This is a genomic window from Pseudomonas sp. B19125 (assembly GCF_044218855.1).
GTDB classification, from domain to species: Bacteria; Pseudomonadota; Gammaproteobacteria; order Pseudomonadales; family Pseudomonadaceae; genus Aquipseudomonas; species Aquipseudomonas edaphica.
Genome location: NZ_CP162589.1, coordinates 353,873 through 1,265,503 on the forward strand (window position 1 = coordinate 353,873; position 911,631 = coordinate 1,265,503).

General features: G+C 59.9%; 837 protein-coding genes, 7 tRNA genes, 3 rRNA genes, 1 other RNA gene, 3 pseudogenes and 1 riboswitch (2 of these 852 only partly in view). Of the genes and pseudogenes, 464 read left to right on the plus strand and 387 right to left on the minus strand.

Features of this window, described 5'->3' with window-relative positions:
* A protein-coding gene (locus AB4P96_RS01495) for a hypothetical protein (RefSeq protein WP_017137896.1) crosses the window boundary here: on the minus strand, positions 1-177 show its 5' end (the start). It extends 408 nt beyond the left edge of the window; only the first 177 of its 585 coding nucleotides appear in the window; it begins with the start codon at positions 175-177; its stop codon lies beyond the left edge, outside the window.
* On the minus strand, positions 143-907 hold the full coding sequence (locus AB4P96_RS01500) for an SURF1 family protein (RefSeq protein WP_017137897.1): 765 nt from the start codon (positions 905-907) through the stop codon (positions 143-145). The genes AB4P96_RS01495 and AB4P96_RS01500 overlap by 35 nt, the downstream gene beginning before the upstream one ends.
* 43 nt (positions 908-950) lie before the next feature.
* Here AB4P96_RS01500 and AB4P96_RS01505 point away from each other — a divergent pair, with 43 nt between their 5' ends.
* Positions 951-1,154, plus strand: a complete 204-nt coding sequence (locus tag AB4P96_RS01505) for a twin transmembrane helix small protein (RefSeq protein WP_016969525.1) — start codon at positions 951-953, stop codon at positions 1,152-1,154.
* Between the two features lie 6 nt (positions 1,155-1,160).
* Here the strand turns inward: AB4P96_RS01505 and AB4P96_RS01510 are convergent, their stop codons facing one another.
* The 4 genes from AB4P96_RS01510 to coxB form a co-directional block, all read right to left on the minus strand.
* Positions 1,161-2,048 carry a cytochrome c oxidase subunit 3 gene (locus AB4P96_RS01510; protein ID WP_017137899.1) on the minus strand — a complete coding sequence of 296 codons (888 nt, stop codon included), beginning with the start codon at positions 2,046-2,048 and terminating at the stop codon, positions 1,161-1,163.
* Between the two features lie 35 nt (positions 2,049-2,083).
* Positions 2,084-2,635, minus strand: a complete 552-nt coding sequence (locus AB4P96_RS01515; RefSeq protein WP_170040734.1) for a cytochrome c oxidase assembly protein — start codon at positions 2,633-2,635, stop codon at positions 2,084-2,086.
* Positions 2,636-2,779: 144 nt separating this feature from the next.
* Positions 2,780-4,363 (minus strand): cytochrome c oxidase subunit I, encoded by a 1,584-nt coding sequence (gene ctaD, locus AB4P96_RS01520; protein ID WP_395600444.1) that lies wholly within the window; start codon positions 4,361-4,363, stop codon positions 2,780-2,782.
* Positions 4,364-4,421: 58 nt separating this feature from the next.
* On the minus strand, positions 4,422-5,549 hold the full coding sequence (gene coxB / locus AB4P96_RS01525) for a cytochrome c oxidase subunit II (protein ID WP_017137902.1): 1,128 nt from the start codon (positions 5,547-5,549) through the stop codon (positions 4,422-4,424).
* 369 nt (positions 5,550-5,918) lie between these two features.
* On the opposite strand from coxB, the gene AB4P96_RS01530 reads away from it, so the two are divergent.
* A complete protein-coding gene (locus AB4P96_RS01530; RefSeq protein ID WP_017137903.1) occupies positions 5,919-6,566 on the plus strand; it encodes a hypothetical protein in 648 nt (215 codons plus the stop codon).
* A 129-nt stretch (positions 6,567-6,695) separates the two neighbouring features.
* Here AB4P96_RS01530 and AB4P96_RS01535 read toward each other — a convergent pair whose 3' ends face one another.
* The 6 genes from AB4P96_RS01535 to AB4P96_RS01560 all read right to left on the minus strand — a co-directional run bounded on the left by AB4P96_RS01535 (position 6,696) and on the right by AB4P96_RS01560 (position 14,272).
* Entirely contained in the window at positions 6,696-8,237 is a 1,542-nt protein-coding gene (locus AB4P96_RS01535; protein WP_099550168.1) for a SulP family inorganic anion transporter, read from the minus strand.
* 85 nt (positions 8,238-8,322) lie between these two features.
* Positions 8,323-9,054, minus strand: a complete 732-nt coding sequence (locus AB4P96_RS01540; protein WP_017137905.1) for a carbonic anhydrase — start codon at positions 9,052-9,054, stop codon at positions 8,323-8,325.
* A gap of 227 nt (positions 9,055-9,281) precedes the next feature.
* The gene (locus AB4P96_RS01545; protein WP_099550169.1) at positions 9,282-10,340 is read right to left on the minus strand and encodes a PA0069 family radical SAM protein; all 1,059 of its coding nucleotides are present in this window, start codon (positions 10,338-10,340) and stop codon (positions 9,282-9,284) included.
* A gap of 81 nt (positions 10,341-10,421) precedes the next feature.
* On the minus strand, positions 10,422-11,720 hold the full coding sequence (locus tag AB4P96_RS01550) for a cytochrome c (RefSeq protein WP_026013769.1): 1,299 nt from the start codon (positions 11,718-11,720) through the stop codon (positions 10,422-10,424).
* Between the two features lie 12 nt (positions 11,721-11,732).
* Entirely contained in the window at positions 11,733-13,517 is a 1,785-nt protein-coding gene (locus AB4P96_RS01555; protein WP_017137909.1) for a GMC family oxidoreductase, read from the minus strand.
* Positions 13,518-13,519: 2 nt separating this feature from the next.
* Positions 13,520-14,272, minus strand: coding sequence for a gluconate 2-dehydrogenase subunit 3 family protein (locus AB4P96_RS01560; protein WP_017137910.1), 753 nt, complete (start codon positions 14,270-14,272; stop codon positions 13,520-13,522).
* Positions 14,273-14,546: 274 nt separating this feature from the next.
* Here AB4P96_RS01560 and AB4P96_RS01565 point away from each other — a divergent pair, with 274 nt between their 5' ends.
* A complete protein-coding gene (locus AB4P96_RS01565; RefSeq protein WP_395600445.1) occupies positions 14,547-15,203 on the plus strand; it encodes a dual specificity protein phosphatase family protein in 657 nt (218 codons plus the stop codon).
* A gap of 146 nt (positions 15,204-15,349) precedes the next feature.
* Here the strand turns inward: AB4P96_RS01565 and AB4P96_RS01570 are convergent, their stop codons facing one another.
* Together AB4P96_RS01570 and prlC are read right to left on the minus strand one after the other, a co-directional pair.
* Positions 15,350-15,625, minus strand: a complete 276-nt coding sequence (locus tag AB4P96_RS01570; RefSeq protein ID WP_017137912.1) for a YheV family putative zinc ribbon protein — start codon at positions 15,623-15,625, stop codon at positions 15,350-15,352.
* Positions 15,622-17,673, minus strand: coding sequence for an oligopeptidase A (gene prlC / locus AB4P96_RS01575; protein WP_017137913.1), 2,052 nt, complete (start codon positions 17,671-17,673; stop codon positions 15,622-15,624). The genes AB4P96_RS01570 and prlC overlap by 4 nt, the downstream gene beginning before the upstream one ends.
* A 101-nt stretch (positions 17,674-17,774) precedes the next feature.
* Here prlC and AB4P96_RS01580 point away from each other — a divergent pair, with 101 nt between their 5' ends.
* Positions 17,775-18,317: a gamma carbonic anhydrase family protein gene (locus tag AB4P96_RS01580; protein ID WP_017137914.1), complete on the plus strand. Its 543-nt coding sequence runs from the start codon at positions 17,775-17,777 to the stop codon at positions 18,315-18,317.
* Positions 18,314-18,973, plus strand: coding sequence for an HAD family hydrolase (locus tag AB4P96_RS01585; RefSeq protein ID WP_395600446.1), 660 nt, complete (start codon positions 18,314-18,316; stop codon positions 18,971-18,973). The genes AB4P96_RS01580 and AB4P96_RS01585 overlap by 4 nt, the downstream gene beginning before the upstream one ends.
* A gap of 319 nt (positions 18,974-19,292) precedes the next feature.
* Here AB4P96_RS01585 and AB4P96_RS01590 read toward each other — a convergent pair whose 3' ends face one another.
* Positions 19,293-20,336, minus strand: a complete 1,044-nt coding sequence (locus AB4P96_RS01590; protein WP_395600447.1) for an aminopeptidase — start codon at positions 20,334-20,336, stop codon at positions 19,293-19,295.
* A 143-nt stretch (positions 20,337-20,479) separates the two neighbouring features.
* On the opposite strand from AB4P96_RS01590, the gene AB4P96_RS01595 reads away from it, so the two are divergent.
* Positions 20,480-20,902 (plus strand): hypothetical protein, encoded by a 423-nt coding sequence (locus AB4P96_RS01595; protein WP_017137917.1) that lies wholly within the window; start codon positions 20,480-20,482, stop codon positions 20,900-20,902.
* Here AB4P96_RS01595 and AB4P96_RS01600 read toward each other — a convergent pair whose 3' ends face one another.
* Both AB4P96_RS01600 and AB4P96_RS01605 read right to left on the minus strand, forming a co-directional pair.
* Complete coding sequence (locus AB4P96_RS01600; protein WP_017137918.1) at positions 20,903-21,142, minus strand: DUF1161 domain-containing protein; 240 nt, start codon at positions 21,140-21,142, stop codon at positions 20,903-20,905.
* A gap of 526 nt (positions 21,143-21,668) precedes the next feature.
* Positions 21,669-22,097 carry an OsmC family protein gene (locus AB4P96_RS01605; RefSeq protein ID WP_017137919.1) on the minus strand — a complete coding sequence of 143 codons (429 nt, stop codon included), beginning with the start codon at positions 22,095-22,097 and terminating at the stop codon, positions 21,669-21,671.
* A gap of 216 nt (positions 22,098-22,313) precedes the next feature.
* Here AB4P96_RS01605 and AB4P96_RS01610 point away from each other — a divergent pair, with 216 nt between their 5' ends.
* Positions 22,314-23,315 carry an LLM class flavin-dependent oxidoreductase gene (locus tag AB4P96_RS01610; protein ID WP_395600448.1) on the plus strand — a complete coding sequence of 334 codons (1,002 nt, stop codon included), beginning with the start codon at positions 22,314-22,316 and terminating at the stop codon, positions 23,313-23,315.
* Between the two features lie 149 nt (positions 23,316-23,464).
* Here the strand turns inward: AB4P96_RS01610 and AB4P96_RS01615 are convergent, their stop codons facing one another.
* Both AB4P96_RS01615 and AB4P96_RS01620 read right to left on the minus strand, forming a co-directional pair.
* On the minus strand, positions 23,465-23,689 hold the full coding sequence (locus AB4P96_RS01615) for a DUF1161 domain-containing protein (protein ID WP_017137921.1): 225 nt from the start codon (positions 23,687-23,689) through the stop codon (positions 23,465-23,467).
* A gap of 115 nt (positions 23,690-23,804) precedes the next feature.
* Positions 23,805-24,020, minus strand: a complete 216-nt coding sequence (locus AB4P96_RS01620; protein WP_016969657.1) for a dodecin — start codon at positions 24,018-24,020, stop codon at positions 23,805-23,807.
* A 155-nt stretch (positions 24,021-24,175) separates the two neighbouring features.
* Here AB4P96_RS01620 and AB4P96_RS01625 point away from each other — a divergent pair, with 155 nt between their 5' ends.
* On the plus strand, positions 24,176-24,502 hold the full coding sequence (locus AB4P96_RS01625; protein WP_003187304.1) for a YqjD family protein: 327 nt from the start codon (positions 24,176-24,178) through the stop codon (positions 24,500-24,502).
* On the opposite strand, the gene AB4P96_RS01630 is transcribed toward AB4P96_RS01625, so the two are convergent.
* Positions 24,499-25,395, minus strand: coding sequence for a LysR family transcriptional regulator (locus AB4P96_RS01630; RefSeq protein WP_099550179.1), 897 nt, complete (start codon positions 25,393-25,395; stop codon positions 24,499-24,501). The genes AB4P96_RS01625 and AB4P96_RS01630 overlap by 4 nt on opposite strands.
* A 109-nt stretch (positions 25,396-25,504) precedes the next feature.
* Between AB4P96_RS01630 and trpB the strand changes: the two genes are divergently transcribed.
* From trpB to AB4P96_RS01645, 3 genes are all read left to right on the plus strand, one after another.
* Complete coding sequence (gene trpB / locus AB4P96_RS01635) at positions 25,505-26,746, plus strand: tryptophan synthase subunit beta (RefSeq protein WP_058420548.1); 1,242 nt, start codon at positions 25,505-25,507, stop codon at positions 26,744-26,746.
* Positions 26,746-27,555 (plus strand): tryptophan synthase subunit alpha, encoded by an 810-nt coding sequence (gene trpA, locus AB4P96_RS01640; RefSeq protein WP_017137924.1) that lies wholly within the window; start codon positions 26,746-26,748, stop codon positions 27,553-27,555. The genes trpB and trpA overlap by 1 nt, the downstream gene beginning before the upstream one ends.
* A gap of 138 nt (positions 27,556-27,693) precedes the next feature.
* Positions 27,694-28,137 carry an anti-virulence regulator CigR family protein gene (locus AB4P96_RS01645; RefSeq protein ID WP_017137925.1) on the plus strand — a complete coding sequence of 148 codons (444 nt, stop codon included), beginning with the start codon at positions 27,694-27,696 and terminating at the stop codon, positions 28,135-28,137.
* Positions 28,138-28,349: 212 nt separating this feature from the next.
* Here the strand turns inward: AB4P96_RS01645 and AB4P96_RS01650 are convergent, their stop codons facing one another.
* The 6 genes from AB4P96_RS01650 to AB4P96_RS01675 all read right to left on the minus strand — a co-directional run bounded on the left by AB4P96_RS01650 (position 28,350) and on the right by AB4P96_RS01675 (position 34,062).
* Positions 28,350-29,654: an MFS transporter gene (locus AB4P96_RS01650; protein ID WP_170040612.1), complete on the minus strand. Its 1,305-nt coding sequence runs from the start codon at positions 29,652-29,654 to the stop codon at positions 28,350-28,352.
* Between the two features lie 159 nt (positions 29,655-29,813).
* Positions 29,814-30,962, minus strand: coding sequence for a galactonate dehydratase (dgoD, locus tag AB4P96_RS01655; RefSeq protein WP_395600449.1), 1,149 nt, complete (start codon positions 30,960-30,962; stop codon positions 29,814-29,816).
* 48 nt (positions 30,963-31,010) lie between these two features.
* Complete coding sequence (locus AB4P96_RS01660) at positions 31,011-31,631, minus strand: 2-dehydro-3-deoxy-6-phosphogalactonate aldolase (protein WP_099550182.1); 621 nt, start codon at positions 31,629-31,631, stop codon at positions 31,011-31,013.
* Between the two features lies 1 nt (position 31,632).
* A complete protein-coding gene (locus AB4P96_RS01665; protein ID WP_395600450.1) occupies positions 31,633-32,592 on the minus strand; it encodes a 2-dehydro-3-deoxygalactonokinase in 960 nt (319 codons plus the stop codon).
* Between the two features lie 162 nt (positions 32,593-32,754).
* Positions 32,755-33,081, minus strand: coding sequence for a DOPA 4,5-dioxygenase family protein (locus tag AB4P96_RS01670; RefSeq protein WP_099550184.1), 327 nt, complete (start codon positions 33,079-33,081; stop codon positions 32,755-32,757).
* 30 nt (positions 33,082-33,111) lie between these two features.
* On the minus strand, positions 33,112-34,062 hold the full coding sequence (locus AB4P96_RS01675) for a choline sulfate utilization transcriptional regulator (protein WP_395600451.1): 951 nt from the start codon (positions 34,060-34,062) through the stop codon (positions 33,112-33,114).
* A 103-nt stretch (positions 34,063-34,165) separates the two neighbouring features.
* Here AB4P96_RS01675 and betC point away from each other — a divergent pair, with 103 nt between their 5' ends.
* The 3 genes from betC (at position 34,166) to AB4P96_RS01690 (ending at position 38,337) form a co-directional block, all read left to right on the plus strand.
* Positions 34,166-35,680 carry a choline-sulfatase gene (betC, locus tag AB4P96_RS01680; protein ID WP_099550185.1) on the plus strand — a complete coding sequence of 505 codons (1,515 nt, stop codon included), beginning with the start codon at positions 34,166-34,168 and terminating at the stop codon, positions 35,678-35,680.
* Positions 35,681-35,698: 18 nt separating this feature from the next.
* Positions 35,699-36,613, plus strand: coding sequence for a choline ABC transporter substrate-binding protein (gene choX, locus AB4P96_RS01685; RefSeq protein ID WP_017137933.1), 915 nt, complete (start codon positions 35,699-35,701; stop codon positions 36,611-36,613).
* A gap of 155 nt (positions 36,614-36,768) precedes the next feature.
* Entirely contained in the window at positions 36,769-38,337 is a 1,569-nt protein-coding gene (locus AB4P96_RS01690) for a SulP family inorganic anion transporter (RefSeq protein WP_395600452.1), read from the plus strand.
* A gap of 126 nt (positions 38,338-38,463) precedes the next feature.
* Here the strand turns inward: AB4P96_RS01690 and aroE are convergent, their stop codons facing one another.
* Positions 38,464-39,288 carry a shikimate dehydrogenase gene (gene aroE / locus AB4P96_RS01695; protein WP_236445639.1) on the minus strand — a complete coding sequence of 275 codons (825 nt, stop codon included), beginning with the start codon at positions 39,286-39,288 and terminating at the stop codon, positions 38,464-38,466.
* Positions 39,288-40,220 carry an oxygen-dependent coproporphyrinogen oxidase gene (gene hemF / locus AB4P96_RS01700; RefSeq protein WP_017135151.1) on the minus strand — a complete coding sequence of 311 codons (933 nt, stop codon included), beginning with the start codon at positions 40,218-40,220 and terminating at the stop codon, positions 39,288-39,290. Before hemF ends, aroE begins: the two co-directional genes overlap by 1 nt.
* A 159-nt stretch (positions 40,221-40,379) precedes the next feature.
* Here hemF and AB4P96_RS01705 point away from each other — a divergent pair, with 159 nt between their 5' ends.
* Complete coding sequence (locus AB4P96_RS01705; protein ID WP_017135150.1) at positions 40,380-41,357, plus strand: NADPH:quinone reductase; 978 nt, start codon at positions 40,380-40,382, stop codon at positions 41,355-41,357.
* Positions 41,358-41,471: 114 nt separating this feature from the next.
* Here AB4P96_RS01705 and AB4P96_RS01710 read toward each other — a convergent pair whose 3' ends face one another.
* The 3 genes from AB4P96_RS01710 to AB4P96_RS01720 all read right to left on the minus strand — a co-directional run bounded on the left by AB4P96_RS01710 (position 41,472) and on the right by AB4P96_RS01720 (position 44,022).
* Positions 41,472-42,029, minus strand: a complete 558-nt coding sequence (locus AB4P96_RS01710; RefSeq protein WP_017135149.1) for an L-threonylcarbamoyladenylate synthase — start codon at positions 42,027-42,029, stop codon at positions 41,472-41,474.
* A 58-nt stretch (positions 42,030-42,087) separates the two neighbouring features.
* A complete protein-coding gene (gene dprA / locus AB4P96_RS01715) occupies positions 42,088-43,191 on the minus strand; it encodes a DNA-processing protein DprA (protein WP_017135148.1) in 1,104 nt (367 codons plus the stop codon).
* Positions 43,192-43,254: 63 nt separating this feature from the next.
* Positions 43,255-44,022 (minus strand): peptidoglycan-binding protein, encoded by a 768-nt coding sequence (locus AB4P96_RS01720; protein WP_138448948.1) that lies wholly within the window; start codon positions 44,020-44,022, stop codon positions 43,255-43,257.
* A gap of 135 nt (positions 44,023-44,157) precedes the next feature.
* Here AB4P96_RS01720 and def point away from each other — a divergent pair, with 135 nt between their 5' ends.
* From def to AB4P96_RS01745, 5 genes are all read left to right on the plus strand, one after another.
* A complete protein-coding gene (gene def / locus AB4P96_RS01725; protein ID WP_017135146.1) occupies positions 44,158-44,664 on the plus strand; it encodes a peptide deformylase in 507 nt (168 codons plus the stop codon).
* Positions 44,665-44,733: 69 nt separating this feature from the next.
* Positions 44,734-45,687: a methionyl-tRNA formyltransferase gene (gene fmt / locus AB4P96_RS01730; protein ID WP_395600453.1), complete on the plus strand. Its 954-nt coding sequence runs from the start codon at positions 44,734-44,736 to the stop codon at positions 45,685-45,687.
* Positions 45,684-46,994 (plus strand): 16S rRNA (cytosine(967)-C(5))-methyltransferase RsmB, encoded by a 1,311-nt coding sequence (rsmB, locus tag AB4P96_RS01735; RefSeq protein ID WP_395600454.1) that lies wholly within the window; start codon positions 45,684-45,686, stop codon positions 46,992-46,994. Before fmt ends, rsmB begins: the two co-directional genes overlap by 4 nt.
* Positions 46,995-47,015: 21 nt before the next feature.
* The gene (gene trkA / locus AB4P96_RS01740; protein ID WP_017135143.1) at positions 47,016-48,389 is read left to right on the plus strand and encodes a Trk system potassium transporter TrkA; all 1,374 of its coding nucleotides are present in this window, start codon (positions 47,016-47,018) and stop codon (positions 48,387-48,389) included.
* A 141-nt stretch (positions 48,390-48,530) separates the two neighbouring features.
* Positions 48,531-48,842 carry a lipopolysaccharide assembly protein LapB gene (locus tag AB4P96_RS01745; protein WP_065932011.1) on the plus strand — a complete coding sequence of 104 codons (312 nt, stop codon included), beginning with the start codon at positions 48,531-48,533 and terminating at the stop codon, positions 48,840-48,842.
* A 197-nt stretch (positions 48,843-49,039) separates the two neighbouring features.
* On the opposite strand, the gene AB4P96_RS01750 is transcribed toward AB4P96_RS01745, so the two are convergent.
* Both AB4P96_RS01750 and AB4P96_RS01755 read right to left on the minus strand, forming a co-directional pair.
* Positions 49,040-49,927 carry a lysophospholipid acyltransferase gene (locus AB4P96_RS01750; RefSeq protein WP_017135141.1) on the minus strand — a complete coding sequence of 296 codons (888 nt, stop codon included), beginning with the start codon at positions 49,925-49,927 and terminating at the stop codon, positions 49,040-49,042.
* A gap of 40 nt (positions 49,928-49,967) precedes the next feature.
* Complete coding sequence (locus tag AB4P96_RS01755; RefSeq protein ID WP_017135140.1) at positions 49,968-50,525, minus strand: DNA-3-methyladenine glycosylase I; 558 nt, start codon at positions 50,523-50,525, stop codon at positions 49,968-49,970.
* An 81-nt stretch (positions 50,526-50,606) separates the two neighbouring features.
* On the opposite strand from AB4P96_RS01755, the gene glyQ reads away from it, so the two are divergent.
* The 4 genes from glyQ to AB4P96_RS01775 all read left to right on the plus strand — a co-directional run bounded on the left by glyQ (position 50,607) and on the right by AB4P96_RS01775 (position 55,003).
* Positions 50,607-51,560, plus strand: coding sequence for a glycine--tRNA ligase subunit alpha (gene glyQ, locus AB4P96_RS01760; protein WP_003187265.1), 954 nt, complete (start codon positions 50,607-50,609; stop codon positions 51,558-51,560).
* Positions 51,557-53,611 (plus strand): glycine--tRNA ligase subunit beta, encoded by a 2,055-nt coding sequence (gene glyS / locus AB4P96_RS01765; protein ID WP_176992448.1) that lies wholly within the window; start codon positions 51,557-51,559, stop codon positions 53,609-53,611. The genes glyQ and glyS overlap by 4 nt, the downstream gene beginning before the upstream one ends.
* A 2-nt stretch (positions 53,612-53,613) precedes the next feature.
* A complete protein-coding gene (gene gmhB / locus AB4P96_RS01770; protein WP_017135138.1) occupies positions 53,614-54,150 on the plus strand; it encodes a D-glycero-beta-D-manno-heptose 1,7-bisphosphate 7-phosphatase in 537 nt (178 codons plus the stop codon).
* A gap of 82 nt (positions 54,151-54,232) precedes the next feature.
* Entirely contained in the window at positions 54,233-55,003 is a 771-nt protein-coding gene (locus AB4P96_RS01775; RefSeq protein WP_017135137.1) for a 1-acyl-sn-glycerol-3-phosphate acyltransferase, read from the plus strand.
* 181 nt (positions 55,004-55,184) lie between these two features.
* Here the strand turns inward: AB4P96_RS01775 and AB4P96_RS01780 are convergent, their stop codons facing one another.
* Positions 55,185-57,464, minus strand: a complete 2,280-nt coding sequence (locus AB4P96_RS01780; protein ID WP_395600455.1) for a CHASE2 domain-containing protein — start codon at positions 57,462-57,464, stop codon at positions 55,185-55,187.
* Between the two features lie 3 nt (positions 57,465-57,467).
* A complete protein-coding gene (locus AB4P96_RS01785; RefSeq protein WP_170040599.1) occupies positions 57,468-58,397 on the minus strand; it encodes a FecR domain-containing protein in 930 nt (309 codons plus the stop codon).
* 293 nt (positions 58,398-58,690) lie between these two features.
* Here AB4P96_RS01785 and AB4P96_RS01790 point away from each other — a divergent pair, with 293 nt between their 5' ends.
* Entirely contained in the window at positions 58,691-59,410 is a 720-nt protein-coding gene (locus AB4P96_RS01790) for a response regulator transcription factor (RefSeq protein WP_017135134.1), read from the plus strand.
* 980 nt (positions 59,411-60,390) lie between these two features.
* Here AB4P96_RS01790 and AB4P96_RS01795 read toward each other — a convergent pair.
* Both AB4P96_RS01795 and AB4P96_RS01800 read right to left on the minus strand, forming a co-directional pair.
* Complete coding sequence (locus tag AB4P96_RS01795; RefSeq protein ID WP_395600456.1) at positions 60,391-61,107, minus strand: hypothetical protein; 717 nt, start codon at positions 61,105-61,107, stop codon at positions 60,391-60,393.
* Complete coding sequence (locus tag AB4P96_RS01800; RefSeq protein ID WP_169987917.1) at positions 61,098-63,071, minus strand: patatin-like phospholipase family protein; 1,974 nt, start codon at positions 63,069-63,071, stop codon at positions 61,098-61,100. Before AB4P96_RS01800 ends, AB4P96_RS01795 begins: the two co-directional genes overlap by 10 nt.
* A 340-nt stretch (positions 63,072-63,411) precedes the next feature.
* On the opposite strand from AB4P96_RS01800, the gene AB4P96_RS01805 reads away from it, so the two are divergent.
* The gene (locus AB4P96_RS01805; RefSeq protein WP_395600966.1) at positions 63,412-64,038 is read left to right on the plus strand and encodes a DNA adenine methylase; all 627 of its coding nucleotides are present in this window, start codon (positions 63,412-63,414) and stop codon (positions 64,036-64,038) included.
* The gene (locus AB4P96_RS01810; protein ID WP_047296914.1) at positions 64,038-64,871 is read left to right on the plus strand and encodes an 8-oxoguanine DNA glycosylase; all 834 of its coding nucleotides are present in this window, start codon (positions 64,038-64,040) and stop codon (positions 64,869-64,871) included. Before AB4P96_RS01805 ends, AB4P96_RS01810 begins: the two co-directional genes overlap by 1 nt.
* Here AB4P96_RS01810 and AB4P96_RS01815 read toward each other — a convergent pair.
* The 12 genes from AB4P96_RS01815 to dnaA all read right to left on the minus strand — a co-directional run bounded on the left by AB4P96_RS01815 (position 64,806) and on the right by dnaA (position 78,690).
* Positions 64,806-65,549: a nitroreductase family protein gene (locus AB4P96_RS01815; RefSeq protein WP_395600457.1), complete on the minus strand. Its 744-nt coding sequence runs from the start codon at positions 65,547-65,549 to the stop codon at positions 64,806-64,808. The two genes, AB4P96_RS01810 and AB4P96_RS01815, sit on opposite strands and share 66 nt — an antisense overlap.
* A complete protein-coding gene (locus tag AB4P96_RS01820; RefSeq protein ID WP_169987911.1) occupies positions 65,464-66,069 on the minus strand; it encodes a 7-cyano-7-deazaguanine synthase in 606 nt (201 codons plus the stop codon). Before AB4P96_RS01820 ends, AB4P96_RS01815 begins: the two co-directional genes overlap by 86 nt.
* The gene (locus tag AB4P96_RS01825) at positions 66,066-67,277 is read right to left on the minus strand and encodes a PfkB family carbohydrate kinase (RefSeq protein WP_169987909.1); all 1,212 of its coding nucleotides are present in this window, start codon (positions 67,275-67,277) and stop codon (positions 66,066-66,068) included. The genes AB4P96_RS01820 and AB4P96_RS01825 overlap by 4 nt, the downstream gene beginning before the upstream one ends.
* 20 nt (positions 67,278-67,297) lie before the next feature.
* A complete protein-coding gene (locus AB4P96_RS01830) occupies positions 67,298-67,618 on the minus strand; it encodes a hypothetical protein (RefSeq protein WP_395600458.1) in 321 nt (106 codons plus the stop codon).
* Positions 67,619-67,935: 317 nt separating this feature from the next.
* A complete protein-coding gene (locus AB4P96_RS01835) occupies positions 67,936-69,300 on the minus strand; it encodes an RES family NAD+ phosphorylase (protein ID WP_395600459.1) in 1,365 nt (454 codons plus the stop codon).
* Between the two features lie 11 nt (positions 69,301-69,311).
* Entirely contained in the window at positions 69,312-69,632 is a 321-nt protein-coding gene (locus tag AB4P96_RS01840; RefSeq protein ID WP_395600460.1) for a hypothetical protein, read from the minus strand.
* Entirely contained in the window at positions 69,619-70,422 is an 804-nt protein-coding gene (gene istB, locus AB4P96_RS01845) for an IS21-like element ISPsy20 family helper ATPase IstB (RefSeq protein WP_395600461.1), read from the minus strand. Before istB ends, AB4P96_RS01840 begins: the two co-directional genes overlap by 14 nt.
* Positions 70,415-71,914, minus strand: coding sequence for an IS21 family transposase (gene istA / locus AB4P96_RS01850; protein WP_395600967.1), 1,500 nt, complete (start codon positions 71,912-71,914; stop codon positions 70,415-70,417). Before istA ends, istB begins: the two co-directional genes overlap by 8 nt.
* A gap of 567 nt (positions 71,915-72,481) precedes the next feature.
* Positions 72,482-74,899: a DNA topoisomerase (ATP-hydrolyzing) subunit B gene (gyrB, locus tag AB4P96_RS01855; RefSeq protein ID WP_017135133.1), complete on the minus strand. Its 2,418-nt coding sequence runs from the start codon at positions 74,897-74,899 to the stop codon at positions 72,482-72,484.
* A gap of 4 nt (positions 74,900-74,903) precedes the next feature.
* Positions 74,904-76,007 (minus strand): DNA replication/repair protein RecF, encoded by a 1,104-nt coding sequence (gene recF, locus AB4P96_RS01860; RefSeq protein WP_017135132.1) that lies wholly within the window; start codon positions 76,005-76,007, stop codon positions 74,904-74,906.
* A 20-nt stretch (positions 76,008-76,027) separates the two neighbouring features.
* Positions 76,028-77,131, minus strand: a complete 1,104-nt coding sequence (gene dnaN / locus AB4P96_RS01865; RefSeq protein WP_017135131.1) for a DNA polymerase III subunit beta — start codon at positions 77,129-77,131, stop codon at positions 76,028-76,030.
* Positions 77,132-77,169: 38 nt separating this feature from the next.
* Positions 77,170-78,690 (minus strand): chromosomal replication initiator protein DnaA, encoded by a 1,521-nt coding sequence (gene dnaA, locus AB4P96_RS01870; protein ID WP_017135130.1) that lies wholly within the window; start codon positions 78,688-78,690, stop codon positions 77,170-77,172.
* Between the two features lie 586 nt (positions 78,691-79,276).
* Here dnaA and rpmH point away from each other — a divergent pair.
* From rpmH to AB4P96_RS01985, 23 genes are all read left to right on the plus strand, one after another.
* On the plus strand, positions 79,277-79,411 hold the full coding sequence (gene rpmH / locus AB4P96_RS01875; RefSeq protein ID WP_003213577.1) for a 50S ribosomal protein L34: 135 nt from the start codon (positions 79,277-79,279) through the stop codon (positions 79,409-79,411).
* 16 nt (positions 79,412-79,427) lie between these two features.
* Positions 79,428-79,832: a ribonuclease P protein component gene (rnpA, locus tag AB4P96_RS01880; protein WP_026013533.1), complete on the plus strand. Its 405-nt coding sequence runs from the start codon at positions 79,428-79,430 to the stop codon at positions 79,830-79,832.
* On the plus strand, positions 79,825-80,070 hold the full coding sequence (gene yidD, locus AB4P96_RS01885; RefSeq protein WP_073636650.1) for a membrane protein insertion efficiency factor YidD: 246 nt from the start codon (positions 79,825-79,827) through the stop codon (positions 80,068-80,070). Before rnpA ends, yidD begins: the two co-directional genes overlap by 8 nt.
* Positions 80,071-80,072: 2 nt before the next feature.
* Complete coding sequence (gene yidC, locus AB4P96_RS01890) at positions 80,073-81,755, plus strand: membrane protein insertase YidC (protein WP_017135128.1); 1,683 nt, start codon at positions 80,073-80,075, stop codon at positions 81,753-81,755.
* Positions 81,756-81,834: 79 nt separating this feature from the next.
* On the plus strand, positions 81,835-83,205 hold the full coding sequence (gene mnmE / locus AB4P96_RS01895) for a tRNA uridine-5-carboxymethylaminomethyl(34) synthesis GTPase MnmE (RefSeq protein WP_099550200.1): 1,371 nt from the start codon (positions 81,835-81,837) through the stop codon (positions 83,203-83,205).
* 553 nt (positions 83,206-83,758) lie between these two features.
* Positions 83,759-85,651 carry a tRNA uridine-5-carboxymethylaminomethyl(34) synthesis enzyme MnmG gene (gene mnmG / locus AB4P96_RS01900; RefSeq protein ID WP_099550201.1) on the plus strand — a complete coding sequence of 631 codons (1,893 nt, stop codon included), beginning with the start codon at positions 83,759-83,761 and terminating at the stop codon, positions 85,649-85,651.
* Positions 85,648-86,292 (plus strand): 16S rRNA (guanine(527)-N(7))-methyltransferase RsmG, encoded by a 645-nt coding sequence (gene rsmG / locus AB4P96_RS01905; RefSeq protein WP_017135125.1) that lies wholly within the window; start codon positions 85,648-85,650, stop codon positions 86,290-86,292. Before mnmG ends, rsmG begins: the two co-directional genes overlap by 4 nt.
* Before the next feature lie 18 nt (positions 86,293-86,310).
* Complete coding sequence (locus tag AB4P96_RS01910) at positions 86,311-87,108, plus strand: ParA family protein (RefSeq protein WP_016978715.1); 798 nt, start codon at positions 86,311-86,313, stop codon at positions 87,106-87,108.
* Between the two features lie 9 nt (positions 87,109-87,117).
* Complete coding sequence (locus AB4P96_RS01915) at positions 87,118-87,990, plus strand: ParB/RepB/Spo0J family partition protein (protein ID WP_017135124.1); 873 nt, start codon at positions 87,118-87,120, stop codon at positions 87,988-87,990.
* A gap of 148 nt (positions 87,991-88,138) precedes the next feature.
* A complete protein-coding gene (locus AB4P96_RS01920; protein WP_010565865.1) occupies positions 88,139-88,546 on the plus strand; it encodes a F0F1 ATP synthase subunit I in 408 nt (135 codons plus the stop codon).
* 16 nt (positions 88,547-88,562) lie between these two features.
* Positions 88,563-89,432: a F0F1 ATP synthase subunit A gene (atpB, locus tag AB4P96_RS01925; protein ID WP_017135123.1), complete on the plus strand. Its 870-nt coding sequence runs from the start codon at positions 88,563-88,565 to the stop codon at positions 89,430-89,432.
* A gap of 133 nt (positions 89,433-89,565) precedes the next feature.
* The gene (gene atpE, locus AB4P96_RS01930) at positions 89,566-89,823 is read left to right on the plus strand and encodes a F0F1 ATP synthase subunit C (RefSeq protein WP_002555987.1); all 258 of its coding nucleotides are present in this window, start codon (positions 89,566-89,568) and stop codon (positions 89,821-89,823) included.
* A 56-nt stretch (positions 89,824-89,879) separates the two neighbouring features.
* Complete coding sequence (locus tag AB4P96_RS01935; RefSeq protein WP_017135122.1) at positions 89,880-90,350, plus strand: F0F1 ATP synthase subunit B; 471 nt, start codon at positions 89,880-89,882, stop codon at positions 90,348-90,350.
* A gap of 12 nt (positions 90,351-90,362) precedes the next feature.
* Positions 90,363-90,899: a F0F1 ATP synthase subunit delta gene (locus tag AB4P96_RS01940; RefSeq protein ID WP_017135121.1), complete on the plus strand. Its 537-nt coding sequence runs from the start codon at positions 90,363-90,365 to the stop codon at positions 90,897-90,899.
* 21 nt (positions 90,900-90,920) lie between these two features.
* Positions 90,921-92,465, plus strand: a complete 1,545-nt coding sequence (gene atpA / locus AB4P96_RS01945) for a F0F1 ATP synthase subunit alpha (protein ID WP_017135120.1) — start codon at positions 90,921-90,923, stop codon at positions 92,463-92,465.
* 50 nt (positions 92,466-92,515) lie between these two features.
* Positions 92,516-93,376 (plus strand): F0F1 ATP synthase subunit gamma, encoded by an 861-nt coding sequence (atpG, locus tag AB4P96_RS01950; RefSeq protein ID WP_010207685.1) that lies wholly within the window; start codon positions 92,516-92,518, stop codon positions 93,374-93,376.
* 27 nt (positions 93,377-93,403) lie between these two features.
* Positions 93,404-94,780 (plus strand): F0F1 ATP synthase subunit beta, encoded by a 1,377-nt coding sequence (gene atpD / locus AB4P96_RS01955; RefSeq protein ID WP_017135118.1) that lies wholly within the window; start codon positions 93,404-93,406, stop codon positions 94,778-94,780.
* A gap of 44 nt (positions 94,781-94,824) precedes the next feature.
* Complete coding sequence (locus AB4P96_RS01960) at positions 94,825-95,241, plus strand: F0F1 ATP synthase subunit epsilon (RefSeq protein WP_017135117.1); 417 nt, start codon at positions 94,825-94,827, stop codon at positions 95,239-95,241.
* 123 nt (positions 95,242-95,364) lie between these two features.
* Positions 95,365-96,732 carry a bifunctional UDP-N-acetylglucosamine diphosphorylase/glucosamine-1-phosphate N-acetyltransferase GlmU gene (gene glmU, locus AB4P96_RS01965; protein ID WP_170040598.1) on the plus strand — a complete coding sequence of 456 codons (1,368 nt, stop codon included), beginning with the start codon at positions 95,365-95,367 and terminating at the stop codon, positions 96,730-96,732.
* 241 nt (positions 96,733-96,973) lie between these two features.
* Entirely contained in the window at positions 96,974-97,741 is a 768-nt protein-coding gene (locus AB4P96_RS01970; protein WP_099550203.1) for a DeoR/GlpR family DNA-binding transcription regulator, read from the plus strand.
* 10 nt (positions 97,742-97,751) lie between these two features.
* Positions 97,752-99,584: a glutamine--fructose-6-phosphate transaminase (isomerizing) gene (gene glmS, locus AB4P96_RS01975; RefSeq protein ID WP_099550204.1), complete on the plus strand. Its 1,833-nt coding sequence runs from the start codon at positions 97,752-97,754 to the stop codon at positions 99,582-99,584.
* 80 nt (positions 99,585-99,664) lie between these two features.
* A complete protein-coding gene (locus AB4P96_RS01980) occupies positions 99,665-100,030 on the plus strand; it encodes a hypothetical protein (RefSeq protein WP_170036620.1) in 366 nt (121 codons plus the stop codon).
* Positions 100,031-100,138: 108 nt separating this feature from the next.
* Positions 100,139-101,128: a hypothetical protein gene (locus AB4P96_RS01985; RefSeq protein ID WP_177034732.1), complete on the plus strand. Its 990-nt coding sequence runs from the start codon at positions 100,139-100,141 to the stop codon at positions 101,126-101,128.
* On the opposite strand, the gene pbpC is transcribed toward AB4P96_RS01985, so the two are convergent.
* The 8 genes from pbpC to AB4P96_RS02025 form a co-directional block, all read right to left on the minus strand.
* Positions 101,125-103,434, minus strand: a complete 2,310-nt coding sequence (gene pbpC / locus AB4P96_RS01990) for a penicillin-binding protein 1C (RefSeq protein ID WP_169987878.1) — start codon at positions 103,432-103,434, stop codon at positions 101,125-101,127. The genes AB4P96_RS01985 and pbpC overlap by 4 nt on opposite strands.
* Positions 103,415-109,231 (minus strand): MG2 domain-containing protein, encoded by a 5,817-nt coding sequence (locus AB4P96_RS01995; protein WP_176992472.1) that lies wholly within the window; start codon positions 109,229-109,231, stop codon positions 103,415-103,417. Before AB4P96_RS01995 ends, pbpC begins: the two co-directional genes overlap by 20 nt.
* 309 nt (positions 109,232-109,540) lie before the next feature.
* Entirely contained in the window at positions 109,541-110,473 is a 933-nt protein-coding gene (locus tag AB4P96_RS02000; protein WP_017135107.1) for a phosphatidate cytidylyltransferase, read from the minus strand.
* Position 110,474: 1 nt separating this feature from the next.
* Complete coding sequence (locus AB4P96_RS02005) at positions 110,475-111,095, minus strand: 1-acyl-sn-glycerol-3-phosphate acyltransferase (RefSeq protein WP_017135106.1); 621 nt, start codon at positions 111,093-111,095, stop codon at positions 110,475-110,477.
* A 9-nt stretch (positions 111,096-111,104) separates the two neighbouring features.
* Complete coding sequence (locus AB4P96_RS02010) at positions 111,105-111,548, minus strand: hypothetical protein (protein WP_176992473.1); 444 nt, start codon at positions 111,546-111,548, stop codon at positions 111,105-111,107.
* Complete coding sequence (locus AB4P96_RS02015; protein ID WP_236460341.1) at positions 111,538-112,836, minus strand: phosphatase PAP2/dual specificity phosphatase family protein; 1,299 nt, start codon at positions 112,834-112,836, stop codon at positions 111,538-111,540. Before AB4P96_RS02015 ends, AB4P96_RS02010 begins: the two co-directional genes overlap by 11 nt.
* A gap of 2 nt (positions 112,837-112,838) precedes the next feature.
* On the minus strand, positions 112,839-114,593 hold the full coding sequence (locus AB4P96_RS02020) for a bifunctional alpha/beta hydrolase/class I SAM-dependent methyltransferase (protein ID WP_236460340.1): 1,755 nt from the start codon (positions 114,591-114,593) through the stop codon (positions 112,839-112,841).
* An 11-nt stretch (positions 114,594-114,604) separates the two neighbouring features.
* On the minus strand, positions 114,605-115,228 hold the full coding sequence (locus AB4P96_RS02025; protein ID WP_236460339.1) for a CDP-alcohol phosphatidyltransferase family protein: 624 nt from the start codon (positions 115,226-115,228) through the stop codon (positions 114,605-114,607).
* A gap of 532 nt (positions 115,229-115,760) precedes the next feature.
* On the opposite strand from AB4P96_RS02025, the gene hflK (AB4P96_RS02030) reads away from it, so the two are divergent.
* From hflK (AB4P96_RS02030) to cfaB, 8 genes are all read left to right on the plus strand, one after another.
* Positions 115,761-117,686, plus strand: a complete 1,926-nt coding sequence (gene hflK / locus AB4P96_RS02030) for a protease modulator HflK (protein ID WP_138450388.1) — start codon at positions 115,761-115,763, stop codon at positions 117,684-117,686.
* A 9-nt stretch (positions 117,687-117,695) separates the two neighbouring features.
* On the plus strand, positions 117,696-118,691 hold the full coding sequence (gene hflC, locus AB4P96_RS02035) for a protease modulator HflC (RefSeq protein WP_170037021.1): 996 nt from the start codon (positions 117,696-117,698) through the stop codon (positions 118,689-118,691).
* Positions 118,688-119,722: a protease modulator HflK gene (hflK, locus tag AB4P96_RS02040; protein WP_138450390.1), complete on the plus strand. Its 1,035-nt coding sequence runs from the start codon at positions 118,688-118,690 to the stop codon at positions 119,720-119,722. The genes hflC and hflK (AB4P96_RS02040) overlap by 4 nt, the downstream gene beginning before the upstream one ends.
* Positions 119,719-121,605, plus strand: a complete 1,887-nt coding sequence (locus AB4P96_RS02045; protein ID WP_058421072.1) for a cation-translocating P-type ATPase — start codon at positions 119,719-119,721, stop codon at positions 121,603-121,605. The genes hflK (AB4P96_RS02040) and AB4P96_RS02045 overlap by 4 nt, the downstream gene beginning before the upstream one ends.
* Before the next feature lie 117 nt (positions 121,606-121,722).
* The gene (locus AB4P96_RS02050) at positions 121,723-121,977 is read left to right on the plus strand and encodes a membrane protein (protein ID WP_017135097.1); all 255 of its coding nucleotides are present in this window, start codon (positions 121,723-121,725) and stop codon (positions 121,975-121,977) included.
* Positions 121,978-122,043: 66 nt separating this feature from the next.
* Complete coding sequence (locus AB4P96_RS02055) at positions 122,044-122,889, plus strand: DUF692 domain-containing protein (protein WP_017135096.1); 846 nt, start codon at positions 122,044-122,046, stop codon at positions 122,887-122,889.
* Entirely contained in the window at positions 122,880-123,668 is a 789-nt protein-coding gene (locus AB4P96_RS02060; RefSeq protein WP_099550217.1) for a DNA-binding domain-containing protein, read from the plus strand. The genes AB4P96_RS02055 and AB4P96_RS02060 overlap by 10 nt, the downstream gene beginning before the upstream one ends.
* A gap of 87 nt (positions 123,669-123,755) precedes the next feature.
* Entirely contained in the window at positions 123,756-124,940 is a 1,185-nt protein-coding gene (gene cfaB / locus AB4P96_RS02065) for a C17 cyclopropane fatty acid synthase CfaB (RefSeq protein WP_017135094.1), read from the plus strand.
* A 131-nt stretch (positions 124,941-125,071) separates the two neighbouring features.
* Here cfaB and cls read toward each other — a convergent pair whose 3' ends face one another.
* Positions 125,072-126,511, minus strand: coding sequence for a cardiolipin synthase (gene cls, locus AB4P96_RS02070; RefSeq protein ID WP_395600462.1), 1,440 nt, complete (start codon positions 126,509-126,511; stop codon positions 125,072-125,074).
* Between the two features lie 130 nt (positions 126,512-126,641).
* On the opposite strand from cls, the gene AB4P96_RS02075 reads away from it, so the two are divergent.
* On the plus strand, positions 126,642-127,163 hold the full coding sequence (locus AB4P96_RS02075) for a DUF3617 domain-containing protein (protein ID WP_017135754.1): 522 nt from the start codon (positions 126,642-126,644) through the stop codon (positions 127,161-127,163).
* Positions 127,164-127,394: 231 nt separating this feature from the next.
* On the opposite strand, the gene AB4P96_RS02080 is transcribed toward AB4P96_RS02075, so the two are convergent.
* Genes AB4P96_RS02080 through folE2 form a run of 7 tightly spaced genes read right to left on the minus strand, consistent with a single transcriptional unit; the run spans position 127,395 to position 133,020 of the window.
* On the minus strand, positions 127,395-128,732 hold the full coding sequence (locus AB4P96_RS02080) for a dihydroorotase (protein WP_395600463.1): 1,338 nt from the start codon (positions 128,730-128,732) through the stop codon (positions 127,395-127,397).
* Positions 128,733-128,735: 3 nt separating this feature from the next.
* Positions 128,736-129,296, minus strand: coding sequence for a DapH/DapD/GlmU-related protein (locus AB4P96_RS02085; RefSeq protein WP_017135756.1), 561 nt, complete (start codon positions 129,294-129,296; stop codon positions 128,736-128,738).
* Complete coding sequence (hisI, locus tag AB4P96_RS02090; protein ID WP_395600464.1) at positions 129,293-129,706, minus strand: phosphoribosyl-AMP cyclohydrolase; 414 nt, start codon at positions 129,704-129,706, stop codon at positions 129,293-129,295. Before hisI ends, AB4P96_RS02085 begins: the two co-directional genes overlap by 4 nt.
* Positions 129,703-130,581 (minus strand): metal ABC transporter substrate-binding protein, encoded by an 879-nt coding sequence (locus tag AB4P96_RS02095; RefSeq protein ID WP_056860918.1) that lies wholly within the window; start codon positions 130,579-130,581, stop codon positions 129,703-129,705. The genes hisI and AB4P96_RS02095 overlap by 4 nt, the downstream gene beginning before the upstream one ends.
* Before the next feature lie 11 nt (positions 130,582-130,592).
* The gene (locus AB4P96_RS02100) at positions 130,593-131,459 is read right to left on the minus strand and encodes a metal ABC transporter permease (protein WP_395600465.1); all 867 of its coding nucleotides are present in this window, start codon (positions 131,457-131,459) and stop codon (positions 130,593-130,595) included.
* Positions 131,459-132,127, minus strand: a complete 669-nt coding sequence (locus AB4P96_RS02105) for an ATP-binding cassette domain-containing protein (RefSeq protein ID WP_017135760.1) — start codon at positions 132,125-132,127, stop codon at positions 131,459-131,461. Before AB4P96_RS02105 ends, AB4P96_RS02100 begins: the two co-directional genes overlap by 1 nt.
* Positions 132,124-133,020 (minus strand): GTP cyclohydrolase FolE2, encoded by an 897-nt coding sequence (gene folE2 / locus AB4P96_RS02110; protein WP_395600466.1) that lies wholly within the window; start codon positions 133,018-133,020, stop codon positions 132,124-132,126. Before folE2 ends, AB4P96_RS02105 begins: the two co-directional genes overlap by 4 nt.
* Positions 133,021-133,148: 128 nt before the next feature.
* On the opposite strand from folE2, the gene AB4P96_RS02115 reads away from it, so the two are divergent.
* Complete coding sequence (locus AB4P96_RS02115) at positions 133,149-134,360, plus strand: N-acetylmuramoyl-L-alanine amidase (RefSeq protein WP_395600467.1); 1,212 nt, start codon at positions 133,149-133,151, stop codon at positions 134,358-134,360.
* Here the strand turns inward: AB4P96_RS02115 and AB4P96_RS02120 are convergent.
* Complete coding sequence (locus AB4P96_RS02120; RefSeq protein ID WP_170036646.1) at positions 134,357-134,725, minus strand: glutamine synthetase; 369 nt, start codon at positions 134,723-134,725, stop codon at positions 134,357-134,359. The two genes, AB4P96_RS02115 and AB4P96_RS02120, sit on opposite strands and share 4 nt — an antisense overlap.
* Before the next feature lie 126 nt (positions 134,726-134,851).
* On the opposite strand from AB4P96_RS02120, the gene dksA reads away from it, so the two are divergent.
* The 4 genes from dksA to AB4P96_RS02140 are packed head-to-tail and all read left to right on the plus strand — an operon-like array spanning position 134,852 to position 138,138.
* Positions 134,852-135,256: an RNA polymerase-binding protein DksA gene (gene dksA / locus AB4P96_RS02125; RefSeq protein WP_169987863.1), complete on the plus strand. Its 405-nt coding sequence runs from the start codon at positions 134,852-134,854 to the stop codon at positions 135,254-135,256.
* A 27-nt stretch (positions 135,257-135,283) separates the two neighbouring features.
* Positions 135,284-136,489, plus strand: a complete 1,206-nt coding sequence (zigA, locus tag AB4P96_RS02130; protein WP_017135764.1) for a zinc metallochaperone GTPase ZigA — start codon at positions 135,284-135,286, stop codon at positions 136,487-136,489.
* A complete protein-coding gene (locus AB4P96_RS02135) occupies positions 136,489-137,133 on the plus strand; it encodes a DUF1826 domain-containing protein (RefSeq protein WP_186617236.1) in 645 nt (214 codons plus the stop codon). The genes zigA and AB4P96_RS02135 overlap by 1 nt, the downstream gene beginning before the upstream one ends.
* A gap of 42 nt (positions 137,134-137,175) precedes the next feature.
* Positions 137,176-138,138, plus strand: a complete 963-nt coding sequence (locus tag AB4P96_RS02140) for a CobW family GTP-binding protein (RefSeq protein ID WP_395600468.1) — start codon at positions 137,176-137,178, stop codon at positions 138,136-138,138.
* Here the strand turns inward: AB4P96_RS02140 and AB4P96_RS02145 are convergent.
* Entirely contained in the window at positions 138,132-138,527 is a 396-nt protein-coding gene (locus AB4P96_RS02145) for a DUF3301 domain-containing protein (RefSeq protein ID WP_017135767.1), read from the minus strand. The two genes, AB4P96_RS02140 and AB4P96_RS02145, sit on opposite strands and share 7 nt — an antisense overlap.
* 117 nt (positions 138,528-138,644) lie before the next feature.
* On the opposite strand from AB4P96_RS02145, the gene pdxY reads away from it, so the two are divergent.
* Positions 138,645-139,517, plus strand: a complete 873-nt coding sequence (pdxY, locus tag AB4P96_RS02150; protein ID WP_058421087.1) for a pyridoxal kinase PdxY — start codon at positions 138,645-138,647, stop codon at positions 139,515-139,517.
* Between the two features lie 366 nt (positions 139,518-139,883).
* On the opposite strand, the gene AB4P96_RS02155 is transcribed toward pdxY, so the two are convergent.
* Positions 139,884-140,369 carry an acyl-CoA thioesterase gene (locus AB4P96_RS02155; protein WP_017135769.1) on the minus strand — a complete coding sequence of 162 codons (486 nt, stop codon included), beginning with the start codon at positions 140,367-140,369 and terminating at the stop codon, positions 139,884-139,886.
* A 292-nt stretch (positions 140,370-140,661) separates the two neighbouring features.
* On the opposite strand from AB4P96_RS02155, the gene AB4P96_RS02160 reads away from it, so the two are divergent.
* Positions 140,662-142,425, plus strand: a complete 1,764-nt coding sequence (locus tag AB4P96_RS02160; RefSeq protein WP_236445598.1) for a cation:proton antiporter — start codon at positions 140,662-140,664, stop codon at positions 142,423-142,425.
* 144 nt (positions 142,426-142,569) lie between these two features.
* Here the strand turns inward: AB4P96_RS02160 and AB4P96_RS02165 are convergent, their stop codons facing one another.
* The 3 genes from AB4P96_RS02165 to uvrD form a co-directional block, all read right to left on the minus strand.
* Entirely contained in the window at positions 142,570-142,977 is a 408-nt protein-coding gene (locus AB4P96_RS02165) for an SMI1/KNR4 family protein (protein WP_017135771.1), read from the minus strand.
* Between the two features lie 135 nt (positions 142,978-143,112).
* A complete protein-coding gene (locus tag AB4P96_RS02170) occupies positions 143,113-143,985 on the minus strand; it encodes a Tim44 domain-containing protein (RefSeq protein WP_056860905.1) in 873 nt (290 codons plus the stop codon).
* Between the two features lie 341 nt (positions 143,986-144,326).
* On the minus strand, positions 144,327-146,510 hold the full coding sequence (gene uvrD / locus AB4P96_RS02175; RefSeq protein ID WP_017135773.1) for a DNA helicase II: 2,184 nt from the start codon (positions 146,508-146,510) through the stop codon (positions 144,327-144,329).
* A 279-nt stretch (positions 146,511-146,789) separates the two neighbouring features.
* Here uvrD and AB4P96_RS02180 point away from each other — a divergent pair, with 279 nt between their 5' ends.
* From AB4P96_RS02180 to AB4P96_RS02190, 3 genes are all read left to right on the plus strand, one after another.
* Positions 146,790-149,663: an EAL domain-containing protein gene (locus AB4P96_RS02180; protein ID WP_395600469.1), complete on the plus strand. Its 2,874-nt coding sequence runs from the start codon at positions 146,790-146,792 to the stop codon at positions 149,661-149,663.
* Positions 149,664-149,825: 162 nt separating this feature from the next.
* A complete protein-coding gene (gene hexR / locus AB4P96_RS02185; protein WP_003177007.1) occupies positions 149,826-150,692 on the plus strand; it encodes a transcriptional regulator HexR in 867 nt (288 codons plus the stop codon).
* Positions 150,693-150,915: 223 nt separating this feature from the next.
* The gene (locus AB4P96_RS02190; RefSeq protein ID WP_017135775.1) at positions 150,916-151,110 is read left to right on the plus strand and encodes a PA3496 family putative envelope integrity protein; all 195 of its coding nucleotides are present in this window, start codon (positions 150,916-150,918) and stop codon (positions 151,108-151,110) included.
* Here AB4P96_RS02190 and AB4P96_RS02195 read toward each other — a convergent pair.
* Positions 151,040-152,014, minus strand: coding sequence for a LysR family transcriptional regulator (locus AB4P96_RS02195; protein ID WP_017135776.1), 975 nt, complete (start codon positions 152,012-152,014; stop codon positions 151,040-151,042). The two genes, AB4P96_RS02190 and AB4P96_RS02195, sit on opposite strands and share 71 nt — an antisense overlap.
* Before the next feature lie 196 nt (positions 152,015-152,210).
* Here AB4P96_RS02195 and AB4P96_RS02200 point away from each other — a divergent pair, with 196 nt between their 5' ends.
* On the plus strand, positions 152,211-153,626 hold the full coding sequence (locus AB4P96_RS02200; protein ID WP_003213442.1) for an acetyl-CoA carboxylase biotin carboxylase subunit: 1,416 nt from the start codon (positions 152,211-152,213) through the stop codon (positions 153,624-153,626).
* A gap of 11 nt (positions 153,627-153,637) precedes the next feature.
* Positions 153,638-155,446 (plus strand): sodium-extruding oxaloacetate decarboxylase subunit alpha, encoded by a 1,809-nt coding sequence (oadA, locus tag AB4P96_RS02205; RefSeq protein WP_017135777.1) that lies wholly within the window; start codon positions 153,638-153,640, stop codon positions 155,444-155,446.
* Between the two features lie 82 nt (positions 155,447-155,528).
* Here oadA and AB4P96_RS02210 read toward each other — a convergent pair whose 3' ends face one another.
* The 3 genes from AB4P96_RS02210 to AB4P96_RS02220 all read right to left on the minus strand — a co-directional run bounded on the left by AB4P96_RS02210 (position 155,529) and on the right by AB4P96_RS02220 (position 158,616).
* Positions 155,529-156,800, minus strand: coding sequence for an autotransporter domain-containing protein (locus AB4P96_RS02210; protein ID WP_017135778.1), 1,272 nt, complete (start codon positions 156,798-156,800; stop codon positions 155,529-155,531).
* Between the two features lie 167 nt (positions 156,801-156,967).
* Positions 156,968-157,798, minus strand: coding sequence for an amino acid ABC transporter permease (locus tag AB4P96_RS02215; RefSeq protein ID WP_395600470.1), 831 nt, complete (start codon positions 157,796-157,798; stop codon positions 156,968-156,970).
* The gene (locus AB4P96_RS02220; RefSeq protein WP_099550230.1) at positions 157,795-158,616 is read right to left on the minus strand and encodes an ABC transporter substrate-binding protein; all 822 of its coding nucleotides are present in this window, start codon (positions 158,614-158,616) and stop codon (positions 157,795-157,797) included. Before AB4P96_RS02220 ends, AB4P96_RS02215 begins: the two co-directional genes overlap by 4 nt.
* A gap of 112 nt (positions 158,617-158,728) precedes the next feature.
* Between AB4P96_RS02220 and AB4P96_RS02225 the strand changes: the two genes are divergently transcribed.
* The gene (locus AB4P96_RS02225; protein ID WP_017135781.1) at positions 158,729-159,628 is read left to right on the plus strand and encodes a homocysteine S-methyltransferase family protein; all 900 of its coding nucleotides are present in this window, start codon (positions 158,729-158,731) and stop codon (positions 159,626-159,628) included.
* Positions 159,629-159,631: 3 nt separating this feature from the next.
* Here the strand turns inward: AB4P96_RS02225 and AB4P96_RS02230 are convergent, their stop codons facing one another.
* Genes AB4P96_RS02230 through AB4P96_RS02240 form a run of 3 tightly spaced genes read right to left on the minus strand, consistent with a single transcriptional unit; the run spans position 159,632 to position 161,404 of the window.
* Positions 159,632-160,312, minus strand: coding sequence for a GNAT family N-acetyltransferase (locus tag AB4P96_RS02230; protein WP_017135782.1), 681 nt, complete (start codon positions 160,310-160,312; stop codon positions 159,632-159,634).
* A gap of 10 nt (positions 160,313-160,322) precedes the next feature.
* Positions 160,323-160,769 (minus strand): GNAT family N-acetyltransferase, encoded by a 447-nt coding sequence (locus tag AB4P96_RS02235; RefSeq protein ID WP_176992483.1) that lies wholly within the window; start codon positions 160,767-160,769, stop codon positions 160,323-160,325.
* Positions 160,766-161,404, minus strand: coding sequence for an FMN-binding negative transcriptional regulator (locus AB4P96_RS02240; protein WP_395600471.1), 639 nt, complete (start codon positions 161,402-161,404; stop codon positions 160,766-160,768). The genes AB4P96_RS02235 and AB4P96_RS02240 overlap by 4 nt, the downstream gene beginning before the upstream one ends.
* Positions 161,405-161,491: 87 nt before the next feature.
* On the opposite strand from AB4P96_RS02240, the gene AB4P96_RS02245 reads away from it, so the two are divergent.
* Positions 161,492-163,030, plus strand: coding sequence for a PLP-dependent aminotransferase family protein (locus AB4P96_RS02245; protein WP_138449558.1), 1,539 nt, complete (start codon positions 161,492-161,494; stop codon positions 163,028-163,030).
* Positions 163,031-163,036: 6 nt separating this feature from the next.
* Here the strand turns inward: AB4P96_RS02245 and AB4P96_RS02250 are convergent, their stop codons facing one another.
* The 7 genes from AB4P96_RS02250 to aspA all read right to left on the minus strand — a co-directional run bounded on the left by AB4P96_RS02250 (position 163,037) and on the right by aspA (position 175,636).
* A complete protein-coding gene (locus tag AB4P96_RS02250; RefSeq protein ID WP_395600472.1) occupies positions 163,037-167,659 on the minus strand; it encodes a dermonecrotic toxin domain-containing protein in 4,623 nt (1,540 codons plus the stop codon).
* A 371-nt stretch (positions 167,660-168,030) separates the two neighbouring features.
* On the minus strand, positions 168,031-169,122 hold the full coding sequence (locus tag AB4P96_RS02255) for a polyamine ABC transporter substrate-binding protein (protein ID WP_099550236.1): 1,092 nt from the start codon (positions 169,120-169,122) through the stop codon (positions 168,031-168,033).
* A complete protein-coding gene (locus tag AB4P96_RS02260; protein WP_395600473.1) occupies positions 169,119-170,153 on the minus strand; it encodes a histone deacetylase family protein in 1,035 nt (344 codons plus the stop codon). Before AB4P96_RS02260 ends, AB4P96_RS02255 begins: the two co-directional genes overlap by 4 nt.
* 132 nt (positions 170,154-170,285) lie before the next feature.
* On the minus strand, positions 170,286-171,272 hold the full coding sequence (locus AB4P96_RS02265) for an AraC family transcriptional regulator (RefSeq protein ID WP_138450578.1): 987 nt from the start codon (positions 171,270-171,272) through the stop codon (positions 170,286-170,288).
* Between the two features lie 50 nt (positions 171,273-171,322).
* Positions 171,323-172,300: an asparaginase gene (locus AB4P96_RS02270; protein ID WP_138450576.1), complete on the minus strand. Its 978-nt coding sequence runs from the start codon at positions 172,298-172,300 to the stop codon at positions 171,323-171,325.
* A gap of 76 nt (positions 172,301-172,376) precedes the next feature.
* On the minus strand, positions 172,377-173,819 hold the full coding sequence (locus tag AB4P96_RS02275) for a sodium:alanine symporter family protein (protein ID WP_138450575.1): 1,443 nt from the start codon (positions 173,817-173,819) through the stop codon (positions 172,377-172,379).
* A 392-nt stretch (positions 173,820-174,211) separates the two neighbouring features.
* Entirely contained in the window at positions 174,212-175,636 is a 1,425-nt protein-coding gene (aspA, locus tag AB4P96_RS02280) for an aspartate ammonia-lyase (RefSeq protein ID WP_138450573.1), read from the minus strand.
* 182 nt (positions 175,637-175,818) lie between these two features.
* Between aspA and AB4P96_RS02285 the strand changes: the two genes are divergently transcribed.
* The 5 genes from AB4P96_RS02285 (at position 175,819) to AB4P96_RS02305 (ending at position 179,633) form a co-directional block, all read left to right on the plus strand.
* A complete protein-coding gene (locus AB4P96_RS02285) occupies positions 175,819-176,727 on the plus strand; it encodes a LysR substrate-binding domain-containing protein (RefSeq protein WP_043048142.1) in 909 nt (302 codons plus the stop codon).
* A gap of 350 nt (positions 176,728-177,077) precedes the next feature.
* The gene (purE, locus tag AB4P96_RS02290; protein WP_003195648.1) at positions 177,078-177,569 is read left to right on the plus strand and encodes a 5-(carboxyamino)imidazole ribonucleotide mutase; all 492 of its coding nucleotides are present in this window, start codon (positions 177,078-177,080) and stop codon (positions 177,567-177,569) included.
* 12 nt (positions 177,570-177,581) lie between these two features.
* On the plus strand, positions 177,582-178,667 hold the full coding sequence (locus AB4P96_RS02295; protein WP_017135794.1) for a 5-(carboxyamino)imidazole ribonucleotide synthase: 1,086 nt from the start codon (positions 177,582-177,584) through the stop codon (positions 178,665-178,667).
* Between the two features lie 105 nt (positions 178,668-178,772).
* A complete protein-coding gene (locus AB4P96_RS02300; protein WP_058424295.1) occupies positions 178,773-179,018 on the plus strand; it encodes a GlsB/YeaQ/YmgE family stress response membrane protein in 246 nt (81 codons plus the stop codon).
* 78 nt (positions 179,019-179,096) lie between these two features.
* Positions 179,097-179,633: a DUF3299 domain-containing protein gene (locus tag AB4P96_RS02305; RefSeq protein ID WP_017135795.1), complete on the plus strand. Its 537-nt coding sequence runs from the start codon at positions 179,097-179,099 to the stop codon at positions 179,631-179,633.
* Between the two features lie 92 nt (positions 179,634-179,725).
* Here AB4P96_RS02305 and AB4P96_RS02310 read toward each other — a convergent pair whose 3' ends face one another.
* Together AB4P96_RS02310 and AB4P96_RS02315 are read right to left on the minus strand one after the other, a co-directional pair.
* Entirely contained in the window at positions 179,726-180,625 is a 900-nt protein-coding gene (locus AB4P96_RS02310; protein ID WP_170036670.1) for a D-hexose-6-phosphate mutarotase, read from the minus strand.
* Between the two features lie 58 nt (positions 180,626-180,683).
* Positions 180,684-181,088, minus strand: a complete 405-nt coding sequence (locus AB4P96_RS02315) for an acyl-CoA thioesterase (RefSeq protein ID WP_003176975.1) — start codon at positions 181,086-181,088, stop codon at positions 180,684-180,686.
* 458 nt (positions 181,089-181,546) lie between these two features.
* Here AB4P96_RS02315 and AB4P96_RS02320 point away from each other — a divergent pair, with 458 nt between their 5' ends.
* Entirely contained in the window at positions 181,547-182,836 is a 1,290-nt protein-coding gene (locus AB4P96_RS02320; protein ID WP_017135797.1) for an MFS transporter, read from the plus strand.
* A gap of 46 nt (positions 182,837-182,882) precedes the next feature.
* Here AB4P96_RS02320 and AB4P96_RS02325 read toward each other — a convergent pair whose 3' ends face one another.
* Entirely contained in the window at positions 182,883-184,052 is a 1,170-nt protein-coding gene (locus AB4P96_RS02325) for an IS4 family transposase (protein ID WP_099549335.1), read from the minus strand.
* A 414-nt stretch (positions 184,053-184,466) separates the two neighbouring features.
* Between AB4P96_RS02325 and AB4P96_RS02330 the strand changes: the two genes are divergently transcribed.
* The 7 genes from AB4P96_RS02330 to AB4P96_RS02360 all read left to right on the plus strand — a co-directional run bounded on the left by AB4P96_RS02330 (position 184,467) and on the right by AB4P96_RS02360 (position 193,470).
* Positions 184,467-185,453, plus strand: a complete 987-nt coding sequence (locus AB4P96_RS02330; protein ID WP_017135798.1) for a phosphate ABC transporter substrate-binding protein PstS — start codon at positions 184,467-184,469, stop codon at positions 185,451-185,453.
* 521 nt (positions 185,454-185,974) lie between these two features.
* Positions 185,975-188,008 (plus strand): ABC transporter permease subunit, encoded by a 2,034-nt coding sequence (locus AB4P96_RS02335; protein WP_236445649.1) that lies wholly within the window; start codon positions 185,975-185,977, stop codon positions 188,006-188,008.
* Between the two features lie 15 nt (positions 188,009-188,023).
* Complete coding sequence (gene pstA / locus AB4P96_RS02340; protein WP_017135800.1) at positions 188,024-189,694, plus strand: phosphate ABC transporter permease PstA; 1,671 nt, start codon at positions 188,024-188,026, stop codon at positions 189,692-189,694.
* A 210-nt stretch (positions 189,695-189,904) separates the two neighbouring features.
* On the plus strand, positions 189,905-190,738 hold the full coding sequence (gene pstB / locus AB4P96_RS02345) for a phosphate ABC transporter ATP-binding protein PstB (RefSeq protein ID WP_017135801.1): 834 nt from the start codon (positions 189,905-189,907) through the stop codon (positions 190,736-190,738).
* A gap of 111 nt (positions 190,739-190,849) precedes the next feature.
* Positions 190,850-191,611 carry a phosphate signaling complex protein PhoU gene (gene phoU / locus AB4P96_RS02350; RefSeq protein ID WP_395600474.1) on the plus strand — a complete coding sequence of 254 codons (762 nt, stop codon included), beginning with the start codon at positions 190,850-190,852 and terminating at the stop codon, positions 191,609-191,611.
* A gap of 168 nt (positions 191,612-191,779) precedes the next feature.
* Complete coding sequence (locus AB4P96_RS02355; RefSeq protein ID WP_017135802.1) at positions 191,780-192,676, plus strand: response regulator; 897 nt, start codon at positions 191,780-191,782, stop codon at positions 192,674-192,676.
* A gap of 122 nt (positions 192,677-192,798) precedes the next feature.
* Positions 192,799-193,470, plus strand: coding sequence for a peptidoglycan DD-metalloendopeptidase family protein (locus tag AB4P96_RS02360; RefSeq protein ID WP_017135803.1), 672 nt, complete (start codon positions 192,799-192,801; stop codon positions 193,468-193,470).
* A gap of 4 nt (positions 193,471-193,474) precedes the next feature.
* Here the strand turns inward: AB4P96_RS02360 and AB4P96_RS02365 are convergent, their stop codons facing one another.
* The 3 genes from AB4P96_RS02365 to phoB all read right to left on the minus strand — a co-directional run bounded on the left by AB4P96_RS02365 (position 193,475) and on the right by phoB (position 197,142).
* Positions 193,475-194,815 (minus strand): hemolysin family protein, encoded by a 1,341-nt coding sequence (locus AB4P96_RS02365; RefSeq protein WP_017135804.1) that lies wholly within the window; start codon positions 194,813-194,815, stop codon positions 193,475-193,477.
* Positions 194,816-195,084: 269 nt separating this feature from the next.
* On the minus strand, positions 195,085-196,371 hold the full coding sequence (phoR, locus tag AB4P96_RS02370) for a phosphate regulon sensor histidine kinase PhoR (protein WP_178111008.1): 1,287 nt from the start codon (positions 196,369-196,371) through the stop codon (positions 195,085-195,087).
* An 81-nt stretch (positions 196,372-196,452) separates the two neighbouring features.
* Complete coding sequence (phoB, locus tag AB4P96_RS02375) at positions 196,453-197,142, minus strand: phosphate regulon transcriptional regulator PhoB (protein WP_003195617.1); 690 nt, start codon at positions 197,140-197,142, stop codon at positions 196,453-196,455.
* Between the two features lie 154 nt (positions 197,143-197,296).
* On the opposite strand from phoB, the gene AB4P96_RS02380 reads away from it, so the two are divergent.
* A complete protein-coding gene (locus AB4P96_RS02380; RefSeq protein WP_017135806.1) occupies positions 197,297-197,674 on the plus strand; it encodes a hypothetical protein in 378 nt (125 codons plus the stop codon).
* A 101-nt stretch (positions 197,675-197,775) separates the two neighbouring features.
* Here AB4P96_RS02380 and ubiA read toward each other — a convergent pair whose 3' ends face one another.
* Positions 197,776-198,666: a 4-hydroxybenzoate octaprenyltransferase gene (gene ubiA / locus AB4P96_RS02385; RefSeq protein WP_017135807.1), complete on the minus strand. Its 891-nt coding sequence runs from the start codon at positions 198,664-198,666 to the stop codon at positions 197,776-197,778.
* Positions 198,666-199,229 (minus strand): chorismate lyase, encoded by a 564-nt coding sequence (locus AB4P96_RS02390; RefSeq protein WP_017135808.1) that lies wholly within the window; start codon positions 199,227-199,229, stop codon positions 198,666-198,668. Before AB4P96_RS02390 ends, ubiA begins: the two co-directional genes overlap by 1 nt.
* Positions 199,230-199,424: 195 nt before the next feature.
* Here AB4P96_RS02390 and AB4P96_RS02395 point away from each other — a divergent pair, with 195 nt between their 5' ends.
* The 4 genes from AB4P96_RS02395 to AB4P96_RS02410 all read left to right on the plus strand — a co-directional run bounded on the left by AB4P96_RS02395 (position 199,425) and on the right by AB4P96_RS02410 (position 202,486).
* A complete protein-coding gene (locus AB4P96_RS02395; RefSeq protein ID WP_003213373.1) occupies positions 199,425-199,592 on the plus strand; it encodes a rubredoxin in 168 nt (55 codons plus the stop codon).
* A 36-nt stretch (positions 199,593-199,628) separates the two neighbouring features.
* On the plus strand, positions 199,629-200,777 hold the full coding sequence (locus AB4P96_RS02400; RefSeq protein WP_017135809.1) for an NAD(P)/FAD-dependent oxidoreductase: 1,149 nt from the start codon (positions 199,629-199,631) through the stop codon (positions 200,775-200,777).
* 191 nt (positions 200,778-200,968) lie between these two features.
* The gene (locus AB4P96_RS02405; RefSeq protein WP_003213368.1) at positions 200,969-201,244 is read left to right on the plus strand and encodes an HU family DNA-binding protein; all 276 of its coding nucleotides are present in this window, start codon (positions 200,969-200,971) and stop codon (positions 201,242-201,244) included.
* A gap of 780 nt (positions 201,245-202,024) precedes the next feature.
* On the plus strand, positions 202,025-202,486 hold the full coding sequence (locus tag AB4P96_RS02410; protein ID WP_395600475.1) for a type III secretion effector protein: 462 nt from the start codon (positions 202,025-202,027) through the stop codon (positions 202,484-202,486).
* Between the two features lie 157 nt (positions 202,487-202,643).
* Here AB4P96_RS02410 and AB4P96_RS02415 read toward each other — a convergent pair.
* The 17 genes and pseudogenes from AB4P96_RS02415 to tssA all read right to left on the minus strand — a co-directional run.
* Positions 202,644-203,730: pseudogene (locus AB4P96_RS02415) on the minus strand (type IV secretion protein Rhs); the annotation flags it as partial.
* A 16-nt stretch (positions 203,731-203,746) separates the two neighbouring features.
* A complete protein-coding gene (locus AB4P96_RS02420; RefSeq protein WP_017134641.1) occupies positions 203,747-204,316 on the minus strand; it encodes an Imm26 family immunity protein in 570 nt (189 codons plus the stop codon).
* 13 nt (positions 204,317-204,329) lie between these two features.
* On the minus strand, positions 204,330-208,718 hold the full coding sequence (locus AB4P96_RS02425; protein ID WP_395600476.1) for an RHS repeat-associated core domain-containing protein: 4,389 nt from the start codon (positions 208,716-208,718) through the stop codon (positions 204,330-204,332).
* A 5-nt stretch (positions 208,719-208,723) separates the two neighbouring features.
* Positions 208,724-209,734, minus strand: a complete 1,011-nt coding sequence (locus AB4P96_RS02430; RefSeq protein ID WP_395600477.1) for a hypothetical protein — start codon at positions 209,732-209,734, stop codon at positions 208,724-208,726.
* A gap of 7 nt (positions 209,735-209,741) precedes the next feature.
* Positions 209,742-209,969, minus strand: a complete 228-nt coding sequence (locus tag AB4P96_RS02435; protein ID WP_017135812.1) for a hypothetical protein — start codon at positions 209,967-209,969, stop codon at positions 209,742-209,744.
* Between the two features lie 159 nt (positions 209,970-210,128).
* Positions 210,129-210,794 carry a hypothetical protein gene (locus AB4P96_RS02440; RefSeq protein WP_169988100.1) on the minus strand — a complete coding sequence of 222 codons (666 nt, stop codon included), beginning with the start codon at positions 210,792-210,794 and terminating at the stop codon, positions 210,129-210,131.
* Positions 210,791-215,122: an RHS repeat-associated core domain-containing protein gene (locus AB4P96_RS02445; RefSeq protein WP_395600478.1), complete on the minus strand. Its 4,332-nt coding sequence runs from the start codon at positions 215,120-215,122 to the stop codon at positions 210,791-210,793. The genes AB4P96_RS02440 and AB4P96_RS02445 overlap by 4 nt, the downstream gene beginning before the upstream one ends.
* A 12-nt stretch (positions 215,123-215,134) precedes the next feature.
* Positions 215,135-215,569 carry a DcrB-related protein gene (locus AB4P96_RS02450; RefSeq protein ID WP_017135816.1) on the minus strand — a complete coding sequence of 145 codons (435 nt, stop codon included), beginning with the start codon at positions 215,567-215,569 and terminating at the stop codon, positions 215,135-215,137.
* Positions 215,570-215,584: 15 nt separating this feature from the next.
* A complete protein-coding gene (locus tag AB4P96_RS02455) occupies positions 215,585-217,525 on the minus strand; it encodes a type VI secretion system Vgr family protein (RefSeq protein ID WP_177034711.1) in 1,941 nt (646 codons plus the stop codon).
* A 187-nt stretch (positions 217,526-217,712) separates the two neighbouring features.
* Positions 217,713-220,367: a type VI secretion system ATPase TssH gene (gene tssH / locus AB4P96_RS02460; protein ID WP_017135818.1), complete on the minus strand. Its 2,655-nt coding sequence runs from the start codon at positions 220,365-220,367 to the stop codon at positions 217,713-217,715.
* Positions 220,360-221,403, minus strand: coding sequence for a type VI secretion system baseplate subunit TssG (gene tssG, locus AB4P96_RS02465; protein WP_017135819.1), 1,044 nt, complete (start codon positions 221,401-221,403; stop codon positions 220,360-220,362). The genes tssH and tssG overlap by 8 nt, the downstream gene beginning before the upstream one ends.
* A complete protein-coding gene (gene tssF, locus AB4P96_RS02470) occupies positions 221,367-223,226 on the minus strand; it encodes a type VI secretion system baseplate subunit TssF (RefSeq protein ID WP_099550248.1) in 1,860 nt (619 codons plus the stop codon). The genes tssG and tssF overlap by 37 nt, the downstream gene beginning before the upstream one ends.
* Entirely contained in the window at positions 223,223-223,738 is a 516-nt protein-coding gene (gene tssE, locus AB4P96_RS02475; RefSeq protein ID WP_026013585.1) for a type VI secretion system baseplate subunit TssE, read from the minus strand. Before tssE ends, tssF begins: the two co-directional genes overlap by 4 nt.
* 78 nt (positions 223,739-223,816) lie before the next feature.
* Complete coding sequence (locus AB4P96_RS02480; RefSeq protein WP_005792512.1) at positions 223,817-224,305, minus strand: type VI secretion system tube protein Hcp; 489 nt, start codon at positions 224,303-224,305, stop codon at positions 223,817-223,819.
* A 172-nt stretch (positions 224,306-224,477) separates the two neighbouring features.
* Positions 224,478-225,974 (minus strand): type VI secretion system contractile sheath large subunit, encoded by a 1,497-nt coding sequence (gene tssC / locus AB4P96_RS02485; protein WP_395600479.1) that lies wholly within the window; start codon positions 225,972-225,974, stop codon positions 224,478-224,480.
* Positions 225,975-225,976: 2 nt separating this feature from the next.
* On the minus strand, positions 225,977-226,483 hold the full coding sequence (gene tssB / locus AB4P96_RS02490; RefSeq protein ID WP_017135823.1) for a type VI secretion system contractile sheath small subunit: 507 nt from the start codon (positions 226,481-226,483) through the stop codon (positions 225,977-225,979).
* A gap of 54 nt (positions 226,484-226,537) precedes the next feature.
* Positions 226,538-227,557 carry a type VI secretion system protein TssA gene (gene tssA / locus AB4P96_RS02495; RefSeq protein ID WP_177034709.1) on the minus strand — a complete coding sequence of 340 codons (1,020 nt, stop codon included), beginning with the start codon at positions 227,555-227,557 and terminating at the stop codon, positions 226,538-226,540.
* A gap of 393 nt (positions 227,558-227,950) precedes the next feature.
* On the opposite strand from tssA, the gene tagH reads away from it, so the two are divergent.
* The 13 genes from tagH to AB4P96_RS02560 all read left to right on the plus strand — a co-directional run bounded on the left by tagH (position 227,951) and on the right by AB4P96_RS02560 (position 245,437).
* On the plus strand, positions 227,951-229,273 hold the full coding sequence (gene tagH, locus AB4P96_RS02500; protein ID WP_236460709.1) for a type VI secretion system-associated FHA domain protein TagH: 1,323 nt from the start codon (positions 227,951-227,953) through the stop codon (positions 229,271-229,273).
* Positions 229,274-229,329: 56 nt separating this feature from the next.
* Entirely contained in the window at positions 229,330-229,839 is a 510-nt protein-coding gene (gene tssJ / locus AB4P96_RS02505; RefSeq protein ID WP_099550251.1) for a type VI secretion system lipoprotein TssJ, read from the plus strand.
* A 16-nt stretch (positions 229,840-229,855) separates the two neighbouring features.
* Positions 229,856-231,190 carry a type VI secretion system baseplate subunit TssK gene (gene tssK / locus AB4P96_RS02510; RefSeq protein ID WP_017135827.1) on the plus strand — a complete coding sequence of 445 codons (1,335 nt, stop codon included), beginning with the start codon at positions 229,856-229,858 and terminating at the stop codon, positions 231,188-231,190.
* Between the two features lie 6 nt (positions 231,191-231,196).
* Entirely contained in the window at positions 231,197-232,486 is a 1,290-nt protein-coding gene (locus AB4P96_RS02515) for a DotU family type VI secretion system protein (RefSeq protein WP_017135828.1), read from the plus strand.
* Complete coding sequence (tssM, locus tag AB4P96_RS02520; protein ID WP_236460711.1) at positions 232,483-235,983, plus strand: type VI secretion system membrane subunit TssM; 3,501 nt, start codon at positions 232,483-232,485, stop codon at positions 235,981-235,983. Before AB4P96_RS02515 ends, tssM begins: the two co-directional genes overlap by 4 nt.
* The gene (gene tagF, locus AB4P96_RS02525; RefSeq protein ID WP_017135830.1) at positions 235,980-236,633 is read left to right on the plus strand and encodes a type VI secretion system-associated protein TagF; all 654 of its coding nucleotides are present in this window, start codon (positions 235,980-235,982) and stop codon (positions 236,631-236,633) included. Before tssM ends, tagF begins: the two co-directional genes overlap by 4 nt.
* Positions 236,634-237,353 carry a PP2C family serine/threonine-protein phosphatase gene (locus tag AB4P96_RS02530; RefSeq protein ID WP_017135831.1) on the plus strand — a complete coding sequence of 240 codons (720 nt, stop codon included), beginning with the start codon at positions 236,634-236,636 and terminating at the stop codon, positions 237,351-237,353.
* Positions 237,350-240,328, plus strand: a complete 2,979-nt coding sequence (locus tag AB4P96_RS02535; RefSeq protein WP_395600480.1) for a serine/threonine-protein kinase — start codon at positions 237,350-237,352, stop codon at positions 240,326-240,328. The genes AB4P96_RS02530 and AB4P96_RS02535 overlap by 4 nt, the downstream gene beginning before the upstream one ends.
* Positions 240,328-241,032 carry an ABC transporter ATP-binding protein gene (locus tag AB4P96_RS02540; RefSeq protein ID WP_017135833.1) on the plus strand — a complete coding sequence of 235 codons (705 nt, stop codon included), beginning with the start codon at positions 240,328-240,330 and terminating at the stop codon, positions 241,030-241,032. The genes AB4P96_RS02535 and AB4P96_RS02540 overlap by 1 nt, the downstream gene beginning before the upstream one ends.
* On the plus strand, positions 241,032-242,216 hold the full coding sequence (locus AB4P96_RS02545; protein ID WP_017135834.1) for an ABC transporter permease: 1,185 nt from the start codon (positions 241,032-241,034) through the stop codon (positions 242,214-242,216). Before AB4P96_RS02540 ends, AB4P96_RS02545 begins: the two co-directional genes overlap by 1 nt.
* Positions 242,209-243,921, plus strand: coding sequence for an SUMF1/EgtB/PvdO family nonheme iron enzyme (locus AB4P96_RS02550; protein ID WP_099550256.1), 1,713 nt, complete (start codon positions 242,209-242,211; stop codon positions 243,919-243,921). The genes AB4P96_RS02545 and AB4P96_RS02550 overlap by 8 nt, the downstream gene beginning before the upstream one ends.
* Before the next feature lie 84 nt (positions 243,922-244,005).
* On the plus strand, positions 244,006-244,932 hold the full coding sequence (tagQ, locus tag AB4P96_RS02555) for a type VI secretion system-associated lipoprotein TagQ (protein ID WP_017135836.1): 927 nt from the start codon (positions 244,006-244,008) through the stop codon (positions 244,930-244,932).
* Between the two features lie 124 nt (positions 244,933-245,056).
* Positions 245,057-245,437 carry a hypothetical protein gene (locus tag AB4P96_RS02560; RefSeq protein WP_017135837.1) on the plus strand — a complete coding sequence of 127 codons (381 nt, stop codon included), beginning with the start codon at positions 245,057-245,059 and terminating at the stop codon, positions 245,435-245,437.
* A gap of 57 nt (positions 245,438-245,494) precedes the next feature.
* Here AB4P96_RS02560 and AB4P96_RS02565 read toward each other — a convergent pair whose 3' ends face one another.
* The 7 genes from AB4P96_RS02565 to exbB form a co-directional block, all read right to left on the minus strand.
* Complete coding sequence (locus AB4P96_RS02565) at positions 245,495-246,385, minus strand: hypothetical protein (protein ID WP_395600481.1); 891 nt, start codon at positions 246,383-246,385, stop codon at positions 245,495-245,497.
* A gap of 319 nt (positions 246,386-246,704) precedes the next feature.
* On the minus strand, positions 246,705-248,105 hold the full coding sequence (locus AB4P96_RS02570; RefSeq protein WP_017135839.1) for an aminoacyl-tRNA deacylase and HDOD domain-containing protein: 1,401 nt from the start codon (positions 248,103-248,105) through the stop codon (positions 246,705-246,707).
* A 77-nt stretch (positions 248,106-248,182) separates the two neighbouring features.
* Positions 248,183-250,258: an ATP-dependent DNA helicase RecG gene (recG, locus tag AB4P96_RS02575; protein WP_026013586.1), complete on the minus strand. Its 2,076-nt coding sequence runs from the start codon at positions 250,256-250,258 to the stop codon at positions 248,183-248,185.
* A gap of 8 nt (positions 250,259-250,266) precedes the next feature.
* Positions 250,267-251,187 (minus strand): hydrogen peroxide-inducible genes activator, encoded by a 921-nt coding sequence (locus AB4P96_RS02580; RefSeq protein ID WP_017135841.1) that lies wholly within the window; start codon positions 251,185-251,187, stop codon positions 250,267-250,269.
* Between the two features lie 177 nt (positions 251,188-251,364).
* The gene (locus AB4P96_RS02585) at positions 251,365-252,114 is read right to left on the minus strand and encodes an energy transducer TonB (RefSeq protein WP_017135842.1); all 750 of its coding nucleotides are present in this window, start codon (positions 252,112-252,114) and stop codon (positions 251,365-251,367) included.
* Positions 252,111-252,536: a TonB system transport protein ExbD gene (exbD, locus tag AB4P96_RS02590; RefSeq protein WP_003195519.1), complete on the minus strand. Its 426-nt coding sequence runs from the start codon at positions 252,534-252,536 to the stop codon at positions 252,111-252,113. Before exbD ends, AB4P96_RS02585 begins: the two co-directional genes overlap by 4 nt.
* A 6-nt stretch (positions 252,537-252,542) precedes the next feature.
* Positions 252,543-253,526: a tonB-system energizer ExbB gene (gene exbB / locus AB4P96_RS02595; RefSeq protein WP_017135843.1), complete on the minus strand. Its 984-nt coding sequence runs from the start codon at positions 253,524-253,526 to the stop codon at positions 252,543-252,545.
* A 189-nt stretch (positions 253,527-253,715) separates the two neighbouring features.
* Between exbB and AB4P96_RS02600 the strand changes: the two genes are divergently transcribed.
* A complete protein-coding gene (locus AB4P96_RS02600; RefSeq protein WP_017135844.1) occupies positions 253,716-254,567 on the plus strand; it encodes an SDR family oxidoreductase in 852 nt (283 codons plus the stop codon).
* Positions 254,568-254,693: 126 nt separating this feature from the next.
* Here the strand turns inward: AB4P96_RS02600 and AB4P96_RS02605 are convergent, their stop codons facing one another.
* The 6 genes from AB4P96_RS02605 to AB4P96_RS02630 form a co-directional block, all read right to left on the minus strand.
* A complete protein-coding gene (locus tag AB4P96_RS02605; protein ID WP_017135845.1) occupies positions 254,694-255,437 on the minus strand; it encodes a hypothetical protein in 744 nt (247 codons plus the stop codon).
* A gap of 56 nt (positions 255,438-255,493) precedes the next feature.
* Complete coding sequence (locus AB4P96_RS02610) at positions 255,494-255,874, minus strand: RidA family protein (RefSeq protein ID WP_003176922.1); 381 nt, start codon at positions 255,872-255,874, stop codon at positions 255,494-255,496.
* A 24-nt stretch (positions 255,875-255,898) separates the two neighbouring features.
* Positions 255,899-258,004 (minus strand): bifunctional GTP diphosphokinase/guanosine-3',5'-bis pyrophosphate 3'-pyrophosphohydrolase, encoded by a 2,106-nt coding sequence (gene spoT / locus AB4P96_RS02615; protein WP_016975931.1) that lies wholly within the window; start codon positions 258,002-258,004, stop codon positions 255,899-255,901.
* 60 nt (positions 258,005-258,064) lie between these two features.
* The gene (gene rpoZ / locus AB4P96_RS02620; RefSeq protein ID WP_003176920.1) at positions 258,065-258,328 is read right to left on the minus strand and encodes a DNA-directed RNA polymerase subunit omega; all 264 of its coding nucleotides are present in this window, start codon (positions 258,326-258,328) and stop codon (positions 258,065-258,067) included.
* 167 nt (positions 258,329-258,495) lie between these two features.
* Entirely contained in the window at positions 258,496-259,116 is a 621-nt protein-coding gene (gene gmk, locus AB4P96_RS02625; RefSeq protein WP_010168203.1) for a guanylate kinase, read from the minus strand.
* A gap of 10 nt (positions 259,117-259,126) precedes the next feature.
* A complete protein-coding gene (locus tag AB4P96_RS02630; protein ID WP_017135846.1) occupies positions 259,127-259,990 on the minus strand; it encodes a YicC/YloC family endoribonuclease in 864 nt (287 codons plus the stop codon).
* Between the two features lie 219 nt (positions 259,991-260,209).
* Between AB4P96_RS02630 and rph the strand changes: the two genes are divergently transcribed.
* A complete protein-coding gene (gene rph, locus AB4P96_RS02635; protein WP_003213280.1) occupies positions 260,210-260,932 on the plus strand; it encodes a ribonuclease PH in 723 nt (240 codons plus the stop codon).
* A gap of 22 nt (positions 260,933-260,954) precedes the next feature.
* A complete protein-coding gene (locus AB4P96_RS02640; protein WP_017135847.1) occupies positions 260,955-261,323 on the plus strand; it encodes a DUF4870 domain-containing protein in 369 nt (122 codons plus the stop codon).
* A 58-nt stretch (positions 261,324-261,381) separates the two neighbouring features.
* Here the strand turns inward: AB4P96_RS02640 and AB4P96_RS02645 are convergent, their stop codons facing one another.
* The gene (locus AB4P96_RS02645) at positions 261,382-262,161 is read right to left on the minus strand and encodes an exodeoxyribonuclease III (RefSeq protein WP_003176915.1); all 780 of its coding nucleotides are present in this window, start codon (positions 262,159-262,161) and stop codon (positions 261,382-261,384) included.
* Positions 262,162-262,243: 82 nt separating this feature from the next.
* On the opposite strand from AB4P96_RS02645, the gene pyrE reads away from it, so the two are divergent.
* Positions 262,244-262,888, plus strand: a complete 645-nt coding sequence (gene pyrE, locus AB4P96_RS02650; RefSeq protein WP_017135848.1) for an orotate phosphoribosyltransferase — start codon at positions 262,244-262,246, stop codon at positions 262,886-262,888.
* 168 nt (positions 262,889-263,056) lie between these two features.
* On the opposite strand, the gene argB is transcribed toward pyrE, so the two are convergent.
* From argB to coaBC, 4 genes and pseudogenes are all read right to left on the minus strand, one after another.
* Positions 263,057-263,962: an acetylglutamate kinase gene (gene argB, locus AB4P96_RS02655; protein ID WP_015886532.1), complete on the minus strand. Its 906-nt coding sequence runs from the start codon at positions 263,960-263,962 to the stop codon at positions 263,057-263,059.
* A 20-nt stretch (positions 263,963-263,982) separates the two neighbouring features.
* Positions 263,983-265,404 (minus strand): annotated as a pseudogene (locus AB4P96_RS02660) (phosphomannomutase/phosphoglucomutase); the annotation flags it as partial.
* 240 nt (positions 265,405-265,644) lie between these two features.
* Positions 265,645-266,100: a dUTP diphosphatase gene (gene dut / locus AB4P96_RS02665; RefSeq protein WP_099550262.1), complete on the minus strand. Its 456-nt coding sequence runs from the start codon at positions 266,098-266,100 to the stop codon at positions 265,645-265,647.
* Between the two features lie 5 nt (positions 266,101-266,105).
* Positions 266,106-267,314, minus strand: a complete 1,209-nt coding sequence (gene coaBC, locus AB4P96_RS02670; RefSeq protein ID WP_015886530.1) for a bifunctional phosphopantothenoylcysteine decarboxylase/phosphopantothenate--cysteine ligase CoaBC — start codon at positions 267,312-267,314, stop codon at positions 266,106-266,108.
* A 143-nt stretch (positions 267,315-267,457) separates the two neighbouring features.
* Between coaBC and radC the strand changes: the two genes are divergently transcribed.
* The gene (gene radC / locus AB4P96_RS02675; protein ID WP_017135851.1) at positions 267,458-268,132 is read left to right on the plus strand and encodes a DNA repair protein RadC; all 675 of its coding nucleotides are present in this window, start codon (positions 267,458-267,460) and stop codon (positions 268,130-268,132) included.
* A gap of 64 nt (positions 268,133-268,196) precedes the next feature.
* Here the strand turns inward: radC and AB4P96_RS02680 are convergent, their stop codons facing one another.
* A complete protein-coding gene (locus AB4P96_RS02680; protein ID WP_017135852.1) occupies positions 268,197-269,789 on the minus strand; it encodes an ABC transporter substrate-binding protein in 1,593 nt (530 codons plus the stop codon).
* Positions 269,790-270,247: 458 nt separating this feature from the next.
* On the opposite strand from AB4P96_RS02680, the gene rpmB reads away from it, so the two are divergent.
* Both rpmB and rpmG read left to right on the plus strand, forming a co-directional pair.
* Positions 270,248-270,481 carry a 50S ribosomal protein L28 gene (gene rpmB, locus AB4P96_RS02685; RefSeq protein WP_003176907.1) on the plus strand — a complete coding sequence of 78 codons (234 nt, stop codon included), beginning with the start codon at positions 270,248-270,250 and terminating at the stop codon, positions 270,479-270,481.
* Between the two features lie 11 nt (positions 270,482-270,492).
* Complete coding sequence (gene rpmG / locus AB4P96_RS02690; RefSeq protein WP_003176906.1) at positions 270,493-270,648, plus strand: 50S ribosomal protein L33; 156 nt, start codon at positions 270,493-270,495, stop codon at positions 270,646-270,648.
* Positions 270,649-270,719: 71 nt separating this feature from the next.
* On the opposite strand, the gene AB4P96_RS02695 is transcribed toward rpmG, so the two are convergent.
* Positions 270,720-271,082, minus strand: coding sequence for a cupin domain-containing protein (locus tag AB4P96_RS02695; protein ID WP_236460714.1), 363 nt, complete (start codon positions 271,080-271,082; stop codon positions 270,720-270,722).
* Between the two features lie 230 nt (positions 271,083-271,312).
* On the opposite strand from AB4P96_RS02695, the gene AB4P96_RS02700 reads away from it, so the two are divergent.
* Positions 271,313-272,806, plus strand: coding sequence for an aldehyde dehydrogenase (locus tag AB4P96_RS02700; RefSeq protein WP_017135854.1), 1,494 nt, complete (start codon positions 271,313-271,315; stop codon positions 272,804-272,806).
* A gap of 180 nt (positions 272,807-272,986) precedes the next feature.
* Positions 272,987-274,129: an MFS transporter gene (locus AB4P96_RS02705; RefSeq protein WP_169988070.1), complete on the plus strand. Its 1,143-nt coding sequence runs from the start codon at positions 272,987-272,989 to the stop codon at positions 274,127-274,129.
* 127 nt (positions 274,130-274,256) lie between these two features.
* On the opposite strand, the gene AB4P96_RS02710 is transcribed toward AB4P96_RS02705, so the two are convergent.
* Both AB4P96_RS02710 and AB4P96_RS02715 read right to left on the minus strand, forming a co-directional pair.
* A complete protein-coding gene (locus AB4P96_RS02710; RefSeq protein WP_395600482.1) occupies positions 274,257-275,825 on the minus strand; it encodes a phospholipase D family protein in 1,569 nt (522 codons plus the stop codon).
* A 61-nt stretch (positions 275,826-275,886) separates the two neighbouring features.
* The gene (locus tag AB4P96_RS02715; RefSeq protein WP_169988066.1) at positions 275,887-277,311 is read right to left on the minus strand and encodes a PLP-dependent aminotransferase family protein; all 1,425 of its coding nucleotides are present in this window, start codon (positions 277,309-277,311) and stop codon (positions 275,887-275,889) included.
* A gap of 166 nt (positions 277,312-277,477) precedes the next feature.
* Here AB4P96_RS02715 and AB4P96_RS02720 point away from each other — a divergent pair, with 166 nt between their 5' ends.
* Positions 277,478-277,702 (plus strand): DUF1127 domain-containing protein, encoded by a 225-nt coding sequence (locus AB4P96_RS02720; protein WP_395600483.1) that lies wholly within the window; start codon positions 277,478-277,480, stop codon positions 277,700-277,702.
* Here the strand turns inward: AB4P96_RS02720 and AB4P96_RS02725 are convergent, their stop codons facing one another.
* Positions 277,703-278,995 carry an FAD-binding oxidoreductase gene (locus tag AB4P96_RS02725; protein WP_099550266.1) on the minus strand — a complete coding sequence of 431 codons (1,293 nt, stop codon included), beginning with the start codon at positions 278,993-278,995 and terminating at the stop codon, positions 277,703-277,705.
* A gap of 115 nt (positions 278,996-279,110) precedes the next feature.
* Between AB4P96_RS02725 and AB4P96_RS02730 the strand changes: the two genes are divergently transcribed.
* Positions 279,111-279,464, plus strand: a complete 354-nt coding sequence (locus AB4P96_RS02730) for a YkgJ family cysteine cluster protein (protein ID WP_017135860.1) — start codon at positions 279,111-279,113, stop codon at positions 279,462-279,464.
* Positions 279,465-279,537: 73 nt separating this feature from the next.
* Here AB4P96_RS02730 and AB4P96_RS02735 read toward each other — a convergent pair whose 3' ends face one another.
* The gene (locus tag AB4P96_RS02735; RefSeq protein WP_003176896.1) at positions 279,538-280,026 is read right to left on the minus strand and encodes an Lrp/AsnC ligand binding domain-containing protein; all 489 of its coding nucleotides are present in this window, start codon (positions 280,024-280,026) and stop codon (positions 279,538-279,540) included.
* 156 nt (positions 280,027-280,182) lie between these two features.
* Between AB4P96_RS02735 and dadA the strand changes: the two genes are divergently transcribed.
* The 6 genes from dadA (at position 280,183) to AB4P96_RS02765 (ending at position 286,284) form a co-directional block, all read left to right on the plus strand.
* Positions 280,183-281,487 (plus strand): D-amino acid dehydrogenase, encoded by a 1,305-nt coding sequence (gene dadA, locus AB4P96_RS02740; protein WP_395600484.1) that lies wholly within the window; start codon positions 280,183-280,185, stop codon positions 281,485-281,487.
* Entirely contained in the window at positions 281,459-281,812 is a 354-nt protein-coding gene (locus AB4P96_RS02745) for a RidA family protein (RefSeq protein WP_017135862.1), read from the plus strand. The genes dadA and AB4P96_RS02745 overlap by 29 nt, the downstream gene beginning before the upstream one ends.
* 79 nt (positions 281,813-281,891) lie before the next feature.
* Positions 281,892-282,965, plus strand: coding sequence for an alanine racemase (gene alr / locus AB4P96_RS02750; RefSeq protein ID WP_176992499.1), 1,074 nt, complete (start codon positions 281,892-281,894; stop codon positions 282,963-282,965).
* Positions 282,966-283,081: 116 nt separating this feature from the next.
* Positions 283,082-283,630: a cupin domain-containing protein gene (locus AB4P96_RS02755; RefSeq protein ID WP_017135864.1), complete on the plus strand. Its 549-nt coding sequence runs from the start codon at positions 283,082-283,084 to the stop codon at positions 283,628-283,630.
* A gap of 181 nt (positions 283,631-283,811) precedes the next feature.
* Positions 283,812-284,228, plus strand: a complete 417-nt coding sequence (locus tag AB4P96_RS02760) for a cytochrome c5 family protein (RefSeq protein WP_138451010.1) — start codon at positions 283,812-283,814, stop codon at positions 284,226-284,228.
* A 133-nt stretch (positions 284,229-284,361) separates the two neighbouring features.
* Positions 284,362-286,284: an acetyl-CoA hydrolase/transferase C-terminal domain-containing protein gene (locus AB4P96_RS02765; protein ID WP_017135870.1), complete on the plus strand. Its 1,923-nt coding sequence runs from the start codon at positions 284,362-284,364 to the stop codon at positions 286,282-286,284.
* Between the two features lie 132 nt (positions 286,285-286,416).
* Here AB4P96_RS02765 and AB4P96_RS02770 read toward each other — a convergent pair whose 3' ends face one another.
* Positions 286,417-286,989: a xanthine phosphoribosyltransferase gene (locus AB4P96_RS02770; RefSeq protein ID WP_395600485.1), complete on the minus strand. Its 573-nt coding sequence runs from the start codon at positions 286,987-286,989 to the stop codon at positions 286,417-286,419.
* Positions 286,990-287,047: 58 nt separating this feature from the next.
* Positions 287,048-289,057 (minus strand): DNA helicase Rep, encoded by a 2,010-nt coding sequence (gene rep / locus AB4P96_RS02775; protein WP_017135871.1) that lies wholly within the window; start codon positions 289,055-289,057, stop codon positions 287,048-287,050.
* Positions 289,058-289,312: 255 nt separating this feature from the next.
* Between rep and AB4P96_RS02780 the strand changes: the two genes are divergently transcribed.
* On the plus strand, positions 289,313-290,977 hold the full coding sequence (locus tag AB4P96_RS02780) for a bifunctional diguanylate cyclase/phosphodiesterase (protein WP_017135872.1): 1,665 nt from the start codon (positions 289,313-289,315) through the stop codon (positions 290,975-290,977).
* 129 nt (positions 290,978-291,106) lie between these two features.
* Here AB4P96_RS02780 and AB4P96_RS02785 read toward each other — a convergent pair whose 3' ends face one another.
* A complete protein-coding gene (locus AB4P96_RS02785) occupies positions 291,107-292,510 on the minus strand; it encodes a NorM family multidrug efflux MATE transporter (protein WP_017135873.1) in 1,404 nt (467 codons plus the stop codon).
* Between the two features lie 136 nt (positions 292,511-292,646).
* Here AB4P96_RS02785 and AB4P96_RS02790 point away from each other — a divergent pair, with 136 nt between their 5' ends.
* Positions 292,647-293,567, plus strand: a complete 921-nt coding sequence (locus tag AB4P96_RS02790; protein ID WP_395600486.1) for a LysR substrate-binding domain-containing protein — start codon at positions 292,647-292,649, stop codon at positions 293,565-293,567.
* Positions 293,568-293,733: 166 nt separating this feature from the next.
* On the plus strand, positions 293,734-295,710 hold the full coding sequence (locus AB4P96_RS02795) for a methyl-accepting chemotaxis protein (protein WP_395600487.1): 1,977 nt from the start codon (positions 293,734-293,736) through the stop codon (positions 295,708-295,710).
* 3 nt (positions 295,711-295,713) lie between these two features.
* On the opposite strand, the gene AB4P96_RS02800 is transcribed toward AB4P96_RS02795, so the two are convergent.
* Positions 295,714-296,628: an ABC transporter six-transmembrane domain-containing protein gene (locus tag AB4P96_RS02800; protein WP_395600488.1), complete on the minus strand. Its 915-nt coding sequence runs from the start codon at positions 296,626-296,628 to the stop codon at positions 295,714-295,716.
* Between the two features lie 112 nt (positions 296,629-296,740).
* On the opposite strand from AB4P96_RS02800, the gene AB4P96_RS02805 reads away from it, so the two are divergent.
* On the plus strand, positions 296,741-297,319 hold the full coding sequence (locus AB4P96_RS02805; RefSeq protein WP_017135877.1) for a TetR/AcrR family transcriptional regulator: 579 nt from the start codon (positions 296,741-296,743) through the stop codon (positions 297,317-297,319).
* Positions 297,320-297,501: 182 nt separating this feature from the next.
* On the opposite strand, the gene AB4P96_RS02810 is transcribed toward AB4P96_RS02805, so the two are convergent.
* On the minus strand, positions 297,502-298,998 hold the full coding sequence (locus tag AB4P96_RS02810; protein ID WP_099550272.1) for a YifB family Mg chelatase-like AAA ATPase: 1,497 nt from the start codon (positions 298,996-298,998) through the stop codon (positions 297,502-297,504).
* Between the two features lie 197 nt (positions 298,999-299,195).
* Positions 299,196-299,459, minus strand: a complete 264-nt coding sequence (locus AB4P96_RS02815; RefSeq protein WP_058421153.1) for an accessory factor UbiK family protein — start codon at positions 299,457-299,459, stop codon at positions 299,196-299,198.
* Positions 299,460-299,880: 421 nt separating this feature from the next.
* On the opposite strand from AB4P96_RS02815, the gene glnK reads away from it, so the two are divergent.
* The 4 genes from glnK to sutA all read left to right on the plus strand — a co-directional run bounded on the left by glnK (position 299,881) and on the right by sutA (position 302,658).
* On the plus strand, positions 299,881-300,219 hold the full coding sequence (glnK, locus tag AB4P96_RS02820) for a P-II family nitrogen regulator (RefSeq protein WP_002555808.1): 339 nt from the start codon (positions 299,881-299,883) through the stop codon (positions 300,217-300,219).
* 35 nt (positions 300,220-300,254) lie between these two features.
* The gene (locus AB4P96_RS02825; protein ID WP_017135897.1) at positions 300,255-301,595 is read left to right on the plus strand and encodes an ammonium transporter; all 1,341 of its coding nucleotides are present in this window, start codon (positions 300,255-300,257) and stop codon (positions 301,593-301,595) included.
* Positions 301,596-301,804: 209 nt separating this feature from the next.
* The gene (locus tag AB4P96_RS02830; protein ID WP_099550273.1) at positions 301,805-302,230 is read left to right on the plus strand and encodes a secondary thiamine-phosphate synthase enzyme YjbQ; all 426 of its coding nucleotides are present in this window, start codon (positions 301,805-301,807) and stop codon (positions 302,228-302,230) included.
* 101 nt (positions 302,231-302,331) lie between these two features.
* Positions 302,332-302,658, plus strand: a complete 327-nt coding sequence (gene sutA / locus AB4P96_RS02835; protein WP_017135899.1) for a transcriptional regulator SutA — start codon at positions 302,332-302,334, stop codon at positions 302,656-302,658.
* Positions 302,659-302,826: 168 nt separating this feature from the next.
* Here the strand turns inward: sutA and AB4P96_RS02840 are convergent, their stop codons facing one another.
* The 6 genes from AB4P96_RS02840 to AB4P96_RS02865 are packed head-to-tail and all read right to left on the minus strand — an operon-like array spanning position 302,827 to position 307,415.
* Positions 302,827-303,528 carry an HAD family hydrolase gene (locus AB4P96_RS02840; RefSeq protein WP_017134990.1) on the minus strand — a complete coding sequence of 234 codons (702 nt, stop codon included), beginning with the start codon at positions 303,526-303,528 and terminating at the stop codon, positions 302,827-302,829.
* The gene (xerC, locus tag AB4P96_RS02845; protein WP_017134991.1) at positions 303,525-304,424 is read right to left on the minus strand and encodes a tyrosine recombinase XerC; all 900 of its coding nucleotides are present in this window, start codon (positions 304,422-304,424) and stop codon (positions 303,525-303,527) included. Before xerC ends, AB4P96_RS02840 begins: the two co-directional genes overlap by 4 nt.
* 2 nt (positions 304,425-304,426) lie before the next feature.
* Positions 304,427-305,143, minus strand: a complete 717-nt coding sequence (locus AB4P96_RS02850; RefSeq protein ID WP_017134992.1) for a DUF484 family protein — start codon at positions 305,141-305,143, stop codon at positions 304,427-304,429.
* 13 nt (positions 305,144-305,156) lie between these two features.
* Complete coding sequence (gene dapF / locus AB4P96_RS02855) at positions 305,157-305,987, minus strand: diaminopimelate epimerase (protein ID WP_017134993.1); 831 nt, start codon at positions 305,985-305,987, stop codon at positions 305,157-305,159.
* A gap of 3 nt (positions 305,988-305,990) precedes the next feature.
* Positions 305,991-307,238 carry a diaminopimelate decarboxylase gene (lysA, locus tag AB4P96_RS02860; RefSeq protein ID WP_017134994.1) on the minus strand — a complete coding sequence of 416 codons (1,248 nt, stop codon included), beginning with the start codon at positions 307,236-307,238 and terminating at the stop codon, positions 305,991-305,993.
* Positions 307,239-307,247: 9 nt separating this feature from the next.
* Positions 307,248-307,415, minus strand: coding sequence for a lipoprotein (locus AB4P96_RS02865; protein WP_017134995.1), 168 nt, complete (start codon positions 307,413-307,415; stop codon positions 307,248-307,250).
* A gap of 239 nt (positions 307,416-307,654) precedes the next feature.
* On the opposite strand from AB4P96_RS02865, the gene cyaY reads away from it, so the two are divergent.
* From cyaY to rnk, 3 genes are all read left to right on the plus strand, one after another.
* Entirely contained in the window at positions 307,655-307,987 is a 333-nt protein-coding gene (gene cyaY / locus AB4P96_RS02870; protein WP_099550435.1) for an iron donor protein CyaY, read from the plus strand.
* Positions 307,988-307,989: 2 nt separating this feature from the next.
* Positions 307,990-308,208, plus strand: a complete 219-nt coding sequence (locus AB4P96_RS02875; protein ID WP_017134997.1) for a DUF1289 domain-containing protein — start codon at positions 307,990-307,992, stop codon at positions 308,206-308,208.
* Between the two features lie 131 nt (positions 308,209-308,339).
* Entirely contained in the window at positions 308,340-308,750 is a 411-nt protein-coding gene (gene rnk / locus AB4P96_RS02880) for a nucleoside diphosphate kinase regulator (RefSeq protein WP_017134998.1), read from the plus strand.
* On the opposite strand, the gene AB4P96_RS02885 is transcribed toward rnk, so the two are convergent.
* The 3 genes from AB4P96_RS02885 to AB4P96_RS02895 form a co-directional block, all read right to left on the minus strand.
* Entirely contained in the window at positions 308,747-311,587 is a 2,841-nt protein-coding gene (locus tag AB4P96_RS02885; protein WP_395600489.1) for a class I adenylate cyclase, read from the minus strand. The genes rnk and AB4P96_RS02885 overlap by 4 nt on opposite strands.
* 171 nt (positions 311,588-311,758) lie before the next feature.
* On the minus strand, positions 311,759-312,013 hold the full coding sequence (locus tag AB4P96_RS02890) for a TIGR02647 family protein (RefSeq protein WP_010207442.1): 255 nt from the start codon (positions 312,011-312,013) through the stop codon (positions 311,759-311,761).
* A gap of 95 nt (positions 312,014-312,108) precedes the next feature.
* Positions 312,109-312,393 (minus strand): hypothetical protein, encoded by a 285-nt coding sequence (locus AB4P96_RS02895; protein ID WP_017135000.1) that lies wholly within the window; start codon positions 312,391-312,393, stop codon positions 312,109-312,111.
* 126 nt (positions 312,394-312,519) lie between these two features.
* On the opposite strand from AB4P96_RS02895, the gene AB4P96_RS02900 reads away from it, so the two are divergent.
* Complete coding sequence (locus AB4P96_RS02900; RefSeq protein WP_099550276.1) at positions 312,520-313,179, plus strand: glutathione S-transferase family protein; 660 nt, start codon at positions 312,520-312,522, stop codon at positions 313,177-313,179.
* Between the two features lie 100 nt (positions 313,180-313,279).
* Here the strand turns inward: AB4P96_RS02900 and argH are convergent, their stop codons facing one another.
* Positions 313,280-314,674 (minus strand): argininosuccinate lyase, encoded by a 1,395-nt coding sequence (gene argH, locus AB4P96_RS02905; protein ID WP_008439335.1) that lies wholly within the window; start codon positions 314,672-314,674, stop codon positions 313,280-313,282.
* 504 nt (positions 314,675-315,178) lie between these two features.
* Here argH and AB4P96_RS02910 point away from each other — a divergent pair.
* From AB4P96_RS02910 to AB4P96_RS02940, 7 genes are all read left to right on the plus strand, one after another.
* Positions 315,179-315,925, plus strand: a complete 747-nt coding sequence (locus tag AB4P96_RS02910) for a LytR/AlgR family response regulator transcription factor (protein ID WP_395600490.1) — start codon at positions 315,179-315,181, stop codon at positions 315,923-315,925.
* Positions 315,926-316,064: 139 nt separating this feature from the next.
* Complete coding sequence (hemC, locus tag AB4P96_RS02915; protein WP_017135003.1) at positions 316,065-317,006, plus strand: hydroxymethylbilane synthase; 942 nt, start codon at positions 316,065-316,067, stop codon at positions 317,004-317,006.
* On the plus strand, positions 317,003-317,752 hold the full coding sequence (locus AB4P96_RS02920) for a uroporphyrinogen-III synthase (RefSeq protein WP_138451795.1): 750 nt from the start codon (positions 317,003-317,005) through the stop codon (positions 317,750-317,752). Before hemC ends, AB4P96_RS02920 begins: the two co-directional genes overlap by 4 nt.
* Before the next feature lie 41 nt (positions 317,753-317,793).
* The gene (locus tag AB4P96_RS02925) at positions 317,794-318,909 is read left to right on the plus strand and encodes a uroporphyrinogen-III C-methyltransferase (protein ID WP_138451793.1); all 1,116 of its coding nucleotides are present in this window, start codon (positions 317,794-317,796) and stop codon (positions 318,907-318,909) included.
* Between the two features lie 5 nt (positions 318,910-318,914).
* Complete coding sequence (locus tag AB4P96_RS02930; RefSeq protein ID WP_395600491.1) at positions 318,915-320,156, plus strand: heme biosynthesis protein HemY; 1,242 nt, start codon at positions 318,915-318,917, stop codon at positions 320,154-320,156.
* 231 nt (positions 320,157-320,387) lie between these two features.
* Complete coding sequence (locus AB4P96_RS02935; RefSeq protein WP_138451789.1) at positions 320,388-320,909, plus strand: disulfide bond formation protein B; 522 nt, start codon at positions 320,388-320,390, stop codon at positions 320,907-320,909.
* 209 nt (positions 320,910-321,118) lie between these two features.
* A complete protein-coding gene (locus tag AB4P96_RS02940; protein ID WP_017135007.1) occupies positions 321,119-321,577 on the plus strand; it encodes an Rsd/AlgQ family anti-sigma factor in 459 nt (152 codons plus the stop codon).
* Positions 321,578-321,630: 53 nt separating this feature from the next.
* On the opposite strand, the gene AB4P96_RS02945 is transcribed toward AB4P96_RS02940, so the two are convergent.
* Positions 321,631-322,308, minus strand: coding sequence for an FKBP-type peptidyl-prolyl cis-trans isomerase (locus AB4P96_RS02945; protein WP_017135008.1), 678 nt, complete (start codon positions 322,306-322,308; stop codon positions 321,631-321,633).
* A gap of 192 nt (positions 322,309-322,500) precedes the next feature.
* Between AB4P96_RS02945 and AB4P96_RS02950 the strand changes: the two genes are divergently transcribed.
* The gene (locus AB4P96_RS02950; RefSeq protein ID WP_169988015.1) at positions 322,501-323,721 is read left to right on the plus strand and encodes an AlgP family protein; all 1,221 of its coding nucleotides are present in this window, start codon (positions 322,501-322,503) and stop codon (positions 323,719-323,721) included.
* Here AB4P96_RS02950 and AB4P96_RS02955 read toward each other — a convergent pair.
* A complete protein-coding gene (locus AB4P96_RS02955) occupies positions 323,718-324,179 on the minus strand; it encodes a TIGR02444 family protein (protein WP_170036742.1) in 462 nt (153 codons plus the stop codon). The genes AB4P96_RS02950 and AB4P96_RS02955 overlap by 4 nt on opposite strands.
* Positions 324,180-324,229: 50 nt before the next feature.
* Here AB4P96_RS02955 and AB4P96_RS02960 point away from each other — a divergent pair, with 50 nt between their 5' ends.
* The 3 genes from AB4P96_RS02960 to AB4P96_RS02970 all read left to right on the plus strand — a co-directional run bounded on the left by AB4P96_RS02960 (position 324,230) and on the right by AB4P96_RS02970 (position 327,433).
* Positions 324,230-326,140: an ATP-binding cassette domain-containing protein gene (locus AB4P96_RS02960; protein ID WP_395600492.1), complete on the plus strand. Its 1,911-nt coding sequence runs from the start codon at positions 324,230-324,232 to the stop codon at positions 326,138-326,140.
* Positions 326,140-326,712: a mechanosensitive ion channel domain-containing protein gene (locus AB4P96_RS02965; protein ID WP_395600493.1), complete on the plus strand. Its 573-nt coding sequence runs from the start codon at positions 326,140-326,142 to the stop codon at positions 326,710-326,712. The genes AB4P96_RS02960 and AB4P96_RS02965 overlap by 1 nt, the downstream gene beginning before the upstream one ends.
* A gap of 88 nt (positions 326,713-326,800) precedes the next feature.
* Positions 326,801-327,433, plus strand: a complete 633-nt coding sequence (locus tag AB4P96_RS02970) for a LysE family transporter (protein WP_017135232.1) — start codon at positions 326,801-326,803, stop codon at positions 327,431-327,433.
* Between the two features lie 153 nt (positions 327,434-327,586).
* Here AB4P96_RS02970 and AB4P96_RS02975 read toward each other — a convergent pair whose 3' ends face one another.
* The 4 genes from AB4P96_RS02975 to AB4P96_RS02990 are packed head-to-tail and all read right to left on the minus strand — an operon-like array spanning position 327,587 to position 330,730.
* Positions 327,587-328,327, minus strand: a complete 741-nt coding sequence (locus tag AB4P96_RS02975) for a penicillin-binding protein activator LpoB (RefSeq protein ID WP_170036744.1) — start codon at positions 328,325-328,327, stop codon at positions 327,587-327,589.
* Positions 328,328-328,330: 3 nt separating this feature from the next.
* The gene (lpoB, locus tag AB4P96_RS02980) at positions 328,331-328,918 is read right to left on the minus strand and encodes a penicillin-binding protein activator LpoB (protein ID WP_017135234.1); all 588 of its coding nucleotides are present in this window, start codon (positions 328,916-328,918) and stop codon (positions 328,331-328,333) included.
* Positions 328,919-328,953: 35 nt separating this feature from the next.
* Positions 328,954-329,325 carry a YcfL family protein gene (locus tag AB4P96_RS02985; RefSeq protein WP_017135235.1) on the minus strand — a complete coding sequence of 124 codons (372 nt, stop codon included), beginning with the start codon at positions 329,323-329,325 and terminating at the stop codon, positions 328,954-328,956.
* A gap of 10 nt (positions 329,326-329,335) precedes the next feature.
* A complete protein-coding gene (locus AB4P96_RS02990) occupies positions 329,336-330,730 on the minus strand; it encodes a COG3014 family protein (protein ID WP_395600494.1) in 1,395 nt (464 codons plus the stop codon).
* Between the two features lie 268 nt (positions 330,731-330,998).
* Here AB4P96_RS02990 and AB4P96_RS02995 point away from each other — a divergent pair, with 268 nt between their 5' ends.
* Positions 330,999-332,894, plus strand: a complete 1,896-nt coding sequence (locus AB4P96_RS02995) for an FTR1 family protein (RefSeq protein WP_395600495.1) — start codon at positions 330,999-331,001, stop codon at positions 332,892-332,894.
* Between the two features lie 2 nt (positions 332,895-332,896).
* Positions 332,897-333,352: a YaiI/YqxD family protein gene (locus tag AB4P96_RS03000; protein WP_017135238.1), complete on the plus strand. Its 456-nt coding sequence runs from the start codon at positions 332,897-332,899 to the stop codon at positions 333,350-333,352.
* Between the two features lie 187 nt (positions 333,353-333,539).
* On the opposite strand, the gene elbB is transcribed toward AB4P96_RS03000, so the two are convergent.
* Positions 333,540-334,205 (minus strand): isoprenoid biosynthesis glyoxalase ElbB, encoded by a 666-nt coding sequence (elbB, locus tag AB4P96_RS03005; protein WP_017135239.1) that lies wholly within the window; start codon positions 334,203-334,205, stop codon positions 333,540-333,542.
* Between the two features lie 116 nt (positions 334,206-334,321).
* Between elbB and AB4P96_RS03010 the strand changes: the two genes are divergently transcribed.
* Entirely contained in the window at positions 334,322-335,557 is a 1,236-nt protein-coding gene (locus AB4P96_RS03010) for a sterol desaturase family protein (RefSeq protein WP_138450993.1), read from the plus strand.
* On the opposite strand, the gene AB4P96_RS03015 is transcribed toward AB4P96_RS03010, so the two are convergent.
* On the minus strand, positions 335,538-336,173 hold the full coding sequence (locus tag AB4P96_RS03015) for a DedA family protein (RefSeq protein ID WP_026013544.1): 636 nt from the start codon (positions 336,171-336,173) through the stop codon (positions 335,538-335,540). The genes AB4P96_RS03010 and AB4P96_RS03015 overlap by 20 nt on opposite strands.
* A gap of 208 nt (positions 336,174-336,381) precedes the next feature.
* Between AB4P96_RS03015 and hemB the strand changes: the two genes are divergently transcribed.
* Positions 336,382-337,395, plus strand: a complete 1,014-nt coding sequence (gene hemB / locus AB4P96_RS03020) for a porphobilinogen synthase (RefSeq protein WP_099550285.1) — start codon at positions 336,382-336,384, stop codon at positions 337,393-337,395.
* Positions 337,396-337,413: 18 nt separating this feature from the next.
* Positions 337,414-339,636, plus strand: coding sequence for a polyphosphate kinase 1 (gene ppk1 / locus AB4P96_RS03025; RefSeq protein WP_017135242.1), 2,223 nt, complete (start codon positions 337,414-337,416; stop codon positions 339,634-339,636).
* Positions 339,637-339,818: 182 nt separating this feature from the next.
* Here ppk1 and ppx read toward each other — a convergent pair whose 3' ends face one another.
* The gene (gene ppx / locus AB4P96_RS03030) at positions 339,819-341,321 is read right to left on the minus strand and encodes an exopolyphosphatase (RefSeq protein ID WP_056860774.1); all 1,503 of its coding nucleotides are present in this window, start codon (positions 341,319-341,321) and stop codon (positions 339,819-339,821) included.
* Positions 341,322-341,798: 477 nt separating this feature from the next.
* Between ppx and AB4P96_RS03035 the strand changes: the two genes are divergently transcribed.
* The 4 genes from AB4P96_RS03035 (at position 341,799) to AB4P96_RS03050 (ending at position 346,337) form a co-directional block, all read left to right on the plus strand.
* Complete coding sequence (locus AB4P96_RS03035; RefSeq protein ID WP_017135244.1) at positions 341,799-342,455, plus strand: DUF1120 domain-containing protein; 657 nt, start codon at positions 341,799-341,801, stop codon at positions 342,453-342,455.
* A gap of 169 nt (positions 342,456-342,624) precedes the next feature.
* A complete protein-coding gene (locus AB4P96_RS03040; RefSeq protein ID WP_099550287.1) occupies positions 342,625-343,293 on the plus strand; it encodes a fimbria/pilus chaperone family protein in 669 nt (222 codons plus the stop codon).
* Between the two features lie 43 nt (positions 343,294-343,336).
* Positions 343,337-345,775, plus strand: coding sequence for a fimbria/pilus outer membrane usher protein (locus tag AB4P96_RS03045; protein WP_395600968.1), 2,439 nt, complete (start codon positions 343,337-343,339; stop codon positions 345,773-345,775).
* The gene (locus AB4P96_RS03050; protein WP_017135247.1) at positions 345,741-346,337 is read left to right on the plus strand and encodes a hypothetical protein; all 597 of its coding nucleotides are present in this window, start codon (positions 345,741-345,743) and stop codon (positions 346,335-346,337) included. The genes AB4P96_RS03045 and AB4P96_RS03050 overlap by 35 nt, the downstream gene beginning before the upstream one ends.
* Positions 346,338-346,341: 4 nt before the next feature.
* Here AB4P96_RS03050 and AB4P96_RS03055 read toward each other — a convergent pair whose 3' ends face one another.
* Genes AB4P96_RS03055 through AB4P96_RS03070 form a run of 4 tightly spaced genes read right to left on the minus strand, consistent with a single transcriptional unit; the run spans position 346,342 to position 349,181 of the window.
* Positions 346,342-347,079 (minus strand): amino acid ABC transporter ATP-binding protein, encoded by a 738-nt coding sequence (locus tag AB4P96_RS03055; protein ID WP_017135248.1) that lies wholly within the window; start codon positions 347,077-347,079, stop codon positions 346,342-346,344.
* The gene (locus tag AB4P96_RS03060; protein ID WP_017135249.1) at positions 347,066-347,716 is read right to left on the minus strand and encodes an amino acid ABC transporter permease; all 651 of its coding nucleotides are present in this window, start codon (positions 347,714-347,716) and stop codon (positions 347,066-347,068) included. Before AB4P96_RS03060 ends, AB4P96_RS03055 begins: the two co-directional genes overlap by 14 nt.
* Positions 347,713-348,381, minus strand: coding sequence for an amino acid ABC transporter permease (locus AB4P96_RS03065; protein WP_017135250.1), 669 nt, complete (start codon positions 348,379-348,381; stop codon positions 347,713-347,715). The genes AB4P96_RS03060 and AB4P96_RS03065 overlap by 4 nt, the downstream gene beginning before the upstream one ends.
* 14 nt (positions 348,382-348,395) lie before the next feature.
* Positions 348,396-349,181 (minus strand): transporter substrate-binding domain-containing protein, encoded by a 786-nt coding sequence (locus tag AB4P96_RS03070; RefSeq protein WP_017135251.1) that lies wholly within the window; start codon positions 349,179-349,181, stop codon positions 348,396-348,398.
* Positions 349,182-349,437: 256 nt separating this feature from the next.
* Between AB4P96_RS03070 and AB4P96_RS03075 the strand changes: the two genes are divergently transcribed.
* The 6 genes from AB4P96_RS03075 (at position 349,438) to AB4P96_RS03100 (ending at position 356,731) form a co-directional block, all read left to right on the plus strand.
* Positions 349,438-350,133: a FadR/GntR family transcriptional regulator gene (locus AB4P96_RS03075; RefSeq protein WP_169988007.1), complete on the plus strand. Its 696-nt coding sequence runs from the start codon at positions 349,438-349,440 to the stop codon at positions 350,131-350,133.
* A 120-nt stretch (positions 350,134-350,253) separates the two neighbouring features.
* A complete protein-coding gene (gene trxA, locus AB4P96_RS03080; RefSeq protein ID WP_003213989.1) occupies positions 350,254-350,583 on the plus strand; it encodes a thioredoxin TrxA in 330 nt (109 codons plus the stop codon).
* 235 nt (positions 350,584-350,818) lie between these two features.
* Positions 350,819-352,078, plus strand: a complete 1,260-nt coding sequence (rho, locus tag AB4P96_RS03085) for a transcription termination factor Rho (RefSeq protein WP_003176825.1) — start codon at positions 350,819-350,821, stop codon at positions 352,076-352,078.
* Positions 352,079-352,233: 155 nt separating this feature from the next.
* Positions 352,234-354,237, plus strand: a complete 2,004-nt coding sequence (locus tag AB4P96_RS03090) for an acyltransferase family protein (protein WP_017135253.1) — start codon at positions 352,234-352,236, stop codon at positions 354,235-354,237.
* Between the two features lie 59 nt (positions 354,238-354,296).
* A complete protein-coding gene (gene ubiD / locus AB4P96_RS03095; protein WP_017135254.1) occupies positions 354,297-355,763 on the plus strand; it encodes a 4-hydroxy-3-polyprenylbenzoate decarboxylase in 1,467 nt (488 codons plus the stop codon).
* On the plus strand, positions 355,763-356,731 hold the full coding sequence (locus AB4P96_RS03100; protein WP_056860765.1) for a CDP-6-deoxy-delta-3,4-glucoseen reductase: 969 nt from the start codon (positions 355,763-355,765) through the stop codon (positions 356,729-356,731). The genes ubiD and AB4P96_RS03100 overlap by 1 nt, the downstream gene beginning before the upstream one ends.
* A gap of 123 nt (positions 356,732-356,854) precedes the next feature.
* On the opposite strand, the gene AB4P96_RS03105 is transcribed toward AB4P96_RS03100, so the two are convergent.
* Complete coding sequence (locus AB4P96_RS03105; RefSeq protein WP_017135256.1) at positions 356,855-357,331, minus strand: hypothetical protein; 477 nt, start codon at positions 357,329-357,331, stop codon at positions 356,855-356,857.
* Positions 357,332-357,632: 301 nt separating this feature from the next.
* On the opposite strand from AB4P96_RS03105, the gene AB4P96_RS03110 reads away from it, so the two are divergent.
* Positions 357,633-360,014 (plus strand): TonB-dependent siderophore receptor, encoded by a 2,382-nt coding sequence (locus AB4P96_RS03110; RefSeq protein ID WP_138453202.1) that lies wholly within the window; start codon positions 357,633-357,635, stop codon positions 360,012-360,014.
* Positions 360,015-360,040: 26 nt separating this feature from the next.
* Positions 360,041-360,694, plus strand: coding sequence for a gamma-glutamylcyclotransferase (locus AB4P96_RS03115; protein WP_017135258.1), 654 nt, complete (start codon positions 360,041-360,043; stop codon positions 360,692-360,694).
* Here the strand turns inward: AB4P96_RS03115 and glpT are convergent.
* Positions 360,691-362,028 carry a glycerol-3-phosphate transporter gene (gene glpT, locus AB4P96_RS03120; protein WP_017135259.1) on the minus strand — a complete coding sequence of 446 codons (1,338 nt, stop codon included), beginning with the start codon at positions 362,026-362,028 and terminating at the stop codon, positions 360,691-360,693. The two genes, AB4P96_RS03115 and glpT, sit on opposite strands and share 4 nt — an antisense overlap.
* Positions 362,029-362,309: 281 nt before the next feature.
* Complete coding sequence (locus tag AB4P96_RS03125) at positions 362,310-363,287, minus strand: NADPH:quinone oxidoreductase family protein (protein WP_395600496.1); 978 nt, start codon at positions 363,285-363,287, stop codon at positions 362,310-362,312.
* 150 nt (positions 363,288-363,437) lie between these two features.
* On the opposite strand from AB4P96_RS03125, the gene AB4P96_RS03130 reads away from it, so the two are divergent.
* A complete protein-coding gene (locus tag AB4P96_RS03130) occupies positions 363,438-363,845 on the plus strand; it encodes a flagellar basal body-associated protein FliL (protein ID WP_017135261.1) in 408 nt (135 codons plus the stop codon).
* 97 nt (positions 363,846-363,942) lie between these two features.
* Here the strand turns inward: AB4P96_RS03130 and AB4P96_RS03135 are convergent, their stop codons facing one another.
* The 4 genes from AB4P96_RS03135 to AB4P96_RS03150 all read right to left on the minus strand — a co-directional run bounded on the left by AB4P96_RS03135 (position 363,943) and on the right by AB4P96_RS03150 (position 369,330).
* On the minus strand, positions 363,943-365,061 hold the full coding sequence (locus AB4P96_RS03135) for an ABC transporter permease (RefSeq protein ID WP_017135262.1): 1,119 nt from the start codon (positions 365,059-365,061) through the stop codon (positions 363,943-363,945).
* A complete protein-coding gene (gene rbbA, locus AB4P96_RS03140) occupies positions 365,061-367,778 on the minus strand; it encodes a ribosome-associated ATPase/putative transporter RbbA (protein WP_176992322.1) in 2,718 nt (905 codons plus the stop codon). The genes AB4P96_RS03135 and rbbA overlap by 1 nt, the downstream gene beginning before the upstream one ends.
* Positions 367,775-368,740 carry an HlyD family secretion protein gene (locus tag AB4P96_RS03145; RefSeq protein WP_395600497.1) on the minus strand — a complete coding sequence of 322 codons (966 nt, stop codon included), beginning with the start codon at positions 368,738-368,740 and terminating at the stop codon, positions 367,775-367,777. The genes rbbA and AB4P96_RS03145 overlap by 4 nt, the downstream gene beginning before the upstream one ends.
* Before the next feature lie 140 nt (positions 368,741-368,880).
* Positions 368,881-369,330: an EVE domain-containing protein gene (locus AB4P96_RS03150; protein WP_099550293.1), complete on the minus strand. Its 450-nt coding sequence runs from the start codon at positions 369,328-369,330 to the stop codon at positions 368,881-368,883.
* A gap of 194 nt (positions 369,331-369,524) precedes the next feature.
* On the opposite strand from AB4P96_RS03150, the gene AB4P96_RS03155 reads away from it, so the two are divergent.
* On the plus strand, positions 369,525-369,674 hold the full coding sequence (locus tag AB4P96_RS03155; RefSeq protein ID WP_010207387.1) for a hypothetical protein: 150 nt from the start codon (positions 369,525-369,527) through the stop codon (positions 369,672-369,674).
* A 9-nt stretch (positions 369,675-369,683) separates the two neighbouring features.
* Here the strand turns inward: AB4P96_RS03155 and AB4P96_RS03160 are convergent, their stop codons facing one another.
* From AB4P96_RS03160 to AB4P96_RS03175, 4 genes are all read right to left on the minus strand, one after another.
* Entirely contained in the window at positions 369,684-370,313 is a 630-nt protein-coding gene (locus tag AB4P96_RS03160) for a 5-formyltetrahydrofolate cyclo-ligase (protein ID WP_017135266.1), read from the minus strand.
* 58 nt (positions 370,314-370,371) lie between these two features.
* Positions 370,372-370,550, minus strand: a non-coding RNA gene (gene ssrS / locus AB4P96_RS03165) — 6S RNA.
* Positions 370,551-370,580: 30 nt separating this feature from the next.
* A complete protein-coding gene (locus AB4P96_RS03170) occupies positions 370,581-370,898 on the minus strand; it encodes a cell division protein ZapA (protein ID WP_017135267.1) in 318 nt (105 codons plus the stop codon).
* Positions 370,895-371,104: a TIGR02449 family protein gene (locus AB4P96_RS03175; protein ID WP_003177365.1), complete on the minus strand. Its 210-nt coding sequence runs from the start codon at positions 371,102-371,104 to the stop codon at positions 370,895-370,897. The genes AB4P96_RS03170 and AB4P96_RS03175 overlap by 4 nt, the downstream gene beginning before the upstream one ends.
* Positions 371,105-371,242: 138 nt before the next feature.
* Here AB4P96_RS03175 and AB4P96_RS03180 point away from each other — a divergent pair, with 138 nt between their 5' ends.
* The 9 genes from AB4P96_RS03180 to gcvH all read left to right on the plus strand — a co-directional run bounded on the left by AB4P96_RS03180 (position 371,243) and on the right by gcvH (position 380,669).
* Complete coding sequence (locus AB4P96_RS03180; RefSeq protein ID WP_017135268.1) at positions 371,243-371,800, plus strand: YecA family protein; 558 nt, start codon at positions 371,243-371,245, stop codon at positions 371,798-371,800.
* A gap of 20 nt (positions 371,801-371,820) precedes the next feature.
* Positions 371,821-373,143 (plus strand): Xaa-Pro aminopeptidase, encoded by a 1,323-nt coding sequence (gene pepP, locus AB4P96_RS03185; RefSeq protein WP_017135269.1) that lies wholly within the window; start codon positions 371,821-371,823, stop codon positions 373,141-373,143.
* Positions 373,140-374,327, plus strand: a complete 1,188-nt coding sequence (gene ubiH / locus AB4P96_RS03190) for a 2-octaprenyl-6-methoxyphenyl hydroxylase (RefSeq protein WP_138450721.1) — start codon at positions 373,140-373,142, stop codon at positions 374,325-374,327. Before pepP ends, ubiH begins: the two co-directional genes overlap by 4 nt.
* Positions 374,320-374,805, plus strand: coding sequence for a DUF4442 domain-containing protein (locus AB4P96_RS03195; protein ID WP_186618282.1), 486 nt, complete (start codon positions 374,320-374,322; stop codon positions 374,803-374,805). The genes ubiH and AB4P96_RS03195 overlap by 8 nt, the downstream gene beginning before the upstream one ends.
* A 9-nt stretch (positions 374,806-374,814) precedes the next feature.
* Positions 374,815-376,032: a 2-octaprenyl-3-methyl-6-methoxy-1,4-benzoquinol hydroxylase gene (locus AB4P96_RS03200; protein ID WP_170037053.1), complete on the plus strand. Its 1,218-nt coding sequence runs from the start codon at positions 374,815-374,817 to the stop codon at positions 376,030-376,032.
* Positions 376,033-376,192: 160 nt separating this feature from the next.
* Entirely contained in the window at positions 376,193-377,197 is a 1,005-nt protein-coding gene (locus AB4P96_RS03205; RefSeq protein ID WP_017135273.1) for an extracellular solute-binding protein, read from the plus strand.
* A gap of 180 nt (positions 377,198-377,377) precedes the next feature.
* Entirely contained in the window at positions 377,378-378,994 is a 1,617-nt protein-coding gene (locus AB4P96_RS03210; protein ID WP_177033789.1) for an iron ABC transporter permease, read from the plus strand.
* Positions 378,995-379,150: 156 nt separating this feature from the next.
* The gene (gene gcvT, locus AB4P96_RS03215; RefSeq protein WP_017135275.1) at positions 379,151-380,233 is read left to right on the plus strand and encodes a glycine cleavage system aminomethyltransferase GcvT; all 1,083 of its coding nucleotides are present in this window, start codon (positions 379,151-379,153) and stop codon (positions 380,231-380,233) included.
* A 52-nt stretch (positions 380,234-380,285) separates the two neighbouring features.
* A complete protein-coding gene (gene gcvH, locus AB4P96_RS03220) occupies positions 380,286-380,669 on the plus strand; it encodes a glycine cleavage system protein GcvH (protein WP_017135276.1) in 384 nt (127 codons plus the stop codon).
* Between the two features lie 74 nt (positions 380,670-380,743).
* Here gcvH and AB4P96_RS03225 read toward each other — a convergent pair whose 3' ends face one another.
* The 6 genes from AB4P96_RS03225 to AB4P96_RS03250 all read right to left on the minus strand — a co-directional run bounded on the left by AB4P96_RS03225 (position 380,744) and on the right by AB4P96_RS03250 (position 386,002).
* A complete protein-coding gene (locus AB4P96_RS03225) occupies positions 380,744-381,886 on the minus strand; it encodes a DegT/DnrJ/EryC1/StrS aminotransferase family protein (protein ID WP_056860748.1) in 1,143 nt (380 codons plus the stop codon).
* Positions 381,887-382,047: 161 nt separating this feature from the next.
* Complete coding sequence (locus AB4P96_RS03230) at positions 382,048-382,362, minus strand: DUF2388 domain-containing protein (RefSeq protein ID WP_017135278.1); 315 nt, start codon at positions 382,360-382,362, stop codon at positions 382,048-382,050.
* Positions 382,363-382,431: 69 nt separating this feature from the next.
* Positions 382,432-382,878 (minus strand): NfeD family protein, encoded by a 447-nt coding sequence (locus AB4P96_RS03235; RefSeq protein ID WP_017135279.1) that lies wholly within the window; start codon positions 382,876-382,878, stop codon positions 382,432-382,434.
* 10 nt (positions 382,879-382,888) lie between these two features.
* Positions 382,889-383,809 carry an SPFH domain-containing protein gene (locus tag AB4P96_RS03240; protein ID WP_017135280.1) on the minus strand — a complete coding sequence of 307 codons (921 nt, stop codon included), beginning with the start codon at positions 383,807-383,809 and terminating at the stop codon, positions 382,889-382,891.
* Between the two features lie 77 nt (positions 383,810-383,886).
* Positions 383,887-385,581 (minus strand): GspE/PulE family protein, encoded by a 1,695-nt coding sequence (locus AB4P96_RS03245; protein WP_395600498.1) that lies wholly within the window; start codon positions 385,579-385,581, stop codon positions 383,887-383,889.
* Between the two features lie 82 nt (positions 385,582-385,663).
* A complete protein-coding gene (locus AB4P96_RS03250; RefSeq protein WP_017135282.1) occupies positions 385,664-386,002 on the minus strand; it encodes a hypothetical protein in 339 nt (112 codons plus the stop codon).
* 127 nt (positions 386,003-386,129) lie between these two features.
* Here AB4P96_RS03250 and AB4P96_RS03255 point away from each other — a divergent pair, with 127 nt between their 5' ends.
* On the plus strand, positions 386,130-386,600 hold the full coding sequence (locus AB4P96_RS03255) for an Lrp/AsnC family transcriptional regulator (RefSeq protein ID WP_003195279.1): 471 nt from the start codon (positions 386,130-386,132) through the stop codon (positions 386,598-386,600).
* 310 nt (positions 386,601-386,910) lie between these two features.
* On the opposite strand, the gene AB4P96_RS03260 is transcribed toward AB4P96_RS03255, so the two are convergent.
* Positions 386,911-388,278: an inorganic triphosphatase gene (locus tag AB4P96_RS03260; RefSeq protein WP_138453563.1), complete on the minus strand. Its 1,368-nt coding sequence runs from the start codon at positions 388,276-388,278 to the stop codon at positions 386,911-386,913.
* Between the two features lie 158 nt (positions 388,279-388,436).
* Here AB4P96_RS03260 and argE point away from each other — a divergent pair, with 158 nt between their 5' ends.
* Together argE and argA are read left to right on the plus strand one after the other, a co-directional pair.
* Positions 388,437-389,585 (plus strand): acetylornithine deacetylase, encoded by a 1,149-nt coding sequence (gene argE, locus AB4P96_RS03265; RefSeq protein WP_065931829.1) that lies wholly within the window; start codon positions 388,437-388,439, stop codon positions 389,583-389,585.
* Positions 389,586-389,720: 135 nt separating this feature from the next.
* Positions 389,721-391,019: an amino-acid N-acetyltransferase gene (argA, locus tag AB4P96_RS03270; protein ID WP_395600499.1), complete on the plus strand. Its 1,299-nt coding sequence runs from the start codon at positions 389,721-389,723 to the stop codon at positions 391,017-391,019.
* Positions 391,020-391,138: 119 nt separating this feature from the next.
* Here argA and tauA read toward each other — a convergent pair whose 3' ends face one another.
* A complete protein-coding gene (gene tauA, locus AB4P96_RS03275; RefSeq protein ID WP_169987991.1) occupies positions 391,139-392,125 on the minus strand; it encodes a taurine ABC transporter substrate-binding protein in 987 nt (328 codons plus the stop codon).
* 370 nt (positions 392,126-392,495) lie between these two features.
* On the opposite strand from tauA, the gene AB4P96_RS03280 reads away from it, so the two are divergent.
* From AB4P96_RS03280 to AB4P96_RS03315, 8 genes are all read left to right on the plus strand, one after another.
* Positions 392,496-393,851, plus strand: coding sequence for an OprD family porin (locus AB4P96_RS03280; protein ID WP_017139543.1), 1,356 nt, complete (start codon positions 392,496-392,498; stop codon positions 393,849-393,851).
* A 292-nt stretch (positions 393,852-394,143) separates the two neighbouring features.
* A complete protein-coding gene (locus AB4P96_RS03285; protein WP_017139542.1) occupies positions 394,144-394,782 on the plus strand; it encodes a peroxiredoxin in 639 nt (212 codons plus the stop codon).
* 316 nt (positions 394,783-395,098) lie between these two features.
* Positions 395,099-395,692 (plus strand): NADPH-dependent FMN reductase, encoded by a 594-nt coding sequence (ssuE, locus tag AB4P96_RS03290; RefSeq protein ID WP_056860738.1) that lies wholly within the window; start codon positions 395,099-395,101, stop codon positions 395,690-395,692.
* Between the two features lie 94 nt (positions 395,693-395,786).
* On the plus strand, positions 395,787-396,755 hold the full coding sequence (locus AB4P96_RS03295; protein ID WP_138454184.1) for a sulfonate ABC transporter substrate-binding protein: 969 nt from the start codon (positions 395,787-395,789) through the stop codon (positions 396,753-396,755).
* 25 nt (positions 396,756-396,780) lie between these two features.
* Positions 396,781-397,929, plus strand: a complete 1,149-nt coding sequence (ssuD, locus tag AB4P96_RS03300; RefSeq protein ID WP_017139539.1) for an FMNH2-dependent alkanesulfonate monooxygenase — start codon at positions 396,781-396,783, stop codon at positions 397,927-397,929.
* Between the two features lie 9 nt (positions 397,930-397,938).
* Positions 397,939-398,727, plus strand: a complete 789-nt coding sequence (ssuC, locus tag AB4P96_RS03305; RefSeq protein ID WP_017139538.1) for an aliphatic sulfonate ABC transporter permease SsuC — start codon at positions 397,939-397,941, stop codon at positions 398,725-398,727.
* On the plus strand, positions 398,724-399,530 hold the full coding sequence (gene ssuB / locus AB4P96_RS03310; RefSeq protein WP_017139537.1) for an aliphatic sulfonates ABC transporter ATP-binding protein: 807 nt from the start codon (positions 398,724-398,726) through the stop codon (positions 399,528-399,530). The genes ssuC and ssuB overlap by 4 nt, the downstream gene beginning before the upstream one ends.
* Positions 399,531-399,549: 19 nt before the next feature.
* Positions 399,550-399,765: a molybdopterin-binding protein gene (locus tag AB4P96_RS03315; protein ID WP_003213899.1), complete on the plus strand. Its 216-nt coding sequence runs from the start codon at positions 399,550-399,552 to the stop codon at positions 399,763-399,765.
* 122 nt (positions 399,766-399,887) lie between these two features.
* On the opposite strand, the gene AB4P96_RS03320 is transcribed toward AB4P96_RS03315, so the two are convergent.
* Both AB4P96_RS03320 and AB4P96_RS03325 read right to left on the minus strand, forming a co-directional pair.
* Entirely contained in the window at positions 399,888-400,517 is a 630-nt protein-coding gene (locus AB4P96_RS03320; RefSeq protein ID WP_017139536.1) for a TetR/AcrR family transcriptional regulator, read from the minus strand.
* Positions 400,518-400,736: 219 nt separating this feature from the next.
* Positions 400,737-402,113, minus strand: coding sequence for a glutamine synthetase family protein (locus tag AB4P96_RS03325; RefSeq protein ID WP_003213894.1), 1,377 nt, complete (start codon positions 402,111-402,113; stop codon positions 400,737-400,739).
* A 278-nt stretch (positions 402,114-402,391) separates the two neighbouring features.
* On the opposite strand from AB4P96_RS03325, the gene AB4P96_RS03330 reads away from it, so the two are divergent.
* The 8 genes from AB4P96_RS03330 (at position 402,392) to AB4P96_RS03365 (ending at position 411,548) form a co-directional block, all read left to right on the plus strand.
* On the plus strand, positions 402,392-403,171 hold the full coding sequence (locus AB4P96_RS03330) for a gamma-glutamyl-gamma-aminobutyrate hydrolase family protein (protein ID WP_395600500.1): 780 nt from the start codon (positions 402,392-402,394) through the stop codon (positions 403,169-403,171).
* A gap of 39 nt (positions 403,172-403,210) precedes the next feature.
* Complete coding sequence (locus tag AB4P96_RS03335; protein WP_395600501.1) at positions 403,211-404,569, plus strand: glutamine synthetase family protein; 1,359 nt, start codon at positions 403,211-403,213, stop codon at positions 404,567-404,569.
* A gap of 59 nt (positions 404,570-404,628) precedes the next feature.
* Entirely contained in the window at positions 404,629-405,993 is a 1,365-nt protein-coding gene (locus tag AB4P96_RS03340) for an aspartate aminotransferase family protein (protein ID WP_099550304.1), read from the plus strand.
* A 195-nt stretch (positions 405,994-406,188) separates the two neighbouring features.
* The gene (locus AB4P96_RS03345) at positions 406,189-407,283 is read left to right on the plus strand and encodes a polyamine ABC transporter substrate-binding protein (protein ID WP_026013874.1); all 1,095 of its coding nucleotides are present in this window, start codon (positions 406,189-406,191) and stop codon (positions 407,281-407,283) included.
* Positions 407,284-407,447: 164 nt separating this feature from the next.
* Positions 407,448-408,542, plus strand: coding sequence for a polyamine ABC transporter substrate-binding protein (locus tag AB4P96_RS03350; protein ID WP_017139531.1), 1,095 nt, complete (start codon positions 407,448-407,450; stop codon positions 408,540-408,542).
* 65 nt (positions 408,543-408,607) lie between these two features.
* The gene (locus tag AB4P96_RS03355) at positions 408,608-409,750 is read left to right on the plus strand and encodes an ABC transporter ATP-binding protein (RefSeq protein WP_003195240.1); all 1,143 of its coding nucleotides are present in this window, start codon (positions 408,608-408,610) and stop codon (positions 409,748-409,750) included.
* Positions 409,747-410,667 (plus strand): ABC transporter permease subunit, encoded by a 921-nt coding sequence (locus AB4P96_RS03360; RefSeq protein ID WP_017139530.1) that lies wholly within the window; start codon positions 409,747-409,749, stop codon positions 410,665-410,667. The genes AB4P96_RS03355 and AB4P96_RS03360 overlap by 4 nt, the downstream gene beginning before the upstream one ends.
* Complete coding sequence (locus AB4P96_RS03365; protein WP_056860728.1) at positions 410,664-411,548, plus strand: ABC transporter permease subunit; 885 nt, start codon at positions 410,664-410,666, stop codon at positions 411,546-411,548. Before AB4P96_RS03360 ends, AB4P96_RS03365 begins: the two co-directional genes overlap by 4 nt.
* A 131-nt stretch (positions 411,549-411,679) precedes the next feature.
* Here the strand turns inward: AB4P96_RS03365 and AB4P96_RS03370 are convergent, their stop codons facing one another.
* Complete coding sequence (locus AB4P96_RS03370; RefSeq protein ID WP_017139529.1) at positions 411,680-412,321, minus strand: HD domain-containing protein; 642 nt, start codon at positions 412,319-412,321, stop codon at positions 411,680-411,682.
* 256 nt (positions 412,322-412,577) lie between these two features.
* Between AB4P96_RS03370 and AB4P96_RS03375 the strand changes: the two genes are divergently transcribed.
* Positions 412,578-413,543: a GlxA family transcriptional regulator gene (locus AB4P96_RS03375; protein ID WP_017139527.1), complete on the plus strand. Its 966-nt coding sequence runs from the start codon at positions 412,578-412,580 to the stop codon at positions 413,541-413,543.
* Here the strand turns inward: AB4P96_RS03375 and AB4P96_RS03380 are convergent.
* Positions 413,521-413,874, minus strand: coding sequence for a carboxymuconolactone decarboxylase family protein (locus AB4P96_RS03380; RefSeq protein WP_017139526.1), 354 nt, complete (start codon positions 413,872-413,874; stop codon positions 413,521-413,523). The genes AB4P96_RS03375 and AB4P96_RS03380 overlap by 23 nt on opposite strands.
* 99 nt (positions 413,875-413,973) lie before the next feature.
* Between AB4P96_RS03380 and AB4P96_RS03385 the strand changes: the two genes are divergently transcribed.
* Positions 413,974-414,882 (plus strand): AraC family transcriptional regulator, encoded by a 909-nt coding sequence (locus AB4P96_RS03385; RefSeq protein ID WP_236446752.1) that lies wholly within the window; start codon positions 413,974-413,976, stop codon positions 414,880-414,882.
* Positions 414,883-414,988: 106 nt separating this feature from the next.
* Here AB4P96_RS03385 and AB4P96_RS03390 read toward each other — a convergent pair whose 3' ends face one another.
* Positions 414,989-417,343 carry a penicillin acylase family protein gene (locus tag AB4P96_RS03390; protein ID WP_395600502.1) on the minus strand — a complete coding sequence of 785 codons (2,355 nt, stop codon included), beginning with the start codon at positions 417,341-417,343 and terminating at the stop codon, positions 414,989-414,991.
* 158 nt (positions 417,344-417,501) lie between these two features.
* Here AB4P96_RS03390 and AB4P96_RS03395 point away from each other — a divergent pair, with 158 nt between their 5' ends.
* Both AB4P96_RS03395 and AB4P96_RS03400 read left to right on the plus strand, forming a co-directional pair.
* Positions 417,502-418,608, plus strand: coding sequence for a GNAT family N-acetyltransferase (locus AB4P96_RS03395; RefSeq protein WP_395600503.1), 1,107 nt, complete (start codon positions 417,502-417,504; stop codon positions 418,606-418,608).
* Positions 418,605-419,483 (plus strand): hypothetical protein, encoded by an 879-nt coding sequence (locus AB4P96_RS03400; protein WP_177033804.1) that lies wholly within the window; start codon positions 418,605-418,607, stop codon positions 419,481-419,483. The genes AB4P96_RS03395 and AB4P96_RS03400 overlap by 4 nt, the downstream gene beginning before the upstream one ends.
* Here the strand turns inward: AB4P96_RS03400 and AB4P96_RS03405 are convergent.
* The 4 genes from AB4P96_RS03405 to AB4P96_RS03420 all read right to left on the minus strand — a co-directional run bounded on the left by AB4P96_RS03405 (position 419,461) and on the right by AB4P96_RS03420 (position 422,117).
* On the minus strand, positions 419,461-420,678 hold the full coding sequence (locus tag AB4P96_RS03405) for a DegT/DnrJ/EryC1/StrS family aminotransferase (protein ID WP_395600504.1): 1,218 nt from the start codon (positions 420,676-420,678) through the stop codon (positions 419,461-419,463). The two genes, AB4P96_RS03400 and AB4P96_RS03405, sit on opposite strands and share 23 nt — an antisense overlap.
* Positions 420,675-421,088 (minus strand): multidrug efflux SMR transporter, encoded by a 414-nt coding sequence (locus AB4P96_RS03410; RefSeq protein ID WP_017139520.1) that lies wholly within the window; start codon positions 421,086-421,088, stop codon positions 420,675-420,677. Before AB4P96_RS03410 ends, AB4P96_RS03405 begins: the two co-directional genes overlap by 4 nt.
* Positions 421,088-421,444, minus strand: a complete 357-nt coding sequence (locus AB4P96_RS03415) for an EamA family transporter (protein ID WP_026013873.1) — start codon at positions 421,442-421,444, stop codon at positions 421,088-421,090. The genes AB4P96_RS03410 and AB4P96_RS03415 overlap by 1 nt, the downstream gene beginning before the upstream one ends.
* Positions 421,445-421,538: 94 nt before the next feature.
* Complete coding sequence (locus tag AB4P96_RS03420; RefSeq protein WP_138449640.1) at positions 421,539-422,117, minus strand: DUF6436 domain-containing protein; 579 nt, start codon at positions 422,115-422,117, stop codon at positions 421,539-421,541.
* Positions 422,118-422,216: 99 nt separating this feature from the next.
* On the opposite strand from AB4P96_RS03420, the gene AB4P96_RS03425 reads away from it, so the two are divergent.
* Positions 422,217-423,158, plus strand: coding sequence for an alpha/beta hydrolase (locus tag AB4P96_RS03425; protein WP_138449652.1), 942 nt, complete (start codon positions 422,217-422,219; stop codon positions 423,156-423,158).
* A 133-nt stretch (positions 423,159-423,291) separates the two neighbouring features.
* Here AB4P96_RS03425 and AB4P96_RS03430 read toward each other — a convergent pair whose 3' ends face one another.
* On the minus strand, positions 423,292-424,044 hold the full coding sequence (locus AB4P96_RS03430) for a DUF2059 domain-containing protein (protein WP_017139516.1): 753 nt from the start codon (positions 424,042-424,044) through the stop codon (positions 423,292-423,294).
* A gap of 131 nt (positions 424,045-424,175) precedes the next feature.
* Here AB4P96_RS03430 and AB4P96_RS03435 point away from each other — a divergent pair, with 131 nt between their 5' ends.
* Together AB4P96_RS03435 and AB4P96_RS03440 are read left to right on the plus strand one after the other, a co-directional pair.
* Positions 424,176-424,808 (plus strand): 2OG-Fe(II) oxygenase, encoded by a 633-nt coding sequence (locus AB4P96_RS03435; protein WP_176991648.1) that lies wholly within the window; start codon positions 424,176-424,178, stop codon positions 424,806-424,808.
* A gap of 2 nt (positions 424,809-424,810) precedes the next feature.
* The gene (locus tag AB4P96_RS03440; RefSeq protein WP_017139514.1) at positions 424,811-425,293 is read left to right on the plus strand and encodes a DUF523 domain-containing protein; all 483 of its coding nucleotides are present in this window, start codon (positions 424,811-424,813) and stop codon (positions 425,291-425,293) included.
* Positions 425,294-425,340: 47 nt separating this feature from the next.
* On the opposite strand, the gene AB4P96_RS03445 is transcribed toward AB4P96_RS03440, so the two are convergent.
* Entirely contained in the window at positions 425,341-425,814 is a 474-nt protein-coding gene (locus tag AB4P96_RS03445) for a transporter substrate-binding domain-containing protein (protein ID WP_017139513.1), read from the minus strand.
* Between the two features lie 133 nt (positions 425,815-425,947).
* Between AB4P96_RS03445 and AB4P96_RS03450 the strand changes: the two genes are divergently transcribed.
* A complete protein-coding gene (locus tag AB4P96_RS03450; RefSeq protein WP_017139512.1) occupies positions 425,948-426,388 on the plus strand; it encodes a DUF4399 domain-containing protein in 441 nt (146 codons plus the stop codon).
* A 62-nt stretch (positions 426,389-426,450) separates the two neighbouring features.
* Here AB4P96_RS03450 and serA read toward each other — a convergent pair whose 3' ends face one another.
* A complete protein-coding gene (gene serA, locus AB4P96_RS03455) occupies positions 426,451-427,680 on the minus strand; it encodes a phosphoglycerate dehydrogenase (protein ID WP_017139511.1) in 1,230 nt (409 codons plus the stop codon).
* A 225-nt stretch (positions 427,681-427,905) separates the two neighbouring features.
* Here serA and AB4P96_RS03460 point away from each other — a divergent pair, with 225 nt between their 5' ends.
* The 4 genes from AB4P96_RS03460 to AB4P96_RS03475 all read left to right on the plus strand — a co-directional run bounded on the left by AB4P96_RS03460 (position 427,906) and on the right by AB4P96_RS03475 (position 432,206).
* Positions 427,906-429,300: an FAD-binding oxidoreductase gene (locus AB4P96_RS03460; RefSeq protein ID WP_065912281.1), complete on the plus strand. Its 1,395-nt coding sequence runs from the start codon at positions 427,906-427,908 to the stop codon at positions 429,298-429,300.
* Positions 429,301-429,321: 21 nt separating this feature from the next.
* Positions 429,322-429,987 (plus strand): fumarylacetoacetate hydrolase family protein, encoded by a 666-nt coding sequence (locus tag AB4P96_RS03465; protein ID WP_017139509.1) that lies wholly within the window; start codon positions 429,322-429,324, stop codon positions 429,985-429,987.
* 266 nt (positions 429,988-430,253) lie between these two features.
* Positions 430,254-431,177 (plus strand): SdiA-regulated domain-containing protein, encoded by a 924-nt coding sequence (locus AB4P96_RS03470; protein ID WP_395600505.1) that lies wholly within the window; start codon positions 430,254-430,256, stop codon positions 431,175-431,177.
* 120 nt (positions 431,178-431,297) lie between these two features.
* Positions 431,298-432,206 (plus strand): SdiA-regulated domain-containing protein, encoded by a 909-nt coding sequence (locus AB4P96_RS03475; RefSeq protein WP_017139507.1) that lies wholly within the window; start codon positions 431,298-431,300, stop codon positions 432,204-432,206.
* Here the strand turns inward: AB4P96_RS03475 and AB4P96_RS03480 are convergent, their stop codons facing one another.
* Together AB4P96_RS03480 and rpiA are read right to left on the minus strand one after the other, a co-directional pair.
* Entirely contained in the window at positions 432,207-434,153 is a 1,947-nt protein-coding gene (locus AB4P96_RS03480; protein WP_099550438.1) for an autotransporter domain-containing protein, read from the minus strand.
* 364 nt (positions 434,154-434,517) lie between these two features.
* Positions 434,518-435,189 (minus strand): ribose-5-phosphate isomerase RpiA, encoded by a 672-nt coding sequence (gene rpiA / locus AB4P96_RS03485; protein WP_005792336.1) that lies wholly within the window; start codon positions 435,187-435,189, stop codon positions 434,518-434,520.
* A gap of 137 nt (positions 435,190-435,326) precedes the next feature.
* On the opposite strand from rpiA, the gene ilvA reads away from it, so the two are divergent.
* From ilvA to AB4P96_RS03505, 4 genes are read left to right on the plus strand one after another with little or no spacing between them, the layout of a single operon-like run.
* The gene (ilvA, locus tag AB4P96_RS03490; RefSeq protein ID WP_236446429.1) at positions 435,327-436,841 is read left to right on the plus strand and encodes a threonine ammonia-lyase, biosynthetic; all 1,515 of its coding nucleotides are present in this window, start codon (positions 435,327-435,329) and stop codon (positions 436,839-436,841) included.
* Between the two features lie 40 nt (positions 436,842-436,881).
* The gene (locus AB4P96_RS03495) at positions 436,882-437,295 is read left to right on the plus strand and encodes a DUF2269 family protein (RefSeq protein WP_017139504.1); all 414 of its coding nucleotides are present in this window, start codon (positions 436,882-436,884) and stop codon (positions 437,293-437,295) included.
* 4 nt (positions 437,296-437,299) lie between these two features.
* On the plus strand, positions 437,300-438,553 hold the full coding sequence (locus tag AB4P96_RS03500) for an SDR family oxidoreductase (protein WP_395600506.1): 1,254 nt from the start codon (positions 437,300-437,302) through the stop codon (positions 438,551-438,553).
* A 24-nt stretch (positions 438,554-438,577) separates the two neighbouring features.
* Entirely contained in the window at positions 438,578-439,045 is a 468-nt protein-coding gene (locus AB4P96_RS03505) for a DUF2269 domain-containing protein (RefSeq protein ID WP_056857660.1), read from the plus strand.
* Between the two features lie 102 nt (positions 439,046-439,147).
* Here the strand turns inward: AB4P96_RS03505 and AB4P96_RS03510 are convergent, their stop codons facing one another.
* Entirely contained in the window at positions 439,148-439,804 is a 657-nt protein-coding gene (locus tag AB4P96_RS03510) for an HAD family phosphatase (protein ID WP_138452856.1), read from the minus strand.
* Between the two features lie 143 nt (positions 439,805-439,947).
* Between AB4P96_RS03510 and AB4P96_RS03515 the strand changes: the two genes are divergently transcribed.
* Entirely contained in the window at positions 439,948-440,427 is a 480-nt protein-coding gene (locus AB4P96_RS03515; RefSeq protein WP_003176750.1) for an RNA pyrophosphohydrolase, read from the plus strand.
* Positions 440,428-440,449: 22 nt separating this feature from the next.
* Complete coding sequence (ptsP, locus tag AB4P96_RS03520) at positions 440,450-442,729, plus strand: phosphoenolpyruvate--protein phosphotransferase (protein ID WP_017139499.1); 2,280 nt, start codon at positions 440,450-440,452, stop codon at positions 442,727-442,729.
* A 97-nt stretch (positions 442,730-442,826) separates the two neighbouring features.
* Here the strand turns inward: ptsP and AB4P96_RS03525 are convergent, their stop codons facing one another.
* Entirely contained in the window at positions 442,827-443,573 is a 747-nt protein-coding gene (locus AB4P96_RS03525) for an NRDE family protein (protein ID WP_017139498.1), read from the minus strand.
* Positions 443,574-443,785: 212 nt separating this feature from the next.
* Between AB4P96_RS03525 and lgt the strand changes: the two genes are divergently transcribed.
* Together lgt and AB4P96_RS03535 are read left to right on the plus strand one after the other, a co-directional pair.
* Positions 443,786-444,598: a prolipoprotein diacylglyceryl transferase gene (lgt, locus tag AB4P96_RS03530; protein ID WP_056857664.1), complete on the plus strand. Its 813-nt coding sequence runs from the start codon at positions 443,786-443,788 to the stop codon at positions 444,596-444,598.
* A 53-nt stretch (positions 444,599-444,651) separates the two neighbouring features.
* Positions 444,652-445,485, plus strand: a complete 834-nt coding sequence (locus AB4P96_RS03535) for a thymidylate synthase (protein ID WP_017139496.1) — start codon at positions 444,652-444,654, stop codon at positions 445,483-445,485.
* 120 nt (positions 445,486-445,605) lie between these two features.
* On the opposite strand, the gene cadR is transcribed toward AB4P96_RS03535, so the two are convergent.
* Complete coding sequence (gene cadR / locus AB4P96_RS03540) at positions 445,606-446,055, minus strand: Cd(II)/Pb(II)-responsive transcriptional regulator (RefSeq protein ID WP_017139495.1); 450 nt, start codon at positions 446,053-446,055, stop codon at positions 445,606-445,608.
* Between the two features lie 85 nt (positions 446,056-446,140).
* Here cadR and AB4P96_RS03545 point away from each other — a divergent pair, with 85 nt between their 5' ends.
* The 9 genes from AB4P96_RS03545 (at position 446,141) to AB4P96_RS03585 (ending at position 456,692) form a co-directional block, all read left to right on the plus strand.
* The gene (locus AB4P96_RS03545) at positions 446,141-448,447 is read left to right on the plus strand and encodes a heavy metal translocating P-type ATPase (protein WP_395600507.1); all 2,307 of its coding nucleotides are present in this window, start codon (positions 446,141-446,143) and stop codon (positions 448,445-448,447) included.
* 16 nt (positions 448,448-448,463) lie between these two features.
* Positions 448,464-449,327 (plus strand): LysR family transcriptional regulator, encoded by an 864-nt coding sequence (locus AB4P96_RS03550; RefSeq protein ID WP_017139493.1) that lies wholly within the window; start codon positions 448,464-448,466, stop codon positions 449,325-449,327.
* 224 nt (positions 449,328-449,551) lie between these two features.
* The gene (locus AB4P96_RS03555) at positions 449,552-450,616 is read left to right on the plus strand and encodes a putative 2-aminoethylphosphonate ABC transporter ATP-binding protein (RefSeq protein ID WP_017139492.1); all 1,065 of its coding nucleotides are present in this window, start codon (positions 449,552-449,554) and stop codon (positions 450,614-450,616) included.
* 1 nt (position 450,617) lies between these two features.
* Positions 450,618-452,342, plus strand: coding sequence for a putative 2-aminoethylphosphonate ABC transporter permease subunit (locus AB4P96_RS03560; RefSeq protein ID WP_170036786.1), 1,725 nt, complete (start codon positions 450,618-450,620; stop codon positions 452,340-452,342).
* A 22-nt stretch (positions 452,343-452,364) separates the two neighbouring features.
* Complete coding sequence (locus tag AB4P96_RS03565) at positions 452,365-453,381, plus strand: putative 2-aminoethylphosphonate ABC transporter substrate-binding protein (protein WP_017139490.1); 1,017 nt, start codon at positions 452,365-452,367, stop codon at positions 453,379-453,381.
* A 126-nt stretch (positions 453,382-453,507) separates the two neighbouring features.
* Positions 453,508-454,638 carry a TIGR03364 family FAD-dependent oxidoreductase gene (locus tag AB4P96_RS03570; protein ID WP_170036788.1) on the plus strand — a complete coding sequence of 377 codons (1,131 nt, stop codon included), beginning with the start codon at positions 453,508-453,510 and terminating at the stop codon, positions 454,636-454,638.
* Positions 454,635-455,195 (plus strand): phosphonate degradation HD-domain oxygenase, encoded by a 561-nt coding sequence (locus tag AB4P96_RS03575; protein ID WP_177033835.1) that lies wholly within the window; start codon positions 454,635-454,637, stop codon positions 455,193-455,195. The genes AB4P96_RS03570 and AB4P96_RS03575 overlap by 4 nt, the downstream gene beginning before the upstream one ends.
* A gap of 97 nt (positions 455,196-455,292) precedes the next feature.
* Positions 455,293-455,823, plus strand: coding sequence for a hypothetical protein (locus AB4P96_RS03580; RefSeq protein ID WP_017139487.1), 531 nt, complete (start codon positions 455,293-455,295; stop codon positions 455,821-455,823).
* Positions 455,824-456,137: 314 nt separating this feature from the next.
* Entirely contained in the window at positions 456,138-456,692 is a 555-nt protein-coding gene (locus AB4P96_RS03585) for a hypothetical protein (protein WP_099550319.1), read from the plus strand.
* Here AB4P96_RS03585 and AB4P96_RS03590 read toward each other — a convergent pair.
* Together AB4P96_RS03590 and AB4P96_RS03595 are read right to left on the minus strand one after the other, a co-directional pair.
* Positions 456,679-458,061, minus strand: coding sequence for a DUF3482 domain-containing protein (locus tag AB4P96_RS03590; protein ID WP_395600508.1), 1,383 nt, complete (start codon positions 458,059-458,061; stop codon positions 456,679-456,681). The genes AB4P96_RS03585 and AB4P96_RS03590 overlap by 14 nt on opposite strands.
* Entirely contained in the window at positions 458,054-459,433 is a 1,380-nt protein-coding gene (locus AB4P96_RS03595) for a DUF2868 domain-containing protein (RefSeq protein WP_395600509.1), read from the minus strand. The genes AB4P96_RS03590 and AB4P96_RS03595 overlap by 8 nt, the downstream gene beginning before the upstream one ends.
* A gap of 69 nt (positions 459,434-459,502) precedes the next feature.
* Here AB4P96_RS03595 and AB4P96_RS03600 point away from each other — a divergent pair, with 69 nt between their 5' ends.
* Positions 459,503-460,015: a dihydrofolate reductase gene (locus AB4P96_RS03600; RefSeq protein WP_138813438.1), complete on the plus strand. Its 513-nt coding sequence runs from the start codon at positions 459,503-459,505 to the stop codon at positions 460,013-460,015.
* Between the two features lie 95 nt (positions 460,016-460,110).
* On the opposite strand, the gene AB4P96_RS03605 is transcribed toward AB4P96_RS03600, so the two are convergent.
* Complete coding sequence (locus AB4P96_RS03605) at positions 460,111-461,502, minus strand: L-cystine transporter (RefSeq protein WP_017139481.1); 1,392 nt, start codon at positions 461,500-461,502, stop codon at positions 460,111-460,113.
* Positions 461,503-461,743: 241 nt separating this feature from the next.
* Here AB4P96_RS03605 and AB4P96_RS03610 point away from each other — a divergent pair, with 241 nt between their 5' ends.
* A complete protein-coding gene (locus tag AB4P96_RS03610; protein WP_017139480.1) occupies positions 461,744-462,802 on the plus strand; it encodes a hypothetical protein in 1,059 nt (352 codons plus the stop codon).
* Between the two features lie 176 nt (positions 462,803-462,978).
* Here the strand turns inward: AB4P96_RS03610 and ilvD are convergent, their stop codons facing one another.
* From ilvD to AB4P96_RS03625, 3 genes are all read right to left on the minus strand, one after another.
* Positions 462,979-464,820, minus strand: a complete 1,842-nt coding sequence (gene ilvD, locus AB4P96_RS03615; RefSeq protein ID WP_017139479.1) for a dihydroxy-acid dehydratase — start codon at positions 464,818-464,820, stop codon at positions 462,979-462,981.
* Between the two features lie 228 nt (positions 464,821-465,048).
* Positions 465,049-466,209: an MFS transporter gene (locus tag AB4P96_RS03620; protein WP_395600510.1), complete on the minus strand. Its 1,161-nt coding sequence runs from the start codon at positions 466,207-466,209 to the stop codon at positions 465,049-465,051.
* A 203-nt stretch (positions 466,210-466,412) separates the two neighbouring features.
* A complete protein-coding gene (locus tag AB4P96_RS03625; RefSeq protein ID WP_003213799.1) occupies positions 466,413-467,609 on the minus strand; it encodes a class I SAM-dependent rRNA methyltransferase in 1,197 nt (398 codons plus the stop codon).
* Positions 467,610-467,894: 285 nt separating this feature from the next.
* On the opposite strand from AB4P96_RS03625, the gene AB4P96_RS03630 reads away from it, so the two are divergent.
* The gene (locus tag AB4P96_RS03630; protein WP_169987622.1) at positions 467,895-468,707 is read left to right on the plus strand and encodes an HDOD domain-containing protein; all 813 of its coding nucleotides are present in this window, start codon (positions 467,895-467,897) and stop codon (positions 468,705-468,707) included.
* A gap of 21 nt (positions 468,708-468,728) precedes the next feature.
* Entirely contained in the window at positions 468,729-469,541 is an 813-nt protein-coding gene (gene mutM / locus AB4P96_RS03635) for a bifunctional DNA-formamidopyrimidine glycosylase/DNA-(apurinic or apyrimidinic site) lyase (protein WP_099550323.1), read from the plus strand.
* Between the two features lie 123 nt (positions 469,542-469,664).
* Here mutM and AB4P96_RS03640 read toward each other — a convergent pair whose 3' ends face one another.
* The 5 genes from AB4P96_RS03640 to AB4P96_RS03660 form a co-directional block, all read right to left on the minus strand.
* Positions 469,665-469,916 carry a YfhL family 4Fe-4S dicluster ferredoxin gene (locus AB4P96_RS03640; RefSeq protein WP_017139475.1) on the minus strand — a complete coding sequence of 84 codons (252 nt, stop codon included), beginning with the start codon at positions 469,914-469,916 and terminating at the stop codon, positions 469,665-469,667.
* A gap of 226 nt (positions 469,917-470,142) precedes the next feature.
* Complete coding sequence (gene coaD, locus AB4P96_RS03645) at positions 470,143-470,622, minus strand: pantetheine-phosphate adenylyltransferase (RefSeq protein WP_003176711.1); 480 nt, start codon at positions 470,620-470,622, stop codon at positions 470,143-470,145.
* A 103-nt stretch (positions 470,623-470,725) separates the two neighbouring features.
* Positions 470,726-472,321 (minus strand): GMC family oxidoreductase, encoded by a 1,596-nt coding sequence (locus tag AB4P96_RS03650; RefSeq protein WP_017139474.1) that lies wholly within the window; start codon positions 472,319-472,321, stop codon positions 470,726-470,728.
* Between the two features lie 147 nt (positions 472,322-472,468).
* Positions 472,469-473,014, minus strand: coding sequence for a twin-arginine translocation pathway signal protein (locus tag AB4P96_RS03655; protein ID WP_395600511.1), 546 nt, complete (start codon positions 473,012-473,014; stop codon positions 472,469-472,471).
* A 28-nt stretch (positions 473,015-473,042) separates the two neighbouring features.
* Complete coding sequence (locus AB4P96_RS03660; RefSeq protein WP_177033842.1) at positions 473,043-474,470, minus strand: coniferyl aldehyde dehydrogenase; 1,428 nt, start codon at positions 474,468-474,470, stop codon at positions 473,043-473,045.
* A 146-nt stretch (positions 474,471-474,616) separates the two neighbouring features.
* On the opposite strand from AB4P96_RS03660, the gene AB4P96_RS03665 reads away from it, so the two are divergent.
* Together AB4P96_RS03665 and AB4P96_RS03670 are read left to right on the plus strand one after the other, a co-directional pair.
* Entirely contained in the window at positions 474,617-475,288 is a 672-nt protein-coding gene (locus AB4P96_RS03665; RefSeq protein WP_017139471.1) for a TetR/AcrR family transcriptional regulator, read from the plus strand.
* 33 nt (positions 475,289-475,321) lie between these two features.
* Entirely contained in the window at positions 475,322-476,176 is an 855-nt protein-coding gene (locus tag AB4P96_RS03670; RefSeq protein ID WP_099550328.1) for a sulfurtransferase, read from the plus strand.
* A 92-nt stretch (positions 476,177-476,268) separates the two neighbouring features.
* Here AB4P96_RS03670 and AB4P96_RS03675 read toward each other — a convergent pair whose 3' ends face one another.
* The 4 genes from AB4P96_RS03675 to AB4P96_RS03690 form a co-directional block, all read right to left on the minus strand.
* The gene (locus AB4P96_RS03675) at positions 476,269-477,264 is read right to left on the minus strand and encodes a hydrolase (protein ID WP_099550329.1); all 996 of its coding nucleotides are present in this window, start codon (positions 477,262-477,264) and stop codon (positions 476,269-476,271) included.
* 229 nt (positions 477,265-477,493) lie between these two features.
* Positions 477,494-478,111, minus strand: coding sequence for a 16S rRNA (guanine(966)-N(2))-methyltransferase RsmD (gene rsmD, locus AB4P96_RS03680; RefSeq protein WP_056857682.1), 618 nt, complete (start codon positions 478,109-478,111; stop codon positions 477,494-477,496).
* Positions 478,111-479,601 (minus strand): M16 family metallopeptidase, encoded by a 1,491-nt coding sequence (locus AB4P96_RS03685; RefSeq protein WP_395600512.1) that lies wholly within the window; start codon positions 479,599-479,601, stop codon positions 478,111-478,113. The genes rsmD and AB4P96_RS03685 overlap by 1 nt, the downstream gene beginning before the upstream one ends.
* Positions 479,594-480,949, minus strand: a complete 1,356-nt coding sequence (locus tag AB4P96_RS03690) for a pitrilysin family protein (RefSeq protein WP_017139467.1) — start codon at positions 480,947-480,949, stop codon at positions 479,594-479,596. The genes AB4P96_RS03685 and AB4P96_RS03690 overlap by 8 nt, the downstream gene beginning before the upstream one ends.
* Before the next feature lie 338 nt (positions 480,950-481,287).
* Between AB4P96_RS03690 and ftsY the strand changes: the two genes are divergently transcribed.
* The 4 genes from ftsY (at position 481,288) to rpoH (ending at position 485,383) form a co-directional block, all read left to right on the plus strand.
* Positions 481,288-482,712 (plus strand): signal recognition particle-docking protein FtsY, encoded by a 1,425-nt coding sequence (gene ftsY, locus AB4P96_RS03695; RefSeq protein ID WP_099550331.1) that lies wholly within the window; start codon positions 481,288-481,290, stop codon positions 482,710-482,712.
* Positions 482,709-483,380, plus strand: a complete 672-nt coding sequence (gene ftsE / locus AB4P96_RS03700; protein ID WP_003213784.1) for a cell division ATP-binding protein FtsE — start codon at positions 482,709-482,711, stop codon at positions 483,378-483,380. Before ftsY ends, ftsE begins: the two co-directional genes overlap by 4 nt.
* Positions 483,377-484,399 (plus strand): permease-like cell division protein FtsX, encoded by a 1,023-nt coding sequence (ftsX, locus tag AB4P96_RS03705; protein ID WP_138813455.1) that lies wholly within the window; start codon positions 483,377-483,379, stop codon positions 484,397-484,399. The genes ftsE and ftsX overlap by 4 nt, the downstream gene beginning before the upstream one ends.
* 129 nt (positions 484,400-484,528) lie before the next feature.
* Positions 484,529-485,383, plus strand: a complete 855-nt coding sequence (gene rpoH / locus AB4P96_RS03710) for an RNA polymerase sigma factor RpoH (protein WP_017139465.1) — start codon at positions 484,529-484,531, stop codon at positions 485,381-485,383.
* Positions 485,384-485,578: 195 nt separating this feature from the next.
* On the opposite strand, the gene mtgA is transcribed toward rpoH, so the two are convergent.
* The gene (gene mtgA / locus AB4P96_RS03715; protein WP_099550332.1) at positions 485,579-486,301 is read right to left on the minus strand and encodes a monofunctional biosynthetic peptidoglycan transglycosylase; all 723 of its coding nucleotides are present in this window, start codon (positions 486,299-486,301) and stop codon (positions 485,579-485,581) included.
* 74 nt (positions 486,302-486,375) lie between these two features.
* Between mtgA and AB4P96_RS03720 the strand changes: the two genes are divergently transcribed.
* The 4 genes from AB4P96_RS03720 (at position 486,376) to trmB (ending at position 488,620) form a co-directional block, all read left to right on the plus strand.
* Positions 486,376-486,753, plus strand: coding sequence for a DUF423 domain-containing protein (locus AB4P96_RS03720; protein ID WP_056857688.1), 378 nt, complete (start codon positions 486,376-486,378; stop codon positions 486,751-486,753).
* 71 nt (positions 486,754-486,824) lie between these two features.
* Complete coding sequence (gene thiS / locus AB4P96_RS03725; RefSeq protein WP_032865944.1) at positions 486,825-487,025, plus strand: sulfur carrier protein ThiS; 201 nt, start codon at positions 486,825-486,827, stop codon at positions 487,023-487,025.
* A gap of 65 nt (positions 487,026-487,090) precedes the next feature.
* Complete coding sequence (locus AB4P96_RS03730) at positions 487,091-487,885, plus strand: thiazole synthase (RefSeq protein ID WP_017139461.1); 795 nt, start codon at positions 487,091-487,093, stop codon at positions 487,883-487,885.
* Between the two features lie 9 nt (positions 487,886-487,894).
* A complete protein-coding gene (gene trmB / locus AB4P96_RS03735; protein WP_017139460.1) occupies positions 487,895-488,620 on the plus strand; it encodes a tRNA (guanosine(46)-N7)-methyltransferase TrmB in 726 nt (241 codons plus the stop codon).
* A gap of 143 nt (positions 488,621-488,763) precedes the next feature.
* Here trmB and AB4P96_RS03740 read toward each other — a convergent pair whose 3' ends face one another.
* The 9 genes from AB4P96_RS03740 to AB4P96_RS03780 all read right to left on the minus strand — a co-directional run bounded on the left by AB4P96_RS03740 (position 488,764) and on the right by AB4P96_RS03780 (position 495,466).
* Entirely contained in the window at positions 488,764-489,087 is a 324-nt protein-coding gene (locus AB4P96_RS03740; RefSeq protein WP_017139459.1) for a DUF3392 domain-containing protein, read from the minus strand.
* Positions 489,088-489,104: 17 nt separating this feature from the next.
* Entirely contained in the window at positions 489,105-490,307 is a 1,203-nt protein-coding gene (gene hemW, locus AB4P96_RS03745) for a radical SAM family heme chaperone HemW (RefSeq protein WP_395600513.1), read from the minus strand.
* Positions 490,304-490,897 carry an RdgB/HAM1 family non-canonical purine NTP pyrophosphatase gene (gene rdgB / locus AB4P96_RS03750; RefSeq protein ID WP_017139457.1) on the minus strand — a complete coding sequence of 198 codons (594 nt, stop codon included), beginning with the start codon at positions 490,895-490,897 and terminating at the stop codon, positions 490,304-490,306. Before rdgB ends, hemW begins: the two co-directional genes overlap by 4 nt.
* On the minus strand, positions 490,894-491,331 hold the full coding sequence (locus tag AB4P96_RS03755; protein WP_017139456.1) for a DUF4426 domain-containing protein: 438 nt from the start codon (positions 491,329-491,331) through the stop codon (positions 490,894-490,896). The genes rdgB and AB4P96_RS03755 overlap by 4 nt, the downstream gene beginning before the upstream one ends.
* Positions 491,332-491,352: 21 nt before the next feature.
* Positions 491,353-491,973: a methionine biosynthesis protein MetW gene (metW, locus tag AB4P96_RS03760; RefSeq protein ID WP_016972957.1), complete on the minus strand. Its 621-nt coding sequence runs from the start codon at positions 491,971-491,973 to the stop codon at positions 491,353-491,355.
* Between the two features lie 7 nt (positions 491,974-491,980).
* The gene (locus AB4P96_RS03765) at positions 491,981-493,120 is read right to left on the minus strand and encodes a homoserine O-acetyltransferase (protein WP_170036803.1); all 1,140 of its coding nucleotides are present in this window, start codon (positions 493,118-493,120) and stop codon (positions 491,981-491,983) included.
* Between the two features lie 194 nt (positions 493,121-493,314).
* Positions 493,315-493,902, minus strand: coding sequence for a YggT family protein (locus AB4P96_RS03770; protein WP_017139454.1), 588 nt, complete (start codon positions 493,900-493,902; stop codon positions 493,315-493,317).
* A 25-nt stretch (positions 493,903-493,927) separates the two neighbouring features.
* The gene (proC, locus tag AB4P96_RS03775) at positions 493,928-494,746 is read right to left on the minus strand and encodes a pyrroline-5-carboxylate reductase (RefSeq protein ID WP_395600514.1); all 819 of its coding nucleotides are present in this window, start codon (positions 494,744-494,746) and stop codon (positions 493,928-493,930) included.
* Between the two features lie 33 nt (positions 494,747-494,779).
* Positions 494,780-495,466: a YggS family pyridoxal phosphate-dependent enzyme gene (locus tag AB4P96_RS03780; protein ID WP_169987578.1), complete on the minus strand. Its 687-nt coding sequence runs from the start codon at positions 495,464-495,466 to the stop codon at positions 494,780-494,782.
* A 57-nt stretch (positions 495,467-495,523) separates the two neighbouring features.
* On the opposite strand from AB4P96_RS03780, the gene AB4P96_RS03785 reads away from it, so the two are divergent.
* The gene (locus AB4P96_RS03785; protein WP_017139451.1) at positions 495,524-496,558 is read left to right on the plus strand and encodes a type IV pilus twitching motility protein PilT; all 1,035 of its coding nucleotides are present in this window, start codon (positions 495,524-495,526) and stop codon (positions 496,556-496,558) included.
* Positions 496,559-496,688: 130 nt separating this feature from the next.
* Here the strand turns inward: AB4P96_RS03785 and AB4P96_RS03790 are convergent, their stop codons facing one another.
* On the minus strand, positions 496,689-497,324 hold the full coding sequence (locus AB4P96_RS03790) for a C40 family peptidase (RefSeq protein ID WP_017139450.1): 636 nt from the start codon (positions 497,322-497,324) through the stop codon (positions 496,689-496,691).
* Between the two features lie 249 nt (positions 497,325-497,573).
* Here AB4P96_RS03790 and AB4P96_RS03795 point away from each other — a divergent pair, with 249 nt between their 5' ends.
* Complete coding sequence (locus tag AB4P96_RS03795; RefSeq protein WP_138454259.1) at positions 497,574-498,002, plus strand: TM2 domain-containing protein; 429 nt, start codon at positions 497,574-497,576, stop codon at positions 498,000-498,002.
* A 145-nt stretch (positions 498,003-498,147) separates the two neighbouring features.
* Here the strand turns inward: AB4P96_RS03795 and AB4P96_RS03800 are convergent, their stop codons facing one another.
* The 7 genes from AB4P96_RS03800 to gshB all read right to left on the minus strand — a co-directional run bounded on the left by AB4P96_RS03800 (position 498,148) and on the right by gshB (position 504,156).
* On the minus strand, positions 498,148-499,419 hold the full coding sequence (locus tag AB4P96_RS03800) for a dihydroorotase (protein WP_099550338.1): 1,272 nt from the start codon (positions 499,417-499,419) through the stop codon (positions 498,148-498,150).
* On the minus strand, positions 499,416-500,420 hold the full coding sequence (locus AB4P96_RS03805; protein WP_056857699.1) for an aspartate carbamoyltransferase catalytic subunit: 1,005 nt from the start codon (positions 500,418-500,420) through the stop codon (positions 499,416-499,418). Before AB4P96_RS03805 ends, AB4P96_RS03800 begins: the two co-directional genes overlap by 4 nt.
* A 24-nt stretch (positions 500,421-500,444) precedes the next feature.
* The gene (gene pyrR, locus AB4P96_RS03810; RefSeq protein WP_017139446.1) at positions 500,445-500,951 is read right to left on the minus strand and encodes a bifunctional pyr operon transcriptional regulator/uracil phosphoribosyltransferase PyrR; all 507 of its coding nucleotides are present in this window, start codon (positions 500,949-500,951) and stop codon (positions 500,445-500,447) included.
* An 82-nt stretch (positions 500,952-501,033) separates the two neighbouring features.
* Entirely contained in the window at positions 501,034-501,471 is a 438-nt protein-coding gene (ruvX, locus tag AB4P96_RS03815) for a Holliday junction resolvase RuvX (RefSeq protein WP_003195067.1), read from the minus strand.
* Positions 501,471-502,040 (minus strand): YqgE/AlgH family protein, encoded by a 570-nt coding sequence (locus AB4P96_RS03820; RefSeq protein WP_017139445.1) that lies wholly within the window; start codon positions 502,038-502,040, stop codon positions 501,471-501,473. The genes ruvX and AB4P96_RS03820 overlap by 1 nt, the downstream gene beginning before the upstream one ends.
* Before the next feature lie 179 nt (positions 502,041-502,219).
* Positions 502,220-503,125, minus strand: coding sequence for an energy transducer TonB (locus tag AB4P96_RS03825; RefSeq protein WP_200430434.1), 906 nt, complete (start codon positions 503,123-503,125; stop codon positions 502,220-502,222).
* 77 nt (positions 503,126-503,202) lie between these two features.
* Positions 503,203-504,156, minus strand: coding sequence for a glutathione synthase (gene gshB / locus AB4P96_RS03830; protein WP_099550340.1), 954 nt, complete (start codon positions 504,154-504,156; stop codon positions 503,203-503,205).
* 239 nt (positions 504,157-504,395) lie between these two features.
* Here gshB and pilG point away from each other — a divergent pair, with 239 nt between their 5' ends.
* The 20 genes from pilG (at position 504,396) to madM (ending at position 525,037) form a co-directional block, all read left to right on the plus strand.
* Positions 504,396-504,803 (plus strand): twitching motility response regulator PilG, encoded by a 408-nt coding sequence (gene pilG, locus AB4P96_RS03835; protein ID WP_010564379.1) that lies wholly within the window; start codon positions 504,396-504,398, stop codon positions 504,801-504,803.
* A gap of 46 nt (positions 504,804-504,849) precedes the next feature.
* On the plus strand, positions 504,850-505,215 hold the full coding sequence (gene pilH, locus AB4P96_RS03840) for a twitching motility response regulator PilH (protein ID WP_017139442.1): 366 nt from the start codon (positions 504,850-504,852) through the stop codon (positions 505,213-505,215).
* Positions 505,216-505,227: 12 nt separating this feature from the next.
* Positions 505,228-505,752, plus strand: a complete 525-nt coding sequence (locus AB4P96_RS03845) for a chemotaxis protein CheW (RefSeq protein ID WP_017139441.1) — start codon at positions 505,228-505,230, stop codon at positions 505,750-505,752.
* Positions 505,749-507,800: a methyl-accepting chemotaxis protein gene (locus tag AB4P96_RS03850; protein ID WP_017139440.1), complete on the plus strand. Its 2,052-nt coding sequence runs from the start codon at positions 505,749-505,751 to the stop codon at positions 507,798-507,800. Before AB4P96_RS03845 ends, AB4P96_RS03850 begins: the two co-directional genes overlap by 4 nt.
* 159 nt (positions 507,801-507,959) lie before the next feature.
* Positions 507,960-513,779 (plus strand): Hpt domain-containing protein, encoded by a 5,820-nt coding sequence (locus AB4P96_RS03855; RefSeq protein WP_395600515.1) that lies wholly within the window; start codon positions 507,960-507,962, stop codon positions 513,777-513,779.
* Positions 513,772-514,227: a chemotaxis protein CheW gene (locus tag AB4P96_RS03860; RefSeq protein WP_017139437.1), complete on the plus strand. Its 456-nt coding sequence runs from the start codon at positions 513,772-513,774 to the stop codon at positions 514,225-514,227. The genes AB4P96_RS03855 and AB4P96_RS03860 overlap by 8 nt, the downstream gene beginning before the upstream one ends.
* Before the next feature lie 814 nt (positions 514,228-515,041).
* Positions 515,042-515,671, plus strand: coding sequence for a nucleotidyltransferase domain-containing protein (locus AB4P96_RS03865; RefSeq protein ID WP_169987570.1), 630 nt, complete (start codon positions 515,042-515,044; stop codon positions 515,669-515,671).
* Positions 515,634-516,068, plus strand: a complete 435-nt coding sequence (locus AB4P96_RS03870; RefSeq protein WP_169987568.1) for a hypothetical protein — start codon at positions 515,634-515,636, stop codon at positions 516,066-516,068. The genes AB4P96_RS03865 and AB4P96_RS03870 overlap by 38 nt, the downstream gene beginning before the upstream one ends.
* A 234-nt stretch (positions 516,069-516,302) precedes the next feature.
* A complete protein-coding gene (locus tag AB4P96_RS03875; RefSeq protein ID WP_169987566.1) occupies positions 516,303-516,686 on the plus strand; it encodes a polymorphic toxin type 44 domain-containing protein in 384 nt (127 codons plus the stop codon).
* Positions 516,664-517,083 carry a hypothetical protein gene (locus tag AB4P96_RS03880; RefSeq protein WP_186617008.1) on the plus strand — a complete coding sequence of 140 codons (420 nt, stop codon included), beginning with the start codon at positions 516,664-516,666 and terminating at the stop codon, positions 517,081-517,083. Before AB4P96_RS03875 ends, AB4P96_RS03880 begins: the two co-directional genes overlap by 23 nt.
* Positions 517,084-517,408: 325 nt before the next feature.
* On the plus strand, positions 517,409-517,639 hold the full coding sequence (locus tag AB4P96_RS03885; protein WP_169987562.1) for a DUF6124 family protein: 231 nt from the start codon (positions 517,409-517,411) through the stop codon (positions 517,637-517,639).
* Positions 517,640-517,915: 276 nt separating this feature from the next.
* Positions 517,916-519,586, plus strand: coding sequence for a malonate decarboxylase subunit alpha (mdcA, locus tag AB4P96_RS03890; protein ID WP_169987560.1), 1,671 nt, complete (start codon positions 517,916-517,918; stop codon positions 519,584-519,586).
* Positions 519,587-520,420, plus strand: coding sequence for a triphosphoribosyl-dephospho-CoA synthase (locus tag AB4P96_RS03895; protein ID WP_395600516.1), 834 nt, complete (start codon positions 519,587-519,589; stop codon positions 520,418-520,420).
* Complete coding sequence (locus AB4P96_RS03900) at positions 520,420-520,719, plus strand: malonate decarboxylase subunit delta (protein ID WP_017139433.1); 300 nt, start codon at positions 520,420-520,422, stop codon at positions 520,717-520,719. Before AB4P96_RS03895 ends, AB4P96_RS03900 begins: the two co-directional genes overlap by 1 nt.
* Positions 520,712-521,554: a biotin-independent malonate decarboxylase subunit beta gene (locus AB4P96_RS03905; protein WP_017139432.1), complete on the plus strand. Its 843-nt coding sequence runs from the start codon at positions 520,712-520,714 to the stop codon at positions 521,552-521,554. Before AB4P96_RS03900 ends, AB4P96_RS03905 begins: the two co-directional genes overlap by 8 nt.
* Positions 521,551-522,321, plus strand: coding sequence for a biotin-independent malonate decarboxylase subunit gamma (gene mdcE / locus AB4P96_RS03910; RefSeq protein WP_395600517.1), 771 nt, complete (start codon positions 521,551-521,553; stop codon positions 522,319-522,321). The genes AB4P96_RS03905 and mdcE overlap by 4 nt, the downstream gene beginning before the upstream one ends.
* Positions 522,315-522,911, plus strand: a complete 597-nt coding sequence (locus AB4P96_RS03915; RefSeq protein ID WP_395600518.1) for a malonate decarboxylase holo-ACP synthase — start codon at positions 522,315-522,317, stop codon at positions 522,909-522,911. Before mdcE ends, AB4P96_RS03915 begins: the two co-directional genes overlap by 7 nt.
* Positions 522,908-523,807, plus strand: coding sequence for a malonate decarboxylase subunit epsilon (mdcH, locus tag AB4P96_RS03920; RefSeq protein ID WP_395600519.1), 900 nt, complete (start codon positions 522,908-522,910; stop codon positions 523,805-523,807). Before AB4P96_RS03915 ends, mdcH begins: the two co-directional genes overlap by 4 nt.
* 67 nt (positions 523,808-523,874) lie before the next feature.
* The gene (madL, locus tag AB4P96_RS03925) at positions 523,875-524,267 is read left to right on the plus strand and encodes a malonate transporter subunit MadL (protein ID WP_017139428.1); all 393 of its coding nucleotides are present in this window, start codon (positions 523,875-523,877) and stop codon (positions 524,265-524,267) included.
* Between the two features lie 5 nt (positions 524,268-524,272).
* Positions 524,273-525,037 (plus strand): malonate transporter subunit MadM, encoded by a 765-nt coding sequence (gene madM, locus AB4P96_RS03930; RefSeq protein WP_026013868.1) that lies wholly within the window; start codon positions 524,273-524,275, stop codon positions 525,035-525,037.
* A 137-nt stretch (positions 525,038-525,174) separates the two neighbouring features.
* Here madM and AB4P96_RS03935 read toward each other — a convergent pair whose 3' ends face one another.
* Complete coding sequence (locus AB4P96_RS03935) at positions 525,175-526,089, minus strand: LysR substrate-binding domain-containing protein (protein ID WP_017139426.1); 915 nt, start codon at positions 526,087-526,089, stop codon at positions 525,175-525,177.
* A 411-nt stretch (positions 526,090-526,500) separates the two neighbouring features.
* Between AB4P96_RS03935 and AB4P96_RS03940 the strand changes: the two genes are divergently transcribed.
* Entirely contained in the window at positions 526,501-527,118 is a 618-nt protein-coding gene (locus AB4P96_RS03940; RefSeq protein WP_017139425.1) for a hemolysin III family protein, read from the plus strand.
* 90 nt (positions 527,119-527,208) lie between these two features.
* On the opposite strand, the gene AB4P96_RS03945 is transcribed toward AB4P96_RS03940, so the two are convergent.
* Positions 527,209-528,111 carry a LysR family transcriptional regulator gene (locus AB4P96_RS03945; protein WP_395600520.1) on the minus strand — a complete coding sequence of 301 codons (903 nt, stop codon included), beginning with the start codon at positions 528,109-528,111 and terminating at the stop codon, positions 527,209-527,211.
* A 108-nt stretch (positions 528,112-528,219) separates the two neighbouring features.
* Between AB4P96_RS03945 and AB4P96_RS03950 the strand changes: the two genes are divergently transcribed.
* Complete coding sequence (locus AB4P96_RS03950; protein WP_395600521.1) at positions 528,220-529,461, plus strand: D-amino acid dehydrogenase; 1,242 nt, start codon at positions 528,220-528,222, stop codon at positions 529,459-529,461.
* A 31-nt stretch (positions 529,462-529,492) separates the two neighbouring features.
* Positions 529,493-530,395, plus strand: coding sequence for a transporter substrate-binding domain-containing protein (locus tag AB4P96_RS03955; RefSeq protein WP_395600522.1), 903 nt, complete (start codon positions 529,493-529,495; stop codon positions 530,393-530,395).
* A gap of 131 nt (positions 530,396-530,526) precedes the next feature.
* Here AB4P96_RS03955 and AB4P96_RS03960 read toward each other — a convergent pair whose 3' ends face one another.
* Positions 530,527-531,246 carry a 16S rRNA (uracil(1498)-N(3))-methyltransferase gene (locus tag AB4P96_RS03960; RefSeq protein ID WP_017139421.1) on the minus strand — a complete coding sequence of 240 codons (720 nt, stop codon included), beginning with the start codon at positions 531,244-531,246 and terminating at the stop codon, positions 530,527-530,529.
* A gap of 84 nt (positions 531,247-531,330) precedes the next feature.
* Positions 531,331-532,737, minus strand: a complete 1,407-nt coding sequence (locus AB4P96_RS03965) for an adenosylmethionine--8-amino-7-oxononanoate transaminase (protein WP_395600523.1) — start codon at positions 532,735-532,737, stop codon at positions 531,331-531,333.
* Positions 532,738-533,010: 273 nt separating this feature from the next.
* Between AB4P96_RS03965 and AB4P96_RS03970 the strand changes: the two genes are divergently transcribed.
* Together AB4P96_RS03970 and AB4P96_RS03975 are read left to right on the plus strand one after the other, a co-directional pair.
* Positions 533,011-533,562, plus strand: a complete 552-nt coding sequence (locus AB4P96_RS03970; RefSeq protein WP_099550355.1) for a cytochrome b — start codon at positions 533,011-533,013, stop codon at positions 533,560-533,562.
* A gap of 32 nt (positions 533,563-533,594) precedes the next feature.
* A complete protein-coding gene (locus tag AB4P96_RS03975; RefSeq protein ID WP_026013867.1) occupies positions 533,595-534,191 on the plus strand; it encodes a YceI family protein in 597 nt (198 codons plus the stop codon).
* A gap of 61 nt (positions 534,192-534,252) precedes the next feature.
* On the opposite strand, the gene AB4P96_RS03980 is transcribed toward AB4P96_RS03975, so the two are convergent.
* On the minus strand, positions 534,253-535,137 hold the full coding sequence (locus AB4P96_RS03980) for a LysR substrate-binding domain-containing protein (protein ID WP_017139417.1): 885 nt from the start codon (positions 535,135-535,137) through the stop codon (positions 534,253-534,255).
* A 127-nt stretch (positions 535,138-535,264) separates the two neighbouring features.
* Between AB4P96_RS03980 and AB4P96_RS03985 the strand changes: the two genes are divergently transcribed.
* Positions 535,265-535,639 carry a nuclear transport factor 2 family protein gene (locus AB4P96_RS03985; RefSeq protein ID WP_056857726.1) on the plus strand — a complete coding sequence of 125 codons (375 nt, stop codon included), beginning with the start codon at positions 535,265-535,267 and terminating at the stop codon, positions 535,637-535,639.
* A gap of 61 nt (positions 535,640-535,700) precedes the next feature.
* Here AB4P96_RS03985 and AB4P96_RS03990 read toward each other — a convergent pair whose 3' ends face one another.
* The 4 genes from AB4P96_RS03990 to ahcY all read right to left on the minus strand — a co-directional run bounded on the left by AB4P96_RS03990 (position 535,701) and on the right by ahcY (position 541,169).
* The gene (locus AB4P96_RS03990) at positions 535,701-537,593 is read right to left on the minus strand and encodes a DEAD/DEAH box helicase (protein WP_017139415.1); all 1,893 of its coding nucleotides are present in this window, start codon (positions 537,591-537,593) and stop codon (positions 535,701-535,703) included.
* 221 nt (positions 537,594-537,814) lie between these two features.
* Positions 537,815-538,606 (minus strand): ABC transporter substrate-binding protein, encoded by a 792-nt coding sequence (locus AB4P96_RS03995; protein ID WP_017139414.1) that lies wholly within the window; start codon positions 538,604-538,606, stop codon positions 537,815-537,817.
* Between the two features lie 129 nt (positions 538,607-538,735).
* Positions 538,736-539,581 (minus strand): methylenetetrahydrofolate reductase [NAD(P)H], encoded by an 846-nt coding sequence (metF, locus tag AB4P96_RS04000; protein WP_017139413.1) that lies wholly within the window; start codon positions 539,579-539,581, stop codon positions 538,736-538,738.
* A gap of 178 nt (positions 539,582-539,759) precedes the next feature.
* Positions 539,760-541,169: an adenosylhomocysteinase gene (ahcY, locus tag AB4P96_RS04005; RefSeq protein WP_017139412.1), complete on the minus strand. Its 1,410-nt coding sequence runs from the start codon at positions 541,167-541,169 to the stop codon at positions 539,760-539,762.
* A 21-nt stretch (positions 541,170-541,190) separates the two neighbouring features.
* A riboswitch (S-adenosyl-L-homocysteine riboswitch) is annotated at positions 541,191-541,296 on the minus strand.
* Between the two features lie 198 nt (positions 541,297-541,494).
* On the opposite strand from ahcY, the gene AB4P96_RS04010 reads away from it, so the two are divergent.
* The 3 genes from AB4P96_RS04010 (at position 541,495) to AB4P96_RS04020 (ending at position 544,793) form a co-directional block, all read left to right on the plus strand.
* Entirely contained in the window at positions 541,495-541,893 is a 399-nt protein-coding gene (locus AB4P96_RS04010; RefSeq protein ID WP_017139410.1) for an acyl-CoA thioesterase, read from the plus strand.
* Positions 541,894-541,979: 86 nt separating this feature from the next.
* Positions 541,980-542,864: a formate/nitrite transporter family protein gene (locus tag AB4P96_RS04015; protein WP_395600524.1), complete on the plus strand. Its 885-nt coding sequence runs from the start codon at positions 541,980-541,982 to the stop codon at positions 542,862-542,864.
* A gap of 66 nt (positions 542,865-542,930) precedes the next feature.
* Entirely contained in the window at positions 542,931-544,793 is a 1,863-nt protein-coding gene (locus tag AB4P96_RS04020; protein ID WP_395600525.1) for a DUF3857 domain-containing transglutaminase family protein, read from the plus strand.
* Between the two features lie 42 nt (positions 544,794-544,835).
* Here AB4P96_RS04020 and AB4P96_RS04025 read toward each other — a convergent pair whose 3' ends face one another.
* Complete coding sequence (locus tag AB4P96_RS04025) at positions 544,836-546,095, minus strand: sodium:proton antiporter (RefSeq protein ID WP_017139407.1); 1,260 nt, start codon at positions 546,093-546,095, stop codon at positions 544,836-544,838.
* A gap of 192 nt (positions 546,096-546,287) precedes the next feature.
* Between AB4P96_RS04025 and AB4P96_RS04030 the strand changes: the two genes are divergently transcribed.
* Positions 546,288-546,674 carry an MAPEG family protein gene (locus AB4P96_RS04030; RefSeq protein WP_017139406.1) on the plus strand — a complete coding sequence of 129 codons (387 nt, stop codon included), beginning with the start codon at positions 546,288-546,290 and terminating at the stop codon, positions 546,672-546,674.
* A 153-nt stretch (positions 546,675-546,827) separates the two neighbouring features.
* On the opposite strand, the gene AB4P96_RS04035 is transcribed toward AB4P96_RS04030, so the two are convergent.
* Positions 546,828-548,015, minus strand: a complete 1,188-nt coding sequence (locus tag AB4P96_RS04035; RefSeq protein WP_017139405.1) for a murein transglycosylase A — start codon at positions 548,013-548,015, stop codon at positions 546,828-546,830.
* Positions 548,016-548,144: 129 nt separating this feature from the next.
* On the opposite strand from AB4P96_RS04035, the gene AB4P96_RS04040 reads away from it, so the two are divergent.
* A complete protein-coding gene (locus AB4P96_RS04040; RefSeq protein WP_017139404.1) occupies positions 548,145-548,594 on the plus strand; it encodes a cytochrome c in 450 nt (149 codons plus the stop codon).
* 6 nt (positions 548,595-548,600) lie between these two features.
* Here the strand turns inward: AB4P96_RS04040 and AB4P96_RS04045 are convergent, their stop codons facing one another.
* The 5 genes from AB4P96_RS04045 to AB4P96_RS04065 all read right to left on the minus strand — a co-directional run bounded on the left by AB4P96_RS04045 (position 548,601) and on the right by AB4P96_RS04065 (position 553,592).
* On the minus strand, positions 548,601-548,996 hold the full coding sequence (locus AB4P96_RS04045; protein WP_017139403.1) for a DUF1090 domain-containing protein: 396 nt from the start codon (positions 548,994-548,996) through the stop codon (positions 548,601-548,603).
* A gap of 69 nt (positions 548,997-549,065) precedes the next feature.
* On the minus strand, positions 549,066-550,730 hold the full coding sequence (ligB, locus tag AB4P96_RS04050) for an NAD-dependent DNA ligase LigB (protein ID WP_170036843.1): 1,665 nt from the start codon (positions 550,728-550,730) through the stop codon (positions 549,066-549,068).
* Positions 550,731-550,825: 95 nt separating this feature from the next.
* Entirely contained in the window at positions 550,826-551,173 is a 348-nt protein-coding gene (locus AB4P96_RS04055; RefSeq protein ID WP_017139401.1) for a hypothetical protein, read from the minus strand.
* Positions 551,174-551,386: 213 nt separating this feature from the next.
* Positions 551,387-552,577 (minus strand): methionine adenosyltransferase, encoded by a 1,191-nt coding sequence (gene metK / locus AB4P96_RS04060; protein WP_099550362.1) that lies wholly within the window; start codon positions 552,575-552,577, stop codon positions 551,387-551,389.
* Positions 552,578-552,596: 19 nt separating this feature from the next.
* Complete coding sequence (locus AB4P96_RS04065) at positions 552,597-553,592, minus strand: metalloregulator ArsR/SmtB family transcription factor (RefSeq protein WP_017139399.1); 996 nt, start codon at positions 553,590-553,592, stop codon at positions 552,597-552,599.
* A 259-nt stretch (positions 553,593-553,851) separates the two neighbouring features.
* Here AB4P96_RS04065 and tkt point away from each other — a divergent pair, with 259 nt between their 5' ends.
* The 6 genes from tkt (at position 553,852) to fba (ending at position 560,236) form a co-directional block, all read left to right on the plus strand.
* Positions 553,852-555,849 carry a transketolase gene (gene tkt, locus AB4P96_RS04070; RefSeq protein WP_138453924.1) on the plus strand — a complete coding sequence of 666 codons (1,998 nt, stop codon included), beginning with the start codon at positions 553,852-553,854 and terminating at the stop codon, positions 555,847-555,849.
* A gap of 138 nt (positions 555,850-555,987) precedes the next feature.
* Entirely contained in the window at positions 555,988-557,043 is a 1,056-nt protein-coding gene (epd, locus tag AB4P96_RS04075; RefSeq protein ID WP_395600526.1) for an erythrose-4-phosphate dehydrogenase, read from the plus strand.
* A gap of 17 nt (positions 557,044-557,060) precedes the next feature.
* Positions 557,061-558,224 (plus strand): phosphoglycerate kinase, encoded by a 1,164-nt coding sequence (locus tag AB4P96_RS04080; RefSeq protein ID WP_099550363.1) that lies wholly within the window; start codon positions 557,061-557,063, stop codon positions 558,222-558,224.
* A gap of 29 nt (positions 558,225-558,253) precedes the next feature.
* Positions 558,254-558,481, plus strand: a complete 228-nt coding sequence (locus AB4P96_RS04085) for a hypothetical protein (protein ID WP_056857743.1) — start codon at positions 558,254-558,256, stop codon at positions 558,479-558,481.
* A gap of 62 nt (positions 558,482-558,543) precedes the next feature.
* Positions 558,544-558,879, plus strand: a complete 336-nt coding sequence (locus tag AB4P96_RS04090) for an MliC family protein (protein WP_395600527.1) — start codon at positions 558,544-558,546, stop codon at positions 558,877-558,879.
* 292 nt (positions 558,880-559,171) lie between these two features.
* Positions 559,172-560,236: a class II fructose-bisphosphate aldolase gene (fba, locus tag AB4P96_RS04095; protein WP_003177554.1), complete on the plus strand. Its 1,065-nt coding sequence runs from the start codon at positions 559,172-559,174 to the stop codon at positions 560,234-560,236.
* A 60-nt stretch (positions 560,237-560,296) separates the two neighbouring features.
* On the opposite strand, the gene AB4P96_RS04100 is transcribed toward fba, so the two are convergent.
* Complete coding sequence (locus AB4P96_RS04100) at positions 560,297-560,584, minus strand: hypothetical protein (RefSeq protein ID WP_017139393.1); 288 nt, start codon at positions 560,582-560,584, stop codon at positions 560,297-560,299.
* Between the two features lie 652 nt (positions 560,585-561,236).
* Between AB4P96_RS04100 and AB4P96_RS04105 the strand changes: the two genes are divergently transcribed.
* On the plus strand, positions 561,237-561,638 hold the full coding sequence (locus AB4P96_RS04105; protein WP_177033860.1) for a hypothetical protein: 402 nt from the start codon (positions 561,237-561,239) through the stop codon (positions 561,636-561,638).
* Between the two features lie 43 nt (positions 561,639-561,681).
* On the opposite strand, the gene AB4P96_RS04110 is transcribed toward AB4P96_RS04105, so the two are convergent.
* The gene (locus tag AB4P96_RS04110) at positions 561,682-562,347 is read right to left on the minus strand and encodes a polysaccharide lyase family 7 protein (protein ID WP_017139391.1); all 666 of its coding nucleotides are present in this window, start codon (positions 562,345-562,347) and stop codon (positions 561,682-561,684) included.
* Between the two features lie 310 nt (positions 562,348-562,657).
* Here AB4P96_RS04110 and AB4P96_RS04115 point away from each other — a divergent pair, with 310 nt between their 5' ends.
* From AB4P96_RS04115 to AB4P96_RS04125, 3 genes are read left to right on the plus strand one after another with little or no spacing between them, the layout of a single operon-like run.
* The gene (locus AB4P96_RS04115) at positions 562,658-564,763 is read left to right on the plus strand and encodes a putative bifunctional diguanylate cyclase/phosphodiesterase (RefSeq protein WP_395600528.1); all 2,106 of its coding nucleotides are present in this window, start codon (positions 562,658-562,660) and stop codon (positions 564,761-564,763) included.
* 42 nt (positions 564,764-564,805) lie between these two features.
* On the plus strand, positions 564,806-565,306 hold the full coding sequence (locus tag AB4P96_RS04120; protein WP_017139389.1) for a M48 family metallopeptidase: 501 nt from the start codon (positions 564,806-564,808) through the stop codon (positions 565,304-565,306).
* Positions 565,307-565,324: 18 nt separating this feature from the next.
* On the plus strand, positions 565,325-565,621 hold the full coding sequence (locus AB4P96_RS04125) for a helix-turn-helix domain-containing protein (RefSeq protein ID WP_017139388.1): 297 nt from the start codon (positions 565,325-565,327) through the stop codon (positions 565,619-565,621).
* Between the two features lie 103 nt (positions 565,622-565,724).
* Here the strand turns inward: AB4P96_RS04125 and AB4P96_RS04130 are convergent, their stop codons facing one another.
* Positions 565,725-566,177: a GNAT family N-acetyltransferase gene (locus AB4P96_RS04130; RefSeq protein ID WP_017139387.1), complete on the minus strand. Its 453-nt coding sequence runs from the start codon at positions 566,175-566,177 to the stop codon at positions 565,725-565,727.
* Positions 566,178-566,375: 198 nt separating this feature from the next.
* On the opposite strand from AB4P96_RS04130, the gene AB4P96_RS04135 reads away from it, so the two are divergent.
* A complete protein-coding gene (locus tag AB4P96_RS04135) occupies positions 566,376-567,113 on the plus strand; it encodes an ABC transporter substrate-binding protein (protein WP_186617030.1) in 738 nt (245 codons plus the stop codon).
* Between the two features lie 94 nt (positions 567,114-567,207).
* On the opposite strand, the gene yccS is transcribed toward AB4P96_RS04135, so the two are convergent.
* The 10 genes from yccS to betI form a co-directional block, all read right to left on the minus strand.
* Positions 567,208-569,391, minus strand: a complete 2,184-nt coding sequence (yccS, locus tag AB4P96_RS04140) for a YccS family putative transporter (RefSeq protein WP_138451593.1) — start codon at positions 569,389-569,391, stop codon at positions 567,208-567,210.
* Positions 569,392-569,623: 232 nt separating this feature from the next.
* On the minus strand, positions 569,624-570,802 hold the full coding sequence (locus AB4P96_RS04145; protein ID WP_099550370.1) for an NAD(P)/FAD-dependent oxidoreductase: 1,179 nt from the start codon (positions 570,800-570,802) through the stop codon (positions 569,624-569,626).
* Positions 570,803-570,938: 136 nt separating this feature from the next.
* Positions 570,939-572,276 carry an ATP-dependent RNA helicase DbpA gene (gene dbpA / locus AB4P96_RS04150; protein ID WP_232626477.1) on the minus strand — a complete coding sequence of 446 codons (1,338 nt, stop codon included), beginning with the start codon at positions 572,274-572,276 and terminating at the stop codon, positions 570,939-570,941.
* A gap of 130 nt (positions 572,277-572,406) precedes the next feature.
* Positions 572,407-573,834 carry a multidrug transporter subunit MdtD gene (gene mdtD / locus AB4P96_RS04155; protein ID WP_017139382.1) on the minus strand — a complete coding sequence of 476 codons (1,428 nt, stop codon included), beginning with the start codon at positions 573,832-573,834 and terminating at the stop codon, positions 572,407-572,409.
* A 35-nt stretch (positions 573,835-573,869) separates the two neighbouring features.
* Positions 573,870-574,760: an alpha/beta fold hydrolase gene (locus AB4P96_RS04160; RefSeq protein ID WP_236460532.1), complete on the minus strand. Its 891-nt coding sequence runs from the start codon at positions 574,758-574,760 to the stop codon at positions 573,870-573,872.
* Positions 574,761-575,090: 330 nt separating this feature from the next.
* Positions 575,091-576,407, minus strand: a complete 1,317-nt coding sequence (locus AB4P96_RS04165; RefSeq protein WP_395600529.1) for a TldD/PmbA family protein — start codon at positions 576,405-576,407, stop codon at positions 575,091-575,093.
* Positions 576,407-577,849, minus strand: a complete 1,443-nt coding sequence (locus tag AB4P96_RS04170) for a TldD/PmbA family protein (protein WP_017139379.1) — start codon at positions 577,847-577,849, stop codon at positions 576,407-576,409. Before AB4P96_RS04170 ends, AB4P96_RS04165 begins: the two co-directional genes overlap by 1 nt.
* A 165-nt stretch (positions 577,850-578,014) precedes the next feature.
* On the minus strand, positions 578,015-579,718 hold the full coding sequence (betA, locus tag AB4P96_RS04175) for a choline dehydrogenase (RefSeq protein WP_017139378.1): 1,704 nt from the start codon (positions 579,716-579,718) through the stop codon (positions 578,015-578,017).
* Between the two features lie 192 nt (positions 579,719-579,910).
* Positions 579,911-581,383 (minus strand): betaine-aldehyde dehydrogenase, encoded by a 1,473-nt coding sequence (gene betB / locus AB4P96_RS04180; protein ID WP_395600530.1) that lies wholly within the window; start codon positions 581,381-581,383, stop codon positions 579,911-579,913.
* 109 nt (positions 581,384-581,492) lie between these two features.
* The gene (gene betI, locus AB4P96_RS04185; RefSeq protein ID WP_010207128.1) at positions 581,493-582,086 is read right to left on the minus strand and encodes a transcriptional regulator BetI; all 594 of its coding nucleotides are present in this window, start codon (positions 582,084-582,086) and stop codon (positions 581,493-581,495) included.
* Between the two features lie 391 nt (positions 582,087-582,477).
* On the opposite strand from betI, the gene AB4P96_RS04190 reads away from it, so the two are divergent.
* Positions 582,478-584,412 carry a BCCT family transporter gene (locus AB4P96_RS04190; RefSeq protein ID WP_236447278.1) on the plus strand — a complete coding sequence of 645 codons (1,935 nt, stop codon included), beginning with the start codon at positions 582,478-582,480 and terminating at the stop codon, positions 584,410-584,412.
* Between the two features lie 168 nt (positions 584,413-584,580).
* Here the strand turns inward: AB4P96_RS04190 and choV are convergent, their stop codons facing one another.
* From choV to AB4P96_RS04205, 3 genes are all read right to left on the minus strand, one after another.
* On the minus strand, positions 584,581-585,759 hold the full coding sequence (gene choV / locus AB4P96_RS04195) for a choline ABC transporter ATP-binding protein (protein WP_017139375.1): 1,179 nt from the start codon (positions 585,757-585,759) through the stop codon (positions 584,581-584,583).
* The gene (gene choW / locus AB4P96_RS04200; protein ID WP_017139374.1) at positions 585,756-586,601 is read right to left on the minus strand and encodes a choline ABC transporter permease subunit; all 846 of its coding nucleotides are present in this window, start codon (positions 586,599-586,601) and stop codon (positions 585,756-585,758) included. The genes choV and choW overlap by 4 nt, the downstream gene beginning before the upstream one ends.
* Positions 586,602-586,667: 66 nt before the next feature.
* Positions 586,668-587,615, minus strand: a complete 948-nt coding sequence (locus tag AB4P96_RS04205) for a choline ABC transporter substrate-binding protein (protein ID WP_099550374.1) — start codon at positions 587,613-587,615, stop codon at positions 586,668-586,670.
* Positions 587,616-588,029: 414 nt separating this feature from the next.
* Here AB4P96_RS04205 and AB4P96_RS04210 point away from each other — a divergent pair, with 414 nt between their 5' ends.
* Together AB4P96_RS04210 and AB4P96_RS04215 are read left to right on the plus strand one after the other, a co-directional pair.
* Complete coding sequence (locus tag AB4P96_RS04210; RefSeq protein ID WP_099550375.1) at positions 588,030-589,406, plus strand: L-serine ammonia-lyase; 1,377 nt, start codon at positions 588,030-588,032, stop codon at positions 589,404-589,406.
* A gap of 501 nt (positions 589,407-589,907) precedes the next feature.
* Entirely contained in the window at positions 589,908-591,011 is a 1,104-nt protein-coding gene (locus AB4P96_RS04215) for a GlxA family transcriptional regulator (RefSeq protein ID WP_005792167.1), read from the plus strand.
* Between the two features lie 109 nt (positions 591,012-591,120).
* Here AB4P96_RS04215 and AB4P96_RS04220 read toward each other — a convergent pair whose 3' ends face one another.
* From AB4P96_RS04220 to AB4P96_RS04245, 6 genes are all read right to left on the minus strand, one after another.
* Positions 591,121-591,384 (minus strand): hypothetical protein, encoded by a 264-nt coding sequence (locus tag AB4P96_RS04220; protein WP_017139371.1) that lies wholly within the window; start codon positions 591,382-591,384, stop codon positions 591,121-591,123.
* Positions 591,385-591,680: 296 nt separating this feature from the next.
* The gene (locus AB4P96_RS04225) at positions 591,681-592,841 is read right to left on the minus strand and encodes a gamma-butyrobetaine dioxygenase (RefSeq protein WP_170036861.1); all 1,161 of its coding nucleotides are present in this window, start codon (positions 592,839-592,841) and stop codon (positions 591,681-591,683) included.
* 9 nt (positions 592,842-592,850) lie between these two features.
* On the minus strand, positions 592,851-593,330 hold the full coding sequence (locus tag AB4P96_RS04230) for a thioesterase family protein (RefSeq protein WP_170036870.1): 480 nt from the start codon (positions 593,328-593,330) through the stop codon (positions 592,851-592,853).
* A gap of 117 nt (positions 593,331-593,447) precedes the next feature.
* Positions 593,448-594,413, minus strand: a complete 966-nt coding sequence (locus AB4P96_RS04235) for an L-carnitine dehydrogenase (protein ID WP_099550378.1) — start codon at positions 594,411-594,413, stop codon at positions 593,448-593,450.
* A gap of 155 nt (positions 594,414-594,568) precedes the next feature.
* A complete protein-coding gene (locus AB4P96_RS04240; RefSeq protein WP_017139368.1) occupies positions 594,569-595,456 on the minus strand; it encodes a 3-keto-5-aminohexanoate cleavage protein in 888 nt (295 codons plus the stop codon).
* A 77-nt stretch (positions 595,457-595,533) separates the two neighbouring features.
* Entirely contained in the window at positions 595,534-596,478 is a 945-nt protein-coding gene (locus AB4P96_RS04245) for a choline ABC transporter substrate-binding protein (RefSeq protein ID WP_017139367.1), read from the minus strand.
* A 194-nt stretch (positions 596,479-596,672) separates the two neighbouring features.
* Between AB4P96_RS04245 and AB4P96_RS04250 the strand changes: the two genes are divergently transcribed.
* Together AB4P96_RS04250 and AB4P96_RS04255 are read left to right on the plus strand one after the other, a co-directional pair.
* Positions 596,673-597,617 (plus strand): GlxA family transcriptional regulator, encoded by a 945-nt coding sequence (locus tag AB4P96_RS04250; RefSeq protein ID WP_099550379.1) that lies wholly within the window; start codon positions 596,673-596,675, stop codon positions 597,615-597,617.
* A 68-nt stretch (positions 597,618-597,685) separates the two neighbouring features.
* Complete coding sequence (locus AB4P96_RS04255) at positions 597,686-598,876, plus strand: AAA family ATPase (protein WP_017139365.1); 1,191 nt, start codon at positions 597,686-597,688, stop codon at positions 598,874-598,876.
* Between the two features lie 113 nt (positions 598,877-598,989).
* On the opposite strand, the gene AB4P96_RS04260 is transcribed toward AB4P96_RS04255, so the two are convergent.
* Both AB4P96_RS04260 and AB4P96_RS04265 read right to left on the minus strand, forming a co-directional pair.
* Complete coding sequence (locus AB4P96_RS04260) at positions 598,990-599,406, minus strand: DUF3010 family protein (protein ID WP_017139364.1); 417 nt, start codon at positions 599,404-599,406, stop codon at positions 598,990-598,992.
* A 40-nt stretch (positions 599,407-599,446) separates the two neighbouring features.
* A complete protein-coding gene (locus AB4P96_RS04265) occupies positions 599,447-599,848 on the minus strand; it encodes a lysozyme inhibitor LprI family protein (RefSeq protein WP_017139363.1) in 402 nt (133 codons plus the stop codon).
* A 219-nt stretch (positions 599,849-600,067) separates the two neighbouring features.
* Between AB4P96_RS04265 and AB4P96_RS04270 the strand changes: the two genes are divergently transcribed.
* The 6 genes from AB4P96_RS04270 to AB4P96_RS04295 all read left to right on the plus strand — a co-directional run bounded on the left by AB4P96_RS04270 (position 600,068) and on the right by AB4P96_RS04295 (position 607,832).
* On the plus strand, positions 600,068-601,045 hold the full coding sequence (locus AB4P96_RS04270) for a dipeptidase (RefSeq protein ID WP_014720245.1): 978 nt from the start codon (positions 600,068-600,070) through the stop codon (positions 601,043-601,045).
* A gap of 67 nt (positions 601,046-601,112) precedes the next feature.
* On the plus strand, positions 601,113-601,643 hold the full coding sequence (locus tag AB4P96_RS04275) for a DUF5943 domain-containing protein (protein WP_008033249.1): 531 nt from the start codon (positions 601,113-601,115) through the stop codon (positions 601,641-601,643).
* Between the two features lie 16 nt (positions 601,644-601,659).
* The gene (gene dgcA, locus AB4P96_RS04280; RefSeq protein WP_099550382.1) at positions 601,660-603,720 is read left to right on the plus strand and encodes a dimethylglycine demethylation protein DgcA; all 2,061 of its coding nucleotides are present in this window, start codon (positions 601,660-601,662) and stop codon (positions 603,718-603,720) included.
* 167 nt (positions 603,721-603,887) lie between these two features.
* Positions 603,888-605,831: a dimethylglycine demethylation protein DgcB gene (gene dgcB / locus AB4P96_RS04285; protein ID WP_395600531.1), complete on the plus strand. Its 1,944-nt coding sequence runs from the start codon at positions 603,888-603,890 to the stop codon at positions 605,829-605,831.
* Positions 605,831-607,051 (plus strand): electron transfer flavoprotein subunit alpha/FixB family protein, encoded by a 1,221-nt coding sequence (locus tag AB4P96_RS04290; protein ID WP_395600532.1) that lies wholly within the window; start codon positions 605,831-605,833, stop codon positions 607,049-607,051. The genes dgcB and AB4P96_RS04290 overlap by 1 nt, the downstream gene beginning before the upstream one ends.
* Before the next feature lie 10 nt (positions 607,052-607,061).
* Complete coding sequence (locus AB4P96_RS04295) at positions 607,062-607,832, plus strand: electron transfer flavoprotein subunit beta (RefSeq protein WP_017139361.1); 771 nt, start codon at positions 607,062-607,064, stop codon at positions 607,830-607,832.
* Positions 607,833-608,660: 828 nt separating this feature from the next.
* Here AB4P96_RS04295 and gbcA read toward each other — a convergent pair.
* A complete protein-coding gene (gene gbcA / locus AB4P96_RS04300; protein ID WP_017139360.1) occupies positions 608,661-609,956 on the minus strand; it encodes a glycine-betaine demethylase subunit GbcA in 1,296 nt (431 codons plus the stop codon).
* A 283-nt stretch (positions 609,957-610,239) separates the two neighbouring features.
* On the opposite strand from gbcA, the gene gbcB reads away from it, so the two are divergent.
* Complete coding sequence (gene gbcB, locus AB4P96_RS04305; protein WP_017139359.1) at positions 610,240-611,340, plus strand: glycine-betaine demethylase subunit GbcB; 1,101 nt, start codon at positions 610,240-610,242, stop codon at positions 611,338-611,340.
* Positions 611,341-612,153: 813 nt separating this feature from the next.
* Here gbcB and AB4P96_RS04310 read toward each other — a convergent pair.
* The 3 genes from AB4P96_RS04310 to AB4P96_RS04320 all read right to left on the minus strand — a co-directional run bounded on the left by AB4P96_RS04310 (position 612,154) and on the right by AB4P96_RS04320 (position 614,247).
* Entirely contained in the window at positions 612,154-612,687 is a 534-nt protein-coding gene (locus AB4P96_RS04310) for a hypothetical protein (protein ID WP_026013773.1), read from the minus strand.
* 135 nt (positions 612,688-612,822) lie between these two features.
* On the minus strand, positions 612,823-613,023 hold the full coding sequence (locus tag AB4P96_RS04315; protein WP_017137985.1) for a hypothetical protein: 201 nt from the start codon (positions 613,021-613,023) through the stop codon (positions 612,823-612,825).
* Between the two features lie 183 nt (positions 613,024-613,206).
* Entirely contained in the window at positions 613,207-614,247 is a 1,041-nt protein-coding gene (locus tag AB4P96_RS04320; RefSeq protein WP_017137986.1) for a low specificity L-threonine aldolase, read from the minus strand.
* Positions 614,248-614,337: 90 nt separating this feature from the next.
* Here AB4P96_RS04320 and AB4P96_RS04325 point away from each other — a divergent pair, with 90 nt between their 5' ends.
* Positions 614,338-615,066 (plus strand): TraX family protein, encoded by a 729-nt coding sequence (locus AB4P96_RS04325; protein ID WP_169987519.1) that lies wholly within the window; start codon positions 614,338-614,340, stop codon positions 615,064-615,066.
* Here the strand turns inward: AB4P96_RS04325 and AB4P96_RS04330 are convergent.
* Entirely contained in the window at positions 615,031-616,683 is a 1,653-nt protein-coding gene (locus AB4P96_RS04330; RefSeq protein ID WP_395600533.1) for an FAD-dependent oxidoreductase, read from the minus strand. The genes AB4P96_RS04325 and AB4P96_RS04330 overlap by 36 nt on opposite strands.
* A 318-nt stretch (positions 616,684-617,001) precedes the next feature.
* Here AB4P96_RS04330 and glyA point away from each other — a divergent pair, with 318 nt between their 5' ends.
* The 7 genes from glyA to fdhA all read left to right on the plus strand — a co-directional run bounded on the left by glyA (position 617,002) and on the right by fdhA (position 625,981).
* Positions 617,002-618,255, plus strand: a complete 1,254-nt coding sequence (gene glyA, locus AB4P96_RS04335; RefSeq protein WP_099550385.1) for a serine hydroxymethyltransferase — start codon at positions 617,002-617,004, stop codon at positions 618,253-618,255.
* Between the two features lie 22 nt (positions 618,256-618,277).
* Positions 618,278-619,528: a sarcosine oxidase subunit beta gene (locus tag AB4P96_RS04340; RefSeq protein WP_010207084.1), complete on the plus strand. Its 1,251-nt coding sequence runs from the start codon at positions 618,278-618,280 to the stop codon at positions 619,526-619,528.
* Between the two features lie 15 nt (positions 619,529-619,543).
* Positions 619,544-619,846, plus strand: coding sequence for a sarcosine oxidase subunit delta (locus tag AB4P96_RS04345; RefSeq protein ID WP_395600534.1), 303 nt, complete (start codon positions 619,544-619,546; stop codon positions 619,844-619,846).
* The gene (locus AB4P96_RS04350) at positions 619,843-622,860 is read left to right on the plus strand and encodes a sarcosine oxidase subunit alpha (RefSeq protein WP_099550386.1); all 3,018 of its coding nucleotides are present in this window, start codon (positions 619,843-619,845) and stop codon (positions 622,858-622,860) included. Before AB4P96_RS04345 ends, AB4P96_RS04350 begins: the two co-directional genes overlap by 4 nt.
* Positions 622,861-622,984: 124 nt before the next feature.
* A complete protein-coding gene (locus tag AB4P96_RS04355) occupies positions 622,985-623,617 on the plus strand; it encodes a sarcosine oxidase subunit gamma (RefSeq protein WP_395600535.1) in 633 nt (210 codons plus the stop codon).
* A gap of 123 nt (positions 623,618-623,740) precedes the next feature.
* Positions 623,741-624,598, plus strand: a complete 858-nt coding sequence (gene purU, locus AB4P96_RS04360; RefSeq protein ID WP_056857793.1) for a formyltetrahydrofolate deformylase — start codon at positions 623,741-623,743, stop codon at positions 624,596-624,598.
* A gap of 183 nt (positions 624,599-624,781) precedes the next feature.
* A complete protein-coding gene (gene fdhA, locus AB4P96_RS04365) occupies positions 624,782-625,981 on the plus strand; it encodes a formaldehyde dehydrogenase, glutathione-independent (RefSeq protein ID WP_017137993.1) in 1,200 nt (399 codons plus the stop codon).
* Between the two features lie 54 nt (positions 625,982-626,035).
* Here the strand turns inward: fdhA and AB4P96_RS04370 are convergent, their stop codons facing one another.
* The 3 genes from AB4P96_RS04370 to AB4P96_RS04380 form a co-directional block, all read right to left on the minus strand.
* Positions 626,036-626,296, minus strand: coding sequence for a hypothetical protein (locus AB4P96_RS04370; protein WP_017137997.1), 261 nt, complete (start codon positions 626,294-626,296; stop codon positions 626,036-626,038).
* A 403-nt stretch (positions 626,297-626,699) separates the two neighbouring features.
* A complete protein-coding gene (locus AB4P96_RS04375) occupies positions 626,700-627,377 on the minus strand; it encodes an anti-sigma factor domain-containing protein (protein WP_017137998.1) in 678 nt (225 codons plus the stop codon).
* A complete protein-coding gene (locus AB4P96_RS04380) occupies positions 627,374-628,000 on the minus strand; it encodes a sigma-70 family RNA polymerase sigma factor (protein WP_017137999.1) in 627 nt (208 codons plus the stop codon). The genes AB4P96_RS04375 and AB4P96_RS04380 overlap by 4 nt, the downstream gene beginning before the upstream one ends.
* 151 nt (positions 628,001-628,151) lie before the next feature.
* Here AB4P96_RS04380 and AB4P96_RS04385 point away from each other — a divergent pair, with 151 nt between their 5' ends.
* Positions 628,152-628,724, plus strand: a complete 573-nt coding sequence (locus tag AB4P96_RS04385; RefSeq protein ID WP_017138000.1) for a DUF2780 domain-containing protein — start codon at positions 628,152-628,154, stop codon at positions 628,722-628,724.
* On the opposite strand, the gene AB4P96_RS04390 is transcribed toward AB4P96_RS04385, so the two are convergent.
* On the minus strand, positions 628,721-629,608 hold the full coding sequence (locus AB4P96_RS04390; protein WP_017138001.1) for an acyltransferase: 888 nt from the start codon (positions 629,606-629,608) through the stop codon (positions 628,721-628,723). The two genes, AB4P96_RS04385 and AB4P96_RS04390, sit on opposite strands and share 4 nt — an antisense overlap.
* Positions 629,609-629,804: 196 nt before the next feature.
* Between AB4P96_RS04390 and AB4P96_RS04395 the strand changes: the two genes are divergently transcribed.
* Genes AB4P96_RS04395 through creD form a run of 4 tightly spaced genes read left to right on the plus strand, consistent with a single transcriptional unit; the run spans position 629,805 to position 633,825 of the window.
* A complete protein-coding gene (locus tag AB4P96_RS04395) occupies positions 629,805-630,305 on the plus strand; it encodes an ATP-dependent zinc protease (RefSeq protein ID WP_138452293.1) in 501 nt (166 codons plus the stop codon).
* 8 nt (positions 630,306-630,313) lie between these two features.
* A complete protein-coding gene (creB, locus tag AB4P96_RS04400; RefSeq protein WP_017138003.1) occupies positions 630,314-630,982 on the plus strand; it encodes a two-component system response regulator CreB in 669 nt (222 codons plus the stop codon).
* The gene (creC, locus tag AB4P96_RS04405) at positions 630,982-632,421 is read left to right on the plus strand and encodes a two-component system sensor histidine kinase CreC (protein WP_177034678.1); all 1,440 of its coding nucleotides are present in this window, start codon (positions 630,982-630,984) and stop codon (positions 632,419-632,421) included. The genes creB and creC overlap by 1 nt, the downstream gene beginning before the upstream one ends.
* Before the next feature lie 51 nt (positions 632,422-632,472).
* Positions 632,473-633,825 (plus strand): cell envelope integrity protein CreD, encoded by a 1,353-nt coding sequence (gene creD / locus AB4P96_RS04410; RefSeq protein ID WP_236460403.1) that lies wholly within the window; start codon positions 632,473-632,475, stop codon positions 633,823-633,825.
* 237 nt (positions 633,826-634,062) lie between these two features.
* Here the strand turns inward: creD and AB4P96_RS04415 are convergent, their stop codons facing one another.
* The 8 genes from AB4P96_RS04415 to AB4P96_RS04450 all read right to left on the minus strand — a co-directional run bounded on the left by AB4P96_RS04415 (position 634,063) and on the right by AB4P96_RS04450 (position 643,077).
* Positions 634,063-634,692: a glutathione S-transferase family protein gene (locus AB4P96_RS04415; RefSeq protein ID WP_138452291.1), complete on the minus strand. Its 630-nt coding sequence runs from the start codon at positions 634,690-634,692 to the stop codon at positions 634,063-634,065.
* A gap of 155 nt (positions 634,693-634,847) precedes the next feature.
* The gene (locus tag AB4P96_RS04420; RefSeq protein ID WP_017138007.1) at positions 634,848-635,030 is read right to left on the minus strand and encodes a hypothetical protein; all 183 of its coding nucleotides are present in this window, start codon (positions 635,028-635,030) and stop codon (positions 634,848-634,850) included.
* Positions 635,027-636,130 (minus strand): PepSY domain-containing protein, encoded by a 1,104-nt coding sequence (locus tag AB4P96_RS04425; protein ID WP_017138008.1) that lies wholly within the window; start codon positions 636,128-636,130, stop codon positions 635,027-635,029. The genes AB4P96_RS04420 and AB4P96_RS04425 overlap by 4 nt, the downstream gene beginning before the upstream one ends.
* 62 nt (positions 636,131-636,192) lie before the next feature.
* Entirely contained in the window at positions 636,193-638,622 is a 2,430-nt protein-coding gene (locus tag AB4P96_RS04430) for a TonB-dependent siderophore receptor (protein WP_395600536.1), read from the minus strand.
* 206 nt (positions 638,623-638,828) lie between these two features.
* Complete coding sequence (locus tag AB4P96_RS04435; RefSeq protein ID WP_395600537.1) at positions 638,829-639,791, minus strand: FecR domain-containing protein; 963 nt, start codon at positions 639,789-639,791, stop codon at positions 638,829-638,831.
* Positions 639,788-640,306 (minus strand): RNA polymerase sigma factor, encoded by a 519-nt coding sequence (locus tag AB4P96_RS04440; RefSeq protein ID WP_017138011.1) that lies wholly within the window; start codon positions 640,304-640,306, stop codon positions 639,788-639,790. The genes AB4P96_RS04435 and AB4P96_RS04440 overlap by 4 nt, the downstream gene beginning before the upstream one ends.
* A gap of 144 nt (positions 640,307-640,450) precedes the next feature.
* Positions 640,451-641,158: a 3'-5' exonuclease gene (locus tag AB4P96_RS04445; RefSeq protein WP_176991598.1), complete on the minus strand. Its 708-nt coding sequence runs from the start codon at positions 641,156-641,158 to the stop codon at positions 640,451-640,453.
* Positions 641,155-643,077 carry a putative nucleotidyltransferase substrate binding domain-containing protein gene (locus AB4P96_RS04450; protein WP_395600538.1) on the minus strand — a complete coding sequence of 641 codons (1,923 nt, stop codon included), beginning with the start codon at positions 643,075-643,077 and terminating at the stop codon, positions 641,155-641,157. The genes AB4P96_RS04445 and AB4P96_RS04450 overlap by 4 nt, the downstream gene beginning before the upstream one ends.
* 247 nt (positions 643,078-643,324) lie before the next feature.
* On the opposite strand from AB4P96_RS04450, the gene AB4P96_RS04455 reads away from it, so the two are divergent.
* The 3 genes from AB4P96_RS04455 (at position 643,325) to AB4P96_RS04465 (ending at position 644,829) form a co-directional block, all read left to right on the plus strand.
* Positions 643,325-643,771, plus strand: a complete 447-nt coding sequence (locus tag AB4P96_RS04455) for a response regulator (protein WP_017138015.1) — start codon at positions 643,325-643,327, stop codon at positions 643,769-643,771.
* A gap of 130 nt (positions 643,772-643,901) precedes the next feature.
* The gene (locus tag AB4P96_RS04460; protein WP_395600539.1) at positions 643,902-644,282 is read left to right on the plus strand and encodes a hypothetical protein; all 381 of its coding nucleotides are present in this window, start codon (positions 643,902-643,904) and stop codon (positions 644,280-644,282) included.
* 160 nt (positions 644,283-644,442) lie between these two features.
* Positions 644,443-644,829, plus strand: a complete 387-nt coding sequence (locus AB4P96_RS04465) for a hypothetical protein (RefSeq protein ID WP_395600540.1) — start codon at positions 644,443-644,445, stop codon at positions 644,827-644,829.
* A gap of 76 nt (positions 644,830-644,905) precedes the next feature.
* On the opposite strand, the gene AB4P96_RS04470 is transcribed toward AB4P96_RS04465, so the two are convergent.
* Positions 644,906-647,077, minus strand: a complete 2,172-nt coding sequence (locus AB4P96_RS04470; RefSeq protein WP_395600541.1) for a malate synthase G — start codon at positions 647,075-647,077, stop codon at positions 644,906-644,908.
* Positions 647,078-647,456: 379 nt separating this feature from the next.
* On the opposite strand from AB4P96_RS04470, the gene AB4P96_RS04475 reads away from it, so the two are divergent.
* Positions 647,457-647,969, plus strand: a complete 513-nt coding sequence (locus AB4P96_RS04475) for a glycine cleavage system protein R (protein WP_017138018.1) — start codon at positions 647,457-647,459, stop codon at positions 647,967-647,969.
* A gap of 223 nt (positions 647,970-648,192) precedes the next feature.
* On the opposite strand, the gene rarD is transcribed toward AB4P96_RS04475, so the two are convergent.
* From rarD to AB4P96_RS04500, 5 genes are all read right to left on the minus strand, one after another.
* Complete coding sequence (rarD, locus tag AB4P96_RS04480; RefSeq protein WP_017138019.1) at positions 648,193-649,077, minus strand: EamA family transporter RarD; 885 nt, start codon at positions 649,075-649,077, stop codon at positions 648,193-648,195.
* A 178-nt stretch (positions 649,078-649,255) separates the two neighbouring features.
* Complete coding sequence (locus tag AB4P96_RS04485; protein ID WP_056857817.1) at positions 649,256-650,230, minus strand: serine/threonine protein kinase; 975 nt, start codon at positions 650,228-650,230, stop codon at positions 649,256-649,258.
* A gap of 167 nt (positions 650,231-650,397) precedes the next feature.
* Positions 650,398-652,296 (minus strand): PhoX family phosphatase, encoded by a 1,899-nt coding sequence (locus tag AB4P96_RS04490; protein ID WP_017138021.1) that lies wholly within the window; start codon positions 652,294-652,296, stop codon positions 650,398-650,400.
* Positions 652,297-652,375: 79 nt separating this feature from the next.
* Positions 652,376-653,140, minus strand: a complete 765-nt coding sequence (locus AB4P96_RS04495) for a TOBE domain-containing protein (protein ID WP_395600542.1) — start codon at positions 653,138-653,140, stop codon at positions 652,376-652,378.
* Between the two features lie 57 nt (positions 653,141-653,197).
* The gene (locus AB4P96_RS04500) at positions 653,198-653,935 is read right to left on the minus strand and encodes a ComF family protein (protein ID WP_138451640.1); all 738 of its coding nucleotides are present in this window, start codon (positions 653,933-653,935) and stop codon (positions 653,198-653,200) included.
* Positions 653,936-654,049: 114 nt separating this feature from the next.
* Between AB4P96_RS04500 and bioB the strand changes: the two genes are divergently transcribed.
* The 6 genes from bioB to AB4P96_RS04530 all read left to right on the plus strand — a co-directional run bounded on the left by bioB (position 654,050) and on the right by AB4P96_RS04530 (position 659,037).
* Positions 654,050-655,105 carry a biotin synthase BioB gene (bioB, locus tag AB4P96_RS04505; protein WP_017138024.1) on the plus strand — a complete coding sequence of 352 codons (1,056 nt, stop codon included), beginning with the start codon at positions 654,050-654,052 and terminating at the stop codon, positions 655,103-655,105.
* Positions 655,106-655,261: 156 nt separating this feature from the next.
* Positions 655,262-656,443 (plus strand): 8-amino-7-oxononanoate synthase, encoded by a 1,182-nt coding sequence (bioF, locus tag AB4P96_RS04510; protein WP_176991595.1) that lies wholly within the window; start codon positions 655,262-655,264, stop codon positions 656,441-656,443.
* Positions 656,436-657,167: an alpha/beta fold hydrolase gene (locus AB4P96_RS04515; protein WP_017138026.1), complete on the plus strand. Its 732-nt coding sequence runs from the start codon at positions 656,436-656,438 to the stop codon at positions 657,165-657,167. The genes bioF and AB4P96_RS04515 overlap by 8 nt, the downstream gene beginning before the upstream one ends.
* Complete coding sequence (bioC, locus tag AB4P96_RS04520; protein WP_138451646.1) at positions 657,160-657,972, plus strand: malonyl-ACP O-methyltransferase BioC; 813 nt, start codon at positions 657,160-657,162, stop codon at positions 657,970-657,972. The genes AB4P96_RS04515 and bioC overlap by 8 nt, the downstream gene beginning before the upstream one ends.
* Positions 657,969-658,649, plus strand: a complete 681-nt coding sequence (gene bioD / locus AB4P96_RS04525) for a dethiobiotin synthase (RefSeq protein WP_017138028.1) — start codon at positions 657,969-657,971, stop codon at positions 658,647-658,649. The genes bioC and bioD overlap by 4 nt, the downstream gene beginning before the upstream one ends.
* A gap of 106 nt (positions 658,650-658,755) precedes the next feature.
* Positions 658,756-659,037 carry a hypothetical protein gene (locus AB4P96_RS04530; RefSeq protein ID WP_017138029.1) on the plus strand — a complete coding sequence of 94 codons (282 nt, stop codon included), beginning with the start codon at positions 658,756-658,758 and terminating at the stop codon, positions 659,035-659,037.
* A gap of 156 nt (positions 659,038-659,193) precedes the next feature.
* On the opposite strand, the gene AB4P96_RS04535 is transcribed toward AB4P96_RS04530, so the two are convergent.
* On the minus strand, positions 659,194-659,334 hold the full coding sequence (locus tag AB4P96_RS04535; RefSeq protein ID WP_186617045.1) for a hypothetical protein: 141 nt from the start codon (positions 659,332-659,334) through the stop codon (positions 659,194-659,196).
* Between the two features lie 52 nt (positions 659,335-659,386).
* Between AB4P96_RS04535 and AB4P96_RS04540 the strand changes: the two genes are divergently transcribed.
* From AB4P96_RS04540 to AB4P96_RS04555, 4 genes are all read left to right on the plus strand, one after another.
* Entirely contained in the window at positions 659,387-661,192 is a 1,806-nt protein-coding gene (locus tag AB4P96_RS04540) for a phenylacyl-CoA dehydrogenase (protein WP_017138032.1), read from the plus strand.
* Positions 661,193-661,398: 206 nt separating this feature from the next.
* A complete protein-coding gene (locus tag AB4P96_RS04545; protein ID WP_170036898.1) occupies positions 661,399-662,688 on the plus strand; it encodes a diguanylate cyclase in 1,290 nt (429 codons plus the stop codon).
* 90 nt (positions 662,689-662,778) lie between these two features.
* Complete coding sequence (locus AB4P96_RS04550) at positions 662,779-664,548, plus strand: acyl-CoA dehydrogenase C-terminal domain-containing protein (RefSeq protein WP_395600543.1); 1,770 nt, start codon at positions 662,779-662,781, stop codon at positions 664,546-664,548.
* Between the two features lie 258 nt (positions 664,549-664,806).
* Complete coding sequence (locus AB4P96_RS04555) at positions 664,807-666,585, plus strand: acyl-CoA dehydrogenase C-terminal domain-containing protein (protein ID WP_176991592.1); 1,779 nt, start codon at positions 664,807-664,809, stop codon at positions 666,583-666,585.
* 226 nt (positions 666,586-666,811) lie between these two features.
* Here AB4P96_RS04555 and AB4P96_RS04560 read toward each other — a convergent pair whose 3' ends face one another.
* Positions 666,812-667,711, minus strand: coding sequence for a LysR family transcriptional regulator (locus tag AB4P96_RS04560; protein WP_395600544.1), 900 nt, complete (start codon positions 667,709-667,711; stop codon positions 666,812-666,814).
* Between the two features lie 209 nt (positions 667,712-667,920).
* On the opposite strand from AB4P96_RS04560, the gene AB4P96_RS04565 reads away from it, so the two are divergent.
* From AB4P96_RS04565 to AB4P96_RS04580, 4 genes are all read left to right on the plus strand, one after another.
* Positions 667,921-669,180, plus strand: coding sequence for an aspartate aminotransferase family protein (locus AB4P96_RS04565; RefSeq protein ID WP_017138038.1), 1,260 nt, complete (start codon positions 667,921-667,923; stop codon positions 669,178-669,180).
* A 105-nt stretch (positions 669,181-669,285) separates the two neighbouring features.
* Complete coding sequence (locus AB4P96_RS04570; protein ID WP_395600545.1) at positions 669,286-669,441, plus strand: hypothetical protein; 156 nt, start codon at positions 669,286-669,288, stop codon at positions 669,439-669,441.
* Positions 669,425-669,745 carry a DNA-binding transcriptional regulator gene (locus AB4P96_RS04575; RefSeq protein ID WP_017138039.1) on the plus strand — a complete coding sequence of 107 codons (321 nt, stop codon included), beginning with the start codon at positions 669,425-669,427 and terminating at the stop codon, positions 669,743-669,745. Before AB4P96_RS04570 ends, AB4P96_RS04575 begins: the two co-directional genes overlap by 17 nt.
* A gap of 94 nt (positions 669,746-669,839) precedes the next feature.
* A complete protein-coding gene (locus tag AB4P96_RS04580) occupies positions 669,840-669,998 on the plus strand; it encodes a YqaE/Pmp3 family membrane protein (protein ID WP_003194776.1) in 159 nt (52 codons plus the stop codon).
* A gap of 5 nt (positions 669,999-670,003) precedes the next feature.
* On the opposite strand, the gene pqqE is transcribed toward AB4P96_RS04580, so the two are convergent.
* From pqqE to AB4P96_RS04625, 9 genes are all read right to left on the minus strand, one after another.
* On the minus strand, positions 670,004-671,134 hold the full coding sequence (gene pqqE / locus AB4P96_RS04585) for a pyrroloquinoline quinone biosynthesis protein PqqE (protein ID WP_017138040.1): 1,131 nt from the start codon (positions 671,132-671,134) through the stop codon (positions 670,004-670,006).
* On the minus strand, positions 671,127-671,402 hold the full coding sequence (gene pqqD, locus AB4P96_RS04590) for a pyrroloquinoline quinone biosynthesis peptide chaperone PqqD (RefSeq protein WP_395600546.1): 276 nt from the start codon (positions 671,400-671,402) through the stop codon (positions 671,127-671,129). Before pqqD ends, pqqE begins: the two co-directional genes overlap by 8 nt.
* Positions 671,399-672,151: a pyrroloquinoline-quinone synthase PqqC gene (pqqC, locus tag AB4P96_RS04595; protein WP_395600547.1), complete on the minus strand. Its 753-nt coding sequence runs from the start codon at positions 672,149-672,151 to the stop codon at positions 671,399-671,401. Before pqqC ends, pqqD begins: the two co-directional genes overlap by 4 nt.
* Positions 672,152-672,162: 11 nt before the next feature.
* The gene (pqqB, locus tag AB4P96_RS04600; protein WP_058420504.1) at positions 672,163-673,074 is read right to left on the minus strand and encodes a pyrroloquinoline quinone biosynthesis protein PqqB; all 912 of its coding nucleotides are present in this window, start codon (positions 673,072-673,074) and stop codon (positions 672,163-672,165) included.
* A gap of 71 nt (positions 673,075-673,145) precedes the next feature.
* Entirely contained in the window at positions 673,146-673,220 is a 75-nt protein-coding gene (gene pqqA, locus AB4P96_RS04605; RefSeq protein ID WP_003194766.1) for a pyrroloquinoline quinone precursor peptide PqqA, read from the minus strand.
* Positions 673,221-673,378: 158 nt separating this feature from the next.
* Positions 673,379-675,736, minus strand: coding sequence for a pyrroloquinoline quinone biosynthesis protein PqqF (pqqF, locus tag AB4P96_RS04610; RefSeq protein ID WP_395600548.1), 2,358 nt, complete (start codon positions 675,734-675,736; stop codon positions 673,379-673,381).
* Positions 675,737-675,784: 48 nt separating this feature from the next.
* Complete coding sequence (locus AB4P96_RS04615) at positions 675,785-676,579, minus strand: carbon-nitrogen hydrolase family protein (protein ID WP_017138045.1); 795 nt, start codon at positions 676,577-676,579, stop codon at positions 675,785-675,787.
* A gap of 10 nt (positions 676,580-676,589) precedes the next feature.
* Positions 676,590-678,272, minus strand: a complete 1,683-nt coding sequence (locus AB4P96_RS04620; RefSeq protein ID WP_065929487.1) for an NAD(P)/FAD-dependent oxidoreductase — start codon at positions 678,270-678,272, stop codon at positions 676,590-676,592.
* Positions 678,273-678,439: 167 nt separating this feature from the next.
* Positions 678,440-678,886, minus strand: coding sequence for an Lrp/AsnC family transcriptional regulator (locus AB4P96_RS04625; protein WP_058420501.1), 447 nt, complete (start codon positions 678,884-678,886; stop codon positions 678,440-678,442).
* A gap of 213 nt (positions 678,887-679,099) precedes the next feature.
* On the opposite strand from AB4P96_RS04625, the pseudogene AB4P96_RS04630 reads away from it, so the two are divergent.
* Together AB4P96_RS04630 and AB4P96_RS04635 are read left to right on the plus strand one after the other, a co-directional pair.
* Positions 679,100-679,213: pseudogene (locus AB4P96_RS04630) on the plus strand (type II toxin-antitoxin system HicA family toxin); the annotation flags it as partial.
* Positions 679,214-679,259: 46 nt separating this feature from the next.
* Positions 679,260-679,661, plus strand: a complete 402-nt coding sequence (locus AB4P96_RS04635) for a type II toxin-antitoxin system HicB family antitoxin (protein WP_099550415.1) — start codon at positions 679,260-679,262, stop codon at positions 679,659-679,661.
* Between the two features lie 48 nt (positions 679,662-679,709).
* Here the strand turns inward: AB4P96_RS04635 and AB4P96_RS04640 are convergent.
* The 5 genes from AB4P96_RS04640 to rpsU all read right to left on the minus strand — a co-directional run bounded on the left by AB4P96_RS04640 (position 679,710) and on the right by rpsU (position 688,239).
* Positions 679,710-679,786 (minus strand) — tRNA-Ile (locus AB4P96_RS04640).
* A 15-nt stretch (positions 679,787-679,801) separates the two neighbouring features.
* Entirely contained in the window at positions 679,802-683,545 is a 3,744-nt protein-coding gene (locus tag AB4P96_RS04645) for an EAL domain-containing protein (RefSeq protein ID WP_395600549.1), read from the minus strand.
* Between the two features lie 137 nt (positions 683,546-683,682).
* On the minus strand, positions 683,683-685,533 hold the full coding sequence (gene rpoD / locus AB4P96_RS04650) for an RNA polymerase sigma factor RpoD (protein ID WP_017138049.1): 1,851 nt from the start codon (positions 685,531-685,533) through the stop codon (positions 683,683-683,685).
* A gap of 67 nt (positions 685,534-685,600) precedes the next feature.
* Complete coding sequence (gene dnaG, locus AB4P96_RS04655) at positions 685,601-687,571, minus strand: DNA primase (RefSeq protein ID WP_017138050.1); 1,971 nt, start codon at positions 687,569-687,571, stop codon at positions 685,601-685,603.
* A 452-nt stretch (positions 687,572-688,023) separates the two neighbouring features.
* Positions 688,024-688,239 (minus strand): 30S ribosomal protein S21, encoded by a 216-nt coding sequence (gene rpsU / locus AB4P96_RS04660; RefSeq protein ID WP_002551877.1) that lies wholly within the window; start codon positions 688,237-688,239, stop codon positions 688,024-688,026.
* A 203-nt stretch (positions 688,240-688,442) separates the two neighbouring features.
* Between rpsU and tsaD the strand changes: the two genes are divergently transcribed.
* Complete coding sequence (gene tsaD, locus AB4P96_RS04665) at positions 688,443-689,468, plus strand: tRNA (adenosine(37)-N6)-threonylcarbamoyltransferase complex transferase subunit TsaD (RefSeq protein WP_017138051.1); 1,026 nt, start codon at positions 688,443-688,445, stop codon at positions 689,466-689,468.
* A 34-nt stretch (positions 689,469-689,502) separates the two neighbouring features.
* On the opposite strand, the gene plsY is transcribed toward tsaD, so the two are convergent.
* Positions 689,503-690,072, minus strand: coding sequence for a glycerol-3-phosphate 1-O-acyltransferase PlsY (gene plsY, locus AB4P96_RS04670; RefSeq protein WP_395600550.1), 570 nt, complete (start codon positions 690,070-690,072; stop codon positions 689,503-689,505).
* A 73-nt stretch (positions 690,073-690,145) separates the two neighbouring features.
* Between plsY and folB the strand changes: the two genes are divergently transcribed.
* Positions 690,146-690,499 carry a dihydroneopterin aldolase gene (gene folB, locus AB4P96_RS04675; protein WP_017138053.1) on the plus strand — a complete coding sequence of 118 codons (354 nt, stop codon included), beginning with the start codon at positions 690,146-690,148 and terminating at the stop codon, positions 690,497-690,499.
* The gene (gene folK, locus AB4P96_RS04680) at positions 690,490-691,008 is read left to right on the plus strand and encodes a 2-amino-4-hydroxy-6-hydroxymethyldihydropteridine diphosphokinase (RefSeq protein WP_138449758.1); all 519 of its coding nucleotides are present in this window, start codon (positions 690,490-690,492) and stop codon (positions 691,006-691,008) included. Before folB ends, folK begins: the two co-directional genes overlap by 10 nt.
* A 180-nt stretch (positions 691,009-691,188) precedes the next feature.
* Here folK and AB4P96_RS04685 read toward each other — a convergent pair whose 3' ends face one another.
* The 11 genes from AB4P96_RS04685 to AB4P96_RS04735 all read right to left on the minus strand — a co-directional run bounded on the left by AB4P96_RS04685 (position 691,189) and on the right by AB4P96_RS04735 (position 705,383).
* Complete coding sequence (locus AB4P96_RS04685; RefSeq protein WP_169987485.1) at positions 691,189-692,418, minus strand: multifunctional CCA addition/repair protein; 1,230 nt, start codon at positions 692,416-692,418, stop codon at positions 691,189-691,191.
* 63 nt (positions 692,419-692,481) lie between these two features.
* Positions 692,482-694,047, minus strand: a complete 1,566-nt coding sequence (locus AB4P96_RS04690) for a SpoVR family protein (protein WP_017138056.1) — start codon at positions 694,045-694,047, stop codon at positions 692,482-692,484.
* Complete coding sequence (locus tag AB4P96_RS04695; protein ID WP_017138057.1) at positions 694,044-695,315, minus strand: YeaH/YhbH family protein; 1,272 nt, start codon at positions 695,313-695,315, stop codon at positions 694,044-694,046. Before AB4P96_RS04695 ends, AB4P96_RS04690 begins: the two co-directional genes overlap by 4 nt.
* Positions 695,316-695,428: 113 nt before the next feature.
* A complete protein-coding gene (locus AB4P96_RS04700) occupies positions 695,429-697,351 on the minus strand; it encodes a PrkA family serine protein kinase (RefSeq protein WP_026013778.1) in 1,923 nt (640 codons plus the stop codon).
* A 285-nt stretch (positions 697,352-697,636) separates the two neighbouring features.
* On the minus strand, positions 697,637-697,966 hold the full coding sequence (gene glpE, locus AB4P96_RS04705; RefSeq protein ID WP_017138059.1) for a thiosulfate sulfurtransferase GlpE: 330 nt from the start codon (positions 697,964-697,966) through the stop codon (positions 697,637-697,639).
* 9 nt (positions 697,967-697,975) lie between these two features.
* Positions 697,976-698,824 carry a symmetrical bis(5'-nucleosyl)-tetraphosphatase gene (locus AB4P96_RS04710; protein ID WP_099550419.1) on the minus strand — a complete coding sequence of 283 codons (849 nt, stop codon included), beginning with the start codon at positions 698,822-698,824 and terminating at the stop codon, positions 697,976-697,978.
* Positions 698,824-699,204, minus strand: a complete 381-nt coding sequence (gene apaG / locus AB4P96_RS04715) for a Co2+/Mg2+ efflux protein ApaG (protein WP_017138061.1) — start codon at positions 699,202-699,204, stop codon at positions 698,824-698,826. The genes AB4P96_RS04710 and apaG overlap by 1 nt, the downstream gene beginning before the upstream one ends.
* A 231-nt stretch (positions 699,205-699,435) precedes the next feature.
* A complete protein-coding gene (gene rsmA, locus AB4P96_RS04720) occupies positions 699,436-700,248 on the minus strand; it encodes a 16S rRNA (adenine(1518)-N(6)/adenine(1519)-N(6))-dimethyltransferase RsmA (RefSeq protein WP_056857851.1) in 813 nt (270 codons plus the stop codon).
* Positions 700,245-701,234 carry a 4-hydroxythreonine-4-phosphate dehydrogenase PdxA gene (pdxA, locus tag AB4P96_RS04725; RefSeq protein WP_017138063.1) on the minus strand — a complete coding sequence of 330 codons (990 nt, stop codon included), beginning with the start codon at positions 701,232-701,234 and terminating at the stop codon, positions 700,245-700,247. Before pdxA ends, rsmA begins: the two co-directional genes overlap by 4 nt.
* Positions 701,231-702,571: a peptidylprolyl isomerase gene (locus AB4P96_RS04730; protein WP_017138064.1), complete on the minus strand. Its 1,341-nt coding sequence runs from the start codon at positions 702,569-702,571 to the stop codon at positions 701,231-701,233. Before AB4P96_RS04730 ends, pdxA begins: the two co-directional genes overlap by 4 nt.
* Positions 702,546-705,383: an LPS-assembly protein LptD gene (locus tag AB4P96_RS04735; protein ID WP_017138065.1), complete on the minus strand. Its 2,838-nt coding sequence runs from the start codon at positions 705,381-705,383 to the stop codon at positions 702,546-702,548. Before AB4P96_RS04735 ends, AB4P96_RS04730 begins: the two co-directional genes overlap by 26 nt.
* A 130-nt stretch (positions 705,384-705,513) precedes the next feature.
* Here AB4P96_RS04735 and AB4P96_RS04740 point away from each other — a divergent pair, with 130 nt between their 5' ends.
* Genes AB4P96_RS04740 through AB4P96_RS04750 form a run of 3 tightly spaced genes read left to right on the plus strand, consistent with a single transcriptional unit; the run spans position 705,514 to position 707,979 of the window.
* On the plus strand, positions 705,514-706,539 hold the full coding sequence (locus AB4P96_RS04740; protein WP_099550422.1) for an aminoglycoside phosphotransferase family protein: 1,026 nt from the start codon (positions 705,514-705,516) through the stop codon (positions 706,537-706,539).
* Positions 706,536-707,210: an N-acetylmuramate alpha-1-phosphate uridylyltransferase MurU gene (gene murU / locus AB4P96_RS04745; protein WP_395600551.1), complete on the plus strand. Its 675-nt coding sequence runs from the start codon at positions 706,536-706,538 to the stop codon at positions 707,208-707,210. The genes AB4P96_RS04740 and murU overlap by 4 nt, the downstream gene beginning before the upstream one ends.
* A 1-nt stretch (position 707,211) precedes the next feature.
* Positions 707,212-707,979, plus strand: coding sequence for a TerB family tellurite resistance protein (locus tag AB4P96_RS04750; RefSeq protein WP_169987473.1), 768 nt, complete (start codon positions 707,212-707,214; stop codon positions 707,977-707,979).
* A gap of 58 nt (positions 707,980-708,037) precedes the next feature.
* On the opposite strand, the gene AB4P96_RS04755 is transcribed toward AB4P96_RS04750, so the two are convergent.
* On the minus strand, positions 708,038-709,012 hold the full coding sequence (locus AB4P96_RS04755) for an alpha/beta hydrolase family protein (RefSeq protein WP_395600552.1): 975 nt from the start codon (positions 709,010-709,012) through the stop codon (positions 708,038-708,040).
* Between the two features lie 77 nt (positions 709,013-709,089).
* On the opposite strand from AB4P96_RS04755, the gene AB4P96_RS04760 reads away from it, so the two are divergent.
* The 10 genes from AB4P96_RS04760 (at position 709,090) to trpE (ending at position 720,911) form a co-directional block, all read left to right on the plus strand.
* Positions 709,090-711,084 carry a histidine kinase gene (locus AB4P96_RS04760; protein ID WP_138452995.1) on the plus strand — a complete coding sequence of 665 codons (1,995 nt, stop codon included), beginning with the start codon at positions 709,090-709,092 and terminating at the stop codon, positions 711,082-711,084.
* 18 nt (positions 711,085-711,102) lie between these two features.
* Positions 711,103-711,732 (plus strand): response regulator transcription factor, encoded by a 630-nt coding sequence (locus AB4P96_RS04765; RefSeq protein ID WP_017138071.1) that lies wholly within the window; start codon positions 711,103-711,105, stop codon positions 711,730-711,732.
* A gap of 337 nt (positions 711,733-712,069) precedes the next feature.
* On the plus strand, positions 712,070-713,182 hold the full coding sequence (locus tag AB4P96_RS04770; protein ID WP_017138072.1) for an ABC transporter ATP-binding protein: 1,113 nt from the start codon (positions 712,070-712,072) through the stop codon (positions 713,180-713,182).
* Between the two features lie 43 nt (positions 713,183-713,225).
* Positions 713,226-714,266, plus strand: coding sequence for an ABC transporter substrate-binding protein (locus tag AB4P96_RS04775; protein WP_170040778.1), 1,041 nt, complete (start codon positions 713,226-713,228; stop codon positions 714,264-714,266).
* A 107-nt stretch (positions 714,267-714,373) separates the two neighbouring features.
* On the plus strand, positions 714,374-715,606 hold the full coding sequence (locus tag AB4P96_RS04780) for an ABC transporter permease (protein WP_017138074.1): 1,233 nt from the start codon (positions 714,374-714,376) through the stop codon (positions 715,604-715,606).
* 12 nt (positions 715,607-715,618) lie between these two features.
* Positions 715,619-716,443, plus strand: a complete 825-nt coding sequence (locus AB4P96_RS04785; protein WP_017138075.1) for an ABC transporter permease — start codon at positions 715,619-715,621, stop codon at positions 716,441-716,443.
* Between the two features lie 196 nt (positions 716,444-716,639).
* The gene (locus AB4P96_RS04790; protein ID WP_017138076.1) at positions 716,640-717,788 is read left to right on the plus strand and encodes an iron-containing alcohol dehydrogenase; all 1,149 of its coding nucleotides are present in this window, start codon (positions 716,640-716,642) and stop codon (positions 717,786-717,788) included.
* Positions 717,789-717,871: 83 nt separating this feature from the next.
* Positions 717,872-718,546 (plus strand): ribulose-phosphate 3-epimerase, encoded by a 675-nt coding sequence (gene rpe, locus AB4P96_RS04795; protein WP_017138077.1) that lies wholly within the window; start codon positions 717,872-717,874, stop codon positions 718,544-718,546.
* Complete coding sequence (locus AB4P96_RS04800; RefSeq protein WP_017138078.1) at positions 718,543-719,361, plus strand: phosphoglycolate phosphatase; 819 nt, start codon at positions 718,543-718,545, stop codon at positions 719,359-719,361. Before rpe ends, AB4P96_RS04800 begins: the two co-directional genes overlap by 4 nt.
* 68 nt (positions 719,362-719,429) lie before the next feature.
* Entirely contained in the window at positions 719,430-720,911 is a 1,482-nt protein-coding gene (trpE, locus tag AB4P96_RS04805) for an anthranilate synthase component I (RefSeq protein WP_017138079.1), read from the plus strand.
* 75 nt (positions 720,912-720,986) lie between these two features.
* On the opposite strand, the gene estP is transcribed toward trpE, so the two are convergent.
* Positions 720,987-722,909: an esterase EstP gene (estP, locus tag AB4P96_RS04810; RefSeq protein ID WP_017138080.1), complete on the minus strand. Its 1,923-nt coding sequence runs from the start codon at positions 722,907-722,909 to the stop codon at positions 720,987-720,989.
* Positions 722,910-723,332: 423 nt separating this feature from the next.
* On the opposite strand from estP, the gene AB4P96_RS04815 reads away from it, so the two are divergent.
* From AB4P96_RS04815 to AB4P96_RS04830, 4 genes are all read left to right on the plus strand, one after another.
* A complete protein-coding gene (locus AB4P96_RS04815) occupies positions 723,333-723,926 on the plus strand; it encodes an aminodeoxychorismate/anthranilate synthase component II (protein ID WP_017138081.1) in 594 nt (197 codons plus the stop codon).
* A 9-nt stretch (positions 723,927-723,935) separates the two neighbouring features.
* Positions 723,936-724,985, plus strand: coding sequence for an anthranilate phosphoribosyltransferase (gene trpD / locus AB4P96_RS04820; protein WP_017138082.1), 1,050 nt, complete (start codon positions 723,936-723,938; stop codon positions 724,983-724,985).
* A complete protein-coding gene (gene trpC / locus AB4P96_RS04825; RefSeq protein ID WP_017138083.1) occupies positions 724,982-725,818 on the plus strand; it encodes an indole-3-glycerol phosphate synthase TrpC in 837 nt (278 codons plus the stop codon). The genes trpD and trpC overlap by 4 nt, the downstream gene beginning before the upstream one ends.
* 157 nt (positions 725,819-725,975) lie before the next feature.
* A complete protein-coding gene (locus tag AB4P96_RS04830; protein ID WP_017138084.1) occupies positions 725,976-726,671 on the plus strand; it encodes a lipoate--protein ligase family protein in 696 nt (231 codons plus the stop codon).
* Here the strand turns inward: AB4P96_RS04830 and crp are convergent.
* Positions 726,668-727,312 (minus strand): cAMP-activated global transcriptional regulator CRP, encoded by a 645-nt coding sequence (gene crp, locus AB4P96_RS04835; protein WP_017138085.1) that lies wholly within the window; start codon positions 727,310-727,312, stop codon positions 726,668-726,670. The genes AB4P96_RS04830 and crp overlap by 4 nt on opposite strands.
* Before the next feature lie 247 nt (positions 727,313-727,559).
* Here crp and AB4P96_RS04840 point away from each other — a divergent pair, with 247 nt between their 5' ends.
* On the plus strand, positions 727,560-727,982 hold the full coding sequence (locus AB4P96_RS04840; RefSeq protein ID WP_017138086.1) for an OsmC family protein: 423 nt from the start codon (positions 727,560-727,562) through the stop codon (positions 727,980-727,982).
* Positions 727,983-728,042: 60 nt separating this feature from the next.
* Here the strand turns inward: AB4P96_RS04840 and coq7 are convergent, their stop codons facing one another.
* From coq7 to hemJ, 6 genes are all read right to left on the minus strand, one after another.
* The gene (coq7, locus tag AB4P96_RS04845; RefSeq protein WP_017138087.1) at positions 728,043-728,690 is read right to left on the minus strand and encodes a 2-polyprenyl-3-methyl-6-methoxy-1,4-benzoquinone monooxygenase; all 648 of its coding nucleotides are present in this window, start codon (positions 728,688-728,690) and stop codon (positions 728,043-728,045) included.
* 137 nt (positions 728,691-728,827) lie between these two features.
* Entirely contained in the window at positions 728,828-729,166 is a 339-nt protein-coding gene (locus tag AB4P96_RS04850) for a histidine triad nucleotide-binding protein (protein WP_003210943.1), read from the minus strand.
* 46 nt (positions 729,167-729,212) lie between these two features.
* Positions 729,213-730,001 carry an SDR family oxidoreductase gene (locus AB4P96_RS04855; protein WP_177034658.1) on the minus strand — a complete coding sequence of 263 codons (789 nt, stop codon included), beginning with the start codon at positions 729,999-730,001 and terminating at the stop codon, positions 729,213-729,215.
* A 64-nt stretch (positions 730,002-730,065) separates the two neighbouring features.
* Positions 730,066-731,031, minus strand: coding sequence for a DUF805 domain-containing protein (locus tag AB4P96_RS04860; protein WP_177034657.1), 966 nt, complete (start codon positions 731,029-731,031; stop codon positions 730,066-730,068).
* Between the two features lie 72 nt (positions 731,032-731,103).
* Positions 731,104-732,066 (minus strand): nitronate monooxygenase family protein, encoded by a 963-nt coding sequence (locus AB4P96_RS04865; protein WP_017138090.1) that lies wholly within the window; start codon positions 732,064-732,066, stop codon positions 731,104-731,106.
* Between the two features lie 24 nt (positions 732,067-732,090).
* A complete protein-coding gene (gene hemJ, locus AB4P96_RS04870; protein WP_017138091.1) occupies positions 732,091-732,519 on the minus strand; it encodes a protoporphyrinogen oxidase HemJ in 429 nt (142 codons plus the stop codon).
* A gap of 136 nt (positions 732,520-732,655) precedes the next feature.
* On the opposite strand from hemJ, the gene argC reads away from it, so the two are divergent.
* Both argC and erpA read left to right on the plus strand, forming a co-directional pair.
* A complete protein-coding gene (argC, locus tag AB4P96_RS04875) occupies positions 732,656-733,690 on the plus strand; it encodes an N-acetyl-gamma-glutamyl-phosphate reductase (RefSeq protein WP_017138092.1) in 1,035 nt (344 codons plus the stop codon).
* Between the two features lie 165 nt (positions 733,691-733,855).
* Positions 733,856-734,206 carry an iron-sulfur cluster insertion protein ErpA gene (gene erpA, locus AB4P96_RS04880; protein WP_003176443.1) on the plus strand — a complete coding sequence of 117 codons (351 nt, stop codon included), beginning with the start codon at positions 733,856-733,858 and terminating at the stop codon, positions 734,204-734,206.
* 78 nt (positions 734,207-734,284) lie between these two features.
* Here erpA and AB4P96_RS04885 read toward each other — a convergent pair whose 3' ends face one another.
* On the minus strand, positions 734,285-735,376 hold the full coding sequence (locus AB4P96_RS04885; RefSeq protein ID WP_395600553.1) for an anhydro-N-acetylmuramic acid kinase: 1,092 nt from the start codon (positions 735,374-735,376) through the stop codon (positions 734,285-734,287).
* 3 nt (positions 735,377-735,379) lie between these two features.
* Positions 735,380-736,792: a peptidoglycan DD-metalloendopeptidase family protein gene (locus AB4P96_RS04890; RefSeq protein WP_170040776.1), complete on the minus strand. Its 1,413-nt coding sequence runs from the start codon at positions 736,790-736,792 to the stop codon at positions 735,380-735,382.
* 209 nt (positions 736,793-737,001) lie between these two features.
* On the opposite strand from AB4P96_RS04890, the gene tyrS reads away from it, so the two are divergent.
* The 55 genes from tyrS to bfr all read left to right on the plus strand — a co-directional run bounded on the left by tyrS (position 737,002) and on the right by bfr (position 779,551).
* On the plus strand, positions 737,002-738,201 hold the full coding sequence (gene tyrS, locus AB4P96_RS04895) for a tyrosine--tRNA ligase (protein WP_395600554.1): 1,200 nt from the start codon (positions 737,002-737,004) through the stop codon (positions 738,199-738,201).
* Positions 738,202-738,697: 496 nt separating this feature from the next.
* A 16S ribosomal RNA gene (locus AB4P96_RS04900) occupies positions 738,698-740,234 on the plus strand.
* An 82-nt stretch (positions 740,235-740,316) separates the two neighbouring features.
* Positions 740,317-740,393, plus strand: a tRNA-Ile gene (locus AB4P96_RS04905).
* A gap of 30 nt (positions 740,394-740,423) precedes the next feature.
* Positions 740,424-740,499 (plus strand) — tRNA-Ala (locus AB4P96_RS04910).
* Positions 740,500-740,746: 247 nt separating this feature from the next.
* Positions 740,747-743,638: ribosomal RNA gene (locus AB4P96_RS04915) — 23S ribosomal RNA — on the plus strand.
* Between the two features lie 151 nt (positions 743,639-743,789).
* Positions 743,790-743,905: ribosomal RNA gene (gene rrf, locus AB4P96_RS04920) — 5S ribosomal RNA — on the plus strand.
* The 16S, 23S and 5S rRNA genes sit together here with 2 tRNA genes alongside, the layout of an rRNA operon.
* A 222-nt stretch (positions 743,906-744,127) precedes the next feature.
* Positions 744,128-745,087 carry a bifunctional biotin--[acetyl-CoA-carboxylase] ligase/biotin operon repressor BirA gene (gene birA / locus AB4P96_RS04925; RefSeq protein ID WP_017135958.1) on the plus strand — a complete coding sequence of 320 codons (960 nt, stop codon included), beginning with the start codon at positions 744,128-744,130 and terminating at the stop codon, positions 745,085-745,087.
* Positions 745,077-745,826, plus strand: a complete 750-nt coding sequence (locus AB4P96_RS04930; RefSeq protein WP_017135959.1) for a pantothenate kinase — start codon at positions 745,077-745,079, stop codon at positions 745,824-745,826. Before birA ends, AB4P96_RS04930 begins: the two co-directional genes overlap by 11 nt.
* Positions 745,827-745,833: 7 nt before the next feature.
* On the plus strand, positions 745,834-746,280 hold the full coding sequence (locus AB4P96_RS04935) for a hypothetical protein (RefSeq protein ID WP_017135960.1): 447 nt from the start codon (positions 745,834-745,836) through the stop codon (positions 746,278-746,280).
* A gap of 142 nt (positions 746,281-746,422) precedes the next feature.
* Positions 746,423-746,507 (plus strand) — tRNA-Tyr (locus AB4P96_RS04940).
* A gap of 24 nt (positions 746,508-746,531) precedes the next feature.
* Positions 746,532-746,605: transfer RNA gene (locus tag AB4P96_RS04945), tRNA-Gly, on the plus strand.
* A 26-nt stretch (positions 746,606-746,631) separates the two neighbouring features.
* Positions 746,632-746,707, plus strand: a tRNA-Thr gene (locus tag AB4P96_RS04950).
* A gap of 161 nt (positions 746,708-746,868) precedes the next feature.
* Positions 746,869-746,944: transfer RNA gene (locus AB4P96_RS04955), tRNA-Trp, on the plus strand.
* 45 nt (positions 746,945-746,989) lie between these two features.
* Positions 746,990-747,358 carry a preprotein translocase subunit SecE gene (gene secE / locus AB4P96_RS04960; RefSeq protein ID WP_003194658.1) on the plus strand — a complete coding sequence of 123 codons (369 nt, stop codon included), beginning with the start codon at positions 746,990-746,992 and terminating at the stop codon, positions 747,356-747,358.
* A gap of 9 nt (positions 747,359-747,367) precedes the next feature.
* Complete coding sequence (gene nusG / locus AB4P96_RS04965; protein ID WP_003176436.1) at positions 747,368-747,901, plus strand: transcription termination/antitermination protein NusG; 534 nt, start codon at positions 747,368-747,370, stop codon at positions 747,899-747,901.
* Positions 747,902-748,018: 117 nt separating this feature from the next.
* Positions 748,019-748,450 (plus strand): 50S ribosomal protein L11, encoded by a 432-nt coding sequence (gene rplK, locus AB4P96_RS04970; protein WP_003176435.1) that lies wholly within the window; start codon positions 748,019-748,021, stop codon positions 748,448-748,450.
* Positions 748,450-749,145: a 50S ribosomal protein L1 gene (gene rplA / locus AB4P96_RS04975; RefSeq protein ID WP_003232403.1), complete on the plus strand. Its 696-nt coding sequence runs from the start codon at positions 748,450-748,452 to the stop codon at positions 749,143-749,145. The genes rplK and rplA overlap by 1 nt, the downstream gene beginning before the upstream one ends.
* 199 nt (positions 749,146-749,344) lie before the next feature.
* Positions 749,345-749,845 (plus strand): 50S ribosomal protein L10, encoded by a 501-nt coding sequence (rplJ, locus tag AB4P96_RS04980; protein ID WP_003176433.1) that lies wholly within the window; start codon positions 749,345-749,347, stop codon positions 749,843-749,845.
* Between the two features lie 78 nt (positions 749,846-749,923).
* Positions 749,924-750,289: a 50S ribosomal protein L7/L12 gene (rplL, locus tag AB4P96_RS04985; protein WP_010566858.1), complete on the plus strand. Its 366-nt coding sequence runs from the start codon at positions 749,924-749,926 to the stop codon at positions 750,287-750,289.
* Between the two features lie 219 nt (positions 750,290-750,508).
* Complete coding sequence (gene rpoB / locus AB4P96_RS04990; RefSeq protein WP_017135961.1) at positions 750,509-754,582, plus strand: DNA-directed RNA polymerase subunit beta; 4,074 nt, start codon at positions 750,509-750,511, stop codon at positions 754,580-754,582.
* A 64-nt stretch (positions 754,583-754,646) separates the two neighbouring features.
* Positions 754,647-758,846: a DNA-directed RNA polymerase subunit beta' gene (gene rpoC / locus AB4P96_RS04995; RefSeq protein ID WP_017135962.1), complete on the plus strand. Its 4,200-nt coding sequence runs from the start codon at positions 754,647-754,649 to the stop codon at positions 758,844-758,846.
* 217 nt (positions 758,847-759,063) lie between these two features.
* Complete coding sequence (gene rpsL / locus AB4P96_RS05000) at positions 759,064-759,435, plus strand: 30S ribosomal protein S12 (protein WP_002555494.1); 372 nt, start codon at positions 759,064-759,066, stop codon at positions 759,433-759,435.
* Between the two features lie 118 nt (positions 759,436-759,553).
* Positions 759,554-760,024, plus strand: coding sequence for a 30S ribosomal protein S7 (rpsG, locus tag AB4P96_RS05005; protein WP_002555493.1), 471 nt, complete (start codon positions 759,554-759,556; stop codon positions 760,022-760,024).
* A gap of 30 nt (positions 760,025-760,054) precedes the next feature.
* On the plus strand, positions 760,055-762,160 hold the full coding sequence (fusA, locus tag AB4P96_RS05010; protein WP_010206921.1) for an elongation factor G: 2,106 nt from the start codon (positions 760,055-760,057) through the stop codon (positions 762,158-762,160).
* Positions 762,161-762,190: 30 nt separating this feature from the next.
* Positions 762,191-763,384, plus strand: a complete 1,194-nt coding sequence (gene tuf, locus AB4P96_RS05015) for an elongation factor Tu (RefSeq protein WP_003176426.1) — start codon at positions 762,191-762,193, stop codon at positions 763,382-763,384.
* Positions 763,385-763,543: 159 nt separating this feature from the next.
* The gene (rpsJ, locus tag AB4P96_RS05020) at positions 763,544-763,855 is read left to right on the plus strand and encodes a 30S ribosomal protein S10 (RefSeq protein WP_003186070.1); all 312 of its coding nucleotides are present in this window, start codon (positions 763,544-763,546) and stop codon (positions 763,853-763,855) included.
* Positions 763,856-763,936: 81 nt separating this feature from the next.
* Positions 763,937-764,572, plus strand: a complete 636-nt coding sequence (gene rplC, locus AB4P96_RS05025) for a 50S ribosomal protein L3 (protein WP_003194649.1) — start codon at positions 763,937-763,939, stop codon at positions 764,570-764,572.
* A gap of 12 nt (positions 764,573-764,584) precedes the next feature.
* Entirely contained in the window at positions 764,585-765,187 is a 603-nt protein-coding gene (rplD, locus tag AB4P96_RS05030; protein ID WP_017135963.1) for a 50S ribosomal protein L4, read from the plus strand.
* A complete protein-coding gene (gene rplW / locus AB4P96_RS05035) occupies positions 765,184-765,483 on the plus strand; it encodes a 50S ribosomal protein L23 (RefSeq protein WP_002555488.1) in 300 nt (99 codons plus the stop codon). The genes rplD and rplW overlap by 4 nt, the downstream gene beginning before the upstream one ends.
* Before the next feature lie 14 nt (positions 765,484-765,497).
* Positions 765,498-766,322, plus strand: coding sequence for a 50S ribosomal protein L2 (rplB, locus tag AB4P96_RS05040; protein WP_003176423.1), 825 nt, complete (start codon positions 765,498-765,500; stop codon positions 766,320-766,322).
* A gap of 16 nt (positions 766,323-766,338) precedes the next feature.
* Positions 766,339-766,614, plus strand: a complete 276-nt coding sequence (gene rpsS, locus AB4P96_RS05045) for a 30S ribosomal protein S19 (protein WP_002555486.1) — start codon at positions 766,339-766,341, stop codon at positions 766,612-766,614.
* A gap of 11 nt (positions 766,615-766,625) precedes the next feature.
* Complete coding sequence (gene rplV / locus AB4P96_RS05050) at positions 766,626-766,958, plus strand: 50S ribosomal protein L22 (RefSeq protein WP_003103908.1); 333 nt, start codon at positions 766,626-766,628, stop codon at positions 766,956-766,958.
* Between the two features lie 13 nt (positions 766,959-766,971).
* Positions 766,972-767,658, plus strand: coding sequence for a 30S ribosomal protein S3 (rpsC, locus tag AB4P96_RS05055; RefSeq protein WP_003176422.1), 687 nt, complete (start codon positions 766,972-766,974; stop codon positions 767,656-767,658).
* A 12-nt stretch (positions 767,659-767,670) separates the two neighbouring features.
* On the plus strand, positions 767,671-768,084 hold the full coding sequence (gene rplP, locus AB4P96_RS05060; RefSeq protein ID WP_003232424.1) for a 50S ribosomal protein L16: 414 nt from the start codon (positions 767,671-767,673) through the stop codon (positions 768,082-768,084).
* On the plus strand, positions 768,084-768,275 hold the full coding sequence (gene rpmC, locus AB4P96_RS05065; RefSeq protein WP_002555481.1) for a 50S ribosomal protein L29: 192 nt from the start codon (positions 768,084-768,086) through the stop codon (positions 768,273-768,275). The genes rplP and rpmC overlap by 1 nt, the downstream gene beginning before the upstream one ends.
* A 2-nt stretch (positions 768,276-768,277) precedes the next feature.
* Positions 768,278-768,544 carry a 30S ribosomal protein S17 gene (gene rpsQ, locus AB4P96_RS05070; RefSeq protein ID WP_003176419.1) on the plus strand — a complete coding sequence of 89 codons (267 nt, stop codon included), beginning with the start codon at positions 768,278-768,280 and terminating at the stop codon, positions 768,542-768,544.
* A 23-nt stretch (positions 768,545-768,567) separates the two neighbouring features.
* On the plus strand, positions 768,568-768,936 hold the full coding sequence (gene rplN, locus AB4P96_RS05075) for a 50S ribosomal protein L14 (RefSeq protein WP_002555479.1): 369 nt from the start codon (positions 768,568-768,570) through the stop codon (positions 768,934-768,936).
* An 11-nt stretch (positions 768,937-768,947) separates the two neighbouring features.
* Positions 768,948-769,262 carry a 50S ribosomal protein L24 gene (gene rplX, locus AB4P96_RS05080; RefSeq protein ID WP_003176416.1) on the plus strand — a complete coding sequence of 105 codons (315 nt, stop codon included), beginning with the start codon at positions 768,948-768,950 and terminating at the stop codon, positions 769,260-769,262.
* A gap of 20 nt (positions 769,263-769,282) precedes the next feature.
* Positions 769,283-769,822, plus strand: coding sequence for a 50S ribosomal protein L5 (gene rplE, locus AB4P96_RS05085; RefSeq protein WP_003176415.1), 540 nt, complete (start codon positions 769,283-769,285; stop codon positions 769,820-769,822).
* 13 nt (positions 769,823-769,835) lie between these two features.
* Entirely contained in the window at positions 769,836-770,141 is a 306-nt protein-coding gene (gene rpsN, locus AB4P96_RS05090; RefSeq protein ID WP_003176414.1) for a 30S ribosomal protein S14, read from the plus strand.
* A gap of 208 nt (positions 770,142-770,349) precedes the next feature.
* Entirely contained in the window at positions 770,350-770,742 is a 393-nt protein-coding gene (rpsH, locus tag AB4P96_RS05095; protein ID WP_010566853.1) for a 30S ribosomal protein S8, read from the plus strand.
* Between the two features lie 12 nt (positions 770,743-770,754).
* On the plus strand, positions 770,755-771,288 hold the full coding sequence (rplF, locus tag AB4P96_RS05100; protein ID WP_003176412.1) for a 50S ribosomal protein L6: 534 nt from the start codon (positions 770,755-770,757) through the stop codon (positions 771,286-771,288).
* Between the two features lie 10 nt (positions 771,289-771,298).
* Positions 771,299-771,649 (plus strand): 50S ribosomal protein L18, encoded by a 351-nt coding sequence (gene rplR / locus AB4P96_RS05105; RefSeq protein ID WP_017135964.1) that lies wholly within the window; start codon positions 771,299-771,301, stop codon positions 771,647-771,649.
* 3 nt (positions 771,650-771,652) lie between these two features.
* Positions 771,653-772,153 carry a 30S ribosomal protein S5 gene (gene rpsE, locus AB4P96_RS05110; protein WP_003176409.1) on the plus strand — a complete coding sequence of 167 codons (501 nt, stop codon included), beginning with the start codon at positions 771,653-771,655 and terminating at the stop codon, positions 772,151-772,153.
* 2 nt (positions 772,154-772,155) lie between these two features.
* Positions 772,156-772,332 carry a 50S ribosomal protein L30 gene (rpmD, locus tag AB4P96_RS05115; protein ID WP_003176408.1) on the plus strand — a complete coding sequence of 59 codons (177 nt, stop codon included), beginning with the start codon at positions 772,156-772,158 and terminating at the stop codon, positions 772,330-772,332.
* Positions 772,333-772,335: 3 nt separating this feature from the next.
* Positions 772,336-772,773, plus strand: a complete 438-nt coding sequence (gene rplO, locus AB4P96_RS05120; protein ID WP_003176407.1) for a 50S ribosomal protein L15 — start codon at positions 772,336-772,338, stop codon at positions 772,771-772,773.
* Positions 772,774-774,102, plus strand: coding sequence for a preprotein translocase subunit SecY (gene secY / locus AB4P96_RS05125; protein ID WP_017135965.1), 1,329 nt, complete (start codon positions 772,774-772,776; stop codon positions 774,100-774,102).
* Positions 774,103-774,130: 28 nt separating this feature from the next.
* Positions 774,131-774,247, plus strand: a complete 117-nt coding sequence (gene rpmJ, locus AB4P96_RS05130; protein WP_002555468.1) for a 50S ribosomal protein L36 — start codon at positions 774,131-774,133, stop codon at positions 774,245-774,247.
* A 129-nt stretch (positions 774,248-774,376) separates the two neighbouring features.
* Positions 774,377-774,733 (plus strand): 30S ribosomal protein S13, encoded by a 357-nt coding sequence (gene rpsM / locus AB4P96_RS05135; protein ID WP_003210063.1) that lies wholly within the window; start codon positions 774,377-774,379, stop codon positions 774,731-774,733.
* A 30-nt stretch (positions 774,734-774,763) separates the two neighbouring features.
* Positions 774,764-775,153, plus strand: coding sequence for a 30S ribosomal protein S11 (rpsK, locus tag AB4P96_RS05140; protein ID WP_002555466.1), 390 nt, complete (start codon positions 774,764-774,766; stop codon positions 775,151-775,153).
* A gap of 18 nt (positions 775,154-775,171) precedes the next feature.
* Positions 775,172-775,792 (plus strand): 30S ribosomal protein S4, encoded by a 621-nt coding sequence (gene rpsD, locus AB4P96_RS05145; protein WP_003210056.1) that lies wholly within the window; start codon positions 775,172-775,174, stop codon positions 775,790-775,792.
* 22 nt (positions 775,793-775,814) lie between these two features.
* On the plus strand, positions 775,815-776,816 hold the full coding sequence (locus AB4P96_RS05150) for a DNA-directed RNA polymerase subunit alpha (RefSeq protein WP_003176403.1): 1,002 nt from the start codon (positions 775,815-775,817) through the stop codon (positions 776,814-776,816).
* Positions 776,817-776,857: 41 nt separating this feature from the next.
* Positions 776,858-777,244: a 50S ribosomal protein L17 gene (gene rplQ / locus AB4P96_RS05155; RefSeq protein ID WP_017135967.1), complete on the plus strand. Its 387-nt coding sequence runs from the start codon at positions 776,858-776,860 to the stop codon at positions 777,242-777,244.
* A 247-nt stretch (positions 777,245-777,491) separates the two neighbouring features.
* The gene (locus AB4P96_RS05160; protein WP_395600555.1) at positions 777,492-778,931 is read left to right on the plus strand and encodes a catalase; all 1,440 of its coding nucleotides are present in this window, start codon (positions 777,492-777,494) and stop codon (positions 778,929-778,931) included.
* Positions 778,932-779,086: 155 nt separating this feature from the next.
* Positions 779,087-779,551, plus strand: a complete 465-nt coding sequence (bfr, locus tag AB4P96_RS05165; RefSeq protein ID WP_015886133.1) for a bacterioferritin — start codon at positions 779,087-779,089, stop codon at positions 779,549-779,551.
* Between the two features lie 65 nt (positions 779,552-779,616).
* Here the strand turns inward: bfr and uvrA are convergent, their stop codons facing one another.
* Positions 779,617-782,451 carry an excinuclease ABC subunit UvrA gene (gene uvrA / locus AB4P96_RS05170; RefSeq protein WP_026013597.1) on the minus strand — a complete coding sequence of 945 codons (2,835 nt, stop codon included), beginning with the start codon at positions 782,449-782,451 and terminating at the stop codon, positions 779,617-779,619.
* Between the two features lie 178 nt (positions 782,452-782,629).
* Between uvrA and AB4P96_RS05175 the strand changes: the two genes are divergently transcribed.
* Positions 782,630-784,024, plus strand: a complete 1,395-nt coding sequence (locus AB4P96_RS05175; RefSeq protein WP_395600556.1) for an MFS transporter — start codon at positions 782,630-782,632, stop codon at positions 784,022-784,024.
* Between the two features lie 9 nt (positions 784,025-784,033).
* Positions 784,034-784,561, plus strand: a complete 528-nt coding sequence (locus AB4P96_RS05180) for a single-stranded DNA-binding protein (protein ID WP_017135971.1) — start codon at positions 784,034-784,036, stop codon at positions 784,559-784,561.
* 67 nt (positions 784,562-784,628) lie between these two features.
* Here the strand turns inward: AB4P96_RS05180 and AB4P96_RS05185 are convergent, their stop codons facing one another.
* A complete protein-coding gene (locus AB4P96_RS05185; protein ID WP_395600557.1) occupies positions 784,629-785,537 on the minus strand; it encodes a LysR family transcriptional regulator in 909 nt (302 codons plus the stop codon).
* A gap of 102 nt (positions 785,538-785,639) precedes the next feature.
* On the opposite strand from AB4P96_RS05185, the gene tam reads away from it, so the two are divergent.
* On the plus strand, positions 785,640-786,401 hold the full coding sequence (tam, locus tag AB4P96_RS05190; protein ID WP_186617128.1) for a trans-aconitate 2-methyltransferase: 762 nt from the start codon (positions 785,640-785,642) through the stop codon (positions 786,399-786,401).
* 20 nt (positions 786,402-786,421) lie between these two features.
* Here tam and AB4P96_RS05195 read toward each other — a convergent pair whose 3' ends face one another.
* The gene (locus AB4P96_RS05195; protein ID WP_395600558.1) at positions 786,422-786,985 is read right to left on the minus strand and encodes a cysteine hydrolase family protein; all 564 of its coding nucleotides are present in this window, start codon (positions 786,983-786,985) and stop codon (positions 786,422-786,424) included.
* Positions 786,986-787,234: 249 nt separating this feature from the next.
* Here AB4P96_RS05195 and AB4P96_RS05200 point away from each other — a divergent pair, with 249 nt between their 5' ends.
* Positions 787,235-788,344: a DUF3182 family protein gene (locus tag AB4P96_RS05200; protein WP_395600559.1), complete on the plus strand. Its 1,110-nt coding sequence runs from the start codon at positions 787,235-787,237 to the stop codon at positions 788,342-788,344.
* Complete coding sequence (locus AB4P96_RS05205) at positions 788,334-789,089, plus strand: S9 family peptidase (RefSeq protein ID WP_017135976.1); 756 nt, start codon at positions 788,334-788,336, stop codon at positions 789,087-789,089. Before AB4P96_RS05200 ends, AB4P96_RS05205 begins: the two co-directional genes overlap by 11 nt.
* 112 nt (positions 789,090-789,201) lie before the next feature.
* Here the strand turns inward: AB4P96_RS05205 and AB4P96_RS05210 are convergent, their stop codons facing one another.
* Genes AB4P96_RS05210 through AB4P96_RS05220 form a run of 3 tightly spaced genes read right to left on the minus strand, consistent with a single transcriptional unit; the run spans position 789,202 to position 792,186 of the window.
* Positions 789,202-790,158: a lysylphosphatidylglycerol synthase domain-containing protein gene (locus tag AB4P96_RS05210; RefSeq protein WP_395600560.1), complete on the minus strand. Its 957-nt coding sequence runs from the start codon at positions 790,156-790,158 to the stop codon at positions 789,202-789,204.
* On the minus strand, positions 790,148-791,410 hold the full coding sequence (gene clsB, locus AB4P96_RS05215) for a cardiolipin synthase ClsB (RefSeq protein WP_395600561.1): 1,263 nt from the start codon (positions 791,408-791,410) through the stop codon (positions 790,148-790,150). The genes AB4P96_RS05210 and clsB overlap by 11 nt, the downstream gene beginning before the upstream one ends.
* Positions 791,407-792,186, minus strand: a complete 780-nt coding sequence (locus tag AB4P96_RS05220; protein WP_138449343.1) for an endonuclease/exonuclease/phosphatase family protein — start codon at positions 792,184-792,186, stop codon at positions 791,407-791,409. The genes clsB and AB4P96_RS05220 overlap by 4 nt, the downstream gene beginning before the upstream one ends.
* Positions 792,187-792,427: 241 nt before the next feature.
* On the opposite strand from AB4P96_RS05220, the gene AB4P96_RS05225 reads away from it, so the two are divergent.
* Positions 792,428-794,536, plus strand: a complete 2,109-nt coding sequence (locus AB4P96_RS05225) for a mechanosensitive ion channel family protein (RefSeq protein WP_236460136.1) — start codon at positions 792,428-792,430, stop codon at positions 794,534-794,536.
* A 112-nt stretch (positions 794,537-794,648) separates the two neighbouring features.
* Here AB4P96_RS05225 and AB4P96_RS05230 read toward each other — a convergent pair whose 3' ends face one another.
* Complete coding sequence (locus tag AB4P96_RS05230) at positions 794,649-798,896, minus strand: DEAD/DEAH box helicase (protein WP_395600562.1); 4,248 nt, start codon at positions 798,894-798,896, stop codon at positions 794,649-794,651.
* A gap of 167 nt (positions 798,897-799,063) precedes the next feature.
* Here AB4P96_RS05230 and AB4P96_RS05235 point away from each other — a divergent pair, with 167 nt between their 5' ends.
* Entirely contained in the window at positions 799,064-799,948 is an 885-nt protein-coding gene (locus tag AB4P96_RS05235; RefSeq protein ID WP_395600563.1) for a sugar nucleotide-binding protein, read from the plus strand.
* Between the two features lie 157 nt (positions 799,949-800,105).
* Here the strand turns inward: AB4P96_RS05235 and AB4P96_RS05240 are convergent, their stop codons facing one another.
* The 5 genes from AB4P96_RS05240 to AB4P96_RS05260 all read right to left on the minus strand — a co-directional run bounded on the left by AB4P96_RS05240 (position 800,106) and on the right by AB4P96_RS05260 (position 804,173).
* A complete protein-coding gene (locus AB4P96_RS05240) occupies positions 800,106-800,804 on the minus strand; it encodes an OmpW family protein (RefSeq protein WP_017135983.1) in 699 nt (232 codons plus the stop codon).
* Between the two features lie 95 nt (positions 800,805-800,899).
* Complete coding sequence (locus AB4P96_RS05245; protein ID WP_017135984.1) at positions 800,900-801,421, minus strand: DUF3299 domain-containing protein; 522 nt, start codon at positions 801,419-801,421, stop codon at positions 800,900-800,902.
* A gap of 11 nt (positions 801,422-801,432) precedes the next feature.
* Complete coding sequence (locus AB4P96_RS05250) at positions 801,433-802,698, minus strand: ABC transporter permease (protein WP_395600564.1); 1,266 nt, start codon at positions 802,696-802,698, stop codon at positions 801,433-801,435.
* A 1-nt stretch (position 802,699) separates the two neighbouring features.
* Positions 802,700-803,410 (minus strand): ABC transporter ATP-binding protein, encoded by a 711-nt coding sequence (locus tag AB4P96_RS05255; protein ID WP_236446717.1) that lies wholly within the window; start codon positions 803,408-803,410, stop codon positions 802,700-802,702.
* A gap of 151 nt (positions 803,411-803,561) precedes the next feature.
* Positions 803,562-804,173, minus strand: a complete 612-nt coding sequence (locus AB4P96_RS05260) for a DUF2796 domain-containing protein (protein WP_099547550.1) — start codon at positions 804,171-804,173, stop codon at positions 803,562-803,564.
* 131 nt (positions 804,174-804,304) lie between these two features.
* Here AB4P96_RS05260 and AB4P96_RS05265 point away from each other — a divergent pair, with 131 nt between their 5' ends.
* Positions 804,305-804,646 (plus strand): hypothetical protein, encoded by a 342-nt coding sequence (locus tag AB4P96_RS05265; protein ID WP_017135988.1) that lies wholly within the window; start codon positions 804,305-804,307, stop codon positions 804,644-804,646.
* Here AB4P96_RS05265 and trxA (AB4P96_RS05270) read toward each other — a convergent pair.
* The 3 genes from trxA (AB4P96_RS05270) to AB4P96_RS05280 all read right to left on the minus strand — a co-directional run bounded on the left by trxA (AB4P96_RS05270) (position 804,643) and on the right by AB4P96_RS05280 (position 806,757).
* Positions 804,643-805,515 (minus strand): thioredoxin, encoded by an 873-nt coding sequence (gene trxA, locus AB4P96_RS05270; protein WP_236446720.1) that lies wholly within the window; start codon positions 805,513-805,515, stop codon positions 804,643-804,645. The two genes, AB4P96_RS05265 and trxA (AB4P96_RS05270), sit on opposite strands and share 4 nt — an antisense overlap.
* Positions 805,516-805,648: 133 nt before the next feature.
* A complete protein-coding gene (locus tag AB4P96_RS05275; RefSeq protein WP_236460132.1) occupies positions 805,649-806,305 on the minus strand; it encodes a methyltransferase in 657 nt (218 codons plus the stop codon).
* Entirely contained in the window at positions 806,302-806,757 is a 456-nt protein-coding gene (locus AB4P96_RS05280) for a YbaY family lipoprotein (protein WP_017135991.1), read from the minus strand. Before AB4P96_RS05280 ends, AB4P96_RS05275 begins: the two co-directional genes overlap by 4 nt.
* 140 nt (positions 806,758-806,897) lie before the next feature.
* Between AB4P96_RS05280 and nrdR the strand changes: the two genes are divergently transcribed.
* The 12 genes from nrdR to AB4P96_RS05340 all read left to right on the plus strand — a co-directional run bounded on the left by nrdR (position 806,898) and on the right by AB4P96_RS05340 (position 815,597).
* A complete protein-coding gene (nrdR, locus tag AB4P96_RS05285) occupies positions 806,898-807,368 on the plus strand; it encodes a transcriptional regulator NrdR (protein ID WP_015886108.1) in 471 nt (156 codons plus the stop codon).
* Positions 807,365-808,501 (plus strand): bifunctional diaminohydroxyphosphoribosylaminopyrimidine deaminase/5-amino-6-(5-phosphoribosylamino)uracil reductase RibD, encoded by a 1,137-nt coding sequence (ribD, locus tag AB4P96_RS05290; protein ID WP_017135993.1) that lies wholly within the window; start codon positions 807,365-807,367, stop codon positions 808,499-808,501. Before nrdR ends, ribD begins: the two co-directional genes overlap by 4 nt.
* A 47-nt stretch (positions 808,502-808,548) precedes the next feature.
* Positions 808,549-809,211 carry a riboflavin synthase gene (locus tag AB4P96_RS05295; protein WP_017135994.1) on the plus strand — a complete coding sequence of 221 codons (663 nt, stop codon included), beginning with the start codon at positions 808,549-808,551 and terminating at the stop codon, positions 809,209-809,211.
* A 15-nt stretch (positions 809,212-809,226) separates the two neighbouring features.
* Positions 809,227-810,318 carry a bifunctional 3,4-dihydroxy-2-butanone-4-phosphate synthase/GTP cyclohydrolase II gene (gene ribBA / locus AB4P96_RS05300; RefSeq protein WP_017135995.1) on the plus strand — a complete coding sequence of 364 codons (1,092 nt, stop codon included), beginning with the start codon at positions 809,227-809,229 and terminating at the stop codon, positions 810,316-810,318.
* Positions 810,319-810,406: 88 nt separating this feature from the next.
* A complete protein-coding gene (gene ribE, locus AB4P96_RS05305; protein ID WP_003176356.1) occupies positions 810,407-810,883 on the plus strand; it encodes a 6,7-dimethyl-8-ribityllumazine synthase in 477 nt (158 codons plus the stop codon).
* Entirely contained in the window at positions 810,880-811,380 is a 501-nt protein-coding gene (gene nusB / locus AB4P96_RS05310) for a transcription antitermination factor NusB (protein WP_017135996.1), read from the plus strand. Before ribE ends, nusB begins: the two co-directional genes overlap by 4 nt.
* Before the next feature lie 16 nt (positions 811,381-811,396).
* On the plus strand, positions 811,397-812,362 hold the full coding sequence (gene thiL / locus AB4P96_RS05315; RefSeq protein ID WP_017135997.1) for a thiamine-phosphate kinase: 966 nt from the start codon (positions 811,397-811,399) through the stop codon (positions 812,360-812,362).
* A 55-nt stretch (positions 812,363-812,417) separates the two neighbouring features.
* The gene (locus tag AB4P96_RS05320; RefSeq protein ID WP_395600565.1) at positions 812,418-813,143 is read left to right on the plus strand and encodes a substrate-binding periplasmic protein; all 726 of its coding nucleotides are present in this window, start codon (positions 812,418-812,420) and stop codon (positions 813,141-813,143) included.
* A gap of 129 nt (positions 813,144-813,272) precedes the next feature.
* The gene (gene ribA, locus AB4P96_RS05325; protein ID WP_017135999.1) at positions 813,273-813,890 is read left to right on the plus strand and encodes a GTP cyclohydrolase II; all 618 of its coding nucleotides are present in this window, start codon (positions 813,273-813,275) and stop codon (positions 813,888-813,890) included.
* Positions 813,887-814,306, plus strand: coding sequence for a nuclear FMR1 interacting 1 family protein (locus tag AB4P96_RS05330; RefSeq protein WP_099547556.1), 420 nt, complete (start codon positions 813,887-813,889; stop codon positions 814,304-814,306). The genes ribA and AB4P96_RS05330 overlap by 4 nt, the downstream gene beginning before the upstream one ends.
* Positions 814,303-815,103 carry a cobalamin-binding protein gene (locus AB4P96_RS05335; protein ID WP_138451027.1) on the plus strand — a complete coding sequence of 267 codons (801 nt, stop codon included), beginning with the start codon at positions 814,303-814,305 and terminating at the stop codon, positions 815,101-815,103. The genes AB4P96_RS05330 and AB4P96_RS05335 overlap by 4 nt, the downstream gene beginning before the upstream one ends.
* 128 nt (positions 815,104-815,231) lie before the next feature.
* A complete protein-coding gene (locus tag AB4P96_RS05340) occupies positions 815,232-815,597 on the plus strand; it encodes a hypothetical protein (RefSeq protein ID WP_395600566.1) in 366 nt (121 codons plus the stop codon).
* A gap of 22 nt (positions 815,598-815,619) precedes the next feature.
* On the opposite strand, the gene AB4P96_RS05345 is transcribed toward AB4P96_RS05340, so the two are convergent.
* The 6 genes from AB4P96_RS05345 to AB4P96_RS05370 form a co-directional block, all read right to left on the minus strand.
* On the minus strand, positions 815,620-817,515 hold the full coding sequence (locus AB4P96_RS05345; protein WP_395600567.1) for a TonB-dependent receptor domain-containing protein: 1,896 nt from the start codon (positions 817,513-817,515) through the stop codon (positions 815,620-815,622).
* A 137-nt stretch (positions 817,516-817,652) separates the two neighbouring features.
* Positions 817,653-819,551 carry a 1-deoxy-D-xylulose-5-phosphate synthase gene (gene dxs, locus AB4P96_RS05350; RefSeq protein WP_017136004.1) on the minus strand — a complete coding sequence of 633 codons (1,899 nt, stop codon included), beginning with the start codon at positions 819,549-819,551 and terminating at the stop codon, positions 817,653-817,655.
* A gap of 110 nt (positions 819,552-819,661) precedes the next feature.
* Positions 819,662-820,549, minus strand: coding sequence for a polyprenyl synthetase family protein (locus AB4P96_RS05355; protein ID WP_170038034.1), 888 nt, complete (start codon positions 820,547-820,549; stop codon positions 819,662-819,664).
* Positions 820,546-820,788, minus strand: coding sequence for an exodeoxyribonuclease VII small subunit (locus AB4P96_RS05360; protein ID WP_003176346.1), 243 nt, complete (start codon positions 820,786-820,788; stop codon positions 820,546-820,548). Before AB4P96_RS05360 ends, AB4P96_RS05355 begins: the two co-directional genes overlap by 4 nt.
* A 150-nt stretch (positions 820,789-820,938) precedes the next feature.
* Positions 820,939-821,307: a MerR family transcriptional regulator gene (locus AB4P96_RS05365; protein ID WP_017136005.1), complete on the minus strand. Its 369-nt coding sequence runs from the start codon at positions 821,305-821,307 to the stop codon at positions 820,939-820,941.
* Positions 821,246-821,890 carry an NAD(P)H-dependent oxidoreductase gene (locus AB4P96_RS05370; RefSeq protein ID WP_026013600.1) on the minus strand — a complete coding sequence of 215 codons (645 nt, stop codon included), beginning with the start codon at positions 821,888-821,890 and terminating at the stop codon, positions 821,246-821,248. The genes AB4P96_RS05365 and AB4P96_RS05370 overlap by 62 nt, the downstream gene beginning before the upstream one ends.
* Before the next feature lie 207 nt (positions 821,891-822,097).
* Here AB4P96_RS05370 and AB4P96_RS05375 point away from each other — a divergent pair, with 207 nt between their 5' ends.
* Positions 822,098-823,129, plus strand: coding sequence for a YhcG family protein (locus AB4P96_RS05375; RefSeq protein ID WP_236460126.1), 1,032 nt, complete (start codon positions 822,098-822,100; stop codon positions 823,127-823,129).
* A 59-nt stretch (positions 823,130-823,188) separates the two neighbouring features.
* Here the strand turns inward: AB4P96_RS05375 and AB4P96_RS05380 are convergent, their stop codons facing one another.
* On the minus strand, positions 823,189-826,359 hold the full coding sequence (locus AB4P96_RS05380; protein WP_395600568.1) for a hypothetical protein: 3,171 nt from the start codon (positions 826,357-826,359) through the stop codon (positions 823,189-823,191).
* Between the two features lie 646 nt (positions 826,360-827,005).
* Here AB4P96_RS05380 and AB4P96_RS05385 point away from each other — a divergent pair.
* From AB4P96_RS05385 to AB4P96_RS05415, 7 genes are all read left to right on the plus strand, one after another.
* Positions 827,006-827,587 (plus strand): YjfI family protein, encoded by a 582-nt coding sequence (locus AB4P96_RS05385; RefSeq protein WP_032865490.1) that lies wholly within the window; start codon positions 827,006-827,008, stop codon positions 827,585-827,587.
* Between the two features lie 17 nt (positions 827,588-827,604).
* Complete coding sequence (locus AB4P96_RS05390; RefSeq protein ID WP_017136010.1) at positions 827,605-828,303, plus strand: PspA/IM30 family protein; 699 nt, start codon at positions 827,605-827,607, stop codon at positions 828,301-828,303.
* 171 nt (positions 828,304-828,474) lie between these two features.
* Positions 828,475-829,035, plus strand: a complete 561-nt coding sequence (locus AB4P96_RS05395; protein ID WP_017136011.1) for a rhomboid family intramembrane serine protease — start codon at positions 828,475-828,477, stop codon at positions 829,033-829,035.
* A gap of 172 nt (positions 829,036-829,207) precedes the next feature.
* Complete coding sequence (locus tag AB4P96_RS05400; protein WP_099547566.1) at positions 829,208-829,870, plus strand: DUF2491 family protein; 663 nt, start codon at positions 829,208-829,210, stop codon at positions 829,868-829,870.
* Positions 829,871-829,885: 15 nt separating this feature from the next.
* Complete coding sequence (locus AB4P96_RS05405; protein WP_017136013.1) at positions 829,886-830,314, plus strand: DUF350 domain-containing protein; 429 nt, start codon at positions 829,886-829,888, stop codon at positions 830,312-830,314.
* A gap of 18 nt (positions 830,315-830,332) precedes the next feature.
* Positions 830,333-831,046 carry a DUF1190 domain-containing protein gene (locus tag AB4P96_RS05410; RefSeq protein WP_017136014.1) on the plus strand — a complete coding sequence of 238 codons (714 nt, stop codon included), beginning with the start codon at positions 830,333-830,335 and terminating at the stop codon, positions 831,044-831,046.
* Positions 831,047-831,058: 12 nt separating this feature from the next.
* The gene (locus AB4P96_RS05415) at positions 831,059-832,216 is read left to right on the plus strand and encodes a glutathionylspermidine synthase family protein (protein WP_099547567.1); all 1,158 of its coding nucleotides are present in this window, start codon (positions 831,059-831,061) and stop codon (positions 832,214-832,216) included.
* A gap of 140 nt (positions 832,217-832,356) precedes the next feature.
* Here AB4P96_RS05415 and ycaC read toward each other — a convergent pair whose 3' ends face one another.
* From ycaC to AB4P96_RS05450, 7 genes are all read right to left on the minus strand, one after another.
* Entirely contained in the window at positions 832,357-832,989 is a 633-nt protein-coding gene (ycaC, locus tag AB4P96_RS05420) for an isochorismate family cysteine hydrolase YcaC (RefSeq protein WP_099547568.1), read from the minus strand.
* A 123-nt stretch (positions 832,990-833,112) separates the two neighbouring features.
* A complete protein-coding gene (locus AB4P96_RS05425) occupies positions 833,113-833,493 on the minus strand; it encodes a Zn-ribbon domain-containing OB-fold protein (RefSeq protein WP_017136017.1) in 381 nt (126 codons plus the stop codon).
* 1 nt (position 833,494) lies between these two features.
* Positions 833,495-834,673 (minus strand): thiolase domain-containing protein, encoded by a 1,179-nt coding sequence (locus tag AB4P96_RS05430; RefSeq protein ID WP_017136018.1) that lies wholly within the window; start codon positions 834,671-834,673, stop codon positions 833,495-833,497.
* Positions 834,670-836,667 carry an acetoacetate--CoA ligase gene (locus AB4P96_RS05435; protein WP_395600569.1) on the minus strand — a complete coding sequence of 666 codons (1,998 nt, stop codon included), beginning with the start codon at positions 836,665-836,667 and terminating at the stop codon, positions 834,670-834,672. The genes AB4P96_RS05430 and AB4P96_RS05435 overlap by 4 nt, the downstream gene beginning before the upstream one ends.
* Before the next feature lie 119 nt (positions 836,668-836,786).
* Positions 836,787-837,515: a TetR/AcrR family transcriptional regulator C-terminal domain-containing protein gene (locus AB4P96_RS05440; protein WP_395600570.1), complete on the minus strand. Its 729-nt coding sequence runs from the start codon at positions 837,513-837,515 to the stop codon at positions 836,787-836,789.
* Positions 837,516-837,589: 74 nt separating this feature from the next.
* Positions 837,590-838,885, minus strand: a complete 1,296-nt coding sequence (locus AB4P96_RS05445) for an aspartate aminotransferase family protein (protein ID WP_395600571.1) — start codon at positions 838,883-838,885, stop codon at positions 837,590-837,592.
* A complete protein-coding gene (locus AB4P96_RS05450) occupies positions 838,869-840,266 on the minus strand; it encodes an amino acid permease (protein WP_395600572.1) in 1,398 nt (465 codons plus the stop codon). Before AB4P96_RS05450 ends, AB4P96_RS05445 begins: the two co-directional genes overlap by 17 nt.
* 576 nt (positions 840,267-840,842) lie before the next feature.
* Between AB4P96_RS05450 and AB4P96_RS05455 the strand changes: the two genes are divergently transcribed.
* The 10 genes from AB4P96_RS05455 (at position 840,843) to AB4P96_RS05500 (ending at position 859,869) form a co-directional block, all read left to right on the plus strand.
* A complete protein-coding gene (locus tag AB4P96_RS05455) occupies positions 840,843-841,079 on the plus strand; it encodes a hypothetical protein (RefSeq protein WP_395600573.1) in 237 nt (78 codons plus the stop codon).
* A gap of 633 nt (positions 841,080-841,712) precedes the next feature.
* Entirely contained in the window at positions 841,713-842,612 is a 900-nt protein-coding gene (locus AB4P96_RS05460; protein WP_395600574.1) for a helix-turn-helix transcriptional regulator, read from the plus strand.
* Positions 842,605-847,890 (plus strand): DEAD/DEAH box helicase, encoded by a 5,286-nt coding sequence (locus tag AB4P96_RS05465; protein WP_395600575.1) that lies wholly within the window; start codon positions 842,605-842,607, stop codon positions 847,888-847,890. Before AB4P96_RS05460 ends, AB4P96_RS05465 begins: the two co-directional genes overlap by 8 nt.
* The gene (locus AB4P96_RS05470; RefSeq protein ID WP_395600576.1) at positions 847,887-850,664 is read left to right on the plus strand and encodes a helicase-related protein; all 2,778 of its coding nucleotides are present in this window, start codon (positions 847,887-847,889) and stop codon (positions 850,662-850,664) included. Before AB4P96_RS05465 ends, AB4P96_RS05470 begins: the two co-directional genes overlap by 4 nt.
* Positions 850,665-850,688: 24 nt before the next feature.
* Positions 850,689-854,648, plus strand: coding sequence for an Eco57I restriction-modification methylase domain-containing protein (locus AB4P96_RS05475; RefSeq protein WP_395600577.1), 3,960 nt, complete (start codon positions 850,689-850,691; stop codon positions 854,646-854,648).
* Positions 854,648-855,994, plus strand: a complete 1,347-nt coding sequence (locus AB4P96_RS05480) for a DUF3696 domain-containing protein (RefSeq protein ID WP_395600578.1) — start codon at positions 854,648-854,650, stop codon at positions 855,992-855,994. The genes AB4P96_RS05475 and AB4P96_RS05480 overlap by 1 nt, the downstream gene beginning before the upstream one ends.
* Positions 855,981-856,517 carry a hypothetical protein gene (locus AB4P96_RS05485; RefSeq protein WP_395600579.1) on the plus strand — a complete coding sequence of 179 codons (537 nt, stop codon included), beginning with the start codon at positions 855,981-855,983 and terminating at the stop codon, positions 856,515-856,517. The genes AB4P96_RS05480 and AB4P96_RS05485 overlap by 14 nt, the downstream gene beginning before the upstream one ends.
* Positions 856,514-857,215: an RNA ligase family protein gene (locus AB4P96_RS05490; protein WP_395600580.1), complete on the plus strand. Its 702-nt coding sequence runs from the start codon at positions 856,514-856,516 to the stop codon at positions 857,213-857,215. The genes AB4P96_RS05485 and AB4P96_RS05490 overlap by 4 nt, the downstream gene beginning before the upstream one ends.
* Positions 857,212-857,973, plus strand: a complete 762-nt coding sequence (locus AB4P96_RS05495; protein WP_395600581.1) for an HNH endonuclease — start codon at positions 857,212-857,214, stop codon at positions 857,971-857,973. Before AB4P96_RS05490 ends, AB4P96_RS05495 begins: the two co-directional genes overlap by 4 nt.
* A gap of 60 nt (positions 857,974-858,033) precedes the next feature.
* On the plus strand, positions 858,034-859,869 hold the full coding sequence (locus AB4P96_RS05500; RefSeq protein ID WP_395600582.1) for a DUF262 domain-containing protein: 1,836 nt from the start codon (positions 858,034-858,036) through the stop codon (positions 859,867-859,869).
* A 467-nt stretch (positions 859,870-860,336) separates the two neighbouring features.
* Here AB4P96_RS05500 and AB4P96_RS05505 read toward each other — a convergent pair whose 3' ends face one another.
* From AB4P96_RS05505 to AB4P96_RS05515, 3 genes are all read right to left on the minus strand, one after another.
* A complete protein-coding gene (locus tag AB4P96_RS05505; protein ID WP_395600583.1) occupies positions 860,337-860,834 on the minus strand; it encodes a JAB domain-containing protein in 498 nt (165 codons plus the stop codon).
* Positions 860,835-860,965: 131 nt separating this feature from the next.
* Positions 860,966-861,934: a DUF932 domain-containing protein gene (locus tag AB4P96_RS05510; protein ID WP_395600584.1), complete on the minus strand. Its 969-nt coding sequence runs from the start codon at positions 861,932-861,934 to the stop codon at positions 860,966-860,968.
* Between the two features lie 140 nt (positions 861,935-862,074).
* The gene (locus tag AB4P96_RS05515) at positions 862,075-862,410 is read right to left on the minus strand and encodes a hypothetical protein (protein WP_395600585.1); all 336 of its coding nucleotides are present in this window, start codon (positions 862,408-862,410) and stop codon (positions 862,075-862,077) included.
* Between the two features lie 536 nt (positions 862,411-862,946).
* Here AB4P96_RS05515 and AB4P96_RS05520 point away from each other — a divergent pair.
* Positions 862,947-863,177 carry an AlpA family transcriptional regulator gene (locus tag AB4P96_RS05520; protein WP_073452056.1) on the plus strand — a complete coding sequence of 77 codons (231 nt, stop codon included), beginning with the start codon at positions 862,947-862,949 and terminating at the stop codon, positions 863,175-863,177.
* Between the two features lie 294 nt (positions 863,178-863,471).
* Positions 863,472-864,569 carry an inovirus-type Gp2 protein gene (locus AB4P96_RS05525; protein ID WP_395600586.1) on the plus strand — a complete coding sequence of 366 codons (1,098 nt, stop codon included), beginning with the start codon at positions 863,472-863,474 and terminating at the stop codon, positions 864,567-864,569.
* Positions 864,570-864,571: 2 nt separating this feature from the next.
* Here the strand turns inward: AB4P96_RS05525 and AB4P96_RS05530 are convergent, their stop codons facing one another.
* The 11 genes from AB4P96_RS05530 to AB4P96_RS05580 all read right to left on the minus strand — a co-directional run bounded on the left by AB4P96_RS05530 (position 864,572) and on the right by AB4P96_RS05580 (position 876,503).
* Positions 864,572-865,444: a hypothetical protein gene (locus AB4P96_RS05530; RefSeq protein WP_395600587.1), complete on the minus strand. Its 873-nt coding sequence runs from the start codon at positions 865,442-865,444 to the stop codon at positions 864,572-864,574.
* A gap of 59 nt (positions 865,445-865,503) precedes the next feature.
* Entirely contained in the window at positions 865,504-866,733 is a 1,230-nt protein-coding gene (locus AB4P96_RS05535; RefSeq protein WP_395600588.1) for a tyrosine-type recombinase/integrase, read from the minus strand.
* A gap of 382 nt (positions 866,734-867,115) precedes the next feature.
* A complete protein-coding gene (locus AB4P96_RS05540) occupies positions 867,116-867,886 on the minus strand; it encodes a helix-turn-helix transcriptional regulator (RefSeq protein ID WP_395600589.1) in 771 nt (256 codons plus the stop codon).
* 213 nt (positions 867,887-868,099) lie between these two features.
* Entirely contained in the window at positions 868,100-868,627 is a 528-nt protein-coding gene (gene ppa, locus AB4P96_RS05545; RefSeq protein ID WP_003176323.1) for an inorganic diphosphatase, read from the minus strand.
* A gap of 93 nt (positions 868,628-868,720) precedes the next feature.
* Entirely contained in the window at positions 868,721-869,551 is an 831-nt protein-coding gene (locus tag AB4P96_RS05550; protein WP_395600590.1) for a zinc-dependent peptidase, read from the minus strand.
* A 6-nt stretch (positions 869,552-869,557) separates the two neighbouring features.
* Complete coding sequence (locus AB4P96_RS05555) at positions 869,558-870,211, minus strand: DedA family protein (protein WP_099547577.1); 654 nt, start codon at positions 870,209-870,211, stop codon at positions 869,558-869,560.
* Between the two features lie 313 nt (positions 870,212-870,524).
* On the minus strand, positions 870,525-870,983 hold the full coding sequence (locus AB4P96_RS05560) for an N-acetyltransferase (protein ID WP_099547578.1): 459 nt from the start codon (positions 870,981-870,983) through the stop codon (positions 870,525-870,527).
* 92 nt (positions 870,984-871,075) lie between these two features.
* Positions 871,076-871,909 (minus strand): ethanolamine ammonia-lyase subunit EutC, encoded by an 834-nt coding sequence (gene eutC / locus AB4P96_RS05565; RefSeq protein ID WP_017136028.1) that lies wholly within the window; start codon positions 871,907-871,909, stop codon positions 871,076-871,078.
* The gene (locus AB4P96_RS05570; protein WP_017136029.1) at positions 871,906-873,300 is read right to left on the minus strand and encodes an ethanolamine ammonia-lyase subunit EutB; all 1,395 of its coding nucleotides are present in this window, start codon (positions 873,298-873,300) and stop codon (positions 871,906-871,908) included. The genes eutC and AB4P96_RS05570 overlap by 4 nt, the downstream gene beginning before the upstream one ends.
* A gap of 64 nt (positions 873,301-873,364) precedes the next feature.
* Positions 873,365-874,798, minus strand: coding sequence for an ethanolamine permease (eat, locus tag AB4P96_RS05575; protein ID WP_017136030.1), 1,434 nt, complete (start codon positions 874,796-874,798; stop codon positions 873,365-873,367).
* 184 nt (positions 874,799-874,982) lie between these two features.
* On the minus strand, positions 874,983-876,503 hold the full coding sequence (locus AB4P96_RS05580; RefSeq protein ID WP_058420203.1) for an aldehyde dehydrogenase family protein: 1,521 nt from the start codon (positions 876,501-876,503) through the stop codon (positions 874,983-874,985).
* Between the two features lie 271 nt (positions 876,504-876,774).
* Between AB4P96_RS05580 and AB4P96_RS05585 the strand changes: the two genes are divergently transcribed.
* The 7 genes from AB4P96_RS05585 (at position 876,775) to AB4P96_RS05615 (ending at position 887,286) form a co-directional block, all read left to right on the plus strand.
* The gene (locus AB4P96_RS05585; RefSeq protein ID WP_017136033.1) at positions 876,775-878,685 is read left to right on the plus strand and encodes a sigma-54-dependent Fis family transcriptional regulator; all 1,911 of its coding nucleotides are present in this window, start codon (positions 876,775-876,777) and stop codon (positions 878,683-878,685) included.
* A gap of 171 nt (positions 878,686-878,856) precedes the next feature.
* Positions 878,857-882,063, plus strand: a complete 3,207-nt coding sequence (locus AB4P96_RS05590; RefSeq protein WP_395600591.1) for a hypothetical protein — start codon at positions 878,857-878,859, stop codon at positions 882,061-882,063.
* A 276-nt stretch (positions 882,064-882,339) separates the two neighbouring features.
* Positions 882,340-883,326, plus strand: a complete 987-nt coding sequence (locus AB4P96_RS05595) for a hypothetical protein (RefSeq protein ID WP_395600592.1) — start codon at positions 882,340-882,342, stop codon at positions 883,324-883,326.
* Between the two features lie 487 nt (positions 883,327-883,813).
* A complete protein-coding gene (locus tag AB4P96_RS05600) occupies positions 883,814-884,920 on the plus strand; it encodes a hypothetical protein (protein WP_395600593.1) in 1,107 nt (368 codons plus the stop codon).
* A gap of 113 nt (positions 884,921-885,033) precedes the next feature.
* On the plus strand, positions 885,034-886,383 hold the full coding sequence (mpl, locus tag AB4P96_RS05605) for a UDP-N-acetylmuramate:L-alanyl-gamma-D-glutamyl-meso-diaminopimelate ligase (protein ID WP_395600594.1): 1,350 nt from the start codon (positions 885,034-885,036) through the stop codon (positions 886,381-886,383).
* On the plus strand, positions 886,380-887,009 hold the full coding sequence (gene ubiX, locus AB4P96_RS05610; protein ID WP_017136038.1) for a flavin prenyltransferase UbiX: 630 nt from the start codon (positions 886,380-886,382) through the stop codon (positions 887,007-887,009). Before mpl ends, ubiX begins: the two co-directional genes overlap by 4 nt.
* Positions 887,002-887,286, plus strand: a complete 285-nt coding sequence (locus tag AB4P96_RS05615) for a YceK/YidQ family lipoprotein (protein ID WP_099547584.1) — start codon at positions 887,002-887,004, stop codon at positions 887,284-887,286. The genes ubiX and AB4P96_RS05615 overlap by 8 nt, the downstream gene beginning before the upstream one ends.
* Positions 887,287-887,400: 114 nt before the next feature.
* Here the strand turns inward: AB4P96_RS05615 and AB4P96_RS05620 are convergent, their stop codons facing one another.
* From AB4P96_RS05620 to AB4P96_RS05630, 3 genes are all read right to left on the minus strand, one after another.
* Positions 887,401-888,042 carry an oxidoreductase gene (locus tag AB4P96_RS05620; RefSeq protein ID WP_017136040.1) on the minus strand — a complete coding sequence of 214 codons (642 nt, stop codon included), beginning with the start codon at positions 888,040-888,042 and terminating at the stop codon, positions 887,401-887,403.
* 29 nt (positions 888,043-888,071) lie between these two features.
* Complete coding sequence (locus tag AB4P96_RS05625) at positions 888,072-889,790, minus strand: C13 family peptidase (RefSeq protein WP_017136041.1); 1,719 nt, start codon at positions 889,788-889,790, stop codon at positions 888,072-888,074.
* 105 nt (positions 889,791-889,895) lie between these two features.
* Entirely contained in the window at positions 889,896-890,351 is a 456-nt protein-coding gene (locus AB4P96_RS05630) for a MaoC family dehydratase (protein WP_099547585.1), read from the minus strand.
* 166 nt (positions 890,352-890,517) lie between these two features.
* On the opposite strand from AB4P96_RS05630, the gene AB4P96_RS05635 reads away from it, so the two are divergent.
* From AB4P96_RS05635 to AB4P96_RS05645, 3 genes are read left to right on the plus strand one after another with little or no spacing between them, the layout of a single operon-like run.
* Positions 890,518-890,871 (plus strand): CidA/LrgA family protein, encoded by a 354-nt coding sequence (locus AB4P96_RS05635; RefSeq protein ID WP_017136042.1) that lies wholly within the window; start codon positions 890,518-890,520, stop codon positions 890,869-890,871.
* Positions 890,868-891,584, plus strand: a complete 717-nt coding sequence (locus AB4P96_RS05640; RefSeq protein ID WP_017136043.1) for an LrgB family protein — start codon at positions 890,868-890,870, stop codon at positions 891,582-891,584. Before AB4P96_RS05635 ends, AB4P96_RS05640 begins: the two co-directional genes overlap by 4 nt.
* Before the next feature lie 21 nt (positions 891,585-891,605).
* Complete coding sequence (locus AB4P96_RS05645) at positions 891,606-892,199, plus strand: LON peptidase substrate-binding domain-containing protein (protein ID WP_017136044.1); 594 nt, start codon at positions 891,606-891,608, stop codon at positions 892,197-892,199.
* Here the strand turns inward: AB4P96_RS05645 and AB4P96_RS05650 are convergent.
* Positions 892,193-893,509 (minus strand): bifunctional DedA family/phosphatase PAP2 family protein, encoded by a 1,317-nt coding sequence (locus tag AB4P96_RS05650; RefSeq protein WP_395600595.1) that lies wholly within the window; start codon positions 893,507-893,509, stop codon positions 892,193-892,195. The two genes, AB4P96_RS05645 and AB4P96_RS05650, sit on opposite strands and share 7 nt — an antisense overlap.
* A gap of 94 nt (positions 893,510-893,603) precedes the next feature.
* Positions 893,604-894,287 carry a DNA-3-methyladenine glycosylase gene (locus AB4P96_RS05655; RefSeq protein WP_099547586.1) on the minus strand — a complete coding sequence of 228 codons (684 nt, stop codon included), beginning with the start codon at positions 894,285-894,287 and terminating at the stop codon, positions 893,604-893,606.
* A 173-nt stretch (positions 894,288-894,460) separates the two neighbouring features.
* Here AB4P96_RS05655 and AB4P96_RS05660 point away from each other — a divergent pair, with 173 nt between their 5' ends.
* The 13 genes from AB4P96_RS05660 to AB4P96_RS05720 all read left to right on the plus strand — a co-directional run bounded on the left by AB4P96_RS05660 (position 894,461) and on the right by AB4P96_RS05720 (position 906,913).
* Complete coding sequence (locus AB4P96_RS05660; protein ID WP_099547587.1) at positions 894,461-895,726, plus strand: glutamate-5-semialdehyde dehydrogenase; 1,266 nt, start codon at positions 894,461-894,463, stop codon at positions 895,724-895,726.
* Positions 895,726-896,370, plus strand: coding sequence for a nicotinate-nucleotide adenylyltransferase (gene nadD, locus AB4P96_RS05665; protein WP_017136048.1), 645 nt, complete (start codon positions 895,726-895,728; stop codon positions 896,368-896,370). Before AB4P96_RS05660 ends, nadD begins: the two co-directional genes overlap by 1 nt.
* Positions 896,371-896,438: 68 nt before the next feature.
* Complete coding sequence (gene rsfS, locus AB4P96_RS05670) at positions 896,439-896,933, plus strand: ribosome silencing factor (RefSeq protein ID WP_003215432.1); 495 nt, start codon at positions 896,439-896,441, stop codon at positions 896,931-896,933.
* A gap of 9 nt (positions 896,934-896,942) precedes the next feature.
* The gene (rlmH, locus tag AB4P96_RS05675; RefSeq protein WP_003176297.1) at positions 896,943-897,410 is read left to right on the plus strand and encodes a 23S rRNA (pseudouridine(1915)-N(3))-methyltransferase RlmH; all 468 of its coding nucleotides are present in this window, start codon (positions 896,943-896,945) and stop codon (positions 897,408-897,410) included.
* Positions 897,411-897,425: 15 nt separating this feature from the next.
* The gene (mrdA, locus tag AB4P96_RS05680; RefSeq protein ID WP_017136049.1) at positions 897,426-899,324 is read left to right on the plus strand and encodes a penicillin-binding protein 2; all 1,899 of its coding nucleotides are present in this window, start codon (positions 897,426-897,428) and stop codon (positions 899,322-899,324) included.
* Positions 899,325-899,355: 31 nt separating this feature from the next.
* Positions 899,356-900,459 carry a rod shape-determining protein RodA gene (rodA, locus tag AB4P96_RS05685; RefSeq protein ID WP_050547734.1) on the plus strand — a complete coding sequence of 368 codons (1,104 nt, stop codon included), beginning with the start codon at positions 899,356-899,358 and terminating at the stop codon, positions 900,457-900,459.
* 17 nt (positions 900,460-900,476) lie between these two features.
* Entirely contained in the window at positions 900,477-901,487 is a 1,011-nt protein-coding gene (mltB, locus tag AB4P96_RS05690) for a lytic murein transglycosylase B (RefSeq protein WP_177033941.1), read from the plus strand.
* Complete coding sequence (locus AB4P96_RS05695; protein WP_017136052.1) at positions 901,487-902,488, plus strand: septal ring lytic transglycosylase RlpA family protein; 1,002 nt, start codon at positions 901,487-901,489, stop codon at positions 902,486-902,488. The genes mltB and AB4P96_RS05695 overlap by 1 nt, the downstream gene beginning before the upstream one ends.
* Positions 902,489-902,661: 173 nt before the next feature.
* On the plus strand, positions 902,662-903,819 hold the full coding sequence (locus AB4P96_RS05700; RefSeq protein WP_017136053.1) for a D-alanyl-D-alanine carboxypeptidase family protein: 1,158 nt from the start codon (positions 902,662-902,664) through the stop codon (positions 903,817-903,819).
* A gap of 85 nt (positions 903,820-903,904) precedes the next feature.
* A complete protein-coding gene (locus AB4P96_RS05705; RefSeq protein WP_017136054.1) occupies positions 903,905-904,186 on the plus strand; it encodes a DUF493 domain-containing protein in 282 nt (93 codons plus the stop codon).
* Entirely contained in the window at positions 904,186-904,833 is a 648-nt protein-coding gene (gene lipB, locus AB4P96_RS05710) for a lipoyl(octanoyl) transferase LipB (protein WP_017136055.1), read from the plus strand. Before AB4P96_RS05705 ends, lipB begins: the two co-directional genes overlap by 1 nt.
* A gap of 26 nt (positions 904,834-904,859) precedes the next feature.
* Positions 904,860-905,861: a lipoyl synthase gene (gene lipA / locus AB4P96_RS05715; RefSeq protein WP_057444888.1), complete on the plus strand. Its 1,002-nt coding sequence runs from the start codon at positions 904,860-904,862 to the stop codon at positions 905,859-905,861.
* 119 nt (positions 905,862-905,980) lie between these two features.
* Positions 905,981-906,913 (plus strand): LD-carboxypeptidase, encoded by a 933-nt coding sequence (locus AB4P96_RS05720; RefSeq protein WP_017136056.1) that lies wholly within the window; start codon positions 905,981-905,983, stop codon positions 906,911-906,913.
* 95 nt (positions 906,914-907,008) lie between these two features.
* On the opposite strand, the gene AB4P96_RS05725 is transcribed toward AB4P96_RS05720, so the two are convergent.
* The 5 genes from AB4P96_RS05725 to leuS all read right to left on the minus strand — a co-directional run.
* Positions 907,009-908,334 (minus strand): lytic murein transglycosylase, encoded by a 1,326-nt coding sequence (locus AB4P96_RS05725; protein WP_099547590.1) that lies wholly within the window; start codon positions 908,332-908,334, stop codon positions 907,009-907,011.
* A gap of 61 nt (positions 908,335-908,395) precedes the next feature.
* Positions 908,396-908,560 (minus strand): alternative ribosome rescue factor ArfA, encoded by a 165-nt coding sequence (gene arfA, locus AB4P96_RS05730; protein ID WP_003176285.1) that lies wholly within the window; start codon positions 908,558-908,560, stop codon positions 908,396-908,398.
* 229 nt (positions 908,561-908,789) lie between these two features.
* Positions 908,790-909,827: a DNA polymerase III subunit delta gene (gene holA, locus AB4P96_RS05735; RefSeq protein WP_395600596.1), complete on the minus strand. Its 1,038-nt coding sequence runs from the start codon at positions 909,825-909,827 to the stop codon at positions 908,790-908,792.
* 39 nt (positions 909,828-909,866) lie between these two features.
* Positions 909,867-910,472 (minus strand): LPS assembly lipoprotein LptE, encoded by a 606-nt coding sequence (gene lptE / locus AB4P96_RS05740; RefSeq protein WP_099547591.1) that lies wholly within the window; start codon positions 910,470-910,472, stop codon positions 909,867-909,869.
* 88 nt (positions 910,473-910,560) lie between these two features.
* On the minus strand, positions 910,561-911,631 hold the final stretch of the coding sequence (gene leuS / locus AB4P96_RS05745; protein WP_017136060.1) for a leucine--tRNA ligase. Its footprint extends 1,536 nt past the window's final position; 1,071 of the gene's 2,607 nt are visible here — the last part of the coding sequence; its start codon lies off the right edge, out of view; the stop codon is at positions 910,561-910,563.

The window sequence follows — 911,631 nt, forward strand, 5'->3', positions numbered from 1 at the left end:
GCCGATCATCTCGCCGTGGTAACTGCGGCTGTCGGGCACCCAGAACTGCAACTTGTACATAAAGGTGGCCAGCGCCATTGGGCCGATCACCATCATCAGGATCAGAATCAGCTGCCAGCGGCCTTTGCGCCGGTCGGGCGCCTCAGACGTGCTGGGTGGATTCATGGCCGCTCCCATGGGGTTTCTCCTTTTTGTTATGCCATCCGAGGTAGAGGTAAAGCGCCAGCAACGCCAGTGCCATGGCGAACCACTGCACGGCGTAGCCCAAGTGTTTTTCCGGGCCCATGGCGACCACCGGCCAGGTCGTGTCGTAGGTGCCGGGGCCAGGTTCGGCGCGTAGCTCATAGGCGAAACCGCTGCGGCCCAACTCCGCCCAGAGCGCGGCGGGATGCAACGCAGTCAGCAAGCGCGGCCATTGCGTGGTGGCGGGGTCGGCGTGCAGTTGGAAGGTTTCGCCGGGCGCGATGTACACCCAGGCATCCAGATTCAGAGGTTGTTCAGGCGTGGTGAACACGGGCGGCGTGCGCCGGTCCGGCCACGGCAGCCAGCCGCGATTGAGTAGCAGCCATTCGCCGCTGGCCTGGTCGTGAAAGGGCTGCAAGAGTTCAACACCGGCCTTGCCGTCGCGCATGCGGTTGTCGAGCAGCACGCTGTGCTCAGCATCGAACTGGCCGCGCAGGCGCACCCGGCGAAAGGCCGGGTCAGCCATGCCCTCGAGCTGCACACTGCTGACCGGCTCAGCCACACGCCGTTCGGCATAGCTGTCCACCAACAGCTGTTTTTCATGCCCGCGAGCCAGTTGCCAGAACCCCAGGCCCACCATCAGCGGCAGCAGCACAAGCACCACCAGCGTGGGAGCGAGCCCTGGGCGAAAGTCTTTTATGGCGCTGGCTATACTTGTTTTCATTGCCCGCCTTTTCATTGCCCGCCCATCCGAATGGAACCTGACCATGCTCAAAGCAGCCATTGCCCTGATGCTGATCGCGACTGTCGTGAGCCTGTTCAGTGGCTTGTTCTTTCTGGTCAAGGACGAGGGCAACTCCAACCGCCTCGTCACTGCCTTGACCGTGCGTGTTGTACTGGCCGCGATCACCGTAGGCTTGATCGCCTGGGGCTTTTTCAGCGGCCAGTTGGTCTCTCATGCACCGTGGTAAAACGCCTCACAGCACATAAACGAAGAAAAACAGGCCGATCCACACCACATCCACAAAGTGCCAATACCAACTGGCCGCCTCAAAACCGAACTGGTGCTCGGCATTGAAGTGCCCCTTGAGGATGCGCATCAGCATCACGAACAGAATGATGGTGCCGATGGTCACGTGGGCGCCGTGAAAGCCGGTGAGCATGAAGAAGGTCGCGCCGTACACGCCCGAGCCAAGGGTCAGGCCCAGCTCTTTGTAAGCGTGCATGTACTCCTCGGCCTGAAAGCCCAAAAAAGCCCAACCCAGCAGCACCGTGAGCGCCAGCCAGATTTTCAGCGCGCCGCGATGGCCCTTGCGCAACGCGTGGTGGGCAATGGTGATGGTCACGCTGGAGCTGACCAGCAAGATCGTATTCACCAGCGGCAAGCCCCACGGGCTGATGGTGCCTTCGGGCGGCGGGTACATTTTCGGGTCAGGGTTGTTGAGCAACGGCCAGGCAAATTCGAAGTTCGGCCACAGCATGTGTGCGACGCCCTTGGAGCCTTCACCTGCCAGCCACGGCGCGGACATATGCCGCACATAAAACAGTGCGCCGAAGAACGCGATAAAGAACATCACCTCGGAAAAGATGAACCAGGTCATGCCCCAGCGGAACGAGCGGTCCATCTGCGGGCTGTACAAACCGGCGCGGCTTTCCTTGATCACCGCGCCGAACCAGCCGAACAGCATGTAGGCCAGCAACAGCCCGCCGACGAAAAAGATCCACGGGCCGTGGGATTCCGGGCGCGCCGCCTTGAGGTCGTTGAACCACACGGCCAGGCCGTACACCGTGATCAACATGCCAAACGTAGCAATTATTGGCCATTTGCTTTGCGCTGGTACGTAGTACGTATCATGAGACGACATGTATTCGCTCTCCTGATTGAGGGGGCAAACAGTAGCTAGCCGCCGGTATGGACGGCCACCGGCGGTTGACGCGCAGTGATGTCAAACAGCGTGTATGCCAGAGTCAAATGCTTCACATCCTTGGGCATGGCGCGATCGACGATAAAGCGCACGGGCATTTCTATGCGCTGACCTGGCTGCAGCACTTGCTGGGTGAAGCAAAAACATTCGGTCTTGTGGAAATACATCGCCGCTTCGGCCGGGGAAATACTCGGCACGGCCTGGGCGGTCATGGGTTTATCTGTGGGGTTGAAGGCCACGAACAGCATCTCGGTGACAGCGCCAGGGTTGACCACGACCTCATCGGCCTTGGAGTGGAATTCCCAGACCATGTCGATGGCATTGGTGGACATGAATTGCACGCGCACTTGGCGCGTGGGGTCCACCACCTGCTCGCCTTCGTACTGCCCGGCGGTCTTGCCGTTGATGCCGAATGCCTTGCACATCACGTCGTAGATCGGCACCAAGGCAAAGCCGAAGGCGAACATGGCCACTACCAGGATCAGCAGGCGAGTGACCAGGCGCTTGATGGGGACGGATTCAAGCATGGCGCTCACCCGCTTCTGGTTTTTCTGTGGGAGCTGGCTTGCCTGCGATGAGGCCCTGGCAGGCAATACATTCTGTGCCTGACACACCGCTATCGCAGGCAAGCCAGCTCCCACAGGAGACCGAGTCGACCTGCATCAAGGCGTTCACTTGACCTCCGGCGGCGTCGTAAACGTGTGATACGGCGCAGGCGAGGGGATGCTCCATTCCAGGCCTTCGGCGCCATCCCACGGCTTGGCCGGCGCCGGCGGGCCGCCACGGATGCACTTGATCACGATAAACAGGAAGAAGATCTGCGTGGCGCCAAACATGAACGCGCCAATCGAGGAGACCATGTTGAAGTCGGCGAACTGCAGGTTGTAGTCCGGCACCCGGCGCGGCATGCCCGCCAGGCCGACAAAGTGCATCGGGAAGAACGCCATGTTCATGCCCACAAAGGACAGCCAGAAGTGCAGCTTGCCCAGGGTTTCGTCGTACATGTGGCCGGTCCATTTCGGCAGCCAGTAGTAGGCCGAGGCGAAGATGCCGAAGATCGCCCCGGGCACCAATACGTAATGGAAGTGCGCCACCACAAAGTAGGTGTCGTGGTACTGGAAGTCCGCCGGGGCAATTGCCAGCATCAGCCCGGAGAAACCGCCAATGGTGAACAGAATCACAAAAGCCACGGCAAACAACATCGGTGTCTCGAAAGTCAGCGAGCCTTGCCACATGGTGCTCACCCAGTTGAACACCTTCACGCCCGTGGGCACCGCGATCAGCAGCGTGGCGTACATGAAGAACAGCTCGCCCACCAGCGGAATACCCACCACGAACATGTGGTGCGCCCACACGATAAACGACAGAAACGCGATGCTCGCCGTGGCGTAGACCATCGAGGTGTAGCCGAACAGCGGCTTGCGCGAGAAGGTCGGGATGATCGCGCTGACGGCGCCAAACGCCGGCAGGATCATGATGTACACCTCGGGGTGGCCGAAGAACCAGAACACATGCTGGAACAGCACCGGGTCACCGCCACCGGCCGCACTGAAAAAGCTGGTGCCGAAGTGGATGTCCATCAACATCATGGTCACGCAACCGGCCAGCACCGGCATCACCGCGATCAGCAGGAAGGCGGTAATCAGCCAGGTCCATACGAACAGCGGCATTTTCATCAAGGTCATGCCAGGCGCGCGCAGGTTGAGAATGGTGGCGACCACGTTGATCGCGCCCATGATCGAGCTGATGCCCATCAGGTGAATGGCAAAGATGAAGAACGTCACGCTTTCCGGCGCGTAGGTGGTGGAGAGTGGGGCGTAGAAGGTCCAGCCGAAATTCGGCCCGCCGCCCGGCGTGAACAGCGTCGAGACCAGCAGCAGGAACGCTGCCGGCAGCAGCCAGAAACTGAAGTTGTTCATGCGCGGCAAGGCCATGTCCGGCGCGCCGATCATCAGCGGGATCATCCAGTTGGCCAGGCCGACAAACGCCGGCATCACCGCGCCAAACACCATGATCAGGCCGTGCATGGTGGTCATCTGGTTGAAGAACGCCGGCTGCACGATTTGCAGGCCTGGCTGGAACAACTCGGCGCGGATCACCATGGCGAACGAACCGCCGAGCAGAAACATGGTGAAGGCGAACCACAGGTACATGGTGCCGATGTCTTTGTGGTTGGTGGTCAGCACCCAGCGCATCAAGCCTTTGGCGGGGCCGTGGGCATGGTCGGCATGACCATGGTCGATCACAGTGCTCATGGCCGTTCTCCTGCAAAGGAATGGGCTGTGCGGTTCAGGGCATACGCAGTTGAGGCCGTCATTTGCTTTCCGCCTGTTTCAGAGCCAGCACGTCTTTGGGCGTGACCATGTCGCCTTTGTTGTTGCCCCAGGCGTTGCGCTCGTAGGTGACCACGGCGGCGATATCGACTTCCGACAGCTGTTTGCCGAACGCCGCCATGGCGGTGCCGGGTTTGCCGAAGTACACGCGGTGCAGGTGGTCTTCTTTGGCGCCGGTGGCAATTGGCGAGCCTTTGAGCGCCGGGAACATCGGCGGCAAGCCCTGGCCTTCGGCCTGGTGACAGGCCACGCAGGTGGTGTGGTAAACCTTGTCGCCACGGGCCACCAGCTCGTCCAGCGTCCACTCTTTGGACGTCAGCTCCTTGAGCTTGGCGGCCTCTGCCTTGCGCTCGCCCAGCCAGGTGTCGTAGTCGGCCTTGGATTTGACCTCGACCACAATCGGCATGAAGCCGTGATCCTTACCGCACAGCTCGGCGCACTGGCCACGGTAGATGCCGGGCTTCTCGACCCGGGTCCAGGCCTCGTTGACGAAGCCGGGGATCGCATCGCGCTTGACCGCAAAGGCCGGCACCCACCAGGAGTGGATCACGTCGGCGGCCGTCACCAAAAAGCGCACCTTGGCGCCCACCGGCAGCACCAGCGGCTGGTCGACTTCGAGCAAGTAGTGCTCGCCCTTGGTGGCCTGGTTATGGATCTGCTCGGCGGGCGTGGCCAGGTTGCTGAAGAACTCCACGTCCTGGCCCAGGTACTTGTAGTGCCACTTCCACTGATAGCCGGTGACCTGGATATCGATATCCGACTCACTGCTGTCGTAGATATTGATCAGGGTTTTGGTCGCCGGAATGGCCATGGCCACCAGGATCAGCAAGGGCACTACGGTCCAGAGAATTTCCACGGTGGTGCTCTCGTGGAACTTGGCCGCCACCTGGCCCGTAGACCGGCGGTGCAGGATCATCGACCAGAACATCGCGCCAAACACGACGATGCCGATCACCACACAGATCCAGAAAATGGTCATGTGCAGGTCAAACACGGCGTGACTGACTTCAGTAGCCCCTGGCGCCATATTCGTTGTCCAGGCGGCGTGCGCCTGGCCGAATACTGACCACAACAGTAGGCCCATCCAAACGTGTGGATGTCGCGTCATTGCGGGTTCCCCTTTATGTTTCTTGTTATCCCGCCGGTTTGCACCTGCGGCGAAGGGAGCGGCTTCCATACTGCTTACAACCGCCAAGCCTTGCCTGCGTCATGCAGTTGGGCGTCATCAGCTAATTGCGTACAAATCCGAGTATAGACAGCCGGGGCGACCCCGCAATGTGTAGGGGCAAATGAGCAAAAACAGACGGGCGGACCCAATAAAACCGGGCGCGCAAACGTTTATCCGACGAACGATGGCATTTCGATATAACGCACACGCATAACCATGAAATAATTATGACAAATGCGTCTTAGGCGCTCGTATAAACGAGCTACCTTATCCTCTCCCTTTTCCTACGCCTGTTTCACTGGAGCCTTCATGAACACCGCCGCATTGCGCGAGCAGATTTTCCGTGCCCATCAACACGAAGCCACTACGGGCCAGCTTGCCCAGCAACTGGAAAAACAATTGCCGCACCTGCATTCGGCCATCTCCCTGGCTGACGGTGATCGCAACATTGTCATGACCCGCTTTGTCACCGCCTACATCGAACTGGTTCCGGACTTGCTCGAAGCCGCCAACGATGTGGCCCGCGAAGCCGGTATCGAAAGCCAGATCAAACCGGTGTTGAAAATCGCCGAGCATTTCTTCCTGCAGCCGCCTGCGATCCTGGCCGGCCATGAAGGCCTGGACGGCTTGCTGGATGAGGCCTACCTGGCTCACCGCTTGGTTGAAGAGGTCAACGACCTGTATATCAAGCATTTCGGCCAGCCATTGATTCCGGCGGATACCACTGTGGCTAACTTGATTGCCCATCAACTGATTGGTGAAACATTTGCCAATCAGTTGGATGAAGCCGTGCACTTGGCGGTAGATGAAATGCTCAACGAGGAGAGCTTTGCGCTGGAGTCGGTCGAGGCGTATCGCGAACAGCTGAAAAGCCCGCAAACGGAAGCGGCGTGGAAGCGCTGGCCGTGCCTGTCGCGGCAGCTGGGCGTTGAGTTATCGCTGGATCAGCCAGCCTGATTTTCCGAGTGAACATAGAACCACTGTGGGAGCCGGGCTTGCCCGCGATGGCGGAGTGTCAGTCAGCACATTAGCTGGCTGACCCACCGCCATCGCGGGCAAGCCCGGCTCCCACAATTTTTGTGGTGTTCAGACGGGCGCCGAACCTATCCCCACCGTCGTCCGCACTCGGCCTTCGAGCCTACGCTTCAACCCCCGCGCCTCGATCACCAGCGTCGAGCCCTTGGCCGCATTGGCCCGGCCCCATTCTTCCAGCAACTCCAGACACGAATGGTCGATGTAGCTCAGGTTGCTCAGCGGCACATGCAAGGTGGTCCCCGCAGGCACCGTCGACAGCACCTGAGTCAGCGCAGGCACTTTCAGGAAGGTCGCGGCACCGGTCAATCGCAGCTCCATCTCACCGTCCTGGGGCAAATCGATCAGGCTGACTTTCAATCGCGAAGCTTTAAACGCGAGCTTCAGCAACGTGAGCCCAAAGCCCACCAATACGCCGGTCAGCAGGTCGGTGAAGATGATTGCCAGTGCCGTAGCGGCGTAGGTAAACATCGGCATCCGCCCATAACGGCCCAGCGCGCGAAAGGCTTTGACGTCCACCAGCTTGATCCCGGTGTACACCAGCACGCCCGCCAAACTCGCCACCGGAATGCTTTGCAGCACGCTCGACAGCAGCAACACAAAGCCCAGCAGCCACACACCATGGAACATCGCCGACAGCCGCGTGGTAGCGCCAGCCTGCACGTTGGCCGAGCTGCGCACGATTACGCCGGTCATCGGCAAGGCGCCAACCAAACCACAGAGCATGTTGCCCACGCCTTGAGCTGACAATTCCTTGTCGAAATCGGAGCGCTGGCCGCTGTGCATCCGATCGACCGCTGCCGCAGAAAGCAGGGTTTCGGCGCTGGCAATAAACGCCACGGCGAAGGCGGCGATCAGCAGTTGCGGATCAGCCAGGTTCAGCAGGTCGCTGGGGCGCAGCCAGTCGATGGCGTCGGCGAGGTTTTCCGGCACCTCCACGCGCTTGACCTGCAACGCCAGCACCAGGCTGGTCACCGTCGCCAGGCCCACACCCAACAACGCGCCCGGTACGAAGCGCAATGTTTGCGGCCGGAATTTATCCCAGCAGTACATCACCAGCATGGTCGACAGGCCCAGCAAACCAGCCTGCCAACCAAGACCGCCGCCCAGCGTCGGGATCGCGTCGGCCATGGCCGCCGGGAAGCCCGCCAGGTTATCCAACCCCGAAGGTTTAGGCGCGCCGTCGAGCATCACATGCACCTGCGACAGCACAATCAATACGCCGATACCCGCCAGCATGCCGTACACCACCGCCGGAGCCGTGACCCGGAACCAGCAGCCCAGGCGCAAACGCCCGGCCACCAGTTGCAGGAAACCCGCCAGCAACAGAATCGGCCCGAGCATCATCATCCCGTGCTGGCGCACCAACTCGAACACCAACACCGCCAGCCCCGCCGCCGGGCCACTGACCTGCAGTGGCGAACCCGCCAGCCAACCCACTACCAGGCCACCGATTATCCCGGTGATCAGCCCCTTGGCCGGCGGCATGCCGGACGCAATCGCAATGCCCATGCACAAGGGCAGGGCGACTAGAAACACAACCACCGAGGCCAGCAGCTCCCGTGGCAATACAGCTTTCAATTGAGCAGCACGCATGATGGCTCTCCCGAGGGATTCGCCGGGCGCGGCAAAGCCTGGCTGCATCCATGGCAGCCACCGCTTGACCCGGCAGGGAAGTGTTTTAGAAGCGCGCTCTAGGCGTCGCGCAAGGAATCGGCTCGGTGCCGTTCAGCGGTCTGAATGCCGCCTGGTCCGCATCGTAAGCGCGGATTTCGCTGGTCTCGATGTTGTAGATCCAACCATGGATGAACAAATGACCATTGGCCATGCGCGAGGCCACGGAAGGGTGGGTACGCAGATGCTGCAACTGGGCGATGACGTTTTCTTCGGTCAGCACCTTCATGCTCTCGCCTTCATTGGCGCAATCGCAGTTGTCTTCGACCATGGACTTGGCGACTTCGGCGTGACGCAACCACGCGCGTACCGTCGGCATTTTTTCCAGGCTGTCGGGGTTGAGTACCGCGCGCATGGCGCCGCAATCGGAGTGCCCGCACACGATGATGTGCTGTACGCCCAGGGCGAGTACCGCGTACTCGATGGCGGTGGAAACCCCGCCGTTCATCTGGCCGTAGGGCGGCACCACGTTGCCGACATTACGCGTCACGAACAAATCGCCGGGAGAGCTTTGGGTGATCAGCTCGGGGACGATGCGCGAATCGGCGCACGTAATAAACATCGCCCGTGGGCTCTGGGCCGTGGCGAGTTTCTTGAAAAGTTCTTCCTGCTGCGGGAAGACGTCGTGATGGAAATGCAAAAAGCCGTCAACGATGTGCTTTAACGCTGCATCGGCAGACTCCGCCACCTGAGTGGCTGAAGCCGACGCAGCCAACGGCTGTTTATCCTTGTCACTCATGATTCATCCTCTTTATTAATGCAGGGGAGTGTTCAGGTCAGTTCGACGTCTGGCTATCGGAAAAGTTGAAAAACTAAACAAACCAAGGCGTCGACTCACCAGTCACTCGCTGAACAAGGTAACCGGCGAAACTTAACTCAAACTGAATGAACCGCTCTAGAACGAGGGTTTCAGTGATATCAAAACGCGACTATTTCCACAGCAATGGCGCCTTCGTTCTCTTCAGTTTACAACAATGCCATCTGCCTGCCCGGCGGGCAAAACGCCGTGCAATCCAGATTAAACCCTTCCCGTCGATTCAGCCCCAGCCGCTTGATCGCTTTGTTGAAACGCTGCGCCAACAAATCAGCAAACGGCCCCTCGCCACGCATGCGCACACCGAAGCGGCTGTCGTACACCTCACCACCGCGCACCTGGCGCACCAGGCTCATCACATGGGCCGCGCGCTGCGGGTAATGCGCCGCCAGCCACTCCTCGAACAGTGGCGCCACTTCCAAGGGCAAGCGCAACATCATGTAGGCGGCGCTCTGCGCACCGGCAGCGTGGGCTTCGGTCAGCAGGCTTTCCAGCTCGCTGTCGTTGATCATCGGGATCATTGGCGAGCACAGCACGCCCACCGGGATACCCGCCTCGCGCATCACCCGAATCGCCCGTAACCGCGCCTTGGGCGCCGCCGTGCGCGGCTCCAGGATACGCTTGAGTTCGTCGTCCAGGCTGGTGAGGCTGATCATTACCGCCACCAGCCGCTGACGCGCCAACTCGGTGAGCAGGTCGAGGTCGCGCAAGATCAGCGAACCCTTGGTGATGATGGTTACCGGGTGCCGATAGCGCAGCAGCACTTCGAGGGTTTGCCGGGTGATTGTGTAGTCGCGTTCGATAGGCTGGTACGGGTCGGTATTGGAGCCCAGGTTGATCGGTGCGCAGACATAACCTGGCTTCGACAGCTGTTGCTCCAGCACGTCGGCGGCGTTGGTCTTGGCAATCAGTTTGGTTTCGAAATCCAGCCCTGGCGACATGTCCCAATAGGCATGGCTGGGCCGCGCATAGCAGTAGATGCAGCCATGTTCGCAGCCGCGATAGGGGTTGATGGAGCGGTCGAACGGCAAATCCGGCGAGTTGTTGCGGGTGATGATGCTCTTGGCCGTTTCGATACGCACTTCGGTGCCCTGGGTCGGCGGCACTTCCTGGAACCAGCCGTCGTCTTCGGCCACGCTGACGGTCGGCGCAAAGCGGTTGTGCAGGTTAGTGGCCGTGCCCCGGCCACGGGGCGGCAGCGCAGTAGTCATGAAAACGCCTCGATACTGTTTTTATATACAGTATCGAGGCGCGAGGTTTCTGACCAGTGCCGTTTGGCGGCCAGGGCAAGATCAGTGCTTTTGCGTTACCTGCCCCAAATCGTCACCCGATGTGGTACGCATATCGCTCTTGCGCAGGTCTGCCACGTCACTGGCTTTGACTGGCGCGCCTTTATTGCCCCAGCTGCCACGGACGAAACTGACCACATCCGCGACTTCCTGGTCCGACAGGCGCCACGCGAACGCCGGCATGGTGAAAGTCGACGGCGCCGTGTGGGTGGCTGGCAAGGTGCCGCCGTTCAACACGATGTTGATCAACGAGGTGGCGTCCGCCGTCTGCAACACCGGGTTACCCGCCAGCGCCGGGAACACCCGCGTGTAGCCATGGCCGTCGGTACGGTGGCACGCCGCGCAGTTGTCGATATACACCGACGCGCCCGGCTTGCTGTCGTCACCTTTCCACAGCGCCTCGGCCACCTGCTTGTCGTACTGATGCGGCTGGTCCTTCGGGTCCACCGCCGGCAGGCTCTTGAGGTATCGCGCAATCGCGGTGAGGTCGTCCTGGGACATGTACTGCATGCTGTGCACCACCACATCACTCATGCCGCCGAACACTGCGCTGCGGTCACTGCGGCCAGTCTTGAGGAATTGCACCAGTTGCTCCTCGCTCCAACTGCCAAGGCCGTCCTTGTGGTCGCCGCGCAGGCTTTTCGCGATCCAGCCTTCCAGCGGCGCACTGCCAGACAGGAACGCGTTGCCGTCAGTAGCGCTAAGGGCTTTTTCCTGCATGGTAAGGGCACGCGGGGTGTGGCAGGCGCCACAATGGCCGAGGCCTTCAACCAGATAGGCACCGCGAGCGACCACCGGGTCGGTGGCGGCTTGCGCCTGATGCGCCTCGACCGCCGGCGCGAACATCCAGCGCCACGCCGCCAACGGCCAACGCATGCTCAAGGGCCAGGGAATATCGCTGTCCTTGTTCTCCTGGGCGACGGGCTCCACGCCCTTCATGAAATACGCATACAACGCCTGCATGTCACTGTCGCTGACACGCGCGTAGGACGGATACGGCATCGCCGGGTAAAGCGTACTACCGTTCTTGGCGACGCCATGGCGCACGGCCTTGTCGAAGTCTTCGAAGCTGTAGTCGCCCAGGCCGGTTTTGTCCGGGGTGATGTTGGTGGAATAGATCACGCCGATCGGGGTTTCCATCGGCAGCCCACCGGCGAAGGGTTTGCCACCCTTCGCGGTGTGGCAGGCCACGCAGTCACCGGCACGGGCCAGGTATTCGCCCTGCTTGACCAAATCGGTTTCGGCAGCGCTCACCGAGCAGCTGCTGAACAGGGCAAAACTGGCGATAACAAGTGCTTTCATGGTCATCGCTCCTTATGCCTGAACCAGTGGGCCGGGGTTTTTCAGGTACTGCTCGCGGATCGCCCGCGCCGACCAATAGGCCAGCGCTGCCACCAGGCCGGTCGGGTTGTAGCCCAGGCCTTGTGGGAAAGCCGATGCACCCGGAACAAACACGTTGTGTACATCCCAGCTTTGCAGGTAACGGTTCAACGCACTGGTTTTCGGGTCGGTGCCCATGATCGCGCCGCCATTGAGGTGGGTGGTCTGGTAGGACGCGGTGTTGAATTGCTCACCGACTTTTTTGCCCAGCACAGCAATGGCCTTGGGGTTCATCGCCGCGGCGACCTTACCCATTTTCTCCATCATGAAGCGGTTCATCTTGATGTCGTTTTCCTGCCAGTCGAACGTCATCCGCAGCAGCGGCAGGCCGTAGGAGTCGCGGTAAACCGGGTCCAGATCCAGGTAGTTGCTCCGGTAGGATTGATGCGCACCATGGGAGTCCATCGACACTTGGTGGGTGTAGTAGTCGGCGGTGGCACGCTTCCAGGCGCTGCCCCACGCCGGCGTGCCCGGCGGGTTGGACGTACCGGCAATCGGCCGGCTGCCAGCCTGGTTGACCCACATCGGCGAGCCGCCCACAAAGCCGTGCGGGCCGTGGTCGAAGTTGTCCGCGTTGAAGTCATCGATGGCCACGCCATTGCCGCCCGCACCGATGAAGTTGTTGGTGTGGGTGTCCTTGTCGAAGAAGGCCTTGATGGTGCCCATGTTCTGGTAGGCAAAGTTGCGGCCCACCACGCCCTCATTGGTAATCGGGTCGTAGGGTTTGCCGATGCCCGAGAGCAACATGAGGCGCACGTTGTTGAACTGGAAGGAGGCGATGATCACCAGGTCCGCCGGCTGCTCACACTCGCGGCCCTGGGCGTCGATATAGGTCACGCCGGTGGCCTTGCTCTTGGTGCTGTCGAGGTTGACCTTGAGCACATGGGAATTGGCCCGCAGCTCAAAGTTCGGCACCTGACGCAACGCCGGCAAGATGTTCACGTTCGGCGAGGCTTTGGAATACATGTAGCACACGTAGCCACTGCAGAAACCGCAGAAGTTGCACGGCCCCATCTGCGCGCCGTAGGGGTTGGTGTACGGCCCCGACGTATTGGCCGATGGCAGGTTGTAGGGTTTGTAGCCGACGTCGGTAGCCGCTTTCTGAAACAACTGCGCAGACACGGTGTTTTTCTGCGATTCCAGCGGGAACGGGTTGGAGCGATCCGGCGCATACGGGTTGCCGCCACGACCTTCACCCACCAACTGGCCTTTTACGGTCCAGGCTTGGCCGGAGGTGCCGAAGACTTTTTCGGCGTAGTCGAAAAACGGCTCCAGCTCTTCATAGCTCACGCCGAAGTCCTGGATGGTCATGTCCTTGGGGATGAAGTTCTTGCCGTAGCGCTCTTCATAGTGGCTGCGCATGCGCAACTCGATAGGGTCGACGCGAAAATGCACGCCCGACCAGTGCAGGCCCGCACCACCCACGCCATTGCCCGGCAAGAACGCACCCAACTGACGGTTGGGCAGGGCAACGTCATTCACGCTATGGCGAATGGTCACCGTCTCCTTGGAGATGTCCTGAAAGAGTTTTTTACGCACGCTGTAGGTCAGTTCGTCGATGACCTGGGGATAGTTGCCGTCCGGGTAGGTGTCCTGCATCGGGCCGCGCTCCAGCGCTACCACGTTGAGGCCAGCTTCCGTCAGTTCCTTGGCCATGATCGCGCCGGTCCAGCCGAAACCCACGATCACCGCGTCCACTTTCTTCATGATGGTCGCCACGTTTATGCCCTCTCGCCGCGAATGGAAACAGCCGGGAAGGGGTATTGCTCGTTGCGTTCAACCCAGTCCATGAAATCGGCGCGGGCGCCGGGGAAGCCGATCATGGTCCAGCCGACCATGCCTTTGTTGCCACCGTGGATCGGGTCGCAGAAGAAGCCTTCCTTGGTGTTTTGCAGTAACAGGTTGAAAAACATCTTCGCCGGCACTGCCTCGAAATGCGCGGTCATCTCGCCGCCGCCCGCTTCCATACGCCGCAGCATGTCATCCTGGGTAGCGCTGTCTTGCGCAGCAAAAGCTTTACCGTTGAACGCCTTCGACCAGGCATCCGTGGCGGCAATGCCCAGGCGATAGATGTCTTTGGGCACCAATTTGCTCTGCCAGCCCATCTCTGGCGCCGCATCGGCGTTGAACGGGCCTTGCATGAACCACAGCGCGCCAGCGGCATACGGCGTGTTCATCTGGCGGTCGATGTATTCCGGCGCGCCGGCTTCCAGGGCGCCTGGGCCTTGGGCATCCGCGGGAATCAGGCGGGCGACGGCAGCGTTGATAAACGCCCACTCTTCGGCCGTGAAGTAACTCGGCTCGTAGGCTTTGTCGCTGGCGGGCGTTTTGGCGGGAGCGGCCTGCACCGGCTCCGGTGTGGCCATCAACATCGAGCCGCCAAGGCCAGTGCTGGCAACCGTGACCACCGGGATCAAGGTCAAGGATTTGCGTAAAAAGTCACGCCGCGGGTTGTCCTGATCTTGATCAGACATAGGTGCACCTCATCATGTGGTCACGGGTTTATCCGCCGCTTCTGGGAGCAGCGTGATGGTTTACCAGGGCATTGGATCCAAAGGGATATCACACACTGGCAATCAATAGTTACAAATGATAGCAGCCTAAGCATTAAGAGAAATCGATTCAGCGCGAAAAACAGCGGATCAGATGGGCGGATTCACGATTCTTTGACGGCCACCTCACATGGCATTGACCCCTCGCAGGCGAATATTTAGCCCATCAGCCCTATCCCATTCGGTCTCTACGCGCATGTTCACGATTCGATTGCTGCCCGCCCTTGGCCTGGCGTTCATGGCATTGTTCACCACGCTGCAGGCCCACGCCGACGAGGCTACGTCTATCCGCTCTGCCGAGTGGGCACAGCCAGTGGGCAACCAATTCAACCTGCACCAGATGACACCCACGCTGTATCGCAGTGCGTTGCCGGACAGCACTGCGCTGCCTGTGCTGCAAAATTTGAAGATCGGCACGGTGATCAACTTCCTGCCGGAATCTGATGCGCCCTGGCTGAAGACGTCTGATATCAAACAGGTGCAGTTGACGTATCGCACCAACCATGTCGACGATGCCGACGTGCTGGCGGCACTCCGGACCATTCAAGAAGCCGAAACCCATGGCTCGGTGCTGATGCACTGCAAGCACGGCTCCGATCGCACTGGCCTGATGGCGGCGATGTATCGGGTGGTGATTCAGGGTTGGAGCAAAGAGGATGCGCTGAACGAGATGACGCTGGGCGGCTTTGGTTCAAGTAACGGCTTTAAAGACGGCGTTCGCTACATGATGAAGGCAGATATCGACAAGTTGCGTACAGCATTGGCCAATGGCGACTGCAGCACCAGTGCCTTTGCACTGTGCTCGGTAAAAAGCTGGATCACCACGACAGACAAGGCCGAAGGGCAACTGTAGCGCGCCTTTCTGTGGGAGCTGGCTGTGGGAGCTGGCTTGCCTGCGATAGCTTCAACGCGGTGTGAATGACACACCACGGTGCCTGCATCGCGGGCAAGCCCGACTCCCACAAAAAGCCCGCCCCAAGCAGAAGCAGGCGTCGGGTATCAGTCCTTTTTCAGCTTGGGATTAGGGAAAAACTGCACCGCCTGCACCTTCGGGTCCGCGGGCGCTTTCAACGCCGACGTATTGACCCGCGTGCCCAATTCCTTGGGCACCGAATTGCCTTGTTCATTCAGCGTGTCCGAATAGCCGCAGGCCACACATTCGCGGTGCGGCACATCGTCTTCGGTCCACATTTTCAACTTGTCCAACTCTTCGCACGCCGGGCAGACCGCCCCGGCGATAAATTGCTTCTTGGTCACCACAGGCCCATCACTCATGCTGCTGCGTCCTCACTCAGGCCGCTGTGGCGCAAGAGTGCGTCAATCGACGGTGCACGTCCGCGGAAGTCGACGAACAGCACCATCGGCGCCTGGGAGCCACCGCGCGCCAGGATCGCCTCACGGAATGCCCGACCGGTTTCGGCATTGAGCACGCCGTCTTCTTCAAACTTGGAGAAGGCGTCGGCAGACAGCACTTCGGCCCACTTGTAGCTGTAGTAACCCGCCGCGTAACCGCCAGCGAAGATGTGCGCAAAGCTGTTGGGGAAGCGGTTGTAGGCAGGCGGACGCATCACCGAGACCTCATCGCGCACGCCTTCAAGCACCTGAGCCACCGTGCGGCCATCGCCGTGGGTGGCATGCAGTTCGAAGTCGAACAGCGAGAATTCCAACTGGCGCACCATCATCAGGCCAGACTGGAAGTTCTTCGCCGCGAGCATTTTTTCCAGCAGGTCCTGGGGCAGCGGCTCGCCGCTTTCATAGTGGCCGGAGATCAGTGCCAGGCCTTCCGGCTCCCAGCACCAGTTCTCCATGAACTGGCTCGGCAGCTCCACCGCATCCCAGGCCACACCGTTGATGCCGGACACGCCCGCGTGTTCAACGCGGGTCAGCAGGTGGTGCAGGCCGTGGCCGAATTCGTGGAACAGCGTAGTCACTTCATCGTGGGTCAGCAGGGCAGGCTTGCCGCTGTCGGCCGGGGTGAAGTTGCACACCAGGTTCGCCACCGGGCTTTGCAGCACACCGTCGACAGTACGGCGGCGATCGCGCGCACCGTCCATCCAGGCACCGCCACGCTTGTTGGCGCGGGCGTACAGGTCGAAGAAGAAGCGGCCGACGTGCTGGCCGTTTTCCTTGATTTCAAACAGGCGAACATCCGGGTGCCAGGTGTCGAAGCCTTTTTGCTCGGCGATCTCGATGCCGTACAGGCGCTGCACGATGGCGAACAGGCCGCTCAGCACTTTGTCGATCGGGAAGTAGGCGCGCAGGGCTTCCTGGGACACGCTGTAACGCTGCTCACGGAGTTTTTCGCCGTAGAAACCGCTGTCCCAGCTTTGCAGGTCGGCGCAACCTTGTTCGGCGGCGTACGCCTTGAGCTGTTGCAGGTCCTGCGCGGCAAAGGGTTTGCTGCGCTTGGCCAAGTCGCGCAGGAAGCTCAGCACCTGGTCGCTGGACTCGGCCATTTTGGTCGCCAGGCTCAGCTCGGAGAACGACGCGTAGCCCAACAGTTTGGCCAGTTCCTGACGCAGGTCGAGGATCTGCTCCATCACCGGGCCATTATCGTTCTTACCGGCATTCGGGCCTTGGTCTGACGCACGGGTGCAGTAGGCCGCATAGACTTCTTCACGCAGGGCGCGGTCCTGGGCGTAGGTCATTACCGCGTAGTAGCTTGGGAATTCGAGGGTGATCAGCCAGCCATCGAGGCCTTTAGCCTGGGCGGCGGCGGCCATTTGCGCCTTGGCCGAGTCGGTCAGGCCGGCGAGGGTGGCTTCGTCGGTGACGTGCTTGGTCCACGCCTGGGTGGCGTCCAGCAATTGGTTCGAAAACTTGCTGCCCAGCTCAGACAGTTTGCTCTGCACTTCGGCGTAACGTTTTTGCTGCTCTGGCGGTAAATCGATACCCGACAGGCGGAAGTCGCGCAGTGAATGTTCCAGAATGGTTTTTTGCGCCACATCGAAACCGGCGGCTTCCGGGCTGTTGGCCAGGGCTTCGAAGGCCTGGAACAGTTCGCGGTTCTGGCCCATCTCGGTGGAATAGGCGCTCAATGCCGGCAGGCACGCCTCGTAGGCTTCGCGCAGTTCGGCGCTGTTACACACGGCGTTGAGGTGGCTGACGGGGCTCCAGGCGGCGCCCAGGCGGTCATTCAGTTCGTCCATGGCCAGAACCAGACCGGCCCACGTAGGGTTTTTACCCTGGCTTTGCAGGATGCCTTCGATGGCAACGCGGTTATCGGCGAGGATCTGTTCAATGGCCGGCTGCACGTGCTCGGCACGGATCGCCGAGAACGGCGGCAGGTCGTAGGACTGCAAAAGTGGGTTGTTCGCGCTCACGGTGGGCACCTTGGCTGAAGAAACTGATAAGACAAAGATGGGGCCATCTTAATTACAATCAACACCCACCGCAGCTATCAACCTATAAGAGAGAGGCTATCGTGACCCTTCGCACCTATCAGAACCACACGCCAACCCTGGGCGCCGGGACTTTTGTCGATATTTCGGCGGTGGTGATCGGCGATGTCGAAATCGGCACCGACAGCTCGGTTTGGCCATTGACGGTGATTCGCGGCGACATGCACCGCATCCGCATCGGTGCGCGCACCAGTGTGCAGGACGGCTGTGTGCTGCATATCACCCATGCCGGGCCGTTCAACCCGGACGGTTTCCCGCTGCTGATCGGCGATGATGTGACCATCGCCCACAAAGTCATGCTGCACGGCTGCACGGTCGGCAATCGCATTCTGATCGGCATGGGCAGCATCGTGATGGACGGCGCGGTGGTCGAAGACGATGTGATCATCGGCGCCGGCAGCCTGGTGCCGCCCGGCAAGAAACTTGAGAGTGGTTTTTTGTACGTGGGCAGCCCGGTTAAACAGATCCGCCCACTGACTGACAAAGAGCGTGCCTTCTTCACCTACAGCGCCGCGAACTACGTGAAGCTCAAAGACCTGCACCTGGCTGAAGGATTCGATCAATGACCCAGCAATACCAAACCGTGCTGTTCGACCTGGACGGCACCCTGACCGATCCGCGTGAAGGCATCACCCGCTCGATCCAGTACGCCCTCGGCAAGCTCGGTATCGACGAGCCGGACCTGACCAAGCTGGAACACTTTATCGGCCCGCCGTTGCTGCAAGCCTTTATGCAGTTCTATGACTTCGATGAGGCCAAAGCCTGGGAAGCGGTGAATTTTTATCGCGAACGCTTCAAGCTCACCGGCCTGTATGAAAACCGCGTATTCGATGGCGTGATGCCGTTGCTTGAGGAGCTGAACGGCCAGGGCCGCCAGCTGTATGTCGCCACATCCAAACCGTGGGTGTTTGCCCGTGAGATTGCCCGGCATTTTGATTTTGCCAAGCACTTCAAGGTGATCTACGGCAGCGAACTGGATGGCACGCGCACCAACAAGGTTGAGCTGATTGCGCACCTGATGAGCGAAGAGGGTTTGGACCCGGCGACTACCCTGATGATTGGTGATCGCAAGCACGACTTGATCGGGGCGCGCAGCAATGGGTTGGATTCGGCGGCGGTGGGTTATGGGTTTGGCAGTTTTGAAGAACTGAATGCTGAGGCGCCGACCTGGCATTTTGAGACGCTGGAGCAGATGCATCAGGCGTTTTTGCAGCGCGGCTGAGACCGCTATCGCAGGCAAGCCAGCTCCCACATTTGACCGTGTTCACAATTCAAACTGTGGGAGCTGGCTTGCCTGCGATGGGCATGGGTATCTACAACTTTTGAAGGCAGCCAATTTCTCCTGTGGCGAGCAGGCTTGTCCTGCGTTGGGCTGCGAAGCGGCCCCAGTAAAGGCACTGCAATTTTCCTGAAAGAACTCAGCGTCTGGGTTTGGCGCTGCTTCGCAGCCCAACGCAGGACAAGCCTGCTCGCCACAACAGCCCACCTGCCACAGACTTTGTGTTAACAGGTAGGGTAGATAGTTATGCTGCGATAAGGCCCTACCGGCCACCACCTTCCAACTGCCGCAACGCCGCCTTACGCTGCTCAACCGGCAACCCACCCAGCTTCTCCACCGCCGCAAAGAACTTCACCCAATCCCCGCCTTGCTGCGCAAACAACGCCGCAAACGCCGGCACCCACTGGTCATACAGCCCGAACGGCAATAACCGCGCATTGTTCATCGGCTGGTTGATCCACGCGTCATAACGCTTGTCACCGCCCCATTGGCTGTCGCGCATGTGCCGGTACTCACTGCGCAGGCGCTCGAACTCTGCCGCTTTGGCCTGGCGCATCACATCCGCCGCCAAGGGCTGTGCGTACAACGCCTCCAGGCGTTTGCGGGTATCGAGCACCAGTCGGATAAATTGGTCGCGCTGCTGCAACGCCGCATTGCTCAGCGGCGCCAAGCCCCGCGCCGCACGCCATTGACGGGTGCCTTCCTGCTCGACGAAGTTGGCATAGGACTCGTTGAACTCGGTGTCGTCCTTCACATAAAAGCGTTGGTGCGCCAGCTCGTGGAAGATCAGCGTGGCCAGGCGCTCATCCCCCCAATGCATCATCGAACTCATGATCGGGTCGTTGAACCAGCCCAGGGTGGAATAGGCTTCGACGCCGCCCATCGACACATCCATGCCTTGTTGCTGCAATAGCGCCGCTTCGCCGCGTGCTGCGCCCTGGCTGTAATAGCCGCGATAGGCCACGCACCCAGCGATAGGGAAGCAGTGGGTTTCAGGCGACAGCGAAAACTCCTGCGTGGCGAACACATTCCAGACCACGTAAGGCCGGCCAATGTCGGCGTACAGGCGGTAACTCTGGTTGTCAGGCAGGTGCAGGTGCTCACTGGCAAAGGTGCGGGCCTGCTGCGATTGCATCAGGTGGGCGCGCAACGCCTGTGGGCGAGCAGGGTCGGCGATGACCTCGGCAACCGGCTCCCGAGCCCGCAGCAACTGCCATTGGCCGCTGGCCAACTGGCTGTAGTAACTCACACTGGAACAGCCGCTGAGCAGCAGCACCATCAACCCTGGAAGAAAACGCCTGACCATGCACCGACCGCTCCTGGGTTATTGGCCCGCCAGACTATCCTGCCTGCACGGAATTTTTCCATGCCGTGGCGTGTTTATACTGATACAGCGTCTGTTGCCACAGGCTGCCAGGTTGAATTCTTACCCACCGTTGAGTGCCCGCCATGCGCCAGCTCTTGCTCCCCGTCACCGCCTTGTTTCTCAGCGCCTGCGCTTCGACCCCAATCCCGCCGGTCGACCCGCACCAGGCCTGGATCGATTTCGCCACGCCGACACCCGGCGCCAAACTGGTGATGGCCCAGCGCCTGGACGGCAAGAACCTCAACGACGGGCGTTTCTTCCAGGTGCCACCCGGCAGCCATGAGCTGATGGTGCGCTTTGATTTCGAAGTGAACACCGGGGCGGGCTTTGGCGGCCTGGACCAGACCCATGACCGAACCTGCTTCATGACCCTGCAATACGACAACTTCCAGGCAGGCCAGCGCTATGTGCTGGAAGGGCGCTCGCTGGCCTTTACGCCCAACATCCGGCTGTACAACGCGGCGCGTCAGCTGTTGGCGGAGGAGCGCAGCGTTAATTGCATCTGATCAGTCGCTATTCTTCTGATAGATGATGCGCTTGGTGCCGTTTTCACAGGAGCCGACGATCATGGCGCTGTCATGATTCTTGGCTTCTTCGGCGGTGATGATTTCAAGGGTGTAAGACGGAATCGCCTTGGCCTGGATCTTTACCTCGATCTCTTGCTTGAGCTCTTCACAATCTTTTGGCGCGGCCACGGCCGAAGTGGCCAATACACCGCAAATGATCGCCAAGGCAAAACGTTTCATGTGTGAAGCTCCCTGAATGCACTGCGCACGGGTGTGCGCCTAGGCTATTCGACCACATTTTGGAAACGCGAGTTCTGATTTAACGCACAACAAACTATGGGAACGGGCCTTTGTGGGAGCTGGCTTGCCTGCGATGGCAACGCCTCGATACAGCTGGATAACCGAGGTGAACCTATCGCGGGCAAGCCCGGCTCCCACACAAGCCCGCTCCCACAGGGGATCAGATCGTTCCCACGCTCTGCGTGGGAATGCCGCCTGGGACGCTCCGCGTCCCGCCCACAGCATTCAAGTTCTGCGCAGGTGTGACGCAGAGCGTCACGGGCTGCATTCCCACGCGGGAGCGGGGGAACGATCTAAACGCGAGTTCTGATTTAACGCAGAACAAAATGTGGGAGCGGGCCTGTGTGGGAGCTGGCTTGCCTGCGATGGCAACGCCTCGATACAACTGGATAACCGAGGTGAACCTATCGCGGGCAAGCCCGGCTCCCACACAAGCCCGCTCCCACAGGGGATCTTGCTGTGTCAGTTAGACCAGCGTGGCATCCAGGCTGATTTTTGCGTTCAGCACTTTCGACACTGGGCAGCCTTCCTTCGCCTTTTTGCTCAGTTCCTCGAACTGCGCCTGGCTTGCGCCGGGGATCTTGGCTTTCAAGACCAAATGCACGGCGGTAATCGCAAAACCGCCATCCACCTGGTCCAGGGTCACTTCAGCCTGGGTGTCGATGCTGTCAGCCTTAAGGCCGGCATCGCCCAGAATCATGGAAAATGCCATGGAGAAACAGCCAGCGTGGGCCGCGCCGATCAACTCTTCAGGGTTGGTGCCCTTGCCGCCTTCGAAACGGGCCTTGAAGCCATAGGGTGCTTCGCGCAGCACGCCAGTTTCCGTGGAGATGGAACCCAGGCCCGTCTTCAGATCACCTTCCCAATGCGCGGATGCTTTTTTAACAATACTCATAGCTCTCTCCTCGAACGGTGGTTTTGCGTCAGTAAGGGTTCTGAGGATAGACGGCCCGGCAAAGTTCATCTTGTCGGAGAAACCTAGCGATTTAGTAGGAAATTTCGCAGTTGCTATTGAATCTCGGGTATATGCCCTCATTGCATAGAGCATGCACATGAAGCGGCAGGTTTTGGTTCGTCTATAAGCCTGCGCACCTAATGGAGAAGCAGGCTTATGAAATCGCTGTCCGACGTGAAGTTCTCGACCCTCGACCTCGTGCCCGTGCGCGCCAACGGCAGCATCGCGCAGTCATTGCGCAACTCGCTGGACCTGGCCCAGCACGTGGAAAAGTTCGGCTACAACCGTATCTGGGTGGCTGAACACCACAATATGGACGGCATCGCCAGCTCGGCCACTTCGGTGTTGCTGGGTTATTTGGCCGGTGGCACCTCGACGATTCGCGTCGGTTCCGGCGGCGTGATGCTGCCCAACCACGCGCCGTTGGTGATTGCCGAACAGTTCGGCACCCTGGAAAGCCTGTACCCCGGCCGCATCGACCTGGGCCTGGGCCGCGCGCCTGGTTCCGACCAGATGACCGCCCGCGCCCTGCGCCGTGAACGCTCCGGCAGTGCTGACGAGTTTCCGGAAGATGTGGCCGAACTGATGGCTTTCCTTGGGCCACGCACGCCCGACCAACGGATCATCGCCGTACCCGGTACCGGCACCAACGTGCCCGTTTGGCTGCTTGGTTCGAGCCTGTTCAGCGCGCAATTGGCCGGTGAGCGCGGCTTGCCCTACGCCTTCGCCTCACATTTCGCACCCCGTTTGATGCACGAGGCGATTCGCGTATACCGCAATCACTTCAAGCCTTCAGCCGTGCTGGACAAGCCCTACGTGATGCTCGGCATTCCGCTGGTGGCCGCCGACACCGACGAGCAGGCCGACTACCTGGCCACTTCCGTGTACCAACGCATCCTGGCGCTGATGCGCGGGCAAAGCCTGGTGCAGCGCCCGCCGGTTAAAACCATGGATGGCCTGTGGCTGCCCCATGAAAAAGACGCGGTGGGCAGCTTCCTTGGCCTGGCCATGGTCGGTAGCCCAGCGAAGATCCGTGCGAAGTTGGAAGTGTTGATCGAGCAAACCGGCGCCGATGAGCTGATCTTTACCAGCGACCTGTATGAGCATGCCGACCGGATTCATTCCTACGAGCTGCTGGCGCAGGTGATGAAGGGCTGATTACCCGCAGGCGAAAAAAACGACGCACCTGTGGCTAGGGAGCTTGCTCCCGCTGGGCTGCGTAGCGGCCCCAAAAGAAAGGGAGCGCTGCGCACTCAGCGGGAGCAAGCTCCCTCGCCACAGGTGCGTCGTTTCATGTCTGCACGGGATTAACCGCGCTTGTAGACGATTTCCTTGGTGCCGCCTTCGCAGCTGCCAATCACTTTGCCATCGGCCGCCGCGCCTTTGTCGACAACATCCAGCGAATAATGCTGAACACCTTTAGCGTCGAGCTTCGCCGCGAGTTCACCTTTCAGCTCTTCACAAGGCTTGCCCGCCGCCAGGGCAGTGCCCGCAATGCTCAACAAACCTACCGCTAACAGGAACTTCTTCATCCGTTACTTTCCTTGCGCTGATCGAAAAGTGCGTGCCGACGCTTATGGCGTCGGCACCCAATGGTTGTAGCGCAGGTTATGGCAATCGGCCAGTCAGCAAGTTCAACTCACGGGATCAACTACTGGCAATTCGGAATCCCACCTTGAGCGTGACCTGGAAGTGCGCGGCCTTGCCGTCCTTGATATGGCCGCGTGTTTCGGTCACTTCGAACCACTCCAGGTGCTTGATGCTCTTGTGCGCTTCAGCGATGGCGTTGTTGATGGCATCTTCGATGCTGGTGGTCGAGGAGCCGACCAGTTCGACTTTCTTGTAGGTGTGATGATCAGACATAACGTTTCTCCTGAGGTCTCTAGTGAGCGTAGCAGTGAATCTTCGTACTGCTTCTGGCGACCAATCCCACTCGAAAGTTCAGATTTACTGCACTTTCTGAAAACCGTGGAGTCGGTATCTACACATGCCACTCAATCACTTCAGGAGAGTTCCACATGGCCAACACTTCTTTACGCAAAGCGTCGCTGGAAAGCATGGAAGCCGAGATTTCGAGCCTGCTCAAGTCCCTTGAGAGCCTCAAGGACGATGCGTCCGATGAGTCGCGCAAAACGCTGAAGGCCCTGAAAAGCAATGCCGAGAATGCCCTCAAGCATTCCCGCCACCTGATCAGCGATGCCTATGAAGAAAGCAAAGTCAAAATCCGCGAAACCAGCGCGGCAACCCGTGACTACGCACAAGAGCACCCATGGACTACCGCCGGCGTTGCCGTTGGCGCGCTGGGCCTGTTGGCGGCTTACCTGCTGTGCAAACGCGGTGACTAAACTGGCTGGCGCAACAGCTCAGCCTTGAGCCACTGCGCCAACTGACCCGCGCGCCCGTCTGCGGCGCGCTTGGGTAGCCACAACGCCAGGTGCGCCGGGGTTTCACTGAAACCCCACGGCGCCACCAGGCGACCCGCTCGCAGGTCCTCTGCCACCAGCGGTTCGGGCGCAATTGCCACACCCAAACCCGCCACCGCCGCCTCCAGCAAATAATACAAATGCTCAAAACCCTGGCCGTGCTTCAACGCGCCGGGCTCGATGTCATGTTGCTGCGCCCAGATGGGCCAGGCCTGCGGGCGCGAGGTGGTGTGTAACAAGGCTTCACCGCACAGGGCGTGGGGCGGCGCCTGGCGCAGGCGTTCGTAACCGGCGAAGCGCGGGCTCATTACCGGGCCAATGCGCTCGCTGGCCAGCTCATACACCTGCATGTCCGCTGGCCATGGCGGCTCCGCAAAAACCAGCAGGGCATCCAGGCCGGGGCGCCGTGGGTCGAGGTCGCCGTCACCCGCCGACAGGTGCAGACGCAAGTCGGGCAAGTCTGCGTTCAAGCGGCCCAGGCGCGGAATCAGCCAGCGCGCCAGCAAGCTGCCCGAGCAGCCGAGCACAAAAGGCGCATCGGCGCTGGCCTGGGTCAGTTCGGCGCAAACATCCCTTAAACGCTCGAACGCTTCGGCACTGGCATCCCTGAGCCGAACGCCTGCATCTGTGAGTTTAAGGCCGCGCCCGTCTTTGGCGAACAGGCTGACACCCAAGTGCTCTTCCAGCACCTTCAACTGGCGACTGACCGCGCCATGGGTCACATGCAGTTGCTCGGCTGCCTGACTGACGCTGTTCAAGCGGGCGGTGGCCTCAAACGCACGCAGGGCATTGAGGGGCGGTAGGTCTCGGCTCATCTGTGAGTTTTCCTGACAGGTTGTGGCGATCTTATCGGTTTTCAGCCTGGCGCGTCAGGGGTAGAGTGGCCGTCATTGCCTCTCCTCACCTTCTTTCCTGGAGCGCCCCATGACTCAGTCCCAGACCGACCTTCGCAACGGCCCCGACGCCAACGGCCTGTTTGGCGCGTTCGGCGGCCGCTACGTCGCAGAAACCCTGATGCCGTTGATCCTCGACCTGGCCCGCGAATACGAAGCGGCCAAGATCGATCCGGCCTTTAACGAAGAATTGGCCTACTTCCAACGCGACTACGTCGGGCGCCCAAGCCCGCTGTACTTCGCCGAGCGCCTGACCGAGTTCTGTGGCGGCGCCAAGATCTACCTCAAGCGTGAAGAGCTCAACCACACCGGCGCGCACAAGATTAACAACTGCATCGGCCAGATCCTGCTGGCGCGGCGCATGGGCAAAAAACGCATCATCGCCGAGACCGGCGCGGGCATGCACGGCGTGGCCACCGCCACCGTGGCGGCGCGCTTTGGCCTCGATTGCGTGATCTACATGGGCACCACCGACATCGAGCGCCAGCAGGCCAACGTGTTCCGCATGAAGCTGCTGGGCGCAGAAGTGATCCCGGTGGTCGCCGGCACCGGCACCCTTAAAGACGCGATGAACGAAGCCCTGCGTGACTGGGTGACCAACGTCGACAGCACTTTCTACCTGATCGGCACCGTGGCCGGCCCCCACCCGTACCCGGCGATGGTGCGCGATTTCCAGGCCGTGATCGGCAAGGAAACCCGCGACCAGCTGCAAGCCCAGGAAGGCCGCCTGCCGGACAGCCTGGTGGCATGCATCGGCGGTGGTTCCAACGCCATGGGCCTGTTCCACCCGTTCCTGGATGACACCAGCGTCGAAATCATCGGCGTTGAAGCCGCCGGCCACGGCATCGAAACCGGCAAGCACGCCGCCAGCCTCAACGGCGGTGTACCGGGCGTGCTGCACGGCAACCGCACCTTCCTGTTGCAGGACGACGACGGCCAGATCATCGACGCCCACTCGATTTCCGCCGGCCTCGACTACCCAGGTATCGGCCCTGAACACGCCTGGTTGCATGATATCGGCCGTGTTCAGTACACCTCGGTGACCGACGACGAAGCCCTCGAAGCCTTCCACAAATGCTGCCGCCTGGAAGGGATTATTCCTGCACTGGAAAGCGCCCATGCCCTGGCTGAAGTGTTCAAGCGCGCACCGACCTTGCCGAAAGATCACCTGATGGTGGTCAACCTGTCCGGCCGTGGCGACAAAGACATGCAGACCGTGATGCACCATATGGAACACTCTCAACAAGAGCAGTCAAAGCAGGAGAAACACTGATGAGCCGCCTGCAAACCCGTTTTGCGCAACTGAAAGAACAAAACCGCGCCGCCCTGGTGACTTTCGTCACCGCCGGCGACCCGGGTTATGACACCTCGCTGGCGATCCTCAAGGGCTTGCCCGCCGCCGGTGCCGACGTGATCGAGCTGGGCATGCCCTTCACCGACCCGATGGCCGACGGCCCGGCGATTCAACTGGCCAACATCCGTGCGTTGGAAGCCAAACAGAACCTGCTGAAAACCCTGCAGATGGTTCGCGAGTTCCGCAAAGACAACCAGGACACGCCACTGGTGCTGATGGGTTACTTCAACCCGATCCACAAATACGGCGTGCCCACGTTTATCGCTGACGCCAAAGAAGCCGGTGTCGACGGCCTGATCGTGGTCGACATGCCGCCCGAGCATAACGGCGAGCTGTGCGACCCGGCCCAGGCGGCAGGCATCGACTTTATCCGCCTGACCACGCCGACCACTGATGACGTGCGCCTGCCGACCGTGCTTAACGGCAGCTCCGGTTTTGTGTATTACGTGTCGGTGGCCGGTGTGACCGGTGCCGGTGCCGCCACCCTGGAACACGTCGAGGAAGCGGTAACGCGCCTGCGTCGGCATACCGACCTGCCGATCAGCATCGGCTTTGGTATTCGCACACCGGAACAAGCCGCCGCTATCGCACGCCTGGCAGACGGTGTGGTGGTGGGTTCGGCGCTGATCGATCACATCGCCAATGCGAAAAATGATCAGCAAGCAATTGATGGCGTATTGAGCCTCTGCGCGGCGCTGTCGGAAGGTGTCCGTAACGCCCGTACGTAAGCGGCGTGTAGCAATGGGTAAAGTTCCTGATACAGAGGAATCATCCGGGCAATCCAGTACCTAAACTGACAAGACCAAGGGATTTCGAGCCTCGTTCGAAATCCCTTTTTTGTTCGTGCAGTACTGAGGAAAGCCCCCATGAAAATGCCTAAACGCTTGATCGCAGGTCTTGGCGTGTTGATGCTCGGCGCAAGTGCCCTGGCGCAGGCCGCGCCGCCCGACCAACGCGGCGATGGCCCAGGCCGTGGCGGCCCGCAAGGCCAGTACGAGCAACGCGGCGACGACCATCGCGGCCCGCAGGATAACCGTCGTGGCCCGCCACAGGACTTCGGCCCCGTGCGCCAGGTGATCCGTGACAACCACAACGACTTCCGCCGTGGCGCGCCACCACCTCCTGGCGTGCGCCTGGTGCGGGGCCAACCGCTGCCACGCAACTACTACGGCGAACGCCTCGACAACCGCGCCTTGGCCCATCTGCCGCAATACCCAGGGTATGAATGGCGTCGTTCCGGCGGCGATATCGTGTTGATCGCCATCGGCACCAGCATCGTCTATCAAATCCTGGATGGCGCCCTCTACTAGCCCAGCAAAGCTTTTGTGGCGGGCGAGCTGTTGTGGCGAGCGGGCTTGCCCCGCGTTGGGGTGCGAAGCGCCCCCAAAACCAGACAACACGGTTTCATCAGGAAAAAACGCAGTGGCCTTATTGGGGCTGCTGCGCAGCCCAACGCGGGGCAAGCCCGCTCGCCACAACAAGCCCGCTCGCCACAGGGTTTCGGTCCACTCAAACAATGGATTTACAGCTCGATGCGCTCGACCTTGCCCACCAGCAACACATAGGAAAGCGCCCCCAGCAACGCCAGCACCGCGATATAGGTGATCGCTGGCGCAAACGAATCCCCACTGGCCAGAAAGCCAATCACTATCGGCGTGGTAATCGCCGACAAGTTACCGATGAAGTTAAACACCCCACCCGTCAGCCCCAACAACCGCGCCGGCGCCAGGGTCGACACCAATGACCAGGTGATCGATGCCAGGCCATTGCCAAAGAACGCCAGCGCCAGAAACGCAATCACCCAGGCCGTCGAGTCCACATAGTTGGCGCCGATGATCGCCGTGGAAATCAGCAACCCACCAATGATCGGCAGCTTGCGCGCAAACCCTACCGACGTACCCCGGCGAATCAGCCAATCAGAAAAAACCCCAGAACACAGCACGCCGATAAACGCAGCGAGGAATGGCAGCGAGGCCAGCAGGCCGGACTTGATGAAGTCCATGCCGCGATATTTCACCAGGTAGGTCGGGAACCACGTCAGAAAAAACCACAGCGTCGAGTTCAGGCAGAACTGACCCAGGTAGATGCCCCACAGCTTGCGCTTGCTCAGCACTGTCCCGAGGTCGACCCAACTGAACGGCGCCTTGACCGCTTTCGCCTGCATATCCACCAGGCCGCCGCCCTCGCGGATCAGCTCGATTTCTGCCGCGTTGGCGCCTTTGAAATCTTTCGGCTCGCGGTACACCGCGTACCAGATCAACGCCCACAGGATGCCGACGCCACCGGTGGCGACAAACACCATGTGCCAGCCAAACGCGTGTTGCAGCCAGGCCAGTACCGGCGTCAGGAACGCCAGCCCGACAAACTGCCCGGAGGTGTAAACGCCAATCGCGGTGGCACGCTCACGCTCGGGGAACCAAGTGGTGACCACGCGGCTGTTAATCGGATAGGCCGGTGCTTCCAGGGCGCCGACGGCCATGCGCAGCACGAACAGCGCGATAAAGCTGGCCGCAAACCCCAGCATTACCGTGGCGATAGACCACAACAGCAGGGCAGCCGTGTAGAGAATGCGCGGCGGCACGCGGTCCACCAGCCAGCCGCCGGGAATCTGCATGGCGGCGTAGGTCCAGCCGAACGCCGAAAAGATCAGCCCGACATGCACCGGGTCGATCCCCAGTTCGCTGGTGAGTGCCGGGGCGGCAATCGACAGGTTGCTGCGGTCGAGGTAGTTGATCACCACGGTGATAAACAGCAGCACCATGATGAAGAAACGCTTTCTGCTAGGCGTGACGAGAGAAGCCTGCCCGGTGAAGGATTCAGGGTGCATGGGGTTGCCTCTTCTTATGTTTATTGAGGACGGGGCGCGGTCATTGTGGGAGCTGGCTTGCCTGCGATGGCGGTGCATCAGCTAACTGATCTGGCACAGGCGGACCGCTATCGCAGGCAAGCCAGCTCCCACAGTTGATCCGGTTCCTTCAGTGAGCAATCACCACTCGGCAAAGCTGCCGTCGGCATGCCGCCAGATCGGGTTGCGCCAGCGGTGGCCGATGGCGGCGCGTTCGATCACGTATTCCTCGTTGATCTCAATGCCCAGGCCCGGCCCGTTGGGGATCTTCACGAAGCCTTTGTCATAGTCGAACACGCCTGGATCGCGCACGTAATCGAGCAGGTCATTGCTCTCGTTGTAGTGAATACCCAGGCTTTGCTCCTGAATAAACGCGTTGTAGCAAACCGCGTCCAATTGCAGGCACGCCGCCAGGGCAATCGGGCCCAGCGGGCAGTGCAGGGCCAGGGCCACGTCGTAGGCTTCGGCCATGTTGGCGATCTTGCGGGTTTCGGTGATGCCGCCCGCGTGGGACGCGTCCGGTTGAATGATGTCGACATAACCTTCGCTGAGCACACGCTTGAAGTCCCAACGGGAAAACAGCCGCTCGCCCAGGGCAATCGGCGTACTGGTCAACGGCGCCAGTTCCTTGAGCGCTTCGTAGTTTTCGCTGAGCACCGGCTCTTCGATAAACATCAGCTTGTACGGGTCCAGCTCTTTCATCAGCACCTTGGCCATGGGCTTGTGCACGCGGCCATGGAAGTCGACGCCGATGCCGACATTAGGCCCGACCGCATCGCGCACGGCGGCAACGTTGGACAATGCCAGGTCGACTTTCTCGAAGCTGTCGACGAACTGCAATTCTTCGGTGCCATTCATTTTCACGGCGGTGAAGCCACGGGCCACGGCCTCTTTGGCGGCACGGGCGGTGTCGGCGGGGCGGTCGCCGCCGATCCAGGAATACACGCGGATTTTGTCACGCACCTGGCCACCCAACAGGTCGCTGACCGACACGCCGAGCGCCTTGCCCTTGATGTCCCACAGCGCCTGGTCGATACCGGCGAGGGCACTCATGTGCACCGCGCCGCCACGGTAAAAGCCGCCGCGATAGAGCACGGTCCAGATATCTTCGATATTGCGTGGGTCTTTGCCGATCAAATAGTCGGAAAGTTCTTCAACGGCGGCGGCCACGGTGTGGGCGCGGCCCTCCACCACAGGCTCACCCCAACCGGTCACGCCCTGGTCGGTCTCGACCTTGAGGAAGCACCAGCGCGGCGGGACGATAAAGGTGGTCAGTTTGGTGATTTTCATCTTCTTATCTCTCTTATCGATGCAGCGCCAGGGGCGCAAACCTTGAGTTCAGTTAAGCGCGTTCCAGGCCGCGACATAGGCCTGGGCATTGCTCGCCACTTGGTCCACCGACATGCCCGGTTTGAACAACCCGGAACCCAGGCCAAAGCCCTTGGCGCCAGCGTCGAAGTACACCTGCATGTTGCCTGGGGTCACGCCGCCCACCGGCAGCAGTAAGGTGCCGGTCGGCAATACCGCCAGCCACGCCTTGATCACCGCCGGGCCCATTTGCTCGGCCGGGAACAGCTTCAAAACATCCGCGCCTTCGGCCAGCGCGGCGAAGGCCTCGGTCGGCGTCGCCACACCCGGCGACAGGAACAGCCCCGCCGCTTTGGCGGCACGCAATACCGTGGCATCGCTGTGGGGCATGACGATGACTTGGCCGCCGGCGGCTTTGACCTGCTCGACCTGTTCCGGGGTCAACACGGTGCCCGCGCCGATCAGGCAATCGGCGGGCAAGGTGTCGCGCAGAGTGCGGATGCTGGTGTAAGGGTCCGGCGAATTCAGTGGCACTTCGATCACGCGAAAACCGGCCTCATAGAGCACCTGGCCGACCGCCTGCGCTTCATCCGGGCGCACGCCGCGCAAGATTGCGATCAAACCGTTGTGTGCGAGTGCTTGCTTGAGCATGTCAGGCCTCCTGTACAGGTTGAGTGAGCCCAGCAGCGACGGCCAACTGCCACAGGCCGCGCGCGGTGGCTTCCTGCGCGAGGCTGACGTGGGCGAAGCCGCAGAGGGCAAGGGCGCGTTGGTAGCGGGCGCAGAGGTCGGCAGCGCCGACCAGGACGATAGGCTTGTGTTTGGCCCGCTGCGGCAAGCCGGCGAGTTCGTGGCCAATCAGCAGGCCGGACAGATAATCGGGCTGCTCGTCTGGCGCCAGTTCGCCGGTCAACCCCAGGGTACGAGCGCTGAACAAGGTCGACAGCACGCCGCGCTGGCCGTCGTTTGACAGCGCCACGTGGACGCCACGATCAAACGCCGCGACCTGGAATTTTTCGGACTGTTGCTGGGTACGCCCGAGAATGCTGTGCTTACTGAGTACCGCAAACAGCTCGCCGGTCATGAACGTGTCGAAGTGGGTGATGCAGCCTTCAACCACCTCGACCCATTTGGAATGGCTGCCCGGCAGGCCGATCAACACGTCGGCGCCCAGGCCTTGCAGCACACCCAGCACTTGAGTTTCTTCGCCACGCATCACATTGGGCAAGCCGACCCGCTCGATCACACCCGGCACAATATGCACCTGCACCCCGCGCAGGCTGCGCACAGGGTGCAAGGCCTGGCCGAGGCTGGCGACGTCGACGGGCGTTTGCCGATAGGCCGCTTCGCTCCAGCCTTGGGCGCTGCCGACCATGCCGCAGGCAATCACCGGCAGGTCGGGCTGCGCGTCGAGCCAGTCGCCGCAGGCCGCATCGAACGCCAACTCAAAGCCGTCACTGCACAGCACGCCAGCAATGACCCGGGGTTCACTGGGCAGGTGCATGATGCCGAACGCCAACGCGCGCTGTTCGAGCACACAGCCAGCCGGGCCGAGTTTGTAAGCACGAAGGGAGCTGGTCCCCCAGTCGAGCGCGATCAATTGCGCCTGCATCGCTTCACCTGAAATGAGTGGGTGCTGAAAAAGCTGATGGGCGAATATAAACCTACGGCTGGCAATATCTCAATATATAAATAACAGTCCCATATATTGGGAGAATATAATAAAAAATCCCATCGCCTTTGCTCAGGGTGATGGGATCAGGTGCAGCAGTGGTTAAAAAATAGACAGGTTCAGCTCACGCATCGCGCCCATCCAGATCGCGTAATCGGTGTGATCTTTCAGGTCATCACCGGTATCCGGGTGCAGGAACACCACCAACCCATCGCGATGCAGCGCCAGCCAGGGCAACACCACGCCGATGTATTCCGGCTCGAACGCCAGCTGGCAGCTCCAGTCCGGGTGCGGGCCGACCGGCTTTTCGTGTACACGGCCCATGCTCAGCGGGAACAGCGTGGCTGCGTCCTCGCAGAGCTTGCGCGCCTGGTCGATGGTGCTGGCGTCGAAGTAGATATGGGCGTGGTAGCCCTTGATACGTTGCATGACGAAATCCGGATCCAATATGCGCCGATCCTAGACCGCAATCGACGGCAGGGCCAGCCCGGTCAACGACTGCGCGCTGCTGGCTTGCTCGGCCACCAGCCAGTCGACAAAGCGCTCGACCAGTTGCCCCCGGCGTTTGCGCTGGGGCTGCACCACGTAATAACCGAAGCGCGAGATCACCGTGTCATTGATCGGCCGGCACAGCCAGTTCTGTTCCAGCAGGTTATCCACCAAGTGCCGCCAACCGATGGCCACGCCCTGGCCGGCAATCGCAGCCTGGATCAGCAGGGTGTAATTGTCGAAGCGCAATTGCCCAGGCGTGGGCGCCGTGGTGATGCCCAACTCACGAAACACGCCGCTCCAGTCGAACCACTGGCTGTTGTTTTCCTGGCGCAGGTGCAGCAGCGGGTAATCGTGCAGATTTTGCACCGTCAGTGGCGTGGATTGAGCCTTGAGCCACTGCGGGCTGCACACCGGAAACACTTCCTCGTTGAACAGCCACAAGCTCTCGCCCTGCTTGAAACGCCCATCGCCAAACAACACCGCCACGTCGATATCGCTGCGCAAAGTCGCGTGGTTGCGTTCGCTGGTCACCAGGCTCACATCCACCTGCGGGTTGGCCTGGTGAAAGCGATGCAGGCGCGGCATCAACCAGTAGGCGGCGAAAGCGAAGTCGGTGGCCACTTGCAGCACTTCGTGCTGGCCCTGCTGGGTGATCGTGCTGAGGCCTTGGTTGATGGCCTGCAAACCGCCTTGCACCTGTTCAAACAACAGCGCGCCCGCATCCGTCAGTTCGATGCCTCGGTAGATGCGATCGAACAGGCGGATCGCCAGTTGCTCTTCAAGGCGCTTGATCTGCTGGCTGATGGCCGGCTGCGTAGTGCCCAACTCCATCGCGGCGGCGGTAAAGCTGCGATGGCGCGCCGCGGCTTCAAAGGCACGCAGCAGGTCGAGGGACAGATCACCGAGGGCTTCATACATAAGCTGTGCTTATCCTAGACATTGCTTTCCATGGGCTTTACCCCATTTTCCATGGGCTGCATGCTCATTCGCATAAACACCGCCTATGGAATGCCGATAGATCATGAAGCGCAAGAACATTCTTTTCATCATGGCCGATCAAATGGCCGCGCCGATGCTGCCGTTCTACGGACCTTCCCCGATCAAGTTGCCGAACCTGAGCCGCCTGGCTGCACAGGGCGTGGTGTTTGACGCCGCCTACTGCAATAGCCCGCTGTGCGCGCCTTCGCGTTTCACCCTGGTCAGCGGCCAGTTGCCGAGCAAGATTGGCGCCTACGACAACGCCGCCGATTTCCCCGCCGATGTACCCACTTATGCCCACTACCTGCGCCGCCTCGGTTACCGCACGGCACTGTCGGGCAAGATGCATTTCTGCGGGCCAGATCAGTTGCACGGCTATGAAGAACGCCTGACCAGCGACATCTACCCAGCCGACTATGGCTGGGCGGTGAACTGGGATGAACCAGACGTGCGTCCCACCTGGTACCACAACATGTCGTCGGTGCTGCAAGCCGGGCCGTGCGTGCGCACCAATCAGCTGGATTTCGACGAAGAGGTGGTGTTCAAAGCCCAGCAGTATCTGTTTGACCATATCCGTGAAGACGGCAACCAGCCGTTCTGCCTCACCGTGTCGATGACGCACCCACACGACCCGTACACCATTCCCAAGCCGTTCTGGGACCTGTACGACGACAACGACATCCCAATGCCGGCAACCCCCGCGCAAGGCGATCTCGACCCGCACTCCCAGCGCCTGCTCAAGGTTTACGACCTGTGGGACAAGCCGCTGCCTGTGGACAAGATCCGCGATGCGCGCCGCGCGTATTTCGGCGCGTGCAGCTATATCGACAGCAACGTCGGCAAACTCCTGCAAACCCTGGAAGACACCGGCCTGGCCGACGACACGATCATCATCTTCTCCGGCGACCACGGCGACATGCTTGGCGAGCGTGGCCTCTGGTACAAAATGCACTGGTTTGAAATGGCCGCCCGCGTACCGCTGCTGGTGAGTGCGCCAGGCCAGTTTGCGGCGGGCCGCGTGAGCAACGCCGTATCCACCGCCGACCTGCTGCCCACCCTGGTGGAACTGGCCGGCGGCGAGTTGGACCCGCGCCTGGCGCTGGACGGCCGCTCGCTGGTCCCGCACCTGCAAGGGCAGGGCGGGCACGACGAAGTGTTTGGCGAATACATGGCCGAAGGCACCATCAGCCCACTGATGATGATTCGGCGCGGCGCCTACAAATTCATCTACAGCGAAGACGACCCTTGTCTACTGTTCGATGTACACAACGACCCGCATGAACGGAAAGACCTCAGCCAGTCACCGGAACACCGGCCACTGTTCGAGGCGTTTTTGAATGAGGCGCGGGCCAAATGGGACATCCCGGCGATCCACCAGCAGGTGCTCGCCAGCCAACGCCGTCGCCGCCTGGTGTTCGAGGCACTGACCCAAGGCAAGCTGAAGAGCTGGGATCACCAGCCACTGGTGGACGCCAGTCAGCAATACATGCGCAACCATATCGACCTCGACGACCTGGAGCGCAAGGCACGTTATCCACAACCCTGCCAAAACCAATAAATAGACAGAGGGAAGGCCATGCAAAAGTTGACCGTGGTACTGAGTATGTTGGTGCTGGGCAGCGCCAATGTGTACGCAGACGCTAGCTGCGAAACGGTAAAAATGGCCGATCCAGGCTGGAGCGATATCGCCGCCACCAATGCCATCACCGGTTTCCTGTTGAACGGCATGGGCTATAAGGCCAAGGTCGACACCCTGGCGGTGCCGATCACGTTTGGCGGGCTCAAGGATGGCCAGGTGGATGTGTTCCTGGGCAACTGGATGCCGGCGCAGCAGGGTTTCTACGACAAGTTCGTGGCCAATGGCGATGTGGTGCAACTGGCGAAAAACCTCGACGGCACCGAGTTCACCCTCGCCGTGCCGGACTATGTGTGGGACGCCGGTGTGCATGATTTTGCCGACCTGAACAAATTTGCCGACAAGTTCGACAAGAAGATCTACGGCATTGGCTCCGGCGCACCTGCGAATATTTCGCTGCAGGAGATCATCAAGAAGAACGACTTCGACCTGGGCCAGTGGAAGCTGATCGAGTCGAGCGAGCAGGCGATGCTGGCCGAAGTGTCGCGGGCGGTGAAAAAGCAGAAGTTCGTGACCTTCCTCGGCTGGACGCCGCACCCGATGAACGTGCAGTTGAAAATGCATTACCTCAAAGGCGGCGAGAAATATTTTGGTGACACCGGCAGCGTGTATACCTTGACCCGCAAGGGTTATGCCCAGGCCTGCCCGAATGTTGGGAAACTGCTGACCAACCTGAGTTTTACCCAGGAGATGGAGAACAGCATCATGGCCGAGGTGGCCAACAATAAAGTCAGCAATGCCGACGCGGCAAAAGCGTGGATCAAAGCCAACCCGGCGGTACTGGACACATGGCTGGATGGCGTAAAAACCCTCGACGGTAAAGACGCACTGTCTGCCGTAAAAGCCAAACTCTAAGGGCCGCCGCGCATCCCTGTGGGAGCTGGCTTGCCTGCGATACAGACAACTCGGTCTGCCAGACAGACCGAGGTGATGCTATCGCAGGCAAGCCAGCTCCCACAGAGACTTAGGTGTACTGATACTCTGAGCTAAACCTTTCTACCGAGTCTGCGATGCCCCGGCCCAACCGCCACACTCTCTTCCCCTTCCTTGGCTGGCTGCCGCGCCAAACCCGCGCCAGCGTCGGCCGGGACGCGATTGTCGGGCTCAGCGGCGCCGTGCTCGCCTTGCCGCAGTCCATTGCCTACGCGCTGATCGCCGGGCTCCCACCCGAATACGGCCTGTATGCCGCCATCATCCCCGTCTTGATCGCCTGCCTGTGGGGCTCCTCCTGGCACCTGATCTGCGGCCCGACGGCGGCGATTTCCATCGTCCTGTACGCCAGCGTCAGTCCGCTGGCCGTGCCTGGCTCGCAGGACTACATCACGCTGATCCTGTTGCTCACATTCCTCGCCGGTGTGTTCCAGTGGCTGCTGGGCATGCTGCGCTTTGGCGCGCTGGTGAATTTCGTCTCGCATTCGGTGGTGCTGGGTTTCACTCTGGGCGCTGCCGTGGTGATTGCCTTGGGGCAATTGCCCAACTTGCTGGGGCTGGATTTGCCCAGCCAGGCCACGGCGATCAATAGCTTGCTGGCACTGGTGGACCATGCCGGTGAATGGGACCACGCCTCACTGACGCTGGGCCTGGGCACCTTGCTGGTGGGCGCGCTGCTCAAATACCTGGTCCCGCGTTGGCCAACACTGTTGATTGCCCTGACACTGGGCAGCCTGGTGGCGTGGCTGTGGCCGGCGATGTTCGGGCATGTGGCGCGGGTGAGTTCGTTTATCGGCAAACTGCCACCGTTCAGCCCGCTGCCGATGGACCTGGATATACTTCTGCGCCTGCTGCCCAGCGCCGTGGCGGTGGGCATGCTTGGGCTGGTCACCAGCCTGTCGATTGCGCGCTCGTTGTCGGCGCGTTCACAGCAATTGCTCGACGCCAATCAGGAAGTCCGTGCGCAGGGTTTATCCAATATCGTCGGCGGCTTTTTCTCCGGGTACTTGTCGGCCGGCTCCTTCACCCGCTCCGGCCTCAGCTATGAAGCAGGTGCCTGCTCGCCGTTGGCGGGCGTGTTTTCCGCGCTCTGGGTGGCATTGTTTGCGTTATTTGGCGCGGCCTTGATCGCGCACATCCCGATCCCGAGCATGGCCGCAAGCATCCTGCTGATTTGCTGGGGCCTGGTGGATCATCGTGGCATTCGCGCGCTGTTCCGCGTCAGCCGCGCCGAGTTTGTGGTGATGAGCCTGACTGGCGTCGCGACCTTGCTGCTGGAGCTGCAAACGGCGATTTACGCGGGCGTGCTGGCATCGTTGTTTTTCTACCTCAAACGCACCTCACAGCCGCGGGTTCAGCAATGGCGCGACGGTGATGAGGATGTGTTGCGGGTAGGCGGTTCGATCTTCTTCGGCGCCAGCCATTACCTGCAAGTGCGGCTGCAAAGCCTGCAGGGCGAGCGGGTGGTGATCGAGGCGCAGCAAATTAACTTTATCGACTATTCCGGGGTGGAGATGCTGCACCAGGAGGCGCGGCGGTTGGCGGGTATGGGGCGTAGCCTGACGTTGCGCCGGGCGCGGCCGCAAGTCGTCGAGGAACTGAAAAAGCTGGAAGGGGCCGATAAATGCCCCATCCATTTTGAAGAATAAACACGGTTAAAACTGTGGGAGCTGGCTTGCCTGCGATGGCGGTGAATCAGCCAGCACATCTGTATCTGATACACCGCCATCGCAGGCAAGCCAGCTCCCACATTTTGACCGTGTTCACTTTTAGATTTATGCCGCAGCCAACTGCCGTCGCAACTCAGCCAACACCGGCGCCGACTGCGGGCGCACGCCGCGCCACAGGAAGAAGGCTTCTGCGGCCTGCTCCACCAACATGCCCAAACCATCCATCGCCACCGCCGCGCCTTGCTCAGCAGCCCAGCGACAGAACGCTGTTGGCTCCTTGGCGTACATCATGTCGTAGCAAAAGGTCTTGCCCGGTTCGATCAGGCTGCCGGCAATCGGCGGTACATCGCCTGACAGGCTGGCAGACGTGGCATTGATGATCACGTCCACCGGCTCACGCAGCCAATCGAAACCGCTGGCCGACACCGGCCCCAAATCGTCGAACAGCTCGGCAAGCAGTTCGGCTTTTTCAACGGTGCGGTTGGCGATGATCAGCGACGCAGGTTGCTCAGCCAGTAATGGCTCCAACGCCCCGCGTACGGCGCCACCGGCGCCCAGCAGCAGGATGCGTTTGCCTTGCAGGCTAAGCCCGGCGTTCACCGTGAGGTCGCGCACCAGGCCGGCGCCGTCGGTGTTGTCGCCCAGCAAGGTGCCGTCGGCAAGCTTGCTCAGGGTGTTCACAGCGCCTGCGCGCTGGGCGCGTTCGGTCAAGCTGTTGGCCAGGCGGTAGGCGTCTTCCTTGAACGGCACGGTGACGTTGGCGCCACGGCCTTGTGCAAAGAACTCACGGGCACAGCCGGTGAAATCCTCCAGCGGCGCGAGCAGGGTGCTGTAGTCCAGTTGCTCACCGGTCTGCTCGGCGAACATGCGGTGAATCAACGGCGACTTGCTGTGGCCAATGGGGTTGCCGAACACCACATAACGGTCCATCAGACAGCCGCCTTGGGCGCAGCAAGGCCCAACCAGTCGCGGTCTTGCAGGTAGTAATCAGTGAGGCGCGCTTCTTCGCTGTCGGCTTCGGCTTTCCAGTCGTAGCTCCAGCGTACTTGCGGCGGCAGCGACATCAGGATCGACTCGGTACGCCCGCCCGATTGCAGGCCGAACAGGGTGCCCCGGTCGTAGACCAGGTTGAATTCGACGTAGCGGCCACGACGGAATTCCTGGAATTGGCGCTGCTGCTCGGTGTAAGCCATGGCCTTGCGACGCTGCACGATCGGCAGGTAGGCGTCGATGTAGGCATCGCCGATGGCACGGATGAAGGCGAAGCAGGTGTCAAAGCCCCACTCGTTCAAGTCATCGAAGAACAGGCCGCCGATGCCGCGCGGTTCGTTGCGGTGCTTGATATGGAAGTAGGTGTCGCACCAGGCCTTGTAGCGCGAATACACATCCGCGCCAAACGGCGCACAGGCCTGCTCGGCCACGCGATGCCAGTGGATGCAGTCTTCTTCATTGCCGTAGTAGGGCGTGAGGTCGAAGCCGCCACCGAACCACCACACCGGCTCTTCGCCGTCTTTTTCGGCGATGAAAAAGCGCACGTTGGCGTGGGACGTCGGCACATGCGGGTTGTGCGGGTGGATCACCAGCGACACGCCGAGGGCTTCAAAGCCACGCCCAGCCAGTTCCGGGCGATGCGCGCTGGCGGACGGTGGCAGGCCGCTGCCGAAGACGTGGGAAAAGTTGACGCCGCCTTTTTCGATCACCGAACCGTTTTCGATCACACGGGTGCGACCGCCGCCGCCGGCAGGCCGGGTCCAGGCGTCTTCGATAAAGCGAGTGTCCGTCTCGAAGGTTTCCAGGGCGCTGCAAATGCGGTCTTGCAGGTCAAGCAGGTAGGCCTTTACAGCCTCGGTGCGGGTAGTCATGGCATCACCTTGAATCGGGCAAAGCTACGCGAGGCCATTGGGCGTCGGCGGCAAATGGGCGCACAGGATACCACTGCACCCGACCGCGCCGCAGTTGACGAAGATCAAGCTTAGGAGTGGGATAGGGGGCTACGCGATTCGACCTCAGGAGAAGTGCAGATGGCCAAACGTATCCAGTTCAGCGCCCATGGTGGCCCCGAAGTGCTTGAGTATGTGGACTACACCCCGGCAGAACCTGGGCCACAGCAGGTTCGTGTGCGGAACGAGGCCATCGGCCTGAACTTCATCGACACCTATTTCCGCAGTGGCCTGTATGCGCCGCCAGCCTTGCCATCGGGCCTTGGCGCAGAAGGTGCTGGCGTGGTGGATGCGGTTGGCAGCGAGGTCACGCAGTTCAAGGTCGGTGACCGCGTGGCCTACGGCAGTGGCCCACTGGGTGCGTACAGCCAACTGCATGTGTTGCCTGCCGCCAACCTGGTGCACTTGCCGGACGCTATCAGCTTCGAACAGGCGGCTGGCGCGATGCTCAAGGGCCTGACCGTGCAGTACCTGCTGCGTCAGACCTACGAGTTGAAGGGTGGCGAAACCATTCTGTTCCACGCCGCTGCCGGTGGCGTGGGCTCCCTGGCCTGCCAATGGGCCAAGGCGCTGGGCGTGAAGCTGATCGGCACCGTGAGTTCGCCGGAAAAAGCCGCACTGGCCAAATCCCTCGGCGCCTGGGAAACCATCGACTACAGCAAGGAAAACGTCGCACAGCGCGTGCTGGAATTGACCGACGGCAAAAAAGTCCCGGTGGTGTACGACGGCGTTGGCAAGGACACCTGGCTGACCTCGCTGGACAGCGTGGCGCCACGGGGTTTAGTGGTGAGTTTCGGCAATGCGTCGGGCGCGGTGGATGGCGTGAACCTGGGGATTCTGGCGGCGAAGGGCTCGTTGTATGTCACTCGGCCGACACTGGCGACTTACGCCAGCAACCCGAAAGACTTGCAGGCGATGGCCGATGATCTGTTCTCGATGATCAAGAGCGGCAAGGTGCGTATTGATATCAACCAGCGGTTTGCGCTGGCGGATGCGGCGAAGGCGCAGACGGAGTTGTCGGGGCGCAGGACGACCGGGTCGACCATTTTGCTGCCATAAGTCTCTAAGATCTTCCGCGTTTGTAAGGGCCCCATCGCGGGCAAGCCCGCTCCCTCATTTGGAATGCATTCCCCTGTGGGAGCCGGGCTTGCCCGCGATGGCCGCGCCTCGGTCTCAAGACGGCCGCACTACCTCACCCGTCGCCAAATCACGAATCAGGCTCGGGTTCTTGCGCCCACCCAGGGCACCACCCAGCACCAAATCCACTTGGCCACGGAAATACTGCTCCACACGAATCCGCGTACGCGCCGCCGGGCGGCCTTGCGGGTTGGCTGAGGTAGAGATCAACGGCCCCACCTGCGCGCATAAATCCCTAACCAACGGATGATCACTGACCCGCAGCGCCACGGTGTCATGCACACCGGTCACCCATTCCGGCAACATGCCCTGATGCGGCACCAGCCAGGTATTCGGCCCCGGCCAGGTGCTGGCCATGCGGTCGATCCAGGTGTCCGGGAAGTCTTCAAACAGAAAATCGAACTGACGGATATTGTCCGCCACCAGGATCAGCCCCTTGTCGACCGAGCGATTCTTGATCGCCAGCAGCCGGTCCACCGCGTCTTCATTCCACGGGTCGCAGCCCAGGCCCCAGACCGCTTCGGTCGGATAGGCAATCACCGCGCCTGCGCGAATTTCTCGTGCGGCTTCCAGCACACGCCACCTGTTGACCATTGCTCACTCTCCGGACTAAAGCTGTGGGCAGTTTACCGATGTTCTTTGCAAAAACTAATTACATAAGCGGGCCGCGCGCAAGCCAGCGCCCGCTTTCGCAGATCACCTGGCCCTCAAGCTCAAGCTCGGTAAGCGCCGCCAGTGTGTGGGACAACGGCCGCCCGCTGGCAATCGCCAAGGCCTCGCTGGTGAGGGGCGCCGCGTGCAACAGCGCCACCAGCGGATGGGTGACCGGCATCGGCGCCGGGCGGGACAACGCCTGCCAACCGCGCAAGCCGTCCAGGATGTGCTCGATGGACTCCACCAGCGTCGCACCGTCGCGAATCAACTGATGGCAGCCCTTGGCGCCCGGATGATGAATGGAGCCCGGAATCGCATACACCTCACGCCCTTGCTCGGCGGCAAGCTTGGCGGTGATCAGCGAACCACTGGCCATGCTGGCTTCCACCACCAGCACCCCCAGCGACAGGCCGCTGATGATCCGGTTGCGCCGTGGAAAGTTGGCGGCCTGGGGCGCGGCGTCCAGCGGAAACTCGGAAACCACCGCGCTGCCCTGGGCAATCATCGCGGCGGCGAGCTGGCGGTGGCGTTGTGGATAAAAATTTTCGAGGCCGGTGCCGAGCACGCCGATTGTCTGCCCCCCGACATCTAATGCCGCTTGGTGCGCAGCACCGTCGATGCCCAAGGCCAAGCCACTGGTGATGACAAAACCGGCGCTTGCCAGGCTGCGCGAAAAGGCGGCGGCAGTGTCCATCCCAGGGCGTGATGCACGGCGACTGCCGACCATGGCCAACTGCGGCTTTTCGAGAATGCTTGGCTCGCCGGCAACGAATAATAACGGCGGTGCATCGTCGATCTGCGCCAGTAACGCAGGGTACTCAGGCTGGTCCCACATCAGTAAATGCTGGGCCGGGCGCTCCAACCATGCGAGCGCATCACTGGCGCCATCTCGAATTTCAGGGCTGCGCCTGGCATCGGCGCTAATGGGTGGCAACCCGAGAGAACGCCAGGCACTCGCCGGGGCGCTGATGGCCTTGGAGGCAGAACCAAATGCGTCAATCAATACACGAAAACGCTTGGGGCCCAGTTCCGGCAGCCTGTGCAAGCGTAGTCGGGCTTCCAGTTCTGCAGGGGAAATTTCAGGGCTGTTTGTCGGATACATTTGATCGTCCTTGATCTGAACAAGCTGTGGATAACTCTGTTGGTAACTTATTTAGCAGGCTATTTATTGCGTTTGTCGGGCAGTCTCGAATCGATCCATGACCGCGAGTGAACGCGAGGCTCTGAGCACCAGGCCATAACTGAGTTTTTCGTAGGTGCGAAACACCAGCAGCGTGCCAGCATCTTCATCGGGGAGTTGGGCCGGGGCGCCAGAGAGGCTGTCGCGTACGCTCACGCCGGCCTTGATCACCGTGAGCAGGTGGCCTTCGGCCAGACCGTCACGGCGGCCCTTGTTCAAGGTCACGGCATCCATTACGCCGATCTGGGTGACACCCTTGGGAATATCGATAATATGCCCTTCGATGAAAGGCGCAGGCTCCCGGTTAGCCCATTCGACGGGCGGTTCGGCACGCAGCAAGCGGTCGCCTGGGCGCACTTCCTGGGTCACCCTTTGCACGGCCAGGGTGCTGAGGTCGCCCGCCAATACAAAGCGTGCGCTGCCGATGTCGTCGGCATTGATGCCCAGCAGCTCCTGGGTTTGCGGGTCGGTGTAGGTTTTACCGCGACGAAAGATCCCATAGTCCGGCTGGGCCGGGTCCAGGTCACCGCGAGCATGCACGCGCTCACCGTTGGCGCCCAGGACTCGCCCCGCGTCGGCGGCAACAATGTAAGGGGCGTTGTCCAGGTCCTGGGGTGTATCGAAAATGCGGTTGTGCAGCAAGAAGTGGCGGATGGCCTGTTGCGTCGCCTGTTCCAGGCGCGGGCCGGGCTGGGAAACCAGGGCCATGGCGAGCGGCGCCCACAACAGCAAGACGAGTAGCGATTTCCTCATGGGGTCAATCTCCTTTATTATGTGCGTTCGCGTGAAATGCCAGAGCCTTAGCGGCTTTCGAACCTTTCACACCGGCGGTCTGGGTCCATCCCAACGCCGATTTGCCTCTACCTCACATGTGCAGCAATTACGCTTATGGCTATTTTGAACATCCTCGAATTTCCCGACTCGCGCCTGCGCACGATCGCCAAACCGGTGGCCGTAGTGGACGACAAGGTTCGTCAGTTGGTCGATGACATGTTTGAAACAATGTATGAAGCCCCGGGCATCGGCCTCGCCGCGACCCAGGTCAACGTGCATCAGCGCGTCGTGGTCATGGACCTGTCGGAAGATCGCAGCGAGCCGCGGGTGTTTATCAACCCCGAGTTCGAACCGCTGACCGAAGAGATGGGCGAATACCAGGAAGGCTGCCTGTCAGTGCCGGAGTTCTACGAGAACGTCGAACGCCCGCTGCGCGTGAAGATCAAGGCCCTGGACCGTGACGGCAAGCCCTACGAACTGATCGCCGAAGGCTTGCTGGCAGTGTGCATTCAGCATGAATGCGACCACCTCAACGGCAAGCTGTTTGTTGATTACCTGTCCACGCTTAAACGCGACCGGATCAAGAAGAAGCTGGAAAAAAAGCATCGCCAGCAAGCTTGATGCCCTTCTTCCAAAGGCTTGCTGCGGCAAGCCTTTTTCTTTTGTGACTGTTTTTAACCGAGAACTCCCATGACCGAGCCACTGCGCATTGTTTTTGCCGGCACTCCCGAATTCGCTGCCGAACACCTCAAGGCGCTGCTTGCCAGCCCTTATGACATCGTGGCGGTGTACACCCAGCCGGATCGCCCGGCCGGTCGCGGGCAAAAACTGATGCCAAGCCCGGTCAAGCAGTTGGCGCTTGAGCACAACATCCCTGTGCTGCAACCGCCAACCCTGCGCAATGCCGATGCCCAGGCGGAACTGGCGGCGTTGAAGCCCGACTTGTTGGTGGTTGTGGCTTACGGTTTGATCCTGCCCCAAGCCGTGCTGGATATCCCGCGCCTGGGCTGCTTCAACAGCCACGCTTCGTTGCTGCCGCGTTGGCGCGGTGCGGCGCCGATCCAGCGCGCCGTCGAAGCCGGTGACCTTGAAAGCGGTGTGACCGTGATGCGCATGGAGGCGGGTCTGGATACCGGCCCGATGCTGCTCAAGGTTGCCACCCCAATCACGGCTGAAGACACGGGCGGCAGCCTGCACGACCGCTTGGCCGAACTTGGCCCGCCCGCCGTGATCCAGGCCATCGCTGGCCTGGCGGCCGGCACGCTGGAAGGCGAAGTACAGGACGACAGCCTCGCCACCTACGCACACAAACTGAATAAAGACGAAGCGCGTATCGACTGGAACCTCCCGGCCGTTGAGCTGGAACGCCTGGTGCGTGCCTTCAACCCGTGGCCGATCTGCCACAGCACCCTCAATGGCGAAGCGTTGAAAGTGCTGGCCGCCACCTTGGTGGATGGCAAAGGTGCTCCGGGTGAAATCATCGGCGCCAGCAAGGACGGCCTGTTGGTCGCCTGCGGTGAACAGGCGCTGTGCCTGACCCGCCTGCAATTGCCCGGCGGCAAGGCGCTTAATTTCAGCGACTTGTTCAACAGCCGTCGTGAGAAATTTGCCTTGGGCACGGTTCTCGGGGCGGTCGCTCAATGAACCCGCGTCTGGCTGCCGCCAAGGCGCTCGCTGCCGTACTCAACGGCAAGGCTTCGCTGAACAGTTCGCTGCCTACACAAATGGACAAGGTTGAAGACCGTGATCGCGGGTTCACCCAGGACCTGGCCTTTGGCACCGCCCGCTGGCAGCCGCGCTTGTCGGCCCTGGCGGCCAAGCTGCTGCAAAAACCGTTCAAGGCCGCCGACGCCGATGTAGAGGCGCTGCTGCTGGTCGGCCTTTATCAACTGCTCTACACCCGCGTGCCCGCGCATGCCGCCATCGGTGAAACCGTCGGCTGCGCCGACAAGCTGAAGAAGCCGTGGGCCAAGGCCTTGCTCAATGCCGTACTGCGTCGCGCCCAGCGTGAAAGCGAAGCGCTGCTGGCCGAACTGGAACATGACCCGGTGGTGCGCACAGCGCACCCGCGCTGGCTGCAAAAATCCCTGAAAGCCTTCTGGCCCGAGCAATGGGAAGCCATTTGCGCCGCCAACAATGCGCACCCGCCGATGATTTTGCGGGTCAACCGTCGCCACCACAGCCGTGACGCCTACCTGCAATTGCTCACCGGTGCCGGCATCAACGCCGCGCCGTGCGTGTACAGCGTCGACGGCATCGTGCTGGAAGCGGCCGCCGACGTGCGTAGCCTGCCGGGCTTTGCCGAAGGCTGGATCAGCGTGCAGGACGAAGCCGCACAATTGGCCGCCGACCTGCTCGACCTGGCCCCAGGCCAACGCGTACTGGACGCCTGCTGCGCGCCGGGCGGTAAGACGTGTCACATTCTGGAAGTCGAAAAAGACCTGGCCGGTGTAGTCGCCGTCGACCTGGAAGCCAAGCGCCTTGTGCGCGTGCGTGAAAACCTTGCACGCCTGGGCCTGAGCGCCGAGCTGATCGCCGCCGACGGCCGCGACACCGCCACGTGGTGGGACGGCAAGCCGTTCCAGCGCATCCTGCTCGACGCGCCATGTTCCGCCACTGGCGTGATCCGCCGTCACCCGGATATCAAGCTCACCCGCCAACCCGACGACATCGCCGCCCTGGCCGTGCTGCAAGGCGAACTGCTCGATGCAATGTGGCCAACGCTGGAAGTCGGCGGCATCCTGCTCTACGCCACGTGCTCCACGCTGCCGACAGAAAATACCGAGGTGATCCAAGCCTTCCTCGCCCGCACCAGTGGCGCACGGGAGCTGGACCTCGCCACGGCGGCCGGTATCAAGCAGCCCCACGGCCGCCAACTGCTCGCGCAGGAAGGCGGACACGATGGCTTCTATTACGCCAAACTGATCAAGATTGCTGCCGCGCGCGGCTAATGGGTTTAAGGGAGTGACCGGATGAAAATCATCATCCTTGGTGCAGGGCAGGTCGGCGGCACACTGGCCGAACATTTGGCCAGCGAAGCCAACGACATCACCGTGGTCGACACCGACAGCGAGCGCCTGCGCAACCTGGGCGACCGCCTGGACATCCGCACCGTACAGGGCCGTGCGTCATTCCCGACGGTGCTGCGCCAGGCCGGTGCCGACGATGCCGATATGCTGGTGGCGGTGACCAACAGTGACGAGACCAACATGGTCGCCTGCCAAGTCGCCCATACCCTGTTTCACACGCCCACCAAGATCGCCCGCGTGCGCGAAGCCGCCTACCTGACCCGCGCCGGTCTGTTCGACAACGATGCGATTCCGGTGGATGTGCTGATCAGCCCTGAACAAGTGGTGACCCACTACATCAAGCGCCTGATCGAAATTCCCGGTGCCTTGCAGGTGATCGACTTTGCCGAAGGCAAGGCGCAACTGGTGGCGGTAAAGGCTTATTACGGCGGGCCACTGGTGGGCCAGCAACTGCGCCAACTGCGCGAACACATGCCGAATGTGGAAACCCGCGTGGCGGCGATTTTCCGTCGCGACCGGCCGATCCTGCCCCAGGGCGATACGGTGATCGAAGCGGACGACGAAGTGTTTTTCATCGCTGCCAAAGCGAATATTCGCGCGGTGATGAGCGAAATGCGTCGGCTCGATGAGAGCTACAAACGCATCGTCATTGCCGGCGGCGGGCAGATCGGCGAGCGCTTGGCCGAGGCCATCGAGAGCCGCTACCAGGTCAAGATCATCGAGATGAACCCGACACGCTGCCGGCATTTGTCCGACACCCTCGACAGCACCGTGGTCCTGCAAGGCAGCGCCTCGGACCGTGACCTGCTGATGGAAGAAAACATCGCCGACGCCGATATCTTCCTGGCCCTGACCAACGACGACGAGGCCAACATCATGTCCTCGTTGCTGGCCAAGCGGCTGGGGGCGAAGAAGGTGATGACCATCATCAACAACCCGGCCTACGTCGACCTGATCCAGGGCGGCGACATCGACATCGCCATCAGCCCGCAGTTGGCCACCATCGGCACCTTGCTGGCCCACGTGCGCCGTGGCGATATCGTCAGCGTGCACTCCCTGCGCCGGGGCGCGGCAGAAGCCATCGAAGCGATTGCCCATGGTGATTCAAAGTCGAGCAAAGTGATCGGCAAGGCGATCCGCGATATCGGCCTGCCGCCGGGCACCACCATCGGCGCGATCATTCGTGACGAAGAGGTGATCATCGCCCATGACGACACGATGATCGCCACGGGTGACCATGTGATTCTGTTCCTTGTGGATAAAAAGCACATTCGCGATGTGGAGAAGCTGTTTCACGTGGGGCTGAGTTTTTTCTAGGCAGGAATATTTCATTGTGGCGAGGGAGCTTGCTCCCGCTCGAGTGCGAAGCGCTCGCAAAATGTTGGGGGACTGCTGCGCAATCCAACGGGAGCAAGCGCCCTCGCCACAACAGCCTTTTTTCGCTCAAGGTGATAATAAATGCTCGAATCCCTGGAAAAAATGCTCGCCAAGGGTGTGGATAATTCATTGCTGCGCTTTGGCTTGGGCAAGGGTTATCTGGACTTGAAGGACAACGCCAAGGCGGCCGAGCATTTGCAGAAATGCGTCGAGTTCGACCCGAAGTATTCGGCGGCGTGGAAGCTGTTGGGCAAGGCTCAGCAAGGGCAGGGTGATAACGCTGCAGCACGGTTAGCTTGGGAAAAGGGCATAGAAGCAGCCCTGGCACATGGCGACAAACAGGCTGAAAAAGAGATGACGGTGTTCCTGAAGAAACTCGATCGCCTGGCCTGAATTGATCCCTGTGGGAGCTGGCTTGCCTGCGATAGCATCACCTCGGTATGGCTGAAAAACCGAGTTGCCTGCATTTATGATCGTTCCCACGCTCTGCGTGGGAATGCAGCCCTGGGCGCTCTGCGCCTGCCCTTAAAACTGTGACGCGGAGCGTCACAGGCGGCGTTCCCACGCGGAGCGTGGGAACGATCACGTGGTCAGTACCAGCGCTCTTCACCCGGCGGGCGTTTCTTGAAGCGCTTCATGCTCCACATGTACTGGCTCGGGTAGGCGCCGACATAACGCTCCACCACCTTGCTCATCGCCGCGCAGGAGGTAGCCGTGTCGGTGCTGTACATATCTTCCGGCGCTGCTTCCAGAATCACTTTGTAACCCGAACCGTCCGGCAGCCTCAGGGCATGCAGGAACACGCCAACAGCCTTGTGGCCTGCGAGCATGTTCGGCACAAACTTGCTGGTCAGCGCCTGGGTGGCGAAAAACGGCACGAAGATGCCCGCAGATTCCGCCGGCTCCGGGTCAGCCGGAATACCCACCTGACCACCTTTGCGCACTTCCTTGATCACACTGAGGATGCCTTCCTTGGTGGACGCCGCCACGCGGTTACCCAACTGCACCCGCTGTTTTTGCAGCAACTCATCCACCGCCTTGAGCTTGGGCGGGCGGTAGAAAATGATCGGTTTGCACTGGTTGCAATAGAAGTGGTTCAACACTTCCCAGTTGCCCAGGTGGCTGGTGATACCAACCACGCCTTTGCCCGAGGCCAATGCCTCATGCAGCACTTCCAGGCCTTCGACTTCGCGCACCAGGTCGATGGAACGCTGTGCCGGCCAGATCCAGGCGCAGGCGCTTTCGGTCAGCGACTTGCCGATGTCCATCAGGCTTTGGCCCACCAGACGCTCGCGGGCGGCCGGGTCCATGTCCGGGAAGCATTTGGAGAGGTTGATCCGCACCGTGTCGCGGGAGCGGTTGGGGGTTTTCCACATGATCCAGCCAATCGCCGTGCCGACGGCCTGGACAGCGCGCCAGGGCAGCAGGGCAAACAACCGAAGAGCGCCTACCAGCAAGGCGCCTTTAAACTTTTCCACAGGTCACTCCTGATCGTGTGTGGTGCGCAAAGCGGGCATTCTAACCGGCGTTGGCCAAGTCCGCGTAACGGTCGCAGTCCTGAGTGTGGTCCATGACCATGCCCGAGGCCTGCATGAACGCGTAGCAGATGGTCGGGCCGACGAAGGTGAAACCGGCTTTTTTCAACGCTTTACTCATGGCTTCAGCCTCGGGGGTAATCGCCGGGACTTGGCTGCGATCGGTAAAGTGATTGACCTTGGGCACGCCGCCAACAAAGGACCAGAGCAACCCCACCGGATCTTCCAGCGCCAGCCAGGCGGCGGCGTTGCGGCGGGTGGCGTTGAGCTTTAGGCGGTTACGCACGATGCCTGGATCGAGCATCAGTGCTTCGATTTCAGCATCGGTCAGCCTGGCCAAACGCTGCGCATCAAAGCCGAACAAGACCTTTCGATAATGCTCGCGTTTGCGTAAAACGGTGATCCAGGACAGGCCCGCCTGGAACCCTTCGAGCAAAAGCAACTCGAACAAACCCTGCGCATCGCGCAGCGGCGTTCCCCACTCCTGATCGTGATAAGCCATGTACAGCGGATCTTCAGAACACCAAAAGCAGCGTGGCATAAGGCTCCAGGGAGTGGTGGCAGGGCCGAATCGGGTATACTCCCGCTCTTTAAATCGCAGCCCAAGTAACAGGTGAATTTCGTGAGCCAGCCTACGCCAGCCGTGCGTACCTTCCAAGACTTGATCCTCGCCCTCCAGCAATACTGGGCCGAGCAAGGTTGTGTGGTACTTCAGCCCTACGATATGGAAGTAGGCGCCGGCACTTTCCACACCGCTACATTCCTGCGGGCCATCGGCCCGGAAACCTGGAACGCCGCTTATGTGCAGCCCAGTCGTCGCCCGACTGACGGCCGCTACGGCGAAAACCCGAACCGTCTGCAGCACTACTACCAGTTCCAGGTGGTATTGAAGCCGAACCCGGATAACTTCCAGGAGCTGTACCTGGGCTCGCTGAAACATGTCGGCCTGGACCCACTGGTGCACGACATCCGTTTCGTCGAAGACAACTGGGAATCGCCAACTTTGGGCGCCTGGGGCCTGGGCTGGGAAGTCTGGCTCAATGGCATGGAAGTGACGCAGTTCACGTACTTCCAGCAAGCCGGCGGTATCGAGTGCTACCCGGTGACCGGCGAGATCACCTACGGTCTCGAGCGCCTGGCCATGTACCTGCAAGGCGTGGATTCGGTCTACGACCTGGTGTGGGCTGACGGCCCGTTCGGCAAAGTCACCTACGGCGACGTGTTCCACCAGAACGAAGTGGAGCAATCCACTTACAACTTCGAACACGCCAACGTCGACAAGCTGTTCGAACTGTTCGACTTCTATGAAAGCGAAGCCAAGCGCCTGATCGAACTCGACCAGCCGCTGCCGTTGCCGAGCTATGAAATGGTGTTGAAGGCGTCCCATACCTTCAACCTGCTGGACGCCCGCCGTGCCATCTCGGTGACCGCGCGCCAGCAATACATCCTGCGTGTACGCACCCTGGCGCGTTCCGTCGCCCAAGCCTACCTGTTGGCTCGCGCCAAGCTGGGCTTCCCGATGGCAACCCCGGACCTGCGTGATGAAGTGTTGGCTAAGCTGGAGGCTGCACAATGAGTGCTCAAGATTTCCTGGTTGAACTGGGCACCGAAGAGCTGCCACCCAAGGCACTCAACACCCTGGCCGATGCGTTCCTGGCCGGTATCGAAAAAGGCCTGCACAGCGCCGGTTTGAAGTTCGCCGCGAAAAAAGTCTACGCCGCGCCACGTCGCCTGGCGGTGTTGCTGACCGCGCTGGAAACCCAGCAGCCGGACCGCAGCATCAACCTCGACGGCCCACCGCGCCAGGCGGCTTTTGATGCTGAAGGCAATCCGACTCAAGCCGCCCTTGGTTTTGCCAAGAAGTGTGGCGTCGAGCTGAGCGAGATCGACCAGAGCGGCCCGAAACTGCGCTTCAGCCAGGTCATCACCGGCAAGCCAACGGCAAGCCTGTTGCCGACCATCGTTGAAGACTCCCTGAACGACTTGCCTATCCCCAAGCGCATGCGCTGGGGTGCTCGCAAGGAAGAGTTCGTGCGCCCAACTCAGTGGCTGGTGATGTTGCTCGGTGACCAAGTCATCGACTGCACGATCCTCGCCCAGAAGGCTGGCCGTGATTCCCGTGGTCACCGCTTCCACCATCCAGAAGCCGTGCGCATCACCTCGCCGGCCAACTACGCCGCCGACCTGCGTGCCGCTTACGTGCTGGCCGATGCCAACGAGCGTCGCGAGCTGATCAGCAAGCGCACCGAAGAGCTGGCCCGCCTGCAGGAAGGCACCGCCATCGTGCCGCCAAGCCTGCTCGACGAAGTGACCGCGCTGGTTGAATGGCCGGTGCCGCTGGTGTGCTCGTTCGAGGAGCGTTTCCTCGACGTGCCGCAAGAAGCGCTGATCACCACCATGCAGGACAACCAGAAGTATTTCTGCCTGCTGGATGTGGACGGTAAGCTGCTGCCGCGTTTTATCACCGTGGCCAACATCGAAAGCAAAGACCCGCAGCAGATCATCGCCGGTAACGAGAAAGTCGTGCGCCCGCGCCTGACTGACGCCGAGTTCTTCTTCAAGCAAGACAAGAAGCAGAAGCTAGAAGACTTCAACCTGCGCCTGCAAAACGTGGTGTTCCAGGAAAAACTCGGCAGCGTCTACGACAAGGCCGTGCGCGTTTCCAAGCTGGCCGCCTACATTGCCCCACGCATTGGCGGTGACGCTGCCTGGGCAGCCCGCGCTGGCTTGCTGTCCAAGTGCGACCTGGCCACCGAAATGGTCGGCGAGTTCCCGGAGATGCAAGGCGTTGCCGGTTACTACTACGCCCTCAACGACGGCGAGCCGGACGATGTGGCCCTGGCTCTGAACGAGCAGTACATGCCGCGCGGCGCTGGCGCTGAGCTGCCGAGCACCTTGACCGGTGCGGCCGTGGCCATCGCTGACAAGCTGGACACCCTCGTCGGTATCTTCGGTATCGGCATGTTGCCTACCGGCAGCAAAGACCCGTATGCCCTGCGCCGTGCGGCTTTGGGCGTGCTGCGTATCCTGATCGACAAAAAGCTCGACCTCGACCTGACCCAGGCCGTGGTGTTTGCAGTCGGCCAGTTTGGCGCCAAGGTCAAGCAAGCCGGGTTGGCCGAGCAAGTGCTGGAGTTTGTGTTCGACCGCCTGCGTGCGCGTTATGAAGACGAAGGCGTGGACGTGTCCGTCTACCTGTCGGTACGTGCCCTGCAACCGGGCTCGGCGTTGGACTTCGATCAGCGCGTACAGGCCGTACAAGCCTTCCGCAAGCTGCCGGAAGCCGAGGCTCTGGCCGCCGTGAACAAGCGTGTGTCGAACCTGCTGAGCAAGGCCGACAACCTCGGCAATGCCGAAGTCGACCCTGGCCTGTTTGCCGATGCCAAGGAGTTCTCGCTGAACTCGGCCATCGCCAAAGCGGAAAACGCGGTGAAGCCGCTGCTCGCCGAACGCAATTACGCCGAAGCACTGGCGCGCCTGGCCACCTTGCGTGAGCCGGTGGATGCGTTCTTTGAAGCGGTGATGATCAATGCCGAAGATGCTGGTGTGCGGAAAAACCGCTACGCCATGCTGGCACGCCTGCGCGGCTTGTTCATCAACATCGCTGACATTTCTGTACTGGGCTGACCATGTTGAAACTGCTGATTCTCGATCGGGACGGGGTGATCAATTACGACTCCGACGCTTACATCAAGTCGGTGGCGGAATGGATTCCACTGCCCGGCTCGATCGAGGCCATCGCGCAGTTGAGCAAAGCCGGCTGGACGGTGGCCATCGCCACCAACCAGTCCGGCATCGCCCGCGGTTATTACGACATCGCCACCCTGGACGCCATGCACGCGCGTTTGCGCGCGTTAGTGGCCGAGCAGGGCGGTGAGGTGGGGCTGGTGGTGTACTGCCCCCACGGGCCGGATGAGGGCTGCGAGTGCCGCAAACCCAAGCCTGGCATGTTGAAAACCATTGCAGAACATTACAAGGTGCCGTTAGCTGGGCTATGGTTCGTCGGGGACAGCCTCGGTGACCTGGAGGCGGCCAAAGCCGTCGACTCTCAGCCAGTTTTGGTTAAGACCGGGAAAGGCGAAAAGACCCAGGCGAAAAACCTGCCGGTAGGCACTCTGATTTTTGACGATCTGGCGGCGGTTGCCGCAGAACTTATTAACAACTAGCCGCCCTCGACTTCCTGAACAAGGATTGCTCGGGAGTGTGCTTTTAGCAGGCGGGCCATGTCCCGCAACGGTAAATGCTGCCATGTCGATTTTGCAGGCCATCAGAACCTTCTTCTTTTACCTGCTGCTGGGCACCAGTTCGTTTCTGTGGTGCACCCTGAGCTTTTTTATCGCGCCGTTCCTGCCGTTCAAGGCGCGTTATCGTTTTATCAACGTCTATTGGTGCCGCTGTGCGTTGTGGCTGACCAAGGTATTCCTGGGCATCCGTTTCGAGATCAAGGGCGCTGAAAACGTCCCGGACCAGCCCTGCGTGATTCTGTCGAATCACCAGAGCACGTGGGAAACGTTCTTCCTGTCCGCGTACTTCTCGCCTCTGAGCCAGGTGCTTAAGCGTGAGCTGCTGTACGTGCCGTTCTTCGGCTGGGCGATGGCCATGCTGCGGCCGATCGCCATCGACCGTGACAACCCCAAGGCGGCGCTCAAACACGTGGCCAAGAAGGGTGACGAGCTGCTCAAGGATGGTGTTTGGGTGCTGATCTTCCCGGAAGGTACGCGTGTGCCGTTTGGCACCGTGGGCAAGTTCTCACGCGGCGGTACTGCTTTGGCGGTCAACGCCCATCTGCCGGTGCTGCCGATTGCGCACAACGCCGGCAAATTCTGGCCGAAGACCGGTTGGGCCAAGCGTGAAGGCACTATCACTGTGGTCATTGGCGAGCCCATGTACGCCGAAGGTGAAGGGCCACGCGCCATTGCCGCACTCAATGACCGCGCACAGGCGTGGAATGAAGCGCAGCAACGGGCCATGGGTTCGCTGCCTCCAGAGCCGGTTGTAGTCGAGACACCTGCGATTTAGTGATCTGTGGATAACCTGTGTACGGTTTGTTGGCGAAATGGTGTTTTTTCCTCATAACAAGCTGATTTACTTACATATTTCCAAAGCTCATAAAATCGCGAAAAACGTGCATAAGTTTTTCCCGCATAAAAAAACCGGTCCTTGTGACCGGTTTTTTATGCACCGTGAAAAAGTACGTTTTTCAATCCTCGAGTAACGGCAGTTGCAGGCTGAAAGTCGAACCCTTACCCACCTCGCTTTCACATTGAATGCGACCGCCATGGCGCTCCACTACAGCTTTGACCATGGTCAACCCCAACCCCAAACCTTCACTGCCTTGGGCCGAATCGAAGCGTCGGTATTGGCTGAATAGCTCGGGCAAATCCTCTGGCGCAATACCGGGTCCTTGATCGCTGATGCGGCATTCCAGCCATCCTTGCGCGCTGCCGTGGCTCAAGGTGACGGTAGTACCGGAAGGGGAATACTTGATCGCATTCTCCAGCACGTTGAACAACGCTCGGGTCAGCAGCGATTGATCGGCGTACACCATGCCTTCATCGGCTTCGTCCAGATCATGAACCAGGTGGATGCCTTTAAGTTGGCCAATGACCGCCACTTGATCGAAAGCATCCATAACCAGCATGGCAAACAGCGTGGGCTGAAACTGGTAGCCATCGGCCTCAGCTTTGGCCAGTTGTACGAAGGATTCAGTCAGGCTCAGCGCGCGCCTGACCTGTTGCTCGATCTGAGCAAACACCGGCGACTCACCGCCATGCACATCCAGCAGCGCCAGGATCGCCGAGTGTGGCGCACGCAGGTCATGGGACAGGAAGCGCAGCATGGTTTCGCGGTGCTGCTGCGCTTCGCGCTCTTTGCTCAAGTCTGTGAGGCTCATCAGCCAGCCGAGGGCGACGTCGCCTTCAGCCGGCAGCAAAGGGGCAAGTTCAATGCGCAGGCTGCGCTGATGGATGTCGCGAAACTCAACGAGTTCCAGCGCTGAGAGAGCAGGGCGCACGCCATTGTGCAGCGGCGGATAACCCAGGTCGGCGAGTTGTTCGAGGAGGTTTTGGTTGACCAACTCATTACTGAACACCTCACGCGCAATCCGGTTGGCCAGCAGGATGCTGCCTTTGGGGTCGGTAATCAGCGTGGCCACCGGCAGGCACTCCAGACCGTCGGCCATAAACCGCCGGGTATCGCGTGTACGGCTTACCGCTTGTTCCAGGGCAAAGATCCGCGCTTGCAGCACATCTCCCTTGCTCGCGGGCGCACGACGACGCTCGGGCAGTACTTTGGGTTCGTTATCCAGCCGCGCAAGCTCCCAGCCGAAGTAGGCCAGGATCACGCTGAGGCGCCGCCAATTCCATATCAGGTAGCTGAGCAGCAAACCAATCAGGCACGCGGCCGGTGACCACCAGTGGCCCTGGCGCAGCAACACCCACGCGCCGAGCAATGCGGTGGCCATGCAGCCCAGGGTCATCCAGAGCGCGTAGCGTGGGCGATACAACAACAGGCCCAGTAACAATGCCACCCAGGCAGTCGCCATCAAGGCCGACACCGCGCCGGGTAGATCAACGATGCTGCGCCCTTGCAGCAGGCCGTTGAGCACGTTGGCCTGGATCTCAACACCCGCCGTGGTGCCGACAGTCGAGGAGAGTGGGGTGACGAAACGATCGCCCATGCCGGACGCAGTGGCGCCTACCAGAATAAGCCGACCCCGCAGCCGTTCAGGGTCGACCTCACCGCGTATAACGCTGGCGTAGGAGACCGTAGGAAAGCGGGTGTCGGCAGCGATGAACGGGATCCGAATGGCGTGCTCCCGGTGCCAGGACGGGTTAATCGGTTGCTGGGGTTCTCCTGGCATCTCAGAGGCCTGGCCGCTCAATGCATAGGCCACCCACGCCAACTGCGGCGTGGTGTCACCGGGTGGGCCTTCACGCATAAACAGGCTGCGCACTACGCCGTCACTGTCGGCTTCAACATTGATATGCCCGAGACCTTTAGCACACTTGAGCAGCGGCAACATATGCGCGTCCGGCGTGCTGTAGTTCGCCGCTTCCTCACGCAGCAACGGCAGTACCACGTTGCCGGCGTTGCACACGGCGGCTGCCAGGCGTCGGTCGTTGGCAGGCACACCGGGCTCACTGAAGATCACATCGAAGAGGATGGCCGCTGGCTGCGCGGCGCTCAGGCGGTCGATCAGGTCGGCGTGCAAACTGCGCGGCCAGGGCCAGCGGCCCAACTCTTTCAGGCTAGGATCGTCAATGGTCACCAGCACGATGCGCGGGTCTACCGGCAACGGCGCCAGGCGCCTGAGGCTGTCATACAGCGGGTTGTTCAGCGCCAGGCCCGGGCTCAACGAGAGGTAGGCCGTCATTGGCAATAACAGCAAACCTATCCACAACCACTCGCGCACCAGGCCGTGGAACAAGCGCTGGGCATGAGTGGGCTGGCGTTTCTCGGCCTTGTGCCAAAGCATCATGGGTTAACCATCGCTGGCCTGTACCTGAGTGGCGGGTGGGTAATAGAAGATGTCATAGACCCCGGTTTCTCCCTCCAGGCCCTGCGCGTCGTAGGCGGACAAACGCACGTGGTAAAACGATGCTTTGAGCCCAGTGAAGCGCATTTTCGGCTCACTGGAAAAGTTTTCCTGCTTGATGTTCATAAAGGCTGAGTCGGTCGCGACTTGGGCGCGGTAGCGCTGTGCACCGGGTAATGGCCGCAGGTACAGGCTCCAGACTGGCGACTGACCTTTTTGGCCATCCTGGCCGATTAATACAGGCGCGGGCAAAAGCGCCACGGGCTTGAGTTCACCTTGTTGTCTGATCAGCAGACCTTGGCGTGCGTCCACCTTCACTTCGGCTGCGGCGCTGCCTGCTGCACGGTTAACCGCTACCTGGCCATTCAGCACCTCCAGCACGGATTGCTCGCCGTCATTGCGCACGCGAAAGTGCGTGCCACGCACGCCCAGAACGCCGACGGGCGTCACGATCTGAAAACGGTCGTAGTCACTGGCCCGTTTGATCACATAGGTCTCGACCTGGCCCTGTTCCAGAATGACCTGGGGAATCGCCTGTTTTTGCACCAGGTGCAGACGCACCTGTGAACTGGAGGGCAGCACCACACTGGAACCATCACCCAGGCGCAGGCTGACGAAAGCCGATGTCGAAGTCTTCACGCCTTCTTGCTCATCAATGCTCATCCCTTCCAGTAGATGCTGCGCCCCGCCTTTGGCATCGAGCTTCCAGGCTTCACCCGTCAAATGCTGCACAACTGCTGGCAACGGGTGCGCACGGCACAGGAACGGCTCGTCAATATAAGCAGGGCGATAGGGCGTTGCAGCCTGAGCTGTACTGATGACCAGGGCCAGTAACGCGGGTAGGGCACAGCATAATCGATAGGCAGAACAGGTCATGGAGCTCATCACCCGAGTAGTTTCAGACGGCATCTGACCTCAGCACATACAGGTCTACGGCAGCGCATGTGTCGGCTGATCCTTTTCCTCAAGGGTAGGAGCCGGTATCTTTCGCCTGGTAGGTACGCAAGACTTTAAACGGGTTTACGGCCCTTTGATATCAGCGTACCGATAGATCCTGTGAGCATTGAGTCTGGCCATAATTATTCAGATTCAACCACAGGCATCTGTGCATTACCTACGCGATTGAACAGACCGTCGGCTGTCGTATTTTTTGTAGAAAGGACCCACCCATGCGTGTCGCAATACTGGACGACGAACCCGCTGAATTGCGTCGGGTTGAACAGACGCTGCGACAGATCCCCAGCACCGCAGAGCAACCCTGGTCCCTGCATTTCTTCGAACGCGGTGAAGACCTGCTGCGCCAACTGCGCCGCGAAACCTTTGACCTGTTGATCCTCGACTGGCAACTGCCGGACATCACAGGCATCGCATTGTTGCGCTGGACCCGCGAGCACATGGACTCACCACCCGCCGTAATCATGTTGACCAGCCGCGATGCCGAGAGCGATATCGTCACCGCACTCAACAGCGGGGCGGATGATTACGTCAGCAAGCCGTTTCGGCCAAACGAACTCAAGGCTCGGGTCAACGCCGTGCTACGCCGCCATGGGCTGCAAAAGCCAGCGACTAATGAGGTGCAGAGTTTCAACGACCTGACCTTTGATGATGCCGAACTGACGGTGACGCGCGCGGGTAAGCCGATCAATCTCACTGAGCGTGAATACCGCCTGGCCAGTTGCTTGTTCGCCAACCTGGCTCGGCCACTGTCTCGGGAATACCTGTATGAGCGGTTTTGGAGCCATGAAGAAATGGTCTCCTCACGGCCACTGGATACACATATTTATCGGCTGCGTAACAAGCTGGGGTTGACCGCAGACCGGGGCTGGCAGCTGCTGACCATCTACGGGTATGGCTATCGGTTGGAGAGTGTGGCGGCGGCCCAAGGTTAAAAACAGTGATGTTCCACGTGGAGCAATTGTAAAACGCTTAAGTTTCACCCAATAAAAAAGGCCAACGCTGAGCGTTGGCCTTTTTGTTTTAGCGGGTAGCCTGATGTAGGTTCACAAAATAGCTGATTTGAGAGGTCTAGCAAACACTGGGAGAGAATCATTTTTTCTGTTCAAGCCTGGCGGAGGAATCACAGAAAAAATGAGAAACGCCTAATGGATTCACAAAATAGATGCGCTCCCGGCCCGCCGCAATTTTTAAGGCGTGACCGTTTATTAACGAGGCTTGCACCCCTGATGAGAGGAAACGATAAACTCCGGTTTTGGAGCACGTCTGCCGGTGACGCCACAAGGTGACTGCCATGCCTCCAAGATCTAGTTTGATTCAACCAAAACCTATTAGTTACAGGATAAAGTCACCATAACCTAGAGGTCTGGCCAATTTCAAACTACCCTTCAGGTAGAGAATATCGATACTAGCTGAAGGGCTAGAGCTAGGACGCTAATCGCTAATACTCACCTTTCGTTTATTCCAAATACATAAAGGGACGAGCGGAACAGCCATCTACGTTCATTCCGATTATCCAAAGTTGACTTGGAGGTAACAGTGGAATGACTTCAAAAAACTTTTCGTATCTAGAGAGATGCTGTCCTCCGAGTCCACTGGATTAGAACATCTGTTGCCAACACCTCAGATCGCAGTAGCTATTAATTCAGACCTCAATGCAACAATAGTAGAAAATTTCTACACATGTAATCTCTGCCTAGAGGGGAATAGTTAGGGCAGTATGATGCGAAACCCATAAACCAAATTCCCGGGACAAGAAACAGAAAATATCTCCTAACTAAAATTGTAGATCAAATGAAACCGAAGATCGGAACGGCTGTGCCCTCATGCGCAGAAAAAATGGAGAACAGCCAACCTGCATTACTTTATATGAGGCAGAACCCCATGCAACTCGAGGCCGTACAGGGTTATGGCGTTAGCCGTGATCATCTCGCCTGTGCTTATCACATGGCTTAAAATTAATCGTATGTTCGTCATGAGTAATGGCTGCATGGACTCCCTTGGCTTCAACAAGCGCGGCCAAACTCATATGGTCACCATCCTTCTGCCATAGCTCACTATCTGCCCGATGATGCTTAGGCTTAAAGTGCTCAATACTCGTCCAACCGGCCTGTTTTGCCCATAAGTCTGTTATTGCGCTTCTACCCTTATACTTGGCAGAATTATTTAAACCCATGTCGCTTAGCTCGTAACTCAGTAAGGATTCGCGAATCCCGCGCAATTGTTTTTCCCAAGCGCCGGTGTTCCCTTCAGCCCCATGGAAAGCAGCTAGACGACTACGCCTCAGAGTATTCTCTGTAAGTTCATCAAACTGGGCTTTTTTTCCGCTCCTTTCCCATTGCTCGTAACCTAATTCATCTAGTTCTCTGAGAAGATTCTCGTGCCTCAAACTACGTTTGTAGGCAGTTTCTGCTTCCCGCTCATGCAGCACGCCCATGATACGCTTGTGAATGGCAAGAGACTGAGGCCGTTGCGTCCGATCCCAATCTTTTAAAGCTGATGTATGTTCATCGACGTCCATTGCCACGTAATGCATCTTAGAGGTAGTGGCCCGGATCTCACGCAATCTGTCGAGCCGTTCCTGCAACTCATCCATCCACTCATCGCTGGGCTCAAACGAATCTATATCCATGTGTTCTCCCCCTGAACGGCACGCATCAAGTCGTGCTCGTCAAAATAATCTAACACTTCAGTAAATGCATTGGTCATGAAGGAATTCAAGTAGAGCTGGACGGACGGCATATCCCCATGGATTGGGAACGTGGAATCAACAACGACCGCGCAAAGACGTTCGCGACGCCCCGGTTCAAGCTCGCCCCGGAGGCGGACCGGGAAGCAGGCAACCCACCGGACCCCAGACCAGATCCGCTCCCCTTTGTATTCATCCACCCTCACCCCACGTCGAGGTATGGGGAATAGTTGTGGCCTACGCTTTTCAAATGCCTTTTTGAAAATCCAGCAATCAGAACGGCGCGAAACAGCCCGATCAACCTCAGCCTCGTAATAACCTTGAGTGAAAACGTTGGACAACGTAGCAACGTTCCCGCCCCGCTCGGCCACAATGGCGACGCGTACCCGTGGCCTAAGTGGTTCTCTACACCATTGCCCCGCGCCTTCCTGAACAGCATTTACAAACCAACCGTGGAGATGGTTTGCGGCATCGCCTAACGCATTCCGGGTGCCGAGTTCTTTGGTGAGGCGGACAGTAACTGCAGACGACGCCGCATACACTTCAGCGCGAACATCCTCAGCTGAAGCGCCGAATGCCATCATTTTCAGCTTCGGCACCAAGGGAATCTTTAGGGTGCTGCCCGTTGCGCGTGTATGAACCATACTTGATCCATTTATCACGGTCTCCAAAGCTGCCGCTGCCCAGTGTTTCGCCCCTCGAACTTCTTCTGACTCAATGCTCAGTGCAATAGTTCCTACATCGGGATCCTGTAGGCGCTCCTCATCGAATGGCCATGCTGGTAAATTCGATACCAACCCACCGTCCAAAAACTGCCCGTCAACTGCAACAACGTGAGTTTCAGTGTGTCGATTAAACGAAAGATTCCAAGGTTTAAACACGAAAGGAAGGCATACAGAAGCAGCTACTGCGTCGCCTATCTTTACATCCGGAGTCCGCTCCTCGCAAAACAATTCCAAGCACTCATGGGCGACATTCGTCGCCACAATCTTAAGCGGAATAGTAGGGTTATTTTCAGACCTCGCCTTTTTTAAATCGCTAAAAGTAATATTGCCAGAGTTTGGATAACCATTCGCCCGTAGCTTTTCAGAAATTGCGTTATCTATCAATAGCGAGACATTCCCAACATTGTTAAGCCCAGCAAAAAAACCCGACAAGGTTTTGTATATCCAACGCCCTACAATCAAAATAAAGAAAATTAGCAAAGAAACAAATATCACCGTTGCACCCGGCATTATCTTCACCGCATACTCGACGGAAAATCCAATAGCAATAAGCAATAGAAGCGACAGGGTAGCTACATAAAGCACATCCACACTGATTTTCAGAGTGAACCACGTCCCTGTTATTAATGAGCATGAAGATCGAGTGAAAAACCTCCAATAGCGCTTCAGCCTGCCAGGCTTTTCAGCTAATGGATCGAGCTTTTTTTTAAGAACCTTACAACCAACAAGTGGATCGTGATTGGAGCGATCTGCCTTGGAACCTTTACCGAAGGTAAATACTTTGATAATGGCGCTAATTAAAATAGCTAGACCAAGCCCAATCCTCTGCCACATCCTAAGTGTTTTCCAACCATTGCCTGGGAAAATAGCGGTTGGCTGTTCAAAACCCAGCGTCTCTGCACTGTGGCTGAATAAATGCTCCCGGGTTTCAAGATTCACAAGTTCGTCGGCTTTATAGCCAGCAGCAACCAAAGCGGCAACCATAGATCCTGCAGAGGTTCCGGAAACTCCTCTAATCTTATAGTCAAATTTTTCGATGGAGCTCAGCGCTCCTACGTGGGCGATCCCTTTTGCACCGCCTCCCTGCATGGCAAGGAAAATCGGACGAGGATCCGTTAGGTCAGTTTCAATCGAAACCTCAGCACTGCCTTCAACCGGCAGTGAGTTCACATTGGAGTTCATGAATAGGGCGTGTCCATTGCTCAGATCTTATTGCGCTCAGGCTCGGCTGGGAGGCCTTCTGGTCCCGCCCATCCATGCGCGTTTTCCTGACTGACTTTAGATGGAACTTCTAGAGCAGGCCATACGAAGTAAAGTCAGAATGCCATCATAGCAGATTGACGTAGTTGGACACATAAATGGCTTAAGGCCCATCTGAATTTTATGACTCCGCCTTTAACCGAACTCCACACATGGTGGCCGTTCGGCGCTTCGCCTTGACATCATCGTCATTTCTGACGATGCTTGCGACATGAGATATCCAGGCGGAAAAGGCAAGTGCTACCAGCGCTTGATCAATCTGATGCCACCGCATCAGACATACATCGAATCCCACCTTGGTGGCGGGGCAGTCATGCGCAACAAAAAGGCTGCGCAGAGGAATATTGGCTTGGACCTCGACGCCAAAGTCATTGAGCTTTGGCGAACGAAGCTTCCAGATACCTGCGAACTCCACCAAGTCGATGCAGTTGCGTTCCTTGAAGGGTATCCGTTCGAAGGCCAGGAGTTGGTCTATGTTGATCCGCCCTACGTCCCTGAAACCCGCCGCCGAGCGAAGGTCTATCGATGCGATTACTCGGAAGAAGACCACATCCGCTTACTGCGGTGCTTGGTCGCATTACCTTGCAATGTGATGCTTTCAGGCTATGACTGTGATCTCTACAACCGCGAGCTCATCGGGTGGCGCAAGGTGAGTTTTCCAGCTAAGACCCATGTAGAGCTGCGCGAGGAGACGGTGTGGATGAACTTCGAACCTCCCAGCCGTTTGCACGACAGTCGATACATGGGCGAAACATTCCGAGACCGCCAAACCATTCAGCGTCGCCAAACCAGGCTCCGTACTCGTATCGAGAGCCTAGATCCCATTGAGCGACACGAGTTACTGCAATGGATGCAGGAACACTACGGCATTGCCGAGGAGGCCGCCTGATGCAATTAGGCGCTATTTTCATGGATCAAGCGGTCTTCAATGTCGAGCTGCCCAAAGCAGACGCCGAAGTTATTCCGGGCGTCCCGTGGGGAGCCATGGAGGCATTCCCAACTCCTGCCTACTGGGCGTACCAAGTGTACGCACGCCGTCTCACTGGCGATCGGATCAACTACAAGCTCGGGGCAACGCTGAAAGAAGAAGTTGGCGCGTGCTTGTTGGGGGGGCATGGCATCCCCGCTAGCGTCGGGCTCGCCGCCTTTCACCACGTCAAAGAACGCGGTGCCTTTGGCGACCAACCACCTTCAGAAGAAAGCCTGCTCGAGTGGCTGAAAGAGCCCCTTGTTATCGATGGTCGCCAAGTGCGGTACCGCTTCGCCACTCAAAAGGCTCGCTACCTCAGCGCGGCTCTTCAGAAGCTGTCTGCTGAACGGCCTCCGTTAGGCTCCGGCAAAGCGCTGCGCGACTGGCTGCTGGATATTCCAGGCATTGGTTACAAGACCGCATCGTGGGTTGCCCGTAACTGGCTGGATGCGGACGACGTAGCAATCCTGGACATCCACATTCTCCGTGCCGGGCTACTGGGTAGGTTCTTCGAGAGCAACTTGACCGTTGAGCGACACTATCTGGAGCTGGAAGAGCAGTTCATCCGCTTCAGTAAAGGACTTGGAGTCAGGGCATCGGAGCTCGATGCCCTGATGTGGTTGGAGATGATGTCATCGCCCGCCACGGTGCACAGCATCATGGGCATGGGGCACCACGCACCTGATTCAGGTTCTCGTAGCAGACCCAAGAAGAGCAAGGCCAACCCCAGCCAACTTTCCCTGATCGGCTAGGGTACTGGCCCAAGGCTCACCGGTGATACCCAGCGGACAGAAGTTGAGTCCCTGGGCTGTCGCAGTTAATGCCATGACCGCGAGTAGCACACCCGCGTCACGCCAAACAAGGCTGCATCCATCTTGGTATTTACCCAATGTTTTTCCGGGCTCGGCCAGAAACAGAATTCGTGTTGCCTCATCACCGCCCAGAACCCGCAGACTTAGTTCATAAAGGCCTGCAAGCTTGCCGGTCGAATGTCGGAGTTCCACCAGTTGGTGGGCCCTAGGCTCATACATCCACCATCGATCATCTTCGGGCCGCTTAACGACGATATGTATAGGGTGGATCGCTCCAGCCGAGGGGGCCGCTCGATGCTCCAGATCAAAACCTAGGTTTGACGTACCGGATCCTCGAGTTCTGCATGCATGCCAGAGGAAGGCTCCGAGCTGCAGGTCATAGACGACGCCGAACTCGCGATGCGACGCACGCGCATCCAAAACCTCGCCGAACGGCCGGTCTAACGCCTCCGAGGAAGCAGGGAGCGGGCAGACATCACCAATTTCCCACTCGAGAGGCTCATACCACTCAGGAGCCAGCCTTGGAGTTGGGTCACCCAGGTCGATCCAAGTCATACCCCACCTCTTGAAACACCTCCATGTATTTGTTGCAGCCACGGCAGTTGCCACACGCAACATGCGACTTGTGGCAGCTGTGCGCCCAGGCCAAAAGACTCGCAGGGATGCCAGACTTACGGACAAGCTCAGCAGTAGAAAGCTCAATTGCAGGAGCTTCCACCACCATGCCACCCTCCTGTAGGGATAGCAGATGGCTGATCGCCGACATGAACTCGGGCGAGCCATCCCTATGGAAGCCATCCGATTTCACGGTGCCCAACCACAAGTGCGTTACGCCGAACGAGATTGCCTTCATCGCCGCCAGTGTAACCAGCATCTGATTCCGGTACGGCCACCAATCCGAGGCTGGAGCCAGGCTGTCGGCTTGGCTGCCTGCCATATCTCCCGAGCCCAGCTGGCGGCAGTCAATCTCAATCACATGATGAGGGATTTCCAACTGTTTGCAGATCGTCCTAGAAGCCTCGATCTCGGCCTGCGCCGCAAGCTGACCGTAGTTCAGGGTGAACGCAATGTCCGGGTGCTTCCACCAGGCAATCGTCAATGAGTCCATCCCACCAGACAACAATAATCCTGTCTTCATAGCACTACCGATTCCCAGACCGTCTGATAGATCGCACTGACGTAGTCATCGGTGATGCGGCAGTCGGAGCCTTCCATCATTTTCTTGTCCTGTTCGGACTCATTTTCTGCGTAGAAAACGACAGGTTTGTTCAATGCCCGAGCGTAGCCAATCTCGTAGATTGTGCCCGAGTCAAGCCCATCACCAATCGCAAGTAGAACGTCGCAATCGCGCACCCCTTCAAGGTCCTTTTCGACCACGTCCTCAGCAGAGCCAAGACCTACGTCATGGTATGGGGAAAATACATCCAGCCCCATTGCCAGCAGGTCTCTGCGAGCCTGCCCGACCATCCACAGCTCTGCGAGGGTGAAGAATGGCCCTGCGAGGTACACCTTAGGGGCGTAGCCATCGCGATACCGAGCTGATGGCTGCAGTGGGTACGGCTTGAAGTCAGCAAGCAAAGCCTGGTCGGGGAAGCCTTGATTTTCGCAATAAAAGGCCGTCGCAACGGAGGCAACCGAGGCTGCATCGTGAGCCGAAAGGCCGTTATCCATCCATCCCAATGCGAAGTGGGCAGCGAAGGTATCTCCTGAGCCGATCTTCCATACCCGCTCAGTGCGGTATGCAGGTACCGTCGAGATTGCGCCGTTGTCATACACCAAGGCACCCAACGGCCCCATCTTGATGACAACTACCTCCGCGCTCTCCTGCTCGGCAAGCACGATTGCGAGCTCTTGTGCGGTCAACCCACTGGAAGTGGGCACCAACAGATTGGCCTCGTGGCGGTTCAAGACCAAAGCCAAGTGCTTTGCTTCAGAGCCATTGGCCCCAAAGGACTCCGTACCGTCGGCATTCTGTGGGTCAAACACCACGTACTCAGCATCAACCACTGCCGTTCCATCGATCATGCCGAATCGAAGCACCTTCTCGGCGCGAACCTGAAGCTCCAATTTAACGTGGGTGTCACGTCGAATATCTGGATTGGCGAGGCCATGGATGTACTCGAAAGTAACCCCTGCCTGCGCAGCTGTAGCCTTGAACTGGAACCCTTCTGCGGCTGCGCGAGCATCAACGACAATCTGGGTGTTGCTATCTACACAGGCATGTAATTCCACCTGTCCACCGAAACGGGCGATAGCAGTTGCAGCTCTCCCTGCCGAGCCATAAATATCGTCCCAGGCCGGGCGCATGCACCGCTCTCGGTAGACGCCTCCTACAATTGTGATCATAGAGCTCTCCTTGCTCGAAATTAAACGTGGTAAACCCGGAGGCGTACTTGACCTCCACCAAGTTGCAGCACACGTGCCTGGTACTGTTCACCCTGGCTCATGCAGCTTCGCAATTGGTTCAGATGTGGATCGACAATCCCTCCTGCCTCAGCGCCGTTCCAAAGTGCGGAGACGACTTGCTGGTTACCCGACTGCGAAAAGACAACGTCGAGGATGTCGTTGACGCTCAGCTGCCCAACCACCTGTGCTTTCGGTGAAGCTAGCTGGGTATCAAACTGAAGTGCCGCACAGGAAGTGGTGGGTGTAGATGGACCCAGATAGCTACCGCCAGAACCAGACATTCGCATCTCCTTTCGCGAGTCAAATTGAGTGCAAAGCAATATCACATCGCGAAGGCAAAAGGCCATAACATCCTCATGCTCAAGCGGCGACCGGCACAAACCAAGCATCGCCCCTTACCCGCGCTTCAGCCAGACCCCAAGACTCGTCACCATCTCGTCACAACGCATCGCTAAGCTGAATCGAATGGGCCAGCCTTCTCTGGTCTAGAGGAGGCCGACTTGTCCTCTCCGTCCATGCGAACAGATTCAACTGACTGCTCTGACAGACGATCGCGACGACTCTATGACTAGTTCGAAGCTGTTTGTCGACTGAAGCGTCAACCTTCCGCCTTCACTTCCCTCATTTCGAAAATCGGGCCTAACCGCTTGCTATTCAATTCGCTCATGAACAATCCGTAGATATGGTCGTAATGCTTGGCCTTGGTTTCAATCGCAGTGATTTTGTGGAACTGGATGGAGTCAGCCACGACAACAAGTCTAGCCGACGACCCATATAGGTTTTCCGCTGGCACGGCCTTCGGGGCAGAGCCATCTGCTGGATCAGAATTGGCCGGAGGCTCGTATAAGAGTCGACTGACTTCAGGGAAGAGAACCACGTTGGTTCCTGCCTCGCCCGTTTGGACGGAGGGGAACACCAGCCCATCCACGTACTTGCCGAAACGTAGCCGCAAGTACTCGAAAACCACCTGCGTCGACAAATAGCTCAACTCGTCATTGCGCGCCTTGGGTCGGGACATTTTCTTTACCAACGAGCCCAGGAAAACCTTCCGATGCAGTGAGTCGCGGAAGCCCTCATCCAGTAACGTAAGATCCGGGGGCTCTACTCGATCCAGCACTGTGAGGTCCAGGAGCTTCAGCTCGCCGATGGGTGTCAGGGCGGTACTGACTACGTGATCGCCGGTAATGGAGCGGATTTCGCTGAGGCAGGTCTCTCGCTCCAATGCGCAATACAGGGCGGAAATGCCATTCGGGGTCATCCGCTGGCTGCTGGCCAGGTGTTTTGGTGTAGGGCCGAATTGGCCGGCGGGATCGGCGATGATTTCCTCCGCCTGCTTTTGGTTCTGGGCGATGCGTGCGCGGTAGAGCAATTCGCCCTGGGCGATGGTCCGCATCACCTCCGGTTTGAGCTCGCCGCCGTCGGTCACCAGCAGCGAAAAGACGGAATCGAGGAACTTGTCGGCTCCTGAATTGAAATAACGGTGCTTGTAGTGGACATCATTAACGAACTTCTTCCAGCGATCCTCGTAGAAGTTCTGCTCCAACGTACCATCATCGCCGTAGAAATGCGTTTCGTCCCCCGCGTCATCAACCCTGAACTCACGTGGAACGCCATCGCACAGATCTTCAAAGTAGGGCTCTTTGCCGAGATCGAACCACTCCATGAGGACGATATCAATATCCGAAACGGCGATCTCGTCCGATCCGCACTCATACAGCAAGCCGAGTTCGTAGTGGGACAGGTCATCCTTGCCGGCTACATTCTCTGCTACACGGTCGTAGATGTAGCTGAACAGGAGACTCGGCTCCATTGTGTGCCCCAGATTGCCGCAGTACTTACAGTCAGCCTCCGTCCCGAGCGTGTCGAACAACCTCTTCAGTGGGGGCGGTGTCACGCAATCAATGCAAATCATAGGTTCTTCCCGGATCCCGCTTTTCTCGGCCATCTGCAGATGCGGCGGCATTAACGTATTGTTTACAGCAGGTCGCCAAGTACTTCCCTAGCAAGCTCAACCCTGTCCATCCTTCGATAGGGATGATCAACTGGCATTTGGATGAGGCGCTCGAACCAACGCGATTCAAAGGTGATGACGTCCTTGTAAACGTCCACAAGTGTTGGCGCTGATTGAAAACTGACCCACCCTGCCGATTGAAAAATGACCCAGGACGGATTGCTGATTTTTGCCCCAGCAATTGTGGATAAGCTTAGCAGCCGTGTTCCGGTTGACGATGCATCAAGCCCCGCCACATGTAGGCATGCGGCAGGGTATTTATGGTGCGGATCAAAACGGCTCATCGTCCTCGATACTCTCTTCATCCTTGCGCTTTCGTTCTCGTGATCTGATCTTCGTCTGGGCGGCCAATGTGCTGTGTTGCAGGCGGTAGGACTCGTTACCTGTTTCCACGATGTGGCAGTGGTGTGTCAGCCGATCCAGCAACGCTGTAGTCATCTTGGCGTCGCCAAACACACTCGACCATTCCGAGAAGCTGAGGTTGGTGGTGATGACCACGCTGGTGTGCTCGTACAGCTTGGACAGCAGGTGAAATAACAGGGCACCGCCGCTCTGACTAAAGGGTAAATACCCCAGCTCATCAAGTATCACCAGGTCTGTGCGAAGCAGTCCCTGGGCGATTCGGCCTGCCTTGCCATCGTACTTTTCACGCTCCAGCAGATTCACCAGATCCACCGTGGAAAAGAAGCGCACGCGTTTGTTGTGGGCCGTAATTCCGGATACCGCCAAGGCGCTGGCCAAGTGTGTTTTCCCGGTTCCAGGGCCGCCGATGAACACGACATTCTGCGCGGTCTCAGTGAACGCCAAGCTGGATAGATCGCTAACCAACCGGGCATCAGCGCTGGAAGCGCTGAAGTCAAAGCCGGCTAAATCACGGTGCATGGGGAGTTTTGCCATGTTCATCTGGTGGTTCACCGAGCGCACCGCGCGATCCGCCTGCTCCTGCTGGAGCAGATGTTCTAGCAGCCATTTCGATGAAGCCGTGGAGGCTGTTCCTTGAGAGACCAGTTCCTCCCAAGCACTGGCCATGCCATGCAGGCGCAATTCTTTGAGTTCTGCCATTAAGTCACGCATTGCGATTCTCCTCATCGGTCGTACGGAGCCGGTCGTAGCGCGCCGTATTGGCAACAGGCGCCACCTTGAGTTGCAGGCTGGTTTCCACGCAGGCAGGTGGTGCAGTGGAGGTCAGGCGAGCAAGGACATTGAGGATGTGATCGGCGCTCAGACTTCCCGACTCAAGCACTAGCTCCACCGCCACCAGCACCGGTTCGAGACCGGCGATAGGCACAGCAGCCAGTACCTGCATCATGATTCGATCACCGTTGGTGTGACGCCTCAGTCCCCGCTTGAGAAGCAGCAACGGCTTCGGTAGATCGGCAAATGGCGCGCCATTACGCAATGCCCCGGGCTTGCGTTCGATAAGCGGGATGTAATGCTGCCAGTCAAAACTGACCTGATCTCGATCAAAGAGGCGCTCGTGACTGGCGATCACCGTTTCATCGGCGATGACCACGATTCGCGAAGGATACAGACGGCTGCTGACCCACTGGCCGACTCGTTCACATGGCACTGAATAGCGATTTCGCGCCACGCTGATCAGGCAGGTGCTGGAGACCCGCACGGTACGTTCGACGTAGCCATCAAATGCTGTCGGCATCGGCATCATTTCAACCCGCTCCAGCTCCAAGACCTCGGCCACCGTCAGCCCGCTGTACTGCGGATGCACCAGCTCGCTCCAGAGCGCCCGGCAGCGTTGACCGAGCCAGATATTCAGCTCTTCGAAGTTGTGAAACATGCAATCTTGAGCGTCGATCCAGATGCGCCGTCGGCTGTCTTGGACGTTCTTTTCGACGATGCCTTTTTCCCAACCCGAGGCGACGTTGCAGAAGTCCGGGTCGAACAGGTAGTGGGCACACATGACAGCAAACCGGGCATTGACCGTGCGGCCTTTGCCTTTGTTAACCTTGTCGACAGCCGTTTTCATGTTGTCGTAAATGCCGCGACGCGGCACTCCGCCTAGCGCACCAAAAGAGCGGGTGTGGGCGTCGAACAACATCTCGTGGCCTTGGCTGGGATAGGCAACCAACCAGAACGCACGACTGGCGCACAGCTTCATGTGAGAGACCTGGATGCGTCGAAACAGGCCGCCGATCAGCAGACCTTCTTCGCTCCAGTCAAATTGAAAGGCCTCACCCAAGGCAAAAGTCAGCGGTACAAAAGCGCGTAAAGACTTGCCTTGCTCGCCTCGCCAAGAGCGTAAAAACGCCGTGAGCTGGCTGTAGCCGCCGTCATAACCCTCGGCCTTGATCTGTTCGAAAAGTGCTTTGGCGCTTCTGCGGTTGTGCTTTGCCCGGAACGAATCAGCTTTCAGCGCCTGTTCTAGCGTGTCGTGGAATGGGCTGAGTTTGTTGAAGATTGCGCACCGTTGGTAGGCCGGCTGAGTGGCTTCGGGCGCTCTGACCCACTTTCGGATGGTGTTCCTCGACAGCCCGGTACGCTTGGCTATCTGGTGCAGCGAGAGCTTGTCGCGGAAGTACATCCGCCGGATTTTTCCCAACATTTCCATGCTGATCACCCTGTGTTCTCCTGCTCGAAAAGTGAGCAGAAGCAGTTGAACACCTGGGTCAGTTTTCAGTCGGCAGAACAGCCTCTACTGGGTCAGTTTTCGGTCAGCGGCAACAGTTCCTCTTTTCTCTTTTAAGAATCCTCATACGCCGATACTGGCGTGTATTGCCGTAACCTCAGCAACTCAAGCTCGCCCTATCCGTACTATCGTATCGATTGAGGACGGAGCGTAATAATCAGACCAATGATGTTAAGCCAAGCTAACGTTACTGACAATTCCTTTATAGCGTTAATATTGGAAATGCCGTTATCTTATAGTTACATGTTATATGTAAAAATGTTCTATAGAACCTCTTTAAAATACACTTGCCGAATAACGGCTTAGGCAGCGTTTCTTCTTTAAGTCTTCTAATAAAAAGTCGTCGAATTTATAAAGCTGAATCGCTTATCCAAGACTTTCAATCGTGCAGACACAAAAAAGCCAACGCTTTATGAGCGCTGGCTTTTTTTTGTCGCGTGATTCAACTATTTGAGATTTTTCTCATCTATTTTGAAAACCTACACCTGATCAGAAATCCAGGTTAGACACCGCCAAGGCGTTGCTCTCGATGAAGTCACGGCGAGGCTCGACCGCATCACCCATCAGGGTGTTGAAGATCTGGTCTGCGCCAATGGCGTCTTCGATGGTCACGCGCAGCATGCGACGCTGAGCAGGATCCATGGTGGTTTCCCACAGTTGATCCGGGTTCATCTCGCCCAGACCTTTGTATCGCTGGATGGTGTGGCGCTTGGTGCTTTCAGCCATCAACCAGTCCAGGGCTTCCTTGAACTCCTTGACCGCTTTCTTACGCTCGCCACGCTGGATGTAAGCACCGTCATCCAACAGGGTGCTCAATTGCGCGCCGAGGGTAACCACGGTCTTGTAGTCGTTGCTGCCGAAGAAGTCGCGGTTGAAGGTGACGTAGTTCGACAGGCCGTGGGAGATCAGTTCAACCTCCGGCAGCCACACGTTACGTTCACGGTCTTCACGCAAGCTGGCTTTGTAAACCAGGCCAGACTTCTCGACGGTGCGCAGACGTACTTCGTACTGAGCCAGCCAATTCTGCATGTGGGCGTGATCGCCCAACTGCTCCAGGCTCACGGAAGGCAGGTAGATGAAGTGCTCGGTCAGCTCCTGAGGGTACAGGCGCGACAGACGCTTGAGGGTCTTCATTACCATGCGGAAGTCGTTAACCAAACGCTCCAGCGCCTCACCGGAAATGCCCGGGGCTTCGTCGTTCAAGTGCAGGCTGGCATCTTCCAGGGCCGACTGCGTCATGTACTCTTCCATGGCGTCGTCGTCTTTGATGTACTGCTCTTGCTTGCCCTTTTTCACTTTGTACAACGGCGGCTGAGCGATGTAGATGTAGCCACGCTCGATCAGCTCCGGCAACTGACGGAAGAAGAAGGTCAGCAGCAGGGTACGGATGTGCGAACCGTCGACGTCAGCATCGGTCATGATGATGATGTTGTGGTAACGCAGTTTGTCGATGTTGTACTCATCGCGGCCAATACCGCAGCCCAACGCCGTGATCAAGGTGCCGACTTCCTGAGAGGAAATCATCTTGTCGAAGCGGGCCTTCTCGACGTTGAGGATCTTACCCTTCAACGGCAGGATAGCCTGGGTGCGACGGTTACGACCCTGCTTGGCGGAACCGCCAGCAGAGTCACCTTCCACCAGGTACAGTTCGGAGAGGGCAGGGTCCTTCTCCTGGCAGTCAGCCAGTTTGCCCGGCAGGCCGGCGATATCCAACGCGCCTTTACGGCGGGTCATCTCACGGGCTTTACGCGCCGCTTCACGGGCACGCGCCGCGTCGATCATCTTGCCGACGACCAGCTTGGCTTCGTTCGGGTTTTCCAGCAGGAAGTCGGAGAAGTACTTGCCCATCTCCTGTTCCACTGCGGTCTTCACTTCGGAAGACACCAGCTTGTCTTTGGTCTGGGAGCTGAACTTTGGATCCGGCACTTTCACCGAGATAATCGCCGTCAGGCCTTCACGCGCATCGTCACCGGTAGTGGCCACTTTGTGCTTCTTGGCCAAGCCTTCCGCTTCGATGTAGGTGTTCAGGTTACGCGTCAGTGCGGAACGGAAACCCACCAAGTGAGTACCGCCGTCGCGCTGTGGAATGTTGTTGGTGAAGCACAACAGGTTCTCGTTGAAGCTGTCGTTCCACTGCAGGGCGATTTCAACGCCGATGCCGTCTTCACGCTGGATGTTGAAGTGGAACACCTGGTTGACCGCAGTCTTGTTGGTGTTCAGGTATTCAACGAACGCACGCAAGCCGCCTTCGTACTTGAACAACTCTTCCTTGCCGCTGCGCTCGTCCTTGAGGACGATACCCACACCGGAGTTAAGGAACGACAGTTCACGAATACGCTTGGCCAGGATGTCCCAGCTGAAGTGGATATTCTTGAAGGTTTCTGCCGAAGGCTTGAAATGGATCTGCGTACCGGTGGATTCACTGTCACCAACGATTTTCATCGGTTCTTGTGGAACACCATGCACGTAGGTCTGTTCCCAGATCTTGCCGCTACGGCGAACAGTCAGGATAAGCTCTTCGGACAGAGCGTTCACCACCGACACACCTACACCGTGCAAACCGCCGGAGACTTTATAGGAGTTGTCGTCGAACTTACCGCCGGCGTGAAGCACGGTCATGATGACCTCTGCCGCCGATACGCCTTCTTCTTTGTGCACATCGACCGGAATACCGCGACCGTTGTCGCGCACGGTGATGGACTCATCCGGGTGGATGATAATGCTGATGTCGTCGCAGTGACCGGCCAAAGCTTCGTCGATGGAGTTGTCGACCACCTCGAACACCATGTGGTGCAGACCGCTACCATCATCGGTGTCGCCGATGTACATACCGGGACGTTTGCGTACGGCATCCAAACCTTTCAGCACTTTAATGCTGGTCGAGTCGTACGTGTTTTCTTCGCTCATGCCTTCACTCCCGATGGTCGTGGGTCTGGGTGATACGGCCCTGTTCCACGTGGAACAAAGCGACTGGCGTTTCCGTCTGCCAGCCTTCCCTCAATAATTCGTGGTCTACACAGGTGATAAACACCTGGCAGCGTAAGTCTTCCAACAAGCGGCATAACGCGCGGCGGTGCTGCTCGTCGAGTTCGGACGGCAAGTCATCCACCAGATAAATACACTGACCGCGCCGGGCTTGGCTAACCAAATGCCCTTGGGCAATACGCAGTGCACACACCACCAACTTTTGCTGACCGCGGGACAAAATATCCGCGGCATTGTGTGCGCCTAATCTAAGGCGCAAGTCAGCACGTTGTGGGCCTGCCTGGGTATGGCCAATTTGCTGATCCCGCTGCAAGGACGTGGCGAGCACTGCGCTCAGCTCACGTTCTTTATCCCAACCACGGTAGTAGCTCAGCGTCAGGCCCTCGAGATCCAACAACTCACTCAAGGTCTGCTCAAAGACTGGTTTCAAGGCTTTGATATAGACGCGGCGGTATTCATCTATTTCGTCACTGGCCAGGCACAGTTCCCGGTCCCAGGCCGCTTGCGAAGCGGCGTCAAGTGTACCATGCCGCAGCCATGAGTTCCGCTGCCGCAGGGCCTTCTGCAGGCGCTGCCAAGTGGCCATGAAGCGCGGTTCCACGTGGAACACTCCCCAATCGAGGAACTGCCTGCGGATTTTCGGTGCACCTTCCAAAAGGCGAAAGCTGTCTGGGTTGATCAGCTGCAGCGGCAGGATTTCTGCCAACTGTGCAGCACTGCGAGCATTTTGCCCGTCAATGCGAATCTGGAAATCACCGCCGCGATCTCGAGATATCCCCAGGGCGCTGTGCCCACCTTCTGCCAGTTCAACCTGGCCAAACACGGTGCAAGCCAGTTGTTCGTATTGAATCACCGGCAACAAGCGAGCACTACGAAAGGAACGGGCAAGCCCAAGCAAATGGACGGCTTCCAGCACGCTGGTTTTGCCGCTGCCGTTGGCGCCGTAAAGGATATTGATGCGGGGGGAGGGGGAGAAGGTCACCGGGTGCAGATTGCGCACCGCGGTGACCGAGACGCGACTGAGGGACATCTAGCTTCTGCTGAGCATGATTACAGGCGCATCGGCATAACAACGTAAGCCGAGTCGTCGTTGTCGGATTCTTGCACCAGGGCACTGCTGTTGGAGTCCGACAGAATCAGGCGAACCTGCTCGGTGGTCATCACGCCCAGTACGTCCAGCAGGTAGCTCACGTTAAAGCCGATCTCCAGCGAGCCGCCATTGTAGTCAACGCCGACTTCTTCTTCCGCTTCTTCCTGCTCCGGGTTATTGGCCTGGATCTTCAACTGACCGTTGGCCAGTTGCAGACGAATACCACGGTACTTTTCGTTAGACAGAATCGCGGTACGGCTGAACGCTTCACGCAGCGCCTGACGATCGCCGATCACCAGCTTGTCGCCACCTTTTGGCAGCACACGCTCGTAATCCGGGAATTTGCCGTCAACCAGCTTGGACGTGAAGGTGAATTCGCCGGTGGTGGCGCGGATGTGGTGCTGACCCAGGACGATGCTGACATTGCCATCCGGCTCGGTGAGCAGACGCGCCAGTTCCAGAATACCTTTACGCGGCACGATGACCTGGTGACGGTCCGGCTGGCCGATGTCAGCACGCATCGAGCACATGGCCAGGCGGTGACCGTCGGTAGCCACTGCACGAATAACGCCTTCAGCGACCTCCAGCAACATGCCGTTGAGGTAGTAACGCACGTCCTGCTGGGCCATGGCGAAGCTGGTGCGCTCGATCAAACGGCGCAGCTTGCTTTGGTCCAGGCTGCAGGTCAGCGAACCTGGGCCTTCTTCGACGGTAGGGAAGTCATTGGCTGGCAAGGTCGACAGCGTAAAACGGCTGCGACCGGCCTTGACCACCAACTTCTGCTCATCAACCTTGATGTCGATCAGCGCATCGTTGGGCAGGCTCTTGCAGATATCCATCAGCTTACGTGCCGGCACAGTGATTTCGCCGGGCTCAGCCGGTTCTTCCAGCTGCACACGACCCACCAGTTCGACTTCCAGGTCGGTACCGGTCAAGGACAATTGCTGGCCTTCGACCACCAGCAATACGTTGGAAAGCACCGGCAAGGTCTGTCGGCGCTCGACGACGCCTGCGACCAGTTGCAGGGGTTTCAACAGGGCTTCGCGTTGAATGGTGAAATGCATGGTCTAGTCCCTTGCCTTAATAAGCTGCGCTGGTGTCATCAGGTAGTCAGTGTACGCAGCAGGTTCTTGTAGTCCTCGCGAATATCCGCGTCGGATTCCTTAAGTTCATTGATCTTGCGGCACGCGTGCAAGACCGTGGTGTGGTCGCGACCGCCAAACACATCACCGATTTCCGGCAGGCTGTGGTTGGTCAGCTCTTTGGAGAGCGCCATCGCCACCTGACGTGGACGTGCCACCGAGCGCGAACGGCGCTTGGACAGCAGGTCTGAAATCTTGATCTTGTAGTACTCAGCCACGGTGCGCTGAATGTTATCCACACTCACCAGCTTGTCTTGCAGAGCCAACAGGTCTTTCAGGGATTCGCGAATCAACTCGATGGTGATGTCGCGGCCCATAAAGTGCGAGTGTGCAATGACCCGCTTGAGCGCGCCTTCCAGCTCACGCACGTTGGAACGAATGCGTTGGGCGATAAAGAAGGCTGCATCGTGGGGCAGGTCGACTTTTGCCTGGTCGGCCTTTTTCATCAGGATCGCAACGCGGGTTTCCAGCTCCGGCGGTTCTACCGCAACGGTAAGGCCCCAGCCAAAGCGTGACTTCAAGCGTTCTTCCAGGCCTTCGATTTCCTTCGGGTAACGGTCACTGGTCAGGATGACCTGTTGGCCGCCTTCGAGCAGCGCGTTGAAGGTGTGGAAAAACTCTTCCTGGGAACGTTCCTTGCGAGCGAAAAATTGAATGTCATCGATCAGCAAAGCGTCCACAGAACGGTAGAAACGCTTGAATTCGTTGATTGCGTTGAGCTGCAAGGCCTTGACCATGTCAGCCACGAAGCGCTCCGAGTGCAGGTACACAACCTTGGCATTCGGGTTCTTCTTTAATAGATGGTTACCCACAGCATGCATCAAGTGGGTCTTACCCAAGCCAACGCCACCATAAAGGAAGAGCGGGTTGTAACCATGCTTGGGGTTATCGGCAACCTGCCAGGCGGCCGCGCGGGCCAACTGGTTGGATTTACCTTCGACGAAGTTCTCAAAGGTAAAGGTGCGGTTCAGGTAACTGGTGTGCTTGAGCGCACCTTCCACCTGCACGGTGCGCTGCTCAGCGCGAACCGGTGCTTGCTGGGAGCTGGCGCCGGCCATCGGGTCAAAGCTGTCACGCGACGGTTCTTCATTTATAGGCGCGTTTTTCTGCGACGAGGATTTCGACGGCGCCTGGGCCACGGGCGCCGGCGAGTTATTAACAGGTGCCGGTGCTGCTTGGGCTTGCGACGCAGCAGCAGCCAGCGGCGCATTCGGCGCAGCGCGAGGTGCAGAGCTGCGTTTGCTGCCTATTAATAAGGAAAGCACGGGCGCGATGCCGTTGCCGTGTTCATCGAGCAATTCGAGAACGCGGCTCAGGTATTTTTCGTTGACCCAGTCGAGAACAAAACGATTCGGCGCGTAGACACGCAACTCGTCGCCTTCGGCTTCGACCTGTAGCGGACGGATCCAGGTGTTGAATTGCTGGGCAGGCAGCTCTTCGCGCAAAAGCTCCACGCACTGCTGCCAAAGTTCCACTGACACGGATATCCCCTAAGTTGAAAGCCGGTGAGGCAAAAACAGCCGCCATTGTAGCGGCCAGACGCCCACTTATCCACATGTAGGTTGCTCACAGAGCAGCCAAAATCAACGTGTTAAGTGCAAAAAAGCCGACCAATGGTCTGTGCATAAGCTCTGTGGATAAGCGCACCTAAGCTCGTTGCACAAGTGGGGTCGAAAGTCTGTGGGTAACTGGCCTGTGGATAACAACCCATTCCACCCACAGCTTATCCGACAGCGCAGCACAGGCAGAGCACCGTTTTCCCCCGTACTTGTCATTCTCTGTACAGCAGGTGGAATATGGCCTCAAGGCAGTTATCCACAGATGATCGCCTGCCTAGCTTTTATAAGCTTTACAGAAAAGCTTTAAATAACTTCCTTCTTTATTTTTATATCTATGGCATTGCTCGTGAAAGCCCGGCCGACAGAAAAGGACCGATTACCTGTAGAAGATCTAATTGAAGGAAAAGCTGGTTGGAAATTGACCTAGAGGCTTGCTTTCTCTAGAATCGCCGGTCTCTTAAAACGGGGGCCATTCCGGCCCGTTGTGGACGAACCAGGTAACAACGCCATGAAACGTACTTTCCAACCAAGCACCATCAAACGCGCCCGTACTCACGGCTTCCGTGCTCGCATGGCTACCAAGAACGGCCGTGCTGTCCTGTCGCGTCGCCGCGCCAAAGGTCGTGCGCGTCTGGCAGTTTGATAATCCGGTACTGGTGGTGAGTCAGGACTTCAGTCGGGAAAAGCGTCTGCTAACCCCCCGGCATTTCAAGGCAGTCTTTGACTCCCCCACCGGCAAGGTTCCGGGGAAAAATCTCCTGCTCCTTGCGCGTAACAACGATCTGGATCACCCCCGTCTCGGGTTGGTGATCGGCAAGAAGAGCGTAAAGCTCTCCGTTGAGCGCAATCGCCTCAAGCGTCTGATGCGCGAATCGTTTCGCCTCCACCAGGACACTCTGGTTGGTTGGGATATTGTTATCGTCGCGCGCAAAGGCTTGGGGGATGTAGAAAACCCCGAATTGATTCAGCATTTCGGCAAGCTCTGGAAACGTTTGGCGCGTACCAACAAGCCAGCACCAGCAGTCAGCACCGAAACTGTAGGGGTAGACAGCACCAATGCGTAAACTGGCACTCGTTCCGATCCAGTTTTACCGTTATGCCATTAGTCCTCTGATGGCCGACCACTGTCGTTTCTACCCCAGTTGTTCCTGCTACGCGTTAGAGGCCATAGAAAATCATGGTCTTCTGCGCGGTGGCTGGCTGGCCTTTCGTCGTTTAGGCCGCTGTCATCCGTGGAATCCCGGTGGTTTCGACCCGGTTCCACCTATCCCTACCTCCCGTTCTTCTTCGATGGCCGAGTAATCATGGATATTAAACGCACGATCCTGATCGTCGCCCTGGCAATCGTGTCCTACGTCATGGTTCTTAAGTGGAACCAGGACTACGGCCAGGCTGCCCTGCCGACTCAGAATGTTGCTACCAATCAGGCTGCGCCGGCTATTCCGGACACCCCGCTGGGTAACAATGCGTCCGCGAGTGCCGATGTTCCCAGCGCGAATGGCGAGACAAGCGCCCCTCTAGAAACGCCAGTGGTCACCAATAAAGACCTCATCCACGTGAAAACGGATGTGCTCGACCTGGCTATCGACCCACAAGGTGGTGATATCGCGCAGTTGAAACTGCCGCTGTATCCACGTCGCCAAGACCATCCAGATGTTCCGTTCCAACTGTTCGATAACGGTGGTGAACGTACTTATCTGGCGCAAAGCGGCCTGACCGGCACTGACGGTCCTGATGCTCGTGCTACCGGTCGTCCGGTTTATTCGACCGAACAGAAGACTTATCAACTGGCTGATGGCCAGAACCAGTTGAATGTCGACCTGAAATTCAGCCTCGACGGCGTCAACTACATCAAGCGTTTCAGCTTCACCCGTGGTTTGTACGACTTGAAGGTCACTTACCTGATCGACAACGAAAGCGCCAAGCCATGGACGGGCAACCTGTTTGCCCAGCTCAAGCGTGACAACAGCGCCGATCCTTCTTCCAGCACCGCCACCGGCACTGCGACTTACCTGGGCGCCGCCCTGTGGACAAGTAGCGAGCCGTACAAAAAAGTGTCGATGAAAGATATCGACAAGGGCGCGCTGAAAGAAACCGTCCAAGGTGGCTGGGTTGCCTGGTTGCAACACTACTTCGTGACCGCATGGATCCCGAACAAGGGTGAAGCCAACCTGGTTCAAACCCGCAAAGACAGCCAAGGCAACTACATCATTGGTTTTACTGGCCCGGCGTTGACCGTCGCTCCAGGTGCCAAGGCTGAAACCAGCACTACCCTGTACGCCGGCCCGAAAAGCCAGGCTGTGCTCAAAGAGTTGTCCCCAGGTCTGGAACTGACTGTGGATTACGGCATTCTGTGGTTCATTGCCCAGCCTATTTTCTGGCTGCTGCAACATATCCACAGCATTGTGGGTAACTGGGGCTTCTCGATCATCTTCCTGACCATGCTGATCAAAGGGATTTTCTTCCCTCTGTCGGCAGCCAGCTATAAGTCGATGGCGCGCATGCGTGCCGTTGCGCCGAAACTGGCCGCTCTGAAAGAGCAACATGGTGACGACCGGCAGAAAATGTCGCAGGCCATGATGGAGCTGTACAAGAAAGAGAAGATCAACCCGCTGGGTGGTTGCTTGCCGATTCTGGTGCAGATGCCGGTATTCCTGTCGCTGTACTGGGTTCTCCTGGAAAGCGTCGAAATGCGCCAGGCACCGTTCATTCTGTGGATAACTGACCTGTCGATTAAAGACCCGTTCTTTATTCTGCCGATCATCATGGGCGCGACCATGTTTATCCAGCAGCGTCTGAACCCGACTCCGCCGGACCCGATGCAGGCCAAGGTCATGAAGATGATGCCAATCATCTTCACCTTCTTCTTCCTGTGGTTCCCAGCCGGTCTGGTGCTGTACTGGGTGGTCAACAACGTGTTGTCGATCTCTCAACAGTGGTACATCACACGTAAAATCGAAGCGGCTACCAAAAAAGCTGCGGCGTAATTTACTCTGTGGATAACCACTCAAGACGCCCCCTAGTGGGGCGTTTTGCTTTCTGTCACTTTTGTTCTGGAACCTGCTGATGAGCGCTCCTCGTGAAACCATCGCTGCTGTCGCTACCGCTCAAGGTCGCGGCGGTGTTGGTATCGTTAGAATTTCCGGGCCGCTGGCCAGCGTGGCGGCCCAGGCCATCAGCGGCCGTGAGTTGAAACCCCGATATGCCCATTACGGGCCGTTCCTGGATGCTGATGAAACGGTATTGGATGAGGGGCTGGCGCTGTATTTCCCCGGCCCTAACTCGTTCACCGGCGAAGATGTGCTGGAACTGCAGGGCCATGGTGGCCCGGTAGTGCTGGATATGTTGCTGCAGCGTTGCCTGCAATTGGGCTGCCGTCTGGCGCGCCCAGGCGAATTCAGCGAGCGGGCATTCCTTAACGACAAACTGGACCTGGCCCAGGCCGAGGCGATTGCCGATTTGATCGAGGCCAGTTCTGCACAGGCGGCGCGCAATGCGTTGCGCTCACTGCAGGGCGCTTTTTCCCTGCGTGTGCATAACTTGACCGAACAGTTGATCAGTCTGCGCATCTACGTCGAGGCTGCGATTGACTTCCCAGAGGAAGAAATCGACTTCCTCGCTGATGGCCACGTCCTGGCGATGCTGGATAAAGTTCGCGACGAGTTATCCACCGTACTGCGCGAGGCCGGGCAGGGTGCTTTGCTGCGTGACGGCATGACGGTAGTGATTGCCGGGCGACCCAATGCCGGCAAGTCCAGCCTGCTCAATGCGCTGGCTGGCCGAGAAGCCGCGATCGTCACCGAAATTGCCGGCACCACCCGGGACATCTTGCGCGAACATATCCACATCGATGGTATGCCGCTGCACGTGGTCGACACCGCCGGCTTGCGCGATACCGAAGACCAGGTGGAAAAGATCGGCGTGGAACGGGCGCTCAAGGCGATCAGTGAAGCGGACCGCGTATTGCTGGTGGTGGATGCCACTGCGCCAGAGGCTGCGGATCCTTTTGCCCTGTGGCCGGAATTTCTCGAGCAACGGCCAGACCCGGCCAAAGTCACCTTGATCCGCAACAAGGCCGATTTGACTGGTGAAGCCATTGCCATGGAGACCAGCGATGATGGCCACGTGACCATCAGCCTGAGCGCAAAGTCAGCGGGCGATGGGTTGGAATTGCTGCGCGACCACCTCAAAGCCTGCATGGGCTATGAGCAGACCTCCGAAAGCAGCTTCAGCGCACGCCGCAGGCACCTGGAAGCGCTGCGCCATGCCAGCGCGGCGTTGGAGCACGGTCGGGCTCAGTTGACCTTGGCGGGGGCTGGCGAGCTGCTGGCTGAGGATTTACGCCAGGCGCAGCAGCTGTTGGGTGAGATTACCGGCGCTTTCAGCTCGGATGATCTGCTCGGAAGGATCTTTTCCAGCTTCTGCATCGGTAAATAACCCTTCGTTGTCCACAGGCAGGCCATTCGCGCCTGCCTGTTTCGCCCGCCTCAGGGCATTCAATTCCCATTTTTGACTCATTACCTAAAAGGCAGGTGGCTTTTGCGTGGGCGAGATTTGGCCATGCAAGCCATTTTCTGTGGATTAAGCCCTGTGAATAACCGCACCTGTGCCCAGTTGATAACAGGGCTTGAAACCTGAGCAAAACCCCCTCTGTGGATAACCACCCCTTTAATCCACAGGCTTAAAGCACTTATCCAAGGGCCTCATTGGCACATGACCACAGACTTTTGAATCTCTGTACACGACGTAAATAGAGGCTTGTAGAGATTTATCCACAGAAAGTAGGCTCAGTAGAAATAAACATAAAAACAAAGATCTTATAAATTTCTTCTTTTTTAATTTCTATTGTCTGTGATTCATCCACAGCTGGTTAAATTTTGTGCAAAGGGTTCTTTAGGAAGGGCTAAGTCCCTATACTTGCCGCCATAGCTCTAAAACTCTTTCAACAAACAATTCCTGATTACCTACATAAGCAGGCACGAGGTGCGTGGTGGATTTCCCTTCCCGTTTTGAAGTGATCGTCATCGGCGGCGGTCATGCCGGTACCGAGGCAGCACTGGCGTCAGCACGCATGGGCGTTAAAACCCTGTTGTTGACGCACAACGTGGAAACCCTCGGTGCCATGAGTTGCAACCCCGCCATCGGTGGGATCGGCAAAAGCCATCTGGTTAAAGAAATTGATGCCCTTGGCGGTGTCATGGCCATGGCTACCGACAAAGGTGGTATTCAATTTCGCGTGCTCAACAGCCGCAAAGGCCCGGCCGTACGTGCTACTCGGGCACAGGCAGACCGCATCCTGTACAAGGCTGCGGTACGTGAAACCCTGGAAAACCAGCCGAACCTGTGGATATTTCAACAGGCTGCCGATGACCTGATCGTCGAACAGGACGTGGTGAAGGGCGTTGTCACCCAGATGGGCCTGCGTTTCTTCGCAGAATCCGTGGTGTTGACCACCGGCACATTCCTGGGCGGACTTATCCACATCGGTATGCAGAACTATTCCGGCGGTCGCGCCGGTGATCCGCCATCGATTGCCCTGGCAAAACGCCTGCGCGAGTTACCACTGCGAGTCGGTCGCTTGAAAACAGGTACCCCGCCGCGTATCGACGGGCGTTCTGTGGATTTCTCGGTGATGACCGAACAAGCCGGTGATACGCCAATCCCGGTCATGTCGTTCATGGGTTCCAAAGAGCAGCACCCGAAACAGGTGAGCTGCTGGATTACGCACACCAACGCCCGCACCCACGAGATCATTGCCGCGAACCTCGACCGTTCGCCGATGTATTCCGGGGTGATTGAAGGCATTGGCCCGCGTTATTGCCCTTCGATCGAAGACAAGATCCATCGCTTTGCCGACAAGGAAAGCCACCAGGTCTTCATCGAGCCCGAAGGCTTGACCACCCATGAGCTGTACCCGAACGGGATTTCCACGTCCTTGCCGTTCGACGTGCAAATTCAGATCGTGCAGTCGATTCGCGGCATGGAAAACGCCCACATCGTGCGTCCGGGCTACGCCATCGAGTACGACTACTTCGACCCGCGTGATCTGAAGTACAGCCTCGAAACCAAAGTCATTGCCGGTCTGTTTTTCGCTGGCCAAATCAATGGCACCACCGGTTACGAAGAAGCCGGCGCCCAAGGTTTGCTGGCCGGGACCAACGCAGCACTGCGCGCGCAGGGCAAAGACAGCTGGTGCCCGCGTCGCGATGAAGCGTACATCGGCGTATTGGTCGATGACCTGATTACCCTGGGCACCCAGGAACCGTATCGGATGTTCACGTCCCGGGCGGAATACCGTTTGATCCTGCGCGAAGACAACGCCGACCTGCGCCTGACCGAAAAAGGTCGCGAGCTGGGCCTGGTCGATGACGCGCGTTGGGCAGCCTTCTGCAAAAAACGCGAAAGCATCACGCTCGAAGAGCAACGTCTGAAAAGTACCTGGGTTCGCCCAGGCACCGAGCAGGGCGATGCGATTGCGGAAAAATTCGGTACGCCGCTGACCCACGAATACAACCTGCTGAACCTGCTGTCCCGTCCGGAAATCGACTACGCTGGCTTGGTCGAAGTGACAGGCCAGGGCGCAGAAGACCCACAGGTTGCCGAGCAGGTCGAGATCAAGACCAAATACGCCGGTTACATTGACCGCCAGCAGGATGAGATCGCTCGCCTGCGCGCCAGTGAAGACACCAAGCTGCCTGTGGATATCGATTACACCGGGATTTCGGGGTTGTCGAAAGAAATCCAAAGCAAGCTGGGGATAACTCGGCCGGAGACTCTTGGTCAGGCTTCACGTATTCCCGGCGTCACTCCGGCAGCGATTTCGCTGTTGATGATTCATTTGAAAAAACGCGGCGCGGGCCGTCAGTTGGAGCAAAGCGCTTGAGTTCGTTGGTCACCTCGCAACACGCCGAAGAATTATCCACAGGTGCGCGCCAGTTAGGCGTGGACCTGACTGCAGCCCAGCACGAATTACTGCTCGGCTACCTGGCCCTGTTGATCAAATGGAACAAGGCTTACAACCTGACTGCGGTGCGTAACCCCGACGAAATGGTTTCGCGTCATTTGCTCGACAGTTTGAGCGTGATGCCGTTTATCGAAAACGGCCGTTGGCTTGACGTGGGCAGTGGCGGTGGGATGCCAGGCATTCCGCTGGCGATCCTGTTTCCCGAGTCGCAAGTGACGTGCCTGGACAGCAACGGCAAGAAAACCCGCTTCCTGACCCAGGTAAAACTCGAGCTCAAGCTGGAAAACCTGCAAGTTATCCACAGTCGGGTCGAAGAGTTCACACCTGAACTGCCTTTCAATGGAATTGTTTCCCGGGCATTCAGCAGCATGGAGAACTTCAGCAATTGGACTCGCCACCTGGGCGACCGCGACACCCGCTGGCTGGCAATGAAGGGCGTTCATCCAAGCGACGAGCTGTTAGCATTGCCGACAGACTTCCACCTCGATAGCGAACACGCCTTGGCCGTACCCGGTTGCCAAGGCCAACGCCATCTGCTGATACTGCGCCGCACGGCATGATTGGGAACACAAGCAAGAATGGCTAAGGTATTCGCGATAGCGAACCAGAAAGGTGGCGTGGGCAAAACCACCACCTGCATCAACCTCGCAGCATCCCTGGTCGCCACCAAGCGTCGGGTGCTGTTGATCGATCTCGATCCACAGGGCAACGCCACCATGGGTAGCGGTGTGGATAAACACGGCCTGGAAAATTCGGTCTACGACTTGCTGATCGGCGAGTGTGACCTGGCCCAGGCCATGCACTACTCCGAGCACGGTGGTTATCAACTGCTGCCGGCCAACCGCGATTTGACCGCGGCGGAAGTGGTGCTGCTCGAAATGCAGATGAAAGAAAGCCGTCTGCGCAGCGCCTTGGCGCCGATCCGCGAGAATTACGATTACATTTTGATCGACTGCCCACCGTCGCTGTCGATGCTCACGCTCAACGCATTGGTTGCCGCCGATGGGGTGATTATCCCCATGCAGTGCGAGTATTACGCACTGGAAGGCTTGAGCGACCTTGTGGATAACATCAAGCGAATCGCTGAGCTGCTGAACCCGAACCTGCAGATCGAGGGTCTGCTGCGTACGATGTTCGATCCGCGCCTGAGCCTGATGAACGATGTGTCGGCGCAGCTCAAGGAACACTTTGGTGATCAGTTGTACGACACCGTGATCCCACGCAACATCCGCCTGGCCGAAGCGCCAAGCTACGGCATGCCCGCGCTGGCGTACGACAAATCATCGCGTGGCGCCATTGCCTACCTGGCACTGGCCGGCGAGATGGTTCGCCGTCAACGCCGCAACTCACGCACCGCTGCAGCCCAGCCAACTTAAGGAATCCCCATGGCCGTCAAGAAACGAGGTCTCGGACGTGGACTGGATGCACTGTTGAGTGGTCCGACTGTCACTTCGCTTGAAGAACAAGCGGTACAGGCCGACGAGCGCGAGCTGCAACATTTGCCGCTGGACTTGATCCAGCGCGGCAAATACCAGCCACGCCGCGATATGGACCCCCAGGCGCTGGAAGAACTGGCCAACTCGATCAAGGCCCAGGGCGTGATGCAGCCGATTGTGGTGCGCCCGATCGGCGGCGGTCGGTTTGAAATCATCGCCGGCGAACGCCGCTGGCGCGCAAGCCAGCAGGCCGGAAAGGAAACCATCCCGGCGATGGTGCGCGATGTACCGGATGAAACCGCCATCGCCATGGCGTTGATCGAAAACATCCAGCGTGAAGACCTCAACCCGGTTGAAGAAGCGATCGCGTTGCAGCGTTTGCAGCAGGAATTCCAGCTGACCCAGCAACAAGTGGCCGACGCGGTGGGTAAATCCCGCGTCACGGTGTCCAACTTGCTGCGTCTGATCGCGTTGCCGGAAGTCATCAAGACCATGTTGTCCCACGGCGACCTGGAAATGGGTCATGCCCGTGCTTTGCTCGGTTTGCCGGAAAATCAACAGGTTGAAGGGGCGCGACACGTTGTCGCACGAGGGCTCACGGTGCGTCAGACTGAGGCGCTGGTTCGCCAGTGGCTGAGCGGCAAACCTGCACCGGTCGAAACCGCCAAACCTGATCCGGATATCGCACGCCTCGAGCAGCGCCTGGCCGAGCGGCTGGGCTCTGCGGTACAAATTCGCCACGGCAAGAAGGGCAAAGGGCAATTGGTTATCGGATATAACTCGCTTGACGAGCTTCAGGGCGTCCTTGCCCACATCCGCTGAAACATTTGCTTATGTAGCGCGCGATCGGAAAACACTACCCGACAGTTGAATAGGGGCTGAACCGCCCCTATACTCTGCGCGCATTTTGTCGGCACAAATTATGCCAAGTTATTGATTCTCGGCAGCCGACCATTGAGGAGCAAAAGTGATGGAAACCCGCACGCCAAACACGTTGCCGTTCCATCGCTTGGCCGTTTTCCCGGTTTTATTGGCTCAATTTGTCATTCTACTGATCGCCGCGTTGGCGCTTTGGTACTGGCATGGAGTCGTAGCCGGATATTCAGGACTCTGCGGAGGCCTGATAGCCTTGCTGCCCAATATGTATTTTGCTCACAGGGCCTTTCGGTTTTCCGGCGCCCGAGCAGCCCAGGCTATCGTCCGGTCATTTTATGCCGGCGAGGCGGGGAAACTGATTTTGACGGCAGTGCTGTTTGCACTGACCTTTGCAGGTGTGAAGCCATTGGCGCCGCTGGCTGTATTCGGCGTCTTCGTGTTGACCCAACTGGTCAGCTGGTTCGCTCCCCTGCTAATGAAAACAAGACTTTCGAAACCTTAGGGCGTTTGAGGCAACCATGGCAGAAACAACCGCTTCGGGCTATATCCAGCACCACTTGCAGAACCTGACCTTCGGTCAGCTTCCCAACGGCGGCTGGGGCTTCGCCCACACCGCAGCAGAAGCCAAAGAAATGGGTTTCTGGGCTTTCCACCTGGATACTCTGGGCTGGTCGGTCGCATTGGGTCTGATCTTCGTTCTGATTTTCCGCATGGCGGCAAAAAAGGCGACTTCCGGTCAGCCAGGTGCGTTGCAGAACTTCGTTGAAGTATTGGTCGAATTCGTCGATGGCAGCGTGAAAGACAGCTTCCATGGCCGTAGCCCGGTGATTGCACCGCTGGCACTGACCATCTTCGTCTGGGTGTTCCTGATGAACGCCGTCGACCTGATCCCGGTTGACTGGATTCCTCAGCTCGCCATGGCGATCAGCGGCGATCCGCATATTCCATTCCGTGCCGTATCGACCACTGACCCTAACGCTACCCTGGGCATGGCCTTGTCGGTATTTGCGTTGATCATTTTCTACAGCATCAAGATCAAGGGCATCGGCGGCTTCATCGGCGAACTGACCCTGCACCCGTTCGGCAGCAAGAACATTTTCGTTCAAGCCCTGCTGATCCCGGTGAACTTCCTGCTGGAATTCGTCACCCTGATCGCCAAGCCTATCTCCCTGGCTCTGCGACTGTTCGGCAACATGTATGCCGGCGAGCTGGTGTTCATTCTGATCGCTGTGATGTTCGGCAGTGGTCTGCTCTGGCTTAGCGGCCTGGGCATTGTTCTGCAGTGGGCGTGGGCTGTGTTCCACATCCTGATCATCACCCTGCAGGCCTTCATCTTCATGATGCTGACCATCGTCTACCTGTCGATGGCGCACGAAGAGAACCATTAAGACCGGTCTCGACTAGTCTGATGTCCTTCCCGGTGAAACGGGAAGGTGGCCCACCAGGGCTATGAAACGATTTGTTTTACCGCTTTAAAATCTAAAAAACCTAAACCATACGACGTAAAAGTCGGGAGGAAAGATGGAAACTGTAGTTGGTCTAACCGCTATCGCTGTTGCACTGTTGATCGGCCTGGGCGCCCTGGGTACTGCCATTGGTTTCGGCCTGCTGGGCGGCAAGTTCTTGGAAGGCGCAGCGCGTCAGCCAGAAATGGTCCCAATGCTGCAGGTTAAAATGTTCATCGTTGCCGGTCTGCTCGACGCCGTGACCATGATCGGTGTTGGTATCGCTCTGTTCTTCACCTTCGCGAACCCCTTCGTTGGTCAACTCGCCGGTTAATCACTCGTTTTTTCGAGTGATTGGTGTGTTGTGCAACGAACGAGCGAGGTATTGGCGTGAACATTAATGCAACCATTATTGGTCAGTCCTTAGCGTTCTTGATTTTTGTCGTTTTCTGCATGAAGTTCGTATGGCCTCCGGTCATCGCAGCTTTGCACGAACGTCAGAAGAAGATCGCGGATGGACTGGACGCTGCCACCCGTGCAGCTCGCGACCTGGAGTTGGCCCAAGAGAAAGCGGGCCATCAACTGCGCGATGCTAAGGCACAGGCAGCTGAAATCATTGAGCAAGCCAAGAAACGCGGTAATCAGATTGTTGAAGAGGCTGTTGAAAAAGCCCGTATCGACGCTGACCGTGTGAAGGTTCAGGCTCAGGCCGAGATCGAGCAGGAATTGAACAGTGTCAAAGATGCGCTGCGTGCCCAACTGGGTGCTCTGGCCGTCGGCGGTGCTGAGAAGATCCTGGGTGCCACAATCGATCAAAACGCGCACGCGGAGCTGGTTAACAAACTGGCTGCTGAAATCTAAGCGAGGGCGATCATGGCAGAATTGACCACGTTGGCCCGACCTTACGCTAAGGCAGCCTTCGAGCACGCCCAGGCCCACCAGCAGCTGGCCTCTTGGTCAGCCATGCTCGGCCTGGCTGCAGCAGTGTCGCAAGACGACACCATGCAGCGCGTGCTCAAGGCCCCGCGACTGACGAGCGCAGACAAGGCCGCCACTTTTATTGAAGTGTGCGGCGACAAGTTTGATGTGAAGGTACAGAACTTCATCCACGTCGTTGCCGAAAACGACCGTCTCCCGCTTTTGCCGGAGATCGCCGCTCTGTTCGACCTGTACAAGGCCGAAGAAGAGAAATCGGTAGACGTTGAAGTGACCAGTGCTTTTGCATTGAACCAAGAACAGCAAGACAAACTCGCCAAGGTTCTCAGTGCACGACTCAATCGGGAAGTGCGCCTGCAAGCTTCGGAGGACGCATCCCTGATTGGTGGTGTTGTTATCCGTGCCGGCGACCTGGTTATCGATGGCTCGATTCGCGGCAAAATCGCGAAACTTGCCGAAGCATTGAAATCTTGAGTTTGAAGGGGCAGCAGAGCAATGCAGCAACTCAATCCTTCCGAAATAAGTGAAATTATCAAGGGCCGCATCGACAAGCTCGATGTGACCTCCCAAGCCCGTAACGAAGGCACTGTCGTCAGCGTATCTGACGGCATCGTGCGGATTCACGGTCTGGCCGACGTCATGTACGGCGAGATGATCGAGTTTCCGGGCGGCGTCTACGGTATGGCCCTCAACCTGGAGCAAGACTCCGTAGGTGCCGTTGTATTGGGCGCGTACACCAGTCTGGCTGAAGGCATGAGCGCCAAGTGCACAGGCCGCATCCTGGAAGTTCCGGTTGGTAAGGAACTGCTGGGTCGCGTAGTCGACGCACTGGGTAACCCTGTTGACGGTAAAGGTCCACTGGGCAACACCGAGACCGACGCGGTCGAGAAAGTTGCTCCAGGCGTGATCTGGCGTAAGTCGGTAGACCAGCCTGTACAGACTGGCTACAAGGCTGTCGATGCCATGATCCCAGTCGGCCGTGGCCAGCGTGAGCTGATCATCGGTGACCGTCAGATCGGTAAAACCGCTCTGGCGATCGACGCGATCATCAACCAGAAAGACAGCGGCATTTTCTGCGTCTACGTAGCCATTGGTCAGAAGCAATCGACCATCGCCAACGTGGTTCGCAAGCTGGAAGAAAACGGCGCCCTGGCCAACACGATCATCGTGGCTGCCAGTGCTTCGGAATCTCCTGCGCTGCAATTCCTGGCACCGTACTCCGGTTGCACCATGGGTGAATTCTTCCGCGACCGCGGTGAAGACGCGCTGATCGTTTATGACGATCTGTCCAAGCAAGCAGTGGCTTACCGCCAGATTTCCCTGCTGCTGCGCCGTCCACCAGGCCGTGAAGCTTACCCAGGCGACGTGTTCTATCTCCACTCCCGTCTGCTGGAGCGCGCATCCCGCGTTTCGGAAGAATACGTAGAGAAGTTCACCAACGGCGCAGTGACCGGCAAAACCGGTTCCCTGACCGCACTGCCGATCATCGAAACCCAGGCTGGCGACGTTTCCGCGTTCGTTCCGACCAACGTGATTTCCATCACCGACGGTCAGATCTTCCTGGAATCGGCCATGTTCAACTCCGGGATCCGTCCTGCTGTGAACGCCGGTGTTTCGGTATCCCGTGTGGGTGGTGCCGCTCAGACCAAGATCATCAAGAAGCTCTCCGGTGGTATCCGTACCGCTCTGGCTCAGTACCGTGAACTGGCGGCATTCGCCCAGTTCGCTTCTGACCTGGACGAAGCGACCCGTAAGCAACTTGAGCATGGTCAGCGCGTTACCGAGCTGATGAAGCAGAAGCAATACGCCCCAATGTCGATCGCTGACATGGCGTTGTCGCTGTATGCCGCTGAGCGTGGGTTCCTGACTGACGTCGAAATCACCAAGGTCGGCAGCTTTGAACAAGCGCTGATTGCTTACTTCAACCGCGATCACGCCGACTTGTTGGCCAAGATCAACGTGAAGGGTGACTTCAATGACGAAATCGACGCTGGCATGAAAGCCGGTATCGAGAAGTTCAAGGCCACCCAAACCTGGTAAGCCGCAGCGGGAGCCGCAAGGCTCCCGCTTGCTAACCTGATAGGTGTTACATGGCAGGCGCAAAAGAGATTCGCAGTAAGATTGCGAGCATCAAAAGCACGCAAAAGATTACCAGCGCCATGGAAAAAGTGGCGGTCAGCAAAATGCGCAAGGCACAAATGCGCATGGCTGCTAGCCGTCCTTATGCGGAGCGTATCCGCCAGGTAATTGGGCATTTGGCTAACGCCAACCCGGAATACCGCCACCCGTTCATGATCGACCGCGAAGTTAAGCGTGTGGGTTATGTGGTAGTGAGCAGTGACCGTGGTTTGTGCGGTGGTCTGAATACCAACCTGTTCAAGGCCCTGGTCAAGGACATGGCGGTAAACCGCGAAAAGGGCGTCGAGATCGATCTGTGTGTAGTTGGTAGCAAGGGTGCGGCCTTTTTCCGCAACTTCGGCGGTAACGTCGTTGCAGCTATCAGCCACCTGGGTGAAGAGCCGTCGATCAATGATTTGATCGGCAGTGTGAAGGTGATGCTGGATGCGTACCTGGAAGGCCGGATTGACCGCCTGTCCGTGGTATCCAACAAGTTCATCAACACCATGACCCAGCAGCCAACCGTGGAGCAATTGATTCCACTGGTGGCGACTCCGGATCAGGAACTCAAGCACCACTGGGACTACCTCTACGAACCAGACGCCAAAGAGCTGCTTGACGGCTTGATGGTGCGCTACGTGGAGTCGCAGGTGTACCAGGCGGTGGTCGAGAACAACGCAGCTGAACAAGCGGCGCGGATGATCGCGATGAAAAACGCTACCGATAACGCCGGTGATCTGATCAGCGATTTGCAGCTGATCTACAACAAGGCGCGTCAGGCTGCGATCACCCAAGAGATCTCGGAAATCGTCGGCGGCGCTGCCGCGGTTTAACGGTTCAAATATTCAGAGGATCCAGCTATGAGTAGCGGACGTATCGTTCAAATCATCGGCGCCGTTATCGACGTGGAATTCCCACGCGACAGCGTACCGAGCATCTACAACGCGCTGAAAGTACAAGGCGCGGAAACCACCCTGGAAGTTCAGCAGCAGCTGGGCGACGGCGTGGTTCGTACCATTGCGATGGGTTCCACCGAAGGCTTGAAGCGCGGTCTGGACGTTGTCGACACTGGCGCTGCCATTTCCGTACCGGTCGGTAAAGCGACCCTGGGCCGGATCATGGACGTACTGGGCAACCCGATTGACGAAGCTGGCCCGATCGACACCGAAGAGCGCTGGGGCATTCACCGTCCAGCACCTTCGTTCGCCGAACAAGCTGGCGGCAACGATCTGCTCGAAACCGGTATCAAGGTTATCGACCTGGTTTGCCCGTTCGCCAAAGGCGGTAAAGTCGGTCTGTTCGGTGGTGCCGGTGTAGGCAAAACCGTAAACATGATGGAACTGATCCGTAACATCGCCATCGAGCACAGCGGTTATTCCGTGTTCGCCGGTGTGGGTGAGCGTACTCGTGAGGGTAACGACTTCTACCACGAGATGAAGGACTCCAACGTTCTGGACAAAGTGGCACTGGTTTACGGTCAGATGAACGAGCCGCCGGGTAACCGTCTGCGCGTAGCACTGACCGGCCTGACCATGGCCGAGAAGTTCCGTGACGAAGGTAACGACGTTCTGCTGTTCGTCGACAACATCTACCGTTACACCTTGGCCGGTACTGAAGTATCCGCACTGCTGGGTCGTATGCCTTCCGCAGTAGGTTACCAGCCGACCCTGGCCGAAGAGATGGGCGTTCTGCAAGAACGTATCACTTCGACCAAAGAAGGTTCGATCACCTCGATCCAAGCGGTATACGTACCTGCGGATGACTTGACTGACCCGTCGCCTGCGACCACCTTCGCCCACTTGGACGCCACCGTCGTTCTGTCCCGTGACATCGCTTCCCTGGGTATCTACCCAGCGGTCGATCCACTCGACTCGACTTCGCGCCAGCTGGACCCGAACGTGATCGGCCAGGAGCACTACGACACCGCTCGCGGCGTTCAGTACGTGCTGCAGCGTTACAAAGAACTGAAGGACATCATTGCGATCCTGGGTATGGACGAGCTGTCGGAAGCCGACAAGCAGTTGGTAAACCGTGCTCGTAAGATCCAGCGTTTCTTGTCGCAGCCGTTCTTCGTGGCTGAAGTCTTCACCGGTGCTTCGGGTAAATACGTTTCCCTGAAAGACACCATTGCTGGCTTCAAAGGCATCCTCAACGGTGACTACGACCACCTGCCAGAACAAGCGTTCTACATGGTCGGCGGCATCGAAGAAGCGATCGAGAAAGCCAAGAAACTGTAATCTCGGCGCCCGGAAACGGGCGCTCATCAGGTTGAGGCAATCAGATGGCTATGACAGTCCATTGCGATATCGTCAGCGCGGAAGGGGAAATCTTCTCCGGTCTGGTAGAAATGGTGATTGCACACGGCGATCTGGGTGATCTTGGTATCGCCATGGGTCACGCACCGTTGATCACCAGCTTGAAGCCAGGTCCGATCACTCTGACCAAGCAAGGCGGGGAACGTGAGGTGTTTTACATCTCCGGCGGTTTCCTCGAGGTTCAGCCGAACATGGTCAAGGTACTTGCCGACACCGTGCAACGTGCTGGCGACCTGGATGAAGCCTCCGCTCAGGAAGCCGTCAAGGCTGCCGAGAAGGCCCTGAACGAAAAGGGTGCGGACTTCGACTACAGCGCTGCTGCTGTACGTCTGGCCGAGGCTGCAGCCCAGCTGCGCACGCTCCAGCAGATCCGCAAGAAGTAAGCGGCCTAGCCGCAATACTTCTAGCGCGATTGATTAAAAAGGGTAGCCTCGGCTACCCTTTTTCTTTTTCAGCAAAACACTTCTCTGGTCTGAAGTCGGACCGCCCAGGATTGGTAGCCATTCATGTCTCTTGAAATCGTCATTCTCGCCGCAGGCCAGGGCACCCGCATGCGTTCGGCTCTGCCCAAGGTTCTGCATCCGGTCGCAGGCAATTCCATGCTCGGTCATGTTATCCATAGCGCCCGGCAACTGGACCCCCAGCGTATTCACGTGGTGATCGGCCACGGCGCCGACGTGGTGCGTGAACGCCTGGCCGCGGATGACCTGAATTTCGTGTTGCAGGACAAACAACTGGGCACCGGCCACGCGACTGCGCAGGCCGTACCGTTCATCAGCGGCGACACCGTACTGATCCTCTACGGCGACGTACCGCTGATCGAAGTCGAAACCCTGCAACGCCTGCTCAAGCAAGTGGTACCTGGCCAGGTGGGCCTGCTCACCGTTGAGCTGGATGACCCAACCGGCTACGGCCGCATCGTGCGCGATGCGAGCGGCAAGGTTGCGGCCATCGTCGAGCACAAAGACGCCAGCGAAGCCCAACGCGCGATAACTGAAGGCAACACCGGCATTCTCGCCGTGCCGGCCAACATGCTGGCGGACTGGATGAGCCGCTTGTCCAACAACAATGCCCAGGGCGAGTACTACCTCACCGACGTCATTGAGATGGCCGTCAGTGACGGCCTGCTGGTTGCCACCGAGCAGCCCCATGACCCGATGGAAGTGCAGGGCGCCAACGACCGCAAGCAGCTTGCCGAGCTTGAGCGCCACTACCAACTGCGTGAAGGTCGCCGCCTGATGGCCCAGGGCGTAACCCTGCGTGATCCGGCGCGTTTCGACGTGCGCGGTGAAGTCAGCGTGGGCCGCGACGTGCTGATCGACATCAACGTAATCCTCGAGGGTCGTGTGATCATCGAAGATAACGTGGTAATTGGCCCTAACTGCGTAATCAAGGACAGCACCTTGCGCAAAGGCGTGGTGGTCAAGGCCAACAGCCATCTTGAGGGTGCAGTGATGGGCGAGGGTAGTGATGCCGGTCCGTTTGCGCGCCTTCGTCCGGGCAGTGTGCTGGGTGCCCGTGCGCACGTCGGCAACTTCGTTGAACTCAAGAACGCGAAAATGGGCGACGACGCCAAGGCCGGTCACTTGGCCTACCTCGGCGATGCGGTGATCGGCGCGCGCAGCAACATCGGCGCCGGTGCGATCACCTGCAACTACGATGGCGCCAACAAGTACCAGACCACCATTGGTGAGGATGTATTTATCGGCTCCAACAACTCGCTGATTGCGCCGGTCACCATTGGGGATGGTTCAAACACTGCGGCAGGTTCGACCATCAACCAGGATGTGGATAAGTCCCAACTGGCTGTTGCCCGCGCCCGCCAGCGCAACATCGACGGCTGGAAACGCCCGGTCAAAATCAAAAAGACCTGAGTTATCCACAACCTCACCAGCTAATGCTATCTCCTGTGGGAGCTGGCTTGCCTGCGATAGCGGTCTGGCATTCACGATGAATGTTGCCTGACACTCCGCCATCGCAGGCAAGGCAGCTCCCACATTGGTTGAGTGGTGTTAGTAAAAATCAGCGTAAAAATTACAGCTTGCCGCTTGACGATCTTTCGCCAATAGGTTTTGATTGTCTTCGTTATCTTTCGAAACGAAACTTATCACTACCATGTCGAAACGAAATACACCCCAACGACGCCACAACATTCTGACCCTGCTCAATGAACAGGGCGAAGTCAGCGTGGACGAATTGGCCAAACGTTTCGAAACGTCGGAAGTGACCATCCGCAAGGACCTCGCCGCCCTCGAAAGCAATGGCCTGCTGCTGCGCCGCTACGGTGGCGCGATCACCATGCCCCAAGAGCTGGTCGGTGATGCCGCCCAGCCCATCTCGGCGTACAAGCGCGCCATCGCCCGGGCGGCCGTCATGCGCTTGCGTGAACACGCGCGCATCATCATCGACAGCGGCAGCACCACCGCCGCCATGATCCCGGAGCTCGGCCACCAGCCGGGCCTGGTGGTGATGACCAACTCCCTGCACGTGGCCCGCGCGCTGAGCGAGCTGGAACATGAGCCGGTGTTATTGATGACCGGCGGCACCTGGGACCCGCATTCGGATTCATTCCAGGGCCAGGTCGCCGAACAAGTGCTGCGTTCCTATGATTTTGATCAGTTGTTTATCGGCGCCGACGGCATCGATCTGGAACGTGGCACCACCACCTTCAACGAACTGCTGGGCCTGAGCCGTGTAATGGCCGACGTCGCCCGTGAAGTGGTGGTGATGGTCGAATCCGACAAGATCGGCCGCAAGATCCCCAACCTGGAGCTGCCCTGGAGCAGCGTCCATACCCTTATTACCGATGATCGCCTGCCGCTTGAGGCCCGCGACCAGATCCAAGCCCGCGGCATTACGCTGATATGCGCGGCAATCATCTAGGAGATACACCATGTGTGGAATTGTAGGCGCAGTCGCTGAACGCAACGTCACCGCCATCCTGCTTGAAGGCCTCAAACGTCTGGAATACCGCGGCTATGACAGCGCCGGTGTAGCCGTATTTACCAACGCCGGCAAGCTCGAGCGCATGCGCCGCCCAGGCAAAGTCAGCGAGCTGGAACAAGCTTTGCTCGGCGAGCCGCTGGTGGGTCGTCTGGGTATCGCCCACACCCGTTGGGCCACCCACGGTGCACCGTGCGAACGTAACGCTCACCCGCATTTCTCCGGCGACCTGGCCGTGGTGCACAACGGCATTATCGAAAACCACGAAGTGCTGCGCGAACAGCTCAAGGGCCTGGGCTACGAGTTCACCTCGGACACCGACACCGAAGTCATCGCCCATCTGCTCAACCACAAGCTCAAGGACCTCGGCGACCTGACTGTCGCGCTCAAAGCCACCGTCAAGGAACTGCACGGCGCCTACGGCCTGGCCGTGGTCTGCGCCAGCCAACCCGACCGCGTGGTGGCTGCGCGCAGTGGCAGCCCGTTGGTGATTGGCCTGGGCCTGGGCGAAAACTTCCTTGCCTCCGACCAACTGGCCCTGCGCCAAGTGACTGACCGCTTCATGTACCTGGAAGAAGGTGATATCGCCGATATTCGCCGTGAAAGTGTGCAGATCTGGGACGTCAACGGCGTGCCGGTCGAGCGCGAAGCTGTGCAATACCGCGACGGTGCCGAGGCCGCTGATAAAGGCGAATTCCGCCACTTCATGCTCAAGGAAATCCACGAGCAACCGTCTGTGGTGCAACGCACCCTGGAAGGCCGCCTGAGCCAGAACCAAGTGCTGGTCAACGCCTTCGGCCCACAAGCCGCCGAGCTGTTCGCCAAAGTGCGCAATGTGCAGATCGTCGCCTGCGGCACCAGCTACCACGCCGGTATGGTTGCCCGTTACTGGCTCGAAGAACTGGCCGGCATCCCGTGCCAGGTCGAAGTCGCCAGCGAGTTCCGCTACCGCAAGGTGGTGGTGCAGCCCGACACCCTGTTCGTGACCATCTCCCAGTCCGGCGAAACGGCTGACACCCTGGCCGCGCTGCGTAATGCCAAAGAACTCGGCTTCCTTGGCAGCCTGGCAATCTGCAACGTCAGCATCAGCTCGCTGGTGCGCGAGTCCGACCTGACCCTGTTGACCCAGGCCGGTCGCGAAATCGGCGTGGCGTCCACCAAAGCCTTTACCACCCAACTCGTTGGCCTGTTGCTGCTGACCCTGTCCCTGGGCCAGGTGCGCGGCACCCTCGCCGAAGGCGTCGAAGCCACATTGGTTGAAGAACTGCGCCGCCTGCCGGCCCGTCTGGGCGAAGCCCTGGCCATGGACAGCACCGTGGAAAAAGTCGCCGAACTGTTCGCCGACAAAAACCACACCCTGTTCCTCGGCCGTGGCGCGCAATACCCGGTAGCGATGGAAGGCTCACTCAAGCTCAAGGAAATCTCGTACATCCACGCCGAAGCCTACCCGGCCGGCGAACTCAAACACGGCCCCTTGGCCCTGGTGGATGACGACATGCCGGTGGTCACCGTCGCGCCGAACAACGAACTGCTGGAAAAGCTCAAATCCAACCTGCAGGAAGTACGCGCGCGTGGCGGCCAGTTGATCGTGTTTGCCGACGAAAAGGCTGGCATGACCAATGGCGAAGGCACCCACGTGATCAACATGCCGCACATCCACGACACCCTGTCGCCGATCCTCTACACCATCCCGTTGCAGCTGCTGTCGTATTACGTTGCTGTGCTCAAGGGCACTGACGTTGACCAGCCGCGTAACCTGGCGAAGTCGGTGACGGTGGAGTAAGCGCTGCTGGCGTATCGGAAGGGGCTATTTCAATAGCCCCTTTTTACATGCTGGAGCCGCCAACTCAAGGACGCCCGTTTATGCAAAGCCTCTCTACAATCGTACACGCACGCTTGCACAATCGCCGATTTGCGGTGGCGAACAACGCGCAAGGACTGTCCGGTGTCGGTACGGTATTTCATTACCTGGTCGAAGATGGCGTTATTTCGAGTACTTACGAAGGCGGTCGGATTCGTTTGGGAGCGCAGGTCGGACAGGTGACAGGTCACAACACCTTTGAGCTGCTTTTTCACTGTGTGACAGTGGACGAGCAACTACTTGCCGGGTGGTCGAGAGGTACAGTGGGTGTCGACGCGTCAGGGCGCACAACCTTGAGCTTTGTTTGGGGCTGGTTGTCGGGCGCGACAGGTGGCGGCGAGTCGAATTACACCGAGTTGACTGCATGAGGTAGCCCGCCGAGAACCCCCATGCTCCCTGCCTCATTGATGTGCATTAGCGGCCACCTTATCCCTAGAATGCAGCCTTATGGATAGCCAGACAGGGGTGTCATCACTATGAACAGAGGTTTCTACCGTGCGGACAAACGCTTGCCGCTCAGCCTTTCGTACTCGCTGAGACCTGGTCTGGTAAAAGTCTGTGGCACTGTGATGCTCAAAGAGTCGCGCTTATCCCCAGTGGATGGCTTGCCCTGTGCCGGGTATTCACTGCAGATCCAGGAGAGCTACCGCGACAGCGGCGAAAGGGATGCATGGCGGACAGTATTTACTGACGCACAATGCAATGACTTTGCGCTCAAGGATGCCCACGGCACTGTGGATATCATCGCCGAAGGCATTGAGTTGTTTTCAGGCCAAGTGCCACAGCTAGGGGACTATCGTTACACCGCAGGACCGGGCCGCCAACAAGGAGAAATCTTGCTCAGCGAAAGCCTGGAGGTCATGGTTATCGGTACTGCAATACAGCGTAACGGTAAAACGGTGATCGTCCGGGGTGAGGAGGCCGATACGGTATTTGGTGTGGAGCGGCTGCGCACTGTGAACAACTATCGTCTCGCTGTGCCAGCGTGGCGCGCCTTGGGGTTATGCAGTGCGTTGGTGGTGTTGTTCAGTATGGCGCTACTGCTTATAGATCCGGCGCAATGGATGCAGTGGCAGTTGCCCAGCCGCGATACGTTCCAGCAAATGGCTGGATTGGGGCCATTCCATGAATGGGTGGCTTTGTTGTATCAGCGCCAAGGTTTATCGCTGCCGTTGTTGGCTGCCTTCGGTTGGATGGGCATAGTATTCGTGCTGATGTGTGTTGCACGGGTGTTTCTTTATCGAGATATCCACAAGCGGGTTCAGCCCATACTTATCGCCTGGGGAGTGGTTGGCGTGATCGGTGGCGGCCTGGTGACGTGGGCATTGGTGGCGCTCGAGTTCGATCCATTCAAGATTTTTTTGATCTGGCTGAGCGTGATCATCGTCGCACTGGCCTTTTCTATTACCCAACAGCGGGCTTTGCAGGCGTTGGTGGCGAGCGTTTTCAAAACCGAGTTGACCTAAGGTACAAACTCTACTCGTAACCCGCGGCTCGCACTGCGGCCCTGATCATCACTGACCCGCAGCCGGTATTCGCCCGACTTGCCCGGCCGCCAGTTCAAGGTGGTTTGCGGCGGGCCTTGGCCGATCAGGGTCTGGTCGGCAAACCAGTACAGCGTGGTCGCATCACTGGCCGCGTTGGCATTGAGCGGAATGCTTTCCTGCGGCTGGGACAGGCGCAACTGGTAGCTCACTTGGGTCAGCGGCGAGCGAATTTGCGGCGCTTCGCTTTGGTCGCTGATGCGGTTGGGCTGGCAATTTTTCATCACGTTCGGCGGCGTGCGCCGGGGCAGGCCGGCGGCGCGGTACAGGCGCTGCACGTCGCTGGGCCAGAATTCGAAGACTTCTTCGCGGGTGTATTGCGGGTCGAACGGCGGGCACGCGGCCTTGCCGGTGCGGGTATCGATCAGTACCGGGCGGTGCAGGTTGGACACGCGAATTGGCGACACGCCGGGGATGTACCAGGTCTTGCGGGTTTGCGGGCACCAGCGGTTGGGCAACTCGCCGGAGGCCGCACACACGTCGATGCGCACCAGCCCGGCGGGCGGCTTGTCGGGCTTGATAACCACGTTGGGCAAGGCCAGCGGCAGGGCGTCGGCGATACGGAAGAACAGCGGCGCGGCGGTTTTGGCGCCGATAAACGTCGGGTTCGGCCGCCCATCAAAATTACCCACCCACACCACCAGCACATACGGCCCCACCAGGCCTGCGCTCCAGGCATCATGAAAGCCCCACGACGTGCCGGTTTTCCAGGCCGTGCGCCAGTGGCGGCCGGGCAGACCATCCGGGCGTGGGTTGCGGCGCAGCATGTCGCGCACCATAAAGGCTGCTTGGGGCGTGAGCAGTTGCGCGCCGGTGGTTTGCGGTTGTTCCTGCAAATAGCGCAAAGGCCGCAGATGCCCGTCACCTGCCAGCATCACATACAGGCGCGCCAGTTCCTCCGGCGTCATCTCGCCGCCGCCCAAGGCCAGGGCCAAACCGTAGTGGCTTTCCCCACGCAAGCCTTTGATACCGGCGCGTTGCAGCAAGCCATACAGCGAGGGCGACTGCACCTGGCTGGCGAGCCACACCGCCGGAATATTGCGACTACGGATCAACGCATCCCGCGCCGTCAGTGGCCCGACAAAACTGCCGTCGAAATTTTCCGGCTGGAAGTAGCCGAAGTTACTGGGTAAATCCTTGAGGATGCTCATGGGGTGGATAACCCCCTGATCCAGCGCCAACCCATACAGAAACGGCTTGAGCGTCGACCCCGGCGAGCGCCGCGACAACACGCCGTTGACCTGCCCGTGGATGCCTGTGGATAAGTAATCCGCCGAACCTACCAGCGCCTTGACGCTCTGGTCGCGGCTGTCCACAAGGATGGCCGTGGCGTTTTCCACACCGGTACTGCGCCGCTCGGCAATAAAGCCTGTGATCAAGCGTTCGAGCAGTTGCTGCAAAGGCAGGTTGAGGGTTGAGTTGAGTTCGTTGCCGGGTTGCGACGCCAGCAGCTGTTCGCTCAAGTGCGGTGCTAGAAACGGTATCTGCTGACGGTTGCGCGCCTCCAGAGGCAAGTCGAGCAAACTGTCGTTACGCGGGTCCTGTGGATAAGTTTCGCGCCAGTCGGCCATCAAGCGCAGCCGCGCATGTTGCAGCGACGGCCCGAAGCGCGCGCGTCGCCCTGGTTGCTGTGGGATCACCGCCAGCGCCAAGGCTTCGGACAACGACAACTGCGCCGCCGACTTGCCAAAGTAAATCCGGCTGGCCGCTTCGGCGCCCTCGATATTGCCACCCATGGGCGCCAGGTTCAGGTAAGCCTCAAGGATATCGTGCTTGCTGTAGCGCGCTTCCAGCCACAGCGCCAGGGCCATCTGCTGCAATTTGCCCGGCACTTGGCGGGTGTTGAGGTCCCACAGCCGCCGCGCCAGCTGCATGCTCAAGGTCGAGCCGCCCTGGCGCTGGCCGCCGCTGTAGGTGGCCATGGCCGCGCGCAGCAACGCCGGGGGGTTGATGCCCGGGTGCCAATAGAAATTGCGGTCTTCCTTTAGCAGCAAGGCCTCGACCAGTGACGGCGACATGCGCTCCAGCGGCAGCCACAGGCGATATTGCCCGTCCTGCGCCAAGGTCATGCGCAGCAACGCGCCGTCATCGGCCAACACCACGCGGGACGAGGTGACGGCCTGTTCCAGCGGGGCATGGGGCCACCATCGCAGCCCCGCCAGCGTGCCTGTAAAGAGTACCGCCGCTGCAAGCAGCGGCGTCAGGCGTTTAAGGCTTGGTAATTTCAAGCTGGCCTACTTTGCCGCGCCCTTGCAGGGTGGTTTCGTACATGCCTTCGGCGTAGGCCGGTGGCGTATTGAACGTCCCTGCGTTGGTGGCGCGCACGCGGTACACGAAAGTGCCTACATCACGCAGCGCGGTGCCGTACAACACCACCCGATCATCGCGCACGTCCACGTAGTCCGGCTGCCAGTTGCTCAGCTCGGTTTCGCCGATCGGCGCCTGCCAGGTATCGGCTTCGTCACCGTCTGCGGTTTCCACGTACTCGGAATCGTCGCCTTCACTTTCACTTTCTTCGTTGCTGGCGGCCGCTTCCGGCTCCGGCGGCAAGTTATACACAGGCTCGACGCCACCGGGCAGCAGATCGACCACGGCCACTTGCTGCACTTGGTCGCGGTCGGTGGCGCGCAGGCGCAGGCGCACCAGGAACTCGTCGCCCACCGCGACTTTGCTCACTGGCTCGCCTTTGAGGTCGAGGTATTCGTGGATGATCTCCAGGCCATTGTTGATGGGCTTGAGCTTGGCGCCCTTGTCGAAACCGGCTTCGCTGAGCATGTAGAAGGCGGCCGGTCCGTCGGTTTTTTCCATCACCAGCTTCTGCGTTTTACCCGGCACGGCGGCGCGCGGTGGCTGGCCGGCCATCTCCAGCAATTGCTGTTGCTTGTCGCCCAGCCAGGCGGTCGCCTTGAGGGTCATGTCGCTCTGGGCGCGCTGGCCATAATTGTCCAGGGCGCGCAGCAGCAGGGCGGCCGACAGCGAGTTGTAACGCTGTTCGTTCAGGCGCTTGCCGAGTTTATCCAGCAGCGCCGTCGGTACATCGTCAAGCAACTCGGGGAAGTGGCGCGCCAGCAGGTGCAAGTGCTCGGCGTCGTGTACCAGCGGGTCGTAATACAGGCCGTCGCTGTCCCACTTATCCACCAGCGAACGCCACGGGATTTTGCGGAACAGGGTATCGGCCTGACGATCCTGCTTGAGCAGCTTGTAACTGGCCGCCAGGTAAGCGGCGCCCAAGTCGTTCTGCCAGGTGTCTTTGAAGTAGCTCTCGTAACGCTCGCGAATGTCGCTCAAGGCGCCGCTCACCAGAATTCCCTGACGGCTCAAGAGGTAACTGGCGTAGGCACGGTTGCGCAATTCCGACAGACCTTCGCTTGGGCCATTGGCCAAGTCGGTCAGGTAGGCGTTGGAGCGCGCCAGCAGGTCTTCCGGCACCGGCAGCCCGCGTTCCTTGGCTTCGATCAGGAAGTCGGTGGCGTACAGGCTGGCATACGGCGCCACGTCCGGGTTGGCGGCCCACAAACCAAAGCCACCGGCCGAGTTCTGGCGCTGGCGCAGCATGCGCACCGCGCCGCTGAAGGCTTGTTCGGCTTCTGGTGCGGTACCGCCCCAGATCAACGCCGGCATGGCCTTGGACACCAATTGCTCGGTGCAGGCGTAGCCATAGTCATCCAGGTAATGCTTGAGGCCGTTGGCCCATACCAGCGGCGAGGCAGCCACACCCAGTTGCACATCGCGCAATTGGCTGAACAGCTCACGCGTCGGTTTCAGCTCTTTGCTGGCGCTGTCGAACCGGCCCAGGCTCAAGGCCACGCGATGCTCGCTCAGTGGGCGGATCGACGTGGTTTCTGCGACCTGGATACGTTTGCCGTTCGGCAGTACCGCGACAAAACGCAGGTCCGCGGAGCCGAGGGTTTCACCGACCTTGATCTTGAACTCGGCAGTGCCTTCCTTGCGCGGTTGCAGCGACAGGGTACTGCCTTTGTCGCCCTGCACGTTTAGTCCGTCGCTGGTCTGCACTTCAAACTTCACGTCCGCTGCCGCGTCGAGGTTACTGAACACCCCGGCGCTCACATTGAACACGTCCCCTGGCGCCACAAAGGCCGGCACGTTCGGCGTGATCACAATCGGCCCGCGCACTTCGGTATTGGCCTCGCTGACGCCCACGCTGTCACTGTCCACTGCCACCGCAAACAGGTGCAGCTTGCCGTTGAAGCTGTCCGGCACCTGGTAATGCAGCACGGTTTCACCGGCCGGCAGGTCAACCAACCCGGACCACCAGGCCACGGGCGGCTGGTGTTTACGCTTGAACGGGTTGAGGTGGTTGGCCAGCGCGCCTTCGGTGTCACCACCGGGCGCTGCGCCACTGAGCAGGCGGCTGAATTCCGGCAGGATCAGGTCAAGGATCTGACTGGTGCCAACCTCCAATGCGCGTTTCTGGAAGAAGAAGCCCAACGGGTCGGGCGTCTGGTAACGCGCCACTTGCAGGATGCCTTCGTCCACCGCGTAAACCACCGCGCGGCCTGGGCGGTCGGCAGTTACCTTGATATCCAGGGTCTGCCCCGGCTCGATCTTCTCCGGGCCTTCAACCTTGAGCGCCATGCGCCGTGCATCCAGGTTGATGCTGAACGGCACCACGCCGTAGGACAGCGGGCTCATATAGACCTCAGGCGAACCCATGTCGCGCACAAACTGCACGTTGACGTAGGCATTGCCCTCAAGCCCGGCAGGCACGCGGATATGTTGCACGCTGTTGGTGCTGTCGGCCTTGAACCACTGTTGGGTGTAAACCTTGTCACGCTCGATGGTGATCAAGCCGGCACCGGTGTAAGGCGCGCGGATGCTGATCGCTATCTCATCACCGGTGGCATAGCTGCGTTTATCCAGGCGCAGTTGCAGCTCGGCGTTGCGCTCCAGCGAGCGCGAGGTGTTGCCGCGCCCGGCCACGCTGTAGTCGATCTGGTTGAGCAGGCGGCCATTGGCGTCTTTGACCTGCAGGGTGAAATCACCCGGCGTGCCGGTGTTCAGGGTCTGCTTGGCGCCGTCCTTGGTCATCGTCAGCGGTGAGGCCGGCTGGCTGATGTTCTTGATGCGCGACTCGTATTTGTAGGTGCCGTTGGACTGTTTCACCAGTACCGATACGTAACGGTGTTCGACCACTTCACTGGTCAGGCCATCCACTGCCATCGGCGTGAGGTCCGGCGCGACGGCCAGCCATTGCACCTGACGCGGGGCGTCCTTGGCGACGTACGACAGCGAGTCCTGACTTTTCACACCGACCAGATAAGGCGCGGACGACACCAGCAGCGCACTTTGCGCCGCCACGTTGCGGCCACCTTCGGCCTCGAACACCTGGGTCATCACCTGCAGGCGATAGGTGCTGCTGGCAAAGCGTTGCAGGTTGAGGTCGAGTACGGCCTGGCCGTTGTCGTCGACGGTGGTTTCAGCCAGGTCTTCGGTGCTGGCTTCTTCCAGGGCGTCGTTGAGGCGGAAGCGGTAATCGGGGTAACGGTCAAAGGCCGCGAGCGTCGGGCTCAGGGACATCTTCGCCGTGACGCGTCGGCCGGCTGCCGGCGCGCCGAACAAGTGCATCGCGGTGACTTTGGCCACCACCTGGTCCGGTGGAATCCAGCCCAACACCGGCGTGTCGTGCAGGCTCAGGCTGACCTTCATGCGGTCCGGCTCGAAGTCGCGGACCTTGAAGCTGACACTGCCCAGGTCGGTGCGGGTATTTTTCTGGCCAATCAGTTGCAACGTCGCGGTGTACTCACCGGCGGGAGCGACTTCACTGCTGGGGAAATCAAAGGTTTCAAAGCCGCTGGTGGACAGTTTGAGCGGCTGGCGAATCACTTCCAGGCCGCGCGGGTCGGTGATTTGCAGTTCAACCGGCAGGCCTTGCAAGGCACCTTTCCAGTCGCCGCTGCGCACGATCATGCCCAGGTGCGCGGTCTCGCCCGGGCGGTACAGGCCACGGTCGGTGAACATATACGCGCTGAGGCGATTAATCGCGCCGTCTTCTTCCAAACCGCCTACATCGAAGCGTGAAAAGTCCAACTGCTGGGACTGACGGGCAATCGGCAGGAACGACTGGTCATTGCCGCGCGTGACTACATACATCAGCGGCGTTTTCTCACGGCGCAGTTCATCCAGCTTGGCGAAATGCGCGTGGCCTTCGGCATCAGTGCGGCCGCTGGCGACCGGCAGACCGTTGCGACCCATGATATCGACTTGTGCATCGGCGACCGGCGAGCCGTTGCCGATGGACTGCACAAACACATCGTGGCTGCCGTCGCTGGAGCGCTTGGCGATGATGCCAAGGTCGGTAACCACGATAAAACGCAGGTCGCTGGTGCTGTTGCGTTCGTACTCGAACGTGCGCTCGGCCGGGTCATCCTGCGGGCTCAGCTTGAGCACGAAAATACCGCGACGGCCGCCATTGGCAGTGAGGTAGTGGCTGAGGTCGACGTTGTCGTAGACGGTTTTCGCCGGGTCATTGGACGACAACGCAATATCCAGCGACTGACGCTCAACCATGCGGTCGAAGTATTCATTGCCGAAATTCGGCCGGGCGAAGCTGCCGCTGCTTTGGTCGACCAAATGCTGCAACTGGTTGGGCAGCAGGCGGGCGATTTCCACATGGGCACCGGGCACGCCACGGGCCATGAAACCCAGGCGTTTTTCGCCGTTGAGGCTCAGCAGCGCGCCGTCCGACAGGAACTGCAAGGTGCGTGGGTACGCCGGCATGCTGATCAGCGAAGCGGTAGGGTTTTTCGCCAGATAACCGCCAATGGCTTCCAGGTTGGCGGGCACGCGTACATACAGCGCGCGGCCGGCCGGAGCCTTGAACTTGAACGCATGCAGGGTGTTCAGCGGCTCGACGCTGGGCACGTGGGTCAGGCTGACCTTGGTGCTGCGCGCCAGCATCGCGTCGTCGATGTCGTTGCTGGTGTAAGGGCGCGTGTCGTCTTCAGCCTTGGCCGGCAGCAGCCAGGCCTGGACCTTACCGGCGATGGTGTCATCGGCCACGGCGCTGGAGCTGCTGAACATCAACACCGGTTCCGGTTCGCCGCGCTCGTTGTCGACAAAGCTGACTTCGGCACCGGTAAACGTCAGGCGATAACGGCCGGGCACGGTGACTTCCGCCACCAGTGGCGCGTTGCTGGCATTGCCGCCGTCACGGGCTTTGATGCCTTCATCGAGCTTGGCGCTGACCGGCGTGCTTTCCAGTGGCGTGGCCAGGGCGGCGGAGCGCACGTAAGCATTGAGCTTGAGGTCGTCGAAGGTGATTTCCGGGCGGTTGGGCAGCTGGGCGTCGCGGTAGGCCAGGCCTTTGCCGAGGGTTACCGAGACGCGCTTGCGCAGGTTGTCTTCATCCACCGGGTGGGAAAAGTGGAAGGTCGCCACCAGCTGTTTCAGTGTGGGGTTGGACGGGTCTTGGTACAGCTCGTTTTGCGCCAGGGTGGCGCGGAACGGTTGGGTGGAGAACTGGCTGCTGTATTGGCTGAGCAGCACGCCGTCAGCCAGCAGCTGTTTCTTGGCCAGGTCGAGCGTGTAATGGGCATCCACAGGCCAGTCTTTTTCCGGCACGAACAATAACGTGCGGTCGTCAGACCAACGCCAGGCACCGGCTACAGCGGGTTTAAGGGTAATGCCTTCAGTGACCGGCTTGCCAATGGCCGCCAGCGGAGCCACGGACTCGGCAAAGCGCACCTGCAAGTTATCCACAACCGGAGGCTGCTGGGTGTAATCGGTCAGGTTCGGCTTATGCAGCGAATAACCCACGGTGTGGGGCTGCGGCAAATTCGAATACCAGTGCCAGCCGTAGAAACCAGCAGCGGCCAGCAGCACCAGGCCCAAGACCCCGGCACCCGCCTGGCGCGGATAGGCGCGGGCTTTACTGCCCAGGTTCCCCACGCCACGGCCCGTGGCTCGCAGCCAGGCGGGCGGCTGCCATTGGCCAAAGATGGCACTCACCACAGTCAGTAAAGCACCGAGAATTCGGCGGCTGATCGCTTTCAACGAATCGAACATGGTGAGCATCCCTGGCAAAGTGCGGCCTATCTTACACGCGTCTTTGATACAAAAGATGACGTGAAGTGGTCAGCGTGCTCAGGTGTGTTGCACAAAGGTGAGGCGTACCGCAAAACCGATCGAAAGGTTGGCCGCGAAGCAAGGTTTCGGATTGAGCGGGGGCCTCCCAATACACCACAAAACCCTGTGGGAGCTGGCTTGCCTGCGATGGCGGTGGCACACCAAAAAGTGATGCTGGCTGACACTCCGCTATCGCAGGCAAGCCAGCTCCCACAATTGATCTGTGTTGGGCTTAAGAGAGCGTGTTCCTCAGGTCCACCAGTAGCGCACAAGGTGGAAGAAAATCGGCGCGGCAAAGCACACCGAATCCAGGCGGTCCAGCATCCCGCCGTGGCCTTCGATCATGTGCCCCCAATCCTTCACGCCCCGGTCGCGCTTGATCGCCGACATCACGATGCCGCCGGCGAAGCCCAGCAGGTTGATCAGCAGCGCGATCAGGAATGACTGCCACGGGTTGAACGGCGTGGTCCACCACAGCGCCGCGCCGATCAGGGACGACAGCAGAATCCCGCCGACAAAGCCTTCCACGGTTTTGGACGGCGACAGGTTGGGCGCGATCTTGTGTTTGCCGAACAGCTTGCCGCACACGTACTGCAGCACGTCCGACAGCTGCACCACGATCACCAGGTAAGCGATCAGCAACAGGTTGCGGCCTTCGTAGCCGGGAATGTCGAGCGTCAGCAGGGCGGGCACGAACGACACGCAGAACACCGCGATCATCAGGCCCCATTGCACCTTCGACGCACGCTCCAGAAAGTGCGTGCTGTCGCCGCCCAGTGAGGCGAGGATCGGCAGCAGCAGGAACACGTACACGGGGATAAAGATCGAGAACAGCCCGTACCAGTCGGCGTAGATCAGCAGGTATTGCAGCGGCAGCGCCAGATAGAACGCCGCCACCAGCGCTGGGTAATCGCTGCGGCGGGTGGGCGTGAGGGTGAGAAATTCGCGCAGGGCGTAGAACGACACCGCGTAGAACAGCAGGATCACCGCGCCGGTGCCGAGCCAGAAGGCGATACCGATCACCACCACCATCACCCACCAGGCATTGATGCGGGCGTTAAGGTTGTCGACCACCGCATTCGGTGTGCCACGGGTGCGCAGTTTGAGGATCAGGCCGATCAGCGAGGCGAGCACCAGGATCGCGCCGATTCCGCCGAACAGCATCAGGGTTTGGCTATCCATGTCAGACATGCTCCGGGGCGAGGGCAAGCAGGGCGTCGCGGGTGCGGGCGAGGAAGGCGGTTTTGTCTTCACCGTCTTCCAGTTGCAGCGGCGCGCCGAAGCTGGTGGTGCACAGCAAAGGCAGCGGCAGTACGCGGCCCTTGGGCATGACCCGGTTGAGGTTGGCGATCCACACCGGAATCAATTCGGCCTGTGGGTAACTTTTGGCCAGGTGATACAGGCCACTTTTGAACGGCAGCAAACCGTCCTCCAGGTTGCGCGTACCTTCGGGAAAGATGATCAAGGAATCGCCGCCTTCCAGCGCGGCCAGCATCGGCTGCAAGGGGTTATCCACAGGGTCTTTGCGCTCACGGTCGATCAACACGCCGTTGAACACGCGGTTGATGATGTAGCGGCGCAGTGCGCTTTGGTTCCAGTAATCACTGCCGGCCACCGGGCGCGTGAATTTGCGCAGGTTTTGCGGCAACGACGCCCATAACAAGACGAAATCACCGTGGCTGCTGTGGTTGGCGAAGTAGATGCGCTGCACCGGCACTGGTGCGCAGCCCAGCCACAGGCTGCGGGCGCCGGTGACGGTGCGGGCCATCGAGGTAATCAGGGTGGCGACCACGGGTTCGAACATGGGGATTCCTTATCCGGCGAAAGGTAGCCAAGGGCTGGCGAGGATGACGGCCAGGGTCAGCAGCGCTTGCGCGCCCAGCAACCAGGCTTGTTTACGCAGCAGTTTGAGCGCGCCGCGACGGCGTTCGATCCAGGGCCGGCCGGCGCGTTTGGGCGATTGCAGGCCGAGGGTCTGCAAGGCTTGGTCGAGATCGGCCGTGCGCTCGGTGTCGCGGGCCAGCAGGGCGAACAGGTCGGCGTCGAAGGCCACGCGCAAGGCCCAGTACTTTTGCAGCAAGCCAAGAATAATCATCCACAGGCTGAGCAGCAGGCACAGGGTCGAAACGCTGGCCAACAGCAACTGTGCGAGGCCAAATAACACGCCAGCCACGGTCAGGCCTGTGGATAACTGATCCAGCGAACGGCCACGGCGCAGCAGGCTGGCAACGACCTGAAGTTCCATATCAGCGGGCATGGGGCAAACCCTCCAACGCTTTACGGTGAGCAGGATGCAGGACCACTTCGGCCCGTGCTGTACGAATAATAGCCAGTGCCTCGTCGACCGTTGCGGCGCGTCCGCTGTGCAGCAGCCACGCGGCGGCGGCGGTGGCGCTGCGTGAGTAGCCGAGGGCGCAGCACACCAGCAACGGGCCGTTTGAACGCAGGCGTTCAATGGCTTCGGCGGCTTGCTGGCACTCGGCGGGAGACGGGGCAATCAGGTCCAGCACGGGCACGCATTCATAGGCGCGGCCCTGTGGATTAATCGGCAATTCGGCGCACAGATCGACGATAGCCTTGAAGGAACCTTGCTCGCCGTTGGCAGGAATTCGACCAAGCCAGACGTTATCCACAATTTGGTCAGGCTGTGGATGTTTACGTGTCCACAGCCTGGAATTTATCCACGCAGCCGCTAAATAGGGTGCATACAGCCAGCGCGCGGCAGGAGTGAGCCGGCCGTCTTTGCGCTTCTGGAAGCCCGACGCGCCGAGTACAAAGTAGTTCGCCTTGATCAAACCCAAGGAAACCGCTGGCCAAAGCAGCCACAACCACCCGCCGCGCAGCACCAAGGCCAGGATTACCAGCACTAAAGCGCCGAGGCCGTAGCGCATGCCCAGTCGCCATCGTTTTGTGTCCCGCGTCAGCCGTGCATTCAACAGCGGGCTTGGATGTTCCACCGGCCACAGCCACACACACAACCAACCGGCCAGGGCGCCTGTGGGTAAGTCGATAAAGTGATGTTGATAAGTGGTCAGCACTGAAATACCTATCAACGCAAACCAGCCATGCACCAGCCAACGCCAAAACCCTTGGGTGTGGCGCTGATACATGACCCACAAAATCACCAGCAGCGCGATATGCAGCGACGGCGCCTGGTTAAAGGGTTTGTCGAACCCGGCCAGCACTGCAAACAGCCAGCCGAATACGCCATCCAGCTCCGGCCGTTCAAAGGTGAAACGCAGCGGCCAGATCAAAAAGCAGCTCACGGCAATGACCTGCGCACTGAGCAGGCGCAACGCGTGTTGTTTCAGCTCATGGCGAGTATTGGGCAGTAGCAGTGAAAACCCGTACAGCAGGTCAATGGACCAGTAGGGCACGATGGTCCACGCCCAGAACGGCATATGGGTTTCCCAGCCGAACACCAGCGTGCCCACATCGCTGCGCTGGCTGGTGACCCAGGTGGCAAAGCCGTAGGTGCTGAAAAACAGCGGCGCCAACAGCAATAGCCACAGGACTGCGGGTTTCAATAAACCGGGTTCGCGCATGCTCAGATCTTCTGTGCCAGGGACACGGTGAAAATGCCCCACTCATCCACACGCTGGGTGATTTTGCGAAAGCCCGCCGCCTCGACCAATTGATCCATCTCTGCCTGGCTGCGACGGCGCATTACCCAGGCCTGGCCCTGGCGATGGCTGGTCAACGCGCGGGCGATCAGTTCCAGTTGCGGGTGCCACGGCTGGCCGGTGTAGACCAGGTACCCGCCGGGCTCCACCGCTTCGGCAAGACCGGCCAGCGAACCGCCGACCATGCCGTTATCGGCAAACAGCTCATACAGGCCGGACACCACTGCCAGGGTCGGCTTGGGCGTCAGTGCCGCCAAGTCTGCTCTATCAAATGCATCGCCTTTCACGAACTGCGCGATGTCCCCCAGACCTTTTTCACGAATCAGCGCGCCGCCGTCACGCACGTTGATGTCGCTGTAGTCGCGCAGCAGGATCGATTCCGGCAGCGGCGAAACGCCTTGCAAGGCTTCAAGAATGTAGCGCCCGTGGCCGGCGGCGATATCGACGATGCGCACCTCGCGATGTTCATCGCGCAACCTGGCCATGGCCAGCCGTAGCAGTTCCTCGACGTTCAGCTTGCGCTGGCGAATGCCGCGCCAGCCGATGGAGTTGAGGTAGTTGGTGTCGATCATCCGCCCCAAGCCGCCCTTGCCGGTGGGCGTGTTGCGGTACACGTAGTCCAGGGTGCTGCCGGAGTCGAAGCCGGTGTCGAAACCCAGTTTCACCCCGTCCGACAGGTTCTTGCCCAGGCCCATGCTGGCGCGGGTGATGCGCCAGTACAGGTCGCGCAGGGAATTACGCGGCAGCGGCGCGGCGAGGGCTTCTGATTCGGCGCACGTGGCGCCGAGTTTGTCGGCGTCGAGCAGGGCCGCGCGGTCCAGCGGATGGGCGAAGTTCTGCAGGATAAAACGCCGAGCGCTGCTTACGGCCGTGGCGCGGTCGCGCTCGCCGAGGGTGTCGTGGAAAAAACCGGGCAGGATGTGCAGCTCTTTTTTCAGGCTGCCAAGCCGGTCGAAAAATTGCTGCTGGGGTTTGCGGTGCACCACGAAGTCGGAGCCGGAGATGAGCAATTGCGTCGGCACCTGGATCGCCTGGGCATCGGCGACTACCCGGTCGGCGGCTTCGTACAAACCGAGCAGCACATTCACCGAAATCGCTTTGGTGATCAGCGGGTCGCTGTCGTAGGACGCGACGCGCTCAGGGTCATGGCTGAGGAACTTGGCCTTGACGTAGCTGTTGACGAAAAAGTTGCCGCGAAACTTGCGCATCAACGCCAGCCCAGGCCGGGCAAAGGGCACGTACAGCTTGACCTTGAACGCCGGGGAGGCGAGCACCAGTGCGCGGATTTTTGGCGCGTAGTCGTGTACCCAAGTGGCCGCGATCACCGCGCCGACGCTTTGGGCGATAACGGCGAAGTTTTGTTCTTCTATGCCGTAAGTGGCGCCGATGTGTTCGCAGAAGGTCTGCACGTCGCGGGCGCTGGTGGCGAAGCTTGGGCTGTCACCGCGGGCGCCCGGCGATTGGCCGTGGCCACGGGCGTCCCAGGCAAAGAAATCGAATTGCGGCAGGTCGAGTTCATCGACCAGGTGGGCAATACGGCCCGAATGCTCATGGCCGCGATGGAACAGCAGGATCGCCTTGCGCGGCTCGTCGCCCGCAGGCGCAGTGGCCGGCCAGTGCCGATAAAAAAGCTCGACGTCATCATGGGTACTGAAGGTGTGCTCTTGCTGTTCGCGCATCGCAAAAATCCTTATGCAATCGGAGAGGTTTCTTGTTGTTCTTTGAGGCCCTGACGCACCCGGTTGACCAAGGTGTAGGCGAGCAGGGCAGCGACCAGCCACATCACCGCATCGACCCAGCCCGCGCCGAGCCAGCCCAACGCCACGCCAGTGGCGAGCACACCGAGCACGAACGCACGATCACTTTTGCCCATCGGCCCGTCATAGCGCCGTGAGACACCCACCATCGGCCCCAGTACACCGGCGTATTCGCTGAACACGGCGAGCAACGCCACCAGCAGCACCGGCGCCAGGCTCACGCCCGGAATCAGCGCAAAGGGCAGGATCAAGGCGCTGTCGGCGATCACGTCACACAGTTCATTGAGGTAGGCGCCCAGGCGTGATTGCTGGCCGAATTCGCGCGCGAGCATGCCGTCGATGGCATTGAGGGCCATGCGCAGGATCATCCACAGCGGGATCAGCGCAAACAGCCAGAGGTGTTGGGCAAAGCTGGCGATCAGCAGGCCGACCAGCAAGGAAACAACGCCGGCCAGCACGGTAATCTGGTTGGCGGTGGTGCCATTGTCGTAGAGACGCTGCACAAGAGGGCGCAGCAGGTTCTGAAAACGCGGTTTTAGCTGGTAGATCGAAATCATGACGCTTCCTTGTCCATGGGCCCGCGAAAAACTGTTTTGGAGTGTGCCGATTAATCTGTGCCTGCACCAGTGATGGCTTGTGTTTCTGGGGGTTTAATCACTTTCCAGAGAGCACCACAGAATAAATGTGGGAGCTGGCTTGCCTGCGATGGGCATAGGTATCTACACAGCCGGTTGACACGAAATCTGTGGCAGGTGAGCCGTTGTGGCGAGCAGGCTTGTCCTGCGTTGGGCTGCGAAGCGGCCCCAAACCCAGACACTGAGTACTTTCAGGAAAATTGCAGTGCCTTCACTGGGGCTGCTTCGCAGCCCAACGCAGGACAAGCCTGCTCGTCACAGGAGAAAGTGGCGGCCTTCAAAAGTTGTGTAGATATCTATGCTGCGATGGCGGTGTATCAGGCCAACCATCAAAAACTGGCAGACCGCTATCTCGGGCAAGCCCGCTCCCATAGGGGATTTGCGCTGTTTTCGGACAAAAATTTCACGCTGCGTGTTATATCGTAACCAATTGTGTGTAGCGGACGTTAAGTGGATGCAAGTGGATCTGGAAGCTGACGGCGCTTCGGTTGAAGGCCTTCCGCGTTTTCAACAAGGGTTGTTCCATGCCCGCAGATTGCGCCAGGCGGGCATCAGCCTGACCGCCCTGGCCTTGGCCGGTTGGGTGCTGGCGCTGTTCGTGGCACTGTTTGCGCCGCTGTCGATCTGGCCGGTGGTGCTGATCAATTGCGCGTCGGCCTTGCTGGTGCTGGTGGCCGGGTTGCAGTCGGCGTGGTGGGTGGCGGATTGGCGCGCCCAGGCGCTGGAAACGCCCACGGCTGAACTGATCGAAGCTCCCGACGAAGAGGTTGGCGCGCTTGCACGGGCGATCAATCGGTTTGGCAGCGGTGTGCTGGCACAGATTGGCGCGCCAGTGGTGTGGCTGTGCGGCTGGTCGTTGCTGGCGCTGATCAGCATCATCGAATTCTGGAACCTGGCCTTGCCCGCCGCGGCGGTGGGGCAATCGGCGAGCATCGGCGCGGCGGTGGCCCTGGCGTTGGCCTTTGGCTTGCTGGTGTTCGAGCGCCGCTTGGCCCAGGAAACCGCCGCGCAATGGCCGGAAGCGTCACAGCTGGCGCAGTTGAGCCGCGTGGCGATTATCAGCCTGGTGGTCAGTGCGATCTGCCTGCTGTTTGCCGGTGCCGAATCCGTGTGGCCGCTGCGTCTGGCTGTGTTGACGGGGCTGTTGCCCGCGCTGGTGGCGCTGGAGTTTCTGCTAAGGGGCGTGCTGTCACTGTTCAGCCCGCGCCAGCCGCGCCTCGAACCGCGCTTGATGGCGCAAAGCTTTATCGCGGGCCTGCTGCGTTGGCCACCACAACCTTTGCTGGCGTTGCAGCACGAATTGCACAACCGCTTTGGCATCGATCTGCGTCAGATCTGGGCGTTTACCTACATGCGTCGGGCGTTTTTGCCGGTGCTGCTGGTGGTGCTGGCGGTAGGCTGGGCGCTGACCGGCGTGCACGAAGTGCCCCTGCAAGGCCGTGGGATTTATGAGCGCTTCGGCAAACCCGTGCAGGTTTTCGGGCCTGGCTTGCATGCCGGGTTGCCTTGGCCATTGGGGCGCGTGCTGAGCGTGGAAAACGGCGTGGTGCATGAACTGGCGACCAGCGTCAGCGAGGCCGCCGCACCGGAGTTGGCCTCGGCGGAAGGCCCGGCGCCGCTCATCGCCAATCGTTTGTGGGACGCCAGCCATGTGAATGACAAGTCCCAAGTGATCGCCAGCAGCAGCGGCGACAAGCAGAGCTTCCAGATCGTCAATATGGATGTGCGTTTCGTCTACCGCATCGGCCTGACGGACAAGGCCGCGCTGGCCGCCACCTATAACAGCGCGGATATACCGACGCTGATTCGCAGCACCGCCAGCCGCATCCTTGTGCATGACTTTGCTTCGCGTACCCTCGACGAATTGCTCGGTGAGCAACGCACCAGCCTCGCCGATGAAGTGGGTCGCGCCGTGCAGGCAGACCTGCAAAAGCTCGACAGCGGCGTGGAGATTTTGGCCACGGTCGTAGAAGCGATTCACCCACCAGCCGGTGCTGCCAACGCTTATCACGGTGTGCAGGCGGCACAAATTGGCGCCCAGGCGCTGATCTCCCGCGAACGCGGGGCTGCCAGCGAGCAAACCAACCAGGCGTTGTTGCAAGCCAGCACTGCTCGCGATCAGGCGGTGGCCACTGCCCGTGAAGTAAACGCGGGCGCCCAGGCGGCCGACCTGCGTTTTACCGCCGAACAAAAAGCCTACGCCACTGCGGGTCGTGCCTTTGTGCTGGAACAGTACCTGGGCCAACTCAGCCAAGGCCTGGCCCACGCCAAGCTGCTTATTCTGGATCACCGCCTGGGCGCCGATGGCGCGCCGACGATCGATCTGCGTTCTTTTACTTTGCCGGCCGACCCGATGGCGCCGCGTAAAGCCGTTCAATAAGGAGTCTGTCTGTTGAGCGCTCATTCTCACGATCACGGTCATCACCATCATCATGGCCACCACCATCACCATCATGGCGACGAACAGGCTGCTGGCCCATTCCCATGGCGGCGCATGGCCTGGGCGGTATTGCTGGTGTTGTTTGCCGTTGCTGCGGCGAGCCTGGTGCAGGTGCGCTCCGGTGAAGCCACGGTGATTACCCGCTTCGGCAACCCGGCGCGGGTACTGCTGGAGCCGGGCCTGGGCTGGCGCTGGCCGGCGCCGTTCGAAGCGGCGATCCCGGTGGACTTGCGCCTGCGCACCACCTCCAGCGGTTTGCAGGATGTGGGCACCCGCGATGGCCTGCGCATCATCGTGCAGGCCTACGTGGCGTGGCAGGTGCAAGGCGATGCCGACAATGTGCAGCGCTTTATGCGTGCGGTGCAGAACCAGCCTGATGAAGCGGCGCGGCAGATTCGCACCTTCGTCGGCTCGGCGCTGGAAACCACCGCTGCCAGCTTCGACCTGTCCAGCCTGATCAACACCGACGCCAGCCAGGTGCGCATTGCTGATTTTGAAGCACAGCTGCGCCAACAGATTGATCAACAATTGCTCACTACCTATGGCGTGCGCGTGGCGCAAGTGGGTGTCGAGCGCCTGACGTTGCCTTCCGTCACCCTGACCGCCACCGTCGACCGCATGCGTGCCGAGCGCGAAACCATCGCCACTGAACGCACCGCCGTGGGCAAGCGTGAAGCGGCGCAGATTCGCTCCGCTGCCGAGCGTGATGCGCGCATCGTGCAGGCCGATGCCACGGTGAAGGCCGCTGATATCGAAGCCCAGTCGCGGGTTGAGGCAGCGCAGATTTACGGGCGTGCCTATGCAGGCAACCCGCAGCTGTACAACCTGCTGCGTTCGCTCGATACCTTGGGCACGGTGGTCACGCCGGGCACCAAGATCATCCTGCGCACCGATGCTGCGCCGTTCCGTGCACTGGTAGACGGGCCTAAGGACGTTCAGCCATGACCGAGCGTGACGGCCCGGACAGCCCGTGGATCCAGGCCGGGCGTCTGACCTTCCTGGCGTTGTACGCGGTGACGGTATTGGCGGCGTTGGCCTGGGCGTTTTCGAATGTGCGCCAGATCGACCCGCAGAACCGCGCCGTGGTGTTGCACTTCGGCGCGCTTGACCGCATCCAGAACGCCGGGCTTTTGCTTGCGTGGCCGCAGCCCTTCGAGCAAGTGGTGCTGTTGCCGGCGGCGGACCGTGTGATCGAGCGGCGAGTGGAGAACTTGTTGCGCTCCGAGGCGGCGATCCAGGCCGACCGCGTGGCCAGTTTTGCCACGCCCTTGAGTGACGCGCTGGCCGGTTCCGGTTATTTGCTGACGGGCGATGCCGGCGTGGTGCAGTTGGATGTGCGGGTGTTTTATAAGGTCACCGAGCCTTACGCGTTTGTGTTGCAGGGCGAGCACGTGCTGCCGGCCCTGGATCGGCTGGTGACGCGCAGCGCGGTGGCCCTGACCGCCGCGCGCGACCTGGACACGATTCTGGTGGCGCGCCCTGAACTGATCGGCACCGACAACGGTGCCGCCGAGCGCCGTGAGCGGCTGCGCGGTGATCTGGTGCAAGGCATCAATAAACGCCTGGCGCAGCTGGCTTCGACGGGGTTGGGCTTGGGCATCGAAGTCACTCGCGTCGACGTGCAATCAAGTCTGCCAGGCCCGGCCGTCAATGCTTTTAACGCCGTGCTGACGGCCAGCCAGCAGGCCGACAAAGCCGTGGCCAATGCGCGCACCGAAGCGGAAAAGCTCACCCAGACCGCCAACCAGGAAGCCGATCGGCTGGTGCAGGTTGCCCACGCCCAGGCCAGTGAACGCTTGGCCAACGCCCAGGCGCAAACCGCGACCGTCGCCAGCCTGGCTCAAGTCAAAGACCCTGGCTTGTTGCTGCGTCTTTATCGCGAGCGCTTGCCGAAGATTCTGGGCCAGGCAGGTTCTGTGACCACCGTCGACCCTAAAGACGACTCCCGCTTGATCATTCAGGGAGCCGAGCAATGAGCGCACCCATGTTGACCTCCGCCGAGCAGCGCAGCGCTGCCCGGCAATTGACCCTGGCCATGCTGGCTCTGGGTTTACTTGTGCTCGGCCTGGTCTGGCGCTGGCTCGCGCCGGACCAGACCGGTGTCAGCCAATTACTCCTCGGCGTGGCGTCCTTGCTGGTGGCCGTGCCGGTGATGCGCTCGGCCTGGTACAGCCTGCGTTACCCCAGCCTGCATGGCATCACCGACCAATTGATCGCCCTGGCGATGCTCGGTGCCTGGGCCACCGGTGATCTGCTGACCGCCGCGTTGTTGCCGATCATCATGATCTTCGGCCATGTGCTGGAAGAGCGCAGCGTGATCGGCTCTCAGGAAGCGATTCACGCCCTGGGCAAACTGACCCGCAGCCATGCGCGGTTGGTGCAGGCCGATGGCAGCATTATTGAAGTGGATAACGGCACGCTGAACACCGGCGACATTGTCGAAGTGCGCGCCGGTGATCGCGTGCCCGCCGACGGCGTGGTGCTGTCGGGCCAGGCGAGCCTGGACACGGCGCCTATCACCGGTGAGTCGGTGCCGCTGGAAGCGAGCGTCGGTGTGCAGGTGTTTGGCGGTGCGATCAACCTGGATGGGTTGCTGCGCTTGCAGGTGACCCGCACCGGCGATGAATCGACCTTGGGCAAGGTCATCGCCCTGATGCAAAACGCTGAACGCTCCAAGCCACCGATCACGCGGCTGCTGGAGCGTTACGCCGGCAGCTATATGGTGCTGGTATTGCTGCTGGCGGCGGTGACCTGGTTTGTCACCAATGACGCTCAGGCAATGTTGGCGGTGTTGGTGGCGGCGTGCCCGTGTGCCCTGGTGTTGTCGGCGCCGGCCACAGCGATTGCCGGGATTGCGGTGGCGGCGCGCCATGGGATTTTGATTCGCAGCTCGGCGTTTCTGGAGGAGTTGGCGGACCTGACCTCGTTGGTGGTCGACAAGACCGGCACGCTCACCTTCGGCACGCTGCGTTTGCAGTCCATTGAAACCACAGCGCCGGATCGGCAGGTGTTGTTGAATCTCGCCGCCAGCCTGGGTTCGGCCAGCAGTCACCCGGTCAGCCGTGCGCTAGCCGGTTTGGCCACGCAAGAGCAAATGCTGGTGCTGACGGATATTCACGAACGCCAGGGGCTTGGCGTCGTGGCGCAAACCGGGCAGGGCGAGGCGGCGCTGGGGCGACCGGAGTTGTTCGAGCAGTTGGGTATTGTCACGACGACAGTCCCGAACCATGACGGCCCGATTGCCGGGCTGGCCTTGAACGGGCAGTTCCTGGCCTGGCTGTTGCTGGCGGACAGCGTCAAGCCGGAAGCACGCCAAGCGCTGCAAGAGCTGCGCGACCTCGGCCTGGGCCGCCAACTGCTGCTGACCGGCGACCGCCAGAGCGTGGCCGACAGCCTGGCGCTCGACGTAGGTATCAGCGACGTCGAAGCGCAGGCTTTGCCGGAGGACAAGCTCAACCGCGTGCTGGGGGAAATTGGCAGCGGTTTCCGGCCGATGGTCGTCGGTGATGGCATTAACGATTCCCTGGCGCTCAAGGCGGGTGTGGTCGGTGTCGCCATGGGCGCCGGCGGGGCGGACATCGCCCTGGCATCGGCGGACGTGGTGTTGATCGGCAGCGATCTGCGTCGCCTTGGCACCTGTGTGCGCTTGAGCCGCCAGTGCCGACATACGTTGCAGGTCAACGTGATCATCGGCCTGGGCTGGACGCTGGCCATCGTGGTGTTTGCTGCTTTTGGCTGGCTGGGCGCAGCAGGCGCAATGATCGCGGCGGTGTTGCATAACCTCAGCACCCTGCTGGTATTGGGTAATGCCGGGCGTTTGCTACGCTTCCAGGAGCCGCTTTTGAAGCTGGATGAATAATTTTCAGAAATATTTGCACACAGCTGTAACGCCAGTGATGGACCTCACTCTAGTGGTATGTCGAGACTGAACAATCCGTTCAGACCGATTCCACTACCGATCATGAGGAATACAAAAATGAACTTTAAATCCGCTGCTGCTGGTGCCGCCCTCGCAATGGCCGCCGCTACCATGTTTGCTGGTGTTGTCACTCAGGCTCAAGCCGCTGACACCGCTGTGCACTGCTACGGCATCAACGCTTGCAAAGGCCAGAACGATTGCAAAACCAAGGACCACGCTTGCAAAGGTCAAGGTTCGTGCAAAGGTCAGGGCTTCAAGGCTATGGCCAGTGCAGACGCTTGCACCAAGGCTGGTGGCAAAGTCGGCGAATAACCGGCAACGGGTGCAACCGCAGCGGACGCCCCCCGCCGCTGCGGGCACTTTGCCCAGGAGTGTGTGATGTCCGCTTCCCTTACAAGTCTGGGTTACGGCCTGGGTTTACGCAGTGAGTACTACCAGCAGATCCTTGAACAGTCGCCGGCCGTGGATTGGTTCGAAGTGATCTCCGAGAATTATCTGGTCCAGGGTGGTAAAGCCTTGTACTACCTGGACGCGATAGCCGAGCGTTATCCCCTGGTGATGCACGGTGTGTCCCTGTCCATCGGTGGGCCGCATGCCCTCGATAGCGATTACCTGAAACAAATCAAACAACTTGCCGAGCGCATTCAGCCCGCGTGGATCTCCGATCACCTGTGCTGGAGCCGCGGCAGTGCCCATCAGTTGCACGATTTGCTGCCGCTGCCTTACACCGAAGAAAGCCTTTACCACGTGGCTGCCCGCGTGCGCCAAGTGCAGGATGTGTTGCAGCGCCCATTGGTACTGGAAAACGTCTCCAGCTATGTGCGCTCCAAGGCCGATGAATTTACCGAGTGGGAATTCCTCAATGCCCTGGCCCATCTGACCGGGTGCCAGCTGCTGCTGGACGTGAACAACGTGTATGTCAGCTCGCGCAACCACGGGTTTGATGCCTGGACCTTTATCCGTAGTTTGCCGCCCGAGAGTATCCGCCAGCTGCATTTGGCCGGGCATATGGACTACGGCGACTATGTGGTCGATACCCATGACCATCCAGTGTGCGACCCGGTTTGGGCGCTTTATCAGCAGACGCTTGAGCATCTGGGGCCGGTGTCGACCTTGCTGGAACGCGATGACCATTTCCCACCGTTCGAAGAACTGCTCACCGAGTTGAGCAAGGCCCGTGAACTGGGCGCGACCGCCTTGGCCCGGAGGTCGTTATGCGCTTGACCGATTGGCAGTTGGCTTTTGAGCAGCACTTGTTATCTGAAGACTCAGCCGCCAACAGTGGCTTCGCCGCGACCTTGCTGGGTGGGCCGACCCTGGATGTGGACACGGGCCTGGCGATTTATCACAACGCCTACCTGTCGCGCTTGCAGGAAGTACTGCGCCATGACTTCGGTGCCATTTGGTATTGGCTCGGCGATGATGAGTTCGCATTACTGACAGAAGCCTATTTGCGCCGATATCCCTCCGCCCATTACAGCCTGCGTTGGCTGGGGGAGCGGTTCCCGGCGTTTATCGTTGAGCACCTGGTGGCTGAGCAGAGCGCGCCGCTGGCTGAGCTGGCGCGGTTGGAATGGGCGTTTACCCTGGCGTTTGATGCCCCGCAGGGTGAGCCGCTGGCCCTTGCTGATATGGCGCAATTGGCGCCTGAAGACTGGCCTGGGTTGCAGGTGAACCTGGCACCTTCGGTGCAGCAGATGCTGTGTCACTTCAATACCGTGGCAATCTGGCGGGCGAGCAAGGATGAGTCGGACTTTCCCGACAGCCACGCGTTGGAGCTGGCGCAGATTTGCCTGGTATGGCGCCACCAGAACGTATGCCATTACCGCAGCCTGGAGCCAGCGGAAGCCAGTGCCTTGGCGGGAATGGTGACCACCGGCTGGAATTTTTCAGAACTGTGCGAAGCGCTGGTAGTCACTTATGCAGAGGGTGCGCCACTGCAGGCGGTGACATGGCTGAAACAGTGGATTCAGGACGGTTTGCTCGAGCGCCGAGCCCCATAGAAGAAGGCTATTAAATCGATAGCCTCCTACTTTGTCTTCTGATGGTCTACCCTCATTCCAGACGTCTGAAACAAGGGGGGACTACTCATGCTCGCGCAACTTCCACCGGCCTTACAGAATCTTCAGCTACCGCTGCGTCTTCGACTCTGGGACGGCCATGAATTCAACTTGGGCCCCGAGCCCAGTGTGACCATCGTGGTGAAGGACCCCACGGTCGTGTCCAAGCTGACTCATCCAACGCTCGATGCTTTGGGCGAAGCCTTCGTCGAGGGCAAGTTGGAACTGGAAGGCTCCATCTCCGAGGTTATCCGGGTATGTGACGAGTTGAGTCACGCCCTGATCGACGACGACGAGGGGAGTCATCCGGTGCGCTCGATCCACGACAAGGCTACAGACGCAGCGGCTATTTCCTACCATTACGACCTGTCCAACGAGTTCTACCAGCTATGGCTGGACCAGGACATGGCGTATTCCTGCGGGTATTTCGAAACCGGCAGCGAATCCATCGACCAGGCCCAACAAGATAAATTTCGCCATCTGTGCCGCAAGTTGCGGCTGCAGCCGGGTGAGTATTTGCTCGATGTAGGCTGTGGCTGGGGCGGCCTGGCGCGGTTTGCGGCGCGCGAGTTCGGAGTAAAAGTGTTTGGCATTACCTTGAGCAAGGAGCAACTGGCGCTGGCTCGGGAACGGGTTAAGGCTGAAGGGCTGGAAGATCAGGTGGACCTGCAACTGCTCGACTATCGCGACCTGCCGCAAGACGGCCGCTTCGACAAAGTAGTGAGCGTGGGCATGTTCGAGCACGTCGGCCACGCCAACCTGGCGGAGTATTGCAAGACGCTGTTTGGCGCGGTACGCGAAGGCGGCCTGGTGATGAACCACGGCATCACCGCCAAGCACACCGACGGTCGACCTGTGGGGCGTGGCGCCGGGGAGTTTATCGAGCGTTACGTATTCCCCAACGGCGAGCTGCCGCACCTGGCGATGATGACTGCCGAAATCAGCGAAGTCGGGCTGGAGGTGGTCGACGTCGAAAGCCTGCGCCTGCACTACGCGCGCACCCTGGACCACTGGAGCGAGCGCCTGGAAGACAACCTCGAAGCGGCGGCGAAGATGGTGCCGGAGCAGGCATTGCGGATCTGGCGGCTGTACCTGGCCGGTTGCGCGTATGCGTTTGCGCGGGGCTGGATCAATTTGCATCAGATATTGGCGGTGAAGCCTCACGCCGATGGCAGCCATGAACTGCCGTGGACGCGGGAAGATATTTACCGCTGATTCAGACGCACTGAAGATCTAAAACTGTGGGAGCTGGCTTGCCTGCGATGGCGGTGTATCAGGACTGGATAGTTGCCTGACACACCGCCATCGCAGGCAAGCCAGCTCCCACAGTTGTATGGTGTTGTTGCTTAGAGGATGGGTGAAATAAGCCGCGCCACGCGCATGCCCAGCTGTTGCAGGCGCCGAGTCTCGCGGCTTTCTTCCTGGCTGACTTCATGGGCCAAGGCGAAGTCGTCCAGCAACATGTGTTCCACCTCGCTGGCAAACGCCTCGTCCACCGTCAGCAACATCACTTCAAAATTCAGCCGGAACGAACGGTTGTCCATGTTCGCACTGCCGATGGCGCTGATTTCGCGGTCCACCAACACGACTTTTTGATGCAGAAAGCCTGGCTTGTAGCGGAACACCCGCACGCCAGCGCGTACCGCTTCGATCGCATAAAGGCTGGACGCGGCGTAGACGATGCGATGGTCGGGGCGCGATGGCAGTAACAGGCGCACGTCGACTCCGCGCAGCACGGCCAGGCGCAAGGCCGAGAACACTGCTTCATCGGGGATGAAATACGGGCTGGTGATCCACACGCGCTCGGTGGCCGCATGAATGGCTTCGACAAAAAACAGCGAACACGTTTCATACGGATCAGCCGGGCCGCTGGCGAGTAATTGGCAGAGCACGCCGTCTTCGGGGTAAGTGTCCGGCAAAATCAGCGGTGGCAATTCGCGCGCCGCCCAGAACCAGTCTTCGGCAAACGACTCCTGCAGGCACGCCACCACTGGGCCGGTGACCTGCACATGGGTGTCGCGCCACGGTGCCAGCGGCGGCTTTTTGCCCAGGTATTCATCGCCGACGTTGTGCCCGCCGACAAAGCCGGTAATGCCGTCCACCACCACGATTTTGCGATGGTTGCGAAAGTTGACCTGGAAACGGTTGAGCCAGCCGCTGCGGGTGGCGAACGCTTTGACTTTGACCCCAGCGTCGCGCAGCGATTGCACATAACGGTGGGGCAGGGCGTGGCTGCCGATGCGGTCGTAGAGCACGTGAATGTCTACACCTTCGGCAGCTTTTTCCTTCAGCAGTGCATGCAGCTGTCTGCCAAGCTCGTCGTCATGAATGATGAAAAACTGGAACAGCACCGCAGTTTTGGCATTGCGAATGGCGTCGAAAATCGCGCTGAAAGTGGCCTCACCATTGATCAGCAAACGCACTTCATTATTGGCCAGGCACGGCATGCGTCCCAGTTTGGGCATGGCGCGCAAGGAACCGTAGGCGCTGGAGTTGCGCGCGGCCAGGGCTTCATCGACCCAGGGGCGCCAGTTCAGCTCGGTGATGGCGGTGTGCATTTCCTGGTTGGCCTGCCGACGTGCCTGGATGTACGCGTCGAAGGTGCTGCGGCCGAAGATCAGGTATGGGATCAGCGTCAGGTAAGGCATGAACATCAGCGACAAGGCCCAGGCGATCGAGCCTTGGGCGGTCCTGACCGTCAGTACCGCGTGGATCGCGGCCAGCGTCCCGAGAAAGTGCAGCGTGGCAATGAAGTAGGCGAGCAGGTGCGGGCCAAAAAAATCCATGAACGACATCACTCCAGGCAATCGAGTGCCTAACAGACCATGTTCCACGGCGAATGTCGCTATTTTATTTGCCGTGCAACACTGGCGGCTTTGCGGCGTCTAACGCCCACAATTACCCAGGAGTTACCCGATGAATGCTCGTCTGCTTGGTTTGGCCATGGTTGTTGGATTGACGCTGCCCGTGGCGGCTCAGGCGCAGATGCTGGCGCCGGGCTTGTGGGAATTGACCACCAGCAATATGAAAGTCGATAACCAGGATTTGCCGGACCTGTCGCTGATCCTCGGTCAGCTCAAGCAACAGATGACCCCGGAGCAGCGTGCGATGCTGGAAAAACAGGGCATCACCATGGCCGGTAAAGGCGTGCAGGTATGCCTGACGCCTGCCCAGGTCGCCTCTGATTCTATCCCGCTGACCGACCCGCAATCGGGCTGCAAACAGGAAGTGACCGACAAGACCGGCAACCAATGGAAATTCCGTTTCAGTTGCCCGAAAGCCCAGGGCACTGGCGTTGCAACCTTCCAAAGCCAACAGGAATTCACTACCAAGGTAAACGGTACTTTCAATGCCACCGGCGTCCAGCAGAAGGGCAGTCTGGACACCCACGCCCAGTGGCTGGGCAACGATTGCGGTACGGTAAAACCCCGCGCTTAAGCTGTGGGAGTTGGCTTGATCGCAGCACAGGTGCACAACTATTGAAGGTTGCCACCTTCTCTGTGGCGAGGGAGCTCGCTCCCGCTGGGCCGCGAAGAGGCCCCTGCTCTTTGCTTTAAAAGCATGGGACTGCTGCGCAGTCCAACGGGAGCAAGCTCCCTCGCCACAGGTTACTTTTTACCCTTCAGCCTTCTTGACTGAATGGTATTAGGGCAAGCCCGCTGGCGTCGGTCAGCGCAGAAAATGCAAGGGCAAGCCCTGGCAGCTGTCGACCACCTGGCCGTTGTGCCACGCCAGGTGGCCAGACACCAGCGTGGTGCTCACGCTGTGGCGAAAGCTGCGTTCGGCGAAGGGTGTCCAGCCACAGCGGGCGAGGATCGGCTGGCTGCTCACCGGTTTGCCTTCGGGCTCGGGTTTGATCAGCACCAGGTCGGCCCAATAGCCTTCACGCAAGTAACCACGGTCCGGGATGGCGAATAAATCGGCCACCCGGTGACTGGTTTTTGCCACCAGCGTGGCCAGAGGCAAATGCCCGTCGATGACCAATTCCAATAACGCCGGCAACGCGTGCTGCACCAGCGGCAACCCGGACGGCGCTTCACGATAGCCCAACTGTTTTTGCGCCCAGGTATGCGGTGCATGGTCGGTGCCGATCACATCCAGACGATCACTCAACAAGGCCAGGCGCAACGCGTCGCGGTCGGCGCGGCTCTTGATCGCCGGGTTGCATTTAATCTGGTGGCCGAGGCGATGGTAGTCGCGGTCATCGAACAGCAGGTGGTGCAGGCAGACTTCGGCAGTGATGCGCTTTTCGGCCAAGGGTTTGTCTTCGAACAATGCCAGTTCGCGGGCACTGGTCAGGTGCAGCACATGCAGGCGCGTGCCATGGCGCTTGGCCAATTCCACGGCAAAAGACGACGAGCGATAACAGGCTTCGGCATCGCGGATCAGCGGGTGGGCGACGGCTGGAATCTGCTCGCCGAAACGCTCGCGCAGGCGTTGCTCATTGGCCAGGATGCTCGGCGTGTGTTCGCAGTGGGCGAGCAGGATGGTCGGCACTTGCGCAAACAGCCGCTCCAGAATCCGTGGGTCGTCCACCAGCATATTGCCGGTGGAGGCGCCCATGAACACTTTGACCCCGGCCACTTCACGCGGGTCGAGGGCGGCGACGACGTCGAGGTTGTCGTTGCTCACGCCAAAGTGAAAGCCGTAGTTGGCGACCGAATGCAGCGCAGCGCGACGCTTTTTATCGGCCAGTGCTTCCAGATTCAGCGTGGCCGGGTTGGTGTTGGGCATATCCATGAAGCTGGTGATGCCACCGGCCACTGCCGCGCGGGATTCGCTGTAGAAACTGCCTTTGTCCGGCGCGCCAGGTTCGCGAAAGTGTACCTGGTCGTCGATCATGCCCGGCAGCAGCCATTGGCCTTGGGCGTCGATTTCCACTGGCTCGTTGTAGCCTTCAAGGCTGCCGGCAATCTTCTCGATGCGGCCATTGGCGACCAGCACATCGGCGTCGAATTCCTGGCCTTCATTGACGAGGCGGGCGTTGCGGATCAGCAGGCGGCTCATGGTTCAGAACTCGTTTTGCAGGGCTTTGTAACCACGTACCAGGTCGACGTTGGTACGCGCGACGTCTTCGGAAAACTCCGAGGCGCTGACGCTCACCGGCGGGAATTGCGACAAGTCGGTATTGGGGCCGATGCGGGTGGTGGAGGGCACGTAGAAGGCGGCGGGCAAGTCGCGCCCATCGACCACCGAGTTGTGGCGTACCACACAGCCATCGCCGACGGCGCAGTTGAACAGCACGCTGTTGAAGCCGATGAAAACGCGGTCGCCCACGGTGCACGGGCCGTGGACGATGGAGCGATGCGCAATAGACGTAAACTCGCCAATCGTCACCGCCGCACCGGATTTGGAGTGGATCACCACGCCGTCCTGGATATTGGAATTGGCGCCGATGGTGATCGGGTCCATGTCGCCGGTGGCGTCGACTTCGTCGGCGCGGATCACGGCGTAGGGGCCGACGAACACGTTCTCGCCGATGATGACCTTGCCGCAGATGATCGCGGTCTTGTCGACGTAGGCCGACTCGGCAATCACCGGTAGGTCGCCGGAGGGGTTTTTGCGGATCATGCAACAGGCTCCGTAATAATGTGAACGTGGTCGCCCACAATGGCGTTGTAGAAACAGGTCGGCCGCCCGGTGTGGCAGGCCGGGCCTTGCTGGTCGACGATCAGCAGCACGGCGTCGCCATCACAATCCAGGCGCGCCTCAATCAACTGTTGCCAGTGGCCGGAGCTTTCGCCTTTGCGCCACAGTCGCTGGCGCGAGCGTGACCAGTAGCAGACGTGCCCGCTGGCCAGGGTTTCGGTGAGCGCCTGGCGATTCATCCAGGCCAGCATCAGCACATCGCCGCTGCCGTGTTGCTGGGCGATGGCTGCGATCAGGCCATCGCTGTTCCACGGCAGGGCGTCGAGCACGGGTTCGAGTGGAAAGCGGCTGCCAAGGGCAGCCTCTTCCAGGTCGAGCATGCTCAGGGTCATGGCTTGCTCAGGGCGGCGCACAGGGTGTTGAGGTTGTACTCGAACAGCCCGGTGAAGGTGCTGGCCGGGCCTTCGGCGGCGAGGGCGTCGGAGTACAGCGTGCCGCCGATTTGCGCGCCGCTTTCGTCAGCGATCTGCTTGAGCAGGCGCGAGTCCTTGATGTTTTCCATGAACACGGCTTTGACCTTGTCCTTGCGGATCTGGGTGATCAGCGCAGCGACTTCGGCGGCCGAAGGTTCGCGTTCGGTCGACAGACCTTGTGGTGCCAGGAACTGAATGCCATAGGCCTGGCCCAGGTAACCAAAGGCGTCATGGGAGGTGACGATGCGACGGTTGCCGGCGGGCAGCGCGCCGAACTTGGTCTTGGCTTCGGCCAGCAAGCGGTAGATTTCTTTCAGGTAGGTCTGGCTGTTATGCAGGTAGTCGGCCTTGTTGGCCGGGTCGGCTGCCACCAGTGCCTTGGTGATGTTGTTCACATAGATTTCGGCGTTGGCCAGGTTGTGCCAGGCGTGCGGGTCCGGAATGGTTTCGCCGTCTTCTTCCATGGTGTGGGAAATCACGCCTTTGCTGGCGGTGACCACAGTAGCTTTGGTTTCGGTACTGGTGACCAGGCGGTCCAGCCAGGGTTCGAAGCCCAGGCCGTTCTTGATGATGACCTTGGCCTTGAGCAAGGCTTTGGCATCGTCCGGCGTCGGCTCATAGGTGTGGGCGTCGGAGTCGGGGCCGACCATGTTGCTGATCTGGATGTGATCGCCACCGATCTGGTGGGTGATGTCATCGAGAATGCTGAAGCTGGTGACTACTTGGAGTTTGTCGGCGGCCTGGGCCATTGACAAGGGCAGCAGAAGACTGAACAGCACGAGTAAAGCGCGCATCGGGAAACACCTCATTGGGATGTAAGAGAGGGCGGGCGGCGCAGCAAGCCGTGCACCGGGCCGAAAACCACGGACAGCAAATACCCGCCGCCAGCCACCATCACGATGGCCGGGCCGCTGGGCAGTGAGTAGTAGAACGACAGCAGCAAACCAAACCACACCGACAGGCATCCCAGCACTGCCGATACCGCAATCAACACCGGCAGGCGCCGGCTCCAGAAGCGTGAAGCAATCGCCGGCAACATCATCAACCCCACCACCATCAACGCGCCGATGGCCTGGAAGCCGATCACCAGATTCAGCACCACCAGGGTCAGGAATAACCCGTGGGCGAGTGGGCCGAGGCGGCTGACGGTTTGCAGGAACAGCGGGTCAAGGGTGTCCAGCAGCAGCGGTTTGTAGATCAGCCCCATGGCAATCAGGCTGAAACCCGAGACCCAGAGCATGCCGGTGAGGGTGTTTTCATCCACCGCCAGGGCGGAGCCAAATAGCAGGTGCAAGAGGTCCAGGCGCTTGCCGGCGATGCCCAGGATCAGCACACCCGCGGCGAGCGAAATGGGGTAGATGGCCGCGAGGCTGGCATCTTCACGCAGGCCGGTGCGGCGGGTGATCCACGCCGACAAGCCGGCCATGCTCAGCCCAGCGCCGAGGCCACCGATGGTCAGCGCCGGCAGGCTGATGCCGGCGAACCAGAAGCCCAGTGCGGCACCGGGCAGGATGCCGTGGGCGACGGCGTCACCGATCAGGCTCATGCGCCGCAGAATCAAAAACACGCCCAGCGGCGCGGTGCTGCAGGCAAGCACCAGCCCGCCGATAAGGGCGCGGCGCATGAAAACGAAATCTTGAAAGGGCATCCACAGGTGGGCGGCGAAGTGCATCAGGCCACCTGCATGTGAGGTTGCGGGCGGATCAGTTCTTTACTGGGGCCGAACACGCAGCCAGAGCTTTTGATTTGCACTACTTGCTGAGTGTGGTGGCGCACGGAGGCGAGGTCGTGACACACGATCACCACCGTGCGGCCTTCATCGTGCCAGGCGTGCACATGGTTCCAGCACAGCGCCTGGCCTTCTTCGTCGAGGGCGGCGTGAGGTTCATCGAGTAGCAACACCGGTGCTTGAGCCAGGCTCATGCGCGCCAGCAGCGCGCGTTGCAGTTCGCCGCCAGACAACGCCATCAACGGTCGATGTTCCAGGCCGGTGAGGCACCAATCTTCCAGCACGGCTTGCAGACGCTGGCTGCGTTGTTCCGGGGTGAGTTTAGTGCCCCAGAAACCGGCGGCGACCAACTCTTGCAGGCTGATTGGAAACTGCCGGTCCAGGTGTTGCTGCTGCGGCAGGAACGACAAGCCGCCACGGCGTGGAACATCCACGCTGACGTTGCCCGCCAACGGCTTTTGCAGCCCAGCGATGACTTTGAGCAGGCTGCTCTTGCCCGTGCCGTTGGCGCCAATGATGCCGGTGAGGCTGCCTTTTTCCAGGCGCAGATCCAGCGCAGGGGTGAGTGGTTGCCCGGGGGCGCCCCAGCGCAAAGCGTTGCAGGTGATCATGCAGAGTCTCTCGTCCAGCGGCTTTCAGCCACGGCATCGTGCGCGTGCAGGCTTTCGGCGTGGATCACTTTCAGGTGGAAGGCTTTGACAGCATCCGAGCGTTTCAAGGCGAGGTTCAGGCGGCGGGCGGCGTCTTCGCAGAACATCAGGTTCTGCCCATTGGCCAAGGCGAAGGCTTGTTCGTCCGCCCGTTTTACAGCGGTTTGCACGGCGGTGCCGAGGGCGGATTCGACGGTGTCGATCAGGTCTGTGAGCGGCAGCGTGTTCTGGCTGGCGTCCAGTTGGATCGACAGTTGGGCGCTGCTGCGCTGGCTGTGGGGCGTGGCCACGATGCCGTTGGTGCTGCCGAGCCAGGTCAATACGTCTTCGTGCTGCACCGGTTTGTTGGCGAAGTCCTGAAGAAATTGCTGCTGAATCAACTGCCTGGCGAGCGCAGCTGAGCAAGGGCAGGTTGAGGAATAAGTAACGTCAATTTTTAGTTCCACGTGGAACATCTGGTTTTCCAGACACGCTTCGATGCACACCGGGTAGCCTTTCCAACCGGCCAGCGGGCTGACCAGCGCCGGGCGTTTGAGTAACAAATCCGTGTGAATGCGCAAGTAGGCGTTCTTAGATAATCCTTCATGACTCTCGAGAAAGCGCTGCAGTACATTACGCAGAAGTGCAGGTGTAAGAAGCTGCTGGTCGAGCATTTCCAAGGCCAGGTACAGGCGCGACATATGAATGCCACGGGCCTCGCCATCGTCCAGGCTTACGCCTGCATCGGCGGTGGCAGTCAGGCGTTGGCCGTCGATGAGGATTGGCAGGGCGATGCCGCACATGCCCACCCAGTCGAGTGGCAAGGCTTGCCGTGAAGCCTGCGCGGCGATATCCGGCAGAGTCAGCGCATTCATGAGCAGGTCCATCGTTGGCAATAAAAAGACATGTTATATTATAACGATTAAGTCGACGATGATTTTTCTGCTCCAGTCTTTCTTCAGTCATGTCGAGCAGGGACGCTCCTTTATTTGCGGTGTTTTTCATGCACAGACGTCAGCTTCTCAATCTGCTGCTGGTCAGCCCTCTGTTCACCTTTCCATTGGGGGCGTTCGCCACACAGATTCGTAATGCGCGCTTGTGGCGCTCCGACGACAAACTGCGGCTGGTGTTCGACCTCAGCGGCCCGGTGCAATACAAGACCTTCTCACTGACGTCGCCGGAGCGCGTGATCATCGACCTGAGCGGCGCCGGGCTCAGTGGTGATTTTTCGCAGTTGGCGCTGAAGGACAGTGGGATTACTTCGATTCGTTCGGGGCATTTCGGCAAGAGCGATACGCGCATCGTGCTGGACCTGGCCTCGCCGATGCAGCTCAACAGCTTTTTATTGCCGCCACAGGATGGTCAAGGCCATCGGTTGGTGCTCGATCTGACCAGCGCTACCCACGCGCCGCGCCAGATTGCTGCGCAGCCGGCGCCGCTGGTGGCTCCAGTAGATAAAGCGCACCCCAAGCGCGACATCATCGTGGTGGTCGACCCTGGCCACGGCGGCAAAGACCCTGGCGCCATCGGCTCCAAGGGCCAGCGCGAAAAGGATGTGGTGCTGTCCATTGCCCAACTGCTGGCCAAACGCTTGAAGCGCGAGAAGGGCTTTGACGTGAAGCTGGTGCGCAACGACGACTTCTTCGTGCCGCTGCGCAAGCGCGTGGACATCGCTCGTCAGCACAAGGCCGATATGTTTATCTCGGTGCATGCCGACGCCGCGCCGCGCCTCACCGCCTCCGGGGCTTCGGTGTATGCGTTGTCCGAAGGCGGTGCCACCTCCGCCACCGCGCGCTTCATGGCGCAGCGCGAAAACGGCGCCGACCTGTTGGGCGCCACGACATTGCTCAACCTCAAGGACAAGGATCCGATGCTCGCCGGGGTAATTCTCGATATGTCGATGAACGCCACCATCGCCTCCAGCCTGCAACTGGGCAGCTCGGTGTTGGGCAGCCTGCAAAGCATCACCACGTTGCACCAGAAGCGCGTGGAGCAAGCCGGGTTTGCGGTGCTCAAATCACCTGACGTGCCGTCGATCCTGGTGGAAACCGGGTTTATCTCCAACACTCGGGACGCCCAGCGGCTGGTGACGGCGCGTCATCAACAAGCCGTGGCGGATGGCCTGTTCGACGGCCTGAAAAAATACTTCGAGAAGAACCCGCCGATGAACAGCTACATGGCCTGGGTTCAGGAACAGAAGAGCGGCCAGGTCTAACAGCCGGCTATACGGCTGCACGTGAACTTGGCGCTGGCGCCACCCGAACTGGAAAACCGGTTGATGGTGGTCCAGCCCACGCGGCGCGTGTAGCCGACCCACGCCTCACCATCGGACGCCAACCCGGTAAAGAATGTCAGCTGCCCATAGCGGCTACTGGTTTGTGCCCAATAGCGTTTGCCGATCACTTCAAAACCGCGCAAATACGTGGTGCTGCCAACCGTCGCCACGCTGTAGGCATTGCCCAGCGGGTCTACGCAGGCCAGCAAATTAGCGCTGCGCGTGCAGCTCGCCAGCAGGCTCGGCGTTTGCGCGCAGGCAGATCCTGCCACGCCCAATAACAGGGCATACACCAGGTATTTCATAGTGCCTCTCGGGCAAGAAAGTGTTCCAGCATTGCGCCCTTCGTCGTGGTGAGCAAGCGGGGATTGGCTTATTTGTGTTGTTATACTATAACATTAAAAAACAGCCTGACCCGTGAACCGCTTCCCATGACTGAACAAGAGCTCCTGGCCCAACTGCCCGCCGATTACATGAATGACGCTCAGCAAGGCTTCTTCCGAGCGCTGCTGCTGACGCAGCGCTACGAACTGCAGGCGCGTATCGAGGCTGAATTCCTGGTGCTGCGCGAGCAGGAAACCAACAGCGACCTGGCCGATATCGGCAGCGCCGAAGAGCAGCGCCAGTGGCAGCTGCGCCTGCTGGAGCGTGAAAAAAAGCTCTTGGACAAGATCGACGATGCCCTCGAACTGCTGGCCCGCGGCGAATACGGCTGGTGTCGCGAAACCGGCGAGCCCATCGGCCTGCAACGCCTGCTGCTGCGCCCCACTGCCACCCTGTCTATCGAAGCCAAAGAACGTGAAGAGCTGCGCGAACGCCATAAACGGGCGATTTGACCGGCCAACCCTGATGAGGATTACCTGATGACTAATCGCCTTCCCGTTACCGTGCTGTCCGGCTTTCTCGGCGCTGGTAAAAGCACGCTGCTCAACTACGTTCTGCGCAACCGCGAAAACCTGCGGGTGGCGGTGATCGTCAACGACATGAGTGAAATCAATATCGACGGCAGTGAGGTTCAGCGCGACGTCACGCTGAATCGCTCCGAAGAAAAACTGGTGGAGATGAGCAACGGCTGCATCTGCTGCACCTTGCGTGAAGACTTGCTGGAAGAAGTCACAAAGCTCGCCAAAGAAGGGCGCTTCGATTACCTGTTGATCGAGTCCACCGGCATTTCCGAGCCGCTGCCCGTGGCCGAAACCTTCACGTTCCGTGATGAAAACGAGCAAAGCCTGGCCGATATCGCACGCCTGGACACCATGGTCACCGTGGTCGACGGCATGAATTTCCTGCTCGATTACCAAGCTGCCGAAAGCCTCGCTTCCCGGGGTGAAACCCTGGGCGAAGACGACGAGCGCTCCATCACCGATTTGCTCATCGAGCAGATCGAATTCGCCGACGTGATCCTGATCAGCAAGATCGACCTGATCAGTAGCCGCGAACGCGAGGAGTTGATGGCAATCCTTGAGCGCCTCAATGCCCAGGCGGAAATCATCCCGATGGTGATGGGCGAAGTGCCGCTGAACAAGATCCTCAACACCGGCCGGTTCGACTTCGAACGCGCAGCGCAAGCGCCGGGCTGGTTGCAGGAGCTACGCGGTGAACATGTGCCGGAAACCGAAGAATATGGCATCGCCTCCACCGCTTACCGCGCGCGTCGCCCGTTTCATCCGCAGCGTTTCTTCGACTTTATCGATCGCCCGTGGGTGAACGGCAAACTGCTGCGCTCCAAGGGCTTTTTCTGGCTGGCGAGCAAGCATCAGGATGCCGGCAGTTGGTCCCAGGCCGGTGGCTTGATGCGCCATGGTTTTGCCGGGCGCTGGTGGCGTTTTGTGCCGAAAAGCCAGTGGCCGCAAGACGAAGAAAGCGTAGCGGCGATCATGGGCAACTGGCAATTGAGTACCGGCGACTGCCGCCAGGAACTGGTGTTTATCGGGCAAAACATCGACTTCGCGCAGATGCGCGCCGAGCTGGACGCGTGCTTGCTTAACGATGAAGAAATGGCCCAGGGCGTCGAAGGCTGGCGCCAGTTGGCCGACCCCTTTGGCCCTTGGTATGAGCAGGTAGCCTGATGCTGGCCCCGGTAATTCCCTTACGCCCGGTGATCCGGCAGACCCGGGGTGAAACGCCGCTGGCGCTGTCGGACATCCTCGAAAATGACGTCAACCTGGCGCTGTGGCAGCGCCAGTTGCCCCTGCATATCGCCGAATTTGGTGCCTTGCTGGTGGCGCTCAATGAGCCGTTGGCGGACTCCTTGGTGATTGATCTCGACAATGACGAGGCTGTGCCCAATTTGCAGGGTTTAGCCTCCAGTTGCCGTGATCTTGAAGGTTACGAAGGCTTTATCGCCGATGTGTCCTGGCTGGTCAGCGCGTTTGCTTGCCTGCTCGGTGCCAAGAGGATTGGCGTGCGTTTGCGGCTGTTGGACAAGGCCATGTGCCCGCGTTTTCACGTCGACCATGTGCCGGTTCGACTGATCACCACCTACGCCGGCATCGGCAGCCAGTGGCTGCGCGAAGGCGTGATGGACCGGCGTAAACTCAGCCAGCCCGACGCGGAACCTACCGAGCGTATCGAGCAGGTCCACTGCGGTGAAGTGGCTTTGCTCAAGGGCACAAAATGGCACGGCAACGAGAACCATGGCTTGATCCATCGCTCACCCGCGCTCAAGGCCGACGAGCGCCGGTTGATCCTGACGCTGGATTGGCTCGCATAACCGCGTAGGATCAAGCGCTCTACCCGGCCTGAATGAAGCCCCATGCTGCAGAACATTCCTACCCACGTGATTGCCGGGCCTTTGGGCGCCGGCAAGACCAGCCTGATCAAACACCTGTTGGCCCAACGCCCGGCCAACGAGCGCTGGGCCGTGTTGATCAATGAGTTCGGGCAAATCGGCCTGGACGCTGCCTTGCTTACACAGGACGACGACGGCATTGCGCTGGGCGAAGTCGCTGGTGGCTGTTTGTGCTGTGTGAATGGTGCACCGTTCCAGGTAGGGCTTGGCCGCCTGTTGCGTAAGGCCAAGCCGGATCGGCTGTTTATCGAGCCCTCGGGCCTGGGGCATCCGGCGCAGTTGCTCAAGCAGTTGCGCGAGGCGCCATGGCAGGGCGTGCTCGCGGTTCAGCCGTGTGTGTTGGTATTGGATGCCCAAGCCTTGGCAGCGGGCAAAGCTTTGCCGCAAGCGCAGCAGGAAGCGCTGGCCAGCGCCGGTTTGTTGGTATTGAACAAAGATGAATCGTTGGATGCCTCACAGCGCCAGGCCATAGAACAGCAACTGCCTGCTTGCCCGATTTACTGGACACGCCAGGCGCAGTTGCCGCTCAAGCAATTGCCCGGCCTGGATGCACAGGCTGGCGCAGCTGTGGATAACTTCGAGGTGCCCAAAGGTGTGGTACAGATGCCCGCCGTCTGGGTTGATCCTGCGTTGCCCATTTGCCTGAGTCAGGCCCAGGAAGGTGGCTGGAGTATCGGTTGGCGCTGGCATCCGAGCCAGTCGTTCGACATTGCGCGCCTGCACAGCTGGCTTTCTGGCCTTGAATGGCGCCGCGCCAAGCTGGTTATCCACAGCGGCGCTACCTGGGTGTCGGCTAATGCTGTGGATAATAGTCCACTCACCTGGCAGCCCAGCGAGTGGCGCCGCGATTCACGTATTGAATTGATCTTCAGCCAGCCACAGGACGTGGCTGGGCTACAGAGCACGCTGGCCGCGTGCCGTCAGTGACGGGTCTTGCTGGCGTGGTCCTGGCGCCATTGGCTCAGCTCGATGACTTCGGCGCTGGGCTGCGGTGTCTTGATCTCGAACGGGTAGGGCGCCAATTCGATCTGCGCGCTGTGGGCGCCAAACTGAGTGATAGTCCCGGGGTGACGGGCTTCGCCGGTCACGGTGAACTCAAAGTTGTAAATGCGTGCCAGACGCCGTCGACCATTGGCATCTTTCACAAAACCGATGCGTTTTAACGCCACTGCGCCGTCGAGCAGTTCGATATCCAGTTTGGCGCAATGCTGCTTGACCCGCTCCAGCGCCCGTTCGCGCAGGCCGTGGTTGTGCCACACCCAGGCGGCACCGGTCGCCAACAGCATCAACACGAAGATATTTCCCAGGGTCAGCATGCGATGAACTCCAACAAAGTGAGAGCAGCTTAACTGTGTCTCTGGTCTGTCGTACAGGCTGGTTTTAGTCGCATACTGCGCGGCCAGAATTCAAACGGCTTTACGGAAATCTCCCGCATGAAACGCACACCTCATCTGCTTGCGATCCAGTCTCATGTGGTCTTTGGCCACGCCGGAAACAGCGCCGCCGTGTTCCCCATGCAGCGGGTCGGGGTGAACGTCTGGCCGCTGAACACGGTGCAGTTCTCCAATCACACTCAGTATGGCCAGTGGGCGGGCGAAGTGCTGGCGCCGCAGCAAATTCCGGCGTTGGTAGAAGGCATTGCCGCGATTGGCGAGTTGGGCAACTGCGATGCGGTGCTGTCCGGCTACTTGGGCAGTGCCGACCAGGGCCGAGCGATTCTTACCGGCGTGGCCCGTATCAAGGCCATCAACCCCAAGGCCCTGTACCTGTGCGACCCAGTCATGGGCCATCCGGAAAAAGGCTGCATCGTGCCCCAGGAAGTCAGCGATTTCCTGCTGGACGAGGCGGCGGCCATGGCGGATTTCCTGTGCCCCAACCAGCTGGAGCTGGACAGCTTTGCCGGGCGCAAGCCGCAATCGCTGTTCGATTGCCTGGCCATGGCCAAGGCACTGCTGGCCCGTGGGCCGAAGGCGGTATTGGTCAAACACTTGGATTATCCGGGCAAGCTGCCGGAGGGTTTCGAGATGCTGCTGGTTACCGCTGAAGGCAGCTGGCACTTGCGCCGGCCGTTGCTGGCGTTCCCGCGTCAGCCGGTGGGGGTAGGCGACCTGACGTCGGGGTTGTTCCTGGCGCGGGTGCTGTTGGGTGACAGCCTGTTGGCGGCCTTCGAATTCACCGCCGCAGCGGTGCATGAAGTGCTGCTGGAAACCCAGGCCTGCGCCAGTTACGAGCTGGAGCTGGTACGGGCTCAGGATCGTATCGCGCATCCTCGCGTACGCTTCGAAGCAACACCCATCGGCCTGTAAGCACACAAAATCCAATGTGGGAGCTGGCTTGCCTGCGATAGCGGTGTGTCAGGCGACAAAGATGTCGACTGTCAGGCCCTCATCGCAGCATAGGTATCTACACAACCGGTTAACACGAAGTCTGTGGCAGGTGGGCTGTTGTGGCGAGCAGGCTTGTCCTGCGTTGGGCTGCGAAGCGGCCCCAGTACAGGCACGGCAATTTTGCTGAAAGTACTCAGCGTCTGTTTTTGGGGCTGCTTCGCAGCCCAACGCAGGACAAGCCTGCTCGCCACAGGAGAAATAGGCTGCTTTTAAAAGTTGTGTAGATACCTATGCTCATCGCAGGCAAGCCAGCTCCCACATTCGATTGGGTTTACAGCTCGAAATTTACGGCCCGTCTGCCTTGATTTCCCGATAACGCTTCTCCAGCTCCTGACGAATCTGCCGACGCTGCTGCGCCTGCACAAAGCGGCGCTTGTCTTCGCTGTTCTGTGGCTGCAGCGGCGGTACGGCGGCGGGTTTGCGCTGGTCGTCCACGGCCACCATGGTGAAGAAGCAGCTGTTGGTATGGCGCACCGAGCGCTCGCGGATGTTTTCGGTCACCACCTTGATGCCCACTTCCATCGATGTGTTGCCGGTGTAGTTGACCGAGGCCAGGAAGGTCACCAGCTCGCCGACATGGATCGGCTCGCGAAAAATCACCTGGTCGACCGACAGCGTGACCACATAACGGCCCGCGTAACGGCTCGCGCAAGCGTAGGCCACTTCGTCGAGGTATTTGAGCAGGGTGCCGCCGTGCACATTGCCTGAGAAGTTGGCCATGTCAGGGGTCATCAATACCGTCATCGACAGCTGGGCGTTTCCGGGTTCCATAGCACACTCACGGGTTGTAGGCATTGGTTGGGGGACACCTCTACGGGTGCTGGAATCTTTACAGCGCTCTCCCTAACGGGACGCCAGTGGGCGGCTTGCCGTCACGCGAACGCCGATCTGTTTCCATATATTGCACCGGCTTTCTGCCGGAAGTCGTGGTGTTAACCTTCAAAAGCCCATCCCAGGGCATTTCTTACGATCAAGGCAGACTTTTCCTTCCGCGCTTAGCGATTGTTCAAGGGCGCGTGTGGAAGTGGGAAAAGCGCCAGTACCCCTCAAGGAGCCCCTCGCCATGCACGCCATCAGCTTTATCCAGGACTTGGCCGTGATCATGCTGGTGGCAGGGGTTGTCACCATCCTGTTTCACCGCCTCAAGCAGCCGGTGGTGCTGGGGTATATCGTCGCCGGGTTCATCATCGGCCCTCACACGCCGCCGTTCGGCCTGATCCACGACGAAGACACCATCAAGACCCTGGCTGAGCTGGGGGTGATCTTCCTGATGTTCTGCCTGGGCCTGGAGTTCAGCCTGCGCAAGTTGTTCAAGGTCGGCGCCACGGCGTTTATCGCGGCCTTCCTGGAAATCATCCTGATGATCTGGATCGGCTACGAGATCGGCCGCTGGTTCGACTGGAACACCATGGACTCGCTGTTCCTCGGCGCGATCCTGGCGATTTCCTCGACCACCATCATCGTCAAGGCGCTCAATGACCTGAAGATGAAGAACCAGCGTTTTGCCCAACTGATTTTTGGCGTGCTGATCGTCGAGGACATCCTGGGCATCGGCATCATCGCCTTGCTGTCGAGCATCGCCGTCAGCGGCACGGTGAGTTCCGGTGAGGTGTTCTCTACGGTTGGCAAGCTGTCGCTGTTCATGATCGTGGCGTTGGTCATCGGCATTTTGCTGGTGCCGCGCCTGTTGGCCTATGTGGCCAAGTTTGAAAGTAACGAGATGCTGCTGATCACCGTGTTGGGCCTGTGTTTCGGCTTTTGCCTGCTGGTGGTCAAACTCGAATACAGCATGGTGCTGGGCGCGTTCCTGATCGGCGCGATCATGGCCGAATCTCGCCAGTTGATTAAAATTGAACGCCTGATCGAACCGGTTCGCGACATGTTCAGCGCGATCTTCTTTGTCGCCATCGGCTTGATGATCGACCCGCAGATCCTGCTGCAGTACGCCTGGCCCATCGCGGTGATTACCGTGGCGGTGGTGCTGGGCAAGATGCTGTCATGCGGCCTGGGGGCGTTTATTGCCGGCAATGATGGCCGTACCTCACTGCGTGTAGGTATGGGGCTGTCACAGATTGGCGAGTTTTCCTTCATCATCGCCGCGCTGGGGATGACCTTGCAGGTGACCAGTGACTTCCTCTATCCAGTGGCGGTGGCGGTTTCGGCGATCACCACGCTGCTCACGCCGTACTTGATTCGCGGCGCTGACCCATTGTCGTTGAAGATTGCCGCGGTAATGCCCAAGCGCATGAGCCGGGTGTTCGGCCTGTATGGCGAATGGTTGCGCAGTATTCAGCCTCAAGGTGAGGGCGCGATGCTGGCGTCGATGATTCGCAAGATCATCCTGCAAGTGGGCGTGAACCTGGCATTGGTGATCGCGATCTTCTTTGCCGGCAGCTTCTTCGCGGCGCGCATTGGCGGGTACCTGGAAGGCTGGATCAGTGATCCGAGCTGGCAGAAGGCATTGATCTGGGGTGGGGCGTTGCTGCTGTCGCTGCCGTTTCTGATTGCGGCGTACCGCAAGCTCAAGGCGCTGTCGATGTTGCTGGCGGAGATGAGTGTGAAACCGGAGATGGCCGGGCGGCATACCCAGCGTGTGCGACGGGTGATCGCGGAGGTGATCCCGATCCTGTCGCTGTTGGTGATCTTCCTGCTATTGGCAGCCTTGTCGGCGAGTATTTTGCCGACCAACAAGTTGCTGGTGCTGATTGCCGTGGTCACGGCGGCGGTGGCGGCGGTGCTCTGGCGGTGGTTCATCCGCGTGCATACGCGGATGCAGGTCGCCTTGCTGGAGACCCTGGATAACCACAAAGATACGCCAGAGCACTGATGTCATTGTGGCGAGGGAGCTTGCTCCCGCTGGGGTGCGCAGCAGCCCTAAAACAGTCACCTCGCCACACCTGGAAAAACGCGTTGCCCTGGTTGGGGCTGCTTCGCAGCCCAGCGGGAGCAAGCTCCCTCGCCACAAAAAGCGTCAGCTTTCCAGCCAGACGTCCCGCGCCCAGTGCCAAACCGATTCCCAGGTTTCTTCGGTGACCAGTTCTTCTTCGCCGGACCACAGCACCACGGTGCCGTCCTCTTCGACGCAGTAGTAGTCATCGCCGTCCTGGCAGATCGGGATCATGCTGCGGTCAACACCGGCGTCCCAGGCGTTGGCGGCAACGTCCGGCAGGTAGGTGTGGGACTGCGGGTCGGTGACGGTCACCGGTTCCAGGCTGCCGTACACCACGTCGCTGACGGTCAGCAGGAATTCACGGAATACAAACGGGATGTCGATGAACAGTTGTTCTTCGATTTCCACAATCTGGTCTTCGTCAGGCAGCTCCAGAGGAACCGGGACCGGTTCGTTGGCTTCACGCAATTGTTCGATGATTTCTTCCACGGCCGGGATCCTCTTGCTAGTTGGCGCGGTTAATAGGGCGTTTTATACAGTAGCTCGCTATAAGTGCAACCGCGAAATAGAAAACCCCGGAACATGTCCGGGGTTTTTATTACCAAGTGCTCAAGCGTAGGGTTATCAGCCGTTCTGGCGGATACCTGCGACCAGCCAAGGCTGGTTCTCGCCTTGCGGGCGTTCCATGTTCCAGCTTTCGCTGAACACTTCACCCTGGTCGAAACGCGAGGTCTTCGACACACCGCTGAAGGTCAGGGTGGCGATGGTCTTGTCGGCGCGATCATCCACACCGTCCAGCTGCACGCGCAGGTCGTCGATGTAAGTCGACTGGAACGCATCACCGATTTCGGCGCGTTCGCGCTTGAGGAACTCCAGCAGTTGCGGGGTCACGAACTCGGCGATCTTGTCCATTTCGTTGGCGTCCCAGTGCTGCTGCAGGGACTGGAAGTGGCTGCGGGCCGCTTCGACGAAACGTTCTTCGTTGAACCAGGCCGGTGCATTGATCACCGGGCGGGCGGCGGCAGGCGCAGCCGAACCACCGAAGATCGAACCCATGGCTGGTTTTTGCTCGAACACTTCACGCTGCATCGGCGCGCCGGCTGGCGCCAGGTGCTCCTGCTGCTTGCGTCGACGGGCGGCGATAAAGCGGAAGATCACAAACGCGATGACCGCCAGGATCAGGATGTCGAAGATCTGCATGCCCTGGAAGCCGCCGCCCATGAACATGGAAGCGAGCAGGCCACCGGCGGCGATACCGGCCAGAGGGCCTAACCAGCGCGAAGCACCGCCGGCCTTGGCAGCAGCGCCAGCGGCACCGGCTGCACCAGCGGTCGCAGCTGCGCCGCCCATGCCACCGGCGGAAGGAGCCATTTGGCTGGTCTGGTGAGTCGGAGCCGAGCCCATGCTTTTGCCGCCACCGAAGCGCTTGGCGTTGGCGTCGAGGCTCATCGTCAGGCCGATGCACAACGCCATGGCGATGCTAAGAAAACGTTTCATAAAGGGAATTCCCATTTGTGGATTGCACGCGCGCCATGTTGCACAGGTGTCGTGACAGTGGCTAGCGACATAATGTTTCGGGCTTTTGCGTAAGACCGATTCAGAATGGCCCGTAGGACTTATCTCAGATATTGGCCCGCGCTTGGTAAAAACAAGGGCGGGCCATCAACCTTCATGTAACGCGAAGTTTCATCATATTGGCTTATGTGGCGAGGGAGCTTGCTCCCGCTGGGCTGCGAAGCAGCCCCTGACTGGCAAACGCAGCCTGATAGATTGGCACGGCGCAAAATGGGAGCGCTTCGTGTTCCAGCGGGAGCAAGCTCCCTCGCCACAAGCGATTGTCAGACGGCTTCGAGCTTTGCATAGCCCATCATCAGCCACTTGCTGCCTTCGGCGAAGTTCACCTGTACCCGCGCCTGGGCGCCGGCACCCTCGAAGTTAAGGATCACACCCTCACCGAAGATCGCATGCTTGACCTGCTGGCCAAGGCTGAACGGGGTTTCTGGTATTTCGGAACCGGCGAACATGCTGCTGGAGTTCTGCTGCTGGCCGCCGCCGAACGGTCGGCTGACGCTGTTGGACAAGCGCACTTCCTGGATCAGGCCTTTCGGCACTTCACGTACGAAGCGCGACACCTTGTTGTAGGTCTCGCTGCCGTACAGGCGTCGGGTCTCGGCGTAGGTCATCACCAGGTTCTGCATGGCGCGGGTGATGCCCACGTAGGCCAGGCGGCGTTCTTCCTCAAGACGGCCGGGCTCTTCCAGGCTCATCTTGTGTGGGAACAGGCCTTCTTCCATGCCTACCAGGAACACATACGGAAATTCCAGGCCCTTGGCGCTGTGCAAGGTCATCAGCTGGATGCTGTCTTCATGCTCATCGGCCTGGGTATCACCGGCTTCCAGCGACGCATGGCCGAGGAAGGCGGCGAGCGGCGTCAGCTCTTCGTCTTCCTCGGTGTTTTCGAATGCGCGGGCCGCGCTGACCAGTTCCTCAAGGTTTTCTACCCGGGCCTGGCCTTTTTCGCCTTTTTCCGCTTCGTGATAGGCGATCAGGCCGGACTGCTCGATCACGGTCTGGGTCATCAAGTGCAACGGCATTTCCGCGCATTTGGCCGCCAGGTTCTCGATCAGCTCGACAAACACGCCCAATGCCCCGGCGGCGCGGCCGGTCAGGCCCTTGTTGGCGATCAGCAAGCGCATGGATTCCCACATCGACACATCGGCGTGGCGGGCGTGGTCGCGAATCGCTTCAACGGTTTTCTCACCGATGCCACGCGCCGGGATGTTGATCACCCGCTCCAGCGCCGCATCGTTGCCACGGCCTTCCAGCAAGCGCAGGTAGGCCATGGCGTTTTTGATTTCGGCCCGTTCAAAGAAACGCTGGCCACCATAGATGCGGTACGGAATGCGCTCGCGCAGCAAGGCTTCTTCCAGCACCCGCGATTGGGCGTTGGAACGGTACAAAATCGCGATATCGCTGCGCGCCAGGCCGGTTTTCAACGCGCTTTCGATGGTTTCCACCACGTAGCGCGCTTCGTCGTGTTCATTGAACGCGGCGTACAGGTTGATCGCTTCGCCTTCGCCGCCGTCGGTCCACAACTCTTTGCCCATGCGCCCGGTGTTGTTGGCGATCAAGGCGTTGGCGGCCTTGAGGATGCCGGCGGTGGAGCGGTAATTCTGTTCCAGGCGGATGGTGATCGCGTCCGGGAAGTCGTCGGAATACTGGTAGATGTTCTCGATTTTTGCGCCGCGCCAGCCGTAGATCGACTGGTCGTCGTCGCCCACCACCATCAGGCTGTCGCCGCCCTTGGCCAGCAGGCGCAACCAGGCGTACTGCACGGCGTTGGTGTCCTGGAACTCGTCCACCAGAATGTGTCGGAAGCGTTTCTGGTAATGGGCCAGCAAGCCTGGGTTGTCGCGCCACAGGTCGAGGGCGCGCAGCAGCAGCTCGGAGAAGTCGATCACACCGGCGCGCACGCAGGCGGCCTCGTAGGCTTCATAAATGCTGCGCATGGTGGCCAGGAACAAATCGCCGCTGGCCTGGATATGTTGCGGGCGCAGGCCTTCGTCTTTCTGACCGTTGATAAACCATTGCGCCTGGCGCGCCGGCCAGCGTTGCTCGTCCAGGCCCAGCTCGCGGATCACCCGCTTGACCAGGCGTTGCTGGTCGTCGCTGTCGAGAATCTGAAAGGTCTGGCTCAACCCGGCTTCCTGCCAGTGCGCCCGCAACAGGCGGTGCGCCAAGCCGTGGAACGTGCCCACCCACATGCCGGCCGGGCTGATGCCCATCAACTGCTCGATGCGGTGGCGCATCTCGGCAGCGGCCTTGTTGGTGAAGGTCACCGACAGGATGGAATGCGGGGACGCGTTTTCGACCTGGATCAACCAGGCGATACGGTGCACCAGCACTCGGGTTTTACCGGAGCCAGCACCGGCCAGGACCAACTGACGGCCAACGGGGGCTGCAACAGCCTGGCGTTGGGCATCGTTGAGGGAGTTCAGCAAAAGGGAGAGATCATCGCGCATCGGCGCATTCTAGGGTGCTGCGGGGAGTCGGGCAAATCCCAATGCCGGGTGGTCGATGCAAAACTTTCCGGGCGATCCTGGCCGCGCAAACATTCTGCTGACGGTGATGACCGGTAAGTCATGGCCCACAGCCCGCGCAGGGTCTAGCTCAAGCGCTTTGGCCACGAAGGTTGTGTGTAAAAACCGTGTGGTTTTTATGACTTGGAGCAGTTTGGCCCAAGCGCTTGCTTGTGTATGCTCCGTCCACGTTTCGGGCTCACCATTATAAGAATACTGCCTATGACCCTCAGTCCCGACCTGTTTGGCCCCTCGGTGGCGCCCGCGCAGGTCATTCGTAAACATTACGCAACCGAGATAGCGGTCGAACGCACTCGCCTGTTGTATCAAGGCTCATTGCTGCCGACGTTACTGATGCTGGTCAACGGCCTGGTCTGCGCCTGGTTGCTGTGGAACCCCAAGCAATACCTGTTGGACAGCATCTGGCTGGTCTGGCTGCTCGCCCTGGTAGCCCTGCGCGTCATCCAGGTGGCGGCCTTTGATTCGGCGATGCCCAGTCGCCAGGCCCAGCCGATCTGGCGGCGCATGTTCATGCTCGGCTCGGCGGTCAGTGGGCTGACCCTGGCCACCGCCGCCATTGCCCTGGTGCCGGCCAATAGCTTTATGCAGCAGGCCTGGGTATTCGGCCTGATTGGCGCCGCGACGTTGTCAGCCAGCGTGGCCTATGCCGTGAGCTTGCCGGCGTTCCTGTCCTTTGCGGTGCCGTGCCTGGTGCCGCCCATCGTCTATCTGTTTTGGAACGGCGCCTCGCAGCAGCAAGGCTGGGGCGTGCTCGGCCTGATCTTGCTGGCGTCCCTGAGCCTGGTGGCGTGGCAGGTCAACCGCCTGATCCAGCGCGGTTTGTTGCGGCGCTTCCAGAACCAGGCGCTGATCGAGCATCTTCAGCAAGCGCAGCAACGCAGCGAGCAGTTGAATCAGGAACTGGTGCGCGAAGTCGGCCAACGTCGCCAGGCCGAACAGGAATTACGCGACGCGCAGATCGGCCTGCAAGACCGCGTGACGCAACGCAGCCAGGAACTGGACGCCGCCAGCCTGGCCCTGAATAAAAGTGAAGCGCGCCTGGCCATGGCCCTGCAAGCCAGTGAGTTGGGCCTGTGGGACTGGAACCTGCAAACCGACGAGGTGCATCACACCCAGCTCAAAGAGTTGTTTGGCCTGGAGCCGGAGTACGTCACGGCGATGCTCAGCCACCTCAAGCCGCGCCTGCACCCCGAAGACCTGCCGCTGCTCAAGCGTGCGTTGGTGGAGCACCTCAAAGGGCGCAGCGAGGATTACCAGGTGGAATACCGCGTGCGCCATGGCGACGGCCATTGGGTGTGGATCGAAGACCGTGGCCGCGCCGTGGAGCGCACGCCCGGCGGCCGCGTCACGCGCATGCTCGGCACGCGCCGCGACATCAGCGCCGACAAGGCACTGGAGGAACAGCAACGCCTGGCCTCGACGGTGTTCGAAGCGGCCAGCGAAGGCATCGTGATTCTTGACCCTGAGTACGTGCTGATCGCCGTCAACCAGGCCTTCAGTCGCGTCACCGGCTTTGAAATCGACGACATGATCGGCCGCAATGTCGTCGAACTGCCCAGCAGCCGTGACGCCCGCCGTCACTTCCCGGTGATCCGCCAGGCACTGCTCAGCCATGGCACCTGGCAGGGCGAGTTGGTGGAAACGCGCAAGAACGGCGAGCTGTACCCGCAGTGGCTGCAATTGAATGTGGTGCGCGATGCTCGGGGAAAAGTCAGCCATATTGTGGGCTTCTTCGCCGATTTGTCCGCGCGGCGTGAATCCGAGGAGCGCATGCGCTACCTCACTCACTATGACGAGCTGACGGGCCTGGCCAACCGTTCGCTGTTTCGCGAACGCCTGCGTGAGGCCCATGCGCGGGTGCGGCAAGGCGGGCGCAGCCTGGCGCTGCTGCATATCAACCTGGACCGCTTCAAGCTGCTCAACGACAGCCTCGGCCATGAAGTCGCCGACCAATTGTTGCAGAAAATGGCCCGCCGTCTGATCAATGCCTTGCCTGAAGCTGACACCATCGCACGCCTGTCCGGTGATGAGTTTGCCGTGCTGTTCGATGCCTACGGCAGCCTGTCGAGCCTGGCACGGGTGGCCACGCGGCTGCTCGCCAAATTGCGGGTGCCGGTGACGGTGGAGGGGCATGAGCTGGTGGTCAGTGCCTCCATGGGCGTCAGCTTGCTGCCGGATAATGCGCGGGAAATTTCTGCGCTGGTCAGCCAATCCAACATGGCCATGCAGCACGCCAAGCATTTGGGCGGCAATAATTTCCAGTTCTACACCGACAGCCTGCAAGCCAGCACGCTGGAGCGTTTGCAGCTGGAAAACCACCTGCGCAAGGCCATCGACGAGCGCCAGCTCACGGTGTTCTACCAACCGAAACTGTGCCTGGCCACGGGCAAGCTGAACGCCGCCGAGGCGCTGGTGCGCTGGGAGCACCCGCAGTGGGGCATGGTGCCGCCGGGGGACTTTATTGGTCTGGCCGAAGAAACCGGCTTGATCGTGCCGCTGGGCGAATTCGTGCTGCGCCAGGCGTGCTGGCAGGCGTGCGAATGGCAGCGCCAGGGGCTGGCGCCGATTCGCGTGTCGGTGAACCTTTCCGTGCATCAGTTGCGCCAGGGCAAGTTGGTCAGCCTGGTGCGCCAGGTGCTGGAAGAAACCGGCCTGGACCCGCAATACCTGGAGCTGGAGCTGACCGAAAGCCAGCTACTCGACAGCGTTGAGCACATCATCGCCACCTTCCAGCAATTGCGCGATTTGGGCGTGAAGTTGGCCATCGATGACTTCGGCACCGGGTATTCGTCCCTCAGCTACCTCAAGCGCATCCCCGTGGATTACGTGAAGATCGACCAGACTTTTATCCGGGGGCTTGGTCAGGGCCGGGAAGATGCGGCCATCACTCGCGCAATCATCGCCATGGCCCACGGGCTGGCGCTCAAGGTGGTGGCCGAAGGTGTGGAAGACCAGCAGCAGCTGGATTTCCTGCGCGGCGAACGCTGCGATGAAGTGCAGGGTTACTTGATCAGTCGGCCGATGGCTGCTGAAGGGTTGGCAGATTTATTACGAAAAAATGCAGACTTTCCTTAAAGACCGCCACGCCGCCCCTGTGGCTACAAGGCGGCTGCCCGCTGATTCAAAGGGCATCAGGGCGATTTAGTGATGCATCGGGCGGGCAAAACGGTAATTCTTGTAGTATAACTACAAGCTTGCTACATCCCTGGCGTCTGCCAATAACAAGAGTCCTGCCCTTTGAACCTGTTGCAACATATCGCCCAGTCGCGCCACCTGTTACGCAAATCGGAACTCAAGGTTGCCGATCACGTGCTGCTTGACCCTGCGGCCGTGATGCACAGTTCCATGGCCGACCTGGCCCACAGCGTGGGCATCAGTGAGCCGACCATCGTGCGCTTTTGCCGTGCCATCGGTTGTTCCGGGTTCCAGGATTTGAAACTCAAGCTGGCGCAAAGCCTGGCGGCCGGTGCGAGCTTCGGGCAGTTTGCGATTCATGAAGACGACTCCGTCGCCGACTACAGCCTGAAAATCTTCGACACCACCTTGCACACGCTGATGGAAGTGCGTGAGAAGCTCGATCCGGTTGAGCTGCAAAAGGCCGTGACCGCCATGTCCCAAGCCCAGCGCGTGGAGTTTTATGGCTTTGGTGCTTCGGGAGCCGTCGCCGCTGATGCCCAGCACAAATTCTTCCGCCTGCTGCTCACTGCTGCGGCCTACAGTGACCCGCACATGCAGGCAATGTCGGCGGTGACCTTGAAGCCGACCGACGTGGCCATCTGCATTTCCCAGTCCGGGCGCTCCAAAGACCTGCTGATCACCGCCAACCTGGTGCGTGAAAGCGGCGCTTCGTTGATCACCCTGTGCCCGAGCCAGACGCCGTTGGCAGAGCTGTCCACGGTCAACCTGGCGATCGACGTGCACGAAGACACTGAAATCTACACGCCGCTGACCTCGCGTATTGCGCATCTGGTGGTGATCGACGTGTTGGCGATGGGCGTGGCCATGGCGCGCGGGCCGAGCCTGGTCAACCACCTCAAGAGCGTGAAGCGCAGCTTGCGCAGCCTGCGGTTGTCGCCAAAGTCCGTCAAAGCCCTCGACGACTGATTCGAGGTCGCCCTCGGTCAAATGTGGGAGCTGGCTTGCCTGCGATGGCTGTGTATCAGTCGCCGGATATGTCGGCTGACCCACCGCTATCGCAGGCAAGCCAGCTCCCACCTTGGTTTTGCGCTTATTTCAGAAGATTCATCGTCCTGTAACCCTCGCGCCGCCAAACCGTCATCCCTTGCGCCCATTCTGTACTCCCCGTACTCGCATTGGGAGACTCGAAATGGCCCGGCACTACGAAGACAGCAGCACCGTCAAAACCCGTCGTCAGCAAGAAGACCAGCGCCGCATGGCGTTCCGTCGCGCAATCGAAGACCGCTGTGAGGAGCGCCAACTGCTCCAGAGCATCAGTGACTACCCGGAACTCCACTGGCAGGCACCCGCGGCTGCCCAGCGAAACGCTCAGCCAGCGCGCTGATCTGTACGCGTTCGCTGCGGATAAAGCCCAGGAACGCATGGGCCACCGGTGACAGGCGCTTGGCCTTGGCTTGCACCAGGCACCAACTGCGGTACAGCGGCAGTTCTTCTACCGGCAGCTCCTTGAGCCCGCCGGTGGCCAGCTCCAGGTTGACTGCGTGGCGCGTCAGCAACGCCACGCCCAACCCTGCATTCACGCACTCGCGCTGCGCCTCGGCCGAGGCCACTTCCACTGTTTGGGTGAAGTGCACGCGTTTTTCCTTGAAGTACTCCTCGCAGGCCAGTCGCGTGCCGGAACCTGGTTCGCGGATGAGCAGCGTGTAGGGTTCCAGGTCTTGAAGGCGCAGCGGCCCTTGCAGGCTTAACGGGTGATCGAGCGGCGCCACGGCGACAATCGGGTTGTTCAGGAACGGCAGGAATTCCAGGCCCATGTCCTGGGGCACCATGGACATGATCACCAGGTCGTCGCGGTTGTCCGACAGCCTGCGAATCACCTGGGCGCGGTTGACCACCGTGAGGTGCAACTGCACCTCCGGGTGCTGGCGTTTAAAGGCCGCGAACAGGTGCGGCACGAAGTACTTGGCGCTGGATTCCACCGCCAGTTTCAGTTGGCCTTGCAGCGAGCCCTGCATGTCCGACAGCTGCATATCGAGGTTTTCCAGGCGCCCGAAAATATCCCGGCTGGCGCGCTGCAAGGCTTCGGCGGCTTCAGTCATGTAGAGCTTTTTGCCGACGTAATCGAACAGCGGCTGGCCGATCAGCTCTTCAAGCTGGCGAATTTGCAGGCTGACGGCGGGTTGCGTGAGAGACATTTCCTCGGCCGCGCGGCTGTAGGAGCGCAAATCACACACTTCATTGAAGATCTGTAATTGACGCAATGTCATACGCATCAATGACTTACGCATTATTTAAATCCTCTCGCCCAAGGCCGTCCGGCCAACTATAAGTCTTTACTTATACACAACCCAATAATTATTGATTTTTGTTAATCCTCCGTTGCGCCTAGTGTGTGTCTCGCGACTGTCATGAAACATTTGGTCACGCGCCGACCCGGATCCAACGGGTCGTAGAACGCAGCAATCGGCTCAAGGGAATTTCCAAGTGATAAAAAAGATCCTGATCGCCAACCGTGGTGAAATTGCCGTACGAATCGTGCGTGCCTGCGCCGAGATGGGCATTCGCTCGGTCGCGGTTTACTCGGACGCCGACCGCCACGCGTTGCACGTTAAACGTGCCGACGAAGCCCACAGCATTGGTGCCGAGCCGCTGGCCGGTTACCTGAACCCGCGTAAGCTGGTGAACCTGGCCGTGGAAACCGGTTGTGACGCCTTGCACCCAGGCTACGGGTTCCTGTCGGAAAACGCCGAGCTGGCAGACATTTGCGCCGAACGCGGGATCAAGTTCATCGGCCCGTCGGCCGAAGTGATCCGCCGCATGGGCGACAAGACCGAAGCGCGCCGCAGCATGATCAAGGCCGGTGTGCCGGTCACGCCGGGCACCGAAGGCAACGTGGCTGATATCGCCGAAGCCCTCACCGAAGGCGACCGCATTGGTTACCCGGTGATGCTCAAGGCCACCTCCGGTGGTGGCGGTCGCGGCATCCGTCGCTGCAACAGTCGTGAAGAACTGGAACAAGCCTTCCCACGCGTGATCTCCGAAGCCACCAAGGCCTTCGGTTCGGCGGAAGTGTTCCTGGAAAAATGCATCGTCAATCCCAAGCATATCGAGGCGCAGATTCTCGGTGACAGCTTTGGCAACGTGGTGCATCTGTTCGAGCGCGATTGCTCGATCCAGCGTCGCAACCAGAAGCTCATTGAAATCGCCCCAAGCCCGCAGTTGACGCCTGAACAGCGCGCCTACATCGGTGACCTGTCGGTGCGCGCGGCCAAGGCCGTGGGTTACGAGAACGCCGGCACCGTGGAGTTCCTGCTCGCCGAGGGCGAGGTGTACTTCATGGAAATGAACACCCGCGTGCAGGTGGAACACACCATCACCGAAGAAATCACCGGCATCGATATTGTGCGTGAACAGATCCGCATCGCCTCGGGCCTGCCGCTGTCGGTGAAACAGGAAGACATTCAGCACCGTGGTTTCGCGTTGCAGTTCCGCATCAACGCCGAAGACCCCAAGAACAACTTCCTGCCAAGTTTCGGCAAGATCACCCGTTACTACGCGCCCGGCGGTCCCGGCGTGCGCACCGACACGGCGATCTACACCGGCTACACCATCCCGCCGTTCTACGACTCCATGTGCCTGAAACTGGTGGTGTGGGCGTTGACTTGGGAAGAAGCCATGGACCGCGGCCTGCGTGCCCTGGACGACATGCGCCTGCAAGGCGTGAAGACCACCGCCGCCTACTACCAGGAAATCCTGCGCAACCCGGAATTCCGCAGCGGCCAGTTCAACACCAGTTTCGTGGAAAGCCACCCTGAGCTGACCAACTACTCGATCAAGCGCAAACCCGAAGAGCTGGCCCTGGCCATCGCCGCCGCCATCGCCGCCCACGCAGGCCTGTGAGGAATACAACAATGTCCAAGAAAATATTCGTAACCGACACCATCCTGCGCGACGCACACCAATCGTTGCTGGCGACCCGCATGCGCACCGACGATATGCTGCCGATCTGCGACAAGCTCGATAAAGTCGGCTACTGGTCCCTGGAAGTCTGGGGTGGCGCGACCTTCGACGCTTGCGTGCGCTTTTTGAAAGAAGACCCGTGGGAGCGCCTGCGCAAACTGCGCGCCGCGTTGCCTAACACACGCCTGCAAATGCTGCTGCGTGGCCAGAACCTGCTGGGCTACCGCCACTACAGCGACGACGTGGTCAAGGCCTTCGTCGCCAAGGCTGCAGTGAATGGCATCGACGTGTTCCGCATTTTCGACGCCATGAACGACGTGCGTAACCTGCGTGTGGCTATCGAAGCGGTCAAAGCTGCCGGCAAGCATGCCCAGGGCACCATCGCCTACACCACCAGCCCGGTGCACACCATTGACGCTTTTGTGGCCCAAGCCAAGCAAATGGAAGCCATGGGTTGCGACTCGGTAGCGATCAAGGACATGGCCGGGCTGCTGACTCCGTACGCCACCGGCGAACTGGTCAAGGCATTGAAAGCCGAGCAAAGCCTGCCGATCTTTATCCACTCGCATGACACCGCCGGCCTGGCTGCTATGTGCCAACTGAAGGCGATCGAAAACGGTGCCGACCATATCGACACCGCCATTTCCAGTTTCGCTTGGGGCACCAGCCACCCGGGCACCGAGTCGATGGTCGCCGCCCTTAAAGGCAGCGAATTCGACACTGGCCTGAGCCTGGAACTGCTGCAGGAAATTGGCCTGTACTTCTACGCCGTGCGCAAGAAGTACCACCAGTTCGAAAGCGAATTCACTGCCGTCGACACCCGCGTGCAAGTCAACCAGGTGCCGGGCGGGATGATTTCCAACCTGGCCAACCAGTTGAAAGAGCAGGGCGCACTCAACCGCATGAGCGAAGTGCTGGCCGAAATCCCGCGTGTGCGTGAAGACCTTGGCTTCCCGCCGCTGGTCACGCCGACCTCGCAGATCGTCGGCACCCAGGCGTTCTTCAACGTGCTGGCCGGCGAGCGCTACAAAACCATCACCAACGAAGTGAAGCTCTACCTGCAAGGCGGCTACGGCAAGGCGCCGGGCACCGTGAACGAGAAGCTGCGTCGCCAGGCCATTGGCAGCGAAGAGGTGATCGATCATCGCCCAGCCGACCTGCTCAAGCCGGAGATGACCAAGTTGCGCGGCGAAATCGGCGCATTGGCCAAGTCCGAAGAAGACGTGCTGACCTACGCCATGTTCCCGGATATCGGCCGCAAGTTCCTCGAAGAGCGCGACGCCGGCACCCTGGCGCCTGAAGTGCTGTTGCCGATCCCTGAAGCCGGCGGCGTGGCGCGTGCCGGTGGTGAAGGCGTGCCGACCGAGTTCGTCATCGACGTGCACGGCGAAAGCTACCGCGTGGATATCACCGGTGTTGGCGTGAAAGCCGAGGGCAAACGGCACTTCTACCTGTCCATCGACGGCATGCCCGAAGAAGTGGTGTTCGAACCGCTCAATGAGTTTGTCAGCAGTGGCGGCAGCAAGCGCAAGCACGCGACCGAGCCGGGCCATGTCAGCACGGCGATGCCGGGAAACATCGTCGACGTATTGGTCAAGGAAGGCGACGTGGTCAAAGCGGGCCAGGCCGTGCTGATTACCGAAGCCATGAAGATGGAAACCGAAGTGCAGGCAGCGATTGCCGGCAAGGTAACTGCCGTTCACGTGGCCAAGGGCGACCGGGTCAACCCTGGCGAAATCCTGATTGAAATCGAAGGCTGACCCAGCCTTCGACACTACCGCTTAATCCTCGGGGGGGCAGGTGCTCCCCTTTTTTTTGCCTGAAATTTACCGATCGGCGCGGTTAAAAACTCATCTTCCACTCCCCCGTCAGGCCCTGGCTGCGGCTGTGGGTACCGGCATGGGCGCTGTAGGTCAGGCCCACGCTGTGTTCGGTGGACAAGGCGAGGTCCAGGCCAGCTTGCATATCGAGGCTATTGCGGTCCAACGAGGTACCGGTGATGGTGAAACTGTCGATGATTCCCGGTGCGGCGCGAGTGGATTGGCGCACTTGGCTGTCGACTTCGCCGTAAAGATGCTTCCAACTGGTACTCACGTGGGGTGTGAGGCTCATCCGATTGTCGAACCGGTACACCGTGGCCAGCCGCAGGCCAAAGGTGCTGTTCAGGTTTTGCTGGGTTTGTGAGCCGACGTTCAGCGCGGTCACGCCGCCCTTTTCTTTAAAGCTGTCACGGTGGTAGCGCTGATAGCCCAAGCCTGCGAAGGGCTCTACCTGTACGTCGGCACTGCCCAATTGGTAGCCCAGCTCGGAAAACACTGTTTGGCTTTGAGCGTTGTAGTTGCCCTGGAGTTGCTCCTTGAAACCGAGCAAGTTGACGTCACGTTTGTTCTTGCCCGCGTGATCACTGTAGAACGCCCCCATGCGCAGGGCCAATGGGCCGTCCTGGCGCACGGCATAGCCGCCAAGGTGCAAGCTGTCGAGTTCGCCTTTGAAACGTTGAGCTTGAAGCTCGCTGGTGGACTTGGCGCCCATAACACCGACTCGCCACGCGTCACCCACGGCCCAATCGGCGCCCAGCATCAGGCCTTTGGTGCCCTGTTTGAGCCCGTCGCTGCCGCCTTGTTTGTCGAGCTTGCCGCCGTTGCCCAGGCCTTGCACCCACAAATGGCCATCGCCATGACTGGGCAGCGTGCGCAGGGTTGCGAGCAATGAGTCGCTGATGTGCGCGGTGGCGTTTTGGGTCGCGCCAGCCAAGTTGGCATTTTGGCTGCCTGCCAGTTGCTCGAATGCGGCACCCAGGCCGCCTGGTTGTTGGGACAGTGCGTCAGCGGCTTTTTGCAGGCCTTTGATTTCTTCCGAGGTCAGGTCGCCGGCTTGCAGTGCACGTTGCAAAGCCGGTTTAAGCACTGCAGCCAGTTGCTGGCCGTTGTGAGTCGTCGCCTGGTCGAAGTAGCTGTCGATGGGCACGATTGGAGCCGGTGGCTGGTATTGCCAACGGTCATTGGAAAGATCCAGCTCGAATTGAAAAGGTGCAGCTGCGAAGGCAAACGGAGTACTGGCTACGCCAACAGCCAGGCTGATAGCGCGTGCAAGGTTTAGGACGGAGAAGGGCATGAAGTCATAGCCTCTGGTGAATGAGGCCGGGAATTTAGCGAGATGGCGGGGCGATAACTGTCAGGCTATCGACCCCTGATTTGCGGGAGTTGTCTCTACTGCGGTGCGATTAAAGCCGCATTTGCCTTAGGCTCGTCAGCGCGTGGTTGAGGCTGTTGCCCTAGGCATCACCCCCGCTGCACATAGCCTTTGCCGTAGTGACGCTCCAGGCGCGCCTGGATCAGTTCCAGCCCGAGGGACATCACCCAGTAAATGATCGCGGCGGTCGTGAGCATTTCGATGTATCGATAGCTTGATCGCCCGTACGACTGCGCCAGGAACATGACTTCCCACACGCCCATTACCGAGACCAGGGACGAGTCTTTGAGCATGGAGATGAACTGATTGGTGGCGGGCGGCACGATGGTGCGCATGGCCTGGGGCAGGGTGACGTGCCAGAAGATCGCGCTGTCACGCATGCCCAGGGCCAGGGCGGCTTCTCGTTGGCCGTGGGGAACACCGAGGATGCCGGCGCGGAAGATTTCGCTCAGGTAGGCGCCGTAATTCAGTGAGAGCGCGATGATCCCGGCGACGATGGCGCCTGGTACCAGGCCCAGTTGGGGCAGGCCCAGATAAATCAGCAGGATCTGGATCAACAACGGCGTGCCGCGAAAGAACGAGGCGTAAAAACTCGCAATGCCAAAGGCCACGGCGCTTTTCGACAGGCGCCCCAGCGCGGTGATAAAACCCAGCACCGACGACGCGACTATCGAGCAAAGGCACAGAAACAGCGTCAGCGCTGCGCCTTGCAAAAACCCGTTCGGCGCCAAGTGCACGCCGACCAGGTTGGGCAGTTTGTCGAGGATGATCGAGAACTTCAGGTCAAAGCTCAGGAAGAAGCTGGCGAACAGGCAAAACAGCGCCGCCCACGTCAGGTACAACCGCGTACGAAAGCCAAAGAGTCGCTGTAGCCGCGATGCGTTCACCGGCGGCTTGGGAGGTGTCGGGAAGGCGGTCATTTGCTGATATCGGCGCCGATCCATTTTTGCGACAGCTTGCTCAAGGTGCCGTCCTGTTTCAACTGCGCGAACACTTCACGCACCTTGGCATCCCACTGCGGGTCACCTTTCTCGATGGCCACCGAATTGGGCTCGGCATACAGCGACTCACCGGCGAGCTTGAAGCGCTTGTCCTGATTCAGGCGCGGTTGGGCAGTGACCAGGTTGGTGAGGATCGCATCCAGGCGCACACCGGCGCCCAGGCCCAGGTCCTGGAAGGCGACGTTATCGGTGTCGTACGGGGCGATCTGCACATCCTCGAACGGGTACTGAAGTTGCGTATCTTCGGCGCCTTCGATCACCAGGTTCTTGTTCAGGTAGCTTTCATAGCTGGACGCGCTGGTGAGGCCGACTTTCTTGCCGCTGAGGTCTTTGGCGCCATGGATGCGCTCATCCTTGGCATTCACAACGATCACCGCAGGCGAGGCGTAGTACTCCACCGGGAAATCAAACACCTCGGCGCGGGCTTTGCTCGGGGTCATGGAGCAGATGCAAATATCGTAGCGGCCGCTCCAGCGACCTGCGGCAATCACGTCCCAGGACGGCGTTTCCAGACGCAGCTTCACGCCTAACTTCTGCGCGACTGCCTTGGCCACGTCGACGTCAAACCCATCGAGTTGGTTCTGCTCGTTGAGAAACGAGAACGGCGGGTAGCTTTCCATCAGCACGCCCACCAGTTCTTTCTTTTGCTCAACCCGGTCCAGGGTTGCACCGCCAAAGGCTTGGGTAGAGGCAGCCAGCATCGTCAGGCCCAGGGCCAGCAGCGGTTTAAGTTTCACAATCGACACCTGAATAAAAAAGGGTTGTTATTAACCAGACGGTACGCATTAAATAGTTATAAGAACGACTCTCATAGTGAGTTATTTTCATAAGCTTATGAGTAAAAAGCATATGGGCACAGTAAGCGCAGTAATTCTCGATGGTGGCATGGGCCGTGAACTGCAACGCCGGGGCGCGCCGTTTCGGCAGCCGGAGTGGTCGGCATTGGCGTTGAGCGAAGCGCCGCAGGCGGTAGAGGCGGTGCACACGGCTTATATCCAGAGCGGTGCCAACGTCATCACCACCAACAGCTACGCGGTTGTGCCGTTTCATATTGGCGAAGCGCGGTTTGCTGCCGAAGGCCAGGCGCTTGCGGCGTTGGCCGGTGAATTGGCGCGACGTGCGGTACAGGCTTCAAGCCAGACGGTGCGTGTGGCAGGCTCATTGCCGCCGCTGTTCGGCTCCTACCGGCCCGATTTGTTCGAGGCCGGCCGAGTCAGCGAACTGCTGACGCCACTGGTGAATGGCCTGGCGCCCCATGTCGACCTATGGCTGGCGGAAACCCAGAGTTCAATCGTTGAGGCACGGGCAATCCACGCCGGCCTGCCGCAGGACGGAAAACCGTTCTGGCTGTCGTTTACCTTGAAGGATGAAGACACCGATGAGGTGCCACGCCTGCGTTCTGGCGAACCGGTGGCAGACGCGGCTGAAGCGGCCGCGCAACTCGGTGTGGCGGTGCTGCTGTTCAATTGCAGCCAGCCGGAGGTGATTGGCGCAGCCATTGATACCGCGCGCCAAACGTTTGAGCGCCTGGGGGTGAGCATTCAGATCGGCGCCTACGCTAACGCCTTCCCGCCGCAGCCCAAGGAGGCCACCGCGAACGATGGCCTCGACCCCCTGCGTGACGATCTCGACCCACCCGGCTACTTGCACTGGGCCGCTGATTGGCAGGCACGCGGTGCCAGCCATTTAGGCGGTTGCTGCGGGATTGGGCCGGAGCACATTGCCGTGCTCGCCCAGAAGCTGGCCTGAGGCTTAAATCGCCTGGCGGCGACACTCCGCCAGGCCTTTGAGCTGACCAGAACCGGCCTGGTTCGCTTCGGACAACCACTCTTCAAAGCCTGCGCCCACGGTGGGCCATTCCGAATCCAGAATCGAATACCACGCGGTATCGCGATTCTGCCCCTTCACCACCATATGCTGGCGGAACACCCCTTCAAAGCTGAAGCCCAGTCGTTCGGCCGCGTATTTTGAGCGGGCGTTGCCGTTGTTGCACTTCCACTCCAGTCGACGGTAGCCCTGCTCGAACGCGTATTTGGCCAACAAGTACACCGCCTCGGTGCTTTTGGGCGAGCGTTGCATCGGCGCGCCGAAGGTGACGTGGCCGATTTCGATACGGCCCTGGGCCGGGACGATGGACATCAGGCTGAGGATGCCTTGCACATCGCCGCTGACGCGGTCGATCACGCTGAAAAAGTACGGGTCGCTGTTGGTTGCATGGTTGTTGAGCCATGCATCGAACGCGGCGCGCTCCGGGAAGGGGCCGTAAGGCAAATAGTCCCAGAGTTTCGGGTCGGCACCCGGGCCTTCGAGGGCGCGGAACAGACCGTCGGCATGCCGCGCCGGGTCGAGTTTTTCCAGACGGATAAAACGCCCTTCAAGCAGTTGAACCGTGGGCGCCGGGACGCCTTTCCAGTCGGCGGGTGAGATAGGCATGCTGCGCTCCTTAAAGACCTTTGCGAAATTGAATGAAACCCGGGCGTTCGGCGATGCGTTCGTACAGCGCAATCGCGGTGGCGTTGGTCTCGTGGGTCAACCAGTGCACCTTGGCACAGTTGTCGGCCTTGGCGGTGGCGTAGACAAACTCGATCAACTTACGGCCCACGCCACTGCCGCGCTGGGCTGGGTCCACCAGCAGATCCTGCAGGTAGCAGGAATTCTCGATGCTCCAGTTGGAGCGATGGTAGATAAAGTTGACCATGCCCACCGCCTTGCCGTCCTGCCAGGCGAGCGCCGAATGGGTCGGCTCGTTGGCATCGATCAGGCGTTGCCAGGTGCTTTGGCTGACGGCGTCCGGCAGTTCGGTTTCGTAGAACTTCAAATACGCCTGCCACAGCGGTAGCCACGCGACGTGGTCGGCGGCTGTTACTTGGCGGATGTCGATCTGACTCATTCTGAAACTCCTTGGGGAATAAAGCGCGCGAGGGTCTGGTCGCGCACATCAAGGCTGGCAGCCAGGCCTTCGCGCACGCCGGCAATATCGGCTGTGCTGCGGTTCTGGCTGAGTTTGCGCTTGCCGATCAGGCGCTCGACGGGCAGGGCGAAGCCGACGATGGCCTTGAGCATGCCGTCAATGTAGTCGGCCGGGGCGTCGCTGACTTTCCATGGCTGGGCGCGGCTGCCTTCGTGGCGATCGGTGAGGTCGGTGACCACCGCGAGCAGACGCTCGGCGTCGGCAAATACCTCAGCCTTGCCGTAGGCATGCACGGCGATGTAATTCCAGGTGGGCACCACTTTGCCGTGCTCGGCCTTGGCCGGGTAAAACGCCGGGCTGACATAAGCGTCGGCACCGGCAAAAATCACCAAGGCTTCGCTGCCATTTTGCAGGTCACGCCATTGCGGGTTGGCCTTGGCCAAGTGCCCGTAGAGCGTGCCATTCGGGCCTTCGTCGGGGTTGAGCAGCAGCGGCAAATGGCTGGCCTGCAGGCCTTGCTCACCAAAGGTCACCAACTGCGCCAGGCGGGTGTGCTGGATCAGTTGCTGCAGTTCAGGCAAATCATTGAGGGCAAAGGCGCGCGGTGTGTACATGGAAATTTTCCTTGGCGAATGCCTGCATCCTAGGCAGGCTAATGGTTCGTTGTAAGAGCCATCTGGCACCAATTTCATAGGTCCAATATGTCGCCCATCGCGCCGCCGCTGTCGTTCAACCCCGCAGGTATCGAGTTGGATCGCCGTCAGGGGCTGACGCGCCAACTCTATGAGGCCCTGCGCCAGCGCGTGCTGGACGGGCGACTGGTCAGCGGCACGCGATTACCCGCCAGCCGTGATTTGGCGGCGGCATTGTCGATTTCCCGAAACAGCGTGGTGCGCGCCTACGATCAGCTGTACGCAGAAGGGTTTATCGAAAGCCGGGTGGGTGACGGCACCTATGTGGCCCAACTGCCCACGGCAAAAAAACTATCCACAAAAGTATCCACAGGGTTTTCAACAGGGTTATCCCCAGCCTTATCCACAAAATGGGCGGATTTGCCGGAAGATCTGGACAATGAAGTTATCCACAGGGCGGGCCTGGCACGGGTAAAAAACAACCACCTGGCTCACCCTCCGGCTGGACCGCCTCGGGCATTTCGAGTGGGTGTGCCGGCCTTCGACCTGTTCCCGTTTGATATATGGGCCAAGCTGAATGGGGCGTTCTGGCGCAAGCCGAACCTGGAACTGCTGTGCTATGGCGACCCGGCCGGTGACGATCGTTTGCGCGGTCTGATCGCTGCCTATTTGCGCAGTTCACGTGGCATGCAATGCACGGCTGAGCAAATTGTGATCACCAGTGGCGCACAGCAAGCGATTAGCCTTTGTGCACAGTTGCTGGTGGAGCCTGGGGACGGCGTGGCGGTGGAAAACCCCGGTTATCGCGCCGCCGGCCATGCGTTCGCCTTGGCGGGCGCTCGATTGCATGGCGTACCAGTAGACAGCGAGGGCCTGGATTGCCAGGTGCTCAACGCTCTGCATGATTGCCGTGTGGCCTATGTCACACCTTCCCATCAGTATCCGTTGGGCGTGGTGATGAGCCTGGCCCGGCGTCTGGAGTTGCTGGCCTGGGCCGAGCGTACGGGCGGCTGGATCGTCGAGGATGATTATGACGGAGAGTACCGCTACAGCGGTGCGCCGCTGTCGCCCTTGGCGGCGCTGGATCGCAGTGGCCGCGTGTTATACGTCGGCACCTTCGGCAAGGTGGCGTTCCCGGCATTGCGCCTGGGCTACCTGGTTTTACCACCGGCCCTTGTGCAAGCGTTTACCCGGCGCCGCGCTGTGGACATGCGCCACTCCGAAGTCAGTACTCAGGCGGTGATGGCTGAGTTTATGGCGGCAGGGCATTTCCAGCGCCACATTCGCCGGATGCGCCGCGCTGCGCTGAGCCGGCGCAATGCTTTGTTGGCCGGTTGGCCGGACGGGTTGCCTGGCGTCGGGGCCTTGCCCAGCGTTGCGGCCGGGCTGCATCTGACAGTGCGAGTGGACAGCCTTGCCCGCGAGCAGACGTTGCTCGCTCAGGCCCATGCGGCCAATGTTGAGATCAATGGTTTGAGTAGCTATTGGCTGGCGTGCACAAGCCCACCACCGGACCAGCGCGCAGGCCTGGTGATGGGGTTCGCCGCTGTACCCGAGGCGGCCATCGCACAGGCGCTGGCACGTTTGCGCCAGGCGTGGCAGGCATAAAGACCATCAGCTGTTGAAGAACAGCGACTTGGCCAATTGATCACCGATGCTGCTGCGGTGGATTTCTATCATTTCCCAGTCACTGGGGCCGGTGCGTTGGCGAGAGCCACCAAGGCGCTGTTGTTCACGGGTTTTCAGGTGGCCCTTCTCGAATTTCTCAAGGGCGGCGCCTTTCGTTGCATAGTGAAAGTGCGCGTACCACAGCACAGTGTTGGTCTCTTTATCGCGTACTTCGTACTCGTCCAGATAGCCCTTAGGCGGCCCTTTGACGGCGCGGCGGCTGAAGGTTTTGCCGATCTTTATCAGCCCTTGGCTATGCAGCCACTCCACCCGCGCCGCAGTTGGCGGTTGCTGTTTGAGCATGTCTATGTAGGTTTTTCTACCCAGGCGATAAAGCCGCTGTGCTGCCTCGTTGAGGTTGCGCTTGGTCGAAGCGGCGGAAGTATGACCGCTCTCGGTGAGATTGCGCCGAGTCAGCGCTTGCTCGATATCGTTTGACGCGTCCTCCAGTTGTTTGCCGTAGGCGTCGAACATATCTTGGATGTCCTGGGGCGAATGCCAGGGTTTACGCGAAAAATCCCGGTACTTGTGGGTTTCAGCTCGCTCGCTGTCCAATAGCGTTTGCCCGGTGTTGATGCTGGTATCCAGGTCTACAGTGGCAGGCGCTGGCGCTGGCGGGCTGACCTTTTGCCGCTTGACCCAGACGCCTGGGGTTTTTTCATGAAACGTAGCGAGTACCTTGCCCGTCACGGACGCCCTGACATCGACCAGCGTGCTATCGGCCTCTTGGGGCTGGGCTATTAAAGTGCCGTCGTAGCGTGTCTTGATGACTTTGCGCCGTGGCGCGGGCGGGGCTTTTGAACTGCCGGGCTTGGGTTCCAGGGCTTTTTTCTCGCGCAGCAGTTGCGCCAGGTCGTGAATAGCCCGCTGGCTGAATTCGCCAATCTGCTGGCGAAAGCTTTCCAGGCGGGGTTTCAGCAGAAACTGCGGGTGCTCGGCATGCATGTCCAGCAGGCGTTGGTCTGCGCTGGAAAATTGCTCAACCAGGCTGTTGAGCACATCAATGCGTTCATCCAGCGTACCGCTGTCCCGTTTCATGATTTCATTGAAACTCTCGACGTTCAGTTCGGCTGTATCGACGCTCTGGTCCACCTGCTCTCGCAGCGTGGCAGGGATCTGGCTTTGCGCTTCATCGATACACAAGTAGCGACCCAAGCTGATTTCCAGAGATTTGAGCTCAGCGAGGGTGAGCAGTGGCAACTCGCTCAGGGTTTTTTGAATGACCGTTGCGCCGTCATCTCCCAGCACTTTGAGATCGCTGAAACGGTTGTTGATGAACTCCAGGCGCTTGATGATTGCCAGGTTCAAGGTGGACAGGGTTTGTGCGCTTCGCGCCTGGTTTTTATAGTCAATGTCTACTTCGGGGTCGAGGATCAGGGACGAAGCCTTCAAGGCCTCTTTATAGCCCACCAATTGTTGTTCCACGACTACCTGAGTCAGTTGTATTTGCTGTTTCAGGTATTCACTCATGTTGCTCTGATAGGTGGGCACGGCCTCGATGATGCTCAAGGACTTCAACTGACTGATCGCTTCATCGTACGCCGCCAGTCGGTTGTCGACGTTGCCTATGAACGCTGTACGCAGCAGGTCCGTGGAAGGGCCGGGGGCGGCGTCCAGTGCAGGCTTTGCCTTAAGCACGTCCAATTGTTTGCTGGTGGCGACCGCGTCGAAGGCGTTGAGCTGGGTCATGAGTGTTGCCACGCGCTCAGGCTGATCGACCTTGACCGCTCGCCGACGGTGTCGAAGACCTCCACCGCGCAGTCGCAAACGGACATCAACAAACCACTGGCCCGCCAGGTTGCCGATCAACGGCGGGCCCGTACGCAACGGTGCCTTCGGGTCAATGATGATGACACTGTCGTTGTCATCCACCCTTACCTCGAACCAACGCTCACCAACCGGTGCATACCACTTGTCTGCAAGTGGATACAGGTTCAAGTGGCGCCCGGGCGTTTTGTTTTGTTCGCCAAGTTTATCGGGTTTGGCGACGTTGAAGCCGTCAAGTGTCTTGGCCAGGCCCAAGCGGCTATGGCTCAGGGCCCCCAGGATGTGTACGGCGTCTTGATGCTTGGCGGGCAGTTGGCTGTCGGGAATATTTGCTTGTTGCACAGCAGTATATTTTTTCTCGGTGACGGGTGGTTTATCGGCAGTTTCGATCGTTGTTGACTCGGATTCAGTTTCGATCTTCGGCGCCTCGAACTGTTCCAGCGGGCGCGGATGGCGCAGGGCGATGTGCAGGGTCAGAGCCATGCCCAGGTTGAGGAATACATCGACTAACGCTGTCCACGAAGCTTGTTGATCCCCCTTGTTCACAGCCTCCTCGGTGGCTTGCAGGTCGTCCATGATTTGCCAGACCCAGGCGGCAATTCCGACGGTACGGCCCATGAACGGCAGGGCAGCGTTGAAGATTTGCCAGCCAGTGTGTCGAAACGTCGCCCAGCGTTTCTGCACATTGGACACCGACTGACGGTCCGCCAATTCGACCATGGCGGTGGCGTTGGCCTTGAACAGCATTGCCAGGGCGTCATTGCCCACTTCTTCATCGGTCAGGGTCACGGGGCCGCTCATGTACAGCACGGTAAGGGGTTCGACCAGGGCTCGCACCACCGTCCAGGGCGAGGGCAAGGTGTCCGGGAACACATATTGGGCGTAGTTGAAGCTTTGCGCTTGCGGCAGCCAGGCCAGCACCGATTCGCGCAAGGGGCGGTCATGCTTGATGGCGTACAGCAGGTTTTGCCGTGACGGGAATTGCATCAGCATCGGTTCCAGCAACGGGCGATAAAGCAGGCATGGACCGGCGCTGGCGTTCCTTGGACCGATCACGAACATATTGGCGACCACGTCGCGCTCATGGCCGGGGCGCAGGGTGGGCACGAAGGCCAGGGCGCGGATAACAATGGGCTGCCCGTCTACATGCCGGTCGTATTCATCGGCGTGCATCACGGCGGCAACGTAGCGGTAGCCGAGTTCATCAATTGCGCCCTGTTGGCGGATTTTCATTTGCAGGGCCAACAGCGGCAGTTGCAGGCGCAGGTGGTTGATGTAGAGCTGCTGGCGGTGACTGGATTGCGCCGGGTCATCGAGCAGTTTCTGTTTGATCAGCACGGGATAGTGCTTGCCGATATCAACGTCTTCGATCAGGTCTTTCAAATAGCTGAAGGTCAGCCAACTGGGGACGCCATCGTCATTGCCGTTGTAGTGCACCGTGGTGTTGCCGGTGGGCAGGCCGGTGAGGTTGTCCAACGCCAGATCGATCAGGCTGCGACGGGTGATGTCCACGCTGCCCGGCACGACGAGCGTGCCCCACACCACCGGGCTTTCGATCACCACCTCGATTTTGTCCAGGTTCAGGCTCGCACCGTCTTTATGCGAGTGGATGCGGCTTTGCAGTTGTGTGCGGGCATAGTCGCGAATGGGGGCAATGCCGTCCCGGAATGTTTCGCCGTGATAATGGGTATGCAGTTGGGCCAGGTCGATCATGTAGCGGCTATAGGCGGCGGTGTCCGAGTCCGATGCCGAAGCGAGCCAGTCGGGCAGTTGATGATGAACGTCTCGGATACTCGAGAGTTGGTGATCGCTCATCTCTTCGATGCTGGGCACAATGCGGGCGACGGTGGCCGGGCTTGCCTGCTCCTCTGCCGGCTCCTCGACAAAGGCCTGGCCGTAACTGCCGATGGCGCGGATTTGTAGTTCGATCAGAGTACAGGCCAGTGTGTCGAAAAAGTTGCCATCGGGTTCATACAAGCGCCATTGCAACGTGGTATCGCGCTTTGGCGCACTCAACCGGGCGGGCAGCGAGGCGCCGAATGTTTCAAGTGACTCAAAGGTTTCGTAACCGCTTACCAGCGAGTGCGTCAGGATCAATGGGCGTTTGTCATGCTCGCCAACCAACACGGCGATGTCCATGAAACTGACGTGGGTGGACTCGCCGTCCCGGAGTAGATCGACATCAACCAGGTAGGCGTGACTCTTGTAGCGATCATTCAACGAGCGTCTGTCCCGGTCGGGTTTCTGGAACACTCCACGGGCCATGGCCGCTTGGTGCTCATCCAGGCCTTGCTCTTCGGTGACGTTCCACACTTTCCTCAGCGAGTTGGAAAACGTCTGCCAGCGTGGTCCGCTGCTACCGTTGGAGGCGTTCCAGAAGTTAAGTTGCTGTTCCTGAAACGCGATGAACAGAAAGTCGGATAACTCATTGATCAAGCGCGCGATGGCATCGATCTTCACCTCAAGGTGCACAGGCGCCGCCGCGTACGGCTGCAAAGTGAGGAAGTGCTCGCCATCGATGTAAGTTACCCGCTCGCGGGACAGCGCTTGATGAGCCAGCACTGAGGTCAGGGATTGGAGAACGGCTGGCGCCGGCTCGACAGTGCTGCCCACGACATTCCAGCGAGGGCTGATCACCATGGCCAGGTCGGGGTCGATATTGAGGGTGGGGTAGAGTTCTTTGAGTGCCGCGCGCAACGTGGTGGCGGCGACCTCGTGGGTGGTGGGCCCGGTGGTTAACTGGGTGAGCAGTTCATAGGTGCTGGGTGGGCGATGATTGTTGTTAAGTAGATCGTTGGGCATGTGTTGCTCCGCTGCAATCGCTAGCCTGGACGGGCGTTGAGGATGTGCAAGGTAGCGATGGCCGTTGCCGGGAGGACGGTAGATAAATAGCGGTGGCGCCGCTAAATCAGATCAGACGCGTTCGCCCGTGAAGGGCCGGTAGAGAGCTGGGTGAGCAGCGCTATCCGTGCATCCGGACGCGGTGTGTTGGTGGGCGTGGTGCTTGAAGCGGAGGCGTTCATGATGAGGCTTCCCTGTCTGGCCGTTTGGTGGAACTAGCCTGAGGTAAAGGCCAGGCGTTCCATGCCAGGGCGCGGCCACACAGAGAGGCGGTGCTTAGATAGGCCCACCTTCACGAGCGCATTTGAAGGCGCCCGTCAAACCAAGGTGCTTCAGGTGCCGGATTTGATTTTGGTCCAGGCCCTTGTTCTGGCGCGTTCGGCTTTGCTGTCCAGAGGTTTAAGGGTGTAGAGCGTGGCCATGGCGGTGTCGGTCGGATACAAGTTGGGATTGTGGCGAATGGCAGGGTCGACGCTCTCGGTAGCGTCCTTGTTCGGATTGGGATAGCCGACAAAGTCACTGATGGGCGCGATCACTGTGGGTTGCAGCAGGTAGTTGATGAAGGTGTAGGCGTCGTCCGGATTTTTAGCGCCTTTGGGGATGGCGAGCATGTCGAACCAGATCGGCGCGCCCTCCTTGGGTAGACGCATGTCCACGGTCACGCCATTTTTGGCTTCTTTGGCACGGTTGGCGGCCTGGGAGAAACTGCCTGAATAACCCACCGCCACACAAATATCACCGTTGGCGATATCGGCCATGTACTTGGAGGAGTGAAAGTAGGTGATGTAGGGGCGGATCTTCATCAGCAGCGCTTCGGCCTTGTCGTAGTCCTTGGGATTGCTGCTGTTGGGGTCCAGGCCCAGGTGCTGCAAGGCCAGTGGCAGGATCTCGGAGGGCGAGTCCAACAGCGCCACACCACATTGCTTGAGCTTGCTGATGTTCTCTTCCTTGAAGATCAGATCCCAACTGTCTACCGGCGCATTGTCGCCCAGGGCGGCCTTGACCTTGGCCGGGTTGAAGCCAATGAGGATGGTGCCGTACATGTAAGGCACGGCGAATTTATTGCCGGGGTCGTTGGCTTCGATCAGCTTCATCAGCTTGGGGTCGAGGTGGTTCCAGTTTGGTAGCTTGCTGCGGTCCAGCGGCTGGAACACGCCGGCTTCGATCTGCTTGGCCAGGAACACGTTGGACGGTACCACCACGTCATAGCCGGAATTGCCGGTGAGCAATTTGGCTTCCAGCGCTTCGTTGGTGTCGAAGATGTCGTAGACCAATTTGATCTTGGGGTTCTGCGCCTTGAAGTCTTCCAGGGCTTTGGGCGTGATGTAGTCGAACCAGTTGTAGACCTTGAGGGTTTTCTCTTCGGCGTGGGCCGCGCCACCGATGACGGCGGCGCAGAGGACGAGTGACTTGAGCCTGTTCATTGGGCTGCTCCTTCAAAACCTTCGAGGACGTTGACGGCGTTGATGCCGATTTCTTCCACTGCGTAGCCGCCTTCCATCACAAACAGCGTGGGCTTGCCCAGCCGGGCGATGCGCGCGCCCATGACCAGGTAGTCCGGGCTGTCGAGCTTGAACTGCGAGATAGGGTCGTCCTTGAACGTGTCCACGCCCAGGGACACGACGATGATGTCGGCGCCGTAGCGCTCGATCTGGGCGCAGGCTTCTTCCAGTGCGGCACTCCAGGCTGCCCAACCGGAACCGGCCGGCAGTGGATAGTTGAAGTTGAAGCCTTCGCCTTCACCTTCGCCCAGCTCGTCGGCATAGCCCAGGAAGAACGGAAACTCTGCTTCCGGATGGCCATGAATCGAGGTGAACAACACGTCGCTGCGTGCGTAAAAAATCGACTGGGTGCCGTTGCCGTGGTGGTAATCCACATCCAGGATCGCGACGCGTTTGTGGCCTTGGTCGAGGAAGGCCTGGGCGGCAATGGCGGCGTTGTTGAGGTAGCAATAACCGCCCATCAAGTCGCCCGCAGCATGATGCCCAGGTGGGCGGCACAGGGCGAAGGCACTGTGGGCGCCGCTCTGGATTGCTCGTTGCGCCGTGAGGGCCACTTGCGCCGCGCTGTAGGCCGCTTGCCAGGTGCCGGCGGTAATCGGCGCGCCGCCGTCGAAACTGTAATAGCCCAACTGGCCATGCAGGCTTGTGGGGATCACCCGGCGCAGCGTGCGCGCGGGCCAGGTGTAGGGCAGCAAGTCGCCCTCCTGGCCGTACTCGGTCCAGCGCTGCCAGGCGCCTTGGAAGAAGTCGAGGTAGTCGTGGCTGTGGATACGCTGCAGCGGTGCCAGGCCGAAATCCTGCGGCGCGTGTACCGGGCCCAGTTCGCGGTCTTTGACCCGTTGCAACACGTGGTCGGCGCGCGAGGGCATTTCAAAGCAGGGCATCAGTTGCCCGTCCATCAATTCACAGCGGCCATGGTGCAGGTGGTGATCGTCCGAGTAGATCGTCAGCATTTGTTGTTCTCCGCAGGCTGTATCGGTGGAGCCAGTCTTGCGGCGGGCGTGCTTTAAGAGAACGGCAGGAGCGGCCAAAAGGGGATAATTATGGCCAAATTATCTGTCCTGAATTCGCCCCTCAATGAAGCATCATGCGCGAAATTGGCTCGGCGCCACGCCACTCCAACGCACAAAGGCATGCCTGAAACTTGCCGTTTCGCTGAAGCCCAGTGCCTCGGCAATCCGGTAAATCGGCCAGTGGTCCTCAGCCAGCAGTTGCTTGGCGCGCTCGAAACGCAGCTCGTCCAGCAGCTCCTGGTAGCTGCAGCCCAGGTCATGCAGATGCCGGCGCAGGGTGCGTGCCGAACAGTTCATCTGCTCGGCCAAGCCCTCCAGGCCCGGCGCGGCGTTGAGCTGTGCGGCGAGCAGCTGGCGAATTCTGCCGAGCCAGGCCTGGCGCCCGGTGAACTCCAGGTTTTGTTTGCGGCAACGCTCGGCCATCGCCTGGTGAGTAATGGCGTCGGCCAGGGGCAGCGGCTGGTCCAGCCAGTGTTTGTCGAAGGCAAAGGCATTGGCGGTGGCCTGAAATTGCAGCGTGCAGGGGAAGCGCTCGGCGTAGCGCATGCGATAGTCGGGGGCATCATGTTCAAAGCGCGCAGCCAGTAAGGGCAGAGGCTGGCCGAGCAGGTCGTCGCAGATCACTTTCAATGACGCCAGGCACAGCTCGACGTTGAACATTTCCAGGCTGGGGTTTTCCCGATAGTCGCCGGCGGTGAACCAGATTCGCTCACCGTCCTCTTCAAGGCTCAACTCGAACAGTGTTCCCAGCAGCGCCGGATACCGCAGGGCCAAGCGTAATGCGTCACCAAAGGTGGCACTGGTGAGCAGGGCGTAACCGAGCATGCCGTAGGCCGACACATGCATTTGTGCGCCCAGCTCCAGGCCGACATCGCGGCGCAGGGCCACGGCATTGGCGCACACGCGCATTTCCTGATTGGTGGTGATGCGCGTGTCGGCCCGGCTCAAGTCCGCCGCACAGATGCCGCTGCCGGCCAGCAGCGCCTCGTGCGGCAAGCCTTTGAAGGTGTTAAGCACCAGCGAAACAGCATTGAGGGTGGTGAGGTGGGAATGCAGCATGGAAACTTCCAGCCAGGGGATGGCTGGAAGTGGAGCAAGTTACATGCCGGTCAGCTCAGTTCGCCGCACAGGTCCAGTTCCACCAGGCGGCGCACTTCACTGGCCTCAAGCCCGGCGCCGAGCAGGGCATTGAGCTTGCCGAACGCCGCTTCACGGGTCATGCCGCCACCGGACAGCACGCCCACGCCGCGCAGGCGGCTGCCGGCTTCGTACACGTCCAGTTCCACGCCGCCTTCATGGCATTGAGTGATTGCCACGACGGTTACACCCAGTTCCTGCGCACGCTTGAGGCTGGCGAGAAAATCAGGGTTATCGCTCGGCCCGGTGCCGCTGCCGAAGCATTCCAGCACCAGCGCCTGGATGCCGCTGTCGATCAACGCGTTCAGTTGCGCGGCAGCGATGCCCGGCACCAGCGGCAACACGCCGACATTGGCCAAGGCTTTGGGCTGGCGGTAATGCAGGGCGGCCGGGATCATGTCGGCCTGGGCGACGCCGCCATTGCGCTGCAGGGCCGCAAACGGGTGGCGACCGAAGCTGCGGATTTTCGCGCAACGGGTCGGTGCCATCAGCGCGCCGTGGAAGTACAGCTGCACGCCCGGCGCCAGGCCTTCGCCCAAGGCTGTCAAGGCGCCGCTCACGTTTTCCCAGGCATCGCTGTCGGGCACGCCGGCCGGCAGCATGGAGCCGGTGAAGACTACCGGCGCCGGCAGGCCCAGCAGTTGAAAACTCATGGCTGCCGCGCTGTAGGCCAGGGTGTCGGTGCCGTGCAGGATCAGCACCGCATCGCAGCCTGCGTCCACGGCCTCGACCACGGCGCTGCGCAGATGCTGCCAGTAAGTGGGCGTCATGTTGGCGCTGTCGATCAGCGGCGACATCTCTTGAAAGCGCCAGATGGGCACTGCTGCATCGGTGAGCTGTTCGCGCATGCGCGCCTCAAAACCCGACGCAGGCGCCAGGCCGTTGGCGCTGGCCTGCATGCCAATGGTGCCGCCGGTGTAGAGCACCATCACGTTGTTAGCTGGTTGCATGAAAAATCTCCTGAACGAAAAACGCCGCCGGGCCCAGAGCATGCCCAAGGCCGGGCGGCGTGTCATCTAGCGGTGATTAACGTTGCGCTTGAGCGCTCAGTTCAGCCGAGGTGACTTCTGCCTTTGCCGGGTTGGCCGGCCAGGCCTTGCGGTCCAGGTCCAGGTCAGGGAACTGGCTGGAGTCGAACACCGGCGTCTTGATGCCTGCGGCACGCTGGTTGTCGTAGTCATTGAGGATGCGCATGGCAATCTTGAACAGGAACGCCAGGGCGAACAGGTTGACGAACGCCAGCAGGGTCATGGTGATGTCGGCGAAGGCGAACACGGTGCTCAGGTTCTCGATCGAACCCCAGAAAATCAGCACCAGCACCAGCGCACGGTAGCCCATCAGCACCTTGCGGTTGTTACCCACCAGGAAGCGCAGGTTGCTCTCGCCGAGGTAGTAGTTGTACATGATCGAGGTGAACACGAACAACGCCAGGGCCACCGAGATGAACATGCGGCCCCAGTCACCGACCACCGCCGCCAGGGAGTTCTGGGTCAGGGCAATGCCGTCGCCTTCAAAACCTGGGGTGTAGAAACCGGAGAGCAGGATCAGCAACGCGGTGCAGGTACAGATCACGAAGGTGTCGAGGAACACGCTGAACGCCTGCACCACGCCTTGGGCGATCGGGTGTTCTACCGAGGCCACTGCCGCCACGTTAGGCGCACTGCCCAGACCGGCTTCGTTGGCGAACACGCCGCGCTTCACACCCATGATGATCGCGCTGCCCACCAGGCCACCGAAGGCTTGGTCGAGGCCGAAAGCGCTTTTGACGATGGTCGCGAGCATGGCCGGCACGTGGTCGAATTGCAGCACGATCACGTACAGGGTCACAGCGATGTAGACCAGGGTCTTGACCGGCACCAGCAGGTCGGCAATCGAAGCGATGCGCTTGATCCCGCCGATAAACACCAGGCCCAGCAATACCGCCAGCGCCAGGCCGGTGTAGGTGGTGTCCAGGCCAAAGGCGTTGTTCAGCGAGTGAGTCACGGCGTGGGCTTGCAGGCCGTTGAAGGCGAAACCGAAAGTCACCAGCAACAGGAACGCCATGACCATACCCAGCCAGCGCTTCTGCAAGCCGTGCTGGATGTAATACGCCGGGCCGCCACGGTAGGTGCCCTCGGCATCGGTGCGCTTGTACAACTGGCCGAGGGAGCACTCGATAAAGCTCGAGGACATGCCCACCAGCGCGGTGACCCACATCCAGAACACGGCACCCGGGCCACCCAGGGTCACGGCAATGCCGACACCGGCGATGTTACCGGCACCCACGCGGCCGGCCAGGCTGAGCATCAGCGCCTGGAAGGAACTGAGCTGGCCGGCGCTGCTCTTCAGGCTGTCTTTGAACACCGAGAACATGTGGAAAAAGTGACGCAACTGTACGAAACGCGAGCGGATCGTGAAATAACCGCCGAGCCCGACAATGAGCACGATCAGTACTTTCCCTGAGAGGAAGTCGTTGATGACTTCGAGCATGGAGTGTTCCTCGCTGATTTTTCTAATGGCAAACGCAGGACGGTCCGACGCGTCGCTCAGCACCAGGCAGTGCACGACGCTTCGCCCCAATCCTTTTGCGGGTGTTGTTATTCATGCGCTTTCGCGATGTCTGCGGGCCTCGTTACCGACGGCCGCAGACGCGAAGAGGGGCGGCACTATACCTAGGCGAGCGTGATCCGTCTGCACGGGGCGATTAAAGGTTTCAGCCAGGCGGTTGCAGGCAAGGAGGGTTTGCAGGGCGATATTGGATTTTTTATGGGCGTCATTTCACAACCTTGGGGCAAAAAAAAGGGCCTGAAGAACGAGCCTTCAGGCCCTCAAAAGGTGAGAGGTGTCTAGTCCCTCAACCTGGTGAGCGGTGCATCAAACGCTTAGGCCTTCAGCGGGACCAAACGTGGAGCAATCATGTTTTCGGGGCGCAGGATGTCGTCGAGCATGGCGTCGTCGAGCAAGCCTTCTTCGCGCACCAGTTCCAGCACGCCGCGGCCGCTTTCGAGGGCGATACGCGCAATGCGGGTGGCGTTTTCATAGCCGATGTACGGGTTCAGCGCGGTGACCAGACCGATGGAGTGTTCCACCAGTTCGCGGCAACGGGCTTCGTTGGCGGTGATGCCGACGATGCAGTGTTCGCGCAGCATGTCCATGGCGCGTTGCAGCAGGCGGATCGAGTCGAAGATCTTGAAAGCGATCAGCGGCTCCATCACGTTCAACTGCAGTTGGCCGCCTTCGGCTGCCATGGTCAGGGCCAGGTCGTTACCGATAACCTGGAACGCAACCTGGTTCACGGCTTCCGGGATCACCGGGTTAACCTTGCCGGGCATGATCGAGCTGCCTGGCTGGCGTGCCGGCAGGTTGATCTCGTTGATGCCGGTGCGTGGGCCGCTGGACAGCAGACGCAGGTCATTGCAGATCTTCGACAGCTTCACCGCAGTACGCTTGAGCATGCCGGAGAACAGCACGAAAGCGCCCATGTCGGAGGTGGCTTCGATCAGGTCGGCAGCCGGAACCAGCGGCTGGCCGCTGATCAGCGCCAGGCGTTGTACGGCCAGGGCCTGGTAACGCGGGTCGGCGTTGATGCCGGTGCCGATGGCGGTGCCGCCCAGGTTCACTTCGGTCAGTAGCTCTGGCGCCAGTGTTTTCAGGCGAGCCAGGTCTTCACCCAGGGTGGTGGCGAAGGCGCGGAATTCCTGGCCGAGGGTCATCGGCACGGCATCTTGCAATTGGGTACGGCCCATTTTCAGCACGTGGCCGAACTCGATGCCTTTGGCGGCGAACGCCTGGATCAGGCTGTCGAGGCTGGCCAGCAGCGCGTCATGGCCCAGCAGCAGACCCAGGCGGATCGCGGTTGGGTAGGCGTCGTTGGTCGACTGCGCCATGTTCACGTCGTTGTTGGGGTGCAGGTACTGGTACTCGCCCTTGTTGTGGCCCATGGCCTCCAACGCGATGTTGGCGATGACTTCGTTGGCATTCATGTTGGTCGAAGTGCCAGCGCCGCCTTGAATCATGTCCACCACGAACTCTTCGTGGAAATCGCCGCGGATCAGACGGGCACAGGCTTCGCTGATGGCAGCGTGCTTGGCTTCGCTGAGCTGGCCCAACTCGCGGTTGGCGTCAGCGGCTGCTTGCTTGACCATTGCCAGGCCGACCACCAATTTCGGGTAATGCGAAATCGGAACGCCCGAGAGGCGGAAGTTGTTCACCGCTCGCAGGGTCTGGATGCCGTAATACGCTTGAGCCGGTACTTCGAGTACGCCAAGCAGGTCTTTTTCTGTGCGGAATGATGCAGCGGAGGACATGACGGAAATCATCTCGATATGGACCCGGAACAGGCCGGAACGCTGCGAATGCTAGGCTTGTAGAAGTTTTTGGGCCAATGCTGTTCAGCACTGGCCTATGCACAAACGGCATAATGTTGATGTGACCCGGTTATCATGGCGGGCGTGTGTGCCAAAATGGTGCGTGTCCGTGGGAGGAAGCGATGAACCTTGAGAGCAAATGGCTGGAAGACTTCAGCGCCCTGGCGGCAACCCGCAGCTTTTCCCAGGCAGCGGAGCGGCGCTTTGTCACCCAGCCAGCGTTCAGCCGGCGTATCCGTAGCCTTGAAGCCGCGTTGGGCCTGACGTTGGTCAACCGTTCGCGCACGCCCGTCGAGCTGACGGCGGCGGGGCAGCTGTTCCTGGTCACCGCGCGCACGGTGGTCGAACAGCTCGGTGAAGTGCTGCGCCATTTGCATCACCTGGAAGGTGGGCAGGGCGAAGTCATGCAAGTGGCGGCCGCGCACTCCCTGGCATTGGGCTTCTTCCCGCGCTGGATCGCGCAACTGCGTAACGAGGGCCTTAACATCGCGACCCGACTGGTCGCCACCAACGTTGGCGATGCAGTGCACGCCCTGCGCGAAGGCGGCTGCGACTTGATGCTGGCGTTCTACGACCCGGATGCGGCCATGCAGATGGACGCGGAAATCTTCCCGTCGCTGCACCTGGGCAACACCGAGATGCTCCCGGTGTGCGCCGCCGACGCCGACGGCAAACCGCTGTTCGACCTGGAGGGTGAGGGCAGCGTGCCGTTGCTGGCCTACAGTGCCGGCGCCTTTCTCGGGCGCTCGGTAAATTTGCTGCTGCGCCAGCGCGCCCTGCGTTTCACCACCATTTACGAAACTGCCATGGCAGACAGTCTCAAGAGCATGGCCCTTGAAGGCTTGGGTATCGCCTGGGTGCCGCAGTTGAGCGTGCGTGCCGAACTGGCACGTGGCGAACTGGTGGTGTGCGGCGGCCCGCAATGGCATGTGCCGCTGGAGATTCGTCTGTATCGCTGCGCGTTGGTGCGCAAGGCGAACGTGCGGCTGCTGTGGCGCAAGTTGGAAGGCGGGGCTGCACAAAGCACCTGAGCGCAATGCAGATCAACTGTGGGAGCTGGCTTGCCTGCGATGCAGGCGCCTCGGTACATCAGCCATAAGTGAGGTGATGCTATCGCAGGCAAGCCAGCTCCCACATTGACCCTTTTTCTCAGGGGAAATTTGCGCCGGTTTCGCTGACTCGGAAGTCAATAAAACCGCCGCTTTGCGCCGTAAGACAGATGGTCATTCCAGGGGCTGTTTATCTGGATTATTACGGTATACTGCGCGGCCTTCGGCCGGTCCAACCGGCCTTAATTCGTACACCAAGCCACGCCGGATTTCCCGCGTGGCTTGTTGTTTTTTGACGCGCCTGCGGGCGCCCAGAGAGAAGAGGCACGACGATGAGTGCATTGGTTGGCGTGATCATGGGCTCCAAGTCCGATTGGTCCACCCTTAGCCACACCGCCGATATGCTGGAAAAACTCGGCATTCCGTATGAAGTGAAAGTGGTCTCTGCCCACCGCACCCCGGATTTGCTGTTCCAGTATGCCGATGAAGCAGAATCCCGTGGCATCGAGGTGATCATCGCCGGTGCCGGCGGTGCGGCGCACCTGCCAGGCATGTGTGCGGCCAAGACCCACCTGCCGGTGCTCGGTGTGCCGGTGCAGTCGTCGATGCTCTCGGGCGTGGATTCGCTGTTGTCCATCGTGCAGATGCCGGCCGGTATTCCGGTGGCTACATTGGCAATCGGCAAGGCCGGCGCGATCAACGCTGCGTTGCTGTCCGCCAGCATCCTGGGCGCCAAGCACCCGCAGTTCCATGCGGTGCTGAAAAAATTCCGTGCTGAGCAGACAGACAGCGTGCTGGACAATCCAGACCCACGTATCGCCTGAAGGTATTGATTGATGAAAATCGGTGTAATCGGTGGCGGCCAACTGGGTCGCATGCTGGCCTTGGCGGGCACCCCGCTGGGGATGAACTTCGCTTTCCTGGACCCGGCGCCGGACGCCTGTGCCGCTGCCCTGGGTGAACACCTGCGCGCTGACTACAGCGACCCGGACCATCTGCGCCAACTGGCCGATGAAGTCGACCTGGTGACCTTCGAATTCGAAAGCGTCCCGGCCGAAACCGTGGCCTTCCTGTCGCAGTTCGTGCCGGTGTACCCGAGCGCCGAAGCCTTGCGCATCGCGCGTGACCGCTGGTTCGAGAAGAGCATGTTCAAGGACCTGGGTATCCCGACCCCCGCCTTCGCCGATATCCAGTCCCAGGCGGACCTTGACGCCGCCGTTGCCAGCATCGGCCTGCCAGCCGTGCTCAAGACCCGCACCCTGGGTTATGACGGCAAGGGCCAGAAAGTCCTGCGCACTGCTGCCGATGTGGTCGGCACTTTTGCCGAACTGGGCAGTGTTGCCTGCCTGCTGGAAGGCTTTGTGCCGTTCACCGGTGAAGTTTCTCTGATCGCTGTGCGCGCCCGTGACGGCGAGACCCGCTTCTACCCGTTGGTGCACAACACTCACGACAGCGGCATTCTCAAGCTGTCCGTAGCCAGCACCGACCACCCGCTGCAGGCCCTGGCCGAAGACTATTCCAGCCGCGTGCTCAAGCAGCTGGATTACGTCGGCGTGATGGCGTTCGAGTTCTTTGAAGTCGACGGCGGCCTCAAGGCCAACGAAATCGCCCCGCGCGTGCACAACTCCGGGCACTGGACCACCGAAGGTGCCGAGTGCAGCCAGTTCGAAAACCACCTGCGGGCGGTGGCGGGCTTGCCGCTGGGTTCCACAGCGAAGGTCGGCGAGAGCGCCATGCTCAACTTTATCGGCGCAGTCCCGCCGGTAGAAAAAGTCATCGCCATTGATGACTGCCACCTGCATCACTACGGCAAGGCTTTCAAGGCCGGGCGTAAAGTTGGCCACGCCAACCTGCGTTGCAAGGACCGTGCGACCCTTGAGGCGCAGATCCTCAAGGTCGAAGCATTGATCGCCGAGCAATAACCTTGAGGGCGGCGGGAACCATTGGTTATCGTCGCCTCTCTGATTGCAGGACGCTAAAGTCTGACTAGGCTTTTGTGTAGTTCACATCATTCAGAGGGAAATGCCATGGGTATCATCGGAACCATCTTTATCGGCTTGATCGTCGGCCTGCTGGCTCGTTTCCTCAAGCCTGGCGACGACAGCATGGGCTGGATCATGACCATCCTGCTGGGTATCGCAGGTTCCCTGGTCGCCACCTACGGTGGTCAGGCCCTGGGCATCTACCAGGCGGGTCAAGGCGCGGGCTTCCTCGGCGCGCTGATCGGCGCCATCGTGCTGTTGGTGATCTACGGCCTGCTGAAAAAGAAATGATCTAAGCGACAAAGCCCTCTGCGCTGCGCAGGCGCAGAGGGCTAGAATGCTCGGCATCTGAACTTGCCGAGCTTTTTCATGCGCCGTCTTTTATTCACACTCCTCCTGTTGGGCTCAGGCCTGGCGCACGCCGGTGAACTGCCGGAAACCGATTGGCTCGACTTGATGCCGCTTTCAGACCAGAAAGCCCTCGAGGCCATGCCCGAGATCGACCACAACTCCCCCGAAGCCCAAGGCACCTTCACCGACAAAGGTGGCTTGAAGCAGAGCAAAGGCTTGCCGGCGGTAATGTACTCGACCAAGACCGTGGCCGCCATGAACGGCAAGAACATCCGCATCGGTGGCTACCCGGTACCGTTGGAAACCGACGCGAAGGGCCGCAGCACCCTGTTTTTCCTGGTGCCGTACCCAGGCGCCTGCATCCACGTGCCGCCACCGCCGCCTAATCAGTTGGTGCTGGTGCGTTATCCCAAGGGGCTGAAGCTGGATGATATCTACACGCCGCTGTGGGTGACGGGCACGTTGAAGGTGGAGAAGGTCAACAATGACCTGGCAGATGCGGCGTATGCGCTGGATGCGGGGAAGGTCAGGGTAGTGAAAGAGTCCGATCTCTAGATCATGACGCAGAACCCAATGTGGGAGCGGGCTTGTGTGGGAGCAGGCAAGCCAGCTCCCACACAAGCGTGCTCACACATGTTGATTGGTTTTTACAGGGCGATACTGTTGATGCTCACGCCCAAAGTATGGCTTTGACCCGGCGCCAAGCTCACCACATCATCCAGCACATTCGCCGTTTCGATGCACAGCATGCCCTGCCAGCCATCATCGGCCATGTCGTCAAACGCCTTGGCGCGTTCGGTCCATGGGTTCCAGATCACGGTCGAGCTCGAACCCTGGCTGGTGAGCTGAATGCGGCGCTGCCAATCCTTATCGACAATATCCAACTGCGCCGGAGTATCCAGGTAGATACGATCAGTCTCGGCACTGAAGTGCAGCAGGCCGGACTGCTTCTTCTCGGCCCAGCCATCGGCGGTGTCGATATACGCCAGCCCATCCAGCCCTTCGACCTGCACCTTGCGTACGTCACTCACGGCGAAGTAAGTGTGCAGCGCCTGGCTGAGGGTCACGGTGTCGGTGCCACGGTTGTGACTGGTCAGGCGAATATGCAGTTGATCGTCCAACAGCAGGCTCAGTGTCAGGTCGACCTGATGCGGCCAGCCGGGGAAGCCGCCCTCGGGAACCGGCAGCACCAAATCCACCCGTAGCGCCTGGCCTTCGAGTTCGCTCGCAGCCAACTCCCACTGTGCCGTGCGCACAAAACCATGGGCACCGGCCGGTTGCTCGCTCTGGCGCATTGCCTTGACGCTCTGCGGGTTGCGGTCAAACACGCCAAACCATGGCCAGCATACCGGCACGCCGGTACGGATGCCTTTGCCTTGCTTGAACACCGCCGCAGGGTTTGGCCATATCAGCGGCTGCTCGCCCTTGCGCTGGTAACTGAAGATGTGCGCGCCCTGTTGGGCCACCATCAATTCAGCGCCGTTGTGGCGAATGCGCCAGCAGTCCAGTTCGTCGATTTTTACGCTTTCAACGTGGGGCACAGGCATACGAAGCACTCTTTAATGGCAGGCAATGGGGCAATTGACCGTCAAAACCCGACGAGGTTTAACGCGCGCGCGACGGTACCGAGCGCGTGCGGCCGCTGCCATCGATGGCGACGAACACGAACACCGCCTCGGTAACTTTGCGCCATTCACTGGACAGCGGGTCGTCGCTCCACACTTCGACCATCATCTGGATCGAGCTACGGCCAATTTCCAGGGCTTGGGTATAGAAGGACAATTGCGCACCGACGGCGACCGGCACCAGAAAGGCCATGCGATCAATGGCCACGGTAGCCACGCGGCCGCCGGCGACCTTGCTGGCCATTGCCGTGCCTGCCAGGTCCATCTGCGCGACCAGCCAGCCGCCAAAAATATCGCCAAAACCATTGGTTTCACGTGGCAATGCGGTGATTTGCAGGGCGAGATCGCCTTGCGGGATAGGATCTTCTTGTTCGAGTTCGATCATGCCAAGGGTGCCTCTGACCCGTAACGCTTCATGGGTGTTTCAAGTGGATAGCCGTCTTCGGGAAAAACGTTTCAGCACCAACATACACCGCTCGATACGTTTCTCGTAAGGCGCACTAAAGGGAAACTCTGCCAAAACGGCTGGGTGGCACCCAACGACGTTTTGGCACAGCAGCCCCTCAAGACAGCGGGTTTGGCGCTTGCAAGGGCCGAGTATATCGAGACGCTGGCGCCGCGACGACCTCCCGGCGCTCATTTGGTCGGCAAATCGCGGCTGTTATGCGGCTTTTTCGCGCAACTGTGTTTCTGATTGCAGGGAAAGCGCACGAATGGGGAATATTTCGCCCATTTGAACTGTGATTCGGTAGACGCTGTGCTTTTTCAAACGATTTGCTATCTTGCCAAACCTGCCGCAAGTCCCGGGCTTGCTGTTCTGATTACTATAAGAGAAGCCTTGCCATGTCCTCCGTGCCCGCAAGCAGCGCGCAACCTTCGCGCCCGCTGACCCGCAACGACTACAAAACCCTTTCGCTGTCTGCCTTGGGCGGGGCGCTGGAATTCTACGACTTCATCATCTTCGTGTTTTTCGCTACCGTGGTCGGGAAGCTGTTTTTCCCCGTCGACATGCCCGAATGGCTGCGCATGATGCAGACCTTCGGCATCTTCGCCGCCGGTTACCTGGCACGCCCGCTGGGCGGCATCATCATGGCGCACTTCGGTGACCTGCTGGGCCGCAAGAAAATGTTCACCCTGAGCATCTTCATGATGGCCGTGCCGACCCTGATCATGGGCCTGCTGCCGACCTACGCACAGATCGGCCTGTGGGCGCCGCTGCTGTTGCTGCTGATGCGCGTCATCCAGGGCGCCGCCATTGGCGGCGAAGTACCTGGCGCCTGGGTGTTTGTCTCCGAACACGTGCCGCCGCGCCACATCGGCTATGCCTGCGGCACCCTGACCAGCGGCCTCACCGCCGGTATCCTGCTGGGTTCGCTGGTGGCTACCGCCATCAACACCCTCTATACCCCGGAGCAGGTCTCGGATTACGCGTGGCGTATCCCGTTCCTGCTGGGGGGGGTGTTCGGCCTGCTGTCGGTGTACTTGCGCCGTTGGCTGCACGAAACACCGATCTTCGCTGAGATGCAGCAGCGCAAAACCCTGGCTGCCGAGTTGCCATTGCGCGCGGTATTGCGTGACCACCGTGGCGCCATCGTGCTGTCGATGCTGTTGACGTGGTTGCTGTCGGCGGGTGTGGTTGTGGTCATCCTGATGACCCCGACCGTGCTGCAAACCGTCTACCACTTCAGCCCGACGGTTGCGCTGCAAGCCAACAGCCTGGCGATCGTTACGCTGAGCCTGGGCTGCATTGCGTCCGGCGCGCTGGCTGACCGTTTTGGTGCCGGTCGCGTTTTGGTCACCGGTTGCGCGTTGCTGCTGGCCACTTCCTGGACGCTGTATCACAGCCTGATGGCCCACCCGGACTGGTTGTTCCCGCTGTACGCGTTGACCGGCCTGTTTGTGGGCACCATCGGTGTAGTGCCTTACGTGATGGTGAAAGCATTCCCGCCAGTGGTGCGTTTCAGCGGTTTGTCGTTCTCCTATAACGTGGCCTACGCCGTATTTGGTGGTTTGACGCCACTGGCGGTATCGCTGCTGATGAAGGAAAGCCCGATGGGGCCTGCTTACTACGTGGCTGTCCTGTGTGTAATGGGGATGGCGGTGGGCGGCTACCTGTGGAAGCGCGGGCGCTGAATGATCGTTCCCACGCTCTGCGTCACTAGTGTCCGGTAAACATGTTTCATAGCTGAAGGCTGCCTTGGGCAGCCTTCAGCTTTTCTCGCTCCTGCCTTCGTCGATCCCTCAATTCTGGCGTCGCGGGCCGTTCGTGCAGGACATGAGATATGCGAACCGTCAGCTCAAACAACGAACCGGTAAATTCTGAGCGACGATGGTAAAGGTGCAATAACAAGTAGCTGATCAAGGCACTGTAAATCTGCAGACGCACGGCGTTTTCAGAGAATGCGTAGAAGCGTTTGAGTTTCAGATGTTGCTTGACCCACTTGAAAAACAGCTCGATCTTCCAGCGATCTTTATACAATCCCGCGATTTCTTCGGCTGATCTTACGAAGTCATTGGTCACCAGGATTAACGGCGTGGCATGTCCCTCGCGTTCTACCACCACGCGTCTTGCCGGCGTTTCTCGGTAGTCATTAAGACGCTTGCCGCCTAGATGCTTTTTTCCGAACAGGATGACTTCGTCGGTCATGACGGGGCTTTGCTCGGCTGCGATCGAGTGCTTGTGCAGCACTTTGATATTGGCGTTTTTTTTCAGGCGGGTGACGAAAAAGGCTCCTTTGGTCTGCAACTGGTGCCACCAGTTGTAATCGCAATATCCCTTGTCAAAGACATACGTCATGCCGACCTGAATCGGCATTTCCAGCGCATCGCTCAGGTCGTTGACGTTGGCAGGAGTGATGTTGACGTACACCGGGGCCAACTGCGCCAAATCTAGTCCGACATGTACTTTCAGGCCCTGCGTGATGCGGGTTTTCGTGGAGGCTGTCCAGTCATCAAAGTGAGGTCCGCGCAAAGTGATTGACGTGGAATCAAGCAGGCTAATCATGGCACCGACTTCTTTGCGCTGTTGGCGGCTGATGCCGCTCAACAGCAATTGGCAAAGATCCTGGAATGGCCGGTAGTTTCGCTTGTTCAAAGCATCTGACAGGGTCGATCGGGCGACGGGCCCCGCTTTAAGATGGTAACTATGCGGACTTAGCGTTTCGGAAAAAGTGGCCAAGGACCGCAGGCTTAAGGCTTGGGTTATATGGCCGCTGACCAGTGTCACCAGCAATTGCCAGCTCGTGCAGCGTTTGACGTAGCGATCAGCCTGGTGCTTTTCGGTGGATTGCCGAAAGAACTGGCGCGGGATCGCACTGAGTAGGTGGGCTAAACGGGTACTGGTAAACATGGGTCAAAATCGAGTCTGAAAAATCCGATTATGACTGACAGTCGCGAACAACAAGGGGGAGCAAGCTCCCCCTTTGGTTTTTACCGGACACTAGTGACGCTCTGCGTGGGAATGCCGGCCTGGACGCTCTGCGTCCGCTTTTGAAGGTCGTGACGCAGAGCGTCACTGGATGCGTTCCCACGCAGAGCGTGGGAACGATCAATGCCAGCAACGATTACAGAGTGTTTCCGAAACATTGCTCCAGCCGCCTAAACCTCCTCGCAAGCCCCGGATTTATTGCACTTCCCCCTTCCTGTCAGGTTTTTCATAAATACTGGCCTTTCATCTAATTGTCATATTCCAGACATAGAGTGTTCACACGGCCTACCGATACTTGGCCCCGATCCAACTATCCCTATCTGCTAGGAGCAAGGCATGAAACTGAAACGTTTGATGGCGGCAATGACTTTTGTCGCTGCTGGCGTTGCGACCGCCAACGCGGTGGCCGCTGGTGTTGATCCGGCAATCCCGGCTTACGTTAAGACCACTGGTGTGTCGGGCAACTTGTCCAGCGTCGGTTCCGATACCTTGGCTAACCTGATGACCCTGTGGGCCGAGGGTTACAAAAAGGAATACCCGAACGTCAACATCCAGATTCAGGCTGCCGGCTCCGCCACTGCACCTCCTGCGCTGACTGAAGGCACCTCCAACCTGGGCCCGATGAGCCGCAAGATGAAGGACACCGAACTGGCGGCCTTCGAGCAGAAGTACGGCTACAAGCCAACCGCTATCCCGGTTGCCGTGGATGCCCTGGCTGTGTTTGTGCACAAGGACAACCCGATCCAGCACCTGACCATGGAACAAGTCGACGCGATCTTCTCCTCGACTCGTCTGTGCGGCGCTAAAGCCGATGTTAAAACCTGGGGCGACCTGGGTGTGACCGGCGACCTGGCCAACAAGCCGGTTCAGTTGTTTGGTCGTAACTCGGTATCCGGCACCTACGGCTACTTCAAAGAAGAAGCCCTGTGCAAAGGCGACTACAAGCCAAACGTGAACGAACAACCAGGCTCGGCTTCGGTCGTGCAGTCGATCAGCTCCTCGCTGAACGGCATCGGTTACTCGGGCATCGGCTACAAAACTGCTAGCGTGAAGACCGTGGCCCTGGCCAAGAAAGGCAGCACTGACTTCATCGAAGACAGCGAAGAAAACGCCCTGAACGGTAAATACCCGCTGTCGCGTTTCCTCTACGTGTACGTCAACAAAGCCCCGAACAAGCCTCTGGCCCCGCTGGAAGCTGAGTTCGTGAAACTGGTTCTGTCCAAACAGGGCCAGGAAGTAGTAGTGAAAGACGGTTACATCCCACTGCCAGCCAAAGTTGCCGCCAAGGCACTGGCTGACCTGGGCCTGAAAGAAGGCAACTAAGCCTGCAATACCGGTGTAGCAGCGGGCCCTGTGGAAGCGGGCTTGCTGTGGCGAGGGAGCTTGCTCCCGTTCGACTGCGTAGCAGTCGCAAGCCTTGGGGGCGCTTCGCCCCCCAGCGCAAGCAAGCTTGCTCGCCACAGTAACCCCTTACTCTTCAAGCCCGTCTACACCTCTAATTCTTTAATCCGCTGCCAGCCCTGCTACGCGGCGGATTTCTTGCGTCACTGCATTGTCATCTTTCTGTCATACAGGATCGCTAGGGTGTGCGCATGAATGATCTGGCCAATTCCACCATGACGACGACTTCTCCCCCCAAGCGTATTGATTTCAATACGCCTGAGCTGCAACGCAAGCGCCGCATTCGCGCGCTCAAAGATCGCCTGACCCGTTGGTATGTGTTGATCGGCGGCCTCGCCGTGCTCGGCGCAATTACCCTGATCTTCTTCTTCCTGGCTTATGTCGTTGCACCTTTGTTCCAAGGTGCTTCGCTGACCAAGGAAGACGCGCTGACACCCGCCTGGATGCAGGACGCCGGCAAGCCGTTGATGATCTCCCTCGAAGAACAGAACCAAGTTGCCATGCGGGTTTCCGACAAGGGCCAGGCGCTGTTCTTTGATGTGAGCACCGGTGCCGAGCTCAAACGTGTCGACCTGCCTTTGCCTGCTGGCGCCACTGTGGTCTCGATCGGCAAAGACCAGCCAGGCAGCCCGTTGGTGATCCTCGGTTTGTCCAATGGCCAGTCCCTGGTGTTCCGCCACACTTATAAAGTGTCGTACCCGGACGGCAAAAAGACCATTACGCCGGCCATTGAATACCCCTACGGCGAAACGCCCATCGTCCTCGACGAGCAGGGCCGCCCGCTGGAGCACGTCGCCCTCAACGCCACTGACTCGTCGCTGGTGGTTGCAGGTTCCGCGGGTTCGTACTTGAACGTACTGAGCCTGAGCCGCGAAGAAAACATGATGACCGGTGAAGTCACCAGCGAGCAGAAGCGTATCGAGCTGCCGCAAATGACCGAACCGGTGAAGGCAATCTTCATCGACCCACGCCAGCAGTGGTTGTATGTGATCAACGGTCGTGCGCTCGCCGATGTGTTCAGCCTGCGCGACAAGAGCCTCAACGGTCGTTACAAACTGCTGGAAGACGGCAACGCCGAAATCACTGCCAGCACCCAGCTGGTGGGCGGTATCTCGCTGATCGTCGGTAACTCCAAGGGCGGCCTGGCCCAATGGTTCATGGCCCGTGACCCGGACGGCGAGCAACGCCTGAAGCAGATCCGCACCTTCCAGATGGGCACCGCGCCAATCGTTGAAATCACCGCCGAGGAGCGTCGCAAAGGCTTCACCGCCCTGGACGCATCCGGCAAGTTCGGCGTGTTCCACAGTACCGCGCACCGCACGCTGCTGGTCGATCCGGTGGTGGATGGTCAAGGCCTGTTCGGCATGTCGCCACGCGCCAACCGCGTGATCGTCGAAGCCGGCGGCAAGCTGCAACCGCTGCTGCTCGACAACCCGCACCCGGAAGTGTCCTGGAGCGCGCTGTGGAGCAAGGTCTGGTACGAAAACTACGACGAGCCTAAATACGTCTGGCAATCGACCGCCGCCAACACCGACTTCGAACCCAAAATGAGTTTGGCCCCGCTGACCTTCGGTACCCTGAAGGCTGCGTTCTACGCCATGTTGCTGGCGGCGCCACTGGCAGTTGCCGCGGCAATCTACACCGCTTACTTCATGGCCCCGAGCCTGCGCCGCAAGGTCAAGCCGGTGATCGAACTGATGGAAGCGATGCCGACGGTGATCCTCGGCTTCTTCGCCGGCCTGTTCCTGGCGCCTTATGTGGAAGGGCACTTGCCGGGGATTTTCAGCCTGCTGATGTTGCTGCCGATTGGCATCCTGGTCGCCGGGTTTGTCTTCAGCCGCCTGCCTGAATCGCTGCGCCTGCGCGTTCCGGATGGTTGGGAAAGTGCGATCCTGATTCCGGTGATCCTGTTTGTGGGCTGGCTCTCGCTGTACATGAGCCCATACCTGGAGACCTGGTTCTTTGGCGGCGACATGCGCATGTGGATCTCCCACGACCTGGGCATCACCTACGACCAGCGCAACGCCCTGGTCGTCGGTCTGGCCATGGGTTTTGCGGTGATCCCGAACATCTACTCCATCGCCGAAGACGCCGTGTTCAGCGTGCCACGCGGCCTCACCCTGGGCTCATTGGCCCTGGGCGCCACGCCATGGCAGACCATGACCCGCGTGGTGATCCTGACCGCGAGCCCGGGCATCTTCTCCGCACTGATGATCGGCATGGGCCGCGCAGTGGGTGAAACCATGATCGTGCTGATGGCCACCGGCAACACCCCGGTGATGGAGATGAACCTGTTCGAAGGCCTGCGCACATTGGCGGCCAACGTTGCGGTGGAGATGCCTGAGTCGGAAGTCGGTGGCAGTCACTACCGCGTGCTGTTCCTCTCGGCGCTGGTGCTGCTGCTGTTCACCTTCATCATGAACACCCTCGCCGAGCTGATCCGTCAGCGTCTGCGCAAGAAATACTCGTCGCTTTAAGAAAGGTAGAAGTCTGTGAAACAGAACTCCCTGAATGGATGGTTCAAGAGCGGCGCCCCCGGCGTCTGGATCAGCGGTGGCGCGGTGTCCATCGCGGTCATCATGACCATTGGTTTGCTGGCCGTGATTGCCGTGCGTGGTCTGGGCCACTTCTGGCCGGCCGACCTGATCCAGGCCAACTACAGCGTGCCTGGCCAGGAAAACCATATCGTCATCGGCGAAGTGGTGCAGAAGGAAGAAGTGCCGCGCGAGCGCCTGAAAAGCGCGGGCCTGCCGGTGCCGGACCAAGGCCCGGAATTCATGACCCGCGAGCTGATCAAGGTCGGTAACCGCGACTTGAATGGCAACGACTTCACCTGGATCGTCGGCGAGTGGTTGAAAGACCAGACCACCCCGAAGAACCTGATGGCCATCGAGCGTCGTGAGTGGGGCAACTTCTACGGCACCCTGGTCAACGTCAAGCAAGATGGCAAGGTGATCGCCGAAGGCGAAGCCGCATGGCCGGAGCTGCAAGCCCGCGTCGATCGCGTGAACAAGTTGGCGGCCCAGCTCAAGAGCCTTGAGAAAACCGACATCGGCGCGATCAACGCTGGCCTGGAACGCATCCGCCTGCACGGGCGCAAGCTGGAGCTGGAAGGCAAGCTCGACGCTGCCGCCCAGGCCGACATGGACTCCGGCCGCGCCGAGCTGAATGCCCGTTACCAGGACATCGAAGCGCGCCTGGCCGACCTGCACACCCAGTTCAACCGCGACAGCCTGACGGCCCGCGACGGCAACGGCAAAGAAATCGAAATCGGCATCGGCAAAGTGGTGCACGCCTACCAGCCGAACGCCATGGGCACCCTGACCAAGGTGGGTTTCTACTTCAGCAAGGTCTGGGAATTCTTGAGCGACGACCCACGGGAAGCCAACACCGAAGGCGGGATCTTCCCGGCCATCTTCGGCACCGTGATGATGACCCTGATCATGGCGATGATCGTGACCCCGTTCGGCGTGCTGGCGGCGGTGTACCTGCGTGAATACGCCAAACAGAACACCCTGACCCGCATTATCCGTATCGCGGTGAACAACCTGGCCGGCGTACCGGCCATCGTTTACGGCGTGTTCGGCCTGGGCTTCTTTGTGTATGTACTGGGTGGCTCGGTCGACCGTTTGTTCTTCGCTGAAGCTCTGCCGGCGCCGACCTTCGGTACGCCTGGCCTGCTGTGGGCTTCGCTGACCCTGGCGCTGCTGGCGGTGCCGGTGGTGATCGTGGCCACCGAAGAAGGCCTGGCGCGGATTCCTCGTACCGTGCGTGAGGGTTCCCTGGCACTCGGCGCAACCAAGGCGGAAACGCTGTGGAAGATTGTGCTGCCGATGGCCAGCCCGGCGATGATGACCGGCATGATCCTCGCCGTGGCCCGTGCCGCCGGTGAAGTGGCGCCGCTGATGCTGGTGGGTGTGGTGAAACTGGCACCGTCGCTGCCGCTGGATGGCAACTACCCGTACCTGCACCTTGACCAGAAGATCATGCACCTGGGCTTCCATATTTATGACGTTGGCTTCCAGAGCCCCAACGTCGAAGCCGCACGACCGCTGGTATACGCCACCGCCTTGCTGCTGGTGCTGGTGATCGCCACGCTCAACCTGTCGGCGGTGTGGATTCGTAACCACCTGCGCGAAAAATACAAGGCGCTGGACAGCTAAAGCGATCCCCTGTGGGGCCGGCTTGTGTGGGAGCTGGCTTGCCTGCGATAGCATCATCGCGGTGTGGCTGACACACCGCGGTGCCTGCATCGCGGGCAAGCCCAGCTCCCACACAAGCCAGCTCCTCAAGGGTCCAGAGACAGACACAGATTTTTGAGTAAACCGCCCCGGCGGTTCAACCAAACGAATTGGTAGCACAGGGAGCATCCCATGCAACATGAAACCCATACCCACGGCATCAACATGTCGGCCCTGGGTCGCGACAAGCAGAGCCTGAGCCTGGCCCAGGAAACCGTGGCCATCGAAGTTCCGGGCCTGAGCCTGTACTACGGTGAAAAGCAGGCGCTGTTCGACGTCAGCATGAACATCCCCAAGCAGCGCGTGACCGCCTTTATCGGCCCGTCCGGCTGCGGCAAGTCCACGCTGCTGCGCACCTTCAACCGCATGAACGACCTGGTTGACGGTTGCCGCGTAGAAGGCGCGATCAACCTGTACGGCACTAACATCTACCGCAAGGGCGAAGACGTGGCCGAGCTGCGCCGCCGCGTGGGCATGGTGTTCCAGAAGCCGAACCCGTTCCCCAAGACCATCTACGAAAACGTGGTGTATGGCCTGCGCATCCAGGGCATCAACAAAAAACGCATCCTCGACGAAGCCGTTGAGTGGGCCTTGAAAGGCGCGGCGCTGTGGGACGAGGTTAAAGACCGCCTGCACGACTCGGCACTCGGCCTGTCCGGCGGCCAGCAGCAGCGTCTGGTGATCGCCCGCACCATCGCCGTGGAGCCGGAAGTGTTGCTGCTCGACGAACCCTGCTCGGCACTCGACCCGATCTCGACGCTGAAAGTCGAAGAGCTTATCTACGAACTCAAGTCCAAGTTCACCATCGTCATCGTGACCCACAACATGCAACAGGCGGCGCGGGTTTCCGACTACACCGCGTTCATGTACATGGGCAAGCTGGTGGAGTTCGGCGACACCGACACCTTGTTCACCAACCCGGCGAAGAAGCAGACCGAAGACTACATCACCGGTCGTTACGGCTAGCCCCAGCTGCAAGCCGCAAGTTTCAAGCGGCAAGTGGAAGCAGTTTGATCAACGACACACATCAGCTTGCAGCTTGTAGCTTGCGGCTTACAGCTTTTGCGGAGCAAACCCATGATTAGCAAAGAAGGCCTTACCCACCACATCTCCGCGCAGTTCAACGCCGAGCTTGAGGAGGTGCGCAGCCACCTCCTGGCGATGGGCGGGCTGGTGGAGAAGCAAGTCAACGATGCCGTTACTGCGTTGATCGAGGCCGACTCTGGCCTGGCCCAGCAAGTGCGCGAGATTGATGACCAGATCAATCAGATGGAACGCAATATCGATGAAGAATGCCTGCGCATTCTGGCCCGTCGCCAACCGGCGGCCTCCGACCTGCGTTTGATCATCAGCATCTCCAAGTCGGTAATCGATTTGGAGCGCATCGGCGACGAAGCCACCAAAATCGCCCGCCGCGCTATCCAGCTGTGCGAAGAAGGCGAGGCGCCACGCGGTTACGTGGAAGTGCGCCACATCGGTGACCAAGTGCGCAATATGGTGCGCGATGCGCTGGACGCGTTCGCCCGCTTCGACGCCGAATTGGCGTTGTCGGTGGCGCAATACGACAAGACCATCGACCGCGAATACAAGACCGCACTGCGCGAGCTGGCCACCTACATGATGGAAGACCCGCGCTCTATCTCGCGGGTCTTGAACATCATCTGGGTATTGCGTTCCCTGGAACGGATCGGCGACCACGCGCGCAATATCTCGGAATTGGTGATTTACCTGGTGCGCGGCACCGACGTGCGGCACATGGGCCTCAAGCGCATGAAAGCCGAAGTTGAAGGCACGGTCGATCAAATCCCTAATGTTCCGGGCGAAACTGACGATAAGTAAGGTTGCCCGAGACATTAACGCCCGGCCTTTGGTCGGGCGTTTTCGTTTGTGGCATCTGAATTTATTTGCGCAGCAGGAGCAATAAGTCCTTCTGTGACCAGCGAGTTTTGGCAAAATGCCATCAGTCAGGCGTTTTGCATGCCGAAGTTTTAATAGGATGAAGGGTCGATGAGTAAAGTCAGTGTATTGGTGGTGGACGACGCCTCGTTTATCCGCGATTTGGTGAAGAAGTGCCTGCGCAACTACTTCCCAGGCATCAAGATTGAAGACGCGGTAAACGGCAAAAAGGCGCAATCCATCCTGATGCGTGAGACCTTCGACCTGGTGCTGTGCGACTGGGAAATGCCTGAGATGTCTGGTCTTGAGCTGTTGACCTGGTGCCGTGAACAAGCCCATCTCAAAGCCATGCCGTTCGTGATGGTGACCAGCCGTGGCGACAAGGAAAACGTTGTGCAGGCGATCCAGGCCGGGGTTTCCGGTTACGTCAGTAAGCCGTTCACCAACGAGCAACTGCTGAACAAGGTCAAGCAGGCTTTGCACAAGATCGGCCGTCTCGACGCCCTTATCGCCAGCGCGCCGACCAAGATGAACTCGGCCTTCGGCAACGACTCTCTCAATGCCTTGACCGGCGGCAAGCCCGAGGCGGCCAAACCGGCGCCGATAGCTGCGCCGAGCAAAGGCCTGCTCAACAGCCAACCGGTGCAAGCGCCTGCTGCCTCGCCTGCCGGCGGTCGCGGCCAGGGCCAACTGCGGTTGTCCAGCGGCAACCAGCAATGTGTGATCAAGGCGCTGAGCATCAAGGAAGCGCTGCTGGTGGTCCGTCGCGGTGAAGTGCTGCCCCAGGTGCTGGAAAGCGCCGTGCTCGACCTTGAGCAAGGCGAAAACGCCGAAGTTGCGCGCCTCAACGGCTACCTGCACGCCATCGTCGCCTATGAGCCACGGCCTGACAGCGACTGGCTGCAACTGACCTTCCGGTTTATTGACCAGGATGCGCAGAAGCTCGACTACATCTCCCGCCTGATCGCGCGCGGTACGGCGCAGAAGCATTTTGTGCCGGGTGCGTGAGCTACAGAGCAACACTTAACCAGTGTGGGGCTTGCCCGCTCCACAGTTGATCTTCTGTGCTTCACGCAGTGTTGTCATCAACCCTTGTTAGCCTGCCGAACAGTCATCCCGGCAGGTACGTCATGTTCATTCGCCTAGTCCTGTTCTGTGGGCTGGCCACGGTTTGCACTTCGACCCTGGCCATGACCCTCTACAAAACCACCGATGCCAATGGCGTGGTGTCTTTCAGCGACCGGCAAACGCCGGGCGCCCAGGCATTTATGATGCAGGAGCGCCGGGTGGAACGGACCAAACGGCCGGTGCTGGATATGCCCACATCAAGTTATCCACAGCAAGCCTATCGCTATCCTTTGCCTTGGCGTGGTGGGCCGTTTCGCTTGACCCAAGGCCCTAACGGCAGCTTCAGCCACACCGACGCCAAGAGCCGCTACGCCATGGACATCGCCATGCCCGAAGGCACACCAATCATTGCGGCGCGTAGCGGGATGGTGGTGAAGACCGAAAATAACCAGGCCGGGCGCGGTAATGACGCGTCCGGGAATTTCGTGCGCATACGCCACGATGACGGCACCGAGGGCGTGTATTTGCACCTCAAGCAAGGTTCGGTCAGCGTAAGGGCAGGGCAGCGTGTGGTGGTGGGAAGCCCACTGGCGTTGTCGGGCAATACCGGCAACAGCAGCGGGCCGCATCTGCATTTTGTGGTGCAGAAGGCTTCCGAGGCCGGGCTGGTTTCGATTCCGTATGAGTTCAACCAGCCGCTTGGCAAATTGCCCAACTTTGCGTTGGGCAATTGAGGCGTCAATCCAGCAGCAACACCTTGGCCAGGACGATCTTCGGCCCTTTCATCTTCTTGATGATGATGCGCAAGCCTTCAACTTCCAGCACTTCTTCCTCTTCCGGCACGCGTTTCAACGTGTCGTAGATCAAGCCGGCCAGGGTTTCGGCTTCGATGTGGTCCAGGTCCACGCCCAGCAGGCGCTCCACCTTGAACAGCGGCGTGTCGCCACGCACCAGCAGTTTGCCTGGCTGGTAGGCGAGGATGCCGCGCTCGGCCTTGCGGTGTTCGTCCTGGATATCGCCGACCAGCACTTCCAGCACGTCTTCCATGGTCAGGTAGCCGATGACTTTGCCGTCGGCTTCTTCCACCAGGGCAAAGTGCGCGCCGCCTTTGCGGAACTGCTCCAGCAGCTGTGAAAGCGGCATGTGCCGCGAGACACGCTCCAGCGGGCGGGTCAGCTCGGCCAGGTTGAACGACTCGGGGATGTGGTCCAGGGCAGCCAGTTCCAGCAGCAGGTCCTTGATGTGCAGCAAGCCGACAAACTCGTTGCGATCAGCGTCATACACCGGGTAACGGCTGAATTTGTGGCGGCGGAACAACGCGAGGATTTCCTTGAGCGGGGCGTTGAAGTCCAGGGTCACCAGGTCTTCGCGGGAGTTGGCCCAGTCCACCACTTCCAGCTCGCCCATTTCCACGGCCGAAGCCAGTACGCGCATGCCTTGGTCGCTTGGATCCTGGCCACGGCTGGAGTGCAGGATCAGCTTGAGTTCTTCGCGGCTGTAATGGTGCTCATGGTGCGGGCCGGGCTCGCCTTGGCCGGCGATACGCAAGATGGCGTTGGCGCTGGCGTTGAGCAGGTAGATCGCCGGGTACATGGCCCAGTAGAACAGGTACAGCGGCACCGCCGTCCACAGCGACAGCAGCTCGGGTTTGCGAATTGCCCAGGACTTGGGGGCCAATTCACCGACCACGATGTGCAGGTAGGAAATCACGAAGAAGGCGGCAAAAAACGACACGCCTTTGATCACTTCAGGCGATTGCACGCCGATGGCGCCCAGCAATGGCTCGAGGATGTGCGCAAAGGCCGGCTCACCGACCCAGCCCAGGCCCAGGGAGGCGAGGGTAATACCCAATTGGCAGGCCGACAGATAGGCGTCGAGCTGACTGTGGACGGTGCGCAGGATCTGCCCGCGCCAGCCGTTCTTGTGGGCGATGGCCTCGACCCGGGTGGCGCGCAGTTTGACCATGGCAAATTCCGCCGCAACGAAGAAACCGTTGAGCAGTACCAGGATCAGTGCAAAAAGAATCATGCCGAAATCGGCGAAGAGTGTAGCGAGGGTGATACCAGGGGAAGGGTCCATGATGGGGTTTTGCAGGTTCCGTGTGTTCAATAAGGGGTGACAGACAGGCCTGAAAGGCAGGCGCAAGTCGGCCAATGTAGCGGCTGACGGGGCGCTTGCCTAGTGCCCGCTGCCGGGCGGAGCCTGGAAAGCCTTCTGCCAAACCATGCAAATCCAATGTAGGAGCTGGCTTGCCTGCGATAGCGGCCTGCCAGTTGAGTTGATTTCAGCTGACCCACCGCCATCGCAGGCAAGCCAGCTCCCACACTTAGATTTACGTTGTTTTCGGGTTATTCATCTGTGCCGATCACCCGCGAGCGGGTCATCTGCGCCGGTGGGAAATGGCAGGTAAAGGTGCTGCCATGCCCCAGCACGCTGCTGATCTCCAACCGTGCGCGGTGGCGCAACAGCACGTGTTTGACGATCGCCAGGCCCAGCCCGGTGCCGCCGGTGTTGGAGTTGCGGCTGGAATCGACGCGGTAGAAGCGTTCGGTCAGGCGCGGCAGGTGCTTGGCGTCGATACCGATGCCGGAGTCCTGCACGCTCAAGTGCGCGCCGTGCTCGTCGCTCCACCAGCGGATGCGGATATTGCCCTTGTCCTGGGTGTACTTCACGGCGTTGAACACCAGGTTGGAAAACGCGCTGCGCAACTCACCTTCGCTGCCTTTGAGCAATACCTGCGGGTCGGCCTCCAGGGTGATCTGTTGCCCGCGCTCGCCGGAAAGCGCCTGGGCGTCATTCTTGATGGTCTGCAGCAGGCTTTGCACCGCCACCGGATGGTTGTCCGACGGGTAATCGGTGGCTTCCAGCTTGGCCAGCAACAGCAGGTCATTGAGCAGGGTTTGCATGCGTGAGCCCTGCTGCTGCATCTGCTGCAGGGCACGGCTCCAGCGCGGGTTGATCTCGTCGACGTTGTCCAGCAGCGTCTCCAGGTAGCCGCAGATCACCGTCAACGGTGTGCGCAGTTCGTGGGAGACGTTGGCGACGAAGTCTTTGCGCATCTGTTCCAACTGGTGAATGCGCGTTACGTCGCGCACCAGCATCAGGTGCTCGTTGTTGCCATAACGCGTCAGGTACAGCTGGATGCGCACGCGGTCATTGGTAGGCGAGGGGATTTCCAGCGCTTCTTCGTAGTTCTCCTGTTCGAAGTACTCCTTGAAGCGCGGGTGGCGCACCAGGTTGGTCACCGGCTGACCGCTGTCCTGGGGCGTCTTGAGGCCCAGCAAGGTCTCGGCAGCGCGGTTCCACCACTCCAGGTTGCCGTCGCTGTCGAGCATGATCACCGCGTCTTTGAGCGCAGCGGTAGACTCCTGCACCCGGTCGATCACCGCCTGCAGGCGCCCGCGAACCCTTTGGTCGCGGCGTTGCAGGTGGTAGATGCTGTCGAACACTTCGCCCCACAGGCCGTAGCCGTCGGGTGGTGCTTCGTCGGGTTTGTGCTGGCGCAGCCATTCATGCAGGCGCAGCAATTGTTTGAGGGTCCAGCCCAGGTACAGGCCGATACCAACGGCCAGGCTCCAACCGTAATAACCGCTGATCAAACCCACCACCAAGCAACCGGTGATCAACAGAAGCATGTGGCGAATCAGGGTGCCATGCCAGTTCTGGTTCACTTAAACATGCGTCCTTGTCAGCTGTTAAGGAAAGGAAGGGCCGGCTCAACCTTTGGTGGAAAAGCGATAGCCGGTGCCGCGCACGGTTTGTACCAGATTCTCGTAGGCATCGCCCAAGGCTTTGCGCAGGCGGCGGATATGCACGTCAACCGTGCGCTCCTCCACATACACATTGCCGCCCCACACCTGGTCCAGCAATTGCCCACGGGTATAGGCGCGCTCCTGGTGGGTCATGAAAAATTGCAGCAGGCGGTATTCGGTCGGCCCCATCTCGGCCGGCTTGCCGTCGATGGTCACGCGGTGGCTGATCGGGTCCAGGATCAGCCCGTCGACTTCGATCGGCGCTTCGCCATCGGTAGGGCCGGCACGGCGCAGTACGGCCTTCAGGCGCGCTACCAGCTCACGTGGGGAAAACGGCTTGGTGATGTAGTCATCAGCGCCGACTTCCAGGCCCTGGATCTTGTTGTCCTCTTCACCCTTGGCGGTGAGCATGATGATCGGGATATCCCCGGTCAGCTCGTCACGCTTGAGGCGACGGGCCAGTTCGATGCCGGAGGTGCCGGGCAGCATCCAGTCCAGCAGGATCAGGTCCGGCTTGCGGTCGACGATAATGGCATGGGCCTGCTGGGAGTTCTCCGCCTCCAGGCAGTCATAGCCGGCCATTTCCAACGCAACGGCGATCATCTCGCGAATGGGCGCTTCGTCGTCAACGATCAGAATGCTCCTGCCAACCATGCTCAAAATCCTCTTGTCATTTAACTGTCTTGCGCCGCATTAGATAACGGAATTATTGCAGTCGTGTGACAGTAATTTAGACGATCGGGCAATTCACGGCACTCTGGACTACCCTTTGGGTCCGAATCCTGACAACCACAAAAGGAAGGTTCCGATGACTTACAGCACTGTTTCATGGAAAGCCCTGTTGGTATCGGCGGCGTTGACGCTGCCGGGCCTGGCGTTTGCGGCGGAGCCGGCGATGACTCACGACGGAATGTTGGTGGATCACAAGGGGCTGACCCTCTACACCTTTGACAAGGATGCCGACGGCAAGTCGGTGTGCAAAGACCAGTGTGCGACCAACTGGCCGCCGCTGAAGGCTGAGTCTACTGACAAGTCGATGGGTGATTGGACAGTCATTACCCGCGACGACCAGACCAGTCAGTGGGCTTACAAAGGCAAGCCTGTCTACACCTACAAGGATGACAAGAAGGCGGGTGACAAGACCGGTGATGGCAAGGGCGGGGCGTGGCACGTAATCAAGCCCTGACCACGCAGTGCGGCTGAAACCATCGCGGGCAAGCCCGCTCCCACAGGGGAATGCGTTCCAAATGTGGGAGCGGGCTTGCCCGCGATGGCGTCAGCACTGACTTACCGAAACCCGTAATCCGCCACAATCCCGACAAAAATCGCCAACCCCGCCCAGTGGTTATGCAAAAACGCCTTGAAGCATTTCATCCGATCCTTGTCCCGGGTGTACCAGAATTCCCAGGCAAAACAGCCCGCCGCCGCCAGCAACCCCAGATGGAACCAGCCACCCAGCTCGAACCGCTGCCCCGCCAATAGCAGGCACACCAGCGATAAACCTTGCAGGGTCAGAATGATCACGCGGTCCGCATCGCCGAACAGAATGGCGGTGGATTTCACCCCGATCTTCAAGTCGTCATCGCGGTCGGTCATCGCGTAATACGTGTCGTAGCCCACCGTCCACAGCAAGTTGGCGATGTACAGCAGCCACGCCGTGGCCGGCAAATGCCCGGTCTCGGCAGTGAATGCCATCGGCATGCCCCATGAAAACGCCGCGCCCAGCACCACTTGTGGGTAATAGGTGTAGCGCTTCATGAACGGGTAGCTCGCCGCCAGCGCCAGGCCGCCCAAGGACAGCAGGATGGTGGTCGCGTTGGTCAGCAGCACCAGCAGAAAACTGATGCCCATCAGCACCGCAAAAAACACCAAGGCCTCTTTGGAACTGATCTTGCCGCTCACCAGCGGCCGTTGCTCGGTGCGTTTCACATGGCCGTCGACCTTGCGGTCGGCCCAGTCATTGATCACGCAGCCGCCGGCGCGGGTCAGCACCACGCCCAGCACGAAAATCACGATATTGAGCAACGACGGCGAGCCCTTGCCCGCAATCCACAGCGCCCAAAGCGTCGGCCACAACAGCAGGTAAATGCCGATGGGTTTGTCCATGCGGGTCAGCTGAATGAAATCCCACGCCCTGGGGTTCAGGCGGTTCAAGGACTTGAGCAGACGTTGATACATCAGCAGTTCTCCGGATGGTCATGCAGCGCCTGCCAGAAGCTGGGCAGGAAAATTTCCGCGACCAGCACGCTCAACGGCCCGCGATCAAAGCGCGAGCGGCGCGCCCACAGGCCATCGGCCTGGTCGGCGCTCGGCAGCCATTGCCGTGGGTAATGGCATACCTCGATCGCCTGGCGAGTGAAGGCCTGATCGCAGAACAGCAACTCGCCCAGCGAACGGCTGCCCAATTCGTCCATGTGCAAGCCATCGCCCTGCAAGGCACTGCGCGCCGCCACGCTGCGGGCAAACACCCATGGTTGGCCATGCCCGCGCAAATACACTTCGCGTACCCAGCCGACCGTGGCCGGGGCCATACCCAACGCCGCACATTCATCCTCGCGCAGTGGCTGCCAGCCTTCGAACAGTGGCGTCACGCTGAAGCCGTCGTTGGAAAGCCACGTAAGCCGGCGCGTCAGCGAGCCTTCGTCGAACAGCCAGTTGAGGGTCAATGGCGCGGGCATTGGGCTCAGAAGGCTCTGGGTCAGCCATTGGCAAGCATCGGGACAGGCGATTGAGTGCGGCACGGTGAGTCAGTTTTGGCAGTAAAAGAGGCGGCGAGCTTACCATGGCGTCCTGAACTTTTGCCGGGCTGAACCGGCCGTTTGCGCCGAACATGCTTGCATCTGCCGGCCTCGATCAGTACAAAACGCCCTGAGCCGCACGGCAACGTTGGTCTATCGACCGTCGGCCAAGATGCCTGGACCCTGAGGAAGCAAGTAATGAAGAAGTGGCAATGTGTAGTCTGCGGCCTGATCTATGACGAAAAAGACGGCTGGCCGGATGACGGTATCGCACCGGGCACCCTGTGGCAGGACGTCCCGGAAGACTGGCTGTGCCCGGACTGCGGCGTGGGCAAAATGGATTTCGAAATGATCGAAATCGGCTAAACATCGGTTTAAGAAACGTACTACAAGGAGAAAGGAATGAACGCACCTGTCGTGATCATCGGCACAGGGCTGGCCGGTTACAACGTGGCCCGGGAATTTCGCAAGCTCGACAGCGAGACCCCGTTGCTGCTGATCACCGCGGATGACGGGCGCTCCTACTCCAAGCCCATGCTCTCCACCGGCTTTGGCAAGAACAAGGAAGCCGATGGCCTGAGCATGGCTGAGCCGGGCGCCATGGCCGAGCAACTCAAGGCCGAAGTGCGCACCCACACGCGCATCAGCGGCATCGACCCGGGCCACAAACGCCTGTGGATCGGCGAGGAAGCGGTAGCCTACCGCGACCTGATCCTGGCTTGGGGCGCAGAAGCCGTGCGCGTGCCGGTAGAAGGCGATGCGGCGGAACTGATTTTCCCGATCAATGACCTTGAAGATTACGCACGCTTCCGTGCCGCTGCTGCCGGTAAGCGCCGTGTGCTGCTGCTGGGCGCGGGCCTGATCGGCTGTGAATTCGCCAACGACCTGATACTTGGCGGCTATGAAATTGATCTGGTCGCACCCTGCGAGCAAGTCATGCCGACTCTGCTGCACCCAGCAGCGGCTGGCGCTGTGCAAGCCGGGCTGGAAGGCCTCGGCGCGCGGTTCCACTTGGGCCCGGTGCTCAACCGCTTGCAGCGCACGGCGGATGGCCTGGAAGCGCACCTGTCGGATGGTGAAGTGATCCACTGCGACCTGGTGGTCTCGGCCATCGGCCTGCGTCCGCGCGTGGACCTGGCTGCTGCCGCCGGCCTGCAGATCAACCGTGGAATCATGGTGGACCGCCACCTCAAGACCTCCCACGCCAACATCTACGCCCTGGGCGACTGCGCCGAGGTCGATGGCCTCAACCTGCTGTACGTGATGCCATTGATGAGCTGCGCCCGCGCCCTGGCCCAAACCCTTGCCGGCAACGCCACCGCCGTCAGCTATGGGCCGATGCCGATCACCGTCAAAACCCCGATCTGCCCTCTGGTGGTATCGCCGCCGCCACGCGGCACCGAAGGCGTGTGGAGCGTCGAAGGGCAGGGCGCCGACATCAAGGCCTTGTGCCGCGACGCCAGCGGCCGCCTGCTGGGTTATGCGCTGACCGGCAGCGCCGTCATGGAAAAACTTGCCCTTAACAAAGAACTTCCGCCATTGCTGGCGTAAATGCCGGTCGTTCTGTCGGAATCAGCACCTTCTTACCCCCAGAAAGGTCGCCGCGAGACTGGCGGAGCGTGCGAGGGCATGCCATCCTCACTCCCGTCTGCCGCAGAGTAGAGCCTGCGGCGCCTTGGGCGCTGCTCCACCAGAGAGCAGCACGGACATAACAACAAAAAACCGTCAAAGAGGCTTCACTTATGCGTAAACCAGAACTCGCAGCCGCTATTGCAGAAAAAGCAGACCTGACCAAAGAGCAGGCCAACCGCGTCCTCAACGCCGTTCTCGAAGAAATCACCGGCGCCCTGCACCGCAAGGACAGCGTCACCCTGGTGGGCTTCGGCACCTTCCTGCAACGCCACCGCGGCGCCCGCACCGGCAAAAACCCGCAAACCGGTGAGCCAGTGAAAATCAAGGCGAGCAATACCGTTGCATTCAAGCCGGGCAAGTCGCTCAAAGACAGCGTCAACCCGTAATAGCAGGACCGTCTGAAGGGAGGCGGGTTGGTAAGAAAATGGGCACGCCGACTGGGTTGGGTGCCCATTTTTGTTGGGCGTCGTTAAAGCGGGTGATGGCACCGGCACTTCAATGGCTCTAAAGGTGGGGGGCAAAGCAACGGGTCGTCTCGATGTTTTTTATAACTATTTAAATGTTCAGATTCAGCACAGCAGTCACGCGTACGGAGTTAGGCTGCTATTTGAGTTGGAACGGTTTTGCTTTATGCAACCACGTATAGGCTGAGGTTGCAGGGAGCCCTCCTTAAGTCGATAACTTACTTGGAGAAAAAAATGAAACTATCCAATCAAGCCTATGTTCCCCTCCTTCCGCCCCTGACTAACGTCGATGTGGCACAACCAAAACTACCGGTGCCACCAGGACTACTCGATCAGTCCTCCCAACCGACTAAACCGGGCGCGCATACATTAGATCCAAATGCTTACCCTGAAGGTACCGCTGAGGAGCATAGTAATAGAACGATCAGGGGTTTTAGGTTTCGCCCCAGAATACCTGCAACAAGGCCACTCAAACCGCCAAAACCGCTAACGCCACCTAAACCACCTAGGCCCGTACCCTCGGCGAGTAGGCCAAGCAGTGTCGCGAGTGCTGCCAATACCGCCAGGGCTGTTGGCGCTTTGCAGTTCCCTCCCATTGCCTCCTCACTGGCCACTCAGGCGCGAAACTCGTTCGTTGAGGCGGGTGTAAGTACCCTGATCAACCTTCCACTCAGCGTTGCCCAGCATGTAACGTCGAAAGCCATGACGGATAGAATTGACGCGCAATCGAAAATGCCCGGCGCAGAGAAAAAGAACGTAGACGGAACAAAGAGTACTGTAGATCCGTCCGCGACAGATCAACAAAAAATAGAAGCACGCCTGGAAGGTGCTGAAATAAAAACAGAGTTATTGGCCAACACCATTCTGTCCATCAACGAAGGGGCAGACGCTAACGCGGTAGGTAAAGACCCCGCGGCGTCAACCGACATCAATGCGCGATTGACCGGCCTTGAGAAGAGGATGGACACAATAGAGGGGCAGATGGAAGGCATCGCTGAACGATACGGACTTGTCTACTGCCCCTATTCCGAACCTAAATCTTCGCAAGCACCGACAGATAAGTCTCGTGTAGAGACTATTGAGCAGCGCTACAAGTATATGAATACAATGGTTAAAAAATTGAAAGCTGCCAAGGAAATCGATAAAGAGGATGATGCGGAATAAGATTTTTTAAGAAAGGGAGGAGGGGACAGATTTATTTAATTTTGCTGAGTTTAATAAAGTTGTCTCCTTTTCCGTTGTTGTTGCAGGGTAGGTGTTAGCGGAAAAGGGGACACATTTATTTAAGAGCTAGAGTGAGATGGGAAATAAATCTGTCCCCATTTTTCCCCTCAACCAACCGACTTTCCGCGTCATACGCAAACCGCTGCACCCCTCGCTTGGCGCTGCGCTTCTCGACCATTCGCCCAAACGCGTCGTAGCGATAACGCTTGTCCTGAAACGTCAGCAGCTTGTTATGCACCACCAACCCGGCGCCTGCGTGCGGGCTATCCAGCAGGTTGGCGGCGGCGTCATAGGCAAAGGTTTCGCGCTGCCCATGCAGGCTGTCCTGGCTGGCGATGATGCGGCCGGTGGCGTCGTAGTGCAGCAGTTGGCGATGTTGTGCGGCGGGTTGCTGGTCGAGTTTGCCGATCAGGTTGTCGGCGGGGTCATATTCGAACTGTTTTTGCGCTGTCGCCGGCATCAACGATGGCTGAGCCGCAAGACGCCGTTGGCGTGAGCGCAGGCGGCCGCTGCGGTCGTATTCGCTGCGGGTGCTGAGCTGGCCCTGGGTGCGCAGCACTTCGCGGTGCAGGCGGTCGCGCTCGAAATCGCTGATGACCTGGCCGTTGAGGTTGATCTGGTGCAGGTGGCCGAGTTCGTCGTAGTGATGTTGCAGGTTGCCACCGGCACTCTGTTCGGCAAGTAACTGGCCGAGGGCGTCGTAGGCGAAACCCAGCGCCTGGGCGTTGCCTTGCAGATCAGGTCACAGCCGTGAGCTGATCTACCGCATCGTAGCTGTAGTCGGTGCGGCCATCGTCGGTGGTTTTGGCGACCAGTCGGCCGACCGCATCACGCTCCAGCCGATGAACGATGGGCGCGGGTGGCGTCTCGGGCACCACCGCCAGTCCATTGCCATAAGGTGCAGGATGAGCAGTCACCGCGGTGATGTTGTCGAGCAAGTCATAGTTGTAGCGTTTGGCGCTGCCGTCGAAGTCTTGCTGCTCGGTCAGCCGATCCCCGGCGTCCCATGCGAACCGATAGCTCTCACCGTTCTCATTGACCAGCGCTTGCAGCCGCCCGTAGCTGTCGTAACCAAATTGCACCTGCCGCCCATGGGCATCGGTGCGCTGGCGTACCTGGCCACGCCGGTTGTGTTGGTAGAGCGTGGTGTGCCCGGCGGGGTCGGTATAGCCATAAAACCTGCCCTCTTTTCTCCCGTTTTTATTGGGCGGCGAATAATGCTTGTGCGCTGAGTGCGGCCTTATTTACTCGTTCTGAGGCGATGGTGCTATCAATGCGCAAGTCGGGGGGTAACTTCTCATAGTCCATCGGCTCAGCATCAGAGATCGCTCCACGTAAGTGTGCGATCACCCTGAAAATAATGTGATGCATGCGCCAGCAGATGGATGGCTCAATGTTGTTCAGCTGTTGCTCTGTAGCGGGCTTGCTGACACCGCCTACCCAGATTTCTGACTCGAACGCGAATTGAATTTCGTCATATCCAGAGGACTCTTTTTTGTAGTCCGGATCACTGAAAAGGATCTTCCATCGAGGAATTTCCGAGAAAAGCATGCTGCAGAAAATCGGTCGGAACAGACGTGTGGAGGTGTCTACCTCGCTCAATGACACGGGTATTTGCGTATAAAATTTCGCAAAAACCTCGATCAGATGCCCCAGCGCAGGGGGAATGAGCTCGATATAGCGGGCAATAACAAACCCAGTCTCATCTGAAGAATTGAGGGCCGGGATATAAAAAAGATCGCCCGGTTTAGGTGACTTCAGGGTTTTCATGCAATGGCCTCATTTATGTACAGGATTTGACTTTGCTTGGTTTGAGGCCCAGCGCCTTCGCCGCAACTTTATAGTTTTTATAGTGAGATTTTCCACGCGCATCAGTGCGGCCTTTATTAATGGGTTCAATGACGTTGCCTGGGAATTTGCCCTTCGTTTTATATTTCTCGCGATACGCTTGTTCATAGCCCTTGGCTTGAGTGTAAGTCATCTTGCCATCCTGGCCCTTCAACACTCTAAGCTCCCCTTTTCCGAGACGTGTGGACCTGTCGTGCTGTTTTTCACGTGCGGCGGGAAGTTGCTCTGTGTGACCAATGTAATACGGTGTTTTGGCATTGGGGGCGTAGAGTCCGTATACATAAAAACCAGGTTTGTTCAGCGGTGTTTGAACCCAGCCTAGTGGATCGCTCCAAGTAAAGGGATTTGCGCCGTACAAGTAGAGATTCAGGCCACCTTGCAACCCAATCGGATCCGGCGTCGTAAACCGTCCCATATCCGGATCATAAAACCTGAACGTATTAAAATGCAGCCCCGTCTCCCGGTCCAGATACTGCCCCTGAAACCTGAGGTTCTGCTCCTCAATGTAATAAGGCTCACGCACCTCTTCCAGCGTGTTGCCCCACACCCGATAAGTCGCCTGCCAGAGCATGTGGCCATCCATCTCTGTCAGCTGCTCCGGCAACCCATTCAGGTCGTTATGGTAGTAACGAATCTTCTGCAACGGCCCGGCACCGTCAACGCGAGCCAAGGGTTGGTAGCCTTCATCTTCATAGACGTACAGGCTTGTTTGACTGTGCTTATGCTCCTGCAATAACCGCAAGCCGTCCCAGGTAAACCGCGTTTCCCCCAGTGGATATCCATCACCGCCATGCTCGGTTTTTTCTATCCGACGGCCTAGCGGGTCATACACCATCCTGACCACGCTACCATCGTCATTACGCACCTCAACCAACCGGCTCTCAGCGTCATACGCAAACCGCTGCACCCCTCGCTTGGCGCTGCGCTTTTCAATCATCCGCCCAAACGCATCGTAGCGATAACGCTTGTCCTGATACGTCAGCAGCTTGTTATGCACCACCAACCCGGCACCCGCTTGCGGGCCATCCAGCAGGTTGGCGGCGGCGTCGTAGGCGAAGGTTTCGCGCTGCCCGTGCAGGCTGTCCTGGCTGGCGATGATGCGGCCGGTGGCGTCGTAGTGCAGCAGTTGGCGATGTTGCGCCGCGGGTTGTTGGTCGAGTTTGCCGATCAGGTTGTCGGCGGGGTCGTATTCGAACTGCTTTTGCGCCGCTGCGGGCATCAGCGTTGGCTGGCTGTTCAGGCGGCGCTGACGTGAGCGCAGGCGGCCGCTGCGGTCGTATTCGCTGCGGGTGCTGAGCTGGCCTTGGGTGCGCAGCACTTCGCGGTGCAGGCGGTCTCGCTCGAAATCGCTGATGACCTGGCCGTCGAGGTTGATCTGGTGCAGGTGGCCGCTGCCGTAGTACAGGCGGTTGAGCCAGCGGCCGTCCGGCAACTGGGTCTGGATCAGGTTGCCGAGTTCGTCGTAGTGGTGTTGCAGGTTGCCACCGTCACTCTGTTCGGCAAGCAACTGGCCGACAGCGTCGTAGGCGAAACCCAAGGCTTGGGAATTGCCTTGCAGATCAGTGAAGGTCACAGCCGTGAGCTGATCTACCGCATCGTAGCGGTAGTCGGTGCGGCCATCGTCGGTGGTTTTGGCGACCAGTCGGCCGACCGCATCACGCTCCAGCCGATGAACGATGGGCGCGGGTGGCGTCTCGGGCACCACCGCCAGTCCATTGCCATAAGGTGCAGGATGAGCAGTCACCGTCGTGATGTTGTCGAGCAAGTCGTAGTCGTAGCGTTTGGCGCTGCCGTCGAGGTCTTGCTGCTCGGTCAGCCGATCCCCGGCGTCCCACGCAAACCGATAGCTTTCACCGTTCTCATTGACCAGCGCTTGCAACCGCCCGTAGCTGTCATACCCAAACTGCACCTGCCGCCCATGGGCATCGGTGCGTTGGCGTACCTGGCCTCGCCGGTTGTGTTGGTAGAGCGTGGTGTGCCCGGCGGGGTCGGTGTAGCCCACCAACTGCCCGCTGGCGTCGCGCTGATACTGCTCGGTGCGCCCATCCGGTAATTGGCTGCTGAGCAAACGCCCCTGGGCGTCGTAGCTGAACTGCGTGCGTTCACCCAAGGCATCAGTGATGACCTGCAAATAGCCACGGTTGTCGTAGCTGAAACGCGTCGGGTAGCCCGAGCAGTCGATATGCTCGACCAACTGCCCAAACGGATTCCAGCGCAGTTGTTTGCTTTTGCCAGTGGCATCAATGATTTCTACTGGCTGGCCGTGGGCGTCATAGCGGTAACGGGTGATATAACCCAGCGGATCGGTCTCGGCGATGCAGTTACCGCGAGGGTCGTAGCGATACTGCCAGCTGTTGTCGGCAGCGTCGGTTTCCACCAGCGGCAAAGCCCAATGCTCCAGCCACAAGGTCGAATCACTACGGCCCAACGGGTCGGTTTCGCCGATTACGTTGCCGCTCTCGTCGTAGCTGTACTCATAGCGCCCACCCAGCGGATCAGTCGCGCTGAGCAACTGACGTTCGTCGTTCCATTCGAAAAGCCAAGTCTGGCCGAGGTTGTCGCTGTATTGAATGATCTGATGCTGAGTGTTCCAGTACCGCGTACTTACTCGCTGCAGGCCGTCGGTGATGCGCGTAATACCCGCCTGCAGGTCATAGTCGAACTGGTAAGCATCGCCCTCATCGGTCCAATGCCGAACCACGCGCCATTCCAGGCCTTCGATCAACGCCCACTCATAGAAACAGCGCAATCCGGTGGGTAATTGATGCTCCACCATTCGGCGCCCGGCATCGTAGGCAAAACGCCGCTGCACTTGATCGGTTGCATCACGCACTTGCGCCAGATTGCCCGCCGCGTCGTAGCCGTAGCTCACCAGCACTTCGCGACGTTGATCCGGGTACAGGCGTTCGATGCGGCTCAAATGGCCCTGATCACGGATCAGCTCAACCTGAACCAGATCGAACGTATCGCGCAGGCGCACCAAACGTCCGGCTTCGTCATAGTCGATATAGATACGGTTGTCGTTACGATCACCCAGTTGGCTCAGACGCAGTTGCGACGGGTTTGCTGGCGCAGCTTCGAACAAGCGGTACATGCCGTCGTCGCTTTCGATCAGCAATTGCCCATTAAGGTGTCGCCGCACCGCAAGCCCTTCGCCCGGGCTGAACACTGCGCCGCCCAACGGAATGGCGCCCATGTCGATGGGCCGCCCCTGCTCGTCGGTATACACGAGCGTTTCGCCGCCCTCGGGATGCGGCTGAATGTCGACGCATACTTCGTAGGGCACGCTCCAACCGGCGCCAAACAGGCTGCCCGGGCGTTCATCGCGGCTGTTGTAGAAGCGCTGCCAGTCAATCGGCAGGATACCCGGCAGCACAAAATCCAGGTCGTCGACATCACCCAGTACCTTCGCGCCCGTCGCGGCATGCACCGGATTCGACGAGCCCATCGCGGCGTTGGCCGCAGCGCCCATCGCGCTGCTGATGGCCATCGAAGTGGCGCCGCTGACCAACATGCACGGCAACTTGCTGAAGAACTTGCCCTTGCCACCCTTTAGCATCAACAACGCCGTAACCGCCAACCCGACGCCAGGCGTCTTGCCGCTGCGAATCTCACGCACCACCACCGAACCGCCACCAATGGTCACGTTGGAGGAAATCAGCCCGGACGACACCACCGTCGCATCGCAGGTACTGCGATCACCACTGCGCACGGCGGGTTGGCCGTTGACCGTGACTTTTTCCGACCCCTCGGCCAGAAACTGCGGCGGCATGGGCGGGTGCTTCATACACACCACCAGGTCCAACGGCTTGGGCACAGCGCCCGGTGCAGGTGTGGCAACGGTAGGGCGCCACATCTGCGAAAAGAAACCTGCGGCCATGTCCAGATAACTGGCTTCGGGTTCCGGTTCGGGCGCTTCCAGCTCAGTACCGGCCGGTGTGACATGGGAACTGATCGCCCCGGCGGCACGGGCGGCAGGCATATTATTGGTCAGGGTATTGGTCGAGCCGGTGAGAATGTTCGCCTGCACCGTGGGCGGAAACAGGGCGTTACTGAAGGCATCGCATATCTTGGTCAGCCCTTTGTCCGCGCCACTTTTGCTCATGGCTAGGCCAACAATCGTGCCCACCACCGCACCCAGCAGGAAACAGCCGAGGCCACCGGTGACCACGGTAATGCCTGTGGCAGCAACAACGGCCGCCGTCGCCACCGCCGTGATCGCGATATTGGCCGCCACCTCCAGCACACCGCCGAGGATGTCTGCCATCATCGAAGTGTGGGAGAGCGCATCGCCCATCCGGGCTGCCCATAACGCGTCAGACATATAGGTTAAAGACTGTACAAAATATTGTAGAAGGAGGTTTGCTTATCGTTTATCAGTGACAGATCGTGGCCTGTTGGAATCTTTTCAAATTGCACTTTAGTAACGGCCATTCGACGCTTGATCACGGCTTCCAGCAGTTTGCCGAATAGCGCATCATCATCGACGAATTTTTTTAGCTTCAGAATCTCTCGTGGGCGGGTTCGCAGGATATAAAAAGCATAATTCATCAAAATAATACTGGAAACGAAAAGGTTTTCGGTTGATTGAAGTGGGTTGACGGTATCGACCAAGGCTTCAAAAGCCTGCTGCCTGTGGTGGGTATAGGTATACAGGAACACGTCGGGATACATGAGCTCGCTGTAACGATCATTAAAATTCAAGCGATAATTTTTATTGTCCGGCGTAACCAATAGTTTAACGATGTTTGCCTGGAACGCTTTCAAGGTGCTCAGCAGTGCATGTTCTTTTCTGGTGTCTGCTTTAATCGTCTTGTATATCACGTTAATCAGGTCCAGCAGTGCTATAGATCCAAAAGCCTCGGTCACCATCAGCAGCTGGTTATCCTTGATACTGAACCTGCGATACACCTCGTCATCAATGCTCAATTCAAAAAGCAGGAACGTGAGCATGTGGTTCCTGAACGCCGCGTCCTCATCGATAGGGCTATTTTTTAGACTGATCAGTTGGATCAGATAGAAGAAAATAAAATAGTCTTTATTAGTGCGTTGACGATTGTCGATGTCCAACAAATGACCAAAGCGAGACAGGACGAGTAGAAGGGCATAGCAGTCCGCCTCCGTAAATCCCTGTTTCGACATGGCTTTTTCAAAAGCGCTCGCGGAAAAGAGATCGTGCCAGCGGCTCACATAAAGCGTTGTTCCATTGCTTTTCTTGGCGGCAGCGGAGAGTAATAAAGGTTCGTCTTCCTGATAAAAAATAACGCCCAGTGACTGAGGAACTGGCCGGATGTTCAGGAAACTTTCAAGCTTGTATGAAATGAGATTGAAGATATCCATTTTGTCGTTATCCGCAGGTCTTCCACTTTCCGTTCGCCCCTTTTTTCTCGACGCGAAAAGAGGTGATGGTTTTGTTGAATTTGTCGAGTATCCGAAAACCTACACCTTTTGCCTTGGGCTCATTGGTCTTGGAGAGTACGCCATCTTTGAGGCCCGTCTCTTTATAGTCAACGGTAGAAATGTCCTTATGGTCGTTGAGCATGCTCACCCCTTCGTTATTGACGGTCGCTACCACGCGGTACTCTTCACGGCGAAAAAGGGGATGAATTATGATGCTTGAACGAGCCGGAAATAATCTGTCCCCATACTTTTTATTGGGCGAATATCGGTGTGTGCTGACGCTTTAATGCTTGATCGAACTCTGAGTTAAACATGATGTTGCGGACTACGTGCGTCATAGCTTATCGAGGCTGGCAGCGGTGGTGGTGTAAAACGGCATGCCTGACTTGTCGATGACTTTTATTCTTCCGTTTTCTTCCTTGATATCCTTTAGGTAAGGAAGGAAGACCACTTCATCGGGAGCTGTTCGCAAGATCTCTTTGTCGAGCACACAGGTGTTGCTCTTCAAAACTTTAAAACTCAATAGGAAAAAATCGATTGTCAGGCGGCATTCAAGTACGCAGGTACACGCAGGGTTTTTTATTTTTTTACTCTTGAAAACCCACTCGTTTTTAAAGTGGTTACGGCGAAACTCATCAAGGGTGTCTTTGAATAGGGCGACAGGAAGCGCTATGTGCTTTATCGCTTTTGCCAACCCATTCAACAGCAGGCTTATAAAAAACTCATTGAGTTCGTCGGACGTTACGCAGTTTTTATAGGCGACCTCGTCCATAGTCACCGGCACAATGAGTGCGCTGCTGGAGTTCACGTAGACCTCCTGCGTAGTTTGCCTGGTTCCGACAAAACAAATTTTTTTGAAGCCCACCGCCTCGAATTTTTGGGCGCTCAAATGGCGTTCCAGGAAATTGCAGACAGACCGGCTTTGATCGCGGAACGGATGAATGATCTCGTCGCTGTATTCGGTCAAGTCCGGGTACAGATACACTTCTTTTAAAATCATGGCCTTGAATGCCTCGCTGGGTCTAATTCCTGCCTGCGGCGGTTCGCATTTCGTTGCTCCCAACGCTCGATTTTCCACCGAGCGCCGGGGCCAGCCGGCACCTTTTTGATTACTCTGGACTCATACCGTCCCGTATTACCCGGTTCTGCGTTCCAGTCTCTAACCTGTTTTTCGGCTCGCGCCGATTTTCCATTTTTCTTTATTCTGCCGCCACTCACACCGGTCTTCGCAACTTTTCCGGTGCGCGTGTCTACGACTTCATAGCCGTGTTGTGCCTTGCGGCTTTTTCTCGAGTTGCCGTGGCATGACCAGCCCCAAGGATCTATCCACCCTAAAGGGTTGGGAGCGTATTGGTAAAGGTTGATTCCCCCCAATAGCTCGATGGGGTCTGGTGTGGTGAATCGCCCAATATCCGGATCATAGAAACGAAAGGTATTGAAGTGCAGGCCTGTCTCGCGATCCAAATATTGGCCCTGGAATCGCAGATTCTGCTCTTCGATGTAGTGAGGCTCACGAACCTCTTCAATGGTATTGCCCCAAACCCGATAACGAGCATGCCAGACGATATTACCCGTGGCATCCGATAGTTGTTCGGGCAGTCCGTTCTGATCATTGTGGTAATACCGAATTTTCTGTTGGGCACCCACACCATCCACACGTGAAAGCGGCTCATGGCTGTCTGTTCCATAGAGGTACAGGCTGTTCAGACTGTTCTTTTGCTCTTGAAGCAGCCGCAATCCGTCCCAGATGAAATAGGTCTCGCCTAGTGGAAACCCTCGGATGTCATGTTCAGTTTTTAGTGTCCTTCGACCGAGGGGGTCGTAGCACATTTTGACGACAGTTTCTTGAACTCCGTTGATGTTGTGAACTTCAATCAAACGATGCTCTGCATCATAAAAGAAGCGTTGCACTCGATGACTACCGGTACGCTTCTCTACCATTCGACCGAAGGCATCGTAGCGATATCGTTTGTCCTGATAGGTCAGTAGTTTGTTATGTACCACCAGCCCTGCACCGGGCTGGGGACCGTCCAGCAAGTTGGCGGCAGCGTCGTAGGCAAACGTTTCGCTCAGCCCCTGAAGGTTGTCTTGGTTGGCGACAATACGTCCCGTCGCATCGTAGTGGAGCAATTGTTGACGACTGGCAACCGGCGTACGGTCAATGCGGGTGATCAGATTGTCGTTGGCGTCGTAATTGAACTGCTTCTGTATTCTGGGCGGTAGCAGTGTTGGCTGGTCGGCATTGCGCAGTATGCGCGAACGCAGGCGCCCACCACGGTCATACTCGCTCCGCGTAGTAATGTGTCCCTGAGTACGCAGAACCTCACGATGCAGCCGGTCCCGCTCGAAATCACTGATCAACTGACCATCGAGGTTCAGTTGGTGCAGATGACCACTTCCGTAGTAGAGACGGTTGATATGGCGCCCATCGGGCAATTGCGTTTGTATCAGGTTACCCAGTTCGTCGTAGTGATGACGCAGGCTGCCTGCTGAGCTTTGTTCTTCCAGCAATTGGCCGACAGCATCGTAAGTAAATGACAGGCTTTGCTCGCAGCCTCGGGTATCTGTGAATGTGGCAACGGTAAGTTGGTTGACGCTGTCGTAGGTGTAGTCGGTTCGACCATCGGCCGTTACTTTTCCGATCAATCGGCCAGCGGCGTCCCGTTCCAAATGATGAGTGATGGGATCTATTGGTGTATCGGGTACAAGTGCCAGTCCAGAACCATAGGGGGCGGGTATATGGGACTCGAGAATGGCATTGCCTAATCCGTCGTAGGCATAGCGTCGGGCGCTGCCATCCAGGTCTTGTTGCTCGACGATTCGGTCGACCGCATCCCAGATAAATCGATACTGTTCACCATTTTCATTGGTCAGTGCCTGGAGACGACCATAGGCATCATAGTTAAATTGAACGTGGCGTCCGTGGGCGTCGATGCGTTGGCGAACTTGCCCACGTCCATCGTATTGATAGGCGGTGGTGTGGCCGGCCGCATCGATGTGTTGGGTGAGCTGGCCACTTGTGTCACGCAGGTATTCTTCAACGCGACCATCTGGCAGCTGATAATGCAGCAGACGCCCGCGAGCGTCATGCAGGTAAGTCGTGCGCTCGCCGAGCGCATCGGTGATGGTCTGTAAATAACCGCGATGGTCGTAGTTGAACTTTGTTGAGTAACCTGAGCAGTCGATATGCTCTGACAGCTGCCCGTATTTATTCCAACGCAAGGTGTTGCTTTTACCTGCGGGGTCGACAATCTCTACGATCTGGCCACCAGCGTTATAACGGTAGCGAGTGACGAGACCCAGCGGGTCTGTTTCGCGGACACAATTGCCGCTGGCGTTATATTCGTATTGCCAACTGCTGCCGGCACTATCGGTTTCAACCAGTGGAAGAGACCAATGTTCCAGCCATAAAACGGATTCAATACGGCCCAAGGGGTCACTGGATGTACTGAGGTTACCGCTCTCATCGTAGCTGTACTCATAGCGCCCACCCAGAGGATCAGTCGCGCTGAGCAACTGACGTTCGTCATTCCACTCGAACAGCCAGGTCTGGCCAAGGTTGTCGCTGTACTGAATGATCTGATGCTGAGTGTTCCAGTACCGCGTACTCACGCGCTGCAGGCCGTCGGTGATGCGCGTGAGGCCAGCCTGCAGGTCATAGTCGAACTGGTAAGCGTCGCCCTCATCGGTCCAATGCCGAACCACGCGCCATTCCAGGCCTTCGATCAACGCCCACTCATAGAAACAGCGCAATCCGGTGGGTAATTGATGCTCCACCATTCGGCGCCCGGCATCGTAGGCAAAACGCCGCTGCACTTGATCGGTTGCATCACGCACTTGCGCGAGATTGCCTGCCGCGTCGTAGCCATAGCTCACCAGCACTTCGCGACGTTGTTCCGGGTACAGGCGTTCAATGCGGTTCACATGGCCCTGATCACGGATCAGCTCAACCTGCACCAGATCGAACGTATCGCGCAGACGCACCAGGCGCCCCGCTTCGTCATAGTCGATATAGATACGGTTGTCGTTACGATCACCCAGTTGGCTCAGACGCAGTTGCGACGGGTTTGCTGGCGCAGCTTCGAACAAGCGGTACATGCCGTCGTCGCTTTCGATCAGCAATTGCCCATTGAGGTGTCGCCGCACCGCAAGCCCTTCGCCCGGGCTGAACACTGCGCCGCCCAACGGAATGGCGCCCATGTCGATGGGCCGCCCCTGCTCGTCGGTATACACGAGCGTTTCGCCGCCCTCGGGATGCGGCTGAATGTCGACGCATACTTCGTAGGGCACGCTCCAACCGACGCCAAACAGGCTGCCCTGGCGTTCATCACGGCTGTTGTAGAAGCGCTGCCAGTCGATAGGCAGAATGCCGGGCAGCACAAAATCCAGGTCGTCGACACCGCCCAGTACCTTCGCGCCCGTCGCGGCATGCACCGGGTTCGACGAGCCCATCGCGGCGTTGGCCGCAGCGTCCATCGCGCTGCTGATGGCCATCGACGTCGCGCCGCTGACCAACATGCATGGCAACTTGCTGAAGAACTTGCCCTTGCCACCCTTGAGCATCAACAGCGCTGTAACCGCCAACCCGACGCCAGGCGTCTTGCCGCTGCGAATCTCACGCACCACCACCGAACCGCCACCAATGGTCACGTTGGAGGAAATCAGCCCGGACGACACCACCGTCGCATCGCAGGTACTGCGATCACCACTGCGCACGGCGGGTTGGCCGTTGATCGTGACCTTATCCGAGCCTTCGGCCAGAAACTGCGGCGGCATGGGCGGGTGCTTCATGCACACCACCAGGTCCAGCGGCTTGGGCACGGCACCCGGCGCAGGTGTGGCGACGGTAGGGCGCCACATCTGCGAAAAGAAACCTGCGGCCATGTCCAGATAACTGGCTTCGGGTTCCGGTTCGGGCGCTTCCAGCTCGGTACCGGCCGGTGTGACATGGGAACTGATCGCCCCGGCCGCACGAGCCGCAGGCATGTTATTGGTCAGGGTGTCGGTGGAACCGGTGAGAATGTTCGCCTGCACCGTGGGCGGAAACAGGGCGTTACTGAAGGCATCGCATATCTTGGTCAGCCCTTTGTCCGCGCCACTTTTGCTCATGGCCAGGCCAACAATCGTGCCCACCACCGCACCCAGCAGGAAGCAGCCGAGGCCACCGGTGACCACGGTAATGCCGGTGGCCGCAACCACGGCCGCCGTCGCCACCGCCGTGATCGCGATATTGGCCGCCACTTCCAGCACACCGCCGAGGATGTCCGCCATCATCGAGGTGTGGGAAAGCGCATCGCCCATCCGGGCTGCCCATAACGCGTCAGACATGCAGGCGGCTCATCAAGAAATAGCGTCGAACGACAACGAGTTTTTGATCAATGCCCAGTGCGCAGCCTCGGCATCGCCTAGCTTTTCGGCCTTCACATAACTCAAGGCGAGCATCTTGCGCGTACCCGGCAACACCAGCGCCAGCTGATACTGGAACACCTTGTCATTGCCCTTGTTGAACTGGCTGCGCAACTCGATACCTTCCACCTCTTGAGCGGCGCCCAGGCTCACGGTAACGCTGGGTTGGCAGCGCAAATCCTGCACCTGTTTTTCCAGGCGCTTGAGTTGGTCGTCGAAGTTGCTGTGCAACGTTTCGCCTTCGGCCAGCAAGCTGCGGCTGACGATCAAAGAAGTGCCCAGCTCGGGAAACTTGAGAATATTGATCGTCGCGTCCTGCAACTCTGCGGCCGGCAGCTGGAACTGAAATTCGTTGATTCGGTACGTCATGGCAAACAGGTCTCGTCAGGAGCTTTTAGGCGTGGGGAACGCGGCTTTGATATTGGCGTCGATGCTGGCTTTGACGCCTTGGCCATCGGGCGTGGCGCCAGCGCCGCCGCCGTTGTTGAGGTGCAGAAGGCCACCGGTATTAAACTCGGCATCGCCGCTGGCATAGAAGCTGATGTTCACACCCGTGAGGTTGATCTGGCCGCTGGCATTCAACTCCAGAATGCTTTCGCCGCAGACCAGCCGCAGGTTCTCGCCCACTTCAATCACGTAGCTCTGGCTGATGCTGTCGGTCTTCCTTTGGCCCACCGAGAGAATGTCCTCCTGCTTGACGATGCGCAGGCGGTTATTACCAATCATCACCGTCTCGTTATGCCCAATGCTCTTGTTGCGGTCATGCCCCACCGAGTGGCTTTCATCCACCTCCACCACGATGTCCTGATTGCGCTCGGCGTGGATATACAGCTGCTCCAGCCCCTTCTTGTCCTCCATACGGATTTCATTGAAGTTGGCCGGCGTGCCGCCTTTGCTGGAGCGGCTTTTCATGCCGCTCTGGGTGGCGTTTTCCGGCAGGTCGTAAGGCACGGTCTGTTCGGCGTTGTAGACACGGCCGGTGATGATCGGGCGGTCCGGGTCGCCTTCCAGAAAGCTCACGATCACTTCCTGGCCGATCCGTGGGATTTGCATCGAACCCCAGTTCTTGCCGGCCCAGGACTGCGACACACGAATCCAGCACGAGCTGTTTTCGTTGGATTGGTCGTGACGGTCCCAGTAGAAGTGCACCTTCACGCGGCCGTACTGGTCGGTCCAGATTTCCTCGCCCTTGGGGCCGACCACCAGCGCAGTCTGCGGGCCTTTGACGATGGGCCGATAGGTGCTGGCCAGCGGTCGGAAGCTTTGTTGGGCGTCAATACAGGTGAGGCTGCTTTCGAACTGCGCCGACCCCGAGCCGCCGCCGCTTTCCAGGCTTTCCTGGACGATGGCATAGCGGCAACCGACGATCAGGTACTCGCGGTTCTGGTCCTGGCGGCTGAAACCGGTGAGGCTGAACAAATGGCCTGAGCCCAAGCCCCGCGCATTACCGTTGAACTCGATCTGCTCATGCAGGGTTTGCAGGGCTTCGATGCGGGTACGCGCATAGTGTTCGCCGTCGGCGCTTTGCACGTAGGTGCCTGGGTAGTCGTACAGCGGGTAGTCGCCGGCGGTGTGCGGGCGCGGCATGGCCGAGCGCACGTCGATGCTGGCGCTGGGGCGCTGGAAGTCGTAGTCGTTAAGCTCCAGCGACCCAGGCTGCACTTCCTGCGCCAGGTGCCAGTTGTGCATATGGTCGCGTTCGCGCTGCTGCTCGTCCTTGGGGTAGTACGGGATCGACGCATAGCCCGGCACCGTGGTGTGGGCGCCATAAGCATCGGCCAACACCAGCACATGACGGTCCTGTTCATGGCGGAAGAAGTAGTAGATACCTTCCTGTTCCATCAAGCGGCTGACGAAATCGAAGCTGGTCTCGCGGTACTGCACGCAGTATTCCCACTCGCGATAAGGGCGGCTCAGCGCGTCTTCGAAGTCGGAGAAGCCCAGGTCGCGGAACACTTGCTTGATGATCTGCGGGATGCTCAGGTTCTGGAAAATCCGGCAGTCCGAGGTGCGGCTGAGCAGCCAGAACCACGGGCGCAGGGTCACCTGATAACTGGCGAACTGGCCTTGGTCGATATTCTGGCTGCAACGCGCAACGATGCCGTGGAAGTGCCGCTCGCCACCGTCCGCCAGCTGCACGCCAACGCTCATCGGCTTGCCCAGCAACTGGTTAAGGTCGATGTTGGCGTCCAGAGAGGTCAGTCGCAGCTCATAGTTGAACAACCTGCCCAGCTCTTCGCCGCCGCCCATTTCATTGAGCAGCAGCACATCCGGCCCGAGCGGGCTGGTGATCTTGGCCAGGCGTGAGGCTTGGTTGAATAGCATCGGTAGTCCCGTAAATACCTAAATAACTGAAGAAACCGAATCCAACTGTGGGAGCTGGCTTGTGTGGGAGCCGGGCTTGCCCGCGATGCAGGCACCTCGGTGTGGCAGGCGCACTGAGGTGATGCTATCGCAGGCAAGCCAGCTCCCACACAAGCCCACTCCCACAGTTGAATTGCGTTTCGTCAGGTCAATCGCTGAAGTCGTAGTGCAATTCATTATCCCGGCTGCTGATACGCACACCCGCCAGTGCCTTGCCTTCGAGCATGCGCGTAAGAAACTCACGGCTCATGTCCGGCAGCAGGCTGTTGGTGAGAATGGTGTCGATCATGCGCCCGCCACTTTCGGTTTCGGTGCAGCGCGAGACGATCAAATCGACCACAGCGTCGTCGTAATCGAAGGCGACTTTGTGGGTGTTCTCCACGCGCTTTTTGATGCGGCCCAGTTGCAGGCGGGTAATCGCCTTGAGCATTTCGTCGCTCAGCGGGTAATACGGAATCGTCACCAAACGGCCCAGCAGTGCCGGCGGGAAAATCTCCAGCAGCGGTTGGCGCAGGGCCTTGGCGATTTCTTCCGGCTCGGGGATGTTCGCCGGGTCTTTGCACACCTGGGAAATCAGTTCAGTGCCGGCGTTGGTGGTCAGCAGGATCAGGGTGTTCTTGAAGTCGATCACCCGGCCTTCGCCGTCCTCCATCACGCCCTTGTCGAACACCTGGAAGAAGATCTCGTGCACGTCCGGGTGGGCTTTTTCCACCTCATCCAGCAGCACCACGCTGTAGGGTTTGCGCCGCACCGCTTCGGTCAGCACGCCGCCTTCGCCGTAGCCGATATAACCCGGTGGCGCGCCCTTGAGTGTGGACACGGTGTGGGCTTCCTGGAACTCGCTCATGTTGATGGTGATGACGTTCTGCTCACCGCCGTACATGGCTTCGGCCAGGGCCAGGGCGGTTTCGGTCTTGCCCACACCCGAGGTGCCGGCGAGCATGAACACGCCAATCGGCTTGCTTGGGTTATCGAGCCCGGCGCGGGAGGTCTGGATGCGCTTGGCGATCATCTGCAAGGCATGGTCCTGGCCGATGATGCGTTTCTTCAGGTGCTGGTCGAGGTTGAGCACTGTCTCCAACTCGTTGCGCGCCATGCGGCCCACCGGGATGCCGGTCCAGTCGGCGACCACCGAGGCCACGGCCTGGTAATCCACGGTCGGCAAGATCAGCGGGGTTTCGCCTTGCAGCGCAGTGAGGCGTTGTTGCAGGTCGAGCAGTTGGGCGCGCAACTCATCGTTGCCGCTGTCTACCACGCCAGCTTTTTCGCGCAAGGTCGCGCGAGTTGCCAATAGCTCATCAACCAGGGTTTTTTCTTCGGCCCAGCGGCTTTCCAGAGTCGCCAGGCGCTCACGTTCGGCGCTCAGCAAGGTTTCGCTATTGGTTTGACGCGCACCAATGGCGATACCGATGGCATGCTCGCGGGCGATGATTTGCAGCTCGGTTTCCAGCGCTTCGATGCGACGGCGGCTGTCGTCCACTTCGGCTGGTACGGCGTGCAAGCTGATGGCGACGCGTGCGCAGGCAGTGTCCAGCAAGCTGACGGACTTGTCTGGCAACTGACGTGCGGGGATGTAGCGGTGGGACAACTTCACCGAGGCTTCCAGGGCTTCATCAAGGATCTGCACCTGATGGTGTTTCTCCATGGTCGAGGCCACGCCGCGCATCATCAGCAGCGCTTTGTCTTCCGACGGCTCGGCCACCTGTACCACCTGGAAGCGGCGGGTCAGCGCGGGGTCTTTCTCGATGTGTTTTTTGTACTCGGCCCAGGTCGTGGCGGCCACGGTACGCAAGGTGCCACGGGCCAGCGCAGGCTTGAGCAGGTTGGCGGCGTCGCCAGTTCCGGCGGCGCCACCGGCACCTACCAGGGTGTGGGCTTCGTCGATAAACAGAATGATCGGCTTGGGCGAAGCCTGCACGTCTTCGATGACCTGGCGCAGGCGCTGTTCGAACTCGCCCTTCATGCTGGCACCGGCTTGCAGCAGGCCCACATCGAGGCTGCGCAGTTCCACATCCTTGAGCGCAGGCGGCACGTCACCGGCGACGATGCGCAGGGCGAACCCTTCGACTACAGCGGTCTTGCCCACGCCGGCTTCGCCAGTGAGGATCGGATTGTTCTGACGTCGACGCATCAGAATGTCCACCAGTTGGCGGATCTCTTCATCACGCCCCACGATCGGGTCGAGTTTGCCACTGCGCGCTTGTTCGGTCAGGTCGACGGTGAAGCGCTTGAGCGCTTCCTGCTTGCCCATCGCACTCGGCGCCATGGCACCGCTGGCTTCGCCAGGCACGCCGGCGTTGAAGCCATCGCTGGCGCTCAACGCATTCTCCGGTGAGTCGCCGACGTATTCGTCAAAACGCTCGCTCAAGGCTTCGGGTTTGATCTTGTCGAACTCGGCGGACAAGCCCAGCAGCGCATGGCGCAGGCTCGGTGTCTTCAGGATACCCAGCACCAGGTAGCCGGTACGCACCTGGCTTTCGCCGAACATCAGGCTGCCGTAGACCCAGCCGCGCTCTACGGCTTCTTCCACATGCGACGACAAGTCGGTGATCGACGTCGAACCACGCGGCAGGCGGTCCAGCGCTTCGGTCAGGTCACGGGCCAGGCGCGCCGGCTCCACGTTGAACTGGCGGATGATGCGGTGCAGGTCCGAGTCCTGCAGTTGCAACAACTGGTGAAACCAGTGGGCCAGTTCCACATACGGGTTGCCCCGCAGTTTGCAGAACACGGTGGCGGCTTCGATGGCCTTGTAGGCCACGCTGTTGAGTTTGCCGAACAGTGCGGCGCGACTGATTTCACCCATGCTCTGGATTCCTTGAGGTAGTGGCGTGATCGGCGTAATGCCGGGCCAGGATTAGGTCGTTGGCGTCATGCTCGGGTTGGCCGAGCCAGGTGTTGAAGCCCAGGCGGAATTGGCCATTAAGTTGCAGCTTTGGGACTTCGGGTTGTTGCAAAACCAGGTTCAAGTCCCAGTCCAGCTCATGGCCCAGGTACTCGGCCACCCACGCCACCAGCTCGTTGAACGGCTGGCTGCCGGGCAGCATGCCCATGTAATCGTCCAGCTTGAGCGGGCCGAGGCGGATGCGGAATTTATGCTGGCGATCCCACACATGGCTGCCCAGGCAAAAGTCCACGCCCAACTGGTTGGCGCTGACACTCACGCGGCTGCGCTCTGGCAGTTCCAGCCACTGGCCGACGTATTCTTCAATCTCTACCGGCAGGCCGAAGTACTCGCTGAGAATGGCCTTCAAGCCGTCCGGGTAGCGGGTTTGCGCCGACAGGTGACCGCTGTAGTGCAGCTTCGCGGTATCCGGAATCAACCCCTGGTTGAGCAGGCTCGGCATGCCTCGACCACACAGCGCTGCGAGGCGCGCGGACCAGTAGTCATCATCCGGGCGGTCGTGGCTGACGGTCGGTCGCGCCTCGGCCCAGGCCCGGTAAAACAGGCTGAGTAGGCGATGGTGGAACACATCCAAAAACTGTTTGCTGGTGCTGTCGGCGTTGTTGCGCTGGCGTTCGCGCACGTACTCGGTGATATGCAGCGGCAACGGGCCGTTGGGGCCGCCGAGGCCGAAAAAGAATTGCTCCAGCCGCGCTGGTTTGCCATCGCCGCCAGGGTCGACCGAGGCCAATGTGGCCGGTGCGAAGGTGCAGTCCGCCTGCTGCCCCAGGCGCAGCGGGTCATCGGCCAGGCGCAGGGAATGGCCCAGGCGCGGCAGCGCTGGCGATTCGCACTCGATACGTCGCAGCGCCTGGAAGAAATCGTATTCCCAGGGCTCCTGATGCATCGCATCCAGTGTGTTCACAGGGTCGGACGTCGACCGGGCTTGGCTTTCCATCGCATGATCTCGCCGCGTTCGGTGGTACGGATCACCGTCTCGGTAAAGCTGTTGATCGACACATAACGTGCCAGGAAGCGTTCCAGCACCGCACCGAGCAGAAACACGCCGGTGCCGCGAAACGCGTTTTCATCGAATTCCAGGGTGATTTCCAGACCGCGCCCAAACACGATCGGGCCGGGCATCGGCAGGCGCCGGGTCACCGCTTTGCTGCTGACCTCACGTAAACCTTCGATCTGTAATTGCAGCGCCGCGTCGTTGCTGTCGCCATACAAGCGCAACAGTTCGCGCAAGGCGCCGGCGCCCTGGCCCTGCTCGCTCAGCGACAGGTAGTTGAGCGACAGCTGGCTGATCAGGCGCCAGGCCTTGGCGTCATGGGCATGGCTGGCACGCGGACGACTCGGCCCGGCCACGCAGCGCACCGACAACACCGGCGCGCTGTCGGCCAAGGTGAAGTCGGTCTTGCCGTTGCCCACGCTCATGAACAGCGGCAAATCGCGGTTGGTACACAGCGCGGTCACGCCGAGCTGGCGCAAATCATGGCGGTACGGCGCTTGCTGGCTGTCGACCAGGCTGACAAAGGTTTCGCTGCCCACATAGGTAGAGCGCGGGCCGTTACGGCGTTGGTCGCTGGACAACACGCGAGGTTCACGGCGCAGGGTGTAGTACGCCTGGTCGCGGCCATAACGCGATGGATCACGCACCGCATAGAACGGCAGGAACGGCTGCTCCGGCCCAGTGCCATGGCCGGTGATGCCGCTCAACGAGTGAATTTCGAAATCCATCGGCCGCGTGCGATCGGCGATGACATGGTGTTCGTTGACACGGTCCGACAGGTGAATGCGGTCCACGCGTTTGGGAAACAAGTTGATCGCCGGCGTGCAGAACGGCATGAACTGCGCCGCGCCGACGCTGCCTTCCAGGCTCGGCTCGTGACGGTCGAACAGCACGATCAGCTCCAACTCCTGGCCGTCGCAGCGTTTCACCGCACGGCTCAGCTGCGCGAATTCAACGAACAGGAAGCGGTGGGGCAGGGCGAAGTATTCCTGCAGTAGCCGATAACCCTGAAACGCGCGCGCCACCACCGGCATGGCCGCATCGGCATCGTCAAAACCACGGGAGCGCAGCGCGTCTTGCGGCAGGCGCTCGACCCAATCACCACCGGGTTTGCGAGCAAACACGGCGCAGGCGTTGCCGAGTAACTGTTCGTAGAGCCGAAACGGCTGCTCATCGGCACCGCTGAGGTACAGCGGCAGGTTATCGAGGTCGAGGCTGTTGAAGGGTAATTCGGCGCCGGTGCGCAGAGTCAGGCGCAGGCCGGCTTTGGCTTTGGGCTCGCTGGCGGCCAGGCGTCCCAGCACAGCGGCGGGGTTGCCGAAGTACTCAGCATTACTGACTTGCAACGGCCACAGCGTCACCGGGTGCGCGGTGCGGTACTCGCAGCAGGTCTGGGTTTCGCGGCCCAAGGCGGCGCGCAACACTGTGTCGCGCGGCAATAGGAAACCACTGGCCAGCGAGCCTTCGTCGGGGTCGGTCTGCATTTGCACCACGGTCATCGACGGCGTGGGCGCGAGGTAGTGCGGGTAGGCGATTTCCAGCAGGTTATGGGTGAAGGTCGGGTACTCGGCGTCGAGCTTGAGCTGCACCCGGGCAGTCAGGTAGGCAAAGCCTTCGAGCAAGCGTTCGACGTACGGGTCGGCGCAGTCCATGCCGGACAACGTCAGCCGACTGGCGATCTTCGGGTATTCCTTGGCGAACTCGGCGGCGCTTTCGCGCACGTGGTGCAGTTCCTGGTTGTACAGCTCCAGCAGGCGCGGGTTCATGGGCGCCTCCGCTGGTCGGCATTGACCACACGCACATGCCCGGATTCCAGATCGAGGTCGGTTTGCAGCAGCAGGCGCAACGGCACCGGCTGCGCCCACAGGTCGCCTTCAATCTCGAAACTCAGCGCGTTGTGGTTCATCTCGCCATGGCCCACGCGGGCTTTGACGCGCAGCGTGTGGCGCAAAATACGTGGTTCAAAAGTGGCAATCGCCTGGTAGATCAGGGCTTCCAGGGCTTTGATATCCACACTGGAAACGCTGTTGCCCGCCAGCGCAGGCAGGCCGTAATTGACCACCGATGTGCCAGCCGGGGTGTGCAACGTGGCATCGGCGTCGAGGAGCGACGTGGTGTTAAGCAACCACGCCAGGTCACGCAGCACCGAGGCTTTTAATTGGGTCAGGGACAGCACGCGTTTGTCGGCGCTTTCCTTGAGGTTGGTTGGGTCATCGTCGGTCAGCCGGTCCAGCAGGGACGGTTGCAGACGGTCGCGGGAAGCGATTTCAGTTACCACCAAAGCAGCTCCACGGACGGGCTAAGAGAGGGACAAGGTGCCAGGGGCCGCAGCGAGGTGCTGCGGCCGCCAGGGCTATCAGCGCTTGGTGTTGGAACGGATGTTCCAGCCAAACTTGATCGCGCCGCCGTCTTTGGTGCCGTCGGCTTTCTGCGGCTGGTAGTCGACCATCACCTGGGCGAAGTTCAGGGTGACGTTTTCGGTCAGGCGATCATCGGTGCCCGAGCCGCCGGTGCTCAGGGACGTGACCAGCACTTCTTCCAGGTTGATCACCATGTACTCGACCTGGCTTTCGCCGCCAGCCTTGCGCACGGTCAGCTTGACCTTGTCGATGTGCTTACCGCTGGCGCAGTGCATCATCAGGTTGGGCGAAGCCTTGTCGACGTACTTGGTCAGCGACAGGTCCTGGATATTCACCTTGCCCGCGCCGCCACCGCCGCCCACATGCATGTTGCCGGACTGGGCCATGCCCCAGCTCCAGTTCAGCACGTCGATTTCGTCCTTGTGGGCCTTGTCCATGGACTCGCCCTTGATGTCGCCGATCTTGATGAAAATATCAACAGCCATGTTTTCTCCCTGTGTGGCACGGGCCACTGAATTTGGTGATGCCCAAAGGGGCAATGCTGTTCTGTGGGAGCTGGCTTGCCTGCGATTGCATCACCGCGGTCTGACTGACAAACCGAGGTGCCTGCATCGCGGGCAAGCCCGGCTCCCACAGAAGAGCCGGTTCAACCGTTAGTTATGCGCTTTTTGCCGAAGGCAGTTTCGATACCAGGCGCAACGACACGGTCAGCCCTTCGAGCTGGTAGTGCGGGCGCAGGTAGAACTTGGAGTTGTAGTAACCCGGGTTGCCTTCGACGTCTTCCACGATCACCTCGGCGGCGGCCAACGGGTGCTGGGCCTTGGTGGTTTCGGTGGAGTGCGCAGGGTCGCCGTCGACGTAGTTGAGGATCCAGTCCTGCAACCAACGCTGCATCTCGTCCTTCTCTTTGAAGGAACCGATCTTGTCGCGCACGATGCACTTCAAGTAGTGGGCGAAGCGGCAGGTGGCGAACAGGTACGGCAGGCGCGCGGCCAGGTTGGCGTTGGCGGTGGCGTCCGGGTCGTCGTATTCGGCCGGTTTCTGCAACGACTGGGCGCCGATGAACGCGGCGAAGTCGGTGTTTTTCTTGTGCAGCAGCGGCATGAAACCGTTCTTCGCCAGCTCCGCTTCACGGCGGTCGCTGATGGCGATTTCGGTCGGGCACTTCATGTCCACGCCACCGTCATCGGTAGGGAACGTATGGGCCGGGAGGTTTTCCACTTCACCGCCGGATTCCACGCCACGGATGCGCGAGCACCAGCCGTAGTGTTTGAACGAGCGGTTGATGTTCACCGCCATCGCGTAGGCGGCGTTGGCCCAGGTGTACTTGGAGCTGTCGGCGCCGTCGGTGTTTTCTTCGAAGGCGAAGGCTTCCACCGGGTCGGTCTTGGCGCCATACGGCAGGCGCGCCAGGAAGCGCGGCATGGTCAGGCCGATGTAGCGCGAGTCTTCCGATTCACGCAGCGAGCGCCAGCCAGCGTATTCCGGGGTGGTGAAAATCTTGGTCAGGTCGCGCGGGTTCGACAGTTCCTGCCACGAACCCATGCCCATCACGGTGGTCGAAGCAGCGGCAATGAATGGCGCGTGCATGGCGGCGCAGACCTTCGACAACTCACCCAGCAGCTCGACGTCCGGTGGAGACTGGTCGAAGTAGTAATCGCCCACCAGGCAACCGTACGGTTCGCCGCCGAACTGGCCGTATTCTTCTTCGTACATCTTCTTGAAGATCGGGCTCTGGTCCCACGCCGTGCCCTTGAATTTCTTCAGGGTCTTGTGCAGTTCAGGTTTGGCGATATTGAGCACGCGAATCTTCAGTTGCTCGTCGCTCTCGGTGTTGTTGACCAGGTAGTGCAGGCCACGCCAGGCGCTTTCCAGCTGCTGGAAATCCGGGTGGTGGATGATCTGGTTGACCTGGGCGGTGAGCTTGGCGTCGATGGCGGCGATGATCGATTCGATCGACTTGATCGCGTCATTGGAGACCAGGTCCGTCTGCGCCAGGGCTTGTTCGGCCAGGGTGCGCACAGCGGTTTCCACGGCTTCGCGGGCACGCTCGGTCTTGGGTTTGAATTCTTGCAGCAGCAGGTTGGCGAACTCGCTGGCTTCTTCGGTAGCACCCAGGATCTGGCTGCCTTCGCGGGCGGTATTGTCGGTCATGATTACTGGTCCCCTGCTGGCTTAGGCGCGCTGGCAAGTGCCTGAAGCAGTGCCGGGTCCTTGATCGCCTTCATGATGATTTCTTCAGCGCCGGTCTTGCCGTCCATGTAGGTCAGCAGGTTGGCCAACTGGGTGCGGGCTTCGAGCAGTTGCTTGAGCGAATCGACTTTGCGGGCCACGGCGGCCGGGCTGAAGTCGTCCATGCTTTCGAAGGTGATGTCCAGGCTCAGGTTGCCTTCGCCGGTCAGCTCATTCGGTACGTGGAACGCTACGCGTGGCTGCATGGCCTTGAGGCGCGAGTCGAAGTTGTCGACGTCTACCTCAAGGAACTTGCGATCAGCCACAGGCGCCAGCGGCTCGGCAGGCTTGCCGGCGAGGTCGGCCATCACGCCCATCACGAAGGGCAACTGGACCTTTTTCTCGGCGCCGTAAAGCTCGACGTCGTACTCGATCTGCACTCGAGGCGCACGGTTGCGCGCGATGAATTTCTGAGAACTTTGCTTCGCCACGTTGCTGCTCCTGGTCGCTTGAGCGACGGTGTTGTTACTGCACAGTCCGGCGGCTTATTCGCTTTCCGGGCCGCGCAGGTTTTCAAATTGGGACATGCCGTCGGGGATCAGGTTGCGCACGATGGCCGCAAAGTCGGCGTGCACCAGATGCTTCGCCCGGTTCAACAGCACCGGCAGCGGGCTCGAAGGCTCGTGCCGGGTGTAGTACGCAAGGATCTTGTCGAGGCTGCGCAGCACGTCATCGCGGGTGGCGATGTCGCCCGTTGGGCGCGGTGCTGCGGGGGCAGCGGCGAAATCGACCGAGGGGGCATTGTCTTCACTGACAGCCTCGGGTTCGCTGCTGCCTGCAGGGTCGGGTACGGCTTGATTGAGGATCTGCAGCGCCTGCTTGAGCGGTTGCTTCAGCAGGCTCAGGTCTACGCCCTGGGCCGAGCCGACCTGGTCGCTGACCTGTTGTTCGATGGCCTCGCAGGCGGCACGCGCGGCACTCAAGGCGTCGCGCGTGGCTTGCAGTTGTTCGGAGTCACTGTCGAGGAACGCGGCGTTGAGTTGCTGGGCGCCGAGTTGCTCATCCGGGAAGTTCGACAGGCCGCTGGCGTTGAGCGCCGCGCGCAGGCTCACTGGCCCAAACGTGCGCGAGCGCGTGAGGATGCTCTCGCGCAGCAAGCGTATGGTCGCGTCGCTGGTCAAGCCGGACAGGGCGTTGATGCGCACGGTGGGGTCGTTATCGTCGTCGGCATCCAGGCGCGGGTACAGGTCGGCCCAGTATTCGCGCAGCAGCGCGTTGATCAACGTAAGGACTTCGGCAAGCCCGGCCACACCCTGGAGGGCGAGGGAGCTTTGCAACAGGAAATGGGTGATGCGCAGGTCTTTGCTGCGTTGCAACAAATCGAGGCTTTGCTGCTGGATGCTACGCCACTGCGGGGGTTCGGCGGGCAGGATCGAGTCGCCCATGCTGCGCTCGGGTTGGCCCTTGGCGTCACGTTCCAATTGAAGGAATTGCGCGTCATATTCCATGTCTTCACCACAGGGCGAAGTCGCGGAAACGGCGGCGAGCAGCAACGGCACATCCACTTGATTCGATCTCCTTATCAGCCCGTTAGACGGCGGGCAATGCATGCATAAGTTACGCAATGAACTTTGCATGTTTTCTTGGTCATATACTCAGTGCGCCACTATTGCGCCATCACTTATGTTCAAGAAGTTGTGCATTTTTGGTGTAGTAGTTACGCGTTGTCAAGGTAAGCTACTCGCCCTCTGTGACAGATGTGCGGTGTTTAACACACTGCGCGACTGACGGGTCTGACGGCGGCCCAGGACAGGGTTTTTGTCACAGAAGCCGGTTAAGATCAGCAATCATGCTGACAAAAGCAGATTTTACGGTCGTTTGCACGACTTGGCAGGGCGCTTGCGGGAGGCGCCCTCCCTTGGAATAGGCCGCGCGCGATGTATCAGCAAGGAGGCAAGATGTCGCTGTGTTTGACTATCACTAGTTATCACAAGATTACCCCTGGGCAATGCCCTGAAAAGTCCATGGATCAGGGCGTGATGGCTATTGGCCGCAATTCCGACAATGACTGGGTACTGCCTGACCCAGAGCGGTTAGTCTCCTCGCAACATTGCGTTATTCAATACAAAGATGGCCGTTACTACCTAACCGATAACAGTACGAACGGAGTGGAGCTGGTTAACGCCGGCATCCGAATGCGTAGAGGGAACAGCGAGCCGTTGCAAGATGGCGAGTTGATCCGCATCGGCGATTACGAGATCCAGGCACGTATCGACTTCAATGTGCAGGCGCTTGATAGCCAGCCGTTCAGCGGCGATTCGCCGAACAGTTTTGAAGCGCTGATGGGCGCGGTGGCGAACAAGCCTGCACCTTCACCTGTGATCGCGCCGCAGTTCCAGGGCGCCTCGTCGATGGACACGCTGCCGGACCTGTTCGACTTCCTCACTCCGACCACCGTGCCGCCGCCAACCGTGGCGGACCACGTACCCAGCGAGCAGCACGATTTTCGTCCGCCAACGCCGGTCGCGGTGCCTGTGGTCGAGCAACCCGTGGTGTCGGGCTCGGTTATTCCTGAAGACTGGGATTTGTTCGGCGACACGCCCGCGCCCGTTGTTGCAGCGCCACAGCCGGTTGCACCACCTGAACCGCCAGCAGCGCCGGTCGTCCAGCCAACCACCCCGGCCATCACCCAACAGCCCGACTTGCTGCAAGCCTTCCTGCGCGGCGCCGGGCTGGACCAATTGCGCCTCGACAAGGCTCAAGCCGAAGCACAAATGGAAAGCATCGGCCGCAGTTACCGCCTGATGGTCGAAGGCCTGATCGACGTGTTGCGTGCCCGCGCGAGCCTCAAGGGCGAGTTCCGCATGCAGCAGACGATGATCCAGCCGGCTGAAAACAATCCGTTGAAATTTGCGCCGAATGCTGACGAAGCCTTGCTGCTGCTGCTTCGTCATGGCAACCAAGCGTTTATGGCGCCGGACGTCGCCGTGCGCGAGAGTTTCGACGACCTGCGCGCTCACCAACTGGCGGTAATGGCCGGTGTGGAAGCGGCGATCAAACACCTGCTCACGCGTTTTGAACCGGCACAGCTGGAAGAGCGCATGGGCAAGCCCGCCGGGCTGTCGAGCCTGTTCAACGGCTCTCGCCAGGCGCAGTACTGGCAGCAGTTTACCGAGCTCTACAGCAATATTTCCCGTGAGGCCCAGGAAGATTTCCAGGACCTGTTCGGTCGCGAATTCAGCCGAGCATACGAAGAACACAGCGCACGACAGCGACGCTAAAACGCGCCGCAATAATGGATAAAACGGATAGCTAAGTACGTCATTGAGGACGCAGGATGATTCCCAGGTTTTTACTCGCAGCCGCCACCGCGCTGTTGCTGACGGCGTGTGCCAAGGACGCGGTCAAACCCGAGGTTGCCGCTGAAGCCGAAGCGGGCACTGCCGCCGTCGAGCTGCACTTTCACGCCATTGCCGGGCTAAACCCCGGCGCCAACGGCCAGGCTGCTCCGGTGCGGGTGCGCATTTTCGAACTGAAAAACGCCGCCACCTTCAGTCGCTCCGACTACTTCGCCTTGGCCGATCGCGCGCAATCCACCCTTGGCCTGGACCTGCTGGACCAGGATGAAGTGATGATCCAACCCGGCCAGCAACTGAGCATCCAGCGCGACCTTGACCCTTCCACACGCCAGATCGGCTTGTTGGTGGGCTATCGCGAGCTGGACCGCGCGCAATGGCGCACGGTGCTCACGGTTCCGGCGCGCCAATACACCGAATATCAGATCAGCCTCGATGTGCGCGCCGTACGCGCCGACGTCGTGGTTCCCCCATCCAGCCCTGCCCAATAAAACCCTCGGAGCCCCCATGTCCTGGAACAATCGCGTGGTCTGGTCGGAAGGCATGTTCATCGGAACGCAGCACTTCCAGCAGCATGACCGTTACCTGGAAAACCTCATCGACGCGCGCAGCCGACCGTTGTCCGCCGGTGCCTGGGGCTTTTCCGAGTTGCTTATTGATCAGGGCCTGCTGGCCCAGGGCAAGCTGGCGATCGTGTCGGCGCGTGGCCTGTTGCCCGACGGCACGCCGTTCAATATTCCCCAGGATGATCTGGCGCCGAGCCCGCTGAATATCGACGACAACCTGCGCGACGGCCTGGTGTACCTGGCCTTGCCGCTCAAGCGCGCCGGTGCGCGAGACACGGTGGATGAAGGCGAAGCGCTGGAAGCGGCACGGTACGTCAGCCAGGTGCGCGAAGTGCGCGACGATAACGCGCCGTTTGAAAACCGCGCGCCAGTGGCTGTGGGTTCCCGAGCGCTGCGCCTGTTGACCGCGCAGGATGGCATCAGTGACTACGCCGCCATCGGCCTGGTGCGCATCAAGGAAAAGCGTGCCGACCGTGCATTGGTGCTCGACGACACGTATATCCCACCGGTTTTGGACGTGGCCGCGAGCAAACCACTCACCGCCTTTCGCAGTGAACTGCTCGGCCTGCTGCACCAGCGCGGCGAAGCCCTGGCGGGCCGCGTGGTCGCCTCGGGTGCGGGTGGCGCTTCGGAAATTGCCGACTTCATGCTGCTGCAATTGGTCAACCGCGCGCAGCCACTGATCCAGCATTTGAGCCAGTTAAGCCCGCTGCACCCTGAGCGGTTTTTCAGCGAGCTGGTGAGCTTGGCCGGTGAGTTTTCGACCTTCTCAACCTCGGGTCGCCGCCCTCAGGAATACCCGCAATACCAGCACGATGACCTGATCCTGAGTTTCGCCCCGGTGATGGCGGCCCTGCGTGAAGCGCTGTCGATGCTGATCGACAGCAAAGCCACGCCGATCCCTATTGTGGAAAAAGCCTATGGCATCCACGTGGCCATGCTCGCCGACAAAACCCTGCTCGACAGCGCCAGTTTCATCCTCGTGGTACGCGCCGACGTGCCCGGCGAAACCCTGCGCGCGCGCTTCGGCCAGCAGAGCAAAGTCGGCTCCGTGGAGCACATCCGCGACATGGTCAACCTGCAATTGCCAGGCATCGGCCTGCTGCCGTTGCCGGTTGCGCCCCGCCAGATCCCGTACCACGCAGGCAGCACCTATTACGAGCTGGACCGTGGCAGCGAGCACTGGCAGCAACTGAACAACTCCGGCGGCTTTGCCTTCCATATCGCCGGGCAGTTCCCGGGCTTGAACCTGGCCTTCTGGGCGATCCGAGGATAATTGGCGATGCATCCCAATGATGATGACCGCACCCAGTTCATGCCTCGCCCAGGTGGTCGTGCACCGGAACCTGCACGTGCCGAACCGGCGCCTTTGTCGATGCCGGCCGCGCCGATCCTCACCGGCAAAAGCCAGGGCCTGAACCCGTTGGAAAGCGCCGCCGGGCCGCTGTTGGCGCTGTTGACGCGCCTGCGCAACACCATCGCCCATCCGGCGCCGGCCAGTTTGCGTGCGCAGTTGCTGGCCTACCTGCGCCAGTTCGAAGAGCGCGCCGAAGCCGCCGGTGTGGCGCGCAACGAAGTGCTGCTGGCGCGTTACGCGCTGTGTACGGCGCTCGATGAAGCCGTGCTCAGCACGCCGTGGGGCAGTGCCAGTGACTGGGGCAAGCAGAGCTTGTTGATCACCGTGCACAATGAAGCCTGGGGCGGCGAAAAAGTCTTCCAGTTGCTCGACCATTGCCTGCAAAGCCCGCGTGAGCGCCTGTACCTGCTGGAGCTGCTGTACCTGTGCATGTGCCTGGGTTTTGAAGGCCGCTACCGCGTGATGAATGACGGTCGCAGCCAGCTGGAAGCCTTGCGTGAACGCACCGCCGCAGCGATTCGCAGTGCGCGTGGTGAGCACGAACGCGAACTCTCGCCGCATTGGCGCGGCGTGACGGTGGCACGTGATCGCCTCGCGCAATTCATGCCGCCGTGGATCGCTGTGGCCATCGGCCTGGCGCTGCTGCTGGCGTTGCTGTTTGGCTTGCGCATGAAACTGGCGTCGGATGCGGAGCCGGTATTCAAGAATATCCATGCCCTGGGCGAGATTCCGGTGCAGGCCATCGACCGCCCGGTGGCGCAGCCCAAGGTCATCGAGCGGCCGCGTCTGGCCGGCTTCCTGGTGGAAGACATCAAGGCGGGCCGCGTGGCCGTGGAAGACAAGGTCGACCGCTCCGTGGTGACGATTCGCGGCGATGAACTGTTCGCGTCTGCCAGCTCCAGCATCCGCGATGACTTCGAGCCACTGATGCTGCGCATCGCTGACGCCATCCGCAAGGTCAAGGGCCAGGTCCGCGTGACCGGGCACAGCGATAACCGCCCGATTGCCACGCTGCGCTTCCCGTCCAACTGGGCATTGTCCGAAGCGCGGGCCAAGTCGGTGCTGGACATCCTGGCGGCCAAGACCGGCCAGGCGGATCGCTTCAGCGCTGAAGGCCGCAGCGACACCGAGCCGGTGGCGACCAACGCCACCGCCGAAGGCCGTGCCCGCAATCGTCGGGTTGAAATCACCGTATTGGCGGAGGGCGTCGAGTGAAGGCGTTTTTCAGTTTCATGATTCGCTGGGTGATCCCCGTGCTGGGCCTGATTGCCCTGAGCCTGATCATCTGGTTTGTGGGGCCGTTGCTCGATGTGCTGGTGCCGGAAGGGCGGCGCTGGATGTTGATTATCTTGGTGTTTGCGCTGTGGATCGCCTACCGCGTAGTGCGCATTATCCAGGCGCGCCGCCAGGCCGCCGAAGTGATGCGCAGCCTCGCCGCAGAAACCCCGGCCGACCCCAACAGTGTCGCCACGGCCGAAGAGTTGTCGACCTTGCGCCAGCGCATGGACGAAGCCCTGGCATTGCTGAAAAAGGCCAAGCTCGGCGGTGATGAGCGCCGCAATCTCTATGAGCTGCCGTGGTACGTGATCATCGGGCCGCCGGGTTCGGGCAAGACCACCGCGCTGGTCAATTCCGGCCTGCACTTTCCACTCGCTGCGCAGTTGGGCGCCGGTGCTGTGCGCGGCGTTGGCGGTACGCGCAATTGTGATTGGTGGTTTACCGACCAGGCCGTTTTGCTCGATACCGCTGGCCGCTACACCACCCAGGACAGCAACTCCACAGTGGATAAAGCCGCGTGGCTGGGCTTTCTCGATCTGTTGAAAAAGCAGCGTTCACGTCGGCCCATTGATGGCGCGTTTATCGCCATCAGCCTCTCGGATCTGCTGCTCGGTACGGAGGCCGAACGCGCCGCCCATGCGGCGGCGATTCGCCTGCGGATCCAGGAGCTGTACACCCAATTGGGCGTGCGTTTCCCGATCTACCTGATGCTGACCAAGCTCGACCTGGTGCCGGGTTTCATGGAGTTCTTCGACAACCTGAGCAAGGAAGACCGCGCCCAGGTGTGGGGCATGACCTTCGCCCTGGACGACGGCAAAAACAGCGACAGCCCGCTGGCCCATCTGCAAAGCGAGTTTGCGGGTCTTGAGCAGCGCCTGAATGAACGGCTGGTGGAGCGCCTGCAACAGGAGCGTGACCCGGCGCGGCGTGACCTGATCTACGGCTTTCCGCAGCAGTTCGGCGCGTTGAAAGATTGCCTGCAAAGTTTCCTCGAAGGCGTGTTCAAACCCAACGCCTTCGAAGAGCGCGTGTTGCTGCGCGGAGTCTATTTCACCAGCGGCACTCAGGAAGGCAGCCCGATTGATCGCTTGATCGGCGCCATGGCCCAGAGCATGAATCTGGACCGCCAGCACCTGGCACGACAGAGCGGCACCGGGCGCAGTTATTTCATCGAAAAGTTGTTCACCGCCGTGGCTTTTGCCGAGCGTGGGTTGGTGGGCGTGAACCCGAAAGTCGAGCGCCGCCGCAAGTGGATTGCACGCGGTGTGCTGGCCGCTACCATCGCCCTTGTGGTGGTGGTCAGTGGCCTCTGGTGGGTGAGTTATCGTGCCAACCAGGCGTATATCGCCCAGGTTGACCAGAAGGTTGCGCCGCTGGGCCAGACCGTACAAAACCTCAGCCCGGCGCAGCGTGAAGTGCTGGCAGTGTTGCCGCTGCTCAACGCGGTGAAGAACCTCGCGGGCGATTCGCCGAGCTGGTCCGAAGGCCTGGGCCTGTATCAGGGCGATATGCTCGAAGCCGAATCTGCCAGTGTCTATCGCAAGCTCTTGATCGCCGTGTTCGCGCCGCGACTAGTGACGCGCATCGAAGAGCAACTGCATGGCGGCGGCAATTCCGACTTCCTCTACGAGGGCCTCAAGGCCTACCTGATGCTCGCCGATAACGAGCACTACGACCCGGACTTCATCAAGGCCTGGGTCGCCCTGGATTGGGACCGCAACCTGCCGCGTGACCTGCCGGCCGATCAGCGCCAGGCGTTGACCGGGCACTTGCAGGCGCTGTTCGACCGTCACCCGCCGAATGCGCGGCTGGACCCACGCCTGATCGATGACCTGCGTCGCCAACTGCAACAGCTGCCGGTGGCGCAACGCGTGTACGACCGGGTCAAGCGCCAGAAGCTGCCCGAGGGCATCCCCGACTTTCGCCTCAACGAAGCCGCCGGCCGTGATGCTGCGTTGGTGTTCAGCCGTAAAAGCGGCAAGCCATTGGGCGAACCGTTGAGTGGGTTCTTCACTGCCAAAGGCTATCGCCAGGCGTTCCTGCTCAGCAGCCTGAACCAGACTGGCACGCTCGCGGAAGAACAATGGGTGTTGGGCCGTGAGCAAGCCGATCAGCAGAACGTGGTGAGCCTGGCCGCCGACGTGCGCCGCCTGTACTTCCAGGACTACCAGCGCCAATGGGACGCCTTGCTCGCGGACATCGACTTTGTGCCGATCACCAGCGTGGCCCAGGCGGCCGATGTGCTGCGGGTGATTTCCGGCCCCACTTCGCCGCTTAAAAAGCTGCTGGTAGCCGTGGCCAAAGAGACCGACCTGCAAGCTGAAGAACGCCAATTGGCCGCCAAAGGCGTGCCGGTGGAAGGCGGTGTCGACAAGCTCAAGGAACGCCTCGGCAGCCTGCTCGGCCAGGAGCAACCAAGCGCTAATGCACCGCAAGCGGCGGACGATCCGGTGACCGCGCACTTTGCCGAACTCAATAGCATCGTCAGCAAAAACGAAGGCGAACCGGCGGCCATCGACGGCCTGTTGGCGGACATGAACGCGCTGTATGTGCAAGTCAGCGCCATGGTCGGCGCCAGTGGCGACGCCTTGCTTGGCGAGGCCAAGAACCAGGCGGCCGCTGCGGCCACGCGGGTCAGCTTGAATGCCGAGCGCCAGCCGCCGCTGGTGCAGGGCATGGTCAAGTCGGTGGTCAACTCCACCACCAACAGCATGATGGGCGGGGTGCGTAACCAGCTGAATGCGGCGTGGGTGAGTGAAGTGGTCAACGTGTATCGCCAGTCTCTGGCGGGGCGTTATCCGATGTCGCCGGGCAGCGCGCGGGACGCCACGCTCGATGACTTCGGCCAGTTCTTCGGCGTGGGCGGGGTGATGGATAACTATTTCCGCAAATACCTGCAGCCTTACGTGGATACGTCCGCACAGACCTGGCGCTGGCAGCCGGGCGCGGCGCAGAAGCTTGGGATCGCGCCGGGCGTGCTGCAAACCTTCCAGCGTGCGGCGGCTATTCGTGACGCGTTCTTTAGATCGGGGGGCACCCAGCCGATCGTGCGTTTCGAGCTCAAGCCGGTGTCGATGGACCCGACCATCACCCAGTTCCTGCTCGACCTCGACGGCCAGCAACTGAGCTACGACCACGGCCCAAGCCGGCCGGTAGCGATGCAATGGCCGAACCCCGGCAGTATCGGCGTGGTGCGTATTTCGATCACGCCGCCGTCGGCCAGTGGCCGTTCCGGCGTGACCCTGGACGGCCCATGGGCATGGTTCCGTCTGCTGGAGCAATCGGACCTGAGCGCCGGCAATTCGCCGGACCGCTTCAACCTGCGTTTGCGGGTTGATGGCGCGAGCATCGCCTACGAGTTGCGCGCCAACAGCGCCTTCAACCCGTTCAAGAGCCGCGTACTCAGTGGCTTCAGCCTGCCGGAGCGGCTATGAACACGCTGGGCTTCTACGGCAAGTTGGCCAGCCGCGGTGACTTTGTCAGCCGCGCCTTGCCCCAGAGTTTTATCGGCCCGTGGGACAGCTGGCTGGCCGCAGGTTTGCTCGCCAGCCAGAGCAGCCTGGGTGGCGATTGGCTAAACGTCTATCTGGTCAGCCCGTTGTGGCGTTTTGTGCTGGCGCCGGGCGTGTGCGGGCCGGACGCGGCGGCAGGCGTGGTGATGCCGAGCATTGATCGGGTCGGGCGCTATTTCCCGTTGGCCGTGGTGGCGTTGCTTGATCACGACACTAACCCGGCGTCATTGGTGGGTGGCCCGGACACCTGGTTTGAGCAGGCTGAAGAGCTGTTGCTCAGCACCCTGGATACTGGCGCCACGTTTGAAGGCTTTAACGATGGCGTTGACAGCCTGGGCATCCCGGCCAGTGAACCGCGCGCGGTAGACAGTCGCTTCGCGGGCCTGCAGCGGGTCGCCGCCACCGTGCCCCACAGCCGCATGACCGCACTGGCCGAGCAGGCTTGTGAGGGTGCCAGCCTGTGGTGGGGCCGTGGCTCACAACGTATTTCCCCAGGTTTATTGCGGTGCCAGGGTTTGCCGGCTGCCGGCGATTTTGCGCAGTTTTTGCTCGGACAAGAAGGTGTGGTGTAGATGGGGGCGACGTTTAAATCCGCGAGCAAAAGCCATGTGGGCATGGTGCGCCAGGTCAATGAAGACGCGTGCCTGGACCTGCCGGAAAACCGCCTGTGGGTGGTAGCCGATGGCATGGGCGGGCATGCGGCCGGCGATTACGTCAGCAGCTTGATCGTCGACAGCCTGCGCAACGTGCCGGTGGGGCGTTCTCTCGATGAATACTCGGCGGCCTTGCGCAATGACCTGATCCGCATCAACGCCACGGTGCGTGAAGAAACCGCCAACCGTGGCGTGAGCATGATGGGCAGCACCGTGGTGGTGCTCGCCGCACGTGGCCTGCGTGGCGTGTGTTTATGGGCCGGCGACAGTCGCCTGTACCGCCTGCGCGAAGGGCAGTTGGACAGCATTTCCCGCGATCACAGCTACGTGCAGGACCTGCAAGACAGCGGCCTGCTCAGCGAAGCCGACGCTCGCGTGCATCCTCGCGCCAATATCGTCACCCGCGCCGTGGGCGTGGAGGCGCAGTTGGAAGTGGCGGTGACTGACCTGCTGATTTCCCCCGGCGACAGCTACCTGCTGTGCAGCGATGGCCTGAACAAGACCGTCGAAGACCATGAAATACGTGAAGTGCTGAGCCACGACGCGCCGGACGAAATCGTGCGCAGCCTGGTGCACCTGGGGCTCAACCGTGGCGCGCCGGACAATATCACTGCCATTGTCGTGAAGGTCTCGCCATGAACATTGTGATCCCTGGCTACGACATCGAAGGCGAGATCGGCGAAGGCGCCATGGCCAGCGTGTACCTGGCGACCCAGCGCTCGCTGGAGCGCAAGGTGGCCTTGAAGGTGATGGCGGCGGCGCTGGCGGCCGACCCGAGCTTCTGCGAGCGCTTCCTGCGCGAGGGCAAGACCCTGGCGCGCCTGTCGCATCCGCACACGGTGACCATCCATGACATCGGCAATGTCGGTGAGCTGTACTACATGGCCATGGAATACCTGCCCAACGGCACGCTGAAGGAGCGTATCGCCGCCGGCCTGACGCCGGAGCAGGGCGTGACGCTGATTCGCCAAATCGCTTCGGCGTTGGGCTATGCGCATGCACAGGGTTTGGTACACCGCGACGTCAAACCAGCGAACATTCTGTTTCGCGCTGACGGTACCGCCGTGCTGTCGGACTTCGGCATCGCCAAGTCCCTGGACGATCGCACCCAGTTCACCCAAGCCGGTTTTGCCGTGGGCACGCCGAGCTATATGAGCCCGGAGCAGGCGCGTGGCCAGGAAATTGATGGCCGCGCCGACCTGTATGCGTTGGGCGTGGTGCTCTACGAAATTCTCGTCGGCAAGCTGCCGTACAGCGGCACCGATGCGCTGTCCACTGCGCTGGCGCATCTGACCGAGCCGCTGCCGGAACTGCCGGTGCACCACGGGCGTTATCAGGAGGTGCTGCGCAAGCTGTTGGCCAAAGACCCGGCCGAGCGTTTTCCGGATGCGGCGGCGTTGCTGCGCGCGCTCGACCAACTGCCCGCAGATTCGCCAGAAGCCACGCTGGTGCGGCCGTTACCGATTCCGCTGAGTTTTGACTTGGCCGGAATGACGCCAGTGTCCATCGAGATTCCGACCGACAAACCCCAGCCGCAACCGGTGCGTCAACCGGTGGTAACTCCCACGCAACACCGCGCCGTGTCCGAGCAGCGCCGTGGTCCGGTGCTGGCCCTGGCCGCTGTCGCTGTGGCGGTTGCACTGGCCATTGGTGGCGCCAGTTACTGGTGGCTGAGCGGCAGCGATGAACCTGCCAAACCGCCTGTCGCCGTGGTGCCCAAGACCACGCCACCGCCGGAGGTAAAGCCGGTGGTGGCCGAGGCGGATGGCGGCCAGCGGCCGTTGCTGATGGCCGGTAAAAAGACCTTGTTCCAGCGCGTGCTCAGCAAGCCGGGCGCCAAGCTGTCCCATGATGCCGGTGGTGCAGCAGACGAAGCCCTGCCGGCGTTTTCGGTGCTCTATGTTTACCAGCGCAAAGACATCGACGGCAGCCCGTGGGTGCGTGTCGGCGCCGCAACCGATGGGCGCAGCGATGGTTGGTTGCCCGCCGCTCAAGTCAGCGACTGGAAGCAAAGCCTGGTGCTTAAGTTTACCGAGCGCTCGGGCCGGGCGCCGGTGATGTTCCTGCGCCAATCGGCGGAGGTGGAAAAGCTGTTGGCTGATCCCGCCGCCGCCAAAAACGTGTTGGCCAAGGCGCAGAAGAACCGCGAAGACAATCAACAGGTGCTGGCGCTTGAGCCGACAGCCAGTGCTGTGCCGCAAAACCAGTTTTACCTGCTGCCGATTTTTGATTCCAAAGAGAGCTTCGACGAAAACGGCCAGCCGGTGCAGTTGCTCAATGTGGCGTCCATCGACCCGGGCAGCGCGGCGGCCAAGCCGGCCACCAAAGCAATCGCCGCAGACGCTTTCCGCACGGCCGTGGTGTTGGTGGTCGACACGACGGTTTCGATGCAGCCTTACATCGACCAGGTTCGCGATGTGGTGCATGAGTTGCAAACTCGCATTGCCGAGCGCGGTGAGCTTGATAGCGTGAGCTTCGGGCTGGTGGGCTTTCGTAACAGCATCAAGAAAACCCCTGGTTTGGAATACGTCGCCAAGACGCTCATCAGCCTTGATCAGGGCCGCGACCCGCAGCGCTTCCTCGATATGGCGCGCCAGGTCAAAGCGTCCACGGTGTCCAGTCACTCGTTCAATGAGGACGCGTTTGCCGGGGTGATGCAGGCGGTCGATGGCATGGATTGGTCTGGCTACGGCGGGCGCATCATTTTGCTGGTCACCGATGCCGGCGCGCTGCGCAAGAACGACCCGTTCGCCGCCACCCAGATGAACGAAGCCGAAGTGCGCCAGGCGGCACTCGGCAAGCAGATCAAGATTTACGCCCTGCACCTGCGCACCGATGCCGGCAAGAAAACCCACGCCGGTGCCGAAACCCAGTACCGCGTGCTGACCGCAGACGCCAACCCGCAGATCGGCGACCTTTACACGTCGGTGCCCGGGGGTGATGTACACAAGCTGGGCGAGCGGGTTGATGAGATTGGCACAGTGTTCGCCAACCTGGTGCACCAGGTACGCAGCGACACACCGCAACCGGTGCCGCTGCTGAGTAGCGCGCCGAGCCTGGCGGACAAATCCGCAGCAGTCGGCTACGCCATGCACATGGACTTCCTCGGCCGTAAAACCGCCAGCCAGGCGCCGCAACTGGTCAGCGCCTGGACCGCCGATCGTGACCTGACCAACCCGGCGCTGCCGGCGTTCCAGGTGTGCGTGATGCTCACAAAATTGCAGCTAAACGACCTGCAGCAATCGCTGAAACTGATCGTGGATGCCGCGCGTAAAACCCAGACCTCGCCCAAGGATTTCTTCCAGGAAATTGCCAGCGCTTCAGCCTATATGAGCCGTGACCCGCAGGCCCTGCGCAAGGGCGGCAACCTGGCTGACGGTGGCCTGCTCGGTGAATACCTGGAAGGCCTGCCGTACCGCAGCAAGTCGCTGAACATGACCCAGGACTTGTGGTTGTCGCTGAGTGTGGCCGAGCAGGAAGACTTTATCGACGAGCTGGATTCGAAAATCCGCCTCTACGAAACCTTTCACAATGATGTGGCCAACTGGGTCCGTTTCGGCGATGCCGAGCCGGGCGATGCGTTGTACCGCGTACCGTTGTCGACGCTGCCGTAATGCTGAACTTGAGCGCGGTGCACAAAAGCCGGGGCACGGGAAACCAGCGTTACAGCCTGGTGATTCCGGCCTTGCAGCTGCGTGCCGGTGAGCAGTTGGCGATTATCGGGCCCAGTGGCTGCGGCAAAAGCACTTTGCTGGATTTGCTCGCGCTGGTGTTGGCGCCGGATCAGGCGGGCCGGTTTGAATTTGACAACACCGATATCGGCGGGCTATGGCGTGCCGATCAGCAATCTACCCTGGCTGCGCTGCGCAGCCAGCACTTGGGTTACGTGCTGCAAACCGGCGGCCTGCTGGGTTTTCTCGATGTGCGAGGCAATATCGCCTTGTCGCGGCAATTGCTGGGTTTGAAGGATGACGGCAGCGTGGCGCGCCTGGCTGAACAGCTGGAGATCAGTGACCAGTTGGCGAAGAAACCGGCGGACCTGTCGGTGGGCCAACGCCAGCGCGTGAGTTGCGCCCGTGCCCTGGCCCATGCGCCGCAATTGGTGCTCGCGGATGAGCCGACCGCGTCGCTGGACCCACTGAATGCCGAGCGCGTGATGCAGGCGTTGCTGGCCCAGGCCCGCGAACACCGTGCCGCCTGCGTGATCGCCACCCATGACGAACCCCTGGCCCGCGCCAGCGGCTTGCAGGTACGGCGCATCGGTTGCCGCCGCGACCCTGATGGCGGCGTCACGGCCACGCTCGGGGAGGTGTGCTGATGCGCATCGGCTTGGTGGCCTCGCTGGCCTGGCAGGATTACCGCAATGACGCCTGGCTGTCGGCCTGTTCGGTGCTGGCGCTGGTGGCGGTGATCGCGCCGCTGCTGGTGTTATTTGGCCTGAAATTTGGACTGGTTGGCAGTTTGACCGAACGCTTGGAGACCGATCCGGCCACCCGTGAAATTATCCCATTGGGCGGTGGTCGATTCAGCAGCGAATTTATCCAGCAGCTAGGTCGGCGCAGCGATGTGGCCTTTGCCGTGCCGCGTACCCGACAAATTGCGGCGACCGCGCAGGTGGGCACGCTGGCGTTGGAAATGCTGCCGACGGCGGCGGGTGACCCGTTGCTCAGTGGTTTGCCAATGCCCAAGGGCCTGGACCAGATCGTGCTGAGCCACACCGCAGCCGAAAAGCTTGCGGCGCGGCCTGGGGATTGGCTGGAAACCCGCTTTGCGCGGCAAGTGGCGGGGCGTGTCGAAGCCCGCAACGCGCGCCTGCAGGTGCTGGCGGTGTTGCCGTTGGAAGCCTTCGCCCGTGACGGCTTGTTTGCTGATTTGGGCTTGCTGGAAGCGGCGGAAGATTACCGCGATGGCCGTGCCGTGCCGGTGTTGGGCTGGGACGGGGATGAGGTCGGGTTGAACGAGCAGCGTGTGTACCCGGCGTTTCGTCTTTACGCACGCAACCTTACTGATGTGGAGCCGCTGCGGGTGTATTTCGCCGGGCAGAATCTGTTGGTGTCGACCCAGGCACAGACCATCGCCCAGGTGCAGTCGTTGAGCCGCAACCTGTCGTTGGTGTTCTGGATTATTGCCGGGCTGGCCTTGGTCGGGGCGTTTGCAGCGATCTTCGCCGGGGCGCTGGCGGCTGTCGCGCGCAAGCGGCGGGAATTGTCGGTGTTGCGCCTGTTGGGGTTTTCCACCGGCGCACTGTTGTTGTTTGTGGTGTTGCAGGCGCTCTACAGCGCGGGGTTTGCCGCCGTGCTAAGCGCCGGGCTGTATGGCCTGGCCGAGGCTGCTTTGAATAAACTATTTGTGCAAGGGGCGGGCGAATATGCCAGTCACCTGCTGGCGCGTCACTACGTCCTGGCCCTGGTTGCAATCCTCGGCGTCAGCGCCGTGGCGGCGGCCTGTGGCGGTTGGCGAGTGGCGCGGATCCAGGCTTCTGAAGGAATCAGAGATGTATAAGTTACTGGGCGCCTGTGTGGCGCTGAGCCTGGCCTCGTTGGCCTGGGCCGATGAAGCGAGTGACAAACTGGATAACCCCAAGCCGTTGCCGGATGACGTGAGCCTGCCGCTGCCCTGCGAAGGCAATATGGTGTTCCGCTACGCCTACGTGCTGGCCCAAGGCACGCTGGATGACCGCGAGATCAGCCTCGGTTACCCCTTTGCCGAAGGCGAGGCGGGTTATCAGCAATCGTTTATTTCCGGCTACCGCCGCGACTTTATCAACGGCCAGTTCACGCTCAAGGATTTGCCAAAGGACTGGAACAAAGTCATCGCGCCGTTGATGCCGAAAACCGACGCCAAAACTCCGCTCAAGCCGATGCTGTATTTCATCGGCAAGTACGAAGTGACTGCCCGCCAGTATGCGCAGGTGATGTCCCAGGCGCAGTCGCTGGCCAGCGGCGAACCGGCTCCAGCCTGTGATGCGCCGACCGGCATGGCCGCACGTTTGCCCAAGGTAAAACTATCGCGTTTCGAAGCTGAACGTTTCTCGGCGGTGTACAGCGCCTGGCTGATGAAATACCACCGTGAGCTGCTGCCGGTGAGCGGCCGCGGTTCTTCGGCCGACGACGGCGGCCTGGGTTTTGTGCGCCTGCCCACCGAAGTGGAATGGGAATACGCCGCACGCGGTGGCCAGGCGGTGAGCCGTCAGGAACTGGAAGGGCGACTGTTCCCGCGCCGCGTCGACGGCAGCGAGAGCGACGGCCCGCTGGGTGATTACGCGGTGTTCAACCAGGTTGCCGGCGGCACCGGTCAGGCTGCGCGCTTGATGCCCATCGGCACCAAACTGCCCAACCCGATCGGCCTGTTTGACGTGATCGGCAACGCAGCGGAAATGGTCCAGGAATCGTTCCAGCTGGTGCATGCCGGGCGCCGCCAGGGCACCTACGGGGGCTTTGTGGTCAAGGGCGGCAACTACCTGGAAGGCGAGGGCACGCTGTTTACCGGCATGCGCCGTGAGTACCCGTTGTTCGCTGCCGATGGCACTGAGCAAAGCAACGAAACCACCGGTTTTCGCGTGGCGATCGGTGCACTGTCGGCGCCGCGTTCGCGCTACAAGGAGCTGTTCGACCAGTGGCAGAAAGAAGGCCGCCTGGCGTCGCTGACTGACGCCATCGATGACGCCCAGGACCCGACCAAGCGCCTGGACAGCATCATTGCCGCCAGTGTCGACCCCAAGCTGCAAGCCGAACTCGGCCTGGTCAACGAAGAGCTGAAACGCAACGTTTCATTGATCGCCCAGCAGCGCGAAGAAGCCGCGGGCAACCTGATCCAGTCGGCCGCGTTGGTGGCCGAGACCATCAGCAATTACAACATCCGCCTGGCCAACTTGCAGAAGAGCCGCCAACAGGCCAAAGACAATAAGGATGAGGCCAGCGCGCAGCTGTTCGACATGGCCATCACCAATGGCCGCAGCGCCCTCGACGGCGCGGTGGCGATTTACATCGACAACCTGGCCACCGGCACGCGCTACACCGATGCGGTGATCCAGGCCCAGTTTCAAAGGATCAAGGAAGAGTTGGATCGCAAGCCAGTGCTCGGCAAGAGCCTGGTGACGCGCGCGACACTGTTCGTTCGCCATGTCGGCAACTACCGCAAGCAACAGCGGGCCGACCCGGCAACGATCTTGAAGGAATTGCTCGCAGCGAGCGGTCAGCGGTCTTGACCGCTGGTTGTATGGCGAGCTTGGAAAGGACTCAGGCGGCGGTGGGCCGTGCTGGGCAAGTCAAACTTAAAAGAGAACACACCTATGCTTTTTTCCCGTAAGGCGGTTTCCAAGCGTCACCTGCTGCTGATCGCAGCCGGTTTCAGCACCGTGTTGACAGGTTGCGCCACGTCGCCGGCTTCCAAGGTCGCGTCGAGCACCAAGGTCGAGTACTACCCCAACTGCTACGAGCCGGTGCAGCACTTGCGTGCAACCGATTCGAACATGACCAAGTCGGTCGTCACCGGTGCGGCGCTTGGCGCAGCCGGCGGTGCATTGCTGGGCGCGTTGACCGGCGACTCCGACAAGCGTGGCCGTAATGCCGCCATCGGTGCAGCGGGCGGCGCCCTGGCGGGTGGCGCAGCGGGTTACTACACCGAGCGTCAGAAGCAGATCACCGATGACAACCAGCGCATCGCGTCCTACTCCACCGACTTCAATAAAAGCGCGTCCGACATCGACCGCAGCACGGCCTACGCCAAGGCGTCCCAGCAGTGCTATCAGAGCGCATTCACCAAGCTGGTGGCCGACCGCAAGGCCAAGACCGTTAACGACACTGAAGGCCGCAAGCGCCTGGCGGAAATCGTGGCTGGCTTGAAAGAGTCCAATGACCTGATCGTTGCAGTGAACGGCAAGGCCAGCGAAGACTTGAACAACTACACCCAGGCTTACGAGCAAGACCTGAAACAAGTGGGTGTGCAGCGTGCTGACGTAGTGACCGTGGCCCAGGCCGACACGACGCCGCAGGTGGTGCCGGCGAAGAAAGGCAAGACGCCTGCCAAAGTCGCCAAAAAACCGGTGCTGCCAACCGTGCCGAAAGAAGCGGTGACCACCGAGAAGAGTATTCAGACCGTGCAAACCAAGCAGGCTGAAAGCAAGCAGGTCGCCAGCGCTGGCAAGGCGCAGATCGAAGGCACCTGCCGCGATCCGAACCTGGCCGACTGGGCGCCAGTGCCGTGCCCTAACGTTTAAGCAACATGTTGCTATAAGCGTTAAACGCCTGCCGATCTCCTGCTAAAGCGCGAGATCGGTGGCGTTCTGCCGGTAAATCGTTACACTGCTGCGGCCACTTAATAAATACACTGAGGCTGTGTGCATGAAATTTCGTCTTCTGCTGTGGGTGCTGGGCCTGATGATGGGCAAAGCCAGCCGCACCAATCCTGCCTTTCAGCAACAGCTGGGTGATAAAGACCTGGCGTTCCAGTTGCAGACCCTCGACGGCAAGGTTGCCCGTCACTTCATCGTCAAAGACCAGCGCATCACCAGCCGCTCAGGTGTTCACCCGGCGCCAGCCTTTGCTATCGCCTTTAAAGATGCCGCCTACGGCTTCGCCACGATGCAGGCGAAGAACAAGCAACTGGCGTTCATGACGGGGATTCAGGACAAGTCGATCCAGATCAAGGGCAACCCGGCGTTGGTGATCTGGTTCCAGGGGCTGACCAAGTATTTGAAGCCGCGTAAAAAAACAGCTGGTTAGCTTTCTGGAGTCCTCGGGGCACTGAAAACCCCGAGGAGAGCGCCTGTAAGTAGGTCGTTAGTCCTCTTGGTTCACACGTATACGACGGTCTTTGGCTGGGTCGAATCTGCCTGAAAACCGTATGTCTCCATCGGTCACATGTTGCCGGCTCTTATATTCGTTTGTTTCGGTATTTCCGGCACTTTCATGAATGTCGACTTCGCTATCAAATTGCCGGTAAAGTTTTATAGAGGTGAATTGGGCCTTGGTCTGGATATACGTGTTGTCAGAGCGGCCAATAATAGTGTCGCTTGTACCTTCGGCGGAGATCGCCGTTCGAGATGAATCGCTGGGTGTACCACCCCTTATAGTGTTTTTTCCCGCGCCACCATTAATGAAGTTACTGCCTGTGCCTCCTGCCAAGGTATCATCGCCGTTTTCACCGTATAATTCTCCGCCGCCATAGGCTAGTTCACCGGTATCATTGCCGTCGCCCAGATATACTTGAGCGTAGCCGCCACCCGTGCTCACGGTGTCTTTGCCTGGGCCAGTGTGAATGGTTACACTGGTCTTGACGTCAGGGGCTATCTTTACACTGTCATCGCCACCGCCGCTGTCTATGAACAGTTTGCCTTGATTGCCCTCGGGGTTAGAGGCGTCGATGTCCAGCTTGACGGCGTGCCCATTGATAATGGCGACGACGCGATCATTAATAACTTTTATATCGATTTTATCATCCGCATGTCCCGTATAAATTCTTACTTCGGAGGCGGGGTGATAAGTGCGGCCATTGACGTTTTGTGGTGCGCCTGGGTCAGGCGTCGTTACAACCAGTACGGTCCCATATTGGTCTCTGCGAGGTGTAAGACTGCCGTTGATGTTTACAGAGGGTTCGGTAGCTGTAGGTGAAGGGTAGGCGCTTATTGGGTTGTTAGTTATAAAGTTGCTAACGGTGGATGAAATAGACATAGGCAGAATCCAGAGTTTTAATGGTAAGAAAACTTACCGACATGCTCTATGTGGATTAGTTGGGCGGGACAGTTCCGTATCAGATGTTACTTTATATTTGTAAGTTGTTAGAGTGCCATGATTTCGTTGGGTAGGTATGTCACTTTCGCCTTCGCCGCTCAAAAGGCGAGGAGTAATTAACTGGCATTATGATGCGATTCAGGATCAGACCATCCAGATCAGGGCAACCCGCTCCCACATTCGACCGCGTTCTACAGTTGGAACGCAGTTAAGTGTGAGAGCTGGTTTGCCTGCGAAAGCTATGTAGCAGGCGACAGACTTATGCCTGGCTGAACTGGGACGCGAGTTCGCGTAGCAGCACCTCGGCATCCAGTACCTTGCCGACCACTTCCTCAGCCTTTTCCCGGCTCAAGCCCAAACGTTCGATCAGGGCGTCGGGTATCGCCTCATCCGGCCCGGAACCAATTCCACGACTGCGCAGCAAACGTACCGCCAAGCACACCAGGTTGGGATATTCAGCATATTGCCCGTCATAGGTCGGGTCGTGCTGAAAGCGCAGGGCGGTGGACAGTTCGTCCGGCATGTCCCAGTAGCGCATCAGCCAGGCGCCGATTTGCTCGCGGCTGATGCCCAGCAGGTGCTGCTCGACATAGCTGTGGCACAGGTGCGGGTTGACCTCCAGGTGGCGACAGATCAGCGAGAAGTGCGGCGGGAACACATGGGCCAGCAGCAAGTAACCGAAGTTATGCAGCAGGCCGGCCAGGTAGGTCAGGCCAGCTTCCGGGCGCTGGGCGCGGGGCATGGCGCGGGTCAGGCCTTCGATCACAGCAGCGGTATAGATCGACTGGTGCCAGTACGGCGTGGACTGGTGCGGGTGGTCCTTGGGCAGGCTCAGGGTTTTGCCCAGGGCCAGGCCCAGCGCCAGGTTGATCACCAGGTCAAAGCCCAGCACGCGCACGATGGCGTCCTCCACTGAGCGAATCTTGCCCGGCGAGGCGTAGTACGGCGACGCTGCCCAGCTCACCACTTGGGCGGCGAGGGCTGGGTCGGTTTCGACGACGCTGGTGATGTCATCGATGGTGGCGTTGGGGTCGACGCGCAGCTTGATGATTTTCTGCGCGGTGTCGGCCAGCGGCGGAATCTCGATGGTCGCTTCCAGACGCTGCTGGATTCGGCGGGCGGTGAACGCCTGCATCGCCTGGGTGATTTCCTCGCGGTCATCGTTCGGGCGATCGAGGTTGGGGCGGATGTTGCTCAGCGGTTCGCCGAAGTGCCCGGCGCTGGCCTTGGTGAGCATGGTCTTGAAATCGATGCTGGCGATTTCCAGCAGCAGCCCGGCTTCGCCGGAATGCACCAACAGGCTGGGTTCGCTGAGCAGGCTGCCTTCATACAGGCACGGCGAACTGGTCAGTACCGGCAGGCCGGGCAACAGGCTCAAGTCGTGCTTGGCCAGCATGCGCTCGATGCGGTCCGGCGACACGGCCGTGAGGCGGCGGCCGGTGAGTTCAGCCAGGCGGTTGAGGTCGAGTAACTGGCTTTGCGGGAACAGCACCATGAGTGCGCCCACGGCATCTTCCAGCAGTACTGCCTGGACTTTTTGTGCGGGATTCAGGCCGGCGTGTTCGGTCACTTCCGTGTAGGGGATGGCGAGTTTTGCGAGCAGAGCCCGAATGACCGGCGGGGCGGTCAGTGGGGCTGTGGCGAGGGCAACTTCTGACATGGCCTGATCCAATTTCGTACAGTCACCGAAGTATAACCAGCTTGATACAACTGTTGGTTGGATAAGTGAGTCAGGCGTCACACTTGGCCGTATTGCTGCCCATGCCTGAGCCAGCGATCGAGCAAGGGGCTGACATGTTCCGGCCAACGCTCCAGCAGCGCTTGCGCCGCATCACGCACAGCGGGCAGCAAGTCGGCATCGCGCATCAGGTCGGCGACCTTGAATTGCAGCAGGCCGGTCTGGCGAGTACCAAGCATTTCGCCGGGCCCGCGCAGTTCGAGGTCTTTTTCGGCGATGACAAAACCGTCGTTGGTCTCGCGCATGATGCCCAGGCGCTGACGGCCGATCTGAGACAGCGGCGGGTGGTACAGCAGCACGCAGTGGCTGGCGGCGCTGCCCCGGCCGACACGGCCGCGCAGTTGGTGCAGTTGGGCCAGGCCCAGGCGCTCGGGGTTTTCGATGATCATCAAACTGGCGTTGGGCACGTCCACGCCGACTTCAATCACCGTGGTGGCTACCAGCAGTTGCAGGTTGCCAGCTTTGAACTCGGCCATCACCGCGGCTTTTTCCACAGGCTTCATGCGCCCGTGGATCAGCCCGACCTTCAGCTCGCCCAGGGCACTGGTGAGGTCCTCAAACGTGGTCTCGGCGGCCTGGCAGGTCAGCTCTTCGGATTCTTCGATCAGCGTGCACACCCAATACGCCTGACGGCCTTCGGCGCAGGCGCCGCGCACGCGTTCGATGACCTCGACGCGGCGCGTGTCGGTGACCAGCACGGTATTGACCGGCGTGCGGCCGGGCGGCAGCTCATCGAGGATCGACGTGTCGAGGTCGGCGTAGGCGCTCATCGCCAAGGTGCGCGGGATTGGTGTGGCGGTCATGATCAACTGGTGCGGGTTCATGCGCCCGCCCACGCCTTTCTGGCGCAAGGCCAGGCGCTGTTGCACACCGAAGCGGTGCTGTTCGTCGATGATCACCAAGGCGAGGTTCTTGAACTGCACTTCGTCCTGGAACAATGCGTGAGTGCCCACCACCATCGGTGCGCCACCGGCAATCTGCTCCAGCGCCGCTGCGCGGGTCTTGCCCTTGAGCTTGCCGGCCAGCCACGCCACTTCCAGGCCCAGCGGTTCGAGCCAGCGCTTGAAGGTGATGAAGTGCTGTTCGGCGAGAATTTCGGTGGGCGCCATCAGCGCCACTTGGTAACCGGCTTCCAACGCCTGCAAGGCGGCGAGGGCGGCCACCACGGTTTTACCTGCGCCCACATCGCCCTGGATCAGCCGCAGCATAGGTTCGTGCTGGCTGAGGTCGTAGGCGATTTCATTGCCCACGCGTTGCTGGGCCCCCGTTGGCGCAAAGCCGAGGTTGGCCAGGTATTGCGCAGGTAGTCGCGTGGCCTTGGGCATCGCCGGCGCGCGCAGGGAGCGCATACTTTCGCGCAGGCGCTGCTGGGACAGTTGGTGCGTCAGCAGCTCTTCAAAGGCCAGGCGATGCTGGGCCCAGTGATGGCCCAGTGCGAGTTCGTCGACGTCGGCGTCGGCGGGTGGGTTATGCAGGTAGCGAATCGCATCGTCCAACGGCGCCAGTTGGTAGTCGCGCGCCAGCTCCAGAGGCAACCAGTCGGGCAAGCTTTTGGGGCCGAGCATCGTCAGCGTTTGCATGCACAGCTGGCGCAGGCGTTGTTGGGTCAGGCCTTCGGTCAGCGGGTAGATCGGCGTGAGTGTGGTATCGACCGGAGGCGGCTCGTCGCCGGTGATTGCGCGGTACTCCGGGTGGTAGATTTCCAGGCCGGATGCGCCGGGGCGGGCTTCGCCGTAGCAACGCACGCGGGTGCCACGCTTGAGGCCTTCCTTTTGCGCGTTGCTGAAATGGTAGAAACGCAGGCTCAGGCCGCCGGTGCCGTCCTGCAGGCGCACGACCAAACTGCGGCGCTTGCCCATCACCACATCGGCGCCGCTGACGGTGCCTTCGACCACAGCATCCTGCCCAGGGCGCAAGTGGCCGATGGGCACCACACGCGTGCGGTCCTGGTAGCGCAGGGGCAGGTGGAACAGCACGTCCTGGAGGTTCTCCAGGCCGACCTTGGCCAGCTTTTCGGCCATGGCGTCACCGACACCTTTGAGTGCGGTGACCGACACCTGCGACAGCTCTGTCATACCGTTAATCAGCTCGCAGCATTCGGCTTGGCCACCGAGCACAGACGGACCGAGTCGGCCAGGATCTCAATGGCTTTCGGGCGCGGGAAGCTCGCGCGCCAGGCAATCGCCACAGTACGGAATGGCACCGGCGGCGTGAGTGGGCGCACTTCGATCACGCCGGGGGCGTAGTGATGGCTGTCCACTGCCGACAGCGGCAGGATCGAAATACCCAGGCCGGAAGCGACCATATGGCGAATGGTTTCCAGGGAACTGGATTCCACGGTGGTATGTTTGGCGCCGTCGTTGCCCTTGGTCAGGGTCGGGCAGGCTTCCAGTACCTGATCGCGGAAGCAGTGACCTTCGCCCAGCAGCAGCAAGCTCTTGTCGTTGAGCAGGCCGGCGTCGATGGTGTCCTTTTGCGTCCACGGGTGGGAGGCCGGCATCAACACGTAGAACGGTTCGTCGTAGAGCGGCAGGGTCAGCACGTCTGCTTCGTTGAACGGCAGGGCGATGATGATCGCGTCCAACTCGCCATTGCGCAGTTTGTCGCGCAGTACATGGGTGAAGTTTTCTTCGATATACAGCGGCATCTGCGGCGCAACGCGGTGCAGTTGCGGAATCAGGTGCGGGAACAGGTACGGGCCGACGGTGTAGATGGCGCCGACTTTGAGCGGTGCAGTCAGCTGGTTCTTGCCGGCCTGGGCCAGCTCGCGGATGCTTTGGGCTTGCTCCAGTACCTTTTGGGCCTGGGCGACGATGCCTTCGCCCACCGGCGTGAGGCGCACGGCGCTCTTGCTGCGCTCAAAAATCAGCACACCGAGTTCGTCTTCAAGCTTCTTCACACCCACCGACAGCGTCGGTTGGCTGACATGGCAACGCTCGGCCGCGTGGCCGAAGTGCTGCTCTTGGGCGAGGGTCACGATGTAGCGTAATTCTGTAAGAGTCATAGCGGGCGTCCATGAGGTTGCGGGCCAAGCATACCGGCTGCAATCGATAGACGCACGTTATCAGAACTTTGATGGGGATTGAGCGGGGAATGTTGAGGATTTTGCTGAAGTGGTGAAACCAAATGTGGGAGCTGGCTTGTGTGGGAGCTCCCACACCAGCCGGCTCCCGTTTGCCGCTTACCGGCGGCGCTTCTCAATGTTGTAAACAAATGGCGCGACGATTTCGACGCTGCCGCCTTTCAACATATCGGCCGGTGGTTTGGGCAGTGGCTGGGCTCGACGGATCATGTCCAGGGTCGCACGGTCCAGATCGGCGTTGCCGGAGCGGCCCACCAACTCATAGGACAGCACGTTGCCTTCGGCATCGACCACAAAGCGCAGGCGGTTCAAGCCTTCCTTGCCTCGCTGTTGGGCACCTGGCGGATACTTCTTGTACTTCTGCAAGTGCGCCAGCAGGGCGCCTTCCCAGGACGCTTTGGCTGCGACCTGTTGTGGCGACGGGCCCGGAACCGGCTGGGCAGACTTTTCAGCTGGCGCATTGTTTTGTGGCGATTCGCTCGGCGGTTCTTCGGAAGGTTTTTCCTTGGGCGGCTCGGGCTTCTTTTCCACCGGCTTGGGCGGCTGCGGCTTCGGTTTTGGCTTGACCGGCTTGGGCACCTGGATCGTTGGTTTAGGTGCCTCAGCCAGTTTTGGCAGGGGCAGCTCTTCCACGGGGGCAGGCGGCTGCGGCGGTGTGACAACCTTGGGTGGAGCCGGCGGCGGCGGTGCAGGCATCGGCGCGAGGTCGATGACCATCGCCGCCGGTGGCAGTGTTACCGGATGCGGCGCGGACCACTGGAGCGCGATGATAATCGCGACGGCATGCACGCCCAGCACGACGGCGAGGCTGGTGCCATAACGCGTCAGTTTGTGGCGCGTCGTGATCATTTCTTGGCTGCCGTCTCAAGTCCGACCAGGCCTACCTTGAGGTAGCCGGCTGCCCGCAGGGCATCCATCACACTCATCAGGTCGCCGTAGTCCACGCCTTTGTCGGCCTGGAAGAAGATCGTCGTGTCTTTCTTGCCTTGGGTCTTGGCGTCGAGCACCGGGCCCAGGGTTTCAGCTTTGACTTCTTCTTCGCCCAGGAACAGGCGTTGGTCCGCCTTGACGCTGAGGAAAATCGGCTTCTCCGGCCGCGGCGCAGGCTTGGCACTGGACGCGGGCAGGTCGACCTTGATATCCACGGTCGCCAGCGGCGCAGCCACCATGAAGATGATCAGCAGCACGAGCATTACGTCGATAAACGGCGTGACGTTGATCTCGTGGTTCTCGACGAGTTCGTCGTCGCCTTGATTCAAATGCAGGCCCATGGCCGATTACCCCACTTTCACCATGTGCGGTTGCGAGCTGCGCTCGGTAGGCAGGTGATCGAGGTCGCGGCTGACCAGCAGCAGGACTTCTGCCGACGCGTCCGATACCTGGGCCTTGTAGCCGGCAATCGAACGGGCGAAGACGTTGTAGATCACCACCGCAGGGATTGCTGCAACCAGGCCCAGCGCGGTTGCCAGCAGGGCTTCGGCGATGCCGGGGGCGACGACGGCGAGGTTGGTGGTCTGGGTTTTGGCGATGCCGATGAAGCTGTTCATGATGCCCCACACGGTGCCGAACAGGCCGACAAACGGTGCGGTGGAACCGATGGTGGCCAGCACGCCGGTGCCGCTGCTCATGTTACGGCCGCATGCTGCAACCAGGCGTTCGAGACGGAAGCTGACGCGTTCCTTGATGCCTTCTTTTTCGCGGGTATTGACCGACAGACGCATTTCTTCCAGAGCGTCGTGTACCAGCAGGTTGGCCAGGGTGCCCTTCTTGGTCGCGCTCTCGCTGGCTTCCTTGAGGGTGGTGGCTTTTTTCAGGTGGACGATCTCAGCGCGCAGACGGCGCTTGGCGCCCAGCAGCTCGAAGCCCTTGGCGATCCAGATGGTCCAGGTGATGATCGAGGCGATGGCCAGGCCGATCATCACGGCTTTTACCACGACGTCAGCGTTCTGGTACATGCCCCACGGCGACAGGTCATGGGCCATGCCCAGGCTGTTGTCTTCTTCCAACACTACACCGGTTTCGTCGGCAGGTGCGACGTCGCCTGCAGCCTGGGCCGGGTCGGTGGCCACCGGTGCGGCAACAGGAGCAGCTGGCGTAGCGCCGGTGTGCTCGGCAGCAGCCGGTGCGGCTGGGGCGGTGGCATCAGCGAAGGCAGCGGTCGGTGCCAGCAGTACGCTGAACAGCAGCGCAGCAATCGCACGCCAGGCGCGGGATGGGCTGTGAAGCTTGGTTGGCGAAGCGGGGTTTGTATTACGTGTCATGCTGGCCGGACCTGAGAGGAAAAATTGAGTGATCGTCCTGCCAGACCCTTGAGGGTCGAGGACAAATGGGCCGTTATTATTGCAAGTAATTCTTGTTAACAGAAGTAATACAGTAACTTTATTTGTGCTTTTTCTGGCCGCTCGTCATCTGCGAGGGCTAATCTAGACCTTTAAGAACGGAGTTTTATGATGTCTGCGCCTTCTGTTGTGATTGCCGGTTGCGGCGATGTGGGGAGCCGGCTGGCTAGCCAATTGCTCGGCGCGAATTGGGAGGTTCATGGCCTGCGCCGTGATGTTTCAAAGCTCCCCGATGGCGTGATCGGCATTGCCGGCGACCTGTTCAAAAAGGATTGCCCTGAGACCTGGCCGATCGGCGCAGTGGATTACCTGGTGTATTGCGCGGCCGCCACCGACCACGATGAGGCCGGGTATCGCGCGGCATACGTGCAAGGGTTGCAGCATGTGTTGGAGTGGCTGAGTGACTACGGCCAGGCGCCCAGGCACCTGCTGTTTGTTTCCAGCAGCAGCGTGTATGGCCAGCAGAATGGTGAGTGGGTCGACGAAACATCTGATACCAGGGCGACGGGCTATTCCGGCCAGGTCATGCTGGAGGCCGAGCAGGTCGCGCTCAACAGTGGGATCCCGGCGAGTATCGTGCGCTTGACCGGGATTTACGGCCCGGGCCGCGAATGGCTGCTGACCCAGGTACGCCAGGGCTATCGCGTGGCAATCGATCCGCCGTTGTATGGCAACCGGATTCACGCGGATGATGCGGCAGGTTTGCTGGCCTTTTTGCTGCGTCATGTAGAGCAGGGCGGCTCGCTGGAAAAAATCTACATCGGGGTCGACGATGCCCCAGCGCCATTGGCGGAGGTGGTGGGCTGGTTGCGCGAGTACCTGGGCGTGACGGAGTGGGCGGATGACGCCAGTGTAAGGCGTGCCGGCAGCAAACAATGCAGCAACGCCCGGGCTAAGGCGTTGGGCTGGGTGCCGACCTACCCGACTTATCGCGAAGGGTATGCGGCGATTCTCAAGGGCTGAAACGCAGTCAAAAAATGTGGGAGCTGGCTTGCCTGCGATAGCGAAGTATCAGTCGACCTCTATCTCGACTGAGCCACCGTCATCGCAGGCAAGCCAGCTCCCACATTTGCTTCAGGGTGATGCTGGTTATTTCTTCTCAAGCAGCCATTGGCGCGGGCCGGGCGTGAACTGCGGCACCTCGTCGGCCAGCGCGGTGTTGATCGCTTGGAATATCGCCAACTGCTTGCCTTTGCGCGTGAAGATCCAGGGGTTGCCCTGGCCGTTCAATTGCAGCCAGATGCTGTCGTAGCCGCCGCTCATAGAGGCGCAGTCGCCCGCCAGACACAGCGAGTAGCGGTCGACGCCTGGCAGGCCGGCGACCTTTCCGTCGGCCTGGAACTGCACTGTGGAACCGTCGCCGTTGCCGTCGGTAATCTTCCAGTCGCCGCCCATATAGGCTGCATACAGTGCCCGTTCGAAGTTGGCGCCCAGTGGCGCACCTTCCGGGGCGGGATCCTTGGCACGGGCGAACAGTTGCTCGGGCTCGTTATCGTTGGCCACTTGCAGCAGTTGTTTGCCTTTGCGCTTGAGTTCGGTGGCGGAGCTGCCGTAGAACTCGACGTTCCAGGCGCCGGATTTATCCCCGAGCAACTTGCCTTCGGCGACTTCAAAGCCGTTGTAGTAGCGCGCCTGCAAAGCCTTGGTATTGACCTCCCATTCGAGGTTCGGGCCAAAACTCTGCAGCGCTTCGCGCAAAGGGCCGCCCTTGGCTGCCGCGTTGATGGCGGCCTGGTTGATCCAGGTGCCACTCACATCCAGGTCGGCGGGGTTGCTGGCGCAGCCGCCGAGCAACAGGGCGAGCAACGAAGTGGCTACAAGCGCTTTGCGCATCATGAAATCCTTCTGAAACGAAGTCGGCGCAGCCTGTTGAGGCTGCGCCGGGTGTTTTACTCGATGACCAGAATCGCGTCCATCTCAACCTGTGCGCCCTTTGGCAGCGCAGCAACGCCGATGGCAGCGCGGGCTGGGTACGGCTGTTCGAAGTATTTGCCCATGATCTCGTTGACCTTGGCGAAGTGGCTCAGGTCGGTGAGGAAGATGTTCAGCTTGACGATGTCCTTGAACGAACCGCCGGCGGCTTCGGCTACGGATTTCAGGTTTTCGAAGACTTGTACGGTTTGTGCTTCGAAGCCTTCAACCAGTTCCATGGTCTTTGGGTCCAGCGGAATCTGGCCGGACATGTAGACGGTGTTGCCCGCCTTGATCGCCTGGGAGTAAGTGCCGATGGCGGCCGGGGCTTTGTCGCTGGTGATAACAGTCTTGGTCATGAGTTGCTCCTTGTAAGAGAGGGGCTATGCACGCATACGGGTGATACGGATCACTCCGGTCAGGGCGCGCAGTTTCTTGATCACGCGGGCCAGGTGCACGCGGTCGTGCACGCTGACCACCAGCTGGACCACGCTGATGCGCCCATCGCGTTCATCCATGCTGATTTTTTCGATATTGCCGTCGGCCGCGTTGACGCTGCTGGCAAGCAGTGCGATCAGGCCGCGCTGATGCTCCAGCTCCACACGCAGCTCGACGTTGAATTCGCCGGTGACATCCTTGGCCCAAGAGAGCTGGATGCATTTCTCCGGGTTGTGGCGGATTTCGGTGATATTGCGGCAGTTGTCCAGGTGCACCACCATGCCTTTGCCCGCCGACAGGTGGCCGACAATCGGGTCGCCCGGGATCGGCGTACAGCATTTTGCGTAGCTGAGCACCAAGCCTTCGGTGCCGCGAATCGCCAGCGGACCTTCCGGGCTTGGCAATTGTTCGCCTTCGCCGAGCAGGCGGCGAGCGACTACATAGGCCATGCGGTTACCCAGGCCGATATCTTCCAGCAGGTCTTCGATGGTTTCCTGGCGATACTCGTGGAGCATCGCTTGTACGCGCTCTGTCGGAATTTTGTCCAGGGCACTGTCGAAACCGTTGAGGACCTTGTTCAACAGGCGTTCGCCGAGGCTGATGGATTCGGAGCGGCGTTGCAACTTCAGGGCGTGGCGGATGTGTGTCCGCGCTTTACCGGTGACCACGAAGTTGAGCCAGGCCGGGTTCGGGCGCGCGCCGGGAGCACTGACGATCTCGACCGTGGAGCCGCTTTGCAGCGGTTCGGACAGCGGCGCGAGGCGACGGTTGATCCGGCAGGCAATGCAGCTGTTACCGACGTCGGTGTGCACCGCGTAGGCAAAGTCGACCGCCGTGGAGCCTTTGGGCAGCTCCATGATTCGGCCTTTGGGCGTGAACACGTAGACCTCGTCCGGGAACAGGTCGATCTTCACGCTTTCGATGAATTCCAGGGAGTTGCCGGCACGTTGCTGCATTTCCAGCACGCCTTTGACCCACTGGCGAGCACGGGCGTGGGTGCCTTTTGGCTGTTCGTCACCGCTGGACTTGTACAGCCAGTGGGCGGCGATGCCATTGTTGGCCATCTCTTCCATTTCCCGCGTGCGGATCTGGATTTCGATCGGCACCCCGTGCATACCGAACAGCGTGGTATGCAGCGACTGATAGCCGTTGGCCTTGGGAATGGCGATGTAGTCCTTGAAGCGCCCCGGCAGGGGTTTGTACAAATTATGTACAGCACCCAGCACGCGGTAGCAGGTGTCTACCTTGTCGACGATGATCCGGAACGCGTACACGTCCATGATCTCGTTAAAGGCCCGGCGCTTGCCGCGCATCTTCTTGTAGATGCCGTAGATGTGCTTCTGCCGGCCGCTGACTTCGCCTTCAATCTCGTCGATCGCCAGGCAGTGGCTCAGCGACTCTTCGATCTTGTTGACGATTTCCTTGCGGTTGCCCCGTGCGCGCTTGACCGCCTGGTAGATGCGCGCCGAGCGCATCGGGTGCATGGCCTTGAAGCCGAGGTCTTCGAATTCGATACGAATGGCATGCATGCCCAGCCGATTGGCAATGGGCGCGTAGATTTCCAGGGTTTCCTTGGCGATGCGCCGGCGTTTTTCGCCGGACAGCACTTCCAGCGTGCGCATGTTGTGCAGCCGGTCGGCCAGCTTGACCAGAATCACACGGATATCCCGCGCCATGGCCATGGCCATTTTCTGGAAGTTTTCTGCCTGGGCTTCGGCCTTGGTCTCGAAGTTCATCTGGGTCAGTTTGCTGACCCCGTCGACCAGTTCGGCCACGGTTTCACCAAATTGCGCGCTGAGCGCTTCCTTGGCGATGCCGGTGTCTTCGATCACGTCATGCAGCATAGCGGCCATCAGGCTCTGATGGTCCATGTGCATGTCGGCAAGAATATTTGCCACCGCAAGAGGATGGGTGACATACGCCTCGCCGCTTCGGCGGCGCTGGCCGTCGTGGGCTTGTTCGGCGTAGAAATACGCTCGGCGGACCAGGTTGACCTGGTCTGGGCCGAGGTAGGCCGATAAGCGATCGGCGAGGGCGTCTATGCTCGGCAAAGTATGAACTCCTGCCGTTGGCTGTGACCCCGCGCCGTGCTACGTCGACCAGGCATAGGCTTAGACGGCCTCGTTGGACTCGTCCTCGAACGCTGCAAACAGCGGTTCGTCTTCAACGATTTCAGCGTTGGCGATGAACTCGTAGCTCATAAGGCCTTCAGCGATTTCACGCAGGGCTACAACGGTAGGCTTGTCGTTTTCCCACTGGACCAGGGGCTCTTTGCCGCCGGTGGCCAGTTGACGGGCACGCTTGGTAGAGAGCATGACCAGCTCAAAGCGGTTATCCACGTGTTCTAGGCAGTCTTCAACGGTTACGCGGGCCATGGTATTCCTCGGAGCGAATGCAAGATGCGCGCTGCCCGGTTGGGCGAGCGGACTAAACAGTTTAAAAAATCACCAGCGTTTAGGGAAGCGCTGATTTTCCCCGCGCCCTCGCAAAACCGCTACAAGTGCCAATGTAAAGCCCTTGCAGCGGTTTTGGGAAGCGCCAATCAACCAAGCAGTTCAGCGAGTAATTTGCCAAAACGCTGCTGTTGGCGCTTTTGCTGGAGCTGATTGGTGCGAAAAATCGCCTTCAAGTCATCCAGTGCGTGGGCAAAATCGTCATTAATGATCAGGTAGTCGTAGTCGACGTAGTGGCTCATTTCGCTGACGGCTTCGCGCATGCGGCCTTCGATGATTTCGTCGCTGTCCTGGCCGCGGTTGGTCAGGCGCTGGTGCAACGCTTCCAAAGACGGCGGCAGGATGAAGATGGAACGCGCCTTGGGCATCAGTTGGCGCACTTGTTCGGCGCCCTGCCAGTCGATCTCCAGGATCAGGTCGTGGCCTTCGTCCAGCGTCTGCTGCAGGTGGCTTTGCGAGGTGCCATAGAGGTTGCCGAACACTTCCGCGCGCTCCAGAAAGTCGCCGTGTTCGATCATCTTGACGAACTCGGTGCGCTCGACGAAGTGATAGTGCACGCCGTTCACTTCACCTGGGCGCATGGCGCGGGTGGTGTGCGAGACCGAAATGCGGATTTGCTCGTCGGCGTCGGTCAAGGCTTTGACCAGGCTGCTCTTGCCCGCGCCCGATGGCGCAGAAATGATGTAAAGGGTGCCGGTGCTGTGGGTCATGGAAGTTGCCTTACTCAATATTCTGTACTTGTTCGCGCATCTGCTCGATCAACACTTTGAGGTTGACCGCAGCCGTGGTGCTGCGCGGATCAAACGCCTTGGAACCCAGTGTATTGGCTTCGCGGTTGAGTTCCTGCATCAGGAAGTCCAGGCGCCGACCGGCGGCACCCGCTGATTTGAGTACGCGGCGCACTTCGAGGATGTGGGTGCTCAGGCGGTCGAGTTCTTCGGCTACGTCGCTCTTTTGCGCCAGCAGCACCATTTCCTGCTCCAGGCGCACCGGGTCGAGGTCGGCCTTCATGTCGGTGAAGCGGTCCAGAACCTTCTGGCGCTGGGTGGCGAGCATCTGCGGCACCAGCTCACGCAGGGTGACCACGTCTTCTTCGATCGAAGTCAGGCGCTCATTGATCAGGCGGGCCAGTTCGGCGCCTTCGCGCTCGCGGCCGGCCTTGAGTTCCTTCAAGCCCTGGGTGAACAGGGCGAGGGCTTCGGCATTGAGGGCTTGCGGGTCGGTGGCGTCGGCCACCAGTACGCCGGGCCAGGCCAGCACTTCCAACGGGTTCAGCGCGGCCGGTTGCTTGATCAGGCTGGCGATGGTTTCGGCGGCGGCTACCAGTTGCGCGGCGCGATCGCGGTCGACCTGCAGCGGCTTGCCGGTGGTTTCTTCGGTAAAACGCAGGGTGCATTCCAGCTTGCCCCGCGAGATACCCTGGCGCAACGCTTCACGCACGGCGCCTTCGAGGTCGCGGAAGGATTCCGGCAGGCGCAGGTGCGGCTCCAGGTAGCGGCTGTTGACCGAGCGCAGTTCCCAGCTCAGGGTGCCCTGGGCGCCGGCTTTTTCGACGCGGGCGAAGGCGGTCATGCTGTGCACCATGGAAGTACCTCGCGATGCAGACCCGCAAATGCGGGCTGATGGGTAAATTTTGAAGCCGACAGGCTGCGAAGGCGCAGGATTGTAGCGCAGTGGGGCGAGCGCGCCCAAACAATGGGCGCCGACCAGGCCATTCGTAACCGAATTTTTTAGAAGTGCCCCGAAACGGTTCGCGGCTCTATAATGCTCGGCAGTTTTTCGTCCTTCGTACAGGTATCCCCTATGAAACGTCCAAGTGGTCGCGCTGCCGATCAGCTCCGCTCGATCCGCATTACCCGCAACTACACCAAACACGCCGAGGGATCTGTACTGGTCGAGTTTGGCGATACCAAAGTGATCTGCACCGTCAGCGTCGAAAACGGCGTGCCGCGCTTCCTTAAAGGCCAAGGTCAGGGTTGGTTGACTGCCGAGTACGGCATGCTGCCGCGCGCTACCGGCGAGCGTAACCAGCGTGAAGCCAGCCGTGGCAAGCAAGGCGGCCGCACCCTGGAAATCCAGCGCCTTATCGGCCGCTCGCTGCGCGCAGCCCTGGACATGTCCAAGCTGGGCGACGTGACCCTGTACGTCGACTGCGACGTGATCCAGGCTGACGGTGGCACCCGCACCGCCTCCATCACTGGCGCCATGGTGGCCCTGGTAGATGCGCTTAAAGTGATCAAGAAGCGCGGCGGCCTCAAAGGCGGCGACCCGCTCAAGCAGATGATCGCCGCTGTTTCGGTTGGCATGTATCAGGGCGAGCCTGTGCTGGACCTGGACTACCTGGAAGATTCGGCCGCCGAGACCGACCTGAACGTAGTGATGACCAGCACCGGTGGTTTCATCGAAGTGCAGGGCACCGCCGAAGGCGCGCCATTCCAGCCAGCCGACCTGAACGCCATGCTCGCCCTGGCCCAGAAAGGCATGACCGAAATCTTCGAACTGCAGAACGCCGCACTGGCCGACTGAGCCTGCCTCAAGGAGAAGCGCCATGAATGACAGCCAAATGCCCGTACCTACGCCTTCCTACGAAGTGCGCCAGGGAGCCATGTTGTGTCATCTCGCGGCGTTTCTGGGGTTTGTGTTCCCTTTCGGCAGTGTCGTGGGGCCGCTGATCCTGTGGCAGATGAAGAAGGAAGTGGACCCGTTCATTGATGATCAGGGCAAGGAAGCCCTGAACTTCCAGATCACCGTAGCCATCGCCTGGATGGCGTGCATTGTGCTGGCCTTCGCGGTGATCGGGTTTTTCCTGATGTTTGCCCTGGCAATCGCCACGGTGGTGCTGACGATCATCGGTAGCATCAAGGCCAACAAGGGGATTGCCTATCGCTACCCCTTGACCTGGCGAGTGGTCAAATAATGAGCAGGCACAAAAAAACCGACAGCGATGTCGGTTTTTTTGTGCCCGGAAAAAGACCTTAGATGGTCAGCGTCCAGTCGTAGTCCACGATCAGCGGCGCGTGCTGCGAAAAACGCGGCTGACGCGGCAGACGTGCGCTGCGAACGAACCGGCGCAGACCTGGGGTCAGCAACTGGTAGTCAAAACGCCAGCCCAGGTTGAGCATCTCAGCCTGTTCGTTATCCGGCCACCAGCTGTACTGGTCGCCTTCACGGCTGACTTCGCGCAGGGCATCCACATAGCCCATGTTGCCGACAATCTCGTCCATCCAGGCCCGTTCCGGCGCCAGGAAACCCGGTGATTGCTGGCTGTCACGCCAGTTCTTGATATCCAGCTTCTGTTGCGCCACGTACAGCGAGCCACAGTAAATGTACTCGCGACGTTTGCGTCGCTGTTTATCCAGATAACGGGCGAAATCGTCCATTAGCTTGAACTTCTGGTTCAAGTCTTCATCGCCGTTCTGCCCCGAAGGGAGCAGCAAGGTCGCGATGCTGACCTTGTCGAAATCGGCTTGCAGGTAGCGCCCGTAGCGGTCGGCTGTCTCGAAGCCGAGGCCGCTGATGACCGCCTTGGGTTGCAACCGTGAGTACAGAGCCACGCCACCTTGGGCAGGGACTTCGGCATCACAGGCATAAAGGAAGTAGCCATCCAGTTGGAAGGCTGGGTCGTCCAGTTCAAAGGCGGAGGCGCGGGTGTCCTGCAGGCAGATGACGTCGGCATTCTGTGCTTGCAGCCAACTGAGCAAACCACGCTCGACTGCAGCCTGAATACCATTGACGTTCACACTGATGATCCGCATAAATGGCCCCAAAAATCGCGTGCGTGTATGATACACGCCGTCTACCTAATTAGCTAAATCCGTGGTATCTGAGGCTTTTTTCATGCAGGCGTATCAACGCGATTTCATTCGTTTTGCCATCGATCGCGGCGTTTTACGCTTCGGTGAGTTCACTTTGAAGTCCGGGCGCACCAGCCCTTACTTCTTCAATGCAGGCCTGTTCAACTCGGGTTCGGCCCTGGCTCAGCTGGGTCGTTTCTATGCGGCAGCCATCGTCGATAGCGGTATTTCCTTCGACGTGTTGTTCGGGCCAGCTTACAAGGGCATCCCTCTGGCGGCCGCTACGGCCGTGGCCCTGGCTGAACATCATGAGCTGGATTTGCCATGGTGCTTCAACCGCAAAGAGGCCAAGGCTCATGGCGAAGGCGGCAGCCTGGTCGGTGCGCCACTCAAGGGCGACGTGCTGATCATCGACGATGTGATCACCGCCGGCACCGCCATCCGTGAAGTGATGCAGATCATCGCGTCCCAGGAAGGTGCCAAGGCCGCCGGCGTGCTGATCGCGCTGAACCGCCAGGAGCGCGGCAACGGTGAGTTGTCGGCAATCCAGGAAGTGGAGCGTGATTTCGGTATTCCGGTGGTGAGCATTGTTTCGTTGAACCAGGTGCTGCAATACCTGGAAGATGACGCGCAGCTCAAGCAGCATTTGCCTGCAGTGCGTGCGTACCGTGAGCAGTTCGGCGTCTGACACCGAACCCCTGTGGGAGCGGGCTTGCCCGCGATAGCGGTATGTCAGGCGGTGCAGTTCTTGAATGTGCCGCCGTCATCGCAGGCAAGCCAGCTCCCACATTGGAACTGTGAAAACAAAAAAGGCCCCGCTCAATTTGATTGAGCGGGGCCTTTTGGTTTTTGGCGTTTAAGGCCGCTTGCGGTTACTGATCAGCGTACCCACACCCGTATCGGTGAAGATTTCCAGCAGGATCGCATTCGGCACGCGGCCATCCAGGATCAGCGAACTGCCCACGCCGCCTTGCACGGCTTCCAGCGCGCAACGGATCTTCGGCAGCATGCCGCCGTAGATGGTGCCATCGGCAATCAGCTCGTCCACTTGTTGAGTGGTCAAACCGGTCAATACCTTGCCTTCCTTGTCCATCAGCCCGGCGATGTTGGTCAGCAGCATCAGCTTCTCGGCTTTCAGTGCTTCAGCCACTTTACCGGCGACCAGATCGGCGTTGATGTTGTAGGACTCACCGTTGGCGCCCACGCCGATGGGCGCGATCACCGGGATGAAGTCGCCCTTGACCAGCAGGTTCAACAAGTCGGTGTTGATGCCGATCACTTCGCCGACCTGGCCGATGTCGATGATTTCCGGCTGGGTCATTTCCGGCGTCTGGCGGGTCACCGTCAGCTTTTTCGCGCGGATCAGTTCCGCGTCCTTGCCGGTCAGGCCGATGGCACTGCCGCCATGGCGGTTGATCAGGTTAACGATGTCCTTGTTGACCTGGCCGCCAAGGACCATCTCCACCACGTCCATGGTTTGCGCGTCCGTGACGCGCATGCCATCGATGAAGTGACTCTCGATCGACAAGCGCTTGAGCAGGTCACCGATTTGCGGGCCGCCACCATGGACGACCACCGGGTTGATCCCCACGGCTTTCATCAACACGATGTCGCGGGCAAAACCGGTTTTCAGCTCGTCGCTTTCCATGGCATTGCCGCCGTACTTGATCACCAGCGTCTTGCCGACGTAGCGTCGAATGTAAGGCAACGCTTCGGACAGGACCTTGGCAGTGTTGGCAGCGGCTTCGCGTTCGAGGGTCATTCAGGGCTCCGGTAAAAAAATCAGAACGGTAATTGGAGATCAGGGGCAACACGTTTCAACTGGGCGTGGAACACGTCCTTGATGCGCTGCAACTCAGCCTCGGTATCCGCCTCGAAACGCAGGACCAGCACCGGTGTGGTGTTGGACGCGCGAACCAGGCCCCAGCCTTTGGCGTAATCGACTCGCACACCATCAATGGTGGTCAGGTTGGCGCCTTCGCCCCATTGCGCATCGTGCAGTGCGTCAATGATGCTGAATTTGCTCTCCTCGGTCACATGTATATTGATCTCTGGCGTAGAAATATCGTTCGGGAAGGTCTGAAACAGCTCTTGCGCCGTGGATTTTTCCTTGCTGAGGATCTCCAGCAGACGGGCGGCGCTGTAAATGCCGTCGTCAAACCCGAACCAGCGCTCTTTGAAGAACACGTGGCCGCTCATTTCACCGGCCAACAGCGCGCCGGTTTCCTTCATTTTCTTTTTGATCAACGAGTGACCGGTCTTCCACATTAGCGGGCGCCCGCCATATTCCTTGATCAACGGCGTGAGGCGGCGGGTGCACTTCACGTCGAAGATGATTTCGGCGTTGGCGTTGCGCGCCACCACGTCACGGGCAAACAGCATCAGCAGGCGGTCGGCGAACACGTTTTCGCCGGTGTTGGTCACCACGCCAACACGGTCGCCGTCACCGTCGAACGCCAGGCCCACGTCGGCGCCGGTTTCCTTGACCTTGGCGATCAAGTCCACCAGGTTTTCCGGCTTGCCTGGGTCCGGGTGATGGTTGGGGAAGTTGCCGTCGACGTCGCAGAACAGCGGGATCACTTCACAGTTGAGGGCTTCAAGCAGTTGCGGAGCGATCACGCCAGCCGCGCCGTTGCCGCAGTCCACCACCACTTTCAGGCGGCGGGCCAATTTGACGTCGCCGGTGATCTGGTCAGAGTAGCGTTGCAGAATGTCGACTTTGGTGACACTGCCTTTGCCGCTGGTCAGGTCGTTGGTCTTGAGGCGGTCGTGCAGGGCCTGGATCTGTTCGTTGGCCAGGGTGTCACCGGCGATGACGATCTTGAAGCCGTTGTAGTCCGAGGGATTATGGCTGCCGGTGAGCATCACCCCGGACTTACCGGCCAGTACGTTGGCCGCGTAGTACAGCGCTGGTGTCGGCACCAGGCCGACGTCGCTGACGTGGCAACCGCTGTCAGCGAGGCCCTGGATCAGTTGTTCCACCAGCTCCGGGCCGGACAAGCGGCCATCACGGCCTACCGAGACATTAGGTTCGCCCTGGGCCAGGCTCTGGGCTCCGATGGCGCGGCCGATCCAGTAGGCGGTTTCGGCGGTCAGGGTCTTGGGCACCACGCCACGAATGTCGTAGGCGCGGAAGATGCTGTCGGGGAATGTCGGGGCTACTCGGGCTGCGGTACTCATCGCGGGGGTGAACTCCATCTGAAGGGGGCAAGGCTGGCCTTAAAGTGGCTGACCGGCAGGCTCAAACTGAAGGGTATGACGGTGTTTTCGGCAGAGAGTTCGTGGTGCAAAAATGCCATCGGCGTGCCGAGGCACTTTGGGAAAACGCGTAATGCATTGATTTCATTGTGGAAATTTCGCTGAATAAATCCGCACATTCTTCATCCTGAATAGCCATGCGGTGGCGTCTTGCCGGACAACTGCATCCGGCAAGGTTCAGCTTAGTCAGTGGCTGCCGGAATGCCCAAAACCACCTGCGCCGCGCTGAGTTTCGTCGAACTCCTGCACCAGTTCGAAGTGTGCCTGTACCACCGGTACCAGCACCAACTGGGCGATGCGCTCGCCGACAGCGATGTTGAACGCGGTGTTGCCACGGTTCCAGCACGACACCATCAATTCGCCCTGATAGTCCGAATCGATCAGGCCTACGAGGTTGCCCAGCACGATGCCATGTTTGTGGCCCAGGCCGGAGCGCGGCAGGATCAATGCCGCCAGGCCTGGGTCGCCGACGTAGATCGACAGGCCGGTAGGAATCAGGATTGTCTGGCCTGGCTCAAGGACGGTGTCTTCCTTGAGCATGGCGCGCAGGTCCAGGCCGGCGGAGCCCGGAGTGGCATAGGCCGGCAGAGGAAATTCGTTGCCGATGCGGGGGTCGAGGATCTTGGCTTGCAAAGCGTGCATGTAAATTAAACCTGGTTCAGCCGTTGGGCGATAAATGAGATCAGTTGGCGGGCAATCTTGCCCTTGCTGGTCTGGGCGAAAAGGGTGGCGTGCAGCTCGCGGTCGATCACGCTGCAGGCGTTTTCCTCGCTGTTGAAGCCGATGCTCGGGTTGGCGACATCATTGGCAACGATCAGGTCGAGGTTTTTGTCTTTCAATTTGCGTGCGGCGTAGTCCAGCAAGTGCTCGGTTTCGGCGGCGAAACCGACACTGAACGGGCGGTCCGGGCGCGTGGCGATGGTGGCCAGGATGTCCGGGTTGCGCACCATTTGCAGGAGCAGGCCGTCGCCGCTTGTAGGGTCTTTCTTAAGCTTTTGCGGGGCGACAACTTCCGGGCGGTAGTCTGCAACCGCTGCCGAGGCGATAAACAGGTCGCAGGGAATGGCCGCTTCACAGGCCGCCAGCATGTCCCGGGCGCTGACTACGTCGATTCGCGTAACGCGATCAGGGGTTGGCAAGTGCACCGGGCCGGTGATCAGGGTGACGCGTGCGCCTGCCTCGACCGCGGCTTCCGCCAAGGCAAAGCCCATTTTTCCTGAGCTATGGTTGGTGATGTAACGCACCGGGTCGATGTTTTCCTGGGTCGGGCCGGCGGTAATCAGCACATGTTTGCCCGTGAGAGCCAGGTGCTGAAAGCACTCGGCGGCACACAGCGCGAGGTCAGTAGCCTCAAGCATGCGGCCCATGCCCACGTCGCCACAGGCTTGGCTGCCGGAAGCCGGGCCAAACACTTTAAGGCCGCGGCTTTGCAGGAGCTGGGTGTTGGCCTGGGTGGCCGGGTCGCGCCACATGGCCTGGTTCATGGCCGGTGCGATGGCGACGGTGGCGTCGGTGGCCAGTACCAGAGTGGTCAGCAGGTCATCGGCGATGCCTTGGGCCAGGCGGGCGATCAGGTCGGCGGTGGCCGGGGCGATCAACACCAGGTCGGCCCATTTTGCCAGCTCGATGTGGCCCATGGCAGCTTCGGCCGCCGGGTCCAAAAGGTCCAGGTGAACCGGGTGCCCAGACAAGGCCTGCATGGTCAGCGGGGTGATGAACTCACTGCCACCACGGGTCATGACCACGCGCACTTCGGCGCCCTGGTCCAGGAGCCTGCGAACCAGTTCTGCGCTCTTGTAGGCGGCAATGCCGCCGCCGACGCCGAGAACGATGCGTTTCCGATACAGACGCTGCATTGGTTTGCCTTTCCAGTTCAGTGATGCCAGTTCAGTGACGCCTGCGATGCCCCCTCCCCAGGGGAAATCACATGCAAAAAAGAGGGCTTAAGATAACACAGCGACCGCCAGGCAACAGCGGCGCACGTGCAGAGGGAGGCGGGATGAGTATTCGCGATTGGCCTGTGGCGGAACGCCCACGGGAGAAGCTTTTGGAATGGGGCGCGGCGAGTCTGTCGGATGCCGAGTTGTTGGCGATCTTCCTGCGTACCGGGGTTTCCGGCAGAAGCGCAGTCGACCTGGCGCGCCATCTATTGGCGCAATTCGGTGGCCTGCGCCCGTTGTTGGAGGCCAGCCAGACGCTGTTCAGCCAGCACTTGGGGCTGGGGCCGGCGAAATTTGCCCAGTTGCAGGCGGTGCTGGAAATGTCTCGGCGGCATATGGCCGAACGCTTGCGTGCCGACTCGGTGCTGGAAAGCCCGCTGGCCGTACGTGAGTACCTCAAGGCCTTGCTGCGCCACGAGCCCCACGAAATATTCGGCTGCCTGTTTCTTGACTCAAAGCACCGGGTGCTGGGCTTTGAGGCGCTATTTGAGGGCACCATCGACGCGGCCATCGTTTATCCGCGACAAGTGGTCAAGCGCGCGCTCGCTTACAACGCGGCGGCTCTTATCCTGTGCCACAACCATCCGTCCGGGAGCGTCGAGCCAAGTGCGGCTGATCGAAAATTAACCAAAATATTGCAAAAGGCCTTGGAGTCGGTAGATGTGCGGGTGCTCGACCACATCATCGTGGGCGATGGCGACCCGCTGTCGATGGCGGAATACGGCTGGTTGTAGGATGGGAGCAGCTGCAAGGTTGAAGCTGCAAGCCACAAGCGGCTTGCAGCTTGCAGCTTGCAGCTTAGGGCTTGACGCTGACCTTGGAGAAATCCTGGCGCCCAAACGGGCTCACCTGGTAGCCGTCAACATTCTTGCGCGTCAGGGCGAATGCGGTGGGGTGTGCCAATGGCAGCCACAATGCCTGCTGCTGAATCTGAGCCTGGGCCTGTTGGTACAACTTGCTGCGCACGCCTTGTTCACTGGTGGTCTTGCCGGCGCTGATCAGCTTGTCCAGGGCCGGGTCGCAGTAGCGGGCGAAGTTGGTGCCGGATTTTACCGCTGCGCACGAGAACTGCGGGGTGAGGAAGTTATCCGGGTCGCCGTTGTCGCCGGCCCAGCCCATGAACAGCAGGTCATGTTCGCCGGCTTTGGCGCGGCGGATCAGTTCGCCCCATTCGATTACGCGAATCTCGGCCTGGATGCCGACTTTGGCCAGGTCCGCTTGCAGCAACTGGGCACCGAGGTTGGGGTTGGGGTTCAGCAGGCTGCCAGTGGGGCGAGTCCAGATTGTGGTCTTGAAGCCGTTCTTGAGTCCGGCGCGCTCCAGCAGCGTCTTGGCCTTGGCGATGTTCTGTGGATAACCTGGCAAGTCCTTGGCGTAACTCCAGGTATTGGGTGGGTAAATGCCATTGGCTGCTTCGGCGGTGCCTTCAAATACGGCCTTGAGGTAGCTGTCTTTGTCGAAGGCCAGGTTGATTGCCTGGCGCACTTCGGGCTTGTCCAGCGGCGGGTGCTGGCTGTTGATCGCGACGAATGCGGTCATGAAGGCCGGGGTTTTTTCTACTTTGAGTGCAGGATCTTTCTCGGCTTCACTCACATCCAGTGGCTTGGGCGACAGGGCGATCTGGCATTCATCGCGATGCAGCTTTTGCAGGCGCACGTTGGCATCCGGGGTGATGGCGAAGATCAAGTTATCCACAGCCGGTTTGCCGGCAAAGTAATCCGGGTTGGCTTTATAGCGGACCACGGCATCCTTCTGGAACCGTACAAACACGAACGGGCCGGTGCCGATTGGCTGGCTGTTGAGTTTTTCAGGCGTGCCGGCCTTGAGCAGTTTGTCGGCGTATTCGGCCGGGTAGATCGAGGCAAAACCCATGCTCAAGGCGGCGAGGAAGGTGGAGTCGGCGTGATCCAGGGTGAAGCGCACGGTTAATGGGTCGAGAGCATCGATCTTCTTGACCAATGCGGGTAGTTGCAGCGACTGCGCATGGGGGAAGCCGCTCTGGGCGATCTTGTGCCATGGGTTGGCCGGGTCGAGCATGCGTTCAAAGCTGAAGCGTACGTCTTCGGCAGTCAGGGTGCGGCTTGGATTGAAGTACTCGGTGCGGTGGAACTTCACGTTCGGGTGCAGTTTGAAGGTGTAGGTCAGACCATCGGGCGACACTTGCCAGCTGTCCGCCAGGCTCGGCACCAGCTTGCCGGCCGTGGCGTCGTAGTCCACCAGGCGGTTCATCAGCACGTCGGCCGAGGCGTTGGTGGTGGTCAGCGAGTTGTACTGCACCACATCGAACCCTTCGGGGCTGGCCTCGGTGCAAACGCTCAGATTGGTGGCGGCAGAGGCCAGCGGCGCGATAAATAGAGGGGCGAGCAATAGCGGTAGGGCAGCGAGGCGCATATTCGGTTTCCTTTGCAGATCGAAGGCCCATCTGCGAGTGCAGTCTGGAAAAAGCCTACCGTAGTGGTCTGATTGATAAATGACTAGCCCATTTTTGCCTGTGCTTTTGGCGCAAATGCTGTTTTGATGGCGCCTCAGCGCGTTTCGCCTTGTACTTTTGTGTGCGGGCGAGCGCGGTAAATCATTCTGTGCGACGAGTGGTCGGCTGTTACAGCGGCCCCTCCTGGCAACGGTTCGGGCGTCTATTGCCAAGATTTACGCCGGTAAAAACACACGGGCTGTTGTTGCATTGGGGTCTTTCTGGTATAAAGCAGCGCTCTTTTCTAGGGGCCCGGTTCCTTCACTGTAGGTGTAGCCGGTAAGACCCTTAAAGAAACGCGGCGCCTGGCGCCAAATGACTGAGAGATTAAGCGGCCAACCCATGCCGGGTTGGGCATGTGGTTTTAGAGGGCTGAGGCATGTCGAGAGTCTGTCAAGTTACCGGTAAGGGTCCGGTGACTGGGAATAACATTTCCCACGCAAATAACAAAACCCGTCGTCGTTTCCTGCCGAACCTGCAGCATCACCGCTTCTGGGTTGAAGAAGAGAAACGTTTTGTTCGCCTGCGTGTATCTGCCAAAGGCATGCGTATCATCGACAAGCGTGGCATCACTGTCGTGCTGGCCGAAATCCGCGCCGCTGGCAAGATTTAAGGAGCTTTATCATGCGTGAATTGATTCGAATGATCTCTAGCGCCGGTACTGGTCACTTCTACACTACCGACAAGAACAAGCGTACTACCCCGGACAAGCTCGAAAAGAAAATGTTCGACCCGCGCGTTCGCAAGCACGTGATCTACAAAGAAGGCAAAATCAAGTAATTGATTTTCTTCCTTGTGAAAAAAAGCCCGTCTCTCACGAGACGGGCTTTTTTTTGCCTGAAATGTGCTGATCAGGCTTTCTGCTCGAACACCACGTAGATCTTGCGGCACGGCTCCAGCACTTCCCAGGTGCCGCTGAACCCGGCAGGAATCACGAAACGGTCGCCGGCACGCAAGGTCTTGGCATTGCCGTCGGCATCACGCAGTACCGAAACCCCCTGCACAATCTCGCAATACTCATGCTCGCTGTAATTGACCTTCCACTGCCCGACTTCACCTTCCCACACGCCGGCGTTCATCTGGCCGCACGGGCTGTTGTAGTGGTTATAAATGGTCTGCTCGGGGTCGCCCTTGAGGATTTTTTCGGCGGCCGGGCGGTAGCGGTCCGGGGTGGTGCTGGCTTGGCTGAAGTCGACGATATCCTGGATGCTCATGTGCGTGTCCCGTCTGGCCTGCGGTTGGAGAGCCCAAAGTCTATGTTTATTAAAATGAACATCGCAAGGGCGTTTACCGCCGTTATGTCAAATATATTGAAACACCCCCAGCCGCTGGTTTAGGGTGGCAGCTGCCTTGAGCCGAACAGCAGGCTGGCCGGGCAAGAATTCTTTGAGGCTGCCGGGGGACATCACCTGGCCCTTGTATTCAATAAGAGGAGGACACTCGCATGACCACCCTGACCCGTGCCGATTGGGAACAACGCGCCAAGGATCTGAAGATCGAAGGCCGCGCCTACATCAATGGTGAGTACACCGCTGCTGTTTCCGGTGACACGTTCGAATGCATCAGCCCGGTCGATGGCCGTCTGCTGGCTACCGTTGCCAGCTGCGACGCCGCCGACGCCCAGCGCGCTGTCGAGAACGCCCGCGCTACGTTCAATTCCGGTGTCTGGTCTCGCCTGGCGCCGGCCAAACGCAAAGCCGTCATGATCCGTTTCGCCGCGCTGCTCAACGCCAATGCCGAAGAACTGGCGCTGCTCGAAACCCTGGACATGGGCAAGCCGATCACCGACTCCCTGGGAATTGATGTGCCTGGCGCCGCCAACGCCCTTAGCTGGAGCGGCGAGGCGATCGACAAGATCTACGACGAAGTCGCCGCCACCCCGCACAACCAGTTGGGTCTGGTGACCCGCGAGCCGGTCGGCGTAGTGGGCGCCATCGTGCCGTGGAACTTCCCGCTGATGATGGCCTGCTGGAAACTCGGCCCTGCGCTGTCCACCGGTAACTCGGTGATCCTCAAGCCGTCCGAAAAATCCCCACTGACTGCCATCCGCATCGCGGCCCTGGCGGTTGAGGCCGGCATCCCTAAAGGCGTGTTGAACGTGCTGCCGGGCTACGGCCACACCGTCGGCAACGCGCTGGCGCTGCACATGGACGTCGACACCCTGGTGTTTACCGGTTCCACGAAAATCGCCAAGCAACTGTTGATCCGCTCCGGCGAGTCGAACATGAAGCGTGTATGGCTGGAAGCGGGCGGCAAGAGCCCGAATATCGTGTTTGCTGATGCGCCGGACCTGCAAGCCGCCGCCGAATCTGCCGCGGGCGCCATCGCCTTCAACCAGGGCGAGGTCTGCACCGCCGGCTCGCGCCTGCTGGTCGAGCGCTCCATCAAAGACAAATTCCTGCCGCTGGTGATCGAGGCTCTCAAGGGCTGGAAGCCAGGTAACCCGCTGGACCCGGCGACCAACGTCGGTGCCCTGGTGGACACCCAGCAGATGAATAACGTGCTGTCGTACATCGAAGCTGGCCATGCCGACGGCGCCAAGCTGGTGGCGGGCGGCAAGCGCACCCTGCAAGAAACTGGTGGCACCTATGTGGAGCCGACGATTTTCGACGGCGTGACCAACGCCATGAAGATCGCCCAGGAAGAAATCTTCGGCCCAGTGCTGTCGGTTATCACATTCGACAGCGCCGAAGAGGCGGTCGCTATTGCCAACGACACCATTTATGGCCTGGCCGCAGCCGTGTGGACCGCTGATATCTCCAAGGCACACCTGACTGCCAAGGCCTTGCGCGCCGGTAGCGTGTGGGTCAACCAATACGACGGCGGCGACATGACCGCACCCTTTGGTGGTTTCAAACAGTCGGGTAACGGTCGCGACAAGTCGCTGCACGCGTTCGACAAGTACACCGAGCTGAAATCGACCTGGATCAAGCTGTAAGCAACACCGCAGGTCAAATGTGGGAGCCGGTTTGTGTGGGAGCTGGCTTGCCTGCGATAGCATCACCAAGGTGTGGCTGACATACCGAGGTGCCTGCATCGCGGGCAAGCCCGGCTCCCACATAAGCCCGCTCCCACGCTGTTTTGTGTGATCTTGATAATTATCCACAGGAGCGTGGAAATGCGTTGGGCGACTTATTTCGCCGTGCTGGCCTCTGTCCTCAGCGTCGGCCTGGCCCTGGGCGTCAGCATGCCGCTGGTGTCCCTGCGTCTCGAAGGCTGGGGTTATGGCAGCTTCGCCATTGGCGTGATGGCCGCCATGCCGGCTTTTGGCGTACTGCTCGGCGCGAAGGTCTCCAGCCGGCTGGCCTCGTGGCTGGGCACCGCCAACCTGATGCGGCTGTGCCTGTGGGCCGGTGCCATCTCCATCGGCTTGCTGGCAATACTACCCAGCTACCCGGTGTGGCTGGTGCTGCGGCTGATGATCGGGGTGATCCTGACCATTGTGTTTATCCTGGGTGAAAGCTGGATCAACCAGTTGGTGGTCGAGCAATGGCGTGGCCGCCTGGTGGCGCTGTACGGTTGCAGCTATGCCTTGAGCCAATTGTCGGGCCCGTTGCTGCTGGGCGTACTCGGCACTGACCATGACTATGGCTTCTGGGTGGGCGTTGGCTTGTTGGTGGTCGCGCCGCTGTTGCTGCTAGGGCGTTCCGGTGCCCCAACCGCCGAGTCCTTCAGCGTGACGTTCAGTGACCTGTGGCGTTTCTGCCTGACGCTGCCGGCAATTGCCTGGGCGGTCGCCTTGTTCGCCGCGTTCGAGGCGATGATTCTGACGCTGCTGCCGGTGTATTGCCTGCAGCAGGGTTTCACCGCCGAGATTGCCTTGGCCATGGTCAGCACCGTGGTGGTCGGTGATGCGCTGTTGCAATTGCCCATTGGCGCTTTGGCCGATTACTTGCCGCGGCGCACCTTGTTCTTGAGCTGCGCGGTGTTGTTGCTGGCCTCAAGCCTGGCGATTCCTTTGCTATTGCATACGCAGTTGATCTGGCCGGTGTGGGTGATCTTTGGCGCGAGTGCCGGTGGGTTGTTCACCTTGTCGCTGATCCTGATCGGCGAGCGTTATCGCGACGATGCGCTGGTGCGTGCCAATGCTCACGTAGCGCAGCTGTGGGGCATCGGTTGCCTGATCGGGCCTCTGGTGGCGGGCGCGGGCAGCCAATGGGTCAGCGGGCATGCGCTGCCGTTGCTGATGGCGGCCGGGGCGCTGGGGCTGGTGGTGTTGCTACTGCGCCAGGGCGCATTCGGCGCCGCACAGCCTGCCTAAGCATTTGAAATGCAATCAACTGTGGGAGCTGGCTTGCCTGCGATAGCGGTGTGTCAGCTTGCCCAAATGGCGCCTGATACTCCGCTATCGCGGGCAAGCCCGGCTCCCACAGTTGACCCTGTTGTTCTTACAGCATGCGCTCCAGGCCAACACTGGTGGCGAACCACGCATTAAACCTGCGCCACCAACTGCCCGGCTCCCGTGTCAGTGTGTGCAATTGGCCGTTATCCTCGGTCACCCACACCACCTGGCCATTCTGCAATTTCGCCTCATAGCTCAACGCTGGCGCCATGCCTTGCAGCGCCAGGTTGCGCACGTGTTCCGCCAGTTCGGGGCTGTCTACCAGCACCCCGACTTCGGTGTTCCACAGCACCGAGCGCGGGTCGAAGTTGAACGAGCCGATAAACGACTTTTGCCGATCAAAGATCATCGCCTTGCTGTGCAGGCTGGAGTCCGAGCCGTGGAAGGCGCCTCGGCGAAACAGGTGTGGGCCACTGCCACCGCCCGCATCGCCCGGTTGGCGGCGCAGCTCGTAGAGTTTCACGCCGTGTTCCAGCAACGCCTTGCGATAGGGCGCGTAGCCGCCGTGTACGGCAGGCACGTCGGTGGCTTCGAGGGAGTTGGTCAGCAGGCTGACTGACACGCCCGCATCGGCGCGCCCGGTCAGGTACACCAGCCCGGGTTGCCCCGGCACGAAATACGCCGAAATCATCATCAGCTCATGGCTGACGCCTTCCAGCTCCGGCGCCAGCTGAGTGGTTAGCAGTAAGCGTGGATCGGGGTCAGCCTTGGCCAGCACCTTGCTCGGCGCATCCCACAACGCCTGGTTCCAGGCCCAGATCAGCTCGCGGCGCCAGATGTCCATGCGCGGTTGTGTCTGGTAAGTGCGCAAGCGGTTATAGAGGGCGTGGTTCTGCTGGCGCGACTCAGCCAACGAGTCTTGCAGGCGTGTGCGTGCGGCGTTCAGGTCACCCTTGGACGGGGTGCTTGAGACGAAGTCGTCAATGGGCTTGCTCAGCGCGCTGTTCCAGTACTGATCAAAGCTGTGCCCGAGCTGCTCGGCCACCGGGCCGACGCTGAGCATGTCGATATCGGTGAAGTTGAGATTGGGCTCGGCATCGAAATACTCGTCGCCCAGGTTGCGCCCGCCGACAATGGCCACGCTGTTATCCGCCAGCCACAGCTTGTTGTGCATGCGCCGGTGTTGCAGCGACAGGTTGAACAGCCGGCCCATCGCCCGTGTCACGCCGGTGCTGCGGCCCAGGTGCAGCGGGTTGAACAGGCGAATCTGGATCTGCGGGTGGGCGGCGAGGGTGGCGATAACCTGATCGAGGCCGTCGCTGGTGGTGTCGTCCAGCAAGATACGGATGCGCACACCACGGTCGGCGGCCTTGAGCAGTTCATCCACGAGCATGCGCGTGCTGATGCCGTCGTGCACGATGTAGTACTGCAGGTCGAGGCTGCTCTGAGCATTGCGGATCAGTTCGGCACGGGCCATGAAGGCTTCGCTGCTGTTGGGCAACAGGCGAAAGCCCGAACGACCTTGGTACGGCGCCGCCTGGGCCTGGATCGAGCGCCCGAACGAGGATTGCGCCGCAGGCAGGGCGTCGCTGGGGATGCGCGGTGCATCGACCGTGGCGCAGCCACTCAGCGTCAGGGCGCCCAGCAGCAAAAACGGTAAAAGCCGTCGAATCATCAAAGGCACTGCTTCCAGGTCAGGGCGGTTGTGGGATATGACGGCAGATTGCGGGGAAAGGTCAGTCGGTCACCTCGGCAAGCATCTTCATCGCGGCGGCCCCGACCTTGCGCACTGCCTCTTCGATCTGCGGCGTTGGCTTGGCAGCGTAGTTCATGCGCAGGCAATTACGGTATTTGCCGGAGGCGGAAAAGATGCTGCCCACCGCCACCTGTACGCCTTGTTCCATCAGCACACGGTTAAGCTTCAAGGTATCAAAGCCTTCCGGCAGCTCGATCCATAGCATGAAGCTGCCTTGGGGCCGACTGGCACGGGTGCCGGCCGGAAAATAGCGGCTGACCCAATCGAGCATCAAGTCGCGATTGCGCTGGTATTGGGTGCGCATCCGCCGCAAATGCGGCTCGAAGTGACCGTTTTTGAGGAACTCTGCGATGGCGATCTGCGGTTGCGTCGCTGTGGAACCGGTGCTGATGTATTTCATGTGCAACACCCGCTCAAGATAGCGCCCTGGCGCTACCCAGCCGATGCGCAGGCCGGGCGCCAGGGTTTTCGAGAACGAGCTGCACAGCAGCACACGGCCATCTTCGTCGAAAGATTTGATCGTGCGCGGACGCGGGTAGCTGTAGGCCAATTCGCCGTACACATCGTCTTCAATAATCGCCACGTCAAAGCGCTGGGCCAGGGTTAGCAGTGCGCGTTTGCGTGCCTCGGGCATGATGTAACCCAGCGGGTTATTGCAGTTGGGGGTCAGCTGGATGACCTTGATCGGCCACTGTTCCAGTGCCAGCTCCAGTGCTTCGAGGCTGATGCCGGTGATGGGGTCGGTGGGGATTTCCAGGGCCTTCATGCCCAGACCTTTGAGGGTTTGCATCGCGCCGTGAAAGCTTGGCGAGTCTACCGCAACAATATCGCCAGGCTCGCAAATCGCGTGGATGCTGGCGGACAGCGCTTCATGGCAGCCGGTGGTGATCACGATATCTTCGGCGGTCAACTGGCAGCCGGAATCCAGAGACAGTCGAGCGATCTGCTCACGCAATTCCATACAGCCAAGGATATTGTCGTAATACAGCCCCGGCAGGTCCTGGCGGCGGCTCACGCGGGCCAGGCTGCGCAGCAGGGGCTTCATGGTCGGCGACAATACATCGGGCATGCCACGGCCCATCTGTATGACGTCTTTGCGCGGCACGGCGCGAATCAGCTCCAGCACCTGGTCCCACTGCGAGATTTCCACCGGACGCTGTGCCGGACGGCCGATTTCCGGCAGCGCCGGCAACTCGCGTCCGACCGGCACAAAGTAGCCCGACTTGGGCTTTGGCATTGCCAGGCCGTTGTCTTCGAGCAAGCGATAGGCTTGTTGCACGGTGCTCAGGCTCACCCCGTGTTCCACACTCAAGGCCCGCACGGACGGCAAACGATCGCCGGGGCGATAGAAGCCCTGCTCGATGCGCGTGCCCAGTAATTCGGCGAGGTTGACGTAGAGGGTCATGGTGATCGCTCCGAGGGGACCAGTACAGATAGGCGCAAAATACAGGATTCAGCCCTTCATGGGCAGTATCTGTATGGATTTAATAAAGATTGGTTGAATCTGTAATGGTTTTGCCCGTGCGCCCATCCTAGTCACTCATGGCAACAGGCAAATGAGGGGCAACACGATGAACGGCATGAGCGATGTGCGGCTGATGTTACACAGTCAGCAATTGCAGGCAGGGCAGGAGCGGGCGAAGGTGCCTCGCGATATCAGCCGCTGGAGTCTGTTCTGGCACCGCCGCTACACGCGCAAAGCCTTGCTGCACCTGACCGGTGAGCAACTGCTTGACGTCGGGTTGACTGCCGAACAGGCGCGCCAGGAAGGCATGAAGCCGTTCTGGCGCGACTGATCAGAGCAGCTCTTTGAAGCGGTGCCAGAGCATCCCCAGCGCCAACAGCGGCGAGCGCAGATGTTTGCCGCCGGGGAAGGTGATGTGCGGCACCTGGGCGAACAAATCGAAACGGCCCTGCTGCTGGCCGCTGATTGCCTCGGCGAGCAGCTTGCCGGCCAGGTGCGTGGCGTTGAGGCCATGGCCGGCGTAGGCCTGGGCGTAATACACGTTTGGCTGGTCGGCCAGCCGGCCAATCTGCGGCAGGCGGTTGGCGCCGATGCCGATCATGCCGCCCCATTGGTAGTCGATCTTCACGTCCGCCAGTTGCGGGAACACCTTGAGCATTTTGGGGCGCATATAGGCGCCGATGTCCTGCGGGTCGCGGCCGGAATAGTGGCAGGCTCCGCCGAACAGCAGGCGGCGGTCGGCGGACAGGCGGAAGTAATCCACGGTCACGCGTTGATCGCACACCGCCATGTTCTGCGGCAGCAGGCTGGCGGCCTGGGCTTCGTTCAAGGGTTCGGTGGCGATGATGTAGCTGCCGGCGGGCAGCACCTTACCGCTCAATTGCGGGTTCAGGCCGTTGAGGTAGGCGTTGCAGGCCAGCACCAGGGTGTTGGCGCGCACGTTGCCATTGGCAGTGTGCACGTTGACCTCGGGGCCGTAGTCGATGCGCGTCACTTCGGACTGCTCAAACAGCTTCACGCCCAGCTGCTGCGCGGCGGCGGCTTCGCCGAGGGCCAGGTTCAGCGGGTGCAAATGGCCGGAACCCATGTCGATCATGCCGCCTACATAGCGCTCGGAGCCGATCACGCTGCTCATCTCGTTGGCTTGCAGCAGACGTACTTCATGGCGATAACCGAGGTTGCGCAGTTCTTCGGCGTCTTCGGCCAGGCCGATCAGATCGCGGGGTTTGTTGGCGAGGTCGCAGTAACCCCAGGTCAGGTCGCAGGGGATCTGATAGCGCTCGACTCGCTCGCGCACGATCTCCACGGCTTCCAGGCCCATCAGCTTCATCTGGCGCACGCCGTCGCTGCCGATCACGTTGCTGAACTGGTCCAGGCCGTGGCCGACACCGCGAATCAGCTGGCCGCCGTTGCGGCCGCTGGCGCCCCAGCCGAGCTTGCGCGCTTCCAGCAGCACCACGCTAAAGCCGCGTTCGGCCAGCTCAAGCGCTGTGTTTAGGCCGGAATAGCCGCCGCCAATCACGCACACATCGGCGCGCACTTCGCCCATCAACGCCGGGTAGTCGGGCTGTGAAACGCTGCTGGCGGCGTAGTAGGAAGCGGTGTGCCGGGCGCTGGCGGTCATGGGGAGCATCCCTGTTTGGAAAATTTGACGCAGGATACAGCGGTCGGACGAAGCTGTCTGCGCAGCACGTTTTGCGTCAGAATCCACGCCTATTCGCCGTTCGGTAAGTGTTTCGATGAGTTGCAACAGCCAGAAAATCAGCGCGCTGCGCAGGCAGATACCTTCGTTCGAGTGCGTCCCCGGCTGCCACGACTGCTGTGGGCCGGTGACCACCTCACCCGAGGAAATGTCGCGCCTGCCACGCAAGACTGCCGCCGAGCAGGAGGCGGCCATGGACGAGCTGAACTGCGTGCACCTGGGGCCGAACGGCTGCACCGTGTATGACGAGCGGCCGCTGATCTGCCGGTTGTTTGGCACTACCAAGACGTTGCCGTGCCCGAATGGGCGGCGGCCGGTGGAATTGATTCACCCTAGGGTTGAGAAGCAAATTCACGAGTACATGGCGAGTACCCGGCAAGTACTGGTCTGACGGATGTACTGGATCAAAAAAATGTGGGAGCAGGCAAGCCAGCTCCCACATTTGACCGAATTGTGTCATTTGGTCAGTCGGGGATCGGCAGATTGAGGCTCTCTTTCACCTCTTCCATCACGATATAGCTCTTGGACTCGCGCACATGCGGCAGCTTGAGCAAGATATCGCCGAGCAATTTGCGGTACGAGGCCATCTCGGAGATTCGCGCTTTCACCAGGTAGTCGAAGTCGCCTGACACCAAGTGGCACTCCAGCACATGGGGCAGCTTCAGCACGGCGCGGCGGAATTCCTCAAAGGTGTCGCCCGACTTGTAATCCAGGCTGATCTCGACAAATACCAGCAAACTCCCCTTCAAATGCTGCGGGTTGAGCCGCGCGTTGTAGCCCATGATGATCCCTTCGCGCTCCAGGCGGCGGACCCGCTCGGTGCACGGCGTGGTCGACAGCCCGACCTTTTCCCCCAGCTCCGTGAACGAAATACGCCCATCGGTTTGCAGGATACGCAGGATATTGCGATCGATCTTGTCCAGCTCCCGCTTGGTCTGGGTGTTGGTACGCATAGGGGATACGCCTCTGTGAAAAGGGTTTTTGCCGAGAATTGTCGCCAAATATAGGCATTTATATAGTGAAATGCACTGGTCATTGTTTTTTACACTGCGCCCATCATTGCTCGAATAACACACGTCAGCGGCTAAGCCCGTGATGAGGATATAAAAATGCGCGTTCTGGTCTTGGGTAGCGGCGTCATTGGGGTGACCAGTGCCTACTATTTGGCGCGGGCCGGCTTTGAAGTGGTTGTGGTCGACCGTCAGCCCGCCGCTGCCATGGAAACCAGTTTCGCCAACGCAGGCCAGGTGTCGCCGGGTTATGCCTCGCCCTGGGCCGCGCCAGGCGTGCCGCTCAAGGCCATCAAGTGGTTGCTGCAACGCCACGCGCCACTGGCGATCAAAGCCACCGCCGATATCGATCAGTACCTCTGGATGGCGCAGATGCTGCGCAACTGCACCCAGAGCCGTTATGCGGTGAACAAAGAGCGCATGGTGCGCCTGTCCGAATACAGCCGTGACTGCCTTGACGAACTTCGCGCCGAAACCGGCATTGCCTACGAAGGCCGCAGCCTTGGTACTACGCAGTTGTTCCGCACCCAGGCGCAATTGGATGGCGCAGCCAAAGACATCGCCGTATTGAAAGAATCCGGCGTGCCGTTCGAATTGCTCGACCGCGCCGGCATTGCCCGCGTAGAGCCAGCCCTGGCCAGCGTCACCGATATCCTCGCCGGCGCCCTGCGCCTGCCCAACGACCAGACCGGCGACTGCCAGATGTTCACCACGCGTCTGGTGGACATGTGCAAGCAATTGGGCGTGGAATTCCGTTTCGAACAGGACATCCAGCGCCTTGATTACGCCGGTGATCGCGTTAATGGCGTGTGGATCGATGGCAAGCTGGAAACCGCCGACCGTTACGTACTGGCCCTGGGCAGTTACTCGCCCAAGTTGCTCAAGCCGCTGGGGATCAAGGCGCCGGTGTACCCGCTCAAGGGTTACTCGCTGACCGTGCCGATCACCAACCCGGCGATGGCGCCGACTTCGACCATTCTTGATGAAACCTACAAGGTCGCGATCACCCGTTTCGACAACCGCATCCGCGTCGGCGGCATGGCTGAAATAGCCGGTTTTGACCTGTCGCTGAACTCTCGTCGACGTGAAACCCTGGAGATGATCGTCAACGACCTTTATCCTCAGGGCGGCGATTTGACCGAAGCCACTTTCTGGACCGGCCTGCGCCCGACCACACCCGACGGCACGCCGATTGTCGGTGCCACCCCGTTCAAGAACCTGTTCCTGAACACCGGCCACGGCACCCTTGGCTGGACCATGGCGTGCGGCTCTGGCCGTTTGCTGGCTGACCTGATGGCGAAAAAAACGCCGCAGATCAGCGCCGAAGGTCTCGATATTTCCCGTTACGGCAGCAACCACCAGGAGTCCGCAAAACATGTCAATCCAGCGCCAGCTCACCAATGAGCGCATGAGCCAGATCGTTGTTCACAGCGGTACCGTGTATCTGGCAGGGCAGGTCGGCGACGACATGAATGCCGGGATTGAACAGCAGACCCGCGAAACCCTGGCCAATATCGAACGTTTGCTGGACCTGGCCGGCACCGACAAAACCAAGTTGCTGTCGGTGACGATCTACCTCAAAGACATCGATGCCGATTTCGCCGGCATGAACGCGGTGTGGGACAAGTGGCTGCCTAAAGGCGTGGCCCCGGCCCGTGCCACGGTTGAGGCCAAACTGTGCGAACCGGAAATTCTGGTAGAGCTGTCCGTGGTGGCTGCGCTGCCTTAAACGTAGCTTTTTCCCCCGGCGCCGTGGCTGATAGTCGGCGCCGGTTTTTCTTCACTTTACCGCCTAGAAGCCTGCCGCCATGCGTCCTGCCCGTGCCCTGATCGACCTCCAAGCCCTGCGCCATAACTACCAACTGGCCCGTGAAGTCACGGGAGCCAAAGCCCTCGCCGTGGTCAAGGCGGATGCCTATGGCCATGGTGCCGTACGTGTGGCCCAGGCGCTGGAAGCCGAGGCGGATGGGTTTGCGGTGGCGTGCATCGAGGAGGCATTGGAGCTGCGGGCTGCCGGGATTCGTGCGCCGGTATTGCTGCTGGAAGGTTTTTTCGAAGCTGACGAACTGCCGCTGATCATCGAACATGATTTTTGGTGCGTGGTGCATTCGTTGTGGCAGTTGGAAGCCATCGAACAAGCCCGGCTGAGCAAACCGCTGACCATTTGGCTCAAGCTCGATTCGGGCATGCACCGCGTAGGCCTGCACCCCAAGGATTACCACGAGGCGTACCAGCGCCTGCTGGCCAGCGGCAAAGTGGCCAGGATCGTACTGATGAGCCACTTCGCCCGCGCCGATGAACTCGATTGCGTGCGCAGTGACGAGCAAGTGGCGGTGTTTGAAGCGGCGCGCCAAGGGTTGTCGGCCGAGGTCAGCCTGCGTAATTCGCCGTCGGTGATGGGCTGGCCGAATATGTCCAGCGACTGGGTGCGCCCAGGCATCATGCTCTACGGTGCCACGCCGTTTGGTGAGGACCAGGCCATCGCTGCGCGTTTGCAGCCGGTGATGACCCTGGAATCGAAAGTCATCTGCGTGCGTGAATTGCCGGCCGGTGAGCCGATCGGTTACGGCGCCAAGTTCATCACGCCAAAACCGATGCGCGTCGGCGTGGTTGCCATGGGCTATGCCGACGGCTACCCGCGCCATGCACCGACCGGCACGCCAGTGCTGGTGGCAGGCCAGCGCAGCCAGTTGCTGGGCCGAGTGTCCATGGACATGCTCTGCGTTGACCTCACCGACGTGCCCCAGGCCGGGCTCGGTTCCACCGTGGAGCTGTGGGGCAAAAATATCCTTGCCAGTGACGTGGCGGCGGCTGCCGAGACCATCCCCTACCAGATTTTCTGCAACCTGCGCCGCGTACCAAGGCTCTATTGCGGGGCTTAAGCAGCGCCTACGAGCAGAGCCCACCGGGATTTAGGTCCAAGTGTTGTAAATACTGAACGCTGTCGCCATGATAACGCTCAACTACAACAAAGCCTGAATCCTAGGAGGCTCCTGCATTGGACGTCGGCGAACGACTGCAATCCATCCGTAAACTCAAAGGTCTTTCCCAGCGTGAGCTCGCCAAGCGCGCGGGTGTCACCAACAGCACCATTTCGATGATCGAAAAAAACAGTGTCAGCCCCTCGATCAGTTCCTTGCGCAAGGTGCTGGGCGGCATCCCCATGTCCATGGTCGAGTTCTTTTCCGAAGAGATCCTCCAGGAAAAACCGACGCAGATCGTCTATAAAGCCAATGAGCTGATCGACATCTCGGACGGCGCCGTCACCATGAAACTCGTCGGGCGCGCGCACCCCAGCCGGGCGATTGCGTTTCTTAACGAGATCTACCCGCCGGGCGCCGATACGGGCGAAGAAATGCTCACCCACGAAGGCGAAGAAACCGGGATCCTGGTGGAAGGTCGCCTGGAGTTGGTGGTCGGTCTTGAAACTTTTGTGCTCGAAGCCGGCGATAGCTACTACTTTGAAAGCACCAAGCCGCATCGTTTTCGCAACCCGTTCGACGTGCCGGCGCGGCTAATCAGCGCAGCCACACCTGCGAACTTTTGACAGAAGAGGCGTGCTGCCAGCGTTGCAGACACACCCGTTGCTGTAACCGTGAGGCCGAATCTCCCTTTATTTAATAGGGTTGTTTCGGCATCACGGGCTAACCGTTATACTTTCGCCGCCTGCGAAACCGTGGCCGCAGGCGTGAATAGCCACCATTGAGGGTGAACGCGTGAACCTAATTATGAAAATGCTGGCTGCACCAGCAACCGTACTGGCCCTATGGGCTGTCAGCGCTCAAGCTGCGACCAATGATGAAATTGCCAAGCGCCTGGAGCCTGTCGGCCAGGTGTGTGTCCAGGGCCAGGAATGCAAAGGGATGGAAGTTGCCGTGGCTGCGGGCGGCGGCGGCGGCGCGAAGACGCCGGATGAAGTGATTGCCAAGCACTGCAATGCGTGCCACGGCACGGGTTTGCTGGGCGCACCGAAGATCGGTGACAGCGCGGCCTGGAAAGACCGCGCCGACCACCAGGGCGGCCTCGACGGCCTGCTGGCCAAGGCGATCACCGGCTTGAACGCCATGCCGCCAAAAGGCACATGCGCCGATTGCTCGGATGCTGAGCTGAAAGGCGCAATCGAGAAGATGTCGGGGCTGAAATAAACCGATCTTCGCCAAAAAGCCGCTGACCAGCGGCTTTTTTGTGCCTGCGATTTGTACTTCAACGCTGTTCATTGCAGCAAAGACCCGGCAAGCTCGGTCCAACCCCTAATCACGGAATGTTCAGGAGGGTCGGATGGTGCAGTTGTGTTCAATCGAGCAAGCAGTTGACGACGTACTGGCACGCTTGCCGGCGCATATCCACATGGGCATGCCGCTCGGTCTGGGCAAGCCCAACCTGTTCGTCAATGCGCTGTACCGGCGTATCGCCAAGCTGCCGGAGCGCGAGCTGACGATCTATACCGCACTGGCCCTGGGCCGCCCGACCATGGGTGACGGCTTGCAGAAGCGCTTTCTCGAACCCTTTATCGAGCGGGTATTCGGCGACTATCCCGAGCTGGATTTCCTGGCGGATTTGCACAAGGACAGCCTGCCAAAGAACATCCGTGTGCAGCAGTTCTTCATGCAGCCCGGCAGCCTGCTGCATAGCGCGTCGGCGCAGCAGGACTACGTCAGCAGCAACTACAGCCACGCTGCCCGCGATATCAACGCCGCCGGCTTGAACCTGGTGGCGCAATTGGTCGCCAGCAGCGCCGAACACCCCGACCGGCTGAGCTTGAGCTGCAACCCCGATATCACCCTCGACCTGCTGCCGATGATCGCCAAGCGCCGCGAAGCAGGCGAAACCATCCTCGTCGTCGGCCAGGTTCACAGCGATTTGCCCTATATGCCCGGCGATGCCGAACTGGGTATGGACGCCTTCGATTACCTGATCGACGAGAAGGACAGCACCACGTTGTTCTCCACACCGAATATGCCGGTCGGCTTTCAAGACCACTTTATCGGCTTGCATGCCAGCACCCTGGTGCGCGATGGCGGCACGTTGCAGATTGGCATTGGCTCTATGGGCGATGCGCTGACCGCCGCCTTACTGGCGCGCCAGGCCGATAACGAAGCCTACCGGTTGTTGCTGACGGATCTGGATGTTTACCAGTGGGCGCCTTTGATCAGCCGCGAAGGCGGTGTCGAGCCCTTTGCGCGTGGCCTTTATGGATGCAGCGAAATGTTCGTCAACGGCCTGCTGGTGCTGGCCGATGCCGGGATTATTCGGCGCAAGGTCTACCCGGATGTGACGACCCAGCAGCAGGCCAACGCCGGCACCCTGGATGACGCCGCGCAGCCCGACGGTGTTTCCATTCACGGCGGTTTCTTCCTCGGGCCGCGCAGCTTTTACCAGCGTTTGCAGGAAATGACTCACGCCAAACGTCTCGAATTCAACATGACCGCCATCAGCTACATCAACGAGCTGTACGGGCAGGAAGCACTCAAGCGTCTGCAACGCCTGGATGCGCGCTTTATCAACAGCGCGATCATGGTGACGCTGCTCGGTGCGGGCGTGGCCGACCAGCTCGAAGACGGTCGCGTACTCAGCGGCGTGGGCGGGCAGTACAACTTTGTTGCGCAAGGCCATGCGCTGGAGGGCGCGCGTTCAATCCTGATTCTGCGCAGCTGGCGCGAGTCGGCGGGTGAGGTCAGTTCCAATATAGTCTGGGAGTACGGGCACTGCACCATCCCACGGCACCTGCGGGATATCGTCATTACCGAATACGGCATTGCCGACTTGCGCGGTCAGACGGATGCCAAGGTGATCGAGGCCTTGCTCAAGGTCACCGACTCGCGCTTCCAGAACGACCTGATCGAACAGGCGCAAAAGGCTGGCAAGCTGGCCAAGGACTTCGAACTGGACCCACGTTTTACTGAGAATACGCCGGAGCGGCTCAAGGGCATTCAGGCGCGGCATCGCCGGTTGTTTCCGGAATATCCGTTGGGCACTGATTTTACCGATGAGGAACGGGACCTGTTGCGCGCCCTTAACTGGCTCAAGAGCAAATTCAAGCTGACGGAGATTCTGGAATTGGGCCGGGCGGCACTGGATGCACCGGAGCCGGAGGCGTTTCCCGAGCATTTGAAGCGCATGCGGCTGGATCAGCCGGAGGGGTTGAAAGAGGATCTGTATCAGCGCTTGCTGCTTGCTGGCCTCCAAGCCACCGCGCACTGACAGGCACCAAAAATCAAATGTGGGAGCTGGCTTGCCTGCGATAACGGAGTGTCAGTCGACAGAGTTGTCGACTGTCAGGCCCTCATCGCAGGCAAGCCAGCTCCCACATTTTTAATCGAGTTCAGGCAGTGATTACTCGATGAAGGTGACGACGCCACCGGCCAGCGACTTCACCCGCGCCAGCGACTCAACCCGATAACCCTGCGCGTCCAGCTCCCCACGGCCACCCTGGAACGACTTCTCAATCACAATCCCCAAGCCTGCAACGGTCGCGCCGGCTTGCTTGATGATCGAGATCAGCGCCTGGGACGCTTTGCCGTTGGCCAAAAAGTCGTCGATCACCAGCACGCGGTCGCTGCTGGTCAGGTGACGTGGGGAAATCGCCACGGTGCTTTCGACCTTCTTGGTGAAGGAATACACAGTGGCCGACAGCAGGTTTTCAGTCAGGGTCAGAGACTGTTGCTTGCGGGCGAAGATCACCGGTACGCCGAGGTTCAGGCCGGTCATGATCGCCGGGGCGATGCCCGAGGCTTCGATGGTGACGATCTTGGTGATGCCCGAGTCCTTGAACAGCGCGGCGAATTCGTCGCCGATCAACTTCATCAGCGCCGGGTCGATCTGGTGGTTCAAAAAGGCGTCAACCTTGAGGACCTGATCGGAAAGCACGATGCCTTCTTCGCGAATTTTCTTGTGCAGTGCTTCCACGGAAAGCTTCCTCTAATGGCGCGGTTTGCGCCGAAAGTAGATTAAAAAGTAGTCGATTCTAGCGCTTTAACATCGCGCGTATGTCCGCCAAGGCGGTGTTGCCGCGAACGGCCTTCACCTCGGTCGGGGTGTCGTCATTGCCTTCCCAGGCCAGATCGTCCGGCGGCAGTTCATCCAGGAACCGGCTGGGGGCACAATCGATGATCTCGCCGTATTGCTTGCGCTTGGCGGCGAAGGTGAAGGCCAGTGTCTGACGTGCGCGGGTAATGCCCACGTAGGCCAGGCGCCGTTCCTCTTCGATGGTGTCGGCTTCAATGCTGGAACGGTGCGGAAGGATTTCCTCTTCCATGCCCATGATGAACACGTAAGGGAATTCCAAGCCCTTGGACGCGTGCAGGGTCATCATCTGCACGCCTTCGGCGCCGTCTTCTTCTTCCTGTTGGCGCTCAAGCATGTCGCGCAACACCAGCTTGCCGATGGCGTCTTCGACGGTCATCTCGCCTTCTTCGTCCTTCTCCAGCGTGTTTTTCAACGCCTCGATCAGGAACCAGACGTTGCCCATGCGGTAATCCGCAGCCTTGTCGCTGGAACTGTTGGTGCGCAGCCAGTTTTCATAGTCGATGTCCATGACCATGCTGCGCAGGGCGCTGATCGGGTCTTCGCCGGCGCACTGCTCGCGTACCTTGTCCATGAAGCGTTTGAAGCGCGACAGGCGATCGGTGAAGCGCGTGTCCAGGTGCTCGCCCAGGCCGATTTCGTCGGTGGCGGCGTACATCGAGATTTTGCGTTCGGTGGCGTAGTTGCCGAGCTTTTCCAGGGTCGTCGAACCGATTTCCCGACGCGGCACGTTGATCACGCGCAGGAAGGCGTTGTCGTCATCCGGGTTCACGATCAGCCGGAAGTAGGCCATCAGGTCTTTTACTTCCTGGCGTCCGAAAAAGCTGTTGCCGCCCGACAGGCGATACGGCACCTGGTGGTGCTGCAACTTCAGCTCGATCAGCTTGGCCTGGTAGTTGCCGCGATACAGGATCGCGAAATCGCTGTAGGGCCGGTCGGTACGCAAGTGCAGGCTGAGGATTTCCACGGCCACGCGCTCGGCTTCGGCGTCTTCATTGCGGCAGCGGATCACGCGGATCTCGTCGCCATGGCCCATCTCACTCCACAGTTGTTTTTCAAACTCGTGGGGGTTGTTGGAGATCAGCACGTTGGCGCAGCGCAGGATACGGCTGGTGGAGCGGTAGTTCTGCTCCAGCATCACCACTTTCAGGGACGGGTAGTCGTCCTTGAGCAACATCAGGTTTTCCGGGCGCGCGCCACGCCAGGCGTAGATCGACTGGTCGTCGTCGCCTACCACGGTGAACTGGTTGCGCGTGCCGATGAGCATTTTCACCAGCAGGTATTGGCTGGCGTTGGTGTCCTGGTATTCGTCCACCAGCAGGTAGCGGACCTTGTTCTGCCATTTTTCGAGGATGTCGGCGTGTTCCTCGAACAGCTTTACCGGCAGCAGGATCAGGTCGTCGAAGTCCACCGCGTTGAACGCCTTGAGCGTGCGCTGGTAGTGGGTGTAGACGATGGCGGCGGTCTGCTCCTTGGGGTTGCGCGCGTTTTCCAGGGCCTGGGGCGGCAGGATCAGGTCGTTTTTCCAGGCGCCGATCATGTTCTTGATCTCATCCACGCCGTCGTCGCCTGCGTATTCCTTCTGCATGATGTCAGTCATCAGCGACTTCACATCGGTCTCGTCGAAGATCGAGAAGCCCGGCTTGTAGCCCAGCCGCACGTGCTCCTTGCGGATGATGTTCAAGCCCAGGTTGTGGAACGTGCACACCGTAAGGCCACGGCCTTCGCCGCCCTTGAGCAGCGTGCCGACACGCTCCTTCATTTCGCGCGCGGCCTTGTTGGTAAAGGTCATGGCGACGATGTACTGGGCACGGATGCCGCAGTTCTGGATCAGGTGCGCGATCTTGCGGGTGATCACGCTGGTCTTGCCGGAGCCAGCACCGGCGAGCACCAATAGAGGGCCGCCGACGTAGTTCACGGCTTCTTGCTGCCGGGGATTGAGTCGGGACATACAGAAATCAGGGAGTCGTTGTTCAAAAGGGCGGGCATTTTAACAGGCTGGCAAGATTCTGCTGCTTTAGAACGACGGTGTGACGTACCACTCGATCTAAATTTGCCGGTTTTGATACTTTGCCGCAGGATGTGACGGGTAACTGCAGCGAATGTATACCGTTAGCGTATTTGATAACCCTTATCATTGGTGATTATCAGGCCGCGCGTCATAATGCCCGCCGCCAAAAAATTTTGCAGAGTCTAGGGAGCTAGCTTGTCTACGCCTGTCGAACCCTTGCGTTTGCTGCTACTGGCCGATGAGCCAGCGTGGGCAGCGTTGTTGCGCGAGTGCCTGGCGCCGATGGGCGATGGGGCTGTGCTGGTCAGCGCGCCCAACTGGGACTCGGTGAGTCGTCTGTTCGATGACGACCACAGTGCCGTGTTATTGACCACGCCCAGCCTGCAACCCGGCCCAGGCCGTTGCAGCCTGCCGTGCATATTGCTGCTGGAGCAGGAACCGCTGGTTTCACCGCTGGGTGTGAGCGATTGGCTGGTCTTTGGTGCATTGGATACCGATACCTTGCGCCGCTGCCTGCGCCACGTGCGTGAGCGCGGCGTGCTGGAAAACACCCTGCAGCGCCTGGCCGAACAGGACCCGCTGACCGGTATCGCCAACCGCCAGGGTTTCCAGACCTTGCTGGCGGCGCGCCTGGCTGAAAACGAAGGCCGTGGCCTGGCCCTCGGCCATCTGGACCTCGACAATTTTCGTCACGCCAACGACGCCTTGGGCCATCAGGCCGGCGATCGTTTGATCCTGCAAGTGGTCTCGCGGCTCAAGAGCCAACTCGAAGCCGGTGACCAACTGGCGCGCCTGGGCAGCGACGAATTCGCCCTGCTGATCGACACCCGCCGTGCGCCCCAGCGCGCCGAGTGGATGGCCGAGCGCATTACCGAAGCCATGGCCGAGCCGTATTGGGTGGATGGCGAAAGCCTGCTGATCGGCTGCAGCCTGGGCGTGGCACATGCCCGTGCCCGCGCCGGGGCCGACCCGCTGATGTGGCACGCGCACATCGCCATGCAGCAGGCCAAGAGTACCCAGGGCTGTACCTTTCACATCTTCAACGAACGCATCAACCGCAACGCCCGCAGCCTGGCCGACCTGGAAAGTGAGCTGCGCCGTGCTCTGCGCCGCGACGAACTGGAGCTGCATTACCAGCCGCGCCTGGATTTGGACGACGGGCATATCGTCGGCCTGGAAGCGCTGGTGCGCTGGCGCCACGGCGAGCGTGGCCTGTTGCCACCCAGCGAATTCGTGCCCTTGGCCGAACAGAGTGGCCTGATTGTGCCATTGGGTTACTGGGTGATCTCGCGGGCCTTGCGCGATATGCAAGACCTGCGCGAACGCGGCCTGCCGCCGCTGCATATGGCGGTCAACCTGTCGTTTCGCCAATTCCAGGACAGCCAGTTGCTTTCGACGTTGAGCCGGCTGATCGCCGAGCGTGGCGTTGAAGCGCAGTGGCTGGAGTTCGAGCTGACCGAGACCGCCGTGATGCGCCGCAGTGACTTGGTCAAGCAGACCATGGACGCCCTTGGCCGTTTGGGTGTGCGGTTTTCCCTGGATGATTTCGGCACCGGTTTTTCCTCATTCGTGCACCTCAACAGCCTGCCAATTGCCTTGCTGAAGATCGACAAGAGCTTCGTCGGCGGCATGGAAGAGCGCGAAGAAAACCGCAAGCTGGTGCATGCCATGATCAACCTGGCCCACAACCTCAACCTGGAAGTGGTGGCCGAAGGGGTGGAAACCCCTGAACAGCTGGCGTTGTTGCGGCTGTTTGGGTGTGATCAGGCCCAGGGTTACCTGATCAGCAAGCCGTTGCCGTTGCCGGAGCTGGTGGAGTATTTGACGTTCGGCAAGAGCCAGCAGGCGCTGCTGGGCTGAAGGTTGTAAACCCAATCAAAAATGTGGGAGCTGGCTTGCCTGCGATGGCGGTGGGCCAGCCAGCCAATTTGGCATCTGACACACCGCCATCGCAGGCAAGCCAGCTCCCACATTGACCGAGTACATTCTCTAGTCTGGTTGCATCGCCGGGAATTGCGTGCGCACTTCAGGCTCCTGCCGAATCATCCGCTTCATCTTCGCCTCAAACGCCCACGTCAGGCTGACGGCCGCACACGCCAGCCCAAGCGCCAAACCCCACCACACGCCCGTTGGGCCCCAGCCCAGGGTGAACGCCATCAACCAAGCAGACGGCGCGCCGATCAGCCAATAGCAACCCAAACCCACCAGGAAGGTGGTCTTGGCGTCCTTCAGCCCGCGAATACAGCCCATGGCAATGGTTTGCACGCCGTCGAACAACTCAAACCACGCCGCCACGGCCAACAGGCTGACCGCCAGCACGATGACGTCGTGGAAGGCTGGGTCGTTATGGTCCAGAAACAGCCCGATAAGCGCATCGGAAAACAGCCACAGCACAACGGCAAATCCCAACATCACCAACGCGCCAAAACCGATGCCGACCCGCCCGGCCATGCGCGCCTGCAGCAATTGCCCGGCGCCGTAATGCTGACCGATGCGCATGGTGATCGCGTAGGACATCCCCGCCGGCACCATGAACGCCACCGAAACGATTTGCAGGGCAATCTGATGCGCTGCCAATTGCGTACTGCCCATGGTGCCCATGCACAACGCCGCGAAGGCAAACAAACCGACCTCCACCGCATAGGTGCCGCCAATCGGCAGGCCCAGGCGCCACAGCTCACGCAGATACTGAGTGTTAAGGCGCAGCAGGCCCGCGCCGAGCGGGTAGGCTGCGTAAGCCCGGTTACTGCGGATGTACCACATCAGCGCCAGGGCCATGCTGTTGGCGACGATCGCTGTTACCAGGCCGATGCCCATCAGGCCGAGCTTCGGCAGACCGAACATGCCTTCGATCAAGGCATGGTTGAGCAAGTAGTTGAGTACCGTGCCGCCCAGGCTGATCACCATCACCGGCGTTGCCTTGCCGATGGCGCTGGTGAAACCGCGCAAGGCCATGAAGCTCAGGTAGCCGGGCAGGGCGAACGGCAGGATGGTCAAGAATTGCCCAGCCGCCTGCACGTTGGTTTCGGTCTGGCCGAACATCAGCAGCACGGGCTTGAGATTCCACAACAGCAAGCCGGCCACCAACGCCATCAACCACGCCAACCAAAGACCTGCTTGGGTCAGGCGAGTGGCGCCTTCGATGTCACCGGCGCCATGACGGATGGCGACCAGCGTGCCGACGGCGGCAATCACACCGATGCAGAAGATCGCCACGAACGAATAGCTCGCCGCGCCCAAGCCGCCACCGGCCAGGGCTTCGGGGCTCAGGCGGGCCATCATCAGCGTGTCGGTCAGCACCATCAGCATGTGCGCCAACTGTGAGGCAATCAACGGCCCCGACAGCCGCAGAATGGCCCAGAGTTCAGTACGCACCGGATGTTGCATGATCATCACACTCAAAAAGTCAGAGGGTTGGGAAAGGGCTGATTCTCGGCGCTCCCGAGGCATTACACAAAAGGATAAAAGCGATCATTCGCATGATTAAAACTCATGGTAGGGTTGGGTATTGATCTGAGGGGGTTCTTCTATGGCACGCCGTCTACCGCCGCTGTATGCCTTGCGCGCCTTTGAAGCCGCCTCCCGGCACAACTCTTTTACCCGTGCGGCGGATGAGCTTTCCATCACGCAAAGTGCTGTCAGCCGGCATATCCGCACGCTCGAAGAGCACTTCGCCTGCCGCCTGTTCCAGCGCAGTGGCCGCAACCTGCAGCTCACCGAAGCGGCGCGCCTGCTGTTGCCCGGCGTGCGCGAAGGCTTCGCGGCGCTGGAACGCGCCTGCCACACCCTGAACGCCGAAGACGACATCCTGCGCATGAAGGCGCCATCGACCCTGACCATGCGCTGGTTGCTGGCGCGGCTCAGTCGCTTTCGCGCCTTGCAGCCTGGCAATGAAGTGCAACTGACCAGTGCATGGATGAGCGTGGATGAAGTGGACTTCAACCAGGAACCCTTCGACTGCGCTGTATTACTGAGCTACGGGCACTTTCCGGCGGATTGGGAGGCCTGCTACCTGTTCCCCGAACTGCTGATCCCGGTGGGCGCGCCCAATCTGCTCAATGACGGCCCCTGGGACGTCGCTCGCCTGGCAAGCGCCGAGCTGCTGCACCCCACGCCCGACCGCCGTGACTGGCGCAATTGGCTGGAGCGCATGGGGTTGTCGTCCCAGGTGTCGCTCAAGGGTGGGCAGGTGTTCGATACCTTGGAGTTAGGCATGATCGCCGCCGCGCGGGGTTACGGCGTGTCCATGGGCGATTTGCTGATGGTGGCCGAAGACGTGGCCCAGGGCCGCTTGAGCCTGCCGTGGCCGACGGCGGTAGCCAGTGGGGAAAATTACTACCTGGTGTGGCCGAAAACCCGCCCCGGTGGCGAGCGTTTGCGGCGCTTGGCTGAGTTTCTTCAAGGCGAAGTCAATGCCATGGAATTGCCCCAGGTTGAACGCCTTGCCTAGCCTTATGTGCAATCGTTTGCGCGATACCCCTGTGAATCGCTCAAGTATTGCCCGCGCTTGCCGAATAAGGTGTGTTGGAACCCCCATTTTCCAGCGTTTCCCACACGATAATTTGCCGAGCTGCGCTAAGAGATCAGGATGATCCTGGCCTCGGCCAGGAGCTGTCATGTCTCAACCTCGCGCTCGGATCGCCTCCCAGTTAGGCCTCGCCTTGGCCGTTATTTTGGCGGTCGTCATCAGCGGCAGTACTGTTTTTGCCCTGCGTTCCTTGGATTCGGCCAACCTCGACACCCGCGAGGAACACCTGGCCAGCGAGGCACGCTTGCTGGCCGATCAACTCAACACCTTCCACAGCACCTTGCGCGAGAGCACTCAGCGATTGAGCGGGCTGTTTGAAAAGCGCTTTGGCGCCGGCTTGAGTGTGCGCCCGGACCAGCAAGTCGCCGTGGCCGGTGTGCAGACCCCGAGTCTGTTGTTGGGCGATGAGGTGTTGAACAACAACTTCGCTGAGGTGGACGAGTTCAAGCAGATGTCCGGCGGGGTGGCCACGGTGTTTGTGCGCAGTGGCGAAGACTTCATTCGCATCAGTACCTCCCTGACCAAACAAGATGGCAATCGCGCCATCGGGACTGTGCTGGATCACCAGCATCCGGCCTACCAGCGCCTGTTGGCCGGGCAGAATTACATCGGGCGGGCGGTGTTGTTCGATCGCGCCTACATGACCCAGTACAGCCCCGTGCGCGATGCCGCCGGCAAGGTGATCGCCGTGTTGTTTATCGGCTTTGATTACACCGATGAGCAAAAGGCCCAGTTCGACAACCTCAAGCGCTTCCGTATCGGCCAGACTGGCTCGCTTGCCTTGCTGGACGAACAGAAGCACTGGCTGGTGCCACCGGCGGGTGTGCAGGCGTTGGATCAGGCGGTCCCGGTGATACTTGATCTGGCCAAGAACCCAGGCAAAGGCCGCTTCTGGAGCGACAAGGACGAAGATTTCTACAGTGTCGCGGTGCCGTTCGAAGGCGGCCCGTGGTCGGTGGTGGCGAGCATGCCGAAGTCCGAAATACGTGCAGTCACCTGGGCGGTGGGTATTCGACTGGTGATCGGCAGCGTACTGGCGATGTTGCTGGCAGTAGGCGCGGCGGTGTGGTTGCTGCGCAGCAAGTTGCAGCCTTTGAGCGACTTGGTGCGCCAGGCCGAAGCCTTGGGCGCTGGCGATTTGAGCGCACGCTTGAATGTGTCCAGCCATGATGAAATCGGCCAGTTGGCGAGCAGCTTCAACCAGATGGGCGAAGCACTCTCGACCATGGTCTCGCACATCCGTAAAGCGGCCGAAGAGGTCAACAGCCGGGCTCAGGCGTTGTCCGGCCTGTCGGGTGGGGCTTATGAGGGCATGGAGCAGCAGTCCGGCGAAATCACCAGCATGGCTGGCGCAGTGGAAGAGTTCAGCGCCACCTCGCTGAACATTGCCGACAACATGGGCAATACCGAGCGACTGGCCCAGGAAAACGCCCAGCAAACGCGTATTGGCCGCACCTCAATGCAAGAGGCGTCGTCGTCGCTGGAGCATATCGCCACCGCCCTCAACAGCACGGCCACGGTGATCAACACCTTGGGCCAGCGCTCCCAGGAAATTGGCGGAATCGTCGGGGTGATCACCTCGATTGCCGAGCAAACCAACCTGCTGGCGCTCAACGCCGCCATCGAGGCGGCGCGGGCCGGTGAACAAGGCCGGGGCTTTGCGGTGGTTGCCGACGAAGTGCGCAACCTGGCCTCGCGAACGCGCCAGGCCACCGACGAAATCTCGGTGATGATCCAAAGCATCCAGCAGGAAACCGGCAACGCCATCAGCACCATGGAGCACGGCAACGTGTTGATGCAGGAAGGCCTGTCGCGCAACGCCGACGTCGCTTCGGCCCTGGCGCGCATCGACGAGCAAAGCCGTTCGGCAGGCCAGCAATTTGCTGCCATTACCACCGCGACCCAGGAGCAGAGCAGCACGGCCAACGTGCTGAGCAGCAACTTGCAAAGCATCGCATTGGCCAACAGCGAACAGCGCGAAGTGGTGTCGAACCTGGCCATTACCGCCAAGGAACTGGAAACCCTGGCGGCCGGCCTGCGGCATGAGGTCGACCGTTTTCGTTAAGGCTTAATGCTCGCCCAGGCCTGGGTCCACGCGCTTGCCGATATCCTTGAGGCGCGCCAGTTGGTCGACCATCCCCGGTGCCTCGTCCATGCTGGTGACGAAGGTCCACAGGTAGGTCATGACCGCGTAGATGTGGCCGGCCTTGACCGCCGGCGACAAAGCCAACTGGCTGATCGCGACCACAAACAGCAGGGCTGCCAGCGTGCCGAGAAACAGGTACGCGGCGGCCTCGCGGTCAGACAGCCAGATGCGCAGGCGTGACAGCACGTGGTAGTGGCGACGCAAGGTCGGTGCGCCGACTTTTTCGACTAACCCGATTTCTTTTTCCAGGCGATCATTCAGGCGCTCATGCAGCGCCTGGTTGCGTTGGGCAAAGCGTGGCAGCAGCGTCACGCACAGCAGCAGGGCGGCCAGGCACGCCAGGCCGACCCACGGCTCAATCACGATCAGCATCACCGCCGCGCCAATAATCGAGACCAGCGCCGTGGCGATAATCGGCACGTGTTTTTCAAAGAAGTCGACGAATTCGCGCGCAAGTACCACCCGCGCGGCGGATTTTGAGGTGCTGTGGTTCTGCTGGCGTTGGTTGAGAATCACCGGCACCGCAAGGTCGGCGTAGATCCGCGTAAAAGTGCGCGTATCCAGCGCCCGTCGCGCCGCGCCGACCACCCAGAACGCCATCACCACCAACGCATAGAACAATGCGCTGGTGGCATCGCCACGGATAATCGAGTCCACCGCAAACCCGGCAAACAGCGGGTAGGCCAGCAGCAGAGCATTTTCCAGCGCCACCAGTGACAGTGTGCAGAACAGCTTGCCGGGGTAGGCCTTGGCGATTGCCTTGAGCGTTTGGCCGGCGGATTGCTGGCCGATTTTCTTGCTTTCTTCAATCAGGATTTGCGGGGTCACGGATGACATGGGTGCACCAAAGGAGTGATAGCCGCTATTATTGAGCGACTGCTCAAGTATCCTTGAGCGATCGCTCAAAAAGCAAGCGCCGCTTATCTACCGGCGCCCAAAGGAATTGCCCATGTCGCGTATCGACCGTAAAGACCAGATCATCGCCGCTGCCCTGGAGCTGTTTCGCAGCAAGGGTTTTGCCGATGTGTCCACCCGCGACCTGGCCGAGCATGCCGGCTTGTCGCGCAGCCACGTCTATCACTACTTCAGCGACTGGAACGAACTGCGTCGCGAAGCCTTTGTGCGCTTTGCCAATGAGCAATTGGATGAAGTGCGCGAGCCGTTGGCGGATGCGCCGCCGCTTGAGGCGCTGGTGGGTTTTTTAGGTGATTGCCTGCCGAGCACCGCTGATGCCGGCTGGGCGTTGTGGCTGGATGCCTGGGACGAAGCCATGCACGACCCGCAAATGGCCCAGGCGTATCTGGTGATCAACGCGCAGTGGCAAGGCATGCTGGCCGAGGTGATTGAGCGAGGCGTGGCTGAGGGTGTATTTCGCTGCGACTCGCCGCAACGCGCGGCCCGGCAAATTTTCGCATTGGCGATGGGGTATGCCGATGACCTGATGCTCAAGCCGTCTGTGGAATCGGCCGAGGCGGTGCTGGATGAGGTCATGGAAGTGGCGCAGCTGCTGTTGGGTTTCTCCGCATAAGGGCTCGGTATTTACACCATTTCACTGTGGCGAGCGGGCTTGCCCCGCGTTGGGCTGCGCAGCGGCCCCGGCTCTACCGGTTGAATCGTATTGGCCGGATCAGGAGCGCTTCGCACTCCAACGCGGGGCAAGCCCGCTCGCCACAAAAGCCCACATGCCACAGAATTTGCGTTCATTAAGCGCTAGCCGACTGCCGCAGGCCGGTACTGCAAGGCCTCCTGCAAATGATGCCGGGCAATGTTTTCAACCCGCTCAAGGTCCGCCAGGGTGCGCGCTACCTTGAGCAGCCGGTGGGCTGCGCGCAGGGACAAGGTCAGTCGCTCGCAGGCGCCTTCCAGCCAGCCTTCATCGGCTTTTGCCAGTGTGCAGTGCTCGCGTAACCCCGGCAGATTCAGAAAGGCATTGGCGCAGCCCTGGCGCTTTTGCTGGCGTTCTCGAGCCTCTGCCACCTGCGCCGAAGCCGTCGCCGTATTATCGCCAGTGTGTTGGGTCGGGTTCAGCGCAGTGGTCTCCCGTGCCACGGTCAGGTGCAAGTCGATCCGGTCCAGCAACGGCCCTGAGAGCTTGTTGCGATAACGCTGAATCTGCTCCGGCGTACACCGACAGCGCCCGCTGGGTTCGCCCAAATAGCCGCAAGGGCAGGGGTTCATGGCGGCCACCAATTGAAAACGTGCCGGAAAACTCACCCGGTCGCGGGCGCGGGAGATCACGATATGCCCGGATTCGAGCGGCTCGCGCAGCACTTCCAGCACCTTGCGATCAAACTCCGGCAGCTCATCCAGAAACAGCACGCCATGATGGGCCAGGGTAATTTCCCCCGGCTGCGGTTTTGACCCGCCGCCCACCAGCGCCGGCCCCGACGCTGAATGGTGCGGTTGACGAAACGGACGGTGCGGCCAATGGCTCAACGGCGCCAGGCTGACCACTGACTGAATGGCCGCCACTTCAAGGGCTTCCTGCTCACTCAAGGGCGGCAGCAAACCAGGCAGGCGGCTGGCGAGCAAGGTCTTGCCGGTGCCGGGTGGTCCGCTGAACAGCAGGTTGTGCGCGCCCGCCGCCGCAATCAGTAGTGCGCGCTTGGCGGCAAGCTGGCCTTGCACCTCACTCAGGTCCGGGTAGGGCTTGTTCAAGTACAGCAAGCCGTCGGATTTATACGGCTCAATCGGCACAACCCCATTCAGGTGCGCCACCACTTGCAGCAGGTGGTCCACTGCAATCACCTTCAACCCCGACGCCAGGCACGCCTCCTCGGCATTTGCCCGCGGCACTATCACGGTGCGCCCGGCCTTGCGTGCGGCCAGCGCGGCCGGCAGCACACCTTTGACCGCCCGCACCTCACCGGACAGGGCCAATTCCCCCAGGCATTCCACGTCATCGAGCATCAATGCCGGCACCTGCACGCTGGCGGCCAGGATGCCCAAGGCAATCGCCAGATCAAAACGCCCGCCATCCTTGGGCAGGTCGGCGGGCGCCAGGTTGAGGGTGATACGGCGGGCCGGGTATTGCAGCGCACAGTTGAGGATGGCGCTGCGCACGCGGTCCTTGCTTTCCTTGACGGCGGTTTCCGGCAGGCCCACCAAGGTAAGCGATGGAAGACCATTGGCCATATGCACTTCGACGGTAACGGCGGGGGCTTCTACGCCAATTTGGGCACGGCTGTGGACGATGGCGAGGGACATGCTCGTTCCTTGAGTGGGAGGCCGCTTCCTGCGGGTTTTTCAAGGGTAGACGAGGTGAGATGCTTTCGAGGGCGGGAGGTTTTACTGAACGTATCCAAAGAGCGACGCAGAACACCGTGGGAGCTGGCTTGCCTGCGATAGCGCCAGTGAATTCAACACCGCTATCGCAGGCAAGCCAGCTCCCACAGGGGCCGGGTTTATTCAGCAGCGGGTGGCGTCAACCGCGCTTCCAGCTCCGCTACCTTCGCTTCCAGACTCTCCAGCCGCGCACGCGTGCGGGCCAGTACGACCATCTGGCTGTCAAATTCTTCCCGGCTCACCAGGTCAAGCTTGCTGAAGCCGCTTTGCAGCAGCGCCTTGAACTGGCTTTCGATTTCGTTGCGGGGCAGCGGGGTTTCGCCGCTGAACAGGCGAGAGGCGTGGCCGCTCAGGGCGTCGAGGAGGTCTTTGGGCGCGAGCATGGGAAATATTCCGGAAAACTGTTGGCCGGCAGTGTATCACGCAGCGTCTATAGTCCTTTCACGGCCGCGAGCGCACGCTTTTCGCGCAGAGGGCTGGGCGGCTACGCACTGTTTTTGTGCGCATTGCAGCCGCCAATACGCCCCGCAGGTGGGCATAAGTGGGCAAAGGACTGATTTCAGTGGTTTTTACGGAGCTGGCAAGGTTTCTGCTTAGACGATCATGACCCATGCACTGATGCAGTCGCTGTGACGAATGCAGTGCGCCGACGGATCAGGGGTACAGGTTTCGTCACCAGTGGTTCGCTGGCGTCGCAACGGCAAATGCCGAGGCGACGACGCGTTACAAAGCCAGGCACTGCGCTTAGACTTGAGACGGGTTTGTTTTCCTGGGGCAAGTCCACCAATTCGGGAGAGAGTTTTCATGAAGCTAGTCACTGCCATCATCAAGCCGTTCAAGTTGGACGATGTACGCGAGTCACTGTCCGAGATCGGCGTGCAGGGCATTACCGTTACTGAGGTCAAAGGCTTCGGTCGGCAGAAGGGTCACACCGAGCTGTATCGCGGCGCGGAATACGTGGTCGATTTCCTGCCAAAGGTGAAGATTGATGTCGCCATTGACGACAAGGATCTTGACCGGGTTATCGAGGCGATAACCAAGGCGGCCAACACCGGCAAGATCGGTGACGGCAAGATCTTCGTGGTCAATCTGGAACAGGCTATTCGCATCCGTACCGGCGAAACCGATACCGACGCAATCTAAGCCGCCAAACCCCCAACGCCCCAGGAGAAAACAATATGACTCTGCGTAAATTCGCAGGGCTAGGAGCCCTGTTGTCCCTCGTAATGCCGGCCCTGGCATTGGCGGCGGACCCAGCCCCTGCTCCAGTCCTCAATTCCGGCGACACGGCGTGGATGCTCACATCCACCGCGCTGGTACTGTTCATGACCATTCCGGGCCTGGCGCTGTTCTACGGCGGCATGGTGCGCTCCAAAAACATTCTTTCCGTGATGATGCAGTGCTTCGCCATCACCGGCCTGATCACCATCCTGTGGTTCGTTTACGGCTACAGCATGGCGTTCGACACCACCGGTATGGAAGCAGGCGTCGTCAACCTCAACTCGTTCGTGGGCGGCCTGTCCAAACTGTTCCTGTCGGGTGTAACCCCGGCGAGCATCACCGGCCCTGCGGCGCTGTTCCCTGAGGCGGTGTTTGTCACCTTCCAGATGACCTTTGCCATCATTACCCCTGCGCTGATCGTCGGTGCATTCGCCGAGCGTATGAAGTTCTCCGCGATGCTGATCTTCATGGGCGTCTGGTTCACCCTGGTCTATGCGCCGATTGCCCACATGGTGTGGGGCGGTCCGGGCTCGTTGCTGGGCGACTGGGGCGTGCTGGACTTCGCCGGCGGCACCGTGGTGCACATCAACGCCGGTGTGGCCGGCCTGGTGGCGTGCCTGGTACTTGGCAAGCGTAAAGGCTTCCCGACCACCCCGATGGCACCGCATAACCTGGGTTACACCCTGGTCGGCGCGGCCATGCTGTGGGTCGGCTGGTTCGGCTTCAACGCAGGCTCTGCTGCGGCGGCCAACGGTACTGCCGGTATGGCGATGCTGGTCACTCAGATCGCTACCGCTGCTGCGGCACTGGGCTGGATGTTCGCCGAGTGGGTCACCCACGGTAAGCCAAGCGCACTGGGCATTGCCTCGGGCGTAGTCGCCGGCCTGGTTGCAATCACTCCGGCTGCCGGCACTGTTGGCCCGATGGGCGCTCTGGTCATCGGCCTGGCAGCGGGCGTGGTGTGCTTCTTCTGCGCCACCACCCTGAAACGCAAACTGGGCTACGACGACTCCCTGGACGCCTTCGGTGTGCACGGTATCGGCGGTATCCTCGGCGCGATCCTCACCGGCGTGTTCGCAGCGCCTTCGCTGGGCGGCTTCAACGCGGCCACTACTGACATCGCGGCGCAAGTCTGGATCCAGTGCAAAGGCGTGGGCTTCACCGTGATCTACACGGCCATCGTGACTTTCATCATCCTCAAGGTGCTGGACATGGTGATGGGCCTGCGGGTGACCGACGAAGAAGAGGCGGTGGGCCTCGATCTGGCGCAACACAACGAACGCGGCTACAACTTGTAAGTACGCGAAAAAAAGATGCCCGGCTTGCCGGGCATTTTTTTGTCTGGTGTTTGTCTGTGGCTAAAGGCGGATGGGTTTTTTGCCGAGTTTGTGATGGGATCCACACGGCACTTTTGAGGATGCGAAAGTCTTACATGCATGTAGGCGTATTCGACACTTTGTTTTTTCCCAGACCGCGCTAGAATGCGCGCCGATGGGCGGAGAACTGTATGTGGCAACAGACCCTGATTACCCTGCGGGCCAAGCCCCGGGGCTTTCACCTGGTAACGGATGAGTTGCTTGCCGGCATGCCTGAGTTAAAGGCTTGCCGAGTAGGCCTGTTGCATTTGTGGCTGCAGCACACCTCGGCCTCGTTGACCATCAACGAGAATGCCGACCCGGCGGTTCGCCGTGACTTCGAGCGTTTTTTCAACTCGCTGGTGCCGCAAGGGCGTGCAGGGTTCGAACACAACGACGAAGGTCCGGATGATCTGCCGGCGCACTTCAAGGCCAGTCTGCTGGGCTGCCAGTTGAGTTTGCCGGTCAAGGCCGGCCGCTTGGCAATAGGGACTTGGCAAGGTGTTTATCTGGGCGAGCACCGTGATCATGGCGGTGCTCGTAAAGTCCTCGCCACCTTGCACGGTGATGGGGCATAAGCCACTGGTTATCCAGTGGATGTGATTTTTTTCCGGCGACCTCGACAGAGGGTGAAGCTGGGCTATAACTAATCTGCTTTTCGCAAGTCATGAGGTAGAACATGAGCGACGATGATCTGGAAAACGACGACCTTGAAGTAGGCGACGACGACGAGGCTGAAGAAGGTCTTGAAGCGGCAGCTGAAGACGTTGCTGACGACGACGGTGGCGATGATGCACCCGCCCCGGCAGCCAAAGGCAAAGCCAAGGCCGCTGTCTCGGTAGACGAACTGCCGAGCGTTGAAGCCAAGAACAAAGAGCGCGATGCGCTGGCCCGTGCGATGGAAGAATTCCTCGCTAAAGGCGGCAAAGTGCAGGAAGTCGAGGCCAACGTGGTGGCAGACCCACCGAAGAAGCCGGATAACAAGTACGGCAGCCGACCTATCTGAGGTCAGCAGACTGCTTGTAAGAAAAAGCCCGCCGTCGCTGCGGGCTTTTTCATGCCTGAAACAAATTCTTAAAATTCATTGCATAGCCCTGTGGGAGCTGGCTTGCCTGCGATAGCGGTGGGTCAGACAGACCGCTATCGCAGGCAAGCCAGCTCCCACTTTGAATCTTCAGCGTGACTGCCAGCTGCGCAGCAGCCCCGGCAACTCTGTCAGGCTACGAATCTCTGCATCCGGCTGCTTATCCGCTTCCCACGCCTTGCCCGTCGGGTTGAACCACACCGCGCGAAGCCCGGCCTGCTGCGCACCGGCGATGTCATCGCCAGGGTGATCGCCAATATGCACGGCCTGATTTGCATCCACGCCACCGCGCTGCAAGGCTTCCTGAAACAGCCGCGCATCCGGCTTGGCGATGCCGATATCCTCGGCGCGCAGGGCAAAGTGGAAGTAATCCGCCAGCCCCACGCGTTGCACATCGGCATTGCCGTTGGTGATCACGCCCAGCAGGAAGTGCTGGCGCAACGCCTTTAGCATGGGCTCCGCTTCCGGGAACGGAGTGAGCTGGTGACGGGCGTGAATAAACGCCTCGTAGCACACATCCGCCATCTGCGTGGCCTCAGGCTGTGGGTAACCCGCCTCTTCAAACGCGTGCATCAGGACCTTATGACGCAGGATGCTGATGCGATATTTAAGCTCTGGATGGCGCTCCAACACCTGCTGGCGAAGGCTGGCGAAATGTTCCAGAGGCAAGTCGCCAACCTTGGAGGCGTTAAGTGCCAGCCATTCGCGCATCGACGCCTCGGCGTTGATGATGACGGGTACGTTGTCCCAGAGCGTGTCGTCCAGGTCGAAGGTGATCAGCTTGATACTCATGAGTCGCCGCCCTTGATGCGTTTGGCCCGTGGATGGGCGCTGTCGTATACCGTTGCCAGGTGCTGGAAGTCGAGGTGGGTATAGATCTGCGTGGTCTTGATATCGGAGTGGCCGAGCAGCTCCTGCACGGCCCGCAGGTCCTGGGACGACTCCAGCATATGGCTGGCAAAAGAATGTCGCAGCATGTGAGGGTGCAGGTTTTGCCCCAGTTCGCGCTCGCCGGCCGCCTTGACCCGCACCTGAATCGCCCGTGGCCCCAGGCGTCGGCCTTGCTGGCTGACAAACACCGCATCGTCGGCCGGGTTGGTCAACAGGCGCAGCGGCAACCACAGCTGCAAGGCTTCGCGGGCCTTCCTGCCCACCGGCAGCACACGGGTCTTGCTGCCCTTGCCGAGCACTTGTACCAGGCCGTCCGCCAGGTCCAACTGATCCAGGTTCAGGCCGGTCAGCTCCGACAGACGCAGGCCCGAGGAATAAAACAGCTCAAGAATCGCCTGGTCACGATGGGCCAGGAAGTCATCCTCAACGGCGCCGTCCAGCAGTTGCAGGGCGCGGTCGGTGTCGAGGGTCTTGGGCAGGCGCCGTTCGCCCTTGGGCGGCGACAGGCCATTGGCCGGGTCGTGGTCGCACAGGCCTTCACGGTTGAGGTAGTGATAGAGGCCGCGTACCGCTGAGAGCAGGCGCGACAGGCTGCGCGAAGACTGGCCCGCCTGGTGCAGGCGCGCGATCAGGCTGCGCAGGCTCTGGATATCCAGCGCCTTCCAGCTGGTGATCTGTTGTTTTTCGCAGTACGCCAGGACCTTGTTCAGGTCCCGTCGATAGGCTTCCAGGGTGTGAGGCGACACCTGGCGCTCGTTGCGCAGGTGAGCGCAATAAGCGTCCAGTTGCCGTTCCATGGCTAGCGCACCGCGCGCAGGGTGGTGGTGTGGCGGGGCAAGACGCGACCCAGCACTTCGGCGATGTAGGTCAAGAACAGCGTGCCCACCGAGCTTTTGTAGTGCGCAGGGTCACGGCTGGCAATCGCCAGCACGCCGTGCAAGCCCTGATGGCTGAGGGCGACCACGGCGGTGGAACCGATCTGCTTGCGCTGTTCGGCGCCAAACAGGAAATCCAGCTCGTGTTCACGCAAGGTGCCGCTGATGGTCTTGCCTTCCGAGAGCAGGCCGCCGATTGCGGTTTGCGCGTCGCTGCCGCTGACCCAGCGGCCCACCGGCATCGGGTTGTCGCTGAACAAAATCAGGCTGACAAACGGCACCTGAAAGTCTTGGCGCAGGCTGTCTTCCACGGCGATGACCGTTTCTTCCAGGCTGTTGGCGTCCATCAGGGTCAGTATCAGGCGGCGGGTCTTGTCGAACAAGCGGTCGTTGTCGCGGGCCACATCCATCAGGTGTGAAAGCCGATGGCGCATTTCGATATTGCGCTCGCGCAGGATCTTCATCTGCCGCTCCACCAGCGACACGGTATCGCCACGCTGGTGGGGGATGCGCAGGGCGGGCAGCAGTTCATCGTGTTCGACGAAGAAGTCCGGATTAGCCTCAAGGTACGCCGCGACAGCAGCGGCCTCCAGACTTTCGCTTGGGGTTGCTTGGGCGGGTACTTGAGGCTTATCGGTCATTAGCTTGGCTCACTCATAGACGGACCTGTCCTTCGTATACACGCGAGGCCGGCCCGGTCATCATCACCGGGTGGCCAGGCCCTGCCCACTCGATGGACAAACGCCCACCCGGCAGGTCGATCAATAGGGGCGAATCCATCCACCCCTGGCTGATCGCGGCGACGGCGGCGGCGCAAGCACCGGTGCCGCACGCCTGGGTTTCGCCGGCGCCGCGTTCCCATACACGCAGTTGCGCACGGGTACGGTCGATCACCTGCAAAAAGCCCACATTGACCCGTGCCGGAAAGCGCGGGTGATGCTCGATCTTCGGCCCCAGCTCATGCACCGGGGCGTTGTTGATGTCGTTGACCCGCAGTACGGCATGGGGGTTGCCCATGGAGACGGCAGCGATGTCGACGATTTTGCCTTCTACATCCAGCGCGTAACTGGCGGCCTGCTCGGTGGCCTGAAACGGAATATCCGCTGGCACCAGGCGTGGCGCGCCCATGTTGACGCTGATCTGGCCGTCGCTGCGAATGTCCAGCTCGATCACGCCGCTTTTGGTCTCGACACGAATCTGGCGCTTGGCAGTCAGGCGTTTGTCCAGCACAAAGCGCGCAAAGCAGCGCGCACCGTTGCCGCACTGTTCCACTTCGGAGCCGTCGGAGTTGAAGATCCGGTAACGGAAATCCACCTCCGGGTTGCTCGGCGCCTCGACGATCAGCAACTGGTCGAAACCGATGCCGGTGTGCCGGTCGCCCCACTGTTTGGCGTGCTTGGGCAGGATGTGCGCGTGCTGGCTGACCAGGTCCAGGACCATGAAATCATTACCCAGCCCGTGCATCTTGGTAAAACGCAGCAGCATGGCTTACTCCGGCAGCAGGCTTTCGCCAGCAAACAACTCGGCTACCGTCTCGCGGCGACGCACTTCAAACGCTTGATCACCGTCCACCAGCACCTCGGCGGCACGGCCGCGGGTGTTGTAGTTGGAACTCATGACAAACCCGTAGGCACCGGCCGAATGCACGGCCAGCAGGTCGCCTTCCTCCAGCGCAAGCTGACGATCCTTGGCCAGGAAGTCGCCGGTTTCGCAGATCGGGCCGACGATATCGTAGGCGCGGCCTTCGCCCTCGCGCGGGGTTACGGCAGTGACGTCCATCCACGCCTGGTACAGCGCCGGGCGAATCAGGTCGTTCATTGCTGCATCGACAATGGCGAAATCCTTGTGCTCGGTGTGCTTGAGGTACTCGACCTGGGTCAGCAGCACGCTGGCGTTGGCAACGATGTAACGGCCCGGCTCGAACATCAGGGTCAGGCCGAGGCCTTCGGTGCGCTCACGCACAGCCTTGATGTAATCGGCGATCAGCGGCGGCTCTTCATCGCGATAACGCACACCCACGCCACCACCGAGGTCGATGTGTTGCAGGTAGATGCCGCACTCGCCAAGGCGATCGGTCAGCGCCAGCAGGCGATCAAGGGCGTCCAGGAACGGCGGCAGGGTGGTCAGTTGCGAGCCGATATGGCAGTCGACACCCAGCACTTCCAGGTTCGGCAGCTGTGCGGCACGGATGTACACGTCCTCGGCGTCGGCAATGGCGATGCCGAACTTGTTCTCTTTGAGACCGGTGGAGATATACGGGTGCGTGCCGGCATCGACGTCCGGGTTGACGCGCAGGGAGATCGGCGCGCGAACGCCCATCTCGGCGGCGACCACTTGCAGGCGCTCCAGCTCGTCGGTGGATTCGACGTTGAAGCAATGCACGCCCACTTCGAGAGCGCGGCGCATGTCTTCGCGGCTTTTGCCGACACCCGAGAAGACGATCTTGTCAGCCTTGCCGCCGGCAGCCAGAACACGTTCCAGCTCGCCACGGGAAACGATGTCAAAACCAGCGCCAAGACGCGCCAGGACATTCAGTACACCCAGGTTGGAGTTGGCCTTGACCGCGTAGCACACCCTGTGTGGAACGCCTTCCAGTGGGTCGGTGAACGAGCGGTATTGGGCTTCGATGTGCGCACGCGAGTACACATAGGTCGGGGTGCCAAACTGCTCGGCAATCGCGGACAGCGCCACGCCTTCCGCGAACAGCTCGCCGTCCCGGTAGTTAAAAGCGTCCATGATGTTCCCTTAGTAAGTGTCGTGCTTATGCGCTTTCGCAGCTTTCTGCGACGACTGTGCCTGGTCGTTCGGGTCTTTGCTGTCATCGGGCAGGTACAGCGGGCCTTTTTGACCACAGGCACTAACGAGGCAAGCGACCGCGACGAGCGCAGCAAGGGAAGAGATCAGGCGCTTCATGGCGAAATCCTTGAATATGCATTAATTGCGCCCGAGTATACCGACCACCCGGCAGCTTGCCTATGCGCCGTAATACCCGTCCGGCGGGGGTTTGCCGAGCATGTCGCGATTCGGCCTACGCTAAATGAGGATATTTCACGCGGCTGCGGGTAATGAAATCGGTATCCTTTGCAATCATCATGGCGCGTCCGTATCGTGCGCCGCTTGAGCGTGACCAGACACTTTTCGAGGTTCCCACAATGAGTTTGACCGAAGCCCGTTTTCACGACCTGGTGGATTCGACCCAGCAGGCGCTGGAAGATATTTTCGACGACAGCGGCCTGGATGTGGACCTGGAGAACTCGGCTGGCGTGCTGACCGTTAAGTTTGAAAACGGCACCCAACTGATCTTCAGCCGTCAGGAGCCGCTGCGTCAGCTATGGCTGGCGGCGCGTTCGGGTGGTTTTCACTTCGACTACAACGAAGAAGACAAAAACTGGCAGTGCGATACCAGCGATGAGCTGTTAAGCGAAATGCTCGCACGCCTGGTCCAGGAACAAGCCGGCGCTGAGCTGGACTTCGACGAGATCTGATCGTGACCCAGCCTGCACCTGTACGCCCACCCAAGCCGCTGTTCAGCAATGTCAGCCCGGCAGTGCCGTCACCTTGTATCAGTTTGTGTCGCCTGGACGAGCAAAAAGTCTGCCTCGGCTGCCACCGGCACGTGGAAGACATCCGTGAATGGCGCTCCGCCGACGATGCCCGGCGCCGGGTGATCTGCGCCGAGGCCGAACAGCGCAGGGCGCGCGCCTGAGGCCGTCTTGTTTATTTGTGACGCTGTGGTAGTGTCCGGGTACGCCTCAACTCATCGAGGCCCGTGAGAACCCCGCCTTTTCCTGGCGGGGTTTTGCTTTTTTGTGCAGAAAAAAGGAGTCTGCCTGAATCATGACCGCACCTTCCATCATTCTTACCCGTCTTGACGTGCAGCGTCTGGAGCAATTGATCGACCGCTTGGGCGACGACTCTCCCGGCGCCGAAGCGTTGCAAGCCGAACTCGACCGCGCCGAAGACGTGGTTGGCCACGATGAAGTGCCTGCGGGTGTCGTGACCATGAACTCCAGCGTGCATTGCCGTGAGCAAGGCAGCGGCAAGGACTACCACCTGACCCTGGTGTACCCGAAGCACGCGAACGCCGATGAAGGCAAAATTTCGATCATGGCTCCGGTAGGCAGCGCCTTGCTTGGCCTGCAAGTGGGCCAGCACATCGACTGGCCGGCGCCGGGCGGCAAAACCCTCAAGCTTGAATTGCTCAGCGTCGAAGGCCAGCCCAAAGATGGCGGCGCCTTCCCTCTCTAAATCTGGCTCAGCGCCGCATTCAGCGACAACTCCAGCTCGGCCTTGTAACGCAGATACAAGTTGCTCGGGCTTTGCACATCACCGAGCAGGCCGGACAGGTCCAGGTCGGTGATGTAGCAGCGGTAAAGCTCGGTCTCCCGGCGTTGCCCGACGATTTCCTGGGCGACCACGGCAAACAGTTGGTCGCCGAACTCCAACTCCGAAAACTCCCGTTGATTGCAATACAGCGTGATGCCGACCTGGCCGGGTGCGGCCTTGCCGATAATCGCCTGCACGTCATAAAACGGCTTGTTGGCCGGGTTTTGCGGCACCGGCCGAGGCTCGATGCCGCGGGCGCGGTGGCTGCCTGACGGCAACAGTTGGTAATACAAAATCTGCACTTCACCCAGCGGCTGTTGCGTGTCCAGCGGTGCCAGCGCTTCGCGGCGATAGATGATCGATTGCAGGAAGCGCTGCAGCGGCGCCAGCAGGCTTTGCTCATCATGAAACGGCAAGCGTTGCTGCCACAGCGCATTGAACTCATCCAGCACATACAGCTCGGCGAAGCCTTCATTGGCCCGGTAGAACACCTGCACACAATCAGCCACGCCCATGGGCAGCAGCAGGGCCAGGTCGTGGTCTTCCAGCGCCATGGCATCCAGGTGCAGCGGGCTGTAGCTGGCCAGTTCTTCGCTGAGGTAGGCGATCAGCGCATCCTGGGTCAGCAGTGGCACGTGAGTGGCCTGGCCCGGCGTCAGTTCCATCACGTGATAGTGCTGCTGCACCTGCAGGAGGTAGCGGTGATTGGACTGGCTCAGCAGCAGGTTCTGTACGGTATCGAAGATTTCTTCTACTCGCTGGGCAATGAATTGCGCACGGTTGTGGCAGAAGCAGCGCACCCGCAGGCGTGGCAGGTGGTTCGGCGGCAGTTGGTTGAGGTAGTCGCGCAGGCAGTCGAGCAGTGCATGGGGGCCGTCGTAGCGGCTGACCAATACCTCGTTCCAACTGTTGAGCGTGACCTGATCCAGGGTCAGCACCAGGTTGTCGCGCACACCGGCGTAACTCAGGGAGTCAGTGCGCTCGGTGGTCATCAGGATATTCAAGTCGCGGTGATGCTTGAGCGGGTCGACGCCGACGTTGATCAGCAACAGCACCTCTTCCGGCACCGCCGAGCGCAACAGGCGGTCTTCATCAACGCTGGCCAGGGGCAGGGCGATGGTCTGTTGCAGGCAGCCCAGCAGGTTGAACAGCTCGAATTCCGTCATGTCGCTGACGCCTGGGTGCAAGGCCAGGCGCGTGCTGCTGTCGATCACGCCGTTGCGATGGCACCAGGTGAGCATTTCCAACAGGTCGCGGCTGCGCTTGATCGGCGCGAAGTGCTCCCATTCCAGCGCCGTGAGGTTGCCGTTGTACAAGCCCCAGTGGTGCTGGCCGGGCTCTTTGCGGTTGGGCGATTGCACCAGGGTCAGGGTGTCTTCGGCCAGGTCCGGGGCGATGCCGGGGTTGATGAACTCGACCTTGCCGGCTTTACGCTCAAACGCGGCATACAGGCGCCGACCCAGCACATTGAGGTCGCGCTTGTTGATCAGGCTGACGGTCTGCTCGGTGCGGGCGAATTGGGTGAGAAAGCGGTAGCTGTAATTGAGTTCGCTGACCAATGCGCGGCGCTCGGAAGCCACCTGGCGCACTTTCCACTGGCTGCGGCTGTCCAGCAAGGCCAGTTGGCGCTGGTCCCAACCCCATTCATGGGCCAGGCGTTCCAGCAACAGCCGCTGCCAGCTGGTGCTGCGTTGGCCGGCGCTGAGCTTGCGATTGACCTTCAGGTACAGCGCGCGGCGTACCAGCTCCAGGCGATCGGGTTCATTGCGCGCCCTGAGGTATTCCTCGATGCGGCGGTAGACCACGATGTACGGGTCCAGCTCATCCAGGTCCATCTGGTTGGCAAACACCGCACGTTTGAAGCGCAGGCTCAGGCAGTGCACGTTCGGGTGTTCGCTGGCGTACACCTCGGTCAGCAGCAGCTTGAGCACCGATTTGTAAGGCGACTCGATGCCCTTGAACAGTTGCCACAACCCCGCGCCGATGAATTCGCCCGGCGGGATGTGCGCCAGGTGGCCGAGGTCGAGGGTTTCATCGGCGCGGATAAAACGTTTGGAGATCAGCGCGTGGGTGAACTCGGCGTAGCGGGTTTCTTCATAGACCGGCACCAGCCACCAGATGGGCGTGCGCCCGGCGAGCCAGATGGCGGTGCGGTAGAACTCATCCAGCAACAGGTAATGCTGGGTGGTGCCGCAATCGTCAGAGCTCAGTTGCGTATCGCGCTCGCCTGAAACAAAGCGCGTCGGCTCGATCAGAAAGAAATGCGCCTCGGCGCCCATGGTCAGTGCCCAGGCTTCCAGCAACTGGCACTTTTTGCGCAGCTCGGCCAGTTCGTTCTCGCCAAGGTCCGCAGCGTGGCAGACCCACACGTCCATGTCGCTCTGGTCCGCCTGGGCCAGGGTGCCGAGGCTGCCCATCAGGAACAGGCCATGGATCGGCCGCGGCGGGTTGCCATGGCGCGGCTTATAGGAGAACGAGCGGGTCAGGCGCTGGGCTTCGGTGAGGGCCTGGGCGTCGGGTTCGAAATTCGACAAGCCTGCCGGCGTGCTGCTCGAGACGTAGCCGGGCAACAGCGGGTGGTTGACGTGGAAAAACAACGGCAGCAGGGTCAGCACGCTTTGTTGGCGCGGCGTCAGCCCTTCGACGGCGCGCGCCATGCGGCCTGCATTGAGGGCCATGAAGCGCGCACGCAACTGGGCCAGCACCTTGCGGTCGATGCCTTCGTCCAGGTCGGGGCGGATTTCATGGGTGCGGGTCATTTCTGGGTCGTTGGCTCGCAGAGCCCGACGTGGGCGGCCGTGTAGGAGTTTACAGCCAGAAGCGTAGGAGGTTTAGATGATATGTGGCTTTTTGGCGTCAGAATTTTGTGCGGTCCACAGCAACGCCCTCGGAATCCGCCGCAGGCGGACCCCATGGGCGACAGTAAGGTGTCAGGCAGCTTCTTTGGTAGTGGCGGTAGTCAGGATAGTCAGCAGGGTTTGCGCTTGCTCGGCAGCGTCGCGGCCGAGGCTGGTCAGGTAGCCCCCATCCGGCTGGTCGATCAGGCCTTTGGCATGAAGGCGTTTGGCAGCGGCGATGGCAGTAGGCGCGGCGGTCTGGTGGACTTTCAGACCTTCCTTGGTGCTGTCCAAGGGGAAGAGTACAAGGATTTCCAGTTCGGCAACCAACTCAGGGGTATACGACATAAGGACTCCAGACTTTCTAAAATTTATTAGAGGCTAGCAGGCCATAAGGTGAACGCACTTTGCCGAACTGTCCAGCGTGTTGCTGCGTGCCCGGATTATTCCTTTTCCGGCGGCAACTCAGGCAGCGCCCGCAGGGCTGTTTCGTACCATTCGGTATTGAATGCGCGATCCTCGTCCAGCATCGCGTCGATCTCGAAAGCCAGCACGTGAGCCATGAGATTCAGGATCTCTTCACGCTCATAACCCACCAGGGTCAGTTTGTTGAACGTAGCCTTGGCGGCAGGCGGGTTGTCGCTTTCGATTTGATTTTCGATCGCTTCGATCAGTGTATTTTCGGTGAACTCTTCTTCGTCGCTGTCGATATCGGTCGGCTCGCTCATGGCAGGCTCCTCAAGGAAAGGGCGCCAGTCTACCGCCATTCAGGCAACTGATGCTGCTGGTCAGGCGGCCTGCATGGATCTATAACTCCTGCAGCCAACCCCACACCCGGCCTGGAGGCATTCGCAATGCTCAAGCTTTACGGATTTTCGGTCAGCAACTACTACAACATGGTCAAACTGGCGCTGCTGGAGAAAGGCCTGCCGTTCGAAGAAGTGCCGTTTTACGCAGGCCAAACCCCTGAAGCCCTGGCCGTCAGCCCGCGTGGCAAGGTGCCGGTGCTGGGCGTCAAGCAAGGCTTTATCAACGAAACCAGCGTGATCCTCGAGTACATCGAGCAAACCCAGGAAGGCCCGTCATTGCTACCCGCCGACCCGTATCAGCGCGCCCAGGTGCTGGCGTTGTGCCGGGAGATCGAGCTGTATATCGAGTTGCCCGCCCGCGCGTGTTTTGCCGAGGCGTTCTTTGGTATGCCGGTGCCGGATGCGATCAAGGACAAAACCAAGGCTGAGTTGTTGCTGGGGGTTGGTTCTTTGGGCCGGCACGGCAAGTTCGCGCCGTATGTGGCGGGTGAGAGCTTCACGATTGCCGATCTGTATTTCATGTACAGCGTGAACCTCGCCTGCGCGGTGGGCGAGAAGCTGTTTGGCCTGGATTTGCTGGCGCAGTTGCCGAAGGCCAAGGCCTTGCTGGAGCGCTTGCATGAGATGCCCAACGCCAAGAGGGTGGCGGCGGACAGGGAGGCAGCGATGCCGGCGTTTATGGCGATGATTGCGGCCAAGAAGTAGATATTTGGCGGCAGGGATGACGCTATCGCAGGCAAGCCAGCTCCCACATTTTGAATTGTGAACCCATTCAAGTGTGGGAGCTGGCTTGCCTGCGATGCTTTTAGCGGCTGGCGAGCAGTGCCTGGCCGCGCACAACGGCTGCCTTGACCTGCGCCGGCGCAGTGCCGCCCACGTGGTTACGGGCATTCACCGAGCCTTCAAGGGTCAGCACGGCGAACACGTCCTGCTCGATCTGGTCGCTGAACTGGCGCAGTTCTTCCAGGCTCATTTCCGCCAGGTCCTTGCCGGTGTCCACGCCGTACTTCACAGCATGACCGACGATTTCGTGGCAGTCACGAAATGGCAGGCCACGGCGCACCAGGTAGTCCGCCAGGTCGGTGGCAGTGGAGAAACCGCGCAATGCCGCTTCACGCATGATCGCGTGCTTGGGCTTGATCGCCGGGATCATGTCTGCAAACGCACGCAACGAATCGCGCAGGGTGTCGGCAGCGTCGAACAGCGGCTCTTTGTCTTCCTGATTGTCCTTGTTGTAGGCCAGAGGTTGGCCTTTCATCAAGGTCAGCAGGCCCATCAGCGCGCCGAACACACGGCCGCTCTTGCCGCGCACCAACTCCGGTACATCGGGGTTTTTCTTTTGCGGCATGATCGAGCTGCCGGTGCAAAAGCGGTCCGGCAGGTCGATGAACTGGAATTGCGCACTGGTCCACAGCACCAGCTCTTCGGAGAAGCGCGACAGGTGCATCATCGCAATGCTGGCGGCGGCGCAGAATTCGATGGCGAAGTCGCGGTCCGACACGCCGTCCAGGGAGTTGCCGCCCACGGCGTCGAAACCCAACAGCTGCGCGGTGTATTCGCGGTCGATCGGGTAAGTGGTGCCGGCCAATGCCGCGCTGCCCAACGGCATGCGGTTGGCGCGCTTGCGGCAGTCCACCAGGCGCTCGTAGTCGCGGCTGAGCATTTCGAACCAGGCCAGCAAGTGGTGGCCGAAGGTCACAGGCTGCGCGGTTTGCAAGTGGGTGAAACCGGGCATGATGGTGCCGGACTCACGCTCGGCCTGCTCCAGCAGACCTTTTTGCAGGCGGGTGATTTCGGCCAGGATCAGGTCGATCTCGTCACGCAACCACAGGCGGATATCGGTGGCCACCTGGTCGTTACGGCTGCGACCGGTGTGCAGTTTCTTGCCGGTCACACCGATGCGGTCGGTGAGGCGCGCCTCGATATTCATGTGCACGTCTTCCAGGTCGACGCGCCAGTCGAACGTGCCGGCTTCGATCTCACCGCGGATGGTGGTCAGGCCGTCGATGATGCTGTCGCGCTCGGCGTCGGTCAGCACGCCGACCTTGGCCAGCATCGTGGCGTGGGCGATCGAGCCCATGATGTCGTGGCGGTACAGGCGCTGGTCGAAGGTGACGGAGGCGGTGAAGCGCGCGACGAAGGCGTCGACGGGTTCACTGAAGCGGCCGCCCCAGGACTGGTTGGTCTTGTCGGTGCTCATGGATTCGCTCGTGATCTGCTTAAAAAGAGGCGTGGAGGTGTGCCGCCGATAATAACAGGGTTGCCCGTTGAGGCGATGCTACGGGTGATCGGCATTTTTATTTGCGCCAAGGATGGCTAAGTGCCTTGCCGCCGAACGCATCCGGGACGAGACTGGGGGCAGGCGTTAATTGAAACGATATTTGACGATTGAGCAATATCGTCTCAGCGAGCGTCTACAGTTGCACTGATAGAGCGTGAATGCACCAAAGTCGGGTGATGCGGTCATAGCCCAGACTATCCATTAAAAAAGGGGGGTATTCGGATTGTGTATCAGCAAACCCTACGACGATGCCCAAAGGCAGCAGGTCTTGGGCGCAATTGAACAGGTCCGGGTAAATTTGGGTGCCGCTGCCGGGGCACTTTTTGCCGCTCGCGCTAGTCTTAGCGTGGATCGCTGTGACGCAAGTCACCGCACCTGTCTACGCTATCCTTGTGCGAGACTCACGCAGGAATCCAGCGCAATATGAATGTCCTGATCGTTGATGACGAACCCCAAGCCCGCGAGCGACTGAGCCGTTTGGTCAGTGAACTCGAGGGTTATACAGTCCTTGAACCGAGCGCCACCAACGGCGAAGAGGCGTTGACGCTGATCGACAGCCTCAAGCCGGACGTGGTGTTGCTCGCTATCCGCTTGCCGGGCCTTGATGGCCTGCAAGTCGCCGCCCGTTTGAGTGAGCGAGAATCGCCACCTGCCGTGGTGCTGTGTGCCGCTCAAGAAGAGTTTTCCACCGAGACCCTGGAAGCCAGCGGTGTCAGCTTCATCGTCAAGCCGGTGGCGAGTGAAGCATTGCTCAAGGCCCTTAAGAAGGCCGAGCGACCAAACCGCGTGCAACTCGCTGCGCTGACCCAGCCGGCCGCCCAAAGTGGCAATGGGCCGCGCAGCCATATCAGCGCGCGGACCCGCAAGGGCATCGAGCTGATCCCGTTGGACCAGGTGGTCTACTTTATTGCCGATCACAAGTACGTGACCCTGCGTCACGAGACCGGCGAAGTGTTGCTCGACGAGCCGCTCAAGGCCCTTGAAGATGAGTTTGGCGACCGCTTCGTGCGCATCCACCGCAACGCACTGGTGGCGCGCGAGCGAATAGAACGCTTGCAGCGCACGCCTTTGGGGCACTTTCAGTTGTTCCTTAAAGGGCTTAACGGTGATGCCTTGATCGTCAGCCGACGTCATGTCGCCGGCGTGCGCAAGATGATGCAGCAGCTTTAGCCCAAGGGCTGTAGCGAGGCCTGCATTCCGATATCCCGGTGCGACGTGGCCAGGGAGGCCCCGCACTTGCTGATTCAAATCAAAGCGTGTTTGCCTGAGCTGTTATTATCTGCCGTATCTATTCAGTACGGATTGATCCATGTCCTCTCGCGAAATCCGCATCGCCACTCGTAAAAGCGCCCTGGCCTTGTGGCAGGCCGAATACGTCAAAGCACGCCTTGAACAGGCTCATCCCGGCCTCAAAGTATCCCTGGTGCCCATGGTGAGTCGCGGCGACAAGCTGCTTGACTCACCCCTGTCGAAGATCGGCGGCAAGGGCTTGTTCGTCAAGGAACTGGAAACCGCGCTGCTCGAAAACCAAGCCGACATCGCCGTGCATTCGATGAAAGACGTGCCCATGGACTTCCCCGAAGGCTTGGGCCTTTTTTGCATCTGCGAGCGTGAAGACCCGCGTGATGCCTTCGTCTCCAATACCTACGTGTCCCTGGATGACCTGCCGTTGGGCAGCGTCGTCGGCACCTCCAGCCTGCGTCGTCAGGCGCAATTGCTGACCCGTCGCCCGGACCTGCAGATTCGTTTTTTGCGCGGCAACGTCAACACCCGATTGGCCAAGTTGGACGCCGGCGAATATGACGCGATCATCCTTGCGGCTGCCGGCTTGATCCGCCTGGGCTTCGAAGACCGCATCACCTCAGCCATCAGCGTCGAAGACAGCTTGCCAGCCGGCGGGCAGGGCGCAGTCGGCATTGAATGCCGCACCGCCGACAGCGAAATCCATGCCTTGCTCAAACCCCTCGACCACCACGACACCGAAGTGCGTGTCACTGCTGAACGTGCCCTCAACAAGCACCTCAACGGTGGCTGCCAAGTGCCGATTGCCTGCTACGCGGTGCTTGAAGGTGAAAACCTCTGGCTGCGTGGCTTGGTCGGTGATCCGGACGGCGGCACGTTGCTCACCGCCCAGGTGCGTGGGCCACAACGTGACGCGACCGCCTTGGGTATCCAGGTCGCAGAAGAGTTGCTGGGCAAGGGCGCCGGCGCCATTCTGCAAAAAGTCTACGGCGAGGCCGGCCCGCAGTGACCGATTGGCGCGTGCTGCTGACGCGGCCCGCTGAAGAGTCGGCGGCCGTGGCTGCGTTGTTGGCCCAAGCTGGTATTTTCAGCAGCAGCCTGCCGTTGCTGGATACCGAAGCTTTGCCCGCCACGCCCGAGCAACGGGCTGTTTTTGCTGACCTGGGCCGCTATAGCGCGGTGATTGTGGTGAGCAAACCGGCTGCACGCCTGGCTGTGCAGCAATTGCAGCAGCCCTGGCCATCGTTGCCGTGGTTCAGTGTGGGCGCTGCCACTGCGCAGGTACTGGCCGATCACGGTCTCAACGTTCACTATCCGCAAACCGGCGACGACAGCGAGGCCTTGCTTCAATTGCCGGCCTTGCGCGAAGCTGCCGCGCAGCCCGGTGCCCGGGTGTTGATCCTGCGTGGCGAGGGCGGCCGGGAGTTGCTGGCTGAGCGTTTGCGTGAGCAAGGTGCTAGTGTCGATTATCTGGAGTTGTATCGTCGTTTCCTCCCGGCTTACCCCGCCGGGGCGCTGATGCAACGCATCCAGTTGGAACGCTTGAACGGCCTGGTGGTCAGCAGTGGGCAGGGTTTTTTACACCTGCAAGCCCTGGCCGGCCCCGATTGGCCGAAGGTGGCTCAGCTACCGTTGTTCGTGCCCAGCCCTCGCGTGTCTGAAATGGCGCGGGCCGCTGGTGCAGAAAAAGTTGTGGATTGTCGCGGCGCGAGTGCCGCGGCTTTGTTAGTGGCGTTGCGCAGCGCTGCCTCATAAGGCATGCGGCGCCCACTCTCTGATACGCAAAGGACGGATACGTGAGCGAAACAACCTTGCCTAAAGATGACACCCAACCCGCACTTGATGCGCCGGTTGAGTCGCAGGTCGCCGCGCCACGCCGTGGCAATGGCCTGGCGGTTGTGGCCCTGTTGCTCGGTGCCGCAGGCGTCGCCGCCGGTGGCTGGGGGATCTGGCAGGTCCGTGCCCTGCAAGCCAGCAGCCAGCAGCAGCTGGGCCAGGTACAGACCCTTGATGATCAATCCCAATCCCTCAAGCAAAGCCAGCAACAGCTGGCGGCGCGCCTGGCACAGTTGCCTGGGGCGGACGAGCTTGAGGAGCGCCGCCGCCTGGTCGCCCAATTGCAGGGTGACCAGCAGCGTCTGAGCCAACGCCTTGAAACCGTGCTGGGCGCCAGTCGCCAGGACTGGCGCCTGGCTGAAGCCGAACACCTGATCCGCCTGGCCAGCTTGCGCCTCTCTGCCTTGCAGGACATCAACAGCGCCCAGTCACTGGTCCAGGGTGCTGACGAAATTCTGCGCGAACAGAGTGACCCAGGCGCCTACGCCGCCCGCGAGCAGTTGGCCAAGAGCCTTGCCGCGCTACGCAGTACCGAGCAACCCGACCGTACCGGTTTGTACCTGCAACTGGCGGCACTGCGCGATCAGGTCGTAGCGCTTGCGGCTATCGCACCGGAGTATCAGCTCACTGAACCTGCATCCGAAGGGCGCTCGACCACCGATACGGAAAATCGCCTGAGCCAGTGGTGGGAGCAGATCTCTCGTTACTTCCGAATCGACTTCAACCCCGATGACAACATTCGCCCGTTGCTCGCCGGCCAAGGCCTGAATCAGGTGCGCCTGGCGCTGAGCCTGGCGCTGGAGCAAGCCCAGTGGGCCGCACTTAACGGCGAAACGGCGGTGTACAGCCGCTCGCTGGGTGAAGCGCGCAGCGTGCTGCAGGACAACTTCAATCAGGACAACCCGCAGAGCAAGGCGATGCTGGCGCGCATTGCCGAGCTCGAGCCCAAGGCGGTTTCGGTGGTGACGCCGGACCTGGCCAGCAGCCTGGCCGCAGTGCAGGCCTATCTTGAGCGCCGTCATCTGTCTGCCGATGAAGCCAAGGCGTCGGCGGGCACGCCGGCGACCCAGGAGTAGAGCCGATGAAGCGTTTTTATGTGATCCTGGTGTTGGCGGTTGCGATCGCTCTGGCACTGGGCGTGGGTATTTCGAAACACACCGGCTACGTGCTGATTACCTATCCCCATCTGCTGCATTACGAATCGAGCCTGTGGGCCACGCTGGTGGCGGTGTTTGCCGTCTTTCTGGTGATCTACCTGCTGCGTGTGCTGCTCAGCTTGTTCACCACCTCCGGTGGCGTAGTCAACCCATGGTCGCGGCGTAACCGCAGCCGTCGTGTGCAGATAGCCATCGAGCAAGGCCAGATGGACCTCGCCGAGGGCCGCTGGGCCAGCGCCGAACGTCACCTGCATCGCGCTGCTGAAGCCGAGCGTCAGCCGTTGTTGTACTACCTCGGCGCCGCACGTGCTGCCAACGAACTGGGCCGGTATGCGGAGTCCGACGGTTTGCTGGAGCGTGCCTTGGAACGCCAGCCACAGGCGGAACTGGCTGTGGCCCTGAGCCATGCGCAACTGCAGATGGACCGTGGCGACACTGAAGGTGCGCTGGTGACGTTGCAAGCGATGTACGAGCGTCACCCACATAACGCGCAGGTCTTGCGCCAATTGCAGCGTCTGCATCAGCAGCGGGGCGATTGGCCGTCGGTGATTCGCTTGTTACCCGAACTGCGAAAGGACAAGGTACTTCCCGCTCCCGAGCTGGCTGAGCTTGAGCGCCGTGCCTGGGGTGAAAACCTTGGGCTGGCGGTCGAGCGTGAACAGCAGGGCGAAGCCGGGTTGCAGTCTTTGGAGAGAGCGTGGGAGCAACTGACCTCCGCCCAGCGCCAGGAACCGCAACTGGTGTTGGCTTACGCTGAGCAACTGCGTCGGCTGGGTGCTGACACCAAGGCCGAAGAAGTGCTGCGTGGCGCAATCAAGCGCGGCTATGACAGCCATCTGATCCGGCTTTACGGTTTGTTGCGTGGCAGTGACCCGGGCCGTCAGCTGAAATTTGCCGAAGGCTGGCTCAAAGACCATCCGGGGGATGCCAGCCTGTTGTTGACACTGGGTCGCCTGTGTCTGCAAAACAGTCTGTGGGGCAAAGCACGCGACTATCTGGAAAGCAGCCTGCAAGTGCAGCGTAATCCCGAAGCCTGTGCTGAGCTGGCGCGCTTGCTGGCCCAACTGGGCGACACCGAGCGCAGCAACCAGTTGTTCCAGGAAGGTCTGGGGCTTCTGGACAGCCGCTTGCTGGCATCACCGCTGCCGGTGCCTGCGCGAGTGTAGGAATGAAGGTCAAGGTTGGCCGGACCTTTCTGAGGGCCAACCTTTCTTTATCGCGTAAAACCCGGGCGCTAAAGCTCTACGTAGCAAATTCCTACCGCCAACTGCTTGAAGTCATCCAGGTTCTGACGGCATATCCCCAGGCTGTTGCGGAATTGTCTGCTCTGGCGCGTATTGAAAGGAGTCAGGCCTTTACTCTACCGTAAGGGTCTATCTCCTGCGGTACGGATGACAATGTCTTTGGCCCCTTCACGCTCTCTGTTTCTCCTGGCGTTCTTGGCTGGTGCGCTGACGTTGGGTGCGTCTTTTTATCTTGAGTTCGGCGCGCTCTTGCGTCCTTGCTTCCTGTGTCAGGTGCAGCGCATCTTTTTGGCCGCATTCACTCTGATTAACCTGGCTGCGGCGATTCATAACCCAAAACGTTCAGGGGTCTACCTATACGGGTTGGCCAGCATGGGCTGCGCAATGCTCGGGGCCATCACTGCGGTACGCCAGGTGCTGCTACAAAATGCCGCGCCGGAGCAGGCCAATGATTGCTGGCCCAGCCTTCACTACATGATTGAAAACCTGTCGTTATGGCAAGCACTGCAACTGACTGTAAAAGGCACCGTGGACTGCGTAGAGCTCAACTGGACACTGTTTGACCTGAGCCTGCCCGAATGGAGCCTGTTGTTCTTTTTGGCGATGCTGGTGCTCGGCATCATGCAGTTTTCACGATTGTTGCCGGGCCGTCGCTTGCACCCTGCGAGGTATTGAAAATTCGCCGTAATGTGTAGGACGGGATTAAACACTTGTATGAACTTTCTCTCCTGCGTACCTTGAAGCCATAGTCATGCGGGCATAATCTGGCCCGCACGCGTTATAGAAACCGTTTGTGACATGCGGCCTTGTCCGGCTCCCGCCTCAATGTTTGAGGTGTTGCGCGGGCACAGGCGGCAGCGCCCCTATAGGGAAGAGAGATCACCATGCTGGAAAGTTGTCAGAATGCTCAGGAACGCTGGGGTGGAGTGCACAAGCTGATCGACAGCTGGTTGAAGGCACGTCACGAACTGGTTCGAGCCTTTGATGCTCTTGGCGCCAAGCCCGAGGCACTGGCTGAGAATCGCAAACCGTTGCAAGAGTTCTGCGGCGTGCTGATGGATTACGTATCTACGGGCCACTTTGGTGTCTACGATCAACTGACCAAGGAGGCTAAAGCCTTTGGCGATGATCGAGGGTTGGAGCTGGCTGATACTATCTATCCGCGCTTGGAGGCTATCACTGAGAAGCTCGTTGCCTTTAACGACCTGTGTGATGCGGGCAAGTGTGTCATTGAGAAATTCAAAGAGCTGGGTGGGTTGCTGCATGAGCGCTTCGAGTTGGAAGACTGCCTGATCGAAGTGCTGCACAACGCTCACAAAGAAGAGTCGGCCGCCCAGGCTTGACCCTCAGAGTGAGATAAAAAAACGGTGCGCATGGCGCACCGTTTTTTATTGGGTCAGTGGCGAGTGCCGAGCAATTCGATCTCGAACACCAGTGGCGTATACGGCGGGATCAACTCACCCGCACCGTCGGCGCCATAGGCCTGGGCGGAGGGAATTACCAAGCGCCATTTCGCGCCTACCGGCATCTGCTGCAGCGCGCTGCTCCAACCACTGATCACACTGTCCAGGCGAAACCATTGGGGCTGAGTGCTCTTGTCGAAGACTGTCCCATCGGGCAGCCGTCCTACGTAATTTACGTGCACCTCATCACTGGCCAGCGGTTTGCTGCCGTTGCCGGGTGCCAGCTCGGTTAGCAGGATGCCATCTGCCAGTTCACGCACGCCGCTGACGGATTTTTCCTTGGCTAAAAACTGCTGTTCGGCAGCGAGGGCTTTTTCGCTTTGTGGAACCTCGGCGTCGGCAGCGTTTTGTGCTTCGTGTTGCGCAAGGATCTGTTCGATGCGTGCATCGTCCAGCGCCAATGGCTTGCCCTGATAGGCTTGCTTGAGGCCATCGAGCAGGGCTTGGATCTGCAGGTCGGGAACCTGCTGGCGCAAGCGCTCGCCGAGGCTTGCGCCCAAACTGTAGGCAAGGTCGTGTGGGTCTGGGGCGGTGGTTTTGGACGGCGATTGCTCGCCTGCATTGGCCACGCCAATCGCCAAGCCAAGCACTAAAAAAAGATAACGCGACATGCTGTTTCTCCCGCCGAAAGTGCGACGGATTATGCCAGTGTGAGTGGGCAAAAAGTGCCGCAGTTTTTTGTTATATCGATAAGAATTTACTCACGGTGCAACGCAAGGCAAACGATACTGTCAACATGCCCTAGCGGCGGTAAGAGCAGAGGGCTAGTATGAGCCGCACCCACGTCAGCCAGGAGGTAAACCATGTCGGCCAAACAGAAGCCTGTTAATACCCCGTTGCATTTACTCCAACAACTTTCGGGCAGCTTGCTCGAACATCTGGAAAGCGCATGTTCCCAAGCGTTGGCCGATGCAGAAAAACTGCTCGCCAAACTGGAAAAACAACGCGGTAAAGCGCAAGAAAAGCTGCACAAATCCCGCACCAAACTGCAAGACGCCGCGACTGCCGGCAAAGCCAAGGCACAAGCCAAAGCCAAAGACGCGGTCAAAGAACTTGAGGACCTGCTGGACGCTCTCAAGGATCGCCAAGCTGAAACCCGCACTTACATTTCCCAACTCAAAAAAGATGCTCAGGAAAGCCTGAAACTGGCCCAGGGCGTTGGTCGAGTGAAAGAAGCTGTGGCTAAAGTATTGGGCGCCCGCACACCGGCAAAAGCTGCCGCGTCGAAAGCTCCAGCCAAGGCTGCGGCCAAGCCAGCTGCAAAAACTGCTGCTGCAAAACCAGCGGCCAAGCCAGCTGCTAAAACTGCTGCTGCAAAACCAGCGGCCAAGCCAGTTGCTAAAACCGCTGCTGCAAAACCAGCGGCCAAGCCAGCTGCTAAAACCGCTGCTGCAAAACCAGCGGCCAAGCCAGCTGCTAAAACTGCTGCTGCAAAACCAGCGGCCAAGCCAGTTGCTAAAACCGCTGCTGCAAAACCAGCGGCCAAGCCAGCAGCTAAAACCGCTGCTGCAAAGCCAGCGGCCAAGCCAGCAGCTAAAACCGTTGCTGCAAAGCCAGCGGCCAAGCCAGCAGCTAAAACCGCTGCTGCAAAGCCAGCGGCCAAGCCAGCAGCTAAAACCGCTGCTGCAAAACCAGCGGCCAAGCCAGCAGCTAAAACCGCTGCTGCAAAGCCAGCGGCCAAGCCAGCAGCTAAAACCGCTGCTGCAAAACCAGCGGCCAAGCCAGCTGCTAAAACTGCTGCTGCGAAACCAGCCGCCAAGCCAGTGGCTAAACCCGCTGCTGCAAAACCAGCCGCTAAGCCAGCTGCCAAACCTGCTGCCGCGAAACCGGCCGTTAAGCCAGCTGCCAAACCTGCTGCCGCTAAGCCAGCTGCAAAGCCAGCCGTTGCCAAGCCTGCTCCGGCCAAGCCAGCAACTCCGGCAGCCGCGCCTGCTACCCCGGCAGCGTCCAGCGCTCCAACCGCATCGGCCAGCAGCACCCCTGCACCGGTAGCGCCAAGCACCACCCCAACCAGCGCTTCCTAAGTGCGGGTGGCCACGACGCGCAGCTGCTGCAGCGCGTCGTGGTCAAGGTTGGCGGCTTCGGTCGCCAAGCCTTCCAGCCATTTCGGTTGCCTCACTTCCCCAGTCGGCCATGCCTGCGCCAACGCTTCCAGGCGCGCTAACAATTCCCGTTCGGCCTCCAGCTCCAGAGCTTTGACTCGCTCGCGTAACGCCGCAAGCGGCAAATCCTGTTGCGCCAGGGATCGCCATTGCATGCGCATCTGTCGTAACGGTTTGACCACCGTTTTTTGCCAAGGGCGTGCTAGCTGCTGCAGTGCCTGAATACGCGCAGGCTCAAGTGCAACGCCACGCTGCTCCAGCCAGGCGCCACACAGCAACAGGCACACATCCGCGCCGTGTTCCTGCAAGCGCAGGCAGGCGGCTTCGCACCCTGGGCGGGCGTAAATCGATAGGGCAAAGCTCCACAGGTCAGCGCACATATTCACACCCAAGCCAGCGGCCAACGAAGCTGGTAGACTCCGCCGCCATTATGATCCGACTTCAAAGCCTAACATTACAGCGTGGCCCGCAACGTCTTCTTGAAGACGCCGAGCTGACCCTGCACGCCGGTCACAAAGCCGGCCTGATCGGTGCCAACGGCGCCGGCAAATCCACGTTGTTCGCCCTGTTGCTGGGTGACCTGACCCCGGATTCCGGGGACTGCTTGCTGCCGGCCGACTGGCGCATCGCCCATATGCGTCAGGAGATCGACACCCTCGACCGCATTGCGATCGACTACGTGCTCGATGGCGACCTGCGCCTGCGGCAGGTGCAACACGACCTGGCCGAGGCCGAGAAAGCCCAGGACGGCGCCGCTCAGGCCCGCCTGCACTCGGAGCTGGACAGTGCCGACGGTTACACCGCCGATGCCCGTGCCCGCAAGATGCTGGCCGGCCTTGGGTTTACCAACGAACAGATGGATCGCCCGGTCGCCGACTTCTCGGGTGGCTGGCGCATGCGCCTGAACCTGGCCCAGGCGCTGATGTGCCCCTCGGACTTGTTGCTGCTCGACGAACCGACCAACCACTTGGACCTCGATGCGATCCTGTGGCTGGAAGACTTCCTCAAGAACTATCAGGGCACGTTGTTGCTGATTTCCCACGACCGGGACTTCCTCGACGCCGTGGTCGACAACATTGCCCACGTCGAACAGAAGAAAATCACGCTGTACCGAGGCGGCTACACCGCGTTCGAACGCGCGCGCGCCGAGCGTCTGGCCCAGCAGCAACAGGCCTTCGAAAAGCAGCAGGCGCAACGTGCGCACATGGAAAGCTACATCGCCCGGTTCAAGGCCCAGGCCACCAAGGCCCGCCAGGCCCAGAGCCGGATCAAGGCGCTGGAGCGCATGGAAGAGCTGTCGGCGGCCCATGTCGATTCGCCGTTCGACTTTGTATTCCGTGAGTCGGTGAAAATCTCCAGCCCCTTGCTGGATCTTTCGGATGCACGCCTGGGTTATGGCGACAAAACCATCCTGGAGAAGGTCAAGCTGCAGCTCACACCGGGTGCGCGTATCGGCTTGCTCGGCCCTAACGGCGCGGGCAAATCGACGCTGATCAAGAACCTGTCCGGCGAGCTTGAGCCTTTGGCCGGCCGCCTGACCCGTGGCGAGAACACGGTGGTGGGTTACTTCGCCCAGCATCAGCTGGATTCCCTGGATTCCAAGGCGAGCCCGTTACTGCACTTGCAGCGTCTGGCGCCGACCGAGCGCGAGCAAACGTTGCGCGACTTCCTCGGCGGCTTCGACTTCCGTGGCGCACGCATCGATGAGCCGGTGCTGAATTTCTCGGGTGGCGAAAAAGCCCGTCTGGCCCTGGCGTTGATTGCCTGGGACAGGCCGAACCTGCTGCTGCTCGACGAACCGACCAACCACCTGGACCTGGAAATGCGCCTGGCGCTGACCATGGCCCTGCAGGAATTCAGTGGCGCGGTGCTGGTGGTGTCTCACGATCGCCACTTGCTCAAGAGCACTACCGACAACTTCCTGCTGGTGGCTGACGGCAAGGTCGAAGAGTTCGACGGCGACCTGGACGACTATGCGCGCTGGCTGACCGATTACCGCCTGCGCAACGCGCCGGTGAGTAATACGCCGGTGAACCCTGACAAGACCGACAAGAAGGCCCAGCGCCAGGCCGCCGCTGCCCTGCGCCAGCAGTTGGCGCCGCACAAGCGCGAAGCTGACAAGCTGGAAGCCGAACTGGGCAAGGTGCATGAGCGCCTGGCCAAAATCGAAACCAGCCTGGGCGACAGCGCCGTCTACGAGGCGGCGCGCAAGGACGAGCTGCGCGACCTGCTGGCCGAACAGGCCAAGCTCAAGGTGCGCGAAGGGCAGTTGGAGGAAACCTGGATGGAAGCCCTCGAAGTGCTCGAAACCTTGCAAGCGGAGCTGGAGGCGCTGTCCTGATGGAAGCGTTGCAGTTGCCGCTGCCGGCACAATGGATCGCGCCGATCTGGGTCGGCGTGCAGATACTGCTGATCCTGCTGGCGGGTTATTTCGCCCAGCGCTTCGTGGCCAAGGGCTTGAATCGACTGGGTGAACGCTACCCGTTGCCACCGCAGTTGCTGATGCCACTGCGTGGTGGACTGCGCTGGCTGATCATGGGCAGTGCGCTGATTTTTGTGCTGGAGCGCCTGGGCGTTTCCGCCACCGTGTTGTGGACGGCGTTGTCGGGGTTTGTCGCAGTCGCGGCCGTGGCGTTTTTTGCCATGTGGTCGGTACTGTCCAACCTGCTGTGTGCGATTTTAATCTTCACTGTCGGGCCGTTTCGCCTCGGTGATATCGTCGAGCTGGTGGATACCGTCGACAAGCCGGGTGTAAAAGGCCGGGTGGTGGCGATTAACTTGCTCTACACCACATTGATCGAAGTGGAGGAGGCTGGCACTGACAGTGCGATGGTACAGGTGCCAAATAGTCTGTTCTTCCAGCGCTCGGTGCGACGTTGGCCAGGTACCCATACGTTTTCGGGTGACCGTTGACACTCAATGCGGGTAAAAATCTGTAGCCAGCCTTCACTCGGCGGAGTTAGCTTTAGGCACAACCGCTAATTCTTCTCCGAGGTGTGTAATGGCACTCGACACATGGCTTGCCTTTTTCCTGGCCAGTTGGATCATCTCTCTTTCCCCCGGCGCTGGTGCCATCGCTTCGATGTCCAGCGGCCTGCAATACGGTTTCCTGCGCGGCTACTGGAACGCCATTGGCCTGCAACTGGGCCTGGCGATGCAGATCGCCGTGGTGGCGGGCGGCCTGGGTGCCATTCTTGCGGCCTCTTCGACCGCGTTTTATGCGATCAAATGGTTTGGTGTGGCGTACCTGGTGTACCTGGCCATCAAACAGTGGCGCGCCTTGCCGATGGACATGAGCGAGGATGCGACGATACGCCCGATCGGCAAGCCAATGGCGATGATGTTCCGTGGTTTCCTGGTCAACGCCAGTAACCCCAAGGCCCTGGTGTTCATGCTGGCGGTTCTGCCGCAGTTCGTGAACCCGCAGGCGCCGCTGCTGGTCCAGTACCTGATCTTGGGCGCAACCATGATCAGCGTCGATATGATCGTAATGGCGGGTTACACGGGGCTTGCGTCGAAAGTCTTGCGGCTGCTGCGCACACCCAAGCAGCAAAAACGCATGAACCGCACGTTTGCAGGCTTGTTTGTGGGAGCTGCGGGGTTTCTCGCCAGCTTGCATCGCGCAACGGCTTGATTGACGAAAACCGGCTAAAAATGTGGGAGCTGACTTGTCGAGTCGTCGCACCGCTGCGATAGCATCACCGAGGTGTAACTGACGCACCGCAGTGTCTGCATCGCAGGCAAGCCAGCTCCCACATTAGTTATGTGTTGGCTTTGAAACGCGTGCTCAGCGCAGAATCTTCGGCGCTTCGTCCCTTGGCAGGTTATTGCGCAATGCAGGCTTGCCCGGGTCTGCGTAGCCACCTCCCAGCTGTTCCGCCAGTTGGCGCGCCACATCCTCACCCAAGGCTTTCGACACTTCCCGCACCACACGCGGCCGGTTCAGGCTCACACGCACGTCACGGTTGTTCACCAGCTTGGTGTCCTGGCCTTCACCCATGGCGGTAAATGCCGAGGTGATCTCGAAGGTGCGGGTATTGATCAGGCTGAAATCGGCCACCAACGTCAGGCCCAGCACTGCTGAGTAGCTGTTGGTGTGGTCCAGGGCGTTGATGTCCTGGGTGAAGTCGATGTCTGACAGCGTACCGAACAGCACATAGTCCGCGCCCTTGAAGTTACCGGCCTTGATGCGTTTGATCACATCATAGACGTCACCCTTGGCGTCGGCGGTGTAGGGCGTGCCCTGAACCAGCTGAAACTGGTGTGACTTGAGTATCTCGCCCTTGATATCACCGCTGAATTTACGCAACTCAGTCTGTTCGATGTAGCTGGTGCGGCTCTCGTACTCGCTGTAGGTCGAGGCACCGCTGGCGTTGTACGCGCTGGCCTGGAAGTTGTTGCTGGCCGACACCGCGTGGATGTACTCCTCGACGCGCGCCTCATACGCCAGGTCGGTGACCGCGATCTTCGGGGCGGCCGAGGCGCCAAAGGCGCACAGCAGGCTGATCATGCCGATCCATGCACGCATTGCTTAGCGCTCCGTGGTCTTGCGGATTTCTTTCTCGTCCATCCATTCGGCCAGGCCGCTTTCAACGTCGATCAGTTGCAGGCTGAACTTGTAGAACACGTCCTTGTAGTCCGAGCTGCGCTTGACGATGGAGCTGATGGAACCTTCCAGGCGGTACTTGGCGGCGACCATGTTGCCGGTCTTGCTCACCGTGGATTTCTTGTACAGGCCGCTCTGGTTTTGCAGCTTGAGCTGGTCGACCTGGCTTTGCATGTCGGTGTTATCGCTGGCGAAACGCGCGGTGCCGGTTTTCATCAGCTGGGTCTTGATCGACGTGGTGATCTCGCGGGTATCGATGTACTCGCTGGTCTTGTTCTTCACGTCATAGACCTGTACCACCGGGCGGCCTTGCAGGATGCCGGACTGGGCCAGGGAGCGGGTCATGCTCTCGGCGATCATCTGCAGGTCGGTGGAGCCGAACTCGTTGGTCACCAGTTCCACGGCCTTGGAGTCGCCGTAGCTGATGTTCTTGCCGCCGAGTACCGGCGAGGTGTTGGAGCAACCGCTGGCCAGAAGGGCAACGAGGGCGAGAATCGAGAAGCGTGCAAACATGGGGAAATCTCTCTGAATACGGTTAGCGCAGCGGCTCAAGGGGTTTTCACTTCGAGACGGAAGTCAGCGGCCTGGGGCAGGTTGGCGATGGCCGGCAGGAACGTTGCCTGGTTGGCGTACAGGTTCAGCACTTTCCAGGTTTCTTCATCACCCACCGGGAAACCATCGGCACCCAGCCAGGCGAAGCGGTAATACATCATCTGGTTGCTGCTGGTGATGTTGCTCAACTGCACCTTGGCGGTCAGGAAGCCATTTTCGCGGGCCACGCGAATGGCGCCGACGGCGATGCCCTTGAACTTGCCCATCACCACGATTTTGCTGGCGGCGCTGCCGGGTTCCGGTGGCGGCGCAGTGGCGCAGCCGGCGAGCAGGACCAGCGCCAGGGCGCCGAGGATGAAATGACGCATAGCGTGCTCCTTAAGGTTGTTTGAGGGCGATAGCCTGGGCGGAAGTGCTCGGCACCACATGGGCTGCAAGGCCACCGGCGAACACCTGGTTGCCGACCACGCGCAGGGTGATGACCTGATAGCGCTGGTCGGCCTTGACCGTCACCCGCGTGCCGCCCAGTGCGTTGGGCAAGCTGACTTGGTGCTCGCCGTGCTTGAGGCGCAGGCGTGTCACTTGGGTCATGTCCGGCAGGGTGCGCCAGGTGCGGGTGTCGGCGCCTTCGGTCACGGCCGAGGCGATGCCCAGCACCAGCCCCGCCATGGGGTTGGTCTTGTTCAGGTTGTTTTGTGTCACGCCACGGCTGACCGCACGCACAGTGGTGCGCAGGATGATCCCCGGCATGTCGTCACGCAGGGCGCGGCGGGACATGGCGGTGGTGCTGTTGAGCGCGGTGAGGTTCTGCTGTTTTCCGTCGACGCCGATCTGGCCGAAGGCCTGGGTGGAAGTGTCGGCCTTGATCACCGGGAACGACAGCGGGGTGATCACCAAGTGGCCGTCAATCGGAATCGGCAGCGGCAGGCGGATCGAGTCACGCGCCGGTGCCAGGCCACTCTGTACCACGATGAGTACATCGGTCTCGTCGGCGCCGACCTTGGACTTGTCCAGGTCCAACAACGCCTGTTCCAGCAGCGGTGTGTTGGGGCGCAACTCGGCAGCCTTGCGATAGCCCGGTGCAGCCAGGTCTTTTTCACCCAGGGCTTCGTAGACAAAGCCTGCCAGGTAATGGCTGAACGCACTCTGGTAACTGTTCTTCAGGCCGACCACTTCCGGCGCGTCCAGCGCTTCCACCGGGTAGCCGCGCAGGTCTTTGATCTGGGTAGTGACGCCCTGGCGCTCGGCTTCGCTTTCGCGCTTTAAGTATTCCTTGTCTCGCAGGTCGGCGATTACGGCTTCACGCTCGTGGGTCTTCTTGATCTCGGTGCGGGCGCCGTCGAAATCATTCAGGGCCAGCAGGTTCAGGGCCATCTGGGTGGTCAGCATGACTTTTTCGTAGTCATAACCTTCGTAGCGACGCACCTTGTCGTTGACCAGGAAGCTGCCGAACTGGGCGAGGTACTTTTCGCTGTCGAACTTGACCGATTCTTCCCATTTGAACACTTGCAGGTCGGCGCTGCGCCAGGCGGTCTGGCTGCCGGTGAGGTCGCCTTTGGCGCGCAACAACTCGCCCTTTTCAAAGAAGTAGAGCAGGTCCTTGTCTTCGCCGGTGTTGTTTTTTTCCAGCAGGGTCAGGGCGCCGTCGACGTTACCGGTGGCCAACTGCTGGTTGGTGGCTTGCAGCTCGGTGTCGTAGCTGCGAAACATTGAACAACCGGAGAGCAAGGTAACCGCCGCCAGTGTGAGCGGGGTTAAGGCGCGAAATGCCATGCAAACTTCTTCCCTGAGAGTGATCGGCTGATGTGCAAATTCCTCATAAAAACGAGGAAATAAATTCCCTTTTGCAATAACAGGGCGCGGCATTATAGGCGTCATTGCTGGCAAAACAATGGCTTTTTGCCGCTGCAAGTCGCGCTGAGATGCCATTGCTTGTCTCTTGATTGCACGGGGCTCACAGGCGCCAAATCACGAACGCCTTGAGTCAAACGCTTTAAAATTCAACAATGTGTTACTTCGTATTTCCCTTTGAGATTCATTCATGATTGCCCCCATCCGTTTTCTCGCCTGGTTGCTGCTGCCAGCCTTGATGTCGTGCAGCTTCAACCTGCTGGCCGCGACTGCCGAGGGCGCCCCACAAGCCCTGCATTTGTTGGACTACATTGGCGCTGACTACCCTCCGACGGTGGAGGCGGGCAAGGTTATCGATGAATCCGAATATCGCGAACAAGTAGAGTTTCTCGGGGTGTTGCAGGGCCTGGTGGCCGAGCTGCCGCAAAGGCCGGAGCGCGCCGAGTTGGTCAAGGGCGTCGACGAATTGTCAGCGGCTGTATCCGCTCACCAGGACGGCGCGACCGTCGCCCGCCAAGCCCGTCAGCTGGGCGCCAAGTTGGCGGTGGCCTATGAAGTCAGCCAGGCGCCGGCTATCACGCCAGACCCTGCGCGGGGTGCGCCGCTGTACGCCCAGCACTGCTCGGTGTGCCACGGTACTGCCGGTGCGGGTGATGGCCCGGCGTCCACGGGCATGACGCCGCCGCCAGCGAACCTGCGCGATGCGGTACGTCTGGACCGCCTGAGTCTCTACGCGATTTACAACACGTTGGGCCTGGGTGTTGAAGGCACCGACATGCCGTCCTTCGCCGACCAACTGGATGACCGTCAGCGCTGGGACCTGGCCACCTACATTGCAGGCTTCACCGCCGACCCGGCTGCCGCCAAAAGCGAACAGCCTTTCAACCTTGCCGACCTCGCTCGCCAAACCCCCAACGAGGTGCTGGCAGCCAGTGGCCCAGCCGCTGCCGCGACGTTCCGCGCCCAGCGTGCGCAGCCGCCACAGGTTAAGCGTGGCCCGGCGCAGTTGCTCGACTACACCGCGACCACGTTGGACAAGAGCCTCGCCGCGTTCCGCAACGGCGATCACGAACAGGCCTATGACCTTTCGGTCGCAGCGTACCTGGAAGGCTTTGAGCTGGTAGAAAGCTCCCTGGATAACGTCGACGCCAACGTGCGTAAAGACACCGAGAAAGCCTTGATGGCCTACCGGCAGTCGTTGCAGGACGGCCTGCCGGTCGAGCAGGTGCAACAGCGCCTGGACGTGGCCAAAGGCAAACTCACCGAATCCGCCGGATTGTTGGGCAGTGATGGCCTGAGCTGGTCGCTGAGCTACATCTCTGGTTTGCTGATTCTGCTGCGCGAAGGCCTTGAGGCGATCCTGGTACTGGCGGCGATCCTGGCGTTCCTGCGTAACACCGGCCAGCAATCGGCGGTGCGCAGTGTCAACGTCGGCTGGGGTTTGGCGCTGCTGGCTGGCTTGGCGACCTGGGCACTGGCGGCATATGTGATCGACGTGAGCGGCGCCCAGCGCGAATTGCTCGAAGGCTGCACGGCGTTGTTCGCCAGTGTGATGGTGTTGTGGCTGGGCGTATGGATGCATGACCGACGCCACGCGGCGGCCTGGCAGGATTACATCAAGAGCAGCCTGGTCGGCGGAGGGGGGCGTTTCGGTTTTGCGATGCTGGCGTTTTTCTCGGTCTATCGCGAGCTGTTCGAGGTGATCCTGTTCTACGAAACCCTGTGGCTGCAGGCGGGTCCTGCCGGACACAACGCGGTACTGGCGGGCGGCGCCACGGCGCTGGTGCTACTGGTAGGGTTGGCGTGGGTGATCCTGCGCGGCTCGGCGAAACTGCCGCTGGCGTTGTTCTTCGGTATCAACGCGGCGCTGCTGTGCGCGCTGTCGGTGGTGTTCGCCGGGCACGGCGTCAAGGCCTTGCAGGAAGCGGGCATCTTCGGCACACGGCCGGTGGCGTTCTTTGATTTCGACTGGCTGGGCATTCACGCCGATGCGTACTCGTTGAGTGCGCAGGCTGTGGCGATCCTGGCGATTGTGGTGCTGTACGGCCGCAGTCGCCTGGCCGAGAAGCGTCGAGTGGTGGCATAAGCATGCGGGTGTGGATCGATGCAGACGCCTGCCCGCGAGCAGCCAAGGACCAAGTGGTGAAGTTCGCGCTCAAGCGCCAGTTCGAAGTGGTGCTGGTGGCGGGTCAGAGCCAGATCAAGCCGAGCTTTGCCTGTGTGAAGCTGATCGTGGTGCCCAGCGGCCCGGACGCGGCGGATGACTATCTGGTGGAGCACGCCGTGCCCGGTGAGTTGGTGATCTGCAGCGACGTGCCGTTGGCCGACCGCCTGGTGAAGAAGGGCGTCACAGCCCTCGACCCCCGCGGCAAGGAGTTCAGCCCGGCGAACATGAGTGAACGGCTGGCGGTGCGCAACCTGTTCACCGACCTGCGTGAGCAGGGCCAGATGGGCGGCGGCCCACCGCCCCATGGTGAAAAGGACAAGCAGGCGTTTGCCAATGCGCTGGACCGTATCCTCACCCGATTAATGCGCCAGGCCTGACCTTGCAGTGAGTGGGTTTGTTGTAGCAGTTGGGCTTGTTGTGGCGAGCAGGCTTGCCCTGCGTTGGGCTGCGCAGCAGCCCCAGACCCCACAACCTCGCACAGCCTGACACACCGCGCTGCCTGAATTGGGGCGGCTTCGCCACCCAGCGCAGGGCAAGCCTGCTCGCCACCCCATTTATCGCGGGTTAATCATTCTCGTGGGTCAGTTCCAGCACGCGATCCACCAACTTGTTGATGCCTGACGCCACCTCGCTGATGCGCTTGCCGAGCATGTAGGCCGGCGTGGTCACCAGCTTGCGGGCCTTGTCCTCGACGATATCCTCGACAGCGCACTCCTGATGAGTGGCGCCCATCTTGTCCAGGGCCGCCGCCGTGTCGGGGCAGTTGCCGATGGTGCAGGTCACGCCGGGGCCGTAGATTTTTGCGGCCAGGGCTGGCGAGATGCAGATCAGTCCCACAGGCTTGCCGGCTTCGGCAAAGGCTTCGGCCAGCTCCAGCACTTGCGGGTTGACGCTGCAACCGGCGCCCTCCACGGCAAAGTTCGAGAGATTCTTCGCTGCGCCAAACCCGCCAGGCACGATCAGTGCGTCGAACTCGTCGGCGTTGGCTTCACGAATGTCTTTCACCTCACCTCGAGCGATGCGCGCCGACTCCACCAGCACATTGCGCGACTCGGGCATCTCTTCACCGGTAAGGTGGTTGATCACGTGCAGCTGCGCAATGTCTGGCGCAAAACATTGGACCTGAGCGCCGCGCTGATCCAGGCGCAGCAGCGTGATCACACTTTCATGAATCTCTGCGCCGTCGTACACGCCGCAGCCGGAAAGGATCACTGCAATCTTTTTGCTCATGGGCATCTCTCCTGTTTTTGTGGCGTTAAATGTCTACTAATTTGTCACCTGTTGCCAATGGGATCTCCTGCGGCTACACCTAATCTTGATGTAACAAAAATACATCGGACTAGCCCATGGACTTCGTGCCTTACGCGGTACCGTTTTTTATTGCCTTGATCGTGGTCGAGCTGCTGGCCGATCGCTGGCGCGGTGAACGCAATTATCGGGTGGCGGACGCTATCAACAGCCTCAGCACTGGTGTGCTGTCCACCACCACCGGGTTGTTGACCAAAGGTGTGGGCCTGCTGACCTACGCGTTTGCCCTCAAGCACCTGGCGCTGATTGAGCTGCCTGCCCAAAGCGTGTGGACCTGGGTGTTCGCCTTTGTGTTTTACGACTTCTGTTACTACTGGCTGCACCGCTGCGGCCATGAGCGCAACATCCTCTGGGCTGCGCACTCGGTGCATCACCAGAGCGAGGACTACAACCTCACCACCGCGTTGCGCCAGACCAGTACCGGCTTCCTGCTGAGCTGGATCTTCTACTTGCCCCTGGCCGTCGTGGGCGTGCCGCTGGTGGTGTTTATCAGCGTGGCCTCGCTCAATCTCCTGTATCAATTCTGGGTACACACCCGTCACGTGCCCAAGCTCGGCTGGTTCGAGTGGTTTTTCGTCACGCCGTCCAATCATCGTGCCCACCATGCGCAAAACGCTCTCTACATGGATCGCAACTACGGCGGGGTGTTCATTATTTGGGACCGCCTGTTCGGCAGCTTCCAGGAAGAAGACGATAACGAGCCGGTGATCTTCGGCGTGACCACGCCGTTGGCCAGTTGGAACCCGCTATGGGCCAACCTGCAGTTTTATGCACAGTTGTGGAGTGATGCGCGGCGCACTGAGAGCTGGTGGGACAAGCTGCGTATCTGGTTCATGCGCACCGGCTGGCGCCCGGCGGACGTGAAAGCCAAGTACCCGATGGCCAAGCCCGATTTGAGCCAGTTCCGCAAATTCGAGGTGCCGCTGGACGCGCGCCAGCAGGTTTATATCGCCCTGCAATTTGCAGCGTATGTAGGGTTTGGCAGTTACCTGATGAATTTCGGCGAGGGGCTGCCCACGGCGGCGCTGGTGCTGGGCTGGAGTGCGATGGCGCTGGGGCTGTTCACCTTGGGCGTGGCCCTGGAGAGTCGGCCGTGGGCGCTGAAAGCCGAGCTGGTGCGCCTGGGACTGAATGTGCCGTTGGTGTGGCTGGCGCCGCTGGTCGGCTTGTGGCCGGCCAGCAGCCTGGGCTGGCTGGGCCTGGTGAGTTACAGCTTGCTCAGTGCGATCGGCCTCTACTGTTGCAGAAGCAGGCTTACTCGACTGGCGTCTTAGGCGGTTGCTCCGGCGCCTGCTCGGCAGCCAGCCGGGCCTTGGCCTCAGCACAGGCTTCGCGGGCGATACGCGCGTTCTTGAAGCGCCGGCGCAGCCACAGGCCAAAGCCCAGCAATAGCAACGCGCCCAGCACCCACAGCTCGTATTTCTTGACGCTGCCGAGCATGCCTTCCAGCACCGCGCCGAAGTGGTAGGCCGCCGCGCCCAAGGCCGCGGCCCAGATGGCGGCGCCGATGCCGTTGAGAATCAAGTAGCGGGCCGGCGGGTAGCCCGACAGGCCAATCGCCACCGGCATCACGGTGCGCAACCCATAAACGAAGCGGAAGCTCAGCACCCAGATATCCGGGTGCTTGCGGATATGTTCCAGGGCCTTGTCGCCCATCAATTGCCAACGCGGCTTGCGCGCCAGCAGCTTGCGCCCGTGTTTGCGCCCCAGGAAATACCACAGCTGGTCGCCGGCATAGCTGCCAAAAAAGGCAACGACCACTACCAGGTTGATATCCATGTAGCCACGGAACGCCAGGAAGCCTGCGAGAACCAAAATGGTTTCGCCTTCAAAGAAGGTGCCCAGGAAGAGCGCAAAGTAGCCGAAGTCATGCAGAAATTGTTGAAGCATGGTCTGGGGTGCTGGCGAAATGAACGCGCAGCCTACGCCTTCGTGAACATTCATGAAAGTATCGAGATGTGTCACGAAGTGAACAATTCCTACATAAACGACGAATGCGACTACAGGTCGCATCGATAAGCACAACTGTCATTCCTTCGTCATAATGGCCGCTTATAACTGCAACGCTCGCCCGTAAACGCGGGCTCAGGAGTCTGTCGTGAGCTTTACCCCTGCCAATCGCCTGTTCCCCGCCACCCGTCTGCGACGCAATCGCCGTGATGATTTTTCTCGCCGCCTTGTACGTGAAAATGTACTGACGCCGAATGATCTGATCCTGCCGGTGTTTGTGCTGGACGGCGAAAATCGTCGGGAGGCTGTGGCGTCGATGCCGGGCGTGGAGCGCTTGACCATTGATTTGCTGCTTGAAGAGGCAGCCGGTTGGGTTGAACTGGGGATTCCGGCATTGGCGCTGTTCCCGGTGACACCGGCCGAGCTCAAGTCCCTCGACGCCGCCGAAGCCTGGAACCCGGAAGGCATCGCCCAGCGCGCCACCCGGGCTTTGCGTGAGCGTTTCCCGGAACTGGGTGTAATCACCGACGTGGCGCTGGACCCGTTCACCACCCACGGCCAGGATGGCATTCTCGACGAAGACGGCTATGTTCAGAACGACATCACCGTCGATGCGCTGGTCAAGCAGGCCTTGTCCCATGCCGCAGCAGGCGCCCAGGTGGTGGCACCGTCGGACATGATGGACGGCCGCATCCAGGCGATCCGCGAAGCCCTGGAACTGGCCGGCCACGTCAATGTGCGCATCATGGCCTACTCGGCCAAGTACGCCAGCGCCTATTACGGCCCGTTCCGCGATGCGGTGGGTTCGGCGTTGAACCTGGGCAAGGCCAACAAGGCCTCGTACCAGATGGACCCGGCCAACAGCCATGAAGCGCTGCACGAAGTGGCGGCCGACCTGGCCGAAGGCGCCGACATGGTGATGGTCAAGCCCGGGATGCCTTACCTGGACATCCTTTATCGGGTCAAAGAGGAATTCAAGGTGCCGACCTTTGTCTATCAGGTCAGCGGTGAATACGCCATGCACATGGCCGCGATCCAGAATGGTTGGTTGAGTGAAGGGGTGATCCTCGAATCCCTGACTGCCTTTAAACGTGCGGGTGCTGATGGCATTCTGACCTACTTCGCCGCCCGCGCTGCCCAATTGCTTAGAGAGCAACAATAGCCCTCACAGGAACACTCGATGAATACCGAAGGACTCTCCGAAGTTGCTGTAAAAGACGCTCACCCGGTGGTTGAACAAATCGCCGAAACCCCACCGGAGCTGGAGCCGGCTGCGCCTGCTGTGGTGGCTGAAGCGCCCGCGCCGGCCCCGGTGGCAGCGGTGACCAACCTGGATGACAGCAGCCTGTACATCCACCGTGAGCTGTCACAACTGCAATTCAACATCCGCGTGCTGGAGCAGGCGCTGGATGAGTCCTACCCACTGCTGGAGCGGCTTAAATTCCTGCTGATCTTCTCCAGCAACCTGGACGAGTTCTTCGAAATCCGCGTTGCCGGCCTCAAAAAGCAAATCACCTTTGCCCGCGAACAAGCCGGTGCCGACGGCCTGCAGCCGCATCAGGCCCTGGCGCGCATCAGTGAGCTGGTGCACGGCCATGTGGACCGCCAATACGCGATCCTCAACGACATCCTGCTGCCGGAACTGGAAAAACATCAGGTCCGCTTCATCCGTCGTCGTCACTGGACCACCAAGATCAAGACCTGGGTGCGTCGCTACTTCCGTGACGAGATTTCACCGATTATCACCCCGATCGGCCTCGACCCGACGCACCCGTTCCCGTTGCTGGTGAACAAGAGCCTCAACTTTATTGTCGAGCTGGAAGGCATCGATGCCTTCGGTCGCGATTCTGGCCTGGCGATCATCCCGGCGCCGCGTCTGTTGCCACGGATCATCAAGGTACCGGAAGAAGTAGGGGGCGCTGGCGATAACTATGTATTCCTCTCGTCGATGATCCACGCGCATGCCGATGACCTGTTCCAGGGTATGAAGGTCAAGGGCTGCTATCAGTTCCGCCTGACCCGTAACGCCGACCTGGCGCTGGACTCCGAAGACGTCGAAGACTTGGCCCGCGCCCTGCGCGGCGAGCTGTTCTCGCGGCGCTATGGCGACGCGGTGCGCCTGGAAGTGGCTGACACCTGCCCCAAACACCTGTCGGACTACCTGCTCAAGCAGTTCAACCTGGCCGAGTCCGAGCTGTACCAGGTCAATGGCCCGGTGAACCTGACGCGTCTGTTCAGCATCACCGGCCTGGACAGCCACCCGGAGCTGCAATACACGCCGTTCACGCCACAGATCCCGAAACTGCTGCAAAACAGCGAGAACATTTTCAGCGTGGTGAGCAAGCAGGACATTCTGCTGTTGCACCCGTTCGAGTCGTTCACGCCAGTGGTCGACCTGCTGCGCCAGGCCGCCAAGGACCCGCATGTGTTGGCTGTGCGCCAGACCCTGTACCGCTCTGGCGCCAACTCGGAAATCGTCGATGCGCTGGTAGACGCTGCGCGTAACGGCAAGGAAGTCACGGCGGTGATCGAGCTGCGTGCGCGGTTTGACGAAGAGTCCAACCTGCAACTGGCCAGCCGCCTGCAAGCGGCCGGTGCGGTGGTGATCTACGGCGTGGTCGGCTTCAAGACCCACGCCAAGATGATGCTGATCCTGCGTCGCGAAGCCGGTGAAATCGTGCGTTACGCCCACTTGGGCACTGGTAACTACCACGCCGGCAACGCCAAGCTCTACACCGACTACAGCTTGCTCACTTCTGACGACGCCTTGTGTGAAGACGTCGGCAAGTTGTTCAGCCAGTTGATCGGCATGGGCAAGACCTTGCGCATGAAGAAGCTGTTGCACGCGCCGTTCACGCTCAAGAAGGGCATGCTCGACATGATTGCCCGCGAAACCCAGTTCGCCCTCGACGGCAAGCCGGCGCACATCATTGCCAAGTTCAACTCGCTGACCGATCCGAAGATCATCCGCGCGCTGTACAAGGCCAGCCAGTCCGGGGTGCGCATCGACCTGGTGGTGCGTGGCATGTGCTGCCTGCGCCCGGGCATTGTGGGTGTGTCACATAACATCCATGTGCGCTCGATCATCGGCCGCTTCCTGGAGCACACACGGGTGTTCTACTTCCTCAACGGCGGCGAGGAGCAGATGTTCCTCTCCAGTGCCGACTGGATGGAGCGCAACCTCGACAAGCGTGTGGAGACTTGCTTCCCGGTCGAAGGCAAGAAGCTGATCATGCGGGTCAAGAAAGAGCTGGAAAGCTACCTCACCGACAACACCCACAGCTGGAGCCTGCAATCGGACGGGCGCTACGTGCGCAACACCCCGACCGGCAACCAGAACCCGCGCAGTGCGCAGGCGACGTTGCTGGAGAAGCTGGGTAGCCCGATTCTTGCGGTGAACTAAAAGCCTGCACAGACCTAATGTGGGAGCGGGCTTGCTGTGGCGAGGGAGCTTGCTGTGGCGAGGGAGCTTGCTCCCGTTGACTGCGCAGCAGTCTCCGGCTTTTTGGGGGCGCTACGCACCCCAGCGCAAGCAAGCTTGCTCGCCACAGCAAGCGCGCTCACACCTGTGTTTTGCAGCGCGCTTTAGCGCAAGTTCAGGCTGAACCCCACCCGCGTCAACCACTCCGCTTCCTGGGCAAAGTCCGCCTGGGTCAGCTGGTTTTCATCCAGCCAGCCTTTGGGGAACACCACGTCCAGGCTGTCGCCATGGGCGCGCAGGGTGACTTGGGGCATTTCCTGGGTGCCACGGATGTGGTGGAACAGGATCGCAAAGCGCAGCAGCACGCACAGGCGGATCAGCTTGATGCCTTCGTCGCCGAACTCGGCAAATTTGTCCTTGGGAATGTTGCGGCGATGGCCACGCACCAGCAGGGCGAGCATCTGTTGGTCTTCGCGGGAGAAACCGGCGAGGTCCGAGTGCTCGATCAGGTAGGCGCCGTGCTTGTGGTAATGGTAGTGGGCGATGTCCAGGCCCACTTCATGCACCTTGGCGGCCCAGCCCAGCAGTTCGCGCCAGACGCCGTCTTCCAGGTCCCAGTCCTCGGCTACCTGGTCAAAGGCGTGCAGGGCTTTGCGTTCCACCCGGGCCGCTTGTTCCAGGTCGACGTGATAACGCTCCATCAACGAGGTGAGGGTGCGCTCACGCACGTCTTCGTGGTGATGGCGGCCCAGCAGGTCATACAGCACGCCTTCGCGCAGGGCGCCGTCGCAGTGGTCCATACGTTGCAGTTCGAGGGCGTCGAAAATCGCTTCGAGAATCGCAAGGCCAGCCGGGAAGATGGTACGACGGTCGGGCTTGATGCCGTCGAAGTCGATTTTCTCGGCATCGCCCAGCTTGAACAGTTTGCGCTTGAGCCATGCCAGGCCTTCGGCGTTGACCTCACCGGTGCCATGGCCGCCGGCTTTGAGGGCCAGGCCGATGGCGCGGATGGTGCCGGACGAGCCGATGGCTTCATCCCAGGTCAAGCGGTGCAGCGCATGCTCGATGCTCATGATCTCCAGCCGCGCGGCCGTGTAGGCCTGGGCATAGCGGGCCGGGGTGATCTTGCCGTCCTTGAAATAGCGCTGGGTAAAGCTCACGCAGCCCATTTGCAGGCTCTCGCGCAGCAATGGCTCGAATCTTTGCCCGATGATGAACTCGGTACTGCCGCCGCCGATATCCGCCACCAGGCGCTTGCCGGGCGTGTCGGCCAGGGTGTGGGACACGCCCAGGTAGATAAGGCGCGCCTCTTCCCGGCCGGAGATAACTTCTACCGGGTGCCCGAGGATTTCTTCGGCGCGGCGGATGAATTCGACACGGTTGCGCGCCTCACGCAGGGCGTTGGTGCCGACAATTCGCACGGCGCCCAATGGCATGCCGTTGATCAGTTGGGCAAAACGCTTGAGGCAGTCGAGGCCGCGCTGCATGGATTCTTCATTGAGCTGGCGCTGGTCGTCGATGCCGGCAGCCAGTTGAACTTTCTCGCCGAGCCGCTCAAGGATGCGGATTTCGCCGTTCTGGGCCTTGGCCACGACCATGTGAAAGCTGTTGGAGCCCAGGTCGATGGCGGCGATCAGGGACAAATTCTTGGCTTGGGATTGCGGCATGGTTTGGGGGTCTCGGTCGATAACCCGACCATCGTGCCACGATCGACCGCTGGCGCCAACGCGTTGTGCTTCAGGAATCTTCCTGTCGGTGCGGGAGGCAATGCCTGTTGGAGATGTAGGGCGATTCTCCTTTGCTCTAGCGAATAAACTTAAGGCTAGGTACGAGGTATTAAATTTATGCCTATAAAAACTCTCGGGACTTTCCTTACAAGGGTTTTGTATTTGTTCTGCTCGGTTTTTTAGTTATGACTACTGATGCAGTTGAAAAGGGTGGTCATATTTTTGTTGTATTCGGACAGCAGTTGACGTGCTCTCCTATTCTTTTTTAGGTCACTTACAAGCGAGACTGCCCGTCGGCAATGATGCCGTGGTGTTATTTGTTTATGGCGTTTTATGTCAGGGAATGTCGTGTTTTAGAAGCGGAGCTTTTCAGCCTTTAATAAGTAACGTCTGTTAACTTCTAATGACGGGTAAAAGATGAAAAAAGTATTTGGTTTGGCCGTGGGGATTGCGTGCCTGTTTGCCAGTGTAGGCGCCTATGCAACTACCAACCCGACCGGCAACCTGATCGTCAAGGGCACCATTATTCCGGCGGCTTGCAGTATGAGCGTTAGCGCCGGCGGGGTTATCGACTATGGCACGATTCGAGCCAATCAATTGTCCCAGACGAATTTCAACCCACTTGCGGAGCGTTCCACTTCGCTGGTCGTCAATTGCGGTACTACACCTGCCAGGTTTTTCTTGTCTGTCACTGACTTGCGGGCCTCCAGTAAAGTTACTGGCATATTGGGCGCTGGCTACACCGAAGCCCAAAACTATGGTCTCGGTACGTATGGTGGCAGGCGCACCGGCGGCTATTCGGTCACCCTCAGAAACCTGACGTCCAACGGTGTGGCGCTCAACCCGATTGTACGGTCGAGCAAGGACGCAGCCTGGCAAGCCAGCGACGGTAAGGTTTCCCAGACACCTAACCAGCATTCCTGGCGTAACGGCGCTGTCAATGCGCCAGCTTCGATCTCTCAGCTAACCGGTGTTATTGCCGTCAAAGCGGTGATCAATCGCGCAAGTGATCTGAACCTTACCGGCAATATTGCGTTGGATGGTCACGCGACGCTGGTTCTGGATTACATCTAAACGTTTGAGCAACAGTCGATAGCGAGGCAGAGTCAGTCAGGGGGACTCTTATTAGTTATCGGCTGTTTTCATGTGGCTGTGCAATTACACGTACTCATTTGTTTGTGAATGTTCCAGGGAGAACTCGGTGAACGGTCTTTCAAGAATAATTGGTTTCATATCGTGTTGTATGGCTTTGTTGCTGTATGGCGTAGCCCATGCCGACGGTATGTTGCCTGAAACAACGGTTGTCATTCTTTATGAAGAGAATGGCGAAGCCACGATCAATATAAAAAACACTGATCCAACCCCTGCGTTACTGCACTCCGTCATAGAAAATGTGCCCGAGGATCTTGAAACCCTGTTGATCGTCACCCCGCCCATTGCTCGCGTGGAGCCAGGGGAAACGCAACTGGTCCGGTTTATCAGCACCCTGAAGTCGCCGCTCAAGACTCAACGCCTCAAGCGCGTGTCCTTCGAGGGGATTCCCCAGGCGCGTGAGCCAGGTGGTGCGACCATTGGTATCACCCTGCGTCAAAACTTGCCGCTGATCCTGCACCCGGCAGGTTTGCCCCGGCACCAGGCACCTTGGGAACTGCTCAAGTGGAAGCGCCGGGGTGATCGCTTGAGCGTGCATAACGACAGTGCCTATGTGGTGCGCATGGGATTGGAAGTGCAGCTTAATCCGCTGAAACAAACCGGCTTGCTGCCCCGCACTTATATCCTGCCGGGTGAGGTGTTGACGCTCAATACCCAAGGGCCTGTGGCCGAGGTGTCCTCGGTGGTGCTGCAGCCGGCCACGACCTTTGGGTTTGCTGTCGATGACTACCAGGCAGATGTTCTGGGTCATGGGCGCTAAGCGTTCGATGACTGGACTGACGGTTCGCCGCCCGGGGCTTTTCATGGGGTTGGCAGCCTTGTGGGGTGCTCCCGGTTTTGCTTTGGCAGTCGAGTTGGGAGAGGGCTTTGACCTGGCTGTCCTGGCCAGCTATGGCATCGACCCGAAGGTCTCCGACTACTTTCGCAGTGCGGCGCGGTTTCGTGAGGGCAGGCAGATAGTGGGGCTGCGGGTCAACGGGAATTCCCTGGGGTTGGTCGAGGCCCGTTTCGATTATCAGGGGCAGCTGTGTTTTACCCAGGGTTTGCTGGAGAAAGCTGGCCTTAAAGTGCCCTTGGCGATCGTGCAATCGGGCATCTCGGCGGATCAGGCCTGTCACGATTTCGTGGGTGAGTTCCCCGCGACCATCGTCAGGTTGCAGCCGGGCAGCGAAGAAGTGGTGCTGGTTGTGCCTACCCAGTCCTTGCGTGAGCCTGAATGGGAAGTGGGAGGTTTTTCCGAGGGCGGTGCGGCGGCGTTGTTCAACTACGATGTGCTCGGGTTTCAGACCCAGTCGCGCAGTGGCCCCAGCCGGTTCGTTTCGGCTTATACCGAGGCGGGATTCAACCTGGGTAATTGGGTGGTCCGCAGCCGGCAGTTCTATATTTCTGATAACGGCAAAGGCAGCAGCGAGCATGTGCAGGCCTACGCCCAGCGTGATATCGCGGCGTTGCAGTCAACTTTCCAGGTGGGCCAGATCTCTACCCGAAGCCCGGTGTTCGGTGGGATTCAGCTATCGGGGTTACAGCTGTTTCCTGATGGTGTCTCCCGCGCCGGCGCCGATCATGGTGTGGTGGTGGAGGGTTTGGCCCACAGCCAGGCGCGTGTCGAGGTGCGCCAGTCCGGTGCGCTGATCCATACCACGTTAGTGCCCGAGGGGCCGTTCAGCCTGACAGGCTTGCCTTTGCTCAATGGCACCAGTGACCTGGAGGTCAGCGTTATCGGCACGCGGGGCGGCACACGCAGTTTCGTGGTGCCGGCGGCTTCCTTTGGTGCGGCTATTGCCGTAACCCCAGGCTTTGACTTCGCCCTTGGCAAGGTACGTGAACAGCTGAGCGAGGGCCGCGAGGCGCCGACTGTTGTCATGGGCAGCGGCACCTGGGGGCTTGGCCGGCAGTCATCCCTGGGGTTCGGTTTATTGAGTACAGATGAGTACCAGTCGGCCGGCGGCACTATGAGCAGTGTGTTTTTCCAGCGGGTTACCGTCAGTGCTCGGCAAAACATCTCGCGCGATGGTGAGGCGGGTGTGAACGGCAGCCGCAGCGCCGTATCCCTGGGCAGCCCGTTGGTGGCGGGTGTTGAGATGAGCCTGAGTGCGACGACCCAAAGCCCAGGTTATCGCGATGTCCTCGAGGCAGGCCCGGGTTTGAAAAAAAATGATCTGCAGACCCGTTTCCAGAATCAGTACACGGTAGGGTTCAACTGGGCAGAACCGACCTTGGGGGCTTTTTCAGTCAGCTACTCACGCAGTACGCAGTTTGATGGGCAGCTTGCCGAACATGTATTTGCCTCGTGGAACAAGGGGTTCAGGCAGGTGGATGTAGCGTTGATCGCCGACTCGCAGGTGGGCGCTTCGCGGCGGCGCAAGACCGCAAGCCGTGAGCGAGAAACACGTGATGAGGTCACGCCGGAGGGGCTGTCCTTGCGCCTGCAGGTCACGGTGCCCTTTGGAGAAGATCGCCGCCTGACGTCCTACGCCAGTCGCCGCAATGGCCGTGCCGATATGGGCACGGCATTGTCCGAGCGGGTCAATGAATATGTGAACTACGAAGTGGGGGTTGAGCGGGATCTGCAGGAGCGCCAGCAAGCGGTTCGCGCGAATGTTGACGTGATGCCGCGCTACACCCGTGTGGGCCTGGGCGTGAACCGCACGCCCACGAGCACCAGCTACAGCGGGCAACTGCAGGGTGCCGTGGTGGCTCACGCGCGCGGCCTGACCTTTTCCCCCTACGCAGTGCAGGACACCTTTGGTGTGCTTTCGGTGGGCGAAGTGTCAGCGGCCAAGGTTTCGACCCCACAAGGCCCGGTGTGGACCGATTACCGTGGGCATGCGGTGATTCCCGGCTTGCCGGCCTATACCACCAGCCACCTGGAGGTGCAGACCCAGTCCTTGCCCAAGCGGGTCGATCTCAAGAACGGCACCAAAATCCTCGCCGTCGGGCGCGGATCATTCAATACCGTGGATTTCCAAGTGGTGAATGTTCGCCGGGTACTGCTTGAGGTGCACGATGAGCAAGGTACACCTCTGCCCCAGGGCTCTGCGGTGTTTGGCCCGGACAACACCTACCTGACCAATGTGGTGGGTGAGGGCCTGATCTTTTTGAACCACATGGATGACGGGCAAATCCTCAGCGTTTCGCCGCCGGGCTCTGCCCGCGCGTGCCTGCTGCATCTGAACCTTGAGTCGCAATCCACAGAGGACAAGCTCTATGAAACGGCTTCGGCGATATGTCGTGCCCAATGAATCGGCGCAATACACCCTGCGTCGACTGTGCCTGGGCGTTAGCTTGTTGTTCATGCTCGCGATAGCGGCCCCGGAGGCTTCGGCGAATGACTGCCGCCTTTCCCTCAGCCAGCCAAGGGTCGACCACGGCGTGCTCCGGCGCGCGGAGTTGTTGGGCGAGCCGCTCGCAAGCCAGCCCATCATCCTGGGCAGGCGAACGCTGCAGCTGAGTGTCGTATGTGCCGAACCAGGGGCTGTCGCCTTGCGCTTTACGGGTGTTCCGGCGGGGACGCAAGGCTATCGATTCGGCCGACAGGGCAGCTTCACCCTGGCCCTCAAGCATGCCCAGGTCGATGGTCGCGCCGTTGAACTGAGTACGTCACAGCCCACAGAAACGGCTACCAGCGGGCACTTACTGCCCGGTCACGTGCTGATAGCCAAAGCCGGTGGTTTGCCGCTGACCGGCACACGCTTTTCAGCACAAGTGCAGATCGACACGTATTTACCGCCCGATGCCTTTTCAGTGCGCCACGAGACCGTCTTCGAAGGCCAGGGGCACTTTGAATGGTTGCCCGGCGGTTAATCGATCAGCCCGGCTGCTCCACCGAGCCGATGAAATTGGCGAACTCCGGCGTCTTTGGGTTGGCGAACAAGGTCTTGGGGTCGCCCACTTCATGCACCTTGCCCTGATGCATGAACACCAGCTTGTCCCCGACTTCCCGGGCAAAGCGCATTTCGTGGGTCACCATGATCAGGGTCATGCCGTCCTTGGCCAATTGGCGCACCACACTGAGCACTTCATTGACCAGCTCCGGGTCCAGTGCCGAGGTAATTTCATCGCACAGCAGCACCTTGGGCGACATGGCCAGCGCACGGGCTATGGCGACCCGTTGCTGCTGGCCGCCGGACAGACGATCAGGGAAGGCATCAAACTTTTCCCCCAGCCCCACCCGCTCCAGCATCTGCCGGGCAAGCTGGGCGGCTTTGGCCTTGGGCACTTTCTGCACCACTTGTGGCGCGAGCATGACGTTCTCGCCCACGGTCAGGTGTGGGAACAGGTTGAACTGCTGGAACACCATCCCGACTTTCTGCCGCAGGCTGCGCAGGTCGGCGCGGGCGGCGTCGAGGTATTCGCCGTCGACCTCAATTACGCCGTCGTTGATCGATTCAAGGCCATTGAGGGTACGCAGCAAGGTCGACTTGCCCGAGCCACTGCGGCCGATGATCGCCACCACCTGGCCTTCTTCAACCGTCAGGTCGATGCCCTTGAGTACGTGGTGATCGCCGTAATATTTATGCAGGGCGGAAATTCTAAGCAGAGGCATGCAGTCTCCTTTCCAGGTAGCGCGCACTGAGGGACAAGGGGTAGCAGAGCAGGAAGTAGCCGAGCGCCACCAGGCCGTAGACCATAAAGGGCTCGAAGGTAGCGTTGGCGAGCATGCCGCCGGTTTTGGTCAGTTCGGTAAAACCGATGATCGAGGTCACGGCGGTGCCTTTGACCACCTGCACCGAAAAGCCCACGGTGGGCGCCACGGCAATGCGCAGGGCTTGCGGCAGGATCACGTAGCGCAGTTGTTCAAGCGGGTTAAGCGCCAGGCTGGCCGAGGCTTCCCATTGCCCGTGGGCAATCGACTCGACGCAGCCGCGCCAGATCTCGGCCAGGTAAGCACTGGTAAACAGGGTCAAGGCAATCGCCGCCGCCAGCCAGGGCGAGATATCCACACCCAGCAGCGCGATGCCAAAAAACACCAGGAACAGCTGCATCAACAGCGGCGTGCCCTGGAACAGTTCAATATAGGTGCGCGCGAGATTGCGCGGGAAGGCTTTGCGGCTGATGCGCATCGTCATCACCAGTAAACCGATAACGCCGCCACCGACAAACGCCACCAGCGACAGCAGCAAGGTCCATTGCAAGCCGGTGGCGAGGTTGCGCACGATGTCCCAGAAGGAGAAATCACTCATCGGCTGTTCCTCATCACGTAGCGACGGCCGATCCAGTTGAGCAACTGGCGAATCATCAGCGCCATGCACAGGTACACCAGGGTGGTCAGTGCGTAGGTTTCAAACGCGCGGAAGTTGCGTGACTGGATAAAGTTGGCGGCAAAGCTCAGCTCTTCGGTGGCGATCTGCGAACACACCGCCGAGCCGAGCATCACAATGATGATCTGGCTGCTCAGGGCCGGCCACACCTTGCCCAGTGCCGGCAACAGCACCACATGGCGAAACGCCTCGAAACGCGTCATCGCCAATGCCGCTGCGGCTTCCAGCTGCCCGCTTGGGACCGCCTGGATGCCGGCGCGAATGATCTCGGTGGAGTACGCCCCCAGGTTGATCACCATCGCCAGTACGGCGGCTTGCCACTCGGTGATTTTCAGCCCCAGGGATGGCAGGCCGAAGAAGATGAAAAACAACTGCACCAGAAACGGCGTGTTGCGGATCAACTCGACATACACCCCGAAGACCCAGGAAAACGGCTGGATCTTCCATGCCCGCACCACAGCGCCGACGGTGCCCAGGGCCACGCCGAGGATCGCGCCGATAGCCGTCAGCTCAAGGGTAAACAGCGCGCCGCGTAGCAGCAGGTCGGTATTGGCCAGCACCGGCACAAAGTCAAATTGATACGCCATGAATCAGCTCCGCATCAAAGATCGGCAGGCAGTGGCTCTTTAAGCCACTGCATCGCGTTCTTTTCCAGGCTGCCATCGGCTTTGGCCGCGACCAGGATCTGGTTGACCTTCTCCAGCAGCGCTGGCTCGTTCTTGTTAACTCCCACGTACACCGGCGAATCCTTGAGTTTCACTTTCAGCTCCAGCCCACGTTTATTACTGCGCTCGCTGATCGCCACCATCACCACGTTGCCGCTGGCGATCAGGTCGACCTGGCCGGCCAGGTAGGCGGCGATGGTTGAGTTGTTGTCTTCGAAGCGCTTGATCGTGGCTTCCTTGGGCGCGACGGCGGTCAGCTCGATGTCTTCGATGGCGCCGCGGGTCACGCTGATGGTCTTGCCCTTGAGGTCATCGGTGGTGTGGATGGCCGCATCAGGTGGCCCGAACACGGCCAGGTAGAACGGCGCGTAGGCCTTGGAGAAGTCGATGACCTTTTCGCGCTCGGCGTTCTTGCCCAGGCTGGAAATCACCAGGTCGACCTTGCCGGTAGTGAGAAACGGGATACGGTTGGTGCTGTTCACCGGGGTCAGTTCCAGCTTGACCTTGAGCTGGTCGGCCAGCAGCTTGGCGGTGTCGACGTCCAGGCCACGGGGTTTCATGTCCGGGCCAACCGAGCCGAACGGCGGGAAGTCTTGGGGCACGGCAACCTTGAGGGTGCCACGGGCGACGATATCGTCCAGACCGTTGGCATGGGCGGGCGCCTGGCTCAGCATCAGGCTGGCAAACAGGGCAGTGAGCAGGGCGCTGTAGCGCTTGGTCATGGCAACTCTCCGGGGAAGGGCGCGGGAATATTCTGTTTCGAGCCATTGCACGGCCCATGCCATCACGGCGCCAATGGCCTGGAACGCTGGTATTTGTTGAGTTCTGGTGGTCTTACTGGTCTGAACAGTGAGCGAGTTTTTCGCACCTTTTTCGAGCGCCGATAAAACCCCGCGAGCCCCTTTGGGGCGCGGCTTGCCGCCGGCTGCGAATAGCTTTACAACTAGCCGCTCCGTTGACTGCAACCTTGAGTTTTCTATGAATTCCATCGCCCAAGCCGTACCGGAAGCGGCCCTGCAGGCCATCCGCAAACTGATCAAGGAACAGGGCTTTGCAGCGGGTGACGCGTTGCCGTCCCAGCGCGACCTGGCGGTACAGTTGGGCGTGAGTCGGGCATCGTTGCGCGAGGCGTTGTCGTCTTTAAGTGCATTGGGCGTGGTGAGTGTGCAGCCGGGTAAAGGCGTGTTTGTGCAAGAGGTGCAAGAAACGCCGGGGTTCGCCTGGCCCTTCGCTGCCCAGGCCACGCCCCTGGATATCTTCCAGTTGCGCTACGCCCTGGAAGGGTTCGCCGCGGGGTTGGCGGCAGTGACGTTGACTCTCGATGAACTGGACAGCCTGCAAGACAATGTCGAGGCCATGCGCAAAGTGCTCAAGGCTGGCGACTTCGAAGCCGCTGCCCGGCTGGACTTCGAGTTCCATCAGCGGATCCTGCTGGCCAGCGGTAACCAGGCGATGGTGAGCATCCTGAGTGCCAGTGCCGAGGTGTTCCTGGAGAGCCAGAAGCTACCGTTCATCCGACCGGAACGGGCCATGGAGACTTGGCAAGAGCACCGCAAGATCCTGCGTGCCCTGGCCAGGCGCGCCAGTGCTGCGGCGCAGAAAACCATGCAGGAACACGTACGCAATGCGGCATTGCGCACGGGCATCGCCTTCGTGACTCCCGTGACGCCGTGAGTGGGCTATACCCAAACTCATGCAACGCCATAGCAAGACTCAATCAGAGGCGGCTTCCTGAACGGGGGAAGGGCGGCTATGATGGGCCACGTTTTTTTTGCTTACAATCCGGAGACATCCATGAGCAACGATCTTATCAAGCACGTCACCGACGCGACCTTTGAGGCCGAAGTACTCAAGGCTCAAGGCCCGGTACTGGTTGACTACTGGGCTGAATGGTGTGGCCCTTGCAAAATGATCGCCCCTGTTCTGGACGACATTGCGACCACTTACGAAGGCAAGCTGACCATTGCCAAGCTGAACATCGACGACAATCAGGAAACCCCGGCCAAACACGGCGTGCGTGGTATCCCGACCCTGATGCTGTTCAAGAACGGCAACGTCGAAGCCACTAAAGTGGGCGCGCTGTCGAAGTCCCAGCTGCAAGCTTTCCTCGACGCGAACATCTAAGCGTCGTCAAAAAAGCCCCGCAAAATAGCGGGGCTTTTTCGTGAAACAGGGCTAGACGCTCCGAAATTCAGGTGGTACATTCGGCCCCGCACTGGTTTCTCCACTGCCCCCTGCAAGCCGTCGCCGACGCATTCCTTTTCGATTAGTACGCGATCCTGTCGCCTTCTCTGCGGCGCGGCCTCATTAAGCCAAAAGCTTAATTTCCCCCCTCCATAAATGATTACGTCATTCCTATATGAATCTGACTGAACTCAAGCAAAAGCCGATTACCGACCTGCTCCAATTGGCCGAAGAAATGGGCATAGAAAATATGGCCCGTTCGCGCAAGCAGGACGTGATTTTCTCCCTGCTCAAAAAGCACGCGAAAAGCGGCGAGGAAATCTCCGGTGATGGCGTGCTGGAGATTCTCCAGGACGGCTTCGGCTTCCTCCGCTCTGCAGACGCTTCCTATCTCGCCGGCCCAGACGATATTTACGTCTCGCCGAGCCAGATCCGTCGCTTCAACTTGCGCACCGGTGACACCATCGTCGGCAAGATCCGTCCTCCGAAGGAAGGCGAGCGTTATTTCGCCCTGCTCAAGGTCGACACGATCAACTTCGATCGTCCTGAGAACGCGAAGAACAAGATTCTCTTCGAGAACCTGACGCCGCTGTTCCCGACCGTGCGCATGAAGATGGAAGCCGGTAACGGTTCCACCGAAGACTTGACCGGTCGTGTCATCGACCTGTGCGCCCCGATCGGCAAAGGCCAGCGCGGCCTGATCGTCGCACCGCCGAAAGCCGGTAAGACCATCATGCTGCAGAACATTGCAGCGAACATCGCGCGTAACAACCCGGAAGTTCACCTGATCGTATTGCTGATCGATGAGCGCCCGGAAGAAGTAACCGAAATGCAGCGCACCGTGCGCGGCGAAGTGGTTGCCTCGACGTTCGATGAGCCGCCAACCCGCCACGTGCAGGTTGCCGAAATGGTGATCGAGAAGGCCAAGCGCCTGGTCGAACACAAGAAGGATGTGGTGATCCTGCTCGACTCCATCACCCGTCTGGCGCGTGCCTACAACACCGTGATCCCAAGCTCCGGCAAGGTACTCACCGGTGGTGTCGATGCCCACGCCCTGGAGAAACCAAAGCGTTTCTTCGGTGCTGCGCGCAACATCGAAGAAGGCGGCTCGCTGACCATTATCGCCACCGCGCTGGTTGAAACCGGCTCGAAGATGGATGAAGTGATCTACGAAGAGTTTAAAGGTACCGGTAACATGGAACTGCCTTTGGACCGTCGTATCGCTGAAAAGCGTGTGTTCCCTGCGATCAACATCAACCGCTCCGGCACCCGCCGTGAAGAGTTGCTGACCGCCGACGACGAACTGCAGCGCATGTGGATCCTGCGCAAGCTGCTGCACCCGATGGACGAAGTAGCCGCCATCGAGTTCCTCATCGACAAGCTGAAAACCACCAAGACCAACGACGAGTTCTTCCTGTCTATGAAGCGTAAGTAATACTACGGTTCAGGTCTGAGAAAATGGTGCCCTTGAAGGGTGCCATTTTTTTTGCGCCAAACAGGGAGGTTTGTGTGCCGAGAGTGTCAGTAAAGAAACAAAAATGGCGAGTACGCCTACGCTCTCTTCAATTTGTATCAGGCTGATTACGATTTATGACCGCTCTTGCTTACCGAAGAGACATTGATGGCCTGCGCGCCATTGCTGTCCTGGCTGTGGTTTTGTTCCATTTTGGGGTTCCCGGCGTTACTGGCGGTTTTGTCGGCGTTGATGTGTTCTTCGTGATTTCAGGTTTCCTGATTACCTCGATCATCTGGCGCGAGCGTGAAGCGGGGCGTTTCAGCTTCGTCGATTTCTGGGCGCGACGGGCACGGCGTATCCTGCCGGCTTTGCTGGTCATGATGTTTACGTCATTGGTGGCTGGCTGGTTCTTAATGGCGCCCAAAGACTATTCGGAATTGGGACGCTCGATACACAACCAAGTGGTGTTCATCTCCAATCTGTTCTTCATGCGCCAGGACGGCTATTTCGACACGGCCTCCGACATGAAGCCGATGTTGCACACCTGGTCGCTGTCGGTTGAAGAGCAGTTCTACATTGCCTTCCCACTCTTGCTGGCGCTGTTGTCGAGCTGGCTGAAGCAGTGGCGCAGCGCCTTGTTTGTATTGCTGCTGGTGTCGTTTGCGGCGAGCGTGTGGGCGGTGGCCAATGAGCCGGACAAAGCCTTCTTCCTGCTGCCCATGCGTGCCTGGGAATTGTTGGCCGGGTCCATGCTGGCTGTGATGCCAGTGCGGGCAGGGCGGGCAAGTCCCCTGTTGGCGCAAGCTGTGAGTCTGTTCAGCCTGGGCCTGATTCTTGTGGCGGTATTGGGCTACAACGCCAACACCGCGTTCCCTGGGGCGGCGGCTTTGTTGCCTGTATTGGGTGTGGTGGGGTTGATTTGGGCTAACGGCCAACACCCAACCTGGGTAGGGCGCTTGCTGGGCAGTCGCGTGTTGGTGGGCATCGGGCTGATTTCCTATTCGTGGTACCTGTGGCACTGGCCGGTGCTGGTGTTTGGCAAGTACGCGAGTATTTTTGGCCTGCCCTCCTGGGCGCTGGCGGGTCTGTTCGTCTTGAGCCTGGTGCTGGGTTATGTGTCCTGGCGGTTCGTCGAGGGGCCGTTTCGTGAGCGGCGCCTGCTGGCGGGTCGTCGGTCGATTCTGATCGCGGGCGTGGTCGGGCTCGCCGGCCTGGGTCTGATCGGCAAAGGTCTGGTGTGGTCGGATGGGTTTGCATCGCGGCTGTCGCCCCAGGCACTACAGTTTGCCCAAGCGTATACCTGGAGCCCCACGCTGATTAAGTGCCTGTCGGATGACAAGAAAGACCCGAACCGCAAACTTTGCCATTTTGGCCCGCAGGCGAGTGCTGCCCGCGCATTGGTCTGGGGCGACAGCCATGCCTCGGCACTCATCCCGGCGTTGAACGACGGCTCGCGCAAGTACGACTTCGGCATCACTCAGGCCGGTTACGCCGGGTGCCTGCCGTTCGACCGCAAAGAAAACACCCCAGGCTGCCGAGCGTTCAACGAGCGTGTCACCCAGTTGTTGAGCAAGGAACAGTTCAGTGATGTGGTGCTGGTAGCCCGCTGGAGCCTTTACGTTTATGGCCAGCGCTCCGGCGACACCGGCGCTTCCCTTCATGATCCGCAAACGGGCAAGTACGACCGCGCCGTCGCTGAACGGCTGTTTGCCGAGGGTGTGAGTGCGCTGGTGCAGCAACTGCGTGCCAGCGGGCACAGGGTGTGGCTGGTCAAGGAGGTACCGCTGCAGGCTTTCAACGTGCCTTACCGGCTCAGTCGCCTGGCGATGCTGGGACGCCCGACCGACCGCGAAGGCTTGCCCCTGGCCGAGCACGTCGAGCGCCAGGCCTATATCAGCAGCGTTTTTGAGCGCATCGCCGCGGCAGACCCCGGTGTGCAACTCATGGACCCCGCGCCCAAGCTGTGCGAGACGAATGGCTGGTGCCGGGTCGAGCGCGATGGCCAGTCGCTGTATACCGATGACAACCACCTCTCGGCCGTAGGCACGCGTTATGTGGAAGGGTTCCTTGAGCCCTTCTTCCACACCATGCGTAATGAGTCCGTTGAGTCGGGTGTGAGTCGCAATGACGTGCAATAAGCTGCCAGCGCTCTTAAGAGCAGGTAGGATGTACGCCTATTTTACGGGTGGCATGGTTAATGAAATTCAAGGATCTTCGGGATTTCGTGCAGCAACTTGAGCAGCGCGGAGAGTTGAAACGTATCCAGGTGCCGGTTTCCCCGGTGCTGGAAATGACTGAGATTTGCGACCGTACCTTGCGCAACAAGGGCCCGGCGCTGCTGTTCGAAAACCCGACCGGCTTTGATATTCCGGTGCTCGGCAACCTGTTCGGCACGCCCGACCGTGTTGCGTTTGGCATGGGCGCCGAGTCGGTCAGCGAGCTGCGCGAGATCGGCAAGTTGCTGGCCTTCCTCAAGGAGCCCGAGCCACCCAAGGGCCTCAAGGACGCCTGGTCGAAGCTGCCGATCTTTCGCAAGATCATTGCCATGGCGCCCAAAGTGGTCAAGGACGCGGTGTGCCAGGAAGTGGTCATCGAAGGCGATGACGTCGACCTGGCCATGTTGCCGGTGCAGACCTGCTGGCCGGGCGATGTCGGCCCGCTGATCACCTGGGGCCTGACCGTCACCAAAGGCCCGAACAAGGATCGCCAGAACCTGGGGATCTACCGTCAGCAAGTGATCGGCCGCAACAAGGTGATCATGCGTTGGCTGAGCCACCGTGGCGGCGCGCTGGACTTCCGTGAGTGGTGCGAAAAGCACCCAGGCAAGCCGTTTCCCGTGTCCGTGGCCCTGGGCGCCGACCCGGCGACCATCCTCGGCGCCGTGACGCCGGTGCCTGACAGCCTGTCCGAATATGCCTTCGCCGGCCTGCTGCGCGGCAACCGCACCGAGCTGGTGAAGTGTCGTGGCAATGACCTGCAAGTGCCGGCCACCGCCGAAATCATCCTCGAAGGCGTGATTCATCCGGGCGAAATGGCCGATGAAGGCCCTTACGGTGACCACACCGGCTACTACAACGAAGTCGACAGCTTCCCGGTGTTCACCGTCGAGCGCATCACCCACCGCATCAAACCGATCTACCACAGCACCTACACCGGCCGGCCGCCGGATGAGCCGGCCATCCTTGGTGTGGCGCTCAACGAAGTGTTCGTGCCGATCCTGCAAAAGCAGTTCCCGGAAATTACCGACTTCTACCTGCCGCCCGAGGGCTGCTCGTACCGCATGGCCATCGTGACCATGAAGAAGTCGTACCCAGGCCATGCCAAGCGGGTAATGCTCGGTGTGTGGTCGTTTTTGCGACAGTTCATGTACACCAAGTTCGTTATCGTCACTGACGACGACATCAATGCCCGGGACTGGAACGACGTGATCTGGGCCATCACCACGCGCATGGACCCCAAGCGCGACACGGTGATGATCGATAACACGCCGATCGACTACCTCGACTTTGCTTCGCCGGTATCGGGCCTGGGCTCGAAGATGGGCCTGGATGCCACCCACAAATGGCCGGGTGAGACCACCCGCGAGTGGGGTCGGGTGATCGTCAAGGATGACGCTGTGACCGCACGTGTTGATGCGATCTGGAAAGAATTGGGAATAGATTGATGCGTGTAACCCTGCAACCTTCCGGCGCCGTACTGGAGCTGGTCCCTGGTGAGCGAATCCTTGAAGGCGCGCGTCGCCTGGGCTACGAATGCCCACAGGCGTGTCGCAATGGCGTGTGCCATGTGTGCGCCGCGCTGCTGGTGGAAGGCCGGGTGCAACAAGCCGGAGAGGTGCGCGACCATGGTGAGTTCTACACCTGCATCGCCGAGCCGTTGGAAGATTGCATTGTGTTGTGGGATGGCGTGCTGGCGCCGGGAGAGTTGCCGTTGCGCAAGTTGTCGTGCCAATTGAGTGAGTGCGTGGACGTCGGTGGCGATGTATGGCGCGTGCGCTTGCGTGCGCCGGCCGGGAAGGCGGTGCGTTACCACGCCGGGCAATACCTGATGATCGAGCGTGACAACGGCGATAAATCGGCGTTTTCCCTGGCCTCGGCGCCCCATGCCGGGCGCGAGCTGGAACTGCATGTGTTGGTTCGCGAGGACAGTGCGCGCAATTTGATCGAGCAGTTGCAGCGTAACCAGATGGCCCGTGTTGAACTGCCGTTTGGTGATACTCACTTGGCCGAACTGCCGGACGGGCCGCTGGTGTTGATCGCTGCCGGCACCGGCATGGCGCAGATGCACAGCCTGATCGAACATTGCCGCGCCTCGGGCTTCAAGCACCCTGTGCACCTGTATTGGGGCGTGCGCCGCCCGGAAGACTTCTACGAAATCGAACACTGGGAGCAATGGCAGCAACTGCCCAACCTGTTCCTGCACAAAGTGGTCAGCGACCTGTGCGGTTGGGAAGGGCGCTGCGGGCTGCTGCATGAGGCCGTGTGTGAAGACATCAGCGACCTCAAGGCGGTGCACGTTTACGCCAGTGGTTCGCCGGCGATGATCTACGGCACGCTGGACGCATTGGTCGACGCAGGTATGGATGCACACCAGATGCGCGCCGATGTGTTTGCCTACGCGCCACGCCCTTGAAGCCTTGAGCTGAACCAGTGTGGGAGCTGGCTTGCCTGCGATAGCGGTGTATCAGTTGCAGGTGTATTAGCTGACCCGCCGCTATCGCAGGCAAGCCAGCTCCCACATGGGTAGGCGGCGTTCCTAGAAACGCACGCCTGCCGTCAGCATCGCCGCATTGAACCCCAGTAACACCAACTCACTGGCCACCGGGCCGAAGTGAACCCCCACAGACGGAATGATCGCCGGTGCAACGCCATAACGGTTGAGCGGGATTTTGTCGCGGTACTTACCGCGATAGCCCTGTAGCGCGCCCGCGGTCACCTTCATATAAAACGGTGAGTCGCCAATATCGTAACGCTTGCCGGCGTAGACGTAATACGAGCGCTGGCTGAACGAGTTGCGAAACGTCGCCCCGCCATACACCAACCCCGACGCCTCGTTACGTTCCAGGTTGATCAAGTCCTGATTGTTGTTGTGCTTTGGGTCCGGCGAAAAATGCTTGGTGTAGACACTGGTCTGGGCGTACCAGAAACCTTTGTCGTCATTGGCGGCGGCCTCGGAAGCCAGAGCAGTGGTGGTTTGCAGCAAAAGCAGCAGACCGGAAAAAAGGTATTTCATGGTTCGACCTCGATAGTCGTTTGAAGAAGCGGCTAATGTGGGTCGCTAAACATCTGCAGTTTGGCGGCTTATGTTGGGCATGACCTGAACCAGCGCTGAAAACACGGCCGCCTATGCTTATGCAATTAAGGTATTTTAGATGTAGGAATAATCTCATTAAGCTATAAGGCAACGGACTACCGCCTTATCGTCAATAACCAGTAACTGACCGCTACCGCCCGCCAGCCGGACCGATCGTGTGAACTCAGAGCATTGAAGCTTTGATTTTTTGATTGCCGGGCTTGAATGGCAGGGGAGCGGTATGGGGAGTTACAAGAAACATGCGTACACAGCTATTTTGTCGGCCAATTTGCTGACTGCTGTGGGATTCAATCCGGTCTGGGCGGACGCAACAGCCGCCGATGCACCAAAACTCGACACCGTGATCGTCACCGGCACCCGTGCCCAAGAGCGCACCGCCAGTGCTTCGTTGTCGCCCATCGATGTCATTTCCGGTGACACATTGCGCAGCACCGGCTCCGATGAGCTGGGCGCGGTGTTGGCGCGTCTGATTCCTTCCATCAACTTCCCGCGCCCCAGTCTGGTGGACGGTGCCGAACTGGTACGCCCGGCGCAGTTGCGCGGTTTGTCGCCGGATCAGGTGTTGGTGCTGGTCAACGGTAAACGCCGCCACACCAGTGCTTTCGTCAACCTGGGCGGGGCCGTGGGGCGCGGTTCGGCGCCAGCGGATTTGAATGCGATCCCGCTGTCGGCGGTCGACCATATCGAAGTGCTGCGCGACGGCGCGTCGGCGCGCTATGGCTCGGACGCGATTGCCGGGGTGATCAACGTGATCCTCAAGCACGACGACCACGGCGGCTCTGTCTCGACCAAATTTGGCGAGTACAAGAAGGGTGACGGCATCCAGCGCAATGTCAGCGGTAACACCGGGTTTGCCTTGGGCCAAAACGGCTTTATCAACGTTTCGGGCGAAGGCGCCGACAACGACTACACCAACCGCGCCGGCGACGATTTCCGCCCTGGCAGCGTGGGTTCCACCACCTATGGTCAGCGCGTGTTTCGTCAGGGCGAGCCGGCCACCAATGAAGGCAAATTCCAGTTCAACTCCGAATATTCCTTCAACGATGCAGCCGAGTTCTACACCTTCGGCGGTTACAGCAAGCGTCGTGGCGAAACGGCGGCGTTCTATCGGGCGAGCAACGCGTCCAACAACATCCCGGCGCTCAACCCCAATGGCTACCTGCCTTTGATCAAGGGCAATCTTGAAGACACGTCCTTGGTGGTCGGCCTGCGCGGCTTGCTGGCCTACGATTGGCATTACGACCTGTCGGCCAACTATGGCAAGAACCAGTACGAACTGGGCACCGAAACCATCAACACCTCACTCGGCCTGGTCACTCCGCGCAAATTTAACAACGGTACCTTGAGCAACGATCAGCGCCAGGTCAGCCTGGACCTGTCCCGTGAGTTCGACGTGGGCTTTTTGCCGTACCCGGTGTCGTTGGCTTTTGGCGGCGAATACCTGCGCCAGGGTTATCAAATTGAAGCGGGCGAGCCGGCGTCCTACTACCAGACCGGCAGTTCGGGCCTGGGTGGGTTCCGTGATGCCGACGCCGGTAGCACCTCGCGGCACAACTGGGCTCAGTATCTGGACCTGGAAACCAACTTCACCGAAAAACTCAGCGCCTCAGCCGCCGTACGTCATGAGGACTACAGCGACTTCGGCTCCAACGTCAGCGGCTCGCTGTCGGCGCGTTATGACTTCACCCCGCACGTCGCCTTGCGTGGCAGCATTTCCAATGGTTTCCGTGCGCCATCCCTGGCCCAGCAGAACTTTGCCTACACCTCGTCACAGCTGATCGGCAACACCATCCAGGAAGCTGGCACCTTCCCGGCCAACAGCCAGGTCGCCCGCCTGTTGGGCGCCGAAGACCTGAAGGCCGAGAAGTCGCGCAATTACAGTCTTGGCCTGGTGCTGGAGCCGGCCGATGACCTGACCGTGACGCTCGATGTGTACCGCATCGACATCCGCGACCGCATCAGCTTGTCATCCAACCTCAATCTCAACCCGGCGACTATCGCCTACCTGCAAGCCAATGGCGTCGGCAACATCAACTACACCAGCGCCCGTTACTTCACCAACGCCACCGACACCAGCACCGACGGTGTCGACCTGGTGGCCAACTATCGCTACCCGTTCGATAACGGCATCCGCTGGAACAGCACCGTGGGCTACAACTACAACCACACCAAAGTCACCGACGTGAAGCCCAACCCGGCGATTCTGGACAGCCTGGGCGCCAACCTGGTGCGGGTAGACCGCCGTGAGCGCATTGGTTTGCTGGGCGATACCACGCCGCAGCACAAGCTCAGCCTGGGCAACGACTTCACCTACGGTCGTTGGGCGCTGCACAGCAACCTGGTGCGCTATGGGGAATTCACCAGCTACCAGGCCGACAAGGTCAACGACCAGACCTTCAAGGCCGCCTGGGTGCTGGACCTGTCGGCAGACTATAAGTTGAAGAACTGGACCTTCACGTTGGGCGGCGACAACATCACCGATAAATACCCGGAGAAGGTCAATGCCTACGCCAGCAGCGGCGGCAACCTCGCCTACAGCACTTTTTCGCCGTACGGTTACAGCGGCGCGTTTTATTACGGTAAAGTTGCTTACAACTGGTAACACGCAGGGGACCTAAGCGATCCGCCATGACCGTTATTGAAACCGATCTGTTGCAATTGGCTTACCCTCCGCGGCTCGATCTGGGGCCGCAACTGACTCACGAGCAATTAATGAGTTCGATGCAGGCCACCATGGCCAGGCATAAGGGCGGGCCGGTCTGGCTATTCGCTTATGGTTCGCTGATCTGGCGCCCCGAATGCTCGTCGACCCAGCGCATGCGCGCACGGGTTCACGGTTATCACCGGGGTTTGTACCTGTGGTCACATGAGCATCGAGGCACGCCGGAGTCGCCGGGGTTGGTGTTCGGCCTGGATCGCGGCGGTTCTTGCAGCGGGTTTGCCTACCGCTTGCCGGAAGACCAGCTTGAGGCCTCGCTTTATGCCTTGTGGCAGCGCGAGATGCCTTACCCGTCGTACCGACCGCACTGGCTCAGCTGCCGCCTGGAAGATGGCAGCCAAGTGCAGGCGCTGGGGTTTGTGTTGGAGCGGCACTTGCCCAGCTATGCTGGCAACCTGCCCGATATCGTGCTTAACCACGTATTGGAAAGCGCTTGCGGGCGTTACGGCACCACTCGCGATTATGTCGAGCAGACCGTGAACGCCCTGCGTAGCCACGCCATGCCAGATAAAAACCTGGAGGCGCGGCTCAAGCGTTGTGCCAAAGACTGCGGCGGGAATTAACGCGCCGCGCTGACGCTGTTGGTGTGCCACAGCGTCGGGATCAGGAACGCGATCGCCAACAGGCATGCGCCCACCAGCAACACAAACCCACCGTCCCAGCCGAAATGGTCCACGGTGTAGCCCATGGCTGCACTCGCTGCCACCGAACCACCCAGGTAGCCGAACAAGCCCGTGAAACCAGCAGCGGTGCCCGCGGCTTTCTTCGGCGCCAGTTCCAGCGCCTGCAGGCCGATCAGCATCACCGGGCCGTAGATCAGGAAGCCGATGGAGAACAGCGCAATCATGTCGACCATTGGGTTGCCTGGCGGGTTGAGCCAGTAAACCAGGGTCGCCACGGTGACCAACGCCATGAACACGATGCCGGTCAGTCCACGGTTGCCACGGAAGATCTTGTCCGACATCCAGCCGCACAGCAGCGTGCCTGGAATGCCCGCCCACTCGTAGAAGAAGTACGCCCACGAGGTTTTATCCACGTCGAAGTGCTTGGCTTCTTTGAGGTAGGTCGGTGCCCAGTCCAGTACGCCGTAGCGCAGCAGGTAGACGAACACGTTGGCGAAGGCGATGTACCACAGCATTTTGTTGCGCAGCACGTACTTGACGAAGATTTCCTTGGCGCTGAACTCGTCTTCGTGGCTGGCGTTGTAGCCTTCCGGGTAGTCGTTCTTGTACTGCTCGATGGGCGGCAGGCCGACCGATTGCGGGGTGTCGCGCATGGTGATGAAGGCAAATGCCGCCACGGCCAATGCCACGGTCGCCGGCACATAGAACGCTGCGTGCCAGTCGTTGAACCACGCCATACCCAGCAGGAACAGCGGGCCGATCAGGCCACCGCCGACGTTATGCGCCACGTTCCACACCGACACCACGCCGCCGCGTTCTTTCTGCGACCACCAGTGCACCATGGTGCGCCCACTCGGCGGCCAGCCCATGCCCTGGGCCCAGCCGTTGATGAACAGCAAAATGAACATCATGGTTACGCTGGACGTCGCCCAAGGTGCGAAACCGAAAATGAACATCACCCCGGCCGATATCAACAGGCCAAAGGGCAGGAAGTAGCGTGGGTTGGAGCGGTCGGACACCAGGCCCATCAAGAACTTGGACAAGCCGTAGGCAATCGCGATGGCTGACATTGCCAGGCCCAGCTCGCCACGGGTGTAACCCTCGTCGATCAGGTACGGCATGGCCAGCGAGAAGTTTTTGCGCAGCAGGTAGTAGCCCGCGTAACCGAAGAAAATACCGGCGAAGATCTGCCAGCGCAGCCGTCGATAGGTACTGTCTATTTTTTCTTCAGGCAGGGGCGCCTGGTGTGCGGCAGGACGAAAGAAAGCAAACATTCAAGAGCTCCAAATTTCTTGTTTTGACTGCGGATGCGAATGTTACAGTTTCGTTACCGAAAATAGCATCGCCTCTTATCTGCAAACACAGGAAATTGGAGCGATTGCATGTTCTCTTACGAACATGTCGCTAATAGATAAGTGTGGGTCGGTATCAGGTCTTAAGACCTAAAGAGATCAACTGTGGGAGCTGGCTTGCCTGCGATAACGGTCTATCAATTGCAGCTGTGTGAGCTGACCCGCCGCCATCGCAGGCAAGCCAGCTCCCACATGAACCGCATTCAGCGGGTCTGGACGACAACCTTTCCCACAGCCCTGCGTTGCCCCAGGTCATTGATCGCCTGCGCAGCCTGCTCAAGCGGGTAAGTCTGCGACACCAACGGCTTCAACTTGCCCTCGCCATACCAGGTGAACAACTGCTGGAAGTTCGCCGCATTGTCCTGCGGCTGGCGCTGGGCGAACGAGCCCCAGAACACCCCGACTACCGACGCACCCTTGAGCAGCGCCAGGTTTACCGGCAGTTCGGGAATGCGCCCGCTGGCAAAGCCCACCACCAGCAGGCGTCCGTTCCAGGCAATGCCACGCACGGCCTGGTCAAACAGGTCGCCGCCGACGGGGTCGTAGATCACATCGACACCATTGCCGTCGGTCAGGCGCTTGATCTCGTCTTTGAGGCTGGCTTCGCTGTAGTTGATCAGCTCGTCCGCACCAGCCGCCTTGGCTACGGCGAGTTTGTCGGCGCTGCTGGCGGCGGCAATCACCCGGGCGCCCATGGCTTTGCCGATTTCCACCGCCGCCAGGCCCACACCGCCGGAGGCGCCGAGCACCAGCAGGGTTTCGCCGGGTTGCAGGTTGGCGCGTTGCTTCAGCGCATGCATCGAGGTGCCGTAGGTCATGCTGAAGGCGGCGGCGGTGTTGAAATCCATGCTCGGCGGGATCGGCAGCACGTTATAGCCCGGCACCGCGACCTGTTCGGCAAAGCTGCCCCAGCCGGTCAGGGCCATGACCCGGTCGCCGACGTTGAGGTGGCTGACCTTTTCACCCACTTCGCTGACCACACCGGCCGCTTCGCCACCCGGCGAGAACGGGAAGGGCGGCTTGAACTGGTACTTGCCCTCGATGATCAAGGTGTCCGGGAAATTCACCCCGGCCGCGTGCACGTCCAGCAGGATTTCGTTCTTCTTGATCGCGGGGCTGGCGATCTCTTCCAGCACCAGGGTTTCGGCGGGGCCGAAGGCTTTGCACAGCACAGCTTTCATCGGACTATTCCTTTTGGCGTCGTGGCCGATAAGTGTAGGAGGGTACGCCCGTGGGTCAACGAGCATGCCTGGCCCTGATAAGTCGCCATAAGCTTGTACTCAGCCTCGCTAGCGTTATGCTACCCGGCAACCGAATTCGAGGAATGAACTGTGAAAGCGTGGATCCTGTTGATGCTCGCCCTGACCTTGCCGTTGGCAGCCCAGGCCGAAGAAGCGAAAGAAGGCGAGGCGCCGAAGGTCAGCTATATCAGCCTGACCCCACCCTTTGTGGGCAATTACGGCCTGGATGGCACGGCAAAACTGCGGGTCTACAAGGCCGACATCGCCCTGCGCGTGACCGGGCCTGAAGCGGCAGCGGCCGTCAAAGCCAACGACCCGCTGATTCGTAACCAACTGGTGGCGCTGTTTACCCAGCAGACCAACGAAGCCATGAGCACGGTCGAAGGCAAAGAAAAGCTGCGCCAGGAAGCCCTGAAGCAAACCCAGCAAGTCATGAATGACGAGACCGGCAAGCCGGTGGTGGAAGACCTGTTGTTCAACAACTTGATCATCCAGTAAGTCGCTGCGCGACTATCGCGGGCAAGCCCGCTCCCACAGGTGAATGCATTCCAGGGGTGGGAGCGGGCTTGCCCGCGATGGCGCCAGTACAGACGCTTCAGGAAGCCAGGCTTTTACGAAACCTGGCCAACGCCACCGCAAAAAACACCAACCCAATCCCCACCAACGCCAGCAAATCCGGCCACACCACACCCACGCCCGCATCACGAAACAGTATGGCCGCGCTCAAACTCACAAAGTGCGTCGACGGCGAGCCCTGCATCACCCATTGCAACCACTCGGGCATGCTGTCCAATGGCGTACTGCCGCCAGACAGAAGCAGCATCGGAATAATCACCGGAATCGCCAGCAAGCCAAACTGAGGCGTCGAACGCGCAAGGGTGGCGAGGAAGATCCCCAGTGCCGTACTCGCAAACAGGTACAGCGCCGTCACCAGCAAAAACAGGCTCAAAGACCCGGCCAGCGGCACACCGAGCAAGCCTTTGACTACCAGCTCCAGCGACAGCCACGTACACAGCACCACCACCAGCATGTTGCTCCAGATTTTTGCCAGCATGATTTCCAGCGCGGTCAGCGGCAGCACCAGCAAATGGTCGAGCGTGCCGTGCTCACGCTCGCGCAGCAGCGCTGTGCCGGTGAGCACAATGGCCAGGATGGTGATGTTATTGACGATCTGGATCACCGCCAAAAACCAGCCGCCTTCCAGGTTGGTGTTGAACAACGCCCGTGTGGTCAGCCGCGCAGGCGTCTTGCCAGCCGCGTCGGTTTGCCCGCCGTAGCTTTGTAACTCACGCTGGAAAATCCGGCCAATATAGCCTGCGCCCATAAATGCCTGGCTCATCGCTGTGGCATCGACGTTCACCTGCACACCCGGCTGGCGCCCGGCCAACAGGTCGGCCTGGAAGTTGGCTGGCACATTGATCACGAAGGTGTACTCGCCGCTGTCCATGACTTTGTCCAATTGGTCGTAGTCCAGTGGTGCAGGCGGTTGAAATTCGGGCGGCTGCAGCGCCTCGGCCATTTGCCGCGACAGCGCGCTGTGGTCCTCATCAACAAACGCCACGCTGGCGTTGTGCACACCAATGACCGAGCCAGCGGCGGGCATGTAGATCGCGACAGTGAAGGCGTAGAACAAAAACAGCAGCAACACGCTGTCGTGACGCAGGCTGGTCAATTCCTTGAAGCCCAGGCGCAGGATATGAGCGAGCTTGTGCATCAGGCCTCCTGCTTTTTGAGCATGATCAGGCTCAGCCCAGTGAACCCGACGAAAAACCCGAACAGCGCCAGGCATTGCGGCCACAACTGGCGCAGGTCCAGGGCCTTGGTGAAGGTGCCCACTGCGATATCCAGAAAGTGCCCGGCGGGGAATAACGTGCCCATCAGCGCGGCCGCGCCTTCCAGGGACGAGCGCGGTACGATCAGCCCGGAGAACTGGATGGTCGGCAGGCTGGTGATGATCATGGTGCCGAGGATCGCCGCGATCTGGGTGCGGGTGAACGCGGAAATCAGCAGACCCATGCTCGTCGTTGCGAGTACATACAACAGGCCGCCTACCGCCAGCGCCACGCCGCTGCCCTTGAATGGCACGCCGAACAGCCAGCGGTTCATCGCCACCAGCAGTGCCAGGTTCACCAGGCTAACGGCCAGATACGGCGCCTGTTTGCCCAACAGGAACTCCAGGCGCGTCAGCGGCGTGGCGTAGAAGTTGGTGATCGACCCCAGCTCCTTTTCACGCACGATGCCCAACGCGGTGAGCATTGCCGGGATAAACGCCAGGATCAGCGCCATCACGCCAGGGCCGATGGCGTTCACACTGACTACATCCTGGTTGTAGCGAAAGCGTGTTTCCAGCTTGGCGGCGGCTTGTGTGCTGCCGGGCAGGCTGCTCAGTTCGGCCAGTTGCTGGAGATTGCCTTGGTGCACCGCTTCGACGTAGTTACGGCTGGTTTCGGCGCGAAACGGCATGCCGCCATCGATCCACGCAGCCACGGTGGGTTGGCGGCCGGCGTACAGGTCGCGGCCAAAACCGGGTGGAATTTCCAGCGCCAGTTTGATTTCTGAACGTTGCAGGCGCCGGTGCAGTTCGTTGGCATCGCGGATGGGGGCTTGTTCGGCGAAGTAGCGCGAGCTGCGGAAGGCTTCCAGGTAGGCGCGACTTTGCGGAGTCTGGTCCTGGTCGTAGACGGCGAAGGCAAGGTTTTCCACGTCCAGGGAAATGCCGTAACCGAAGATCACCATCATGAACATCGCACCGAGCAGGGCGAAGGCCATGCGCACTTTGTCGCGCAACAGCTCTTTGCCTTCGCGGCTGGCCACGGCCAGCAGTCGGGCGATGCTGAAGCCGCGTTTGCTGACGGGCGGCGTGCTGCTTTCGCTGACGGTTTTGTTCGGCGCGGCAGGATCGGCTTCGCCTTGGGCCTGCTCCAGGCAGGTGACGAACGCGGCCTCCAATGTGTCGCCGTGGAATTGCTGTTGCAGTGCGTCGGGTGTGTCGCAAGCCAGCACTTTGCCCGCGTGCATCAGCGAGATGCGGTCGCAGCGCTGGGCCTCGTTCATAAAGTGGGTGGACAGAAAGATCGTCACGCCTTGCTCGCGGGACAACTCAACCAATAGCCGCCAGAAATCATCCCGCGCCGCGGGGTCTACGCCCGAGGTCGGCTCATCGAGAATCAGCACTTCGGGGCGATGCAGCACCGCCACCGCCAGTGACAAGCGCTGGCGCAGGCCCAGGGGCAACTCGCCGGAGGGTTGCTCGGCCACTTCACCGAGGTCGAAGCGCTGGATCAGCTCGTCGATACGCGGGCCGCTGTCGGCCTTGGGCAAGTCGAACAGTTGCGCATGCAGCACCAGGTTCTGGCGCACGCTGAGTTCGCCGTACAGCGAAAAGCTTTGCGACATAAAGCCCACGCGCTTGCGAGTGGCCAAATCCTTGGCATTCACCGGGTTACCCAGCAGCGTGGCGCTGCCTTCGGTGGCCGGCATCAGCCCGGTGAGGACTTTCATGGTGGTCGTCTTGCCGCAGCCGTTGGAGCCGAGGAAGCCAAATATCTCGCCGCGACCAATCGCAAAGCTGACCTTGTTCACCGCCGTAAAATCCCCAAAGCGCAGCGTCAGGTCGTGGGCTTCGATGGCGATATCAGTGTTGCCACTTTCGCGCGGCGGGATCACCAGCGGCTGGTTGTTGTGGGCGCTGTCACCCTGGAAATGAGTAAAGGCTTCATCGAGTTTGCCGCTGGGTGTAACGGCTGCCAGTTCGCGGCTCAGGCCGTCGGCGATCAGCTTGCCGCGATCGAGCATCAGGCAATGTTCGAACTGCTCGGCCTCTTCCATGTAGGCGGTGGCTACCAGCAGCGTCAGCTGTGGGCGCTCGCTGCGCACGGTGTCGACCAGCTCCCAGAAACGCCGCCGCGACAGTGGGTCGACGCCCGTGGTGGGTTCGTCGAGGATCAACAAATCAGGGTCGTGGATCAGCGCGCAGCACAGGCCGAGCTTCTGCTTCATGCCGCCGGACAATTTCCCGGCCGGGCGCTCGGCGAAGCGTGCGAGGTCGGTGGCCAGCAGCAGGTTGTGCATGCGTTGCTCGCAATCGGCTTTGGACAAACCGAACAACGTGGCGAAGAAACGGATGTTCTCGCTGATGGACAACTCAGGGTAAAGGTTGCCGCCCAGGCCTTGGGGCATAAAGGCGATGCGCGGGTACAGGCTGTTGCGATGGCGGCGATCTTCGATGGAGCCGCCGAGCACCTCAAGCTGACCTGCCTGAAGTTTTTTGACCCCGGCGATCAGCCCCAGCAAACTCGACTTGCCCGCGCCATCCGGGCCGATCAACCCGCAACGGGTGCCCGCCGGCAGACTGAAGGCAATGTCGATCAGCGCCTGTTGCTTGCCGTAACGGTGTTGGATGCCGGTGGCGTGCAGCGCCAGGCCGGTCATTGCAGGTTGGCCGGCCAGTCGATATCCGCCGTGCGCACATAACCCGCGCCAGGCATGCCCGGTTTGGCTTGTGGTACGGCGCTGGGTTGGGTCAGGCGCAGCTTGACGCGGAACACCAGTTTTTGGCGTTCGTCGCGGGTCTCAACCTCTTTTGGGGTGAATTGCGATTTGGCTGCAACAAAGCTGATTTTTGCCGGCAGCGGCTGCTGGGGCAGGGCGTCGAGCAGGATGCGTGCGTCGCTGCCAACGGTCAGGCGGCCGGTGACGGAGGCGGGCAGGTACAGGTTCATGTACTGATCATTCGGGTCAATCAGCAGTAACACTCTGCCGCCTGCGCCGAGCACTTCACCCGGTTCAGCCAGGCGCAATTGAATGATGCCGTCGATGGGCGCGCGCAGGCTGCTGTCGTCGATTTCGCTGGTGAGCTGGGCCACTTGGGCCTGCGCCGCGCCGATGGCCGCTTTCACTGCGTTGACTTGAGCCTGCGCTGCGATCACGGCCGCATTGCCGGTGTTCTGGCGTGCTTGCTGCTGGTCGATCAACTGGCTGCTGGCAAAGCCGCGCTTGTACAACTCCTGGGTGCGCTTGAGTTCCTGGTGGGCCAGCAATTGTTCGCTTTGGCGCAGTTGCACGTTGGCCTCGGCGGCGGCGAAGTTTTCCTTGGCGCGCAGCACTTCGGCTTCGGCCTGGGTGCGCTGGGCTTCAAGGGTGCGGGTGTCCATGCGTGCGAGCAATTGGCCTTTGAGCACCTTGTCGCCTTCATCTACGCGCACTTCGGCCAGGCGCCCGGGGATCTTGGCGGCGATCTGCACTTCGGTGGATTCCAGGCGGCCATTGCCCAAGCTCAGGCCTTCGGGCAGGCGGTCCTGAGTCGATCGCCAATAACCGAAGCCGCCGGCACCCAGCAACAAGGTGATGAGCGCAACGGCGAAAAGGCGCGACATAGTGTGATTCGTAGACATGACGGCATCCTGCGGCATTAGCATCCTAGTTTGACCGATACCGCCCGAAGGGTCTTGATACCGGTCAAATGAAGCGCAAGCCTAACCCGCTTGGCGTGCAGATGCATGCATCACAGGTGTGACCGCAGGGTTCTGCCTTTTCAGCGCAGGGCGAGTACCGCTGCCCATTGTTCGGCCGTCACCGGCATCACCGACAATCGGCTGCCTTTTTGCACCAGCGGCAATTCGGCGAGGGCGGTTTGTTGTTTCAGGTAGCCAAGGCCCAGCACCTTTGCAAAGGTCTCGACGTGGGCCACGTTGAGTGCAGTCCACGGGTTTTTCTCCGGCGTGGCTTTGGCATCGAAGTAGTGGCTTTCGGGTTCCAGCGCGGTCGGGTCCGGATAGGCCGCCTCGACAATTTTGCCGATACCGGCAATGCCCGGCTCAGGGCAACTGGAGTGGTAGAAGAAAAACTCATCACCAACGGCCATGGCTCGCAAAAAGTTGCGTGCCTGATAGTTGCGCACCCCGTCCCAGCGCGTTTCACCGAGCTTTTCCAGGCCTTTGATGGAGAGTTCATCGGGCTCGGATTTCATCAGCCAGTAGGCCATTTTTGGGCTCCTGAAAAAGGCATTGGATAAGTTGTCAGGCAATTCCATGACAAACCGACAGTCGGTTGGCGTCAAGGTTTGCGTGTTGGGTCACGTTACCGCAGAATGCCCGCTTTTAAGCTTGACGCAGCTGCAACGGACTACTTTGGAACGTTGTTGTCATCGTGTACGAGGTGCCTGAAGGGGGGCAATCGATGCAACGTAAACCGGATTTACTATGGATTTTGGTTATTTTGTTTGGCCTGGGCGTCGTGACCACCGGATATGCCCAGAGCTTGTGGTCGAACAAGACCGATGCACCGGTTGAACTGGCTCAGCAGCAGCCACAACCGTTCAAGCGTTAACACTGCTTTTTAAGGCGTCGCTGGTTCCAGCGACGTTTCTGCGACATACCATTTTTTATCGGTGACCGTGCCAGCCAATGGCACATCCCAGCTTGCCTGTGCCAGGCGCTCGACCTTCTGACATTCATGGGCCAGGCCCAGCAGCGTGGGTTTTCGCCAGTTTTTGCGCCGAGCCAGGTAGGCCAGGCTGCGGTCATAAAACCCACCGCCCATGCCCAGTCGCCCACCCACATCATCGAAGCCCACCAGCGGCAACAGCACCAGGTCCAGCGCCCAAACTTGGCGCTGGCGGTTGGCATTTACGTGCGGCTCAAGGATGCGAAAGCGATTGGGCAACAACTTATCTCCAGGCCGCACACGCTGGAACACCATCTTGGTGCGCGGCCAGGCACTGAGTACCGGCAGATAAGTGGCCTTGCCCCGGCGCTGGGCAGCGCGCAGCAGCAGGCGCGGATCGATTTCACCGTCCGTGGGCAGATATAAAGAGATATGTTTGGCCCGGCGAAACAGCGCGTGCTGTGCCAGTTGCCGATACAGGCCGTGGGCGGCCTTGCGCTGCTCGCTCGGCGTAAGCGCGCGGCGGGCTTTGCGCAACATGCGTCGAAGTTGCGGACGGGAAAGCGGCGCAGGTTCGGTCATGGATGTTCGGCTCATAAAACAATGCCAGTCCTGGGACTGGCATTGAGTTTGGGAATTCAGGCTCCCCGACAGAGCCGCTGTCGACTTAGCCCTTGAACCCGAAAGTTCAAGGTGGAAGATGCAGTAGGCTTTAAGGCTTTCCGTCTAGCGGACATGCACACCAGCCCAACGTGCAACTTCCAGGGTAGTGCGAATCGGCTCAGGGACATCGCCGACTGGCAAACACGCCAGGGAGTGGGGCGAGTATACCTTAAACAGACGCGTCAATCAGCCCTTGGGTGGCTCTGGCTCGGTAGAAAGTGCCAGATCCACGCGTTCGAGCAGGTCACGCACTTGCTCACGCGTCGAGCCGCTGGCCTGCACGTCAGGCCGTTCCTGCTTATGCAGCAGATCGTGGGTAATGTTCAGTGCGGCCATCACGGCGATACGGTCGGCGCCGATGACTTTGCCGCTGCTGCGGATTTCACGCATCTTGCCGTCCAGATAGCGGGCAGCACTCACCAGATTGCTGCGTTCTTCCTGGGGGCAGATGATCGAATATTCTTTGTCGAGGATCTGCACGGTAACGCTATTGCTTGAACTCATGAGTCTTGCTCCAGGGCCTTCAGGCGCGAAATCATCGATTCGACCTTACGCCGGGCGATTTCGTTTTTTTCAATGAGGTGAGCGCGTTCCTCGCGCCAGGTCTTTTCCTGAGCTAATAGGAGTCCGTTTTGACTCTTAAGTTGCTCGACCCGATCAATTAGCAGTTCGAGTCTGGCCATCAGCGCTTGCAGGTCGGTGTCTTCCATTGGGTTCCACTGGATTTGTCTGATGAATGGCAACTTCAGGATAAACGATCTGACGCCCTCGATAGTCTTGGTACGTCTGCCGGTGCTAGGATACAGCGCTTCATTCTAGACATTGCGCCGTCTGGCGCCTAGCTCACCATGCCTATTCAGAACTCCCCGTACGACGCTTTTTCCAAACTGCTGAGCTCCAGCGGTCATCCTTGCTCGCCTGCCGAACTGCACGGCGTGCTGTTGGGCCGCAGCTGCACGGGCGTTGGCTTCGATGCCGACAACTGGCTGGCCGATGTGGCCGAGCTGCTGGAAACCGAACCTACCGAGAACGTGCGTAACGCGCTGATCGGCCTGCAAGAGATGGTTAAAGGCGAGCTGACCGGTGATGACGTCACCGTCGTTCTGCTGCTGCCGACCGACGATGCACCGCTCACCGAACGCGCCGCCGCACTGGGCCAATGGTGCCAGGGCTTCCTGCACGGCTTTGGCGTGAACGCCGGCGGCCTGGAGCTGAGCACCGACGCCAAGGAAGTGTTGCAAGACCTGGCGGCCATCTCCCAGGTGCAAGATGCCCTGGAAGAATCCGAAGACGGCGAAGGCGACTATATGGAAGTGATGGAATACCTGCGTGTCGCGCCGCTGCTGTTGTTCACCGAGACCAAAAAATCCGCTGAGCCCGCCGCACCCAAGCCGTCGCTGCACTAAGTAAGGAAGCCCATCTGCCCATGATCCATATCCCGAAAGCGGAATACACCCGTCGCCGCAAGGCGCTCATGGCGCAGATGGAACCCAACAGCATCGCGATCCTGCCGGCCGCCGCCGTGGCCATCCGCAACCGTGATGTCGAGCACGTCTACCGCCAGGACAGCGACTTCCAGTACCTGAGCGGCTTCCCTGAACCTGAAGCTGTGATCGTGCTGATGCCCGGTCGCCAGCATGGCGAGTACGTGCTGTTCTGCCGCGAGCGCAACGTCGAACGCGAACTGTGGGACGGCCTGCGCGCCGGCACCGAAGGCGCCATTCGCGACTTTGGTGCTGACGATGCGTTCCCCATCACCGATATCGACGACATCCTGCCCGGCCTGATCGAAGGCCGCGACCGGGTGTATTCGGCCATGGGCAGCAACGCCGAATTCGACCGGCATCTGATGGAGTGGATCAACGTGATCCGTTCCAAGGCGCACCTGGGCGCCCAGCCGCCGAACGAATTTGTTGCCCTGGATCATCTGCTCCACGACATGCGCCTGTATAAATCGGCGGCAGAAGTGAAGGTGATGCGCGAGGCCGCGCGAATTTCCTGTGCGGCCCACGTCAAGGCGATGCAGGCCAGCCGCGCCGGGCTGTATGAGTTCAGCCTCGAAGCCGAGCTGGATTACGAGTTCCGCAAGGGCGGCGCGAAGATGCCGGCCTATGGCTCCATCGTCGCCGCCGGGCGCAACAGCTGCATCCTGCACTACCAGCAGAATGACGCGCTGCTCAAGGACGGCGATCTGGTGTTGATCGACGCCGGTTGCGAGATCGACTGCTACGCCAGCGATATCACGCGCACGTGGCCGGTCAGCGGCAAGTTTTCGCCCGAACAAAAGGCGATCTATGAAATTGTGCTGGCCTCCCAGGAAGCCGCCTTCGCCCAGATTGCACCGAACAAACATTGGAACCAGGCCCACGAGGCGACCGTGCAGGTCATCACCGCCGGGCTGGTGAAGTTGGGGCTGTTGCAAGGTAACGTCGACGAGTTGATCGCCAGCGAAGCCTACCGTGCCTTTTATATGCACCGCGCCGGCCACTGGCTGGGCATGGATGTGCACGATGTGGGCGAATACAAAGTGGGCGGTGAATGGCGTGTGCTGGAAGTGGGCATGGCCTTGACCGTGGAGCCGGGGATTTATATTTCGCCGGACAACCAGAACGTGGCAAAGAAATGGCGTGGCATTGGCGTACGCATCGAGGATGACGTGGTAGTGACCAAGCAAGGCTGTGAAATTCTGACCGGTGGTGTGCCTAAAACTGTCGCTGAGATCGAAGCGCTGATGGCGGCTGCCCGATGAACCGGGTCAACCTGGCGATTATCGGTGGTGGCCTGGTGGGCGCCAGCCTGGCGTTGGCCTTGCAGGCCGGTGCCAAGGCACGGGGTTGGAAGATCGTGCTGATCGAGCCATTTGCCCCAGGCGACACTTACCAACCGAGCTACGATGCACGTTCTTCGGCGTTGTCTTACGGTGCCCGTCAGATCTATCAGCGCCTGGGTGTGTGGCAGGACATCTCCCGCCGCGCCGAGCCGATCAAGCAGATCCACGTGTCTGACCGTGGGCGTTTCTCCACTGCGCGCTTGTCCGCCATGGAGGAGGGCGTGCCGGCCCTCGGCTATGTGGTGGAAAACGCCTGGCTCGGACAGTGCCTGTGGCAAGGCCTGGACAAAGAGGTGGTGAGTTGGCGTTGCCCGGCGGAAGTCACGCGTATGGAGCCGCTGCCCGACGGCTATCGCCTGACCCTCAACGATGAAACCGTGCTGGAATGCGACCTTGCGGTATTGGCCGACGGTGGTCGCTCCGGTTTGCGCGAGCAGTTAGGTATTGGCGTGAAAACCCGCCCGTACAACCAGAGCGCGCTGATCGCCAACATCACCCCCAGCGAAGCCCACAACGGCGAGGCCTTCGAGCGCTTTACCGATGAAGGCCCGATGGCCCTGTTGCCGTTGCCGGACAACCGCTGCGCGCTGGTATGGACGCGCATCGGCATGGACGCCCAGCGTTTGGCCAACCTCGACGAGCGCAGTTTCTTGAGCGAACTGCAGGGCGTGTTCGGCTATCGCCTGGGCACCCTCAAGCAAGTCGGCGCACGGCACCTGTACCCGCTGACGCTGGTGGAGGCCGAAGAACAAGTGCGCTCGCACCTGGCGATCCTCGGCAATGCCGCCCACAGCCTGCACCCGATTGCCGGGCAGGGGTTCAACCTGTCCCTGCGCGATGCCAATGCCTTGGCCGAAGCCTTGTTGGCCGGGCCGCAGGTGCCGGGCGACTTGGCGACCTTGCAGCGCTACCGCGAAAGCCAGCATCTGGACCAGAAGCTCACAGTGGGCTTCTCCGATCAAGTCACACGCCTGTTTGGCAGTGCCCAGCCGTTAGTGGCTTTGGGCCGCAACATGGGCCTGCTTGGCCTGGACCTGCTACCGCCGGCCAAACGCTGGTTCGCCCGTCAGGCCATGGGCTTGGGTACGCGCCCCGATGCGTAAGTGGTTGATCCAACGTTTGGGTAAAGCGCGGCTGTTGCGTTGGGTCATGACCCTTTATCCGCCTTATCTCGGGGCGGGGATAAGCGTGCAGCACATGAGCGCTGACTTTCGTCATGTCAAAGTGCGCATGGGCCTGGGCTGGTACAACCGTAATTACGTCGGCACGCAATTTGGCGGCAGCCTGTATTCGATGGTTGACCCGTTCTACATGTTGCTGTTGATGGAGAACCTGGGCCGCGACTACATCGTGTGGGACAAGGCCGCGGGCATCGACTTTGTGTCGCCGGGCAAAGGCCCGGTGTACGCCGAGTTCTCCATCGACGACGCCTTGCTGGACGAGATTCGCCGGCAAACCGAAGGTGGCGAGAAGTACCTGCCCCACCTCAAGGTCGAGATTCATGACGGCTCCGGCACCCTGGTGGCGCGGGTCGACAAAACCCTTTACGTGCGGCGCAAGCCGCCAGCAAAGCAGGCTTAAAGCATGGACATGCGCGCAGATGTGCTGATTGTCGGGGCCGGAATGGTCGGAAGCGCCCTGGCGCTCGCGTTGCAGGGCAGTGGCCTGCAGGTGCTGCTGCTCGACGGCAGCCCGCTGAGCGTCAAGCCATTTGACCGTGAGGCTGCCTTCGAGCCACGGGTGAGCGCGTTGTCGGCCGCGAGCCAGCGCATCCTTGAGCGCCTCGGCGTGTGGGACGGCATTGTGTCGCGGCGCGCCAGCCCTTATGGCGAGATGCAAGTGTGGGACGGCAGCGGCACCGGGCAGATCCACTTCTCGGCGGCCAGTGTGCACGCCGAAGTGCTTGGGCATATCGTCGAGAACCGCGTGGTTCAGGACGCGCTGCTCGACCGCCTGCATGACTGCGACCTGGGCCTGCTGGCCAACGCCCGCTTGGAACAGATGCGCCGCTCCGGCGATGACTGGCTGCTGACCCTTGCCGACGGCCGCACATTGCGTGCACCGCTGGTGGTCGCCGCCGATGGCGCCAACTCCGCCGTACGCCGCCTGACCGGCACAGCGACCCGCGAGTGGGATTACTTGCATAACGCCATTGTCACCAGCGTTCGCAGCAGCCAGCCCCACCAGCGCACGGCGTGGCAGCGCTTTACCGACACTGGCCCGCTGGCGTTTCTGCCATTGGTGCGCGAGGGGCAGGAAGACTGGTGCTCGATCGTCTGGTCCACCACACCGGCCGAATCCGAGCGCCTGATGGCGCTGGATGATGAAAATTTCTGCCGTGAGCTGGAGCGCGCCTTTGAAGGGCGGCTCGGCACGGTGCTCAGCGCCGATCCACGTGTGTGCGTGCCATTGCGCCAACGACACGCCAAACGCTACGTGGCAGAAGGCCTGGCGTTGATCGGCGACGCGGCCCACGTGATCCACCCGTTGGCGGGGCAGGGCGTAAACCTGGGTTTCCTCGATGCGGCGGTGCTGGCCGAGGTGCTGCTGGCAGCCAATGAACGCGGTGAGCGCCTGGCTGATGTGAAAGTTTTGAGCCGCTACGAACGTCGGCGCATGCCGCATAACCTTGCGCTGATGGCGGCTATGGAAGGGTTTGAGCGCCTGTTCCAGGCCGACCAGTTGCCATTACGCTGGCTGCGCAACGCCGGGCTGAAAATGGTCGACCAGATGCCCGAAGCCAAGGCCATCTTCGTCCGCCAGGCCTTGGGCCTGACCGGCGACCTCCCGGAGCTGGCCAAACCCTGAGGGCGCCTGAGTACCCTGTGGGAGCCGGGCTTGCCCGCGATGGGGCCATCGGCCCCAGCACAAATCCCAGCCATGCAACATCTCGTAACGCCTCCACCAAGCGCTACCAAATGTGAGTCCTTATCATTTGCCCTCTTTTTGCAAATGAGAGACCGCACCCATGTTGGCACCCAAGCGCCTCCTGACTGCCCTGGCACTCACCCTTATCGGCAGCACCACCGTGCAGGCAGCCGACGAAGTCGTGGTCTACTCCTCGCGCATCGACGAACTGATCAAGCCGGTGTTCGATGCCTACACCAAAAAGACCGGCGTGCAGGTGAAGTTCATCACCGACAAGGAAGCCCCGCTGATGCAGCGCATCAAGGCCGAAGGCGAGAACGCCACGGCTGACCTGTTGCTCACCGTGGACGCCGGCAACCTTTGGCAGGCTGAGCAAATGGGCATCCTGCAGCCGTTCACCTCGGCGGTGATCGACAAGAATATTCCGCTGCAATATCGCTCCTCTAACCACGCCTGGACCGGCTTGAGCCTGCGTGCACGGACCATCGCCTATTCCACCGACCGGGTAAAACCCGGTGACCTGACCACTTACGAAGCCCTGGCCGACAAGCAATGGGAAGGCCGCTTGTGCCTGCGCACGGCGAAGAAGGTCTACAACCAGTCGCTGACCGCCACCCTGATCGAAACCCATGGCGCGGCCAAAACCGAGGAAATCGTCAAAGGCTGGGTCAACAACCTGTCCACCGACGTGTTCTCCGACGACATCGCGGTGCTGGAGGCGATCAACGCCGGGCAATGCGACGTGGGGATCGTCAACACCTACTACTACGGCCGCCTGCACAAGCAGAAGCCAGACCTGGCGGTAAAACTGTTCTGGCCGAACCAGGGCGACCGTGGCGTGCACGTGAACCTGTCGGGCATTGGCCTGACTAAGCACGCGCCGCATCCGGAAGCGGCCAAGGCATTGGTCGAGTGGATGACCACGCCTGAGGCGCAGCAGATCTTTGCCGATGTGAACCAGGAGTTCCCGGCCAACCCGGCGGTGCCGCCATCAGCAGAAGTGGCGACCTGGGGAAAGTTTGTGGCTGACACCTTGCCGGTGGAAGTGGCAGGCAAGCGCCAGGCTGAGGCTATCCGCCTGATGGATCGCGCCGGCTGGAACTAACTACAATTTGCAGGCAAGCGCCGAACTAAATGTGGGAGCGGGCTTGTGTGGGAGCTGGCTTGCCTGCGATAGCATCACCCAGGTGTAACTGACACACCGAGGTGCTGCTATCGCAGGCAAGCCAGCTCCCACATTGCTTTGTGTTCACCTTGAATTTTTTACCAACCTGAGAGCTAGCCCTTGGCCCACCCCGCCCAACGCCGCTGGTACCTGCCGGTCTTCAGCGTCGCCGCCCTGGTGCTGTTGCCGCTGAGTGTGCTGTTGCTGTCCTGGCAAAGCATTGATGCGCAAATCTGGTCGCACCTGTGGGACACCCAGATGCCGCGCTTGATGGGCAATACCCTTACTTTGGTGCTGGGCGTCGGTGTGGGCGTGACCCTGCTGGGCGTGAGCCTGGCCTGGTTGACCAGCCTCTGCGAGTTTCCTGGGCGGCGCTGGCTCGATTGGGCCTTGATGCTGCCTTTTGCCATTCCCGCCTACGTACTGGCCTTTGTGTTTGTCGGCCTGCTGGATTTCGCTGGCCCGGTGCAAAGCCTGCTGCGTGAATGGTTCGGCACCGGCCTGCGGCTGCCGCGCGTGCGCTCCACCAGCGGCGTGATTATCGTGTTGGTGCTGGTGTTCTACCCCTACGTCTACCTGCTGGCGCGCACGGCGTTTCTTGCCCAGGGCAAAGGGCTGATGGAGGCGGCACGTGTGCTCGGGCAATCGCCCTGGCAAGCGTTCTGGCGCGTCGCGCTGCCCATGGCACGGCCGGCGATTGGTGCCGGCGTGGCCCTGGCCTTGATGGAAACCCTGGCGGATTTCGGCGCGGTCTCGGTGTTCAATTTCGACACCTTCACCACCGCCATCTACAAGACCTGGTACGGCTTTTTCAGTCTTTCCAGCGCTGCCCAACTGGCCAGCCTGTTGCTGCTGGTGGTGATGCTGGTGCTGTACGGCGAACGGCGAGCCCGCGGTGCCAGCCGCCCAAGCAACGAGCGGCCACGGGGCCAGGCGTTGTATCACTTGCGAGGGTTCAAGGCGGCAGCGGCCAGCACGTGGTGCGGGTTGGTGTTCGCCTGCGCCTTTGTCATCCCCATGCTGCAACTGGTCGCCTGGTTCTGGCAGCGCGGCCGCTTCGACCTGGATGAGCGCTACACCGGCCTGATCGTTCACACCCTTTACTTAGGCGGTATCGCGGCGCTGATCACGGTCAGCGTGGCGTTGATACTCGCCTTCGCCAACCGGCTGGCGCCGACACGGGCGATTCGCTCTGGTATCAGCCTGGCTAACGTCGGCTATGCCTTGCCGGGTTCGGTGCTGGCGGTGTCGATCATGTTGGCATTCAGCTACCTGGACCGAGAGCTGGTGGTACCGCTCTCGGGGTGGCTCGGCGGCGCGGGCAAACCCTTGCTGCTTGGCAGCCTGTCGGCACTGGTGCTGGCCTATCTGGTGCGCTTTCTGGCGGTGGCCTACGGGCCGTTGGAAAACAGCCTGGCGCGAATCCGCCCGTCGTTGCCGGAAGCGGCACGCAGTCTCGGGGTAAGCGGGCCACGACTGTTTTGCAAAGTGTATCTGCCGTTATTGCTGCCGGGCACGTTGAGCGCAGCGTTGCTGGTGTTCGTCGATGTGCTCAAGGAAATGCCCGCAACTTTGCTGATGCGCCCATTTGGCTGGGACACCCTGGCGGTTCGCATCTTTGAAATGACCAGTGAAGGCGAATGGGCGCGAGCCTCGTTGCCGGCGCTGACCCTCGTACTGGTGGGGTTACTGCCGGTCATCGGCTTGATCCGACGCTCTGCGCGGCAAATCGGTTAGGTGCCAGTCCTACGGCTTGCGGCTACAATGCGCGGCATTCGGTGCGCTTCGTCTTTCGGAGCGAGTCGCTGGGCGTGGCTGCAGGCCTTGTAATTCAAGGTGTTCAGCGCAAACAGCAGCTCCGCGCACCTTCGCCAAGCCCGGAAGGAGAAACCCATGGGACAGCGTACGCCTCTGTATGACCTGCATCTCGCCCTCGGCGCGAAAATGGTCGATTTTGGCGGTTGGGATATGCCTCTGCACTACGGCTCGCAAGTTGAAGAACACCATCAGGTGCGACGCGACTGCGGGGTGTTCGATGTATCTCATATGACCGTGATCGATGTCACCGGCCCTCAGGCCAAGGACTGGCTCCAGCACCTGCTGGCCAATGATGTCGATCGTTTGCATGGCTGCGGCCGTGCGCTCTACAGCGCCATGCTCAATGAGCAGGGCGGCGTGGTGGACGACATGATCGTCTACCGCACCGAAGCCGGTTACCGGTTGGTGGTCAACGCAGCCACCCGCGACCAGGATATGGCCTGGATGCAGGCGCAACTGGGCAACTATTCGGTGCAACTGCAGGAGCGGCCCGAGTTGGCCATGCTCGCCATTCAGGGTCCCCATGCCCGGCAGAAAATCGCCGAACTGGTCACCCAGTCGCGCAGCAACCTGATTCATCAACTCAAGCCCTTTGAAGGCCAGGCGGACGGTGACTGGTTTATCGCCCGTACCGGATATACCGGTGAAGACGGCCTGGAAATAGTCCTGCCTGCCGATCAGGCGCCAGGCTTTTTCAACGACCTGGTCGGCGCGGGTATTTCACCCATTGGTCTTGGCGCCCGCGATACCCTGCGCCTGGAAGCCGGCATGAACCTGTATGGTCAGGATATCCACCAGGATGTTTCGCCCTTGGCGGCTAACATGGCCTGGAGCATTGCCTGGGAACCTGCCGGTCGCAACTTCATTGGTCGCAGCGCGCTGCAGGCAGAGCTGGCGGCGGGTGTGCAGTACAAATTGGTCGGGCTGGTACTGGAGGAGCGTGGGGTTTTGCGCGCTCACCAAGTGGTTCGTATCGCCAATGTTGGCGAAGGAGAGATCACCAGTGGTAGTTTCTCTCCTACGCTGAGCAAATCCATTGCCCTGGCGCGCGTACCGACGGCCACCGCCGATCGGGCCGAAGTGGAAATCCGCGGCAAGTGGTACCCGGTTCGAGTGGTCAAGCCGACCTTCGTACGCCATGGCAAAACCTTGATCTAACTATTTCCGGCAGGCCAAAGGCCGCTGACATTTCTTCTTGAGGACACAGATTATGAGCGATATCCCAGCTGACCTGCGTTTTGCCGAAAGTCACGAATGGGCCCGTCTGGAAGCCGACGGCACTGTGACCGTCGGGATTTCCGACCATGCACAGGAAGCGTTGGGTGATGTGGTGTTTGTTGAGCTGGCGGAAGTTGGCGCCCAGTTTGAAGCTGAAGGCCAGGCTGGCGTGGTTGAGTCGGTGAAGGCTGCTTCGGATATCTACGCCCCGATTGCTGGCGAAGTGATTGCCGTCAACGAGGAACTGAGTGGCAGCCCTGAGCTGTTGAACACCGACCCTTACGGCGCCTGGATCTTCAAGCTCAAGCCAAGCAACCCGGCCGATCTGGAAAAACTGCTGGATGCTGCGGGTTACAAAGCTGCCATCGGCGAGTAAACACGACACAAATCAATGTGGGAGCAGGCAAGCCAGCTCCCACAGTTGATTGTTGCAAGCCAACGCTTTTTTGTTTAACCCGCTTTCAATACCGCTTTAACCGCCGCAACCGACCGCTCTACGTCCGCCTCTGTCATCGCCGTGAACATCGGCAACGACACGATCAAACGCCCAACACGCTCCGACACCGGGAACATGCCTTCCTTGAAACCCTGTGCCCGATACAGGCTCAGCAGGTGGATCGGCGGGTAGTGATAGCCAATGCCGACGCCATGCGCCTGCATCTGTTCCATGAAGGTGGCGCGTGCCGGCTTGCCATCCTGACGCTCCGGCAATACCAGTTGGAACAGGTGCCAGTTGCTGTTTTCGAAGTCTGCCGGTGGCAGTTGTGCGCCGTATTGCGCTTCGAAATCACTGCCGAAGCATTTGAAGTAGTGGCGCGCCAGGTTCTGGCGATGGGCAGTGATCTTCTCGATATGAGCGAACTGGCCCAGGCCGATGGCTGCGGCAATGTCGGTCATGTTGAACTTGCCGCCCAACACATCTACGTCCAGGCCATCGAAACCCGTGCGGGTAACGCCCTGCAAGCGATATTTCTCGGCCAGGCGGGCTTCTTCGGCATTGTTCAATACCAGGCAACCGCCCTCGGAAGAGGTGATGTTCTTGTTGGCCTGGAAGCTGAAGGATACAAAGTCGCCGGTTGCGCCAATGCGTTCGCCATCCCAGCTGGAACCCAGTGCCTGGGCGGCGTCTTCGACGATACGCAGGTTGTACTTGTTGGCCAGTGCATACAGCATCGGCATGTCCAGGGGCAGGCCCGCCAGGTACACCGGAATGATCGCCTTGGTACGTGGGGTGATTGCAGCTTCTACTTGGGCCAGGTCGATATTGCGGGTTACCGGGTCGATATCGGCAAATACCGGCGTGGCACCGACTTCCAGGATCACGTTGGCAGTGGCGACCCAGGAGATCGGCGTGGTGATGACTTCGTCCCCTGGGCCAATCCCGGCGATGCGCAAAGCAATTTCCATGGTGCAGGTGCCGGAGTTGAACGTCCGCACCGGCCGGCCGCCAAAGTATTCCGACAGCTGTGCTTCGAACGCCTGCACTTTTGGCCCGCTGGTGATCCAGCCCGAGCGCAGTACATCGCCGACCGCCGAGATGGTGGCTTCATCAATGGTAGGTTTGGAAAACGGCAGAAAGGGCTGTTGGCTCATAACGACGAAGGCATCCGTTTCAGATAGGCGATGAGTAATAAACGTATCAGTACCGCATGGTTGCACGGTTCGACTGAATATAGCCTGTCACACGTGAATGAATCGTCATGTTACGAGCAAAAAAATGCCGCTCCCAAAGAGCGGCATTTTTTATGGGCGCTTTACTCGGTCACAGCGTTTTTCGCGAGGATAGCGTTGGCCAATTCCATATCGGTGGCCTTGAGGCCTGGGTTGTCAGCGCGGACTTTCTGCATGGCGGCTTCCAGGTATGGACCGCGGATGCCGCCGTCGCTGGCAACAAAGCTGCCTGCGTCGTCTTGGGCGGCAACCACCAGCTTGTGGTCCTTGAAGGTCAGGTACGTCGAGCCGGTAGTAGCGCCCGATGAAATGACATTACGCCAAAAGCTGTCGGCCATGGCTGAACCGACAGGAAGGGAAAGCACAGCGAGGGTTGCGACAGCATATTTGAAACGCATGATGGGTGACTCCGACTGGGTTATCTGAACAGTTTGATTGTAGTTAGCTCAGTCGAGTTCCATCACTGACTAAACAGTTTCGACCTGTAAAACCACGCCGTCCTGACCAATGACACGTACTTGAGCGCCTATCGGGGTATCCGGGCCAGTGGCCATCCACACGCCATCACCGACTTTTATCTTGCCCCGGCCATCGACGATGGCCTGGTGCACCACAAACGTGCGGCCAACCAGCTCCGAGCCACGCATGTTCAGCCCCGGCTGGTCGCTGACCTTGGCGCTGCTGCGTTGGCGTTTCCACCAATAGACGGCGGTCAAAATCGACAGCACGGCGAACAGCAGCAGTTGCCATTCCAACCCCAGCGGCGGCACCACGAACTTGATCACGCCTACAGCGGCAGCGGCGATGCCCATCCAGAGCAGGTAACCGCCGGCGCCGAACACTTCAAGAATCAACAGCACCGTGCCCAGTGCCAGCCAATCCCAGAACGACAGATGCTGCAGGAATTCCCACATGGCAGTTGCCTCAGCCTTTCTTGTTGTCGAAGGTTGCCTTGACGATTTCGCCGATGCCACCGACGGCGCCAATTACCTGGCTGGCTTCCAGCGGCATCAGGATGACTTTGCTGTTGTTGGCCGACGCCAGTTTGCCCAAGGCATCGATGTATTTTTGCGCGACGAAGTAGTTAACCGCCTGCACGTTGCCCGACGCGATGGCCTCGGAGACCACTTGTGTGGCACGGGCTTCGGCCTCGGCCTGACGCTCACGGGCTTCGGACTCCAGGAAAGCCGCCTGGCGACTGCCCTCGGCCTCAAGGATTTGCGCCTGTTTTTTACCTTCGGCCGTCAGGATCGCCGATGCCCGCAGGCCTTCGGCTTCCAGGATCTGCGCACGCTTGATCCGCTCGGCTTTCATCTGGCCGGACATGGCGGCCATCAGGTCGGCAGGCGGGCTGATGTCCTTGATCTCGATGCGGGTGATCTTGATGCCCCACGGCGCCGTGGCTTCATCCACGGTACGCAGCAGTTTTTCGTTGATGCCGTCACGCTGGCTCAGCATGGCATCCAGCTCCATGGAGCCAAGCACGGTGCGGATGTTGGTTTGCAGCAGGTTGCGGATGGCGTGCTCGAGGTTATTGACCTCGTAGGCGGCCTGGGCGGTGTTGACCACCTGGAAGAAGCACACGGCGTCGATCTGCACGGTGGCGTTGTCGGCGGTGATCACTTCCTGCGGTGGAATATCCAGCACGCTTTCCATCACGTTTATCTTGCGACCGATGCGGTCCATGATCGGAATAATGATGTTGAGGCCGGGCTTGAGTGTGTTGGTGTAGCGGCCGAAACGCTCGACAGTCCACTGGTAGCCCTGGGGCACCACTTTAAAGCCCATGAACAGGATGGCAACGGCCAAACCCACGAAAAGAAGCAGTACGGTTCCGATCTGCATAGCGATTCCCTATCTGATGGTGTCAGTGATGCGACGTGTGGCCGATTGTAACGGCCCAGTCACGGATAAGGACGGTTTCACGGGCCAACAATCAAATCATTTGTTTCTGAATCCCCAGGCGTTACCCGTAATACCTCTGCCAGAGTGGTCAGCCCGGCGTTCACTTTGTCGATACCAGCCATGCGCAGGCTGCGCATGCCTTGCTCCCCTGAGGCTCGGCGTAGAGCCTGCACGTCGGCACCTGGGGTGATCAGCGCCTTGAGCGCCTCGCTCATCGGCATGATTTCGTAGAGCCCGGCGCGGCCTCGATAACCACTTTCGCGGCATTCTGCACAGCCGACAGCTTCATGCGCGGTGCCCGGCGCGCCCACCGCGCGTTTGCAGTGAGGGCATAAAAGCCGCACCAAACGCTGCGCCATCACCCCTATAAGGGTAGCCTTGATCAAATAATGAGCAATGCCAAGCTCCTGCAACCGGCTGATGGCGCTGGGCGCATCATTGGTGTGCAGCGTCGACAGCACCAGATGCCCGGTCAATGCGGCCTGAATCGCCATTTCTGCGGTTTCCCGGTCACGGATCTCACCGATCATGATGATGTCCGGGTCCTGGCGCAGCAGGGCGCGGACGCCGCTGGCGAAGGTCAGGTCGATGTTGTGCTGCACCTGCATCTGGTTGAAGGCCGGTTCAATCATTTCGATCGGGTCCTCTACCGTGCACAGGTTGACCTCGCGGGTTGCCAGTTGCTTGAGCGTGGCGTAGAGGGTGCTGGTCTTGCCGGAGCCGGTTGGCCCGGTGACGAGGATGATGCCGTTGGCCTGGCCGGTCATGGCGTGCCAGCGTTGTTGGTCGTCATCTGACAAACCAAGCTGGTCAAAATCTTTCAGCAGCACCTGTGGGTCGAAAATCCGCATCACCAGTTTTTCACCAAACGCTGTTGGCAAAGTCGAAAGGCGCAGTTCCACCTCTATGCCCGCCGGGCTTTTGGTCTTGACCCGGCCGTCCTGGGGTTTGCGTTTTTCCGCGACGTTCATCCGACCCAGGCTCTTGAGGCGGCTGACCACCGCCATCGTGACCTGAGGCGGAAACTGATACACATCGTGCAGCAGCCCGTCGATGCGAAAACGCACGCGGCCTTGGTCGCGACAGGGTTCGACATGGATATCACTGGCCCGCTGCCCAAAGGCGTACTGCAACAGCCAGTCGACGATAGTGACGATATGCGCGTCATTGGCATCCGGCTCCTGATCGCTGGCGCCGAGGCTGAGCAGTTCGACATTGCCGGCCACCGTCGCCTTTTGATCGGCGCCGCTGACGGATTTGGCCAAGCGATAGAACTCGCCGATGCAGCGCTCAATAGCCTTAGGGTTGGCGACCACGCGCTTGATCGAGCGCTTGAGCACCTGTGCCAACCCGGCTTCCCAGTCGCGGACATGGGGCTGGGCGCTGGCGACGGTGACGGTCTGCGCATCCACGGCCACCGCCAGGATCCCGTGGCGCTGCGCAAAGGCGTGGGACATCAATGGCACTACCGTTGCCACGTCTATCTTGAGCGGGTCGATACGCAGATAAGGCTGCCCGACCTGCGTGGCCAGCCATTGCGTCAAGGTTTCCAGGCACAGCCCGTGGGCTGCGATGCATGCCAGAGGGTGTTGTTGGGTAGCGGGCGCCGCCGCCAGTGAATGTGCCACCTCTGCGGTTATCAGCCCTTGCTCGACCAGCGTCGGCAGCAACTGATGCAGTTCCAGGCGGTGAGTGTGCAAGGCGGTAGGCATGGGCATTTCCTGGCAGGCGTCGGGTGTAAACCCAGGCTAGCCTGCCCCCGAACATCCACCTTCCCATGAGTATTGCCGGCTTTTACAGGCTGGCCGCCGTCATCGCTGCAGGCCGCAGAGAGTCAGCTCGCCACACTTCCAGCGAGCAGACGCTGATCAGGTTTCTAATCTTTTCACCGATCACCTGGGCGCGGTGCCAGCTCAAACCGTCCATGACGATATCAATGTTCAACAGGTCGTCTTCACGGCTCACATTGACCTGTTGCGGGGTCAGGAACTGCAAAGCGAAATAGTTGAGCACCCGGCACAGCACGTCCGGCTCGGCCTCGGCGACGATCTGATAATGCGCCTGGCAATGGGCGCTGTTGACAGCCCAGGCGTCGACGCGTGCGGGAGTGTGGGTGGTTTCGACGGCGTGCATGCTGACTCTCCAAATTCGACTGGAGAAATTTTTACATTCGCGGGCGGAGATTTCTTATCTAAGATGGGCCCTATCTGCGATTTATTGAATAGAACAATTCAGGATAAGCACATTCAAAGGTATTTTTATGCACAGTGAGTTGGACGCCTACGACCGCCGTATCCTGGCGCTGCTGCAAGAGGATGCTTCGCTGTCCAGTGCTCAGATCGCCGAACAGGTGGGCCTGTCCCAGTCGCCGTGCTGGCGGCGTATCCAGCGGCTCAAGGAGGAAGGGGTGATTCGCGGCCAGGTCACATTGCTGGACCGCAAGAAGATCGGCCTTAACACGCAGATTTTTGCCGAGGTCAAACTCAACGCCCACGGCCGTTCCAACTTCACCGAGTTCACCGAAGCGATTCGCGGGTTTCCGGAAGTGCTGGAGTGTTATGTGCTGATGGGTGCGGTGGATTTTCTGCTGCGCATCGTCACCTCGGACATCGAGGCGTATGAGCGGTTTTTCTTCGAGAAGCTGTCGATGGTGCCGGGGATTCAGGAGGTGAACTCGATCGTGGCTTTATCGGAGATCAAGTCCACCACCAGCCTGCCAGTCTTGCGTTGATAAGGCCTGCCTCATCGCGGCATAGGTATCTACACAACCGGTTAGTGGCCAGTGGGCTGTTGTGGCGAGCAGGCTTGTCCTGCGTTGGGCCGCGAAACAGCCCCAAACCCAGACACTGAATTCTTTCAGGAAAATTGCAGTGCCTTTACTGGGGCCGCTTCGCGGCCCAACGCAGGACAAGCCTGCTCGCCACAGGAGAAATCGGCTGCCTTCAGAAGTTGTGTAGATACCTATGCTCATCGCGGGCAAGCCCGGCTCCCACATTGGAATGCATTCCCCTGTGGGAGCGGGCTTGCCCGCGATAGCGATCTTACAGGCGCAGCAGGGTCTTCCAGGCCCGGTTCTGATACACCGCAATCGCCTGATGCATGCGCGCATCCAGCGATTCATCGGTGATCGGCTGGTTGGCCAGCAGCGCCAACTTGTTCAGTTCGCCGTACAAACGGTCCAGTTCCGGGATGTCCACCACGTTACGTGCGTGGTGCAGCCAGGCCTGGATGCGCTCGATGCGCGGCAGTTGCTCGGCCAGGTCTTCCGGTTGCTGCTGGTAGCGCGGCAGTTGCAGGGCGACGGCGTCGTCAGCCAGCAGGCGTGGCAGCCAGTTGGTGATTTGCGCGGCGCCCTGGCGGTTGCCACGCACATTGCGGTCGGTGGTCCAGGCGCGGGCCAGCAGCCAGCGCGAGGTGTTCAGCGAGAACAGGCCCCAACGCACGTCTTCAAGTTCTTCGGCAAACTGTTCCGGCGCGGCCTTGCGGATGTCTTCATCGTCGTCACCGGCCTGCACCAGTGGGCGCCAGTCTTCCAGCAACGCGTCCAGCGCACTGCGCAGTTCGCTGGTGGATTGACGCGGCGCGGCCTGGCCGAGGCTGCCGATCAGGGCGCGCAGCTCACCGAGGTTTTCGACCCAGTCCTGCAGCAGACGCCAATGACCGTTGAAACGGTATTGCTCAGCCAGACGCTGGCTGCTGCCCAACAGGTGCCACATGATTGCGGCGAAGGCGTCGTCCAACGGCATTTCGGCGTGGATCTGCGGGGCTGGCAGGCTCAGCGAGTAGCTGCTGGCGTCGTACAGGCGGTAGCCGCGCTCGGCCTTGCTGATATCGCACGGCATCAGCGCCAGGGTCGCGGCCAGTTCGGCGGCCAGTTCCAGCAGGGCAGCCGGTTCGCCTTCGCGCAGTTCCAGTTCCAGCTCGCAGATTTCTTCTTTCTGCTTGCCGACCACCACATGGCCCAGGTCCAGGGCGGCTTCGATCACCACCTTGGCCTTGCCACGGCCCCAAGCGATTTCGGCGCGCTCACGCACGAAATCGGTGGTGAAGATTGGCTTGAGGGTCTTTTTGTCCAGCTCGGCCAATTGCTCGGGCCAGCACTCGCCGTCGAGTTTCTTCACATCGAGCTTGGCTTTGGGCAGGTCCCAGTTGTATTCATTGCGTTCCGACAAGCCGGCGACGCTTTGGCCGCGGGTCTTGAGGGTCTGGATGATGTCGTCACCGTCCTTGCGCAGGCGCAGGGCGACTTTGGCCTGGGCCAGGTCGCGTTCAGGGGTGTCGAAGTACTGGTTCATCAACTCACGGCGTTCCCAGCCACTTTTGTTGCGTTTTTTCAGTAGCGGGTGCTCACGTAGCGCGGCGAGGGTTTCGCGGCTGACGCGGAGCTTGATTTCGGTTTCTTTCTGCATGGCCGGAAAATCCAGGATCGGGAGCGCAGCCGGGGAAATGTGTGGCTGCCAAGGTCGTGCAGTGTACAGGACTGAGCCCGGCAACGTGCCGCAACGGTTTATTGTGTCGTGCAGATGGTTCTATAGTGGGGCTCATCCGGGAAGTTGAGAGGCCGCGCATGCCGTTACCGTCCATGAAAGAGCAATTCGCCGCGCTGATTGCCGCGCCGTCGGTCAGTTGCACCCAAGCGTCTCTCGACCAGACCAACCGCCCGGTCATCGACCTGCTCGCCAGTTGGCTGGGCGACCTGGGTTTTGCCATCGATATCCAGCAAGTCAGCCCCGGCAAGTTCAACTTGCTCGCCAGTTTCGGCAGTGGCCCCGGCGGGCTGGTGCTGGCCGGGCATAGCGATACCGTGCCGTATGACGCCGCGCTGTGGAAGACCGATCCGCTTAAACTGACGGAAGTCGACGGCCGCTGGGTAGGCTTGGGCAGCTGCGACATGAAGGGTTTTTTTGCCCTGGCCATCGAAGCCGTGCTGCCCTTGCTGGATCAGCCGTTCAAGCAACCTTTGCTGATCCTCGCCACCTGCGATGAAGAAAGCTCGATGTCCGGTGCTCGTGCACTGGCCGAGGCCGGGCGCCCGTTGGGCCGTGCGGCGGTGATTGGTGAGCCGACGGGGCTCAAGCCGATCCGCCTGCACAAAGGCGTGATGATGGAGCGCATCGATATTCTGGGCCAAAGCGGCCATTCGTCGGACCCAAGCCTGGGTCATAGCGCCCTTGAAGCCATGCACGACGCTATTGGCGAACTGCGTGGCCTGCGCCTGGCCTGGCAGCGTGAGTACCGCAACCCGCAATTCAGCGTGCCGCAACCGACCATGAACTTTGGTTGTATTCACGGTGGCGACAACCCCAACCGCATCTGCGGCCAATGCTCGCTGGAATTCGACCTGCGGCCGTTGCCGGGCATGGACCCGCAGGTACTGCGCGCCGCCATTCGTCAGAAGCTCGAACCCTTGGCGGAGCGTCATAAAGTCAAGATCGACTACGCACCGTTGTTCCCCGAAGTGCCGCCGTTCGAGCAGGCCGAAGATGCCGAGCTGGTGCGGGTGGCGGAACGATTGACCGGTCATCGTGCGCAAGCAGTAGCGTTCGGCACCGAAGCGCCTTATCTTCAGCGCCTTGGTTGTGAAACCCTGGTGCTCGGCCCTGGCGATATCGCCTGTGCTCACCAACCGGGCGAGTACCTCGAAATGTCACGCTTGACGCCTACAGTGCGTCTATTGCGGGAACTGATCGAGCATTACTGCCTGAAACCTGCATAAATTAACCCCTGCCTATTCGTACATAGAAGGAGAGCGAGCGTGTCGCCAAGCCTGTTCCGACGATAACCATCAGCCCGCTGTGCGCTTTCACGATTCATCCTTTTTTGGCTGCTTTTTATTACAGGCCCAGGTTTTATGCCCGAATACGTCAATTGGCTTCGTCACGCTTCGCCTTACATCAACGCCCACCGCGACTGCACCTTTGTGGTCATGCTGCCCGGCGATGGCGTGGATCACCCTAACTTCGGCAATATCGTCCACGACCTGGTGCTGCTCCACAGCCTGGGTGTGCGGCTGGTGCTGGTGCACGGTTCGCGCCCGCAGATTGAAACCCGCCTTGAAGCACGCGGCCTCAACCCGGCTTACCACGAAGGTTTGCGCATCACTGATGCGGCGACCCTGGAATGTGTGATCGACGCGGTCGGGCATCTGCGCATTGCTATCGAGGCGCGGCTGTCCATGGACATGGCCTCGTCGCCGATGCAGGGCTCGCGCTTGCGCGTGGCCAGCGGCAATCTGGTAACAGCACGCCCGATCGGTGTACTCGAAGGCGTGGACTACCACCACACCGGCGAAGTGCGCCGGGTCGACCGCAAAGGCATCAATCGCCTGCTGGACGAGCGGTCCATCGTGCTGCTGTCGCCATTGGGTTATTCGCCCACCGGCGAGATCTTCAACCTGGCCTGCGAAGACGTCGCCACCCGCGCCGCCATCGACCTGGGCGCCGACAAGCTGCTGCTGTTTGGTGCCGACCTCGGTTTGCTCGATGAGCATGGTCGCCTGGTGCGTGAGTTGCGCCCGCAACAAGTGCCGGCGCACCTGCAGCGGCTGGGTAACAACTATCAGGCTGAGTTGCTGGATGCCGCCGCCGAGGCTTGCCGTGGCGGAGTAGGGCGCAGCCATATCGTCAGTTATGCCGAAGACGGCGCGTTGCTCACCGAGCTGTTCACCCGCGACGGTGGCGGCACGTTGGTGGCCCAGGAGCAATTCGAACTGGTGCGTGAAGCGGCGATTGAAGACGTCGGTGGCTTGCTCGACCTGATCAGCCCGCTGGAAGAGCAGGGCATTCTGGTGCGGCGTTCGCGTGAGGTGTTGGAGCGTGAGATCGAGCAGTTCAGCGTGGTCGAGCGCGAAGGCATGATCATCGCTTGTGCGGCGTTGTATCAGATCGCCGATTCGGATGCCGGTGAGCTGGCGTGCCTGGCAGTGAACCCGGAGTACCGTCACGGCGCACGCGGTGATGTATTGCTGGAGCGCATCGAGACCCGCGCGCGGGCGCAGGGTTTGAAGACTTTGTTTGTCCTCACCACGCGCACCGCCCACTGGTTCCGCGAGCGCGGGTTTGTGCCGAGCAGCGTGGACCGCCTGCCGTCGGCACGGGCGTCGCTTTACAACTACCAGCGTAACTCGAAGATTTTCGAAAAGGCCCTCTAGCTAAGAGCAAGGGCTGGCTTATGTGGGAGCTGGCTTGCCTGCGATGCGGGCACCTCGGTCTGTCAGGTAAACCGAGGTGATGCCATCGCAGGCAAGCCAGCTCCCACAGGGGACTGCATTTATTCTTTGATGAATTTATCGGTCACAAAGGCCGAGTAATCCGGCAGCACCGTTTCGACCTTCCCCTGTTCCTTCAAAAACTTCGCCGTCTCCCCAATCGCCTTCGCGGTGCCGCCTTTAAGCAGTGCCTCGGTCTGCTGTGCCTGGGCATCCGGGAAGGTGGTGCCGGCCAACAGTTCAGGAATATCGGCGGCATTCGCACCTGTCAATTTGGCGATTTTTTGCACAGGTTCGGAATCGACGGTCCAGCGGTCTTTATGGGCCGCATAGTCAGCAAACGAATCCAGCGTGACCTTGGCAAACTTGGCCACTACGTCAGGATGTTTTTGCGCGAAATCCTTTCGTGCCACCCAAACCTCGAACGTCGGCGCGCCCCACTGACCTACCTGGGCCGCGTCGGTCAGGGTTTTTCCGGTCTTGCGGATCTCCCCCAGCGCCGGTGACCACACGAACGCGCCATCAATATCGCCACGTTTCCACGCGGCGGCGATTTCTGCCGGTTGCAGGTTCACCACTTTGACTTTTTGAGTGTCCAGGCCCCAGTGCTTCAGCGCACCGAGCAGGCTGTAATGGGAGGTCGAGACGAACGGGGTGGCGATGGTTTTACCCACCAGGTCTGCGGGTTTGTCGATGCCACTGCCGTTGCGTACCACCAGGGCTTCAGAAGTGTTGATCTGCGCCGATACGATAAACGCCACGATCGGTAGATTACGTGACGCCGCTGCTGCAAGGGGGCTGGAACCAAGATTGCCGATTTGCACATCGCCGGAGGCAATCGCGGTGACCACTTCAGGGCCGCTGTTGAAACGGCGCCAGGCGATGTTCTCGCCGATGGCCTTTTCATAGAGGCCGTCAGCCTGGGGGACTTTGCTGGGGTCGATGCCGGTTTGATAGCCGATGGTCAAATCGGCGGCTTTGACACCAAAAGAAAGTATTAGTGACACAAAAACTGTAACAAATTGACGGGAGGATGTGCGTTTGGCCATGATGGCGTCGCCTTTTTGATCGTGGGTGACGTATGCAACAGTACGATCACACTAATCGATCTAAAAAAAGGCTGGTAAATACCCTTTAGGAATTAGCTTATGGAGCGGTTGATCTATGCTGATCGACTCACTGCCTGCTGAGGCTTATTCCTGAATCGTATGAAAAAGAATGAAACAATTCTTTTTGGGTGTATGAAAAACTCATTACCCTGCAGGGACCAAATCAACTGCGGTTAGACGAAGGTAGTAGACACACAAGGTTACGATTGACTTGGTAGTCACTATCTGGCGCTAATCGCGCATCTGTGGATCGAGGGCGTCAGACCCGAGACCAAAGAAATACAAAAATTAGAAATGAGAGGAGCGGTACATGAAGAAGTCCACCTTGGCGTTGGCTGTGACCCTGGGCGCAATCGCTCAGCAAGCAGGCGCTGCCGGTTTCATCGAAGACAGTAAGGCCACACTGGGCCTGCGTAACTTCTACATCAACACGGATAACCGTGATGGTGCTGCAGACCCGTCCAGGAACGAAGAGTGGGGCCAAGGCTTCGATCTGCGGTTCATTTCGGGCTATACCCAAGGCACGGTTCAGTTCGGCGTTGACGCAATCGGCCTGTACGGCGTGCGCCTCGATTCTGGCCGCGGCACCAGCGGTAACATCACCGGTACTTCGTCCGGCGGTACTGTGTTCCCAAGCGACGGCAATCGCGCGGTCAACGATTTCGCCAGCCTCGGTGTGACCGGTAAGGTGAAGATCTCCCAAACCGAACTGAAACTGGGTACGTTGCAGCCTAAGCTGCCAGTTATCGTGACCAACGATGGTCGTATGCTGCCGCAGACCTTCCAGGGTGGCCAGATCACTACCAACGACATCAAGGATTTGACCCTGGTTGCCGGTCAGATTGAGCATGCCAAAGGCCGTAACTCCAGCAACAACGAAGGTTTGTCGCTGGGTGGTGCCAACGGTGGCTCGAACTACACCGCAGGCAAGTTCGTCAACAAGTTCTACTATGCCGGTGGTGACTACAAGCTCACCAAAGATCTGACCGCACAGTACTACTACGGCAACCTGGAAGACTTCTACAAGCAGCACTTCCTGGGTCTGACCCATAACTGGTCGATCGGCCCGGGCGTATTGAAGTCTGACCTGCGTTATTTCAACAGTTCTGACGACGGCCTGAACGGTAATACGGCTGCCTACTACACCAGCGGTAACTACAACGGTTTCCGTGCCGGTAAGGGTAAAGTCGACAACAACCTGTACAGCGGACTTTTCCTGTACTCCGTGGCCGGCCACACCTTTGGTGGCGGTTACCAAGTCAGCAATGGCAGCAGCGACTTCCCTTGGCTGAACCAAGGTGACGGCTCGTCGGCTTACATCACTACCGACATGCAGATCCAGAAGTTCGCCCGTGCTGGCGAGCGTACCTGGCAAGCTCGTTACGCTTATGACTTCGCCAAGGTTGGCGTACCTGGCCTGACGGCTGGCGTTGTGTACCTCAAAGGTAGCAACATCGACACCATCGCGAACACTAACGCACGTACTGAAACCACTGGCCAGTCCGAGTGGGAACGCGACATCACCGTTGCCTACGTGATTCCAGAAGGCCCGCTGAAAAACCTCGGCGTGGCCTGGAAAAACGCGATGTGGCGTACCGACCTGGCGAACACCCGTTCCCAGGACGAAAACCGTCTGATCGTCAGCTACTCGCTGCCACTGTTCTAGTAGTGTGAAGCTGTTGTAAGACTGTAAACCTTGCCCGGCGCAACGCCGGGCAAGGTGTCTTGCTTTTCAAGTCGGGCTCAACCCCCGCAAGCCCTTCCTGAAACCCCTCTTTGTACAGCGTCTCAAGGCCTTCTCGAACCTTGTGATGGATGTTGATCCTCGCCCGTTCCCAAGTCCAATGAACAGATTTTTAATATTCCTTTATCGTCTAGATAAATCGATATTTATTCTTTTTAAATAATTCCTAACCCATGCACAGTGGGCTCCATAAGCACTCACCAGGAGCCACACCATGAGCCTAAGACTGGGCGACATCGCCCCCGACTTTGAACAGGATTCCAGCGCCGGCAAGATTCGTTTCCACGAATGGCTGGGCGATAGCTGGGGCGTGTTGTTTTCCCATCCCGCGGACTTCACTCCGGTGTGCACCACGGAGCTGGGCTTTACCGCCAAGCTCAAGGACGAATTCGCGCAGCGTGGCGTCAAGGCCATTGCCCTGTCGGTCGACCCGGTGGACTCGCACCACAAGTGGATCGAAGACATCAACGAAACCCAGAACACCGTCGTCAACTTCCCGATCCTGGCCGATGCCGATCGCAAGGTGTCGGACCTCTACGACCTGATCCACCCGAATGCCAGTGACACGCTCACCGTGCGTTCCTTGTTCGTGATCGACCCGAACAAGAAGATCCGCCTGACCATCACTTACCCGGCCAGCACCGGTCGTAACTTCCACGAAATCCTGCGGGTCATCGACTCGTTGCAGCTGACCGACAACCACAAGGTCGCCACGCCCGCCAACTGGCAGGACGGCGATGAAGTGGTGATTGTGCCGTCGCTCAAGGACGAGGAAGAGATCAAGCAGCGCTTTCCGAAGGGCTACCGTGCGGTGAAGCCGTACTTGCGGCTAACCCCACAGCCTAACCGTTAACGCAGAACTAAATGTGGGAGCGGGCTTGCTCGCGAAAGCGGTGTGTCATTCAAAGATGCATCAACTGAAAGTCAGCATTCGCGAGCAAGCCCGCTCCCACATTTGTCGGTATTTCCAGTCTCACATAGCAGGGGTTTTCAGGCCGTTTCGACGGCCTTTTTTTTCGCCTTGAGATTAATCGACGGCATATGCATTTATAGAATAAACAAATGAAAAAATAAGATTTAAAGATATATAAATATGCTGATAGGGTCTGTTCCATCTTGGCGACATCGCCACCCAGCGAACCGCCGACACTTGCCCAAGGAATACCTGCATGCTGGTCGTAACACTTGGAGGCAGCCCCAGCCAGCGTTCGCGCTCCGGGGTCTTGCTGGAAAAAACCCGTCAGTGGCTGCAAGACAAAGGCGTGGAAGTGGTGAGTTATCAGATACGGGACTTCCCCGCCGAAGACTTGCTGCACGCCCGCTTCGACAGCCCCAAAGTCATCGATCTGTTGCAGCAAATCGCCAATGCCGACGGCCTGGTCATCGCCACGCCGGTGTACAAGGCCTCGTTTTCCGGCGCGCTGAAAACCGTACTCGACCTGCTGCCCGAGCGCGCCCTGGCCCACAAGATCGTGTTGCCAATGGCCACCGGCGGCAGCATCGCCCACATGCTGGCGGTGGACTACGCCTTGAAGCCGGTGCTCTCGGCCCTCAAGGCCCAGGAACTGCTCCACGGCATCTTTGCCGAAGACAGCCAGATCGCTTACGCCGAAGGCAGTGCCCAGGCGCAACTGGTGCCGGTGCTTGAGCAGCGACTGCACGAGGCCCTCGAGACGCTGTATGGCGCCATGGCCCGTCGCCCCAAACCGCTGGACCCCAATGTGTTGAATGAACGTTTGTTGAGTGCTCGCTGGAGCATTTAAGCCGTACCGGATTTTGTAGTACTCACCTTACTCAGCCGCCAACGGCCAAGCAGGTGCAGCCAACCCCCTCATCGCATTATTTGGAGAGAGCGCCATGCGCACTGTCATCTTGCGTCGTGGTCTGGTCGCACTGTTTGCTGCGGCTGTGTCCTTCGGCGCCATTGTTCAAGCCCAGGCCGCCGAGACGTTGCGGATCGGTTATCAGAAGTACGGCACGCTGGTGCTGCTCAAAGCCAAGGGCTCGCTGGAAAAACGCCTGGCCGCCCAGGGCGTGCAAGTGCAATGGACCGAATTCCCCGGTGGCCCGCAGTTGCTCGAAGGCCTGAACGTCGGTGCGATCGACTTTGGTGTCACCGGCGAAACGCCGCCCGTGTTCGCCCAGGCGGCGGGTGCAGATTTGCTCTACGTCGCCTATGAGCCACCCGCGCCGACCAGTGAAGCGATCCTGGTGCCCAAGGATTCGACGATCAAATCGGTGGCCGAGCTCAAAGGCAAGAAAATCGTGCTCAACAAAGGCTCCAACGTGCATTACCTGTTGGTACGTGCCCTGGAAGATGCCGGCCTCAAATACACCGACGTGCACACCATCTTCCTGCCACCCGCCGATGCCCGCGCCGCGTTCGAGCGTGGCAGCGTCGATGCCTGGGTGATCTGGGACCCGTACCAGGCAGCCGCCGAGAAACAACTGCAAGCGCGCACCCTGCGTGACGGCACCGGCATTGCCGACAACCACCAGTTCTACCTGGCCACCAAGCCCTACGCCACGCAGCACCCGGACGTGATCAAGGCGCTGGTGGAAGAAGTGCGCGCAGTGGGCGAATGGTCCAAGGCCAACCCTCAGGAAGTAACCGAACAAGTCGCGCCACTGCTCGGCTTGCCGGCGGACATCACCCTGACCTCGGTCAAGCGCCAAGGCTACGGCGCGCTGTTCCTGACCCCGGAAGTGGTCGCCGCCCAGCAGAAAATCGCCGACACCTTCTACCAGCTCAAATTGATCCCCAAACCCTTGAGCATCAAGGACGTGATCTGGACTCCATCCGCCGCCGTCGCCACAGCGCCGTAATCCGACTTCTTCAGGAGACAACTCCATGAGCCTCAATATTTTCTGGTTCCTGCCTACCCACGGCGACGGCCATTACCTTGGCACCGCCGAAGGCGCCCGCGCCGTCGATCACGGTTATCTGCAGCAAGTGGCCCAGGCGGCTGACCGCCTGGGGTTCGGCGGGGTGCTGATTCCTACCGGCCGCTCCTGTGAAGACTCGTGGCTGGTCGCCGCCTCGCTGATCCCGGTAACCCAGCGACTGAAATTCCTTGTCGCGCTGCGCCCCGGCATCATCTCCCCGACGGTGGCGGCGCGTCAGGCCGCGACCCTGGACCGTTTGTCCGGCGGGCGGGCTTTGTTCAACCTGGTCACCGGCGGTGATCCGGAAGAGCTGGCTGGCGATGGCTTGTTCCTCAGCCACGAAGAGCGCTACCAGGCCTCGGTGGAATTCACCCGCATCTGGCGCCGTGTGCTGGAAGGCGAAACCGTGGATTACGACGGCGAACACATCAGTGTCAAAGGCGCCAAATTGCTTTACCCGCCGATCCAGCAGCCACGTCCGCCGCTGTACTTCGGTGGCTCGTCTGAAGCCGCCCAGGACCTGGCAGCCGAACAGGTGGAAATGGTGTTGACCTGGGGCGAACCACCGGCCGCCGTCGCGGAAAAGATCGAGCAGGTGCGGGCCAAGGCAGCAAAACTTGGACGCACCGTGCGCTTCGGTATTCGCCTGCATGTCATCGTGCGCGAAACCAACGATGAAGCGTGGAAAGCCGCCGACAAACTGATTTCCCATCTGGATGACGAAACCATCGCCCGCGCCCAGGCGTCCCTGGCGCGTTTCGATTCCGTTGGTCAGCAGCGCATGGCCGCCTTGCACGGCGGTAACCGCGACAACCTCGAAGTCAGCCCCAACCTGTGGGCCGGTGTCGGCCTGGTGCGTGGCGGTGCGGGCACTGCACTGGTGGGTGATGGCCCAACCGTTGCGGCGCGGGTCAAGGAATACGCGGCGCTGGGCATCGACACTTTTATCTTCTCCGGTTACCCACACCTGGAAGAGTCGTATCGGGTTGCCGAGCTGTTGTTCCCGCACCTGGATATCGAGCGTCCCGAGCTGCCAAAAAGCGCCGGTTACGTCAGCCCGTTCGGCGAAATGGTCGCCAACGACATCCTTCCCAAAGCTGCGTCGCAGAGCTGAGGCGCCATTATGGATTTTGAAAAATTAAGTCATCGTGTTGCGCCCTGGGTGCTGCCAATTTTACTGCTGGCGGTGTGGCAGCTGTCGGTGTCGGCGGGCTGGTTGTCGACGCGCATTTTGCCGGCGCCCAGTGCGGTGATTGAAGCTGGGGTCAACCTGGTACGCAGCGGCGAAATCTGGACGCACCTGGCCATCAGCGGCTGGCGTGCGGGCCTGGGCTTCGTGATCGGTGGCAGCATCGGTTTGGCCCTGGGCTTTATCACTGGCCTGTCGAAGTGGGGCGAGCGCCTGCTGGACAGCTCGGTGCAGATGATCCGCAACGTGCCGCACCTGGCGCTGATTCCGCTGGTGATTTTGTGGTTCGGCATTGACGAGACCGCGAAGATTTTCCTGGTCGCCCTCGGCACGCTGTTCCCGATTTACCTGAATACCTACCACGGCATCCGCAACGTCGACCCGGCGCTGGTGGAGATGTCGCGCAGCTACGGTTTGTCCGGTTTCAGCCTGTTCTGGCAAGTGATCCTGCCGGGCGCGTTGCCTTCGATTCTGGTGGGCGTGCGCTTCGCCCTGGGCTTTATGTGGCTGACGCTGATCGTGGCGGAAACCATCTCGGCCAGTTCCGGCATCGGTTACCTGGCGATGAACGCCCGCGAATTCCTGCAAACCGACGTGGTGGTACTGGCGATTGTGCTCTACGCCATCCTCGGCAAGCTCGCCGACCTCGCGGCGCGTGGCCTGGAACGTGTGTGGCTGCGCTGGCATCCGGCTTACCAAGTGAATAAAGGAGGTGCGGCATGACCGCTCAACAACCTCCGCGCCTGCTCAAGGGCATCCCGCTGGCGGTGCGCAAATTGCGCAAGGCCTTTGGTGCGCGGGAAGTACTCAAAGAGATTGATCTGCACATTCCGGCCGGTCAGTTCGTGGCCGTGGTCGGCCGCAGCGGCTGCGGCAAAAGTACCTTGCTGCGTCTGCTCGCAGGCCTGGATAAAGCCAGTGGCGGCGAGCTGCTGGCCGGCTCCGCGCCGTTGAGCGAGGCGATTGAAGACACGCGGTTGATGTTCCAGGAAGCGCGTTTGCTGCCGTGGAAAAAAATCATCGACAACGTGGGCCTGGGCCTTAAAGGCAACTGGCGTCCCAAGGCATTGGAAGCGTTGGAGGCAGTGGGTTTGGCCGAGCGCGCCAATGAGTGGCCGGCGGCCTTGTCCGGTGGCCAGAAGCAACGCGTGGCTTTGGCTCGCGCGTTGATTCACCAGCCGCGCCTGTTGCTGCTCGATGAGCCGTTGGGGGCGCTGGACGCCCTGACCCGCATCGAGATGCAGCAACTGATCGAAAATCTTTGGCAGAAGCACGGCTTCACCGTGTTGCTGGTCACCCATGATGTCAGCGAAGCCGTGGCGATTGCTGACCGCGTGATTCTGATTGAAGACGGCGAAATCGGCCTCGACCTGATCGTCGACCTGCCACGCCCGCGTGCCCGTGGCTCACATCGCCTGGCCGCGCTGGAAGCTGAAGTGCTTAACCGGGTGCTGTCGCTGCCAGGCTCACCGCCGGAACCTGAACCTGTTTCACCGCTGCCTACGCAATTGCGTTGGGCTCAATAACTCATAGAGGAAAACCATCATGACTATCAAAGCCATCAACGTACGTAACCAGTTCAAAGGCACCATCAAGGAAATCGTCGAAGGCGACGTGCTGTCGGAAATCGACGTGCAGACCGCGTCCGGCATCGTGACTTCGGTGATCACGACTCGCTCGGTCAAAGAGCTGGAACTGGTGATTGGCAGCGAAGTGATTGCCTTTGTGAAGTCCACCGAGGTGTCGATCGCCAAGTTGTGATCACTCCACTGATCGTTCCCACGCTCCGCGTGGTAATGCATCCCGTGACGCTCTGCGTCACCGCAATGCAGGCGGGACGCGGAGCGTCCCAGGCGGCATTCCCACGCAGAGCGTGGGAACGATCAGCGCTTGGGCAAATACGCCGGCAAATAAAGCCCCACATACGCATCAAACACCCGCATCCCTTCTTCGGCCATGCGCGGCGTAATCTGCCCATGCTGATGCACCGAGCGCGCGTACACGCGGTCGCTCAACTCCAGCGCCAACGCGAACACGTCCACGTCGGTGGGCAAGGTCGGCACTTCGAAGTGGCGGTTGAATACCTCAAGCATTAAATCCCCCAGCTCCAAATCATGCTGACGGTCCGCCTGGGTCACTTCGGCAAGCCCGTGTTGCGCCAGGATCAACTGGCGTGCAGCCGCGTCGTTGCTGTAGATGCTGAGCATGCGTTGCTCGACGATAGAGGACAGGTCGCGCCACACCTTGAGTGAATCATGCTCGATGGGGGCCTGGATCGCCGCGCGGAAAGCGGCATGGACATCGGCGGTCAATGCCTCCAGCAGCGCCGGCACGCTGGCGAAAAAGTGATACACCGACGACGGTGGGATCTGCGCCCGTTCGGCCACGCTGTAGATCGACAAGCTCGCCACGCCTTCGCTCGCCAGCAAGGTGCGGGCGGCGTCGAGGATCGCATCGATCCGGGCCTGGCTGCGGGCGCGGGGTTTGCGAGTGGCGGCGGGGCGGGTGGGCATGGAAGTCTCCTACAAGGCAGAGCGCATTGTATGAGCAGGAGGGTGTGTTGTCTGCCAGGGCCTCATCGCAGGCAAGCCAGCTCCCACACTTTGATCTGTGAACGCATTCAAGTGTGGGAGCTGGCTTGCCTGCGATGAATACAACGCGGTCTACCGGAATAAACTCAAAAAAATGCCGCAGGCCATAAAGCCTGCGGCATTTTTTAAAGCAGCAACGGCTTACACCGTATGCAGATACCAGTTGTACTCAAGGTCGGAGATGGAGTGTTCAAACTCTTCCAGCTCACTTTCCTTACAGGCGACGAAGATATCGATGTATTTAGGATCGATGTACTTGGCCATCACCTCGCTGTCGTCCAACTCACGCAATGCATCGCGCAGGTTGTTCGGCAGGCTCTGTTCGTTCTGCTCGTAGCTGTTGCCTTCCACTGGAGCGCCAGGCTCGATCTTGTTGGTAAGACCGTGGTGCACGCCCGCCAGGACCGAAGCCATCAGCAGGTACGGGTTGGCGTCGGCACCGGCCACGCGGTGTTCGATACGCACGGCATCGGACGAGCCGGTGGGTACGCGAATGGCCACAGTGCGGTTATCCAGGCCCCAGCACGGCGAGTTCGGCACGTAGAACTGTGCGCCGAAACGACGGTAGGAGTTGACGTTGGGGCACAGGAACGCCATTTGGGCGGGCAGGGTCTCGAGCACACCGCCGATCGCGTGACGCAATGCGGCGTTCTGCTCGGGATCCTCGCTGGCAAAAATATTCTTGCCGTCCTTGTCCAAAATGGAGATGTGTACGTGCAAACCGTTGCCTGCCTGGCCTGGGTAAGGCTTGGCCATGAAGGTGGTGTCCATCTCATGGTCGTAGGCGATGTTCTTGATCAGGCGCTTGAGCAGTACCGCGTAGTCGCAGGCCTTGATCGGGTCGGCGACGTGGTGCAGGTTCACTTCGAACTGCGCCGGGGCACTTTCCTTGACGATGGCGTCAGCCGGGATGCCTTGCTCTTTGGCACCTTCCAGAATGTCCTGGAGGCAGTCGACGTATTCGTCGAGGTCGTCGATCAGGTACACCTGTGTCGAGTGCGGGCGTTTGCCGGAGATCGGCGAGCGGGGCGGTTGTGGGCGGCCGTTCACGTTCTCCTGGTCGATCAGGTAGAACTCAAGCTCGAAGGCGGCGCAGATGGTCAGACCGAGGTCGTCAAATTTGCTTACAACTTGGCGGAGCACTTCGCGAGGATCGGCGAAGAAAGGTTCACCTTCAAGTTCGTGCATGGTCATCAGCAGTTGCGCGGTTGGGCGCTTTTGCCAGGGTTCATTGCACAGGGTGTCGGGGATTGGATAACAGATTCGGTCAGCATCACCGATGTCCAGACCCAGGCCGGTGCTTTCCACCGTCGAGCCGTTGATATCCAGGGCAAATAAAGAGGCAGGCAGGTTAATGCCCTTCTCGTAAACCTTGTGGAGGCTGGTGCGTTCGATGCGCTTACCGCGCACCACACCATTCATATCCGCAATTAGAAGGTCTACGTACAGAACCTCAGGATGATCCTTAAGGAACGCGTTCGCTTCGTTAAGCTGAACGGCACGCGGGGGTACCGACATGATGCAACACCTTTGTTGTTAAAAATATCAATCATTGATCTTTTCTGGTTTCAGTCAACCCGAACGGCATGCCGAAGTCAAGCGAGGCCTTTTTTGCCCTAAAAAAGCGCCTTGAGGCCTTTTTTGGGGCTTTTTGGGGCGGTTTTTTGGGTTTGAAGGGCTTGGGACTAGCAGGCTAAAGCGGGCCGTGTTGTATTTTTTACGGGGGTGTTGTGTAAAAAAATGAACAAGGCTAAGCTCGATTCAAACCCATAACAGCAATAATACCGGGGTGCTTCATGTCTCGCCTGCCGTTAATCGGCGTCACCGCCTGCTCCAAACAGGTCGGTTTGCATGCTTATCACATCAGTGGCGACAAATACGTCCGTGCAGTCGCAGTCGCTGCCAAGGGCTTGCCATTGATCATTCCATCCTTGGGTGATCTGCTCGACCCGGCCAATATTCTTGACGGCCTGGATGGCATTCTCTTTACCGGCTCCCCGTCCAATATCGAACCCTTTTACTACGATGGTCCGGCCAGCGCGCCCGGGACTGCTCATGATTCTGCACGCGACCAGACCACCCTGCCGTTGCTGCGCGCCGCGATTGCGGCCGGCGTGCCGGTGCTGGGCATCTGCCGTGGCTTTCAGGAAATGAACGTGGCGTTCGGCGGCAGCCTGCACCAGAAGGTTCATGAAGTACCGGGCATGATGGATCACCGCGAAGATGAGACCCAGCCGCTGGAAGTCCAGTACGGCCCGGCGCACGCCGTGGCGATTACCCCCAATGGGGTATTGGCAGGCCTGGGTTTGCCGCCGACGATCCAGGTCAACTCGATTCATAGCCAGGGCGTTGATCGCCTGGCGCCGGGTATGCAGGTCGAAGCGACCGCACCCGATGGGTTGATCGAAGCTTTTTCTTACACGTCGGGCAAGGCTTTTGCTTTAGGAGTGCAATGGCACCCCGAATGGCAGGTAAGCTCTAACCCGCACTACCTCGCGATCTTCCAGGCCTTTGGCTCGGCTTGTCGAAAGCGGGCGATGCAACGCGACGCGGATGCTGCGTCAACCAACGCCTGACCTTTAATGGATGTCAGGAAACACAGCCCAGAGGCATTTATGAGTAACAACCTCGACCAGCTCACCGATTGGTTGAAAGACCACAAGATCACAGAAGTCGAATGCATGATTGGCGACCTCACGGGCATCACCCGGGGCAAGATCTCGCCGACCAACAAGTTCATCGCCGAAAAAGGCATGCGCCTGCCCGAGAGCGTTCTGTTGCAGACCGTGACCGGCGACTATGTCGAAGACGACATCTATTACGAATTGCTCGACCCGGCCGACATCGACATGATCTGCCGCCCCGACCAGAACGCGGTATTCCTGGTGCCTTGGGCCATCGAGCCCACCGCCCAGGTGATCCACGACACCTACGACAAACAAGGCAACCCCATCGAGCTGTCGCCGCGCAACGTGCTCAAGAAGGTACTCAAGCTCTATTCCGACCGGGGCTGGCAGCCGATCGTGGCGCCGGAGATGGAGTTCTACCTGACCAAGCGCTGCGAAGACCCGGACTTCCCGTTGCAACCGCCGATTGGCCGTTCCGGTCGCCCGGAGACGGGCCGTCAATCCTTCTCTATAGAAGCCGCCAACGAATTCGACCCGTTGTTCGAAGACGTCTACGACTGGTGCGAACTGCAGGAGCTGGACCTCGACACGCTGATTCACGAGGACGGCACGGCGCAGATGGAAATCAACTTCCGTCACGGCGATGCTTTGTCCCTGGCCGACCAGATTCTGGTGTTCAAGCGCACCATGCGTGAAGCCGCGCTCAAGCACAACGTGGCCGCCACCTTTATGGCCAAGCCGATGACCGGCGAGCCGGGCAGCGCGATGCACTTGCACCAGAGCATCATCGACATCGCTACCGGCAAAAACGTCTTCTCTAATGAAGACGGGACCATGAGCCAGCTGTTCCTGAACCACATTGGCGGCCTGCAGAAATTCATCCCTGAATTGCTGCCGCTGTTTGCCCCCAACGTGAACTCGTTCCGCCGCTTCCTGCCCGACACCTCGGCGCCGGTTAACGTGGAGTGGGGTGAAGAGAACCGCACTGTGGGCCTGCGTGTACCGGATGCCGGCCCGCAGAACCGCCGTGTCGAAAACCGCCTGCCAGGCGCCGATGCCAACCCGTACCTGGCGATTGCCGCCAGCTTGCTGTGTGGCTACATCGGCATGGTCGAAGGCCATAACCCCAGCGCACCTGTAGTGGGTCGTGGTTACGAGCGCCGCAACCTGCGCCTGCCGTTGACCATCGAAGACGCCCTGGAGCGCATGGAAAACAACAAGACCATCGAGAAGTACCTGGGGCAGAAATTCATCACAGGCTACGTCGCGGTCAAGCGGGCCGAGCATGAAAACTTCAAGCGCGTGATCAGTTCGTGGGAGCGGGAATTCCTGCTCTTCGCCGTCTGATGCGCCGGGCGCGCGGGGCAACCCGCGCGCCCTTCACCGAAAAAGTCTAGGAGACCGGTATGTCCAGCAACAACCCGCAAACCCGTGAATGGCAAGCCTTGAGCAATGATCACCACCTGGCGCCGTTCAGCGACTTCAAGCAATTGAAAGAGAAAGGCCCACGGATCATCACCAAAGCCCACGGCGTTTACCTGTGGGACAGCGAAGGCAACAAGATCCTCGACGGCATGGCCGGCCTGTGGTGCGTGGCGATCGGTTACGGTCGCGATGAACTGGCTGACGCCGCCGCCAAGCAGATGAAAGAACTGCCGTACTACAACCTGTTCTTCCAGACCGCGCACCCGCCGGTGCTGGAGTTGGCCAAAGTCATTGCCGATGTCGCGCCTGCCGGCATGAACCACGTGTTCTTTACCGGTTCCGGCTCCGAAGGCAACGACACCATGCTGCGCATGGTCCGCCACTACTGGGCGGTCAAGGGCCAGCCGAACAAGAAAACCATCATCAGCCGCAAGAATGGCTACCACGGTTCCACCGTGGCCGGCGCGAGCCTGGGCGGCATGACCTATATGCATGAACAGGGCGACCTGCCGATTCCGGGCATCACCCACATCGCCCAGCCGTACTGGTATGGCGAAGGCGGCGACATGAGCCCGGAAGAGTTCGGGATCTGGGCTGCCAACCAGTTGGAAGAAAAGATTCTGGAGCTGGGCGTGGACAACGTCGGGGCCTTTATTGCCGAGCCGATCCAGGGTGCCGGTGGCGTGATCGTGCCGCCTGAGACCTACTGGCCGCGCATCAAGGAAATCCTCGCCAAGTACGACATCCTGTTCGTCGCCGACGAAGTGATCTGCGGTTTTGGCCGCACCGGTGAGTGGTTTGGCAGTGATTTCTACGACCTCAAGCCCCACATGATGACCATCGCCAAAGGCCTGACCTCGGGTTACATCCCCATGGGCGGCTTGATCGTGCATGACGACGTGGTTGCCGTGCTCAATGAAGGCGGCGATTTCAACCACGGCTTCACCTATTCCGGTCACCCGGTGGCCGCCGCCGTGGCCCTGGAAAACATCCGCATCATGCGTGATGAAAAAATCATTAAGCGGGTGCACGAAGAAGCGGCACCGTATTTGCAGAAACGTCTGAGGGAACTGGCTGATCACCCGCTGGTGGGTGAAGTGCGCGGTGTGGGCATGCTCGGGGCGATTGAGCTGGTGCAGGACAAGGCCACGCGCAAACGTTACGAAGGCCGTGGTGTGGGCATGATCTGCCGCACGTTCTGCTTCGAGAATGGCCTGATCATGCGCGCCGTGGGCGACACCATGATCATTTCGCCGCCGCTGGTAATCAGCAACGCGGAAATCGACGAGCTGGTGACCAAGGCTCGCCACTGCCTGGACCTGACTTTGGCGGCATTGCAGGGCTAAGTGCTAGGCTCAGAACGCAGCGGCTTTCGGGCGCTGCATTCTGAGCAGCTATAAATGAGGCTTTGGTTGAAAGCCGGCCTCGGAACTTGCCAGACTGTCGCCCTGTTTTGTTGCCCTTTAGACGGGCCGCTTAACACTGTAAGAACGTGGCCCAAAAAAGAAAAATTGGAGCATCACCAAATGAAGGCATTAGGTTTGAAGAACGCTGGCAAGACCCTCCTCGCCTTGTCCCTGTTGGGCGCAATGGCGGGCGCGGCCCAGGCAGACGATAAAGTCCTGCATGTGTACAACTGGTCCGACTACATTGCACCGGACACCATCGCCAACTTTGAAAAAGAGTCGGGCATCAAGGTGGTGTACGACGTTTTTGACAGCAACGAGACCCTCGAAGCCAAGTTGCTGGCAGGCAAGTCCGGTTACGACATCGTCGTGCCGTCGAACAACTTCCTCGCCAAGCAGATCAAGGCCGGTGTCTATCAGGAGCTGGACAAGTCCAAGCTGCCTAACTACGACAACCTGAACAAATCCCTGCTTAAAGCCGTGTCGATCAGCGACCCGGACAACAAGCACGCCTTCCCGTACATGTGGGGCTCGATCGGCATCGGCTACAACCCGGAGAAGGTCAAGGCTGCACTGGGTATCGACAAGATCGACTCGTGGGATGTGCTGCTCAAGCCTGAAAACATCGCCAAGCTGAAAAGCTGTGGTGTGAGCTTCCTTGATTCGCCAACCGAAATGCTCCCGGTGGCACTGCACTACCTGGGCCTGCCGACCGACACCCAGAAGAAAGCTGACCTCAAGCAAGCTGAAGACCTGTTCCTCAAGCTGCGTCCATCGATCGGCTACTTCCACTCGTCCAAGTACATCTCGGACCTGGCCAACGGCAACATCTGCGTAGCCGTGGGTTACTCGGGTGACATCCAGCAGGCCAAGTCCCGCGCGGCTGAAGCCGGTGGCAAGGTCAAAGTGGCCTACGACATTCCGAAAGAAGGTGCCGGCAGCTTCTTCGACATGGTCGCCATCCCTAAAGATGCCGAAAACGTCGACGCCGCCTACAAGTTCATGAACTACCTGCTCAAGCCGGAAGTCATGGCCTCGATCACCAACAGCGTGCGTTTCCCGAACGGTAACGAGAAGGCTACCGCACTGGTCGACAAAGACATCACCAGCGACCCGGGCATCTACCCGCCAGCCGATGTGCAGGCCAAGCTCTACGCCATTGCTGACTTGCCGGCTGCAACCCAGCGTGAAATGACACGCAGCTGGACCAAGATCAAATCGGGTAAATAAACGTTGAAACCTGTGGGAGCGGGCTTGCCCGCTCCTGCACAAACCCGTTCACAAAAATTAAATGACAGAAAGTTTTGCCGGATCGGTTTATCGAGGGTAAGTTGCGCGCCGGTTTTGTTGCCGGGCAACAACTTTAAGGCCCAACTATTTAAGAGGACCTCCACTTGCCAATTTCTTTATTTCGCAAAGCCATGCTGGTGGGTGCAGGTATCACGCTGGCTGTGAGCGTGCAGGCCGCACCGACGGTGCATATTTATAACTGGTCGGACTACATTGGCCCGGACACCCTGGCCAACTTTGAAAAGGCGACAGGCATCAAGCCCGTGTATGACGTGTTTGATTCCAACGAAACCCTGGAAGGCAAGTTGCTCGCCGGTCGTACCGGTTACGACGTGGTGGTGCCGTCCAACCATTTTCTCGGCAAGCAGATCAAGGCTGGCGCGTTCCAGAAGCTCGATAAGTCATTGCTGACAAACTATGCCAACCTCGACCCGGCGCTGCTGAAGCGCCTGGAAAAGAACGATCCAGGTAACCAGTATTCCGTGCCGTACCTGTGGGGTACCAACGGCATTGGCTACAACGTCGATAAAGTCAAAGAAGTGCTGGGCGTCGACCATATCGATTCCTGGGCCGTGCTGTTCGAGCCGGAGAACATGAAGAAGCTCGCCACCTGTGGCGTTTCGTTCATGGACTCGGCCGATGAAATGCTGCCGGCGGTGCTCAACTACATGGGCCTGAACCCCAACAGCACCAACCCTGAAGACTACAAGAAGGCCGAAGAGAAGCTGCTCAAAGTGCGGCCCTACGTGACCTATTTCCATTCTTCCAAATACATCTCGGACCTGGCCAACGGCAACATTTGCGTGGCAGCCGGTTTCTCCGGTGATGTGTTCCAGGCCAAGGCCCGTGCGGCCGAGGCTGGCAAAGGCGTGAACATCGCCTACACGATTCCCAAAGAAGGCGGCAATTTGTGGTTTGACGTGCTGGCGATTCCCAAGGACGCCACCAACGTCAAAGAGGCCCACGCCTTCATCAACTATTTACTGCAACCTGAGGTGATCGCTCAGGTCAGTGATCAAGTCGGTTACGCCAACCCTAACCCAGGCGCGGACAAACTGATGGAGCAATCGATACGCACTGACGCAGCGGTTTACCCACCGCAGGCGGTTCTCGACCGGACGTTCGTCAACTTCGAGCTACCCCCGAAAGTGCAACGTTTAATGACCCGTAGCTGGACCAAGGTCAAGACGGGCAAGTAAAGCTCAAACTATCCAAGGTTTTGCCCGTCTTGGGCGAACCTCAAATTTTGTTGGGAGTTTCGTAAATGGCAGTTGCCTCCGGCGCCTATAAGAAAGCCCTCGAGGGCGACCAGACACCGAAAAAGGTGTTGGTCAAAATCGACCGGGTCACGAAGAAGTTCGACGAGACGATTGCCGTGGACGATGTGTCCCTGGAAATCAAAAAAGGCGAGATCTTCGCCTTGCTCGGCGGCTCGGGTTCGGGCAAATCCACCCTGCTGCGCATGCTCGCAGGCTTCGAGCGCCCAACGGAAGGTCGCATCTACCTCGACGGTGTGGACATCACCGACATGCCGCCCTACGAGCGGCCGATCAACATGATGTTCCAGTCCTACGCCTTGTTCCCACACATGACCGTGGCGCAGAACATCGCCTTCGGCCTGCAACAGGACAAGATCCCCAAGGCTGAAGTCGACGCCCGCGTGGCCGAGATGCTCAAGCTGGTGCAGATGAGCCAGTACGCCAAGCGCAAGCCGCACCAACTGTCCGGTGGCCAGCGCCAGCGTGTGGCGTTGGCACGTTCCCTGGCCAAGCGCCCGAAACTGCTGCTGCTCGATGAGCCGATGGGCGCATTGGACAAAAAGCTGCGTTCGCAGATGCAGCTGGAACTGGTGGAAATCATCGAGCGCGTGGGCGTGACTTGCGTGATGGTGACCCACGACCAGGAAGAGGCCATGACCATGGCCGAGCGCATCGCGATCATGCACCTGGGTTGGATCGCGCAGATCGGCAGCCCGATCGACATCTACGAAACCCCAACCAGCCGCCTGGTGTGCGAGTTCATCGGCAACGTGAACATTTTCGACACCCAAGTGGTGGACGACGCCGAAGGCCACGCGGTGCTCAAGTGCCCGGACCTGGACCGCGACATCTACGTGGGCTACGGCATCGCCACCTCGGTGGAAGACAAGTCGGTGACCTACGCGATCCGCCCGGAAAAGCTGCTGGTCACCACCGAAATGCCGACCTGCGAGCACAACTGGTCCAGCGGCAAGGTGCACGACATCGCCTACCTGGGCGGCCATTCGGTGTTCTACGTGGAACTGCCAAGCGGCAAGCTGGTGCAGTCCTTTGTGGCCAACGCCGAACGCCGTGGCCAGCGCCCAACCTGGGGTGACCAGGTGTACGTGTGGTGGGAAGACGACAGCGGCGTGGTACTTCGCTCATGAACATGAAGAAGTTCAAACGCCAACTGCAACGAATAACACCCGGTGGCCGGCATGTGGTCATCGGGATCCCTTTCCTCTGGCTGTTCCTGTTTTTTGCGCTGCCGTTCTTCATCGTCCTGAAGATCAGCTTTGCCGAAGCCGACGTGGCGATCCCGCCTTACACCGAGATCTACACCTTCGTTGAGCAAAAGCTGCAATTGGTGCTCAACCTGGGCAACTACGCGATGCTCGGCGACGATGAGCTGTACATCGCCGCCTACCTCGGCTCGCTGAAGATGGCGTTTTTCAGCACGATCTTGTGCCTGTTGATCGGCTACCCGATGGCCTACGCCATTGCCAGCGCGCGCAAAGAGATGCAGACCGTGCTGGTGCTGCTGATCATGATGCCGACCTGGACCGCGATCCTGATCCGCGTGTATGCGTGGATGGGCATCCTCAGCAACAACGGGTTGCTCAACGGCTTCCTGATGTCCATCGGGCTGATCAACGAGCCGCTGCAGATCCTCAACACCAACATTGCGGTGTATATCGGCGTGGTCTATTCGTACCTGCCGTTCATGATCCTGCCGCTGTACGCCAACCTGGTTAAACACGACCAGAGCCTGCTGGAAGCCGCATCGGACCTGGGTTCGAGCACCTTCAACAGCTTCTGGAAAATCACCGTGCCGCTGTCCAAGAACGGCATCATCGCCGGTTGCATGCTGGTGTTTATCCCGGTGGTGGGCGAGTTCGTGATTCCTGAACTGCTCGGCGGCCCGGAAACCCTGATGATCGGTAAAGTGCTGTGGCAAGAATTCTTCAACAACCGTGACTGGCCGGTGGCGTCTGCCCTGGCGGTGGTGATGCTGGCGATCCTGATCGTGCCGATCATCCTGTTTAACCGCAGCCAAGCCAAAGAGATGGAGGGCAAGATATGAAGCGCTTCAGTTTCTCGAGTTTCATGCTGGTAGCGGGGTTGCTGTTTATCTACCTGCCGATGCTGATCCTGGTGATCTACTCGTTCAACGAATCCAAACTGGTGACGGTGTGGGGCGGTTGGTCGATCAAGTGGTACGTGGGCTTGCTGGACAACACCCAGTTGATGGGCTCGGTGGCACGCTCTCTGGAAATCGCCTGCTACACCGCCGTTGCGGCGGTGGCATTGGGTACGCTGGCGGCGTTCGTGCTGACCCGTATCAGCCACTTCAAGGGCCGCACGCTGTTCGGCGGCCTGGTGACTGCGCCATTGGTGATGCCCGAAGTGATCACCGGTCTGTCGCTGTTGCTGCTGTTCGTGGCGATGGCGCAGATGATCGGCTGGCCCCAGGAACGTGGCATCGTCACCATCTGGATCGCCCACACCACGTTCTGTGCGGCGTATGTGGCGGTCGTGGTGTCGGCGCGCTTGCGTGAGCTGGACCTGTCGATCGAAGAAGCGGCGATGGACTTGGGTGCACGGCCATGGAAGGTGTTCTTCCTGATCACCATCCCGATGATCGCGCCGTCCCTGGCAGCGGGCGGCATGATGTCGTTCGCGCTGTCGCTGGACGACTTGGTACTGGCCAGCTTCGTGTCGGGGCCGGGCTCGACTACGTTGCCGATGGAAGTGTTCTCGGCAGTACGTCTGGGGGTTAAACCCGAGATCAACGCCGTGGCCAGTTTGATTCTGCTGGCGGTGTCGCTGGTGACCTTCCTGGTGTGGTTCTTCAGCCGTCGGGCCGAAGAAATGCGCAAGAAGGCGATCCAACAAGCCATCGAAGAAGCGGCGGCGGACGGTTGGCAGCAACCGGACAAGCGCCGGGCGCCTGCGCCGGTCTAACTGGCGCAGCACGTAAACAATGTGGGAGCTGGCTTGCCTGCGATAGCGGTGTGTCAGTCGAAGGATGAGTCGACTGACATGGCCTTGTCGCAGGCAAGCCAGCTCCCACATTTGATTGCATTTCAAGTCAGCTATGCAGCCCATGGCGATTTGCGAATCACCTCGACAAAATTCATCGGCTTGAACCCCGGCTCCTGATCCACCAACACATCGGTCTTCACGTTGCCAAACGTGGTCTGCGGGCGATGACGCAAGCCGTCGGCAAACGCGCAGATGATGCATTCCTTGAACCCTGCGCCGCGTGGATGCGCATGCACCACGGCTTCGCGCTGCACGCTGGAAAAGGTGGCGTAGTCCATGCCCAGTACGTCCATCTCGACACCAGCGGTCACCAGCGCCACGGTCGGGCGCAAGTGCTGCGGTACACCCGGCGTGGTGTGCAGGGCGATCGACAACCAGACTTGTTCGATATCGTCATCGCTCAGCCCGTAAGGCTTGAGGAACGCGGCCGCTGCATTGGCGCCGTCCACTTCGAAACGCTCGTTGTCACTGCGATGGCCTTCGACCAGGCCCAGGTCATGGAACATCGCGCCGACGTAAAGCAGCTCCGGGTTGTAGGCCAGTTGCTTGCGCTCACCGCTCAACGCACCGAACAGAAACACCCGGCGCGAGTGGTGGTACAGCAGGTCGGACTCGACGTCGCGGATGTATTCGGTAGTGGCCTTGGCCAGGGCGCTGTCCGGGATCTGGATGCCGGCGATGGAGTTGCTCATGGTCGTTCTCCTCAACAAAGCGCCGGGGGCGGCGCCGATGAGTGAAGTCTGGTCGCGTGCCCGCGATGGGGCTATCGCTGCGAGGGTGCGATGTCGGCCAATGTGGCTCGATATCAAGCCACATGCGGTCAAATGTGGGAGCTGGCTTGCCTGCGATGCTGACGACTCGGTCTGTCAGTTAGACTGAGGGGAGGCCATCGCAGGCAAGCCAGCTCCCACAGGGGTTTATGTTCCTCCAGTAGAAGGTGTGTTGTTCATGGGCAAAACCGTCGCCATCCTGATCTTCCCCGGCGTCCAGTCACTGGACGTGACCGGCCCCATGGATGTGTTCTGCGAGGCCAACCGTTTCCTGCTGCCCGAAGACCATTATCAGCTTGAAGTGATCGGCCTGGGCCACGGTACGATGGCCGCCTCTAACGGCCTTTCATTGCAGGCCCATCGGCATTACCCCGAAGCCCTGCAAGCCTACGACTTGCTGCTGGTCGCTGGTGGCCCTCAGCTGCCCTTCGAGGATTTCGGCGCCCAGTTTGACGATTGGCTGCGCGGTGCCGCCGCCCGCGCACAGCGCTTTGGCTCGATCTGCAATGGCGCCTTCATGCTGGCGCGCGCCGGGTTGCTCGATGGCAAAACCGTCACCACGCACTGGAACGATGCCGCCGACCTGGCACGCCTGTGCCCCTCGGCCCAGGTGGATGCCGACCGTCTCTACGTGCAGGACGGTAATCTCTACACCTCGGCGGGCGTCACGGCTGGCATAGACCTGTCGCTGTACCTGCTGGCCCAGGATCACGGCCCGGAAGTTGCGCTGAGCGTGGCCAAGCGTCTGGTGGTGTTCACCCAGCGCTCGGGCGGGCAGTCGCAGTTCAGCCCGTTCCTCACGCCTCACGCCGAAAGCACTTCGGCGGTGGCGTTGGTGCAGCTTTACGTACTGGCGAACTTGACCGGGGATTTGACCATTGCCGATCTGGCCAAGGCGGCCAACATGAGTGCGCGTAATTTCTCTCGGGTGTTTGCTCGTGAGGCGCGCATAACGCCTGCCGAGTTTGTCGAGCGGGCGCGAGTGGACGCGGCGCGGGTGATGCTCGAAAGCAGCCCCGCACCGCTCAAGACTGTGGCCTATCAATGCGGTTTCCGTGACGCCCAGCACATGCGCAGTGTGTTCAACCGCCGGCTGGGCGTGACGCCGCAACAGTTCCGGCTTAACTTTGCGGCGCCGGTGTGAGCGTGTCGTAGGCTTCCAGCGCGCGCAGCGAATAGATGTACGCAGCACCGGCATTCAGCGAGATGGCGGTGGCCAGGGTGGCGGCAACTTCTTCTCGGGTCGCGCCGGCCTTGATCGCCGCGTCGGCATGCGCGGCGATACAGCCGTCGCAGCGCGTGGTGATGGCCACGGCGATGGAAATCAGCTCACGGGTCTTGGCGTCGAGTACTTGGTTTTCCTCGGCAGCCTCGCCCAGCGCCATGTAGGCTTTGACCATCTTCGGGTTGCTCTTGCCCAGCGCGCCAAAGGTTTTGTTTACGTTAGCAAGCAAGTTGGACCAGTTATTGAACATTGCGGTAACTCCTGAACGGGTTGGGTGTGAAGCCAGTCTGCGCGGTTCAGGTTTGGCGCTTTTGTTCGATCCACTCACCTTTTTGACCGATGCTCGCAAATGAACTCTATCGACACCCTGATTGCGTTGGCCAACCTGCGCGGCAGTCTGGATCTGCGCTGCCAGTTCCAGGGCGCGTGGGCCATGGACCACGGGCCTGAGCCGCTGGGCGTGGCGCCGTATCACATTGTGCTGGCGGGCACCTGCCACGCCGAGTTGTCGGGCGGCCAGCAGGTGACGCTGGAGGAGGGCGACATCCTGTTGATGCCCGGTGGCGCAACCCATTTGCTGCGCAGCCAGGGTGAGCGGATTCGGCCGGTGCAGCCCACCCTGATCGAAGGCGGTGTACTGCCGGTGTATCGCCTGGGTGGCGAACGGCCGGAAGTGGACATGCTCTGCGGCAACTTTCACTACAACCGCCAATCGTTGTTGCTTGGTGCGTTGCCGGAATTTTTGGTGGTATCGAGCCGTGAGTGGCAGGGCGATGGGCAGTTGGCCGCGTTGATTGCTTTACTGCGCAGCGAAGCGGACGGCCAGCAACTGGGCGCACGCTCGTTTATCGACGCGCTGTCGTCGGCCTTGTTCACTCTGATCCTGCGCACCTGGCTGACCCGCCAGGCGCCGGTGGCGGGCACCTTCGCTTTGCTCGCCGACAAGCGCCTGAGCAAAGCCTGGCAGGCGATGCTGGCCGAGCCCGGCCATGAGTGGACCATCGACAGCCTGGCGGCAGCCGCCACCATGTCGCGGGCCACCTTCATGCGGGCGTTTGTGAAAGTCGCGGGCGTGTCGCCGTGGGTGCTGCTGACGCAGCTGCGCATGGAGCTGGCATTCAACCTGCTGCGCCAGTCGCGCCTGAGCCTGCTGGATATCGCGGCGCAGGTGGGTTACCAGTCCCAGGCGGCGTTCAGCAAGAAGTTCAAGGAAACCTATGGCGAGGCGCCGGGGCGGATGCGGGCGAACACAGACTAACTGCGATAGCATCAACTCGGTCTGCCTGATGGACCGAGTTGATGCTATCGCAGGCAAGCCAGCTCCCACACAAGCCAGCTCCCACATTGATCGGGTTTACAGGCTGTTACCGGGCAGGCAACAGCTTCAGCGTGCCACGGGTATTCGCCGTCACCTCTTCCTCACTGAAATGCGCCTGCTCGTACCCACCCTCGATATAGGTTTCCGCCTGGTCGCCATAGTGCGAGTCAAACGGCACCCCGCTTTGCCCCACGGGGTTGATGGTCAATGCATGGGCCGGGTCGGCAAAGTCGATCAGGCGCCGGGTCGACGGGCCATAGGTCACGGGCCACGGCGCAGGGCCGATCATGGCCGATTGGTTATTCGGCACTTCGTGGGTGCCGGGCGCCGGGAATGGGCCGACGTTGAAAATCTTGTCCAGTGGCTTCTGCATGCCCAACGGATGCCCATGGGTCAGGGTATGGGCCTTGCCCCACTGCCATTGCGACGGGTCATCGCCAAAGGTGGCCTTGAGGTGCGCGAGGCTGTTGTCCCAGGCGAGTTTTACCGTGTCCGCGCGCTTGCCGTTCCACCATGGCGAGTCCGCCGAGGCGGCCAGGCGTGGCAGTGCGGCGTCGATCACCCGCGTGGTGATCAGGGTTTTGAACATCGCATCGCCCAGTTTCGGGTGGAAGGCCGCGTCGGTGAGGTTGAACAGAAACTGGTTGAACAGCGTGGCGCTGGTGGAGTCCAGCGGGTAGTCGCCTCTCCAGCTTGCAAGCTGCTCCACCAGTTTCAACTGCGCCGGGTCCTTGACCACTTCACGCAGCACCGGCAGCAGCGGCGCCAGCAGGCGTGGGCCGTAGGCGGTGGTGGTGCCCAATTGCAAGGCCTGGCTGTTGTTCACGTCCCACTTCACGCTTTTATCGCTCAACTGCGTGTTCAACTGCTGGCCGCGGTCGGCGAGGTTGTAGTAACCAGGGATTTCCATGCCGGTGGGTGAGGCCGGTTGGGCGTTGGCCGACACCACATAACCACGGGCCGGGTTTTCTTCCTGTGGGTTGGCGCTGAACGGGTAGAAGCCCAATTTGTCCGCCTGGGCGGTGCTGCCGTCGAGAATGAATGCCGGGTTAACGCCGGCCGGGCGGATCGGCAACTGCGCCGCCGCCCACCAACCGATATCGCCCTTGGCATTCGCCCACACGATATTCAGGCCCGGCGCGGACACCTTGGCAGCGGCGGCGCGCACTTTGGCCAGGGTGTCGGCGCGGTTGAGTTCGTAGAAGCCTTCGAGGATAGGGTTTTCGGTGTCGAGGAACGCCCACCACATGGCAATCGGCGTGCTGCCGGCATTCTCGCCCAGCACGTCATTGATGATCGGGCCGTGGGGCGACTGACGCAGGGTGAGCGTCACCGGCGCCTGGCCCTTGACCGCAATCTGCTGTTCGCTGCTGGTCATGTTGACCCATTGGCCGTGGTACCAGACCTGGTTGGGGTTGTCCGGGTTGACCTTTTCGGCGATCAGGTCGAGGTCATCGTTCTGGAACATGGTCAGGCTCCAGCCGAAATCCAGGTTGTGCCCCAAAAACGCCACCGGCACCAGTGCGTTGTGATAGCCGTACAGCTCAAAACCCGGCGCCGACAATTGCGCCTCGTACCACACCGACGGCACCGAGAAACGGATATGCGGGTCACCGGCCAGCAACGGTTTGCCGCTTTTGGTGCGGCTGCCGCTGATGGCCCAGGCGTTGCTGCCTTCGAACTGCGGCAAACCGTTGTCGGCCAGGGCCTTGTCGCTCAAGGCGGCGAGGGCGCCGAGGGATTTCCAGTCACTGGCGGCCAGGTTGAGGGCGCCCTTGGGTTGCCAGTCGAGGTCGAAGACTTTCAGGTAGTCGCTGCCGAGCTGGTCGCGCACGTAAGTCAGCAGCGGCTCGGTACGAAACGCGGCAGCAAAGCTGTAGGCCATATACCCGGCAACACTGATGGTGTCTTCGGCGGTAAACCGTCGTTTAGGAATGCCCAGCACGTCAAACTCCACGGGGCTGGCGTGGCTGTCCTGATATTGGTTGATGCCATCCAGGTAGGCTTGCAAGGCCTTCCAGGCTGCCGAGTCGTGGTCCATGTGTTCGACGTAACTCAAGGCGCGCTCGCGAATGCGCAGGCTGCGAAACAGCTTGTCGGTCTCCAGCACCTTCGGCCCCAGCACCTCGGCCAGCTCGCCACGGGCCAGGCGCCGCATGATTTCCATCTGGAACAGCCGGTCCTGGGCATGCACATAGCCCAGGGCGCGGTACAGGTCGGTCTCGTTCTCGGCGCGAATGTGCGGCACACCACGGTCGTCATAGCGCACCGTGACCGCGCCTTGCAGGTTGGCCAATGTCTCGGTGCCCTGGCGGGTCGGTTGCTTGCTGTACACATACCAGCCGGCGCCGGCCAAGAGGGCGGCAATCAGGATAGCGAGCACGGTCAGGCTGCGTTTCATGGACGGTCCTTGAGTCAGTCACCTTGAAGGTCAACGGAGTCTAATCGGTTTGGCGAGAACTGCGGGAATTGCTGATACGCCGCAGCGACAGCCGAGGTTCAAGTGCCGAATGTGTCGACTACGCTACTATTGCGCCGGTCATCTTTGAGCTTTTTTCCATGACTTGCGCCACGCAACCTACCCCAGACTCCAGCCGCCCCGAGGTTGCCTACGCGTGCTGCCTGGAAGCGCCCTCGTTGATCGGCCGGTTTTTGCAGCACCCGCCACAGGGCTTTGACGCCCGGCTGTCCGCCCAGGGCCTGCCGTACTTCTTCACGCCATTTGACCTGCTGACGACGGCTGAAGACGAGTTCGTGAACCGTGTGCGCGGTTGGCCCGGGTTTGGTCTTTGGAATGCGTGGCTGCGCATCGACAGCTGCTTTGTCGGCACCACGGTCAGCGAATATTCGCCATTGCCCCGCAACGTGCCACCCCAGGACCTCGCGCAGTGGCTGCAAGAAGAGTGCGCGCCGCAGCGCAAACTCACAGTCGTCAAAGATCTGCCCTGTGACTCGCCGCTGCTCAGCGATGCAGACAACCGCTACGCCCAAGCCTTGATCGAGGACTGTACCCGGCGCGGCTTTATCTGCCTCGAAGGCCAGGCGCTGGCCTATGTGCCGATCAACTTCAGCACCATCGACGAGTACCTGGCGCGTTTGTCCCACAGCCGTCGACGCAATATCCGACGCAAACTGCGCAGCCGCGAGGCGTTGCGGGTGGAAGTCCTGGACACTGGCGATGCGCGCTTCAACGATGAGGCGTGGCTTGCGCAGTTGTACGGCCTGTACAAGGCGGTGTACGACCAGAGCGAGATTCACTTTGACCTGCTGACCCCGGCGTTTTTCCGCAGCTTGTTGCAGGACGCTGCCAGCAACGGGCGGGTGTTCTGCTACTGGCACTGCGACGAACTGATCGGCTACAACCTGTGCTACGTAGAGGGCGACAAGCTGCTCGACAAGTACATCGGGCTCAACTACCCACAAGCGTTGGAATTCAACCTGTACTTCGTCAGCTGGTTTGTGAACCTGGAATACGCCGTGGCCAATGGGCTGAAATTTTATGTGGCGGGTTGGACCGACCCGCAGGTCAAGGCCAGCCTCGGCGCCGACTTTACCTTCACCCGTCATCTGGTCTGGATCCGCAACCCGCTGCTGCGCAAGCTCGGCAACCGTTTCCGCCATCACTTTGAAAGCGATGCGCAGTGGCAGCAGGAGAAATCCGAATGAGCCAGGACCGCGCGCCGCTGATCCTCGATTTCGACAGTGCCGTGAGTGATATTCCCGGCGCGATCACCTTGCCCATGCAGGCCTGGCAGGAAAAAATCCGCTTCGGTTGCCGCTGGGCGCAGTTCAAGGAGCTGGAAACCGCCCTGCACGCGCAGATGCCCAGCGATTACGGCTGTGTGTTCACCGGCAGCGGCGATTATCACCACCTCAGCCAGCTGCTGTTGAACCGCCTGCCGACGCAGCAGAAATTCCAACTGATCATTTGCGACAACCACCCTGACAACATGCGCTACCCGTTCGGCATCCATTGTGGCTCATGGGTTTACTGGGCCAGCCGTTTGCCGCAGGTCGAGCATGTGCATGTGTTGGGCATCGGTTCCCAGGATATCGGCCTGGGCCATGCCTGGGAGAATCACTGGTCGCCGCTGCTCAAGCGCAAGCTGACTTACTGGAACGTCAACGTCGACACGCGCTGGATGAACTGGATCGGCGCCGGGCGCAGCAACCGTGCGTTCGGCAACGCCGATGAGCTGATGCGTGCATTTCTCGCGCAGTTTGACCCGTCACTGCCGGTTTACCTGTCCATCGACAAAGACGTGCTGAGCCCCGAAGTGGTCAACACCAATTGGGACCAGGGCGAGTTTCTGGAGCAGCATTTGAACGATCTGATCGACGCTTGCCAGGGCCGGATCATCGGAGCGGACATCACCGGCGATGTGTCGGCTTACCACTATGAGAGCAAGTTCAAACGCTGGTTGAGTGCCTCCGATGGCCAGGAAGAACTGCCGCCGGCGCAGGTGCAGATCTGGCAAGCACAGCAGAACGAGCTGAATGGCCGGTTGGTGGCGCGTATCAATCAGGGGTGGCGACAATAGCTTTTAGCTGGGCGAATACGCTTTCGAAGTGTTCGTCCGTCAGCCAATGGCTGTTGCTGATCGACAGTGTGCGGCTGGCAAACGCCTGGGCCTGGCTAATGTCGCCGCCCGGTTGCAGCAAAGGGGCGACGGCGGGGTAGTCCGGCAAGGTGTGGATAAACAGGCGGGTCACGCCGAGCCCGGATGTCCACAGTTGCGCCATGGCGGCATCACGCGCCTGTGCAGACGGCATCAGCACCATCAAAAACGGCCAGGTGCCTTGCTGCCCCAGTCGGTCCATGATCACCGCGACGCCGGGTAAGTCATTCAAGCGCGCCGCCCGGCGTAAGGCGCGGGTACGGCCTTGTTGCAAGTAGTCAGGCAAGCGCGCCAGTGCGGCGGCACCGACCTTTTGCCGATAACCGCCGAGGCGGTGCAGCGGGATATCGTTGACCGAAAAATCATCACCCACGGCGGCCACTTCATCACCCTGTGCCAGCGCCGTGCGCAACGCCTTGCCATACACGTAGGGCAAGCCGCGCGGTTGGTAAAGCAGCGCGTAACCCCAGAGTTCGGCACTGCGTTGCAGCTCCCAGCGCAGGCTCAAGGGCAGGTCTTGCGCGCACTGGCGGTGCAATGCCTGATGCAGCACCGGGTCGCGGCTGAACAGCACGCCGCCTTCGGCCGTGGTCAGGCCTTTGCCCAGCGCCAGGCTGAAAAACCCCACATCGCCTTTGAGCCCGACGCTGCGGCCATCGTCGAGGGCGCCCAGGGCTTGGGCGGCGTCTTCGATCACCACGGCGCCGACTGACTCGGCAATACGCTTGGCGGCGTCCACATCCGCCACGCGCCCGGCCAGGTGGGTGACCACCACGGCCAGGGTGCTGTCGTCGCACAGTTGCTTGAGGTGTTGCTCGTCGAGGTCAATGCTGCCGGGCTGCAAATCACAGGGCACCACCCGTAACGGCGGGCAGTAATGCGCGGCCAATGCCACCAGCGGGCAGGTGTACGCTGGCACAATCAGCCGGGTGCGGCCGGGCATGCGCTGCTGCAAAACGCGCAAGGCGATGATCAGCGCGGCGGTGCCGGAGCAGGGCAGTGCAGGCAGTGGAATCGAAAACTGGCGGGCCAGCGACTGGGCGAGGTCGCCCGATAAACTGAGCAAATCCCGCCCGCGCAAGGGCAGGCCGGCTGTGGGCGGGATTTCTTTGTTCATGACACCAGAGGCTGCGAAGGTTCGGCCTCGACGGTTTTGCTCTCTTTGTCTTCACTGCGCGCCAGGCACAGGATGCCCGCGATGATCAGTGCGCCGCCGATGATTTTCGGCCAGGTCAGGGTGTCATCGAACAGCCAGACCGAGATCAGCGTCACGCTGATCAACTCCAGGTGCGAGGCCGCAAACGCCGGGCCTACCGGCGCGTATTTGAGCAAGGTCATCCAGGTAAAAAACGCGCCGATATAGCCGACAAAGGCGCCGTAGATCCACGGTGCGCCAAACACCCGGGCCAGCCACGCGACGTCCATGGTCAACGGTTCGGCATGCACCGAGGCAAATTTGAAACTGACCTGCGCCAAGGTGTCGAAAATGATCAGCGCGAGAAAACCCAGGATATAAAAACGTTTCATCATTCAAACCCTACGACGGTCACGCCACAGGCGATCAGCATGATGCCGATCAACCGCCATTTGCTCAGGCTTTCCTTAAACAGGAAACGCCCGGCAATCATGATCACCACGATGTTGATCGAACCCAGCATCACGCCGACCGACAACGGCACCAGCGTCAGGAACGCCAGCCACAACACGAATTCGAAGACATAGCAGATCACCCCCAGCCAGATCCACGGGCGCTTGAGCATGTGTTTCCAGTGGGCGAGGCCGTCATGCTCGGCGCTGGCCGAGGCGGCGGCTTTGAACGCCAGTTGGCCGGACGTATCGACGATAACGTTGAGCATCCAGAGGATGATGGTTAACTGGCTCATGGAGTCTCGCGTCTGCTTGCAATGTCGCTGGACGCTTACAATACAGGAGCCTGCCGGCGGGGTGACTGGAGTTTGCCGGTCGAACAGCCGGCGTTCAGTTTGACGCCTTGCTCCACTGGCAATAGCAGCCCACCGCCAGGGTGTGGGTGGCATCGACTTCGCGCCCGGCCTCCAGGGCTTTGAGGATAGGCTCGATAAAGCTGTTGCTCGAATTGCACGTCAGCCCTTCGCTGTACGGCCCGAAGTACGCGAGTTTGCCGCTGCGATCCCAAATGCCTACGGCCGGAGTCGCCGGCACTTGGTCGGCGCCGAACAGGGCATTGAGCGGTTTCATTTTGCGCAAATTGTCGGGCAGTTGGCCGTGGCTGCCGGCCTTTTGCAGGGCATAGAACTCGACGCCCTGGGGCGCGTATTGCTCGATCAGTTCGCCCAGGTGCTGCTGGTTGCCGACGTTGCAGGGGCAGGCCGGGTCCCAGAAGTGCACCAGGCGAATCGGGCCTGGGCCTGCCAGTTCGGCGGGCAGGCGCAGGGCATCACCGGAAAACACCGCGGTGTGTTCGCTGAATGCGCGCAAATAGCGGCCCTGGAACCAGTCATAAGCCGCCCACAGCACGCCGGCGCAGATGACCAACAGCAGGCCGGCAAACAAGGCGGAGCGGTAGGGTTGTCGCATTCGGAACTATCCTCGAAGGTCGCGTAGCTTGCCATGCTTGCCCTGACAGATGAATATCGCAGCTCGATATTCATCTTCACCGTCAGTCTGGAAGCCTTTATGCCTGTGAGTTTTGACCCCGATCATCTGCGCGAGAGCTTGCGGCCACTGGTGGATGCGCAACCGCTCAGCGCCGAGGCGCGGGTCTACCAGCGTTTCTATGGGCTGGACCTGGCGGCGCGCAAAGTACCCGTCGTGAGCCGTTTGGGCCGTTTTGAAGTGGATGGCTTCCAGGTGGTAGCGCAGGTGTGGTGGCCGTCTGCGCCGGTGGCGACAATGTTCATGTACCACGGCTTCTACGACCATATGGGCCTGTACCGGCATGTGGTGGACTGGGCGCTGGATCAAGGTTTTGTGGTGATCGCCTGCGACTTGCCGGGCCACGGTCTTTCCAGTGGCGAGCGCGCCAGTATTGACGATTTTGCGGTGTACCAGGACGTGGTGCAGGCGCTGTTTGCGCAGGCCCACAGCTTGCAACTGCCGCAACCGTGGCACCTGTTCGGGCAAAGCACCGGCGGCGCGGTGGTGGTGGACCATTTGCTCAACCACGGCGCCGACAGCCCGGCCCAGGGCAAGACCTTCCTGCTCTCGCCCCTGGTACGGCCGCGTGCATGGGGTTGGTCGCAGGTCAGCTATTACCTGCTGCGCCCGTTCGTCAAAGGCATTGCGCGGCGGTTCAGCGAGAACACCCACGATCCCAAGTTCAAACCCTTCCTGGAAGCTGACCCGCTACAGCCGCGCCAACTGCCGACCGCGTGGGTGGGCGCGCTGGCGCGTTGGATCAAACGCATCGAAGCTGCGCCGCAAAGCCCACGGCGGCCGGTGATCGTGCAGGGAGAGGAAGATATGACGGTGGACTGGCAGCACAACTTGCAGGTGCTGCGGGGCAAGTTCGATCAGCCGCTGGTGTTGATGTTGCCGCGTGGTCGGCATCACTTGGCCAATGAGATCCCCGAGATTCGCGAAGAGTACTTCAAATTCCTGACGGATCATCTGAAGTAACACCGTTCAAATGTGGGAGCTGGCTTGTCGGGTCGCCGCATCGCTGCGATGCAGACACCTAGCTGTATCAGGCACACCGGGTTGATGCCATCGCAGGCAAGCCAGCTCCCACACAAGCCTGTTTCCACATTACTTATTGCGCCAGGCTGGAAGTGCTTTGACCTACTGCAAGTCCGGCGCGAATCGCGGCCAGCGCCGCCTTGTAATACGCCCGACCGTCCGGCGACTCCGCAAACGTGGCGAATTCTTCCAGTTCCGGGTCGGACAAATCTCGATAGACGTACAACAGCGTGTTGTTCAAGTCATTGCCGATCTGCTGCATCAGCCGCTCACGTTGGCCGTTCAACATGCCTTGCGCCTGACCGCCGCCCAACAGGCCGGGAATCATCTGGCTCAAACTGTCGGCTGCTACGCCGGCAATCGCCAGGCTGACTTCTGCGCCGGCTTCACGGGCCGGCAGCGCCTGGGCCAGGTGGCCGATGATCAGGCTGCGGGTGGCGTCGGCTTCGATGTGCGGCAGGCCCTTGGCATTTTTTGCCAACTGGTCGCGGCGCGTGGCCAGCAATTCAGCTGCAACGATTTTGCGACCCAACGGCGACTGGAAAAACGCCAGGGCAGGTTTCGGGTCCGCCAGATTTTTGCGCAATTGCGCCTCGGCCCGCTGGTCCACGGCCTGGGCAGCGAAGCGTTTATTGCTGTTATCCACCAGCGCCTGGTACACCGCCGGCGGCAGGCTATTGCGATAGCGTTGCTGTGCGGCACTCAGGGCGTCATTAAAATGCGCACGTTGTTCGGCCCAGCCGGCGACCTTGTACAACTGGTCATGGCCGTCTGCCCAGGCGGGCAAAACGCAGAACATCAGCAAGGAAAAAAACAAACGACGCATAGGGACTCCTGTCAGTCGGCCACTATTGTCCGTGTCGGGCGTAGGATTTGTCGAGAAATCCTATCAGTCACCTGACTAAAGTGTGTTCAGACGCTCGGCGGCTCTGTCGGATTCATAGGCGTATGGATACTATGCGCGCCATGCAAATACCCCTCGATCATCCGCTGCTGCAACGCATTGTCGACGACCTGGCCGAAAAAGGTTGGTCGCAGCAGAACGGCTTCCTGCCCCAGGCTCTGACCCTGGAGTTGGCGGCTGAGTGCCGTAAACGTGCGGCTGAGGGTGAATTGGCCCCGGCGGCTGTAGGACGCGGCCCCGCGCAGGAGATACGCGAGGGTATTCGCGGCGACCATATCCAGTGGCTGGAGGAGGGCGACGCCGCTGTCTGCGAGAGCTACATGAGCGTGATGGACAGCCTGCGCCTGGCCATGAACCGCAGCCTGTTCCTGGGCCTGGAAGATTTCGAAAGCCACTTCGCGATGTACCCGCCAGGGGCGTTTTACCTCAAGCACCTGGACCGTTTTCGCGACGATGACCGGCGCATGGTCTCGGCAGTGGTCTATTTGAATGACGCCTGGTTACCTGAGCATGGCGGCCAGTTGCGCATGTACCTCAAGGGCGGCGTGGAATACGATGTGGTGCCCACCGGCGGTAGCCTGGTGGTGTTCCTGTCCGGGGAGGTGCCCCACGAAGTCCTGCCCGCCACGCGCGAACGCCTGTCCCTGACCGGCTGGTTTCGCCGACGCGGTAACGAGCCGTTTTAACCATGCAAAAGATTCTGATCAGCCGCTGCCTGCTCGGGCACAAGGTGCGCTATGACGGTGGCGCCAGCGGCCCCTTCGATCAATTGGCGGCCTGGCAGGCCGAAGGCCGGGTGGTTGCGATTTGCCCGGAAGTATCAGGCGGTTTGCCGACACCGCGTCCCTCCGCCGAGATCCCGGGCGGGCAGGGCATTGATGTGTGGGAAGGGCGTGCGCAAGTGCTGACGGCCGAGGGCGAAGACTTCAGCGCCGCCTTCCTCGACGGCGCCCGCCAGGCACTGGCGTTGGCGCAGCGGCATAACATCCGCATCGCGATTCTCAAGGCCAATAGCCCGTCCTGCGGCAATCTGCTGACCTATGACGGCACCTTCAGCGGCGTGAAGGTCAGCGGCGAAGGCGTGACGGCGGCGCTGCTCAAGCGCCATGGCGTGCGGGTGTTCAGTGAGCTGGAGTTGCCTGAGGCGGCAATTGCCCTGGCACAACTTTGAGGTTCAAGCCAGCTCCCACACAAGCCAGCTCCCACATCGACTGTGTTTCACTCAGGTGCAAACCATTTCTGCGTCAGCGCCTTCAAGCGACCATCGGCCTTCACCCGCTGTAATGCATTGTCCAGGCTGCTTTTGAATGCCGGGTTGCCCTTCTGGAATGGAATGGCCAGCTCAGGTGTTTGCTTATAGGCCTCACTGAAATCGAACCGATCCTGCAGCGCGGCAGTCATAGCGATATGGTTGATGGCCACGTCGAACTTGCCGCTTTCCACACCCGGCAGCAGGTCGGCGTCATCGACAGTGATGAACGAGGGGCGAACCTCCATTTCCTTGGCTAATTGTTCACCCAGCTCCACTTCAAAACCGGTTAGCTTGTCACCGTCCTTGAAGTTGTACGGCGGGGTGTTGGCCTCCAGGGCGATGCGCAGTTCGCCGCGATCAAACACGTCATCGATCAGTTCGGCGTGAGCCAGTGGGCTCAACAGGGGCAGTAAAAGTACAAGGCCAGGCACAAAGCGCATGGTCGCTCCTAAAGAATTTGTGCGTGCGAGGCGCCATTGAGCATCGCTTGCTATGGTGTTGAGTGCCTTGGACAGCAATTTGTCGCGAAGTTGTCATAACCCTACAGATTTCACCGTAAAACTGGAGAAGCGAATGAAAGCCCTTTTGTCCCGTGCAACCCTGGCCAGCCTCTTGCTGGGTGCTTCGATGTTGGCCACAGCCGCTGACGGTATCCCGCGCAGCGCACCACCGGAAGGCGCCAAAGTCTTTATCGTGTCGCCAAAAGACGGCGCCACCGTCGATAAAACCTTCACTGTGAAGTTCGGTATGGAAGGCCTGAAACTGGCGCCAGCGACCAGCCAGGACCCAGGCACCGGCCACCACCACCTGCTGATCGACCAGAAAGAACTGCCGGACGCCAGTGTGCCGATCCCGGCCACCGACACCGTGATCCACTACGGCAAGGCCCAGACCGAGACCGAGTTGACCCTCACCCCAGGCAAGCACACCTTGCAACTGGTCGCTGGCGACAAACTGCACATGCAGTTCAACCCGACTGTAGCCTCGAAAGTCATCACGGTTAACGTCAAGTAAGATTTGTTCAGACAAAAAAAGGGAGCCCCGAAGGCTCCCTTTTTTGTGCAGCGTTCAAAGCGTTAGAACAACACGCGGCTACGAATGGTGCCGTTGATGTGCTGCAGCTTCTCTTGCGCCAGGTCCGAGTACTCGGCGTCGACGTCGATAACCACGTAGCCAACCTTCTCGTTGGTCTGCAGGAACTGACCGGAGATGTTGATGCCGTTTTCTGCGAAGACCTTGTTGATCTCCATCATCACGCCAGGGATGTTCTGGTGGATGTGCAGCAGGCGGTGCTTGCCAGGGTGAGCCGGCAGCGCCACTTCGGGGAAGTTGACCGAAGACACCGAGGTACCGTTGTCGCTGTACTTGACCAGCTTTTCCGACACTTCCAGGCCGATGTTGGCCTGAGCTTCAGCGGTGGAGCCGCCGATGTGCGGAGTCAGGATCACGTTGTCCAGGCCACGCAGCGGGCTTTCGAAGATGTCGTCGTTAGAGCGTGGCTCTACCGGGAACACGTCGATAGCGGCGCCGATCAGGTGCTTGTCCTTGATCGCGTCGGCCAGGGCGTCCAGCTTAACCACGGTGCCGCGTGCCGCGTTGATCAGGATGCCGCCCTTCTTGATGGCGCGGATTTCCTTCTCGCCGATCATCCACTGGGTTTCAGCGGTTTCCGGTACGTGCAGGGTGACGATGTCGGACATGCCCAGCAGCTCGGTCAGGCTCGCCACTTGGGTGGCGTTGCCCAATGGCAGCTTGGTCAGGGTGTCGTAGAAGAACACCTGCATCCCCAAGCCTTCGGCCAGCACCGACAGCTGCGTGCCGATCGAGCCGTAACCGACGATACCCAGCTTTTTGCCACGGATTTCGAAGGAGTTGGCCGCGCTTTTGATCCAGCCGCCACGGTGGCAGGAAGCGTTTTTCTCAGGAATGCCGCGCAGCAGCAGGATCGCCTCGGCCAGCACCAGCTCAGCAACGGAACGGGTGTTGGAGTACGGTGCGTTAAACACCGCGATACCGCGCTCGCGCGCAGCGTTAAGGTCGACCTGGTTGGTGCCGATGCAGAAACAGCCGACAGCCACGAGTTTCTTGGCGTGGTCGAAGATCTCTTCGGTCAGCTGAGTGCGGGAGCGAATGCCGATAAAGTGCGCGTCGGCGATCTTTTCCTTTAACTGGGCTTCCGGCAGAGAACTGGTGATGTACTCAATGCTGGAGTACCCAGCGGCTTTCAGTACGTCGACAGCCGATGGGTGGACGCCTTCCAGAAGAAGGAACTTGATCTTGCTCTTATCGAGAGAAGTCTTGCTCATCTGCGTAAACCTGTATCCCGGAGAAAAATGGCAGGGAATCGAGCAGTTAGTGCCTTGAATCAGTGCACAAGAGCTGACCCGGACGGCAGGAAAGCCGTCACCGCAGAACGCCCTTGGGCTCTGTCCTGCGGGGGCGGTATGCTAGCATACGTGCCCCGCTAAACACCCATTCCTGCGACGTGAAGCGTTCTCAGGATGACCATGAATTGTTCGAGAGTTCCGTCGATGACCCATCCTGCCCTGATTGATGAGCTGAAGACCCTGGTTGAGCCTGGCAAAGTGCTGACCGATGCAGACTCCCTGGAGGCTTACGGCAAGGATTGGACCAAGCACTTCGCCCCCGCGCCGACCGCTATCGTCTTTCCCAAGACCATCGAGCAGGTCCAAGCCATCGTCCGTTGGGCCAATGAACACAAGGTGGCGCTGGTGCCATCGGGTGGTCGTACCGGTTTGTCGGCCGCTGCGGTGGCGGCCAATGGCGAAGTGGTCGTCTCATTCGACTACATGAACCAGATTCTCGACGTGAACCTCACCGACCGCACCGCCGTGTGCCAGCCGGGTGTGGTCACCAAGCAATTGCAGAACGTCGCCGAAGAAAAAGGCCTGTACTACCCGGTGGACTTCGCTTCGTCGGGTTCGAGCCAGATCGGCGGCAATATCGGCACCAATGCCGGCGGGATCAAGGTGATTCGCTACGGCATGACCCGCAACTGGGTGGCCGGCATGAAAGTGGTCACCGGCAAGGGTGACGTGCTGGAACTGAACCGCGACCTGATCAAGAACGCCACCGGCTACGACATGCGCCAGCTGTTTATCGGTGCCGAAGGGACGTTGGGCTTTGTGGTCGAAGCCACCATGCGCCTGGACCGTGCGCCGAAAAATCTCACCGCGATGGTGCTCGGTACCACCGATTTCGACTCGATCATGCCGGTATTGCACGCGTTCCAGAGCAAGCTGGACCTGACCGCCTTCGAATTTTTCTCCGACAAAGCCCTGGCCAAGGTCATGGGCCGTGGCGACGTGCCGGCTCCCTTCGAGACCGACTGCCCGTTCTACGCGCTGCTGGAATTCGAAGCCACCACCGAAGAAGTTGCCAACCACGCCCTGGAAACCTTCGAGCACTGCGTAGAGCAGGGCTGGGTGCTGGACGGCGTGATGAGCCAGAGCGAAACCCAACTGCACAACCTGTGGAAACTGCGCGAGTACATCTCCGAGACCATTTCCCACTGGACGCCGTACAAGAACGACATTTCGGTCACTGTCTCCAAAGTGCCAGCGTTCTTGAAGGAAATTGATGCGATCGTCGGCGAACACTACCCGGACTTCGAAATCGTCTGGTTCGGCCATATCGGCGACGGCAACCTGCACCTGAACATCCTCAAGCCAGAAAACCTGAGCAAGGATGAGTTCTTCGCCAAGTGCGCCACCGTGAACAAGTGGGTGTTCGAGACCGTCCAGAAGTACAACGGCTCAATCTCCGCCGAACACGGCGTGGGTATGACCAAGCGCGATTACCTGACCTACAGCCGTTCCCCGGTTGAAATCGAATACATGAAAGCAGTGAAAGCGGTGTTCGACCCGAACGGGATCATGAACCCTGGCAAGATCTTCGCTGTTTAACCGCCCTGAAGGAGTCGTTTCATGAGCTACCAGCACAAGTATGTCGACGGCACCAACATCCACTTTCCCCTGGGCAAAGTGGTGTGCATCGGGCGTAACTACGCCGAACACGCCAAGGAACTGGACAATCCGGTGCCGACCGAGCCGTTGCTGTTCATCAAGCCGGGCAGTTGCGTGGTCGCGCTGGAAGGCGGTTTCGCCATTCCGACCGAGCGCGGTTCGGTGCACTACGAAGCGGAAATTGCGGTGTTGATCGGCAAACCGTTGTCGACCAAGCCCAGCCGTGAAGAAGTGCTGGATGCCATCTCCGGCTTCGCTCCGGCCCTGGATTTGACCCTGCGCGATAAGCAAGCCGAGCTGAAAGCCAAGGGCTTGCCGTGGGAAATCGCCAAGTCTTTTGACGGCGCCGCCGTGATTGCCCCCTTTGTGGTCAGCAGCACCTTTGCCGACGTGACCGACATCGGCATTCGCCTGACCATCAACGGCGAAGTGCGCCAGGACGGCAATAGCTCGCAGATGCTCAACCCGATCGTCCCGATGATCCAGCACATGGCCGGCTGCTTCTCGCTGCAGGCGGGTGATGTGATCCTTACCGGCACTCCAGCCGGTGTAGGCCCGTTGAATGTGGGCGATGAGCTGGTGCTGGAATTGGGTGGCGGTAGCCGTTTCGAAAGCGTCGTTCGCTAAGAACCAGGCAAAACGGTCAAAAATGTGGGGGCGGGCTCGTGTGGGAGCTGGCTTGCCTGCGATAGCCTCGCCTCGATCTAAATGAAAGACCGAGTCGTCTGCATCGCAGGCAAGCCAGCTCCCACACAAATCAGTTCCCACACTGGTTTACGCGCGCTTGGTTTTGCATTTTTTTCACACGCCATCCGGATAATCCCCAGCCTCCTGCGCGCGGGCCTGTTGATCCTGTGCTATCACCTAAAGCTGACTCTGCGGAAAAGCGCTCAATGGCCGTGTCCCTGCCTACCCTCACTTCCAAGCCCCGTTCACGTTTTGCCCTGCGCTGGTATTCCTGGCTGTTTCTGGTCGGGGCCATTGTGTATGGCGTTGCCTGGGCGATGCATTGGGACGACCGTGGGGTGCTGTGGATCGCTGAGCGGTTCGAAACCCCGGCCGAACGCCAGGCCAGCGTCTGGCTGCCGGATTACCACGCGGTGATCGATGGCAAATTGCTGCCCGGCATGGAAAAGGACGAGGCTTCGGACCTGTCCTACAACCCGCAGACCAAAACCCTGTTTTCCGTGATGGGCAAAAACCCTTTCCTGGTTGAGCTGAACCTGCAAGGCGATGTGTTGCGCAAGATGCCGCTCAACGGCTGGAACAACCCGGAAGGCGTGACAGTGATGGAAAACGGCCTGATGGCCATTGTCGACGAGCGCATGCACACCTTGAGCGTGGTGAACGTCGACGCCAGCACCCAGCAACTGAACTATGCCGACTTCAAGCACTATGACCTTGGCCCGTCCAAGGACCAGAACAAGGCATTTGAAGGTGTGACCTGGGACAAGCGCAACCAGCAGATCGTGCTCGGGGAAGAGCGCCCACCGGCGTTGTTCACCTGGAAAAGCGATGGCGCCACGCTGACCGGCGATAAGCAGAAGATCGCCAGCACTGAGCTGGACATGCGTAACCTCTCGGCCCTGGCCGTCGACCCGCGCACCGGGCATTTGCTGGTGCTGTCGGCCGATTCCCATCTGCTGCTGGAGCTGGACGCGCAGGGCGAGCAAGTCAGCTTCATGACCCTGCTCGGCGGCTTCAATGGCCTCAAACACACCATCCCGCGTGCCGAAGGCGTCACCATGGACGAAGCCGGCACCTTGTACATGGTCAGCGAATCCAACCTGTTCTATCGTTTCGAGAAGCAGAAATAGCCGACGATTACGTCGGATACTTCGCTATCAGCGGCATTCGCCAGACAGTCGACTGCGTTTAAGTTTAAATTCAGACGGGCGTGATACTTATTCGCCACTTTTTGACTTTGAGCTTGCCTGATGCGTCGACTCGCCCGCCCCAAACCCGCGTTTTTTATCCTGTTGCTGCTCGCCCTGGTGATTGCCGGGGCGGTCGCGCAGAACTTTCGCTTGTTCGAGCGGGCCTGGTTCAACCTTCAACACTGGCGCCATCCTGCCGATGAACGCTCCATTGGCCTGAATGATTACCGGGTAAGCCTGGAAGCCAAGGTCATCGAAGGGCTCGACGATGATGTCTCGGCCCTCACTTACGACCCGATACGCAAAAGCCTGTTTACGGTCACCAATAAAAACGCCGAGCTGATCGAGTTGTCCCTGGACGGCAGGATCCTGCGGCGTATCCCGTTGGTGGGCTTTGGCGATGCCGAGGCGGTGGAGTTCATCAGTGACAACATTTATGTGATCAGCGATGAAGCCCAGCAGCGGCTGATCAAGGTGCACGTGAATGACGACACCCAATTTCTCGACGCCGCCGACGCGGAGCAGATGACCCTGGGCGTACACCTTGGTGGCAATAAAGGTTTCGAAGGGCTGGCCTATGACTCGGTGGGCAAGCGCCTGTTCGTGGCCAAGGAGCGCGACCCGATGCTGATTTACGAGGTGCACGGGTTTCCCCATTTCAAACCGGAAAAAACCTACTCGGTGCATGTGATCAACAACCCCAAGCGCGATGCCGGGCTGTTTGTGCGCGACCTGTCGAGCCTGCAATACGACGAGCGCAGCGGGCATTTGCTGGCGCTGTCGGATGAGTCGTTCCTGGTGTTGGAACTGGACATCGATGGTCGCCCGTTGAGCAGTCTTTCCCTGCTCAACGGGCGCCATGGCCTGAAAAAACGCGTGCCTCAGGCCGAAGGGATCGCCATGGATGACGAGGGCTCGCTGTACCTGGTCAGCGAGCCGAACCTGTTTTACGTGTTCAAGAAGCCCTGATCAAAACATCCATTGCACGCCCAGGGAGTAGCCGGTCTGGCTGCCCTCGGCGTGCCCAAGGCGGCTGTTGACCTCGGCGTAAACGCCCAGCTGCGGGGTGATCGCCAGCTGGCTGCCGATTTGCGCGCGGCCAAAGCTTTTGTCCACTGAACCCAGCTTGGCGGTGCGCGCCTGGCCATCGGCGCGGGCGGTCAATTGCAGGTCATCGAGACGGCCATCGGCCAGCTCCTTGACCCAGGCGATGTCGCCGTAAGGCATCAGGCTCAGGCCATAGGGCAGGGCGACGGCACCGCGCACGCGCCAGCCGAGGCTGGCTTCCAGGGAGTCGAAAGACTGTTCTTCGTACTCCAGCGCGGTGCGCAGGTTCTGTTTCTCGTGGAACTTGTCGATACGCGAATGGCTGTAGTCCAGGCCGGCAAACGGCCCGCTTTTGATTGCGCCGAAGTCGAAGTCATAACCGCCGAGTACGCGTGCGCCCAGGGACAGTGCGTCGGTGTTGCCGCTCAGTTGTTGATTGAGCAGCACCGGGCCGCCATTGGCTTGGATCAGCAGGTTGCGCTTGGCCTCAAAACGCGTATGGCCAATGCTCAAATCGCCCGCCAGCCAGCTTGGGCCGCCATCGTTGAGCAAGGCATAGACCGCGGCCTGCCAGGTGTCGCTGTCGAGTTTTCCGCGCTGCTGCAGCTTGTCACGACCATTGAGGTAGCTGAGGCTGGCGCCGATATTCAGGCTGGAGGTGAGCTGATAGTCGCCCAAGGCGTGTACGCCCAGGCGTCGGGCATCGCGGTTGAGCGGGCTGTCGAAGCCGCTGTCGGGGGTGTATTCGCCGTCCATGCCGATTTCGCCATCGAAGCTTCCGACCTCACGGCTGGCCGCTTGCAAGGTCAACCAACGGCGATCATGCAGGCGCACCATGGCCTGATGCTGGCGTTGCAGGTTGTCCTGCATGTTGCGCGCAACGGCGCCACCCGAGGCGGTCGAGGCCAGCAGGTCGGCGTTGGTCAGTTCCAACACCAGGCGGCTGAGCAGGCGCGAGTAATCGCGCAGGCGCTGGTCGATGCGTTCCTGGCCGAAGGCATTGGTCAGCACGGTTTTGTTGTCTTCTGCTGGGTCGTGCCAGGTGGAGCCGCCGGGGATTTTCGGGTTGTTGGTCTGGGTGTAGCCGTCCAGATCGCCCAGCTCCCAGTTGGTGGCTTCGATATACAGAATCGGGATCTTCAGCGGTTCGAACGGCTCGCCATCACTGCAGCAGCCGGTGCCCTTGGGGTATTGCGGGTCCAGGCCGGGGTTGGTGAACAACGGGATGTTCAATTCCCTGGCGATCTGGAAGGTGTGTTCGCGCAGCGATGCCAGCGCGGGGTTGGCGGTGCTGTTCTGGCCTGCGTGGGCGTACATCATGTCGCCGGTGATCAGGCTGTCGAGGTTGATCATCGCCAGCATATTCGCGCGTTGGCTGGCGCTGAGTGAATCGACAAAGGCTTTGGAGCCCCGCAGGCCTTCCTCTTCGGCGCCGAAGGCGACCACTTGCAGGCCGTTTTCCAGCTGCAAGCCGCCGAGGTTCTTCGCCACTTCGGTCAGCACGCTGGCGCCGGAGCCGTTGTCGTCCAGGCCTTGCAAGGTGGGGCGGCCAAAGTAGGTGTCGAAGTGCGCGCCAATCACCACGTATTGCGGTTTAGTGCCCGCAGCATAGGCCACCACGTTTTGCGCAGCGCGAGTGCCGTTGTTCCAGGTGAAGTTCTGTCGACTGAGGCTGTAGGCCGAACCCATCTGGCTTTGCATCCAATCTGCCGCGCCGGCGAAATTGGCCGTCCCGCGATACCGGCCGGGGTAATCGTTGATCAGCTTTTCCAGGGTGGTATTGGCGTGCTGGCCGTAATCGTAGGCCTGGGTTTGCGCCGACAGCAGGCTGCCGACCACGCTGATCGCGAGGGCGAGGGGCTTTATCACAAGGTCTTCCTTGAGGTGATTGAAGTTTTCCAGCCCAGACCCTTTGCACAATGCGCGCCTCATTCCCTGGGCGAGCGCGAAGTGGCGCATTGTTAAACGCTTGGGTCGCCTGGCTGTCATTTGTAACGGATTTGATACCAATAAAGGCGTGGGATGCCGTGACATGGCGCACGGTTTTGGGCGGGGGTGCTGCGAAAAGTAGCGGTTTTGTTACACGGATCTTCTAAACGATGAGGCCTCCTGTGGGAGCTGACTTGTGTGGGAGCCGGGCTTGCCCGCGATGCAGACGCCTCGGTCTTTAAGTCAGACCGAGGTGATGCTATTGCAGGCAAGCCAGCTCCCACATAAAGCCAGGCCGTGAGTTTTAGGCCTTGAGGGTTTTCACGCCTTCGGAAGTACCCAGCAGCAACACATCCGCCGGGCGCGCCGCGAACAGGCCATTGGTCACCACGCCAACGATCGCATTGATCTGCGTCTCCAGCTCCACCGGGTTGGTGATCTGCATGTTGAACACATCAATGATGATATTGCCGTTGTCGGTCAGCACGCCTTCGCGGTACACCGGGTCGCCGCCCAGTTTCACCAGCTCGCGGGCCACGTGGCTGCGGGCCATGGGGATAACTTCCACCGGCAGCGGGAAGGCGCCGAGCACCGGCACCAGCTTGCTGGCGTCGGCGATGCAGATAAAGGTCTTGGCCACGGCCGCAACGATCTTCTCGCGGGTCAGGGCTGCGCCGCCGCCTTTGATCAGGTTCAGGTGCTCGTCGCTTTCATCGGCGCCGTCGACGTAGAACTCCAGGTCGCTCACGGTGTTGAGCTCATACACTGGAATGCCATGGCCCTTGAGGCGCGCGGCGGTGGCTTCGGAGCTGGCTACGGCGCCGTCGAAAGCACCCTTGTGCTGGGCCAGTGCATCGATAAAGCAGTTGGCGGTGGAGCCGGTGCCGACACCGACGATGCTTTTGTCGTCGAGTTTAGGAAGGATTAAATCGACGGCGGCCTGGGCCACTGCCTGTTTGAGTTGATCCTGGGTCATGCGGGCTCCGGAACGGGCGGGGAATTATCGAGGGCGGCGAGTATAACCCAACAAAACCTCGGGATTCGTGTGGTCGCCCGGCTAAACGCTGGGTTAGACTCCTTGGCCCTGCCCAACCCGCCCAGTGATGCTTTCCGATGCTTGAACAGTACGTCAAAAAGATCCTCACCTCGCGCGTTTACGACGTTGCCGTAGAAACCCCCTTGCAGACCGCGCGCCAGCTCTCCGAGCGGCTGGGCAACAAGGTCTGGCTCAAGCGTGAAGACTTGCAGCCGGTGTTCTCGTTCAAGATTCGCGGTGCCTACAACAAGCTGACCCAACTGAGCGCCGAAGAACGCGCGCGCGGCGTGGTCACCGCTTCTGCGGGCAACCACGCCCAGGGCCTGGCCCTGGCGGCCAAGGTGCTGGGGGTGAAAGCCACCATCGTGATGCCCAAGACCACGCCGGAGATCAAGGTCGAAGGCGTGCGCTCGCGTGGCGGCAAAGTGGTGCTGCACGGTGATTCCTTCCCGGAAGCCCTGGCCTACTCGCTGAAACTGGTCGACGAAAAAGGCTACGTTTACATTCACCCTTACGATGATCCACACACCATTGCCGGGCAGGGCACCGTGGCGATGGAGATTCTGCGCCAGCACCCTGGGCCTTTGGACGCGATTTTTGTACCCGTGGGCGGCGGCGGGCTGATCGCCGGGATTGCGGCGTATGTGAAATACCTGCGCCCGGAAATCAAGATCATCGGCGTCGAGCCGGATGACTCCAACTGCCTGCAAGCCGCCATGGCCGCAGGCGAGCGCGTGGTGCTGCCAACGGTCGGCATCTTTGCTGATGGCGTGGCGGTGGCGCAGATCGGCCAGCACACCTTTGATATCTGCAAAGACTATGTAGACGAAGTGATCACCGTCAGCACCGACGAAATCTGCGCGGCCATCAAGGACATCTACGACGACACCCGCTCCATCACCGAGCCTGCGGGTGCGCTGGGCGTGGCGGGTATCAAGAAATACGTGGAAACCCGTGGCGTGACCGGGCAGACCCTGGTGGCCATCGACTCCGGCGCCAACGTCAACTTCGACCGCCTGCGCCATGTGGCCGAGCGCGCCGAGCTGGGTGAAGGCCGCGAAGCCATCATCGCCGTGACCATCCCCGAGCAACCGGGCAGCTTCAAGGCGTTCTGCGAGGCCGTGGGCAAGCGCCAGATCACCGAATTCAACTACCGCTACCACTCCGGCCGCGAGGCGCACATCTTCGTGGGGGTGCAGACTCACCCGGAAAACGACCCGCGCAGCGCGTTGATCACCAGCCTCACAAGCCAGGGTTTCCCGGTGCTGGACCTGACCGAAAACGAGCTGGCCAAGTTGCACATTCGCCATATGGTGGGTGGCCATGCAGCCAAAGTCAGCGACGAGCTGGTGTTTCGCTTCGAATTCCCCGAGCGTCCGGGCGCGCTGTTCAACTTTCTTAACAAATTAGGCGGGCGCTGGAACATCTCGATGTTCCACTATCGCAACCACGGCGCAGCCGACGGCCGTGTGGTCGCAGGCCTGCAAGTGCCGACAGACGAGCGCCACCTGGTGCCGGCCGCGTTGGCAGAAATCGGCTACCCGTATTGGGATGAAAGCGAAAACCCGGCTTACCAGCTGTTCCTCGGTTGAGCGACTACGCTGACTGGGCGGCCTTTAAGGAATCAAGACCATGGAAACGCTGACCACCCTCAAGGTTATTCACATCACCGCCACCGTGTTGCTGTTGCTCAGCGGCCTCGGGCTGGCGGTACTGGCCTGGCGCAAACGCAGCGCCGGCCCGGCGGTTACCGTGCAACGCCCGTGGGCGTTCGTGTGGTTGCTGATGGGCGTTTGCGTGGTCAGCATGCCGTTCACCGGCTGGTGGCTGGTGCATCTGCTCGGCTGGCCGCTGGGGCAAACCTGGATTTTGGGTTCCAGCATTCTCTACACCGTGGCGGCACTGGCGTGGTTCTGGCTGGTGGCGCGGCTTAATCGCCTGCGTAAGGGCGAGGGCGGTAGCCTGAATTTCACCCTGGTGCTGGCGGTGGTCAGCCTGGTGGGGTTTGTAGCGATTGCCGGGTTGATGGGCGCCAAGCCGGTTTAACCGCATGAATATTCTGCTTGTCGGCGCCACCGGCTTTGTCGGTGGCCACTTGCTGCGTGCCCTGCAGCAGGCTGGGCACAGTGTGATCGCGACGTGTCGCAAGCCTCGAAGTCAGGGCTGGCCAGGGGTGCAATGGCAGGCGCTGGATTTGGGCCGGTTGGCTGCCGACCCAGGTTGCTGGGTGTTTCCTGAGTCGGTCGATTTAGTCATCAATGCGGCGGGGTTGCTGAGCGTGGATGCGGCCGAGCTGAGCCGCGTCCAGGATCAGGGCGCCCGCGCGCTGTTTGATCTGGCCGCCCATCACGGTGTGCGAGTGTTGCAGATCTCAGCCCTCGGCGTCTCAGCGCAATCGGATGTGCCATTTCTGGCCAGCAAAGGCGCTGCTGACGACTATCTGCTGAGCCTTGGCGTATCCGCCGTGGTGCTGCGGCCTTCGCTGGTGGTGGGCGAGGGGGGCGCCAGCAGTGCCTGGTTGGCGGGGCTGTCGCCCTGGCCGCTGATTCCATTGCTGGACCTCAACGCTCAACTGCAGCCGGTGCATATCGACGACCTGGTCGGCGCGGTGTTGGCCGTGTTGCGCCAGTGGCCTGCCGAATCATTGGTACTGCCGTTGGTGGGGCCAGCACCGATGCGGCTCGCTCAAGTCATTGATCACCTGCGCGTCGCTCAAGGCTGGCGCGCAGGCCGATACCTGCAAGCGCCATTGCTGGGGTTGGGCGGCTGGCTGGGTGATCGCCTGGGCTGGCGCGCCTTGAACTCACAGAGCATTGCCCTGGCTCAGCGGGATAACGTCGCTGACCCCGAGGTGCTGGCGTCGGTCTGCGGCTACACCGCCGCGCCGTTAGCCTCACGCCTGCAAGGCTGGCCCACGGCGGCCCAAAGCAGCCAGCGCACCATTCGCCCGCTGATGCTGGCGGTATTGGTGCTGATCTGGCTGGGGACGGCGGCGGTTTGCGTTGGGCCGGGTTACGCCTGGGGCCTGCGCATCATGGCCGAGGCCGGTGTGCAGGGCACTTGGGCGACAGTGGCCGTGATCGCCGGGGCGGTGTGTGATGGCCTGTTGGGCCTGGGGTTGCTGGTTGCGCGCTGGCGCAGGTCGGCGCTGATCCTGCAATTACTGTTGATGGGCGGCTATACCGTGATTATCAGCATAGTCCTGCCCCATTACTGGTTTGATCCTTACGCGGCGGTCGCCAAAAATCTGGTACTCATGGTGGCGACCCTTTGGCTCCTCTGGACTGAACCTTCTCTGGACTGAACTTTTTTCGACCGAGCCCCGCCGATGAACGCTTACCTGCTGTTGAAAACCTTGCATATCCTGTCCTCGACCATCCTGTTTGGCCTGGGTGCGGGCTCGGCGTATTACGCGTTGCGCGCCTGGCGCAGCGGCAAGGTGGAAGTGATCGCGGTCACCTTCAAACACCTGGTGTTCGCGGATTGGGCATTTACCACGACCACGGCGGTTTTTCAGCCGTTGAGTGGCATCGGCTTGATGTACTTGGCGGGCTGGTCGATGCAGCAGAGCTGGTTGCAGTGGACGTTCGCGTTGTATGTGCTGGCGGGTGTCTGCTGGCTGCCGGTGGTGTGGCTGCAGATTCGTGTGCACAAGATGGCGGAGCAGGCGCTGCGCGATGGCACGGCGATGCCGATCAAGGCCGCGACCTATATGCGCTGGTGGTTTGGCCTGGGCTGGCCGGCGTTTCTGGCGTTTCTGGTGATTTTCTATTTGATGGTGGCCAAGCCGATGTAGGGCTTGGGACCGAGCCGGCTTCATCGCAGGCAAGCCAGCTCCCACATTTTGATCTGTGAATACATCTAAAGTGTGGGAGCTGGCTTGCCTGCGATGGCGTCATCAGCCGCGCAGGGTAATCACCGGCCAGCCACGCTTCTCGGCTTCGGCACGCAAATTCGGGTCCGGGTCCACCGCCACCGCATGCGCTACCTGCTCCAGCAACGGCAAATCATTCATCGAATCGCTATAGAAGTAGCTGTCTTCCAGGCTGTACCCGGTTTCTTCCAGCCAACGATTCAAGCGCGTCACTTTGCCTTCACGGAAGCACGGGATATCCGTGCTGCGCCCGGTATATCGGCCGTTTTCCATCTCGCATTCAGTGGCGATCAGGGTTTCAACCCCCAGCAGCTCGGCGATCGGCGCGGTCACGAAGCGGTTGGTGGCGGTGATGATCACCAGCTTGTCGCCAGCGGCGCGGTGTTTGGCCAGCAGTTCCAGGGCGAGCGGCAGCATCAGTGGGGCGATGCAGTCGCGCATGAAGTCGCGGTGCCATTCGTCCAACTGGGCCATCTCGGTGCGGCCAAGGATTTCCAGGCTGAAGTTCAGGTAGGCGGCGTTATCCAGCTTGCCGGCCAGGTAATCCTGGTAAAACTCGTCGTTACGGGCTTTGTAGGCCACCGGGTCAAGAATCCCACGCTCACAGAGGTAATCGCCCCACGCGTGATCGCTGTCACCGCCGAGAAGCGTGTTGTCCAAGTCGAATAAAGCCAGGCGCATTGCAGTTACTCGCTGAAAAGTCTGTAAAAAGGCGTCCAGAATACGGTCTTTTCACAAGAGTGCACATAAGGTAAGAAGCCTCGTTGCCGCTGGAACAACCTTTGTGGAACAATGCGGCGACATGCGTTTGCGAGGTTGTTGCCGTGATCGACCCCGATGGTTTCCGTCCTAATGTCGGGATTATTCTTACGAATGATGCCGGACAGGTGCTATGGGCTCGCCGAATCAACCAAGATGCCTGGCAGTTTCCTCAAGGCGGAATCAACCCCGACGAGACCCCTGAAGACGCCTTGTACCGTGAGTTGAATGAAGAAGTCGGCCTTGAGCGCGAAGATGTGCAAATTCTGGCCTGTACCCGTGGCTGGTTGCGCTATCGTTTGCCGCAACGCCTGGTGCGTACCCACAGCCAACCGCTGTGCATCGGCCAGAAGCAGAAATGGTTTCTTTTGCGCCTGATCTCGAACGAGCAGCGGGTGCGAATGGATTTGACCGGTAAACCGGAGTTCGATGGCTGGCGCTGGGTCAGCTATTGGTACCCGTTGGGCCAGGTGGTGACATTCAAGCGCGAGGTTTATCGTCGCGCTCTCAAAGAGCTTGCCCCGCGCCTTTTAGCGCGCGACTGACGACGGAGTTCGACCCCGAGCCATGCTCAATACGCTGCGCAAGATCGTCCAGGAAGTTAACTCCGCCAAGGATCTCAAGGCGGCGTTGGGGATTATTGTGTTGCGCGTCAAGGAAGCCATGGGCAGCCAGGTCTGCTCGGTTTACCTGCTGGACCCAGAGACCAACCGTTTTGTGCTGATGGCCACCGAGGGCTTGAACAAGCGCTCGATCGGCAAGGTCAGCATGGCGCCCAATGAAGGTCTGGTGGGCCTGGTGGGGACGCGTGAAGAACCCCTGAACCTTGAAAACGCGGCCGATCACCCGCGTTATCGCTACTTTGCCGAAACCGGCGAAGAGCGCTACGCCTCGTTCCTCGGCGCACCGATCATTCACCACCGCCGCGTTGTCGGCGTGTTGGTCATCCAGCAAAAAGAACGCCGCCAGTTCGATGAAGGCGAAGAAGCCTTCCTCGTGACCATGAGCGCGCAGCTCGCCGGGGTTATTGCCCACGCTGAGGCGACGGGTTCGATTCGTGGTCTGGGCCGTCAGGGCAAGGGCATCCAGGAAGCCAAGTTCGTCGGCGTGCCAGGTTCGCCGGGCGCTGCGGTCGGTACGGCCGTGGTCATGCTGCCGCCAGCCGACCTGGATGTGGTGCCGGACAAAACCGTCGATGACATCGACGCTGAAATCAAACTGTTCAAGACTGCCCTGGAAGGCGTGCGCGCCGACATGCGCAACCTGTCGACCAAGCTGGCCACGCAACTGCGCCCCGAAGAGCGCGCGCTGTTCGACGTGTACCAGATGATGCTCGACGACGCGTCCCTGGGTAACGAAGTCAAAACCGTGATCAAGACCGGGCAGTGGGCCCAGGGCGCGTTGCGCCAGGTGGTCACCGATCACGTCAACCGTTTCGAACTGATGGACGATGCCTACCTGCGTGAACGCGCCTCGGATGTGCGCGACCTCGGCCGCCGTCTGCTGGCCTACTTGCAGGAAGACCGCACCACCAACCTGGTCTACCCCGACAACACCATCCTGATCAGTGAAGAACTGACCGCCACCATGCTCGGCGAAGTGCCAGAGGGCAAGTTGGTGGGTTTGGTGTCGGTACTGGGTTCGGGTAACTCCCACGTCGCGATCCTGGCTCGGGCCATGGGTATTCCGACGGTAATGGGCCTGGTGGACCTGCCGTATTCCAAGGTCGACGGCATCGACATGATCGTCGACGGCCATCGTGGTGAAGTCTTTACCAACCCCAGCGAGCTGCTGCGCAAGCAATACGCCGAGGTGGTGGAAGAAGAGAAACAACTGGCGCTGGGCCTCGATTCGCTGCGCGAGCTGCCGTGCGTCACCCTCGATGGCCACCGTGTGCCGCTGCTGGTCAACACCGGCTTGCTGGCCGATGTGGCCCGAGCGCAACAGCGCGGCGCTGAAGGTGTGGGGCTGTACCGCACCGAAGTGCCGTTCATGATCAACCAACGTTTCCCGAGTGAGAAGGAGCAGCTGGCGATTTATCGCGAGCAACTGTCCGCCTTCCACCCGTTGCCGGTGACGATGCGCAGCCTGGACATCGGCGGCGACAAGTCACTGTCGTATTTCCCGATCAAGGAAGACAACCCCTTCCTTGGCTGGCGCGGTATTCGTGTAACCCTCGACCACCCTGAAATTTTCCTCGTCCAGACCCGCGCTATGCTCAAGGCCAGCGAAGGCCTGAACAACCTGCGTATCCTGCTGCCGATGATCTCCGGCACGCATGAGCTGGAAGAAGCGCTGCACCTGATCCACCGCGCCTGGGGCGAAGTACGCGACGAAGGCGCCGACGTGCCGATGCCACCGATTGGCGTGATGATCGAAATTCCGGCGGCGGTGTACCAGGCCAAAGAACTGGCGCGGCAAGTGGACTTCCTCTCGGTCGGCTCCAACGACCTGACCCAGTACCTGCTGGCCGTGGACCGCAACAACCCACGGGTGGCCGACCTCTACGATTACCTGCACCCGGCAGTGCTGCAAGCCCTGCAGCATGTGGTGCGCGACGCCCATGCCGAAGGCAAGCCGGTGAGCATCTGCGGTGAAATGGCCGGCGACCCGGCGGCAGCGGTGCTGTTGATGGCAATGGGCTTTGATAGCCTGTCGATGAACGCCACCAACTTGCCGAAGGTGAAGTGGATGTTGCGTCAGGTTGAGCTGAGCATGGCCAAGGACCTGCTGGCCGAGTTGATGACCATCGACAACCCGCAAGTTATCCACAGCTCGCTGCAACTGGCGCTGAAGAACCTGGGGCTGACGCGAATGATCAACCCGGCTTCTGCAAAAACCCTCTAGACAGCTATCGCAGGCAAGCCAGCTCCCACATTTGACTGTGTTCACAGTTCAAAATGTGGGAGCTGGCTTGCCTGCGATGACGGCAGCCCAAGCGCCATCAAATGTTCAGTTCGACCTCACCCAACCGTCCCCCCAACGGCCCAAAACTACGCTCCACCATCTGCCGCGACCCATCGGCATTCACAATCAACGCCGTACTCGCCCGCGTTCCATAACTGGGGCTGGCAATAAACACGCTGGAGAGCAGGCTTTCGGTCGCCAAGCCCACGCCGGTGTCCGGCAAGTCGGCAAATGGCGCAGTCTGCGGGTCGCTCAAGATTTCCAGCAAGGCCTGCGGCTGTGGGTGCTCCAGCAATTCACTCAACGCCGCCCTGGCCTTGAGCAATTTGGGCCAGGGCGTATTCAGGCCTGCATTCGACAGGCCATAAACCCCAGCCTCCAACCGCGTCGGCTCGGTCTCATTGGCGTTGTAATGCCACAGCTCATCCCGCGTGCCTACCAGCAGGTTAAAACCGGAGTATTCAATCGAACGGCCGTTAACATCGGCCAAATATTCGTCAATTGGCAGCGATCCACTGAGAAATCGCGCCACCAACTCCCCTCGGGACTTACGTGCAGGCGGCTGGTGCGGGTCGCGAATATTGGTCAGGGCAGCAAACCGCCCCTCGGCGTTCACCCCAAGCCAGGTGCCACCGGCTTCCTGGTCGCGACCAGCGTAGACATGTGGCGCATCCGGCCACTGAGCCAGCGGCAGGCTGGGGCGGGCGTAGAACTCATCACGGTTGGCCGCGACGATCAGCGGCTGGGCGTGGCCCGGCCGCCAGGCGAAAACAATCAGGCACATAAGGCGTTCCCTTTGTGTTTTGTTCACTCTACCCATACAGCGGATGGCTATCCATCGTATCGAAGTTGGGCCGAGCGCCTTCCATCCGTTAACATGCCGGGCAATTGGGCGTGTCTAACCTTCTTAATTTGAAATTGCGGCTGTAACGCAGGCTTAATCCCACACCGGCATGGTCCGGTGCGCCATGACTAATGATTTAACGAGGAGTCGCAATGCTGCCTTACCCGCAGATCAACCCGGTGGCCGTGGCCATCGGTCCGCTGCAAATCCATTGGTACGGGTTGATGTACCTGATCGGCATCGGCGGTGCCTGGCTGCTGGCTTCCCGGCGCCTGAACCGTTTCGACCCGACCTGGACCAAGGAGAAGCTCTCCGACATGGTGTTCTGGATGTCGATGGGCGTGATCGTCGGCGGACGCCTGGGGTATGTGCTGTTCTACGATCTTCCGGCCTATATCGCCAACCCGACGCTGATTTTCGAAGTGTGGAAGGGCGGCATGGCGTTCCACGGTGGCTTTGTCGGCGTGATGATTGCCGCATGGTGGTTCGGCCGCCGCAACGGCAAGTCGTTCTTCCAACTGATGGACTTCGTCGCACCGTTCGTGCCGATTGGCCTGGGTGCCGGGCGTATCGGTAACTTCATCAATGCCGAGTTGTGGGGCAAGCCGACCGACGTGCCGTGGGCCATGGTGTTCCCACCCTTCAGCGACCCGGCGCAACTGCCACGCCACCCGTCGCAGCTCTACCAGTTCGCTCTGGAAGGTGTGGCACTGTTCCTGATTCTTTATATCTTCTCGCGCAAGCCACGCCCAACCATGGCGGTTTCCGGCATGTTTGCGTTGTTCTACGGGATCTTCCGCTTCATCGTCGAGTTCGTCCGCGTGCCGGATGCACAGCTGGGCTACCTGGCGTGGGGCTGGTTGACCATGGGGCAGATTCTCAGCATGCCGATGATCCTGGCGGGCCTGGGCCTGCTGTGGTGGGCGTACAATCGCCCGCAAGGCATCAAGAACGCCGCGCTTTAAATTCGAATACCGAGGCTTTTGCGAGCCTCGGCTTCTTTGATACGGGTAAAAACATGAAGCAATATCTCGAACTACTGAACGACGTCGTGACCAATGGATTGACCAAGGGCGATCGCACCGGCACCGGCACCAAAGCCGTGTTTGCCCGTCAGTATCGGCATAACTTGGCCGACGGCTTCCCGCTGCTGACCACCAAGAAGCTTCATTTCAAAAGCATCGCCAACGAATTGATCTGGATGTTGAGCGGCAATACCAACATCAAGTGGCTGAACGAAAACGGCGTGAAAATCTGGGACGAATGGGCCACCGAAGACGGCGACCTCGGCCCGGTGTACGGCGAGCAGTGGACCGCCTGGCCAACCAAGGACGGTGGCACCATCAACCAGATCGACTACATGGTCGACACGTTGAAAAACAACCCCAACAGCCGTCGCATCCTGTTCCACGGCTGGAACGTCGAATACCTGCCGGACGAAACCAAGAGCCCGCAGGAAAACGCGCGCAACGGCAAGCAAGCCCTGCCGCCGTGCCACCTGCTGTACCAGGCGTTTGTGCATGACGGCCATCTGTCGATGCAGTTGTACATCCGCAGCTCCGACGTATTCCTCGGCCTGCCGTACAACACCGCCGCGCTGGCGTTGCTGACCCATATGCTGGCCCAGCAATGCGACCTGATCCCGCACGAGATCATCGTCACCACCGGCGACACCCATGCCTATAGCAACCATATGGAACAGATCCGTACGCAGCTGGCGCGCACGCCGAAGAAGCTGCCGGAACTGGTAATCAAGCGTAAGCCGGCGTCGATTTACGACTACAAGTTCGAAGATTTCGAGATTGTGGGCTACGACGCCGATCCGAGCATCAAGGCTGACGTCGCCATCTAAAGACCGCCTCGGTCAAAAATGTGGCAACTGGCTTGCCTGCGATAGCGGAGTGTCAGGCGATACAAATGCCTCTGATCCACCGCTATCGCAGGCAAGCCAGCTCCCACATCTGTATGCACCTTAATGCCCGTGGCTCCTGCCCACATGCGAAGGCTCCGCCTCGCTGGCCGCCACACTGCCGCTGACCTCCAGCCGCTGCAAAATCCCGCACTGGTCCAGATCCGGCCCACCGCCGCAGCGTTGGCGCAGGTCGAGCAATTGCGCCTGCAACGCCAACAGCCCATCGATCCGCGCTTTCACATGGTGGATATGCTCGTCGATCAACGCATTCACACTCTCGCACTGGTCCTGCGGGCTGTCGCGTAGCCCAAGCAGGCTGCGGATTTCTTCAAGCGTCATGTCCAGGCTGCGGCAGTTGCGGATAAAGATCAGCCGCTCGGTGTGCGCCTGGGTGTACACGCGATAATTGGCATCGGTGCGCGCCGGGGGCGGCAGCAGGCCTTCTTTTTCGTAATAACGGATGGTTTCCACCTGACAATCGGTCAGTTTGGCCAATTCACCGATCTTCATCGCAGCAATCTCCAAATGGGTGCTTGACCCTATAGTGGCTACAGGGTCTTTACTTGGCAACAGGCACCTTTACGGACGCGACAGAATGAGCGATTCCATCCACACCCCGAAAAAACATGATCACAAGCACGACCATGATCATGACCATAGCCACGAACATAGCCCCGAACATAGCCACGACCACGGCGCCACGCTGACCCCGGTCAAAAAGCATGAGCATGGCAGCCATGGCGATTCCTGCTGTTCCAGCAAGGTAGCGCCTGCTGTGGTTACGCTCAGCGAAGCGCCGACGGCCGGCTCGCGCCTGAGCACTTTCCGCATCGAAGCCATGGACTGCCCCACCGAACAGACGCTGATCCAGAACAAACTGGGCAAGCTTGCCGGTGTGCAGCAGCTGGAATTCAACCTGATCAACCGCATCCTCGGCGTTACCCATGACCTGCCGAGCACTGCGCCGATCATCGCGGCGATCAAATCCATCGGCATGCAGGCCGACCCTATCGAAGAGGGGACACCTGCTGCCGCGCCGCCTGCCAAGAAACATTGGTGGCCGTTGGCGGTGTCGGGCGTAGGTGCATTGGGCGCCGAAGTGTTGCATTTCACGGGCGTGGCACCGACCTGGGTAATTGCCTTGGTGGCGCTGGTATCGATCCTCAGCGGCGGCCTCACCACCTATAAAAAGGGCTGGATCGCCCTGAAAAATCTCAACCTGAACATCAACGCGCTGATGAGTATCGCGGTAACTGGTGCGATCCTGATCGGCCAGTGGCCGGAAGCGGCCATGGTGATGTTCCTGTTTACGGTGGCCGAGTTGATCGAAGCCAAGTCTCTGGACCGTGCGCGTAATGCCATCAGCGGCCTGATGCAAATGACGCCGGAACAGGCCACGGTGCAGCAGGCCGATGGTTCGTGGCTTGAACAGGAGGTAAAAAGTATTGAATTGGGCGCGATCGTGCGGGTAAAACCCGGCGAACGCATAGGCCTGGACGGTGAAGTTACTGCCGGCCAATCCACCATCGATCAGGCGCCGATCACCGGCGAAAGCCTGCCGATTGAAAAAACCGTAGGCGATAAGGTCTTCGCCGGCACCATCAACCAGGCCGGTTCCCTTGAGTACAAGGTCACCGCAGCGGCGAACAATTCGACCCTGGCGCGCATCATTCACGCGGTGGAACAGGCCCAGGGCGCACGGGCGCCGACCCAGCGCTTTGTCGACAGCTTCTCGAAGGTCTACACCCCGGCAGTCTTCCTGTTTGCCTTGGGCGTGGCGATTATCCCACCGTTGTTCATGGCCGGCGTGTGGTTCGACTGGATCTACCGCGCCCTCGTATTGCTGGTGGTCGCGTGCCCATGCGCCCTGGTGATTTCCACCCCGGTGACCATCGTCAGCGGCCTGGCGGCTGCGGCGCGCAAAGGCATCCTGATCAAGGGCGGCGTGTACCTGGAGGGTGGTTACAAGCTCGACTACCTGGCCCTCGACAAGACCGGCACCATCACCCACGGTAAACCGGTGCAAACCGATTACCTGGCGCTGTTCCCCAACGTCGAAGACAGCGCACCCGCCTTGGCGGCCAGCCTGGCCGGGCGCTCCGACCACCCGGTGTCGCTGGCCATCGCCAAGGCTGCTGTGGATAAAAACTTGCCAAGCCACGTTGTGGATAACTTCGAGGCCTTGCCAGGTCGCGGTGTGCGTGGCGACATCAACGGCGAAACCTACCACTTGGGCAACCACCGTCTGGTGGAAGACCTGGGCCTGTGCTCGCCGGCGCTGGAAGAAAAGCTGTTCGCCCTGGAAAAACAAGGCAAGTCCGTGGTGTTGCTGCTCGACAAGTCCGGCCCGCTGGCGTTGTTCGCCGTGGCTGACACGGTAAAAGACAGCAGCCGCGAAGCCATCCAGCAACTGCACGCGCTGGGCATCAAGACCCTGATGCTCACCGGCGACAACACCCACACCGCCCAGGCGATTGCGGCGCAGGTTGGCATCGATCAGGCCCAGGGCGATCTGTTGCCCACCGACAAGCTGCAAGCCATTGAAACCCTCTACGGCCAAGGCCGCCGGGTAGGCATGGTCGGCGACGGCATCAACGACGCCCCGGCCCTGGCCCGCGCCGAAATCGGCTTTGCCATGGCCGCCGCCGGCACTGACACGGCAATCGAGACTGCCGACGTGGCGCTGATGGACGATGATCTGCGCAAGATTCCGGCATTCATTCGTCTGTCGCGGCAAACGTCGAGTATCCTCAAGCAGAACATCGCCCTGGCGTTGGTGATCAAGGCGATCTTCCTGGCAGTCACCTTCCTGGGCATGGCGACCATGTGGATGGCGGTGTTCGCGGACATGGGCGTGAGCCTGCTGGTGGTATTCAACGGTCTGCGCCTGTTGCGCAAATAGAGGATGAGAGGGCGGTGTGCTGAGTGCTGAGTTAAAGGCGTTTTTTATGGTCGCCCGCCTGGGCAGCATTACCCAGGCGGCGAAAAAACTCGGCTTGAGCCAGCCCACCGTCACCACCCAGATTCGCAACCTGGAAAGCCAATACGGCGTTGAACTGTTCTACCGCGGCGGGCGGCGCCTCACCGTCAGTGACGACGGCGCGCGCCTGCTGCCGATGGTCAAGGCGCTGTTGCAGCAAGAGGCCGATATCGAGTTTTTCCTGCGCAATACTGGCCAGGTCCAGGGCGCTTTGAGGATTGCCGCCACGGCGCCGTACTACATCCTCGATCTGGTCAAAGCCTTTCGCGAACGCCTGCCCCATGTGGACGTCTCGGTGGAAATCGGCAATTCCCAACAAGTGCTCGAAGCACTGGACGATTACCGCGTCGATGTCGCGGCCTCCTCGCAACTGCTCGAAGACCCACGCCTGATCCGCCGCGTGCTGGGCACCGACCCGCTGGTACTGGCGGTGCATCGCAATCATCCCCTGGCCAAGCTTGAACATGTGCCACTGAGTGCGCTGGCCGGGCATACGCTGCTGATGCGCGAAGCCGGCTCTACCACGCGGCGGCTGACTGAAGAGATGTTGCAGGGCGCCGGCGTGAGTTACGGGCCGTTACTGGAAATCGGCAGCCGTGAGTCGATTCGCGAGGCGGTGCTGCGCAACATCGGCATCAGCATCATTGCCCGCCAGGAAGTGCCCCATGACCCACAACTGCGGGTGCTGACTATCGAGAATGCACCGCAGATTCCCGAGTATTTGTACTGCCTCAAAGAGCGCAAAGGCGCGCGGTTGCCGGCGGCGTTTCTGGGGTTGGCGCAGGAAATGTCGCCGCTCTGATCGTTCCCACGCTCCGCGTGGGAATGCCGCCCTGGACGATCCGCGTCTGCGCTTGAATGTCGTGACGCGGAGCGTCACAAGATGCATTCCCACGCAGAGCGTGGGAACGATCGCCTTACACCCAAATCCACCAATACCACTATCACTGCCTTTTGCCTTTCTGCCACAAGAGGGACGCATTGCCCGCCTAGCATGACCTTCATCAGTTTGATGAGGTGCCTTGCATGAACACAGCCCTGACCCAACCCGGTGCGCCAATGAAGGTGCGCGGTATCCAGAAACGCTTCGGCGCATTCACCGCGCTGGACAACGTGTCCCTGGAGGTCGCGGCCGGCGAGCTGGTGTGCCTGCTAGGCCCGTCCGGCTGCGGCAAAACCACCTTGCTGCGCTGTATCGCCGGCCTGGAGCGCCAGGACAGCGGTGAGCTTTACCTGGGCAACCGCGATGTTTCCTTGCTACCGCCGCAGGCGCGGGACTACGGCATTCTGTTCCAGTCTTACGCGCTGTTTCCCAACCTGACCGTCGAAGCGAACATCGGCTACGGCCTCACCGGCAGTGGTCGCGACGAAGTGCGCAAGCGCGTCGGGCAGATGCTCGAACTGGTCGGCCTGGTCGGCAGTGAAAAAAAGTACCCCGGTCAACTCTCCGGCGGCCAACAACAGCGCGTGGCCCTGGCCCGTGCCCTGGCGCCGGCGCCGTCATTGCTGTTGCTGGACGAACCCATGTCGGCCCTCGACGCCCGCGTGCGTGAGCATCTGTGTACCGAGCTGCGCCAATTGCAACGGCGCCTGGGCATCACCACGCTGATGGTCACCCACAACCAGGACGAGGCCATGCTGATGGCCGACCGTATTGCCGTGATGAACAACGGCAAGGTCGAGCAATACGCCACGCCCCAGGAAATCTACGACCGCCCGGCCACGCCGTTTGTGGCGGAATTTGTCGGCCAGGGCAACTGGCTGCCGTTCAGCCGCAGCAGTGACAGCCATGCCCAGGTCGGCGGCTTGCACATGCGGCTGGATGACAGCGCCAGCAAGGCCAAGTCCGGCCGCTTGTTCTGCCGCCCGGAAGCCATCAGCGTCAACCCGCTGGTGCATGAAGAAAACCTGTTCCCGGCCAAGGTCCGCGAGATCACTTTCCTCGGCAACCGCTGCCGCATGAGCTTTGAGCTGGAGCAATTGCCTGGCCACCCGCTGTTGGCCGAACTGGCCCCCGAAGCCATGCCGCGCCTGGGCGCGCAGGATATCTGGGTGGCTCTGCCGCCGCGCAGCCTGCAGGTGTTTGCCTGAGATGGCTGCTGATATGAGTCTGCCGATACCCGACCACGTGGCTCGCCATGTTTCCCGCGCTGAGCTTGGCGACCGCATTTTTGTGGTCGGCGGCAAACTGCTTTGGTTACTCCTGTTGGGCATTGCGGTGTTGTTGCCGTTGCTGGCGATCTTCTGGCGCGGCTTCAGCAGCGAAGCCGGGCAGGGCGGCGGGCTGGTCGCGGCGCGGGAGCTGGTAACCAGCGCCAACTTTCATTGGTTGTTGGGCAATAGCCTGAAAGTGTCCCTCAGTGTGGCGGCCATCGTCGTACCGCTGGCCTACCTGTTTGCCTACGCACTGCAACGCACGCTGATTCCCGGCAAGCCGATCTGGCGCGGCCTGTCGCTGCTGCCATTGATGGCCCCGTCGATGTTGCCGGGTATTGCGCTGGTCTATCTGTTCGGCAACCAGGGCATGTTGCGTGGTTTGCTCTCGGACAATATCTACGGCTTCTGGGGCATTGTGCTGGGTGAAGTGATCTACACCTTCCCACATGCCCTGATGATTCTGCTGTCGGCGCTGTCCCTGGCGGATGCGCGCCTGTTCGATGCCGCCTCCAGCATGGGCGCCAGCCCGGCCCGGGCGTTTCGCAGCATTACCTGGCCGGCCACGCGTCAGGCGGTATTCGCGGCGTTTTGCCTGGTGTTCACCCTGACCATCACCGACTTCGGCGTGCCCGTGGTGGTGGGTGGCGATTATCAGGTGTTGGCGCTGGAAGCCTACAAGGCGGTGGTCGGCCAGCAACAGTTCGGTCGCGGCGCCTTGATCGGCATGGTGTTGCTGCTGCCGGCGCTGTTCAGCTTTGCTGTGGACGCCTGGCTGCGCCGCCGGCATGGTGACGCCATGAGCGGCCGCGCCCAGGTGTTCCAGCCGGCGCCATCGCGCTTGAGGGATGGCTGCTACCTGGCGATTGTGTTGTTGATCTGCGCCGTGTTACTGCTGGTGTTCGGCATGGCGGTGTACTCCTCGCTGGTGAAGTTCTGGCCCTACAACCTGTCTTTGTCGCTCAATCACTACCAGTTTGAAGACACCGCCGGCGGCGGCTGGCTGGCCTATCGCAACAGCCTGACCATGGCCCTGTGCACCGCGCTGATCGGCAGTGTGCTGATCTTCACCGGCGCCTACCTGATGGAGAAGACCAAGGGCCAGAAAGGCCTGAACCTGGCGCTGCGCATGCTCAGCTTTGTGCCGATGGCCGTGCCCGGTTTGGTGCTGGGCCTGGGTTACGTGTTCTTCTTCAACCTCAACGGCAACCCGCTGCATGTGTTCTACGGCACCATGACGTTGCTGGTGGTGTGCACCATTGCGCACTACCTGACCACCGCGCAAATGACTGCAACCACCGCGCTGCGCCAGTTGGATGCCGAGTTCGAAGCTGCCGCGCTGTCCCTCAAGGCGCCGCTGTACCGCCACTATCTGCGTGTCACCGTGCCGATCTGCCTGCCCGCGCTGCTGGACATCGTGCGCTACTTGTTCGTGTCGGCGATGACCACCGTGTCCGCCGCGATCTTCCTCTACAGCCCCGACACCATCCTCGCCGCCGTCGCCGTGTTGAACATGGACGACGCCGGCAATGTGGGCGGCGCTGCGGCCATGTCGACCCTGATCCTGTTCACGTCGGCCGGCGTCTCGCTGCTGCTGGCGTGGGCCTCACGTGGCGCTTTACGCCGCTCTCAAGCCTGGCGCCAAACCGCGCCCGGCCAATAAAAGTCCCTGAAGGAGGTGCTCCATGTTCAAGCCCTTGGCCCTGGCCGCTGCTCTACTCAGCGCATTCAGCCTGAATGCCTTTGCCGCCAAAACCGAGTTGACGGTGTACACGGCCCTCGAAGCCGAGCAGTTGAAGACCTACAAACAGGCCTTCGAAAAAGCCAACCCGGATATCGATATTAAATGGGTGCGAGACTCCACCGGCATCATCACTGCCAAACTGCTGGCCGAAAAAGCCCGCCCGCAGGCGGATGTGGTGTGGGGGCTGGCTGCCTCCAGCCTGGCGATTCTCGATCAGCAAGGCATGCTGGATAGCTACGCACCCAAGGACTTGGACAAGATCGGCAAAAACTACCGTGACGCCGCCAACCCACCGGCCTGGGTCGGCATGGACGTGTGGGCTGCGACCATCTGCTTCAACACTGTCGAAGCCGAGAAACAAGGCCTGACCAAGCCGGTGAGCTGGCAAGACCTGACCAAGCCTGAGTACAAGGGCAAGATCGTGATGCCGAACCCGGCGTCGTCCGGCACCGGTTTCCTGGATGTGAGCGCCTGGCTGCAGACCTTCGGCGAGAAGCAGGGCTGGCAGTACATGGACGACCTGCACCAGAACATCGGCCAGTACGTTCACTCCGGCTCCAAGCCGTGCAAGCTGGCGGCTTCCGGGGAATTCCCGATTGGTATTTCGTTTGAGTACCCGGCCGTGCAGCTCAAACGCCAAGGCGCGCCGCTGGACATTATCTTGCCCAAAGAAGGCTTGGGCTGGGACATCGAAGCGACTGCCGTGATCAAGGGCACTGCTCACGCCGATGCGGCCAAAAAACTTGCCGACTTCTCCGCCAGCCCCGCTGCGATGGAGCTGTACAAGGACAACTTCGCCGTCCTCGCCCAGCCGGGTATCGCCAAGCCGCAGACCGAATTGCCGGCTGATTACGAGCAGCGTCTGATCAAGAACGACTTCGCCTGGGCCTCGAAAAACCGTGACAGCATCCTGACCGAATGGCGCAAGCGCTATGACGGCAAGTCGGAGAAGCAGTAACTGATCATCGTTCCCACGCTCCGCGTGGGAATGCAGCCCTGGACGCTCCGCGTCCGCTCTTGGAAGTCGTGACGCAAAGCGTCACTGGATGCATTCCCACGCAGAGCGTGGGAACGAGAGGAACACATGAGTAGCGATCTGTTAATCATCGGTGCCGGCATCCTCGGCCTGTCCCACGCCTACGCCGCCGCCAAACGCGGCCTAAAGGTCAAGGTCTTCGAGCGCAGCGCCACACCGCTGGGGGCCTCCGTGCGCAACTTCGGCCAGGCACTGGTCACCGGCCAACCCCCCGGGCCGATGCTTGATCTGGCGCAGGAAAGCCGTGATATCTGGGCGCACTGGGCACAGGTGGCCGGTATCCAGCTCAAGCGCAACGGCTCTTACCTGTTCGCCCGCACCGAAGCCGAAGAGCATCTGCTGGAAGCCTTCTGCGCCGGCCGGGCGCAAGAACACGACTACAACGTCGAGCTGTTGCAAGGCGCGGCGATGAAAGACCTGTACGGCGGCCAGTTTCGTCATCACCGTGCCGCGCTGCATGGCAAGGATGATCAGCAACTGTATTCGCGCGAAGCGATCCCGGCGCTGATCAATTACCTGGCCCAGGAATTGAAGGTGCAGTTCTATTTCTCCACGCTGGTGCGCGACGTTGAGCCTGGTCAAGTACACACTACAGCGGGCAGCTTTCGCGGTGAGCAGGTCATCGTATGCTCCGGTCATGACTACCAAACCTTGTTGGCGGAGTCGATTGCCGGGCTCAACCCCAGCATCTGTCGCCTGCAAATGCTGCGCGCCCGGCCTGCGCTCAACCTGAACCTGCAACACGCATTACTCACGGGCCTTAGTTGCGTGCACTACGGCGCGTTTGCCGACCTGCCGGAAGCTGCGCCAGTGCAGGCGCAGATCCTGCGCGAAGCGCCGCATTTGCAAGAGCACGGCATTCACTTGCTGATCAGCCCGACGCCCCATGGCGAGCTGATCATCGGCGACTCCCACGATTACGGCAGCGATGCATCACCGTTCAATGCCGAGCAAGTTGATGACTGGCTGATCGAGCTGGCGGAGCAGACGCTGGGCTGCAAAATCCAGGTGGTGGAACGCTGGCAGGGTGTGTATGGCTCACGCGGCCCGGCGCCGTTTTCATTCCTGCGTGCGGCGCCGGGCGTGAGCGCGGCGTTGATGCACTCCGGCGTAGGCATGAGCGTTGGCCCGGCGATGGCCGAGCGAAATATCACAGCATTGTGGGGAGACGCATCATGAATCCGGAACAGGCAATCGCCGAAGTCTTCGGCTTATACGAACAGCACGGCGCGGCCGATTACATCGGTGAGCCGGTGTCGCAGATCGAACATATGTCCCAGGCTGCGCAGCTCGCTATGGCCGAAGGCTTCGACGATGAGGTGGTGCTGGCGGCGTTTTTCCACGACATAGGGCATCTCTGCGGCCAGGGCGGCGAGAACATGGGCGGTTATGGCGTGGTCAGCCACGAGCGCCTGGGCGCGGATTATCTACGCCGCGCAGGTTTCAGCGAGCGCATGGCCAAGCTGGTGGAGTATCACGTGCAGGCCAAGCGCTACCTGACCTTCAGTCAGCCGGACTACTACGCGCGCTTGAGTGAAGCCAGCCGCCGTACCCTGGGTTACCAGGGCGGTGTGATGACGGCCGAAGAGGCTCGGGCTTTTGAGCAAGATCCGCTTTGCGAGGTCAGCCTGCGCCTGCGTGATTGGGATGAGCAGGCCAAGCAAATGCACGTGCCTGTACTGGACTTGGAGGTATTAAAGTTCAAGGCTCGGCGGCTACTGACGTTGCCTTCATAAGAATGGCGTGATTCCGACCGATGACACGGACGCAGCGCATGGAGTCAATGTCCACGCACTCTGTAAGGTACGCCCTCTGATTAAGGGAGCGATTTAGATGCGTTATTTGAGAGTTGCCGTGAAGGATCAAAGTGCTAATGCTTTGGCGGATACCGTGGACCTTCTGTTTTTTCAACGCACGCCAAAGCTGCCGGATGAGCTGGTGCGCCAGGCCACAGCTGTCGACTTATCTGCGGATGGCCTGGTCGATTACCAGATCACCGGTGACATCGACGGCAATGGTGTCTCGGGGGAGAGGGACAGGGCGTTACTCAAGGATTTTGCCAATGCTGTATTGAAAGTGAATTGGCTCTGCCGTCCACCCATGCCCAACCGCTCGATCAACTTTTATGTGAGCCGTTTCACCGTCGCAGGCGACCCCGCCGAAGTTCGCTTGGATCTCTATCAGAACGAAAAACCCATGATTGAAAAACAGCGGCTGAAGTTCAGCGTCACCGCGTGCGATAGCCTCGGCATGGGCGTGATGCAACTGGATGACGAAGCGCTGCCTCTTGAGCTGTTCGACACCATGGATCTAAAGGCACTGCAATCAATGGCCAATCTGTATCTGAAGTTCAACTGGCGTTAAGGGGCGACACATGTCGAGCCTTCTTACAGCGGGCATCGACTGTGTGCGCTGGTGAGCGCACGAGGCATGAATTAGCTTTTCAGGAAACCTCCATGCGCTATTCACCCTTGCGATAACACCCCGGTGATATGGAACGCCGCCTATGACTTTGATAGTGACGGGGCGTTGGAGTGGAATATTCACTTCGATATTAACCGTGACGGCGTCACCAATGACGTCGACAAGGGCTTGGTGCAAGTGCTCGCCGATACGGTTTTGAAGTTCAATTGGTTTACTGACGACGAGGGATGTCCAGTATGAAACGAGAGTCTGTGATGCGTTACTTGAAAGCCACCGCTCAGGACAGAAGCGGTAATGGCAAACCCGACATGGCGGTGTTGCAGTTTTTTCAGCGGGCCGACAACGACCCTGACGAGCTGGTGCATGAAGCCGTGGCCGTGGATATTACGGCTGACGGTGCTGCCGATATCCTGCTACCCGGCGATATCAACGCTGATGGCTATAAATCAGCGGAAGACAAAGTGTTGCTCAAGGCCTTTGTCGATACCTTTTTGAAGCAAGGCTGGTTTAACCCCGGCGATACCTGGCGGCGTTACTTGACGATGCACGTCAGTCACTGGGCGAAAGATGGTGTGCCCAATGCGATCAAGCTGAATTTTTACCAGTGCTGTTCACTACAGGGTAAACGCGCGCTGGTGTACAGCGCGGCTGGTTATGACGGCGACAGTGATGGGGTTCTGGAGTCATTTACCAACAGTGACTTGGATCGGGATGATGTTGCTGACCACCGCGACAAACTTGCGATTAAGGTCTTGTGCAACGCTTTCCTCGCATTCGACTGGCATACACAACCCATCAAGACGGCTTAACCTCAGCCTCATTGAGTTTGGTCGCCAAGACTTCGACCTGCTCTTGGCGCTCGGCTTGGCTCAGCTTGGCGTGAGGGTTGAGCGACGACCATTGCGGATGGGCGCGCGCCTTATACAGCGCATCCGGCAACTTGCCTTCACGCCAGGTTTTGTCCTGCGGCGAGTCGACCTTGATGCTGTGCATCGCCGCATGGCCACGCAGGTTCAGGGCCCTGAGCAACTGGCGTTGGCGCAGGGCGAGCAGGCGCAGCACGCTGTCGTCGACGGTCAGCTCGCGCTGGCCCTTGAGCTTGCCCAGCAGGCGGCTGCCGTAACTGCGTGCAGTTTGCAGTGCGCCACCGGCAATGGCACCGGCGAGGGCGGCGGCGCCGAGGGTGAGACCGCCGACCAGCAGGTCCACACCCGCACCGGCTGCCGCGCCTGCGGCGATCCCGCCGCCGACCCGAACGCCGAGTTGTTTGAGGGTTTCGGGGTTGAACAGGTCATCGCCCCAGCGGCCATCCAGCAAGGGCAGGTCGCTGGCCGCGGCGTCCTGTGGGCGAAAACCGAATAGCTTGAGCAACGCCTCTACGCATTTCTGTTCGCGCTGGCGCACGGCTTTGCGCAAATCTGCGATGGCTTGCTGCTCATCTTCGGTGACCACACTGCGCCGGCATGCGGCGCAGTCGATCAGCAGCTCGGCGATCAAGCGCGCAGCGCTTTGTTGACGGGCCTGGCGTTGGGCTTGCTGATCGAGGATCAGGCGTTCCAATTGCGGCCGTGAGTTTTCCAGCAGCAGTGCCAGGCTTTCATACAAGCGGCGTTCGCCATCTTCGGGCGGCGCCACGCTGTCGAAGCGCACCAACGCATGCAGGCCGAGGCGGGCCAGGGCTTCGCGCCAGTCCGGCTCGCGGTGGTCGCTGCTGCTGACGAAGTTGAGCACCGGCAGCAATGGCTTGCCGCAACTGGCCAGCACTTGCAGCTCGTCGCGGTACTTGGCCAGCACCGGTTCGCGGGCGTCGATCACGTACAAACCGGCGTCCGAGGCCAGCAGTTGCCGCAGCACTTTGGCTTCTTGTTCAAAACGCTGGCGGGCTTCGCTGCCTTCCAGGAACCGCGCCAGGCGAGCCGGGCCATCGAGGCGTTCGCCGGGTCGGTCCAGGCGTTCCAGGTAATCAAGCAACGCGATGGCATCTTCCAGGCCGGGTGTGTCGTACAGCTCCAGCAAGGCTTCGCCGTCTACCGACAAGCGCGCGCCTTCGACATGCCGCGTGGTGCTGGGGCGATGGGAGACTTCGCCAAAGCCCACATCACGGGTCAACGTGCGCAGCAGCGAAGTTTTGCCGACGTTGGTGTGGCCGACCACGGCGAGCTTCAGTGGTTTAGTCATGACCGGTCTCCAGCCAGTTCAGCGGCGCACTGTCGGCGAACGGCAGCTCCAGCTGTTGCAGCGCGGCGTGCCAGTCGCCCAAGCGCTCGGCGTCCAGCGCCTGGCCGGGTGGCGCCTGCAACAGCCATACGCGGGTGGCGGTGGCGCTGCGGGCCAGCTCGGCGATCAACGCCAGGCTGCCGCGATCCGGCGAGCGGCGCGGGTCACAGGCAATGGCCAGGCGTGCGGGCGGGAAGCGCGTGAGTTGTTCCAGCAGTTTGTTGCGCGATTCGCGGCTGTCGAGGATGCCAGCATCCTTGACGCTGCTTGGCAGCTTGGGCGGCCACGGGTGCTGATCGTCGAGTTCGATTGCCACCAGCAGGGCGCCGTCGCTTTCCAGTTCGCTGATGCCGCCAGTGACGAGGTGCAGTTGTTCGGGCGCGGCGTCGTTGACGCCCAGCCGTTCACTGCTTGGCATCAGGCGTTCGCGCAGTTGGCTGTAGCCGGGCAGGTTGAGGTCCAGGCGCAACGCAGCGCGCCCGCGTTTCCAGCGCCACAGGCACAGCAGGGCGAGGAGCAATCTGGGCAGCAGGCCGTAAACCAGCAGTACGCCTACCAGCCACGCGGCCCAGGCCTGGCGGGCGCTTTCGATATTCAGGGCCGAGTCACCGCTGGCGCGGATCATCTCCACCGTCGGCACATTAAAACCCAGCAAGGCGGGCAAGCTGCCGAGGGCTTGGGTGACGGCAACAAAGGTATCGGCGCCGAGGATGGTGGTTTCCCACACAAAACCGTAGCGCCGCGTGGCCAGCAGTGTCAGCAGAATCACCAAGGCGCTGAGCAATGCCAACAACCACAGGCTGTTGACCAGCACACCCACGGCCCAACGATTGAGTTTCTGGCGCTGCAACAACAGCAGCAAGGCTGGCGCCAATTGCGCGGCTTTGGCATCCCGGGCAAGCTTTTCGCTGAGCCATAACCACAGCCGCCCGAGGCTGGCGCTGTGTTCACCGGCAAACAGCAAGCCCAAGGCCCAGCTGATTAACAGGATCAGGTTCAAGCCGAGCAGGCTGCCCAAGGCCCAGAACACGTTCACCGGCGTCAGGCCGTTGCCCAAGGCGGCAAAGGCCAGCCCGGCGCCACTGATAACCGCGACCACCGCCAGCAGCACCAACGCCAAACGAGCGCCTTGCAGCCAGCGGGTGAGGGCGGCGGTCAGCCCATCGCGCTCGGCCAGGTGCAGGGCGCGCTGTTGGATGCGCGTCGCCAGGTCGCCACCGGCCGTGCGCGCCAGGCGGTTGGCTTCCAGGTCTTCCAAGGGGCCTGCGTGTTCTTCGCGCAGGCGCACGGTTTCGGTCAGCCAAAGTGTATGCAGCGGGTTCAGAGCAGTCACGCGCCGTCCTGTTGAGCAAGTGAGCTTGGAGCATAACCGCAGACTCGTGGCTCTGGTATTCTCGTCGGCATGAAAAAAACTCTCCCTTTAAGCCTGATCGCAGCCCTTGGTGAAAACCGGGTGATCGGCGTCGACAACAGCATGCCCTGGCATTTGCCGGGGGATTTTAAATATTTCAAGGCCACCACGCTCGGCAAGCCGATCATCATGGGGCGCAAGACCTGGGATTCCCTGGGCCGACCGTTGCCGGGGCGCTTGAACATTGTGGTCAGCCGTCAGACCGGCTTGGCGCTCGAAGGTGCGGAAGTTTTTCCGTCACTGGACGCGGCGGTTGAGCGGGCTGAAGCCTGGGCGCTGGAACAGGGCGTGGATGAGCTGATGCTGATCGGCGGTGCGCAGCTGTATGCGCAGGGGCTGGAGCAGGCGGATCGCCTGTATTTGACGCGGGTGGCGTTGAGCCCGGAAGGCGATGCATGGTTTCCGGAGTTTGATTTGAACCAGTGGAAGTTGGTGTCAAATCTGGAGAATCCAGCTGAAGGTGATAAGCCGGCGTACAACTTCGAAGTATGGGAAAAAGCTTAAAAGCATCGCAGGCAAGCCAGCTCCCACAGTTGACCGATTTCTCCTGAGGAAACCGATTCAAGTGTGGGAGCTGGCTTGCCTGCGATAGCGGTCTATCAGACCTGCGCTAATTCAGCATGCTCATCGGCATCCAGCAGCGCTTTATCCGTCTGCCCCATGATCTGGCTGGTAATCGCCCCGGCTGTCATCGAGCCATTCACGTTCAACGCCGTGCGGCCCATGTCGATCAGCGGCTCCACGGAAATCAGCAGCGCCACCAGTGACACCGGCAAGCCCATCGCCGGCAGCACGATCAGCGCGGCAAAGGTTGCACCGCCGCCCACGCCTGCCACACCGGCCGAACTCAAGGTCACAATCGCCACCAATGTTGCGATCCACAGTGGGTCCAGCGGGTTGATGCCCACGGTCGGTGCAACCATCACCGCCAGCATGGCCGGATAGAGACCGGCGCAACCGTTCTGGCCAATGGTGGCGCCAAACGAGGCGGCGAACCCGGCGATGGATTGCGGAATGCCCAGGCGACGGGTCTGCGCTTCAATGCTCAGCGGAATGGCTGCCGCACTGGAACGACTGGTGAAGGCAAACGTCAGTACCGGCCACACCTTGCGGAAGAACCGCAGCGGGTTGATCCCGGCCAGCGACAGCAATAGGCCGTGAACCACAAACATCAGCCCCAGCGCCAGGTAAGACACCACCACAAAACTGCCGAGCTTGATGATGTCTTGCAGGTTGGAGCCGGCGACAACCTTGGTCATCAGCGCCAATACGCCGTAGGGCGTCAGCTTCATCACCAGGCGCACCAGGCGCATCACCCAGGCTTGCAGGGTGTCGATGGCGTTAAGCACTTTCTGGCCTTTTTCCACGTCATCCTTGAGCAGTTGCAGCGCGGCAACCCCCAGGAATGCAGCGAAAATCACCACGCTGATGATCGACGTCGGCTTGGCGCGCGCCAGGTCGGCAAACGGGTTGGCCGGCACAAATGACAGCAGCAACTGCGGGATATTCAGGTCGGCAACCTTGCCTGCGTAATCACTCTGGATCACTTGCAGGCGTGCCATCTCCTGGGTGCCCGCCACCAGACCTTCGGCGGTCAAGCCGAACAGATTGGTCAGGCCGATACCGATCAGCGCCGCAATCGCGGTGGTGAACAGCAGCGTGCCGATGGTCAAAAAGCTGATCTTGCCCAGGGACGAGGCGTTATGCAGGCGCGCCACAGCACTGAGGATCGAGGCGAACACCAGCGGGATCACGATCATTTGCAGCAGTTGCACGTAGCCATTGCCGACCAGATCAAACCAACTGATCGAGGCCTTCAGCACCGGGTTGCCGTCGCCGTAAATGGTGTGCAACACCGTGCCGAACACCACGCCCAATACGAGGGCAAACAGCACCTTCTTGGCGAGGCTCCAGTTCGTGCGACGGGTTTGTGCCAGGCCCAGCAACAGGGCCACGAACACCAGTAAGTTGAGAATCAGGGGCAGATTCATTGAAGCTCCGTTGAGAAGGCAGCCAATCGCGTGAGCCTGCGATTGCGAACCGGGAAGCCTAACAGTTTGAAATATATTGATTTAATACCAATATGGAATGGCGACTGTCGTTTTTGGAATAAGCATTTGACGCTCAGGCACATGGCATTGACGTTATCGCGACGTCAGCGGTCGTGCTCGGGCGATAACTGTCATACAGATTTGTTAGCGTCGGTGTCTTTCACTCAGGGAGAAAACGCTTATGAAGCTCGCGCCAAAACTACTTGCCGCCGCCTTCTGCCTCGGCCTCGTCAGCCAGGCATTTGCCGCCACAGAGTTGAAACACTGGCCGGCGCCGGCCGCCGAGCAACTGAACAAGATGATCGCCGCCAACGCCAACAAGGGTAACTTCGCGGTGTTCGACATGGACAACACCAGTTACCGCTACGACCTCGAAGAGTCCTTGCTGCCCTACATGGAAAACAAGGGCCTGATCACCCGCGAGAGCATGGACCCATCGCTGAAGCTGATGCCGTTCAAGGACACCGCCGACCACAAGGAAAGCCTGTTCAGCTACTACTACCGCCTTTGCGAAGTCGACGACATGGTCTGCTACCCATGGGTTGCGCAGATTTTCTCGGGCTTCACCCTCAAGGAACTCAAGGTCCAGGTGGACGAGCTGATGGCTTCCGGCAAGCCGGTGCCGGTCACCTACTTTGAAGGCGATGTGGTGAAGAAGTCTGAGGTGCAGCCGCCAAAAGTCTTCACCGGCCAGGCCGAGCTGTACAACAAGCTGATGGAAAACGGCATCGAGGTGTATGTGATGACCGCCGCCTCCGAGGAGTTGGTACGTATGGTCGCCGCCGATCCGAAGTACGGCTACAACGTCAAACCCGAGAACGTCATCGGCGTGAGCACCTTGCTCAAGGATCGCAAGACCGGCGAACTGACCACTGCGCGTAAGCAGATCACCGCGGGCAAGTATGACGAGAAGGCCAACCTTGGCCTGGAACTGACGCCGTACTTATGGACTCCGGCGACCTGGATGGCCGGCAAGCACGCTGCGATCCTGACCTACATCGACGAGTGGAAGAAACCAGTGATCGTCGGCGGTGACACACCGACCAGCGACGGTTACATGCTGTTCCACGATGTGGACGTGGCCAAGGGTGGCATTCACTTGTGGATCAACCGCAAGGACAAATACATGACCCAGCTCAACGGCATGATGGCCAAGCACGCGGCTGCTCAGGCCAAGGAAGGCTTGCCGGTGACGGCGGACAAGAACTGGGTGATCGTCAAGCCGGACGAAATCCAGTAACGCGGTCAGTGTGGGAGCTGGCTTGCCTGCGATAGCGATCGGTCAGGCTCAGAGAGGCAAGCTGACACGCCGCCATCGCAGGCAAGCCAGCTCCCACAGTTGATCTCTGTTGTCTGGGGAGTTTTATTCAGGCAAAAAAATGCCCCGCACGTGGCGGGGCTTTTTTATGGGCGGGCTTACAGGCCGTCGAGCATCGCCTTGTTACGCACAGCACCTTTGTCGGCACTGGTGGCCAACAGGGCATATGCCTTCAGCGCGGTAGTGACTTTGCGCGGACGCTTCTCCACCGGTTTCCAGCCTTTCTTGTCCTGCTCAACCCGGCGTGCCGCCAGTTCTTCGTCGCTGATCAACAGGTTGATCGAGCGGTTCGGAATGTCGATCAGCACCTTGTCGCCGTCCTGCACCAGACCAATCGCGCCACCGGCAGCGGCTTCTGGCGAAGCGTGGCCGATCGAGAGGCCCGAGGTGCCGCCAGAGAAGCGGCCGTCGGTCAGCAAGGCGCAAGCTTTGCCCAGGCCTTTGGATTTCAGGTAAGACGTCGGGTAGAGCATCTCCTGCATGCCCGGGCCGCCTTTCGGGCCTTCGTAGCGGATGATCACGATGTCGCCTTCTTTCACTTCGTCGGCGAGGATGCCGCGCACCGAGCTGTCCTGGCTTTCGTAGATCTTGGCGCGGCCTTCGAACACGTGGATGGATTCATCCACACCGGCGGTTTTCACCACGCAGCCATCCAGGGCAATGTTGCCGTACAGCACGGCCAGGCCGCCTTCTTGCGAGTAGGCGTGCTCGACACTGCGGATGCAGCCGTTTTCACGGTCGTCATCCAGGGTTTCCCAACGGGTCGACTGGCTGAACGCGGTCTGGGTCGGGATACCCGCCGGGCCAGCCTTGAAGAAGTGATGCACCGCTTCGTCGTCAGTCTGGGTGATGTCCCACTTGGCGATGCCTTCGGCCAGGGATTTGCTGTGCACAGTCGGCAGGTCGGTGTGCAACAGGCCGCCACGGGCCAGCGAGCCAAGAATCGAGAAGATCCCGCCGGCGCGGTGCACGTCTTCCATGTGGTACTTCTGAATATTCGGCGCGACTTTGCACAGTTGCGGCACATGACGGGACAGACGGTCGATGTCGCGCAGGTCGAAGTCGATCTCGGCTTCTTGCGCTGCGGCCAGCAAGTGCAGGATGGTGTTGGTGGAACCGCCCATGGCGATGTCCAGGGTCATGGCGTTCTCGAACGCCTTGAAGTTGGCGATATTGCGCGGCAACACCGACTCATCGTTCTCGGTGTAGTAACGCTTGCACAGCTCGACGATGGTGCGGCCAGCCTGCAGGAACAGCTGTTCGCGGTCGCTGTGGGTGGCCAGGGTGGAACCGTTGCCCGGCAAGGCCAGGCCCAGGGCTTCGACCAGGCAGTTCATCGAGTTGGCGGTGAACATGCCGGAGCACGAACCGCAGGTCGGGCAGGCGCTGCGTTCGTATTCCGCGACCTTCTCGTCAGAAGCGCTGGAATCGGCGGCGATGACCATGGCGTCGACCAGGTCGAGGCCGTGGGAGGCGAGCTTGGTCTTGCCGGCTTCCATCGGGCCGCCGGAGACGAAGATCACCGGGATGTTCAGGCGCAGGGCGGCCATCAGCATGCCGGGGGTGATCTTGTCGCAGTTCGAGATGCAGACGATGGCGTCGGCGCAGTGGGCGTTGACCATGTATTCCACGGAGTCGGCAATGATCTCGCGGCTCGGCAGCGAATACAGCATGCCGTCATGGCCCATGGCGATGCCGTCATCCACGGCGATGGTGTTGAATTCCTTGGCGACGCCACCGGCGCGTTCGATCTCGCGGGCGACCAGTTGGCCCAGGTCCTTGAGGTGGACGTGGCCCGGTACGAACTGGGTAAAGGAGTTGGCAATCGCGATGATCGGCTTCTTGAAGTCGTCATCTTTCATCCCCGTGGCACGCCACAGTGCGCGCGCGCCGGCCATATTGCGGCCGTGGGTGGATGTTTTCGAGCGGTAATCTGGCATGGAGCACTCCGGGCGGCTAATCAAGTACTAAAGGGAAGTGAGCTTCTATTGACGTATGGAGCACTCAGAAAATGGCCGTGTGTCCAAACGTTGCCACTCGCGTCGCGGGATCGCCGCGTGCCTGGGCCTCGAGCTCATAAACCCGCCGGGGGATGACTGGCGATGAATAAGGCCGATTCTACACCGCTGGCGGCTGGAGGGAATGACCGTCTGTGGCGAGGGCGCTTGCTAGCGACCCACACGTGCATTCGCCACCCAACCCCACAGGCTGAAAACGATGAAGCTTACGGCGATGGTCATCAGCAAATGGTTGCCGGTCTGCGCGAGGGCGGCGCTGCTGATGGCCGCGGTAAGGAACATGATGCTGTTGCCCGCCGACGCTGCCGTGCCCGCGCTGCTGGAAAACAGCAGCATCGCCGCCGAAATCGCGGCAGGCCGCACAAGAGTGACGGCCAGGGCACTGATCAGCATCGGGATCAGCAGAGTCAGGGAGGTGATGGCCTCAACGCTGATAATCAGCGTTAACAAAATGCCGGCCACCAGCAGCAATCCCAGCCCGATATTGATTTGCCGGGACAGCGAGATGCGCTTCTGCAAGTACGATGCCGCGACGCCACCGAGCAGGTAGGCCACGCCGTACACCATCAACACCAGTGCGTATTGGTATTCGGACAGTTTCAACGCATCCATGAAAATCAGCGGTGTCACGCTGATCAAGGCGAAATAGCAGGCGAACACCAGCGCGGCGATCCACCAGTAACGCAGGAAGTCGCGGTTGCCAGCGACGGCTTTGAGCGTACCGATGATTGATACCGGCGCGCGGTGCGGGCTGGCGGCCTTGGACGGCAGGATGCAGAGCGCATGGATCAACATGCCCAGTGCCATCAGCGCAAAGCCGTAGAAGCTGCCTTGCCAGTCGAAGGTGGTTTGCAGCCAGGAGCCGATCAGCGGCGAGAGCGCCACAAACGAACCGCTAAGGGTCATGTAATACAGGCGTACGCGGGCGCGGTCCTGTTCTTCGAACAGGTCTTCGACCAGCGCATGGCCCAGTACGAAAAACCCGCAGCCCATGGCCTGCACGCAGCGAAACAGCAGGAAGGTCAGGTAGTCGGACGCGAACGCGCAACCCATCGCGCCGAGGATCGACAGCGTAATGCAGCCGATCAACACTTCCTTGCGGCCCCATTTATCCGACAGCGGGCCTGCAATCAATTGGGAAATTGAAAACACCAGCGTGAACAGACTGATCGACAGTGCGATTTCTGCGGTAGGTGTGTCGAACCTGGCAGCCAGCGCGGGAAAAGAGGGCAGCAGAATGTTAATCGGGAAGAAACTGATCAGGGAAATGCAGGTGATGAGGATGAAGCGGGAGAGGTAGGGCCCAGACATTGTTTTTGTTTTCCGGAGTAATTCCAGAAACCGATACTAGTCTGCGAAATGTGGAATTCAATCAAAACCGTTGAAGGACGGTTTGTGTCGGAAAAATGTGGGAGCGGGCTTGTCCGCGATGGCTGAGTGTCAGTCAACAAACTCGTCAACAGGTCCACCGCTATCGCAGGCAAGCCAGCTCCCACATTTGATCTGCGTGTTACTTAGCTATTAGGCAGCAACCGGCAGGTAATGCTCTTGATGTAGCGCGTTTCGGCAATCGCCGGGTGCACCGGGTGATCCGGGCCCTGGCCGCCGCGTTCGAGCATCTGGATGTTGCGGTCCAGGTGACGGGCGCTGGTCAGCAGGATGTTCTGCAGGTCGTCTTCCGGCAGGTGCATGGAGCACGATGCGCTGACCAGAATGCCGTCCTTGCTGAGCAGGCGCATGGCTTGCTCGTTCAGGCGGCGGTAGGCGCCTTCGCCGTTTTTCATGTCTTTTTTGCGTTTGATGAAGGCCGGTGGGTCGGCGACGATCACGTCGAAACGTTCTTCGCTGGCTTTCAGCTCTTTGAGGGCTTCGAACACGTCGCCTTCAATGCAGGTCATCTTCTCGGCAACACCGTTCAGTGCGGCGTTGCGCTCTACGCCGTCGAGGGCGAAGGCGGAGGCGTCGACGCAGAACACTTCACTGGCGCCGAACGCTGCAGCTTGCACGCCCCAGCCGCCGATGTAGCTGTACAGGTCGAGTACGCGTTTGCCTTTGGCGTACGGGGCCAGGCGGGCGCGGTTCATGCGGTGGTCGTAGAACCAGCCGGTTTTCTGGCCCTGGATCACCGGGGCTTCGAATTTCACGCCGTTTTCTTCCAGCGCGACCCACTCCGGCACCAGGCCGAAAACGGTTTCGACGTAGCGGTTGAGGCCTTCGGCGTCACGCGCGGCGGAGTCGTTCTTGAACAGGATGCCGCTTGGCTTGAGCACTTGGGTCAGGGCAGCGATCACGTCTTCTTTGTGCGCTTCCATGGTCGCCGAGGCGATCTGTACTACAAGGATGTCGCCGAAACGGTCGACGACCAGGCCCGGCAACAGGTCGGAATCACCGTAGACCAGGCGGTAGAACGGCTTGTCGAACAGGCGGTCACGCAGGGACAGGGCGACGTTGATGCGGTGCACCAGCAGCGATTTGTCCAGCGGCAACTTGATGTCGCGTGACAGCAGGCGGGCGCAGATCAGGTTGTTCGGGCTCATGGCCACGATGCCCAGGGTCTTGCCGCCAGCCGCTTCCAGGATAGCCTGGTCGCCTGCCTGGAAGCCGTGAAGAGGTGTGGCGGCCACATCGATTTCGTTGCTGTAGACCCACAGGTGGCCGTTGCGCAAACGACGATCGGCGTTGGCTTTGAGACGCAGGCTAGGCAGGGACATGACGTCGCTCCGGAAAAAAGAGCGGGAGTATACCCTGTTGCGCCGTTATTCATGTGGGAGCTGGCTTGCCTGCGATGCAGGCGATTCGGTGTATCTGACGTACGGTGGTGATGCAATCGCAGGCAAGCCAGCTCCCACACAAGCCCAGAGCCCACATTCAATCCGGTTTTTGAGGTGTCGGTCAGCTTCCCATAGAGGTTAGAATTCGCGCCTAGTCCAGAGTGTGTATTTATGTCCCCAGAGCTTTCCGCCGAGCAGATCCAGCAGGCCCTGCAAGGCATCAGCGTGCCGCCTCAACCGCAAATCATGGTGGATTTGCAGATGGAGCAGTACATGCCCGACCCGGACCTGGAAGTGATCGCGCGGCTGATCTCCCAGGATCCAGGCCTGTCTGGTGCGCTGCTGAAGATCGTCAACTCGCCGTATTACGGCCTGAGCAACAAGATCGCCTCGATCCAGCGCGCGGTGAACCTGCTGGGCAGCCGCTCGATCATCAACCTGATCAACGCGCAGTCGATCAAGGGCGAGATGAGCGACGACACCATCGTCACCCTCAACCGCTTCTGGGACACCGCCCAGGACGTGGCCATGACCTGCCTGACCCTGGCCAAGCGCACCGGCTCGCAAACGGTCGACGAGGCCTATGCCTTGGGCCTGTTCCACGACTGCGGCGTGCCGCTGATGCTCAAGCGCTTCCCCAATTACATGGCGGTGCTGGAGCAGGCTTACGCCAATGCCGGCCCGGATTGCCGGGTGGTCGACACCGAGAACAACGCGTTCAACACCAACCATGCCGTGGTGGGTTACTACACCGCCAAATCCTGGCGCCTGCCGGAGCATGTGACCGACGCCATCGCCAACCACCACAACGCCCTGGCGATTTTCAGCGATGAGTCGTCGCGCAACCCGCAACTTAAAAACCTGTTGGCGATCCTCAAGATGGCCGAGCACATCTGCTCGTCCCACCGCGTGCTGGGCAACCAATCGGCGGACCATGAGTGGGATGCCATCGGGCATCTGGTGCTGGATTACGTGGGCCTGTCGGACTACGACTTTGAAAGCCTGAAGCTATCGATCCGCGAACTGGGCGCGCACTGACCCTTTAATCAAGAGGTACACATGCCCGAGTTACCCGAAGTCGAAACCACCCGGCGCGGGATTGCGCCGCATTTGGAAGGCCAACGCGTCAGCCGTGTGGTAGTGCGTGAACGGCGCCTGCGCTGGCCGATCCCGGAAGACCTGGATGTGCGCCTGTCCGGGCAGCGCATCGTGCTGGTGGAGCGGCGGGCCAAGTACCTGTTGATCAATGCCGAAGTGGGCACGTTGATCAGCCATTTGGGTATGTCGGGCAATTTGCGCCTGGTGGAAGTCGGCTTGCCAGCGCTCAAGCATGAGCATGTGGACATCGAGCTGGAGTCGGGCCTGGCGCTGCGCTATACCGACCCTCGGCGTTTTGGCGCGATGCTCTGGAGCCAGGACCCGCACAACCACGAACTGTTGCTGCGCCTGGGGCCGGAGCCGTTGACCGACCTGTTTGATGGCGAGCGTCTGTTCCAGCTGTCGCGTGGCAAGTCGATAGCGGTGAAGCCGTTCATCATGGACAACGCGGTGGTGGTGGGCGTGGGCAATATCTACGCGACCGAAGCGTTGTTTGCGGCAGGGATAGATCCGCGCCGGGCTGCGGGTGGTATCTCACGCGGGCGTTATTTGAAGCTGGCGATCGAGATCAAGCGCGTGCTGGCGGCAGCTATCGAGCGTGGTGGCACCACGTTGCGGGACTTTATCGGCGGTGATGGGCAACCGGGGTATTTCCAGCAGGAGCTGTACGTCTACGGCCGGGGCGGTGAGGCGTGCAAGGTCTGCGGGAGCGAGTTGCGCAATGTGGTGCTGGGGCAGCGGGCGAGTGTGTTTTGCCCCAAGTGCCAGAGCTGAGTGTCGGGTGATGGCTGATGTCGCCATCGCAGGCAAGCCAGCTCCCACATTTGGATGTATTCACCACTCTAAATGTGGGAGCTGGCTTGCCTGCGATGAGGCCTTTACAGGCAATAAATAACTTCAGGCCTTGCCGGTAATCAACCGGTACTTGGCCATCAACTGCTCTTCCGTTTCCGGATGGGCTTCATCCAGCGGAATGCAATCCACCGGGCACACTTGCTGGCACTGAGGCTCGTCGTAGTGACCGACGCACTGGGTGCACAGGTTGGGGTCGATCACGTAGATCTCTTCGCCTTGGGAAATCGCAGCGTTCGGGCACTCGGGTTCGCAGACGTCGCAGTTGATGCAATCGTCGGTGATGATCAGGGACATGGAAACTCCTGCCAGGGCTGTCAGCCAGGGCATCTGAAAACTAATGCGTGCAATTGTGCCGCATTGGCGCCCGCAGTGCGAGCGTGTGGCAAGCCCGAATGTGGGTCGTTGCCTCTGTGGCGAGGGAGCTTGCTCCCGTTGGGGCGAGGAGCGGCCCCGCTTTGCTCGAAACCATTGGGACTGCTGCGCAGTCCAGCGGGAGCAAGCTCCCTCGCCACAAAGAGCCTTACTTCTTGAAGCGCAGGGTCAGCGCATCGGCTACGGCCGGATGCACGAACTTGGTGATATCTCCGCCCAAAGCGGCAATTTCACGCACCAACGTCGAGGAAATGAACGAGTAACGTTCCGACGGCGTAAGAAACAGGCTTTCCACGTCCGGCGCCAGTTGGCGGTTCATGTTGGCCAGCTGGAATTCGTATTCGAAGTCCGACACCGCGCGCAGGCCACGCAGGAACACATTGGCGTTCTGCTCTTTGGCAAAGTGCGCCAGCAACGTCGAAAAGCCCACCACTTCCACGTTGGGCAGGTGCTTGGTGACCTCACGCGCCAGCTCTACGCGCTGTTCCAAGGGGAACAGTGGGTTTTTCTTGGGGCTGGCGGCGACCGCGATTATCACATGGTCGAACAAGCGAGACGCACGTTCGACCAGATCGCCATGGCCTTTGGTAATCGGGTCGAAGGTACCTGGGTACAACACTCGGTTCATCGCGTCGTCCTGGCGGAGTCCGTTGGGGAACCGGATGGTATCGCAGCATTCCCGGTGGGCCAAGTCGACTTATGTAGATAGATACCGTGAATACCCGGTTTTTTCATGCTGTTTTCAGACGTTCGGCCAATGCTGTCGCCAGTTGCGCGGTCAACCCGTACACCGATAATTGTGGGTTGGCGCCAATGCTGGTGGGGAACAGCGAGCCGTCGTGGATCGACAGGTTACGCAATTGATGATGACGGCCGAGGCTGTCGGCCACCGCGTTTTTCGGGTCCTCGCCCATGGCGCAACCGCCCATCACATGGGCGCTGCCCAGCGTGGTGCGGTGCAGTTCCAGGCTCAGGCCATCGATCAGGCTGCGTGCCTCGGCCAGGGTATTCACGTAGCGTGCATCGTGATGCAGCGGCTTGACCGACTTGGCGCCCGCCGCGAACTGAATCTCGGCCATGGTATGAAACGCACGGCGCAGGCCGTCCCAGGCGTAGTCCGAGACCTGATAGTCGAGCACCGGTGTGCCGTCGCCACGTAATTCCACCGTGCCGCCGGGGCTGTCGGGGTGAAAGCCGTCGCGCAGCAGGGCGAGCATGGCGTGGGTGTGGGGCAACTGACTCATGTCCAGCGCGTTCCCGGTGCCGTAGCCGCCGAACAGCGTGCTGGCCAGGCCTGGATGCAGCGGCGGCGCCTCCAATTTGTAAGACATTTTGCCGGTGGTGCCGTCCTGCCACTGGAAGTGGTCGGAATAGATCGACTGCGGAGCGCCATAGAACGGATTGATCACCTCGTCGAACTGCCCCGCGGAGAAATTCACCAGATGCAGGAAGGTACGCTTGCCCAGCCGCGAATGCGGGTCGGGCGCGTCCGAACGCATCAACAGCGCCGGGCTGTTGATGCCACCGCCCGCGAGCACGTAATGCTTGGCCTTGACCGTGATCTTGCGCCCGGTAGGCGCCACGCAACGCTCATCCATGGCCACGCATTCAAGGCTGCTGATGGTGTCGCCGCTGTATTTCAGGTGTTCGGCGCGGGCCAGGTAGAGCAGTTCGCCGCCCTTTTCCAGGGTGGAGGGAATGGTGGTCACCAACATCGATTGCTTGGCGTTGACCGGGCACCCCATGCCGCAGTAACCCAGGTTGAAGCAGCCGCGCACGTTGCGCGGGATCACGTGCCAGCTATAGCCGAGCTTTTCGCAGCCTTTGCGGATCACATCATTGTTGGCATTCGGTGGAATGGCCCAAGGGGCGATGCCCAGGCGCTGTTCCATTTTTTCGAACCACGGCGCCATTTCTGCGCTGCTGTGGCCCTTGACTGCATATTCACTGGCCCAGTGGGCGAGGGTGGCATCGGGTGTGCGAAAGCTCGAGGTCCAGTTGATCAGCGTGGTGCCACCGACGGCACGGCCCTGCAGGATAGTAATCGCGCCGTCCTTGCTCATGCGGCCGATGCCTTCCTGGTAGAGGCTGGCGTAGGCTTCGTCTTCGAGCAGCTTGAAGTCGCTGCTGGTCTTGAGCGGGCCTTCTTCGATCAGCAGCACTTTGTAGCCCGCAGCACTGAGGATCTCGGCAGTGGTGCCGCCACCCGCGCCACTGCCGATAATGGCCACATCGGCTTCCAGGGTCAGGTCATTGCTGAGGGCGGCGCCATTGTGGGTTTTCCAGCCACGGGCCAGGCCATCGCGGAACAGATCGGGTACGGGCATAGAAGTGCACTCTTATTTTTATACGAAGTTGCATTCAGTGTGGGAGCTGGCTTGCCTGCGATGGCGGTCTGCCTGCCTTTCATTTCTGGCTGATACACCGCTATCGCAGGCGAGCCAGCTCCCACATGTTTGATTGGGTTGCCAGGGCTAGATCTTCGGTGGGCCGGGGTAGCTGCAATGCGCCCAGGATTGTGGCCGGAAGTACCAGGCCATGATCACCAGCTTGAGCAGCGAGCCCTGGCCCATGCGCAGCAGGTTCAGGTAGCTGTTCTCCCAGCGGTGCAGGAAGTTGCGGATCTGATCGCTGCTGGCGTTTTCCCAACTGCCCCAAATGCCGGTCAACGGGCCACGGGTGATGCCCATGCTCAGCACGTCGAACAGTTGCTGGGTGAGCTTGAACATCTCCGGCGACAGGTTTTGCAGGCTGTAGTCGAGTTTTTTCAGGGTGTCTTCGATGCCGGCGACCACGTCCTGGGCGCTGGCCGCGCCTTCGAGTAACACCGGGATGATTGCGCGCAAAAACGGCAGGTCGCTGCTGCGCAGCATGGCAAAGCCACTGGCCGGGGTGCTGCTGGAGCAGCCGCTGAGGCTGGCCCCCAAGCCGGCGGTGGCCAGGAATGCGCTGGCGCACAGGCCGATTTTCAGAACGCCGCGCCGTGACAGCGCGGGTGTTTCAGTCAGGCTAGGGTTCATTGTTATTGTTATCCCGAGGGTGGCGGAATCAGCGGATAAACAGCTTCTGGATCAACTTCTGGATGGCTTTGCCGTAAGGCGGGTAGATCAGTTTCGCCGCGTTCAGGCGCTGTTTGACCAGCACCCCTTTGGCCTTGCTGAACGTGAGGAAGCCTTCATGGCCGTGGTAATGGCCCATGCCCGACGGGCCGATGCCGCCAAAGGGCATATCGTCCTGGGCCACATGCAGCAGCGTGTCGTTGAGGCAAACACCGCCGGAATGGGTTTCGTGGAGCACGCGGTTCTGTTCGCCTTTGTTGTAGCCGAAGTAATACAGGGCCAGTGGGCGAGGGCGCTGGTTGATGTAGGCAAACGCTTGGTCGAGGCCGCGATAAGGCACGATCGGCAGCACCGGGCCGAAGATTTCGTCCTGCATCACCGTCATCTCGTCGCTGACATTCAGCAACAGGCTATGGGCCATACGCCGTGCCTGGCCCTGGTCATACAGCGGTATCAGGGTGGCGCCCTTGTCGGTGGCGTCTTTGACGTAGGCATTGAGCCGGGCCTGTTGCCGCTCATTGATGATGGCGGTGTAGTCCGGGTTGTCGGCCAGGGTCGGATAAAACCCGCGAACGGCGTTGCTGTAGGCCTCGACGAAACCTTCAACGCGGTCTTCCGGCACCAACACGTAATCCGGTGCCACGCAGGTTTGCCCGGCATTCAGGCATTTACCGAAGGCAATGCGCTCGGCGGCGTCTTTGAGTGGCACGTCCGCGGAAACAATGGCTGGCGACTTGCCACCGAGCTCCAGGGTAACCGGTGTCAGGTGCTCGGCCGCTGCGCGCATCACGTGTTTGCCGATGCTGGTGGCGCCGGTGAACAGCAGGTGATCGAAGCGCAATTTGGAAAATGCCATGCCCACTTCGGCCTCGCCCAGCACCACGCACACCAGGTCTTCGGGGAAGATTTTGGCCAGCAGCGCCTTCAGCAGTTCGCCCGTGGCGGGCGTGGATTCGCTGAGTTTGAGCATCACCCGGTTTCCCGCCGCCAAAGCCCCGACCAGCGGCCCAATGGCCAGGTACAACGGGTAGTTCCAGGGGACAATCACCCCGACCACACCCAGCGGCTGGTAGATGACTTTGGCTGACGCTGGTTGGAAGGCAATGCCTACCGCACGCCGGGAAGGTTTCATCCAGCCTTTGAGGTGTTTGCTGGCGTAGTGAATGCCATGCAGGCTGGGCATCAACTCGGCGAACAGGGTTTCGTCTGCGCTGCGGTGGCTGAAGTCCTGGCTGATCGCGGTGATCAGGGCCTGGCGTTCGTCGCTGAGCACGTCGCGTAAAGCCTTTAGCCACTGCTTGCGCTGTGCAGCTGGCGGCATCGGGTTGGCCGCATAGGCGCGACGTTGGGCGTCGAACAGGTCCTGGAGTTGATCCAGCGCCTGGGAATCTTGCAGGTAGGCAACGTTGGCAGACATGGCGCAGTTCCCGATTGTTATAGGTCTGCCTGGATTTTTAGAGTCATTGCTCTAAATTGTCAAATGTCATTGCAGCAACATGCGGATTTATCCTGACAAGGATAGGCCGTAAGATGCCCCATCCCGTGTTCAGAAGCTGATCCCCTATGGCACCACGAGTAAAGACCAGCGAGCGCATTGTGCAAACCAGCCTGGAGCTTTTTAACCAGCAGGGTGAGCGCAGCGTCAGTACCAACCATATCGCCGCCCATATGGAAATTTCCCCGGGCAACCTGTACTACCACTTCCCCAACAAGCAGGCGATCATCGCCGTGCTGTTTCGTGAGTACGAAGCGCTGGTGGACAGTTTCCTGCGCCCGCCACAGGGCCGCGCGGTGACTGTCGAAGACAAGCGCTTTTACCTGCAGGCCGTGCTGGCCGGCATGTGGCGCTACCGCTTCCTGCACCGAGACCTCGAACACCTGCTGGAAAGCGACCCGGAACTGGCCACCGGCTACCGGCGGTTTTCCCAGCGCTGCCTGATCCAGGGCGGGGCCATTTACCAAGGGTTTGTCGACGCTGGCATCCTCAGTATGGACCCGGTGCAAACCGAGGCACTGACCCTTAATGCCTGGATCATCCTCACCTCGTGGGTGCGGTTCCTGTGCACCACCAATGAGAACTCCGCGCACTTGAGCGCCGAAGCGATCAAGCGCGGTGTGTATCAGGTGCTGGTGCTGGAGGCGGGGTTTGTCACGCCCCAGGCGAAAGAGGCGGTGGATGCCTTGTTCAAAGAGTTTTACGTGCCGTTGAACCAGGCACTGGAAGAAGTGAAGTAGGACCTTTCCCGAATCTGTTCACAGGAGCCCGTCATGTCGCTTGCCCAACTGATCAGCCCCCAGCAATTGGCCGAACGCCAAAAGGCCGCGGGGCTGGTGATCCTGGATTGTCGTTTTGCCCTCGAAGACCCGGACTACGGGCTGTGCAGCTATGCCGAAGGGCATATCGAAGGCGCGCAATATGCCGACTTGGAGCGTCATCTCAGTGGGCCGGTGACCAAAGGCGTGACCGGCCGCCACCCGTTACCGGCGGCGGACACTTTGGTTGCGCAACTGCGGGCCTGGGGCATCCATGCCAACACCGACATCGTCCTGTACGACGACGGCCCTGGCGCCTATGCCGCCCGCGCGTGGTGGTTGCTGGCCTGGCTGGGCAAGCGTGACGGGGTGTTTATCCTGGACGGTGGTCTCAAGGCCTGGCACGCCGCCGGTTTCCCGTTGAGCCTCGATGCACCGGTGGTGGAGCCGGGAGCGTTCGCCGGTAAGCCGGACAACCGCCTGCTGCTGGACGCCGAGCATTTGCAAAAGCGCTTGGGTGAGCCGGGCCTCACCTTGATCGACGCCCGTGCAGCGGCGCGTTTTCGCGGCGAGGTAGAGCCGATTGATCCGATTGCCGGGCACATTCCCGGTGCGCAATGTGCAGCGTTCACCGAAAACCTGGGCAGTGATGGCCGCTTTCTACCGGCCGATCAGCTCAAGCAGCGCTTCGCCGCACAGTTGCAGGGCCGGTCACCGGATGAACTGGTGGCGTACTGCGGTTCGGGCGTGACGGCGTGCCACAACTTGTTTGCCTTGAGTTTGGCCGGTTACCCGTTGGGCAAGTTGTATGCGGGGTCGTGGAGTGAGTGGATTACCGACCCCACGCGGCAGATTGCAACCGGCGACTGATTGAATAGCCATGTAAACCCAATAAAACTGTGGGAACTGGTTTGTGTGGGAGCAGGCAAGCCAGCTCCCACACAAACCAGCTCCCACATTTTTTAACCGTGTTGTGTCAGTAACCACTGCGGAATACGGCGCTCCAGGTAGTAACTGGGGCGTTTCAACGTCCCATCCACAAACCCCACATGCCCACCCTTGGCCAACAACTCAAACTCGGTGCAATCCGACAGTTCACTGGCCTCGGGCAGGCTGTGAGCAAACACGAACGGGTCATCGGCGGCCTGGATAATCAGGGTTGGCGTGCGGATTTCGCCCAAGTAGTAACGGCTCGAGGCGCGACGATAATAGTCCTCGGCACTGAGGAACCCGTGCAACGGTGCGGTCACCCGGCCGTCGAAGTCCCAGAACGTGCGCATTTTCTCCAATGAGCCCAGGGCTTCCAGGGTTTTCAGCCCTTCGGCCCGGCCATCCTTCACAAAGCGGCTTTGCTTGACGCGGATATACGCCAACATCTCGCGCATGAAGTGCTTCTGGTACACCCGCGAAAAGCCCAGCCCGATACGGTCAGCGCACTGGTCCAGTCGAAACGGCACCGACACCGCCGCTGCGCCTTGCAGCCCGGACGTCTCGCCGGTTTCGCCCAGGTGCTTGAGCAGCACATTTGCGCCCAACGAATAACCCACCGCATACAGCGGCGCCAAGGGTCGTTTGGCATGCAGATGTGCAATCGCCGCCGCCAGGTCTTCACTGGCACCGGAGTGATAGCTGCGTGCCAACAGGTTTGGCTCGCCCGAGCACCCACGCCAATTCAAGGCGGCGCTGGCCCAGCCTTGAGCTGCGAGGGCTTTTTGCAGCCCGGCCACATAAGGCGAGTTGGACGAGCCGGTCAGCCCGTGCAGCACCAGCACCAATGGCGCTTGCGCGTCATGGGGCCCATGCCAGTCGAGGTCGAGAAAGTCGCCGTCGTCCAGCCACAGGCGTTCGCGTTGGCGTTCGATATGGGTGGTAGGGCGCCACAGCGGGCCCCACAGGGTTTGCAAGTGGGGGTTGCCGAGGCCGAAGGCGGGTTTGAACAGCTCAGAGGACGGGATCATTAAACTCTCGGTAGCAAGCGAGCTTACTGTGGCATGCGAGCTTGTTGTGGCGAGCAGGCTTGCCCTGCGTTGGGCTGCGAAGCGGCCCCAGTAAAGTCGCCGCATTCTATTTGTAGGATCGCGGTGCCTTTAAAAGGGGCTGCTTCGCAGCCCAACGCAGGGCAAGCCTGCTCGCCACAACCATCCTGGCCGCCACAAAAAGCCCGCTCACTACAACATTTACCTAAGGTTAAGCGGCGCTTTCAACCAACCGATGCCACAACGCGTAATACACGCGACCGGACTTCTGCTCTCGGTGCAGGCGCCAGCTGCCCGGCAGGCCGAGGGTAGACGGCGCGGTCTCGCTTTCAGTGTAGATCCACGCATCGGGTGCCAGCCACTGGCGCTCTTCCAGCAGCGCACACACCGTCGGCAACAGGTTCTGGTTGAACGGCGGGTCGAGGAACACCACGTCGTATTCGCTGGCCGCCTGGGTTTCCAGGTAGCGCAGCGCATCGGCTGTCTGCACCTGGCCGGTGGTGCAGCGCAGTGTGCCCAGGTGTTCCTTGAGGCTGGACACCGCCACATTGCTGGCATCCAGCGCCTGGCCCTGGGCGGCGCCACGGGACAGCGCTTCGAGGAACAGCGCGCCGCTGCCGGCGAACGGGTCCAGTACCTTGGCGCCGCCGATATACGGCGCGAGCCAGTTGAACAGGGTTTCACGCACGCGATCCGGCGTTGGGCGCAGGCCCACGACGTCAGGGAAACTCAGCTTGCGGCTGCCCCATTCACCGCCAATGATGCGCAGTTGGCCCACGCCGTTATGCACGTTGTGGACAGGTTTTTTCGGGCGAGATGAACTGGCCATTAATGCTCCGGAACCCCGAGCGGCTGCTCGGCGGGTTTATCAGTGTGGGGCGGTAGTGGCTTTTGCGCAATCGTCGGGCCGGCGGTCACGATGACCATCTTGTCGGCGCTCAAGTGTTTATTCATTGCAGCCTTGACCTGCTCTACGGTCAGGGCCTGGGATTGTTTCATGAAATCCTCAAGATAGCTCAGCGGCAGGTTATAGAAACCCATGGCGCCCAGCTGCCCGACGATATCGGCGTTGCTTGCGGTAGACAGCGGGAAGCTACCGGCCAGCTCACGCTTGGCGTCGTCCAGTTCCTTTTGCGTCGGGCCGGTCTTGAGGTAGTCGGCCAGCACGTCTTCAACCAGGCGCAGGGTGCCGCCGCTCATTTCGGCGCGGGTCTGCAGGTTGATCATGAACGGACCACGTACCTGCATCGGCGAGAAACCGGAGTAAACGCCGTAGGTCAGGCCGCGCTTCTCACGCACTTCGCTCATCAAGCGGGTGCCGAAACCACCACCGCCGAGGATCTGGTTGCCCAGGGACAAGGCGGCGTAGTCCGGGTCGGCGCGGTCGATGCCCAGTTGCGCGAACAGTAAATGGGTTTGCTTGGACGGGAACTCGATATGGCTCAGGCCAGCTTTCGGCTCGGTCGGCTGGGCGATCTTGGCCAGGGCCGGGCCTTTGGGCAGCGATGCGGAGACCTTGGCCGTCATGGCCTCAGCGTCGGCGCGAGTCAGATCGCCCACCACGGCAATCACCGCATTGCCCGCTGCATATGCTTTGGCGTGGAACGCCTGCAACTGCGCCAGGGTAATCGCCGGAATGCTCTCAGGCGTGCCTTCGCTCGGGTGCGCGTAAGGGTGGTCGCCGTACAACCGCTTGAACAACTCAAGGCTGGCCAGCTTGCCTGGGTTCTGTTTCTGGTACTCAAAACCGGCAAGAATCTGGTTTTTGATGCGCGCCAGGGAGTCGGCCGGGAAAGTCGGCTTGCCGATCACTTGGTCAAACAGCGTCAGGGCCGCGTCGCGCTTGTCGCTGTCGCTCAGGCTGCGCAGGGACACCAACGCCATGTCGCGATAAGCGCCGTTGCCGAAGTCGGCACCCAGGCCTTCAAAGCCGCTGGCGATCTGGCTGACATCCTTGCCCGGTATGCCTTCGTTGAGCATGGCGTTGGTCAGCAACGCAACGCCTGGGGTATTGCCGTCCTGGCTGCTGCCGGCGGCGAACAGGATGCGCATGTCGAACATTGGCAGTTCGTGGGCTTCGACGAACAGCACCTTGGCGCCCTCGGCGGTGGTCCAGGTTTGCACGTCGAGCTTGCGGTTGGTCGGCGCCTTGCCGTCCAGTTCTGCCAAAGATTGCAGTTTGTTGGCCGATTGCGCCTTGTCCAGCGCCTGGCTGGCCACCGATTCACTCGGGCGCAGGAAGTACACGGCGCTGGCGGCGATCAGGGTGACGACGACCAGGCCGGGGAAGATCAGGCGGCTGCTTTTGCGATTACTCATGAGCGGTCTCCTCGGGCAAAACATGGGCGACGCTCAAACGTTCGCGGGTGAAGTAGGTGCGCGCGGCTTTCTGGATATCTTCCGGGGTCACGCTTTGCAGGTCGGCAAGCTCGGTGTCCATGAGTTTCCAGGACAGGCCAACGGTTTCCAGCGAGCCGATGGCCGTGGCCTGGCTGGTGATGGAATCACGTTGGTAAACCACGCCGGCAATTACTTGGGCGCGGATACGCTCCAGTTCTTCGGTGGTCGGCGGCTTGGCTTTCAACTCGTCCAGCAGGCGCCACAGGCCGGCTTCGGCCTGGGCAATGGTCTTTTTCTTCTGCTGATTCGGCGTGGCGCTCAATGTGAACAGGCTGTCACCACGGGTATAGGCGTCGTAGCTGGTGGACGCGCCGGAGACCAGTTCTTCACCGCGCTCCAGCTGTTCCGAGATACGCGCGCTGTAGCCGCCATCGAGCAGGGCCGAGAGCAGGCGCAGGGCTTGCACCGAGCGCTTGTCTTCGGCAGTCGCCAGGCCCGGCACGTTGAAACCGAGGATCACGCTCGGCAGTTGGGTCTGCACGTGCAGGGTCAGTAAGCGCTCGCCAGGTTCGGCCAGTTCCAGTGGGATCTTGGCGGGTGGCACATCACGCTTGGGGATTGGGCCGAAGTAACGTTCGGCGAGTTTCTTGACCTCGTCCGGCGTCACGTCGCCGACCACCACCAGTGTGGCGTTGTTCGGCACATACCAGGACTGGTACCAGTGGCGCAGTTCTTCAACCTTCATGCGCTCAAGGTCGGCCATCCAGCCGATGGTCGGCGTGTGATAGCCGCTGGCCGGGTAGGCCATCGCCTTGAAGCGCTCGTAGGCCTTGGACATCGGGTTGTCGTCGGTGCGCAGGCGGCGTTCTTCCTTGATCACCTCGATTTCGCGGCTGAACTCATCGGCCGGCAGGCGCAGGCTGGCCATGCGGTCGGCCTCCAGTTCGAAAGCGACACCCAGGCGGTCACGCGCCAGTACCTGGTAATACGCGGTGTAGTCGTCGCTGGTGAAGGCGTTTTCTTCAGCGCCCAGGTCACGCAGGATCAGCGAGGCTTCGCCGGGACCGACTTTGGCGCTGCCCTTGAACATCATGTGTTCCAGGGCATGGGACAAACCGGTCTGGCCCGGGGTTTCGTAGCTCGAACCGACCTTGTACCAGACCTGGGAAACCACCACCGGCGCGCGATGGTCTTCGCGCACGACCACTTTAAGGCCGTTATCGAGGGTGAATTCATGGGTGGGTTGTGGGTCGGCAGCCAAGGCTGAAAGAGGCAGACAAACTGTGCTGAGCAGCAGGCCTGCGGCGCGGCGGGCTAGAGCAATCATTCGTGTTTTAACCTGTTGGGCTACCCGCTTGGTCTTAGCGTCGGCGGGCGAGGAGGTGCTAGGATACTGATCCGGTTTGGACAGGGCCACTGTGGCAGTCATCTTGTCCCGGTTTCAGTCGTAGGAATGTAGGAATTGGCGCTGGATTTCCCCGACGATCTTCTACTTTTCGCCGATTTTGTCGCTTCAGTCCTTTATTGAAACGATTTGTTGAGGCCTTTATTTACGCCTTACAAAATGTTGCGCATGAACAAGCGAGCGTTAAAGCAGTCTGTTCTGCATCGAATTTATTTACCGAGGCGCCCTGGCGCATCGCTACTTTGAGATAGCCGTCCTCCATGTTTGGTTCCAACGACGACAAGAAGAGTCCAGCTGCGGCTGGCGAGAAAAAAGGCCTGTTCGGATGGCTGCGCAAAAAGCCGCAGGAAACCGTCGTCGAACAGCCACAGGTTCAGCCTGAGCCGATTCCAGAGCCTGTATTAGAAGCCGAACCGGTCGCTGAAACCCCGGCGCCGGTGGTGTTGCCGATGGCTGAGCCCGTATTGCAGCCAGCGGCACAGGTTGAGCCAGAGCCAGAGCACAAGTCGTGGCTGGAACTGCCGGTGGCCGAAGAGCCTGTGGCGCTGGTTGAAGACGTGCAGGCTGAGCACGTGACGCCGCCGATTCCGGTCGTGGTTGAGCCGGTGGCGGTTGTGGTCGAAGCGCCGCCAGTGATCGAAACGCCTGCGCCGGTGGTTGTGGAGCCAGCGCCGGCACCTGTGGTGGTTGCCGCCCCCGCCATTATCGAGCCGCCGGTCGCCCCGGAGCCCGTTGTTGCTCCCGCTGAAACCAGCAAAACCGGCTTCTTCGCCCGCCTCAAGCAAGGCCTGAGCAAAACCAGCGCCAGTATCGGCGAAGGCATGGCCAGCCTGTTCCTGGGCAAGAAGGTTATTGATGACGAGCTGCTGGAAGACATCGAAACCCGTCTGTTGACCGCCGACGTGGGCGTCGAAGCCACTGCCGTGATCATCCAGAGCCTGACCCAGAAGGTTGCGCGCAAGCAGTTGACCGACGCCGATGCGCTCTACAAATCCCTTCAGGCCGAACTGGCTGCGATGCTCAAGCCGGTGGAAGCGCCGCTGGTGATCACGCCGAACAAGCCGTTCGTGATCCTGGTCGTCGGCGTCAACGGCGCCGGCAAAACCACCACCATCGGCAAGTTGGCCAAGAAGCTGCAGTCGGAAGGCAAAAAAGTCATGCTCGCCGCCGGTGACACCTTCCGCGCCGCTGCCGTGGAGCAGTTGCAGGTCTGGGGTGAGCGCAACAAGATCCCGGTCATCGCCCAGCACACCGGCGCCGATTCCGCCTCGGTGATTTTCGATGCCGTGCAGGCTGCCAAGGCCCGTAACATCGATGTGTTGATCGCTGATACCGCCGGTCGCCTGCACACCAAAGACAACCTGATGGAAGAGCTGAAGAAAGTGCGCCGCGTAATTGGCAAGCTCGACGCCGACGCCCCGCACGAAGTGCTGCTGGTGCTCGACGCCGGCACTGGCCAGAACGCCATCAGCCAGGCCAAACAATTCAACCAGACGGTGCAACTGACTGGCCTGGCATTGACTAAGCTCGACGGCACGGCCAAGGGTGGTGTGATCTTCGCCCTGGCCAAACAGTTCGGGTTGCCGATTCGTTATATCGGTGTCGGTGAAGGTATCGACGACCTGCGCACCTTTGAAGCCGAACCCTTTGTACAGGCACTTTTCGCCGAGCGGGAGCGTTCATGATTCGATTCGAACAGGTCGGTAAACGCTACGCCAACGGGCATGTGGGCTTGCATGAGCTGAGCTTTCGAGTGCGGCGTGGCGAGTTTCTATTTGTAACCGGCCATTCGGGCGCCGGTAAAAGTACGCTGTTGCGGCTGTTGCTGGCGATGGAACGCCCGACCACCGGCAAGCTGCTGCTGGCCGGCCAGGATCTGGCCACCATCAGCAATGCACAGATCCCGTTCCTGCGCCGCCAGATCGGCGTGGTGTTCCAGAACCACCAGTTGCTGTTCGATCGTACGGTGTTCAACAACATTGCTTTGCCGCTGCAGATTCTCGGCTTGTCCAAGGCTGAAATCGTCAAGCGTGTGGATTCGGCCCTGGAGCGCGTGGCACTGTCGGACAAGACCGACCTGTACCCGGGCGACCTGTCCACCGGCCAACAACAGCGCGTCGGCATCGCCCGCGCCATTGTCCACCGCCCGGCCTTGCTGCTGGCGGACGAACCTACCGGTAACCTCGACCCGCGTCTGGCGGCTGAGATCATGGGCGTGTTCGAAGACATCAACCGCCTGGGCACCAGCGTATTGATCGCCAGTCACGACCTGGCACTGATCGCCCGTATGCGCCACCGCATGCTGACCCTGCAACGCGGCCGCCTGATCGGCGACGGGGAGGCTGGCGTATGAGTGCGACTCGCAGCCCCAAGGTTTCCGAGCGTGTGGCGCCAAAAGCCGCCGACCCGCAACCGCCGAAGAAAAAACGCGACGAAGATGATGGCCCGGATTTCGCCACGCTGCTGCGCGCCTGGATCGAAAGCCATCGTGCCAGCTTGGTCGACAGCCTGCGCCGCCTGGGCAAGCAGCCGATCGGCAGCTTTTTCACCTGCCTGGTAATGGCCGTGGCACTGAGCCTGCCGATGGGTTTGTCGCTGCTGCTTAATAATGTAGAGCGCCTGGGCGGTTCCTGGCAGCGCGCGGCGCAGATTTCGCTGTACCTGGACCTCGACACCAGCGCCAAAGATGGCGAGAGCCTGCGCGACGACATCAAGAACCTGCCGGGTGTGGCGGATGCCGAATACATCAGCCGCGATCAGGCCCTTGAAGAGTTCCAGCAGCAGTCCGGCCTGGGTGAGGCGCTTAAAGAGCTGCCGCAGAACCCGCTGCCGGGCGTGGTGCTGGTGACGCCGAACGAAGTCGACAAGCCAGCGCTTGAGGCCCTGCGACAAAAACTCGCAGAGATGCCCAAGGTACAACAGGCACAACTTGATCTAGTCTGGGTAGAGCGTCTGGCGGCCATTCTCAAGCTGGGCGACCGCTTTGTGTTCGGTCTCACGGTGTTGTTGGTGTCTGCATTACTTTTGGTGATAGGTAATACCATTCGTCTTCATATTGAAAACCGCCGCACCGAGATAGAAGTGATTAAACTGGTCGGCGGCACAGACAGCTATGTGCGTAGGCCTTTTCTGTACATGGGCGCGCTTTATGGCTTCGGTGCCGGGATTTTGTCCTGGGGCGTTTTGGCTTTTGGCTTGAACTGGCTCAACGACGCGGTAGTAGGGCTGGCCGGTTTGTACGGCAGCGATTTTGCCCTGGCCGGCGTGCCGGTCGCCGATGGCTTGAGTCTCTTGCTTGGTGCCGTCTTGTTGGGGTATATCGGTGCCTGGATTGCGGTCGCTCGTCATTTACGTGAGCTGGCACCGAAGTAGTTAATGTCAGATTAATGTGGTTTCGTTTGTATTGACCGTATTGGTGGTTTAGGGAACTTGTCCTACGGTTCCCGGTCAATTTTCGCAGTGCTGAACTGCACGAGTTATGTGAGTCGGAGGTTTTTTCGTATGACCACTTCTTTGCAACCTGCTTATGCTCTGGTCCCGGGTGCGAACCTGGAGGCCTATGTGCACACGGTCAACAGCATTCCATTGCTGACGCCCGAGCAGGAGCGTGAACTGGCCGAGAGTCTCTACTATGAGCAGGATTTGGGGGCGGCTCGGCAGATGGTGCTCGCCCACCTGCGTTTTGTCGTACATATCGCCCGTAGCTATAGCGGCTACGGGTTGGCCCAGGCTGACCTGATCCAGGAAGGCAACGTCGGCCTGATGAAGGCTGTAAAGCGCTTCAACCCTGAGATGGGCGTGCGCCTGGTATCGTTTGCCGTGCACTGGATCAAGGCGGAAATCCACGAGTTCATCCTGCGCAACTGGCGCATCGTGAAAGTCGCGACCACCAAGGCCCAGCGCAAGCTGTTCTTCAACCTGCGCAGTCAGAAAAAACGCCTGGCGTGGCTGAACAACGAGGAAGTCCACCGCGTGGCCGAAAGCCTCGGCGTGGAGCCGCGTGAAGTGCGCGAGATGGAAAGTCGCCTGACCGGCCATGATATGGCCTTCGACCCGGCCGCTGAAGCGGACGACGACAGCGCCTTCCAATCGCCGGCCAACTACCTGGAAGACCACCGGTACGACCCGGCGCGTCAACTGGAAGACGCCGACTGGAGCGACAACTCCAACCAGAACCTGCACGAAGCGCTGGAAGTGCTGGACGACCGTAGCCGTGACATCCTCTATCAGCGCTGGCTGGCTGAAGAAAAAGCCACGCTGCACGACCTGGCACAGAAGTACAACGTGTCGGCCGAGCGGATTCGTCAGCTTGAGAAAAGCGCGATGAACAAGCTGAAGTTGTCGATCGCCGCTTAAAACGCTGCGATAAGACAAAAAAATGCCCCGATCGAAAGATTGGGGCATTTTTGTTTGCAGTCGAAAATCTCAAGCTCAACTCGGTCCACTGTGGGAGCTGGCTTGCCTGCGATGAGGCAGTATCTGCTAACACATGGGTAGTTTGACCCACCGCTATCGCAGGCAAGCCAGCTCCCACATGGGTAGTGCAGTGTGTCAATCGGACCAGGGGGCTTTGCGGGAGTTATTCAATTCCACCAAGTAACCATCCCCACCCAACTGGCTCATCTGCTGCCGAATCCATGCCGCTCGCCTTGCCACATAGGCTGTTGGATGGCTGGCACTCCACACTCGAGGGTTGGGCAAAACCGCCGCCAGATAGCTGGCCTGCTGACGGGAAAGCGCTTTGGCACTCACGCCAAAGTGATGCCGCGCGGCGGCCTCTGCGCCAAACACGCCTTCATCCCACTCCACGCTATTGAGGTACACCTCAAGAATCCGCTGCTTGGGCCACAACACTTCGATCAGTGCGGTAAACCAGGCTTCCAGGCCTTTGCGCAGATAACTGCGACCGGTCCACAAAAACAGGTTCTTTGACACTTGCTGGCTCAGAGTGCTGGCGCCGCGAATCGAACCGCCGCGCTCGTTGTGCAGCAGCGCCGCCTGGATCGCGCCGAAGTCAAAACCCCAATGCTGCGGGAAACGCTGGTCTTCACCCGCCATTACCGCCACTTTCAGTTCGTCGGATATCTCATCCCACGGCACCCAGGTGCGCTGCACATCGATCGGCTCGCCGTCGATCCAGGATTCGATCTTGCGCTCCACCATCAACGCGGTGAACGGCGGCGGCACCACACGAAACAGCAGCACCAGCAGCACACTGCCGATGGCAAACCATTTAATGACTTTAAGAAAGCGCTTGAAGAGGAGACGCAGCATAGAGATGGCTTGGCCGAACCCGTTGAGCGGGCCATTATACAGACCCTGCCCCTCGAGTCTGACTGGAGTTCCTCATGCTGCGTAGCTTTCTGATGCTGGCTGCCTTTTTCGGCTTTACCGGCGTCGCCCTGGGCGCCTTTGCCGCCCACGGCCTGAAAAACCGCCTGAGCGCCGAGTACCTGGCGATCTTCCATACGGGCGTCACCTACCAGTTGGTGCACGCCCTGGCGCTGTTCGGCGTGGCGTTGCTGGCCGCGCATATTCCTGGCCGATTGGTCAGCTGGGCGGGCATCTCCTTTACCGTCGGCATCCTGCTGTTCTCGGGCAGTCTGTATGCGCTGACCCTGACCGGCATCAGCAAGCTCGGCATCATCACGCCGTTTGGTGGTCTGGCCTTCTTGCTCGGCTGGTTCTTCCTCGGTTTGACTGCGTGGCGTCTACAGGTAGCCTGACCAAGGGACTTGGGTCAGCCACGCTGATCGGGCTAGAATGCTGGCCCCTAAAAACGATGGCGGCCCGTGGCATGCGCATTCAGTTGAACGGCGAATCCTTTGAACTGCCCGACGGTGAAACCGTTGCGGCCCTGCTGACCCGTCTGGACCTGACCGGACGCCGAGTCGCAGTGGAGCTCAACCTGGATATCGTCCCGCGTAGCCAGCATGCCGAAACCGCGCTCACCGAAGGTGATCAGGTCGAAGTGGTCCACGCCATCGGCGGCGGCTAGCCGCCCGGCGCTCAAGGGCGTCAACCCGCATTCTGCAGAACCTCACCCCAATTCGAGGATTTCCCATGAGCATCGTTCGTAGCGACAAGCCCTTCGTCCTGGCCGGTCGTACCTACCAGTCCCGCCTGCTGGTTGGCACCGGCAAGTACCGCGACATGGAAGAAACCCGTCTGGCCATCGAAGCCTCGGGTGCCGAGATCGTGACGTTTGCCGTGCGCCGCACCAACCTCGGCCAGATCGAAGGCGAACCGAACCTGCTCGAAGTGTTGTCGCCGGATCGCTACACCTTCCTGCCGAACACTGCCGGTTGCTACGATGCCATCGAAGCCGTGCGCACCTGCCGCCTGGCCCGTGAGCTGCTTGACGGCCACAACCTGGTGAAACTGGAAGTGCTGGCCGATCAGAAAACCCTGTTCCCCAACGTGATCGAAACCCTCAAGGCCGCCGAAACCCTGGTCAAGGAAGGCTTCGACGTGATGGTCTACACCAGTGATGACCCGATCATCGCTCGCCAATTGGCCGAAATCGGCTGCATCGCCGTGATGCCGCTGGCCGGCCTGATCGGTTCTGGCCTGGGCATCTGCAACCCGTACAACCTGCAAATCATCCTCGAAGAAGCCAGGATTCCGGTGCTGGTGGACGCGGGCGTGGGCACTGCCTCCGACGCTACCATCGCCATGGAGCTGGGTTGCGACGCGGTGCTGATGAACTCGGCCATCGCCCATGCCCAGCAGCCGGTCATGATGGCCCAAGCCATGCAACACGCAATCGTCGCGGGCCGCTTGGCCTACCTCGCCGGTCGCATGCCGAAAAAACTGTACGCCAGCGCCTCCTCGCCGCTGGATGGTCTGATCAAGTAAGAGCCATTGATGACTGAATCAAACGAAACGCCGAACACCGTGGAAGAAGGCGACGAGTCCAAGCACCGCCGCATCAAGAGTTTTGTGATGCGCGCCGGCCGCATGACCGAAGGCCAGCAAAAGGGCCTGGAGCAAGGTACGCCGCTGTTCGTGTTGCCATTGGCCGACGCGCCGGTGGACTACGACCAGGTGTTCGGCCGTTCGGCCCCGCGTTCCCTGGAAATCGGTTTCGGCATGGGCCACTCCCTGCTGGAAATGGCCGCGGCCGCGCCGGACCAGGACTTTATCGGGGTGGAAGTGCACCGCCCAGGTGTCGGCGCGCTGCTTAACGGCGTACTGACCCAAGGCCTGACCAACCTGCGAGTCTACGACTGCGACGCGATTGAAGTACTCAACCGCTGCATCGCCGACAACAGCCTCGACCGCCTGATGCTGTTCTTCCCGGACCCATGGCACAAATCGCGTCACCACAAACGCCGTATCGTCCAGGCTTCCTTCGCGGAGCTGGTGCGCAGCAAGCTGAAAGTGGGTGGCATTCTGCACATGGCCACAGACTGGGAGCCGTATGCCGAATACATGCTGGAAGTGATGGACGTAGCGCCTGGCTACCGCAACCTGGCCGAAGACGGCAAATGCGTGCCGCGCCCGGCCGAGCGCCCGATCACCAAGTTCGAACGCCGCGGCGAGCGACTGGGGCATGGGGTTTGGGATTTGAAGTTCGAGAAGGTTGACTGACAAGCCAATAGCCGGCTTGGAGTGCAATCAACTGTGGGAGCTGGCTTGCCTGCGATAGCATCACCTCAGTATCACAGATACACCGAGGTGCCTGCATCGCAGGCAAGCCAGCTCCCACAGTTGTTTTGTGTTGGGCTTTGGAATCAGCGGCGGTCGGCGACTACGCCAATCAACACCAGCACCACCACCAACACTGGCGCCAAACTGTAGTTATTAAACTGGCTCAGCCCCCGCACAATCCAAGGCGTGGCATACAGCAAGGCTGCGCCGCTGCCGATCATGCATACCAGCGCCATCAACGGTACGCGCAATGCTCCGGCGATGCTGCCCAAGCGGCCTTCGATCCAGCCTTTGATATCCGCGCCAAACAACACCAGCAAACAACCGACAAGGGCCAGGGAGATTTCCGACAGGTTGCTACGGCTCCAGCGGGACACGGTGGCGAGCAGGTCGAGTACCAAATCCATGTGATTTCCTTAGAGCGTCAGCTCAAAAACTTCTGCAACAGGTCATTGAGAAAGAGTTGCCCACGGTCGGTGGCCGCCAGGCGTGACGGTTCGACCTGCATTAAGCCACTTTGTTCTGCCTCCTGGCGGCCTTCGTCGAGGCTGGCCAGGTCGAGGCCGGTGCGTTCGGCGTACAGCTTGGATTCAACGCCTTCGGTGAGGCGCAAAGCGTTCATCAGGAACTCGAACGGCAGCTCCTCATTGGTCAGTTCTTTCGCCCCGGCCTGGAAACTTTTTGCCGGGTTGAGGTAGTCCTTTGGCGCCCGGGTTTTCCAGGTGCGCACGATGCGCCCGTCCGGATGGCTGAGCTTGCCGTGGGCGCCCGCGCCGATGCCGATAAAGTCGCCGAAGCTCCAGTAATTCAGGTTGTGCCGTGCCGGGCGGCCCGGTTGGGCATAGGCCGACACTTCATATTGCGCGTAACCGTGTTCGGCCAGCAGTGCCTGGCCAGCTTCCTGAATATCCCACAGCGTGTCGTCTTCCGGCAGCGCGGGCGGCTGGTTCCAAAATACGGTGTTGGGTTCCAGCGTCAGCTGATACCAGGACAAGTGCGTTGGCTTCAATGCGATGGCCTGGCGCAAGTCGCTCAGGGCATCGTCCAGTGACTGATCGGGCAAGCCGTGCATCAGGTCCAGGTTGAAGTTATCGAACCCGGCCTGGCGTGCCATGCCGGCGGCGCGCACAGCTTCATCGCCGTTATGGATGCGGCCCAGCGCCTCAAGCTTTTGCTGCTGGAAGCTCTGGATGCCGATGGACAGGCGATTGATCCCCAACTTGCGGTACGCCACGAACTTCTCTTGCTCGAAGGTGCCAGGGTTGGCTTCCAGGGTGATTTCGATGTCGTTGGCAAACGGGATACGGGCTTGCACGCCTTTGAGCAGGCGCCCCAGCGCGGCGGCGCTGAACAGGCTGGGCGTGCCGCCACCGAAGAAAATCGAGCTTAGTTCACGGCCGTAAACCGCATGCAGGTCTTGATCAAGGTCGGCCAGCAATGCGTCTACGTACTCTTCTTCCGGCAGCACTTTGCTGGCGGTGTGGGAGTTGAAGTCGCAATACGGGCATTTGCGCACGCACCACGGGATGTGGATGTACAGCGCCAGGGGCGGCAGCACCGACAAGGCCGCCCGAGGCGTTTGCGCGCCGCCGTGGATCAGCGGCTGCGCAGAGGTGTTCTGGGTCATTTCAGGCTCAGGCGTTGGCGCAGCAAATCCATTGCGCGGGCGCGGTGGCTGATCTGGTTCTTGTCGGCCGGGCTCAGTTCGGCGCTGGAGACATTGCGCTCCGGCACCCAGAACAGCGGGTCATAGCCAAAGCCATGCTCGCCACTGGCGGCATGCAGGATGCGCCCGTGCCACAGGCCTTCGCACAGAATCGGCAACGGGTCATCAGCGTGGCGAACCAGCGCCAGCACGCAGACAAACTGTGCGCCGCGCATCGCGTCCGGCACGTCCTTGAGGGCGTCCAGCAGTTTGGCGTTGTTGGCCGCGTCGCCTTTGCCATCGGCATACCGCGCCGAGTAGATCCCAGGCGCGCCGCCAAGGAAATCCACGGCCAGGCCCGAGTCATCCGCCAGCGCCGGCAGGCCGGAGATGCGTGCGGCATTGCGGGCCTTGAGGATGGCGTTTTCGACAAACGACAGGCCGGTCTCTTCCGGTTCGACCTGGCTGAACTCGCCGATCGAGCGCAGCTGCACGGAGTCGCCGAGCATGGCCTGGAGTTCTTTGAGTTTGCCGGCGTTATGGCTGGCGAGTACGAGCTGTGTCAGGTTCATTTGGTGCCCGGAAAAAGTTCTTGGACGAAGCTGAAACCGTGGGCCTTGCCACCGGTTTCAACGTTGATGGTAAACGTCCGGTATTCCTGCTGTGTGACCGAGTAGGGCGCCAGGTACGAGATGCCGCCCTTTTCAGTAATCTGCTTGAACGTCAGCACTTCGCTCTTGCCGCTCAAGTCCTTGATCGTGCCGGTCACCTGCGCGGCCACTGGCGTCACGCCCTTGATCACCGACACATTGATCAGGCCCTTCTCGTTGCTGCGCACGATACCGGCTGCCTGGGCGGTTTCCGGTTGCAGGAAACTCGAGGTGAAGGTGTTGTAGTGCACAGTGATATCGCCAAATTCTTTCTGGCGGTTACCGTCGACGGCGTCTGCTGCCACGGCGCTGGCGCCCAGGAAGGCGGTCAATAGAAAAACAGCCAAACGACTCATGATCGTGCCTCTTGATAATGATTAGACGGCAATCTTGTGGTCGGTCAGGCCAGGGCTGCTGACCCGGTAGATACCAATTTCGCCCAACAGATTAGGCCATAGCTTACTCGCCCACCCATGGCGGTGCTGTTGATCGACGGCAAGGCGGTTGATCACCTTGGCTTCACGCTCGCCGCACAGGGCTTCGAAGTCTTCAAACGTACAGAAGTGGATGTTCGGTGTGTTGTACCAGGTGTATGGCAGGAAGTCCGAGACCGGCATGCGGCCCTTGGTCGCCAGGTACCAACGGCAGCGCCAGTGGCCGAAGTTGGGGAAGGTAATGATGCACTGACGGCCCACGCGCAGCATCTCGTCGAGGATGCGGTCCGGGTAATGCACCGCTTGCAGGGCCTGGGTCATCACCACGATATCGAAACTGTTGCTGGCAAAGTTGCCCAGGCCCTTGTCCAGGTCCTGCTCGATCACGTTGATGCCCTTGGCCACGCACTGGGCGATGTTGTCCGGGTCGTTTTCCAGGCCATACCCGGTGACTTGCTTGTTGTCGCGCAGCCAGCTGAGCAGTTCGCCATCACCGCAGCCCAGGTCGAGCACGCGGCTGCCGGCGGGGATCCAGTCTTGGATGATTTCCAGGTCGGCTCTCATGGCGTTCTCACAAAGTAATGCGGTTCATGTAGTTGCTGAAAGCCTGCAGGTAGCGTGGGATCGGAATCAGGAAGGCGTCATGGCCTTGCGGAGCATCGATCTCGAGGTAGCAGACGTCTTTGCGTGCGGCCATCAAGGCGTCCACCAGTTCACGCGAACGCGCTGGCGAGAAGCGCCAATCGGTGGTGAATGACATCACGCAGAACTTGGCCGTGGCGTGCTCGAAGGTTTTCGCCAGGTCGTCGTCGTGGTTGGCGGCCGGGTCGAAGTAGTCCAGCGCCTTGGTCATCAGCAAGTAAGTGTTGGCGTCGAAGCGCCCCGAGAACTCCTCGCCCTGGTAACGCAGGTAGCTTTCGACCTGGAACTCGACACTGTGGAAGTCGTAGTTGAGCTTTTCGCTCTTGAGCCCACGGCCGAATTTTTCGCCCATGGAGTCATCGGACAGGTAGGTGATATGCCCGACCATCCGCGCCAGCATCAAGCCGCGCTTGGGGATCACACCGGCTTCCTGGAACGAACCGCCGTGGAACTCGGGGTCGGTGAGGATGGCCTGGCGTGCCACTTCGTTGAACGCGATGTTCTGCGCCGACAGTTTTGGGGCCGAGGCGATGGCCAGGCAATGGCGCACGCGATCCGGATAGGAGATGGTCCATTGCAGCGCCTGCATGCCGCCCAGGCTGCCGCCGATCACAGCGGCCCATTGGTAGATGCCCAGCAAGTCGGCAAGGCGCGCCTGGCTGTGCACCCAGTCTTCCACGGTCAGCACCGGGAAGTCGGCGCCGAACGGCTTGCCGGTTTCCGGGTTGAGGCTGCTCGGGCCGGTGGAACCATTGCAGCCGCCGAGGTTGTTCAGGCTGACCACAAAGAATTTGTTGGTGTCGATGGGCTTGCCGGGGCCGATGCAGCTGTCCCACCAGCCGGGCTTGCGCTCGTCGGCACTGTGAAAGCCAGCGGCGTGATGATGGCCGGACAGGGCGTGGCAGATCAGCACGGCGTTGCTCGCCGTGGCGTTCAACTGGCCGTAGGTTTCATAGATCAGGTCGTAGGCAGGCAGCGAACGGCCGCAGGCCAGGGCCAGCGGTTCGCTGAAGTGCGCCACTTGGGGCACGACCAGTCCAACAGAATCGGGGGGGAAGGCAGCTGGCATCGACCCTGCTCTCGTTTAAATGAGGCGTAAGTCTAAAGAGCGGTGACCCCAGCGGCAAGCAAAGGCCTGCACCAGTACGCAGATACAGATATCAGCACTGGCTTGTGTGGGAGCTGGCTTGCCTGCGATTGCATCACCAAGGTGAGACTGACACACCGAGGAGCCTGCATCGCAGGCAAGCCAGCTCCCACCTATCAGATCAGGCCGAACAGCTCTTTAGGCATGAACGCATAGTAGGCCAAGCGCGGAATCACCCAGCTTTGCAGCAGCTGGATCGCGATAAACGCGAAGATTGGCGAGATATCCAGGCCGCCCAGGTTCGGGATCAGGCGACGGAACGGTGCCAGCACCGGTTCGGTGATCTGGGCTACCAACTCAGCACCCGGGCTGCGGCTGCCGGGTGCGACCCACGACAGAATCACGCTGATGATCATCGACCAGAAAATGATCTTCAAAAACAGCGAGAAGATTCCGATCAAGCCCCATGGCAACAGCAGCACGGTGAACGCCTGGTAGCCGTTGAGCATCAGGATCACCACAAACAACAGGATTTGCAGCAGCAGTGCCAGCACCAGCGAGGACATGTCCAGGCCGAACATGCTCGGCACTACCCGGCGCAGTGGCTTGAGCAGCGGTTGGGTGGCCTTGACCACGAATTGGCACAGCGGGTTGTAGAAGTTCGCCCGCACCAGTTGCAGGATAAAACGCATCAGCACGATCAGCAGGTACAGGCTGCCCAGGGTCTGGATGATGAAAATGGCAGCGTCATTGATTCCGAGCATGTTTGATTACCTTGGTAAGGGATGACTATTTGCCCAGTTGCTCAGCCATCTCGGCTGAACGGTGTGCGGCGGCACCCAGTGCTTTTTCCACCAGGGCTTCAAAGCCCCCGGCCTGGAAGGATTCGATGGCGGCCTGCGTGGTACCGCCTGGCGAGGTCACGCGACGGCGCAACTCGGCAGCGTCTACATCACTGTCGACCGCCATGTTCGCGGCGCCCAAAGCAGTTTGCTCGGCCAGTTGTTCAGCGACTTCATGTGACAGGCCGAGTTTGACGCCGGCGGCGGTCATGGCTTCGATCAGCAGGAAGAAGTAAGCCGGGCCGCTGCCGGACACGGCGGTGACCGCGTCCAACTGCTGCTCCTGTTCCAGCCACACGGCCAGGCCCACGGCAGACAGCAGTTCCTGAGCCTGGTCGCGCTGCTCGGCAGTCACCTCGGAGGTGGCGTACAAGCCGCTGACGCCCTTGCGCAGCAGTGCCGGAGTGTTGGGCATGCAACGCACGATCGGCTGGGCACCGAGCCAGGTGTTCATGCTGGCGCAGGTGATGCCGGCGGCGATCGATACCACCAGTTGGTGCGGTTGCAGGCTCGGGCGCAGGCTTTCGCACACGGCCTTCATGGCTTGCGGTTTTACCGCCAGCACGATCACGTCGACGCCGTGGATGGCCTCGGCGTTATCGGCAAAGGTTTCGATACCGTGCTCGGCGCTGACGCGGGTGCGGGTCTCGGCGCCGGGGTCGCTGGCGCGGATCTGCGTGGTTTCCAGGCCCTTGGCCCGCAGGCCGCCGATCAGGCTGGCCGCCATGTTGCCGGCGCCGATAAAGGCTATACGCGTGTTGCTCATGACAGGTCCTTACTTAGAGGGATGTCAGCCATTTTACGGCTGGCCGTAGTCGCGGGCGCCAAACAGGGCGGTACCGATCCGCACCCAGGTGGCCCCTTGGGCGATGGCCGACTCAAGGTCGTGGCTCATGCCCATGGAAAGTGTGTCCAGCGGCAGGTTCAGGCTGGCTTGCAGGTCTTTTACCGCAGCGAAGGCTGCATCTTGTGCAGCGCGATCTTCAGTCGGCTCGGGGATCGCCATCAAACCACGCAGCTTCAAACGCGGCAGGGCGCTGATTGCAGCAGCCAGGGCCGGCAGGTCGGCGGGTGTACAGCCGGACTTGCTGGCTTCGCCACTCACGTTGACCTGAATGCAGATATTCAGCGGCGGCAGGTCAGCCGGGCGTTGTTCAGACAGGCGTTGCGCGATTTTCAGGCGGTCCACGGAATGCACCCAGGCGAAGTGCTCGGCGATCGCACGAGTCTTGTTCGATTGAATGGGGCCGATGAAGTGCCAACTCAAGGGCAGGTCGGTTAATTCAGCCTGTTTGCCCAGGGCTTCCTGCAGGTAGTTCTCGCCAAAGTCGCGCATGCCGGCGGCATAGGCTTCGCGCACGGCCTGGGCCGGTTTGGTCTTGCTCACGGCCAGCAGGTGGATGCTGCTTTCGTCACGTTGCACGGCGTGGGCCGCGGCGCGGATGCGCTGGCTAACCTGGCCAATGTTGTCTGCTATCGTCGACATTCAAGATGCACCCGTGGATATGGAGTCCGCGGCATTCTACTGGAAATGGAAAGCCCTATGGATATCACTGAACTGCTGACGGCCAGCGTGCGCCGTGGCGCCTCCGACCTGCATTTGTCGGCTGGCCTGGCGCCGATGCTGCGTGTCGATGGCGAAATCTGGCCATTGGAGGGGCCGGTGCTTTCGCCTACGCAAGTTGCGGACTTATTAAGCCCTTTGCTCAACCAGCACCAACAAAAGGATTTCGAAACATCTCTTGAAACGGATTTTGCGTTCGCACTGCCGGGCCTGGCGCGGTTCCGCGCGAATGTGTTCCGCCAGGATCGCGGAATGGGCGCGGTGTTTCGCACCATCCCGACCGAAGTGCAAAGCCTGGAGAGCCTCGGGTTAGGTGAGGTATTCCGCCGTATCGCACAGCTGCCGCGTGGCCTGGTACTGGTGACCGGGGCGACCGGCTCCGGCAAGTCGACGACCCTGGCGGCGATGATCGACCACCTCAACCAGCACCGGCGCCAGCACATCCTCACGCTGGAAGACCCGATCGAATTTATCCACAGGCCGAAAATGGCCCTGATCAACCAGCGCCAGGTACACCGCGACACTCATAGTTTTTCGGCGGCGCTGCGCTCGGCCCTGCGTGAAGACCCGGATGTGATTCTGGTGGGCGAGCTGCGTGACCTGGAAACCATCCGCCTGGCGTTGACGGCCGCAGAGACCGGGCACTTGGTATTGGGCACGCTGCACACCACCTCAGCGGCAAAGAGCGTGGATCGGCTGGTGGACGTGTTCCCGGCGGGGGAAAAAGCCATGGTGCGCGCCATGCTGTCGGAGTCGCTGCAGGCGGTGGTGTCCCAGGTGCTGGTCAAGAAGCTCGGCGGCGGCCGGGTGGCGGCGCACGAGATCATGCTGGGCACGCCAGCCATCCGTAACCTGATCCGCGAGGACAAAGTGGCGCAGATGGTCTCGGCGATTCAAACCGGCGGGGCGTTGGGGATGAAAACGCTGGATATGAGCTTGAAGGCGTTGGTCAGCGCAGGGCTGATCAGCCGGGAGGATGCGCGGGGGCTGGCGCGGGTGCCGACAGATATCTGAACGCCGATGAAATCAGTGTGGGAGCTGGCTTGCCTGCGATGACGGTGTGCCAGTCGACAGAGATGTCGCCTGGCAGTTCGCTATCGCAGGCAAGCCAGCTCCCACATTTTGTAGTGCATTCAGCCTGGGATCAGCGCTGAACAACCCGCAGGTTATTCTGCTCTTTAGGCAGAACACGCTTGGCAATCACGTAGTTCTTGTCCCAGAACGGCTTTTTCAGTGTGTCGATGCTCACCGACTTGCCACGGCGCGGTGCGTGGATAAAGCGGTCGTTGCCCAGGTAGATGGCAACGTGGTTGACCTGGCGGCTCTTGAGTTTGAAGAACAACAGGTCGCCCGGTTTTAAATCCTTGCGATCAACCTTCAAGCCGTGGCCGGCAGCCATGGCGTTGGAGGTGCGGGGCAAATCCACCGCTTTTACATCATTAAACGCATATTTCACCAAACCGCTGCAGTCGAACCCTTTACTTGGGCTGCTGCCGCCCCAACGATAAGGAGTACCGAGCACGTTAACGGCACGGCTGAGGACATTGCTGCTTTGTTTGGTGTTGACGGCCAGTTGGGTGTGGATCGCTTTACCGTGGGCCTTGCTCACTTGAGTCGGGCGGTTGACGGTCAGCTTTACCGACTTGGCAGTGCTGGGTGTGCTGTGAACTTTAGGGGTGAAACCGTTAACGTTAGGAAGACGTTGCTCACGATTGGTGGCGTGGGCGGCCAGTGGCATTAATAGGCAAATGGTTAGCCATGTCTTGAAAAATGGTCGCATTAGGCGTGGCTCTTTTAGGTTTGCGCGCAACTTTATAACAGCTTTTTGTGTCGTTCTCAGGCCGTTTGTCGACTGAACTCTGGGGTCAAACTCAGGAAAAACGCGACGAATTGCCGCTATTGTCCTACAGAAGTCAGGTGGCATAAGGCTTTGCGGGAGGGAAGATACCATTTGCCGTGCGTCGGGCGCCCGTAAAAAAGTCACAAAGAAAATGAAAAAATTTATCTATCGAGGCAAAAGAGGTACTCCATGAACACCTATCGACAGGATGTTACGCAGCAAGACACCCACAGCAAGGTGATCGGTTACCTGCTTTGGATTTTTGGTTTTACCGGGGCACATCGCTTCTATTACGGCAAACCCGTGACCGGGACGATCTGGTTTTTCACCTTCGGCCTGTTCGGTATCGGTTGGCTGATCGACTTGTTCCTGATCCCGGCCATGGACCGTGAAGCAGACCTGCGTTTTACCGCTGGCCCGATCGAATACAACGTGGCCTGGATTCTGTTGGCGTTCCTGGGTGTATTCGGTTTGCACCGCATGTACCAGGGCAAATGGATCACCGGCCTGATCTACCTGCTGACCGGCGGTTTGTTCCTGATCGGGGTGCTGTATGACTTCTGGACGTTGAATACGCAGATTTCGATCCGCAATGCCGAGCGCAGTGCTGGACGATAAAGCACTTAAGTCATGTAGAGATGCAAATGTGGGAGCTGGCTTGCCTGCGATAGCATCACCTCGGTAGGGATGAAAGACCGAGGTGTCCGCATCGCAGGCAAGCCAGCTCCCACATTGACCGTGCCTACACTAGCTGTGTGATCTATCAGGCCTGGTAAGTAATCCGCCCATCCACCAAGGTGTAGCGCACCGTCGCCGGCAGGCTATGGCCGATGAACGGGCAGTTCTCGCCCTTGGACAGCCAGTGTTCCCCGGCAACCGTGGAACTGGCCGGGTCAAACAGCACCAGATCCGCCGCCGAACCCACCGCCAACTTGCCCGCTGGAAGGCGTAGGGCCTCGGCAGGGCCAGCGCTCAGGCGGGCGAGCAGTGTCGGCAAGTCCAGCAAGCCGTCTTCCACCAGCGTCATCGCCAGTGGCAACAACAGCTCTACGCTGCTGATGCCCGGCTCTGTTGCGCCAAACGGTGCCAGCTTGGCATCCCGTTCGTGGGGCTGGTGATGGCTGGAAATCGCCGAAACCACACCCGACTTCACCGCCGCCCGCAAACCTTCACGGTCGGCCAGCGTGCGCAGCGGTGGCTGCACGTGATACAGGCTGGAGAAGTCGATCAGCGCCTCATCGGTCAAAATCAGCTGATACAACGCCACATCCGCCGTCACCGGCAGGCCACGTGCCTGGGCCTGAGCGATCAAGGCCACACCGCGTGCGCTGGTGAGCTGACTGAAGTGCGCGCGCACGCCGCTTTGTTCCACCAACAACAGGTCACGGGCCAGGGCCACGGTCTCGGCAGTTTCCGGAATGCCCGGCAGGCCGAGGAAGCTGGCCACGGCGCCTTCATGAGCCAGGCCACCTTCGGCCAGGTCGCGGTCCTGGGAGTGGAAGATCACGGTCAGATCGAACGTGGCCGCATATTCCAGCGCACGGCACAGCGTGCGGGTGCTGCGAAAACTCTCCAGGCCATTGCCGAACGCCACGCAACCGGCGTCACGCAGGGCGATCAGCTCGGCAAGTTGTTCGCCTTCCAGGCCTTTGCTCAGGGCGCCGATGGGGAACACCTTGCAATTACCGGCTTCACGGGCGCGGTCGAGGATCAACTCGGTCACCGCCGAAGTGTCCAGGATCGGCTTGGTGTGTGGCGGGCAGCACAGGCTGGTGACGCCACCGGCCGCAGCGGCACGGGTTTCGCTGGCGATGCTGCCTTTGCGGCTGTAACCCGGCTCGCGCAGGGCGACGTTCAGGTCCACCAGGCCAGGCGCGGCCACCAGGCCGTTGGCATCGATACTCTGGCTGGCGCTGAAGCCGGCGGGCGCGGCGCCAATGGCGATGAGCTTGCCGGCTTCCAGGTGAAGGTCGGTGACTTGATCCAGCCCGCTGGCTGGATCGATAACGCGAGCGCCTAGAATGCTGAGCTTCACTGGGCGTTCTCCTGCTCGAATTGACGTTGCGCGGTTTGCCCGCTCATGGCCATGGACAACACGGCCATGCGGATGGCGATGCCATAAGTCACCTGGTTGAGGATCACCGACTGCGGGCCATCGGCCACCGCCGATTCAATCTCCACGCCACGGTTGATCGGGCCTGGGTGCATCACGATGGCATCCGGCTTGGCGCCGGCCAAACGCGCGGTAGTCAGCCCGAACAGGCGGTAGAACTCGCCTTCGCTCGGCAGCAGGCCACCGGACATGCGCTCACGTTGCAGGCGCAGCATGATCACCACGTCCACATCCTTGAGGCCTTCGGTCATGTCGGTGTAGACCTTCACGCCGTATTGCTCGATGCCGATCGGCAGCAGGGTTTTCGGCGCGATCACGCGAATGTCCGGGCAGCCGAGGGTTTTCAGGGCCAGCATGTTCGAGCGCGCCACCCTCGAGTGCAGGATGTCGCCGACGATGGCCACCGAGAGGTTTTCAAAGCTGCCCTTGTGCCGACGAATAGTGAGCATGTCCAGCATGCCCTGGGTCGGGTGGGCGTGGCGGCCGTCGCCGCCGTTGATGATTGCCACCTGCGGGCACACATGTTCGGCGATGAAATGCGCGGCGCCGGAGTCGCCGTGGCGTACCACGAACATGTCGGCGGCCATGGCTTCCAGGTTGCGCAGGGTGTCGAGCAGGGTTTCGCCCTTGCTAGCCGACGAGGTGGACACGTTCAGTGTGATCACGTCGGCCGACAGCCGCTGGGCCGCCAGTTCAAAGGTGGTGCGGGTGCGCGTGGAGTTCTCGAAGAACACATTGCAGATGGTTTTGCCACGCAGCAGCGGGACTTTCTTCACCGCCCGGCCACCGACTTCGAGGAACGAGTCGGCGGTGTCGAGGATTTCGGTGAGCAGTTCGCGGGGCAAACCGTCGAGGGACAAGAAGTGTTGCAACTGGCCCTGAGCATTGAGCTGCAGCGGGCGCTTGGCATCTAGAGGCGTCATCGCGGGGACTCTGTACAAGGCGGTTTAAAGGGCAAGGTCTTGCAGTTCGAGTTCGAGCGGCGTGGGACCGGACAATTTTACCCGTTGATGGGCTTGCAGCGACAGCGTTGCACCAACCACGTCCGGGCTGATCGGCAATTCGCCGGCGTCCAGGTCCAGCAGGCATACGAGGGTCACGCTGGCCGGGCGGCCGTAGTCGAACAGCTCGTTAAGGGCGGCGCGGATGGTGCGGCCGCTCATCAGCACGTCGTCGATCAGCACCAGATGCTGGCCTTCGACCTCAAACGGCAGCGCCGAGGGCTGCACTTGCGGGTGCAGGCCATTCTGGCTGAAGTCGTCGCGGTAAAAGGACACGTCCAGGGTGCCCAGCGGCGAATCGCTGCCCAGCTCTTCCAGTAGCGCCTGGGCCACCCACACACCACCAGTGCGGATGCCGATAAAACGCGGCTCGCTGATGGCGCGGTGTTCCAAGTGGGCCTTAAGGCGAATCGCCATCTGGCTGATCAGTTCGGCGGGATTGGGCAGGCTCATGGTGGCTCCTTCAAGGGCTTGCGCGGCGTGGGCGCAGCAAGGTCCGGACTCAAACGTAAAAAGACGCGGCAAGCCGCGTCAGTCAGGATTCAAATAAAGCGGTGTTTTCATCCAGCCAGCCCTGCAGCAACAGGGCGGCGGCAATGGCGTCCACGGGGTTGTCGCGGTAGCTGCCTTTTTGCCCGCCACGGTCGCGGCGTTCACCCTTGGCTTCAAAGGTGGTCAGGCGTTCATCGTGGGTATAGAAGGGCAGGTTGTAGCGGCCATTGAGGCGGCGGGCGAATTTTTCCGCGCGCAGGCACATGTCGCTGGGGGTGCCGTCCATGTTCAACGGCAGGCCGACCACCACAGCATCGGGCTTCCACTCTTTAATGAGGGCTTCGACCTGGTTCCAGTCCGGCACGCCGTTCTGGGCTTTCAAGGTACACAGCTCGCGGGCCTGGCCGGTAATCACCTGGCCGACCGCTACGCCGATCTGTTTGGTGCCGTAGTCAAAACCGAGGATCAAGCGCAAAGCCATCAGGCGTGCCCCGCCTGGCTGGTCAGCAGGCTGAGGTTGACCCGAAGCTTGGCGGCAGCTGCTTCCAGGCGCAGCTCACTGGCGGTGTTGAACAGGATGTCGGCGTCAAACGGGCAGGTCAGCCAGGCATTGCTGGCCAGTTCGGCTTCCAGTTGCCCGGCTTCCCAACCGGCATAGCCGAGGGTGATCACGCTTTGCTCGGGGCCGACGCCGTCGGCGATGGCAAACAACACGTCCTGGGAGGTCGACAGCGACACGCCTTCAAGGTCTACCGTGGCCTGAAACTTCGGTCCGGTGGGGTGCAGCACAAAGCCACGATCGGTCTGCACCGGCCCGCCGATGTAGATCGGCACGCCCTGGCAACGCGCCGGTGGGTCGATCTCGGGGCGCAGTTGCTCAAGGATATCGGCCAGGTTCAGCTCTTGCGGGCGGTTGACCACCAACCCCATTGCACCATTGGCCGTGTGCTCGACGATGTAGGTCAAGGTCTGCGCAAAGTTCGGGTCGGCCATATGGGGCATGGCGATCAGGAATTGGTGCTTGAGGTAGGTCGGGCTGACATTTTTCATGCCCACTAGTGTGGCGTTGGAGGGGCGAACTGACAAGCTGGAGTTAGTGATCGCTCCGCGTCGCGCTCTTAAAAGTGGACGCGGAGCGTCCTGAGATGCATTCCCACGCAGAGCGTGGGAACGATCCTTATCCATCATTAAAGGATGTACTTCGTACCTGTGGCGAGGGGGAACGATCCTCAGTTGCTCGACAGCCGATCGCCCCTGGCAAACTTCCAGGTGCGGATGATTTCCAGGCGGTCGATGTCGTTCAAGTCACCGGTAAACGGCGCGAAAGGCGCAGCCAGGCGCACGATGCGCTGGGCGGCCTGGTCCAGCAGCGGCTGGCCGGACGACTCCAGCACCTGCACTTCATAAAGCGAGCCGTCGCGGTTGATCGACACCAGAAGACGCAAATTGCCGTAAATCTGCTGACGCCGCGCTTCATCCGGGTAGTTGAGGTTACCGATGCGCTCGACCTTCTTGCGCCACTCGTCCTTATACCAGGCGCCTTTGTCGCGCATGGTTGACGCGGCATTCAGGCGGTAGATGCGCGGGCGCTTGGCATACAGCTGTTGCTCATTGGCCAGTTCCGCTTCGAGGCTGGAGATCTGGTCAGAGAGCTGCGAACTGTCGAACGTCGGCGCAGGCTTCACCGGCTCAGGCGTAGGTTCGGTCTTGGCTTTCTCGCGCTGGGTCGCAGCTTTTTGCGGTTTGGGCGCAACGGTGGTCACGGCGGCCTTGGGCGCGGCCTGCTTGACCTCGGGCTTGGGGGCGGGTGGGGGCGTGACTTTATTGACCTTGTTGTCCTGGAAGGGCGCCACTTCGGTGGTCTTGGGCACGGCTTTCTTGTCGAGGGTGCCGCTGCCTTGCTGGTTGTCCTGGGCAAGAAAATCGGCCTTTTCGGGCTTCTTTTCGCTCTTGAACGTGGCGAGGGTGATTTCCAGGGTTTTGGTGATCTGCTTGGGTTCGACGTAGGTGAAGCCCAGGCCGAGCAGTAGGGCAAGGTGGATCAAGGCGGCCAGGAACAGGGTAAATCCGAGCCGATCAGCCGGGCGCACGCCGCTATGGGAGAGTTCGTAGGGCAGATCGGACGGGAGTGTCATGACAAAAAAACCAACATCGCGCGTTTCACAGGTGGCGCATGATAACGCAATGTTGGTTTATGTCCGGCTGTTCTATGTCACTTGGCTTGTAGCTTGCGCTCAATGGCCGCCATCAGCATTTCGCCGATGTTCGTGCCAAATGCATTGTCGATCTCGCGAATACAGGTCGGGCTGGTGACGTTGATTTCGGTGAGGTTCTCACCAATTACGTCTAGTCCTACAAATAGCAGGCCTTTTTCCCGCAGGGTTGGGCCAACCTGAGAGGCGATCCAACGGTCTTTGTCCGACAACGGGCGTGCTTCACCGCGACCACCGGCCGCCAGGTTGCCACGGGTCTCGCCGGCTGCCGGAATACGCGCCAGGCAGTAATCCACCGGTTCGCCGTCGATCATCAGGATGCGCTTGTCGCCATCCTTGATCGCCGGAATATAAGCCTGGCCCATGATCTGCTGGGTGCCCAGCGCGGTCAGGGTTTCCAGGATCACCGACAGGTTCGGGTCACCGGCGCGGTGACGGAAGATCGACGTGCCGCCCATGCCGTCCAGCGGTTTGAGGATCACATCACCGTGTTTGGCGGCGAATTCACGCAGCACGTCGGCGCGGCGGCTGACCACGGTCGGCGGCGTGCACTGCGGAAACAGCGTGGCGAACAGCTTTTCATTGCAGTCGCGCAGGCTCTGCGGCTTGTTGACGATCAGCACGCCGGCGCGCTCAGCCTGCTCCAGCAGATAGGTGGAGTAGACGAATTCCATGTCGAACGGCGGGTCTTTGCGCATCAGGATCACGTCCAGATCGCTCAACGGGCTGTCGATCTCGTCCGCCAGCTCAAACCACTTCTCAGGGTTGGCAAACACCTGCAGCGGGCGCATGCGCGCGCGGGCCTCGCCGTCGCCCTGGTAAAGATCGCGCTGCTCCATATAGAACAGGGTCCAGCCGCGGGCCTGGGCGGCCAGGAGCATGGCCAGCGAGCTGTCCTTTTTATAGGAAATGCTGGCGATAGGGTCCATGACAATGCCGACGCGAACGCTCATGGGGGATTTCCTCTAGCAAATTAGGGCGCATAAAAGTGGCGTCAGAGTGGCGCTGCGGCTGTTGTGGGTCAAGGAAAAACCACCTGGCCGGTTGCTCGATAGATTGCGCCCGGAGACTGTGCTAAAAAGACTGCCACGGCGCAGCAGCCCTTGAATTCCAAGGCTTGCGGCGCTCATCCTGTGCAACATCAGGCAGTACACACCGAAAACCGATTCGCTGTGGCGATGGTAGAGCAGATATGGAACAGCATTCCAACGCCTTGAGAGTGATGGTGATCGATGATTCAAAAACGATCCGCCGCACCGCCGAGACGCTGTTGAAGAACGTGGGCTGCGATGTGATCACGGCTATCGACGGTTTCGATGCCCTGGCCCGGATTGTTGATCATCACCCGCACATTATCTTTGTCGACATCATGATGCCGCGCCTGGATGGCTATCAGACCTGCGCCCTGGTGAAGAACAACCCGGCGTTCAAGTCGATCCCGGTGATCATGCTGTCTTCTAAAGACGGCCTGTTCGACAAGGCCAAGGGGCGCATCGTTGGTGTCGATCAGTTTTTGACCAAGCCTTTCAGCAAGGAAGAACTGCTGGGCGCAATCAAGGCTTACGTGCCTGGGTTTGCCGCAGTAGAACAAGCACACTGACGCCGCCTCACAAGGGCCGGCGCCGACCAATGTAGTGGGGAAAACCATGGCACGCGTTCTGATCGTCGACGATTCGCCGACTGAAATGTACAAACTCACCGGCATGCTGGAAAAGCACGGCCACGTGGTGCTCAAGGCCGAAAACGGCGCGGACGGCGTGGCCCTGGCCCGCCAGGAAAAACCCGACGCCGTGCTGATGGACATCGTGATGCCGGGCCTCAACGGCTTCCAGGCTACCCGCCAACTGTCCAAGGAGCCGGAAACCAACGGCATTCCGATCATCATCATCACCACCAAGGATCAGGAAACCGACAAAATCTGGGGCGCGCGCCAGGGTGCCAAGGATTACCTGACCAAGCCTGTGGACGAAGACACCCTGATCGCCACCTTGAACAAGGTGCTGGCCGGCTAAAGGCTCGCGATCATGACCGAGTCGCAAACCGCCTTCGAGCTGCTGCTGGACATCGACCGCCGCTGCCGCCTGCTGGCCGCCGACCTGCCGTCCCAGGAAGCTCGCCTGCAACGCTGGAGCGGGATCGGCTTTCGCCTGGGGCCACACTGGTACGTGGCGCCGATGGGCGAAGTCGCCGAAGTGCTGCATGAGCCGCGTTGCACCTTGATGCCCGGCGTCAAGCCGTGGGTCAAGGGCGTGGCCAACCTGCGTGGGCGTTTGCTGCCGGTGATGGACTTGGGCGGCTTTCTTGGCCTTGAATTGTCCAAGGCACGCAAGCAACGGCGGGTGCTGGTGGTCGAGTACAACGACCTGTTTGTCGGGCTGCTGGTAGACGAGGTGGTGGGCATGCAGCATTTCGCACAAGACGCTTTGTTGACCAGCGCCGCACCCGGCGCGCCGTTTATCCTCGGCCAGTTCGACGGCGACCCGCTGTGGCAGGTCTTCAGCCCCTTCGCTCTGGCCCAGGCCCCAGGCTTCATGGATGTTGCCGCATGACCACCGTCACCACGCCCAAACCCCAGGCCGCATCGCGCAGCCGCTCACAGATCATCGTGCTGTTTATTGCGCTGATCGTGTTCATCATGCTGTTGTTCGCCAACTTCGCGTACCTCAACACTCAGTCCACCTATGACAAGCAGTACATCGGCCACGCCGGTGAGCTGCGTGTGCTGTCCCAACGCATCGCCAAAAACGCCACCGAGGCCGCTGCCGGCAAGGCCGCCGCGTTCAAATTGCTGGGCGATGCGCGCAACGACTTTGCCCAGCGCTGGGGCTACCTGAAAAAAGGTGATACCGAAACCGGCCTGCCCGCCGCGCCCAGTGCGGTTCGTGCGGAAATGCGCGCGGTGCAGACCGACTGGGAAGCGCTGCTGAAAAACACCGACGCGATTCTCGCCAGCGAACAAACCGTGTTGTCCCTGCATCAAGTGGCCGCGACCCTCGCCGAAACCGTGCCGCAATTGCAGATGGAATCGGAAAAGGTCGTCGATATCCTGCTGCAACGTGGCGCACCGGCCAGCCAGGTAGCGTTGGCTCAACGCCAATCGCTGTTGGCCGAACGTATTCTCGGCGCGGTCAACACCGTGCTGGCGGGCGACGAAACCGCCGTGCAAGCCGCCGATGCCTTTGGCCGCGATGCCAGCCGCTTCGGTGTGGTGCTCAACGGCATGCTCAATGGCAACCCGGGCTTGCGCATTACCCAGGTCGAAGACCATGACGCGCGCGCGCGGCTGGCGGAAATTTCGGAGCTGTTCGAGTTTGTCTCCGGCTCCGTGGATGAAATCCTCGAAACCTCGCCGCAGCTGTTCCAGGTACGGGCCTCGGCGAGCAATATCTTCAACCTGTCGCAAACCCTGCTCGATGAGGCCTCGCACCTGGCCACCGGTTTTGAAAACCTCGCCAGCGGGCGAAGTTTCGACACCATTGGTGGCTACGTGCTGGGTTTGCTGGCACTGGCCTCGATCATTCTGATCGGCCTGGTGATGGTGCGCGAAACCAACCGCCAACTGCATGAAACCGCCGAGAAGAACGAGCGCAATCAGAACGCGATCATGCGCCTGCTCGATGAAATCGAAGACCTGGCCGATGGCGACCTCACCGTGACCGCCTCGGTCACCGAGGACTTCACCGGCACCATCGCCGACTCCATCAACTACTCCGTCGACCAACTGCGCGATCTGGTCGCGACCATCAACCTCACCGCCGGGCAAGTGGCCGGTGCGGTGCAGGACACCCAGGCCACCGCCATGCACCTGGCCCAGGCTTCGGAGCATCAAGCCCAGCAGATCGCCGAAGCCTCCACGGCGATCAACCAGATGGCCCAGTCCATCGATCAAGTGTCGGCCAACGCCGCCGAATCTTCGGCCGTGGCGGAGCGCTCGGTGGAAATCGCCAACAAGGGCAACGAGGTGGTGCACAACACCATCCATGGCATGGACAACATCCGCGAACAGATCCAGGACACCGCCAAGCGCATCAAACGCCTGGGCGAATCTTCCCAGGAGATTGGCGATATCGTCAGCCTGATCGACGACATTGCCGACCAGACCAACATCCTCGCCCTCAACGCCGCCATCCAGGCGAGCATGGCCGGTGACGCCGGGCGCGGTTTTGCGGTGGTGGCCGACGAAGTACAGCGGCTGGCCGAGCGCTCATCCGCCGCCACCCGGCAAATCGAAACCCTGGTGCGGGCGATTCAGGCCGACACCAACGAAGCGGTTATCTCCATGGAACAAACCACCACCGAAGTGGTGCGTGGCGCACGGCTGGCCCAGGACGCCGGGGTGGCGTTGGAAGAGATCGAAGGCGTGTCGAAAACCCTGGCGGCGTTGATTCAGAGCATCTCCAATGCGGCGCAGCAACAGACCTCATCGGCGGGGCAGATTTCGCTGACGATGAATGTGATTCAGCAGATCACCACGCAGACGTCGTCGGGTTCTACGGCCACGGCGGAGAGCATCGGCAATTTGGCAAAAATGGCCAGCCAGTTGCGCCGGTCGGTGTCGGGTTTCACCCTGCCGCCGCCTAAACAGGCCGATGATTGAAATGCTATCTGATGTGGGAGCTGGCTTGCCTGCGATAGCGGTGGGTCAGTTGCACAGGTATCACCTGACAGTCCGCCATCGCAGGCAAGCCAGCTCCCACAGGTGATCTCGATTGTTCTTGGCAACACCAGCAACTCATAAATTTTAAGCGGAGCAGTTATGGTTGATCGGCACGACTACGTGGCCCTTGAATGGGTCAAGGGCGACATTGCCGAAACCCTGAAGCAGGCCCGTTCGGCGCTGGATGCGTTTGTCGAAACCCATGACAGCGACGCCATCGCCGAGTGCCTGGCCGCCATCCACCAAGTGCATGGCGCGCTGCAAATGGTCGAGTTCTACGGTGCGGCGTTGCTCGCCGAAGAAATCGAAGAATTGACCCTGGCCCTGCAAGCCGAGCGCGTCGGCCAGCGCGATGAAAGCATCCGCCTGCTGCAACAAGCCCTCAGCCAATTGCCCTTGTATCTGGACCGCGTACACAGCGCCCGCCGCGACCTGCCGCTGGTGGTGTTGCCGCTGCTCAACGACCTGCGCAGCGCCCGCGGCGAAAGCCTGTTGTCGGAAACCAGTCTGTTCAGCCCACAGCTCTTGTCGATTGCACCGCTGCCCGACGAAGCCCTGGCCCAGCGCGCAGTGCCAGAACTGCACGAACAATTGCACCAGTGGCACAAATTGCTCCAACAAGCCTTGGCTGGCCTGCTGCGCGAAGACCATGGCCCGAGCAACCTGGAAGACATGGCGCGGGTGTTTGCGCGCCTCGAAGCGCTGTGCCAGGGCGCGCCGCTGTTGCCGTTGTGGCAAGTCACCTCGGCGCTGGTCGAAGGCATGCTCACCGGCGTGATCGCCAACAGCCCGGCGCTGCGCAGCCTGCTCAAGGCCAGCGACAAGCAACTCAAGCGCCTGCTGGCCCAGGGCATCGGCGGTATCAACCAGCCGGCGCCCGACGAACTGCTCAAGAGCCTGCTGTTTTATGTGGCCAAGGTCACTCGTCCGACGCCGCGCATGCAAAGTCTCAAGGAACGCTACGGCCTGGATGAGGCCTTGCCCGACAGTGCCGTGGTCGATGCCGAACGGGCGCGGCTGGCGGGACCGGATCGCAATGCCATGGGGTCGGTGCTTGGCGCATTGTGTGAGGAACTGGTGCGGGTCAAGGAGCGCCTCGACTTGTTCGTGCGCAGCGACCGCCAACACACCGACGACCTGGATGCGCTGCTGGCGCCATTGCGGCAGATCGCCGATACCTTGGCCGTGCTGGGTTTCGGCCAGCCGCGCAAGGTGATCATCGACCAGCTCGCCGTGGTGTTGAGCCTGGTGCAAGGTCACCGCGAACCCAACGACGCCGTACTGATGGACGTCGCCGGCGCCTTGCTCTATGTCGAGGCCACGCTGGCCGGCATGGTCGGCACCGTCGAACCGGAAAGCCGCGAAGAAAGCCGCCTGCCCACCACCGACCTGACGCAGATTCATCAACTGGTGATCCGCGAGTCCTGCCAATGCCTGCGCCAAGCCAAAGAGTTGGTGATCGACTGCATTGAAGCCGACTGGGACCGCCAACGCCTGGAATCCCTGCCGGAGCTGCTCAGCCAGGTGCGCGGCGCCTTGGCGATGATTCCACTGCCCCGCGCAGCGAGCCTTATGCGGGGTTGCACCGATTACGTCGACGAACAGTTGATGGTCAACGACGCGCCGCCGACCCAGGCGCAGTTGGCGCATTTCGCCGACGTGATCAGCAGCCTTGAGTATTACCTGGAACGCATGCTCCAGGACCCTGACGCCGCTGGCGAACGCGTGCTGGAACTGGCCACCCAAGGCTTGGCCGCGCTCGGTTACCTGCCCGCCGAAAAGCCCTGGCGTCAGGCGCTGGTTGCGCCGGATGGCGCATTGTCGGCCGACAGCACGCCGAGCCAGTCCCAGTTCGATGCCTTGGCCAGCCCGATCACGCGCCTGAATCCGCCGGCGCTGCATCGCCCCGGCAGTTTGCTGCCGCCGCCGGCCGATGAAGAACCCATCGACGATGAGCTGCGCGAAGTCTTCCTCGAAGAAACCGACGAAGTCCTCGACGTGCTACACCGCCATCTGCCCAACAGCGCCGACAAAACTGCTCAAGGCGAAATGCGCCGGGCTTTTCACACGCTCAAAGGCAGCGGCCGCATGGTCCGTGCCCTGGTGCTGGCCGAACTGGCCTGGGCGGTGGAAAACCTGCTCAATCGCGTGCTCGAGCGCAGCGTGGCCCTCAGCTCCGATGTGCAACACGTACTGGATGAAGCGGTGGCCCTGCTGCCCGAATTGATCGCCGACTTCGCCACCGACGACCAACACCAGCGCGATGAAGTCGACGCCCTGGCCGCCCGTGCCCATGCCCTGGCCAGTGGCACTGCAACAGCCACCGCCGAGCCGCACGACCCAATGCTGCTGGAGATCTTCCGCAACGAAGCCCAGAGCCACCTGGAGAGCATCAACCGCTTCCTGCAACAGGCCGCCGAGCATGTGCCGCTGCAAGTCAGCGATGAGCTGCAACGTGCCCTGCACACCCTCAAAGGCAGTGCCTACATGGCCGGTGTGCTGCCGATTGCCGAACTGGCGCGGCCGCTGGATCACCTGACCCGCGAATACAAGGCCCACCGCCTGCCGCTGGACCTGGACGAAGTGGAGCTGTTGCTGGAAGCCGAAGGCTTGTTCCAGCGCGGCCTGCACCAACTGGACAGTGACCCGCTGGTGCCAATCAAGGGCGCGCCGGACCTGATCAGCCGCACTCAAAGCCTGCTCGACCAACAACTGCAAGCCTTGCTCGACGCGCCGAACACGGGCCTGCGTATCAAACGCGACCCGCAGTTGATCGCCAACTTCCTGGCCCAAGGCATGGACATTCTGCTCGACGCCGAAAGCCTGTTGCGCCGCTGGCAGCAGCACCCCGGTGAGCGTCAGGAACTCACCGCACTGCTGGACGAGTTGACCACCTTGGGCGAGGGCGCGCATATCGCCGACCTGCACAGCATCGACGAACTCTGTGAAGCTTTGCTTGACCTGTACGGGGCGGTGGAGGAGAGCAGCCTGGCGGTCAGCGAGCGGTTTTTCCAAGAAGCCGAACAGGCCCATGACGCGCTGATCAACATGCTCGACCAGTTGGCTGCGGGGCAGGAAATCAGCCCGGCGCCGGCGCGGGTGCAGGCCCTGCGCGAATTGCTCGATGAAGCCCTCGACCCGTCGGCCACCGGTCTGATCAAAAGCGACGGCAGTCGTGCCCTCAGCATCGCTGAATTGGGCGCGGCCACGGCGCAGTTGAACCAGGACACGGCAATGGACGATGAGATCGTCGAGATTTTCCTCGAAGAAGCCGTGGACATCCTCGACAGCGCCGGCCAGTCGCTCAAACGTTGGCTGCTGGAGCCCGGCAGCGCAGCGCCGTTGTCTTCGTTGCAGCGCGACTTGCACACCCTCAAGGGTGGCGCGCGCATGGCCGAAATCGGCCCGATTGGCGACCTGGCCCATGAGCTGGAAGGCCTCTACGAAGGCCTGGTAGACCGCCGTTACAGCTACTCCACCGAGTTGTCCCAAGTGTTGATGGCCAGTCACGAGCGGCTGGCCTTGCAACTGGATCAACTGCAAGACCAGCAACCGCTGAGTGACTCCAGCGACTTGATCGCGCAACTGCGCGAGTTGCGCCACAGCAGCACGCCCGCAGCCGCGGCCACAGCACCCGAAGTGGCGACCGCCGACCCCGAGTTGCTGGAAATTTTCCTCGAAGAAGCCGCCGATATTCTCGACAGCTCCGGCAGCGCGCTGGTGCGTTGGCAGGCCGAGCCGAACAATCGCCAGGAAGTGGAAACCCTGCTGCGCGACCTGCACACCCTCAAGGGCGGTGCACGCATGGTCGAGATCGGGCCGATTGGCGATCTGGCCCATGAGCTGGAGTTTCTCTACGAAGGGCTGTCCGCTGGTTTGCTCGCGCCGTCGCCGGAACTGTTTTCGCTGCTGCAAGGTTGCCACGACCGCTTGGCGCAGATGATCGACGCGGTGGCAGACGGTTTACCGGTGGGCTCGGTGGACAAGCTGATCGAGCGGATCAAGAGCCTGGTACACCCGAGCGATGAGCCGCTGGCGCCGGTTGCACTGCCCGCCGGTAAGGCCGAAGCGGCTATGGACCCGGCTGCGGACATGGTGAAAATCTCCGCCGACTTGCTCGATGACCTGGTCAACCTGGCCGGTGAAACCTCGATTTTCCGGGGGCGCATCGAGCAGCAGGTCAACGATGCGCGCACGGCCCTCAGCGAGGTCGAAACCACTATCGAGCGCATGCGCGACCAACTGCGCCGCCTCGACAGCGAAACCCAGGGTCGTATCCTCAGCCGCCAGCAAGCCGAGGCCGAGCGCCTGGGTTATGAAGAGTTTGACCCGCTGGAAATGGACCGCCATTCGCAGTTGCAGCAACTGTCCCGTGCGCTGTCCGAGTCCGCTTCCGACCTGCTGGACCTCAAGGAAACCCTCGACCGCCGCAACCAGGATGCGCACAACCTGTTGCAGCAACAGGCGCGCATCAACACCGAGTTGCAAGAAGGCCTGATGCGCACGCGCATGGTGCCGTTTGAGCGCATGCTGCCGCGCCTCAAGCGCATCGTGCGGCAGGTGGCAGAGGAATTGGGCAAGGACGTGGAGTTCGTGGTTGGCAATGCCGAAGGCGAGATGGACCGCAACGTGCTCGAACGCATGGTCGCGCCGCTGGAACACATGCTGCGCAACGCCGTCGACCATGGCCTGGAGTCGCGCGAAGCACGTGTGCTGGCGGGCAAACCGGAAAAGGGTCGTATCACCCTGGACCTGACCCACGAAGGCGGCGATATCGTGTTCGATATGCGCGACGACGGCGCCGGCGTGCCGCTGGACGCAGTGCGGCGCAAGGCGATCAAGCGCGGCCTGCTCGACCCCCATCAAGAGATCAGCGACCGCGACGTGTTGCAGTTTATCCTGCAGCCGGGTTTTTCGACGGCGGAAAAGATCACCCAGATATCCGGACGCGGCGTGGGCATGGACGTGGTGCACGAAGAAGTGCGCCAGCTTGGCGGCTCGATGGTGATTGACTCCACGCCCGGTGCGGGCGTGCACTTTCGCATTCGCCTGCCGTTTACCGTGTCGGTTAACCGGGCGCTGATGGTGCAGTGCGCGGACGATCAATATGCGATCCCGCTCAACACCATTGAAGGCGTGGTGCGTGTGCTGCCCCACGAGTTGGCTGGGCACTATCAGCAAGACCCGCCGCGCTATGAATATGGCGGCCAGCGTTATGAGTTGTTCTACCTTGGCGACCTGCTGCATACCGTCAGCCGCCCGAAATTGCTCGGCCAATACCAGCCCGTGCCGGTGCTGCTGGTGCAATGCAACGAGCGGCGCGTGGCGGTGCATGTGGATGCCATGGCCGGTACTCGGGAGATTGTAGTGAAGGGCCTGGGGCCGCAGTTCGCGGGCGTGCAGGGGCTGTCCGGCGCGACCATCCTGGGTGATGGCCGCGTGGTGCTGATCATCGATCTGCTTGCGCACATCCGGGCACGTCAACCCGTGTCGCCGGCCCAGGCGGTTGACGCGCCGCTGATCCTCAACGACCCGCTGAAAAAACGCCCGCTGCTGGTGCTGGTGGTGGACGATTCGGTCACCGTGCGCAAAGTTACCAGCCGCCTGTTGGAGCGCAACGGCATGAACGTGCTCACCGCCAAAGACGGCATCGACGCCATCGCCGTACTCGAAGAGCACACCCCGGACCTGATGCTGCTCGACATCGAAATGCCGCGCATGGACGGCTTCGAGGTGGCGATTCAGGTGCGTAACGACCCACGGCTGATGCGGCTGCCGATCATCATGATCACCTCGCGCACCGGCCAGAAACACCGCGACCGTGCCATGGCCATCGGCGTCAACGACTACCTCGGCAAGCCGTACCAGGAGTCGGTGCTGCTGGAAAGCATCGCCTACTGGAGCAAGTCCCATGCTTGACCACCGCACCAGCCAACTCACTGGCCTGTTGTTGCCCTTGGCTGACCGCCATCTGCTGCTGCCCAATGTGGCCGTGGCCGAGCTGATCGACTTCCAGCGCGGCGAACCAGCCAGCGATGCGCCGCCGTGGTACCTGCGGCAAGTGACCTGGCGTGACCGGCAAATACCCCTGATCAGCTTTGAAGCGGTGTGCGGCGAGGCGATCTTGACCGCCGAGCGCTCGCGCATCGTGGTGCTGAATGCGCTGGGCGGGCGGCCGACGTTGAAGTTTATTGCGCTGGTGATCCAGGGCATTCCCCGCTCGTACAAGCTCGACAGCGAATTGAGCTACGTGGACGTGCCACTCTGCCCGCTGGAACTCGCGGCCGTGCAGGTGGGCGAGCACGTGGCGAAGGTGCCGGATTTGATGGGGTTGGAAGCGTTGTTGGTCGAGTCCGGCCTGGCCTGACGGCGATGATCGTTCCCACGCTCCGCGTGGGCATGCATCCCGTGACGCTGGTCTTGAGTCTTGTGCTGCCTGGCGGGACGCGGAGCGTCCCAGGCGGCATTCCCACGCGGAGCGTGGGAACGATCCAAATGGCAGAGCTGAGTCAGCTGTTGGTCGACAGAGCACTGGAACACGTCAGCCCTGCCTGAGTAGTCCCAAAAGGGGACTGCTATCTAACTAGCATCACCGAACACATGTGGGAGCTGGCTTGCCTGCGATAGCAGACTGTCAGCCGACACCTTCGTAGCTGACCCACCGCCATCGCAGGCAAGCCAGCTCCCACAGGGGCTCTGTGCGGCAGCCTGAAAGTAGCCGCAGGTCGCGGATTACTTGAGATGATCGTTCCCACGCTCCGCGTGGGCATGCATCCCGTGACGCTCCGCGTCACCCTTGCGCTGGTCTTGAGTCTTGTGCTGCCTGGCGGGACGCGGAGCGTCCCAGGCGGCATTCCCACGCAGAGCGTGGGAACGATCCAAATGGCAGAGCTGAGTCAGCTGTTGGTCGACAGAGCACTGGAACACGTCAGCCCTGCCTGAGTAGTCCCAAAAGGGGACTGCTATCTAACTAGCATCACCGAACACATGTGGGAGCTGGCTTGCCTGCGATAGCAGACTGTCAGCCGACACCTTCGTAGCTGACCCACCGCCATCGCAGGCAAGCCAGCTCCCACAGGGGCTCTGTGCGGCAGCCTGAAAGTAGCCGCAGGTCGGGGATGACTTGATCGTTCCCAAAAAGGGACCTATCGTTCCCTTTTTGGGACTCTTTGGCCGCTGCCATGCAAACCTTGCCGCTTAGCACCGCACTCTTCACCAACACCCAGCAAAAAGTGCTGGGCCTGCTGTTCGGCAAGCCTGGTCAAAGTTTCTACACCAATGAAATCGCACGCTCGGCTCAAGTGGGCAAAGGCAGCCTCACCCGCGAGCTGGAGCGTTTGCAGTTGGCGGGCATCTTGAGCATGACGCGCCAAGGCAATCAGACCCACTACCAGGCTAATCCCCAATGCCCGATTTACTCGGAGTTGTTGGCCATCGTGCGCAAGACCCTCAGTCTGGACGAACCCTTGCGCAATGCATTGGCACCGTTCGCGGAGCAGATAACCTGGGCCTTTATCTACGGCTCCATCGCCAAGGGCGAGGCGCACTCATCCAGTGACATAGATCTGATGCTGATCGGCCAAAGCCTCAACTACAGTGAAGTCATGGAACAGCTCATGCCGCTGGAAGAGCAACTGGGCCGCACCATCAACCCGACGCTTTACACCCCTGACGACTGGACCAGCAAATGGAATGCCGGGAACAGTTTTGTGCAGCGGGTCGTGCAGCAGGACAAGATCAATCTGATGGGGGGCAACCCTCAGGAGTCCATGGATGGACAGCAAGGCAAACCTGGAGAACCTGCAACGTAGCGGTGGCTTGAAGGCTGAGCCGCCGGATCGCAAAGAGTGTGATGGGCTGATGCGCTCGGCGCGAGATCGGTTGAGGGATGCAGGTAACCCGCAATTAGCCTTCGCCAGTCGTTTCGACTTGGCATACAACGCCGCCCACGCTATCTCGCTCACAGCTCTGCGCCTGCGCGGTTATCGCTCGGACAAACGCTATTTGGTTTTTCAATGCCTGATCCACACCGTCGACGCGAACAAGGTGCAGGTGAGGTTATTGGCGCTGTGTCATGAGCGCCGCAACCTGGCGGAATATGAAGGATATATGGATGAGGATGAGGCGTTGCTTGGACAGTTGATGGACGGCGCGACGATGCTGCTGGGCAAAGTGGAAGAAGTGTTGGCTATTCATCGGTGGGAATGACGCGAGTCCTCGCAGCACCGTCAATCCAATGTGGGAGCTGGCTTGACTAAAAATTGTTTTTGATGACCGTATCTTTTCGCCGTTTCGGATCTGCTAATGATGCGGATTGACCGCTCACATGTCGGAATGGGATGGAGTTGCTGTAGGTCAGTTCTGCATTTGGATTAAGCGGGTTTTCAGGCCTGAGGGGAGTGGCTAGTTTCTGAGCTCCTCACTGCCTGCAAGGATCCGCAAATGGCTGTTCCGCTAATGCCGCCGGATGTTTCAATTTTTGAAAACATGGCGATTTCTCGATGTAAACGCACCCACCTCAAACCCGGCTCGGCATTCGCCTATTCCTGGTTTTACTCCCAGGTTCGGGCAGCCGGACCTTGGAACTACAAGAAGAGAGGGAGCGAGTACGAAGCGTTTGGTAACTTCAATTACGGCGCTACGGGGACAGTGTTGGGCATTCCCGAGCACGTATTACTGCGAGCTGCCGGCGTGGCGCAAACTGTTGCAAAAACGACACTCCCGGATTTCGGTACATGGTGGGGCGGTGAGCCTTTTGGTGATGATCCACGGGACCAATATTGGATAAGAAGAGGGATTGAATATGCAATTTCCCAAGGCCACTAAACGCCTCGGACCGTTATTGCGCAATTGCCTGCTCATCGTCTGCCTTCTCTATATCGGCGCCAGTTGGATCATGTCTGCCGGAGCACCGGATCTGGATGAAGTGGTGTTGAAGCATTCCTTGGGCAACGGCACCTCCATCTACGGTGCTCGAGACGGTCAGGGTGGAGCGACGGTGGGTTTTTCCTATAGGTACTACGTCCATGAGGATTTGGGGAGTGATCAGGAAATACTCGCCGCATTGGTGTCTGCTCATCCTTTTCTGAAAACAAAAAAACCTGAAGTTCAGGTGAGTGATGAGGGAAGCGCTCTACTTCTTCATATTCAAGGAGAGGTCTACGAGTACCACAGCTTTGCACTGGAAGGCTTGGGGTCGGTTAAGGTGGTGATGGCGCTTTGATGGGCCAGCCTTCGGAATTTTCCTGCAAGATTTCGAGCTGTGCGTGAACTTGTTGTGGGTAGTCATGGCGGCTAGTCTTCGTCTCGTCATCGAAAAACGATGACACGGACGTGCAAGTCCGACGAAACTGTTTAGGCGTACAAACGCCCAGCCAACCACGGGCGTTTTTTGTGCTCGCTGCTTTATGGCGGCTGCGCGCAGGAGGTCTTCGGACCTGCTGGGTGTCCTAAACAGGCCCGGTCTTGCACACCTGCGCACGGTCGCCACCCTCATTCGCGTGCAAGCGAACGGTGGCGCTCCTTACTAACTGTTTAGGAGCTTCATCATGATCAAACCTACCCCTAATCCGCCCCTCTTCACCGTAAACCCCCACCAAAACACCGAAGCTCTACTGGCCAATGCCAGCGAAACCCTGTGCTCCCTCAACGCACTGACCTGCCACTTGGCCTTCGACCTGGACCCCGCCCAGCGCGCGAGCATGTTGGCGATTCAGCAAATGGCAGAGCTGAGTCAACTGTTGGTCGATAGAGCACTGGAACAAGTCAGCCCTGCCTAATCGGTCTCTGATTGGAACCGCTATCTAACACACACCACCGAACACATGTGGGAGCTGGCTTGCCTGCGATAGCGGACTGTCAGTCGACACCTTCACAGCTGACCCACCGCCATCGCAGGCAAGCCAGCTCCCACCTTTGATTTTCATTTGGCTTGAATCCAGCATTCACTGATGTTCCGTTACTCCAACCGTAACGATCCACCGCCGGGCTTGATTGATGCCCCCCACATTCACTCCTAAGGTACAGCCCACGACAGCAAACCCCGTGGAGCGACCATGACAACAACCATCACCCCCGATTCGCGCTGGACGCGGCGGCGCGACGAGAAGCAGCGGCGGCTCGGGCTGGTCAAGCAGTACGCAGACGGGGCGGTGTTGCCCAGTGACAAAATCGTCGAAGCGCTGGAAGCGCTGATCCTCCCCGGCGACCGGGTGGTGCTGGAGGGCAATAACCAGAAGCAAGCCGATTTTCTCTCGCGCTCACTGGCCAAGGCCGACCCGACCAAGCTCCACGATTTGCACATGATCATGCCCAGTGTCGGCCGTTCCGAGCACCTGGACCTGTTTGAAAAGGGCATCGCGCGCAAGCTGGATTTCTCTTTTGCCGGCACCCAGTCCCTGCGCATCAGCCAGTTGCTCGAAGATGGCCTGCTGGAAATCGGCGCGATCCACACCTACATCGAACTCTACGCACGGCTGGTGGTTGACCTGATCCCCAACGTGGTGCTTTCGGCCGGTTTCATGGCCGACCGCGCCGGCAATATCTACACCGGCGCCAGTACCGAAGACACTCCGGCGCTGATCGAACCCGCTGCGTTCAGCGATGGCATCGTCATCGTGCAGGTCAACCAGTTGGTCGACGACGTCACTGACTTGCCCCGCGTCGACATCCCGGCGAGCTGGGTGGATTTTGTGGTGGTGGCCGACAAGCCGTTCTACATCGAACCGCTGTTTACCCGCGACCCGCGTCATATCAAGCCGGTGCATGTGCTGATGGCGATGATGGCGATCCGTGGCATCTACGAAAAACACAATGTGCAGTCGCTCAACCACGGCATTGGTTTCAACACCGCCGCCATTGAGTTGATCCTGCCGACCTACGGCGAGTCCCTGGGCCTCAAGGGCAAAATCTGCCGCAACTGGACCCTCAACCCGCACCCAACCCTGATCCCCGCGATTGAAAGCGGCTGGGTGGAAAGCGTGCATTGCTTCGGCACCGAACTGGGCATGGAGAACTACATCGCCGCCCGCCCGGATGTGTTCTTCACCGGCCGCGACGGCTCGATGCGCTCCAACCGGATGTTCTGCCAACTGGCCGGCCAATACGCGGTGGACCTGTTTATCGGCGCCACGCTGCAAGTGGATGGCGACGGGCATTCCAGCACCGTGACCCGTGGCCGTCTTGCCGGTTTTGGTGGTGCGCCGAATATGGGCCACGACCCACGCGGCCGCCGTCACGGTACGCCGGCCTGGCTCGATATGCGCCACGACGACGCGCCGGAGGCCTTGCTGGAACGCGGCAAAAAGCTCGTGGTGCAAATGGTCGAGACCTTCCAGGAAGGCGGCAAACCCACCTTCGTCGAAACCCTCGACGCCGTGGAAGTCGCGCGCAAAAGCGGCATGCCGCTGGCGCCGATCATGATCTACGGCGACGACGTCACTCACCTGCTCACCGAAGAAGGCATCGCCTATCTGTATAAGGCGCGCTCGCTTGAGGAGCGCCAGGCGATGATCGCCGCCGTTGCAGGCGTCACCGCCATCGGCATGCGCCACAACCCCAAGGACACTGCGCGCATGCGCCGCGAAGGCTTGATCGCCTTGCCCGAAGACTTGGGGATTCGCCGCACCGACGCCACCCGCGAGCTGTTGGCAGCGAAGAGCGTGGCCGACCTGGTGGACTGGTCCGGTGGCCTGTATAACCCGCCCGCCAAGTTCAGGAGCTGGTAAATGCGCGCCCTCAAACTGCATGAACTGAGCCTCGCCGATCGCCTGGCGGATATGGCTGTGGATGCCTTGATTGATGAGGCTGACCTGTCACCCAAACCCGCATTGGTAGACCGTCGCGGCAATGGCGCCCATAGCGATTTGCACCTGGGCCTGATGCACGCCTCGGCGCTGTCGTTGTGGCCGATGTTCAAGGAAATGGCCGAAGCGGCGCTTGAGTTCGGTGAAGTGGGTTTGCCCTTGCGCGAAGCCCTCGGGCGTATCGGGCGCGAAGGTGAGCAAGCCATGCTCGACACCACCCAAGGCGTGAATACCCATCGCGGCGCGATCTGGGCCCTCGGTTTGCTCACTGCCGCAGCGGCTCTGGAGCCACGCGCCGTCACGCTCACCGCCGCCAAACTGGCCTTGCTCAACGACCGTTTCGCCCCGCAACCGCTGAGCCATGGCGCGCAAGTCGCGCAACGCTACGGCGCACGCGGTGCCCGTGAAGAAGCGCAATTGGGCTTCCCTGCCGTGGTGCAACGCGGCCTGCCGCAGTTGCACAAAAGCCGCCGGCAAAACGCCGGTGAACAGAATGCGCGCCTGGACGCCTTGCTCGCGATCATGACCGACCTGGCCGACACCTGCGTGCTCTACCGAGCCGGCACCGAAGGCCTGCGCGCCATGCAACGCGGCGCCCAGGCGGTGCTGGACGCTGGCGGTAGCGCAAGCCTCGCCGGGCGCCGCCAACTGCACGACCTTGACCAGCAACTCCTGGCCCTGAATGCCTCCCCCGGCGGCGCCGCCGACCTGTTGGCCGCCTGCCTGTTTATCGACCGCCTCGACGGAGCGTTGTGATGGAAACCTTATCCTTTGAATTCCCCGCCGGGCAGCCGCCCAAAGGCCGTGCGCTGGTGGGTTGCGTCGGCTCCGGCGACCTGGAAGTGTTGCTGGAACCGGGCACGCCCGGCACGCTGACCATTCAAGTGCAGACTTCGGTGAATGGCGCCGAGCAACGCTGGCAGCATCTGTTCGAACGGATCTTCCAGGAGCAGACGCCACCGGCTTTGAAGATTGATATTCACGACTTCGGCGCCACCCCCGGCGTGGTGCGTTTGCGCCTGGAACAGGGTTTCGAGGAGATCGGCCATGACTGATTTACTCAACAAGCACAGCTTCGTCGAACTCGGTGCGCGGCAGCGAGCCAAGGCGTTGCTGGACAGCGGCACTTACCGCGAACTGATCGACCCGTTCCAACGCGTGATGTCGCCCTGGCTCAGCCGCCAAGGCGTGGTGCCGCAAGCGGATGACGGCGTGGTGATCGCTAAAGGCAGCATCGCCGGGTTGCCGGTGGTGATTGCTGCCATTGAAGGCAATTTCCAGGGCGGCAGCCTCGGTGAAGTGGGCGGCGCAAAAATCGCCGGTGCCCTCGAACTGGCGGCTGAAGACAACCGCAACGGTGTTCCGACCCGTGCCGTGCTGCTGCTGGAAACCGGCGGCGTGCGCTTGCAGGAAGCCAACCTCGGTTTGGCTGCGATTGCCGATATCCATGCGGCGATTGTCGACCTGCGCCAGTACCAGCCGGTAGTCGGCGTGGTGGCGGGTAGTGTTGGTTGTTTTGGTGGCATGTCCATCGCCGCCGGGTTGTGCAGTTATCTGGTGGTCACCCGCGAAGCACGCCTGGGCTTGAATGGCCCACAAGTGATCGAGCAGGAAGCGGGGCTGGAAGAGTACGACTCCCGCGACCGGCCGTTTATCTGGAGCCTTACCGGCGGCGAGCAGCGTTTTAACAGCGGCCTGGCCGACCGTTATGTGGCCGACGATGTGGCGCAGATCCAACAGACCGTCAGCGCCTTGCTGCAACAGGGTTTGCCCGAGCAACAGCGTAGCCGTCAGATCGATTTCTACCTGGCGCGCCTCACTGAACTGGACGCAACGCCGCAAATAGACCCCGCGACGGTGCGCGACCTGTATCAAGGAGAACGTCCATGAGAGGCTTGCAGTGGTTCAACGCATTGAGCGTCGGCGCAACGCCTGTCGAAGGGTTGCCCGACTCATTGAAGGTTGCAGACGGCGTAGTGGGTGAACAGGCCGTGCGCTTTATTGCCGTGGTCACCGATGCGCAAAATCGTTTCCCGCGTGCGCGCAACGGCGAAGTCGGTTTACTGGAGGGCTGGGGTCTTGCCAAGGCTGTCGACGAAGCCATCGAGAAGGGCGACAAACGCCCCATCATCGCTATCGTCGATGTACCCAGCCAAGCCTACGGCCGTCGCGAAGAAGCCCTCGGCATCCATCAGGCCCTGGCCGCCGCCGCCGACAGCTATGCCCGTGCTCGCTTGGCCGGGCACCCGGTGATTGCGCTGCTGGTGGGCAAAGCCATGTCCGGTGCATTCCTTGCTCACGGTTATCAGGCTAACCGCATGATCGCCCTGCGTGACCCTGGCGTGATGGTGCACGCAATGGGCAAGGCCTCGGCGGCGCGGGTGACCTTGCGCAGTGTTGAAGAACTCGAGGCCCTGGCCGCCAGCGTGCCGCCCATGGCCTATGACATTGACAGCTATGCCAGCCTGGGTTTGCTCTGGGAAACCCTGTCGGTCAGCCAGATTGAACAGCCCACCGCGGACGACGTGACGCGGGTCAGCGATTGCCTGCTGCACGCCATTGAAGATATCCACAGCCCGGATCTGAAAGGGCGCCTCGGTGCGAGCAATCGCGCCGCCTCAAGCCACGTACGCCAACTGCTGCGGGAGCAATGGTGAACGCCCACGACTTGCTCTGGGGCATGACCCCGGCGCATCTGCCCGCTGACGCGCCGGCCTGGGTGCTGGAGGTGATCAGCGCCGGTCACCCGGTGGTGGTGCGTCGCGCCACGGTCGAGCCGGGTGACGTGGCTGTGGGTGTGCGCGGGCGCTTGCGTGAGCAGCGCTTTGCGGCGCTGATGCCCCTTGTGGCAGTGCAACGACGCGTGACGCCGCAAGATTTGCGCGGTGTGGTCTCGTCGCGGGATCTACCGGCATTGCGCGCGCTTGATCAACTGCGCCCAGTGCTGGCGCAGCAGGACTGGGGCGTCACCGGCAGCGCGGGCTTTGAGCTGGCCAGCGGCATTGAAGCACTGCATGCCCAAAGCGATCTGGATTTGATGCTGTGCACACCCGAGCCATTTGAGCGCAATGCCGCACGCAATCTGTTGGCGTTGTTGGACTCGGCCGAATGCGCTGTCGACCTGCAACTGCAAACCCCGTTTGGCGCTGTCGCCTTGCGTGAATGGGCTGGCGAATCACGCCGGGTGCTGCTTAAAACAACCCACGGCGCGCACCTGGTACTTGACCCTTGGCAGGCCGTGGCATGAGCAGCCTTCTGGTATTTCCGGGGCAGGGTGCCCAACGCGCGGGCATGCTTCAAGCGTTGCCTGCTCACGTCCTGGAAGAAGCCAGTGATGCATTGGGCGAAGACGTAAGCCAGCTCGATTCAGTCCAAGCCCTGGCCAACACTCGCGCCGTGCAACTCTGCCTGTTGATCACCGGTGTGGCCCACGCCCGCCAATTGCAACGCACGCCTGATTACGTGGCGGGCCTGTCCATCGGCGCCTACCCGGCAGCCGTCATCGCTGGTGCGCTGGAGTTTGCTGACGCGGTAAAGCTGGTGAGCCTGCGCGGCGAACTGATGCAAAACGCTTATCCACAAGGCTTTGGCATGACCGCGATCATCGGCCCGCAGTTATCCACAGTCGAAACGCTGCTGGCTGAAATCCACAGCCCGCAAACCCCGGTGTACCTGGCCAACATCAACGCCGACAACCAGACCGTCATCGCCGGCAGTGACGAAGCCATGCAGCGTGTCGCGCAACGCATCAAAGGCAACGGCGTGGCCAAGCGCCTGGCCGTGAGCGTGCCATCCCATTGCGTGCTGCTGAACGAACCCGCCGAGGCATTGGCGCAGGCGTTTGTAACGCTCAAGGCGCCGCGCATTACCTACCTGAGCAGCACCCGCGCGCGGCCGATCCACAACCCCGAGCAACTGCGCGACGACCTGGCTTTCAACATGTGCCGCATCGTCGACTGGCGCGGCACCGTGCAAAGCGCCTACGAGCGTGGTGTGCGCCTGCAAATCGAATTGCCGCCTGGCGCGGTACTCACTGGCCTGTCCCTCCGTGTCTTCGAGCAAGGCAGCGTAATCGCCTATGAAGGCGCACGCCTGGACACCTTGCAGGCCCTGCTGCAAGAGGAGGAGCGCCGCCACCGATAAAGCACCACCCAAGGCTTTCGAAGCACAAAAACAACAATTTCGATGAAGCACTTCGAGGACAACAACAATGATTATTTACGGTGTGGCGTTTCTGGCGCTGTGTACGTTGATCGGCCTGTTTATCGGTGAGTTGCTGGGCAAGTGGATGGGTATTCCGGCCAACGTCGGCGGGGTGGGTATCGCCATGTTGCTGTTGATCGGCCTGGGCAGTTACCTCAGTAAACGTGGGCTGTTTACCGGCAAGTCGGAGCAGGGCGTGAGCTTCTGGGCGGCGGTGTATATCCCTATTGTGGTAGCGATGGCGGCCCAACAAAACGTGTACGGCGCAATCAAGGGCGGGCCGATGGCGATTCTGGCCGGCACGCTCGCTGTAGTGCTGGGTTTTGCCCTGGTACCGGTGTTAGTGCGCATCGGCAACCGCAAGCCTGTTGCGGTTGTTCCCACTAAAGAAGCCGGGTGATCGCCATGTACGAATCCATGATGAAAGTGATCACCGGCTACGGCCTGATCAGTGGTTTTGCCGTGATCGGCTTGACCATGTGGGTGTCCTATTGGATCTCCGACACCTTCACCAAAGGCCGGCTGCACGGTTCGGCCATCGCCATTTTGCTCGGGCTGGTGCTGTCGTATGTGGGCGGCGCGTTTACCGGCGGCGCCAAGGGTGTTGTGGATATTCCGTTGCTGTCGGGCATCGGCTTGCTGGGCGGCGCGATGCTGCGGGACTTTGCCATTGTTGCCACGGCGTTTGGCGTGAGTGTGGACGAACTCAAGCGCGCCGGTTATGTGGGCGTGCTGGCGCTGTTTGTCGGCGTGGGTTCCTCGTTCGTGGCTGGCGTTGGAGTGGCGCTGGCGTTTGGTTATACCGATGCCGTAAGCCTCACCACTATTGGCGCGGGCGCCGTGACCTACATCGTTGGCCCGGTGACGGGCGCGGCGATTGGTGCCAGCTCCGAGGTCATGGCGCTGTCGATTGCCGCCGGGTTGATCAAGGCCATTCTGGTGATGGTGATGACGCCGTTTGTAGCGCCGTTGATCGGGCTGAATAACCCACGCAGTGCGGTGATTTTCGGCGGACTGATGGGCACGTCCAGCGGCGTGGCCGGTGGTTTGGCAGCGACCGATCCGAAGCTGGTGCCATATGGTTGCCTAACGGCGGCGTTTTACACGGCGCTGGGCTGTCTGCTGGGACCGTCGTTGCTGTTTTTGCTGATGCGCGGGTTGGTGGGCTGACCTGAGCCGGCCTCATCAATGATCGTTCCCACGCTCCGCGTGGGAATGCCTCATGTGACGCTCCGCGTCACGCCTTTAAGAGCAGACGCGGAGCGTCCAGGGCTGCATTCCCACGCAGAGCGTGGGAACGATCGGTGTCAGGTTTGGCGGTTGGCATACATCCGACACTCCGCCAGCAACGCCAGCAAGTTCGGATCACGCTCCTTGGCCTTCAAAAACACCACGCCAATATGCTGCTGCAACCGATACCGCGGTTGCAGCGGTATGAGCTTCACGCGGTTCTCATACACCGCTGCAATCCGCCCTGGCAGCAACGCATAACCCACGCCTGAACTGACCATGCTCAGCAGCGTGAAAATGTCGTTCACCTGCATCGCCACCTTCGGCTCAAAGCCCGCCTGCTTGAACACCCGATTGCCGTCCTGATGGGTGGCGAAGCCTTGGGTGAGGGTAATGAAAGTAGCGTCGCGCACATCCGCCAAGTCGATTTGCTGCTCACGGTCGAAGGGTGAATCGGCTGGAGTGGCGAGGAAGATGTCGTCGGAAAACAGCGCGATCTGTTCGCAGTCGGGGTCGTTGGCGTGGTCATCGAGGGAGATGAGGATCGCGTCGACTTCCATGTTCTTGAGTTTGTAGAGCAAGTCAAAGTTGGAACCCAGGATCAGGTCGATATTGAGTTCGCTGCGCCTGATTTTAAGGCCCATGATCAATTGCGGCACGGTTTTGACCGTCAGCGAATACAGCGAGCCCAGCTTGAAGCGCTCGGCGGAAAACCCGGCGGCTTCGCGGGTCAGGCGCACGCTGTCGACCACATCGGCGACCAGTTTCTGCGCGCGTTCTTCGAGCACGTAGGCACTTTCCAGCGGCGTGAGGTTGCGCCCTTCGTGTTTGAACAACGGGCAGCGCAGCGCATTTTCCAGCGAGTGAATAGCGCGGTGCACGCTGACGTTGCTGGTTTGCAGCTCGGCAGCGGCGCGGGCCAGGTTGCCGGTGCGCATGAACGCCAGGAAGATTTCCAGTTTCTTGAGGGTGAATTCTTCGTCGATCAGCATGGCCGTGGCTCGGGTTCGAATGCTGTCGATTGTGCCCCTAAAACCCGTTCACTCCCAGCGATGCGCTGCACAGGCCCAGCACCAGGCGGGTGTACCGAAGGGAACAGGTACAGCCCGCGCACGGTCACAATCGCACCCGGCAAGCCATGCAGGTGGCGATATTGGGGCCGGGCCATGGAGATTGCCGTATGTGGGAGCTGGCTTGCCTGCGATGAGGTCTGTCAATTATTGAATGATGGGCTGACACACCGCTATCGCAGGCAAGCCAGCTCCCACAGGACTCAGTGAGTGATCCATCGGCACGGGGTCGTTGGGCAAAGGCAGAAATGCGTGTTACCTGTAACAGTGCCGGTAGCGTCAGAATGGTCCTGGCACAACCATGTGGTAACGGTTATTCGAGGTGAGTGACACATGTATCACGGGGAACGATTCAACGCCTGGAGCCATTTGGCCGGGGCGGTCGCCGCGTTTGTCGGCGCAGTGTGGATGTTGGTGGTGGCGAGCCTGGACGGCAGCCCCTGGAAGATCGTCAGCGTGGCGATTTATGGTTTTACCCTGCTGGTGCTGTACAGCGCGTCCACCGTGTACCACAGCGTGCAGGGGCGGCGAAAAGAGATCATGCAGAAGGTTGATCACTTTTCGATCTACCTGCTGATTGCCGGCAGCTACACCCCCTTTTGCCTGGTGACGCTGCGCGGGCCGTGGGGCTGGACGCTGTTTGGAATCGTGTGGGGGCTGGCGGTGATCGGCATTTTGCAGGAGATCAAGCCAAGGTCTGAGGCGCGGATTCTGTCGATTGTGATCTACGCGGTGATGGGCTGGATTGTGCTGGTGGCGGTCAAGCCACTGATTGCCGCGCTGGGCACGGCGGGGTTTATCTGGCTGGCGTCGGGCGGGGTGTTGTACACCGTCGGCATCATCTTTTTTGCCCTGGAGGATCGCCTGCGGCATTCCCATGGGATCTGGCATTTGTTTGTGATCGGCGGCAGTTTGCTGCACTTTGTGGCGATCATGCACTACGTGCTCTGACCTGTGGGAGCTGGCTTGTGTGGGAGCTGGCTTGCCTGCGATAGCGTCGGCACATTCAATACCGCTATCGCAGGCAAGCCAGCTCCCACATTACAAGCGTTCCAGCAGCTCTCGCGCTCGGTTGCCGAAAATGTCCAACAGGTTCGCCAACATATGCGGCGGCGGCTCATTCGCGCGGGTCAGGGCGTACAGCGTGATCGGCAACGGCGGCGTGAGCGGGCGAATGCAGGTGGTCGCCGTTGACGCGCCGAGGGCGGTAAACGGGTCGATCACCGTCAACCCGGCACCTGACTCCACCATCGCCCGGGCCAGGGAATAGGTCTGTACGGCAATGCTCACCCGTGGCGGTGGGTCGACGTTTTCCAGGTAGCTGTCGAGCTTGGCGGCCAACGGGTCGGCACTCGACAGGCCAATCAACGGCGCACCCGCCAGGTCCGCCAACGGCAGGGGCTTGCTCAGCTCGGCATCCGACCAATAACCCTTGGACGCCAACGCCACCAACACGCCATTGGCCAGCACTTGCGTGGTCAGCCCAGGATGGCCGGAGAAGTTCAGCGTCAGCGCCAGGTCAATCTCACGCATCAACAGCTTCTGCACCAGCTCGCGGCTGTGGTCGCTGGACAGCTCACAGGCAATGTCCGGGTAGTCGCGCTTCCATTCCAGAATCGCCGGCGGCAGCAGCGACAGGGCCAGTGCCGGAATCGCACCAATACGCACACTTTGGCCCGGCTCACGGCGCAGGCTCTTGGCCAGGCGCCGCACGCCTTGCAGGCTTTCGGTGACTTTCTCGACTTCGCTTTCCAGCGCCAGCGCTTCCGGTGTGGGCTGCAGTTTGCCGCGCACCCGTAAAAACAGCGCAAAGCCCAACTGCAACTCGGCGTGCTGCAGCACCTTGGTCACCGCCGGTTGCGAGACGTGCAACAGCTGCGCGGCGGCGCTGACGGAGCCGGTCTGGCGGATGGCCTGGAAGATTTCGATATGACGCAGGCGCATGGCAAGTCCATAACCTTTGTTTATAGATGACCCATCTTTATTCATTGTCGGCGACCTGTCACCTGGCCCTAGGCTTGGTGCCAGTCAATTCAATAGCGGGTGGCGGCAATGGCCAAGCGGGTTTGCATCATCGGTGGTGGCGTTATTGGCTTGGCAAGCACCTATGCCCTGGTGCGTGCAGGCCATGAGGTGACAGTGATCGACACGCGGGACAGCCTCGGCAGCGAGACCAGTTTCGCCAATGGCGGGCAACTGTCCTACCGCTATGTCGCGCCGTTGGCCGACAAAGGTGTGCCGCTGCAAGCCATCGGCTGGTTGCTGCGCGGTGATTCGCCGCTGAAGCTGCGCCCGCGTCTCGACCCGCAGCAATGGCGCTGGATGGCAGCCTTTATCGGCGCCTGCCGTGGCTCGGTGAACACGCGCAATGCCGCGCACCTGCTGCGCCTGGCGTCCTTGAGCCAGGCCACGCTGGAGCAATGGCGCGAAGGCGATCGCCTGGAGGGCTTCGATTGGCGCCGCAACGGCAAACTGGTGACGTTTCGTAACGCCGCCTCCTTTGAGCATGCGCGCAGCAAGGTCAGCAATAACGTGCAGCAGCAAGTGTTGTCCGTGGCCGATTGTGCGCACTTGGAGCCAGCGTTAATGGGCGCCGACTTTCTCGGTGGCATCTACACGCCGAACGAGGAGGTGGCTGACTGTCACGCCTTCTGCCAACGGCTGGCGGCCCGGCTCGAAGCCTCGGGGCGCTGCAGGTTTTTGCTGGGCCGCAAGGTCACTCGCATACGCCACGCCGACGGCGCGGTGCAGGCCATCGAGTTGGGTGACGAGGTGATGGCGGTGGATCAACTGGTGCTGGCGGCCGGGCATCGCAGCGCGCAATTGGGTTTGCCAGGGTTGTCATTGCCACTGTATCCGCTCAAGGGCTACAGCCTGAACGTGCCGATTGGCGCGCATCACCAGGCGCCGAACGTGAGTGTCACCGACTATGACCGCAAGATCGTGTATGCGCGCATCGGCGAGCAACTGCGGGTCGCGGCCATGGTGGATATCGTCGGCTTTGATGCAGGCCTTGAGCCCAAGCGTCTGGCGCTGATGAAACGCCAGGCCATGGAGACATTCCCAACGGCCGGCGATTACACCCACGCGGTCGAATGGGCCGGCATGCGCCCGGCAACGCCCACCGGCGTGCCGCTGATCGGCGCCAGCGCCTATCGAAACCTGTGGTTGAACCTGGGCCACGGTGCCCTGGGTTTTACCCTGGCCTGCGGCAGCGGGCAATTGCTGGCCGAACTGATCAGCGAGCACGCGCCTTCCATTGATATGCAGGGCCTCACGCCCCGCGCTGCATAATTGGATTCATCACCAGCAACGGAGAATAACAATGAAAAAAATCCTGTTGACCGGCTGCACCCTGGGGCTGTTGTTTGGCGCACAGGTTCAGGCCAATGAAGCCCCGCTGGACGGCACCTTGAGCAAAATCGCGAATGCCAAGTCGATCACCTTGGGGTATCGCGATGCCTCGGTGCCGTTTTCCTACGTGAGCGACAACAGTGGCAAGCCCATGGGCTATTCGGTGGAGTTGGCGAGCAAGATCGTTGAGCGCATCCAGCAGAAAACCGGTTTGGCGGACCTCAGCGTCAAATACAACCTGGTGACCTCCCAAACCCGTATTCCGCTGGTGCAAAACGGCACCGTCGACCTGGAGTGCGGCTCCACTGGCGTGACGGCCGAGCGGCAGAAGCAGGTGGCGTTTTCCTACGGGTTTATCTATGTGAAGGGCCAACTGCTGACCGCCAAGGACAGTGGCATCCAGGGTTTTGAAGACCTCAAGGGCAAGAATGTGGTGACCACGGCCGGCACCACCAATGAACGCTTTCTCAAGCGCTACAACGCCGACCACAAAGCCAATATGTTTGTGATCAGCGCCAAGGACCATGGCGAAGCGTTCAAAATGCTCGAGACCGGCCGCGCAGTGGCGTTCTACATGGATGATGCGTTGCTCTACGGTGAGCGCGCCAAGGCCCGTGACCCGCACCACTGGGTGGTGGTGGGCAAGGAGCAGTCGCGGGAGATCTACAGCTGCATGCTGCGCAAGGACGACCCGCAGTTTCTAGCGGTGGTCAACGAAACGCTCGCCGATCTGTACCGCTCCGGGGAGATCAACGGGATTTACCAGCGTTGGTTTGAACAGCCGATTCCGCCCAAGGGCCTGAACCTGGAGTTTCCGATGACCAGCGAGTTGAAGGCGATTATTGCCAAGCCGGTGAGTGACCCGGTGGAGTGATAGCCGCAATGATCGTTCCCACGCTCCGCGTGGGAATGCAGCCTTGGACGCTCTGCGTCCCAATTTGAGGTCGTGACGCAGAGCGTCACAGGAGGCTTTCCCACGCAGAGCGTGGGAACGATCGGGCGAGGTTAGAAGTCGCCCCAGAGTTGCTGGGCCACGCTCAATGCCACGACTGGCGCGGTTTCGGTGCGCAGCACCCGCGGGCCGAGGCGGGCGGCGTGGAAGCCGGCAGCTTGGGCGGTTGCGACTTCTGCGTCGGTCAACCCACCTTCAGGCCCGATCAGGAACGCCAGGCTCGATGGCTTGGCGTGGCTGACCATCGGCTCGGCCACCGGGTGCAGCACCAGCTTCAAATCCGCCTCGGCTTGCTTCAACCAGTCGGCCAGTAACAGCGGCGGGTGAATCACCGGCACTGTCGAACGCCCGCATTGCTCGCAGGCGCTGATCGCCACTTGGCGCCAGTGCAGCAGGCGTTTGTCGGCGCGTTCGTCCTTGAGGCGTACTTCGCAGCGGTCGCTGAAAATCGGCGTGATTTCATTCACACCCAATTCGGTGGCTTTCTGGATCGCCCAATCCATGCGCTCGCCCCGGGACAGGCCTTGGCCGAGGTGGATGTGCAGCGGTGATTCGGTCTGGCCCGCAAAGCGTTCCGTGAGTTGCACGGTAACGCGTTTTTTCCCGACTTCCAGCAAGGTGCCGAGGAATTCCTGGCCGGAGCCGTCGAACAGTTGTACGGCGTCGCCTTCACCCATGCGCAATACGCGGCTGATGTAATGCGCCTGGGCTTCGGGCAATTCATGGTCGCCGATGCTGAGCGGGGTGTCGGTGAAAAAGCGGGACAGTCTCATTTCTGTTCTCTGGAAGTGGTGTGCAGAGCGGACGCGGAGCGTCCAGGGCTGCATTCCCACGCGGAGCGTGGGAACGATCATTGGCTAGCCGGGATCACGAAAGCCTGGGTGGAAGTCTTTCGGCACGGCAACACTGACTGTGCAGTTGGTGGCGATATCAATCCCTTCGCTGGCGACTTCAGCCAAAAAGTCGATCTGCTCCGGCGTAATCACATACGGCGGCAGGAAATACACCACGCTGCCCAGCGGCCGCAGCAGCGCACCGCGCTCCAGGGCATGCTCGAACACCTTCAAGCCACGGCGTTCCTGCCACGGGTAGGCGGTTTTGGTGGCTTTGTCCTGAACCATCTCGATGGCCAGCACCATGCCGGTCTGGCGCACTTCCGACACGTGCGGGTGGTCCACCAGGTGCGCGGTGGCGGTGGCCATGCGCTGGGCCAGGGCCTTGTTGTTTTCGATGACGTTGTCTTCTTCGAAAATATCCAAAGTCGCCAAGGCCGCCGCGCACGCCAGCGGGTTGCCGGTGTAGCTGTGGGAATGCAGGAAGGCGCGCAACGTCGGGTAGTCGTCGTAGAAGGCGTCGTACACATCGTCGGTGGTGACGACCGCCGCCAATGGCAGGTAACCGCCGGTGAGGGCTTTGGACAAGCATAAAAAGTCCGGGCGGATGCCGGCTTGCTCGCAAGCGAACATGCTGCCGGTGCGGCCGAAGCCGACGGCGATTTCGTCGTGAATCAGGTGCACGCCATATTTGTCGCAGGCTTCACGCAGCAGCTTGAGGTACACCGGGTGGTACATGCGCATGCCGCCGGCGCCCTGGATCAGCGGCTCGACGATCACGGCGGCGACGCTGTCGTGGTTTTCGGCCAGGGTCTGTTCCATGGCCAGGAACATGTTGCGTGAGTGTTCTTCCCAGCTCATGCCCTCGGGGCGCAGGTAGCAATCCGGGCTTGGCACCTTGATGGTGTCGAGCAGCAAGGCTTTATAGGTTTCGGTAAACAACGGCACATCGCCCACGGACATCGCGGCAATAGTTTCGCCGTGGTAGCTGTTGGTCAGGGTGACGAAGCGCTTCTTGTTCGGCAGGCCACGGTTGAGCCAGTAGTGAAAGCTCATCTTCAGCGCGACTTCGATGCACGACGAGCCGTTGTCGGCATAGAAGCAGCGGGTCAAACCTTCAGGCGTCATCGCCACCAGGCGTTCGGACAATTCGATCACCGGCTGGTGGCTGAAACCGGCGAGGATCACGTGTTCCAGCTGATCCACCTGGTCCTTGATGCGCTGGTTGATGCGCGGGTTGGCGTGGCCGAACACATTGACCCACCAGGAACTGACGGCATCGAGGTAGCGCTTGCCTTCGAAGTCTTCCAGCCATACGCCTTCGCCACGTTTGATCGGGATCAGCGGCAGTTGCTGGTGGTCTTTCATCTGGGTGCAGGGATGCCACAGCACCGCGAGGTCGCGTTGCATCCACTGGTTATTCAAGCCCATCGGTTATCTCCTCGAAGCGGCCCTGCGCCCGGCGCAGGCGAAACAATCGCGCAAGCCTATGCAATGCCAGGCGGCGTCACAACCCATTACGGATGAATTGGCAGTAAAGGCAGGACGATCTGTCACGTTTATCAGGAATAGTCCTTAATCCATTGTTAACGTACTGTGCATACTCTCTTGATCGTATTTCTCGATATTTCAAAGCGAAATTTTCCGCTTTAATTCGATAGGTAAATCGCTAGTCTTGGGCACAGTTCTTACGGGATTTGGGACATGCAGCTACGTAATTCATCGGCCCGTTATGGCTGGGTCAGCATTGTTTTGCACTGGGGCGTAGCCCTGGTGGTGTTCGGTTTGTTCGCGCTGGGCCTGTGGATGGTCGGCCTCGACTACTACAGCGCCTGGCGCAAAGACGCGCCCGACCTGCACAAGAGCATTGGCATCACGCTGTTCGCCATCATGCTGGTGCGTATCGTCTGGCGCATTGTCAGCCCGCCACCGCCACCTTTGGCCAGCTACAGCCGCTTGACGCGTATTGGCGCTGCGTTTGGCCACGCGTTCCTGTATCTCGGGCTGTTTGCCGTGATGATCGCCGGTTACCTGATTTCCACCGCAGACGGTGTCGGTATCCCGGTGTTTGGCCTGTTTGAGATTCCTGCTGTGGTTTCCGGGCTACCGGACCAGGCAGACAACGCCGGCTTGGTGCATTTGTACCTGGCCTGGGTGTTGGTGGTCTTCGCCGGTTTGCATGGCGTGGCCGCGTTTAAACACCACTTTATCGATCGTGATGCGACCCTGACACGAATGCTGGGACGCAAAGCCTGATGTTCAACCTCGACTCACAAGGAATAGAAAGCATGTTGAAAAAGACTCTCGCCGCTCTGGCAATCGGTTCCGCACTGCTGTCCGCAGGTTCGGCGATGGCCGCTGATTATGTTGTCGACAAGGAAGGCCAGCACGCCTTCGTTGACTTCAAGATCAGCCACTTGGGCTATAGCTTCATCACCGGTACTTTCAAGGATCTGGACGGCAAGTTCAGCTTTGACGCCGCCAAGCCTGAAGACAGCAAAATCGAGTTCAACGTCCGTACCGCCAGCGTGTTCACTAACCACGCCGAACGTGACAAGCACATTGCCAGCAAAGACTTCCTGGACGTTGGCAAGTTTGCCGATGCCAAGTTCGTCTCCACCAGTGTCAAAACCACCGGTAAAAATGCTGCAGGCCAAGTTACTGCCGACGTGACTGGCGACCTGACCTTTCATGGCGTGACCAAGCCGATCGTGGTCAAAGCCACTTTCCTGGGCGAAGGCAAGGATCCATGGGGCGGCTACCGTGCCGGCTTTGAAGGCACTACCAGCTTCAACCGTCAGGACTTCGGCAAGCAGATGGACCTGGGCCCAGCGTCCAACACTGTTGAGCTGTACGTGACTTTTGAAGGTGTGAAAGCGAAGTAATTATTTCGCTGTTTCAAACGCCAAGCGCCGACCTCAGGGTCGGCGTTTTGCTGTGCGCTGTTCAAAGGCTTTCTTGATACATCGTCACTTGGCCCTTGAGCCAAGTGTGCAACAAGGTCAACTGCGCCGACGGTTTGCTGCCCGCAGGCCAGACTATGTAATAGCGTGAGGTGTGCGCCGGTTCAATGTCGGTGAGCCGGACCAGCTCCCCGCGTTGAATCAGTGCATGGGCAATCGAGCGGCGTGTCAGCGCGACGCCGTGCCCGAGCCGCACGGCTTCGAGCATCAACGTGGAATCGGTGAACTCCAGCGGCGCTTGCGGACGTTGCCCCTCGATACCTGCGGCGCCCAGCCAGATCGGCCAGCTCTCGCTGGCGTGCAGCAATGGCTGCTCAAGGACGGCTTGCGCCGTGTCCGGCAGCACGCCGTGGTTGAAGTCGCGCGCGGCGACCACCAGCAATGAGTCACCCATCAGCGTTTCGCAATGCACATCCGGCCACTGGCCATGACCGAAGCGAATCGCGCAATCAAGCGGGCCTTGCTCGAAGCTGGCGAACTCCATGCTCGACTCCAGCCGCAAGTGCAGCTCGGGGTGAGCCGCCCTGAAATCATGCAGGCGCGGCAACAACCAATGCATGGCGTAGGAAGGCAGCACCGAAGCGGTCAGCTGTGGGTGCCTGGTTTTTGCCATCAGTTTTTCGGTGATCCCGGCGATTTCGCCCAGCCCCTGCCTGATCTGGTAGGCATACACGCGGCCTTCATCCGTCAGCATCAGCGTGCGCTTGTTGCGCATGACCAAAGCGAGGCCCAGGTACTCTTCAAGGGCGCGAATCTGATGGCTGACGGCACTGTGGGTCACGTGCAGTTCGAGGGCGGCCAGGTTCACTTTGCCCAGTCGGGCCAAGGCCTCGAAAGCACGCAGCGCGGCAAGGGGAGGCAGTTTCAAAGTGTGAATTCCTTTCACAGAAAAGCCTAATAATAGCCGCTATACGTGAAATGAGTGGGCTATCAATAATGGCGGCAAGTTATTTATTCAAATAACACCGTGTTGAAACTGTCGGGAGTTGTGCGCCATGATTGATGAGATTCAAGCGTTTCTGAACGATTACTTTAGTGTGTTGCAAACTCAGGATTTGAATACGTTCGATCAAGTCTTTCATCGTGGCTGCGTGTTATACAGCGCACAGAACTCGACCGTGGTCGTGCGGCCGTTCGATGAGTACCGGACCATGGTTCAAGGCCGAAAGTCGCCGCAGGAAGGCGGTTTTCCGCAGCTTGATGAGGTATTGATGATTGACGTGATGTCGCCGGAAATGGCCATCGTCAAAGTGCGCTTGCGCTTGTTCAATAACGTGATGGTTGATTATTTGAACCTGATGAAAGTTGACGGTCGCTGGATGATCTTTGCCAAGCTTTTTCATAAGGCCGGTGAAGTGGCTGATCAATAAGCTAACGCCTGGATGCAAAAACGCCCCGATTAATCGGGGCGTTTTTGTTAGCGTCGAAAACTCAGCGGTTGCGGGTCAGCAGCGCTGGTTTTTCACCACGAGGGCGGCCTGGCAGTTGATCCAGCTGCTCAGGTGTCGGGAAGCGATCCGCTTTCGACTCCTTGTGGATGATCTTCGGCGCCGGACCACCGCGCGGGTTCTGCACGGCGGGTTCCGACAAGCGTGGCTGGTCGTCACGAGCCGGACGGCGGTTGTTGCTGCGCGAGTCTTCACGACGGGCCTGGCCGTCACGGGGGGCGCCATTACGCGGGCCGTTGCGCTTGGCAGGTGGCGTACCGGTGGTACCGCCGCTGCTGTTGCGCGGGCCATTTTGACGACCGCCCTGTGGCTGGCCGCCACGTGGAGCACCCGTGCCTGCGCCCGCACCTTGTGCCGGGGCACCTGGACGGCGGCCACGGCCCTGGGCCGGCTTGGCCTGAGGCACGTAGTCAACGCGGTTACCGAAGTTATCCACATCGTCGTCGAGGAACTCGTCCGGGGCGCGGTCGGCAGCGGCACGTGGCGGCTGGCTCGGCTGGCGCTGTTCGCGGGCCGGGGTGCCTTCACGGGGCTTCTGCTCACGGGCTGGGCGTTCGCCACGGCCGTTGGTAGGCGCTTTTTCCTTGCCGCCTTTGTCTTTGCCCTTGTCGCGGCGGCCACCGCCACCACCGCCGCCGTTCGGGCCATCGCCCTTCGGACCGCGTGGGTTGCGTGGGTTACGCACGTCCGGACGCTCGCGCGCTTCAGGCTTTTCGGCCTCCACGGCGCTGGAGTCGAAGCCCATCAGGTCGCCGTCGGCGATTTTCTGCTTGGTCATGCGCTCGATGCTTTTCAGCAGCTTTTCTTCGTCCGGAGCGACCAGGGAAATGGCCTCGCCCGAACGACCGGCACGGCCGGTACGGCCGATACGGTGCACGTAATCTTCATCGACGTTCGGCAGCTCGAAGTTGACCACGTGTGGCAATTGGTCGATATCCAGGCCGCGCGCGGCGATATCGGTGGCGACCAGGATGCGCACAGTGCCGGCCTTGAAATCGGCCAGCGCTTTGGTGCGCGCGTTCTGGCTCTTGTTACCGTGAATGGCGACGGCGGTGAGGCCGTGCTTGTCCAGGTACTCGGCCAGGCGGTTGGCGCCGTGCTTGGTGCGGGTAAACACCAGCACCTGCTCCCACGCGCCGTGGGTGATCAGGTGCGCCAGCAGGGAACGCTTGTGGCTGGCGGCCAGGCGGAATACGCGTTGCTCGATACGCTCGACCGTGGTGTTCGGCGGCGTGACTTCGATGCGTTCCGGGTTGTGCAGCAGCTTGCCGGCCAGGGCGGTGATGTCTTGGGAGAACGTTGCCGAGAACAGCAGGTTCTGACGTTTGGCCGGCAGGCGGGCGAGGACCTTTTTCACGTCATGGACAAAGCCCATGTCGAGCATGCGGTCGGCTTCATCCAGCACGAGGATTTCCACGTGGGACAAATCGACGCTGCCTTGGCCGCACAGGTCGAGCAAACGACCCGGGCAGGCTACCAGCACGTCAACACCACGAGACATGGCCTGAACCTGTGGGTTCATGCCGACGCCGCCGAAGATGCAGGCGCTGACGAACTTCAAGTCGCGGGCGTACAGCTTGAAGCTGTCGTGCACTTGGGCGGCGAGTTCGCGGGTTGGGGTCAGGACCAGTACGCGCGGTTGGCGCGGGCCGTGACGCTGGGATTTGTCCGGGTGACCGTTGGGGAACAACCGCTCCAGAATCGGGAGGGCGAAACCACCGGTTTTACCAGTACCTGTCTGCGCCGCAACCATCAGGTCGCGACCTTGCAACACGGCGGGAATGGCCCGCTGTTGCACCGGAGTAGGCTCGGTATAGCCCGCTGCCTCGATGGCGCGGACTAAAGCCTCGGAGAGACCGAGGGAAGCAAAGGACATGAGTAATCCTGTTTTAGTTAGGGCTTGGCCCAAAGGGATAATCTTGCCGGGCGTGAATGGCGCTTAGGGGAGCGCAACCCCGTCCGGTCCTGCTGCGTCTGGCGGGCACTCCACCGGCTCGCGCGGGCTGAAAGCTGCGCAGTAGCTGGGTTAGGTGCCTTTTTCAAGACCTCAGCGGCCGGGCGTGAGCCTGGCGGAAAGGCCGGAGTATAACAGAGCAATCACGGCGCGCCGCTTTCCTGCTGCTCAACGGTGTGTTCAGGGGCTGTATTGGCTTGGATTCCGCCATATTTGGCGCTTAAGGCTGCGTAGGCAGGCTCTTGCTTGAAGCGCTTGAGCTCGGCGGCGAAGCGTTGCACCAGCAGGTCCATGCCGGCGCCACGGCGCACGGCTAAAAATTGCGGCTGGCGGCTGACCACCAGCGGCGCCTGGCTGACCTTGCCTTCCAGGCCCATGGCCTTGATCACATGCTGGCCGACTCGACGGTCCGTAATCACCAGGTCAATGCGGCCCAGCGACAGTTTGCCGAAGTTGGCCTCATGGCTGGGCGCCGGCTCGCGGTCGAACAGGCTGGATTCGCTGAAGGCCTCGCCATACAGATAGCCTGGTGACGTGCCGACCGTCAGCCCGCGCAGGTCATCCAGGGTCTGGGCCGGATGAGGGCGGTCGTTGGCATAGAACAGCACGAACTCGACAGCCGACAACGGTTCGCTGGGGTAAAGCAGCAAAGCATCGCGCTCATGGCTGTGGAAAATATCCAGTGCGCCATCGGCGTGGCCCTGGTCCAGCATGGCCAGGCAACGTTTCCAGGGCAGGAATTGCCACTCCACCTCCACCCCCAGGCGTTGGAACACGATCATCGTGGTTTCGTAATCCAGGCCGCGCATGCTGCCGTTGTCGTCGTACACATAAGGTGCCCAAGGCTCGGTGACAACGCGCAATTTCTCGCCGTAAGCGGTGAAGCTCAGGCAAGCAAAAAGCACAGCGGTCAACAGCTTGAGAATGACGGGCATCCCCTGAGGTTACGATGCTCCTGCGCTAAAGAGAAGCTCTGGCACACGCATTCGCGGGCAAGTTGATGTGGCGCATTAAAAGCAAAAGGCCCTCGTATAAACGAGGGCCTTGGCATTACCAAACAAGCCTTAGCGTGGCAGCTTGAGGTTGTTCCAGATGGCCAGGCTGGGTTCAGTCTGGTTCAGGGTGTAGAAGTGCAACCCTGGTGCGCCACCTTGCAGCAATTGTTCACACATCTGTGTGATCACCTGCTCGCCGAACGCCTGGATGCTCTTGACGTCATCGCCATAAGCTTCCAGTTGCTTGCGCACCCAGCGTGGGATTTCAGCACCGCAGGCGTCGGAGAAACGCGCCAGCTTGCTGTAGTTGGTGATCGGCATGATGCCCGGCACGATAGGGATATTCACACCCATGGCCCGTACGCGCTCGACAAAGTAGAAGTAGCTGTCGGCGTTGAAGAAGTACTGGGTGATCGCACTGTCGGCGCCGGCATTGGCCTTGCGCACGAAGTTCTGCAAATCGTCTTCGAAATTACGCGCCTGTGGGTGCATCTCCGGGTAAGCCGCCACTTCGATATGGAAGTGATCGCCGCTTTCTTCGCGGATGAAACTCACCAGGTCATTGGCGTAGCGCAGCTCGCCGCTGGCCATGCCCATGCCGGACGGCAGGTCGCCACGCAGGGCGACGATGCGCTTGATGCCGGCTTGTTTGTATTGGGTCAGCAGGCTGCGCAGGTCGGCCTTGCTGTCGCCCACGCACGACAAGTGCGGAGCGGCGGGAACTTTGACTTCGCTTTCGAGCTGCAACACGGTGTTGATCGTGCGGTCACGGGTCGAGCCACCGGCGCCGTAGGTGCAGGAGAAGAAGTCGGGGTTGTAGCTGGCCAACTGCTTGGCAGTCGCCATCAGTTTTTCATGCCCAGCATCGGTCTTGGTCGGGAAAAACTCGAAGCTGTAGCGACGGTCTTGGGACATGGTTGATACCCTTGGAAACTCATAAAACCGCAAGTCATGCACCGATTTAATGTGGGAGCGGGCTTGCTCGCGAATGCGGCGTGTCAGTCAATATATTCGGTGACTGGCCCACCGCATTCGCGAGCAAGCCCGCTCCCACAAAAGCCCGCTCTCGCAGAGAGAGCAGGCAGCAGGCATATCAGTAACGGTAAGCGTGCGGCTTGAACGGACCTTCGACGGTCACGCCGATGTAGTCGGCCTGGGTCTTGGTCAGTTGAGTCACTACGCCGCCGAAGCCGCGGACCATTTCCAGGGCCACTTCTTCGTCGAGTTTCTTCGGCAGTACTTCCACGGTCAGACGCTCGGCTTTCTGGGCCGGCGACAGGTCGGCGTACTTCTGGCCGAACAGGAAGATCTGCGCCAGGACCTGGTTGGCGAACGAGCCATCCATGATGCGGCTTGGGTGGCCGGTGGCGTTGCCCAGGTTAACCAGACGGCCTTCAGCCAGCAGGATCAGGTAGTCGTCGTTCTGCGGGTCGAAATCGCCAGCGCCGGTACGGTGAACCTTGTGTACCTGCGGCTTCACTTCTTCCCATGCCCAGTTCTTGCGCATGAAAGCGGTGTCGATTTCGTTGTCGAAGTGGCCGATGTTGCAAACTACAGCGCGCTTCTTCAGGGCTTTGAGCATGTTTGCGTCGCAAACATTCACGTTACCGGTGGTGGTCACGATCAGGTCGATCTTGCCCAGCAGGGCTTTGTCGATGCTCGCTTCGGTGCCGTCGTTCTGGCCGTTGATGAACGGCGAAACCACTTCGAAACCGTCCATGCACGCTTGCATGGCGCAGATCGGGTCAACTTCGGAGACTTTAACGATCATGCCTTCCTGACGCAGAGACTGGGACGAACCCTTGCCCACGTCGCCGTAGCCGATTACCAGGGCTTGCTTGCCCGACAGCAGGTGGTCGGTGCCGCGCTTGATGGCATCGTTGAGGCTGTGACGGCAGCCGTACTTGTTGTCGTTCTTGCTCTTGGTCACCGAGTCATTGACGTTGATGGCCGGGATTTTCAGCTCGCCCTTGGCCAGCATGTCCAGCAGGCGGTGTACGCCAGTGGTGGTTTCTTCGGTCACACCGTGAACGCGGTCCAGAATCTGCGGGTATTTCTTGTGCAGCAGCTCGGTCAGGTCACCGCCGTCGTCGAGGATCATGTTGGCATCCCATGGCGCGCCATCTTTGAGGATGGTTTGCTCCAGGCACCACTCGTACTCTTCTTCGGTCTCGCCTTTCCAGGCGTAAACCGCGATACCGGCAGCAGCGATAGCAGCAGCGGCCTGGTCCTGAGTCGAGAAAATGTTGCAGGACGACCAGCGTACTTCGGCGCCCAGGGCAACCAGGGTTTCGATCAGCACAGCAGTCTGAATGGTCATGTGGATGCAGCCGAGGATCTTCGCGCCTTTGAGCGGCTGCTCAGCGGCGTACTTGCGGCGCAGGCCCATCAGGGCTGGCATTTCGGATTCGGCGATAAAGGTTTCGCGACGGCCCCAGGCAGCGAGGGACATGTCGGCGACTTTGTAGTCGGTAAAACCTGCAGGCGTGATTACAGCGCTCATGAAGAGCCTCCATTCGTAGTGTGCGAATGGGCGCCGTTGTGCGTTTAGTATCCAGCTGGCTAACCAGGCCGAACAACGCCCCATCCGAGCCTGACAGGTTGAACCTGCTGCAGCGCCCCTCGGACAGGTGGCGGGAGAACGGTATCAATCGAAGATGACCGTTTTGAAGCGGTGGCGATTATAGCCGTGTGCGCGGCACTTCCCAAGCCTTTCTGTCGGCCACATGCAGATCGTGCATGGGCATGATAGGCAATGGTGCATAGAGCTTGGGCGCGGGCTCTGCCATGATGTTGCCCATCATTCGGCAAGACGCTTTGGAGTGACCATGAACTTCCACACCCGCAAATGGGTAAAACCCGAAGACCTCAACCCCAACGGCACCCTGTTCGGCGGCAGCCTGCTGCGCTGGATCGACGAAGAAGCGGCGATCTACGCGATTGTTCAACTGGGCAACCAACGCGTGGTGACCAAGTACATCTCCGAAATCAACTTCGTCAGTGCCTCGCGCCAGGGTGACATCATCGAACTGGGCATCACCGCCACCGAGTTCGGCCGCACCTCGATCACCCTGACCTGTGAAGTGCGCAACAAGATCACCCGCAAAAGTATCCTCACCGTAGAGAAAATGGTGTTCGTCAACCTGGGCGAAGATGGTTTGCCGGCACCGCACGGGCGTACAGAAATCAGGTACGTCAAAGACCAGTTCAAAGACGAAACCGAGTAACTGCGAACCCAGCGGCGGCGGGCATTGAACGCTGGCGGCTGGCGACAGGTCGTACCTGAACAACACCCACCTGTTCAGGTACACCCATGGCGACTCAAGCAGACGGCAAAACCCCCAACCTGTCGCAGGAAGAGCAACAGGACGTCGACAACAACCAGCCGCCCCGCGCGGCGGTGCTGCACGAAATCATCCGCACCCAGGGCGATCAGGAACTGGAACGCAATGTGGCTGCGTTGTGGTGGTCGGCGTTGGCGGCCGGCCTGACCATGGGCCTGTCGCTGATGGGCATGGGGTTGCTCAACTCGCGCCTGCCGAATGGCGAAGCTTTCAAGGTGATCGCCAGCTTTGGCTATTGCGCGGGCTTTCTCGCGGTCATCCTCGCGCGCCAGCAACTGTTCACCGAAAACACCCTGACCGCCGTGCTGCCGGTGATGAGCAAGCCGACGCTGGCCAATGCCGGCCGCCTGTTGCGGTTGTGGACGGTGGTGCTGGTGGGCAACCTGTGCGGCACCTTGCTGGTGGCCTACGTGATGCTGCACCTGCCGATCTTCGACACCAAGACCGACATGGCCTTTCTCGAAATCGGCCGCAAGGTCATGGAAAACGACCCCGGCCAGATGTTCGCCAAGGGCATTATTTCCGGCTGGATGATCGCCACCATGGTGTGGATGATCCCGTCCATGGAAAGCGCGAAGATGTTCATCATCATCCTGATCACTTACCTGATGGCGCTGGGGGACTTCACCCACATCGTCGTCGGTTCGGCGGAAGTGTCGTACCTGGTGTTTGCCGGCGAACTGCCGTGGAAGGACTTCTGGCTGGTGTTCGCCGGGCCGACCCTGGCAGGCAATATCATCGGCGGCAGTTTTATTTTTGCGCTGATCAGCCATGCGCAGATTCGCAGTGAGAGCAGCTTGCCGGGCAAGCCCGCAGACCCGCGCCATCCCCAGCGGGTGAACAAGGACGAGTAAGCTGATTCGTCATAAATGAATGGCAAAGTCGCTGCGCGGTTTTCCATTCATGAAAGAAGGATCTTTATGCGGACTTTCCCTTTTTTGCGGGGGCGCAGTTGGTGCACGCTGGTATTGGCGGTGGGCGTTTTCGGCGTGGCACAGGCCAAGGATGATGCTGCGGATCGCTCCGTGACCATCGAAAAGCAAACTCAGCGCTACGTGATCAATGCCGACGGCAGCTATGTGGTGGATGCCGATAAGGTCGTGCTGATCAACGAAGAGCGGGCCATCAGGTCCAGTGCCCAGCAAGCGGTCAGTTATAACCGCTCATTGGATAGCCTGGAGATTATCGAGGCGTTCACGCTCAAGCCCGATGGGCGCAGGGTAATGGTCACCGCGCCGCAGATCAGGGAGCAACAGGAGCAGGCCTCGGCCAATGCTCCGATGTTTCAGGATTCGCGGGTCAAGGTGGTGATTTTTCCTGAGGTGGCAGTGGGGGATCGTCTGAGCTTGCGTTACAAGCGAATACGCCACACGGCGCTGTTTCCTGGCGAGTTTACCGACTTCTCCACGGCGAGCTTGAGCCCCACGCTGGATTACTCCCTGATCTACGACTTGCCGGCCGACAAGCCTTTGTACGCCGAGGCCCGGGGTTTCAACGCCTCCACTTCGGCCGCAGCGGTTGGGCGTAAGGTGTACCGATGGGACTACGTGCCGGCCGACAAAACCCGGCCCGAACAAGGCGCGGTGGCCTACACCGACTATGGCCAACTCCTCGCTGTTTCGACCTTTGCAACCTACAAAGACCTGGCCAGGGCTTACGAGGCACGTGCCAAGGTTGAGGTCACACCGCAAATCACCGAATTGGCGCACAGGCTCACCGCCGACCAGCCAACGCCTCGGGCCAAGGCCCTGGTGCTCAGCGATTGGGTGCGCAAGAACATCCGTTATGTGGCGGTGTACATCGACGCCGGCGGCGTGGTGCCGCACCCGGCGCAATCGGTGCTGGACAACCGTTACGGCGACTGCAAGGACCATGTGGCCCTGCTGGAAGCCATGCTCAAGGCCGTTGGCATCGACAGCTCACCGGTGTTGATCAACGCCGGCAATGCCTATGTCTTGCCCAAGGTGGCGGCGTTACGCGTGCTCAACCATGCGATCACCTATGTGCCAATCCTGGACCTGTATCTGGACTCCACCGCCAGTTTCATCGCTGCCGGTTACTTGCCACTGCAGGACTTGGACAAGCCGGTGTTGTTGACGCGTACTGGCGAGTTGGCACGTACCCCGGCCACTCAACCGAGCAAGCTATCGAGTGAATTGGTGTTCAAGGTCGATGACAAGGGCGCGGCAGACTTTACGCAAACGTCCCTCGCCGAGGGGTGGCGTACCGAAGCGACGCGTTTTTGGATCAGGTCTCAGCAGCCGGCGGAGCGTGATCAGATGATCCAGAAAATGCTGCGCAGCTCAGGCCAGGCGGGCAACGGCACCCTGCAAACAGATGCGCTGGACGGTGATGCGTCCGGCTTCAACACCACGTTGGCCGGGCGCACGGAAAACTTCGTCAACGTGCCTGGGCCGATCGGTGTACCGGCACTCAGTCGCCTGGGAAGCTATATCGCCCAGGATGTGCAGGCCCTGTCGGTAGAAAAGAAGCGGGTGCAGAACTTCACCTGCTTTGCCGGCGAGAGCGTTGAAAAGGCCCGCTTCGAGTTCCCCGCGTCGTTGACTATTCTGGCGCTGCCCAAGACCGTTTCGCTCAAGGGCGCGGATGTAACCTACGACGCCAGTTATGAGCGCAGCGGCAATACCGTGCTGGTTTCCCGCACGCTTGCCTTTAACCACCCCGAAGCGGTGTGCAGCCCTGAGTGGTTCAAGAGTATGCAGCCGATGATCGAGGCGATGTTCAATGACCTCAAGAGCCAGATCATCGTGCAGGCCCATTGATCGCAGGCGCCGGCGGCGAAATGAATCCGCCGCCGGCCTCAATCAGTGAGCCTCGGTTGGCGGTGCAGGCTCATCTTTGGTCACATGCTTGACCAGCTTGCCGATGCTCAAACCCTGCAACAGGATCGACGACAGCACCACGATGTAGGTGATGCTCAGCAGCAAGTCGCGTTCCGGGCCAAGCGGCAGGGCCAGCGCCAGTGCTACCGAGACGCCACCGCGCAAACCACCCCAGGTGAGAATGCGGATAGTGCCGCGTGGCACCGTGCGCCAGCGGCGCAGCAACAGGATCGCCGGGGCCACGGTCAGCAGGCGTGAGGCCAGGATCGCCACGGCCAGCAAGCTGGCGGCCAGTACGTGCAGCCAGTTGAACGGCAACAGCAGCAGCTCCATGCCGATCAGTGCAAACAGCAGGGCGTTGAGCATGTCATCGAGCAATTCCCAGAAGCCGTCGAGGTAGCGGCGGGTCATGTCGTTCATGGCCAGCTTGCGCCCCAGGTTGCCGATGATCAGCCCGGCCACCACCATGGCAATCGGCGCCGAAACGTGCAGTTCGGTCGCCATTGCCGAACCGCCGATCACCAGCGCGAGAGTCAGCATCACTTCGATCTGATGCTGCTCGATGCTCTTGATCATCAGGTACACCAGGTAGCCGATCAGCCCGCCGAACACCACGCCGCCAATCGCTTCATGGGCGAACAGCATGGCCGTGGCGCCGACGGTCGGTGTTTCGCCCAGCTGTGCGATGCCCAGCAGTACGGTAAACACCACCACTGCGGTGCCGTCGTTGAACAGCGATTCGCCGACGATGGTGGTTTTCAGTGGTTTGGAGGCGTTGGCGGTTCGCAGCACGCCCAACACCGCAATCGGGTCGGTGGGCGAAATCAGTGCACCGAAAAGCAGGCAGTAGAGGAAGCTGACGTGCCAGCCGAACAGGGCAAAGATGTAGTACGCCAGGCTGCCGATGACCACGGTGGCGATCAATACGCCGAAGGTCGCCAGCAGGCCGATGGGCCAGCGATAGCTGCGCAGGTCGTTGAGGTTGACGTGCAAGGCGCCGGCGAACAGCAGGAACGACAGCATCCAGTTCATCAGCAAGTCGCCGAAGTCGATCTGGCCGATTAACTGCTGGATACGTTCTTCGAGGCCTGGGTAGCCGATAAGGCTCAGGCCTTGCAAAATCAGGGAGAACACCAGGGCCGTGACCATCACACCGATAGTGGGCGGCAGCCCGATAAATCGGTAGTTCACATAGGTGAGCAGGGTGGTAAGGCAAATAAAGGCGGCGACAAGTTCAAGCATCCGAGGTCCTTGGAAGTGAGGGAAGGTCGTTATTGCTGGGATGGACCGCACCAGCTGCGGGATGTTTCAAGGCACCGGCTAAAAGCCTGATAGAACCTTTCGGCGCGCCTCGGTTCATAGCCGGTGAGTGCGATATTGCAGTTATAGTGCTAAAACTCTAATTTCTATTTAAAACAAAAAAAGGAATCCATCATGACGGCCGCTTTCTGGTGTGTGTTGATCGCAATATTCCTGCCTTACCTGTGCACGGGGGTGGCCAAGTTCAGCGGTGGCAAGTTCGGCCCGCGGCAGAACCACGACCCGCGTGCCTTCCTGGATACCGTCGAAGGCGTCGCCAAGCGCGCCCACAATGCCCAGCTCAACAGCTTTGAAGTGACGCCTGCGTTTGCAGCGGCGGTAATCATCGCGCACCTGGCCGGTACGGCGTCGCTGGTGACCATCAATGTACTGGCGGTGCTGTTTATCACCAGTCGGCTGCTGTACATCATTTGCTACCTGGCCGACTGGGCGATGCTGCGTTCGCTGGTGTGGGCGGTGGGGATGGCGTTGATTGCGAGTTTCTTTTTTGTGTCGATCTAGAGGTTTGACGTAATCCCCTGTGGGAGCGGGCTTGTGTGGGAGCTGGCTTGCCTGCGATTCGGGCACCTCGGTATGTCAGTTACACCGCGGTGATGCTATCGCAGGCAAGCCAGCTCCCACACAGGCCCGCACACATGGGTTCTTCAGCGTTATTCAGGTGCCGGCAGGCGCATCCGGCACGTGGGGCAACGCCGCGCCCTTGGGCCACAGCATCCAGATCTGCCCCTGCTGCTTCATATTCCCCGCCAGCTCACCCGCCGCGTCACCGGTGCCCCAGAACAAGTCTGCGCGCACTTCGCCGGTGATCGCGCCGCCGGTGTCCTGCGCGGCGACGGGCCGTGCGATGGGCGAGCCATCGGGTTTGGTGGTCGACAGCCACAACAGGCTGCCCAGCGGAATCACCTTGCGGTCCACCGCCACGCTGTAACCCGCCGTCAGCGGCACATTCAGTGAGCCGCGCGGGCCTTCGTTGCTGTCCGGGCGGGCGCTGAAAAACACGTAGCTGGGGTTGCTCGCCAACAATTGCGGAATGCGCTGCGGGTTGGCCTTGGCCCAGGCGCTGATGGCGCCCATGGTCACGTCTTCTTTTTTCAGTTCGCCTTGCTCCACCAGCCAGCGGCCGATCGGGCGGTACGGGTAACCATTCTGGTCGCCATAGCCCACGCGCAATTGGCGCCCACCGGCCAGTTGAATACGCCCCGAGCCTTGAATCTGCAGGAATTGCAGGTCCATCGGGTTGGTCAGCCAGGCAATCGGCTTGGCAGTGGAGCCTTGGCCGTTGATGGTGCTGGCGTCGTCATACGGCTTGAGTACACGGCCCTCGAGGCGGCCGCGCAGGCGCTTGCCCTTGAGTTCCGGGTAGATGCTTTCCAGGTTGACGATGATCAGGTCGTCCGGCACGCCGTACACCGGCACATGGGCGGTGGCGGTTTCGGTCAGGCTGCCGGGGTAGACCGGCTCGTAGTAGCCGGTGATCAGGCCATTGGGTGTGTTGTCGGCCGAGCGCAGGCCGAACACATCCAGGCGCTCCTTGAGAAAACCGCGCACGGCTACGGCATCGCCCGGTACGGTGGCGGCGGCGGCACAGGTTGCGCCCCACACCGGATCAGCCTTGAGGCGCTGGCAGGCACTGCGCCAGGATTCAAACCCGGCCAGCAGGTCGCTGTCGGAAACCGCCGGCAGCGCTTCCCACGGTGCACTGACATAGGTGGCGACGGCATGGGGCTTGGCCGCTTCATCTTTTTTGCCGGTGTCTTTGCCGCCATCGCAACCGGCCAGCAGCGCAACCATCGGCAGAGCCCACACCATTCGGCGGCTCCAGCGTTTCAAGGTGACATTCATACACGTAATTCCTGAAGCGGTTGCCTGCGCCGCAGCGCATTCAGGCAACCCTTATTATTAATAGGGCTATTGGTCTTTGCGGGCGGGGCGAGGATACTGGCCGCCGTTTCCCGTGACCCTGAAGCCATCATGACTTTTAAAAAACTGACCGTGGTATTGCTGGCCTGCCTGACCTTGTCCGCCTGCGGCGGTGTCGATCCTAATTCGCCGCTGGGCCAACGCAAGGCCATCTTCAAGCAGATGCTCAAGACCGGCGAAGACCTGGGCGGCATGCTGCGTGGGCGTATCCCGTTCGACGGCGCGAAGTTCGCCGAAGGCGCGGTCAAGCTCGATGCGTTGTCCCACGAACCGTGGAAGCATTTCCCGAGTGTGCGTGAGGAAGATCACACCAGCGCCAAGGATACTGTGTGGCAACAGCAGGCACGCTTCCAGGAGCTGGCCCGAAACCTTGAAACGGCTACCGGTGAATTGGTAATCGCAAGCCAGGTGCAGCCCTACAAGGCCAGCAACCTGGGGCCTGCGGTGCAGAAAGTCGAAGATGCCTGCACGGCCTGCCATAAACAGTTTCGCGACCACTGACCGGTTTTATTTGTCGAGTTCGTCGACAGCCTCCTGCAGTTCTTTGCGCGACTGAGCCAGCTTGTCTTTGCGTTTGTTGATCTTGTCGGCATCGCCTTTTTTCATCGCCTTGTCGAGGTCGGCCTGACGGCGGGTGACTTCGTGCTTGGCGTCGAGCACTTTGTTCTCGCGTTCTTTGCGCAAGGACGCATCGGTGCAGTGGGCGGTGACTTCGCTCAGGGCTTTTTCCAGGCCGGCTTGTTGTTCGCTGTTGCCATGGGTCTTGGCTTGTTCGATTTGTGCGCTGATGGCCTGGCGCTTGGCGGCGCAGCCGGTGAGTTCTGGCACTTCTTCGGCGGCCAGCAGCGGCATGCTCGCCAGGCTTACGGTGGCCAACAAGGCAAGTGGGGCTAGAAATTTCATGTGAGGCTCCAAGGTCGCAATCGGATGGCAGGGTGAATTCTGCCGGGAGTAAAAGTGGCCGGGTTGGGCTTAAAACCCGTCAATTCCAGCCACGCGTAATGTTTCAGCTAACGCTTGTACTTGCGGGTCGCGAAAAAAAGCGCTCAATTGCGCCGCGCGGCCCGGGCCAATGCCGTCGGTGGCCAGCCAGGCTTGCGTGTCTTTGGCGGCCAGGGCCTGCCAGCCACCCTCCAGATCGTTGCGCGCCGAAGGCGGTACGCCCAGGGCTTTTAGCCATTGTGCAAAGGGCCGTTGCCGCGCGCTTTGCAGGCTGTCGAGCACCCGGGCACGGCGGCGATCACCGAAGCCGTCAATGTTAGCAAGCTCTGCCGCATCCAGGGTTAACCAATCGAGAATGCCTGCGATTAGACCGGCCTGGATCAATGCGTTCCAGGTCTCGCGGCCCATATAAGGCAGGGCCAGTCCCTGGTTGCTGCTCAGCCAGGTCAGGCGCGCGAGCAATTGCTCTTCGCAGCCAGGGTCCAGTTGCCAACAACTCAAGGCGTGGAAGTTGCGCGCATCCGGTACTTGCACCGCCACCCTGGTCTCGTTGCGCAGGATCACTTGCTCCAACCGAGGAATCACTTGGCCGGCAAGGCTGATGGAGACCTGATCGCCGGGGCGGATATCCAGTGCATGCCAGTGTTTCAAGGAGCCGACGCTGACGCGGCGGATTTGCCGGTCGTCCAGTCGCACCGACTCCAGTTCCAGAATGGGCGTGATACGCCCCGTGCGGCCGATCTTGAACTGCACCTTGCGTACCAGCGCCAAAGCCCTGGTTATCGGGTATTTCCAGGCGACCGCCCAATACGGCGCGCTGACCTGCCAGCGCTTGGCAGGTGCGTGCCGGGCCTGGTGCAGCACCACGCCATCGCTGGCAAAGGGCAGCGGATGGTTGTACCAGTACCTGCGCCAATGCGCGGCTTCAGTGAGGTTTTGCACGGGATGGCTGTAGCGGCGGCTATCGGTGAACCCCCAGCGCGCCAGGGTGGCCAGGCGCGTGCTGAAGTCTGTCGGGCCGTCGGGCCAGGCCCAGACGAATAGCCCGATCCTGGAGGTCTCGGCATCGCTTAACTGTCGGCGATTCATCAGCCCCGCCACTTTGCTGCGGGCACTGAGCCCGCCGTGTTCGGACTGCACATGATCGTCAAGACGCCAATAGAGTTCGCCTTGCAGCACCAGGTCGATGGGCTCTGGCAGTTGCTGGACAATGCCCTGGATCTTGCGCGCGGCGGCTGTCCAGTCCTGACCGAGCAGGCCGTCGCCACGGCTGATGAGCTGGCTCAGGCGGCCTTTGCGATACACCAGCGTCACCGCAACGCCGTCGACCTTGGGCTGGATCCAGACGTCCTGGCGTGTCTTGAGCCACTCACCCACGGCCCCTTCATCCACCAGCTTTTCCAGGCCGGTATGAGCGACTGGATGAGGCTGCGTACCGCGTGCACCTGCCAGCGGGTTATCAGCCGTCGACTGCGTTTGCGCAAAACAGGCCTGCCACCGCGCCAGGCGCTGTCGGGCCTGGTCGTACAGCTCGTCGCTGACCGGGGACTGACCGAGCCGGTGGTAACTGTCATCCCAGAGCTTGAGCTGTTCAGCCAGGGTGCCGACCTGTGAGCGTGCCTCTTCGGGGCAGTCTTCGGCCCAGGCTGGAAACGCCAGGGCGCTGAGTAGAAGGGCAATCAGTAAATGCATCATGAGCATCCTTGCTCGGAAGGGACGCTCAGCCTAAGTGATCCAGGCAGCCACAAAAAAGCCCCGGCAGTGCGGGGCTTTTTACCGGGTGTTACCAGTTACTTGAACAGGCCGCCCAACGCCTTCACGGCATCGTTCTTTTCCATCTTGGCTTCCTGTGTTTGTTGCTTGGCATCGACCTTGGCCTGGGATTCTGCCAGTTTGTTACAACCTTTGTTGAGCTGCTCCTGAGCCGCTTTAAACGCCTGGACGCTCAGCAGGTCGTTCTTGGCTTGCGCCGCATCGATCTTGGCTTGCAGGTCTTTGGCTTGCTGCTGACAGTCGCCGGTTTTGCCGCCTAGCTGAGTGCTCAAGGCGCCACCCAATGCACTCAGGTCGGCGGCATGGGCCGGCAGGGCGAACAGGCAGAACAGCAGGGCGGCAGGAGCGAGCGTGGAAATGCGCATGAAAAACCTCAATGTTCGATTGCTTGCGCGCTGGTCTATCCCGGGCTGGCGCAAGGCAATATCCAAATAAGGTGAGAGGCCCGAGAGGGCGCGGATTCTAGAGGGCCATTATTTGGCCTGCAAGCATTGGATCCAAAAAATACGAAAGTCATCGCGCAGACAATAAAAAGCCCCGCCGGGCGAACCCGGCGGGGCTTTTGGTGCAACGCGTGCTTACAGGCCGGCGGCAGTGCGCAGGTCGTTGGCGCGGTCGGTTTTTTCCCAGGTGAAGGTGGTGAAGGTGTCGTCGCCGACAGTCTTCTGCGCAGGGGTACGGCCGAAGTGGCCATAGGCTGCAGTGTCCTGGTACATCGGGTGCAGCAGGTCGAGCATGGTGGTGATTGCGTAAGGGCGCAGGTCGAAGATCTCACGCACCAGCTTGACGATCTTGTCATCGCTGATCTTGCCGGTGCCGAAGGTGTTCAGCGAGATCGACGTAGGCTGGGCCACACCGATCGCGTAGGAAACCTGGATTTCGCAACGCTCGGCCAGGCCGGCCGCGACGATGTTCTTGGCCACGTAACGACCGGCGTAGGCCGCCGAGCGGTCAACCTTGGAGGGGTCTTTACCCGAGAACGCACCACCGCCATGACGGGCCATGCCGCCGTAGCTGTCGACGATGATCTTGCGACCGGTCAGGCCGCAGTCACCCACTGGGCCGCCGATGATGAACTGGCCGGTCGGGTTGATGTGGAACTGGGTGTCTTTGGTCAGCAGTTCGGCAGGCAGCACGTGCTTGACGATCAGCTCCATCACGCCTTCACGCAGGTCGGCGTAGGACACGTCCGGGTTGTGTTGGGTCGACAGTACAACGGCGTCGATGCCCACCACTTTGCCGCCTTCGTAACGGCAGGTGACCTGGGACTTGGCGTCTGGACGCAGCCATGGCAGCACACCGGATTTACGTGCTTGCGCCTGGCGCTGTACCAGCTGGTGCGAGAAGGTGATTGGTGCCGGCATCAGCACGTCGGTTTCGTTGCTGGCGTAGCCGAACATCAGGCCCTGGTCGCCGGCGCCCTGATCTTCAGGCTTGGCGCGGTCCACACCCTGGTTGATGTCGGGGGACTGCTTGCCGATGATGTTCATCACGCCGCAGGTCGCGCCGTCGAAGCCGACGTCGGAGCTGTTGTAGCCAATGTCGGTGATCACGTCACGAACGATCTGCTCCAGGTCGACCCAGGCCGTGGTGGTGACTTCACCGGCGATGATCGCCACGCCCGTTTTCACCAGAGTCTCGCACGCCACACGGGCGAACTTGTCTTCAGCAATGATGGCGTCCAGCACCGCGTCAGAAATCTGGTCGGCGATTTTGTCCGGATGCCCTTCAGACACGGACTCGGAGGTGAAAAGGGAGTATTCGCTCATCTCGATGTTTTCCTGATATTTACCGATGGTGAGTGTCGCCAGTCGGTCGCTGAAAGTGGCGGACCTGGATCTGGAAACCATTACGTAAACCTACATAGAGGCTTTCCCCGGGAACGAGTCCCGCAGCGGTGGCCCAACGGGCCAGATCGTCCTGTTCAAAACCCAACCAGAGATCACCGCAGGCCTCCTTGGCCCAATTCTGGTTGTGGCTGCATAAATCTGTGACCAGCAGGCTGCCGCCCGGTTGCAGCAAATTCGCCATCTGCTTGAGGGCTTCGGCGGGGGCCGCAAAATGGTGCAAGACCATGTTCAGCACCACGCAATCGGCCAGCAGGCTGGTGTCATTCAACGCGTCGGCCAACTGCAGGCTGACGTTGCCCAGCGCTTCGCGCTCGCACAGCTGGCGCGCCAGTTCAAGCATCGCCGGGCTGTTGTCGAGCGCGGTCACCTGCTTGAAGCGACGTGCCAGTTCCGGCAGGAAGCCACCGTCGCCGGGGCCAACTTCCAACGCCGTCGCCTCATCACTGAAGCTCAGCTTGTCCAACAGCGCCAGTACGCTTTCGCGGTATTGGGGCAAACCGGCGATCAAGTCCTGTTGGGCGCGAAACTTCTCGGCTACCCGTGAGAAAAAGTCCTGGCTGGCGGCGGCGCGTTGCCCGTGGACCTGGCTGATGCGCGACTGCACGTCGCTGGGCAGGCCCAAACTGTCTACCTCTTCGAGCAGGGCAGCGTGCAGCTTGCCGCCGAGCAGCTCGGTGTGGGGCAGGGCGCGGCGATAGAAAATCGCATTGCCTTCGCGGCGCGTAGCCACCAGCTCGGCCTGGGCCAGCACCTTGAGGTGGTGGCTCATGCCGGATTGGCCGATGGCGAAGATCTGCGCCAGCTCCAGCACCCCAAAAGAGTCGTTGGCCAGTGCGCGCAACACGTTCAGGCGCAACGGATCACCAGCGGCCTTGCATAAGGCAGCCAGCTCATCGCCGTCGTCGGGACGCAGGGAGGGCACGGGTAGGTTCATAAGGCCAGCAGTCTAGTGACGGGTGGAAATCCCCGCAAGGCCAATATCAAAAAGTTTTGATATTGGTCGATAATCGGTAGTTATAAGCAGCCGCTATAACCTTTAGACGAACCGGTGGGCTGTTTCTGCAAGCCAATGCCGGGTAAACCGCAGGAAAAACACCTACAAGTGACTATCTGTCATTGCCCGCAGGCGGTGGCTGAGGGAAAATGCCGGTCCTTTTTTCCGTTTCTTCTACTCAAACTCCAGGAGATCAGCGATGCCCAGCCGTCGTGAGCGTGCCAACGCCATTCGTGCCCTCAGCATGGATGCCGTGCAAAAAGCCAACAGCGGCCATCCCGGTGCCCCGATGGGCATGGCGGATATCGCCGAGGTACTTTGGCGTGACTACCTGAAGCACAACCCGAGCAACCCGTCGTTCGCTGACCGTGACCGGTTCGTGCTGTCCAACGGCCACGGCTCGATGCTGATCTACTCGCTGCTGCACCTGACCGGCTACGACGTCACCATCGATGACCTCAAGAGCTTCCGCCAGCTGCACAGCCGCACCCCGGGCCACCCGGAATTCGGCTACACCCCAGGCGTCGAGACCACCACTGGCCCGCTGGGCCAGGGCCTGGCCAACGCCGTGGGTTTTGCGCTGGCGGAAAAAGTATTGGGCGCGCAGTTCAACCGCCCTGGCCACAACATTGTCGACCACCACACCTACGTGTTCCTGGGTGATGGCTGCATGATGGAAGGTATTTCCCACGAAGTCGCTTCCCTGGCCGGCACCCTGGGCCTGGGCAAGCTGATTGCCTTCTACGATGACAACGGCATCTCCATCGACGGCGAAGTCGAAGGCTGGTTCACCGACGACACGCCAAAGCGTTTCGAAGCCTACAACTGGCAGGTGATCCGCAACGTTGACGGTCACGATCCGGAAGAGATCAAGACCGCCATCGACACCGCGCGCAAGAGCGAGCAGCCGACCCTGATCTGCTGCAAGACCATCATCGGTTTCGGCTCGCCGAACAAGCAAGGTAAAGAAGACTGCCACGGCGCCCCACTGGGTGACGCGGAAATCGCCTTGGCTCGTGAAGCGCTGAAGTGGAACCATGGCCCGTTCGAAATCCCGGCTGACATCTACGCCGAGTGGAGCGCCAAGGAAAAAGGCCTGGCCGCCGAAGCCGAGTGGGACCAGCGTTTTGCTGCCTACTCCGCCGAATTCCCGGAATTGGCCAACGAGCTGGTGCGCCGCCTGGCCGGTGACCTGCCTGCCGACTTCTCGGAAAAAGCCTCGGCCTACATCGCCGAAGTCGCGGCCAAGGGCGAGACCATCGCCAGCCGTAAAGCCAGCCAGAACACCCTGAACGCCTTTGGCCCATTGCTGCCTGAGATCCTCGGCGGTTCGGCTGACCTGGCCGGTTCCAACCTGACCCTGTGGAAAGGTTGCAAAGGTGTCTCGGCCGAAGACGCCAGCGGCAACTACATGTACTACGGCGTGCGCGAGTTCGGCATGAGCGCCATCATGAACGGCGTGTCCCTGCACGGCGGCCTGGTGCCTTACGGCGCGACCTTCCTGATGTTCATGGAATACGCGCGTAATGCGGTACGTATGGCCGCGCTGATGAAGAAGCGGGTGATCCATGTGTACACCCACGACTCCATCGGCCTGGGCGAAGACGGCCCGACGCACCAGCCGGTCGAGCAACTGACCAGCCTGCGTACCACGCCGAACCTGGATTGCTGGCGCCCAGCCGACGCCGTGGAATCGGCCGTGGCCTGGAAGCACGCGATCGAGCGTAAGGACGGCCCTTCGGCGCTGATCTTCTCGCGTCAGAACCTGCAACACCAAGTGCGTACCGACGCGCAGATCGCCAACATTAGCCGTGGCGGTTATGTGCTCAAAGACTGCATCGGCGAGCCGGAGTTGATCCTGATCTCCACCGGTTCCGAAGTCGGCCTGACTGTTCAAGCCTACGACAAGCTGACCGCCCAGGGCCGCAATGTTCGCGTTGTGTCCATGCCGTGCACCAGCCTGTTCGAAGCCCAGGATGCCGACTACAAGCAATCGGTATTGCCGTTGCAGGTCAGCGCACGTATCGCCATCGAAGCGGCTCACGCCGACTACTGGTACAAGTACGTGGGCCTGGAAGGCCGCGTGATCGGCATGACCACCTACGGTGAGTCGGCGCCGGCGCCAGCGTTGTTCGAAGAATTCGGTTTCACCCTGGAAAACATCCTGGGTCAGGCTGAAGAGCTGCTGGAAGACTAAGTCAGTCTGCGTTGTCTGTACTGGCGCCATCGCGGGCAAGCCCGCTCCCACATTTGGATCACGGTCTAATGTGGGAGCGGGCTTGCCCGCGATGGCGTCAGAACATTCAGCACCGAACTCACCTTGATCGAGAACCCCATGCCTCAACCGCGTCCCTACAAAGTTGCACTCAACGGCTACGGCCGCATTGGTCGTTGCGTCTTGCGTGCTCTGTTCGAGCGAGGGGCGGCGGCCGGGTTTGAAATTGTGGCGATCAACGATTTGGCTGACATGGCCAGCATCGAATACCTGACACGCTTTGACTCCACCCACGGCCGCTTCCCCGGCGAAGTGCGGGTCGAGGGCGATTGTCTGCATATTAATGGCACCTGCGTGAAGGTCTTGCGCAGTGCCACCCCCGAAGGCATCGACTGGAAAGCACTGGGCGTTGACCTGGTGCTGGAATGTTCCGGTGTCTACCACACCCGTGCCGACGGTCAGCGTTTTCTCGACGCCGGCGCACCGCGTGTGCTGTTTTCCCAGCCGATGGCCAGCGAGGCGGATGTGGACGCCACCATCGTCTACGGTATCAACCAGGATTGCCTGACCGGCGATGAACTGCTGGTGTCCAACGCCTCCTGCACCACCAACTGCAGCGTGCCGCTGTTGCGCCTGCTGGATCAGGCGATCGGCATCGATTATGTGTCGATCACCACGATTCACTCGGCGATGAACGACCAGCCGGTGATCGACGCCTATCATCATGAAGACCTGCGCCGCACGCGCTCGGCGTTCCAGTCGGTGATTCCGGTGTCTACCGGCCTGGCCCGTGGCATCGAGCGACTGTTGCCGGAACTTGCCGGGCGAATCCAGGCCAAAGCCGTACGGGTGCCGACGGTGAATGTGTCCTGTCTGGACATCACCATGCAAACCGTCAGCGACACTGACGCGACGGAGGTCAACCGGATCTTGCGCGACGCCGCCACCAGCGGCCCGCTCAAAGGCCTGCTGGCCTACACCGAGTTGCCGCACGCCAGTTGTGATTTCAACCATGACCCGCATTCGGCGATTGTCGATGCCAGCCAGACCCGTGTTTCCGGCCCCAGGCTGGTGAACATCCTGGCGTGGTTCGACAACGAATGGGGTTTTGCCAACCGCATGTTGGATGTTGCAGGGCACTATCTGCACATCGCCACTAAACAACCTCAACAGTAATTCAGGAACTGCGACCCATGACCGTGTTGAAGATGACCGACCTCGATCTGCAAGGTAAGCGCGTACTGATTCGCGAAGACCTCAACGTCCCAGTCAAGGACGGTGTTGTCACCAGCGATGCGCGAATCCTGGCCTCGCTGCCGACCATCAAGCTGGCCCTGGAAAAAGGTGCGGCCGTGATGGTCTGCTCCCACCTGGGTCGCCCGACCGAAGGTGAGTTCAGCGCCGAAAACAGCCTCAAGCCTGTAGCCGACTACCTGAGCAAGGCCCTGGGCCGCGACGTGCCGCTGGTAGCCGACTACCTGGGCGGCGTTTCTGTTGCGCCTGGCGATATCGTGCTGTTCGAAAACGTGCGCTTTAACAAAGGCGAGAAAAAGAACAGCGACGAACTGGCCCAGCAATACGCGGCCCTGTGCGACGTGTTTGTGATGGACGCTTTCGGCACCGCGCACCGCGCCGAAGGCTCGACCCACGGCGTGGCCAAGTTCGCTAAAGTTGCCGCGGCTGGCCCATTGCTGGCTGCTGAGCTGGATGCATTGGGCAAGGCGCTGGGTGCTCCGGCACAACCGATGGCTGCCATCGTGGCCGGCTCCAAAGTGTCGACCAAGCTGGACGTGCTCAACAGCCTCAGCCAGATCTGCAACCAGCTGATCGTCGGCGGCGGCATCGCCAACACCTTCCTGGCCGCAGCCGGGCATCCGGTGGGCAAGTCGCTGTACGAGCCAGACCTGCTCGACACTGCCCGCGCCATCGCCGCCAAAGTCAGCGTGCCGCTGCCGGTGGACGTGGTGGTTGCCAAGGAATTCGCTGAAAGCGCCGAAGCCACCGTCAAGCTGATTGCTGACGTGGCGGCTGACGACATGATCCTGGATATCGGCCCACAAACGGCGGCTAACTTTGCGCAACTGCTGAAAGCCTCCCAGACCATTCTGTGGAACGGCCCGGTCGGTGTGTTTGAGTTCGACCAGTTCGGCAACGGCACCAAAGTGCTGGCCAAGGCGATTGCCGAAAGCTCGGCATTCTCCATCGCCGGTGGTGGTGACACCCTGGCAGCCATCGATAAATATGGCGTTGCTGACCAGATCTCCTACATTTCTACCGGTGGCGGCGCATTCCTCGAGTTCGTCGAAGGCAAAGTGTTGCCGGCCGTTGAAGTGCTGGAAACCCGAGCCAAAGGTTAAGGCTCGTGATCCGGAAAAGGAGCATTCCCATGATCAAGTCGTTGGCACTGGTGATCGCAGCGGGCCTGTTGGCCGGCTGCGGCAGCACGCCAAGCGCTGCGCCCGAGGCGCAAGCGCCTGGGGCTGCGCCGAAAAAAAGCTGCTACCAGGCCGACTGGCAGGCCGAAACCATGCCGGTGATCAACAAACGCATCGGCAATGAACGGCTGGAACAATACGACGCCGCGCCCAACGGTCAGGAACAGGGTTGCCCATGACGGGTCTGATCAACTAACCGACAGCAGTGGCGGCCCTTGGGGTCGTCGTTCGAGGAGTGGCAATGAAAGGCGTTTTCGCCCTCGCAGCCCTGGCCTTGTTGGCCGGTTGCAGCAGCATGAACATGTTCAACAAGGCGCCAGAGCTGGCAGACAAATGGACCACCTGGACCTGCGACAGCAAGGCCGAGGTCAACTGGCACTTTACCAATGCGGCACGTTCCGAAGTGGATGTACGCCTCGGTGGTTCGGACCAGGTTTATCGCCTTAAACAAGAGGTTGCCGCCTCGGGCGTGCTGTACAGCGACGGCCAGCTGGCGTTTCACACAAAAGGTGAGGAAGGCCTGGTTTACTGGGTCGCCACCGATGATTTGATTGGGCGCGGCTGTAAGGCCCAGTAAGAAGATCGAATGGGAGAGCAGATTGTGTGGCGAGGGAGCTTGCTCCCGCTGGAGTGCGAAGCGCTCCTGAAAACTTGGGGCCGCTGCGCAGCCCAGCGGGAGCAAGCTCCCTCGCCACATCAAGCCAGCTCCCACATTGATCCGGTTCCAAAGTCACTTATGTGTAAACCGGACACTGCAATAACGATTCAGCAGCTCAAGCTTAACCCCTTGATCTGCAATAACTTGAATAGCAGCCGCCGCTACGGCAGGCTTGCACGATTAACGACCCTCGACCGGGAGAGACAACACAATGGCACTTATCAGCATGCGTCAAATGCTGGACCACGCAGCCGAGTTCGGCTACGGCGTCCCAGCCTTTAACGTCAACAACCTTGAGCAGATGCGCGCCATCATGGAAGCCGCTGACAAGACCGACTCCCCCGTGATCGTCCAGGCTTCGGCCGGTGCGCGCAAATACGCCGGCGCCCCGTTCCTGCGTCACCTGATCCTCGCCGCTATCGAAGAATTCCCGCACATCCCGGTGTGCATGCACCAGGACCACGGCACCAGCCCTGACGTGTGCCAGCGCTCAATCCAACTGGGTTTCAGCTCGGTAATGATGGACGGCTCCCTGGGCGAAGACGGCAAGACCCCAACCGACTACGAGTACAACGTGCGCGTAACCCAGCAAACCGTGGCCATGGCTCACGCCTGTGGGGTGTCGGTTGAGGGCGAGCTGGGCTGCCTGGGTTCCCTGGAAACCGGTATGGCCGGCGAAGAAGACGGCATCGGCGCCGAAGGCGTGCTGGATCACAGCCAGATGCTGACCGACCCGGAAGAAGCCGCTGACTTCGTGAAGAAAACCCAAGTTGATGCCCTGGCCATCGCCATCGGCACCAGCCACGGCGCCTACAAGTTCACCAAGCCACCTACTGGTGACGTGCTGGCTATCGACCGCATCAAGGAAATCCACAAACGCATCCCTAACACCCACCTGGTGATGCACGGCTCTTCCTCGGTCCCGCAAGAATGGTTGGCGATCATCAACCAGTACGGCGGCGACATCAAAGAAACCTACGGCGTGCCGGTTGAAGAAATCGTCGAAGGCATCAAGTACGGCGTGCGCAAGGTCAACATCGACACCGACCTGCGCCTGGCGTCCACCGGCGCAATGCGTCGCCTGATGGCTACCAACCCGAGCGAATTTGACCCACGTAAATTCTTCGGCGCTACCGTAACGGCCATGCGTGATGTATGTATCGCTCGCTACGAAGCGTTTGGTACTGCCGGTAATGCTTCGAAGATCAAGCCGATCTCGTTGGAAGCGATGTACCAGCGTTACCTGAAAGGTGAGTTGAACGCCAAGGTGAACTGAGCCTTAAGCGTTTAAAAAGAAGCCCGCAGCGATGCGGGCTTTTTTGTGGCCGGGATTTGATCAGGCAGCGGTATCGAAACCTCGGTGCTCAATGACGCGGAACACGTCGCTCACGTCCTGCACCAGAATACGTGCGGTATTGGCCACGTTATTCAGGTCGCGCTCGGCGAAGTCCGGGAGGCTGGAGCAGGCCATCAGGTTGAGGTGTTCGAGGGCGGCGTTGAGGCGTTCGCGCAGGCAGGCGTGGAGGTCGGGCAGTGGGGCGGCGCTGTCGATCAAGAGCACCGGTGAATCGGTGGCGGATTCGGTGCAGGGGTAGAAGCGGCGGGGCGGTAATGGGTCGGTCATGGTGAATCCTTAACTCAAAAGAAGAATGACCACCGTTTGCTGCGAAACAAATTAGGTGGCAGCTGTACGCGGGTTCGCAGACCGAGGAGTTAAGACCCGGCAGACCCGAAGGTCTCCCACGCACAGCCGCCATAACAAGGACGGCCGTCGGCGGAGCGCCGGGGCCGTTTGTGACGGGTGCAGTATTAACTCGGTAGGGCTGCGAAACCCTATCGCTGTTCTCAGCGACGGGGCGAACTATAAGCGGCGATCTGTCCGCCCGCAACGGTCGTGTAGGACCAACCTCGATCCCCGAACCGATGGAGATCCAATGTGGGAGCCGGGCTTGCCCGCGATGGCGGTGTGTCAGGCACTGCTGATGGTGGCTGATACACCGCCATCGCGGGCAAGCCCGGCTCCCACAGGGTTCGGTGGTGTGTTTAAGAGGTCGGAGTAATCAGGGAATAGTCTTGGTGATTGTCGGAGTTTGCCTACGAATAGTGGCGACTCAACAGTTGTTTACGATCGGAAGCATCCTAAAGCCGGTCAGTAGAACGCACAGTGTCTTGATGGTTTTTCTGTTTTATTTGTACACCATTGAAAGTGCGCTTTTATCGCCTTCGAATCATTTAAGGTTGGGCTTTGAAATGTATTCGATGAGAGAGAAGTGATAATGAACTTTATTAAAGTTGCTGGCATTTTCATAGCGTTGATGGCAGTGGGCTCTGCTGCGTCGGTCTATGGGAAAGGCAGTGTATATACAGCGTCTGTTGACGATAAGGGAACGGTCTATGCGCAATCGCCCACGTGGATTAAAGAAGTAAAATTGACTGCGCAACCTGACTACTTTTCAGAGTATAAAGTTAGATTCGTGCCCGGTGTTTTTAAAGAGGTGCCGAGCTTCTGTACGGTGTCGGTGACGGATGTGTACTCTAATGAACGTATCTTCTATGGTCACGCCAAGTTGGGTGGGCTGCCGGCGATCAATTACATTAATGTATTGACACTCATGGTGGGCGATAACAAACCCGCCGGCGATTCTTCAATGGGCTTTATGCTGATGTGCGTTGATTAAACCCACTAAGAGGCCCCGTTACTAACGGGGCTTCTTCCACGCTCTACTCGTGATCAATATCCAACTTGGCAAACGTCACCCGTGCGCCTTCCTTGCTGTCGCCGCTGTTGTCCTGCACATACACCCCTGCCTTGAAGTACAGCGGTTTCGCACCCCACGCGGCGCCTATGCGCTCGTTCCATTCGCCATCTGCGGCATACACATTGAGCAGCCCGGCTTTATTGAGGTTGATCACGTAGGTAAAGCTCTTGTTGAGTGGCACATTGGAGGCGACGGTGACCACGCGCCCCTCACCATCATCCGGGCGCATGCGCACCTTGGCGACGATGTTGCCGGTCTGGGTTTTTTCCTTGAATTGATACTCCAGTTTGATCAGCGGTTTCTGGCTGTCATACGCGTGGATCTGGCCGATGACCACTTTGCCGCTGGAGGGCACCTGGTTGACGGCCACGGTGGCGCGCAGGAAGTTGTTGGCTTCGTTGTAAGTCCAGTTGCGCAGGCGCCCATCGGCGTAGGTTTCGCGTAACTCGCTGCGTGGGTAGATGGCGTTTTCGGTGCGGGTGCCGGTCACGGGTGTCCAGAATTGCACGTTGCTGCCTTCGGCCTGGAAGTACTGGTCCTTGAAGCCGCTCAGCAGCTTGGGGGTGTCGATGGTCGTGGGCGGGGAGCCGACCGGGATGCTGAGGTTCCAGGTGGAAAGGTCGATCATGGTGTTGGCCTTTTACAGAGGGTGAAGGCTTTAGCCCGAGGGCTGTACAGGTTCTTTATAGGCGGTGGTTGTCCGGTTGTTAAACAGTTTGTGGCAAATTATTGGCGTCAGCTAAATGCCAAAAAGCCATGTTTCCCACAGGCCGTGGGCTGTAGGGCTTGACCGTTAGTCGGCTTCCTGAGCTTTGGCGCAATGATGGCATCCACGTCACTTCTGCTTTTTTTAAAGCGGGGCTAGAGTGAGCCCTCAGTGTTTGTCCGGTTTTTGTAGCAGAAGTGACCGGTGCAGCCCCTCAAGGAAGAGACGTAGCATGGATTGCGCTCCACACCCCGGCGATGGCAGTTCGGTTCTTTTGGTCGTCGATGACTACCCGGAAAACCTCATCAGCATGCGTGCGCTTTTGCAGCGTGAAGACTGGCACGTGATCACGGCCGCTTCCGGGCTGGAAGCCTTGGAGTTGCTGCTTGCCCACGAGGTCGACCTGGTCTTGCTGGATGTACGCATGCCCGGCATGGATGGCTTTGAAGTCGCACGCCTGATGCGTGGCAGCCAGCGCACACGCATGACGCCGATTATCTTTCTCACGGCCCACGCCCAATCGTCCGCCGCTGTGCAGGAAGGCTATGCCAGCGGCGCGATCGACTATCTGTTCAAACCCTTTGACCCGCAGGTGCTCAAGCCCAAGGTCCAGGCCCTGCTGGAGCAGCAGCGCAACCGCCGCGCCTTGCAGCGCCTGAGCCACGACCTGGAGTTGGCGCGTGCCTTCAACGCCTCGGTGCTCGACAACGCCGCCGAAGGCCTGTTGGTGGTGGGCGAGGGCAGTGTGATCGAGTACGCCAACCCGGCTATTTCACGCTTGCTGAACGCCACCATGGCCGAGTTGCAGGGCGAGAGCTTCTTGAGTTTCCTGCAAAAGCCCCATGTGCCCGCGTGGTTGAGTTTCCCGATGTACGAGGCATACCGCCGGGGTGAAACGTGGCGTCAGCACGACGCGATTTTGCGCACCGGCCGTGGTCAGCAGGTGCCCGTGGCGTTGTCCTGTGCACCGCTGCCCGCCGAGCAGAAGGCCATGGTGGTGACCGTGCTGGACATGTCCGAGGTACGCCATCTGCACCAGCAGTTGGAGTTCCAGGCCGTGACCGATCCGTTGACGGGGCTGTTGAACCGGCGCGGCTTTCACCAGGCGGTGGAGAACATCTTGCTGCGCAGTGAGCGTAACGAGCAGTCGCTGGTGTTGCTGTATCTGGACCTGGACGGTTTCAAACGGGTCAATGACTCGTTGGGCCACGACGCGGGTGACCGCGTGCTGCGCTGGGTCTCGGAGCAGATGCAGGCCTGCTTGCGCTCCTGCGACATTCTCGGGCGTATGGGCGGGGATGAGTTCACCGCATTGCTGGAGTTGGAGTGCCCGGAGCAGGCCGCCAAGATTTCGGAAAAACTGATCGAAAGAGTGTCTGTGTGCCAGCAAGTGGACGGTTTGGAGGTGATGCTCGGCGTCAGCATCGGCATCGCGACGTTCCCGGACTGCGGCTCCGACCTGAGCGGCCTGTTGCGTGCGGCGGATATCGCCATGTACGAAGCCAAGCGCGCGGGCCGTCAGCAATATCGCTATTACGATCAGGAAATGAACGGCCGCGCCCGTTCGCGGTTGATGCTGGAAGACAGCGTGCGCACCGCGATTCACAACAAGGACTTCACCCTGGTCTACCAGCCCCAGGTCTCGTTGGAAGACGGGCGCTTGCGCGGTGTCGAGGCGCTGCTGCGCTGGCAGCACCCCAGCGTCGGCGATGTGCCGCCGGGCTTATTCTTGCCGCTGCTTGAAGAGGCGCGGCTGATCAGCCAGTTGAGCGCCTGGATCTACCAGCAAGTCGCTGCCCAGCGCCAAGCCTGGCAAGCCACCTTCGATCAAGAGTTGGTGCTGAGCGTGAGCTTGAGTGCCAGCCAGTTCAATATGCCCAACCTCGCCAGCCAACTGCAGCAGGTACTCGAGCGGCATGGCTTACAGGGTCGCCAGCTGGAGGTGGAAATCAGCGAAGACAGCCTGATGAGTAACCTGGAAGAGACCCACAAGCAGCTCAAGTTATTGCGCCAGATCGATGTGCGCATTGCCTTGGATGACTTCGGCCTGGGCCAATGCTCCCTGGCCCACCTTCGGGACCTGGAGTTCGATACGCTCAAGCTCGACCCGCAACTGGTGGCGCGCCTGCCAGGCTCGGTAAGGGACGCGGCAATGGCGCGCAGTATCATCCAGTTATGCGCACATTTTGAGGTGTTGGTGATCGCCGAGGGTGTGGAAACCCTCGAGCAGTCAACGTGGCTCAAGGCCAATGGCTGCGCATTTATTCAGGGGCCGTTGGCTGCCCAACCGTTGGTGGCGGAGGAAGTGGCTGCCTGGTCCCACCCTCGTCTGCTGTGAATTCGCTACACTGGCGGCCTTCAAACCCTGTTGCAGAACCCCATGACCGCGCTGAAATACCTCCAGGCCTACCCCGCAGCGCTCCAGGAGCAAGTGCGCCAATTGATCGCCAAGGACCAATTGGGCGCCTACCTGGAGCAACGCTACCCCGAGCGCCACGGCGTGCAGAGCGACAAGGCGTTATACAGCTATGCCCTGGCGTTGAAGCAGGAACACCTGCGCAACGCGCCGGCCATCGACAAAGTGCTGTTCGACAACCGCCTGGACCTCACCCACCGCGCCCTGGGCCTGCACACCACGATTTCACGGGTGCAGGGCGGCAACCTCAAAGCCAAGAAAGAAATCCGCATTGCGGCGCTGTTCAAGGAAGCCGCACCGGAGTTTCTGCGCATGATCGTGGTGCACGAGCTGGCGCACTTCAAGGAATCGGACCACAACAAGGCGTTTTATAAACTCTGTGAGTACATGATGCCGGGCTACCATCAGGTGGAGTTCGACCTGCGGGTGTACCTCACGTATCGCGACTTGCAGGGCAAGCCCTAACTTCAAAAGGCGTCGAGCATGGATGTGAGCAAGACCAAAAGCAGTTTCTACCGCCGCCTGTATGTGGCCTACCTGATCGACAGCGGCCAGGCCAGCAGCGTGCCGGCACTCACCGACGCCACCGGGATGCCACGGCGCACGGCGCAGGACACGATTGCGGCGTTGGCTGATCTGGATATTGTGTGTGAGTTTGAGCAGGAGGATGGCGCGCGCAATCATGCCGGGCGTTATCGGATTCGTAGCTGGGGCGCGATTGATCGGCGCTGGATCGAGGCGAACCTTGCGGCGGTCAAGCAGGTGCTGGGTTATCCCTGAACCGGGTGCTTGCAGCTCTGGCCTCATCGCAGGCAAGCCAGCTCCCACACTTGAAGTATTCGCAATTCAACGTGTGGGAGTTGGCTTGCCTGCGATGGCGTCCTTACTGGCGCCGCATACCAATATGGGGAATGTCATCCTCCAGGTATTCCTCACCCGCCACTTCAAACCCATACTTGCCGTAATACCCCTGCAAATGCGCCTGGGCTGACAGATAGATCGGCGTCTGCGGCCAGATGTCTTCAATGCGCTTGAGGGCTTCTTCCATCATCTGGTGCCCCAGGCCGGTACCGCGTGCCACCGGCGCGACGATCACCCGGCCAATCACCACATCACCGCCCTGGGATTCCGGGTCCAGCAGGCGCAGGTAGGCCACCAGCACGTCATCTTGCCAGGCCATCAAGTGGTGGGTATCGCCCGAAAGATCCTGCCCGTCGAGGTCTTGATAAACGCATTTTTGCTCGACGACAAACACCTCATTGCGCAGACGCATAATGGTGTACAGCTGCTCTTTGCCGAGGTCTTCGTGATGTTTGCAGACCCATTCAACCGTCATGGCGTTTTCCCTTATTAATGTCTGTGGCCGATAGTAAGCGCCGCCGCCCGTCCTGTCTAAATTGAGCATTTTTGTGAATAGCGTCAATTTGCCATCATTCAGTCCGATCGCCACAGGCTTCTTTGTGTAATCTGCAATACAGGCTCATTGATGAGCTACTGTTATCAGGCCAATGCCTGCCCGCCAAGGACTTTGAGCATGCCGCGATTTTCTCGTGCCGTTGCTTTAATAGGAGTGTTGCTGCTGGCTCAGCCGGCGGTGGCGCAGCGCCTGCGACTGGTAGCGGATGTATGGCCACCGTTTACCGATTCGACCTTGATCAACGGCGGCCTGGCCACTGATATTGTCAGTACGGCGCTGGCCCGAGCAGGCTATGCCAGTGATTTCGAACAAGTGCCATGGGCGCGGGCGCTGATGGGCGTGGGCGATGGCCGTTATGACGTGTTGATCAACGCCTGGTACGACGATGCCCGCACCAAGCTGGGCCAGTTTTCCGGCGAATACCTGATGAATCGCGTGCGGTTTATCAAGCGCCGCGACGACCCCATCGATTATCAGAACCTGGAGCAACTGCACGACGATCCCATCGCCGTGGTGCGCGGCTACGCCTACTCGGCGGCGTTCGACCAGGATGCGCAGTTGCAGAAAGTGCCGGTGCATAACTTCGCCATGGCGGTGCGTATGCTCGCGGCCAAACGCGTCAAGCTGACGCTGGAAGATGAGTTTGTGGCCCGCTATTACCTGGCGCGGGAGTCGCCACGGGTGCGCAACGCGGTGGAGTTTTTACCCAAGCCGTTGAGCGAGAACAGCCTGCATATTCTGGTGAGCCTGAAGAACCCGGAGCATGAACAGATCGTGGCCAGCTTTGATCGGGAGATTGCTCGGATGAAGGCAGATGGCAGTTATGCGCAGTTGATGAAGGAGCATGGGATGTAGTGTTTCTGCTGGCCCTATCGCAGGCAAGCCAGCTCCCACATTTTGAATGGCGAACACCTTCAAAGGTGGGAGTTGGCTTGCCTGCGATGGCGGTTTACGCTGCGCTGGTATCTTTGATCAAATGCGCCGCCAACGTGCGCAACGGCCCCAACTGCCGGCAAATCAACGCCAGTTGCGTCTGCACCAACCGCTGCCCTTCATCAATCTCATCGGGCATCTGCTCCAGGTCCGCCGCCAACGCTTCCTCGGCATCACTCTGAATCGCGATGGGCTGCTTGTTGGCCAGCCCCGTGGCGATTTCGTCGATACTTGCCGCCAGGCTGTTGCCGGCGCCGTCGATCAGATGTTCACGCACGTCGGCCGGTAATTGAGTCTCCCGATGCGCACCCAGCCCGGAAAGGTAACTGAGCAAGGTGTGCGACAGCACCAGAAAGCGGAAGCCCACATCGGCTTCCTTACGGAAATGCCCAGGTTCCATGAGCATATTCGCCAGCGTGGTCGACAGCGCCGCATCGGCGTTGTGCGCATTGCGCCGCGCCAGCCGGTAGGCCAGGTCGTCGCGCTTGCCGGCGGCGTATTGCTGCATGATCTGGCGCAGGTAAATGCTGTTGCAGGTCAGGGTGTTGGCCAGCACTTTGTTCAGGCGCCGGCCTTGCCAGTCCGGCAGGAACAGGAACACCGCCAGGCCTGCAATCAAGCTGCCCAGCAAGGTATCGAACAGGCGTGGCAGGAACAGCCCGTAACCGTCGCCCACCTGGTTGAAGCAGAACAGCACCATCAGGGTGATCGCCGCGGTGGCCAACGTGTAGCGGGTGGTGCGGTTGATAAAGAACACCAGGCCTGCGGCGATGGCGAACATCGACTGCACCAAAGGGTTTGGGAACAGGTCGAACAGCGCCCAGGCCACGGTCAGGCCGATGGCGGTGCCGATGATCCGCTGGCCCAGCTTGCGCCGCGTGGCGCCGTAGTTGGGTTGGCACACGAACAGGGTGGTGAGGATGATCCAGTAGCCTTGGGACGGGTGGATCAAGTGCACCATCCAATAGCCGATACTCAGTGCCAGCGGCAGGCGCAGGGCGTGACGGAACAGCAGTGACGTCGGCGTCAGTTGCGTGCGCAGGCGTGTCCACATTTCCTTGAGGTTGCGCGGGGCACGGTCCAGCAGGCTGCTGTCGGTGGCGTCGGCCAGGGAGTCGGGGTTGCTGGCATCGCCGAGCAGGCGGTCGAGGGTGGACAGGTTGGCGGCCAACGCACGCAACGAGCGCAACAGGCCACGCCAGGCCGGGTTGCTCTGGATGCGCAGGTGTTCCAGGGAGGCGTTCAGGTCGCCCAGGGCTTCAGCGAAGCTGTCGTCATAAATGAACGGCTGGCGCAGCTGGATCGATTCGGCCAGGGCCTGGCAGGCCTTGCCTTGCTGGCGCAACAGGCGCTGGCAGCGGAACAGCACGTCGCTGTGGAAGAAGGCTTCAGCCAGGGCGTTGTAAGGGTAGTGGGACGAGCTGGCGCGTTCGTGGATATCCTGGGCCAGAAAGTACAGCTTCAGGTAACGGCTGACTTTTGAGCCGGGGCGGCCATTGCCTACGCGGTGCAGGATGATTTCTTTCGCGGCATTCAGCGCCGCCACCACCCGGCCGTTTTGCTGGGCCAGTTCCAGGCGGCGCGCTTCCACATCCAGTTGGCGGATCGGCTCGAACAGCGACGATTTAAGCTTGAGGTAACGCCCCAGCTCCCGAAACAACCGCGCCAGGCTTTGCTGCACCGGCTGGTTGGAAAACAGCGCCTGCCACAGCACCGACAGCGCGCCATACCACGCGGCGCCGGCCACCAGCAGCAACGGCTCGTGCCAGAAGTCGGTGACGGCGCCACCGCGCTGGTCCACGCCGATCATGGTGTACACCGACAGAATCAACGTCGCTGAAGCAATCGCGCCATACCGTTCGCCCAACGCGCCGAGCATGGTCAGGCAGAAGCTGGCCAGGGCCAGGGCGATGGCGAAGATCCACGGATAAGGGAACAGCAGTTCAACCGACAGCGCGGCAACACTGAAACACACCAGCGTTACCGCCAGCGCATTCAGGCGGCCCTGCCAACTGTCATCGGTCTCGGCCAGGGCGCTGGCGATAATCCCCAGGAATAGCGGGATCAGCAGGGTCATTTCGTTTTGATACCAGCACAGCGCCATGCTGCCGGTGAGGGCGATGAATACCCGAACGCTGTAACTGAATTTATCCAGCGCCCACAGGCGCCGCATGGACTGCTTGAACGAGGTCGATGACATGAAGTCTGGAGTCTTCCGGGACGATGCCGCTAAATTGAGCCAGTAATGACGCCACGGCAAGCGTGGCGATCACATGTAACAGCAAAATTTATTCCAGCCAACATCCTAAGAACACCACGAAACTACTGTGGGAGCTGGCTTGCCTGCGATAGCGGCGGTGAATCCAACACCGCTATCGCAGCGGTGCGACGATTCGACGAGCCAGCTCCCACCTGTTGACCGCGTACAACCTTCAGGCGTATTGGGCGGCTGCGTAACCGGAAGCCCATGCCCACTGGAAGTTGAACCCACCCAGGTGACCGGTCACATCCAGCACTTCACCGATAAAGTACAAGCCCGGGCTCTTCAGCGACTCCATGGTCTTGGACGACACTTCCCGCGTGTCCACGCCACCCAGCGTCACCTCGGCCGTGCGATAGCCTTCGGTGCCCGCCGGTACCAACTGCCAGCTCGACAGCTTTTGCGCGATGTCGGCCACTTCGGCGTGGGTGTATTGCTTCATCGGCTTGGACACAAACCAGATCTGCGCCAACAGGTTGGCCATCTTCTTGGTGAAGATCTCACCCAGCAGGGTTTTCAGCTCGCTGTTGGGGTGCTCGACCTGTTGCTGTTGCAGCCAGGTGTGGGCGTCGTGGTCGGGCAGCAGGTTGATTTCAACCGTGTCACCGGTCTCCCAGTAGGAAGAGATCTGCAAAATCGCCGGGCCACTGAGGCCACGGTGGGTAAACAAGATGTTCTCGCGAAAGCTCTGGTCGTTGCAGCTCACCAGGCAATCCACGGACGTACCGGACAACTCGCCGCACAACTCCTTGAGCTGGTCGGTGATGGTGAACGGCACCAAGCCTGCGCGGGTCGGCAGCAGTTCGTGGCCAAACTGCTTGGCCACCTGGTAACCAAAACCGGTGGCGCCCAGGGTCGGAATCGACAGGCCGCCGGTGGCGATCACCAGGGATTCGCAGCGCAGTTCGCCCAAGGTGGTTTGCAGTTGATAGCCGCCGTCGACTTTGGCAATTTCCTCGATGGAGGTGTCCAGGTGCAGGCTCACGCCGGTCTGGATGCATTCATCGAGCAGCATGCCGAGGATGTCGCTGGACTTGTTATCGCAGAACAGCTGGCCGAGCTTTTTCTCGTGGTACGGCACGCCGTGCTTGGCCACCAGCCCGATGAAATCCCACTGGGTGTAGCGGGCCAGGGCCGACTTGCAGAAATGCGCGTTGTGCGAGAGGAAGTTGGCCGGCTCGGTGTACATGTTGGTGAAATTACAGCGGCCACCGCCGGACATCAGGATCTTTTTGCCGGCCTTGTTGGCGTGGTCGATCAGCATCACCTTGCGCCCACGCCCGGCGGCGGTCAGCGCGCACATCAAGCCTGCGGCGCCGGCGCCAATGATCACAACTTCGGTCGAGCGCAAAACAGTTTCCTCATGTTCATCAGATCAGATCGTTCCCACGCTCTGCGTGGGAACGCATCCCGTGACGCTCTGCGTCACAAAGCGGACGCAGAGCGTCCATGGCGGCATTCCCACGCGGAGCGTGGGAACGATCAGGTCAGAGGATCCGCACGCGCAACGAGCGGCCTTTGATCTTGCCGTCATTCAAACGCTGCAACGCTTGCTTGGCGATCCCGCGCTCAACAGCCACGAACGCCTGAAAATCAAAGATCGCGATCTTGCCGACCTGGGCTCCCGGAATCCCGGCGTCACCGGTCAGTGCGCCAAGGATGTCGCCTGGGCGCACCTTGTCTTTACGGCCGGCGGCGATGCACAACGTGCTCATCTGTGGCAGCAACGGGCCACCGCTTTGCGGCTTGAGGTTGTCCAGTTGGTCCCAGTTCAGCGGCGACTTTTGCAGTTGCTCGATGGCCTGGGCACGGTGGGCTTCGGACGGCGCCACCAGGCTGATCGCAATACCGGTCTCACCGGCGCGACCGGTACGGCCTACGCGGTGGATGTGGATTTCCGAGTCGCGGGCCAGTTCGACGTTGATCACCATGTCCAGGGAGTCAATGTCCAGGCCACGGGCGGCGACGTCGGTCGCCACCAGCACCGAAGTGCTGCGGTTGGCGAACATCGCCAGTACCTGGTCACGGTCGCGCTGCTCCAGGTCGCCATGCAGGCCGACGGCGGAGATACCTTTGGCGGTCAGGTGATCCACAGTTTCCTGCACTTGCTGCTTGGTAAAGCAGAACGCCACGCAAGACGCCGGGCGGAAGTGCGCCAGTACCTTGGTCACCGCGTCCATGCGCTCTTCCGGCGAGATCTCGTAGAAACGCTGTTCGATCTGGTCGTCGGAGTGGAAGGCTTCGGCCTTCACCTGCTGCGGCGCACGCATGAATTTGGAGGCTAGCTGCTTGATGCTCACCGGGTAGGTGGCCGAGAACAGCAGGGTTTGGCGGCGTGGCGGGGTCTTGCTGATGATGTCTTCGATGGCGTCGTAGAAGCCCATGTCGAGCATGCGGTCGGCTTCGTCGAGGATCAGCGTGTTCAAGCCGTCCAGCACCAGCGAACCTTTGCGCAGGTGCTGCTGGATACGGCCCGGTGTGCCGACGATGACGTGGGCGCCGTGTTCCAGCGAGGCGATCTGCGGGCCGAGGGACACGCCGCCGCACAGGGTCAGTACCTTGATGTTGTCTTCGGCACGCGCCAGGCGACGGATTTCCTTGGCGACCTGGTCGGCCAGCTCACGCGTCGGGCACATCACCAGTGCCTGGCAGCCGAAGTAACGCGGGTTGATCGGGTTCAACAGGCCGATGCCGAAGGCGGCGGTCTTGCCGCTGCCGGTCTTGGCTTGGGCGATCAGGTCCAGCCCCTTGAGGATCACCGGCAAGCTTTGCGCCTGGATCTGCGTCATCTCGACGTAACCCAGCGAGTCGAGGTTAGCCAGCATGGCGGCGGACAGGGGCAAAGTATTAAAAGCGGTGGCGATGGTAGTCACGGGACTGGCTCTGCAAAACAAAATGTCGCGCAGTGTACCAGCCCTGTGGGATTTTCCCTGCAAGTTCTAGACGAGAAGCCTGTTAATGCTCAAGGTCGTGCTCGCGGCTGACCACCCGTTTGCCGTCTTTTGGCGACAGTTGCAGGAAGATCGCCGCCGCCAGCATGGCCATGATGCCCACGGTGAGGAAGGTCAGTTGGAACGCGCCCAGCACGCTTTCCACGCCGTCATTGCCCGCTTCGGCAGTAAAGCCGCCGAGCAGGGCACCGGCACAGGCTACGCCCAGGCTCAAGGACAATTGCGCCACCACCGAGAGCAAACTGTTGCCGCTGCTGGCCTGGGCGTCGTCGAGGTCGATCAGGGTGACGGTGTTCATCGCGGTAAATTGCAGCGAGTTGATCGCGCCCAGCACCGCCAGCATGCACAGCAGCAGCGGGTAGGGCGTGTGTTCGCTGACCAGGCCCATACTGGCCAGCATGATGCCCAGCGCCAGGGTGTTGCCGGTGAGCACAATGCGATAGCCCAGCCGCTCGATCAGTGGCCGGGCGATGGACTTGGCAAACATCGCCGCCGCCGCCAGGGGCAGCATGCTCATACCGGCTTCGGAGGGCGAATAACCCAGTGCCACCTGCAGCAGCAACGGCACCAGAAACGGCAGTGCGCCGCTGCCCAGCCGGGCGAACAGGTTGCCGAGGATGCCCACGGCAAAGGTGCGGGTCTTGAACAGTACCGGCGAGAACAGTGGGTTGTCGATATGCCCGGCACGCAGCCAGTACGCGGCCAGGCAGGCGAGCCCGCCGAACAGCAGCAACATCACCCGCAGGTGCGGCAGGTGCAGTTCGCCCAGGCCTTCCATGGCGATGGTAATCAGCACCATCGCCGCGCCAAACAGCACAAACCCTACACTGTCAAAGCGCGTGCGTTCGCTGCCGCGCAAGTCGGGGATGAGTTTCCACACGGCGTAGCAACCGACCATGCCCACAGGCAGGTTGATCAGGAAGATCCAGTGCCAGGTCAGGTATTGCACCATCCAGCCGCCCATGGTCGGGCCGAGCAAGGGGCCGAGCAGGCCGGGAATGGTGATGAAGCCCATGATGCGTACGAGTTCGGAGCGCGGATAAGCACGCAAGACCACCAGCCGCCCGACCGGCAGCATCAGCGCGCCGCCCAAACCCTGGATGACCCGCGCGCCCACCAGCATGGTCAAGGTGCTCGACAAGGCGCACAGCAAGGAGCCAATGCTGAACAGCATGATCGCGCCGAAGAAGATTTTTTTGGTACCGAAGCGGTCGGCCACCCAGCCCGAAGCCGGGATCAGCAAGGCGACGGTGAGCATGTAGGCGATCACCACCCCTTGCATGCGCAGCGGGTTTTCCGCCAAGTCCCGCGCCATGGCCGGCAGGGCGGTGTTGAGAATCGTCCCGTCCAGCGACTGCATGAAGAAGGCAATCGCTACCACCCAGGGTAGCCAGCGGGCGGTCTTGGCATCGAGAGGGGCGCGATTCGGCATGTGAACCCTTTTATTAGCAGGCTATGTGTTGGCGATTATGCGCCATCCGTCGCCCCTTTTCCCACTGGCGGTTCGTCTAATTCCGACAGTGTTGCGTGCTCTCCCACCAGGAAATCCAACAGCGCACGGTGCACCGACATGGCCGCTTCGCGCGACTCCAGGTCGAGCAGATGGCCGGTGTGTTCGGCGACCGCAAAGCTGCTGCGGCCGACATAGCGCTTGAACAACCGGGCCTCGGCCGCCGGCGTGTATTCATCCAGTGCGCCATTGAGGAAGTGCACCGGGGTTTCGATCCGGGTCAGCGCCGGCAGGTAATTACCATCGCCCAAGGCCAGCACCTGATGGATATGGAAACGCGCCTGGCGGTACTCGGTGGTGGCCATGCTCGACAGGTGCCGATGGTTGTTGCGCTTGAGGCGCGGCGACAGGTATTTGCCGACGGTCTCATTGAGCAAGTGGCCGACGGCGGATTTGTCATCGGCTTCGATCAACACGCGCACGCGCTCCACGTAGTCGAGCATCGCCTGGTTGAGGTTGGGCGCCAGGGCCATCACCACCGAGCTTTCGATGGAAGGCGGGTTGTGGGCCAGGGTCAGCAAGGTGGAGATACCGCCCCAGGAGGCCGACACCAGATGGTTGACCTCGAAGCGCTCCACCAGGGCGCGCAGGATTTGCACCTCGTCGTCCTTGGTCACAAGCTCGAGGTCGGTGTTGTGCTCGCGCGAATAGCCGGAGAACGGCAGGTCGAACAGCAGCACATTGAAATGCTCCGCCAGGCATTTACTGGTTCGCGCGAAAGAGCGTGTGGTGGACAGCGCGCCGTTGACCATCAAGACAGTCTTTTTTTCCGAATCGTTTCCTAGCTGCTCAACATGAACGTTGTAGTGCTTGAACAGCTTTTCTATGACAAAACTTCCATGGTTCATGTCAACGCTCCAGCTTGCCCTTCCCGGGCAAGGTCATGCTCTCGTGGGGTGGGTGGCGGGATGCCACTAACCGTTATAACGAGGTTTTTTGCGGGCGACAACAGGCCGCACGGGGAGAAGTGTTAGATGGGATTTTGCGGTAGGAAGGGATGAAACGAGGTGTCTGAAATCAATACAAGCCTATGTGGGAGCTGGCTTGTCTGGTAGCTGGCCTATGTGGGAGCTGGCTTGCCTGCGATGGCATCACTGCGGTGTGACTGACACACCGAGGTGACTGCATCGCAGGCAAGCCAGCTCCCACACAAGCCCGCTCCCACAGGGGCGTTGTATTTACAGCGTTAGCGTCAGGCGCTTGACCAGCGCCCCCGGCAGCAGGTTGGAGGAGGTATTGCGCTGGCTGTACGTACTCGCCGACAGCAGCAGTTCCCGTTCCGAGGTCAGCGCTTCAAGCTGCGAACCGAGCAGGCTGTAGACACTATCATCAAACCGCATGGTGCTCACCGGCGCCATGATCTCACCGTCTTCGACCCAGAACGTGGCAAAGCGCGTCATGCCGGTCAGGCGTGCCGCCGGCAAGTCCGAGTAGTTCAGATACCACAGGTTGCTGATGTACAAGCCAGTGCCCAATTGCTTGAGGATATCGGCCTGGGGCAGGTTGCCTGCAGCCATCTGCAAGGCGCTGGGCGACTCGTCGCTGCTGGCGCCGTTGGTGCTCAGGCCATATTCGGCCGCGCTGCGCGAGTTGATCAGTTGGCCTTCGGCTTTGCCGGCGTTGATCAGGGTGACGTCGCCGCGTGGGTAACCTTCGGTGGAAAACGCCTGGCTCAGGGAGCCGCTGATCTGCTCATCGACCTTCACCAGTGGGCTCAGCGACTGCTCACCCGTGTAGAGCTTTTGCAAGCAACTGCCTTTGCTGGCGATGGCCTGGGCGGAAAACCCGCCCCACGTGACAATGCTGAAGATTTCTTCCAACGCCGCCGGGGCCAGGTAGGCGCGGTACTGGCCGGGAGGCAGCTTGTGCAACGGGCGGCCGAGGAACTCCAGCTGCTCACGCGCCCGCTGGAAACGCTCAGTGAACTCGGCGCTGTCCCAGGTGTGCCCGGCGTAGCTGGCTTTCACCGCTTCGCCGTTGGCGTGGAACAGGCTGAAATCGAAGTTGAAGCTATTGGCCTGATGCCAGCCGAACGCGCCGTCGGAACTGGCAAAGCCACGGCTGATGGGGCCGGCAGCGTAGAAGCCCACCAGGTCCACACCTTCGGCGGCCTGGCTGATATCTGCCAGCACCTGGGCCAGTTCCGGCAGCGGTCGCAGTTGTTCGTTGTGGTTTTGCCAGGCGTTGTGGTTCAGCAGCAGGTACGGATCCTGCGGCAACAATGGCAAGGTTTTGCGCAGTTGTTGCAGGCCGTCGGCCAGGCGCTGGCGATCCAGCGCCGGCTCACCGGCAAGGGTGATACCGAGGTCGGCGTGACGGCCATCGTTGATCAGCTTGAGGTTGAGGCTGGCCTGTTGCACCTGGCCCGCTTGACGCACCTTGGCGTGGTTGAAGCGCACGAACTCGGACGACTCGTCAGCGTAGCCCAGGTGAAACTGTTCCTTGTCGGTGACGGCTTGCTTGAGCCAACCCACCAGTGCCTTGAAGTTATTCATCAGGCATCTCCCCCGAACACGTCGATATCACTGAACACACACGCCGGTGAAGCGTGGCCCACGCGGATCACCTGGTTGGGTTCGCCTTTGCCGCAGTTGGGCGTGCCCAACACCTGGAAGGTGCTGGCGTCGCCGACGGCGCTGAGGTTGCGCCAGAACTGCGCGGAGATGGCGCGGTAGTTGGGGTTTTTGACCACGCCCTTGAGTTCGCCGTTTTCGATCAGCTGGCCCCACTCGCAACCGAACTGGAATTTATTGCGTGCGTCATCGATGGACCAGGAGCGGTTGGTGCTCATCAGAATGCCGTGCTCGATGCCGCTGACCAGCTCAGCCTGGGTCTTGTCGCCGGCCTCGATATTGAGGTTGGCCATGCGGTCGATGGGCGGCCGATTCCAGCCGCACGCGCGGCTGTTGGCCACGCCTGGCAGGTTCGCGCGAAATTGCGACAGCGCGCCACCCAAGGGCTTGAGCAGCAGGCCATCGCGTATCAGGAATTGCTTGCTGGCGGCCGTGCCGTCGTCGTCATGCCCATAGCTGGCGAGCTGTTCGGGGATGTCCGGGTCGAAGGTCACGTTGAGCAAGGGCGAGCCGTATTGCAGGTGGCCGAAGTCGCTGGCCTTCACAAAACTGGTGCCGGCGTAGTTACGCTCATCGCCCAGGATGCGGTCCAGTTCCAGCGGGTGGCCGATGGACTCGTGGATCTGCAGGATCATCTGGTCGGGCATCAGCAGCAGGTCACGCGGGCCGTGGGGCGTGTTCGGCGCGAGCAGCAGTTGCAGGGCTTCATCGGCGACTGTGCGGGCGGCGCCGGCCAGGCCGAAGCGGCGAATCACGTTCGCACTGCCTTGCTGGCCGAAGTTGGTGCCGCCCAGGGTGCGGGTCTGGCTGTCGTTGCCGTCGAAGGCGGTGACGCTCAGGCCCGGAAAGACGAAACGCTGAGCCTGGCGCAGCTCGGCACCGGCGCTGTTGAGGTAGATCTGTTCAACCCGCGTGGTGCCCAGGCTGACTTCCCAACTGACCAGGCGCTCATCCTTGGGCACGCTGGCGGATTCATCGCCGAGCAGTTGGTAGCAGTCGCTCAGGGATGGGAAGGGCTGGTCGAGGTCGGGCGACAGGTAGTCGGCCACGTCACTGGAGACCTGTTGTGTGTGCAAGTCGAGCAGGGCATGGGGCGAAATCTGCCGGGCTTGCTGTTCGGCGCGCTCAAGGGCTGCTTGCAGGCCGGCGAGGGAAATGTCGTTGGTTGCTGCATAAGCTTCCACGCCGTTGAGGCGCACGGTGAGCATGGCGCCCTCGTCGTGGCTAAGGTGTGGCGGCTCGGCGACGTTCTTGCGTACCGACAGGTACTGGCCGGATTCGCGCACATAACGCAACGAGAAGAATTCGGCGCGGGTGCGCAGGGCACTGAAGTGTTGTTTGAGGGTGGGGTGGGCGTCGAACATCGGGACCTCCTTGAGGGCAGCGCAGTCCCAGAGGCTAGCATAGGTGATCGTTCCCACGCTCTGCGTGGGAATGCCGCCTTGGACGCTCTGCGTCCGCTTTTGAAGGTCGTGACGCAGAGCGTCACAGGATGCATTCCCACGCAGAGCGTGGGAACGATCAACGGGTTACTGCGCAGTAGGGCCGACTTCACGCATCGGCTTGCCACGCACCGGCGCATCGCCTGCCACGTAGTAGTCGGCAGTGCTGCGCGGCAGTGGCTTGCGGCCACGGATCTTGTCGGCGATTTTCTCGGCGATCATGATCGTCGGCGCGTTGAGGTTGCCGGTGGTGATGATCGGCATGATCGACGCATCCACAACACGCAGACCCTGCATGCCATGCACGCGGCCTTCGGCATCCACTACAGCCATCTCGTCGGTGCCCATTTTGCACGAGCAGGACGGGTGGAACGCAGTTTCGGCGTGCTCGCGGATGAACTTGTCCAACTGCTCATCGGTTTGCACGTCAATGCCCGGGCTGATTTCACGGCCACGGTATTGGTCGAGTGCCGGCTGCTGCATGATTTCGCGGGTCAGGCGGATGCCGTCACGGAATTCCTGCCAGTCCTGCTCGGTGGCCATGTAGTTGAAGAGGATGCTCGGGTAGTCCCGTGGGTTCTTCGACTTCAATTGCACGCGGCCACGGCTCGGCGAACGCATGGAACCCATGTGCGCCTGGAAACCGTGCTCTTTCACACCGTTGCTGCCGTTGTAGTTAATCGCGACCGGCAGGAAGTGGTACTGGATGTTCGGCCAATCGAAGTCTTCACGGGTACGGATAAAACCGCCCGCTTCGAACTGGTTGCTGGCGCCGATACCGGTGCCGTTGAACAGCCATTCGGCACCAATGGCCGGCTGGTTGTACCAGAGCAGCGATGGGTACAGCGACACTGGCTGAGTGCAGGCGTATTGCAGGTACAGCTCAAGGTGGTCCTGCAGGTTTTCGCCGACGCCGGGCAGGTCGTGGACCACCGGGATGTCGAGGCTTTCCAGCAGTTTGGCCGGGCCCACACCGGAGCGTTGCAGCAGTTGCGGCGAAGCGATTGCACCGCTGCACACCAGTACTTCTTTACGCGCACGGGCTTCAACACGTTCTTCAGCCGCGCCGATCAGGTAACGCACGCCTACGGCACGCTTGCCTTCAAACAATACTTTGTCGGTGAGGGCGTGGGTGACGATGGTCAGCGTCGAGCGCTTCTTGGCCGTGTCCAGGTAACCGCGTGCGGTGCTGGCGCGACGGCCTTTAGGCGTGACGGTACGGTCCATCGGGCCGAAGCCTTCTTGCTGGTAGCCGTTCAGGTCGTCGGTACGCGGGTAACCGGCCTGTACGCCGGCTTCAACCATCGCGTGGAACAGCGGGTTGTTGCCGGCTTTAGGCGTGGTCACGCTGACCGGGCCGTCGCCACCGTGGTAGTCGTTGGGGCCGATGTCGCGGGTTTCGGCTTTACGGAAGTACGGCAGGCAGTCGAGGTAGGTCCAGTTTTCCAGACCTGGCAGTTTTGCCCAGTTGTCGTAGTCCATGGCGTTGCCACGGATGTAGCACATGCCGTTGATCAGCGAAGAACCGCCCAGGCCCTTGCCGCGACCGCATTCCATCCGGCGGCCGTCCATGTGTGGCTCAGGGTCGGTTTCGTAGGCCCAGTTGTAGCGACGGCCTTGAAGCGGGAACGCCAGCGCGGCAGGCATTTGGGTACGGAAGTCAAAACGGTAGTCCGGGCCGCCGGCTTCCAGCAGCAGGACGGTGACGCCTTCGTCTTCGGTCAGACGGGTCGCCAGGGTGTTACCGGCGGAGCCGGCACCCACAATGATGTAATCGTATTCTTGGGACATAAATGCACCCTCATATAAGTGGTTCAAGCTGCTTTTGTGGCGAGGGAGCTTGCTCCCGCTCGACTGCGCAGCAGTCGCAAAACCAGCGAACGAGTTCGGTCTGGAGAACTGCGGGGCCTGGGATGGGGCTGCTGCGCAGCCCAACGGGAGCAAGCTCCCTCGCCACAAAGGCGACTCCCAGGCGCCTGTGGTTTAGAACACCGAGGCGTAGTCGCCCAGCTCAACCTGTACCGATTTGATGCGGGTGAAGTTGTTCAGCGAGCTGATACCGTTCTCACGGCCAACGCCCGACTGCTTGTAGCCGCCAACCGGCATCTTGGCGTCGGACTCGCCCCAGGCGTTGATCCAGCAGATACCCGCTTCCAGCTGATGAATCACGCGGTGGGCGCGGTTCAGGTCCTTGGTCACCAAACCTGCGGCCAGGCCGAAATCGGTGTCGTTGGCGCGGCGGATCACTTCTTCTTCGGTCTCGTAAGTGAGGATGCTCATTACTGGGCCGAAGATTTCTTCACGGACGATGGTCATTTCGTCGGTGCAGTCGGTGAACACAGTCGGGGCCACATAGGCGCCTTTGGCGAATTCGCCGTCGGTCAGGCGGTCGCCGCCGCACAGTACGCGGGCGCCTTCTTCCTTGCCTTTGGCGATGTAGCCGAGCACGCTTTCCATGTGGGCGAAGCTGACCAGCGGGCCGAAGTTGGTGTTTTCCTCTTGTGGGTTGCCAACACGAATGCGCGCAACACGCTCAACGATCTTGGCTTCGAACGCCGCTTGCAGGTGTTTCGGCACGAACACGCGAGTGCCGTTGGTGCAGACCTGACCGGAGCTGTAGAAGTTGGCCATCATGGCGATGTCGGCGGCGCGATCCAGGTCGGCATCTTCGAACACGATCAGCGGCGACTTGCCGCCCAGTTCCATGGTCACTTCTTTGAGCGAGGAGCTCGAAGCGCTGGCCATGACTTTTTTGCCGGTGTCGGTGCCGCCGGTGAACGAGACTTTCTCGATGCGCGGGTGCTCGGTCAGCCAAGTGCCGACTTCACGGCCGCTGCCGGTCAGCACGTTGAACACACCGGCTGGAACGCCAGCTTCGGTGTAGATCTCGGCCAGTTTCAGGGTGGTCAGCGAAGTGACTTCGCTTGGCTTGAAGATCATCGCGTTACCCGCCGCCAGGGCCGGTGCGGATTTCCACAGGGCGATCTGGATCGGGTAGTTCCACGCGCCGATACCGGCTACTACGCCCAGCGGCTCGCGGCGGGTGTAGACGAACGAAGTGTCGCGCAACGGGATCTGCTCGCCTTCGATGGCTGGCACCAGGCCTGCGTAGTATTCCAGCACGTCGGCGCCGGTGACGATGTCGACGTATTGGGTTTCGGAGAAGGCTTTACCGGTGTCCAGGGTTTCCAGGGCGGCCAGCTCATCGTTGCGCTCGCGCAGGATGTCGACGGCACGGCGCAGGATGCGCGAACGCTCCATGGCGGTCATGGCGGCCCAGATTTTCTGGCCTTTTTCAGCGCTGACCACGGCACGTTCCACGTCTTCCTTGGTGGCGCGTTGCACTTGGGCGAGAACTTCACCGTTAGCCGGGTTGATGGCTTCGAAGGTGGCATCGCTGCCAGCGTCGCTGTAGCCGCCGTCAATGTAGAGTTTTTGCAGTTCGAAACGGGCCATAAAGTCCTCGCAAGTGCATAAGTGGTTGGCGTTACCCGCCGAAAGTGGGCCATGGGGTTGTGGCAACACTGAGCGGCAGACGTTCAGGGGTTGAGCGTTTATGTGTGCTCTAACTCACCTGCTTGGCCAATTGGAAATCCATGTATTCGTAAGCGATCCGTTGCGCCTGCTCCGTGTCGAAAGCGTCTCCCGACAGGGCGCCGCGCAACCACAAACCGTCGATCAGGGCCGCCAGGCCTCTGGCTGCTTTGCGTGCGTGCGGCAGCGGTAGCACTCGGCGGAACTGGCAGCACAGGTTGGAATACAGACGTTGATCGTTGATCCGCTGCAACCTGTGCAATGACGGGTGGTGCATGCTGGTGGCCCAGAAGGCCAGCCAGGTTTTCATTGCCGGTCCGTTGACCTGGCTGGCGTCGAAGTTGCCCTCGATGATCACCCGAAGGTGCGCCCGTGGGCTGTCGTCCTTCAGCGCAAGCCTGCGTTCGTGGACGTTCTCGATCAGCACATTCATCAAGTACCGCATCGTTGCGGCGATCAGGCCGTTCTTGTCCTGAAAGTAGTGACTGATGATGCCGTTCGAGACGCCGGCCAAACGGGCGATCAGCGCAATGCTGGCATCTCCCATTCCAACCTGATCGATGGCCGTCAAGGTGGCTTCGATCAACTGCTGGCGGCGTATGGGTTGCATACCGACCTTGGGCATGTAGCACCTCTCCTTAGGCCTGCCGTTGGGCGTTAAACGTCCGTCGGCTTGATGGCCAGTCTATTTTGTTTTGATTGAACGTTCAATCAACAAAGAATAAGATCTGCGACAAATGGTCGCTGCCTACAGATTTTTCCTACCTGTGAGCAACGTCCTCTGACACCTGCAAAAACCCTTGAAACAGGCCGTATCAGGGCCTGGCCACTGCCTAGGCGCGGCTCAAGAATTTTCGGGGTGTCTTTATAACACCCGTCCGTCGACTGCCGAAAAATCGATGTCCCGGGATAACCGTTGCCTTGTGTTTCTCTCTCGCACTGCCCGGAGCATCTGCGCCATGAGTTCTGCCTCTCTTATAAAGACCCCGCCGGAAAAGGTCAGGGTCAACGGTTGGGTGTTCTACACCTCCACCGCGCTCATTCTGTTGTTGACCGCCATTCTGATCATCGCCCCGCAGGAGGCCGGGCGCATGCTCGGCGTAGCCCAGGCGTGGCTGTCGAAAAGCTTCGGTTGGTACTACATGGTGGTCATCGCGGCCTACCTGGTGTTTGTGGTCGGCCTGGCGTTTTCGTCCTACGGTAAATTGAAACTGGGCAGCAAGGACGACACCCCGGACTTCAGCTACGGCGCCTGGGCCGGCATGTTGTTCTCGTCGGGCATCGGCATCTCGCTGCTGTATTTCGGGGCTTCCGAGCCGTTGGATCACTACTTCAACCCGCCCGAAGGCGCCGCCGCCAGCAATGGCGCAGCCCGCCAGGCGTTGCAGTTGACGTTCCTGCACTGGGGCCTGCACGGCTGGGCGATTTATGCGCTGGTCGGCCTGGCCGTGGCGTACTTCGCGTACCGTCATAACCAGCCGTTGGCCTTGCGTTCGGCGCTGTACCCGCTGGTGGGCGAGCGTTGGGTCAAAGGCGCGGCCGGCCACGCGGTGGACGGCTTCGGCATGTTCGTGACCCTGCTGGGCCTGGTGACGAACCTGGGGATTGGTTCGATGCAAGTGTCGTCGGGGCTTGAAAACCTGTTCGGCATGCAGCACAGCAACACTAACCTGCTGATCGTGATCATCGTGATGAGCACCGTGGCGACCATCGCTGCCGTGTCGGGTGTGGAAAACGGCATTCGCCGCCTGTCCAACCTCAACATTGTGCTGTTCAGCGGCTTGCTGATCTTTGTGCTGTTGTTTGGCCCGACCTTGCACCTGCTCAATGGCCTGGTGCAGAACACCGGTGACTACCTCAACGGTATCGTGCTGAAAACCTTCGACCTGTATGTGTACGAAGGCGACGCCGACAAGACTGAGCGCTGGATGGGCCTGTGGACCCTGTTCTACTGGGCCTGGTGGATTTCCTGGGCGCCATTTGTAGGCATGTTCATCGCGCGTATTTCCCGTGGTCGTACGGTGCGTGAGCTGGTGGCCGGCGTGCTGCTGATCCCGCTGGGCTTCACCCTGGCGTGGTTGTCGATCTTCGGTAACTCGGCGCTGGACCTGGTGCTGAACCACGGCGCAGTGGAGTTGGGCAAGACGGCGCTGGAGCAACCGTCGATGGCCATCTACCAGCTGCTTGAGCATTACCCGGCGTCGAAAATCGTGATCGGCGTGTCGATCTTCGTGGGCTTTGTGCTGTTCCTGACCCCGGCGGATTCCGGCGCGGTGATGATGGCCAACCTTTCGTGCAAGGGCGGCAATGTCGATGAAGATGCGCCGCACTGGCTGCGGATCTTCTGGTCGGCGGTGATCACCCTGGTGACCATCGGCCTGCTGTTCGCGGGTAACTTCGAAGCCATGCAAACCATGGTGGTGCTGGCGGGGCTGCCGTTCTCGGTGGTGCTGATTCTGTTTATGTTCGGTTTGCACAAGGCGATGCGCCAGGATGTGGCCATCGAACAGGAGCAGGCGCAATTGGCCGAACGTGGTCGTCGTGGTTTCAGCGAGCGTTTGACCGCCTTGGACCTGCAACCGAGCCAGGGCACGGTACAGCGCTTTATGGACAAACACGTTACGCCTGCGTTGGAAGAAGCGGCGAGTGTGCTGCGTGACCAAGGGCTGGAAGTGCAGACGCTGCTGGGTAAATCCAAGCGCTGCATCGGTGTGCGTATCGAGATGGAAGAGGGCAACCCGTTTGTCTATGAAGTGAGCCTGGATGCTTACTCCTCGGCACCGAGCGACCTGCCCGAAGAAGAGCGCACCCGTTACTACCGGGCCGAGGTCTACCTGCACAACGGACCTCAGGAGTATGACCTGATGGGCTTCGCCCAGGAACAGATCACCCGGGACGTGCTCGATCAGTTTGAAAGCCATCGGCAGCTCCTTGGCCGTGTCTATAGCTGATTGTTGAGCCGAGCGGCGCCGTCACTGGCGCCGCTGTTCCAGGCTTGGAATGAGGTCAAATGTGGGAGCTGGCTTGCCTGCGATAGCTGTGGTGAATTCACTAAAGCTATCGCAGGCAAGCCAGCTCCCACATTGACCCAGTTTCTTCAGTTGGTTTTGCGGTACCGACTAGCCCAGGTTCTTGCCCAGCAGGGCATGGTACAGCTCGCTATCCCCCAGAATCCCCACCACCTGGTTGTTGTTATGCAACACCAGCTTGTTCCCCGTGTGATACCGGATCTGCAACGCATCGCGCATGCCGATATTGGAATCCACCAGCGTCGGTACCCGGCCCAAACCTTCCACCGGTTGCCCCGGCGCCCAGTTCTGCAGGTTCAACGGCGTGCCGTTCTGGCGTGCGCCCTTGATCACATTGCCTTCGGCCAGGTCCAGCCACGAATCGCCGCCCGGGTCCAGGCTGATGGAGCCGTTGACGTGGGTGCAGTTCTCTACGGTACGCATCAGGCTGCGCCCGCACAGCACGTTCAGCGGGTTGGTATGGGCGACGAAGGTGCGCACATAGTCGTCCGCCGGGTTCAGCACAATCTCTTCCGGCACGCTGTACTGGATGATCTTGCCGTCTTTCATGATCGCGATGCGGCTGCCGAGTTTCAGCGCCTCATCCAGGTCGTGGCTCACGAACACGATGGTCTTGCTCAGCTTGCGTTGCAGTTCCAGCAGTTCATCTTGCAGGCCTTGGCGGATCAGCGGGTCGAGGGCCGAGAAGGGTTCGTCCATCAGCAGGATATCGGCATCCATCGCCAAGGCGCGGGCCAGGCCGACGCGCTGCTGCATGCCGCCGGACAGCTCGTCGGGCTTCTTGTTACGCCACTGGGCCAGGCCCACCAGTTCGAGTTTTTCATCCACCAGCGCGCGCCGTTCTTTCTCCGGGCGGCCCTGCATCTCCAAGCCAAAGCTGATGTTCTCGCGCACCGTCAGCCACGGCATCAGCGCGAACTTCTGGAACACCATGGCGATGCGCTTGGTGCGCATCATTTTCAGCTCGGCGGGCGTGCAGGACGCAATGTCGATCTGGCGGCCTTCGTGCTCCACAAACAGCTGGCCGCGGCTTACGGTGTTGAGGCCGTTGATGCAGCGCAGCAGGCTCGACTTGCCGGAGCCGGACAGGCCCATCAGCACGCAGATCTCGCCCTTCTCAATGTCCAGGCTGGCTTTTTCAACGCCGACGATCTGCCCGGTCTTTTTCAGAATCTCGTTACGGCTCATGCCCTGGTCCAGCAGCTTGAGCGCTTCGCGTGGGTCTTTGGAGAAGATCACGTCGACATTGTCGAATCGGATAATGCTCATGCATCACCCCCTACTTTGGCGTCGGGTTGTTTGCAGATGCGGTCGAGCATGATGGCCAGCAATACGATTGCCAGGCCGGCTTCAAAGCCCAGGGCAATGTCGGCGGTGTTGAGTGCGTTGACCACCGGCTTGCCGAGGCCGTCGGCGCCCACCAGGGCCGCGATCACCACCATCGACAACGACAGCATGATGCATTGGGTAATACCGGCGGCAATGCTCGGCATGGCGTGGGGCAGTTCAATGCGTGAGAGCAACTGACGGCGCGAGCAGCCAAAGGCCTTGCCGGCGTCCATCAACTCTTGCGGTACATCGCGGATACCCAGGTAGGTCAGGCGGATAGGCGCGGCAATCGCGAACACCACCGTGGAGATCAAGCCAGGCACCACACCCAGCCCGAAGAGGGTCAGGGTAGGGATGAGGTAGACGAAGGTCGGTACGGTCTGCATCAGATCGAGCACCGGCCGCATCATGGTGTAGAACAGCGGTTTGTGTGCGGCAACAATGCCCAGCGGCACACCGATGACCACGCAGACCAGGGTGGCGAACAACACCTGCGCGAGGGTTTCCATGGTTTCCTGCCAGTACCCCAGGTTGAGGATCAGCAGGAAGGAGGCGATGACAAAAACGGTCAGGCCCCATTTACGTTGAATAAAGTGAGCCAGCAGCGCAATCAGACCGATCAATGCCAGCGGATTGAACCAGGTCAGCGCGAACGTCACGCCGTGGATCATCGTTTCCAGGGTCGATGCGATGGCGTCGAAGTAGTTGGCACCATGTTTGGTCAACCATTCGACGAAGGCAGCGATGTACTGGCCTAGTGGGATTTTCTGTTCAGTCAGCATGGTAGTGAATGTCCACATGCGAAGGGGAAAACATCCCGGGGCAGCGCACCGCCCCGGGGTCAGCACTTACTTGGCGAGGTATTCCTTGACGGCCTCCAGACCGGGTTTGCCATCAACCGTGGTCACACCGGCGAGCCAGGTGTCGAGCACTTGCGGGTTCTTCTTCAGCCAGGCTTTGGCTGCGGCGTCGGGCTTCATCTTGTCGTCGAGGACGTTACCCATCAGGGTGCTTTCCATGTTCAAGGTGAACGACAGGTTTTTCAGCAACTGGCCGACGTTGCTGCATTCCTGGGTGTAGCCCTTGCGAACGTTGGTGTAGATGGTGGCCTGGCCGTAGTTGGGGCCGAACGAGTCGTCTCCGCCGGTCAGGTACTTCATCTTGAAGCGGGTGTTCATCGGGTGCGGTTCCCAGCCCAGGAACACGATGGCCTGGTCACGCTTGGAGGCGCGTTCCACCTGCGAGAGCATCCCGGCTTCGCTGGACTCAACCACTTTGAAACCCGCGGTTTTCAGGCCGAAGGCGTCTTTGTCGATGAGGGTCTGGATAGTGCGGTTGCCGTCGTTACCCGGCTCGATGCCGTAGATCTTGCCGCCCAGTTCATCCTTGAATTTGGCGATGTCGGCGAAGTCTTTGAGGCCCTTGTTGTACAGCGCCTCCGGGACCGCCAGGGTGTACTTGGCGTTTTCCAGGTTGGCGCGCACGGTTTCCACGGTGCCGGCATCACGGTATTGCTTGATGTCGTTTTCCATGGTCGGCATCCAGTTGCCGAGGAAGATGTCCATGTTCTTGCCGTCGGCCAGGGACTTGTAGGTCACCGGTACCGAAATCATCGTGGTGCGCGGTTTATAGCCAAGGCCCTTGAGGACTTCGCTGGTGGTCGCGGTGGTGACAGTGATGTCGGTCCAGCCGACATCGGAGAAGTTAACGGTCTTGCACTGTTCCGGTTCTGCAGCGTGTGCCAGGACTGGCAGACTCAGCATGGCGGCCAACAACAACGAGGGTGAACCTTTCATCGGGGTAGACTCCTGTGTCTTTTCTGGCGGCATTCGCCGCGCTTTATAAGTGTTGCGGTTGGGGCGTGCATCGAGGCGACGGCACGGTGCCTTGCAAACGAGTCGAGACTGATCATGTACCAGTGAAAATCTGACGCCTACAGGGGGCGTCGTATCCAGTACAGGGATGGTCGTATCCAGTGTCGGTGACGTCGCTTACAGATTTTTCCAATGGCAAAACCGCAGTTTTTACCGATCTGAACCGCTAAAAACGGCCAAAATGCCCGATCGCACGAGAGCGGCGTTGTTGAGCATGGTTACGTCGGTGTGAGACGCCGTGAAGGCAAGCAAAAGCTTGATGATGCCGCCATCTGGGCGATCTGAGCGTAGCACCTCGTTCAAGCCTGGCCGTGCTTATCGAGGAGTTCTACCGCAATGGCTATCAGTGTTTTCGACCTGTTCAAGATCGGCATCGGGCCTTCTAGTTCTCACACCGTCGGCCCCATGCGCGCCGCAGCGTTGTTCGTTCAGCACTTGCGTGAACGTGGAGTGTTGGAACAAGTACGTCGCGTTGAAGTTCAGCTATATGGCTCGTTGTCGGCCACCGGCATCGGCCATGGCAGCGACACGGCGACCATCATGGGCCTGATGGGCGAGTGGCCGGACGCAATCGACCCGGCGCAAATCGGCCTGCGTATTCACACCCTGCGCGAGACCGACACGCTCTTGCTCGACGGCCGCCTGCCGGTGCCCTTCGTCTGGGCACGCGACATGCGCCTGCTCGACGAAAACCTGCCGTTCCACCCCAACGCCATGACCCTGGTGGTGTTCGATGATGACGGCGAGCTGCACCGCGGCACCTACTATTCAGTCGGTGGTGGTTTTGTGGTGGACGAGGCCCAGGCGCAGAGCGGCGTGGCCGATATGGACCGTACCGAACTGCCGTATGATTTTTCCAGTGCTGTGGAGCTGTTGCAGTTGTGCAAGACCCACAACCTGCGCGTCGCCGAACTAATGTTGGCCAACGAAAAAACCTGGCGCAGCGAAGACGAAATCCGCAGTGGCCTGATGAAGCTCTGGCGCGCCATGCAAGACTGCGTGGAGCAGGGCCTCAAGCACGAAGGCATCCTGCCCGGTGGCCTGAATGTGCGTCGCCGCGCCGCCAAGTTGCACCGCAGTTTGCAGGAGCTGGGCAAACCGAACGTGATTGGCTCGACCTTGAGCGCCATGGAGTGGGTCAACCTCTTCGCCCTGGCGGTCAATGAAGAAAACGCCGCCGGTGGGCGCATGGTCACCGCCCCCACCAATGGCGCGGCGGGGATTATTCCTGCGGTGCTGCACTACTTTATGAAGTTCAGCGAAGAAGTCACCGAAGCCAACGTGGTCGACTATTTGCTGAGCGCTGCGGCCGTCGGGATTCTGTGCAAGAAAAACGCCTCGATTTCCGGCGCCGAAGTCGGCTGCCAGGGTGAAGTCGGTTCAGCCTGTGCCATGGCCGCTGCGGGACTTGCCGAGATCCTCGGCGCCACGCCGGAGCAACTGTGCAACGCCGCCGAAATTGGCCTGGAACATAACCTCGGCCTGACCTGCGACCCGGTCGGCGGGCTGGTGCAAGTGCCGTGCATCGAGCGCAACGCGATTGCGGCGGTGAAGGCGATCAACGCCGCGCAGATGGCGCTGCGCGGTGATGGTCAGCACTTCATTTCCCTTGACCGGGTGATCCGCACCATGCGCGATACCGGCGCGGATATGCATGACAAGTACAAAGAGACTTCGCGGGGTGGTTTGGCCGTCAGCGCAGTAGAGTGTTGATTCACTAATGCCGCCATCGCAGGCAAGCCAGCTCCCACATTTGGAATGCATTCCCCTGTGGGAGCTGGCTTGCCTGCGATGGCGGTAGTTGCAGCACCACTGCTCATAAAGTGAACACCGGAACCCAAAAGCGCCACCTTTTAGCGCGTCGCAAATAGATAAGTAGCTTGCGAACGATTCCGTGCCTCACCACTCGTCACCCGTGCGTGCGGTGACAGACTTTTCCCACGCCCGCAAAGCGCCTTCCCACAAGTGCTACCGATCTGCTCACACCCCAGAGCAGGGCCGGTCTGACGTCCATTTCTGGCCATATTCCGCGCTCCCCGCGCGGGCTTATATAGACGCGTCATCAGGTCGTTTTTAGGAGTTATTGGATGGCCATTCAATTTTAGGCATGGCATTTGCTCTACCCATTCAAAGCCTCGCTCCTTGCTGGAGACGAACGCAATAACAAGAGCCTCGCCTGAGGCCATCACCCGCTTTGTGTGAGGAGATACCGCGATGACGTCGTTCAACTCCGGGGCCCAACCCCAGAACCGTGCGCCTCAATCCATCGGCTTTTTGCTGCTGGACAATTTCACGCTGATTTCCCTGGCTTCGGCAGTGGAACCGCTGCGCATGGCCAACCAGCTGTCCGGCCGCGAGCTGTATCGCTGGACAACCCTGAGTGTCGACGGCAACCAAGTGTGGGCCAGCGACGGTCTGCAAATCACCCCCGATGCCTCCATGCACAAAGCCCCGGCCCTGGACACTGTGATTGTGTGCGGTGGCGTGGGAATCCAGCGTACCGTTACCCGTGAGCACGTGTCGTGGCTGCAAAGCCAGGCGCGCCAGTCGCGTCGCCTCGGCGCCGTGTGCACAGGCAGTTGGGCCCTGGCCTGCGCCGGTTTGCTCGACGGTTTCGATTGCAGCGTGCACTGGGAATGCCTGGCGTCGATGCAGGAAGCCTTCCCGCGCGTGGCCATGAGCACGCGCCTGTTCACCCTCGACCGTAACCGCTTTACCAGCTCGGGCGGCACCGCGCCGCTGGACATGATGCTGCACCTGATCAGCCGCGACCACGGCCGTGAATTGTCGGCCGCCATCTCCGAGATGTTTGTGTACGAGCGCATCCGCAATGAACAGGATCACCAGCGCGTGCCGCTCAAGCACATGCTCGGCACCAACCAGCCGAAACTGCAGGAAATCGTCGCGCTGATGGAAGCCAACCTTGAAGAGCCGATCGACCTGGACGAACTGGCGGTGTACGTCGCCGTGTCGCGCCGCCAACTGGAGCGGTTGTTCCAGAAATACCTGCACTGCTCGCCATCGCGCTACTACCTCAAATTGCGCCTGATCCGTGCACGGCAGTTGCTCAAGCAAACGCCGATGTCGATCATCGAAGTGGCCTCGGTGTGCGGGTTTGTGTCCACGCCGCACTTCTCCAAGTGCTACCGCGAATACTTCGGCATTCCGCCACGGGACGAGCGCGTAGGTTCCAACACCACCCAGCAAGTGGCGATGATGCCGATTCCGCAGGCGTTGGTGCTGTCACCGTTGTCGGGGCCGATGTCGGCGTTGAGCCAGGCGCGTAATGAGTCGACGTTTGCCAGTGTAAGGCTTTAGACCGAGGTGGCTTTATCGCAGCGATGCGGCGACCCGACAAGCCAGCTCCCACATTTGAATTGTGAACCCAGTCAAATGTGGGAGGTGGCTTGCCTGCGATAGCGGTCTATCAGGCGCCCGAGCTCTGCTTGAACTGCACCAAAGCCGGCAACAACTGCTTGTCGATCGCCTGGCGCACCGCCGGCAAAATCGTCGCGCTGCCGGTGTACATCTGCTCCACCATGCCCTTGAGTGCCTTGGCCCGTGCGGCACTCAAACCGCGCACCGCACACTCGCAAGCCTGCTCGGCGCTGGCGCCGCTGGATACCTCAAAACCCAGCGAGCGCAGCTGGCTCAGCAGGTCATCCTGGTCAATCAAGTCCGCGTGCATCATGACGTTTATCCTGGTGTAGGGAACGGGATTGAATGGGATTCTGGTAGGCCCTCGGCCGGTCGGCAAGGGCAGAATCGGCGAATGGCTCAGATGGCTATGAACAGGTCGTTTTCGGGTCATTTACCGATAGCAACAATAGGCACACTGGAGGCCAGGCACGCACCTTGAAGGTTTGGTCACCCTCGAGATGTCACGCTCACACCAAGCACTCTGCCCCGATCCAGTCACGGCTGGCCCGGGGCTTTTTTTGCCGGGGTTTGTGGGAGCTGGCTTGCCTGCGATGGCCGCACCCCGGTCTACCTCTGCAACACCAATATCCGGGACAACAACTCATCCCGATCAATGTAACAACCCTGAAAATGCCGCGCTCCCGAAGCCGGGTCAAACGCATTGCGCGCATGCAAGGTGCGGCGGTTATCAAAGCACCACAACTCACCCGGATTCAGGCGTTTGACCAGTCGAAAACGGTCTTCCCGCGTCATCGCAATAAAGCGCCGATACGCCCGATACAACAACGGCATCTGCTCCACCGGTGCCTCAAACGGCCCGCGCAAAAAGTTGGCCATGCGGATCTCCGCCACATCGCCCAAGGCATCCAGCGCAATGATCGGGGCCAGGCGGCGGTAGTCGCTGTGCCGGTCTTTATTGCGAAACTCCACCGGGATTTCACACAGGGCGCGAAACGCCTCGGGGTCTTCCGTGCGCAGCGCCTGGGCGATGGCAAACCCATCGACAAAAATGCTCTCGCCACCGTCAGCGTCGTTCACCAGGCAATGCAAAAATTGCAGCCCCGGTTGCAGCTCCCGTGTCGGCAAATCACTGTGCAGCGGCAGGTTGAAAGCGGTGTAAGCATTGCTGTCGGCATCGGCCTTGGACTGCACGTTGAACAGCACGCCGAAGTTGCTCTCGCGGATAAACGAAATACGCTTGGCGATCAGTGCCAGCGAGCCTGGTTCGGTGGGCACGCCACGGATTTGCGTAAGGCCGCCGTCACGCAAGGCCAGCAGCCATTGCAACAGGGCGTTGGGGTCTTCCATCACCGCTGAGTATTCAAATATGGGCAGTTCGAAGGTGCTGCCCCACAGTTGCGACTGGGGTTTGGCAGCGCGGCGTTCGGCGCGTGATTGATCGTCATAGGCATGGGCGCGCAACCAGCCTGGATCGTACTGGCTGCGATGGCCGCCGTACCATTCCACGCACAGAAAACCTTGATCGATGCGCGCGCTGACTGCGCGCAGATGCTCGTCCACATCGACAATTTCCAGCACCTGCTCGCGGGTCACGCTGTACACGCATTGGGCACAGGGGCAGTTGTCCCGCAGCCACTGATGATGGAACGGGCTGACCCGCCCATCGGCCCACTGCACGCGAATCTGGTTGTCCAGTACCTGCGCCTCGGCAAGGTCGCAGATCTTCGGGTAAGTACGGAAATCGGCAACAGCGGCGGCGGTTTGCATGGTGATTCCTTATTGTTTTTTGGGTGGTAATCCGATCACTCGGCCCAGCAAGGCAGGGCGCGGCAGATCGGCCTGTTCGGCACTGATGGTTGCCAGTTTCTCCAGCGTGGCCTCGGTAAACGGCGCTGAATGCGGCCCCGCCAGATCGACGTGCAGCAGCATCTGCTCGTTGCCGGCCAACTCCTTCGCGTCGCCCACAAGGTGCAGGCTGTGATAGAGGTGCAGGCGCTTGGCGTCGTGGGCGATCAGTTGGGTGTGCACTTCGACCTCGGCGCCGAGTTTTACTTCGTGCAGGTAGTTCAGGTGCAGTTCCAGGGTGAACAGCGAGTGGCCGCTGGCTTCGCGGTTTTCGCTGTCCAGCCCGAGGGTGTCCATCAGCGCGTCGGTGGCGTAGCTGAAGATCAGCAGGTAAAACGCATCACGCAGGTGGCCGTTGTAATCCACCCAGTCGGGCTGGATGTGGGTGGTGTAGGTGGTCAGTGCAGGCATCACATATATTCCAGAATGTATGCAGTCAAAATGTGGGAGCTGGCTTGCCTGCGATGGCGATGGTGAATTTTGCATCGCTATCGCAGGCAAGCCAGCTCCCACACAGATCAACAGCGGTTATTCAGCGAAGCTCATGCCGTGTTTGGCTTTGGTGGTTTTCACCGCTTCCAATACCGCCAGCAAGCAATCATCACGATAGCGCTCCAGCGCCGAAATGCTGTGTTTACCCAACTGATCGCTGGTGCCGTCGACCACATCGTCAATCAACTTGTCGGTCAGCTCCGGCGCCGGCAAATACGTCCACGGCAACTGCAACGCCGGGCCGAACTGGGCCATGAAGTGGCGCATTCCGGCATCACCGCCCGCGAGGGTGTAAGTCAGGAATGTGCCCATGAACGACCAGCGCAAACCGGCGCCAAATCGGATCGCATCGTCGATTTCACCGGTGGTCGCCACGCCGTCATTCACCAGGTGCAACGCCTCACGCCACAGCGCTTCGAGCAAGCGGTCAGCGATAAACCCCGGCACTTCCTTACGCACATGCAGCGGGCGCATGCCGAGGGATTCATACACCTTGATCGCCGCCTGAATTGCCTGCGGCGCGGTGTTCTTTCCGCCCACCACTTCCACCAGCGGCAACAGGTAAACCGGGTTGAAGGGGTGGCCGACCACACAGCGTTCCGGGTGGGTGGAACCTTCGTAGAACTCGCTCGGCAACAGACCTGAAGTGCTCGAGCCAATCAGCGCATTCGGCTTGGCCGCTGCGCTGATCTTGCTGTGCAGTTCGAGTTTCAGCTCCAGGCGTTCCGGGGCGCTTTCCTGGATGAAGTCGGCGTCTTTTACGCATTCCTCAATGGTGGTTACAAAGCGCAGGCGATCCTGAGAGGCGCCCGGCGCCAGGCCTTGTTTCTCCAAGGCGCCCCAGGCGTTGGCAACGCGCTTGCGCAGGGCCGCTTCGGCGCCAGGCGCCGGGTCCCAGGCGACCACATCCAGGCCGTGGGCCAGGGCGCGGGACACCCAGCCGCTGCCGATAACACCGCTGCCGAGGGCGGCGAAGGTTTTGATTTCAGTGATAAAGCTCATGTCGACAATCCCTGAGTAATTCGGTGATCAAGGTGGGAGCTGGCTTGTCGAATCGTCGCACCGCTGCGATATCGGTGTATCAGTTGGTGCATTCGGTGCAGGTGTACCGCTATCGCGGGCAAGCCCGGCTCCCACAGGGTTTTGTGGTGTCTGAGTTAGCCGCGCTTGGTCAGGCCCATCTTGATTCGGCCCTCCGCCGGGGTCATAACCCGCGCGCCCAGGCGGCTGAGGATTTCACTCGCGCGTTCCACAAGCTGGCCATTGGTGGCGAGCACGCCTTTGTCCAGCCACAGGTTGTCTTCCAGGCCGACCCGCACGTTGCCGCCCAGCAGCACCGCTTGCGCCGCCATGGGCATTTGCATGCGGCCGATACCGAAGCCGGCCCACACGGCGTCGGCAGGCAGGTTGTCGACCATGGCTTTCATGGTGGTGGTGTCGGCCGGTGCGCCCCATGGGATGCCCAGGCACAGCTGGAACAGCGGGTTGTCGAGCAAACCTTCCTTGATCATCTGCTTGGCAAACCACAGGTGGCCGGTGTCGAAAATTTCCAACTCGGCCTTAACGCCCAGCTCTTGAATACGCTTGGCGCCCGCCCGCAGTTGCGCCGGGGTAGAGACGTAAATGGTGTCGCCATCGCCGAAGTTGAGCGTGCCGCAGTCCAGGGTGCAGATCTCCGGCAGCAACTCCTCAACATGGGCCAGGCGCGTCAGCGGGCCGACCAGGTCGGTGTTGGGGCCGAACTCCATCGGGTTCTCGCCGCCGCCGATTTCCAGGTCGCCGCCCATACCGGCGGTGAGGTTGACGATGATGTCGATGTCGGCCTCGCGGATGCGCTCCATCACTTCGCGATACAGCGCCACGTCGCGGCTGAACTTGCCGGTTTGCGGGTCGCGCACATGGCAGTGCACCACGGTGGCGCCGGCCTTGGCGGCTTCCACCGCGGCTGCGGCGATTTGTTTGGGAGTGACCGGCACGTGCGGGCTGCGGCTGGTCGTGTCGCCAGCACCGGTGAGTGCGCAGGTGATGATGACGTCGTGGTTCATGAGGCGGTTCCTTACAGGCGGGCGTAGTGATGCCGTTCGCAGCCAACAGCGGCTGCGATACGGTGATGCGAATCAGGTTATTTGCTGGTCAGTTGCAGGTTGGCCGCAGCCGGTTTGCCGTCGAAGGTGGTCACGCCTTCGAGCCAGCGCTGCTGGTCTTGCGGGTGGTCCTTGAGCCACTGCTTGGCCGACTCGAGGGCATCTTTGTGATCCAGCAACGGCTGCATCATTCGGCTCTCGTCGGCGGCGGTGAACGTCAGGTTGGTCAGCAGTTTGTGCACGTTGGGGCACTGCTCGGCGTAGGTCGGCGAAGTGACGCTCCACACCGTGGCCATGCCTTCGTTCGGGCCAAGGGCGTCGTCGCTGCCGGTGAGGTAAGTCATGGCGACGTTGACGTTCATCGGGTGCGGCGCCCAGCCGAAGAACACCACGGCCTCCTTGCGGCGCACGGCGCGGTCGACGGCGGCGAGCATCCCCGCTTCGCTGGACTCCACCAACTGGAACTTGCCGAGGCCGAACTGGTTCTTGGCGATCATCGCCTTGATCTGGGTATTGGCGCCCGAGCCTGGCTCGATGCCGTAGATCTTGCCGCCCAGTTCTTTTTCAAACTTGGCGATATCGGCGAAGGTTTTCAGGCCTTTATCCGCCAGATAAGTCGGCACCGCGAGGGTGGCGCGCGCATCTTCCAGGCTGGGTTTGTCGAGGACTTTGACTTGCTTGGCGTCCACAAACGGCGTGATGGTCTGGGTCATCAGCGGGTTCCAGTAGCCCAGGAACATATCCAGGCGCTGGTCGCGGATACCGGCGAAGATGATTTGCTGGGAAGCGCTGGTTTGTTTGGTCTTGTAGCCGAGGCCGTCGAGCAACACTTGGGTCATGGCGCTGGTGGCGATTACGTCGGTCCAGTTCACCACGCCCATGCGCACGTTCCGGCAAGACTCTGCGTCGGCCGCGAATACGCTGGTGCTTAAGATGGCGCTGGCGCTGAGTGCAAGCACGCAGCGGCTGATCAGTCGGTTCATGGTGGATCCCTCGGCAGGTCGTTATTGTGGGTGCCGGCGTCTTTGTGCGCCGTGGGATCAAGTTACGCAGCTTGAGGGGAGGCAAAGCGCACGGCGGCGACCAGCTCTTGCACTGCAGCGACCTGTGCTCTTGAATGGCCCGTTGAACTGGCGTATCACAGTGAGCACGCTGCCCGTCCTACGAGAGCGCCACCATGTCCCAGGATTTCTACTTTCTGCTGATGCCGGGTTTCTCGGCCATCGGCTTTATCTCCGCGCTGGAACCGCTGCGCGTGGCCAACCGCTTTCGCGGCGAGTTGTACCGTTGGCACGTGTTGAGTGCCGATGGCGGCGCGGTGTTGGCGAGCAATGGCATGTCGGTGAACGCCGACGCCGCATTGGAGCCGCTGAAAAAAGGCGCGACGCTGATGGTGGTCGCAGGCTTCGAACCCTTGAAGTTCACCACGCCCGCACTTGAACACTGGCTGCGCCGCCTCGACCTCGACGGCGTCACCCTCGGCGCCATCGACACCGGCGCCTGCGTGCTCGCCGAAGCAGGCTTGCTCGACGGCCACCGCTTGACCTTGCACTGGGAAGCCATCGACGCGTTCAAGGAATCTTATCCACAGCTCACCGTGACCCAGGAACTGTTCGAGATTGACCGCCGGCGCATCACCTGCGCCGGTGGCACCGCCTCCATCGACCTGATGCTCGACCTGATCGCCCAGGCCCACGGCCCGGACCTGGCCATCCAGGTGTCCGAGCAATTCGTACTCGGGCGCATCCGCCCGCGCAAGGACCACCAGCGCATGCAGATCGCCACGCGCTATGGCATCAACAACAAGAAGTTGGTGCAGGTGATCGGTGAAATGGAGCAACACACCGAGCCGCCGCTGAGCACCTTGGCGTTGGCCGATGCAATTAAAGTCACCCGGCGTCAGCTGGAACGGCTATTCCGCCTGCACCTGAACGACACGCCAAGTAACTTCTACCTCGGCCTGCGCCTGGAAAAAGCCCGGCAGTTGTTGCGCCAGAGCGACATGAGCGTGCTGGAAGTGAGCATTGCGTGCGGGTTTGAGTCGCCGTCGTACTTCACCCGCAGCTACAGGGCGCGGTTTGCCAAGTGCCCGAGAGAGGATCGGCGACGGGAGGTGGTTTGACCGGCAATTATAGTCAATTATACTCGCGACTATAATTTATAGTGCTTCCAATAATTGAGTATAAAACCATGTCCAAGCACAGCGGCTTTGTGTTTCGCCGCCCGACGCTGGCTCGCAGCATTGCTGATGGCTTGGTGGGCGCCGGGATTCAGGATTTCACTTCAGGCCTGTTCCTCGCAGCACCTCGACGCACCGGCAAAAGCACCTTTTTGCGCGAAGACTTGATCCCGGAGTGCCAGTTGCGGGGTTGGCTGACGGTGTATGTCGATCTCTGGGCTGACAAAGAAAAAGACCCCGCGGAGTTGATTGCCAGCGCGATTGCTGCGGCTCTGGTGCCCTATGAAAAGGGCATTCGCAAGCTGGCCAAGAACATTGGAATCGAGAAACTAAGCTTCCTGCGTACCCTTTCCTGGGACTTCAGCAAGCCACAATTGCCGGTTGGCGCGACGCTGACCCAAGCCTTGGAGTTGCTCCACAGCGCAGCCGAAAAGCCCGTCGTGCTGGTGATTGATGAAGCGCAGCACGCACTGACCACCGAGCCTGGTATCAACGCGATGTTCGCGTTGAAAGCTGCCCGAGATCAGCTCAACCAGGGCCGTGACGAGGAGGGCAGTGGCTTGCGCCTGGTGTTCACCGGCTCCAATCGCGACAAGCTTGCGCATTTGGTCCTCGGTAAAAGCCAGCCATTCTTCGGCTCCAGCATTACCCCGTTCCCTTTGCTCGGCAAAGAGTTTACCCAGGCCTACACCCTGCACCTCAACGCGCATTTGGCCAAAACCAATCAGTTCAACGCGGCGGACATCGACGAAGCCTTTGAACTGGTCGGCCGGCGCCCGGAGATGCTGCGTACCATCATCGGCGAAGTGGCGCTGGAGTTGGGCGAGGCGAGCAACCTGGGCCAACTGCTGCACAGCCGCGCCGAACTGTTGCGTGCCGGCGTGTGGACCGAATTTGAAAGCGCGTGGAACAACCTCACCATTCCCCAGCGTGCTGTGTTGGAGGTGATGGTGGTGCGTTCGCAGAACAACGAGCCTTTTGCGCCGTTTACCGACAGTACACTCACGGCGGTCAGCAAGGCACTGGAGGACATGGGCAGCGACGTGGTGCCGGGCACCCAGACCATTCAGGCCTGTATCGATGCCTTGCGTGACAAAGAGCTAGTGTGGAAGTCGAGTCGCGGCGGGTATGCCCTGGAAGACAAATCCTTTGGCGATTGGCTGCTGCACAGAAGCCGTACAGCGAATTCAAAGACACCATAAATCAAATGTGGGAGCTGGCTTGCCTGCGATAGCGGTAGATCAGGCAGTACAGCGTTATCTGACAAACCGCCATCGCAGGCAAGCCAGCTCCCACAGGGGATTGGTGGTGTGGCTTACTTTTTTACCAGCGCCGAACACGCCGCCTTGAAGGCCTCATGCTGATACTTGTTCAGCGAGGCCGGCAGGGCAAAATCGTGCTTTTTGTTCTGCGCATTGATGGTCTGCGGCGACAGCAATGCCACCTCAACACCGTCGAGCAACTGAAACACCCCTTCAATCTTGAACGTGGTCGGGCCACCGGCGAATTCGCCTTTCTTGCTGCGCTTCTTGATCGCGATGCGGGTGATGGCGTTTTCTTGCACAAAGGCCTTCACCTGGGCGGCGAAGGCTTTGACGTTGGCTGCCTCATCGTCGTCATCGAGGGCGATTTTCTTGATGGCCAGCGCCACGTGGGTCAGCGCCTGGTTGTCCAGGGAGGCGACGGCGATGATGGCTTCGCTGCCTTTGATTTCGATGCCGCAGATAGTCATGGATAGCCTGGTTTCAGAGAAAAAGTGACGGGATTGTCGCTTATTCCTGCCCGATCGACTCCAAAAACTCCGACCGCTCATCACTCATTCGCGCCAGGCAGTCATTCTGTTGAATCGCGTAGTCCTTGCTGCCATTCACCGCCGGGAAGGTGTCCACCGCGCAATCGGCATCGCGCAGCTTTTCCCATTTCTGCTGGGCATCCTTCAGACGAGCGGTAATGTCGGCCAGTTGCGATTTGTTGCTGCCATAGGTCGAACCCATGCGTTCCAGCAAGCCCTGGTAGTTATCCTTGAGCAATTGCTCGGCGGTGGTTTTGTTATAGGTGGCGCATTCCAGGGTTTGTTTGTCGTTTTCGATGCCATCGCAGGGCGTGCTGTCGGTGTCTTCAGCGGCGTGTACGCCGGTTGCGATGAGTGCCAAAGCCAGGAAAATCGATTTCATTGCGCCGTCTCATATCAGGTGATGAGCAAATTCTGGCTCAAGCGTGGGACAAAGAACAGCCACCTGTCAGCTATGTCATGTAGGCCTTTGTCGCTGATTGACGCTTTCGGCAATTCCCCTGTCGTTTTTGCACCCGGCTCCGTCGGCCCCTGAGCATATGCTGGCCCCAAAGCGCCGGCAGACGATTCGGCGCATGAATCGCCAATAAGGGGACGCCTGATGAGCCCAGCCGAGTTGCACGCCGACAGCATCGTTATCGACGGTCTGATTATTGCCAAGTGGAACCGCGACCTGTTCGAAGACATGCGCAAAGGTGGCCTCACCGCCGCTAATTGCACGGTGTCGGTGTGGGAAGGCTTCCAGGCCACGATCAACAACATCGTTGCCAGCCAGACCCTGATCCGTGAAAACAGCGACCTGGTGATCCCGGTGAAAACTACCGCCGACATTCGCCGTGCAAAAGAGCAGGGCAAGACCGGCATCATCTTCGGCTTCCAGAACGCCCATGCGTTTGAGGACCAACTCGGCTACGTCGAGATCTTCAAGCAGCTCGGCGTGGGTGTGGTGCAGATGTGCTACAACACCCAGAACCTGGTCGGCACCGGTTGCTACGAGCGTGACGGCGGGCTGTCGGGCTTTGGTCGTGAGATCGTCGGTGAGATGAACCGTGTCGGCATCATGTGCGACCTGTCCCACGTCGGTTCCAAAACCAGCGAAGAAGTCATCCTCGAATCGAAAAAGCCAGTGTGCTACTCCCACTGCCTGCCGTCGGGCCTTAAAGAGCACCCGCGCAACAAGTCCGATGAAGAGCTCAAGTTCATCGCCGACCATGGCGGTTTTGTCGGCGTGACCATGTTCGCGCCGTTCCTGGCCAAGGGCATCGATTCGACCATCGACGACTACGCCGAAGCCATCGAATACACCATGAACATCGTCGGTGAAGACGCCATTGGCATTGGCACCGACTTCACCCAGGGCCATGGCCAAGATTTCTTTGAAATGCTGACTCATGACAAAGGCTACGCCCGCCGCCTGACCAGCTTCGGCAAGATCATCAACCCGCTGGGCATCCGCACCGTGGGCGAGTTCCCCAACCTCACCGAGACCTTGCTCAAACGCGGCCACAGCGAGCGCGTGGTGCGCAAGATCATGGGCGAGAACTGGGTCAATGTCTTGAAAGACGTCTGGGGCGAATAAGCCACCGCATTTCTCCCCGACCGTTCGCGTCGGGGCATACCTGAGAATTTTCTGGAGTTAAGTTTCCATGGCCAAAATCGCCCCGCAATTGCCTATCGAAGTCGACAGCGAAACCGGTGTCTGGACCTCCGACGCCCTGCCGATGCTATATGTGCCACGGCATTTCTTCGTCAACAACCACATGGGCATCGAAGAAGTGCTGGGCGCCGACGCCTACGCCGAAATCCTCTACAAGGCCGGCTACAAATCTGCCTGGCACTGGTGTGAAAAAGAAGCTGAGTGCCACGGCCTGGAAGGCGTTGCGGTGTTCGAGCACTACATGAAGCGCCTGTCGCAACGCGGCTGGGGCCTGTTCAAGATCCAGGACATCGACCTCGATAAAGGCACCGCCAGCGTCAAGTTGGAACACTCGGCGTTTGTCTACGTGTACGGCAAGGTCGGGCGCAAAGTGGACTACATGTTCACCGGTTGGTTTGCCGGTGCCATGGACCAGATTCTGCAGGCGCGTGGCAGCAAGATTCGCACCGTAGCCGAGCAAGTTTACGGAGGCTCCGAAGAGGGCCATGACGACGGCCTGTTCACCGTCAAGCCGTTGTAAGTCGAGGAACCGTGCCATGGCTTTCGAAGCAATGTTTGCGCCGATCCAGATCGGCAAACTGACCATCCGCAACCGCGTGCTCAGTACCGCCCACGCCGAGGTGTATGCCACCGACGGCGGCATGACCACCGACCGCTATGTGAAGTACTACGAAGAGAAAGCCAAGGGCGGTATCGGCCTGGCGATCTGTGGCGGCTCCTCGGTGGTGGCCATCGACAGCCCGCAGGAATGGTGGAGTTCGGTGAACCTGTCCACCGACCGCATCATCCCGCACTTCCAGAACCTGGCCGACGCCATGCACAAGCATGGCGCCAAGATCATGATCCAGATTACCCACATGGGCCGTCGCTCGCGCTGGGACGGCTTTAACTGGCCAACCCTGATGTCGCCGTCCGGCGTGCGCGAGCCGGTGCACCGTGCTACCTGCAAGACCATCGAGCCGGAAGAAATCTGGCGCGTGATCGGCAACTACGCCAGCGCCGCCAAGCGCGCCAAGGCCGGTGGCCTGGACGGTGTGGAACTGTCCGCGGTGCACCAGCACATGATCGACCAGTTCTGGAGCCCGCGGGTCAACAAGCGTACCGACGAATGGGGCGGCACCTTCGAGGGTCGCATGAAGTTCGGCCTGGAAGTACTCAAGGCCGTGCGCGCCGAGGTCGGTGACGACTTCTGCGTGGGCATGCGCCTGTGTGGCGACGAGTTCCACCCGGACGGCTTGTCCCACGAGGACATGAAGCAAATCGCCAAGTATTACGACGACACCGGCATGCTCGATTTTATCGGCGTGGTGGGCTCGGGTTGTGACACCCACAACACCCTGGCCAACGTGATCCCCAACATGAGCTACCCGCCGGAGCCGTTCCTGCACCTGGCAGCCGGTATCAAGGAAGTGGTCAAGGTTCCAGTGCTGCACGCGCAGAACATCAAGGACCCGAACCAGGCCACGCGCATTCTGGAAGGCGGCTATGTGGACATGGTCGGCATGACCCGTGCGCACATCGCCGACCCGCACCTGATCGCCAAGATCAAGATGGGCCAGATCGACCAGATCAAACAATGCGTCGGCGCCAACTACTGCATCGACCGCCAATACCAGGGCCTGGATGTGCTGTGCATCCAGAACGCCGCGACCTCCCGTGAATACATGGGTGTGCCGCACATCATCGAGAAATCCACCGGGGCCAAACGCAAAGTCGTGGTGGTCGGTGCCGGTCCGGCCGGGATGGAAGCGGCGCGGGTCGCGGCCGAACGTGGCCACGACGTAACCCTGTTGGAGAAGAAAGAGTTTATCGGCGGGCAAATCACCACCGCCTCCAAAGCCCCGCAGCGTGACCAGATTGCTGGTATCACCCGCTGGTTCCAGCTGGAATTGGCGCGCTTGAAAGTCGACCTGCGCCTGGGTGTGGCGGCGGATGCCGAGACCATCCTCGACCTGCGCCCTGACATCGTGGTGCTGGCCGTCGGCGGGCATCCGTTTATCGAGCAGAACGAACATTGGGGCGCCGCTGAAGGCCTGGTGGTGAGTAGTTGGGACGTGCTCGACGGCAAAGTCGCGCCGGGCAAGAACGTGCTGGTGTACGACACCATCTGCGAGTTCACCGGCATGTCGGTGGCCGACTTCCTGGCCGACAAAGGCAGCCAGGTGGAAATCGTCACCGACGACATCAAGCCAGGCGTGGCGATTGGCGGTACGTCGTTCCCGACTTACTACCGCAGCATGTACCCCAAAGAAGTGATCATGACCGGCGACATGATGCTGGAAAAGGTTTACCGCGAGGGCGACAAGTTGGTGGCGGTGCTGGAGAACGAATACACCGGCGCCAAGGAAGAACGCGTGGTTGACCAGGTGGTGGTCGAGAACGGCGTGCGCCCGGACGAAGCTATCTACTACGGGCTCAAGGAAGGTTCGCGCAACAAGGGCCAGATTGACGTCGAAGCCTTGTTCGCGATCAAGCCGCAGCCGTGCTTGAGCGAAGCGGGTGACGGCTACTTGCTGTTCCGCATTGGTGACTGTGTGGCGCAGCGTAATACCCACGCCGCTATCTATGACGCCCTGCGCTTGTGCAAGGATTTCTAGGCAACCACCGAACCACTGTGGGAACCGGTCAATGTGGGAGCCGGGCTTGCCCGCGATGCAGGCGACTCGGTCTTGAGTGACACCGAGGCGATGCCATCGCAGGCAAGCCAGCTCCCACCTTTATCCGGTTCCCATGCAAGACCTGTGTGGTCTTTGGGAGCTTCACCATGTTGAACACCTTGCTTCCTATTCTCTTGTTTGCAGCCATCGGCCTCGCCGCCCTAGGCGCCCTGCGCCGGGTGAACATGTGGCGCCGTGGGCGTGCTTCCAAGGTTGACTTGCTGGGCGGCCTGCTGGCCATGCCCAAGCGCTACATGGTCGACCTGCACCACGTGGTCGCCCGCGACAAATACATCGCCAACACCCACGTCGCCACCGCCCTGGGCTTTGTGCTGTCGGCGTTGCTGGCCATTTTGGTGCACGGTTTTGGCCTGCATAACCGTATCCTCGGCTATGCCTTGCTGCTGGCCTCGGTGCTGATGTTTGTCGGCGCCACCTTCGTCTATTTACGTCGGCGCAACCCGCCATCACGCCTGTCGAAAGGCCCGTGGATGCGCCTGCCGAAAAGCCTGATGGCGTTCTCGGTCAGCTTCTTCCTGGTGACCTTGCCGGTGGCCGGGATTCTGCCCGCCGACTTCGGCGGCTGGCTGCTCGCCGCGCTCTTGAGCCTGGGCGTGCTGTGGGGCGTAAGCGAAATGTTCTTCGGCATGACCTGGGGCGGGCCGATGAAGCACGCCTTCGCCGGTGCCCTGCACTTGGCCTGGCACCGCCGCGCCGAGCGTTTTGGTGGCGGCCGCTCTACAGGTTTGAAGCCGCTCGACCTCAGCGATAAAACCGCGCCATTGGGCGTGGAAAAACCCAAGGATTTCACCTGGAACCAACTGCTCGGCTTCGACGCCTGCGTGCAGTGCGGCAAGTGCGAAGCGGCGTGCCCGGCGTTCGCCGCCGGCCAGCCGCTGAACCCGAAAAAACTCATTCAGGACATGGTCGTCGGCCTGGCCGGTGGCACCGATGCCAAGTTCGCCGGCAGCCCTTATCCAGGTAAACCGATTGGCGAGCACGGCGGCAACCCGCACCAGCCGATCGTCAACGGCTTGGTTGATGCCGAAACCCTGTGGTCGTGCACCACCTGCCGCGCCTGCGTGGAAGAGTGCCCGATGATGATCGAGCACGTCGACGCCATCGTCGACATGCGCCGCCACCTCACCCTGGAAAAAGGTGCCACGCCGAACAAGGGCGCCGAAGTCCTGGAAAACCTGATCGCCACCGACAACCCCGGCGGCTTCGCACCGGGCGGTCGCCTCAACTGGGCAGCGGACCTGAACTTGCCGTTGCTCAGCGAAAAAGGCAGCAGCGACGTGCTGTTCTGGGTCGGCGACGGCGCTTTCGACATGCGCAACCAACGCACCTTGCGCGCCTTCGTCAAAGTGCTGAAAGCGGCCAAGGTCGATTTTGCAGTACTGGGCCTGGAGGAGCGCGACAGCGGTGACGTCGCTCGCCGCCTGGGTGATGAGGCCACGTTCCAATTGCTCGCCACACGCAACATCCAGACCCTGGCCAAGTACAGCTTCAAGCGTATCGTCACCTGCGACCCGCACAGCTTTCACGTGCTGAAAAACGAATACGGCGCCTTCAACGGTAATTATGTCGTGCAGCACCACAGCACTTTCATGGCCGAGCTGATCGGTGAAGGCGCGCTGAACCTGGGCCAGCACAAGGGCAACAGCGTGACCTACCACGACCCTTGTTACCTGGGCCGTTACAACGGCGAATACGAGGCGCCTCGCCAAGTGCTGCGGGCGTTGGGCATTGAGGTCAAGGAGATGCAACGCTCGGGTTTCCGTTCGCGCTGCTGCGGCGGCGGCGGCGGCGCGCCGATCACCGATATTCCCGGCAAGCAGCGGATCCCGGATATGCGCATGGATGACATCCGCGAAACCGGCGCCGAGCTGGTGGCCGTGGGTTGTCCACAATGCACCGCGATGCTTGAGGGCGTGGTCGAGCCACGCCCCCTGATCAAGGACATCGCTGAACTGGTCGCCGACGCGTTGCTTGAAGAAGCCGCACCTGGCAAGGCACCTATCAAGCGTCAACCTGCGGAGGTGCACTGATGAGCGACATTATACGCCGCGACCCACGGGCCGAATGGATCGCCCGCAACCGCCTGCACCCGTTGCACGCCGCCATGCAGCCGCTGCAACACAGTTGGATGGGGCCGAACGGCGTCATCCGCAAAAATGTACATGGCTTGGGTTTTATCGGCCCCAACGGTATCAAACGTATCGACCGCAGCGGCGCCCAGCAGGGCGGCGCGGCCAAGCGCACGGCGGCGGTGCAAGTGCAGTTGCCGTTGCACCAGGTGCCAGCGCCGGCGTTCTACATCAACGTGGTGCCGGACATGGTTGGTGGCCGCCTGAGCAGCCACGACCGCGATTTGCTCGGCCTGGCCCGGCAACTGGCCGGCAGCGACGGTGCAGTGCTGGCGGTGGTGTTTGGCGAACATAAAGAGAGTGCTTTTGCCACGGCGGGCGTCGATCGCCTGCTGGTGCTGGAAGGCCACGAATTCGAGGGTTATTCACCGGAGCAACGCGTCCAGGGCCTGCGGGCTGTGGATAACCAGTTCAACCCACGCCATTGGTTGCTGCCCGACAGCCGCAGTGGCGGCGGTGAATTGGGCCGGCGTTTTGCCGCGAGCCTCAAGGAGCGCCCGGCCACACGCGTCTGGCAGATCAAGGGCGACGAGTGCATCGGTCGCGCCGGTGCGGGCCAGGAGGATTTGGCCCGGCCACTGCCACGCCTGATTCTGGCAGCGGTGGAATGCGCCGAGCCGGTCAGCGAAACCCGTCACGAGGTCTTGCCCGTGGAGTTATCCACAGCCTTGGCGCGCAGCCTGCCGCGCATCGAGGATCTCGGCGCAGTGGCGGTGGACCCAGGGGCGATTCCGATGGCCGAGGCGGAGTTTATTTTCTCTGGCGGCAATGGCGTAAAAGATTGGGCACTGTTCCACCAGACCGCCGCCGCCTTGGGCGCCACCGAAGGCGCGTCACGGGTGGCAGTGGATGATGGCTTTATGGCGCGTGATCGTCAGGTCGGTGCCAGCGGCACTTGGGTGACGGCACGGGTGTATGTGGCTGTGGGTATTTCCGGGGCGATCCAGCACCTGCAAGGCATCGGTGCCTGCGACAAGGTGGTGGCAATCAACCTCGACCCTGGCTGCGACATGATCAAGCGTGCCGACTTGTCGGTGATCGGCGAAAGCGCCGCGATTCTGCAAGCCTTGATCGAGGCGGTGCAGGTGTACCGCAACGGCGCCAAGCGCGACGCAGCCTAGGGACATGACCATGACCACGAATGTAATCAGCCTGGTGTCAATCGGCGCCCACCCGACCTCCGGCCGCCCACGCCGTGCGGAGCAGGATGCACGCGCCGTCGAGCTGGGCCTGCAGCTGGCTGGGGATAAGTTGCAAGTGTTGCATGCCGGTGACGTTAACGAGCCGACGTTGCGCAGCTACCTGGGCATGGGCCTGCCGCAATTGCATGTGCTGGAACAACCGGCGGGCAGCGACGCCTTGCCGGTGCTCAGTGATTATCTGCGCGAGACTGGCGCCCACGTAGTGCTCACCGGCAGCCAGGCGGAAACCGGCGAAGGCTCAGGCATGTTGCCGTTTCTTTTGGCCGAGCAATTGGGTTGGCCATTGATAGTCGGGCTGGCGCAAGTGGAATCTATCGATGGCGGCATTGCCCATGTGCTGCAAGCCTTGCCGCGCGGGCAGCGGCGGCGCCTGAAGGTGCGCCTGCCGTTTCTGGCGACTGTGGATAACGCCGCGCCCAAACCACGGCAAAGCGCCTATGGCCCGGCGCAACGCGGTGAACTGGCGGCCCATGAGGTCGAAATCGAGACGGACGAGTTACTCGCAGACGCAGTGTTGCAACCGGCCAAGCCCCGGCCCAAGCGCCTCAAGGTGATTAAGGCCAAGAGCGGCGCGGACCGGATGAAGGCGGCGACCGCCAAGGCCAGCGGCGGCGGTGGGCAAGTGCTCAAAGGTCTTAGCCCCGAGGCGGGCGCGGAAGCGATTCTGAAGCTACTCATTGAAGAAGGCGTGGTGCGCTGATTACCTGTGGGAGCTGGCTTGTGTGGGAGCTGGCTTGCCTGCGATAGCATCACCTCGGTCTGGCTGATGGACCGAGGTGCCTGTATCGCAGGCAAGCCAGCTCCCACAGAAAAACTCGCCCTCACACTGTTTTTGCAGTGCATCGTCCGGATTACCCACAATCCCTGTTGATCCGCCTGTGGATAACCTGTTCGCGGTTGTCCACACCCCCGGCTAATCAAGCCCTGCAGCCCTCTGTACGAAAAACAACCAGGCTAACTGACGGTTTTGCTTGGGTTTTTTCCTGGATAAGTTTGAAACCCTGCACAAACTTGCCCCCAAAGTCTGTTGGCGCTTCTGTGGATAAGATGTTCGCTACTGGCTGTGAGCCTTATAAATAAAGGCTTTCAGTGGTGTGGTCAAAATATGATCAATTTGGCTTATTGGCTCGCTGAAACCCCTGGATGCCCCGATTTGTGAAGGGGTGACGCGGTTTTCCACAACGCCGGCGAAGTTGCCCCCAAAGTCTGTTGGTGCTTCTGTGGATAAGGTGTTCGCGTACTGCTGCAGGCCACGTATTAAGAGGCTTTCAAGGGGTTGATCAATAAGTGATCAGGTGTGGCTAAAACCGCACGACTTGAATAAGTCACGGATTTTCTTCAGTTAATTTAGAGGGCCGGGCACACTTGCCCACAATTGCTGTGGGTGGCTTTGTGGATAAGTTGTTGGGCGAAGGCTGGAGGGTAGATCGGCAAAGGGCTGTAAGGGGGGTGATCATTATTTGAACAGTGATCAATACATGTGGGAGCAGGCAAGCCAGCTCCCACAGTTTGATCTTTGGTGTGTCAGCTATTCGTGCGCCGCTACACCCTTAAGGTAAGGCGCTGGCGCCGCGCCCAGATTGTTCAACAAACGCTCGCTGTACCAATCGACAAAGTTCACCACACCAAACTCATAGGTCTTGGAGTACGGCCCTGGCTGGTACGCGGTGGAGTTGATCCCGCGCTGGTTTTCTTCGGCGAGGCGGCGGTCCTGGTCATTGGTGGCGTCCCAGACCTGGCGCATACGCTCCACGTCGTAGTCCACACCTTCGACGGCGTCCTTGTGCACGATCCACTTGGTGGTGACCATGGTTTCCTGGGCGCTGATCGGCCACACGGTGAACACAATGATGTGATCGCCCATGCAGTGGTTCCACGAATGCGGCAGGTGCAGGATGCGCATCGAGCCCAGGTCCGGGTTCTTGATGCGGCCCATGAGCTTGGCGCAGCCTTGCTTGCCGTCCAGGGTCATCGACACGGTGCCTTTGAGCAACGGCATGCGTACGATGCGGTTGCGCAGGCCGAAGCTGGCGTGAGCGTAAGGGATCTTTTCGGCGTCCCACGCAGCGGCGGAGGCGGCAACGTGGTCCTTGAAGGCCTGGTCGGCACGCGGGTCGGTGACGTCGTCCCATTCCAGCAGGGTTTTCAGCAGTTCCGGGTGCGACGCGTTGCAGTGGTAGCACTCGCGGTTGTTTTCCAGCACCAGCTTCCAGTTGGCCTTTTCGAACAAGGTGGTTTGAATCGCCACCTTGGTGTTCTCCATGTCGTAGGGTTCCATGTAGTGGTTCAGCGTCGACAGGAAGTCATCGATGGCCGGCGGGTTTTCGGCCAGGCTGATGAAGATGTAGCCGCCAGCCGTTTTCACGTTCACAGGCTTCAGGCCGTACTGCTTCATGTCGAAGTCGGCGCCCATCTCGGTGCCGGCGAACAACAGGCGGCCGTCCAGTTCGTAGGTCCACTGGTGGTAGTGGCAAACGAGCTTGGCGACCTTGCCCTTGTCGCTGGTGCACAGGCGCGAGCCCCGGTGGCGGCACACGTTATGGAAGGCATGCACCACGCCGTCGGCACCACGGATCACGATGATCGGGTTCTTGCCTATTTGCAGGGTGATGTAGTTGCCCTTGGTGGGGATCTCGCAGGTCATGCCGGCGATCAACCACTCTTTCTGGAAGATCTCCTGCATGTCGATATCAAACAACCGCTCATCAGAGTAGAACGGCTGCGGCAGCGAAAAAGTGCGCTCGCGCTCTTGCAGCATTTGCGCGGTGGCCTTGCGTGCGGGTTCCAGCGGATCGCCCAAGCTTAAGGTTGCGGTGACGTCCATCGTGTGTGTCCTCATGGCCATTCTGTGTGGCCGGCGAAAGTGGCTGATCAGGTTTTGCAGCAAGGCGTAAAGAAAGCGTAGTTGTTGGCAGCGAGTGTGGGGCCGCCGATGCGCCGAACCTTGTCCATTAACGACATGGCCCACTCTGATCCCGACGCGCAAGCCCCGTGGTATGGGGGCTGGTCGCGATAAGTATGTGAATGTCGCAGATAGGTAAATGGGCGGTTGCGGCGTTACGCAGAATCGCCACCATAAAGCCGAGCATCGGCAGTGGAGAGCAAGCATGTCCAACAATTTCCTGAACCCGGTAACCACCCAGACCTGGGCCAATGGTCGGCACATCGTCCGTTGCGTCAAAGTCATCCAGGAAACCTGGGACGTGCGCACCTTTTGCTTCATGGCCGACCAGCCGATCCTGTTCTTTTTCAAGCCGGGGCAGTTTGTGACCCTGGAGCTTGAGATCGAAGGCCAGCCGATCATGCGCTCGTACACCATTTCCAGTTCGCCGTCGGTGCCGTACAGCTTCTCGGTGACCATCAAGCGCGTGCCGGGGGGGCGGGTTTCCAACTGGCTGCACGACACCCTGCATGAAGGGCAAGAGCTGGCGGTGCACGGGCCGGTCGGGCTGTTCAATGCCATCGACTTCCCAAGCCCCAAAGTGCTGTACCTCAGTGGCGGTGTCGGCATCACGCCGGTGATGTCCATGGCGCGCTGGTTCTACGACACCAACGCGAATGTCGACATGACGTTTGTCCACAGCGCCCGTTCGCCCAAAGACATCATTTACCACCGCGAGCTGGAGCACATGGCGTCGCGGATCGACAACTTCAGCCTGCACCTGATCTGCGAAAAACACGGGCTGGGCGAGCCTTGGGCGGGTTATCGCGGTTACTTGAACCACAAGATGCTGGAATTGATGGTGCCGGACTTCCTTGAGCGCGAAGTGTTCTGCTGCGGCCCTACGCCGTACATGAGCGCAGTGAAACGCCTGCTGGAGGCCGCCGGCTTCGACATGACGCGCTATCACGAGGAGTCCTTCGGCGCCACGCCGCCGGAAGCCCGCGCCGATGCGGTGGAACAAGCCGAGCAAGCAGCGGACGCGCCAGAGATCGACCTGGCAGACCTGCATCAAGTGGAATTTATCGCCTCCGGCAAAAGCATCCGCGTGGCACCGGGCGAAACCGTGCACGCAGCCGCGGCCAAGCTTGGCCTGCTGATCCCTAAAGCGTGCGGCATGGGCATTTGTGGAACATGCAAGGTGATGAAGCTGGGCGGGGAGGTCGAGATGGACCACAACGGCGGGATCACCGAGGAAGACGAAGCCGAAGGCTACATCCTGTCGTGCTGCAGCGTGCCGAAGGGCGACGTGCGCATCGAGTTCTAATAGGGCGGGACGCGGAGCGTCCCTGGAGGCATTCCCACGCAGAGCGTGGGAACGAGCTGGTTGAGTGTCCCCGATCATTCCCACGCTCCGCGTGGGAATGCAGCCCGTGACGCTCCGCGTCACACAGTGCCCAGTATTCAAGTCATGCGCATAGAGCGGGACGCGGAGCGCCCCAGGAGGCATTCCCACGCAGAGCGTGGGAACGAGCTGTTTGAGTGTCCCCGATCGTTCCCACGCTCCGCGTGGGAATGCAGCCCGTGACGCTCCGCGTCACAAAGTGCCCAGTATTCAAGTCATGCGCATAGAGCGGGACGCGGAGCGCCCCAGGAGGCATTCCCACGCAGAGCGTGGGAACGAGCTGGTTGAGTGTCCCGGATCGTTCCCACGCTCCGCGTGGGAATGCAGCCCGTGAAGCTCCGCGTCACAAAGTGCCCAGTATTCAAGCCATGCACATAGGGCGGGACGCGGAGCGTCCCTGGAGACATTCCCACGCAGAGCGTGGGAACGAGCTGGTTGAGTGTCCCGGATCGTTCCCACGCTCCGCGTGGGAATGCAGCCCGTGAAGCTCCGCGTCACAAAGTGCCCAGTATTCAAGCCATGCGCATAGAGCGGGACGCGGAGCGTCACTGGAGGCATTCCCACGCAGAGCGTGGGAACGAGCTGGTTGAGTGTCCCCGATCGTTCCCACGCTCCGCGTGGGAATGCAGCCCGTGACGCTCCGCGTCACAAAGTGCCCAGTATTCAAGCCATGCACATAGGGCGGGACGCGGAGCGCCCCAGGAGGCGTTCTCACGCAGAGAGGGGGGACGGGCACTAGTGCCACTGTTGAATTTCGATGAGCCCTTCCTGCCCTGCGTAATTGCGCGCACTGGAATACCGCCAGTGTTCGGCTAGGTCCACATATCCTCGTTTCACCGGGTTGTGGTGAATGTAATCAAGTTTCTGGTGCATCACCCCCTCGCTGTACACCAACTCAGCGTGTGCGCCTTCCTGCCAAAGTTGATAAGCCCGGTCTACCTTGTGCGCCCGTTTGCTGAACCGCAGGCGTTGTAATAAACGCTCTGCGCCTCGGCGCTGCAAATCATCAATGATGGTACGGGCGGTAAAGGATTTGAATTGGCTCACGCATTTGCCAAGGTCGGGAGCCTGAGCGACGAAGTGCAAGTGGTTTTCGAGAACGACGTAGCCGAAGAGATTCAGGGCGTGGTGGTTTTGTTGATATCGCCAGCAGTCCAAAAGATGACCAACGATGTAGTCACGGGTGAACAGCGGTAGCCACTCCATGACGGTGCAGGTGAGGAAGTGCGGCTTTTCGGGTTCGGTGATGACGTAGCGGCTTCTGCCCATGGATTCGTCCTTGAATCTGGGTGCGGCTTGGACGCAGAGCGTCCGGGGATGCATTCCCACGCAGAGCGTGGGAACGATCATGTACATTCAGTTAATCGTGCCCGCGCGAGCGTGGGAGCGATCGGGTCAGCTTGGTTAGCGTGCGTATATCTGTATGGCGAACTGCTCACCTGATGCTGTCAGTTCAAAGGTTTTTTCGGTGATGACCAGGGTTCTTGAAGGCTCCCTGATGGTGTCACCGACTTTCGCCAGTTTCCTGAACTCATCCCAGCTCACAAACGTGGTGCTGAGACTGCCTTCCTGCAACGCTTTAGTGTTGTAGCATTGAACTTCCATGGTCTAACCCTCTGCTGGATTTCCGTTTCCGACCGATTATTCGGCAGGCAGTTGTGCCCGAAAGGTGGCCGCTGCAGCGGCGTTTTCCTTTCGGGTTCCAAGAGGCTAGACGATGAAAGTGGACTGTGATGCTGTCGGAAATACCAAATAACAGTCTCGGCAATGCGCCAGTATTCGTGAGGCTTAAGCGTTCATCACTTCCCTAATGTCTGCGGCTAATTCTCTTACGCGTTCTTCTTCGGTATCCCACGCACACATGAACCGTGCGCCACCTTTGCCAATGAATGTGTAGAAGCGCCAGCCCTTGGCCGTCAGCGCTGCGATGGCCGGTTCCGAGAGTTGCAGGAACACGCCGTTGGCCTGTACCGGGAACATCAGTTCCACGCCGGGAATGTCCGCCACCAGGCTGCTGAGCAATTGTGCGCATTGGTTGGCGTGGCGGGCGTGTTTGAGCCAGGCATCGTTTTCCAGCAGGCCCACCCATGGGGCGGAGAGGAAGCGCATTTTCGAGGCCAACTGGCCGGCCTGTTTGCAGCGGTAATCGAAGTCTTCAGCCAGTTTGTGGTTGAAGAACAGGATGGCTTCGCCTACTGCCATGCCGTTTTTGGTGCCGCCGAAACACAGTACATCCACACCGGCTTTCCAGGTCAGGTCGGCCGGCGAGCAGCCCAGGAACGCGCAGGCGTTGGAGAAGCGCGCGCCGTCCATGTGCAGGTTCAGGCCCAGCTCTTTGCAGGTGACGCTGATGGCGCGGATTTCTTCCGGGGTATACACGCTGCCCACTTCCGTGGCTTGGGTGAGGGTGACCACGCGCGGTTTGGGGTAGTGGATGTCCTGGCGCTTGAGGGCGATCTCGCGGATCGATTCGGGCGTCAGCTTGCCGTTTTCGGTGCGGGCGGTGAGCAGCTTGGAGCCGTTGGAGAAGAACTCCGGCGCACCACATTCGTCGGTTTCGACGTGGGCGGTTTCCGAGCAAATCACGCTATGGTAGCTCTGGCACAGCGAAGACAGCGCCAGGGAGTTGGCCGCGGTGCCGTTGAAGGCGAAGAACACTTCACAGTCGGTTTCGAACAAATTGCGGAAACCGTCGGCGGCACGGTGGGTCCACTCATCGTCGCCGTAGGCGCGTTGATGGCCCTGGTTGGCTTGTTCCATGGCGGCCCAGGCTTCCGGGCAGATGCCGGAATAGTTGTCGCTGGCGAATTGTTGGCTATTGTCGGTCATGGCCCATTCCTGTGGTCGATGTTGGTGCGCACTGTAACCAAGATTGTCGCGGGTGCGCACGCACTGTAAATGCAAAGTCACTGGGGAATTATGCACGGTACACACACGTTGGCTGTCGGACGCGTCCGCGATGGCGCACTGGATCTGCTCAAGTGGCTGGCGCTGCTGAGCATGGTGCTCGACCACTTGCGTTATGTCGGTTTGAGCCTGGACGGCCTGTACGTGCCGGGGCGCCTGGCGTTTCCGTGGTTTTGCCTGGCGATTGCAGCCAATTTGCACCGGGTCGCCAATGCTCCCGTCACGGGCCAGTGGCGCTACCTGGGCTGGCTGTTGCTGTTCAGTGTGATCAGTGAAGTGCCCTACCGGATGTTTATCGAGGATGCCGATACATTGAACGTCTTGCCGACGTTGGCGCTGGGGTTGCTGGTTGCCCGAGGATGGCAGCAGAAGGTGCTTTTTGATCGAGGATTGGCGCTGATTGCCCTAGTCATCGCGGCGCTGTTTTCTGCCCAGCTGATGTTCGGGTTTTTCGGTGTGTTACTGCCGCTGGCGATGCTGCTGGTGTTTAACCGGCCATGGTATTTCAGCGTGTTGCCGGGTTTGGTCTGCGTGGCCGCCAATCAATGGCAGATTCTGCTCAATAGCGGCACGCCTGTGGCGCTTATGGGGTTGGCCGCTTGCCTGATTGCGCCCTTGGCGGGTTTGGTCTTGTTGCGACACGCCAAAAACGTCTCGCCACCGGCGATGCGCCGCTGGGCTTACGCGCTGTATCCGTTACATTTTTTACTTTTGTTGGGGGTTCGAAAGGCCATTGGCTGACATCGACTCGAGCCAACAAGGTGGGAACGGATGAGCCGCGTAGAAATCGCGCATTTTTTGTACGTCGCGCTCGAACCAATCTCGCAGCCACTGGCAATATTGAAGTGAAATAGCCTGCCTGTGCGTTGGGTTGAGGCTTTCGTCGGCAATACATTGCGCAGCCATCATTCCTGACATCAGCGCCTTGAGTACGCCATGAGAGGCGCCCGGGTCCAACCTGCTGGCTGCGTCTCCGATGATGAAATAGCCGTTACCCGCTGCCTGATCACAGATTGACCAAGTGACATCTGCCCCCCGGATCGTTCCTTCACAGGGTAAGTGTTCAAAACAGGCCGGAACAGCCGCCATCTTCGGTGATTTATCTTGCATAAAGCGCAGTCTCGTCCAGTGATAAAGCTGCTGGCCGATATGAGCGGTCCAATACCAGCCCGATGGGTCTGCGAAGATGCCGAGCGTATTTTCCTGGACTGTTCCTCGCTTATAGCCATACACGGCGGTCAGCGGGGGCGAGCAGCGACGCGATGTCAGCCTTAATTGGCGAGCCAGCCAACCGTGAGCGCCACTGGCATCAATAAGGTGCCTGCAAAACAGTTGCCCGGCCTGGGTCTGGAGGCCCACCACTCGATCCCTTATCTGCAACACGGTCTTTGCCTGGCAGGGTTGCAGGACGTGGACACCTGACGCGGCTGCTCGATCCAGCAGCAACCCGTCCAGCATTGCTCGGGGAATCTGAAACCCCCGCCAAGGTCCGTTTTGGTCTTGCCCGAAAGGCACAAAGTGTCGTTCAGTGTCCCACCTCACCCAAGTACCCGCAGGCCGGACGAAGGCGTCGCCGCGGATTTTTTCAGCCACACCCAGTTGCTGAAGCAGAGGCTCTAAGCCGGGGTGCAGGGTTTCGCCCGGGCGGTGGCGCGGAAAAGACAGGCGCTCAATCAGTGCCACTTTCAAGCCCTGTTGAGCGCAGCAAATGGCCGCCGAGCAACCCGCCGGGCCGGCACCTATTATGATCACGTCATAGCGGCCTGCGCTGTCGGGCGTTGCCATGCTGAATGTGTCGATAAACCAATTTCCAGGTGTGGTGCTCAATGAAAGTTTGACGCGCCGGAAAGCATCGATTCGCCGTTGATATTCCTGCGAGTCGACTTTGCCTGTGAGTGCCAATGAGAACTTCCCGTTCAGCGCGTTCTCTGTGTAGTCGGTATAGAAGTAAGTTTCGTACGCTCTATGGGGCGCGTAATTGGCGACGTATTTTTTTGGAGCGGGTACGCCATCCCACGGGAAACCGGCACTTTTGCCGATCTCCTGATCCAGCATTGGTTTTACGGTCGGACCCGCCCCGACGTTTGGTGGATAGGCTTGTGCTGAGTCTGATGCAACTGCAGGCCAGAATGAACTCAACGCTGCGCAGAGCTTGGCATCCTCGGGGAATGGGCTGCCCAGCCTGTAGGCTTCCAGGTGCGCCACGCTGCCCAATTCGGGGTCAGTCGTCACAAGGCCAACATCCCAGCCTGGCGCGAATATCCCTGCGCTCGCATCGGGAAGGCACCACGCGCACCGTGCAGGTGTAACGCTTTGCGTCAGCGGCGTAGCCAGGTTGGGCGAAGAGTCGAGCGCCATGCCCGCGTTCCTCAACGGTGTAGGGCGTTCAATCTGTTGGACTGAACAGTGAAAGCGTCGAATACATGAGCTGGCGCTGTTTGAGTGGCAAGCGTAGCCAAGTTTTCAGGCGTGTGAGGCTTAAAGTGTCAGGTTTCTGTTTCTAAATCTTCAGGCGGCCCGAGCCATCTGCGTGTTTTATCGCCCACCCGCGAAGCCATGTCGTAAACGCACCTTTGCGTGGCGTGCGTAGGCATTTGACCTCGCTGCGCCAGCCCTACCATCGCATCAAAGGGCCCTGCGAGGGCCTCAACAATACGAAAGGCTGGGAGAGACGCGATGTTCAGCAAAAAAGACCAGATCCAAGGGTATGACGACGCATTGCTGGCGGCGATGAATGCCGAGGAGCAGCGTCAGGAAGACCATATCGAGCTGATCGCGTCAGAGAACTACACCAGCAAACGCGTCATGGAAGCCCAGGGCAGCGGCCTCACCAACAAATACGCCGAAGGCTACCCAGGCAAGCGCTACTACGGCGGCTGCGAGCATGTGGACAAGGTTGAAGCCCTGGCCATCGAGCGCGCCAAACAACTGTTCGGCGCTGATTACGCCAACGTGCAGCCACACTCCGGTTCGTCCGCCAACAGCGCGGTGTACCTGGCGCTGATCAATGCCGGTGACACCATCCTGGGCATGAGCCTGGCCCACGGCGGCCACTTGACCCACGGCGCCAAAGTGTCGTCCTCGGGCAAGCTGTACAACGCCGTGCAGTACGGCATCAACACCGATACCGGTTTGATCGACTATGACGAAGTTGAGCGCCTGGCCGTCGAATGCCAGCCGAAAATGATCGTGGCCGGTTTCTCCGCTTACTCCAAGACCCTCGATTTCCCGCGCTTCCGTCAGATCGCCGACAAGGTTGGCGCACTGCTGTTCGTCGACATGGCCCACGTCGCCGGCCTGGTTGCCGCGGGCCTGTACCCGAACCCGCTGCCTTACGCCGATGTGGTCACCACCACCACCCACAAAACCCTGCGCGGCCCACGTGGCGGTTTGATCCTGGCCAAGGCCAACGAAGCCATCGAGAAGAAACTCAACGCTGCCGTGTTCCCCGGCGCCCAGGGCGGCCCGCTGATGCACGTTATCGCCGGCAAGGCCGTGTGCTTCAAGGAAGCGCTGGAGCCCGGTTTCAAGGCTTACCAACAACAGGTGATCGACAACGCCCAGGCCATGGCAGACGTGTTTATCAAGCGCGGCTACGACGTGGTGTCCGGCGGCACCGATAACCACCTGTTCCTGGTTAGCCTGATCCGCCAGGGCCTCACCGGCAAAGACGCGGACGCTGCCCTCGGCCGCGCCCACATCACCGTCAACAAGAACGCCGTGCCGAATGACCCGCAGTCGCCGTTCGTGACCTCGGGCCTGCGCATCGGTACCCCGGCGGTGACCACGCGGGGTTTCAAGGTGCCGCAATGCATCGAGCTGGCCGGCTGGATCTGCGACATCCTCGACAACCTCGGCGACGCCGATGTCGAGGCCAACGTGGCCAAGCACGTGTCTGCCCTGTGCGCTGATTTCCCGGTTTATCGCTGAGCGCGGTTTTGGAGTAATGACTATGCAACGCTACTCGGGCTTCGGCCTCTTCAAGCACTCACTCAGCCACCACGAAAACTGGCAGAAGATGTGGCGCACGCCCACACCGAAAAAGGTCTACGACGTGGTTATTGTCGGCGGCGGCGGGCATGGTCTGGCGACGGCTTACTATTTGGCCAAAGAGCACGGCATCACCAACGTGGCCGTGGTCGAGAAAGGCTGGCTGGGCGGCGGTAACACCGCGCGCAACACCACCATCGTGCGTTCCAACTACCTGTGGGACGAGTCGGCGCACCTGTACGAACACGCGATGAAACTGTGGGAAGGCCTGTCCCAGGACCTGAACTACAACGTGATGTTCTCCCAGCGTGGCGTCTACAACCTGTGCCACACCCTGCAAGACATCCGGGACTCCGAGCGTCGCGTGAGCGCCAACCGCCTCAACGGCGTGGACGGCGAGTTGCTCAACGCCAAACAAGTGGCCGACGAGATCCCGTACCTCGACTGCTCAAAAAACACCCGCTACCCGGTACTCGGCGCCACCGTGCAACGGCGCGGCGGCGTAGCCCGCCACGATGCCGTGGCCTGGGGCTTCGCGCGCGCCGCTGACGCACTCGGCGTGGACCTGATCCAGCAGACCGAAGTGATCGGCTTTCGCAAGGAAAACGGCGTGTGCATTGGCGTCGAAACCAACAAGGGTTTCATCGGCGCCAAGCGCGTCGGTGTGGTCACTGCCGGTAACTCCGGGCACATGGCCTCGCTCGCCGGCTTCCGCCTGCCAATCGAATCCCACCCGCTGCAAGCGCTGGTGTCCGAGCCGATCAAGCCGATTATCGACAGCGTGATCATGTCCAACGCCGTGCACGGTTACATCAGCCAGTCCGACAAGGGCGACCTGGTGATCGGCGCCGGTATCGACGGCTACAACGGCTACGGCCAGCGCGGCTCGTACCCGGTAATCGAACACACCATCCAGGCCATCGTCGAGATGTTCCCGGTGCTGTCGCGGGTGCGCATGAACCGCCAGTGGGGCGGCATCGTCGACACCACGCCGGACGCCTGCCCGATCATCTCCAAAACCCCGGTGCCGAACATGTTCTTCAACTGCGGCTGGGGCACCGGCGGTTTTAAAGCCACTCCAGGCTCAGGCAACGTGTTTGCCGCCAGCCTCGCCAAGGGTGAAATGCACCCATTGGCAGCGCCATTCTCCATCGACCGTTTCCACAACGGTGCGTTGATCGACGAACACGGCGCTGCGGCCGTCGCCCACTAACAGGAGAAATTCCCTATGTTGCATATCTTCTGTCCTCACTGTGGCGAACTGCGCTCCGAAGAGGAATTCCACGCGTCCGGCCAAGCGCACATCCCGCGCCCGCTGGACCCGAACGCCTGCACCGATGAAGAGTGGGGCGACTACATGTTCTTCCGTGACAACCCACGCGGGCTGCATCACGAGCTGTGGATCCATGCCGCCGGTTGCCGTCAGTACTTCAACGCCACCCGCGACACCCTGACCTACGAAATTCTTGAAACCTACAAGATCGGCACCAAGCCGCAATTCACCGCCAAGGCTACTGGAGAGAAGGTATGAGCCAGATCAATCGCCTGTCCAACGGTGGCCGCATCGACCGCAACAAAGCCCTGACGTTTACCTTCAACGGCCAGAGCTACAAGGGCTTTGAGGGCGATACCCTGGCCGCAGCCCTGCTGGCCAACGGCGTCGACATCATCGGCCGCAGCTTCAAGTACTCGCGCCCGCGCGGCATCTTTGCAGCGGGCGCCGAAGAGCCGAACGCGGTGCTGCAGATCGGCGCCACTGAAGCCACCCAGATTCCCAACGTGCGCGCCACGCAACAGGCGCTGTACCAGGGTTTGGTCGCCACCAGCACTAACGGCTGGCCGAACGTTAACAATGACGTGATGGGCATTCTTGGCAAAGTCGGCGGCAAGCTGATGCCGCCGGGTTTCTACTACAAAACCTTCATGTACCCGCAATCGTTCTGGATGACTTACGAGAAGTACATTCGTAAGGCTGCGGGCCTTGGCCGCTCGCCGACCGAGAATGACCCGGACACCTACGACAACTTCAACCGTCATTGCGACGTGCTGATTGTGGGTGCCGGCCCTGCTGGCCTGGCCGCGGCATTGGCCGCTGCGCGCAGCGGTGCCCGCGTGATTATTGCTGACGAACAGGAAGAATTCGGCGGCTCCTTGCTGGACTCACGCGAAAGCCTCGACGGCAAGCCGGCGACCGAATGGGTTGCCAGCGTGATCGCGGAACTCAAAGCCCTGCCGGACGTGGTGTTGCTGCCGCGTGCCACCGTCAATGGCTACCACGACCACAACTTCCTGACCATTCACGAACGCCTCACCGACCACCTCGGTGACCGTGCGCCGATTGGCCAGGTGCGCCAGCGCATCCACCGTGTGCGTGCCAAGCGCGTGGTGCTGGCGACCGGTGCGTGCGAGCGTCCGTTGGTGTACGGCAACAACGACGTGCCGGGCAATATGCTCGCCGGTGCAGTCTCTACCTACGTGCGCCGCTACGGCGTGGCACCCGGCAAAAAACTGGTGCTGTCGACCAACAACGACCACGCCTACCGCGTCGCGCTGGACTGGCTTGATGCGGGCCTGCAAGTGGTCGCCGTGGCTGATGTGCGTCACAACCCACGCGGCGCCCTGGTGGAAGAAGCCCGCGCCAAAGGTATTCGCATCCTCACCGGCAGCGCCGTGATCGAAGCCCGTGGCAGCAAGCACGTGACCGCTGCACGCGTGGCGGCGATTGACGTCAAAGCACACAAAGTCACCAGCCCCGGCGAGTGGCTGGACTGCGACCTGGTGGCCAGCTCCGGCGGCTACAGCCCAGTGGTTCACCTGGCTTCGCACCTGGGCGGCAAGCCGACCTGGCGTGAAGACATCCTCGGTTTTGTGCCAGGCGAAGCCCCGCAAAAACGTGTGTGCGTCGGCGGTATCAATGGCGTCTACGGCCTCGGCGATTCCCTGGCCGATGGTTTTGAAGGCGGCGTGCGCGCAGCCAGCGAAGCCGGGTTTGCACCGGTGGAAGGCACGCTGCCAAAAGCCTTGAGCCGTCTGGAAGAGCCAACCCTGGGCATTTACCAGGTGCCCCATGACAAGCCGACCGCACGGGCGCCGAAGCAATTTGTCGACCTGCAAAACGACGTCACCGCTGCCGCCATTGAGCTGGCGACCCGCGAAGGGTTCGAGTCGGTCGAGCACGTCAAGCGCTACACCGCGCTGGGCTTCGGCACCGATCAGGGCAAGCTCGGCAACGTCAACGGCCTGGCCATTGCGGCCCGCTCGCTGAACGTGACCATCCCGCAGATGGGCACCACGATGTTCCGCCCCAACTACACGCCGGTGACCTTCGGCGCCGTGGCGGGCCGTCACTGTGGGCACATTTTTGAGCCGGTGCGCTACACCGCGCTGCAAGCCTGGCACGTTAAAAACGGCGCCGAGTTTGAAGATGTCGGCCAATGGAAACGCCCTTGGTACTTCCCGCGTAACGGTGAAGACCTGCACGCCGCCGTGAAGCGCGAATGCCTGGCGGTACGCGACAGCGTCGGCCTGCTGGATGCGTCCACCCTCGGCAAGATCGATATTCAAGGCCCGGATGCCCGCGAGTTCCTCAACCGCATCTACAGCAACGCCTGGACCAAGCTCGACGTGGGCAAGGCCCGCTACGGCCTGATGTGCAAGGAAGACGGCATGGTCTTCGACGACGGCGTCACCGCCTGTCTCGCCGACAACCACTTCCTGATGACCACCACCACCGGCGGCGCCGCCCGCGTGCTGCAGTGGCTGGAAATCTACCAGCAGACCGAGTGGCCAGACCTCAAGGTGTACTTCACCTCGGTCACCGACCACTGGGCGACCATGACCTTGTCCGGCCCCAACAGCCGCAAACTGCTGGCCGAAGTCACCGACATCGACCTGGATAAGGACGGTTTCCCGTTCATGACCTGGAAGGAAGGCCTGGTTGGCGGCGTACCGGCGCGGGTGTTCCGTATCTCGTTTACCGGCGAGCTGTCGTACGAAGTCAACGTGCAGGCCGACTACGCCATGGGCGTGCTCGAACAGATCGTTGCGGCCGGCAAGAAGTACAACCTGACGCCTTACGGCACCGAGACCATGCACGTACTGCGCGCCGAGAAGGGTTTCATCATCGTCGGGCAAGACACCGACGGCTCGATGACCCCGGACGACCTGAACATGGGCTGGTGCGTAGGCCGTACCAAACCGTTCTCGTGGATCGGCTGGCGCGGGATGAACCGTGAAGACTGCGTGCGTGAAGAACGTAAGCAGTTGGTGGGCTTGAAGCCGATTGACCCGAATGTATGGCTGCCGGAAGGCGCGCAGTTGGTGTTCGACCCTAAACAGTCGATCCCGATGAAGATGGTCGGCCATGTGACCTCAAGCTATGCGCACAACTCGCTGGGTTATTCATTTGCGATGGCGGTGGTCAAGGGCGGCTTGAAGCGTATGGGTGAGCGAGTGTTCTCACCGCAGGCGGATGGCAGCGTGATCGAGGCAGAGATTGTGTCCTCGGTGTTCTTCGACCCGAAAGGCGAGCGGCAGAACATCTGATAGACCGAGTCGCCTGCATCGCAGGCAAGCCAGCTCCCACATTTGGAATGCGTTCCCCTGTGGGAGCCGGGCTTGCCCGCGATGAGGCCAGAGCAGTCACCACAGAATTCAGAACAGGTGCTTTATGACAGCAGCCAATGTTTACCAACAACGCCCCACCACCGGCGCCAAGGCCGAGTCGTCGCTGCACCATGCCGACCTCGCCAGCCTGGTCGGCAAGCGCCGCAAGAACGCCGGCGTGACCGTGCGTGAAAAGAAACTCCTCGGCCACCTGACCATCCGTGGCGATGGCCATGACGCCGCGTTCGCCGCCGGTGTGCACAAAGCCCTCGGCATCGAACTGCCTGGCGCCTTGCAAGTGATCGTCAAAGGCGAAACCAGCCTGCAATGGCTCGGCCCGGATGAGTGGCTGTTGATCGTGCCAAGCGGTGAAGAGTTTGCCGCCGAACAAAACCTGCGCGCTGCCCTGGGTGAGCTGCATATCCAGATCGTCAACGTCAGCGGCGGCCAGCAGATCCTCGAACTCAGCGGCCCGAACGTGCGCGACGTGCTGATGAAGTCCACCAGCTACGACGTGCACCCTAATAACTTCCCGGTGGGCAAGGCGGTGGGCACGGTGTTCGCCAAGTCGCAGCTGGTGATCCGCCACACGGCTGAAGACACCTGGGAGCTGCTGATTCGTCGCAGCTTCTCGGATTACTGGTGGCTGTGGCTGCAGGATGCGTCCGCCGAATTTGGCCTGAATGTCGTTGCATAACGATCGTTCCCACGCTCTGCGTGGGAATGCATCCCGGGACGCTCCGCGTCCCAAGAGGGGACGCAGAGCGTCCATGGCGGCATTCCCACGCAGAGCGTGGGAACGATCAAGGAGTCACGCACAATGAGCCGCGCACCCGACACATGGATTTTGACCGCCGACTGCCCAAGCGTGCTCGGCACGGTGGACGCGGTCACCCGCTACCTGTTTGAGCAGGGCTGCTACGTCACCGAGCACCATTCGTTCGATGACCGTCTCTCGGGCCGGTTTTTTATCCGCGTGGAATTTCGTCAACCTGAGGGTTTTGACGAGCAAGCCTTCCGCGATGGCTTGGCCACGCGCGGTGAAGCCTTTGGCATGATCTTCGAGCTGACGGCGCCGAACTATCGGCCAAAAGTAGTGATCATGGTGTCCAAGGCCGATCACTGCCTGAACGATTTGCTCTACCGCCAACGCATCGGCCAACTGTCGATGGACGTGGTCGCGGTGGTGTCCAACCACCCTGATTTAAAACCTTTGGCCGACTGGCACCAGATTCCCTACTACCATTTCCCCCTCGACCCCAACGACAAACCGTCCCAGGAGCGTCAGGTGTGGCAAGTGATTGAAGAGACCGGCGCCGAACTGGTGATTCTTGCGCGCTATATGCAAGTGCTGTCGCCGGAGCTGTGCCGCAAGCTCGATGGCAAGGCCATCAACATTCACCACTCGTTGCTGCCCGGTTTCAAAGGCGCCAAGCCGTATCACCAGGCCTACAACAAGGGCGTGAAACTGGTGGGCGCCACGGCGCATTACATCAACAACGATTTGGATGAAGGCCCGATCATCGCCCAGGGCGTGGAGGTGGTGGATCACAGCCACTATCCCGAGGACTTGATTGCCAAGGGGCGTGATATTGAAGGGCTGACGTTGGCGCGTGCAGTGGGGTATCACATTGAGCGGCGGGTGTTTTTGAACGCCAATCGAACTGTCGTTCTTTAGATTGCTATCGCGGGCAAGCCCGCTCCCACATTTGATGTGTGAATACTTTTGAATGTGGGAGCTGGCTTGCCTGCGATGAGGCCATCAGCACCAACACAAGGAAACAGCATCTGTACCCGAGCACTTAAACGCGCCGCCTGCCTGGGCGACGCGGTTCCATAAAAACAACAGCGAGGTGAAAGCATGTCTGGTAATCGTGGTGTCGTGTATCTCGGCAACGGCAAGGTCGAAGTACAGAAAATCGACTATCCCAAAATGCAGGACCCCCGTGGCAGGAAGATTGAGCACGGCGTCATCCTGCGCGTGGTCTCCACCAACATCTGCGGCTCCGACCAACACATGGTGCGCGGCCGCACCACTGCCCAGACCGGCCTGGTACTGGGGCATGAAATCACCGGCGAAGTGATCGAGAAGGGCAGCGACGTCGAGAACCTGAAGATCGGTGACCTGGTGTCGGTGCCATTCAACGTGGCGTGCGGCCGCTGCCGCTCGTGCAAAGAACAACACACCGGCGTGTGCCTCACCGTCAACCCGGCCCGTGCCGGTGGCGCTTACGGCTACGTCGACATGGGCGACTGGACCGGCGGCCAGGCCGAATACGTGCTGGTGCCGTATGCCGACTTCAACCTGCTGAAACTGCCGGACCGCGACAAGGCCATGGAGAAAATCCGTGACCTGACCTGCCTCTCCGACATCCTGCCGACCGGCTACCACGGCGCCGTCACTGCCGGCGTTGGCCCAGGCAGCACCGTCTACATCGCAGGCGCCGGCCCTGTTGGCCTGGCCGCTGCCGCCTCCGCCCGCCTGCTCGGCGCAGCGGTAGTGATCATCGGAGACGTCAACCCGATCCGCCTGGCCCACGCCAAGGCCCAGGGTTTTGAAATTGCCGACCTGTCCAAAGACACCCCACTGCACGAACAAATCGCCGCCTTGCTGGGCGAGCCGGAAGTGGACTGCGCGGTAGACGCCGTAGGCTTCGAAGCCCGTGGCCACGGCCATGAAGGCGCCAAGGCCGAAGCACCGGCCACCGTGCTCAACTCGCTGATGGGCGTGGTGCGTGTGGCGGGCAAAATCGGTATCCCTGGGCTGTACGTTACCGAAGACCCAGGTGCTGTTGATGCTGCCGCGAAAATGGGCAGCCTGAGCATTCGCTTTGGGCTGGGCTGGGCCAAATCCCACAGCTTCCACACCGGGCAAACGCCGGTGATGAAGTACAACCGCGCACTGATGCAGGCGATCATGTGGGATCGCATCAACATTGCTGAGATCGTCGGTGTACAGGTGATCAGCCTGGATGACGCGCCGCGTGGGTACGGCGAATTTGATGCGGGCGTGCCGAAGAAGTTTGTGATTGATCCGCATAAGATGTTTAGCGCGGCGTAAGGCTTGGGGCAAATAAAAGGGCGACCTGTGGGTCGCCCTTTTTGTATCTGGTGTTTAGGCCTGTAGGCGTCGGCTGATGACATCCAGCAAATCACAGCCATCGCGCAATGGAATGGCGCAGAGCAGGGCGAAGTCCTGGAGGACGAGGTTGTCGGTGTTCAGGCCTTCGCGAAACGCCAGGTTTTCCATGACTTGGGTGACGGCGCGGATGCGGTAGACGGCGGCGTCGTGGAGCACGTCGAGCGGCACTTGGGTGTCGATGAGCAGGGAGGGCGTGGTGGCGTCGTGGCCGGTGAGCGGCATGTATCGGTTCATGTTTTAACCTTTATTTCAGAGAGTGAGGCTACCACTCACACGTCGCCAAACGAATGGGTGGCAGCTGTACGCAGGTTGGCGAACCGGTGAAATAAAGCAAAGGCCGGCAGACCCGAAGGTCTCCCGCGCACAGCCGCCATAAAGCAGCCTTACGCGTGCAAAAGCACCAGCAAAGGAGCAGGTGCTTTTGCATGCATTATTTCAATCGAGTCGCCAAACCCGTGTCGCCATATGGACGACCGCCGAACTATAAGCGCCATCCTCCGCCGGGAGCAAGTCGCTCGGCCAATGAAGCTCAAATGTGGGAGCTGGCTTGCCTGCGATAGCGGCGGGCCAGTCAACTTATCCTTGGCTGAGCCACCGCCATCGCAGGCAAGCCAGCTCCCACATTGATTGAGTTGTGTCAGCGAGTGGCCAGGGCACCTTGGTACAGCACGGGGCCGGTGGGTTGTCCGGTGGGTGAGCCGCCTTGTGGCTCCAGGCTGACGGCGAGGGTCGCGGGTGCAGTCAACAGCGCCTGCTGTTCCTTGCTCAGCTGGATTCGGCCTTTACCCGAGCTCGGCACCAGGCCCAGGGAGACGGGTTTGCCACCGGCCGCAATGACCCACAGTTCCAGGGCACGCGTCGGCTCTACGGCGGCCAATGTGAGTGGCTCGACTTGCAGGTGATCGCCAAACGCCTGGACCTGCAACGCCGGTTGCTGGTTGGCAGCCACCAACGTGGCGTTGTATTCGGCGCCGATATCACGCTGATACAGCACGCCCACCAGCACTGCGACAACTACCGCACAGGCAGCGGCCAGCAGTCGGAAACTCATCCAGAATGGTTTCTTCGCCGGCACGTGCAGCACTTGCGGCTCAATGCGTGCCTTGATGCCTGCCCACACATGATCCGGCACCGGCCGCTCGGGCACGGCGCCAGTCAGGCTGGCGAGGGCATCCTGCCAATGGCCGAGTTCGACGCGCAGCGCGGCATCGTCCAGCAGCAGGTTTTCAAAGCGCCGACGGGCAGTGGCGGGCATCAGCCCGATGGCGTAATCGGCAGCGAGGGCGCGGCGCAGGGTGGTGGTTTGGTAGTTCATGATTCAAGGCACCTGCGCAGGCGCTCCATGCCGCGGCGAATCCAGGATTTGACCGAGCCCAGGGGCGCCGCCAAGTGGTCGGCCAGTTCCGAGCACGACAGGCCCTGGAAGTAAGCCACGGTAATCGATTGGCGTTGCATGCCGTCGAGGGTGTCGAGGCAGCGGTTGAGGGCGCGGGCTTCGCGCTCACTGTCGAGCTGTTCGTAGGCGCTGGGGCTGTCGTCGAGCATGGCGTCTTGCTGGCCCTCAGCTAATGGCTGTTCGCGGTGTTTGCGCAATTGGTCGATGGCCAGGTTGCGGGTGATGTTGACCATCCAGGTCATCGGCGCGGCCAAATGGGCCTCGTAGCGCGAAGCGTTGTACCAGATACGCACAAAGGCCTCCTGCAGCACTTCTTCGGCCAGGTCTGCGCGCCCCATGAAACGAAACGCGACACCGTGCAGCCGTGGCGAAACACTGCGGTAAAGGGTCTCGAACGCCTGTCGGTTGCCCAGGGCACATTGGGCCAGCAAGGGCTGCAACGGGTCAGCATCATGAATGGAAATAGGGCTTCTCCAGGCTCTCGTTCGAGGGCGACGGGACTGCGCACGGTAGGCAGAGGGTAGTCCAGCTTGAGCATTCATTCCATCCGACTCCGGGCGGCGCTTGTGGGATATACGCGCGCGGGGAACATTTGGATGCAGATTTTTCTGAACTAATCTGCAGGTGGGAACATTCCTTCGGGACTGTCAGTCAAACGCCTGCTTTTAGCTCCTACATTCAGAGGTTGTCTTGATGAAGATTTCACGCGGTTTTGCCCTGTCCTGCCTGTTGACCGTGGCCGCCAGCCCGGTGTTTGCCGCAGGTTTCAGCCTCGGTGACGTGGCCAATGCCGTCTCCGGTGCCCAGGGCAGCAACAACAAGGCGGCGGCTGCGGCGCCTAGCTCTGAGACCGCCGGCCTGCTGAGCGCCTTGACCTCGCAACTGAACATCACCCCCGAACAAGCCGTGGGCGGTACCGGCGCCATGCTGGGCCTGGCCAAGAACAAACTGAGCGGTACCGACTACTCGCAACTGGGCAAGAGTGTGCCGGGCCTGGATCAACTCTCGGGCAGCAACTCCCTGGGCAGCCTCGGCGCGTTGAGCGGGATGCTCGGCCAGAGCGGCGGCAGCAAGACCAGCGGCCTGGACGGGTTGTTGGGTAACGTGAAGAGCACCAACGACCTGAACACCGCCTTCAGCGCGTTGGGCATGGACAGCGGCATGGTCAGCCAATTTGCCCCGGTGATCCTCAAGTACCTGGGCGGCCAGGGCGCCAGCGAATCGGTGCTGGGCAAGCTGGCCTCGGCCTGGGGTACTGGCAGCTAAAGCGACTCTGCGCGCAGTTGTGCGATGCGCGCATCCTTCTCCATCCAGAGCTGGTTCACCCAGTTCTGGACGGTCTGGCGAAACGCCGGGTCATTCTCGTAATCCCCTTGCCACAACGCCGGGTCCAGCTCACGGGTGCGGATATCAATGATCACCTTGGGCACTGTGCCGCAGATCAAGTCCCAGAACCCCGGGATCTTCTGCTGCGGGTAGACCACCGTCACGTCGAGGACCGCGTCCAATTGCTCACCCATGGCCGCCAGCACAAACGCCACGCCACCCGCTTTGGGCTTGAGTAAGCGGGCAAATGGCGAATCCTGCTGCTTGCGCTTGGCCTCGCTGAACCGTGTGCCCTCCAGATAATTGACCACCGTCACCGGTTGGCGCTTGAACAGCTCGCACGCCTGCTTGGTGATCTTCAAATCCTGGCCCGCCAGTTCCGGGTGTTTGGCCAGAAAGGCCTTGGTGTAGCGCTTCATGAACGGGTAATCCAGCGCCCACCAGGCCAGGCCCAGGAAGGGCACCCAGATCAGCTCTTTTTTCAGGAAGAATTTGAAGAACGGCGTACGCCGGTTGAGTGCCTGGATCAGTGCGGGAATATCGACCCAGGATTGGTGATTGCTGATCACCAGGTAAGACGTATCGCCGCGCAGTTCGTCGCCGCCACGAATGTCCCATTGGGTGGGGATGCACAGCGCGAAAATCAGTTTGTCGATCTCGGCCCAGGTCTCGGCGATCCACATCACGGCCCAAGAGGCGTAGTCGCGAAAGCGGCCGGGCGCTACCAGCTTGAGCAGGGCAAACACCATCAACGGGCCGAACAGCACCAGGGTGTTGAGCAATAACAGCAGTGTGACAAAACAGCCGGTGAGCAGGCGGCGCATAAGTAACTCTTGGAATCGGGTGGGCGGGTCATGATAAGCAAGCTGAGTCTAGAGGCCAAATCGCAAATTGCTGCACGAATGTGAGCTGACGCGGAGCGTCCAGAGCTGCATTGCCACGCAGAGCGTGGGAACGATCTAACTAAACAACGCTTTTGCGGTCTAGAATCCGCCTACTTCTTTCCAAGGAAATCACTTCGTGAAACTGCTCCTTGCCTTACTCGCCCTGGCTGCCGTGCCTGTCATGGCCGCCGAACCGACCCTCTACGGTCGCTACGAATACATCCAACTGCCGGAGATCGGCCAAACCTTCAAGGCCAAGATGGACACCGGCGCGCTGACCGCTTCGCTGTCGGCCCGCGATATCGAAACCTTCCAGCGCGATGGCGACGACTGGGTGCGCTTCCGCCTCGGCGGCAAGGACGCCAGCGACAAGGTCTACGAACACAAAGTCTCGCGCATCAGCAAAATCAAAAGCCGCGCCGATGAAGACGAGGACAAGGACGAAGCCACCGTGGCCAAGCGCCCGGTGATCGACCTGGAAATGTGCCTGGGCAACGTCAAGCGCACCGTCGAGGTCAACCTCACTGACCGCAGCAGTTTCAACTACCCGTTGCTGATCGGCGCCAAGGCCCTGCGTGAGTTCGGCGCGGCGGTTAACCCGGCCCGTCGTTACACTGCCGACAAACCGGACTGCTGATCGAGCCTATGCCGCACATCCTGATTGTCGAAGACGAAGCGGCGATAGCCGACACGCTGATCTTTGCCCTGCAAGGCGAGGGGTTCACCACTACCTGGCTGAGCCTTGGCCAGGAGGCGCTGGCGCATCAACGCCAGACGCCTGCCGACCTGATCATCCTCGACATCGGCCTGCCGGACATCACCGGCTTTGAGACGTGCAAGCAACTTCGCCGCTTCAGTGAAGTGCCGGTGATGTTCCTCAGTGCGCGCGACGGCGAGATTGACCGGGTGGTGGGCCTGGAGATCGGCGCCGACGATTATGTGGTCAAGCCGTTCAGCCCACGGGAAGTGGCGGCGCGGGTTCGGGCGATTCTCAAACGCGTCAGCCCAGGTGCCGCGCCGGCCGTGTTTCAGGTCGACCTGGAGCGCATGCAGATCAGTTATCGCGGCCAGGCTTTGAGCCTTACGCGGCATGAATTCCGCCTGCTGCAAAGCTTGCTGGAGCAGCCCGAGCGGGTGTTCAGCCGCGAGCAATTGCTCGACGCGGTGGGCGTGCCGGCCGATGCCGGCTACGAGCGCAATATCGACAGCCATATCAAAAGCCTGCGCAGCAAACTGCGGGGCATTGCGGCGGATGCCGAGCCGATCCAGACCCATCGTGGCCTCGGCTACAGCTACAGCCCGAGCCACAGCTGATGCGCCTGGGGCTGCGGATCTTCCTGGTGTATGCGCTGTTTATCGGCCTCACCGGTTACTTTGTGCTCAACACGGTGATGAAGGAAATCCGCCCCGGCGTGCGCCAGTCCACCGAAGAAACTTTGGTGGACACGGCGAACCTGCTGGCTGAGATCCTGCGCGATGACGTAAAAAATCATACCCTCGGCCAAAGCCACTGGCCTGAGTTGCTCAAGGCCTACGGCAATCGCCAGCCCGGCGCGACCATCTGGGGCCTGCCGAAAAACCAGGTTAACCACCGCATCTACGTGACCGACGCCAACGGCATCGTGCTGCTCGATTCCACGGGCGAAGCGGTGGGGCAGGACTATTCACGGTGGAACGACGTGTACCTCACCTTGCGGGGTGAGTACGGCGCCCGTTCCACCCGCAGCGAGCTGGACGATCCCACTTCGTCGGTGATGCACGTGGGCGCGCCGATCCGCGACAACGGCCAGATCATCGGTGTGGTCACGGTGGCCAAACCCAATAGCTCGTTACAGCCCTATGTGGATCGCACCGAGAACCGCTTGCTGTGGTACGGCGCCGGGTTGGTGGTGTTGGGCCTGCTGCTGGGCGCATTGCTGTCGTGGTGGCTGAGCGTGGCGCTGCATCGGCTTACGGCGTATGCACAGGCGGTGAGCGAAGGGCGCCGGGCCGAGTTGCCGCATTACCGGGGCGGCGAACTCAAGCAATTGTCCACCGCTGTGGAGCACATGCGCACGCAGCTGGAGGGCAAGGCCTACGTCGAACATTATGTGCACACCCTGACCCACGAATTGAAAAGCCCCTTGGCCGCCATTCGCGGCGCGGCGGAGTTGTTGCAGGGCGATATGAGCCGTGAGCAGCAGCAGCGTTTTATCGGCAATATCGACAGCGAAAGCGCGCGCTTGCAGCAGTTGATCGAGCGGTTGCTCAATCTTGCCCAGGTGGAGCAGCGCCAGGGTTTGGAAGAACAGACCCGCATGCCGTTGGCGGCCCTGGTCGAGGAAGTAATCAAGGCTCAATGTGCGCGAATCGAAGGCGCTGACCTGCACGTTGAACAGACGATAGCGCCCGATGTGAAGGTCTTCGGTGAACCTTTCCTGCTGCGCCAGGCGCTGGGCAACCTGCTGGATAACGCCTTGGACTTCACACCGCCGGGCGGCACCTTGCGCTTCAGCGCACAGACGCACCATAACGACGTGCAGGTCAGCCTGTTCAATCAGGCCGCGCCGATTCCCGACTATGCCTTGCCGCGCCTGAGCGAGCGTTTCTACTCATTGCCGCGCCCGGTCAGTGGGCGCAAAAGCACGGGCCTGGGCCTCAACTTTGTCGAGGAAGTGATGAAGCTGCACGGCGGCGCGTTGCAGATCGGCAATGTGCAAGGCGGCGTGCAGGTGGTGCTGCATCTCCACACAGTCTCCACAGTGCCCACATAAATCTCCCACAGGCGCGGTTCACGCTCTGCCCATCCAAACAGGGAGAGCCCCATGAACCGAAGCCTGCTGTTCAAACTTGGCGCCATTGCGCTGCTGATGCTGCTGTTGCTGATTCCGCTGCTGATGATCAACGGCATCATCAGCGACCGCCAGCAACTGCGCGACGGCGTATTGATGGACATCGCCCGCAGCTCCAGCTACAGCCAGCGCATTACCGGCCCGGTCATGGTGGTGCCGTATCGCAAGACCGTGCGCGAGTGGAAACTCAATGAAAAGCTCAACAAACGCTACGAGGAAACCCGTGAAGAGCGCGGCCGTCTATATTTTTTGCCGGACCGCTTTGAACTCGACGGCAAGGTGCAAACCGAACTGCGATCGCGTGGCATCTACCAGGCGCGACTGTTCCATGCAGACAACCGCATCAGTGGGCGTTTCGAGTTGCCAGCGCAGTTGGGCATTACAGAAAACTTTGCCGATTACCGTTTCGAGCCTGCGTTTCTGGCGGTGGGTATCAGCGATATTCGTGGCATCGAAAACGCCCTGAAGCTTGAGCTGGGCAGCCAGCGCCTGGCGTTCTCGCCAGGCTCGCAAGTGGACTGGTTGGGCGAGGGCGTGCATGTGACGCTGCCCGCGCAGGACAGCAAACAACCGAGCGTGGTGGACTTCGCTTTTGACCTGCGCCTGCAGGGCACCGAACAGTTGCAAGTGGTGCCGGTGGGCAAGACCAGCCAGGTGTCACTCGCGTCCAACTGGCCGCACCCCAGTTTTATCGGCAACTTCCTGCCGGCGCAGCGAGAGGTCACTGACAAGGGCTTCAGCGCCAATTGGCAGACTTCGTTTTTCTCCACCAACCTCGAACAAGCCCTGCAAACCTGCCTGGACCGCCAGGGCTGTGAAGACTTCACCAACCGCAGCTTTGGCGTGAACTTCATCGACCCGGTGGACCAGTACCTCAAGAGCGACCGCGCGATCAAATACGCGCTGCTGTTTATCGCCCTGACGTTTGCCGGTTTCTTCCTCTTCGAAGTACTGAAGAACCTCGCGGTACACCCGATTCAGTACGCGTTGGTGGGCTTCGCGTTGGCGTTCTTTTACCTGCTGCTGTTGTCGTTGTCCGAACACTTGGGTTTTGCGTTGGCCTACCTGATCTCGGCGAGTGCCTGTGTATTGTTGATCGGTTTTTACGTGTGCCATGTGCTGCGCAGTGTTGTGCATGGCCTGGGCTTTTCGGCGGGGTTGGCGGCGTTGTATGGCTTGTTGTACGGGCTGCTGAGCGCTGAAGATTACGCGCTGCTGATGGGCTCGCTGCTGCTGTTCGGGCTGCTGGGTACGGTGATGGTGCTGACGCGCAAACTGGATTGGTATGGCGTGGGCAAGCGCAAAGGTGGGGAGGTGGCGCAATGATTGGGTTGCGTGAAGATCAGCAGGTGCGCGCGCAATTGGTCGGAAAAATCAATGCGTTATTTTATGCGGCAAATGGGCTTTGTGTGGCGAGCGGGCTTGCCCCGCGTTGGGCTGCGCAGCAGCCCCAAAACCTGCCACAGGGGCGTTTCTGGTACACCGCGTTTTGCTTGACTGGGGCCGCTTCGCGGCCCAACGCGGGGCAAGCCCGCTCGCCACAAGGGATCGTGTTTCATCCCGTTAGAGCGGTGGCTGAGTCTCCAGCATCGAAGGCCGTTGGCTGACCTCGGCATACCAGTCGGCAAGCTTGGGGTTGCTGGCGCGCCATTGCAGGTCGGGGTGGCGAAAGTCCAGGTAACCCAGGGCGCAGGCCACGCTGATGGCGGCGATGTCGAAGTGGCTGGCCAGTTCGGCAATCGCATCGCTTTCCAGCTCGGCGAGGGTGCGGTGGATCTTGTTGCGCTGCTCCTCCAGCCATTGGTCCCAGTGTTTTTCTGCCGGGCGCATGGCGGTCTCGTAACGCACCAGCACGGCGGCATCCATGATGCCGTCGGCCATCGAGGCGAGGGTGAGGCGGCGCCAGCGGGCCGAGCCGTCACGCGGGATCAGCGGGTTGCCGACGTGCTGGTGGTCGAAGTAATCGAGGATCACCCGGCTGTCGTGCAGCACCGAACCATCGGCCAGGCGCAGGGCCGGGATCTTGCCCACGGGGTTGTCCTGCACCACCTGTGCGTCGGGGTTGACCGGCGTCGGCATGCAGCCATGCAAGGCCACGCGGTGCTGCTGGCCGGTCTCGATCAGCAGCACGCGGACTTTGCGAACAAAGGGTGAAGCGGGGTTGTGAAACAAGGTCATGCTGGGCGCGGACATGGGCATTCCTCGGAAATGGCAGGGCTAGCCTAGTAGGATTGTGGTTGTTTTTGAAGGCCCTATCGCAGCGGTGCGACGACTCGACAAGCCAGCTCCCACACTTGACTACGTACACACATCAACCTGTGGGAGCTGGCTTGCCTGCGATGAGGCCTTCAGCCACGCCGCTTGAGCAAGGCCCAAGCCCCAATGGCAGCAGGAACACCCAACCCCACCCAACTCAACGAATCCCACAGCCCGTCACCCAACAGCGCCGCAAACAACCCGGCAGCGCTGAGCAGGCCAATCCCCAGCGGAATGCCAAACACCTTCCAGAAACTCGATTGGCGCGGCTTCATGACTTGGCCGCCTTGCGCCGCACAATCCACAGGTAAACACCGCTGCCCAACACGATGATGGTCAGTACATCCAGCACCGCCCAGAGGATCTTCATCGGCAGGCCGCCATAGTCGCCAAAGTGCAGCGGCTGGGACATGCCCATGGCGTCCATGTACCACGGCCGTTCGGCGATGGCGGTGACGGCCAGGGTGCTGGCGTCGATCAGCACCGGCGTGAGCAGGTGTGAGGTCAGATGCGTGCTGCCCTTCATGAACACCGCGTAGTGGTGTTCGCTGGAAAAGCGCGTACCGGGGAAGGCGATAAAGTCCGGCTCCATGCCGGGCGCGGCCTTGGCGGCGATGCTCAGCAGTTCGGTGGCCGGTGCGCGTTGGGTCAGCGGCGGCGCGTTTTTGTACGGCTCGATCATGGCGCTGAGGCTGTCCTGGCGCCAGGCGGCGATGATCAAATCGGCGCAGGCGCTGATCACGCCGGTGACACCCACCACCAGCGCCCAGGTCAGCGTGACCACGCCGATCAGGTTGTGCAGGTCGAGCCAGCGCAGACGGGTGGATTTGTCTTTACGCACGGTGGCGAACTTCAATCGGCGCATAAACGGCAGGTACAGCACCGTACCCGAGACAATTGCCACCACAAACAGAATGCCCATGAACGCCAGCAGCAACTTGCCTGGCAGCCCGGCGAACATATCCACGTGCAAGCGCAGCAGGAACAGGGTCAACCCGCCATTGGCCGCCGGGGTTTCCACGGCCTCACCGGTGCGCGCATCCAGCATGAAGGTGTGGGACGAGTTGGGCTCGGTGCCGGCCGTGGCAGCCATGATCGCGATCACACCGTTTTTGTCGTCTTCGTCCCACGCCAGGTACTGCATGGCCTCGCCGGGGCGATGGGCCTGGGCTTTGGCCACCAACTGCTCAAGGTTCAGCTGCGGCGTGTCGGCGGGCATCTGTGCCAGTTCCGGCTCGTTGCCCAGCAGGTGGTCGATCTCGTGGTGAAACACCAACGGCAGGCCGGTGAGGGCGAGCAGCAGCAGAAATACCGTGCAGATCAGGCTGGTCCAGGTGTGGATGAAGGACCAGCGGCGGATGGTTTTGCTTTTCATTTTCTAGCCTTCAGACACACCGAAGCCGCCCACAGGGGCGGCCCGGTTGTTAACTCAGCCGATTACCACTGATAGGTGGCGCTGGCGACGACGCTACGTTGGTCGCCGAAGTAGCAGTAGGACCCGTCACACGTGGAGATGTAGTCCTTGTTGAACAGGTTGGTGGCGTTGAGTTTCACCGAGGCGCCTTTGAGGCTGTTATCAAGCCGGCCAAGGTCGTAATGCACAGCGCCGTCGAACACGGTGTAGGCGTTGGCCTTGCCCAGCCACGTGTTGCCTTGGTCACCGTAGGTGTTGCCGGTGTAGCGGGCGCCAAAGCCAATGCCAAAACCATCGAGCACGCCGTTGTGCCAGGTGTAGTCAGTCCACAGCGAGGCTTGCTGGTTGGGCATCAACTGCAGGCGGTTGCCTTCGAAGTTGCCTTTTTGCACTTCGGATTTGGCCAGGGTGTACGCGGCGATCACCTTAAGGTTTTCGGTCACGTCAGACACCGCTTCCAGCTCCAGGCCTTTGACTTTGACTTCGCCGGTCTGGTCGGTGACCGACTGGCCGCCTGCGCCGGTGCTGGTGACGAGCACGTTTTTCTGGGTCAGGTCATACACTGCCGCACTCAGCAAGGTGTTGGAGCCGGGCGGTTGGTATTTGATACCCAGTTCCCATTGCTTGCCTTCGGTGGGCTTGTACGACTGGAGTGGGTCGACGCTGGCGTTGCTGGCTGGTTGGAATGACTCGGCGTAGGACAGGTAGGGCACAAAGCCTGAGTCGAACACATAGCTCAGTGCTGCATTGCCACTGAAGTTCTTGCTACGGTCGGTATTGGTCACATCGTTCTTATTGAAGTAGGTTGTGCCTTGATGCACCCAGTCCTCACGCCCGCCCACGGTCAGGCGCCATTTGTCCAAAGCCATCTGGTCTTGTGCATAGAGGCCGGTCTGCACGGTTTTCTGGTTGTAGTCGTAGTACGCGGTGGAGCGGGCCGGACGCACGACCGGCGTGGTGTTGACAGGGTTGAAGATGTTCACGCGCCCCGCGCTATCGTAGATCGACAGGTATGAGGTATCGGTGCTCTGGTGGTCCAGGCCCAGCAGCAAGGTGTGGGTGACGTCACCGGTAGCGAAGTCGGCCTGGAAGTTGTTGTCGACCGCGAATTGGCCAATGTTCTCGTCAACGTTGGTGGAGGTGCGGTCGATATTGCCGGCAGCGTCAACCGGATAGTAGGCATAGGCGCCGACTGTCAATTGCTGGAATGACAACTCCGACTTGGTGTAGCGCAGATTCTGCTTGAACTGCCAGGTATCGTTGAAACGATGCTCGAAGGCATAGCCCAACGCGTAGTAGGTGCGGTCGTAGTACTCGTAATCCGGGTCGCCCAGGTTTTTGTGGTGGGAGACTTTGCCCAGTGGAGAGTCGATTTTGGTGCCAACAATCGGCAAAAACTGGCTGGTGGCGCCAGTATCGTCGCGGGTGAACTGCGACAGGAAAGTCAGCTTGGTATCCGGGTCGATATTCCAGGTCAGGCTCGGCGCAATGTTGTAGCGCTTGTTGTCGATGTGATCGATCTGAGTGCCGGCATCGCGCACCACGCCACTGAGGCCATACAGAAACTGCCCTTCATCATCGATCTTGCCGGTGCTGGCGAAGTTGATCTGGCGGTAGTTGTCACTGCCGTATTGCACCTGGATGGCGCTGCTTTGTTCTGCGCTGGGACGGCGGCTGACCATGTCCAGCAGGCCGCCCGGCGGCGTTTGGCCGTAGACCGACGAGGCCGGGCCACGCAGCAGGGCGAGGCGGTCGAGGTTCCAGGTTTCGGCTTTGGGGTTGGCGTACACGCCGCGTGGCAGTGGCAGTCCGTCGAGGAATTGCGTGGGTTCGAAGCCGCGCACGCGCATCCAGTCATAGCGGGTGTCGCTGCCGTAGCTGGCGGACACGATGCCGGGCATGTATTTAACCGCGTCATCCAGGTTCTGGACGTTGCGGTCCTGCATCTGCTCACGGGTGGCGATGGAGATCGAGCGCGGGGCTTCGACCAGCGCGGTGTCGGTCTTGGTGCCGGCGGCGGTGCGCTTGGCCAGGTAGCCGTCGACTGGCCCCCAGGCGCTTTCATCGCTGCCCTGGGCAATGATGCTGGTCTCTGGCAACGCCACGACACCTTCCGGGACAGGCACCAGCGTAAACGTCCCGGCACTGCTTTGCTCCAATTGCAACCCGGTGCCACGCAACGCCTCGCGCAACGCGGCCTGGGCATCGAATTGGCCTTTGACCGGTGCTGAGGTCTTGCCCGCTGCCAGCGAAGGGTTCAGCGTCAGGGCCAGGCCCGACTGGCTGGCGATCTGGTTCAGGGTGCTCGCCAATGGCGCAGCCGGCAGGTTGTAGGCGCGCACGTTGCTAGCCTGTTCGGCGGCGATCAGCGCGGTGCTCGTCAGCGGGGCGCTGAGGGCAATGGCCATGGCTAACAGGCTGGGGCGCAACAAGGTGTCTAGCGTGCGGGACATGGGGCGGCTCCTGAATGAAAATATTTCTCAATTGCCTAGGTGCCGGATGAGAATCAGAAAGTGATAGGGCTGGGTGAAAATATTTTTCTGAGGTGGCTTTGAGGGCCTCATCGCAGGCAAGCCACCTCCCACCTTTAACGGTGTTCACAATTCCAAAGGTGGGAGCTCGCGTGCCTGCGAAGGCGATCGGCCAGGCACTGAAAAACCTAAGGCTTAGCCTTCACGGTCACCCACCACGGCGTGTGCTGCTCGATCTGCACCGGCAAGGTCGGCAGCAGGGCATTCAGCGCCAGGGTGGTGTCGTGCAGCGGGAAGCTGCCGGTGATGCGCAGGTCGGCCACGGCTTTATCCACGCCCAGGTAGCCGGTGCGGTAACGACTCAGCTCGGCAACCACATCGCCCAGGCGCGCGTTGTCGACCACCAGCATGCCGCGTGTCCAGGCGTCTGCGGCGGGTTCGACCACCCGCGCAGGGCCGAGGCCGTCGCTGCGCATCAGCACTTGTTGGCCTTGCTTGAAAATCTGCTCCTGATGCAGCGCCTCAGGCTGGGCGGCCACGGCAGACTGCAGCACGCTCAGGCGCGTGGCGTCGTCTTCGCGCTTGACGATAAACCGCGTACCCAGGGCTCGCAGGCTGCCATCACGGGTTTTCACATAGAACGGTCGGGCATCGTTGTGGCCGGTTTCGACCAGGATTTCGCCTTCCTGCAACACGATCAGCCGGCGTTTTTCATCGAAGCGCACGTCAATGGCGCTGTGGGTGTTGAGGTTGATCAGCGTGCCGTCGGCCAGCTTAAGCGTGCGTTGCTCGCCGGTAGCGGTGCGCTGGTCGGCCAGCCAATAGTGGATTGGCACGTAACGCTCACCGGCAAACAGCGCCAGGCCGATCACCAGCGCGATGCTGGCCAAACCGCCGCCCAACTTGCGCACGCGCTGGCGAATGCCTTGGCGTGACTGCAACAGCGCCGCGCGCGCCGGGCCAGAAGCTACGCTGAAGCGCTGGTCGAGCATGCCCAGCTGACGCCAGGCGCGTGCGTGTTCTTCATCACTGGCCAGCCATTTGGCGAACTCTTCCTGTGCAACCAGGCTGCCGTCGCCTGAGCCCAGCGAGAGTTGCCAGGCAATCGCCGCATCCAGCACGCGGGCGGTGACCGGTTTGGAGCCTGTCACAGCGGCTCGCCATACAGTGCGATGTAGCACTGGCGAATGCCTTGGGCCAGGTACTGGCGCACACGTGGCACCGACACACCCAGGCGCTGGGCGATTTCGGCGTGGCCCAGGCCGTCGAGGCGGTTATAGAGGAAGGCAGCGCGTGCCTTGCTCGACAGTTTGCCGAGCAGGCGGTCGATGGCCTTGAGGTCTTCGAGGATCAGTTGCTGTGCTTCGGGCGAGGGGTGTTCGCTTTCCGGGATCAGCATCAGCTCGCTGAGGTACGCCTGCTCCAGCGCCGCGCGGCGGAAGTAGTCGAACAGCAAGCCTTTGGCGATGGCCACCAGGAACGCACGTGGCTCGCGCGGTTCGCGCAGCTCGTCCCGGCCCAGCAGGCGTATGAAGGTGTCCTGGCTCAAGTCTTCGGCGCGGCTCGGGCAGGCCACATTGCGTCGCAGCCACGCCAACAGCCAGCCACGATGGTCGCGATACAACGCGCCAACAAGCTCACTGTGTGGGGTTTGGACCGACGACAAGGCATCACCGAATAAACAAGGGGTTTAAACTAACGAGAATTATTCGCGATTGTGTCAGAGGCAGGGAGTGGGCGCAATTGGCGTCTGTCGGGCGATCGTTCCCACGCTCTGCGTGGTAATGCCTCCTGGGACGCTCAGCGTCCCCTAGAAAGAGGGCGCTTGTTTGCGACGTGTCCATTGGCTCAAGCGCTCTTGCAGCACCTGTGGGCTGTCGATTCCCTGTTGGCGCGCACGGCTGAATAGGATGAGCATCAGCTCTGCCGTGGCCAACGCATCGGCGCTGGCGTGATGGCGTTCGCCCACGTGCAACTTGAAGTGGTTGATCCAGTCGTCGAGCCCGGCCTCGCGAATATTCGCGTCGGGGCACAACAGCGGGGCGATGTCGGCTACATCGAGGAACGGATGGGCCAGCCGATAGCCCAGGCTGCTCTTAAGCTCCCGGCACAGCATGTGTTGGTCGAACGGCGCATGGAACGCCAGCAACGGGCTGTCGCCGACAAAGGCCATAAAATCCAGCAAGGCTTGCGCCGGGTCGCTGCCGGCGGCAATTGCACTGGGGCCGAGGCCATGGATCAGCACGCTGGGGCTGAGCTTGGTGTTGGGCTGTTGCAGGGTGCGTTCGAACATCTGCGAAAAATCCACCGCGCCATCCTCGATCACCACCGCGCCGATGGACAGCACTTGGTCGCGGTTGAGGTTCAGGCCGCTGGTTTCCAGGTCGACCACCACCCAACGCTGGCTGCGTAACGACCCGTCGCCCAGCAATGCGGGCTTGGGCAATTGTGCCAGTCGCTGCTGCTGAGCCGCGTCGAGCCCGGGCTTGTTCTTGCGCAGCCAACTGAACAGGCTCACAGCTGATACCGCAGCGTCAGGCTGCTTTGCAGGCGTTGGGCCTGGCGCAGGGATTCACGCAGGATGCGCCGGTCCAGGTGGTTGAGGCTGTCGGGGTCGACACGGTTGGAATACGGCAGGTTCTCACGGGTTTGCAGCTGATGCTGCTGCATGCGGGTTTGCTGGATAAAGTGATACGCCTCCTCGTAGGCGGCGCCATCCAGCGGTTCGATGACCTCCTTGACCACCAGTTGGCGCAGGCGCTCCAAGGTATTGTTGGCGTGGATACCGTTGGCCAGGGCCAACAGGCGCGCGCCATCGACAAAGGGCGTAAGGCCCTGCACCTTGAGGTCGAGCGTGGCCTTTTCGGTGCCTTTGCGCGTCAGCACAAAGTCGCGGAAACGCCCGACCGGCGGGCGCTGGCGCAAGGCGTTCTCGGCCAGCATGCGTTGGAATAAGCGGTTATCGGCCACCTGATCCAGAATGCCCTGGCGCAGTTGCTCGCAACCGCGCTCGTCACCCCACACCACGCGCATATCGAAATAGATGCTCGACCCGAGCAGGTTCTCCGGCGTGGCTTCGCGGATAAAGGCACCAAAGCGCCGCGCCCATTCGGCCCGTGACAGGCACAGCTCGGGGTTGCCGGCCATGATATTGCCCTTGCACAGGCTGAAGCCGCACAACGCCAGGCTTTGGTTGATCTGCTGCGCCAGGGGCAGCAGGCGGCCGCGGATCTCGGCGGCTTCGGCGGCGTCCTTGGCTTCAAACAGGATGCCGTTGTCCTGGTCGGTAAACAGTGTTTGCTCGCGGCGCCCTTCGCTGCCGAAACACAGCCAGCTGAAGGGCACGTCAGGGTCACCTTTCTCGGCCAGAGTCAGCTCGATCACTCGGCACACAGTGTGGTCGTTGAGCAGGGTAATAATGTGGGTGATCTGAGTCGAGGAGGCACCATGGGCCAGCATGCGTTCGACCAGTTGGCCGATTTCACCACGAATCGTCACCAGGTTTTCCACCCGGGGTGCGTTTCGAATGGTGCGGGCCAAGTGCACCAGGTCGACCCGTTGCAGGGAAAACAGGTCGCGCTCGGACACCACGCCACACAGGCGCTGGTCTTTGACCAGGCACACATGGGCGATGTGTCGCTCGGTCATGGCGATGGCGGCATCGAAAGCGCTGTGGTCCGGGCTTAAAAAGAACGGCGCCTGGGTCATATGGCCGGCGATGGCTTGATTGAAATCGCCGGTGCCGTCGGCGACCACCTGGCGCAGGTCGCGCAAGGTGAAAATCCCCAGCGGCGCCTTGTGCTCGTCGACGATCACGATGCTGCCCACTTGTTGCTCATGCATCAGCGTCACCGCTTCGCGCAGCGGCGTGGTCGGGCTGCAGGTGACCGGGTGGCGCATGGCCAATTCACCCAGGCGGGTGTTCAGCGAATACTGGGTGCCGAGGGTTTCCACGGCCTTTTGCTGCACCTGCTGGTTGACCTGATCCAACAGGCTGCTGACTCCGCGCAGGGCAAAATCGCGAAACGGGCTGGAAAGGGCGAACAGCTTGATAAACGCCGGCTTGTTCAGTTGCAGGCAGAAGGTGTCTTCGGCGGCTTTGTGCTCGGTGCGTGTCGCACGCTCACCCAGCAACGCGGCAAGAGGGAAGCACTCGCCGGTGGTGATCTCGAAGGTGGCTTGCGTCGAGTCCGGCCGCTCGCCGACTACGCGGCCCTGCTTGACGATATAGAAGTGCTCCACCGGCCCGCCGGACGGTTTGAGAATGCTGTCGCCGGGGCCGTAGAAACGCAGCTGGCACTGTTCGACCAAGAACGCCAGGTGGGCGTTTTCCATCTGGTTGAACGGTGGGAAGCGTTGCAGGAATTGCAGGGTGCCGTGGATGTTCTGCAACACGGCGGTTTTTCCCGCGTGCGTGAAAGCATCAGCTTTACTCATAACAGTGACCGCAGTTTTTTTGTCGTTATCGTCCTGCATGGTCGACTCCCGCGCGGCGGGTGCCCATTGGACGTAAGTCTAGGTCTCGGCAAAACCCACCACGACTAGGGAAAAACCTTACATGACTATCGTCCAAACCCCGTAGAACGCCCACTAGGCAAACTTTCCGACGAAGTGCACATTGTTCGCCCTTCCGCAGATGTCTGACGAGTGTGCTGGGAGATTGAATAGAACTGCTGAGAAACGTATGTCCGACCACGATATTTTGAGTGATGCCGAGCGCGAGGCGCTGAGCGCCGTGATGCTGGAGCCCGATTTGCCGCCACAGCGGGTGTTGATTGTCGACGACGACAAGGACGCTCGTGAATTGCTTGCGGAGATCCTGGGTCTGGACGGCATTCGCTGCATGACCGCCGACAGTGGCGAGACAGCGTGGGATTTGTTGAGCTCCAGCAGTTCCATCGGTTTGCTGATCACCGATTTGCGCATGGCGCCGAGCAACGGCCTGCAATTGATTCGCAAAGTGCGCGAGTCAACCCGTGCGGCGTTGCCGATCATCATCATGTCGGGGGACGCGGAAGCGCCGGATGTGATTGATGCGATGCATTTGAGCGTGGTGGATTTTTTGCTCAAGCCGATCGATAGCGTGAAGTTGGCGAAGATGGTCAAGCGGGAATTGGGGATGGCGCAGTAGCTACCGCTGGTCGGTCCGCTCCCATACCTGTCAACTCTGACAGTAGTTAAATAAATCTAAAACCTGTGTACTGAGTCGAGGCGTACTGGAGTTGATCCAGTACTTCTCATCCTACGAACAGGAATTTATCATGCCTGCAATCACGGGTTCCGCTGACATTACGGTTTCCATTGACGGTGAAACGAGTGCTTTTCCCGCAACGGAATTTTTAGGGTATCTCTCTTGGACCCGGTTAAATGGTCCTGACGTTGCAAGTATCTATCTATCGTATGGTCATGATGTGCCAGCCGGCGATGATCAATCCTTCGATCTTGCAGGAAGCGCGGCAACTTACCGCGATGCCAGTGGCAATGACTGCTATATGCCAACGTCGGGAGAGTTGAAGCTGACCGTAGTGCGTCCGGAGTTCGGTACTTCTTTCAAGCACAGCGGCACGCTGGATAATTTGACTTTCGGTGGGCAAACTCCGGTGGTGGTACTTAACGGTACGTACATTATCGAATCCAAATAGTTCGCCATCGGTATAAAGCACGATGACGTGCTCGGCTGCCAACACGTTTGCAGAAACAGTTAGTTCTGGTTGGGAAAAGATCGCTAGGGCTATTGTTTGCTGCGGGTAAAGTGCAGGTTAAACAGTATTTATTTAATCATTTATAGAGTGAGGGTTTAATATGCTTACGCCAACTTCCTTTGCCGGTAAAGCCGAGTTTAAAATCACTTTTCGTAACAAGCCGCACGACGAGATTACTGCGGATAGCTTTATTTTTCATGAGAAGTTTTTTAATGTTCTTGACGATCGTGGAAGTCCTGTATTGGATATAATTTATCCTGAGTCTGTCGTCGATGGGAACTATGAGTTTAAGTATGAGGAGGGTATGCCCGATTCTGTGAGGGTACTATTTAATTACAAGGGTAATAGTCACAAGCTGATCGGCACGGTCAAAGTGACTGTTTCGGACGAAGGAGACCATCAAACGCTAACGTTCGATACGACCTACAAATTTCAAGATCGCCCTTACGGACTTACCGGCACGGCTGACGCCAAATTTATACCATGATGAATTGAATGCGTGAAACGTACCTGTGGGTCCAAACTCCCTGATCTTGAGATCAGGGAGTTTTATCTAATTAAAGTCAGTTTTTAGCCTTGAACTCCCGACGCCGACGATGCAACACCGGCTCCGTATACCCATTCGGCTGTTTAGTCCCTTCAATCACCAACTCCACCGCCGCCTGGAACGCGATGTTGCTGTCGAAATCCGGTGCCAGCGGGCGATACAGCGCATCCCCGGCATTCTGACGGTCCACCACCGGCGCCATGCGCTTGAGGCTTTCCATCACCTGGGCTTCGTTGACGATGCCGTGGCGCAGCCAGTTGGCGATGTGCTGGCTGGAGATGCGCAGGGTGGCGCGGTCTTCCATCAGGCCCACATCGTTGATGTCCGGCACTTTCGAGCAGCCGACGCCCTGGTCGATCCAACGGACCACATAGCCGAGGATGCCCTGGGCGTTGTTATCCAGTTCGTTGCGGATTTCTTCGTCAGACCAATCGGTGTTGCTGGCCAGAGGAATGGTCAGGATATCGTCTACCGAAGCGCGCTCGCGCTTGGCCAGTTCGGCCTGGCGGGCGAACACATCAACCTTGTGGTAGTGCAGCGCATGCAGCGCAGCCGCCGTCGGCGATGGCACCCAGGCGGTGTTGGCGCCGGCCAGTGGGTGAGCGATTTTCTGTTCGAGCATCGCCGCCATCAGGTCGGGCATGGCCCACATGCCTTTACCGATCTGTGCACGACCTTGCAGGCCGGTGCTCAAGCCGATATCGACGTTCCAGTTTTCGTAGGCACCGATCCATTTTTCCGCCTTCATGGCGGCCTTGCGCACCATCGCGCCAGCTTCCATGGAGGTGTGGATTTCATCGCCGGTGCGGTCGAGGAAGCCAGTGTTGATAAACACCACGCGCTCGCTGGCCGCCTTGATGCAGGCCTTGAGGTTGACCGTGGTGCGGCGCTCCTCGTCCATGATCCCGACTTTGAGGGTGTTGCCTGGCAAGTTCAGCACGTCTTCGATGCGGCCAAACAGCTCATTGGTGAACGCGGCTTCTTCGGGGCCGTGCATCTTCGGTTTAACGATGTACACAGAACCGGTGCGGCTGTTCTTGCGGCTGCTGTTGCCGTTGAGGCTGTGGATCGCCGCCAGGCTGGTGAGCAGACCGTCGAGAATACCTTCCGGTACTTCGTTGCCGTCTTTATCCAGGATCGCGTCGATGGTCATCAAGTGGCCAACGTTACGCACGAACAGCAGCGAACGGCCGTGCAGGGTCACGTCCTGGCCATCCACGCCGGTGTAGACGCGGTCGGCGTTCATGGTGCGGGTGAAGGTCTTGCCGCCCTTGGCCACTTCTTCGGCCAGGTCGCCTTTCATCAGGCCGAGCCAGTTGCGGTAGATCACCACTTTGTCATCGGCATCCACGGCGGCGACGGAGTCTTCGCAGTCCATGATGGTGGTCAGCGCGGCTTCCATCAGCACGTCTTTGACGCCGGCGGCGTCGGTCTGGCCGACCGGGGTGCTGGCGTCGATCTGGATTTCGAAGTGCAGGCCGTTGTGTTTAAGCAGGATCGCAATCGGCTCGGCCGCAGGGCCCTGGAAACCGATCAGTTGTGCGTCGTCGCGCAGGCCACTGTTGCTGCCACCCTTGAGGCTGACGATGAGCTTGCCATCCACCATCTTGTAACCGGTGGAATCGACGTGGCTGCCGGCGGTGAGCGGCGCGGCTTCGTCGAGGAAAGCACGGGCGAAGGCAATTACCTTGTCGCCACGCACTTTGTTGTAACCCTTGCCCTTCTCGGCGCCGTCGGCTTCGCTGATGGCATCGGTGCCATACAGCGCGTCGTACAGCGAGCCCCAGCGTGCATTGGAGGCGTTGAGGGCGAAGCGGGCATTCATGACCGGCACCACCAGCTGCGGGCCGGCCATGCGGGCAATTTCGTCATCGACATTTTGGGTCGAGGCCTGGAAATCTGCAGCTTCTGGCAGCAGGTAACCGATATCTTGCAGGAAGGCTTTGTAGGCCACTGGGTCGTGGGCTTTACCTGCGTGGGTCTGGTGCCAGGTGTCGATCCGCGCCTGGAAATCATCGCGTTTGGCGAGTAGGGCTTTGTTCTTCGGTGCCAGGTCGTGGATGACCTTGTCGGCGCCGGCCCAGAACTGGTCGGCAGTGATGCCGGTGCCGGGAATGGCTTCGTTGTTCACGAAGTCGAACAGGACTTTGGCGACCTGCAGGCCACCGACTTGAACGTGTTCAGTCATTGCTTGCCTCACTCTGCGGAGCTTATGCGCTGTTTCAGATTTTCATTATGTAGTGCACGGTTGGGCATACTACATGATGACTTGCGGTTGTGAAAATTAGACTAAATACGTCGTTTAGCGACTCATTTTGGTCGTACGGTCACAGCGGAGAATCGGATGTTCTCAAAAAACTATTGGATTGTTCCAGATAAATATAAAAATGGTACACGATTTGTTTTTGACCACTTCTGTAGGAATTGGCTTTGTGTGGGAGCGGGCTTGCCCGCGATAGCAATACATCGCCCACGGATGTGTAACTGACACGCCCCCCATCGCGGGCAAGCCCGCTCCCACAGGGTGTGTGCCTATAATCGATGATCAACCCACCGAGGGCTTCGCCATGGACCATCTTGTACTCACTATTATCGCCGCCGACAAACCCGGCCTGGTTGAACGCATTGCGCAGAACATTGCCGCCCACGGCGGTAACTGGCTGGAAAGCCGCATGGCGCACATGGCCGGGCAGTTTGCCGGGATTTTGCGGGTCAGTGTGCCGACAGAACAGCGTCAAGCCCTGGTCGGCGCGCTGGAGGACTTATCCACACATGGCATTCGTGTGTTGGTGGGCGAGGGCAGCAGCGGGCAGGCCTCGGCGTCCAAATCGATCATGATGACGTTGGTGGGCAATGACCGCGCAGGCATCGTGCGCGAAATCACGGCGCTATTGAGCAAACAAGGCGTGAACCTGGCGAGCCTGAGCACGGATGTGCGTCCGGCGCCCATGAGCGGTGATCCCTTGTTTAGCGCCGAAGCGTTGTTGCAGGTGCCGGCCGCGTTGTCCCTGGATACCTTGCAGCTGTCCCTGGAAACCTTGGCCGATGATTTGATGGTGGAACTGCACCACGAGGAATAATCGGTCCACAAGGTTATGCATGGAAATCTTGCATGGGCCTGTGGATAACCTGTAGAGACCCGGCGCCAGGCCATGCCGGCCGGGCTTCTTCGTCGATTGAGCAAAAAACGAGCAGTTTCAATGGCTTGTGCACAAATGGCGGGGATCAGGGTGTGGATAACCTTGGGGTGAATGCCTGCAAGCCACGTGCACTGTGGCTTGCAGAGGTTTGTACGTTATTTGATCAGCGTTTGCGCACCGTCAGCCATGCATCCAGGCTGTAGACCACTAGGCCCGCCCAGATAAATGCGAAAGCAATCAGCGTGCTGGTCGCCAGGTGTTCACCGAACAGCAGCACCGCTTCCAACAGCACCAGCGTCGGCGCCACGTATTGCAAAAAGCCCAGTGCGGTGTAGGGCAAATGCCGTGCGGCGGCGTTGAAACACACCAGCGGAATCAGCGTAACCGGGCCTGCGGCCACCAGCCACCAGGCTTCGGAGGTGCTCCAAAATTCAAGCTGCGCACTATGGGCCGACGGGTTGAACAACAACCAGGCGACGGCGATCGGCACCAGCATCCAGGTTTCCACCACCAGCCCTGGCAGCGCCTTGACCGGCGCCTGTTTGCGGATCAAACCGTAAAAGCCGAAGGTCAACGCCAGCACCAGCGACACCCACGGCAGACTGCCGACTTGCCACACTTGCTGCGCCACACCCACCGCCGCCAGCCCGACGGCGATCCATTGCAGGCGGCGCAGGCGCTCGCCCAGGATCAGCATGCCCAGCAGTACATTCACCAACGGGTTGATGTAGTAACCCAGGCTCGCTTCCAGCATGCGCCCGCTGTTCACCGACCACACATAGGTCAGCCAGTTGGCCGCAATCAACGAACCGCTGAGTGCCAGAATCGCCAGGCGCTTGGGGTTGTCGCGCAGTTCACGGAACCAGCCGGGGTGCTTCCACACCATCAACAGCAAACCGCCGAACAGCGCCGACCACAAGACGCGGTGCACGATGATTTCGGCGGCGGGAACACTGGCGATGGCTTTGAAATAAAGTGGGAAAAGACCCCAGATGACATAGGCACTCAGGCCCAGGATGTACCCTTTGCGGGGGTTGGCGGCGTGCATTGCAGAATCCTTGCTCAGGCAGCTTACAAAGCGCGATTGTAAGGATTTTTGTCAGGCAAGGCAGGGGCTTTTCTGTGGGAGCTGGCTTGCCTGCGATGAAATCACCTTAGTACCACTGATACACCGAGTTGTCTGAATCGCAGGCAAGCCAGCTCCCACACCGGTGGTGTACTGCTCTTTAGAAGAGTTTGAGGGGTTCTTCATTGAGCGCCGACAGTTGCTCACGCAACGCCAACACCTGGTCGCCCCAATACCGCTCGCTGCCAAACCACGGAAAGCTGTGGGGGAATGCCGGGTCATCCCAGCGCCGGGCCAGCCAGGCGCTGTAGTGCATCAGGCGCAAGGCGCGCAGGGGTTCGATCAAGGCCAGTTCGCGTGGGTCGAAGTCGTGGAACTCCTGGTAGCCGTCCATCAATTCCGACAGCTGGCCCAGGCATTCCTGACGGTCGCCCGCGAGCATCATCCACAGGTCCTGCACGGCCGGGCCCATGCGGCAGTCGTCCAGGTCGACGATGTGGAACATCTCGTCGCGGCACATCATGTTGCCGGGGTGGCAGTCACCGTGCATGCGGATGTTCTTGTGCGGTGTGGCCTTGTACACCTCTTCCACGCGCTTGAGCAGGTCGCGCGCGACAGACTCGTAAGCGGGCAGCAGGCTCTTGGGAATGAAATTGCCTTCAAGCAAGGTGTTGAGGGAATCGTGACCGAAGTTCTTCACCCCCAAGGCTTCGCGGTGTTCAAACGGGCGGGTGGAACCCACCGCGTGCAAACGACCAAGCAATTGCCCGAGGCGATACAGCTGATCCAGGTTGCCCGGCTCCGGCGCCCGGCCGCCACGGCGTGGGAACAGGGTGAAGCGAAAGCCCGCGTGTTCGAACAGGCTTTCGCCGTTATGCACCAGCGGTGCAACCACCGGCACTTCGCACTCGGCCAGTTCGAAGGTGAAGCGGTGTTCTTCCAGGATCGCTTCGTTGGTCCAGCGCTGGGGGCGGTAGAATTTGGCGATCAGCGGCTCGGAGTCTTCGATGCCCACCTGATACACACGGTTTTCGTAGCTGTTAAGCGCCAACACGCGCGCGTCGCTGAGAAAGCCGATGCTTTCGACGGCGTCGAGTACTAAATCGGGGGTGAGTGTTTCAAACGGGTGGGCCATGCGAACTCCTGCGCGCAGCAGGGCGCCGCGTCCGGCCGGGTATGGTAACGCACCAACGCTGAGATAGGTGGCGACTGTGCCATTGCCATCGCAGGCAAGCCAGCTCCCACGCTTGAGCGTGGAATGCGCTCAAAGGTGGGAGCTGGCTTGCCTGCGATGAGGCCCTGTCAGGCGCCGACTATCCCACCATCATCCCGCCGAATCGCCATCACCGACGAGCGCGGCTTGCCGTTTGGCAGATGCTCCGGCCAGGTCGAACCCCCGGTTTCCCCCGGATGCTGAATCCCCACAAACAGGGTCTTCTGGTCCGGCGAAAAGCTGATACCCGTGACCTCGCACGCCACCGGCCCGACCATGAAGCGGCGGATTTCCCCGGTGTTGGGGTCGGCGCACAGCATCTGGTTATTGCCCATGCCGGCGAAGTCGCCCTTGTTGCTGTAGTCGCCGTCGGTGAGGATCCACAGGCGCCCTGCCTTGTCGAACCCCAGGCCGTCGGGGCTGTTGAACATGTTTTGCGGGTTGATGTTGGACGAGCCGCCTTTTGGCGTGCCGGCATGCACACCTGGGTTGCCGGCCACCACAAACAAATCCCAGGTGAAGGTGTTGGCGCCGTGGTTATCCGCGTCGGCTTTCCAGCGCAGGATCTGGCCATACACGTTTTTCTCACGCGGATTCGGCCCGCCCACCGGCTGGCCGTCTTCACCGCGCTTGGCGTTGTTGGTGAGCGTGCAATACACCTGGCCGTCGGTGGGGCTGACCACGATCCATTCCGGGCGGTCCATGCGTGTGGCTTTCACCACACTGGCGGCCAGGCGCGCGTGGATCAGCACTTCGGCCTGGCTGGCAAACCCCGAGCTGGCGTCGATGCCGTTTTTGCCGTGGGTGAGTTCGACCCATTCGCCTTTGCCCTTGGGGTGGTCGGCATTGCCGTCGCCGGCATCGAAAATCGCCACGTACAGGGTGCCGTGGTCGAGCAGGTTCTTGTTGGCTTTGGGGTTGTGGTGGTTGATCGGATCGCGGCTGACGAACTTGTAGATGAACTCGCCACGCTCGTCGTCGCCCATGTACACCACGGCGCGGCCATCACGGGTTTCTGCCAGTGCGGCGTTTTCGTGTTTGAAGCGGCCCAGGGCAGTGCGCTTGACCGGTGTGGATTGCGGGTCGAACGGGTCGATTTCCACCACCCAACCGTGGCGATTGAGTTCGTTGGGGTTCTTGGCCATGTCGAAGCGCGGGTCGTGCAGGTGCCAATTGATCTCGCGGCTGGCGGCCACCACGCCGTAGCGTTTTTGCCCGGCGTCGAAGCTTTGTTGCGGGTTGCTGCTGCCAAAGCAGTCGGTGAAGTTCTCTTCGCAGGTCAGGTAAGTGCCCCATGGCGTCTTGCCGTTGGCGCAGTTCTGGAAGGTGCCAAGGGCTTTTTTGCCGGTTTTGTCGGCGCTGGTTTTCAGCCAGGCATGGCCGGCAGCGGGGCCACCCAGGCGGATCGGCGAGTTACCGTGGATGCGGCGGTTGTAGCGCGAGTCCTGCACGAACTGCCAGGTGTCGCCCTTGCGCCGTACCTCAATCACCGATACACCTTCGCTGGCCTGGGCCTTGCGCACGTCTTCAGCCGATTGCGGCGCGCCGCCATGGGCGTAGAGGTAGCGGTAGTTGGTGTATTCGTTGTTGATCGCCATCAGCGCACGGTTGTTGTCACCGGGGAAGGCGAACAGGCTCATGCCGTCGTTGTTGTCACCGAACTGCTGTTCCTGAGCCTTGGCAGTACCATTGCCGGACGGGTCGAAGGCTGGCGCGTTCTTGTGCAGCGGCTGGCCCCAACTGATCAGTACCGAGGCGGAGTAACCCGGCGGCAAGGTGATGGCGTCGCTGGTGGCCGCAGCGATGCTGGCAAAGCCCAGCAAGGGGCTGGCGGTGGCAGCGTTCACGGCCATTGCGCTGCGCGTGAGCAGGTTGCCACCCAGGAACATCGCGGCACCGCACAGGGCGCCGGCGCCGATAAAACGGCGGCGGGTGAGGCCGACCATCTGTTCAAGGTCGGTGGCTTGGTTTTCTTCTAATAGGCTCATTTCAGGCTCCCTGCGGTTTTTGCAGACACCTTAAGGAGCGCTCGTGACGAATTTGTTGCAGCTTAAAGATGGCGGGCGCCTAAACCGGTGTGCCGAGCAGCACATTGTTGGGTGAGAATTGCACCTGGACTTGGCCGCCTTCGACGACACCCAGTGCCTGGAGCGCGGCGGGCTGCGCCAGGGCGCATAAAACCTGGCCGTTGGGCAGGGTGATGCGCACTTCGCTGGGGCCGTCATCGGCGTCGAGAATCGTCTCGATCACACCGCTTACGCAATTGTGTCCAGGTGTTGCAGCCTGCCCGATGGCGAGCAATTCCAGCCATCCGGCCTTGATCAAGGCGACCACTTCAACGCCGGTTTCCAGCTCCAGCCGCTGCGTGCTGTCGTGAGTGATCTGCGCACTCAGGCTCAAGCCGCCCGAGAGTTGCAGGCGAATCAAGTCATTGCGGCCCTGGTGTTCGATGGCGCTGACCTGGCCGTGCAGTTGGTTGCGCGCGCTGGTGCGCAACATCAGGCGACCGAGCAGGTTGAAGTCGCTCGCGTCCTCATCCGAACCCAGCACCTCGGCCTGCAACACTTGCAGGCGTTGGTACAGGCGCAGCACGCGCTCACCTTCGGCCGTCAGCTTGGCGCCGCCGCCGCCTTTGCCGCCGACGCTGCGCTCCACCAGCGGCTTTTGCGCCAGGTTGTTCAACTCGTCGATCGCATCCCACGCGGCCTTGTAACTCAGGCCAGCGCTCTTGGCCGCGCGGGTAATCGAGCCCTGCTCGGCAATATGCGCCAACAGGGCGATGCGCTGGGGGCGGCGGATGATGTGTTGGCTGAGGGAGGTCGGCAGAGACATGTGGATACGCTTCGATAAGGTCAGCGGACGTTGCAGGCGCGGCGCACGCGAGTCAAGTCATGAGCCTGGTTTTGGCGTGCGGGCCAGACAGTACACATCGACCTGACGAGCGCCAGCGTCCATCAATAGGCGGGCCAGGCTGTGGGCGGTGGCGCCGGTGGTGAGTACGTCGTCCACCAGCGCAAAGTGGCGGCCCTGCACCTGGGCGCCGGGTGCCAGCGCAAACGCGGTGAGCAGGTTGCGTTGGCGGGTCTTGGCGTCGAGGGCTTGTTGCGCGACGGTTTCATGGGGGCGTAACAACAGGTGTTCATCGTGTGGGAGGTCGAGGTCTTCGCTGAGCCAGCGGGCCAACATCAACGATTGGTTGAAGCCGCGCTCACGCAGACGCTTGCGCGCCATGGGCACCGGCAGCAGGCAGTCGGGGCGGGTGAGTGCGGTGTTGTCGAAACGGTGTTGCAGATACTGGCCCAGCAAGTGTGCGAGCAGATGACCCAGCGGCCAGCGCGACTGGTGTTTGAAGCGGCTGATAAGGGTGTCGACGGGGAAACCGTAGGTCCAGGGTGCGATCACCTGTTTATAGGCAGGCGGCTTTTTTTGACAGGGGCCGCAAATCAAACCCTCCATCGGCAGGGGCAGGGCGCACACCTCGCAATGCTCCAGCAGCCAGGGCAGCTCGGTTTCGCAGGCGTTGCACACAGTGTGGTTGGAGTTTGTTGCTTCATCGCAAATTAAACAGGTCTGGTTGTTTTCTAACCAGATGTAAACCTGATGTTTGTATCTGAGTTGACAGTGCATGAATCTTCCTTAAATATGCCGAGCATCCGTGTCGTGACTGACTGTGGGTATTGCGGGTATTGCCGGTATTGCCCTTCCCACAGCGTAAGCCCAAGCATAATCAAGGAATCGCCCATGAGCGCCAGCACCTCTGCCACCCTGCGTCACGATTGGTCTTTAGCCGAAGTCAAAGCGCTGTTTGTGCAACCCTTCAACGACCTGTTGTTCCAGGCGCAGACCGTGCACCGCGCGCATTTCGACGCCAACCGCGTGCAGGTCTCGACCTTGCTGTCGATCAAAACCGGCGCCTGCCCGGAAGATTGCAAATATTGTCCGCAGTCGGGCCACTACAACACCGGTCTGGAAAAAGAAAAGCTGATGGAGGTGCAGAAGGTCCTCGAAGAGGCCGCTCGCGCCAAAGCCATCGGTTCGACGCGCTTCTGCATGGGCGCCGCCTGGAAGCACCCGTCGGCCAAAGACATGCCCTACGTGCTGCAGATGGTCAAAGGCGTGAAGGCCATGGGCCTGGAAACCTGCATGACCCTCGGCCGTCTCGACCAGGACCAGACCGAAGCCCTGGCCCAGGCCGGCCTGGACTACTACAACCACAACCTCGACACCTCGCCTGAGTTCTACGGCAGCATCATCACCACCCGCACTTACGGCGAGCGCCTGCAAACCCTGGCGTACGTGCGTGATTCGGGGATGAAGATCTGCTCGGGCGGCATCCTCGGCATGGGCGAGTCCCTCGACGACCGCGCCAACCTGCTGATCCAACTGGCCAACCTGCCGGAGCATCCGGAGTCGGTGCCGATCAACATGCTGGTGAAAGTCGCCGGTACGCCGCTGGAAAACGCCGAAGACATCGACCCGTTTGACTTTATCCGCATGCTCGCCGTGGCGCGCATCCTGATGCCGCAATCCCATGTGCGCTTGTCGGCCGGCCGTGAAGCGATGAACGAGCAGATGCAGGCCCTGGCGTTTTTCGCCGGTGCCAACTCGATCTTCTACGGCGACAAGTTGCTGACCACCGCCAACCCGCAGGCCGACAAGGACATGCAACTGTTCTCGCGCCTGGGAATCTTGCCGGAGGCGCGTGAAGAGCACGCCGATGAAGTGCATCAGGCAGCGATTGAGCAGGCGTTGGTGGAGCAGAAGAGCAGCGAGCAGTTCTATAACGCGGTGGTTTAACGCCTCTCTCCACATTTGAAACGCAATCCAACTGTGGGAGCTGGCTTGCCTGCGATAGCGGTCTTCCAGACATATTGATACTGAATGTGCTGCCGTCATCGCAGGCAAGCCAGCTCCCACATTGGATCGGGTTCAACCTGAACTGCCGAGGCCTGCATGTCTTTTGATCTCGCCGCGCGCCTCGCTGCCCGCCGGGCCGAACACCTTTATCGCCAACGCCCTTTGCTTGAGAGCCCGCAAGGCCCGCAAGTGGTGGTGGATGGCCAGCCGCTGCTGGCATTCTGCAACAACGACTACCTGGGCCTGGCCAATCACCCGCAAGTGATCGAAGCCTGGCGCGCCGGGGCCTCCCGATGGGGCGTGGGCGGTGGCGCTTCGCACCTGGTGATCGGCCATGCCACGCCGCACCATGAGCTGGAAGAAGCACTGGCCGACCTCACCGGACGCCCGCGTGCACTGCTGTTTACCACCGGCTATATGGCCAACCTGGGCGCGGTCACCGCGTTGGTGGGGCAGGGCGATACGGTGCTGGAGGACCGGCTCAACCACGCCTCGCTGCTGGACGCCGGCCTGTTGTCCGGGGCGCGTTTCAACCGCTATCTGCATAACGACGCCAGCAGCCTGGCCAAACGCCTGGAGAAGGCGACCGGCAATACGTTGGTGGTCACCGATGGTGTGTTCAGCATGGACGGCAATCTGGCCGACCTGCCTGCGCTGGCCCGTGAGGCACGCGCCAAAGGCGCCTGGTTGATGGTCGATGACGCCCATGGCTTCGGACCGTTAGGTGCTACGGGCGGCGGAATTGTCGAGCATTTCGGCTTGAGCCAGGAAGACGTGCCGGTATTGGTCGGCACCCTTGGCAAAGCGTTCGGTACCGCCGGGGCGTTTGTGGCAGGCAGTGAGGAGCTGATCGAAAGCCTGATCCAGTTCGCCCGGCCCTACATCTACACCACCAGCCAGCCACCGGCATTGGCCTGCGCCACTTTGAAAAGCCTGGAGCTGCTGCGCACCGAGCACTGGCGGCGTGAGCACCTCAATGGCCTGATCCGCCAGTTCCGCCAGGGCGCCGAGCAGCTTGGCCTGCGGTTGATGGACAGCTTCACGCCGATCCAGCCGATCCTGATTGGCGACAGCGCCACCGCCATGCGCCTGTCGCAGATGCTGCGCGAGCGCGGCCTGATGGTGACAGCCATCCGCCCACCGACTGTGCCGGCCGGCAGTGCGCGTTTGCGCGTGACACTGACAGCGGCCCACAGCGCGGCCCAGGTGCAGCTATTGTTAAGCGCATTGGAAGCGTGTTTCCGGTTGTTAAGTATTACGGAGCCCGACCATGCGTGATCGATTGGTATTACTGCCCGGTTGGGGGCTCGGCGTTTCACCGCTGGAGCCTTTGGCTGGCGCCTTGCAGGGTTTGGACGAACACCTGCAAGTGCATATCGAACCGTTGCCGGTGCTGGCTTCCAGCGATCTGGATGAATGGCTCGACGAACTCGACGCCACACTGCCGGACAACGCCTGGTTGGGCGGCTGGTCCCTGGGCGGCATGCTCGCTTCCGAGTTGGCGGCGCGGCGCGGCGAGCGCTGCTGCGGGCTGCTGACATTGGCGAGCAACCCGTGTTTTGTCGCCCATCAAGGCTGGCCCAGTGCGATGCCTGCCGAGACGTTCGATGCGTTCCTCGCGGGTTGCCATGCCGATTCTCAGGTCACGCTCAAACGCTTTGGCCTGCTGTGTGCCAAGGGCGCTGCCGACCCGCGCGGGCTGTCGCGCCTGTTGGTCAGCGGGGCGCCGAATACGTTGTCGAGTGTGTTGATGCCGGGCCTGGAACTGCTTGCTCAACTGGATACCCGCGCCGCTTTGCAAGCGTTTCGTGGCCCGCAACTGCACCTGTTTGCGGGGTTGGACGGTTTAGTGCCCGCTGAAGCCGCGGGTGATCTATTGGCCCTGCTGCCCGATGTAGAAATCGGCCTGATTGAACAGGCCGGTCACGCTTTTCTTCTGGAAGACCCTCACGGTGTAGCGGGGGCCATCCAGGCTTTTTTGCATGAGTGTGTTGATGACTGATTTATCCCAGCCCCCACTGCCGGGCGGTTTGCCGGACAAGCGCCAGGTGGCGGCCTCGTTTTCCCGCGCAGCAGCCAGCTACGACAGCGTCGCCGAGTTGCAGCGCGCAGTCGGGCATGCGCTGATGTCCCGCTTGCCGGCGGCCCTCGCGCCCCGGCGCTGGCTGGATGTAGGCTGCGGCACGGGTTATTTCAGCCGTGCACTGGGCGAACTGTTGCCTGCAAGCCAAGGCGTAGCGCTGGATATTGCCGAGGGCATGCTCAACCATGCGCGGCCTTTAGGGGGCGCGCAGCACTTTATTGCGGGGGATGCAGAACGCTTGCCGCTTGCAACTGAGAGCTTCCAGCTGCTGTTCTCCAGCCTGGCGGTGCAGTGGTGCGCGAATTTCGACGCGGTGCTCAGTGAGGCCTGTCGTGTGCTGCAACCCGGGGGCGTCTTCGCATTTGCGAGCCTGTGCGTGGGCACCCTGGACGAGTTGCGCCAAAGCTGGCGTGCGGCGGATGGCCTGGTTCACGTCAACCGCTTCCGCACCTTCGAGGCTTACCAACAGCTGTGTGCTGCCAGCGGTTTGCGGGTGCTGAGCCTGGAGCGCCAGCCTCACGTGTTGCACTACCCGGATGTGCGCAGCCTGACCCACGAACTCAAGGCGTTGGGCGCGCATAACCTCAACCCCGGTCGCCCGGGAGGGTTGACGGGGCGCGCGCGGATTGTTGCACTGGTGCACGCTTACGAGCAGTTCCGCCAGGCCCAGGGCCTGCCCGCCACGTACCAAGTGGTGTATGCCGTACTGGAGAAACCGTTATGAGCGCCGCTTATTTCATCACCGGCACCGATACCGATGTGGGCAAAACCACCATCGCCGCCGGGCTGCTGCATGCCGCGCGGCTGGCGGGTAAAAGCACCGCCGCCGGAAAACCGGTGGCCTCAGGCTGCCAGCTCACCCCAAAAGGTTTGCGCAACGCCGACGCCTTGGCACTGCTGGCCGAATGTTCGCTGCCGTTGACCTATGCCGAGGTCAACCCGGTGGCCTTTGAACCCGCGATTGCGCCGCACCTGGCCGCGCGGGAGGCGGGTGTGGCGCTCACGGTGCAATCACTGTTGAAGCCGATGCAGCACATACTCGCGCAGCACGCGGATTTCACCTTGATCGAAGGCGCAGGCGGCTGGCGGGTGCCGTTGGCCGATCAGGACAACCTGTCGGACCTGGCCATGGCGCTCAAGCTGCCGGTGATCCTGGTGGTGGGCGTGCGTCTGGGCTGTATCAGCCATGCGCTGCTCACCGCCGAAGCCATCGCGCGGGACGGTTTGCCGTTGGCGGGTTGGGTGGCAAATATCATCGACCCCAAGACCTCTCGTCTGGAAGAGAACCTCGCCACCCTGGCTGAGCGGTTGCCTGCGCCGTGCCTGGGGCGGGTGCCAAAGCTCAAGCAGGCCAGCGCGAAAGTGGTGGCCGAGTACCTGGAATTGGACCTGCTTGACTGATTTTGGCTATCGCTAAGGCATTATGCCATTAGTGTTTTTGACGGGCGTTTTGCCAGGATGTCTGCTTCAATTCAAGTTCACGATTCTCTAAAGGCAGGCTTACGCCATGGAAATCTCTGGAAGCAGCGCGTTTTATTCGGGGCTGAGCACTATTCAGGCCGGGCAGAACCGCGTCGACCAGGCCGCCGGCAAAATTGCCGGCGCCGCGACGACCCAGCCCTCGGATGCACAAAGTGATCGTCTACAAGCCAACGATCGCGCCCAGCCGTCCAACTCGGCGAGCAACATGGTCGAAATGGCCCAAGGCAAGTTTCAAGTGGAGCTGGGCGCGAAAGTTGCCAAGGCTTCGGATGAAATGCTTGGCACGTTGATCGACACCTACGCTTAACTTTCTATCGGCACACGCCGGCTCTTCTGTGGGAGCTGGCTTGCCTGCGATAGCATCGACTCAATCTTCCTGATATACCGCGGCGCCTGTATCGCAGGCAAGCCAGCTCCCACACAAGCCAGCTCCCACATTGTCCTGTGTCATCTCGTTGAACTTCTAAACTCCTTTTAAGCGTGGCATCCCGCCGCAGGCCTTGCCGTGCGTGGCATTGATGCGCGTCATGACAAACGGCTTCGGCGCGATGCTTGACAACCCCAGGTCGTAAACGTATGTTTCAAACACCTGTTTGACCGCCATAACAAATCCACGCGGTTGTTCATCCCAGATACATCAGCAGAGGTTTATCGCTATGCCTGACTACAAGGCCCCCTTGCGTGATATTCGCTTCGTTCGTGACGAACTGCTCGGTTATGAAGCGCACTATCAGAGCCTGCCGGCTTGCCAGGACGCTACCCCGGACATGGTTGACGCCATTCTTGAGGAAGGCGCCAAGTTCTGTGAGCAAGTGCTGGCACCGTTGAACCGCGTGGGTGACATCGAAGGGTGTACCTGGAGCGAGTCAGGCGTAAAAACCCCTACTGGTTTCAAAGAAGCCTACAAGCAGTTCGTCGAAGGCGGCTGGCCAAGCCTGGCCCACGACGTGGAGCACGGTGGCCAAGGCCTGCCGGAATCCCTGGGCCTGGCCGTGAGCGAGATGGTCGGCGCCGCCAACTGGTCGTGGGGCATGTACCCTGGCCTGTCCCACGGTGCGATGAACACCATCTCCGAGCACGGCACCCCGCAACAGCAAGACGCTTACCTGACCAAGCTGGTTTCGGGTGAGTGGACCGGCACCATGTGCCTGACCGAGCCGCACTGCGGCACCGACCTGGGCATGCTGCGCACCAAGGCCGAACCTCAGGCTGATGGTTCCTACAAAGTCTCCGGCACCAAGATCTTCATCTCGGCCGGTGAACACGACATGGCCGACAACATCGTCCATATCGTACTGGCCCGCCTGCCGGACGCACCGGCCGGCACCAAGGGTATTTCGCTGTTCATCGTGCCTAAATTCCTGCCGAACGCAGACGGCTCGATCGGCGAGCGCAACGCGGTGACCTGTGGTTCCCTGGAACACAAGATGGGCATCCACGGTAACGCCACCTGCGTGATGAACTTCGACGCGGCCACCGGTTTCCTGATCGGCCCGGCGAACAAAGGCCTGAACTGCATGTTCACCTTTATGAACACCGCTCGCCTGGGCACCGCGCTGCAAGGCTTGTCCCACGCCGAGATCGGCTTCCAGGGCGGCCTGAAATACGCTCGCGACCGCCTGCAAATGCGCTCGCTGACTGGCCCGAAAGCGCCGGACAAAGCCGCTGACCCAATCATCGTGCACCCTGACGTGCGCCGCATGCTGCTGACCATGAAAGCCTTCGCTGAAGGCAACCGTGCGATGGTGTACTTCACCGCCAAGCAAGTGGACATCGTCAAGTACGGCACCGACGACGAAGCCAAGAAACAAGCCGACGGCCTGTTGGCGTTCATGACCCCAATCGCCAAGGCGTTCATGACCGAAGTCGGTTTTGAATCGGCCAACCACGGCGTGCAGATCTACGGCGGCCACGGCTTTATCGCCGAGTGGGGCATGGAGCAGAACGTTCGCGACAGCCGCATTTCGATGCTGTACGAAGGCACCACCGGCATCCAGGCACTCGACTTGCTGGGCCGTAAAGTGCTGATGACTCAAGGCGAAGCGCTCAAGGGCTTCACCAAGATCGTGCACAAGTTCTGCCAGGCCAACGAAGGCAACGAAGCCGTCAAAGAATTCGTTGCACCGCTGGCGGCACTGAACAAAGAGTGGGGCGAGTTGACCATGAAGGTCGGTATGGCCGCGATGAAAGACCGTGAAGAAGTCGGTGCCGCCTCGGTGGACTACCTGATGTACTCCGGCTACGCGTGCCTGGCTTACTTCTGGGCCGACATGGCACGCCTGGCTGCTGAAAAACTGGCTGCCGGCACCACCGAAGAGGCGTTCTACACCGCCAAACTGCAGACGGCGCGCTTCTACTTCCAGCGCATCCTGCCGCGTACCCAGACCCATAAGGTCACCATGCTGTCGGGCGCCAACAACCTGATGGACATGAAAGAAGAAGACTTCGGCCTGGCTTACTAAGCCCTGCCGGTCTCCTGAAAACCGCCGCTTCTTTTGGAAGCGGCGGTTTTTTTATGTGCGGCGATAAAAAACACAGCACAGCACTCAGGGATTGCGCCTGGCTGCCGTTACAGTGATGGCAATGTGATACAGGTCACATTGAATGTGCTTAACTGTGCTCAGTGAAGGCACTGTGCCATCTTTCTGGGCGGGTCGGAGCTTTACCCTTGTCGCGCGTGTCCGCTGTACGGTTCAGTCATTTTCTTCCTTCGTTACTGCTATTGATGGCCGGGCTCTCGGCTGCGTATGTCAAAGACCTCAGCGTGTTCTTCACCTCGCTGTTCAATGTGCTGCCGACCTTGGTGCTGTTGCTCGGCGGCGCGTACTGCGCGGTGTATCGGCGCCAGCGTGAGCTGTTTCTGATGATCACGGTGTACGTCGTTTACTTCCTGCTCGACACCCAGACCGATTATTACCGCGATAACGGCCGCGTCCGTGAAGACGCCGCGGTGGTGTTCCATCTGTGTTGCTTGCTGTTGCCGTTGCTGTTCAGCATTTACGCGCTGTGGCAGGAGAAAACCCACCTGTTCCGCGACTTTGTGGCGCGCTGCGCCGTGCTCTTTGCGTTTGGCAGCGTAGCCCTGGCGCTTGAGCAGAGTTTCCCCCAAGCCTTGCTGAACTGGCTGGCGGAGATTCGCTGGCCGGCGCTGCATGGCAGTTGGATGAGCCTGATCCAGCTGTCGTACCCGATGTTCCTGATTGGTTTTGTCACCCTGGCGGCGCAGTACTGGTATCAGCCGCGGCCCTTGCACGCGGCGCAACTGGTGGGTTTGCTGGGGCTGTTCTGGATGTTGCCGCAAACCTTTATCCTGCCGTTCACGCTGAACATCATGTGCAGCCAGGTAATGCTGATGATTGCCGCCGGCGTGGCGCACGAGGCTTATCAGATGGCCTTTCGCGATGAACTCACCGGCTTGCCGGGGCGGCGCGCGCTCAATGAGCGCATGCAACGGCTGGGGCGCAATTATGTGTTGGCGATGAGCGACGTCGATCACTTCAAGCGCTTTAACGACACCCACGGCCACGATGTCGGTGACCAAGTGCTGCGGCTGGTGGCCAGCAAGCTGTCGAAGGTCAATGGCGGCGGGCGTGCCTATCGCTATGGCGGGGAAGAGTTTGCCGTGGTGTTCGCTGGCAAGACGTTGGACGAGTGCATGCCGCACCTGGAAGAAATCCGCGAGATCATCGCCAACTACGCCATCAAGCTGCGCAACCCGGACCGTCCCCACGACGACCAGCAGGGCCGCCAACGCCGGGTGGGCAGTGGCGCCTCGAGTGTGTCGGTGACGGTCAGCATCGGCGTGGCCGAGCGCCAGGTCGAGCAGCGCACGCCTGAAGAAGTGCTCAAGTCCGCCGATCAGGCGCTCTACGCGGCCAAGGGCGCGGGGCGTAACTGCGTGGTCGCTGCCGGGCAAACCCGGCGCGGCGCGGTGCGCATGGAGAGCGCTGCCGGTTGAGTGATGGCGGTGTATTCAGCGGTTCTACAGTGATTGTTCGAGGCGATGACCGGCAGTAGGTTGAAAGTATCTGCTGCCGGAGACATTGCCATGCCTGAGTACAAAGCTCCCCTGCGCGACATGCGCTTTCTGATCGACAACGTGTTTGATTTTCACGGCCACTACGCCGCCTTGGGCGCCACCGACGCGAGCCCGGATATGGTCAGCGCGATTCTCGAAGAAGGCGCCAAATTCTGCGAAAACGTGCTGTCGCCGCTCAATCGCAGTGGCGATGAAGAAGGCTGCCACTTCGACAATGGCGTGGTCACCACGCCCAAGGGCTTCAAGGAAGCTTTCGCCCACTATGTGGAAGGCGGCTGGCATGGCGTGGCGGCGGACCCGGCTTACGGGGGCCAGGGCTTGCCGCTGTCCCTGGGCCTGGTGCTCAGCGAAATGATCGGCTCCAGCAACACCTCCTGGGGCATGTACCCGGGTCTCACCCACGGTGCAATGTCGGCGATTCACGCCCACGGCACTGAAGAACAGAAAGCCACCTACCTGACCAAACTCACCGCCGGCGAATGGACCGGCACCATGTGCCTCACCGAAGCCCATTGCGGCACTGACCTGGGTTTGATCAAGACCCGCGCCGTGCCCCAGGCGGACGGCAGTTACGCGGTCACCGGCAGCAAGATCTTTATCTCGGCCGGCGAGCACGACATGAGCGCCAATATCATTCACTTGGTGCTGGCCAAACTGCCGGACGCACCGGCGGGCACCAAAGGTATCTCGTTGTTTATCGTGCCCAAGTTCCACGCCGATTCAGGCGAGCGCAACGCGGTGCACTGTGGTTCCATCGAGCACAAGATGGGCATCAAGGCCTCGGCCACCTGCGTGCTGAACTTTGACGGCGCCAAGGGCTTTTTGATTGGCGAGGCGAACAAGGGCCTCAATTGCATGTTCACCATGATGAACCACGCGCGCCTGGGCACTGGCATGCAGGGTTTGTGCAATGGTGAGGCGAGTTTCCAGGGCGCGATCAAATACGCCAACGACCGCCTGCAAATGCGCTCGCTGACCGGCGCCAAGGCCCCGGATAAAGCCGCCGACCCGATCATCGTGCACGCCGACGTGCGGCGCATGTTGCTGACCATGAAGGCCTTCAACGAAGGCAATCGGGCGCTGACCTACTTCACTGCCCAACTGCTCGACACCGCGCACTTGAGCAGTGACGCCGCCCAACGCCAGGAGGCCGAAGACCTGTTGGCGTTCCTCACGCCTATCTGCAAAGCCTTTATGACCGAAACCGGGCTGGAGGTGACCAACCACGGTATGCAGGTGTTCGGCGGCCATGGCTACATTCGCGAATGGGGCATGGAGCAACTGGCGCGTGATGCGCGGATTGCGCCGATCTATGAAGGCACTAATGGCATCCAGGCGCTCGACTTGCTGGGCCGTAAGGTCCTGGGCAGCCAGGGCAAGTTGCTGCGCGGGTTTACCAAACTTGTGCATAAGTTCTGCGCAGCGAATGCCGAGCACCCGCAGCTCAAGGCCCATGTTGAGCAGCTCAACCAACTGAACCAGCAATGGGGCGAGCTGACGATGAAGGTCGGCATGGCGGCCATGAAAAACCCGGATGAAGTGGGCGCGGCGGCGGTGGATTACTTGATGTACAGCGGTTACATCATTCTGGCGTACCTGTGGTTGCGCATGGCCATTGCGGCCCAGTCGCATGACGACGCAGCGTTCGCCCAAGCCAAATTGGCCACCTGCGATTTCTACTTCAAGCGCTTGTTGCCGCGTACTGCAACGCACCGCGCCGCTGTGGAGGCGGGCAGTGAGTGCTTGATGAGCTTGCCTGCGCAGTTGTTTGCGCTTTAGGCGCGATTGATTCACTGCGGTCAAAATGTGGGGCTGGCTTGCCTGCGATGGCATCAACTCGGTGTAACTGATAAACCGAGGTGCCCGCATCGCAGGCAAGCCAGCTCCCACAGAAGTCCATATTGGATTCGTGATGTGACCATTAAATACCTAATGGTCACTAACGGACCCTATGTGTCTCAAATGTTGTTCGGTTACACTCGAAGCCTGTAAAACCGATCCTATCGAATCACTTTTCCTGTTCTCACGAGGTTTGCCATGGCTGATTACAAAGCGCCGCTGCGTGATATGCGCTTCGTCCTCAACGAAGTTTTTGAGGTCGCCAACACTTGGGCCCAATTGCCGGCATTGGCAGACACCGTAGATGCCGAAACCGTTGAGGCAATCCTTGAAGAAGCCGGCAAGGTCACGGCCAAATCCATCGCGCCGCTCAGCCGTAATGGCGACGAGCAAGGTTGCCGTTGGGCGGACACTGCCGTCAGCACGCCGGATGGTTTCCCACAGGCTTATAAGACCTACGCCGAAGGTGGCTGGGTGGGCGTCGGCGGCGACCCGATCTTCGGCGGCATGGGCATGCCCAAGGCCGTCTCGGCGCAGGTTGAAGAGATGATCAACTCATCGAGCCTGGCGTTTGGCCTTTACCCGATGCTGACCTCCGGCGCCTGCGTCTCCATCAACACCCACGCCAGCGAAGCGCTCAAGGCTACCTACCTGCCGAAAATGTATTCGGGTGAGTGGGCAGGTTCCATGTGCCTGACGGAAGCGCACGCCGGGACTGACCTGGGCATTATCCGCACCAAGGCTGAGCCTCAGGCGGACGGGTCCTACACCATCAGTGGCACCAAGATCTTTATCACCGGCGGCGAGCATGACCTCACCGACAACATCATCCACCTGGTGCTGGCCAAACTGCCGGATGCACCGGCCGGACCAAAGGGCATTTCGCTGTTTCTGGTGCCGAAGTTCATGGTCAATGCCGACGGCAGCCTGGGCGCGCGCAACCCGGTGAGCTGCGGCTCCATCGAACACAAGATGGGCATCCAGGCATCCGCGACCTGCGTGATGAACTTCGATGAAGCCGTGGGTTACCTGGTGGGCGAGCCGAACCGTGGGTTGGCGGCGATGTTCACCATGATGAACTACGAGCGTTTGGGTGTGGGTATCCAGGGCCTGGCGTCGGGTGAGCGCTCTTATCAAAACGCGATTGAATACGCGCGCGACCGTCTGCAAAGCCGCTCGCCGACCGGCGCCCAGGCCAAGGACAAAGTGGCCGACCCGATCATCGTGCACCCGGATGTGCGCCGCATGTTGCTGACCATGAAAGCCTCGAACGAAGGCGGTCGTGCGTTCTCCACCTATGTGGCCACGCAATTGGACATCGCCAAGTTCAGTGAAGATGCCGCCGCTCGCGAACGTGCAGACAACCTGGTGGCGCTGCTGACACCTGTTGCCAAGGCCTTCCTCAGCGACCTTGGCCTGGAAACCACCGTGCTCGGCCAGCAGATCTTTGGCGGCCACGGCTACATCCGCGAGTGGGGCCAGGAGCAGTTGGTGCGGGATGTGCGCATCACGCAGATCTACGAAGGCACCAACGGCATTCAAGCGCTGGACTTGATGGGGCGCAAGATCGTTGGCAGTGGCGGGGCGTTCTACACCCTGTTCGCTGACGAGATCCGCCAGTTCATCGCGGCTTCAGGCGCCGAGTTGAGCGAGTTCACCCAACCGCTCAGCGCTGCCGTGGATAACCTGGATGAGTTGACCGCCTGGGTGCTGGACCGCGCCAAGACCAACCCGAATGAAATCGGCGCGGCTTCGGTTGAGTACCTGCACGCCTTTGGCTACATGGCCTATGCCTATATGTGGGCGCGCATGGCCAAGGCCGCGCTGGGCAAAGAGGCTGAGGAAGACTTCTACGCCAGCAAGCTGGGTACCGCGCGCTTCTACTTTGCCCGCCTGCTGCCGCGCATTCATTCACTGAGTGCGTCGGTAAAAGCCGGTAGTGAATCATTGTTTTTGCTGGATGAAGCACTGTTCTAAGGGCTTGGAGGGCGTGTAAGCATTCTCTTACATGACGTGCTGCTATTCGTCCTCTATCGCCAAATTGGATCCACGGATAATCTACTTCACATGGACGTCGCGCAGGAAGCGCAAAGCAACAACACGGACACGTAGGATTCTGCCAGGATGGCGGAGTGAAATGGATGTCAGGGAAACAGTCTGCAAAGCCCCGCTTCGGCGGGGTTTTCTTTTGCCCGCGAAAAAGTCAGGCGCCTGCCTGTGGGGCATTCATTACGTCTTCGAGCAGGGTGCGCAACAACGCCACCGTCGCTTGTTGGCGCTGCACATCGCGGCATACCAACCCCACTTTCAGCGGCACCCTGGGTTCACTCAAGGGCTTCCACAGCAGTGCCTTGCTGTTGTGTTCATCCTGGGAGCGCCCCGGCAATACGGTGACGAGCTGGGTATGAGGCAGGCTATCGAGAATCCCTGCCATCGTATTCAACTCCGCCTGCACTTGTGGCCGTCGTCCTAAATTGGATAACTGGCCTTGCCAGATCTGGCGCACCTGAAACTCTTCCCCCAACAGCAGCATCGGCAACTCCGCCGCCTGTTTCAGCGAGACTTTCTTGAATTCCCGCAATGGATGGTCTTCGGGGATGACGACCTTCAGTTCATCTTCGTACAGCAACACGCCGGTTAACCCCGGCTGACGGGGGGGCAAGTAGCTGATGCCGATATCCAGCGAACCGTTGAGCAAACGCCGCTCAATTTCAATCCCGGTCAACTCATAGATCTGCACCACCAGATGCGGTTGGGCTTTGCGCACGCGCTCGAGCATCTGCGGGACCAGGCTGGTGTGCACGGTTTGCAGCACGCCAATGGCCAAGGTGCGCATCGCCTGGCCCTTGAAGTTGCGCAAGGCCTCGACGGCTTGCTGCATGCCGTCGATCAGCGGCAAGGCGTGGTTGTACAAGGTGTGTGCCGCCAGTGTCGGCAACAGGCGCTTGCTGCTGCGCTCGAACAGGCTGACATCCAGGTTCTGCTCCAGCTGGCGAATCTGTTGCGACAAGGCCGGTTGCGAGATCGACAAACGCTCGGCGGCACGGCCCACGTGGCCTTCCTCATACACCGCGACGAAATAACGCAGTTGCTTGAAATCCATAAGACTTACTTATCGAAAAAGCTGGAAAATCGAAATGGCCGATGGCCCCTCGGACGCCTAGTCTAGCGCCTATTCGCAGGGCTTACAGGGCCGGATCGGGCAATGAACAGCGTTTATGTTGATAGCATTTACATAGGCAAGGCAAAAAACCTCAAGGGTGTGTTTGTACGGGGCGTCGACCAAGGCCCGGTTGCTATTGGGGGTGAGCTGTGAATCTGTTTCGTCGCCCTGCGCCGAGCCTGGACGATTTGATCGTGAACGCGCGCCATGACGGCTTCAGTAAATCCCTGATGCCGACTGTGGCAAGGCCCGCGCAGGTGTTTGTGCGTGGCCAGGGCTCCTGGCTCTGGGACAGCGACGAGCGCGCCTATCTGGATTTCAGCCAGGGCAGCGCCGCCAACAGCCTCGGTCATAGCCCGCAGGTATTGATCAAAGCCCTGGCCGATCAGACTCATATGCTGATCAACCCTGGCAACGGCCTGCACAACCGCGCCCAACTGAACCTCGTCGATCGGCTGTGCGATCACACCGGCAGCGACCAGGGTTACCTGCTCAACAGCGGCTCGGAAGCCTGTGAAGCCGCGATCAAACTGGCGCGTAAATGGGGTCAGCTGCATCGCGGTGGTGCCTATCACATCATCAGCGCCAGCAGCGGTTGTCATGGTCGAAGCTTTGCGGCATTGGCAGCCTCGGCTAATGCTGGCGGCAACCGTTTTGAGCCGCAACTATCGGGCTTCAGCCATGTGCCCTTCAACGATTTGCCGGCGCTGCATGCAGCCGTCGATGCCCAAACAGTTGCCATCATGTTGGAGCCGATCCAGGGTGAAGCTGGCGTCATTCCCGCTACCGAGCACTATTTGAAGGGCGTCGAGCGCCTGTGCCGCGAACTGGGGATCCTGCTGATCCTCGATGAAGTGCAAACCGGCATTGGCCGTTGCGGCAGCCTGCTGGCTGAACAACAGTACGGCGTGCGTGCTGACATCATCACCCTCGGCAAAGGCTTGGGCGGCGGTGTGCCGTTGGCGGCGTTGCTGGCGCGCGGCAAGGCTTGTTGTTTCGAAGCGGGGGAACTGGAGGGTACGCATCACGGCAATGCTTTGATGGCGTCTGCCGGTACAGCCGTACTCGACGTCGTGTTGGAAAGCGGTTTTCTTGAACAGGTACGCGAATCCGGCCTGTACCTGGGAGAAGGCCTTGCCCGGCTGGCCTATCGATACGGCCATGGGCAACTACGCGGCAACGGACTCCTGTGGGGCCTGACGCTGTCAGATGATTCTGCGGATGCGGTGGTAAAGGCTGCATTGCACGAACACTTGCTCCTGACCGCGCCGAAACCCGACTGTTTGCGTTTTACTCCAGCCTTGAACATCAGCAAAAGCCACATCGACGAAATGCTCCTGCGCCTGGCGCGCGCGTTCTCCCGCGTGCGTACCGCCCAACTGCAATGTCGCAAGGGCATCGCCGTTTAACCTCTTATTCCTGAACCGTCTCGCGGCATACGCGGCGCCTCCAGCCTGATTCTTTTGGCTGGGGGCGTTTTTTTGTTCGTGAAATTTTTGGATTGAAAACGTTGATTGAGCATCCGTGAAAACAATGGCTTTATCAGTCAAAAAGATTTGATTTGGTTTCGGGCGATGGCAAAAACTTATGAAAGCTTAAACGACACACAAGTCCAGCAATTACTGGATTTAAGGGAGTTTGTGGATATTCATCATGATCAAAAAATATGAAAGTGAAGCGCTGGAGTCGATTCATAAATCTGCCGTAGCACTTCATTCAATTGGAGCAATCAGCAAAACCACCCTCCGAGAATATGACGAAGCGTGCTTATCGGCCGTCCCTGAACAAATTCCGGCCGAGCAGATCAAGCAGCTGCGTGAAAGCAGTCATGTCAGTCAGCCCGTTTTCGCTCGCTACCTCAACACCAGCGCCTCCACCGTGAAAAAGTGGGAGTCCGGCGAAAAACAACCCAGCGGCATGGCGCTCAAGTTACTGAGCATCGTACAGAAACACGGCCTGGAGATTCTGGCCTGAAGATGGCCCAATGCCAGATTCCACTGAACCCTCACGAACACCCAAGGTCGATTAGCTACACGGCTCACACGAGCCGATTTTTTGGAGCTGACCCATGGACATTATTCGTATCATCATCGCCATTCTGCTGCCGCCACTGGGTGTGTTCCTGCAAGTGGGTTTCGGCGGGGCGTTCTGGCTGAACATCCTGCTGACCCTGTGCGGTTACTTCCCCGGCATCATCCACGCGGTGTACATCATCGCCAAGCGCTGAGGCCGTCAGCCTTTTGCAATGAGCCGTGAGTTGCGCTCGTTGCGAAAGGCCAACTGCTCGATGGTCTGGGTGGCATGCTCGGCTTCTTCCCGCGCCTTGAGGATGATGCCGTGCTGCTCGGACTTGCTGCACACCGGGTCGGCATTGCTCGCGTCGCCCGTGAGCATGAACGCCTGGCAACGGCAGCCGCCGAAGTCCTTTTCCTTTTCATCGCATGAACGGCACGGCTCGGGCATCCAGTCGTAGCCGCGAAAGCGGTTGAAGCCAAACGAGTCGTACCAGATGTGCTGCATGCTGTGGTCGCGCACATTGGGAAATTGCACCGGCATCTGTCGGGCGCCGTGGCAAGGCAGGGCGGTGCCGTCCGGAGTCACTGTCAGAAAGATGCTGCCCCAGCCGTTCATGCAGGCTTTCGGGCGTTCCTCGTAGTAATCCGGTGTCACGAATATCAGCTTGCACGGGTGGCCTTCGGCTTCGAGCTTGGCGCGGTATTCGTTGGTGATGCGTTCGGCGCGTACCAGTTGTTCCTGGGTCGGCAGCAAGCCCACACGGTTGAGTTGCGCCCAGCCGTAGAACTGGCAAGTGGCGAGTTCGACGAAGTCTGCCTCCAGTGCGATGCACAGTTCGATAATGCGGTCGATCTTGTCGATATTGTGCCGATGGGTAACGAAATTCAGCACCATCGGATAGCCGTGGGCCTTCACCGCGCGGGCCATTTCCAGCTTTTGCGCGAAGGCTTTTTTCGAGCCGGCGAGCAGGTTGTTCACCTGTTCATCGCTGGCCTGGAAGCTGATCTGGATGTGGTCCAGGCCCGCCTTCTTGAAGTCGCTGATCTTCTGCTCGGTGAGACCGATGCCCGAGGTGATCAGGTTAGTGTAGAAACCCAGCTTGCGCGCCTCGGCGATCAGTTCGGCAAGGTCCTGGCGCACCAGCGGTTCACCGCCGGAAAACCCCAGTTGCGCAGCGCCCATTTCCCGCGCTTCGCGAAACACCTTGATCCACTGCTCGGTGCTCAGCTCTTTACCCTGCTCGGCAAAATCCAGCGGATTGGAGCAATACGGGCACTGCAACGGGCAGCGGTAAGTCAGCTCGGCAAGCAACCACAGTGGCAGGCCAATCGGTGGCTTTTCAGGCAAGTTCGATCCAGTGCTCAGCACGGGCGACCTCCATGAATTGCTCGATGTCTTGACCGAGCTCAGGTACGCCGGGGAATTGCTTATCCAGCTCGGCGATGATCGTCGCTACGTCGCGCTCGCCGTCGATCAAGCCACCAATCAATGCGGCGCTGTCGTTGAGCTTGATCATGCCTTCGGGGTAGAGCAACACGTGGCCTTTTTGCGCGGGCTCGTACTGGAAACGATAGCCCTGGCGCCAGGTTGGTGTTTTGCTGCGATCAAAGCTCATAGGGTGATCCCTTTATGCCAGACCCGCTGCTCGGTCACGCTGTGATACGGCGGGCGTTTGAGTTCGTAGGCCATGCTCATGGCATCCAGCATGCTCCACAGAATGTCGAGTTTGAACTGCAGGATTTCCAGCATGCGTTCCTGGCCTTCGCGAGTGGTGTAGTGCTGCAGCGTGATCGCCAAACCATGCTCTACGTCGCGACGGGCCTGGCCGAGGCGGGTGCGGAAATACTCATAACCGGCCGGGTCGATCCACGGATAGTGCTGCGGCCAGCTGTCGAGGCGCGACTGGTGGATCTGCGGCGCAAACAGTTCGGTCAGCGAGCTGCTGGCAGCTTCTTGCCAGCTGGCGCGGCGGGCAAAGTTGACATAGGCATCCACCGCAAACCGTACGCCGGGCAGCACCAGCTCCTGGGAGCGCAACTGTTCGGGGTCGAGGCCAACCGCCTGGCCCAGGCGCAACCAGGCTTCGATACCGCCGTCTTCACCGGGCGCGCCGTCGTGGTCGAGCAGACGCTGGATCCACTCACGGCGGATCTCGCGGTCCGGGCAGTTGGCCAGGATCGCGGCGTCTTTGAGCGGGATGTTCACCTGATAGTAGAAACGGTTGGCGACCCAGCCCTGGATCTGCTCGCGGGTGGCGCGGCCTTCATACATCGCCACGTGGTACGGGTGATGGATATGGTAGAAGGCGCCTTTGGCCCGCAGGGCGGCTTCGAACTCGGCGGTGGTCAACGGTGTGTCAGTCACTTCGTCTGCTCCTACAATTCAATGCTCATGCCGTCGTAAGCCACTTCGACATTGCGCCGCACCAGCTCGGCGCGCTCGGGGGAGTCTTCGTCGAGGATCGGGTTGGTGTTGTTGATGTGGATAAGCACTTTGCGCTGCTTGGGTAGCTGCTCCAGTACTTCGAGCATGCCGCCGGGGCCGCTCTGCGCCAGGTGGCCCATCTCGCGGCCGGTGCGCGTGCCGACGCCACGGCGCTGCATTTCATCGTCGTCCCACATCGTGCCGTCCACCAACAGGCAGTCGCTGCCCGCCATGATTTCCAGCAGCGGCGCGTCGACTTTGCCCAGGCCCGGCGCATAGAACAGCTTGCCGCCGGTGCGCAGGTCCTCGACGATCAGGCCGATGTTATCGCCTGGGTGCGGGTCAAAGCGGTGCGGCGAGTAGGGCGGCGCGGCGCTACGCAAGGGCAGCGGGGTGAAGCGCAAATTCGGGCAGGCCGGGATCGTGAAGCTGGCGTCCAACTCGATACGGTTCCAAGCCAGGCCGCCGTTCCAGTGGGTCAACATGGTGAACAGCGGGAAACCGGTGCTCAGGTCTTCATGGACCATGTCAGTGCACCACACCTGATGCGGGCAACCTTCGCGCAAGCTCAACAGGCCGGTGGTGTGGTCGATCTGGCTGTCCATCAGGATAATTGCGCTGATGCCGGTATCGCGCAGCGCGCGGCCGGGTTGCATCGGCGCAAAGCCTTGCAGTTGCGCACGGATATCCGGCGAAGCATTGCACAGCACCCAGTTCACGCCATCGTCGGAGATCGCGATGGACGACTGGGTACGCGCCTGGGCGCGCAGGCTGCCGTCGCGAAAGCCTGCGCAGTTCACGCAGTTGCAGTTCCACTGCGGGAAGCCACCGCCGGCGGCGGAACCTAGAATCTGGACAAACATGATTGCTCCATCACGCAAAGCTCAAAACAAAAACGCCCCGGGCGAACCGAGGCGTTGTATTACTCAGCCAATCAACGGCTGGCGAAGTACATGGTGACTTCGAAACCGATACGCAGATCAGTGTAAGCGGGTTTGGACCAGGTCATATTCATACTCCTACCAAGGGATGGGACGTTCACTACCAAGTAATACATATAGTCCACCTCCTATTGGAGATGTTCAGATATTGCGTATGAATATTACGCAATTCTTTTCAAGTTAGCGCTGTCTTGACGGAAAAAGCCTGTTGCAGGGTTGGCAATGATCAGCCTGCCGGTTGCCAGGAGTCGTTGATTCGCGGGCCGTTGGCCACGCAACGCCAGCCGCCTGAGGCATCGTTGAGTTGCTGAGCGGCGCGCTGCAGATCCTCGCGTGTGCGGTTTTGTATCAACTGTTGTAGCAGGTCCAGGTAACCCGACGGATGGCCCGCCAAGTAAGCCTGCCACAGCAGTTCGGCGGCTTGGTTGAGCGGCAGTTGCTGGGCACTGAATTGCTGCGCCAGGGTCTGGTTGCCCAGGTCTGGGCTGCTGTCGATTAACGACGGTAATTGCTTCAGAAAGGTCTGCAGGTGATCGACGATCACGCTCAGTGAAACGCTGGGGGACTGCACACCAAACAGCAGCCCGGTTTGCCCGTTGACCTGTCGGATGCCGCTGAAGACCGCGTAGCCGATTTGCAGATCAACCCGCAGGCGCTGGTAAAACGGCCCGTGCAGCAGATGCCCAAGCAGTCGCCAGGCGGCTTCGTCGGCCAAGGCTGGCGTCGGTGCTGGGCAAAACAGTAGTAAAGCGGCTTCATTGGAGTCTGTATTTATCGCCTGCCAGAGCTTCCGGCCGTCGAGGGTTGGCGGTGTGTGTTCAATGCTTGCCGCCTGCCCAGGCAGCCGCGCTGCGGCAATTTTGATCGCGGCTTCACAAGCGGCCGGCAATCCAAAGCCGAGCCCATGCCATCGAGCCGTCGCCCATGAAGCTGGCCCGGAGTGAGTGTCGGTGCAGCAAACGGGCAGCGCCTTGAGCAACTCTCGGATGGCGATCATCGGTGTCGCGGCGGGTGCGGCGTCTTGTGGCAGGCTTAAGCTTTGCGCCAATACGTCCAGAACAGCCGGCATGGGCTGATGAAGACCGACCATTTTCACCAGGAAATCATTGCCGATCGTTTCGAAAGACAACTCAACTCCGGCCTGCCGGGCATTCTCGCGCAATGGCTGTAATGTATTTTCCAACCCCACGGGCGCGGCGTTATCAAACTGCCATTGCAGATACAGCGCGCCTTCATCGGTGTCATCCGCCAATGCCTGGCTGAATGTCAGCGCCGACACCTCACGACGGCCCCGGGAGCGGTCTTGCGCGAAGGTGCGCAAACCACGATGGGCGCTGGTCTGGCCGCGGATCAGTCCGGCGCGTTGTTCTTTGGTGGGCGGGCGCAGGAATGGGTTGTTCGGCGGTAACTGCCAAGCCTGTCTGGCCGGTTTGAGGTGCAGTGAATCCAACAGTTTTTTGAGTGCGACGACGCCCTGTTCCGACAGGTCTTCACTTTCGTTTCGCACCCATGCCAAGGCACTTTGGGTCTGCTGCTGGCGAGCGTTCAGCAAGGCGAACTCTTCGCGTAAAGGTGTCCAATCGCTGTGTGCGAAAAAGCTCAGCCAGTCGTGCAGCAACGCTTCGATTTGCGTAGCCGAATCGTCTTGAGTATCGAGGGTAACGTCGATATCCAATACGGCTTGCCCGGCAAACGCATAAAGCACGGTCGCCTGCATGGCATTGGCCAGTTTTCGCGCTTTCAGCTCAGCCAGTAAACCACCCGGCGCCGTAGCATTGAGCCAGGTGCAGAGAAACGCCAGCGCTTGGCGAGGCGCGTCACAGGTGATGACGTGGTGCAGGTGGTCATCGGCGATGTGTTGAAAGCCCTGGGCGTGGCCGAGCATCAGCGCAGGCGGCGCAGCCTGTGGGTACTGAGGGCCAGTGGCCAATTCGTCGCTGAAACGCTGGGCCAACGCTTGCAGTTCTTCCAATGGTTGCGGGCCGGCAAGGTGTAACGTCATCTGCCCGCTCTGATAGAACCTGGTATGGAATTCCTTCAATGCCTGCTGAAACGCCTCACGCTCAACCGGCAGGCTATCCCGATTACCGGCATGAAAACCGCGCAGCGGATGGTCCGCCGCCAAGCCTTCCAGCAGCGCAACCTGCTGCTGCGCCTTGGCATCCTGGGACCAGGCCACAAACTCCGCTTGCAGCACTTCGCGCTCACGCAGTTGGTCTTCAATCGTCAGGCGCGGATGGGTGAGCATATCCGCCAGCCGCTCCAGCCCATCGGCAAAGGTTGGCACCGGCAATTCAAAGAAAAAGTCCGTGGTGCGCTCGCGGGTGCTGGCGTTGACCTGCCCACCCTGGCGCTGCACGTAGGCCATCAAGCCTTCGCTTGTGGGAAAACGCGCAGTGCCGAGAAACAGCAAATGCTCAAGAAAATGCGCCAAGCCCGGCCACGCGAGTGGCACGTCATGGCTGCCGGCGGCCACGCGCAACATCGCGGCGCAACGCTTCAAGCGTGGCGCATGGCGCAAGGAAACCCGCAGGCCGTTGGCCAGGGTCAAGTCAAGGTGATGAGGGTGGGCCGGCGCAGGCATGGGCACTTCCGAAACGTAGGATGTGCCTATGCTAACAAACCGTCTGGCTCAGGGCTTGTGCAGCGCGCCGTACAGCTCTGGGCGACGGTCTTGCAGGTAGTGATTGGCAGCGCGGGCATCCAGGATCGACTGGCGATCCAGCGTACCGACGATCAACGATTCATCCAGCCCCGCCTGGGCGATTCGCTGGCCATTGGGCGCAGCAATACTGCTTTGCCCGCAGTACTGAATCTCGCCTTCGTGCCCGCAGTAGTTGGCGTAGGCCACATAGCACTGGTTTTCAAAGGCCCGCGCCCGCACGGTCACGTCGGCAACAAAGTCGAACGGCACCATATTGGCCGTCGGCACCAGGATTACCTCGGCGCCGGCCAGGGCCAGGCGTCGGGTGTTTTCCGGGAACTCCAGGTCGTAGCAGATCAAAAACCCGAGCTTCCAGCCGTTAAGCTCCACCAGCGGGAAATCATCTTCCCCGGCGCTGAACATCGAGTGGTCCAGGTCGCCAAACAGATGAGTCTTGCGGTAGTTGCACAGGCGCTGGCCGTGGGCATCGATCAACTGCACGGCGTTGTAGATCTGCCCGTCCTCAGCCCGCTCCGGGTAACCGTAGAGAATGGCCAGGCCGGCGCTTTTGGCCAGCTCGGCAATCGCCTGAGCCGACGGCCCATCCTGGGCTTCGGCCAGTGCACCCACCGCTTCGGCACCGATGTTGTAGCCGCTGAGGAACATCTCCGGCAGCACCAGCACATCAGCACCGGTGGCTTCATGCGCCAATTGGTGCAGGCGCTTGAGGTTGCCGGCCACATCCAGCGGCAGCGGTGGGCATTGGTACAGGGCGACACGCATGCTCAACTCCTTAATCGGCCAGGGCGATCGGGCCGATTTCGTCAAAGACATCACCTGGGCCCGGGTTTTCGGGGTGAGTGCTGCCGCCGAAGTGGGTCATGATGCCCCATACCGCATTCAGCGAGGTTTGCACCGCGCCCTCGACCCACGCAGGCGTCCAGGATACGTCGTCACCGGCGATAAAAATCCCACGCTGTTCGGCGGGCATGTCCTTCTGCATAAAGTGCGCATACATGCGCTGGTTGTAGCGATAGTGGCCGGGCAACGCGCCTTTGAAGGCGCCGAGGAAATGCGGGTCGGCTTCCCAGGACACGGTGATCGGGTCGCCGATGATGCGCGCCTTGATATCGACTTTCGGGTAGATCTTTTTCAGCGCGTCGAGGGCCAGTTTCACCCGCTTGTCGATGGGCTGCGGGAGCATTTTCAGCGCGTCGCTCATCCACGAATACGACAGGCAAATCACGCCTGGCTTGTCGTCACCGTTGTCGAACAGATAGGTGCCACGGGTGAGGCGATCGGTGAGGGTCATGCTCATCAGGTCGCGGCCGGTCTCCGGGTCCTTGTCTTTCCAGAACGGGCGGTCGACCATCACGAAGGTTTTCGACGACTGCATGTAGCGCGTGCGGTCCAGAGCCATCCACATTTTTTGCGAAAACAGGGTTTCGTCGCATTCGATCTGGGTGGTCAGCAGCCAGCTTTGACAGGTGGTCAACACGGCGGCGTATTCGCGGGTGTCACCGTAGTTGTCGGTGACCGCAAAGCGGCCATCGGCAGCGTGGGCAATGCGTTTTACCCCCGCCCGTGGCGCGCCGCGATGCAGCGAGCTGAGGCTGGTGCCGGCGGGCCAATGGGCGCAACGCTCCGGCACATGGCGCCATATGCCCATGGGCACTTGCGCTACGCCGCCAACCACCAGGTGTTGGTGATCGTCGCAGTTGGTCATCACCACGCGGAAGATTTCCAGCATCGAGTTGGGGAAATCCGAGTCCCAGCCGCCAGTGCCGAAACCCACCTGGCCAAACACTTCGCGGTGCGCGAACGACAGTTTGGCGAACGCCTTGGAAGTGGCGACGAAGTCATAGAAGGTGCGGTCGTCCCACAGCGGTACCAGCTTGTTCCACAGCGCCTTGAGGCGTGGCACGTCGCGATCGCGAATGGCTTGCTGGATATCACCGAACTGCGAGCCGGCCTCCAGCGCATCCGCCCAGGCATCGGCAACTTCCTGGAACAGCACCGGCAGGTCCGAGAGTTTTTGTGCGTAGTGGGTCTGGCCTTCGAGGTCGACCACGGTGCTGCCGGAAGCCGGTGTCAGTGGGTTGGGAAAAGGTTTGGTCTCCAGGCCCAGCTTGTCCACATAGTGGTAGAACGCAGTGGACGATACCGGAAAACGCATGCCGCCCAGCTCGGCGATGATGCCTTCGGCGCCTTCAAAGGCCTGGGAGCGCAAACGCCCGCCCATCTTCGAGGCCTCGTATACCACCGGCTTGAGGCCCAGCTTCATCAGCTCGTAAGCCGCCACCAGCCCTGCGATCCCGGCTCCCACAATCGCCACTTCCGCGCCATGGTTGGCCGCGGGAATACTGCCCAGGCCAGCCGGGTGTTCGATCCAGTCATCAAAGGCAAACGGAAAATCCGGGCCAAAGATGGTGATAGGTTTTTTACCGTCGGCGGGATGGCGATTGGTCTTGCTGATGGTGCTGGACGGAATGCTCATGGCTGACCTTACTGACGACTCGGCGGGATTCGGCCCGTTGAGTATAGGAAAAGATGGCAGCCAGTTTAGGGAGCGTAGCGTTCGTTATTAAGACGCAATGTGTCGTCGGATTGAATTGTTTTTAGTCAGAATGACGAAGTGGCTGGTCAAACTGGCTGACCACGGTCCAATTTGTTACTGAGGATGATCGACGTGGTGGTTTTTTCCACGCCCTCGACGCTGCCGATCTGGTCCAGCAACTGGTCCAGCTGTTCCGGCGAATCAGTGCGCAGCCAGGCCACGTAATCAAACTCGCCACTCACCGCACACAATTGCTGCACCTGCGCCATGGCGCTCAACCGGCGCAGCACTTCCTTGCCCGAGCGCGCTTGAACGGTGATGCCGACATACGCCTGCAAACCCCCGTCGACCACACGCTGCCCGAGGCGCACGCCATAACCGGTGATCACCTGGGTTTTCTCCAGGCGCGCCAGGCGCGAGGTCACCGTGGTGCGCGCAATGCCCAACTGCCGGGCAAGCATGGCCACGCTTTCGCGGGCGTTAATCTGCAAGGCGGCGATCAGTTGGCGATCGATTTCGTCGAGGGCGGGCAAGGGTGGGGCTCCGGTGTGTAGGGGCAGTGCGCGGATATATTACAGGCTTGTGTTGGCAAGGAGGTGAACGGTGCTGCGATGAGTGTGATTGGGAGTGGGCACAAAAACTGACAGAAGTTCGCTGGTTAAAAGGGCTAATACGTCGCCATCATCTCATCACACAGGTCTGCTTTAAGGGTGAGAAGACTTTTTTATAGGTGTGTCTTGTGTGTATACAAACACCCTGAAAAGCGAGGACGTGTAACCGTGCCTCATCCCAAGTCAGAGATTGCCAAGGGCACCTTGCACAGTATTTTCAAATCAGCAGGCCTCAACTGTAGAGCTTGACTGAGGAATTGGATGGGCTCGGTGGAGTTCGTTCAGAGGATGACCAATGAAATTCCCAGTGGTAGTACACAAAGACGCCGACTCGGACTACAGCGTGACCGTTCCGGACGTACCAGGCTGCTTCTCGGCAGGCGCTTCGTTTTCCGAGGCGTTGGATAATGTTCGGGAAGCGCTGGCGCTGCATCTCGAAGGGTTGGTCGCCGACGAAGAAAAACTTCCTCAGGCCCAAGAGGTGGATGTTCATCTGGACAATCCGGATTACGCCGGTGGCGTATGGGCGATTGTCGACTTTGACTTGACTCCGTACTTGGGTAAGTCGGTGCGGTTCAACGCTTCTTTGCCGGAGCAGTTGTTGCACCGCATTGATGAGCGAGTGCAGAAGGATCATCGCTATGCATCGCGGTCAGGGTTTTTGGCGACAGCAGCGCTGCGTGAACTGGCCGTTTGAGTCGAATGCCAGACACGAAAAAGCCGCGCAGTGCGCGGCTTTCTTGTTTGGTGGGCCCAGTAGGACTCGAACCTACGACCAAAGGATTATGAGTCCTCTGCTCTAACCAACTGAGCTATAGGCCCTCAGTAGGACGCGGATTATAGCGACGGTTTCCGTGCTGTGCCATCCGAAAAGTCTGAAACCCGCATATGAAGAAAAGTCTCGGCAAAAAGCTCCGGCGGCAGCGGCAGGCTGACGATGTAGCCTTGCATCTGTTCGCAGCCTTCGGCGGCCAGGAAGGCTTGTTGTGCGGGGTTTTCCACGCCTTCGGCAATGATGGTGAATTGCATGCTGTGGCCCAGGGCGATGATGGCGCGCACGATGGCGGCGTCGTGGGGGTCGTCGGGCAGGCCGCGCACGAAAGACTGGTCGATCTTGAGGAAGTCCAGTGGCAGGCGCTTGAGGTAACTGAGTGAAGAATAGCCGGTGCCGAAGTCATCGATGGCCAGTTGCACGCCCAGGTGCTTGAGTTGGTGCAGCACTTCGAGGGCTTCTTCGGCCTGGCTCATGATGAAGTTTTCGGTGATCTCCAGTTGCAGGCAACCGGGCTCCAAGTGGTAGTCGTGCAACAGTTGTTCGATGCGCGCGAGCAGGTTGGGGTGACGCAGTTGTGCGCCGGCGAGGTTGACTGACAGCGGGCCGAAATCGTTGAAGGCGCGTTTCCAGGTGTGCATCTGACGGCAGGCCTGTTCCAGTACCCAGTCGCCAATCTGCAGGATCGTGCCGTTCTCCTCGGCCAGGGCGATGAAGTGTTCCGGCGGCACGTCGCCAAAGGTCGGGTGGTGCCAGCGAATCAATGCTTCGGCGCCGATCAGTTCCTGGGTGACCAGGCTGAGCTTCGGTTGGTAGTACAGAAACAGCTCTTCACGCTCGATGGCACGGCGCAGTTCGTGCTCGAGGGCCACGCGTTCGTTGGCCTGGGCGGTGAGGTCGCGAGTGTAGCTCTCGACACGGTTGCGGCCTTTGGCCTTGGAGCGGTACATCGCGGCATCGGCGTTTTTGACCAAGGTAGCGACGTCGGCACCGTCCTGTGGATAGAGGCTGGTGCCGATGCTGGCGCTGATAAAGAACTCATGCTCGCCGGCCTGGAACGGCGGGGTGAAGCAGGCGAGCAGTTTATTGGCCAGGTGTTCGGCATCGCTGGCTTGTTGCAGGCCGGGCAGCAGGATGATGAATTCGTCGCCGCCCAGGCGTGCCACGGTGTCGATGTCGCGCAGTTGCTCCTTGAGGCGCACGGCGATGTCCTTGAGCAGCAGGTCGCCGACGGGGTGGCCGAGGCTGTCGTTGATATGCTTGAACCGGTCCAGGTCGAGGAACAGCACGGCGCCTTGGTGACCGGTTTCTTCCTGGCTGGTGAGGGCGGCTTGCAGTCTGCTTTCAAACAGGGTGCGGTTGGGCAGACCGGTCAGTGGGTCGTGGTGTGCCTGATAATCGAGGCGAGCCTGGGCGTGCTTGAGACTGGAGATATCGGCAAACACGGCAACAAAGTGTGTGATCAACTGGTCGCGGTTACGCACGGCGCTGATGGTCAGCCAGCTGGGGTATAGCTCGCCGTTTTTGCGGCGGTTGGAAATCTCGCCCTGCCAGTGGCCGTGGGCCGTCAATTGATGCCACATCGCCGCATAGAACGCGCTGTCATGCAGGCCGGAGGCGAGCAGGCGCGGCGTGCTGCCAAGGGCTTCGGCTTCGCTGTAGCCGGTGATCTCGCTGAAAGCGCGGTTGACGGCGCTGATGTTCTGCCGGGTGTCGGTGATCAATACCCCTTCGGCCGTGCTCTCGAACACCGTGGCGGCCTGTTGCAGTTTTTCCTGCATCACTTGGCGTTCGGTGATGTCACGGGCGATGGTCAGCATGCAGTCATCCTCGCCGATGGGCAGCGGCCGGCTGGAGACTTCGCACAGGCGAATCAAACCGTCGGCGCGGCGGATATGGCAGACGAAGTCACGCACAAAACCGTCGCGTTGCATCAGTTCCAGCATGTGCTTGCGTTCGTTGAGGTCGACCCAGATGCCCAGGTCCAGGGTCGACTGGTCGAGCGAGTTCGCACTGCTAAATCCCGTCAGGCGGGTGAAGCCTTCGTTCACTTCAATCAAAAGCCCATCGCGTTGGCGGCTGAGCAGCAAACCGTCGGGTGAGGCGTGGAAGGCCTTGGCGAATTTCTCTTCGGAGGTTTGCAGCAGTTGCTGGGTTTCCTTGAGTTGGGTGATGTCACGCACCACCACCACCAAGGCTTCTGTGGTGTCGAGTTGGAACGGTTCGGCGGAGATCAGCCCGGTAAACGCCTGGCCATTGCTGCGCAGAAATGGCATTTCCAGGTTGCGGATGCTGGTGGTCTGCACACGTTGCAGCAGGTCGGGGCCGACGCCTTGAATGCCCCAGATGTTCAGCTCGGTGGCGGTTTTGCCCACGACTTGTTCGGCGCTTAGCCCAATCTGGTCCTCGAATGCCTTGTTCACCTCCAGCAGGCAGCCATCAGAGAGGCGGGCGATGACCAGGATGTCCGGGCATTGCTGAAACACCGAGGCAAACTTCTCTTCGGAAAGCTGCAAAGCCTCCTCTGTGCGCTTGGCTTCGCTGATATCGATCATCAAACCGCGCAACACCGGCTCATGGCCGTGCTCGATCAGGCTGACGATATCGCGCACCCACAAGCAACGGCCGTCGGCGGTAATCACTCGATAATCGAGGCTGTGATCGCGGTTGGCGCGGGTTTCCTGGAAGCAGAATGCCTCCGCTCGGGTCAGGTCGGCAGGGTGGATGATGTTGCGCCAGAAGCCTGGAATCAGCCAATGGGCGCGGGGATAGCCCAGCAAGTCTTCGGCGTGGGGCGAAACGTAGCTGTAGGTGAAGTCGGTGATGCTGGCTTCCCAGGCAATCGCGGACAGGCTCTCGACCAGGCCGCGATAGTGGTATTCGCTGCTGCGCAACTCTTGCTCAAGGGCGACTCGCCGGGCAATTTCCGAGCTGAGCCGGCGGTTGATGCGAATCACGATGGCCAACACGGTGCTCAGCAGCAGCACCGTCGGCAGGCCGTACATCAGCAAGTCGGCCCAGAAGGTGCGGTGATCGGTGAAGCTGCCGACCCAGTGTTGCTGGATCGCGTCGGTTTCGTCGGAGCTGAGGTCAGCGAGGACTTTGTCCAGGATGCCCACCAGTATTTTCTGGTCGCGCGGCACGCCCATCGCCAACTGGTACCGATAGGGCGTTTCGCCGCTGACGTATAAACCATCCAGCTTGAGCTGGCGCAGGCTCCAGACGCTGGAGGCGAGGTCGCCGACAACCGCATCCACTTCATCGGTGGCCAGGGCTTGCAGCGTCGAGCTGACGTTCGGCATGGCCACCAGGTTGAGGTCGGGATGGTGGGTGCGCAGTAATTCGTGCGGCGCGTAGTTTTCCACCACGGCGATCTTCAGGCCGTACAGGTCTTTAAGGTTGCGAGGTTTCGCGCCGCCCTCATGGGCGAGGATGACGATCGGGAAATCCAGGTACGGACGTGTAAAGGCCAGGTAATTCTGGCGTTCGGGCGTCGACATGATGCCGGGCAACAGGTCGAGCTGGTTGTTTTTCGCCTGTTCGAGCACGGCGGTCCAGTTTTCCGGCTCGATGAGCTTGATCCGCACGCCCAGGCGGTCCTGGATCAGGCGTACATAGTCGGCTGCGAGGCCTTGATAACGGCCATTTTCATCACGGTATTCGAAGGGCGGCCAAGAAGCGTCCACCCCCAGGCGCAGCTCCTGATGGTCCGCCAGCCAGCCACGCTCATCATCAGTAAGAGTCAACGCGCCAGCCGTTGCGGTCCAGGCGAGCAGCGACAGCAGTATCACGGTCGGCAGTCTGGGCATAACGGTCTCGTTATGGCACGGGGAATGTTTCGAGTGTAGACGGGCATTGCGGGGGAGGGGGTGTTGCGGGGGAAGTTAATCCATAGAAAGTAATCTATGGAAAACAAAACCCCCGGCCTGGGCCGGGGGTTCTGGTATCACTCGTCGAGGAAGGAGCGCAGATGCTCGCTTCGCGTCGGGTGGCGCAACTTGCGCAGCGCCTTGGCTTCGATCTGACGGATCCGCTCGCGGGTCACGTCAAACTGCTTACCGACTTCCTCAAGGGTGTGGTCGGTATTCATGTCGATGCCGAAACGCATGCGCAGTACCTTGGCTTCACGGGCAGTGAGGCCGGACAGTACGTCGCGAGTCGCTTCTTTAAGGCTCTCAACAGTGGCGACATCGATTGGCGACTGCATGGTCGAGTCTTCGATGAAGTCACCCAGGTGGGAGTCTTCGTCATCACCAATCGGCGTTTCCATGGAGATCGGCTCTTTAGCGATCTTCAATACCTTGCGGATTTTATCCTCAGGCATTTCCATGCGTTCGCCCAGCTCTTCCGGGGTCGGTTCGCGACCCATTTCCTGCAACATCTGCCGGGAAATACGGTTGAGCTTGTTGATCGTCTCGATCATATGCACCGGAATACGGATGGTGCGAGCCTGGTCGGCGATCGAGCGAGTGATCGCCTGACGGATCCACCAGGTGGCATAAGTCGAGAACTTGTAGCCGCGACGGTATTCGAACTTGTCCACCGCCTTCATCAAGCCGATGTTGCCTTCCTGGATCAGATCGAGGAATTGCAGACCACGGTTGGTGTACTTCTTGGCGATCGAGATCACCAGACGCAAGTTCGCTTCAACCATCTCTTTCTTCGCGCGGCGGGCCTTGGCCTCACCGATCGACATGCGACGGTTGATGTCTTTGATTTCAGCAATCGTCAGACCGGTTTCGGTCTCAAGCGCGGTCAGCTTCTGCTGGCAACGGATGATGTCCGGCTGCAGGCGACCAATGGCTTCGGCGTATTTCGCCTTGCCTTTGGCCAGTGCGTCGGTCCAGCTTTCGTCTACTTCGTTGCCCGGGAACTGGCGCAGGAAGTCAGCCCGCGGCATACGTGCATCACGTACACATAGCTGCATGATTGCGCGTTCTTGCGCACGCAGACGTTCAAGGGCACTGCGAACACGCTCAACCAGGCCTTCGAATTGCTTCGGTACCAGCTTGATCGGCATGAACAGCTCAGCCAGGGCCACGAGCTCGGCAATCGCCAGCTTGTTGGAGCGACCGTGCTTTTTCAGGGCCTTGCGGGTGATTTCCATTTGATCGGAAACCGCACCGAAACGCTGGGCCGCGATGATCGGGTCCGGGCCGCTTTCAACTTCATCTTCGTCGTCGCTGCTGGCTTCAGCATCGTCGTCTTCGGTGTCGTCGTCAGCCTTCGCGGCTTTCGCATCGACGGGCGGCGGTACTTCGGCGGCAGGCGGCGCAATGCCGTCGTCCGGGTCGATGTAGCCGCTCAGAACGTCAGACAGGCGGCCACCTTCGGTGGTGACGCGAGTGTACTCGGAGAGAATGTGGTCAACCGTGCCAGGGAAGTGCGCGATTGCGCCCATCACTTCACGGATACCCTCTTCAATACGTTTGGCGATTTCGATTTCGCCTTCACGTGTCAGCAGCTCGACGGTACCCATTTCACGCATATACATGCGCACAGGGTCAGTCGTACGACCGATGTCGGTCTCCACCGCTGCCAGCGCAGCAGCCGCTTCTTCAGCAGCTGCCTCGTCGGTATCGGAGTCGGCCAACATAAGGGCGTCCGCATCCGGAGCACTCTCGTGTACGGGGATCCCCATGTCATTAATCATGCGGATGATGTCTTCCACCTGCTCAGGATCTGAAATATCCTCAGGCAGGTGATCGTTGACCTCTGCGTAAGTCAGATATTTCTGCTCACGACCAAGGGTGATCAACTCTTTAATACGAGACTGTTGTTGCGCTTTTCCGGACATAACACCCTATCCACTGAAGGTCTTGGCGGGCAAAAAACAAGCCGAGGATTATACCCGAGCTATGACCTCACACGCCAGCTGAGGTCGGGTTAGATGTACAAACATTCTGTTTTAAGAGGTCGCGCATCTGTTTTGCTATCTGAATTTGCTCTTCAGCCGACAATCCCGGCTGCCTTGCACGCTTGATCAGCTCATCCAGGGTCTGCGTGTGCTGACCTGCGGATAACCTAGTAATGGTGTCTAAAAACTGTTGTTCAAGGTTGTCGCCGTCAATTAGCCACTCCTTTTCCGCCAGTGCTTTAAGCAAGCGTCCTTGTTCGGTGCCGTGCCAACGAGCCATCAATTGAATTGAGTTTAGCTTAGGATTTTTCTGTACCGCCTCAATCAAGGCGATCAGTACCTGAGCATACGTGTTGCTCTCGTTGGCAAAGTGATCGGCGCTCTCAACTTTTTTTGCCAATTGCGGGTGGTGAATAAGTGTTCGCAGCGCAATGAGCGTTGGAGCTTCGACGGCGACAGGAGTTCGCGGCGCGTATGCCTCGTCGCGGTCACCGCGTTTGCCGTTCTTGTTCCAGGGTTTCTTGTCCCATTTTTTACCGCCGGCGCCGGGTTTCTTCGGTGTCCACTCCTGCTGGGGCGCATAGGCCTCCTGCGGTTGGTGGAAGTCGGAATAGTCCGGCATGGCGTCGTAATCCATGCCTGGGTCGTAGGCCGGTGGGGCTTCCTGCGGTGCGCTATGCACCAGCTGGCTGACGGCCTCGCCACTCAGGCCGGTGATTTCCAGCAGGCGCATGCGCATCAGTGACTTCAGGTTGGCGCCTGGCACTTTGTCGATCAGCGGCGCTGCGAGGGTGGCCATGTGGGCCTTGCCTTCGAGGGAGCGCGGGTCGGCTTCTTCGGTTAACTGCTGGAAGAAATAGTCCGCCAGCGGCTGTGCGTGTTGATTGATGCGGGCGCGGAAGGCGTCGGTGCCTTCGGAGCGCACCAGGGTGTCCGGGTCTTCGCCTTCGGGCAGGAACAGAAAGCGCGCGCGGCGCCCGTCCTGCAGGCTCGACAGCGTGGCTTCGAGAGCACGCCAGGCGGCGTTACGGCCGGCCTGGTCGCCGTCAAAACAGAACAGCACGCTGGGCACCACGCGAAAGAGGCGCTTCATGTGCTCTTCGCTGGTGGCGGTGCCCAGGGTAGCGACGGCATTGCGCAGGCCTTGCTGCGCCAGGGCAATGACGTCCATGTAGCCTTCCACCACGATGATTTCATCGAGGTTGCGATTGTTTTTGCGCGCTTCAAACAGGCCGTAGAGTTCCTGGCCCTTGTGAAATACCGGGGTTTCCGGGGAGTTCAGGTATTTAGGCTTGTCGTCCCCGAGCACCCGGCCACCAAAAGCGATGATGCGGCCACGGCTGTCGCGGATCGGAAACATCACGCGGTCGCGGAAGCGGTCATAGCGCTTGCCGGTCTCGGCGTTTTCCACGAGTAGACCGGCATCGATCATGGCCTTCTGCTGCAGCGTATCGCTGCTCAGATGCTTGTACAGGTTGTCCCAGCCCGGCGGGGCGAAGCCCAGGCCAAAATCCCGGGCGATCTCACCGGTGAGGCCGCGACCCTTGAGGTACTCGACGGCGGCCTTGCGCTGCGGATGGCTTTTAAGCGCCTGACGGTAGAAGTCGGCAGCGGCCGTCAGCAGCGGGTACAGCGGCGAATCAGTGGGTTGACGCGGTTTGTGCGAGCGGCCACTTTCTTCGCGGGGGATTTCCATGCCGGCGGCTTTGGCCAGTTCCTCGACAGCCTGGGGGAAGTCCAGGTTGTCGTGGTCCATGATAAAGCCGAGGGCATTGCCGCCCGCGCCGCAACCGAAGCAGTAGTAGAACTGCTTGTCGGGGCTGACGCTGAATGACGGGGTTTTTTCTTTGTGGAACGGGCAGCAGGCGGTGTAGTTCTTGCCGGCCTTCTTCATTTGCACGCGCGAGCTGACAACATCGACGATGTCGGTGCGGTTAAGAAGGTCGTCAATAAAACTCTGGGGAATCAGCCCGGCCATGGCGTTCTCGTCATCACTGCGTGTAAATGAGGGCCCGTGAAGTGATCAAGCGCACGTATCGAGTGCTCGAACATCTATCGTTTGCATGGGGAGTGTATCTGCCGAGCATTCACTGACGTTAGTTTGTATCAGTCTTCGGCTTGGAAATGTTGCCCTGGCGTCCGGTGTTGGCCAATAGCAGCCTCGGAAAAGCCTTGATGGGCACAGCCGACACAGTTGATCGTCTGTTTGTAGAATCTGTGTTGCAAGAAAAAGGGGTGTGCTCGTCAGTAGCCTTGTTAGGCTCGTCAGAAGAGACGCGCACCGCTGGCAGAAGAGCCAGTCCTGACGTGTGAAGCAGTGTCTCGGTCGCGTGTGCGGCGTCGACGGTGAAGCATCAAGCGATATCCGCAAATGCCAACAGCCCGGCTGAGGGCCGGGCTTGGCAGAAGCTTGCTACGTAAGTCTGTGTATTAGTACAGACGAACGGCGCGGCGCTGTTCGCGCTGAACTTTCTTGGCGTGACGCTTAACAGCGGCTGCTGCTTTACGCTTACGCTCAGAAGTTGGCTTCTCATAAAATTCGCGGCTACGAACTTCAGCCAGAACACCGGCTTTTTCGCAGGAGCGCTTGAAACGACGCAGAGCTACGTCGAAGGGTTCGTTCTCTTTTACTTTGACGGCTGGCATCCAGAGCTACCTTCTTTCATTACCGGGAATCAACGTTCTCGTCGCAAAAAATTCGCGGCTGAGGTCGTCGGTTTTTAAGGGTTGCGGATGTTAACCCCTCATTGACCGGAATGCAAAGCCTCTGATCGAAAACCGCTAGTCGGGAGGGGGAGTGGCGACTATTATGCGCGCCTTCGAATTCAGCCTCTACAAGGCGCAAACCCATGCTAGTACTGGGACTTGAAACCTCCTGCGACGAAACCGGTGTCGCACTTTACGACAGTGAACGCGGGCTTTTGGCCGATGCACTGTTCAGTCAGATCGACCTGCACCGCGCCTATGGCGGGGTGGTGCCGGAGCTGGCCAGCCGAGATCACGTCAAGCGCATGCTGCCCTTGATTCGCCAGGTATTGGACGAGGCCGGCTGCGTGCCGACCGAGATCGACGCGATCGCTTATACCGCAGGCCCCGGATTGGTTGGAGCCCTTCTGGTTGGGGCCTCTTGCGCCCAGGCGCTGGCATTTGCCTGGGGTATTCCAGCCCTCGGCGTGCACCATATGGAAGGCCATTTACTGGCACCGATGCTGGAAAAAACACCGCCGCAGTTCCCGTTCGTCGCTTTGTTGGTTTCCGGTGGTCACACGCAGTTGGTTCAGGTGGATGGAATCGGCCAATACACGCTTTTGGGTGAGTCGCTGGACGACGCCGCCGGCGAAGCTTTCGACAAAACTGCGAAGATGATGGGCCTCAATTATCCCGGTGGCCCGGAAATCGCGCGGCTGGCCGAAAAAGGTGTGCCGGGCCGCTACACCTTCCCGCGCCCGATGTGCGACCGCCCAGGCCTGATGTTCAGTTTCAGCGGCTTGAAAACCTCCGCACTGAACACCTGGCAGCAAAGCGTCAGCGCCGGGGACGACAGTGAACAAGCCCGTTGCGACATCGCGCTGGCGTTCCAGCAGGCCGTGGTGGAGACTTTGACCATCAAGTGCAAGCGCGCCCTGAAACAGGCGGGCATGCAGCGTCTGGTGATCGCAGGCGGCGTCAGCGCCAACAAGGCGCTGCGTACCTCGCTGGAAAAAATGCTCGGCGACATGAAGGGTGACGTGTTCTACGCGCGCCCTGAGTTTTGCACCGACAACGGCGCAATGATTGCCTACGCCGGTTGCCAGCGCTTGCAGGCCGGGCAGCACGAAAGCCTGGCGATCAGCGTGCAGGCACGCTGGCCGATGGAGCAGCTTTCACCGCTTTAAGTGGCTTGGCTTGCGCGGGGCTCATCAACGGTATTTAAAAATGCCGTTCGCGCCCGGCAAACAGGTCGCGTAAATTGCCGCGGTGGCGCCACACGATCAGCAGTGTCAGTACGCTCATCGGCAGCAACGCCGCCGGTGCCTGCCAGGCGAGCAGCGGCAGGGTGAGTGGCGTGGCGATCAGTGCGGCCAGCGAGCTGGTGCGGGTCAGGTAGAACGTCAGCAGCCAGGCCAGCACGGCCAGCAGCGCTGCCGGAGGGTAAACCCCCAGCAGCATGCCGGCCGCGGTCGCGACGCCTTTGCCGCCGCGAAAACGGAAGTACAGCGGAAACAGATGGCCCAGGACGGCGCACACGCCCACCCAGGCCTGCTGTTGCAAGGTAAGACCGGCGAAGCCGGCGATCAGTACGGGCAACAAGCCCTTGCAGAGGTCACCCAGCAGCGTCAGTACGGCGAGTTTCTTGCCGGCCAGGCGCAACATATTGGTGGCGCCGGCATTGCCTGAGCCACTCATTCGCGGGTCGGGATTTCCCGTCAGGCGGCTGAGCAAAATGGCGAAGGACAGCGAGCCGAGCAGGTAGGCGAGAATCGCCAGTAACCAAAACATGCTAACTATTCCGGGCGAGGACGCCCTGATTCTAACCGGGGCAATGCGCCCTTGTCGTGCTGCGGAGAAGAGCTTGGACAGAGTGTTTATCGAAGGCCTGGAAGTCGACACCGTAATCGGGGCCTACGACTGGGAGCGCGGCATCAAGCAATGCCTGCGCCTGGACCTTAGCTTCGCCTGGGACAATCGCCCGGCGGCTGCCGGTGACGACCTGACCCTGGCGCTGGATTACGCCAGTGTGTCCACGCGTATCCAGGCCTTTGCCGAGCAATCCCAATACCAGTTGGTGGAAACCTTTGCCGAGCGGTTGGCCGAAGTGCTGATGAACGAATTCCAGATTCCCTGGCTGCACCTCAAATTGACCAAGCCCGGCGCCGTACCGGCTGCCAAAGGCGTGGGCGTGGAGATCGAGCGCGGATGTCGCTAACTCAGGTTTACCTTGGCCTTGGCAGCAATATCGAGCGCGAGCCGCACCTGTGTGCCGGCTTGGACGCGTTGGCGAGTTTCTTGACCGATGTACGCTGCTCCGCGGTGTTTGAAAGCCAGCCGGTGGGCATCAAGAGCGGGCCATTCTTCAACCTTGTTGTGTCGGCGTATACCGACCTGCCGTTGATGGAGCTGGATCGTCGGTTGAAATTCATCGAGGCTGACAATGGTCGTTATGCCCCGGACCGCAAAGGGCTGCCGTTGGATATCGACGTGCTGCTGTACGGTGACCTGGTGGGGAATTTCGATGGTTTGATCCTGCCCCGCGCAGAGATCCTGAAGAATGCTTTTGTGCTGTGGCCGTTGTCGTTGATGGCGCCCGATCGTGTCCACCCTGAAGTCGATAAGACCATGGCCGAGTTATGGCGCGATGCGCAGATCGACCAGGTGCTGGCGCCAGTTGCGTTTGAATGGCGGGGCCAGCAGTTGACCCCGGCGGATCTACTGTAGCCGCCGATGCGCCTGGCTTGACCGGATTCAACTGTGGGAGCGGGCTTGCCCGCGAAAGCGGTGGGTCAGTCAGCATCAATGTTTACTGTGCCGACGTCTTCGCGGGCGAGCCCGCTCCCACACGTTTTGCGCTTAACTGAATGGCATTGATGCAAACCCGTCTGCCACAAAGAGTAACGACTACAGGTTGTATTGCTCTTTGTAGGCCTTGAGCACCTTAAGCCGCTCACGCTTGAGCGCCTCGCCCAGCTCCGGGCCTTTGAAACCTTTCTCCAGCAAGGGCGCCACCGGTACTTCGCGAGCGGCCTTGGCTGCGCCGCGTAAATAATCCGCCTGTGGATAACTTCTCTGCTCCAGGCCCTTGCGGCCCCGGGCGTCCATTTCGCAACTCACTACAAACTCTTCAAAGCGCTGCGGCCGGCGATACACGTCAAAACTTTGCAGCAACTCCAGCAGCGTCGAGGCTTTCAGCTCCAGCGCACGGTGGCCGTGGGTGTGGTATTGGCCGACCAGCAGGGCCAGTTCCTGGCAATCCTTCGGCACCTTGAAGCGTTCATTGACCGCCTTGATCAGCTTCAAGCCCGTGTGTTCGTGGGTAATATGCTGCGGCAACTTATCCACAGGCGTCAGGCCTTTGCCCAGGTCGTGCAGCAGGCAGGCCCAGCGCACGGTCAGCGGCTGCTGATGCAAGGCGGCTTGCTCGAGCACGCTAAGGGTATGGATGCCGGTGTCGATTTCCGGGTGATGGGCCTCGGGTTGTGGCACGCCAAACAGTGCATTCACTTCGGGCATCAGGGTTTTCAGCGCGTTGCAGTCGCGCAGTACCTGAATAAACACCTGCGGCTGATCCTCCATCAGCGCCCTGGAAATTTCTTTCCAACTGCGTTCCGGGGTCAAGGCTTGCAGTTCGCCGGACTCGCTGAGTTGGCGCATCAGTTCCAGGGTTTGCGGGGCGACGGTAAAGCCCAAGTGAGCGTAACGCGCAGCAAAGCGTGCAACACGCAGCACTCGCAGGGGATCTTCGGCGAACGCGGGAGAAACGTGACGCAGAATCCGTGCTTCAAGGTCGCTCTGGCCGCCATAGGGATCGGTCAGGTTGCCGTCATCATCCTCGGCCATGGCGTTGATGGTCAGGTCACGGCGAATCAGGTCTTCTTCCAGCGTGACCTCGGGGCTTGCGTGAAACACAAAGCCGCCATAACCCCGGCCACTCTTGCGTTCGGTGCGGGCGAGGGCGTATTCGTCGCCGTTCTTTGGGTCCAGGAATACCGGGAAGTCAGCACCGACTGGCTTGTAGCCTTTAGCGAGCATTTCTTCAGTGGTCGCACCGACCACGACGCGGTCGATATCGGTGACCTTGAGGCCGAGCAGGCGATCACGCACCGCACCGCCGACTGTGTAGATTTTCATGAAAAAGCCTCCATTAGCGGCACAGGATACCGCCTGAGCCGGACCAATGGAGGCTTTGCTGTTTCAGAGATGTACGACGGCCAGGTCCAGGCGGCCGTAGTCGTTATCGTTGTGGTCGGTGCGTGGCGGCACGTGGTGGGTTTTCATCACCTGATCGCCCTGCAGGGTTTCCAGGTGAATGTCGAAGCCCCACAGCCGGTGCAGGTGTTTGAGCACTTCCTCGGTGGACTCGCCCAAAGGTTTGCGGTCGTGCTGCTGGTGACGCAAGGTCAGCGAACGGTCGCCGCGCACATCAATGCTGTAGATCTGCACGTTTGGCTCACGGTTGCCCAGGTTGTACTGCGCTGCCAGGGTTTCACGGATGGTGCGGTAGCCGGGCTCATCGTGGATGGCAGGCACCACCAGATCATCCTTGAGGTCGTCATCGAGAATGCTGAACAGCTTGAGGTCGCGAATCACCTGGGGTGACAGGTACTGCAGGATGAAACTCTCATCCTTGAAGCTGCTCATGGCGAACTTGATGGTCGACAACCAGTCGCTGCCGGCGATTTCCGGGAACCAGCGGCGGTCTTCTTCGGTGGGGTGTTCACACATGCGCCGGATGTCGCGGTACATGGCAAAGCCCAGCGCGTAGGGGTTGATGCCGCTGTAATACGGGCTGTCAAAACCGGGCTGGAACACCACGCTGGTATGGGAGGTGAGGAACTCCATCATGAAACCGTCGGTGACCAGGCCTTCGTCGTACAGGTCATTCATCAAGGTGTAGTGCCAGAACGTTGCCCAGCCTTCGTTCATCACCTGGGTTTGGCGCTGTGGATAAAAATACTGGGCGATCTTGCGCACAATGCGCACGATTTCTCGCTGCCACGGCTCCAGCAACGGCGCGTGTTTTTCCAGGAAATACAGGATGTTTTCCTGAGGTTCGGCGGGGAAGCGAGCATTGTCCTTGTCGCTGTTTTTGCCGGCCTTTTTAGGAATCGTGCGCCACAGGTCGTTGATCTGCTTTTGCAGGTGCTCCTCACGCTCCTTCTGGCGCAGGCGTTCTTCCTCGGCGGAAATCGGATACGGGCGTTTGTAACGGTCGACGCCGTAGTTCATCAGCGCGTGGCAAGAGTCGAGCAAGTCCTCTACCGCATCGATGCCATGGCGTTCCTCGCATTGCATGATGTACTGCTTGGCGAACACCAGGTAATCGATGATCGAGCTGGCATCGGTCCAGGTGCGGAACAGGTAGTTGCCCTTGAAAAAACTGTTATGCCCGTAGCACGCGTGGGCCACCACCAGCGCCTGCATGCAGATGGTGTTTTCTTCCATCAGGTAGGCGATGCACGGGTCGGAGTTGATCACGATCTCGTAGGCCAGGCCCATCTGCCCACGGGTGTAGGACTTCTCGGTGCTGAGGAAGTGTTTGCCATAGGACCAATGGTGGTAGCCCAAGGGCATGCCGACCGAGGCGTAGGCATCCATCATCTGCTCGGCGGTGATCACTTCGATCTGGTTGGGGTAGGTGTCCAGGGCATAACCCGCCGCGATGCGGCTGATTTCCCGGTCATAGGCCTGGATCAGTTCAAAGGTCCACTCGGAGCCGGTGGAAATGGGTTGGCGCTTATGCTCTTTTTTGGCGGTCATGTCACTAACCTGCGCTGGAAGAGTTCACGGAAGACCGGGTAGATATCGCCGGCCGAGACCAGTTGCTGCTGGGCGAACGTATCGGCAAAGGCTTCGCCGATGCGCTCGTATTCGAACCACAGTGCCTGGTGCTCACGAGGGGTAATTTCAACGTAGGTGTAGTACTGCACGAACGGCATGATCTGGTTGATCAGGATATCGCGGCAGATCGGCGAGTCATCGTTCCAGTTATCGCCGTCGGAGGCTTGCGCGGCGTAGATGTTCCACTCATTGGCAGGGTAGCGCTCGGCCATGATCTCCTGCATCAGCTTCAAGGCGCTGGACACAATGGTGCCGCCGGTTTCCCGCGAGTAGAAGAACTCTTCTTCGTCCACTTCCCGGGCGCTGGTGTGATGGCGGATGAACACCACGTCGATCTTGTCGTAGTTACGCTTCAGGAACAGGTACAGCAGGATGAAAAAGCGCTTGGCAATGTCCTTGGTGGCCTGGGTCATGGAGCCGGACACGTCCATCAGGCAGAACATCACCGCCTTGGAGCTGGGGTTGGGTTGTTTCACCAGCAAGTTGTATTTGAGGTCGAAGGTGTCGAGGAACGGCACGCGGTGAATGCGCGCACTGAGTTTCTCGATTTCGGCCTCTATTTGCTGGATATCACCGAAGTTATCCGGCTCTTCGCGCTTTAAGCGCGCCAGTTCTTCCTTGGCCTCCTTCAGTTTGGCGCGGCTGCTACCGGACAGTGCGATACGGCGTGCATGGGCCGAGCGCAGCGTGCGAATGATATTGATGCGGGACGGGTTGCCCTCGTTACTGATCCCTGCGCGCACGGTCTTGAAGGTGTCGGTGCCGGTCAGGTTGCGTTTGACCAGGTTGGGCAATTCCAGGTCTTCAAACATGAATTCCAGGAATTCTTCCTGGGTGATCTGGAACACGAACTCGTCCATGCCCTCGCCGGAGTTGCCGGCTTTGCCGGGGCCTTTACCGCCACCACCGCCTTGGGGGCGCTGGATATGCTCGCCGGTGGTGAATTCCTTGTTGCCGGGGTGCACGACGGTCTGTTTGCCGCCCCGGCCGTGGTGCAGCACCGGTTCGTCGATGTCGCGTCCGGGAATGCTGATTTGCTCGCCATGCTCCATGTCAGTAATGGAGCGGCGGCTGACGGCCTCTTCAACGGCCTTTTTGATGTGGTCACGGTAACGCCGCAGGAAACGCTGACGGTTTACCGTGCTCTTGTTCTTGCCATTGAGGCGTCGGTCGATCACATAGCTCATGGGGAGCCCTCCGGGCAGCTTCACGTTACAAGCTTCAAGCCGCGAGCTGGAAGCTTAGAGACAAGCGGTCGGCTGCCGGGCCAGAAGCCCGGCAGCACGCGCCTGTCGCTGCCTTACTGTGATTTACGCACCCGCAGGTACCACTCGGAAAGCAGGCGTACCTGTTTGTCGGTGTAGCCGCGTTCGACCATGCGCGTAACAAAGTCGTTGTGTTTTTGCTGGTCCTCCTTGCTGGCCTTGGCGTTGAAGCTGATAACCGGCAGCAGGTCCTCGGTGTTGGAGAACATTTTTTTCTCGATGACCACCCGCAGCTTCTCGTAGCTGAGCCAGGTAGGGTTCTTGCCGTTGTTGTTGGCACGGGCGCGCAGCACGAAGTTGACGATTTCGTTGCGGAAATCCTTCGGATTGCTGATGCCGGCCGGTTTTTCGATCTTCTCCAGTTCCTCGTTGAGGGCCACGCGGTTGAGGATCTCGCCGGTTTCCGGGTCGCGGTATTCCTGGTCCTGAATCCAGAAGTCGGCGTACAGCACGTAGCGGTCAAAGATGTTCTGGCCGTACTCGCTGTAGGACTCCAGGTATGCAGTCTGGATTTCCTTGCCGATGAACTCGATGTAGCGCGGCGCCAGGTATTCCTTGAGGAAGCGCAGGTAACGTTCGCGGGTTTCGGCCTGGAATTGCTCCTGTTCGATCTGCTGTTCCAGCACATAGAGCAGATGCACCGGGTTGGCGGCGATCTCGTGCGGGTCGAAGTTAAAGACCTTGGAGAGGATCTTGAACGCGAAACGGGTGGAAAGGCCGTTCATGCCCTCATCCACGCCCGCCGTGTCGCGATATTCCTGGATCGACTTGGCTTTGGGGTCGGTGTCCTTGAGGTTTTCGCCGTCGTACACGCGCATTTTCGAGTAGATGTTCGAGTTTTCCGGCTCCTTGAGGCGCGAGAGCACGGTGAATTGCGCAAGCATCTTCAGGGTGTCAGGCGCGCAATGGGCCTTGGCCAGGGAGCTGTTGAACAGCAGCTTGTCGTAAATCTTGATTTCATCACTGACCCGCAGGCAGTACGGCACCTTGACGATGTAGATCCGGTCGATGAAGGCTTCGTTGTTCTTGTTGTTGCGGAAGGTATGCCATTCCGATTCGTTGGAGTGAGCCAGCAGGATCCCGGTGAACGGAATCGCGCCCAGGCCTTCGGTACTGTTGTAGTTGCCTTCCTGGGTGGCGGTAAGCAGTGGGTGCAGCACCTTGATCGGCGCCTTGAACATTTCCACGAACTCCATCAGGCCCTGGTTGGCCCGGCACAGTGCGCCCGAGTAGCTGTAGGCGTCGGCGTCGTTCTGTGGGAATTCCTCGAGTTTGCGGATATCGACCTTGCCCACCAGCGCCGAGATGTCCTGGTTGTTCTCGTCACCTGGCTCGGTCTTGGCCACGCCGATCTGGTTGAGGATCGACGGGTAGAGTTTCACCACGCGGAACTGGCTGATGTCGCCGCCAAACTCCGACAGCCGTTTGGTGGCCCACGGCGACATGATGGTATTGAGGTAGCGGCGTGGGATGCCGAAGTCTTCTTCGAGGATCGCGCCATCTTCCGTGGCGTTGAACAACCCCAAAGGCGACTCGAACACCGGCGAGCCCTTGATGGCGTAGAAGGGCACCTTCTCGATCAGTTGTTTGAGCTTTTCCGCCAGGGACGACTTACCGCCGCCGACCGGGCCGAGCAGGTAGAGGATCTGTTTCTTCTCTTCCAGGCCTTGGGCGGCGTGGCGGAAGTAGGAGACGATCTGGTCGATGCATTCTTCCATGCCGTGGAAGTCTTCAAAGGCCGGGTAGCGGCGGATCACCTTGTTGGAGAATATTCGCGACAGGCGCGAATTGTTCGAGGTGTCTACCAGCTCCGGCTCACCAATCGCCAGCAGCAGGCGTTCGGCGGCAGATGCGTAGGTGCTGCGGTCCTTTTTGCACAGCTCGAGATACTCCTGCAGGGTGAGTTCTTCCTGCTGGGTGGACTCGAAGCGTTGTTGGAAGTGGCTAAAGATACTCATGACGTCGTCACCTCGCTCGATACGTGGAGCCGACGCCGGATCAATCAGTCGATGCTGGCAGCCATTGGCGATCGCCACTGGCTGTTTTCCCCCCAGAACACCCTGAAACGCTACCGATGACCCGCACGCCGGTGTACCGGCTCTCCCCTGATTCGGATGGCCTGCGCTTAAGGATAGTTCGGAATCCGGGAGGTCAAGGCGCGATGCGCAATTAGTTTGGCTGCGCCGTTCGTCAGAAACGGCGCAAGCCCAAGCGTCACGCGGGGTGGCGGGGTGTGAAAAAAATTATTGCGAATTGTCGGAGGCAATTTCTGCAGGATAGGTCGTACGCCACAGCTCGAAGCCACCGTCCAGGCTATAGACGTCGGAGAAGCCCTGGCTGATCAGATAGGCCGCTGCGCTCTGGCTGGAGTTGCCGTGGTAGCAGGCCACGATCACCGGTGCATCGAGGTCGGCGGCACGGATGAAGTCTTGGATGTTGTGGTTGTCCAGATGCTGCGCGCCGCTGATGTGGCCTGCTGCATAGGTCGGCTGGTCGCGGATGTCGACCACCACGGCGCCTTGCTCGCGCAGGGCCTGGGCTTGTTCGGGAGGGATACGTTTGAATTCGCTCATGGCGGGCTCCTAGGGCTTGGCGCCCGGCAGTGTTACAGAAGGGGGAGGTTCACACTGGCAGCTCAGGCGCTCGCCGGTGTCGATGTTCATCAGGGTCATGGCGCCGCCCCACACGCAACCGGTGTCGAGGGCGAACACGCCAGGTTCTTCGCATTTGCCTTCCAGGGCCGCCCAGTGACCGAAGATGATCTTCATGTCACGGGTCTTGCGTTCCTTGTGGGCAAACCATGGCTTATAACCGGGCAGCGCAGTGTCGGCGCCTTCCTTGCTCTTGAGGTCCAGCTTGCCTTCGGCGGTGCAGAAGCGCATGCGTGTGAAGTAGTTGGTGATCACGCGCAGGCGGGCCACGCCGGTGAGGTCATTGTCCCACTTGACCGGCTCGTTGCCGTACATGCCGTCGAGGTAGGCGGTGTACAGGTTGTCATCGGCCAGGGCGCTTTCGACTTCGGCGGCGCCCTTGAGGGCTTTCTTCAGCGTCCATTGGGGCGGGATGCCGGCATGCACCAAGGCCATGTTGCGGCCTTCGTCGTAATGCATGAGCTTTTGGCGGCGCAGCCAGTCCAGTAATTCAGTTCTGTCCGGCGCTTCCAGGATCTCGCGCAGGGTGTCGCCTTTTTTCAGGCGTTCGATGTTATTGCCGGCCGCCAGCAGGTGCAGGTCATGGTTGCCCAGCACGCACACCAATGAATCGCGCATCTTATAAAGAAAGCGCAGGGTCTCCAGGGACTCGGGGCCGCGATTGACCAGGTCGCCGACCAGCCACAAGCGGTCGCTCGCCGGGTTGAAGGCTACGCGCTCCAGCAGGCATTTGAGGGGTTCCAGGCAGCCTTGCAGGTCACCGACTGCGTACGTCGTCATCAGTGCAGGGCTCCGGGCACTGCGAGGCGAAACGGCGCGATGATGGCGTCGAACAGTTTTCCGTCGGTGGCTTTCATCTGATACGAGCCCTGCATGGTGCCGACTTTGGAGGTCATCACCGTGCCGCTGCTGTAAGTATGGCTGGCGCCGATGTCGATCAACGGCTGCTGGCCAACCACGCCGGCACCACGCACTTCCTCGACCTGGCCGTCGCCATCGGTAATTACCCAGTGGCGCGACAGCAGTTTGGCCGGCACCTGCCCGTTGTTCTTCACCGTGATGGTGTAGGCGAAGGCATAACGGTCGTGTTCAGGTTGCGATTGGTCCGCGAGGAAGCGGGTGACGACGCTGACGTCGATCTGGTAGCGAGGATCGGACATGCAAGAGGCCTTAAGAGCAAAAGCGGAGGACAGCAGATGCGGATCAGTCTAGGCCATGAGCGGGGCACTAGGCCAGACATGTGTCGGGCAGGCGGCAAGCGCTATCGGTATAACGCGGAGCAACTGTGGGGGCGGGCTTACTCGCGAATGCAGTGTGTCAGTCACTGAATGTGTCACTGATGCACCGCCATCGCGGGCAAGCCCGCTCCCACAGTTGTATCGAGTTACAGCTTATTCCACGGTCGGCGCAGGCTGGATCGCAAGCTGATCAGCCAGGCGCACGAATGCGGCCAGGTCCAGTTGCTCGGGGCGCAGGCCACCGTCGACACCGGCGGCTTCGATCTCGGCGTTGCTCAGCAGCGCCTTGAGCGTGTTGCGTAGGGTCTTGCGGCGTTGGTTGAACGCTTCGCGTACCACGCGCTCCAGCAACTTGTGGTCCTTGGCCGGATGCGGCAGCACCGCGTGCGGCACCAGGCGCACGATGGCCGAGTCGACCTTCGGCGGCGGGTTGAAGGCGCCAGGGCCGACGTTGAACAGGTGCTCTACGCGGCAATGGTACTGAACCATGATCGACAGACGGCCCCAATCACCACCGCCTGGGCCTGCGGCCAAACGCTCAACCACTTCTTTTTGCAGCATGAAGTGCATGTCGCGGATGATCCCGGCATTGTTCAGCAGGTGAAAAATCAGCGGCGTAGAGATGTTGTACGGCAGGTTGCCGACCACCCGCAGGCTGTTGGGCGCGGCGTTGAGGCTGTTGAAGTCAAACTTCAGCGCATCGCCCTGGTGCAGGTTGAAGTTGGGCATACCGGCGAACTGCTGGTTGAGGATCGGGATCAGGTCCTTGTCCAACTCCACCACGTCCAACTGGCCGCCACTGTTGAGCAGGCCTTGGGTCAATGCGCCCTGGCCCGGGCCGATTTCCAGCAAGCGGTCTTCTGGCTTGGCATGGATGGAACGCAGAATTCGGTCGATCACGCCAGCGTCGTGCAGGAAGTTTTGCCCGAAGCGCTTGCGCGCCCGGTGTTGGTAATGCTCAGTCATATACGGGTCTCGGCCATCTGATAGGCGGTTTCCAGGGCCACGTGCAGGCTGCCGGTATCGATCTTGCCGCTGCCCGCCAGGTCCAGGGCAGTGCCATGGTCGACGGAGGTGCGGATGATCGGCAGGCCCAGTGTCACGTTGACTGCGGCGCCGAAGCCTTTGTACTTCAGCACGGGCAGCCCCTGGTCATGGTACATCGCCAGCACTGCGTCGCAGTGCTCCAGATATTTGGGGGTAAACAGAGTGTCTGCAGGCAATGGGCCGCGCAGGTCCATGCCTTCTTGGCGCAGACGCTCTAATGTCGGTTCAATGATGTCGATTTCTTCATGGCCCAAATGACCGCCTTCACCGGCATGCGGATTGAGCCCACAAACCAGGATGCGTGGTTGGGCAATGCCGAATTTCTGTTGCAGGTCGGCGTGCAGGATGCGTGTAACGCGCTCCACGCGCTCGGCAGTGATAGCGTCGGCGATATCGCGCAACGGCAAGTGCGTGGTCACCAGCGCTACCCGAAGGCCGCGAGTGGCCAGCATCATCACCACTTGTCCGGTATGGGTCAGTTCGGCGAGGAATTCGGTATGGCCGGAAAAGGCAATGCCGGACTCGTTGATCACGCCCTTGTGCACCGGGGCGGTGATCATACCGGCGAAGTCGCCGTCGATGCAGCCTTGGCCTGCGCGTGTCAGGGTTTCCAGCACAAACGCGGCATTGGCCTTGTTCAGTCGCCCGGCAACCACCTTGGCTGCCAGCGGGGTGTCCCACACATACAGGCTGCCGGCCGGGGCGGGCAGGTCGGGCCAGTTGCCCGGCGCCACGTCCAGCAAGGTGACAGCCACACCCAGCTGCGCGGCCCGCTCAAGGAGCAGGTCGCGACTGGTAATGGCAATCAGGGGGTGTGGCTGAGGGTGCGAGGCGAGCAGCAGACACAGGTCTGGACCAATGCCGGCCGGCTCGCCGGGTGTTACCGCGAAACGCTGGGGTTTCACTGTGCTGCCTGGTCGGTGCCTGTTTGCTCGGCGCCTGGCAGCTTGTTCTCTACGTAGGCTTCGTCACGGATCTGACGCAACCAGGTTTGCAGCTCTTCGTCGTACTTGCGGTTACGCAGCACGGTCAGGGCTTGTTGTTCGCGGGCCTGGGTGGTGTTGTCGGTGGCGCGGCGGCCAAGGACTTCCAGGACGTGCCAGCCATATTGGGTCTTGAACGGCTTGGACAGAACGCCTTGCGGGGTCTTGGCCATGACGTCCTGGAACTCCGGCACCAGCGCTTTCGGGTCGATCCAGTTCAGGTCGCCACCGTTGAGGGCGGAACCCGGGTCTTCCGAGAAGCTCTTGGCCAGGGTGGCGAAGTCTTCACCGCCTTCGATGCGGTCATAGATCTTCTGGGCCAGCTCCTTGGTTTGCGCCTCGGTACGGATTTCGCTTGGTTTGACCAGGATGTGACGAACATGCACTTCGTCTTTCAGCGAGGTCTCGCCGCCGCGTTTGCCGAGCAACTTGAGGATGATGAAGCCGCCTGGCGTACGCGCTGGCTGGGTGATTTCACCCACATTCATGGCGCTCAGCTCACGGTCGAACGGAGGTGGCAATTGCGCGGCTTTACGCCAGCCCATGTCACCGCCGTCCAGGGCGTTGTCGCTGCCGGACATGGCGATGGCCGTCTGGGCAAAGTCAGCACCGGCTTTCAGGCGATCATAGATAGCCTGGGTTTTCGCCGCAGCGGCATTGAGCTGCTCGGAGCTGGCGCTGTCTGGGGTTGGAACCAGGATATTGGCCAGGTGCAGTTCTTCGGAGAGCTGCATCTTGCCGAGGTCCGAGGCCAGGAAGTTCTTCACTTCCTGCTCAGACACCTGAACGCGCTCCGCTACACGGCGCTGACGCACACGGCTGATGATCATTTCACGCTTGATCTGGTCACGGGCGTCTTCATAAGACAAACCATCGTGGGCCAGGGCAGCCTTGAACTGGTCAATGCTCATGTTATTGCGCTGAGCGATGGTGCCGACGGCCTGGTTCAGTTCTTCGTCCGAAATACGGATGCCGGAGCGCTCGCCGATCTGCAGTTGCAGGTTTTCGACGATCAGGCGCTCAAGTACCTGTGGGTCCAGCACGCTGGTAGGCGGTACGCCGCCGCCACGCTTGGCGATGGTTTGCTGAACTTCCTTGACCCGTTGGTCGAGTTGGCTCTGCATGATCACGTCGTTATCGACGATGGCCACTACCTTGTCCAGCTGTTGAACCGCAGCGTGTGCCGATGCGGCCCCCAGGAACAGCGCGCCCAGCACTAGTGGGCGCAAGCAATCAGAAAGCTTGGTCTTCACGTTCACGATAACCTTCAATGCCTTTGTCGAGGAAGCTCTCTACCTTGGCGCCGGTCAGGCCGCCGAGTCCTTTGAGGACGATCTGGAAGAAGAGCCCGTGGTCACCCTTTTCGTTAAGCGGGGCGATCTGGCTGTATTCGTCGTTGGAAACCCAGTAACGGTTGATGACGCGCAGTTTCCAGCAGCAGTTGTCGTACTCGAAACCACCGAAGGCTTCCAGGGTACGGTTGCGGGCATAGTCATACTGCCAGCGGGTGATCAGGTTCCACTGCGGAATGATCGGCCACATCATCGAGAAGTCGTGTTGCTGGATTTTGTAGTAATCCTTGATGAAGTTAGGTTGGCCTTCGGTACCGTAGTCACCACCAAACTGCCATTTGCCAGTCAGTTGGTTGTAGACCACCTGGTCGTTACGATAGCGATAGCCAACGTTGATGATTTTGTTTGGGTTGTCTTCCGGCTGGTAGTGGAGCATCGCGCTGCCGGAGCGAGGGGTGTGCTCCTCGGTGTCCCAGTTGTAGTCAGCGGTGGCTCGCCAGTCGCGGTTGAAGCGGAACTCGTATTCCAAGGCAACAGGCGACACGTCAGACTGTGCGTCGGCACGGTCGGCAGCCAGGATGCCCGGCAACTGAACTTCACGATCCTTGAAGTACACCGCCTGGCCGATGGACGCGCGCTGACGTTCGAAGCCATTCTCCTCGATCCAGCGACTGGTCAAGCCCAGGGACAGTTTGTTCTCGTCGCCGATCCTGTCGGTGCCGCTGAAGCGGTTGTCGCGGAATAGAGAGGCATAGCTGAACGAGTATTCGCTGGTGTCGAATACCGGAATATCGCTCTGGTCCTTATTCGGGACATAAAGGTAATAGGCGCGCGGTTCCAGGGTTTGGCGATAGTCTTTGCCGAACCAGTTGGTATTGCGGTCGAAGTACAGGCCGCTGTCGATGCTGGCGATTGGAATCGCGCGGTCCTGGGAACTTTTGAAATTGCCACCGGCGTATTGAGTGCCCGCTGCTGCCGCTGCCGCCTGTTGCGCGACGATGTCGTTCTTGCCCTTGGCATCAAGATCAAGATCGTACTTGGTGTATACGTACTTGAGCTTCGGTGTAATGAAGCCGTAGGTCCAGTTCATCGGGTATTCGACGGCCGGAGCGACGTTCAGGCGAGTGCCGTTGGCGCGGGTTAAGCCGGTTACGTATTCGTCAAGGCGTTTCTCACCTAAAGTGCCGTCTGCATTAATTGGGCCGCCATTCTCATCAAGAACGTTGCCGCTCCGGAGATCCCGGTCAAACCGAACAGCCTCAGTCTCATAAGTAAAGTTCACACCGCCTGGATGGAACGGCAGCGTGCCGTTGAAGGTGATCTGCGGCAGCCGGTTATACGGGGTGATTTGTGAAATCGTTGCCAACTGGTAGGCCTGCAGGTTCAGGCGAGCCTGATAGCTGTCACCGCGATAGGTTACGGAGCCTTGCTGGTTAACGTAGTCCTGAGTCTGGATACCTTCCTGATAGGATTTCAGGTCTTGGTAGTAGAACGGATCGCTGATCTTGGTGTAGTCAACCTGGGTCGACAGGCGTGAGTCCAGCCCGCCCTTATGCTGCCAATTGAGCATATACCGAGTTTTTTCGTAATCGGTCTGCTTTTTCCGCTCGTCGCTGTCGTCATTCAAGTACGCGCCACCGAACTGGCCCTCGCTGGATTTGGTGAGGTAGCGGAATTCGCCTTCCATCAACAAACCGCGCTTGGTCATGTATTGCGGGTACAACGTGGCGTCGTAGTTTGGCGCCAGGTTGAAGTAGTACGGCGTGACCAGTGTGAAGCCGGTTTCGCTGCCGGTGCTGAAGCTTGGCGGCAGGAAGCCGGATTGACGACGGTCGTCGATCGGGAAGTAGATGTACGGGGTGTAGAGGATCGGGATGTTCTTGATCCGCAACGTCGCGTTGGTGGCCGTACCGAAACCGGTGGCCGGGTTCAACGTGATGTTGTTGCCCTTGAGCTGCCAGGCGTTGCTGTCCGGCTCGCAGGTGGTGTACGTACCGTCCTTGAGACGGATGATCGCGTTTTCGGCACGCTTGGCGTACAGGGCGTTACCGCGAATGCGCGACTTGTGCAGCACGTATTCGGCATTGTCGATCTGGGCCGCGCCGGTATCGAGCTGGACCTCGGCGTGGTCGCCGACGATCAGGGCGCCGTTGTCGCGCAGACGCACATCGCCGTTCAGCTCGCCACGGTTCTCGGCCTGGTACAGGCTGGCTTCCTGAGCCTCCATCTGCATGCTGCCCTGGCGCATGACGACGTCACCGGCCAGGGTCGCAACCTGCTGTTCCTGCTCGTAACGAGACACCTTGGCACCGATGAAGGTCGGCGAATCGCTTTTGTCCGTCTTGTCGTTCATGCCAGGACGGGTCGGCTCGATGTACGCGCCGGAGCAATACGGGCCGGTCTCAGCCAGTTGGGCTGCGGTCAGCTTGTCGCGAGGCACCCAGTCCAAGTGGCTGTAGTCGGCACTGCGCGAACGCAGGCCACGGCCCTTGGACTCGGTGACCAGGGTGGTCTTCGGCTCGGCCGCAGCGGTGCCGCCAGCATCGGCTTGCGCCGTGCTGCCAGCGGCGCTGACGGCTGCACCGTCGTGCACCGGGCGCGGTGGTAACGGGGCTGCGGCGGTCTTCGGCGCGCAATCCCAGGCACCCGAAGCAGAGACTGAGCAGTCATACTGTTCCGCGGCGACCACGAATGAGGTGGCGAAAGGTTGCATGGCCAGCAGACTGCCGGTTACCAGCAACGGAAATTTTCTACGAAACGCGGGGGATTTCAATGCCATCTTATTAGTCCGGGCTTCCTGCGTGCCATCTGCCCGCGGTTTGGGCCGCACGCCTCTCGATGGTCTGAAAAAGATGCGTGATAATAAAGCATGACCCGCTTGACGGCTAGCGCCGTCGGAGACCCTTGTAATGCCCGAGCAAGATCTACGTTTACAACAGCTGAAAGTTTGGCTGGATGAGCAGTTGCCGATCCTTTTCAACGCTCAGGACTGGGGTGTCGTACCTCCGGCCACATTGACCGCGGCCAGCAGCGACGCGAGTTTCAGGCGTTATTTCCGGTGGGAGGGCGGCGGTCGCACGTTCGTCGTCATGGACGCTCCACCGCCCCAGGAAAACTGCAAACCTTTCGTCGATATCGCTGATTTACTCGCGAAATCGGGAATAAATGTGCCAAAAATTTATGCAGAAGATTTGCCGCGCGGCTTTCTTTTGCTCAATGACCTGGGCAGAAAAACCTATCTGGACGTGATTGACGCGCAAAACGCCGATCAATTGTTTGCCGATGCCATCGACGCGTTGCTGGCTTTTCAGCAATTGCCGATGGACGCGCCGCTGCCCAGCTATGACGTGGCCTTGTTGCGCCGTGAGCTGGAATTGTTTCCGGAGTGGTACGTGCGCCGGCATTTGGGTATCGAATTCGACACCCGGCAGCAGGCCTTATGGCAACGCGTCAGCGATCACCTGATCGACAGTGCCCTGGCCCAGCCCAAAGTGCTGGTGCATCGCGACTATATGCCGCGCAACCTGATGATCAGCGCGCCGAACCCCGGCGTGCTGGACTTCCAGGACGCGGTCTACGGCCCGGTCACCTATGACATCACCTGCCTGTTCAAGGATGCGTTTCTCAGCTGGCCCAAGGCGCGTGTGCAGGCGTGGCAACGCGGCTACTGGGAACGTGCTGGCGCTTTGGGCATCCCGGTGCAGGCGGATTTCAACGAGTTCCTGCGGGCCAGTGACCTGATGGGCGTGCAGCGTCACCTCAAGGTCATCGGCATTTTTGCACGCATCTGCCATCGCGATGGCAAGCCACGCTACCTGGCCGATGTGCCGCGTTTCTTTGCTTATATAGAAGCGGTACTGGCCGACCGGCCGGAGCTGGACGAGTTGGGCGAGCTGCTCGCCAGCCTGCGTGAACCAACCGAGGCGCGCGTATGAAGGCGATGATCCTGGCAGCAGGCAAAGGTGAGCGGATGCGCCCGCTCACGTTGCACACGCCCAAACCACTGGTGCAGGCGGGTGGCAAGCGTTTGATCGAGTATCACCTTGAAGCGCTGGCCAAGGCCGGCTTCACCGATATCGTGATCAACCATGCCTGGCTCGGCCAGCAGATTGAAAGCTACCTGGGTGATGGTGCGCAGTTTGGCTTGCGCATTCAGTACTCGCCCGAGGGCGAGCCGCTGGAAACCGGTGGCGGAATTTTCCAGGCGCTGCCGTTGTTGGGCGACGAGCCTTTTCTGGTGGTCAATGGTGATATCTGGACCGACTACGACTTCAATCTCCTCAAGCAACCGCTCAAGGGCCTGGCTCACCTGGTGATGGTCGATAACCCGGCGCATCACCCTTCTGGCGGCGATTTCTACCTGGACGAAGGTCTGCTTCATGATGCCGCGCCCGGTGCCGATAACCTGACCTTCAGTGGCATTTCAGTTCTCGACCCGAAGTTGTTCGCGGGTTGCAGCGCCGGTGCCTTCAAACTGGCGCCGCTGTTGCGGCAGGCCATGGCCAAAGGTCTGGTAACGGGAGAGCACATGACAGGACGCTGGATTGATGTCGGCACGCTGGAGCGTCTGGCGCAGGTTGAAACCCTGCTGACTGCGGGGCAATAAGATGTTGTGGCCAGGGACACTGATCGGTGCCGGGGCTGGCTTTGCCATTGCCAGTATTCCGGGGGCCTTGTTGGGCGCATTGCTGGGGCAGGCACTGGATCGCCGCCTGCAGTTGCACAGCTGGGCGCAATTGCGCGAGCGCCTGGGCGGGCGCCCGGCGTTGCGCAACGACGAATTGCTGTTTGTTTTGTTGGGGCGCCTGGCCAAGAGTAATGGCCGGGTGGTGGATGGGCATATTCAGCAGGCGCGCCAGGAGATGCGCTCGCTGGACATGAGCGAGCCGGCCCAGCGCCGGGCGATTACCGCGTTCAATCGTGGCAAGTCGGGATCCGACCGAGTGCGCAATTACCTGCGCGTACTCAAAGCCCAACCCCATGCGGCAGAAGGTGTATTGCGTGCATGCTGGCGCATGGCCTGGGCGGACGGCAGGGCCGATGACGCCGAGCGCGACCTGATTGACCTATGGGGCAAGTGGCTGGGGTGGACGCCGCAACAGCTGCAGGCGCTGGCGTCTGATTACGCCCCCGAACGCAAGCCATTGGCCAGTCGTGGCGGGGCGTATCAGGAGGCGTTGCGGATTCTGGGGGTGACGTCCACCAGCGAACCGGCGGCGATCAAACGTGCCTATCGCCGACTGCTCAGCCGCCATCACCCGGACAAGATCGCCGGCAGTGGCGCGAGCCTGGCGCAAGTGCGTGAGGCCACCGAGCGCACCCGCGAGCTGCACAATGCTTATGCGTTGATTCGCGAACGGCGGGATTTCAGGTAGCCACCACCATTTGGAAGTGACAACCCAATCAGTGTGGGAGCTGGCTTGCCAGGCTGGATTAGTTGGAGGTCGGCTCCGGGCTCAACCACCCGCGAACCCGCCGATACAGCTGCTCTTGCTCAGCCGCACTGTTGCCCGGCAAGGTCTTGAGTGACACCTGTTTATAGCTGTCATTCTTCGCCCGCTTGGCGGCCTGCATGCGTTCCCGGGCGTTTTTGCGCTCTTGGGCGCCGTCCTGGTAATACACATCCGCCGTCGGCACCTTCAGCGCCGGTGCCAGTTTTTGCAGGTCCGGCTGCCTGGCCGCTGGCGTCTTGCCATCCACCATCACCAACTTCTGCACTTGGGACGGCTGTTTCTCGCTCAGGTAGCGCGCAGCCCACCAGGCGCCGGTGCCGTGGCCGAGCAGTACCACACTGCGGGCGCTCTGGGTTTGGGCAAAGGCAACGGCGGCGTCAATGCGATCAAAGATGCGCTTGGCGTCGGTCTTGTCTTGTTCATCAGCACCAGGCACCACCGCCGGGTCAGTGCCTTCGGCTTCGGCGCTGGCGGCTTGTTCGATCGGTTTGGCGGCCGTGCTGCCGTCTTTGCTGCTGGTGTCGACGGCGGCTTTAGGTGGCTCCATGACCCGTGGCGGCAAGGTGTCGAGGTTCACATCCGGCAGCGACAGACTGAGGGTGCCCCAATTGGCATCGGGCAGCTTGCGCCGTAAGGGCGCGATTGCTTGCGGCCAGTCAGCACTTTCCCCTGCGCCCGGTACGATAATCACCACCCCTTCGGGCTCGGCGCTGTTGGCAGGTTTCCACAGCGCCAGGAATGAGTCGGTGCCGGCCTGCAACTGTTGTTGTTCCTGGCGTGGAAGTTGTCGCTCAAGGGCGTTGGCTTCTTCCTGGCTGCGCTCGGGCAGGGCTTGGCGTTCAGCCGGTTTTTCGGCGGTGGGCGCAGGCGCGTCGGCGGCGTGAACAGAAAAGGCGCTGGTAAATAGCAGCGATAGGCACAATGCTGGCAGTGCCGAACGGTGGGTAAAGGGCATCGTTAATTCCCGGCCAGAAGTGATTCCAGCAGCCTAATGGGTTGGTCAGTGTTTGTCAGTGATGTGAGACGTGGATCATGGGTTTTCGCTGTCTGCTGGTTATCGGCTGTGTGTGCTTTGCCTTGATGGCGAATGCCGCGCCTGCGCCTATCGCGCCGCAGGCGCAGCTCAATGCTCAGCAGCGTGAATGGCTGGCGCAGCACCCGCAGTTGCGCGTGGGCCTGGTATTGCAGGCACCGTACGCCCAATACGATCGGCGCCTGCAGCGCCTGTCCGGGGCGAATGTCGAATTGATGCAATGGCTGGCCAAAGCGCTGAATATCGACCTGACCTGGCGCAATTTCCCCAGCCAGGAGCAATTGGAAGCCGCCGTGCGCGATGGCGAGGTGGATATCGCCCCGGGCCTGCAGCAAACCCCGGCGGGCTTGCGTCTGTGGTTATTCAGCGACCCTTACATGCGCGTGCCTCAGCATATCGTCGGCATTCGCGAGGGCGGCGGCGCGGTGGAGCTGGAAAAGCTTGACGAGCTGTCCCGCGTCGCCGTGCGCATGCCCAGCGCTGTCGCCGATTACCTGCGCAGCAATTATCCCAACCTCAACCTGCAAGGCGTCCCTTTGGAGCGTCAGGCCTTGCAATTGTTGGTGAGCCAGCAGGCGCGTTATGCCGTGGTGGATGAGGCGCAATTGAGCCGATTGTCCGGCGAGGCGGAGTTTGCCGGGCTGGCGGTGGTTGGCGATATCGGCCTGCCGCAATTGCTGCGTGTGGCCACGCGCCGTGAGTGGCCGGAGCTGGCGAGCATCATGCAAAGTGCCTTGCGCGCGATACCCGCCCGCGACCTCGACCAATTGCACAGCCGCTGGCTGCAACCCAAATACCCACGGCTGACGGAATCGCCGGGCCTGTGGCAAAACCTCAGCCTGCTCTTGGCGATGTTCCTGCTCGCCAGCCTCGCCGTGGTGGTTTGGCAGCGCCGCCACCAGCGAGTGCTGGAACACAGCTTACTGGCCGCCCGAGAAGAAAGCGCCGCGCGTGCGGCGGGTGCCGAAGCGTTGCGGCTGACGCAGTTCTCCATCGATCAAAGTACGGTCGGCATTCTTTGGGTCAATTGGGACAGCCATGTGCGTTACGCCAACCGCGCCGCCGAAACCATGCTGGGCTACGCCGCGGGCGCGCTGATCGAGCGACCGCTGATCGATTTTGACCCGACCTTGAACATGGACCGCTGGCTCGACGTATGGAAGCGTGCGCGTGCCAGCGAAGAAGGCCCGCAGACCTTCGCCGCCGATTGCGTGCGCGCTGACGGCAGCATCCTGCCGGCGGATGTGTCGTTGAGCTTCCTGCGCTTTGCCGAGGGCGAATACCTGGTGGTTTATCTCAACGACGTCACCGAGCGCCGTCGTTACGTGGCCGCCTTGCAGCAAAGCGAAACACAGCTGCGCGAGCTTTCTGCCCACCTCGAAACCGTGCGCGAAGAGGAAAAGGCGCGTATCGCCCGTGAAGTGCATGACGAGTTGGGTCAAATGCTCACGGTGCTCAAGCTGGAGACCTCGATGTGCGAGCTGGCCTATGCGCAATTGGACCCGGGCTTGACCGAGCGCCTGAACAGCATGAAACGCCTGATCGCCCAGCTGTTCCAGCTTGTCCGGGATGTGGCGACCGCGCTACGCCCGCCGATTCTCGACGCTGGCATCGCCTCGGCGATTGAATGGCAAGCCCGCCGCTTCGAAGCGCGCACGCACATTCCCTGTCTGGTACAAGTCCCGGATAACCTGCCGGCCCTCAGCGATGCCAAGGCAATTGGCCTGTTCCGCATCCTGCAGGAGGCGCTGACCAATGTGATGCGTCATGCCCAGGCGCATACTGTTGAACTGACCCTGACAGTGGAAAACGCCGACTTGCGGCTGACCATCAGCGATGACGGCGTCGGTTTCGTCGAGAACCCCGGCCGCCCGGTATCCTTTGGCGTAGTCGGCATGCGTGAGCGGGTGCTGATGATGGGCGGGCAATTGAGCCTGCACAGCGAACTGGGGGAGGGCACCACCTTGAGTGTCACGGTGCCGTTGGATGCATAACGATAGGAGCAAGCCCCTGTGATTCGCGTATTGGTAGCCGAAGACCACACCATTGTTCGTGAAGGCATCAAGCAATTGATTGGCCTGGCCAAAGACCTGCTGGTGGTCGGCGAGGCCAGCAATGGCGAGCAGTTGCTGGAGACCTTGCGCCATATCGCCTGTGAGGTGGTGTTGCTGGATATCTCGATGCCGGGCGTAAATGGCCTGGAAGCGATTGCGCGCATCCGTGCATTGAGTAACCCGCCCGCGATTCTGGTGCTGTCGATGCACGATGAAGCGCAAATGGCTGCCCGCGCCCTGAAAGTCGGGGCGGCGGGGTATGCCACCAAGGACAGTGACCCGGCGCTGTTGCTGACGGCGATTCGCAAGGTGGCGGCGGGCGGGCGTTACATCGACCCGGACCTGGCGGACCGCATGGTCTTTGAGGTCGGCCTCACCGATACGCGGCCGTTGCACTCGTTACTGTCGGAGCGCGAGTTCTCAGTGTTCGAGCGCCTGGCCCAGGGCGCCAACGTCAATGATATCGCCCAGCAACTGGCGCTGAGCAGCAAGACCATCAGCACCCACAAGGCGCGGTTGATGCAAAAGCTCCATATCACCTCCCTGGCCGAACTGGTGAAGTACGCCATGGAACACAAACTCTTGTAACCCCCTCGATCGTTCCCACGCTCCGCGTGGTAACACCTCTTATGACGCTCTGCGTCACGCTTTAGGACGCAGAGCGTCCTGGGCTGCATTCCCACGCGGAGCGAGGGAACGATCAAGCCGGGCTCCTCCAGGTGCGCGTATCTGTTTACGACATAGGCTTTGCCGGCAGACGCTGACGATTGCCGCCGCACTGTTCTCTGCCCGCCATCCGTGTAGGGCAATCCCTACCCCCAATCTTCCATCCTGCTGATGTGATTCTCTCCTCGTCCCCGATTTCCGGGGGCTCGCGCCTGGACTACGCTTTGTGCCACAGCAGTCCAAAACAAAAGGTGCGGGTATGAGCGAGGTGGATTCAAATGATGTGCTGGTCAGCTTTCGTGGCGTGCAGAAGAGCTACGACGGCGAGAACCTGATCGTCAAAGACCTCAACCTGGAAATTCGCAAGGGCGAGTTCCTCACCCTGCTCGGGCCGTCCGGTTCGGGCAAGACCACCAGCCTGATGATGCTCGCCGGTTTCGAGACGCCGACCGCCGGGGAAATCCTGCTCGCCGGGCGCGCTATCAACAACGTGCCGCCGCACAAGCGCGACATCGGCATGGTGTTCCAGAACTACGCGCTGTTCCCGCACATGACGGTGGCAGAGAACCTGGCCTTCCCGTTGTCGGTGCGCGGCTTGAGCAAGACCGATATCAGCGAGCGGGTCAAACGGGTGCTGAGCATGGTCCAGCTGGATGCCTTCGCCCAGCGTTACCCGGCGCAACTCTCCGGCGGTCAGCAACAGCGCGTGGCCTTGGCCCGCGCGCTGGTGTTCGAACCGCAGCTGGTGTTGATGGACGAACCCCTCGGCGCCCTCGATAAACAACTGCGCGAACACATGCAGATGGAGATCAAGCACCTGCACCAGCGCCTCGGCGTGACCGTGGTGTACGTGACCCACGACCAGGGCGAAGCCTTGACCATGTCCGACCGCGTGGCGGTGTTCCACCAGGGCGAGATCCAGCAGATCGCCGCGCCGCGCACGTTGTACGAAGAGCCAAAAAACACGTTCGTCGCCAACTTCATCGGTGAGAACAACCGACTCAATGGCCGCTTGCACAGCCACACCGGCGAACGCTGTGTGGTGGAGTTGGCGCGCGGTGAAAAGGTTGAGGCGCTGGCAGTGAATGTCGGCCAGCTCGGCGGCCCGGTGACCCTGTCAGTACGCCCGGAGCGCGTCAGCCTCAACGGCTCCAGTGAATCCTGCGTCAACCGCTTCTCTGGGCGGGTGGCGGAATTTATCTACCTGGGCGACCACGTGCGTGTGCGCCTGGAAGTCTGCGGCAAGGCCGATTTTTTTGTGAAACAACCGATCGCTGAGCTGGACCCAGCGCTTGCGGTCGGCGACGTGGTACCGATTGGCTGGCAAGTCGAGCACGTTCGCGCACTCGACCCACTTCTAGAGGCGAATTAATCGCCCCATGGCTTCACCAACCCTGCACGTGGAGAGAACAACAATGTTGAGATCCCTTAAATATTCCGCCTTGGCCATCGGTTTGATGGGCGCGACACAGGCCATGGCAGGCCCGGACCTGACGGTCGTATCCTTCGGCGGCGCGAACAAGGCGGCTCAGGTCAAAGCCTTTTACGCACCGTGGGAAAGCGCGGGTAATGGCAAGATCGTCGCCGGTGAGTACAACGGTGAAATGGCCAAGGTCAAAGCCATGGTCGATACCAAGAGCGTGTCATGGGACTTGGTGGAAGTGGAGTCGCCGGAACTGTCCCGTGGCTGTGACGAAGACATGTTCGAACCGCTCGACCCGAAACTGTTCGGCAATAGCGCCGATTACGTGAAAGGCGCGATTCAGCCCTGCGGCGTGGGCTTCTTTGTGTGGTCCACCGTGCTGGCGTACAACGCCGACAAGCTGACCACTGCACCGACCAGTTGGGCGGATTTTTGGGATACCAAGAAGTTCCCAGGCAAGCGCGGCCTGCGCAAAGGCGCCAAGTACACCCTGGAATTCGCCTTGATGGCGGACGGCGTGGCCCCCAAAGACGTGTACAAAGTGCTGGCTGGCAAAGACGGCCAGGATCGCGCGTTCAAGAAACTCGACGAACTCAAACCGTCGATCCAGTGGTGGGAAGCCGGCGCACAACCGCCGCAGTACCTGGCCTCGGGTGATGTGGTCATGAGCTCGGCCTACAACGGCCGCATCGCTGCCGTGCAAAAAGAAAGCAACCTGAAAGTGGTGTGGAACGGCGGCATCTACGACTTTGACGCCTGGGCCATCCCTAAAGGCCTGGCCAAGGACCGTGCCGAAGCGGCGAAGAAATTCATCGCCTTCTCGGTGCAGCCGCAACAGCAGAAGACCTACTCGGAAAACATCGCCTACGGCCCGGCCAATACCCAGGCTGTACCGTTGCTGGCCAAGGATGTGCTGAAAGACATGCCGACCACCCCGGAAAACATCGCCAACCAGGTGCAGATCGATGTGAGCTTCTGGGCGGATAACGGCGAGCAGCTCGAGCAGCGCTTCAATTCCTGGGCGGCGAAGTAACACCGCATATTCCTCTGTGAAAGCAGGCTGGTGTGGGAGCAGGCAAGCCAGCTCCCACAAAAAAGCACCGCTCACAGGGAACTCTTAGAAGATTTCCGGAGTTTGCCATGGTTATCGCCATTCCCAGCCCCACCCTCAAGCAGCGCCTGGCGCGTGCCGAGCGGCTCAACCGCTGGAAGGCCCAGGCCTTGATTGCGCCGCTGGTGCTGTTTTTGCTGCTGGTGTTCCTGGTGCCGATTGTTGCGCTGCTTTACAAAAGCGTCGGCAACCCGGAAGTGGTGGGCGGTTTGCCGCGTACCGTGGTAGCGGTCAAGACCTGGGACGGTCGCGGCCTGCCGGGTGAGCCGGTGTATCAGGCGCTCAGCGAAGACCTGGGTGAAGCGCGTAAAAACCAGACGCTGGGCGACTTGTCCAAACGCTTGAACATGGAACTGGCCGGCTACCGCAGCCTGTTGACCAAAACCGCGCGGGCGCTGCCGTTTACCGAAGCGCCCGCCTCTTATAAGGAAGCGTTGGAAAACCTCGACGAACGCTGGGGCGACCCGGCGTACTGGCAGGCGATCCGGCGTAATACCAGCAGCCTCACGCCGTACTACCTGCTGGCGGCTGTCGATCACCGTATCAATGACCTTGGCGAAGTGGCCCCGGCCACGCCTGACCAGGCCATCTACCTGGACATCTTCGCCCGCACGTTCTGGATGGGCTTGGTAATAACCTTCATCTGCCTGCTGCTGGCCTACCCGTTGGCCTATTTGCTGGCCAACCTGCCGGCACGCAAAAGTAACCTGCTGATGATTCTGGTATTGCTGCCGTTCTGGACCTCAATCCTGGTAAGGGTGGCGGCGTGGATTGTACTGCTGCAGTCCGGTGGGTTGATCAACAGCGCATTGATGGGCATGGGGCTGATCGATAAACCCATGGAGCTGGTGTTTAACCGCACCGGGGTTTACATCTCGATGGTGCACATCCTGTTGCCCTTCATGATTTTGCCGATTTACAGCGTGATGAAAGGCATCTCGCCCACGTATATGCGTGCAGCGATTTCCCTGGGTTGCCACCCGTTTGCCAGTTTCTGGCGTGTGTACTTCCCGCAGACTTATGCCGGTGTCGGCGCCGGTTGCCTGCTGGTGTTTATCCTGGCGATTGGTTACTACATCACCCCGGCGCTGCTCGGCAGCCCGAACGACCAGATGGTCAGCTATTTCGTCGCGTTCTACACCAACACCAGCATCAATTGGGGTATGGCCACGGCGCTGGGCGGCTTGCTGCTGCTGGCGACCGTCGTGCTGTACCTGATCTACAACCGTCTGGTCGGCGCCAGTCGCCTGCGCCTGAGCTGAGGAGAGTTGGCGATGCTGAGCCCTTATATGTCACCCGTGGAGCGGGTGTGGTTCTACAGCTTGCGGATCCTGTGTGGCTTGATCCTGCTGTTCCTGATCTTGCCGGTGCTGGTGATTATCCCGCTGTCGTTCAACAGCGGCAGTTTCCTGGTGTACCCGCTGCAAGGCTTCTCGTTGCACTGGTATCAGGACTTCTTCGCCTCGGCCGAGTGGATGCGTGCATTGAAGAACAGCATCATTGTGGCCCCGGCGGCCACGGTGCTGGCGATGGTGTTCGGTACGCTGGCGGCGATTGGCCTGACGCGCGGCAACTTCCCCGGCAAGGCGTTGGTCATGGCCTTGGTGATTTCGCCGATGGTGGTGCCTGTGGTGATCATTGGCGTGGCCAGCTATCTGTTCTTTGCGCCACTGGGGCTGGGCAACAGCTTCCTCTCGCTGATCGTGGTACATGCCGTGCTGGGTGTGCCGTTTGTGATCATCACCGTGTCGGCGACGTTGCAGGGCTTCAACCACAACCTGGTGCGGGCAGCGGCCAGCCTGGGCGCCTCGCCGCTGACCGCGTTTCGCCGTGTGACCTTGCCGTTGATCGCGCCTGGGGTGATTTCCGGGGCATTGTTTGCCTTCTCGACGTCCTTTGATGAAGTGGTAGTGACGCTGTTTCTCGCCGGCCCCGAGCAAGCGACTTTGCCGCGCCAGATGTTCAGCGGCATCCGCGAAAATTTAAGCCCGACAATCGCTGCAGCGGCAACCTTGCTGATTGCGTTCTCGGTGCTGCTGTTGCTGACCCTTGAGTGGCTGCGAGGCCGCAGCGAGAAACTGCGCACCGCGCAAGTCTAAAGGCCGAAACCGGATCAAATGTGGGAGCTGGCTTGCCTGCGATAGCATCAACTCGGTATGTCAGGAAAACCGAGGCGGTCGCATCGCAGGCAAGCCAGCTCCCACACCGACCGAGCCATTCAGTGCGTGAATGCTGGGCAACCTGAAATACCCGGCTATTCTTGTGCCAGCCCATCATTAATAAGAGGCCGCGCACATGAGTACTTCCTCATTCAAGATCGCCCACAAACTGCTGACCGGCGCTGGCGCCATCGAACAACTGGCCGCCGAGCTCACGCGTCTTGATGTGGATAACCCGTTGATCGTTACCGATGCCGCGCTGGTCAAGTCCGGCACCGTGGCGCTGGCGCTCGAGCACCTGGGCGAGCGCACTTATGAGATTTTCGACCGTGTGCTGCCCGACCCGGAAATCGCCATCGTCGAGGACTGCATGCGCGTGTACCGCGAGGGCGGGCATGACGGCCTGATCGGCGTGGGCGGTGGCAGTGCCATCGACATCGCCAAGAGTGTCGCGGCCTATGCCGGTTACCACGGCGCGCTGGCGGACTTGTTCGGCGTCGACCAGGTGCCGCGCAAAGGCCCGCCGCTGATCGCCATCCCGACCACGGCCGGCACCGGTTCGGAGGTGACCAATGTGGCGATTCTCTCCGACAAGGCCGCACAACTGAAAAAAGGCATCGTAAGCGATTACTTATTGCCGGATGTTGCGCTGATCAGCCCGCAAATGACCCTCACGTGCCCGCGCAGTGTCACCGCCGCCAGTGGCGTGGATGCGCTGGTGCATGCCATCGAGTCCTACCTGTCGCTGAATGCCTCGCCGATCACTGACGCGCTGGCCATCGGCGCGATCAAACTGATTGCCAATGCGCTGCCCAAGGCCTACGCCAACCCTGCCAACCTGCAGGCCCGCGATGATATGGCCACCGCCAGCCTGATGGCCGGCATGGCGTTCGGCAATGCTGGCGTCGGCGCAGTGCATGCCTTGGCGTACCCGCTGGGCGGGCGATTCAATATTGCTCACGGCGTGAGCAATGCGCTGTTGCTGCCCTACGTGATGCACTGGAACAAACTGGCCTGCGTGGAGCGCATGCAGGACATTGCCCAAGCCATGGGCGTGAATACCGCCGGGCTCAGCGTCAACGACGCCGCCGATCAGGCGGTCGAGGCGATGACGCGGCTATGTGCCGCCGTGGAAATCCCGGCAGGGCTGCGCAGCTTTGGTGTGCCGGAAGACGCGATCCCCGCCATGGCGACGGAAGCGGCGGGTATCGAGCGCCTGATGCGCAACAACCCGCGCAAGCTCAGCGCAGCGGATATCGAGAAAATCTACCGGGCGGCTTACTGACCATTGAGTTAGGTCACGGTGTGCTGGGTAAAGCATGAGGTATACAATGCGCGCCATCGTGATTTAGCTCAAAAAGGTGCGTCATGCAGCCCTTCGTTATCGCTCCATCGATTCTCTCCGCCGACTTCGCCCGCCTGGGTGAGGAAGTGGACAAGGTATTGGCCGCCGGTGCCGACTTCGTGCACTTCGATGTCATGGACAACCACTATGTGCCCAACCTGACCATCGGCCCGATGGTCTGCGCGGCACTGCGCAAGTACGGCATTACTGCGCCGATCGATGCGCACCTGATGGTCAGCCCGGTGGATCGCATCGTCGGTGACTTCATCGAGGCCGGCGCCACCTACATTACCTTCCATCCGGAAGCCACGCTGCACGTCGACCGCACCCTGCAACTGATCCGTGAAGGCGGTTGCAAGGCCGGCCTGGTGTTCAACCCGGCCACGCCGTTGAGCGTGCTGGAGTACGTGATGGACAAGGTCGACATGGTCTTGCTGATGAGCGTCAACCCGGGCTTCGGCGGGCAGAAGTTCATCCCCGGCACGCTGAACAAGCTGCGCGAAGCCCGTGCGCTGATCGATGCGTCGGGCCGTGATATCCGCCTGGAAATCGACGGTGGGGTCAACGTCAACAATATTCGCGAAATCGCCGCCGCTGGCGCTGACACCTTTGTGGCTGGCTCGGCGATCTTCAACGCCCCCAACTACCAGGAAGTCATCGACAAGATGCGGGCCGAACTGGCGCTGGCGCGTCCATGAGCGGTTTTGAGCAGTTGTTCCCCGGCAAACTGCCACGACTGGTGATGTTCGATCTGGACGGTACGTTGATCGATTCGGTGCCAGACCTGGCGGCGGCGGTGGACGAGATGCTGCTCAAGCTGGGGCGTAAGCCGGCGGGCATCGAGGCGGTGCGTGAGTGGGTCGGCAACGGCGCGCAGATGCTGGTGCGTCGGGCCTTGGCCAACCATATTGATGCCGAAGGTGTGGATGAGGTTGAGGCCGAGCACGCCCTGGAACTCTTCAATGTTGCCTATGAAAGCAGCCATGAGCTCACCGTGGTTTACCCCGGCGTGCGCGACACGCTCAAGTGGCTGCACAAGCAAGGCGTGGAGATGGCGCTGATCACCAACAAGCCGGAGCGCTTTGTCGCGCCGCTGTTGGACCAGATGAAAATCGGCCGGTATTTCCGCTGGATCATCGGCGGCGACACCTTGCCGCAGAAAAAGCCTGACCCGGCGGCGCTGTTCTTTGTGATGAAAATGGCCAATATTCCGGCCTCGCAATCGTTGTTTGTCGGCGATTCGCGCAGTGATGTGCAAGCCGCCAAAGCCGCTGGCGTGCAGTGTGTGGCGCTGAGCTACGGCTACAACCACGGCCGACCGATCGCCGAGGAGTCGCCGGCGCTGGTCATTGATGATCTGCGACTGCTAATCCCCGGTTGCTTGGGAGCGGGCGCTGAGATAACGTTGCCCGACATCGAATCAACCCCTTCTGGAAATTCCATCGTGGTGGTCACTCGCAAACTCTGGATGAAAGTCATCAAGGCCCTGGCCCGCTGGCGTTGGCGCGCCTGACTGATCCTGGCCGCGTTGCGGCACGTTTGCACACCTGACCGTTTGACCCTCAAGCCACGAGGCACCTCATGATCCGCGAAGAATTCCTGCGTTTGGCCACTGCCGGCTATAACCGTATCCCCATGGCCTGCGAAACCCTGGCTGACTTCGATACGCCGCTGTCGATCTACCTCAAACTGGCCGACAAGCCCAATTCCTACCTGCTTGAATCGGTGCAGGGCGGCGAGAAGTGGGGCCGTTACTCGATCATCGGCCTGCCGTGCCGCACCGTGCTGCGTGTGCATGACCACCATGTGAGCATCACCCATGATGGCGTCGAGATCGAAAGCCATGACGTGGAAGACCCGCTGGCGTTCGTCGAAACCTTCAAGGCGCGCTACAACGTGCCGACCATTCCCGGTCTGCCGCGTTTCAACGGTGGCCTGGTGGGGTATTTCGGCTACGACTGCGTGCGCTACGTAGAAAAACGCCTGGGCAAATGCCCGAACCCGGACCCGCTGGGCGTGCCGGACATTCTGCTGATGGTCTCCGACGCGGTGGTGGTGTTCGACAACCTCGCCGGCAAGATGCACGCGATTGTCCTCGCCGACCCGTCCCAGGCCGATGCCTTCGAGCAAGGCCAGGCTAGCCTTGAGGCATTGCTGGAGAAACTGCGTCAGCCGATCACCCCACGCCGTGGCCTGGACCTCAGCCGTCCGCCGGCCGCCGACCCGATCTTTCGTTCAAGCTTTACCCAGGATGACTACGAGCGCGCGGTCGACACCATCAAGGAATACATCCTTGCCGGTGACTGCATGCAGGTGGTGCCGTCGCAACGCATGTCCATCGACTTCAAGGCGGCGCCAATTGATCTGTACCGCGCGCTGCGGTGCTTCAACCCGACGCCGTATATGTACTTCTTCAACTTCGGCGACTTCCACGTGGTGGGCAGTTCGCCGGAAGTGCTGGTGCGGGTCGAAGACAACCTCATCACCGTGCGCCCGATAGCCGGCACACGCCCGCGTGGCGCGACCGAAGAGGCCGACCTGGCGCTGGAAGAAGACCTGCTGAGTGACGACAAGGAAATTGCCGAACACTTGATGCTGATCGACCTGGGCCGCAACGACACCGGGCGGGTTTCGGAAATCGGTTCGGTGAAGCTCACCGAGAAGATGGTCATCGAGCGGTATTCCAACGTGATGCACATTGTGTCCAACGTCACCGGCGAGCTGAAAGCCGGGTTGACCGCGATGGACGCACTGCGGGCGATTCTGCCGGCGGGCACTTTGTCGGGCGCGCCGAAGATTCGCGCGATGGAGATCATCGACGAACTGGAGCCGGTCAAGCGTGGTGTGTATGGCGGCGCCGTGGGATATTTCGCCTGGAACGGCAATATGGACACCGCGATTGCGATCCGCACCGCCGTGATCAAGGACGGCGAGCTGCATGTGCAGGCGGGTGGCGGGATTGTGGCTGACTCGGTGCCGGCCCTGGAATGGGAAGAAACCCTGAATAAACGCCGCGCGATGTTCCGGGCTGTGGCGTTGGCCGAGCAAACGCCGCAAAGCTAAAGTCAGACATTGGACAACCTGTGGGAGCAGGCAAGCCAGCTCCCACAGTTGTTTTGTGGGGCGTTTAAGATCCGCTTAGAAATCCAGACTCACCCCCACACTGACGCCTTGCTGGGTAAAGCTGTCATCCTTCCTCACGTTATACGCCGCCCGTAGCGCCAGCTCCTGAGTCAGCTTGTGGCTGACGCCCAGACTCAATCGGTCCGAATTGCTGCGCGGCGTGTAGCCGTCCAGCTTGAAGTCGATCCCGGGCACGCTGTTGAGCGAAATCTTTACCTTCTGGGTGTCGTTTTCGAACTCATGCTCGTGGGCCACTTCGCCAAACACTTGGGTTTGCGGCGTAATCCGGTAGCTGCCCTGCAGGCCGACGCCCAGGCGTTTGGAGTCGCGTTGCTGGTCATCGAAGGTCAGCGCGGTGGAGCGGTTGCCCTTTTCCGAATAACCATCGACTTCGACCCGCGAATAGTCCGCGCTGATGAACGGTGACAAATGCCAATCGCTGCCGGCGCCGGCAATGTCATAGCCCAAGCGGCCGCTCAAGGCCCAGAGCCAGCCGTCGGTGTCGCCTTTTTCGGCGCCTTCGCTGACGCCCAGGGCGAACTTGCGCTTGAGGCTGTCGAAGTCCAGCTTGCCGCCGGTCAGCGCCGCATCGGCCCACCAGTGGTTTTGCTGATATTGCGCGAAGGCAGTGCCCATGTAGCTGTTGAGCTTGTAGTCCGAATCGCGGGCGCCGGCTTCGAGTGTCTGGCGATACAAGCCGGCGGCCACGCCGACGCGCCAGTTTTCGTCGAGGCGATAGCTGCCGCCGACGTTCACGTTGTAGCCACTGCCGTCGCCGCTGGCCGAACTGCGTTGATCATCAAAGTCCAAATGCTGGCCACCACCGGCGACAATCGCGCGCCATTGGCCGACGGCCTGCCAGTTGCCATTGTCGGCTTGCCACTGGTTGCGCAGCTCATCCTGATGGGCGCGCAACGTGCCTTGGGCCATCTCCGGCAGCAAGGTCACTTCCCACGGCGCGGCGAGCAGCGAGTAGGCGTAGTCGGCGATCAACTGTTGCCCGGCGATGGTGGGGTGAACCGAGTCGTTATAGATCAGCTTGGTCGGGTCCGGGGTGGCGCCGCCAATGCCATACACCGGGTTGGCGGTGCAGCCGTTGCCGCTGAAGCAGGTGCCGGTGAGGTTTTGCCCGGAGGCCAGGCCAAAGCGCGCAGGGTTGGCGAAGGTTTCATTGAGCAGTAACGGGATGTTCAGCGGGATGACCTGGGCGTCGATCTGCGACAGGCGCTGCACCAGCGCCTGGTTGAAAATGCTGCTCAGGGCCGAGCTGGCGCCTTGCGCGGGCGTGCCGTTGATGGCGGGTGTCAAGCCCAGGTCGGGCAGCATCCACACCATGATGTAGCGCGCGCCGGCCTGTTGCAGGGCTTGGGCGCTGTCGGCCAGGCGCCCGCCGGCGGCCACGGCCTGGCCTGGGCTGAGGACGCGTCCTTGCAGAAAGTCATTGCCGCCACCGGATAGGAAATACAACGCGTTCGGGTCAGCCCGCCCGCCGTTGGCCGGCAGATAACCCTGACGGCTGCGCAGTACGGTGCCACCACCGGCATTGCCGGGCGGGATCGCCGCATTGGAGACCGAGGTGATGGAATCGAGGATATTGTCGGTACGGTAGCCGCCGACCGCCCAGTTATTACCATCCGGCAAACCTTGGGCGGCACGTACCGGCGAGGTGGAGGCGTTCAGGTCGTTGGGTGCCACGCCCAGCTTGCCCCCCAAAAGCGTAGATGACACCAGGCCATAATCGCCCTGGAATGTCGGCCCGGTGCGGTTGGTAAAGCGCAATGTGGCGCCGGCCGAGCCATCGGGGAACTGGCCGGCGTCGGCCAGGCTGTCGCCAAAAACGACCATGGTTGAATAGGGTGACGGGGCTGCAAACGCTTGCGCGCAGGCCAGTGACAGGAGGCAGCCGGCGAGGGGGGCGAAAAACGGTGGTCTGAGCATGCGAAATTCCATTTAGTTGTTTTTGTATCGGACGCGAAACACTAGCAATGTAGTGAGGGTTTTCGTCGAAGAAAACTGTTTTTTCCTGTAAAGACACCGTAGTGATTCCCCCGTATTCGCTGCTCCATATTGCACCGCTGGCGAGGCTACGTTACTGTGCCTGAACGTATGAATGAGACCCTCCCCGTGTTGATCATCAGCAAACTCTTGATGCGAGTAGTCAAGGCACACGCCCGTTGGCGTTGGCGCGCCTGACATTTTTCTCTGCCGGCTCGGCCGGACCTGTACCGATTTGCCTTCTTCACCCTTTGTTTGACGCCCCTTGCCGGCTCACCCTGGCAACCGGAACGTGCGTCTGGCAGCGGGACACTCTCTTGGAAGGCGGTCATTCGAAATCAGTGAATTCAAGAGGTTTGAACCCACATGTTGCTGATGATTGATAACTACGATTCCTTTACCTACAACGTTGTGCAGTACCTGGGCGAACTCGGCGCCGAGGTCAAGGTGGTGCGCAACGACGAACTGACGGTCGCCGAAATCGCCGCCCTGAACCCGGAGCGCATCGTGGTTTCGCCTGGCCCGTGCACGCCGACCGAAGCGGGCATTTCCCTCGAAGCGATCAAATATTTCGCCGGTAAATTGCCGATCCTGGGCGTGTGTCTGGGCCATCAGTCCATCGGCCAGGCGTTTGGGGGTGACGTGGTACGTGCGCGCCAAGTGATGCATGGCAAAACCAGCCCGGTGTTCCATAAAGACCTCGGCGTATTCCACGGCCTCAACCTGCCGGTGACAGTCACTCGCTACCACTCGTTGGTGGTCAAGCGTGAAACCCTGCCCGAGTGCCTGGAGCTGACCGCCTGGACTCAGCTGGAAGACGGCTCGGTCGACGAGATCATGGGCCTGCGTCACAAGACACTGAATATCGAAGGGGTGCAATTTCACCCCGAATCAATCCTGACCGAGCAGGGCTACGAGCTGTTCGCCAACTTTCTCAAGCAGAGCGGCGGCACGCGCTAAGGACTTTCCATGGATATCAAGACTGCCCTGAGCCGTATCGTCGGCCATCTGGACCTGAGCACCGCTGAAATGAGCGATGTGATGCGCGAGATCATGACTGGCCAATGCACTGACGCGCAGATCGGCGCGTTCATGATGGCGATGCGCATGAAGAGCGAGAGCATCGACGAAATCGTCGGCGCCGTGTCAGTGATGCGTGAGCTGGCCGACAAGGTTGAGCTCAAGACCCTCGACGGCGTGGTCGATGTGGTCGGCACCGGAGGCGACGGTGCGAATATTTTCAACGTGTCGACGGCTTCCTCCTTTGTGGTGGCGGCAGCCGGTTGCACCGTGGCCAAGCACGGTAACCGTGCGGTGTCGGGCAAAAGCGGCAGCGCCGACTTGCTGGAGGCGGCTGGTATTTATCTGAACCTGACGCCGGTGCAAGTGGCGCGCTGCATCGACAGCGTGGGCATTGGCTTCATGTTTGCCCAGTCCCACCACGGCGCCATGAAACACGCCGCCGGCCCGCGCAAGGACCTTGGCCTGCGCACCCTGTTCAACATGCTCGGCCCGCTTACGAATCCGGCTGGCGTGAAACATCAGGTGGTCGGTGTGTTCAGCCAGGCGCTGTGCCGGCCGTTGGCCGAAGTGTTGCAGCGTCTGGGCAGCAAGCACGTGCTGGTGGTGCATTCCAAGGATGGCCTGGACGAATTCAGCCTGGCGGCACCGACCTTCGTGGCGGAGCTGAAGAATGACCAGGTCAGCGAATATTGGGTCGAGCCCGAAGACCTCGGCATGAGAAGCCAAAGCTTGCATGGCCTGTCGGTGGAAAGCCCGGCGGCCTCGCTGGAGTTGATCCGTGATGCCTTGGGGCGCCGTAAGACAGAAAACGGCCAGAAAGCCGCAGAAATGATTGTTCTGAATGCTGGCGCGGCACTTTACGCGGCGGACCACGCCTATAGTCTTAAGGAAGGTGTCGCCTTGGCCCACGATGCGTTGCACACCGGTCTGGCTCGCGAAAAGCTCGAAGAACTGGGAGCCTTTACCGCTGTGTTCAAAATGGAGAATGAAGGATGAGTGTCCCGACCGTTCTGGAAAAAATCCTCGCGCGCAAGGCTGAAGAGGTGGCCGAGCGCCGTGCCCGTGTGAGCCTGGCTGAGCTGGAGGGCTTGGCAAAAAGCGCCGACGCGCCGCGTGGTTTTGCCGCTGCGCTGATCAAGCAGGCGAAGGAAAAACAGCCTGCCGTGATTGCCGAGATCAAAAAAGCTTCGCCCAGCAAAGGCGTGATTCGCGAAGTTTTCATTCCTGAAGACATTGCCAAGAGCTATGAGAAGGGCGGCGCAACCTGCCTGTCCGTGTTGACCGATATCGACTTCTTCCAGGGTTCCGACCTGTTCCTGCAACAGGCCCGCGCCGCGTGCAAGTTGCCGGTGATCCGCAAGGACTTCATGGTTGACCCGTACCAGATCGTCGAAGCCCGCGCCTTGGGCGCCGATTGCGTGCTGCTGATCGTCTCCGCGCTGGACGACGTGAAGATGGCCGAGCTGGCGGCCGTGGCCAAAAGCGTAGGCCTGGACGTACTGGTAGAAGTGCACGATGGCGATGAGCTGGAGCGCGCGCTGAAAACCCTCGACACGCCGTTGGTGGGGGTTAATAACCGTAACCTGCACACCTTTGAAGTCAGCCTGGAAAATACCCTCGACCTGTTGCCGCGTATTCCGCGTGATCGGTTGGTGATTACCGAGAGCGGCATCGTCAACCGCGCCGACGTAGAGCTGATGGAAATCAGCGGTGTGTTTTCGTTCCTGGTGGGTGAGACATTTATGCGCGCCGAGAACCCAGGTGCGGAATTGCAGCGTCTGTTCTTCCCGGAGCGTGGCGTGGCGGTGAGTGGTTCCACCCTCGACTGATTTGAAACACTGTCAAAAATGTGGGAGCTGGCTTGTGTGGGAGCTGGCTTGCCTGCGATAGCATCACCTCGGTGTTTCTGGAAGACCGCGGTGCCTTTATCGCAGGCAAGCCAGCTCCCACATTTGGTTTTGTGTTTGTTCAGATGATAGGTGTCCGATGATCGAGCCGGTGTCGATGACAGTTGAAGCAGGGCTTGCCGCCGAGCAAGACTTGCTCGCGGCCGTTTGCGCCGGTGAACAGGCATTCGGGCTACTGTTCTGGCAGCCAAATGACCAGGCTTTGGTGATGCCGCGCCGTTTGAGCCGCTTGCCGGCTTTTGACGCGGCCAGCCAGGTTTCGGCTGCTGCCGGTTGGCCGGTGCTACTGCGCGAGACCGGCGGAGAGCCGGTGCCGCAGTCGGCCGCCACGGTCAATATCGCGCTGGTTTACGCGCCGCCACGCAGCGAAGGTGATCAAGGCCGCATCGAAACCGGTTATCAGCGTTTGTGCCAGCCGATCTGTGATTTGCTGATTGAGTTGGGCGGTGACGCTTCTGTTGGCGAAATCGACGGCGCCTTCTGCGACGGTCGCTATAACGTCAACCTCAACGGCCGCAAGATGGTCGGCACTGCCCAGCGCTGGCGACAAAGTGGCGGCCGCCCAGTAGGTTTGGTGCACGGTGCATTGTTGCTGGATAACGACCGCGATGAGCTGATTGCGGCGGTCAATCGTTTCAATGAGGCCTGCGGCCTCGACCAGCGGGTGCGTGCCGACAGCCATATCGCGTTGCACGAAGCCTTTCCCGCACCGGATGCCATCACCCGACTGGACGTGTTGTACCGTCAGATGCTGGCCGGATTCCTGCCGGCTTAACGCGTACCGAACACCACCATCGTCTTGCCTTTGACGTGTACCAGGTTGCGCTCTTCCAAGTCCTTGAGCACACGACCGACCATTTCCCGTGAACACCCGACAATGCGTCCGATCTCCTGGCGCGTGACTTTGATCTGCATGCCGTCAGGGTGGGTCATGGCGTCGGGCTGTTTGCACAGTTCCAGCAGGCAACGGGCTACGCGGCCGGTGACATCAAAGAACGCCAGGTCACCCACTTTGCGCGTGGTGTCGCGCAAGCGCTGGGCAATCTGACCGCTTAAGGCGTAGAGAATGTCGGGATCATGTTGGGCCAGTTCGCGAAACTTGGCATAGCTGATCTCGGCGACTTCACACTCAACCTTGGCCCTCACCCAGGCACTGCGCTCCTGCTCTTTGCCCGCTTGTTCAAACAGCCCCAGCTCACCGAAGAAATCCCCGGTATTGAGGTACGCGATGATCATCTCGCGGCCGTCTTCATCTTCAATCAGGATGGTGACCGAGCCCTTGATAATGAAGAACAGCGTCTCGGAGCGTTCGCCAGCGCAAATGATGTTGTGCTTGGCCGGGTAACGCCGGCGCTGGCAATGCATCAACAATTTGTCGAGGTTCTTGATCTTGGGTGTGGGAGCAAGAGCAACCATGGTTGTATCCCGAAAAGACTGCACGGTGTGGTTGGAATTATTTTTATCCAGCGGTAATGGCATTGATACACGCTGTACAAAGGATGGCAATGCGCCATTGAATTGGCGCCAGCTTAACAGACACATTCTGCCTCGATTAAGGAATTTAGCGGGCAAACGTTGTCATTGATCGTTTTCATACCGGGCGCTGCGGGTTCAAGACCCTGTGCTAAGCTGGCGACCCTTTTTTAGCAGTGGAGTCTGGGCGATGAAGGCACGCATCCAATGGGCGGGCGAGGCCATGTTCCTCGGTGAGTCGGGCAGTGGCCATGTGGTAGTTATGGACGGCCCGCCGGACGCCGGTGGCCGTAACCTGGGTGTACGCCCGATGGAAATGCTCCTGCTCGGTGTTGGCGGTTGCAGCAATTTCGACGTGGTCAGCATCTTGAAGAAGTCCCGCCAGGCCGTCGAAAGCTGCGAAGCCTTCCTGGAAGCGGAGCGGGCCACTGAAGACCCCAAGGTGTTTACCAAGATCCACATGCATTTCGTGGTCAAGGGCCGGGCGTTGAAGGAAGCTCAGGTCAAGCGTGCCATCGAGCTGTCGGCCGAGAAGTATTGCTCTGCATCGATCATGCTTGGCGCGGCCGGCGTGGCCATCACCCATGATTACGAGATTATCGAGCTGGGTTGATTGCCAGTCGACAATAGAAAAGGGCGCCTGTTGAGGGCGCCCTTTTTTGTGCGGCATTGTTTAAATTCGATAGGTGCTTTTGGTCATGACCTTGGCCAGTACGCTCATGCCAAACCTCACGGGCGCCGGGAAGCGGAAGCCGCCTGCATCCAGTGCGCTTTCTGCGTGGTGTTCTTCATCAATGCGCATCTGTTCAAGAATCGCCCGCGACTTTTCGTCTTCGGCCGGCAGTTGTTCCAGGTGTTCATCCAGGTGTTTGCACACCTGATGCTCGGTCGCAGCCACAAAACCGAGGCTGACCTTGTCGCTGATCAGGCCGGCAGCGGCGCCGATACCGAACGACAAACCATAAAACAGTGGGTTGAGCACGCTGGGATGGCTACCGAGCTGGCGAATGCGCTGCTCGCACCAGGCCAGGTGGTCGATTTCTTCTTCGGCCGCATGTTCCATCGCTGCGCGTACTTGCGGCAGCTTGGCGGTCAGCGCCTGGCCTTGATACAGCGCCTGGGCACAGACTTCACCGGTGTGGTTGATGCGCATCAGGCCGGCGACGTGGCGGGTGTCGGTCTCGCTCATCTGCGCGTCGGGCTGCACGATGGCGGGCGAAGGCCGGTACGGTTGGCCGCTGAAGGGCAGCAGTGTGCGCATGGCCATGTCGGCTTGCAGCAACAGACGGTCAATCGGCGAGTAGTGACGTTGGGTAGTCATGCTGACCTCCGGGAAGAATCTCGGCGGCCAGTTTACCGCAAGAGAAGGCGATGCGTTTGCGCTGTGTCAATTTGCCCCTGTGGCGAGGGAGCTTGCTCCCGCCCGACGGCGTAGCCGTCGCAAACTCCCCGCAACAATCAGCCCGGCGGCCAGTTCATCTGGCGCTGACCCAGCACGTGCATATGGATGTGATAAACAGTCTGCCCGCCATCCTCGTTGCAGTTCATCACCACGCGAAAGCCCTTCTCGCAGCCTTGCTCTACGGCCAGCCGTTGAGCGGTGAACAGAATATGGCCAGCGAGGGCTTTGTCTTCTTCGGTGAGGTCGTTGAGGGTACGGATCGGCTTTTTCGGAATGACCAGAAAATGCACGGGTGCCATTGGGGCAATATCGTGGAAGGCGAGGACTTGGTCATCCTCATAGATGATCTTCGCAGGTATTTCTCTGTTGATGATCTTGGTGAACAGAGTATCCACAGCTGTTTCTCCATTATGAAAGTGCAGAACGAGTGTACCGAGGCCGTCAGCGCGGGCAATAGGCCTTGTTGATGGCGCCGGCAATCTTGCGGGTCAGCCAGCGTGGGCTCAAGCGCGGGCTGAAGGCCAGCCAGCGGTTGCGTCGCCCGGGAATAATGATGGCTTTGTTCTTTTCCAGCGCGCGCACGGTGTAGAGCGCCACTTCTTCCGGGCTCATCAGTTGACCGCTGCGGTCGAGCTTGGCGGTGTCCATGTGTGCAGTACCGAAGAATGGCGTGCGCGTGGGGCCGGGGCACAGCACCGAGACCTTGATACCGCAGGTCTTCAACTCTTCGCGCAAGCCTTCGGAGAAGTGCAGCACATACGCCTTGCTGGCGTAATAGCTGCTCATCCAGGGGCCGGGCTGGAAGGCTGCGACCGAGGCCACGTTGAGAATCTGCCCGCCGCCATGCAGCGCCATGGCGTTGCCAAGGGCGTGGCACATGCGGGTGAGGGCCAGGATGTTGACTTCGATCAGGTCCTGCTCGGTCATCCAGTCCTGGGCGAGGAACGGCCCGCTGGTGCCCATGCCGGCGCAGTTGACCAGCAGGTCGATCTGCCGCTCGCCTTCTTCAAGTTCCAGCAGGAACCCGGACAAACGCAGGGGTTCGCCCAGGTCGCAGGCACGAAACAGCACCTCGACGCCGAAGCGCTGAGTCAATTCAATTGCAATGCTTTCCAACTGATCACGCTGGCGGGCCACCAGAATCAAGCTACGGCCGCGACGGGCCAGTGCTTCGGCCAAAGCCAGGCCGATGCCACTGGAGGCGCCGGTGATCAGAGCGTAACGGGTCATGCCTTTCTCCATCGCAACGCCGCCGAGCCTGTGACAGAGGCATCACAGGCGGCGGGGCGTTTCTTCACTGTTCTGGAGAGTCTACAGGTTCGGCTGCGTCCTCAGCACTTTGCACGCTTTCTTCTTCATCTACGGTGACGCTTTGATCGGTGGCGTCATCGGCGGTGATGGAGCTGCTTTCGTAGCTGCTGTCCATATTGGCTTCGAGTTGGTTCAGGTAGCCGTTCATGCCCAGCGTCACCACAATGGCGAGCATCACCGGAATAAACGCCAGCCACAGGGTCGCCAACACTTTGACTGCCGTGGAGTTGCGCGGCGGCGGTGGGCCATATTGGTTGGCGCCTGCATTGCCCGGCAATACCAGCAGCAAGATTGGGAAGATGCTGTTGACCACTGGCACAAGGTTGAGGAAGTACAGCCAGCCGGACCAGCCCAGGTCGTGCAGGCGTTGCACACCGATTTGCACGCTCACCCACACCAGTGCAACAAACAAGGCCAAGCCCAGCAGCACCCCGAGGATGGTGCCGGCAGTCGGCGAGGCGGTTGCGACGGCGAAGCTCGCGGTACTGATGATGCCACCGGCCACCAACAGCGCCAGGGTCAATACCAGTGTCCAGGCCAGATAACGCAAGCGGCCGATGCGACCGTGGATGGTGAACACTTTAAGGGTTGAGTATTCCTCGGTGTACTCACCCACGGCAGCACGCGGTGGTGCATAGGGCGAAGCCGCAGGGCGCGAGAAGTCTGCAGTGCTGGCGTCGGTTTCGTGGGTTTCGGCCAGGTTGAAGGTTACCGGCTGCTCGGCTTCGATACGGGCATCGACGCCGGCGTTTTTCAGCGTTGTAAGGTAGGTTTCGGCATCAGCACGGGAAAGGTCGCGCTTGAGTGCGACCGGGCGGCCGGTGAAAAGCTTTTCGATGGCTGCCACATCACTTTTGAACAGCTCGGCGAGGTTCAGCTTGGCGGTGGTGCTTTCGACACCCGGGAGCAGGGCTCCGTCAAACACAATCTTGAAACGGCTGTCGCTCATGCGGGCATCCTTGTCACTTGTTCAGGGAGGGGGTTTGCAGGCCTGCACACATGGGCAGGCCTGCTATTGAGTTTAACGGGGCCAGCGCAACTGCGCTGCCTTCTCGTGTGCCTTGCGGTATTCGGCATCCAGGCGGGCAATCAGTTCATCGACGCTGGGCAAATCATCAATCTGGCCGACACCTTGGCCGGCTGACCATACGGTTTTCCAGGCCTTGGCCTCATCGCTTAACGGCTTGAGCTTGGAGCCGAAGTTGACTTCGCCTTTGCCCTGCAGGGCGGCGAGGTCGAAACCGGCGTTTTCCAAACTCTGGCGCATGAAGCTTGCGGGTACGCCGGACACCGCAGGAGTGTGCACGATGTCGGCGGCGCGCGATGTGAGCAGCATCTCTTTATAAGCGTCCGGGGCGTGGCTTTCGGTGGTGCCGATAAAGCGCGTGCCGAAATACGCCAGGTCTGCGCCCAGCAGTTGGGCTGCGAGTATCTCATGCCCATGGTTGAGGCAGCCGGCCAACAGCAGGGTTTTATCAAAGAACTGGCGAATCTCGGCGATCAGCGCGAACGGGCTCCAGGTACCGGCATGGCCACCGGCGCCCGCTGCCACGGCGATCAGGCCGTCAACACCGGCTTCTGCGGCTTTCTCGGCATGCCGGCGGGTGGTGACGTCGTGAAACACCAGGCCACCGTAGCTGTGGACCGCATCCACCAGCTCCTTGACCGCGCCCAGGCTGGTGATGACGATCGGCACCTTGTGCTCGACGCAGATCGCCAGGTCGGCCTCAAGCCTTGGGTTGCTGTTATGCACGATCAGGTTGACGGCATAGGGCGCGGGGTTGTCCAGCTGTGCCAGGCCCGCTTCGATTTCCTCCAGCCAGGCCTTGAAACCGCTGCTTTCGCGCTGGTTAAGTGCCGGGAAACTCCCAACCACGCCATTGCGACAGCACGCCAGCACGAGTTGCGGGTTGGAAATCAGAAACATCGGCGCAGCCACCACGGGTAGGCGCAGACGTTGTTCGAGCGAAGCGGGCAGTGACATTGGAGGTTCCCCGAGTAATTGAAATTAGAACGGTTTGACCACGACCAAAATTACGATAGCCAGCAATATCAGAACCGGCACTTCATTGAACCAGCGATAAAAGACATGGCTGCGGGTATTTTCGCCACGGGCGAAACGTTTTACTTGGGCGCCGCACATATGGTGGTAGCCGATCAGCAGCACCACCAGGGTAAGTTTGGCGTGGATCCAGGCGCCGGATTGAAAAATGGCCGGGTTCAGGTAGATCAGCCAGCCGCCGAATATCAGGGTAGCGATCATTGCCGGACCCATGATGCCGCGGTACAGCTTGCGCTCCATGACGCTGAAGCGTTCTTTGCTGACGGTGTCCTCACTTTGCGCGTGGTAGACGAACAGGCGTGGCAGGTAAAACAGCCCGGCAAACCAGCAGACGATACTGACGATATGGAAGGCTTTGATCCATAGATAGAGCATTTCTAGTTATTCCCAGGTTCACGGTAACTGAAGATAGTAGTGGCTCATGCGCCTGTACGTCACGTTGACGGTTGTCGCAGGACGATACGGCCCCTATTATCGACGGCTTTCCAGTGGGTTCGTTGAGGGCAGGTTTATGGTCAAGGTCGGTATCGTCGGCGGCACGGGTTACACCGGTGTCGAATTGCTGCGTCTGTTGGCTCAGCATCCGCAAGCTGAGGTGGTGGTCATCACTTCCCGATCCGAGGCCGGGTTGGCCGTGGCCGATATGTACCCGAACCTGCGAGGCCACTATGACGGCCTGGCGTTCAGCGTGCCGGACATCAAGACCCTGGGCGCGTGCGATGTGGTGTTCTTCGCCACGCCTCACGGGGTTGCGCATGCACTGGCCGGCGAATTGCTGGCGGCGGGTACCAAGGTCATCGACCTGTCAGCCGACTTCCGCTTGCAGGACGCCGATGAGTGGGCCAAGTGGTACGGCCAGCCACACGGCGCGCCTGAGTTGCTGGAGGAGGCGGTGTACGGTCTGCCGGAAGTCAATCGTGAGCAAATCAAGCAAGCACGCCTGATTGCTGTGCCAGGTTGCTATCCGACCGCAACGCAGCTGGGGTTCCTGCCGTTGCTGGAAGCGGGTCTGGCCGACACTTCGCGCTTGATCGCCGACTGCAAGTCGGGTGTGAGTGGCGCCGGCCGTGGTGCAGCTGTAGGTTCGCTGTACTCCGAGACGTCGGAAAGCATGAAGGCCTACGCGGTTAAAGGGCATCGTCACTTGCCGGAAATTCGCCAGGGGCTGCGCCGCGCGGCCGGTAAAGACGTGGGCCTGACCTTCGTGCCGCACCTGACGCCGATGATTCGTGGCATTCACTCCACGCTCTACGCCACTGTTGTCGACCGTTCGGTAGACCTGCAGGCGCTGTTCGAAAAGCGTTATGCCAATGAACCGTTCGTCGATGTGATGCCGGCCGGCAGCCACCCGGAAACCCGTAGCGTGCGCGGTGCGAACGTATGTCGCATTGCCGTGCACCGTCCACAGGATGGCGATTTGGTGGTGGTGTTGTCGGTAATCGATAACCTGGTCAAGGGCGCGTCGGGCCAGGCGGTGCAGAACCTGAACATCCTCTTCGGCCTGGACGAGAAGCTGGGCCTGTCCCACGCGGGCATGCTGCCTTAAGGCGGTTTAGCGGTTAAGCAAAAGGCCCGTTGATCGGGCCTTTTGTGTTTTTAATGGCGGCAGCGCAGATTGATATACCGTAACAATAGTTGACCGCTTTTCTAGGAGAAGCGGATAATGCCCGCCATTACGCATATGGCGGCGCTACGCCGGGAGATTATCAGCATGAGCGTTGAATCCTTCACCCCCACGGCTTTGCAATTCACCCACGGTGCTGCGCACAAGGTGAAGAGCCTGGTCGATGAAGAGGGTAATGATCGCTTGAAGCTGCGCGTATTCGTTACGGGCGGCGGTTGTTCAGGGTTTCAGTACGGTTTTACCTTCGATGAAGATGTGGCCGACGATGACACCATCGTCGAGCGCGAGGGCGTCAGCCTGGTCGTGGACCCGATGAGCTTCCAATACCTGGCGGGTGCCGAGGTGGATTATCAGGAAGGTCTGGAAGGGTCGCGTTTCGTGATCAAGAACCCTAATGCCACCACGACCTGTGGTTGCGGGTCTTCGTTCTCGATCTGATCAGCAGCCTGATCTTCAGCAAATAAAAAAACGCCGCTTGGCTTTGATAGGCCAAGCGGCGTTTTGCTGCCTGCAGGTTTAGGCTGGGTAGATCGCGCCTAATACCCGAAGCCCACGCGCGCCAGTGACACTTGGGCGGTTGGCGGCGATGCCCTCAAGGCAGCAATGGGCCAGCCAGGCGAAGGCCATGGCTTCAACCCAATCGGGGTCCACGCCGTAAGTGGCGGTGCTGCTGACCTGAGTGGACGGCAACAACGCTGCCAAGCGCTTCATCAGCGTGGCGTTATGCGCGCCGCCGCCACAGACCAGCAGGGTTTCGGTGTCGGTTTGTGCGGATTGCAGGGACTCGACGATGGTCAGCGCGGTCAGTTCAAGCAGGGTCGCTTGCACATTCTCTGCCTGAAACGCTGGCAATCTGGCCAGGTGGTGTTGCAGCCATCCCAGGTTGAATACTTCGCGGCCAGTGCTTTTCGGGCCTTTGGTCAGGAAGAACGGGTCGCTGAGCAGAGCGTTGAGTAGTGCAGGCTCGACCTGGCCACCGGCCGCCCATTGGCCATCGCGATCAAAGTGCTCGCCACGCTGATTGTGGATCCACGCATCCAGCAGCACGTTGCCCGGGCCGCAATCGAAGCCAGCTACGGGCTTGTCGGTCTCGATCAGGCTGAGATTGCTGAAGCCGCCGACATTCAGCACGGCGCGGTTGCCGGCACGTTCGCCGAACAAGGCTTCATGAAAGGCGGGCACCAAGGGGGCGCCTTGACCGCCGGCGGCCACATCGCGGCTGCGGAAATCACTGACGACGTTAATGCTCGTCAGCTCTGTGAGCAGGGCAGGGTTGCCGATTTGAACGGTAAAGCCTCGAGCGGGTTCATGGCGGATCGTCTGGCCGTGGCTGCCGATCGCGCGTATGTCCTGAGGCTTGAGGGCGTGTTGTTCCAGTAAGGCATGGATGCCTTTGGCCGCCAGTGTCACCCAGTGTTGCTGGGCGAGCGCCGAACGGGCGATCTCATCCGGGCCGCTGGCGCACAGGCTTAACAGCTCAGTGCGCAGATCGTCCGGCATGGGGATGTAGTGCGTGCCGATCAAGTTGATCGCCGGGTTCTGTTCGATCAGGGCGATATCCAGGCCATCAAGACTGGTCCCGGACATCACACCTATATAGAGCGGCATACCTTAGCGCTTCGCCGAGGCCAGCAGGGTGGAGCGCTCCTGGTCCATGCGTGCCATCAATGGCTGGCTTTGTTGCAGGAAGCGCGCGCGCTCGGCTTTGGCTATCGGGTCGGCCATTGGCAGCTTTTGGCCCAGTGGGTCGACGTGGACGCCGTTCACCTGGAACTCATAGTGCAAATGCGGGCCGGTGGACAGGCCGGTGGTGCCGATATAGCCGATAACCTGGCCCTGCTTCACGTTGCTGCCGGTCGAAACGCCTTTGGCGAACCCCTGCATGTGGCCATAGAGGGTACGGTAGGTATTGCCGTGCTGGATGATCACGGTATTGCCGTAGCCACCGCGGCGGCCGGCGAGCAACACTTTGCCATCACCGGCGGCCTTGATGGGCGTACCGCGAGGAGCGGCATAGTCGACGCCTTTGTGGGCGCGGATCTTGTTGAGGATCGGGTGCTTGCGGCCCATGGAGAAGCGCGAACTGATGCGGGCAAAGTCCACCGGCGTGCGGATGAAGGCTTTGCGCATGCTGTTGCCATCGGCGGTGTAGTAGCTGGTGTTGCCTTGTTTGTTGGTGTAGCGCACTGCGGTGTAGGTCTTGCCACGGTTGGTAAACCGCGCAGATAGAATCGCACCGGTCCCGACGACTTTGCCGTTGGCGACTTTCTGCTCGTAAATCACGTCAAATTCGTCACCCTGACGGATGTCCTGAGCGAAGTCGATGTCGTAGCCAAACACGCTGGCCATGTCCATGGTCATGCTGTGGGACAAGCCGGCACGCGCAGCCGACTGTGACAGCGAACTGTTGATGACGCCATGCACGTAGGCGGAGCGCGTCACCGGCTTGGTGGTGATGCGGTTGAACGCAAAGCCTTTGGTGCCTTTAGTCAGGGCAATGCTTTCTAGGTCGCTGACAGTGCTATGCAGGCTTTTGAGCTGACCGTCGGCAGCCAATTCGAATTCAAGCTTCTGGCCATGTTTGAGCTGGGTGAATTGTTTGGCTTGTTTATCGCTGGCCAACACCTCATTAACCGTAGCAGCGGGCAGACCAACCTTTTCAAACAGCGTTGAAAGGGTGTCGCCTTTGGCGACGGTCACTTCGCGGTGCAGCGGATTTTTTGGAGTGACTGGCGCAGGCGGCTCCTGAGTCGCTTGCCGGGTGTCTTCCGGGGTGGTTTCTATCTGTGCAAATGGAGATTGTGTCGGTGCGTTTGTGGCTTGTTGTGCGTCGGAAGCGTCTTGATCTTGTGTCAGTTGTTCAACTGGACTTTCCAAGTCAAGGCTCAGGGATGTTCGTTTGGCTTCTACGTCACTGGAAGGGAATACCAGGAGTGCCAGGCTGAGAAGGGCGGCGATACCACTTGCGGCGAGCAGGTGGGTCTTCGGGTAAAGCGGCGGCGCTTTAGACGGTTCTGTGGTCATAGGTAATTTTGACTTTGAAGATGAAATGGAAAAGATGAATGACATGATGAAGATGAAATAACTGTATAAAATATAACCAAATCATCTGTGGCGCAAGCTCGCGAACGCTGGGCTTGCTGAACGGTGTCCGTGCGCGGGACAAAACTTGTAATTAGTCCCTGATCTTGTATGGTTGGTTCCCTTTTGAATCTGAGCCTTGCGGGTCTGTTATGAAGTCGGTTGAAGAGCAGCTAGCGCTGATAAAACGTGGTGCGGAAGAACTGTTGGTCGAGGCCGAGCTGATCGAAAAGCTCAAGCGTGGCCAACCCCTGCGTATTAAGGCTGGCTTCGATCCGACCGCGCCGGATCTGCACCTGGGTCATACCGTGCTTATTAATAAGCTGCGCCAGTTCCAGGAGCTGGGGCATCAAGTCATCTTCCTTATAGGTGACTTCACCGGGATGATCGGTGATCCGAGCGGCAAAAGCGCAACGCGTCCGCCGCTGACCCGTGAGCAGGTTCTCGATAATGCCGAGACCTACAAGACTCAAGTGTTCAAGATTCTTGATCCGGCCAAGACCGAGGTGGCGTTCAACTCCACCTGGATGGATCAGATGGGGCCGGCCGACTTCATTCGCCTGACTTCCCAATACACCGTGGCACGCATGCTTGAGCGTGATGACTTCGATAAGCGTTATTCCACCAATCAGCCGATCGCGATTCACGAGTTCCTCTACCCGCTGGTGCAGGGCTATGACTCGGTGGCATTGCGCGCGGACGTCGAGCTGGGCGGCACTGACCAGAAGTTCAACCTGCTGATGGGGCGCGAGCTGCAGCGTGCGTATGGGCAAGAAGCTCAGTGCATTCTGACCATGCCGTTGCTGGAAGGGTTGGATGGCGTCAAGAAGATGTCCAAGTCCCTGGGTAACTACGTCGGTATCCAGGAGGCGCCGGGTGTGATGTACGGCAAGCTTGTGTCGATTCCTGATGCGCTGATGTGGCGTTATTTCGAGCTGTTGAGCTTCCGCTCGATGGATGAGATCAATGCGTTGCGCGCTGAAGTCGAGGCGGGTGCGAACCCTCGTGACGTGAAGATCAAGTTGGCGGAAGAAATCGTCGCGCGCTTCCATGGTGAAGAGGCTGCGGCCAGTGCTCACCGCGCGGCCGGTAACCGCATGAAGGATGGCGAGCTGCCGGATGATCTGCCAGAGATCGAATTGGCTGCGTCTGAGGCGATGCCGATTGCTGCTGTACTTAATAAGGCGGGCCTGGTTAAGAACTCCGCGGTCGCGCGCGACCTGTTGAGTTCCGGTGGTGTGCGTATAGATGGTGAGGTTGTCGATCGCACCTTTATCTACGAGCTGGGCGCTACCCACGTTTGTCAGGCTGGAAAGAAGGCATTTGCGCGTATTACGCTCAAAGCCGAATAAAACTGAAATGAGGGATTGACGGCGTTTTATATCTGTCTATAATTCGCCCCACTTCCGGCGCAGTCGAAACGGAAAACTCCTTGTTAAACAACGAGTTACGAAGTTTTCGGCAGCAAGTTGCTTCAGTTCATCGAAGCCAAAAGGAAGTTGAAAAAGAGGTGTTGACAGCAGCGTGTAACGCTGTAGAATTCGCCTCCCGCTAACGAGAGATCGTAAGCGCAAGTGGTTGAAGTTGTTGAAGAATTCTTCGAAAGCTTCTGAAAATAATCACTTGACAGCAAGTGAGGCTGCTGTAGAATGCGCGCCTCGGTTGAGACGAAAGATCTTAACCAACCGCTCTTTAACAACTGAATCAAGCAATTCGTGTGGGTGCTTGTGGAGTCAGACTGATAGTCAACAAGATTATCAGCATCACAAGTTACTCCGCGAGAAATCAAAGATGTAACCAACGATTGCTGAGCCAAGTTTAGGGTTTCTTAAAAACCCAAAGATGTTTGAACTGAAGAGTTTGATCATGGCTCAGATTGAACGCTGGCGGCAGGCCTAACACATGCAAGTCGAGCGGTAGAGAGGAGCTTGCTCCTCTTGAGAGCGGCGGACGGGTGAGTAATGCCTAGGAATCTGCCTGGTAGTGGGGGATAACGTTCGGAAACGGACGCTAATACCGCATACGTCCTACGGGAGAAAGCAGGGGACCTTCGGGCCTTGCGCTATCAGATGAGCCTAGGTCGGATTAGCTAGTTGGTGAGGTAATGGCTCACCAAGGCGACGATCCGTAACTGGTCTGAGAGGATGATCAGTCACACTGGAACTGAGACACGGTCCAGACTCCTACGGGAGGCAGCAGTGGGGAATATTGGACAATGGGCGAAAGCCTGATCCAGCCATGCCGCGTGTGTGAAGAAGGTCTTCGGATTGTAAAGCACTTTAAGTTGGGAGGAAGGGCAGTAAATTAATACTTTGCTGTTTTGACGTTACCGACAGAATAAGCACCGGCTAACTCTGTGCCAGCAGCCGCGGTAATACAGAGGGTGCAAGCGTTAATCGGAATTACTGGGCGTAAAGCGCGCGTAGGTGGTTTGTTAAGTTGGATGTGAAATCCCCGGGCTCAACCTGGGAACTGCATTCAAAACTGACTGACTAGAGTATGGTAGAGGGTGGTGGAATTTCCTGTGTAGCGGTGAAATGCGTAGATATAGGAAGGAACACCAGTGGCGAAGGCGACCACCTGGACTAATACTGACACTGAGGTGCGAAAGCGTGGGGAGCAAACAGGATTAGATACCCTGGTAGTCCACGCCGTAAACGATGTCAACTAGCCGTTGGAAGCCTTGAGCTTTTAGTGGCGCAGCTAACGCATTAAGTTGACCGCCTGGGGAGTACGGCCGCAAGGTTAAAACTCAAATGAATTGACGGGGGCCCGCACAAGCGGTGGAGCATGTGGTTTAATTCGAAGCAACGCGAAGAACCTTACCAGGCCTTGACATCCAATGAACTTTCTAGAGATAGATTGGTGCCTTCGGGAACATTGAGACAGGTGCTGCATGGCTGTCGTCAGCTCGTGTCGTGAGATGTTGGGTTAAGTCCCGTAACGAGCGCAACCCTTGTCCTTAGTTACCAGCACGTCATGGTGGGCACTCTAAGGAGACTGCCGGTGACAAACCGGAGGAAGGTGGGGATGACGTCAAGTCATCATGGCCCTTACGGCCTGGGCTACACACGTGCTACAATGGTCGGTACAGAGGGTTGCCAAGCCGCGAGGTGGAGCTAATCCCACAAAACCGATCGTAGTCCGGATCGCAGTCTGCAACTCGACTGCGTGAAGTCGGAATCGCTAGTAATCGCGAATCAGAATGTCGCGGTGAATACGTTCCCGGGCCTTGTACACACCGCCCGTCACACCATGGGAGTGGGTTGCACCAGAAGTAGCTAGTCTAACCTTCGGGAGGACGGTTACCACGGTGTGATTCATGACTGGGGTGAAGTCGTAACAAGGTAGCCGTAGGGGAACCTGCGGCTGGATCACCTCCTTAATCGACGACATCAGCTGCTCCATAAGTTCCCACACGAATTGCTTGATTCATTGAAGAAGACGATAAGAAGCAGCCCGAAATTGGGTCTGTAGCTCAGTTGGTTAGAGCGCACCCCTGATAAGGGTGAGGTCGGCAGTTCGAATCTGCCCAGACCCACCAATTTTGTGTGGGAAACGCCTGTAGAAATACGGGGCCATAGCTCAGCTGGGAGAGCGCCTGCCTTGCACGCAGGAGGTCAACGGTTCGATCCCGTTTGGCTCCACCACTACTGCTTCTACGTTAAGAAAGCTTAGAAATGAGCATTCCATCAGGTTGATGATGAATGTTGATTTCTAGTCTTTGATTAGATCGTTCTTTAAAAATTTGGGTATGTGATAGAAAGATAGACTGAACGTTACTTTCACTGGTAACGGATCAGGCTAAGGTAAAATTTGTGAGTTCTCTTAGTTGAGAAATTCGAATTTTCGGCGAATGTTGTCTTCACAGTATAACCAGATTGCTTGGGGTTATATGGTCAAGTGAAGAAGCGCATACGGTGGATGCCTTGGCAGTCAGAGGCGATGAAAGACGTGGTAGCCTGCGAAAAGCTTCGGGGAGTCGGCAAACAGACTTTGATCCGGAGATGTCTGAATGGGGGAACCCAGCCATCATAAGATGGTTATCTTACGCTGAATACATAGGCGTAAGAGGCGAACCAGGGGAACTGAAACATCTAAGTACCCTGAGGAAAAGAAATCAACCGAGATTCCCTTAGTAGTGGCGAGCGAACGGGGACTAGCCCTTAAGTGGCTTTGAGATTAGCGGAACGCTCTGGAAAGTGCGGCCATAGTGGGTGATAGCCCTGTACGCGAAAATCTCTTAGTCATGAAATCGAGTAGGACGGAGCACGAGAAACTTTGTCTGAATATGGGGGGACCATCCTCCAAGGCTAAATACTACTGACTGACCGATAGTGAACTAGTACCGTGAGGGAAAGGCGAAAAGAACCCCGGAGAGGGGAGTGAAATAGATCCTGAAACCGTATGCGTACAAGCAGTGGGAGCCCACTTTGTTGGGTGACTGCGTACCTTTTGTATAATGGGTCAGCGACTTATTTTCAGTGGCGAGCTTAACCGAATAGGGGAGGCGTAGCGAAAGCGAGTCTTAATAGGGCGTCTAGTCGCTGGGAATAGACCCGAAACCGGGCGATCTATCCATGGGCAGGTTGAAGGTTGGGTAACACTAACTGGAGGACCGAACCGACTACCGTTGAAAAGTTAGCGGATGACCTGTGGATCGGAGTGAAAGGCTAATCAAGCTCGGAGATAGCTGGTTCTCCTCGAAAGCTATTTAGGTAGCGCCTCATGTATCACTGTAGGGGGTAGAGCACTGTTTCGGCTAGGGGGTCATCCCGACTTACCAAACCGATGCAAACTCCGAATACCTACAAGTGCCGAGCATGGGAGACACACGGCGGGTGCTAACGTCCGTCGTGAAAAGGGAAACAACCCAGACCGTCAGCTAAGGTCCCAAAGTTATGGTTAAGTGGGAAACGATGTGGGAAGGCTTAGACAGCTAGGAGGTTGGCTTAGAAGCAGCCACCCTTTAAAGAAAGCGTAATAGCTCACTAGTCGAGTCGGCCTGCGCGGAAGATGTAACGGGGCTCAAACCATACACCGAAGCTACGGGTATCACGTAAGTGATGCGGTAGAGGAGCGTTCTGTAAGCCTGTGAAGGTGAGTTGAGAAGCTTGCTGGAGGTATCAGAAGTGCGAATGCTGACATGAGTAACGACAATGGGTGTGAAAAACACCCACGCCGAAAGACCAAGGTTTCCTGCGCAACGTTAATCGACGCAGGGTTAGTCGGTCCCTAAGGCGAGGCTGAAAAGCGTAGTCGATGGAAAACAGGTTAATATTCCTGTACTTCTGGTTATTGCGATGGAGGGACGGAGAAGGCTAGGCCAGCTTGGCGTTGGTTGTCCAAGTTTAAGGTGGTAGGCTGGAATCTTAGGTAAATCCGGGATTCTAAGGCCGAGAGCTGATGACGAGTTAACTTTTAGTTAACGAAGTGGTTGATGCCATGCTTCCAAGAAAAGCTTCTAAGCTTCAGGTAACCAGGAACCGTACCCCAAACCGACACAGGTGGTTGGGTAGAGAATACCAAGGCGCTTGAGAGAACTCGGGTGAAGGAACTAGGCAAAATGGCACCGTAACTTCGGGAGAAGGTGCGCCGGTGAGGGTGAAGGACTTGCTCCGTAAGCTCATGCCGGTCGAAGATACCAGGCCGCTGCGACTGTTTATTAAAAACACAGCACTCTGCAAACACGAAAGTGGACGTATAGGGTGTGACGCCTGCCCGGTGCCGGAAGGTTAATTGATGGGGTTAGCTAACGCGAAGCTCTTGATCGAAGCCCCGGTAAACGGCGGCCGTAACTATAACGGTCCTAAGGTAGCGAAATTCCTTGTCGGGTAAGTTCCGACCTGCACGAATGGCGTAACGATGGCGGCGCTGTCTCCACCCGAGACTCAGTGAAATTGAAATCGCTGTGAAGATGCAGTGTATCCGCGGCTAGACGGAAAGACCCCGTGAACCTTTACTATAGCTTTGCACTGGACTTTGAATTTGCTTGTGTAGGATAGGTGGGAGGCTTTGAAGCGTGGACGCCAGTCTGCGTGGAGCCAACCTTGAAATACCACCCTGGCAACTTTGAGGTTCTAACTCAGGTCCGTTATCCGGATCGAGGACAGTGTATGGTGGGTAGTTTGACTGGGGCGGTCTCCTCCTAAAGAGTAACGGAGGAGTACGAAGGTGCGCTCAGACCGGTCGGAAATCGGTCGTAGAGTATAAAGGCAAAAGCGCGCTTGACTGCGAGACAGACACGTCGAGCAGGTACGAAAGTAGGTCTTAGTGATCCGGTGGTTCTGTATGGAAGGGCCATCGCTCAACGGATAAAAGGTACTCCGGGGATAACAGGCTGATACCGCCCAAGAGTTCATATCGACGGCGGTGTTTGGCACCTCGATGTCGGCTCATCACATCCTGGGGCTGAAGCCGGTCCCAAGGGTATGGCTGTTCGCCATTTAAAGTGGTACGCGAGCTGGGTTTAGAACGTCGTGAGACAGTTCGGTCCCTATCTGCCGTGGACGTTTGAGATTTGAGAGGGGCTGCTCCTAGTACGAGAGGACCGGAGTGGACGAACCTCTGGTGTTCCGGTTGTCACGCCAGTGGCATTGCCGGGTAGCTATGTTCGGAATAGATAACCGCTGAAAGCATCTAAGCGGGAAACTAGCCTCAAGATGAGATCTCACTGGAACCTTGAGTTCCCTGAAGGGCCGTCGAAGACTACGACGTTGATAGGTTGGGTGTGTAAGCGCTGTGAGGCGTTGAGCTAACCAATACTAATTGCCCGTGAGGCTTGACCATATAACACCCAAGCAATTTGAGTCGAAAGGCCAGATTGCGGTGTGTGAAGACGCAATGAACCGAAAGTTCGACGCTCACAAAACACCGAAAGCTGTCACATACCCAATTTGCTGAAGCGAAGCCATATGGCTACGACTCAGTACCCGAATTTCTTGACGACCATAGAGCATTGGAACCACCTGATCCCATCCCGAACTCAGTAGTGAAACGATGCATCGCCGATGGTAGTGTGGGGTTTCCCCATGTGAGAGTAGGTCATCGTCAAGATTAAATTCCAAAACCCCTGATTGCTAACGCAATCAGGGGTTTTGTTTTTGGCGCTCGTTTAGGCGTAAATCTCGCTCACGAGTGGCGTTAATCACAACGCGTCCAGGCTGAGATGCCACGTAAGCCTGCTTTGCAGCCGCCTCCAGTGCTAAATCCTGTCCTTTCTATGCAATGACCTTGCGCATGGCTATCATGCGTGCCTCATTGTGAGGCGATGCTTGCATGCTGACGTTGTTAACACTTCTCAAAGATGGTCGATTCCACTCCGGAGAGGCGCTCGGTGCTGCCCTGGGTGTCAGCCGCAGTGCTGTTTGGAAGCAGCTCCAGCATCTGGAGTCTGAATTGAACCTGCCCATTCATAAAATTCGCGGCAGGGGGTACCAGCTAGCATCTCCATTGGTGTTCTTGAGTGCTGAAGAAATTCAAGAGCGCGCTCCTGCTTTGGCGTGGCCTGTTTACATCTCTGACTCCATAGACTCCACCAATGCCGAGGCTTTGCGCCTCGTCGGCACAGGTTGCGCGGCGCCATTTCTGGTGCTTGCGGAGCAGCAAACGGCGGGAAGAGGGAGGCGGGGCCGCAAGTGGGTCAGTCCGTTTGCTCAAAACCTGTATTACAGCCTCGTATTGCGCATTGACGGCGGGCTGAGGCAGTTGGAAGGGCTTAGCCTTGTCGTCGGATTGGCAGTCATGCAGGCCCTGCGTGAGTTGGGTGTCCAGGGCGCCGCCTTGAAATGGCCGAATGACGTCCTGGTTGGGCAGAAAAAAATTGCCGGTATCTTGCTGGAGTTGGTTGGAGATCCCGCTGATGTTTGCCATGTTGTGCTCGGTATAGGGATCAACGTAAATATGCAGAAGGCGGCAGAGGTCGATCAGCAGTGGACGTCGGCGCAGTTGGAGACGGGCTCCCCTGTCGACCGAAATCACTTGGTCGCACGCCTTGGACTGCAGTTGCAAAGTCACCTGGAGCGACATAAGGCTTTCGGTTTTGCTGCGCTTCAGGAAGAGTGGGAGCGAAATCATTTGTGGCAGGGTAAGGCCGTATCTCTTATCGCGGGTGTTAACCAGATTGATGGTGTGGTGCTGGGTGTTGATCACCAGGGCGCGCTGCGGCTGAGTGTCGAGGGTGTCGAGAAAATATACAGCGGCGGTGAGTTAAGCCTGAGGTTGCGTGATGATTCTTGAGCTCGACTGTGGGAATAGCTTTATCAAGTGGCGTGTGCTCGATTCGCCTATGGCCAGGGCGTCCGCTGAGGGTGTTGTCGGCTCGGACCTTGAGTTGATCGAGGGCCTGAAGGCAATCCCGGGGTTGTCATTGACGCGCTGCCGCCTGGTAAGTGTTCGGGCCTCCGAAGAGACCGGGCAGTTGGTTGAGGCATTGCAGGGGGCATTTGGGGTTGTTGTGTCTTGTGCTGTCTCAGCGAGGGAGGCGGCGGGTGTACGTAACGGCTACGAAGAGTTTGAGCGTCTTGGGCTGGATCGTTGGTTGGCAATGCTCGGTGGTTTCAAGCTGGCATCAGGTGCCTGCCTGGTACTCGATTTCGGTACCGCAGCCACTGCAGACTTTATTGCTGCCGATGGTGAGCACCTTGGCGGCTTCATTTGCCCGGGAATGCCCCTCATGCGCAGCCAGTTGCGAACGCACACGCGCAAAATCCGCTACGACGATATTGCGGCAGAGCAGGCCCTGGCACGCCTCTCGCCGGGGCGGACGACTGTGGAAGCCGTTGAGCGGGGTTGTACGCTGATGCTCAGAGGGTTTGTTTTGACACAGCTTGAGTTGGCTCGGAGCTATTGGGGGAATGACTTCACGGTTTTTCTGACTGGCGGGGATGCTGACCTGGTCTCCGATGCCGTGCCTCACGCTCGTTTTGTTCCTGATCTGGTTTTTGTTGGTCTGGCGATGGCGTGCCCTTTGTCCTGAGGTATTTATGCGTTGGCTGTTTTTGCTTTTGCTCGTTCTCAATGCCTTCTATTACATCTGGCATCAACAGGAAGCCCCATTGCGTGCTAAAGATGTAACGCCACTGAGTCTCTATAAGGGCTCTCAGCAGGATATTCGCCTATTGAGTGAATCCTCTGACCCCATGGTTCGGCGCGACCGGGCAAAAGCGCCTGACGCACAAAGTACGTGTCTATACATCGGTGGTTTCGCTGATCAGCGCCAGGCCCAGTCGGTAGAGCAGCGCCTCATAAGCCTGGATATAAAGGTCAAAGTGCTTCTCCTCAATACGCCTGATGCCTCCGGCTATTGGCTTCGTGTCGCCCCTGAAAGCAGGAGGTTGGCTGAGGATCTGCCGTTTGAAAACCTTGCTAAGGAATTCAATGAGTTAAAACATAAAATAATGTTGTGCGAAGGCGTTGCAACTGTCGAATAGTTTGCATAGAATGGCGCCCGCTTCGCAGTGAAGACCTTTACGGTCTACAGCGTGAAGCGAAGGTCAACGCAGCTAACCTCATATTTTTAATGAGAAAATGCTTGACAGAAGGCCGGCGTGATGTAGAATGCCGGCTCGCTTAGGAGGGGTTCCCGAGCGGCCAAAGGGATCAGACTGTAAATCTGACGTCTACGACTTCGAAGGTTCGAATCCTTCCCCCTCCACCATTTTTAGCGTGAGCTGCAAGCTCCGCGGGTATAGTTTAGTGGTAGAACCTCAGCCTTCCAAGCTGATGATGCGGGTTCGATTCCCGCTACCCGCTCCAAGTTTGCAGGTTGTGCAATGTGTTTTGCTCTTGTAGCTCAGTTGGTAGAGCACACCCTTGGTAAGGGTGAGGTCAGCGGTTCAAATCCGCTCAAGAGCTCCATATAACAAGGCAGATATGAAAATATCTGCCTTTGTTTTAACAGCTGCCTCGGCTTGTTGGTGTTGCATTTGGCTTTGTTGCCAGGTGATTTCAAGTCTAGTGGGGTTGGTTGTTGTAAAGTCTTTTTCAGGCCTGCATAATGGTCGGCCTGATTTTGTTTTAGGTCAGTAGCTCAATTGGCAGAGCGACGGTCTCCAAAACCGTAGGTTGGGGGTTCGATTCCCTCCTGACCTGCCAGATTCACGTGGTGTGTCTGGCTTTCTTTTCACAGGATCTTCATAGATGACTCCTAAGGCTGAAGCTCAAAGCTCTCGTTTCGATCTCGTCAAGTGGCTCGCTGTGGTCGCGTTGGTGGTCGTAGGCGTTGTTGGCAATCAGTACTACTCTGCTTCGCCGATCCTGTACCGCGTACTCGCTTTGCTCGCTCTTGCTGCTGTAGCTGCCTTTGTAGGCCTGCAGACTGCCAAAGGCAAGTCTTTCGCGGTCCTGGTAAAGGAAGCTCGCACCGAAATTCGTAAAGTCGTTTGGCCGACTCGCCAAGAAACCACGCAGACCACATTGATTGTTGTGGCTGTTGTTCTGGTTATGGCGTTGCTGTTGTGGGGGCTTGATTCCCTGCTCGGCTGGCTTGTTTCCTTGATTGTTGGCTAAGGGTGTCCCGTGGCTAAGCGTTGGTACGTTGTGCATGCTTACTCGGGTTACGAGAAGCATGTTATGCGCTCTTTGCTAGAGCGCGTAAAGCTTGCAGGCATGGAAGATGGCTTCGGCGAAATTCTGGTTCCCACTGAAGAAGTGGTTGAAATGCGGAATGGTCAGAAGCGCAAAAGCGAACGCAAGTTCTTCCCTGGCTACGTGCTGGTTCAGATGGACATGAATGAAGGTACTTGGCACTTGGTCAAGGACACTCCTCGTGTCATGGGTTTCATCGGCGGTACTGCTGATAAGCCTGCTCCGATCACCGACAAAGAGGCGGAAGCAATTCTGCGTCGCGTTGCTGACGGTAGCGACAAGCCTAAGCCGAAGACGTTGTTCGAGCCGGGTGAGGTTGTTCGTGTCACAGATGGTCCGTTTGCTGATTTCAACGGCACCGTCGAAGAAGTTAACTACGAAAAGAGCCGGATCCAAGTGGCAGTGCTCATTTTCGGTCGCTCTACTCCGGTAGAGTTGGAGTTCAGCCAGGTCGAGAAGGTCTAGCTGAGCAAGCATCCCAACCCCGCAGCCTTAGGCTGTGGGGTTTTGTCGTCACTGGGATAAACGCGCAAGTAACCGGGGAGCCTTTCGAGGCGCTTGAACCCGTAATTGGAGTGCCTCATGGCCAAGAAGATTACCGCTTACATCAAGCTGCAAGTGAAGGCCGCTCAGGCCAACCCAAGTCCACCTGTCGGCCCGGCTCTGGGTCAGCACGGCGTGAACATCATGGAATTCTGCAAGGCCTTCAACGCCCGTACTCAGGGTCTTGAGCCAGGTCTGCCGACTCCAGTGATCATCACTGTATACAGCGACCGTAGCTTCACTTTCGAAACCAAGTCGACCCCGGCTTCGGTTTTGCTGAAGAAAGCTGCTGGTCTGACTAGCGGTTCCGCTCGTCCTAACACCGTTAAGGTTGGCACCGTAACTCGTGCTCAGCTGGAAGAAATCGCGAAAACCAAAAACGCGGATCTGACTGCAGCTGATATGGATGCAGCCGTGCGTACCATCGCCGGTTCTGCTCGTAGCATGGGCCTTAACGTGGAGGGTGTGTAATGGCTAAGCTGACCAAGCGCCAAAAGGCTATCGCCGGCAAAATCGAAGCAGGCAAGGCCTACAACTTTGTAGACGCCGCTGCCCTGCTGACCGAGCTGTCGACTGTCAAGTTCAGCGAGTCCGTTGACGTTGCTGTAAACCTGGGTGTTGACCCACGTAAATCCGACCAGGTCGTTCGTAGCGCTACTGTGCTGCCACACGGTACTGGCAAGACTGTACGTGTTGCTGTCTTCACCCAAGGCCCGGCAGCTGAAGCTGCTCTGGCCGCCGGCGCTGATCGCGTTGGCATGGACGACCTGGCTGCCGAAATGAAAGGCGGCGACCTGAACTACGACGTAGTTATTGCTTCCCCGGATGCAATGCGCGTTGTAGGTCAGTTGGGTCAGATCCTCGGTCCACGTGGTCTGATGCCTAACCCTAAAGTCGGCACCGTAACGCCAGACGTAGCTACCGCGGTTAAAAACGCCAAGGCTGGTCAGGTTCGTTATCGCACCGACAAAAACGGCATCATTCACACCTCCGTTGGCAAAGTCGGCTTCGATGCCGTCAAGCTGAAGGAAAACGTTGAAGCCCTGATCGCTGATCTGAAGCGTATCAAGCCAGCTTCTTCGAAAGGTATCTACGTCAAGCGCGTTACCCTGAGCACCACTATGGGCCCAGGTCTGGTCATCGACCAAGGCTCGCTGGACGTATAAGAAATACGTTGGTGCGAGAGATCGCGCCAATTGAAAAAATTGGGGTCCCTGCCTGGCGGGGGCTATCCAAGACCGTAGGCGGCGCAAGCCTTAAACCTCAAGCCTACGCAGATGGTGCTCCCGGTTCCTTACCGAATCAGACACCAAAACGACATCCGGCTTCGGCCAGATGAAACGGTAACAAGCAGGAGTTAAACCCGTGGCAATTAATCTCGAAGACAAGAAGGCCATCGTCGCTGAAGTCAACGAGGCTGCCAAAGCTGCTCTGTCCGCTGTCGTGGCTGATGCCCGTGGTGTGACAGTAGGCGCTATGACCGGACTCCGTAAAGAGGCTCGTGAAGCTGGCGTATACGTACGTGTTGTACGTAATACCCTGCTCAAGCGCGCTGTTGCTGACACTGAATACAGTGTTCTCAATGACGTGTTCACCGGCCCGACTCTGATCGCGTTCTCCAAAGATCACCCGGGTGCTGCTGCCCGTTTGTTCAAGGAATTCGCCAAGAGTCAGGATAAGTTCGAGATCAAGGCAGCTGCGTTCGAGGGCAAGTTCCTCGCAGCTAACCAAATCGACGTACTGGCAACACTGCCGACCCGTAACGAAGCTATTTCTCAGCTGATGAGCGTGATTCAAGGCGCTACCAGCAAGTTGGCTCGTACTCTGGCCGCAGTTCGCGAGCAAAAAGAAGCTGCCGCAGCCTAAGGCTGAGCACCTCCTTTCGCGTATTTTTGTTTATTTCGATGGCCGCGTAGGCCGTCCCCCAATTCAGGAAATACAGTAATGTCTATCTCCCAAGAAGATATCCTCAACGCCGTAGCTGAAATGTCGGTTCTGCAGGTTGTTGAGCTGATCAAAGCTTTCGAAGAAAAATTCGGCGTTTCCGCTGCCGCTGCTTCCGCTGGCCCAGCTGTTGCTGCTGTTGCTGCTGAAGAGCAAACCGAATTCAACGTCATGCTGCTGGAAGCTGGCGAGAAGAAAGTAAACGTGATCAAGGCAGTTCGTGAACTGACCGGTCTGGGCCTGAAAGAAGCCAAGGCTGTAGTTGACGGCGCTCCTGCCCAGGTTCTGGAAGCAGTGTCGAAAGACGCCGCTGACAAAGCTAAAGCAGTGCTGGAAGAAGCAGGCGCTAAAGTCGAGCTGAAGTAAGCATCGACCTTGCGTCTCCAGCCCAAGCGTTAAGCTGAAGGCTGATGGCTGGTGGCTCTTGCCACCGGCCTTTTTCCGTTCTTGGCTGTCGACTCGGTCGCCGCCAATTACGCGCTGTAACCACCCGATGCGGTGGTGCAAACCATGGGGTTTGCAAGATTTTCTGGCTGCTCCCGTCGGAGGGGCCAAACAAGCAGGTGACCAAGCTGGGGAACGCTGATGGCTTACTCATATACTGAGAAAAAACGTATCCGCAAGGACTTTAGCAAGTTGCCGGACGTCATGGATGTCCCGTACCTTCTGGCTATCCAGCTGGATTCGTATCGTGAATTCTTGCAGGCGGGAGCGACCAAAGATCAGTTCCGCGACGTGGGCCTGCATGCGGCCTTCAAATCCGTTTTCCCGATCATCAGCTACTCCGGCAATGCTGCGCTGGAGTACGTGGGTTATCGCCTGGGCGAACCGGCATTTGATGTCAAAGAATGCGTGTTGCGCGGTGTTACGTACGCCGTACCTTTGCGGGTAAAAGTCCGCCTGATCATTTTCGACAAAGAATCGTCGAACAAAGCGATCAAGGACATCAAAGAGCAAGAAGTCTACATGGGCGAAATCCCACTGATGACTGAAAACGGTACCTTCGTAATCAACGGTACCGAGCGTGTTATTGTTTCCCAGCTGCACCGTTCCCCGGGCGTGTTCTTCGACCACGACCGCGGCAAGACGCACAGCTCCGGTAAACTCCTGTACTCCGCGCGGATCATTCCGTACCGCGGTTCGTGGTTGGACTTCGAGTTCGACCCGAAAGACTGCGTGTTCGTGCGTATCGACCGTCGTCGCAAGCTGCCGGCCTCGGTACTGCTGCGCGCGCTCGGTTACACCACTGAGCAGGTGCTGGACGCTTTCTATACCACCAACGTATTCAGCCTGAAGGATGAAACCCTCAGCCTGGAGCTGATTGCTTCGCGTCTGCGTGGTGAAATTGCCGTTCTGGACATTCAGGACGAAAACGGCAAAGTGATCGTTGAAGCGGGTCGTCGTATTACTGCGCGCCACATCAACCAGATCGAAAAAGCCGGCATCAAGTCGCTGGAAGTGCCTCTGGACTACGTCCTGGGTCGCACCACCGCCAAGGTTATCGTTCACCCGGCTACAGGCGAAATCCTGGCTGAGTGCAACACCGAGCTGAACACCGAAATCCTGGCAAAAATCGCCAAGGCCCAGGTTGTTCGCATCGAGACCCTGTACACCAACGACATCGACTGCGGTCCGTTCATCTCCGACACACTGAAGATCGACTCCACCAGCAACCAATTGGAAGCGCTGGTCGAGATCTATCGCATGATGCGTCCTGGTGAGCCACCGACCAAAGACGCTGCCGAGACCCTGTTCAACAACCTGTTCTTCAGCCCTGAGCGTTATGACCTGTCTGCGGTCGGCCGGATGAAGTTCAACCGTCGTATCGGTCGTACCGAGATCGAAGGTTCGGGCGTGCTGTGCAAGGAAGATATCGTCGCGGTACTGAAGACTCTGGTCGACATCCGTAACGGTAAAGGCATCGTCGATGACATCGACCACCTGGGTAACCGTCGTGTTCGCTGCGTAGGCGAAATGGCCGAAAACCAGTTCCGCGTTGGCCTTGTGCGTGTTGAGCGTGCGGTCAAAGAGCGTCTGTCGATGGCTGAAAGCGAAGGCCTGATGCCGCAAGACCTGATCAACGCCAAGCCAGTGGCTGCGGCAGTGAAAGAGTTCTTCGGTTCCAGCCAGCTTTCCCAGTTCATGGACCAGAACAACCCGCTCTCCGAGATCACCCACAAGCGCCGTGTTTCTGCACTGGGCCCGGGCGGTCTGACCCGTGAGCGTGCTGGCTTTGAAGTTCGTGACGTACACCCGACGCACTACGGTCGTGTTTGCCCGATCGAAACGCCGGAAGGTCCGAACATCGGTCTGATCAACTCCCTGGCCGCTTATGCGCGCACCAACCAGTACGGCTTCCTCGAGAGCCCGTACCGCGTGGTGAAAGACGCTCTGGTCACCGACGAGATCGTATTCCTGTCCGCCATCGAAGAAGCTGATCACGTGATCGCTCAGGCTTCGGCCACGATGAACGACAAGAAAGTCCTGATCGACGAGCTGGTAGCTGTTCGTCACTTGAACGAGTTCACCGTCAAGGCGCCGGAAGACGTCACCTTGATGGACGTTTCGCCGAAGCAGGTAGTTTCGGTTGCAGCGTCGCTGATCCCGTTCCTGGAACACGATGACGCCAACCGTGCGTTGATGGGTTCCAACATGCAGCGTCAAGCTGTACCAACCCTGCGCGCTGACAAGCCGCTGGTAGGTACCGGCATGGAGCGTAACGTAGCCCGTGACTCCGGCGTTTGCGTCGTAGCCCGTCGTGGCGGCGTGATCGACTCAGTTGATGCCAGCCGTATCGTGGTTCGTGTTGCCGATGATGAAGTTGAAACTGGCGAAGCCGGTGTCGACATCTACAACCTGACCAAATACACCCGCTCGAACCAGAACACCTGCATCAACCAGCGTCCGCTGGTGAGCAAGGGTGACCGCGTTCAGCGTAGCGACATCATGGCCGACGGCCCGTCCACCGACATGGGTGAACTGGCTCTGGGTCAGAACATGCGCATCGCGTTCATGGCATGGAACGGCTTCAACTTCGAAGACTCCATCTGCCTGTCCGAGCGTGTTGTTCAAGAAGACCGTTTCACCACGATCCACATTCAGGAACTGACCTGTGTGGCACGTGATACCAAGCTTGGGCCAGAGGAAATCACTGCAGACATCCCGAACGTGGGTGAAGCTGCACTGAACAAGCTGGACGAAGCCGGTATCGTTTACGTAGGTGCTGAAGTTGGCGCAGGCGACATCCTGGTAGGTAAGGTCACTCCGAAAGGCGAGACCCAACTGACTCCGGAAGAGAAGCTGCTGCGTGCCATCTTCGGTGAAAAAGCCAGCGACGTTAAAGACACCTCCCTGCGTGTACCTACCGGTACCAAGGGTACTGTCATCGACGTACAGGTCTTCACCCGTGACGGCGTTGAGCGTGATGCTCGTGCACTGTCCATCGAGAAGACTCAACTCGACGAGATCCGCAAGGACCTGAACGAAGAGTTCCGTATCGTTGAAGGCGCGACCTTCGAACGTCTGCGTTCCGCTCTGGTAGGCCACAAGGCTGAAGGCGGCGCAGGTCTGAAGAAAGGTCAGGACATCACCGACGAAGTACTCGACGGTCTTGAGCACGGCCAGTGGTTCAAACTGCGCATGGCTGAAGATGCTCTGAACGAGCAGCTCGAGAAGGCCCAGGCCTACATCGTTGATCGCCGCCGTCTGCTGGACGACAAGTTCGAAGACAAGAAGCGCAAACTGCAGCAGGGCGATGACCTGGCTCCAGGCGTGCTGAAAATCGTCAAGGTTTACCTGGCAATCCGTCGCCGCATCCAGCCGGGCGACAAGATGGCCGGTCGTCACGGTAACAAAGGTGTGGTCTCCGTGATCATGCCGGTTGAAGACATGCCGCACGATGCCAATGGCACCCCGGTCGACGTCGTCCTCAACCCGTTGGGCGTACCTTCGCGTATGAACGTTGGTCAGATCCTCGAAACCCACCTGGGCCTCGCGGCCAAAGGTCTGGGCGAGAAGATCAACCGTATGATCGAAGAGCAGCGCAAGGTTGCTGACCTGCGTAAGTTCCTGCACGAGATCTACAACGAGATCGGCGGTCGCAACGAAGAGCTGGACACCTTCTCCGACCAGGAAATCCTGGACCTGGCGAAGAACCTGCGCGGCGGCGTTCCAATGGCTACCCCGGTGTTCGACGGTGCCAAGGAAAGCGAAATCAAGGCCATGCTGAAACTGGCAGACCTGCCGGAAAGCGGCCAGATGCAGCTGTTCGACGGCCGTACCGGCAACAAGTTTGAGCGCCCGGTTACTGTTGGCTACATGTACATGCTGAAGCTGAACCACTTGGTAGACGACAAGATGCACGCTCGTTCTACCGGTTCGTACAGCCTGGTTACCCAGCAGCCGCTGGGTGGTAAGGCTCAGTTCGGTGGTCAGCGTTTCGGGGAGATGGAGGTCTGGGCACTGGAAGCATACGGTGCTGCATACACTCTGCAAGAAATGCTCACAGTGAAGTCGGACGATGTGAACGGTCGGACCAAGATGTACAAAAACATCGTGGACGGCGATCACCGTATGGAGCCGGGCATGCCCGAGTCCTTCAACGTGTTGATCAAAGAAATTCGTTCCCTCGGCATCGATATCGATCTGGAAACCGAATAACACGTGACGCGAATCGAGAGCGGGGTTGTTTAGCCCGCTCTCTGCTCCGCCAGGAGGAAAGGCCTTGAAAGACCTACTGAATTTGCTGAAAAACCAGGGTCAAGTCGAAGAGTTCGACGCCATCCGTATTGGGTTGGCATCGCCTGAGATGATCCGTTCGTGGTCGTTCGGTGAAGTTAAAAAGCCGGAAACCATCAACTACCGTACGTTCAAACCTGAGCGTGACGGCCTGTTCTGCGCCAAGATCTTTGGCCCGGTAAAGGATTACGAGTGCCTGTGCGGTAAGTACAAGCGCTTGAAGCACCGTGGTGTGATCTGCGAGAAGTGCGGCGTTGAAGTTGCACTGGCCAAGGTTCGTCGTGAGCGCATGGCGCACATCGAACTGGCTTCGCCGGTTGCCCACATCTGGTTCCTGAAATCGCTGCCGTCCCGTATCGGCTTGCTGATGGACATGACCCTGCGTGATATCGAACGCGTTCTCTACTTCGAGAGCTATGTCGTTATCGATCCAGGCATGACCACCCTTGAAAAAGGTCAGCTGCTGAACGACGAGCAGTACTTCGAAGCGCTGGAAGAATTCGGCGACGACTTTGATGCCCGTATGGGTGCCGAGGCTGTCCGCGAGCTGCTGCACGCTATCGACCTGGAGCACGAGATTGGCCGTCTGCGCGAAGAAATTCCGCAAACCAACTCCGAAACCAAGATCAAGAAACTGTCCAAGCGTCTGAAGTTGATGGAAGCCTTCCAGGGTTCCGGCAACTTGCCAGAGTGGATGGTGCTGACCGTTCTGCCGGTTCTGCCGCCAGACCTGCGTCCGCTGGTACCGTTGGACGGTGGTCGTTTCGCGACGTCCGACCTCAACGACCTGTACCGCCGCGTGATCAACCGTAACAACCGCTTGAAGCGCCTGCTCGATCTGTCCGCTCCGGACATCATCGTGCGCAACGAAAAGCGTATGTTGCAAGAAGCTGTCGATGCCTTGCTCGACAACGGCCGTCGTGGCCGCGCTATCACCGGTTCGAACAAGCGTCCTCTGAAATCCTTGGCTGACATGATCAAGGGTAAGCAAGGTCGTTTCCGTCAGAACTTGCTCGGTAAGCGTGTTGACTACTCCGGTCGTTCGGTAATTACCGTAGGCCCGACCCTGCGTCTGCACCAGTGCGGTCTGCCCAAGAAGATGGCACTTGAGCTGTTCAAGCCATTCATCTTCGGCAAGCTGGAAATGCGCGGTCTCGCGACCACCATCAAAGCGGCCAAGAAAATGGTCGAGCGCGAACTGCCAGAGGTTTGGGACGTTCTCGCTGAAGTGATTCGCGAACACCCGGTTCTCCTCAACCGTGCACCGACCCTTCACCGTCTGGGTATCCAGGCGTTTGAACCAGTACTGATCGAAGGTAAGGCTATCCAGCTGCACCCTCTGGTCTGTGCTGCGTACAACGCCGACTTCGACGGCGACCAAATGGCCGTGCACGTACCGCTGACACTGGAAGCCCAGTTGGAAGCGCGCGCGTTGATGATGTCGACCAACAACATTCTGTCGCCAGCCAACGGTGAGCCAATCATCGTTCCGTCGCAGGACGTTGTATTGGGTCTGTACTACATGACTCGTGAAGCGATCAACGCCAAAGGTGAAGGTCGTGTGTTCGCTGACCTGCAAGAAGTTGACCGTGTGTTCCGTGCCGGCGAAGCCGCACTGCACGCCAAGGTCAAAGTGCGGATCAACGAAACCGTCAACGACCGTGATGGCGGCAGCGTGAGCGGCACCCGTATTGTCGACACCACTGTCGGCCGTGCCTTGCTGTATCAAGTTGTGCCAAAAGGCCTGTCGTACGACGTCGTCAACTTGCCGATGAAGAAAAAGGCGATCTCCAAGCTGATCAACCAGTGCTACCGCGTGGTTGGTTTGAAAGAGACCGTGATCTTCGCTGACCAGCTGATGTACACCGGCTTTGCTTATTCGACCATTTCCGGCGTTTCCATCGGTGTTAACGACTTCGTTATCCCGGATGAAAAAGCCCAGATCATCAATGCTGCAACTGATGAAGTGAAAGAAATCGAAAGCCAGTACGCCTCCGGCCTGGTAACCCAGGGCGAGAAGTACAACAAAGTGATCGACCTTTGGTCCAAGGCCAACGACGAAGTGTCGAAGGCGATGATGGCTAACCTCTCGAAAGAGAAGGTTATCGACCGTCATGGCGTAGAAGTCGATCAAGAGTCGTTCAACTCGATGTACATGATGGCCGACTCGGGCGCACGGGGTTCTGCTGCGCAGATCCGTCAGCTCGCCGGTATGCGTGGCCTGATGGCCAAGCCGGACGGCTCCATCATCGAAACGCCGATTACTGCGAACTTCCGTGAAGGTTTGAGCGTACTTCAGTACTTCATCTCCACTCACGGTGCTCGTAAGGGTCTTGCGGATACCGCGTTGAAAACGGCTAACTCCGGTTACCTGACTCGTCGTCTGGTAGACGTTGCGCAAGACTTGGTTGTGACTGAAGTTGACTGCGGCACCGAACACGGTCTGCTGATGACTCCGCACATCGAAGGCGGCGACGTTGTAGAGCCGTTGGGTGAGCGCGTACTGGGTCGAGTAATTGCCCGTGACGTATTCAAGCCAGGTACCGAGGAAGTTATCGTTCCTGCTGGCACCCTGGTGGATGAAAAGTGGGTCGAGTTCATCGAACTCAACAGCATCGACGAAGTGATTGTTCGCTCGCCGATCAGCTGCGAAACCCGCTACGGCATTTGCGCCAAGTGCTACGGCCGTGACTTGGCTCGTGGTCACCAGGTGAACATCGGTGAAGCGGTTGGCGTAATTGCTGCCCAGTCCATCGGTGAGCCGGGTACCCAGCTGACCATGCGTACGTTCCACATCGGTGGTGCGGCAAGCCGGACCTCCGCAGCTGACAGCGTTCAGGTGAAGAACGGCGGTACTGTCCGTCTGCACAACCTGAAACACGTTGAGCGAGTGGATGGTTGCCTGGTTGCTGTGTCCCGTTCCGGTGAGCTGGCAATCGCTGATGACTACGGTCGTGAGCGCGAGCGTTACAAGCTGCCGTACGGTGCTGTGATCTCGGTTAAAGAAGGTGACAAGGTCGACGCTGGCGCAATCGTGGCCAAGTGGGATCCGCACACTCACCCAATCGTTACCGAAATGAAAGGTACCGTGACCTACGTGGGCATGGAAGAAGGCATCACGATCAAGCGTCAGACTGACGAATTGACCGGTATGACCAACATTGAAGTACTCGACGCGAAAGATCGTCCAGCTGCCGGTAAAGACATCCGTCCTGCCGTTAAGATGGTTGACGACAACGGCAAGGACTTGTTGCTGCCAGGCACTGACGTAATCGCTCAGTACTTCCTGCCAGCCAACGCCCTGGTCGGTGTAGCGGATGGTGCGAAGATCGCGATCGGTGATGTTATCGCGCGTATCCCGCAAGAAACTTCGAAGACTCGCGACATCACCGGTGGTCTGCCGCGTGTTGCCGACTTGTTCGAAGCTCGTCGTCCGAAAGAAGCGTCGATTCTGGCTGAAGTCAGCGGCACCATCGCGTTCGGTAAAGAGACCAAAGGCAAGCGCCGTCTGGTCATTACCCCGAACGATGGTACTGATCCGTACGAAGAGCTGATTCCGAAGTGGCGTCACCTGAACGTCTTCGAAGGCGAACAGGTAAACCGCGGCGAAGTTATCTCCGACGGCCCGAGCGATCCACACGACATCCTGCGTCTGCTGGGTGTGAGTGCGCTGGCCAAGTACATCGTTAACGAGATCCAGGACGTTTACCGTCTGCAAGGCGTGAAGATCAACGATAAGCACATCGAGACCATCCTGCGTCAGATGCTGCGTAAAGTTGAAATCGCTGAATCCGGCGATTCCAGTTTCATCAAGGGCGACCAGATGGAACTGACTCACGTACTGGTAGAAAACGAACGTCTGGGCGCGGAAGACAAATTTGTCTCCAAGTTCACTCGTGTGTTGCTGGGTATCACCAAGGCGTCGTTGTCCACTGAGTCGTTCATCTCGGCGGCCTCCTTCCAGGAGACCACTCGCGTACTGACCGAAGCAGCGGTAACCGGCAAGCGCGATTACCTGCGCGGCCTGAAAGAAAACGTAGTCGTGGGTCGTTTGATCCCGGCAGGTACCGGTTTGGCTTACCACAGCGAGCGCAAGCGCCGCCGTGATGCTGACAAGCCGCTGCGCGTAAGCGCCAGTGAAGTGGAAGCTGCACTGACCGAAGCGCTGAACTCAAGCGGTAACTGAGTTCTGCGATAAATAAGTCTGGGCCCTGGCAGCCCCCATTCGTCGGATCGAGGCATTTTTGTCCCGGTTCGATGAGAGGGGAGGTCGGGGCCTTGCCTTGACTGGGGGCAAGATCCTCTTTAGACTCTTGTACCCCTAAATTTGGCGGGAATTCGTTCCTGCCATTTTGCTTTTCTTGCAAGACAATAGCGTCGCAAGACAACAGTGGAGCTAGTAGATGGCAACTATCAACCAGCTGGTACGTCAGCCGCGTAAGCGTATCGTCGAGAAATCCGACGTACCTGCGCTGCAGAACTGCCCGCAACGTCGTGGCGTATGCACTCGTGTGTATACCACCACGCCGAAAAAACCTAACTCGGCACTGCGTAAAGTATGCCGTGTGCGTCTGACCAACGGTTTCGAGGTTTCCTCGTACATCGGCGGTGAAGGCCACAACCTGCAAGAGCACAGCGTGGTACTGATCCGCGGCGGTCGTGTAAAAGACTTGCCAGGTGTTCGTTACCACACCGTACGCGGCTCCTTGGATACTTCCGGCGTTAAAGGTCGTAACCAGGGTCGTTCGAAGTACGGTACCAAGAAGCCTAAGTAGTAGCGGCTTTTTGTAAAACTGAATCATCTTATTTTCTGAGTCGATAAGAGTAAGGTCGGAGGCGTCCCGAAAGGGCACCGATTCCGAGCGAACCTGAAGACCGTTTGAGGGCTTATCCATGCCAAGAAGACGCGTAGCAGCCAAGCGCGAAGTGCTTGACGATCCAAAATACGGAAGCCAAATTCTGGCCAAGTTCATGAACCACGTGATGGAAAGCGGCAAGAAAGCCGTTGCCGAGCGTATCGTTTATGGCGCGCTGGAAAAGGTTAAAGAACGCAAGAACAGCGACCCCCTGGAAATCTTCGAGAAAGCTCTCGACGCCATCGCTCCGCTGGTCGAAGTGAAGTCGCGCCGTGTAGGCGGTGCTACTTACCAGGTTCCGGTCGAAGTTCGTCCGTCCCGTCGTAACGCTCTGGCAATGCGCTGGTTGGTAGACTTCGCCCGTAAGCGCGGCGAGAAGTCTATGGCTCTGCGTTTGGCCGGCGAGCTGTTGGACGCCGCTGAAGGTAAAGGTGCTGCTGTTAAGAAGCGTGAAGACGTGCACCGTATGGCTGAAGCTAACAAAGCTTTCTCGCACTACCGCTTCTAATCTTAGCTTCACTAATTTTGCGAGGGCTTTATGGCTCGTACTACTCCGATTAGCCGCTACCGTAACATCGGTATCGTTGCTCACGTGGATGCTGGTAAAACCACCACCACCGAGCGCGTACTGTTTTACACCGGCAAAAGTCACAAAATGGGCGAGGTGCATGACGGCGCCGCGACCACAGACTGGATGGTTCAGGAGCAGGAGCGTGGTATTACCATTACTTCTGCTGCTATTACCGCCTTCTGGAAGGGTTCCGAGAAGCAGTACAAAGACGAGCATCGCTTCAACGTAATCGATACACCAGGCCACGTAGACTTCACCATTGAAGTTGAGCGTTCCCTGCGCGTACTCGACGGCGCTGTCGTTGTGTTCTGCGGTACCTCGGGTGTTGAGCCTCAGTCGGAAACCGTATGGCGTCAAGCCAACAAGTACGGCGTTCCACGTCTTGTTTACGTAAACAAGATGGACCGTGCTGGTGCCAACTTCCTGCGCGTGATCGGTCAGATCAAACAGCGCCTGGGTCACACTCCGGTGCCAATTCAATTGGCAATCGGCTCCGAAGACAACTTCCAGGGTCAGATCGATCTGATCAACATGGAAGCTGTTTACTGGAATGACTCCGACAAAGGTATGGTTCCTGTTCGTAAGCCTATCCCTGCAGAACTGCAGGAACTGGCTGACGAGTGGCGCAACAACATGGTTGAGGCTGCGGCCGAAGCCAGCGAAGAGCTGATGAACAAGTACCTCGAGGGTGAAGAACTCACCAACGTGGAAATCAAGGCCGCTCTGCGTCAGCGTACTATCGCTGGTGAGATCGTCTTGGCTGTTTGCGGTTCCTCGTTCAAGAACAAGGGCGTTCCCCTGGTTCTCGATGCTGTGATCGACTACCTGCCTGCTCCAACCGATATTCCTGCTATCAAGGGTACCAACCCTGATAACGAGGAAGAAGAAATGGAGCGTCATGCAGACGACAGCGAGCCGTTCTCGGCCCTGGCGTTCAAGATCGCTACCGACCCATTCGTGGGTACTTTGACCTTCGTCCGTGTTTACTCGGGCGTGTTGGCATCCGGCGACGGCGTGATCAACTCGGTTAAAGGCAAGAAAGAGCGCGTGGGTCGTATGGTGCAAATGCACGCAAACGCCCGTGAAGAGATCAAGGAAGTACGCGCTGGTGACATCGCGGCCCTGATCGGCATGAAGGACGTCACCACTGGTGAGACTTTGTGCGACGCTGCCAAGCCAATCATCCTGGTTCGCATGGACTTCCCGGAGCCGGTTATTTCGGTTGCCGTAGAGCCTAAGACCAAGGATGACCAGGAAAAAATGGGTATCGCTTTGGGCAAACTTGCTCAGGAAGATCCATCTTTCCGCGTCAAGACTGATGAAGAGACTGGTCAAACGATCATCTCCGGCATGGGCGAGCTGCACCTGGACATCCTGGTTGACCGGATGCGCCGTGAGTTCAACGTCGAAGCCAACATCGGTAAGCCTCAGGTTTCCTATCGTGAGCGCATCACGAAGAACTGTGAAATCGAAGGCAAGTTCGTTCGTCAGTCCGGCGGTCGTGGTCAGTTCGGTCACTGCTGGATCCGTTTTGCTCCTGCTGACGAAGGTCAGGAAGGTCTGCAATTCGTGAACGAAGTAGTGGGTGGTGTTGTTCCTAAGGAATACATCCCTGCTATCCAGAAGGGTATCGAAGAGCAGATGAAGAACGGTGTTGTTGCCGGCTATCCGCTGATCGGCCTGAAAGCAACCGTTTTTGACGGTTCTTACCACGACGTCGACTCCAACGAGATGGCGTTTAAGGTGGCTGCTTCCATGGCAACCAAGCAACTGGCTCAGAAGGGCGGTGGTGAGTTGCTTGAGCCAATCATGGCGGTAGAAGTTGTTACACCTGAAGACTATATGGGTGATGTCATGGGCGACCTTAACCGTCGTCGCGGCATGATCTTGGGTATGGAAGACACGGTTTCCGGCAAAGTGATTCGCGCCGAGGTTCCGTTGGGTGAGATGTTCGGTTATGCGACCGACGTTCGCTCCATGTCCCAGGGTCGCGCAAGCTACTCTATGGAATTCAAAAAATACAACACAGCTCCGGCGCACATCGCTGAAACTGTATCCAAAAAACAAGGCTGATTCAGTCCTTTAGGCAAGGAGTTAATTGTCGTGGCTAAAGAAAAATTTGATCGTTCCCTACCGCACGTCAACGTTGGCACCATCGGTCACGTTGACCACGGTAAAACCACTCTGACTGCTGCTCTGACTCGCGTTTGCTCCGAAGTATTCGGTTCCGCAATCGTTGATTTCGATAAAATCGACAGCGCGCCAGAAGAAAAAGCTCGTGGTATCACCATCAACACCGCGCACGTTGAATACAACTCGCTGATCCGTCACTACGCTCACGTTGACTGCCCAGGTCACGCTGACTATGTGAAGAACATGATCACCGGTGCTGCCCAGATGGACGGCGCGATCCTGGTTTGCTCGGCCGCTGATGGTCCGATGCCACAAACCCGTGAGCACATCCTGCTGTCCCGTCAGGTAGGCGTTCCGTACATCGTGGTTTACCTGAACAAGGCCGACCTGGTAGACGACGCTGAGCTGCTGGAACTGGTTGAGATGGAAGTGCGCGATCTGCTGAGCACTTACGACTTCCCAGGCGACGACACTCCGATCATCATCGGTTCTGCTCGTATGGCTCTGGAAGGCAAAGACGACAACGAAATGGGCACCACGTCCGTTCGTAAGCTGGTTGAGACTCTGGACAGCTACATCCCAGATCCAGTTCGTGTTATCGACAAGCCGTTCCTGATGCCAATCGAAGACGTATTCTCGATCTCCGGTCGCGGTACTGTTGTAACTGGTCGTATCGAGCGCGGTATCGTCAAGGTTCAAGATCCACTGGAAATCGTTGGTCTGCGTGACACTACCGTCACCACCTGCACCGGTGTTGAAATGTTCCGTAAACTGCTCGACGAAGGTCGTGCTGGCGAGAACTGCGGCGTTCTGCTGCGTGGTACCAAGCGTGACGACGTTGAGCGTGGCCAGGTTCTGGTTAAGCCAGGTTCGGTTAAGCCGCACACCAAGTTCGAAGCTGAAGTGTACGTGCTGAGCAAAGAAGAAGGCGGCCGTCACACTCCGTTCTTCAAAGGCTACCGTCCACAGTTCTACTTCCGTACTACCGACGTAACCGGTAACTGCGAACTGCCGGAAGGCGTAGAAATGGTAATGCCAGGCGACAACATCAAAATGGTTGTCACCCTGATCAAAACCATCGCTATGGAAGACGGCCTGCGTTTCGCAATCCGTGAAGGCGGCCGTACCGTTGGTGCTGGCGTTGTAGCTAAAATCATCGAGTAATTATCTCTTCTGAGATAGCTCTGATGTTTTGAAAAGGCCCCCGCTCAGCGGGGGCCTTTTTTATTGGGTTGACACCTATCAGGGCCGTCTATAGAATTGCGCCTCCTTTTAACGGGCGTATTGCGCTCGCTGGGAATAGCAGCCGGAGTCTGAAATCCAATGCAAAATCAGCAAATCCGTATCAGGTTGAAGGCTTTTGACCATCGCCTGATCGACCAATCCACCCAGGAAATCGTGGAAACCGCGAAACGTACTGGTGCTCAAGTGCGTGGTCCAATTCCACTGCCTACCCGTAAAGAGCGGTTCACCGTTCTGGTCTCCCCGCACGTCAACAAAGACGCGCGTGACCAGTACGAGATCCGTACTCATAAGCGCGTACTGGACATCGTCCAGCCAACGGATAAAACCGTTGATGCACTTATGAAGCTTGATCTGGCGGCCGGTGTGGAAGTACAGATCAGCCTCGGCTAAGACTTGGGTCTTAGTCGTGTAACGCTCTGAAATGGGCGGCCATAGCGGGTGAAAGCCCCGTACACTCATGAGGTTTACAACATGACTATTGGTGTAGTCGGTCGTAAATGCGGTATGACCCGTATTTTCACCGAAGAAGGTGTCTCCATTCCGGTCACGGTCATTGAGATCGAGCCGAATCGCGTCACCCAGTTCAAAACTGAAGAAACCGATGGCTATCGTGCAGTGCAAGTCACTGTCGGCGAGCGTCGTGCTTCGCGCGTGACTGCTGCTCAAGCAGGTCACTTCGCTAAAGCAAACGTTGCAGCTGGTCGCACTGTTATGGAGTTCCGTCTCGAAGACGGCGACTACCAGGCTGGCGATCTGATCAACGCTGAAATCTTCGCCGCTGGTCAACTGGTTGATGTAACCGGTCAGTCCAAGGGTAAAGGCTTCCAGGGTACGATCAAGCGTTGGAATTTCCGTGGCCAAGACAACACTCACGGTAACTCCGTTTCCCACCGCGTCCCGGGCTCTATTGGCCAGTGCCAGACTCCTGGTCGTGTATTCAAGGGCAAAAAAATGTCCGGTCATATGGGCGCTGAGCGCGTGACCGTGCAGTCCCTCGAAGTAGTGCGCGTCGACGCTGAACGCAATCTGTTGTTGGTCAAGGGTGCTGTTCCTGGCGCTACTGGCGGCAACCTGGTTGTACGTCCAGCGGCCAAGGCTCGCGGTTAAGGGGAAGCTGACATGCAATTAAATGTAAATGACGCTCAAGCGATCGAAGTTTCCGAACTGACATTTGGCGGCGAATTCAACGAGACGCTGGTTCACCAAGCAGTCGTGGCCTACATGGCCGGCGGCCGTCAAGGTAGCAAGCAGCAAAAGACCCGTTCCGACGTACGTGGTGGCGGTAAGCGCCCTTGGCGTCAGAAAGGTACTGGCCGTGCTCGTGCCGGTACTATCCGTAGCCCAATCTGGCGTGGCGGCGGTACCACTTTCGCAGCTCGTCCACAGGATCACACTCAGAAGCTCAACAAGAAGATGTATCGCGCAGCACTGCGCTCCATCCTTGCTGAACTCGTGCGTACTGATCGTCTGGTCGTGGTTCAAGACTTCGCTGTTGAAAGTCCAAAAACCAAAGATCTGCTGGGCAAACTGAACAACATGAGCCTGACCGACGTTTTGATCGTGTCGGAAGCTGTTGATCAGAACCTGTACCTGGCTGCTCGCAACCTGCCACACGTTGATGTACGTGACGTGCAAGGTTCCGATCCAGTTAGTCTGATCGCATACGACAAGGTGTTGATCACCGTGTCGGCCGTGAAGAAATTCGAGGAGCTGCTGGGATGAACCAGGAACGCGTATTTAAAGTTCTGCTTGGCCCGCACGTTTCCGAAAAGGCTACGGTTCTGGCTGACAAGAAAGGCCAGTTCGTTTTCAAGGTTGCAACTGACGCAACCAAGCTGGAAATCAAGAAGGCCGTCGAAAGCCTGTTCAGCGTGAAAGTAGAGCGTGTTACTACCCTGAATGTTCTGGGTAAGAGCAAGCGCACTGCTCGCGGTCTGGGCAAGCGTAATGACTGGAAGAAGGCAGTTATCTCCCTTCAGCCAGGCCAAGATCTCGATTTCAGCAGCAGTGCTGAGTAAGGAAGGGGTGCATCATGGCAATCGTTAAATGCAAACCGACTTCCCCTGGCCGCCGTTTTGTGGTCAAGGTGGTCAACCAGGAGCTGCATAAAGGCGCTCCTCACGCACCGCTGCTCGAGAAAAAATCGAAGACTGGTGGTCGTAACAACAATGGTCGTATTACCACTCGTCACATCGGTGGTGGCCATAAGCAGCATTATCGTCTGGTCGATTTCCGTCGCAACGACAAAGATGGCATCTCTGCCACTGTCGAGCGTATCGAATACGATCCAAACCGTACTGCTCACATCGCTCTGCTGCTGTACGCAGATGGCGAGCGTCGCTACATCATCGCCCCTAAAGGCGTGAGTGCTGGTGACCAGCTGATCGCAGGTGCTTTGGCACCGATCAAGCCGGGCAACGCTCTGCAACTGCGTAACATTCCAGTTGGTAGCACCGTACACGGCATCGAATTGAAGCCAGGTAAAGGCGCGCAAATCGCTCGTTCCGCTGGTGCTTCGGCTCAGCTGATCGCTCGTGAAGGTGTCTACGTGACCCTGCGTCTGCGTTCTGGTGAGATGCGTAAAGTGCTGGCTGAATGCCGCGCGACCTTGGGCGAAGTCTCGAACTCCGAGCACAGCCTGCGTTCGCTGGGTAAAGCTGGTGCCAAACGCTGGCGTGGCGTTCGCCCAACCGTTCGTGGTGTTGCCATGAACCCGGTTGACCACCCACACGGTGGTGGTGAAGGTCGTACCTCTGGTGGTCGTCATCCGGTATCGCCATGGGGCTTCCCGACTAAGGGCGCGAAGACTCGTGGTAATAAGCGTACCGACAAAATGATCGTCCGTCGTCGCAAGTAAATAGAGGGATACGACAGTGCCACGTTCTCTGAAAAAAGGTCCTTTTATTGATCTTCACCTACTGAAGAAGATCGAAGTGGCGGCGGAAAAGAACGATCGCAAACCAGTTAAGACCTGGTCGCGTCGTTCGATGATCCTGCCACAAATGGTCGGTCTGACCATCGCAGTACACAACGGTCGCCAACACGTCCCAGTTCTCGTTAACGAAGACATGGTCGGCCACAAACTGGGCGAGTTTGCCGGTACCCGCACTTATCGTGGGCACGTGGCAGACAAGAAAGCCAAGCGTTAAGGGGTTAGGAAATGGAAGTAGCCGCTAAGTTGTCGGGCGCTCGAATCTCCGCCCAGAAAGCCCGCTTGGTCGCCGACCAGATCCGCGGGAAGAAGGTGGGCGAAGCGCTCAACCTGTTGGCTTTCAGCAGTAAGAAAGCCGCCGAGATCATGAAGAAAGTGCTGGAGTCGGCCGTAGCCAACGCCGAGCATAACGAAGGCGCAGACGTTGATGACCTGAAGGTCAGCACCGTTTTCGTCAACGAAGGGCGTTCGCTGAAGCGCATCATGCCACGTGCCAAAGGCCGTGCTGATCGCATCGTCAAGCGGTCTTGCCATATCACTGTCAAGGTTGCTGACAAGTAACGGAGTCGAAGAGATGGGTCAGAAAGTACATCCCATTGGCATTCGCCTGGGAATCGTCAAGGAGCACACCTCCGTCTGGTACGCAGACGGTCGGACTTATGCGGACTATTTGTTCGCTGATCTGAAGGTGCGTGAGTATCTCCAAGACAAACTAAAAAGCGCGTCCGTAAGCCGTATCGATATCCATCGTCCGGCACAAACTGCACGTATCACCATCCACACCGCTCGTCCAGGTATCGTTATCGGGAAGAAAGGTGAAGATGTTGAGAAACTGCGTCAGGACCTGACCAAGCAAATGGGTGTGCCTGTGCACATCAATATCGAAGAGATCCGTAAGCCGGAGCTCGACGGTATGCTGGTTGCGCAGAGCGTAGCTCAGCAGCTGGAGCGTCGTGTAATGTTCCGTCGCGCTATGAAGCGCGCTGTACAGAACGCCATGCGCATTGGTGCCAAAGGCATCAAAATCCAAGTGAGCGGTCGTCTCGGCGGTGCTGAAATCGCACGTACTGAATGGTATCGCGAAGGTCGTGTGCCACTGCACACCCTGCGTGCCGACATCGACTATGCCAACTACGAAGCTCACACCACTTACGGTGTGATCGGTGTAAAGGTTTGGATCTTCAAGGGCGAAGTAATTGGTGGTCGCCAAGAAGAACTGAAACCACAAGCACCAGCGCCTCGTAAAAAAGCTGCTAAGTAAGGGGTACGCCAAATGTTGCAACCTAAGCGTACGAAGTTCCGCAAGCAGATGACAGGCCACAACCGTGGTCTGGCTCAGCGCGGTAGCAAAGTCAGCTTCGGCGAGTTCGCGCTGAAGTCTGTAGCTCGTGGTCGTCTCACCGCTCGTCAGATCGAGTCAGCGCGTCGTGCACTGACCCGTCACGTAAAACGTGGCGGCAAGATCTGGATCCGTGTATTCCCGGACAAGCCGATCTCCAAAAAGCCTCTCGAGGTTCGGATGGGTAAAGGTAAGGGTAACGTGGAATACTGGGTAGCCCAGATTCAGCCAGGCAAAGTCCTGTATGAAATCGAGGGTGTAACTGAAGAGCTGGCGCGTGAGGCTTTTGCCCTGGCTGCTGCAAAGCTGCCGCTCGCCACCGCCTTTGTTAAACGGACGGTGATGTGATGAAAGCGAATGAACTTCGTGAAAAATCCGCACAGCAGCTGAACGAGCAACTGCTCGGCCTGCTGCGCGACCAGTTCAATCTGCGTATGCAGAAAGCAACTGGCCAGTTGGGGCAGTCTCATCTGCTCTCGCAAGTTAAGCGTGACATCGCTCGCGTGAAGACTGTGCTCAACCAGCAGGCAGGTAAGTGATCATGGCTGAAGCCGAAAAGACTGTCCGTACGCTGACTGGCCGTGTTGTCAGCGACAAGATGGACAAAACCATCACCGTACTGATCGAGCGTCGCGTTAAGCACCCGATCTACGGTAAATATGTTAAGCGTTCGACTAAGCTGCACGCGCACGACGAAACCAACCAGTGCCACATCGGCGACAAAGTCACTATTCGTGAAACTCGTCCGCTGGCCAAGACCAAGTCTTGGGCACTGGTTGATGTTCTCGAACGCGCTGTGGAAGTCTAAGGACTAGGGGTCGGAGAAATTATATGATTCAGACTCAATCCATGCTCGATGTGGCCGATAACAGCGGCGCTCGCCGTGTTATGTGCATCAAGGTGCTGGGTGGCTCCCATCGTCGTTACGCTGGTATCGGTGACATCATCAAAGTTACCGTGAAGGAAGCAATTCCTCGCGGTAAAGTGAAAAAAGGCCAAGTGATGACTGCTGTTGTAGTCCGCACTCGTCACGGCGTACGCCGTGCTGATGGCTCCATTATCCGCTTTGATGGCAACGCTGCTGTTCTTCTGAACAACAAGCAAGAGCCGATCGGCACCCGTATCTTTGGGCCAGTGACCCGTGAACTTCGTACTGAGAAGTTCATGAAGATCGTCTCGCTCGCCCCAGAAGTGCTGTAAGGAGATCCGACATGCAAAAGATTCGTCGTGACGACGAGATCATCGTGATCGCCGGCAAAGACAAAGGTAAGCGCGGTAAGGTGCTTAAGGTTCTCGCTAATAACCGTCTGGTTATCGGCGGTCTGAACCTGGTTAAGCGTCATACCAAGCCTAACCCGATGTCGGGCGTACAAGGCGGTATCGTCGAAAAAGAAGCTCCACTGGACGCTTCTAACGTCGCCATTTTCAACGGCGAAACCAACAAGGCTGACCGCGTTGGTTTCAAAGTAGAAGACGGCAAGAAAATTCGTGTCTTCAAGTCGACCCAAAAAGCGGTTGATGCTTGAACACTGCTAGGTAGAAGACCATGGCACGACTAAAAGAGATTTACTGGAAAGAAATCGCACCGAAACTTAAGGAAGAACTTAAGCTTTCGAACGTGATGGAAGTTCCACGCGTTACCAAAATCACCCTGAACATGGGTCTGGGCGAAGCGGTCGGTGACAAAAAAGTCATCGAGCACGCTGTTGCTGACCTGGAAAAGATCACCGGTCAAAAAGTCGTTGTGACTTACGCTCGGAAATCCATCGCTGGCTTTAAAGTCCGTGAAGGTTGGCCGATCGGCGTCAAAGTGACTCTGCGCCGTGAGCGTATGTATGAATTCCTGGATCGTCTGCTGTCGATCTCCCTGCCTCGGGTTCGCGACTTCCGCGGCCTGAATGCCAAGTCCTTCGATGGTCGTGGTAACTACAGCATGGGCGTGAAAGAGCAGATCATCTTCCCGGAAATCGACTACGACAAGATCGATGCTCTCCGCGGTCTGGACATCACCCTGACCACCACTGCCAAGAACGATGATGAAGGTCGCGCCCTGTTGCGTGCTTTCAAATTCCCGTTCCGCAACTGATTGGAGTAGGACCATGGCCAAGATGAGCATGAAAAACCGCGAGCTGAAGCGTCAGCTCACGGTTGCCAAGTACGCCAAGAAGCGTGCAGCACTGAAAGCAATCATCGTTGATCTGAACGCAAGTCCAGAAGCACGCTGGGAAGCTACAGTTGCTCTGCAGAAGCAGCCACGTGACGCAAGCGCTTCGCGCATGCGTAACCGCTGCCGCCTGACCGGTCGTCCGCACGGCGTTTACCGCAAGTTCGGCCTCGGCCGTAACAAACTGCGTGAAGCGGCAATGCGTGGTGACGTACCAGGTCTGGTTAAAGCCAGCTGGTAAGTACTTTCAACGTCCAGGTGGGCAGAATCGCAAGATACTGACCGCCGGTGACCTTGAATCTGGATCAAGCCCCTTTTGGGGCTTGTTTCATTTCCGGAGTATGTCTAAAATACGCGGCTCGCCTGAGCCCGTGTTTTTTATGGCCGGAGATTCTCGGCGACATATGTAGCCGCAAGGCTAATTTTTTTGTATTAGGAGCGTCTAGCCCATGAGTATGCAGGACCCGTTAGCGGACATGCTAACTCGTATCCGTAATGCCCAGATGGCTGAAAAGTCCGTCGTAAGCATGCCATCTTCCAAGTTGAAGGTAGCTGTTGCCAAAGTCCTGAAAGACGAAGGCTACATTGCGGGTTATCAGATCAGCAGCGAAACCAAGCCACTGCTGTCCATCGAGCTGAAGTACTTCGAAGGCCGTTCGGTCATTGAAGAAGTGAAGCGCGTTAGCCGTCCAGGCCTGCGTCAGTACAAGTCCGCTGAAGATCTGCCGAAAGTTCGTGGCGGTCTGGGCGTGTCTATCGTCTCCACCAACAAAGGTGTGATGACGGATCGTGCTGCGCGCGCTGCCGGTGTCGGCGGCGAAGTTCTTTGCACTGTGTTCTAAGGGGGGATAAGCATGTCTCGCGTCGCTAAGAACCCCGTTAAGCTGCCAGCCGGTGTCGAAGTAAAATTCGCAGGCCAACAGCTTTCGGTGAAGGGTGCCAAGGGCACTCTTGAACTGAACATCCATTCGTCCGTTGAGATCGTTGAAGAAGCTGGTGAGCTGCGTTTCGCTGCTCGCAATGGCGATCAACAAACTCGCGCAATGGCCGGTACCACGCGTGCGTTGGTAAACAACATGGTCCAAGGCGTAAGCCAAGGCTTCGAGCGTAAGCTCCAGCTGGTCGGTGTTGGTTACAAAGCGCAAGCAAAAGGCACGGTTTTGAACCTGGCCCTTGGCTTCTCGCACCCAGTGGATTACGAACTGCCGGAAGGCATCACCGCTGAGACCCCTAGCCAAACCGATATCCTGATCAAGGGTATTGATAAGCAGCTGGTAGGTCAGGTGGCCGCTGAGATCCGCGACTTCCGTCCACCAGAGCCGTACAAAGGCAAAGGTGTGCGCTACGCGGACGAAGTCGTCCGTCGTAAAGAAGCCAAGAAGAAGTAGGGCATAGCAAATGACCGACAAAAAAGTTACTCGACTGCGTCGCGCTCGCAAAGCACGCCTGAAAATGCACGAACTCGAAGTCGTGCGTCTCTGCGTGTACCGCTCGTCGCAGCACATCTACGCCCAGGTCATCTCGGCCGACGGCAACAAAGTCCTGGCCAGCGCCTCGACTTTGGATAAAGAACTGCGTGATGGTGCCACCGGCAACATCGACGCGGCCACAAAGGTTGGCCAGCTGGTCGCTACACGTGCTAAGGCCGTGGGCGTCTCGCAAGTGGCTTTCGACCGCTCTGGCTTCAAGTACCACGGTCGCGTGAAAGCGCTGGCTGATGCTGCTCGTGAAGCTGGGCTGGAGTTCTAAGTTATGTCAAATAACGACCAAAAGCGCGACGAAGGCTACATTGAGAAGCTGGTTCAAGTTAACCGCGTAGCCAAAACCGTTAAAGGCGGCCGTATCTTCACTTTCACCGCGTTGACCGTGGTAGGTGATGGTAAAGGGCGTGTTGGCTTCGGCCGTGGCAAGTCACGTGAAGTGCCTGCCGCGATCCAGAAGGCAATGGAAGCTGCTCGTCGCAACATGATCCAAGTTGATCTGAACGGCACCACGCTGCAGTACGCAATGAAGTCCGCTCACGGCGCTTCGAAGGTGTACATGCAGCCTGCTTCTGAAGGTACCGGTATCATCGCTGGCGGCGCTATGCGTGCTGTCCTCGAGGTTGCTGGCGTTCAGAACGTTCTGGCCAAGTGCTACGGCTCGACTAACCCGGTAAACGTGGTTCACGCCACTTTCAAGGGTTTGAAAGCTATGCAATCTCCTGAGTCCATCGCTGCCAAGCGTGGTCTGACTGTCAAGGAGATCTTCTGATCATGGCTACCGTTAAAGTAACGCTGATCAAAAGCATGACCGGCCGCATCCCTAACCACAAACTGTGTGTTAAAGGTTTGGGTCTGCGTCGCATCGGTCACACTGTAGAAGTCCAGGATACTCCCGAGAATCGCGGGATGATCAACAAGGCTTACTACATGCTGCGTGTAGAGGGTTAATCGATGAAACTCAATGATCTGAGTCCAGCGCCGGGTTCCCGTCGCGAAAAGCATCGTCCGGGCCGTGGTATCGGTAGCGGTTTGGGTAAGACTGGTGGCCGTGGCCACAAAGGTCAAACCTCCCGCTCCGGTGGCACCATTGCTCCTGGCTTTGAAGGCGGTCAACAGCCGCTGCATCGTCGCCTGCCTAAGTTCGGTTTCGTATCCCTGAAAGCCATGGATCGCGCAGAAGTGCGTCTGTCCGAGCTGGCTAAAGTGGAAGGCGACATCGTTACTGTGCAGACCCTGAAAGATGCCAACGTGATCAACGTCAACGTACAACGTGTGAAAATCATGTTGTCCGGTGAAGTGACTCGCGCTGTCACTATCGGCAAGGGAATCGGCGCCACCAAAGGTGCGCGTTCGGCTATCGAAGCAGCTGGCGGCAAGTTCGAGGAATAAATGGCTAAGCAAGGTGCTCTCTCAGCGCTCGGCAAAGGCGGTATGTCTGAACTTTGGGCTCGTCTGCGTTTTCTGTTCCTGGCGATTATCGTCTACCGAATAGGCGCACACATCCCGGTTCCAGGTATCAACCCGGACCGACTCGCAGACCTGTTTCGACAGAATGAGGGGACCATTCTTAGCTTGTTCAACATGTTTTCCGGCGGCGCGCTGGAACGGATGAGCATCTTTGCATTGGGGATCATGCCGTACATTTCGGCATCGATCATCATGCAGTTGATGACCGCCGTGAGCCCGCAGCTGGAGCAGTTGAAGAAGGAAGGTGAAGCTGGCCGTCGCAAGATTAGCCAGTACACCCGCTACGGCACTGTCGTTCTCGCCCTGGTTCAAGCTATCGGCATGTCCGTTGGCCTGGCGGGGCAGGGCGTTGCGTTCACTGGTGACTTTGGCTTCTATTTCGTCGCGGTATCCACGTTTGTGGCTGGCGCGATGTTCATGATGTGGCTGGGTGAGCAGATTACTGAGCGTGGTGTTGGCAACGGTATCTCGATGTTGATTTTCGCAGGTATCGTCGCCGGTCTTCCGAGAGCAATCGGGCAGTCTTTCGAGTCTGCACGTCAGGGTGATATCAATATCTTCGCCCTGGTTGCCATCGGTGTGCTGGCAGTAGCGATTATCGGTTTTGTGGTGTTCATTGAGCGTGGCCAGCGTCGTATTGCTGTTCACTACGCCAAGCGTCAGCAGGGCCGTAAGGTCTTTGCTGCGCAGACCAGCCACTTGCCGCTGAAAGTGAATATGGCCGGTGTTATTCCGGCAATTTTCGCGAGCAGCATTTTGCTGTTTCCGGCTTCGTTGGGTACCTGGTTTGGTCAGTCTGAAAATATGGGCTGGCTGCAGGACCTCTCTCAGTCGATCGCTCCTGGTCAGCCGTTGAATATTCTGCTGTTTAGTGCAGGGATTATTTTCTTCTGCTTCTTCTATACGGCGTTGATGTTCAATCCGAAAGACGTAGCGGAAAACCTGAAGAAGTCCGGTGCCTTTATTCCGGGTATCCGTCCAGGTGAGCAGTCGGCACGCTACATTGATGGCGTTCTGACTCGTTTGACCCTGTTCGGTGCTCTATATATGACGGCCGTGTGCTTGCTTCCCCAGTTCCTGGTGGTTGCAGCAAACGTTCCGTTCTACCTTGGCGGGACCTCGTTGCTGATCGTGGTCGTGGTTGTGATGGACTTCATGTCCCAAGTACAATCGCACCTCGTTTCGCACCAGTACGAATCCCTGATGAAGAAAGCCAACCTGAAGGGCTACGGCAGCGGCATGTTGCGCTGAGTACCCCATAAGGTTCGAGGAGTTGGTGATGAAAGTTCGTGCATCGGTGAAAAAGCTGTGCCGTAACTGCAAGATTATTCGCCGCGAAGGTGTTGTTCGAGTAATTTGCAGCGCGGAACCGCGTCACAAACAGCGCCAAGGCTGAGTGTGATCCGCTTGAAGCCCGGCAGCTAGTGCGCTGCCGGGTTGATTATTTGTTATTACAGCGATATTATCTCGCGCCCTATTTCTTGGCTTCCGGGGCGTAGGTAGCTGTCAATTGGAGTCCCACTGAATGGCCCGTATTGCAGGCGTTAACATTCCAGATAACAAGCACACTGTTATCTCGCTGACCTACATCTATGGTGTTGGTCGCACTACTGCGCAGAAAATTTGCGCAGACACTGGGGTAAACCCAGCCGCAAAGATCAAAGATCTGAGCGACGAGCAGATTGAGCTGTTGCGTGGCGAAGTGGCGAAGTTCACCACTGAAGGTGACCTGCGTCGCGAAATCAACATGAAAATCAAGCGTTTGATGGACCTCGGTTGCTACCGTGGTCTGCGTCATCGTCGTGGTCTTCCAGTACGCGGTCAGCGTACCAAGACTAACGCGCGTACCCGTAAAGGTCCGCGTAAGCCGATCCGCAAGTAATCGCCCACGCGAATCGACAGGAAAATTATCATGGCAAAACCTGCTGCTCGTCCTCGTAAAAAAGTTAAAAAGACAGTGGTTGATGGCATCGCCCACATCCATGCATCTTTTAACAACACCATCGTGACCATCACCGACCGTCAAGGTAACGCGCTGTCTTGGGCTACCTCTGGTGGTTCGGGTTTCCGCGGTTCCCGCAAGTCCACCCCGTTTGCTGCTCAAGTAGCTGCTGAACGTGCTGGTCAAGCTGCGCTGGAATACGGCCTGAAAAACCTCGACGTTAACGTCAAAGGTCCAGGTCCAGGTCGTGAGTCTGCTGTCCGTGCTTTGAACGGCTGTGGCTATAAGATCGCCAGCATCACCGACGTGACGCCAATCCCGCACAACGGGTGCCGTCCGCCGAAGAAGCGCCGCGTGTAATCCAGGAGATTGTAAAGAATGGCTCGTTACATTGGTCCAAAATGCAAACTCGCTCGTCGCGAAGGCACCGATCTCTTCTTGAAGAGCGGCGTGCGCGCGATCGAATCGAAGTGCAACATTGAAGCAGCACCTGGTATCCACGGCCAACGCCGCGGTCGCCAGTCCGATTACGGCACCCAACTGCGTGAAAAGCAGAAGGTCCGTCGTATTTACGGCGTTCTCGAGCGTCAGTTCAGCGGCTACTACAAAGAAGCTGCTGGCAAGAAAGGTGCAACCGGTGAAAACCTGCTGCAACTGCTCGAATGCCGTCTGGACAACGTTGTATACCGTATGGGCTTTGGTTCGACTCGTGCCGAATCCCGTCAGCTGGTATCGCACAAATCCGTCAGCGTAAACGGCCAAACCGTTAACGTTCCGTCCTACCAGGTTCGTGCTGGTGACGTGGTCGCGATTCGCGAGAAAGCAAAAAACCAACTTCGCATTGTCCAAGCTCTCGATCTGTGTGCCCAACGTGGCCGCGTAGAATGGGTAGAAGTAGACACTGAGAAGAAGTCGGGCGTTTTCAAGAACGTTCCTGCTCGCAGTGATCTGTCCGCCGACATCAACGAAAGCCTGATTGTCGAGCTCTACTCCAAGTAAGGGCTAGAAAATAGGTGCATCCATGCAGATTTCGGTAAATGAGTTCCTGACACCCCGCCACATTGATGTGCAGGTTGTCAGTCCAACCCGCGCCAAGATCACTCTCGAGCCTCTCGAGCGTGGTTTTGGCCACACCCTGGGCAACGCGCTGCGCCGCATCCTGTTGTCCTCAATGCCCGGCTGTGCAGTAGTCGAGGCCGAGATTGACGGTGTGCTCCACGAGTACAGCGCCATCGAAGGTGTACAGGAAGACGTAATTGAAATCCTGTTGAACCTTAAAGGTCTGGCTATCAAGCTGCACGGCCGTGACGAAGTTACGCTGACCTTGTCGAAGAAGGGTTCGGGGGTGGTTACCGCTGCCGATATTCAGCTGGATCATGATGTCGAGATCGTTAATCCCGATCACGTAATCGCTAACCTGGCGTCTAACGGCGCCCTGAACATGAAGCTCACTGTAGCTCGTGGTCGTGGTTATGAACCGGCCGACTCGCGTCAGAGCGATGAAGACGAAAGCCGCAGCATTGGTCGCTTGCAGCTTGACTCTTCGTTCAGCCCGGTTCGCCGTATCGCATACGTGGTGGAAAACGCCCGTGTCGAACAGCGTACTAACCTGGACAAGCTGGTTATTGATCTGGAAACCAACGGTACTCTGGATCCTGAAGAGGCTATCCGCCGCGCTGCAACCATTCTGCAACAGCAGTTGGCTGCGTTCGTCGACCTCAAAGGTGACAGCGAACCAGTGGTAATCGAGCAGGAAGACGAGATCGATCCGATCCTGCTTCGCCCGGTTGACGATCTGGAACTGACTGTACGTTCGGCTAACTGCCTTAAGGCGGAAAACATTTACTACATCGGCGACCTGATTCAGCGTACCGAAGTAGAACTGTTGAAGACTCCGAACCTGGGCAAGAAATCCTTGACTGAAATCAAGGACGTTCTGGCCTCCCGCGGTCTGTCCCTCGGCATGCGCCTCGACAACTGGCCGCCTGCAAGTCTTAAGAAGGACGACAAGGCGACTGCCTGATCGTCGTAATCACCGAACGTGAGTTTGGTAAGGAATGAACCATGCGTCATCGTAAAAGTGGTCGTCACCTGAGCCGTACCAGCTCGCACCGCAAGGCCATGTTTCAAAACATGGCGGTGTCGCTGTTCGAGCACGAGCTGATCAAAACTACCCTGCCGAAAGCTAAAGAACTGCGTCGCGTTGCTGAGCCGCTGATCACTTTGGCCAAGACAGACAGCCTGGCTAACCGCCGTTTGGTTTTCGACCGTACTCGTTCGAAAGCTATCGTTGGTAAGCTCTTCAACGACCTGGGCAAGCGTTACGCTACCCGTGAGGGTGGCTACCTGCGCATCCTCAAGTGCGGCTTCCGCACTGGCGACAACGCGCCTATGGCGTATGTCGAGTTGGTTGATCGTGCTACTGCCGGCGAAGCTGTAAGCGCCGAGTAAGACGACACGCTGCAACGAAGAACCGGGCCTAGTGCCCGGTTTTTTGTGGGCGATAGGAAAGTCGTCTATATTCCTCAAGTCGCTGCCGGTTCCCTTATTAATCCAAACTCTATTCGCCCTGACGGGTTATTAGTTATTTTCTATCAAAGTCCATGATTTAATGCATTTGATGGTGTCATCTTGATGGTCAATACTCCCTCCAGCCGATTAGCCGGCAGTTCTAAGCCTGACCTGAGGAAGATTGAGCATGAGTACAATTCTGACCACCGCCAGCGGCGCTCCCGTCGCAGATAACCAGAACTCCCGCACTGCCGGCTCGCATGGGCCACTGCTCCTCGATGATTTTCATCTCATCGAGAAGCTTGCGCACTTCAACCGTGAGAACATTCCTGAGCGTCGTGTGCACGCCAAAGGCTCAGGTGCACACGGTACGTTTACAGTGACTCGGGATATTACCCAATACACCCGCGCCAAGCTGTTTGAGTCCGTAGGCAAGCAGACTCCAACGTTTCTGCGTTTTTCCACGGTGGGTGGTGAGCGTGGCTCGGCAGATACTGCGCGTGACCCGCGCGGCTTTGCCTTGAAGTTTTACACCGAGGAAGGTAACTGGGACATCGTTGGTAACAACACCCCGGTGTTCTTCATTCGCGACCCGCTCAAGTTTCCAGATTTTATCCACACCCAGAAACGGTTGCCGCAAACCAACCTCAAAAGTGCACAGATGGTCTGGGACTTCTGGTCATTGTCCCCAGAGGCGCTGCACCAGATCACCATTCTGTTCTCGGATCGTGGCACTCCAGACGGCTATCGTCACATGCACGGCTTCGGGAGCCATACCTACAGCCTTATCAACGCTAAAGGCGAGCGCCATTGGGTCAAATGGCACTATAAAACCAAGCAAGGGATCAAAAACCTGACTCCCGAGGAGGCGACACGTATCGCCGGTACCGATCCTGATTACGCGCAGCGTGACCTGTTTGATGCGATTGAGCGCGGTGACTTTCCGAAGTGGAGCGTCAACATCCAGATCATGACCGAGGCTCAGGCCGCTGCTCACTATGAAAACCCGTTCGACGTGACTAAGACCTGGTCGCAGCAGGAGTTTCCGTTGATCGAGGTGGGTGAGCTGGAGCTGAACCGTAATCCAGTGAATTACTTTGCTGAAGTCGAGCAGGCATGCTTCGGCCCAAGCAATATGGTTCCGGGTGTTGGTCTGTCGCCAGACCGTATGCTTCAAGGCCGTGTTTTCGCTTATGCGGACGCCCACCGCTATCGCGTTGGCACCAACCATCAGCAGTTGCCGATCAACTCCCCATTGAGTCCGGTCAATAACAACCAGCGCGATGGTTCCATGTCCTTTGGTTACGGTGGTGCGTCTCCTAACTATGAGCCCAACAGCGTGGCGGATACACCAAAGCAGGCGCCACAGTACGCTGAGCCGCCTCTGGCGCTGAACGGTGCTGCTGACCGTTATGATCAACGTGAAGACACGGACTACTACAGCCATGCCGGTGCGTTGTTCCGCCTGCAGGACGACGCTCAGAAAGCGCTGCTGATTAACAACATCGCCGGCGCGATGGCCGGCGTCAGCAGTGATGTGGTTCAGCGCCAGCTTCAGCACTTTTTCAAGGCTGACCCAGCTTACGGCCAGGGCATTGCAGCTGCATTGGGCGTAACGCTTAGCTGACTCTAAACGAGAAGCAGAACCGCCCTCATTCGGGCGGTTTTTGCGTTATTTTCGCTACTTTTCTCTGAATATCTTCGTTTTTCTGCCGTTTGTCCCGTGACCTTCGAGTCAGCATGGTTCAAACTACAGACTTTCAAGCAGGGAGATGTAGGGCGATGCAAGGTCACCCCGACGTAATCGATTACCTCAACACGTTGCTGACGGGCGAACTGGCAGCTCGTGACCAATATTTCATCCATTCGCGTATGTACGAAGACTGGGGCTTTACCGAGCTCTACGAGCGTATCAACCACGAAATGGAAGAAGAGGCACAGCACGCCGACGCGCTGATGCGCCGTATCCTGATGCTCGAAGGCACGCCGCGCATGCGTCCCGACGACCTGGACGTGGGCACCACGGTACCTGACATGCTCGCTGCCGACCTTCGTCTCGAGTACAAGGTGCGTGCCGCGCTCTGCAAGGGCATCGAGCTCTGTGAGCAGCACAACGACTATGTCACTCGCGAAATTCTGCGCGTGCAGTTGAATGACACCGAAGAAGATCACACCTACTGGCTTGAAAAGCAGTTGGGGCTGATCAAGTTGGTCGGTCTGGAAAATTACCTGCAATCGCAGTTCTGATTTGCGGCTGCAAAAAAGCCCCTGTCACCGCAAAGTGACAGGGGCTTTTTCATGAGCCCGATAAATCAGGCTCTGTCGCGTGCCAGCAGTGGCTTCAAGTAGTAACCAGTATGCGACTGTGGCATCTCGGAGACCTGCTCCGGCGTGCCCACCGCAATGATCTGGCCACCCTTGGAACCGCCTTCCGGTCCGAGGTCCACCAGCCAGTCGGCCGTTTTGATCACATCCAGGTTGTGTTCGATGACTACCACCGTGTTGCCGTGGTCGCGCAAGCGGTGCAAAACGTCGAGCAATTGCTGAATGTCCGCGAAGTGCAGGCCCGTGGTTGGCTCATCGAGGATATACAGGGTCTTGCCCGTGTCGCGTTTGGACAGCTCACGAGACAACTTCACCCGTTGCGCCTCGCCACCCGACAGCGTGGTCGCTGACTGCCCCAGCTTGATGTACGACAGGCCCACATCCATCAACGTCTGCAGCTTGCGCGCCAATGCTGGAACTGCGTCGAAGAACACCCGCGCTTCCTCGATGGTCATCTCGAGGGTTTCGTGGATGCTCTTGCCCTTATACTTGATCTCCAGGGTTTCGCGGTTGTAGCGCTTGCTCTTGCACACATCGCACGGCACGTAGATGTCCGGCAGGAAGTGCATTTCCACTTTGATCAGGCCATCGCCCTGGCAAGCTTCGCAGCGGCCACCCTTGACGTTGAACGAGAACCGGCCAGGCCCATAGCCCCGTGAGCGCGACTCTGGCACGCCGGCAAACAGTTCGCGTATCGGCGTGAACAACCCGGTATAGGTCGCAGGGTTCGAGCGGGGTGTGCGGCCAATCGGGCTTTGGTCGATATCGACCACCTTGTCCAAGTGCTCCAGGCCCTTGATGCTGTCGTGTGCAGCTGCTTCCAGGGTAGTCGCGCCGTTCAGGGCGGTGGCGCTCAGTGGGAACAGCGTGTTGTTGATCAGCGTCGATTTGCCCGAGCCGGAAACACCGGTCACGCAGGTCAGCAAGCCCAGCGGAATCTCCAGGTCGACATTGCGCAGGTTATTTCCGCGCGCGCCCTTGAGGTGCAGCGCCATTTTTTTGTTACGCGGCGTGCGCTTGGCTGGCACTTCGATTTTCACGCGACCGGACAGGTACTTGCCGGTCAACGAGTCCGGGTGAGCCATCACTTCGGCAGGCGTGCCCTCGGCGACAATATGCCCGCCATGCACACCCGCACCAGGACCAATGTCGACCACATAATCGGCCAGGCGAATCGCGTCTTCGTCGTGCTCAACCACGATCACCGTGTTGCCGATATCGCGCAGGTGTTTCAGCGTACCCAGCAGGCGATCATTGTCACGTTGGTGCAGGCCGATCGACGGCTCGTCAAGGATGTACAGAACGCCCACCAGGCCGGCACCAATCTGGCTGGCCAGGCGAATCCGCTGAGCTTCGCCACCGGACAAGGTATCCGCGCTGCGATCCAGCGACAGGTAGTCCAGGCCGACGTTGACCAGGAACTGCAAGCGCTCGCGAATTTCCTTGAGAATCTTGTCGGCAATTTCCCCACGGCGGCCGGTCAGCTTGAGTACACCGAAGTATTCACAGGCATCGCCGATCGGCAGGTTGGTTACTGCCGGCAACGTCTTCTCGCCTACCCATACGTGCCGCGCCTCACGACGCAGGCGCGTGCCGCGGCAGTCGGGGCACGGTTGGGTGCTGAGGAATTTCGCCAGCTCTTCGCGTACGCTCGCCGATTCGGTCTCGCGGTAGCGCCGCTCCAGGTTGGGTACGATGCCCTCAAACGGGTGCGAGCGTTTGACGATATCGCCGCGGTCGTTCAGGTATTTGAAATCGACATTCTGCGAGCCGCTACCGTGCAGGATGACTTTCTGCTGCTCGGCTGGCAGTTGGTTGAACGGCACTTCCAGGCTGAATTTATAGTGCGACGCCAGCGACCCCAGCATCTGGAAGTAATAGACGTTGCGCCTGTCCCAGCCGCGTATGGCACCTTCCGCCAAGGTCAGGTCACCGTTGACCAGGCGCTTGATGTCGAAGAACTGCTTCACCCCCAGGCCATCGCACGTCGGGCAGGCCCCGGCCGGGTTGTTGAAGGAAAACAGCTTGGGTTCCAGCTCGCTGATCGCATGGCCGCAGATCGGGCAGGCAAAACGTGCGGAGAAGATGATCTCTTCGCCCGGTTCGTCATCCATCGGTGCGACCAGGGCAATACCATCGGCCAGCTTCAGCGCGGTCTCGAACGATTCCGCCAAACGCTGCTGCAAGTCGGCGCGTACCTTGAAGCGGTCGACCACCACATCAATCGAATGCTTCTTCTGCTTGTCGAGCTTCGGCGCTTCGTCCAGCTCATACAGCTTGCCGTTGATGCGCGCCCGCACAAAGCCCTGGGCACGCAGCTCTTCGAACACCGACAGGTGCTCACCCTTGCGCTCGCGAATCACCGGCGCCAGCAGCATCAGCTTGGCGCCTTCCGGTTGGGCCAGCACCAGGTCGACCATCTGGCTGACGGTCTGGGCTTCCAGCGGAATGTCGTGGTCCGGGCAGCGTGGAATACCTACGCGCGCATACAGCAGGCGCAGGTAGTCGTAGATTTCAGTGATGGTGCCCACGGTGGAACGCGGGTTATGGGAGGTCGACTTCTGTTCGATGGAAATCGCCGGCGACAGGCCTTCAATGGTGTCGACGTCGGGTTTTTCCATCATTGACAGGAACTGTCGCGCATAGGCCGACAGCGATTCCACATAGCGGCGCTGGCCCTCGGCATACAGCGTGTCAAACGCCAGTGACGATTTGCCCGAGCCGGACAAGCCGGTGATGACGATCAGTTTGTCCCGGGGCAGGGTCAGGTCGATGTTCTTCAGGTTGTGGGTTCTAGCCCCACGAATCAGGATCTTGTCCAAGATGGCCTCGCACGGCGGGCGTAAATAATGCAGGAGTATACGGCTAAAGACTGGATGAATATACACTGTCAAAGTGCCGGGTGCAGCCTTACATGAAAGCTGCGCGGCAAAGCGCCGCATATACCCTCTCAATCGATGGGACTGGTAGAATTGCCGCCGGTTCACACGAGGTTTTTCCATGCACGATCCCCACAGCGAACGCATGAGTAGCGGCGAGACCCGAGCAGCAAGCGGTCTGGCCCTGGTGTTCGCGTTCCGTATGCTAGGCATGTTTATGGTGTTGCCGGTGCTGGCGACCTATGGAATGGATCTCGCAGGAGCGACCCCCGCACTGATCGGCCTGGCGATTGGCGCCTATGGCCTGACCCAGGCGCTTTTTCAGATCCCGTTCGGGATCATTTCCGACCGTATCGGCCGTCGTCCCATCATCTACCTGGGGCTGATCGTGTTCGCCCTCGGCAGTGTGGTCGCGGCCCAATCCGATTCTATTTGGGGTGTGATTGCCGGGCGCGTCCTACAGGGCGCCGGGGCGATTTCCGCAGCGGTGATGGCGCTGCTCTCGGACCTGACCCGCGAACAACACCGCACCAAGGCCATGGCCATGATCGGCATGACCATCGGCCTTTCATTCGCCGTTGCGATGGTCGTCGGCCCCTTGCTGACCCGTGCCTTCGGTTTGCACGGGCTGTTCCTCGCCACCGGCGGCATGGCGTTGTTCGGCATCGTGATCGTGGCCTTCATGGTGCCGCGCTCCACCGGCACCTTGCAGCACCGTGAGTCCGGCGTCGCACGCAAGGCATTGTTGCCGACGCTCAAGCACCCGGACCTGCTGCGCCTGGATTTAGGTATCTTCGTGTTGCACGCAATGCTGATGTGCAGCTTCATCGCGCTGCCCCTGGCACTGGTGCAAAAAGCCGGTTTGCCCAAGGAACAGCACTGGTGGGTGTACCTCACCGCACTGCTGATTTCGTTCTTCGCCATGATCCCGTTCATCATCTACGGCGAGAAGAAACGCAAAATGAAACGAGTTTTGCTCGGCGCCGTCGCGACGCTGATGCTCACTGAGCTATTCTTCTGGAAGTTCGGCGACAGCCTGCGGGCGCTGGTATTCGGCACGGTGGTGTTCTTCACCGCGTTCAACCTGCTGGAGGCTTCGCTGCCTTCGCTGATCAGTAAAGTTTCACCGGCCGGTGGCAAGGGCACGGCGATGGGGGTGTATTCCACCAGCCAGTTCCTCGGCTCCGCGCTTGGCGGCATCATGGGCGGCTGGATGTTCCAGCATGGCGGTTTGTCGGTTGTGTTCCTCGGATGCGCCGGGCTGGCTGCACTTTGGTTGGCCTTTGCTGTTACCATGCGCGAACCTCCCTATGTGACGAGCCTGCGTTTGCCGTTATCGCCAGAAGCGATCCGCGAAGCCGGTCTGGTTGAGCGCCTCAAGGCCGTTACCGGGGTTACAGATGCCGTGGTTATTGCAGAAGAAGCCGCCATCTACATCAAATTAGACACCGAATTATTGGATCGCGCGACGCTCGAGCAACTGGTCAACCCAGTGCCGACAGCGCGCCCAGCCTAGGAGAACGTTATGGCCCGTGGGGTTAACAAAGTCATATTGGTCGGTACATGCGGCCAGGATCCCGAAGTTCGCTACTTGCCTAACGGTAACGCCGTGACCAACTTGAGTCTGGCGACCAGCGAACAGTGGACCGACAAGCAGACTGGCCAGAAGGTCGAGAAAACCGAATGGCACCGTGTGTCGATGTTCGGCAAGGTGGCAGAAATCGCCGGTGAATACCTGCGCAAAGGTTCGCAGGTCTACATCGAAGGCAAACTGCAAACCCGCGAGTGGGAAAAAGACGGCATCAAGCGTTACACCACCGAAATCGTGGTGGACATGCAAGGCACCATGCAACTGCTGGGCGGCCGTCCACAGCAGGGCGACCAACAGGGCGGGGGCAATAACTACCAGCAGTCCGCTCCGACCCCACGCCAGCAGGCTCCGCGCCCGCAGCAGTCGGCTCCGCAACAGTCGCGCCAGGCACCGCCTCCACAGCAGGCCGCGCCACAGCCGGCTCCGGATTTCGACAGCTTTGATGACGATATCCCGTTCTAAGGTCCCAGGCCCGGAACGAGCAAAACCCCCGCAGGCGAAAGTCTCGGGGGTTTTTTAATGCCTGTGATCAAGCCTCTGTCGCGGCCGCTGTGACCACCATCTCCTTGAACCTGCGCAATACCGCTGAGCTGTCGCCAATACGCGTGGCCAAATGCAACGGCGCCACCAGGCTCTGGCACTCGATCAGCTCGCGATAAATAATGCCATCGCCGCGCAGCCGCTGCATGGAGGCGGGCACGATAGAGACCCCAAGCCCTGCAGCCACAAGACTCAAGGTCGCCGTCATGCGTGGCGCCTCCTGCACCACTTGCGGGCTGAACCCCGCTTCACGGCAGGCCACCAGAATGGCGTCATACAAAACCAGCCCCACGCGCCGGCGATAGAGCACAAAAGCCTCATCAGCCAATGCTGCCAAGGGTAACGGCTGCCCCGCATCGAGTGCCAAGGGATGATCGGTCGGCAGCGCCAGCAGCATCGGCTCCACCAGGATCGGTTCGTCCTGCAACTGTTGCGTGCCACTGAGCGGTGAGCGGATAAACGCGGCATCCAGTTTTTCCTGCACCAGCGCGTCCAGCAGTTCGCCGGTTCCCGCTTCCTCCAGTACCACCGAGACCCCCACAAAGGCCTCGCGAAACCGCCGCAGCACGCTGGGCACAAACGGGTGCAACGCCGCCGAGCTGGTAAAGCCGATAGCGAGTCGGCCCCGTTCACCCCGGGCGGCACGGCGCACCACGTCGGCCACACCCTCGGCCCGCGCCAGGATGTCACGCGCCTCGTCCAGCAACGCGAGGCCGGCAGTGGTTGGGCGCACGCCGCGGGGCAGGCGCTCCATCAACACCACACCCAATTGCGTTTCAAGACTCTGCAGCAAGCGCGTCAAGGGTGGTTGTTGCATGCCCAGGCGTTCCGCAGCGCGAGTGATGTAGCCTTCCTCGGCAATAGCCACGAAGGCTTTAAGCTGGCGAAGCTCCAACATAAGGATACTTTCAAGGTATGGGAGTTTGCCAATCCTGGCATTTGTTCTCATGGCTCACAAGACTTAGGCTGTGGTCACCGCTAACAAAGAAGGAAAGCCGCGATGACCTGGTCTGCCAAGCAATACACGATGTTTGAACAGCAACGCACCCGCCCGGTCCGTGACTTGGTCGCGGCCATTCCCAATACCGATGTGCGTAGCGCCGTCGACCTGGGGTGCGGCCCTGGCAATTCCACTGAAGTGTTGGCCGAGCGTTTCCCGCAGGCGCACGTTACGGGCATGGACAGCTCCGACGACATGCTGGTCGACGCCCGCAAGCGCCTGCCGCAACTGAATTTCGAGCTGGCAGACATCGCCGCCTGGAACCCAGGCCAGAAGTTCGATGTGATCCTCGCCAACGCGTCCCTGCAATGGCTACCTGACCACGCCACGCTTTATCCGCATCTGCTCGACCAGCTGACACCTGGCGGCACCCTCGCCGTACAAACCCCGGACAACCTCGACGAACCTGCCCACCGGCTGGCCCGCGAAGTGGCGGCAGATGGCCCGTGGGCGGCCAAGATTGGTGCGGTCAAACACAATGAGCGGCACACCGCGAGTTACTACTACGAGCTGCTGAGCAAACATTGCAGCACCGTCGACGTGTGGCGCACCACCTATCAACACCCGCTGGCCGATCACGGGGCGGTGGTGGAGTGGTTCAAGGCTTCTGCGTTGCGGCCGTTTCTTGCACCGTTGACCGATAGCGAAAAAGCCGCATTCCTACAGCAATACCAGACGCGTATTACCCAGGCTTACCCGGCCCTGGCTGACGGCACTGTATTACTGCCTTTTCCGCGTCTGTTCATCATCGCAACCCGCTGAGGGCCGCAAACAAGCGGTGGTCATTGCGCCGCCGCTTGCTCCTTCAAGTATTCATCCGTCGACACCACGCTGGCGTACCCAAAGGCCAGCGATGCCATATAAGCGCCATGCACCTGCGCCGCCGCAATCACCTGGCCATTGAATACCTGGTCGCGGGTCGCGCAGGCGTCATGAATCAGCGTGACCTGGTAGCCCAGGTCTGCCGCAGCCCGCACCACGGCGTCGATGCACATATGGCTCATGTTGCCGACCACCACCACGTCAGTGATGGCGCGTTGTTCCAGCACGGTGCGCAGGTTTGTCCCGCGAAACGCGTTCACAAAGTGTTTGAGCACCACCGGCTCATTACCCTCGTTGAGTACCTTGGCATGCAGGTGCGCGCCCTCGGAGCCTGTCGTGAAGAAGGGTGCGTCTTCGCTGGTGAACTCATGGCGCACATGGACAACGGCGTTGCCCGCCTGGCGAAACGCCTGCAGCACCTGCGCGGCCTTGTCCGCCGCGGCTTCCACGCCATCGAGCGGCCACTTGCCCTCGGGGAAGTAATCGTTCTGGATATCGATGAGGATGAGCGCTTGCTTGGCCATGGGTGTCCTTATGATGGTTGGCAGTGCCTTGCATCTTAGCTGGCCCGTCGCCATCCACGCAGCTGCTTTGATGGAGGCGTCGTGCAGAACACCGTCCGTTTAAACCCCTGTCGTGCAGAATAAAACAGGCCTAGTGCCATCGCTGTGTCAGTAACTGTTTGATTTAACGGCCATCCTCCCCAGCCTTGCCTTGGCGTGATCCATGCAACCTTCCTCGCACACACATGGCAGGATCGCCAAGGGGGACGCATGACCCCGATTCAACGCAAAAAACGCGTAGTCGCCCACTCCACAAGAGAAGGGGCGCCGCAGCATGAAGTCGAAACCAATCGCGCCCTCGCGCGCTGGCTGGCGCAGATCCTTGGGCTTAAATTCGGCGGCAGCTATGACCCGCAGTTACACGCCGGTCTCGACTTGTATGTGTTACCCACCCAAACCCTGGTCGGCCCCGCTCAAGCGCGACCGCTTAATATCAAAGGGCCGGAAGATCTGTGGGGCGGTTATGTCGATCACGCATTCATCTGTACCAAAGCGCTCACCCACGGCCTGCTAAGTCCTGACGCCACGGCGCCTGAAGGCTGGTCGCCAGCGTTCTGTGAGCGTGTGCGCACGGTTGTTCTCGACGGGCTCAGCGTGTTTGCTCTTGAAGACGCATTGCCTGCCGCCACGCGCTTGCTCTACAGCGGGCCGATTCGCATGAAACCGGTGCATGCCTGTGCCGGACGCGGCCAGGAAGTTATCCACAGCCTCGACGCATTCGAGGCTTTACTGGCGCGACCCGAAGCGGCGCAGCTGTTCAACGACGGCGTAGTGCTGGAGCAGGATCTGCACGACGTCACCACCCATAGCGTAGGCCAGAGCTTTATCGGCGATCACGTGATCAGCTACTGCGGCGAGCAATACCTCACCCAGGACGGGCACGGTGAAGAGGTTTACGGCGGCTCGACCTTGCTGGTGGTGCCCGGTGGTTATGAAGACCTGCTTGAGCTCGATTTGCCCGACGATGTGCGCGAAGCCATCCAACAAGCCCAGGTCTTCGACAGTGCCGCCGATGAGGCCTACCCTGGTTTCTATGCCTCGCGGCGCAATTACGACATTGCCCAAGGCCTGGACAGTGACGGCCAACGCCGTAGTGGCGTGCTCGAACAATCCTGGCGCATGGGTGGGGCCAGCAGCGCGGAAGTCGCGGCGCTGCAAAGCTTTATCAATAACCCCGGCCTGCGGGCGATTCATGTGTCCTCGGTAGAGACCTATGTGGACCAACCGCTGCCGGCGCACGCTATTGAGGTGTATCGCGGCCCGGCCGAAAACAGCGACTTTCTTCTCAAGTATGTGACGGTTAAATCTTATGACGGCTAGAAGCGAAAGCATTGCGATCGATATCGACGACGAACAGATGAGCGGCACCTTCCTGAGTCCAAAATCCAAAGTCCCCGGCGTGTTGTTTGTGCACGGCTGGGGCGGTAGCCAGGAACGCGACCTGGAGCGCGCCAAAGGCATCGCGGGCTTAGGCTGCGTGTGCCTGACCTTCGACCTGCGCGGCCACGCCGGCACCGGCATTCCCTTGTCCCGCGTCACCCGTGAAGACAACCTGCGCGATTTGCTGGCGGCCTATGATCGGCTGCTCTCACACCCCGCCATCGACACCTCGGCGGTGGCCGTGGTGGGCACCAGTTATGGCGGCTATCTGGCGGCGATTCTCACCTCATTGCGCCCGGTACGCTGGTTGGCGCTGCGCGTGCCGGCGTTGTATCGCGACCAGGAGTGGCTCAAGCCCAAGCGCGACCTGGATAAGGCCGACCTGATGGATTACCGCAGCACCCTGGTGCACGCCGAGACCAATCGCGCCCTGCATGCCTGCGCCAAGTTCAGCGGCGATGTGCTGATCGTCGAGTCGGAAACCGACGACCACGTACCCCATGCCACCATCATGAGTTACCGCGCGGCCTGCCAGAACACCCATTCGCTGACCCATCGGATCATCGATGGCGCCGATCATTCGTTGAGCGACCCGGTGTCGCAGCAGGCCTACACCTCGATCCTGGTGGACTGGATTACCGAGATGGTGGTGGGGGAGCGGTTGAGCATTATTCAGTCACGATAGTGGGGTGCCCTTTAGGGCCTCATCGCGGGCAAGCCCGGCTCCCACACTTGGAATGTATTGCAACCTGTGGGAGCGGGCTTGCCCGCGATGGCGATCGAACTGCCGACACCGTTCACGCCGGTGTTTTCTTGACCCGCAACGCCTTGGCCTTGGCCTCCACCGCCAGGTACATCACCACCGCCACCAACAGCGGCAAAATAAAATAGATCGCCCGGTAGGCAATCAGCCCTGCAAGCAAACTGCCCCGCGACGCCTCATGCTGCATCAGCCCGATAAACACTGCTTCCAGCACACCGAGCCCGGCCGGGATATGGGTGATCACCCCGGCAATCGCGCTGATAAGCAGCACGCCCAATACCAGCGGGTAGTCCAGCTTGGCGGGCAGCAACGTAAAGATCACCGCCGCCATCAACGACCAATTCAACGCACCGAGTGCCAGTTGCAAACAGGCCATGCGCAACGACGGCAAGTTGATCTCGATGCCCTTGATCGACCACGCGCGTTTCTTTGCAAACTGGCACGCCGCCAAGTAACCCAGGCTGGCCAGCACCAGCAGCACGCCAATGCCTTGCAACGCGTCGCTGCTGACCTTCCAGCCCGGCGGCATTGTCACCAGCCCACTGCTGAATACCCCTCCGGCCACGGCCATATAGCCAAACCAGTTGGTGGCCAGGCTCAGCCCAAGAATCTTGGCGATATTGCTGGTGCTCACCCCGAGCCGCGAATACAGCCGATAGCGCATGGCAATGCCGCCGACCCACGCGCTCAAGTTGAGGTTGAAGGCGTAGCTGATGATCCCGACCGGCAGGATCTGCTTCCAACGCAAATCCTGGCGAATGTAGGTGCGGCCGATCAGGTCGAAGCTGGCGTAGACAAGAAAGCTGCAGAGCGTCAGCCCACCGGCGATCAGCAGCGTGCGCAGCTTGAAGGCCGCCAGCGTTTGCAGCACTTCGCTCCAGTCGATGCGCCGCGCGAGCAAGGTGAACAGCACAATCAGCAGTACAAAAAACGCGATCGTCAGCGGTTTCTTCCAGCGCTTGAACCGCGAGCCGCCGCTTTCAGTGCTCATGGGTGTGGCTCTCGAATGGCTTGAGGCGCGGTTTGTGTGCTGGCAGCCAGCCCGTCAGCGCGGGGAAGTGCCGCATGACATGGAACACTAAAAAGCCCACGGTCAATCGCCATAACCACAGACGCGGCTTGCGCTTTTCCGGCATGGTCCGGCAATGATTGCGCGCCAGTGTTTCCAGGCTTTCGTACAGCTGTTGATTGAACGCGCGATCACGAATCAGCACGTTGGCTTCCAGGTTCAGCGACAGGCTCAATGGGTCCAGGTTGCTCGAACCCACAGTGCTCCAGTCGTCATCCACCAAGGCCACTTTGCCATGCAACGGGCGCTGGCAATACTCGTGAATCACTACGCCATCCTTGAGCAAATAGTCATACAGCATGCGCGCGGCGAGCTTGGCCAGCAGCACATCGGGTTGGCCCTGCATGATCAGTTGCACCTGTACGCCACGTCGCGCGGCATTGCGGATTTCACGCAGCAGGCGATAGCCTGGGAAGAAGTAGGCGTTGGCAATCACCACGCGTTTTTGCGCCTTGCTCAAGGCGTGTATATAGGCCTCTTCGATATCATCGCGATGTTGCAGGTTATCGCGATAAATCAGGCGCACCAGGCCGTCGTCGGTGTGCGTCGGCCACAGCGATGGCCGTTGCTGGCGCCGTCGCCAGCCGCGTCGCGTGCGCACCTGGCGGCCACTTTGGGCGAGGGCGAAATGATGCAGGTCCGCCACGGCCGGGCCGCTTACCTGCACGGCATAATCCTGCTTGGCTTCGGGGCCGAAATCACCCAAGTGGTCGGCAGAAAAATTGATCCCGCCGATAAACGCCACGGCGGCGTCCACCACCACAATCTTGCGGTGCAGGCGACGGAACCAGTTGGTGCGAATGCCCACTATCTTCGCTGCCGGGTCAAACATTTGCACCGTCACCCCGGCCTCGGCCAGCTCACTGAGAAAGGCAGGGCTCAGTTCGCCGCAGCCAAAGCCATCGAGGCTGACGATCACCTTTACGCCACGCTGCGCCGCCTCAATCAGGATGCCTTGCAGCTCATTGCCAACCTTGTCTTCGAACAGAATAAAGGTCTCCAGCAAGATCTCCCGCTGCGCCCGGCGCATGGCCTCGAAGACGGCGGGAAAGTACGCCTCGCCGTTCTCCAGCAGCTCAATGCGGTTGCCCGGTTGCCAGCCGTAATCCAGGTCGCGGGCCTTGGCATCATCCGGTGGCTGGTCGGTGGCAATGTGTTCCACGGCGACATTCATAGTTCGATCTCCACCGACAGCGGCACGTGGTCTGACAGGTGAGACCAGGGCCGCGTCGTCAGCGCCCTGGGGTTATGCACCTTCAGGTTACGCACATAGATGCGATCCAAAGGCAGCAATGGCAGGCGCGCCGGAAAGGTGCGCGCCGGTTTGCCATGGGCTTCGATAAACACTTCCCTGAGCCCGCTTTGGCTCAGGTCGGCCTTGTGGCGCCAGTCATTGAAATCACCGGCGACGATCAGCGCCGCGTCAGCCGGAATCTCGGCGATGCGCTGCTCCAGCAAACGCAATTGCTGCTGGCGATGCACCTCGCGCAGGCCCAGGTGCATGCAGATCGCATGCACCTCTTGGCCGCTGCCCGGCAAGCGCAGCACGCAATGCAGCAGGCCACGGCTTTCATGCCCGCTCTGGGAGATGTCGAGGTTGTCGTAGCGGATGATCTGGAATTTGGACAGCAGCGCGTTGCCGTGGTCGCCATGCGGGTAGACCGCGTTGCGGCCGTAGGCGAACTGCGGCCAGATGCTGTCGGCGAGGAACTCATACTGCGGCATCTTCGGCCAGTCGCTGTAACGCTGCGGGTGCCGCTCATGGGTGCCGTGGATTTCCTGCAGGAACACCATGTCGGCGCCCACGCTGCGCACCGCCTCACGCAACTCGGGCAGGATGAAGCGTCGGTTCAACGCGGTGAAACCCTTGTGGATATTGACCGTCAGCACGGTGAAGCGGGTGATGGCGGTGCTGGGCGTAACGGGCACCCAGTCGGCAATCGCAGCCATGATCGCTCCTGTGGATAAGTAAAGGGTGAAGCCTGTGTTATTGGCTGATGTTATTGGCTGACTGCGGGTGTTGACGGAAAGTTTCGAGTGACCTACAGGCGGTGCTGTTAACCGATCGTTCCCACGCTCCGCGTGGTAACGCAGCCCGGGACGCTCCGCGTCCTATGGACGCAGAGCGTGGGAACGATCAGCGCTCAAACCCGTCAGTTCCTTACAGACCCTGCTGAAGGAGCCCGGCGTTTTGCTGAATCTAAAGACTGCATTACTGCTCGTCGCGTTGTTGGTGTGTGGCAATGGCGCGCTGCAAGCCGCGGCCGCGGCGCCTGCGGCAGCTGAGGCTCCCGCCAAGCCGGAGTTGTTGGTCGAAGGTGGCTTGCTCGGCGCCATCAGCTCCAGCATTGACGATGTGCAAGACAAACTCGACCTCAACCAGAACCTCATCGACGCCTGGCGCCTGCGCGCCGACCGTGCGGCGGATGAAGTCGGGCGGCTGGTCGATCAAACCGCCCAACGCTCGCCGTGGAGCGTGGCCGGTGACTTCCTGCTGCTGTCCGGGGTGTGGGTCGGCGCCTTTGCGGCACTCACGCTGCTCGGGCGCTTTAGCGTGCAACGCCTCGGTCGGCGGCGTTTCGTTGCACAGCGCGAGCGTCTGCAGGGCGTTCTTGGCTACGTGGTGCCCTACACGATTCCAGCCCTGATCTGCCTGCCGCTGACGCTTTACGTCAGCCACTTTTTACCCAGCTCCGTAGGCCGTGCGCTGGCGCTGTGTTTTGCCTATGCCACCAGCAGCGGCATCTTCTCGACGTCGATGCTGTTGTGCGTCATCGTCATGTTCAACGTCGGCCATAAACGCCCGGCCGTGCAGATTATTCGCAACTATTGCCCCAAGCCGCTGTTCCTGATCGGCTTTCTCGCCGCCCTCAGCGATGCCCTGACCAGCCCGCAGATCGCGCGCCAGTTGGGCGGCAATATCACCAGCAGCATCGCAGTGTTTACCGGCCTGTTTGCAGCGGTGATTTTCGGCGTGCTGGTGGTGCGCCTGCGCCGTCCGGTCGCGCACCTGATCCGCAATCGGCCGCTGGCCCAGCGCCTCAAACACCCGGCGCTGCAGCAATCGCTGCGAGTGTTTTCCGGGCTGTGGTATTGGCCGATTCTGTTGATGGTGCTGGTCTCGGCGATCAACCTGATCGGCGCCGGCGACGATAACCAGAAAGCTTTGCGTTGCGCGCTGTTCACCACGATTCTGTTGATCGGCACAGTGTTTCTCAGCACGGTGTTGCAACACCTGTTCAAGTCCCGCAGCCAGGTGGCGATCCAGCGCAGCAGCGCCTACAAAGAGCGCTTCCTCAGCCTGCTGCACGCAATACTGCGCATCGCCATGGCCATCGCGTTTATCGAAGTCCTTGGGCGTATCTGGGGGGTGTCGCTGTTCGAATTTGCCCAGCGTAACTCGGTAGGCCGGGCGATCAGCGATTCTCTCAGTAGCATCGGCCTGATCCTACTGGTGACCTGGCTGTTCTGGGTGGTGCTCGATACAGCAATCCAGGAGGCGTTGAAGCCGCCGGTCAACAAGCGCTCCAGTCGCCAGCCCAGCACGCGGGTCAAGACCATCCTGCCGTTGTTGCGCAATGCGGTGAAGATCGTGCTGGTGGTGATCTGCGCGATCACCACCATGGCTAACCTGGGCATCAATGTCGCACCTCTGCTGGCCGGTGCCGGTGTGGTCGGTCTGGCCATCGGTTTTGGCTCCCAGCAGTTGGTGCAGGACGTGATCACCGGCCTGTTCATCATCATTGAAGACACGCTGTCGATCGGCGATTGGGTAGTGCTCGACTCCGGCCATGCCGGCACCGTGGAAGGCCTGACCATCCGCACCCTGCGCCTGCGAGACGGCAAGGGGTTTGTGCACTCGGTGCCGTTCGGGCAGATCAAGGCGGTCACCAACCAGTCGCGGCAGTTTGCCTATGCGTTCTTCTCGGTGCAGTTCACCTACGACACCGACGTGGACAAGGCGGTGGAGCTGATCCGTGAGGCGGGGCAGTCGATCCGCGATGACGTGTTCCTCAAGTACAACCTGCAAGGTCCGCTGGAAGTGTTTGGGGTCGACAAGATGGACCTCAACGGCGTGGTGCTGACGGCGCAGTTCCGTACCGTGTCGGGTGGGCAATATGCTGTGAGCCGGGCATTTAACCAGCGCCTGAAAAAACTTGTGGATAACTGTGATGAGGTGCACTTCGCGCAAACTTATCCACAGCAGGTTTGGTTGCCCAAGCGTTCGGCGCATGTGGATGAGGCGGGTGAGGAGGTGCCGGGTGCGGTGGTGGTGACCGAGCAGCACAGGCCTCAATGATGTAATGACTGTCAGGGCCTCATCGCAGGCAAGCCAGCTCCCACCGTTGGAATGCATTCCCCTGTGGGAGCCGGGCTTGCCCGCGATGAGGCCGGCAAGGTCCATACAGGGTTCAGCGCCTGATTAACTTCTCCTGCACCGCCTGCAAGTCCTCCTCCAGCAACACCTGCTGCTTACCCGCGACCATCACCGCCGCCGGCAAGCCATCGCGATACACAATCCGGTTACCACTCACCGCCGGCACTTTATCGCCCGGCAGCAAGGTGCCCACCAGGTTCAACGGGTCCGCTCCGCACACCGCGATCAAACTGCCGTCATGTGGGCGACGGCGTACCTCGCGTAACAGTGGAATCGCTTCCGGCAGCGCAAACTGTTCCCCGGCCAAACCACTCACAAACCGCCCGCCGCGAATCTCACCCCGCGCTTCCAGGCGATGGAAGGTGCGCAGCAATTCGTGCCAGCTTGGCAGCCAGTCGGGCTCCCGCTCCAGCAACCGCCAGAACACCACGCCATAACGGCGCAGCAGGGTCATCGCCACATGCTCCAGGGTCTCGGCCGAATGCGGGCCGGCGGCGCTGGGCGAGCGGCGCAACAAGGCCCAGCGCCCGGCGTCGTCCATGCCGCCAATAAACGCCCCGCGCCCACGCCGGCTGCTGCGTGCCTGGCGTTTGCTGGCGGGCGTGGTCAAGGCCCGCAGCCCGGCAAAGCTGTCGGCATTCACCAGCCCCGCGCCCACCAGTTCCTGCAAGGCGGTTTCCAGTTCGCTGCGCAGCAGGTGGGCTTCATGCACCAGTTCGTCGAAAAACAGCGCGCCGTGTTCACGCAGCGCCAGGTGGACTTTTTGCGCCTTGGGCGACAGCGTGGTGCTGTCGGTCGGTTCGGTCAGCCCGCTCCACAACGGCACTTGGCTGCGCGGCAGCAACACCACCGGCGTACTGCGCAGTGCCAGGGCGCCGGCCTTGTGGCTCAGGCGCGTCCATACCAGTTTGCCGCTGCGGCACAGCTCGTCGAGCCAGGTGGAGGAATAGTCCTTGAGCCGCGCACTGAGCAAGTCGCTGTCCCAGGCCGAGGTGGCGGCGGCGTAACCTTCGAACTGCCCGACAATCTGCGGCAACATTGCGCTGCCCTGGCCGCGAGTGCCGTCGGACAGGTGCTGCCAATCGAACAGAAAGCGCATGAAGTCCTGCAGCGCCACCGGCTCGATTTCCCGGCGCAGACGCTTGACTGTGTAGCGATGGATACGCGCGAGCAAATGCCGCTCGCACCATTGTTCCTGGGTGGCGCCGGGGCTGAAATGGCCGCGCAGCACATAGCCTTCCTGCTCCAGACGCGCGAGTGCCTGGCTGATATCCGCGACCGGCAGCGCCAACGGCGTGGCGATCTCGACCAGGCTCAATGGGCCGAAAGCGCCGAGGCGCGCGCGCAGCACTTCGGCCAGTGCATCGTCAAAGGTCCAGGGCTCATCGAAGCCCGGCAACAACGGCAAGTCATTCGGATAGATCGCTTGCACGCAACTCAAGCGCTCTACCGCTACCCACAGGCCATTGTCCAGTTGATAGGCGCGCCCGCCCTTGGCCAAGGCGTGCAACCACTCGGCCCATTGCGGCGTGACTTCGTTGCCGGCGATACACGCCAGGCTCATCAGCGCTTCATGCATTTCATCCAGGCCATTGGGCGCGGGCCAGGCTTCTTCACGCACGCCGGCAATGGCCTCGGCGTCCAGCGCGCCGAGGTCGTCGGTACTGTGCGGGTCGCTCCAGCGACGGTTGAGCACGGCCTGGGTACGGCGCTCTTCCAATGGCGCGTCGTCGAGAAAGGTGTAGGGCCGCGCGCTGAGAATTTCGGCGGCCATGGGCGAGGGCGCAGGCAGGTCGCGGCTGATCAGGCGCACTTCGCCGCGCTCCATGCGCCGCAACAGTGTCAGCCAACCCTCGCTGTCCATGGCTTCGTGCAGGCAGTCGTCGAGGGTTTGCTCAACCAGCGGGTGTTCGGGTACTTCGCGTTCACCGGCGAGGTTTTCCAGGCAGGCAATCTGGTCGGGAAACACGCTGGCGATCAGGTCTTCGCTTTTCATGCGCTGGATCTGCGGCGCCACCTTGCGCCCGCCGGTGTAGCGCGGCAACGCCAGGGCCACACCGGCATTCCAGCGCCAGCGCACGCCAAACAGCGGTGCATCCAATACGGCCTGAATCAGCAGGTGTTCGGCGCTGTTGCTGTTCACATAGCGCCACACTTCATCCAGCTCAAAACTGTGGCTGGTGGACAGCGACAGCACGATTGCATTCTCACTGGCGGCTGCCTGCAATTCAAAGTTGAACGTGCGGCAAAAACGCTTGCGCAGCGCCAGGCCCCACGCACGGTTGATGCGGCTGCCGAACGGCGTGTGGATGATCAACTGAGTGCCGCCGGACTCATCGAAAAACCGTTCCATGATCAATGTGTCCTGGGACGGTAATGCGCTCAGCGCCAGGCGCGCACGGGCCAGGTAATCAAGGATCTGCTCGGCGCTGGCGCGGTTCAGGCCAAGGCTGGCGGTGAGCCAGTCTTGCGCGGGTTGCAGGTCACCGGGCGTGGTGCTGAGCAGAGCGTCCAACTGCCCCTGAAAACGTGCGACTGCCGACGACAACTCGTTGCTGCGCCCCGGTGCTTCACCCAGCCAGAAGGGGATGGTCGGCGGCTGGCCGTGGGCATCTTCGACGCGCACCTTGCCGCTTTCTACCCGCAGGATTCTGTAGGACGTATTACCGAGCTGGAAGATATCCCCGGCGATGCTCTCCACCGCGAAGTCTTCGTTGACGCTGCCGATGTTCAGGCTCTGAGGCTCCAGCAATACGCTGTAGTCGGCGTTGTCGGGGATGGTGCCGCCGCTGGTCACGGCGGTCAGTTTGGCGCCACGGCGGGCGCGCAGGGTGTGGGTCACGGCGTCACGGTGCAGGTAGGCACTGCGGATGCCCTGGCGGCCGTTATAGCCGTCGGCGAGCATGTGCAGCAGTGCCTGGTAGTGGCGTTCATCGAGTGCGGCGTAGGGCGAGGCGCGACGGATGAGGTCCAGCAATGCCTGTTCCGGCCATTCGCGGGCGCTGACTTCGGCGATGATTTGTTGGGCCAGCACGTCCAGCGGGGCGATGGGGATGTGCAAGGTGTCCAGTTCGCCGCGCCGCACGCAGTCGAGCAGGGCGGCGCATTCGATCAAATCATCACGGGTGGTGGCGAACAGTCGCCCCTTGGGCGTGCCGCCGACCTGGTGACCGGAACGCCCGACCCTTTGCAGAAAACCGTTGATGGAGCCGGGCGAGCCGATCTGGCACACCAGGTCGACCTCACCGATATCAATCCCCAACTCCAGCGACGCGGTGGCGATCAGCACTTGCAGTTCACCGGCCTTGAGCCGTTGCTCGGCGTCCAGGCGCAGCTCTTTGGCCAGGCTGCCGTGGTGCGCGGCCACAGCGGTCTTGCCCAAACGCTCGCTCAAGTGCCGGGCCAAGCGTTCGGCCAGGCGCCGGGTGTTGACGAACACCAGCGTAGTGCGGTGCTTGCGGGCCAGCGTGGCGAGGCGGTCGTAGACCAATTCCCACACATCGTTGGCCATCACCGCCGAGAGCGGCACTGGTGGTACTTCGATATCCAGGTCGCGGGGGCGCGCGTGGCCGATATCGACGATGGCGCACTCACGCCCGCTGCCGACCAAAAATCGCGACACCGCCTCGATAGGCTTTTGCGTGGCCGACAGGCCGACGCGGGTCAATGGCTCGCTGCATAACCCTTGCAGGCGCTCCAGGCTCAGAGCCAGGTGGCTGCCGCGCTTGCCGGCGGCGATGGCGTGGATTTCGTCGACGATCACCGTGCGCGTGCTGGCCAGCATCTGCCGACCGGAGTCCGAGCCCAGCAGCACGTAGAGCGATTCCGGTGTGGTGACGAGGATATGCGGCGGCCGTTTGCGCATGAGTGCGCGGTCTTTTTGCGGGGTGTCGCCGGTACGCACGGCGGTGCGGATAGTCAGCGGTGGCAAACCCAGCGCCTGCAATTGCGCGGTGATGCCGGCCAGCGGGTTTTGCAGGTTGATCTGGATATCGTTGGACAGCGCCTTGAGCGGCGACACGTACACCACCAGCGTTTCGTCCGGCAGTTGACCGCCGTTGGCCAGGCCTTGGTGGACCAGGTCATCGAGCACCGCCAGGAACGCAGTCAGGGTCTTGCCGGAGCCTGTGGGCGCGGCGATCAAGGTTGAGCGGCGTTGGCGGATCAGCGGCCACGCCTGGGCCTGGGCGCCGGTCACCGAGGGGAAGGTGTTGCCAAACCAGGCACTGACGGCGGGGTGGAAGCCGTCCAATACCGTGTCGGTTGATTCAGGAAGGTTCATCTATTGATTGATACTGCCCATGCCAACAAGTTGCAATCAGGTACTTTGTCCGTGACGGTTGCGCTACAAACCCGCAAAATGCAACGATTCTGGCAACAACCTACGGCAAGGCGCACACGCCTGCCGATAATAACCATCGTTCCAAACAGACCGGGCCTGCTCAATCTATGCGAATGCGCCTTATGTTACTGGGCGGCGGGAATGCCCTCGGGCAGGCGCTGATTCGCCTCGGTGCAGAGGAAGACATCGGTTTCCTCGCACCTAAACCGCCCCAAGACGGCTGGGATGCCGCGAGCCTCACCCAATTGCTCGACGACACCCGTCCCGATGCGCTGATCAACCTCGCCTACTATTTCGACTGGTTCCAGGCCGAAGCGGTCAGCGAAACACGTTTGGCCGCGCAGGAGTTCGCCATCGAACGCCTGGCCGAACTGTGCCAGCACCACAACATCACCTTGCTGCAACCGTCCAGCTACCGCGTGTTCGATGGCTCTCGTGCCACCGCCTACAGCGAAAAAGACGAGCCGATGCCCCTGGGCTTGCGCGGCCAGGCGTTATGGCGGATCGAGCAGAGCGTGCGCGCCACCTGCCCGCAACATGTGCTGCTGCGCTTTGGCTGGCTGCTGGATGACAGTGTCGATGGCACTCTCGGGCGCTTCCTGGCCCGTGCCGAGAAGCCGGATGAATTGCTGATGGCCGATGACCGGCGCGGCAACCCGACGCCGGTGGACGACGCGGCGCGGGTGATCATTTCAGTGCTTAAACAGCTCGATTGCGCGGCGCCGCTGTGGGGCACCTATCATTACGCCGGCCACGAAGCGACCACGCCGTTGGCGCTGGGGCAGGCGATCCTTACTGAAGCGCGCAATTTCCATCCGCTGGCGATCGAATCTCCCACCGCCCAGGCCCACGCGGCCCGGCCGGATGCGGCGGACGAGCCGCAGCACGCGGTGCTGGCCTGCAAGAAAATCCTCCACACCTTCGGCATCAAGCCACGGGCGTGGCGGGCGGGGTTGCCGGCGTTGCTGGATCGGTTCTACCGACATAGCTGAAGGCAACACAAAAAAATGTGGGAGCTGGGCTTGTGTGGGAGCTGGCTTGCCTGCGATAGCATCACCCCGGTATCACTGATACACCGAGGTGCCTGTATCGCGGGCAAGCCCGACTCCTACACAAGCCCAGCTCCCACATTGGGTTATGCCGTGTTGTTTAGAACTTGTAACCAATACCCACCATGTAAACCATCGGGTCAACATCCACATTGACCTTGGCGCGTGTGCCTTGGCCCAGCGCATTGTTATCCACAGTCGCCTTGGTGCTGATGTCGATGTAGCGCGCCTGGGCGTTGATCATCCACTTGTCGTTGATCATGTAGTCGGCGCCGATCTGCGCGGCCCAGCCCCAGGAGTTTTCAGCCTTGAAGTTGCTGAAGCCAGCTTGTTCGGCGCGGCTGCCAACGTGCTCGTCGTAGATCCAGGTGTAGTTGATACCGGCGCCTACATACGGCTGGAACGCGGACTTGTTGTCCAGCGGGTAGTACACGACGCTCAAGGTCGGCGGCAGGTGCTTGAGCGTACCGAGCTTGCCGTTGGCGGCGCCCAGGGCGGTGTTCTTGATCTTCACGTCATGCTCGAACGGCGTGGCGGCCAGCAGTTCGATACCGATGTGGTTGGTGATCATGTAGGCGAAGTTGAGGCCCAGTTGGGTGTCGCTGCTCATGGTCGCCTTGCCGCCCAGGTTGGTGCCGGCCAATGGCCCCTGGTCAACCTTCACATGGCCGCTGTCTGCTTTCGGGTTCACGGTGATTGCACCGGCGCGAATCAGAATATCGCCGGCTTCGTGAGCGTGTGCGACAGGGGCGGCGAGGGCGAGCGCGAAGAGGGACGCGCCGAGCAGAGACTTGTTCATGGGAGCTCCAAAAGGACGTTTAAAAGTTGTACGTCCAATGGTAAAGATCGTTCCGTCCGATCTTTTGACTCAGCTCAATGAAAGCTCGATCAGCGTTACTCCTGCAGTTCGTAGACGTAAATCTTCTCGGCATCCATCTGGTAACCGGCGTCGGCCAGCTCACTGGAAGACGGCTTGACCTGCATCGCACCTTCGATCCAATACGGCTGATACAGCTCATCAAGCTTCACGCCGACTTCGCTTTTTACATGCACGATCTGGTTCGACGGCGGCGGCGGTACGTGGATGCACGCGCCGAAATACGGCACCAGCAAAAACTCGGTGGTGCGGCCTTCTTCGCTGACTTCCAGCGGCACGATATAGCCCGGCAAACGGATGTGCTTGCCGTTAAGGCTCTGCACCACCGGCGCGTTGGGCAGTTCCTGTTTGGCCGCAGGCGCGGCCTCGACCGACAGCGCATCGGCCATGTTCGACAGGTCGTGCAGCGGTTTCATGTTGGGGACTTCCGGCGGCGCGTCCGGCGGGATCATTTCCTGCCACGACAGGTCCTTGGGCTGCTCGTCGGCCCAGGCGGGCACCACCACCAGCAGCAACAGCGCAAACAGGGCACGATGCATCGACAGCTTCCTCATAAACGTATGGACAGGCCATCGGCCAACGATTGCCGATAGGCGCGCCACGCGGGCACGCTGCCCATCAACAGCGCGGCGGCCAGGATACCGGCGAGCAAGGTCCATTCATATTCACTCGGCCACGACATCGGCAGGTCCAGGCCGTAGTTGGCCTGCAAATACCCGCGCGATGCGGCGATGCACACGTACAGCAGAGCCACGCCCGCCACGACGCCCGACAAAGCCAGCGCGAAGGCTTCGAAGATCAGCAGTGTCGCAATGTGCCACGGCCGTGCGCCCACCGAACGCAAAATTGCCATCTCGCGGCGGCGTTCATTGAGGCTGGTGAGGATTGCGGTGAGCATGCCGATCAAACCGGTCAGCACCACGAACAGCGAGATCACGAACAGCGCTTTTTCGGCGGTGCCCATCATGCTCCACAGCTCTTGCAGCGCCACGCCCGGCAGGATCGCCAGCATCGGCTCGCCACGGAATTCATTGATCTCGCGTTGCAGCGCGAAGGTGGAAATCTTGTTGTTCAGGCCGAGCATAAACGCAGTGATCGCTTGCGGCGTGAGGTCCATATTGCGTGCCTGGTCGGCACTGATACGGCCTTTGCCCTGGGCCGGCACGCCGTTGTGCCAGTCGATATGAATCGCCTCCATGCCGCCGAGGCTGATGTGCAGCGTGCGGTCCACCGGCGTGCCGGTGCGCTTGAGAATGCCGACCACGGTAAACGGTTTATCGTCGTGCTTGACCAGGCTAACCACTGCTACGCCGTGGGCCAGCACCAGCTTGTCGCCGAGCTTGTAGTGCAGCGCATCCGCCACTTCGGCGCCGAGCACCACTTCAAATGGGTCAGTGGCGAAAGCACGGCCGCTGGCCAGTTCGAGGTTCTGCTTGCGGCCATATTGGTAATGCTCGAAGTAGGACGCGTTGGTGCCCATCACGCGATAGCCACGGTGCGAGTCGCCGAGGGAAATCGGGATCGCCCATTTCACCTGCGGGCTGGCGGCGAAGTGTTCGAAGCTGTCCCAACGGATGTTATTGGTGGCGTTGCCGATGCGGAACACCGAATACAGCAGCAAGTTGACCGAGCCGGAGCGGGCGCCGACGATCAGGTCAGTGCCGCTGATAGTGCTGGCGAAACTGTTGCGCGCCTCTACGCGCACGCGTTCCACGGCGAGCAACAGGCATACCGAAAGGGCGATGGCGAAGGCAGTGAGAATCGCGGTAAAGCGGCGGTTAGCCAGGCTGGCCATGGCTAGACGGAACAGATACATCTCAAACCTCTGCGGGCGTGGCGGCGCGATTGAGTTCGGCCAGCGACAGGTGGCGGTCGAACAGCGGCGCGAGGCTCTGGTCATGGCTGACGAATAACAGACTGGCGCCTGCTTCGCGGCATTCGGCGAACAGCAGCTGAATGAACGCTTCGCGGGCGTCGTAATCGAGGGCCGAGGTGGGTTCGTCGGCGATCACCAGTTCCGGTTGGCCGATCAAGGCGCGGGCGGCGGCAACGCGTTGTTGCTGGCCGATGGACAGCGAGTCGGCACGGCGTTCCAGCAGGTCTTTGTCCTTCAAGCCCAAATGCGCCAGCAAGGTCGCGGCGGCCTGGTCGACGCTGCCGTGACGCTGAGTTGCCCGCTGCGCACGCAGTTTGGAAAAGTGACACGGCAGTTCGACGTTCTCGCGCACTGAGAGAAACGGCAGCAGGTTGAATTGCTGAAAAATATAGCCGGTGTGATCGACGCGGAAGCGGTCGCGGGCACCGGCCGAGAGTTCGGTCAGCTCCTGGCCGAGCAGGCGAATGCTGCCACGGCTGGGTTTCTGTACGCCGCCCAACAGCCCGAGCAAGGTGGTTTTGCCACTGCCGCTCGGGCCTTTGAGAAACAAAGTTTCCCCCGCTTCCAGGCGGAACGCGGGGATATCCAGCAACTGCGGGTGGCCGGGCCAGTTGAAGCCCAGGTCAGACAGTTCGATCAGTGCTTGGGTCATAGGGCATCAGTGGTCTGGTTTGATTTGGATGATGGCACCGATCCCATGTGGGAGCTGGCTTGCCTGCGATGACGGCGGCACATTCAATATCGATGTGTCTGTTATACCGCTATCGCAGGCAAGCCAGCTCCCACATTGACCGTGTTTCAAATCAGAATTTCAGGGTGGCTGCGGCGGCCGTCGCTTCAACACCTTGCTGGCCGCTTGGGCCGATCAGTTGTACCTGAATCTTCTGGGTGGCAGGGAAGGTCTTGAACACTTGGGTCAGGTCGAGGTTGCTCAGCGCGGTCGGCGTGGCGCAGGTGAACTGGTAGTGCGCGTGGATTTCGCTGTGGTCGTGATGATGTTCGTGGGCGGCAGCGCCTTTGCCGTCGGTGGCGTGGTCGTCATCGTCCTCATCATGGTCGGCTTCAGGCTTATCGCCAAACAACGGGCTGTTGAGTTCCTGGGTGCTGATCACACAACCGGCAGATTTGGGCAGCTTGAACAGCGCCTGTGGGTTTTCCAGCTGCTTGCGTGCGGCGGCGACCTTGGCTTTGTCGGCAGGCGTGGTGGCCTTGTGTTCAAAGCCCACAAGGTTCATGGCCGGGCTGTCGAATTCCAGCTCAAGCGCCTGGCCGTCGAGTACCGCATTGAGGCGGCCGACACCATGTTCGTGGGCACCGAGGCTGCCGTGTTCATGCTCATGATCGTGTTCATCGGCGGCGTGGGCGATGGCCAGGGGCAGCAGGGCAAACGGCAAGGCAAGCAGCAGACGGCGCATGAGAAGGCTCCATAAGATGAAAGTTTTGTTATGTGATCTTATAACAATATTCGCGCCAGTTTGAACGCCCGCTTGGCGTTGCGCAAGTCGCGTGGGAGCATGCGGGTCGGAAAACTGCGGGAGTAAGAGCGATGTTGCGAATTCGTGGAACCGTCGGTGACTTGCCGGTGGATTTGACCCTGGAACTCGATGACGGCGATTGGGCGCGCCTGGGCGAGCACTTGCAGGCAACACCGGCGCCGAGCGCGCCGGCTGTTGCGCCGGTCAAACACAACGATGATTTGTGGCAGAACGCCCAGGATCTGTTGCGCAAGGCCGGGCAACTTAATGGGCTTGAGTTGCTTGATCAGCTTGAAGGCTTGGCCGGTGATGCAGCCTCAGGCAAACGCCTGCTGGTACGGCTGCGCCACAGTGCCAGTGTGAAAGTGGCCAGCGGCGGGGATACGCCGCTGTACAGCTGGATCGGCGATTAATACAGCGCGGCGAACAACTTGCGACGGTACACCGTGACCAGCGGGTGGTCATTGCCCAGCAGTTCGAACACCTGCAGCAACGTCTTGTGCGGCAGGCCTTCGCTGTAGCTGCGGTTGCGGATAAACAGCTTGAGCAGGCCTTCCAGCGCGGCGTCGTATTGCTGGCGCGCCAGTTGCTGAATCGCCAGTTGATAGGCTGCTTCATCGTCCTGCGGGTCTTGCGCCAGGCGGCTTTTCAAGTCGGCGGCATCCGGCAGGTCGGCGGCCTGGCGCAGGAAGGTGATTTGCGCCTTGGCGCCGGCGAGGGCGGCTTTGTGATCGTCGCTTTTCACCGCGTCGAGTACAGCCTGAGCTTCGCCCAATTCACCGCGTTCGGCCAGGCAACGTGCATACAGAATCAGCGCGGCGGCGTTGGTGTTGTCCTCGCCCAGCAGCGCCATCAGCACGGCCTCTGCATCGCTGATACGGCCTTCGGCAAACAACGCCTGGGCCTGTTCCAGCGGGTCAGCGGCCTTCGGTGGCGGCATCTTCACGTGGGGCTCGAGCATCGCTCGCACGGCCGACTCCGGCTGCGCCCCGGCAAATCCATCCACCGGCTGGCCGTCCTTGAACAGCACCACCGTGGGCAGGCTTTGAATGCCAAAACGCGCGACGATGTCCTGCTCGGCCTCGCAATCGACCTTGGCCAGCAGCAACTCGCCCTGATAACTCTCGGCAATTTTCGCCAGCATCGGCATCAATGCCTTGCACGGCGCGCACCACTCGGCCCAGAAATCCACCAGCACGGGTTTTTCGAATGAGTTCTGAATCACTGCCTGGTCGAACGTAGCAGTGGTGGCGTCGAAGATGTACGGCGTGGGCTCACTCATGGGGCGTCTCGAATAAAGCGGGAATGGGGCAACTATAAGGGCTGGCGAGGTTGGCTGAAAGCATGATGAGTTCAAGCCAGCCCCTACTGGAGAATGCGCTCAACTGTGGCGAGCAGGCTTGCCCGCAATGGCCTCAAGCGCGCCGCGAATGGTACAGGCTCACTTTGCGAAACTCCCAAGGCTCGGCCAGGTCCGGCAGCGTCAGCGCATCGAGGATGTCCAGGCGCTGATACGCCGGGTGCTGGAAGTCGCGCACCCGGGAGTCGGCCACCAGCGCTTCATGGCCACGCGTCAGGAAGTGGTCGAGCAGCGGCAGGTTGGAACGGTCGTAGAGCACGTCGGCCACCAGGATCAGGTCGAAGCGGTCGGCCTCGGCAAAAAAGTCGGCTGAATAACTCAGCGCTACACCATTGAGTTCGGCGTTTGCCCGGCAAGCGGCCAAAGCCAGCGGGTCGAGGTCGCAGGCCACCACTTCCAGCGCGCCCGCTTTAACCGCAGCAATCGCAGCCACACCGGAACCTGCGCCAAAATCCAGCACGCGTTTGCCCGCCACCCACTCGGGATTCGCTGCCAGGTAGCGCGCCAGTGCCAAACCGCTGGCCCAGCAAAAACTCCAGTACGGCGGTTCATGCAGGATGCGCCGGGTCTCTTCCTGGCTGAAGGCACGGTCCATGTTGCCTGCGTCCAGCAGCCACAACGACAGCTCGGTGCCCGGCAGCGGGCAGGGCACCAGTTGTGCGTCGCCGATCAGTTCGCTCAGGGCACGTTGCAGGCCCAGCGGTGGCGTCATGGTGCCCGGACGAGTTGCAGAGGGCCGGTGGTCTGGGTGATCGCCTGGGTGATACGCACCGCAGGCAGGTGCAGGATCAACTGGCCGGACTGGCTGGCGCGACCGCGCAGTTCAACCCGTGCACCGGCTGGGAAAGCCTCTGGGTTAAAACGCAGGCGGAAGGCCAGTGGCTTGCCGTTGCCGGTGAGTACGCTGCTGGCGAGCAGTTGTTGCGGGCGGTTGCGCTCATCGATTACCAGCAGGGCCAGTTCGACTTCGGCATTGGCTGGCACGCCATTCAGGCTGCCGTTGATTTCCCGCTGGTAAGCCGGCAAGGGGCCGAGGTCTTCAATGCCGGGGACTTTTTTCTCTTGGGCAGGCGCGGGTTGTGGTGTCGACGGTTTTGGGGCTTCGCTGCTACAGGCGACCAGAAAACTGAACAGGGCGAGTAAAACAAGTGGTCGTAACTGCATGTACGGCTCCAGAAAGGACAAAATCCGTGGCTTAAAAAATATGAAACATAATAGTCAGCCTATATACCGTAAAGGCTATGGCTTGTCTTGCCACGGGGATGCGCTACCATGGCCCTCCCATTTTTTGTTGCCTGCCAACCATGCACTGTCCCTTCTGCGGTGCCAACGACACCAAGGTCATTGACTCGCGTCTGGTCGCCGAGGGCGATCAAGTACGCCGCCGGCGCGAATGCCTGGCCTCTGGCTGCGGTGAACGTTTCACCACCTTCGAAACCGCCGAACTGGTGTTGCCACGTCTGATCAAGTCCGACGGCAGCCGCCAGCCTTTCGACGAAGAAAAACTGCGCGCCGGTATGCAGCGCGCCCTGGAAAAACGCCCGGTGAGTGTCGAGCGACTGGAGGCGGCGCTGGTGCATATCAAGCACAAGCTGCGCGCCACCGGCGAGCGCGAGGTCAAGAGCCTGGTGGTTGGAGAACTGGTGATGGGCGAGCTGCAAAAGCTCGACGAAGTCGCCTATATCCGTTTCGCCTCCGTGTATCGACGCTTCCAGGACCTCAATGAGTTCCGCGAAGAGATCGACCGCCTGGCCCGTGAGCCTGCCAAAGAATGAACCCACCGTCTGCCGAACAAGCCGTCCTCGACGCCCATTACATGGCCCGCGCCCTCGAATTGGCGCGCAAAGGCCTGTACACCACCCACCCCAACCCACGAGTGGGCTGCGTGATTGTGCGGGATGGGCAGATTGTCGGCGAAGGCTGGCATGAGCGCACCGGCGAGCCCCATGCCGAGCCGAACGCCCTGCGCGCCGCCGGCGACAAGGCCCGTGGCGCCACGGTGTACGTGACCCTCGAGCCGTGCAGCCACCATGGGCGCACGCCGCCTTGCGCCGATGCGCTGGTGACCGCCGGTGTGGCACGCGTAGTGGCCGGGATGCAGGACCCGAATCCGGAAGTGGCCGGGCGCGGGCTGCAGCGCTTGGCTCAAGCCGGCATCGAAACCCACAGCGGCGTACTCGAACAACAAGCGCGCGCGCTGAACCCCGGCTTCCTCAAGCGTATGGAACACGGCCTGCCGTTTGTGCGGGTCAAGCTGGCGATGAGCCTGGACGGCCGTACCGCGATGGCCAGCGGCGAAAGCCAATGGATTACCGGGCCGGCTGCCCGCGCCGCCGTGCAGCGCCTGCGCGCCGAGGCCAGTGTAGTGCTGACCGGCGCCGATACGGTGCTGGCCGACGGTGCGCGCCTTACTGTGCGCGCCGCTGAGCTTGGTCTGGACGAAGAAACCACCGCTCTGGCCATGTCGCGCCCGCCATTGCGCGTGTTGATCGACGGTCGCCTGCGGGTGCCGCTCAACGCGCCGTTCTTCAAGGCCGGCCCGGCGCTGGTCATCACCTGCGTCACCCCGGAAAACCAGTTCCCGCGTGGCCCGGAATGCCTGGTGGTGCCGGGCGTTGAAGGCCAGGTCGACCTGCGTTCGGCGCTGCTGGCGCTGGCAGCCCGTGGCGTCAACGAAGTGCTAGTGGAAGCCGGCCCAAGCCTGGCGGGCGCGTTTGCCCAGCAAGGCCTGGTCGACGAATACGTGATTTTCGTCGCCGGCAAGTTCCTGGGCTCCGCCGCCCGGCCTTTGCTCGACTGGCCGCTTGAGAAACTGGCCGACGCCCCCCAACTCAAGATCACTGAAATGCGCGCTGTAGGCGACGACTGGCGAGTCACTGCCATCCCGCTACCACCAGCGAGCGTATAATTCCGACCGGGCGCTCCAGCGCCCGTCCCGTTTTCCAGGAGAAGGCCATGTTCACCGGCATTATCGAATCCATCGGCAGCATCCGCGCCATGACCCCAAAGGGCGGCGACGTACGCCTGCTGGTTGAAACCGGCAAGCTCGACCTCGGCGACGTCAAGCTGGGCGACAGCATCGCTGTCAGCGGCGTGTGCCTGACCGTCATCGAGTTGCCGGGTAACGGCTTTGCCGCCGACGTCAGCCGGGAAACCCTGGACTGCACCGCGATGAATGACCTCAAAGCCGGCAGCCCGGTCAACCTGGAAAAAGCCCTGACCCCGACCACCCGTTTGGGCGGCCACCTGGTCAGCGGCCACGTCGACGGCGTCGGCGAGGTGGTTGCACGCAGCGAAAACGCGCGCGCCGTGGAATTCCGTATCCGCGCGCCGAAAGAGCTGGCCAAGTACATCGCCCACAAAGGCTCGATCACCGTCGACGGCACCAGCCTGACCGTGAACGCCGTGAATGGCGCCGAATTCGAACTGACCATCATCCCGCACACCCTGAGCGAAACCATCATGGCGTCGTACCAGCCAGGTCGCCGGGTGAACCTGGAAGTCGACTTGCTTGCCCGTTACCTGGAGCGCCTGCTGATGGGCGATAAGGCCGCAGAGCCAGCATCCGGGAACATCACTGAAAGTTTTCTGGCCGCTAACGGCTACCTGAAATCCTGACCAAGGGGGTGCCGCGTGGCGCTCAATAGCATCGAAGAACTGGTTGAAGACATCCGCCAAGGCAAGATGGTCATCCTGATGGATGACGAAGATCGCGAGAACGAAGGCGATATCATCATGGCCGCCGAGGCGTGCAAGCCCGAGCACATCAACTTTATGGCCAAGCACGCCCGTGGGCTGATCTGCATGCCCATGAGTCGCGAGCGCTGCGAGCTGCTCAAGCTGCCGTTGATGGCGCCGCGCAATGGCTCGGGTTTTGGTACCAAGTTCACCGTATCGATTGAAGCGACCACCGGCGTCACCACCGGCATTTCCGCCGCCGACCGCGCCCGCACGGTGCAAGCCGCTGCGGCCAAAGACGCCAAGGCCGAAGACATCGTCAGCCCCGGCCACATTTTCCCGCTGATGGCCCAACCGGGCGGCACCCTCGCTCGCGCCGGCCACACCGAGGCGGCCTGTGACCTGGCGCGCATGGCCGGTTTCGAGCCAAGCGGCGTGATCTGCGAAGTGATGAACGACGACGGCACTATGGCCCGTCGCGCCGAACTCGAGGCGTTTGCTGCCGAACACGGCATCAAGATCGGCACCATTGCCGACCTGATTCACTACCGCATGATCCACGAACGTACCGTTCAGCGGATTGCCGAGCAGCCGCTGGACAGCGAACTGGGCCAGTTCAACCTGGTGACCTACCGTGATTCAGTCGAAGGCGATGTGCACATGGCCCTCACCTTGGGGAGCATTTGCGCTGAAGAACCGACCCTGGTGCGCGTGCATAACATGGACCCGCTGCGCGACCTGCTGATGGTCAAGCAGCCGGGCCGCTGGAGCCTGCGCGCCGCCATGGCCGCGGTTTCCGAGGCCGGCAGCGGTGTGGTGTTGCTGCTGGGCAACCCGGTGGATGGCGACGTATTGCTCGCGCATATTCGTGAAACCGCCGAGCACACCCAGGTCAAAACACCGACCACCTACAGCATCGTCGGTGCCGGTTCGCAGATTCTGCGTGACCTCGGTGTGCGCAAAATGCGCCTGATGAGCGCACCGATGAAATTTAATGCGATATCCGGATTCGACCTGGAAGTTGTAGAATACGTGCCCTCCGAATAAAGGCTGGCGTTTTCTGCCCCTTGTTCGCGGTTAAATCATCACTGAGGGACGCACTTTTCGCGTCCCGGCTCTTTAAGAGATTTGTCGAATGACCCTGAAGACCATCGAAGGTACCTTCATCGCCCCCAAAGGCCGCTATGCCCTGGTGGTTGGCCGCTTCAACAGCTTCGTGGTTGAAAGCCTGGTAAGCGGTGCCGTGGATGCCCTGGTTCGCCACGGTGTGAGCGAGAGCGACATCACTATCATCCGCGCCCCTGGCGCCTTCGAAATTCCACTGGTTGCGCAAAAAGTTGCACAGCAGGGTGAATACGCGGCGATCATCGCCCTGGGCGCGGTCATTCGGGGCGGTACTCCGCACTTCGAATACGTGGCTGGCGAATGCACCAAGGGCCTGGCCCAGGTGTCCATGGAGTTCGGCGTGCCAGTCGCTTTCGGCGTACTGACCGTAGATTCCATCGAGCAAGCCATCGAGCGCTCCGGCACCAAGGCCGGTAACAAGGGCGCAGAAGCTGCCTTGTCCGCACTGGAAATGGTTAGCCTGCTGTCGCAGTTGGAGGCCAAGTGATTTCCGACGAGAGCGATCAGTTCAACCCACAGGATCCGCGTCCAGCCGATGCCGGCAAGCCATCCAAAAGCGAGAAGCGCCGTAAGGCGCGTCAACTCGCGACCCAGGCGCTGTACCAGCGCCTGATGGCCGGAGCCTCGCTGAACGAAATCGAAGCGCAGTTTCGCGTCGACAACGACTTCACGTTTGCCGACCAGAGCTACTTCCACGATATCCTGCACGGTGTGCATGCCAACCTGACCGAGATCGACACGGCTCTGGCGCCATGCCTGGACCTGACCATTGAAGAACTCGACCCGGTTGAACTGTGCGTGATGCGCCTGTCCACCTGGGAGTTGCTCAAGCGCGTCGACGTGCCTTACCGCGTGGTGATCAACGAAGGTATCGAGCTGGCGAAAGTCTACGGCTCGACCGACGGCCACAAGTTCGTCAACGGCGTGCTCGACAAGCTGGCCCCGCGCCTGCGCGAAGCTGAAGTGAAGGAACACAAGCGCTAAGTCGCTTGAGTCCTGAATGGGTGAGTTCGAGCTGATCCGCAATTACTTCGCTGCCGCGCCTTGTGCGCAGGGCGGTGAAGGCATTGCCTTGGGGATCGGCGACGACTGCGCCCTGCTGGCGCTCCCTGCCGGGGAGCAGTTGGCAATCTCCACCGATACGCTGGTGGCTGGCGTGCACTTCGCCGACCCCTGTGACCCGTTCCTGCTCGGCCAGCGCTCGTTGGCCGTGGCAGTCAGCGACCTGGCCGCCATGGGCGCCCATCCTCTGGCCTTCACCCTCGCTCTCACCACACCCACCGTCGATGCCGATTGGCTGCAACGCTACGCCCAGGGTTTGAACGCCATGGCGCAAAGCTGCGGCGTGGGGTTGGTGGGCGGCGATACCACGCGCGGGCCGCTGAGCCTGACCCTGACCGTGTTTGGCCGTGTGCCGGCCGGGCAGGCGTTGGTTCGCAGCGGTGCGCAGCCGGGTGATTTGCTGTGTGTGGGTGGTGAACTGGGTAACGCTGCCGGCGCTTTGCCGCTGGTATTGGGGCAACGCACGGCGGACGCAGCTATCGCTGATCCGCTGCTCGCCCATTACTGGTCGCCGCAACCGCAGTTGGCGCTGGGCCTCGCGCTTCGGGGTAAGGCCACGTCTGCGATGGACATCTCCGACGGCCTGCTGGCCGATTGTGGGCATATCGCCAAGGCATCGGCTGTCAGGCTGGTCATTGAGCGTGAGAAACTGCCGTTATCCCAGGCGTTGCTGGCGTTTGTTGGCGATGACGATGCCCGTGTGGCCGCGTTGAGCGGGGGCGACGACTATGTGTTGGCGTTCACCCTGCCACCGGCCGAGCTGGCGCCGCTGTTGGCGGACGGCTGGCCGATTCACGTGATCGGCCGGGTCGCGGCGGGGCAGGGTGTGACGCTGATTGACGCCGCCGGGCAAGACATCACGCCAGCCGTGCGCGGCTATCAGCATTTTCGCGACACGCCGTAAGCGACAGACCTGCGCTACCCTCTATACGGTTATCCCTGTACAGGAGGTAGTCACCATGGGTGTGCGCCGTTGGCTGCTGATAGTGTTGTGCGCTCTCGCAACCCAGATTCTCGCCGATGAAGCACCTGTCCCTGGCAAGATCATGCTGGCCAGTGAGCAGTGGAACGACTACACCAACAAAGATGGCAGCGGCCTGGCCTGGGATGTGTTGCGAAAGATCTTCGAGCCGGTGGGCATTACCGTGCAAACCCGCAGCGTGCCCTATACCCGTTCGGTCGGCCTGGCCCAGCGTGGCGAGGTGGATGGCTGGGTCGGTTCTTATCGCGACGAAGCCAGTGGCGTGTTGTACCCGCACTGGAATTTCGACTCCGACCACATCTACGCCCTAGGGCTGGCAGCCACACCTGCACCGAGCATCGCCACGCTGGGCAATTATCGTTTGGCCTGGGTGCGCGGCTACAAGTACGACGAATACCTGCCGAATGTGCGCCGCTTCAACCCGATAGAACGTCGGAGTGGCATCCTGCCGATGCTGCAACACGGCCGCGCCGACTTCTATATTGATGCCCTCACTGAAGCCAAATACGTGCTCAGCCAGTCGGATGACCCGGCGCAATTCAAGCTCACTCATATAGCCGAACTGCCGCTCTACATAGGCTTTGCCGACACCGAGCGTGGGCGGGAATTGATGGGGGTTTATGAGCAACGCATGGCCACGTTGGTGAAGAGCGGCGAGTTGAAAGCGATTTTCGAGCACTGGAAACAACCGTACCCGTTCTGACCTGCATAGAACCAGGACGAAGGCCAATCGAACCTATTGATCTTTATCAGCGATAATTCAGCTTAAGCGTCTGTAGGAACCTGCTGTTACAATGACGCCCTCTGTGAAATCTGAAATCAGGAGCACACGGTGCCCGTCGTTTTCGTCGCCGCTTCCAAGCTGCCTACCCCTTTTGCCACGTTCACCATGAACGGCTTTCTCGAAGAGGCCACTGGCCGCGAGCACGTTGTGCTCAGCCTGGGTGATATCGCCGACGGCGCGCCGGTGCTCGGCCGCGTGCATTCCGAATGCCTGACCGGCGACGCCTTGTTCAGCCAGCGCTGCGACTGCGGCTCGCAACTGGAAGCGGCGATGCGCGCCATTGCCCGTGAAGGCCGTGGTGTGCTGCTGTACTTGCGTCAGGAAGGCCGTGGCATTGGCCTGATGAACAAGATTCGCGCCTACGAGCTGCAAGATGGTGGCGCCGATACCGTCGAAGCCAACGAGCGCCTGGGTTTTGCCGCCGACCAGCGCGACTACGCGATCTGCCTGCCGATGCTGGAGCATTTGGGCGTCAAATCCCTGCGCCTGATGACCAACAACCCGCGCAAAGTCAAAGCCTTGACCGAGATGGGCATCACCGTGGCCGAGCGCGTGCCGCTGCACACCGGGCAAAACCCGCACAACAAGCTCTACCTGGCCACCAAAGCCAGCAAGCTCGACCACATGATGGGTAACGAGCATCAGGGCGAGGTCGACCGCGCGTGACCCGTGGCCAGGTAAAACGGCGACTGTCCTTCAACTGGTGGCAGTACCTGGCCCTGGCATTGCTCCCGCTGTTCGTGCTTAACCTGGTGTTCGGGCAAGCCCAATCCCTGCTTCCTGTGTTGGCCATGCCGCTCTTTATTGCCGGCGTGGCCTCGATGTTTCTGAGCCTGCGTTATTTTCATGGCTATAAACACGCACTGATCGCCACTTCCAAAGCTCTCGATACGCCCGAAGAACCGGCTGCGTGGATTACCCTCGCGGCCCGTCGGCGTGCGGCTTTGTTGGTAGCCGCACTGCCGGCCTGGATCGGCGCGTTGGCCGTGTTCGTCGGCCTGGAAGCGGTGCCGCTGTGCCTGCTGGCGCTGTCGACACTGGTGCTGTTCTATCTCTATCGCATCCCGCGTCAGCTGGGATGATGCGTGTTTGGCTGTCGCTTCTGGTGCTGGCATTCAGTGCCCAGGCGATTGCGGTTGAACGCGTCGTCAGCCTGGCGCCGTCTCTCTCCGAAATCGTGGTCGAACTGGGCGCCGCCGACTTGCTGGTGGGCGTGCTCGATGGCGGCGAGCGCCCGGCGGCATTGGCGCAGGTACCGTCGGTTGGGCAATACGGCCAACTGAATATGGAGCGCTTGCTCAGCCTCAAGCCCGACCTCATTCTGCTCTGGCCCGGCAGTGTTGGCCCGGCCCAGCGCGAGCAATTGCAGCGCCTGAATATCCCGGTTTATGTGGCTGAACCCCATAGCCTTGAACAGCTGACGGCCCAGGTACAAGCCATCGCTCAACAATTGGGCCGCGAAGCGGCGGGGCGCACGCTGGCCGCGCAGTTACGCCAACGCTTGGCCGAACTGCGCCAACGCTATCAGCGCGCCGAACCGTTACGTGTGTTTTATCAGGTATGGAACCAGCCGCTGTACACCGTGGGCGGCGGGCAGATCATCAGTGATGCCTTGGAGGTATGTGGTGCACGCAACGTGTTTGCCGACCTCAAGCTGCCCGCGCCGCAGGTCAGCGTCGAGTCAGTGTTGCAGCGCAATCCCCAGCTGATCCTGGCGGGTGATCAGGCGCAACTCGACGAGTGGAAGGCCTGGCCTCAGATCGCGGCGGTGGCTGAAGGTCGTTTGCAGGTCGTGCCCGACAAGGGGCTGGAGCGGCCCAGCGGGCAGATGGTTGAGGCCATCGCGAAGCTCTGTCAGGCAATGGCTGCCCAGCGCTGAGAGTCGCTGTGTTTTCGTCTGCTGCGGTGCGATTAGTCTGTCAAAACCATCGGATTTTGCCTGGCGATCTACCCGCCTAGGAGTGCTAGTTTCGCGGCTCTCCCATTCGAGCTGATCAAGGACACATCATGCGTTATCTATTGGCGATGGCCGGCGCCGCTTTCGCATTGGCGCTTATAAGCGGGTGCGATATTTCCCAAAGACTTTCCGAACTGAGGACCTTTGGTAATCATCCGGTGGTGGACAGGACCGCAACGGTGGACAGCACCCAGCAAGACCTCCTCACTATCCAGAAGCCTGCGAAAATCACCTCGATCCGTGGCGGCACCTCCCAGTGCTTTGATTACGCGTTGGAGCGCGATGGTAAAAGAGCCGATTATTTCGTCTCGTTCACCTCCCACGGTTGGGCAAATGCCTGGGGCTACTCAACGTGCAGCAAGCAGGTGGCAGCAGGCGGCCTGACGTCTAACGAGCGGATCAAGAGGCAGTACTGACCATTGATAGTGCGCGCTGGCGTTACAGTTCCGGCGTCCAGGTCACTCCAAACAACAGCGCCCGGCCTTCTTCCCGGTAGCCGTATTGTTGGCCTTGATACTGATACAGCGCCCGGCTGTAGTCTTTGTTCAGCAGGTTATCGACCTTCATGTTCAATGTTACTTCACGGTTCACCGCCCAACTGGCGCGAAGCCCCAGCAACCCGTAACCACCCAACCGTTGCTGGTTTTTCGGGTCATCGTAGCTGCTGCTTACCGCTTGCCAGCTGGCGCCGACGCCAAACTGATCGAATTGGCGATCCAGATCCAGGCTCACCGTGCGTCTGGCGCGGCGGGCCAATGTGCGGCCAGTGTCGCGGTCGCGTGGGTCAATCATCGCCAGCCCAAGGCTGCCTTGCCAACCGAACAATTCTTGCTTGAGCGCTGCTTCGAAGCCATTGATGCGGGCCGAGCTGACGTTTTGTGGGCCGTCGCTGCCGAACACGATGGCGTCCTGAATATCGGTGCGGTACAGCGATGCCTCCAGGCGACTGGTGTCGCTGAGCTGGCTGCGCCATTGCAGTTCATAGCTTTTGGAGGTTTCGGGTTTCAGGTTTGGGTTGGCGTTTTTGAAGCCGTATTCGTCCGGGTAATAAAGGTCGTTGAAGGTCGGTGCGCGGAAGCCTTCGCTGTAACTGAACAACAGATCGTTATCCGGGTTTACCGGCAGGGTCAGGGTGCCGCTCCAGCTGTTGTGACCGCCGAATTGTTGGTTCTGGTCGCGGCGCAGGCCCAGCTCGGTGGAAAAATACTGTGCTTCAAAGCGGTGCTGGATAAACGCGGCGCGGTTCCAGCGGCTGTCTTCGGCGAGCACCGTACTGCTGTTGACCCGGTCTTCGTACCAGTCGCCGCCCAGGATCAGGCTGTTCTGATCATTGAGGGTCAAGTCGTTCTGCCAGGTCAGCGAGTCGCGGTAGGTGTTGAACACACTGCGGTCGTCGCTGAGTTTATCCAGGGTTTTTTCGCGGTTTTCGCTGTGACCCAGCTCCAGGCGAGACTTCCACGCATCGTTGAGGCGCGCGTCGACATAGCTGCTGACGCTGCTGACGGTGAAGTCTGTATAGGGTTTTTGCTGGAAGCTCTGGTAGGTGAGCGAATCATAGCGACCAAAAGGGTTGTCGAATTCGCTTTTGCCACGGTTATCCAGCACATTCACGCCAGCGTCGATGTCATCGGTGAAAGCATGGCTCAGGCTGAAACTGATGGCTTGGTTGCGATAGGCATCGTGGTCGCCATCGCTCGGGTACGACGTGCGTGTGCGGTTGATCCCCGCCGTGTCATCCAGACTGGCGCCAAGGCTGAAGCGGGTTTGCTGGTCGCCGCCGGACAGTCCCAGGCTGCGCTCCCACGTCTGATTGCTGCCAAAGCCCACGTGCAGGCGCGGTTGCAGGCCCGAGTCGGTGTTGCGCCGGGTGAAGATCTGAATCACCCCGCCAATCGCATCGCTGCCGTAGATCGCCGAGCGCGAACCGCGCAACACTTCTACGCGCTCGATCTGGTCGATGTTGAGGTATTGCAGGTTGCTGGTGCCGGTGGTGGAGCTGCTGATGCGCTGACCATCCACCAACACCAGGCTCTGGGCGGTGGACGTGCCGCGCACATACACGTTGGTCACGCTGCCACGGCCACCACTTTGCGCCACCTGCACACCGGGCACACGGCTGAGCAAGTCGCTCACGCTGGAGGGCTGCAAGCGGTCGATGTCGTCGCGGGTAAACACGCTGTTGGCGGCGCTGCTGTCGTTACGCGCCTGCACCTGGCGGTTGGCACTGATCACCACGTCGGAGAGTTTGAGGGCGTCGTCGCGCTCGAAGCTGTCGGCCAGCACGGCAGTGGCGGGGAGCAGCAGCAGGGGCAGGGCAAAGCGAAGGCGATTCATGGGCTGTCCATAGCATTGAGCAGCAATACAAAAACAATGTGGGAGCTGGCTTGCCTGCGATGCGGTCACCTCGGTTTTTCAGTAAGACCGAGGTGATGCTATCGCAGGCAAGCCAGCTCCCACATGTTATGAGTGTTTTACAGGCCGAGCAGCGCCATGCGCGCGCGCACCGAAGCCTCGATCCCGGCCTCATCCAGGCCACATTCGGCCAGCATCTGCGCCGGTTTGGCGTGTTCCACATACACATCCGGCAAGCCCAGGTGCAGCACCGACTTGAGGATGTTCTCCCGCGCCAGGAACTCACTGACTGCCGCACCTGCGCCACCCATAATGGCGTTTTCTTCGACGGTCACCAGCAGCTCGTGGCTGGCGGCGATTTCACGCACTAAGGTCTCATCCAGCGGTTTGACGAAGCGCATGTCGACCACGGTAGCGTCGATTTTCTCGGCGACCTTCAGGGCTTCGGCCACTTGCACGCCGAACACCAGAAACGCGACCTTGCTGCCCTGGCGGCGCACGATGCCTTTGCCAATCTCGATCGGCTCGAGGTTTTTCTCGATTACTGCATTTGGGCCGTTGCCGCGCGGGTAGCGCACGGCAGCCGGGCCGTTGTACAGGTGGCCGGTGCTGAGCATCTTGCGCAGCTCGTTTTCGTCGCTCGGGGTCATCACCAGCATGCCGGGGATGCAGCGCAGGTAGGACAAATCGAAGCTGCCGGCGTGAGTCGGGCCGTCTTCGCCGACCAAACCTGCGCGGTCGATGGCGAACAGCACGTCGAGGTTCTGCACCGCCACATCGTGAACAAGCTGGTCATAGCCGCGTTGCAGGAAGGTGGAGTAAATCGCGACCACCGGCTTGGCGCCTTCACAGGCCATGCCGGCGGCGAAGGTCACCGCGTGTTGCTCGGCAATTGCCACGTCGAAGTAGCGCAGTGGGAAACGCTCGCTGAACGCCACCAGGTCGGAGCCTTCCTTCATCGCCGGGGTGATACCCACCAGGCGCGGGTCGGCGGCGGCCATGTCGCACAGCCATTCGCCAAACACGCCGGAATACTTCGGCCCGCTGGCTTTTTTCGGCGCAGCGGCGGGCGCATCCACGGGTTCGAGCTTGGTGATGGCGTGGTAACCAATCGGGTCGACTTCTGCCGGAGCGAAGCCTTTGCCTTTTTTGGTGACGATATGCAGGAACTGCGGGCCCTTGAGGTCACGCATATTGCGCAGCGTGGCGATCAGGGTCGGCAGGTCATGGCCGTCGATCGGGCCGATGTAATTCCAGCCCAGCTCTTCAAACAGGGTGCCGGGCACCAGCATGCCCTTGGCATATTCTTCGGTACGCCGGGCAATTTCCCACGCGCCGGGCAGGCGCGAGAGCACCTTCTTGCTGCCTTCGCGCATGCTGGCGTAGGTGCGGCTTGAAAGGATTTTTGCCAGGTAATTGGACAGGCCACCCACATTGCGCGAAATCGACATGTCGTTGTCGTTGAGGATCACCAACATGTTGGCGTCCACTTCCGGCGCGTGGTTCAGTGCTTCAAAGGCCATGCCGGCGGTCAGCGCACCATCACCAATCACCGCAATCGCCTTGCGGTCGCTGCCTTGCAGGCGGGCGGCAATTGCCATGCCCAGCGCGGCGCTGATGGAGGTGCTGGAGTGGCCGACGCCAAAGGTGTCGTACTCGCTCTCGGAGCGGCGCGGGAAGGCGGCCAGGCCGTCCTTCTGGCGCAGGCTGCCCATGCGCTCGCGGCGGCCCGTGAGGATTTTATGCGGATACGCCTGATGGCCCACGTCCCACACCAGCCGGTCGTCCGGGGTGTCGAACACGTAGTGCAAGGCGATGGTCAGCTCGATGACGCCCAGCCCGGCACCGAAATGCCCACCGGTCTGGCCGACCGTGTAGAGCAATTCCAGGCGCAACTCATCGGCCAGGGTTTCCAGCTCGGCTTCACCCAGTCGACGCAGGCCAACCGGCGTGACAGCACGGTCGAGCAGGGGCGTGGACGGGCGCTTGCGGGGAATCTCTTGAAACGTCGTGGGCATCAGGCGAATCGTTATAGGTATAGAAGAGGCGGCAGTTTACCTCAAGCGGTGCAAACTGCCCACGCAGGGCGCCGAACTTGGCCGATATGCGGCGCGAAAGGCCGCGGTTATCAGTGGCGGCGTTCGACGATATACCGCGCCAGGTCGCGCAGTGGCTCGGCCGCCGCGTCGAAAGGTCGCAGGGCGTCCAGGGCCTGGTCGCGCAGTTCCAGGGCGTAAGCCTTGGCGGCATCAAGGCCCAGCAATGCTGGATAAGTCGGTTTGTCCCGGGCGATATCCGCGCCTTGGCGTTTGCCCAGGGTGGCAGTGTCACTTTCCACGTCGAGAATGTCGTCCTGCACCTGAAACGCCAGGCCGATGGCCCGGGAGTAAGTCTGCAGGGCCGCCAATTGCGCAGCTTCGGCGCGGCCACTGGCCAGGGCGCCCAAGTGTACGGCGGCTTCGATCAGCGCGCCGGTCTTGTGACGGTGCATATGTTCGAGGGCTTTTTGGTCGAGCTTGAGGCTGACCGAACCCATGTCGATGGCCTGCCCGCCGACCATACCGGCCGGGCCTGCGGCCAAGGCCAGGGCCGTGACCATGCGCAGGCTGATCTCGGCATTCACGCTGTTCAGGCGTGGGTCCAGCAAGGCGCTGAACGCCAGGCTCTGCAAGCCGTCACCGGCGAGGATCGCGTAGGCTTCGTCAAAGGCTTTATGGGTGGTGGGCTGGCCGCGACGCAGATCGTCATCGTCCATGGCCGGTAAATCGTCATGCACCAGGGAATAGGCATGAATCAGCTCAACCGCACACGCCGCGCCATTGGCGTGCTCGGCCGGCGCACCCAGGGCTTCACAGGCCGCATACGCCAGCAGCGGGCGCACACGCTTGCCGCCATTCATCACGCTGTAGCGCATGGCTTCATACAAGCGCTTCATCTCCGGGCCTGGCGCTACGAACAAAGGTTCGAGTGCCGCATTGACCCGGGCCTGGCTGCTGGCCTGATACGCATCGATCATTCGGGCTGTTCCGCATCGAAAGGTTCTTCGGCCAACTCCCCGTCGCGCTCCAGCAACACCTGCACCTTCTGCTCTGCCTGCGCCAACGCGCTCTGGCAGTCGCGCGTCAGGCCGATGCCTTGCTCAAACGCCGTCAACGAGTCTTCCAGCGACAACTCGCCGTTCTCCAGACGCTCAACCAGGGTTTGCAGGTCGGCGAGGGATTGTTCGAAATCGAGTGCAACTTTTTTGCGGGCCATGGCGGCTAATCCGGTAGACGGTAAACCGGCGCGACACTAGCAGACATGGGGATTCTGGGCAAATGAGCGGGGCTGTCACTGGTCTGCCGTTGAGCCGAATAAAATGCTTATTCGGCTCATTTCGTGAGCCGATTAGGCATTTTATTCGGCTCAGCGCATACCGCAGTATTGCCCCTGTGCGTCCTTGAGCTGCGCTTCAAATGCCATCAACCCGGCCTGCATTTTCTGCAGCCCGGCAATCTGCCCGGCCAGTTCGCACTTCTTGCTGGCGATGGCCTGGTCTGCCCTTTCCCAAGGCAACGCATCGCCCTCGTGCCCGTGCAAAATACCCTGCAACTCCTTGAGCTTGAACCCCAATTGCTGCGCGCATTTGATCAGCGTCAGCAACTCGACACTCTGCGCCGAGTAAACTCGATAACGCCCCGCACGCTGTGGCGCTGGCAGCAGGCCAATCGCTTCATAATGACGAATCGCCTTGATGGTCGTGCCCGACAACTGCGCGGCTTTGCCGATGTACATGAAAACTCCTTTTTTCAAATAGTGCGCCGACCTGTTTCAGCCACGTGTCGCGCTGCGTTGCGGTTGATCCCAGTACAGGTCCGAACATCAGCGTCTTGGTCGGCTTGATGCCGCAAAAGGCCAGGGTCGTGCTGCGCATCTGATGAATCCCCGGCATGCGATAGACCCAGCGGTAATACCACGTCGGCGTGTCCAGGGTCACCAACAAATGGGCGGTGCGGCCCTGCAGCAGCTTATCCGGGAAAGCCTTGCCCTTACGGTATTTGAAGGCAAAGCCGGGTAGGAAAATACGGTCGATGAAGCCTTTCATCAATGCCGGGATGCCGCCCCACCAGATCGGGAAAACCCACGCCAGATGAGTCGCCCAGAGGATATCGGCTTGGGCGCTGAGCAAATCGGGTTCCAAGGCTTGGGGCAGGGCATAGCCGTTATGCAGGACCGGGTCGAAAGCCAGTTCGCCTAGCCGCAGGACGCGTACCTCGTGGCCGGCGATTGTAGCCGCGTGGATGTAGGTATCAGCGACGGCTGAGCAAAAACTGGTGCTGGAGGGGTGGCCGAGAATGAGCAGGATGCGCTGAGTCATGGTGCCGAAGCCTGAAAGTGGGCCTTTCAGGGTAGGGTGTGCTGTATAGGGGAGAGTCAAGGCACGGCCCAGCAATGTGTCGATTTGCAAAGGCCAGCAGGACGTTTCTGTGATCTGTGCAAGGCCCTTCCTGAAGCGCTCGCGGCCCCTTGTGACGGTAAAAACCACTGACTAGCCTGTGCCTCTCCAGTCAAGAGTGAAGCGGGCATGAGCGAAACCTCCATCGGCTTGATCACGCCTCCTGTGGGCTACAGCGACTGGTTGAGCGACCTTAAACTGCGCATCCATACGGCCCAGCAGCGAGCAACGCTGGCGGTGAACCGCGAACTGGTGCTGCTTTACTGGCAGATCGGCCACGATATTCTGACCCGCCAGGCCGCGCAGGGTTGGGGCAGCAAGGTGGTTGATCGCCTTGCCCAAGACTTGCGCGCGGCCTTCCCCAAGATGAAGGGCTTTTCGCCGCGCAACCTCAAATATATGCGCGCTTTTGCCGAGGCGTGGCCGAATGCCGAATTTGTGCAACAGGCTGCTGCACAATTGCCGTGGGGCCACAATGTGGTGCTTCTAGACAAACTCCCCGGCCCCGAAACGCGCCGGTGGTACATCGCCCAGGCAATTGAACACAACTGGTCACGTAGCACGCTCGTGATGCAAATCGAGCATCGCCTGCTGGAGCGCAGTGGCAAGGCCGTCAGCAATTTTGAACACCATTTGCCCAAGCCCCAATCCGACCTGGCGCGCGAATCGCTCAAGGATCCTTATCGCTTCGACTTCCTCAGCCTGGCTTTGGATGCGCAGGAGCGCGATATAGAAAACGCGTTAATCAAGCACGTCACCGACTTCCTGCTTGAGCTGGGCGCCGGTTTCGCCTTTGTCGGCCAGCAGGTATTACTGGATGTAGGCGGTGATGAGTTTTTCGTCGACCTGTTGTTCTATCACCTGAAGCTGCGCTGCTACGTGGTGATCGAACTCAAGACAGGCAAATTCAAGCCCGAACACCTCGGCAAGCTGAGTTTTTACCTGTCGGCAGTGGATGCCCAGCTTAAACACCCACAGGACGGGCCCACCATCGGCCTGTTGTTGTGCAAGAGCAAAAATGAAGTGGTGGCTGAATACGCATTGCGCGACAACAACCGGCCGATCGGCGTGGCGGAGTATCAGTTGGTGGAGTCATTACCGGCAGAGCTACAAACCAGTTTGCCAAGCATTGAGCAGATTGAGCGGGAGCTGGCGGGTTAGGTGCGTTTAACCGTTACAGCCTGCCGTTCAGGCAGGCTGCAACCGTTGAGTGGATAAAATCATGCCCTTTCCTGCTTGCCCGCATCCATGTCCGTGCTGCCCCAGGGCCGCCAGTCATCGGTATGCCGTTCACTGCCATGGGGGCCGCTGGAGCTGGTGCCGCCGGCCAGGAATTTTTCCCATAGGTTCTTGCTGTCGGGGTCGCTGTCCTTGTGCAGGTAGGGTGCCAGCCGCGTCAGGGAGCTGCCTTTTTTGTCTTCGGTTTCCTTGAAGTGTTTCCATTCGTCCGACTGGTACTCGAACATCGATTTGTCGTCCGGCGTGTCGCGACCGCCGTACATATAGGTGGCATAACGCGCGTATTCGAGCTTGTCGCCCCAGTCGTCCTTGGTCACGCCGGCAGCGGCGAGGTCTTTGAAGAACTTGCCTTGGGAGTCGGTGAGCTTTTGCATTTTGGCATGCTCGACCGCCTCTGCGATCAAGGTGCCTGCCACCCCGAAGATCACACCGGCCACGGCGAAAACCGGGCCAGCAATACGGGCGCCGATGGCGAGCCCGCGTACCACGGTGGCGGCAACATCACCGGCCAGTTTGCCAGCCAGGTGAGCGCCTTTGGGGGCGAACATCGCGATGGTATTGGCAATGGCCATACCGGTACCGGATGCACCCCCGCCCAGGGTGAAGGCTGCGTCGGTTTTTTCCAGTGCGGTCTTGGCATTTTTGAGTTTGCGTGCGCCGGAAACGATGTCCATCACCCCGCCGGTCAAATCCAGGCCGGCACCGCCCATAAAGCGCAGGAACGAGCGCCCGGAGGCGATCGCAATCTCGGATTTTGACGCCGGAGAACCTTTGCCGGGAATGTCCTTGACGCCCATGTGTTCGCCAAGGGACTTGGCGGCGTTGTCGTACTCCTTGACCTCATCGGCCGACAGGTTGCCCACGTCGAGTTTCTTGAGGGTTTCGGACGACTCTTTAACCTGGGTGCTGATGGAGGCAGCCAGTGCGTCGGATTTTTCGGTGGCTTTCTTGCCCCAGATATCCGGCAGGTTCTCGTCGATCAGCCCCAGCCATTCAGTAGCTTTGATTTTTGCCGGGCCTTTGCCGTCTTTATCCACGTCAGGTTCATAGGGTTTAGTGCCTCCCAGGGTTTCCACAATGTTCGAACCGAACTTGAGGAAGTCGTTAGTAAAGCTCAAGCCGGCGACCAAGTCTTTGGCTGCGGCGATTTTCTGGTCGTCGGTCATGTTGCCGCCGCCATTGGCAAGCTGCAGGGCGCCGCTGACCAGGTTCATGGTGCCCGCCATGGCACTCAGCCCGCCGGTGGAACTGGCGGTGTGCAACACCGTCTTCAGGGAGCCGGCGGCCGCCTCGCGTTTGTCGCCCAAGCCCTTCAACTGGGTGTCGACCACCTTGTCGATGGCTTTCGGGTCGCCGCTGGCGGCTGCGAGACGAATGGCCGCTGCGATCTGTTTGTTTTCGGCCGGCGTCAGCCCTTTGATATGGCCGTCGAGGATGTCGATCTCATCCTTCATCTTTTTGTACATGTCGTAGGTTTTGTCGCCCTTGTCCAGGCCACCGAGGACGGCGTTGATACCGCCCTTGATCATCGTGAACGAGGCTTTCAACCCACTTTCGGCATTTTCCGGCGAAACCTTGTCGGGGTTCTCCATGTAGGTGTTGAGCTGGTGCGTCATCATGTTCTGGTCAAATGTCTGACGGCGTGCGGTGTAACTGTCCGGTTCGAGGATGCGCAGCGATTCAAAATAACGGTCTACGTCTAACTCGGCCATTTCGGATTTCTTTGGGTCGCCAGAGTCATTCATGGCAATTACATAGTCTTCGAAGTTCAAGTTGGCATCACGCGTGCCGTCTTTGAACAATGCCGGGAACACTTGCTCGCGAACTTCATTCAAGCGATCTTGCGACAAGCTGCCGACACTGTTCTTAAGTTCTACGTCGTAACGGTCTTTAATGCCTTCTTTGCCCATGAGTGTGGAAATTTCTTTGGCGAGTTTGTCCTCGTCGACCATCTCCTTGACGTCCTTGCCGTTCAACTTGGTCGGGCTCTTATCCGTTTCACGGTAAGTGCCGCTGCCCAGGTTGATACTCTCGGCGTAGCCGTACAGGTCATAGCCACTGTCGAGTGCGGCCTGGGCGTCCATCAGCTTGACGATCTTGGCTTCATCCGAGTCCTCGGTCAGCTTGCCGCTCTTGATGTCATCGCGGATGCCCTGCACAAAGTTCTCGGCCGTCTGGCCGCCCACGGTTTTGTCGTTGGGCAGCTCCATGTCCATCAGCCCTTCGGCGCCGAAGGTGGGGATGTTGTATTTGTCGCGCAGGGCCTGCACGTCCTGTGGCTCATCGGGTGGCGCGGCCTTGTCGGTGTGCGTCGCGTCCTTGACGTGCATCAGGTCGCCCTTGAGGCTTGAGTAGCCGTACTTGCCGAAATCCTGCAAGCGGCCGGCCTCGGTGCCGTGCCGGGCTTCTTTGTCTTTGGTGAAGCCATCAATGCTGTCGTTGTCTTTGTTACGCGCGTCATAACCGGTCAGCAACTTGCCGTTTTCATCGATGCTCACTACATGTTCCAACACCTGGGTGGCGCGGTACGCGGCGTCGGCGTCGGTCTCGAAGTCGCCCACTTGCTTCTTGAGGTTGTCCTTCACATCGCTCTGGTTTCCGAGGTTTTTCAGCAGGGGCGTGGCGTCGATAATCTCCTGGGCCGAACGCGTGTCACCGTCGGGGCGTTTCTGCTTGTCGCCCAGGTCCGACTTGACCACTTCGCCGCGCAGGCTCGAATACCCGTACTTGCCAAAGTCCTGCAAACGGCCCGCCTCGGTGCCATGCCGGGCTTCGCCGTCCTTGGTGAAACCGTCGATGCTGTGGTTGCCGACCTCCTTGCCATCGGTGAGCTTGCCGTCTTCGTCGATGTATTCCACGTGCTCCAGCACCTTGGACGCGCGATAGGCGGCATCCGCATCTTTATCAAAATCACCGACCTGCTTTTTAAGGTTGTCCTTCACCCCGCTTTGATTGCCCAGTTGGGCAAGCAGGGGCGTGTCATCGATGATTTGCTGTGCCGAGCGGTTGTCACCTTCGGGGCGTTTCTGGCCTTTGCCCAACTCATCTTTGGGCGCGACGGCGGCTTTTTTTACGGACTTTTCCCAGGCAGCGACAGAGCTCTTATTAGTGACCGCGGCGTCCTTTGGGGTCGTTTCTACCTTCGCTACCATGGTTACTCTCCTGATGTAAGTGTGGCCCGGCTATTTTTAAAGCGCGCGGGGCCGTACAACTTCCTGGTTAACTACCCGAGGCTGTTTATTTGATAACAAGAGGGCGGCCTTAGTTGGGTGGCCGCTGTGTATGAGTGCTGTGAATCGCAACGTCACGGAACTACGTCACGGAACTACGTTACGGAACTACGTTACGGAACTTAGCACGGAGTTTTGGCTGATTCGTAACGCCTTCACAACAATTCACAACGCCAAGGTGATTTCGGAACATTTATGCAGTAAGGCCGGTGCCCGAAAAAAAGCCCGGTGGGCACGGTGCGCTTGCGCTAGAGCGTGGCGAGGCAAGTGTGGGCGCGCCAACAACGGCATTTAACCGTTCATCAGGTTGGAACAATCGAGCCTCAGCCTTGAGCGATGGGCGCTGCTGGGTGGTGCGGGAAAAAGTGAGACAAAAAATCTCACGCGTGAGCTATTGAGCCTGGCGGAAATTGCCTGTAGATTTTCTCACGCGTGAGATTTTCACAACGAGGCCAGTACCATGAAAAGCAGCTCTCCATCGAGCCCGCCCGCAGAGCCCGATACCGATTCAGCAAGCCGCAAGGGAGAGCGCTTGAAACCGCCGGTTAAAAAGCCGTCGAGCTTTTACATGAAGCAGATGCGCGCGGGGCTGGCGGCCGCCGGTTATGTGAAACACGAGACTTGGGTGCTTCCCGAAAACCGAAGCCTGCTCAAGCAAATGGAGAAACAGCTTCGCCAACCGATTCTGGCTGGCTCATTCATGTCGGAGAATTTCATGAGCGCAGGTACCAACTGGAACATCGACCGCCTCTTCAGCGCGCTGCAAGCCCTGGACGAAGTGGTCGCCAAAGACATTACGCTTTCTCTGGTTCAAGGTTCCGAGTCCAGCATCAAACTGGAAATGAACGACTTCGGGGGCTTGCCGATTTACATCGCGGTGGTGGGCGAGCAGATCATCGTCGATACCGTGCTGGTCGACGTCGAGTCCATCAACGACGTAACCGCCTTCAATGACGCCGTGCTGCGCAGCCGGGAGATGTTCCCGCTGTCGTCGATCGGTATCGAGTCCATGCCGAACGGGCAGGTTGTTTACAACATGTTTGGTGCGCTGAGTTCCGACTCCAGCCTGACCAACATCGTGACCGAGGTGAAAACCCTGGTCGATAACGTGCAGCGCGCCAGCGAAGCCTTCGAACGTTTCTTCAATTAAGTATTCGGGAGTATCCAATGACTCAGTCCATCTGGAGCAAATTGTTCACCGCGCTGCGTGGCGGTGCCAGCGAAGTCGGCGAATCGATCGTCGACCAACAGGCCCTGCGCATCCTTGATCAAGAAATTCGCGACGCCGACACAGCATTGGCCAACGCCAAGCGTGAGCTGGTGAGCATCATGGCCAAGCACAAGCTGGCAGCGGATCGCGTAGGCGAGTACGACGCCAAGATCAAAGACCTGGAATCCAAGGCGATGGCCGCTATCCAGGCCAACCGTGAAGACCTGGCCCTGGAAGTGGCCGAAGCCATTTCGACCCTGACCAACGAGCGCGACGCCGAGCAAAAGCAGACCGCCGAGTTCGGTGGCTACGCCGACAGCATGCGCAAGGACATCACCAAGGCCGAAAGCCGGATCAAAAGCCTGCGCCAGCAAGTGGACATGGCCAAGGCCCGCGAAAGCGTGCAAAAGGCCCAGGTCAGCGCGTCCGTCGCCAGCGGCGGCGCCAACGGCAAGCTGGAAACCGCCGTCGGTACACTTAACCGCCTGCAAGCCAAGCAGCAGCAACGTGCCGCTGAGCTGCAAGCCCAGGATGAACTGGCCGAGGCATCGACCGGTACTGACCTGGAACGCAAACTGCGCGAAGCCGGCATCACCCCGGACACCGGCAGCGCTAATGCGATTCTGGAGCGTCTGAAGCAAAAGTCGGCCGAGTAGCGCTTCCACTGCCCGACCCGTGGCGAGGGAGCTTGCTCCCGCTGGACTGCGTAGCAGTCCCATTTTTAGGGCCGCTGCGCAGCCCAGCGGGAGCAAGCTCCCTCGCCACAGTGAGCGTGTTCTTTCTTAGCGGGCGGGCATTGACTGTGCCCTTTTTACGTCGAGGTCAGGATGGACGCCCTGAAGGGTTTCAAGACAATCGCAGGCCTGGCCGTGTTCATGGTCGCGCTGCAACTGCTCAATGTCGCCACCGGTTACAGCCTCATGGCATTCGGGCTGATCCCGAGGACCGTGCAGGGCCTGTTCGGCATCCTCACCTCACCGTTTCTGCACGCCTCCTTTGCCCACCTGAGCGCAAACCTGATTGCGTTTGTGGTGCTGGGCACCCTGGTCATGGCCGAAGGGCTCAACCGTTTCATAACCGTCAGCGCGATTATTATCCTGCTGGGCGGTTCGCTGGTCTGGCTGTTCGGGTTTACCGGCGTACACGTCGGTGCCAGCGGCTGGGTCTTTGGGCTATGGGCCTACCTCTTGTCGCGCGCCTGGTTCCACAGGAGCTGGAGCAACCTGTTAATCGCCGGTGTGGTGGCGGTGTTTTATGGCGGGTTGATCATGGGGTTTGTGCCGCGCCAGGGGATTTCCTTCGAAGGGCATCTGTTTGGTGCGCTCGCCGGCTTTATTGCTGCCAAGGTACTTCTCTCAACACCGCGCAGCAGGTTTAATGCCGGGTGAACGCACTTGCGCCTACCGACGCTGAGGCGATGGCGTCAGGAATCAAATACCCAGGGAGTCAGGGGCGACATGTCGAATTTTCTTGTGTGGCGCTCGGGCGTCATCTTCCGCTTTTATTGTTTCTCATCTATTCCCTTCTCTATCGCTTCCACCCACCTCAAGGAACTCTCCAATGGGATGGTTTAAACAGTTGATGGGGCTTGAGGCCCCACAAACGAATGCCGAGTCAATATCGCCGCTGCCGACCACCGGCCCGCTAGGCCTGGCGCCCGGCAAAGGCGTGATGTTCGACACCACCCTGAAATTGTTGCTCGATGGGAAAACCTCGGTGGTGATCCCCGGCTCCCAGGAAGTCTGGGCCAACGGCACCGTTGACCTCGGGCAATCGACCTGGCTGTCGCGCTACTACATGAACGACGAAGATTACTGGCTGCAGGTGCACACCACCGGCGAAGTCGCCGGGCAGGTCGAGTCGGTGATCCTGTTCAATTACTTGAGCTACGTCACCCTCAGCAGCGAAGCGGAACTGCGTCGGCTGGCAGGCCCACAAAGCCTGATCGGGCTACCGACTTACACCCACAACGGCGTCGAATACACCCGTGTTTGGGGCAGCGAAGCCGGCCAGACCGAACTGGTGGCGATGAGCGAGCGCGTAATAAACCCGGAAGACGCCTACAACGTCGAGCACCGTTCGATGCTGTACGCCCGCGACACCGGGCTGACCGATCGCCGCGAGTTCCTGCTGTTTTCCGTCGAAGAAGATGCCGAGGGTGGCATCAGCCTGAGCACGTCGCTGGGCATTTCGCTGTACACAACCGACCTGACTGCGCTCTAAAAAAGGAAGCCATCCATGCTAGAAGCTCTCTCCATCTCCCTGAACAAAGCGGCTGTGCTCGGCTTTGTCATCTACATCCTGGGGGCTGCGGTGCTGTTCGCGCTGTTCCAGTTCATCTACACCCGCATCACTCCGCACAAGGAGTTCGAACTGATCCGCGCCGGCAACGTTTCGGCGTCGGTCGCCCTGGGCGGCGCGATCATTGGCTTCGCTATTCCGGCCAGCAATGTGATTGCCTACTCCATCAGCCTGCTGGATTTTGTCGTCTGGTCGGTGATCGCCGCCGTCGTCCAGTTGCTGGCGTTTCTGCTGACCAGCCTGGTGCTCAAAGGCACGTCCGAGCGCATCAAGAATGGCGAAGTTGCGGCCGGCATCTACGTGGCCGCCGTGGCTATCAGCGTCGGCATGCTGAACGCCGCGTGCATGACGCCCACCCAGTACTGATTGCGCACGGAGCTCTCGATGAAACGAAGCAAGTACGTCCAGCTGTCGCTGGCAGCGTCGGTCGCCATGGCGATATCCGGCTGCGGGCCGACCGAAAAAACCTACGATTTGCAGAAGAAGTACAACTTCCAGTCGGTACAGCAGTGCGCCGATGAAAAGCTGCCGGTCGACGTCTGCTCCGACGCCTACATGACCGCTATGGCCGAGCACCGCCGCATCGCGCCGGTGTACGACAGCCAGACCGATTGCGATGCCGACTTTGTCGCCGACTGGTGCCAGCAAGACTCCTCCGGCAAGTTCATCCCAAGGCTGGGCGGTTTCGAACTGACCGCCGAAGGCCAGGTGACCCAATCCCAGGTCGATGCGGCCAATGCCCAAGTCGCCGGTTCGCAAGCCAACAGCGGTGGCTCAGGTTTCTCCACCAGCAGCCTGCTGACCGGCCTGTTGATCGGCAACATGCTCAGCAACAATCGCAACAGCTACCGCTCCGAGCCGGTGTACCGCTACCGCGATGATCGTGGCAATTACGGCAACTCGACGCTCAACCAGCGTGTCTCCAACGGGGCGACCTTTGGCCGTTCCAACCAGGCCCGATACGGCAGCAGCAACTACTCCAACACGCTGCGCTCCTCCAGCAAGCCGGTGAACGTCGCGTCGTCCACCTCCCGTGGCGGCTTCGGCAGCAAAGCCAGCGCCCGTAGCGGCTGGGGCGGCGGCGGGTCGAGCAGTTAAGGAAGCCAGTTCATGAAGAAGATCCACTGCGCAGAACGCCATGACTGGAAACAAACCGCCGACAGCCTCGGCTTCCTGTTCCACACCATCGACGGCGAACCCTACTGGGACGAAAGCGCGTACTACCAGTTCACGCTCCAGCAAATCGAGCGCGACCTCGAAGACCCGACCACCGAGATCCATGACATGTGCATGGACCTCGTGGCCCGCGTGGTGCAGAACGAGGAACTGCTGGAACGCCTGAGCATTCCCGCGCCGTTCTTCGACATGATCCGCACTTCATGGCTCGAAGGCCACCCGCACCTGTACGGGCGCATGGACTTCTCCTACAACGGCAGCGGGCCAGCCAAACTGCTCGAGCTCAACTACGACACACCCACCAGCCTCTATGAAGCGGCGGCGTTTCAATGGGGCTGGCTGGAGCAATGCATCGAACGCGGCCTGCTGCCCAAGCACGCCGACCAGTTCAACAGCATCGACACCAAGCTGCATCAAGCCTTCGCCCAATTGCAGCTCAACCAGCCGTTCTACTTCGCCTCGATGAAAGACTCGATCGAAGACAAAGGCACCACCGACTACCTGCGCCTGGTCGCCGAAAAAGTTGGTATCGAATCCCGCCACATCGACATCGAAGACATCGGCCTCACCAGCGAAGGCCGCTTCGTCGACCTTGAGGATCGCTGGATTCCCCACCTGTTCAAACTGCACGCCTGGGAGTTCATCTTCCACGAACCCTTCGGCGCCGCGATTGCCCAGAGCGACACCCAGTTCTTCGAGCCCGCGTGGAAAGCCATCCTCTCCAACAAAGGCATCCTGCCGCTGCTGTGGGAGTTCAATAAAGGCCACCCGAACCTGCTTGCCTCCCACCTGGACCCCGACCCCGGCAAAGCCGTGCCAAAGGGCTGGGTGCGCAAACCGTTCTTCTCCCGCGAAGGCGCCAACATCGAACTGCAAACCGACGACGGCCTGATCGTAAAAGAAGACGGCCCCTACACGGACGCGCCGTTTATTCTTCAGGAATTTGCGCCGCTGCCGAGGTTTGGCGACAGCTACACACTGATCGGCTCCTGGGTCATCGCTGACCAAGCCGCAGGCATCGGCGTGCGCGAAGACAACAGCCTGATCACCAAGGACTCAAGCCGGTTTCTACCGCACCTGATTCTCGACTGAGCCACCCCAATTGCAACGCAGCAAAGCCCAAATGTGGGAGCGGGCTTGCCCGCGATGACGGTATGTCAGCCACCGAATGTAGTGACTGATTCACCGCCATCGCGGGCAAGCCCGCTCCCACAGGTTAAAGCCGCTCAACCTCACCCCTGACGCGCTGCCAGCACCGAATAGCTGTTCATCAAGTTCCGATAGTTAGGAATCCGCTGCGACAACAAATTCCCCAGCCCCTCGATATCGTTGCGCCAGTCACCCTGCAACTCACACGCCACCGAAAACCAATTCATCATCTGCGCCCCCGCTTGCACCATCCGGCTCCACGCCGCCTGCTGCACCGTCGTATTAAACGTGCCCGACGCATCCGTCACCACAAACACCTCAAACCCCTCCGCCAGCGCCGACAACGTCGGGAACGTCACACACACATCCGTCACCACACCCGCAATGACAATCTGCTTACGCCCAGTCGCCTTGACCGCCTTGACGAAATCCTCGTTGTCCCACGCATTGATCTGACCAGGGCGAGCGATGTACGGCGCCTGCGGGAACATCTCCTTCAACTCCGGCACCAACGGGCCGTTAGGGCCTTGCTCGAAACTGGTGGTGAGAATGGTCGGCAAGTTGAAGAACTTGGCGACGTCCGCCAGGGCCAGCACGTTGTTCTTGAACTCGTTGGGGGAGAAGTCCTGTACCAGCGAGATCAGGCCGGTTTGGTGGTCGATCAGCAGAACAATGGCGTCGTCTTTGTTCAAGCGGCTGAGGGTTGGCGTGCTCATGGTTGAAGTCCTTTTTTGGTTGGGTTGGTTTGGCGTTGCGTTCAACATGGGCACAGATTAATGGGTGTGTTGGACGTGATAAATCGGCTGGCATGTGTTTTACCGTCAACTTAAAAAGGACAATCAAACTGACGGAACAAACACGGGGACTTTTTGGCCGCTCGGCGTGGGCGCAAACGCCACCTTGAGCCGTTGCCCGATGCGCAAGCGGTGCGCAGCCTCACACTGGATGACCGACAACATCGTTGGCCCTTCGTCGAGCGTCACGTAGGCAATGCAATGCACGTCGTCTGCGCGCCCGCTATAGCTGAAGCTGTACAAGGTGGCGCCACCGCTGGCGACGATCCAATCGGTTGCGGTGCTGCCGGTGAACGGGCTGTGATCGCGAGGGTAGTAGTAGGCCTTGCCGGTGTCCAGGCAACGGCGTAGCAACAGTTGGTCTTGATTGGCGGCAGCCCAGAAGGGCGCACTTTCCGCGGTGATGTGCGGTGAGGTCAGTGGCATATCAAAGGCGCTCCAGTATGAGTGTGGCGCTGCCGTGGCGTGAACCCAGCAGGCCGCCGGTGCCATGGGCCAGAGCCAGTGCGCAATGAGGCCGTTGAACGGCCGGGTGTGCTTCGCCGCGCAACTGGCGCACAGCCTCGATCAGCCTGGCCATGCCGCCGCGATGGCCGGGGTGGTTATTGCACAGGCCGCCGCCGTCAGTGTTTACCGCCAAGGGGCCGACACCGCTGATCAACTTGCCGTCGCTGACAAAGGCGCCGCCCTGGCCAGGGGCGCAAAAACCGAGGTTTTCCAGCTGGATCAATACGGTGATGGTGAAGCTGTCGTACAGCGAGGCGTAGTCAATATCGCCAGGTGTGAGGCGCGCCTCACCGAATGCATCGGCGCCGGATTGCGCGCCACCTGAGGTCAGCAGGTCGAAGTAACCGCCGTTCAGATGGTTAATCGCATAGCCCGAACCGATAGGCGTAATCAGCGGCCGTTTGAGCGAGCGCGCAATGGCTGGATGCACCAGCACCAGGGCGCCGCCGCCGTCGCTGATCACGCAGCAGTCCAAGCGCCGCAAAGGGGCGGCGACCCAGGGTGAACTCAGTACGTCTTCCACCGTCACCACATTGCGCAACATGGCCTGCGGGTTGTGCTGGGCATGGTGCGATGCCGCGACTTTTATCCAGGCCAATTGCTCGGCCGTGGTGCCGTGTTCGTACTGATGGCGCATGGCGCACATCGCGTAGCGGTTGACCACGGCAGCGCCATAGGGCGTTTCAAACGGTGCTTCACAGGCGCTGTACGCTGGGTCTAATGCGCTGCTTTGCGGACGTTGGCGCTCGGCACGCGGGCGCCCGGCCTGGGTGATCAAGGCGACACGGCAGCGCCCATCGGCGATGGCGCGTGTAGCCTGGGCGACTTGATGCATGTAGGACGAGCCCCAACTTTCCGTCGTATCCAGGTGCCGTGGCTGGATACCCAGGTACTCGACCATGGAGAACGGCCCTACGCCTGGCGCTCCCCAGCCCGGTACATCACTGGCGCAGAAATAGCCGTCGACATCACTGAGGCTCAGCCCCGCATCCTCCAGTGCGCCGCGTGCCACATCGGCATGCAACTGCGCCAGGGAGCGGTCCGTGGCGTGGCGGGTAGGGTGTTCATAGGCACCCACGATATAAGCTTTACCCCTCATGGCTGGCGGCTCCGGGCGGCGTATTCGATAAAGAACTCAAGCGCCTGCGGGTCACGCATGGCGCTGCGGTTGGCGACTTTCTGCGGGTCGTGTCCCATCAGGATCCGGCGTACCGGCACTTCCATTTTTTTCCCGGTGAGGGTGGTGGGAATCAGCGGTACAGCCAGGATGCAGTCCGGCACATGCCGAGGTGTGCACGCCAGGCGCAGGCAGTCGTTCACGCGTTGCTGCAAAGGCTCATCCAACACCGCGTCGGCACGCAGCTGTACAAACAGCGGCATAAAGAAACCGCCCTCGGGCAAATCAAGGTTAACGATCAGTGCATCCTCGATTTCTGCGATGTGCTCCAGCGCCCGGTAAATCTCTGCCGTGCCGATCCGCACGCCAAAGCGGTTCAGCGTCGCATCGGAACGCCCCAGCACCTGGCAGCCGCCGCGAGCATTGAGCAAAAAGAAATCCCCATGGCGCCACACGCCCGGCCACGGCTGAAAGTAGCTGTCGCGATAGCGCTCTCCCGTGGGGTCATTCCAGAAATACACCGGCATCGACGGCATGGGCGACCTCACCACCAGCTCGCCGACTTGATCGATCACCGGTTGGCCGTGCGCATCAAACGCATGGGCATCCACCCCCAGGGCGCGCGCCTGGATCTCGCCGGCATACACCGGCAAGGTCGGTACGCCACTGACCAAACCGGTGCAGATATCCGTACCGCCGCTGCCCGTGTTGACCCACACCGCCGTGCTCAGGTTGCGGTAAAACCATGCATTACACTGCGGTGAAACCGGCGACCCCACCGGCATTACCGTGCGCAGTGCGTGCAGGTCAAAACGCTCGCCGGGCACCACCCCCTCGCGTTGCATCAGTTCAATGTAGGTGGGGCTGGTGCCGAAAAAACTCGCGCGGCTGTCTTGCAGGATTTGCCACAGCGCATCGGTGCCTGGCCAGGTGGGATGGCCGTCGTAAAGCACCGGGCGTACACCGCAGAGCAAGGCACTGAACAAGGTGTTCCACATCATCCAGCCGGTGGTGGTGAAAATGAAGGCGGTGTCACCCGCACGAAAATCCAGGTGCAGATGCAGTGCTTTGAGCTGCTCCAGCAGAACCCCGCCATGGCTGTGAACGATGGCTTTGGGCACCCCCGTGGTGCCGGACGAGAACAGTACCCATAACGGATGATCGAAGGGGACTTGCTCGCACTGGAAATCGGCGGCGGGCACGCTGGGGCGCAGGCGCAAGCTGTGCCAGTCGATGGCGTTAGGCAGCGTCAATGGCTCATCAGCAAACAGCGCCGGCAGCACAATCACCTGTTGGATACTGCCCAACTCGCCGACGATCTGCCGGACCTGGTCGCGCCGGTCAAACACCTTGCCGCCATACCGGTAACCGTCCACCGCCAACAGCACTTTCGGCGCTAATTGCCGCACCCGATCCAGCACACCCTCGCTGCCGAAATCCGGCGAGCAACTGGCCCAGATCGCACCGATGGCTGCGCAGGCACATAGCGCAGTCATCGCCTCGGGAATGTTTGGCAGGTAAGCCACCACGCGATCACCGGGCACTACGCCGAGCTCTCGCAGATAGCTGGCGAGCGTGCGCACCTGGTCGCAGAACTCGACCCATGGCAAGCCCTGCAACGCAGCGGATTCGCTCAGGTAGAGCAGCGCATCGCCTTGCCGTTCGTTGCGCAAAAGGTGTTCGGCAAAATTCAGCTGCGCGCCGGGAAACCACTCAGTACCCGGCATCCTACGATCACCCAGCACCGCGTGGTAGGGGCTACTGGTCTGCACCTTGAAGTGGTCCCAGATAGATTGCCAGAAAGCGTCCAGATCATCGACCGACCACTGCCATAGCCCGTGGTAGTCGACAAAACTCAGCCCGCGCTCGCGTTTGAGCCAAGCCAGGTAATGCGTGAGGCGGGTATGTTGGATATGTTCAGGGGAGGGCTGCCAAAGCCGTTGGCCCTGGACCACTTCGTTGAATGCAGTCGCCACGATTAAAGACCTCTGACGTTTTTGTTTTTAGGGTCATGGGGTATTCATGCGTGACGGACTGTAGCGATAAATTGTACGACGTACAATTGATGGGCTTTCTGATTATGTTGTGCGATTTTTCAGCGACGCGATGCCAGGGTTTCCAGGCCGCAGAGGAAGGTGTCGACATAAAACGCAAAGCTCTCATGCAGCGGCGCGTGCACACCATTTTGCCAGCGCAGGCTGAAACCTCGGTTGCTGAGCTGGTCCATGTTCTGCGCAAGGGTCGGGTGCTGCTCGGCGTCAACGGCCTGCAGGCTTTCCTGTACTTGCTTCTGCCACGCCTCGGTGTTCTCCGGCAGCGGGGCGAACTCCAAGGTGGTGAAACCGGCAAGGGCGGCGATAAATGTGTTGTAGGCGCCAGCCAATGAAGGCCCGCTGAAACCCGCTTGCTGCAACGCTGCCAATACGCCTTCCACCAACTTGAAGTCGGTGCGGGTGTTGGAGACCAGTTGCGCACCGAGTAACGGCGCCACATTCGGGTGCTGGTGCACAGCGTTATGGCAATTAACCAGAGTGGCGCGAAGGTAGTCCTGCCAGCGCTCCTGAGGCCGCGGTGCCACCTGTTCGAGGACTTTGGCCAACACTTCGCTCAACAGCAATTCACGTGACGAGACGTACCAGTAAATGGCCGTGGGGTACACGGCCAGGCTATTTGCCAAGTTGCGCAGGCTGCATTTTTCCAGGCCTTCGCGGTCGATCAATGCCAATGCGGCGGCGATAATCGTGTCTTTATTCAGTTGGTTTTGCGGGTCTTCGCCAACGGTTTTTTTACGCCTGCCTCGTGGGTTTGCGGTTTTGCTGGTCATGGACGTTGTTCCGGTTGAGCGACGGCGAAAGGATAGCCGGTCGTCGATTCGCTGTCGCTCTTCCAGGCGCGGCGTCAGTCTCTGGTCAACATGCCTCCATAGCGTTCTACAAAAGCCTGTGTAGCGTTAACCAGCCGATTCATTTCGTGCTCGGTCAGCGGCAGGCTCAACGCAAACAGCCCGCGCCGTGCACTGTAGATCCCACATTCAAGCAGGTGAAAAAAGAACAGGTCCCGTAGGCGGTTTCGGTCCGTTGGGATATCCGTGGGCCGAAGAATCGGCAAGCCTGTGGGATGCAGGTTCATCACTGAACCCTGCCCGGTAAACTGCATCGGCATGCAGGCGAGCACCTCGTTCAGTTGCTCGCGCAACCGGTCGCCCCTTGCATTCAACGCAAGGGCTTGCTCACGGGTATACACCTGCTCCAATCCAGCGATACCCGCCGCCATGGTCAGTACGTTGTTGTTAAAGGTGCCTGCGTGAGAGAGGCTGCCATGGCGCGGATCGAACTGCGCCATGATGTCTCGTCGGCCACCCAGCATTCCACAGGGCATCCCGCCGCCGAGGTATTTGCCCAGGGTCATCAGGTCAGGCGTTATGCCGAGTTTTTCCTGTAAACCGCCTGGGCCAAGGCGTGAAGTCATCACCTCATCGAACACCAGCAGTACCCCATGCGCACGGCTCAACGCGCGCAAACCCTCGAGAAAGCCCGGTGCGGCGCAGATACAGCCACCGGCGCCCAACATCGGCTCCACGAGGATCGCCGCACACGCGCCAGGGTGCTCAAACAGCAAACGCTCGACACTGCGTAGATCGTTGTAATCCGCCAGGTACACGCGGTGGGGCACATTCATCGGCGTGCCTGGCCCGGCAAAACTCAACACGCCGCCGTGATAACCGCCGTTAAACGCGATGACGCCATCGCGCCCGGTGTAGGCCCGTGCCGCCGCCAGCGCGAGCAGATTCGCCTCGGTACCGGAATTGGTAAAGCGTACCTGTTCGATACAACCAAAGCGCTCCACGATCAGCGTTGCCAACCGCGCTTCCAGTTGCGTAGGGGCGCTGAGGTTCAGCCCGTTTGCCATCGCCGTCGTCAGTGCCTGGGTGATCACCGGGTGGGAGTGCCCATACAGCGCTGCGGTGTATTCGGCGAGAAAGTCGACATAACGATGCCCGTCCAGGTCATCCAGAAAACAGCCCGTCCCGCCCGACATCACCAACGGAAACGGTTCATAAAACAGCACTGAGCGCGTATTGCCACCCGGCATTACCCGCGCGGCCACGTCCAGTTGCCGGGCGCTGTTGGGGTTGGCGTGGGTATAGCGTGTGATGCAGCCTTGCAACGCGGACCTATCAGGCGCTGTGAACATCGCTCAGCTCCTTGGGTGCGTTGCGCTTCGGATACACCAGCAGCAACAGCGCAAACCAGGCCGCCGCCACGTAAAACGCCGTGCGCGTCTCCGGGTCGCGAATCACCAGCACCGTCAACCCAGCCAAAAACAACAGTACCAACACGCTGCTGCCCCGAGCCCATGGCAAGCGATACGCCATCAGCGGCAACTCACCGCGCTGCACCTTGCACCGATACGCCATATGCGTGGTGATGATCACCGCCCATACCCAAATCAACAGGCCCAGAATGCCGGTGATCAATAGGTTGAAAATACGTTCCGGCATCAAATAGTTCAGCAAGACCCCCACCAGCAAAATCGCGGTCGACACCATCAAGCAACGCGCCGGCACCTGGCGCGGGCTTAACACCTGCAATTGACGGGGTGCCTGCTGAATATGCGACAGCGCAAACAACATCCGGCTGGTGGCAAACAACCCGGTATTGCACGACGACGCCAGCGCACTGATCACCACAAAGTTGATCAGCCCGGCCGCAATCCCCAGGCCAATGCTGTCGAACACCCTCACAAACGGGCTTTGTGAGGTATCGATCTGGTTCCAGGGATAAAGGGCCATGATCACCGCGATCGACCCGATATAAAAAATAGCCATCCGCCAGATGATGCTATTGATCGCTCGCGGCAATGTGCGCTCCGGGTTGGCCGTTTCCGCCGCCACCAAGCCAATCACCTCGACCCCGGCAAAGGTAAACGCCGCCAACGGTATCGCGTACCAAAAGCCACTCCAGCCATTCGGGAAAAACCCACCGTGCCGCCACAGGTTGGTGATTGAAGGGGTGGTTTGCGACGATGTATCCAGCCCGAATATCAGAATCGCCAAGCCTGCAGCAATCAGCCCGACAATCGTCACCACCTTGATCAACGCCAGCCAGAACTCCACCTCGCCAAACGTCTTCACCGCAAACAAGTTGATCACCATCAACACCACCGTGGTGACCAACGCTGGAATCCACTGTGCCAATTCCGGGAACCAATATTTCATCAACAAGCCGATCCCCGTAACCTCCAGCACCCCCACCAGAATCCAGATCAACCAATACGACCACCCCGTGATAAACGCCACCCGCGGCCCCAAAAACTCCTCCGCATACGTCGCAAACGACCCGCTACCGGGCCGATACAACGACAACTCACCCAGCGCCCGCGCAATCAAATAAACCATCCCCCCACACAACGCATACGCCAGCAACAACGCCGGCCCCGCCGTGGCAATTGCCTTGCCTGACCCCAGAAACAAACCGGCCCCAATAATGCCGCCGATAGCAATCAACATCACATGCCGCTCCTTGAGCGACCGCGCCAAGCCATGGTTGGAAGAGTGAAGCGGTGGTGTGGACATCAGCATTCCCCAAGCTGTATTGCACAGCAGTAGTGAGGTGGCCCGGCTCAGACCGGATTTTATTGTACGGTGTGCAATAAGCAGGTTTTGGGCCAAATGCTAAACGCGGCGGCAAGCGGTTTTTAAACGGGCTGTTTAGATATGTTTGTAGGAAGCTTCGTTGTGGCGATGTTGACTGGGGGGAGGGCGCACGCGTGTCACCCGGGGAAACAGATGGGTGGGGGGGGTACGGTCGAGAATTAGGGGTGATTTCCAAGGGCCAGCAGGGCGGATCCCTTTCATTTGAAGGACGTTTCCTAGAGAATTCCAGGCGCTTGCGCCAGCTAAACTCCGCGACTAGGCTGCGTTCCGTCACTGTTTTTTCAGTGATCGGGTTTAGTCGCCCGGACTTCGCTAGGCGCACGCGCCATCCCAAAGCCAGGTGTTTCCTCACCTGCACTTTATGGTGGCTGTGCGCAGGGCACCTTCGGGTGCGCCGGTGCCTAGCGGCCGGTCGACTAACCTGCGTACAGCCGCCACCTCTGCTCGTTTAGTCGCGAAAGGACGGTGGTAACCACTTACTGCTAGAGGTTTTCTATGGATAACGTTGTTTCGGATTTGCCGTCATCGGCTGCGACTAAGCCATTTACTGTTAACGAAGAGCTGAGCTTCGAGGATGCCTGGGTGCGAGTGGCTGAGTTGCTGCAATGTGCGGTGGCAACGTCGCAGGCGCTTGGTGAACCGCTGGGAGCGCCGTATCGGGCGGTAATGCATTTGGTGGAGATGGCGAAGATGGTGGCAGATCGGGCTGTGGATTGTTTGCAGCCCAAATGATGCGGCTTGAGAGACGGGCCGGGCTGTAGGTAGTCTGCCTTTGCTTATCCAATTGTCCAACAGGTGCTGGACAATTGGTTCGTAGTTTTTAAGGGCATTAAAAGCCGGCTTGTGGGCGGCGTTATTATTGCTGTTGTGCCTTGTTTTACTAGGTGTCGTTTAGCTTTTTGTTCTTGTCCCCCCATTTGTCCCCCCATGCGCGCGTTGCGTAGCTTGACGGTTAGACGCAATGGGCGGTTTTTGCAGTTCGGAACGAATTGAGCTCTGTCGGGAATCTTCCGAAGCTAGTGTTACGGGTGACCGTGCAGATCGAGTGACTAGCTACTGATAGTGGTTTATTTCCAGAGTATCTGAATCACTGGCGACCATCTGGTTTCGCTCAGTTCGCAGATTACCCACGCGGTGTATCTACTCGTTGTGGACACATTTCGCAAATTTCGAGCGTGGTGAATACGCAATCGAGTTCAGGGCCACCTCTCTACACAACTGTAGAGCGCTTAGCATTAGCTTGTGATAATCCATATAGAAAGGCATCATGTCATCATATTGATGACATTACCTGTTTAACAATGAACAATCAAAAATCCAATTCCGGTCTTATTGTCGTTTTTCGTGGATGAGGGGCGTCTGACCATGCATTCCCAGCTTGTTGAGAGCCTGAGCTACGCCCAGCGGGAGCGGCTCGCCTACATCGACTTTCGGCTCTATTTCATGGGAGAGATCGGTCGTCCCGATTTGGCAGGCCGCTTTGGGGTGGCTCCAGCGGGCGCAACCCGGGATCTGGCCCTCTATCGAGAGATAGCCCCGCAAAACATCGAGTTCGACGGCAGTAGCAAGATTTATCGGATCGGCAGGGGCTTCGTACCGATCTTTGAGCACGCCCCTCAGCGTGTGCTGTCGTCGATCTCTTGGGGGGGTGGTGGTTTGAGCGGCGAATTACAGTCGATGCTACCGTGTGAATCACCCACTGTCTTGGGCAACCCGCGATTGGACGTCTTAGCTCCAATCTGTCGGGCTATTCATGCCAAGCGACCTGTAGCTATCCGGTATCACTCAATGAGCAGTGGAGAGTCCGAGCGGGTGATCGTGCCCTTTGCGCTTGTAGACACCGGAGTGCGCTTGCACATTCGCGCCTTTGACCGCAAGAGCGGTGAGTTCCGTGACTTTTTCGTGACGCGGATTGAAGCCCCCAAGCTGCTCAACGAAGAACCTAAAGCGAACGAACGCCCGGACAACGATATCCAGTGGACTCGGATCGTGGAGCTGGATTTGGTACCTCACCCGCGCTTGAGCTGTCCCGAGATCATCCGGATGGACTACGGGATGCAGGAAGGTTCGATACGAATACGCGTTCGCGCTGCAATCGCTGGTTACATGCTGCTGCGTTGGAGTGTCGATGCCTCGCCTGACCACAGCTTGCAAGGCGATGAGTACAGGCTTTGGCTGAAGGACTACCTGGCGTTGTATGGCGTCAAGAATGCCGTACTAGCACCCGGCTACGCTCCCCACGGGAAGGACAATATCAATGAATAACGTATTTGGCTTTCGCGATCAGCTCATCAGCGAATACAGCTCGTTTTCACGAAGCTTTTCCCGAATCGCTGCGCAAGACATCAGGGATGAGGTGGAGCGGCAGTATGCGGATGGGCGTTACTGGCCAGAGCCCCTCGTACAGATCAATCCGAACTATCAGCGCAAAGGTTCAGTGCAGCAGCTTGTGGCAGAGGGGATACTTCACGATGCCTGTGCCAATCTTTTTCAGGTTGGAAAAGCGGAAGGGAATCCCCAGCCATTGCATCTCTATGCCCATCAGTTGCAAGCACTCGCCAAGGGCCAGGCCAAGCAAAGCTATGTCGTTACAACCGGCACTGGTTCCGGCAAATCGCTGTCTTTCTTCATTCCGGTCATTGATCGAATTTTGAAAGCCAAAGACCAGGAAAAAGCTGCACGCACCCGCGCCATCGTTATCTACCCGATGAATGCCTTGGCGAACAGCCAGCTCGAAGAGCTCGACAAATTTCTTCATGGCTATCCGGATGGACAACAACCCTTCACGGTTGCCCGTTATACAGGGCAAGAATCAAAAGCAGCGCGTGACGCTATTGCAGGTAATCCGCCAGATATACTACTTACCAACTTCATGATGCTGGAACTGATCCTTACACGCTTCGACGCGGTAGATCGGCGGGTGGTCGATCACTGTCAGGGGCTGGAATTTTTGATCCTAGACGAGCTTCACACCTACCGTGGGCGCCAGGGGGCTGATGTGGCCTTACTGGTGCGCCGTTTGCGTGAGCGCCTGCAGGCGGATGAACTTGTTTGCATCGGCACATCCGCCACGATGTCTAGCACTGGAAGCTTGGCGGATCGAAACAAAACTGTGTCCGAGGTTGCCAGCAAGATTTTTGGAGCGCGCATAAGCGAGCAGGACATTATCGGAGAAACGTTGGAGCGCGTGACCGATCCGCTAAAAGATGTCGCGGCTGTGAAGTCTGATTTAGCGGATATGGTAGCTCGCTCTGAGTTTTCTTGGAAAAACTTTGACGCGTTTCGGGTTGATCCGCTGTCGATCTGGGTCGAATTACGTCTCGGCATTGAACTGCCTGACAACGAGCCGCCGCGTCGGGCAAAGCCGATGACAATCCAAGCAGCCAGTGAACAACTGGCGAACGATGCGGGTTGTGCGATCGATGTGGCGCGCAATGGTTTGCAGCGCTTTCTGTTGGCGGCACATGAAGTTAAAACCCCGCAGGGGCGGCCGCCATTCGCGTTCAAACTTCACCAGTTCATCAGCGGTCCTGGAAAGGTACTTGCTACTCTTGAAGCACAAAGTGTTCGTCATATCACTTTAGATGCGCAGCGTTTCGCGCCAGGTCGTCAGGAGGAAGGCGCTCAACTCTATCCTGTGCACTTTTGCCGGGATTGCGGTCAAGAGTATCTGCCGGTTTGGCAGTCTAAGCGGGCACCCACGAGCTACACCCCGCGCGAAATCGATGATATTACGGCAGACGATAACGAAGACGTCTTTTACGGATTTCTATGCCCTGCAACTTCCAATATGCCCTATCGAGGTGATATTGAAGACCTGCCTGAGACCTGGCTGGATTTGAGCCGCGATACACCCAAGATCAAACAAAATTACAAAAGGGCCGTACCTTATAGTGTCAGCATTGATGTACAAGGAAACGAGGGCTATGGCGAATCGTTCTGGTATATCCCAGGAAAGTTTCGCTTCTGTCTGAAATGTGGTCAATTGCATGAAGCACATGGCAAAGACATCAACCGTTTGGCCAGTCTTTCAGGTGAAGGGCGATCCTCTGCCACAACGATTCTGACTCTGACTGCACTACGCCAACTCTTCACCGATACAGAGCCTGCAAGCGGCCAACCTGATCCGCGCAAATTGCTTGGCTTTACTGACAACCGCCAGGACGCAGCGTTACAGGCCGGCCACTTCAATGACTTCGTTTTTTTGCTGACCTTGCGCGCAGGTCTTATTGGCGCTCTGCAGAACAGTAACGGGGAGCTAAGTGAAGAGCAGTTGGCTGATGCAGTGTTCAAGGCGCTCGGCTTTGATCGGTTGGACGAAGCTACGCTGGTCGAATATCTACGCACCCCCAAGCTCATGGGCCTTGCTCGACAGGAAGCTCAGCGCAGCCTGCGCTACATCATCGGTTACCGTTTGCTACGCGATCTGCGGCGTGGCTGGCGATTCAATAACCCAAACCTGGATCAACTGGGTTTGCTGATGATTAGTTATCGCGGTCTGGATGAATTTTGTTCCGATACTGCTGCGTTTGGTAAAAGTGGTGCGTTGGGGCAATTGAATGCCGCACACCGGGCAAGTTTGTGTCGGCTTGTTTTTGACACGATGCGTCGCGGGTTGTGCCTGGAGACTCGCTATCTCGATCCGGTCGAGCAAGACAAGGCCCGAACCAGCGCCTTCGCTTATCTCAATGAGCGTTGGGCTTTTGCGCCTGACGAGTTGTTGGAAACCGCCAAATACCTGATTCTCGGTAAGCGGCCGGAATACCGGGGCAAACCTAGAACAGATCTAGTGACAGGCGGGCCTCGTTCACGCCTGCTTCGCGACATCAAAACCGCTTCCTTCTGGAAAGAAACTGCCTTCGCCGGTCAAGTCACAAGCTGGAAAGACCCAGAGTGGGTCGAACTGGTGGAGGCGCTCCTACAAGCGGCTGCGCTCTACGGCTATGTCCAGAAGCATTCGATTGATCAAAAGCTAATAGGTTGGCGCCTAAATGCCGCGGCGTTGGATTGGTGTTTGCCAGAAGATTTTTTGCAGGCGGGGGACTCGCGCTCCAATCAGTTCTTCCGTGCGCTGTATCTGAACATCGCGGATTTGTTGCGCCAAACGAGCCATCCGCTGTTCGATTTTGAAGCGCAGGAACACACCGCTCAGGTGGATGCTGGACGCCGTCAATTACTGGAGCAACGTTTCCGCTACACGGACAAGGACCGCAAGGACTGGGCCGACAACCCAGCGCACGAAGCTCCGCTGGAGCGTCTGCCAATCATGTTCTGCTCGCCCACCATGGAGCTGGGTGTCGACATTTCATCACTGAATACCGTGTATCTGCGCAATGTTCCGCCAACCCCAGCCAATTATGCCCAGCGCAGTGGGCGCGCCGGTCGATCTGGTCAACAAGCCCTGGTGATCACCTATTGCGCCTCGTTGAGCCCGCATGATCAGTGGTTTTTCCATCATGCCAATGAAATGGTGCATGGCATCGTCCGCGCACCTACGCTAGATCTGGCCAATCGAGATCTGGTCGAGAGCCATTTGCAGGCGGTCTGGCTGGCAAACGCCCACATTGCACTCGATGTCAGCATCGCTCCGATGCTCGACCTTGACCGACCGGGAAAACCGCTGATCAAGTCCTACCACGATGCACTAAATGATCCGGCAGTCACACAGCGTGCCCAGGCCAGTGCAGCTCGCGTTATTGCGCAGTTGCAGCAGGAGCTCTCGGGCAGCGACTGGTTTTCAGCGGACTATGTGCAGAAGGTGATTGAGGGGGCGCCTCAGGCATTCTCCAATGCCCTTGAACGCTGGCGCGTCTTGTTCGATGCCACGCGAACACAAATGAACATGGCCGACCAGATCGTCAAAAGCCATACCGCGTCGCACAGTGAGCGCCAGAATGCACAGCGCCGCTATGGTGATGCGGCTCGACAATATGCCGTGTTGCTCAAGAACGGTAACACCCAGAACTCGGACTTCTACACTTACCGTTATCTGGCCAGCCAGGGTTTCCTGCCGGGCTACAACTTCCCACGCCTACCTTTGATGGCATGGATTCCCGCGCGCGGGGGGGGCGCCGGAAACGGTAAAGATGACGAGGGCAGCATGGTCAGTCGTCCGCGTTTTCTGGCCTTGTCGGAATTTGGCCCGCGTAGCCTAATCTATCACCAGGGGCGCATGTATCGTGTGGTACGCGCCAAGCTTAATGTGGGATCTGCCGATCATATCTCCGGCAACAGCCAGCTTGCTACTATCTCTTCGCTGGTCTGCAGCCAATGTGGTTATGGTCATTTGGGTGACATCAACGGCGCGCAGCCCTTGGTCAATCGCTGTGAAAACTGCGACGCTCTGTTGACTGAACATGACTGGGTGCGCGAGCTGTACCGCATTGAAACCGTAGAAACGGTCGCTGTCGAACGAATCTCCATCAATGATGAAGATCGTCAGCGCCAAGGTTTTGAGTTGCAAACCACCTACCGATTCTTGCCTGGGCCGGATGGAGTCATCCAGCAGCGTAAAGTCGAGGTCAGGCGCGGCGAGGAGGCTCTGGCCGAGTTAACCTATGCGCCAGCCGCTCGCTTGTGGCGCATCAATCGTGGCTGGCGCAGGCGCAAGAACAAAGAGCAACTGGGCTTTTACATAAACCCCATCACCGGCACCTGGAGCAAGCAGGACGAACCAGGCGGCAATGAAGAAGACGGTAAGGATGAGGCGCTGCTCGACAAAGCACCTAACCAGCGCATCGTTCCCTTCGTCGAGGACCATCGCAACCTGCTGATTCTCGCGCCCGCGCATGCCTTGTCAATCGAGGCCATGGCTACCTTACAGGCGGCACTCAAACGCGGCATCGAGATGACCTTCCAGATTGAAGAGTCCGAGCTCGTGGCCGAACCTTTGCCCAGAGCTGATGAACGTCGTGCGTTGATGTTTTATGAAGCAGCTGAAGGCGGCGCTGGGGTGCTAACCCGCATTGCCAGCGACCCAGCCAGCCTGGCACAGGTCGCCAGTAATGCACTCAAATTACTGCATCACAATACGCCGGAAGGGCCGTGGAAACTTGAAGACCTGCCCGCGCTGGAGCAAACCAATACGCTTGGTAATCGTATCTGCGAAGCAGGATGCTACCAATGCCTGCTGTCCTATTTTAATCAGCCCGACCACGAAAACATCAACCGCCGCAATGATGATGCGCTCAAGGTGCTGGTGGCGCTAGCCAATGCCGAAGTCAAACCCAGACAACACCAATCGCCAGTATCTCCAAGCGTGCCAATCGATGATCGCTTCAACCAATGGCGGCAAGCCTTGGCCGCCGCAGACCTGCGTCAACCAGATGCCGTGCAAGTGTCCGTCAATCAGGGAGCTGTGGTAGCCGCAGGCCAATACAAATCGGCCCGCGCTTTGGTGTTCCTTGATGACATTGATGCTGCCACTGCAGCCTTATTGGCCGACAAAGGCTGGCAAGTACTGAACTTCTCCGACCCATCGCAATGGAACGCGCAGTTTGCTGCTCATCCCGATGTGTTCGGCAAATATGAGAGAACACAATGACCCAGCTTGAACACGATTTCATGCCCGGGAACCTGGTTCGTGCCCGTGGGCGCGAATGGGTTGTGCAAAGCGAATCCCGCCGTGAATGGCTGCGCTTGCGCCCGCTCGGTGGCTCGGACGACGATACTATCGCACTTATTCCCGAGCTTGAACTTCAGCCAGTTGAGCCTGCCATCTTCCCATGGCCACAAGCAGAGCAAGCTGGCAACCACGCGGCAGCACTGTTGCTGCGAGATGCCTTGCGCCTAAAGTTGCGTGCTGGCGGCGGCCCGTTTCGCTCGTTCGGAAATATCGCCGTTGAGCCACGTGGCTATCAACTAGTGCCATTGTTGATGGCTCTTCGCCTGACAACGGTGCGCCTGTTGATTGCCGATGACGTCGGTGTAGGTAAAACCATCGAGGCCGGTTTGATTGCCCGTGAGCTAATGGATCGTGGTGAGATTGCCCGCCTGGCGGTGCTGTGTCCGCCGCACTTGGTGGAACAATGGCAAAGCGAGCTGGAAACACGCTTCAATTTGCATGCTGTCGCGCTGACCTCGGCATCGGCCGCGCGTATCGAGCGCGATATACCCCATGGTGTCAGTTTGTTCGATCATTACCCCGTGGTGGTGGTAAGCCTGGATTACATTAAGAGCGAGCGCCATCGCGATCACTTTCTAGCGATTGCACCCGAGTGCGTGATTGTTGACGAAGCACATACCTGCGCCAGCAGCGGAGTGGGCAAGCAATTGCGCTTTGAGCTGTTGCAGCGCTTGGTGAAAGACGAAGATCGACACCTGATTATGCTCTCTGCCACACCTCATTCGGGTGACGAAACCGCGTTTTACAACCTTCTATCATTGCTCGATCCGCGCTTTATCGCCTTGCAGAATCGCTCGTCGGCCAGCGACCCTTTACGTCAGGAGTTGGCACGGCATTTCGTCCAACGCCGCCGCAAGGACATCGCCGAATGGCAAATGGAGACCGGCGATGGCCGTGGCTTTCCGCGTCGCATGAAAACCGAAGTCACCTACCAACTCAGTGGGGATTGGGGCGCGTTTTTTGATTCGGTTCAGGACTATTGCCGCGAGTTGGCCGAAACTATCGAGCAGCAGGGCGAAGGCCGTGGCCGACTGATCTGGTATGCCACGCTCGCGTTGTTGCGTTGCGTCGCCTCATCACCCGCCGCCGCTGTCAAAGCACTCACCACCCGCCTGGAGGGTAGTGTTGAAGTGGATAGCCTGTTAACCGACGAACGCCTGCATGATGGAAAGGCCGATAACCTCGACAGCAGCGACCTGGAACCGCCCGCGCAGCTGGAAGAGGCAAGCCGCCTGCAAGGCTTGATCCAAGAGGCCGAACGTCTCTCCGGGAAGGCAGGTGACCCTAAGTTGGCCGCACTCATCCGGCATGTCGAGGAACTGGTGAAAGACGGCTACCACACCGTGGTGTTCTGCCGTTATATAGCCACGGCCCACTACGTAGCGGAACACCTGAGCAAAGCCTTTCCCAAGGCCACGGTCGAGTCCGTCACCGGTGAATACACACCGGAAGAGCGGCGTGAGCGCGTTGACGCCATGGAAGAAGGCGAACCGCGCATTCTGGTTGCCACGGACTGCCTGTCCGAAGGTATCAATCTTCAGCACCTGTTCACGGCGGTGGTTCATTATGATTTGGCCTGGAACCCCACCCGTCACGAGCAGCGCGAAGGCCGCGTTGATCGTTTTGGCCAGCAGGCCGCAGAGGTGCGCTGCACTATGCTGTGGGGCCAAGACAACCCCGTTGATGGCTTTGTGCTGAACGTGATTCTACGCAAAGGCGAAACCATCCAGAAAGAGCTAGGTGTGCTGGTACCCATGCCAGAAGACGAAGCTCGCATCAATCAGGCGCTGGTCAAAGCTGCGTTGATGCGCCGATCAGATGCGTCAGTACCCTACACTCCAGACATGTTTGCAGAGGCCAACGTAGAACTACAGCCACTCCAAGCCCAGTGGCAGGACGCACTGGAAAAAGCCAAGGCAAACCGTACTGTATTTGCCCAGCGCCGTATCCGCCCTGATGAAGTGCTACCTGAATGGCTAAAGCAACAAGAAGCGCTCGGTACCCAAGCCGATGTGCAACGGTTTGTACACAGCGCCTGCACCCGTCTCAATGCCCCTCTGGAGCCAGCGCGCAAACAGCAGTTTCGCTTTCTGCCGCAGCATCTGCCCGAAGCGTTGCGCCAGCGCCTGGCCGATGAAGGAATCATCAAACCCCTGGTGCTGAACTTCAACGAACTGCATCGCAGCCACCCCCTCGTCAGTGTGTTGGCTGAATACCTACTAGAGACCAGTCTTGCCGGTGAATCAGGCATTGCTGCACGCTGCTCCGCGACGGTCACCGATGCCGTAGAGGTGGTTACTACTGTTTACCTACTGCGTTTGCGCCATCAATTGGGCTATGTGCGTCGCCGTGAGCCGTTCCAGATGATGGCCGAAGAAACCATGGCCGTGGCCGTGGCGGGCCGCAGCAATCCGGAATGGTTACAAGACGACAGTGTGGCGCGGCTGCTGGAATGCACGCCTACCGGCAACCTACCGGTGGACGCCATGCAGCGTGAAATCCGCACTGCGCTGGACTTTATCGCCGCACATCCGCAGAAACTGCAAACGCTGGCCGAGCAACGCGCCCAAATATTGCTGGCCGACCACCAGCGCGTGCGTGAGGCTGCCCGTGATGTCGGCCAATACAGCGTCAGCGCCTGCCTACCGGTAGATGTGATGGGCGTGTATGTGCTGCTGCCTGATGCACTGTAACGGGCAGCAACCAGAGATAAAAATATGAGAAAACTGCATAAAACCCAAACCGTGCTAAACCTGCCCGCGCTTACGTTGGAAGGCAGCTTGTTTCTGCCGGATCAATTGGAAAAGGCCGCACTCGGCAGCGCCAACTGGCAAACTGAAGCAGACTACGGCACCCCAAAGGGTCTCAAGCTCCAAGACGACTACAGTCGTGCTTTCCAGATCGCCAGTGCCCAATGGAAGCACTTTGCCACGCAGCTCGAACGGTCCGATGTGGATGCCGCCGCGCTCACCCACACTTTTGTACAAGAGCTGTTGCGCGATGTATTCGGTTACCCCGTACAGGCTTGCTCTGGCATCTCGCTGGGCGAGCGGCGCTACCCCGTCAGCTTGTTGGCAGGTCATGTGCCAGTGGTGGTAGCGCCACACACGCGAGCCCTGCATGAGCCCGATGCACAATTTGCCATTGCAGGTTCTGGCGCCCGTAAAAAATCGGCCTTCATGCTGGCGCAAGAACTGCTTAACGCCAGCCCTGACCACTTGTGGGCGATAGTTTGCAATGGCAAACAACTCCGCCTGCTGCGCGATGCGGCCACGCTCACGCGCCCCAGTTTCCTTGAAGTCGACTTGCAAGACTTGCTCGGTGGCCAGCGTTACGCTGAGTTCGCCAACGTCTGGCGACTACTGCATTCCAGCCGTGCGACTGGCGAACCCGTCGACTACATCTGGGAACGCTGGCGCGCCGCCGGGCAGGAGGAAGGCACCCGCGTGCGCAATGGCCTACGCCTGGGCGTGACTGATGCATTGCTGATCTTAGGGGAAGGCTTCGTGCAACACCCAGCAAATAGCGCCTTGCGTAACGCCTTGTATAACGGCGAGCTCAGCAAGGATGCCTATTTCCAGCAACTGCTTCGACTGATCTACCGGCTGATTTTCCTGTTTAGCGTCGAAGAGCGCGGCCTACTGCACGACAAGGACGACAGCAAAACCGCCCAGGCCGCCCGCCGCGCCTACGCCGAAGGGTATTCAGTGGCTCGCCTGCGCGAGCGGTGCCTCAAACGCCGCGCTCGCAACCGTTTTGATGACCACTGGCAAGCGTTACGCATTGTCTTCAACGGCTTGAGCGAGGGCGAGCCACGCCTGGCATTACCGGCCCTCGGTGGCTTATTTGCCGTCAACCAATGCCCGGCGCTGGATGCCGCCAGCCTGGATAATGCGCATCTACTCGCTGCCATGCAAAACCTTCGTTGGGCCAGCCACAAGGGCGTACTCGCCCCGGTGGACTACCGCAACATGGGCCCAGAAGAGCTAGGCAGCGTCTACGAAAGCCTACTCGAACTGGTGCCGGAGATCGACGTGCCGGCGCGCAAATTCGGATTTGTCGGCTTAACCAGTGAGGGAAGTACTGCCGGCAATGCCCGCAAAATTAGTGGTAGCTACTACACGCCAGACTCACTGGTTCAGGAGCTGATCACGTCTGCCCTTGATCCAGTCATCGAGCAGCGTCTGGCCGCGCAGCCCGAATCTCCTATTGAAGCGCTGCTGGCCATCCGTGTAATCGACCCGGCCTGCGGCAGCGGTCACTTTCTGCTGGCCGCCGCTCGCCGTTTAGCCGAAAAGCTCGCCCAACTGCGCGCCACCGATGGCGAGCAAACTGAACAGGATTTTCGCCACGCCCTGCGTGAGGTAGTGAGCCGTTGTATTTTCGGTGTGGACCGCAACCCCATGGCCATTGAGTTGGCCCGTACTGCCTTGTGGCTGGAAGGCTTTGAACAAGGCAGGCCTCTGGGCTTTCTCGACCACCACATGCAAGTGGGCGATGCACTGCTGGGGCTTACCGACCTCAAGGTGCTGGAGCTGGGCATTGCCAAAGACGCTTTCAAGCCGCTCTCAGGCGATGATAAAGAGGTGTGCAAGCAACTCGCTAAGACCAACGCCGCCGCGCTCAAAGACCTTGATAAGAAACGCAATGCCAGCGCCTTCGGCCAGCTCGATGTCTCCGCCGCCACTGGCAGCGGACTGAGCCAATTGCAAGCGCTTGAAGCCCTGCCGGAAAACACCACTCGGCAGATCGCCGCCAAGGAGGCCGCCTACCGGGCGTTCCTGGAACAAGCCAAAACCAGCCGCCTGGCGCTCGCTGCCGATTTGCTGGTGGGTGCCTTTCTGCTACCCAAGCTCGCCGCATCGCAAGACGATATTCCCACCAGTGCCACGCTCTACCTCACCTTGCTGGGCGATACACTGCCAACGCAACAATCGGGCGCACTGGCCGCAGCCCAGGCTGCCTGTGTGGAAGCCCATGTGCTGCACTGGCCTTTGGCTTTTCCGCAAGTGTTCGCTGGTGGTGGTTTTGATTGCGTACTGGGTAACCCGCCGTGGGAGCGCATCAAGCTGCAAGAGGAAGAATTCTTCGCTACCCGCCACCGTGATGTGGCGCAAGCCAAAAACAAGGCTGAACGGAGTCAGCGCATCCAGTGGCTGGCCGAGGGCATGCTGGCAAAACACCTATTTTCGCAAATTGAGCATGCGCCGCAGGTATGCGAGGCTGAACAGCGCCTATACGCTGAATTCATCAGCGCTCGCCGCACGGCAGAAGCCGCAAGCGTTTTTGCGCATGTGAAGGGGAACGATGGCGGGCGTTATCCACTTACGGGCGTGGGCGATGTAAATACCTACGCGCTATTTGCCGAGACTATCAGCCAGATCACCCACATAACGGGTCGCGCTGGTTTCATCGTGCCCACTGGTATTGCCACCGACGACAGTACCAAAGCTTATTTTTCATACCTGACACAGAATGCACTGTTGGTGAAACTGCAGGCGTTCGAGAATGAGGAATTCATATTTCCTTCTGTTCACCATTCGTTCCGCTTTTGCATGCTGACCCTCGGCAAATCAGATCAAGCCGAATTTGTCTTTTTTGCACGTCAGCCAAGCCAGATTCATGACCCACGCCGCCGTTTTACTCTAACTCCCGACGAATTCCGGCTGATCAACCCCAATACGCTCACCTGTCCGGTGTTCCGCAGTGAACGCGATGCAGTGCTCACCCAAAAGCTCTACCGCGCAACCCCGGTATTGATTGATGACAATCGGCCTGACGGCAACCCATGGGGCATCAAATTCATGTGCATCTTGCACATGGCAAATGACAGTCATCTGTTTTCCGACGCGCCTGGCAACGGACTGCTTCCGTTATACGAAGCTAAAATGATCAAGCAGTTTGATCATCGAGCTGGTTCTTACGAGTCGAGAGTTGATGACAGAGGTTTTCGAGTCCTTCCTGAAACCCCTATTTCTGCATATCAAAACCCTGATTTTTCAGTGGCGCCTTATTATTATGTTCGGCGTGAAGATGTAAGAGCGCGAGTGGATGACAGCTGGGGAAAAAAGTGGTTTATCGGATTTAAGGATATTACGTCAGCAATCAGCGAACGGACGGTTATATCGACTGTGCTGCCATATTCGGGTGTGGGGCACACGATGCCTGTTTTGTTTAGCAATTGTAGTGATCAATTAATTGCTGCGTTGTTGGCAAACTTAAACTCGATAGTACTCGACTACGTTGCGCGTCAGAAAGTGGGGGGGCTGCATCTTACATACGGTTATTTGAAGCAGTTTCCGATATTAGCTCCAAAGAGTTACGAGAATGCTGATTTGAGCTTTATAAGTAAGCGGGTTTTAGAGCTCACCTACACTGCTCACGACCTCGAATATTGGGCAAAAGACTTGGGCTATGAAGGTCCAACCTTCACATTCAATCTCGAACGCCGCGCCATCCTGCGTGCCGAGTTGGACGCTTACTACGCCAAACTTTATGGCCTCACCCGCGACGAGCTACGCTACATCCTCGCCCCAGCCGACATCATGGGTGAGGACTACCCCTCGGAAACCTTCCGCGTGCTTAAGAATAGGGAGCAGAAAGAGTTTGGCGAGTACCGCACCAAGCGGTTGGTGCTGGAAGCATGGGATCGACTTGAATCAGGGGAGTTACACTGATGCTGACGCACCTGAAACTGGAAAATTTCAAGATCTGGCGCAGCACGGGGCCCATCCGCCTTGCACCAATTACTTTGCTGCTCGGCACCAACTCTTCCGGCAAATCTAGCCTCATTCAGAGCCTGCTGCTGATCCGGCAAACGGTAAAGGGCGACGATCCTAATCTGGACCTCAATCTGGGCAATCCCGATGCCGACGATTCGGTCACGCTAGGGCAGTTCAAGGACGTGCTCTGCCATCATGGCGCCGCCAATGAAAGCACTTCCGGAACGCAGGTGGGTATTGAGTTTCGCTGGAGCGAGCATGGCCAGGCAGAGAACTCGAGCCTGTTTTCTGCGCGTTACAAAAAAGGGCCGGCCGGTAGTGCCGAACTGGAGTTTCTGCGTTTGGGGAAAGACGGGCAAGGCTTTAGCGTGCAGCGTCGCAAGCCAGGCATATACCGCCTGAGCTTGGCTACGCAGGCTAAGGCTTTGGGCCAAAGTGCAGATTTTCGGCCGGAGCGTTCATTTGCTTTTTCAGCGGCAACGCTTAACAAGCTGGGTGCGCAGGCGGACTTGATCAAGCCGATTGGTCCAGCCCTGCTGGATGAGCTGGGCCGCATCATTTACCTAGGCCCGGTACGACGCTTGGCGCAACGCGACTATGTGTGGGCTGGCCGTATGCCTGCACACATCGGCGACGATGGGGCCAAGGCGGTTGATGTCTTGATCGCTAGCGGCGTAGCGCGCCAGTCTGCCCTCAAGCGCAAACAAGCATTGCCTGCCGACGCGCAACTATTCGAGAAAACGATTTATTGGCTGAAAGAGATGAATTTGGCTGATGGTCTTGCCATCCGCACATTGGGCGGTTCTGCACGCTATGAGTTGATAATCGAAAACGAGGGCCAGGCCAGCAACCTCAGAGACGTTGGCGTGGGTGTTTCGCAGGTCATCCCCGTCATCGTCGCGGCCCTGTTTGCTCAGCCTGGGCATATCGTCATAGTCGAAGAGCCAGAAAGCCATTTGCATCCGCTGGCGCAACGCAAGTTGGCCGAGTTGCTGGCACAGGTGAGCAAAGAGAGAAATGTTCAGTTCATCGTCGAGACTCACTCAGAGCATCTATTCCGACGCATGCAAACGCTGATCGCCAAACAGCAGATAACGCCCAAGGACGCGGCGATGTATTTCGTTGAACGGCAGGGTAAATCGGCGCGCATGCGGCCACTGGAGCTGGACGAATTCGGCCGCGTGAAAAACTGGCCAGACGCCTTCTTTGGCGATGCATTGGGCGAGACCCGTGAGCAAACTGCATTGGCCATTCAGCACGCAAAGGAATTGAGGGCGAGGATTGCCAATGTATCTGGTTGATACCAATGTGATGCTGGCAGCGAGCGCAGTGCACGAACTCTCGAATCATGCTGTGCGTGCCATGCCGCAGGAGATTGAGCTGCGCGAAATGATTTACGAGTGGCTTGCTGGCTTTGACCAGTCGGATCGCCGCATTGTTCTCGATGAAGAGGGATTAGTGCGGGACGAGTACGAACGAAACATGCCTTTCAACATGCACGGTCAGGAATACGGCATGCAGGTTTTACAAAATAAGCTGGATAAAAATCTGGTGGAGTATGTGCCCATCAATTCGCTTGAGGCCAACGGTGAGCACATTGCCGTGCTTGAGCATGCCCACGAAGTGTTGGTTACAGATCGAGAAGATCGCAAATGGGTCGCGTGCGCGTTAGCCGCGCAGGTTCTTTTCGACCAGGTACCACCCATTGCTTATGGTGCAGAAACAGACTGGTTCATTGCTGAGGCACAGCTGATGGGTATTGGTCTTCGTTTTCAGCGTCTGTTACCTGATGACTGGTACAACGCGCGAGTAGCCGCCGGATGACTGCCGATTTCTTCCGCTTCCCCCATACCCCGCACATCGCTTGGCTGGGCCAAAGCACTCCACGCGACGACAAGGTTCTGTCATCCAATGAGGTGACGGCAATGCTAGCGGGCGAGGTAATGGTGGAAGAAAAGCTCGATGGCGCGAACCTGGGCCTATCGCTTGCTCCCGACGGGCAACTGCGCGCGCAGAACCGGGGTCAGTATCTAGCAGAACCCCACGCTGGCCAATTTGCTCGTTTGCCAGCTTGGTTGGCCAAGCACAGCGCGACCCTGAGCACCGCAATGACATCGGATTTAATACTGTTTGGAGAATGGTGCGCAGCCCGACACTCACTGGACTATGTGGCGCTGCCGGATTGGTTCCTCTTGTTTGATGTGTATGACCGTGCAGCAGGCCGCTTTTGGAGTACGCCGCGCCGCAATGCACTGGCACGAGTGGCCGGTTTGGTCACGGTGCCGTCGGTGCTTTATGGCAAGATCACTGTTCCCTCCCTGATACAGCTTGTAGCCACCACACCCAGCCGTTATCGGTCAGGTGCGTTGGAAGGGGTGGTGATTCGCCGTGAATCGCCGGACTGGTGTGAAGCTCGCGCCAAGCTGGTCCGGCCCGACTTCACCCAGGCCATCGATACACACTGGCGTAAGCGGGCAATTGAATGGAACCGTATTGATTATTCATCAGGAATTCCAGAATGAACCCGCTGCAACGGACCCTCATCGAAAAAACCGGCAACGACTATGGTTTCGAGCATGTCCTGGTCTCGGACGGGGATGGTGTGACCTTGGCTTCGGCATGCCATCCCACTCGTGTGTTGGTTATCTTGGAGAATGGTGTTTATCAGGTGAGTTTTCAGGCGATGTCTCCAACATTGCTACCGGAATTGCAGCGCAGCTTTCCTCTGGCAGGTGTGGAGTCTGGTAGGTTTATGTTAGCCACCGAGGCCGCACTGGCAGCCTTATTGCGCCGCGCGGCCAGCCTCTCCCGAGCGCTGCCCAGTCAGGCCGCTACCGACTACCAACAGGCGGTGGCTGCTGAGCTGGCGGAGTTACCTCCAGGCATTGCCGGCACTGAAGTCGAGCGTTTGGTGCGCCAACGCGTTGGGCAAAATAAGTTTCGTGATGCAATGCTGAACTACTGGGGCGGCGCGTGTGCGGTGACAGGTGTTGCCATCCTTGAGGTGTTGCGTGCCAGTCACGCGAAGCCTTGGGCAGAATGTGTATCGGATGCCGAGCGATTGGATGTATTCAACGGCTTTCTGCTCAGCGCCAATTTGGATGCCTTGTTTGACCGCTTTTTGATCAGCTTTGATGATCAGGGTGTGCTGGTGATCGCGCCTGCATTGGCGGGACTGGATCTGCTACGTCTTGGAGTTGTATCTGGAATGAAGCTGCGTTGGGTCAATTCACTGCACCTACCGTACTTAGCATTGCACCGCACCCGACTGCGGCAATGAGAATTTCCAGGTGTAAGTCGTTTGATCTGAACAGCACGATGTGAAGAATAAAGGAATAGTATGGCCCGTATAGAGAACCACAAATACAGTATCGAGGAAGCCTTCCGGGAGTGCTTCTACATTGTCCCAGACTACCAGCGTGAATATGTCTGGACGGACAAGGAAGTGCACCAGCTTCTTGAAGATATCAACGAGCAGATCGATGCGGGTTCGACGCGGGAATACTTCATCGGAACGGTCCTGGTTTCGCCGACTGATCAGAAAAATCACTACGAGGTGATCGACGGCCAGCAGCGTTTGACCACATTCTTCTTGCTGCTCTGTGCCCTGAAGCATGTGTTTCAGGGTGAGCCTCAGCGACAGACGGTCAGTGGTTTGATCTCTACCAGCTACACCGACAGCGACGGCGAGACGAGAACCAGTTTGAAGCTAGAGCCACGCTACGAAAATGCTGGTGAAGTTATGGCAAAACTGGTGGAGCTCGACACCGACCCGCAGGCTGTCCGTACTGGCATCCAAGCTGCTGGCATCGCCAGTTTTGGCTCGCTGGAAAATCTCATCAATGCATACGGAACGCTCTACCGGTATTTGATGGACAACTATGATGGCGCTATTAAGCTGAAGAAGTATTGGGGGTACCTAGCCAACAACGTGGTGTTTATCCAGATATCGACGGACGTGAGCAGTGCGCTGAAGATTTTCGAGACCATCAACGAACGTGGCGTTGGCCTGAACCCGATGGATTTGCTAAAGAACCTGCTGTTCACGCAGGTTAAACAGACTCAGTTCACTCAACTAAAAGACGAGTGGAAGAAGATCACCAAGCCGCTGGAAAAAGGAAAAGAGAAGCCACTGCGGTTCCTGCGCTATTTCTTGATGGCCAACTATGTCATCAAGAACGACCGTGGCGATGCTGTGGTACGGGAGGATGAGATCTACGACTGGTTCGTGGCCAAGGACAACGCTGCGTTGTGCGACTATGCCAACAAGCCTTTCGAGTTCGTACGCAAAGTTATTCGGAGCGTCGAACACTACCTGGCGTTCGCGAATGGGCTGGGCAACGACGGCAAGCCTAGTCTTATGATGGACAGCCTCAAACGGCTGGCAGGTGGTGCGTTCAGCTTGCACTACGTATTACTGCTGGCGGCGGCTGCCTTGCCAAAGCAGCTGTTCGAGCACTTTATCACTCAGCTAGAAAGTTTCCTGTTCTATTACATCTTCACCAAGACGCCGACCAAGGATCTAGAGCGGAGTTTCTCGTTGTGGGCGGACGAGTTGAGGACGATTGCGGGAGTTGTCGATCCGGCCAAGCAGCGAGTAGCGCTTAACGCGTTCGTAGCTGACCGCTTTGAGAACAATATGGCAGCAAAATCGCAGGAACTGTCCGATGCGCTGAAGCGCTTCTCTATGTACACGATGCAGCAATACCGGACGCGCTATCTGCTGGCTCGGTTGACCCAGCATGTCGACATGGCTTTCAGCGGTATCAAAACACCCGGCAGCCTGGAACCGTACACTAGACTCGAAATCGAGCACATTTTGCCGGGTACTCCAACCGCAGAGCTGCGGGAAAAATGGGCTACGGAAAACCCGAATGCTGTCTATGAGGACTATAAGAACCGGCTGGGCAATTTGGCCCTGCTGGAGAAGCCAATCAATATCGTGGCCGGGAATGACTTCTACACGGCGAAGCAGGCTGAGTATCGCAAGAGCAGCAATTATCTTACGCGAAGTCTGGTCGAGCTTACGAATGTCGGACAGAACACGTCCATCTCCAGGATCAATGAGAAATTGCAGGCGTTCCCCGCATGGGATGTAGCATCGATCGAGGCGCGGCACGGAATGCTCATGGCGTTGGCTCGAGATGTTTGGAAAACGGCTCCTATGGAGGTCTGATTAGGGAGTGCAATCACGGCGTGGAGTCCAAATACACATCGCGCCGATGAGCGCCGATTGCAAATTTGTCGGTGTGCGACTCGCGCAGCAATAAGTCCGAGTGATACTCGAGTAGAAGTCTTCCCAGGCGACAAAAGAAAGAAAAGAAAAAAAGCCAAAGCAGACAGAGCTCCCCAAAGGCTCTGTCTGCTTTATGCCGTTGACCTAATTCTGGGAGGCACGTGAGCACCCAGTGAAAGATAAGGCAGGCAATGCCTACTGCGATCAATATCGGCGGGAATCGCAAGAACACGATTATAGTCAGCGCTGGGGCTGAAGCGCTTACTTACTAGTACGCCGCTGAATGCGAGAAGTGTGTTCAGGAAACTATAAATGCCATGAGAAACTCCTTGAATTAAGGTGATTTTGTTTTCGGTCGGAGTCGTAGTTGCTACTTGGTAGATAAGCATGCCAAGTGTAAGACGTCCTTACAGATGTCCTCGTTCTGCTAGTGATACGCAGCCTTTATAACCAACTATCACATGATCCAAAATTCGAGTGCCAACCATGTTGAGGGCGTTTTTAAGCGGCGTGGTCAATGTGCGATCGGTCTGGCTGGGCTCTGGGTAGCTGGAGGGATTGTTATGTACCAGGATCACAGCCGCAGCGTTGTGTTCTAGTGCTATCTTAACCACTTCCCGTGGATGCACGCTGGCACTTTCCAGAGTGCCTCTGTAAAGCTCTCTGAAACCGATAACCCGGTGCTCGATATCGAGTAGTAACAAAGCAAAGACTTCGTAATCATGGAATTGCAGCAGCGTTTCTAGGTGGCTGAACACGAGCCTACGCTCGGTCAACGCCCGTCCTTTAGACAGACGATACATCCCGAGTTGTTGAGCCATCTGCAGGATGTCGGCTTCGGTGATCGGCGATTCCATGACATGGGTGTTGGGCGTTTCACCGACTTTGAGCTTGGGATATTTCATGCTGGTATTCCTATCCGAACGCGTAGAAGCACTGGAGGATGGGTGGCACAATTACTAGATGGGCGGGCGGGATTAAATGATTCCGAGCACCCTGCAGGCGAGAGCGCTCGGTAGTGATTTGGCTCGATGGTTCACGCAACGAGTTGTAAGGCTGCATCGAGTGCCTTCTGTTTGATAACTGCGCCTTGACCAAACCATGCCGAATCCATTCGATACTCAGAGCTCCTTGCGCGTCTTTCATGATCCACGTATTCAGTCACGGCGTTCAGCAAGCCCCATGCTGTTCCTCGAGCTGACGCCATATCAGATCCTCGACCTTTACCTTCGTATAGGCTTTGTACCTTCTCCATAGCTCGTTTGTTGGGCAGTACATTGGGAAAGGGGTCATGCGCGCTGGTGTCGCACAGCACCTCCATGAAGAAGCTTATGGCCTCAGTCCACTGAACCTTGCGTTCCGCGAGGGCTCGCATCTGATACATGAATTCGTCCCACTGCGAGACGGCGATACCTAGTTGTTTTTTTACTGCATGCGAATCAAAGCGCGTTCTGTGTGGAACCTTGATTGCGTGGGGGGCTTCGTTCAGTGAGATGGTCAGGGTGTTGTTGCACACCACGCGCACAGTAGTCGGAGTTGCGGTGGTGGCCAGTGTGCCGTCACAGGAGGTGGCTAACAGCAGATAGCCATTGACCTGATCGTTACCTTTCAAGGCAGTACCTTGCCCGGTACGGGCGAGAGCCCAGAACTTGCGACCGCCTTTAAGCACTCCAGCGGTTTCCAGCTCGTAACCGGAGACCTCGGTGAGATCCCGGTAGAACTCCAGCACCTCACGCGGCTGCACCACTTGATAGCGATTAGATACCACCGATAACGGTGCTTTGGTGTCGGAGCGGTACAGCACCTTCTGTTCCGGAAAGGAGTGGATCGAGCCCAGGGTGCCGATAGTGTCTGATTTGAAATGTACTGGGCTGTCCTGGATTTGCCAGTTCATGCCGGCTTCACGTTGCCAGACTTCGAGCGGTTGTTTTTGCGTCAGGCGGTTGCCCAGACCATGCCAAGGGGTAGTGCCAACGTAGGCCATTTGTTCGACAAGATGAGCCATGGGAATAATTCCTTTTCATAGACGCACGACGAGACCGCTGAGCGTTCAGCAGGGATCAGTCGGCGTGCGGGATGGTATTGGATAGGGGTAGTGATGGATCAGCTGGGGCCAGCAGTTGCGTTTAGTGGGAGATGTGCAGCTCAAGCGGAATGACGGCTGCTAAATGACAGTCCACAGTTGAGACAACCGTAGTTGTCCAAAACCCGCTCATCGAAGACTTCGCCGAGTTTGGCGCCCGCGATGCAGCCGGTCGCCGCTCCGGCTAATCCGCCGAGAATGGTCCCGGCCATACTGCCAGCAACGACACCTGCGGGACCGGCTACGACGCCGATGGCAGCGCCAAGCTCGGCACCGCCCAGAGCGGCTGTGACACCTTGGGCGGTGCCACCGACGGTGCCGATAAGGGCGCCGACTTTCCTGGCGAAATCCTTGGTGATGACAGCGCTGGAGTGACAGCGTGGGCATTGAGTGGTCATGTGCAGGGTTCCTGTCGAGAGTCGCGATGAAGGCATTACACGGGCATAGAGCTCATCAAGCAGGTCGCCTAGGCGATCCGCTTGAATGTTGAGCTGTCGAGTGTTGAGGGATGCTTGATGCACAGAGGTACAGGGTTGTGATGTATGACTGAAACTTTGTTGAATGGGTATTTTGATGAATTTTCAATCTCGGTTATGGCTCGAATTATGCTTGTGAGTGACGCTCTGGAATCTGTTCGGATCTTGCAGGACTGGCTCAGATCGGGTCGGACAAGATGAGGGAAAGACATTTTCTGCTGGTAATTGACATAAGAACTAAGTCGCTTGTCTGAGAACTAACTCTAGGACGGGCCAATGCGCGCACGCATGCACGTGCCTCCACACGCACGCACGCGCGAGGTAAACAGCAGTGGGCCCCCTTCTGGTGTGTTGACGCGTTTCTGTAAAACTTCTACGAAAGCACAGGTAATTTTCTGGGCGAGGGAATCCCTTTAGAGTAGTCCCGTCGCGTACCAACGTAGTCTGGAGCTTACGAAATGGCAGAAATCAGCACTACCCATCCCCGAGTTCTACGCCTCAAGCAGGTGCTCGATCGTGTGGGTTTGTCGCGTTCAACGATTTATGACCGGATGAACCCTGCGTCACCGCGCTACGACGACTCATTCCCCAAACCGATGAAAATTGGTAGTTCAGCGGTAGGCTGGTTGGAATCGAGCATTAACAAGTGGATTGAATCACTGGTTGATAATACTTTGAGAGGGAAGTGAGCTTAGAAGAAAAATTCAGGATAAGCCCGTCTAGAGGTAAGTTCTTCGCGTACTAACTTAAGAAAATGGTTGGGTTTGTTATGGCTCAATCTAGGCGGTGTGTTGAGTTTTATTTGTGGTATCTCTGGTCTGAAGCGGGTGTGTAGATATTGGTTTATATGTTATTAGATAATAACTAGAGGATATTGAGTGGTTGTAGTTGTTTGGTGGTGTGTAAGGTGTTGAGTGATCAGTCTGGATGGCAGGTCGTAAATGTGATTAAAGTTTTATATTGATTATGGGTGTGGTGGGGCTATGAGTTTTAATGAGTTGGAGTTTATCGATGCTTATAAGGAAAAGGCCATTGAGGAATTTTATGATCCAATAAAGGAGACGGGGTTCTCGTGTTTTAGTGGGGACGGTATGCTGTTTGATTCTGTTAGTAGGATCATGAGGGCTGTAAGCGTGATGGAGAAGGCGACAGGAGATATATTTAGTTTGCCGTCGCTCAAGCATCGAGGTGAGATGGTGTTAAGTAAGGAAGAAAAGAGTATTGTATTGGCGGTTACAATTAACTATGTTGAGCTTGAAAGAGGAATGGTCCTCTTCAAGGTGAATCCTTACGTTAGTGTCTTTTATGAGTGCTATAGAAAAATAAATCCTACAAGTCCATACAGGTTGGAGAAGTCAGAGTTGCCTGAATGTTTTCATGGGCTAAATCGGTTTGTTGATGCGGTGAGAGAGTGTGTTTCTGGCGGGGCATTCAAGCGGGAAATGTCCGCGCATTTGCGGGCAGCTAATAAGAACTATTCGGGTCTGTTGAGTTACATAGATTCTTTGTTTGCGCGTTATTCTAGACTGTTGGTTTTAAGAGTTGATTTCTCATACGGAAAGGGGAAGCTTGAAGTTGAAGATTATAGCCGGTCGAGTGATAGGTTGGACGCTCTAGGTATTGTTACGAAGCAAATTGTTCAGCATCGAATAGAGCTTATCGACTATCTGAAAAATAAGTGCCCTGATCTGGGGGTGGTGGGATACGTATGGAAACTTGAGTACGGTAAGGAGAAAGGCCATCATTACCACATGATGTTCTTTTTAGATGGGGCGAAGGTGCGGCAGGATATTGTCATTGCAAAGCTGATAGGTGAGTACTGGAATAATGTGATTACTCAGGGGAAGGGCGTTTATTATAACTGCAATGGAAACAAAGCTAGGTACAGGCACTGCGGTGTGGGGATGATTCACTACAGTGAGGCGGAAAAGCTGAGAAGTCTTAAAGAGATGGCGGCAATCTATCTTACGAAAGCGGATCGATATGTAAGTGCTTGCATGCCTGGGAACAATAGAACATTTGGTAAAGGGAACTCGCCAAAGGTGGGCGAGCGAACAGTGGGAAGGCCGCGAGAGTATTAATATCAATCAGTCAAGCTATTAAGAGCTGGAAAATGGGCGATCTTAACGGCAGCGGAAACGATAGGATCATTTTTTATCCAGCGTCTCAATGTTTTTTCGATGCTGGTCAGGGCAGGACGCCTTATGTTGTTTTTCGTTATGTGTTTTTTTATCTCGGGTAATATTGCTTTATATGCGTCTAGCTCTTGGCTCCAGCCTTCTTGCGGAGCTAGTGTGTTAAGAAGCTCGCAAGCTTTTTGTTTAATGGCGAAGTAGTGCTCGTTACGAGCAATGCCTCCTTCTGCGGCGACTTCTGAGCGTGTTTTTATTTTTTCATTGAAGAATCGTTGATCGCCTAGGTAAAGTGTGTATAAGCCGCCGAATAATATTTTTATTGCTGTATTGGCTCCTAAAATTTGGTGGTTTGCTATTGCGAGAGATATGCACGAATAAGCATTTTTTATATGTTGGAAGGCAGCGATTTTTTCTTTTCCTAAAAATCTGGTTAGTTTGTTTTTGAGTTTTTCCTTGTCTTCCTTGCAGTGTGGGGGTGTCTCTATATACTCTTTTAATATTTTATCAAGATTGATTTTGTTTTCGTGTGAGAGAGTTATGCGAAGCAGCATGTATCGTTTGATTACTAATTCAAGCACCTCATTTGCTGCATTCTCTATGTTGAGACGGATTAAGTGCTTGTATTCGGGATAGTCCTCTAGGATTGGTAGGAAAGGTTTTTCTGTAGAGGTGGATTGTTCGATGATCAGCTCTAGTTGGGATTTAGGGGTTGCAACCCAATTATCGAAATCTAGAGAGATGTTTATGGTGGTGTGATTGGGTGCTTCGATGTCATTAGTTGTTCGTGTGGTGAATTTTATTTTGTTACGTTGAATCTGCAAGATTTCGTCGTCCTTGAGTGGTCGTTGAGGCAGCTCCTTCGAAGGAGCTGCTTTTCTTTTTAAACTGGATTAGTGGTTCTTACATTATCAACCGTCGGCTTGCAGATAAAGTCAGCCCAATCTTTCATGAGCGCGCGTCGCTTGTCGAGGAAATCGGAGCGAGAGTAAGCTCCCTCAGTTTGGTCGCGTTCGTCATGTGCGAGTGCCATTTCACAAACTTCTCGTGGGTAGTGAGTGCTCTCACCCGCCCAGTCACGAAATGAAGAGCGAAAACCGTGTCGAGTGATGTGTTCGTACTCCATGCTGTGCAGAAGCGTGCGTATGGCATTTGTATGCATCACTCCTGACTTACCCTGGCCTGGGAACAGATAGGGGCTTCCTTCAGTTCGTGGAATGCTTCGCATCAGCTTTATCACCTCCTCGGCAAGAGGGACGACAAATGCCACACGCATTTTCATGCGCTCGTCCGGAAGAGACCAAGTGCAAGCTTCCAAATCAAACTCATCCCAACGAGCGAACCTGACCATGTGGGCGCGTGCGCTGGTCATGATCAGCAGTTGAGCGGCCCAAGACGGAGGTGTGGAGTTTGCCCTGAGCTTTATCATCAGCTCCGGCACATCCTGCCAACGCAAAGCTTCAAAGTGCTCACGCTTCCGAGCCTTCTTCTTTTCAGCACGGCTCAACAGATTGTCTAAATGGCCGCGCCAGCGAGCAGGGTTCTCACCTTGTCGTAGATTGCGTGCCTTGGCGGCATCCAGAACCTGCTCAATTTGCCCACGCACCTCGTCAGCGGTTCTGGTCTTGGTGGCCCAGATGGGTTGCAACACCTTAAGCACTTCGGGAGTGCCGATGTCTTCGGCGGACAGCTTGCCTATGTGATCAAACGCATACAGTTCTAGTTTTCGCAGCCAGCCTTTACGCCATTTCTCCGACCACGCCGCGCCGTGAGCATCACGGTATTCCGTTGCGAGCATCTCGAACTTCAACTGCTTGGCTTCGCTTGCACGTTGGGCTTCCCGTTGAGCTGCGCGCTCTATGTCTCTGGCTGCAAGGGGATCAATGCCATCGCTCAATTGGGTGCGTTTGGTGCTGGCATCTTGTCTGGCTTTCTTAAGGCTGACTTCAGGAAAGGAGCCCAAGCCCATCTCTCTGCGGCGGCCTGCCAGTTGGAAGCGAAGTAGCCAGGATTTGCGCCCGGTAGGTTTGACGACCAAGCGAAGCCCGTCACCATCTTCGTAGGTGCCAGGTTCGGTCAGGTTTTCGACTTGTTTCGGATTCAGCTTACCCATTGAATATCCCCTGTCGTCCCTTTTGTCCCCCCACTTGTCCCCCCACTTGTCCCCCCACTTCGTCGTCGGATGAGGTCAAATGGCGTTGAACGCCATTGGACAGGGACGAGCCTGAAACGCCCGTGATAGCTAAGCTATCGGCAGGATTCTCGGATGGGATAGGATTATTTCGGACAATTAAAAAGCCGGCTTGTGGCCGGCTTCTCGGGGACTGCCTCAGCTTGTTTTTGACAAACCTCACCAGCCTTCAAATCGCTCAGCCCACATCACGTCGGGCTGAATAGTAGGGGCATCTGCGGGAACTCCTCCGCATCGCCAGGCAGAATAGATAGCGCAAAGCCACCCCCTGCCAAATGTGGGCGGCATGATACCCATATTCACCTCATATGCCTACCTCCGGGTCCGATTTAGAGCCTTCCCAGCCCAGCAGGTGTTCGTCCAGCGGCACCGGCCTGCGGTTGTTGAGGGTGGACCACCAGAACACCCAGCCGACGATCCCGAAGTTCTGTTCAAAGCGTTGTTCGTGGGTGAGGTATTCGTCCGGGTGTTCGCTTGCGTTGTGGCTGCGCATGCGCAGGCCGCCGCCGGGGCGGTTGTAGAGGTATTTGATGCGGAGCATGCCGTCGTGTTCGACGGCGTAGATTTCGCCGTCGGTGATTTGGCTGCGGCCGCGGTCGATGGCGAGGGTGGCGCCTTGTTGGATGATGTCGGTCATGCTGTTGTCGACCATGTAGGCGCCTACCGCGCGGTCGGGGTGTACGTTGAGGGTTTTGAGGGTGTGCAGGGAGACGCGGATGCGTTCGCTTGAGGTGAATGTGGGGTGGAGGGCGATCTCCACGTCGATTTTTTCTGGGAGACGGGCGGGGCCCGTGAGGTACTTGCCGCTGTCTTCGCGGGTGGCGATGCCCTTGCTTGGGTCCGGGCCTTCCAGCAGGAAGTTGGCCGGTGGGTGTTTGAGGCCTTCGCCGGTGCGCAGCCAACGGCTGGAGACGCAGAGCAGTTCTGCGATCTCGTTGAGTCGGCCCATGGGCACGCCGCGCTTGAACCAGTTGTTCACGTGTTGAGGCGTGACACCACGGTTCTTGGCGAAGTCGGAGGCGGAAAGATGAACTTCCCGCAGTAACGCTTTTAGTCGATCACCTGATGTATTCATAAACGCAGAGTTTACTGGCCGGAAAAATACATCAAATAAACTATGCGTTGAGTTTCGCGTGTAGGGATTTGCTTAATTGTAGTCTGATATGTCAGTTATCTAATCTTATTAAACGTTGCGAATTAAACATTGAACTTGGCGTTTAATTTTTCCCACAAAAAAGCCCCGAATCGTCGGGGCTTTTTTGATTGCCGGGGCAATGAGGAGCGGGTATCAGCCTTTGTAGGCAGCGACCGACTTCATGATCTCGGCGCGGGCGGCGTCTGCGTTGCCCCAACCGTCGATCTTCACCCATTTGCCTTTTTCGAGGTCTTTGTAGTTCTCGAAGAAGTGCTTGATCTGTTCCAGCAGCAGTGGCGGCAGGTCGGTGTATTCCTTCACGTCCACGTACAGCTGGGACAGCTTGTCGTGTGGCACCGCGATAACTTTGGCATCACCACCGCCGTCGTCGGTCATGTTCAGGATGCCGACTGGGCGCGCGCGAATCACCGAGCCTGGGGTAACCGGGTAAGGGGTTACTACCAGCACGTCGAGGGGATCACCGTCATCAGCCAGGGTGTTAGGGATAAAACCGTAGTTGGCCGGGTAGAACATCGGGGTGGCCATGAAACGGTCAACGAACAGGCAGTCGCTGTCTTTGTCGATTTCGTATTTGATCGGCGCGTGGTTGGCCGGAATTTCGATGGCGACGTAGATGTCGTTCGGCAGGTCTTTGCCAGCCGGAATCTTGCTGTAGCTCATTGGGCGGTGCCCCCGTAGTTGGCCATGAAACATGGCCGGATTGGCCTAAAAGTGGCGGCGATTATAGGCATATTCTGACGCCGATGCCATGCGTCAGACGTCGTGTGGCGCCAGCGGTTCAGTCTGGTAGCGGGCATCGCCGGTTTGCAGTTGGTGCAGGCGGGCCAGCGGGTCCTGGCGATAGAAGCGGCTCAGTTGCGCGTACACCTGGGGGTAAGTGCCGACCAGTAAATCCGGGGCACTGAAGAAATACTCACTGGTGACGGCAAAGAACTCCGCCGGGTTTTCGGCGGCGTAGGGGTCGATGTCGGTCTCGGCGTCCGGGTTGGCATCCAGTTGGCGGTTGAGGTTGTCAAAGGCGCTTTGCATCACGCTGGCCCATTCCTGCACGCGCATGTCGTGGTGCAGCGGCGGCAGGCCGTTGGCGTCGCCGTTGAGCATGTCCAGCTTGTGCGCCAGCTCGTGGATCACCAGGTTGTAGCCTTCCCACTGGCCGCTGGCCAGTACGCCGGGCCAGGCGAGGATCACCGGGCCTTGCTGCCAGGCTTCGCCGCTGTGCTCACCGTCCCACTCGTGCTCGACGCCGCTGGCATCGCGATGGCGCTGGGGGCTGAGGAAGTCGTCGGGGTACAGCACGATTTCGTGAAAGCCCTGATACCAGTCGAGGTCGCCCAGGTTCATCAACGGCAATTGTGCCTGGGCGGCGAGCAGCAGGCGCTGTTCCTGATGCAGCTCGACGCCGGGCAGGGCGGTGAGGTGCTTTTCATTCAGGAACACCACGCAGGCTTCGCGCAGCCACTGGTCCTGCTCGGCGCTGATGCCGTCGAGGAAGGTCAGGTGGTGGCGCACCCGCTGCCAGGTGTCATCGGCAATCGGGTGCTTGGCCAGCAGGCGCCGGCGACGCCAGGCGCTGAGGGACCACATCGCGGGTTACTGCGGCTTGGCTTCGGAACTGCGGCCGAAACGGCTGCGGACCACGCCGATGATCATTGGCACCAGCGACAGCAGGATGATGAACACCACCAGCAGCGAGAGGTTCTTTTTGATAAACGGCACGTTGCCGAAGAAGTAACCCAGGGTGACCAGGCCGCCAACCCACAGGACGGTGCCGAACACGCTGAACCCAAAGAAGCGCGGGTAAGGCATTTTGGCGATACCGGCCACGAATGGCGCAAAGGTGCGCAGGATCGGCAGGAAGCGCGCCAGGGTCACGGTTTTACCGCCGTGCTTGTCGTAGAAGTCGTGGGTTTTTTGCAGGTAGTCGCGGCGGAAGATTTTCGAATTCGGGTTGCTGAACAAGCGTTCCCCGGCCGTTCGTCCGATCACGTAGTTGGTACTGTCGCCGAGGATGGCTGCCAGCATTAGCAGGCCGCCCAGCAGGACCGGGTCCATGCCGCCGCCTGCGGCGACGGCGCCGGCGATAAACAGCAAGGAGTCACCGGGCAGGAAGGGCATGACCACCAAACCGGTTTCGCAAAAGATAACCAGGAACAGAATGGCGTATATCCACACTCCGTAGTTTCTTACCAGCATGTCGAGGTACACGTCGAGATGCAGAATAAGGTCGAGCGGGTTGAAATCCATGGATGGCACCTGTGTGAATGGCCCGACTCAGCGGGCCTGTGCGGAAGCTACGGGTAAGTTAGGCTACAAGGTTATGTCGCGATTCTTACAACTCTGAGAGGTCCGCATTATACGGATTAAGAGGTGAAAAGCGTGTTGGTTTTGTAGCGGGGAGTGTCGCTGGTAGCAAGGCCCCACACCGACCTAAATGTTGCTCAGATGTAAATGTGGGAGCTGGCTTGCCTGCGATAGCGGTGGGCCAGCAAATGATGCATCCGCTGATAATTCGCTTTCGCAGGCAAGCCAGCTCCCACAGTGGAGCGCTGGTGTTTTCTCAGTCCTCACTGATCGGCAGCACGTAGTTCTTGAACTCCGTATCTTCCCGAAAGCCGATCGACTCATAGGTCTTCTGCGCCACTTCATTGTCACTGCTGGTCGACACCCGCAGCCGCACGGCCTGGGTCTCCTTGGCCATCTTCTTCGCGGTGCGTATGAGGTTGTCGGCCACCAACTGCCGGCGGGCATCTTCGGCCACGTAGATGTCGTTGAGGATCCACACGCGTTTAAGCGACAGCGACGAAAAGCTCGGGTACAGCTGGCAGAATCCCAGCAACCTTTTGTCGTCATCATCCGCCAGGGCCAGGTAGATCACCGACTCCTTGCGGCGCAGGCGCTTTTCCAGAAAGGCCCGCGACGAATCCGGGAAGGGCAGCGCGCCATAAAACTCACGGTACTTGACGAACAACGGGGTCAGCAGGTCCAGGTGTTCCAGGGTCGCTTGAGTAATCCGCATGCCAGGCCTCAACTTCCAAATGGGGTATGACCACACAAGCGGCCGTGACTCGATGCTGCCTAATGACGCAAAAAAGCGCAATCGTGCAGCTATCAGTCATTGGGTGGGCTGAGCAGGAAATTGCCTTTCATCAGGTCTGGATCATCTGATTCAATGGTCTGAACCTGCGCCTCGTCCTTGAGGTTGACCCCCGACAGCTGCCGACGACACGCCTCTTTCATCAAATAAAGCAGGCGATGGGCGGCCATGCCGTAACTCAGGCCCTCCAGTCGTACGTTGGAGATGCAGTTGCGGTAGGCATCGGTGAGTCCGACCTTGGGGTTGTAGGTGAAATACAGCCCCAGGCTGTCCGGCGAGCTGAGCCCCGGTCGTTCGCCGATCAGAATCACCACCATCTTGGCCCCGAGCAATTGGCCGACTTCATCGGCCACCGCCACGCGGCCTTGCTCCACCAGAATCACTGGCGATAAAGACCAGCCTTCAGCCTGGGTCTGTTCCTCCATGCGTGTAAGAAACGGCAGCGTATGTTTATGCACCGCCAGCGCCGACAGGCCATCGGCCACCACCACGGCCAAATCCACGCCACCTGGGTTGGCGGCGGCATAGTCGCGCAGGCTCTGGGCTGACTCATCACTCAGGCGTCGGCCCAAATCCGGGCGTTGCAGGTACATGTGCCGGTCCACCGCAGCGCTGTGCAGCAACAGGCTGTCACGCCCGCGCTCGGCCATTTGGCTGCTCAGGCCCGCATGGTCGAAGGGCAGGTGTACCGCATCGCGTGCCTGGGCGTGGGCGAATTGAAAATCCAGCTGCGCGTTGGTGGGGATGCTGGTGCCGGTGCGGCCCAGGGCAATGCGCGCAGGCGTGAGGCGGCGCAGTTCCAGCCACGGGTTGTCAGGCAGGTCGAGTTGCACAGGCGGCTCCTTCATCCTAATTGCTTCAAGGCGTGGCGAAACGCCGGTGGCAGGCTGTTGCCGAAATGCACCTTGCCGTCGGCTTGGGTGAAGATGCCCATTTTCGCCAGCCACTGCTCAAACTCCGGCGCCGGCTTTAAACCCAATGTTTGCCGAGCGTACAGGGCGTCATGGAACGAGGTGGTCTGGTAGTTGAGCATGATGTCGTCGGAGCCGGGGATGCCCATGATGAAGTTGATCCCGGCCACGCCCAGCAGGGTCAGCAGCGTGTCCATATCATCCTGGTCGGCCTCGGCGTGGTTGGTGTAGCAGATATCACAGCCCATCGGCACGCCGAGCAGCTTGCCGCAGAAGTGGTCTTCGAGGCCGGCGCGGATGATCTGCTTGCCGTTGTACAGGTACTCCGGGCCGATAAAGCCTACAACCGTGTTGACCAAAAACGGCTTGAAATGCCGCGCCACGGCGTAGGCGCGGGTTTCACAGGTTTGCTGGTCGACGCCAAAGTGCGCGTTGGCCGACAAGGCACTGCCCTGGCCGGTTTCGAAGTACATCAGGTTCTGGCCCAAGGTGCCGCGATTCAGGCTCAAACCCGCTTCGTAGCCTTCTTGCAGCACGCTCAGGCTGATGCCGAAACTGGCGTTGGCCGCCTCGGTGCCGGCAATTGACTGAAACACCAGGTCCAGCGGCACGCCACGGTTGATGGCCTCGATGGAGGTGGTCACGTGGGTCAGCACGCAGGCTTGGGTGGGGATTTCGTAGCGCTGGATGATCGCGTCAAGCATCTCCAGCATGGCGCAGATCGAGGCGATGCTGTCGGTGGCCGGGTTGATGCCGATCATGGCGTCGCCGTTGCCGTAGAGCAGGCCGTCGAGAATGCTGGCGGCGATGCCCGCCGGTTCATCCGTCGGGTGGTTGGGTTGCAGGCGGGTCGACAACCGCCCGCGCAGGCCCATGGTGCCGCGAAACTGGGTGACCACGCGAATCTTCTGCGCCACCAGCACCAGGTCCTGCACACGCATGATTTTGGAGACGGCGGCGGCCATCTCCGGGGTCAGCCCGGGCGCCAAGGCACGCAGGGAATGTTCGTCGGCCGCATCGCTGAGCAACCAGTCGCGCAGGCCACCGACGGTCAGGTGGCTGACGGCGCTGAACGCCTGTTTATCGTGGGTGTCGATGATCAGCCGGGTGACTTCGTCGCTTTCGTAGGGGATCAGCACTTCTTCGAGGAAGTGTTTCAACGGGATATTGGCCAGCGCCATTTGCGCCGCGACGCGCTCGCCGTCGTTTTGCGCCGCCACACCGGCCAGGAAGTCGCCGGAACGCGCCGGGCTGGCCTTGGCCATCACGTCCTTGAGGCTGTCGAAGCGGTAGGTCTGAGTACCTACCGCGTGGGTAAAGCTTGCCATACAGTGTCTCCTTGGCGACGCGGGCTGCCCGTGAGTAAGGCGTCCGCATCGAGGTTTACGGCAGTTAGTGTAAGGCGGCCTCTGCGGCCTGGATCGCCGCGAATTCCTCTTCGGGCGTGCCTGCTACCAAGTGATGCCGGCTGTAGAAAGCAAAGTAAGCAATTAATACTCCATAGATGATCGCAGCGCCAATCACCACCCGTGGGTCCACCAGAAAGCCCGCTACCACGGCCACGCAGGCCAGTATCAGGGCGATGCCGGAAGTGAAAATGCCACCCGGCGTGCGGTACGGGCGGTCCATTTTGGGGCGGCGGATGCGCAAGGTGATGTGCGCGGCCATCATCAGTACGTAGGAAATGGTCGCGCCGAACACCGCCACCAGAATCAGCAAATCACCCTGGCCCGTCAGCGACAGGCCAAAACCGATGATGCCGGGGATTACCAACGCCAGCACCGGCGCTTTGCTTTTGTTGGTCTGCGACAGCTTGCGCGGCAGGTAGCCGGCACGGGACAAGGCAAAGATCTGCCGCGAATAGGCGTAGATAATCGAGAAAAAGCTCGCGATCAGCCCGGCCAGGCCAACCAGATTGACGAAGCTGCCCATCCAGGTCGAGCCGCCGTACGACAACGCCAGTGCTTCAACCAGCGGGTTACCCGATTTGATCAGCGCGTAGGTGCCGGCGCCGCCGGGCGCAATCACCAGAATCAACAGGGCAAAACTGGTCAGCACCACAATGGCGCCGATCAATCCGCGGGGCAGGTCGCGCTTGGGGTTCTTGGTTTCTTCGGCGGCCAGGGGCACGCCTTCGACGGCGAGGAAAAACCAGATCGCGTAGGGAATCGCCGCCCACACGCCAACATAGCCAAACGGCAGGAAGGTGCTGGCGCCCTTGGCCTCGGTCACCGGCATGTCGAGCAAGTTGGCGACGTTGAAGTGCGGCACCATCGACACCAGGAACACACCCAAGGCAATCGCAGCGACGGCGGTGATCACAAACATCAGCTTCAAGGCTTCACCCACGCCAAAGATGTGGATGCCGATAAAGATGATGTAGAACGCCAGGTAAATCATCCAGCCGCCGATGCCGAACAACGACTCGCAATAGGCGCCGATAAACACCGCGATGGCGGCGGGCGCGATGGCATATTCGATCAGGATGGCGGTGCCCGTGAGGAACCCGCCCCAAGGGCCGAAGGCGCTGCGGGCAAAGCCGTAGCCACCGCCGGCGGTAGGAATCATGGAAGACAGTTCGGCCAGGGAGAAACACATGCACAGGTACATGGTGGCCATGAGCAAGGTGGCGAGGAACATGCCGCCCCAGCCGCCCTGGGCCAGGCCGAAGTTCCAACCGGCGTAGTCGCCGGAGATCACATAGGCAACGCCAAGGCCGACCAGCAGCACCCAGCCGGCGGCGCCTTTTTTCAGTTCGCGTTGTTGGAAATAGTCGGTGCCGACTTTTTCGAAGTCGACGGAAGAGCCAGTGGGTTCGCTAGGCATGGGGAAGTACCGTCCGTTGTTATTATTGTGTGTAGCAAGCGAGATCGTTCCCACGCTCTGCGTGGGAATGCATCCCGTGACGCTCTGCGTCACCTTGCACCCGGCTTGAGCCTTGTGCAGACATCGGGACGCGGAGCGTCCCAGGCGGCATTCCCACGCAGAGCGTGGGAACGATCGGGGAGGGTTAGAAAAAGCCCAACGGATTAATGTCGTAGCTCACCAGCAGGTTCTTGGTCTGCTGGTAGTGATCCAACATCATCTTGTGGGTCTCACGGCCCACGCCGGACTTCTTGTAGCCACCAAACGCGGCATGCGCCGGGTACAGGTGGTAGCAGTTGGTCCACACGCGGCCCGCCTTGATCGCGCGGCCCATGCGGTAGGCGCGGTTGATGTCGCGGGTCCACACGCCGGCGCCGAGGCCGAACTCGGTGTCGTTGGCAATCGCCAGGGCTTCGGCTTCGTCCTTGAAGGTGGTGATGCTCACCACCGGGCCGAAGATTTCTTCCTGGAACACGCGCATCTCATTGGTGCCCTTGAGCAGCGTCGGCTGGATGTAATAACCACCGGCCATGTCGCCGGTCAGTTGCTCAACCTTGCCGCCGGTGAGCAGTTGCGCGCCTTCGCCCTTGGCGATTTCCAGGTAGGACAGGATCTTGTCGAACTGCTGCTCGGACGCCTGGGCGCCGACCATGGTGTCGGTGTCCAGCGGGTCGCCGCGTTTGATCTGCTCGACCTTCTTCATCACTACTTTCATGAAGTCGTCGTAGATTGACTCTTCAACCAGCGCACGGGATGGGCAGGTGCACACTTCGCCTTGGTTAAAGAACGCCAGCACCAGGCCTTCGGCGGCTTTTTCGATAAACGAAGGTTCGGCTTTCATGATGTCGGCAAAGAAGATGTTCGGCGACTTGCCGCCCAGCTCGACGGTGGACGGAATAATGTTCTCGGCCGCCGCGTGCATGATGTGCGAGCCCACCGGCGTGGAGCCGGTGAAGGCGATCTTGGCGATGCGCTTGCTGGTGGCCAGGGCTTCGCCCGCTTCTTTACCGAAGCCGTGCACCACGTTCAGCACGCCAGGCGGCAGCAGGTCGCCGATCAGCTCCATCAGCACGTTGATGCCCAGCGGGGTTTGCTCGGCCGGTTTAAGCACCACGCAGTTACCGGCGGCCAGGGCCGGTGCGAGTTTCCACGCGGCCATCAGCAGCGGGAAGTTCCACGGGATGATCTGGCCGACCACACCCAGCGGCTCGTGGAAGTGGTAGGACGCGGTAAGTTCGTTGATCTCGGCGCTGGTGCCTTCCTGGGCGCGGATGCAACCGGCGAAATAGCGGAAGTGGTCAGCGGCCAGCGGGATGTCGGCGTTGAGGGTTTCACGCACGGCCTTGCCGTTGTCCCAGGTCTCGGTGATGGCCAGCAGTTCGAGGTTCTGTTCGATGCGGTCGGCGATTTTCAGCAGCACCAGCGAGCGGTCCTGGGCCGAGGTCTTGCCCCAGGCGTCAGCGGCGGCGTGGGCGGCATCCAGTGCCTTGTCGATGTCTTTGGCAGTGGAGCGCGGGAATTCGGCGATGGGCTTGCCGTTGACCGGCGAGGTGTTAGTGAAATAGTTGCCGTCCACCGGCGCAACGAACTCGCCGCCGATGAAGTTGCCGTACTTGGCCTTGAAGGAAACGATCGAGCCTTCGGTGCCGGGATGTGCGTAACGCATGGTGGGTATCTCCTGCTTTTATGTTTATTGGAGTACAGCGGTGTTGCGCGTGATAAAGCGTAGAGCAAAGGTTGGGCCATCGCTTTACACACCTGTTAAATCAAGGGTTTGAGCTTTGTTGCGAGGTGTTGCGGTGACAAGGCTGGCACAGTCGGTGTGACAGTTTGTGCCATAAGCGATACACCCTGTGACCGGTGGGTCGGCGCGGGATTGCAATGGCCGGATGGCTGGGGGATGCTGGCTGCTCTCACGCAGGGAGAATAATAAGAACATGCACAACGATCATTTCAGTCGCCATGCTCAACAGGTCCTCACCGTCACCCGCGGGCAAGACCTCGCCCACGGCCCCGGCAGCGACCCGTCCATCGCCCGGTCCTGGTTGCGGTGCCTTGAGGACTATCACCTCGACCCCGCGCTGACCATGGCGCCCACCGTGCTGGAACACGGGCGCCTGCTGGAAAGTCGCGAGCGCTTGCAGCAAGTGCTGCGCATTGCCGGCAGTGAGATGAACAGCCTGCATCAACAACTTTCCGGCGCCGGCCATGCGGTGCTGCTCACCGATGCGCGTGGGGTGATCCTCAACTGCGTTACCGCGCCGGCCGAGCGCAAGGTGTTCGAGCGTGCGGGGCTATGGCTGGGGGCCGACTGGAGCGAGGCGTGCGAGGGCACCAATGGCATCGGCACCTGCCTGGTGGAGCGCCAGTCGCTGACCATTCACCGCGATGAGCATTTTCGTGGCCGCCACACCGGTCTGACCTGCTCAGCGAGCCCGGTGTTCGATCCCCATGGAGAACTGCTGGCCGTGCTGGATGTGTCTTCTGCACGTGAGGCGGTGTCGCGCCAAAGCCAGTTCCACACCATGGCGCTGGTGAACTTGTCGGCCAAGATGATCGAAAGTTGTTACTTCCTGCGCCATTTTGAAAAGCACTGGCTGCTGCGCTTTCACTTGCAGGCGGAATCTGTGGGGTTGTTCAGCGAAGGGCTGCTGGCCTTCGACGGTGACGGACGTATCTGTGCGGTCAACCAGAGCGCCCTGAACCTGCTGGGCCAGGCGCGGGGCGGTTTGCTGGGGCAGCCGGTGGAAGCGTTTTTCGAATGCTCGCTGGACCAGTTGCTCGGCCGCGCCAGTGCCAATGCCACCGCCAGCTGGCCGTTGCGTACGCGCGATGGCCGGCATTTGTTCGCTGCGTTGCGTGGTCAGGCACGGAGTACACCGCCGGCGCCGATGGCCAAGCCCGAGGCACCGCGCCTGCCGGGCATCTGCCTCGGCGACCCGGTGTTACAGAGTGATTTTCGCAAGGCCCTCAGGGTATTCGAGCGCGACGTGCCCCTGTTGATCAACGGCGAAACCGGCTGTGGTAAAGAAGCCTTCGCCAAGGCGGTGCATCAAGCCAGCCAGCGCGCCGACAAGGCTTTCGTTGCGCTTAATTGCGCCGCCATCCCGGAAAACCTGATTGAAAGCGAGTTGTTCGGTTATCGCGGCGGCAGCTTTACCGGCGCGCTGAAAGAAGGCATGCGCGGTAAATTACAGCAGGCCGATGGCGGCACCCTGTTTCTCGATGAGATAGGCGACATGCCTTTCGCGTTGCAAACCCGTCTTTTAAGGGTGCTGGAAGACCGCGTGGTGGTGCCCATCGGGGGCGCGCCGCAGGCGGTGGACGTCAGAATCATCAGCGCGACCCACCGCGACCTGTTAGCGCGTGTTGCCGACGGTAGCTTCCGCGAAGACCTTTACTATCGCCTCAACGGCCTTGAGATTGCCGTGCCGCCCTTGCGCGACCGTAGCGACAAAGCGCAATTACTGGCGTTTTTGCTGGCGGAGGAAGCCGCAGGGCAAGCGGTGGTGCTTGATGAGCCAGCGCGCCGCGCTCTGCTGGACTACGCCTGGCCGGGAAACATTCGGCAATTGCGCAACGTGTTGCGTACTTTGGCGGCGTTGTGCGAGGACGGGAAAATCAGCGTTGAAGACCTGCCGCCCATCATTCGCCAACCGCGCCCCGTGAGGGCTTTAGATCCCCGTCAGGGGGGCGTTCTGGACGATGCAGAGCGCGTAGCGTTACTCAATGCACTCAAACAGCAACATTGGCACATGTCCCGCACGGCAGAAAGTTTAGGCGTTAGCCGGAATACGCTTTACAGGAAGTTACGCCGGCACGGAATTGAACGTTGTTCACACGCGTGATCTGCGCGTTGTTACTGCAGCCCTCATAGTGCCCGCTTTTAGTCGCCCATGAGAGAAGTGGGTTGAAACGTTTGGATAAACCTTGCCTGATGTTTTTTGTGTGATTTGTATAGTTGTGAGCCACTCAGTCTCTGAATAGTTACTTGTTTTTATTCGGGTTCGGGTGTGGAAATGACAAATATTGAAGCAGTAAAAGTATCACCCATCTTATCCAGTACAGGGGCCGATGAGCCTCCTGCGGCTGGCGCCAGGGTTAGCACCGATAAAGCACATGATGAACGCAACACGGATGCTCAGGTGCCTGACACCCCCGAAACCCGGGCGGTGGCTGACGCTCAGTTGGCGAGGCCCTACGCGTTAGCATTAGCGACGCGCTCCTTTCACACCTCAATGGGGCCAATGGATGTTCAAGTGCCTGCGCAGTCCACACTCGGTCGTTGGCGGACCCAATTGGACGACGCCTTTAAAAGCCGGGGGTTTTTATCGTGGGCGAAAGAACAGGGCCTTGATAGCAAAAGCCTCAAAGTGGATCCGTTCGCCGGGGAATTGACGGGAATTGTAAATGGCAAGATCCACACTTTTTCCTTAGAAGACAATTCGGGTTGGTCGGACATCTCCAGGGTGCTGTTGTCGATTGCCAGGGTGATCGCTCCAAAGCCTGGGCAGGCGTTCAGTTATCCTTGGCCGGACGGTAAGGTGCCGCTGTACACGGTGGGTCGATTTTACGCAGAACCTATCGATCTCTCCCCTTCGCAAGCCGCCGCGCATCGAGAGAAACTGAGGGCCGGGTCAGCGTTTGAGTTCGCACCTGTGGGTCATGCGTCCCAGCGATCTGTCGAGGCGTTAGTGGAGCAGGGCAAGGCGCTGGGTGATGACGCTAATCGTCATGCACTTATCGCGGCGCTGAACGCCCAGGTAGACGATGCTGAAGGGAAAATAGATCTGAATAACGTTATGGTCCCGATTGACCGACGTTCAAGTTTATTTATCGAGGAGCAGCGCCGGGAGATAAGTGTTGCTCAGATGCTCGAAAATAAGGGGCATAAGCTACCTGGCAACCGTGCGCAGGCGCTTGGCTTGGCGAACGCACTCTCCTTTGACCTTGCCCATCGGATGCCTGGGGCCGACGGTGGGGGCGTCAGGCATATTGCGGGACTGCTGAATAAAACCGCGTTGCGCAAGATGAAGGCGGTAGTGGATCCGTGGAAGTTGAAACATGCAAGCCCGGCTCCTGATTCTCACGCAGGAGCCGGCAGTTTTATACGTAGCCTGATGAACAGGCCTGGGGCGCCTGCCCAGAAGATGATTCTGGACAATCCCTCATTGGCATTGGACCAGCTCATTCGGACGACCGATGCACAGACGTTGGGACTGGACATACAAAAAAGAATCAGCTCAGCAGAGTCGCCGACCGGTGCGATTGAGGCATTGACTGCGGCACTCTTGCAGGACCTTGATCCTAACCCGGATAAGTCATGCTTCAACGTGGCGGGTTATAACCTCTATCAACGCGACAATATGGGGGCTAGCGCTTCTGAGATTGTTAAACGTTTTACGACTTATCTTGAAACTAAGCTGGGCGCGGATGTGGCCCCTCTTGCTGCGCAGCTATTACTGTCCGCCGTCGCCCCTGAACTCAAAGTAAAAAATATTCCTCCCGAACTTGTTTTTGGGTCTTATACGTGGGCGGAATTTTCAATAGCGGTTGCACTGGTAGAGCAGGAAGATCGCGGCGGCGCATCGGGAAACATGACGTTTCGTCAAATAGTGGACTATGCCGATGTGCAACTTAATATCCTTGAGGATGAGGACGCGTTAGCAAGCATGTCGATCAATCCGCTTAGGGCGTGGGGGGTCGCTAACAAGGTGATAAAATACAGCCCCGACGGTCAATATACGCCTGAGGAAGTTGAGCAATCACAGCGCGTGTTAAAAAAGCAGAAAAGGGAGCTGGAATGGGCACGCACTGAGTTATTGAAGCCGCCACCGACGCGGGAGTCGGAGGCGCTGTCTGAGTTCAAACGGGTGTACCCGGATGTTGATCCGACGAAGACAACCTTATGCAGTGTCATGGATAGCCGTTATATCGTATCGCCACTTGATGTCTATATGACGAAGCCTTTTGAGCCAGACAGGTGGAAGTCACGTGATGAAAAAGAGTTGCCTTGGACGCAGATGAAGTCTCGCTTTTCTGAGCTTGATAACAATATCGGCCAAACGTTTGCTGAGAAGTTTGAAGGCTATAAAAAGACTCAGGCTGCGGGGTGGGCTATTCAGTTCAAATATCAGGCGTCTTTGCTGTCTATGGCTGAACAGGAGCGTATAAGTCAATCAACTGTAACGTTCATGCGAGTGTCTCGTCCTTTTTTGGGCACAGAGGAAACGAACAACCTACAGCTTTACCCCGGGCGCCAACCCCGAAAGCCCACTCCACACGAACTCAAAGAGTTCGAAGGGGGGCAAGGCTTGCTTATGAAAGTTGAGGACGGGGAGGGGGCGGTTGAGTACTTTAGTTATTTTCCAGCCCTGGGAAAAATTGTTAAGGAAAAGGGAGTGCCGGCAGAGCAGCCAAATTTTGACGATCGCAGGTATTTTTCTCCGGGTTACGAGGCACGAGTCCCTGGCACGTACAATGTGTTTACAGAATTTGCCACCAATAATGAGCGTGATTCGCCTGATGTAATCGGTGAAGCAAGAACGCCGTATTTTTCTCAACGGAACGGTTCGCTGGGTGCCGCGGTGGGTGATTTTTTTACCAAGGATTATGATTATTTAAAAACAAAGCTTTTCGGTGAAACGAGGATTGAAAAGAACACCAGGGCTAATCAAGCTGTCAACAATTTTCTCCTTTCGCTTATTCCCTTCTATGATGGTATTAAAGATGCGATCGACGGCAATGTTGCCGGAGCAGCTTTTAATATCGGGTTCGATTTTTTAGGGTTTTTTCTCCCTGGGGCAAGTGCCGCGAATAGGGCCTTGAAGCTTGGTAAGTCAGCAGGCAAGGTGCTCAAGCGGTCTTTTTTTGCAGGGGTCGGTGCTTCTGTGGGGGTTACCGATATCGTTGATCTGCCGAAAAACTTTAAACGGGGGATAGTCGCCTTAGGTAAGGATTTAAAGACGGTACGCAAACATTCAGATGAGGTGCTTGCTCGACTGAAAGGGAATTACAGATTTTATGAGGTGACAGGAAATTACAAGGAGGGTGATATTGTCAAGGGCTTCTATCAGGTGGAGTCGGACGGTGTAAGCAGGCCAGTAGTTGCGCTATTTAAAAAGGGCGCTTGGTATGCATACAGTACTGTTACCAATACACCCTTTGGCCCTCAGTTAGCACAGTTTGGAGTGCTGAATGCACTGACGCCTTCGGATAAACCATAATGGTTTTAACGGGCGCGGCTTAGCGAAAAAGTCGCCGCGCCCGTCTGAGTTGTTAATAAGTTCGCGTTTGGTTGAGTCGTCGGGCTGCGATTTTTAGTATCCGTGCGGCTGACGCACTGTGCCTGTGTGCCTGGATCGTTTTTGCCGACGTTGTTGTAGGTCAGTGGCGGGTGCGTATTTTTTTACAGCCTGGAACTGTATGAGGTATTTGTGTCACCTAATGGCTGAAGGAAATGGATGGCTTTCTAATTAAAACTAATTATTAGGCAGAACGTTATGATATTTGCAAATGCAGTTGAACGGCCATTGGTATGCTCAAAGATTTCGAATTTTTTCAGTGGCGGATGGACCAGAAGCGAGCCGCCTAGCCCTGTAAGAACACCTGATGCTCCCAAGATAGAGGGCGCGGCAGCGGCCAAACCCGCAGACGGTAGCAATAACGGTTTTGATCAGGGGTTCATTGATAAACAAGTGACATCCCTCGAAGGTCCGGGGCACGCCAGTGGCCAACGACAGCCGGGGGAGGCCCCTGATACAAATGCCACTGCTTCGCAAGTGGCTGACTATAGAGAAGCGAACAGGAAAAAGTGGCAAACGCAAAAAGATGCTGAAGCCCGTGACAAGTTGTTCGGTCAGCCCACACCGGGTCGAGTCGATGGGCAAGAGGTTCCACCGTTCTCTTCTCGAGCGCTTGAGGAAAATGCAGCGGATTTAAGCAAAGCCTCAGGGGCGGAGTCCAAGTTTGAGCTGGGTAAGGCGTATAAAAATGCACTGGTGACTTCATCGATTACTTTGCCAGTTACGATAGTTGCTTTTGTGACCATCGGAACTATCAATGAAACTATTAAGCCTCACCTCAGTGCAACCCCCGTTGCTGAGGGTGCCACCGCTGCTGAGGGTGTCACCATTGCTGAGGGCGCCCCCGTTGATGAAGGAAAGCTCGTCGATCGTAAGCAGACAAGTGTATTTCAAGTGGCCAATACCTTAGCCAATCTGCGGGGCGAAGGGCATGTTGGGCCATCGGACAAATGGGCAGCGCAAACCGATGAGGAACGTTTGGATTCTCTCGATGCAATACTTGACTATTGCGAGCCCGAACTGGTTAAGGATGCACAAAAGTACGGCGTTAAGTTTCAACCTGCTACCTCGGGCGGTGATAGCGACGATATAAAGACCCGCACAGCTGTCATCGATTCCAGGCTGGCGGCCCTGACGGCACTGTTCGGTGTCTTAAAGGGGAAAGTATCGGGCAGTGCCAACTAGTAGGCCGGCGCGTGTCACGGGTCAGGCGATTGGCGGGAACGAGGTCGACGCTGCGCTGAACGCCTGCACTCTGATTGACCTGCACTCTGATTGAAGAGTGCGGGCTTTTCTTGCGGGTGAAGTAATTTTTTATGACGTGCTTATGTAAGTGCTTCCGGTTTCTGCTGATCTTGCGCATAGCGCTATCGGCGCTGATTGATTGGCATAGAGAAGTGCTGGGCCGGGATGAACACGTTCATCGCGTACGAAAGTGCGCTGCAGCGCCGGCCTGAGCGGCTGTGCAGGTCTAAAAAGATAGCTCGAACAGCAAGGTAGGTGGGAACGCTTAAAGTGTCGAGTTTAACGCTGTGCTTCATCCGTGAGACGGCTTTGTCTTACAGGGCGTGTTGGCAGGCTCTGGCTGGAACTGTACTGGGTGGGGTGCCCACTCATTCAGGGCAACTGCTTAGAGTGTTTTCATACAATAACAATCACGCTGGTGAACACTATGAACATTATTCCTTCAATGGCCACTTTCATTGCTTCACACCCTGTATCCGTCGACCAGCCTGCTGCGCAGCTCGAGTCGTATAAAGCTGATCCTGCTGATTGGCCTTTGTCGCAAACCAAGGGGGCCATCGAGAGCAAAAACCTCAAGTGGGGAGGTGGAAGGGGGCCGAGACCTCCATCTCCACCACCTGCTCCTGCTCCTGCTCCTGGGCCGCCGCCGCTACCACCGCGCCCACGTCCGCCAGTGCCGCCCAAGCCGAAACCAGATCCTAAACCCGCGCCGCCGAGCAAGCCCGGGCCCGCACCCAAGCCCCAGGGCGGTGGGTTCAAGGACGCGGGGAGCACTGTCATGCAGATCAATAAAATCAAGGCCAATGACGAGTTGATGATGGCCAATTTGCGCAAGCAGGCGCCTATCAGTGTGGCGGAGGCTGCCAAGCGAGTTTTTGATGCCGACAAACTGGTCAAGGCCGGTGTGATTGATACCGGGCCAAGCGCCCTGCGCGTTGCTCGTGATGCGGCTATCAGTGCCGGTATCACCGGGATGGTCAGCGCGCCGATCAACGTAGCAGCCTATGCAGGCTCCGTGGCCGCCGGAGAGCGGATCAAGTCTTCTTACGCCCCTGGTGTATTGCCGCCACCGTTTTTGCCCGGCGCCAGCAGCCCGCCCAAAAAGGGTGACGCTGCCGAGCACGTTGATTCGACGCCCGATTCGACAGCCGATTCGTCAGGCACGATTGACCAGCGCCTGGATGATTTCGAGATAAAGCTGTTGGGCATGGGCTCCACCGTCATGATTCTGTTGGGCGAGAACAACCGTGTATTTACCAAGAGTGAACGTTGGCCAACCGATAACGACGCACGCTTAAGCAACCTGGAAAAGATACTCAGGTTCTCTGAGCAGCAATTGAAGAAGATCACCCGGCAGAACGGAATTATTTTTAAACCATATAAACCCGGCGAACCCATACCTGCCGATGCAGAAGGGCGTCTTGACCTGATCGACAAGAAGTTCAAGCGCATGGACGAGGCCTATGAAAACCTGCGTTTGCTCGCTGCTTTGAAAGCCAGTCAGCGCAAAACTCAAGCACCCGCCATCGCTTGAGGATGGCACTATCGAGCGAAATGCCAGACGCATTTCGCTCGCCCGCTGACCGTTTAAAAGGTGCGATTTCCTACTCCCTGCGCTAACCTGCCTCGATGTTTACGAGGTCAACTATGCACATTCATATTCTGGGTATCTGCGGCACATTCATGGGTTCGATGGCGGTCCTGGCCAAAGAGTTGGGCCATCACGTTACTGGCTCCGACGCCAACGTTTATCCGCCCATGAGCACGCAGCTTCAGGCCCAGGGTATTGAGCTGACCCAAGGTTACGACCCCTCACAGTTCGACCCGGTCCCGGATCTGGTGGTGATCGGTAACGCCATGTCACGTGGTAACCCGGCGGTCGAATATGTACTCAACAAGGGCTTGCCCTATGTCTCCGGCCCGCAATGGCTGGCCGACCATGTGCTGCAAGGCCGCTGGGTTCTTGCTGTGGCGGGCACCCATGGCAAGACCACCACCAGCAGCATGCTGGCCTGGGTGCTTGAGCATGCGGGCATGAGTCCGGGTTTCCTGATCGGCGGTGTGCCGCAGAACTTCTCGGTGTCGGCGCGTTTGGGCGATACGCCGTTTTTTGTGATTGAGGCCGATGAATACGACAGCGCCTTCTTCGACAAGCGCTCCAAGTTCGTCCATTACCGCCCGCGTACCGCGATCCTCAACAATCTTGAGTTCGACCACGCGGACATTTTCCCTGATCTGGCCGCCATTGAGCGCCAGTTCCACCATTTGGTGCGCACCATCCCCAGCGAAGGCCTGGTGATCCACCCGACCACCGAGCCGGCCCTGCAGCGCGTGATCGACATGGGCTGCTGGACGCCGGTGCAAACCACCGGCGCGGGCGGGCAGTGGCAGGTCAAGTTGCTCAGCGAAGACGGCTCGCGCTTTGAAGTGCTGTTCGAGGGTGAGGCCCAAGGCGTCGTCGAATGGGACATGACCGGTCAACATAACGTCGCCAATGCCTTGGTCACCCTGGCGGCCGCACGGCATGTGGGCGTGGTGCCTTCCATGGGCATCGCCGCCTTGAGCGCGTTCAAGAGCGTGAAACGCCGTATGGAAAAAGTCGCAGATGTGAACGGGATTACCATCTACGACGACTTTGCCCACCACCCAACAGCCATTGCGACCACGCTGGATGGCCTGCGCAAGCGCGTCGGTGATGCCAATATCATTGCCATTATTGAGCCGCGCTCCAATTCCATGAAACTCGGCGCGCACCGCGATGGTTTGCCGGAAAGCGTCATCGACGCCGACCAGGTGGTTTGGTACGCCCCGACTAACCTCGGCTGGGACCTGCCGGCGATTGCGGCGCTGTGCACGGTGCCTTCCATCGTGTGCGACTCCATTGAAGCGATCATCGAACACGTCAAACATCAAGCCAAGCCCGGCACCCATGTGGTGGTCATGAGCAACGGCGGTTTCGGTGGCCTGCACGGCAAGCTGGCCGAGGCGCTCAAATGAGTGGCCCGGAACGCATTACCCTGGCGATGACCGGCGCGTCCGGTGCGCCTTACGGCCTGCGCTTGCTGGACTGCCTGGTGCGCGAAGACCGCGAGGTGCACTTCCTGATTTCCAAGGCCGCGCAACTGGTGCTGGCCACCGAGACGGATGTGCAACTGCCGGCCAAGGTGCAGATGATGCAAGCCTTCCTCACCGAGTACACCGGCGCGGCTGCCGGGCAGATCAAGGTGTACGGTAAAGAAGACTGGATGTCGCCGGTAGCGTCCGGCTCCGGTGCGCCGGCGGCGATGGTGGTAGTGCCGTGCTCCACCGGCACCTTGTCGGCGATTGCCACGGGCGCCTGCAACAATCTGATCGAGCGGGCGGCTGACGTTACCCTGAAGGAGCGCCGCCAGTTGATCCTGGTGCCGCGCGAGGCGCCGTACTCGAGCATTCACCTGGAGCACATGCTCAAGCTGTCGAACATGGGCGTGACCATCTTGCCGGCCTCGCCAGGGTTTTATCACCAGCCGCAAACCATCGATGACCTGGTGGACTTTGTAGTGGCGCGCATTCTCAACCTGCTGAACATTCCCCAGGACATGCTGCCACGTTGGGGCGAGCACCATTTGAGCAGCGATGAATAAGGCGCTGCTGGTAATGTTGGCGCTGCAACTGACAGGCTGCGCCACGGCGCGCACGCTGGATGCCGCGCAACCTGGGGCGCCGGTGGTGTATGCCGGCACGCGGCTGGATGTGTATGCGATCAATGGCGGCTGTTGCGCCAAGGATCGATTTGGCGCTGAGGCGCCGAGCTATCCGCATGTGGATCTGCCGGCCAGCGCGTTGCTCGACACCTTGCTGTTGCCGCTGTCGTTATTGACGGTGTTGGGTGTGGGGTTTAACGCAACGGGCGGGCTTTAGTGTTGCGTTGAGTGTGCGGGCCCCATCGCGGGCAAGCCCGGCTCCCACAGGGGAATGCCTTCCAAAGGTGGGAGCTGGCTTGCCTGCGATGGGGCCCGCACAGGCGCTGCTAGATCATTTGCCGAGCTTGCGCAACTCATCCGACTCCACCACCCGCACGCCATCCTGCTCTTCCAGCGCCAGGCGCCACATGGCGCGGGCCAGTTCGCAGACTTCGATACCGTGGTATTTGCCCGGAATCAACCGCGATAACGGCCCGGCGATTTTCTCGGCCAGGCGCGATTCCAAGCGTTCCCCCAGCAGCAACGAAGGCCGTACGATGGTCAGTTGCGGCCAGTCCTGAGCCTTGAGCGCTTGCTCCATTTCGCCTTTGACGCGGTTGTAGAAAATCGAGGACTTCGGGTCGGCGCCAATCGCGCTGATCACGATCAGGTGCCGCGCGCCCATCTCCCGTGCGCGCTTGGCGAAGGCCACCACCATGTCCAGGTCGACCGCACGGAAGGCTTCTTCTGAACCGGCTTTTTTAATCGTGGTGCCCAGGCAGCAGAAGGCGATATCAACCTGGCCGCTCAGTTGCGGCAGGAACACCGCCGGGTCACCCACCGGGTTTTCCAGGTGTGGGTGTTCGGCCAACGGCTTGCGGCTAGGTGCCAGTACGCGGGTCACCGTGGGTTCGTTGAGCAGGCGGTCGAGCAGGTGTTCGCCGGTCAGGCCGGAGGCGCCGGCGAGCAGGATATGCTGAGGTGTCAGGTACATGGTGTTTCCCCCTTGTTACACGTTACAGCTTAGTTGCCTTTGGCTTCCTTGCTATTCATTGAGACGCTTTCGAGCGCCTTTCGTGCCTGCTGTTTACGTAACAATTGCCAGTGGGCGATCACGCCTTTGGGCGCCCAGATCTGCGGTTCAGAGGCTTCGAAGTTGTCCGCCTGTTCACGCTCGGCCACGTGCAGCTGCGCCAGTTTGAAGGCTTGTTGCAAATCGTCGGTCTGGTTGAAGGCCTGGGCGAACAGGGCGTCGCCGAAGTAGGTGAAGTCCGCTTCCTCGGAGCAACCGAAAGACACGCGATCCGCGCGCGAGGCGGTCATGATCAGCGTGTGCTCGTCCTTCAGGGCCGGGATAAACCCACCGGAGTAGCAGGCGGAAATCACGATGATCTTGTCGCGGTCCTTGAGCGGCGCAAGCACGGCGGCCAGCTCGTCGGCGGGCAGGTCGGCCAGCTCCATGCGCGGCTGGTCGAGCACCAGTTCATGTTCGTGGGTGCCGTGGCTGGTCATGTAGATAAACACCAGGTCTTGCGGCCCGGTGCGTTCGGCCAGGGTTTGTACAGCGCGGCGCAGGCTTTCGCGGGTGGCCAGCGGGCGGTCGGCGATGTGGTCGCGGTGGTTGACCAGACGAATCTGCCCGCGCGCACCGAAGCGCGTGGCGAGCATGTTGCTGACGTAATCGGCTTCGCGCAGGAACACGCTTTGTTTGCCATCGCCGGCCAATACCAGGGTGTACAGCTCGACGGCAGGCGTGGAGGGTGGCACGGCGGCAAGGGCGGCATCGAGCAAGCGGCCTTGGGCCAGTATGCCGACCTCCAGTGGGTCGGGCAGCAACTTGCCGTCGGCATCGCGCACGCGCATGCCGTTGACCCAAGTGCCGGCCTGCACGGTGCCGTCGGTGAGTACCAGGGTGCCTTTGCCCTGGTAGCTGTCGCTGTCGAAACCGCCGACATAGAAACTGCCGTCGGTGAGGTTCAGACGGCCTTCGCCGCTGAAGCGCCATTCGCTGAACTGGCCCACGTAGTGGCTGCCGTCCACACCGATCAACTCGCCTTTGCCGCTGAGCGCGCCTTCCTTGAACTGGCCGATCCACACGTCGCCGTCGGCGTTTTCATAACGGCCCTTGCCGTTGAGCTGGTTCTGTTTGAACTGGCCGACATAGATATCGCCGTCGGCACTGTTGAAGGTGCCATTGCCTTCAAGCTGGCCATCGACAAAACGACCACTGAACTGGTTGCCACTGTCGTCGTTGCGCTGGCCTTCGCCATTGGGTTTGCCGTGCACGAACTGGCCCTGGTACTGGCTGCCGTCGGCCAATTCCAGGCGGCCAAGGCCGGAATATTGATCGTTTTTGAATTCGCCGCGATAGGTCATCTGCCCCTCTTTGAGGGTGCCTTCGCCGTTGCGTCGCCCATTCTTGAAACCGCCGACGTAGCTGCTGCCCGCCGTGGTCAGGCTGCCTTGGCCATCGAACAGGCCTTGCTGGAACTGGCCTTTATAGACCTCGCCGTTGCTGCCATGCCATTCGCCCTGGCCGTGCCACTGGCCTTTGTCGAACTGGCCGGCGTACCAACTGCCATTGGGGTAGTCCACGCGGCCCTGGCCTTGCAGCAAACCGTTGACCACATCACCCCGGTAACGGCCGCCGTCGGGCAGGCGCGCATCGGGCGGCAACAGCGATTCGCCGTCTCCGCAAGCGGTGAGCAACAGGGCAAGGGCAAGGGGAGCGAGTGGGCGCATAGCGGGATCCGGATAATTGAGCGCCGAGTATGCCGCAGCTGCGAGATTCATACATAAATTTACATACACTGTGGCAAGGTTTATTGCCTCGCCACAGGCCCGGCCTTACACGAAGCAGAGTGACAGCGACTCGGCGATGTAAGCAGGTTTTTCCTGGCCTTCGATTTCCAGGGTGGCGGTGGCCTTAAATAGCCATTGGCCAGGTTTTTTCTCGGTCACGTCGGTGAGGGTGACGTTCAGGCGGACTTTGGAATTAACCTTTACCGGCTGGATAAAACGCACGCTGTCCAGCCCATAGTTGACCGCCATCTTCAGGCCTTCGGGCATGATCAGGATGTCTTCCATGAGCTTGGGCATCAACGACAGCGACAGGAAACCGTGGGCGATGGTGCTGCCGAACGGGGTCTTGGCGGCCTTGATCGGGTCAACGTGGATGAACTGATGATCGCCGGTGGCTTCTGCGAACAGGTTGATACGCGCCTGGTCGATGGTGAGCCATTCGGAACGTCCCAGTTCCTTGCCGACATAATCTTTGAGCTGCGCTACAGGTACATAGGGCATTGCGACTCTCCTTGGTTCATCGATTCTGTTTTTTATGAGTTACAGAGAACCAATGTAGATCATCATGGGCAACCCACCCGGTCAACCCACCATGCTTTTGGCGAATGCCGAAGCATATGGCGGGCGTGCTTATAATGCGTCCCAGCTTTAGAGGGGGGAGAGAGCGATGCTGTTACGGGGCCTGACCTGGCTGGTGCTGTTTCAATTGATCGGCACCGCGATCAACCATTTGCTGTTGCCGGTGCTGCCGGGGCCGATTATTGGCTTGCTGCTGATGCTGGGTTTTTTGATCTGGCGCGGTGAAGTCGGCGAGCCCCTGAGCCTGGCTGCCAGCAGCCTGTTACGTTACTTGCCGTTGCTGCTGGTGCCGCCGGCGGTGGGCGTGATGGTCTACGCCAAGGACATTGCCGCCGATTTCTGGGCCATCATCGGCGCGCTCGTTTTGTCGCTGGTGATCGCCATGGGTTTTGTCGGCGTGCTGATGCAGCGCATGGTCAAGCGCAAGGAGCGCGATCAATGATCGGCGACTGGCAGGGCGCGTGGGCTGCGGTTATTCATCATCCGTTGTTCGGCATCGGCATCACCCTCGGCGCCTATCAACTGGTGCTGGCGGCATTCGAGAAAACCCGCTGGGTCTTCCTGCAGCCGGTGCTGGTGTCGATGCTGCTGGTGATCGGCGTGCTGCTCAGTTGCGGCCTGACCTACGTCGAGTACCGCAAGAGCACCGAGATCATGGGCATCCTGCTCGGCCCGGCGACGGTGGCTTTGGCGGTGCCGCTGTTCTTGAACCTGCGACGGATTCGTCAATTGTTCTGGCCGATTTTTACTACGCTGGTGATAGGCGGCGTGGTGGCCACCGGCTTGTGTGTGCTGCTGGGCTGGTGGTTCGGCGCCGAACATATGATGCTGATGACCATGGCGCCCAAGTCGGTGACCTCGCCGATTGCCATGCTGGTGGCTGAGCAGATCGGTGGTGTGGCTGCGCTGGCGGCGGTGTTTGTGCTGATCACCGGGGTGATCGGCGCGATGATCGGCCCGGCGTACCTGTCGCGCCTCGGTGTGCACAGCCCCGAGGCGCGTGGCATGGCGCTGGGCATGACCGCCCACGCCGTCGGCACCTCGGTGGCCTTGCAGGAAAGTGAAGAGTGCGGCGCCTTCGCGGCGTTGGCCATGAGTCTGATGGGCGTGGGCACGGCGGTTTTCCTGCCGTTGGCCGTGTCGGTGATCGTTTAAACCAGGTTTAAGGAAACCTTTATGAGTCTGGCGCTGTTCCCGCTCAATACCGTGCTGTTCCCTGGCTGCACCCTCGACTTGCAACTGTTCGAGGCACGCTACCTGGACATGATCAGCCGCTGCATGAAAAAGGGCGAAAGCTTTGGTGTGGTGTGCATCCTCGACGGCAAGGAAGTCGGCATGGCCCCGGACGGCTACGCGCTGATCGGTTGTGAAGCGTTGATCCGCGATTTCAAGCAGCAGGACAACGGCCTGCTGGGGATTCGCGTCGAAGGTGGCCGCCGCTTCCGCGTGCGCGACGCCGGCGTGCAGAAGGATCAGTTGCTGGTGGCCGAGGTGCAATGGCTCGAGGAGCTGCCCGACCAGCCTTTGGAAGAAGAGGACGCCGACCTGCTGGCGTTGCTCCAGGCCCTGGCCGAGCACCCGATGGTGGCTTCGCTGGATATGGACGCGCATGCCGAGGGCCAGCAAGCCTTGGGCAATCAGCTGGCGTATCTGCTGCCGTTCACCGAGGCCGACAAGATCGACCTGCTGCAACTCGATGACCCACAGCAGCGCCTGGATGCGATCCAGATGCTGCTCGACGAGTTGCAGGGCGAACTGTTCACTCAGTAGGCGTAGCGCAACAGGGCGTGGGGTGTGCCGGTGAGGGCGATAAAGCTCAGCACCGCCACCAGCACCGGGAGCAGCAGCCACCAGGTTTTCTGCGGCATGGCCGGCAGCGGGCTTCGATACTGGATGACGGCCAGGCTGAAGGCGCACACCGTCATCGCCAGCAGCGTGCCGGCCAGTATGTCCGTGGGCCAATGCGCGCCCAGGTAAACCCGTGACAGCGCAATAAAAGCGGCGGGAATACAGCCCAGCAACATCCAGGTCAGGCGCAGGCGCGTGGGTTGCCCGCGCCCGGCCAGCACCGCCAGTGCGAGAAAGAACGCAAAGGCGCCGGAGGCGTGGCCGCTGGGCATGCTGAAACTGGTCAGTGGTTCTGTGAGGATTTCCGGGCGGCCACGGGCGAAAAACAGCTTGGTGCCCGTGTTGATCACCGCCGCCCCCGCCAACGTAGCACCGACGAACACGGCATGCCGCCATTGCCGCGCCACCAGCAGCAGGCCAGTGAAAATCGCGCTGGCGATAAACATCTTCCTGAATTCACCCAGTTGGGTAATCCGCACCATCACCTCGTCCAGCCACGGGCTGCGATGCTCCTGGACCAAAGCACTGAGGCCCTGGTCGAAGTGGTTAAGGTGGGGATAGCCAATAAACAGGGCGATCAACAGCGTCAGGCTGGCGCCACCGACCCACACAGTGGCGCGACGATGGCCGCGCAGGCTGCTGTTCAAGCTCAGCCCCAGCAATACCGCGATACACCCGGCGACAATCCCGGCTTCCAGCCAGAAACCTTCCGGCAGCGGCAGGCGGAAGGCGGCGCCAGTGGCCCAGCCCGGCAGCAGGTAGGCCACCGACCAGCCGGCGGCGGCCACAATACTTACGGCGGCAAAACGCGGGAACGGCATGTCGCACATGCCCGCCACCATCGGCAGCATGGGGCGCAGCGGGCCGATGAAACGCCCGACCAGCAGGCTGGCGATGCCGTACTTGTGGAAGTAGGTTTCGGCGCCGTTCATCCATTCCGGATGGTGGCGTAAACCGGGTAGGCGGCGGATGTTCTGATGGAAGTGTCGGCCCAGGTAGTAGGAAACGCCGTCGCCCAGCAAGCCGCCGAGAAAGCCCAGCAGCAAGGTTTCACTCAACGACAGCGCACCGCTGCCGGCCAGGGCCGCAATGGCAAACAGCAAGACGGTGCCTGGCACGATCAGACCGGCGATGGCCAGGCATTCAACGCACGCGACGATAAATACCGCCACCGCCAGCCATTCGGGGTTCAGTGTGAGCCAGCCGGTAATGCTATCGAGCCATTGGCCCATAAAACTTCACTCCATTTATGTCGGCAGTGGCGATCAACTGTGGGAGCAGGCAAGCCAGCTCCCACATTCGATCTGCCGGGCTGCTTCTGTCTGTTCAAATCAAAAAATAATCACGGCCTTCGACCTGGCCCCGGCGCAGCGGGTTCCGGGTGCAATACGGTGCATAACCCGCATCCACGAAGCGGTACATCAGGTGTTCATCGCGCCCGCTGGGGATGCCCAGGCGGGTGGTCTGGATGATTTGCGTCGGGGTTTGGCCCACGTCTTCAACAAACAGCAGTTCCTGATCGAAGCGCTTGGCGTCCCACATCGGCACTTTCAGGCCCAGGGCTTTGCACAGCAGCGTTTGGCCGGCGCAGAGTTTTTGCGAGGGGCGTGGGTGGCCATTGGCGTCCGGGTTGTTGAGCAGCATCTGCGCCAGGCTCGCCGGGCCGGACAGCTCATCGACCCACGGATAAGCCGATTTGATCAGCACCGCATTGCCGGGGCCGTGAGCGCTGAAGTTCAGTGAATCGCCGCCACGGGCGTAGTACATGTAGATGTGGCCACCATCCAGAAACAAAGCCTTACGCTTTTCTGTGTAACCGAGTGAGGCATGGCTGCCTTTTTCGGCCACGTAATAGGCTTCGGTTTCGATAATTCGCGCCGAAAGCCAGGTTTCACCGACGCGGTGGCGGATGACTTTGCCGAGCAATTCGCGCGCAAGAATTTGCGCGTCACGGTCGAAGAAGCTATCGGGCAGGGCGCTGGCGGGCAGTTGGGGGGCAAAACTGGACATGGCGGTAGGGTTAATACGGCTAAATGTGACCGAATAATAACAACTCCCACCTTAATTACCGCTGAACCCCAAGTTTTTACAGTTCATTTCGACCATCCGCCCCTCACCGCTGTCAGTCGGGCGGCGTCACAGCTATAATCTGCCGCTTTCCTCTTTGCCAAGACTCCCTGACCATGACTGAGTCCGTTCTTGACTACATGACCCGCCTGGGTCGCGCTGCCCGGCAGGCCTCGCGGTTGATCGCCCGTGCGAGCACTGCGCAGAAGAACCGCGCCTTGCTGGCCGCCGCCGATGCTCTGGATGCTTCGCGCTCCGAGCTGGCCGCCGCCAACGAACTGGACCTGGCCAACGGCCGCGCCAATGGCCTGGAACCGGCCCTGCTGGACCGTCTGGCGCTGACCCCGGCACGTATCGACGACATGATCGAAGGCCTGCGTCAGGTGGCCAAGCTGCCTGACCCCATCGGTGAAATCCGCGATATGCGCTACCTGCCCTCCGGCATTCAGGTCGGCAAGATGCGCGTGCCGCTGGGCGTGATCGGCATCATCTATGAGTCGCGCCCGAACGTGACCATCGACGCCGCGAGCCTGTGCCTCAAGTCGGGCAACGCCACCATCCTGCGTGGCGGTTCCGAGGCCATTCATTCCAACCGCGCCATTGCTGTGTGCATCCAGCAAGGCCTGGCCGTGGCCGAGCTGCCGGCTGAAGTGGTGCAGGTGGTGGAAACCACCGACCGCGCCGCCGTAGGCGCGTTGATCACCATGCCGGAATTCGTCGACGTGATCGTGCCGCGTGGTGGCAAGAGCCTGATCGAACGCGTCAGCCGTGATGCCAAGGTGCCGGTAATCAAGCACCTGGACGGCGTGTGCCATGTGTACATCGACATCGCGGCCGACCTCGACAAGGCGATCCGCATCGCCGACAACGCCAAGACCCACCGCTACGCGCCATGCAATACCATGGAAACCCTGCTGGTACACGCTGGCATTGCCGAGCGCGTGCTGCCGCCGCTGGCTGCCATCTACCGTGACAAGGGCGTGGAACTGCGTGGCTGCGAACGTACCCGTGCACTGCTGGGCGCGGACGTGATCGAAGCGACTGAAGACGACTGGTACACCGAGTACACGGCGCCGATCCTGTCGATCCGCATCGTTGATGGCCTGGACCAGGCCATCGAACACATCAATAAATACGGCTCCAAGCACACCGACGCTATTGTTTCCGAGCATTTCAGCGATGCCCGGCGTTTCCTCACCGAAGTGGATTCCGCCTCGGTGATGATCAACGCCTCGACGCGTTTTGCCGACGGCTTCGAGTATGGCCTGGGGGCGGAGATCGGCATTTCCACCGACAAGCTCCACGCACGCGGCCCGGTTGGCCTGGAAGGCCTGACCAGCGAGAAGTACGTGGTGTTCGGCGACGGTCATGTGCGCACTTGATGGGTAAACGCATCGGGCTGCTCGGTGGCACCTTCGACCCCGTGCACATTGGCCATTTGCGCAGTGCCCTGGAAGTCGCGGATGCCCTCGCGCTGGATGAGTTACGCGTGATGCCTAACGCGCGGCCACCCCATCGCGATATGCCGCAGGTGTCTGCGCAGCAACGCCTGGAGATGGTGCGCCTGGCTGTAGAAGGTATACCGCCGCTGGTGGTGGACGACCGCGAACTCAAACGCGATAAACCGTCCTACACTGTCGACACCCTGGAACTGATGCGCGCCGAGTTGGCCGCAGATGACCAGTTGTTTCTGCTTTTGGGCTGGGACGCATTTTGCGGCCTGCCCTCTTGGCATCGCTGGGAGGAACTCCTCCAGCATTGCCACATCCTGGTTTTGCAACGCCCGGATGCCGACAGCGAACCGCCGGATGCCTTGCGCAACCTGCTGGCCGCGCGGTCGGTAAGTGACCCCTTGGCCCTGACCGGGCCGAACGGGAATATTGCATTCGTCTGGCAGACCCCGCTTGCGGTGTCCGCCACCCAGATCCGTCAACTGCTGGCCAGCGGGAAGTCGGTACGTTTCCTGGTGCCTGACGCGGTCCTGGCCTACATCGATGCGCACGGGCTTTACCGTGCGTCGAACTAAAAGGCGCGCTTGATCGCACGAACATTCGTGCAGCGGGCGCCCGAACATACGAGCAAAACGAGTTTTATATGACGAACAAAGACGTAAGCAAAGTTAAGCGCAAAGGCACTTTCAAAAGCGCCCCGCTGCCAGTAGAAGCGCACACCGGCCCTGAGCTGGCTGGCGAAGAGCTGGTAAAAGTCGCCGTGGCTGCCCTGGAAGACGTTAAAGCCCAGGACATCCAGGTGCTGGACGTGCGCGACAAGCAAAGCATCACCGACTTCATGATCATTGCTACCGGTACTTCCAACCGCCAGATCGGCGCGATGCTCGACAAGGTTCGCGAAGCCGTCAAAGCCCAAGGCGTCAAGCCACTGGGTGAAGAAGGCAAGGGCGACAGCGACTGGGTACTGCTGGACATGGACGACGTGATCGTTCACATGATGACCAGCAACGCCCGCCAGTTCTACGACCTGGAGCGTCTGTGGAAAGGCGCCGAGCAGAGCCGTGCGGCTGATGGCAAGCACCACAGCCCGGAAGTGGGCCATGCGCACTTCGACAAGCTCAACAAAGACCAGGAATAAGGAACGGCTGTGCGCCTGCGTCTGATCGCTGTCGGTTCACGCATGCCCAAGTGGGTGGAAGAAGGCTGGCACGAGTATGCCAAGCGTCTGCCCGCTGAGCTGTCGCTGGAGCTGGTGGAAATACCGCTCAACACCCGGGGCAAGAATGCCGATGTGGCGCGCTTTATCCGTCAGGAAGGCGAAGCCATGCTGGCCAAGGTCGGCCCCAACGAGCGCATCGTCACCCTCGAGGTGCACGGCAAGCCCTGGAGCACCGAGCAGTTGGCGGTGGAACTGGACCGCTGGCGCCTGGACTCGCGTACCGTCAACTTCATGGTCGGCGGCCCGGAAGGGCTGGCGCCGGAAGTCTGCGCGCGGGCGGACCAGCGCTGGTCGCTGTCGGCACTCACGTTGCCGCACCCGTTGGTAAGGATTCTGATCGGTGAACAGCTGTATCGCGCCTGGACAGTTCTGTCCGGGCACCCTTACCACAAATAATCTGCGCCATTGCCGATGACCCAGCCGATCCGCATCAAGGACCACGAGAAAGACGCACGTCTGGTACGTTCGCGCGTGGTGTTTGGCGCTTTTTTGGTGGTGGGCTTGATTGCGGTGCTGATTGCGCGCCTGTATTACCTGCAGGTGATCCAGTACGACTATCACTCCACGTTGTCGGAAAACAACCGGGTGCATGTGCAGCCGATCCCGCCGACCCGCGGGCTGATTTTCGACCGCAATGGCGTGGTGGTGGCGGACAACCGGCCCAGCTTCAGCCTGAGCATGACCCGCGAGCGTTCCGGCGACTGGCAGCAGGTCCTCGACGTAATCGTCGAGGTACTGCAACTGACGCCGGAAGACCGCGTGATCTTCGAAAAACGCATGAAGCAGGGGCGTCGGCCGTTCGAGCCGGTGCCGATCCTGTTCGAGCTCAACGAAGAGCAGATCGCGCGCATTGCGGTGAACCAGTTCCGTTTGCCAGGTGTGGAAGTGGTGGCGCAGTTGGTGCGGCATTACCCGCAAGGGGCACACTTTGCGCACTCCGTCGGCTACATGGGGCGCATCAACGAGAAAGAGCTGAAAAGCCTCGATCCGGTGAATTACAGCGGCACCCACCATATTGGCAAAACCGGCATCGAGCGCTTCTACGAGCCGGAGCTGCACGGCCAGGTGGGTTACGAAGAAGTTGAGACCAACGCCCGTGGCCGCGTGCTGCGTGTGCTCAAGCGCACCGACCCGATCCCTGGCAAAGACATTGTGCTGAGCCTGGACATCAAATTGCAGGAAGCGGCGGAGATGGCCCTGGGCGGTCGTCGTGGCGCCGTCGTCGCGCTCAACCCGGCCACCGGCGAAGTGCTGGCGATGGTCAGCCAGCCGAGTTTCGACCCGAACCTGTTTGTGACCGGTATCAGCTTCAAGGCCTATGCCGAGTTGCGTGATTCCATCGACCGGCCGTTGTTCAACCGTGTGCTGCGCGGGCTGTACCCGCCGGGTTCGACCATCAAGCCGGCGGTGGCGATTGCCGGTCTGGATTCGGGTGTGGTCACGGCATCGAGCCGCGTGTACGACCCTGGCTACTACATGCTGCCCAACTACGATCACAAATACCGTAACTGGAACCGCACCGGTGACGGCTATGTCGACCTGGACACCGCAATCATGCGCTCCAACGACACCTATTTTTATGACCTGGCCCACAAGCTGGGGATTGATCGGCTGTCTGCCTACATGGGCAAGTTCGGCCTCGGTCAGAAAGTCTCCCTGGATATGTTCGAAGAATCCCCTGGCTTGATGCCGTCGCGGGAGTGGAAACGCGCGACCCGTCGTCAGGCATGGTTCCCGGGCGAAACCCTGATCCTCGGCATCGGTCAGGGCTACATGCAGGCCACACCGCTGCAACTGGCCCAGGCCACCGCGCTGGTGGCCAACAAAGGCGTGTGGAACCGCCCGCACTTGGCCAAGACCATCGAAGGCCAGAAGCCTGTGGATGAAAACCCGATTCCGGACATCGTGCTGCGCGACCCGTCCGACTGGGCCAAGGTCAACCACGGCATGCAGCAAGTGATGCACGGTGCCCGTGGCACGGCGCGCAAGGCCGCGGCGGGCGCGCAATACCGCATTGCCGGCAAAAGCGGTACGGCCCAGGTGGTCGCGATCAAGCAGGGTGAGAAATACGACCGCTCCAAGGTTCAGGAGCGTCACCGCGACCACGCCTTGTTTGTCGGCTTTGCGCCGGCCGACGACCCGAAAATCGTGGTGGCGGTGATGGTCGAGAACGGCGAGTCCGGCTCTGGCGTCGCGGCGCCTGTGGTGCGTCAGATCATGGACGCTTGGCTGTTGGCCGACGACGGCAGACTCAAATCCGAATATGGTGGCCCCCCTTCAAGCACCGAGGTTACGGCCCGTGAAGAGTAATTTTGACCGCATCCTCTCCAGTGAGGATGTGATGCGTCGGCGTGCGACGTTGCTGCAGCGCCTGCACATTGATGGCCCGTTGCTGATCCTGCTGTTGACCTTGGCGGCCGGCAGCCTGTTCGTGCTGTATTCGGCCAGCGGCAAGAACTGGGACTTACTGATCAAACAGGCGTCGTCGTTCGGCCTGGGTCTGTTGTCGATGGTGGTTATCGCCCAGCTGGAGCCACGCTTCATGGCGCGCTGGGTGCCGCTGGGGTATGTCGCCGGTGTTTTGCTGCTGGTGGTGGTGGACGTAATGGGCCACAACGCCATGGGCGCGACCCGCTGGATCAACATTCCCGGGGTAATTCGCTTCCAGCCGTCGGAATTCATGAAGATCCTGATGCCGGCGACCATCGCCTGGTATTTGTCCAAGCGCACCTTGCCGCCGCAGCTCAAGCACGTGGGCATCAGCCTGATATTGATCGGCGTGCCGTTCATTTTGATTGTGCGCCAGCCCGACCTCGGCACCTCGCTGCTGATCCTGGCGGGCGGGGCGTTCGTGTTGTTCATGGGCGGCCTGCGCTGGCGCTGGATCCTCAGCGTGCTGGCGGCGGCGATCCCGGTGGCGGTGGCCATGTGGTTCTTCTTTATGCATGACTACCAGAAGCAGCGGATCCTGACCTTCCTGGATCCGGAAAGTGACCCGCTGGGCACTGGCTGGAACATTATCCAGTCCAAGGCGGCGATTGGTTCCGGCGGCGTATTTGGCAAAGGTTGGTTGCTGGGCACCCAGTCACACCTGGACTTTTTGCCCGAAAGCCACACCGACTTCATTATTGCGGTAATGGGCGAAGAATTCGGCCTGGTGGGTATTTGCGCGCTGTTGCTGATCTATTTGCTGCTGATTGGTCGCGGCCTGGTGATTACCGCCCAGGCGCAGACGCTGTTTGGCAAATTGCTCGCCGGCAGCCTGACCATGACTTTTTTTGTTTACGTTTTCGTCAACATCGGTATGGTCAGTGGCCTGTTGCCGGTGGTTGGGGTGCCGTTGCCGTTCATTAGCTACGGCGGAACTTCGCTGGTGACATTGATGTCAGCGTTTGGGGTTTTGATGTCGATTCACACGCATCGCAAGTGGATCGCGCAGGTTTGAATAAGGTGAAGATGTCAATGCAAGTAATGCGCGGCTGGGCGACTCGGCACGCGTCCTGGATGGGCCTGATTGGGCTGCTGGGCGCGACGCAAGAGGTGCAGGCCGGTGACTACGATGGTTCACCCCAGGTCGCCGAATTTGTCGGTGAAATGACCCGCGACTACGGTTTTGCCGGTGAACAACTGATGGGCGTGTTCCGTGAAGCCCAGCGCAAGCAGGCGATCCTCGACGCGATCTCGCGTCCCGCCGAGCGCGTTAAACAGTGGAAAGACTACCGCCCGATGTTCCTCACCGACGCCCGTGTGGCGCGGGGCGTGGACTTCTGGCGCCAGCACGAAGCGGTGCTGGCCCGCGCCGAGCAGGAATACGGCGTGCCGGCCCAGGTGATCGTCGCCATCATCGGCATCGAAACCTTCTACGGGCGCAACACCGGCAGTTACCGGGTGATCGACGCCTTGTCGACCCTGGGCTTCGATTACCCGCCACGTGCCGAGTTTTTCCGCAAGGAGCTGCGTGAGTTCCTGCTGTTGGCCCGTGAAGAGCAGGTCGACCCGTTGACCCTCAAGGGCTCCTACGCTGGTGCGATGGGCCTGCCGCAGTTCATGCCGAGCAGTTTCCGGGCGTATGCGGTGGATTTCGACGGCGACGGCCACATCAATATCTGGAGCAACCCGGACGATGCCATCGGCAGCGTGGCCAGCTACTTCAAGCGCCATGGCTGGGTGGCCGGCGAACCGGTGGTGATCCGCGCCGATGTCACCGGCGAGCGCGTCGACGAAGGTTTGACCCAAGGTATTGAGCCGGTCAAGACCGTCGGGGAGTTGCGAGCGCTGGGCTGGTCGAGTCAGAATGCGCCACGCGATGATATGCCGGTGACGGCGTTCCGCCTCGAAGGCGCAAACGGCCCGGAATACTGGATGGGCCTGAAGAATTTTTACGCAATCACGCGTTATAACCGCAGTGTGATGTACGCCATGGCCGTGCATCAACTGTCAGACATGCTGGTCCAAGCACGGGGCAACAAGTAATGCGGGTATCGCCGTTCCAAAAACCGCTCAAGCTGGTGGCGTTCGCCGCGTTGTCCTTGCTGGTTGTCAGTTGCTCCTCCACCACCAGCCGTGCTCCGGCGCCGAAGGGCGGCGCTGTCGTTCGCGCCCAGCCGGGCCTGGACATCAACCGCGCGCACAAAGACGGCGCGCCGTGGTGGGATGTCGACGTATCGAAGATCCCGGATGCCACGCCGACCCTGCACACCGGGCCTTACAAAGCCAACCCGTATACCGTGCTGGGCAAGAATTACTTCCCGTTGCAGGAATCCAAGACCTACTCGCAAACGGGCACGGCGTCCTGGTACGGCACCAAATTCCATGGCCAGAACACCGCCAACGGCGAAGTGTATGACCTGTACGGCATGAGCGCGGCCCACAAGACTTTGCCGCTGCCCAGCTATGTACGCGTGACCAACCTGGACAACCACCGCACGGTGATCCTGCGGGTCAACGACCGTGGGCCGTTCTATTCGGACCGGATCATCGACTTGTCCTACGCCGCCGCGAAGAAACTCGGTTATGCCGAAACTGGCACCGCGCGTGTGAAAGTCGAAGGTATCGACCCGGCGCAGTATTGGGCTCAGCGTGGCAAACCGGCGCCATTGATGCTCAACGAGCCGCAAACCCCGCAACCGCAAGTGACCGCCTCGGCGGGCAAGATCGAGCAGTGGACACCGCCACCGGCGCAGCACGCACCCGATACGGTCGTGGTGCCCCATGCAGCGCCAGGCGCATCTACAGTCGGCGGCCAGTACCTGCAGGTCGGCGCTTTCGCCAACCCGGATGCGGCAGAACTGTTAAGGTCCAAGCTCAGCGGCATGGTCAGCGCGCCAGTGTTTATCAGCTCCATCGTGCGTAACCAGCAAACCCTGCACCGTGTGCGCATGGGCCCGATTGGTTCGCCAAGTGAAGTGGCGCACGTGCAGAACAGTGTGCGCCTGGCCAACCTGGGGCAACCCAGCGTCGTCACGGCTGAATAAGTAAAAGGATTGATGGTTCAGGTTCGCCTGAACCGAGGTTGTTGGCTCGTTGAACAATAAAAACCCAGGGGCAAGGGGTGAGCGGGCAACCGAACACGCGACAGTCTGGCAGCGGGCTGTCTGAATAGTTTTGCCCGCGAGGGCAAGTTTCCATAAGCAATTTCGAGAGACGGATGAACATCACCACCTTAGCCAAACGCACGTGCCTGCTACTTTCGCTGATCATTACCCCGGCCGCCTGGGCGGTTGAAATGGTGCCAGCTTCCCCGCAATTGGCCGCCAAGGCCTGGGTCCTCATGGATGCCGCCAGCGGCAACGTGCTGGTCGAGAACAACGGTGACCAGCGCCTGCCCCCGGCCAGCCTGACCAAGCTGATGACAGCCTACATCGCGACCCTGGAAATCCGTCGCGGCCAGATCGGCGAGAATGACCCGGTTACCGTCAGCGAAAACGCATGGCGCACCGGCGGTTCGCGGATGTTCATCAAGGTCGGTTCGCAGGTTACCGTCAGCGACCTGCTGCACGGCATCATCATCCAGTCCGGTAACGACGCCAGCGTGGCCCTGTCCGAGCACATCGCCGGCAGCGAAGACGCGTTCGCCGATTTGATGAACAAGACCGCCGGCGACCTGGGCATGACCAACAGCCACTTCATGAACCCGACCGGCCTGCCGAACCCGGAGCACTACTCGTCGGCTCACGACATGGCCGTGCTGGCTCGCGCGATCATCCGTGTCGACCCGGTGCACTACGCGATCTACTCCCAGAAGGAATTCTTCTGGAACAACATCAAGCAGCCTAACCGTAACCTGCTGCTGTGGCGTGACAAGACCGTCGACGGTCTGAAAACCGGCCACACCGACGAAGCCGGCTACTGCATGGTGTCGTCCGCCGTACGTGATGGCCAGCGCCTGATCGCCGTGGTATTCGGCACCAACAGCGAGCAGGCCCGTGCGGCCGAGACGCAAAAACTGCTGACTTACGGCTTCCGCTTCTTCGAAACCCAGACCTTCTACCAGAAGGGTGCCGAGCTGGCCCAAGCCCCGGTATGGAAAGGCGCGACCCACCAAGTCAAGGCCGGCCTGGCCGATGACCTGACCCTGACCATGCCTAAAGGCCAGCTGAAAAAGCTCGCGGCCAGCATGACCATGAACCCGCAATTGGTCGCTCCAATCGCCAAGGGCGACGTGATCGGTAAAGTCGAAGTGAAGCTCGATGACAAGGTGGTGCATAGCGCCGACCTGATCGCACTGGACGCCGTTGACGAAGGTGGTATCTTCCGCCGCGTGTGGGATAGCATCCGTCTATTCTTCTACGGCTTGTTCAACTGATTGTGCGCACCTGCAAAGCCCCGCGTTGATCCAGCGCGGGGCTTTGCCCGTCGCCACGGCTTAGCGCTTACGAGGCTGTTCTGCCATGACCGATAAAGAAGTAGAAGTAAAGGCGCCAAAGATCGAATTCCCCAACGTGGACTATCCCGTCAAGGTGATCAGCGATACCGGTGTGGGCAACAAAGACAAGATTCTCGAGATCGTGCGTAAACACGCGACGATCAACGACAACCGGGTGGACGAGCGTTTGAGTTCCAACGGTAAGTACACCACGATCCAGTTGCACATCGTGGCAACCGGTCAAGACCAGCTCTACGACATCAACAGTGAACTGCGGGCCACCGGCTTCGTGCACATGGTGTTGTGATGTCACAGGTTTTGGGCTTTCGCGAGCTCGGCCAGATGGCCTATGAGCCGGTCTGGCATGCCATGCAGCGCTTCACCAACGAGCGCGGCACCTCGGCCCCGGATGAAATCTGGCTGGTAGAACACCCGCCGGTCTTTACCCAGGGCCAGGCCGGCAAGGCTGAGCATCTGCTGCTGCCGGGTGATATTCCGGTGGTGCAGGTCGACCGAGGTGGCCAAGTGACTTACCATGGCCCTGGTCAGCTGGTGGCCTATTTGCTGCTGGACGTACGCAAGCTGGGTTTTGGCGTGCGTGACCTGGTAAGCCGCATGGAGGCTTGCCTGATCGAGCTGTTGGCCAGTTACGGCGTGACTGCCGCGGCCAAGCCCGATGCACCCGGTGTATACGTGGACGGCGCGAAAATCGCCTCCCTCGGTTTGCGCATTCGCCATGGTTGTTCCTTTCATGGCCTGGCCCTGAATGTGGACATGGACCTGGCGCCGTTTCGGCGCATCAACCCGTGCGGTTACGCCGGGCTGGCGATGACTCAACTGAGCGACCACGCCACACCGATTAAATTTGCCGAGGTAAGTGCCCGGCTGCGTGCGCAGCTCGTCAAACACCTCGACTATGCTGAGCAGACGACCCTTACGGGCGGAATCGACTGATTATGACTACTGATGCAGTGCAAACCATGATCCCGACGCTGGACATCACCGAGCGTCCGGCCCCGGCCCCGCGTGCCAAGGTCGAAGCCGGCGTCAAGCTGCGCGGCGCCGAGAAGGTTGCACGCATCCCGGTGAAAATCATCCCGACCACCGAACTGCCGAAGAAGCCTGACTGGATCCGCGTGCGCATCCCGGTTTCGCCGGAAGTCGACCGTATCAAGGCCCTGCTGCGCAAGCACAAACTGCACAGCGTGTGCGAAGAAGCTTCCTGCCCGAACCTGGGCGAATGCTTCTCCGGCGGCACCGCCACCTTCATGATCATGGGTGACATCTGCACCCGTCGTTGCCCGTTCTGCGACGTTGGCCACGGCCGGCCGAAGCCATTGGACGTCAACGAGCCGGAAAGCCTGGCCATCGCCATTGCCGACCTGAAACTCAAATACGTGGTCATCACTTCCGTAGACCGCGACGACCTGCGTGACGGCGGTGCCCAGCACTTTGCCGACTGCATCCGCGAGATCCGCAAGCTGTCGCCGAACGTGATGCTCGAAACCCTGGTGCCGGACTACCGTGGCCGCATGGACGTCGCGCTGGAAATCACCGCGGCCGAGCCACCGGATGTGTTCAACCACAACCTGGAAACCGTGCCACGTCTGTACAAAGCTGCGCGCCCAGGTTCGGACTACCAGTGGTCGCTGACCCTGCTGCAAAAATTCAAGCAGATGATGCCGCACATCCCGACCAAATCCGGGCTGATGCTGGGCCTGGGCGAAACCGACGAAGAAGTCATCGAAGTCATGAAGCGCATGCGCGAACACGACATCGACATGCTGACCCTGGGCCAGTACCTGCAGCCGTCGCGCAGCCACTTGCCGGTGCAGCGTTTTGTGCACCCCGACACCTTCGCCTGGTTCGCCGAGGAAGGTTACAAGATGGGCTTCAAGAACGTGGCTTCGGGCCCGCTGGTACGTTCCTCGTACCACGCCGATGAGCAAGCCAAGCTGGTCAAGGCGAGCCTGGTTTCGTAAGCGTTTCCCCTCTGTAGGAGCAGCCGAACTGCTCCTACAGAGTTTCCCTCCTTTTCTCCCTTCTGTTTGCAACCATCACTGGCTAGAGTGCCTGGGTATCCAACCACGGAGAACCATGGATGACGACTCAACTCGCGGCTGCCGTGCCTGCCCTGCGCACCGAAGGCGTAATTGGCCTGATTGCCCCCGCCGGCCCTGCCGCACTGGATGTTGAAAAAGCCGGCCAGTGGATGCGCGCCCGTGGCCATGAGCTGCGCATATTCCCCGGTGTGTATGAGCGCGACGGCTACCTGGCCGGCAGCGACGAGGTGCGTCTGCGCGATTTGCATGCGGCGTTTGCCGATCCCGAAATCGATGCCATCTTCTGCCTGCGTGGCGGCTATGGCACCCCGCGATTATTGGATCGGCTCGATTTTGACCTGATTAGAGCCAACCCCAAGCCATTTGTGGGGTACAGCGACATCACCGCGTTGCACCTGGCCATCAACCGCTACGCGGGTTTTGTGACCTTTCACGGGCCGATGCTCAATGCCGATCTGCTCGGTGGCAAGCAGCAGCCCACCGAGTCGTCGTTGTTCAGCATGTTGCGTGGGCAACTGAGCGAGTGCAGCGTGCTGGCACACCCGGTTGCTTACCCACTGACCACGATTGAGCCGGGTGTCGCCTGCGGGCGTTTGCTCGGCGGCAACCTGTCGATGATTGCCGCGGTAATGGGCACGGCGTTTGAGATCGACTCCGAAGGCATCATTCTGTTTATCGAAGACGTCAACGAGCCACTCTACCGAATTGACCGGCTGCTGACGCACTTGCGCCTGGCGGGCAAACTGGCTCAGGTGGCCGGCGTGTTGGTCGGGGATGTATCGGGGGTGGATAAGGCGGCGTTGGAGCGGCTGCTCAAGCAGACCTTCGAGCCGCTGTGCATTCCTGTGTTGTCCGGCTGGCGCAGCGGGCACTGCGATCCAAACCTGACGCTGCCGATGGGCGCCTTGGTGCGGTTGGATGCGGGGGAGCAGCAGTTGGTGTTGGAGCAGGATGTAGTGTTCAAGCCCTGAGAGTGCTATCGCAGGCAAGCCAGCTCCCACAGGAAAATGCATTCCAAAGGTGGGAGCTGGCTTGCCTGCGATGGCGGCAGTCGCCATAGGCCGATTTAACGGCTCTGCAACGACTCCAGCAGCTTCACTGTCGCAAACCCATCCGCCGGCCAACCCAACGACTGCTGCGCCGCCCGGATCGCCTTGCGCGTGTTGGCGCCGATAATCCCGTCCGGGTTGCCCGCGTCATAGCCCTTGGCACTCAGCACCGTCTGCAAGTCGATACGCTGGGAGCGACTCAGCGGCAGCTCATCCTTGGGCCAATCGCCACGAATCACTCCGCCGCCAGCAAACCGCTCCGACAACAGGCCTACGGCCAGCGCGTAGGACGACGAGTTGTTGTACTTGAGGATCGCGCGGAAGTTATCCAGCACCAGGAACGCTGGGCCACGGTAGCCGGCCGGCAGCAGCAGGGCAGCTGACAGGTGCTCGACGTTCGGTGGCATGCTCGCGCCAGGTGGCAGCTGGATACCGAGTCTCATCCACTCGCCAACGGTCTTGCGTATGCCGCCGTCGGCCAGGGCGTAATCGAAGTTCGTCGGCAGTTGTTTCACCTCAAAGCCCCACGGCTGGCCGCGTTGCCAGCCGGAGCTTTGCAGGTAGTGCGCAGTGGAGGCCAGGGCGTCGCCCGGGCTGTTCCAGATATCGCGGCGACCGTCGCCATCGAAATCCACGGCATGGGTGTTGTAGGTGGTCGGGATGAACTGGGTCTGGCCCATGGCCCCGGCCCACGAACCTTTCATCTGGTCGGCAGAGATATCGCCATGCTGGATGATCTGCAGCGCCGCCAGCAGTTGCGCCTGGGCGAACGCCGGGCGGCGGCCTTCATAGGCCAGGGTCGCGAGCGAACGGATCACCGAGTTATTGCCCTGGAACTGGCCAAAGTTGCTTTCCATGCCCCACACCGAAACCAGCGCCTGGCGATCAACGCCATAACGCTCTTCGATGCGCTGCAGGATATCGGCGTATTTGATCAGCAACGCTTGGCCATTACGCACGCGTACTGGCGACAGGGCACCGTCGAGGTATTCCCACACCGGGCGGGAAAATTCCGGTTGGCTGCGATCGGCGCGAATCACCGCCATGTCGGGCGTCACGCCAGCAAAGGCGTTATCGAAGACGGCGGGTGTGATCCCCGCGCTCAGGGCTTGCGCACGAAAGCCAGCCTGCCATTCGGCAAAGGTCTGGGTCGGCTGGATATCAAGATTGTCCACGGCCAAAGGGGGGACCACGGCAGGCGCGACGGCAGGCACGGTCTGGAGCTTTGGCAGGGGTTGCGCGTCCGCGGCGGTGGGTTTCTCGGCGCAGGCGACAAGCAGAATGAGGCTGGAGGCAGCAATCAATTGGCGAAGGTGCCAACGACGGGAAAGGCTAGAGGGCATGCACAGGTCCAGGGATTACAAATCAAGTACAGACCTTATCATGCCGGAGGGGCGCTTGCCTTCAGGCAGCCAGAAAGTAAGAAGCCTCCCAGCTATTAGACTGGAAGGCTTCGCGGCGGTAGCTGCCTTTGCCCTTGCCGGCGCGTTCCTGACGGCTGCGGAACAGTGGCTGGGCGATGATGGATTTGGCCTTGTTGGGGCCATGCTTGGATGGCTTTTTGCTCATGGTCGGTACTCTCTCGAGGTGGGGGGCTTGAGGTGGGGTGAAGCGGTGCAAATCATCTGCCGAAGTGGCGCGGCTGTAAAGCCCGGCGATGTGTAGGCGGTTTCGTATTTTCAAGTGGGCACGGCCAATGTGGGAGCTGGCTTGCCTGCGATAGCGGTCCATCAGCAAAAATGTAGTGGCTGACACACCGCTATCGCAGGCAAGCCAGCTCCCACAGGGGACAGCGGGGTTATTCAGCGGGGAGTGTCAGGCGTTGGCCAGACATCAACAGTGACAAACTGCTCAGGCTCATCCACGGCGAGCCTGCCGCCTGGCCTTTGATCTGCGCGTCGATGCGTTGCGCTTCCAACAACAGCTGCGCCCAGCGTTGCGCCGAGTGGCGTTGCAGGGCTTTGCTCATCAGGGGTTTGCGCTTGTCCCACACCGGAGGCCTGGCCTGGCTGAAGCATTTGTCCAGCGGCGTGCCTTGGCTGTATTGCAGGGCAATATTGGCCAGCACTCGCAACTCTCGAGCCAGCGCCCACAGAATCACCGGCGGTTCCACACCTTCACCGCGCAAGCCTTCGAGCATGCGCAGGGCGTGGGCGGGTTCGCCATTGAGAATCGCGTCCACCAACCCGAACACATCAAAGCGCGCGCTATCAGCGACTGCGCCCTGGACGGTTTCGACGGTGATCTGCCCGTCTTCGGCCATCAGCTTGAGCTTTTCGATCTCCTGGGCGGCGGCAAGCAGGTTGCCCTCGACCCTGGCGGCGATGAGCTCGACGGCATCTTGCGTTGCCGACAGCCCTGATTGCGACAGGCGCTGACGTATCCATTGCGGCAACTGGTTGCTGTCCACTGGCCAGATCTGGATGAACTGGGTTTGCGGACCTTCTACCAGCGCCTTGCCCCACTTGGTTTTCTGCGCACTGCCATCAAGCTTGGGCAAGCTGATGAGCAGTACCGTGTCCTCAGCGGGGCGTGAGCAGTATTCCATCAACGCCGCCGCGCCCTTGTCACCCGGCTTGCCTGAAGGCAGGCGCAGTTCCAGCAGGCGTTTCTCGGCGAACAACGACATGCTCGCACCGGCTTGCAGCAGCGTGCCCCAGTCGAAACTGGCGTCGGCGCTGAACACCTGGCGTTCATCGAAGCCTTGCTGGCGTGCGGCGGTGCGAATCGCGTCGGCCGCTTCCTGGCACAGCAGCGGGTCATCACCGCTGACGATATAGACAGGCGCAAGGCCACCTTGCAGGTGCTTGGCGAGTTGGGCGGGGGCAAGTTTCATAGGCGGGGCGAACGGGGCGCCAGGGGCGCCCCGTCTGGCTTACTCGACAGGGACTTCGGCAGGCGATTGTTTCGGCGTGTTGTCTTCGTATTCTTGCGCAGCTTTCAGGGCATCGGCGTCAGCCTTGGCCTTGTTGTCGGCGGTCAGTTGCAAGGCGGCCAGTTTCTCTGGCGTCAGCTGTTGCAGACGAATCATCAGACGCTGGATCACCTCACGGCGCATTTCCTTGCGAACCTGGATGATCTCCGAGTCCGAGCCCACCAGGTTGTTACCGTCGTGGCTCACGACTTTCTGCACTTCAACCTTGTCACCCATCAATGGCAGGTGGTCGCGGCCTTGCAGTTCATAGACGACCAGGGTGCTCAGCTCAATGTCCGACGCACGGCCTGCACTGGCGTAGCTGAGGTTACGCTGGGTTTCTTTCTCGTCCACCAGATTCAGTTTGTAAGTCGCGCCGGAACCGACGCGTACACCGCTGCTTTCCAGGGCCTGGCGCAGCTGGGTCACGGTCTCGCCGTAGGCGTTGCGTGCGCTGACGTCCAGTTCCTTGATGCTCAGTTCATTGGTGGCGGTGCCACGCAGCTGGAAGCCGCAAGCGCTCAGCAGCACAGCGAGGCCCATCACCAGCAAATTGCGTTTGATCATTTTGTTGCTCCCCTTGAAACCATGTGGGCCTTATCGAGGCCTTAAAGGTTTAGTTCGGCGCAGGGCTCAAGCCCTGCGCCCGATCCGATTAGCTGGCGACGATGTTGACCAGTTTGCCCGGCACTACGATCACTTTGCGGATCGTCAGGCCTTCGGTAAAGCGCAGCACATTTTCGTTGATGCGCGCTGCGGCTTCCACGTCTTCACGGCTGGCGCTGGCAGGCATGTCGATCTGGCCGCGCAGTTTACCGTTAACCTGAATAACCAGTTGCAATGTGTCCTGTACCAGCGCGCTGTCATCCTGCACCGGCCAGCGCGCATCGATGACCGCGTCGCTGTGACCCAGGCGGCTCCACAGTTCATGGCTGATGTGCGGCGTGATTGGTGCCAGCAGCAGCACCACAGCTTCCAGGCCTTCCTGTACCAGCGCGCGGTCCTGTTCGGTGGCTTGCGGGGCTTTTTCCAGCACGTTCATCAGTGTCATCACCTGAGCGATGGCGGTGTTGAACTTGTGGTTCTGGCCCACGTCCTGGCTGGCCTGGCGGATGGCCAGGTGGGTGCTGCGGCGAATGGCTTTTTGCTCATCGCTCAACGACGCCACGTCCAGTTTGCCCGGTAAACCCTGGCTGACATGGGCGTGCGCCAGGCGCCAGACGCGCTTGAGGAAGCGGTGCGAGCCTTCAACGCCGGAGTCGGACCATTCGGCGCTCATGTCGGGCGGCGAGGCGAACATCATGAACAGGCGGCAGGTATCGGCGCCGAACTGATCGATCATCGACTGTGGGTCGACGCCGTTGTTCTTGGACTTGGCCATCTTCTCGGTGCCACCGATTTCCACCGGCAGGCCGTCGGATTTCAGCGTGGCGCTGATGACCTTGGCTTTGCTGTCACGCTCAAGCTCGACGTCCGCCGGGTTGAACCAGGTGTAGGCGCCATTGGCTTCGCGGCGATAGTAAGTCTCGGCGATCACCATGCCTTGGGTCAGCAGGTTCTTGAACGGCTCATCGGAACTCACCAGGCCTTCGTCGCGCATCAGCTTGTGGAAGAAGCGCGCGTAGAGCAGGTGAAGAATCGCGTGTTCGATGCCGCCGATGTATTGATCCACCGGCAACCAGTGGTCGGCTGCGGATTTTTCTACCAGGCCGCCTTCATAGTGTGG

Bases quoted from the DNA above. Each gene is read 5' to 3' on its own strand.
- AB4P96_RS01500 (WP_017137897.1), bottom strand. From the start codon at position 907: ATGAAAACAAGTATAGCCAGCGCCATAAAAGACTTTCGCCCAGGGCTC.
- AB4P96_RS01505 (WP_016969525.1), top strand. From the start codon at position 951: ATGCTCAAAGCAGCCATTGCCCTGATGCTGATCGCGACTGTCGTGAGC.
- AB4P96_RS01510 (WP_017137899.1), bottom strand. From the start codon at position 2,048: ATGTCGTCTCATGATACGTACTACGTACCAGCGCAAAGCAAATGGCCA.
- AB4P96_RS01515 (WP_170040734.1), bottom strand. From the start codon at position 2,635: ATGCTTGAATCCGTCCCCATCAAGCGCCTGGTCACTCGCCTGCTGATC.
- ctaD (WP_395600444.1), bottom strand. From the start codon at position 4,363: ATGAGCACTGTGATCGACCATGGTCATGCCGACCATGCCCACGGCCCC.
- coxB (WP_017137902.1), bottom strand. From the start codon at position 5,549: ATGACGCGACATCCACACGTTTGGATGGGCCTACTGTTGTGGTCAGTA.
- AB4P96_RS01530 (WP_017137903.1), top strand. From the start codon at position 5,919: ATGAACACCGCCGCATTGCGCGAGCAGATTTTCCGTGCCCATCAACAC.
- AB4P96_RS01535 (WP_099550168.1), bottom strand. From the start codon at position 8,237: ATGCGTGCTGCTCAATTGAAAGCTGTATTGCCACGGGAGCTGCTGGCC.
- AB4P96_RS01540 (WP_017137905.1), bottom strand. From the start codon at position 9,054: ATGAGTGACAAGGATAAACAGCCGTTGGCTGCGTCGGCTTCAGCCACT.
- AB4P96_RS01545 (WP_099550169.1), bottom strand. From the start codon at position 10,340: ATGACTACTGCGCTGCCGCCCCGTGGCCGGGGCACGGCCACTAACCTG.
- AB4P96_RS01550 (WP_026013769.1), bottom strand. From the start codon at position 11,720: ATGAAAGCACTTGTTATCGCCAGTTTTGCCCTGTTCAGCAGCTGCTCG.
- AB4P96_RS01560 (WP_017137910.1), bottom strand. From the start codon at position 14,272: ATGTCTGATCAAGATCAGGACAACCCGCGGCGTGACTTTTTACGCAAA.
- AB4P96_RS01565 (WP_395600445.1), top strand. From the start codon at position 14,547: ATGTTCACGATTCGATTGCTGCCCGCCCTTGGCCTGGCGTTCATGGCA.
- AB4P96_RS01570 (WP_017137912.1), bottom strand. From the start codon at position 15,625: ATGAGTGATGGGCCTGTGGTGACCAAGAAGCAATTTATCGCCGGGGCG.
- AB4P96_RS01585 (WP_395600446.1), top strand. From the start codon at position 18,314: ATGACCCAGCAATACCAAACCGTGCTGTTCGACCTGGACGGCACCCTG.
- AB4P96_RS01590 (WP_395600447.1), bottom strand. From the start codon at position 20,336: ATGGTCAGGCGTTTTCTTCCAGGGTTGATGGTGCTGCTGCTCAGCGGC.
- AB4P96_RS01595 (WP_017137917.1), top strand. From the start codon at position 20,480: ATGCGCCAGCTCTTGCTCCCCGTCACCGCCTTGTTTCTCAGCGCCTGC.
- AB4P96_RS01600 (WP_017137918.1), bottom strand. From the start codon at position 21,142: ATGAAACGTTTTGCCTTGGCGATCATTTGCGGTGTATTGGCCACTTCG.
- AB4P96_RS01605 (WP_017137919.1), bottom strand. From the start codon at position 22,097: ATGAGTATTGTTAAAAAAGCATCCGCGCATTGGGAAGGTGATCTGAAG.
- AB4P96_RS01610 (WP_395600448.1), top strand. From the start codon at position 22,314: ATGAAATCGCTGTCCGACGTGAAGTTCTCGACCCTCGACCTCGTGCCC.
- AB4P96_RS01615 (WP_017137921.1), bottom strand. From the start codon at position 23,689: ATGAAGAAGTTCCTGTTAGCGGTAGGTTTGTTGAGCATTGCGGGCACT.
- AB4P96_RS01620 (WP_016969657.1), bottom strand. From the start codon at position 24,020: ATGTCTGATCATCACACCTACAAGAAAGTCGAACTGGTCGGCTCCTCG.
- AB4P96_RS01625 (WP_003187304.1), top strand. From the start codon at position 24,176: ATGGCCAACACTTCTTTACGCAAAGCGTCGCTGGAAAGCATGGAAGCC.
- AB4P96_RS01630 (WP_099550179.1), bottom strand. From the start codon at position 25,395: ATGAGCCGAGACCTACCGCCCCTCAATGCCCTGCGTGCGTTTGAGGCC.
- trpB (WP_058420548.1), top strand. From the start codon at position 25,505: ATGACTCAGTCCCAGACCGACCTTCGCAACGGCCCCGACGCCAACGGC.
- trpA (WP_017137924.1), top strand. From the start codon at position 26,746: ATGAGCCGCCTGCAAACCCGTTTTGCGCAACTGAAAGAACAAAACCGC.
- AB4P96_RS01645 (WP_017137925.1), top strand. From the start codon at position 27,694: ATGAAAATGCCTAAACGCTTGATCGCAGGTCTTGGCGTGTTGATGCTC.
- AB4P96_RS01650 (WP_170040612.1), bottom strand. From the start codon at position 29,654: ATGCACCCTGAATCCTTCACCGGGCAGGCTTCTCTCGTCACGCCTAGC.
- dgoD (WP_395600449.1), bottom strand. From the start codon at position 30,962: ATGAAAATCACCAAACTGACCACCTTTATCGTCCCGCCGCGCTGGTGC.
- AB4P96_RS01660 (WP_099550182.1), bottom strand. From the start codon at position 31,631: ATGCTCAAGCAAGCACTCGCACACAACGGTTTGATCGCAATCTTGCGC.
- AB4P96_RS01665 (WP_395600450.1), bottom strand. From the start codon at position 32,592: ATGCAGGCGCAATTGATCGCGCTCGACTGGGGGACCAGCTCCCTTCGT.
- AB4P96_RS01670 (WP_099550184.1), bottom strand. From the start codon at position 33,081: ATGCAACGTATCAAGGGCTACCACGCCCATATCTACTTCGACGCCAGC.
- AB4P96_RS01675 (WP_395600451.1), bottom strand. From the start codon at position 34,062: ATGTATGAAGCCCTCGGTGATCTGTCCCTCGACCTGCTGCGTGCCTTT.
- betC (WP_099550185.1), top strand. From the start codon at position 34,166: ATGAAGCGCAAGAACATTCTTTTCATCATGGCCGATCAAATGGCCGCG.
- choX (WP_017137933.1), top strand. From the start codon at position 35,699: ATGCAAAAGTTGACCGTGGTACTGAGTATGTTGGTGCTGGGCAGCGCC.
- AB4P96_RS01690 (WP_395600452.1), top strand. From the start codon at position 36,769: ATGCCCCGGCCCAACCGCCACACTCTCTTCCCCTTCCTTGGCTGGCTG.
- aroE (WP_236445639.1), bottom strand. From the start codon at position 39,288: ATGGACCGTTATGTGGTGTTCGGCAACCCCATTGGCCACAGCAAGTCG.
- hemF (WP_017135151.1), bottom strand. From the start codon at position 40,220: ATGACTACCCGCACCGAGGCTGTAAAGGCCTACCTGCTTGACCTGCAA.
- AB4P96_RS01705 (WP_017135150.1), top strand. From the start codon at position 40,380: ATGGCCAAACGTATCCAGTTCAGCGCCCATGGTGGCCCCGAAGTGCTT.
- AB4P96_RS01710 (WP_017135149.1), bottom strand. From the start codon at position 42,029: ATGGTCAACAGGTGGCGTGTGCTGGAAGCCGCACGAGAAATTCGCGCA.
- dprA (WP_017135148.1), bottom strand. From the start codon at position 43,191: ATGTATCCGACAAACAGCCCTGAAATTTCCCCTGCAGAACTGGAAGCC.
- AB4P96_RS01720 (WP_138448948.1), bottom strand. From the start codon at position 44,022: ATGAGGAAATCGCTACTCGTCTTGCTGTTGTGGGCGCCGCTCGCCATG.
- def (WP_017135146.1), top strand. From the start codon at position 44,158: ATGGCTATTTTGAACATCCTCGAATTTCCCGACTCGCGCCTGCGCACG.
- fmt (WP_395600453.1), top strand. From the start codon at position 44,734: ATGACCGAGCCACTGCGCATTGTTTTTGCCGGCACTCCCGAATTCGCT.
- rsmB (WP_395600454.1), top strand. From the start codon at position 45,684: ATGAACCCGCGTCTGGCTGCCGCCAAGGCGCTCGCTGCCGTACTCAAC.
- trkA (WP_017135143.1), top strand. From the start codon at position 47,016: ATGAAAATCATCATCCTTGGTGCAGGGCAGGTCGGCGGCACACTGGCC.
- AB4P96_RS01745 (WP_065932011.1), top strand. From the start codon at position 48,531: ATGCTCGAATCCCTGGAAAAAATGCTCGCCAAGGGTGTGGATAATTCA.
- AB4P96_RS01755 (WP_017135140.1), bottom strand. From the start codon at position 50,525: ATGCCACGCTGCTTTTGGTGTTCTGAAGATCCGCTGTACATGGCTTAT.
- glyS (WP_176992448.1), top strand. From the start codon at position 51,557: ATGAGTGCTCAAGATTTCCTGGTTGAACTGGGCACCGAAGAGCTGCCA.
- gmhB (WP_017135138.1), top strand. From the start codon at position 53,614: ATGTTGAAACTGCTGATTCTCGATCGGGACGGGGTGATCAATTACGAC.
- AB4P96_RS01775 (WP_017135137.1), top strand. From the start codon at position 54,233: ATGTCGATTTTGCAGGCCATCAGAACCTTCTTCTTTTACCTGCTGCTG.
- AB4P96_RS01780 (WP_395600455.1), bottom strand. From the start codon at position 57,464: ATGATGCTTTGGCACAAGGCCGAGAAACGCCAGCCCACTCATGCCCAG.
- AB4P96_RS01785 (WP_170040599.1), bottom strand. From the start codon at position 58,397: ATGACCTGTTCTGCCTATCGATTATGCTGTGCCCTACCCGCGTTACTG.
- AB4P96_RS01790 (WP_017135134.1), top strand. From the start codon at position 58,691: ATGCGTGTCGCAATACTGGACGACGAACCCGCTGAATTGCGTCGGGTT.
- AB4P96_RS01795 (WP_395600456.1), bottom strand. From the start codon at position 61,107: ATGGATATAGATTCGTTTGAGCCCAGCGATGAGTGGATGGATGAGTTG.
- AB4P96_RS01800 (WP_169987917.1), bottom strand. From the start codon at position 63,071: ATGAACTCCAATGTGAACTCACTGCCGGTTGAAGGCAGTGCTGAGGTT.
- AB4P96_RS01805 (WP_395600966.1), top strand. From the start codon at position 63,412: ATGCCACCGCATCAGACATACATCGAATCCCACCTTGGTGGCGGGGCA.
- AB4P96_RS01810 (WP_047296914.1), top strand. From the start codon at position 64,038: ATGCAATTAGGCGCTATTTTCATGGATCAAGCGGTCTTCAATGTCGAG.
- AB4P96_RS01815 (WP_395600457.1), bottom strand. From the start codon at position 65,549: ATGTTGCGTGTGGCAACTGCCGTGGCTGCAACAAATACATGGAGGTGT.
- AB4P96_RS01820 (WP_169987911.1), bottom strand. From the start codon at position 66,069: ATGAAGACAGGATTATTGTTGTCTGGTGGGATGGACTCATTGACGATT.
- AB4P96_RS01825 (WP_169987909.1), bottom strand. From the start codon at position 67,277: ATGATCACAATTGTAGGAGGCGTCTACCGAGAGCGGTGCATGCGCCCG.
- AB4P96_RS01830 (WP_395600458.1), bottom strand. From the start codon at position 67,618: ATGTCTGGTTCTGGCGGTAGCTATCTGGGTCCATCTACACCCACCACT.
- AB4P96_RS01835 (WP_395600459.1), bottom strand. From the start codon at position 69,300: ATGCCGCCGCATCTGCAGATGGCCGAGAAAAGCGGGATCCGGGAAGAA.
- AB4P96_RS01840 (WP_395600460.1), bottom strand. From the start codon at position 69,632: ATGAGCCGTTTTGATCCGCACCATAAATACCCTGCCGCATGCCTACAT.
- istB (WP_395600461.1), bottom strand. From the start codon at position 70,422: ATGCGTGACTTAATGGCAGAACTCAAAGAATTGCGCCTGCATGGCATG.
- istA (WP_395600967.1), bottom strand. From the start codon at position 71,914: ATGGAAATGTTGGGAAAAATCCGGCGGATGTACTTCCGCGACAAGCTC.
- gyrB (WP_017135133.1), bottom strand. From the start codon at position 74,899: ATGAGCGAAGAAAACACGTACGACTCGACCAGCATTAAAGTGCTGAAA.
- recF (WP_017135132.1), bottom strand. From the start codon at position 76,007: ATGTCCCTCAGTCGCGTCTCGGTCACCGCGGTGCGCAATCTGCACCCG.
- dnaN (WP_017135131.1), bottom strand. From the start codon at position 77,131: ATGCATTTCACCATTCAACGCGAAGCCCTGTTGAAACCCCTGCAACTG.
- rpmH (WP_003213577.1), top strand. From the start codon at position 79,277: ATGAAACGTACTTTCCAACCAAGCACCATCAAACGCGCCCGTACTCAC.
- yidD (WP_073636650.1), top strand. From the start codon at position 79,825: ATGCGTAAACTGGCACTCGTTCCGATCCAGTTTTACCGTTATGCCATT.
- yidC (WP_017135128.1), top strand. From the start codon at position 80,073: ATGGATATTAAACGCACGATCCTGATCGTCGCCCTGGCAATCGTGTCC.
- mnmE (WP_099550200.1), top strand. From the start codon at position 81,835: ATGAGCGCTCCTCGTGAAACCATCGCTGCTGTCGCTACCGCTCAAGGT.
- AB4P96_RS01910 (WP_016978715.1), top strand. From the start codon at position 86,311: ATGGCTAAGGTATTCGCGATAGCGAACCAGAAAGGTGGCGTGGGCAAA.
- AB4P96_RS01915 (WP_017135124.1), top strand. From the start codon at position 87,118: ATGGCCGTCAAGAAACGAGGTCTCGGACGTGGACTGGATGCACTGTTG.
- AB4P96_RS01920 (WP_010565865.1), top strand. From the start codon at position 88,139: ATGGAAACCCGCACGCCAAACACGTTGCCGTTCCATCGCTTGGCCGTT.
- atpB (WP_017135123.1), top strand. From the start codon at position 88,563: ATGGCAGAAACAACCGCTTCGGGCTATATCCAGCACCACTTGCAGAAC.
- atpE (WP_002555987.1), top strand. From the start codon at position 89,566: ATGGAAACTGTAGTTGGTCTAACCGCTATCGCTGTTGCACTGTTGATC.
- AB4P96_RS01940 (WP_017135121.1), top strand. From the start codon at position 90,363: ATGGCAGAATTGACCACGTTGGCCCGACCTTACGCTAAGGCAGCCTTC.
- atpA (WP_017135120.1), top strand. From the start codon at position 90,921: ATGCAGCAACTCAATCCTTCCGAAATAAGTGAAATTATCAAGGGCCGC.
- atpG (WP_010207685.1), top strand. From the start codon at position 92,516: ATGGCAGGCGCAAAAGAGATTCGCAGTAAGATTGCGAGCATCAAAAGC.
- atpD (WP_017135118.1), top strand. From the start codon at position 93,404: ATGAGTAGCGGACGTATCGTTCAAATCATCGGCGCCGTTATCGACGTG.
- AB4P96_RS01960 (WP_017135117.1), top strand. From the start codon at position 94,825: ATGGCTATGACAGTCCATTGCGATATCGTCAGCGCGGAAGGGGAAATC.
- glmU (WP_170040598.1), top strand. From the start codon at position 95,365: ATGTCTCTTGAAATCGTCATTCTCGCCGCAGGCCAGGGCACCCGCATG.
- AB4P96_RS01970 (WP_099550203.1), top strand. From the start codon at position 96,974: ATGTCGAAACGAAATACACCCCAACGACGCCACAACATTCTGACCCTG.
- glmS (WP_099550204.1), top strand. From the start codon at position 97,752: ATGTGTGGAATTGTAGGCGCAGTCGCTGAACGCAACGTCACCGCCATC.
- AB4P96_RS01980 (WP_170036620.1), top strand. From the start codon at position 99,665: ATGCAAAGCCTCTCTACAATCGTACACGCACGCTTGCACAATCGCCGA.
- AB4P96_RS01985 (WP_177034732.1), top strand. From the start codon at position 100,139: ATGAACAGAGGTTTCTACCGTGCGGACAAACGCTTGCCGCTCAGCCTT.
- AB4P96_RS01995 (WP_176992472.1), bottom strand. From the start codon at position 109,231: ATGTTCGATTCGTTGAAAGCGATCAGCCGCCGAATTCTCGGTGCTTTA.
- AB4P96_RS02000 (WP_017135107.1), bottom strand. From the start codon at position 110,473: ATGGATAGCCAAACCCTGATGCTGTTCGGCGGAATCGGCGCGATCCTG.
- AB4P96_RS02005 (WP_017135106.1), bottom strand. From the start codon at position 111,095: ATGTTCGAACCCGTGGTCGCCACCCTGATTACCTCGATGGCCCGCACC.
- AB4P96_RS02010 (WP_176992473.1), bottom strand. From the start codon at position 111,548: ATGCCCGCTGATATGGAACTTCAGGTCGTTGCCAGCCTGCTGCGCCGT.
- AB4P96_RS02015 (WP_236460341.1), bottom strand. From the start codon at position 112,836: ATGCGCGAACCCGGTTTATTGAAACCCGCAGTCCTGTGGCTATTGCTG.
- AB4P96_RS02020 (WP_236460340.1), bottom strand. From the start codon at position 114,593: ATGCGCGAACAGCAAGAGCACACCTTCAGTACCCATGATGACGTCGAG.
- AB4P96_RS02025 (WP_236460339.1), bottom strand. From the start codon at position 115,228: ATGATTTCGATCTACCAGCTAAAACCGCGTTTTCAGAACCTGCTGCGC.
- hflK (WP_138450388.1), top strand. From the start codon at position 115,761: ATGCAAGTGGATCTGGAAGCTGACGGCGCTTCGGTTGAAGGCCTTCCG.
- hflK (WP_138450390.1), top strand. From the start codon at position 118,688: ATGACCGAGCGTGACGGCCCGGACAGCCCGTGGATCCAGGCCGGGCGT.
- AB4P96_RS02045 (WP_058421072.1), top strand. From the start codon at position 119,719: ATGAGCGCACCCATGTTGACCTCCGCCGAGCAGCGCAGCGCTGCCCGG.
- AB4P96_RS02050 (WP_017135097.1), top strand. From the start codon at position 121,723: ATGAACTTTAAATCCGCTGCTGCTGGTGCCGCCCTCGCAATGGCCGCC.
- AB4P96_RS02055 (WP_017135096.1), top strand. From the start codon at position 122,044: ATGTCCGCTTCCCTTACAAGTCTGGGTTACGGCCTGGGTTTACGCAGT.
- AB4P96_RS02060 (WP_099550217.1), top strand. From the start codon at position 122,880: ATGCGCTTGACCGATTGGCAGTTGGCTTTTGAGCAGCACTTGTTATCT.
- cfaB (WP_017135094.1), top strand. From the start codon at position 123,756: ATGCTCGCGCAACTTCCACCGGCCTTACAGAATCTTCAGCTACCGCTG.
- cls (WP_395600462.1), bottom strand. From the start codon at position 126,511: ATGGATTTTTTTGGCCCGCACCTGCTCGCCTACTTCATTGCCACGCTG.
- AB4P96_RS02075 (WP_017135754.1), top strand. From the start codon at position 126,642: ATGAATGCTCGTCTGCTTGGTTTGGCCATGGTTGTTGGATTGACGCTG.
- AB4P96_RS02080 (WP_395600463.1), bottom strand. From the start codon at position 128,732: ATGAGCCGCCTGCTGATCCGCAACGCCCGCCTCGTCAATGAAGGCCAG.
- AB4P96_RS02085 (WP_017135756.1), bottom strand. From the start codon at position 129,296: ATGATCCGCAAAAACCCCTCCGGCGACCTACCGGTGATTGCCGAGTCG.
- hisI (WP_395600464.1), bottom strand. From the start codon at position 129,706: ATGACCCTGAGCATGCTCGACCTGGAAGAGGCTGCCCTTGGCAGCCGC.
- AB4P96_RS02095 (WP_056860918.1), bottom strand. From the start codon at position 130,581: ATGCGCGCTTTACTCGTGCTGTTCAGTCTTCTGCTGCCCTTGTCAATG.
- AB4P96_RS02100 (WP_395600465.1), bottom strand. From the start codon at position 131,459: ATGCACTTCGCCGCCCACCTGTGGATGCCCTTTCAAGATTTCGTTTTC.
- AB4P96_RS02105 (WP_017135760.1), bottom strand. From the start codon at position 132,127: ATGATCACCTGCAACGCTTTGCGCTGGGGCGCCCCCGGGCAACCACTC.
- folE2 (WP_395600466.1), bottom strand. From the start codon at position 133,020: ATGAATGCGCTGACTCTGCCGGATATCGCCGCGCAGGCTTCACGGCAA.
- AB4P96_RS02115 (WP_395600467.1), top strand. From the start codon at position 133,149: ATGCACAGACGTCAGCTTCTCAATCTGCTGCTGGTCAGCCCTCTGTTC.
- AB4P96_RS02120 (WP_170036646.1), bottom strand. From the start codon at position 134,725: ATGAAATACCTGGTGTATGCCCTGTTATTGGGCGTGGCAGGATCTGCC.
- dksA (WP_169987863.1), top strand. From the start codon at position 134,852: ATGACTGAACAAGAGCTCCTGGCCCAACTGCCCGCCGATTACATGAAT.
- zigA (WP_017135764.1), top strand. From the start codon at position 135,284: ATGACTAATCGCCTTCCCGTTACCGTGCTGTCCGGCTTTCTCGGCGCT.
- AB4P96_RS02135 (WP_186617236.1), top strand. From the start codon at position 136,489: ATGCTGGCCCCGGTAATTCCCTTACGCCCGGTGATCCGGCAGACCCGG.
- AB4P96_RS02140 (WP_395600468.1), top strand. From the start codon at position 137,176: ATGCTGCAGAACATTCCTACCCACGTGATTGCCGGGCCTTTGGGCGCC.
- AB4P96_RS02145 (WP_017135767.1), bottom strand. From the start codon at position 138,527: ATGCTGACCCTGGGAAATATCTTCGTGTTGATGCTGTTGGCGACCGGT.
- pdxY (WP_058421087.1), top strand. From the start codon at position 138,645: ATGAAACGCACACCTCATCTGCTTGCGATCCAGTCTCATGTGGTCTTT.
- AB4P96_RS02155 (WP_017135769.1), bottom strand. From the start codon at position 140,369: ATGGAACCCGGAAACGCCCAGCTGTCGATGACGGTATTGATGACCCCT.
- AB4P96_RS02160 (WP_236445598.1), top strand. From the start codon at position 140,662: ATGCACGCCATCAGCTTTATCCAGGACTTGGCCGTGATCATGCTGGTG.
- AB4P96_RS02170 (WP_056860905.1), bottom strand. From the start codon at position 143,985: ATGAAACGTTTTCTTAGCATCGCCATGGCGTTGTGCATCGGCCTGACG.
- uvrD (WP_017135773.1), bottom strand. From the start codon at position 146,510: ATGCGCGATGATCTCTCCCTTTTGCTGAACTCCCTCAACGATGCCCAA.
- AB4P96_RS02180 (WP_395600469.1), top strand. From the start codon at position 146,790: ATGACCCTCAGTCCCGACCTGTTTGGCCCCTCGGTGGCGCCCGCGCAG.
- AB4P96_RS02190 (WP_017135775.1), top strand. From the start codon at position 150,916: ATGGCCCGGCACTACGAAGACAGCAGCACCGTCAAAACCCGTCGTCAG.
- AB4P96_RS02195 (WP_017135776.1), bottom strand. From the start codon at position 152,014: ATGCGTAAGTCATTGATGCGTATGACATTGCGTCAATTACAGATCTTC.
- oadA (WP_017135777.1), top strand. From the start codon at position 153,638: ATGTCCAAGAAAATATTCGTAACCGACACCATCCTGCGCGACGCACAC.
- AB4P96_RS02210 (WP_017135778.1), bottom strand. From the start codon at position 156,800: ATGCCCTTCTCCGTCCTAAACCTTGCACGCGCTATCAGCCTGGCTGTT.
- AB4P96_RS02215 (WP_395600470.1), bottom strand. From the start codon at position 157,798: ATGACCGCCTTCCCGACACCTCCCAAGCCGCCGGTGAACGCATCGCGG.
- AB4P96_RS02225 (WP_017135781.1), top strand. From the start codon at position 158,729: ATGGGCACAGTAAGCGCAGTAATTCTCGATGGTGGCATGGGCCGTGAA.
- AB4P96_RS02230 (WP_017135782.1), bottom strand. From the start codon at position 160,312: ATGCCTATCTCACCCGCCGACTGGAAAGGCGTCCCGGCGCCCACGGTT.
- AB4P96_RS02235 (WP_176992483.1), bottom strand. From the start codon at position 160,769: ATGAGTCAGATCGACATCCGCCAAGTAACAGCCGCCGACCACGTCGCG.
- AB4P96_RS02240 (WP_395600471.1), bottom strand. From the start codon at position 161,404: ATGTACACACCGCGCGCCTTTGCCCTCAATGATTTGCCTGAACTGCAG.
- AB4P96_RS02245 (WP_138449558.1), top strand. From the start codon at position 161,492: ATGTCGCCCATCGCGCCGCCGCTGTCGTTCAACCCCGCAGGTATCGAG.
- AB4P96_RS02250 (WP_395600472.1), bottom strand. From the start codon at position 167,659: ATGCCCAACGATCTACTTAACAACAATCATCGCCCACCCAGCACCTAT.
- AB4P96_RS02255 (WP_099550236.1), bottom strand. From the start codon at position 169,122: ATGAACAGGCTCAAGTCACTCGTCCTCTGCGCCGCCGTCATCGGTGGC.
- AB4P96_RS02260 (WP_395600473.1), bottom strand. From the start codon at position 170,153: ATGCTGACGATCTACTCGGACGATCACCACCTGCACCATGGCCGCTGT.
- AB4P96_RS02265 (WP_138450578.1), bottom strand. From the start codon at position 171,272: ATGCTGCATTCCCACCTCACCACCCTCAATGCTGTTTCGCTGGTGCTT.
- AB4P96_RS02270 (WP_138450576.1), bottom strand. From the start codon at position 172,300: ATGCAACCAGCTAACAACGTGATGGTGCTCTACACCGGCGGCACCATT.
- AB4P96_RS02275 (WP_138450575.1), bottom strand. From the start codon at position 173,819: ATGCTCGAAGTCATCAACGACTTCCTCTCAGGGAAAGTACTGATCGTG.
- aspA (WP_138450573.1), bottom strand. From the start codon at position 175,636: ATGTCCTCCGCTGCATCATTCCGCACAGAAAAAGACCTGCTTGGCGTA.
- AB4P96_RS02285 (WP_043048142.1), top strand. From the start codon at position 175,819: ATGAACCTTGAGAGCAAATGGCTGGAAGACTTCAGCGCCCTGGCGGCA.
- purE (WP_003195648.1), top strand. From the start codon at position 177,078: ATGAGTGCATTGGTTGGCGTGATCATGGGCTCCAAGTCCGATTGGTCC.
- AB4P96_RS02295 (WP_017135794.1), top strand. From the start codon at position 177,582: ATGAAAATCGGTGTAATCGGTGGCGGCCAACTGGGTCGCATGCTGGCC.
- AB4P96_RS02300 (WP_058424295.1), top strand. From the start codon at position 178,773: ATGGGTATCATCGGAACCATCTTTATCGGCTTGATCGTCGGCCTGCTG.
- AB4P96_RS02305 (WP_017135795.1), top strand. From the start codon at position 179,097: ATGCGCCGTCTTTTATTCACACTCCTCCTGTTGGGCTCAGGCCTGGCG.
- AB4P96_RS02310 (WP_170036670.1), bottom strand. From the start codon at position 180,625: ATGCCTGTGCCCCACGTTGAAAGCGTAAAAATCGACGAACTGGACTGC.
- AB4P96_RS02315 (WP_003176975.1), bottom strand. From the start codon at position 181,088: ATGATCGAACTCGAACAAGAAGATCCTATCCCGCAAGGCGATCTCGCC.
- AB4P96_RS02320 (WP_017135797.1), top strand. From the start codon at position 181,547: ATGTCCTCCGTGCCCGCAAGCAGCGCGCAACCTTCGCGCCCGCTGACC.
- AB4P96_RS02325 (WP_099549335.1), bottom strand. From the start codon at position 184,052: ATGTTTACCAGTACCCGTTTAGCCCACCTACTCAGTGCGATCCCGCGC.
- AB4P96_RS02330 (WP_017135798.1), top strand. From the start codon at position 184,467: ATGAAACTGAAACGTTTGATGGCGGCAATGACTTTTGTCGCTGCTGGC.
- AB4P96_RS02335 (WP_236445649.1), top strand. From the start codon at position 185,975: ATGCAGGACGCCGGCAAGCCGTTGATGATCTCCCTCGAAGAACAGAAC.
- pstB (WP_017135801.1), top strand. From the start codon at position 189,905: ATGCAACATGAAACCCATACCCACGGCATCAACATGTCGGCCCTGGGT.
- phoU (WP_395600474.1), top strand. From the start codon at position 190,850: ATGATTAGCAAAGAAGGCCTTACCCACCACATCTCCGCGCAGTTCAAC.
- AB4P96_RS02355 (WP_017135802.1), top strand. From the start codon at position 191,780: ATGAGTAAAGTCAGTGTATTGGTGGTGGACGACGCCTCGTTTATCCGC.
- AB4P96_RS02360 (WP_017135803.1), top strand. From the start codon at position 192,799: ATGTTCATTCGCCTAGTCCTGTTCTGTGGGCTGGCCACGGTTTGCACT.
- AB4P96_RS02365 (WP_017135804.1), bottom strand. From the start codon at position 194,815: ATGGACCCTTCCCCTGGTATCACCCTCGCTACACTCTTCGCCGATTTC.
- phoR (WP_178111008.1), bottom strand. From the start codon at position 196,371: ATGCTTCTGTTGATCACCGGTTGCTTGGTGGTGGGTTTGATCAGCGGT.
- phoB (WP_003195617.1), bottom strand. From the start codon at position 197,142: ATGGTTGGCAGGAGCATTCTGATCGTTGACGACGAAGCGCCCATTCGC.
- AB4P96_RS02380 (WP_017135806.1), top strand. From the start codon at position 197,297: ATGACTTACAGCACTGTTTCATGGAAAGCCCTGTTGGTATCGGCGGCG.
- ubiA (WP_017135807.1), bottom strand. From the start codon at position 198,666: ATGTATCAACGTCTGCTCAAGTCCTTGAACCGCCTGAACCCCAGGGCG.
- AB4P96_RS02395 (WP_003213373.1), top strand. From the start codon at position 199,425: ATGAAGAAGTGGCAATGTGTAGTCTGCGGCCTGATCTATGACGAAAAA.
- AB4P96_RS02400 (WP_017135809.1), top strand. From the start codon at position 199,629: ATGAACGCACCTGTCGTGATCATCGGCACAGGGCTGGCCGGTTACAAC.
- AB4P96_RS02405 (WP_003213368.1), top strand. From the start codon at position 200,969: ATGCGTAAACCAGAACTCGCAGCCGCTATTGCAGAAAAAGCAGACCTG.
- AB4P96_RS02410 (WP_395600475.1), top strand. From the start codon at position 202,025: ATGACGGATAGAATTGACGCGCAATCGAAAATGCCCGGCGCAGAGAAA.
- AB4P96_RS02420 (WP_017134641.1), bottom strand. From the start codon at position 204,316: ATGAAAACCCTGAAGTCACCTAAACCGGGCGATCTTTTTTATATCCCG.
- AB4P96_RS02425 (WP_395600476.1), bottom strand. From the start codon at position 208,718: ATGTCTGACGCGTTATGGGCAGCCCGGATGGGCGATGCGCTCTCCCAC.
- AB4P96_RS02430 (WP_395600477.1), bottom strand. From the start codon at position 209,734: ATGGATATCTTCAATCTCATTTCATACAAGCTTGAAAGTTTCCTGAAC.
- AB4P96_RS02440 (WP_169988100.1), bottom strand. From the start codon at position 210,794: ATGATTTTAAAAGAAGTGTATCTGTACCCGGACTTGACCGAATACAGC.
- AB4P96_RS02445 (WP_395600478.1), bottom strand. From the start codon at position 215,122: ATGTCTGACGCGTTATGGGCAGCCCGGATGGGCGATGCGCTTTCCCAC.
- AB4P96_RS02450 (WP_017135816.1), bottom strand. From the start codon at position 215,569: ATGACGTACCGAATCAACGAATTTCAGTTCCAGCTGCCGGCCGCAGAG.
- AB4P96_RS02455 (WP_177034711.1), bottom strand. From the start codon at position 217,525: ATGCTATTCAACCAAGCCTCACGCCTGGCCAAGATCACCAGCCCGCTC.
- tssH (WP_017135818.1), bottom strand. From the start codon at position 220,367: ATGGGTGAAATCAGTCGCGCCGCACTGTTCGGCAAACTCAACAGCGTG.
- tssG (WP_017135819.1), bottom strand. From the start codon at position 221,403: ATGGAAAGCCAAGCCCGGTCGACGTCCGACCCTGTGAACACACTGGAT.
- tssF (WP_099550248.1), bottom strand. From the start codon at position 223,226: ATGAACCCGCGCCTGCTGGAGCTGTACAACCAGGAACTGCACCACGTG.
- AB4P96_RS02480 (WP_005792512.1), bottom strand. From the start codon at position 224,305: ATGGCTGTTGATATTTTCATCAAGATCGGCGACATCAAGGGCGAGTCC.
- tssC (WP_395600479.1), bottom strand. From the start codon at position 225,974: ATGACCGACAATACCGCCCGCGAAGGCAGCCAGATCCTGGGTGCTACC.
- tagH (WP_236460709.1), top strand. From the start codon at position 227,951: ATGTCGCTGTGTTTGACTATCACTAGTTATCACAAGATTACCCCTGGG.
- tssJ (WP_099550251.1), top strand. From the start codon at position 229,330: ATGATTCCCAGGTTTTTACTCGCAGCCGCCACCGCGCTGTTGCTGACG.
- tssK (WP_017135827.1), top strand. From the start codon at position 229,856: ATGTCCTGGAACAATCGCGTGGTCTGGTCGGAAGGCATGTTCATCGGA.
- AB4P96_RS02515 (WP_017135828.1), top strand. From the start codon at position 231,197: ATGCATCCCAATGATGATGACCGCACCCAGTTCATGCCTCGCCCAGGT.
- tagF (WP_017135830.1), top strand. From the start codon at position 235,980: ATGAACACGCTGGGCTTCTACGGCAAGTTGGCCAGCCGCGGTGACTTT.
- AB4P96_RS02530 (WP_017135831.1), top strand. From the start codon at position 236,634: ATGGGGGCGACGTTTAAATCCGCGAGCAAAAGCCATGTGGGCATGGTG.
- AB4P96_RS02535 (WP_395600480.1), top strand. From the start codon at position 237,350: ATGAACATTGTGATCCCTGGCTACGACATCGAAGGCGAGATCGGCGAA.
- AB4P96_RS02540 (WP_017135833.1), top strand. From the start codon at position 240,328: ATGCTGAACTTGAGCGCGGTGCACAAAAGCCGGGGCACGGGAAACCAG.
- AB4P96_RS02545 (WP_017135834.1), top strand. From the start codon at position 241,032: ATGCGCATCGGCTTGGTGGCCTCGCTGGCCTGGCAGGATTACCGCAAT.
- AB4P96_RS02550 (WP_099550256.1), top strand. From the start codon at position 242,209: ATGTATAAGTTACTGGGCGCCTGTGTGGCGCTGAGCCTGGCCTCGTTG.
- tagQ (WP_017135836.1), top strand. From the start codon at position 244,006: ATGCTTTTTTCCCGTAAGGCGGTTTCCAAGCGTCACCTGCTGCTGATC.
- AB4P96_RS02560 (WP_017135837.1), top strand. From the start codon at position 245,057: ATGAAATTTCGTCTTCTGCTGTGGGTGCTGGGCCTGATGATGGGCAAA.
- AB4P96_RS02565 (WP_395600481.1), bottom strand. From the start codon at position 246,385: ATGTCTATTTCATCCACCGTTAGCAACTTTATAACTAACAACCCAATA.
- AB4P96_RS02570 (WP_017135839.1), bottom strand. From the start codon at position 248,105: ATGTCAGAAGTTGCCCTCGCCACAGCCCCACTGACCGCCCCGCCGGTC.
- recG (WP_026013586.1), bottom strand. From the start codon at position 250,258: ATGACAGAGCTGTCGCAGGTGTCGGTCACCGCACTCAAAGGTGTCGGT.
- AB4P96_RS02580 (WP_017135841.1), bottom strand. From the start codon at position 251,187: ATGACTCTTACAGAATTACGCTACATCGTGACCCTCGCCCAAGAGCAG.
- AB4P96_RS02585 (WP_017135842.1), bottom strand. From the start codon at position 252,114: ATGATCACGACGCGCCACAAACTGACGCGTTATGGCACCAGCCTCGCC.
- exbD (WP_003195519.1), bottom strand. From the start codon at position 252,536: ATGGGCCTGCATTTGAATCAAGGCGACGACGAACTCGTCGAGAACCAC.
- exbB (WP_017135843.1), bottom strand. From the start codon at position 253,526: ATGACACGTAATACAAACCCCGCTTCGCCAACCAAGCTTCACAGCCCA.
- AB4P96_RS02600 (WP_017135844.1), top strand. From the start codon at position 253,716: ATGTCTGCGCCTTCTGTTGTGATTGCCGGTTGCGGCGATGTGGGGAGC.
- AB4P96_RS02605 (WP_017135845.1), bottom strand. From the start codon at position 255,437: ATGCGCAAAGCGCTTGTAGCCACTTCGTTGCTCGCCCTGTTGCTCGGC.
- AB4P96_RS02610 (WP_003176922.1), bottom strand. From the start codon at position 255,874: ATGACCAAGACTGTTATCACCAGCGACAAAGCCCCGGCCGCCATCGGC.
- rpoZ (WP_003176920.1), bottom strand. From the start codon at position 258,328: ATGGCCCGCGTAACCGTTGAAGACTGCCTAGAACACGTGGATAACCGC.
- gmk (WP_010168203.1), bottom strand. From the start codon at position 259,116: ATGACCCACAGCACCGGCACCCTTTACATCATTTCTGCGCCATCGGGC.
- AB4P96_RS02630 (WP_017135846.1), bottom strand. From the start codon at position 259,990: ATGGTGCACAGCATGACCGCCTTCGCCCGCGTCGAAAAAGCCGGCGCC.
- rph (WP_003213280.1), top strand. From the start codon at position 260,210: ATGAAACGTCCAAGTGGTCGCGCTGCCGATCAGCTCCGCTCGATCCGC.
- AB4P96_RS02640 (WP_017135847.1), top strand. From the start codon at position 260,955: ATGAATGACAGCCAAATGCCCGTACCTACGCCTTCCTACGAAGTGCGC.
- AB4P96_RS02645 (WP_003176915.1), bottom strand. From the start codon at position 262,161: ATGCGGATCATCAGTGTGAACGTCAATGGTATTCAGGCTGCAGTCGAG.
- pyrE (WP_017135848.1), top strand. From the start codon at position 262,244: ATGCAGGCGTATCAACGCGATTTCATTCGTTTTGCCATCGATCGCGGC.
- argB (WP_015886532.1), bottom strand. From the start codon at position 263,962: ATGACCCTCGAACGCGAAGCCGCTGCCAACACTGCCAAGGTCCTGTCC.
- dut (WP_099550262.1), bottom strand. From the start codon at position 266,100: ATGCACGCTTTGCAAGCCAAGATCCTCGACCCCCGCATCGGCAACGAA.
- coaBC (WP_015886530.1), bottom strand. From the start codon at position 267,314: ATGCAGCGTCTGTATCGGAAACGCATCGTTCTCGGCGTCGGCGGCGGC.
- radC (WP_017135851.1), top strand. From the start codon at position 267,458: ATGAGTATTCGCGATTGGCCTGTGGCGGAACGCCCACGGGAGAAGCTT.
- AB4P96_RS02680 (WP_017135852.1), bottom strand. From the start codon at position 269,789: ATGCGCCTCGCTGCCCTACCGCTATTGCTCGCCCCTCTATTTATCGCG.
- rpmB (WP_003176907.1), top strand. From the start codon at position 270,248: ATGTCGAGAGTCTGTCAAGTTACCGGTAAGGGTCCGGTGACTGGGAAT.
- rpmG (WP_003176906.1), top strand. From the start codon at position 270,493: ATGCGTGAATTGATTCGAATGATCTCTAGCGCCGGTACTGGTCACTTC.
- AB4P96_RS02695 (WP_236460714.1), bottom strand. From the start codon at position 271,082: ATGAGCATCCAGGATATCGTCGACTTCAGCCAAGCCAGCACCACCCCG.
- AB4P96_RS02700 (WP_017135854.1), top strand. From the start codon at position 271,313: ATGACCACCCTGACCCGTGCCGATTGGGAACAACGCGCCAAGGATCTG.
- AB4P96_RS02705 (WP_169988070.1), top strand. From the start codon at position 272,987: ATGCGTTGGGCGACTTATTTCGCCGTGCTGGCCTCTGTCCTCAGCGTC.
- AB4P96_RS02710 (WP_395600482.1), bottom strand. From the start codon at position 275,825: ATGATTCGACGGCTTTTACCGTTTTTGCTGCTGGGCGCCCTGACGCTG.
- AB4P96_RS02715 (WP_169988066.1), bottom strand. From the start codon at position 277,311: ATGACCCTCTACGTCAACCTCGCCGAATTACTGGGCACGCGCATCGAG.
- AB4P96_RS02720 (WP_395600483.1), top strand. From the start codon at position 277,478: ATGAACGGCATGAGCGATGTGCGGCTGATGTTACACAGTCAGCAATTG.
- AB4P96_RS02725 (WP_099550266.1), bottom strand. From the start codon at position 278,995: ATGACCGCCAGCGCCCGGCACACCGCTTCCTACTACGCCGCCAGCAGC.
- AB4P96_RS02730 (WP_017135860.1), top strand. From the start codon at position 279,111: ATGAGTTGCAACAGCCAGAAAATCAGCGCGCTGCGCAGGCAGATACCT.
- AB4P96_RS02735 (WP_003176896.1), bottom strand. From the start codon at position 280,026: ATGCGTACCAACACCCAGACCAAGCGGGAGCTGGACAAGATCGATCGC.
- dadA (WP_395600484.1), top strand. From the start codon at position 280,183: ATGCGCGTTCTGGTCTTGGGTAGCGGCGTCATTGGGGTGACCAGTGCC.
- AB4P96_RS02745 (WP_017135862.1), top strand. From the start codon at position 281,459: ATGTCAATCCAGCGCCAGCTCACCAATGAGCGCATGAGCCAGATCGTT.
- alr (WP_176992499.1), top strand. From the start codon at position 281,892: ATGCGTCCTGCCCGTGCCCTGATCGACCTCCAAGCCCTGCGCCATAAC.
- AB4P96_RS02760 (WP_138451010.1), top strand. From the start codon at position 283,812: ATGAAAATGCTGGCTGCACCAGCAACCGTACTGGCCCTATGGGCTGTC.
- AB4P96_RS02765 (WP_017135870.1), top strand. From the start codon at position 284,362: ATGGTGCAGTTGTGTTCAATCGAGCAAGCAGTTGACGACGTACTGGCA.
- rep (WP_017135871.1), bottom strand. From the start codon at position 289,057: ATGTCCCGACTCAATCCCCGGCAGCAAGAAGCCGTGAACTACGTCGGC.
- AB4P96_RS02785 (WP_017135873.1), bottom strand. From the start codon at position 292,510: ATGATCATGCAACATCCGGTGCGTACTGAACTCTGGGCCATTCTGCGG.
- AB4P96_RS02790 (WP_395600486.1), top strand. From the start codon at position 292,647: ATGGCACGCCGTCTACCGCCGCTGTATGCCTTGCGCGCCTTTGAAGCC.
- AB4P96_RS02795 (WP_395600487.1), top strand. From the start codon at position 293,734: ATGTCTCAACCTCGCGCTCGGATCGCCTCCCAGTTAGGCCTCGCCTTG.
- AB4P96_RS02800 (WP_395600488.1), bottom strand. From the start codon at position 296,628: ATGTCATCCGTGACCCCGCAAATCCTGATTGAAGAAAGCAAGAAAATC.
- AB4P96_RS02805 (WP_017135877.1), top strand. From the start codon at position 296,741: ATGTCGCGTATCGACCGTAAAGACCAGATCATCGCCGCTGCCCTGGAG.
- AB4P96_RS02810 (WP_099550272.1), bottom strand. From the start codon at position 298,998: ATGTCCCTCGCCATCGTCCACAGCCGTGCCCAAATTGGCGTAGAAGCC.
- AB4P96_RS02815 (WP_058421153.1), bottom strand. From the start codon at position 299,459: ATGCTCGCGCCCAAAGACCTCCTCGACGCCCTGAGCGGCCACGCCTCT.
- glnK (WP_002555808.1), top strand. From the start codon at position 299,881: ATGAAGCTAGTCACTGCCATCATCAAGCCGTTCAAGTTGGACGATGTA.
- AB4P96_RS02825 (WP_017135897.1), top strand. From the start codon at position 300,255: ATGACTCTGCGTAAATTCGCAGGGCTAGGAGCCCTGTTGTCCCTCGTA.
- AB4P96_RS02830 (WP_099550273.1), top strand. From the start codon at position 301,805: ATGTGGCAACAGACCCTGATTACCCTGCGGGCCAAGCCCCGGGGCTTT.
- sutA (WP_017135899.1), top strand. From the start codon at position 302,332: ATGAGCGACGATGATCTGGAAAACGACGACCTTGAAGTAGGCGACGAC.
- AB4P96_RS02840 (WP_017134990.1), bottom strand. From the start codon at position 303,528: ATGAGTATCAAGCTGATCACCTTCGACCTGGACGACACGCTCTGGGAC.
- xerC (WP_017134991.1), bottom strand. From the start codon at position 304,424: ATGGAACGGCAACTGGACGCTTATTGCGCTCACCTGCGCAACGAGCGC.
- AB4P96_RS02850 (WP_017134992.1), bottom strand. From the start codon at position 305,143: ATGACCGATAAGCCTCAAGTACCCGCCCAAGCAACCCCAAGCGAAAGT.
- dapF (WP_017134993.1), bottom strand. From the start codon at position 305,987: ATGCTGCTGCGTTTTACCAAGATGCACGGGCTGGGTAATGATTTCATG.
- lysA (WP_017134994.1), bottom strand. From the start codon at position 307,238: ATGGACGCTTTTAACTACCGGGACGGCGAGCTGTTCGCGGAAGGCGTG.
- AB4P96_RS02865 (WP_017134995.1), bottom strand. From the start codon at position 307,415: ATGAAGCGCCTGATCTCTTCCCTTGCTGCGCTCGTCGCGGTCGCTTGC.
- cyaY (WP_099550435.1), top strand. From the start codon at position 307,655: ATGAGTTTGACCGAAGCCCGTTTTCACGACCTGGTGGATTCGACCCAG.
- rnk (WP_017134998.1), top strand. From the start codon at position 308,340: ATGACCGCACCTTCCATCATTCTTACCCGTCTTGACGTGCAGCGTCTG.
- AB4P96_RS02885 (WP_395600489.1), bottom strand. From the start codon at position 311,587: ATGACCCGCACCCATGAAATCCGCCCCGACCTGGACGAAGGCATCGAC.
- AB4P96_RS02890 (WP_010207442.1), bottom strand. From the start codon at position 312,013: ATGTCGTATACCCCTGAGTTGGTTGCCGAACTGGAAATCCTTGTACTC.
- AB4P96_RS02895 (WP_017135000.1), bottom strand. From the start codon at position 312,393: ATGAGCGAGCCGACCGATATCGACAGCGACGAAGAAGAGTTCACCGAA.
- AB4P96_RS02900 (WP_099550276.1), top strand. From the start codon at position 312,520: ATGCTCAAGCTTTACGGATTTTCGGTCAGCAACTACTACAACATGGTC.
- argH (WP_008439335.1), bottom strand. From the start codon at position 314,674: ATGAGCACCGACAAGACCAACCAGTCCTGGGGCGGCCGCTTCAGTGAA.
- AB4P96_RS02910 (WP_395600490.1), top strand. From the start codon at position 315,179: ATGAATGTCCTGATCGTTGATGACGAACCCCAAGCCCGCGAGCGACTG.
- hemC (WP_017135003.1), top strand. From the start codon at position 316,065: ATGTCCTCTCGCGAAATCCGCATCGCCACTCGTAAAAGCGCCCTGGCC.
- AB4P96_RS02930 (WP_395600491.1), top strand. From the start codon at position 318,915: ATGAAGCGTTTTTATGTGATCCTGGTGTTGGCGGTTGCGATCGCTCTG.
- AB4P96_RS02935 (WP_138451789.1), top strand. From the start codon at position 320,388: ATGTCTTTGGCCCCTTCACGCTCTCTGTTTCTCCTGGCGTTCTTGGCT.
- AB4P96_RS02940 (WP_017135007.1), top strand. From the start codon at position 321,119: ATGCTGGAAAGTTGTCAGAATGCTCAGGAACGCTGGGGTGGAGTGCAC.
- AB4P96_RS02945 (WP_017135008.1), bottom strand. From the start codon at position 322,308: ATGTCGCGTTATCTTTTTTTAGTGCTTGGCTTGGCGATTGGCGTGGCC.
- AB4P96_RS02950 (WP_169988015.1), top strand. From the start codon at position 322,501: ATGTCGGCCAAACAGAAGCCTGTTAATACCCCGTTGCATTTACTCCAA.
- AB4P96_RS02955 (WP_170036742.1), bottom strand. From the start codon at position 324,179: ATGTGCGCTGACCTGTGGAGCTTTGCCCTATCGATTTACGCCCGCCCA.
- AB4P96_RS02960 (WP_395600492.1), top strand. From the start codon at position 324,230: ATGATCCGACTTCAAAGCCTAACATTACAGCGTGGCCCGCAACGTCTT.
- AB4P96_RS02965 (WP_395600493.1), top strand. From the start codon at position 326,140: ATGGAAGCGTTGCAGTTGCCGCTGCCGGCACAATGGATCGCGCCGATC.
- AB4P96_RS02970 (WP_017135232.1), top strand. From the start codon at position 326,801: ATGGCACTCGACACATGGCTTGCCTTTTTCCTGGCCAGTTGGATCATC.
- AB4P96_RS02975 (WP_170036744.1), bottom strand. From the start codon at position 328,327: ATGCGTGCATGGATCGGCATGATCAGCCTGCTGTGCGCCTTTGGCGCC.
- lpoB (WP_017135234.1), bottom strand. From the start codon at position 328,918: ATGTTTGCACGCTTCTCGATTCTCGCCCTCGTTGCCCTTCTGGCCAGC.
- AB4P96_RS02985 (WP_017135235.1), bottom strand. From the start codon at position 329,325: ATGCGTCATTTCATCCTCGGCGCCCTGGCGCTGGTCCTGCTCGCCGGC.
- AB4P96_RS02990 (WP_395600494.1), bottom strand. From the start codon at position 330,730: ATGGCATTTCGCGCCTTAACCCCGCTCACACTGGCGGCGGTTACCTTG.
- AB4P96_RS02995 (WP_395600495.1), top strand. From the start codon at position 330,999: ATGATTGCCCCCATCCGTTTTCTCGCCTGGTTGCTGCTGCCAGCCTTG.
- AB4P96_RS03000 (WP_017135238.1), top strand. From the start codon at position 332,897: ATGCGGGTGTGGATCGATGCAGACGCCTGCCCGCGAGCAGCCAAGGAC.
- elbB (WP_017135239.1), bottom strand. From the start codon at position 334,205: ATGAGCAAAAAGATTGCAGTGATCCTTTCCGGCTGCGGCGTGTACGAC.
- AB4P96_RS03010 (WP_138450993.1), top strand. From the start codon at position 334,322: ATGGACTTCGTGCCTTACGCGGTACCGTTTTTTATTGCCTTGATCGTG.
- AB4P96_RS03015 (WP_026013544.1), bottom strand. From the start codon at position 336,173: ATGCTTCAACAATTTCTGCATGACTTCGGCTACTTTGCGCTCTTCCTG.
- ppk1 (WP_017135242.1), top strand. From the start codon at position 337,414: ATGAATACCGAAGGACTCTCCGAAGTTGCTGTAAAAGACGCTCACCCG.
- ppx (WP_056860774.1), bottom strand. From the start codon at position 341,321: ATGCCGCAATCCCAAGCCAAGAATTTGTCCCTGATCGCCGCCATCGAC.
- AB4P96_RS03035 (WP_017135244.1), top strand. From the start codon at position 341,799: ATGAAAAAAGTATTTGGTTTGGCCGTGGGGATTGCGTGCCTGTTTGCC.
- AB4P96_RS03040 (WP_099550287.1), top strand. From the start codon at position 342,625: ATGGCTTTGTTGCTGTATGGCGTAGCCCATGCCGACGGTATGTTGCCT.
- AB4P96_RS03045 (WP_395600968.1), top strand. From the start codon at position 343,337: ATGGGGTTGGCAGCCTTGTGGGGTGCTCCCGGTTTTGCTTTGGCAGTC.
- AB4P96_RS03050 (WP_017135247.1), top strand. From the start codon at position 345,741: ATGAAACGGCTTCGGCGATATGTCGTGCCCAATGAATCGGCGCAATAC.
- AB4P96_RS03055 (WP_017135248.1), bottom strand. From the start codon at position 347,079: ATGCCTCTGCTTAGAATTTCCGCCCTGCATAAATATTACGGCGATCAC.
- AB4P96_RS03060 (WP_017135249.1), bottom strand. From the start codon at position 347,716: ATGAGTGATTTCTCCTTCTGGGACATCGTGCGCAACCTCGCCACCGGC.
- AB4P96_RS03065 (WP_017135250.1), bottom strand. From the start codon at position 348,381: ATGGCGTATCAATTTGACTTTGTGCCGGTGCTGGCCAATACCGACCTG.
- AB4P96_RS03070 (WP_017135251.1), bottom strand. From the start codon at position 349,181: ATGACCAAGCGCTACAGCGCCCTGCTCACTGCCCTGTTTGCCAGCCTG.
- AB4P96_RS03075 (WP_169988007.1), top strand. From the start codon at position 349,438: ATGAATTCCATCGCCCAAGCCGTACCGGAAGCGGCCCTGCAGGCCATC.
- trxA (WP_003213989.1), top strand. From the start codon at position 350,254: ATGAGCAACGATCTTATCAAGCACGTCACCGACGCGACCTTTGAGGCC.
- rho (WP_003176825.1), top strand. From the start codon at position 350,819: ATGAATCTGACTGAACTCAAGCAAAAGCCGATTACCGACCTGCTCCAA.
- AB4P96_RS03090 (WP_017135253.1), top strand. From the start codon at position 352,234: ATGACCGCTCTTGCTTACCGAAGAGACATTGATGGCCTGCGCGCCATT.
- ubiD (WP_017135254.1), top strand. From the start codon at position 354,297: ATGAAATTCAAGGATCTTCGGGATTTCGTGCAGCAACTTGAGCAGCGC.
- AB4P96_RS03100 (WP_056860765.1), top strand. From the start codon at position 355,763: ATGCGTGTAACCCTGCAACCTTCCGGCGCCGTACTGGAGCTGGTCCCT.
- AB4P96_RS03105 (WP_017135256.1), bottom strand. From the start codon at position 357,331: ATGAAATACCTTTTTTCCGGTCTGCTGCTTTTGCTGCAAACCACCACT.
- AB4P96_RS03110 (WP_138453202.1), top strand. From the start codon at position 357,633: ATGGGGAGTTACAAGAAACATGCGTACACAGCTATTTTGTCGGCCAAT.
- AB4P96_RS03115 (WP_017135258.1), top strand. From the start codon at position 360,041: ATGACCGTTATTGAAACCGATCTGTTGCAATTGGCTTACCCTCCGCGG.
- glpT (WP_017135259.1), bottom strand. From the start codon at position 362,028: ATGTTTGCTTTCTTTCGTCCTGCCGCACACCAGGCGCCCCTGCCTGAA.
- AB4P96_RS03125 (WP_395600496.1), bottom strand. From the start codon at position 363,287: ATGAAAGCTGTGCTGTGCAAAGCCTTCGGCCCCGCCGAAACCCTGGTG.
- AB4P96_RS03135 (WP_017135262.1), bottom strand. From the start codon at position 365,061: ATGCACAAGCTCGCTCATATCCTGCGCCTGGGCTTCAAGGAATTGACC.
- rbbA (WP_176992322.1), bottom strand. From the start codon at position 367,778: ATGACCGGCCTGGCGCTGCACGCCACCGGCATCCAACACCGTTACGGC.
- AB4P96_RS03145 (WP_395600497.1), bottom strand. From the start codon at position 368,740: ATGTCTACGAATCACACTATGTCGCGCCTTTTCGCCGTTGCGCTCATC.
- AB4P96_RS03150 (WP_099550293.1), bottom strand. From the start codon at position 369,330: ATGGCCTACTGGCTGATGAAATCCGAGCCCGATGAACTCTCCATCAAA.
- AB4P96_RS03155 (WP_010207387.1), top strand. From the start codon at position 369,525: ATGCAACGTAAACCGGATTTACTATGGATTTTGGTTATTTTGTTTGGC.
- AB4P96_RS03160 (WP_017135266.1), bottom strand. From the start codon at position 370,313: ATGACCGAACCTGCGCCGCTTTCCCGTCCGCAACTTCGACGCATGTTG.
- AB4P96_RS03170 (WP_017135267.1), bottom strand. From the start codon at position 370,898: ATGAGTTCAAGCAATAGCGTTACCGTGCAGATCCTCGACAAAGAATAT.
- AB4P96_RS03175 (WP_003177365.1), bottom strand. From the start codon at position 371,104: ATGGAAGACACCGACCTGCAAGCGCTGATGGCCAGACTCGAACTGCTA.
- AB4P96_RS03180 (WP_017135268.1), top strand. From the start codon at position 371,243: ATGCCTATTCAGAACTCCCCGTACGACGCTTTTTCCAAACTGCTGAGC.
- pepP (WP_017135269.1), top strand. From the start codon at position 371,821: ATGATCCATATCCCGAAAGCGGAATACACCCGTCGCCGCAAGGCGCTC.
- ubiH (WP_138450721.1), top strand. From the start codon at position 373,140: ATGAACCGGGTCAACCTGGCGATTATCGGTGGTGGCCTGGTGGGCGCC.
- AB4P96_RS03195 (WP_186618282.1), top strand. From the start codon at position 374,320: ATGCGTAAGTGGTTGATCCAACGTTTGGGTAAAGCGCGGCTGTTGCGT.
- AB4P96_RS03200 (WP_170037053.1), top strand. From the start codon at position 374,815: ATGCGCGCAGATGTGCTGATTGTCGGGGCCGGAATGGTCGGAAGCGCC.
- AB4P96_RS03205 (WP_017135273.1), top strand. From the start codon at position 376,193: ATGTTGGCACCCAAGCGCCTCCTGACTGCCCTGGCACTCACCCTTATC.
- gcvT (WP_017135275.1), top strand. From the start codon at position 379,151: ATGGGACAGCGTACGCCTCTGTATGACCTGCATCTCGCCCTCGGCGCG.
- gcvH (WP_017135276.1), top strand. From the start codon at position 380,286: ATGAGCGATATCCCAGCTGACCTGCGTTTTGCCGAAAGTCACGAATGG.
- AB4P96_RS03225 (WP_056860748.1), bottom strand. From the start codon at position 381,886: ATGAGCCAACAGCCCTTTCTGCCGTTTTCCAAACCTACCATTGATGAA.
- AB4P96_RS03230 (WP_017135278.1), bottom strand. From the start codon at position 382,362: ATGCGTTTCAAATATGCTGTCGCAACCCTCGCTGTGCTTTCCCTTCCT.
- AB4P96_RS03235 (WP_017135279.1), bottom strand. From the start codon at position 382,878: ATGTGGGAATTCCTGCAGCATCTGTCGTTCTGGGATTGGCTGGCACTG.
- AB4P96_RS03240 (WP_017135280.1), bottom strand. From the start codon at position 383,809: ATGCAGATCGGAACCGTACTGCTTCTTTTCGTGGGTTTGGCCGTTGCC.
- AB4P96_RS03245 (WP_395600498.1), bottom strand. From the start codon at position 385,581: ATGCCTACCGCCTTGCACACTCACCGCCTGGAACTGCATCAGTTGCTG.
- AB4P96_RS03250 (WP_017135282.1), bottom strand. From the start codon at position 386,002: ATGCACGCCGTCGAAACCACCCACACTCCCGCACGCGTCGACGCCTGG.
- AB4P96_RS03255 (WP_003195279.1), top strand. From the start codon at position 386,130: ATGCACAGTGAGTTGGACGCCTACGACCGCCGTATCCTGGCGCTGCTG.
- AB4P96_RS03260 (WP_138453563.1), bottom strand. From the start codon at position 388,278: ATGCAGAAAGAAACCGAAATCAAGCTCCGCGTCAGCCGCGAAACCCTC.
- argE (WP_065931829.1), top strand. From the start codon at position 388,437: ATGCCGTTACCGTCCATGAAAGAGCAATTCGCCGCGCTGATTGCCGCG.
- argA (WP_395600499.1), top strand. From the start codon at position 389,721: ATGCCCGAATACGTCAATTGGCTTCGTCACGCTTCGCCTTACATCAAC.
- tauA (WP_169987991.1), bottom strand. From the start codon at position 392,125: ATGGCCAAACGCACATCCTCCCGTCAATTTGTTACAGTTTTTGTGTCA.
- AB4P96_RS03280 (WP_017139543.1), top strand. From the start codon at position 392,496: ATGAAGAAGTCCACCTTGGCGTTGGCTGTGACCCTGGGCGCAATCGCT.
- AB4P96_RS03285 (WP_017139542.1), top strand. From the start codon at position 394,144: ATGAGCCTAAGACTGGGCGACATCGCCCCCGACTTTGAACAGGATTCC.
- ssuE (WP_056860738.1), top strand. From the start codon at position 395,099: ATGCTGGTCGTAACACTTGGAGGCAGCCCCAGCCAGCGTTCGCGCTCC.
- AB4P96_RS03295 (WP_138454184.1), top strand. From the start codon at position 395,787: ATGCGCACTGTCATCTTGCGTCGTGGTCTGGTCGCACTGTTTGCTGCG.
- ssuD (WP_017139539.1), top strand. From the start codon at position 396,781: ATGAGCCTCAATATTTTCTGGTTCCTGCCTACCCACGGCGACGGCCAT.
- ssuC (WP_017139538.1), top strand. From the start codon at position 397,939: ATGGATTTTGAAAAATTAAGTCATCGTGTTGCGCCCTGGGTGCTGCCA.
- ssuB (WP_017139537.1), top strand. From the start codon at position 398,724: ATGACCGCTCAACAACCTCCGCGCCTGCTCAAGGGCATCCCGCTGGCG.
- AB4P96_RS03315 (WP_003213899.1), top strand. From the start codon at position 399,550: ATGACTATCAAAGCCATCAACGTACGTAACCAGTTCAAAGGCACCATC.
- AB4P96_RS03320 (WP_017139536.1), bottom strand. From the start codon at position 400,517: ATGCCCACCCGCCCCGCCGCCACTCGCAAACCCCGCGCCCGCAGCCAG.
- AB4P96_RS03325 (WP_003213894.1), bottom strand. From the start codon at position 402,113: ATGTCGGTACCCCCGCGTGCCGTTCAGCTTAACGAAGCGAACGCGTTC.
- AB4P96_RS03330 (WP_395600500.1), top strand. From the start codon at position 402,392: ATGTCTCGCCTGCCGTTAATCGGCGTCACCGCCTGCTCCAAACAGGTC.
- AB4P96_RS03335 (WP_395600501.1), top strand. From the start codon at position 403,211: ATGAGTAACAACCTCGACCAGCTCACCGATTGGTTGAAAGACCACAAG.
- AB4P96_RS03340 (WP_099550304.1), top strand. From the start codon at position 404,629: ATGTCCAGCAACAACCCGCAAACCCGTGAATGGCAAGCCTTGAGCAAT.
- AB4P96_RS03355 (WP_003195240.1), top strand. From the start codon at position 408,608: ATGGCAGTTGCCTCCGGCGCCTATAAGAAAGCCCTCGAGGGCGACCAG.
- AB4P96_RS03360 (WP_017139530.1), top strand. From the start codon at position 409,747: ATGAACATGAAGAAGTTCAAACGCCAACTGCAACGAATAACACCCGGT.
- AB4P96_RS03365 (WP_056860728.1), top strand. From the start codon at position 410,664: ATGAAGCGCTTCAGTTTCTCGAGTTTCATGCTGGTAGCGGGGTTGCTG.
- AB4P96_RS03370 (WP_017139529.1), bottom strand. From the start codon at position 412,321: ATGAGCAACTCCATCGCCGGCATCCAGATCCCGGACAGCGCCCTGGCC.
- AB4P96_RS03375 (WP_017139527.1), top strand. From the start codon at position 412,578: ATGGGCAAAACCGTCGCCATCCTGATCTTCCCCGGCGTCCAGTCACTG.
- AB4P96_RS03380 (WP_017139526.1), bottom strand. From the start codon at position 413,874: ATGTTCAATAACTGGTCCAACTTGCTTGCTAACGTAAACAAAACCTTT.
- AB4P96_RS03385 (WP_236446752.1), top strand. From the start codon at position 413,974: ATGAACTCTATCGACACCCTGATTGCGTTGGCCAACCTGCGCGGCAGT.
- AB4P96_RS03390 (WP_395600502.1), bottom strand. From the start codon at position 417,343: ATGAAACGCAGCCTGACCGTGCTCGCTATCCTGATTGCCGCCCTCTTG.
- AB4P96_RS03395 (WP_395600503.1), top strand. From the start codon at position 417,502: ATGACTTGCGCCACGCAACCTACCCCAGACTCCAGCCGCCCCGAGGTT.
- AB4P96_RS03400 (WP_177033804.1), top strand. From the start codon at position 418,605: ATGAGCCAGGACCGCGCGCCGCTGATCCTCGATTTCGACAGTGCCGTG.
- AB4P96_RS03405 (WP_395600504.1), bottom strand. From the start codon at position 420,678: ATGAACAAAGAAATCCCGCCCACAGCCGGCCTGCCCTTGCGCGGGCGG.
- AB4P96_RS03410 (WP_017139520.1), bottom strand. From the start codon at position 421,088: ATGAAACGTTTTTATATCCTGGGTTTTCTCGCGCTGATCATTTTCGAC.
- AB4P96_RS03415 (WP_026013873.1), bottom strand. From the start codon at position 421,444: ATGAGCCAGTTAACCATCATCCTCTGGATGCTCAACGTTATCGTCGAT.
- AB4P96_RS03420 (WP_138449640.1), bottom strand. From the start codon at position 422,117: ATGCGACAACCCTACCGCTCCGCCTTGTTTGCCGGCCTGCTGTTGGTC.
- AB4P96_RS03425 (WP_138449652.1), top strand. From the start codon at position 422,217: ATGCCTGTGAGTTTTGACCCCGATCATCTGCGCGAGAGCTTGCGGCCA.
- AB4P96_RS03430 (WP_017139516.1), bottom strand. From the start codon at position 424,044: ATGCGTCGTTTGTTTTTTTCCTTGCTGATGTTCTGCGTTTTGCCCGCC.
- AB4P96_RS03435 (WP_176991648.1), top strand. From the start codon at position 424,176: ATGCGCGCCATGCAAATACCCCTCGATCATCCGCTGCTGCAACGCATT.
- AB4P96_RS03440 (WP_017139514.1), top strand. From the start codon at position 424,811: ATGCAAAAGATTCTGATCAGCCGCTGCCTGCTCGGGCACAAGGTGCGC.
- AB4P96_RS03445 (WP_017139513.1), bottom strand. From the start codon at position 425,814: ATGCGCTTTGTGCCTGGCCTTGTACTTTTACTGCCCCTGTTGAGCCCA.
- AB4P96_RS03450 (WP_017139512.1), top strand. From the start codon at position 425,948: ATGAAAGCCCTTTTGTCCCGTGCAACCCTGGCCAGCCTCTTGCTGGGT.
- serA (WP_017139511.1), bottom strand. From the start codon at position 427,680: ATGAGCAAGACTTCTCTCGATAAGAGCAAGATCAAGTTCCTTCTTCTG.
- AB4P96_RS03460 (WP_065912281.1), top strand. From the start codon at position 427,906: ATGACCCATCCTGCCCTGATTGATGAGCTGAAGACCCTGGTTGAGCCT.
- AB4P96_RS03465 (WP_017139509.1), top strand. From the start codon at position 429,322: ATGAGCTACCAGCACAAGTATGTCGACGGCACCAACATCCACTTTCCC.
- AB4P96_RS03470 (WP_395600505.1), top strand. From the start codon at position 430,254: ATGGCCGTGTCCCTGCCTACCCTCACTTCCAAGCCCCGTTCACGTTTT.
- AB4P96_RS03475 (WP_017139507.1), top strand. From the start codon at position 431,298: ATGCGTCGACTCGCCCGCCCCAAACCCGCGTTTTTTATCCTGTTGCTG.
- rpiA (WP_005792336.1), bottom strand. From the start codon at position 435,189: ATGACCCAGGATCAACTCAAACAGGCAGTGGCCCAGGCCGCCGTCGAT.
- ilvA (WP_236446429.1), top strand. From the start codon at position 435,327: ATGCTTGAACAGTACGTCAAAAAGATCCTCACCTCGCGCGTTTACGAC.
- AB4P96_RS03495 (WP_017139504.1), top strand. From the start codon at position 436,882: ATGGAAACGCTGACCACCCTCAAGGTTATTCACATCACCGCCACCGTG.
- AB4P96_RS03500 (WP_395600506.1), top strand. From the start codon at position 437,300: ATGAATATTCTGCTTGTCGGCGCCACCGGCTTTGTCGGTGGCCACTTG.
- AB4P96_RS03505 (WP_056857660.1), top strand. From the start codon at position 438,578: ATGAACGCTTACCTGCTGTTGAAAACCTTGCATATCCTGTCCTCGACC.
- AB4P96_RS03510 (WP_138452856.1), bottom strand. From the start codon at position 439,804: ATGCGCCTGGCTTTATTCGACTTGGACAACACGCTTCTCGGCGGTGAC.
- ptsP (WP_017139499.1), top strand. From the start codon at position 440,450: ATGCTCAATACGCTGCGCAAGATCGTCCAGGAAGTTAACTCCGCCAAG.
- AB4P96_RS03525 (WP_017139498.1), bottom strand. From the start codon at position 443,573: ATGTGCCTGATTGTTTTCGCCTGGCGGCCGGGCCACGCCCAGCCGCTG.
- lgt (WP_056857664.1), top strand. From the start codon at position 443,786: ATGCTGCCTTACCCGCAGATCAACCCGGTGGCCGTGGCCATCGGTCCG.
- AB4P96_RS03535 (WP_017139496.1), top strand. From the start codon at position 444,652: ATGAAGCAATATCTCGAACTACTGAACGACGTCGTGACCAATGGATTG.
- cadR (WP_017139495.1), bottom strand. From the start codon at position 446,055: ATGAAGATCGGTGAATTGGCCAAACTGACCGATTGTCAGGTGGAAACC.
- AB4P96_RS03545 (WP_395600507.1), top strand. From the start codon at position 446,141: ATGAGCGATTCCATCCACACCCCGAAAAAACATGATCACAAGCACGAC.
- AB4P96_RS03555 (WP_017139492.1), top strand. From the start codon at position 449,552: ATGAACACAGCCCTGACCCAACCCGGTGCGCCAATGAAGGTGCGCGGT.
- AB4P96_RS03560 (WP_170036786.1), top strand. From the start codon at position 450,618: ATGGCTGCTGATATGAGTCTGCCGATACCCGACCACGTGGCTCGCCAT.
- AB4P96_RS03565 (WP_017139490.1), top strand. From the start codon at position 452,365: ATGTTCAAGCCCTTGGCCCTGGCCGCTGCTCTACTCAGCGCATTCAGC.
- AB4P96_RS03570 (WP_170036788.1), top strand. From the start codon at position 453,508: ATGAGTAGCGATCTGTTAATCATCGGTGCCGGCATCCTCGGCCTGTCC.
- AB4P96_RS03575 (WP_177033835.1), top strand. From the start codon at position 454,635: ATGAATCCGGAACAGGCAATCGCCGAAGTCTTCGGCTTATACGAACAG.
- AB4P96_RS03580 (WP_017139487.1), top strand. From the start codon at position 455,293: ATGCGTTATTTGAGAGTTGCCGTGAAGGATCAAAGTGCTAATGCTTTG.
- AB4P96_RS03585 (WP_099550319.1), top strand. From the start codon at position 456,138: ATGCGTTACTTGAAAGCCACCGCTCAGGACAGAAGCGGTAATGGCAAA.
- AB4P96_RS03590 (WP_395600508.1), bottom strand. From the start codon at position 458,061: ATGACTAAACCACTGAAGCTCGCCGTGGTCGGCCACACCAACGTCGGC.
- AB4P96_RS03600 (WP_138813438.1), top strand. From the start codon at position 459,503: ATGAAAAAAACTCTCCCTTTAAGCCTGATCGCAGCCCTTGGTGAAAAC.
- AB4P96_RS03605 (WP_017139481.1), bottom strand. From the start codon at position 461,502: ATGAATCTGCCCCTGATTCTCAACTTACTGGTGTTCGTGGCCCTGTTG.
- AB4P96_RS03610 (WP_017139480.1), top strand. From the start codon at position 461,744: ATGAAGCTCGCGCCAAAACTACTTGCCGCCGCCTTCTGCCTCGGCCTC.
- ilvD (WP_017139479.1), bottom strand. From the start codon at position 464,820: ATGCCAGATTACCGCTCGAAAACATCCACCCACGGCCGCAATATGGCC.
- AB4P96_RS03620 (WP_395600510.1), bottom strand. From the start codon at position 466,209: ATGTCTGGGCCCTACCTCTCCCGCTTCATCCTCATCACCTGCATTTCC.
- AB4P96_RS03625 (WP_003213799.1), bottom strand. From the start codon at position 467,609: ATGTCCCTGCCTAGCCTGCGTCTCAAAGCCAACGCCGATCGTCGTTTG.
- mutM (WP_099550323.1), top strand. From the start codon at position 468,729: ATGCCCGAGTTACCCGAAGTCGAAACCACCCGGCGCGGGATTGCGCCG.
- AB4P96_RS03640 (WP_017139475.1), bottom strand. From the start codon at position 469,916: ATGTCCCTGATCATCACCGACGATTGCATCAACTGCGACGTCTGCGAA.
- coaD (WP_003176711.1), bottom strand. From the start codon at position 470,622: ATGAACCGAGTGTTGTACCCAGGTACCTTCGACCCGATTACCAAAGGC.
- AB4P96_RS03650 (WP_017139474.1), bottom strand. From the start codon at position 472,321: ATGCCCGTACCCGATCTGTTCCGCGATGGCCTGGCCCGTGGCTGGAAA.
- AB4P96_RS03655 (WP_395600511.1), bottom strand. From the start codon at position 473,014: ATGAACCCTAGCCTGACTGAAACACCCGCGCTGTCACGGCGCGGCGTT.
- AB4P96_RS03660 (WP_177033842.1), bottom strand. From the start codon at position 474,470: ATGTCTGCCAACGTTGCCTACCTGCAAGATTCCCAGGCGCTGGATCAA.
- AB4P96_RS03665 (WP_017139471.1), top strand. From the start codon at position 474,617: ATGGCACCACGAGTAAAGACCAGCGAGCGCATTGTGCAAACCAGCCTG.
- AB4P96_RS03670 (WP_099550328.1), top strand. From the start codon at position 475,322: ATGTCGCTTGCCCAACTGATCAGCCCCCAGCAATTGGCCGAACGCCAA.
- AB4P96_RS03675 (WP_099550329.1), bottom strand. From the start codon at position 477,264: ATGATCCCGTCCTCTGAGCTGTTCAAACCCGCCTTCGGCCTCGGCAAC.
- rsmD (WP_056857682.1), bottom strand. From the start codon at position 478,111: ATGGCCAGTTCATCTCGCCCGAAAAAACCTGTCCACAACGTGCATAAC.
- AB4P96_RS03685 (WP_395600512.1), bottom strand. From the start codon at position 479,601: ATGAGTAATCGCAAAAGCAGCCGCCTGATCTTCCCCGGCCTGGTCGTC.
- AB4P96_RS03690 (WP_017139467.1), bottom strand. From the start codon at position 480,949: ATGATTGCTCTAGCCCGCCGCGCCGCAGGCCTGCTGCTCAGCACAGTT.
- ftsY (WP_099550331.1), top strand. From the start codon at position 481,288: ATGTTTGGTTCCAACGACGACAAGAAGAGTCCAGCTGCGGCTGGCGAG.
- ftsE (WP_003213784.1), top strand. From the start codon at position 482,709: ATGATTCGATTCGAACAGGTCGGTAAACGCTACGCCAACGGGCATGTG.
- ftsX (WP_138813455.1), top strand. From the start codon at position 483,377: ATGAGTGCGACTCGCAGCCCCAAGGTTTCCGAGCGTGTGGCGCCAAAA.
- rpoH (WP_017139465.1), top strand. From the start codon at position 484,529: ATGACCACTTCTTTGCAACCTGCTTATGCTCTGGTCCCGGGTGCGAAC.
- mtgA (WP_099550332.1), bottom strand. From the start codon at position 486,301: ATGCTGCGTCTCCTCTTCAAGCGCTTTCTTAAAGTCATTAAATGGTTT.
- AB4P96_RS03720 (WP_056857688.1), top strand. From the start codon at position 486,376: ATGCTGCGTAGCTTTCTGATGCTGGCTGCCTTTTTCGGCTTTACCGGC.
- thiS (WP_032865944.1), top strand. From the start codon at position 486,825: ATGCGCATTCAGTTGAACGGCGAATCCTTTGAACTGCCCGACGGTGAA.
- AB4P96_RS03730 (WP_017139461.1), top strand. From the start codon at position 487,091: ATGAGCATCGTTCGTAGCGACAAGCCCTTCGTCCTGGCCGGTCGTACC.
- trmB (WP_017139460.1), top strand. From the start codon at position 487,895: ATGACTGAATCAAACGAAACGCCGAACACCGTGGAAGAAGGCGACGAG.
- AB4P96_RS03740 (WP_017139459.1), bottom strand. From the start codon at position 489,087: ATGGATTTGGTACTCGACCTGCTCGCCACCGTGTCCCGCTGGAGCCGT.
- hemW (WP_395600513.1), bottom strand. From the start codon at position 490,307: ATGACCCAGAACACCTCTGCGCAGCCGCTGATCCACGGCGGCGCGCAA.
- rdgB (WP_017139457.1), bottom strand. From the start codon at position 490,897: ATGAACCTGACACAGCTCGTACTCGCCAGCCATAACGCCGGCAAACTC.
- AB4P96_RS03755 (WP_017139456.1), bottom strand. From the start codon at position 491,331: ATGAGTCGTTTGGCTGTTTTTCTATTGACCGCCTTCCTGGGCGCCAGC.
- metW (WP_016972957.1), bottom strand. From the start codon at position 491,973: ATGAGAGCCGACCTGGAAATCATCCAAGACTGGATCCCCGCCGGCAGC.
- AB4P96_RS03765 (WP_170036803.1), bottom strand. From the start codon at position 493,120: ATGCCAGCTGCCTTCCCCCCCGATTCTGTTGGACTGGTCGTGCCCCAA.
- AB4P96_RS03770 (WP_017139454.1), bottom strand. From the start codon at position 493,902: ATGCTCGGAATCAATGACGCTGCCATTTTCATCATCCAGACCCTGGGC.
- proC (WP_395600514.1), bottom strand. From the start codon at position 494,746: ATGAGCAACACGCGTATAGCCTTTATCGGCGCCGGCAACATGGCGGCC.
- AB4P96_RS03780 (WP_169987578.1), bottom strand. From the start codon at position 495,466: ATGTCGACGATAGCAGACAACATTGGCCAGGTTAGCCAGCGCATCCGC.
- AB4P96_RS03785 (WP_017139451.1), top strand. From the start codon at position 495,524: ATGGATATCACTGAACTGCTGACGGCCAGCGTGCGCCGTGGCGCCTCC.
- AB4P96_RS03790 (WP_017139450.1), bottom strand. From the start codon at position 497,324: ATGCGACCATTTTTCAAGACATGGCTAACCATTTGCCTATTAATGCCA.
- AB4P96_RS03795 (WP_138454259.1), top strand. From the start codon at position 497,574: ATGAACACCTATCGACAGGATGTTACGCAGCAAGACACCCACAGCAAG.
- AB4P96_RS03805 (WP_056857699.1), bottom strand. From the start codon at position 500,420: ATGACGCCTCTAGATGCCAAGCGCCCGCTGCAGCTCAATGCTCAGGGC.
- pyrR (WP_017139446.1), bottom strand. From the start codon at position 500,951: ATGAGCCTGCCCAATCCCGCCGAACTGATCAGCCAGATGGCGATTCGC.
- ruvX (WP_003195067.1), bottom strand. From the start codon at position 501,471: ATGGCTTTGCGCTTGATCCTCGGTTTTGACTACGGCACCAAACAGATC.
- AB4P96_RS03820 (WP_017139445.1), bottom strand. From the start codon at position 502,040: ATGAAAAATGTCAGCCCGACCTACCTCAAGCACCAATTCCTGATCGCC.
- AB4P96_RS03825 (WP_200430434.1), bottom strand. From the start codon at position 503,125: ATGACACTCCCGTCCGATCTGCCCTACGAACTCTCCCATAGCGGCGTG.
- gshB (WP_099550340.1), bottom strand. From the start codon at position 504,156: ATGAGCGTTCGCGTCGGCATTGTCATGGACCCTATCGCCAGCATTTCC.
- pilG (WP_010564379.1), top strand. From the start codon at position 504,396: ATGGAACAGCATTCCAACGCCTTGAGAGTGATGGTGATCGATGATTCA.
- pilH (WP_017139442.1), top strand. From the start codon at position 504,850: ATGGCACGCGTTCTGATCGTCGACGATTCGCCGACTGAAATGTACAAA.
- AB4P96_RS03845 (WP_017139441.1), top strand. From the start codon at position 505,228: ATGACCGAGTCGCAAACCGCCTTCGAGCTGCTGCTGGACATCGACCGC.
- AB4P96_RS03850 (WP_017139440.1), top strand. From the start codon at position 505,749: ATGACCACCGTCACCACGCCCAAACCCCAGGCCGCATCGCGCAGCCGC.
- AB4P96_RS03855 (WP_395600515.1), top strand. From the start codon at position 507,960: ATGGTTGATCGGCACGACTACGTGGCCCTTGAATGGGTCAAGGGCGAC.
- AB4P96_RS03860 (WP_017139437.1), top strand. From the start codon at position 513,772: ATGCTTGACCACCGCACCAGCCAACTCACTGGCCTGTTGTTGCCCTTG.
- AB4P96_RS03865 (WP_169987570.1), top strand. From the start codon at position 515,042: ATGCAAACCTTGCCGCTTAGCACCGCACTCTTCACCAACACCCAGCAA.
- AB4P96_RS03870 (WP_169987568.1), top strand. From the start codon at position 515,634: ATGGACAGCAAGGCAAACCTGGAGAACCTGCAACGTAGCGGTGGCTTG.
- AB4P96_RS03875 (WP_169987566.1), top strand. From the start codon at position 516,303: ATGGCTGTTCCGCTAATGCCGCCGGATGTTTCAATTTTTGAAAACATG.
- AB4P96_RS03880 (WP_186617008.1), top strand. From the start codon at position 516,664: ATGCAATTTCCCAAGGCCACTAAACGCCTCGGACCGTTATTGCGCAAT.
- AB4P96_RS03885 (WP_169987562.1), top strand. From the start codon at position 517,409: ATGATCAAACCTACCCCTAATCCGCCCCTCTTCACCGTAAACCCCCAC.
- mdcA (WP_169987560.1), top strand. From the start codon at position 517,916: ATGACAACAACCATCACCCCCGATTCGCGCTGGACGCGGCGGCGCGAC.
- AB4P96_RS03895 (WP_395600516.1), top strand. From the start codon at position 519,587: ATGCGCGCCCTCAAACTGCATGAACTGAGCCTCGCCGATCGCCTGGCG.
- AB4P96_RS03900 (WP_017139433.1), top strand. From the start codon at position 520,420: ATGGAAACCTTATCCTTTGAATTCCCCGCCGGGCAGCCGCCCAAAGGC.
- AB4P96_RS03905 (WP_017139432.1), top strand. From the start codon at position 520,712: ATGACTGATTTACTCAACAAGCACAGCTTCGTCGAACTCGGTGCGCGG.
- mdcE (WP_395600517.1), top strand. From the start codon at position 521,551: ATGAGAGGCTTGCAGTGGTTCAACGCATTGAGCGTCGGCGCAACGCCT.
- AB4P96_RS03915 (WP_395600518.1), top strand. From the start codon at position 522,315: ATGGTGAACGCCCACGACTTGCTCTGGGGCATGACCCCGGCGCATCTG.
- mdcH (WP_395600519.1), top strand. From the start codon at position 522,908: ATGAGCAGCCTTCTGGTATTTCCGGGGCAGGGTGCCCAACGCGCGGGC.
- madL (WP_017139428.1), top strand. From the start codon at position 523,875: ATGATTATTTACGGTGTGGCGTTTCTGGCGCTGTGTACGTTGATCGGC.
- madM (WP_026013868.1), top strand. From the start codon at position 524,273: ATGTACGAATCCATGATGAAAGTGATCACCGGCTACGGCCTGATCAGT.
- AB4P96_RS03935 (WP_017139426.1), bottom strand. From the start codon at position 526,089: ATGCTGATCGACGAAGAATTCACCCTCAAGAAACTGGAAATCTTCCTG.
- AB4P96_RS03940 (WP_017139425.1), top strand. From the start codon at position 526,501: ATGTATCACGGGGAACGATTCAACGCCTGGAGCCATTTGGCCGGGGCG.
- AB4P96_RS03945 (WP_395600520.1), bottom strand. From the start codon at position 528,111: ATGCGCCTGCGTCATATCGAAATCTTCCAGGCCATCCGCCAGACCGGC.
- AB4P96_RS03950 (WP_395600521.1), top strand. From the start codon at position 528,220: ATGGCCAAGCGGGTTTGCATCATCGGTGGTGGCGTTATTGGCTTGGCA.
- AB4P96_RS03955 (WP_395600522.1), top strand. From the start codon at position 529,493: ATGAAAAAAATCCTGTTGACCGGCTGCACCCTGGGGCTGTTGTTTGGC.
- AB4P96_RS03960 (WP_017139421.1), bottom strand. From the start codon at position 531,246: ATGAGACTGTCCCGCTTTTTCACCGACACCCCGCTCAGCATCGGCGAC.
- AB4P96_RS03965 (WP_395600523.1), bottom strand. From the start codon at position 532,737: ATGGGCTTGAATAACCAGTGGATGCAACGCGACCTCGCGGTGCTGTGG.
- AB4P96_RS03970 (WP_099550355.1), top strand. From the start codon at position 533,011: ATGCAGCTACGTAATTCATCGGCCCGTTATGGCTGGGTCAGCATTGTT.
- AB4P96_RS03975 (WP_026013867.1), top strand. From the start codon at position 533,595: ATGTTGAAAAAGACTCTCGCCGCTCTGGCAATCGGTTCCGCACTGCTG.
- AB4P96_RS03985 (WP_056857726.1), top strand. From the start codon at position 535,265: ATGATTGATGAGATTCAAGCGTTTCTGAACGATTACTTTAGTGTGTTG.
- AB4P96_RS03990 (WP_017139415.1), bottom strand. From the start codon at position 537,593: ATGTCCTTTGCTTCCCTCGGTCTCTCCGAGGCTTTAGTCCGCGCCATC.
- AB4P96_RS03995 (WP_017139414.1), bottom strand. From the start codon at position 538,606: ATGCCCGTCATTCTCAAGCTGTTGACCGCTGTGCTTTTTGCTTGCCTG.
- metF (WP_017139413.1), bottom strand. From the start codon at position 539,581: ATGTCCCAAGACCGTCGCTACAGCTTCGAGTTTTTCCCGACCAAGACC.
- ahcY (WP_017139412.1), bottom strand. From the start codon at position 541,169: ATGAGCGCTGTAATCACGCCTGCAGGTTTTACCGACTACAAAGTCGCC.
- AB4P96_RS04010 (WP_017139410.1), top strand. From the start codon at position 541,495: ATGAACTTCCACACCCGCAAATGGGTAAAACCCGAAGACCTCAACCCC.
- AB4P96_RS04015 (WP_395600524.1), top strand. From the start codon at position 541,980: ATGGCGACTCAAGCAGACGGCAAAACCCCCAACCTGTCGCAGGAAGAG.
- AB4P96_RS04020 (WP_395600525.1), top strand. From the start codon at position 542,931: ATGCGGACTTTCCCTTTTTTGCGGGGGCGCAGTTGGTGCACGCTGGTA.
- AB4P96_RS04025 (WP_017139407.1), bottom strand. From the start codon at position 546,095: ATGCTTGAACTTGTCGCCGCCTTTATTTGCCTTACCACCCTGCTCACC.
- AB4P96_RS04030 (WP_017139406.1), top strand. From the start codon at position 546,288: ATGACGGCCGCTTTCTGGTGTGTGTTGATCGCAATATTCCTGCCTTAC.
- AB4P96_RS04035 (WP_017139405.1), bottom strand. From the start codon at position 548,015: ATGAATGTCACCTTGAAACGCTGGAGCCGCCGAATGGTGTGGGCTCTG.
- AB4P96_RS04040 (WP_017139404.1), top strand. From the start codon at position 548,145: ATGACTTTTAAAAAACTGACCGTGGTATTGCTGGCCTGCCTGACCTTG.
- AB4P96_RS04045 (WP_017139403.1), bottom strand. From the start codon at position 548,996: ATGAAATTTCTAGCCCCACTTGCCTTGTTGGCCACCGTAAGCCTGGCG.
- ligB (WP_170036843.1), bottom strand. From the start codon at position 550,730: ATGATGCATTTACTGATTGCCCTTCTACTCAGCGCCCTGGCGTTTCCA.
- AB4P96_RS04055 (WP_017139401.1), bottom strand. From the start codon at position 551,173: ATGCGCATTTCCACGCTCGCTCCTGCCGCCCTGCTGTTCTGCCTGTTC.
- metK (WP_099550362.1), bottom strand. From the start codon at position 552,577: ATGAGCGAATACTCCCTTTTCACCTCCGAGTCCGTGTCTGAAGGGCAT.
- AB4P96_RS04065 (WP_017139399.1), bottom strand. From the start codon at position 553,592: ATGAACCTACCCGTGCCCTCCCTGCGTCCCGACGACGGCGATGAGCTG.
- tkt (WP_138453924.1), top strand. From the start codon at position 553,852: ATGCCCAGCCGTCGTGAGCGTGCCAACGCCATTCGTGCCCTCAGCATG.
- epd (WP_395600526.1), top strand. From the start codon at position 555,988: ATGCCTCAACCGCGTCCCTACAAAGTTGCACTCAACGGCTACGGCCGC.
- AB4P96_RS04080 (WP_099550363.1), top strand. From the start codon at position 557,061: ATGACCGTGTTGAAGATGACCGACCTCGATCTGCAAGGTAAGCGCGTA.
- AB4P96_RS04085 (WP_056857743.1), top strand. From the start codon at position 558,254: ATGATCAAGTCGTTGGCACTGGTGATCGCAGCGGGCCTGTTGGCCGGC.
- AB4P96_RS04090 (WP_395600527.1), top strand. From the start codon at position 558,544: ATGAAAGGCGTTTTCGCCCTCGCAGCCCTGGCCTTGTTGGCCGGTTGC.
- fba (WP_003177554.1), top strand. From the start codon at position 559,172: ATGGCACTTATCAGCATGCGTCAAATGCTGGACCACGCAGCCGAGTTC.
- AB4P96_RS04100 (WP_017139393.1), bottom strand. From the start codon at position 560,584: ATGACCGACCCATTACCGCCCCGCCGCTTCTACCCCTGCACCGAATCC.
- AB4P96_RS04105 (WP_177033860.1), top strand. From the start codon at position 561,237: ATGAACTTTATTAAAGTTGCTGGCATTTTCATAGCGTTGATGGCAGTG.
- AB4P96_RS04110 (WP_017139391.1), bottom strand. From the start codon at position 562,347: ATGATCGACCTTTCCACCTGGAACCTCAGCATCCCGGTCGGCTCCCCG.
- AB4P96_RS04115 (WP_395600528.1), top strand. From the start codon at position 562,658: ATGGATTGCGCTCCACACCCCGGCGATGGCAGTTCGGTTCTTTTGGTC.
- AB4P96_RS04120 (WP_017139389.1), top strand. From the start codon at position 564,806: ATGACCGCGCTGAAATACCTCCAGGCCTACCCCGCAGCGCTCCAGGAG.
- AB4P96_RS04125 (WP_017139388.1), top strand. From the start codon at position 565,325: ATGGATGTGAGCAAGACCAAAAGCAGTTTCTACCGCCGCCTGTATGTG.
- AB4P96_RS04130 (WP_017139387.1), bottom strand. From the start codon at position 566,177: ATGACGGTTGAATGGGTCTGCAAACATCACGAAGACCTCGGCAAAGAG.
- AB4P96_RS04135 (WP_186617030.1), top strand. From the start codon at position 566,376: ATGCCGCGATTTTCTCGTGCCGTTGCTTTAATAGGAGTGTTGCTGCTG.
- yccS (WP_138451593.1), bottom strand. From the start codon at position 569,391: ATGTCATCGACCTCGTTCAAGCAGTCCATGCGGCGCCTGTGGGCGCTG.
- dbpA (WP_232626477.1), bottom strand. From the start codon at position 572,276: ATGCTGGCTAACCTCGACTCGCTGGGTTACGTCGAGATGACGCAGATC.
- mdtD (WP_017139382.1), bottom strand. From the start codon at position 573,834: ATGCCGAATCGCGCCCCTCTCGATGCCAAGACCGCCCGCTGGCTACCC.
- AB4P96_RS04160 (WP_236460532.1), bottom strand. From the start codon at position 574,760: ATGAACCATGGAAGTTTTGTCATAGAAAAGCTGTTCAAGCACTACAAC.
- AB4P96_RS04165 (WP_395600529.1), bottom strand. From the start codon at position 576,407: ATGAATAACTTCAAGGCACTGGTGGGTTGGCTCAAGCAAGCCGTCACC.
- AB4P96_RS04170 (WP_017139379.1), bottom strand. From the start codon at position 577,849: ATGTTCGACGCCCACCCCACCCTCAAACAACACTTCAGTGCCCTGCGC.
- betA (WP_017139378.1), bottom strand. From the start codon at position 579,718: ATGTCCCAAGAATACGATTACATCATTGTGGGTGCCGGCTCCGCCGGT.
- betB (WP_395600530.1), bottom strand. From the start codon at position 581,383: ATGGCCCGTTTCGAACTGCAAAAACTCTACATTGACGGCGGCTACAGC.
- betI (WP_010207128.1), bottom strand. From the start codon at position 582,086: ATGCCCAAGGTCGGTATGCAACCCATACGCCGCCAGCAGTTGATCGAA.
- choV (WP_017139375.1), bottom strand. From the start codon at position 585,759: ATGAGCATTATCCGATTCGACAATGTCGACGTGATCTTCTCCAAAGAC.
- choW (WP_017139374.1), bottom strand. From the start codon at position 586,601: ATGCTGACTGAACAGAAAATCCCACTAGGCCAGTACATCGCTGCCTTC.
- AB4P96_RS04205 (WP_099550374.1), bottom strand. From the start codon at position 587,615: ATGAAAGGTTCACCCTCGTTGTTGTTGGCCGCCATGCTGAGTCTGCCA.
- AB4P96_RS04210 (WP_099550375.1), top strand. From the start codon at position 588,030: ATGGCTATCAGTGTTTTCGACCTGTTCAAGATCGGCATCGGGCCTTCT.
- AB4P96_RS04215 (WP_005792167.1), top strand. From the start codon at position 589,908: ATGACGTCGTTCAACTCCGGGGCCCAACCCCAGAACCGTGCGCCTCAA.
- AB4P96_RS04220 (WP_017139371.1), bottom strand. From the start codon at position 591,384: ATGATGCACGCGGACTTGATTGACCAGGATGACCTGCTGAGCCAGCTG.
- AB4P96_RS04225 (WP_170036861.1), bottom strand. From the start codon at position 592,841: ATGCAAACCGCCGCCGCTGTTGCCGATTTCCGTACTTACCCGAAGATC.
- AB4P96_RS04230 (WP_170036870.1), bottom strand. From the start codon at position 593,330: ATGCCTGCACTGACCACCTACACCACCCACATCCAGCCCGACTGGGTG.
- AB4P96_RS04235 (WP_099550378.1), bottom strand. From the start codon at position 594,413: ATGAGCTTTATCACTGAAATCAAAACCTTCGCCGCCCTCGGCAGCGGT.
- AB4P96_RS04240 (WP_017139368.1), bottom strand. From the start codon at position 595,456: ATGAACCACGACGTCATCATCACCTGCGCACTCACCGGTGCTGGCGAC.
- AB4P96_RS04245 (WP_017139367.1), bottom strand. From the start codon at position 596,478: ATGAACCGACTGATCAGCCGCTGCGTGCTTGCACTCAGCGCCAGCGCC.
- AB4P96_RS04250 (WP_099550379.1), top strand. From the start codon at position 596,673: ATGTCCCAGGATTTCTACTTTCTGCTGATGCCGGGTTTCTCGGCCATC.
- AB4P96_RS04255 (WP_017139365.1), top strand. From the start codon at position 597,686: ATGTCCAAGCACAGCGGCTTTGTGTTTCGCCGCCCGACGCTGGCTCGC.
- AB4P96_RS04260 (WP_017139364.1), bottom strand. From the start codon at position 599,406: ATGACTATCTGCGGCATCGAAATCAAAGGCAGCGAAGCCATCATCGCC.
- AB4P96_RS04265 (WP_017139363.1), bottom strand. From the start codon at position 599,848: ATGAAATCGATTTTCCTGGCTTTGGCACTCATCGCAACCGGCGTACAC.
- AB4P96_RS04270 (WP_014720245.1), top strand. From the start codon at position 600,068: ATGAGCCCAGCCGAGTTGCACGCCGACAGCATCGTTATCGACGGTCTG.
- AB4P96_RS04275 (WP_008033249.1), top strand. From the start codon at position 601,113: ATGGCCAAAATCGCCCCGCAATTGCCTATCGAAGTCGACAGCGAAACC.
- dgcA (WP_099550382.1), top strand. From the start codon at position 601,660: ATGGCTTTCGAAGCAATGTTTGCGCCGATCCAGATCGGCAAACTGACC.
- dgcB (WP_395600531.1), top strand. From the start codon at position 603,888: ATGTTGAACACCTTGCTTCCTATTCTCTTGTTTGCAGCCATCGGCCTC.
- AB4P96_RS04290 (WP_395600532.1), top strand. From the start codon at position 605,831: ATGAGCGACATTATACGCCGCGACCCACGGGCCGAATGGATCGCCCGC.
- AB4P96_RS04295 (WP_017139361.1), top strand. From the start codon at position 607,062: ATGACCACGAATGTAATCAGCCTGGTGTCAATCGGCGCCCACCCGACC.
- gbcA (WP_017139360.1), bottom strand. From the start codon at position 609,956: ATGGACGTCACCGCAACCTTAAGCTTGGGCGATCCGCTGGAACCCGCA.
- gbcB (WP_017139359.1), top strand. From the start codon at position 610,240: ATGTCCAACAATTTCCTGAACCCGGTAACCACCCAGACCTGGGCCAAT.
- AB4P96_RS04310 (WP_026013773.1), bottom strand. From the start codon at position 612,687: ATGGGCAGAAGCCGCTACGTCATCACCGAACCCGAAAAGCCGCACTTC.
- AB4P96_RS04315 (WP_017137985.1), bottom strand. From the start codon at position 613,023: ATGGAAGTTCAATGCTACAACACTAAAGCGTTGCAGGAAGGCAGTCTC.
- AB4P96_RS04320 (WP_017137986.1), bottom strand. From the start codon at position 614,247: ATGACCGACAATAGCCAACAATTCGCCAGCGACAACTATTCCGGCATC.
- AB4P96_RS04325 (WP_169987519.1), top strand. From the start codon at position 614,338: ATGCACGGTACACACACGTTGGCTGTCGGACGCGTCCGCGATGGCGCA.
- AB4P96_RS04330 (WP_395600533.1), bottom strand. From the start codon at position 616,683: ATGGCGCTCGACTCTTCGCCCAACCTGGCTACGCCGCTGACGCAAAGC.
- glyA (WP_099550385.1), top strand. From the start codon at position 617,002: ATGTTCAGCAAAAAAGACCAGATCCAAGGGTATGACGACGCATTGCTG.
- AB4P96_RS04340 (WP_010207084.1), top strand. From the start codon at position 618,278: ATGCAACGCTACTCGGGCTTCGGCCTCTTCAAGCACTCACTCAGCCAC.
- AB4P96_RS04345 (WP_395600534.1), top strand. From the start codon at position 619,544: ATGTTGCATATCTTCTGTCCTCACTGTGGCGAACTGCGCTCCGAAGAG.
- AB4P96_RS04350 (WP_099550386.1), top strand. From the start codon at position 619,843: ATGAGCCAGATCAATCGCCTGTCCAACGGTGGCCGCATCGACCGCAAC.
- AB4P96_RS04355 (WP_395600535.1), top strand. From the start codon at position 622,985: ATGACAGCAGCCAATGTTTACCAACAACGCCCCACCACCGGCGCCAAG.
- purU (WP_056857793.1), top strand. From the start codon at position 623,741: ATGAGCCGCGCACCCGACACATGGATTTTGACCGCCGACTGCCCAAGC.
- fdhA (WP_017137993.1), top strand. From the start codon at position 624,782: ATGTCTGGTAATCGTGGTGTCGTGTATCTCGGCAACGGCAAGGTCGAA.
- AB4P96_RS04370 (WP_017137997.1), bottom strand. From the start codon at position 626,296: ATGAACCGATACATGCCGCTCACCGGCCACGACGCCACCACGCCCTCC.
- AB4P96_RS04375 (WP_017137998.1), bottom strand. From the start codon at position 627,377: ATGAACTACCAAACCACCACCCTGCGCCGCGCCCTCGCTGCCGATTAC.
- AB4P96_RS04380 (WP_017137999.1), bottom strand. From the start codon at position 628,000: ATGAATGCTCAAGCTGGACTACCCTCTGCCTACCGTGCGCAGTCCCGT.
- AB4P96_RS04385 (WP_017138000.1), top strand. From the start codon at position 628,152: ATGAAGATTTCACGCGGTTTTGCCCTGTCCTGCCTGTTGACCGTGGCC.
- AB4P96_RS04390 (WP_017138001.1), bottom strand. From the start codon at position 629,608: ATGCGCCGCCTGCTCACCGGCTGTTTTGTCACACTGCTGTTATTGCTC.
- creB (WP_017138003.1), top strand. From the start codon at position 630,314: ATGCCGCACATCCTGATTGTCGAAGACGAAGCGGCGATAGCCGACACG.
- creC (WP_177034678.1), top strand. From the start codon at position 630,982: ATGCGCCTGGGGCTGCGGATCTTCCTGGTGTATGCGCTGTTTATCGGC.
- creD (WP_236460403.1), top strand. From the start codon at position 632,473: ATGAACCGAAGCCTGCTGTTCAAACTTGGCGCCATTGCGCTGCTGATG.
- AB4P96_RS04415 (WP_138452291.1), bottom strand. From the start codon at position 634,692: ATGTCCGCGCCCAGCATGACCTTGTTTCACAACCCCGCTTCACCCTTT.
- AB4P96_RS04420 (WP_017138007.1), bottom strand. From the start codon at position 635,030: ATGAAGCCGCGCCAATCGAGTTTCTGGAAGGTGTTTGGCATTCCGCTG.
- AB4P96_RS04425 (WP_017138008.1), bottom strand. From the start codon at position 636,130: ATGAAAAGCAAAACCATCCGCCGCTGGTCCTTCATCCACACCTGGACC.
- AB4P96_RS04430 (WP_395600536.1), bottom strand. From the start codon at position 638,622: ATGTCCCGCACGCTAGACACCTTGTTGCGCCCCAGCCTGTTAGCCATG.
- AB4P96_RS04450 (WP_395600538.1), bottom strand. From the start codon at position 643,077: ATGAGTAAAGCTGATGCTTTCACGCACGCGGGAAAAACCGCCGTGTTG.
- AB4P96_RS04455 (WP_017138015.1), top strand. From the start codon at position 643,325: ATGTCCGACCACGATATTTTGAGTGATGCCGAGCGCGAGGCGCTGAGC.
- AB4P96_RS04460 (WP_395600539.1), top strand. From the start codon at position 643,902: ATGCCTGCAATCACGGGTTCCGCTGACATTACGGTTTCCATTGACGGT.
- AB4P96_RS04465 (WP_395600540.1), top strand. From the start codon at position 644,443: ATGCTTACGCCAACTTCCTTTGCCGGTAAAGCCGAGTTTAAAATCACT.
- AB4P96_RS04470 (WP_395600541.1), bottom strand. From the start codon at position 647,077: ATGACTGAACACGTTCAAGTCGGTGGCCTGCAGGTCGCCAAAGTCCTG.
- AB4P96_RS04475 (WP_017138018.1), top strand. From the start codon at position 647,457: ATGGACCATCTTGTACTCACTATTATCGCCGCCGACAAACCCGGCCTG.
- rarD (WP_017138019.1), bottom strand. From the start codon at position 649,077: ATGCACGCCGCCAACCCCCGCAAAGGGTACATCCTGGGCCTGAGTGCC.
- AB4P96_RS04485 (WP_056857817.1), bottom strand. From the start codon at position 650,230: ATGGCCCACCCGTTTGAAACACTCACCCCCGATTTAGTACTCGACGCC.
- AB4P96_RS04490 (WP_017138021.1), bottom strand. From the start codon at position 652,296: ATGAGCCTATTAGAAGAAAACCAAGCCACCGACCTTGAACAGATGGTC.
- AB4P96_RS04495 (WP_395600542.1), bottom strand. From the start codon at position 653,140: ATGTCTCTGCCGACCTCCCTCAGCCAACACATCATCCGCCGCCCCCAG.
- AB4P96_RS04500 (WP_138451640.1), bottom strand. From the start codon at position 653,935: ATGCACTGTCAACTCAGATACAAACATCAGGTTTACATCTGGTTAGAA.
- bioB (WP_017138024.1), top strand. From the start codon at position 654,050: ATGAGCGCCAGCACCTCTGCCACCCTGCGTCACGATTGGTCTTTAGCC.
- bioF (WP_176991595.1), top strand. From the start codon at position 655,262: ATGTCTTTTGATCTCGCCGCGCGCCTCGCTGCCCGCCGGGCCGAACAC.
- AB4P96_RS04515 (WP_017138026.1), top strand. From the start codon at position 656,436: ATGCGTGATCGATTGGTATTACTGCCCGGTTGGGGGCTCGGCGTTTCA.
- bioC (WP_138451646.1), top strand. From the start codon at position 657,160: ATGACTGATTTATCCCAGCCCCCACTGCCGGGCGGTTTGCCGGACAAG.
- bioD (WP_017138028.1), top strand. From the start codon at position 657,969: ATGAGCGCCGCTTATTTCATCACCGGCACCGATACCGATGTGGGCAAA.
- AB4P96_RS04530 (WP_017138029.1), top strand. From the start codon at position 658,756: ATGGAAATCTCTGGAAGCAGCGCGTTTTATTCGGGGCTGAGCACTATT.
- AB4P96_RS04535 (WP_186617045.1), bottom strand. From the start codon at position 659,334: ATGGCGGTCAAACAGGTGTTTGAAACATACGTTTACGACCTGGGGTTG.
- AB4P96_RS04540 (WP_017138032.1), top strand. From the start codon at position 659,387: ATGCCTGACTACAAGGCCCCCTTGCGTGATATTCGCTTCGTTCGTGAC.
- AB4P96_RS04550 (WP_395600543.1), top strand. From the start codon at position 662,779: ATGCCTGAGTACAAAGCTCCCCTGCGCGACATGCGCTTTCTGATCGAC.
- AB4P96_RS04555 (WP_176991592.1), top strand. From the start codon at position 664,807: ATGGCTGATTACAAAGCGCCGCTGCGTGATATGCGCTTCGTCCTCAAC.
- AB4P96_RS04560 (WP_395600544.1), bottom strand. From the start codon at position 667,711: ATGGATTTCAAGCAACTGCGTTATTTCGTCGCGGTGTATGAGGAAGGC.
- AB4P96_RS04575 (WP_017138039.1), top strand. From the start codon at position 669,425: ATGATCAAAAAATATGAAAGTGAAGCGCTGGAGTCGATTCATAAATCT.
- AB4P96_RS04580 (WP_003194776.1), top strand. From the start codon at position 669,840: ATGGACATTATTCGTATCATCATCGCCATTCTGCTGCCGCCACTGGGT.
- pqqD (WP_395600546.1), bottom strand. From the start codon at position 671,402: ATGAGCTTTGATCGCAGCAAAACACCAACCTGGCGCCAGGGCTATCGT.
- pqqB (WP_058420504.1), bottom strand. From the start codon at position 673,074: ATGTTTGTCCAGATTCTAGGTTCCGCCGCCGGCGGTGGCTTCCCGCAG.
- pqqF (WP_395600548.1), bottom strand. From the start codon at position 675,736: ATGCCTGCGCCGGCCCACCCTCATCACCTTGACTTGACCCTGGCCAAC.
- AB4P96_RS04615 (WP_017138045.1), bottom strand. From the start codon at position 676,579: ATGCGTGTCGCCCTGTACCAATGCCCACCGCTGCCGCTGGATGTGGCC.
- AB4P96_RS04635 (WP_099550415.1), top strand. From the start codon at position 679,260: ATGAAATTCCCAGTGGTAGTACACAAAGACGCCGACTCGGACTACAGC.
- AB4P96_RS04645 (WP_395600549.1), bottom strand. From the start codon at position 683,545: ATGCCCAGACTGCCGACCGTGATACTGCTGTCGCTGCTCGCCTGGACC.
- rpoD (WP_017138049.1), bottom strand. From the start codon at position 685,533: ATGTCCGGAAAAGCGCAACAACAGTCTCGTATTAAAGAGTTGATCACC.
- dnaG (WP_017138050.1), bottom strand. From the start codon at position 687,571: ATGGCCGGGCTGATTCCCCAGAGTTTTATTGACGACCTTCTTAACCGC.
- rpsU (WP_002551877.1), bottom strand. From the start codon at position 688,239: ATGCCAGCCGTCAAAGTAAAAGAGAACGAACCCTTCGACGTAGCTCTG.
- tsaD (WP_017138051.1), top strand. From the start codon at position 688,443: ATGCTAGTACTGGGACTTGAAACCTCCTGCGACGAAACCGGTGTCGCA.
- plsY (WP_395600550.1), bottom strand. From the start codon at position 690,072: ATGTTTTGGTTACTGGCGATTCTCGCCTACCTGCTCGGCTCGCTGTCC.
- folK (WP_138449758.1), top strand. From the start codon at position 690,490: ATGTCGCTAACTCAGGTTTACCTTGGCCTTGGCAGCAATATCGAGCGC.
- AB4P96_RS04685 (WP_169987485.1), bottom strand. From the start codon at position 692,418: ATGAAAATCTACACAGTCGGCGGTGCGGTGCGTGATCGCCTGCTCGGC.
- AB4P96_RS04690 (WP_017138056.1), bottom strand. From the start codon at position 694,047: ATGACCGCCAAAAAAGAGCATAAGCGCCAACCCATTTCCACCGGCTCC.
- AB4P96_RS04695 (WP_017138057.1), bottom strand. From the start codon at position 695,315: ATGAGCTATGTGATCGACCGACGCCTCAATGGCAAGAACAAGAGCACG.
- AB4P96_RS04700 (WP_026013778.1), bottom strand. From the start codon at position 697,351: ATGAGTATCTTTAGCCACTTCCAACAACGCTTCGAGTCCACCCAGCAG.
- glpE (WP_017138059.1), bottom strand. From the start codon at position 697,966: ATGAGCGAATTCAAACGTATCCCTCCCGAACAAGCCCAGGCCCTGCGC.
- AB4P96_RS04710 (WP_099550419.1), bottom strand. From the start codon at position 698,824: ATGACGACGTACGCAGTCGGTGACCTGCAAGGCTGCCTGGAACCCCTC.
- apaG (WP_017138061.1), bottom strand. From the start codon at position 699,204: ATGTCCGATCCTCGCTACCAGATCGACGTCAGCGTCGTCACCCGCTTC.
- rsmA (WP_056857851.1), bottom strand. From the start codon at position 700,248: ATGACTGAGCATTACCAACACCGGGCGCGCAAGCGCTTCGGGCAAAAC.
- AB4P96_RS04735 (WP_017138065.1), bottom strand. From the start codon at position 705,383: ATGGCATTGAAATCCCCCGCGTTTCGTAGAAAATTTCCGTTGCTGGTA.
- AB4P96_RS04740 (WP_099550422.1), top strand. From the start codon at position 705,514: ATGCCCGAGCAAGATCTACGTTTACAACAGCTGAAAGTTTGGCTGGAT.
- murU (WP_395600551.1), top strand. From the start codon at position 706,536: ATGAAGGCGATGATCCTGGCAGCAGGCAAAGGTGAGCGGATGCGCCCG.
- AB4P96_RS04750 (WP_169987473.1), top strand. From the start codon at position 707,212: ATGTTGTGGCCAGGGACACTGATCGGTGCCGGGGCTGGCTTTGCCATT.
- AB4P96_RS04755 (WP_395600552.1), bottom strand. From the start codon at position 709,012: ATGCCCTTTACCCACCGTTCGGCACTGCCAGCATTGTGCCTATCGCTG.
- AB4P96_RS04760 (WP_138452995.1), top strand. From the start codon at position 709,090: ATGGGTTTTCGCTGTCTGCTGGTTATCGGCTGTGTGTGCTTTGCCTTG.
- AB4P96_RS04770 (WP_017138072.1), top strand. From the start codon at position 712,070: ATGAGCGAGGTGGATTCAAATGATGTGCTGGTCAGCTTTCGTGGCGTG.
- AB4P96_RS04775 (WP_170040778.1), top strand. From the start codon at position 713,226: ATGTTGAGATCCCTTAAATATTCCGCCTTGGCCATCGGTTTGATGGGC.
- AB4P96_RS04780 (WP_017138074.1), top strand. From the start codon at position 714,374: ATGGTTATCGCCATTCCCAGCCCCACCCTCAAGCAGCGCCTGGCGCGT.
- AB4P96_RS04785 (WP_017138075.1), top strand. From the start codon at position 715,619: ATGCTGAGCCCTTATATGTCACCCGTGGAGCGGGTGTGGTTCTACAGC.
- AB4P96_RS04790 (WP_017138076.1), top strand. From the start codon at position 716,640: ATGAGTACTTCCTCATTCAAGATCGCCCACAAACTGCTGACCGGCGCT.
- rpe (WP_017138077.1), top strand. From the start codon at position 717,872: ATGCAGCCCTTCGTTATCGCTCCATCGATTCTCTCCGCCGACTTCGCC.
- AB4P96_RS04800 (WP_017138078.1), top strand. From the start codon at position 718,543: ATGAGCGGTTTTGAGCAGTTGTTCCCCGGCAAACTGCCACGACTGGTG.
- trpE (WP_017138079.1), top strand. From the start codon at position 719,430: ATGATCCGCGAAGAATTCCTGCGTTTGGCCACTGCCGGCTATAACCGT.
- estP (WP_017138080.1), bottom strand. From the start codon at position 722,909: ATGCTCAGACCACCGTTTTTCGCCCCCCTCGCCGGCTGCCTCCTGTCA.
- AB4P96_RS04815 (WP_017138081.1), top strand. From the start codon at position 723,333: ATGTTGCTGATGATTGATAACTACGATTCCTTTACCTACAACGTTGTG.
- trpD (WP_017138082.1), top strand. From the start codon at position 723,936: ATGGATATCAAGACTGCCCTGAGCCGTATCGTCGGCCATCTGGACCTG.
- trpC (WP_017138083.1), top strand. From the start codon at position 724,982: ATGAGTGTCCCGACCGTTCTGGAAAAAATCCTCGCGCGCAAGGCTGAA.
- AB4P96_RS04830 (WP_017138084.1), top strand. From the start codon at position 725,976: ATGATCGAGCCGGTGTCGATGACAGTTGAAGCAGGGCTTGCCGCCGAG.
- crp (WP_017138085.1), bottom strand. From the start codon at position 727,312: ATGGTTGCTCTTGCTCCCACACCCAAGATCAAGAACCTCGACAAATTG.
- AB4P96_RS04840 (WP_017138086.1), top strand. From the start codon at position 727,560: ATGAAGGCACGCATCCAATGGGCGGGCGAGGCCATGTTCCTCGGTGAG.
- coq7 (WP_017138087.1), bottom strand. From the start codon at position 728,690: ATGACTACCCAACGTCACTACTCGCCGATTGACCGTCTGTTGCTGCAA.
- AB4P96_RS04855 (WP_177034658.1), bottom strand. From the start codon at position 730,001: ATGACCCGTTACGCTCTGATCACCGGCGCCTCCAGTGGCATCGGCCTG.
- AB4P96_RS04860 (WP_177034657.1), bottom strand. From the start codon at position 731,031: ATGAGCGACAGCCGTTTCAAGATTGTGTTTGACGGAGCCCTGCTCCCG.
- AB4P96_RS04865 (WP_017138090.1), bottom strand. From the start codon at position 732,066: ATGTCACTGCCCGCTTCGCTCGAACAACGTCTGCGCCTACCCGTGGTG.
- hemJ (WP_017138091.1), bottom strand. From the start codon at position 732,519: ATGCTCTATCTATGGATCAAAGCCTTCCATATCGTCAGTATCGTCTGC.
- argC (WP_017138092.1), top strand. From the start codon at position 732,656: ATGGTCAAGGTCGGTATCGTCGGCGGCACGGGTTACACCGGTGTCGAA.
- erpA (WP_003176443.1), top strand. From the start codon at position 733,856: ATGAGCGTTGAATCCTTCACCCCCACGGCTTTGCAATTCACCCACGGT.
- AB4P96_RS04885 (WP_395600553.1), bottom strand. From the start codon at position 735,376: ATGCCGCTCTATATAGGTGTGATGTCCGGGACCAGTCTTGATGGCCTG.
- AB4P96_RS04890 (WP_170040776.1), bottom strand. From the start codon at position 736,792: ATGACCACAGAACCGTCTAAAGCGCCGCCGCTTTACCCGAAGACCCAC.
- tyrS (WP_395600554.1), top strand. From the start codon at position 737,002: ATGAAGTCGGTTGAAGAGCAGCTAGCGCTGATAAAACGTGGTGCGGAA.
- birA (WP_017135958.1), top strand. From the start codon at position 744,128: ATGCTGACGTTGTTAACACTTCTCAAAGATGGTCGATTCCACTCCGGA.
- AB4P96_RS04930 (WP_017135959.1), top strand. From the start codon at position 745,077: ATGATTCTTGAGCTCGACTGTGGGAATAGCTTTATCAAGTGGCGTGTG.
- AB4P96_RS04935 (WP_017135960.1), top strand. From the start codon at position 745,834: ATGCGTTGGCTGTTTTTGCTTTTGCTCGTTCTCAATGCCTTCTATTAC.
- secE (WP_003194658.1), top strand. From the start codon at position 746,990: ATGACTCCTAAGGCTGAAGCTCAAAGCTCTCGTTTCGATCTCGTCAAG.
- rplK (WP_003176435.1), top strand. From the start codon at position 748,019: ATGGCCAAGAAGATTACCGCTTACATCAAGCTGCAAGTGAAGGCCGCT.
- rplA (WP_003232403.1), top strand. From the start codon at position 748,450: ATGGCTAAGCTGACCAAGCGCCAAAAGGCTATCGCCGGCAAAATCGAA.
- rplL (WP_010566858.1), top strand. From the start codon at position 749,924: ATGTCTATCTCCCAAGAAGATATCCTCAACGCCGTAGCTGAAATGTCG.
- rpoB (WP_017135961.1), top strand. From the start codon at position 750,509: ATGGCTTACTCATATACTGAGAAAAAACGTATCCGCAAGGACTTTAGC.
- rpsL (WP_002555494.1), top strand. From the start codon at position 759,064: ATGGCAACTATCAACCAGCTGGTACGTCAGCCGCGTAAGCGTATCGTC.
- rpsG (WP_002555493.1), top strand. From the start codon at position 759,554: ATGCCAAGAAGACGCGTAGCAGCCAAGCGCGAAGTGCTTGACGATCCA.
- fusA (WP_010206921.1), top strand. From the start codon at position 760,055: ATGGCTCGTACTACTCCGATTAGCCGCTACCGTAACATCGGTATCGTT.
- rpsJ (WP_003186070.1), top strand. From the start codon at position 763,544: ATGCAAAATCAGCAAATCCGTATCAGGTTGAAGGCTTTTGACCATCGC.
- rplC (WP_003194649.1), top strand. From the start codon at position 763,937: ATGACTATTGGTGTAGTCGGTCGTAAATGCGGTATGACCCGTATTTTC.
- rplD (WP_017135963.1), top strand. From the start codon at position 764,585: ATGCAATTAAATGTAAATGACGCTCAAGCGATCGAAGTTTCCGAACTG.
- rplW (WP_002555488.1), top strand. From the start codon at position 765,184: ATGAACCAGGAACGCGTATTTAAAGTTCTGCTTGGCCCGCACGTTTCC.
- rplB (WP_003176423.1), top strand. From the start codon at position 765,498: ATGGCAATCGTTAAATGCAAACCGACTTCCCCTGGCCGCCGTTTTGTG.
- rplV (WP_003103908.1), top strand. From the start codon at position 766,626: ATGGAAGTAGCCGCTAAGTTGTCGGGCGCTCGAATCTCCGCCCAGAAA.
- rpsC (WP_003176422.1), top strand. From the start codon at position 766,972: ATGGGTCAGAAAGTACATCCCATTGGCATTCGCCTGGGAATCGTCAAG.
- rplP (WP_003232424.1), top strand. From the start codon at position 767,671: ATGTTGCAACCTAAGCGTACGAAGTTCCGCAAGCAGATGACAGGCCAC.
- rpmC (WP_002555481.1), top strand. From the start codon at position 768,084: ATGAAAGCGAATGAACTTCGTGAAAAATCCGCACAGCAGCTGAACGAG.
- rpsQ (WP_003176419.1), top strand. From the start codon at position 768,278: ATGGCTGAAGCCGAAAAGACTGTCCGTACGCTGACTGGCCGTGTTGTC.
- rplN (WP_002555479.1), top strand. From the start codon at position 768,568: ATGATTCAGACTCAATCCATGCTCGATGTGGCCGATAACAGCGGCGCT.
- rplX (WP_003176416.1), top strand. From the start codon at position 768,948: ATGCAAAAGATTCGTCGTGACGACGAGATCATCGTGATCGCCGGCAAA.
- rplE (WP_003176415.1), top strand. From the start codon at position 769,283: ATGGCACGACTAAAAGAGATTTACTGGAAAGAAATCGCACCGAAACTT.
- rpsN (WP_003176414.1), top strand. From the start codon at position 769,836: ATGGCCAAGATGAGCATGAAAAACCGCGAGCTGAAGCGTCAGCTCACG.
- rpsH (WP_010566853.1), top strand. From the start codon at position 770,350: ATGAGTATGCAGGACCCGTTAGCGGACATGCTAACTCGTATCCGTAAT.
- rplF (WP_003176412.1), top strand. From the start codon at position 770,755: ATGTCTCGCGTCGCTAAGAACCCCGTTAAGCTGCCAGCCGGTGTCGAA.
- rplR (WP_017135964.1), top strand. From the start codon at position 771,299: ATGACCGACAAAAAAGTTACTCGACTGCGTCGCGCTCGCAAAGCACGC.
- rpsE (WP_003176409.1), top strand. From the start codon at position 771,653: ATGTCAAATAACGACCAAAAGCGCGACGAAGGCTACATTGAGAAGCTG.
- rpmD (WP_003176408.1), top strand. From the start codon at position 772,156: ATGGCTACCGTTAAAGTAACGCTGATCAAAAGCATGACCGGCCGCATC.
- rplO (WP_003176407.1), top strand. From the start codon at position 772,336: ATGAAACTCAATGATCTGAGTCCAGCGCCGGGTTCCCGTCGCGAAAAG.
- secY (WP_017135965.1), top strand. From the start codon at position 772,774: ATGGCTAAGCAAGGTGCTCTCTCAGCGCTCGGCAAAGGCGGTATGTCT.
- rpmJ (WP_002555468.1), top strand. From the start codon at position 774,131: ATGAAAGTTCGTGCATCGGTGAAAAAGCTGTGCCGTAACTGCAAGATT.
- rpsM (WP_003210063.1), top strand. From the start codon at position 774,377: ATGGCCCGTATTGCAGGCGTTAACATTCCAGATAACAAGCACACTGTT.
- rpsK (WP_002555466.1), top strand. From the start codon at position 774,764: ATGGCAAAACCTGCTGCTCGTCCTCGTAAAAAAGTTAAAAAGACAGTG.
- rpsD (WP_003210056.1), top strand. From the start codon at position 775,172: ATGGCTCGTTACATTGGTCCAAAATGCAAACTCGCTCGTCGCGAAGGC.
- AB4P96_RS05150 (WP_003176403.1), top strand. From the start codon at position 775,815: ATGCAGATTTCGGTAAATGAGTTCCTGACACCCCGCCACATTGATGTG.
- rplQ (WP_017135967.1), top strand. From the start codon at position 776,858: ATGCGTCATCGTAAAAGTGGTCGTCACCTGAGCCGTACCAGCTCGCAC.
- AB4P96_RS05160 (WP_395600555.1), top strand. From the start codon at position 777,492: ATGAGTACAATTCTGACCACCGCCAGCGGCGCTCCCGTCGCAGATAAC.
- bfr (WP_015886133.1), top strand. From the start codon at position 779,087: ATGCAAGGTCACCCCGACGTAATCGATTACCTCAACACGTTGCTGACG.
- AB4P96_RS05175 (WP_395600556.1), top strand. From the start codon at position 782,630: ATGCACGATCCCCACAGCGAACGCATGAGTAGCGGCGAGACCCGAGCA.
- AB4P96_RS05180 (WP_017135971.1), top strand. From the start codon at position 784,034: ATGGCCCGTGGGGTTAACAAAGTCATATTGGTCGGTACATGCGGCCAG.
- AB4P96_RS05185 (WP_395600557.1), bottom strand. From the start codon at position 785,537: ATGTTGGAGCTTCGCCAGCTTAAAGCCTTCGTGGCTATTGCCGAGGAA.
- tam (WP_186617128.1), top strand. From the start codon at position 785,640: ATGACCTGGTCTGCCAAGCAATACACGATGTTTGAACAGCAACGCACC.
- AB4P96_RS05195 (WP_395600558.1), bottom strand. From the start codon at position 786,985: ATGGCCAAGCAAGCGCTCATCCTCATCGATATCCAGAACGATTACTTC.
- AB4P96_RS05200 (WP_395600559.1), top strand. From the start codon at position 787,235: ATGACCCCGATTCAACGCAAAAAACGCGTAGTCGCCCACTCCACAAGA.
- AB4P96_RS05205 (WP_017135976.1), top strand. From the start codon at position 788,334: ATGACGGCTAGAAGCGAAAGCATTGCGATCGATATCGACGACGAACAG.
- AB4P96_RS05210 (WP_395600560.1), bottom strand. From the start codon at position 790,158: ATGAGCACTGAAAGCGGCGGCTCGCGGTTCAAGCGCTGGAAGAAACCG.
- clsB (WP_395600561.1), bottom strand. From the start codon at position 791,410: ATGAATGTCGCCGTGGAACACATTGCCACCGACCAGCCACCGGATGAT.
- AB4P96_RS05220 (WP_138449343.1), bottom strand. From the start codon at position 792,186: ATGGCTGCGATTGCCGACTGGGTGCCCGTTACGCCCAGCACCGCCATC.
- AB4P96_RS05230 (WP_395600562.1), bottom strand. From the start codon at position 798,896: ATGAACCTTCCTGAATCAACCGACACGGTATTGGACGGCTTCCACCCC.
- AB4P96_RS05235 (WP_395600563.1), top strand. From the start codon at position 799,064: ATGCGAATGCGCCTTATGTTACTGGGCGGCGGGAATGCCCTCGGGCAG.
- AB4P96_RS05240 (WP_017135983.1), bottom strand. From the start codon at position 800,804: ATGAACAAGTCTCTGCTCGGCGCGTCCCTCTTCGCGCTCGCCCTCGCC.
- AB4P96_RS05245 (WP_017135984.1), bottom strand. From the start codon at position 801,421: ATGCATCGTGCCCTGTTTGCGCTGTTGCTGCTGGTGGTGGTGCCCGCC.
- AB4P96_RS05250 (WP_395600564.1), bottom strand. From the start codon at position 802,698: ATGTATCTGTTCCGTCTAGCCATGGCCAGCCTGGCTAACCGCCGCTTT.
- AB4P96_RS05255 (WP_236446717.1), bottom strand. From the start codon at position 803,410: ATGACCCAAGCACTGATCGAACTGTCTGACCTGGGCTTCAACTGGCCC.
- AB4P96_RS05260 (WP_099547550.1), bottom strand. From the start codon at position 804,173: ATGCGCCGTCTGCTGCTTGCCTTGCCGTTTGCCCTGCTGCCCCTGGCC.
- AB4P96_RS05265 (WP_017135988.1), top strand. From the start codon at position 804,305: ATGTTGCGAATTCGTGGAACCGTCGGTGACTTGCCGGTGGATTTGACC.
- trxA (WP_236446720.1), bottom strand. From the start codon at position 805,515: ATGAGTGAGCCCACGCCGTACATCTTCGACGCCACCACTGCTACGTTC.
- AB4P96_RS05275 (WP_236460132.1), bottom strand. From the start codon at position 806,305: ATGACGCCACCGCTGGGCCTGCAACGTGCCCTGAGCGAACTGATCGGC.
- AB4P96_RS05280 (WP_017135991.1), bottom strand. From the start codon at position 806,757: ATGCAGTTACGACCACTTGTTTTACTCGCCCTGTTCAGTTTTCTGGTC.
- nrdR (WP_015886108.1), top strand. From the start codon at position 806,898: ATGCACTGTCCCTTCTGCGGTGCCAACGACACCAAGGTCATTGACTCG.
- ribD (WP_017135993.1), top strand. From the start codon at position 807,365: ATGAACCCACCGTCTGCCGAACAAGCCGTCCTCGACGCCCATTACATG.
- AB4P96_RS05295 (WP_017135994.1), top strand. From the start codon at position 808,549: ATGTTCACCGGCATTATCGAATCCATCGGCAGCATCCGCGCCATGACC.
- ribE (WP_003176356.1), top strand. From the start codon at position 810,407: ATGACCCTGAAGACCATCGAAGGTACCTTCATCGCCCCCAAAGGCCGC.
- thiL (WP_017135997.1), top strand. From the start codon at position 811,397: ATGGGTGAGTTCGAGCTGATCCGCAATTACTTCGCTGCCGCGCCTTGT.
- AB4P96_RS05320 (WP_395600565.1), top strand. From the start codon at position 812,418: ATGGGTGTGCGCCGTTGGCTGCTGATAGTGTTGTGCGCTCTCGCAACC.
- AB4P96_RS05335 (WP_138451027.1), top strand. From the start codon at position 814,303: ATGATGCGTGTTTGGCTGTCGCTTCTGGTGCTGGCATTCAGTGCCCAG.
- AB4P96_RS05340 (WP_395600566.1), top strand. From the start codon at position 815,232: ATGCGTTATCTATTGGCGATGGCCGGCGCCGCTTTCGCATTGGCGCTT.
- AB4P96_RS05345 (WP_395600567.1), bottom strand. From the start codon at position 817,515: ATGAATCGCCTTCGCTTTGCCCTGCCCCTGCTGCTGCTCCCCGCCACT.
- dxs (WP_017136004.1), bottom strand. From the start codon at position 819,551: ATGCCCACGACGTTTCAAGAGATTCCCCGCAAGCGCCCGTCCACGCCC.
- AB4P96_RS05355 (WP_170038034.1), bottom strand. From the start codon at position 820,549: ATGATCGATGCGTATCAGGCCAGCAGCCAGGCCCGGGTCAATGCGGCA.
- AB4P96_RS05360 (WP_003176346.1), bottom strand. From the start codon at position 820,788: ATGGCCCGCAAAAAAGTTGCACTCGATTTCGAACAATCCCTCGCCGAC.
- AB4P96_RS05365 (WP_017136005.1), bottom strand. From the start codon at position 821,307: ATGTACATCGGCAAAGCCGCGCAGTTGTCGGGCACGACCATCAAGGCG.
- AB4P96_RS05370 (WP_026013600.1), bottom strand. From the start codon at position 821,890: ATGACTCAGCGCATCCTGCTCATTCTCGGCCACCCCTCCAGCACCAGT.
- AB4P96_RS05375 (WP_236460126.1), top strand. From the start codon at position 822,098: ATGAGCGAAACCTCCATCGGCTTGATCACGCCTCCTGTGGGCTACAGC.
- AB4P96_RS05380 (WP_395600568.1), bottom strand. From the start codon at position 826,359: ATGGTAGCGAAGGTAGAAACGACCCCAAAGGACGCCGCGGTCACTAAT.
- AB4P96_RS05385 (WP_032865490.1), top strand. From the start codon at position 827,006: ATGAAGCAGATGCGCGCGGGGCTGGCGGCCGCCGGTTATGTGAAACAC.
- AB4P96_RS05390 (WP_017136010.1), top strand. From the start codon at position 827,605: ATGACTCAGTCCATCTGGAGCAAATTGTTCACCGCGCTGCGTGGCGGT.
- AB4P96_RS05395 (WP_017136011.1), top strand. From the start codon at position 828,475: ATGGACGCCCTGAAGGGTTTCAAGACAATCGCAGGCCTGGCCGTGTTC.
- AB4P96_RS05400 (WP_099547566.1), top strand. From the start codon at position 829,208: ATGGGATGGTTTAAACAGTTGATGGGGCTTGAGGCCCCACAAACGAAT.
- AB4P96_RS05405 (WP_017136013.1), top strand. From the start codon at position 829,886: ATGCTAGAAGCTCTCTCCATCTCCCTGAACAAAGCGGCTGTGCTCGGC.
- AB4P96_RS05410 (WP_017136014.1), top strand. From the start codon at position 830,333: ATGAAACGAAGCAAGTACGTCCAGCTGTCGCTGGCAGCGTCGGTCGCC.
- AB4P96_RS05415 (WP_099547567.1), top strand. From the start codon at position 831,059: ATGAAGAAGATCCACTGCGCAGAACGCCATGACTGGAAACAAACCGCC.
- ycaC (WP_099547568.1), bottom strand. From the start codon at position 832,989: ATGAGCACGCCAACCCTCAGCCGCTTGAACAAAGACGACGCCATTGTT.
- AB4P96_RS05425 (WP_017136017.1), bottom strand. From the start codon at position 833,493: ATGCCACTGACCTCACCGCACATCACCGCGGAAAGTGCGCCCTTCTGG.
- AB4P96_RS05430 (WP_017136018.1), bottom strand. From the start codon at position 834,673: ATGAGGGGTAAAGCTTATATCGTGGGTGCCTATGAACACCCTACCCGC.
- AB4P96_RS05440 (WP_395600570.1), bottom strand. From the start codon at position 837,515: ATGACCAGCAAAACCGCAAACCCACGAGGCAGGCGTAAAAAAACCGTT.
- AB4P96_RS05445 (WP_395600571.1), bottom strand. From the start codon at position 838,885: ATGTTCACAGCGCCTGATAGGTCCGCGTTGCAAGGCTGCATCACACGC.
- AB4P96_RS05450 (WP_395600572.1), bottom strand. From the start codon at position 840,266: ATGTCCACACCACCGCTTCACTCTTCCAACCATGGCTTGGCGCGGTCG.
- AB4P96_RS05455 (WP_395600573.1), top strand. From the start codon at position 840,843: ATGGATAACGTTGTTTCGGATTTGCCGTCATCGGCTGCGACTAAGCCA.
- AB4P96_RS05460 (WP_395600574.1), top strand. From the start codon at position 841,713: ATGCATTCCCAGCTTGTTGAGAGCCTGAGCTACGCCCAGCGGGAGCGG.
- AB4P96_RS05465 (WP_395600575.1), top strand. From the start codon at position 842,605: ATGAATAACGTATTTGGCTTTCGCGATCAGCTCATCAGCGAATACAGC.
- AB4P96_RS05470 (WP_395600576.1), top strand. From the start codon at position 847,887: ATGACCCAGCTTGAACACGATTTCATGCCCGGGAACCTGGTTCGTGCC.
- AB4P96_RS05475 (WP_395600577.1), top strand. From the start codon at position 850,689: ATGAGAAAACTGCATAAAACCCAAACCGTGCTAAACCTGCCCGCGCTT.
- AB4P96_RS05480 (WP_395600578.1), top strand. From the start codon at position 854,648: ATGCTGACGCACCTGAAACTGGAAAATTTCAAGATCTGGCGCAGCACG.
- AB4P96_RS05485 (WP_395600579.1), top strand. From the start codon at position 855,981: ATGTATCTGGTTGATACCAATGTGATGCTGGCAGCGAGCGCAGTGCAC.
- AB4P96_RS05490 (WP_395600580.1), top strand. From the start codon at position 856,514: ATGACTGCCGATTTCTTCCGCTTCCCCCATACCCCGCACATCGCTTGG.
- AB4P96_RS05495 (WP_395600581.1), top strand. From the start codon at position 857,212: ATGAACCCGCTGCAACGGACCCTCATCGAAAAAACCGGCAACGACTAT.
- AB4P96_RS05500 (WP_395600582.1), top strand. From the start codon at position 858,034: ATGGCCCGTATAGAGAACCACAAATACAGTATCGAGGAAGCCTTCCGG.
- AB4P96_RS05505 (WP_395600583.1), bottom strand. From the start codon at position 860,834: ATGAAATATCCCAAGCTCAAAGTCGGTGAAACGCCCAACACCCATGTC.
- AB4P96_RS05510 (WP_395600584.1), bottom strand. From the start codon at position 861,934: ATGGCTCATCTTGTCGAACAAATGGCCTACGTTGGCACTACCCCTTGG.
- AB4P96_RS05515 (WP_395600585.1), bottom strand. From the start codon at position 862,410: ATGACCACTCAATGCCCACGCTGTCACTCCAGCGCTGTCATCACCAAG.
- AB4P96_RS05520 (WP_073452056.1), top strand. From the start codon at position 862,947: ATGGCAGAAATCAGCACTACCCATCCCCGAGTTCTACGCCTCAAGCAG.
- AB4P96_RS05525 (WP_395600586.1), top strand. From the start codon at position 863,472: ATGAGTTTTAATGAGTTGGAGTTTATCGATGCTTATAAGGAAAAGGCC.
- AB4P96_RS05535 (WP_395600588.1), bottom strand. From the start codon at position 866,733: ATGGGTAAGCTGAATCCGAAACAAGTCGAAAACCTGACCGAACCTGGC.
- AB4P96_RS05540 (WP_395600589.1), bottom strand. From the start codon at position 867,886: ATGAATACATCAGGTGATCGACTAAAAGCGTTACTGCGGGAAGTTCAT.
- ppa (WP_003176323.1), bottom strand. From the start codon at position 868,627: ATGAGCTACAGCAAGATTCCGGCTGGCAAAGACCTGCCGAACGACATC.
- AB4P96_RS05550 (WP_395600590.1), bottom strand. From the start codon at position 869,551: ATGTGGTCCCTCAGCGCCTGGCGTCGCCGGCGCCTGCTGGCCAAGCAC.
- AB4P96_RS05555 (WP_099547577.1), bottom strand. From the start codon at position 870,211: ATGGATTTCAACCCGCTCGACCTTATTCTGCATCTCGACGTGTACCTC.
- AB4P96_RS05560 (WP_099547578.1), bottom strand. From the start codon at position 870,983: ATGCGGATTACTCAAGCGACCCTGGAACACCTGGACCTGCTGACCCCG.
- eutC (WP_017136028.1), bottom strand. From the start codon at position 871,909: ATGAAGGAGCCGCCTGTGCAACTCGACCTGCCTGACAACCCGTGGCTG.
- AB4P96_RS05570 (WP_017136029.1), bottom strand. From the start codon at position 873,300: ATGGCAAGCTTTACCCACGCGGTAGGTACTCAGACCTACCGCTTCGAC.
- eat (WP_017136030.1), bottom strand. From the start codon at position 874,798: ATGCCTAGCGAACCCACTGGCTCTTCCGTCGACTTCGAAAAAGTCGGC.
- AB4P96_RS05580 (WP_058420203.1), bottom strand. From the start codon at position 876,503: ATGCGTTACGCACATCCCGGCACCGAAGGCTCGATCGTTTCCTTCAAG.
- AB4P96_RS05585 (WP_017136033.1), top strand. From the start codon at position 876,775: ATGCACAACGATCATTTCAGTCGCCATGCTCAACAGGTCCTCACCGTC.
- AB4P96_RS05590 (WP_395600591.1), top strand. From the start codon at position 878,857: ATGACAAATATTGAAGCAGTAAAAGTATCACCCATCTTATCCAGTACA.
- AB4P96_RS05595 (WP_395600592.1), top strand. From the start codon at position 882,340: ATGATATTTGCAAATGCAGTTGAACGGCCATTGGTATGCTCAAAGATT.
- AB4P96_RS05600 (WP_395600593.1), top strand. From the start codon at position 883,814: ATGAACATTATTCCTTCAATGGCCACTTTCATTGCTTCACACCCTGTA.
- mpl (WP_395600594.1), top strand. From the start codon at position 885,034: ATGCACATTCATATTCTGGGTATCTGCGGCACATTCATGGGTTCGATG.
- ubiX (WP_017136038.1), top strand. From the start codon at position 886,380: ATGAGTGGCCCGGAACGCATTACCCTGGCGATGACCGGCGCGTCCGGT.
- AB4P96_RS05615 (WP_099547584.1), top strand. From the start codon at position 887,002: ATGAATAAGGCGCTGCTGGTAATGTTGGCGCTGCAACTGACAGGCTGC.
- AB4P96_RS05620 (WP_017136040.1), bottom strand. From the start codon at position 888,042: ATGTACCTGACACCTCAGCATATCCTGCTCGCCGGCGCCTCCGGCCTG.
- AB4P96_RS05625 (WP_017136041.1), bottom strand. From the start codon at position 889,790: ATGCGCCCACTCGCTCCCCTTGCCCTTGCCCTGTTGCTCACCGCTTGC.
- AB4P96_RS05630 (WP_099547585.1), bottom strand. From the start codon at position 890,351: ATGCCCTATGTACCTGTAGCGCAGCTCAAAGATTATGTCGGCAAGGAA.
- AB4P96_RS05635 (WP_017136042.1), top strand. From the start codon at position 890,518: ATGCTGTTACGGGGCCTGACCTGGCTGGTGCTGTTTCAATTGATCGGC.
- AB4P96_RS05640 (WP_017136043.1), top strand. From the start codon at position 890,868: ATGATCGGCGACTGGCAGGGCGCGTGGGCTGCGGTTATTCATCATCCG.
- AB4P96_RS05645 (WP_017136044.1), top strand. From the start codon at position 891,606: ATGAGTCTGGCGCTGTTCCCGCTCAATACCGTGCTGTTCCCTGGCTGC.
- AB4P96_RS05650 (WP_395600595.1), bottom strand. From the start codon at position 893,509: ATGGGCCAATGGCTCGATAGCATTACCGGCTGGCTCACACTGAACCCC.
- AB4P96_RS05655 (WP_099547586.1), bottom strand. From the start codon at position 894,287: ATGTCCAGTTTTGCCCCCCAACTGCCCGCCAGCGCCCTGCCCGATAGC.
- AB4P96_RS05660 (WP_099547587.1), top strand. From the start codon at position 894,461: ATGACTGAGTCCGTTCTTGACTACATGACCCGCCTGGGTCGCGCTGCC.
- nadD (WP_017136048.1), top strand. From the start codon at position 895,726: ATGGGTAAACGCATCGGGCTGCTCGGTGGCACCTTCGACCCCGTGCAC.
- rsfS (WP_003215432.1), top strand. From the start codon at position 896,439: ATGACGAACAAAGACGTAAGCAAAGTTAAGCGCAAAGGCACTTTCAAA.
- mrdA (WP_017136049.1), top strand. From the start codon at position 897,426: ATGACCCAGCCGATCCGCATCAAGGACCACGAGAAAGACGCACGTCTG.
- rodA (WP_050547734.1), top strand. From the start codon at position 899,356: ATGCGTCGGCGTGCGACGTTGCTGCAGCGCCTGCACATTGATGGCCCG.
- mltB (WP_177033941.1), top strand. From the start codon at position 900,477: ATGCAAGTAATGCGCGGCTGGGCGACTCGGCACGCGTCCTGGATGGGC.
- AB4P96_RS05695 (WP_017136052.1), top strand. From the start codon at position 901,487: ATGCGGGTATCGCCGTTCCAAAAACCGCTCAAGCTGGTGGCGTTCGCC.
- AB4P96_RS05700 (WP_017136053.1), top strand. From the start codon at position 902,662: ATGAACATCACCACCTTAGCCAAACGCACGTGCCTGCTACTTTCGCTG.
- AB4P96_RS05705 (WP_017136054.1), top strand. From the start codon at position 903,905: ATGACCGATAAAGAAGTAGAAGTAAAGGCGCCAAAGATCGAATTCCCC.
- lipB (WP_017136055.1), top strand. From the start codon at position 904,186: ATGTCACAGGTTTTGGGCTTTCGCGAGCTCGGCCAGATGGCCTATGAG.
- lipA (WP_057444888.1), top strand. From the start codon at position 904,860: ATGATCCCGACGCTGGACATCACCGAGCGTCCGGCCCCGGCCCCGCGT.
- AB4P96_RS05720 (WP_017136056.1), top strand. From the start codon at position 905,981: ATGACGACTCAACTCGCGGCTGCCGTGCCTGCCCTGCGCACCGAAGGC.
- AB4P96_RS05725 (WP_099547590.1), bottom strand. From the start codon at position 908,334: ATGCCCTCTAGCCTTTCCCGTCGTTGGCACCTTCGCCAATTGATTGCT.
- arfA (WP_003176285.1), bottom strand. From the start codon at position 908,560: ATGAGCAAAAAGCCATCCAAGCATGGCCCCAACAAGGCCAAATCCATC.
- holA (WP_395600596.1), bottom strand. From the start codon at position 909,827: ATGAAACTTGCCCCCGCCCAACTCGCCAAGCACCTGCAAGGTGGCCTT.
- lptE (WP_099547591.1), bottom strand. From the start codon at position 910,472: ATGATCAAACGCAATTTGCTGGTGATGGGCCTCGCTGTGCTGCTGAGC.